The sequence below is a fragment of the Streptomyces sp. DG2A-72 genome (assembly GCF_030499575.1).
In the GTDB taxonomy this organism is placed as follows: domain Bacteria; phylum Actinomycetota; class Actinomycetes; order Streptomycetales; family Streptomycetaceae; genus Streptomyces.
Genome location: NZ_JASTLC010000001.1, coordinates 4,856,252 through 5,763,726 on the forward strand (window position 1 = coordinate 4,856,252; position 907,475 = coordinate 5,763,726).

Below are 907,475 nucleotides of genomic sequence, written 5' to 3' on the forward strand. Positions count from 1 at the left end.
GTACGGGAGAGGGCCACGGGGGCGGCCGGCTCCCGGCGAAGACGTCCGGGAGGGCGAGGAAGAGGGAGCCGGATCCGGTGAGGACGACGAGCCGTTCCAACGCCGGGCTGGGGTGGTGCAGTTGCAGGGATTCTCCGGCCGCGGCAGTGTGCATCAAGGCGTAGAGGAAGGCGTTGAAGCCGCTGCAGTCGCACAACGTCACAGTGGTGCCGTCGACGTCGACGGCACGGATGCCGTCGCGCAGACACCGCTCCAGTGACGCGTGCACCAGAGGCGCCGAACTCAGGTCGATCTCACCGGTCAGGGTGACCATCGCCCTGTTGCCCGTATCGTGCCGGTAGACGTTCAGGGTGGGTGGGCTGCTCATGGGCGGGGTGCCTCGGTTCACGAGACCGTGCCGGGCTCCCGGTACGGTCGTACTGTCGTGCGGGCAGGTGAATGACCGATCCAGCAGCCGATGTTCCGGGGCGTAGGACCCAGTCGGTTCCCTCGGGGATGCGCTGGGCGACCGGACGAGTGATCCGCTCTCCGCAGGCGTGTGCGCCAAGCAGCGGTGGCCCGCCGGGGTCTGGGACGTCCGTACGCAGCATAGTCCTGAGGCCGCTCCCACGGTCGGCTCGGCAGAGGCGCATCGCGATGTTTACACGGTGGTGATCGGGCGGCTCCGACGGGTCCGCGTCGTCTTGCCCCAATCCTGCACACGAGAGTGAGCCGCACTACCCCTGCTTGGCGTACCCGACGAATGCCGTCCAACTGTGGTCGGGTGGCCCGGGGGAATCGCCCCCCGGGCCACCCGACCAGCTTGGCACGACCGCTGTCAGCGGCGGACGACTGTGAGTCGCCCCTCGGCGCTCTTGGGCACGGTGTGGCGGGGCACCGGGACAGGTGAGGCAAGCGAGGACGCGAACGCGGCGACCAGGTCGTGGGGGACGCTGGCACTGAAGCTCGCGCACCACAGACATGGGGCGCCGAGCACGGGTTCCGCCCACGCCTGCCAACCCACCAGATCAGGGAGCGGGTCGGCGTCCTCGATGAGCGGCGGCACGATCTCCAGGGAGACGCTGGAAGACAACCAAGGGTCCGTGGCGGTGGTACGAGGCCGATCCACGTCGCGGATCCAACCTCTGGCACTGAGCGCGTCGAGGACCGTTTCGGGCCCCGCGAAGTCGACGTTGGGTGCCTCACGGACATCGATCGCCAGGAGAAGGTCGGCGAGCGCCTCGTACGGAACGCCGGTGGTGAAGTACGCGTTCCACTCCGCCATCACGGGCATGGCATGCGGGCGGGCACTCAATTGCCAGGCAACAGGCAGTCCGCCCAGATCGAACGGGTACGCCGCGAGAATCCACTCGGCGCCACGCAGCTCGTCCGGGCTCACATACAGCAGGGTGTGGCGCGAGGTGAGCCACATGCGCCAGCCGAGGCCGGCCAGGGTGTCGCCGACCCGCTCGGCGAAAACACCGTCGTCACCGGCGAGGTGACGCGGGGTGACCCAGTACACGGGGTCCGGCAAGTCGGGACGGGAAGGATCGCTGGGGTGGTGCGGGTACAGGGGCGCCTCCGTGCGCTCGGGATGGGTTACTGACCGTCGTTGACCTGGGGTTTCGGAAGGTCGTCCACGTTGACATGCTCGTCCGCAGAGCACCAGTGGTTTCGGGATCTTCCCTGTCTGCCTCCGGCGAACTGGTGAATCGCCGAAGTGAACCGCGCCCATGCGCACGTGCGCATCGACCACGGTTTCCCCGCTCGACGGCCGACTTCAGCCGTTTCCCGGCCTGAGGCGACGCCGCTTCTCCCGGCCTCGAAGAGGGGCAGACAGCGATCAAAATCCGGCCATCCCTGGGGTGCTGCGGCTGGCCCGGCTGCTCGTCGTTCTGCCCCCTGCCGCGTAAGGTCAACTTCCGTACGCCTGGCAAGTTTCGGCAAGTTCCTCGCTCCACGGCACAGCCGCGGGCAAGCTCTGGCACAGAGATCGTTACCGGCATCCGAGGAGGACATCATGGCCCTGCGTGAGCTCGGTAAGGACCCGGAGAGTCCCAGTGGCGGCTCCCCCACCATCTACCTCGACGAGGAGAAGGACAGCTACCTCGTGCAGGGGCTGAAGGTGGAGGACATCGAGCGTCTCGGGCAGATGGACATCCCCGGCCATGAGTCGGTGGTGGAGATCCCCCGGCGCATGGTGCAGTTCTTCCTGAAGGTGAAGAAGGCTGATGAGGACCCCGACGTTTGAGGAGCTGTTCCGCGACTGCCAGCGGACGGCCGTCCATCTGGAGATGCGCGACGCCTACATGAAGTCGGACCCGGCCTTCATCGACTGGAAAGCCGGCATGACACTCGACCCGGCCGAACGCTGGGGCGACTGGCACAGCATCGTCACGGAGGCGACCTCGCGAGGTGTCGAGGTGCGCCGGGCCCGAGTCGTCTCGACTCCCGTCAGCGAGTACATCCGCTTCGAGTACGACGTGACGAACGGACTCAACATCGCCGCCGGCGAAGACGTGCGCTGGCTCTCCCGGCGAAACGCAACGGGCCTCGCGCTTCCGGGCAACGACTTCTGGCTCTTCGACTCCAGCCTCGTCCTCGTCAACCACTTCGACGGCGAAGGCGAGAACATGGAGGTGGAACTCACGGAGGACCCCGAGGTGGCAAAGCTCTGCGAGTCGGCCTTCGAGGCCGTATGGGCGCGGGCGACACCGCACGCAGAGTTCCAGTCGGCCTGACAGCCCGAACAGCATCATCGCAGCGACATGACATCGCCATCTTCGAGCGTTCAGGAAGCCCGCAGGGCCCTGGGGAAACGCCTGAGCGAAATCCGGCTCGAAGCCGGCCTCACCAAGCGAGCGTTGGCCAACAGTCTCGGCTGGCATGAGTCAAAGTGTTCGCGCTTCGAGAGCGGCAGCGTCCGCCCTCGGAGCGCGACCTTCGTGCGTGGGCCACCGCTTGCGGTGCGGAGAGCGCGGCCGAGGATCTCGTCTCGACAGCCCGCGGCATCGAGGGCATGTATGTCGAGTGGCGCCGGATGGAGCGCACCGGCCTGAAGCAGGCACAGGAGTCCGTCCTCCCCCTGTGGGAACGCACCCAACGCTTCCGCATCTACTCGCCGTGGCTCATTCCCGGCCCCGTGCAGACGGCCTCGTACATCACCGCACTGCTCACCTCTATTCGCGACCGTCGCGGCCTCATTGATGACGTGCCGGCGGCCGTCAAGGTGCGTGTGGAGAAGCAGCAGATCGTGTACGGCAATCACACGTTCGCGATCCTCCTGGAAGAGGGAGAACTCCGAAAGCGCATAGGCGGAACGGACGTGATGGCCGGTCAACTGGGCTATCTGCTCAGCGTTATGGCACTCCCCTCGGTGGAGCCTCGGCATCATTCCTGAAGACGCCGACCGTTCAAGCCTCTGGCCTGTCGAGGGCTTCTTCCTGTACGACGACCACACGGTCCACGTCGAACTCGTTTCGGCCCATCTCGCCGTCACGCAGAAGCACGAACTTGCCATGTATGCCCAGACGTTCACGGATCTGGCCGAACTTGCCGTCTACGGCCCGGCAGCGCGCGAACTCATCACGGCAGCTATCGAATCCCTGGGGTGAATGCCGGGCAAGTTCCGGCACACTCGTAGAGCCCCTCCTGTCGCCCTTCTTAGCGTTACTGGCACGGCCGGAAACGCGCACTGAAGGGGCGAGACGGTGATCACTGCGGCAAGTAGTGGCAAGGCATCGAGAGCAACCGACAGCGCGGGTACCGAAGTTCTCCCGGTCGCCGTCGAGACGATTTCGGAGAGCACCGAGGCAGCCCTCTCCATGCAGATGGCCACCTCCACCCGCAAGGACATGGACGCGTCCCTGCCGGAGATCGTCGGGCACCTCAACCTTCTACTCGGTGAGGATCTGGGGGCGAACGAGGACGAGGACGTGCGGGAGTTGTTCCGCAAGGGGTACCGGCTCATCGACTTGCAGAACCGTCCGACCGCGGAGACTCCGTCGTTCGGCGTCTTCATCTACCTCCGGGATGTTGCCGACATCACGCGCAGGCTCCTGTGGATCTACACACAGCGCCACGGGCTCGGTGCCCCGTGAGTGTCCGGGAGGACCAGATCGTCCGGGAGCTGTCCCACTACATCCACGAGCACCCTGACGAGCAGATGGCGCTGATGCCGGTGTACGACGCCGCCCGCGACCACGCACAGCGCGGGACCTGCAGCCACAGCCGGCGCTGCCCCTTCGTGACGACGGGCGCGGTCGTCGTCGACGAACGCAATCGCGTCCTGTCCCTGCGGCACGAAGGAGCCTATGCCCTCGCCGAAGCGGAGCCGGAGGCACAGGACGACTCACTCAGCGAGGCCGCCCTGCGTCTGTTGACCGAGGCAGTCGGCATTCGCGAAGTATGGACGGAGCCCGACAGCGATGGCCCCTTCCTGATCGACGTGACCAGAGCGGGGCAACACAGGTACGGCCCCCGCCTCCGGATCGGCTTCAGATACCTCTTCCGGGCCCACTCCGGCGCCATCGCTCCGATGGTGATCGAAGCCGGCGCAGCGGCCTGGATGCCCCTTGGGGAGATCGGTATCCCGTCAGTCCGCGACCGCCTTCACGGCCACCTGGTCGGTGCCCCGTGAGCCCCCGAAACCAACAACTCTGCTACGTGGCAAGCCTCTCGGCACTCGACGGTTCGATCCTCCTGGCCATCTGGAGAGGCTGAATGTACGAGCGCCGCACCACCGAACCAACCTCCGTTCCTCCCCTCGGCACCATCCCCGGTTACAGGCAACCAAGCGATGTCCACATAGGCGATTTCGTTTTCCTTGACGGGTTGTACCTGCGGGTCCGCGACATGAGGTCCGCCGGCACCGCGGGGCACCGGGTTCTGATCTTCGACGGGCACTCCCCGTGGGTCATGAAGGAGTCGGCGACCACGTATCGGCCCGTCGAACTCCTCTGACCCGAAGCCCCATTCAGCCATCACGAGAACTATCACCTCACGCCAGCGAGGAGCTTCGCCATGCACTTCCGCAAGATCCACGGAGCGGGGAACGACTTCGTCCTGTTATCCGACCCCGCGCCGAACAACGAGAAGGACTGGCCAAAGGAGGCCGAGCGCCTCTGCGCCAGACGAACCGGCGTAGGCGCGGACGGCCTCGTCATCAGCAGCCTGATCAGCATCAGCCCGGCCGTCCTCGAAGTCGGCTGCTTCAACGCTGACGGCTCGATCGCGACGATGTGCGGCAACGCTCTGCGGTGTACTGCCTGGGCCGCACACCATGACCACGGCTTCCGCGAGATGAGCCTCCGCCCGAGGGGACAATCCGCATCCACAGACTCCGACACGGCCACGCAGCCAGCCGAGCGACACCGGCCCCTGATCGGCACGTCGCGTGGGCCCGGATGCACGCCTGACCAGGCAGAACACTGGGCACCTTGGTCTCAGTTCTGGTCTCATTCACCCCCGTCCGGCACCGTCCAGGAGCGCCGCCATCACCCGTTCCACCCCAGGTCAGAACGCCCCCGCCCCCCGCCGAACCCCCGGACGAACATTTGGAAAGCGTGTTGGGGGCAACCCCTCACGAGTTCGAATCTCGTATCCTCCGCAGCCGCCTGAACAGGCGAAACGGAGAGCCGAGCCGCGATTGCGGCTCGGCTCTTCGGCGTGGACTGGTTGCATTTTGGGTTGCGCTTACAGCTGACATTCAGGACATCTCGGCGAACAGCCCAGCGCACGCTTCCGCATCACGGCGGCTCGCCAGCACCAGCTGTGGCGGACCCTACGGAACCTGGCGGTAGATGCCGCGACGGTTACCGACGGCCAGGATCCACACGGCGATGAGTTGGCCGTCCTAGACGGTGTAGACGACACGGTGGTAGCCGCCCCTGAGCCGCTGGCGCAGGTTCCGGTCGGCCCCGCGCGTTGCAGTCGAGGCGGGCCACAAGCCGCCAACGCTCACTGGGGGGACCCAGCCCTCATGCGGCACCCGCCAACCATGGGGGTACGCCATTCTTGAACCCGGCGCCGAGATTCCGGCCCCGCTGCGACTCCCTGGTATGACGAGATTGCATCCCGCGTGCAGTCCCGATCAACGCTGATGTCATGGCTGGGCAGCCTCGACGGCTCTCGTCTGGCACGCCTGCTCGGGAGCGCGAGGGGACGCCATGCCCCCTCCGAAGCCGCGGTAGGCAGGGGAACTGGCGGACCGTCTTCAGCGCCCCGGGGTCGGTGGCCTTATGCCTGCCACGGCTCGAGCTGCCCCACCTCCGGGTGGCCGAGGCTCTGTCAGCGCCGGGTGCGCCTGCGTCGCGCGATGCCCTGGCGGAGCTGCTGCGGCGGCGGACGAACTGGACGCCGTGCTGGAAGTGCTGGCCGATCATGCTCTGGCCTGGCCGGACGGCGCGGGGAAGCTCCGCATGGCCGGATCGCTGCTCCAGACATGGGACGCGCCCCTGGCGCTGGATGCTGCGCTGGAGCAGCTGCTCGCGGGCGCGACCTCCGACGAACTGCGCGGCATGCTGGCGGCACTGGGCGTCAAGCCGCCGAGCACCAAGCCGCCGCGACTGGCCGCACTCGTGGAACACCACAGCAACCGGGAGCGGGTCGTCGCGGTGGTCGCGACAGCCCCCGGCGACGGCCCGGAAGCTGCTCGTCAAGCCAAGCCGCGGCCGTGCCAAGCCAGTCGTAGTCCATCCTGTTCGGCGCTGCCGGCCCCTGTCTCGCACCAGGCGCCTGGTGGGCGCTGGACCGGGGACTCCTGATCCAGGACCGTGACCGCTGCAGTCCGGCCCGTTTCCCATAGGCCGAGTGCCACCTGTCGAGTACCGCTACTCATGCCCACATATCGTTGTGCCGCCAAACATAGTTCACTCGATTAGGGAAGAATTCCAGCAGAAATCTTCGAAGCGCAGTGCCGCGACCCATGATTTTCCGTAGGCCCGATCCGACGGTGCGAGAGGAAAACCATGCGCGATGTCTTCGCTCTCATCACTGAACGAGTTCTGCGCGACTGCGGCGGAGAGCCCATCTGCGCGCATGTGGGCGATGTTCAAGTGTGTGCAATCAAGAGCCATCCCACATATCAAGTTTTGCGCGACAAAGTTCGACTTGGTCGATCGAAATCCGTAGCAAGCTTGCGGCTCTGGGAGTCCGTGGGAACTTTGGCAAGAGAGAGTGACCGCCAGGAGCGAGAAAAATGGTTGATGATCCTGCTGGATCTACTGACCCCATACTTTGGGGGATGGTCGAAAGAGTTGGCGCGAAAATGGCACTACGATGTCTCTGACATCAGGTCTGCGATGGTGGAAGGCGCCCTGGAGGCATGGTTCTCCAGGGCAAGTGGCACGCCTTCCAAAAGACTGCTGGACACCATGATGACTCGCGCGTTCACCAGCGCTCGTGAACTGGTGGAATCCGGAAGCTCGGAAACATGTGCAACAGGTGCGGAGTGTTTGATTGCTGATGCCGCGCATGAGGAAGATTCCACGCTGCGCGCCTCGTCGATCATTGACGCCAGCACGGTGCGGGATCCGGAGGCCGATGAGAGAATTCGCGGGGAGCGCACAGGCGCCCTGTTGCAACGAATGGGAGTAATGGACCACGTCAAGACCCTTCATGACAAACTCCGCAGCGGTTGCCGTGATGAGGTAGATTCTCCTGCCATTACCCCAACACAGGCAGGGCGGTCATGGGTGGACGGGAAGAATCTTTACTATCGGATTTCTGATCTCCTGCCGCAATATGTTGGCTTCAGCGAGGCTGCCAACATTATTGGCATCTCAGAATCGCAAGCATCAAAGATGGCCAGGAAGGGCTCCCTCCCCTTCAGAGTACTCTGGATTGGCAATAGCCGGGTCGTGTCGGTCAAGTCGCTTATGCACATCTTGGGCATCCAGGACTCCATCGTGCATCCCGATGATGTAGAAAATGGCGCTTCTCATGTCGGCGAAGAATAGAAATTCGACGAATGCTTTCGCTGCCAAGGTGGCCCAGTACTCTGCGGCTGCTTCGCCAGGCTCGACGGACAAGCCAAGGGCAGTGCCTGACACGGGTGATTGCGGCTCGGCTCTTCGGCATGGCAGATCTTCTGCCGCCCATTCGTCGCGTCGGCAGCGGCTTCGGTCTGCTGGGACGCTCCGTTGGAACCTCTGCCGCCCCCGACGGTCCTGATCAGCGGCAGTCCACCCACAGCGTCGCTCGCCTCACTGCGCGCCGCGAGCTACGGCCCTCATCGCCGAGACACCAAGGAAACGGTGCGTACCGAAAAGCGCCTGCCGCACAGGGTGGCCGCTGCTGCCCCGCCCCCGCGAAGGAAGGTCAGGCGGCGCCGCGGCCCCGAAGCACCGTCATCCCCGCGCCGCGGACAAGTCCGCCGACGCCGGCGTCCACCTGCTGGCAGAACCGGCTGCTCAAGGCCACGCCGAAGACACCCATCGTCGCCGGGTACGCGGCAACTGTCACCCTCTCCTGTATCCACAGCGTCACGAGCCTCATGCCCGAGCGAGATGGTATCTATAGGGATAGTATCGCCAAGGATACTATCCCTATCGGGAGTCTAAATGCGTCGTTTCATCGGGCGGGAGCGCGAGCTGAACGTGCTCGGCAACGCCTTGCAGGCGGTTCACGACGCCGCCGGGTCGGCGAAACCCGGTCAGTGCATCCTCATGCGCGGACGGAGACGGGTCGGCAAGTCCAGCCTCGTCGAGGAGTTCATCCGGCGGACCGAGACGCCGTACCTCTTCTTCACCGCGGCGGGCGGCACGGCGGAGGACGAGCTGACGGAGCTGCTCGACGCCGTCGCCAGATCCACCCTGCCGGAGCGGGAACTGTTCTCGGAGGAGACTCCGGAGCAGTGGAACGCGGCACTCAGGCTGCTTGCGGAGATCCTGCCCGACGACACTCCCAGCGTCGTCGTCATCGACGAGGTTCCGTATCTCATGGACCGCATCGACGCCTTCGAGGGCATGCTCCAGCGGGCATGGGACCGGCTGCTCAGCCGCAAGCCGGTGCTTCTCCTCCTGGTCGGGTCCGATCTGTCGATGATGGAGGCGCTGAACAGCTACGACCGGCCCTTTCACCAGCGGGGCCGGGAAATGATCGTGGGGCCTTTGAACCCGGCCGACATCGGCGAAATGCTCGGCCTGTCTCCGGCGGCCGCGTTCGATGCCGCTCTGATCACGGGAGGTCTACCTCTGATCTGTGCCGAGTGGCGGGCCGGAGCGGATGTCTGGGAGTTCCTCCGCGACTCGCTGGACAACCCGATCTCGGCGCTGCTGGTCTCCGCTGAACGGTCACTGGCCGCGGAGTTTCCACCGCAGGCGATGAGCAGGGAAGTCCTGCGGGCCATCGGAGCCGGGGAACGAACCTTCACCAACATCGCTCGCGCGGCGGGCGGCATCGCCCACACCACTCTCACCCGAGCCACTGACGTCCTGACCCAGAAAAGGGTCGTGGCCGCCGAGCTGCCGCTCTCGCTCAGGCCGTCGAAGGAACGCCGCTACCGGGTGGCCGACCCCTACCTGCGCTTCTGGCTCGCATTTCTGGATCCGCACATGGCGGAGATCGAGCGGATGCGAGGGGATCTCACTCTGAGCCGCATCAAGGAGCAGTGGACGAGCTGGCGGGGCCGCGCGATCGAGCCCCTGGTCCGGGAATCCCTCGCCCGCCTCCTGCCGGACGGGCTCCTGCCCGCCGCCCCGACGATCGGCGGCTACTGGACCCGCAACAACGACGTGGAAATCGACTTGGTGGGCGCCGACCGGCAGCCGGTGGCCAAGCAGTTGCTCTTCCTCGGCTCGGTCAAGTGGTTGGAGAACTCCGCGTTCGACAGCCACGACCTGGCAGCACTGCAGAAGCACCGGGCGGCGGTCACCGACGAGCCAGTACCGCTCGTGGCGGTCTCCCGCAGCGGGATCAGATGTTCCGGTCTTCAGGCGGCCTACGGCCCCGACGAACTGCTCACCGCCTGGCGCAAGGTGTGAGCAGAGCTGGGCTTCTGTGGTTGCAGTTCTGGTTGCCTTCGCCTCCGTCCGCTGCGGTCCGGGCAGAGACCGGGGGGCAACCCCTCACGAGTTCGAATCTCGTATCCTCCGCAGCCGCCTGAACAGGCGAAACGAAGAGCTGGACCGCTCATTGCGGTCCGGCTCTTCGGCATGCCTTGGCAGCATTCTGAATGTACGCCTTATTCACCCATCACGGGTTGGCCTGCGGCGGCTCTGGTCTCGGCGGATCCACGCGGATCTGTCCATGGTCCCGGGACGATGTCGCGGTCATAGCCCGATCATCCGGGCCTTGCTGCCGCACAGCCGGGTCATGTCATCGACATCCGACGTGAGGATGGCGACCGGGCCAGGCTGACGCAGGGCCGCTTCCGCGACGGTGGCGTCGATCGCGTACTTGCGTCCGTGCAGACCGGCGCCCTCGAGCAGTTGGGCCGCCGCCTTGGCCGCTGCCTCCGTGATCGGCTCCACCTTGACCCGGGAGAGCGCCCATTGCAGTCGGGGCGGGTTCACCCTGGCGCGGCTCACCTCCACGATGGTGTTGGCGCTGACGACAAGGTCCGCTCCCATGTCATGGAACACCTGGAACATCGCCAGAACCTTCCGGTCCTGCGCCACCCAGGCCGACAGCCCCTCGCTGTCCAGGACGACGGTCTCAATGTGCCCGCTCACGCGGCGCTCGTGCCGCCGGCGGCCGACGTCGTACCGAAGATCCGCGCCCGCGCCTCGGCCAGCTCTTCCTCACTGAAGGCACCGTGCTCGTCTGTGTGGCTGCGCAGGTCGGCCCCCAGGAGCTGGTGCCGGATCTGCCTGGCGACCGCTTCGGCCACGTAGCCGGAGATGTTGTCCGTGATCTTCTTCAGCTCCGCCACCTGCTTGGTGGGGAGTGTCACCGTGATGCGCGTGGTGTCAGCCATAGCCGCAAGCATACTGCGGTATGCGCGCTACGTGCTGTCTGTTCCCCGCAGTTGGTCCGGTCAGCGGCAGGGCGGCGGGACTGTCCGTTCGAGCAGGGGCTCAGCTGGGCAGTCGTACGACGCGCCAGTTCAGTGGGCCCAGCAGCGGTATGCCTCGATCCATTGCGAGCCCTCGGGGGCGGGTTCCGGCAGCGGCAGGTCCGGAACCCGGTGAGCTGGGCTCGTCCTCGCCGTAGGCGTCGACGGTGGCCTCTTCGGTCAACGCCTCCAGCGCGGCTGGGGCCCAGGTGCTCATGGCCTCACCGTAGCGCTGCACCGTACGGTTGAGGACCGGTGTGTTCAGCAGGGCGTATCTGTCGTGGCGCCGTCGCCGGCAGTCAAGCCAAGGCTCGCGGTTGCCGGCGTGTGACGTTGCCTGGTGGGGTTCGGCAGTGAGCGGCCCAGGGGGAGGGCCGGCAAGCGACAGGGCGGAAGAGAGTGGCACGAGTCGTCGTACGAGAGCCGAGTACGGGCGCGAGGAGCGCACCGCCGCTGGCCCGGCAGGAAACATCCGCCTTCGTGAGGGAGCTGCTCGGCGCCGGCTGGGCGGCGGTGTTCCTGCCCGGTGAGCCCGCCCGCCTTGGGCGGCTGCTGCTGTGGAAGCCGACCGAGGCAGCAGCCGGAGACAGGATGGCGCCCACCGGCCTTGAGACCGAGGCGGTGGAGCTGGTCCTGCCGCACGGCCGCTCGGTCAGGCGGCGCAGGGTCGAGGGTTACGCGCTGCCTGTCGCCGTCGCTGTCTCCGCCCTGGCCAATGCGGAGCCGACGCATCCCTCCGGCGCCGCCTGGCAGGCCGCCACTCGCTTCGCGCTGCGGCTGCTCGCCGACGGCCGCCTCCACCCGGCCCTCACCCCCGCCGGTTACGACACCTGGCAGGTGGGTCCTTTTACCGCCGCCCAGCGCCGGACGCTGGACGCCCTGGCCGCCGCCTTCCCGCCACACGCCCACTGCCTGCCCGAGCCTGGCCCTGCTCCGGTACGGATCGCCGAACCGGCTGCGCTGGTACGCCGGTTCTGCGACGCGGTCGCCGATGATCTGGTCCGTACGCCGGCCGCGCCGCTCGCCATGGGAGCGCTGCCGTACGCCTGGCGCGAGGCCCGCGCCGTGCCCGCCTTGCGTGAATGGGCCGAGGAGACCCAGGCGGCGCTCACCGCCGAGGTCAGTGTCTCCCTGCGCGTCGACGTACCCGAAGGACGCCGACGGCAGTTCCGGGCCGTCCTGCACCTGCACACCGCGGCGGACCCCGCGCTCGTCATCGAGGCCGCACGACTCTGGAGCGAGCCGGCCGAAGTGGAGCGGCTGCTCGGCCCACGCGCCGAGACCGAGACTCTTCTCGCCCTGCGCCGCGGCGCCCGCGCCTGGCCCCCGCTGCGGAGGCTGCTCAACGATGCCGCTCCCGATCAGCTCCGGTTGACCGACGACGAAGCCTTCGATCTCCTTGGGGACGCCACGGACGCGCTGCGCGCGGCCGGTGTCGACGTGCACTGGCCGCGCGACCTGGTCAAGTCGCTCACCGCGACCGCGGAGATCGGGCAGCGCACGGCCCCCGGTTCCGCCGCGGGCGGCCTGCTGGACACCGAGGCCCTCCTCGACTTCCGCTGGCAGGTCTCCCTTGGCGGCGAGCCGCTCACCGAGGCCGAGATGGATGCTCTCGCAGAGTCACGCCGTCCCCTCGTCCGGCTTCGTGACCAGTGGGTGGTCGCCGATCCGAAGCTGGTGGCCCGCGCCAAGCGCCGCCGGATGGAACCGCTCACCCCCATGGAGGCGTTGAGCGCCGCGCTGACCGGCGAGGCCGAGCGGGACGGTGACCGGGTCCCCTGCGCGGCGGTCGGTGCGCTCGGCGACTTGGTCGCTCGTATCCGCGACCCCGAGTCCCGCACCCCCGTGCCCCAGCCCGCCGCCCTCAAGGCCACGTTGCGCGAGTACCAGAAGCGGGGCCTGGCCTGGCTGGCCGAGATGTGCGCACTCGGCCTCGGCGGCTGTCTCGCCGACGACATGGGCCTGGGCAAGACCATCACCTTGCTCGCTCTGCATCTGCACCGCCAGAGCGACCCCACCACCGCGGGCCCCACCCTTGTCGTCTGCCCGGCCTCCCTGCTCGGCAACTGGCAGCGCGAGGCCGCCAGATTCGCACCGCTGACCCCCGTACGCCGCTACCACGGCGGTGACCGCCACCTCAAGGACCTGGTCGGCGACGAGATCGTCCTGGTCACCTACGGAGTGCTGCGCCGCGACCGCGAAGTGCTTGCCGAGACGGCCTGGTCGCTGGTGGCCGCCGACGAGGCCCAGCACGTCAAGAACCCCTACGCCGTCACCGCCCGCGAACTGCGTGCCCTGCCCGCCCGCGCCCGCGTCGCTCTCACCGGCACCCCCGTGGAGAACAACCTCTCCGAGCTGTGGGCACTGCTCGACTGGACCACCCCCGGGCTCCTCGGCTCACTCACCGCCTTCCGTGACCGGCATGCCCGCGCCATCGAGGCGGGCGAGGATCCCGAGGCAGCCGAGCGCCTGTCCCGTCTCGTACGTCCCTTCCTGTTGCGCCGCAAGAAGTCCGACCCCGGCATCGCGCCCGAACTGCCGCCCAAGACCGAGACCGACCACGTCGTCCCGCTGACGGCCGAGCAGACCAGTCTGTACGAGGCACAGGTCCGCGAGACCATGGCGAAGATCGCGGAGTCGGAGGGCATCGCCCGACGCGGTCTGGTACTCAAGCTGCTCACCGCGCTGAAGCAGATCTGCAACCACCCCGCCCAGTATTTGAAAGAGCACAGCCTGCGCCAGTCCACTCCCCTGCGGGGCCGCTCCGGAAAGCTCGACCTGCTCGACGAACTTCTCGACACCATCACCGCCGAAGGCGAATCCATGCTGGTCTTCACGCAGTACAAACAGATGGCGGCTCTGCTGGAGAAGCATCTCGCCGAGCGCGGCATCCCCACTCTCTTCCTGCACGGTGCCACCCCCGTCGCGCGGCGCGAGGAGATGGTGGACCGCTTCGAGCGCGGTGAAGCGCCCGTGTTCCTGCTGTCGTTGAAGGCGGCGGGCACCGGACTCAATCTCACCCGCGCCACTCACGTCGTGCACTACGACCGCTGGTGGAACCCGGCCGTCGAGGACCAGGCCACCGACCGCGCCTACCGCATCGGCCAGGACAAACCCGTCCAGGTACACAAGCTCCTCGCGGAGGGAACCGTGGAGGACAAGGTAGCGAAGCTGCTCGAAGCCAAGCGCGCCCTCGCCGACGCCGTCGTCGGCTCCGGCGAGGCAGCCCTGACCGAACTGTCCGACGCCGACCTCGCCGAACTCGTCGCCCTGGGAAGGCAGTCATGAGCCCCGCTGTCCCCGGCCCGCGCCGTGCGCCCGCCCGCGGCAAGCGAGCCTTCGCCGCGACCTGGTGGGGCCAGGCATGGGTGGCCGCCCTGGAGGACTCCACCCTGGACGCCGGACGGCTCTCACGCGGACGCACCTACGCCCGCAAGGGCATGGTCGGCCCGGTCACCATCACTCCGGGCCAGGTCAATGCCGCTGTCCAGGGCAGCCGCCCGCGCCCGTACCGCTCCTCAGTCCACCTGCCCGTCCTCACCGATCCTCAGTGGGACACCCTGCTCGACACGATCGCGGCCCGCGCCGGACATCTCGCAGCCCTTCTCGACGACGAGATGCCCGCCGAACTCGTGGACGACGCCCGGCACGCAGGCGTCCCACTGCTCCCACTGCCCACCGAGCTCGATCCGGAGTGCTCCTGCCCCGACTGGGGATACCCCTGCAAGCACGCAGCCGCGCTCTGCTACGCCATCGCCGCCACCATCGACACCGACCCATTCGTGCTCTTCGCGCTGCGCGGCCGCGGTCGCGAGGAGGTCTTCGCCCAGCTGCGCGCACTCCGTACGGCAGCACAGGAGACCGCCGCCCCACCGGCACCGGCCGGCATCCCGGCCGCCGCCGCGTACGCCCACTGGGCCGAAGAGCCCCCCGAACTGCCCGAACTCCCGGAACCCGCCGCCCACACCACAGCACTGCCCGTCGCCCCGCCACCTGGCACCGGCCTGGCCGCCGCGGACCTGGAACGCCTCATGGCCGACGCCACCGCGCGCGCCGCCCGGCTCCTCGCGGGCGACACCGCCGACCTGCACCTGACCCAGCACCAGGACGCCGTCCGCATCGCCGCAAGCAACCCCGGACCCGAGTGGTTCCACCACCTCATCCAGAACACCAACACCAAACCCAGTGCCTTCGCACGCCTCACCCGCGCCTGGCGCCACGACGGTCTCACGGGCATCACCGTCGCCGAACAGCCCTACGCCCCCGACCCGACGGTGATGAAGGCCGCCCGCAGCGCCCTGGACGCGGCCCTCGCCGAGATGACCGACTCCCCCACACACCGCAGAACCTGGCGCAACCGCCTCACCCTCACCCACCACGGCATCCAGCTGCGTCTGGGCCCCGACGCCCGCTGGTACCCCTACCTCCAGGACGACAACGGCGAATGGTGGCCCGCCGCACCAGCCGACAGTGACCCGGTCACCGCGCTCACCACGGCCTGGTCGCAGAACGGGGAGTAGGGAGTCGATTCCCCGCTGACCAGAAACCACGAGCAGAAGCTGGACACACTCACGCTGCTCCCACTTCCGTGGTTGCAGTTCTGGTTGCATTCACCGGCGTACAGCACCGTTCAGAACCCCCGCCCGGACCAGCGGCCCCGCAGGCCAGGACGTTGCCGTATGCCCCAGAATCCCCAGACGAACATCTGGAAAGCGTGTTGGGGGCAACCCCTCACGAGTTCGAATCTCGTATCCGCGATCTGATCGATGACGCGGGCCGGGACACCGGGCAGCATGAGCACGGTGGCGGCCGTGTGCCGGGCGTTCCGGACCCCCGCGTCTTCCAGCAGCAGCTTCCAGTCGTGATCTCACGCCGGACCTGCACCTTGGCCGGGCAGTACCCCGTCTTCCGGCCGCACGGCGAGGCTTCCGGGCACCCGTGCTCGTACCTGGGACGCAGACGGTTCCGGCGCAGCTTCAGGTACTCGTTGGCGAGGTCGGCGTCAGCCCAGCGCAGTCCGAGCGTCTCGCCCTGCCGCACTTCGGGCACCGGCGGCGGTTTTGAGAAGTTCTGCAACGGTGAGAGCCGACATCTCCGACGAAGGCCCGCCCATGGCGCGTGGCCAGGCGCCTGGTGATGCGCTCCAGGACCGGCCCGATGTCCCGCAGCGCAGGGGTCGTGGGGCCGAACCGCCTTCGCTCGTCCATGAGCGGGCCCCTTCAAGCCGAAGCAAGGAACCTCTCCCCGCCTCGCATCATAGATGTATGTCTATTTCTTGAACAGCCTGGAGCGAGGGTGAACCGTGGGTGAACAGCCATGGGACAGGACCATTGAGCACCCGGGGAACATCTGAACGACACTTATGGTGGATTGATGGCTATCTCTGCGTATGACGCGGCACCGGAGGCAGCGACCGGCGAGTCCGAGGCATGCGCTCCCTCGCTGTCGTGCCTGCTGATCGACCGCGACGAGGCCGAACGGCTCGCCGTCATGCTGAAGGCCATCGCCGACCCGACCCGGCTGCAACTGCTGCGGCTCATCGAGCGCGCGCCCGCCGGTGAGGCGTGCGTGTGCGATCTGACCGAGTGCTTGGGACTGCGGCAGCCGACCATCAGCCATCACCTGAAGGTGATGACCGAGGCCGGTCTGCTCAACCGGGACCGGCGTGGCACCTGGGTCTGGTACTCGGTGGACCCCGCCGGACTGCACCGGGTGCGCGAGATCCTGAAACCCGCGAGGCCCATTCCCACCCCCACCCCCACCCCCGTGCCTGCCGCCTGACGGTATCCGTACGAGGTCAGAAGGCGCCCAGCATCCTGCGCTGCACGCCGAGGTGGTGTTCGTTCATCCACGCCTGCGCCGCGACCTGAACCGCGTCCCACGGGGAGCCCAGCGGAGGCGTGTAGGACAGGTCGAGGTCGCTGATGTCGTCCACGCTCATGCCGTGGAAGAGCGCGGTCGCGTACGTGTCGACCCGCTTGGCGACCTCCGCGCCGAGGCGGCCGACCAGCTGAGCGCCCAGCAGCAGCCCGCTGTCGGCGTCTGCGGTGACGCGGATCGCGATCGGGGTGGCGCCCGGGTAGTACGCCTTGTGATCGTCGGGACGGCTCGCAGTGGTGGCCGGAGTCCAGCCCCGCCCCGCGGCCGGCGCCTCGTGTTCGCGCAGCCCGGTCCGGGCCGCAACCACATCGAAGATCTTCACGACCTGGGTGCCCAGGCTGCCCGCGAAGCGGCGGTGGCCACCCAGCGCGTTCTCCCCGGCGATCCGCCCCTGCTTGTGGGCGGTGGTGCCCAGCGGCAGCCATGTGGGGCCCAGTTGGCGGTGGTGGGTGACGACGCAGTCCCCGGCCGCGTACACGTCGGGCAGTGAGGTGCGCATGTACTCGTCGACCGCGATCGCACCCTTGACGCCGAGCTGGGCCCCGGCGGAGGCGGCGAGCGTGGTGTCGGGGCGTACGCCGACGACGACCAGGACGAGGGCGGTGTCACACGTGACGGTGCTGCCGTTGGACTGGGTGGCGTGGACGCGGAGCAGGTCGCCGGAGGGGGCGCGGGTGATCGCGGAGACCTGGGTGCCGGTGATGACGTCGACGCCGTGGGAGTCGAGCTCGGTGCGGACGAGGGCGCCCAGTTCCGGGTCGACGGTGGGCAGCACCTCGGGCAGGGCCTCGATCTGTATGACGTGCATTCCCCTGGTGGTCAGGGCCTCCGCCATCTCCAGGCCGATGTACCCGGCGCCGATGACGACGGCCGACTCGGGGCGCTGCTCGGCGAGGGTCCGCATGACAGCGAAGGTGTCGCCCATGCTGTGCAGCAGGTGCACACCGTCGGCCGGACCGAGCGCGTCGGGTCCGGTGAGGCCCTCGATGGGCGGGCGGACGCTGACGGCGCCGGTGCCCACGATCAGTGCGTCGTACGGCAGTTCCTCGGTGCGCCCGTCGGCGTCGCGCGCGGCCAGCCGCTTGCCGGGCACGTCGATGGCCGTGGCGAGCGTGTCGGTGCGGACCTGCATGCCGGTGGCCTTGAGGTCTGCGAGCGTGCGGTGGGCGAGGTCGCTCCAGTGCCCGACCTCACCGGAGACGTAGTAGGGGATGCCGCAGATGGAGAAGTTGGGATAGGCATCGGCCACGACCACGGTGACCTCGCTGTCGGGATCCAGCTCGCGGGCGCGTAGTGCGGCGCTGATGCCGGCGTCGCTGCCGCCGACGGCGACGATGCGCTTGCTGGCCACCGGGACCTCCGTATGAGAAAGGGGGTGGGAGCGGTGGAGGCGCCAGGCACCCCCACCCGTGGCGCGTCAGCCGAGGTGGTCGGCGAGTTCGCGCTCCAGGGCGGCCTTGGGCTTGGCGCCCACAATGGTCTGCACGACCTCGCCACCCTTGTAGACGTTCATGGTCGGGATGGACATCACGCCGTACTGGGCGGCGATGGCCGGGTTCTCGTCGATGTCGAGCTTGACGATCTCGATCTTGTCGCCGTGCTCGGCGGCGATCGCCTCCAGGGAGGGGGCGAGCTGGCGGCACGGGCCGCACCAGGCGGCCCAGAAGTCGACCAGGACCGGCTTGTCGCTCTTGAGGACCTCCTGCTCGAAGGAGTCCTTGGTCACGTTCTTGAGAGCCATGGGGTGTTCTCCTGCGTGGGTGGGGCGTCAGACGCCGACCGTGACCGGCTCGTCGTCATCGGCTTGGTTCGCCCTGGCGCCGGTGTCGCTCAGGGCGGCCAGGTATCGCTCCGCGTCGAGAGCCGCCGCGCAGCCGCCGGCAGCCGCGGTGATGGCCTGGCGGTAGGTGTGGTCGACGACGTCGCCCGCGGCGAAGACGCCGGGGACGTTCGTACGGGTCGAGGGCGAGTCGACCTTCAGGTAACCCTCGTCGTCCAGGTCCAGCTGGCCCTTGAACAGCTCGGTGCGCGGGTCGTGGCCGATCGCGATGAACAAGCCCGTCACGTCCAGGTCGCGGGTCTTGTCGGCGAAGACGTCGCGGAGCACGACTCCGGCGAGCTTGCCGTCCTGCTCCTTGATCTCCGCGATCTCGCTGTCGAAGGCGAAGGAGATCTTGTCGTCGGCGAAGGCGCGGTTCTGCATGACCTGGGAGGCGCGCAGCGTCGAGCGCCGGTGGACGACAGTGACCGAGCGGGCGAAGCGGGTGAGGAAGGTCGCCTCCTCCATCGCGGTGTCGCCGCCGCCGACCACGACGATGTCCCGGTCCCGGAAGAAGAAGCCGTCGCAGGTCGCGCACCAGGACACGCCCCGGCCGGACAGCTCGTCCTCGCGCGGCAGGCCGAGCTTGCGGTAGCCGGACCCGGTCGCGACGATCACCGTCCTGGCCCGGTGTACGGTCCCGGCGGTGTCCGTGACGGTCTTGATGTCGCCGGTGAGGTCGACCTCGACGATGTCGTCGTCGACCATCTCCGCGCCGAAGCGTTCGGCCTGGGCCCGCATGTTCTCCATGAGGACCGGGCCGTCGACGCCCTCGGGGAAGCCGGGAAAGTTCTCGACTTCGGTGGTCGTGGTCAGCGCCCCGCCGACGAAGATCGCGCCGCCGAAGACGAGCGGCCTCAGCTCGGCGCGGGCGGTGTAGAGGGCGGCGGTGTATCCGGCGGGGCCGGAACCGATGACGATGACGTTCCGTATCTCGTCCTCGGCGGCGCTCATGCGGTCTTCTCCGGGGCGATCTCCTCGATCAGGTCCTCGACCAGCTTCTTGATCTCGTCGCGGATCGGACGCACGGCATCGACGCCCTGTCCGGCCGGGTCCTCCAGCTGCCAGTCCAGGTACCGCTTGCCGGGGAAGACGGGGCAGGTGTCCCCGCAGCCCATGGTGATGCAGACGTCGGACTCCTTGACCGCGTCCACGGTCAGCATCTTCGGCACCTCGGCAGAGATGTCGATGCCGACCTCGCGCATGGCCTCGACGGCGGCCGGGTTGACGTTCTCGCCCGGGTTGGAACCCGCCGAGCGGACCTCGACGCGGTCTCCCGCCAGGTGGGTCAGCCACGCGGCGGCCATCTGGGAACGGCCGGCGTTGTGGACACAGACGAACAGCACGGACGGCTTGTCGGACATCAAAGGTCTCTCTTGTCTCGCAACAGGGACGGGAGCTGCCCCACATCAGAACGGGTGGGATCACATCAGCACCCGATGGTGTCAGCCACCACTGATGTGAGAGTATCAGCCCATGAAGACGTCAGTCGACACTGACCTGATCCGGGTTCTGGCCGACCCGCTCAGGCTCCAGATCGTGACCCTGCTCGCCAAAGAGACGCTGTGCACCACCCACCTGGTGGAGGAGACCGGCGCCCGCCAGACCAACCTCTCCAACCACCTGAGAGTCCTGCGCGAGGCCGGGGTCGTCGAGACCGAGCCGTGCGGCCGGTACACCTACTACAAGGTGCGCCCCGACGTCGTCGCCCGGCTCGCCGGTCAGTTCGCCGACCTGGCCGAGTCCGCTCGTACCGCCGCCGACAACAAGAGGGCCTGCCCGTGACCCCCACCGCAACAGCCGCGACCGCCGAGGAGTCCTCGGTCGTCGCGAAGCTGTCGACGCTCGACCGATTCCTCGCCGTCTGGATCCTGATCGCCATGGGTGTCGGTCTCGGCCTCGGGCGCGCCATCCCCGGCCTCAATGACGCCCTGGCCAAGGTCGAGATCGGCGGCATCTCCCTGCCGATCGCCATCGGCCTGCTGATCATGATGTACCCGGTGCTGGCCAAGGTCCGCTACGACAAGCTCGATGCCGTCACCGGCGACCGCAAACTGATGATCTCGTCGCTGGTCATCAACTGGATCGCCGGCCCCGCGGTCATGTTCGCGCTGGCCTGGATCTTCCTGCCCGACCTGCCCGAGTACCGCACCGGCCTGATCATCGTCGGCCTGGCCCGCTGCATCGCCATGGTCATCATCTGGAACGACCTCGCCTGCGGCGACCGCGAAGCCGCAGCCGTGCTCGTCGCCCTCAACTCCGTTTTCCAGGTACTGGCGTTCGGCCTGCTCGGCTGGTTCTACCTCGACCTGCTGCCCGGCTGGCTGAACCTCGGCGACGGCGAGCAGCTCGACATCTCCATGTGGAAGATCGCCCTGAACGTCGTCATCTTCCTCGGCGTCCCGCTGCTGGCCGGGTTCCTCACCCGACGCATCGGCGAGCAGAAGCTCGGCCAGGAGAAGTACGAGTCCAAGTTCCTCCCGAAGATCGGTCCTTGGGCCCTCTACGGCCTGCTCTTCACGATCGTCATCCTCTTCGCCCTGCAGGGCAGGACCATCACCTCCCAGCCGCTGGACGTGGCCCGCATCGCGCTGCCGCTGCTGGTCTACTTCGCGGTGATGTGGTTCGGCACGTTCGCCCTCGGCAAGGCGATCGGCCTCGCCTACGACCGCACCGCCACGCTCGCCTTCACAGCGGCCGGCAACAACTTCGAGCTGGCCATCGCGGTCGCCATCGCCACCTTCGGCGTGACGTCAGGTCAGGCCCTGTCGGGTGTGGTCGGCCCGCTGATCGAGGTGCCGGTCCTGGTCGCGCTCGTATACGTCTCCCTGGCCTGGCGGCGGAAGTTCAGCGCCGGTCAGCAACTGACGCCGGCACCGCAGGAGAGCTGATGCACTGTCCGGACTGCTCCGGCATCGGGGCGCAGGTCGCCGAGCAGTTCCTGACCTGCACGAAGCCGATCTTCCGCCCGGTGGCCACCGAGCCACCGGTGCGACGGCTGCTGTGCAGTACCTGCGACGCGGCCCACCGTGCCCATGCGGCGTGCTGCCCGCAGAACGCCCAGGTCGTCCGTACCTCGTGATGAACGACCGGCACACGCAGGTGGTGATCGTCGGCGGCGGCCAGTCAGGGCTCGCCGCCGGATACCACCTGCGCCGCCTCGGCGTGGACTTCGTCATCCTCGACGCCCAGGCCGCGCCGGGCGGTGCATGGCAGCACACGTGGGACTCGCTGCACCTGTTCTCCCCGGCCGCGTTCTCCTCGCTGCCGGGGTGGCTGATGCCGGCGCAGACGGGCGAGGAGTATCCGGACGCGGCGCATGTGGTGTCGTATCTGCGCGACTACGAGAAACGCTACGACCTGCCCGTCGAGCGGCCGGTCCAAGTGCTGGGCGTGCACCGCGACGGTGAATTCCTTCGCGTGGAGAGCGACTCCGGCACCTGGCGCACGCACGCGGTCATCAGCGCGACCGGCAGTTGGTGGCGCCCCTTTCTGCCCGCCGTGCCCGGTCGGCGCGAATTCGGCGGCGAGCAGCTGCACACCGTCGACTACCGCTCGCCGCAGGAGATCTCGGGTCGGCGTGTGATCGTGGTCGGCGGTGGCAACTCCGGCGCGCAGATCGCCGCCGACCTCGCCTACGACACCGAGCTGACCTGGGTCACCCGGCGCCCGCCGCGCTTCCTCGCCGACGACATCGACGGCCGCGCCCTGTTCGACGCGGCCACCGCCCGCCGCCGCGCGCTCGACGAGGGCCGTACGGGCAGTGGGGGCGTCGCCTCGCTGGGCGACATCGTCGCCGTACCGCCCGTACGCGAGGCCCGCGACCGCGGCCTGCTGCAAGCCACGCCGATGTTCACCCGCCTCGTCCCCGGCGGCATCGAGTGGGCCGACGGGACACGAGCCGAGGTCGACACGATCATCTGGTGCACCGGATTCCGGCCCGCCCTCTCCCACCTCGCGCCGCTCCAACTGCGCGGACGTCGTGGCCACATCGCCACGCTCGGCACGCGAGCCGTGGCCGAACCACGCCTGCACCTGCTCGGCTACGGCGACTGGACCGGCCCCGCCTCCGCGACCCTCATCGGTGTCGGCCGCCCCGCCCGCGAGGCTGCCAAGGGCATCGCGGAGCTGCTGGGCTCGGGCCGCCGCTGAAAAGCAGGAGCGCGGGGCCGTCAGGACAGCGTCTTGATCACCGCGCGGACCTGCACGGCGACTTCCTCCGGCAGCGGCGCGTAATGGATATCGGGAAGGATCTCCTGGCCCTCCTCGCTCGCGGTGTAGGTCAGGAAGGACTTCAGCGCGGGGAGGGTCTCCTTGTTGTTGCCCTTGTCGCAGACGATCTCGTAGGTCACGAGGACGATCGGGTAGGCGCCCTCGGCCGAGGTGTCGTAGTCGAGCTTCAGGGTCAGGTCGTTGCCCTTGCCGATGATGTCGGCCGCCGCGATGCCCCGGGAGGCGGTCGTGGCGGTCGGCGCGACGGGCTTGGCGGCGCCGGTGTCGACGCGGACCGTGTTGATCTCCAGCTTGGCGGCGAAGGAAAGCTCGAAATAGCCGATCGCCCCGGTGGTCGCCTTGACTTGTGCGGCGACGCGGCTGGAGCCGTCCGCCGACTCACCGCCCCTGGCCTGCCATGCCTTCTCCGCCGGATAAGGCCACTGTGCCGGTGCCGCCCCGGCCAGGTACGCGTTCAGGTTCTGCGTGGTGCCCGAGCCGTCCGAGCGGTGCACCGCCTTGATGGGGAGATCCGGCAGCGAGACGTCCGGGTTCAGCTTCTGAATGGCGGGGTCGTTCCACTGTGTGATGCGGGTGTCGAAGATGCGGGCGAGCGTCGGTGCGTCCAGCACGAGGTCGTCCACGTCCGGGAGGTTGTGCCCGATGGCTACGGGCCCGCCCAACATGGGCAGGTCGATGGCGTGGCCGCCGGGGCAGACCTTCCGGGACAGTGCGACTTCTTCGGGCTTCAACGCGCCGTCGGTACCGCCGAACGCCGTCTCACCCAGCATGAACTCGGCCACTCCCGCGCCCGAGCCCAGCGGGTTGTAGGCGATCCGCACGGGCGGGCACGAACGCTCGTACTCCTTGATCCAGCGTTCGACCGCGTTCTGCTGCGCTGTGGACCCGGAACCGGGCACCTTGCCCTCCTCGGCGCAGTCCGCCTGGGCGACAGCCGGAGGAGTCGTGCTGCCGAAACCGTCCCCGGAGCGATCGTCATCGCCTCCCAGGCTCACGACCAGGAGCCCGCCTCCCACCCCCGCGACGGCGATGGCCAGGGCCGCGCCGATGGGCACGAGAAGACTGCGGTTCTTGCCTCTGTGCTGCACCCTTGGTCCCCTTCGGAAGCACACGGATGGCAGGCAGGACGTCATCGCCGCGGCTCGACAGCCGCCGCTCACCCCATCCGTTAGACATAGATGCTTGCCTATTCGAGACCTGGATCGGCAACGGGTGTGCGAACGTCTACTGACGCGTTTCCGACGCTTGGGGCATGGGGCGGTGACGCGACCCGTGGGCCGAGGGGTGGGCTACCGGGCAGTGAGCATGTTGCCCATCGCGGCCACCACGCTCGGCTCGACCCGGTAGTACACCCACGTCCCGCGCCGCTCGGAGGTCAGCAGCCCGGCCTCCTTGAGCTTCTTCAGGTGGTGGGAGACGGTCGGCTGGGAGACGCCGACGTCGGAGATGTCGCACACGCACGCCTCGCCGCCCTCGTGCGAGGCGACCAGCGAGAACAACCGCAGCCGCACCGGGTCGCCGAGCGCCTTGAACATCCTCGCCGTCCGCTCGGCCTCTTCGGCGGTGAAGGGGCGCTCGGTCAGCGGCGGACAGCACGGCACCACCGTCTCGGGGACCTCGGGCTCCAGCAGGGGCAGCACCTTCGTGTTCGACATGCGTCTATGTTGACACATGTCGAACTAGAGTGGCGAGGTCCCGGCCGGTAGCCGGTGGCCAGCAGGATCGCGTCGACGTCCTCAGTGGCCCCGTCCGTCCAGGTGACCTTGGCGCCGTCGATCCTGGTGAACACCGGACGCCGGTCCGGAGCACCGGCAGCCACAGCGGCGCGGTAACGGCCGTCGTCGATGACCAACTGAGTCGGCGAGGTGCGGAGGAAGCGGCCGATCGGCAGCGTGTCGGCACCCGTGCGGGCCAGCCACCAGTGCAGATCCCGTCCGAGGATCCGCCGGCGGGCGAAGCGCACCGGATGCCGCGCCGCCAGCGCCACCCGTGCCCGCTCGGCGAGTTCGGGGGCGATCTGCACCGCCGAGTTGCCCGCTCCGACGATCACGACGCGGTGCCCGGCGAACGGGTCGGGACTGCGGTAGTCGGCGGCATGGAGCAATTGGCCGGTGAAGGTGTCCAGTCCTGGCAGGTCGGGCTGGTGCGGGCGTCCGAAGGTTCCGGATGCCGCGACCACGGCCCGCGCCGACAGCCGTCCGCCGTCTTCCAGCTCCAGTGTGAACGCGCCGTTGCCGGTGTGGACTTCGCGCACCCGGGTCCGGGTGCGGATGTCGGCATCCAGCCGGTCGGCGTAGCGCAGCAGGTAGGTGACGACCTCGTCGCGGTGCGGGTATCGGTCCGGATCACCGCCGAACGGCATACCGGGCAACGAGCTGTACCTGGCCGGGGAGAACAGGGTGAGGCTGTTGTAGTAGCCGGGCCACGACCCGGCCGCCTGCTCCGACGCGCCCGGACTGGCCACCACCGATTGCCGCCACATCGATCCGCTCCATAGCCCAACCTCCCAGATTCGAAGAGTGTCTATGTTGACGCTTATCGAATCAGGTGGCATGCTGGGCCGCGCAAGCCATCGACGGATGTCGAAGCAAAGGGGAACCTCGTGGCAGTGTCCATCACCACCGTGCCCACCACCGACCAGCTGCCCGTCGTGGTCGTCGGAGCCGGCCCCATCGGCCTGGCCGCCGCCGCCCACCTCGTCGCGCGCGGCCTCGAACCGCTGGTCCTGGAAGCCGGACCGGCAGCGGGCACCGCCGTCCGCGACTGGTCGCACGTGCGGCTGTTCTCCACCTGGGCGGAGGTCGTCGACCCGGCCGCCGAGAAGCTCCTGGCGCCGACCGGCTGGGTCCGCCCCGACAACGCCGCCTACCCGACCGGCGGCGACTGGGCCGAGCGGTACCTCCAGCCGCTCGCCGACACCCTCGGCGACAAGATCCGCTACGGCGCGACCGTGACCGGGGTGGCCCGCGCCGGCCGCGACCGGATCGTCGACTCGGGCCGTGCCGAGCAGCCCTTCACCGTGCACGTCACACACGCGGACGGGCGCGAGGAGCGGATCACCGCCCGTGCCGTCGTCGACGCCTCCGGCACCTGGTCCGTGCCCAGCCCGATCGGCGCGGACGGCCTGCCCGCCCTCGGCGAGAAGACAGCAGCCGAGCACATCTCCTACCGCGTCCCCGACCTCAAGGACCCCGCCGTACGGGCCCGTTACGCGGGCCAGCGCACCGCGGTCGTCGGCTCCGGTGCCTCCGCCTTCACCGCCCTCGCCCAGCTCGCCGACCTGGCGAAGGAAGACGAGGGCACGCACGCGGTGTGGATCCTGCGCCGCGGTATCACCGGTTCCACGTACGGCGGCGGCGAAGCCGACGAGCTCCCCGCCCGCGGTGCTCTCGGCCTGCGCGCCAAGGCCGCCGTCGAGAGCGGCCACGCGTCGGCCGCCACGGGCTTCCGCACCGAGGCGGTCGAGCGCGACGCCGACGGACGCCTGGTGCTCGTCGCGGAGGACGGCCGCCGCCTCGACCCCGTCGACGAGATCATCGTGCTGACCGGCTTCCGCCCCGATCTGTCCTTCCTCTCCGAGGTCCGCCTCGGCCTGGACGAGCGCCTCCAGGCGCCGACCGCACTCGCCCCGCTCATCGATCCGAACGTGCACTCGTGCGGCACGGTCTACCCGCACGGCGTGAACGAGCTGTCTCACCCAGAACAGGGCATCTACCTGGTCGGCATGAAGTCCTACGGCCGCGCCCCCACGTTCCTCGCCATGACCGGTTACGAGCAGGTCCGCTCCATCGCCGCATCACTCGCCGGCGACCAAGAGGCCGCCGAACGGGTTGAGCTGACCCTGCCGGAGACCGGAGTGTGCGGCGGCGCGGGCCTGTTCGACGACCCCGACGCCGCGCAGGGCAGCGAAGGCGGAGGCTGCTGCGCCGCGCCCGCCACCGTCCAGATCGGCATCGGCGCCCCGGCCTCGTCCGGAGGCTGCTGAACTCCCCACCCACAAAACTCCCCACCCACCCAAGGAGGTTCGTCATGTCCCGCGTACAGCTCGCCCTCCGTGTACCAGACCTCACCGCATCCATCGCCTTCTACGCCAAGCTCTTCGGCACCGAGCCCGCCAAACTCCGCGACGGCTACGCCAACTTCGCCATCGCCGAGCCCCCGCTCAAGCTCGTCCTGATCGAGGGCGCGGCGGGAGAGGCGACACGCATGGACCACCTCGGCGTCGAGGTCGACAGCACCGAAGCCGTCCACGCCGCCACCACCCGCCTGAGCGAGGCCGGCCTGGCCACCGACGTGGAGAACGACACCAGCTGCTGCTACGCCCTCCAGGACAAGGTCTGGGTCCACGGCCCCGGCCAGGAGCCCTGGGAGGTCTACGTCGTCAAGGCCGACGCCGACACGCTGGCCAAGCAACAGGGCAGCACCTGCTGCACCGACTCGACCGGCGTCGACACGAAGGAACCGTCCATCGCGGGCGGCTGCTGCTGACCCGTCGATGGCCGGCCTCCACACCAGCGAGGCCGTGACCGGAACGGGAGACCGGTCACGGCCTCGCGCCGCCCTGCCCGCCCTGTGCGCCACCCAGATCACCAGCTGGGGAACCGTCTACTACGCCTTCCCCGTGCCGAACCCGCAGATCACCGTGGCCACGGGCTGGTCGACGACCGCGACGACCGGGGCCTTCTCCGGCGCACTCCTGGTCTCCGCCCTCACCGGCATCCCGGTCGGCCGCATTCTCGACCGCCGAGGCCCACGCGCCGTCATGACCACGGCTCCGTCCTGGGTCTCGTCGCCGTGCCGGCCATCGCCTACGCACCCAACCTCGCGGCCTTCACGGCCGCCTGGCTGCTGGCCGGCGTGGCCATGGCCAGCACCTTCTACCAACCCGTCTTCGCCGCCCTCACCCCCGCCGGGGGCCTGGCCTCCACCGCCTTCGCACCCTTGCACCCTTCACCGCCGCGCTGGCCGAGAACCTGAGCCGGCGCACCGCATACGCCGTACTCGCGGTGGTCCTGGCCCTCGTGCCCCCCGCCAACGGCTCGGTGGTCCGCAGCCGCCCGTTCCTGATGCGCGCCACCGCGCTCACCCTGAACAGCTTCGCCATGTACGCCGTCGTCATCGCCCTCTATTCAGCCCTTGGCCCGTTCGGCTCGGCGCACGTTGAACAGCACGTCGGTCGGGGTGATGGCCGGGTTGGGCACATCGAAGACGCTCAGCTGGATGGGGAGGAGGAACACCGCGCCGGATACGCCGACCGGGGCGGTCGAGGTCGCGATCAGCAGGCCGGCGGCCAGCCCTCCCGGCAGTATCCAGTCCACCGCTGCCCCCGCTCCACGTCCTTCGATCACCCGGCCCAACGAGATGTTCATGAGCGGCTCGCGCCAGTGCTCCCGTCCATCAGGCGGTACATGCCGATCGACTTGTGCGTGGCGGTGTCGGCGAAGCCGAACTTCTCGTAGAGGAAGCGCGCGGGGCCGTCCGCGATCAGCGAGACGTAGGCAGTGGCGGGCGCCCGTCGCTCCAATTCCGCGGTGAGCGCGGCCATGATGCGCTTGCCGAGGCCGCGTCCCTGGTGTGCGGGGTGTACGCACATGTCGACGATCTGGAACGCGGTCCCGCCGTCACCGATGATGCGCCCCATGCCGACGGGCTCCCCCTCACACTGGAGGATCACCCCATGCCAGGTGTTGGGCAGGGCCAGCGCAACCGCTTCGGGGGCCTTGTCAGAGAGGCCGGCATCGGTGCGCAGGCGGCGGAAGACCTCGACGGAGGGCACGCCGACGCGCAACTCGTAAGGGTCATGACGGATCGTCATGTCAGTGGCCGGCTTCGGCGTGGTCACCGTGGTCGCTGAGCTGCGCTTCGAACCAGTCGTGCAGGGCATCGATCAGCGCGGGCTCTTCGGTGTTGTAGGTGAGGGTGGCCCCGTCGGGCCGCTCCCGGTAGCGCACCTCGATGCGTTCGTAGCCGTCTTCCAGCTCCGCCAGGCCCGGCATGTTCTCGCCGTGGATCTGGGCAGGGTCGCCGAAGTCGCCCCGGCTGAACGCTTTGGCCTCCTGTCGGAGGTGTGTGCGTATGAGGCCGATCTGCTTGGCGTCGTCGGACTGGTCCGCGACGACCTCCTGGACCCCGCCCATCACAGTGGGGGTGAAGTGGTGAGTGGTCTGTTCGAGATCGAAGGGCATCACGCTCTGACCGCGTTCGGCGACCGTCTCCTTCCGGTCTCGGCTGTCCTGCCACGGGCCGCCGATCAGCAGGACTGCGGCCAGCGCCGCGCCGACACCTCCCGCGGTGATCCCCGCCGTCAACAGTCGGCGCTTGCCGTCATTCATCCAGTGCCTCCGTCAGGACTCCGAGGGCGTGCAGCACGCCCGCTCGTTCGTGGGGTGGAATCGCATCAAGCAACCGGGAGAACTTCTCCCCCGCGCGTCGGCGAGGTTGTGCGCAGCTTTCTGCCCTGAGGGCGTTAGACGCAGGACCACGCCACGGCCGTCGCCGGGGGCCGCGGCGCGTTCGACCCAGCCGCGGGCAGCCAGCTGCCCGACGAGCCGACTGACGGTGCTCTTCTCCAGTCGCAGCCGGCGGCCCAGTTCCACCTGCCGCAGTTCGCCCTCCTGCGCAAGCTCACCGAGGGCGTGCGCCTCGGAGACGGGGATCGCCTGACCACACGGCGTGCGTTCGGGCTGGTGCAGCCCGAACGCACGGACGAAGCCCCGCAGCACATCCTGCAGCAGGGCAGGATCCGCTTCTCCACCAACTTCCGACATGGTTCGACCGTACAACCAGATTGTTCGACGGCACAACCATTTCTCTGTATTGCGCTTGCCAGGAGTCCGGCACTCCGGCCACCTGCCCGTCGACGCACTTCTCGGCATGCTGGGCAGTGGCCCGGGGTCAGGGGCAACGGAGGTGTTCGCCGAACGGCGGTGCGTCTCGACGAGGAAAGGGACAGCTACCTCGTGCAGGGGTGGAAGGTGGAGGGCATCGAGCGTCTCGGGCAGATGGACATCCCCGGCCACGAGTCGGTGGTGGAGATCCCCCGGCGCATGGCGCAGTTCTTCCTGAAGGTGAAGAAGGCCGATGAGGACCCCGACCTTTGAGGAGCTGTTCCGCGACTGCCAGCGGACGGCCGTCCATCTGGAGATGCGCGACGCCAACATGAAGTCGGACCCGGCCTTCATCGACTGGAAAGCCGGCATGACACTCGACCCGGCCGAACGCTGGGGCGACTGGCACAGCATCGTCACGGAGGCGACCTCGCGAGGCGTCGAGGTCCGCCGGGCCCGGGTCGGCTCGACGCCCGTCAGCAAATACATCCGCTGCACCTCACGGAGGACCCGGAGGTCACGAAGCTCTGCGAGTCGGCCTTCGCGGCCGTGTGGGCGCGGGCAACACCGCACGCAGAGTTCCACCCGGCCGAGTCGGCCTGACAGCTCGAACAGCACCGTCGCAGCCACGTGACATCGCCATCTTCGAGCGTTCAGGAAGCCCGCAGGGCCGGCTGCTGTGGTGCGGCTCGGCGCCGCCCCTCACAGGACGGCTGCGGCCGGGCGACACCCCACTGCGGGGACGGGCCGGACTGGTACTGGTCATCCGCTCCCCCGACCACCGCCCGCGGTGCTCGACAGCCGCGCCCGGGGCCGGTGAAGCGCTTCACCGGCCCCGGGCGACGGGTGGACTCAGCGCGCCACCTTGAAGCCGACCGGCACGAAGTAGCTCCAGTCCTTGCCCTCCGCGCCAGTCGTGGCGTTGACGCGGGTGACCTTCTTGTCCCAGTTCTTCGGCAGGGACACCTTCACCTTGTACGTGGCGCTGGCGCCGGACTTCAGGGTCTTGTCCACCGCGAACGCCGCGAACGAGTGGGTGCCGCCGTTGTGCTGGGGCGTGTGGCCCCACTGAAGGGTCTTCCACTTGCCGTGGACCAGCTCCTTGAGGACGGGCTGGTCGGCGGCGTAGGTGCTGTAACCGACATCGACGTGCTTGACGGTGTGGTCCGTGAAGTTGTGCACGGTGACCGTGAACGTCTTGGCCGCTCCGCCCGGCTTGAGCGTGACGTGCTTTGACCAGCCGCCGACCGACACCTCCGGCCCCGCCGCTCCGGCCGCGTACGCGGATCCCGCCCCCAGCACGGAACCGGCGACGACGGCCGCCCCCAGTGCGAGACCGAGCCCACCGGTCCTACGGAACACGCCGCCCATGTGAAGTCCCCTTTCCAAGGTTCTTTCCGTTGCTCTGCGCCTTTGACAAGACGTGGAAAGAAATATTCCGTTCCACGTCGTTTCACTGAGAGTGATTCAGGTGGCGTCCCACCGGTTCCGGAGCATCGCCATGCTTTGCACGGCGATGGACATCGCTTTGCTCGCTCAGTGCCCTGCTACCTGCGACCAGGCCGGTGCGACGAGGCCCGCAGCCACGCCGAGCAGGCGCTGGTCCTGGCGCGCGACCACTCATTCCGCGTGGTGGAGGGCCAGGCCCTGACCGTCCTGTGCGGCACAGCGCAGTCCGAGTCGGCGTACGCCATAGCCGTACCCCTCGGCCGTGAGGCACTGGTCATACACCGTGAGACCGACCACCGACTCGGCGAAGCCCGCACCCTCCTGGCTCTTGCCCGCGCCGTCGGGAAGGGCGACGACGCTGCCGCTGACCTCATGAGGGAGCAGGCGTTGGACATCTTCTCAGATGTGGGCGTTCCTGCGGATAGTCATAAAGATCTCGACTTCTGACGTTTGCACACCCGTGACCGGAACCTTCCGAGACGGGCTCGGCGCTTCGTAAGCCCTGCTGCACCGCAGGTCAGGACGTTCCCGCACATGGGCTCCCACCGTTCGCGGTGGGGCCCTTCGGCGTGGCTCACCTGGGCGCGGAGTGCAGCTCGCGCACCAACTGTGGGGTGAGAAGTTCGCCGGCGCGATCGGCGAGGACGGCCATTTCGTAGCCGACCAGGCCGACGTCGCACCCTTCGGCGGCGAGGACGCCGAGGCAGCTGCCGTCGCGGATGCGACCGACCATGAGGAAGCCCCCGAGCATTTCGATCATGACGAGCTTCATGCCATGGAAGCCGTGTGCTGTCGCCGCGTTCTGGGCGAGGCTGGTGATGCCGGAGACCACGGCGGCGAGGTGGTCGGCACGATCTCGGCCGAGGGTGTCCGAGGCGGCCATGAGCAGACCGTCGGATGAGACGGCGACGGCGTCGGTGACGCCGTCGGTGGTGCGCACGAACTCCGAGACGAGCCAGCCGAAACTCTGGACGGCGGTGGTCACGATGACGCTCCTTGGGAGGTTCTGGCTTCGGCCCTGGCGACACCTGCCCGGAAGCCGTTGAGCAGGGAGGAGACAGCCGGCCGGGCCTGCGGGCGTGCGGCGGAGTGGCCCTCCACAGGGGCAAGCAGGCGCCCGGGGAGGGCAAGGAGTGCGGACAGGCCGCCGCCAGGAGTGTCGAAGAGGTGGACTTGAGTGGCTTCACCGAGGCGATGGGCGAGTCGGCCGACGACGAGGTGGCCGAGGAACCGGGTGGGTGCGGCGAGCAGGGCCTCCTCGCCGGAGTCGGCGAGGAGGACGCGCGCACGTTCTTTGTCGGCCTCGGACATGCCGATGCCGTGGTCGACGACAGCGAAGCAGTACGTGTCGTCCTCTGTGTCGCACCAGCCGTGCACCTCGACCATTTCGGTCGGTGGCGAGAAATTCAGCCCGTTCTCGATGAGTTCGGCGAGGAGGTGGGCGACATCGGCGACGGCGTGCCCGCGCACCCGCACCGGCTCCACGGTCGCGATCAGGACCCGACGGTACTGCTCCACCTCGGCGACAGCGGCTTGGACGACTTCCAGGCCGTCGGAGGGTGCTGCCGTGGGCCGCGGCGGATTCTGCCCGGCGAGGACCAGCAGGCTTTCCGCGTTGCGCCGCATACGGGTGGCGAGGTGATCGAGCTCGAAAAGCTCGGCGAGGGCGTCCGGGTCGAGTTCCTGCCGTTCCAGGCGAGTGATGAGGCCGAGCTGACGACGCACGAGGTTCTGGTTGCGGCGGCCGAGATTGGCGAGCGATTCGGTGGTGTTGCGGCGCAGGCCGGCCTGCTGGGCGGCCAGGTGGAGAGCGGTGTGTTCCACCTGCCGCAGGGACGCTGCGACCTCGGCGATCTCCGCCGCGCCGCCCAGCAGCCGTGCATCAGGGTTGCCCGGCGCGTCCGCCGGCGGGAGGAGCCCCACAGGGTCCTGCGGGGACTGCTGGATACGGGCGACGGCCCCGGGCAACCGGTGCCGCGCCACATCGTGGGCAGCCTCGGCGAGCGCGCGGAGCGGGCGGGTGAGGGAACGGGAGGCAAAAGCGGCGAGGCCCGCGACGAGGGCGGCCATCAACGTTGCCGCGACAAGATAGGCGGCGAGGGCCCGCTCGGCGTCGTGGCTGAGCCGATCGGCCCGGCCCTGTACGTCGTCACCGACCGACTGCTGAACGGCGTACAGGTCGTCGACGAGTACGGTCATCACGTCCCACCAGGTGCCCGCGTCGGCGCGCAGCGCGGAGCCGTCGGCGGCACGTTCGGCCTGATTCTCGTAGGCGGTGGCGCGTTCGGCGTCGTCGGTTCCGAAGGCCTTCGTCAGGGCCGCGCGCTGGGGTGCGGTGGCCACCTGGCGGAAGCGGGCGAGGGCGGCGACACGCGTGGCGCGGACTTCGGTGAAATCGAGGTACGCGCGGCTGTGGAAGGCGCCTTCGGCGAACACGCCGTTGAGGAGTCCGCGTTCGAGAGCGACGGACTCCTTGGCCGCGGCCAGCTCCCGCAACGCGGTGAGCCCGTCACGAAGTTGACGGTCGGCGCCAGTCGCGGTCTCCGCCACCGGATCGACGGCGTTCAGGGCATCAACGGCGGTGGTGTAGAAGGCAAGGGTCGCGGCCTGGTCGGCGGTTCCCCTGTCGGCAGCGGCTCGGGTGTCGGCGAGGCGCCGCAACTTCCGCTGGATGACTTCCTCGACCGTGCTTTCGCTACCCATTCCGCGCAGTGCCGTGTCAACGCGCTTGCGCGTAGCACCGAGCTGTGGGCGGAACTCCTCCTCGCCGCCCAACAGGCCGTTGGTCAGGCCGCGCTCGCGCTGCAGCTGGTGCACCAGGGCCTGGATCCGCAGGCTGAGGCCAACCTCGGCACGGGTCGTCCGGGCATCGCCGAAAGCCTCGGCGCGCCCGTGCACCGCGAGACCGGCCACCGCCAGCAGCAGACAGATCGGGACCGCGATGACCACCGCCACCCGGCCCCTGATGCTGCGCCAGCCAGGCATCGACCGTCGGCCGGGAGCCGTTCCGCCGCCGTGGTGGCGCCCTGAACTGCCGTTGTCGTACCGGCCCTTGCCGATCGCGGCAAGCCGTCCGTGCAGCAGCCGTACAAGCGTCCACACCCTCATGTCTCGACGCTAGTCCGACCCCCGCAGGGGCCGGTTTCCGACCTGTTAGGTCGCGTGGGAAGTTCCGTTGCGCCGCTCTCACACCACGGGAGGCGAGACTGTGACCGCGGATGCCCGACCATCAGGTACGAGCGGCCCGTTGCCGACGCTGTTCGTGCACGGCGGCAGCCGGGTCATGGGCGACGCCGCCACCGACGACCGGCTGGTCCTCGAACTCGCCGTCCGCGCAGTTGCTGTTCCCCCCCCAGCACCGACTCGGGCCTTCGCCGCAGATTCCTACGATCCGTGGCTGGTACGAGCAGAGCGAGCAACCTTCGCGCCACGCCTGGACGCCGCCGCGATTGCGGTGGAGACGGCACGCGCCGACGTACTGCTGGTCGCCGGTGCCGACGACGCGATGTGGCCCTCCCTGCGGTATGCGCAGCAGTTGGCCGCGCGACGTCACGCGGTCGGCGCGCCGGTGGAGGTGGTGGCCCGGGACGATGCAGGACACCGGCCACGCCTCCCCGGCGAGAGCCCCGCCGCGCCCTCGACGGCCTTCCTCTACGGCGGCACGGCCAGCGGCGACACCCCGCTCGGCCGGGCCGCCTGGGCGCCCATCCTTGAACGGCTCCGTCCAGCCCAGGCCGCAGCGGGTTCCCGGTAGGAGGCGGCGGCGCATGCTGCTGCCCCGGGTCGGCTTGTGGGTCACGCGTTATGACGGTCCAGGTCGTGGCAGCCCAGCTGATCAGGGAATGGGACGTGGTGGGCCGGCGTCCGCAGCCGTCTCCCAATGGGCCGCTCCGGCCCGCCAATGACGCGTGCGGTGGTTGCGGTTCGTGACCCTGCGCACGGTCACGGACGTGATCCTTCCGGCACGCCGAGCGTCGTCCGCTTCGCCCTGGGGTGTCGGCGGCGCCGGTCCCGTACCGGCCAGAGCAGGACGTATGTGGTGGAGACCGCGACGAAGCCGAGGCGGAACAGGCCGCGGGTCGCGTCGTCGGGGACGGTGAAGACGGTGCCGTACAGGGTGATCAGGCCGATCCAGCTCCACCAGGGGACCAGGCGGCGCTGGCCGATGACGTCCCAGAGGAGGGTGCCCAGGAGGACGGACGCGCCGTAGTAGGTGTAGACGCTGGGGTCCAGGAGGATGCGGGCGTTGGTGCCGAGGAGGACGACGGCGGGCCAGCGGCCTCGTCGGACGGCGATGCAGCCCAGCGCGAGGCCCAGTGCGGCCTGGGCGGGCCGGTCCCAGGGAGGGGTTTCGGGGTCGTTGACGCCCAGCCGGCGTAGGGCGGACGCGGGCTGGTTGGGGATGGTGAACTCGGCCGCGGCGAACGAATGCGGGGCGCCGAGGAAGAACGGCAGCCAGACGAGCGCGACCAGACCCGCGCACCACAGGCCCGCGCGCAGCCACTGCGTTCTCGGCAGGGCGAGCAGCAGCGGCAGGAAGACCAGTGCGGTCGGTTTGGAGTCGATGGCCAGGGCCAGGAAGATGCCGGTCGCGGCCGGGTTGCGTCGGGTGAGGGAGCTCACGGCCAAGGTCGTGAAGAAGAGGGCCAGGACGTCGTCGAGGTGGCCGAAGCGGACCGCGACCTCGATCCACATCGGGATGAAGGCCAGGCCCGCGATCAGCACGCGCTGCCGCAGCCGCTGGTGGTTGGTCCCGGTGCCAAGGAAGTACTGGGCGGCGCTGCGTCCGGCCACCACAAGGATCACCAGGCCGAGCAGGGACATCACGGCGGCGGCCAGGAACTGCCCGACGGCCTCGGAGAAGGGGTTGAACAGGCCCGCCACCAGGAAGCTGACGGGTCCCATCTGCAGTTCGGGGTGATGGGCGTACAGGTTCAGCCCTCCGTCCGCCCTGCCGGAGCCCGCGTAGAGCAACTCCCCGCCGGTGCGCAGATAGTGCCAGGAGAACCCCCCGTGCGGCTCGACCACGGCGAACCACAGGACGGTCCAGGCCGCGAGCAGCACCAGGTGCACCCGCTGACTGATGACAGGCACGCCCGCTTTCCCTTCGGCCCTTGTCGCCCCACATGGTCTCCACAGGTCATGGACCCCTTCTTGAGATGGCCGGACGGCAGGTCGGGTTCTGTCTTCGGCCGAGATCGGGTCGTACGACACAGGAGGGCCGTAAGCCTGCGGAATTGTCCCCGACCGGTAACAGACGGATCCCTCGGCCGGCTTCCTCCCTCTTCACGGACGCACAGGCTCCACAGCGACGGCGAGGGACAGCGGACATGAGGCGAAGTGGCGGACGAGGGTGGTACGGCAAGATGCTCGCGGCGGCGGTCGGAGTGACCGCGGTGGCTGCCATGGTCTCGGTCTGGGACACACAGCTCGGTTCCACCGAGGGGCGGCCCGCCAGGACTGACGTCTCGACGCCCGCCAACTCGTCCCAGCCGAGCGCGCAGTCACCGGGCCGGAAGAAGGTGGCGTCCGTGTCGCCGGAGATCGCGCATGCCTCGGACGGAGGTGCCCGCAGCCTCAACATCACCATCGACGACGGGCCGGACCCCACCTGGACACCGGAGGCGCTGCAGGTGCTGCGGGACAACGGGGTGAAGGCCACGTTCTGCATGGTGGGCACGCAGGCTCGCGCCCATCCGGACCTGGTCAAGGAGGTGGTGGCGGCCGGGCACCGGCTCTGTGACCACACGGTGTCGCACGACGTCGCCATGGACAAGAAGTCCGAGGCCTATCAGTCACAGCAGATACTCGACGCCGAGCGCATGATCACCGAGGCGTCCGGGGGCGTACGGCCGATGTACTACCGGGCCCCGGGCGGTGCCTTCACCCCGTACAGCCGCCACCTCGCCGCGTCCCATGGCATGCGCCCGCTCGGCTGGAACGTCGACACCATGGATTGGAAGCGCCCCGGTACGGAGACCATCGTCGCCACCGTCAAGAACGAGATCTCCAACGGCCCGACCCTCCTCTTCCACGACGCGGGTGGAGACCGCTCCCAGACCGTGGCCGCCCTGCGGGAAGTCCTGCCGTGGTTGAAGGAGCAGGGGTATTCGTTCGGGTTCCCCGTGCGCTGAACCGGATTTCCTCGTGCACTGATCCCGAATTCCCCGCGCGCTGAACCCGACTTCCCCGTGTGCCGATCCCGGTCGTGCCCCACCCGGCGCCTTGCGGGGCCGCGCGGTCCTCAGGTGGCCCGCACCGTGCTCGCAAAGTCGGGCGGCGGCGGAGGCTCGGGCAGCAGGGACTGCAGCTCGATGTTGATGGAGCGCAGGCGTTCCTGCTCGCCCGCGTCCCGGGCGCGTTCGCCGTCGCGGATGAGACGGTCGGCCCTGGACGGGTGGCGCATCCGGTCGCGGTAGCGGGCCAGGTTGTCGAAGACGAGCGGCTGCAGCACCCCGGCGCGGTCCAGGACGCGCATGGCGTGCTCGCGCAGCCGCTCGGTACGGCGGCGCAGCAGGTCGGCGTCGCGGGACTCCACGGCGTCGGCGATGTCGCGCTCGTAGACCGGCAGGTCCTCGCGGTCGGAAGGGCTGCCGTGTGCGGCGACCAGGTCGCGGACCTCGGTCAGCAACGACTCGGCCGCCCGGACGAGTTCTGGCCAGGTCAGTTCGTCTTCCACGGCGTCCAGGGCGACCCGCAGATCGAGCAGGCACTTGGCTGCACGGCCCGCCTCGTCGGGGTCGTGCCGGGCCGCCTCGACCGCCCGGTCCAGCTCGCCGAGCAGGTCCTCGTCGTCCACACGCTGGAGCAGCAGGGCGGCGACGGGGCTGTCCAAGGAGGCGCAGCGGGTGCGCAGTTCGCCGAGCCTGGCCTGTTCCGCGTCGGCGTCCAGCCGTAGTTCGGCGTGGTCGACGGCGGGTTCGCCGACCAGGTTGACGGTGGTCTCGAACGCCTCGTCCAGCAGGGGCACGAAGGCGCTGACCTTCACCAGCCGGGAGGCGTCGATCTCGACGGTGAGCCGTACCTCGCTGCCGGCCGGCACGGTCCGGCTCACCCGGTCGGCGCCGACTTCGATGCGGCCGATGGTGCGGTTGCGGTCGGCTCGGGGGCGTTCGCCCTCCAGGACGGGGATGCGGATCAGTCCGCCGCTGGCGCCCCGCTCGACGGTGACGGTGGTGCGCAGGGGTGCTGTGCGCCGTACCGGAAGCCGCGCGCCCCGTTCGACGAGCGGGCGTACCTGGTTGTCGGCGAGGCCGACGCCGAGGGCGTGGGTGAGCATGGGATCGGTCTCGACGGCGCCGACGGTGTAGGTGAGCAGGTCGGGGGTGAGGCGCTGCCGGGTTCCGGCGGCGTCCGTCAGGACGACGGCGAAGGTGTTGCGCCGGCCGGGCTCGGCGCGCAGCGTGCTGGTGAACTCGCCGCGTGCGGACAGGGCGATACGGCCGCTGTGCCAGGGCGGGTCCGACTCCTCGTTGAGCAGTTCCACGGACATTCCGGAGGCGGCTGTGCCGTCGGCGGCACTCACCCGGCCGACCACCACCGGGTCCAGGTCGGGGCTGACCCGCGGGTACTCGCAGCGCAGCGTGAAGGCGCCCGGCTCCGGCACGGGCGTGGTCCAGTCGTCGGGGAGCGGCTGGGCACCGGCGAAGATCGCGGCGCCGCGGGCCACCACGGTCATCGGGTCGTGCCCGAAGTCCATCGGGATGCCGAGGCCGTGGCGCGGGTCGGCCAGGCGCTCGCGCAGGAAGGGCATGGCGGTCTGCCCGCCCACCATGATCACCTTCTCGATGTCCCCGGGTCCCGCGCCGAGTTCGTCGAGCACCGTGCGGCACAGGTTGACCGACCGGGTGACGAAGGGTTCGGCGAGCCGTTCCACGTCGGCGCGGCGCAGCTCGTGGAAGAACTCGTACCGGCCGCCGGTGTCGTCGACCAGTTCTACGTCGATGTCGGCGGCGTGCGCGCGGGACAGCCGTATCTTCACGGTCTCGGCGGCCTGCTTCAGCGTGGCGACGGCGGCCCGCCACCGCGGGTTGCCGCGGGACAGGTCGGCCAGCTGCGGGACCTGGCGGACGGCGGCCGGGATCAGCAGCTCCTCCACGATCCGCCAGTCGACGAGCTTTCCGCCGAGGAAGTTGTCGCCGCGGTGGCCGACGACCGAGAACTCCCCGTCCCGCAGCCGGATCACGGCCGCGTCGAACGTCCCCCCGCCGAAGTCGTACACCAGCCACATCGCGTTCTCGTCCGTGGCCTGGAAGCCGTACGCGTGGGCAGCCGCCGCGGGCTCCTGGAGCAGCCGGGTGAACTCCAGGCCGCCCAGTCCGGCCGCCCGCCGGGTGGCCTCGCAGGCGTTCAGGTCGAACGCGGCCGGTACGGTGATCACCGCCGCGCGGATCTCCTCGTCCAGCCGCGCCGCGACGTCCCCCCGTAGCGCGGAGAGCACCTCGGCGGACATCTGCTCCGGCGTCAGGGTGCGGCCGGAGGCGGGGAAGTGCTTGTCCTGGCCGGCCATGCCCATGCGCAGCTTGAACTCGACACCGGTGTTGTCCGGGTCGCGCTCGCACCGCTCCCGGGCCGGGCGCCCGACGAAGAGCCGGTCCCGGCGGTCGATCCAGACCGCCGACGGGGTGGTCTCGTCGCCGTCGTTGTTCTTGATCACCTCCGTCTGCACACCGCGCAGTACGGCGACCGCGCTGTTCGTGGTGCCGAGGTCGATCCCGATGTCGATGGTGGTCCTGCTGGTCCTGCTCACTGTCCCGCTCCCCCTTCCTCTTTGGGCTCCTCCGGCGGCGTGCCCACGATCACTTCGCCCAGCGCGAGGGGCGTACCGCGCAGGTACACGGCGGGCCGGACGGTCTCCACGACCTCGTCGCGTTCCAGGCCGGGCATCGGCTGGTAGGCCAGGACCCGCATCCGCAGCCCGGGGTCGAAGACGGTGCCGTCGTACGACCGGGTCTGTACGCCGCTCTCCACGAGGGCGTCCACGACGGCGTCGAGGTGGCGGCGCACCCCGGCGGAGGTGCCGTCGGCCACCTCGACCTTGTTGCGCAGCCGCCACACGGCCGTGGCGAGCTCGACGAGGGCACCGGCCTCCAGGACGACGGGGGCGGTGAGGGGTGCGGGCGTGGGGGTGGGGGTCCCGGTGCCGGGAGGGGTGGGCGGCATCAGATCACTTCTCCCTGTTGCTCGGTAGGCAGGCCAACAACATCAGGAGCACGCCACCGCCCGCGCCGCCCCACTGGCCCAGCGCCTCCCCAGTGGGGGTGGTGCGCCCGACTACGAAACTGGCGACGATCAGACCGGCCGCAGCCAGTACGACGACCAGCGCGAGGATCGTCTTGCCTCGCCGCTCCAGAACCCAGGGGGCGTAGATCAACAGGACCGCCCGCACGAGCGAGTCCCCATACGATCCCGCGTACGGGTTGGGCCGACGCGTGGGCGGCGCGTACGGGTCCGGTGACAGCCCGGCCTGACCCAGCAGGACCCGCGCCTGGGACCGGCAGTTGGCGCAGCACGGAATCCCGATGCTCTGCGGGCCCCCGATGCCGTCCCGGGCGACGGTCAGCACCTCGGACGCACCCACGGACCGGCCGCAGCGGAAGCACTGCCCCGGGATTCCGGCGACCGCCGGTGCCGTATCGAAATCGAACGAAGACTGGTAGGTCGCCGCCCGGTCGAGCGTGTCGATGTTCTTCCGGATCACCGACCGGCCCTCCTCGCTCACGGCGAGGGGCAGCACCCTGCGGTAGCCGGCGAGGGCCTTGACGCGGTCGCGGGTGGTGTTGGCGTACTCGGTGAACAGCTTGCACGCCGCCATGGCCACCGCGTCGCGGACCTGGTCGGTCTCGGGGGCGTGCGGACGCAGCTCCCGCAGCTCACGCAGGCGCGGTTCTACGGTGTCCAGCAGCCGGGACGCCTGCTCCGCGGCACGCCCCGGCGACCGCTCGCCGCGCTCCACGGTCTCCTTGCACTCCAGGAGGATGTCGTTGCTCAGCAGCACGGCGAGGTTCTTCTCGACAAGGGTGCGTACGTCGCCGCTCGCGGCGAGCCCGCGCGCCGACCGCAGGTGCGCGGCGGCCCGGTTGACGAGGGGGTCGTGGGCGGTGGACGCGTTCGAGGTCAGGCTGTTCGCACAGGCCACCGAGCAGGCGTTGACCGCGCCCGCCACCTCGTCGGCCGCATCGGCCACCACGGCGTGCTTCTTGCCCAGTACGGCACGCAGCACCCGGACGTCCGTCTTCGTCTCGGCCAGCAGCGAGTCGGCGGCCCGCTCCAGCGCCGCCGGGTCCGCACCGGGGCCGGGTAAGGCCTCCGTCCGGTTCCGGACTGCGGCGGCGAGCGGCGCGACAACGCGGCGGAGGGCGGCGTCCACCACCCCGTCGCTCACTTTCAAGCCCCGCATCAGCGACACGTGCTGCCGGGCAGCGTCCTCGCCCCCTCGCTGCCGGGCAGCGTCCACCGCGACCTGCGCGTGCAGGTCCAGCAGCACCGCGGGCAGGGCCTCCCGGAATGCGGCGCCGTCCACCGTGCGCAGCCGGGGGTCGTCGAGTACGCGGATCCGCTCGTCGACCCACTGCCAGCAGCCGTCGTCCGCCAGCACCAGCCGCCAGTACCGGTAGGCCCGCTCCCACAGCATCCGGAGCGTGCCGTCGCCCAGGAACGCCTTCGCCTCCAGGGCTTCGGTGTGGTGGAGGACGGCGAGGTTGTGGACGGCGATGGTGCGGGCCCTCGGATCGGCTGCCGCTTCGGCAGGGGATCCGGCGAGCCGGGCCCACACCTCCCGAGCCTGCGTCAACTCCGTCCCGCCGGTCTCCGCAAGCGGCCAGAACCAGAAGAACTCGTCCACCACCCGCCGTACCGGATCCTCCAGCCGCCGCAGTGCCTCCCGTACGGCGATGTGGTCGGGCACCGGGTCCGGCGCCAGCCACCGCGCCTCCCCCGCCGCCGGCCCCCCGGTCCGTTCAGCCCTCAGCGCCTCGGCCGCACGCACCTCGGAGACCCGACGCCGCACCGCCCGCGGCGTCGCCGTCACCGCCAGCCCGCTGACCCGGAACGCATTACGCCGGTACAGCTCCCGGTCCAGGGCGTCCCCGAGCCACGTCGGCACCTCCACCCGAGCCATGGGACCCCTCCGACCGCTGCCCGCCGCCAACGACGACGCCGAGTCTGTCGCCGGCCCGTCGGGACCGGTCCCCGATCCATCCCGGCGTCCGCCGTGGGTGGGCTCTTCGCCGGTCGTCCCCTTCAACTCCCGTTCTCCGCAAGGCTCCACGGCTCGGCTGGCCTTCACGGGATGCGGGGGCAGTGCGGCGGTCCGACGTGGGCGGCCGAGATCGTCGCTGGGCCAGGTTCAGGCGACGCCACCCCCTTCGCAAGATATAGGGGTATGTTTTATGGAGTCGTACTTCTATATCCGGGCACGCGCATCACATGGACGATCTGGCCCGCGCCCTTCCTGGCATTCCTCCGCCAAGCTCTCGCCTGCCTTGGCGCCTCTGAACCACACGTGACCTGCTCACCTGCTAGTTTGCAACTTGCCGACTCGCCTATACGAGTAGGCCTGTTGAGGCGGATGAGTTCGGGACAGCGCCCCCACACACCACCGCACACCATGCCGATCAGGTCGCCGGAAGTTGGTACGACAACACGTACGCGTCCGCCGCCATCACCGTGTCGCAGACCTCCACGGCTCGCCCCTCCGTGTCGAAGGCGGTACGGATGAGGTGGATGACCGGCACGCCGGAGGCCAGCCGGAGTGTCTTCACTTCGGCGGGTGAGGGCATCCGGGCGCGGATCTCCTCCTCGAAGTGGTCGAGGCGGTGGCCGAGTTCTTCGAGGCGGGCGTAGATGCCACCCGGACCGGGGTTGGGCTCGGCGATGGGGGTCCCGCGCGCAATGTCGAGGGGCAGGTAGGAGGTGGCGAACTCCACGGGCCGCCCGTCGAGGAGATACCGGCGCCGACGTGCGAGCACGCGGCGTACGGACCCGAGCCGGGTGGAGATGTCCTGGCTGGGCTTCTCTTGCTTGACCTCCAGGCTGTCGACCTGAGGGTGGCTGCCGGCCGCGTCGGCCTCGACGATGAAGGCGGACTTGCCCTGCTCCCGGTGCCGCCGGGCGAACCGGTCGGAGGCGAGCCGCCGCACGGGAGGCCGGGGCCGGACGAAGACACCCTTGCCGTGCTCGGCATGCACGAGCCCCTCACCCTGAAGGATGGAGAAGGAGTTTCGAACCGTCATACGGGAAACCCCGTAATGATCGACAAGTTCAGCCTCCGAGGGCAGCTTGTCGCCTTCTCTGAACCGCCCACGGTCAATGGCTTCACGCAACTGATCAGCAATCTGCCGGAAGACCGCACGATCGCTCGTGGGGTCGAGATCACCGAGAAGGCCCGAAGGAAGAGGGCTCACGCGTACTCCCTTAGATATCTAGACGAGTGGGCGAGTGTTGTTGCTACGGTGGAGAGCCTAGCCAGCCGAGAGGGCCGAGGAACGTGAGCACTGACCGCCCGCACTCCGTGAGCGTCGCCGGGGTTGTCGTCGACACCCAGGGCCGTGCCCTCCTGATCCAGCGCCGCGACAACGGCAAGTGGGAACCCCCGGGCGGCGTCCTCGAACGCGAGGAAACCATCCCCGAGGCCCTCCAACGCGAAGTCCTCGAAGAAACCGGCATCAAGATCGCACTTCCCGCGACCCTGACCGGCGTCTACAAAAACATGACAGGCTTGATCGTCTCGCTGGTCTTCCGCTGCGAAGCCGCCGACGGCACGCCCACCACGGGAAGCGAGACCCGCGCGCTGCGCTGGGCCACCCGCGAAGAAGTCTCCGAACTCGCCGACGAGGCATACGCAATCCGCGTCCTGGACGCCCTCGACGCAGCGTCTCCGCCGGCTATCCGCGCCCACGACGGCGTGAAACTCGTCTAGCCCGAACCCGCTGCACATGGCTGCCTACCAGCACGAAGGAACTTGTATGCACGAGTATATGAGTACCCCCCGGGTCTGGGGACTCACTTGCCCAGGCCTTCCGGAAGAGGTCAGCCGGGCCCGCCGCTGGACCCGCGACATCCTGCGCGACTCGCCCTTAGCGGAAGATGCCGAACTGATCGTGAGCGAGCTGAGCGCGAACGCGATCCTGCATACGGCCAGCGGGCGTGACTGCGGAACCTTCCATCTGGCCCTGGCAGTGTCAGCCCAGGTGATCGCCCTGTCAGTGACGGATGACGGAGGCACCGGCACACCCCCCAAGGTCGAGCACGAGGACCAGGAGGCGGAGCACGGCCGAGGCTTGGGCATGGTCAGCGTGATCGCCCACCGGGTCGTGGTCCACGACAGCAACGGCGGCCACACGGTCACAGCGGAACTCTTCACCGATACGCGTGCGGGAGGTCACCCGTGCTGATGGACAGGCCCTTGCCCGGCTTCTGGTGCGAATGCTGGACCGAAGACCTCACCGACACCCCAGGACAGCCGACACTCCGCGCATCCTTCGACGCCTACTCAGCACCCCAGGCTGACAGATGGGTTGCGACCACGCTCCGCACCATCACGCCAGCACTGGACCCGGACGCCTCCGACGAAGCATGGCACTGGCTGTACTTCGGCCGCATCAGGACCAGGCGAGCGCTCCTGCGGTTCGAGCCGTGCACGGTGTCGGTGACCCAAGCCGACACACTCATCACCTGGACGATCCGGCCCGTGCTCTTCCTACCGCTGGCACGCCGCCGAGACGCCGAACTTCCATCCTGTGCTTACGACTTCGAGCCCCACGCGACCGACTGAGTTACAACTTTCTCTACGGGTTCAAGGCGGCTCGCTCCGCTCCCCGCGCGCGGCCCGGCCCCCGGCCGGGCCTGCGCTCCTGTCTCCGCCCCGCTCCAGCCCGGCCGGCGCCCGTGCCGCGCACACAGCAATCAGCCGCCTGATGCCAGAGAAGGGGTACGTCGTGGCTGGGGCGGTCGGCTCCGCGGCTTTACGCAGCCACTTTGGCGCGAGCCTCGAAGATCATGGCCCCAACGTCGTGCTTTACCGGGCAGGTCCACAGACTACCCGACGCGCCGGAAGCTTACGGGGCCATGATCACTCGCGCCAAAGCAGCTCCAGCCCAAAGCCGCTACGCCGACCTCACGAGTGCGGCACACTGTAGACGAAACAACTGCGGGCGAGGCTCTGCGACTCCGAATGGCACGAGCATAGGCAGGGTTCGAATGGCGCTACTGCAAGACCTAATTAGAGATGCTGCTGGCGAAACGGTATCCACGACAAGCCTTCTTCGTCAGGCTCGAATTGCAGCAACTCGCTTGCGAATTTCCGAAGCCCTGAAGTGGATCGAATCTGAGCTACAGGGATATCCTGATGATGAGGTTCCGGCTTATCGAGGACCTATCCCGGTCCACACTTTGGGTAACTTCGTAGGCCCTTTCGGCTCAGGCATGAACAATGCCCCCATCGCCATTTCCATGCTACCCGATAGGTTCAATCCGGCACGACTGTCCAGTACTCACATCCGTCAAAGCGTTTCTGAGATTGAAGAAATCCTAAGAGGGGATCTAAGGGGTGGAATTGGCGCACCATGGACGGCAGACATGGTGGCGCAATTCAACTATCATCACAGTCGCGGCGATTTCACTCTTTACGAAGGAATGGGTGCAACGCGCATCTGGCGGTCAATCGCGCCCTCCCAACTGCATGCCGTTCTAGACTCAGTGCGCACACGAATTCTTGATTTTGCACTCAAGCTGGAAGCGGAAGACCCTGAGGCTGGCGAGAAGGCTGGAGAATCACTCGTGACATCCGAAAAAGGGAACGAGATCTTCAACACGGTAGTCAACGGCGCTGGATCGAACGTTGCACTAAATTCAAGTAACTTCACTCAAAACTCTTACGTCAACCCTCCCAAGACAGATGATGAACTCATCGAGAGGTTGAGACAAGCGGGAGTCAATGAAGAGCTACTGACCTCTCTAGCTGAGGCCGTTGCAGAGGACCGCACTGACGCTGGGGGCACACTGTCTGAACCTGGCCCTCGCGTTCAGGGATGGCTTGGAAGGGTTATGGCTCTCGGAGCCAGGTCATCTGAAGCTATTGGTACCGGGGTTGCAGGCGGAGTGGTTACAGAGCTAGTTCTCAGCTACTTCGGCCTGGGTGGCTAATAGACCAGCCCGGAGATTCACGGAAGGCGCAATAAAGCAACCTTTCATGGAATAGGGCGTGACCCTGTGATCCTCAAAGATATGAGGCTGAAATGACCCTGATATCCACGGCCATATGTAAATACGGAATCATTCAAGCATCCGATTCGCATCTAACAGGATCTACTGGCGAAGTCACAGCGGGGCCGAAAGTATTCAGGCTGGGGTTCTGTCAAGGGGCACTATCGCTGGCAGGGACCTACGGCGTTGGAGCTGCCCCCATGAACGAATGGATGTCAGCTTTCGTATCTTCTTATGGGAAATCCCCGAACCCTTCAATAGGGGATTTCGCAAATCGCCTCGCAGATGAAATCGGCGCCAGCAGTACAGCAAACAGTCCCAGACTCTTCCACATAGCCGGCTACAAAGACGAATCGAACGGAACGCACCCCGAATTCTACTTTGTGCGCAACATTCAGGGCATCAATCCCGTGACGGGCACATATGAAGGCGTAACGGGGAATTATCTGGTCACAGAGGACTTCTGGACGCGAGACTACGCCAAAGCGCCATCTGGGATGTTCGCAATAGGGGGGTCTCAGCGGTACTTCAACGGATATCCTGAAGGAAGGATTGCCTATCTCGGGGCAATGCGGAGATTCAGGGAATTCTATGAGCAAGTCTGGAGTGAGCCTGGATGGAAATTCAGGAAGCCGAATTCTCTCGACGAGCTAGTCGAATTTGTCACCCTTGAACTGCAAGCCGTCAATGCACTCTTTACGAGTAGCGATTATCCCGCTCCCTACATAGGCGGGGAGATCCAGATAGAGAAGATCTATGCGCCCCCTGAGGCAATAGACCTCTGATACCTATCTCTGTGCCAGCCTTTTCGGAAGCCCGCAAGAAACCACGACTGCCGTACAGTAATCCGAGAGTAGAAATCCGACTCCGGGGTGGACGGGACGCTGGGTCCAGCGGTGCCGAGACATCACGTCCGGTGTACGTGGTGATCATTCCTTCAAAAGGCGAGCGCTTGTTAGGGGAATCACGGGGAATGGCGGGAACCAGGTCGTTGACCAGTCAGTTGCCGCAGCCGCTCCGCTGCAGGTCAGCCAACAATCGCCCGCAGGGACCCAAGCTTCCCAAGGGTAATGGGTAACCGCATGTACCCAACGGGCCATCAGCTCAACTAGCGCATAAAGCGCAATGATCCCACCGAGAGCGCCGCGATCGAAATGGCCTCAGTAAATGCACGCTTGCGCACCCCCGGAGGACCCTCTACTGGCGTGACGTTGATCAACGGGAAGCGCTCACACTTCACCTTCCGCTCGTCACCGTCGACGAGCAAGGTCACGGTGACGAGCTGCCCGCGACGCAGAAGGGACGGCTTGACGTCAAGCCACCCGCGAGCGCTTACAGGCCTGGCCAGGCTGACTTGTCGGCCAGTCGCAAGATCGGGAGGCAGGCTGCCAGCCGGGATGTTCGCTACCTCCAAGATCGCTTTGACCTCATGGCCCAGGTCAAACCTGATCGGCTCGCCTCCGTGGAACATGTCTGCCGTGATGTCGCGTCGCCCCTGGTTGGCGATGACGAGCTCAACGATGCGCGGCTGATGCAGTTGATCCGGACCGAGGTTCACGGTGAGTGGCCCACGGCCTGTGGAGAACTGCGGCAAGCTGATGAGAGGAGTATTGGACTTAATCCACCAGTTGATCCTGTGCTTCGGGTTGTTCGACCTGAATGTGGCCCATGCGCCAAGAACGCCAACCGCGATGCCCGCAATGATCGTGATGATGAACTGCCATAGGGAGCCAGACGCCCACCAGTCCCCCGCAAGGATCTCCATGGGTGGGATTAAATCACCCACCCAGCGAGCCGAGATGACGGCTTCAAGGGCATGCGGTGACCTGCGAGAGCATGAAGTCGGGACTGGTCGGGATGGAACCTGCGGATCCGCGCCTACGACCTGCGCTCCAACGCCCAAGAGGCCCTGTTTCGGGTGCAGATGCTCACTGATGACGAGGCCCTGAGTCAGACAGCGGAGGCCGTACTTGCCGACGTCACGACGCTGTCCAAGACAGACAGTAGGACCGAACTTGACCAGCGCAGAGTGAAGACCCGGGACAACATTGGCCAGCTGGTGAAGGTGCCCAAGCGCCATCTGAGGCGCCTTCCACGGGCCTGCTCGTATGGGGGGCGTTGGAGCCGCGCGCCGAGGTGACCGCACCACAAGCGCACCAGATCGAGCGGGGAACAGCGGGGAATCACGGTGAAAGCATCCCAACCCGACAAGGCCACGGCCCGGCGGTTCGCACAGGTCAGCGCCCGAACCAGCCGCAAATGATCGCAGCTTCCCAAGCTGATGGCCTGACACTTCAGTACGGCCGCGAAATCTCGTGCTCGCCCAATGCAGCCTCGTACCGTGCCAGCAGAGCATCCAGGTTCGCCAGAAGAAGGCCTGCGGAGTCCCGAGCTTCATCCAGATCGCCGCGCTCGCATGCCTCCACCACCTCGGCCACGTCGCTGCGGAGGATGTGAAGGGAGTCGCCCTGCAGCAGGATCCCGGGGAACCGTCTGCCGGGTATGCGCACCACGGCGTCGCTGCCACCATCTGTGAACAGCTCAGCCTCAACACGATCCATCGGACCATCCAACATGACACCACGGGATGACATCAACGATGGTGGAGGCAGGCGGCCTGGACCGATCACACCTGCCATGCCGGGAGTGCTGCGAGGGCCGCATGAGAGCCGCCCGATCGAACCCCTAAAGCCGGTGCACGAGTTCGTGCCCTGCCGGAGAAGGCCGGGGTTGCGCAAATCAGGAGATCAGCCAAGATCATCTTGAGGTAGTGATCACCGGATGGCTAGGCACGGTCTGCATGATCTAGAGAATCAATCGCGGCTACTACTTCTTGCTGCATGAGTTGGAACTCGTCATCGCATGGGTCGGCGCGGGCGTACCTGTTGTTGGGATCTCTGGTGGCTTCAACGTAAAAGTCCACCGCTCGGCCCATCCAGTTGCGCTTAGGCCACATGGCCAGGATGAGAGCTGTCCCCTCTGCGGATCGCGCGCCGCGTCTACGGCGGTCTTCTTCGATGACCTGCAGGAGTCTGACGCATTCGTCGTAGTCGCGGCGCCTGGCGAACGCTTGACGTTCTTCTTTCGCCGACTCGGCCGCGTCACGGTCTGCTCGTCGGCGGTCTTGGGTGGCGATCAGCAGCGCCACTGCCACAGCAATGATGGCTGCGACAGCTTGAGCTACGCCGGCTGCGTCGCCTCGCTCCCAGCCCTTGGGCGGCCAAATCACTAGTGCCGCCGTGGCTGTGGCGATTGCGGCTGCACCGGTCACGAGAAGCTTGTCTGTTCTGTCCACGCGCTGATGTTCCCGGCTATCAGTCGCTCTGAGAAGAGATAGTCAGGCGGTCAGCCATGAACCGCTCCAGATCATCTGCACCCCCAAGCTGAGGTCAGGGCAAGGGTGTGAAGCCAGCCGACTGTCACCTGGGGTTCTACTCGACCGTCCTTTGCGTAGGCGAGCCCAAGGGACACCTCGTGGTGCACCGAGGTTGCCGGCGCCGGGAGCGCTTGTCGGTGGTGGCTCCCCGGCCGGATCACAAGGGCGCGAGCTGGGACACAGCGAGGGACACGAGGACACAGGCGGGGACACGTGTGTGGAGACAACCATGCGAGCAAACAGACGAACGAACAGGCATGCATGCCGCCGTGCAGGGAGCGTTGCAGGAAGGCATGCAGGAAGTCAGACGCACATGAGGGCCGTGCTGCGCGCACCTCCGCTAGCGGGATAGCAAGCAAGCGTGCCAGCGAGAGGGATCGAAGGCGGGAACCGTTGAATCGAAGGAAGAGGTCACATGTTTCCTTGATCGAATCTAGGAACCTAAGATGAAACAGCTATCTGACCTTTGAAGTTGCGATTTGAGTCTGTGGTGGTCACAATCAACCCACCAGGCCCGCCAGGGCGTTGAACGCAGAAGGCCACCCGCGTATCCGTAGGAAGAGGCGCGGGTGGCCGACGGCCCAAGACAGGACCGGTTCAAGTATGAAAGACCGCCGGAGGCAATTCCAGTTACCCACCCCCACGGTGGGTGCGAACGCCATCTATGTCTTCGCACTCCTGGCCGGAGTGATCTTGATTTGCTCGGGGCGTGCTTCGGTGCCGGAGGCCACCGGGTACATCACGCCCTTCCTCCTCATCCACGAGCGAATGGCCACTCAGCTTCGTACTGCGCTGCAGTACAGCAACGGCGTACAGCAACCACAGCAACCGATCGCGACCAGTCGTGACGTTCCCTAGCCTCTTGGGGGCCAGAATGACCGCCCCTGACCGATCCATATAGAGCTACGGATCAGAAGATTTCTGACATCCACGGCTGACATCAACGACGCCGGACAGAGGCGTACACCAGCATCCCTGTCCGGCCGTCGCACCAGTCACCGGCAGCGGCCGGAGCGGGCTTGGATCGAATTCCTAAAGCGGGTGTCGGCCTGTGCCACAGCCGTGCCACGTAGGGCGGTCAACTACGGCTCGCCACAGTCGGGATGCGTTGTTGACCTGCACTGGCCCTGACCTGGACTGGCCCTATAGCTGGAGTGACCTGGGCGTCCCCGCTGCCGATCACACCCGCCCTTACAAGGTGGTACTCCTCGGACGTGCAGCCGGGTGTACTGCGTGACAACGTCGACAGACAACGCAGGAAAAACGGGCACAGCTTTGGCCGATCCCAGCAGTTCAGAGGCCCACCGCTCCCCGGTAGAGCACCCATCCGAGTTGCCGCGGAGGAAGCCTTTTGGTGGCGAGCGTCTACTGCGCTGCGCGGACGGTGGGCTGCCTGCGCTGCTTCCCATGTCCCATGCCCCACGGCCTGCCTACCGGATCGCCGGGTCCCGGCTCTCGCGGACCGTCCAGCCGATCGCGCCCGGCAGTTCCCCGGCGCGGCGTGTGACGCCCAGGCCGGAGGCGGCCACAGCTACCGCCGTGCCGAGGCAGAGCAATGAGCCAGGAAAGCCCGCCACCGCGCCGAGCAGGGCTGGTGCGGCCAGTACGAACGCGACGAGCAGCCAGACGAGTTGGCGTCCGTGCAGTTCTTGGCGGAACTTCGCGCGGCCGGCCAGGGCGAGGCTCGGGCGGTTGGAAGCGGTGGGGTGCAGGTTGGCGGGACGGCCGTTGCCGGGGTCGGCGAGGTACTGGCCGGCGGCATCGCGGGAAAGTTCGCCCCACACCACGTGCCCGGTGTCGGCGACGAGAGCTACGGGGAGTCCCTTCTCGATCAGCTTCCAGCGCGTCGGCAGGCACAACCAGGCCTGGTGTGGCCGCCGAGTTGAAGTCCGGCCTGAAGCAGGTCCGTGGTGGTGCGTGTCAGGCCAGTGCCGCCGCCCGCCGGATACATGGGGTAGACCTGCAGTGGGACGCCACCCCCGACCGGTGACACTTCGAGCCAGTGCGTGTGCTCGACCTTGATCGTGCCGGGCTTGTCACCGCGCTTCTCGTACCGCTTCCAGACGGGTGCCCCGATCCGTACGCGCACGGCGTGCACCTGCCCTGCGGCGACGTCTGCGTAGAGGACACGCTGGCGGGAGCCCAGCCGGTGCCCCAACAGGTCGGTCGCGACGTAGACGAGCAGCCAGAAGCCGAGGCCCATGCCGAGGATGCCGACCAAGCCCGTCAGCACCCCTTCGTACAGAGCGAATCCGAACCACAGCACGGCGAGCGGAGTGACGATCGTCAGCACCACGCCCGCCGCCAGGCCCCAGTCGTGGGGCGGTTTACGTAACGAGCGCGGGATGGATGCCTGCGCCGACACCGGCGATTCGACCCGCACCGTGGGCGCCGCCCGGCACGCGAGTATCCATCCGCCGGCGGCCAGGGCAGCGACCCCGAGGGCCTCGATGATGTCCCATCTGGGAGTGGGCGCGTCACGCCGTACGAGGGCGAGAGCGACCGCGACGGCAACCGCGACGAGCGCGGCACCGCTGCACAAGCGGGTAAGCATTGTGCTACGTCGCATGGCGCACCTTTCTCCGAGGCTCCGGTGTCTGGGTGGTCAAGGGAGTGCACTAGCCGACCAGGCGACGCGCGTCGTAATCCTCCCGCGCCGCAAGTACCTCCTCAATATGCTCCTCCGCCCAACGCCCCAGCGCCTCCAGAGGCATGTGCAGCGTGCATCCCAGCGCGGTCAGCTCGTACTCGACCCTCGGCGGCACCTCGGCGTAGACGTGGCGGGTGATGAGGCCGTCGCGTTCCAGGTCTCGCAGGGTGTCGGTGAGGACCTTGGCGCTGATGCCGTCGACGGTGGTGCGTAGGTCGCGGAAGCGCAGTCTGCCGCTGCTGAGGGCGATGACGACCATGGCGGTCCACTTGTTGGCGATGCGGGCCAGCGATGTGCGGGAGGGGCACGTCGCGGTCATCACGTTGAAATCCGGGTGTTGTGGCATGCGTCACACCGGCCCATTGGTTACGTTGAGGTGACTGGTTACCGATGGTGAGTATAGGGCTCCAGCAGCAAGGACTTGACTAAGAGGACTCGACTAAGGAGAGCATCATCATGGAGTCCAACACCCTCACCGTCGCCCGCCGCTACGTCGCCGCCGTGTCCGCAAAGGACTTCGCCGCCGTCGCCGACCTGTTCGCGGCCGACATCGTGTGGCACCAGCCCGGCGACAACGCGGTCTCCGGCACCTACAGCGGCGGGGCCGCGGTGGGCGAGATGTTCGCCGCCCAGATGACCGCCACTGAGGGGACCTTCGAACTGCAGCTGACCGGCGACGCCATGGTCAACGGCGCGCTGGTCGCGATCCCTGTCCGCTTCTCGGCCAAGCGCGCCGGCAGTGAGATGTCGATGGACGGGGTCGACGTGCTGAGGGTCGAGGGCGACAAGATCGCGGAGGTGTGGCTGTTCTCCGCCGACCAGCAGGCCGAGGACGCCTTCTGGGGCGTCGGCTGAACACTGGGCGCCCCGACGGAGTCGTTGGAGCTGCCCTCCTGGTGAGTGAGTGGTTGCTGCCGTCCTGGTGAGTGGATGTTGCCGTCCCGGCCCGTGTCGCACAACCGATATGGACAGCCGCAGCGAGCCGGATACCGGCTGGCGCATACTGGAGGCAATGACAAAGCCCGATGCACCGAAGCGTCACTTGCCTACCAGCCCCTTCAAGCGGCCCGTCGCACCGGCTCCCAAGCACTTTGCCGTCGGCGACCAGGTCACACATGACATGTACGGCCTCGGTCGGGTCATCGGTATCGAGGACGGAATCGCCGCGCTCGTGGACTTCGGTTCGACGCAAGTGCGGATCTTGAGCCCGTACTCGAAGATGACCAAGCTGTAGGGCCACTGTGCCCAGACACCGAAAGGGAGACCTCCCATCGATCTGACCTCGCTGTTCTCCGCTCCGGAAGGGGCGGCGTCGCACTCTGCCATTACGGCATCGCCGCCTCCGGCGACGGACCCCTTCCAGGCACCGGACTTTGGGGAGGACGAGGCTCTCCTGCTCGACTCGGGGCACGCCGACTTCGACCAGTGACAGTGGCGGTAGCAGTGCCTTCGACAGCTCGGCTACGACTATCCAGCCGCCTGCCCGCCTTCCCGGACCGGGCTACTTAGGTTAGGTTCGCCTTACCTAGTTCAACGGCTGGAAAGAAGTCCTCTCATGACCCCCGCCCCCTCCCGTCGCCGCCTCCTCACCGCCGCCGGTGCGCTCGCCTTCGGGCCCCTCCTCGCCGCCTGCGGCAGTGGGGACACGGAGGCGAGGGAACCAGGGGCGAGCAAGGGTGGGCCCTGGTCGTTCAAGGACGACCGTGGCCGTACGGTCCGTACCGACGCGATACCGAAGAACATCGTCGCGTTCGTCAGTGCCGCCGCCGCGCTCCACGACTACGGCATCACGTGCACCGGCGTCTTCGGTCCCACCGAGCCGGTGGACGGGAAGCCGAATCCGCAGGCCGGTGACATGGACGTGAGCAAGCTGACCAGTCTGGGCACCGCCTGGGGACAGTTCAGCGTCGAGAAGTACGCCGCGCTCCAGCCGGATCTGCTGATCAGCAACATGTTCCCGGCGCCGGATCTCTGGTTCGTTCCCGAGGAGAGCCGGGCGAAGATCGAGGCGCTCGCACCAACCGTCGGTATCAGCGTCGCCCGTACCTCGCTGCTGAACCCGCTGAAGCGGACCGCCGAGCTGGCGGAATCCCTCGGCGCCGACCTGAGCGCGAAGAAGGTCGTCGACGACAAAGCCCGCTTCGAAGAGGCCGTCGAGACCCTGCGCGGCGCCGCTCGGGCCAATGGCGGGCTCAAGGTCATGGCGATCACCGGGGACAGCGAGAACTTCTACGTCGCCGTGCCGGACTCGTACAGCGACCTGAACTACTTCAAGGATCTCGGCGTGGACTTCGTCGAGGGCAAGAAGTCCGACGAGTGGGGCTTCTGGGAGTTCCTCAGCTGGGAGAACGTCGACAAGTACGACGCCGATCTCATCATGGTCGACAACCGCTCCAGCGCGATGACCCCCGACCAGCTCGCCGCGAAGGCCACCTGGCGCCAGCTCCCCGCGGTCAAGGCCGGCCAGACCACCCCGTGGTCGATGGAGGAGCGCTTCAGCTACGCCGGGTTCGCCCCCGTCGTCGAACGTCTCGCCACCGCCGTGGAGAAGGCGCAGAAGGTCACCTGACGCCGAAGAGGGTCACCTGACGCCGAAGAGGGTCACCTGACGCCGAAGAAGGTCACCTGACGTCGAAGAAGGTCACCTGACCGCGCTCAGCCACCCAGCGTCCGCGACGGCGGATGCCCGTACCGCTGCCGGTACTGCGCCGCGAACCGGCCGAGGTTGCCGAAGCCCCAGCGGTGGGCGATCTCGGAGACGGTGGCCGAGCCGTCGCGGGCGGCCGCCATCAGGTCCTGATGAGCGCGTTCGAGGCGGACCTCGCGGAGGTAGCCGAGGGGAGTGGTCTCGAGGTGCCGACGGAAGGCCTCCTGCAGGGCGCGCGGGCTGACCCGGGCCCTCGTCGCCAGGTCGGCGAGCGTGTGCGGGCGGTCGGGCTCCTCCTCGACCAGGGTCATCGCGCGGCGCACGGCGGCGTGCGAGACGGTGCCGGTGCGGCGGGCGTCGACGCCCGGGGTGATCAGGCGCTGGGTGGCGACCAGCAGCCCGGCCGCGGTCTGCGTCAGCTGCGCGGCGACGAGCGGGTTGGTGCGGGCGATGCCGTCGCCGAGCACCTCGCGGCGTACGGTCTCGGAGATACCGGCCCAGGTGCGGCCGGCCTGCGGTGAGACGGGCCCGCCGAGTGCGAACCGGGCCCGTACCGGGGCGTCCAGGCCCAGTGCGTCGGCCGCGGCCCGCTCCACGGCCTCCTTCGCCAGCCGCACGGTGACCATCTGCGCGCCGGGCGACCAGTGCACCTGGAAGCTACGGTACGGATCCAGCACGTAGGTCTCGCCGGGGCCGACGCAAGTCTCCTCACGCCCGGGCGAACTCACCCTGACCCGGCCGCGGACGACCTCGCACATCAGCAGGTAGGTGCCGAGCGGCTGAGGCCGGATCAGGGTCTCCGCGTAGAGGTCCGGGGAGCCGTACGACAGTCCGGAGACCGTGATCCCGGGGAACCCGCTCTCCGCGTACCACGCCGAGAACTCCCGTGGATCGCCCAGGCACTGCAGCTCGTACGGGCTGTACGCCTGGCTGATGATCTCCCGGATCTCCTCGAGGTCGCCGCTGCGCACGAGGGTGGTCAGCCTGCTCAGTTCGCCGGACACGGCGCTGAGCGGTGCCATCAGGACAGTCTCCCTCTCTCCGCGTTTTCCGGCCGGAGGCCGCGTTTGGCGAGTAGCCGCCGGAACGCTCCGTTAGTAGCCTCGTCCCTGTCCGTAGTCAAGGCGCCACCGATTCCGCACAACGGTTTCGGGACAGCCGCGCCGCGCGGACACCGCCCTGAACCACGGGGGACGTTCAGGGCGGTTCTTCGTGGAGGACCCCGTCGCGCGAGCACACCGCGCACGGGGTCCCTCTCACTTCTGGGATCGCCCGGGATCGTCCGGATGATCCCGATCATCCGGGACGGGTCTACAGCCAGCCCTTTCGCTTGAAGCCGCGGTGGGTGAAGAAGCAGGCCGTCGCGATGACAGCCATGGCGAGCGGGTAGCCGAAGGTCCAGTGGAGTTCGGGCATGTACCGGAAGTTCATGCCGTAGACGCCGCACACCATCGTCGGTACGGCGATGATCGCGGCCCAGGCGGTGATCTTGCGGGCGTCCTCGTTCTGGGCGACGGTCACCTGCGCGAGATGGGCCTGGAGGATGGAGTCGAGGAGGCCGTCGAAGGCGTGTATCTGCTCGGTGACGCGGGTGAGGTGGTCGGACACGTCCCGGAAGTAGGCCCGTATCCCGGGGGCGACCGAGCAGGTCGGGTCGGTCGCGAGCCGGTTCATGGGGCGGTCCAGCGGGACCACCGCCCGCTTGAATTCGAGCAGTTCGCGCTTGAGCTGGTAGATCCGGCCGGCGTCGCCGCCGCGGCCGTCCCACGGGGAGAAGACATCGCTCTCGACCTGGTCGATGTCGTTCTGGAGGGAGTCGGTGACGGTCAGGTAGTCGTCGACGACATGGTCGGCGATGGCGTGCAGGACGGCCGCCGGACCCTGGGCGAGCTGCCGCGGGTCGGATTCCAGGTCCTCGCGCAGCAGGCCGAGGGAGCCATGGCGGCCGTGGCGCACGGTGACCACGAAGTCGGGTCCCGCGAACACCATGATCTCGCCGGTGTCGACGACCTCGCTGGTCGCGGTGAGTTCGGCGTGCTCGACGTACGTCACCGTCTTGAAGACGGCGAACAGGACGTCGCCGTACTGCTCGACCTTGGGCCGCTGATGGGCGAGGACGGCGTCCTCGACGGCGAGCGGATGCAGGTCGAACAGTTCGGCGATCCGCGCGAACTCGGTCTCGGTGGGCTCGTGCAGACCGAGCCAGACGAAGCCGGTGTGGCTCTGCCAAGCGTCCCGAGGGGAGTGCCGCGAATTGTCGGCGGTCGGCTGCGGCAACGTCGTGGTTGATCGCGCAGTTCCCCGCGCCCCTTTGCGGCGCTGCAGAGCCGTAGCCGATTCCGCCAGGGCCGCTTTGCGGACCCGGGCGACGGATTCCTCGACCGTGTCGGCGGCCTGTTCCCGGATGCCGTCGCGATAGACGACGCAGTTGACCACGGCGGAGCCGAGCGGGGAGCGCGCCGGGTGGCTCAGGTCCACGCGTCGCCCGCGCCGCGCGAGGCGGGCGACTTTGCGCAGGCTGTCGGCCATCGACATACGACACTCTCCGGGTCCTCCGTGGGATCCGGACAGTGTGCCAGGTGGTGGTAAGAGCGCCGTGAGGCCGCCGAGAGGACGCGCGGCCCCTACGACTCGATCCGCACCGGCCGCGACTCACTCACCTGATCGATCTCGGACACCCGCACCGTCACCTTCATCTCCCACTCCCCGGCCACCGGCAACGTGAGCGAACCGTTCCCCCAGTAGCCGCCCTTGTCCGTCAGCTCGGCGTCGATCGGGCCGATGTCCTGGGCGGGGAGGCTGAAGGAGATGCGGAGTTCGGGGACGATGGCCAGGCCGCCGTCGGCGCCGTAGACGACGGCCTCCACGGAGTTGTCGCCGGTGCGGCCCGGGTCGAGGGTGATCTGCACCTTGCCCCGGCCGCCCGTGCCGGCGTCGAAGGGGACGGTGGTGACGGACGCGGCGGGCAGCGCACCGGCCGGTGCCGTCTGCGCCGCCTCGGCCTCCGCCCGGCCCGGCAGCGTCCCGGTGAGCACGGTCGTGATCAGCAGCACCACGGCGGCGACGCCGACTTCGGCCAGCACGGACCGGCGCAGCAGACGGTGGTCCGCAGCGGCCGGTGGGGCGGGGTCCGGCGGCTCCGGGAGGGACGGCGGGCCGCCGACCGGCTCCGGCACCCGTTCCCGTACGACCGCCCCCGGCTCCGGCACCCGTTCCCGTACGACCGCCCCCGGCTCCGGCACCAGTACCCGTACGACCGCCCCCGGCTCCGGCACCCGTTCCCGTACGACCGTCTCCGCCTCCACCGCGAGTGCCTTCGTCGTCCACCTCCGCGAGAACCCGGCCGCCGCCAGCAGCAACGCCACCGCGATCAGCTTGACGACCAGGGTCCGCCCGTACGACGTGTCGGTGAAGGCGCTCCAGGAGCCCAGCCCGCGCCAGGACTGGTAGACGCCGGTGACGACCAGGACGGTCACGGAGGCGAAGGCGAGCCGGGAGAAGCGGGCGACCGTCGGGGCGCAGGACGAGCCCCGGCGGAGGGTGATGAGCAGGGCGCCCAGCCCGCCCAGCCAGACCGCCGTCGCCAGCAGATGCAGCGCGGTCGAGGTGATCGCCACCGGCACCTGGATCCCGGCGGACGCGTGCTCGGCCGCCGCCCAGGTCAGCGCGAGGCCGACGGCGAGGGCGGCGCCGGGCACCTGCGAGAGGCGCCGCTGTGGCAGCGCGGAAAGGCCCCTGCGCAGCAGGACCGCCGCGACCGCCAGCAGCCCCAGCCGCGCCAGCAGCAAGGCACCCGGCCGACCGGACATCGTGCTGCCCAGCGCGGAGGCGTCGAAGGCGGTCGCCGGTCCCGTGCCCGTCTCGTACGGGGCGCGCAGCACCAGCAGGGCGAGGGTGGCGCCGAGCAGGGTCCACCAGGCGGCCCACAGGGGCTTGTTCAGGCGCTCGGGGTCAGGCGGGCGGCAGGCCACGACGAACACGGCCGCGCCGATGAGCAGGGCGCCGGCGAGATAGGCGAGGTAGCGGGCGAGGTCCCAGAGGCTGCCGGTCACCGGGTCCTCGACCGGGCCGGTGTCCACCGTGGCGGCCGTCGCGGAGGGCTTGCCCACGGAGAAGGTGAAGGCGCCCGAGACCGGATGGCTGTCCGCCGACACCACGCGCCAGGCCACCGTGAACGTCCCGGTGTCCGCCTTCGCGGGCAGGCTCACCCGCACCGCGTCCGCACGGCCCGGCACATGCTCCGCCTCACCGAGGCGCAGCCGGTGGCCGCTGGGGTCCAGGATGCGCACGGAGTCGTCGAGCAGACCGACCGACTCCGTGAAGGTCAGGGTGAGTTCACCGGGAGCTGACTTGAGGACGCTTCCGTCGGCCGGGTCGGTGGAACGGAGTGCGGCATGCGCCGACGCCGTTCCCGCGCCGCCGAGGACGAGCAGGACCAGCACGGCGCATAGCAGCACCAGCCCTTGAACTCCTCGCCTGCGGACCACTTCGCTTCTCCGTCGCTCAAGTCTTCTGACGTCTCGGCCACTCCGATACGTACGTAAGAAGCCGCTGGGCTGCTCACCACGTCGGCCGCGCGGACACCCCTCCGTCCACGACCAGGTCGTGCCCGGTAATCCAGGACGCGAGGGGCGAGGCGAGGAACACGCACGCGTCGCCGACGTCCTCGGGCCGCCCGAGCCGCCCGGCGGGGGCTGCCCGTTCCCAGCGCTCCACCCCCTCCGGCCAGTCCTCCGCCAGCCCCTCCCGCTCGATCAGCCCGGGCGAGACCGTGTTGACGCGGATCCCGAACGGCCCGTACTCCAGGGCCGCCGCCCGCGCATGCATGACCACACCGGCCTTGGACGCGGAGTAGTGGGCGTGCAGCGGAGCCGGCTGGTGGGCCTCGATGGAGGCGATGTGCGTCACGCTGCCGCCCCCGCTCTCCCGCATGAGCTCCGCGGCGGCCTGCGTACAGGCGAAGACACTCGACAGATTGGTGTCCACGACCGCCCGCCACTCCTGAGCCGCCATCCCGGGCAGCGGCTGCGTCGGCTGTACGCCCGCGTTGTTGACCAGCGCGGTCAGCGGCCCGGAGGCCCACGCGGCGGCCTCGCGCACGACCCGCCGGCAGGCGTCCGCGTCGGACAGATCGCCCTGCAGGACGACGGCCCGGCGGCCGAGCTCCTCGATCCGGTACGCCACCGCGCGCGCCGCCTCCACGGCCGTACGGCAGTGCAGCGCGACCGCCGCGCCCTCCTCGGCGAACCGCAGCGCGATCCCGCGTCCGATGCCTCCGGACGCGCCCGTGACAAGGGCGGTCTGTCCTTCGAGCAGAGTCATGGACGGCACAGTTCCACGATGCGGGCGGCCTCGGCCGGGTAGCGCGCCGTGAGGTCGGCCACGTCCCCGTGCTCGTAGTCCTGGTAGGTGAAGCCGGGCACCATGGTGCAGCCGAAGAGGGCCCAATCACCGCCCGCGACCACCCGCGCGCCCATCCAGGTGCGGGCCGGGACGGTGAACTGCGGGTGCTGCCCGCCGAGTACGTCCGGACCCAGCACGACCGTCCGCGAGGTGCCGTCCGGGGCGAGCAGCAGCAACTGGAGCGGATCGCCGAGATAGAAGTGCCAGACCTCGTCGGTGGGCAGCCGGTGCAGGGCCGAGAAGTCGTCCGGTGCGGCCGTCAGCAGGGCGACTATGGCCGTGCCGTCGGGCCGCCCGTCCGCCCGCTCGGGCCCGGCCCAGGTCTGCCGGAACAGCCCGCCCTCGCGCGGTATGGGCTGTAGTCCGTAGTGGGCGATCAGGTCTTCCGGGGTCACCCGGGAAAGGCTACCTCCCGGGTGAGGAAGGCCAGTTGGGCGCACTTCTCGGGCAGATACACATCAGGGAGGTCGACCTCCGGCAGGACGACCTCGGGTCCGGCGGTGAAGCCCAGCTTCAGGAAGCGGGCGACCGCCTTCTCGTTTCGCACGTCGGGATCGACCACGATCCGGCGCCGGTCCAGGCCGAGCAGCACGTACGAGACGAGCGCGCCGACCAGCGCCGCGGTCCAGCCGGACCGCGCGCCCTGTGCTCCGGCGGGCGCGAGCAGCAGATGCACCCCGATGTCGCCGGGCTGGACCTCGTAGCAGTGGCCGACCCGGTCGGCGTTCGGCTCGTACGTCTGCAGCACCGCGACCGGTTCCGTGTCCCGCACCACCAGGTAGGCGTGGTGGGTGTCGAGCGTGTCCATGTGGGCGTAGCTCTCGGCCACTTGGTCCCGGGTGAGCCCGTTCATGCCCCAGAAGGAGGCCCGCTCCTCACTCACCCAGCCATGCACCACTTCGGCGTCGGCCCGGGCGTCGAGGGGCAGCACGCGGATGGTGCCGAGGCCGTCGGCCTGCTGCTCGTGGACGGCCTGGCGAGTGGGGGCGTGCGTGTCAGACATCGGTTTCCTTGATGAGTGCGTCGAAGTCGGTGACGACCGGGACCAGATCTCCCCTGGTCCACAGCGGGAGCTGGTCCCGGTGGTGGGCCGAGCCCGGCACCCCGGAGGCGCCGAACGGCACCGCCCAGCCGCTGTCCTCCCGGCGGGCCAGATCCCACACATAGCGGGCGGCCGGACCGCGCGCGGCCAGATCGGTGGTGCCGGGCACGGAGGAGGTGCACAGCACACAGTCGTGATCGCCGGACAGGCCCGGTTCGTCGTACGAGGTGCCGGGCAGCGCCCGCCAGGGAGCCAGGCGGTGGGACTCACCCCACGTGCCCGGCAGCCGGCCGGCGACTTCCTCGACGGCCGCGCGGACGGTCGCGGGGCGGTCGATGCCGTACAACTCCTCGGCGCGCAGCAGATGTCCGAGGGCGAAGCCGATCCGCGGACCGAGGGCGAGCCAGGGGAGGAAGGCCTCCGGGTAGGCGGGCGGGACGGCGAGGGCGACGAACGCGGGGTGCTCGGCGAGCCGCCGTACGACGGCTCCGCGCACCGCCGCATAGGCGGCTGCCTCCGTGCTGTCCGCGTCCATGCGCCTGTCCCAGGCGAGGAGACGGTCCCGCAGGGCGGTGGCCTCGGGGGTGAGGTCGTCGAGGGCGGCGAGGTGCTCCAACAGGGCCCCGGCGGAGCCGAGATGGGTGTCCATGTGGATCGCGGGCATGTCCCCCGCCGTCCACTTCTCCTTCTCCTTCAGGAGGGCGGCGATGCGGTCGGCGCGGTGCGCCGCGGCGAACTCGACGCCGAGGGGCGTGGAGGGGCCGCGCTGGTTCGCCATCACCGCGGTGCCGTCGGTGAGTTCGCCGTACGGCATCTCGTGCCAGCCCTGCCACTCGTGACCGGGCTCCCAAGCAGGCACGAGGCGGGTGCGGTTGGCGGTGCCGCGCACCGGCACCTTGCCTGCCACGCGATGCAGCAGGCCGCCCTCGGTGTCGGCGGCCATGACGACGTTCACGGGCTCGGCCCAGCGGTCGAAGGCACGGTCCACGTCGACGACCCGGCGGGCGCGCAGGAGGGGGAGGAGAGCGTCGAAGCCGAGGTCGCCGGTGACGCGGGGCGGGTAGCGGAGGCTGACGGCTTCGGGCGTCCCGTCGTCGAGCCCTTCGGGGCCGCCGATGATCACCGGTCCGCGCTCGGTCTCGATCACCTCGACCGGGACCGGTTCCTCGCCCGCGACCTCGATGACCTCCGTGTGCCGGGGAGCCCGCACCCAGGTGCCGTCCGGGCCGAGCGCCTCGACGCCCGCGCCCGTCCGCCGCAGCCGCTCCCGGTACAGGTCCTGGTAGTCGGCCATCGCGTTGGTGATGGCCCAGGCGACCGTGCCGGTGTGGCCGAAGTGGGCGATGCCGGGGACGCCGGGGACGGCGATGCCGACCACGTCGAACTCGGGGCAGGAGAGGTGGATCTGCTGGTATATACCGGGATCCTCGATGAACCGGTGCGGGTCCCCGGCGATGACGGCGGCACCGGTCGTGGTCCGCTCACCGCCCACCAGCCAGCCGTTGCTGCCGGAGGTGCCGGGCCCGTCGGCGGCGAACAGGCCGACCGCGTCCTCGCCGAGCTGCCGGACGACCTGCTCACGCCAGAGCTTGGCCGGGAACCCGGCGAACAGGAGGTGGACGGCGAGCCAGACGCCCAGCGGGGTCCAGGGCTCCCAGCGGCCGGGAGCCAAGGGCTCCGCTGAAGTTGCCGGGATATGCCGTCGGTCCGCCGCGGCGCCATCGTGGCTGGTCGCGCCCCGCGGCGGAGCCGCATATCGACACAGCCCCGCGCCCGCACGGGCGAACTCGGGGGCGCGTTGGGCCCCTTCCGCCAGCCCTTCGTTGACGCCGTCGACGTACGCCCGTACCCAGTCCGCCGTATCGGAGTCCAGGGCGTCGAAGCACCGTCTCGCGGTGTCGTCGATGCGGGCCCGTCTCGCGAGGAGGTCCCAGGGGAGGGCGCCGGCGCCGAGGAAGGAGGCGGAGGTGCCCTGGGCGCGGTGCCGTTCGACCTCCAGCTGCCAGGCCCGGTCGAGTGCGGTGACGCGGCCCTGCGCACGGGCGAGGTCGGCCACGCCGCCGGCTCGCAGATGCGGGATTCCCCAGGCGTCGCGGTAGATCTCGGCGGTCACACTGCGGCCCTTCCATGCATTAGGTTAGCCTTACCTAAGTAAGTTCGTGGCGGAATCGTACGCGAGGAGTGGAGAAGCGATGGGGCAGGGGCACGGCTGGGAGGGTGCGGTCCTCAAACTGCTGCGCGCGAAGGACTTCGTGTTCACGGTGACCGGCGCCGAGGACGTCACCGAGCACTACCGGCGGCTCCACCTCAGCGACGGCGGCATGCTCGCGACGACCGGCGTCCACCCCACGATGTGGGTACGCCTGTGGTTTGACAACGGAAGCAAGCCGCACCAGCGGGCGTACACCCTCGTCGACCCGGACCTCGCGGCCGGCACCTTCAGCCTGGAGTTCGCCCTGCACGAGGGCGTCGCCAGTGGCTGGGCACGGGCGGCGCAGCCCGGCGACACCATCGAGGCGACGGTCCACGGCACCGGGTTCGAGGAGCCGAGCCCCACCCCGACCCACGTCTTCGCGATGGGCGACCCGGCCTCGCTGCCCGCCATCAACTCCCTGCTCGACGCGCTGGGTTCCGCCCCGGCCACCATCTGGTTCGAGGGCGGCGCCGACGAGCTGCCCTGCCGCGCCGACCCGTCCCGCCACGAGCTGCGCCAGGTACTGCGGCTCGACTCCGGCACACATCTCGTCGAGCGGGTGAAGGCGGACCTGCCGGACCTGCTCAAGGGCACTTCGGACCCGTATGTCTGGATCGCCTGCGACACGGCGACGACGCGCAGGCTGAGCGCATACGTCCGCAAGGAACTCGGCGTCCCCAAGGAGCGGATGCACGCACTGGGGTACTGGCGCGCGTCCTGAGCCCGCAGGCGGCATCATCGACCCATGGACGTCACCCTGCACCTCGCCCAGGACCCCGAGGCCGACGCGCTGCTCGGGCGCAGTCCGCTCGCCGCGCTCACCGGGATGCTGCTGGACCAGCAGATCCCGATGGAGTGGGCGTTCAAGGGCCCGGCGACGATCGCCCAGCGCATGGGCGCCGACGACCTCCACGCACACGACATCGCCGCCCACGACCCCGAGGCCTTCGCCGCGCTGCTCTCCGAGAAGCCGGCGGTGCACCGCTACCCGGGGTCGATGGCGGGGCGCATCCAGCAGCTGTGCCAGTACCTCGTCGAGCACTACGACGGCGACGCCGAGGCCCTGTGGAAGGACGTCGACAGCGGCACCGAACTGCTCAAGCGGCTCCAGGACCTGCCCGGGTTCGGCAAGCAGAAGGCCCAGATCTTCCTCGCCCTCCTTGGCAAGCAGCTCGGCGTACAGCCGACGGGATGGCGCGAGGCCGCGGGAGCGTACGGCGAGGCGAAGTCCTTCCGCTCCGTCGCCGACATCACCGGCCCGGAGTCACTGGCCAAGGTCCGCGCCCACAAGCAGGAGATGAAGGCGGCGGCGAAGGCGGCGAAGGCCGCGGGGAAGTAGGGGTCCGCGCACGGCCCCCGGGAAGCCCTCCGGGAAGTCCCCCGGGAAGTCCCCCGGGAAGTCCCCCGGAAATTAAGCCGATTGGCCCACACCAGGTGGCAATCGGGTCCAATCCGGTCAAAGCATGAAGCATGACCGAGGCACCGAGCGGTCCCCCCTGGGGCCCGGAGTACGACGACCGCCGGGTGCATGCCGCCGTGCGCGAGCCCCGCCCGGGTGGCGCCGAACCGCCGCTCGAAGGCCCCCTGCACGTCCTCTCCCGCACCGCCTGGCAGGCCGTACTCCTCACCGGGATCGCCTCCCTGGTCCTCGGCGTCCTGGTCCTGGTCTGGCCGGGCGCGTCCCTGTGGGCGGCCGGCGTCCTGTTCGGCCTCTACCTCCTGGTCAGCGGCGTACTCCAGCTCGCCTCCGCCTTCGGCACGCACACGACGACCTCGCTGCGCGTCCTGGCCTTCATCAGCGGCGCCGTGTCGATCCTGCTGGGCCTGTTCTGCTTCCGCGGCGCCATGCAGTCGATCCTGCTGCTGGCCCTGTGGATCGGCATCGGCTGGCTGATCCGCGGCATCACCCAGACGCTGGCCGCCGTCCACGACCCGTCGATGCCCGCGCGCGGCTGGCAGATCTTCCTCGGCGTCCTCACCTTCGTCGCCGGCATCGTGCTGATCGACTCCCCCTTCGAGTCGGTCGCCGTGCTCACCCTGGTCGGCGGCTGGTGGCTGGTCGCGGTCGGCGTCGTCGAGATCATCACGGCGCTGCGGATCCGCGGCCGCGCGAGTCGGGTGCCACGCGAACTGTGAACGCCGTGCGCATCTGGTCCCGGGTCCTCGTCCTGCTCCTCGCCCTCCTCGTGCCGGGCGAGCACACGGCACACGCGGTGACGGTCACGGCCGAGACCACCGCCGTGGTCGCCGAGTACGACGACACCGTCCTACGGTCCACAGCCCGCGCCGGCAACCGTGCCGCCGCACCCCTGCGCCCCGCACCCCGCCCGCACCCCCGGCCCGCCGCACCACCGGCCGCCCCACCACTCCCGGCACCAACCCACCCCGAGCCCGTCCTCCACACCCTCCGCACGGTGGTCCTGCGCTGCTGACAGGGGCCTGCCTCCCGCCCCCACCCATCAGCCAACGCAAGGACGACACAGCCATGCCCAACGACCCGTACGCGGTCCTACGCGCCCTCCTCCGCGCGGAGGCCATCCGCAACGCCCCCAAGCCCAAGCCCCAACAGCAACAACAGCCGCCGAAGAAGCCTGAACGCGGCTAGGTCAGCGGAACCGGTGAGGGGCGGGTGCGCACAGCGCCCCGTCAGGGGCGCGGGGCTGTATCCATATGCGGCTCCGCCGCGCGGGCGCGACAAGCCCCCACCGGCCCGCAGACAAAGACCCGCCGCTACGGTTTGTCCTGTACGGCGGGCAGTTCGAGGACACTGGTGAGTGTCGGCGAGGAACACCGGCACGCCCTGCGCGCTGAGCTGCTCGGCGATCAGCTGGAGGGCACGGTCTCGCTGTCGCTCATATCAGGCCCCTGCTTCCATATCCGGCCCCTTGCTTCCGGCATAGTCGAGCCCACGCTTCCGGTTTGCCCAGGTTTACGGCATCTTTTGCAACGTCGCACTCCCTCTCCATGGCTGCGCCCGGAAGCTCTTGACCGGTAGGCTTTCCGTGTGATCTTCAAGCGCATCGGAAACGGCCGGCCGTACCCCGACCACGGCCGGGAAAGCACCCGGCAGTGGGCGGACGTCGCACCGCGCCCGGTCCGCCTCGATCAGCTCGTGACGACGAAGGGCCAACTCGACCTGGAGACACTCCTGGCCGAGGACTCGACCTTCTATGGCGATCTGTTCGCACACGTCGTCAAGTGGCAGGGCGACCTGTACCTGGAGGACGGTCTGCACCGCGCGGTCCGGGCGGCCCTCCAGCAGCGCCAGGTGCTGCACGCGCGCGTCCTCGAACTGGACTAACGGCGAACTGGTTCCCCTAACGGGTTGAACTGCGCGCTGGCAATGATCATCTAGTAGGAATCGTCGCCCGCGCGCACTACGCTGCGCCCATGAGCATGCTGACTCCCCCCGGCATGGGCGGCCAGTACCGGATCAAGGGTGACAAGTACCCCCGGATGCGCCGGCCCCGGCGGCGCGGCAGGCTCGTGGCCGGGCTCGTGGCCTCGGTCGCCGCTCTCGGGCTGGTCGGCTGGGGCACGCTGCAGCTCATCGACCTCTTCTCGGGCGGCGGCGACTCCGCCTCGGCGGCCGGCCCCAAGTCGGACTGCTCGTCCAAGGCGAGCCCCTCGCCGAGCACCACCGCCGCCGTTCCCGCGCCCGGCAAGATCACCGTCAACGTGCTCAACGCCACGACCCGCAGCGGGCTGGCCAAGCAGACGGCGGACGAGCTGAAGAAACGTGGCTTCCGGATCGGCGACGTGGGCAACGCGACCGCGGAGTTCGACAAGAAGGTCAAGGGCACCGGGCTGCTGCTCGGCCCCGCCTCCTCCCTCAACACCTCACTGCCGGTGCTCGCCACCCAGCTCAGCACCGCCGAGCGCCGAACGGACGCCGCCCGCAAGGGCACGGCCGTCGACCTGATCCTCGGCAACGGCTTCAAGGCGCTGACCACGAAGAAGGACGCCGACAAGGCACTGGCCGCACTGACCGGGCCTCAGCCAACGCCCTCTTCGTCGAAGCAGAGCTGCTGACTTCGTCGAAGCAGAGCTGCTGAAGAAGACCTGCTGAAACAGGCGTACTGCCCAGCGGCCTACTCGGCGGCCCCGTACATCCGGTCCCCCGCGTCCCCCAGGCCCGGGACGATGTAGCCGTGCTCGTTGAGGCGCTCGTCGACCGACGCCGTCACGACCGTCACCGGCGTGCCGGCCAGCTCGCGCTCCATGAGCTCGACGCCTTCCGGCGCGGCGAGCAGCACCACGGCGGTCACGTCGTCCGCGCCGCGCTTGATCAGCTCCTGGATCGCCGCGACCAGGGTGCCGCCGGTGGCCAGCATCGGGTCGAGGACGTACACCTGGCGCCCGGAGAGGTCCTCCGGCATCCGGGTGGCGTACGTGGACGCCTGGAGCGTCTCTTCGTCACGCACCATGCCCATGAAGCCCACCTCGGCGGTCGGCAGCAGCCGGACCATGCCGTCCAGCATGCCGAGGCCGGCCCGCAGGATCGGCACCACCAGCGGGCGGGGGTGGGACAGCCTGACGCCGGTGGTCGAGGCGACCGGCGTGGTGATGTCGACCTGCTCGGTGCGCACGTCGCGCGTGGCCTCGTAGGCGAGCAGGGTGACCAGTTCGTCGGCGAGCCGCCGGAAGGTCGCGGAGTCGGTGCGCTGGTCGCGCAGCGCGGTGAGCTTGTGGGCGACCAGGGGGTGGTCGACGACGTGGAGACGCATGGCCTAACAGTAACCGGGCCGCCGTAGCCCTTGTGCTGGCATCAAACCGCCCATCAGAGGGAAAGTGGGAGGGACGTACGGGGGTGTAGCCGATGTCCGATCGTGAGTCCGGAACGGACCCGTCGCCGCGGGAGACCGACGCCGAGCGCAGGCGGCGCCGGGCGGTCTTCCTGCGCGAACTCGCCGAGGCCCGCGAGCTGCGCGACCGCGTCCAGCCCCGCCGCGCCAAGACGGCCCGCCTGCGGCACGCGATGCGAATGCGCACCTTCCGCTGGTAGCGCGACCCGCCTACGCGGGCGCCCGCGTACGAATGCGGTGCCATGGCCGCGTACCATCCCGCTGGTGGACGATCAAAACGTGCGGACACAGGGAGCCGAAGACGTCCCCTGAACGCCTTGTTTCTGCCACGATTCCGAGTGGGCGGGGCTCGGAGTTCCGCACTCCTCGCCCGCAAACCTCCGCCGGGGGGACCCCCAACCGGCACGCCTATGACCAGTGGGAGAGTCACGGTGTACTTCGCCGCACTGCTCGCGCGCACCGAAGACGGGTGGGAAGCGAGCGACACAGAGCTCGACGATGTGGAGACCCTGTCGGATCTCGCCGACCTGGCCCGGGAGTCCTCGACCGACGACGACACGGTGCTCGTCCTCATCGAGCAGGAGGACGCCTGGTTCGGCGTCGTCCGCGTCGACGGTGAGGACGACCCTCGTATCTACGTCTCGGACGCCGCCGCCGCTGCCCGCAGCAGCTACGGCGAGATCCTGCTCACCGACGAACTGCTCGGCCGGGACCCGGGTGACGACGATGTCGCCGACCTGGACTCCCTCGACCTCGACGGCACCGAGGACGGTGAGTCCGAGGACGACGCCGACGGCGAGGACGACAGCCCCTCCGCCGAGGCCGTGCCGCACGGCCCGGTCGGTGACGCACGGGTCCTCGACGACCTGGGCGTCAGCGAGAAGGAGTTGCTGACCCTGTCGGTCGACGCGCTCACCGAGATCGCCGACGCGCTGGGCGCCTCGGACATCCTGGAGGCCGTCCGCTGACCGGCCGGGCCGGGGAGTCCGCCCAGGTCCGCCGGACCCGGTACGCGACCGCTGGCGGGCCGCGATGCGGCTCGCCCTGGACGAGGCGGCACACGCGGTCCGGGGCGGAGACGTCCCCGTCGGCGCGCTGGTGCTGTCCCCGGACGGTACGACCGTGCTCGCGACCGGCCACAACGAACGCGAGGCCACCGGCGACCCGACGGCCCACGCCGAGGTGCTCGCCATCCGGCGGGCGGCGGCGAAATTGGGAGGTGCGGCGCGTAGCGTCTCCGGCAAGGGTGGCGGTGGGCGGCGGGCGGGAGAGTGGCGCCTGACGGGCTGCACGCTCGTCGTGACCCTCGAGCCCTGCACGATGTGCGCGGGCGCGATCGTCCAGTCCCGTGTGGACCGGGTCGTCTACGGCGCCCGGGACGACAAGGCGGGCGCGGCCGGCTCCCTCTGGGACGTCGTACGCGACCGACGGCTCAACCACCGGCCCGAGGTGATCGAGGGCGTACTCGCCGAGGAGTGCGCCCGGATCCTCACCGGCTTCTTCCGCGACCGCTGAGGCCGGGGATGAGGACGGCTGCACCGCCCGGACCGGCGAATACCGATCCCGGACCGGCGAATACCGATTTCAAACCACACCCCACCGTGCTGTAAGGTCTTTCCCGGTAGCGTGTCCGAGCGGCCGAAGGAGCTCGCCTCGAAAGCGAGTGTGGCGCAAGTCACCGAGGGTTCAAATCCCTCCGCTACCGCTGGAGAAGGGCCCCGTCGCGAGACGGGGCCCTTCGTGCGTCCGGAGCGGACTCGACGCCCTCGCAAAAGCGCCTCACCCGCGGGCCGTTGGTCCCTGAGAATGGCGCGAAGGTTACACTCGCCGCCGTCAACAGGGGGCCCTCAGGGCACAGCAGGCACAGAGGAGGCCGCGGTGGCGGTGAATTCGAAGAAGATCGCCCTCTATGTCCTCGTGGTCTTCGTGCTCTACGTGATCATCACGGATCCGGCGAAGGCCGCCGACTATGTCCAGATAGGCTTCGAGGGCATATCGGACGCCGCGAAGGCCCTCGGCGACTTCGCGTCCTGGGTCGCCAACGGAGGAGAGTCATGATCCGTCATCTGGTCCTCTTCAAGCTCAACGAGGGCGTCGAACGCGACGACCCGCGCGTGACGAAGGGCGTGGAGATCTTCCGCGCACTCGACGGCAAGATCCCCGAGATCCGCTCCTGGGAGCTGGGCTGGAACTTCAGCGACCGGCCCATCGCGTACGACTTCGCGATCAACTCGGCGTTCGAGGACCGCGCGGCCCTGCGGACGTACGCCATGCACCCGGAGCATCAGGCGGGCGTCAGCCTGTGGGGCGAGTTCGCCACGTGGGTGATCGCCGACTATGAGTTCTGACTATGAGTTCTGAGCCGCCGGTTCGTTTCTGAACCACGGTCTTTGAAGCCCTCCGCCGTTCCGGCGGAGGGCTTTTGCGCATCTTATGCCCCACTTTGCCGTCAACACGTGGTTATACGGTGCTTGCATGCAATGCACATGTCTTGTGATGCTATGACAGCTTTTGACGGATGAGGCGGATGAGTTGACCGAGGAAGAGGTGGCGTTGACCGTGTCGGCCAGTACTGCGCCGCCCCAGGACGAGGCTCCCGCTCAGGCCGAGACGCCGGCTACCGAACCCGAGGCCCAGGACCAGCCCCCCGCCCCCGAGAAGCGCCGCGGCGCCGACACCCGGGCGCTCACGCAGGTGCTCTTCGGCGAGCTCAAGGAGCTGGAGCCGGGCACTCCGGAGCACAACCGGGTGCGCGGGGCGCTCATCGAGGCCAACCTTCCGCTCGTGCGCTACGCGGCGGCCCGCTTCCGCTCCCGCAACGAGCCCATGGAGGACGTCGTCCAGGTCGGCACCATCGGGCTCATCAACGCCATCGACCGCTTCGACCCGGACCGGGGCGTGCAGTTCCCGACCTTCGCGATGCCGACGGTCGTCGGCGAGATCAAGCGGTACTTCCGCGACAACGTCCGCACGGTCCATGTCCCGCGCCGGCTGCACGAGCTGTGGGTGCAGGTCAACAGCGCGACCGAGGATCTGACGACGGCCTTCGGGCGCTCCCCGAGCACCGCCGAGATCGCCGAGCGGCTGCGCATCACGGAGGAGGAGGTGCTGTCCTGCATCGAGGCGGGACGGTCGTACCACGCCACCTCCCTGGAGGCGGCCCAGGAGGGCGACGGCCTGCCAGGACTCCTCGACCGGCTCGGCTACGAGGACCCGGCGCTGGACGGCGTCGAGCACCGCGACCTCGTCCGGCATCTGCTGGTCCAACTCCCCGAACGCGAACAGCGCATCCTGCTGCTGCGCTACTACAGCAATCTCACCCAGTCGCAAATCAGTGCGGAACTCGGCGTCTCCCAGATGCATGTTTCACGGCTACTCGCGCGTAGCTTCCAGCGGCTGCGCTCGGCGAACAGGATCGACGCTTAAGCGGCTCACAACCGCATAGAGGATCGAGCCGTCACCGTCGCGAGCGAATCGCTCACCAGGGCGGATCCCGACAGTTCTGTGCCGATAAACCGTCAGACCCCCTTTATCCAGGGCGGATTCGAGTCTCACATGTCGACATGTCACTACAGCGTGTTGCCGACATGTGACATTCTGCGGGAAGCGCGTTTGCCGGGGCTGCGGCTCCGGTATTCAGGTGAAGGCTGGCGTTCCTCGATGGAGCGTTCGCCGCGACCGTCCCGCGACCCAAAGGGGGTGGCATGTCCGCAGACAAGGGCAGCTCGAAGGTGCTCACGCTCACAAAGAGCGAGGCGGCGCCCGAGGCGCACGCCGCGCTCGGCCCCATCGACGAGGTGGAGATCCTTCAGACCCCGCCGGTCCCGGAGGTCCCCGCCTCGGAGACCATCGACACCCGCACCCTGTCCCGCTCCCTTTTCCTGCGGCTCGCCGCACTGGACGAGAACAGCCCCGAGCGCGCATACGTCCGGGACACGCTGATCGAGCTCAACCTCCCGCTCGTGCGGTACGCGGCGGCCCGCTTCCGCTCGCGCAACGAGCCGATGGAGGACATCGTCCAGGTCGGCACCATCGGCCTGATCAAGGCGATCGACCGCTTCGACTGCGAACGGGGCGTGGAGTTCCCGACGTTCGCGATGCCGACGGTCGTCGGCGAGATCAAGCGGTTCTTCCGTGACACGTCCTGGTCGGTCCGGGTGCCCAGGCGGCTGCAGGAGCTGCGGCTCGCCCTCACCAAGGCCAGCGACGAGCTGTCCCAGAAGCTGGACCGCTCCCCGACGGTCACCGAACTCGCCGCGGTCCTGGGCGTGTCCGAGGAGGACGTCGTCGACGGCCTCGCGGTCGGCAACGCCTACACGGCCTCCTCCCTCGACTCCCCGGCCCCCGAGGACGACGGCGGCGAGGGCTCCCTCGCGGACCGCCTCGGCTACGAGGACACCGCACTGGAGGGCGTCGAGTACCGCGAGTCCCTCAAGCCCCTGCTCGCCAAGCTGCCGCCCCGCGAGCGCCGGATCATCATGCTGCGCTTCTTCGCCAACATGACCCAGTCGCAGATCGGCGAGGAGGTCGGCATCTCCCAGATGCACGTCTCCCGGCTGCTGACCAGGACGCTGGCACAGCTGCGCGAGGGCCTCATCTCCGACTGACGGTGCCGGGACGCCGCCGGAGGCTTTCTGACCGACGGCGTCGAAAGGCCGTCCGGGGCTTCCTATTTGACGGAGCGTCAGCCACCATGGCGCGATGCTTCGATCGACGTGGGCGACATGGACACATGGCCGCCGGCGTGCCGTGATCGGCGCGTCGGCGGCCGTCGTCTGCCTGGGCGGCGCGCTGGCCGCATGCGGGGCCCAGGGCGGCGGCGACGGGTACGTGGCGACCGGTTCGGCACCTCAGGCACCTGGAAAGGCCGTGCAGCCGACCGGCGGTGTGAGCCTGGTGCCGCTCGACGGCGAGACATCCGCGCCACCCTCGAAGGGTCCGGCCGACTCGCCGGGCGCGGGCGGAAGGTCGAGCACCCCCTCAGCCCGGGAAGGGTCTACGGCGGACAGCCCCGCGCCGTCCACGGAGACGGAGGCCGAGACGGAGGCCGAGACGGAGGCCGAGACCGAGACCGAGGGCGCCAAGTCCCCACGTAGTCCTGCGACTTCACCGCCACCATCCAGCGGCAGCAGTCCTACGACATCCCCCGCACCCGCCGCGCTCACCTGGTCCGAACCGGAGCGGGAGCCCACGGACAAGCGCTGGTGCGAGAAGGTGACCGTCGGCTTCCACAACTCGGGCGGAACCGCGGTGCGTTCGGGCACGGTGACCTTCGGGACGCACATCATCGGCGCGCTCGGGATCGACTGGGGGACCGTCGAGTCGGCCGAGAAGCTTCCGGTGCCGGTCGGGGCCGACGCGCGGAAGGAGAAGACCTGGACGGTGTGCGTCGACGCGTGGCGGGTGCCGCTGGGCATGCACATCGAGACGCGGGACGTGTCCGTCCAGTGGAAGTAGGCGGTGCCCCGCCTGTGTGAAGCGCCTACTTCAGCGCGAGCCACGCGACGGCGGCCACGACGGCCACCGCGACGACGACACCGAGGATCAGGCCGATGCGGGGGCCCGAGGAGGCCGCCGCCGCCTGCCGTCGGCCCTGCGGGCCCTCGTCGACGAACGCGCGGAACATCTGGGTGTTGCCTGCGGGGTCGTGGTTGCCCTGGGGGCCCTGCGTGTTAGCCATGCCCCGAGACCCTAGCGAATCGAGGGTGACCGCCCAAGCGGGGGCTCCGTTCCCCCACAGAACCTTTGCCACCTGCACATTTACATCCGCAACACTTGCCTTTGCCAAGTTTTTATGCCGGACCGACACCTCTTTGCTTGCCTGTAGCAACCAATATCTCTATGGTTGCCCTAAGCAACGAACACGGGAGGTGTGATGGCCGAGCAGGCGCAGTACGAGGAGCTGGTGCGCCAGTTCAGTGCTTTCGGGGCCGTGAAGCGGGAGATGGGACGGATTCTGCCGTCCGAGTGTCCCAGCGGCTCCGCCGCCGTGCTGACGCTGCTCGGACGCCACGGCGCCATGCGCATGAGCAGGCTCGCCGAGCTGCTCGCCGTGGACATGTCGGTGACCAGCCGCCATGTCGCGCACGTCGCCGGGCGCGGCTGGATCGAGCGCTCCCCGGACCCGGCGGACAAGCGCTCCCGCATCCTGCGCCTCACCCCCGCCGGCCAGGCACTGCTCGACGAGCTGTCCTTGCGGACCACCGAGCTGCTCGCCCACCGCCTGCACGACTGGTCCGACGACGAGGTCGGCCAGCTCACCCGGCTGATGGCCCGGCTCAGGGACAGCTTCGGCGACTGCCGGACCACGTCCCGGCCGCAGGCCCCGCCCGGCCCTCCCGCACTCGACGAGACCACCCGTACACCCGCAAGCACATAAGAGAAGGAAGCCCATGGCAACGACCACACCAGCCGGTGTGCGGGCTCACGCCAAGCACGGGGGAGGCTCCCAAGGCTCCGCCGACGGCGCTCCGATGACGCACCGGCAGATCATGGAGGCCCTGACGGGCCTGCTGCTCGGCATGTTCGTCGCGATCCTGTCGTCGACGATCGTCTCCAACGCCCTGCCCGACATCATCAAGGACCTCGGTGGCGGCCAGAGCGCCTACACCTGGGTCGTGACCGCGTCGCTGCTGGCGATGACCGCGTCCACCCCGCTGTGGGGCAAGCTCGCCGACCTGTTCTCCAAGAAGCTGCTGATCCAGCTGGCGCTGGTGATCTTCGTGGTGGGCTCGGCGGCGGCCGGTCTGTCGCAGAACCCGGCGATGCTGATCTCCTTCCGCGCCGTCCAGGGCATCGGCATGGGCGGACTGTCGTCGCTGGCGCAGATCATCCTGGCGGCGATGATCTCCCCGCGTGAGCGCGGCCGCTACAACGGCTACCTCGGCGCCACGTTCGCGACCGCGATGGTCGGTGGCCCGCTGATCGGCGGTGTCATCACCGACGCCGACTGGCTGGGCTGGCGCTGGTGCTTCTACGTCGGCGTGCCCTTCGCCGTGATAGCCCTGATCGTGCTGCAGCGGACCCTGCACCTGCCGGTCGTCAAGCGGCGGGTCAAGGTCGACTGGGCCGGCGCCTTCTTCATCACGGCCGCCGTCTGTCTGCTGCTGGTCTGGGTCACCTTCGCCGGTGACAAGTACGACTGGGTGTCCTGGCAGACGTACGCGATGGTGGGCGGCACGCTGGCGCTGATCGCGCTCTTCATGCTGATCGAGACGAAGGCGACCGAGCCGATCATCCCGCTGCGGCTGTTCCGCAACCGCACGATCACGCTGACCTCGCTCGCCTCGCTGTTCGTCGGTGTCGCGATGTTCGCCGGCACGATCTTCTTCAGCCAGTACTTCCAGCTGGCCCGGGACAAGTCGCCGACCATGTCCGGCGTCATGACCATCCCGATGATCGCCGGGCTGTTCGTCTCCTCCACCGTCTCCGGCCGGGTCATCACCCGCACCGGGCGCTGGAAGGCGTGGCTGCTGGTCGGTGGTGTGCTGGTGACGGCGGGCCTGGGACTGCTCGGCACGATCCGGTACGACACCGAGTACTGGCACGTGGCGATCTTCATGGCCATGCTGGGCCTCGGCGTCGGCATGATGATGCAGAACCTGGTGCTGGCCACGCAGAACCAGGTGGACCCGAGCGATCTGGGCGTCGCCAGCTCGGTGGTGACCTTCTTCCGCTCCCTCGGCGGTGCGGTGGGTGTCTCCGCCCTCGGCGCGGTCCTCAGCCACCGGATCACGCACTACGTCGAGAAGGGCGCCGCCGCCCTCGACCCGCAGTCCGCCGCCGCGCTCGCCGGTTCCTCCTCCACCGGCAGCATCCCGGACATGGACCTGCTGCCCGCCCCGATCCGCACGCTCATGGAGAGCTCCTACGGCCACGGCATCGCGGACGTGTTCCTCTACGCCGCACCGGTCGCGCTGCTGGCCCTGCTGTTCTCGCTGTTCATCAAGGAGGTTCCGCTGAAGACGAAGGGCGCGATGGCGCAGGCGGCCGAGTCCGAGGATGCCGTTCCGGCCGAGACGGCCGCACCGGCCTACGAGAAGGTACCGAGCTGGGCCGTCGCCGCTCACACCGAGGCCGGTCCCGAGGGCACGCAGAGGCTCGCGGCCGTCGCGACGGTGGCACCTGTGCAGGAGGGTTCCGGCGGCATCCCGGTCCGCGGCCATGTCCGCGGCGCCGAGAGCGCGCCCGTCCCGCAGGCCGCCGTCACGCTGATCTCCCTCGCCGGGCGCCAGCTGGGCCGCTCGGTCGCGCAGGGAGACGGCTCCTACGCGGTGGACGCGCCGGGCGCGGGCTCGTACGTCCTGATCGCCTCCGCCGACGGGTTCCAGCCGCAGGCGTCCACGATCGTGGTGAACGGTGAGCCGGTGTCGTACGACATCCTGCTCAGCGGCACCAGCGGCCTGAACGGTGTCGTGCGGGCTGCGGCGACCGCCCTTCCCGTCAAGGACGCGATGGTGATCGTCACCGATGTGCGCGGGGATCTGCTGGCCACCGGGACCACCGGTGAGCAGGGCGAGTTCGTCTTCGGAGAGCTGGTGCCGGGTGCCGTGACCGTCGCGGTGAACGCCGCCGGGTTCCGGCCGCGGGCCCTGCCCGTCGAGGTGGGCGGCACCGGGGTCACCCGGATCGAGGTCGACCTGGACGCGGGCGCCCAGCTCCAGGGTGTCGTACGGGCTCCGCACGGTCCGCTGGCCGACGCCCGGGTGACGCTGGTCGACGCGGCGGGCAACGTGGTCGGCACGGCCACGACCGGCCCGGACGGGGCGTACGCCTTCACCGACCTCGACAGTGGCGAGTACACCGTCATCGCGACGGGCTACCCGCCGGTCGCGACGGCGCTGACCGTCTCCGGTCGTGGAGCCGACGCCCACGACATCGAACTCGCCCACCCGGGCGAGTAGTTCAACCCCGGCCCGGGACGGGCGCGCGCTCCGAGCGGAGGTGCGCGGTCGTCACGGGCCGGTTCGCTCTATGACCAATTTGTAAGGTTTTGCAGGGAGTTGACGGGATGGGACTGACCGCGAAGATCCGTACGCGGGACGGATGGGCCGTGTCGCACGCGGTCGTCACGGTGACCGACATGACCGGTGCGCAGGTGGTGCGTGCCGAGGCGGACGGCGAGGGGGCCGTACGGGATGCGACCGCGCTGGCTCCCGGTGCGTACACCGTCATCGTCACGGCCGTCGGCTACGCGCCCGCCGCCGCGAGCGCGATCGTCACCGCGAGCGGCCGGGCCGACGTGGGCACGGTCACGCTGGCGCGGCAGGGCGGCACCGAGCTGCCGCCGCCCGGGCCGTGGACCATCGACCCGGCGCACTCCAGCGTCGGCGCCGTCGCCCAGCATCTGGGGATCTCCAGCGTGCACGGCCGGTTCACCGAGTTCGCGGCCCTGATCGAGGTCGCGCCCGACGACGTCACCAAGTCCCGGGTGGAGGCGGTGATCCGGGCCGCGTCCATCGACACGGGGAACGCGATGCGGGACGGCCATCTGAAGTCCGCCGACTTCCTGGACGTGGCGACGTACCCCGAGATCACCTACCGCTCGACGGGCCTGACGGCGGCGGGTCCGGACCGCTGGACGGTCCACGGCGAGCTGGGCCTGCACGGCGTCGTACGCCCCGTCGACCTCGACCTCGCCTACCTCGGCACCGGCGCGGACCCCTGGGGCGGCACCCGCGCCGCCTTCCGGGCCACGACCCGACTGCAGCGCGAGGACTTCGCCATGTACTACAACGAGGTGGTCCAGGCAGGCATCGCCGCGATCGGCACGACACTGAAGGTGGAGCTGGACATCCAGGCGGTACAGGGCGAATCACTGCCGCAGGTGTAGCGCCCCCAAAGGGGCGCGGGGCTGTATCGACATGCGGCTCCGCCGCGTGGGCGCGACAAGCCACGACGGACCCGCAGCCGCCACCGAACCCAGCGCGGCACTCCCATCGGTTTAGGCTGCGCCCCATGGCACCGAACATCGCGACCAACACCGCCGTATCACTCGAAGACCTCCTCGAGTTCGTACGACCCCGCCACCGCGCCATCCTGCTGACCCGCCGAGCCGACGGCAGTCCCCAGGCTTCGCCGCTGACCTGCGGTGTCGACGACTCGGGCCGGATCGTCGTGTCGACCTACCCCGAGCGGGCCAAGACCCGTAACGCCAAGCGGGATGAGCGGGTCAGCCTCCTCGTCCTGTCCGACGACTGGAACGGACCCTGGGTCCAGATCGACGGCACCGCCGAAGTGATCGACTCCCCCGACTCCGTCGAACCGCTCGTCGAGTACTACCGCAACATCGCCGGCGAGCACTTCGACTGGGACGAGTACCGGGCGGCCATGGTCAAGCAGGGCAAGTCGATCATCCGGGTCACACCGCGGCGGTGGGGGCCGGTGGCGACGGGCGGGTTCCCGGCGCGGCTGGTCAGCGAGGAGTAGAACTCACGGCTCGCTCGGAGGTCGCGGCGACGCAGAACTCGTTGCCCTCCGGGTCGGCCATAACTATGTGGTGACCCTCGAACCCCTCCTGCACGCTCCCGCCCGCCTTCACCAGCCGCTCGGCCTCGGCTCTGATCCGGGCCCAGCGCTCCTCGGGGCTGCCGTGTCCCGGTACCCGGATGTCCATGTGCAGTCGGTTCTTGGCCGTCTTCGGCTCGGGAACCTTGAGGAGGGAGAGGTGGGGGCCGACACCGTCCGGATCGCAGAGCCACGCGCTGTCGTCCGCGGACTCGTCCTCCGGGAGGTCGAAGCTCGCGAACCACTCCTCGCGGGTGGTGAAGGGAGCGGGCGGCGGCTCGTCGACATAGCCCAGCGCCGTCTTCCAGAACTCGGCGAGGAGCCGCGCGTCCGCGCAGTCGAGCGTCAGGGTGATTCGGGCTGCCATGAAAAAGACCGTACTGCCCACCACTGACAATGGCGTCTAGATCCTGTCCGCCGCCTTCACCATCGCCTCGATCCCCGCGATCAGCAGCTCCAGCGCGAACTCGAAGTCCCGCTCCCGCATCTCCTCCACGGTGTCGCCGCCGCGGGCCGCCATGATGTCGGCGGACTCCTGGATGACCTCGGCGGCCTCCGGGGCCTGGGTGACCGCGCTCATCGCATGCCGGAAGTAGTCGTCCTGGGTCATGCCGGCGTCCGCACAACGGGCGATGAAGTGGCCCTCGATCGTGCCGTAGCCGTACACGAACTGGAAGACGGCCGAGATGGCGCCGGTGAGTCCCTGCGCGGGCAGCCCGGTCCTGCGGATGACACGCTGGATGACCCGGGAGAACGCCAGCGAGTTCGGGCCGATGTTGAGGAACGTCCCGGCGAGCGGCGACAGCCACGGATGCCGCACCAGCAGCCCCCGGTACTCCCGGGCCAACGTCCGCAGCTGATCCCGCCAGTCCTCGCCCTCGGCATCCGCATCGGGCAGCCGCAACTCACCGAAGGCCGTGTCCAGGGCGAGTTCGAGCAGGTCGTCCTTGGTGTCGACGTACCAGTACACCGACATCGCCGTGACATTCAGCTCCCCGGCCAGCCGCCGCATGGAGAACTTGCCCAGCCCTTCGGCATCCAGCAGCCGCACAGTGACCTCGGTGATCCGGTCGCGATCGAGCCCAGAGGGCTGCCCGCCGCCACGGCGCGCTTTCCCCTCCAGCCACACACTCGTCCGCGCCGAACGCTGGGCCGACTTAGCCATGGCGCACCTTCCTCAATCTTTCCTGATGCCGGTCGAGCTGAGCGCCCCGTCAGGGGCGCGGGGAACTGCGCGATCAACCACGACGAACCCGTGGCCGCAAGACAACCGCACCACCCGGGCTAATGGGCGACCACCACCTCCGAGTCTGCCCTTTCCGCACGTCGCAGCAACGCCGCCGCGACCACCCCACCCAGCAACACAGCCAACGCCCCCACCAGCTGACTCGTCTCCAGCCCAGAGGAAAAGGCGTCAGTAATACGCTCCTTCTCCTCCACAGACCCCGCCGAAGCCAACGCCGCAGGCAACGAAGCCGCCGCCACCGGAATCAACGCAGCAAAGCGCGAGTTGAGCACCGCCCCGAGCACCGCCACCCCGAGCCCGTTCCCGAACTCCGCGAGCGTGCCGTTGATCCCCGCACCAACTCCCGCCTTCTCCCGAGGAATCGCACTCATGATGGCGTGCGCCATCGCGGGGTTGGCCACAGCACACCCCGCCCCGATCAGCAGCAACCCGAGCAGCGTCCCGGCATAACCGCCGGAGGCCAACGTGGCGATGGACACCAGTCCCGCCGACATCAGCACCATCCCCAGCAGGATGGACACCGGCGTCCCCAGCTTCGCCGTCCACTTCGCCGACAGCCCCGAGAAGTTCAGCGCCACCACCGACAGCGCGAGCGGCGCCGTACGCAGCCCCGCCTCCAGCGCGTCGTAACCCAGCACGAACTGCAGATGCTGCGTCAGCAGGAACAGCGCCCCGCCCATCCCGAAGGTGATCAGCACCGCCCCCGCGACCGCACCCGTGAACCGCCGGTCCCGGAAGAAGTGCATGTCGAGCATCGGATACGGGATCTTGCTCTCCCAGTACGCGAACACCGCCAGCACCACCACCGCCAGCGCACCCGCGCCCAGCACCCGCCCGGACGTCCACCCGTGCTCGGGCCCGGAGATGATCGCGAACACCAGCGAGGACATACCGATCGTGGACAGCAGCGCACCCAGCAGGTCGGGCCGGTCGCCGCGCGGGTTCTTGGACTCGGGGACGAGAGCGATCACAGCGACGAGGCCCAGCGCGGCGACCGGCAGGTTGATCAGGAAGATCGCGCCCCACCAGAAGTGGTTCAGCATGAACCCGCCCAGCAGCGGTCCCACCGCGAAGCCGAGCGCGTTGACGGCGCTCCAGATGCCGATCGCCTTGGGGTGCTCCTCCGGCGCGAAGATCTGCATGGCCACGGCGAGCGTCGTGGTCAGCAGCAGCGCACCGCCCACGCCCATGCCGGCCCGCGCCGCGATCAACTGCCCGGTGGAATCGGCGAGTCCGGCCGCCAGCGAGCCGATGCCGAACAGGGCCAGGCCCGCGATCAGCATCTTCTTACGGCCGTAGCGGTCGGCCGCGCTGCCCGCGGTGAGCAGCAGGCCCGACTGGACGAGCGAGTACGCGTTGATCATCCACTGGATGTCGGAGGTGGCGGCGCCCAGCTCCGTGGTGAGCGAGGGGATCGCCACGTTCAGCACGGTGTTGTCGAGCAGCACGGTGAGCTGGGCGAGACAGATGACGCCGAGGATCAGCCAGCGCTGGGGATGGCCCTGAGGGGACGTGGTCATGTTGTACACCGTAGAACAGTTCCTATACGGCGTACAACATGACCACGTCCCGGCCGAGCGTCAGCTGCTGCTCGCCTCCTGTGTCAGGTCGTAGAAGGTGGCCGAACCGACCGTCACCTTCGTGAAGTTGGCCTCGACCCACTCCGTGATCTGCGAGGACGTACCGCTGCTGCTGCCGCCCATGCCACCGCCGCCGGAGCCACTGGAGATGAAGTAGTGGATCTTGCCGTCGGTCACGTACTGCTTGAACTGGGCCAGTGTCGGCGACGGGTCCGTGCCGTTGAAGCCGCCGATCGCCATGACGGGTTCGCCGGTGGAGAGCTGGTAGTTCGCCGCGTTCTGGGCGCCGATGGCCGCTGCGGCCCAGGTGTAGTCCCCGGCGTTCGTCTCCAGCAGCTTCTTGGCCTCGTCGGAGACGCTGGCGCCGTTGAGCAGGCCACCGGCGCCGCCGCCACCGCCCATGCCGCCCTCGCCCGTCTGCCCGCCGGGCATGCCGCCCTGCTGGTTCTGGCCCTGGGTGTTGCTGTTGCCGTTCTGGCCCGGCATGCCGCCGGTGCCACCGGTCGGGGGCTGGCCCATGCCGCCGCCCTGCCGGCCCTGGCCCTGGATGTTGCCGTTCTGCTGGTTCTGGCCGCCGCCCGGGAAGCCGCCGCCACCAGGACCGCCGCCCATCATGCTCGCCCCGGCCGGACCGGCCGTGACGATGGAGCCGGTGTGGCCCTCCTGAAGCGTGCTGATGGTGTACGCCGTCGGACCTGCGACGGCCGCGACGAAGCTCAACCCGGCTGCCGCGAGGGCCAGCTGACGGCCCAGCTTGGCGACGGAGATCAGGCCGAGGGCGCCGGTCAAGCCGCCGATCAGGACCAGCCACTTCAGCCAGGGGAGGTAGTCCGGTGTGCGGTTGAGCAGGACGTAACCCCAGGCGGCACTCGCCACGACCGCTGCCGCGAGGGCGAGCGAGGCCCACATCTCGTGCCGCTTCTCCCACAGGGTCGCCGCGCCCATGCCGACCACGGCCGCCATGTAGGGGGCGAGAGCCACCGTGTAGTACTGGTGGAAGATGCCCGCCATGTAGCTGAAGACGGCCATGGTGATCAGCAGCGAGCCGCCCCAGACCAGGAACGAACCCCGGGTCACGGACGTCCGCTTGAGCTTGCGGGTGGCCACCAGGCCCGCGATCAGCAGGATCAGGGCCGCCGGGAGCAGCCAGGAGATCTGGCCGCCGATCTCGGAGTTGAACATCCGGTCCCAGCCGGTCTCACCCCACTGCCCGGTCCCGCCTCCACCGCCACCGCCACCGACGCTGCCGGTCTCCTCGCCGTTCAGTCGGCCGAGGCCGTTGTAGCCGAAGGTCAGCTCCAGGAAGCTGTTGTTCTGCGAGCCGCCGATGTACGGGCGCGAGGACGCGGGCCACAGCTCGACGATCGCGACCCACCAGCCGCCGGAGACGACGATCGCGACCGTCGCCAGGGCCAGCTGCACACACCGCTTCTTCACCTTCACCGGCGCGCAGACCGCGTACACGATCGCCAGCGGCGGCAGGATCAGGAAGGCCTGCAACGTCTTGGCCAGGAACGCGAAGCCGATCGCGACGGAGGCCCACACCAGCCACTTCGTACGGCCGTCCTCCAGCGCCCGGACGACGAAGTAGCAGGCGACCGCCATCAGCAGCGCCAGCATCGCGTCCGGGTTGTTGAACCGGAACATCAGCGCCGCGACGGGGGTGAGCGCGAGCACGACGCCCGCGATCAGACCGGCCGCGGGGCTGAACCGGCGGCGTACGGACGCGTAGACGACGGCGACCGTGCCGACGCCCATGAGGACCTCGGGGGCCAGGATCGCCCACGAGCTGAGGCCGAAGAGGCGGACCGACAGGGCCATCGGCCACAGCGCGGCCGGGGGCTTGTCGACGGTGATGGCGTTGGCCGCGTCCAGCGAGCCGAAGAAGAAGGCCTTCCAGGACTGGCTGCCGGCCTGGACGGCCGCGGAGTAGAAGGAGTTGGCGTAGCCGGAGGAGCTCAGGTTGTAGAAGTAGAGCGCCGCGGTGGCGAGCAGCAGGCCCCAGAACGCCGGGCGCACCCAGCGGGGGTCCTCGGGCCGGCCGCGCCACAGTCTCCGTACGAACGGCTGCCTGGGTTCGCCGGCCGCGGGCGCCAGTGGAGCGACGGGCTCCGTGACGGCCGTATCGGCTGTGTAGTAGGTGGTCATCGTCGGTCCCTCGGATCGGTGTCGGTGGGACGCACGGGCTGCAGCTGCAGGGTCGCGTCCCGCCAGGAGCGGTCCGCGGCTTCATCGACGCGGAACTGGGTGGGGTCGTACGGGGTGTGGGAGGCGACCACGGTCGACGGGCGGTCGTCGTCCCGCCGGTCCGGGAAGACCCAGGCGCGGAAGAGCAGGAAGCGCAGCACCGTCGCCGCGAGGTTGGCGGCGACGAGGACCGCCAGCTCGGTGGTGTGCCCGGGGTCGCTGGACGCCGCGTTCAGGGCGGCGAGCGAACCGCTGGTCAGGATCAGGCCGATACCGAAGACGACCAGGCCCTGCGCCTGGTGTTTGACGGCACCGCCACGGCCGCGCACCCCGAAGGTCAGCCGCCGGTTGGCCGCCGTGTTGGCGATCGCGGAGACCAGCAGGGCGAGCGCGTTGGCGATCTGCGAGCCGGAGAACTGCCGGAACACGGTGTAGAGGAGAAGGTAGAAGAGGGTCGACAGACCGCCCACGACGCAGAAGCCGACGAGCTGGCGGGCCAGCCCCTTGGGTACGTCCTGGATCTCGCGGTCCTGCGGGTCGTCGCCGAACGGCCGGGCGAGCCGGTCCAGCGGCAGCGAACCCGTGGCCAGGGCCTTGCCCACCCGCCACACGCCCTTGAGGTCGTCGGTCGCCGTCTTCACGATGTGCACGGTGGAGTCGGGGTCGTCGACCCAGTCGACGGGCACTTCGTGGATACGGAGGCCCGCGCGCTCGGCGAGCACCAGCATCTCGGTGTCGAAGAACCAGCCGGTGTCCTCGACGAGGGGCAGCAGCACCTGGGCCACATCCCGGCGGATCGCCTTGAACCCGCACTGGGCGTCCGAGAAGCGGGCCTGGAGCGAGCCGCGCAGGATGAGGTTGTACGTGCGGCTGATGAACTCACGCTTGGCGCCGCGTACGACGCGGGAACTCCGGCTGAGCCGGGAGCCGATCGCGAGGTCCGAGTGACCCGATATCAGCGGCGCCACCAGCGGAAGCAGCGCGTTGAGGTCGGTGGACAGGTCGACGTCCATGTAGGCGAGGATCGGCGCGTCCGAGGCGGACCACACGGTGCGCAGGGCCCGACCACGGCCCTTCTGCTCCAGCCGGAACGACCGCACCTCCGCAAGCTCCGCCTCCAGCCGCGACGCCACCTGCGGGGTGGTGTCGATCGAGGCGTTGTCCGCGATCGTGATGCGGAAGGCGTACGGGAAGGTGCTCTTGAGGTGCTGATGGAGTCTCAGCACACACGGCTGGAGGTCCTTCTCCTCGTTGTAGACGGGGATCACTACGTCCAGGACAGGCGTACCGGCGTCTGTGGCCGGGAGGTGCTCCCGCGCCGGCAGGGAGCCGGGAGAAGAGTCGGTTCGCATGGAACCGACTCTTCTCAAGCCCGCTGTTGCATCGGTGTGGTGGGACTGTGCTGTGCCTGTGAGTGCGGTTGCCCATTCGTTTCGGGCACCGGACGGGGCGGCTGCGGGGCGAGCGCCGGCAGACGCACGGTGAAGACCGTCCGTCCGGGGACGCTGTCCACGGTCACCGCACCGTCGTGCGCGGTCGCGACGGCCTGCACGATGGCGAGCCCCAGGCCGGTCGAGCCGGAGGCACGGGACCGCGACGAGTCACCGCGCGCAAACCGTTCGAAGACACGCGGCAGCAGATCGGGCGGGATGCCCTGGCCGTTGTCCTCGACGTCCACACACATCCAGGGCCCGCGGCGCTGAATCCGCGCGGTGACCGTCGTACCCGGTGGGGTGTGCTTGCGCGCGTTGCCGAGCAGGTTGATGAGCACCTGCTGGAGCCGCGCCGCGTCCCCGGAGACCAGGGCAGGCTCGTCGGGCAGGTCGAGCCGCCAGTTGTGGTCCATGCCGGCCGCGCGGGCGTCGCTGATGGTGTCGACGACCAGCGGGACGAGGTCGGTCTGCTCGAACTGCAGCGGCCGTCCGGCATCCAGGCGCGCGAGGAGCAGCAGGTCCTCGACGAGCAGGGTCATACGTCCCGCCTCGGACTCGATGCGGCCGAGAGCATGCCGGGTGTCCGGCCCGACCTCTTCCCTGCCGCGTCTGGTCAGCTCGGCGTACCCCCGGATGGAGGCGAGCGGTGTTCTGAGCTCATGGCTGGCGTCCGCGACGAACTGCCGTACCCGCATCTCACTCTGCTGCCGTGAGTGCAGCGCCCCGTGCACATGGTCCAGCATCCTGTTGAGCGCCGCCCCGACCTGCCCGACCTCGGTATGCGGATCGGTCTCCGACTCCGGAACACGCTCGCTGAGGTTGACCTCCCCGGTGTGCAGCGGCAGTTCGGAGACCCGAGTGGCCGTGGCGGCGACCTTGCGGAGGGGGCGGGTGGCGAGGCCGACCAGCACATAACCGGCGATGACGGCGGCGCCGAGGCCGGCCGCGGTGACGCTGACCTCTACGAGGATCAGGGTGTTGATGGTGTTGTTGACGGACTCGGTGGGCAGGGCGACGTAATAGCCCGTGCCGTCGGATCCCAGGACGTACGTCACGCGGTACTCACCGAGGCCGGGAATCGTCACGGTGTGCTTGCCTGCCGTGGACACCTCGGCGAACACGGCCCGCTGGGCCGCGGTCAGCTCCGTGGCCTTCATCCGCTGGCTGGTGTCGTCGGACTCCTGCTTGGCGACGACCGCCTTGGTGATCGCGCCGTTGGTACCGGCCTGGGCGGCCACGGTTCCCAACTGTGTCGGCCCGTTGGTGACGAAGCTCTCGAGGCGGTCCTGGGTCAAGTAGCTCTGGTCGACCGTCCTCGCGTCGTCCGTCTTGTCGTCGTCCGTCTTGTCGTCGTCCGGCTTTCCGAACGGGGGTCCCAACAGACGCTTCCCGGCGTCGAAGACCTGGTCGTCCAGTTGCTCGTACAGATGCGAACGCAGAGCCAGCGTCGTCACGGTCCCGATCACCGCACACACCACGGCGATCAGCACCACGGACGCGACGACGAGCCGCGTCCGCAGGGTGCGCGGCTGCCCCCGCCGCTGCCGCCTCTGCGAACGCGTCCGTCGTCGCCCGCTCATGAAGCCGCGGGCTTGATCAGATAACCGGCGCCGCGCCGAGTGTGGATCATCGGCTCCCGCCCGGCGTCGATCTTCCGCCGCAGATACGAGATGTACAGCTCGACGACGTTCGCCTGCCCGCCGAAGTCGTACGACCAGACCCGGTCAAGGATCTGCGCCTTGCTGAGCACCCGCCGAGGATTCCGCATGAGGAACCGGAGCAGCTCGAACTCGGTGGCCGTGAGATGTATGTTCTCGCCGGCCCGGCTCACCTCGTGGCTGTCCTCGTCGAGGGTGAGGTCACCGACGACGAGCACGGAGTCGGAACGGCGGTCGGCGGCACCGGAGCGACGAATCAGACCGCGCAGCCGTGCGACGACCTCCTCCAGGCTGAACGGCTTGGTGACGTAGTCGTCACCGCCCGCGGTGAGCCCGGCGATCCGGTCCTCGACCGCGTCCTTCGCGGTGAGGAACAGAACGGGAACGTCCGGCAGCTCCCGACGCAGCCGCCCGAGCACAGAGAGCCCGTCCATGTCGGGCAGCATCATGTCGAGAACGACGGCGTCCGGCCGGAACTCCCGCGCGGTCTGCACGGCACCCTGGCCGTCCCCCGCGCTGCGGATCTGCCAGCCCTCATAGCGAAGAGCCATGGACAGCAGCTCGGTGATCGACAACTCGTCGTCCACCACAAGCACTCGGACGGGGCTCCCGTCCGACCTCAGCAGTTCGGTGCGCCCCTGGGGCGAGGTCGTGGTCATAGCAGACACCTTGTCGGGGCCCTCTGAGAGCTCCCTTTCTGGAACCTGTGATTTTTCTGAGAAACGCACAGGTACCTCTCAGGGAGCGCCTGGGAATCTCACTCACGTGACCTACGAGACCCCAGCAACGACTGAGCATCGCCACGGGCAGCCACTGAGCCGCACACCCGGCCGGGACACACACCGACACCGCCACCGCCTCTCAGAACAATCCGTCCTGGACAGTCACCTCCACCGTCTTGAACTCCCTGACCGGCACGGTGAGTTCATCACTCGCCACCGGCACCAGCTGCCACCCGGTCATGACCCGCGTATCCAGCACGACGACCCTGCCCCCGTTCTCCAGATGCAGATCTGGCCCCGCGGCTGCCACGAGCCGCCCGCTGACGACCCCGCCCGGGACGAGCTCACGCACCTCGCCGAGAGGATGCGGAAGGTCGGCGAGCCCGAACACCTCGGTGTGGTCGACGGGCCGATACGGCTCACGGACCAGCGACTCCGGCCACCCGCCCAGCGCCACGGCCCGCGCATGCAACTCGCCAAGCTCGGCCGCCCGTTCCTCAGCCGCCCCCGGCAGGCCGGACCGCGCGGCCCGCTTGTCGCCGTACGGAATCCGATCCGGCACCCGGAGTGCGGCGCGCAGCAGTTCCTCGGTGCGCCGTGCGGCCATCAGCGGCCCGAGCCCCAGCCAGCTGAAGCACACGGCCCCCTGCTCCAGCAGCCGCGCGGACCCGCGCTCTTCGGCGGTGATCCCGACCTTCACCATCCCTGGCCCGAACCACGCCAGATATACGTGATACGGCCGCGGATCGTCGGCCATCGTGTCGGCGGCCACGGAGTGCGCCCGGTCCAGCCGCGCACACTCCTCGCACCGCGCCCCCGTACTCCGCCCCGGCACGCCCGCCCGTACCGGACACGCGTTCCCCCGTGCTCCCACACATTCCCGAACACCCCCGTCCGCGACCCCGAAGGCCACCCGTTTCCCCCTGGTCAGCGCACTGCGCCGCCCACCGTCCCATACGAGCACGGGACCACCCGCCGCCCATCGCAGCCCCGAGCACTTCCATGCCTGTGCCATCGCCTTCGACTGTAGAGGCAGCCACTGACAATGCCGGTCCGCCAAGATCGCCCGAGCTCAGCCCAAGGACTCGGCAGCGGCGGCAGCCTCGGGCTCCCGCTGCCCCACCACGGCAACAGACGTGGCGACCTCGGCCGTACGCCGCCCCCGCCCCGCCAGCCGGCACCCCAGGCACCCGGCATGCCCCTCACGCGCTGCCGGATCCCGAACCCGCATCCCCCACTGCTCCCGGGGCCTCCGCCCGGGCGGCTTGCCCCACCCGGCGAGATGCAGCACCCAGGTGACGAGGACACTCACGACCCCAACCCCCAGCCCGACCACCAACAACGCGGCCGAGACCATACACACCCCCACCCCCACCACAACCGCCCCGACGGACGCGACGCCGAATCCGGTCCACCCCGCGACCGTATGGCCCTCGTCATACTGTGCGCTCACGTACCTGCCTCCTTCTTGGGCAGCGGACGTCCGCTGTGTGGGCGAGGATGGATCCCCATGAAATACCCCTCACCCAGTAAGAAATTTAGTACCTAAACATCTCACGCACTAAGGAAACAGAGAAACCTCAATGTCAGCCAAGCCGCGCCCGACCGCCACCCCGGCCCAGGCACTGTCAGCGATGGACTCCCTGATCGCGACCCACCTGCTGGGCCAGCAGGAAATGGCCCAGCGGCTGGGCCTGAACGTCACCGATCTCCTCTGCTTCGCCTGCGTCCTCAAGGCCGGCGACAACCTCCTCACCGCGGGCGACCTCGCAGAACACGCCCACGTCACCACCGGCGCCGCCACCGGCATCATCAACCGCCTGGAACGCGCCGGCTTCATCACCCGCCGCCCCGACCCCACCGACCGCCGCCGCGTACGCCTGGCCGCAGTCCCCTCCGCCGTCACCCGCGTCGAGTCCCTCTACGGCCCGTACTACGCCCGCCTCCACACCCTCTTCGCCGACTACTCCGCCACCGAAATCGCCGTACTGCACGACTGGTTCACCCGCACGACCGGTCTGGCGCTGGAGTACATCGATGAGCTGCGCGAACTCCACGGCTCACAACCGCCCCAACGCCCGCGGTCATAACCGACGGCACGCACGAAGACCGCGTGCCCCTACCTGACGAGGGTGTTGTACGGCGGACCGGACCCCGTTGGTAGGGCTGGCCACACCTTCGATACGGGAGGCTGTCCGGTGGCTGCGTAGCTCTCAACGGGCTCTGACCCACTTCGTGCGGTCGCGTACGCAGCATGATTGTCGATCTTCTCGTGAAGGTGGCTGAGACAGCCCGAAAATCGCCCGCCGGTGGGCTGCGTGGCCGACAGTGCTGGCCCGTGAACGAAGTACGGCCGCAGCTCGAAGAGTTGCTGTTCTCCTCACTGGAGAGCGTGTTGGTGGAGTCGGTCGAGGCGACCGACACGGTCATCCGGGGCGAGGCCCTGAGCACTGCCCGGCAGGCGACTTGCCCGGGCCGCGGGTGCCTGTCGGGGCGAGTGCACGGCTCCTATCTGCGATTTCCTCATGATCTGCCGACGGCAGGCAAGTCTGTCGTGGTGGCATTGAGGGTGCGCCGGTTCGTCTGCGCGGAGAGTTCCTGTCCGCGCAAGACTTTCGCCGAGCAGGTGCCGGGGTTCACCCGCCGATTCGGTCGGCGGACGGAACGACTGCGATCGAGGCTCATCTCGGTCGGGCTCGCGCTCGCGGGCCGGGCCGGGGCTCGCATGACGGACGTCTTCGGGGCACCGGTCAGCCGGAACACCCTGCTGAGGCTGATCGCTTCGCTTCCCGACCCCGCCACCACACCCCGCGTGGTCGGCGTGGACGAATACGCGCAGCGCAAGGGCCGGGTCTACGGAACCGTGCTCGTCGACGTCGAAACACGTCGCCCGATCGACCTCCTGCCCGACCGGGAGGCGGACCCACGGACCAGAAGCCGAACCGCGCGTCACGTTACAGCGGGGCAAAGGTTCTCTGATGCGGCACGGCTGGAGCAGCGGCTGGAGGACATCACTGCGGAGCGCCACCGTCAGATGCCTCAGCGGATCGGACAGGACGCGGAGGCGGTCGCCGAGGTGTGCGCAGTAAGTACGCAGGGATGCGCGGGCGCGGGCGAACGCGGCTGCCACCGATCAGAAGGGGGCGGACGAGGTGCTGCATCTGGCGCCGGTCGGCTGGTATGCCGACCGGTTCCTGTCCCGGGTGCCGGGGAAGGTCGACATGGACCGTGACGCCATCGCTGCGCGGTTCGCGGCGTTGGGGGAGGAGGTGCCGATGAAGCGGTACCCGGACCGGCTGCGGGTAGAGACACGCGAGGAGTTCGAGGCGCGTCTGAAGCGGGAGACCGCGAAGGCGGCGAAGGAGCTGCACAGGCGTCCCGTGGCCGCATAATTCCCCCGCAGAAAACACGAGAGCCCCCGTCCTCCTGGTCGCGGAGGCGGGGGCGCTGCGGTGTGCGAGGTCTGGCAGCGTCAGGTCTGGCACTGCGAGGTCGCCGCGCTGGACCAGTTCGACCAGGCGCCCCCCGCCGGCCTCACGTGGACGCGGATCGTGATTTTGACCGGGCCACAGATGCGGGTGGAGGTAGCGATGGCGATCGGGCCGACCGTGGAACGCCGCTCCACGATGGTCCGGCCGCTGCCCATTTTCATCCAGTCGTCGCCGTCCCCCTGCACGTGGAGGTACGCCTCGTACTCGACCCATGAGGCGTGGGAGCGGGAGTTGGTGATGAGGGCGTGGGCGGTGATGTCGCGCCAGAAGATCTGCCCGTCCTTCCAGCGTTCGGCGGAAATACAGCCCCGGGCGCCGATGTTCTGCGTCGAGACCCCGCCGCCGCAGGCGACGGCAGCGGCGTGGGCCTGGGCGGGGAAGGCGAGCGCGGCCGCGGCGGCTGCCGCGGCGAGGGCTCCCGTACGTTTCACGGTCCGGGCAGTTTTCGTCATGGGGGAACCGTATCCGCTCGTTCAGCCGCCCAACCCGGTATCCGGCACAGTCACGGTCTGGTCCTGGACGTCTTCGACCACGGTGGCACCGCCCAGGCCGAGACCGAGCAGGCTAGCGGCGACGAGCGGTAACACGCCGGCCGCTTCTGTGCACCCCGACAAGGTGGGGCTGGAGCCGGACCGGAACGCCCCCGCGCCGCGAGAGATCGAGCCGGAACCTACGCCGCGTAGGAAACGGCGCTGGTCATTCCTCGGTCGCTGATCCCGATACCCGCGTATTTCTCGTCTGTTCGTGCTGCACACCGGGATCGCCTGGGAATACCTGCCGCAGGAACTCGGCTTCGGATCCGACAGCGAGTGACCGCACCACAAGAAGTGGACCAGAGCCTGAGTTTCGATGTCACTCGGGTGTGTGACAAGGTCGGGCCGTACCGTTTGCTCGCGCGCCTGGGCACGGGAAGGATGGGCCAGAGTTCCTGGGAGGACTCATCAGCCTCAGCTGTGGCGTCCGGGTTCCTGAGACGGCAGCGTCAGCTTTGGTTGAGGTAGTCGGTCCGACCGTGGTTCCAGACGATTTTGCGGAGGGGTGTGCCGGTCGGTCCGACGGTGCCGTCGGAGACCGTAGCGGTCATCGTGCCAGTGAACTTGTGCTCTGGATAACGGTCGTTGACCACGACCTGATCAATGCAGTCGAGACGCAGGGTGAGTGGTTTGCCCGCTTCCACGTCAGCGGTCGTGGCGCCGCCGCCGCCCTTGAGGGTGAAGGCCCCTGTGCACCCGCTGGGGGCATCGTCCCCGACCGCCGTCCTGGGGCGCTGAAGGGAGAACAGTGTGCCGTCCTTCGACAGCACCAGCGTGTAGGAACTCGCCGACGCGTAGTCGATGGTGTACCAGGTGCTGTTCTGGGGGGCCTTGCTCGGCGTCGCACCGGTTGTGGTGGTGGCTGGTGCAGGGGACGAAGAAGTGGTCCTGGCCTTCGGTGATGCCTCGGGCTTCGCTTCGCCCGGTGGCGTTGACGGCGACGACGAACACCCACCGGCCGCAACCAGCGCAACGGCTGTCGCAACCACACCTGAGATGCGGTGCTGTCCGGGCATCCGAAATTCACTGCGCTCCGGCATTCCTGCCCCGTTCTCCTGATGGCGCCCTGCCGCCCACCGGCTCACCACTACAGCCATCGCAGGTTCCCTCCCACGCCATACGGTGATACGGCTGGCCGCACGGTATCCGCCTGAACCCGGGACCGGTCCCGGCCGGCAGATCGCGCTCACTCACCAATCCGGCCTGGGCGTCGTCGACGTGGCATGTCAACTCGACTCGGACTGCGGCTCGGACGGCCATGCGGCCTGTAACGGTGGGCGGTTGGGTGGTGGGATCGCGCTTGGTGGGATCGCGCTTGGTGGGTGTCAGCCTGGTTCTGGTGCTCGGAGTGGTCGGGTTGCTTCCTGGTCTGGTCGTCCGCCTTGGCGTTGCTGTGCGCTGAGCGAGTGGGGGCCGCCGGAGCGGTGGCGGAGACGTGGAGCGGCGGCGGCCCTTGGCCGCCAGCGCGCGAGGCCCGCCGTAGGCGGGCCGCCTTGACCCTGCTTCGCCCTCGACGCGCCGCCGGTTGACCTCGTTGACGGGGATGAATGCGGATCGACGCCGGCTTGTCCGTCCATCCCGGTGCTGGCCGTTCCCGCGGGGGTGTCGACCTTCAGCATCGTGGAGTGACGCGGACACGCTGATCGATCCGGCACCGTCGCGGTCGAGTTCCGGTGCACCGCCCTGCTCGACGATGGTCGTGTCACGGGAAGGAGATCGATGGTGCTGGAGAGGTTCAACGCGGCACTGGACCTCGTCGAGGACGCCATCAGGGCTGGTGAGGCGCTGGACGTCGTCGTGCTGAGCAGGTGCGCGGGGACCAGCGAGCACCACTTCCGGCGCACGTTCTCGTCGTTGGCCGGCATCCCGATCGGGGAGTATGTCCGCCGCAGGCGCATGACCCTGGCGGCCGCGGACGTCCTCACCGGGGAGCTGACCCTGCTCGACGTCGCCGTGAAGCACGGGTACGGCTCCACCGAGGCCTTCAGCCGCGCGTTCCGCGCCGTCCACGGCGTAGGCGCCGGTCAGGACCGACGGACCCGGCCGCGCCTGGTCTCCCAGCCGCGGGTCTCCTTCCACCTCACCGTCGAAGGGAGCAGCAGCATGCAATACCGCATCGTCGGCAAGCAGGAATTCCGGGTCGTCGGTCTCAAGGCCCGCGTCCCGCTGATCCACCGTGGCCGCAACAGCGCGATGGAAGACTTCGTCGAGGGCATCGACCCCGCGCTCACCGAGCAGATCGGCGCCTTGTCCGACCAGGAACCCGACGGCGTCGTGTCCGTGACCGACGCACTGGACGACTCCCGCGAGGAGGGCAGCGAACTCGACTACTGGCACGCGGCCATCACGACGGGACCGGCACCCGTCGGGCTCGAGGAGATGCACGTGCCCGCAGGCACCTGGCTGGTCCTGACCACCAGCCACAGCCCCTACCCCGAAGGGCTGCAGCAGATGTGGCCCGACGCCTACGCCGAATGGTTCCCAGCCAACCCGTGGCGCACCCGCCCAGGACCGGACTTGTTGCGTGCCCAGTGGCACGACGACGACACCGCCGACGCCGAGCTGTGGCTACCCATCGAGCCCGACCCGACCTGACCCTCCTACGCCCTCGGCCAGGTCAACCCACTACACCTTCGATTGTGATGAGCCACAAACGCACGCTGTGCGCTGTACACGGACCCCGACCTGCATCACCGGCAGGTAGCACGACACACGACACATCACGGCCCCCGCTTACCAGAGCCGAGCAGCCACAGGGAGATTCGCGAGAAGAATTGCCCGCGACCATCGAGGACGGAGCGCACCTCCGGGACGCGGACCGAGGCGGTTGCCGTCAAACACTGCCGTCAAGGCATAAAACAGAGGCCTTGTGGATCACTCCACAAGGCCTCTGAACTGTTGTGCACTCGGCAGGATTCGAACCTGCAACCTTCTGATCCGTAGTCAGATGCTCTATCCGTTAAGCTACGAGTGCTTGTGTTCTTTTGTTTTTGTCGCCGTTCTGGGTCCTTCTGGGCTGCTCGCGGCGACAGGAAGAACATTACATGACTGCCGCCGCCATGTGAAATCCGTTAGCTGTAGCCCTTGTGACCTGCGGAAACGGGGTTCAGGGGGCCGGGACGGGCGAAGCCCCGGTCGGGTGGACCGGGGCTTCGGTGATCTTGCGCGGAGGCGGAGGGATTTGAACCCTCGATGGGCTTTAAGGCCCAAACCGCATTAGCAGTGCGGCGCCATAGACCGGACTAGGCGACGCCTCCCGCACAGCCGCTCGCGCGAGCGCGAGTGGTGCGTGCAGATGATGACACAGTCGAGCGTGGTGTCACCAATCGCCCCCCACGGTACTAGGCAGGCAGGCCGCAGAGCAAAGGGCTTGAGGTGCGGCGGGGCGGGGCGCAACCGTGGGGGCCGTACGGCGTTAGTCAGGTCATGTTGCAGGTCACCCGGGTCACCCGGATTCTCCTCACCGCCGTCGCTTCCGTCGCCGCGGCCGGTTTGCCGGCGGCGCCGTCGGCCGCCGCCGGTCATGTCGAGGCCGCTCCTCCGCCCGTCCGCGACGAGGACCGGAGCGGCGATCACCTGACCGTCACCGTCCGGCACGCGGGCGGTGATGCGGACGGGACGTATGAGCTGTACTGCCATCCCGTCGGTGGCAGCCACCCCGAGGCGAGCGGCGCGTGTGCGTCCGTGGATCGGAGCACGCGGTGGGGGAAGGAAACCTTCGCTCCCGTGCCCGACGGCACCATCTGCACGATGCAGTACGGCGGCGACGCGACCGCCCATGTCACCGGAACGTGGGGCGGGCGGCCCGTCGACGCGACGTACAGCCGCAGTGACGGGTGCCAGATGGCCCGGTGGGACCGGCTCGTGCCGCTCTTGCCCGATCTCGCTCGGTCGTCTTGAGGTCGTCTTGAGTCAGCCGTCTTGAGTCAGCCTCTTGAGGTCGTGTTGAGTCAGCGGCGCCTGCCGCCCGTAGATATCGGCGCGACGTCAACCTCGTGGGCACCTCAAGGCCTGCCTCATCGGCGCTTCATTACGGAATCAGAGGTGCCGTAAAGGTCCCGCAAAGGTCTCGCGACGTGACGGTGGGGCGAAAGCGCAGGGCCACGCGTTCTGGGTCGTCTTCCGCGTCACGTCGTCGTCACTTCGTCGTGCGACCTCCCTCTCATCCGGCGTCGCGAGCGCAACCGCAGCCCTTAGACTCCCTCGCGTGACACACCGCGGGCGGGTTGGCAAGATGACCGGAGCGGTGGGCAAGGTGCGGTAACAGGGAGGAAGCGTCTCGTGAGCAGCAGGCCATCCCGAGGCGCTGCTCGCCTCGCAGCCATACTGGACGCGCTTCCCGACGCGTTGGTGCTGGTCAACGCCAATGGGACCGTCGTGAATGCCAACACCATCGCGCTCGAGGCGTTTGAAACGCCGGGGACCGCGCTCGTCGGGCGAGGGCTGCTCGACCTGCTGCCGGAGTTCGACTCCAAGCTCATTCCGGGGTCCATGCGGCGCCCCGATCACATGGATCCGCGCGGGCGGACCAAGCCGACGCGGATGATCGCCCGCCGGACGGACGGCACCGAGTTCCCCGTCGAGGTCACCAGCGCGAACCTGGAGAACGGGCAGCAGGCCTACGACGGCTACGGCTACACCTCCGACGAGCTGTTGATGCTCGTCGTACGGGACCTGTCGGGCACGGTCGACACCGAGGCCGAGCTGGCACGTTCCCAGCGGCAGACCGAGATGATTCTGCGGGCCGCGTCCGAGGGTGTGGTGGGGACGGACACCGATGGGCGGATCGTGCTCGTCAATCCGGCTGCCGCTCAGATACTGGGTTATCGGGCCAGTGATCTCGGCGGACGCGAGCTGCACGACCTCATGCTGCACTCGCGCGCCGACGGCACGCCGTTCCCGTACGCGGAGTCCCCGCTCGCCGACACCCTGCGCTCCGGGCGCAAGCATCGGGTGCGCGGGCAGGTGTTGTGGTCGAAGAAGGGCGAGAAGGTCCCGGTCGACCTGACGACCGCGCCGGTGCGCGACGGTGATCAGCTCGTCGGTGCCGTGCTGACCTTCGCCGACCGGCGGCCGTACGACAGCCTCGCCGAGGAGAAGGCCGCCGCCGACAGGAGCCACTCTCAGGAACTGGAGCGGCTCGGCGAAGAGCACGCCTCCGATCTCACCGCGCTGCGCCAGCAGCACGTCACCGAGCTCGAGGAGCTGCGCGAGCAGCACGAGGAGGAGCTCGCCGCCGGCGAGGACCGGTACGCCGCGCTCGCCGAGCGCGAGAAGGACCGGTTCGAGGCGCTCGCCGGGCGGCATGAGCAGCTGCTGACGCTGCTCGGGCGGTCCCTGCGCGGGCCGCTCGACGAGTTGCGGCGGGAGCTGTCGGCTCTTGCCGCCGATGACGCCGGGCAGCTTTGGCCCGAGGCCAACCAAGTGCTCCATCATCTGTCCGCCGGGTACTCGCGGATCACCCAGCTCATCGACAACGTCCTCGCGTATCAGCTGATCGACGCGGGCAGCGAGCAGATCGTCCGTACGAAGGTGATGCTCGACGCCGTCGTCGCCGCGGGTGTCGACGGGGCCGTCGAGCTGATCGGGCCGGGGCGCGTGCAGTTCGCCGTCCACGCGCCGCCCATCGAGGCCGAGGTCGATCCGGCCCGCCTGGCCACCGCGCTCGCGCATCTCGTCGCGGATGTCGCCGGGGTCGACGCGACCGGCAACTCGCCCGTGTCCGCGGGCGGTTATATGGACAACACCGTTGTGGTGGCGGCGGCTCAGCGCGGTGAGGTCGTACGGATCGAGGTGCGGGGGCCGTACGCCGGGGGAGACCCGGTGCACGAGCCGATCGTCCGCGGGATCGTGCGGGCGCACGGCGGTGTGCTGCAGACGCATGAGGTGCCGGGGATGAGCGGGAGCGCGTTCGTCCTCGAGGTGCCGATCGGCGGCGGGGCGGGGGCTGTGTCGGCCCCGGCCGCCGGGTCCGCCGAGGTTCAGGAGGCTGAGCAGACCTCCGTCGGTGGGCGGCGGCGGGCGCGGCGGTCCTCCGTGGACGCCTTCCTGGAGAGCGAGGCGCCGGGCGCCGGTGAGTCCGGTGGCTCCGAGGGTTCGGCGCCCACCGGGCGGCGCCGGAGGCGTGCGGCCGAGGCCGAGGGGGCGGGTACGGCTGCGGGCACGGCCGTTGTTCCGGCTCAGGCTTCGGGCGACGGGTCCGGCGGTACCGGGCGGCGTCGGGGGCGGCCTGCCGAGGGTGCGAATGCGGGTACGGCGCCCGGTGCGGGACTTGAGCTCACTGCCGGGGTGTCCGAGGGTGCCGTCGTCACGGCCGCCGAGCATGCCGCCGGGGCCGCGGCCTCCGGGTCCGGCCTGGGCGGTACGGTTCCGCCGCAGGGCGTGCCCACGTCCGACGGTGGTGCCGTGCCCGCGGGGCACCGGGCCCAGCAGGCGTTGCCGGCCGCGCTGCCCGCCGTTCCCAACGGGACCGCCGCGGAGAACGCGCAGCCGACCGGGCGGCGCCGGCGTGCCCTGGCCGCCGCCAACGAACGTGCCGCCGCTCAGGAAGCGGCCCCGCGCGCGGTGTTCGCCCTGCCGCCCGCCGACGCCGACCGGGCGCCCGTGAGCGCCGAGGGGCAGACGCCCGTACAGATTCCCGCTCCCGGTGCGTCCGGGGACGCCCTGGTCGACGACGGCCGGCACGACGCCGTACCGCACGACCAGTCCGACGACCACACCCCGCCACAGCCGCACCCCGCGAACGCGCCGACGGGGCGTCGGCGGAGGGCGGTCGCCCAGCCGGCGGCTGCAGCGGATGCAGCGGCGGCGGAGCCGACGGGGGCTCCGGTGCAGCAGGGTGCCGGGCAGGGTGTGCCCGGGCAGGCGGGGCAGGCCGGTGCGAGCATGCCGCCCCAGGGCGCCGGGGTTCCGGCCCTTGGGCAGGGGCTTCACGGACAGGGGCCGGGGCAGGCCGTGCAGGTGCCACCCGGGCAGCCGGTCCCGGCGACGCAGGCGGCACCGGGACAACCGGTTCCGCCACACGCGCCCCAAGGGCAACCGGTTTCCGGGCATGTGCCCCAAGGGCAACCGGTTCCGGCACAACAGGCGATCAAAGGCGCAGCCTCCGCAGGGCAGCCAGTCCCCGGTCAGCCCGACGTGACTCCGTTGCCCCCGTCGACGCAAGCCGGCGTTCCCGGCGCACCCCAGCCAGGACAGGCAGCCGTCCCCGGTCAGCCCGCCGTGACCGTGGCTCCGCAGGGTGCCGCGGCTCAGCCTCAGGCCGTACCGACGCTCCCCGGTCAGCCGGTGCAGACGGGCCCGGCGACGCAGCAGCCGGTCCCCGCGCAGGCAGGTCCCGCGCCCGCGGCCCAGGCTGCTGCCTCGGCGGCCCAAGTCGCCCCAGGCACCCCCGCGCAGAACTCCCCCGCACAGCAGCCCGGCCTCCCCGCTCCGCAGGCCGCCGGCGTCCAGGCGGCAGGTCCTGGCCCGCACACCGCCCCCGGTCAGCCGCTTCCCGCGGAAGCCGCGCCCGGTGTGCAGGCCGGTGGGGCTCAGGGCACGCCCGCCCAGCCGTGGCCCACGGCCGACAGCAACTCCGGCGCGGGCGTCCCCGTACCGGCGAACGCGGCCACCCCCGCGCCGATGCCGCCGAACCCGACCGGCGCCGCCGCGCCTGCCAACGGCGCCGCCACCCCCGTACCGCCGAACGCGCCCCTGCCGCCCGAGAACGCCGCCGCGCCGCAGCGGGCCGCTCAGCCGCTGCCCGCCGAGGCGACCGCCGCCGCCCCCGTGGACCCCAACTCCACGCAGGGTCGGGCGATCAGTGTGCGGACGTTGGGGCAGGGGGTGCCGTTCAGCAGGCAGGCGGCGCAGGTGCAGCAGGCGGCGGCCGCGCCGGCGGCCCCACCGGCCTCGCCGCAGACGAGCGGCGGCCGGCGACGGAAGCTGGGAACACCGCCCGACCGGCCCGACCAGGCGGCCCGGCCGCATCCCTCGGGCGAGCAGACGTCGGCCCGCGGTTCCCGGCTGGCGCAGTCCACCGAGGCCGCCGGACGGTCTTACGCCATAGGCGCACCGGACGAGAACGCCGCCGAGGGGCCCGAGCCGCTGGACGGTCCCGGTGGGGCCGTCGAGGTGAAGGAACCGCCGCGTCCGCAGCCGATGGACGACGAGTTGCCGCCGGAGCCGCTGGACAATCCGCGCCGGCTGCTGGTGTGGCCCGCGCCGGACGTGACCACGCAGCAGGCGCTGAGCGATCGCGGGTACCGGCCGGTCACCGTGAACTCGCGCGAAGAGGTCGACGCGCAGATCGCGGCCTTCCCCGCCGCGCTGTTCGTCGATCCGCTGACCGGGCCGATCACACGGACGGCACTGCAGTCGTTGCGGCAGGCGGCCGTGGCCGCGCAGGTGCCGGTCATGGTCACGGCCGGGCTCGGACAGGCGACGCGGGAGGCGGCATACGGCGCCGATCCCGCCGTACTCCTGAAGGCGCTCGCGCCCCGCGACAGTGAGCAGCATCCGCCGCGTGTGCTGCTGATCGAGGAGCATGCGGAGATCGCGCTGGCGCTGACCGCGACGCTGGAGCGGCGCGGGATGCAGGTGGCGCGGGCGGCGAGCGATGCCGACGCGGTGACGCTGGCGGGGCAGTTCCGGCCGAACCTCGTCGTGATGGATCTGATGCAGGTGCATCGCCGGCAGGCCGGGATCGTCGACTGGCTGCGCGCGAACGGGCAGCTCAACCGCACCCCGCTCGTCGTCTACACCGCCGCCGTGGACCAGGCGGATCTGCCGCGGCTGGCGTCGGGCGAGACCGTGTTGTTCCTCGCCGAGCGGTCCACGAGTACGGAGGTGCAGAGCCGGATCGTGGACCTGCTCGCGCGGATCGGGACGAACTAGGGGCGTGCGGCAGGGGCGGGGCTGCTGATTCGCCGGACAGGTCCTAGCGGGCCGTCAGTCTCCGCGCCGCCTCCTTGATCGACGTCCGCAAGCGGTCGCGGTCGTTGTCCTCGCCGCCGACCAGGATGCGGCTCATCTGGGGGACGACCATGGTCCAGTTGGCCAGCGCGATCAGGAGGAACAGCAGGTCGCGGGCCGGGATGGCGTCGGTGACGACGCCCCGGTCCTGGCCGTCCTGGAGGGCGGCGACCTTGCGGGCGTAGTGGTCCTGGCGTTCGGACTCGTCGGGCAGTTCAGCGGTGCCGTACTCCAGGCCCTCCCAGAAGAGCAGGCGCAGCAGCTCGGGGTGGGCGGCGTGGTAGTCCATCAGGCGGTCGATCCAGCCCTCGATGTCGTCCGGGTCGACCGGGACGGAGACGGCGAGGTCCAGCATCTTCTTCTCGAGGACGCGCGCGAACAGCTCGGCCTTGTTGCCGAAGTAGGCGTAGATCAGCTGCTTGTTGGCCCTGGCCGCGGTGGCGATGCGGTCCATGCGGGCGCCCGCGATGCCGTACCGGGCGAACTCGGCGACCGCCGCGTCGAAGATCCGGGCCCTGGTGGCTTCGGGGTCTCTTGCTGCCATGGGGACATGGTAGCGGGGGAGTAACCAACTGTTTGGTTGACGGGAATTCGGGAGTGGAGCATGCTGTTGGGCCTGCCATCAACCAACTAGTTGGTTGCTAGTCCATTCGAAGGAGTCCCTCCGCTCATGTCGTCAGCCGTCCCCAGCCGGAACACGGCCGTCGCCTCGCCGGGCCACCGGACAGACGGGAGCCAGCAGGCCCAGCAGGCCCAGCAGGCCCAGCAAGGCCGGCAAGGCCGGGAATCCAAGGCCCCCACCCTCTTCCTGGTCCTCCTCGCCGTCTGCACCGCCGTCACGGCCGCCAACATCTACATCGCCGCCCCACTGCTCCCCCTCATCGCACGCGACTTCGGCACGACGCCCTCGGGCGTGGCCTGGATCGCCTCGGTCGCGCAGTTCGGCTACGCCGCCGGCCTGCTCTTCTTCGCCCCACTCGGCGACAGCGTGAACCGGCGCCGTCTGGTCACCGTGCTCTCTCTGGCCACCACGCTGGCGCTGCTCGCGGGTGCCGCGGCCCCCGGAACGGACGCCCTCGCAGCCGCGGTGTTCATCGCCTCCGCCGCGACCGTCGTACCGCAGCTGCTCGTCCCGCTGGTCGCGGCCCGCGCCCCTGCCGCACGTCGCGCCCGGCATGTCGCCGCCGTCATCGCGGGGCTGTTCACCGGGATCGTCGCCGCGCGGGTTCTCGGCGGGCTGGTCGGACAGGCCTTCGGCTGGCGGGTGGTGTTCATCGGGGCCGCGGTACTGACCGCCGTACTCGGTCTGGCCACCGCGCTCGTCCTGCCGGACGAGGGGCGTCGGCGTACGGGACCGCTGTTCGCCGGGCTCGTCTCGTTGCCGGGAGTCGTGCGCCGCTCGCCCGACCTGTGGCGCGCATGCCTGCGGCAGGCCGGGATGTACGGCGCCTGGAGCGCCCTGTGGACCTCGCTCGCCCTGCTGCTGACCGGGGAGTCGTACGACCTGACCACTGCCACCGCCGGGCTCTTCGGCCTCTTCGGTCTCGCGGCCAGCGCGGTCGCGCCGCTGGCGGGCGGCCTCGTGGACCGCTACGGCGCCGCCAAGGTCGTACGGTCCGCGTTTCTCCTCGCCGCCGTGTCCGTGCCGCTCTTCTGGCTCGGCGGGCAGGTGATGTGGGCCCTGTTCGTCGCCGCCATCGTGATCCACGCGGCCCTGGTCGCCTCCCACATCGCCAACCAGACGCTCGCCCTGACCACCACCTCCACCCCGGCCACTGCCAACACCGCCTATGTGGTGGCCGGTTTCGCGGGCGGCGCGATCGCTTCCGCGCTCGCCGGGAGCGCCTTCAGCCACTGGGGCTGGGGCGGCGTGTGCGCGGTGGCGGGGGTGTGGCTGGTGTTGGGGTGGGTGACTACTTCGGTACGGCGGTGAGGTCGGCGTCCGCCGGGCAGGGAAGGCGGGTGCCTGCCCGGCGAACGCCCCTGGCCGTCAGAGCTTGGTGACGTCCAGCTTGCCGTCGGCGTACTGCCTGCGCAGGACCTTCTTGTCGAACTTGCCGACGCTCGTCTTGGGGACGGCCTCGATGATGGTCCAGCGCTCCGGGAGCTGCCACTTGGCGATCTTGCCCTCGCCGGCGAGGAATGCGCGCAGGGTCTCGAAGTCGGCGGTGGCGCCCTCCTTCAGTACGACCGTGGCGAGGGGGCGTTCGCCCCACTGGTCGTCGGGGACGGCGACGACGGCGGCCTCGGCGACGTCCGGGTGGGACATCAGCGCGTTCTCCAGCTCGACCGAGGAGATCCACTCGCCGCCGGACTTGATGACGTCCTTGGCGCGGTCGGTGAGGGTGAGGAAGCCATCGGCGGAGATCGTGCCGACGTCGCCGGTCTTCAGCCAGCCGTCCTCACTGAACTTGTCGGCGGGGCGCAGGGGTTCGGCCCCCGGGCCGTTGTAGTAGGCGCCCGCGATCCACGGGCCGCGGACCTCCAGCTCGCCCGCGGACTCGCCGTCCCAGGGGAGACGCTCGCCGCCGGGGCCGGTGAGGCGGGCCTCGACGCTCGCGGGGAAGCGGCCCTGGGTGAGGCGGTAGGCGAACTCCTCCTCGGTGCCGACCACGTGGGCCGGCGGGCGGGCGATGGTGCCGAGCGGGGAGGTCTCCGTCATGCCCCAGGCGTGGCAGACCCGCATGCCGAGCTTGTCGAACGCCTCCATGAGCGAGGGCGGACAGGCCGAGCCGCCGATGGTGACCTGGGTGAGGGAGGAGACATCCCGTGGGTGGGCGGTCAGCTCGGCGAGCAGGCCCTGCCAGATGGTGGGGACGGCGGCCGCGTGCGTGGGCTTCTCGCGCTCGATCATCTCGGCGAGCGGCGCGGGCTGCAGGAAGCGGTCCGGCATCAGCACGTTCACGCCGGTCATGAAGGTCGCGTGCGGCAGGCCCCAGGCGTTGACGTGGAACTGGGGAACCACGACCAGCGAGATGTCCTGGTCGGTCAGGCCCATCGACTGGGCCATGTTGACCTGCAGGGAGTGCAGATAGATCGAACGGTGGCTGTACACCACGCCCTTCGGGTCGCCCGTCGTCCCGGACGTGTAGCACATGGCCGCGGCCTGGCGCTCGTCCAGCTCCGGCCACGCGTACGTCGTCGGCTTCCCGGCGATCAGCTCCTCGTACGCGTGCACCCGCGGGGCGACGTCCGCGAGCAGCGACAGGTCGCCGGGGCCGGACACCACCACGTGCTCGATCGTCTTGAGGTGAGGCAGCAGCGGGGCGAGCAGCGGCAGCAGCGATCCGTTGACGATCACCACCCGGTCGGCGGCGTGGTGCACGATCCAGGCGAGTTGCTCGGCCGGGAGGCGCAGGTTCAGCGTGTGCAGGACCGCGCCCATGGAGGGGATCGCGAAGTACGCCTCGACGTGCTCGGCGTTGTTCCACATCAGCGTCGCCACGCGCTCGTCGTCCGCGACCCCGAGGTCGTCGCGCAGGGCGTGCGCCAGCTGGGCCGCGCGGGCTCCGACCTCGGCGAAGGAACGCCGCTGGGGCTCCTCGCCGGTCCAGGTGATCACCTGTGATGTGCCGTGGATCGTCGACCCGTGGGTCAGGATCCTCGAGATCAGCAGCGGTACGTCCTGCATGGTGCTCAGCACGGCGTCCTCCCGGGGGCGACATTGCCTACGCGGTAGTAAGGGTTGGGCTGATTCTGCTCACATACCGCGCGGTATGTCACTAGGCGCGGGCGATCGATCACGTCGATCCCGTCGATCCCGTCACGTTGCGTCCACCGTGAGGGGACGGTATGGCCCACCAGGTGACCTTGGTGCCGGACCGTCGGCACCCGACCACCCGACCACCGGACCGCCGGAGCGCCCGACCACCGGAGCGCCGGACCGCGCAACCGCCCGACCACCGGACAGCCGGACCACCGGACCGCCCGACACCCGACACCCGACCACCCGACCACCCGACCACCCGACCACCCGACCACCGGAGCGCCTGGGCGGCCCTAGCGGACCAGCAACAGTTCCGGGTCCTCGCGCAGCTTGCCGAGGGCGCGGGACACCGCCGACTTCACCGTGCCCACCGAGACGCCGAGCACCTCGGCAGTCTGGGCTTCGCTGAGGTCCTCGTAGTACCGCAGGACGACCATCGCGCGCTGCCGTGCGGGCAATTTGGAGATCGCCCGCCACATCGCGTCGTGCAGCGCCTGCTGCTCGGCTGGGTCGTCCCCGCCGGGGACCGGCTCGGGCTCCGGCAGCTCATCGCAGGCGAACTCGTCGACCTTGCGCTTGCGCCACTGCGACGTCCGGGTGTTCAGCAGCGCCCGGCGCACATAGCCGTCGAGCGCGCGGTGGTCCTCGATCCGCTCCCAGGCGACGTAGGTCTTGGTGAGCGCCGTCTGCAGCAGATCCTCCGCGTCGCTCGGGTTCGCGGTGAGCGACCGGGCGGTACGCAGCAGCACCGGCTGGCGGGCCTTGACGTACGACGAGAACGACGGGTACGTCAGCGACCGCGTCGCGGCTTGGGAAGCGCTGGTGCAGACGGTTGTGGTCATGGCTCCACGCTATGAGCGCCCCCCTCTCCGGCGGATCGGCCGCAGGTCCCGAAGCGCACTCCCCCTCAGGTTGTAGGGGTGGTGCTGACTGCACCTCCTGAAGGTGGACCGGAGGAGGACACCTACTGCGGGTTTACCCCTGGGGGCTACGACCACGGTGCCGGGCCAAGCGCCTGTGCGGCCGGCACGGCGGCGGTCCCCGGCCGCGGTCCCCATGCGGCAGCCCCGACCCGGGTTCCCCACGGCGCCTGCCTGCCTCACGCTCCCTCCAGGACCAGCCCCGACGTCGGCACCCCTGTCCCCGCGGTCACCAGGACCCGCCCGGCCCCAGGTATCTGGTTGACGGATGTGCCCCGCAGCTGCCGTACCCCCTCCGCGATCCCGTTCATCCCATGCAGATACGCCTCCCCCAACTGTCCCCCGTGCGTATTGACCGGCAGCCGCTCCTCCGCCATGAACTCAGCAGCCTCACCCTTTCCGCAGAATCCGAACTCCTCCAGTTGCATCAGCACGAACGGTGTGAAGTGGTCGTACAGGATCCCCACGTCGATGTCGGCCGGGGTGAGCCCGGAGGTGCGCCACAGCCGGCGGGCCACCACGCCCATCTCCGGCAGGCCGGTCAGGTCGTCGCGGTAGAAGCTGGTCATCTGCTCCTGGGCGCGCCCCGCCCCCTGGGCGGCGGCTGCGACTACCGCCGGGGGGTTCGGCAGATCGCGGGCCCGCTCCACGGACGTGACGACGATGGCCTGGCCGCCGTCCGTCTCCTGGCAGCAGTCCAGCAGCCTGAGCGGTTCGGCGATCCAGCGCGAGGCCGCGTGGTCGGCGAGGGTGATCGGTCTGCCGTGGAAGTACGCCGCCGGGTTGGTGGCCGCATACTTGCGGTCCACGACGGCCACATGCCCGAACGCCTCCGAGGTCAGCCCATAGGTGTGCAGATACCGCTGAGCCACCATCGCCACCCAGGAGGCCGGGGTGAGCAGCCCGAACGGCAGGGACCAGCCCAGCGCCGCGCCCTCCGCCGACGGCTCCCGGTGCTGCACTCCGGAGCCGAATCTCCGGCCCGACCGCTCATTGAACGCGCGGTAGCAGACCACCACCTCGGCCGCGCCCGCGGCGATGGCGAGCGCCGCCTGCTGGACGGTCGCGCAGGCCGCCCCGCCGCCGTAGTGCACCCGGGAGAAGAAGGACAGCTCGCCCATCCCGCAGGCCTGGGCCACCGTGATCTCCGGGCTGGTGTCCATCGTGAACGTGACCATCCCGTCCACGTCCCCCGGTGTCAGCCCCGCGTCGTCCAGCGCCGCCCGCACCGCCTCCACGGCCAGCCGGAGCTCACTGCGGCCCGAGTCCTTGGAGAACTCGGTGGCGCCGATCCCGACGATCGCGGCGCGTCCGCCGAGGGTGTCCGGGGTTCGGGTGCTCATCGCGCACCCCCCGTCGGTACGGTGACCGTCACCGTGCCGGTCACATGTCGGCCGATGCCGTTGTCCCCCACGACCCGAACCGTCGCGGTGTCGCCGTCGAGCTCGTCCACCGTCCCCGTCAACACCATCGTGTCCCCCGGGTAGTTGGGTGCGCCCAGCCTGATGTCCACTTTGCGCAGGACGGCCGTCGGGCCGAAGTGGTCCGTGATGTAGCGGCCCACCAGGCCGTTGGTGGTCAGGATGTTCATGAAGATGTCGGGGGAGCCCTTCTGGCGGGCCAGTTCCGCGTCGTGGTGCACGTCCTGGTAGTCCCGGGAGGCGATCGCTCCGGCCACGATGAGCGTGCGGGTGATCTCGATCTCCAGCGGCGGCAGTCGGTCGCCGGTCCTCATCGATCCCATGCCTCGGCCTCCTCCCCTTCCTTGATCAACTCGCCCAGTTCCTGGAGCAGTTCGTCGCCGCATCCCAGATATGCGTCCAGCTGTCGGCCCCACAGGAAGTGCCGGTGCACCGGATGGTCCAGGTCGGCTCCCGCGCCGCCGTGCAGATGCTGGCCCGCGTGCACGACCCGGCTGCCCGCCTCGGACGCCCACCAGGCGGCGGCCAGCGCGTGTGAGGCGTAGGGGAGCCCGGTGTCCCGCCGCCAGGCCGCCTCGTACGCCGTCACCCTTATCGCCTCTGTGTCCATATACGCGTCCGCTGCCCGGAGTTGGACCGCCTGCTTGGCGGCGAGTGGTCGCCCGAACTGCTCCCGGGTGTTCGTGTGTGCCACGGCCCGCGCGAGGGAACCGGCGCAGACACCGGCCTGGAGACCGGCGAAGGCGGTGCGGGCGGTGGCGAGGACGTCGGCGTAGGCGTCGGGGCCGGCGGGGTGTTCGGAGCCAACGCCGCTGAGCCGTTCGGCACCGGACCCGCCGAGCCGTTCGGCACCGGACCCGCCGAGCTGTTCGGCTTCGGTGCCCTCCAGCACGAGACGCCCCGCCGCCCAGGGCGCCGTGAGTTCGACCGGCTGCCACTCCGCGCGGCCGGTCGTCGGCACCAGCCACAGCTTCCGGTCCGCGTCGGCCACCAGGACATGCGTGGCGTCCCGCAACCAGGGCACGACAGGGACCGTGCCGGTCAACTCGCCGCCCGCAGACGCCCGTACCCCTCCCTGCGCCGGGAATGCCCCGCTGACCACCACCGAGCCGTCGATGATCCCCGGCAGCAACCGCTCGCGTTGCTCCGCCGAGCCGTGGGCCGACACCGCCAGCAGTCCGTACACACATGTGACCGCGAAGGGCACCTGGGCCGTGGTGCGGCCCTGTTCCTCCAGGAGGAGGACGAGGCCCAGCAGGCCCACCTCCTGGACGGCGCCGATGAGTCCGGCGGCGCACAGGGCCTTCCACAGCTCCGGGTCGCTGCCTGTGCCGGCGGCCGTCAGCCGTTCGTGCGTGGCGAGGTCGCCGAAGATCCGCGCGGCCAGTTCCTGGGCGGCGGCCTGCTCCTGCGTGGGCGTGAAGTCCATGTCAGACCTCGCCCTCGTGGACCCGGAAGACCGGCAGCACCAACGCGCCGCCCGGGTCCTCGTGCCGCTGGAATTCGAGCCGTACCGGCAGTCCGATGCGGACCTTGTCGTAGGGCACCCCCACCACGTTGCTGATCATCCGCACGCCTTCCGCCAGCTCGATCAGGCCGACGGCATACGGAGGATCGAGGGCCGGGAACGGCGGGTGGTGCATCACGACGTAGGAATAGACCGTGCCCTCGCCGCTCGCCTCCACCGTGTCCCAGTCCAGGCCACCGCATGCGTTGCACCCCGGCAGCCAGGGGAAACGCAGGGTCGTGCAGTCGGTGCAGCGCTGGATGAGGAGCTGATGCCGGTCCACTCCCTCCCAGAAGCCGGCGTTGTCGCGGTTGATCACCGGCCGGGGGCGGGGGGCCTTGGGCGTCTTCCACGCGGGGGCGTACTTGAGGATGCGGAAGCGATGGGTGCCGACCAGCTCCGGTCCCACCCGGACGTCCATGCGGGTCGTGACGAAATACCCTGTGCCCAGCTTGGTCGTCTTGCGGTCCGACACCGACTCGATCACCGCGTCGAAGGTGATCTCGTCGCCGGGCCGCAGGGGGCGCAGATACTCCTGCTCGCAGTCGGTGGCGACGACCGAGGTGCACCCCGCCTCGTCGAGGAGGGTGAGCAGATCGTCGTACGCCTGGGAGCGTCCCGTATGCCCGGAGAGGCCGCCCATGGTCCATGCCTGGAGCATGGTGGGCGGGGCGATGGCGTCCGGCCCCGAATACGCCGGGTTGGTGTCACCCAGCGCCTCACACCAGTGCCGGATCATCGGTTCATTGACGGGGTCCTTGCCCGCGCGCGCGACGGCGGTCGCCCGCCCCTCGAACGCCTTCAGCCGCACCCTCAGCTCGTCCTGCACCTCGCTCACCCCCGTCCCCTGCCCGCTCACCGCCGCCCCCTCGTCATCCCGAGCCGCATCGTCGCGACGATCTCCCGCTGCACCTCGCTCACCCCGCCCCCGAACGTGTTGATCTGCGCCGCCCTGTTCAGCCGCTCCAGCTCGCCGTCCCCGAACACCCCCGGCGACCCCGAACGAACCAGCCCCGCCAGCCCGTCCGTCCCGATCGCGTGCTGACATATTCGGTACACCGCCACCGCCGATTCGGTTCCCGCGACTTTCACCCCGCTCGCGTCGCCGGGCGCGAGGCGGCCCGCCCCCACCTCCCCCACCAGACGCCAGCTGAGCAGGCGCGATGCCGCCAGCCGCGCATGTGCCTCGGCCAGCTGCGACCGCACCCACGGCTCGTCAACGCGGCGCCTTCCGGTCACCGGATCGGGGATGCGTACGGCGTTCAGCGCGGCCGTGTAGAAGTCCTCGGCCTGCATGCCGAGCGCGGCGAGGGCGACCCGCTCGTGGTTGAGCTGGTTGGTGATGAGCGTCCAGCCCTCGTTCTCCGCGCCGACGAGGTTGCCTGCCGGGACGCGGACGGCGTCGTAGTACGTGGCCGTCGTGGTCTGCCCGCCGACCGTCTCGATCGGCGTCCACGAGAAGCCGGGGGCGCCTGTGGGGACGAGGAGGATCGAGATGCCACGGTGTTTGGGGGCGTCGGGGTCGGTGCGGCAGGCCAGCCAGATCCAGTCGGCGTGCGGGGCGCCGGAGGTGAAGATCTTCTGCCCGTCGACGAGCCAGTCGCCCGCGCCGTCCCGTACCGCCCGGGTCCGCAGCGACGCCAGGTCGGTCCCGGCCGACGGTTCGCTGTAGCCGATCGCGAAGACGAGTTCCCCGCGCAGGATGCCCGGCAGGAAGGCGGCCTTCTGCTCCTCGCTGCCGTACTTCATCAGGGTCGGCCCGACCGTGTTCAGGGTGACCATCGAGACGGGTGCGCCCGCCCGGTACGCCTCGTCGAAGAAGACGAACTGCTCGTCCGCACCCCGGCCCTGGCCGCCGTACTCGACGGGCCACCCGAGCCCCAGCCAGCCGTCCGCGCCGATACGACGTCGCAGTGCACGCACGCGCGCGTGCTCCTCAGCCGGGGGCGGCCCGTCCGGCATGAGGGCCCGGAAGTACGTACGCAGCTCGGCGCGCAGCCGCTGCTGGCGCTCGGTGGGGGCGAGGTGCACGATGACGGCCCTCCGGGACGTCGTACGGGCTGAGGGTTTCTGACTGTCCGTCAGATACCGTGCTCTGTCAAGGTCGTCGCCCGCACACGGAAAAGCGCCTGTCTCATGCGGAAAACGCCTGCGCGGCGGTGCCGAAGCACCGCCGCGCGGACGTGTTACCACCCCACAGAGCACACCCCACAAGGGAGTTCAGGACCGGCGCCCGAGGGCCGGCCCTCCCGGTCTCACCAGAGGGGCGCGAAGCCGACGGCGACGTTCTCGTTGCCCTGGTTGATGGCCGTGAAGGCGGAGCCGTCGACCTGGGCGGTGTTGCTCTGGTTCGAGGCGCCGTCGCCCACCGCCTGCTGCTGCGTGGTGGACGAGTTGCCGTTGTTGTCGTCGCCGACGCCGCTGCCGATGATGCCGGCGGAGGCCTTGGTGGCGGTCGCGTTCGATCCGTCGTCCGCGAGGGCGCCGGTGTCCGCCGTCGCGACGCCGGCGAAGAGGGCCGCGGCGAGCGGAAGGGCGGAAACGGCGGCGATGACGCGGGCGGTACGGATGCTTGCCATGTTGTTCCTCCAGAACAAGGTACGCACCGGCTGTCGGGCCGAAAGTGCGCGTGGTACGTGAAGTACGGCTTGTACCAAGGCAGTTGGCCATCCGCCTCGGTGCTGTGCACGACGTCGCGAGATCAGAGTTGCCCACCGAATCCCCGGCGAACCACCCCGGAAGCCCCTATTCGCCCTCAAGCGTGATGACAAGTCGATAAACCCCTTTGGTTGCCTTCAGCCCCAGGCCAGGGCAGGCCGGACACCCCCGCCCCAAGTGCCACAAGGGATGAAGCGTTCCGGCGCGTTTCCGGCCAACCTGCCGACTCCGGCGAGTCGCGCTCGACCTCTCTTCCTTTTTTCGAACACCTGTACGAGCATGGAGGTATGGCCACCACCGACCGGCAGGCCACGACGCTGGCCCTCGCACACGCCCTGTCAGCCGCGGAGCGCGGCCTGGCCGTCATCCCCCTGTCCCGGACGAAACTCCCGGCCCTGCGCTCCCCCCACCGCGACGACCTCACCGCACCCCCCTGCCACGGCGAATGCGGCCGCCTAGGGCACGGGGTGTACGACGCCTCGACCGACCCGGCGCGCATTCGCGAACTGTTCGCCGCCGCACCCTGGGCCACCGGCTACGGCATCGCCTGCGGCCTCCCCCCGCACCACCTGATCGGCATCGACCTGGACACCAAGTCGGGCACCGACTCCTCGGCGGCCCTGCGCGAACTGGCCCTACGGCACCTCTTCACCATCCCCGACACCGTCGTCGTCCTGACCCCCAGCGGCGGCCGCCACCTCTGGCTCAGCGGCCCGCCGGACGTCGTCATCCCCAACTCCGCGGGCCGCCTGGCGCCGGGCATCGACATCCGGGGCGCCGGCGGCTACCTCGTCGGCCCCGGCTCCCGCACCGAGTACGGCGTCTACAGCACCGCCCCCGGCACCGCCCACCTCGCCCCCGCGGCCTGCCCGCCCGCCCTCCTGCGCCTGCTGCTTCCGCCGCCCCGCACCCACCACCCCACACCCCCGTCGACCGGCGGACACGGCCAGGGCCTCGTCCAGTTCGTCCTCGCGGCCCATGAGGGACAGCGCAACACCCGTCTGTTCTGGGCAGCTTGCCGCGCCTACGAGGACGGCATCGGACCCGACCTCGTCGAACCCTTTGTCGAGGCAGCCCTCAACACCGGCCTCAGCGAACGCGAGGCCCGCGCCACGATCGCGTCGGCGGCGCGCATGACGGGGCATCAGCCGTGACGAGCGCCGACGCAGAAAGGACGAAACCGCCTGCTCACGGTGCGCCTAGCGGCTGGCGTCCGGTCCACGCCTGGTCCGCACTGATCCACAACGTGACAGAGCCAGATCAAGGTGAGCCAGCCCCGACGCGGAAGGGGCGCCCCTCAGCGAGAGGCACCCCTTCTGACCAGCACGTCTATAACCTGCGGAGGTGGTGGGATTTGAACCCACGGTCACATCGCTGCGACGACGGTTTTCAAGACCGTTCCCGTAGGCCGCTCGGGCAACCCACCTACGCCCCGGCCCACCAGGGACGGAGCGGGTACAGCGTACCGGGCGCGAGGGCTGCTCGGGGGGCGTGGTCCACACGGGGTCCAATGGCCTGCTTCCACTCACCAGTGCCATCGCCCCGGCGCAGCACCCGATCCCCCAGTTCCACGCCGACCTGCGGAAGCTGGTGCTGTGCCCGCATCCGCCAGGTAGGGCCTCGGGTCGCGGCTGAACCCCGCTTGCAGCCTTCTGACTCGAACGGTCGGGCACCGCCTTGCAGCCGCCCGTGCTGTTCGCCCGGCATCAGTGCCGCCGCCAGCGGCAGGCCGCCGTTGTCTGCCCCCGTTGCCGTCATTCCGACTTCCCGGACAACAGCACTGGCCTGGCTCTATGGTGAGGTCGATCGCAACAGCCTCATCAGGGGGAGCTATGGCAGACCCGCGCGCTTTCGTCAGCTTCGATTTCGACAACAACGAGACGCAGAAGATCTTGTTCGCCGGTCAAGCGAAGACCGACTCGCCCACGCCCTTCACCGTCCATGACTGGTCAAGCAAGACCGCGCTTCCGCAGTCACAGTGGGAGGCACTCATCAAGCGGAAGATGGCCAGCACGAACATGTGCATCGTACTGGTCGGCAGGTCCATGGCCACCGCCACTGGCGTAGACAAGGAGATCGCCATGGCGAAGGAGCTCGATGTGCCAGTCTTCGGGGTCTATGTCGACGGTGCCGGCACCTCCAGCACCCTGCCAGCCGGTCTGCAGCGGAACCGTACTGTGGCCTGGAAGTGGGACACCATTGCGAATGCTGTCACACAGATGATGGGCGAGGGAAAGAACGCGTGAAGCGAGCCATCCTCGTCGGGATCGATGAATATCCCACGGTTGGGTCGCTGACAGGCTGTGTTGCGGATGCCACAGCCCTCGCAGAGCTGCTGTCCCGTCACGCCAACGGCGATCGCAACTGGGATACACAGCTGCTGACGAGCGAAGGTGGACCCTCGGCAGTAACGCGGGATGGCCTTCGGCGCGTACTTACTCGGCTTTTCGCGAACGCCCGCGACACCGACCTTCTATTCTTCTTCGCTGGTCACGGCGCGCAGACGCCTTGGGGAGCCGATTTGGTGACTCAGGATGCCACCGAAAATAGCCTCGGGGTATCCATGAACGATCTTATTACCCTGGCAAACGACTCGCCTGCACGTAGTGTCACCTTGATCCTCGACTGTTGCTTCAGCGGCGATCTTGGCAACACTCCCGGACAGCAATCCGCAGCCGTGGCCGAAAATTTCCGGCTGAACAAGAGCCTCCTGCGGGAGAACGTCACTGTCATGGCTGCCAGTCGGTCAACGGAATTCTCGCAAGAAGTTGCAGGGCACGGGGCGTTTACACGAATTCTGCTAGATGGTCTCACCGGTGGAGCTGGAGATCACCTCGGTAACGTAACTGCGCTGAGCTTGTACGGCCATGTCAGCGCAGCTTTTGATGCCTGGCAACAGCGCCCCGTCCTAAAGACCCACCTCACAGAGCCGGTAATTCTTCGATTCGGCCCACCATGGGTTGACAGAGATCTACTGCGGCGACTACCTGATCATTTTCCCGCAGTCGACAGCCGCCTGCAATTGAGCCCGGAGCACGAAGGCGAAGGAAGACCGCTCTCACCCGATAACCCAGGAACAGCCAAACAACAACAGTTCGATTACCTGGGGCGATTGCGTAACGCCAATCTTGTCACTACAGATAATCGGCGGGATCACTACTGGGTGGCCATGGAGAGTGGCGACGTATACCTGACTTCATTAGGCCGATACTTCTGGGGCCTAGCTAAGAGAGGAGTTCTGTGACGCGCATCGGATGCACCGGTCACCAAACGTTGACCGGTGCCACCCGCCGAAATGTTGTCCACGCTATTGCAGCGGAGATCGCCGCCCATAGAGGGCGAGACGAGCTGATCGGCCTGAGCTGTCTTGCAGAGGGTGCGGATCAACTCTTTGCCTTTACTATGTTGGCCTCCGGTGGCCGAATCCACGTAATCATTCCCAGCGACGATTACGAAAGCACCTTCCATACCGAGCAGTCGCGTGAGACTTACAGAGCCCTCCTCCAAATCGCTAGCAACGCATCCACCTTGTCGTTTTCGGCACCAAGCGAGGACGCCTTCATGGCCGCAGGACAAGAAGTTGTTGACCAATGCGATCTACTGCTTGCGGTGTGGGATGGGGAGCCGGCAGGCGGGAAGGGTGGCACAGCAGACGTCGTCGCGTACGCCCGCCAAAGAGGAGTAGAAGTTCGGATCATTTGGCCACCAGAATCACAGCGAGAGTGACTTTGAAATGTCACCAGCTACGATTTTCATCAGTCATACACACACAGACCAGGCCGTAGCAGATGCTGTGCGCAATGCGATCTTCGAGCTCTTCGGAAGAGAGTCCGTCACAGTAACGTACTCAACGAGCCGCGAGCTTGGTGGCGGCGTTCCAATCGGCGAAGACTGGTTCCGTTGGATTGGCGAGCAGGTCCACAAGGCCTCTGTAACATTGGTGCTACTCACTCCAACGTCTGTCCAGAAGCCCTGGGTACTTTGGGAGGCTGGAGCTGTTTATGGAGCAGCGTTGACGAGCGAGGATTCAACGCTGCGTCGTGTGCGCCCCCTGGCTTTCCAGATAGGCATGGATGATATCCCCTCCCCACTGCGGAGCAGTCACGCCCAAGTCGCCCGGGGGGATCAATACGAAGACATCAAGCAACTCCTTGACGAGTTCGTATCTGATTTCTTCAGTGACGTCAACGAAAAAGCAGGATTCATCCGGGCCGCACAGAGAGTTCCGGTTGCGGCAAAAAGTCTTCTGGAAACCGCCAGCGAGGCTCTACGCACGTCACCGCTCATTCCAACGGAACCAATTGTGAATGAGTGGTGCACACGACTAGATAATCTGACTGAGCATCACCGCCATTCTGAAGTCCGTCAACTACATGAATGGCTGCTAGTTGCATTTGGGCAGAGTAAAGAAAATGGCCTGAAACCTATCGACATTCGGCTTCATCGACGCTTGGCACAACTTTACATGGCATCGGCGCACTACATCGAAGCCGCCCAGCAGTTTGAGCTGGCTCGCCGACTTTCTCCGCGCGATATCTTCGTCATGCGCTCTCTCGGTCAGGCTTATCTAGCGCAGGGTAATTACCCGGATGCCGCCCGCGTGATCAGCGAGATCGAAAAACTGGATCCTCGCGCCTTTATCAAGAATGCAGAGTGTGCAGCCCTGAAAGGGCGGTGGCACAGAGAGCAGAACCAGCACACGGAAGCGCATGATATCTACGCTAAGGCATTTCAAGAGAACTCCGACTCCTACTACCTCGGAGATCTCCTTGCCGTAGCGAAACTTCAACTTGGGGACAGGCATGGTGCAGCTGATATATACCGGCGCACCCTCTCAATTATCGAGAGACTCCCAGATCGAAATTTCTGGATTTATGCGACAGCCGCGAACGCAGCGATTGTGAACGGAGATCGCACCGGCGCGATAGAATACTTTTCGTCGATCAGGGATGACAATCCAAGCGAGGCCGATATGCAAAGTATCGAAGGTGGACTGATCCGCATCCTACCGCTTCTTGGAACCACAACAGAAGAATTGGCGGAATGGAAATCACTGTTACACGAGGGGCCGGCTGAGGCATAGGATGGCGAATCACCCGAGCCGGAATTAGAGGATCTCAATGAGTACGGTCCTCGCGAACGGTGGGATGCCTTAACTTCCGTTGGTAGAGCGCCTGAAGCCTGACGCTGCCGCTGGGCCTCCTGGCGCTGTAAGCTGAAGCTGACGAATCCTGGGGCCATTACCGCTTGGCGTTGGAACGTCTACCTACTGAAAGAGGTCGCACATGGCTGATACCCCAAGGTCGCCCCGTCCGGCCGGTCAGCCTCCGGCAAAGCCGTCGGAGTCAGATAACCGCGGTCACAAGCCTACGATGCAGCCGGGTCGGACACCTGCGTCGCCACCACCCCCGCCGCCACCTCAGAATCGAGAGGGTAGCTGACAAACATAGTCACTATCTGACGCGCAGAGATACACACGGCACCCCAAGGGAAGGGCGTTGCCTCGGCTGCGCCGGGCGCTCGGTACTTTAGGGGTTCAACGAGAACCAAATCTCTGTCCGGAGAATCATCCGAACTTACGTTGAAGGATGCTTGGCGCCCTTCAACGTAAGAGCCGTCTTCGAGAACGCATCCCACAACTGGGTTTTCTCCGGGAAACCAGCTGTCGAACATGATCCACCAAGCTGAGGCAGCAGATGGATGCGGATTATTTCTCGTCAATAGTGCAGCAATTGCGGCGACCAAACATGAGAAAAGCAGCAAGCCGACGGCCCACCAGCAAATTTCGACGTAGTGGTTCCGAGCATACTCGGTTCCTTCACGAACAATTCGCCCGACATCTGGCGTCAGCCCAGGCATGAGCGCTCGCGCCACTCCGAAAATCCCAAGGGTGAACATTTCGGCGATGACGCTACCGAACACCACAACACCCGTCTCACGAAAAGGCGTCAACCGGTGTTCACTGCCACGCCGTTCCTGAACGATCACAAAAGTCAACCCTGGCAACAACAAGATTACAAGCAAGACGAGACCTGTGATTGTGGTGGGCACAGTGGATACCTCTTGAGTTCATCGTCATCATCCCTTGCTGGCAGACCTTAGAGCACATTCATGACCCGCCGGGCTACTCAACCTGCTCATGACTACAGCGATGCTCCGACGCTTTCGTCGTCGGTGGGCAGTTACCGACCTACAGCACTCCACACCCGGCGCTCACTGGGTACCGTCGTGAGGAGAAGCCTCTACGGACGGAGCACCCATGTCCCGCCGCCCGCTGGAAACCCAGCGCCTCACCCACAGGGGGGCGCGCTGATGCTGGAAGAAGCCGAAGAGATCGGCCGTCGCGCACGCCGCGCACGGCTCCGCCTCGGCATGACACAAGCTGACCTCGCTGCCGCCTTGGGCAAGACTCAGGGGTGGGTCTCCAAGATGGAACGCGGAAGCATCGAGCTGGACCGCGTCGGCCTGCTGAACCTGCTTGCCTCGGAGCTGCACGTACACCCGAACGACCTGATCGGGCGGCCGTACAACAGCTCCCCGGCGGAGAATCAGTGGCAGGTCTCCGCCGCAGCCATCATGCGCGAACTGCGCCGCTACGACCTCACTCCCGTCTTCGACGGCACGCCGCGACCCGCGAGCCAGCTCTGGCAGGAAACCACTCGCCTTCACCGCCTGCGTGACGCTGCCGCCAACGTGGCGATCATGGAAGTTCTCCCCGACCTGTTCCGTGAGACACGCGCCCTCGCCGAGGTCTCCACGGGGCGCGAGCGGGAAGAGGCGTTCGCCATCTACGCCGTGTGCTGCAAGTTTGCCCACACGGCCGCGCACGCCCTTGGACACCCTGAGCTGATCGCCATGGCGTGTGAGCGGGCCGCCTGGTCTGCCCGGCAGTCCGGCGACCCTGTCATGCCTGCTGTCGCCGACTGGATGCGTGTCTGGGACATGTGGGCCACGGCGGACTGGGACGACTCCATTGCCCTGTCCGATAAGGCGATTCGCAGCGTGCAGCAGGACTACGACCGGGGTGATCCGCTGGCCGTACGGGCGTGGGGAACACTGCAACTGCGCGCGGCTGTCTCGGCTGCTCGGGGCGGGCGCAAGGCGGAAGCGAAGGACCGGATCAAGCACGCGCGGAGTGCAGCCAAGAGGATCGCGGAGGCCGTCAGGCCTCCGGTCTACGACCGCCACAGCCTGACCTTCTCGCCGGGCAACGTGCAGATCCACGCAATCAGCGTCGCTCTGGAGATGCATGAGCAACGCGAGGCCCTGTCGATAAACCGGCGCACGAGTAAGGAACTGATCGAAGCGCTCCCCAACTCCCGCCAGGGGCACCACCACATGGACCTTGCCCGCGCTTGGCTGTGGGATGGGAACCGCGACAAGGCGCTGAAGGAACTGGAGAAGGCCGAGCGCATCGCCCCCCAGCTCGTCCGCAACCACCCCATCGCACGGTCAACCCTGCGCAGCATCGTGTACGCCGAGCGTGCGAGCACCCGTGAGAAGCTGCGCCGCATGTCAGACCGCTTCCACCTCGACGGTTGAGGTCGTATTCCTGCGGTTCATATTGGGCCCTGGAGATCTTCATAGCTTCGAGGCATGGCCGAACAGACCTCGAAGCAACTCCCGGCGCGGGGCGCCGAGTTAATCCCTGGCGCCCCGTTTCATCCTCGCCTTGGCGACCTTGCTCTCGACCTCGCCAAGGGCGGGAAGATCGGCGTGTGCGTCGCCCTGCCGAGCGACAGCTCCGCGTCGTACCAACTGCGCCCGCCTGGTGGTGGTGCGGACTGGCGGGCCAGGTCCGACGGAAAGACCTTGCGCCCCGTGCCCGTCCCGGTCACGCATGCCACCCCCATGCAGCGGGACGCCGCCTACGACCATCGCGCGCAGCAGGCCGCGCTGCCGGTCACTGTGCACTACGAGGACGGCGGCGCCTGCGAGACGATGCTCGTGCTCACCCCGGCGCAAGTCGAGCTGTACTACAGCCAACTCGGTCGGCTCATCGAGGCGAGGGAATCGGCTCGGGAGCATGAGCGGTGACCCCGGCCGTGCTGATGCTCGCCCCACCGACCTCTGCACGTGCCCTCACGCGGCCTCCCGTCGCATTCCGCTGCGAAGCCACCGCTCATGACCTCAGTGGCTCCCGTGAAGTCCTGCTCGACACCTACCGCGGCCGTTCCCCACGCCTTGCTGCCCGGTGGCTGCGGGCCTCCGCGTACCGTTTCGCCCGGCTGCTGTCCCCAGACCTCGGTGCGGTGAGTCTCCGTAACGCACCGCTCATCCTCGCAGCGCCTGAACTCCCGTGTTCTGATGCGGAGTTGCACGCCTGGGCCGACAGCGATCAGGCGTACGAGCAAGCGCTCGTAGCCCTCGCCGAAGGCCGCGCGTTCGCGTTCACCGTGACGGACTACGACGCCCGATACTCCCTCCGCGTGTATCCGCTGCCAACTCGCCGGCCGCGCCTTCCGCATCATCCCGACCTCGCCGGGTGCTCGCCTCATCTCCCGGCAGGGGCTGGCCGCCACCGACGTCCCCGCCGGCGTCGCCCGACCCGATGACTCCCGCCCCGCGTCTCTTCCGGTTCCCCCCGGCGCGGGGGCGGGTCCAACGCACAACCGCAGTTCTACCGCTGAACGCACACCCGTCGCTCTGCGGCGCAGTCCTGCCCATCTACCGAGGGGAAGACGCGGTGACCACCTACCCCGTATCGCCTAACACCGTGCTCGCCAACGCGCTCACACACGCCGAGGACCTGCTCAGGCCGCACATCACCACCGCGGCCCCGAAGCGCATCGTGTTCGTGGTGGGAACTCAGATCAACGGAGCCCCGCACGTCGGGACGTCCCTGGTTCAGTCGCTCACGTTCGCCACTGCGGCCCGGATTCGGGACAGGTTCGGCCTCCCGACCGAAGTCCAGTTCGGCGCCCTCGACAACGCCCCGTACGCCATCGTGACCGACAAGGAGACCGGGCACCGCTATCAGCGGGCTTACGCGCACGCCCTGGGCGAGGTCGGTATCGCTGACCAGGTCGACAAGCTGTACCGCCCACTGTTCACCGCTCTGTCCGAGCGCCTGAACGTGCCGTACTCCATCGAGACCTACAGCCAGCAGCAGGCGGGCGGCCAATTCCGCCGTACCTGGCTGCGCCTGCTGCCCCGCATGGATGCCGCCCGCTGGTACCTGTCCCCGTCATCGGGCGTCCCGCACGTTCGTGTTCCGTGCCCCCGGCCTGGCTGCGGGTGGGCCGAGAAGTACGCCGAGCGCACCCACGTACGCGACGACGGCTTCGAGCGGGCAACCATCTCGGCCGAGTGTCTGCACCATGGCGAGTACGAGGTCGTCATCGAGCCGACGAGCGGCGGCTACCTGGACCTCGCCACGCTCTACCGGAACCTCGTCAAGGAACTGGCCGTCACCGGAGCGGTCGGCACCTTGCACGTCATGGTGAAGGGTGCCGACTGGATGCCCGGCTGCCTGCTCGTCGACGGTGCCCTACAGGCTGTCGGCCTCACCCGTGGACAGCTGACCGCGCGACTGTTCTGCCCCCAGGTGGTCACGGATACGGGTGCCAAGCTGTCCAAGTCCCTCATCCGGGAAGGCCGGGCCTCCCTGCCCGAAGGGGCAGCCCCGTGGATGCTCGACACCCGAGAATGGCCGGGGTCGTTGACTGAGTACGTCGACCGCCTACTTGCCCTGACCGAGGTATTACTCGCCGACCCTCGCCACTTCTTCCGCTCGTACTCGGCCGGTGAACTCGGCCGGCTCATGTCCACTGCAACAGCAAGGAGCGTTCCCGCCCGATGACGGAAACAGCCGCCGCACGCGTCCGCGAACTGAACCTCTACCGACGGTACTTCGACCTCGTCGCCGCCGGTCAGAAGTCGATCGAAGTGCGGGTGAAGTACCCCCACCTCGAAGACCTGGCCTCCGGAGACGTCATCCGCTTCCGCATCAAGGGCACGGACGAGACCTGCGACGTCCTGGTGAAGCGGGTCACGGAGTACAAGACGTTCGAGGAACTGCTCGACGGGGAGGGTCCGGCGAACGTCAACCCGGCCTCGTCCCGTGAGCAGCAGCTCGCCAACATCCGCGAGATTTACCCAGCGGAGAAGGAAGCGCTCGGCGTGCTCGCCATCGAAATCGAGCTGCTGCCCCAGTAGGCCCGCCGCACGGTCCTCGCTCCCCGAGGGGACGGTGCGGCTTCCTCGGCGCCCCCCGCTCGCCGCTCGCCGCTCGCCGCCCATGCTATGAGCGGCGGGCGCCAACAACAAGAGACCGGACCATCCCTCAGCCTGGACAGCGATCCGGGGTGGTCCGGTCCTGGAATCCCTGGTCAGGACCCCGGTGCCGATGGTACCGGGGCGGTCGGCGTGCTCGAATTCGGGTGCGGCTGCAACCCCGGCTCCCCTTTGTTGAGTTGGAGAGGATCACTGTTGCGGTTCGGTCGGCGAAAACCCCCTTCAGACCTGAGCCACCGAGAGTCAGCCACGGCGGCGGGCGTGCCGAACGAGCACCCGTCACGTGTGTCTCCAGCAACCCCGTACCGGCCTCAACCACGCTTCTTCCATGCGTCACGGGCCGCACCTCGATCCGGCCTGGGCGTTGCCGACGTGGCATGGCAACTGGGCGGTGCCCGGATCTGCGGCACATGCGACTTGGAACGGAGCTCGGTTGGCGTGGCCTCGCTTGGTGAGCGTCGGCCTGGTCCCGGTGCTCGGAGTGGTCTGGTTGCTTCCTTCTCTGGCTGTACGCCTCGGCGATGTTGCGCGCTGAGCGGGTGAGGGCCGCCGGAGCGGTGGCGGAGACATGGAGCGGCGGCGGCCCATGGCCGCCAGCGCGCGCGGCCCGCCGTAGGCGGGCCGCCTTGATCAAGTAAAGAAACTCTGAACAGCTCCGCTGCGCTGGGCCCGTGGCCGGTCGCACGTCCATGCGCTGGCCTCGCCTTCCCATCCGTTCCGCAGCCCTGATGCCATATGAACCAATATTGAGGCATTCATGATGGTTCGTTCTGGCCATCGGCGGAATTTATCCACAGGCTGGGGGTCGCATAGTTCTCGCGATGGACGAAGCATCATCCATCAACTGGCGTTATGAATTCGTGATCAAAGTGGCTGTCACATCAACCGCCCCCTCATTCCCCTTCCCTGGGTAAGTGGGCCGCTTTGAGTTGAGTGACCCAGGTCACGGAAGGAGGTGTCACACCAATAGGGGTGCTCGACACCTGTAGCAGACGAATGAGGGGTTCCGACCGAACGCGGAGCCAGAGACAGAGGAGTGGCGTGGATCACAGAAAGGGGGGTCACACCGACGCAGATTTCTGCACCCCTATAGGTGATCCGCGACGGAGCGAGCGGCGAAACATAGCCGACGATCGCCGGTTAGCCAAACCGGGGATTCTCCGGACCATTGATGCTCCTGGCCGACGACTGGAAGGACGAGTGGCGTGAGCGCACGGAGGCACGAGTTCCCGCCCAACGGGAGGTGCGGGAATCCGAAGGACGGATTCTGCCCGCCCTGCGGGAGTGCAGCGCTGCGCGCCTCCGATGTGTCCGGTCTGGCAGGTAGACCTAGCTCAACAGCCGAGATGACGGCTTGCCGGACGGTACAGGCAAGCCCTGATCCGGCGGTGAATGGCCGCTGGGCAAGCCTTCGGGCAAGCCCTCGGCGGTTGGCTGAACACAGTACGCAACAACGGCACAGCAACGAACGGGTGGCCATGACTGAGCACGAGGCAGCACGTATTGCGGCGCGACTCAAGGAGGTGGAAGAGAAGGTGATGCGACTGGAGGAAATAGCGCGTCGGGTCGCCGAGAAGGTTCCCGCTACTTCTTCGGCCCGGTAGTGCCGCCGAGTTGCTGGAAGACCTGCAACAGGCTGTCGAGTCTGGCGTCTATGGCATCCAGCCGTTCGGACAGCTCGATGTATTCGGGTGTGGGCATTCGCCCGCCGCTTGCCGCCTCGGGAGTGCCGGCCTTCGGGTCGGCCTCTGAGGGCAGGGGATCGGCGACGAAATTGCCCCGACCCGGCATGGAGTAGATCAGCCCTTCATCGCGCAGGATGCGCAGTGCGGACCGCGCGGTCATGTTCGCGATTTCGTAGGTCGCTTCGAGGTCGCGTGAAGAAGGGACCCGCTCGCCCGGCTTGAGGCGCCCAGAGCGGATCTGCCGCCGCAGCTCCTCGGCGACCAGGCGGTACGGCGGAGTGTCGGAATCCTTGGGCAGCTTCATGGTCCGAGGGTAGCGGGCCTAGCCCACCTCGCGCAGTAAGACCCTAATGCACCCCCATAATCACCGCAGAGCTAGCCCACCTCAGGTGCGATGTGCGCTAAGCGCTTGACGTGCCTCGCTCACGTAGTGCACTGTTGATCTCGCCCCGCCGCCCTTGGCGGAGCACCTACCGAAAGGACGTAACACCCATGGCCCGTATCCGTGTTGGTCTGCTTCCCACCGCTTCGTTCTTGGTCGGCACCATGCCGGTGCCGAAGTACGCGGACGCCGAGAAGACCCAGTTCGCCCTGGACCGCGAGACCGGCGAGAAGCTGAAGACGATCACCCTCTTCTTCATGGAGGAGGACCGCGCCGAGGCGCTGAAGATCACCGTTCCGGAGAACGGTCTCCCCAATGGCCTCAAGCCGGGTGTGGCAGTGATGCCGGTGGAGCTGTTCGCCACCCCGTGGGCGCGGATCTTCAACGGTCAGCTCTCGGACGGCATCGCCTACCGCGCCGACCGCCTGGACCTGGTCGGCGGTCTTGCCCCGGCTGCTGAGGCTGAGGCGGCGTGAGCGGCACCGCTTTCCGGTTCGGCGCTGAGCGCAGCTACCCGCTGCCTCACGCCGGGCCGGACCCCCGGTTCAGCGAATCCCTCGTCAACTCGGTGGCGGCCGTGCTCGTCGGCTACGGCTACCCCCGCTTCGCCGCCCTGGAGGACTGGGCGGCCCTCGAATCGGCCCTCGCGGCCTTCCTCTACAACCCTCAGGAGAACGACACATGAAGGATCTCAACGACATGATGGAAGGGGTCTTCGGCTATGGCCCCCTGGTGGTCTGCGTGGTGTTGGCCGTGCTGGTGGGCTGGTCGGTGTGGTGGGTGGTCCGCTACGTGCGCGCCGATGCCATGACCCGGCAGTCCATTCGGCAAGCCGTTCGTGTGCGGCGGACCTGGAAGCGGCTCGCGCAGATGCTGAAGCTGTGTGCCACGGACAAGATGCCGACCGCGCTGGCGTCGCTGTCGAACACGGAGGGCAAGCCGGTCAAGCCCCGCGTCCTGGTCCCCGCGCTGAAGGTCACGCACGACATGTACGGCGTGATCGCGCGGGCGAACTGCCTGCCCGGGGTCGGCCTGGAACAGTTCCAGAAGGCGGCCCCGCACCTGGCGGACGCTTGGAAGTGCACGCGGGTCGCGGTCACCCAGGACAAGCCTGGACAGGTTGTCATCCGGGGTGTGCGGCTCGATCCGCTGAAGTTCGAGACTGAGCACCATCCCACGGGTGAGGTGCCGGAGGAGATCGCCCGGTGGGACCTGGGCTTGGACGAGTACGCACAGCCGGTGTCCGTGGACCTCACGCAGGTGCCCGGCGTGACGGTGGCCGGCCTTCCCGGCTTCGGCAAGACCTCGCTCATCAACCGGCTGATCTGTGACTGGGCGCCCTCGCCCGCGATTCAGTTCGTGTGCGCAGACGGCAAGGTGTCCACCGCCAGGGAGGGCGACTACGCGCACCTCGTGAAGCGGATGTTCGACTTCGTCGGCGATGACCTCGAAGAGGCCAACGCCCTGTTTAGGCGGCTCGTGGAGCTGCGCCGTGCCCGTGTCTCGGCCGCTGAGCGGATCCTCGGGGTGCAGAGCATGTGGGAGGTCGGGCCGTCCGCCGTGTGGCCGCTCGTCGTCGTGATCATCGATGAGGCGCACACCTACTTCCGCGACCACAAGGGCAGCGACCCGAAGACGAAGAAGATCGCCGCGCTCGCCGCCGAGAACGCCCGCCTCGTTGAGGACCTGGTGAAGAAGGGCCGCAGCATGGGCATCCTCGTCATCCTCGCCACCCAGAAGTCCACCGGTGACGCCATCCCGACGTTCATCCGCGACGTGTGCCCCATCGGCCTGTCCTTCGCGCAGAAGACCGCCGAGGCTGCCGTTGCCGCGCTCGGTGAGGACATCCGGGAGTGGCCCGACGCCAACCCGATCAACCTCCAGGACCGCGCCTACGTCGGCGTCGCCTCCATGAACCACCAGTCCCAGCCCGGCTTCACCCGTATCCGCACGCCCTTCGTGTCGGGCAGGGAATCCGCCTACATCGCCGCCCGTACCGCATACCTCACCGCCGACCCTGCCGACCTGCTCACCGCCCAGTTGCCCGGCGTCGGCCTCACCAAGTCCGCCCCGGGCAACACCACCCCGCCCATGGCTGCCTGACTCGTCCTGCCAACTCCTCGCTTCATGAAAGGAGGTGAACACTCATGACTGAGAACCTGATCACTCAGCGCACCATCACCGCCGTGATGATCGTCATCGCCACGCTGGCGTTCGTCTTCTCCTTCGGCAACGTCTGGGCCCTGGCCCTGCGCCTGGGCGTCCCAGCCCCGATCGCGCCGCTCATCGCCCCGATGGTCGACCTGTCGGTGGTCGGGCTCCTGGTGGCCCTGCGCTATCTCTCCCTGCGCGGCGTCCCACCCGAGCAGATGAAGGCGGCCACCCGCCTCATGCACTTCTCCGGACTGCTGACCCTGGCCCTCAACATCGCCGAACCCGTGATCGCCGGGCACTACGGCCGTGCTGCCGTCGACGCCGTGGCCCCGCTGCTGCTCCTCGGCTGGGGTGCGGTCGGGCCGCAACTCCTTCGGTCCTTCCACACAGTCGCCTCCGACGCCACCGCCCCGGCCACGGCTGCCGAGACCGAACCGGCCCAAGAGTCCGCCCTGGCCTCCACCGAGGCAGAACCCGCCTCGACGCCCCTGCCCCCGGTCACCGCTGCGGAACCGGCCCCCGTCCCGGCGCCTGCTCCCTCACAGGCTCGCCCGGCCGCACCCACTACGGCTCCCGTTCCGGCTGCGCCTGCGGTCAAGGTGCCTGAGCCGCTGCTGACCGAAGCACGCTCCATCGCCGCATCGCACCAGGCCGAGCACGGAGAAACGATTACTCCGGCTCAGCTCAAGAGGCGGCTCGGTATCGGCCTGCCCATGGCCACCGCCCTCCACGCCGCTCTGTAGAGCCGCGCTTCCCCCGCCGGCCTTCCCGGCACCCCCCTCCACCCTCGCCCGCCCCTGGGCCCGACCCGTCATGCCTGCGGACAGCAGCCCGAGCGCGGATCGCTGCTGCCCGCAGGTTCCACCCTCGCGCCAGAAGGGAGACCCCGCCACCCATGTGCCGCCCCCTCGACCTGCGCCACGTCATCAGCCCAAGCCTGCGGGACCTGATCGAGCTGGCCAACACCCACGACTTCGACCGCGTCACCGAACAGGTCCGCGACCTGCACGGCTGCACCAGTCCCGTCAACCTCCACGGTTGGACCGTCACCACCGACCAGACCACCAAGCAAGTGGTCCGCTCCTACCGCTCCGAAGACGAACCCTCCGGACGCCTGCTCACCACCTGCGGCAACCGCCGTGCCTCCCGCTGCCCCGCCTGCTCACGGGTGTACGCGGCCGACACCTACCACCTGATCAAGGCCGGATTGTCCGGCGGCAAGGATGTCGCCGAAACCGTCCGCGACCACCCCCGCGCCTTCGTCACCCTCACAGCCCCCTCGTTCGGTCCCGTCCACAACCGCAAGACCGACCACGAGGGCAAGCCCCGTCCCTGCCGCTGCGGCGCCCAACACGCCGAGAATGACCCGGCGTTGGGCACCCCGCTGAACCCGGCCACCTACGACTACCCGGGCGCCGTGCTCTGGAACGCGCACGCCGGGCAACTGTGGGCACGCTTCACCACCTACCTGCGCCGCGCCCTGGCCGAACACCTCGGCATGACGCAGAAGGCACTGAACGCCGCCCTGCGCGTCTCCTTCGCCAAGGTCGCCGAGTACCAAAAGCGCGGCCTGGTCCACTTCCACGCCGTGATCCGCTTCGACGGACCCGACGGCCACACCACCGAGCCCCCGCCCTGGGCCACCTTCGACGCCCTCAACGCCGCCGTGGGCCTGGCCGTCGAGCGTGCCCGGCTCACCATCGAGTCCGACGCCATCGGCGAACGCGTCATCGCCTGGGGTGGCCGGTACAAGGTCGACCCCATCACCGCCCTGGGCGACAGCGAACTCACCGACGCCAGGGTTGCCGAGTACACCGAGAACAAGGTCGCCGGATACGTCGCCAAGTACGCCACGAAGAACGCCGAAGGCGCGGGCACCGTAGACCGCACCCTGATGTGCCGCCCCTGCGCCGGACGCGGCTACGTACGCGGCCCGGACGGCTTCCACGACCGATGCGCCGACTGCGACGGCACCGGACAGGCCGAACCCATCAAGGCCCTGCCCATCCAGCAGCACGTACGGCAGATGATCCGCACCGCATGGGCCCTCGGCCACCTGCCGGAGTTCGCCCACCTCAAGCTCTGGAAGTGGGCCCACATGCTCGGCTTCCGCGGCCACTTCTCCACCAAATCCCGCGCCTACTCCACCACCCTCGGCGCCCTCCGCGACGTACGCCGCGCCTGGCGCCTCGCCCAGGCTGAAGCTGCCCGCGCTCGCGCCGGCCTCCCGGTCAGCGACGAGAACACCACCCTCGTCACCGCCTCCTCTTGGACCTACCTCAGCAGCGGCTACAGCCCAGGCGAAGAGCTCCTCGCCGCCCAGGTCCGCCACGACATCGCCCACGCCGAACGCATCAAGTCCGAAGGAGAACCCTGGCTGTGACCACTCCGACCAAGGCCAAAAGGCAGACGCTGAAGCTGGCCGAAGCTCTGGACGAGATCGGGGTGTCCCGGGCGGCCTTCTACCGAATGCGCGCTCGGGGCAAGGCGCCCAGGCACCTGAAGCTGCCCAACGGTCAGATCCGCATACGCCGGGCCGACCTCGACGCCTGGTTCGACGCCTGCGAGGTGTCGGAAGCATGCTGACCTACGACGTTCAGATCTGGGGCATCCGTAAGCGGCCTGACCGTGCGGCGGCCTATCAGCTCCGATGGCGCGTCGGTCCCCGGCCCTTCTCCAAGAGCTACAAGATCAAGGCTCAGGCCGACGGTCGACGCTCGGAGCTGCTGACCGCACTGCGCAACCGCGAGCAGTTCGACACGGAAACCGGCCTGCCCGCCTCAGAGGTGCAGGCGCTCAACTCCTCCACCTGGTACGCCCACACGCGTGCGTACGCCGAGATGAAGTGGCCGGGCGCCTCGGCCAAGCACCGCGCGAGCATCGCTGACACGCTGGCGACCATCACACCGAAGCTGGTCAAGGACAAGCGCGGGGCTCCGGCCCCCAAGGTGCTACGGATCGCGCTCTACTTGTGGGTCTACCGGTTCGTCCTGGACGACGACGGGACGCTGAAGCCCCGCCTTGACCGCGAAGAACCCCCGGCCGACATCGTGGCCGCGCTGGACTGGATCGCTCGCAAGTCGGTGGACATCACCGGCCTCAACACACCGTCGATGGTGCGGACCGCCCTCGATGCGTTGAAGCTGAAGCAGGACGGCACGGCTGCTGCCGAGAACACGGTGAACCGCAAGCGAACCGTCTTCAGCAACTGCCTGCGCTACGCCGTGGAACGAGAGCTGCTGACGGCGCTGCCCCTCGACAAGGTGGACTGGACAGCGCCCGAGACCGATGACGAGATCGACTTCCGGTTCGTCCCCGGCCCAAAGCTGGCAAAGGCCCTCATCGATGCTGTCACCGAGCAGGGCGAACGCGGGCGGCATCTGACGGCGTTCTTCGGCTGCCTCTACTACGCGGCCAACCGCCCTGGTGAGGCGGTCAGTCTGCGTGAGGACGACTTCACCCTTCCCGAAGAGGGCTGGGGTGAAGTCCTGCTGTCCACGAGCATGCCCCGAGTCGGCTCGGGTTGGACCGATACCGGCGAGTCGTTCGATACGCGCGGCCTGAAGAAACGGGCTCGAAAGGCGACCCGGCCGGTGCCCATTCCGCCCGTTCTCGTCCGCCTGGTCCGCGAGCACATCAAGGAGTTCGGCACGGCCGAAGACGGCCGACTGTTCCGCGCGTCCCAGGGCGGCCACCTCCTGTCCAAGGAGTACGGGGAGGTCTGGAAGGCTGCCCGGCTTGCGGTGCTCACGGAGTCCGAAGCAGCCTCGCCGCTGGCTGACGTGCCGTATTCCTTGCGCCACGCGGGCGTTTCGCTCTGGCTTGAGTCCGGCGTCTCCCCAGCCGAAGTTGCACGCCGGGCCGGACACAGCATCGCGGTTCTGTTCCGCTTCTACGCCAAGGCCATCCACCGCAATCAGCAGCGCTCGAACGAGCAGATCGAGCGGGCCTTGGATGCCGCAGATGAGGAGTAGGCAGGCGGGCCGACAGCAACGCCACACTGTGAGCCGTAAGGTGCGTTGTCCTTACGCAGGCATTTGGGCCCCGTCACACCAAGGTGTTCGGGACCATCGGCGTACCAAGTTGATCTGACTCCACCGGTATGACAAAGGTGACCGGCCGGTTGCGGTCCTTCCTAACTGTCAGGTTCAGGCCAATTTCGCTTCTACAGCGTAGATGTGCCGGTGGAGGAGATGTGAGAGAAGTTGCTGGATGCCGTGTTCAAAGATGTTGGCATCTCGGTTCACGGAGGCCCGAAATGAGCCCTTCCGGAACAGATTTCGCTAGTCCAGAACCTCTCGCCCACCTAGCGTCTCTGCGGTCACAGCAACTCACCTGAACGACAAAGGAGTCTTTGTGAGACGCATGTCTTCCAGTCGCCGCAGAAGATCGCTGCGCACGGCTCTGCTGGCCCTCCCGGCAGCCTTCGGCCTCACCATGGTGGCCGCCACGTCGGCCAACGCCCACTACGTGTACTGGACCGAGCAGGTGTGGGGGAACGCCGACTCGTCCCGGTGCTTATGGAACCGCGCGGAGACCTCGCACGGGTCCACGGGCGGAGGCTACTTCAAGGGAGATTCGACGTCATACGCTGACATCGACCCCAACCCGCTGGATTGCGTCCTGAGCTGGGACCGCAACTCCGGTGAGCTCGCCGAGGGCATGATCGTCTTCAAGTGGTACGTGGACGCCAACGGCGACGGCAGCTGGCTCATCTGCGACCGCACAGATCAGTGGTACTTCAACAGCGAGCCGGCCTGGAAGTTCGAACTGACGTGGACGGCTCCGGCTGAGGGGCTGTGCGGTGCGGGCTACTACGGGATCCGCAACTACGCGGGCATGGTGGACAGCGGTGAGTGGGTGGGACTGAACGCCAACGTCTGGTCCGGCTACCACCTGCTCCCGGACACCAGCTCACTGGCCGCGACGGCCGAGGACGAGCCGGTGGTCCCGGACTGGCTGAAGAACACCGACACGAGCGACGACCCCGCGTCCGTGCCAGTGATCGGCGAGAACGGCGAGCCGGTGAGGAACAGCGACGGCTCGCTGTTCACCGTGTCGCCGAACCTTCCCGAGCCGACGGCTGCTGCGATCGCAACCGCGGCGCAGGACCCGGCAGGAGAGCGGACGTTCACCAAGGACGCCGACGGCAGCGTGACCGAGACGGTGGCCGGGCAGTTGACACGCCCCGCCCCGTAGCCTGCACTGGTCGGCACTGATAGGAGTCGGTTGCCGGTCCCGTGCGGCCGAAGTGGGAGGGTAGGAGACGGTATGAACGCCAGTCGCCCTGCGCAGCGCCTGCTGGAAGGGGCGTGCGCGGTCATCGTGGTGCTGGGCGTGCTCTATGCGGCGCTCTTGCCGCTGATCTCTGATCGTTCCGTACTGTTGAGCACGTACAAGCGCGGTGGACTCACCCCGTTGATCATCATTTTCGCCGGGGCGTGCGTCGGCTGGCTGTGTCTGCGCTTGGCCAGATCACGGAAACGCCCGCCGATCGTGCTGGCCGTCGGAGGTGTGTGCGCCGTCGGTCTCCTGGCCGTCATGTGGTGGACAACCCGCAGCACGGTGGAAGAGCAGCACGTCACGCCTTCCCCGACCAGCGGGCGCTTCCACCAGTCGGCGCCTCCCGACAGCGCCCCGGGCCCGGTGACTCCCCCGGCACCGCCCAGCGCCGGGCCGTAACCAACCCGGCATAATGCCCTCGGCCACCACAACGGTGGCCGAGGGCATTGTCGTGAGACGGCAACTCGCGGGCTACGGGGCTTGATGCTGGCCGGGTCGTGCCCGGCGTCAGACGTGTCGTCGAGACTACGATCCGATGCGTGCATGTGTCGGCGGCCCTGGACGTTCTCCAGGTGTTGGTCCAGGGCCGCTCTGCCTCGGGGGGTAGCCGATTGCGCGTTGCGACCTCCAGTGGACCGCGCACTGTGGAATTCCCCTGACACAGCTCTGAGCTGCGGGTTCTTCCTCATTGTTGGTCCACGCCTGGTCCATACACACTGATCAACAACGCGACAACCCCGGATCAAGGTGAGACAGGCCCCATGCAGAAGGGGTGCCCCTCAGCGAGAGACACCCCTTCTGACCAGCACGTCTCTGACCTGCGGAGGCGGTGGGATTCGAACCCACGGTGACGCTTTCACGTCACTACGGTTTTCAAGACCGTTCCCTTCGGCCGCTCGGGCACACCTCCCCGCACCCCCGTCACCGGCGGCGCGGGATCAAGAGTAACGGGTGGGCACGCGCGCGTGGGGGGCAGGCGTTACTGAACCGGGGAGGTACGTGCGCGTGGGCCCGTGTCGTCAGCTGTCTCCGACGCGGGAGCCCAGGGTGAGGTCCACGGTGCGGGTCTGGCCGCCGCGTTCGTAGGTGATCTTGACCTTGTCGCCGGGCTGGTGGGTCCAGATCTCGCCGATGAGGGTGGGGCCGGAGTCGATCACCCTGTCGTCGAGCTTGGTGATGACGTCGCCGGGCTTGAGGCCGGCCTCTGCGGCGGGGCCGCCGGCCTCGACGGCTTCGGAGCCGCTGGCACCCTGCTCGGTGATCTTCGCCCCGTCCGTGGTGTCCTCCAGGGAGACGGACGCGCCGATCTTCGCGTAGACCGGCTTGCCGGTCTTGATCAGCTGCTGGGCGACGTACTTGGCCTGGTTGATCGGGATGGCGAAGCCCAGCCCTATCGAGCCGGACTGGCTGGTGCCGCCCAGGCCGCCGTTGCTGGTGGACTGGATCGCGGAGTTGATGCCGATGACGTTGCCCTGGGCGTCCAGCAGCGGGCCGCCGGAGTTGCCCGGGTTGATCGAGGCGTCGGTCTGCAGGGCGCTCATGTAGGACGCGTTGCTGCCGGTACCGTCGCTGGAGGCCACGGGGCGGTTCTTGGCGCTGATGATGCCCGTCGTCACCGTGTTGGACAGGCCGAAGGGGGCGCCGATGGCGATGGTGGAGTCGCCGACGGCGACCTTGTCGGAGTCGCCCAGCGTCAGAGGCTTCAGGTTCGACGGAGCGTTCTCGAGCTTGATGACCGCGACGTCGTAGCCCGCCGCATGGCCGACGACCTGGGCGTCGTACTTCTTGCCGTCCGGGAAGGTGGCCGTCAGCTTGCCGCCGTCGACCGCCTCGGCCACCACGTGGTTGTTGGTGACGATGTGGCCCTCTTTGTCGAAGACGAAGCCGGTGCCGGTGCCGCCCTCGCCGCTGGAGGACTCGGCCTGGATGGTGACCGTGCTCGGCAGGGCCTTGTCCGCCACGCCCGCGATGGTGCCCGCGTCGCGCTTGACGGAGCCGCCGCTGTCGGAGGCGGAGACGGTCGTGGAGTCGCCACTGTCGTTGTCCCTGGCCAGGGTGTAGCCGAGGCCGCCGCCCAGACCGCCCGCGACCAGCGCGGCCACCAGGATCGCGGAGACCAGACCACCGCGCCTGCTACGGGGCTTGGGAGCGGGCGGCGGGAAGCCGGCACCCCAGCCGGAGCCCGCACCTCCAGAGCCCCCGTCGGCGTACGAGCCGGCTCCCGAGGCACCTGCGTCCCCGTACGACGGAGTGGCCGGCGGCGGGGGCGGCCAGGAGGCGTCCGGGGCGGAACCGCCGCCCTGGCCCGGGGATCCGGCCGACGCGTAGGCGGGCGCGGTGCGGGCCGGTTCATGGTCCGGGGCGCCCGCGGGCACCGACGGTATGGGAGCCGTCGGCGCGGCCGGCTGCGTGGAGGCTGCGGGAGATTCCACCGGCACGGGAGGTGCGGACGGGGCCGGGGGTACCGCAGTGCCCTCGTTCTCGGTGCTCACAGCTTTTCTCCTCGATCCACGGCTGTACTTCTCGGTCGCACTCGGTCACACGCGCTCACGCTTGTCGTCGGTCCGGCGCGATTCAGCTGTGCTTGTGCTTCTTTTGTCTGCTGACAGCTTTTCCCACGGGCCGTCAGAGCACCATAAGCGGTTGCTGTGGGCGCGGGACCATCCTTTATATAGGACCTTTCGGACGAGGTGGGCGCATCTCGGCGCTCCCGCCCGCCACGCGCGCGTGTCCGACGCAGGGGTATCGCCGTCACGCCTACCCCGTCGCGGTGGCACCATGACGCGGTGACCCCTGCACGGCAGCACCGGATTCAAGTCGTCGCCCACCGCGGGGCCTCCGAAGAGGCTCCCGAGCACACCCTGGCCGCATACAAGAAGGCGATCGAGGACGGTGCGGATGCCCTCGAGTGCGATGTACGGCTGACCGCCGACGGCCATCTCGTCTGTGTCCACGACCGCCGCGTCAACCGCACCTCCAACGGCCGCGGAGCGGTCTCCGCGCTGGAGCTGGCCGAACTGGCTGCCCTGGACTTCGGCTCCTGGAAGCACCGGGACTCCTCGCGGATGCGGGACGAGGAGCCCGACTGGGAGCACCTGCCCGAGGACCCGGAGGACACCTCCGTCCTGACCCTGGAGCGACTGCTCGAACTCATCGCCGACACCGGCCGCCGGATCGAGCTGGCCATCGAGACCAAGCACCCCACCCGCTGGGCGGGCCAGGTCGAGGAGCGGCTGCTGCTGCTCCTGAAGCGCTTCGGGCTGGACGCGCCCGCCACGTCGGCGGAGTCCCAGGTGCGGATCATGAGCTTCTCGGCCCGCTCGCTGCACCGCGTACGAGCCGCCTCGCCGACCCTGCCGACGGTCTATCTGATGCAGTTCGTCTCGCCCCGGCTGCGCGACGGACGGCTGCCCGCGGGTGTCCGGATCGCGGGCCCCTCGATCCGGATCGTGCGCAACCATCCGGCCTATGTCGAGCGCCTGAAGCGAGCCGGCCACCAGGTGCACGTCTGGACCGTGAACGAGCCGCAGGACATCGATCTCTGCGTCGACCTGGGCATCGACGCCATCATCACCAACCGCCCGGGCGAGGTGCTGCGCCGACTCGGTCGGTGAACCATGAAACCAAGCTTGACCCCCGCAGCCCGCTTACAGCATCCTCCGATCTCGGCCACACCGGCGAAATCCAGCCACATGGTTACAGGGAGTGCACCGGCGCGTTCGATCCGTATTCGATCGTTGCGAATGCGTCACCGAACGTTCCCCGGCCGGTTTCCGGTTCAGGCCAATGGGGCATCCACACCGTGGCGTGGGGCAAAGGAGGTCTCGGGGGTGGCGTTGGTGGTGGCACAGGAGGTGCCCACGTCGTCGAGCATGGCCGTACCCCATGGCCCTGCGGGCGTGGGGAAAGCGAGACACCGTATGCGCGCTCAGTTGCGCACGGGTGGTGTGGCGGAATCGGTCATCGACGATGCCGTATTGATTCTTTCCGAACTCTTGAGCAATGCGTGCAAACACGGTCGGCCGCTGGGTGACGCCCTGGCCGGGGACGGCGACGTCCGGGCCGCATGGCGGGTGGACCGGCGCGGCAGACTCACGGTCGAGGTGACGGACGGTGGTGGGCCCACCCGCCCGGCTCCGGCCACGCCCTCGGTCACCGCACACGGCGGCCGCGGGCTGAACATCATCACCGCACTGGCCGACGACTGGGGCGTCCGGGACGACGCCCGCGGCGAGGTCACGGTGTGGGTCGTGGTCCACGACGACGTGCACGACACCGATGCCGGTCGCCGACGCGACGACTTCGCTACGCGTGTCGCCGCTCCGCGGGTGTCCGCGATGGCCGACCTGGACTTCGGACACGCCTTCGACGACCTGGACTGAAGCCCCCGTTGCACCGGGTCGGCCACGTTGTCCACAGGGTTCCCGTCGGCCGTGGTGTGAACGGCTAGGCTCCCGCCGTACGACACGAGCCGTAACCGGGAGAGACCACGATGGCCAAGAAGCGACCCCAGACGAAGGCCCCGCGGCCGCAGCTCACAGACGCTGAGATCCCGGTCGTCGGTGCCCGTGAACCCTGCCCCTGCGGCAGCGGCCGCCGCTACAAGGCGTGCCACGGCCGGGCCGCCGCGCACGCGGTGACCGAGCTGGTGCAGCGCCCGTTCGAGGGCCTGCCGGGCGAGTGCGACTGGGTGGCGCTGCGTGAGCTGGTCCCGGCCGCGACCGTGGAGCTGACGCTCAAGGACGGTCTGCCCAAGGACGTTCCGTCGGTCACGCTCGCCACGGTCCTGCCGATGGCCTGGCCCGCCCTGCGCCGCGACGACGGCTCGGTCCTGCTCGGCCTGCAGAACGACACGGCGTCCGGCGACATCAGCCGCGACCTCGCCGACACCCTCCAGCACGCGCTCACCGCCAAGCCAGGCACGCCCGTGCAGGGGCGCCGGGCGCCCACTGACGGTCCGCGGCTGCAGGATCTGCTCGCCCCGGAAGGTGCGTTCGAGCCAGTCGTGCACTCGGGCTTCGAGTTCTGGGTCCCGGACGCGGACAACGCCACTCCGGAGGTGGCCGCCTCCCTGGAGCGGGCCAACGCGGCGGCCATCCCGACCGTGAAGCTGACCGGCGTGGATGCCGCGTACTGGTGCGAGACTCCGGAGAAGAACCATCTGCGGTGGGTCATGCCGCATCCGGAGGAGCAGCTTCTGGACGCTCTCGCGCGGCTGCACGCGGCCGGGAAGTCAAGCCTCGGGGAGGGCACCCGGCTGGTGGGCTCCTTCCGTGCTCATGGGCTCACCGTCCCGGTCTGGGACCTGCCGAGCGAGGTCACCGCGCAGGACATCGAGAAGCCGGCCGCCGAGTTCGCCGAGCGCCTCGCCACCGCGCTGGCCACGGACGCTCCGCTCACCGCCGACGAGCGCCGCGCGCGCGGCGGCCTCACCAACCGGCAGGTCACGCTCAGCTGACGCACAGCTCCGGCTGACCGGTCGGTCAGCCGGAGCAAGCCTTGACGGAACGACCGGCTCCGACCACAACTCCCCGTTCCGGCAGGCGAGTCGGTGTCCGAATAGCCGAGCAAAACGAGAGATCGAATTTGCGAACAGCCGATCTCTTGTTACCGTTCCAATAGCCCGGTTGCTGGTGCATCCCCCGTCGCCAGCAACCGGGTCTTTCCATGCGGCCGTCTCGCCGAGGGTGCGAAGCAGCGCGCGAAGGAGGACACCCGTCGCGCGTCAACCGCCCGCAGGCGCCCCGGAGTTGCTCCCCGACCGCAGCAGCAGCGGCCCCTCGCCGGCCCGGGACGCGAACTCTGCGACCGCCGTGTAGGCACCCAAGTCGCCCCGCGTCCGCTCCCGCGGCGTCTCGCAGGTGGCCGGCTCGTCGTCGGCGCCGATCGGGCAGCGCATCTGCATGGTGCGGCCACCGGGCCCCATGAGGCTCAGCACCGAGTCCAGCGCGTCCCCGCTCGCATTGCGGTAGTAGGTGCGCGCCCAGGTGTCCTCACCCTGGGTCATCACACAGGTCTGTGCCTCGATGCCGTCGGGCGAGGTGAGTTCGGGGCCGCAGCGGGCGGCGGTGGCCAGGCCCAGGCCGAGCAGCCCAGGGGCGTCGACGGGTTCGGGGGAGGGCGCTTTGGCGTCCGGGTGACGGGACGGTCGTACGGCCTCGGGGTCCTGGTCGCCCACGGGCCCCGCGGACGCAACAGCCAGTGGTAGCGCGATCGCGCATGCCACCACGCCCGCGAGGGCGATCAGGCGAATATTCATGAAGGGGACGATATCGACCTGATTGGGGCGCTCGGTCCGGTGCGCGCCCGACACCCCTACAACTCGGGCGCGCTCACACCCGTACGAGTGAGGGCCTCGACCACGGCGTCCACCACGGCCTCGACGTCGGGCACCCACGGGGAGGCCGAGCCGGGCAGCGGTGCGCGCTCCCAGCGGGTCTGCCCCTGGCCGGTCTCGGACGGCGGCAGCGCCAGATAGCCGCCCTCGCCGTGGAAGCGGAGCGAGCCCGGGACGAAGTCCTGGGCGTACAGCAGTTCGCCCAACTGCTCCATGGAGTACGGCTTCACCAGCAGCGCCCACCGGGTGGGCGAGGCCACCACCGGGCCGAGGCGCATGCCCATGCGGTCGAGGGCGCCCAGGGCACGGGCGGCCGGCAGGGCGGGCAGCGACACCGCGCACGGAGCCTTTCCGCCGGTGGACAGGACGATCGGCGCGGCGGGCCGGTTGGTCCACCACCAGCGCACCATGCGGGCGTCGGTGGTGGCCGTGAGGAGGCCGGGGTCGAAGGGGTGCGCGCCGGGCACCGTGCAGTCCGGGTCCGGGCAGGCGCAGCGGGAGCGCCCCTGGGGGTCCGCCGCCACGCCCGGGAGTACGGGCCACTGCCATTCCGTCGCGAAGGTCAGGGCCGCGCTGATCAAGTCAGGCCCCCCGTCACTGCGCTGGGACAGGAGCCTGCGTCGCCTTCCGAGGATCTCGCGCATGAGCGCTCGTTCCTTTCCGTTGCACCGCTGGCAACACCGTGGACCACATCACACCATGTGTCGATCACTTCACTGTGCGTACCTATTGGCGCATCACACCCCAGCCTCAGGCATGGGGAACCCTATGGGCCGAGCGTTGGAGCATCCGCGGCAGCCTCGTCCATACTGCGTCTATCAAAAGCACGGGCGTGGCGCGGGGTGGCGAAGTCTGGCGTTTTGCTGTCGCGCGTGTTTCTCTTCGCCTCCGCCACGGGAGGATGGGGCACGGTCGTCGGTGGCTAAGACGCCCGGGTCCGTCGCCAGGTTCCGGGTGATTCCCAACCACCCCTGGCCTTCACCGAGTACGTACCCATCACGACCGCTGTGACGCTCCGTGGAGCAAGGCCAGTCGACCGCAATAGGCTGTTACCCGAGGCAGTTTTGAGCCAACTTCGCTTTTACGCAAGAGGTCTACTGAAATCCCACGGACACCAGGAATCCCAGCAGGACAATGCTGGACATCCCCTCACGAGTGCGTGTACATGTGGAGACACTGCTAGCGGCGCAGAATGACATGGGGGTTTGCGATGCTATCGAGCAATACGCACCGGTCGGAAAGCCGGACGCCATGAACGCCCCTCACGCTCCGAAAGTGGCTGGAATCGATTCAACGGTTCCCTCGCCCGCACACACTGTCGCGCCCGCGCCCGCGGCCTCCGAAAACGCAGCCGGCCCAGCCGTCCCCGCCCCGAACGCGCCCGGCGCACTGCTCCAGGACCGCCTGGCCGGCTGGGTCTCGGACCTCACGACTCTCCACGAACTCACCGAACGTCTGGCCCGCACAGCCACACTGGCGGACGCCCTCCAGGAAGTGCTGCGCGCCGGAGCCGCCCTCGTGGGCGCCCGGCGCGGTCTCGTCGCGCTGGAGCCCGGCGACGGGCTGGGACCGGACACGACCATCGGCCTCGGCCTGGCGCGAGCCGATCTCGGCCACATCGAGACCGTGCCGCGCGGGGCGATGCCCTTCGGCCGGATCCTCGACGGCCTGCCCGGCGCCGAGGACGGCATCGTCCAGCCCGATGTGTTCGCCGAGGACGGCCTCGACCCCCGGCACCGCGAGGTCGCCGCGCGCCTCGGCTACGCCGCCAGCTACACGCTCCCCCTGTCCACGCCCGCCGTCGGCCGCCTCGGTGCCGCCGTATGGCTCTACGACGAGCCCGCCGAGCCGGTCGAGCGGCAGCGCCACCTCGTCGGCCTGTACGTCCGTTACGCCACCGAGCACCTGGCCCGGCTGGTCGAAGTCGAGCGCACGCGCGCGTGCATGGCGACGATGGCCGAGGAACTGCTCCCCTCACGGCTGCCGCGGGTGGCCGGCATGCAGCTCGCCGCCCGGCATCGCACCGGCCCGCGCGGGGGCGGCGACTGGTACGACGCGCTGCCGCTGCCGGACGCCGCGCTCGGCCTGGCCGTGGGCTCGGTGACCGGCTCCGGACCCAGCGCCGTCGCCGCGATGGGCCGGCTGCGGGCGTCCCTGCGGGCGTACGCCGTGATGGAGGGCGAGGACCCGGTCGCCGTCCTGTCCGACCTGGAACTGCTCCTGAGGCTCACCGAACCCGCCCGGTCCGCCACCGCCCTGTTCTCCTACTGCGAGCCCGCGCTGCGCAAGATCACGCTGGCCGGCGCGGGACACACCCCGCCGCTGCTGATCGGCGAGCGGCGCACGGAGTTCGTGGAGACGTCCGTGTCCGCGCCACTGGGGATGCTCGCCTGCTGGGAGGCGCCCAGCGTGGAACTGCAGGCGGAAGCCGGGGAGACGGTGCTGCTGTACACCGACGGGCTGCTGCACCGCACCGGCGACCCCACCGACCGCGCCTTCGCCCGGCTGCACGCCGCGGCGGCCGGCGTACCCCGGAGCCTGCGCCGGGACCCGGACGCGATCGCCGACCACATCCTGCGGACCGTACTGCCGGACGGGCGGGACGAAGCCGACTCCGCGGAGGACGTCGTACTACTGGCCGCTCGCTTCGAGTAGCAGCCGGTAACAGGTCTTCCGGCCCTGGGCCCCCTTCCTCTCGACCGTACGATGGACGGGGTCCAGTGCCGTACCTAGGAGGATGACCGTGGCGGACGAGCTCACCCCGGAGACCCCGGAAGAGACCGAGAAGCCGATCAAGCAGCGGAAGAACGGCCTGTACCCGGGCGTGTCCGACGAGCTGGCCGAGAACATGAAGTCCGGCTGGGCCGACACGGAGCTGCGCGACCTGGAGCCGATCGCCCAGGCCGCCGAGACCGCCGCGCGGCGCGCCGCGCTGTCGGTGCGTTTCCCGGGCGAGCGTCTGGTGATCCCGGCGGGCAACCTGAAGACCCGCTCGAACGACACGGAGTACCCCTTCCGCGCGTCGGTGGAGTACGCGTATCTCACCGGGAACCAGACCGAGGACGGGGTGCTCGTCCTGGAACCGGTCGGCGACGGCCATAAGGCGACGATCTACCTCCTTCCGCGCTCCGACCGCGAGAACGGCGAGTTCTGGCTCTCCGGCCAGGGCGAGCTGTGGGTCGGCCGCCGGCACTCGCTGAGCGAGGCGGAGAAGCTGTACGGCATCCCGGCCGCGGACGTGCGCGAGCTGGCGGACGCGCTGGCGGAGGCCACGGGTCCGGTCCGGGTCGTACGAGGCTACGACGCCGGCATCGAGGCCGCGCTCACCGACAAGGTCACCGCCGAGCGGGACGAAGAGCTGCGGGTCTTCCTGTCCGAGGCGCGACTGGTCAAGGACGCGTTCGAGATCGGCGAACTGCAGAAGGCCGTCGACTCGACCGTGCGTGGCTTCGAGGACGTGGTGAAGGTCCTCGACAAGGCCGAAGCGACCTCCGAGCGCTACATCGAGGGCACGTTCTTCCTCCGCGCGCGTGTCGAGGGCAACGACATCGGCTACGGCTCCATCTGCGCGGCCGGGCCGCACGCCTGCACGCTGCACTGGGTGCGCAATGACGGACCCGTGCGCTCCGGTGAACTGCTGCTGCTGGACGCGGGCGTCGAGACGCACACCCTGTACACCGCCGATGTCACGCGGACACTGCCGATCAACGGGCGGTTCAGCGAGATCCAGAAGAAGATCTACGACGCCGTGTACGAGGCTCAGGAGGCCGGGATCGCGGCGGTGAAGCCGGGTGCGAAGTACCGGGACTTCCATGACGCCGCGCAGCGGGTGCTGACCGAGAAGCTGGTCGAGTGGGGGCTCGTCGAAGGGCCGGTGGAGCGGGTGCTGGAGCTGGGGCTGCAGCGGCGGTGGACGCTGCATGGCACCGGGCACATGCTCGGGCTGGATGTCCATGACTGTGCGGTGGCCCGGACCGAGACGTATGTCGACGGCACGTTGGAGCCGGGGATGTGTCTGACGGTGGAGCCGGGGCTTTACTTCCAGGCCGACGATCTGACGGTGCCGGAGGAGTACCGGGGGATCGGTGTGCGCATCGAGGACGACATTCTGGTGACGGAGAGTGGGAACCGGAATCTGTCGGGTGGGCTTCCTCGGCGGTCTGATGAGGTGGAGGCCTGGATGGCGGGCCTCCAGGGCTGATTCGTCGGCTGCGGGTCGTCTGTGGCTGGTCGCGCCCACGCGGCGGAGCCGCATATGTCACAGCCCCGCGCCCCTGGCGGGGTTGGGGTGGACCTGCACCTGGATGTCATCGCCGCTGAGGGGCGTCGTGCTGGGCTTGAGCGTGCACTGCGCGACGCCGTTCGGGATGGGCGGCTTGCTCCCGGGGCTCGGTTGCCCGCTACTCGGCGGCTCGCTGCTGAGTTGGGGGTTTCGCGGGGGACCGTGAACGCCGCTTACGACCAGCTCGTCGCCGAGGGATATCTCACCGCTCGGCAAGGTGCCGGTACGCGGGTCGCCCCGCTGCCCTCCGGCCGCCGCTTGGCTGCGCGCGGTGCGGCGTGCCATCGCCACGGCGCCCTCCGCGGCGTACGACTACGGGGATCCACGAGGGCGTATCGAACTGCGGACCGCGCTGTCGGGATACCTGGGACGCGCGCGGGGTGTCATCGCGCCGCCGGAGCGGATCGTGATCACCTCCCCGGGTATGTGCAGGGACTCTCGCTGCTGACGCGTGTGCTGGGGGGCGGCACCTTCTGGATGGAGGATCCCGGGCTGCCCTTTCACCGGGAGGTGGTGCGGCGTGGGGGCGGGAGTGTGGTGCCCGTCCCGGTCGATGAACGGGGGGCGTGCGTCGAGGGGTTCGGGGATGCGGCTGCCGTGGTCGTCACGCCGGCGCATCAGTATCCGACCGGCGTGACGCTGCGTCCCGAGCGGCGGCGGGCGCTCACCGAGTGGGCACGCGCGCGTGGCGGGCTGATTGTCGAGGACGACTACGACGGGGAGTTCCGTTACGACCGGCAGCCCGTCGGTGCCCTTCAGGGGATGGCACCGGGGCAGGTGGTCTATCTGGGCACCGCCTCCAAGACGCTGGGGCCCGCGCTGTAGCAGCGCTGTTCGTGCTCAACACCGGGGCGGTGATGGCCTTTCAGGTGCGGACGGCGCGCGGGATCACGGGGCTCACGGCGGCCACGCGCGCGGTGCGGCGGTCGGGCTGGGTGATGCTGGCCGCGTGTGTGGTGTTCGCGCTGTCGGCGGGCGCTTCGTCGTGGGTGGCCGTGGCTGTCCTAGTGATCGGCGCGGTGCTGCAGGTCGTCGCCGAGATGGGGCAGTCGGCGGGGTCCTGGCAGCTGTCGTTCGAGTTCGCGCCGGCCGACCGGGTCGGTGAGTACCAGGGCTTCTTCGGCACCGGCGTGGCCGTCGCCCGCACCGCGGGTCCGCTTGTCCTGACGACGCTGCTCGTGGGGTGGGGGACACAGGGCTGGCTGCTGCTGGGCGCGGCGACGCCGGCGGCGTCGTATGCGATGGGACCGGTGGCCGGGTGGCCACCGGCCGGATGCGTCGTGACGTCAGGCCGCGGCCGGCACGCGTGCGCTGACCGGCAGCGAGTCCAGGAACAGCGCCCCCGCCAGCAGCCCCGCACTCCCCCGCGGGCTCCACGCGCGCGCGTGCAGGTCGGCGTCGAAGGCGGTCAGGGCTTCGCGGCCCGCCTCCGTCGCCGTACCGCCCGCCTCCAGGACACCGCGGGCACCGGCCTGGACGTGGCGCAGCCCCAGCGGGCCCGCCGTGTACAGCAGCTCGGTGTCCTGGAGGGTGGACATCACGGTGAGCAGGGCGTCGAGCTGGGCCTCGCCCTCCGTGGCGCCGGCCGAGCGGGCCGTGGTGAGCGCGTCCAACGCCCGCCGTACGTGCGGGAATCCGGCGCGGGCCTCGCCGCGGGCGCCCGCGGCGCCGTACTTGGCGGACACCGAGGAGCCCCGGGAGGGCCTGCGCGGGACGCGCTTGTCGGGGTGCGCGGCGATGCGCTTGGCGGTCGCGGCCACCTCGCGCGCCCCGGCCCGGGGGTCCAGGGCGGACGCCGCGACCAGCAGACCGAGCGTCCACAGGGCACCACGGTGGCCGCCGCCCGCGAGGCCCAGCGAGTGCTCGGTGCAGCGCCCGATCGCGCCCAGTTCGGTACGTAGTCCGGGCGTGGGCTCGCCGGTGCGGCGGGCCGCCGCGGCCATCGCCGCGAGGCCGGGCGCCAGCGCCTTGGCCGACCAGCGCAGGGCACGGTGGTCCTTGCGCGTGGCGCGGGCGCCCAGGTCACGTGGGTCGGGCAGGCCGGGCTTGGGAGCGAGCGCCAGCTGTCCGGTCAGCGCGGTCACGGCGGCCTGCGCCAGCCTCTCGTCCTCGCGGCTCGTCATCGTCGTACCTACGAGGCCGCGGACGCCGAAGCCGACGGGGCGTCGCTCGGCGGGGTGCCCGTGGGCGGCGTACCGCCCTCGCCGCCACCGCCGCTGCCCGCGCCGGTGTTCTCGGCGTCCGGGTCGACGCCGAGGGTGAGGAAGCCCTTGTAGCCCTGGGAGGGGTCCTTCTTGTGGACGGCCTTGAGGGTGAGCAGTCCGCTGGAGGCGCCGCCGCCGTCGTACACCATGTCGTTGTCGAGGGTGGTGTAGCTGCCGGAGTGCTGGGAGTACGGCTCCAGGGTGAAGATCTCCTGGGCGATCTCGTCGTCGAAGAAGAACTGGCCGGTGTAGTTGACCTTGCCGCCCTCGTAGGTGCCGTCCTCCTTCTCGCCGCCGGTGTGCACCTTCACGTGGATGTGGCAGGTGCGCGGGGTGTACCAGCCCGGGAAGATCGTCTCGAACTTGACGACCCCGTTGGCATTGGCGATCTGGTAGCCGCGCAGGTAGGTCTTGTCATTGGCCGTCGAGCCGTCCTCGCTCTCGGCGGGGGCCGAGCCGCCGGGGTTGGCGGTGGTGTAGCCGGAGTAGTAGCCCCAGGCGTCGCAGTGCCAGATCTCCACGGCCGCGCCGGGGACCGGGGTGCAGCCGTCGGTGGCGTCGACGACGGTGAGGCGCAGGGTCAGCGGGACGCCGCTCTTGCCCTCGGTGATGTCCTTTCGCACCAGGGCACCGTCGAGGTAGTAGGGGCCTTCCGTGACGCTCGACATCAGCGTCATGCAGGCGCTGCTGCTGGTGGCGCTCGCCGAGGCGGTCGCGGTCGCTTCGGCGGTCGTCGTCTCGTCGGCAAAGGCCGTCTGGTAACCGGCGACGGCGAGGCCGCCCGCCGCGACCGTGCCACCGGTCACCGCGAGGGCGCGGCGCCGGGTGATCGTGTTGTTCCTGTGGTTTCCCGTCATGGTCGGGAACGTATGGACGCCGTCCGTCAGGGAGGTTTGGCAGCGCTGTGCTCCGGCTGTGAATGCCGAGGCGCCTGAAGCCTCACAGCCGCGGGTGCTCGTCGTGCAGGATCCGTTGGAACATCCGGTGGTCGCGCCACTGGCCGTCGACGTGGAGGTAGCGCGGGGCGGTGCCGATCGGCTCGAACCCGCACTTCTCCAGCACGCGTTGGGATCCCGTGTTGTCCAGCAGGGTGGTGGCCTCGATCCGGTGCAGTCCGACGCTGTCGCGGGCGATGCGGCACACCTGCTGTACGGCGGCGGTCGCCAGGCCGCGTCTCTGGTGGTCGGCCGCGACCCAGTAGCCGAGATAGGCGCTGCAGAAGGGCCCCAGGGTGATGCCGGTCAGCGTGATCGTCCCGACGATCCGCCCGCCGGATGCCAGCACCCAGGGCACGAGCCGGCCCTCGGCGAACTCCCGCATCCGTGCGTCGATGCGTTCGGCCTGTCCCTCGACGGTGAAGAAGCTCTCCGGGCGGCGCGGCTCCCAGGGAGCGAGGAAGTCCCGGTTCTCGACGTAGGCCTCACAGAGCGCGGCCGCGTCGGACGGCGCGGTGAGCCGGAGTGTCACCCCGCCCGGCAGCTCTTCGGTTCCGATCTCCATCCGCCCACCCTAAGGACCCTGAAGACCGAGGTGACGGGGCTGGGCAGAGCCGCACGTATGAAAAGCGCTACTCCAAGGGGGGTGGGTGCGGTGCGGGTCGGCCGGAGGACTGACCGCCGCTCCTTGATGATCTTGGGCGTCTGCGTGTGACCAGGACTCTGACTAGGAGCAGTAGAATGTCACATAGCACTGTGCGGCCTGCGCCGCGCTCCCGCCTGATCACTTGGCTGGCAGCCCTCGGCGCGATCACGGCCCTGCTACTCGGCTCCCCGACCACGTCGGTCGCCGCCGACGCCCCGAAACCGCCCGCAGGGCCGACCGTCTCGGGCCCCGAGGCCCTGCTCCGCGGAACCCTCCAGCCGGATGCCTCACCGCCGGGGGCGAACGACTGGCAGTGCCGGCCGACCGCCGCCCACCCCCGCCCTGTCGTCCTGCTGCACGCCACCTGGTCGAACGCCAACCTGAACTGGATCATGCTGTCCACCTGGCTGAAGAACGCCGGATACTGCGTCTTCGCGCCGAACTACGGCGGGGAACCGGGAGTTCCGTTCAAGGCCACACGACACATCCCCGACTCCGCCCGCGAGATCGCCCGCTACGTCGACCGGGTGCTCGAAGCCACCGGTGCCCGGCAGGTCGACCTGGTGGGCCACTCCCAGGGCGGGGGTGTGCTGCCCCGCTGGTACCTGCGGTTCGAGGGCGGTACGAACCCGGCGGACAAGGCGCACAACAAGGTCCGCCGGCTCATCGGCCTGGCCCCGTCCAACCACGGCGCCACCGCGTCCGGCTTGGGCACCCTCACCACCGAACTCGGTCTCAACCAGACGGTGTCCCTCGTCGCGGGGCAGGCGTACGCGGACCAGATGGTCGGATCCCAGGTGCACACCACGCTCGACCGGGACGGCGACACGCAGCCGGGCGTCGACTACACGGTGATCACCACGCGATACGACGAGGTCGTCACGCCGTACCACCACCAATTCCTCAAGGCAGGGCCCGGCGCGACCGTACGCAACATCCTTCTCCAGGAGGTCTGTCCCCAGGACGTCTCCGAACATGTGTCGATCGCCTACGACTCCAACGCCCTGCAACTCGTCGGCAACGCCCTCGACCCCGCCCATGCCCAACCCGTGAGCTGCCGCTTCTCGGCGCCCCTCCTCGGCGGCTGACACGCCACACGCGTCACACCGCCACCAGGGGGGCGTCATTCCTCCACTTGAGGATCTTGTCGAAGCTGACCACCGCGCCGCCACGTCCCGGCTTGTTGCCGATCTGGACGTGGTCGGCGAGTTCCCGGATGAGGTACAGGCCGCGGCCGTGCTCGGCTTCGCTGTGGGAGGGGCGCAGACTCTGCCGGCCGGTGAAGCCCGGTCCTGAGTCGGCCACTTCGATACGGCACTTCTCGCCGTCGAGGTAGGCGGTGACGCGGTAGGCCTCCGAGGAGCCGCCGTGCCCGGTGTCGCCGCCGTGCTCCACGGCGTTCGCGCAGGCCTCGGTGAGGGCGACGGAGAGGTCGTAGGAGATGTCGGGGTCGACGCCCGCGCTCTCCATCGTGCCGAGCAGGAGCCGCCGGGCGAGGGGAACGCTCGCAGCCTCGCGCCGCAGATGGAGTGACCACCAGATGCTCATGCTCCAGCCTCCCGGCCCGCGGCTCGACATACCGTTACGTATTGCCGCAAGCGCCCGGACGTAAGCGCATCGTTGACGTGATGCCGCCCATACGGCCGATGTGCCGGAGGCGTTGATCGGTGTATGCGGGGGGGCATCTATGGCCAGGCACACCAGAAGGTGATCTTCCGGTCGTACGCCATCTTGCGGACCTGCCGTATGGGACCCGTAGGGCCAATGCGATGATTGGCCCGCCATGACTGCCCCCCACCAGCGCTGGGCGCGCTCCGGACGGGATCTCCGGGTGTTGCGGGCCGCGGTGTTCGCCGCGGTCTGCGTCGTGCTGGCCGCTGCCGGGCACGCCCTCGCCTCCTGCGCCACGGTGCCGCTGTGGACGCTGGGCGCGGGATTCCTGGGGGTCTTCGGGGTGGCGGCGCCGCTCGCCGGGCGGGCGCGTTCGCTGCCGGGGATCGCGGGACTGCTCACGGTCGGGCAGGTGGTCCTGCACTCGGTGTTCGGACTCGGGCAGCACGCCGCGACGGCCTCGGCCGACTCGACGACGGGCGCCGCCAGTGACGCCTCGCTGGTCGCGCAGGCCGCCCGGCTGCTGTGCGGGTCCGCCGCGGCGGCGATCAGCCCCGCACAGGCCCACCGGATCCTCACCGAGGCACGGATCAACCCCGTCTCGTCGGGTACGCACACCCACCATGCGGACACCGTGTCCGCGGACTCGACCACCGCCCTGTTGCCGTCCCTGCCGATGCTGCTCGGCCATGTCCTCGCGGCGATCGCCGCCGGGTGGCTGCTGCGCCGGGGGGACCTGGCGCTGCTGCGGCTCGTGGAGCTGTCGGCGCACGGGGTCGCCGAGGGGGCGCTCGTACGATCCCTGCGCGGGGCGCTCGCGCTGGCGCGTACCCTGTGCGCCGGGCTGCCCGCCACGCCGGAAGCCGGTCCGCGTCCGACGCGCACCGCACCGCTCGCGCCGCCGCGGCCCCGCACCACCGCACTCCAGCACACGGTGATCAGACGCGGCCCGCCGACCACCACGCTCGCTCTCGCCGCCTGACGCGACGCGCGCCCGCCCCTTCACGACGTACTGAGTTACGGATCCGTAAGAGGCCGCCGTCGCGCGGCACACGCGCGTGCCGGTCGTTCCAGCAGCCCTTGCCCAAGAGGCACCCACGCGCGCGTGTACCCCTCTTCACCACCGGAATCCGCGATGTCTCACTCGAAGTGGAGTGCCCGTATGAAGGCCTCTCGTCTCGCCGCCGCCGGCGCCGTCGCCGCCACGGCCGTCGTCGTCCTGTCCTCCCCCGCGTTCGCGCACGTCACCGTGCAGCCCGAGGGGACCGCCGCCAAGGGCGGTTACGCCGTCGTCGACTTCAAGGTCCCCAACGAGCAGGACGACGCCTCGACCACCAAGCTCGAGGTCAACTTCCCGACCGACCACCCGCTGGCCTCCGTGATGCCGGAACCGGTCAACGGCTGGAGCATCAAGATCACCAAGTCCAAGCTGGACAAGCCGGTCGAGTCGCACGGCGAGAAGCTCTCCGAGGCGGTCACCAAGATCACCTGGACCGCCACCGGCAAGGGCATCGAGCCCGGCTACTTCGAGAAGTTCCCGGTCTCCATGGGCGCACTGCCCGAGGACGCCGACGACCTCACCTTCAAGGCGCTCCAGACCTACTCCAACGGCGATGTCGTCCGCTGGATCGAGGAGCAGCAGGAGGGCCAGGAGGAGCCCGACAACCCGGCTCCGGTGCTGACCCTGTCCGCCGCCGCGGAGGACGGCCACTCGCACGGCGCGGAGGCCGGTGAGGAGCCCGCCGACGACGCCTCGGCGGCTGCCGCGACCACCACGGCCGACGCCGCGACCGACAGCAGCGACACCACCGCCCGCGTACTCGGCATCGTCGGCATCGTCATCGGCGCGGTGGGCGTGGCCTACGGCGTGCTCGCCGGCCGCCGGCGTACCGACAACGCCTGAGCCAACGCCTGAGCCCACCACCCGCGGTGCGCGCCGGGCGCGTACGACTCGTCCGTACGCCCTCCATGGACCCGACCGGTCCGTACGCCCCCGGCGCACGCCGGAGTTCACACATCTGGGACATTTCTCTATGCGCAAGAAGACGTTCGCGGCGGCCGCACTGCTCGCCGCCGCCACCCTGACCCTCTCCGCCTGCAGCAGCAGCGACGGCGGCGACTCGCCCGTCGCCGTGGTCTCCGAGGAGACCGCCACGGACAAGGCCGCCACCATCCTCGACAAACCGTTCGAGAAGCCGGACCTCGTCCTCACCGACACGAACGGCAAGTCGTACGACTTCCGCAAGGAGACCAAAGGCCACCCGACCCTGCTCTACTTCGGCTACACCAACTGCCCCGACGTCTGCCCGCTGACGATGAACAACATCGCCGTCGCCAAGAAGCAGCTGCCCAAGGCCGAACAGGACGAGCTGCGGGTCGTGTTCGTCACCACCGACCCCGACCGGGACACCGCGAAGGCGCTCGGCAAGTGGCTCAAGGGCATCGACACGCAGGTGGTCGGCCTGACCGGCGACTTCGCCACCATCCAGGCCGGCGCCCGCACCCTGGGCATCTCCATCGAGCCGCCGCACAAGGAGAAGGGCAAGATCGTCTCCACGCACGGCACCCAGGTCATCGCCTTCTCCCCGAAGACCGACGGGGGCTACGTCCTCTACGGCGAGGACGCCACCGTCGACAACTACACCGCCGACCTCCCCAAGCTCATCAAGGGTGAGAACCCGTGAAGCGGATCGCCCTGACCGCCACGGCCCTGGTGAGCACGCTGGTCCTGGCCGGCTGCGGCGGCTCGGCCTCCGCGGACGGCGAACCCGAACTGTCCGTCGGCGCCGCCTACATGCCCCAGCCGGTCTCGGACTCCATGGCGGCGGGCTTCCTCACCATCGACAACAAGGGCGGCACGAAGGACGAGCTGACCTCCGTCACCAGCGACGCCGGCACGGTCACCGTCCACGAGACCGTCGGCTCGGCGATGCAGGAAGTCGCCTCCCTCGACGTACCCGCACACGGTCAACTCGTGTTCAAGAGCGGCGGAAACCACCTGATGTTCGAGAAGCTGAAGCGGAAGCCGAAGCAGGGCGAGACGGTCTCCGTCGAACTGCACTTCGCCGAGTCCGGCCCGATCACGGTCGAGATGCCGGTGAAGTCGGCGACGTACAACCCCAAGACCGGGCACTGAGGGAGGGACCCACCTGTGACACAGACCATCGCCCCCCGCGTCCGGACCCTGGTGCTGCTGCTCCTGGCCGCCACCGGTCTGCTCCTCGCCGGAGCCGGACAGGCCTCCGCGCATGCCGCACTGACCGGCAGCGACCCCCAGCAGGGGGCAGTGGTCGACAAGGCTCCGGCGCAGGTGTCGCTGACCTTCTCCGAGCAGGTCTCGATGTCCGACGACTCACTGCGCGTGCTCGACCCCAAGGGCAAGCAGGTCAACAGCGGCACCCCGTCCAACGTGAGCGGCACGACGTACGCCGTGAAGCTGCACAGCGGCCTGCCCGACGGCACGTACACCGTCTCCTACCAGGTCGTCTCCGCGGACAGCCATCCCGTCGCCGGCGCCTACACCTTCTCCATCGGCGCCCCCTCCTCCACCTCCGTCTCGGTGTCCGACGAGACCGGGGGCGGCGGGGTCGTCGGCTGGCTGTACGGGTTCGGGCGGTACATGTCGTACGCCGGTTTCATCGTGCTGGTCGGCGGCGCCGCCTTCGTACTGGCCTGCTGGCAGCGCGGCTCCGGAGTGCGGGCCCTGCAACGGCTCGTCGTCTCCGGATGGATCACGCTCACCGCGGCCACCCTCGGGCTGCTGCTCCTGCGCGGCTCCTACACCAGCCGCGGGAAGGCCGACGAGATCTTCGACCTGGACCTGCTCGGGCAGGTCCTCCAGACCAAGACGGGTGCGGCCCTCGTATCCCGGCTGCTGCTGCTCGCCGCGGCGGCGCTGTTCATCGCGGTGCTGTTCGGGGCCTATGACAAGCGGGAGGAAGAGGAGAAGCGGGACCTGACCTTCGGGCTCGCGGTCGGCGGGGTCGTCGTGGCCGCCGGGCTCGCGGCGAGCTGGGCGATGTCCGAGCACGCCTCCGTCGGTATCCAGGCCGGGATCGCGATGCCGGTCGACATCCTCCACCTGCTCGCCGTCGCCGCCTGGCTCGGCGGACTCACCGCGCTGCTCCTCGCGCTGTACCGGGCGCCCGCGGACAACCCGCTCGACTCCACCGCCGTACGCCGCTTCTCGACCGTCGCCTTCAGCAGCGTCGTCGTGCTGGTCGCGACCGGGACCTACCAGTCCTGGCGCCAGCTCGGCTCCTGGTCGGCGTTCACCGACACGACGTACGGCCAGCTGCTGCTCGTCAAGATCGGGCTCGTGGCGCTGCTCGTCGGCGTCGCGTACCTCTCACGGCGGTGGACCGCCCGGCTGGCGGAGACGGTGCCCGCGGCGGCCGAGGTCGTAGCGAAGGAGCCTGCCGGCGCCGGGCCGGCACCGGCTCGAAGCAGGCCGACGGCGACTCCAAGCGGGCCGCGCAGCTCGCCCGGCAGCAGGCCGCGATGGACGCGGCGCGGCAGAAGCGGTCACGGGACGCCGATCCGAACCGGTTCGGGCTCCGGCGCTCCGTGCTCGCCGAGGCAAGCGTCGCCGTCGTCCTGCTCGCCGTCACCACCGTGCTCACGCAGACCGAGCCGGGACGCACCGAGGAGGACGCCAAGGCCGCGACCTCGTCCGCCGCTTCCTCCTCGGACTCGGCGTCCGGGGCGCTGACCCTGGACATGCCCTTCGACACGGGCGGCGAGGACGGCAAGGGCCTCGTACGGATCGACCTGGACCCCGCGCGCGTGGGCGGCAACGAGATGCACGTCTACGTGCAGCGTCCCAATGGCCGGGCCTTCGACATCCCCGAGGTGAAGGTCGCCTTCACCCTCGAAGCCAAGGACATCGGGCCGCTCCCCGTCACCCCCGACCACATCACCACCGGCCACTGGTCGGCGACCGGGGTGCAGATCCCCATGGCCGGCGAGTGGAAGATCGCCGTGACCGTACGGACCTCCGACATCGACCAAGTGACCGTCGACAAGAACGCGCAGATCGGCTGAACCACCATCATGGCTGACCACACGTCCATCCCTGGGGCCCGTACTCCTGACGCTCCTGACGCGGCTCCTGTCGCTCACGAGGGCATTTCGCGGCGGAAGCTCCTCGGCACCGCCGGTGCCACCGGGCTCGTCCTCGGCGCGGCGGGCGGTGCCGTGGGGTACACGGCGGCGCCCTCCGAGGCCACTCCGCTGACCTCGCTCGGCGCCGGGCAGGCGATGTTTCACGGGAAACATCAGCCCGGCATCACCGAGGGGCTGCAGGCTCGCGGGCACCTGATCGCCTTCGACCTGACGGCGGGGGCGGGGCGCAAGGAAGCCGCCGCGCTGCTGCGGCGCTGGTCGGAGACGGCACAGCGGCTGATGGCGGGGGAGGCGGCGAAGCAGGACGACACGGATGTGGCACGGGACGCCGGGCCGTCCTCGCTGACGGTCACGTTCGGCTTCGGGCACAGCTTCTTCGCCCGTACCGGCCTGGAGAAACAGCGGCCGGTCTCCCTCGACCCGCTGCCCGACTTCTCCTCCGACCACCTCGACAAGAACCGCAGCAACGGCGACCTGTGGGTCCAGATCGGCGCCAACGACGCCCTGGTCGCCTTCCACGCGCTGCGCGCCATCCAGAAGGACGCGGGCAGCGCGGCCCGCATCCGCTGGCAGATGAACGGCTTCAACCGCTCGCCGGGCGCCACCGCCCACCCCATGACGGCACGCAACCTCATGGGCCAGATCGACGGCACCCGCAACCCCAAACCGAGCGAGTCCGACTTCGACCAGCGGATCTTCGTGCCGGCCTCCCCGTCGAACGACCCGCAGTGGATGGCCAACGGCTCCTACGCCGTCGTACGACGGATCCGCATGCTGCTCGACGACTGGGAGCAGCTCTCGGTCAAGGCCCAGGAGGACGTCATCGGGCGCCGCAAGTCCGACGGGGCGCCGCTGTCCGGGGGCGGCGAGACGACCGAGATGGATCTGGAGAAGACGGACGCGCAAGGGAATCTCGTCGTCCCGATCAACGCCCATGCGCGCATCACCCGGCCCGACCAGAACGGCGGGGCAGCGATGCTGCGGCGGCCCTTCTCGTACCACGACGGTTTCGACACGGACGGCGTGCCGGACGCGGGGCTGCTGTTCGTCTGCTGGCAGGCCGATCCGCTGCGCGGCTTCGTGACCGTGCAGCGGAAGCTGGACCGGGGGGACGCGCTGTCGAAGTTCATCCGGCACGAGGCGAGCGGGCTGTTCGCGGTGCCGGGTGGGGCTGCGGAGGGGGAGTACGTGGGGCAGCGGTTGCTGGAGGGGTGAGAGTGGCCGGTCCCAGAGGCTCCGGTGAGATACGTGGGCCGTGTCACCGGGGCCCCATTAGGGTGAGGTCATGCCAGCCAGCTATGCGTATCTCGGCCCTGAAGGCACCTTCACCGAAGTCGCCCTGCGCACCCTTCCCGAGGCGGCCACCCGGGAGCTGATCCCCTACGTGTCCGTGCAGTCCGCGCTCGACGCGGTCCGGGGCGGTGAGGCCGAGGCCGCGTTCGTACCGATCGAGAACTCCGTCGAGGGCGGCATCACGACCACGCTCGACGAGCTGGTCGCGGGCGCCCCGCTGATGATCTACCGCGAGGTGCTGCTGTCCATCACCTTCGCGCTTCTGGTCCGGCCGGGCACGAAGCTGTCGGACATCAAGACGGTCTCCGCGCATCCGGCGGCCCAGCCGCAGGTACGGAACTGGCTGAAGAACAACCTCCCGGACGCGCACTGGGAGTCGGCCGCCTCGAACGCGGACGCCGCACGCCTGGTTCAGGAGGGCCAGTACGACGCCGCCTTCGCCGGCGAGTTCGCCGCCGCCCGGTACGGACTCGAGGCCCTGGAGACCGAGATCCACGACGCCGAGAACGCCCAGACCCGGTTCGTGCTGGTGGGCAGGCCCGCCCGGCCCGCGGCGCCGACCGGCGCGGACAAGACGTCCGTCGTGCTGTGGCAGCGCGACGACCATCCCGGCGGGCTGCGCGATCTGCTGGGCGAGTTCGGCACCCGGGGCATCAACCTGATGCTGCTCCAGTCCCGGCCCACCGGCGCCGGCATCGGCAACTACTGCTTCTGCGTCGACGCCGAGGGCCATATCTCGGACCGCAGGGTCGCCGAGGCCCTGATGGGGCTCAAGCGGATCTGCCTCCAGGTGCGCTTCCTCGGTTCGTATCCGCGTGCCGATGCGCAGCCGGGGGATGTACGAGCTCCGCTGACGGGGACCTCGGACGAGGAGTTCGTGTCGGCGTCGGACTGGGTGGCGCGCTGCCAGGACGGGCGGTTCTGAGCCCGGGTTCCGGGCGGCTGAGCCTCGGTTCCGGGCAGGCAGACGGCACATGACGCGTGGGTTGCGGGCTGGTTTCGGCCGGTCCTACCTGCTGATTTACGTTATCCACAGGAGTTATCCACAGGGCACCATCTCGACCTGGGGACAAGTCGACAACGGAACGCGACTCAGTCGACAAATCTCCGTACAGCGGGCAAGTTCGTCCACAGCCCCTGTGGTCACTCTTCGTCCACCCGTTTCCTTGGGCCAATCCTTTGGGGCGACCCTTTTCCACCCGAAAGTGAGCCTGGGGGTGGTTTGACTCGGGAATTCTTCGGCCGGAGGAGACGATTCGGAATGATCGCTTGCGGCATCCACAGATCTTTCGCACAGCCTGTGGATAACTCTTCGGGGCTGTGGAGCCCTGTGGACAACAGGTCCCTCAAGTCCCGTCCCCCGCAAGGAAATCGAGTCAACCGGACGCCCGGTCGATGACCCGTTCCAGGGAGTGAGACGCCTTTTATTGACACACAGGGCAATTCACTCATAACGCAACGTAAGGATCAGTTCGGACACCGCTCGGAATAGTGAGTCGTGTGCCGTCAGTCCGCACCGGTAGCCTTGGCCGCGTGATTGACCTTCGCCTGCTCCGTGAGGACCCCGACCGTGTGCGTGCGTCGCAGCGCGCCCGTGGAGAGGACGTCGCGCTCGTCGACTCCCTCCTGTCTGCCGACGAGCGGCGCAGGTCGTCCGGCGTCCGCTTCGACGAGCTGCGCGCCGAGCAGAAGGCGCTCGGCAAGCTGATCCCCAAGGCCTCGGGGGACGAGAAGGCCGAGCTGCTGAAGAAGGCGAGCCAGCTCGCCGCCGACGTCAAGGCGGCCGACGCCGAGCGCGACGCCGCCGCCGCCGAGACCCAGGAGCTGCTGCTCCGGCTGGGCAACCTCGTCCACCCCGACGTCCCCGTGGGCGGCGAGGAGGACTTCGTCGAGCTGGAGACGCACGGCACGATCCGCGACTTCGGCGCCGAGGGCTTCGAGCCAAAGGACCACCTGGAGCTCGGCCAGCTGCTCGGCGCGATCGACGTCGAGCGCGGTGCGAAGGTCTCCGGCTCGCGCTTCTACTTCCTGACGGGTGTGGGCGCGCTCCTGGAACTGGCGCTGGTGAACGCGGCGATCGCGCAGGCCACGGCCGCCGGTTTCACACCGATGCTGACCCCGGCGCTGGTCCGCCCGCAGTCGATGGCCGGCACCGGCTTCCTCGGCCAGGCCGCCCAGGACGTCTACCACCTCGCCAACGACGACCTCTACCTGGTCGGCACCTCCGAGGTACCCCTCGCCGCGTACCACATGGACGAGATCATCGACGCCGACCGCCTCCCGCTGCGCTACGCGGGCTTCTCGCCCTGCTTCCGCCGCGAGGCCGGCTCGCACGGCAAGGACACACGGGGCATCTTCCGCGTCCACCAGTTCGACAAGGTCGAGATGTTCTCGTACGTCGCCCCGGAGGACTCGCAGGCCGAGCACCAGCGCCTGCTGGAGTGGGAGAAGCAGTGGCTGACGTCGCTGGAGCTGCCGTTCCGCGTCATCGACGTCGCGACCGGTGACCTGGGCTCCTCGGCCGCCCGCAAGTTCGACTGCGAGGCGTGGATCCCGACCCAGGGCAAGTACCGGGAGCTGACGTCGACCTCGGACTGCACGGAGTTCCAGTCCCGCCGCCTGTCGATCCGCTTCCGTGACGGCAAGCAGGTCAAGCCGCTGGCGACGCTCAACGGCACGCTGTGCGCCGTACCGCGCACGATCGTGGCGATCCTGGAGAACCACCAGCAGGCCGACGGGTCGGTCCACGTGCCCGAGGTGCTGCGCCCCTACCTGGGCGGCCGAGAGGTCCTGGAGCCGGTGGCCAAGTGAGCGCCGGTTTCCCCTATCGGCTCATCGCGACCGACCTCGACGGAACGCTCCTGCGGTCCGACGAGTCGGTCTCCCGGCGCACCCGTGAGGCCCTCGCCGCGGCCACGGAGGCCGGTGCCGCGCACATCGTGGTGACCGGCCGCGCGGTCCCGTGGACACGGCACATCCTCGACGACCTCGGCTACGAGGGCCTCGCGGTCTGCGGCCAGGGGGCGCAGGTGTACGACGCCGGGCAGCACCGTCTGCTGACGTCGGTGACGCTGGACCGGCAGCTGGCCGGGGTGGCCCTGGCGAAGATCGAGGCAGAGGTCGGGCCGCTGTATCTCGCGGCGAGCCGGGACGGGCTGGACGGCGAGGTCCTGGTCGGGCCGGGCTACGCGGTCACGGGGGCGCTGCCGTCGATCCCGTTCACGGAGGCGTCGGATCTGTGGACGGCGCCGCTGAACAAGATCTACATCCAGCACCCTGAGCTGTCGGACGACGAGCTGGCGGAAGCCTCACGGCAGGCCGCGGGGGGATTCGTCACCGTCGCCATGGCCGGCGAGGGCATCGTCGAGTTGCTGCCGCTGGGATTGTCGAAGGCGACGGGGCTGTCGCTGGCCGCGCGCCGCCTGGGTGTGAAGGCCGCGGAAACGATTGCCTTCGGCGACATGCCGAATGACGTGCCGATGTTCGGCTGGGCGTCGTACGGGGTGGCGATGGCCAACGCCCATGCGGAGCTGAAGGCCGTGGCGGATGAGGTGACCGCGTCCAACGAGGAGGACGGGATCGCGGTGGTCCTGGAGCGTCTGCTCGGTTAGCTGACCGCCGTGGGCAGTCGTTCCGCAGGGCGATGGGGTCCCCCCCCCCGCTCGAGCGAAGCCGAGAGTGGAGGAGGGTGGGCACAGCCTGCAGCGCCGGGCGCCTCTCGACGTACTCCGAGCCCTGCACATCGGCCAAGTCACAGTGACAACGTCTCGCGGAGGATGCACGGATCGAACGTGCGCGGGCTTTTCAGGCCCGACCATGGCTTAGCAAGCCAGTGCCTTACCACTCGGCCAATCCTCCGGGAGGGCGGCCCACGCGAGAGCGACATCGCGTGCTCGAAGCGGCCGCCCCGGGCAGCGCCCCGTGCGGAGCGGGTTCGACGGTGGGGTAACTACACCGGAACTCGCCGCGGGCTGCCCTGTCGGGAGCTGTGCGTACTGCCGTGCATGGACATCGCGCAGCTCCTCTCCCAGAACGTGGCGCCGAACTCACCGCCCGGCGTCGTGGACACAACCACTGTGCCCGTACGACGAGTTGGGCGCCACTGAATTTAGAGGCGGCGGTGGGACCGCTACCGGCGCCACCGCCTGCGCCGACGGGACTTGCTGAAGAACCACCCCGCGGGCGGCTCGTCGGAGCGCCACGGCTGGGGCTCGGGCTTCTCCTCGCGCCAACGGGCGGCGAGCATCCGGGCACGGGCGGACGGCTCGGAGGTTTCGGCGGAGCGTATGAAGTCGTCGTCCAGGACCAACTCGTCCCAGGCGTCCCTCGACTCCGGCTGTCCCCCGCCCTGCGTCGACTCTCCTGCCATCCCCGGTGCCTCCCATTCGTGCGTCCCCCGTTGTGCCCAGTGTGCCCCGACAGGGGTGAAGTCCCTGTCAGAAGTCCCTGTCAGAAGTCCCTGTCAATAAGCGGTGCGTCTACTCCTCGCCCGCCAGCGTCAGCGACCGCAGCTTCTGCCCGGCGTACCAGGTGGCGAGTACGGTCACCACGACCAGCAGCACCGTGGCCGTCGTCAGTCCGACGTCCGAGGTCACCATGGATCCGCCGGCGACCTTGTGGGCGACGGCCAGCGACCACTGCTGGACGCTGAGCGTGCGCGCGCCGGAGACCAGGGAGCCGAACAGGGCCTCCCAGACCAGCGCGTAGACGAGTCCGAAGACCACCGCGTGCCGGGACACCGTGCCCAGCAGCAGGAAGAGCGCGGCGTACGCGATGGAGGCGACCAGTGCGGCGACCGTGTAGGCGACGGCGATCTGCTGGCCGTTGCCGTTGAGGATGAAGCCGGCGATCAGGGTCGGCACCGCCGAGAACACCATGGTCACGGCGATCGCGACGATCAGCTTGGTGAAGATGATCGTGGGGCGTTTCACCGGCTTGGACAGCAGATAGACAACGGAGCCGTCGTCGATCTCCGGGCCGATCGCTCCGGTGCCGGCGATGACGCCGATGATCGGCACCATGGTGGCGAGCGCGAGGCCGCCCAGCAGGTCCGCCGCGGTCTGATCGTCCGTGCCGACCAGGACGCGGACGATCACGGAGATCACGATGAGCAGTAGGGGCAGGGCGCCCAGAATGAGGGCCCTGCGACGGCCGAGCAGGGCCCGGTAGGTGAGTCGGGCGACTGTGGGGTCGTACATCTTCGGCCTCCTACGCCGCGACCAGATACGAGAACACGGACTCCAGGGACTCGTCGGACGGCGAGACCGCCAGCAGCCGGATGCCGTGGTCGCGGGCGACCTTGGGCAGCAGCGCGGTGAAGCGGCCGAAGTCGACGGCCTGGATGCGCAACGCGCCTTCCGCCAGGTCGACTTCGATGCCGGACGTCGACGAGTCGGAGATCAGCACGGCCGCGAGCGCGCGGTCGTCGCTGGAGCGCACCAGGTAGCGGTGCGGTCGGTCGGTCATCAGGCGGCGGATCTTGCGGAAGTCGCCGCTGGCCGCGTGCCGTCCGGCGACGACGACCTCGATGTGGCGGGCGAGTTGCTCGACCTCTTCGAGGATGTGGGACGAGAACAGGACCGTGCGGCCCTCGTCGCCCATTTTCCGCAGCAGGTCCATCAGCTGCATGCGCTGACGCGGGTCCATGCCGTTGAAGGGTTCGTCGAGGAGGAGGAGCGAGGGGTTGTGGACCAGGGCGCTGGCCATCTTCACGCGCTGCCGCATGCCCTTGGAGTACGTGGAGATCTTGCGGTCCTGCGCGTACTCCATCTCGACGGTGGCCAGGGCCTTCTGGGCGGCGTTGGCGCCGAGGCCGTGCAATTCGGCGTTGGCGACGACGAATTCGCGGCCGGTGAGGAAGTCGTACATCGCCTCGCGCTCGGGGACGATGCCGATCTGCTTGTAGATCTGCTCGTTGCGCCAGGTCGGCTGGCCGTCGAGGGTGACGGTGCCCGTTGAGGGGGCCAGGAAGCCGGCCATCATGTTGATGAGGGTGGACTTTCCGGCGCCGTTGGGGCCGAGGAGGCCGGTGACGCCGGGGCCGATCGTCATGGTGATGTCGTTGACGGCGACCACGTTGCCGAACCAGCGGGAGACGTGGTCGATGGAGAGCGTGGTCACAGTCCGACCTTTCGGTAGCGGCGCATCAGGAGGCCGTAGCAGGCGGCGATCAGGCCCAGGGTGACGAGGACGTAGACCACGCCCTCGCCATTGGACGGGCCGACGGCACCCGGGAAGGCCGATGAGGCTCCGAGGAACGCCGACTGCACTCCGTCGATGAGCGTGATCGGCGAGAACAGGCCGATCCAGGCGATGGCGTCGGTCGTGCCCTGTGCGTCGGCGATGGCCTGGAGCGTGGAGACGGCGCCGTAGGAGATGGTCAGGACGGCGATCACGGCGGCGATACCGAAGCCGCGGCGCGGGGTGACCGAGGCGATGACGAGGCCGATCCCGGCGAAGAGCAGTGAGAGCAGTGCCACGGCGACGAGTCCCTGGCCGAATCCCTTGGTCTGGTCGGCGAAGTCGAGTTTCGCCAGCAGCGCGCCCACATAGAGCACGATCAGCGGGGCGGCGGTGAGGATGAACATGGCCGAGGCGAGCGCCGCGTACTTGGCGCGTACGTAGTCGGCGGTCTCGATGGGCCGTGAGAAGTACAGCGGTACGGTCTTGAAGCGCAGGTCGCGGGAGACGGACTGGGGTGCCTGCGAGGCGACGTACAGGCTGATGACGGCCTGAAGGAAGATCGCGTATTCCGTGTAGTCGACGGGTAGTTTGCTGGCCTTCGTGGCGACCGCGACGGCGACCATGATGGCCGCGGGCACGCACATCACCACGAACAGCAGCATCGGCAGCACCTTGGACTTCACCGAGCGGCCGAGGCCGTAGGAGCCGCGCAGGGACTGCGAGTAGAGGGAGCGGGTGGCGTAGGAGCGGCCGAGGCGGGGGCCGTCGTAGTTGCGGTAGCCGATGTTGTGGATGCGGGTCTGGTCGCCCGGGGGTGCCGCTACGGGGTGCTCAACTGCCATGGCCGACGGCCTCCTTCCGCTGTGCGTCGGTGTCCTGGGAGGCCTCGTCCGTGAAGACCTCGGAGATGTGGTGCCTGCGCTGTTCCATGCGGACCAGGCCGAGGCCGAGGTCGGCCACCACGTCGCGGACGAGGTCGTAGGTCTCCTCGCCCTGCGCGGTCAGCAGCAGGATGTGACCGGCGCCCGGCAGGCCGCTCGCCGAGTCGAGGAGGTCCACCCCGCGCGCGTGCAGCGCCTCGCGCATCGCGCGGGTGCCGTCCGGGTGTTCGTCGGTGTCGGTGACCTCGACGGCGAGCGTCGTCGTGGTCTGGGTGAAGTCCGTGGTGGAGCTGGAGCGCAGGAGCTTGCCGCCGTCGACCACGACGACGTGGTCGCAGGTGCGCTCCAGTTCGCCCAGCAGGTGCGAGGTGACCAGGACGGAGATGCCGAAGTCGGTGTGGATCCTGCGGATCAGGCCGAGCATCTCGTCGCGGCCGACCGGGTCGAGGCCGTTGGTCGGCTCGTCCAGGAAGACCAGCTGCGGGTCGTGCACCAGGGCCTGGGCCAGCTTCACGCGCTGCTTCATGCCGGTCGAGTAGCCGCCGATGGGGCGGTAGCGCTCCTCGTACAGACCGACATGGCGCAGGGTGTCCGCGGTGCGCTCACGCGCGGCGGCGGGCGGGAGGCCGGACATGCGTGCCATGTGGACGACGAACTCGGTGGCCGAGACGTCCGGCGGCAGACAGTCGTGTTCCGGCATGTAGCCGACTCGCTCGCGGATCGCGGCGCCCTTGGTGGCGACGTCGAGTCCGAGCACTTCGGCACGGCCTTCGGTGGCAGGGGACAGACCCAGCAGGATCTTGATCAGTGTGGACTTGCCGGCTCCATTGGCTCCGACGAGTCCGGTCACACCGGGCCCGACGTCCACGGAGAGCCGGTCAAGCGCGGTCACCCGGGGGAACCGCTTGCTCAGGCTTTCGGTCGCGATCACAGTCACGTCTAAGACGGTAGTGACGCAAACCACTCCGGTCGTCAGACCCGAGAGCCGTCTTGGCGTCCCTCTGGAGTCGTACGGGGCCCTAGGGGTCACCCTGAGGTCGAACAACGCCGGCCGTCTTTTCCACATCGGCGGCGTTGTCCACAGGCGTGGGTGGGCCTATTGACGCAGCCTCCAACAACTGTCACATTCGCCAGTGTCAAGTTACGGACACGTACCGCGGTCAGCGTGGACAGGGTGGGGCGGTGTCGGATGACGACGGCTGTTGCAGATGAACGCGCCGCGGAGCTGCGGAAGTTCCGGACGGTGCAGCGCCTGGCGTACGAGTGCGCGGAGGCGGTCGCGGCCCGGTTGCAGCCGGGGGTGACCGAGCGCGAGGCGGCGCGGATGCAGCGCGAGTGGCTGCGTGAGCGGGGCGTGCGGGACTGGTTCCATCTGCCCTTCGCCTGGTTCGGCGACCGCACGGCGTTCGTGAACTTCCGCATCCCGCTGCAGTTCTTCCCCACCAACCGCCGACTCGAGCCCGGAATGCCGTTCATCCTGGACATGGCCCCGGTCTTCGAGGGCTGCACGGCGGACATCGGCTACTCCGGCTCGCTCGGCCTCAACCCGGTGCAGGACAAGCTGATGGCCGACCTGGAGGCGCACCGTGAGCTGATCCTGCGCGAGGTGCGCGAGCGCCGCCCGCTCAAGGAGATCTACGAGGACGTGGACCGGCTCATGGCCCGCCAGGGCTACGCCAACCGGCACCGCGCCTACCCGTTCGGCGTGATCGCCCACAAGGTGGACCGGGTCAAGGAGCGCCGCTGGTCGCCGCATGTGTTCGGGTTCGGCACGCAGTCCCTGAAGGGCCTGGCGAGCGACGCGCTGCACGGCCACCGCGAGGGCTGGTCGCCGCTGTGGTCGCCGTACCGCTTCTCCGACCACCCGCCGCAGCCGGGGCTGTGGGCGGTCGAACCCCATCTCGGCTTCCGGGGTACGGGCGCGAAGTTCGAGGAGATCCTGGTCGTCACCGACTCCAAGGACCCCGAGCAGAGCGCCTTCTGGCTGGACGACGATCTGCCGCACGTGCGGCGCTGGGCGGAGGACAAGTGACGGTGCTGAAGGGGGCGCGGGAGCGCCGGGTGCGGGTCGGCGGGGTCGAGCTGTGCGTCGCCGAGCTGGGGGACCCGGACCGGCCGACGGTCGTCCTCGTGCACGGCTACCCCGACAGCAAGGAGGTGTGGTCCGAGGTCGCCGCCGGACTCGCCGACCGCTTCCATGTCGTAGCGTACGACGTCCGGGGCCACGGCCGGTCCACGGCACCGCGGCCGCTGCGCGGCGGGTTCACGCTGGAGAAGCTGACGGACGACTTCCTGGCGGTCGTGGACGCGGTCAGCCCGGACCGGCCGGTGCATCTGGTGGGGCACGACTGGGGCTCGGTGCAGTCCTGGGAGTTCGTCACCGTCCAGCGCACCGAGGGGCGGATCGCGTCCTTCACCTCGGTGTCCGGGCCGTCCCTGGACCACTTCGGGCACTGGATCCACGCGCGCGTGAAGCGCCCCACCCCGCGCCGGGTCGGCCAGCTGCTGGGCCAGGGCGCCAAGTCCTGGTACGTGTATCTGCTGCACACGCCGGTCCTGCCCGAACTGGCCTGGCGCGGCCCCCTCGGCAAGAGCTGGCCGCGGATCCTGGAGCGCGTGGAGCGCGTACCCGGCGACGGCTACCCGACCTCCTCGCTCCCCAGGGACGCGGCCCACGGGGCATGGCTGTACCGGGACAACGTACGGCCGAGGCTGCGCAGGCCCCGCACGGACGCCTACGCGCACGCGCCCGTGCAGCTCATCACGCCCCTGGGCGACGCGTTCCTGTCGGAGAAGCTGTACGACGGACTGGAGGAGTGGGTTCCGCAGTTGACCCGCCGTACGCTCCCCGCGAAGCACTGGGTCCCGCGTTCCCGGCCCGACCAACTGACGGCGTGGGTCTCCGAGTTCGTGACCGCCGTCGAGGGCGGCAGACCGCAGATGAGCGCCACGGGCAGGCACGCGGACCGGTTCGGCGGGCAGCTCGTCCTGGTCACCGGCGCGGGCAGCGGCATCGGGCGGGCCACGGCGTTCGCGTTCGCCGAGGCGGGCGCGCGCGTGGTGTCCGTCGACCGGGACGCGGAGGCCGCGGCGCGCACCGCCGAGCTGTCCCGGCTGGTCGGCGCCCCCGAGGCGTGGGCGGAGACCGTCGACGTCTGTGACGAGCAGGCCATGGAGAAGCTCGCCGAGAAGGTCGCCGCCGAGTACGGCGTGGTGGACGTGCTGGTGAACAACGCCGGGATCGGCCTGTCCGGCTCCTTCCTGGACACCACCCCGGAGGACTGGAAGAAGGTCCTCGACGTCAACCTGTGGGGCGTGATCCACGGCTGCCGCCTGTTCGGGAAGCAGATGGCCGAGCGTGGACAGGGCGGCCACATCGTCAACACCGCGTCAGCGGCGGCGTACCAGCCCTCCAAGGCGCTGCCCGCGTACAGCACCTCCAAGGCGGCCGTGCTGATGCTGAGCGAGTGCCTGCGCGCGGAGCTGGCCGGACAGGGCATCGGCGTGACGGCGATATGCCCCGGCTTCATCAACACCAACATCACCTCCACCGCACGCTTCGCCGGGGTCGACGCCGCCGAGGAGAAGCGGCGCCAGAAGAAGTCCGCCCGTCTGTACGGGCTGCGGAACTACCCGCCGGAGAAGGTCGCCGACGCGATCCTGCGGGCGGTGGTGAAGAACCTGGCCGTCGTCCCGGTGACACCCGAGGCGCGCGGCGCGCACCTCATGTCCCGGTTCACGCCCCGCGCGCTGCGGGCCGTCGCCCGGCTGGAGCCACCGCTATGAGCGATCACCGGTACGCCATCACCCCACGCCGCGTGTCCTTCGACTGGACCCGCACACCACTGCACTGGATCCCCGGCGAGCCGACCGCGACCCACGTCATCAACGTGCTGCATCTGCTGCTGCCGGCGGGGGAGCGGTGGTTCGTGAAGGTCTTCAAGGAGGGCCTGCCGCTGGTGCGGGATCCCGAACTCCTGGCGGACGTCAAGGGGTTCATGGGGCAGGAGGCCACACACAGCGTGCAGCACTCGCATGTGCTCGACCACCTCAAGGCACAGCAGCTGGACACGGCGGAGTTCACCAAGTACGTCGACTTCCTCTTCGAGCGGCTGCTCGGCGAGCGCCCACCGCTCGGCGCACCCATACCGCAGCCGGAGTGGCTGCGCTGGCGGCTGGCCGTCGTCGCGGCGATCGAGCAGTTCACGGCGGTACTCGGCGACTGGGTGCTGGCCGCCGACGCCCTGGACCGGGCCGACGCCGACGAGGTCATGCTCGATCTGCTGCGCTGGCACGGCGCTGAGGAGGTCGAGCACCGAGCGGTCGCCTTCGACATGTACCAGCACTGCGGCGGCCCCGGTTCACCCCGCTACGCCCGCCGCCTCGCCGCGATGGCCGTCACCGCGCCGGTGATGCTCTACCTGTGGGTATGGGGCACGGCGTACCTGATACGTCACGATCCACAGCTCGCCGGCCGCCTGCGCTACTCCCTCGCCGAACACAACACGGCGGTCCGCAAGGGTCTGTTGCCTGCGTGGCGGGAGCTGGGTGCCGCGATCCCCCGCTACTTCAAGCGGTCGTACCACCCCTCGCAGGAAGGGTCGCTGAGCCGGGCGGTCGAGTATCTGCGGAGGTCACCGGCGGCGAGGGCGGCGGCATGAGCAAGGAGGGCGCCGGAGCCCGGGGGCCTGGCGCCGCAGCCGGGGCGGGGACCGCGCCCGCCTACCGGATCGAGGACCTCGCGCACCTCAGTGGCGCCACGGTCCGCACCATCCGTGCCTACCAGGACCGCGGCCTGCTCCCCCGCCCCGAGCGCCGTGGCCGGGCGAACGTGTACGGCGACGCGCATCTGGCCCGTCTGCGCCAGATCGCCGATCTCCTGGACCGCGGTTACACCCTGGCCTCCATCAAGGAGCTCCTGGAGGCCTGGGACGCCGGGCGGGGCCTCGGCGGCGTGCTCGGGCTGGTCGCCGAGGTCGACGGTCCGTGGACCGACGAGGAGGCGGTACGGATCTCTCGCGCCGAGCTGGACGAGCGGTTCGGCGGCTCCCCCGACGACGCGGCGGTCGCCGACGCGGTCGAACTCGGTGTGCTGGAGCCGGTGCCGGGCGACGGCGACTCGTTCCTCGTGCCCAGCCCTCAAGAACTCGCCGTGGCCGTCGAGTTGTACGCGGCCGGGGTCCCCCTGTCCGCGATCTCGGGACATCTGCGGGAGTTGAGGGGCCAGGTCGAGCACATCGCGGCCCGTTTCCTGGAGTTCACCACAGAGCACGTCTTCGCCCGCTACCTGGACGGACCGCACCGTCCGACCGACGCGGACGCCGCCGAGGCGGCCTCGCTCGTACGGCGTCTGCGACCCCTCGCCCGCCAGTCCGTGGACGCCGAACTCGCCCGCGCGATGCGCCTGTTCGCGGTGCGGCACCTGCGGCAGCACCTCGGCACGGGCGAGGCTCCGCAAGTGAGCGAGGAGTCACGGTCCGTGACGATTCCGGCGGGGACGATGCGAGCCGTGGAGAAGCTCGTTGGTCCGGGGAAGGCAGCCGAGTTCATCGCCCTGGCCGCCGAACGCGAGGTGCGAGCCCGCGCCTTGGACGATCTTGCCGCAAGTAGGGCCACACCAGTTGATCTTGACGAAACCCCTTGAATCGACGGCTCGTTGTCCACAGAGTCGCCAAATCCCCTGTGGATAACTTGACTTGGTTGTGGATCAAACATCCGGAGTCAACTCATTCGCGTGATCCACGTCTCTCGCGGCACCCTGAAGGCATGGACGAAAGACGCACCGTGAAGGTGTCGAAGTACCTCTCCAAGCATCTGCGCCATCAGCCTGAGCGGATGGGGCTCGTGCTCGACGAGGGCGGCTGGGTCGAGATCGAGACGCTGATGGCCGCGGCAGCCGCGCACGGCTTCCCTTTCACGCGGGACGAACTGGACCAAGTGGTCGCCGCCAACGACAAGAAACGCTTCGCGATCGAAGGCTCGCGGATCCGCGCCAGCCAGGGACACAGCGTCGAGGTCGACCTCGGACTGTCCCCGGCCACCCCGCCGCCGTACCTCTACCACGGGACCGTGGCCCGGAACCTGGACGCGATCCGTACCGAGGGGCTCCACCCGATGAACCGGCACGACGTGCATCTCTCGGCCGACCGCGAGACGGCGACCCGCGTCGGCGCCCGCCGCGGCCGCCCCGTCGTCCTGTCCGTGGACGCCGGTGCCATGCACCGGGACGGCCATGTCTTCCAGGTGAGCGCGAACGGGGTGTGGCTGACGAAGGCCGTACCACCGAAGTACCTGAGGTTTCCGGAGCGGCACTGAACCCTCTTCCGGCATGATCAGTGGTATGGACCACCTCCCCAGCACCGAGGCCGCCGTCACCGCGCTCCGAGAGATCGCCGCCGAGTACGCGTGCGAGATCGAGGTGAGCCATGACATCGGCGCCGACCAGACCTCGCGCCGCACGGCGGCGGGCATAGGCGTCGCCACCGACCCGGACGGCTCTCTGCCCCACGAGGCCTACGTCGAGTTCGGCGGCTCGCCCCGGGTGAGTGTCCGCCTCTACCCCGAGGACGACGCGCTGATCACGGTCGAGGGCGTCGAGTGCCCCGACATCCCGCGCGACGACGTCCCGGCCTTTCTCCGCTCTGTCTTCGGTGGGCTCGCGTACGTCACCGCGCGCCGCTTCCCGCCCGGCTACCGCCTGGTCGTGCCGCTGCCCGGAGACCGTGTGCACAAGGAGTGGACGGAGATGATCTCCCTCACGCCGTGGCTGAGCAGCCGCGTACGGTGACCGTTTCACGTGAAACCCCGTCGGCCGCATACGCTCGACCCATGAGTCTGCGTCTGAGCACTGTGATCCTCCCCTACCGCCGCTGGCACGAAGGCGGCCGTTCGGCATGGCAGCGCGCTGAGCAGCTCGGCTTCCACACCGCGTACACCTACGACCATCTGTCCTGGCGCAGCTTCCGGGACGGCCCCTGGTTCGGTGCCGTGCCGACGCTGACCGCCGCCGCGGCCGTGACCGATCAGCTGCGGCTGGGCACCCTGGTCACCTCGCCGAACTTCCGGCACCCGGTGACTCTCGCCAAGGAGCTGATCTCCCTCGACGACATCTCGGGCGGGCGCGTCACGCTCGGCATCGGCGCCGGCGGTTCCGGTTTCGACGCCACCGCGCTCGGCCAGGAGCCTTGGACGCCGCGCGAGCGCGCCGACCGGTTCGCCGAGTTCGTACCGCTGCTCGACCGGCTGCTGACCGAGGACACGGTGTCGTACGAGGGCGACTTCTACGCGGCGCACGAGGCGCGCAACATCCCGGGCTGTGTGCAGCGGCCCCGGCTGCCGTTCGCGGTGGCCGCCACCGGGCCGCGTGGGCTGCGGCTCGCCGCGCGGCACGGGCAGGCCTGGGTGACCACCGGCGACCCCAAGCTGTACGAGAACGGCACTCCTGAACAGTCGATTCAAGCCCTTCGTGGACAGGCGGAGAAGCTCGCCGACGCATGCGCCGTCCTCGGCCGTGATGTGTCCGGGCTCGACAAGATCCTGCTCACCGGTTTCACTCCGGACCGTGGCCGCCCGCTGCAGTCGCTCGACGCGTTCGTGGACTTCGCGGGCCGGCACCTGGAACTGGGCTTCACCGAGATCGTGATCCACTGGCCGATCCCCGACTCGGACTTCGCCGCCGATGAGAAGGTCTTCGAGCAGATCGCCATGGAGGCGCCTGCACAGCTCAGCTGAACCGTCGCTGCGACGGCGAGGGCTCGTGGGCGCAAGGGTGCAGGTGAGAGCCGTCACCACTCACATGTGCGGAGTCCCGCACGGCCGTGCAGGCATATGCGGGAGAATGGCCGGGTGACCTCAGCGACCAGACAGCCCGAGACCCCGGCCACCACTGTCCCGCCGCGCCTGATCGCGACCGATCTCGACGGCACCCTGTTGCGCGACGACAAGTCGGTCTCCCCGCGTACGGTCGCCGCTCTGGCCGCCGCCGAGGAGGCGGGTATCGAGGTCTTCTTCGTCACGGGCCGTCCGGCCCGCTGGATGGACGTCGTCAGTGACCACGTCCATGGTCACGGGCTGGCGATCTGCGGAAACGGTGCCGCGGTGGTCGACCTGCACGGCGGCCCCGGCGCCCACCGGTTCGTGAAGGTGCGGGAGCTGACGCGGCCCAACGCGCTGGACGCCGTACGACTGCTGCGTGAGGCGGCGCCCGGCACGGTGTACGCGGTCGAGCAGACGTATGGCTTCCACCAGGAGCCGGACTATCCCAAGCTGCACATGGAGGTCCCGGACAACCTGGCGCCGGCCGAGCAGCTGCTGGCCACTGACGGTCCCGGTGCCGATGAGCCGGTCCTCAAGATCCTCGCGTATCACCCCGAGATCGATCCGGACGCCTTCCTGACTCTCGCCCGCCTCGCTGTCGGCGACCGTGCCAACGTCACCCGGTCCAGCCCCAGCGCTCTGCTGGAGCTCAGCGGCCCAGGTGTCTCCAAGGCCAGCACGCTCGCCCTGTGCTGTGCCGAGCGCGGCATCTCCCACGAGGAGGTCGTCGCGTTCGGCGACATGCCGAACGACGTCGAGATGCTCACCTGGGCGGGCCAGTCGTATGCGATGGGCAATGCGCACCCGGATGTGATCGCGGCCGCCTCGGGGCGGACGGTCGCCAACAACGAGGACGGGGTGGCGGTCGTGATCGAACAGATGCTGGCTGAGCGGCTGTAACGGGCGTCGTCCAGGCGCACGCCCCTTAAATGCTGCTGTGGAGAGCCGGCGGATCAGCACTCCGCTAGTGCACGCCGACCAGCAGCTCCGACTCCGCCTCCCGCTCCGCCATCCGCCGCAGCGGCCCTTCCACCACGGCCAGCTCCGCATACGTGCCCCGCTGCGCCACGCACCCCTCCTCCAGCACGATCACCTCGTCCACCGTCTCCAGACCGGCCAGCCGATGCGTGATGAGCAGTGTCGTACGGCCCTCGGTGGCGGCCAGCAGATCGGCGGTGAGCGCATCCGCCGTCGGCAGGTCGAGATGCTCGGCGGGCTCGTCGAGCACCAGCACCGGGAAGTCGGCGAGCAGTGCACGGGCCAGCGCGAGCCGCTGCCGCTGCCCGCCGGACAGCCGCGCCCCGTGCTCGCCGACCAGGGTGTCGAGCCCGTCGGGCAGGCTGTCGGCCCAGTCCAGCAGCCGGGCCCGCTTCAGGGCGTCGCGCAGTTCGCCCTCGGTGGCGTCCTTCCTGGCGAGCAGCAGGTTCTCGCGCACCGAGCTGTCGAAGAGGTGCGCGTCCTGGGCACACAGCCCGACGAGCCGCCGTACGTCGTCGCCGTCCAGCGCGCCCGCGTCCACGCCGCCCAGCGTGTACGAGCCCGCGTCCGCGTCCAGGAAGCGCAGCAGCACCTGCGCGAGCGTCGTCTTGCCGGACCCGGACGGGCCGACCACGGCGACCCGGCGCCCCTCCGCCAGCGTCAGGTCGAGTCCGACGAGGGCGTCACGCTCCTGCCCCGTGTGCCGGGCGGCCAGGCCCCTGACGACAACCGGGAACGGCGACGCGGGCGCCTGCCGGGGCCGCTCCGGCTCTTGTACGGGCTCGGGCGCGTCCAGTACGTCGTACACGCGCTCCGCGCTCCTGCCCACCCGCTGCCGGAACCGGACGGCCAGCGGCATGCCGAGCACGGCCTCGAAGGCGGCCAGCGGGGTGAGGACGACGACGGCCATCGCGATGCCACCCAGGCGGCCGTCGGCGACCGCCTGGGCGCCCACGAGGGCGGTGGCGGCGACGGTCAGGCCGGAGACGAGCGCGGTGAGCCCGTCGCCGAGCGCGGTGGCGGTGGCGGCGCGCGAGGCGATCCGGGTGAGCGTGCCGTCGGCCCGCCGTACCCCGGCGGTACGCGCGGCCAGCGCGCCGGCGACGGTCAACTCGGCGGTGCCGGTGAGCAGATCGGCCACACGGGTTGCCAGCACTCCACGGGCGGGGGCCAGTCTGCGCTCCGCTCGCCGGGCGACGGCTCCGGTGAGCAGCGGGACACCGGCTCCGGCCGCCAGCAGCCCGACGGCGAGCGCGGCACCGGCCTCGGGCAGCAGCCAGGCCGTGAATCCGACCGAGGCGGCGGACACGGCGGCGGCGGCACCGGCGGGCAGCAGCCAGCGCAGCCAGTAGTCCTGCAGGGCGTCCACGTCGGAGACGAGCCGCGACAGCAGGTCGCCCCGCCGGGTCCGGCGCAGTCCCGCGGGCGCCAGCCGCTCCAGCCGCCGGTACACGGCGACCCGCGTATCGGCCAGCATCCGCAGCACGGCGTCGTGCGACACCAGCCGCTCGGCATACCGGAAAACGGCGCGCCCGATACCGAAGGCCCGCGTCGCCGTCACCGCGACCATCAGATACAGCACCGGCGGCTGCTGCGAGGCCCGCGAGATGAGCCACCCAGAGGTGGCCATGAGCCCGACGGCGCTCCCGAGGGCGAGGCTTCCGAGCAGCAGGGCAAGAGCGAGACGTCCGCGGTGGGCGCGGGCCATGGCGCGGACGCGGGCGAGCACACCGCCGGCGGTCGTCGGGACCTCCGTTTCCGGCTCGGCGACGAGGTCGTCCGCCGCTGCTTCCTCGATGCGGTGGGTCGCCGCTCCCTTCGACGCGGCCTCCGCCTCCGCCTCCGCGGGAGCGTAGGCCGTGGCTTCTTCCAGCCGCACCACCCGGTCCGCGACCCCCAGCAACGCCGGCCGATGCACCACGAGCAGCACCGTCCGTCCCACGGCCAGGCGCCGCACCGCCTCCACGACCTCGCCCTCGGTCTCCCCGTCCAGCGCGGCCGTCGGCTCATCGAGCAGGAGCACAGGCCGGTCCGCGAGGAAGGCCCGGGCGAGCGCGAGCCGCTGCCGCTGACCGGCGGAGAGCCCGGCCCCGTCCTCGCCGAGCAGGGTTTCCAGGCCCTGGGGCAGCGCGTCCACGAACTTCAGGGCTCCCGCGTCCCGAAGCGCCTGCCGTACGTCCGTGTCGTCCGCGTCGGGACGCGCCAGCCGTACGTTCTCCGCGATCGTCCCGGCGTACAGATGGGGCCGCTGCGGCACCCAGGCGATCCGCGACCGCCACTCCTCCAGGTCGACCTCGGCGAGATCGACTCCCCCGAGCAACACACGCCCCTCAGTGGGTCGTACGAACCCCAGCAGGACGTGCAGCAACGTCGACTTGCCGGCGCCGCTCGGCCCGACAAGAGCGACCGTCTCCCCGGGCTCGACGGCGAAGGACGCCTCGGACACGGCGTCCATGGACCGGCCGGAGTACCGGACGGTGACGCCCTCGAAACGCACCGGCCCGGTCGGCACGGCAGCGCTTCCCGACGCCGGCACCGGCGTCTCCAGCACCGCAAAGATCTCCTCGGCGGCCGCAAGCCCCTCCGCCGCGGCGTGGTACTGCGCCCCCACTTGTCGCAGCGGCAGATAGGCCTCGGGTGCGAGCACCAGGATGACCAGACCGATGTAGAGGTCCATCTCGCCGTGGACGAGCCGCATGCCGATCGTCACCGCGACCAGGGCCACGGAGATGGTGGCGAGCAGTTCCAGAGCGAAGGAGGAGAGGAACGCGATCCGCAGGGTGCGCATGGTCGCCTGCCGGTACTCGCCGGTGATGCGCCGGATCGAGTCGGCCTGTGCCTTGGCCCGCCCGAACACCTTCAGGGTGGGCAGCCCGGCGACGACGTCCAGGAAGTGTCCGGACAGCCGGGACAGCAGCTGCCATTGACGGTCCATCCGGGCCTGCGTGGCCCAGCCGATCAGCATCATGAAGATCGGGATGAGGGGCAGGGTGCCGACGATGATCGCGGCAGAGACCCAGTCTTCGGTGACGATCCGGGCCAGCACCGCGACAGGAACGACGACCGCCAACCCCAACTGCGGCAGATAGCGCGAGAAGTAGTCGTCGAGGGCGTCGACTCCGCGGGTGGCAAGGGCGACCAGCGAGCCGGTCCGCTGTCCGCTCAGCCAGCCCGGTCCCAACGCCCCGGCCCGTTCCAGCAGCCGCCCCCGCAGCTCCGACTTCACCGCCGCACTCGCCCGATGGGCGGCCAGCTCGGTGAGCCAGGCGACAGTGGCGCGGCCGACGGCGACGGCCACCAACAGCAGCAGGGGAGTGCTGAGTTCACCGACCGACAGCCCGTGCTGGAACGCACCGACCACTACCTCGGCGATGAGCATGGCCTGCGCGATGACCAGCGCCGCTCCGACGGCACCCAGGCCGACGACGGCCAGCAGAAAGAGCCGGGTGGCGCGGGCGTACCGGAGCAGTCTCGGGTCGATCGGTTTCACGTGAAACACACCCTCTTCTCAAGAGGTCTCATGGGGGCATGTTTCACGTGAAACATGCCCCAATTCGGACTCAGTGCACTGCCCCGGCAGCAGCGTCGGCGGCGATGTGCTGCGTACCGATCCGCTTGCGGAACACCCAGTACGTCCACGACTGGTAGAGCACCACGATCGGCGTCGCGATCGCCGCGCACCAGGTCATGATCTTCAGCGTGTACGGGCTCGACGAGGCATTGGTGACCGTGAGGCTCCAGTCCTCATTGAGGGAGGACGGCATGACGTCCGGGAAGAGCGACAGGAAGAGCATCGCCACCGAGGCCACGATCGTGATCCCGGACAGGGCGAACGACCAGCCCTCACGCCCCGCCTGATTCGCCATCAGCGCCCCGACCAGCGAGGCCACCGCCACGATCAGGGCGACCAGGCTCTGACCGTCACCACTGTCGACCTGCGTCCAGAGCAGGAAGATCGACACCAACACAGCGGTGACGAGGCCGACTTGCAGAGCCAGCTTCCGTGCCCGCACCCGGATGTCCCCGACGGTCTTGAGCGCCGTGAACACCGCACCGTGGAAGGTGAACAGCGTCAGGGTCACCAGCCCCCCGAGAAGGGCGTACGGGTTGAGCAGGTCCCAGAAGGTGCCTACGTAGTTGAAGTCCTGGTCGATCTTCACACCCCCCACGATGTTGCCGAAGGCCACACCCCACAGGAACGCCGGGATCAGCGAGGTCCAGAAGATCGCGGTCTCCCAGTTGCGCTGCCAGTTCTCCTCGGGCCGCTTCGCCCGGTACTCGAAGGCAACGCCTCGCACGATCAGGCAGACCAGGATGAGCAGCAGCGGCAGATAGAAGCCGGAGAAGAGCGTGGCGTACCACTCGGGGAAGGCGGCGAAGGTCGCGCCACCCGCCGTGAGCAGCCACACCTCGTTGCCGTCCCAGACGGGCCCGATGGTGTTGATCAGCACCCGCCGCTCGGGCCGGTCCCGCGCCAGCAGCTTGGTGAGGATGCCGACCCCGAAGTCGAACCCCTCCAGGAAGAAGTAGCCGGTCCACAGGACGGCGATGAGGACGAACCAGACGTCGTGAAGTTCCATGACTGTGCAGCTCCCTCGGCCTAGTACGAGAAGGCCATCGGCTTGTCGGCGTCACGGGAGTCGCCGCCGATCTTCGTGGGCGGATTCAGGTCGGCCTCGGTGAGCTCGGGCGGGCCGGCCTTGATGTACTTCGCGAGCAGCTTGACCTCGATGACGGCGAGGATCGCGTACAGGGTGGTGAAGACGATCATCGAGGTGAGGACCTCGCCCTGGGAGACGCCGGGGGAGACCGCGTCACGGGTCTGCAGGACGCCGTAGACGACCCACGGCTGGCGGCCCATCTCGGTGAAGATCCAGCCCCAGGAGTTGGCGATCAGCGGGAAGGCCAGGGTCCAGATGGCGATGCGCCAGTACCACTTGGTGAGCGTCGGGCCGAGCGGCTTCTTCCGGAACAGCACGAGATGCGGCACCTCGTCATCGCCCACCCGCAGATGCCGCGGCAGCAGGAACTTCTTGCGGGTCAGCCAGAGTCCGATCAGGCCGATGGTGAAGGAGGTCATGCCGAACCCGATCATCCAGCGGAAGCCCCAGTAGGCGACCGGGATGTTGGGCCGGTAGTCGCCGGGCCCGAACTTCTCCTGCTCGGCCTTCTGGACGTCGTTGATGCCGGGGACGTACGAGGTGAAGTCGTCCTTGGCCAGGAAGGACAGCAGGCCCGGGATCTCTATGGCGACCTTGTTGTGGCCCTTCTCCACATCGCCGTAGGCGAAGACCGAGAAGGGGGCCGGCGCCTCGCCGTCCCACAGCGCCTCGGCCGCGGCCATCTTCATCGGCTGCTGCTCGTACATGATCTTGCCGAGCGTGTCGCCGCTGATGGCGGTGAGCAGGCCGCCGATCGCGACGGTGACCAGTCCGAGCCGCAGCGAGGTCTTCATCTCACGGATGTGCTTCTTGCGGAGCAGATGGAAGGCGGAGATGCCGACCATGAAGGCACCGCCGGTGAGGAAGGCGGCGGAGAGCGTGTGGAAGGCCTGGGCGAGCGCGGTGTTCTGGGTCAGCACCAGCCAGAAGTCGGTGAGTTCGGCCCGCCCCTTCGCCTCGTTGATCTTGTAGCCGACCGGGTGCTGCATCCATGAGTTGGCAGCCAGGATGAAGTACGCGGACAGGATCGTGCCGATCGACACCATCCACATGCAGGCCAGGTGGAGCTTCTTCGGCAGCTTGTCCCAGCCGAAGATCCACAGGCCGATGAAGGTCGACTCGAAGAAGAACGCGATCAGGGCCTCAAAGGCGAGTGGGGCGCCGAAGACGTCACCGACGAAGCGGGAGTAGTCGGACCAGTTCATGCCGAACTGAAACTCCTGCACGATGCCGGTGACCACCCCCATCGCTATGTTGATCAGGAAGAGCTTTCCCCAGAACTTGGTCGCCCTGAGGTACTTCTCCTTCTCCGTGCGCACCCAGGCGGTCTGCAGTCCGGCCGTGAGGGCGGCCAGCGAGATGGTCAGGGGGACGAACAGGAAGTGGTAGACGGTGGTGATGCCGAACTGCCATCGCGCCAAAGTCTCCGGCGCCAAAGCCAGGTCCACGTCGTCAGTCTCCTTACGTCGCCGTGGTCACAGCGGCGGTTTGCCCCGCTTGTTCCGTATATCTCGGGTGGAACCAGGACACGCTTGTGAACGCGTTCACATTCACAAGCAATTATGACGCACCCACTTTCGATGTCCGCAAGGGGGTCCCCCTCTCGTCGTCTCTGTTCCACGTGAAACATCCACACCCGATCTCACGGGACGACGAGCGCCGCCTTGCAAGCCCGTACCGGACGGTGACCCGTACGCGTGGAGCTGGTCGACGGACAGCAGTCGTTGACTATCTCGTTTGCCCCACCCGCCGGCCTCACGCTTGGATGGCGCCGGTCAAGGCGAGGCCGTTCGAGCCTCGAGCGAGGAGGTCCGGGGGCATGCTCGATCGGCGGTTCGGGTGGCTCTGGGCGTCATTCGCGGTCAGCACCTTCGGAACCTTTTTCGCCTTCGACGCCTTCCGTCTGATCGCCATCCTCGTCCTGGACGCCGGTCCGACGGAGGTGGCGCTGCTGGCCGCCGCGGGGCTGGCCGTGGGGGCGGTCGTCGCGGTCCCGCTCGGTCCCTGGGTGGAGTTCCGCCGCAAACGGCCGGTGATGATCGCGATGGACCTGGTGCGGTTCACTGCGCTGCTGAGCATCCCCGCCGCGTACGCGCTCGGTCTGCTCACCTTCGCCCAGCTCGTGGTGGTGTCGGTCGTCGTCGCAGTGGCCGACATCACCTTCATCTCGGCGAGCGGGGCCTTCCTGAAGAGCCTCGTACAGCCGCGGGACCTGCTGGTCGCGAACGGCCGCTTCGAATCCACGACCTGGACCGCCACCATGCTCGGACCACCGCTCGGCGGGGCCGCGGTGGGCCTGTTCGGGCCGGTGACGACCGTGACGGCCGATGCGGTGAGCTACCTGCTCTCCGCACTGGGGATCCGCGCGGTGGGCGGCAAGGAGCCCCGCCCCGTGCGCGACGAGGGACCGCGGCTGCGCGCGGGCGACCTGCTCGACGGCTGGCGCTACATCCTCGGCCACTCGACGCTGCGCCCACTGTTCTTCAACACGGTCCTGGTCAACAGCCTGATCATGGCGCCGGCACCGCTCCTCGCCGTCCTCATGCTCGGCTCGCTCGGCTTCGCACCGTGGCAGTACGCCCTCGCTTTCGCGGTGCCCTGCACCGGCGGCCTGATCGGCTCACGGCTGGCCCGCCCGTTGGCCGCCCGGTTCGGCCGGCACCGGATGATGCTCACCGCCGGGGCGCTGCGCGCCTGCTGGCCGCTCGGACTGGCCTTCATCGGCCCTGGCACAGCCGGGCTCGTCCTCGTCATGGTCGTCGAGTTCGGGCTGATCATCTGCATCGGGGTGTTCAACCCGGTGGTCGCCACCTACCGGCTCGAGCAGACCCCCAAGGAGCGCGTCGCCCGCACCCTGATGGCGTGGTCGATCACCGGCAAGGCCGCCACCGCGACCATGACCGCCGTATGGGGCCTGCTGGCCGCCGTCACCGGCACCCGCACCGCGATCGCCATCGCCGGTCTCCTGCTGCTGGCCACCCCGCTCCTGCTGCCACGACGCGACGACGCGCAGCAGCTCGAGCCGGACGCGGCGGCCAACACCCGTATCTGACGCGGACACAGCTCTCCGCCTGCGATGCGGCCAGCGCGCCCTGCGTCCCGCTACAACTCCTTGCGGAACCCTTCGGCCACCTTCAGGAAGATGTCGTTTCCCTCGGTCTCCCCGACCGTCACCCGCACGCCCTCGCCCGGGAACGGCCGCACGACGACGCCCGCCTGCTCACACGCCGCCGCGAACGCGACCGTACGCTCCCCCAGCCGCAGCCAGACGAAGTTGGCCTGGGTCTCAGGCACGGTCCAACCCTGGGCCCGCAGCCCGTCGACCACACGCGTGCGCTCGCACACCAGCGAGCCGACCCGGCCGAGCAGTTCGTCCTCGGCACGCAGCGAGGCGATCGCCGCGTCCTGCGCGAGCTGGCTCACACCGAACGGCACGGCCGTCTTGCGCAGCGCCGCCGCCACCGGCTCATGCGCGATCGCGAACCCGACGCGCAGCCCGGCCAGACCGTACGCCTTCGAGAACGTTCGCAGTACACAGACATTGGGCCGGTCGCGGTACAGCTCCACACCGTCCGGCACCTCGGCGTCACGGATGAACTCCCGGTACGCCTCGTCCAGCACCACGAGCACATCGCTCGGCACCCGTTCCAGGAAACGCTCCAGCTCGGCCCGCCGTACGACCGTGCCCGTCGGGTTGTTGGGGTTGCAGACGAAGACCAGCCGCGTCCGGTCGGTGATCGCGTCCGCCATCGCGTCCAGGTCGTGCACATCGCCCGGCGTGAGCGGCACCTGCACCGAGGTGGCGCCGCTGACCTGCGTGATGATCGGGTACGCCTCGAAGGACCGCCAGGCGTAGATCACCTCGTCGCCGGGGCCGGCGGTGGACTGGATCAGCTGCTGGGCGACGCCGACCGAGCCGGTGCCGGTGGCCAGATGGGTGACGGGGACCGCGAACCGTTCGGACAGCTCGTTCATCAGGCCCGTGCAGGCCATGTCCGGGTAGCGGTTGAACGACGAGGCGGCGGCCGTCACGCTCTCCATCACGCCGGGCAGCGGCGGATAGGGGTTCTCGTTGGAGGACAGCTTGTACGCCACCGGACCGCCGGCGGCAGCGGGCCGCCCCGGCTTGTAGGTGGGGATACCCTCCAGCTCGGCGCGCAGCTTGGGGCTGGTCTCGCTCACCGCAGTCCTCCTCGCGACCACCGGCGGCCCCTGACCGCCGCCGGCTTCCAATGCTTCTCACCTTATGAGGAATCGGCGCTGCTGCGTATGGGGTAGCGGCCACCTCGTGCAGCCGGGAGGAGCCAATCCCATCTGCCCCACTGACATCAGGGGCATCACTGTACGAAGGTGTGCGAATTCTGGGGCGCTCACACATATATCTATGCGCCGGTGGCTCGCGCGGTAGCGCGCATCACCCGTGAAGGTGAGTTGAGACCTCTTCGAAACATCGGCTACTTGGCAGGTATGCACACGCCGACAAGTTACGTGCTGGCGTGAAAGCGCCCAACTTCCTCGTTTTCAAAGGAAATTGACGGCCTATGACCTTGCAGAAACGTGCCTGTCAACGGGTGCATATGCGTCCGCACTACCCCACCGCATGAGCCCTACTATCGGCTCGCCATGACAGCAGCAGGGAAGCACCAGGTGAGCCGCGCGGAAACCTCACGTCGAGGCAGTCGGCCGGGCCGGGCGGGCATCAGAGACGTAGCCGCCGCCGCCGGAGTCTCCATCACGACCGTCTCCGACGCCCTCAACGGCAAGGGCCGGCTCCCGGACGCCACCCGACGCCATGTCCGCGAGGTTGCCGACCGACTGGGTTATCGCCCGTCGGCCGCGGCCCGAACCCTCCGTACCGGCAAGTCAGGGCTTATCGGCCTGACCGTGACGACATACGGGGATGAACCTTTCACCTTCACCGAGTTCGCGTACTTCGCTGAGATGGCCAGAGCCGCCACCTCGGCCGCGCTCGCCCGCGGCTACGCCCTCGTGATCCTCCCCGCGACCTCCCGCCACGACGTGTGGTCGAACGTCGCCCTGGACGGCACGGTCGTGATCGACCCGTCCGACCAGGACCCGGTCGTCAGCGAGCTGGTCCGGCAGGGTTTACCGGTCGTCTCCGACGGCCGCCCGGCGGGGTCACTGCCGGTCACGGCGTGGGTCGACAACGACCACGAGGCCGCGGTCATGGGCATCCTCGACCACCTGGCCGACGCCGGGGCCCGCCGCATCGGCCTGCTGACCGGGACGTCGACGGACACGTACACCCATCTGTCGACCACGGCGTATCTGCGCTGGTGCGAACGGGTCGGACAGGATCCGGTGTACGAGGCCTACCCGGCGCACGATCCATGCGCGGGCGCCGTCGCCGCCGACCGGCTGCTCGCCCGCCCCGACCGGCCCGACGCCGTCTACGGCCTGTTCGACCCGAACGGCACCGACCTGCTCGCCGCCGCCCGGCGCTACGGACTGCGCGTACCGGACGACCTGCTTCTGGTCTGCTGCAGCGAGTCCACGGTGTACGCCAACACCGAGCCGCCCATCACCACGCTCTCCCTGAAGCCGCGCCGCATCGGCACGGCGGTGGTCCAACTCCTCATCGACGCCATCGAGGGGGTCGATTCGGACCAACCGGTCGAGCAGGTGATACCGACCGAGCTGATCGTGCGCACGTCGTCCCAGCGACGGCCGCCGCGGACGACCGTCAGCCCGCCGCGGTCGCCCAAGAAGGAGTAGGACAAGGGCGGTCGCCCGGCGGGCAAAGCCCGGCCCAATCGGGGCGAAAGCCGCGATGAACTGGAGTCTTGCGCTGATTCACCACCCCTGGGTCATCACATGGCGCGATCCGCATTCCTATGATGGGCCCACGACACCGCGGGCCGCTGCGACCAGGCAGTCCGATGCGGTGCAGCTGCGGCGCGATGGTGGAGGGGTCGATGACTCAGGGGGCCGGTCAGGGACCCGAGGTGGAACGGACGGCGACGTTGCGCGACTTCCGGGTACCCGCGTATGTCCACGAGACCGGTCCGTACGTCCACAGCATGCACCCCGGCGAGGCCGTCAGCCCCGTCGAGAAGCCTGTGGACTACCCGGACGGCTACACACCCACGCAGCGCGACCTCCCCGTCATCAACCGCGGTGACACGCTTCAGGTGACCGTCGACCCCGTGTCCGAGCCGGCCCCGCAGTCGACTGCCGGGCCCGGTCCGCTGTATGTCGTCGGAGACGTCCACGGCTATCTCGACGAGTTGGTGGCCGCCCTCCAGGAGAAGGGCCTCATCGACACCGGGGGCAACTGGTGCGCGGGCACCACCCGGCTGTGGTTCCTCGGCGACTTCACCGACCGCGGCCCGGACGGCATCGGCGTCATCGACCTCGTGATGCGGCTGTCCGCCGAGGCCGCCGCGGCGGGCGGCTACTGCAAGGCCCTCATGGGCAACCACGAGCTGCTCCTCATCGGCGCCAAGCGGTTCGGCGACACTCCCGTCAACTCCGGCGCGGGCACTGCCACCTTCCAGGCCGCCTGGCTGCTCAACGGCGGCCAGAAGACCGACATGGACCGTCTTCAGGACCACCACCTGCAGTGGATGGCCCGGCTGGACGCCATGGAAGAGGTCGACGGCCATCTGCTCGTCCACTCGGACACCACCGCCTATCTCGACTACGGTGACTCGATCGAGGCGGTCAACGACACCGTCCGCGAGACGCTCACACGCAATGACGCCGACGAAGTCTGGGATCTCTTCCGCAAGTTCACCAAGCGCTTCTCCTTCCGCGACGAGGGCGGCGCCGACCATGTGCGTTCACTGCTCGATACGTACGGCGGCACCCGCATCGTTCACGGCCACAGCCCCATTCCGTACCTCCTCGGCGAAGTCGGCTCCGAGGACGACGAGGACGAGGCCGGTCCCCATGTCGAGGGACCGCACGTCTACGCCGACGGGCTCGCCATCGCGATGGACGGCGGAGTGACCATGGCCGGAAAGCTGCTGGTCCAGCAACTTCCTCTGGATATCTGAGCGTTCACAGGGCAGGCGTCCCGTCACGGAGGTACTACCGGAGACGGCGCAGGCCAAGGGGCAATTTTTGGAAACCCCCTGTCACCGTGTGCCGTCACCGCTCTACCATCGGCTTATCCGTAGCAGGCTCCCCTCCGTTTCTGCCATACGGCTCGTCAGCGTGCGAGCCCCAAGCCCTACGGAGCATCGGGGGATGCACATGAACAGCGTTCCGCAGCACCTGCTGAGCGAGGACCGCCAGGAATACGAGCGGATCCTCGATGAGGCGCTGCGCTCCGCCCCACACCGCCCTGAACTGACCGCTGTCGGACAGCGGCTCAACCCCGAACAGCTGCGCACCATGGCTCTCAACGCCTCCGCACTCATCACCGCGGCGGCGGCCACCGAGTACCAGCACTACGTGAAGGTCCGCGAGGAACTGCGCCAGCCGGCGCCGTCCACCCCGTCGTCCGTCCGCGAATCCGGTTCCACGGAGCCGGCCGCGAACACGGTGGGGCTCGCCGCCACCATGGGCGAGGTCGCCGAGACCGCCGGCGCGGGCGCCGTCGCCGTCGCCGCGGTCCTGGCACCCGTCCTCGCCGGAACCGCAGCGGCGATCTTCCTGCTCGTGGGCTACATCCTGAAGATGCTGGACCCCGTGCCGGAGTTCGCCCAGACCATGCTGACCACCGGATGGGTGTTCGGCGCCGTGACCGCGATCGCGATCCTTGTCGCCGCAGTCGGGCTGCTGATCACCGCCCTGCGCAACAGGCCCTCGCTCGACACCGGCCCTTACGGCAAGCTGAGCGGGGAGGTGGCCAGGGCCAGGGAAGCCTGGCGCGAGGCCCTGCTGGAACGCGGCATCCTGCCGTTCCTGCGAGACGCACTGGCCGAACCCGGCGCCGCCGCGGCACTGCACCGTACGGCACCACAGGCGACCACCAGCCGCATCCCGCACCTCGGCTACAACCGCCCGGGCTTCAGCAGCCCCGACGACGGCCCCGCCCCGGGCCACCGCCCGAGCTTCAGCAGCCCGGACTACACCAGCCCGGACTTCGGAGGCCCGGAGCACCAGCCGGAGTAGCCCGCTCCGGCATGACGCCCCTCGGCTTGCGCCCCCACGGAGGGGAGCGCAAGCCGAACACGGGGCTACGGACGGCCTGTTCCGGACGCCGACGTCAGTTCGCGATCGGCAGATACACACGGTTGCCCGCGTCAGCGAACTCCTTCGACTTCTGGGCCATACCCTCCTCGATCTCCGACTTGGTGCTGCCGTGCTCACGGCGGATGTCCTGTGAGATCTTCATCGAGCAGAACTTCGGCCCGCACATCGAGCAGAAGTGAGCGGTCTTGGCCGGCTCGGCCGGCAAGGTCTCGTCGTGGAACTCCCGGGCCGTGTCCGGGTCGAGGGCGAGGTTGAACTGGTCCTCCCACCGGAACTCGAAGCGTGCGTCGGACAGCGCGTCGTCCCACTCCTGTGCACCGGGGTGCCCCTTGGCGAGGTCGGCTGCGTGGGCGGCGATCTTGTAGGTGATGACGCCGGTCTTGACGTCGTCACGATTGGGCAGGCCCAAGTGCTCCTTGGGCGTGACATAGCAGAGCATGGCCGTGCCCCACCAGGCGATCATCGCGGCACCAATGCCGGAAGTGATGTGGTCGTACGCCGGCGCGACGTCCGTCGTCAGCGGGCCGAGCGTATAGAACGGAGCTTCATCACAGATCTCCTGCTGAAGGTCGATGTTCTCCTTGATCTTGTGCATCGGGACATGTCCCGGGCCCTCGATCATGGTCTGTACGTTGAAACGCTTCGCGATCTGGTTGAGTTCCCCGAGAGTTCGGAGTTCCGCGAACTGCGCCTCGTCGTTGGCGTCCGCGATCGAGCCGGGCCGCAGTCCGTCGCCGAGCGAGTACGTGACGTCGAACGCGGCGAGGATCTCGCAGAGTTCCTCGAAGTTCTCATAGAGGAACGATTCCTTGTGGTGCGCCAGGCACCACGCCGCCATGATCGAGCCACCGCGCGAGACGATGCCGGTCTTGCGGTTGGCGGTGAGCGGTACGAAAGGCAGGCGGACGCCCGCGTGGACGGTCATGTAGTCCACGCCCTGTTCGGCCTGTTCGATGACCGTGTCCTTGTAGATCTCCCAGGTCAGCTCCTCGGCACGGCCGTCGACCTTCTCCAGGGCCTGGTAGAGGGGGACCGTGCCGATGGGGACGGGGGAGTTGCGCAGCACCCACTCACGGGTCGTGTGGATATTGCGGCCGGTGGACAGGTCCATGACCGTGTCGGCGCCCCATCGGGTCGCCCAGGTCATCTTCTCGACCTCCTCCTCGATGGAGGACGTCACCGCGGAGTTGCCGATGTTGGCGTTGACCTTCACCAGGAATCGCTTGCCGATGATCATCGGCTCGATCTCCGGGTGGTTGACGTTCGCGGGCAGCACGGCCCGGCCCGCCGCGATCTCCTCACGGACCACCTCGGGCGAAACATCCTCCCGGACGGCCACGAACTCCATCTCGGGCGTGATCTCGCCCCGGCGCGCGTAGGCGAGCTGGGTGACGGCCTTGTCGTCGCGGCTGCGGCGCGGCTGACGTGGCCGTCCGGGGAAGACCGCGTCGAGATTGCGCAGGCCGCCGCGCGGCGAGGTGTGCTTGACGCCGTCGTCCTCGGGACGGACGGGACGGCCCGCGTACTCCTCGGTGTCGCCGCGGGCGATGATCCAGTTCTCTCGCAGCGGGACCAGCCCCCGGCGGACGTCGGTGTCGACGAGCGGATCGGTGTACGGGCCGGAAGTGTCGTACAGCGTGACCGACTGCCCGTTGGTGAGATGCACCTGGCGGACCGGCACGCGCAGATCAGAGCGTGAGCCCTCGATGTACGCCTTGTGCCAGCCGATGGACTTGGCGGCCTCCCCGCTGGTTGGAGTCGGCGACGGAACGTCCGTCGCGTTCTGCGTGGAGGCGGGCGTGCGTGTGTCCTTGATGGTCATGAGACCTACTCCCTACGCCGGCATTACCCGGTAACAGGTTCAGCGGTCGACGCAGCGGTTTCCGTCTGCCGGCTTTTCATGGGGAACATCACTCGATTCCGATGACGTTCCACGTGAAACATTGCGAAGACGGAGGTCAGCGCCCTCTCAGCCCGGTGCTCCGAGCTCCCGCGTGTACAAAGGTGCCTACACGCTAGCGTCAATTCGGGCGCGCTGAACAGTGGGCCCCGGTCGTTCTTGCGATGATCGGGCGGTGACCACGACACAACAGTCCCCGTACCCACCGCCCGAGCCGCCCCGCGGCCCCGGCTCCGGAAGCGGCCCCGCGAACGGCAACAGCCGTGGAAACGGGCCTGTTTCCGGCGGCGGTCGCGAGACTGGAGCCGGAACCAGATCCGGCGACTGGCATGAGCACGGGCCCGCCTCCGACGCCGGACCCGACCAGAGTTCGGGTGCCGGTGGCGGCCACGATCACGGCGGCGGGAGCGGACACGGGCCCGGGGGCGGCGGCGGTGGCGGTGGCGGGCATGGCCACTCACACAGTCACGGTCCGGCGGCGCCCGTCTCGCAGCACCTGCGCAAGATCATCGCGGCGATTCTCATCCCGTTCGCCGCGGCCGTGATCGTAGGGCTCGCAGTGCTGTGGCCCGGCGGAGCGCCGCCGCACGAGCGCACCGGGGTCGGCTTCGACCGGCAGACCCAACAAGCCACGGTCACCAAGGTGGTCGAGGTCAGTTGCAAGGACGTCAACGCCTCGGGTGAGACCCCCACCGGTGACACCTCCACCGCGGAGGGTTCCTCGGCGCAACAGCAGGCGAACGGCACCTGCAAGAAGGCGACGATCCGGGTCGACACGGGCAAGGACGAGGGCCGTACGTTCACCGAGATCGTGCAGCCGGACCAGTCGCGGCAGCTGCATGAGGGCCAGAAGGTCGTCGTCGCCTACGAGCCCTCCGCGCCCAAGGACTTGCAGTACTCGGTCACCGATGTGAACCGTCGTCTTCCGATGATGCTGCTCGCCGGGATCTTCGCCCTCGCCGTCGTGGTCGTCGGACGGTTGCGGGGTGTCATGGCACTGGTCGCGCTGGCCATCAGCTTCCTGGTGCTGAACTTCTTCATCCTGCCCGCCATCCTGCAGGGCTCGAACCCGCTGGTCGTGGCGGTGATCGGGGCGAGCGCCATCATGCTGGTCGCCCTGTACCTGTGCCACGGCCTGTCCGCGAGAACCTCGGTGGCGGTGCTCGGCACACTCATCTCGCTGTTGCTGATCGGCATCCTGGGCTCACTGTTCATCGACTGGGCCGCGCTCACCGGCAACACGGATGACAACACCGGTCTGATCCACGGCCTCTATCCGTCGATCGACATGAGTGGTCTGCTGCTCGCCGGCATCATCATCGGCTCGCTCGGTGTGCTCGACGACGTGACGGTCACGCAGACGTCTGCGGTCTGGGAGCTGCACGAGGCCAACCCGACGATGGGCTGGCGCGGGCTGTACCGCGCGGGCATCCGCATCGGCCGCGACCACATCGCATCGGTCGTCAACACGCTCGTCCTCGCCTATGCGGGCGCCGCGCTGCCGCTGCTGCTGCTCTTCTCGATCGCGCAGAGCAGCGTCGGCACCGTCGCCAACAGCGAGTTGGTCGCGGAGGAGATCGTGCGCACGCTGGTGGGCTCGATCGGCCTGGTCGCGTCGGTGCCGGTCACCACCGCACTCGCGGCGCTGATGGTCTCGGCCGACCGCCAGGGAGGAGAGCAGGCCGCTCCGTCCGGGGCGACTGTCGCGGCTCCGACACGAGGCGGGAGGGGGCGGCGCCGCAAGCGGTGAGGGGAGCGGCCACCGGGAGCCGGTCACCACCGGCGACTACTGAGCCCGCAATCGCTCGCCCCGACCCGCCTCGCAAAAGCGTTCCTGCACGGCCGTACAACCCCGGCGAACCGGTGCATAATCGCTCCCCCCGCACCCTTCACCCCGCGCTCTGCTCCTCCGCCAGGATGCGGTCCAGCGCCTCGTCGAGGTGGGCGTCGAAGTCGGCGAGGGCGCCCTCCTGGCCCAGCGGCACCAGCTTGTCGGTGCGGTCGAGAAAGGCCACGAGCGGTGCCGCCGAGGAACGGAACACGGCCTGGTCGCCCCCGACCTGAAGCCGGATCAGGACGTCGCCGAGCGTGTCGTGTTCGGCGGGCGAGACACGAACGTCCCCCTCTCCGCACGGCCGGCCCACCCCGTCGATCAACAGCTCCCGCCCGAACGCCCAGGTCACGGGGGCGTCACCGGGCAGATGGAACGTCAGCCGCACGGCATAGGGATCATCGGTCTCGTAGCGCAACTCCACCGGGATACGGAAGGAGAGCTCCTCGGACACGAGAAAGCTCATCATGACCTCTGCCTGTACGGACTCGCGCATCGCCTGTCCCGTCATTTGCCATCGTCCGGCCGGGTATGGACCCCCGGCACTGAAGGCATCTTGCTGAACGTACACGACAGATCACAAGGAGTGAGTTTTCAGATGCTGATAGAGATCGCCAGCGAGCCCAGGAGCCGCTCGATCTCACCCTGCAACTGACGCACCGCGGGCAGCAGCCGATCGGCTTGATGGGAGGGCAGCGAGATGGCCATCGTCGCGGCCGTGGTGCCCACGGTGATCGGAATCGCCGCGCACACGGTCCCCAGCGCGTACTCCTGTCGCTCCGTCACCGGCTGCGTCCGCCGCGTCCGTTCCAGCCGCCGTAGCAGCGCGTGGTCGTCCCGCACGGTGTACGGGGTGATGGACTGCACGGGATAGCGATCGAGATGGTCGCGGCGGGCGTCCTCGTCAAGTTGGGACAGCAGGCACTGCCCGATGGCGTGCGCATGCCCGGTCTCGCGGAAGTCGGCCCACTCCTCGACCGCCGGATTGCCCGGGGTATCGGAGACACACATGACTTCGATCTCGCCGTCCTGGTACATCGCGTAGTACACGGGTACGCCGATGGCGTCGCGCCAGGTCGCGAGTGTCTCGACGACCATGCTGCGACGTTTCTGCCGGGCACCGCTGCTGCTCAGCCGCTCAGCGGCCTCCCCGAGGAAGAACAGCCCTTTGTCACGGCGCAGATAGCCCTCGTGTACGAGGGTGCGCAGCAGGTGGTATGCCGTGGGCAGCGCCAGGCCGGTCTCGCGGGCCAGCTGCTTGGCGGGGGCGCCGTGCGCATGCTCGGCGACCGATTCGAGGAGGCGCATGGCGCGCTGAACGGATCCGATGAGCGTCGCGGAGTGCGGCTGCTCCTCAGGGGCCGCTGTCTGCTGCCGGGGCTGTCGCTCCCGGGGGCCGGGCTGTTCCGGGGGTCTGATGCGGGTGCCCGGAGGCAGGACGGCTGTGGTGGGGGCGTGGGGGTGGGGGTCTGCCGGTGCGGTGTCAGCCGTGGCCAAGGGTCACTCCCGATGCGAGGGGGCAGCCCGTGCGGGGGGAACACGGGAGGGGGTGTGCGCCGCTCGCGGGGTTCGTACGCCCCGCGTCGAATTCCGGACTTTAACCGTGTGCCACCGCTCACAGTCGGCCCGTCCGGAAAACTTCCCTCGCCCGAGGGAACCGGTGATTCCTGTTACCGCTCACCGGCTCCCCGCGGTGCTCACCAGTCGCTGCGTGAGGACGAGCTCGAAGTGAACTTCCGTACGACGTAGATGAGTCCGCCGACCAGTGCCACGAAGACCAGCAGCTTGAACAGCAGCCCGATGACGAAGCCGACGACGCTGGCTATCAGCCCGCCGAACACGACCAGGGCGATGACAGGCACCGCGATCCACTTCACCCACCACGGCAGTCCCGTGAAGATCTCTCGCATCGCCCTTGTCCTTACTTTCCGCCCGTCGCTGTGCCGGGTCCGTCGATGTCCGGCCCTGTTCGGTACCGGATCCTTCTGATGTCCTGCACTCGATGCTAGGGCCGCGAGGGGGCGCAGCGGGGGCCTCGCAGCCCTTGTCCTCCCCTGATCGATCCCCTAGGGAATCCCGGGGTGCCAGGTCAGCTCTCGGGCGGAGAGAACACCACCAGCACCCGAAGGTCCTCGCTGATGTGGTGGAACTTGTGGGCGACACCGGCCGGCACGTACACCACGCTGCCACGCGCCACCTGCGTGGTCTCCAGGCCGACGGTGATCGCGGCGCGGCCGCTCACAATGAAGTAGACCTCGTCCTGGTTGTGCGGCTTCTGTGGATCATGCTCGCCGGCGTTGAGCGCGTACAGGCCGACCGACATGTTCCGCTCCCGCAGAAACTGCAGGTAGGCGCCCTCATTGGCGGCGCGCTCCGCCTCCAGTTCATCCAGCCGGAATGCCTTCATCGCCCTCGTCCGCCCTTGTCCCACTGCTAGTAACCGATCTCGTCTGCCACGATCAGACACATGAAGAATTTCGTAGTCAAGACGATCGCCAACGCGGGCGCCCTGGCGGTCGCCGTATGGCTGCTCGACAAGATCACCCTGACCGGGGACAGCACGGGCAAGAAGATCTGGACGCTCATCCTCGTCGCCCTGGTCTTCGGCCTGGTGAACTTCCTGGTCAAGCCCGTTGTGAAGCTGTTCAGCCTGCCTCTGCTCATCCTGACGCTCGGCCTGTTCACCCTGGTCGTCAACGCGCTGATGCTGCTGCTCACCTCCTGGCTCGCCGACAAGCTCGATCTGAGCTTCCACGTCGAAGGCTTCTGGACCGCGGTCCTGGGCGGCCTGATCATCTCGGTCGTGTCCTGGGCACTCCACGTGGTCCTGCCCGACGGCAAGGACTGAGTACGGCATGCCCTACCGCGTCTGCTTCGTCTGCACCGGCAACATCTGCCGCTCCCCGATGGCCGAGTCCGTCTTCCACGCGCGCGTGGCGGAGGCAGGGCTGGACGAACTCGTCGAGGTCGACAGCGCCGGCACGGGCGGCTGGCACGAGGGCGACGGAGCCGACCCGCGCACCGTAGCCGTACTCACGGAGCACGGCTACGCCGGCGAGCACACGGCCCGCCAGTTCCAGGCGTCCTGGTTCTCCCGCCTCGACCTCGTCATCGCCCTCGACACCGGCCACCTCAAGGCCCTGCGCCGCCTCGCGCCCACCGAGCAGGACGCGGAGAAGGTGCGGCTGCTGCGCTCGTACGACACCGCTGCGGGCCACGACGTCGACGTCCCGGACCCGTACTACGGGGGGATGGACGGCTTCGAGGAGTGTCTTGAGATGGTGGAGGCAGCGAGCGTGGGGCTGCTCGCCGCGGTCCGCGAGCAGGTGGAGGGAGAGGTGGCATGAGCGATTCCGCGACGGACAAGAGCGGTCCGGGCACCGGCGAGGGCACGCGCGCAGTGCGGGCCGGCCTCCCTGAGCCGGTCAAGTACGAGCCGACGCTGCCCGGTCCTGTCTTCGCCGCGCACTACCATCTGCCGGGCGACCCGACGGGCCCGTACAACTACGGCCGCGACGAGAACCCGACGTGGACGCATCTGGAGCGCGCGATCGGCGAGCTGGAGGCTCCCGGGCAGGACGGCATCGAGACGCTGGTCTTCGCCTCCGGCATGGCCGCCATCTCCTCCGTCGTCTTCTCCCAGCTGCGCTCCGGCGACACGGTCGTCCTGCCCAGCGACGGCTACCAGGCGCTGCCGCTGTTGCGCACGCAACTCGAGTCCTACGGCATCGAGGTGCGCACCGCTCCCACCGGAGGCGACGCCCAACTGGACGTTCTCGACGGCGCCAGGCTGCTGTGGATCGAGACCCCGTCGAACCCCGGGCTGGACGTGTGCGACATCCGGCGGCTCGCCGAGGCGGCACACGCGCGTGGCGCCCTCGTCGCCGTCGACAACACGCTCGCGACGCCGCTCGGGCAGCGTCCGCTGGAGCTGGGCGCCGACTTCTCCGTGGCCAGCGGCACCAAGCAGCTCACCGGGCACGGAGACGTCCTCCTGGGCTACGTCGTCGGCCGCGACGCAGAGGCCATGGCGGCCGTACGCCGTTGGCGCAAGATCGTCGGGGCGATCCCGGGGCCCATGGAGGCCTGGCTCGCGCACCGTTCCGTCGCGACGCTCCAGCTGCGGGTGGACCGGCAGAACGCCACTGCCCTCGCGGTCGCCGAAGCGCTGCGCGACTGGCCCGAGGAGCTCGGGGTGCGCTACCCGGGACTGATGAGCGACCCCTCGTACAAGATCGCCTCACAGCAGATGCATCGCTATGGGTGCGTCGTCTCCTTCTCGCTGCCCACGCGCGCGCGTGCCGACCGTTTTCTCGACGCCCTGCGGCTCGTCGACGACGCGACGAGTTTCGGCGGGGTGCGCTCCACGGCCGAGCGCCGCGGACGCTGGGGTGGGGATGCGGTGCCGGAGGGCTTCATCCGCTTCTCCGTCGGCGCGGAGGATCCCGAGGACCTGGTGGCCGATGTGCTGCGCGCGCTCGACGAGTCGGCCGGCTGACCGTTCGCACCGGCCCGGACGGGGTCCGGATACGGACAACGGACGGTCCGAGCCTCCCCCTCGTGGCTCGGACCGTCCCCGGTTCCACGCGCGAAGAACCGCGCGAACAAGGCTAGTTGACTCTGTGTCAGTGTCCAATCACAGTAGCGACAGCGACCTATCGACTTATTTATAGTTGGGCGCGACCGGGGGGTCAGGGGAAAGCAAAGAAGGGGAGGGTGCGCCATGGATCTGGCCTTGCTGCGCACCTTTGTGACCGTGCACAGGGCCGGCTCCTTCACCCGCGCCGCCGCGCTGCTCGGACTGTCGCAGCCGGCCGTCACCTCCCAGATCCGCACCCTGGAGCGGCAGCTGGGCCGCCCCCTGTTCCTGCGGCAGGCGCGCGGTGTGACGCCGACGACCATCGGCGACGAGCTTGCCCACAAGGCCGCGCCGCATCTCGACGCGCTGGTCGAGATCGCCGAGACGGGGATCGACGACGAGTCCTCCTTACGCACCCTGCATCTCGCCGGACCCCCCGAGTTCACCGCCGAGCGAGCGCTGCCCGTGCTCACCGAGCTGACCGGCGAAGACGGCCAGGGCTTCGCGCTGCGCGCCTCCTTCGGGAATGCCGAGGAAACCTTGGAGGGGCTCGCCGCCGGGCATCACGATCTGGCCATCAGTACGGCACGTCCACGCGGTGCCCTGCTCACGGCGACTGCGCTCTGCGACGAAGAGCACGTCCTGGTCGCCGCCCCGCGCTGGGCCAAGCAGATCGACTCCGGGAAGCTGCGCCGCATGGGGGCGCCCGTCCTGGAGAACCTTCCTGTCGTCGAGGTGCACGAGTCACTGCCCTTCGTCTCCCGCTACTGGGCCTCCGTCTTCGACTCCCGCCCGGCGGCCTCCGGCGCCGTCATCGTTCCCGATCTGCGTGCGGTGCTTGCCTGCGCGTCCGCGGGCGCCGGGCTCGCGGTGCTGCCTCGCTATCTCTGTGCGCTCGCTCTGGAACGCGGGGAGGTCGTGACCCTGCATGAGCCCGCAGTCCCGCCGCTGCGGACGTACTTCCTGGTGGTGCGTACCGGCACGCTGGCGATGCCGCACATCGCACGGGCCCATGAGTGGCTGCAACAGGCCGCCACGGACTGGTGTTGAGACGCCGACCACGCGGCATCACGCCCCGAGCCCATGCGATGACATGCCGCGATGTTTCACGTGGAACATGGCGGGCCACATTTCTCCCATGACCGTCCGACCCGTGGTCAAGCGCACCGCCCGCGCCGTTCTCCTGGACGGTGACGACCTGATCCTCATCAAGCGCACCAAGCCTGGCGTCGATCCCTACTGGATCACCCCCGGTGGTGGGGTGGAACCGGAGGACACGACCGTCGTCGAAGCCTTGCACCGTGAGGTGTACGAGGAACTCGGCGCCAAGATCATCGATGTGGTGCCCTGCTTCGTGGACACCGTGGAGCACATCGGCGAGGACGGCGGCGCGACCGGAGTGAAGGTGCAGCACTTCTTCGTCTGCCGTCTGGGATCCATGGACCCGGCCCTGCGGCACGGACCCGAGGTGGACGAGCCCGCAGGCGAGTACGAGATCGTCCGCGTGCCGTTCACCCGCGTCGGCATCGCCTCCGTGCATCTCGTCCCGCTGTCACTGCGGCACTACCTGGACGGGAACATCGAGGGTGTACGCGCGATGCACGCCCCGGACCTGGGCTGATATCGCGCTGGGGCATCAGTCCCCGGCGGTGACGAGCTCCTCCACCGAGTCATGCCGTATGCGCTCCGACGGGATGCCGACGTCCCTCAGGGCGTCCACACCGCTGCGGATCATTCCGGGAGGGCCCGAGAGATAGGCGTCGTACTCGATCCAGGGCCCGTACTCGCGTACGGCGTCAGGGAGCTGGAGGTGCGCCTGCTGGTCGACGATCGCGCGGACCGAGAGCCAGGGGTGCGACTGCTGGAGTCTGAGCATCGTGTCGATGTCGTACAGGTCGTGATCGGTGCGGGCGCCGTAGAACACCTCGACCGGTCGCCGCTCGCCGTGCTCGGCGACGTCCTCGACGAGAGCCTTGATGGGCGCTATGCCGGTGCCGCCGCCCAGACAGAGCAGCCCGCTGTCCGTCGTGTGGTCCACCGTCATCGAACCGGCGGGCGGCCCGAGCCGGATGATGTCGCCGGGCCGGGCACGGTGCACCAGGGCGTTGGAGACCCAGCCGGCGGGGACGGCCTTCACATGGAACGACAGCAGGCCGTCGGAACGGGGCGCCGAGGCGAAGGAGTAGTGCCGCCATATTCGCGGCCACCACGGTGTCTCCAGGCTCGCGTACTGCCCGGCGAGGAAGGGATAGGGCTGGTCCGGGCGGACGGTGACCACCGCGACGTCCGGCGTCCTGAGATCGTGCGACACGACCTCCGCGTACCACCAGGCCGGGGCGCGCAGTTCGTCCGCGGCCGCCGCGTCGATCATCACCTGAGAGATCGTCGTGTACGTCCGGACCCAGGCCGCCTCCGTCTCCGCGTCCCAGATGGGCTCGGCGTATCGGCTCAAGGCGCCGATGAGGCACTCGCCGACGGCCGGGTAGTGCTCGGGACGGGTGCCGTACTTGCGGTGGCCGCGACCGAGGTTCTGCAGATACTCGACGAGGACCGGGGTGTTGTCGATGTGCTCGGCCGCGGTGAGCAGCGCCTTGAGCAGCCGGTCCCGCTGGGTGTCCATCGCGGCCGGGAACAGCGACCGCAGGTCGGGATGGCGTACGAAGAGCAGCGCGTAGAAGTACGAGGTGACCTTGTCGGCCACCGGGCCGACCTCGGCCATGGTCCGGCGGACGAGAATGGCGTCCGGCGAGGCGTCGTTCCCGGGCGGCTCCGAGCGCTGGACGGGTACGCGCTGCTCGGAGGGCGGAGGATCGGCCGGGATGGCTTGCGGTGGCGGGGGAGCAGCCGGGCTGCCTGCCGGGGAGGACTGCGGTGCTGCGGGACCTGCCTCGACGTCAGGGGGCGGCGTGGCAGCCCGTGCGAGGGCGGGCGCCGACGGCTCCTCGGTAGCCGTCTCGGGCGTGCCCTCCGGGGCTGTGACGGAGGCGGACCTGCCCATCGGCCGCATTCCGGCCAGGCGGCTGCCCTCCGCCGCGTCCTGCTCGCCGCCCGGAGTCGCCGGCGGCTGCTTGCGCGGCGTGAACCAGCCCCCACCGCCGCCGGAAGTGCCATTGTCGGCCGACGTGGTGGTCGGAGCGTCCATGGTGTGCCTCGCCTCGAACATCTTTCGGTCGGTCTGCGCACTTCCCCGGTCGGAAGGTGCCTGCTTTCCCCCGCAGACGGTTTGCTGTCCCGTTCGGCGCCGCGGCCAATGCGGCCACATTCAACCCGCATTCGTGCTGCGTACGGACAAGTAAGGCGAGAGTGTGACATTGGCCGCAGTGCTGTGACCGCAGCATCCCACCCCGTGTGGAAGCCTCAGCCGTATAACCCTGAATGCGGGTCTTCGATCTCTCCGTCCCGTTAGGCTGCATTGCCCTGCTCTCGGCCCGGACCAAGAGCTGTGTGCCCGCCCCGGAAGCGAACCGGAGTCGACCATACCGGCCGCCGCCCCGATCACAAGTCCCACCTCGCTCCCCCACGAATAGGGCGAGAGGGCGAACCAGCAATTCCCTCAATTACCGGGCGTGTCGCACCAATTCATAGGCTTCCCACAGATCTCTCCCCTTGTAGGAATGCGTCGCGAGACCGGAGAGGACATGGTCCGCGTTGACCGCGACGGAGACCGGCACCACGCCGAACAGAGCCGTGTCCGACGATGAGTCGCCATAGGCGATGCAGTCGCCGCGGGTCACTCCGAACCTCTCGCACAGCATGTCGGCGATCTCGACCTTGGCTGCGGCGCTGAGCACTCCGCCAGGGTCCATGGGCTCGGTGAACGGGAGGGCGGGAAAACGGGATCCATATGCCGCGTGCGCGCCCCAGGCGGTGAGGCGTTCGACGAAGAACGACGGAGAGAGCGAGACAACGGCGCAGTAGTCGCCCTGCGCCGTGATCTCCGCCCAGACGTCACGGATTCGCGTCAGCCACGGTGCACCTTCGAAGGCAGCGGACACATGCGCCTCGGTGAGATCCGCCCACAGCCCATGCGCCCTCGTCGCATACTCCGGCGGCCCGATTCGCCCCGCCGAGATCGCCTGCTCCAGCAGTACCGTCTCGGCCTCGAGTCCGAGTTGCCGTGAGATCTCCATGGGAGCGGAGGTGCCGTGCAGCAATGTGCCGTCGAGGTCGAAGAGATGAAGTCTCGCCATGGGCCTTGAGGCTAATGGGACGCGTATGCGGCACTCTGCGCGAGTACAGTCCGGACGCCGAGTCCGAGCGCCCGATGCCCGCCGTTCGCCCATGTTTCACGTGAAACATCCGGCACACATGGACGCGCTGTGCACGTCGCTATGACATGGCCAAAAGGTCGTACAACTCCCCGGAAACAGGTGGACGCAGAGGGTACCCGTCGGACAGCCTGACCTGCGTGCCGACTCCTTTCCTCACCGCTCTGCCCATCCGCCGTCTGACGCTCCGTGATCTCACCGCCTGCGCCGACTTGTCCGAGGACCGGGGGTGGCCACGCGAGGAGCACAAGTGGAGCTTCCTCCTCACAGCCGGAAAGGGCTACGGCATCGACGACCCCGACGGAGGACTCGTCAGCGCCTGTGTCGTCACCGAGTACGGTCCCCGGGAACGTCCCGACCTCGGCGCCATCGGCATGTTCCTGGTCGCGGAGCGGTACGCCCGCCAGGGCATCGGCCGCCGGTTGATGCGGCATGTCGTGTCCGAACTGGGCACCACGCCGCTGACACTGCACGCCACGCCGAACGGCCGCCCGTTGTACGAGGAAATCGGCTTCAAGGTCACCGGCCGGACCGAGATGCTGCGCGGACACTTCACGCCGGGCGGTCGCATGCCCGAGGTCACCACCCGCGCCGCCACCGCCGAGGACCTCACGGCGATCGTCCGGCTCGACGAGGAGGTGTTCGGCGCCGATCGCACGCACATCATCACCCGGCTGCCTGCCTTCGCCGATCGGCTGTGTGTGGCCGAGGAGCGCGGCCGGATCGTCGGATACGCGGCCGCCTGGCCCAACATGGACACGCATGTCGCGGGCCCGCTGATCGCCCATGACACGGAGACCGCCAAGGCACTCATCGCCTCCCTGGCCGCCCATACGAACCGCCCGCTGCGCACGGACATCGATGTGCGCCATGAGGAGCTGCTGGCGTGGGCGAAGGAGCGGGGTCTGGCCTCCGTTGCCTTCAACGCGGTCATGACGCGCGGCATCTCGGAACTACCCGGCGACTGGACCCGGCGGTTCGCCCCGCTCACGGTGGCCGCCGGCTGAGACCCTCCGACATGCCGACACCGGCCCCGCAGATGGCAGGGACCGGCGTGGCCTTGAGGGCACATCAGTGGTGTACGGCACTCTGCCGCTCGGCGGGCACAGCACCGGCCACAACGGCACTGGGTGCGCTCTCGCGGCGCTCCAGAACGGCTGAAAGCACTGCCAGGACCAGCGCCGCCGCAGCCAGGATGGCGCCCACCCAGTTGGGTGCGGTGTAGCCGAGACCGCCCGCGATGACGAGGCCGCCGAGCCAGGCGGACAACGCGTTGCCGAGGTTGAAGGCGCCGATGTTCACGGCCGAGGCCAGGGTCGGGGCGCCGTGCGCCTGGTCGAGGACACGCTTCTGCAGGGGCGGGACGGTGGCGAAGCCCAGGGCACCGATGAGGGCGATCGTGACAGCCGCGAGGACCTTGTTGTGCGCGGTGAGCGTGAACAGCGCGAGGACAACCGCCAGGGCGCCAAGAGAGACGTACAGCATGGGCATCAGGGCTCGGTCGGCGTACTTGCCGCCGATGAGGTTGCCGCCCACCATGCCGAGGCCGAAGAGGACCAACAGCCAGGTGACAGAGCCGTCGGCGAAGCCGGCGACGTGGGTCATCATCGGCGCGATGTAGGTGATGGCCGCGAAGACGCCGCCGAAGCCGAGGACGGTCATCGCCATGGCGAGCAGGACCTGGGCGTTCTTGAAGGCGGCCAGTTCATGGCGCAGGTGCACGCCTTCGGGCTTGGGCAGGTCGGGGACGAGCTTGGCGATGCCGACCAGGCCGACGACGCCGAGAGCGGCGACGATGCCGAAGGTGACGCGCCAGCCGACGGACTGTCCGACCAGCGTGCCCAGCGGAACGCCGACGACATTGGCGACCGTGAGCCCGGTGAACATCATCGCGATGGCTCCGGCCTTCTTGTCCGGGGCGACCAGGTCGGCCGCGACGACCGAGCCGATGCCGAAGAAGGCGCCGTGGGCGAGCGAGGCGATCACCCGTCCGGCCAGCATGACGCCGAAGCCCGGGGCGAGGGCGGAGAGCAGGTTGCCTGCGATGAACAGGCCCATCAGCAGCATCAGCATCCGCTTGCGGGAGATCTTGGTGCCGAGCACGGTCATCAGCGGTGCGCCGAACATGACGCCGAGCGCGTAGCCCGTCACCAGGAAGCCGGCCGTGGGGATCGAGACGCCGAAGTCTCCGGCGACCTCGGGCAGCAAGCCCATGATCACGAACTCGGTCGTTCCGATCCCGAAGGCCCCGATCGCGAGGGCCAGAAGCGCGAGAGGCATGGGGTGGTACACCTTCCAGACGATTGCAGGAGCGCTTTGCGTACGCTCACAATAATTGCAGACGCCTGATACTTGCAACCGCTGGCTATTGCGAGCCTGGTCTATCCTGGTGTCAGCCGCTCCGGGACGGAGGAACACCCCAATGACAGCGACGGACCCCGCGCTCACCGCCCTCGCCCAGGGCTGGTGCGCGCTCTCCCTGCTGCACGGGAGGATCGAGGCCCACATCGAGCGGGCGCTGCAGGCCAAGCACGACCTGAGCGTGCGCGAGTACTCACTGCTCGACGTCCTGAGCCGTCAGCACGACGGAGACGGAGGCCATCTGCAGATGAAGCAGGTCGCCGACGCCGTCGTTCTCAGCCAGAGCGCCACCACCCGGCTGGTCACACGGCTCGAGGACCGTGGTCTGCTCACTCGCTACCTCTGCCCCACCGACCGCCGCGGCATCTACACCAACGTCACCGAGGCGGGGCTCAAGCTCCTTGCGGATGCGCGGCCGACCAACGACGCCGCCCTGCGCGAGGCCCTGGACGAGGCAGCCAGAAACCCCGAGCTGGTTCCGCTGGTACGTGTCGTGGAGTCGCTGAACGTGCCCGCGTAGGGTGCGGGCATGGGAGATCTTGAAATACGTCCCGCCACCAAGGACGACGTCCCGGCGATCGTGGCCATGCTCGCCGACGACCCCTTGGGCGCCCAGCGCGAGTCCCCAGACGACCTGACCCCTTATCTGACGGCTCTCGAGCGCCTCAGCGCCGATCCGAACCAGCACGTGGTCGTGGCCGTAAGGCAGGGCCGGATCGTCGGGACCCTGCAGCTCACGATCATCCCCGGGTTGTCCCGCAAGGGAGCAACCCGCTCGGTCATCGAGGCCGTACGCATCCACGCGGTCGAGCGCGGCAGCGGTCTCGGCACCCAGCTCATCGAGTGGGCAGTCGACGAATCCCGCCGTCAGGACTGCCAGTTGGTGCAGTTGACCTCCGACGCCTCCCGGACCGACGCGCATCGTTTCTATGAGCGGCTGGGCTTCGAGGCCTCGCATGTGGGCTTCAAGCTCATGCTGTGACGGAGGGTCCTGTTTCACGTGAAACAGGACCCTCACCTGTCGTACGCACCGAGCCGGCCGTTACCGAATGCCCCGCCAGCCCTCCGGATCTACTCCACCAGGCACAGAAGCCGCCTCGTCGTACGGCTGACGCGTGAACACGAACGACGCGAGGTCCAGATGGTCCACCGTCCCGTCCGCCCGCCGTACGGCCCGTAGAAGCTCTCCGGCGTAGTAGCCCTCCAGGCCGGTCCACGTGCCGTCGCCATTCGACCGGAAGTGAGAGCGACGGCCGGTGCCGGACAACGGCTCCAGTGAGACGCCCTCGGCGGCTGTGAGCCGCAGTGCGAAAGCGTGCGTCCCCCAGTACCACTGGCCCGTCAACTCCAGTGCGGACCGGTCGACTTCGGGCAAGGGACGCCACGGTTCGGGAATGCGCGGCTCAGCGTCGGCGACGATGCATACGAGATCGGCGCCGACCGAGCCCAGCAGGGGCCCGGAGGTGCAGTTGGCCAGCACCACCGCCGCGACGTCGTCCTCCACGCTCATGGTGAGATTGGCCAGGAAGCCCGGCAGCGAGCCCGAATGCCCCACGAGCAACCGACCGTCCCGGCTCTGGAGCTGCACGCCGAGACCATAGGTCGCACCGTCCACGACATCCGCGGCATCAGCGGGCGCCGCCGGGGTCCGCATCTCCCGTACCGTCTCCGCACTCAGCACCCGGCTGTCCCCCTTGGCCAGGAAGACAGCGAATCGCGCCAAATCCTCGGTGGTGGACCAGAGTTGACCTGCCGCAGCCATCCGCCCCAGGTCCTCGGTCGGCTCGGGCAGCATCACATCGGCCCAGGGATGCACGGCCCAGCCGCCGGCATGCGGTGCCTGGGGTTGAGCACTCGTGCGGTTCAGGCCCAGGGGTTCGAGCACTTCACGCCGAAGTACGTCCTCCCAAGCAGCCCCCCGCAGCTTCTCCACGAGCGCGCCCAGCATCGTGTAGCCGGGGTTCGAGTAGTGGAAGCGGCGGCCTACGGGATGCACGAAAGGCTGCTTGCCGAGCACGTCGGCGAGTTCGGGCCGCAGGGTCCCCGGCGTCCGCTCCCACCACGGCGCGGGCGACTCGGCGGCCAACCCACCGGTGTGCGCGAGGAGTTCGGCGATGGTGGCCTCCCCCGCGCCCGTACCCGGCAGATGCTTCTCCAGTTGGTCACCGAGGTCGAGCACTCCCTCGTCGCGCAGCCTCAGCACCAGAACGGCCGTGAAGGTCTTGGTGATCGAGCCGATTCTGTACTGCACGTTCTCGTCAGGCGCGTGCCCGTCCACCGAGGTCCGGGCACCGTGCCACACCGTCCGGCCGTCCCGTACAACCGCGGCGACCAGCGACGGCGCACGCCCTTCGGACTGGGCAACCGCGATCCGGTGCAGCAGCGCCCGGCGCGTGCCGGGAAGAAGCTCATCCTGAGTTGTCGTCATGGGCCCCAGTCCATCCGGCGGGACGGCACACGTCGAGCGCATTTCCGCGTGCCCGCCCGTCGGCGTCGGATCAGGTCTGAGCCATGTCCACGAAGCGCGAGTAGTGCCCCTGGAAGGCGACTGTGATCGTCGCCGTCGGGCCGTTACGGTGCTTGGCCACGATCAGATCGGCCTCGCCCGCGCGGGGCGACTCCTTCTCGTAGGCATCTTCGCGGTGCAGCAGGATGACCATGTCGGCGTCCTGCTCGATGGAGCCGGACTCACGCAGGTCGGAGACCATCGGCTTCTTGTCGGTCCGTTGCTCGGGGCCACGGTTCAGCTGAGAGAGCGCGATGACCGGGAGCTCCAGCTCCTTGGCCAGCAGCTTGAGGTTACGGGACATGTCCGAGACCTCCTGCTGACGGCTCTCGGCTCGCTTGGAGCCGCCGGACTGCATCAGCTGGAGGTAGTCGATGACGACCAGCTTGAGGTCGTTGCGCTGCTTCAGTCGACGGCACTTGGCGCGGATCTCCATCATCGACAGGTTCGGAGAGTCGTCGATGTAGAGCGGGGCGGCCGAGACGTCCGGCATCCTGCGGGCCAGCCGCGTCCAGTCCTCGTCGGTCATCGTGCCGGACCGCATGTGGTGCAGGGCGACACGGGCCTCGGCGGACAGCAGGCGCATCGCGATCTCGTTGCGGCCCATTTCCAGGGAGAAGATGACGCTCGGCAGATTGTTCTTGATCGACGCGGCGCGCGCGAAGTCCAGCGCGAGCGTGGACTTACCCATGGCGGGACGCGCGGCGATGACGACCATCTGCCCCGGGTGCAGGCCGTTGGTCAGCGAGTCGAAGTCGGTGAATCCCGTGGGCACACCGGTCATCTCGCCGCTGCGCGAACCGATCGCCTCGATCTCGTCGAGCGCGCCCTCCATGATGTTGCCGAGCGGCAGGTAGTCCTCGCTGGTGCGCTGCTCGGTGACCGCGTAGATCTCGGCCTGGGCGCGGTTGACGATCTCGTCGACGTCGTCGTCGGCCGCATATCCCATCTGGGTGATACGGGTGCCTGCCTCGACCAGGCGGCGCAGCACAGCCCGCTCGTGCACGATCTCGGCGTAGTACTCGGCGTTCGCCGCCGTCGGCACGGTCTGGACGAGGCCGTGCAGATACGACGCGCCGCCGACCTTGTTGATCTCGCCGCGCTTGGTGAGCTCGGCGGCGATGGTGATCGGGTCGGCCGGCTCCCCCTTCGCATAGACATCGAGGATCGCCTGGAAGATCGTTTCGTGCGCGGGCTTGTAGAAGTCGTGGCCCTTGAGGATTTCGACGACGTCTGCGATGGCGTCCTTGGACAGGAGCATGCCGCCGAGGACGGACTGCTCGGCGTCGAGATCCTGCGGCGGTACACGCTCGAAGGACGTGCCCCCGCCGTCCCATGCGCTCTCCCGGCCGCGGTCGTGCTGTTCGTCGCGGCCACGGCCGCCGTCGCCGCGTCGGCGAGACGCGGGGAGACGATCACCTGGGCCGCTGTCGGCCCACGGGTCGTCCAAGGGCTCGGAAATACTCACCGAGCCACCTCCTCCCGTCCGCCCAGCGGACCTCGCCGCGCCCCTCTTTTCTACGGCACGGCACTGACAAATAAGAGGCCCAACTCCGGTTCTGACGCGTCGGATTTGTGATGGTTTCCAAGCCGACGGGCGGGGCAGGCGTCGGACCACCGTAGGCCCCTGGGCACCGTCAGCCAATCTGGTTATCCACAGGCCATGTGGACGACGGTCCCGATGCTGTGGAGAACTCCGCAAAACCTGTGCACGACACGGTGGACAGGCCTGTGAACAAGCCCCCACCTCGGCCCCCGAAACCGGCTTGACCTGCACCTTTCCCATCCACTGGCTGTGCAGAAGAAAAACTTTCCCTGTCGGGCCAAGATCACTTCAATCTGTGTACGAGAGCGCACGGGCCGAGACGGCAAGTAAGGGTCCCACTGCCGTTGCATCTCTTACCTGTGGACGATTAGATTGATGCTCATGACACAGGCTCCCGCGACCTCCAGGGCCGCCCGGCGACAGCACGATCGAGAGATCGTCGCACTGGCCGTCCCGGCCTTTGGCGCACTCGTCGCCGAGCCCCTCTTCGTCATGGCCGACAGCGCGATCGTCGGCCATCTCGGCACGGCGCAGCTCGCCGGACTCGGGGTCGCCTCTGCCCTCCTCATGACAGCCGTCAGCGTCTTCGTCTTCCTGGCCTACGCCACCACGGCGGCCGTTGCCCGACGCGTCGGCGCCAACGACCTCCAGTCCGCCATCCGCCAGGGCGTGGACGGCATCTGGCTCGCTCTACTCCTCGGCGCAGCGGTCGTGGCCGTCGTCCTGCCTACGGCACCGGCCCTCGTAGACCTCTTCGGCGCCTCAGACACCGCGGCACCGTATGCGACCACCTATCTGCGCATCTCGGCCCTCGGCATACCGGCCATGCTCGTCGTACTCGCCGCGACAGGCGTCTTGCGCGGACTGCAGGACACCAAGACGCCTCTGTATGTCGCGATGGCGGGCTTCATCGCCAACGGCGCCCTGAACATGGGACTCGTCTACGGCGCCGACCTCGGCATCGCCGGATCCGCCTGGGGCACCGTCATCGCCCAGTTCGGCATGGCGACGGCCTACCTCGTGGTGGTCGTCCGGGGCGCCCGTAGTCACGGCGCTTCGCTGCGCCCCGACATCGCCGGGATCCGGGCTTCCGCGCAAGCAGGCCTGCCCCTGCTGGTCCGCACGCTCTCCCTGCGAGCGATCCTGGTGATCGCCACGGCTGTAGCAGCCCGCCTCGGCGATGCCGATGTCGCAGCGCACCAGATCATCCTGTCCCTGTGGAGTCTGCTCGCCTTCGCGTTGGATGCCATAGCGATCGCCGGGCAGGCCATCATCGGACGCCATCTGGGCGCCGGAGACACCGAAGGCGCCCGAGCCGCATGCCGACGCATGGTGGAGTGGGGTATCGCCACCGGAGTCGTACTGGGACTGCTGGTGATGCTCACCCGACCGCTGCTCCTGCCACTGTTCACCAGCGACTCCGTGGTGAAGGACGCCGCGTTGCCCGCTCTGCTGATGGTGGCCCTCTCACAGCCGATCTGCGGCATCGTGTTCGTCCTGGACGGCGTCCTGATGGGTGCGGGAGACGGACCCTATCTGGCGTGGGCGATGGTGGTCACCCTCGCAGTCTTCGTCCCCGTCGCGCTTCTCATCCCCACGCTCGGCGGAGGGCTCACCGCGGTCTGGGCCGCCATGACACTGATGATGACCGTCCGGATGCTGACCTTGTGGTTGCGCACCCGCTCAGGCCGCTGGATCGTCACCGGCGCGACGCGCTGAGCGTTTCACGTGAAACATGCGGGGTCGATGGAAGCCTGCCCCGAGCACTGGCTCCTCAGCGCCGTCACCGAAGCTCTAGCCGGCCTCTGACCGACCCATGCGGTTCGCGGTGTTTCACGTGAAACACCGGCAAGCAGAGAGGGGCCGCACCCCGAAGGGTGCGGCCCCTCTCACTGCTCTCGCGAGCGCAACGCTTACGCCGCGACAACCTCGATGTTGACCTTGGCGGCAACCTCGGGGTGTAGACGTACGGACGTCTCGTGCGCGCCGAGGGTCTTGATCGGCGCACCGAGCTCGATACGTCGCTTGTCGACCTCGGGGCCCCCGGAAGCCTTGATCGCGGAGGCGATGTCGGCCGGGGTGACGGAACCGAAGAGACGACCGGCGTCGCCGGAGCGGACGGCCAGACGGACCTTGACGCCTTCGAGCTGGGCCTTCACAGCGTTGGCCTGCTCGATGGTCTGGATCTCGTGGATCTTGCGAGCACGACGGATCTGCTCGACGTCCTTCTCGCCACCCTTGGTCCAACGGATCGCGAAGTTCCGCGGGATCAGGTAGTTGCGAGCGTAACCGTCCTTGACGTCGACGACGTCGCCCGCGGCACCGAGGCCGGAGACCTCGTGGGTGAGGATGATCTTCATATGTCGGTCACCCTTCCCTTATCGCGCGGTGGAGGTGTAGGGCAGCAGCGCCATCTCACGGCTGTTCTTCACGGCCGTGGCGACGTCACGCTGGTGCTGCGTGCAGTTGCCGGTCACGCGGCGGGCACGGATCTTGCCGCGGTCGGAAATGAACTTCCGCAGCATGTTCGTGTCCTTGTAGTCCACGTACGTGACCTTGTCCTTGCAGAAAGCGCAGACCTTCTTCTTAGGCTTGCGCACAGGCGGCTTCGCCATGGTGTATCTCCTGTGTGATCAAGAAGTGTGGGTTCGACCCACCCTCGGCCCTGAGGCCTAGAAGGGGGGCTCGTCCGAGTAGCCGCCGCCCTGCTGACCGCCGCCGGAGCTTCCGCCCCAGCCGCCGCCACCGCCGCCGCCCTGCTGGCCACCGGCGGGAGCGCCGGTCGCCCACGGGTCGTCGGCGGGAGCACCGCCACCGCCCTGCTGACCGCCGCCGGGGCCACCGCCCCAGCCGCCGCCACCCTGGGCGCCACCGCCACCGCCGCCGTAACCACCCTGGCCACCGCGGCCGGCGGTCTTGGTGACCTTGGCCGTGGCGTTGCGCAGGCTGGCGCCGACTTCCTCGACGTCCAGCTCGTAGACCGTGCGCTTGACGCCCTCACGGTCCTCGTAGGACCGCTGCTTCAGCCGGCCCTGCACGATGACGCGCATGCCTCGCTGAAGCGACTCCGCGACGTTCTCCGCCGCCTGACGCCAGACCGAGCAGGTGAGGAAGAGGCTCTCGCCGTCCTTCCACTCGTTCGTCTGGCGGTCGAAGGTGCGGGGAGTGGACGCGACACGGAACTTCGCGACCGCCGCACCGGAGGGGGTGAAGCGCAGCTCGGGGTCGTCGACAAGATTGCCGATGACCGTGATGACGGTCTCGCCTGCCATGGGGGAACCTCTCGGCGGGTTTGCTGCTGCTGGCTGCTTGTGCTGCTACTCAGAGTCCCGAGTTCAGCTGAGCGGAAGAGCTCAGTGAGTCTCGGGGCGGAGGACCTTGGTCCGGAGGACCGACTCGTTCAGGTTCATCTGGCGGTCGAGCTCCTTGACGACCGCAGGCTCGGCCTGCAGGTCGATGACCGAGTAGATGCCCTCGGGCTTCTTCTTGATCTCGTACGAGAGACGACGACGGCCCCAGGTGTCGACCTTCTCGACCTTGCCGTTGCCCTCACGGACGACGGAGAGGAAGTTCTCGATCAGGGGGGCGACAGCGCGCTCCTCCAGATCGGGGTCGAGGATGACCATCACCTCGTAGTGACGCATGTGGAACCCACCTCCTTTGGACTCAACGGCCACGGTCGTTCCGTGGCAGGAGGGTTGTGATGCGTACGCAACGGTATCGGCCGCCACTGACAATCGGGGGTTCCCCTCGGGATTCCGAGCCGTGGCATGGGCAGACACCGGTGCAGAGGGTACAGAGTACCCGCACACCGGCTTCCGGTTGAAATCCGGCCGCCGACACCGACAATCTGTACACATCGGGTGTGTATGGCGCTACGATGCGCCGTCTTCCGCAGGAGGTGCCCTATGGCACAAGCATTGCGACCCAATACCGTCGGAGGCCTCTTCGCCACCGACGGCAAACCCCATCCGCTCCAGGACACGCTTCTCGCGGTGACCCTGGTGCTGGGCATCATCTCCTTCGTCACAGCGATGTTCCACAGCCTGCACCTGCTGAGCTCCTGGACAGGCTTGGTGGGGATCATCACCGGCGCCTACGGGCAGTGGATCTCGGAGACGACCCGAGAACGCTTCGGTCTGATCCTGGGCCTCGGCGCCTCAGGGGTCGGCTTCTTCCTCGGCATGGCGCACGGCGGTCTCTTCGGCGGTGTCTTCTGACGGCACCGCCGCTGTCTCCTCAACACCGCACAACGCCCCGGCGGCCAACAGGCCGGGGCGAAGCTTCCGTACGCCCAGTCGGGGCGCTCGCAAGGCGCAGTAGGCTTCGGCGCTAGAGCCGGAGCCCCTGTACCCATGGGGACACACCAGCCCGAGGAGCGCCCCGAATGAGCCTGACCCTGAGGACGATCAGTCGCGAGCAGCATCTGGCATACATCCAGAGCCTGCCGGCGGCGAGCCACATGCAGGTCCCGGCCTGGGCCGACGTCAAGGCGGAGTGGCGCTCCGAGAGCCTCGGATGGTTCGACGACCGCACCGGTGAGTTGGTCGGCGCGGGGCTCGTCCTCTATCGGCAACTGCCCAAGATCAAGCGCTACTTGGCCTATCTGCCCGAGGGCCCGGTCATCAACTGGTTCGCGCCGAATCTCACCGAGTGGCTGGAACCGATGCTCGCGCACCTCAAGCAGCAGGGTGCCTTCTCCGTGAAGATGGGCCCGCCGGTGATCATCCGGCGCTGGGAAGCCGGCTCCATCAAGCAGGGCATCCAGAACCCGGACGTGAAGCGCCTGCGTGACATCGAGGCCGACTTCATCGAACCGCGCGCCTTCGAGGTCGCCGACAAGCTCCGCCGTATGGGCTGGCAGCAGGGGGAGGACGGGGGCGCCGGCTTCGGTGACGTACAGCCCCGATACGTCTTTCAGGTGCCGCTGGCCAACCGCTCCCTGGAAGACGTCCACAAGAACTTCAACCAGCTCTGGCGCCGCAACATCAAGAAGGCCGAGAAGGCCGGCGTCGAGGTCGTCCAGGGCGGCTATCACGACCTCGAGGAATGGCAGCGGCTGTACGAGATCACCGCTGTGCGCGACCACTTCCGGCCCCGCCCGCTGTCGTACTTCCAGCGCATGTGGACGGCCCTCAACACCGAGGACCCCAACCGCATGCGGCTGTACTTCGCGCGCCACAACGGTGTGAACTTGTCGGCCGCGACCATGCTGATCGTCGGCGGGCACGTCTGGTACTCCTACGGCGCGTCCGACAACATCGGCCGCGAGGTCCGGCCCTCGAACGCGATGCAGTGGACGATGCTGCGCGACGCCTATGCGCTCGGCGCCACCGTCTACGACCTGCGCGGTATCTCCGACTCGCTGGACGAGACCAACCACCTCTTCGGCCTGATCCAGTTCAAGGTGGGCACGGGCGGCCAGGCCGCCGAATACCTCGGTGAGTGGGACTTCCCGCTCAACAAGCTGCTCCACAAGGCGCTCGACATCTACATGTCCCGCCGCTGACGCACCACAATTTGCTTTCACATCTCTGATACACCGCAGCCACGAGAAAGGTTCCAGGTCCGGCCATGGCGCTCACGCTCTACGTCGACACCGCGCGCTGGCGGGCGCACCACAAGCACGTGCAGGAGCAGTTTCCGGGGCTTGTCCCGGTCTGCAAGGGCAACGGCTACGGCTTCGGACACGAGCGGCTCGCCGAGGAGGCGACCCGGCTGGGCTCGGAGGTCCTCGCCGTGGGCACGACGTACGAGGCCGCACGCATCAAGGACTGGTTCGGCGGCGACCTGCTGGTGCTCACGCCGTACCGGCGCGGTGAGGAGCCCGTGCCGCTGCCGGACCGGGTCATCCGCTCGGTGTCGTCGGTGGACGGCGTGTACGGCCTCGTGGGCGCCCGGGTGGTCATCGAGGTGATGTCCTCGATGAAACGGCACGGGGTGAATGAGCAGGACCTGCCGCAGCTGCACGCCGCCATCGAGAACGTCCGCCTGGAGGGCTTCGCCATCCATCTGCCGCTGGACCGCACCGACGGCTCGGACGCCGTCGAGGAAGTCATCGGCTGGATGGACCGGCTGCGCGCGGCCCGTCTGCCGCTGCACACGATGTTCGTCAGCCACCTCAAGGCCGAGGAACTCGCCCGCCTCCAGCAGCAGTTCCCGCAGACCCGCTTCCGCGCCCGCATCGGCACCCGGCTGTGGCTGGGCGACCACGAGGCCACCGAGTACCGGGGTGCGGTCCTGGATGTCACCCGCGTCTCCAAGGGCGACCGCTTCGGCTACCGGCAGCAGAAGGCGGCCTCGGACGGCTACCTGGTGGTCGTGGCGGGCGGTACGTCGCACGGAGTGGGCCTGGAAGCCCCGAAGGCGCTGCACGGCGTCATGCCCCGCGCCAAGGGCGTCGCCCGGGCCGGCCTCGCCACCGTCAACCGGAACCTCTCGCCGTTCGTCTGGGGCGGCAAGCAGCGCTGGTTCGCCGAGCCGCCGCACATGCAGGTCTCCATCCTGTTCGTGCCCGCGGACGCCCCGGAGCCGAAGGTCGGCGACGAACTGGTGGCCCATCTGCGGCACACCACCACACAGTTCGACCGGCTCGTCGATCGCTGAGCAGCGTCGCCGCAGCAGAAAGGCCGTACACGGAAACACCGTGTACGGCCTTTTGCGTAGCCCGCGTCCGCTCCGTTCGCTCAGAGCGAACGCCCCTCGGGCGGCCCGGGGCGTGCGCTGCCCCACTCCACCTGAGCTCCTTCGAACTGAGCCGCGTGCCGCGGCGGATGGGCCGCAGCGCCGAGCACGAAGACGTCCTCAGCACCGTCGAGAACGCCTCCCGAGGGGTCGTCGTCGCCGGCCCTGCGCACCACGTCCCGCTCCGGCATGAGGATGTCGCGCACGATCAACACGCACAGGTACAGCGTCCCCAGCAAGTGCACGCCGATGGCCCAGTGGTAGCCGTCGGTCGGAAGGCCCTTGTGGGCGTCTCCGCTGGTCGTGTAGGCGAGGTACAGCCAGATGCCCAGGAAGTACGCCACCTCGCAGGCCTGCCAGATCAGGAAGTCCCGCCACTTCGGCCGGGCCAGCGCGGCCAGCGGAACCAGCCACAGGACGTACTGCGGCGAGTAGACCTTGTTGGTGAGGATGAAGGCCGCGACGATCAGGAACGCGAGTTGGGCGAAGCGCGGACGGCGCGGTGCGGTCAGCGTGAGCGCCGCAATGCCCGCGCAGCACACCAGCATCAGCAGCGTGGCGAGCGTGTTGACCGTGTCAGTGCTGAGCGGGTTGGACGAGTTCTGGGCCATGATCAGCCAGAAGGAGCCGAAGTCGACGCCTCGCTCCTGGCTGAACTCGTAGAACTTCGACCAGCCTTCGAAGGCGAACAGCATCACGGGCAGGTTCACGACCAGCCAGGCGACGACCGCCCCTCCCAGTGCCGTGCCGAACTCCCGCCATTTGCCCGCGCGCCAGCACAGCACAAGCAGCGGCCCGAGCAGCAGGAAGGGATAGAGCTTGGCGGCCGTGGCAAGCCCCAGGAGGACACCGAAGGCGAGCGAGCGGCCCCGCGACCACATCAGCATCGCCGCGGCCGTCAGAGCGACCGCCAGCAGGTCCCAGTTGATGGTGGCGGTCAGCGCGAAGGCGGGCGCCAGAGCGACCAGCAGACCGTCCCAGGGCCGCCGGGTGTGCGTACGGGTCACACAGACGGCGATGACGACGGCGCACACCATCAGCAGCCCGGAGTTGACCATCCAGTACCACTGCTCCTGGTCCTGGATGCTGCCGCTGCCAGGCGTGAGCCAGGCGGCCACCTCCATGAACACTCCGGTCAGCACCGGGTACTCGAGGTACTGCATATCGCCGGAGAGCTTGTCGAAGTAGGGCACGAGCCCGTCGGCGAACCCGCGCCCCTGGTAGAGGTGCGGGATGTCCGAGTAGCACGCGTGCGTGTACTGCGAGCTGGCGCCGAAGAACCAGGCGCCGTTGTAGCAAGGCGCCTTCTGGACCAGGCCGAGGGCGAACATGCCGATCGCCACCAGCGCGACGACCCGCACGGGGGTCCACCAGGACGTCCCGAGCAGGGCACGTCGGCCGATGGGACCGCCGATCAGCTCACTGCCGGTGGCCGCGACCTCATCGGTCCTGGTCGGCGGTACCGGGTCCGGCTCGTGCACGCTCGCTTGCGTCGATTCTGCGCTGGGCATAGGGCACATCCTGCCGTACCGACCTAGGAATACGCCGAGGGCCGCCGCACCTCGTGGGTGCGGCGGCCCTCGTTTCACGTGAAACATCCAGGGTGTTTCACGTGAAACAGTCACACCGGACGATCCGGTGGCTAACCCGTTGAGCCTCCGAAAAGACCTCCGTTGCCGTTGCCTTGATTTCCGTTCTCGTCGCCCGTATCCGTAGGCGTTGGTGAGGGCGTCACGCCGCCGTCCGTGCCTCCGGAGTCCGCACCGCCATTCTCTGTGCCGCCGTCCTCACAGCCGAAGAAGCCACAGTTCTCGCTCTCCGTGGGCGTAGGCGACGGCAGGGACTCACTGGGCGTCGGAGTCGGTGTCGGGCTCTCCTCCTGCGTTTCCGTGATGGTGGGAGTGGGGGTCGGCGTCGGCTCGTTGACGACCTCGCCGATGGGCTTGGGTGTCGGGAAGTCCATCGGAGGCTGGTCCTTCAGCGCCTGTTCCATGTAGTCGTGCCAGATCTCGGCCGGGAACGAGGCGCCATGGATCTTCTCCTGGCCACCCGTACCGAACATCTTCAGGAACTCGCGGTTCTTCTTGGTCTCATCGTCGTCGTACCGGAACATGGTGATCGACGTGGACAGCTGCGGGGTGTAGCCGACGAACCAGGCGGACTTGTTGCCGTCGGTGGTACCGGTCTTGCCGGCCACATCGCGCCCGGTCAGCTGAGCGCTGGTACCCGTTCCCTTGTCGACGACCGTCTTCAGGACGTCCGTGACGTTGTCGGCGACGTCCTTGGTGAACGCCTCCTTGGTCTGCGTCTCGTGCGTGAAGATCGTGCCGTCCTTGCTCGTGACCTTCTCCACGGAGAACGGTTCACGCTGCTTGCCGCTGGCCGCGAACGTTGCGTACGCACCCGCCATACGGATCGCGCTGGGGTCGGAGGTGCCGATGGAGAACGTCGGGTAGTTGGTGCCGGCCAGGCTGTCCTCCTTGAGGCCGGCGTTCATGGAGGCCTCCTTCACCTTGTCCAGGCCGACGTCCATCCCGAGCTGCACAAAGGCGGAGTTCACCGACTCCCGCATCGCCTCACGGAGGTCGATCTGGTAGTTGGGCGGAGTGCCGTACGACTGGTCGCCGTCATTGACCTGCAGCCACTCCTTGCCCTTCTCGTTCTTCCAGACCTCTCCGCTGTAATCCTTGATCTTCAGCTTGTTCTTGCCGCTGAAGAGGCTCTTCGGGGACACCTGGGTCCGCTCGTCCTGCGCCTGGGTCGGACCCAGATCCGGGTCCCGTACACCCCACGTCATCGCTGCCGCGAGCACGAACGGCTTGAACGTCGAACCGACCTGGGCGCCGGTGACGTCGGCATTGTTGGTGAAGTGCTTGGTCGCGTCCTCACCGCCGTAGATGGCCTTGATCGCACCGGTCTTCGGTTCCACGGAGGCACCGCCGAACTGGACGTGGGTGTCCGTCTCCGGGCGCTTCTTGGAGTCGATGTTGGCCTTCTGGACCTTCTTGACGGAGTCCTCGAGCTCCTTGACCTTCTTCTTGTCGAAGGTCGTGTAGATCGAGTAGCCGCCCTTCTGCAGGTCGTCCTCAGTGATCTTCGTATTGTTGACCAGATACGCCTTGGCCAGGTCGACGAGATAGCCGACCTGGCCGCTCAGCGCGGCGTTCGAACGCGGACTCTGGGTATTGGGAAGATCGGTGTACTTGGCCCGCGTCGCGGCATCCAGATGGCCGTACTCGACCATCTTGTCCAAGGTGTCCTGCATCTGGATCTTTGCGCGCCGCTTGTTCGCCTCGGCACTGGCGCCGACCGGGTCGATGGAGGGCGAACCCGCCGGGTCGTAGTACGTGGCGCCCTTGAGCGTCGCTGCCAGGAAGGCACACTCGCCCTCGTTCAGGTCGACGGCGTCCTTGTTGAAGTACGCGCGCGCGGCCGCCTGGATGCCGTAGGCCCCACGGCCGTAATAGGCGGAGTTCAGGTAGCCGGCCATGATCTCGTCCTTGGAGAGCTTCGCTCCCACCTTGATCGAGACGAAGATCTCCTGGAACTTCCGGGAGACGGTCTGCGACTGGTCGTTGAGCATCGCGTTCTTGACGTACTGCTGGGTGATCGTGGATCCACCCTGCGTCTCGCCGCCCCTGGCCATGTTGAACACGGCACGGCCGATGCCCTTCAGGTCAATGCCGTTGTCGGTGTAGAAGGTCTTGTTCTCCTGGGAGATGACCGCGTACTGCATCGCCTTGGGGATCTGCGAGAGGTTGACGATCTGGCGGTTCGTCTCGCCACCCGTGGAGACCATCTCGCTGCCGTCGGACCAGTAGAAGACGTTGTTCTGCGCCTCGGCAGTCTTCTGGATGTCGGGGATACCCACCATCGCGTAGCCGATGCCCGCCACGGCCACCAGGCTGCCGAAGAAGCCGATGCACAGGCCGGAGACGAGCTTCCAGGAGGGCACCCAGCGGCGCCACCCGTACTTACCGGCCCGGGGGTAGTCGACGAGCCTCGTCCGGCCAGGAGGAGCCGATCGCCCTCTTCCTCGTCCAGGACCGTTCGGACCGCCGGGACCGGCTCCTCGGCCGCTCCGGCCTGGGTCGGCCGCTCTACGGCGGCCGCCTGCGCTTCTCTGGGCCGCACGCCGGGCCTCGGCGCGGCCGCCGTACGGCCTCTCCTCGGCTCCCGACCCGGAACCCGACCCGTACGAGTCGGAAGGAGACCCGGTTGCGCCTCGCGGTGCCGCGCGGCGGCCGGTGGGCAAGCCGGACTGGCCGCGTCGGGCCGCGGCACGTCCGCCTCCCTGCGGCTGCGGCGGTTTGCGACGGTGCTCGCTCATCGAACGACTACTCCTAGGGCAGGCGCACCGTGGCGCGCCTGGAAACGGCGGCAGGTTTCCGGTCCCCCCGAAGTACGGATGTGGTCGGTCCTGCATTCACCCGTACTGCACCGGGGACGAGGACGCCCCCAGACGTCACTCGGTTCCCGGTGGTCTGCATGCCGCACAGACTACGCACCGTCAAAACCCACCTAGCACCGAAGTTCACCCCAAAACAGGCAACTTACTTCCTACGAATCGGTGATGTGATCCCGTTCACCGTCCTCCCTCTTGTCGCATCCGGAAGGCCGTTCTATCGTCGTGATGTATCGAGTCGATACATCAGCTCGACATAAGGCTCGACATAAGGACCGTCAAGGCGCCCGTCGCACGGGCCGCGGCAGAGAGGAGGCGACGATGAGCCGGCGTTCCGGGATCCTCGAGTTCGCCGTACTCGGCCTGCTCCGCGAATCCCCGATGCACGGATACGAGCTGCGCAAACGACTCAACACGTCACTGGGTGTGTTCCGTGCGTTCAGCTACGGGACGCTCTACCCCTGCCTCAAGACGCTGGTCGCCAACGGCTGGTTGATCGAAGAGCCGGGGAACACCACCGAGGACGCCCTCGCCGCGCCCCTCACCGGCCGCCGCGCCAAGATCGTCTACCGGCTGACGGCGGAAGGTAAGGAGCACTTCGAGGAACTGCTCTCGCAGACCGGGCCCGATGTGTACGAGGACGAGCACTTCGCCGCTCGCTTCGCCTTCTTCGGGCAGACGTCGCGCGACGTACGCATGCGCGTACTCGAGGGGCGACGCAGCCGGCTGGAGGAGCGCCTGGAGAAGATGCGCGCCTCTCTGGCGCGCACTCGGGAGCGCCTCGACGACTACACGCTCGAGCTCCAGCGCCACGGGATGGAGTCCGTGGAGCGCGAAGTGCGCTGGCTGAACGAGCTCATCGAAAGTGAGCGGGCGGGCCGGGACCTGAAGGGTCCCGCCCACGGAGAAGCCGCTCGCGACACCACAGAGGGAGCGCCGGGCGTCCTGCCCCGGCCCGGGGACACCCCCGGGCCGGATACGCCCGGCGACACCACCACGTGAGACCCCTGCCAGGGCCTCACTCGTACACACAGGGAGCAACCGGAATGGGTTCGGTTCGCGTAGCCGTCGTCGGCGTGGGCAACTGCGCCGCGTCGCTGGTGCAGGGAGTCGAGTACTACAAGGACGCCGATCCGGCGTCGAAGGTGCCGGGCCTCATGCATGTGCAGTTCGGCGAGTACCACGTCCGTGACGTGGAGTTCGTCGCCGCGTTCGATGTCGATGCCAAGAAGGTCGGCCTCGACCTCGCGGACGCCATCGGCGCCTCCGAGAACAACACCATCAAGATCTGCGACGTGCCGAACACCGGCGTGACCGTCCAGCGCGGCCACACCCTCGACGGCCTCGGCAAGTACTACCGCGAGACCATCGAGGAGTCCGCCGAGACGCCGGTCGACGTCGTCCAGATCCTCAAGGACAAGCAGGTCGACGTCCTCGTCTGCTACCTGCCCGTCGGTTCCGAGGACGCGGCGAAGTTCTACGCCCAGTGCGCCATCGACGCCAAGGTCGCCTTCGTCAACGCCCTCCCGGTCTTCATCGCCGGCACCAAGGAATGGGCGGACAAGTTCACCGAGGCGGGCGTGCCGATCGTCGGCGACGACATCAAGTCGCAGGTAGGCGCCACCATCACGCACCGCGTCATGGCGAAGCTGTTCGAGGACCGCGGCGTCGTCCTCGACCGCACGATGCAGCTGAACGTCGGCGGCAACATGGACTTCAAGAACATGCTCGAGCGCGACCGCCTGGAGTCCAAGAAGATCTCCAAGACGCAGGCCGTCACCTCCCAGATCCCCGACCGGGACATGGGCGAGAAGAACGTCCACATCGGCCCGTCCGACTACGTCGCCTGGCTCGACGACCGCAAGTGGGCGTACGTCCGCCTGGAGGGCCGCGCCTTCGGTGACGTCCCGCTGAACCTGGAGTACAAGCTCGAGGTCTGGGACTCCCCGAACTCCGCCGGCGTCATCATCGACGCCCTGCGCGCCGCGAAGATCGCCAAGGACCGCGGCATCGGCGGCCCGATCCTGTCGGCGTCGAGCTACTTCATGAAGTCCCCGCCGGTCCAGTACTTCGACGACCAGGCCCGGGAGAACGTGGAGAAGTTCATCCAGGGTGAGGTCGAGCGCTGAAGACCCAGGTCTTGCTCGATGGTGAGGGTCCCCGAGGCATTCCGCCCGGGGACCCTTCCCGTATGTGAGGCTGTGCCCCATGGCCGTCGTCCGTGACCTGCGCGTCCTCCTGCGCTTCCAGGGCTTCCGGCGCCTGCTCGCCGTACGCCTGCTGTCCCAGGGAGCCGACGGCATCTACCAGGTCGCACTCGCCTCCTACGTCGTCTTCTCGCCGGAGAAGCAGACGTCGGCCGCCGCGATCGCCTCCGCGATGGCGGTCCTGCTCCTGCCGTACTCCCTGGTCGGCCCCTTCGCCGGCGTCCTGCTGGACCGCTGGCGCCGCCGTCAGGTCCTCCTGTACTGCAGCCTGCTGCGCGCCCTGCTGGCGTCGGCGACGGCCGCCCTGATCGTCAGCGACGTCCCGGACTGGCTCTTCTACGTCTCCGCCCTGTGCGTCACCGCCGTCAACCGCTTCGTCCTGGCAGGGTTGTCCGCCGCGCTGCCCCGCGTGGTCGACGCCGACCGGCTGGTGATCGCCAACTCCCTGTCCCCGACCGCCGGAACGCTCGCCGCGATCGCCGGCGGCGGGCTCGCCTTTCTCGTACGACTGCTGGGCGCCGACTCCGACGCGGCTGTGGTGCTGCTGGGCGCCGTGCTGTATCTGTGCGCCGGGCTGGCTTCGCTGAGCATGGCCCGGGATCTGCTGGGTCCCGACCGGGAACTGGTCAAGCCCCGTCTCACCGCCGCGCTCTCCGGCACCGCACGCGACCTGGCGGCAGGTGTACGTCATCTCGCCGCGCCGCAGCGCCGGGAGGCGACGTGGGCGCTGTGCGCGATGACGATGATGCGGTTCTGCTACGGCGCCCTGACGGTCATGCTGCTGATGCTCTGCCGGTACGCCTTCACGTCCACCTCGGAGGACGGACTCGCCCTGCTGGGACTGGCGTTGGCCACTTCCGGTGCCGGCTTCTTCGCGGCGGCGGTGCTGACGCCCTGGGCGGCGGGACGACTCGGACCCGGCCGCTGGATCGTCGTGTGTGCGGCGGCGGCCGCGGTCCTGGAACTCGTCCTGGGCCTGCCGTTCGCCACGGCTCCCATGCTGGCCGCGGCATTCGTCCTGGGCCTCACCACGCAGGGGGCGAAGATCGCCACGGACACGATCGTGCAGTCCTCGGTCGACGACGGCTTCCGCGGCCGCATCTTCTCCGTCTACGACGTCCTCTTCAACGCCGCCTTCGTCGGTGCCGCCGCGGTGGCCGCCGTGATGCTGCCGCCGGACGGTCGGTCGGTGCCGCTGGTGGTCACGGTGGCCGTTATCTACGGGGCGGTTGCTGCCACTATGGCCCGCTTTGAACGCCAGTAAGTGTCACATAAGTGCCACAGAGCCACTCCCGGATAGGAGTTGTCCGTGGAGGCCGGTAACTTACGTGCATCTTATTTCGACGCCATGTCCGCGTCACGCATCCTTTTCAGGGGGGACCCCAGTGACAACTCCGCCGCCCCAGGGCCAGAACCCATTCGCGCAGGGCCAGAACCCTTACGGCCAGCCGCAGGGCCAGGCTCCGTACCCGCCCCAGGGCGGCTATCCGCAGCAGCCGGGCCAGCCCGGCTTCCCCCAGCAGCCCGGCTTCCCGCAGCAGGGCGGCTCGCCCTACGCGCCGGTCCCGCCGCAGCCGTCGGGCCGCAAGCTCAGCTTTAAGACGATCAAGAACATCGTGATCGGCGTGGCGGTCATCGGCGTGATCATCGTTGGCATCATCGCCAGCCGGGATGACGCCAACACCGCCGCGGTGGGCGACTGCATGCATCGCGGCAGCACCAGCAACAGCAACCCGGACCTCGAGGTCGTCGAGTGCGGCTCTGCGGACGCCGAGTACGTGGTGCTGGCCAAGATCGAAGGCTCGTACACCACTGACGCCGTGGCCAGCTCAAAGTGCGAGGCCAAGGCCAAGGACTTCCAGTACGTGTACACCGAGAGCGGCGACGGCAGCGACTTCCTGCTCTGCCTGAAGGACTACAGCAAGTAGGGCAGACATCGAGAGGGGCGGTGTTTCACGTGAAACACCGCCCCTCTCGTGCGTCCTGCACGGGGTCATGTTTCACGTGAAACATGACCCCGTTCCGCATCCTCAGCCCTACTCGGCCCACCACTCCTTGAGTGCGGCCACCGCGACGTCATGCTCCATCGGCCCGTTCTCCAGCCGAAGCTCCAGCATGTGCTTGTACGCACGCCCGACGGCCGGCCCCGGTCCAACCCCCAGGATCTCCATGATCTGGTTGCCGTCGAGGTCGGGGCGGATCGAGTCCAGCTCCTCCTGCTCCTGGAGTTGAGCGATGCGGTCCTCCAGTCCGTCGTACGCCCGCGCCAGTGCCGCCGCCCTGCGCTTGTTGCGGGTCGTGCAGTCCGAGCGGGTCAGCTTGTGCAGGCGGTCGAGGAGGGGGCCTGCATCGCGGACGTAGCGGCGGACCGCGGAGTCCGTCCACTCGCCGGTGCCGTAGCCGTGGAAGCGGAGGTGGAGCTCGACGAGACGCGAGACGTCCTTCACGAGCTCGTTGGAGTACTTCAGCGCCACCATCCGCTTCTTGGTCATCTTCGCGCCGACCACTTCGTGATGGTGGAAGGAGACCCGGCCATCGCTCTCGAAGCGACGGGTGCGGGGCTTGCCGATGTCGTGCAGCAACGCGGCGAGGCGGAGGGTGAGGTCGGGGCCGTCGTCCTCGAGCGCGATCGCCTGTTCCAGAACGATCAGCGAGTGGTCGTAGACATCCTTGTGCCGGTGGTGCTCGTCGCGCTCCAAGCGGAGTGCCGGGAGCTCGGGCAGCACGTGGTCGGCGAGTCCGGTGTCGACCAGCAGAGTCAGCCCCTTGCGCGGGTGCGCGGAAAGGATCAGCTTGTTCAGCTCGTCCCGGACCCGCTCGGCCGAGACGATCTCAATGCGCCCGGCCATCTCGTTCATCGCCGTGACGACCTCGGGAGCCACCTCGAAGTCGAGCTGCGCGGCGAAGCGCGCGGCCCGCATCATCCGCAGCGGATCGTCCGAGAAGGACTCCTCGGGTGTGCCCGGAGTACGCAGCACACGCTCCGCGAGGTCCTCGACACCACCGTGCGGGTCGATGAACTCCTTCTCCGGAAGCGCGACCGCCATCGCGTTCACCGTGAAGTCGCGCCGGACGAGGTCCTCCTCGATGGAGTCGCCGTACGACACCTCGGGCTTGCGTGAGGTCCGGTCGTACGCCTCGGACCGGTAGGTGGTCACCTCGATCTGAAAGCGTCGATCAGTGTCTTCGACGCGGGCGTCCTTCTGCACGCCGACGGTCCCGAAGGCGATCCCGACCTCCCACACAGCGTCCGCCCACGGGCGCACGATCTTCAGTACGTCCTCGGGGCGGGCATCGGTAGTGAAGTCGAGGTCGTTGCCGAGCCGGCCGAGCAACGCGTCCCTGACCGATCCGCCGACCAGAGCGAGTGAGAACCCGGCTTCCTGGAAGCGGCGGGCGAGGTCGTCGGCGACAGGAGCGATCCGGAGCAGTTCACTCACCGCGCGGTGCTGCACCTGGCTCAGGGCACTGAGGTTGTCTTCGTTGGCGTTCGGCACAACAGAAGAGGGTACGTGGCCCGGGCGACCCGGAGCGCCCTCATTAAAAGGGGGAAGACATCACACCCCAAAGCGGACGGGCACCTCGCCTCCCTGATACGTGCACAAGATCCGTCCTTGCGGCGAGCGGAGACGCTCCTCCTTTATACGGGCACATACAGGGCAGCCCGGCGCCGTGCACCGATCTTGTGGAGCGGTCCGCGGCACTTCCCCTCAGCGCGCATCGTTACCATGCGTGGGCGGACATTCCGACGACCACTGACGACGACGAGGGACGGACGAGCGCGTGGCCGAGGCGGCAGAATTCCAGGGGACCACTCCCTCACCTGCCCGCCGGTGGCTGCGGCGCACGGCAGCACTGCTCGCCGGCGCGCCCCTGCTGACCGGGCTGCTCCAGCTGCCCGCCGCAACGCCCGCGGACGCCGCCGGACAGACCTCGCTGAAGGCCGCCTCCGACTCGAGCACGGTGGCCGTCGCCGTCGACTCGCTCACCCCCGTCGCCCCCGTCGAGGGCGACACCCTGACCGTCTCCGGCACGGTGACCAACAACGGTAAGCAGGCCGTCACCGGCGCCGAGGTCGATCTGCGCATGGGCCCCCGGCTGACCACCCGCTCCGCCATCGACAGCGCCGCCCAGCGCACCGGCTACCAGGAGGGCGCCGACGGCTCACCGGTCGGAGGGGAGTACGTCGAGGGGTTCTCGAAGCTCACGCCGGGCGTCTCCGAGCGCTTCAGCATCTCCGTGCCGGTCGACAAGCTGGATCTCGGCGCGGACGGGGTCTACCAGTTCGCCGTCTCACTCTCCGGCGAGACGTCCGCACAACCGTGGCAGCAGGTGCTCGGCATCCAGCGGACCTTCCTGCCCTGGCAGTCCGGCGAGGCCGACACCAGGACGAAGACGACCGTCCTGTGGCCACTCATCTCCACGGGCCATATGACGGCGGAGACGGGATCGAACGAGCAGCAGACTCCGGTCTTCCTCGATGACGACCTCGCCAAGGAGATCTCCCCGGGCGGCCGGCTGAACCAGCTCCTGGCCCTGGGCAAGAACCTCGACGTCACCTGGGTGATCGACCCGGACCTGCTGGCATCGGTCGACGCCATGACGCGCGGCTACCGGGTGAAGAACGAGGACGGCACCACCACGGCCGGCGCCCATCAGGCGGTCGCACAGAAGTGGCTCGCCTCGCTGCAGGAGGCGGTCGTCGACAAGGAGGTCGTCGCCCTTCCCTTCGCCGACCCGGACCTGGCCTCCATCGCCCACAACGGCACCAGCGTCACCGGCTCGCTGAGCCACCTCAAGGAAGCCACCGACGTCGTCGCCAACACCGTCGAGACGATCCTCCACGTGGAACCGGTCACGGACTTCGCCTGGCCCGTGGACGGCGCCGTCGACCCGTCGATCGTCAAGGTCGCCACCTCGGCCGGAGCGGACAAGGTGATCGCGCGCAGCGACAGCCTGGAGGAGACGGGCGGACTGCCGTACACGCCCTCGGCGGCGCGCCCGATCGGCGGGGGCATCACCGCGGTGGTCGCGGACACACGGCTGTCGACGGCCTTCCAGGGCGATCTGACGAAGGCGTCGGCCTCCACGCTCGCCGTGCAGAAGTTCCTCGCCCAGAGCCTCACGATGAACCTCCAGACGGACAAGCAGCGCAGCGTCGTCGTCGCCCCGCAGCGCATGCCGACGGCACGGCAGGCCCGGGCGATGGCCGAGGCGGTGACAGCGCTCCAGGGCAGCGCCTGGTCCGAGTCCCAGGAGCTCACGGCCGCCGCGGCAGCCGAGCCGGACGAGGGCGCCACCACGGAGGTGCCGTCGAGTTCGGCCTACCCCTCGTCGCTGCGCAAGCAGGAGCTGCCCCGGTCGGCCTTCCAGCAGATCGCGACGACGCAGGACAAGCTCGACAACTTCAAGGTGATCCTCAACGACCAGTCCCGTGTCGTGACCCCCTTCGGGCGGGCCATGAACCGCGAGATGTCCACCTCCTGGCGCGGCCGGACCGCGGAGGCGGCAGGCTTCCGCGAAGACGTGGAGAAATATCTCGACAACCTCGCCGGCCAGGTCACGCTGATCGACAAGTCCGAGACCAAGCTCTCCGGACGCAGCGCCACCATCCCCGTCACCGTGCAGAACAACCTGGTGCAGGGCGTCGACCACCTGGTGCTGCGGCTCACCTCTACAAGCCCGAACCGGCTCCAGATCGGCGGCACTTCCTACGAGGAGCAGCCCGTCACGGTCTCCGGCGGCCACAGCCAGACGGTGAAGTTCACCACCTCGGCCAAGGCCAACGGCCGCGCGACGGTGATCGCCCAGCTGTACACGGAGGACGGTCAGCCGTACGGCCGGGCGGTCACCTTCGACGTGAAGGTCACCGAGTTCACGGCCACGGTCATGCTGGTCATCGGCGGCGGTGTTCTGCTGCTCGTCCTGGCCGGCTTCCGTATGTACACCCAGCGCAAGCGCGCCGCCGCCCGCGAGGCCGACGGAGACGGCTCCGACGAGGCGAGTGAAGGCGACGGCACCCCGCAGAACCCCGAGGGCCCCGAAGACCGTCTCAAGGAGGAGTCCGGCACCCGGACCCGGGCAGGCGACCCGGAGCAGCCGAGTGACCCGGCACCGGACACCCCAGCGGAAAGCGCAGACCCGTCCGGCACGGGTGAGAGAGTGGACCGTTGAGGATGTCGTGGCCGGTGGGCCCGGGACGATGAGGTGGGGTAACCATGAACGCGCCGCACGACGGTGACCGCGGCCAGGCCGCGGGCAACTCGGGGCACCCCGAGGGCCCGCCGCCCGAGCACGGCCAGGTGCCGCCGCAGCCCCCCGCGGACATGTACCTCCAGGACGCCTACGACCAGGATCCCTACCGGGCGCAGGACCTCTCGGCCCAGGACCCGGTCGCCGAAGCGCTCTACGACCGGGCCGCGCACCCCCCGCCGCCCCCCGGCACCTACCCGCCGCCGCAACAGCTCTACGCCCAGCCGCCGCAGTCCCCGTACGCCCCCGACCCGCGCGTCTGGGCCCAGACACCGCCCCCCGAGCCGGACGGCCCGACCCAGTACCTGCCGTACGGCGACGATCCCCGCACCACCCAGTACGTCGGCGTCGACGACCTCGTCACCCACTCCTCCGAGGAGCGCCACGAGCCGGACGCCTTCGCACATCTCTTCCGGGACCAGCAGCAGGGCAGCGGCCATCCGCAGTATGAGCCCGCGTCGGTACCCGGCCAGTACCCGGCGCAGGGACAGTACGGCCAGTACCCCGCGGCAACCCCGCCGCCGCCCGCACCTGAGGCCCCCGCTCCCGCGCCCGCCCCGGCGGCGACCAAGAAGGGCGGCCGGGCGGGCGGTCTGCTGAAGTCGAGCGCAGTAATGGCGGCGGGCACGATGGTGTCCCGCCTCACCGGCTTCATCCGCTCCGCGCTGATCGTCTCGGCGCTGGGCGTCGGCCTCCTCGGCGACACCTTCCAGGTGGCTTACCAGCTGCCGACGATGATCTACATCCTCACCGTCGGTGGCGGCTTGAACTCCGTCTTCGTGCCACAACTCGTGCGGGCGATGAAGGAGGACGCCGACGGTGGCGAGGCGTACGCCAACCGACTGCTGACATTGGTGATGGTGGCGCTGGGCACGCTCACCGTGCTCTCGTTCTTCGGCGCACCACTACTGATCCGGCTGCTGTCCGACTCCGTCGCCAGCGACCCTGCTGCCAACCAGGTCGGCATCACCTTCGTCCAGTACTTCCTGCCCTCGATCTTCTTCATGGGCATCCACGTCGTGATGGGTCAGATCCTCAACGCGCGTGGGAAGTTCGGCGCGATGATGTGGACGCCGGTCCTGAACAACATCGTCATCATCATGACGCTCGGGATGTTCATCTGGGTCTACGGCACCGCCGAACACTCCGGCATGACCGTCACCAACATTCCGCCGGAGGGTCAGCGCCTCCTCGGCATCGGCGTCCTCCTCGGCCTCGTCGTACAGGCGCTGGCGATGATCCCGTATCTGCGGGAGACCGGCTTCCGGCTGCGGCTGCGCTTCGACTGGAAGGGCCACGGCCTCGGCAAAGCCGTCACGCTCGCCAAGTGGACGTTCCTGTTCGTCCTCGCCAACCAGGCCGGCGCCCTCGTCGTCACACAGCTGTCCACCTCGGCGGGCAAGGAATCCCCCCTCGACGGCACCGGCTTCGCCGCCTACGCCAACGCCCAGCTGATCTGGGGCCTGCCACAGGCGATCATCACAGTCTCCCTGATGGCTGCCCTGTTGCCGCGTCTCTCGCGCTCGGCCGCAGAAGACGACAGCGGGGCTGTCCGGGACGACATCTCCCAGGGCCTGCGGACGACGGCCGTGGCCATCGTCCCCATCTCCTTCGGGTTCCTGGCTCTGGGTATCCCCATGTGCACGCTGATGTTCGGCTCCTCGGGCACTAGCGAGGCCACGAACATGGGCTTCATGCTGATGGCCTTCGGCCTCGGCCTGATCCCGTACTCCGTGCAGTACGTCGTCCTGCGTGCCTTCTACGCCTATGAAGACACCCGCACTCCCTTCTACAACACGGTCATCGTGGCGGCCGTCAACGCCGTCGCCTCGGCCGCCTGCTACTTCGTCATCCCGGCCCGCTGGGCCGTGGTCGGCATGGCGGCCTCGTACGGCCTGGCTTACGCGATCGGCGTCGGCGTCGCCTGGAACCGGCTGCGCAAGAAGCTGGGCGGGGACCTCGACGGGACTCGTGTGATGCGGACGTACGCCAGACTGTGCATCGCCTCGGTGCCCGCGGCGCTGCTCAGCGGCGCAGCCTGCTACGGCATCAGCCGCTCGCTCGGCCAGGGCGTCATCGGCTCCTTCGCCGCGCTCCTCGCCGGCGGAGCCGTACTGCTGGGCATCTTCTACGTGGCTGCCCGACGCATGCGCATCGAGGAGCTCAACTCGCTCGTCGGCATGGTCCGCGGGCGTCTGGGTCGCTAGGGCTGGGGTACGCGCACAACCATCGGCCCCCACCGTGTGTCGTGCATAGCGGCGGACTGTGGGCACAATTGGTTTCGGCGTCGGACGGCGCGCACGGCAGTCGAACGGCGCGCAATGGATGGGGAGGCAGGAACGACGGTGGCGGAACGGAGCACGGCTGCCGTCGACGTGGCAGACAACAGCGGCGACGAGCCGCTGACCGCACAGGCGGACCAGTCCACGGCCGACGGGGTGGCCAAGAATCGGGAGCTGGACACGGACATCGACGAGGCACAGGGGAGCGGCGGGACCGAGCGTCCCGGAAAAGCCTCACCGCCCGAGCTGCACAGCGGTCACAAACTCGCCAGACGCTACCGACTCGAGGAATGCGTCACCCGTCTGGACGGATTCAGCAGCTGGCGCGCGGTGGACGAGAAGCTCCGTCGCGCGGTCGGCGTCCACGTCCTGCCCGCGGACCACACCCGGGCGCGTTCCGTCCTGGCAGCGGCCCGCTCCTCCGCCCTGCTCGGCGATCCCCGGTTCGTCCAGGTCCTCGACGCCGTCGAGGAGAACGACCTCGTCTACGTCGTCCACGAGTGGCTGCCCGACGCCGTCGAGCTGACCGCGCTCCTCGCCCCCGGGCCGCTGGAGCCGCACGACGCCTACCAGATGGTCAGCCAGGTGGCCGCCGCGATGGCCGCCGCCCACCGCGAGGGCCTCGCCCATCTGCGCCTGAATCCCAACGCCGTCCTGCGCACCTCGTCCGGTCAGTGGCGTATCCGCGGCCTCGCGGTGAACGCCGCGCTGCGCGGCATCAGTTCCGACACCCCGCAGCGCACCGACACGGAGTCCATCGGCGCCCTGCTGTACGCGGCGCTCACCCAGCGCTGGCCGTACGAGAGCGACGCCTACGGCCTGTCCGGGCTGCCCAAGGACGTCGGTCTGATCGCCCCCGACCAGGTGCGCGCCGGCGTGCACCGCGGTCTGTCCGAACTCGCCATGCGCGCACTCGCCAACGACGGCGCGACCGCCTCCCGCCACGAGTCCCCGTGCACCACGCCGGAGGAGCTGGTGAAGGCGATCGGCGAGATGCCCCGCATCCGCCCGCCGGAGCCGGCGTTCACGGCCCCGCCCGAGTATCAGCGCACGACGTATCAGCAGGGCACGTACGGCCGCCAGGTGCCGCGCCCCGGAGCCCCCCAGCCGGTACAGGCGCCGCCGCCTCCGCTGCAGAGCCGCACCGGCAAGGCGCTGAAGTGGGCCGTCTCGGCCCTCCTGATCGCTGCCCTGGGCCTGGGCAGCTGGCAGCTCGCCGATGCGCTCATGGACCAGGGCAACAAGTCCGAGGACACCAACCAGACGCAGACGGAAGACAACGAAAAGAACGGCGACAAGACCAAGCCGGTCAAGACTCTCCCTATCGAGGGTGCCGAGGAGTACGTGGCCGAGGGCGACGCCCAGCATCCCGGCGACGTGGACCTGACGTACGACAGCAGCACCACGACGGGATGGCGGACCAACAGCTACAACGACGGCCCGAAAATAGTGATCAAGCCCGGTGTCGGCATCGTCTACGACCTCGGCTCCGCCCAGGAGGTGTCGACCGCGACGCTCTCCCTCCGCTACGGCGGCCCTCACACCACCGCCAAGCTGTACGCGACCAACTCACTGGATTCGTCCACACCGCTGAGCTCGATGAAGGAGCTGGGCGAGGCGACCACGAGCGGCACCTCCGCAAAGGTGACGGTCGACAAGCCGGTGAAGAGCCGCTACGTGCTGGTCTGGCTGACAGCGATGCCGTATTCGGGAGAGGATTCCGCCAACTACAGCCGCGCCGGTTACAAGCAGGCCATCACCGACGTGAAGTTCACCGGCTGACAGCTCACCGCATTCCAGGGGAGGGGGTCCGATGGCAGATGGCACCGCATACGGCGACGCAAGCGATCAGGACCTCCTCGCTCGCCATGTGGACGGCGACCCCGACGCCTTCGGCGAGCTCGTACGGCGCCACCGTGACCGGCTCTGGGCCGTGGCTCTGCGGACGCTCGGGGACCGCGAGGAGGCCGCTGACGCGGTCCAGGACGCCCTTGTCTCCGCCTACCGGGCCGCCCACACTTTCCGCGGCCAGTCGGCCGTCACGACATGGCTCCACCGCATCACGGTGAACGCCTGCCTCGACCGTGCCCGCAAGGCGGCCTCGCGCAAGACGTCTCCCGTCGATGACACCGAGCGTCTGGAGCAGCTGCTGGAGCCTCATGAGTCGGCCTCGGCTCCCGCGGAGCGCAATGATCTGAACCGCCAGCTCCTCGAAGCGCTCGGTACGCTTCCGCCCGACCAGCGTGCCGCCCTCGTCCTGGTGGACATGCAGGGCTACCCCGTCGCCGAAGCCGCCCGTGTCCTCGACGTCCCGACCGGCACGGTGAAGAGCCGCTGTGCCCGTGGCAGAGCCCGGCTTCTGCCCCTTGTCTCTCATCTGCGGCCGGAAAACGGCCCGGAAAACGCCGACGACGACAGAGAACCCGGCCGGGGACGGAACCGGGTGCACGGGACATCCGTCCCACCGGCAGCGGATCCGCATGACGCCGGTTCCCGAGATACAGGACCCAGTGATTCAGCTGCTGTGAAGGGCGGAGGTGGGCGAGCGTGACATCCACGACAGACACGGCCGGGCACCCGGACGTCGCCGAGATCTCCGACCTCACCGAGGGCCTGCTGCCTCCGGACAGGACCGCAGACGTACAGCGGCATCTGGACGAGTGCGATCTCTGCGCGGATGTGCACGCATCACTCGAAGAGATCCGGGGCCTCCTGGGCACACTGCCGGGTGGGCAGCGCATGCCCGACGATGTTGCGGGCCGTATCGATGCCGCCCTTGCCGCTGAAGCTCTTCTCCAGGCCACCGCACCCGATACCGGGGGTGACCCGGCACCTGTCGGCGCTTCCACGCCCGACCACCGTGCTCATGTTTCACGTGAAACATCGGTCTCCGCAGCCCGTCCCGCAGGGCACGCCCGCAGCGCGACCACGGGCCCGGGCCGCAAGGAACGCCAGAGGGGCGTAAGCCGCAGGGCCACCGTCCTCGGTGCCGTCTTCGCAGTAGCCGCTCTGGGTCTCGGTTCCGTGCTCGTGGCGTATCTGAACGACGGCAAGCCGTCCGACGATACGAGCACCGCCTCCGACACATTCTCCGAGGCGAAGCTGGAGAACCAGGTCGCCGATCTCCTTGCCGAGAACCAGAGCACCGGGAACGGCTCCCGCGCCCCGCACAGCCTCGGTGGGGGGTCGGCCCCCAACAGCGAGGGCCCTCGGATCTTCAGAGAGCCCGCAGTCCCGCCATGCATCCAGCAGGGCATCGGCACCAACGACACGGCGATCGCGACCCAGGACGGCACCTTCCAGGGGACGGACGCCATGCTCGTCGTGCTGCCCGACCCCGCCGACACCACTCGGGTTGTTGCCTACATCATGGATGCCACCTGTGTCGCCCACCCGTCGTCCGGCACAGCCAAGGTCCTGCTGAAGGATGCCTACACGCGCTCCTGAGCGCGAACGCTTCGTCTCCGTCCTGCGTGGTATCCCGTACGGTGTCCACTCTCCGTGTGCCCGGGTACACCGGGAATGCACGCCCCTTAGGATCCGTTGGGTGGGGTGAGAGTTCCGAGAGGGCTCCACTGGCCGTACTGACGCAGTCCAGAGACGAGGAATCAAGCCGTGAGCGACGTCCGTAACGTGATCATCATCGGCTCCGGGCCCGCCGGCTACACGGCGGCGCTGTACACCGCACGCGCGTCGCTGAAGCCGCTGGTGTTCGAGGGCGCCGTCACCGCGGGTGGTGCCCTGATGAACACCACCGACGTGGAGAACTTCCCGGGCTTCCAGGACGGCATCATGGGCCCCGAGCTCATGGACAACATGCGCGCCCAGGCCGAGCGCTTCGGTGCCGAGCTCGTCCCGGACGATGTGGTGGCCGTCGACCTGTCCGGTGAGATCAAGACCGTCACGGACACCGCGGGCACGGTCCACCAGGCGAAGGCCGTGATCATCGCCACCGGCTCGCAGCACCGCAAGCTGGGCCTGCCGAACGAGGACGCTCTCTCCGGGCGTGGTGTCTCCTGGTGTGCCACGTGCGACGGCTTCTTCTTCAAGGAGCAGGACATCGCAGTGATCGGCGGCGGCGACACCGCCATGGAGGAGGCGACCTTCCTCTCCCGCTTCGCCAAGTCCGTGACGATCGTGCACCGCCGTGACACCCTGCGCGCCTCCAAGGCGATGCAGGAGCGCGCCTTCGCCGACCCGAAGATCAAGTTTGTCTGGGACAGCGAGGTGGCCGAGGTCCAGGGCGACCAGAAGCTGTCCGGTCTGAAGCTGCGCAACGTCAAGACCGGCGAGCTCTCGGACCTGCCGGTGACCGGCCTGTTCATCGCGATCGGCCACGACCCGCGCACCGAGCTCTTCAAGGGCCAGCTCGACCTGGACGAGGAGGGCTACCTGAGGGTCGAGGCCCCCTCGACGCGCACCAACCTGACCGGTGTCTTCGGCGCCGGTGATGTCGTGGACCACACCTACCGCCAGGCGATCACCGCGGCCGGCACCGGCTGCTCCGCCGCTCTCGACGCCGAGCGCTTCCTCTCCGCCCTGGCGGACGAGGAGCAGGCCGAGCCCGAGAAGACCGCTGTCTGACCCCCTTCCGCCCCACGCACCAACCAGTTAAGGAGCCCGCCGTGGCCGGCACCCTGAAGCATGTAACCGACGACTCTTTCGAGCAGGATGTCCTCAAGAGCGACAAGCCCGTTCTGGTGGACTTCTGGGCCGCTTGGTGCGGTCCGTGCCGCCAGATCGCGCCGTCCCTCGAGGCGATCGCCGCCGAGTACGGCGACAAGATCGAGATCGTCAAGCTGAACATCGACGAGAACCCGGGTACGGCCGCCAAGTACGGCGTCATGTCCATCCCGACGCTGAACGTCTACCAGAACGGCGAGGTCGCCAAGACCATCGTCGGCGCGAAGCCGAAGGCCGCGATCGTCCGCGACCTCGAGGACTTCATCGCCGAGTAGGCGATGTTTCACGTGAAACACGAATGGGCCAGCCTCTGAGGAGGCTGGCCCATTCGCTTGCCGGAGAGGTCTTTACAGCGGCCGCAGCACCGGCTCCTTCTGAACCGCCCCCAGCAACCGGTCCAACGCCATCTCCACGTCTTCCTTCCAGGAGAGCGTCGTCCGCAGTTCCAGACGCAGTCGTGGATGTGTGGGGTGAGGCCGGACCGTCTTGAAGCCCACGGCCGTCAAGTGGTCGGCAGGCAGAACACAAGCCGGCTCCGACCAACGAGCGTCCCCGAAGGCCTCGATCGCCTTGAAGCCCCGGCGCAGCAGGTCCTTCGCGACCGTCTGCACCATCACCCGGCCCAGCCCTTGGCCCTGGTAGCCCGGCATGATGAAAGCGGTCATCAGTTGCACGGCGTCAGGCGAGACAGGGCTCGTGGGAAACGCCGTCGATCGGGGGACGTAGGCGGGAGGGGCGTAGAGCACGAAACCCACGGGCACTTCATCGACGTACACCACTCGGCCGCAGGATCCCCAGTCCAGCAGGACGGCGGAAATCCAGGCTTCCTTCTCCAGCGCCGGCGTGCCCGCCTTTACCGCGGCTTCGCCGCTGACTGGGTCCAGTTCCCAGAAGACACACGTGCGACAGCGCTTGGGAAGGTCCTGAAGGTTGTCCAGCGTGAGCGGTACGAGCCGGCGCCCCATGAAGGCTGTTCCTCGCTTCCTTCGCCTGCCGCGTCGCGGGCGGCCGTCAGGGCGCTTCGCTCCCGGAGCAGGCTGCCGACGAATCCGCCGACCGCGCCCAGCCCGAGGCCCGCGCTCACCAGTCCGGTGCGGCTCACCGTTCGCATGGCCTCTGCCTCCCCTGAGAGGTGCTGCCGGGTGGATGCGCCATACCCGAACGCATCGTATCCACGATTGCGATTCGATCGATACTGCCAAAAAGCAAAGAGCGGACCGTGTTCCGGTACACACCGGACACGGCCCGCTCTGCCGCCCAAGGCAGAACGACCGGGCGGCCGAAGGATCAGTCCTCGGAGTCCTCAGCGTCGTCCTCATCCAGAAGGCTCTTCTGCAGGACAGGACCCTCGCCGGGAGCAAGCGAGCCGAGGATGCGCTCAAGATCCTCTATCGAGGCGAACTCGACCGTGATCTTTCCCTTCTTCTGTCCCAGGTCCACCTTCACCCGCGTCTCGAAGCGGTCCGAGAGACGGGACGCCAGATCGGTCAGAGCCGGGGAGACCCGGGCTCCGGCCCGCGGCCCCTTGGAACGCTGGGCCTTCTGCGGGCGGGAGCCCATCAGGGTCACGATCTCTTCGACAGAGCGGACCGAGAGCCCCTCGGCCACGACCCGGTAGGCCAGCCTCTCCTGCTCCTCCGGGTCGTCCACGGAGAGGAGCGCCCGCGCATGCCCGGCGGAGAGCACACCGGCAGCCACCCGGTTCTGGACCTTCGGCGAGAGCTTCAACAGGCGCAGGGTGTTGGAGACCTGAGGGCGGGACCGGCCGATGCGGTCCGCCAGCTGATCGTGCGTGCAGTTGAAGTCCTTCAGCAGCTGATCGTAGGCAGCCGCCTCTTCGATCGGGTTCAGCTGTGCACGGTGCAGGTTCTCCAGGAGGGCGTCCAGGAGGAGCTTCTCATCATCCGTGGCCCGCACGATCGCCGGGATCGCCTCGAGCCCCGCCTCACGGCAGGCCCGCCAGCGCCGCTCGCCCATGATGAGCTCGTAGCGGGCGGGGCCGATCTGGCGTACGACAACCGGCTGAAGGAGACCGACCTCCTTGATGGAGGTGACGAGTTCTTGCAACGCATCTTCGTCGAAGACCTCACGCGGCTGACGCGGGTTCGGCGCGATGGCGTCGAGAGGGATCTCGGCGAAGTGAGCCCCCATGGGAGGCGCTGGCGCCTCCGCCACGCCGTTCACCGACGGCTCCTCGGTTTCATGTGAAACAGGCGGCAGCGTGGCCACCTTGGCCGCGGCCACGCCACGGTCGGTCGTCAGCACCGGTACCGCCGTGGGAGACGCTGCAGCAGCGCCCCCCACCGCTGGAGGCACCGACTTCTCCGTCGGGGCAGCAGGGATCAGTGCGCCGAGACCACGGCCCAACCCCCTCCGTCGCTCGCTCACTGGATCCCCTCCACCATGCTCGGGTCGCTCTGGGCACCAATATGGGCGTGCGTCGCTTCGTAGGTGACGCCCACGCCCTTCAGCGCGATTTCTCGTGCCGCCTCAAGATAGGACAGGGCACCGCTCGATCCGGGATCGTAGGTCAGCACCGTCTGTCCATAGCTCGGCGCCTCGGAGATACGGACCGAGCGAGGAATGCTCGTCCGCAGCACCTCGTCCCCGAAGTGGCTGCGCACCTCGTCCGCGACCTGGGACGCAAGGCGCGTCCGGCCGTCGTACATGGTGAGCAGGATCGTCGATACATGCAGGGTGGGGTTGAGGTGCCCCCGCACCAGGTCGACATTGCGCAGCAGCTGGCCCAGGCCTTCCAGCGCGTAGTACTCGCACTGGATGGGAATGAGGACCTCCGCGCCGGCCACCAGCGCGTTGACCGTCAAGAGGCCTAGCGAGGGCGGGCAGTCGATGAGGATGTAGTCCAGCGGCTGCTCGTAGGCCTGGATGGCTCGCTGCAGCCGGCTTTCTCGGGCCACCAAGGACACCAACTCGATCTCCGCACCGGCGAGATCGATCGTGGCGGGTGCACAGAAGAGGCCCTCGACATCAGGGACCGGCTGAACGACTTCCGAGAGCGGCTTACTCTCGACCAACACGTCGTAGATGGAAGGAACTTCGGCGTGATGGTCGATTCCCAGGGCGGTGGACGCATTGCCCTGGGGGTCGAGGTCGATCACCAGGACACGGCCGCCATGCAGGGCCAGCGAAGCGGCAAGATTGACGGTCGTCGTTGTCTTGCCCACGCCCCCCTTCTGGTTGGCGACCACCATGACCCGGGTCTGCTCAGGCCGTGGCAGGCCCTCGCCGGCGCGGCCCAGAGCCTCCACCGCCAGTTGGGCAGCACGACCGATGGGAGTGTCGTCCATCGGGGGCGGTGTTTCACGTGAAACATCGTCCCCCATCGACTCGGTACGGGGACCGGGGACCGGATCGGTCATCGGTCCCGCGATGTTGGCGTCGGACCGCAAGGATTCACTCTCCTCGACTTCAGGCTCGCAATGAACAGAGCCTCCCATGTCTTCGGGGTCGTGAACCAGTGAGGCCTGTTGTTCTGTGGAGAATTCCACCTCTGTGGACAACTCCGTACCCCCCGAGGGGGACCGAGAGCCGCCGGAATCGGAAGCTGGCGCCTCACCGAGTGATCCGAGAGGCTTTCGGTCGCGAGGTTCGGCCGCGGCGCGGCCGCGACTGATGATGCCGTGCAGCAATGAGCGACGTTTCACGTGAAACACGATGCACAGCAGCCCTGGCCGGAGTGTCGCGACACTCCGGCATGCGTAGGTTTGGCAGCTTGTGTGGAGTACGTGTCGTCGTCAGGACGGATCAGCGGCGCCCCTCACGCGCCCGCTCATCTCAACGGCGTCGACGTGTCCGCCCCGTCCGGGCCGCCTTCGCACGCTTCGCCGCGAAGCGCACGCCTCCCGGGCTCTCCCCGACCTCTACACGGACGACGGTGGACATCGGATCCACCACTCCCTCGCCCACATGGAGGATGGACGTCTCCACGGCTCCGAGCTTGCTCAGCGCCGTGGACGCGCTCTTGAGCTCCTCCTCGGCCGTGTCACCCTTGAGCGCGAGCATCTCGCCGTACGGGCGCAGCAGCGGGATGCCCCACGTGGCCAGTCTGTCCAGTGGCGCCACGGCCCGTGCCGTCACGACATGCACCGGCGTCAGCTTCCCCATGACTTCCTCGGCTCGACCGCGCACCACCGTCACATGATCGAGCCCCAGGAGCTCCACGACCTCGGTCAGGAAGGTGGTTCGGCGCAGCAGCGGCTCCAGCAGCGTGATCTTCAGGTCCTCCCGGACGAGGGCCAGAGGAATGCCGGGCAGGCCGGCGCCCGAGCCGACATCGCACACGGTCACCCCCTCGGGCACGACCTCGGAGAGCACAGCGCAATTCAGCAGGTGCCGCTCCCACAACCGGGGCACCTCGCGCGGGCCGATCAGACCACGCTGCACGCCCGCCTCGGCGAGCAGCTCGGCATAGCGCACGGCATCAGCGAAGCGATCGCCGAACACCTCACGCGCCTGCTCCGGCACAGGGGGAAGCTCCACTGCCTCCGTCACGGGGACCGTCCTTCCGTACCGCCTCGGCGCACCGAACGCCGACCACGAGAACCACCAGAACTATCAGGCTGACAAAGTTCGGCCCCGCCTGCCGGGCAGACGGGGCCGCAGAACCGTAGGGACCGATCAGGCGGGAAGTACAACGACGAACCGCTGCGGCTCCTCGCCCTCGGACTCGCTGCGCAGACCCGCGGCCTTGACCGCGTCGTGCACGACCTTGCGCTCGAAAGGACTCATCGGCTTCAGCTTCATGGGCTCACCGCTGCTCCTGACCTCAGCAGCTGCCTTCGCGCCCAGCTCGGAGAGCTCCGCACGCTTCTTGGCCCGGTAGCCCGCGATGTCCAGCATCAGGCGGCTGCGATCCCCGGTCTCCCGGTGCACGGCCAGGCGCGTGAGCTCCTGGAGCGCCTCCAGCACCTCACCGTCACGGCCGACCAGCTTCTGCAGGTCACGGCTGCCGGAGTCGCTGATGATCGACACAGCCGCGCGGTCCGCCTCGACATCCATGTCGATGTCGCCGTCGAGATCGGCGATGTCCAGCAGACCCTCGAGGTAGTCCGCCGCGATCTCGCCCTCCTGCTCCAGGCGGGTCAGGGTGTCTGCGCCCTCGGCAGCGGCGGAGGTGGTGCCTTCCGTCACGGGATGGACTCCTTCTTACTTCTTGGTCGGGGACTTGGGCCGCTGCGGACCCTTGCGCTGCCCGGACTGGGCCTTGCTGCGGCCACCGCCATCGGGCTTCTGCGCGGCCTTCTTCGCGGCGGGCTTTGCGTCCTCGGGCTCATCGGAATCGGACTTGCTCAGTGACGTCTTCGGTTCGGAGGACTCACCGGCCGCCTTCGCGCCGCCGGCCTGCCGCTGGGACTTGGACTGCCGCTTCGGCTGCTGGCGCTTGGGCGTGGCGGTCGTCGGCGTGCCGTCCTCGGCCTGCACGGCGATCGCGGTCTCGCCCTTCACCACGGTGCCGTCAGCCTGAGCCGCGAGGCCCGCCTTGCTCAGCCCGTTGATGAACTTCCGCTCGTACTCGTTGCGGTCACGGCCCTTGGCCACGATGGCCTTGACGATGGCCTTCTCACCGCGGCCACGCGTCTTGCCGTGGTGCGTGACGTGCTTGTGCAGGCGCTCCAGGTACGCGGCCTGGGCCTTGGAACCCGGAGTCGGGTTGTTGCGGATGACGTACATCTGCTGACCCATGGTCCACACGTTGGTGGTCAGCCAGTAGAGGAGGACACCCACCGGGAAGTTGATGCCGAAGACGGCGAACATGACCGGGAAGATGTACATCAGCATCTTCTGCTGCTGCATGAACGGCGTCTTCACCGTGGTGTCGACGTTCTTCGTCATCAGCTGACGCTGCGTGTAGAACTGCGACGCCGACATCATGACGATCATGACCGCGGTGATGATGCGGACGGTGGTCAGCGAGGCGTCGAGCGCGGCGACGTCAGAAGAGCTGTCGGTGAACTTCGCGGCCAGCGGGGCCCCGAAGATGTGCGCCTTCTGTGCGCTGTCCAGCAGGTTCTGATTGATGGAGCCGATGGTGTCGTTGTTCGCGATGCTGTTGAGCACGTGGTACAGAGCAAAGAAGAACGGTGACTGCGCCAGGATGGGAAGGCACGAGGAGAGCGGGTTGGTGCCCGTCTCCTTGTACAGCTTCATCATCTCTTCGGACTGACGCTGTTTGTCGTTCTTGTAGCGCTCCTGAATCTTCTTCATCTCGGGCTGGAGCGTCTGCATCGCCCGAGTGGCCTTGATCTGCTTCACGAAGAGCGGGATCAGGCAGATACGGATCAGGATCACCAAGGACACGATGGACAGGCCCCAGGCCCACCCGGTGTCATCGCCGAAGAGGGCGCCGTACACCGTGTGGAACTGAACGATGACCCAGGAGACAGGTGTCGTGATGAAGCTGAAGAAGCTGGCAATCGTGTCCACTAATCATGCTCCTTGGGCATGGGACGGGGTCTCTGCGGCCGGGCTCGAAGGAATCTGCCCCTCGGTGGCCGTTACGGCGGCGGAGTTCCCGCCCCTGCGTGTGCGCCAGGCGTCACGCAGCATTTCGTGCCACCGCGGGCGCTTGCGCGGCGGGACATGGTCCACACCGCCCAGCGACCACGGATTGCACCGCAGGATGCGCCAGGCGGTGAGTGCCGTTCCCTTGATCGCACCGTGCCGGTCGATGGCCGTATAGCCGTAGTGGGAGCACGACGGGTAGTACTTGCAGACCGGCCCGAGCAGCGGACTGATCGTCCACTGGTAGAGCTTGATCAGAGCCAGTAGCGGGTACTTCATCGTGCGCCCCCTCCCAGCAGCCGCCGCAGAGCAGCATCCAGGTCTTGGGCCAGTTGTCCATGGTCGGCGTCGCCCGCGCCGGGCAACGCTCGTACGACTACCAGGCTACCGGGGGGCAACAGGGCGACTCGCTCCCGCATCAGATGACGGAGTCTGCGTTTCACCTTGTTCCGGACGACCGCGCCGCCCACCGCCTTGCTCACGACGAAACCCGCACGCGTCGGGGGAGCGCTCTCCCCAGGCGCGTGCGGGTCCGTGGCACCGCTTCGAAGGTGGACGACAAGAGTCGGGCGTCCGGCCCTGCGTCCTCGTCGTACCGCGGTCGCGAAGTCCTCGCGCCGCCTCAGCCGGTTCTCGGTGGGCAGCACGACGTCATGACCTGACCGGGATCAGGCGGACAGACGGGCGCGACCCTTGCCACGGCGGGACGCGAGAATCGCGCGGCCGGCACGGGTGCGCATACGCAGCCGGAAGCCGTGGGTCTTCGCGCGACGACGGTTGTTCGGCTGGAAGGTGCGCTTGCTCACTCGGGGGCTCCAGAAATCAATCGGTGGTGGCGGGTGCCGTCCTGGCTGTCACCGTGCGCCCACGAGTAGCTCGCATCACGCCCGAGTGCACCGCTTCCCGATCACCTTCAGCGATCTGTGCCCATCGGAGGCAGGCGGCAGCAGCCATCGACAACTCGACCTGGTCACGGTACGCGGGGCTACGCCATCCGGTCAAACCAGCGGCCCACAGGAGACACTATCCACAGCCTGGGGACAACAACTTGAACCGCACCCGTCGCCCTGACTACCTTGGCTGGACGCCGATTCGCCCGTCCCATCCGATTTGAATCCCAACCTGTCCCAGAACCACACGTTCGTGGGACCCACGAGAGAGCGTGCCCTGTGGCTGACGTACCTGCCGATCTTGCCGCAGTGTGGCCACGAGTACTGGAGCAACTCCTCGGGGAGGGCCGCGGGCAGGGCGTCGAAGCGAAGGACGAGCGCTGGATCCGCCGCTGCCAGCCGTTGGCGCTGGTCGCGGACACTGCCCTGCTCGCCGTGCCGAACGAATTTGCGAAGGGCGTACTGGAGGGCCGTCTCGCACCGATCGTCAGCGAGACACTGAGCCGTGAATGCGGTCGCCCGATCCGCATCGCGATCACCGTCGACGACTCCGTCGGCGAACCCCAGGCCCCGCCCGGGCGCCCCCGGTACGAAGAGCCGGAACTCCCCTCCTCCCAGTACGAGGGCTACGGCCGCCACCGCGCCGACGACCGCGCCGGCACCCCGAGCGACCAGCTGCCCCCGCCCCGCACGGACCAGCTCCCGACGGCCCGCCCCGCGTACCCCTCGGAATACCAGCGCCCCGAACCCGGCGCCTGGCCCCGCGGATCCCAGGACGACTACGGCTGGCAGCAGCAGCGGCTCGGCTTTCCGGAGCGCGACCCGTACGCCTCACCGTCACAGGACTCGTACCGGTCCCAGGACTCCTACGGCTCTCAGGACTCGTACGGATCCAAGGACTCGTACTCCCCGCCGTCCCAGGACTCGTACCACCAGCCCTCCCAGGACTACCGTCCACAGTCCATGGAGCGCCCCTCCTACGACACACAGCGCTCCGACTACGACCAGTCCCGCTCCGACTACGACCAGCGTGACGCCCGCCGGGAGCGGCCCGAGCCGCCGTCCGGGTCCGGACATGTGCATCGCGGCGGACCGGTCGGACCCACGCTCCCCACGACCGGCGCCCCCGGCCCGCTGGCCGCTCAGCCCGCGCCGGCGACCGGCCCCGGCGAACCGACCGCGCGGCTGAACCCGAAGTACCTCTTCGACACGTTCGTCATCGGCGCCTCCAACCGCTTCGCGCACGCCGCCGCCGTGGCCGTCGCCGAGGCACCGGCGAAGGCGTACAACCCCCTCTTCATCTATGGGGAGTCGGGGCTCGGCAAGACGCACCTGCTGCACGCGATCGGGCACTACGCCCGCAGCCTCTACCCGGGCACGCGCGTGCGCTATGTGAGCTCGGAGGAGTTCACCAACGAGTTCATCAACTCCATCCGCGACGGCAAGGGCGACAGCTTTCGCAAGCGGTACCGGGAGATGGACATCCTGCTCGTCGACGACATCCAGTTCCTCGCGGACAAGGAGTCGACGCAGGAGGAGTTCTTCCACACCTTCAACACGCTCCACAACGCCAACAAGCAGATCGTGCTCTCCAGCGACCGGCCGCCGAAGCAGTTGGTGACCCTGGAGGACCGGCTGCGGAACCGTTTCGAGTGGGGCCTGATCACCGACGTCCAGCCGCCCGAGCTGGAGACCCGTATCGCCATCCTCCGTAAGAAGGCGGTGCAGGAGCAGCTCAACGCCCCGCCGGAGGTGCTCGAGTTCATCGCCTCCCGGATCTCACGGAACATCCGCGAGCTGGAGGGCGCGCTGATCCGGGTGACGGCGTTCGCGTCGCTCAACCGGCAGCCGGTGGACCTCGGCCTGACCGAGATCGTCCTCAAGGACCTCATCCCCGGCGGTGAGGACTCGACGCCGGAGATCACCTCGACGGCCATCATGAGCGCGACCGCCGACTACTTCGGTCTCACGGTCGAGGATCTGTGCGGCAGCTCGCGCGGCCGCCAGCTCGTAACGGCCCGCCAGATCGCCATGTACCTGTGCCGCGAGCTCACGGACCTGTCGCTGCCGAAGATCGGCGCGCTGTTCGGCGGCCGCGACCATACGACGGTGATGCACGCCGACCGCAAGATCCGCAATCTGATGGCCGAGCGGCGCTCCATCTACAACCAGGTGACCGAGCTGACGAACCGCATCAAGAACGGCTGACGACCACAGGGTTACGGCATCGAGGGCGCCCTCCGGAGGAGATCCGGAGGGCGCCCTTCGTTATGCCGCAGCCACCCGGTGTTCGATTACGTGCCGCGTTACGGCCACTCTCCACAGATTCGGTGATTTTCTGCCGTCCACACCCTGGGGACTGGGGAGTTGTCCAGATCCTGTCCACAGCTGACCCCGTTGACAGACCATCAAGCCAGCTCAGGTGGTTGTGGATTGGTGGACGAACGATCTCCACAGACTGTGGACAGCGAAAAGATCCACAGGCTGTGCACGAAGTTGTCCACCGGCAACCCACAGGCTGGGGTCGGTTGTCCCCAAGGATGGCCCGCTTCTCCACACCGCTGTCCACTGTTCGGCAACGCGACGCGCCTCCTCACCGGGACGAGTGAAAGGCGTCACATCAGGCTGCCGGGGAGGTCTGTGGGAAAGCCGCCCAAAGCTGGGGACGGCACTGGGGAGAAGTCACCTCAGGCTGTGCATGGGGTGTGCAGAACTTTCCGTTCTCCACAGATTCGCCTGGTTGTCCACCGGTGTCGCCCACAGGGCCCGTGGACAAAATCTTGGCGCTGACCTGGGAAAACAGGGTTATCCACCGTATCCACAGGCCCTACTACTACTCCCAACTAGAGAGAGAGCGGAATTCGCTTCGAAGGAGGTCCTGTGCACAACTCGCTCTTCGGCGCCCGACTGCCCCTCGTCACGACTTGACCCCGAGAGGCACCTACTGTCAGTGCCGTGCGTCAGACTGTTCCCCGGTGTCCTTCCCCTCACAGGGACCGACCACACCGAGACAGACGACGAAGCCAGGCAGGCCGAGAAGCGCCGGCAACAGCAGGAGGCGGCAACAGTGAAGATCCGGGTGGAACGCGACGTACTCGCGGAGGCAGTGGCCTGGGCGGCGCGCAGCCTCCCGGCCCGTCCGCCGGCGCCTGTCCTCGCCGGCCTTCTGCTGAAGGCCGAGGACGGCCAGCTGAGCCTGTCCAGCTTCGACTACGAGGTCTCCGCACGCGTGTCCGTGGAGGCCGAGGTCGAGGAGGAGGGCACGGTCCTCGTCTCCGGCAGGCTGCTCGCCGACATCTCCCGCGCCCTCCCCAACCGCCCGGTGGAGATTTCCACAGACGGTGTACGGGCGACGGTGGTCTGCGGCTCCTCGCGGTTCACACTCCACACACTGCCTGTGGAGGAGTACCCGGCGCTGCCGCAGATGCCGTCGGCGACCGGCACCGTCCCCGGTGAGGTCTTCGCCTCGGCTGCCTCCCAGGTCGCCATCGCCGCCGGCCGTGACGACACGCTGCCCGTCCTCACCGGTGTGCGCATCGAGATCGAGGGCGACCGGGTCACCCTGGCCTCCACCGACCGCTACCGCTTCGCGGTCCGTGAGTTCCTGTGGAAGCCGGAGAACCCGGAGGCGTCCGCGGTCGCCCTGGTCCCCGCCAAGACGCTCCTGGACACCGCCAAGGCGCTGACCAGCGGCGACAGTGTGATCCTGGCGCTGTCCGGTTCGGGCGCGGGTGAGGGCCTGATCGGCTTTGAGGGCGCTGGCCGGCGTACGACGACGCGGCTGCTGGAGGGTGACCTCCCGAAGTACCGCTCGCTGTTCCCGACGGAGTTCAACTCGGTCGCCGTGATCGAGACCGCCCCCTTCGTGGAGGCCGTCAAGCGCGTGGCCCTGGTCGCCGAGCGCAACACTCCTGTGCGGCTGAGCTTCGAGCAGGGTGTGCTGATCCTGGAGGCCGGTTCCAGCGACGATGCACAGGCTGTGGAACGGGTGGACGCCCAGCTGGAGGGCGATGACGTGTCGATCGCCTTCAACCCGACGTTCCTGCTGGACGGCCTGAGCGCCATCGACTCCCCGGTCGCCCAGCTGTCCTTCACGACGTCCACGAAGCCCGCGCTGCTCAGCGGCAAGCCGGCGCTGGACGCCGAGGCGGACGAGGCCTACAAGTACCTGATCATGCCGGTCCGCCTCAGCGGCTGACCGCGGTCGACGAGAACACCGCAGGTCGGGGCATACGTTTGAGCGCGTATGCCCACAGGTGTGCGTGAGAGTCCGGGTTTAGGCTCGGACATGGGTACGAAGGTGCCTCACACGCCACACAGCAACCTAAGGAACAACTGATGGAGCTCGGTCTCGTCGGCCTCGGCAAGATGGGCGGCAACATGCGCGAGCGGATCCGCCGCGCAGGCCACACCGTCATCGGATACGACCGCAACCCGGATCTCGCCGATGTCCACAGCCTGGAAGAGCTTGTGGGCAAGCTCGCGGGCCCGCGCGTCGTGTGGGTGATGGTCCCGGCCGGTGCACCCACCCAGTCGACCATCGACGAGCTGGCCGAGCTGCTGGAGCCCGGTGATGTCGTCGTGGACGGCGGCAACTCGCGCTGGACGGACGACGAGAAGCACGCGGAGGAGCTGGCCGCCAAGGGCATCGGCTTCGTCGACTGCGGTGTCTCCGGCGGCGTCTGGGGCCTGGAGAACGGCTATGCGCTGATGTACGGCGGCGACGCGGAGAACGTCGCCAAGGTGCAGCCGGTCTTCGACGCCCTCAAGCCCGAGGGCGACTTCGGTGCGGTGCACGCCGGCAAGGTCGGCGCGGGCCACTTCGCGAAGATGGTCCACAACGGCATCGAGTACGCGATGATGCAGGCCTACGCCGAGGGCTGGGAGCTGCTGGAGAAGGTCGACTCCGTGACCGACGTCCGGGAGGTGTTCCGTTCCTGGCAGGAGGGCACGGTCATCCGCTCCTGGCTGCTCGACCTCGCGGTGAACGCCCTCGACGAGGACGAGCACCTTCAGAAGCTGCGCGGTTATGCACAGGACTCCGGGGAAGGCCGCTGGACTGTAGAAGCCGCCATCGACAACGCCGTGCCGCTGCCGGCGATCACGGCGTCCCTGTTCGCGCGGTTCGCCTCGCGGCAGGAGGACTCTCCGCAGATGAAGATGATCGCGGCGCTGCGGAACCAGTTCGGTGGCCACGCGGTCGAGAAGAAGTAATCCACAGGGCTGCTGAGCGGTCCACAACACTGGGGGAGGTCGGCGAACGACCATGCACGTCACGCATCTGTCGCTGGCCGACTTCCGCTCGTACGCCCGGGTCGAAGTTCCGCTAGACCCGGGTGTCACCGCCTTCGTCGGCCCCAACGGGCAGGGCAAGACGAACCTCGTCGAGGCGATCGGCTACCTCGCCACCCTCGGCAGTCACCGTGTCGCCTCCGATGCGCCTCTCGTCCGGATGGGCGCCGACCGTGCGGTCATCCGGGCGCAGGTCAAGCAGGGCGAGCGGCAGCAGCTGGTCGAGCTGGAGCTGAACCCCGGCAGGGCGAACCGCGCCCGCATCAACAGGTCTTCGCAGGTCAGACCCCGTGATGTGCTGGGCATCGTACGGACTGTGCTGTTTGCGCCCGAGGATCTCGCTCTGGTCAAGGGGGATCCCGGGGAGCGGCGCCGCTTTCTCGACGAGCTGATCACCGCCCGGTCTCCGCGTATGGCCGGGGTGCGCTCGGACTATGAGCGGGTCCTCAAGCAGCGGAACACCCTGTTGAAGAGTGCTGCGTTGGCGCGTCGGCACGGCGGTCGTTCGATGGATCTGTCGACCCTCGATGTCTGGGATCAGCACCTTGCGGGCGCGGGCGCCGAGTTGCTTGCTCAGCGCCTGGACCTGATAGCCGCGATCCAGCCGTTGGCCGACAAGGCGTACGAGCAACTGGCGCCCGGTGGCGGCCCGGTGGCCCTGGAGTACAAGCCGTCGGCGCCGGGTGAGGCGCACACGCGCGAGGACCTCTACACGCAGGTGATGGCGGCGCTCGCCGATGCGCGCAAGCAGGAGATCGAGCGGGGCGTCACTCTCGTAGGGCCTCATCGAGACGATTTGAATCTCAAACTCGGTCAGCTGCCGGCCAAGGGATACGCGTCCCACGGTGAGTCCTGGTCGTATGCGCTGGCGTTGCGGCTGGCGTCGTACGACCTGCTCAGGGCCGAGGGCAATGAGCCGGTGCTGATCCTCGACGATGTGTTCGCCGAGCTGGACACCCGTCGGCGCGAGCGGCTGGCCGAGCTGGTGGCGCCCGGTGAGCAGGTGCTGGTGACGGCCGCGGTCGACGACGACGTACCGCACGTGCTGACGGGGACGCGGTACACGGTGTCGGACGGGACGGTGGAGCGCGCATGACGACCGACGATCCCAAGAGGGCATCCGAGCCGTCCGGGGTGGACCTCGCGCGCGTGGCGTTGCGCGCGGCGAAGGAACAGGCACGCGCGCGTGGGGATGCCGTGCAGCAGAAGAAGCAGGCGCGCCGCGGTGGCCTGCGCTCCGGCGCGCGTGCCGATGGACGCGACCCCATGGCGCTCGGCGCCGCGATCAACCGCCTGATCACCGAGCGGGGTTGGGAGGCCCCGGCCGCGGTGGGCGGTGTGATGGGCCGCTGGCCGCAGATCGTCGGTGAGGACGTCGCCAAGCACTGTGTGCCGGAGCGCTACGACGAGGACGAGCGTGTGCTGATCGTGCGCTGCGACTCCACGGCCTGGGCGACGAACCTGCGTCTGCTCGCCCCCACGCTGGTCGCCCGGCTGAACGAGGATCTGGGCCATGGCGCAGTGAAGTTGATCAAGGTGAACGGCCCCGGTGGCCCCGCCCGCCGCTACGGCCCGTTGCGTGCTCCGGGCAGCACGGGCCCCGGCGACACCTATGGGTGACGGACATCACGTCGAGGGAAGCGATCAACGCGCGTCGACGTCTGCGAAGTACCGGCGGACGCGGTTGCGAATCGCGACCTGACTCCGAAGTAGCCAAGGGTTGACAGCCGGAAGCGCTGAGTGCCGCTGTGAGCCTCTTGGAGCCCCGCTCCGCATATGGGGACCCGGCGGAGACCGATTCAGGGCGCCACATGAGGACTCAGGTACCGGCAAACCCCCATCACTGTCGGCGCTACCGGTAGACTGGAAGCTAATCCCGCCCCATCCGTGGGGACCGTCCGGGAAAAGCTGAGCAACGCTGATCAAGGCTTACCAACGCAACATGCCGCAGCCGCTCCGGCAACCTGCCGGCGAGCCTGGCTCGTGCTGTGCCAGAAAGGGCGCTTCGTGGCCGATTCCGGCAACCCCAACGAGAACATCCCGTCCACCGACGCCGGCGCCAGCGGCGCGGTGACTTCGTCGAACGGCGAGGTCACCGCCTCGTACGACGCCAGCGCCATCACCGTCCTCGAGGGTCTGGACGCGGTCCGCAAGCGACCCGGTATGTACATCGGCTCGACCGGTGAGCGCGGACTGCACCACCTCGTGTACGAGGTGGTCGACAACTCCGTCGACGAGGCGCTGGCCGGCCACGCGGACACCATCGAGGTGACGATCCTCGCCGACGGCGGCGTGCGCGTGGTCGACAACGGCCGTGGTATCCCGGTGGGCATCGTTCCCTCCGAGGGCAAGCCGGCCCTCGAGGTCGTGCTGACCGTGCTGCACGCGGGCGGCAAGTTCGGCGGCGGCGGCTACGCGGTCTCCGGTGGTCTGCACGGCGTGGGCGTCTCCGTGGTGAACGCGCTGTCGTCGAAGGTCGCCGTCGAGGTCAAGACGGACGGGCGCCGCTGGACGCAGGACTACAAGATGGGCGTCCCCACGGCACCGCTCGCCCAGCACGAGGCCACCGAGGAGACCGGCACGTCGGTCACCTTCTGGGCCGACAGCGACATCTTCGAGACCACGGACTACTCCTTCGAGACCCTCTCGCGGCGCTTCCAGGAGATGGCGTTCCTCAACAAGGGTTTGACCATCAAACTCACTGATGAGCGCGAGTCGGCGAAGGCCACCTCCGGGGCGGACGAGGCCGGCGCGGACGAGACCGCCGAGGTCAAGAAGGTCACGTACCACTACGACGGCGGCATCGTCGACTTCGTGAAGTACCTCAACTCCCGCAAGGGAGACGTGGTGCACCCGACGGTGATCGACCTCGAGGCCGAGGACAAGGACAAGGCCCTCTCCCTCGAAGTCGCCATGCAGTGGAACAGCGGCTACAGCGAGGGCGTGTACTCCTTCGCCAACATCATCCACACCCACGAGGGCGGCACCCACGAAGAGGGCTTCCGCTCGGCGCTGACGAACCTGATCAACAAGTACGCGCGCGACAAGAAGCTGCTCCGTGAGAAGGACGACAACCTCACGGGCGACGACATCCGCGAGGGTCTGACCGCGATCATCTCGGTGAAGCTGAGCGAGCCGCAGTTCGAGGGCCAGACCAAGACCAAGCTGGGCAACACGGAGGCGAAGACCTTCGTCCAGAAGGCGGTCTACGAGCACCTCAACGACTGGCTGGACCGCAACCCGAACGAGGCCGCGGACATCGTCCGCAAGGGCATCCAGGCCGCCACCGCGCGCGTGGCCGCCCGCAAGGCGCGCGATCTCACCCGCCGCAAGGGCCTGCTGGAGTCGGCGTCCCTGCCGGGCAAGCTCTCCGACTGCCAGTCGAACGACCCGATCAAGTGCGAGATCTTCATCGTCGAGGGTGACTCCGCCGGCGGCTCGGCCAAGTCCGGCCGCAACCCGCAGTACCAGGCGATCCTCCCGATCCGAGGCAAGATCCTCAACGTCGAGAAGGCGCGGATCGACAAGATCCTGCAGAACCAGGAGATCCAGGCGCTGATCTCCGCCTTCGGTACCGGAGTCCACGAGGACTTCGACATCGAGAAGCTGCGCTACCACAAGATCATCCTGATGGCGGACGCCGACGTCGACGGCCAGCACATCAACACCCTGCTGCTGACCTTCCTGTTCCGCTTCATGCGGCCGCTGGTCGAGGCCGGGCACGTGTTCCTGTCGCGTCCCCCGCTCTACAAGATCAAGTGGGGCCGGGACGACTTCGAGTACGCGTACTCCGACCGTGAGCGCGACGCGCTGATCGAACTCGGCCGGCAGAACGGCAAGCGCATCCGCGACGACTCGGTCCAGCGCTTCAAGGGTCTCGGCGAGATGAACGCCGAGGAGCTGCGCATCACCACGATGGACCAGGAGCACCGCGTCCTCGGCCAGGTCACCCTCGACGACGCCGCCCAGGCCGACGACCTGTTCTCGGTCCTCATGGGCGAGGACGTCGAGGCGCGCCGCGCGTTCATCCAGCGCAATGCCAAGGACGTCCGCTTCCTCGACATCTGAGTCGGTCTCAGCTGACCGCACCAGGAAGGATCTTCACCAGCAATGGCCGACGAGAACACTCCCTTCACGCCTGAAGAAGGCGGCGACATCGCCCAGCGTGTCGAGCCCGTCGGGCTCGAGACGGAGATGCAGCGCTCGTACCTCGACTACGCGATGTCCGTCATCGTCTCCCGTGCGCTGCCGGACGTCCGGGACGGGCTCAAGCCCGTCCACCGCCGCGTGCTGTACGCCATGTACGACGGCGGCTACCGCCCCGAGCGCGGCTTCTACAAGTGCGCCCGTGTGGTCGGCGACGTCATGGGCAACTACCACCCCCACGGCGACTCCTCGATCTACGACGCCCTGGTCCGCCTCGCCCAGCCGTGGTCGATGCGCATGCCGCTCGTCGACTCCAACGGAAACTTCGGCTCTCCGGGCAACGACCCCGCGGCCGCCATGCGGTACACCGAGTGCAAGATGGCGCCGCTGTCGATGGAGATGGTCCGTGACATCGACGAGGAGACCGTCGACTTCACGGACAACTACGACGGCCGCTCCCAGGAGCCGACCGTCCTGCCCGCCCGCTTCCCGAACCTGCTGATCAACGGCTCGGCCGGTATCGCGGTCGGTATGGCGACCAACATTCCGCCGCACAACCTGCGCGAGGTCGCGTCCGGCGCCCAGTGGTACCTGGAGAACCCGGAGGCGTCGCACGAGGAGCTGCTCGACGCCCTCGTCGAGCGCATCAAGGGCCCGGACTTCCCGACCGGCGCGCTCGTCGTCGGACGCAAGGGCATCGAGGAGGCCTACCGCACCGGCCGTGGCTCCATCACGATGCGCGCGGTCGTCGAGGTCGAGGAGATCCAGGGCCGTCAGTGCCTGGTGGTGACGGAGCTGCCGTACCAGGTCAATCCCGACAACCTGGCGCAGAAGATCGCCGACCTGGTGAAGGACGGCAAGGTCGGCGGTATCGCGGACGTCCGTGACGAGACCTCGTCCCGCACCGGCCAGCGACTGGTCATCGTGCTGAAGCGGGACGCGGTCGCCAAGGTCGTCCTGAACAACCTCTACAAGCACACCGACCTGCAGACCAACTTCGGCGCCAACATGCTGGCCCTGGTCGACGGCGTGCCCCGCACCCTCTCCCTGGACGCGTTCATCCGCCACTGGGTGACGCACCAGATCGAGGTCATCGTCCGCCGGACGCGCTTCCGCCTGCGCAAGGCCGAGGAGCGCGCTCACATCCTCCGCGGCCTCCTCAAGGCCCTGGACGCCATCGACGAGGTCATCGCGCTGATCCGGCGCAGCGACACCGTCGAGATCGCGCGCGGGGGCCTGATGCAGCTCCTGGAGATCGACGAGATCCAGGCCAACGCCATCCTCGAGATGCAGCTGCGCCGCCTCGCCGCCCTGGAGCGCCAGAAGATCGTCCAGGAGCACGACGAACTCCAGGCGAAGATCAACGAGTACAACGAGATCCTCGCCTCGCCGGTCCGTCAGCGCGGCATCGTCAGCGCGGAACTGGCCGCGATCGTCGAGAAGTTCGGCGACGACCGCAAGACCACGCTGGTGCCCTACGACGGTGACATGTCCATCGAGGACCTGATCGCCGAAGAGGACATCGTGGTGACCGTCTCACGTGGCGGTTACGTCAAGCGCACCAAGACCGTCGACTACCGGGCCCAGAAGCGCGGCGGCAAGGGCGTGCGCGGCACGAAGCTCAAGGAAGACGACATCGTCGACCACTTCTTCGTGTCCACCACCCACCACTGGCTGCTGTTCTTCACCAACAAGGGCCGCGTCTACCGGGCGAAGGCGTACGAGCTGCCGGACGCCGGCCGTGACGCGCGCGGCCAGCACGTGGCCAACCTGCTCGCCTTCCAGCCGGACGAGGCGATCGCCGAGATCCTCGCGATCCGCGACTACGAGGCAGCGCCGCACCTGGTGCTCGCCACCAAGGGCGGTCTGGTCAAGAAGACGCCTCTGAAGGATTACGATTCGCCGCGTTCCGGTGGCGTCATCGCGATCAACCTCCGTGAGACAGCGGACGGTTCCGATGACGAACTGATCGGAGCCGAACTCGTATCGCCCGATGACGATCTGCTTCTGATCAGCAAGAAGGCACAATCGATCAGGTTCACTGCCACGGACGACGCCCTGCGTCCCATGGGCCGTGCCACCTCGGGTGTCAAGGGCATGAGTTTCCGCGAGGGCGACGAGCTGCTCTCGATGAATGTTGTTCGACCCGGTACGTTCGTGTTCACTGCCACCGACGGTGGGTACGCGAAGCGGACCGCTGTCGACGAGTACCGCGTCCAGGGACGCGGCGGCCTCGGCATCAAGGCCGCCAAGATCGTGGAGGACCGCGGATCGCTCGTCGGTGCGCTGGTGGTCGAGGAGACCGACGAGATCCTCGCCATCACGCTGTCCGGCGGTGTGATTCGTACGCGAGTCAACGAGGTCAGGGAGACAGGCCGTGACACCATGGGCGTCCAACTGATCAACCTGGGCAAGCGCGATGCCGTCGTCGGCATCGCACGCAACGCCGAGGCGGGACGCGAGGCGGAGGAAGTCGACGGCGACGTGGCCGTGGACGAGACCGCCGAGGGTGTCGCGACCACCGGCACGGACGAGGGTGAGGCGCCCTCGGACGAGTAGCGCGAGGAGTGAGTCATCGTGAGCGGAGCCACGGGCGCCGGACCGACCGGTACGGACACGGACGACGGCGGCCGTGGCTCCGCCGCGCGTGTGACGGACTCGCACACGACCAACCTGCAAGCGATCAAGTCGTCCCCGACCGACTCGCACTCGCCTGACACTCATGGATCCCAGGGGGGAACTGTGACGGACACCCGTGGCTCGCAGACCCAGCAGTACGCGGCTGGGGCGGGCTCGGCCGCTCCGGGCTCCCAGCCCCAGCCGTCGGCCCAGCAAGCCGCCCAGGCGGCGCCGCAGCCGCCGGCCTCTCCGCTGCCGGGAGAGCGCCAGCCCCAGCAGCCCGCCGGCCCGTACCACCCGCCGCAGGCCTACCCGCCGGCTGCGGCGCCCGCCGGTGCCGTACGACGGCCCCGCACGGGCGCGCGTACGACGCCCCGCACCCGCAAGGCCCGGCTGCGCGTGGCGAAGGCCGACCCCTGGTCGGTCATGAAGGTGAGCTTCCTGCTCTCCATCGCCCTGGGCATCTGCACGATCGTCGCGTCGGCGGTGCTGTGGATGGTCATGGACGCGATGGGCGTCTTCTCGACGGTCGGCGGCACGATCTCCGAGGCCACCGGCTCCAACGAGTCGAACGGCTTCGACCTCCAGTCCTTCCTGTCCCTCCCGAACGTCCTGATGTTCACGTCGATCATCGCGGTCATCGACGTCGTCCTCGCGACGGCCCTCGCGACCCTCGGCGCGTTCATCTACAACCTGTCGGCGGGCTTCGTGGGCGGCGTCGAACTGACGCTGGCCGAGGACGAGTGACATTAACCGGCAACGCCGTTTCAAACCTCGGGCGACGGTCCTCTGACTATCGATTTTGGGACTGCCCACGTCGTGCGCTAATCTTCAGGGGTCAGCGCGCGGGACATACACCGCAGAGCGCGGCGGGGCTATAGCTCAGTTGGTTAGAGCGCATCCCTGATAAGGATGAGGCCACAGGTTCAAATCCTGTTAGCCCCACAGCGGCACAGCGCCAGGTGAGAAGCCCGGTAGGTCTCCAGGACCTACCGGGCTTCTGCATGTGTGGATCTGGGCACCCCGCTACTGCCCATAACTTGTCCGTGAGAAAGGCCCGGCCGCTCGAGTCGAGCGGCCGGGCCTTGGTCCGGGCGGTGCTGTACGCAAGTTCGCCGTTTGGGGGATGGGGGAGGAAGGAGCGCGCCGGGGGTCAGCGCTGGAGAGGCGTGAGGGGCTCGGCCGGGTCGCAGAGGGCGGCGGCTTCGAGTGCCGCGTCCGCAACCGTGTCCGTCTGCGGTCGGTGCCGGCAGCCGGGGGACTTGCCGTGGGCCTCGGCGCGGATGCGTTGCTTCATGGTGGGGGGCAGTGAGCGGGACCAGGCCCAGGGGATCGGCGGCGCCGTCACGTGCGTGACGCTGTTGCTCGCGGCCTCGGACTGCGGTACGGCCGCGTTCGCGGTCGTGGTGGCGAATCCGAGCGCCGTGCACAGCGCGAGGAAGGCGGTGACGATGGCGGTCCACAGCTTCATGACCTTGTTGCTGGCCATGGCCCCTCACTTTCGGGTTGGGCGATTTGCGTACTTTCCTCATGATGTTTATGTGGGTCGCGAAGTGGTGGACCGACGCCCTTTGCGCGTCGATGTTCCGATCAACACCACACGAATGGGTGCAGAGGGGATGAAAAGTGGAAGGAGGGTCACAAAGTCGCCGTCCGTGGCGGTGTGATCACCCTCCGATCGGAGGGGTATCGTCCGCTTCTACTGGGGTGTTCCGGACGGGAGTTGGCTGCGGACTCAGGTCACCGATCGATATCGGTCGGTGTGTATAGTCGGGCGCCAGAGGTCCCCTACGTCAACGAAAGACGAGGTCGCGCGGTGAAGAAGCTTCTCCTGGTCGCACTGGCCGCCATCGGCGGGCTCCTCGTGTACCGCCAGATCCAGGCGGATCGCGCCGAGCAGGATCTGTGGACGGAGGCGACTGACTCCGTGCCCACGGGTTCGTGAGTATCGACATCGGATTCTGAAAACCCCGGCCGCCGAGCGGTCGGGGTTTTGTGTTGCGGGACATCTCCGGTTGTGCGAGGGGGTGTGATGTGCCACGAGGTGCCTTCGAGGCGGGCGTTTCGGTCGCTCGTACGGATTGCACGGATGACATACCACCGGGCGGGGGAGGATGGGCCCCGGTCCGGGTCCGGCGACGACGAGGGGTGGCGTGTCATGGGGCGGCGGCGTACGACGTGGGGGCGTGCGAGGGGATGGCCCCGTGGTCTTCTTCGTCCATCGCGGTACGCGCGCGTGGCTGCCATGGCAACCGTCCTGTGGGCGGCGACGGTTCTGCCCGGGGGTGCGGCGCTCGCCGCAGGGGCGACGGCCGGCTCGTACGCCTTCGGAACGCCCGGCTCGTACGCCTTCGACGAGGACGCACGGTCCGTCGAGGGGACGGCAGGCACCACGGAGGCCGACCGGCTGGACGTGGCCACGACGTACCGCAGTTCCCTCCCACAGGGCGGCAGGCTCTTCTACCGCCTCGAACTCGACGCCACCTCGAACGTGTACGTCTCCGTGACCGCCGTCCCGCGCGCGGGCACCACAGTGAGCCCCACCGACAGCCTCAAGGTGTCGGTGCAGGACGCCAACAGCCGCTCCTGTTCGTACGACACCGCCACCTTCGGGAGCCGCAGCCCGCACCCGATCGCCGCCTGGGGAGCACGAGAGGTCGCCGCGAGCGACTCCTCATGCGACGGCGCGGGCACCTACTACGTGGTCGTGGAGCGCGTCGACCGGAGCGGTTCCTCACCCGACGCCTGGGACCTGGAGCTGGCCCCTGTCTCCGAACCACGGCTGAGGCAGACCAGTGCGACCGAGACCGAAGCACCCAAGGACTGGAACTCCGCCTCGCCCACCCCCCTGCTGAGCGAGGCCGAGCACCGCGACGGCGGCGGTGGCTTCACCCGGGCCACATCCATCGGTCAAGGCGTCTGGCGCGACGACCTGCGGCCCGGGCAGACCCTCTTCTACAAGGTGCCGGTCGACTGGGGACAGCAGCTCCACGCCACCGCCGAGCTGGGCAGTACGAGCAGCGACGGCAGCCTCGTGGCCGCCGCCCTGGACATGTCCCTCTACAACCCCGTACGCGCCCATGTCGACGACGTCAGCCTGCACTACAACGGCAGCCAGAAGGCGGCGTCGATCGACCCGCTGCCGCCGGTCGCCTACGTCAACCGCTACGCCAGTCCCTCCGACCCGGTCAGCGGCATGCGGTTCGCCGGCTCGTACTACCTCGTCGTCCATCTCGCGGAGCAGGTGGCCGAACAGTTCGGCGACGGGCCCTTCGGGCTGACGCTGCGGATCCGTGTCAGCGGTGCGGCCGAGGCCGAGCCCGGTTACGCGGGGAAAGCCGAGCCACCGAACCTCTTCGACGTCACGGCACAGGACCAGGAGGCCGTCATCGAGGGCGGCTCCGGCTCATCCGGCAGCGGCGACGCCGCGATGACGGTGGTCGCCGTGGGCGGGATCGGCGCGGGCACGGTGCTGGTGGCGGTGCTGGGAGTGTGGACGCTCGTGGCACGGAGGCGGGCCGGGGCCTGGTAGGGCGGCCGTGCCCGCGGGCTGGGGCTCAGATGCGGGTCAGCGCCCAGAACCCCACCGCGTAGCAGACCAGCGCGAGCAGCAGCAGCGGAACGGCCACCTTCGCCGGCGGGCCGGGGCGGCGGGGTGGGCGGGCCGCCCGGTGGCGCGGCTGCGAAATTGCCTGCGCGGGAGGTGGAACCTGCGGGTCCTGAGCGGTGTACGAAGCAGTAGAGGCATCGGCGCGGTGATGCGACGCCGGCGTCAGGGCCTGAGTGGAGTGGCGCGGCGTGGGCGGCTGGGGGGAGGACAGGACATGAGTGGGGTCGTTGGGGAAGAAGGGGGCGGGGCCGGGGTGGCTGCCCTCGGGTGGCGGGGGCTGCGGATGTGGGTGTGGGTGCAGTTGTGGATGTGGCTGAGCTTGCGCTTGTGGCTGGTGCTGGGGTCGCCGCTGGGCTTGGGCGTCCACCTGCTGCGGCAGAGGAGAGGAGCCGGTGGGCTGAGGGGGCGGCAGATGGAAGCTGCCGGTGTCCGACATGCTGGGCGGCTGAGCCCCCGTCGGCTGCCGGCGATCGGTGCCCCGCCCTGGACCGCCGACCTGCCGCTGAGCATCGGACACCCGCCGCGGATCGCTCTCCTGCCGCAGATCAGCCGGTACGACGGCTGCGCCCGCGCCGGTCGGGCCGGAACCCGTGCCGGAGATGTTCGGCCCGGAGCCCGCATCAGCGCTGTTCGGCCCGGAGTCCGTTTCGCCGCGCCCAGCAGCCGAGCCCGGCTCGCCCCTGGTCGGCTCCACTCCCCTTGCCGGCTTGAGTGGGCCTTCGGGGCCGAACCCCGGGGGAAGCGGGCCGATCTGATCGAAGATCTCGATCAGTTCGTCGTCCGGGCCGCCCTCCGGGAGGAGCTCCGCCGCCGAGGCGAGGGCCTTGCGCGCCCCCGTGGCCGTGCGGAACCGCGCCTGTGGATCCGGCTGCAGCAGCGTGGCCACGACCTGCCACAGCGGCTCGGGAATGCCCTTCGGCGCCCCCGGAGTCCCGTGCTCCGCGAAGTACTGGATGAGGGCCTTGGCATCCGGCTTGGCGCCCTCCAGCAGATACAGCGCCACCAGCCCTACGGCGAACAGGTCCGCGGCGAAGTCCGGCTCCGCGCCCATCATCTGCTCGGGCGCCAGATAGCCGGGCGTGCCCACCACGAGGTTGGTCTCCGTCAACCGCGGCTCGCCCAGGCGCATGGCGATACCGAAGTCGGACAGCCGCAGCCGCGGCCTGCCCGTGCCGGTGGCCTCCAACAGGACGTTGGCGGGCTTGATGTCGCGGTGCACGACGCCTTCCGCGTGTACTGCGGCCAGCCCAGACAGCAGCTGGTCGAGCAGGGTGCAGACGAAGGGCGTCGGCAGGGGGCCGTAGTCCCCGATCAGATGGACCAGCGAACCGCCGGCGACCAGATCCATGGTGAACAGGACCTTGTCGTCGTCAGCGGCCCAGCTGGCCGGCGCGAGCACATGAGGGTGATCGATCCGCAACGCCTGCTCCCGCACGAAGCGCAGCAGCGAGTGCGCGTCGCTCTGTTGCAGCACCTTGGCGGCGACATAGCGACGCCTGCGATGGTCCCAGGCACGCCACACAGCACCTACGCCGCCGCGTCCGATCGGGTCGGCCAGTTCATACCGGCCGGCGAAGACCTCACCCATGGCTGTGCGTCGCTCCTCCCCCTCAGGCTGTCCCCCTTGCTTCCCCCTCGACGAGCGATACGACTCCTGCCGCCCCCTGTGCGATGAGCGATACCCCCGTGGGTCACGGCCCCCGTGTCCGCGAACCCTTGCGCCCATTCCTCAGCCGTCGACCCGGCTACCGAACCCCCTTCGGTGACCGGGGCGCCGGATCAGCTCTGGTGGGACTGGTAGTGCGCGACCGCGTCGGAGGTGCGGCCCGCGCCGTACACCCGGAGGAACTCTGCCAGTTCCGGGTGGGTCGGGGCGAGGGTGTCCGCCGCCTCGATGATGTCTCCCGCCGCCGCCACCGAGCGCAGCAGCGACTGGATCTCGCGGACCACCCGCTTGACCGTGGGCGCCCCCGAACTGCTGGTCGTGGTCGTGGTGTTGCTGAGCACCGAGCCCCCCTGCGACTTCTTGATCTCTTCCATGCGCTCGGTCGCCTCGGCCGCACTCACGCTGCCGTCCGCGACCTGCCCCGCCAGATCCTGCAGCAGCTGCACCCGCTGGACCACGGCGGGATTGCCGATCTTCGCCCGCTGGCCGCTCATCAGCTGCGACAGCATCGGTGCGGACAGGCCCAGTACCCCCGCGAGACGAGCCTGGTTGAGGCCAAGATCGTCTATCAGCTTACGGAAGAGCGCCCCCAGCGGCTCCCCGTACCAGTTCCGCTGCAGTTCCCGCGCTCTTGCGGTGGCTTCCTGCTGTGCGGCGTCCATTGCGTCTCCCCATCGCTTTCCCCAAAACGGCGGTTCGCTGTCGCGAACCACGCCGAGCATCTTACGGAGAGTGGCGGTCCATCGGGACCCCCAATCTTTTTGCGAGATACGGGGGGCGACCCGGTACTCTGGTCTGCGGCGCCCGCCGGTATGTGGTTCTTCCGGTCGGACGCTCATCTTCCGGGGCCTTAGCTCAGTTGGTAGAGCGCTGTCTTTGCATGGCAGATGTCAGGGGTTCGACTCCCCTAGGCTCCACACCTCGGACCGGCCAGGCGCCTCAGCGGCGCCTGGCCGGTCCTTTTGTCGGGCCCGCTTCCAGGGGTGATATGCGTCACGCGGGACGGTCCGATGGCGTTGCAGTTCTTTGCGCAAAGAGGTGGGACGGGTGGAGGCGGTGAAGCGGTCGCCGGCCGTGACCGACGGCGTATGACGGAGCGCGCTCCGGCGTGCAGGCCGTGTGAGCTGGTGTGAACGGTTGTAGGTAGCCAGAGGAATACGTTGCGTTAAGAAAGTCTGTGCCGAACCTGCACACCAGGGCCGTTGCAAACGTCATCGGGAGCGGCGTGTGTAAACGCATGCCCGGGCTCGATGCCTGTTCCACGTGAAACATCACAGTGGGGCGGGGGACCCTCAAGTCTCCCGCCCCACCGCACAGTTGGCGTGACCGGCCGGAACGCTCACCGACCCTCGTCGCGCTTGGCGGCCTCCTCCTCAGCCTCCTTGGCCTGAACCTCGGGATCGAGCACGGACTGACCGCTGCCGTCCACCGAGGTCAGCCGGCCACCCTCGGGAACCTCCGTCGCGGCGGGCGGCTCGACCAGCCAGTCCGGGTTGGCCTGCTTGTCCCACCACTTCCAGGCGGCGAAAGCACCGCCCGCCAACACGCCGGCAACCGCCAGCGCCTTGGCGATCCGGCCGGCCCGAGCACGCCGCTCGTGTCGACGGGCCAACTTCTGGATGTCCTCGGCCGAGACATGGCTGCGCAGCGCAGCCAGCGCGGCAGCACTCCGAGCAGCGGCCTCGTCCTTGACAGGCGCGGCCACAGCCACCGCCTGCTCAAGCCGCGGCTTGGAGTAGTCGGTGGCCTGCCGAGCAGCCTTGCGGGTGCGGACGGCGGCCTCATGGGCGGCCTGGTCGACCTTCGGCGGTACATGTGTGCGGGCCTGCTCCAGACGCGGCACGACATGCGTGCCGTACTGAGCGCGCGCCTGCTCGGCGGCCAGCGACACCTTCGGCGCGAGCCGTACGCGTGCCTCGTGCGCATAGTGCGCGGCCCTGTCCTTGGCCGTGTCGGCGTAGGGCGCCACCACTTCCGCGGCGTGCAGCACGCTGTCCTTCGCCGAGCCGGTCGCGGCGCGCACGCTGTCGATGCGGGTCACGGGATCCTCCTCCTCGGTGGCGTACGGTATTTCGGCTATCCACCCTTTTACGGATCATGCCTGCAAGGAAGCCCCGCGGCATGTGAGGGCGGGCATCCGGGTCATGGATCAAGTGCAATAGCGGATGAATACGGGGCAACAGGAGCTTGTCGTCGACAATGCCACGGATCGCCGCTGCGCGCCCCCGGCCCGAGGCCACTCGTCCGGATTTCTCCCAAGCGACACGCAGGCAAACCGGTGCGGAACAGGGCGACGGGCGACGTACGGCGTGGACCATGCGAGGATCAGGGGGTCACAGGAAGACAACGGAAGGCAGATCGTGGCTGAGCAGCTCTACGCCACCCTGAAGACCAACAGCGGCGACATCGAAGTCCGGCTTCTGCCGAACCACGCGCCCAAGACGGTCCGGAACTTTGTCGAGCTCGCCAAGGGCGAGCGTGAATGGACCGACCCCGCCACCGGCGAGCGGTCCACCAACAAGCTCTACGACGGCACGGTCTTCCACCGGGTGATCAGCGGATTCATGATCCAGGGCGGTGACCCGCTGGGCAACGGCACCGGCGGACCCGGCTACCAGTTCGAGGACGAGTTCCACCCGGACCTCTCCTTCGACAAGCCCTACCTCCTGGCCATGGCCAACGCCGGTCCGGGCACCAACGGCTCGCAGTTCTTCATCACGGTCGCCCCGACGACCTGGCTGAACCGCAAGCACACCATCTTCGGCGAAGTCACCGACGGCGCGAGCCAGAAGATCATCGACGCCATCGCGTCCGCGCAGACCAACCCGCGCACCGACCGCCCGCTCAACGACGTCGTCATCGAGTCGGTCGTCGTCGAGACCCGCGAAGGCTAGGACAGACCCCGGGCCCGAAGGGCCCGGTACCTCCCGCAGGGAACCAAACGCCCCGCTCATCCGTAAGGATGGGCGGGGCGGTTCATCTGCGTACGACACGAGGGGATCCCATGGACCAGGCGCCAGGCAGCCCACAGGGCCCGGAGGACCAGGGCCCCGCGCAAAGCGCACCTGTCTGCTATCGACACCCGGACCGCGAGACCGGTGTGCGCTGCACCCGCTGCGAGCGCCCCATCTGCCCCGAGTGCATGGTCAGCGCCTCCGTCGGCTTCCAATGCCCCAACTGCGTCCGTGAAGGCGCCGGCACCGGCGTCTCGCCCACCGCATCCCGGCCCCGCACCATCGCCGGCGGTACCGTCACCGCCGACCCCCGACTGCTCACCAAGGTCCTCATCGGGATCAACCTCGCGGTCTTCATCGCCGTCCGGTCATCGTCGTCGCTCCTGAACGACCTGGTCCTCATCGGCGAATGGCCCCCCGCCCCCTTCACACCCACCGAAGGCGTCGCCGCGGGCGAGTGGTACCGCCTGTTCACCTCGATGTTCACGCACGAGGCCCCCTGGCACATCGCCTTCAACATGCTCAGCCTCTGGTGGCTCGGCGGCCCCCTCGAAGCCGCCCTCGGCCGCGCCCGCTACATCTCCCTCTACCTGGTCTCGGGCCTGGCGGGCAGCGCCCTGACCTATCTGCTCGAATCCCCGACCACAGCCTCGCTCGGCGCATCCGGCGCCATCTTCGGCCTCTTCGGCGCCACCGCCGTCCTCGTCCGCCGCCTGAACTACGACATGCGGCCGATCATCGCCCTCCTGGTGATCAACCTGATCTTCACCTTCGGCTGGAGCAACATCGCCTGGCAGGCCCACATCGGCGGACTCGTCGGCGGCCTCGTGATCGGCTACGCCATGGTCCACGCCCCCCGCGAGCGGCGGAACCTCGTCCAGTACGGCAGCTGTGTGCTGCTGCTGGTCGTGATCGTCGGAGTGACTCTGTTGAGGACAGCCCAGCTCACTTGATCCCCAGCATTATCCACAGTCTGTGGCGGATCTTGTGCACGCTGTGTGGGAATAGCTGCGCCCCCTGTAACTGACCTGCGTTTCCGCAGGTCAGGCAAGGGGGCGAACGTGCTTTCGATTGCCGGTAGGTCTGTCACACCGGCGTCAACACTCGATGGGTTATCCACAGATCGTCGTTCTTTCCACACTGTGGACGACGCTGTGGATAACTCAGCGGATAGCCCTGGGTAGAGCTGGATTCACCGGGCCGTGGCCGCTACTTCCACTGCGTGGAGACACCGAATCCCGCCGCGATGAAGCCGAAGCCCACGACGATGTTCCAGTTGTCGAAACTGTCGATGGGCAGCGAGCCGTCCGTGACGTAGAACACCACGATCCATGCCAGGCCGATGAGGAACATGGCCAGCATGACCGGCGCGACCCAGGTGCGGCTGGTGAGCTTGATGGCGGTCGCCTGCTTCGCCGGCGGCGGCGTGTAGTCGGCCTTCTTGCGGATACGTGACTTCGGCACGAGGGTCTCTCCTGTCGATGCGCTGCGTGGCCGCGCAGGGAACTGGGGCGGGCTCCGGGGCAGCGTACAAGGGGACTCTTAGTGCTCCCCCGGGCGTCCGTTAGCGTAGTGCTTCCGCGGCGCCGAAGGAGATAAGGGTACGTTGAGTAATTCTGCCGACTCCCCCGGGACGGGATCCAGCCCTGCCCGCGGACGCCGTTTCCGGCCGGTGCGGGTACTCACGGCGGGTGTGTTCGCTCTCGCGGGGCTCATTTTCTTCACCAGTTTCAATACTGCCAAAGGCACCAATATCCGTACGGATGACTCCTTGCTGAAGCTGTCCGACCTGATTCACGAGCGCAGCCACAACAACGGCGAGCTGGATGAGTCCAACGCGGGCCTGCGGGACGACATCGACGCGCTTGCCGAGCGGGGCGACGGCAGCAGCAAGGCCGAGGACGACAGGCTGGCGGGCCTGGAGAAGAAGGCGGGTACGCAGAAGCTCACGGGTGAGGCGATCACGGTCACCCTCAATGACGCTCCGCCGGACGCCACAGCCAAGCTCCCCGGCTATCCCGAGCCGCAGCCCGACTACCTGGTCATCCACCAGCAGGACCTCCAGGCCGTGGTGAACGCCCTCTGGCAGGGCGGCGCCGAGGGCATCAAGGTCATGGACCAGCGGCTGATCTCCACCAGCGCCGTGCGTTGTGTGGGCAACACCCTGATTCTTCAGGGTCGCGTCTATTCGCCGCCGTACAAGATCACGGCGGTCGGGGACCCGGAGAAGCTGCAGAAGGCGCTCACCGCGTCTCCGGCGATCCAGAACTACATGGTGTACGTCAACGTCTACGGGCTCGGCTGGAAAGTCGAGGAGGACGGGGCGGTGACTCTGCCCGGCTACTCGGGCACAGTGGATCTGCAGTACGCCCAGCCCGTGGAGTGAGTCTGTTCAGGAGCTGCCGGTGCGCGTCGTCGTCAGGACTGTCAGCGAACTCTGTATCACCGTGGGCACGTTGATAGTCCTGTTCGTCGTCCATGTGCTGTTCTGGACCGGCGTGAAGGCCGACAATGTCATGGGCGACCAGATCGACCAGCTCGAGGAGCAGTGGGCGCGCGGGGCGGTGCGGCCCGCGCCGTCGGCGGCCCCCGGCGCTTCAGCCACCCCGGCGGAGCCGGCTCCGTATGAGAGTGGCAAGCCTTTCGCGATCATGTACATCCCGCGTCTTGGTTTCACGTGGAACAAGCCCGTGCTCGAAGGCACCGCCACCGGCACCCTCAAGAAGGGCCTCGGTCACTACGCGCGCACTGCCCAGCTCGGTCAGAAGGGCAACTTCTCGGTCGCGGGACATCGGCGCACGTATGGAGACCCGTTCAAGGACTTTCCCGAGCTGAGGGCGGGGGATGCGGTGGTGCTGACGGACGGGGCGACGTGGTTCACGTACAGAATCGACAAAGGGCCCTACAAAACCGTTCCCACCGACGTTGAGGTGATCGATCCTGTGCCACGTAAATCGGGGTACACACGTACGGGGCGCTATCTCACGCTGACCACCTGCGATCCGGAGTGGGGACACAGCCACCGGCTGATCGTCTGGGCTCACCTCGACTCCACCCAGCCTGTGGAGGCCGGGAAACCAGAGGCCCTGCGCCGTTAGTCTGGTGCGGGTACGGCGTGAGTCTGGTGCCGTGGTGCGACGGAAGGGACGGCATGTACGGCTGGATCTGGCGGCATCTGCCGGGGAACGCATGGGTGAAGGCGCTGATCTCGCTCATGCTGGTCGTGGCCGTGGTCTACGTCCTCTTCCAGTACGTCTTCCCGTGGGCTGAACCGCTGCTTCCCTTCAACGATGTGACGGTGGACAACCAGTGAGCGCGCGCATTCTCGTCGTCGACAACTACGACAGCTTCGTCTTCAACCTGGTCCAGTACCTGTACCAGCTGGGCGCCGAGTGCGAGGTCCTGCGCAACGACGAGGTGTCGACGACGCACGCCCAGGACGGTTTCGACGGGGTGCTGCTGTCGCCGGGTCCGGGTACGCCGGAGCACGCCGGGGTCTGTGTGGACATGGTCCGCCACTGCGCCGCCACCGGGGTGCCCGTCTTCGGCGTCTGCCTCGGCATGCAGTCGATGCAGGTGGCGTACGGCGGTGTCGTGGACCGTGCGCCCGAGCTGCTGCACGGCAAGACGTCGCTGGTCGAGCATCGGGGCGAGGGCGTTTTCGCGGGCCTGCCGTCGCCCTTCACGGCGACCCGCTACCACTCCCTGGCGGCCGAGCCGGAGACGGTCCCGGCCGAGCTGGAGGTCACCGCCCGTACGCACGACGGCATCATCATGGGCCTGCGTCACCGTGAACTCCCGGTCGAGGGTGTGCAGTTCCACCCTGAGTCGGTGCTGACCGAGCACGGTCACCGGATGCTGGCCAACTGGCTGGTGGAGTGCGGTGACCAGGGTGCGGTGGCGAGGTCGGCGGGGCTCGCACCGGTGGTGGGCAGGGCCACGGCGTGACCGCCCTGCGCCCCGAGCGCGAGTCCGGCGCGGCCGCTTATGGCAACGCCGGCGACCAGGGCACCTCGTACGGCGAGCAGCCGTACGGGGCGCCGGGTGCGTTCGAGGACTGGCAGGGCGAGGACCGGCGGGGCGAGGACCGGCAGGGCGGGCAGGGAACGTACGGCCAAGGAATGCAGGAGGGGTACGGCCAGGAGCCGCAGGCGTACGGGGCGGAGGAGGCGCATGCCTACGCGGCGCAGGAGCCGTACGCGCCGTCGTATCAGGCTTCCGTCGATGGCGCCTCGTATCGCACGCCCGTCGACGCATCCTCGTATGACACCCCAGTGGACGGACCCTCCATACCGCCGGGCGGTGAGGCCTTCCTGCCTCCCGTCGATGAGGAGACCGTCGCCCTGCGGATACCCGATCTCCCTCCGACAGCCGGCGGCGAGTCCATATCGGCTTCTGGCGCTTCCTCTGCCCCGTCGGCCACCGGACCCGCCCCGGGTGGCCGAGCGGCCCGCAGAAAGGCAGCCAAGGGCCGTCACGGGCGGCATGGCGGGGCGCGGGAGCCGCGGGAGGCGTCGTCGCCGGCCGAGGCGGAGGACGAGCGGCCGCTCTCGCGCGTGGAGGCTCGTCGGCGGGCGCGGGCGAACAAGCCGAGCGCCGGTGTCATGGCCAGCCGGGCGATCGGTGAGGTGTTCATCACCACCGGCGTGCTGATGCTGCTGTTCGTCACCTACCAGCTGTGGTGGACGAACGTCCGGGCGCATGCGCAGGCCGGGAAGGAGGCGAGCAACCTCCAGCAGGACTGGGCGAGCGGGAAGCGCGCCCCGGGGACCTTCGAGCCGGGGCAGGGCTTCGCCCTTCTGTACATCCCGAAGCTGGACGTGGTGGTGCCGATCGCCGAGGGCGTCAGCAACAAGAAGGTGCTCGACAAGGGGATGGTCGGCCACTACGGCGAGGGCGCGCTGAAGACGGCGATGCCCAGTGCGAAGACCGGCAACTTCGGACTGGCGGGGCATCGCAATACGCACGGCGAGCCGTTCCGGTACATCAACAAGCTTCAGCCGGGCGATCCGATCGTCGTCGAGACGCAGGACACGTACTACGTCTACAAGATGGCGTCGATTCTGCCGGTGACCTCGCCGAGCAATGTGAGCGTGCTGGATCCCGTGCCCAAGGACGGCGGTTTCACCGCGCCCGGCCGCTACATCACGCTGACGACGTGCACGCCGGAGTTCACCAGTAAGTACCGGATGATCGTCTGGGGCAAGATGGTCGAGGAACGGCCGCGCAGCAAGGGGAAGCCGGATGCGCTCGTCTCGTAAGGGCGGATGAACGTGGCAGCGACCACTGACGACACCGAGCACGCAGAGCGCACCGACGCGCCCGGATCCGCGCCCGCCCCGCGCCGCCGCGGCCCTGGGCGGATCGCCATGGCGGTCAGTGTCTTCGGTGAGCTCCTCATCACGGCGGGCCTGGTGCTCGGTCTGTTCGTCGTCTACTCGCTGTGGTGGACGAACGTCATCGCGGACCGGGAGGCCGACAAGCAGGCCGACAAGGTCCGCGACACCTGGGCCCGCGACAGCGACTCCGGCCCCGTCGCCTTCGACAGCAAGAACGGCATCGGCTTCCTGCATGTCCCCGCGATGAGCAAGAGCGAGATCCTCGTCGAGAAGGGCACGTCCTCGAAGATCCTCAACGACGGCGTCGCCGGCTACTACGTCGACCCCGTCAAGGCCGCCCTCCCCACCAGCGGCAAGAACGGCAACTTCAGCCTCGCCGCGCACCGTGACGGCCACGGCGCCAAGTTCCACAAGATCGACAAGATCGAGAAGGGCGACCCGATCGTCTTCGAGACGAAGGACAATTGGTACATCTACAAGGTCTACGCCGTCCTGCCCGAGACCTCGAAGTACAACGTCAAGGTGCTTTCGCCCATCCCGAAGGAGTCGGGCAAGGAGAAGGCCGGCAAATACATCACGCTGACGACCTGCACGCCGGTGTTCACGTCTCGGTATCGGTATGTGGTGTGGGGGGAGTTGGAGCGGGTGGAGAAGGTGGATCGGGAGCGGACGCCGCCGGAGGAACTGCGGTAGTGGTGCCGGGGGCCCTCAGGGCGTCAGGGGTGAAGGGGCACGTCGCTACGAATAGGGCCACTTCCGAGGCGTAAAGAACCTTGGCTGCCCCGACGAACTTCTGGACCTCGGAGCTGGTGATGGCGAGGTAGGGCGCGAACCTCTTGCACTGGACGACGAGGCGCCGCCGTCGGCCGTGAGGGCGATGATGTCGACTCCCCGGTCATTCCGACCGCCCTGTACGACGACGTTGGTGCAGCCGTCGCGACGCAGCAGTTCGGCGACGTGTTTCTCGAACTCGCGGCCGTTCATGGCGTCCATGGATGCCATGACTCCGGCGAGGGGCCGGTCCTCGCGCGGGCTCTCCAGTCTTTGCAGTCGGGCGTGGTGCTGTTGCAGTCGCCGCTCGATGCGCTGGACCTCCGTGCGCAGAGCGATCAGCTCCCTGCGGTGCTCACCGGACGTTTCGATCAGCGCGTTGAACATGGGGACGACGGTCTTGCCGAGGATGTGGGTGATGCGCTGGTCGATGCGGTCGTCGAGGGAGACGGCGTCAGCGGGAGCTGGGTTTTCCACAGGCTGTGTGCGCGCCAGGTACTCCATGTCGAGGAGATACGTGCGCACCTGGCGGGCGACTTCACTGTCGCGGAGGAGCATGGCGACGTTGATTGACGGCTCGGCGGGAGTAAATGGTGAGGCTCCGGCGTGCCTGTGGATAACTGCCCAACGAGAGTGACATGTTGTCACTCTCGAATTTCCGCAGGTCAGCACCTCGCAGTACGACCATGCCGTTGACTTCCAACTCTTCGCGGTGGCGCTTGGTCAACTGGCGGATCGCCTCAACAGCGACACCGAAGTACGCCGCCGCCATCGCCGTAGTCACATGCATCCCGTCCGGCAGCAGCGACAGCACCTTCACTCTGTCCAGCACGTCCGTGCGGTCGAGCACGCTGCCGCGCAGGGCCTGCGATTCCAGTAGAGCCTGTTCGCTGATCACGTTCTGCCCTTTCGTCGATCGTGGCCGTACGGCCGGGGCAGAGCTCTGAAACCCCACCCCACCCGATCAACGAGTCGTGAAATAAGAAGACGCGATCGACAGGCGAAATTCTGGTGCGACCACGTCGGCTGGGCTGGAGCGGGGCTGTGGATAGCTGGTCTCACAGGAACTACAGGTCGTGCCCCCGGCGAACTCGCCGGGGGCACGACCTGTGGACGATGAGGCTGTCAGCAGTGCACCGCGAGCGTCACCACTTGCGCCAGCGAAGTGCCGGACGGGTTGTGTATGACCCCGTTCAGCGTGACGCAACGGCTCGCCGCACCCGTGACGGAGCGGGGGCCCGCGTACGACGTGTATCTGCCGGAGTCGGAAGTGTACTGGTCCTGCGAACACGACTGGCCTTCCACGCTTCCAGCGGCACACCGGCCGATGAAGATGGCCATGTGCTTGGTGGTGCTGGTACCGAAGTAAGTGTCCACCGTGACAGCGCAGTTGGTGCCGCCGTTGGCCGTGCTGTAGTAGAGGTAGACCACGCCGTACTTGACACCGCCGCTGGTCTTGACGTCGTAGGTATCGATCAGGTTGCCGGAGCAGCCGTACCCTGCGGCGCTCGCCGTGGGGGCCATGACGAGTCCGCCGATGAACAGCGCCAATGTGGCGAACAGCGTGGACATGGTCTTACGCATGCTGATCTCCTGGAGATGAGCGGGGGTATGTGTGTGACAAGTGCAAGGTGAAGGTATTCGGTGCTCATGATGGCCTGCAAGATCGCCAACCCCGCTGAAAAGTAGACGAGTTGACACATGGCCACCTGTGATCTTCGGCACTGGGCACTCGCCTGAGAACACAGAAGCCCGGCACCCTTCAGGGGTGCCGGGCCGTGCGAGCGTCCCGCTTCCCAGCGGGCCCTACCTGCTACTCGTTGTCGTTCCCCCCGATGAAGCCGCCGTTGCCGTTGTTGCCGCCGTTGCCGAAGCCGACGGTCGTGAGGGTGACCGTCGTGCCGGCGGGGTCGTCGACGCCGGTGTTCTCGTTGGGGTCCTGGTCGATCACGATGGCCGTGTCGCTCTGGTCGCTGCCGTCCGCGAACTGGATGTTCGTGAAGCCGCGTGACTGGAGCAGCTGCCTGGCCTGAGCGACCGTCTGGTTGCGGACGTCCGGGACCTGGGTCTGCTGCTGGGCCTTGCCGATGTTGATCTGGACCGTGGAGCCCTTGTCGAGCGAGGAGCCGGCCGTCGGCGTGGTGTTGATGACCTTGCCGACCAGGTTCGGGTCGGCGGTGTCGACCTCGACGCAGTTGCCGGTGAGGTTGCTCTGCTCCATCCGCGCCTTGGCAGCGTCGCAGGACTCGCCGGTGACGTCCGGGACCGTGGCTTTCTCCTCGGCCTTGGCGACCGTGAGGGTGATCGTGGTGCCCTTCTCGACTTCCTCGCCGAGTTCCGGGTCCTGCTTCAGGACCGTGCCCTCCGTCTCGGTCGAGACCTCTTCCTTCTTCTCGACCTTGAATTGGTACTTGTCGCCTTCGAGCGTTTCCTTGGCCTTGTCGAAGTCCTCGCCGAGGACGCTCGGTACGGCCACCTTCGGCGCCCCCGTGGACACCACGACCTCGACGCTGCTGCCCTTCTTGACCTCAGTCGGGGCCTGGGGGTTCTGGGAGCAGATGGATCCCTTGGGCGTGTTCTCGCACGCCTTGTTCGTGGGGTCGAGGGTCAGCTCCGCGTTCTTGGCCTGCTTCTGGGCGTCTTCCAGCGTCAGATCCACGAAGTTCGGCACCGCCACGGTGTCGTTGCTCGCGCCGCCGGAGCCGTCGACCACCCACTTGCCGATGAGCACCGCACCGACCAGCACCAGCACACCCGCGAGGACCAGCAAGATCGTCGATGTGTTCGACTTCTTCTGGCGTCGCCGGTCCGGGCGGTCGTCGTAGCCGAAGCCGCCGTCGTCCGGGTTCATCGGCGGCAGCATCGAGGTGGCGCCGGCGTCGGCGGAGCGCAGGGCGGTGGTCGGCTGGTCGTCCGGGTAGCCGCCGTAGCCGACGGAACCCATTGCCGCCGTGGCGGCGACGGGCTGGCCGTCGAGGCAGGCCTCGATGTCGGCGCGCATCTCGTCGGCGGACTGGTAGCGGTAGTTGGGGTCCTTGGTCAGCGCCTTCAGGACGATCGCGTCCATTTCGGGCGTGATCTCGGGGTCGAAGACGGAGGGGGCCTGGGGCTCTTCCCGTACGTGCTGGTAGGCGACCGCCACCGGGGAGTCGCCCACGAAGGGCGGGCGGACCGTCAGGAGCTCGTAGAGCAGGCAGCCGGTCGAGTAGAGGTCCGAGCGGGCATCCACCTGCTCGCCCTTCGCCTGCTCCGGCGACAGGTACTGTGCGGTGCCGATGACGGCGGCTGTCTGGGTCATCGTCATGCCGGAGTCGCCCATGGCGCGGGCGATGCCGAAGTCCATCACCTTGACCTGGCCGTTGCGCGTCAGCATGACGTTGGCGGGCTTGATGTCGCGGTGGACGATGCCGTTGCGGTGGGCGTACTCCAGGCCTTGGAGAATGCCGATGGTCATCTCCATGGCGCGTTCCGGCAGCAGCTTGCGGCCGGAGTGCAGCAGCTCACGGAGCGTGGAGCCGTCGACGTACTCCATGACGATGTACGGGATCGACACGTTGTCGATGTAGTCCTCGCCCGTGTCGTAGACCGCCACGATCGCGGGGTGGTTGAGCGAGGCGGCCGACTGGGCCTCCCGGCGGAAGCGGGCCTGGAAGGACGGATCGCGTGCGAGGTCCGCGCGCAGCGTCTTCACTGCCACGGTGCGGCCGAGGCGGGTGTCATGGGCGAGGTAGACCTCCGCCATGCCACCGCGGCCGAGCACCTGGCCCAGCTCATACCGGCCGCCGAGGCGACGCGGCTCTTCCATAAGCTACCTACCAGCCCTCTCCGTCGGTCCCGATCCGCACTCGTGTGCGGATCGGAGGCTGCCGTCCGGGCCTACCGTACCCGGCTCGCTTTGTGTGACCTGGCCAAGCCCGTCAGCCGATACAGGACCGGTATCGCAACGTGCGCTGCGACGTGACGGGGGTCTCACCGCTTGCTGTCGATGACCGCCTCCATCACGCTCTTCGCGATGGGCGCCGCGAGGCCACCACCGGAGATGTCGTCACGGACTGCGTTCTCGTCCTCGATGACCACGGCCACGGCGACCGGTGAGCCCTGGTCGGTCTTGGCGTAGGAGATGAACCAGGCGTACGGGTTCTTGCTGTTGTCGACACCGTGCTGGGCGGTACCGGTCTTGCCGCCCACGGTGACGCCGTCGATCTGTGCGTTCTTGCCGGTGCCGTCGGAGACGACGGTCTCCATCATCGACTGGAGGATCTGCGCGTTCTTCGCCGACAGCGGGCGGCTCATCGGCTCGGGCTCGGTCTTCTCGACGGGGTCGACGTTCGGCGCCTGGAGCTCGTCGACCATGTACGGCTTCATCAGCTCACCGTCGTTGGCTACGGCCGAGGCGACCATGGCCATCTGCAGCGGGCTCGCGGCGGTGTTGAACTGGCCGATGGAGGACAGCGCGGTCTGCGACTTGTTCATGTCGTCGGAGAAGACGGACGCGCTGGTGCGGACCGGCGTGAACTGCTCCTCGGTGAAGCCGAACTTCTTGGCTTCTTCCAGCATCTTCTCGTTCTCGAGGTCGGAACCGATCTTGCCGAAGACGGTGTTGCAGGAGTACTGCAGGGCGACCCGCAGCGTCGCGTTCTTGCAGGGGATGTTCCCCTCGTTCTTCAGCACGGTGGTGGTGCCCGGCATGGTCCACGGCAGTGGCGAGTCCGTCTTGCTGTCGGGGTCCGTGTACAGGCCGTTCTCCAGCGCGGCGGCCGCGGTGACGACCTTGAAGGTGGAGCCGGGCGGGTAGACCTCGCGCAGCGCCCGGTTCAGCATCGGGTCGTCGGGGTTGTCCTTCTTCTGGAGCTTCTTCCACGCTTCTTCGTCCGAGGTGCTGCCGCCGGCGATCGTCGAGGGGTCGTACGACGGGAAGGAGGCCAGCGCCAGGATCTTGCCGGTGGACGGTTCTATGGCGGCCACGGCGCCCTTGCCGCCCTGGGCCTTCAGACCGTCGTACGCGGCCTTCTGCGCGGCGGCGTTGAGGGTGGTGACGACATTGCCGCCCTCCTTCGCCTTGCCGGTGATCATGTCGAGGGTGTTACGGAAGAAGAGCCGGTCGTCGTTGCCGGTGAGGATGCCGTCCTCGATGGACTCCAGCTGGTTGGCACCGTAGGCCTGGGAGACGAAGCCGGTGACGGGCGCCCACATGGCGCCGTCCTTGTAGGTGCGCTTGTACTTGAAGTCGCCCTTTGTCGTGGCGTGGCCGGTGATGGCCTTGCCGTCGACGATGATGTCGCCGCGCGGGGTGGCGTAGCGGGCGATGGCGACGCGGCGGTTCTTGGGGTCTTCCTTGAGGCTGTCGGCCTGGGCGTACTGCAGCCAGTTGTCCCGGATGAGCAGGGTGAGGATCAGCAGTCCGCAGAAGATCGCGATCCGGCGCAGGGGCTTGTTCACGGGCGAACCACCTGGGTCATCTCGGCGTCGGGGTTGGGTGCGGGGGCCGGGGCCGGGCGGCGGGCGGTGTCGCTGATTCTGATCAGGATGCCGATGAGCGCCCAGTTGGCGATGACGGAGGAACCGCCGTACGCCAGGAACGGCATGGTCATACCGGTCAGCGGGATCAGGCCCATGACGCCGCCGGCGACGACGAAGACCTGCAGCGCGAAGGCGCCGGACAGGCCGATGGCGAGCAGCTTGCCGAACGGGTCGCGGGCGGCGAGAGCGGTGCGCACGCCGCGCTCGACGATCAGGCCGTACAGCAGCAGCAGTGCCATGACGCCGGCCAGGCCCAGTTCCTCGCCGAAGGTGGCGAGGATGAAGTCGGAGTTGGCGGCGAACCGGATGAGCTCGGAGTGGCCCTGGCCCCAGCCGGTGCCGAGGGTGCCGCCGGAGCCGAAGGCCCACAGCGCCTGCATCGCCTGCTCGGAGTGGCCGACGACGCCCTCCTGGCTGAGCGTGTACTCGCGCATCGGGTCGAGCCAGGCGTCGACGCGCATCTTGATGTGCGGTTCGAAGGAGGCCACGCCGACGGCGCCGACCGCGGACATCAGCAGACCGAAGACGATCCAGCTGGTCCGCTCGGTGGCGACGTACAGCATGATGATGAACATTCCGAAGAACAGCAGCGACGTACCGAGGTCGGTCTCGAAGACCAGGATGAGGATCGAGATCGCCCAGACGACGAGGATCGGGCCGAGGTCGCGGCCGCGCGGCAGGTACAGGCCCATGAAGCGGCGGCTGGCGAGGGCGAGCGCGTCGCGCTTGACCATCAGGTAGCCGGCGAAGAAGACCGCGAGGACGATCTTCGCGAACTCGCCGGGCTGGATGGTGAAGGAGCCGATCTTGATCCAGATCTTGGCGCCGAAGACGTTCAGTCCCAGGCCCGGGACGAGCGGCAGGAGCAGCAGGATCAGCGCGCCGACCATGGAGATGTAGGTGTAGCGCTGCAGGACCCGGTGGTCCTTGAGGAAGATCATCACGACGGCGAACAGCGCGATGCCCATGGCCGTGTACAGCAGCTGGTTGGTCGCCTTGCCGCCGGCCACGCCGATCTCGTTCAGCAGCTCGGACTGGTCCAGCCGCCAGATCGCGACGAGCCCGAGTCCGTTGAGCAGCGTGGCCAGGGGCAGCATCAGGGGGTCCGCGTACGGTGCGAACTTGCGTACGACGAGATGGGCGACGCCGGCCAGGAGGCCGAGGCCCAGGCCGTAGCTCAGCAGGCCGGCCGGGACCTGGTCGTTGATGGCGAGGCCGACGTTGGCGTAGGCGAAGACCGGGATGAGGACGGCGAACACCAGCAGGGCGAGCTCGGTGTTGCGCCGGCTCGGGGTGCCGATCGAGCCGATCGTGGACGTGTGGTGCGTCGACGTGTTGGGAGAACTGCTCATCGTGTGACGGGGCCTCTCACGGCTTGCCTACTGCGTACCGCACTGCGAGACGACCTTCTGCTCTTCCTCCGAGAGAGTCGGGCCGGGCGTGGGGGTGGGTGCGGTCGGGGACGTGGATGGATTCGGAGCCGTCGACCCCGGCGGATTGGTGGGTGTCGGTGTCGCTTTGGACGTGAAGGAGGAACGGGTGGTTCCCGTGGTGCCTCCGGCCTCGCCCTGGCCGGTCGTGGAGTTGTTCTCGCTCTCGGCCGTCTGCTGCTCGGACCGCTTCTTGCACGCGGACGCCTGCACGGCCAGTTCGTCGATCTTCTTCTGGGCCTGCTTCAGGTCGCCCTCGGCGATCGTGCCCTCGACGAGTTTTTGCTGGTACGGCGGCAGGTACTTGAGTTCGATCTCGGGGTGGTCCTTCTCCACGTCCGACAGCGAGACCCAGGCCAGGTCCTGGCTGATGCCGCGGTACAGGGCGACATGCTCGTCGTTGACGCCGACGAAGTACTGCGTCTGTGTCCAGCGCCAGCCGCCGTAGAGCCCGCCGCCGATGACGGCGAGCGCGAGGGCGCCGTAGAGGGATCTTTTCAGCCACCTGCCGCGCCGCCGCGGTTTGACGAAGTCGTCGTCGGTGTAGTCCCCGAAGCTGCCCTCGGGCATGTAGCCGGTGGTGTCGCCGGAGCCGGGCGGGCCGAACTCGCCGCCGCCCTGGCCGGGGACCTGACGGCCGAGGCCTGAGGCGCGTCCGGCCGGGGTCTGCATGATGCCGTTGTCGTGCAGCTGGTGCTGGTTCTCGGCGACCGCGCCGACCACGACCGGGGTGTCGGAGAGCTGCCCGGCGAGGGTGTCGCCGGTGTCCAGGTCGAGGACGTCGGCGACGATGACGGTGATGTTGTCGGGTCCGCCGCCGCGCAGCGCGAGCTGGATCAGCTCCTGCACGGTCTCCTGGGGGCCCTGGTAGCTGGCGAGGGTGTCCTCGAGCGTCTGGTGGGAGACGACGCCGGACAGGCCGTCGGAGCAGATCAAGTAGCGGTCGCCGGCGCGGACTTCGCGGATGGAGAGGTCGGGCTCCACGTGGTCGCCGCTGCCCAACGCCCGCATCAGCAGGGAGCGTTGGGGGTGGGTGGTGGCTTCCTCTTCGGTGATGCGGCCCTCGTCGACGAGCCGCTGCACCCAGGTGTGGTCCTGCGTGATCTGGGTGAGGACGCCGTCGCGGAGCAGATACGCGCGCGAGTCGCCGACGTGCACGAGCCCGAGCCGCTGCCCGGTCCACAGCAGGGCGGTGAGGGTGGTCCCCATGCCCTCAAGCTGCGGGTCTTCCTCGACCATGGCGCGCAGCTGGTCGTTGGCGCGCTGTACGGCGGTGCCGAGCGAGGTGAGGATGTCGGAGCCGGGGACGTCGTCGTCGAGGGCGACGATCGTGGAGATCGCCTCGGAGGAGGCGACCTCGCCGGCCGCGGCGCCGCCCATGCCGTCGGCGATGGCGAGCAGGCGGGGCCCGGCGTATCCGGAGTCCTCGTTGCCCTCCCGGATCATGCCTTTGTGCGATCCGGCGGCGAAGCGCAGTGACAGACTCATGCGCACCTCGCCCGTCGGCTCCGGGTACATCCGCACGGTGCCCACCCTCCGGTCGGGAGCGCGCCGGGGTCCGGGGTGTGGACCGCCGCTGCGTGCTCGCTCCGCTCGCTCATTGTCGTACTACTTCCGCAGCTCGATGACGGTCTTGCCGATGCGGATCGGCGCGCCCAGCGGGATCGGTGTGGGGGTCGTCAGCCGGGACCGGTCCAGGTACGTGCCGTTGGTGGAGCCCAGGTCCTCGACGATCCACTGGCCGTCGCGGTCCGGGTAGATCCTGGCATGGCGGCTGGAGGCGTAGTCGTCGTCCAGCACGATCGTGCTGTCGTGTGCCCGGCCGAGGGTGATGGTCTGGCCCTGCAGCGCGACGGTCGTGCCGGTGAGGGTGCCCTCGGACACCACGAGCTTCGTCGGGGCGTTACGGCCCCTGCGACCGCCGGCGGCGGGTTGCTGGCGCTGCTGCGGAGGCGCCGCCTGACGGGCGGCGGCCTGCTGCTGCCGGCTCGCGTCCCGCCGTGAGCCGCGCTGCGTGACGCGCGTTCCGAACAGGTCGCTGCGGATGACCTGCACGGCCACGATCACGAACAGCCACAGTACGGCCAGGAAACCCAGCCGCATGACCGTGAGGGTCAGCTCTGACATTGCCCCCGCTTCACCCTTCGGCTTGCCGGTAAATGATGGTGGTGCTGCCCACGACGATCCGCGAGCCGTCGCGGAGCGTAGCGCGGGTGGTGTGCTGCCCGTCCACCACGATGCCGTTGGTGGACCCGAGATCCTGGATCGTCGAGGGCGTTCCGGTCCGGATCTCGCAGTGCCGGCGGGAGACGCCGGGGTCGTCGATCCGCACGTCGGCCTCGGTGCTGCGGCCCAGCACCAGCGTCGCGCGGGAGATCTGATGGCGGGTGCCGTTGATCTCGATCCAGTAGCGGGTACGGCCGCCGGCCGCGGGGGCCGCGGGACGCTGGCCGCCCGCGGGCTGCGGGTACCCGTAACCGCCGGGGCGGCCGCCGGGCGGCGGCGCGGAGGGCATGGGCGGGGCGCCCGCGGGCGCGGCGGGCTGCGGGTAGCCGTACCCGCCGCCGGGTCGTCCGGCGGCGGGCGGGGCCGCGGGGGCGCCTGCCGGGGCCTGCTGGTCGGTGGAGGACGCGAGCGTACGGCTGCGCACCCGGTACAGGCCGGTGTCGAGGTCGTCCGCCTTCTCCAGGTTGACCTTGATGGGGCCCATGAAGGTGTAGCGCTGCTGCTTGGCGTAGTCGCGCACCATGCCGGCGAGCTCGTCGCCGAGCTGGCCGGAGTAGGGGCTGAGCCGCTCGAAGTCCGGCGTGCTCAGCTCCACGATGAAGTCATTGGGTACGACGGTGCGGTCGCGGTTCCAGATGGTGGCGTTGTTGTCGCACTCGCGCTGGAGCGCGCCCGCGATCTCCACGGGCTGCACCTCGGACTTGAAGACCTTGGCAAAGGTGCCGTTGACCAGACCTTCGAGACGCTGCTCGAACTTCTTCAGGACTCCCATGGGGCACCTCCTCCTAGGCTGTCGTCCTGTGTACTGCTTCTTACCTGGTACTGCTTACTGATCGTATCCACGCGCCGGTGAATCGGCTGGTTCCCCCTGTCGGCCCAGTCGGCGGTTGTCGACGCCTGACGAAGTTCCCTCCTCAGGTCCCCTTCGAACTCCCTCGGGGACACAGTCCTGCCAAGGATCGTAGAGGCGGCCGCAGACAAGTGTCCCGCACCTGACTGTGGACCCCGACCGGCTCCTGGGGAGACGGCCGGTACCGGTACGAGGTTGATACGTGAACCGGTACACGTTGATACGTAGCCCGGGGTTCGGAGGTTTGCCGCCCGGTCCGGCCGACGGCACAGACGTCGCTGGTCGGCGGCTTCCCAGGGATAAGGGATGTGAACCCACCCTGGCCGGCGTGCTAATGTTCTGCGTGTCGAAGGGCGCCGAACCCAAGGGGGAAGGGCCCGAGGACACACCCAATGCGCGGGTGGCGGAATAGGCAGACGCGCTGGATTCAGGTTCCAGTGCCCGCAAGGGCGTGGGGGTTCAACTCCCCCCTCGCGCACCGGACAAAAGCCCCGCAGGTCTCGGACCTGCGGGGCTTTTGCGTTCCCCGGACGGGCGGGACGAGGGGCCGCGGGTGAGAGGACAATCACACCGCTGACTCACCCTGTGGACGCCCTCGGAGGCTGTTACGCGGCGAAGCGCTGCGCCAGCTTCTTGGCCTTGGCGGCGGCGTCGTCGAGGGCGCGTTCGCGGGAGGCCTCGAAGAGGGGGACCAGCTCGGCCATCGCCGGGTTGTGCGGGGCCATGGTGAGCTCCGGGACGATGAAGTCGAGGTCCATGGCGAGGGCGTCGGCGAAGATCGCCGACAGGTAGTTCTGCACGTACTCGAAGCCCTCGCGCGGGGTGCCCGGGGCATAGGAGCCGCCGCGGCTGGCGACCACGGTGACCGGGGTGCCCTTGACCTTCGAGTCCTCGCTGGCCGCGGTGCGGCCCATCAGGATCACATGGTCCAGCCAGGCCTTCAGGGTGGACGGGATCGCGTAGTTGTACATCGGGGCGCCGATCAGCACGGCGTCCGCCTGCTCCAGCTCCTCGATCAGCTGCAGGCGCTCCGCGAAGGCGGCCGCCTGCCCGGGGCTGTGCGCGGCCGGGTCGGCGAAGCCGGCGGTGTGGGCGTCGGCGGTGATGTGCGGCACGGGGCTCACGGAGAGATCGCGGTAGATCACCGTGCCCTCGGGGTGCTGTTCCTCCCAGGTCTTGCGGAAGGCGTCCGTGACGGCTCGGGACGCGGAGGCGCCGCTGGGGAACACGGACGAGTCGATGTGGAGAAGCGTGGCCATGGGGTCTCCAAGGAGAGCGGTGCCCGCACGGGAACGGCGGGCTAATAATTCGTACTCGACTATGGATAGCACAGTCCCTTACTTTTTTTCACCTCCATACGTCGGGGCAGTACCCTGAAACCCATGGCGGGTGAGCGGATTCACGACGAATCGACGTGCAAGCGGGTGGACGGCGGCATCACCCGTGTCTTCCAGCTGCTCGGCAAGCGCTGGACCGGCCCGATCGTGTCCGTGCTGGTGGAACAGCCCGCGCACTTCGCCGATCTGCGCCGGGCCGTCCCCGGGATCAGCGAGCGCATGCTCTCCGACCGGCTCACCGAACTCGGCGCCGCGGGACTCCTGGTGCGCGAGGTCGACACGGGTCCGCCGCTGCGGGTTTCCTACCGGCTGACGGAGGCGGGAGCGGCGCTGGGGCCCGCCCTGCGGGAGCTCGGGGAGTGGGCGGAGAAGCATCTGCCGGAGGGCGAGCGGGACGGCGGCTGTTAGTCCCGGGCGCGGAGGACGGTTTTCCACAGCTGTGGAGTTGTCCACAGGGTCTGACGCGTTCTGGCTGCCGGTTGTACGGTCGGCACGAGTTGATGTTCGTGCGCGTGCGGGGGAGGCGGTCGTTGTGACCCAGGTGGATGCGGGTTCGGCTGAGGCGGTCCAGGGGGCTGTCGTGGAGGCCGGGGCGGTGCGCCGACTGCCGGGCGTGCGGGGTTTCGCGGAGTGGTCCGCTGCGGGGGCTCAGTCGCCGAAGGAAGAGGGCAAGGCGCTGCGCAGGCTGGTGCCGCGGAGCACACACGCCGCGCTCGACCTGGACGGCTCCCGCCCCGACATGGTGAGCGCGGTCGAGGAGTCCAGCCGCGGCCGGCTTCCCGAACTCACGCCGCTGCGGATCGGCCGCATGGCGGCGACGCCCTTCGCCTTCCTGCGCGGCTCCGCGGGCCTGATGGCCTACGATCTGGCCCGCACCCCCATGACCCGGATCCGCGCCCAGATCTGCGGCGACGCCCACGCGGCCAACTTCGGGCTCTACGGCGACGCACGCGGCCGCCTGGTCATCGACCTGAACGACTTCGACGAAACGGTCCACGGCCCCTGGGAGTGGGACCTCAAGCGGCTCGCCGCCTCGCTGGTGCTCGCGGCCCGGGAGGCGGGCGCCGACGAGGACACCGGCCGCAAGGCGGCGCACGACACGGTCGGCTCCTACCGCCGCACCATGCGGCTGCTGGCCAAGCTCCCGGTTCTGGACGCGTGGAACGCCATCGCGGACGAGGAGCTCGTCTCCCACACCGACGCCCATGACCTGCTCGGCACGCTGGAGCGGGTCGCCGAGAAGGCACGGGCCAACACCAGCGGGCGCTTCGCGGAGCGGTCGACGGTGCCGACCGAGGACGGCGGGCGGCGCTTCGTCGACGCCCCTCCGGTGCTGCGGCAGGTGCCGGACGCGGAGGCGGCGGCCGTGGCGGTGTCCCTGGAGGAGTATCTGACGACGCTCTCCGAGGACCGCCTCCCCCTGCTGGCCCGGCACGCGGTGCACGACGTGGCCTTCCGGGTGGTCGGCACGGGCAGCGTGGGCACGCGGTCGTACGTCGTCCTGCTGCTGGACCACCGAGGCGAGCCGCTGGTGCTGCAGGTGAAGGAGGCCAGGCCCTCGGTGCTGGTTCCGCACCTGGTGACGGCGGGGTTCGAGGCACCCCAGGTGGACCACGAGGGCCGCCGTGTGGTGCTGGGCCAGAAGCGGATGCAGGTCGTCAGCGACATCCTGCTGGGCTGGACGACGGTCGACGGCCGCCCCTTCCAGGTACGCCAGTTCCGCAACCGCAAGGGCAGCGTCGACCCCGCCGCCCTCTCCACCGACCAGATAGACGACTACGCCCGTATGACCGGCGCTCTCCTGGCCCGCGCCCACTCCCACAGCGCCGACCCCCGCCTCATCTCCGGCTACTGCGGCAAGAACGAGGAACTGGACGAGGCGATGGCGACCTTCGCGGTGGCCTATGCCGACCGTACGGAGGCGGACCACGCGGAGCTGGTGGCGGCGGTGCGGGCGGGGCGGGTCGCGGCGGAGACGGGGGTGTGACCGGGGATCTGCGGGGCGCGGCGTTCGGCGGCTGATCTTGGGCTTGGTGTGCGCTGGGTCTGGCACTCGGCGGGCTTGACTTTCGATGAGCGTTCGCTGCGCTTGCTTTCAGTGGCGGAGGGCTGTGGACCGTGCGGGCGCTTGGACCGTCGGGGTCGGCCGAGGCGTGGCCTACGCTGGTCGCGTGACGAGGTCGGAAGCTGAGCAGGGTGGCGTCGCCGGAGAGGCGGGGGTGACGCCGCAGGACGGCCTGCCCGAGGCCGAGGAGGGTGCGCCCGGGCTCGACGACGCCGGTGCCGCGTCCGAAGACGCCGCTCCCCGCCCCGAGGAGCGGCTGGAGCGGGCTGTGCGGGCTGCTGAGCAGGCGCTCATCGAGTACGAGATCGCGGTGGAGACCTTCCGGGTGGAGGTGGAGAACTTCTCGCGGCTGCACCACCAAAAGCTCGGCCCGATGTACGCCCGGCTCGACGAACTGGACGCGCAGATCGCCGAGGCCGTGGCCGCCCGCACCGGCGACCCCGAGGACGTGCGCAAGGCGGACGAGGCGCGGGCGCGCGTCATGCCGATGCCGGGCGTCGAGGAGCTGTTCCACGGCTGGATGGACGGGGAGGGGCTGTCCCAGGAGGCCTCCGCGATGCTCACCGAGCAGCCGGTACGGCCTCCGCAGCGGGTGCGCCCCAGCGACGAGGCCCGCAAGCTCTACCGCGAGCTGGCCCGCAAGGCCCACCCCGACCTGGCGCAGGAGGAGGGCGAGCGCAAACGGCGTGAGGAGTTCATCACGCGGGTCAACGCCGCCTACGGCCGTGGCGACGAGGCGCTGCTGCGAGAGCTGGCCGCGGAGTGGGCCGCCGGACCGGTCCCCGAGGAGCGGCACCCGAGCCCCGCCGAGGAGCTCTATGCCCGCCTCGAATGGCTCGCCCAGCGCAAGGAACTGATCGCCGTCGTCGCCCGGGAACTGGAGGAGAGCGCGATCGGCGCCATGCTCCGGCTCGCCCCGGACGACCCCGACCGCCTCCTGGAGGAGGTCGCCGAGCAGCTGCTGGCCCAGGTCGCCGAGCGCGAGGCGAAGCTGGCGGAGCTGCTGCGCTGACCGACCCTGGCGAAGTCGGCTGCGGATCGACAGTGCCGCAAAGGGGCGCGGGGCTGTATCGATTTGCGGCTCCGCCGCGATGGGGGTCCCCCCGCTCGAGCGAAGTCGAGAGTGGGGGAGCGACCAGCCACGCCGGACCCGCAGACGACCGACGACCTCTCGCCGCACTTCCCGCGGAGCGCTCGGCGCCGTCGGGCCGTGCGGACGGTCCGGTAGCGTCGGGGGCATGAGTTTCGGAGCTGGTGTGCCCACGGTCGAGGTCGCAGACCTCAAGGACGGCGACTTCCTGCTGGACGTCCGCGAGGACGACGAGTGGCAGGCGGGTCACGCCGAAGGGGCACTGCACGTCCCCATCAGCGAGTTCGTGGCCCGGTACGGCGAGGTGACCGAGGCGGCGCCGCAGGACGGCCGGGTCCATGTGATCTGCCGTTCCGGCGGACGTTCGGCCCAGGTCACGATGTACCTCGTGCAGCAGGGCGTCGACGCCGTGAACGTCGACGGCGGCATGGAGATGTGGGCGCACGCGGGCCGACCGGTCGTGACGGACCAGGGACAGCCCGGGTACGTCCTCTAGGCCGGCCCGCAGGAACAGGCGCTGGGGCTCCAGGCCCCTCGGCCTCCAGGCCCTCGGGCTCCGTGACGTGGGCGCGGCGGTCGCCCTGGCATCGCTGCTCGGTCGGCGGTCGCCAGGGCTTTGCGGCTCGGGCGGCGGTGTCGGCGTGTCAGCCCAGCGGATGCGCCGCGAGCAGATCGCCCAGCGCTTCCTCGTGTGCCGCCGCCGGGCCGAGCGACAGCTCCAGGTGCTTGGCCCAGGCGTGGTACCGGTGCAGCGGATAGTCGGTGTCGGCACCGAAACCGCCGTGCAGATGCTGCGCGGTCTGCACGATCCGCCGTACGCCGTCCCCCGCCCAGATCTTCGCGACGGCCACGTCCCCGGCGGCAGGCAGCGCCCCCGGTGCCCCCGACGCGATCCGCCATGCGGCCTGCCACAGCGTGGCCTCCATCGCGCGCAGGTCGATATAGCGGTCGGCGGCCTGCACGGCGACCGACTGGAACGTGGCCACCGGGAACCCGAACTGCTCCCGCTTGCCGGTGTATTCGCTGGTCATCCGCAGTACCTGGGAGCCGAGCCCGAGGGCCAGCGCGCAGGTTCCGGTGGCCAGCAGGTCGCGCAGCCACTCCCAGGCGCCATCGGCGTCGATGACATCGCGGGCCGCGATCCGCGCGCGGTCCAGGCGCAGTTCGGCCAGCCGCTCCCCGTTCGTGGAGAACTGCTCGGCGAGCACCACCCCTTCGTGGACCCGGGGCACTACCGCAAGGACGGTCCGGTCGGCGTCCGTCCGGGCCGGTACGAGGACGAAGTCCGCGTTGTACGCCCAGGGCACCGCCGTCTGCATCCCGTCCAGCGTCCAGTGGTCGCCCTCCTGGCGTGCGGTGACGGCGAGTTCGGCGGGGTCGTGCCCGGTACGGCCGGCGGCGGCGACCGTCAGGACCACCTCACCCCGCCCCGCCCGCGTCAGCAGCTCGGACCTCAACTCCTCGCCGCCATAAGCCTGTACGGCCGCAACTGCCGCGCAGCTCTCCAGCAGCGGCACCCTCGCCAGCACCTTCGCCGACTCCCGCAGGACGAGGCACAGCGCGACAGCGTCGAGGCCCGCCCCGCCGTACTCCGGGGCGAGGAGCAGGCTCAATAGATCCGCGTCGGCGAGCCTGGCCCACAGCTCCCGGTCGAAGTCGTCGGCCACGGCCCCCAGGGTCAGCGCCGGGCTCGGCACGGCATCCGGCGCGACCCCGCCGAACACTCCCCGCGCCGCCTCGGCCGCCGCCTGCTGCTCCTCGGTGAAGGTGAAGTCCACAGTCCCTGTCCCTCCGGCGGATCCGCTGACCTGACGGAGCGTCAAGATAGAACAGGTTCTAGGAGAAGGGAACGGGCGGGCGGCGTCGGGTGACGGGTGACGGCCCTGACGAAGGAACGGCCGGGCAGCACCGGGTCACGGAACCAAGTGGGTCGGGCGAAGTCGGCTGCGGTTCGGCAGCGCCCTGAAGGGGCGCGGGGCTGTGTGGATATGCGGCTCTGCCGCGATGGGGGTCTCCCCGCTCGAGCGGAGCCGAGAGTGGGGGAGCGACCAGCCGCGCCGGCGCCGCAGACGGCCGACGGCATATCGCGGCCCCGCGGCGGAGCCGCATATCGACACGGCCGGCGGAGCGCTTAGCGGTCGAAGTCCAGCTCCACCTTCTCCGTCACCGGATGCGACTGGCACGCCAGCACATACCCCGCCTCCGTCTCCTCCGGCTCCAGCGCGAAGTTGCGGTCCATCCGCACCTCGCCGGAGACCAGGAACGCCCGGCATGTCCCGCACACCCCGCCCTTGCAGGCGTAGGGCGCGTCGGCCCGGTTGCGCAGGACCGTCTCCAGCAGGGACTCGCCGTCCTGGACGGGCCAGGTTCCGCCGCGGCCGTCGAGCCGGGCGGTCACGGTGCTGTGGGCGGGGGCCGGGACCGGAGTCACGAGCGCGGTCAAGGGCTCCACGTGGAAGATCTCCTCGTGGATGCGGGTCCGCGCCACTCCGAGTCCGCGCAGGGCCCGCTCGGCCCCTTGCACCAGCCCGAACGGCCCGCACAGGAACCAGCCCGCCACGTCCTCCACCGGCAGCAGCGCCGGCAGCAACCCGGTGAGCCGGTCCTGGTCGAGCCGCCCGGACGGCAGACCCGCCTGCTGCTCCTCCCGGGAGAGCGCCGTCACCAGCTGCAGCCGCTCGGGGTAGCGGTCCTTCAGGTCGGCGACCTCCTCCAGGAACATCGTCGAGGCGGACGTGCGGTCGCTGCGGATCAGACAGAACCGGGCACCGGACTCACGCGCCAGCAGCGTCGAGGCGATCGACAGCACCGGGGTGATGCCACTGCCGCCGACGATCGCGGCATACAGACCGGGCGCGGGCTCCAGCGTGAAACGGCCGGCCGGGGTCATCACCTCCAGCTCGTCACCGACGTCGATCTCCTTGAGCGCGTACGTCGAGAAGGCCCCGCCCTCCACCAGCCGCACCCCGACCCGCAGGGTCCGTGGGCCCTCGGGGCCGGGCGCCGGGGAGCAGATCGAGTAGGTCCGCCGTATCTCCGTGCCGTCGGCCTTGCGGCGCAGCGCGAGATGCTGGCCCGGGGCGTAGCGGTACTCCTCCCGCAGCTCCGGGGGCACGGTGAGGGTGAGGGCCACGGAGTCGTCGGTGAGCCGGTCGACGGCGGCCACCGGGAGCGTGTGGAAGCGGGCCATCACAACTCCTTGAAGTGGTCGAACGGTTCACGGCAGGACAGACACCGACGCAGCGCCTTGCACGCGGTGGAGGAGAACCGGCTGAGCAGCTCGGTGTCCGCCGATCCGCAGTGCGGGCAGAGAACGGGATCCGTGGTGCGGGTCGGGCCCAGCTCGATCGGCACCGGCTCGGACGCCTCCCGCACCCGCGGCGGTGCGATGCCGAACTCCCGCAGTTTGCGGCGCCCTTCGGCCGAGATGTCGTCCGTCGACCAGGCGGGCGAGAGCACCGTGCGGACCGACACCTGCCCTATGCCGTGCTCGTGCAGCGCCCGCTCTATGTCCACGGACATCGCCTCGATCGCCGGGCAGCCGGTGTACGTCGGGGTCAGCTCGACCTCGACCGAGTCCGTGCCGCGGACGTGCACCGCGCGCAGGACGCCCAGCTCCCGGAGGGTGAGCACGGGCAGTTCGGGGTCGGGCACCGCACCGGCGACCTCGAGGAGTTCCGCCTCCAGGGCGGTGAGGGTCACCATGACGCCCCCGGGTGGCTGCGGTGCAGATGCTGCATCTCGGCGAGCATCCGCCCGAAGGGCTCGGTGTGCAGGCCCTGACGGCCCGCCCCGGCGGTCCACGCACCGGACCGCGGCCCTTCCGGGACGGTCAGGGTGGCGCGGTCAAGGACGCTTGACACGGACTTCAGCCAGGCAGCCTGCAATTCGTCCGCGTCCACATCCAGGCCCTCGACCGGCCGGAACATCTCACCGGTGAACCGCCACAGCGCCTCGCACGCGCGCTGCGTCCGCTCATGGCTGACCTCAGTGCCGTCGCCGAGCCGCAGGGTCCACTGCTCGGCGTGGTCGCGGTGGTAGGCGACCTCCTTGACGGCCTTCGCGGCGAGCGGCGCGAAGGGGCCGCCCGCGGTGGCGAGGCGGGCGTAGAGCAGGTGCTGGTAGGTGGAGAAGTACAGCTGGCGGACGATGGTGTGGGCGAAGTCGCCGTTCGGCTGCTCGACCAGCTGGAGGTTGCGGAAGGCGCGCTCTTCGCGCAGATAGGCCAGCTCGTCCTCGTCGCCGACCATCGACAGCAGCACCCGGGCCTGGCCCAGCAGGTCCAGGGCGATATTGGCGAGCGCGACCTCCTCCTCGAGCACGGGCGCGTGGCCCGCCCACTCGCCCAGGCGGTGGGAGAGCACCAGCGCGTCGTCGCCGAGGGCGAGCGCGGCCGTGGTGGGAACGGCGACGGTCACAGGTGCTTCACCCCTTCCGGGATCTCGTAGAACGTCGGGTGCCGGTACGGCTTGTCGGCGGCCGGCTCGAAGAACGGGTCCTTCTCGTCCGGCGAGGACGCCGTGATCGCGGACGACGGCACGACCCAGATCGAGACGCCCTCGCCGCGCCGGGTGTACAGATCGCGCGCGTTGCGCAGGGCGAGCTCCGCGTCCGGCGCGTGCAGGCTGCCGGCGTGGGTGTGCGAGAGGCCGCGGCGGGAGCGTACGAAGACCTCCCACAGGGGCCAGTCGGTGTTCGTCATGCGTGTGCCGCTCCCGTCTCATGGGCGCGCGGGGAAGGAGCCGTGTGCTTGGCCGCGTACGCCGCGGCGGCCGCCCGGACCCATGCGCCCTCGTCGTGCGCCTGCCTGCGCTGGGTGATGCGCTGTTCGTTGCACGGGCCGTTGCCCTTGAGGACTGCCCAGAACTCCGACCAGTCGATCGGGCCGAAGTCGTGCTGCCCCCGCTCCTCGTTCCACCTCAGGTCCGGGTCGGGCAGCGTCAGGCCCAGGGTCTCGGCCTGGGGGACGCAGATGTCGACGAAGCGCTGGCGCAGCTCGTCGTTCGAATGGCGTTTGATCTTCCACGCCATCGACTGCGCGGAGTGCGCGGACTCGTCGTCGGGCGGGCCGAACATCATCAGGGACGGCCACCACCAGCGGTCCACCGCGTCCTGTGCCATGGCGTGCTGCTGCGGGGTGCCGCGGCTGAGGGCGAGCAGCAGCTCGTACCCCTGGCGCTGGTGGAAGGACTCCTCCTTGCAGATGCGGACCATCGCGCGGGCGTACGGGCCGTACGAGCAGCGGCACAGGGGGACCTGGTTGGTGATCGCGGCGCCGTCCACCAGCCAGCCGATCGCGCCGACGTCCGCCCAGGTCAGGGTCGGATAGTTGAAGATCGAGGAGTACTTCTGGCGGCCGGCGTGGAGCTTGTCCAGCAGCTCGTCGCGGCCGGTGCCGAGGGTCTCGGCCGCGCTGTAGAGATACAGGCCGTGCCCCGCTTCGTCCTGGACCTTGGCCATCAGGATGGCCTTGCGGCGCAGGGACGGCGCGCGCGTGATCCAGTTCGCCTCGGGCTGCATGCCGATGATCTCGGAGTGCGCATGCTGGGCGATCTGCCGCACCAGCGTCGCGCGATAGGCGTCCGGCATCCAGTCGCGCGGCTCGATGCGCTCGTCGGCGGCCACCGCGGCGTCGAAGGCGCGCTCGTACGCCGCTGTGTCGACGGTGCCGTCTCCTGCGCCGTACGCCTGTGTGCCGGCCGTCTGCTGCGCGGCTGCTGTCGCCATGGGGCCCCCTCGACCTTGGGCTCTGCCTGGACCTTGCTCCCGACCGATCGTTCGGTTCATGCGATTCCATGGTGTGACGGGCGCCGTAAGGTGTCAACCGCTGTGGATAACCTGCCGGGATCGCCTGTGGGCAACCGGGCGGACGGTCCGATGGGGGTGTGCCGGGCGCGTGGGGCTGAGTACCGTTCCCGTCCAAGCGGCCGGAAGACTGAGCGGAATCGGGAAACGGGGCGGAATGGACGACGCGTACGACGGTGGCTCGAACGCCCCGGACGGGGCGGGCGGGGTGGTCGAGACGGACGGGCGCGAGGCGTCCGACGAACCGGCCGCCGGCCCCCGCAGCGCTGTCGCCGCGCTCTCCCTCCGCTACCAGATCGGCGTCGCGCTCGCGCTCGCCTGCGTCGCGGTCGCCGTCTGCGTCCACATCGGCATGGTGTTCCTGCACGTTGCCCCGTCGAACACGGTCACCAAACAGCACGGCCGCGCGATAGACGACTGGATCTACCCCGAGTTCGAGCAGAACTGGAAGCTCTTCGCGCCCAACCCGCTGCAGCAGAACATCGCCGTCCAGGTCCGCGCCCAGATCGGCAGGCCGGACGGCGGCAGGAAGACCACCGGCTGGTACGACCTGTCCGCGCAGGACGGCCGGGCCATCGACGGCAATCTGCTGCCGAGCCACACCCAGCAGAACGAACTGCGTCGTGCGTGGGACTTCTTCCTCGCCACCCACGACGCCGAGAACCGCCCGTCGGGCCTGCGCGGCGCCCTCTCGGAGACCTATCTGCGCCGGATCGTGCTGCTGCGCCTCGACCGCGACGACGCGGCCGGGCGGGGCGAGACGATCGAGCGGGTCCAGGTGCGCTCCCGCACCACCAACGTCCGCCCGCCCGAGTGGAGCACGGAGCAGGTCTCCGACCAGCCGGTGTTCCGGGTGCTGCCCTGGTGGTCGGTCTCGGCCGGCGACCTCGGGGGAGGCGCCCGGTGAACCGCTTCGCGCCGGCTGTCTCGGGCGGCATCGCCCGTGTCACCGAGGCCGCCCTCGGCCCGTACCAGACCGCCGTGATCCGTATCGGGTTCAGCGCGACCTGGCTGCTCTTCCTGCTGCGGGAGCTGCCCCACCGCCAGGAGCTGTACGGCCCCGACGGTCCCTGGGAATTCGGCCTCGCCGAGCAGCTGATCTCGACGAACGGTGCCTTCACGGCCCTGATGTGGTCGGACGGCCGGCTCTGGTTCGAGGGTGTGTACGCGCTCGCCGTCCTCACGAGCGTCCTGCTGCTGCTGGGCTGGCGCACTCGCACCATGTCCGTGCTCTTCATGGTCGGCGTGCTCTCACTGCAGAACCGCAGCATCTTCATGGGCGACGGCGGCGACAACGTCCTGCACCTGATGTGCCTGTACCTCGTCTTCACGCGCTGCGGCCAGGTGTGGTCGCTGGACGAGCGCCGGGCACGGCGCGTGCGTGCGGCACGCGCGCGTGGAGAGCGCGTGGTGGACCGGGTGGGGCCCGCCCTGTGGGGGGTGCTCGGGCTGGTGCTGGTCGTGGTGACCGCGGCGGGCAAGCTCGACGGCGACCTGACCGTGCCGGTGATCATCTGGGGTGTGTGGGTGGCCCTGGCCGTGTGGTGGGTCGTCGGACGCCTGGCCAGGAGCGACGAGCCGCGGGTCCTGCTCGATGTGGTCGGCAACATCGTCCACAACGGCGCTCTGCTCGTGATCATGGCTGAGGCCTGTCTGATCTACGCGACGGCCGGCTGGTACAAGATCCAGGGCTCCCGCTGGCAGGACGGCACCGCCGTCTACTACCCCCTGCACCTCGACTACTTCTCACCCTGGCCCGCCCTCGCCGACCTGCTGTCGGCCAGCGGCACGGCGGTGATGCTCGTGACATACGGAACCGTGGCCGTCCAGGTCGCCTTCCCGTTCACGCTGTTCCATCGACGCGTCAAGAACGTCCTGCTCGCCGCGATGATCACCGAGCACGCCGTGATCGCCGTCGTCCTCGGACTGCCCTTCTTCTCACTGGCGATGATCGCGGCGGACGCGGTCTTCCTGCCGACGTCGTTCCTGCGCCGGCTGGGCGACTGGGCCGCACGCGCGCGTGGACGCGTGTTCCGGGGCAAGGACGGCCCCAAGGTGCCGGGCCAGCGGACCAGGGACGCGTCAGCCCCGGAGAACCCGGAGAACCCGGAGCACACGCACGTAGGCTTCACGGCATGACCGCCGCCGATCCCGTGACTTCCTGGCACCGGCTCGCCGACGCCTCCGTCCTGCTCGACGGCTTCCACGCCCTCAAGCACGCGGTGCGTTTCGGAGCCGCTGTCCCGGTCGCGGTGGCCGTCGACCGGGCGGCCACGCTCGCCCTCGCCGACGAGTTGGCTCCGGACGTACGAGACACCCTGGACGCCCTGCTCACGGAGGTCCCGGAGCCGACGTACAGGTCCCTCGTGCCGCGCCCGCATCCGACCGCGGTGGCGGCCCTGGCCGTACGACCGCCCCGTGCCGCCAACGTCGAGAAGCTGGCGCACTCTCCCCGCACCGCACCCGTCGTCGTCCTCGACAACCCACGCAACCTCGGCAATGTGGGCGCCGTCATCCGTCTGGCCGCCGGTTTCGGCGCGACCGGAGTGGTCACCACCGGCACCCTCGACCCGTGGCACGCCACGGTCGTTCGCGGCGGAGCGGGCCTGCACTTCGCGACCGCCGTGGAGCGGCTGACCGTCGACGAACTGCCGTCCGGGCCGCTGTTCGCCCTGGACCCCGAGGGCGACGACATCCGGGGCGTGAAGCTCCCGGACGACGCCGTCCTCGCCTTCGGGTCGGAGCGCAGCGGCCTGTCGGCCGAACTACGCGCGCGTACCGACCATTTGCTGTCCCTGCCGATGCGCCCCCAGGTCTCCAGCTACAACTTGGCGACGAGTGTCGGAATGACCCTCTACCACTGGAGCACGGGCACGGAAGCGCCCCTTTAGGGGCGCGGGGAACTGCGCGACAAGCCACAACGCACCGGCAGCCGCGCAATCACCGCACATCCCGAGCTCTTAGGCCTCCCGCCGCACCTCAACAACCCGGAACCGGCTAGCGACAAACGCCCCATCACACAGCGCAGCGTTCGCCGCCGGATTACCCCCCGACCCATGGAAGTCCGAAAACGCGGCCGTCTGGTTCACATACACCCCACCCGTGAGGTTCAGCGACAACTGCGCCGACTCCTCAAGGCAGACGTCGACCACGGCCCCCTCGACCTCCTCGTCAGTGGTGTACGCACCGACGGTCATCGCTCCCTTCTCGCGGATCGTCCGCCGCAGCAACTCCACCGCGTCGGACGCGGAGTCGACCGCGACGGCGAAGGAGACGGGCCCGAAGCACTCGCTCATGTACGCGGCCTCGGCGTCCGGCTTTGCCCCGTCCAGCTTCACGATCACCGGGGTACGGACGACCGCGTCCGGGAACTCCGGGTTGCTGATCTCCCGTGAGGCGAGGGCGACTTCGCCGAGGCCCGCCGCCGCCTCCAGACGAGCCTTCACATCCGGGTTGACGATCGCGCCGAGCAGCGCGTTGGCGCGCGCGTCGTCGCCGAGCAGGCCGTCGACCGCGCGGGCGAGGTCGGCGACGACCTCGTCGAAGGTCCGGGGGCCCTCCTCGGTGCGGATGCCGTCGCGCGGGATGAGCAGGTTCTGCGGGGTGGTGCACATCTGGCCGCTGTACAGGGACAGCGAGAAGGCCAGGTTGGACAGCATCCCCTTGTAGTTGCCGGTCGACTCCACGAGCACCGTGTTGACGCCCGCCTTCTCCGTGTAGACCTGTGCCTGGCGGGCGTTGGCCTCCAGCCAGTCACCGAAGGCCGTCGAACCGGTGTAGTCGATGATCCGGATCTCCGGGCGCACGGCCAGGGTCTTGGCGATGCCCTCGTCCGGGCGCTCGGAGGCCAGCGCCACCAGGTTCGGGTCGAAGCCCGCCTCGGCCAGCACCTGGCGCGCGACCTGCACGGTGAGCGCGAGCGGCAGCACCGCGCGCGGGTGGGGCTTGACCAGGACCGCGTTTCCGGTGGCCAGGGAGGCGAACAGGCCCGGATAGCCGTTCCACGTCGGGAAGGTGTTGCAGCCGATCACCAGGGCGATCCCGCGCGGGACCGGCGTGAACTGCTTGGAGAGCGCGAGCGGGTCGCGCTTGCCCTGGGGCTTGGTCCACTCCGCGGTGTCGGGGGTGCGGACCTGCTCCACATACGCGTACGCCACCGCCTCCAGGCCACGGTCCTGCGCATGCGGGCCGCCCGCCTGGAACGCCATCATGAAGGCCTGGCCGGAGGTGTGCATGACCGCGTGCGCGAACTCGTGCGTCCGGTCGCTGATGCGCCCCAGAATCTCCAGGCAGACCACGGCCCGGATCTCCGCGCCGGCGTCCCGCCACGCGCGCTGACCGGCCTTCATCGCGGGCAGCAGGACATCGATGTCCGCGTGCGGGTAGGTGACGCCCAGCTCGATGCCGTACGGCGAGACCTCGCCGCCCGTGAAGTCGTCCGTGCCGGGCTGGCCGAGGTCGAGGCGAGTGCCCACAAGAGCGTCGAAGGCGGCCTTGCCGGCTGCCGCGTCCAGACTGCCCTGCTCGCCGTAGGCCTTGGGGTGCTCGGGGTGCGGAGACCAGTACGCGCGCGTGCGGATCGCTTCCAGCGCCTGGTCGAGGGTGGGCCGGTGAGCGGCGATCAGCTGGTGCGCGGTGAGTTCGGCGGCCATACGGGACCAACTCCTCGTCTCAAGAACTCTTCTTTGAGCTCATGACCTGGGCGGAAACAGCCGGACAGAGTTAGAGTAACCGAACGATCGGTCGGGACAAGGGGGTCCGCCGCATCTGTGGAAAACCCCGTGCGGGAGGATCGCGCACATGACAGCACTCGACCTCAGCAGCCCTGTGGCCGTCGTCGGCACCGGCACCATGGGCCAGGGCATCGCCCAGGTCGCGCTGGTCGCCGGCCATCCCGTGCGGCTGTACGACACCGTCCCCGGACGGGCCCAGGAGGCGTCCGCCGCGATCGGTGCCCGCCTCGACCGGCTCGTCGAGAAGGACCGGCTCACCGCCGCCGGCCGGGACACGGCACGCGCGCGTCTGCTGCCCGCCGAGAGCCTCACCGACCTCGCGGACTGTGCCCTGGTCGTCGAGGCCGTCCTGGAGCGGCTCGACGTCAAGCAGGACCTCTTCCGCGAGCTGGAAGGCATCGTCGGCGAGGACTGTCTGCTCGCCACCAACACCTCGTCCCTGTCGGTGACGGCCATCGGCGGCGCGCTCGGCAACCCCGGTCGTCTCGTCGGCCTGCACTTCTTCAACCCCGCACCGCTGCTGCCGCTGGTCGAGGTCGTCTCAGGGCACGCCACCGACGTCACGATGGCCACGCGCGCGTACGAGACGGCGCGCGCCTGGGGCAAGATCCCGGTCGCCTGCGCCGACACCCCCGGCTTCATCGTCAACCGCATCGCACGGCCCTTCTACGCCGAGGCCTTCGCGGTCTACGAGGCCCAGGGCGCCGACCCCGCCACCATCGACGCGATCCTGCGCGAGTCCGGCGGCTTCAAGATGGGCGCCTTCGAGCTGACCGACCTCATCGGCCAGGACGTCAACGAGTCGGTCACGCACTCCGTGTGGCAGTCCTTCTTCCAGGACGTGCGCTTCACGCCCTCGCTCGCCCAGCGGCGCCTGGTCGAGTCGGGCCGGCTCGGCCGCAAGGCCGGACAGGGCTGGTACGACTACCGGGAGGACGCCGAGCCCGCCGAGCCGCACACCGCGGAACGCGCCCAGCCGCCCGTGTACGTCGTCGCAGAGGGCGACCTGGGCCCCGCCGCCGAACTGCTCGCGCTGATACGCGAGGCGGGCATCGCCGTCCGCGCGGAGGACGAGGACCACGGCACCCGTCTGGTGCTGCCGGGCGGCGGGCAGCTGGCGCTCGCCGACGGCCAGACCTCCGTGGAGTTCCGGGACGTCGTCTACTTCGACCTCGCGCTCGACTACCGCAGGGCCACCCGTATCGCCCTGTCCGCCTCCCAGGACACCACCTCGCAGACCCTCACCGAGGCGATCGGCCTCTTCCAGGCGCTCGGCAAGGACGTCAGCGTCATCGGCGACGTACCCGGCATGATCGTCGCCCGCACCGTCGCGCGGATCGTCGACCTGGCGCACGACGCCGTGGCCAAGGGGGTGGCCACCGAGGAGGACATCGACACCGCGATGCGGCTGGGCGTGAACTACCCCCTGGGCCCCTTCGAATGGAGCCGCAGGCTCGGCCGCAACTGGGCGTACGCCCTCCTCGACGACCTGCATCTGCGCGACCCCTCGGGACGTTACGCGCCCTCGCTCGCGCTCTACCGCCATGCGTACGCCTCCGACAAGCGGGAGGGCAGCACGTCATGACCACCGCCAAGCGGGACACGTACACCCCGGAGTCGCTGCTCACCGTCGCCGTGCAGGTCTTCAACGAGCGCGGCTACGACGGCACCTCCATGGAGCACCTCTCCAAGGCGGCCGGCATCTCCAAGTCGTCGATCTACCACCACGTCGCCGGCAAGGAGGAGCTGCTGCGCCGCGCGGTGAGCCGGGCGCTGGACGGGCTCTTCGGGATCCTCGACGAGGAGCACGCGCGCGTGGGGCGTGCCGCCGAGCGCCTGGAGTACGTCGTGCGCCGCATGGTCGAGGTGCTGATCGCCGAACTGCCGTATGTGACGCTGCTGCTGCGCGTGCGCGGCAACACGGACACCGAGCGGTGGGCCCTGGAGCAGCGCCGCGACTTCGACCACCGGGTCGCCGAGCTGCTGAGGGCGGCAGCCGCCGACGGGGATGTGCGCGGTGATGTGGAGGTGCGTCTCGCGACCCGGCTGGTCTTCGGGATGATCAACTCGATCGTCGAGTGGTACCGGCCGGACGGGCGCGGCATGAACGAGCGCGAAGTGGCCGACGCGGTCGCGCAGTTGGTGTTCGGGGGACTGCGCAAGTCCTCCTAGACCGTTGCCCGGGTCAGGCCTGCGGCTCCAGGTCCTCCTCCTCGAACACCAGCAGTGTGCGGGTGCTGAGCACCTCGGGGATCGCCTGGATGCGGGTCAGTACCAGCTCCCGCAGCGCCCGGTTGTCGGACGTGTGCACCAGCAGCAGCACGTCGAAGTCTCCGCCCACCAGGGCGATATGGGCTGCTCCGGGGAGCTGCTTGAGCTGCTCGCGCACGGTGCGCCAGGTGTTCTGGACGATCTTCAGCGTGATGTACGCCGATGTCCCCTGGCCCGCGCGCTCATGGTCCACACGGGCCCCGAAGCCGCGGATGACGCCGTCCTCGATGAGGCGGTTGATGCGCGCGTAGGCGTTGGCGCGCGAGACATGGACACGTTCGGCGACCGACCGTATCGACGCGCGCCCGTCCGCCTGGAGCATCTGCAGGATGTCCTGATCAATGGCGTCGAGAGGCCGCGCGGGCGGCAGGGTGCTGCCCTCGGGACCTTCGGCCATTTGTTCAGGTGCCATGTCCCCCCGCCTCTCTACCATGGACGTACTGCGTCCATCTCAGGCTGTGGAGAACCGTTTGTCCACAGCCTGAAGGTGCCTGTAGCCAAAATGTGCCGACGACCGAACAATCGGTAGGTGAGGCGCATCACATCCGACGCGCCTCTCCAAGCCACTCCCACGAGGAGGTGCCGTGATGACGGTCATGGAGCAGCGGGGCGCATATCGGCCAACGCCGCCGCCCGCCTGGCAGCCCCGTACGGACCCCGCGCCGCTGCTGCCCGACGCGGAGCCGTACCGCGTGCTCGGCACGGACGCCGCCGCGAAGGCCGACCCCGCCCTGCTGCGCCGGCTCTACGCCCATCTCGTGCGCGGACGCCGGTACAACGCGCAGGCCACCGCCCTCACCAAGCAGGGCCGTCTCGCCGTGTACCCCTCCAGCACCGGCCAGGAAGCCTGCGAGGTGGCCGCCGCGCTCGCCATCGAGGAGCGCGACTGGCTCTTCCCGAGCTACCGCGACACCCTGGCCGCCGTCGCCCGTGGCGTGGACCCCGTCCAGGCTCTGACCCTTCTGCGCGGCGACTGGCACACCGGCTACGACCCGCACGAGCACCGCGTCGCCCCCCTGTGCACCCCGCTCGCCACCCAGCTCCCGCACGCCGTGGGCCTCGCGCACGCCGCCCGTCTCAAGGGCGACGACGTGGTCGCGCTCGCGCTGGTCGGCGACGGCGGCACCAGCGAGGGCGACTTCCACGAGGCGCTCAACTTCGCCGCCGTATGGCAGGCCCCGGTCGTCTTCCTGGTCCAGAACAACGGCTTCGCGATCTCCGTCCCGCTCGCCAAGCAGACCGCGGCCCCGTCGCTGGCCCACAAGGCCGTCGGCTACGGCATGCCCGGCCGCCTGGTCGACGGCAACGACGCGGCCGCCGTGCACGAGGTCCTCAGCGACGCCGTGCGGCACGCGCGCGCGGGCGGCGGGCCGACGCTGGTCGAGGCCGTGACGTACCGCATCGAGGCCCACACGAACGCCGACGACGACAAGCGCTACCGGGCCGACACCGAGGTCGAGACCTGGCGCGCACACGACCCGATCGCCCTCCTGGAGCGGGAGTTGACCGAGCGGGGCCTGATCGACGAGGACGGCATCCGGCACGCGCGCGAGGACGCCGAGCGGCTCGCCGCCGACCTGCGTGAGCACATGAACCAGGACCCGGCGCTCGACCCCATGGACCTGTTCGCCCACGTGTACGCCGAGCCCACACCCCAACTGCGCGAGCAGCGGGATCAGTTGGCGGCGGAGCTGGAGGCCGAACGGGAAGGGACGCACCGATGACCACCGTCGCCCTCAAGCCCGCCACCATGGCGCAGGCCCTCACGCGCGCGCTGCGCGACGCCATGGCCGACGACCCCGCCGTGCACGTCATGGGCGAGGACGTCGGCACCCTCGGCGGGGTCTTCCGGGTCACCGACGGGCTCGCCAAGGAGTTCGGCGAGGACCGCTGCACGGACACCCCCCTTGCCGAGGCGGGCATCCTCGGCACGGCGGTCGGCATGGCGATGTACGGCCTCAGGCCGGTCGTGGAGATGCAGTTCGACGCTTTCGCCTACCCCGCCTTCGAGCAGCTGATCAGCCATGTGTCGCGGATGCGCAACCGCACGCGCGGGACGATGCCGCTGCCGATCACCATCCGGGTCCCCTACGGCGGAGGCATCGGCGGCGTCGAGCACCACAGCGACTCCTCCGAGGCGTACTACATGGCGACTCCGGGGCTCCATGTCGTCACGCCCGCCACCGTCGCCGACGCCTACGGCCTGCTGCGCGCCGCCATCGCCTCCGACGACCCGGTCGTCGTCCTGGAACCCAAGCGTTTGTACTGGTCCAAGGATTCCTGGAACCCCGAGGAGCCGACGGCCGTTGAACCGATAGGCCGCGCGGTGGTGCGGCGCTCGGGCCGGAGCGCCACGCTCATCACGTACGGGCCGTCCGTACCCGTCTGCCTCGAAGCCGCCGAGGCTGCGCGGGCCGAGGGCTGGGACCTCGAAGTCGTCGACCTGCGCTCCCTGGTGCCGTTCGACGACGAGACGGTCTCCGCTTCGGTACGGCGGACCGGGCGCGCGGTGGTCGTGCACGAGTCGGGCGGGTTCGGCGGCCCGGGCGGGGAGATCGCGGCCCGTGTCACGGAGCGCTGCTTCCACTATCTGGAAGCGCCGGTGCTGCGCGTGGCCGGGTTCGACATCCCCTACCCGCCGCCGATGCTGGAGCGTCACCACCTGCCCGGCGTGGACCGGATCCTGGACGCCGTGGGGCGTCTGCAATGGGAGGCCGAGAGCTGATGGCACAGGTGTTGGAGTTCAAGCTCCCCGACCTCGGCGAGGGGCTCACCGAGGCGGAGATCGTGCGCTGGCTGGTCCAGGTCGGCGACGTCGTCACCGTCGACCAGCCGGTCGTCGAGGTCGAGACGGCCAAGGCGATGGTCGAGGTGCCCTGTCCGTACGGCGGCGTCGTCACGGCCCGCTTCGGCGAGGAGGGCACGGAACTCCCTGTGGGGGCACCGCTGTTGACGGTGGCCGTGGGGGCGGCGGCCTCCGGCGGCCCGGCCACCGGATCGGGCGAAGGCTCGCGCGAGGACGCGCGCGTGGGCTCCGGTGACGGCACGCGCGGCGGCGCGAGTCAGGGCGCGGGGCTGGGCACGAGCGAGCGGGCGCCTGCGGGCTCCGAGGGCTCGCGCGGCGGCTCGGGTACGCGCCCCCACGAGGGCTCAGGCAACGTGCTCGTGGGCTACGGCACCGGTGCCGCCCCGGCCCGCCGCCGGAGGGTACGGCCGACGGCCCGTACGGCTCCGACGGATCCGACCGCTCGTACGGCTCCGACGGATCCGACTGCTCGTACGGCTGCGGGTGCGGCTTCGCCGATTCCCGACGCCCCCGACATCGCCCACGCCACCCCCGACATCGCGCCCGATTCCGGCAACGGCTACCCGGCCGACGGCCCCGTCCCCGTGATCTCGCCCCTGGTGCGGCGGCTCGCCCGGGAGAACGGGCTGGATCTGCGGGAGTTGACGGGCTCGGGACCGGACGGGCTGATCCTGCGGGCCGACGTGGAGTACGCGCTGCGGGCAGCCGCCGCGTCGTCCGCCCGACCCTCGCCGCGTGCCTCCATGCCGTCCGCGACCACACCGTCCTCGGCCGCCCCGACGGCCGCCGCCCCGTCCGCCCCCACCGAGTCCCCGCTCGCCCCGGTCACCCCGCTCGCTCCCACGCCCGCCGAATCCCTCGTCGCCCGCGTGACGCACGCGCCCGCCGGGGCCCCGGTCACCTCCGCGCCCGGCGGCACCCGCATCCCCCTCAAGGGCATCCGGGGCGCAGTCGCCGACAAGCTGTCCCGCAGCCGGCGCGAAATACCGGACGCGACCTGCTGGGTGGACACCGATGCGACGGAGCTGATGCGGGCGCGCGAAGCGATGAACGGCGCCGGAAGGACGAAGATCTCCCTCCTCGCCCTGCTGGCACGTATCTGCACGGCCGCCCTCGCCCGGTTCCCCGAGCTCAACTCCACGGTCGACCTCGAGGCCAGGGAGGTCGTCCAGCTCGACCGAGTCCACCTCGGCTTCGCCGCGCAGACCGAGCGCGGGCTCGTCGTGCCCGTCGTACGGGACGCACACGCGCGGGATGCCGAGTCGCTGACCGCGGAGTTCGCCCGGCTGACCGAGGCGGCCCGGACGGGGACGCTGACGCCCGCGGAACTCACGGGCGGGACCTTCACGTTGAACAACTACGGGGTGTTCGGCGTCGACGGCTCCACGCCGATCATCAACCACCCCGAGGCGGCCATGCTCGGCGTCGGCCGTATCGTCCCCAAGCCCTGGGTGCACCAGGGCGAGCTGGCGGTGCGGCAGGTCGTGCAGCTCTCGCTCACCTTCGACCACCGGGTGTGCGACGGCGGAACGGCCGGCGGCTTCCTGCGCCATGTGGCGGACTGCGTGGAACAGCCGGCGGTGCTGCTGCGCACCATGTGAGAAAGGCGCGCGGCCGTTCCCTCCGATCATGACGGCACGCATACTCGGGGAGTGACCGCGTACGAGCACTCCAGCGATCCCGGCACCGCGTACGACGCCGTCGTCCTCGCCGGCGGCGCCGCGCGTCGGCTCGGCGGTGTGGACAAACCCGGGGTGCGGGTCGGCGGGCGGGCACTGCTCGACCGGGTGCTGACCGCCTGCGCCGGGGCGCGGAGCACCGTCGTCGTCGCCGATCCCCGGCCCACCGCGCGGCCCGTGACCTGGGCCCGCGAGGACCCGCCCGGCGGCGGACCGCTCGCCGCGCTCGACGCCGGGCTGCGCCACACCACGGCCCCGTACGTCGTCGTACTCTCCGCCGACCTGCCGTTCCTCGGCGAGCGGACCGTCGGACGGCTGCTGACGACGCTGTGGGACGGCTCCGCCGACGGCGCGGTCCTGACCGACCCCGACGGCCGCGACCAGCCGCTGGTGGCGGCCTACCAGGCGCGGGCGCTGCGCCGCGGGCTGGCCGCGCTCACTCAGGAGCACGGCAGCCTCACCGGCCTGCCCCTGCGCCGGCTGACCGGCGGGCTCGACCTCACCCGCGTCCCCGACCCCGTCGCGTCCTTCGACTGCAACACCTGGGACGACATCGCCACTGCCAGGGCACGCATCAGGGAGCATGGGCACGTGTTGGATGAATGGATTTCCGCAGTCAAGGACGAACTGGGCCTCCACCTCGACGTCGACACCGGCGTCCTGCTCGACCTCGCGCGCGACGCCGCACATGGAGTGGCCAGGCCCGCGGCGCCGCTGACCACCTTCCTCGTCGGCTACGCGGCGGCGCAGGCCGGGGGAGGCCCCGAAGCCGTCGCGGAGGCCGCCCGCAAGGCCGCCGCGCTGGCGCTGCGCTGGGCCGAAGAGGCCGAGACGGATGCCGCGAAGAACGCCGAGAAGGACGCCGAGAAGGAAGCCGCCAAGCCCGGCATCACCCCGAACGCCGCCAAGCCCGGCAACACCCCGAACGCCGCCGAGCCCGACCGCACCCCGGACGCCGGATGACCGCCCGCTCCGTCCGGACCGGCGACGACGCCGAGGACTTCGACGTCGAGGAGGTGCTGGCCCTCGTGAAGGAAGACAGCGGCCGGGAGGACCACGCCGTGCCCGCCCCGCAGAGCGCCCCGGCATCCTCGGCACACGCCCACCAGGCCACGCCATGGTCCGAGGCACGGGCGATCGCCGAGCGTGCGGGCCGCTCGGGGGCCCGCCGCACCCCCGTCTCCGTCCCTCTCGACGTCGCCCTCGGCCTCACCCTGGCCGCTCCCCTCACCGCCCTCACCGACCTGCCCTCGTTCGACACCTCCGCGATGGACGGCTGGGCGGTCGCCGGACCCGGACCCTGGGACGTACGCGACGAGGGTGTGCTGGCCGGGCACGCGGAGCCCGAACCGCTCACCGACGGCGAGGCCGTCCGGATCGCCACCGGTGCCCGCATTCCCCTGGACACCACCGCCGTCATCCGCAGCGAGCACGGCCGCACGGACACCCAGGGCCGCCTGCACGCGACCCGCGAGGTGGGCCACGGCCAGGACATCCGCCCACGCGGCCAGGAATGCCGTAGCGGCGACCAACTCCTCCCCGTCGGCACCCTGGTGGCCCCGGCCGTGCTCGGACTCGCCGCGGCGGCCGGATACGACACCGTCACCGCGGTCCCCCGACCCCGCGCCGAAGTCCTGATCCTCGGCGACGAGTTGCTCACCGAAGGACTGCCGCACGACGGGCTGATCCGAGACGCGCTCGGCCCGATGCTGCCGCCCTGGCTGCGAGCGCTCGGCGCCGAGGTCATCGCCGTGCGCCGGCTCGGCGACGACGCCAAGGCCCTGCGCAAGACCATCACCTCCTCCGATGCCGACCTCATCGTCACCACCGGCGGCACCGCCTCCGGCCCCGTCGACCACGTCCACCCCACTCTGAGCCGTATCAGCGCGGAGCTGCTGGTCAACGGCGTCAAGGTGCGCCCCGGCCACCCCATGCTGCTGGCCCGCATCAAGGACAACCAGCACCTCGTCGGCCTGCCCGGCAACCCCCTCGCCGCCGTCTCCGGCCTGCTCACGCTCGCCGAGCCACTGCTGCGCACCCTCGCCGCCCGTCCCGCCCCCGAGCCGCTGACGCTGCCGCTCCAGGGCGCGGCGCACGGGCATCCGTACGACACCCGGCTCATCCCCGTGGCGCTGCGCGTCGACAGTGCTGTCCCGCTGCACTACAACGGCCCGGCGATGCTGCGGGGCATCGCGGCGGCCGACGCGCTGGCCGTCGTACCACCGGGCGGTGCCCGGCCGGGGCAGGAGGTCGAACTGCTCGACCTGCCCTGGGCGTTCGCCGGTATCGAGGTGTGTTTCACGTGAAACAACCGGGCCATGACGTGATCGCCCGTCAGGCGGGCGAACATCTCACAACCCATCAGGTGAAACTCCCGCGGAAGGTGGTGGAGCACCCCTTCCGGCAGGTTGCCAAGCGGCTGTCCATGGCCCTGCTGCTCCTCGTGGTGACCTCGCTGATCGTCTATGCCGACCACGAGGGCTACAACGACAACTCCGACGGCTCCATCGACTTCCTGGACGCCTGCTACTACGCGACCGTCACCCTCTCCACCACCGGATACGGCGACATCACCCCGGTCAGCGATGCCGCCCGGCTCACCAATATCTTCGTCGTCACGCCGCTGCGCGTGATGTTCCTGATCATCCTGGTCGGCACCACGCTCGAGGTCCTCACCGAACGGACACGGGACGAATGGCGCCTGACCCGCTGGAGGTCCGCCTTGCGTGATCACACGGTTGTCGTCGGATTCGGGACGAAGGGACGCTCGGCGATCCAGACCGTGTGCGCGTCGGGGCTCAAGGCGGAGCAGGTTGTCGTCGTCGACCCCAGCTCCAAGGCGATCGACGCCGCGACGGCCGAAGGGTATGCGGGGATCGTCGGCGATGCGACGCGCAGCGATGTGCTGAAGCAGGCCGAGGTGCACAAGGCGCGGAAGGTCATCATCGCGACGCAGCGCGATGACACGGCCGTCCTTGTCACTTTGACGGCCCGGCAGCTCAACCGCGGTGCCAAGATCGTGGCCGCGGTGCGGGAGGAGGAGAACGCACCGCTGCTGATGCAGTCCGGCGCCGACGCGGTCATCACCAGCGCCAGCGCGGCCGGCAGGCTGCTCGGCCTCTCCGTGCTCAGCCCCGCCGCCGGCATGGTGATGGAGGACCTCATCCAGCAGGGCAGCGGGCTCGACATAGTCGAACGGCCCGTCATAAAGGCCGAGGTGGGCAAGGGCCCCCGGGAGACGGAGGACCTGGTGGTGAGTGTCGTACGCGGGCATCGGGTGCTCGGATACGACGATCCGGCCGTCGGGAAGCTGGAGCTGACGGACCGGCTGATCACCATTGTGCGGGCGACGCCGGGTACGCAGGTCGCACCCGACGTCCGCCCGCTGCGGCAGGATTGAACCGTCGCTCAGCGCTCCGCTCGAAGTGCCGCGATATGCCGTCGATCGTCTGCGGCGCCGTCGTGGCTGGTCGCGCCCACGCGGCGGAGCCGCATATAGATACAGCCCCGCGCCCCTATAGGGCGCTACCGCACCGCAGTGCACTTCGCCCGACCTGCTGAGAACCGGCTCACTTGCGGTTGTACAGCCGCATCGTGATCGGCCCGAAGACCAGCAGGAACAGGCCCGCCCAGCCCAGCGACCAGGCGACCTCGTCGGCCGGCCAGTCGCCCGCCATCAGTCCGCGCACCGCCGACGAAAGGTGGGTGATGGGGCTGTTGTTGACGAAGGCCTGGAGCCAGCCCGGCATGGTGCTCGGGTCGACGAAGACATTGGACAGGAAGGTCACCGGGAAGATCACCATCATGCTGACGCCCATCACCGACTTCTCGGAGCGCAGCATCAGCCCGAACATCGTCCAGATCCACGAGAACGCGAACGAGAAGGCGACCAGCAGGGCGATCCCGGCGAGCACACCGCCGACCCCGCCGTCCGGCCGGTAGCCGAGGATGATGCCGACGGTGAGCATCACGACGGACGCGATGGTGTAGCGCAGGGCGTCGCCGAGCAGATAGCCGACCATCGTCGACGGCCGCCAGATGGGCAGTGAGCGGAAGCGGTCGAAGACACCCTTTTCGATGTCCGTGTTCACCGAGACGCCCGTGTACATCGTGATCATCACGACCGACATCACCAGGATGCCGGGCAGCAGGAACTGGATGTACTCCTTCGGGGAGCCTGCCAGGGCGCCCCCGAACAGGTACGTGTACATCAGCACCATCATGATCGGGAACGCGGTGACGTCGAAGAGCTGCTCGGGAACGTGCTTGATCTTGAGCATCGCCCGCCAGCCGAAGGTGAGGGAGGCCGACAGGGCGCTGGGCCTCGGCGGCCGTTCGCCGGCGACGAGCAGGGCGGCCAGCGACTCGGCGCTGACGGGGGCGAGTTCCTTGGTCTCGGTGGTGGTCGCGGTGCTCATGCTGACACCTTGTCCTTCGTCTCGTGGGTGTCGTGTCCGGTGAGGGCGAGGAAGACCTCGTCCAGGCTGGGCTGGCCCAGCGAGAAGTTGTCGACGATGACGCCGCCGCGGGCCAGCTCGGCGAGTGCCCGGGCCGCCTGCTCGGCCGCGCCCTGTCCGCCCGCCGCACCGCCGCCCACGCGCGCGGTCAGTGCCACCGGATCGGGCTCCAGCTGCACGTCCGCGTCCAGAGCCAGCCGCAGCACCTGCTCGGCCTGCGGGCGCTGCGCCGCATCCCGCAGGCGCAGATGGACGGACCCGGCGCCGACGGACGCCTTCAGCTCGCCCTTGGTGCCCTCCGCGATCACCTTGCCCTGGTCGATCACGGCGATCCGGGACGCCAGCTGGTCGGCCTCGTCCAGATACTGCGTGGTCAGCAGCACGGTCGTGCCCTGGGAGACCACCGCGCGGATGATGTCCCAGACCTGGTTGCGGCTGCGCGGGTCGAGCCCGGTCGTCGGCTCGTCGAGGAACAGCAGCTCGGGGGTGTTCAGGATGGACGCGGCGATGTCGATACGGCGCCGCATGCCGCCCGAGTAGTTCTTGACCTGCTTCCCGGCCGCGTCCGTCAGCCCGAAGGCCTCCAGAAGCTGCGCGGCACGGTCCCGGGCGGCCTTCTTGTGGTGCCCGAGAAGACGGCCGAGCAGAACCAGGTTCTCGGTGCCGGTGAGGTCCTCGTCCACGGACGCGTACTGACCGGTGAGACTGACCCGGCCGCGCACCTCGTCGGCCTCGTGCACGACATCGTGTCCGAAGACATGGGCCTGGCCGCCGTCGGGCCGCAGGAGGGTGGCGAGCATCTTCACAGTGGTGGTTTTTCCGGCGCCGTTCGGACCGAGGACGCCGTAGACCGTGCCGGCGGGAACGGCGAGGTCGACGCCGTCCACGGCCCTGGTCTCGCCGAACGTCTTCACCAGGCCCGCGGTCTCGATGGCCAGGCCTGAGGTCTGCTGGCTCATGGTGGTTTCCTTCCGCATTCATGGGCTACGCATGGGGAGACCTTTACCGTCCCTCAAACTCATCGGTGCCGCACAGGAATTTCCCGGCGGACCGGTCGAAGGACCGAAGCGGCCCCGCCCAGGGACGTAGGCGGACCGGTCCAGGGACGTAGGGCGGACCGGTCCAGGGACGCAGCGGCATGGACCTGAGACCGAGGAGTAGCGTCCTGCCCATGTATGCGATCACGATTCCCGAACCTGGTGGGCCCGAGGCGCTGGTGTGGAACGAGGTCCCCGATCCGGTGCCCGGCGAGGGCGAGGTGCTGGTCGAGGTGGCGGCCGGCGCGGTCAACCGGGCCGACATCCTGCAGCGCCAGGGCTTCTACAACCCGCCGCCCGGCGCCTCCCCCTACCCCGGCCTCGAATGCTCCGGGCGGATCACGGCGGTCGGCCCCGGCGTCTCCGGCTGGGCGGTCGGCGACGAGGTGTGCGCGCTGCTCGCAGGCGGCGGCTACGCCGAGAAGGTCGCCGTCCCGGCCGGCCAACTGCTGCCCGTGCCGCAGGGCCTCGACCTCGAGCAGGCCGCCGCACTGCCCGAGGTGACCTGCACGGTCTGGTCGAACGTCTTCATGATCTCCCACCTCCGTCCCGGCGAGACCCTCCTCGTGCACGGCGGCTCCAGCGGCATCGGCACCATGGCGATCCAGCTCGCCAAGGCCGTCGGCGCCAAGGTCGCCGTCACCGCGGGCACCGAGGAGAAGCTGCGGCGCTGCGCCGAACTGGGCGCGGACATCCTGGTCAACTACCGCGAGCAGGACTTCGTCGAGGAGGTCAGGAAGGCCACCGACGGGGCGGGTGCGGACGTCATCCTCGACAACATGGGCGCCAAGTATCTCGACCGCAACGTCCAGGCCCTCGCCGTCAACGGCCGGCTCGCGATCATCGGCATGCAGGGCGGGATCAAGGGCGAGCTGAACATCGGCGCACTGCTGGGCAAGCGCGCCGCGATCAGCGCGACCTCGCTGCGCGCCCGCCCGCTCAGCGAGAAGGCGGCGATCGTCGCGGCCGTACGCGAACATGTCTGGCCCCTGCTCGACGCCGGCCACATCCGCCCGGTCGTCGACCGCAAGCTCCCGATGAGCGACGCGGCCGGCGCCCACCGGGTGGTCGAGGAGAGCGGCCACGTCGGAAAGGTGCTGCTGGTCGTGCGGTAGCACCGGTATGCCGGACCGGTTCAGCCCCGCCGCAGCCGCAGCCCGAGAAACGCGAGCCCCAGCCCGAGCCCGATCAGGACCAGCCCGCTGCCGAGCGGCAGGATCCGCAGCACGGGCTCGGCGGGGCTCTCGGCCTCCGCGGCGGCCTGCTCCACCGGCTGCGGCGGCGCGGAGGGCGGCGCGGTGGACTCCGGGGGCTGCCGAGGCTGCCGGGACGCCCGAGGCACCTCCTCCACCGGCTCCGCCACACCCTGCCGTCCCGGCCGCTCCCGCCCCTCACCGGCCCGGCTCCCGGCCCGGGACGGCTCATCGGAAGGGGAGGGCGAGGCGGAGGCGCCGACCTGGATGTCGTACGACGAGACAGCCCCGTACGACAGGACGGCCGCGGACGAGACACTCCCGGACGGCAGCAGAACCACCCCCGCCACCAGCCCCGGAAGTACCCGCCACCACGGAATCACGGAACAAGCCTCACATCGCCGCACTGTTCCGGCACTCCGGGTTCCGCCGACGGGGCGAAAGCGGGCATACCGACAGCCGGCGCACCGAAAGCCGAAGCCGGTGCACCGGAAAACGGTGGATCAGCTGTCACCGGGGGCACCTCAGTGATGAGGTGTACGGGTGCGAGAGAATGGCGGCATGGAGATGCCGAGGAACGAAAGGTCGCCGGAGAACCCGCAGATCCTGGTCGTGGGCCAGGACGGCATGGCGCTCGGTGGCGGCAACGGAGACGAGGACTCCCGAGAGATCCCCGTGACCGAGCAGGTCGAGCAGCCGGCGAAGGTCATGCGGATCGGCAGCATGATCAAGCAGCTGCTCGAGGAAGTTCGCGCCGCTCCTCTGGACGAGGCGAGCCGGGTTCGGTTGAAGGAGATCCACGCCAGCTCGGTGAAGGAACTGGAGGACGGTCTGGCCCCGGAGCTCGTCGAGGAGCTGGAGCGGCTCTCTCTGCCCTTCACGGACGACGGGACTCCGTCCGACGCGGAACTGCGTATCGCGCAGGCTCAGTTGGTCGGCTGGCTGGAGGGCCTCTTCCACGGCATCCAGACCACGCTCTTCGCCCAGCAGATGGCCGCGCGCGCCCAACTGGAGCAGATGCGCCGCGCCCTCCCGCCGGGCGTCGGCGGCCACGAGGACGGCGAGCAGCACCCGGGCGGCCGCTCGGGTGGGCCGTACCTGTAACCCACCTGCCCACGATCAGCGAAGGGCCCGGCAGCCAGTGCTGCCGGGCCCTCGCTTTGTGGTGAGCCCGGCCTTGTTCACCTGGGTGCTGCCGTCGTAGAGCTGAACCTCGACGCCGGCGTGCTTGATGCCGCGGCTGTCCTCCGCGGAGGTGTGCCACGTCTTGGAGGAGCCGCTCCCACCGGTGACGTGGTGCCAGGACCAGTGCTTGACGGTGCTGCCCGTGGGCGAACCCTCTTATGGCACGGACGTCGCGTACGTCACTCCGGGTTGCCCGTCGAGACCTCGAACGTGAACGTCGGCGGGTTCTCCGGATCGAAGTCCGTACGTGTCTCGGGCGTTTGCCGCATGATCGTGCCCTCGCCGTACGTGTTCTCGTTGATGTCGACCTTCTTGTACTTCCACTCCGCCGCGTCGAGGCACTCGACGACCGACGGCCAGTACTTGAACGTCAGGTCCGGCATCTGCACCTGATCGGGGTCGGAATACGACTCCCGCGGCTCGGTGCACTCGGTCGTCTCGACGGTCTTGGAGCTGTCACCTTCCCGGTACCCGGCGGCCTTCGTCAGCGACTCCGAGGCCGTCGGGCCACCGCTGCCGCCGGCGTCGTCGTCGGTGCCGCCGCGGTTCAGCGTCAGGGCCACGATCAGGCCGACCACCGCGACGACGGACACGAGGACCGAGCCGATGACGACCGGCCGGTTGTTCCTGCCGCCGCCCGAAGTGGTCTGCGGCTGGGGCGACATGGTGTACGGCGGCGGGGTCGAGTGGCCCGGCTGCGGGGAGTACGCCGCCGGCTGCGGTGTCTGGTAGCCGGGCTGCTGCGGGTAGCCGTACGCCGGTGAAGGCGTCGACGGCGGCGGGGTGCTGTACGGGTTCGGGGTCTGGGGCTGCTGGTACGGCGTCTGGACGGGGGCCGACAGCGGGGGCGTCTGGCCGACCGGCGGGAACACCGAGGCGCCGACGCCCTGGCCGCTCTGCGTCTGCGCGCCCGGCACGATGCTCGGCGGGGCCGCCTGGAAGGACGCGGCCACGCGCAGGCACTCGTCGCGCATGGACTCGGCGCTGGGGAAACGCTCGTTCGGGTTCTTCTTCAGCGCGCGGGCGACCAGCGCGTCCACGCCCGGAGGCAGCGCGCGGTTGATCGAGGACGGAGCCACCGGCTCCTCCTGCACATGCGCGTACGCGATGGCCAGCGGCGAGTCCGCGTCGAACGGCAGCCGCCCGGTGACCAGTTGGAACAGCATGATGCCGACCGAGTACAGATCGGAGCGGGCGTCCACGGACCGGCCCAGCGCCTGTTCCGGCGAGAGGTACTGCGGGGTGCCGACGACCATGCCGGTCTGTGTCATCGACGTCACACCGGACTGCATGGCGCGCGCGATGCCGAAGTCCATGACCTTGACGACACCGCGCTTGCTCATCATCACGTTGCCCGGCTTGATGTCGCGGTGGACCAGCCCCATCTCATGGCTGATCTCCAGCGCCGCCAGCACATCCGCGGTGATCTTCAGCGCCTTGTCGGCGGGCATCGCGCCGAACTGCCGCACATCCTCGTCGAACACCGAGCTGAGCGGGCGGCCCTCGATGTACTCCATGACGATGTACGGCGTCGTCATGCCGTCGACATCGTCCTCTCCGGTGTCGAAGACCGAGACGATGTTGGTGTGCGTGAGCTTCGCCACGGCCTGGGCCTCGCGACGGAAGCGCTCCCGGAACGCCTGCTCCCGGCCCAGCTCGGTGTGCAGGGTCTTGACCGCGACCTGCCGGTCGAGCACGGAGTCGTACGCCAGGTGCACCGAGGCCATGCCGCCCGTGCCGAGCAAGTCGCGCAGCTGATAGCGGCCACCGGCCAGCGCCCGCCCCGCGTACCGGCCCTGTGCGCCGTCCTGGCTCATGTTCTGCGTCCCCCATCGGCGCCGGCGGCCGGAAGTCGGTGATCCAATGTCCTGTTCCCGGCCCAAGTCTGCCCCGCGGCACTGACAGGTCAAGCGCGGTGCCCGTTCCGTGACCGTACGCGAAAGAAGCGTCGCGGAAGCGTTACAGCGGCCGTACTGCCGGTACACAGAATTTGCACGACACCGTGGAGTGCGGGTTTGATGGCCGGTCCGTCTCGTGCCGGTCCGGGCGCCCGTACCGGACCGGAGGCTTGCGCGGAGGCTGTAGCGTGGCCGACGGAGACCGTAACAACACCGCGCGCACCGCGGGCAGAAACGACGGCGAGGACTGATGGCACAGCAGCAGCGCGCTCAGGGCCCGTCCGACCCCGAGGCGACTGGCGGCGGTATGTCAGATGCGCCGGAGATGTGGGGTAATGGCGGGCTGGTCGGCGATGGCCGGTATCGGCTCACCCGCAGACTCGGCCGGGGCGGCATGGCCGAGGTGTTCGCGGCCGAGGACGTGCGCCTGGGCCGCACGGTGGCGGTGAAGCTGCTCCGCTCCGATCTCGCCGAGGACCCGGTCTCCAAAGCCCGCTTCACGCGCGAGGCCCAGTCGGTGGCCGGGCTCAACCACCACGCGATCGTCGCCGTGTACGACTCCGGCGAGGACTTCGTGGGCGGCCAGTCGGTCCCGTACATCGTGATGGAGATCGTCGAGGGCCGCACCATCCGCGACCTCCTCATCAACGCCGAGGCGCCCGGGCCCGAGCAGGCCCTGATCATCGTCTCCGGCGTCCTGGAGGCGCTCGCCTACTCGCACCAGCACGGCATCGTCCACCGCGACATCAAGCCGGCGAACGTGATCATCACGCACACCGGCGCGGTCAAGGTGATGGACTTCGGCATCGCGCGCGCACTGCACGGCGCGCAGTCGACGATGACGCAGACCGGCATGGTCATGGGCACGCCGCAGTACCTCTCCCCGGAGCAGGCGCTCGGCAAGGCCGTCGACCACCGCTCCGACCTGTACGCGACGGGCTGCCTGCTCTACGAACTCCTCGCGCTGCGGCCCCCGTTCACCGGCGAGACGCCACTGTCGGTGGTCTACCAGCACGTCCAGGACATCCCGACGCCGCCGTCCGAGGCATCCGACGTCTGCCCGCCGGAGCTCGACGGCCTTGTCATGCGCTCGCTGGCCAAGGAGCCGGACGACCGGTTCCAGACGGCCGAGGAGATGCGCGGGCTCGTGCAGTACGGCCTGCAGATGCTGTACGACCAGGGCGGTCACACCGGCACCTGGAACACCGGCCCGGTCACCGCGCACGACGGCCGGCAGACCCCGGCCGCGGGCTTCGCGAGCACCACCGTGATGCAGAACCACGGCAACGGCTCCAGCACCTCGCAGATCCCGCAGCAGATCCTGCCGTCCGGATACGGCGGCGGGGACGACGGCGGCTTCGAGGGGCACGGCAACAAGGGCAACGGCCGCAGCAAGCTGTGGATCCTCGCCGTCCTCGCGGTGATCGCCATCGCCGCGGGCGTCGCGCTGGCGCTCAACGGCGGTGGCGGGGGCGGTGGCGGCGGCGGTGGTGGCAAGGTGTCGCCGACCACCTCGCAGACCACCGAGGACGACAAGGCCAGCCAGACGCCGAGCAACGAGGCGAGCAACGAGCCGACCGACACGGAGACGGACAGCGACTCGGACACGAGCGGCGGTTCGAACTACACGCCGTCGTACGAGCCTTCCTACACGCCGTCGGAGACGGCTTCTTCGGAGCCCTCCTACACGCCGTCCGACGAGCCGACCTCGTCGGGGGAGCCGACGCCGTCCTTCACGCCGTCCGACGAGCCGACGGACCCGGAGACGCAGCCGACGGACACCGGTGACGGCGGCGTCAGCGCGGGCGGCGGGACCGAGAACTGACCGGCACGCCGGAAGACAGCGTTCACGCGCGCGTACGGCCCGCAAACGGGCTGCACGCGCGCGTGCTGCTTTGCGGCGGAGGCCCGCACGTCAGCCGCTGAACGCCTCGCACACCGCGTCGTACTCCCGTGTCCACCACACGGCGAGGGCCGAGGCGGCCGGGAACTGGGGATCCGCGCGCGTGTCGCCCCGCTCGTAGTGCCAGCGCAGCATCCAGAAGTCGTTGAGACGCTCCCACCACACGCGGTGCACGGCTGCCGCGAGCTGGGAGGGCGTGGCGCCGGCCGTGCGCCGGTACGCGCGCGTGTACGCCCGCACCTTGGGCAGGTCGAGGGTGCCGACGGGACGGACGAAGAAGATCGCGGCGGCTCGTACGGCCTCCTCCGCGCGGGGCTGTACGCCGAGCCGGTCCCAGTCGACGATCGCGGCGGGCGCGTCCCCCTGGTAGAGCAGGTTGAACGGGTGGAAGTCGCCGTGCACCCAGCCGACGGAACCTCCGCGCGGCGGGCGCCGGTCCGCGTGCCGCTCCAGGAGCACGCGCCGCTCCAGCAGTCGGTGCCGGGCCAGTTCGTCGAAGGAGTCGGCGGGGCGGTGGCGGCGCACGCGGGCGAGCAGGTCGTCGATGAGGGCGAAGGTGGCGGTGGGGTCGGCGCTGTGGGGAGGCTCTGCACGTCCCCGCCTTCGCACCGGCATCACGCGCTCCAGGCTGGCGTGCACCACCCCTAACAGCGACCCCAGCCGTCCGCACTGCTCCGCGCTGAGCTGGCCGCCGTGCCGGTGCCGTCCCTCGACCCACGGGTGCAGGGCGTACGCGTGGCCGCCGACCACCGCCACCGTGCGCCCGTCGCGGGCGGCCACGGGGGGTGCCACCGGGACGCCGAGGTCGGCGAGGCGCTGGGTGGCGCGGTGCCGGCGTTCGATCGCGGTCGGGTCGGCGGTCTCGGGGTCGAAATGGTGCTTGAGGAAGTAGCGGCCGCGGGTCGTGCGCAGCCGGTAGCCGCGGTTGAGGAGCCCCTCGTCGACGGGTTCGCAGGTGACGGCGGAACCGGCGGCGTACTGACGGAGCAGGGCGCCCAGCGGGGGCGCGTGGGGCACGAGGGGTGGTACACAGGGGCGCGGCACGCGGCAGATGCTAGGGCACCCGCCGAGCCCATGAGCTGGGCGTTGTCACAGCACGTCGTCGGTGGTCGCTTTCGGTCACAGGACGTCCTCGAAGTGGCGTTCCAGGCCCCCGTCCGTGGAGTCCATCCACGCGGCGCGGCGCGGGCCCGAACAGCCGTGGCTCCTCGGCACTCGGCTCATGGGCCGCGCACTCGCCCACGACCCGCACGGACCACGGACTCTCGACGGCCGCGCGAAGCTCAGGTTGTCCGAGCCGTACGCGACGACGCTTCGCTGCCTCGGACGGCCTTCAGGACATACCTCGACGCCGCTGCCGTCCGGGAGACGTACGTCGAGCACCACCAGGTCGGGCCGGGCGGCCGGGATCCACGCCGGCGCGCCGGACGATTTCATGGTCGTCGAGGAGAGAGACACGGATTCTTCGGTCTTCGCGTACTGGGTAAGTCAAACCCGCAAACCCTTCCGGTGACCTGGGTCGGCGGGATAACGTGCCGTTGCTCCGGCCTCCTGCAAGGCTGTGACCAGTACCCCTTCGGGCTCTTCCCGATTTACTTGGAAATCCAAGCAAAATCGCAGGTCAAAGGGGGTTTCACAGAAATGTGGCGCACTGGGTAACGTGATGGTTGCAGGGCGCTCGCCGGGGCACCTGTCACGCCTGTTCCGGCCGAGTGGCACCCACCCCGTGCACGGGTGTCGGACCAGGTGAGCCGCACTGGTCAAACCGGCAACCCCGGGGGCCGGACCGACGGAGGAGCACACGTGACCGTGGAGAGCACTGCCGCGCGCAAGCCGCGACGCAGCGCCGGGAGCAAGAAGTCCCCGAGCACCAAGCCCGAACTGGTTCAACTGCTGACCCCCGAGGGCAAGCGCGTCAAGAACGCCGAGTACGACCCGTACGTCGCCGACATCACCCCCGAAGAGTTGCGCGGCCTGTACCGCGACATGGTGCTCACCCGCCGCTTCGACGCCGAGGCCACTTCCCTGCAGCGCCAGGGCGAGCTGGGCCTGTGGGCCTCGCTGCTCGGCCAGGAGGCCGCCCAGATCGGCTCCGGCCGGGCCACCCGAGAGGACGACTACGTCTTCCCGACCTACCGCGAGCACGGCGTGGCCTGGTGCCGCGGGGTCGACCCGGCCAACCTGCTCGGCATGTTCCGCGGCGTGAACAACGGCGGCTGGGACCCCAACAGCAACAACTTCCAGCTCTACACGATCGTCATCGGCTCGCAGACGCTGCACGCGACCGGCTACGCGATGGGCGTGGCCAAGGACGGCGCCGACAGCGCGGTCATCGCCTACTTCGGTGACGGCGCCAGCAGCCAGGGCGACGTGGCCGAGTCCTTCACCTTCTCCGCGGTCTACAACGCGCCGGTGGTCTTCTTCTGCCAGAACAACCAGTGGGCGATCTCCGAGCCGACCGAGAAGCAGACCCGCGTGCCGCTCTACCAGCGCGCACAGGGCTACGGCTTCCCGGGCGTCCGCGTCGACGGCAACGACGTACTCGCCTGTCTGGCCGTGACGAAGTGGGCGCTGGAGCGGGCCCGCAGCGGTGAGGGTCCGACGCTCGTCGAGGCGTACACGTACCGCATGGGCGCCCACACCACCTCCGACGACCCGACCCGCTACCGGGGCGACGAGGAGCGGCTGGCCTGGGAGGCGAAGGACCCGATCGCCCGCCTCCGCGCGTATCTCGAGGCCTCAAACCACGCGGACGAGCGATTCTTCGCGGAACTTGAAGCGGAGAGCGAAGCGTTGGGCAGGCGAGTGCGTGAGGCGGTCCGTGCCATGCCGGACCCGGACCACTTCGCCATCTTCGAGAACGTGTACGCGGACGGGCATGCGCTCGTCGACGAGGAGCGAGCCCAGTTCGCCGCCTACCAGGCGTCGTTCACGGACGGAGAGGGGGCCTGATCATGGCAGCGGAAAAGTTGGCTCTGGCCAAGGCGATCAACGAGTCGCTGCGGCGCGCCCTGGAGTCCGACCCCAAGGTCCTGATCATGGGCGAGGACGTCGGCAAGCTCGGCGGTGTCTTCCGGGTGACGGACGGCCTGCAGAAGGACTTCGGCGAGAGCCGGGTCATCGACACCCCGCTCGCCGAGTCCGGCATCGTCGGCACGGCGATCGGCCTGGCCCTGCGCGGCTACCGCCCGGTCGTGGAGATCCAGTTCGACGGCTTCGTCTTCCCGGCGTACGACCAGATCGTCACCCAGCTCGCCAAGATGCACGCGCGCGCGCTGGGCAAGGTCAAGCTCCCGGTCGTCGTCCGCATCCCGTACGGCGGCGGGATCGGCGCGGTGGAACACCACTCGGAGTCCCCGGAGGCCCTGTTCGCGCATGTGGCGGGCCTGAAGATCGTCAGCCCGTCAAACGCCTCGGATGCGTTCTGGATGATGCAGCAGGCCATCCAGAGCGACGACCCGGTGATCTTCTTCGAGCCCAAGCGGCGGTACTGGGACAAGGGCGAGGTCAACACCGAAGCGATCCCCGGCCCGCTGCACAAGGCGCGCGTGGTGCGCGAGGGCACGGACCTGACGCTTGCCGCGTACGGCCCGATGGTGAAGCTCTGCCAGGAGGTCGCCGACGCGGCCGCCGAGGAGGGCAAGAACCTCGAGGTCCTCGACCTGCGCTCGGTGTCTCCGCTGGACTTCGACTCCATTCAGACGTCGGTCGAGAAGACCCGCCGCCTGGTCGTCGTCCACGAGGCGCCGGTGTTCTTCGGCTCGGGCGCCGAGATCGCCGCCCGGATCACGGAGCGCTGCTTCTACCACCTGGAAGCCCCGGTGCTCAGGGTCGGCGGCTACCACGCCCCGTATCCGCCGGCCCGCCTGGAGGAGGAGTACCTGCCGGGCCTGGACCGGGTGCTCGACGCCGTCGACCGCGCCCTGGCGTACTGAGGAGAGGGTCGTGACGACGATGACTGAAGCGTCCGTACGCGAGTTCAAAATGCCAGACGTGGGCGAGGGGCTCACCGAGGCCGAGATCCTCAAGTGGTACGTGCGGCCCGGCGACACGGTGACGGACGGCCAGGTGGTCTGCGAGGTCGAGACGGCCAAGGCCGCGGTCGAGCTCCCCATCCCGTACGACGGCGTGGTCCGCGAACTCCACTTCCCCGAGGGCACGACGGTGGACGTGGGCACGTCGATCATCGCGGTGGACGTGGCGGGCGGGGCAGCACCGTCGGAGGCGGCGCCGGTCGCGCCAACCCCCGCGGAAGTACCCAAGCCGGAGGGCTCGGGCCGCACGCCGGTGCTGGTGGGCTACGGAGTCGCCACATCCTCGACCAAGCGCCGCCCCCGCAAGGGCCCGGAGGTCCCGGTCCAGGCGGCGTCGGCGGCGATCCAGACGGAGCTGAACGGACATGGGGCAGCCGCCCCGCCGCCTGCGGCTCCTGCCCCTGCTGCTCCTTCCTCCGTGGCTCCTTCCTCTGTGGCTCCTCAGGACCGTCCACTGGCGAAGCCGCCGGTGCGCAAGCTGGCGAAGGACCTGGGCGTGGACCTGGCCACGGTCACCCCCTCAGGCCCGGACGGCATCATCACGCGCGAGGACGTCCACGCGGCGGTGGCCCAGCCGAAGGCACCGGAGGAGACGCCCTCGCCCGCTCCGGTGGTCACCCCGCCCTCCGCACCGACATATGACACGTCCCGCGAGACCCGTATCCCCGTCAAGGGCGTCCGCAAGGCGACGGCGGCGGCGATGGTCGCCTCGGCCTTCACGGCGCCGCATGTCACGGAGTTCGTCACGGTCGACGTGACCCGCACGATCAAGCTGGTCGAGGAGCTCAAGCAGGACAAGGAGATGGAGGGCCTGCGGGTCAACACGCTCCTCCTGATCGCCAAGGCCCTGCTGGTCGCGATCAAGCGTCATCCGGAAGTGAACGCGTCCTGGGACGAGGCGGCCCAGGAGATCGTCCAGAAGCACTACGTCAACCTGGGCATCGCCGCGGCCACCCCCCGCGGCCTGATCGTCCCGAACATCAAGGACGCACAGGACAAGACGCTTCCCCAACTGGCCGAGGCGCTTGGCGAGTTGGTGTCGACGGCGAGGGAAGGCAAGACCTCCCCCGCCGCGATGCAGGGCGGCACGGTGACCATCACCAACGTCGGCGTCTTCGGCGTCGACACCGGCACGCCGATCCTCAACCCCGGCGAGTCCGCGATCCTCGCCGTCGGCGCGATCAAACTCCAGCCGTGGGTCCACAAGGGCAAGATCAAGCCGCGCCAGGTGACGACGCTGGCGCTGTCCTTCGATCACCGGCTGGTGGACGGGGAGTTGGGCTCGAAGGTGCTGGCGGATGTGGCGGCGATTCTGGAGCAGCCGAAGAGGTTGATCACCTGGGCGTGATATGAGGGCGGCCCCGAATCGAGCGGGGCCGCCCTGGGTGTTGATCGTCTCCCACGTCTGCACGCGGACATGCAGAAGGGGGCGGCTCAGGCCGTTGCTACTACGGGTCACCTACGCGGCGGCTCCAGCCCCAGTACGCGGTCCTTCAGTGCCGGGAACTGTTCGCGGGTCACGCCCACCTTCCCCGGGTCGAACTCCACCGTGAGGACCTGCTCCCCGGCACCCGCCTCCGCGAGGACTTCCCCCCACGGATCGACCACGATCGAGTGACCGGCCTGCGGAACCCCGGCGTGGGTCCCGGCCGTTCCACAGGCGAGCACGAACGCCTGGTTCTCCACCGCCCGCGCCTGAGCCAGCAGCGTCCAGTGCGCCCGGCGCCGCTCCGGCCAGCCCGCCGGGACGACGAAGGTCTCGGCACCGGCATCGACGAGACCGCGGAAGAGTTCGGGGAAACGGAGGTCGTAGCAGGTGCCCACGCCGATGGTCGTCTCCGGCAGGCGAACCGTCACCAGTTCCTCGCCCGCGCCCATCAGCACCGCCTCGCCCTTGTCGAACCCGAAGCGGTGGATCTTGCGGTAGGCGGCGGCCAGGTCACCGGAGGGAGAGAAGACGAGAGACGTGTTGTAGAGCGGCCCATCCGGGTCCCGCTCCGGAATCGAGCCCGCGTGCAGCCACACGCCGGCGTCGCTCGCGGCCTTCGCCATCACCTCGTACGTCGGCCCTTCGAGCGGCTCGGCCTCGGTGCCGAACTCCTCGTACGCGAAGGCCCCGGTCGTCCACAGCTCCGGCAGTACGACGAGATCCGCGGCGCCCGTCTGCTCCCGTACCAGCGAAGCGATGCGCCGTCGGCGCGATTCGATCGATTCGTCCTCGTTTACTGCGATCTGGAGCAATGAGGCGCGCACGCTACCACCGTCCTGGCATTCGAGCCGTACACACGGCCTACGATCGTCACACGAAAGCACTGCCGGGGTGCCTCACAGCAGCGTAACTTAGCGTTCCAAGACACCCGCCGACAGCAGCCGCCTCCCACTGGCAACGCCGCCACAACCAGCCCTGTACCGACCGCCGAGGGGTCCCGTTCCGTGAGTCTGCATCCCACTCTCCAGCCCTACGCCGACGCCTGGACCCACTCCATCGAAGCGATATCCGAGCTGGTGCAGCCCCTTGTGGAGGGCGAGTGGAACCGGCGGACACCGTGCCCCGGCTGGTCGGTCCGTGACGTCGTCTCCCATGTCATCGGCCTGGACTGCGAGATGCTCGGCGACCCGCGCCCCATCCACACGCTCCCGCGCGACCTCTTCCATGTCACGAACGACCGCCAGCGCTACATGGAGATGCAGGTCGACGTACGCCGCCACCACACGGGGCCAGAGATGACCTCCGAGCTGGAGCTGGTCACGATCCGGCGCAACCGCCAGCTGCGGAACGAGTCCCGCGACCCGGGCACGAAGGTGCGCGGCGCGCTCGGTACCGAGATCACTCTCGAAGAGTCCATGCGCAATCACGCGTTCGACGTCTGGGCCCACGAACAGGACCTCCGCGTCGCCCTCGGCCGCCCCGGCAACCTCGACTCGCCCGGCGCGCACGTGGCCCGTGACGTCCTTCTCGGCGCCCTCCCCGACATCGTCGCGAACAAGGCGAACGCGCCCCGCAGCTCGGCGATCGTCTTCGACGTCCACGGCCCCATCGAGTTCCTGCGCACCATCCGCGTCGACATCCAGGGCCGCGGCACCCTCGAAACAGCCCCCGCCCTCGGCCCCGCCGCCAGCCTCACCCTCGACTGGGAGACCTACATCCGTCTGGCCTTCGGCCGCGTGACGCTGGAGTCGGTCGCCGACCGGATCAAGGCCGAGGGCGATGTGGACCTGACGGCGGCGATTCTGCGGAACTTCACGGTGACGCCGTAGCCGGGCCGACCGGCGTCGGCCGGCAACGCGTCGGAGGCCGTCGGCTCAGCGGTCCTCCGTGACCGTCGTGGCGACGCCGTTCCTTATCTCGACCTTGGCGGAGACGCCCTTCTTCGCGGCGCTCTCCAGCTGGGTCAGGGTGCACTGCGGCGTCTCCTCGGACCGCGGGGTGCCGCAGATGGTGCCGGCGCCGTACACCCGCGTGCTGTCGGAGACGAAGAACGCCTGCTCGACGCCCTTCATGTCGGAGACGGTGAACTTGCCCGGCGCGAGGTAGCCGACGTTGCCGAACCAGGTGCCGTTGACGCCCGTCGTGCCGGTGCCGTTCTCGACGTCGTGGCGCTCCCGTACGACGGTGGCGACGCCGTTCTTGAGTGTCACGTCAGCGGTGACGGCCGCCTTCTTGGTGGCCGTCTCCAGCTGGTCGAGCGTGCAGCTCGGGCGGGCCTCGGACCGCGGGCTCCCGCAGATCGCGCCCGCACCGTAGACCGCGGTGTCGTCGGCGACGAAGAACGCCTGGTCGGTCTTTCCGGCCATGTGGACGGTGTACTTGCCCGGGGCGAGATAGCTGACGGTGCCGCCGGTGACCGTGCCGCTCACGCCCCGCTGGGAGGAGCCCGCGGCGTTCTGCGCGGACGCGGACGAGTTGGAGTGCTTGGAGGTCTTGGACGTGCCGGACTTCTTGGACGACGACTTGTGTTGGGAGCTGCCTGTATTGGCGGAACCGTTGTTCGCGGAGCCGTTCTGACATGCGGTCATCGCGAGTCCGGCAGTGAGCGCGGCGGTGACGACGACGACCCGGCGCAGGTGACGGTTCATCACGGGATTCCCTTCGCAGGCGAGGCTTCGTTCGATCACTATGAGTGCCGGACGACACCACAGGTCACGCTCGTCCCCGCCTCACGACACCGTTGTCACACCCCTATGACACAGCAACACCTCGGCCGTAAAGGTCACTTGTGGTGAACCGTCACGCGGGCACATGCACCGTCTCCACCCGGCTCGCCACCAGCCGCTCCCGCTCCCGCCGGGCCGCCCGCTTCCGCAACCGCAGTATCTGACTCACGCCCAGCGCCTGGAGCACGAACACCGACGAGAACGCCACCGTGTAGTCGTCGCCGGTCGCGTCCAGCAGCACGCCCACCGCGAACAGCGTGGTCATCGAGGCGACGAAGCCGCCCATGTTGGTGATCCCGGACGCCGTGCCCTGCCGCTCCGGCGGGTTCGCCGGCCGGGCGAAGTCGAACCCGAGCATCGAGGCGGGACCGCACGCTCCGAGCACCGCGCACAGCATCACCAGCAACCACATCGGCGCATGCTCCCCGGGATACGCCAGCACGGCCGCCCACATCAGCGCCGTCGCCCCGACGGTCCCCAGTGCCAGCGGCAGCCGCGCCGCGTGATGCCGGGCGACGACCTGGCCGTACACCAGACCCACGAGCATGTTCGACAGCACGACGAGCGTCAGCAGCTCCCCGGCGCTCGCCCGCGACAGCCCCTGCGCCTGGACCAGGAACGGCAGCCCCCACAGCAGCAGGAACACCATCGCCGGGAACTGGGTGGTGAAGTGCACCCACAGCCCCAGCCGTGTCCCCGGCTCCCGCCACGAGGCGGCGATCTGCCGCCGTACGTACGCGGCCCCCTGATGCGGGAAGGGCTCCGGCTCGTGTCCCTCGGGATGGTCCTTCAGGAACAGCAGGAGCAGCACCAGCACCACCACGCCCGCGAGCGCGCTCCCCGCGAAGGCCGTGGTCCAGCCCAAGCCGTGCAGCAGGCGCGCGAGCACCAGCGTCGAGACGAGGTTGCCCGCCATGCCGGCCAGCCCGGCGAGCTGCGCCACCATCGGCCCGCGCCGGGCCGGGAACCAGCGGCTGCCGAGCCGCAGCACGCTGATGAACGTCATCGCGTCACCGCAGCCGAGCAGCGCCCGGGAGGCGAGGGCCATGCCGTACGACGGTGAGAACGCGAACCCGAGTTGCCCGACCGTGAAGAGGACCACGCCGATCGTCAGCACCTTCTTCGTGCCGAGCCGGTCGACCAGCAGGCCCACGGGTATCTGCATGCCCGCGTACACCAGCAGCTGGAGGATCGAGAAGGTGGACAGCGCGGAGGCGCCCACGTCGAACCGCTCGACCGCGTCGAGGCCGGCGACCCCCAGCGACGTACGGAAGATGACGGCGACGAAGTAGACGCAGACGCCGATGCCCCAGACGGCGACGGCACGGCGTCCGCCGGGCGGGTCTCCGGGGAGGGCGACGGCGCTCATCGGACCTCACCCCGCGCGAGGTGTGAGAACCAGCCGACGTGCCGGTGGACGACATCGACGGCCGCCTGCGCGTCCCCGGAGCGCAGCGCCCGAAGGATCTCCTCGTGCTCGGCGAGGGTCTTGGCGATCCGGTCGGGGTGGGAGTGCATCACGGCGACGCCCATGCGCAGTTGCCGGTCGCGGAGTTGGTCGTAGAGCCGGGAGAGGATCTCGTTGCCGCCGCTGCGGACGATCTCGGCGTGGAAGCAGCGGTTGGTGACGGCTGCCGCGGCGAGGTCGCCGGCGGCGGCGTGCGCCTTCTGCTCGGCGAGCAGTTCCTCCAGCCGGGTGATCAACCGCGGACTCGCCGGTACGGCCTTCCGCGCGGCGTGCTCCTCGACCAGCAGCCGGGTCTCCACCACGTCCGCGATCTCCTGCGCGGAGACGGGCAGGACCAGCGCGCCCTTCTTCGGGTAGAGCTTGATCAGCCCCTCGGCCTCCAGGCGGAGCAGCGCCTCGCGCACCGGAGTGCGGGAAACCCCTACAGCCTCGGCGAGTTCGCCCTCGGTGAGGAGGATGCCGCCTTCGTAACGCCGTTCCAGGACGCCCTGCTTGACGTGGGTGTAGACGCGGTCGGCGGCAGGTGGTTGCTTGACGGGTGCGGGCGGGGCTGAGGGCATGCCCACAGCTTAGATACAACACGTACGCATGCGGCCGCTCATTCCAGTATGCGGACGCGCCGGGACCCCGCCCCGCACACCGCACAACCTTCTGTGCTAGTTACATGTCACACGTACGCGGCCTGCCTGCTTTGCCATTCAACTCGGCCGCACCTCAGGGGCATTCGACGTATTCGGGGTATATCAGTTGATAACTGCCACCAAGGGCATTCGTGTCCGCAGAGCCGCAGCCGTCGCCGTCACGGCGGGCGCGATGCTCGCCACCGGGGCCCTCACCGCGGCACCGGCGCAGGCCGCGACGACGCCCAGCATCACCGCCAAGGGCGGATTCCTGATGAACGGCGCCACCGGCGCGACGCTCTACTCCAAGTCCGCAGACACCAAGCGGCTCACCGGCTCGACGACGAAGATCATGACCGCGAAGGTGGTGCTCTCGCAGTCGAATCTGAACCTGAACAGCAAGGTCACGATCAAGAAGGCGTACAGCGACTACATCGTCTCCCAGGGCGCCTCGTCGGCCCGGCTGATCGTCGGTGACAAGGTCACGGTCCGTCAGCTGCTGTTCGGGATGATGCTGCCGTCCGGCTGCGACGCCGCGATGGCCCTCGCCGACAAGTTCGGTTCCGGCTCTACGGTCTCGGCCCGCACCAAGAACTTCATCGGCAAGATGAACACCATGGCCAAGCGGCTGGGCATGACGAACACGCACTTCGACTCGTTCGACGGCATAAGCCGCGGCTCAAACCACTCGACGCCGAAGGACCTCACGAAGCTCGCCCGCAGCGCGATGAAGACCTCCATGTTCCGGGGCGTCGTGAAGACCAAGTCGTACACGGCGAAGACCATCACCAGGACCGGCTCCACCCGCACGATGGCAGCCTGGAAGAACACCAACACCCTGCTCGGCTGGAACGGCACGCTCGGTATCAAGACCGGCTCCGGCACCCAGGCCAAGTACTGCCTCGTCTTCTCCGCGACGAAGAACGGCGAGACGGTGGTCGGCGCCGTGCTCACTGCCTCCTCGGCGGCCAACCGCACAACGGACGTGAAGAAGCTCATCAACTACGGCTACGCACGGATCAGCTGACGCCAACACCTTTGGAGAAGGGGCCCGCCATCACGTCCCGAGCGGACGGGCGGGCCCCTTCGCCGTTCAGCGGTATCCGTCGTTCAGCCGATCAGATGCTGAGGAACCTTCAGATCACCGTGGCCGAACAGGCGGATCAGGGCCGGTGGATCGTCCTTGGCACACGCGTCGGCGACCACGTCGATCAGTTGGTCGTAGTCGGGGCCCGTCCTGCCCTCGTAGGCCGCGGTCATACGGCCCCACTCGTCCCAGGGCAGCGCCTCCCGCTTGCAGAGGGCCGCGAGGTCACGGACCGCGCTGCCGCTGATCTCGTGCGGCCCCCACGCGTGGTCGGTGCCAGCCACTCCGAACATGGCCGGATCGATGGAGCCGTTGCGGTAGTGGACCCACGCCTCACCCCCCGTCAGGAACTCGCCCGGAGCGAGGTCTTCCGGATGATCGACGTAGCTCTTGCCGAGGTGCTCGGTGTCCACCCGCACCCAGCGGCGCCGGGCGTCGTCCCAGTACTCGGTGATCCAGTGATCGACGCCCCGGCCCGGCAGGAAGTACGTACCGAAGCCGCACCGGGCGCGGGACGCGATGCCGCGCGCCCGCAGGATCGCGCAGGCGAGCGTGGCGAAGTGACGGCAGGTGCCGATGACCCGCGTTTCGGGGGGTCGGGCGTGGTGCAGTGGTGCGGGGTCGAGGTCGGTCAGCGCGCTGATCAACTTGCTGACGGGCCGGATGTCCTTTTCCGCGATCCGGCTCTCCGCGATCCCTAATGCCACCACCGCATCTGTCGGCTGGATGACCAGGCTCTGCACCGCCGCGCAGATGGCCACGGGGCTGTCGGGGAGTTCGGCGATGAGCGGGAACTGCGACGCGTTCAGAGTTGTAAAGGGCCCAGGCTGGGAGTAGTCGAGGACGTCATTGGTCATGGCCGGGGATGGTAGGGGACAAGGCCTCGCTCCCGAGCATCTGCTCCGTCCAGATCACCTTCCCACCCCCCGAATACCGCGTCCCCCACCGCTCCGCGAACTGCGCCACCAGGAACAGCCCCCGTCCGCCCTCGTCCGTCGTGGCCGCGCGCCGCAGATGCGGGGCCGTGCTGCTGGCGTCGGAGACCTCGCAGATCAGGGTGCGGTCGCGGATGAGGCGGACGTGGATGGGGGCGGTGGCGTGGCGGAGGGCGTTGGTGACGAGTTCGCTGAGGATCAGCTCGGTGGTGAAGGCCTCGTCCGACAGGCCCCAGGCTTGCAGGGTCCGGGTGGCCGCCGCGCGGACCCGGCCCACTGCTGAGGGGTCGGGCGGTACGTCCCAGGACGCCGTGCGGTCGGCGGCGAGCTTGCGGGTGCGGGCGACGACTAGGGCGATGTCGTCGCGCTGCCGGTCGGGCAGCAGGGCGTCGAGGGTGGCGTCGCAGGTCTCCTCCGGGGTGCGGCCGGGGCCGGTGAGGGCGCGGCGGAGCAGTTCCAGGCCCTCGTCGATGTCGCGGCGCTGGTCCTCCACCAGGCCGTCGGTGTAGAGCACGAGGCCGCTGCCCTCGGGCAGGTGCAGCGTCGTCGTTTCGAAGGGGAGCCCGCCGCCCAGGCCCAGCGGAGGGCCGCCGGGGACGGTGAGGAACTCCGCCTCGCCGTCCGGACGTACGAGCGCCGGTTCGAGATGGCCCGCGCGGGAGATGGTGCAGACGCCGGACGCGGGGTCGTAGACGGCGTACAGGCAGGTCGCCCCGGTCACCGGCGCGCTCTCGTCCTCGCCGCCGTCGCCGTCCCCTTCCTCGTCCTGGTCGATGCGTGCCACCAACTCGTCCATGTGCCACAGGAGTTCGTCGGGCGGGAGGTCCAGCGTGGAGAAGTTGTGGACGGCGGTCCGCAGCCGGCCCATCGTGGCCGCCGCATGCAGTCCGTGCCCCACCACGTCGCCCACGACCAGCGCCACCCGCGCGCCCGGCAGCGGGATGACGTCGAACCAGTCGCCGCCGACGCCGCCCTGCGCGGCCTGTGCGGGCAGATAGCGGTAGGCCACGTCCAGGGCGCTCTGGTCGGGCAGGGCCCGCGGCAGCAGGCTGCGCTGCAGGGTGACGGCCATGTCGTGCTCGCGGGTGTAGCGGCGGGCGTTGTCGATGCTCACGGCGGCGCGGGCCACGAGTTCCTCGGCGAGGGAGATGTCGTCCCGCTCGAAGGGTTCCTGCTGGTCGGCGCGCCAGAAGGTGGCCACGCCCATGATGACGCCGCGGGCGCGCAGCGGCACCGCGAGCATGGAGTGGATGCCGAACGCGACGATGTTCCGGGCCCGTTCGGGATCCTGCACCTGCCATCCGGAGAACGTGGTCAGGTCCTCCTCGAGCACCGGCTCACCGGCGAGGAACCCGGCGGCCTGCGGGGTGGTCGCCGCGAAGTGGATCAGCTTGCCGGGCACGTAGAGCGGGCTGCCCTCCTTCACGCCCTGGAACGCGACGCGCCGCATGTCGGTGGTGCCCGCCTTCGGCTCCCCGCCCCGCAGCACGGGATCGGCCACGTCTACGGTGACGTAGTCGGCGAACCGGGGGACGGCGAAGTTGGCCAGTTCCTGCGAGGTGCGTGTCACGTCGAGGCTGGTGCCGATCTCCAGTCCGGCGTCGTACAGCAGCCGCAGCCGCTGCTGCGCCACCTCCGCCCGGCCGGTGAGGGCCTGCAACTCGGTGGTGTCGCGCAGGGTGGCGACGCTGCCGGGCGGCCCGCCGTCCCGTTCGGTGGACCGCCGGCTGACCGCCAGCAGCAGGCCCCGCGACAGATGCACCTCGTCGGTGGCGTCCCGGCCGGACGCCAGCAGCCGGGCCAGCTCGCGGTCGATGCCCAGGTCCTGGGCGAGCCGGCCCTCCGCGTCCGGACCCAGCCCGAGCAGCCGCCGCGCCTCGTCGTTGGCCAGCGCCAGCCGCCCGTCCCCGTCCATGATCAGCACGCCTTCCCGTACGGAGTGCAGGACCGCGTCGTGATGCTCGTACATCCGGGTCATCTCGGCGGGTCCCAGCCCGTGCGTCTGGTGCCGCAGCCGCCTGCTGACCAGGGCGGTCCCGGCGGTGGCGACGGCGAGGGCGACCGCGGCCGAGGCGAACAGCACGGGCAGCTGGTGCTCGACCACCCCGCCCACGCTGGCCAGGGTCACACCGGCGGCGACCAGGCCGATGACCTTGCCGTCGGCGTCCTGCACGGGGACGACGGCACGCACGGAGGGGCCCAGCGTGCCGGTGAAGGTCTCCCGTACGACTCCGCCCGCCGCGGCCGGGGCGATGTGGCCGATGTAGTGCTTGCCGATCTGGGCGGGGTTGGGGTGGGTGTAGCGGATCCCCTCCGGGGTCATCACGACGATGAAGTCGACGTCGGACGTCTTGCGTGCCGCCTCCGCGCGCGGCTGGAGCACCGCGGACGGGTCCGGCCCCTCCAGGGCCGCCACGACCCCGGGCGCGTTCGCGAACGTCTCGGCCACGGCGAGGGAACGGTTGCGGGCCTCGCGCTCGCTGTCGCCGCGCACCTGCAGCACCACGGCGGTCACCGCGGCGACCACGAGCAGCACGACGATCGCCGCCTGCAGTACGAAGACCTGCCGGGCGACGGTATGGACACTCAGCACCCGGCGCACGCGACCGAGAAATTCGGCCATGACTCTTTTGTCTCACACCGTGCGCCGACACAGCACATTCAGTTCTCCAACGTTCCAGTTCTCCAACGTTCCAGTTCTCTAATGTTCCTCCCGCTCCTTCTCCGCCAGATGGATCACGCACACCGTCACCGCGATCAGCAGCGCCGGATCCGCGTCGCTGCGTACGACGTCGACGCCGTAGGTGTCGCGGATGTGCAGCCACCGCCGCGAGATCACGGCGAGGAGCTCACCGTCGTACTCGACGGCGAATTCACGGTCGAGGATCTTGCCGCTGACGTCGAGCTCGGTGCCGTCGACCAGGGACACCCGGTAGTGGTTGCGCAGCAGCGACAGCCGCTTGCGCTTGATGCGGGCCAGGGGGTCGCCGTTCCGCTCGATCACCATCGTGTCCCGCAGGGCGAGCATCTTCTGGTGGATGTCGATGAGGACGCGCCCCTGGGTGTCCTTCAGCTCGAAGGTGTCCCGCAGCCGCATCGCCTTGCCGTCGACGAGGTACACCTTGTTGCCGCTGTCGTCCTCGATCCAGTAGTCGTCACCGAAGCCGAGGAGCCTGTCGCGTACGAGGAATCTCATGACATCAGGACTTCCACGCGACCGGCCCCGAAACGCCGCCGGTAGGCCGACGGGCTGAGCCCGGTCTCCCGCCGCAGCCGCGCCCGCAGATTGGCGGCGGTGCCCAGGCCGCTGCGCGCGGCGACCACGTCGAGCCGTTCCTCCCCGCGCTCGATCATCCGGCACGCCAGCGCGACCCGCTCCCCGGTCAGCCAGGCCAGCGGGGTCGTCCCCAGCTGGGCGCGGAAGCGGCGGTGCAGGGTGGCCGGGCTGACCGCCGCCCGCGCCGCGAGGTCCGCCACCGACAGCGGCTCGCCCAGCCGCGCCTGCGCCCACGCCAGCAGGGGCCCCAGCGACTCGTCGGGCATGTCCGGCAGCGGCCGTTCCACGAACTGCTTCTGCCCGCCGTCCCGGTGTGCGGCGAACACCAGCCGCCGGGACACGGCATTGGCGATGTCGGCGCCATGGTCACGCCGTACGACATGCAGGCACAGGTCGAGCGCGGCGGCGCTGCCCGCGGCGGTGAGGATGTCGCCCTCGTCGACGAAGAGCACGTCCGGCTCCAGCAGCACCTTCGGATGCAGCTCCCGGAAGGTGTCGGCCCAGCGCCAGTGGGTGGTGGCCCGGCGTCCGTCGAGCAGTCCGGCCTCGGCGAGCGCGAAGCTTCCGGTGCACAGGCTCATGACGCGGGCCCCGCGCGCGTGGGTGCGCCGGATGGCGTCGAGTACGGCTGTGCCGCGCGGTACGACGTTGTCGGGGCGGCCGGGGACGACCAGGGTGTCGGCCGCGTCGACGGCTTCGAGGCCGGGCACGCCGGTGAGGGTGAAGAAGCCGTGGTTCATCCGGACTTCAGGGGTGGGCGTGCACAATGTGACATTGTACAGAGCGCCAGGAAGCCCCAGCTCGGGTCGCGGCAGCCCGAACAGCTCGGTGGCGACGCCGACTTCGAATGGATTGGTGCCCTCGTCGACGATCACGGCGACGCGATGCGGTTGCCGTCTCGGGGGTTGCGAGGATCCTTGCGTCATGTGCGATTCCTAGCACTCGCACGCGCTCCCGGCCACCCGCACGATGGGCGCATGGAACCCATCTCGCTGGAAAAGGCCCTCTCCTCCTTCACGGAAACGTGGAGCCCTCGCATCGTCGCCGCCGTCAACGACTACGACGTCCGCGTGGCCAAGGTCGACGGCGACCACGTCTGGCACGTCCACGACCACACCGACGAGTTCTTCCTGGTCCTCGACGGCGAGCTGCACATCTCGCTGCGGGAGGCACAGGGCGAACGCACGGTCGTCCTGCCCAAGGGCTCCGTCTTCACGGTCCCCCGCGGCACGGAACACAAGCCGTACGCCCCCGCTCCCGCCGCCATCCTGGTCTTCGAGCCCACCGGCACCCTCACCGTGGGCGACCGTCACGGCGAGGTACCGGACCATGTGGACGCGACGACGGGACACGCGCTGGCCTGAGCGTCGTGACGTCGCAACGCTAGGGCGACGGGGTGCTCCGCAGCGAGTCGAGAACCCGTGGTGAGGCCTGCAGTGCCGTGCGCTGCATCAGGTCCACGACACCACGCGTGCCTGCCATCTCCGATCCGCCGCCGGCCCGGCCGGGGCCCCCGTGCTTCAGGGCGGGAAGCGGCGATCCGTGGCCGGTGGTCTGCGCCATGTTCGTCGAGTCCAGCAGGTGCAGTCGCCCGTGCCAGGGTGCCGCCTCCTGGACGAAGGCGGTCGTCCAGGCGAGGTCGTCGCCGACGACGGAGGCCGCGAGGCTGCCTCGGCCACGCGCCACCAGGTCCGTCGCGTGGGCCGTGTCGCGGTAGGCCAACACGGTCGCGGCCGGTCCGAACGGCTCCACCTCGTGAGGTGCGGCGGCGTCCGGGTCGGCGGAGACGAGAAGGGTGTCGAGGAACGCCCCCCGTTCGGAGTCGGCGTCGACCACCCGGACCTTCTCGGGGTCGCCGTGCACGAAGCGTCCGGACTCCGCGATCTTCCGTGCCGCCTGCCGTACGTCGTCGCGCTGGGCGAGGCTGACGACCGGCCCCATCCGCACGCCCTCCGCGGCGGGGTTCCCGATGGTGATCCCGGCGAGCTCGGCGGCGATCGCGTCGAGGGCTGCGGCCTCGTGCTCGCGGGGGACGAGGACGCGGCGGATCGCGGTGCACTTCTGGCCCGCCTTGACGGTCATCTCGGTCACCACCTCGCGCACGAACGCCTCGAACAGCGGGGAACCCGGGGTGACGTCCGGGGCCAGCACGATGGCGTTGACGGAGTCGGCCTCGGCGTTGAAGCGGACGGAACGGGCCACCAAGTTGGGGTGTGTGCGCAGTGTTTCGGCCGTTGCGGCGGAGCCGGTGAAGGAGAGGACGTCCTGCTCGCCGAGCAGACCGAGTGCCGGGCGCACCGAACCGGCAACCATCTGCAGGGCGCCGGGCGGCAGCACGCCGGCGTCGGTGACGATCCGGACGAGGTGCCCGGTGAGGTACGCGGTCGGGGTGGCCGGCTTCACCACGCTGGGCATGCCCGCCAGCACGGCCTGGGCGAGCTTCTCCAGCGGCGCCCACACCGGGAAGTTGAAGGCGTTCACCTGGAGCATCAGGCCTGGGGAGGGGCTGACGAGGTGGACGCCCAGGAAGTCTTCCCCCCGGGCGAGGCGTTCGGCGGGGCCTTCCACGAGGTGGGGCGCGTCCGGCAGCTCGGTGCGGGCGCGGGCCGCGTAGTCGCGCAGGACGCGGATGCCGCCGTCGACGTCGTAGCGGGCGTCGTCGAGGGTGGCGCCGGCGCGGGTCGAGAGGGCGTACAGCTCTTCACGGCGGGCGCGGACGGCCGCGGCGAGCGCGTCCAGGAGGTCGGCCCGCCGGTGGAAGCTCAGCGCGCGCAGCGTGGGGCCGCCGGCGCGGCGCGCGTGGTCGAACGCACCGGCGAGGTCGAGGCCTTGGGAGGAGACGCGGCAGACCGTCTCGCCGGTGACGGCGTCGTGCACGTCGACTGCCGTCGCATCGGCGGCAGACGGCGCGACCCAGGTGTCCTGCAGATAGCTCTCGAGAAGCATGGGATACGGCCCGCTTTCTTTCGGTGGGGTCGGGGGACGCGGAGTCGGACTACGGGACCGGGTGGTGACCCCAGATGTCGGCCGTGTACGTACGGCTGACCCAGGTGCTCTCGTCGACCTGCACGCCGCCCGCGCCGATCTCGATGCCGAAGCCGGCGGGCGACTTCATGTAGAACGAGAACATTCCGTCGTTGGCGTGCTTGCCGAGTGTGGCCATGAGTTCGACGTCGTGCTCGCGCGTGCGGTCGAGGGCGCGGCCGACCTCCTCCGGGGTGGTCACCTCGCACAGGATGTGGTGGGTGCCCTCGTTCTTGTACGAGCGGATGAAGGCGACGCTGTGGTGTCTCGGGTTGCAGCCGAGGAAGTAGAACGTGCCCCAGGGGTAGTCGGCGGTGTCGCTGAGCCGGAAGCCCAGGATGTCGCAGTAGAAGTCGACCGCCTCCTGGACGTGCGGCGTCTTCATCACGACGTGCCCGAGCCCCTGCTCGCCGGTCACGAAGTCGACGCCGAGCGGTGACACGAACTGGCTGGGGGCCAGGCGGCGGCCGCAGAACAGCTCGGTGCGGATGCCGAGCGGGCCGCCGAAGTGCACCATGCGGGTCACCTGGCGGTCCAGACACTCCTCCTCGGTGCCCGCCGTGACGTCGACGCCGGCCTCCTTGAGCCGCACCGTCATCGCGTCGATGGCCGCCCCGTCACGGACCTCCCAGCCGATGACCGTCACACCACCGGTCTCCGCCTCCGTCAGCCACATGCGGAACGGATGCTGGTCCATCCGCAGGCGATAGCGCACGGGCCCCTCGCCCGGGGCGGAGCCGCTGTCGGACGCAGCCCCGGGCTCGACCGCGAGGCCGATCACCGTGCGGGCGTACTCCGCCCACGCTGTCGGATCGGGCGCGCCGATCCCTACGTAACCAAGGCTCTGGATCGTCATGTCGAGGACAATATTTGTTAGACCCTTGACGGTCAAGGCTCTGACGAATACGTTGCCGTCATCGAGCCGAGGAGGACTCCGATGCCGGAGAAGCCCCGCCTGCAGCCCGTCGACGAGGCGGATCTGCAGGAGAAGACACTGGCGTCGCTGGCGCCGTATCGCGATCAGGACGGCCGGATCTACGCGATCTGGGCGACCCTGGCCCACCACGAGGACGCGCTGCGCCGCTACCTCGTCTTCAGCAACCACGTGCTGGGCAAGAACACCCTTCCGCTGAAGTCCCGGGAGCTGATGATCCTGCGGATCGCCGCCCGGGCGCAGGCCGCGTACGAGTGGGACCAGCACGTCCGCATCGCCCGCCGCGCCGGCCTCACCGACGAGACGATCCTGGCCGCCGCGACCGGCGCCTGGGGCGACCTGGACGACCTGGACCAGGTCCTGCTCACCGCCACCGACTCACTCGTCGGCCAGCAGGGCGTCGACGACGAGCTGTGGAACCGGCTGACCGCGCACCTGAGCACCGAGCAGGTCATCGACGTCCTCTACACCGTCGGCCAGTACCTGACCATCGCCACCGTCATCAACACGCTCGGCGTCCGGACGGAGGGCGACCTCGCACTGCCCCTCCCGCAGCCCGACCAGAAGGAAGTGCCCGCATGAAGCTCGCCAACCTCGCCGGCCGTCCCGTCCTCGTGCAGGGCGACCGCGCCCTCGACATCGCGGACGCCGGCAAGGGTGCGATCGAGCCGCGCCTGGAGGTCCTGTCCGACCTCTCCCTCCACGAGGAGCTGCGCGCACTCGCCGAGCATGCCGACGACGCGGACTGGAAGCCGTTCGACCCGCGCGACCTGGGCCGCGTCGCCAAGCCGTACAAGGCGATCGGGGTGGCCCTCAACTACCGTGCGCACGCCGAGGAGTCCAACCTCCCCGTGCCGGACGAGCCGTCGGTGTTCGCGAAGTTCGCCTCGTCCGTCGTCGGTCCCTACGACCGGATCGTGGTCGAGCCGCAGTACGACAAGGTCGACTACGAGGCCGAACTCGTCGTCGTCATGGGCAGGACCGGAAAGAACATCTCCGAGGCGGACGCCTGGTCCTACGTCGCGGGCGTGACCGCCGGGCAGGACATCAGCGACCGCCGCGAGCAGTGGCGCAAGCCGATCAACCAGTTCACGCTGCCGAAGTCGTACGACACCTTCAGCCCGATCGGCCCGTACCTGGTGACCGTCGACGAGTTCGAGGACCCGGACGACATCGAGGTGGCCGGCTGGGTCGACGACCTCGAAGTGCAGCGGGGCCGCACCTCGGACCTGATCTTCCCCGTGCCCGCGTTGATCGCCTGGCTGTCGAAGCGGGTGACGTTCGAGCCGGGCGACCTGATCTTCACCGGCACCCCGGCCGGCTGCGGCGTCCGCCGCACTCCGCGGCTGTACCTGACCGAGGGCAAGATCCTGCGCACCGAGGTCACGGGCGTGGGCACTATGGTCAATCCGGTCGTCGCCGGCTAGGCCGAGGGAAGGGTGGGAGACCGTGACGGACATCGTGCGCGAGACGGGGAGTGCCGGCGCGAGCCGGACCCGGGAGTTCTCGGAGTTGCTGCGCCACCACCATCGTGAGCTGGGCACGACCGATCCCCGGGACCTCGACGCGATCGAGATGGTCACCGACCTCACCCGTCTCGAGGCACGGCTCACCAAGGACTTCGAGAAGCACGTCCACCGCCCGCTGGGCCTGACCTGGGCGGGCTTCAGGATCCTGAACGCCCTGTGGATCTACGGCCCGCTCGGCCAGCAGGACATCGGCCGGGTCTCCGGATCCACCCGCGCCAGCATCTCGAGCGCGCTGGCGACCCTGGAGAGCCGGGGCCTGGTCACCCGCGAGCGGGTCGAGTCCGACCGCCGTCAGCTGTTCGTCGAGCTGACCCCGGAGGGTCGCGAGACGCTGCGGCAGGCCATCGAGGCCCAGACCAGGCGCGAGCGCGCATGGACCGGCGTACTCCGTGACGACCAGCTCAGTGAGCTGGTACATCTGCTGCGTACGCTGGTGAACCAGGAGACCCCGCCCGCGGAGTGACCGGGCCCCGGGGAACCGGCCGTCCACCGACTCGTGCTCGGAGCCGCCGTAGCACGACCGCCGAAAATAGTTAGAACCTTTACCGTCAAACATCTAACAGTAGGTTGGTTTCTCAAGGGAGAGAATCATGGTCCGTCGAGTCGTCACCGGTGTCAGCCCGAGTGGCAAGCCCGTGATCGTCAGTGACGGCGAGCCGCCGCGCACCAGTCGGTCCGTCCACACCCCCGGCTTCGCCCGCTCCCTCGTGTGGAACACGGCCGCTCCCGCCGTCCCGTCGGCCGATCCGACGGCATCCCTTCAGTCCTTCGTGCCCGCGCCGGGCGAGACGGTCGCGCTGACCGTCACCTTCCCGCCGGCCAGTGTCTACGCCGACCCCGGCTGGGACCCCGCAGCCGCGGCGGCCGAGCAGCTGGAGTTCAGCCCCGGTCTCGCCGAGCTCTTCGAACCGGACAACCCGGGCATGCACACGACGCCCACCGTGGACTACGGCGTCGTGCTCTCCGGCGAGCTGGTCCTCGACCTCGACGGCGGCGAGACCGCGGTCCTCAGGCCCGGCGACATCGTCGTGCAGAACGCCACCCGCCACGCCTGGCGCAACAACGGCACCGAGCCCGCTACGGCGTTCTTCGTCCTGATCGGCGCGGGCGGCACGTCATGAGCCCCCTGACGACGGCGGCACCCGGCGCGCCCGTCGTCGAGCTCGACCTGGCCGAGCTGCGCCGCGACCCGTATCCCGCCTACGCCGAGCTGCGCCGCACCGCACCGCTCGCCTGGGTCCCGTCCGTCGGCCGCCACCTGCTGACCCGGTACGAGGACATCGTCCGCGCCGAGAAGCTCCCCGAGGTGTTCAGCTCCCGCGAGGAGGGCTCGCTGCTGCTGCGCACGGTCGGCCCGAACATGCTCCGAGAGGACGACCCGGAGCACCGGCGCCTGCGGGCCGCGGCCGAACCGCCCACCCGCCCCCGCCAGGTCCGCGACCTGTGGGCGGACGCCTTCGAGCGCACCGCGCACGAACTGCTCGACCGCATCGAGGGCCGCGGCGAGGCCGACCTCATCGCCGACTTCGCGGAGCCGCTCGCCGCCGCCAACCTGGCCCTGGTGCTGGGCCTGCGCAACACGAGCGCCGACGACATCGCCGACTGGTCGCGGGCGATGATGGCCGGCAACGGCAACTACGCCGACGACCCCGACCTCTGGCTCCGCGCGGAGCAGGCGACCCAGGCCATCGAGGAAGCGGTGGCCGAGACGGCCGAGGCCGTGCGCAGCGAGCCCGACGGCTCGGTGATCTCCTCCATGGTCCACGCGGCCGAGCCGGTGGAACTCGCCGAGATCCAGAACAACATCAAGGTCATCATCGGCGGAGGCGTCAACGAGCCGCGTGACGTCTTCGGCGTCGGCGCCCACGCGCTGCTGCAACGCCCCGAGACACTGGAGAAGGTGCTCAAGGACCCGGCGTCCTGGAAACGGGTCTTCGAGGAGACCGCCCGCTGGATCTCCCCGATCGGCATGTATCCCCGCCAGCTGACCGAGGACCACGAGATCGCCGGCGTCACCCTGCCCGCCGGCAGCCGCGTCGCCCTCGTCATCGCCTCCGGCAACCGCGACGAGTCGGTCTTCGAGCGGGCCGACGAGTTCGACCCGGACCGACCGCACCGCCCCCACCTCGCCTTCGGCGGCGGACCCCACTTCTGCATGGGCGCGTGGGTCGCGCGCCACGAGGTCAGCGCGATCGCCTGGCCCCTCGTCTTCAGCCGTCTGAAGGGACTGCGCCTCGTCGAAGGCGCGGACGACCGCATGGACGGCTGGGTGTTCCGCGGACTCACCTCGCTGAACGTCACCTGGCAAACCCCCTGAGCCGTCCCCATCGGGAGAACTTCATGCCCACCGTCATCTTCCGGTCGCCCGACGGGACCGAACGCAAGGTCACCGCCGAGTCGGGGACCGTCCTCATGCAGGCAGCCGTCTCGAACGGCGTCGAGGGCATCGTCGCCGAGTGCGGAGGCAACGCCTCCTGCGCCACCTGCCACGTCTACGTCGCCGAGGACCGGTCCGAGCTGGTGGGCCCGCCGGGCAACGTCGAGGACGAGATGCTGGACTTCACCGCCGCCGAACGCCGCCCCACCAGCCGGCTCAGCTGCCAGATCCAGCTCTCCGACGCCCTGGACGGACTAGTCGTCCACGTGCCCGAGGAGCAGGTATGACGAGCCCAGCGGGCGTGGTCGTCGTGGGCGGCGGACAGGCCGGGTTCAGCGTCGTCTCGACGCTGCGCGCATCCGGCTACGACGGTCCCGTCACCGTGTGCGCCGCGGAGCCCCATCTGCCGTACCAGCGGCCGCCGTTGTCGAAGAAGGCGCACACCGAGCCGGACGGCCCGCGCGTCGAACTGGTGCCGGAGTCCTTCTACGGCGAGCGGGACATCGACCTGCGCCTCGGGGACGACGTGATCGCCCTCGACACCGCGGCCCGCACGGTCCTCACCCGGGCCGGCACCCGTCTCTCCTACGACCACCTGGTGCTGGCGACGGGCGCGGACAACCGCCGGTTGCCCGTCCCCGGCGCCGAGTTGTCCGGCGTCCACGCCCTGCGCTCCCTCGACGACGCCCTGACGATCGGCCGGGCGCTGGAGACGGCCCGTGACGTGGTGGTCGTCGGCGGCGGGTTCATCGGGCTGGAGCTGGCCCGGGTCGCCCTGGCCCGCGGCGCCCGCGTGACCGTCGTGGAACTGGCCGACCGGCTGCTGAGCCGGGCCGTGTCACCGGAGCTGGAACCGCGACTGCGGGAGAGGCACGAGCGCGCCGGTGTCCGGGTCCTCACCGGGACTGCCGTACAGGCCCTCGAAGGTACGGGACGGGTCGAGCGGGTCGTCACCTCGCACGGCGTTCTGCCCGCCGACCTCGTGGTCTACGGCATCGGCGCCGTACCCAGGGACGAACTCGCCCGGGAGGCCGGGCTGGAGGTGGCCGACGGCGTGGTCGTGGACGAGCAGTTGCGCTCGGTCACCGATCCGCGGGTCTCCGCCGTCGGCGACTGCGCCCGGCATCCGCATCCGCACGCGGAGGGGCTGGTGCGGCTGGAGTCCGTGCAGAACGCCATCGACCAGGGGGCGTTGGTGGGCCGCCGTATCGCGGGGTCACCTGCCGCGTACGAGAGCCTGCCGTGGTTCTGGAGCGACCAGGGCGACGTCAAGTTGCAGATCGCGGGGCTGCGTTCTGCTTCCGACGACGTGCTGCTGGTGCCGGACGAATCCCCCGAGCGGCTGGCCGCGTACGCCTTCCGCGCGGACCGGCTGGTGGCTGTCGAGACGCTGAACTGGCCCGCCGAGCACCTGGCCGCCCGGCGGCTGCTGGAGCGGCACACGCCGGTGTCGGCCGCCGACCTGGCGGGGACGACCCTCCGCGCGCTCGCCCGCGCCAGACGCACCGCGGAGGTGAGGACATGACCAGCACCTTCGGCGCGCACCTCGCCGTCAGCGCGGCCGAGGCCGGCCACCGTACCGCCCTGGTCTTCGAGGACCGGAGCTGGACCTACGCCGAACTCGACCTCGCGGTACGGCGCACCGTCGCCCGGCTCGACAAGGTCGGGGTGGGCAAGGGCGATCGGGTGGTGATGCAGGGGGCGGCCCGGCCCGAGGCGCTGATCACGCTGTTCGCGGTGACGCGTATGGGGGCGGTGCTCGTACCGCTGCACCCGCAGGCGACCGAGGGCGAACTCGCCGTCGTGTACGAGGAGACCGGCCCGACGGCCCTGGTCGCCGACGAAACGTTTCCTGCCGTCTCCGGTCTCCGCCTGTCCTGGGAGGAACTGCATCCCGAGGACGAAGGACCCGAGGCTGTCGCGCACGCCACCCCGGTCGGCTCCGACATCGCGATCATCGCGTTCACGTCGGGCACCTCCGGCCGTCCCAAGGGCGTCGCACTGACCCACGACAACCTGTACTGGAGCATGGTGGGCGGGCTGGCGCGGCTGCCCTTCGGCGCGGACGACACCGCGCTCGTCTCCACCCCGCTGGCGCATGTCGCCGTACTGGGCGGGCTTCCGCAGTACACGTGGGCGAGGCGCGGGACGGTGGTCCTGGCCCCGCGCTTCGATCCGGACCTGTTCGTCGACCTGGTCCGCGACCACAAGGTCACCTGCGCCTTCGCCGTACCGGCCATGTCCGCCCTGCTGGCCCGCCACCCCAGGTTCGGCAGCCAGGACCTGGACACCCTGCGGTGGATCCTGTCCGGTGGCTCACCCGCCCAGACCGCCACCCGCGAGCAGTTCCGGGCCCGCGGGGTCGGCGTGGTCAACTCCTACGGCCTGACCGAGACCGCGGCCGGGGTGACGTACTCCGCGCCCGACGAGCCGGCCGACTCCACCGGAGCACCCGTCCCGCAGGTCGAGTTGAGGGTCGTGGACACGGCCGGGTCGCCCGTTCCGCCGGACACGCCCGGCGAGATCTGGGTGCGCGGGCCGTCGGTGGCCGCCGACTACTGGACCGCTGCCGGGCCGATGGCCGTGACCGACCGCGAGGGCTGGTTCCACACCGGGGACCGGGGGCTGTTCGACGCGGAGGGCAGGCTCTCGGTGGTCGGGCGGCTCAAGGACACCATCATCACCGGCGGGGAGAACGTCGATCCCGCCGAGGTCGAGAACGCGCTCGCCGACTTCCCCGGTGTCGTCGAAGTCGCGGTCTCCGGGGCGCCGGACCCCGTCTGGGGCGAGCTGGTGACCGCCTTCCTGGTCACCGACTCCGGCAACCCCACCTTGGACGACATCCGCGCCCACCTCGACGGCAGGCTCGCCCGGCACAAGTGGCCCCGCCGGCTGTGCGTCGTACCCGCCCTGCCCCGCGGGGCCACCGGAAAGCTGCAGCGCGCGCGGCTGACGACGCTGCTGGACAACTGACCCACCCTCCACAACTCCCAGAGACCGCGCCACCGTTGGCGCCGTCTCCCCCAGCCGTACCCGAAGCCGAACCCGAAGCCGAACCCGAGGAGACGCCATGAGTGCGACCATGCGAGCCGCGCGGATGCACGCCGTCGGCGAGCCGATGAGGATCGAGGAACTGCCCGTTCCCGAGCCCGGCCCCGGTGACGTCCGCGTGGCCGTCCACGCCGTCAACATCGTTCCGAACCTCGCCAACATCCTGAACATGTGGACGACCTGGTTCCCGCACAGCCCCCTGCCGACCCTGCCGGCCATCTTCGGTCTCGACCCCGCGGGTGTGGTGGAGTCCGTCGGCCCGGGTGTCCAGGCGTTCAAGCCGGGCGACCGGGTGTACGTCAACCCGGGCCGTTCCTGCGGGTCGTGCCGCTCCTGCCGCAACGACGACTCGATCAACTGCGCCAGCTACGCCTTCGCCGGATATTTCGGCTTTTCACCGACCGCCCTGGACCTGCTGGACCGCTACCAGGGCGGCCTCGCCGAGTACATGGTGGCGCCCGCGTACTCCCTGGTGAAGCTGCCGGACGCGCTGTCGTTCAACGCGGCGGCCCGCTTCGGCTACCTCGGCACCATGTACTCCGCCCTCCGCAAGGCCGGGGCCGGACCGGGCAAGACGATCCTGATCAACGGCATCAGCGGCACCCTCGGCATCGGCGCCGCACTCCTCGCCCCCGCCATGGGCCTCACCCACGTCTACGGCACCGGTCGCGACAAGGGCCTGCTCGACCAGGTCGGCAAGCTCGCCGACGGACGCCTGCGGCTGCACGCCCTGGACGACGGCCCGCTCGACGCCTGGGTCCGCGAGGAGACCGACGGCTACGGCGCCGACATCTACATCGACGCGCTCGGCCCGGGCGCCCCGCACGAGACGTTCCTGGCCGGCATGCGGGCGATGGCACGCGGCGGCATCGCGGTGAACATCGGCGCCGTCGCCGGCGATCTGCCCATCGACATCCACCGGATGATGGACCAGCAGCTGCGGCTGATCGGCTCGGCCTGGTTCACCTCCGGCGAGGGCCAGGCCATGGCCGACATGGTGGAGGCCGGTCTGCTGGACCTCGGGCCGCTGGAGCACCAGGTCTTCCCGCTGGACCAGGTCAACGACGCCATCGGCGGTATCGCCCGGCGCAACGGCGGTTTCAGCAACTTCATCATCAGCCCGACCGCCACCTCGTGACCGTCATCAGCCGGACCGCCGCCGCCTCGTGAACGCCCCGGCGGCCTCCCACCAGCCGGGGGCCGCCGGTACTCCCCTGACCGGCGGCCTCCTCACCTCGTAGCTCGTAGCCTTCCGAACCCTGGAGACACCAGATGCACGCCCAGCACGCCCCACGCCCGGCCGACCCTCTCGACCTCGTCGAACTCGACAGCCTGCTGACGCCGGACGAGCGCGCCGTCCGCGATGCCGTCCGTACGTTCTGCGACCGGCGCGTGGAGCCCCACATCGCCGAGTGGTTCGAGCAGGGCGCGATCGACGACATCCGTGGCCTGACCAAGGAACTCGGCGAACTCGGCCTGCTCGGCATGCACCTGGAGGGCTACGGCTGCGCGGGCATGAGCGCCGTCGACTACGGTCTCGCCTGCCTGGAACTGGAGGCGACCGACTCCGGACTGCGCTCCCTGGTATCGGTCCAGGGCTCGCTGGCCATGTACGCGATCCACGCCTTCGGCTCGGAGGAGCAGAAGGAGGAGTGGCTGCCCCGCCTCGCGGCAGGGACCGCCATCGGCTGCTTCGGTCTCACCGAGCCCGACTCCGGCTCCGACCCGGGCAGCATGCGCACCGCGGCCCGCCGCGACGGCGACGACTGGGTCCTCGACGGGCGCAAGATGTGGATCACCAACGGCTCGGTGGCCGATGTGGCCGTCGTCTGGGCCCGTACGGACGACGGCGTGCGCGGCTTCGTCGTCCCGACCGACACCCCGGGCTTCTCGGCGCCCGCGATCAAGCACAAGATGTCCCTGAGGGCCTCGGTGACCAGCGAACTCGTGCTGGACTCGGTACGACTGCCCGGATCCGCCGTGCTGCCGGAGGTAAGGGGTCTTCGCGGGCCGCTGTCCTGCCTCAACGAGGCGCGGTACGGCATCGCGTGGGGAGCGATGGGAGCCGCGCGGTCGGCATTCCGGACCGCCCTGGCCTACGCCGGCGACCGGGTCCAGTTCGACCGCCCGATCAGCTCCTTCCAGCTGACCCAGGCCAAACTCACCGACATGTCCGTGGAGTTGGCCAAGGGCACGCTGCTCGCCTTCCACCTCGGCCGCATCAAGGACGACCGCGGACTGCGCCCCGAGCAGGTCAGCTACGGCAAGCTCAACAACACCCGTTCCGCATTGGAGATCTGCCGCACCGCCCGGACGATCCTCGGCGCCAACGGCATCTCGCTGGAGTACCCGGTGATCCGGCACGCCAACAACCTGGAGTCGATCCTCACCTACGAGGGCACCGTGGAGATGCACACCCTGATGATCGGGCAGGCGCTGACGGGCCAGGCGGCGTTCCGGTGAGCGAGGCGCCAGGGCACGGCATCCGCCGGGTCGGGGTCGTCGGCTGCGGTCTGATGGGCGCGGGCATCGCCGAGGTCTGCGCCCGGGCCGGGCTGGACGTGGTGGTGCACGAGGTGCACGCGGGCGCGGCCGGGGCCGGCCGGTCCCGGATCGCCGCTTCGCTGGAGCGCGGCGTACGGCGCGGCAAGCTCTCCGGAACGGAACGCGACGCCGCCCTCGACCGGATACGGGTCACCACGCACCTTGCGGAACTGGCCGACCGGGACCTGGTGGTGGAGGCGGCGACGGAGGACGAGAAGGTCAAGGCCGAGCTGTTCGCCGAGCTGGACCGGATCGTCACCCGCGAGGACGCGCTGCTCGCCTCGAACACCTCCTCCCTCCCCATCATGAAACTGGGCATGGCCACCGCACGCCCGCACCAGGTGATCGGGGTCCACTTCTTCAACCCGGTACCGGTGCTGGAACTCGTGGAGATCGTCCCTTCACTGCTGACGTCGCCTCAGACGCAGTCCCGCGCCGAGGACTTCGTCACGCAGGTGCTGGGCAAGAAGGTCATCCGCGCCCAGGACCGGGCCGGGTTCGTGGTGAACGCTCTGCTGGTGCCCTATCTGCTCTCCGCGATCCGGATGCTGGAGTCCGGTCACGCCTCCGCGGAGGACATCGACACCGGCATGGTCCTCGGCTGCGCCCACCCCATGGGCCCGCTGAGCCTGACCGACCTGATCGGCCTGGACACCCTCACCGCCATCGCCGAGGCGATGTACGCGGACTTCAAGGACCCGCAGCACGCCCCGCCACCCCTGCTGCTGCGCATGGTGGAGGCCGGTCTGCTCGGCCGGAAATCCGGGCGCGGCTTCCACGACTACTCCGAGAAGGGCAACTGACCCCATGGCACAGGAAGTACGCGGTGTGATCGCACCGGGCAAGGGCGAGCCGGTGCGGGTGGAGACCATCGTCGTGCCCGACCCGGGGCCGGGGGAGGCGGTCGTGCGCGTCCAGGCCTGCGGGGTGTGTCATACCGACCTCCACTACACGCAGGGCGGGATCAGCGACGACTTCCCCTTCCTGCTCGGACATGAGGCCGCCGGAGTGGTGGAGTCGGTCGGCGAGGACGTCACCGACGTCGCGCCCGGAGACTTCGTGATCCTCAACTGGCGTGCGGTCTGCGGCAGTTGCCGGGCGTGTCTGCGCGGCCGGCCGTGGTACTGCTTCAACACCCACAACGCCGGGCAGAAAATGACGCTCGCCGCCACCGGCCAGGAGCTGTCGCCGGCGCTGGGGATCGGGGCGTTCGCGGAGAAGACGCTGGTCGCGGCGGGGCAGTGCACGAAGGTCGACCCTTCGGTCTCACCGCAGGTGGCCGGGCTGCTGGGGTGTGGCGTGATGGCCGGGATCGGTGCGGCGATCAACACCGGGGGTGTCGGCCGCGGGGACAGCGTGGCCGTGATCGGCTGCGGCGGGGTGGGGGACGCGGCGATCGCCGGGGCGAACCTGGCGGGCGCAGCCAGGATCATCGCGGTGGACATCGACGACCGGAAGCTGGCCACCGCGCGTGAGATGGGTGCCACGCACACCGTCAACTCGCGCGAGGGCGATCCGGTGGAGGCGATCCGTGAACTGACCGGCGGCTTCGGCGCGGACGTGGTGATCGAGGCGGTGGGCCGGCCGGAGACGTACCAGCAGGCCTTCTACGCCCGCGATCTGGCCGGCACGGTCGTGCTGGTGGGTGTGCCGACGCCGGAGATGAAGCTGGAGCTGCCGCTGCTGGACGTGTTCGGCCGGGGCGGGGCGCTGAAGTCGTCCTGGTACGGCGACTGCCTGCCGAGCCGCGACTTCCCGATGCTGATCGACCTGCACCTGCAAGGCCGCCTGCCGTTGGACAAGTTTGTCACCGAGACCGTCCAACTCGACGGCGTGGAGAAGGCGTTCGAGCGAATGCACCACGGTGACGTGCTGCGTTCGGTGGTGGTGCTGTGATGACGGCCCGCATCGAACGCCTCGTCACCTCCGGCGCCTTCAGCCTGGACGGCGGCACCTGGGAAGTGGACAACAACGTGTGGATCGTCGGCGACGACCACGAGGTGATCGTCATAGACGCCGCCCTCCCCCAAGGACTCCGACAAGCTCCGTCCTCGGGGGGACCCCCATCGCCGACGCCATCGCCGAGGCCGTCGGCGACCGACGGCTGACGGCCGTCGTGTGCACCCACGCCCACAACGACCACATCGACGCCGCACCCGCCCTCGCCGACCGCACCGGCGCACCGGTCTTCCTGCACCTGGACGACCGGCTGCTGTGGAAACACACCCATCCCGACCGTGACCCCGACGGCTACCTCTCGGACGGCCGCCGCCTCACCGTCGCTGCGACGGAACTCAGGGTCATACACACACCCGGTCACACGCCGGGCGGTATCTGCCTGTACTCGGAGGAACTGACCACGGTCTTCACCGGAGACACCCTCTTCCAGGGCGGCCCCGGGGCCACAGGACGTTCGTACTCGCACTTCCCGACGATCATCCGGTCGATCCGCGACCTCCTGCTGACCTTGCCGCCAGACACCAGCGTGCGGACCGGCCACGGAGACAGCACCACCGTCGGGGCCGAAGCTCCGCACCTCGGCTCATGGATCCAGCGCGGCCACTGACCGGACGCAAGGTGCCAGGAACGAGCGGCGCGGTGTGAGACACCGCCGGTCGGGGCGGATCCCTCCGCCCCGACTCAGATACCGCCATACCTGTCGCGGTGCCGCCCCTCCTCGTCGATGACCGGGGTGGACGGCGGCACCATGACCCGCCGGCGCCGCGCGATGCTGCTGAACGTCGTCACTCCGATCAGCCCGACGATCATCAGGATGACGCCGACCAGGTCGAGGTTGACCCCCTCCATGTGCCAGTCGGTCGCGAAGGTGAGGATGGCTCCCGCGGCGATGAGGATGATGCATCCGCCGAGGCCCATGAGCTGTCGCCTCCCTGTCCGGTCCGGTCGTTCCGGTCTTCCGGTCGGGGGCGGGTACCCGGCGGTGCGTCCGTTACCCCTCGAAGAAGGCCACCGACTACCCCTTGAGGAACGCCACCATCGCGTTCGCCAGCAGATGCGGATCGTCCACCCCGCACAACTCCCGCGCACTGTGCATGGACAGGATCGCCACGCCGATGTCGAGGGTCTTGATGCCGTGCCGGGCCGCGGTGATGGGCCCGATGGTCGTGCCGCACGGCATCGAGTTGTTCGATACGAAGGACTGGAAGGGGACGTCCGCCTTCTCGCAGGCCGCCGCCCACACCGCACGCCCCGAACCGTCCGTCGCGTAGCGGTTGTTGACGTTCACCTTCAGGATCGGCCCGCCGTTGACGCGCGGGTGGTGCGTCGGGTCGTGCCGCTCCGCGTAGTTGGGGTGGACGGCGTGACCGGTGTCGGAGGAGAGACAGACGGTGCCGGCGAAGGCGCGCGCCTTGTCCTCGTACGATCCTCCGCGCGCGAACACCGAACGCTCCAGCACGCTGCCGAGCAGCGGCCCGTCCGCACCCGTGTCGCTCTGCGAGCCGTTCTCCTCGTGGTCGAAGGCGGCCAGCACCGGGATGTACGGCAGCTCACGGCCCGAAACCGCCGCCAGCGCCGCCGTGGCCGCGTGCACGGAGAGCAGGTTGTCCATGCGGGGGCCCGCGACCAGCTCCCTGTCGCGGCCCAGGTACGCGGGCGGTTCCACGGAGTGGACCATCAGGTCCCAGCCGGTGACCTCGCCCGCGGCCAGATTGTTCTCCGACTCCAGGAACGCGATCAGGTCGCCGTCCCGCACGGTGTCGCCCAGGCCCCAGACGGGCTGGAGATGGCGCTGCTTGTCGAGCTTGAGGCCCTCGGAGGAGACCGAGCGGTCGAGGTGGATCGCCAGCTGGGGGACGCGCATGAGCGGGCGGTCGACGTTCACCAGGCGCGTCGAGCCGTCCCTGAGCGTCAGCCGGCCCGCCAGCCCCAGGTCGCGGTCCAGCCAGGAGTTCATGAGCGGGCCGCCGTAGATCTCGACCGCCACCTGCCGCCAGCCGTGCGCCCCGGCGTCCGGCAGCGGCTTGACCCGCAGGTTCGGCGAGTCGGTGTGCGCGCCGACGATCCGGTACGGCGTGTGCGGCGCGGCGCCCTCCGGGACGTACCAGGCGATGATCGCGCCGCCCCGCAGCACGTACTTGCCGCCGTTCGACCCGTCCCAGGCGTCCGTCTCCGCGACCTGCTTGAAGCCGGCCTTCTCCAGCCGCTCGGCGGTGTTCGCCACGGCGTGGTACGGCGTCGGGCTCGCCGCCAGGAAGGTCATGAGGTCGTCGGTGTGGCCGCGGTCGAAGCGGTGGGGTTCGCTCATGGGGTTCACCTTAACGACGTACGAGGGTTCCTTGACGACGTACGAGGGCCCGTCCCCCGGCAGGGGAACGGGCCCTCGCACAAGCGGGTCAGAGCCTTCAGAAAGCGGCCTCGTCCAGCTCCATCAGATCCAGGTCGACGCCTTCCGCGAGCTTGCGCGCGCCGGTGACGCCGGGCAGGACGTTGGCCGCGAAGAACTTCGCCGCCGCAATTTTGCCGGTGTAGAACGCCTTGTCCTTTGCGGACGCGTTCGGCAGCTTCTCGGCGGCGACCGCGGCGCCCTTGAGGAGCAGATAGCCGACGACGACGTCACCGGAGGCCATCAGCAGGCGGGTGGTGTTCAGGCCCACCTTGTAGATGTTCTTGACGTCCTGCTCGGTGGCCGCGAGGTCGGTCAGCATGAGGCCGACGATGGCCTCCAGCTCGACGGCGGCCTTGGCCAGGTGCTCGCGGGCGCCCGCCAGCTCCTCGCCGCCGGTGCCGACGGCCAGGAACTTCTTGATGTCCTCGGCGAGGGAGTTCAGCGCGGCGCCCTGGTTGCGGACGATCTTCCGGAAGAAGAAGTCCTGGCCCTGGATCGCCGTGGTGCCCTCGTAGAGGGTGTCGATCTTGGAGTCGCGGATGTACTGCTCGATCGGGTACTCCTGCAGGAAGCCGGAGCCGCCGAAGGTCTGCAGCGACTGGGCGAGCTGCTCGTAGCCCTTCTCGGAGCCGTAGCCCTTGACGATCGGCAGGAGCAGGTCGTTCAGCGCGTGCTCGGTCTTGGCGTCCTCGCCGGCGGCTTCCTTCACGGCGATCGAGTCCTGCACGGAGGCCGTGTAGAGGACCAGCGCGCGCATGCCCTCGGCGTACGCCTTCTGCGTCATCAGCGAGCGGCGGACGTCCGGGTGGTGCGTGACGGTGACCTTGGGCGCGGCCTTGTCCATGAACTTCGCCAGGTCCGGGCCCTGGACGCGCTCCTTGGCGTACTCCAGGGCGTTGAGGTAGCCCGTCGACAGCGTGGAGATCGCCTTCGTGCCGACCATCATCCGCGCGAACTCGATGATGCGGAACATCTGGCGGATGCCGTCGTGCTTGTCGCCGATCAGCCAGCCCTTGGCGGGGTGCTGGTCGCCGAAGGTCATCTCGCAGGTGTTGGAGGCCTTCAGGCCCATCTTGTGCTCGACGTTGGTGGCGTAGACGCCGTTGCGCTCGCCCAGCTCGCCGGTCTCGAAGTCGAAGAGGTGCTTCGGGACGAGGAAGAGGGACAGGCCCTTGGTGCCGGGGCCGGCACCCTCGGGACGCGCCAGCACGTAGTGAAGGATGTTCTCCTCCATGTCGTGCTCACCGGAGGTGATGAAGCGCTTCACGCCCTCGATGTGCCAGGAGCCGTCCTCCTGCTGGATCGCCTTGGTACGCCCGGCGCCGACGTCCGAACCCGCGTCGGGCTCGGTCAGCACCATGGTGGAGCCCCAGGTCCGCTCGACCGCGATCTGGGCGATCTGCTTCTGGACGTCGTTGCCCTCGTCGAAGAGGATTCCGGCGAAGGCCGGACCGGAGGAGTACATCCACACGGCCGGGTTGGCGCCCAGGATCAGCTCCGCGTACGACCAGATCAGCGACGGGGGAGCAGTGGTGCCACCGATCTCCTCGGGCAGGCCGAGCCGCCAGTACTCGGAGTCCATGAACGCCTTGTAGCTCTTCTTGAAGGACGCGGGCACCGGCGCCGTGTGGGTCTCCGGGTCGAAGACCGGCGGGTTGCGGTCGGCGTCCGCGAAGGACTCCGCCAGGTCGTTCTCCGCGAGGCGGGTCATCTCGTCGAGGATGGATTTCGCGGTCTCGACGTCCATCTCCTCGAACGGGCCCGTGCCGTACAGCTTGTCGCGCCCGAGTACTTCGAAGAGGTTGAACTCGATGTCGCGCAGATTCGACTTGTAGTGCCCCATGGCGACTGGCTCCGTAGAGATCGGCGAGGCACTGGATCCTCGCGCTCGTTCACATACCAACAAGTAGCTACGATGATGCTACCCGTCGGTAATAAGACGCAACCCCGATCCGGTCATCTGTGACAGGTCACACCGGAACCGTCAGAGTCGCCGTGTATCCCTTCGCCACACTGCCCTCGACCGCCGCCAGCTGCTGGTCGTAGCCGTCGCTGAAGATGCTGTCCGACTCCAGGGAGAGCTGGCCGAGGTTCTGCACACTCTGGCTGTAACCGTCCGTCGCGTACACCGTGTCGCAGACGTCCTTCGGGAACGCGAGCTGCGAAGTGTTCGTGATGGAGGTGGCGGCCGTGGCGTCCTCCAGGCTGCCGTAGACCTCGAAGTGGATGTGCGGCCAGCGGCCCGTGTAGCAGGCCGGAAAGATGCTCTTGAACGTGACCTGGCCCTTGTCGTCGGTCTCCTGGACGCCGCGCAGATAGTTCTCCTCGGTGACGCCCTCCGAGTACAGGGAATACCGGCCCTCCCGGTCGCACTGCCAGACATAGACCGCAGCCCCCGCCTTGGGCGTCCCGCAGCCGGAGGCGGCGTCCACGACCGTGAGCGTGACGGTCAGGGGCACGCCCTCGGCGGTGCCGCCGGCGGAGTCGCCGAAGCTCTTCGTGATGTCGCTGCGGACGACCCCGCTCTCCTTGAGGACGTTCACGCCGTTGGAGCCGTCGCCGGGGAAGGGGCCCGCGGTCTCCTCCGGCACGGTCGCGCACTCCGCGGGGGCAGAAGCGCTCCCGGAAGAAGCGCTGCCGGAGGAGGCGGCCGTCGGTGTCTCCCCCTCGGAGCTGCAGCCCACCAGCGGTATCAGTCCCGCCCCCGCCATCAGCCGGATCATCCGCCGGCGGGCGAGGACGGGGAGGTCGTAGGAGAGTCCCCGGTCGTGCTCGTGGATCTCGTCGTCATGATGGTGTCCGCCCATGGCCGAAACCTAAGCGCGTCTCCCCGCGGAACGACAGGGTTCCGCGCCTGTCAACACCCTGTCGGTTCCGTACCGGCCCGCCCGGCCCCCCGCTCTCGGTACGCTTGCGCTCATGTACGGCTACGACCAGAACGCCGGTGCCCAGCAGGGCTACGTCCCGCCGCAGCAGCCCATGCCCGGCGGGTACGGCCAGCAGCCGCCGCTGTACCCCGAGCCGTCCCCGCCCTCGGTCGCGGACGCGGTGCGGGCCTTCACCACCGGGCAGATGTCCGCGGAGGACTTCCAGCAGGTCTTCGCCACGTCGAAGGTCTACTGCCCGCGCGGTGACAACCCCGGCTTCCTCGCCCTGCACAACACCCAGCAGCCGGTGATCCCGATGTTCACCTCGCTGAAGGAGCTGCGCCGGTACGCGGGCAAGGAGTCCAAGTACTTCGTGATCACCGGCGCCGAGGTGATCGACCTGCTGCCGACCGGGTACGGCTTCGTCCTGGACATGGAGGGCGAGCACCGGATGGTGTTCGACGCGAAGGCGGTCGAGCAGATGGTGGAGTTCGCGATGCGGCGGATGTACGGCTAGACGCCACCCGTCGGCCGGAAACCCCCGCCGCGAAATCTCCACTCGATTGTCACAGCCATGCCATAGAGTGGGCCCCTGGCAGCCGCGCCCCGCACGTCACCGCTTCGGCGGTTCGCGTCCGGATGCCGCGCGGCGCTCTCAGCTCCCGGCGACCCCGGGATTCCTCGTGGGGGTTTCATCACTGTGCGCATGCGCAGCACCTCGGCCGCGACGGCATTCGCGGTCCTCTTCAGCTCGGTGGCGCTGAGCGTCGCCGCGGCCGGTACCGCGTCGGCCGAGTCCGCCAGGCGCCAAGCTCGCGGTCACCCGCACCGACCTCGTCCGGCGACACCGTGAACTCGACGACGTACGGGGCCTGGAAGTACCTGTACTTCAGCGACTGACGCGGGCTGCGGCCCGCACGGCGAAGCCCGGAGGGAATGTCCTTCGGGCTTTCGTCGTTCCGGGTGGCAGGAAGTTCAATGCTCAACTAAACTGGCCGCACAAGGAGGTACCGACATGCCTGCAGTGACCGTCGAGAACCCGCTGACCCTGCCCCGCGTGGCCGCGCCGGCCGACGCCGTGGCACGTCCCGTGCTCGCTGTCACGACCGCGCCGAGCGGTTTCGAGGGCGAGGGCTTCCCGGTGCGCCGGGCGTTCGCCGGGATCAACTACCGCCACCTCGACCCGTTCATCATGATGGACCAGATGGGCGAGGTGGACTACGCGCCGGGTGAGCCCAAGGGCACCCCCTGGCACCCGCACCGCGGCTTCGAGACCGTCACCTACATCATCGACGGGATCTTCGACCACCAGGACTCCAACGGCGGTGGCGGCACCATCACCAACGGCGACACCCAGTGGATGACCGCGGGCGCCGGTCTGCTGCACATCGAGGCCCCGCCGGAGCACCTGGTGGTGTCCGGCGGTCTCTTCCACGGCCTCCAGCTGTGGGTGAACCTCCCGGCCAAGGACAAGATGATGCCCCCGCGCTACCAGGACATCCGCGGCGGCAACGTCCAGCTGCTCACCTCCCCCGACGGCGGCGCACTGCTGCGCGTCATCGCCGGTGAGCTGGACGGCCACGCCGGTCCTGGCATCACGCACACGCCGATCACGATGATCCACGCGACGCTGGCGCCGGGCGCGGAGATCACCCTGCCCTGGCGCGAGGACTTCAACGGGCTGGCGTACGTGCTGGCGGGCAAGGGCGCGGTGGGCCCCGAGCGCCGACCGGTCCAGCTGGGCCAGACCGCCGTCTTCGGCGCGGGCTCCGCGCTGACCGTCCGCGCGGACGAGCAGCAGGACTCGCACACGCCGGACCTGGAGGTCGTCCTCCTCGGCGGGCAGCCCATCCGTGAGCCCATGGCCCACTACGGGCCCTTCGTGATGAACACCCGCGAAGAACTCCAGCAGGCCTTCGAGGACTTCCAGAAGGGCCGGCTCGGGACCATCCCGGCCGTGCACGGCATGACCGAAGAGGGCCCTGACGCCTGACCGAGCAGGCCCCGACGCCTGACGCTCCGTCACCCGGGCGGGCTGTCCGCACAGGACAGCCCGCCCTGTGCGTGATCCGCTGGACGCGTGCAGCTGCTCCCCGACCCCGTGCGCCGGTTCGCCGCCTGGTGTGCCGTCATTCTGCTGACGGCGGGTGTGGTCTACGTCGGGATCCGGCTGGCCGTGGAGTTCCGTACGGCCGTCGTGCCGGTGCTGCTGGCGCTGCTCGGGACCGCGCTGCTCGGGCCGATGCACCGGCGGCTGGTGAAGGCGCGGGTCAACCGGTCCATCGCCGCCGCGGTGACCTGCGTCGCGGTCGTGGCCGTCGTCGGCGGGGCCGTGTACATCGTGGTCGCCGCGCTCATCGACACCGGGGACCAGATCGTCGCCTCGCTGAAGCAGGCGGCCGAGTCGCTCGCCGAGCACTTCGGGGCGGCCGGGACCTCGCTGGACGACGTCGCGTCCAACGCGAAGGAACTGCTCGCCAAGTTCGGCGGGACCGCCGCGTCCGGTGTGATCAGCGGGGTCAGTGTGGTGGGCGAGGCGATCGCCATGGCCGTACTGGCGCTGCTGCTCGTCTTCTTCTTTCTGCGGGACTCCGACAAGGCCGCGGACACGGTGCACGCCGTCGTGCCGGGCGGGGCCGCCGACACCGTCGAGGCCATGGCGCGGCGGGCCTTCGAGGCGGTCGAGGGGTTCATGCGCGGGACGACCTTCATCGCGCTGATCGACGCTCTGTGCATCACGGTCGGACTGCTGGTCCTGGACGTGCCGGGCGCGGTGGGGCTGGGCGCCCTCGTCTTCGTCGGCGCCTACATCCCCTACCTCGGCGCCTTCCTCTCCGGCGCCGTCGCCGTGCTGGTGGCGCTGGCCGACCGCGGGTTCGTCATCGCGCTGTGGGCGCTGGGCGTCGTGCTCGCCGTGCAGGTGCTGGAGGGGCATGTCCTCCAGCCGGTGATCCAGAGCCGGACCGTGCAGATGCACCCGGCGCTGGTGATGGTGGCGATCACCGCGGGTGCGTCCGTGGCCGGCGTCCTCGGGATGCTGCTGGCGGTACCGCTGACCGCGGCGGCCTTCGGGGTCGTCCAGGAACTGCGGACGCGGTACGGGAGTGCCGAGCCGTCGGATGCGTAGGGGCCGGCGCTACTCCGCCGCGCCCTCCTCCTCGTACAGCTCGAACCAGATGCTCTTGCCCTCGCCCCGCGGATCCACGCCCCACGCGTTCGCCAGCAGCTCGATGAGCATCAACCCGCGTCCGGAGGAGGCCAGTTCGCCGGGGCGGCGTTTGTGGGGGAGGTCGTCGCTGGTGTCGGTGACCTCGACATGGAGGCGGCGGATGCCGGCCTCGCCGGTGACCTGGGCGAGGAGGAGGGCGTCGGCGTCGGTGTGGACGAGGACGTTGGTGAGCATCTCGGACAGGAGCAGGACGGCGGAGTCGACCTGGTCGGGGGAGGCCCAGTCGTGGAGGAGTTCGCGGAGTTGCTGGCGGGCGGTGGCGACCCGCTCGGGCTCCGCCTGGGCCACCGAGAGCATGGTGCGCCGTACCGCGCGACGTTCGACGACCGCCGTGTCCTCGCAGCCGCAGCCCTCCCCCTGCCGGCACAGCAGCAGCACCGCGATGTCGTCCTCGCGGCGGTCGGCCAGCGGGCCGGTGGTGTGGTGGGAGGAGGGGCCGTGCACCGCCTGGACCAGGGAGTCGGCGAGTTCCTCCAGGTTGCCCTTGTGTTCTTCGAGGGTGGTGCGGATCCGCAGCCAGCCGGTCTCCAGGTCGTGCCCGCCGGTCTCGATCAGGCCGTCCGTGCAGATCATCATGGTCTCGCCGGGTTCCAGGGTGAACCGGGTCGTCGGGTAGTCGGCGTCCGGGTCGATGCCGAGCGGCAGGCCGCCCGCCGTGGGCCGTGCCATGACCGTGCCGTCCGACATCCGGATCGCCGGGTCGGGGTGCCCGGCGCGGGCGATGTCCAGGGTCCCGGTCACGGGGTCGGCCTCGGCGTACAGGCAGGTCGCGAAGCGCAGGTCGTCGCCGTCCGAGGTGATGCCGTGCAGAAAGCGGGAGGCGCGGGAGAGCACCGCGTCCGGGCGGTGGCCCTCGGAGGCGTACGCCCTGAGCGCTATCCGGAGCTGCCCCATCAGGCCCGCCGCCCGCACATCGTGGCCCTGGACGTCGCCGATGACGAACGCGAACCGGCCGGAGGGCAGCGGGATCATGTCGTACCAGTCGCCGCCCACCTGCAGGCCGCCGCCGGTCGGCACATAGCGTGCGGCGACGCTCATGCCCGGTATCTCGGGGCCGAGCGTGGGCAGCATCGAGCGCTGGAGGCCGTCCGTCAGCTCCCGCTCCGACTCGGCGAGCCCGGCCCGGGACAGGGCCTGCGCGAGCATGCGGGCCACCGTCGTCAGCACGGACCGCTCGTCCGGCGTGAACGCGACGGGATACGTGAAGGCCGCCATCCAGGCGCCCATCGTCCGCCCGGCCACGGTCAGCGGCAGGAACGCCCACGACTGACGGCCGAAGTGCTGGGCCAGCGACCAGGTGACCGGGTAGCGGGACTTGTACTGCTCGGGGGTGGACAGATAGACGGCCCGGCCGGTGCGAACCACCTCCGCCGCCGGGTAGTCGGTGTCCAGCGCCATGTGCGAGAAGGGGCTCTCGTCGCCCCCCTGGTGACCATGGTGGCCGATGATCGTCAGGCGATCGCCCGAGGTCCCGAACACGGCGAGACCGTCCGGTGAGAACCCCGGCATCGACAGCCCGGCCGCGACCCGCAGCACCTCCTCCGTCGACCGCGCCTCGGCCAGCGCCCGGCCCGCGTCCAGCAGGAACGCCTCCCGGGAGCGCCGCCAGTCCCCGGTCACCGTACGGCGCCCCGCGGCGGTACCCGGCGAGGGGTCGGTGACCTCCTGGAGGGAGCCCGTCACCTCGTACGAACGCTTCTCGCGGTCGAAGGACGCGTGGAAGCGGCTGCGACCGACCCGGATGATCTGGCCCCGCTCATCCATGATCCGCACCCGCACCTCGCCGAGCGTGCCCTCGGCGACGGCGAGCTGGATCACTCCGCTGATCTCGTTCCAGTCCACCGGGTGCAGGCGGGCGCGCACCTGGGCCTGGCTGAGGGTGCACTGCTCGGCGGGCAGCCCGAGCAGCCGTGCCGTCTCCGCGTCGACCGTGACCAGCCGTGTGGCGGTGTTCCAGTGCCACAGTCCCGTCGCGAGGGCGGCGAGAACCTCCCCCACGGCCGGCAGGGGCTCACCAGTGCGCATTGCCCCACTGTAGGGAGAGGTGATCGGTGACGGCCACCGAAGCTGTTCATCGTTGAATGGGTGTGAGGCGATTAATGGGTGGGAGGCGATCTTGGGGTGCCCGGTAGGCTTGGTGGAGTTTCACGTGAAACAGCCCCCGATCCGCGAAGACTGGATGAACGACGATGCATCGGTACAGGTCCCACACCTGCGGCGAGCTCCGCGCCTCTGACGTCGGCACCGACGTCCGGCTGAGCGGCTGGCTGCATAATCGGCGCGACCTGGGCGGCATCCTCTTCATCGATCTGCGTGATCACTACGGCATCACCCAGCTGGTCGCCCGGCCGGGCACGCCCGCGTACGACGCCCTGGACAAGCTGTCCAAGGAGTCCACCGTCCGCGTCGACGGCCAGGTCGTCTCCCGCGGCACCGAGAACATCAACCCCGATCTGCCGACCGGCGAGATCGAGGTCGAGGTCTCCGAGGTCGAGCTGCTCGGCGCGGCTGCCCCGCTGCCGTTCACGATCAACACCGAGGACGGGGTCAACGAGGAGCGGCGCCTGGAGTACCGCTTCCTGGACCTGCGCCGCGAGCGTATGCACCGCAACATCCTGCTGCGTACGGCGGTCATCTCGGCGATCCGGCACAAGATGACGGCGCTGGGCTTCAACGAGATGGCGACGCCGATCCTGTCGGCCACCTCCCCCGAGGGCGCCCGCGACTTCGTCGTGCCGTCCCGTCTGCACCCGGGCAGGTTCTACGCCCTCCCCCAGGCGCCGCAGCAGTTCAAGCAGCTGCTGATGATCTCCGGCTTCGACCGCTACTTCCAGATCGCGCCCTGCTTCCGCGACGAGGACGCGCGTGCGGACCGCTCGCCGGGCGAGTTCTACCAGCTCGACATCGAGATGTCCTTCGTCGAGCAGGAGGACGTCTTCCGGCCCGTCGAGAAGCTGATGACGGAGCTGTTCGAGGAGTTCGGGGGCGGCCGCCACGTCACCTCGCCGTTCCCGCGGATCCCGTTCCGCGAGGCGATGCTGAAGTACGGCTCCGACAAGCCGGACCTGCGTGCGCAGCTGGAACTGGTCGACATCACCGACATCTTCGAAGGCTCGGAGTTCAAGGCCTTCGCGGGCAAGCATGTACGGGCCCTGCCGGTGCCGGACGTCTCCGCGCAGCCCCGGAAGTTCTTCGACCAGCTCGGTGACTTCGCCGTCTCGCAGGGCGCCAAGGGCCTGGCGTGGGTGCGGGTCGCCGAAGACGGTTCGCTGACGGGCCCGATCGCGAAGTTCCTGACGGAGGAGAACGTCGCGGAGCTGACGAAGCGCCTGTCGCTGTCGGCCGGCCACGCGGTCTTCTTCGGCGCGGGCGAGTTCGACGAGGTCTCGAAGATCATGGGCGCGGTGCGGGTCGAGGCCGCCAAGCGCGCCGGGCACTTCGAGGAGGACGTCTTCCGCTTCTGCTGGATCGTCGACTTCCCGATGTACGAGAAGGACGAGGAGACCGGCACGATCGACTTCTCGCACAACCCGTTCTCCATGCCGCAGGGTGGTCTGGAGGCCCTCCAGACCCAGGACCCGCTGGACATCCTGGGCTGGCAGTACGACATCGTCTGCAACGGCGTCGAGCTGTCCTCCGGCGCGATCCGGAACCACGAGCCCGAGATCATGCTGAAGGCCTTCGAGATCGCGGGCTACGACCGCGAGACCGTCGAGGAGAAGTTCGCCGGCATGCTGCGCGCCTTCCGCTTCGGCGCCCCGCCGCACGGCGGCATCGCACCGGGCGTCGACCGCATCGTCATGCTGCTGGCCGACGAGCCCAACATCCGCGAGACCATCGCCTTCCCGCTCAACGGCAACGCCCAGGACCTGATGATGGGCGCGCCGACGGAGCTGGAGGAGGCGCGGCTGAAGGAACTGCACCTGTCGGTGCGGAAGCCGCAGCCGAAGTAGGCGTCTGCCCTGAAGGGGCCCGGAACCGGTCACCGGTTCCGGGCCCCTCAGCATCAGGTGACCTGACCTGACCTGACTCGGCACACTGGCCGCGATGGCGAACGCCGGCCAGAGCGGAAAGGGCGCCGCGGCAGCTGCGTCCGCGACCTCCACCTCGGCGGAGGCGTGCTACAAGCTCACCTCCGAAACCACCGAGGGCCCCTACTACCTCGACGCGGACAAGCTCCGGGGTCGCTGCGTCCACATCCACACCACGGTCCACGTGGACGGCGAGTGGACCGACGCCGGTTACGAGGGTGGCACCACGTGCCACACCGGCCAGTTCTTCTTCGACGAGGAGTCCGTCCTCGCCTCTGCCGGGGTCGAGCCGTACTCCACGTCCACGACCGAGCGCACCACGCTCACCGAGGACACCATCTACGACCAGTCCGGCTCGACCGGCGGTCTCCTCAAGCTGAAGTACGACAAGGACAACATCGCCAAGGGCGTCCAGGCCTCCATCACGGTGGGCGTGGACCTGGAGGCGACGAACGAGGGCACGTCGATGTAACTCCGCACGTGCGGACATGAGAGCGCCCGGGACCATCGAGTCCCGGGCGCGTGCTTGGTCATGTGACGCCACGTCAGCACACTCGGTCTAGATCACCCAAAGCAGCCCGTTGCCGCCGAGGAGTGTGCCGTGCTGCTGCGTGAGGCCGATGGACGGTGCCGTGATCACCTTGCTGCCGGTGCCCGTCGGGCGGGTGGAGCCGCCGGGGAGGACGAATTCGGCGCCCGTCGAGTTGTTCTCCCCGGAGGCGCCGACGAAGAGCTCCGGCTTGCCATCCCTGTTGATGTCGCCGGCGGAGACCGCGGTCCCGAAGAAGTCGTCGGTCTCCGAGACGCTGGGGACACCCGAGGTGTCCTGGGTGAAGCTGTACGAGCCGGTGCCGAGGGCGCCCGAGGCGCGGCCGGGGATCACCGTGACCGCACCGGCCCGCTTCGTGCTGCCGACGTTCTCGTACGGTGCGCCGACGACGATGTCCGCCAGCTTGTCCCGGTTGACGTCGGTCACGGCCAAGGCGCCGCCGAAGGCGTCACCCTTCTCGCTCCCGCCAGGCACGCCTGAGGTGTTCTGCGTGATCTGTACCGGTTTCGCGTTGCTCGCGATACCGCTCGCCGAGCCGTACCAGACCAGCACCCGTCCGCCCAACATGCCGTCGGTGCCCGCCACTTCGGGCTCGTCCGGATCGCCGACCACGAGGTCGGCGTAGCCGTCGCCGTTGAGGTCGCCGGTGGCGGAGATGAGCCCGTTGCCCTGCTGGAAGGCATTCTCGTACGCGGGGTTCGTGTAGATCTCGCCGCCGCTGAGCCCGCTCATCCGGACGGTGACGAGTACCCGGTCCGGTGTGGTGTCGCCGTTGAGGTCGCCGAGCGCGACGGATTCCGGGGACGGGGTGTCCTGGTTGAGCGTGGCGGAGCCGAAGGTGCCGGTGCGGCTGAACGATCCGGTGAAGAGTACGGATCCGTCGAGCCCGCCGACCAGCACCCGCGTTTTCGTCCCCGCCCCGCCGCTCAGCGCCGCGAGGTCGACTCCGAAGTGCTCGGGATCGCTGGACGGCGACGGCAGATCGGTGCCACTCGTCAGCCCGCTCCTGCTGCCCCACACCACGGTCACCGCACCCGAGTTGGCACCCTTGGCGGTGTCCTCGTAGGGAGACGAGATCACGAGGTCGGCGTACCCGTCCCGGTTCAGGTCTTCCGTGGCGGTGGCGGCGCCGAACCGGTCGTATGCCTCGGCCGTCCCGGGAATCCCGGTCGTGTTCTGCGTGAGGGTCTTGCGCCGGGCGGTCGCCAGCCCCGATGACGACCCGTACAGCACGACCACGGCCCCGGCCGCCTCCTTGCCCGCCACGTTCGCGCCGGGCGCGGGCAGGACGGCGTCGCGGTAGCCGTCCCCGTTGAAGTCACCCGGAACACCGCCGTGCACGGCGGCCGCCGGACCGACGGGGAGCACCATGCTCCCGACGAGAGCCGCCGCGATCACGGCGGCGGCTCTCCAGCCCCCCTTGGACACACTGCTTCCCATCCCAGCCCCTCCACCCCCGGGCGCACCGTCCGTGCACCCGCATTCCGCCGGAATTGTAAAGCCGGGCCGGTCCGGGTGCCCCACGGCGTTTGAGCTCGAGTGGCTCCCCTTACTTCGCCACGAAGTGGGTGAGGATCGCCTGGACTTCGTAGATGTCGACGCCCTTGGTGAAGGTCTTCTCGATCGGGGTCGGGGAGCCGGAGATCCAGATCTTCAGCTCGGCGTCGAGGTCGAAGGTGCCGGCGGTCTCCACGGCGAAGTGGGTGATGCTGCGGTACGGGACGGAGTGGTACTCCACCTTCTTCCCGGTGATGCCCTGCTTGTCGACCAGGATCAGACGCCGGTCGGTGAGCAGGATGGTGTCGCGGATCAGCATGTACGCGGCGTGCACCTGCTCGTTCTGGCCCAGCAGACGGGCGTAGTCCTGCTGTGCCGTCGCCGGGTCCACGGTGTGCGCGTTGCCGAACAGTGCCATGGATGGAACCCCCCACTCGATTGACCGTGTCGCCCTGTGGTGGACGCGCATGGTGGACCGGGGGTTCCGCGGATGCGCTCAGGTGTCGTACAAGCCGTCCCAAGGCGGGCCGAAACCCAGGTGGTCCGGGTACAACTCGGCCCAGGGCTCGCCCTCGTCGTCTCCGGTGAGCAGGCCGAACAGGACACCGTCTGCGGTGAGTTGGAAGGGGCGGACGGCGATGTCGGTGTAGGTGCGGCGGGGCAGGGCCCTGAGGAGTGTCGCGAGGTGTGCCCGGGCCCGGGCCAGGACCGAGTCCGGGCCGTGCGGGGCGCCCTGCTGCTCGGCCCAGGTGCCCGCACACCAGATCTCCGAGTGGCGGTGGCGCCCCTCGGCGTCGAACAGGTGCAGCGCCGAGTAGAGGCGCTTGTGTTTCTCCCAGTCGTCGTCGGGGCGGAACCCGGCGGGGAAGGCATAGGTGACCGACCCCAGGAACTGTCCGTCCGCGTAGCGACCGATGGCCTCTGTACGGCCGTGCGGCTCGTAGGCGATCGGGATGACCTCAGGCACTGCCATGGCGCAAACCATACGTTTGTCCCGTGGCATTATCGGCTTCCCGCCCATGAGTTGACCATCGGACCACCGAAAAATTCACGGCAGCCTTTTCGATCTCCACAACCACGGATGAGCCGGAAGCCCGTTCACGCTGGTCCGCCCGAAGCACGCGCCCCCACTGTACGTAAGGACTCCTCTACTAGGGTCCGTCTCCGACCCCACGCCGAGGATCATCAAGATCAAGGGCACGATCGACGCGAACACGAACGCCGGGGGCAAGAAGCTGCCCCGTGCCGACTACGCCTCCGGCACGGGGTGCTCGCTCGCCGCCTGTTCACAGGGATGTGAATCCACGCGAGACGACGGTCTACGGCTCCCTCCTCCACGAGGACACCCAGCGCCAGCGAAGAGTCCGGGTGGAACTGCGCCCCAAGGACATCGACAAGGCCACCGAAGCCTGGCGACGCGACTGGGAGGTGGCGGTCACGGGTGACCTCGAACCGCGCGGCACCAGTGGGCGGATGCGCAGGGTGACGGCGTTCGCGGGTGCGGCGGAGGTACTCGTGGGTTTCGATCTCAAGGGCTTCACCGGCTGATTGGAGGCGAGTGGTGTCGTCAGGGCGGGGGAAACCTCGAAGACGACGGAAGGCGTGTAGCGGGAGGTCACGGGTCTGGTGTGAGTGACGACTCGGGTACTCGTGCCGGTCGGTGGCCGATGACCATGGTGTAGATCATCGGACAGGTCCGGTTCCGGCGGGATGCCGGGTTCGGCTGCGCCCGTGATCGACCCCCGCCTACGATCCGTCAGCAGGGCGGCACGCCACGAGACCGTGGGAGGCTGCGGGGATGCAGGAGCGGCAGTGGATCACCCCTCGCCGGAGCGAACTGGACGCCCTCGCCGAGCAGTTGGCCAAACAGCTTTCAGGAAGTCCAGGTCGAGCGGGACGAACTGGCGATCGCGGATCAGCGACTGCGCTGGTGCGGGCCCTGCTGGTGCTGACGAAGCGGGAATTCGCCCGCTGACGGACGACCTTGTCGGTGGACTACCGCCCCCGGACCTGCCCGAGCCTCCCGACGCCTACGCACACCAGGCCGACTGACGTGCAGTCTTCACGATGCACCGGGCTCAGTGCCGTGTAGTTGGGCGTGGGGCCGGCGCCAAGCGGTGTGAAGCACAGGCGGAAGCGAGATCGGCCTGAGCCATGCCGAGGCGGATCTGTGCGTGGAGGCGTCGGCGGTACAGGGGCGACGAGGCATGGTGCACGGCGACGGACGCGTGAGTGGCCGTGTCGTCGCGTGGCGTTGGACGGCCAATCGCTGAGAGCCACACCATCGGCACGAAACCCCGCTGGAGCCGTCTCAGCCGTTCAACTCCAGGAGGAGCGTGAACGTGACGTTTCCCATAGAGAAATCACAAGGCTGAGGGCAACTGCACCTTTCACCATGATTCGCTGCCTTCGGACTGGTAATGGTCGGGCAATGCTCAGGTAATGGTCAGAATCCACCCACGGCGGGCGTCTGCGCTCCCCTTCGCGCGGACTTACGATCAACCCCTGCCGCGCCGCGTGCCCCCACCACCGCGACGGCCTCTGGTCTTCTTCTCTTCCGCAGATAGAGGTCTCATGAAGTTTCGCCGTGCCCTGGTGGCGGTCGCGACGACCGCTGCCGTTGCCCCTGCCGCGTTGACAATGGCAACCGTGGCCTACGCCGATGACGGCTCGACATCGGCACCCCCCACCGCGAGTGCCAGCCCCTCCGCCACCGCGAGTGCCACGGCATCCGCGTCCGCGAGCGCCACGGCTTCCCCGTCCGCGAGCGCGTCCGCATCCGTCGGTGCCTCGGCTCCGGTTGCCTCCCCCTCGGCCGTGCCGAGCAGCACGCCGTCCGTGGAGCCGACCGATCTCGCGTTCTGCGAAGACCAGAACCCGAACTACAAGGCCACCCTGCGGATCGCGCTGAGCGGCCTGCCTGGCAAGATCGTGAGGGGCAGCGGTTGGCACCCGTTCAAGATGACGGTGACCAACCCGTCGAAGAACGCCATCACGGACATCGCGCTCGCCGCGGGTGTCGGTCCGCTGGAGAGCGACGACCCGTTCACGCTCAAGCAGGCCGTACTCCAGGCGTACGACCCGGACGCGAAGCAGTGGTTCAACGTTACGGACGACGGCAAGTACGCCCTCGGCTCCCTGGGCCCGGGGGACCTGCCCGGCAACACCACGGTCGACCTCAGCTTCCGGCTGAACGTCACGGCCAAGGCCCCGGTCGGTAAGGCCCTCACCATCGGCCTGGGCGTCTACCCGGACACACAGAACAACTGCGAGGCGACGGGCTCCGCCGTCTACAAGGTCGACATCGTCAAGCCGGGTACCAAGACCACCGGCTCCAAGCCGGTCCCGCAGACCGGCGGCGAGGCCCCGCTGCCGTCCAAGGCCCCGGCCAAGAGCGGCACTTCCCACGTCGTCCCGGTGTCGGACACGACTGCGGCCAGCGGCTCGCTGGCCCACACCGGTGCCTCCTCTGCGCTCCCGCTGATCGCCGGCATCGGTGGTGCGACCGTGGTGGTCGGCGCCGGCGCCATGTTCGTCGTGCGTCGCCGCAAGTCGGGCGGCGCCGCGGCCTGATGCCGTAACGAGGCCGCGAACCAACCGGGGGCCCGCATCCGCAAGTCGGTGCGGGCCCCTTCCGTAACCGGGCCGGCTTGTCCAGCGCCCTGAACACCGCCCGCAGTTCCTCGTCCCGACCGTCACTCTCCAGGGAGGACAAGGCGATGAGGTGGCTGGGAGCGGCCTCCCTGTCCGTCCCATATACCTGAACCGCATCCGCGAGGGATTCTCCGCACTCGGACGGTGACTTTCCCGTCACCCCTGTCCCGCGCCTGACTGAAGACATAGGCAGCGAAAGGGCCCGGAACCATTCGGTTCCAGGCCCTTCTGCCGTATGTGCCTTACGCAGCCGACTCCCCGCCGAAGCGCTCCTTGTACGCCAGCAGGTCCTCGTCCGTGAGCTTGGCGAAGAGGACCGGGGGGACGGTGAAGGGCGTGCCGGCGGGGACCGTGGTGAGGGACCTCGCCTCGTCGGGGCTCACCCACGTCGCGGTGTCGTCGCCGAGCGAGAAGGCCCCTCGCATCGTCTTCGCCGACGTCGGGATGAAGGGCTCCGAGACCACCGAGTAGAGGTGGATCAGGTTCATCGCGGTGCGCAGGGTCAGGGCCGCCCCCTCCTTGTCGGTCTTGATCTCCAGCCAGGGGGCCTTCTCCTCGAGGTACGAGTTGCCGGCCGACCACAGGGCACGGAGGGCGGCCGTCGCCTTGCGGAACTGGATGGCCTCCATCTGCTCCTCGTACTCGGTGAGCAGGCGGGCGATCTCCTCGCCGAGCTTCGCCTCCGCCTCGCCGGGCTCCGCGCCCGCCGGGACCTCGTCGCCGAAGCGCTTCTTCGAGAAGGAGAGGACTCGGTTGACGAAGTTGCCGAGGGTGTCCGCCAGGTCCTTGTTCACCGTGGCCGTGAAGTGCTCCCAGGTGAAGGACGAGTCGTCCGACTCCGGGGCGTTGGCCATCATGAAGTAGCGCCAGTAGTCGGCGGGGAGGATCTCCAGGGCGTCGTGCGTGAAGACGCCTCGCCGCTGCGACGTGGAGAACTTGCCGCCGTAGTAGTTCAGCCAGTTGAAGGCCTTGATCACGTCGACCTTCTTCCACGGCGCGCGGGTGCCCAGCAGGGTTGCCGGGAACATCACGCTGTGGAAGGGGACGTTGTCCTTGCCCATGAACTGCGTGTACTGGACGTCCGCGTCCGACTTCCACCACCAGGAGCGCCAGTCGCGGTTCTCCGGGTCCTGGTCCGCCCACTCCTTCGTCGAGCCGATGTACTCGATCGGGGCGTCGAACCAGACGTAGAAGACCTTGCCGTCGGCGGCCAGCTCCGGCCAGGTGTCGGCCGGGACCGGGACGCCCCAGTCGAGGTCGCGGGTGATCGCGCGGTCGTGCAGACCCTCCGTGAGCCACTTGCGGGCGATGGAGGACGCCAGGATCGGCCAGTTGTCGGCGCGCTCGTCGACCCATGCCTCGACCTCGCCGGCCAGGGCCGACTGGAGGAGGAACAGGTGCTTGGTCTCGCGGATCTCCAGGTCGCTGCTGCCGCTGATCGCGGAGCGCGGGTCGATCAGGTCGGTCGGGTCCAGGACGCGGGTGCAGTTCTCGCACTGGTCGCCGCGGGCCTTGTCGTAGCCGCAGTGCGGGCAGGTGCCGATGATGTAGCGGTCCGGGAGGAAACGGCCGTCCGTGTTCGAGTACACCTGGCGGATGGCTCGTTCCTCGATGAAGCCGTTCGCCTTCAGCTCGCGGGCGATCTCCTGGGTGATCTCGCGGTTCTGGGGGGAGGAGCTGCGGCCGAAGTAGTCGAAGGCCAGCTGGAAGCCGTCGTAGATCGCCTTCTGCTGGTCGTGTGCCCGCGCGCAGAACTCGTCGACCGGGAGGCCCTCCTCCTTGGCGGCCAGCTCGGCGGGGGTGCCGTGTTCGTCCGTCGCGCAGATGTAGAGGACGTCGTGGCCGCGCTGGCGCAGGTAGCGGGAGTAGACGTCCGCCGGGAGCATGGACCCCACCATGTTGCCCAGGTGCTTGATCCCGTTGATGTACGGAAGGGCGCTGGTGATGAGGTGTCGAGCCATTGCGGGCTGCTCCCGGGTCGCTACATGGAGTGACGGTTTCGGTGCGTTTCGACCGTCTACGAACCTTGAAATCGTAGCTGACTGATATGGGGCGCCCGCCTCCCGTTTTACGGGGTGACGGGCACCCCGTGGGATGCCGGGTGCGGTGCCGCCGTTACGGGCGCCAGTTCGCCAGTACGCCCTCGTAGAACTCCGTGTCCGTGAGTTCCTTCGGGGTGGGTCCCGCGTGGAAGAAGGCCGTGTTCTCGGTCTTCAGTTTGCGGAGGTAGTCGAAGGCCTTGTTGTCGTGCTCCCCGAAGGCGACGAAGGAGAAGAAGAGGGCGGGGTGGGTCTTCGCCGCTTCGGTGAGGGACTGGGTGGCCGGGGTTTTCGCGTCCGGGGCGCCGTCGGTCTGGAAGATGACGAGGGCGGGGAGGGTGGTGCCGGACTTGGTGTAGTGGGTGGTGATTTCTTCTACTGCGGCGTGGTAGCTCGTACGGCCCATGCGGCCGAGGGACGCGTGCAGGTCGTCGATCTTGGTGGTGTGGTCGGGGAGGGTGAGGTCGCCGGTGCCGTCCACTTCCGTGGAGAAGAAGGTGACGTGGACGGTGGCGTCCGGGTCGAGGTGGGCGGCGAGGGCGAGGGTCTGGTCGCCGAGGGCCTGGGCGGAGCCGTCCTTGTAGTACGGGCGCATGGAGGCGGAGCGGTCGAGGACGAGGTAGATCTTGGCCTGGGTGGTGGTGAGGTTGTGGTGGGTGAGGGTGGTTGCGGCTGCGGTGTAGGCCGTCTGCAGGGTGGTGGGCACGACGGCCTCCGGCTGCGGTTGCGGCTCCGGCTCGGCCTCGGCTTCGCCTTCGGCCGCGTCGTTCCCACCCGCACCACCCGTGCTGCTCTCGTCGTCGGCTGCGGGTGGCCCCTGTGGGGCGTCCTCGCCGTCGGCGGCGAGCGGTTCGTCCACCGCGGCAGCCACGGGCTCCGGCTCCTCGGCGACCGGCTCGTCCACGGTCGGCTCGGGGGCCTTCTCTTCGGCGGCCGGCTCTTCGGCTACCGCCTCTTCAGTCGGCTCCGGCTCCGCCACCGGCTCCACCGTCGGCTCATCAGCGACCGCCACCGGTTCCTCGGCCACCGGCTCGTCAGCCACGGGCTCCTCGACAACCGGCGGCTGCTCCACCACCGCTTCCTCGGCCGCCGGGGTCTCGATAACCGGCTCCTCGGCTACCGGCGTCTCAGTCACCGGCTCCTCGACAACCGACGCCTCATCCCCCGCCTCATCGACCGCCGTCTCCCCCATCGGCTCCGCCGGCCTCGGCACCGTCACGTTGTCGAAAGCGGCCGAGACCAGGTCGTGCTCGGAGTCGTCCGACGTGGAAGGGCGGGGTTCCGGGATGGAGGCGGTGGGGGGTGGGGTGGGGGTCGGTTCGGGGGAGGGGGAGGGGACCGTCGGTTCCGGTGTCTGCGAAGGTGTCGCACCCTCTGCTTCGGCTGTGCGGGCCTTTCGGCTGCGGCCGAACGCGTTCCGCAGGAGAGTGAGAATGCCCATGTACGCAACCCTTCGCGTGAGTTGATGCCCGCTAATCCCTGGCCAGGACGGACACGTAAGGTTAGCGGCCCCGGGTGGCGATCTTGGGGAGGGGCCGGGTCGGCGGGATGTCTTGAGTCAAGGGCCGGATCGGTCAAACATCCGCCGTGACCGCAACGGACGGACAGGCGCCTCCAGTTCACCTTTAGTTCACCGTGTCGCCCTGCTCCCGCACAAACATGCGCCTACCGTCCGTCACGCTGGTTTCAAGGGGAAGCAAGGGGAAAACAAAGTGCGCATTCCGCTGCCGCTCGTCAGAACGCCGTCCGATTCGCATCCCGGTGGCCGGTCGGCCATGACCTGTTTGTACCGGTGTGGGAACGCCTGCTTCCACGAGGTGCCCAACACCACCACCAACGAATACGTCGGCGACGTCATCCAGGGCGCCCTCAGCCGCCGTTCGGTGATGCAGGCCGCCGCCGTCGTCACGGTGGCCGCCGCCGCGGGCACCGCCGTCACCGGCGCCGTCGCTCCGGAGGCCGCAGCCGCCACCCAGGCCAAGAGGCACGGCTCCTTCTCCAAGGGTGCGCGCGGGCTTCGTTTCACCGCCGTCGCCCCCAACACCAACGACGTGGTGACCGTTCCTGACGGCTACGCCCAGAACGTCGTCATCCGCTGGGGCGAGCCCATCCTGCGCGGCGCCCCCGCCTTCGACCCGGACAACCAGACCGCCAAGGCCCAGGCCGGTCAGTTCGGGTACAACTGCGACTTCCTCGCGCTGCTGCCCCTCCCGGGCGAGTGGAACCGGCAGATCCTCGTCGCCAACCATGAGTACACCGACGAGGTGCTCATGTTCCGTGGCTACGACGCCGCCAACCCGACCAAGGAGCAGGTCGAGATCGCCTGGGCCGCGCACGGGCTCTCCGCCGTCGTCGTCGAGGGCGACCGGAAGACCGGCAAGCTCAAGCCCGTGCCCCGGCACCCGCTCAACCGTCGCGTCACCGCCACCACCGAGTTCAAGATCACCGGTCCCGCCGCTGGTTCCGACCTGCTGAAGACCTCCGCCGACCCGACCGGCACCAAGGCGCTCGGCACCCTCAACAACTGCGCCGGCGGCACCACCCCGTGGGGCACCACGCTGCACGGCGAGGAGAACTTCAACCAGTACTTCGCCAACTCCAGCCGTGCCACCGACAAGCGGTACGGCATCGGCACCACCGCCTCCGAGCGCAAGTGGGAGCTCTTCGACAAGCGCTTCGACGTCGCCCAGGAGCCCAACGAGGTGCACCGCTTCGGCTACGTCGTCGAGCTCGACCCGTACGACCCCACCTCCAAGCCGCGCAAGCACACCGCCCTCGGCCGCTTCAAGCACGAGGGCGCGACCGTGCGGCTCACGGAGGACGGCCGTCCGGTCGTGTACTCCGGTGACGACGAGCGCTTCGACTACTTCTACAAGTTCGTCGGCAGCAAGCGGATGAAGAAGGGGTCGAGCAGGGCGGTGCGCGAGCACAACCTCTCGCTGCTCGACGAGGGCACGCTGTACGTCGCCAAGCTCAGCGGCGACTCGCCCGCCATCGAGATCGACGGCACCGGCAAGCTCCCCAGCGACGGCGAGTTCGACGGCTCCGGCGTGTGGATTCCGCTGGCGACGGCCACCGCCGACGGGGCCGAGAGCCACGTCGAGGGCATGACCGCCGAGGAGGTCTTCGTCTTCACGCGGCTCGCCGGTGACAAGGTCGGCGCCACCAAGATGGACCGGCCCGAGGACATCGAGCCCAACCCGCACACCGGCAAGGTGTACGTGGCGCTCACCAACAACTCCAACCGCGGTACCGGCACGAACGCCAAGGCGGACGAGGCCAACCCGCGCAACGCCAACAAGCACGGCCACGTCCTGGAGCTGACCGAGCGCTGGAACCGTGCCGACAGCACCAGGTTCGCCTGGTCGCTGTTCCTCGTCGCGGGCGACCCGAACGACCCGGCCACCTACTTCGCCGGGTTCCCGAAGAACAAGGTCAGCCCGATCTCGTGCCCGGACAACGTCGCCTTCGACAGGTACGGCAACCTGTGGATCTCCACCGACGGCGCCCAGCTCGGCTACCACGACGGTCTCTTCGGCGTAGCTACGCGCGGTGACCGGCGCGGTGAGCTGAAGCAGTTCGCGACGATGCCGATCGGCGCGGAGACCTGCGGTCCGGTCATCCAGGACCGGCGCGTTCTGGTCGCCGTACAGCACCCGGGCGAGAAGGACGGCGCCAGCGTGGAGAAGCCGGCCAGCACCTGGCCCGACGGACCCGGCAAGCTCGTCCGCCCGTCGGTCGTGGCGGTGTGGCGCAAGGACGGCTGCGACATCGGCGTCTGAGGAGCCTGAAGCGTCTGAGGCGCCTGGCGCCTGATCGCACCCGTACGCATACGTATGCGGGCCGCTCTCTTCACGAGAGCGGCCCGCATCCGTCTGTCCGTACAGCTCAGGGAGCCGTCACGCAGTTCACGGCCGGAAGCTCGGCCGGGGCCGCGAGGCCGGTGGGGTCGAGCAGGGCGGCCGGGTCGACGAGTCCGGTGACGGCGCCCGGGGCCTCGGTGAGGCAGGTGACGGCGGCCGACGGGTCCGGCACGGCGGTGGCGGCCGGGGCCGCGGCTCCGGCGAGGGCCAGGGTGCCGAGGAGGACGGAGGCGGTGCGACGCATGGAAAATCCCCTTATCGGGAGGGCGGTTGAACAGGATTGATCATTACCTGTACGCGCCCCTGAACTCGCCCTGCGTCACTCGCACGAGAACGACGTAACGATTCACCGCCTGCACGGAGTTGACCAGGCCGGTGTCACGGCAGCGCCGGGACCGGTGGCCGGCCCGCGCCGTCGCGTTCCAGCCACTCCCGGTACGTCGGTGCCTCCCGCGCCGCCTCCCGGTACGCCTGCTCCAGCGCGGGATACACGCCGTCGAGGTCCGTCTCGGTGCGGGCCGCGAGCATCAGCCGTACGCCGAGCGGGTCGCCGTACAGCCGTCGTACCGCCATCCCGGGGCGGGGCAGACAGGTCGGCTGGCAGACCGTGACGACCTCGCCGGTCGCGACCAGGGCGGCGGCCGTGTGGTAGTCGCCGTGCAGGACACGCGGGTTGACCCCGGCGGCGCGGAACATGCGCTGGACGGCATCCCATTCGCCGTCGACGGTGGGGTCGATCATCCAGCGGTCCCCGGACAGGTCGGTCAGATGGACGACCGGGTGCGCGGTCGCGGGATGATCGGCGGGCAGGGACACGAACTGCGGTTCGCGGGGGATCAGGACGCGCAGGCGCAGTTGCTCGGGGATGCGCAGCGGGCAGCCCTCGACCTCGTGGACGAAGGCGACGTCCAGCTGGCCGTCGGCGACCATGCGCAGCAGGGCGTTCGGGGAGACGTCCATGTGGAGGGTCGGTTCCTGGCCATGTGCGCGCAGCCGGCGCAGCCAGCCCGCCAGGGCCGCGCTCGCGGTGGAGCCCACGCGCAGCTGCGGTCCGCCGGTGGCGGCGGCGCGCGCATCGGCGACCAGGGAGCGCATGTCGGCCACGACCGGGCGGGCACGGCTGAGCACCAGCCGGCCCAGCGGGGTGGGCCGGCAGCCGCTGCGTTCCCGGGTGAACAGCGTGCCGCCCAGCTCCTGCTCGATCCGGCGCAGCTGGGTGCTGAGCGACGGCTGGGCGACGCCGAGCTGGCGGGCGGCCCGGTGCAGACTGCCGGTGTCGGCGATGGCGCACAGCGCGCGTAGATGTCTCACCTCGAGCTCCATGCCCTGGGAGACTAAGGCGGGAACACAGGTTCCACCAGACGCACAAATGGCTGCTGACGTACGCGAATTGGGCGCGGGGCAGGGTGCGCGATAGGACGGTGCTATCGCCGGTTGCCATCATCACAGCCGCGCCACAGGCGCCGAGACTCACCGATGACGACTCACCCCCCACCAAGGAGTCATCGATGCGTATCCGTACGTCTGTCATGGCCGCGGCAGCTTTCGGCCTCAGTGTCGCAACGGTCGGTCTGGGCACGGCGGTTCCGGCCGCCGCGGCCCCGGCCACCACCGCGGTCCCCGCCCACACCGGCTACACCGCGGCGTCCGCCGACGCCGACGCGAGCCGGGCCTTCTTCGAAGCCGTGCTGAAGTCGGTAGCCGAGAAGCGCGCCGCGCAGCCGAACGCCGCCGCGGCCGTCACCTACGACGCCTCCGCAGCGCCGACGTTCAGCTCCCAGATAGCCCGCAGCACGGAGATCTGGAACGGCGCGGTGTCCAACGTCCAGCTGCAGGAGGGCTCGAACGCCGACTTCACCTACCGGGAGGGCAACGACCCGCGCGGCTCGTACGCCTCGACCGACGGGCACGGCGGCGGCTACATCTTCCTCGACTACGCGCAGAACGAGGAGTACGACTCGACTCGCGTCACCGCGCATGAGACAGGGCACGTCCTTGGCCTGCCCGACCATTACGAGGGTCCGTGCAGTGAGCTGATGTCGGGGGGCGGGCCCGGGCCGTCCTGCACGAATGCCGTGCCGGATGCGAATGAGCGTGCGCGCGTGGAGCAGTTGTGGGCGAACGGGCTTGCTGCGGCGCTGGAGACGGCGATGAGTGACAAGTCCTTGAGCAAGTCCCGCTAGACGCTGTGCGGCTGCCGCGATAGGCCGTTGATCGTCTGCGGGTCTGTTGTGGCTGGTCGCGCAGTTCCCCGCGCCCCTTCGGGGCGCTGCCGAACCCACCCCCCACATGGGTGCGGGGCCGCTCTCCTGCACAGGGCGGTCCCGCACCCACCTGGGTCAGTGTGGGGAGGCGATGGCCCTGGCTGCCGCCACCTCCTGGCGCAGTGGCTCCAGGACGCTTCCCGAGGGTCCGGTCAGGTCTGTGCGGACCTCGTACAGGACGTCGATCTTTCGCAGGCCCTCGGCCAGCTCCCTCAGTTGCAGGGTCACTTGACCGACCTCGGTGGCCGACGGAGGGGCCGCTCCGTGCTTCACGCGCACCCGTGCCGCCGTCGTCACGTCGACGATCCGTTCCACGGCGACGACCAGTGGCCACCAGGCGGCGGCACGGCGGCCGGTGGGCGGGGGTTCGGTCAGGGCGCGCTGGAACTCCGTGCGGATGACGGAGAGGTCGCGGTAGAGGCGGCGGCGCATACGGGCGCGGGCGGCGGGGTCCTCGCTCTTCCCGAAGGCCGCCTCCACATACGTCGCCGTGTCCGCCACCGCGTCCGCGAGACGGTCGCCCACGCGCACGTGCCAGCTCTCCGGCCAGAGCAGATAGCCCGCGACCAGCGCGATCGCGCAGCCCATGAGGGAGTCGACGAGGCGGGGCAGCAGCAGGCCCGTTCCCTGGCGGTTGAGGACGTCGGAGAGGAGAAGGATCACCGGGGTGATGGCGGCGGTCTGATAGCCGTAGCCGCGTGGGGTGAGGGCGGGGATCAGCGGGGCGAGCAGCAGCATCACCGGTACGTCCCACCAGCCCCGCGGCACCTGGGAGAGCACCGCTGCCGCGACGACGAGTCCGGCGACCGTGCCGAGGGCCCGCAGCAGCGCCCGTGAGAAGACCGATCCGAAGTCGGGCTTGAGGACGAAGGTGATGGTGAGCGCCACCCAGTAGGAGCGCGGCACCGTGATGATCGACACCAGGACCTGGGCGAGGCCGATGCACAGGGCAAGGCGCAGGCCGTAGCGCCAGGAGTTGGCGGACAGGATCACGTTCCGTCCGGCCTGGGCGGCGCGGATGCGGAGGGCGGCCGGGCGGCCGAGGCGGTCGTCGATGCCGTGCGGGTCGATGTCCGGGGAGGTGACGACGGAGGCCGCGTGGCGCACGGCGTGGTTCATGGCGCGGTTCGTCTCGCTCACGGCCACCGGCAGGTCGAGCCCTATCGGGCCGGTGTAGCCGGTGTCGATGGCCTCCGCGACGTGACGGACCGCTGACGGAATCTCGGGCGGGAGCGGCTTTCCGGTCAGATGGGCCGCGGGGGCGGCCTCCACGACCGGCGTGATGGCGTTCAACTGGGCGAGCAGCCGGGCGAGTTCGGGGCTGCGGCCGTGGTGGCGGGTGCGCCGGGCGAGGACGAGGTCGTACGACTGGTTCAGCGACTGGGTGACGGAGTGGCGGGCGTCGTCGTATGCGTCGGGATCACCGGTCGCCGCCAGCAGTTCGGCCACCGTCCGGTACGTGTCCGCGACCGCCGTCCGCTCCGGCACCCCGCCCCGCAGCGGCCAGGCCAGCAGCGCGAGCAGCAGCACGAGGAGCCCGCCGCCGGACACCAGCGCCGGCGCCAGCCACCACTCGCCCGGCATCGGCAGACCGGCGCCCACCACGGAGTTGAGGAGCAGCAGCAGTCCCGATACGGAGGCGACCGCGCCGATCGTCGAGATCATCCCGGAGACGAGCGCGACGCCGGTGACGGCGGCGACCGCGAGCCAGCCGTGCCCGTGGACCAGCGAGCCGAGGGTGATGCCGACGGCGCCGAAGAGCTGGGGGACGGCGATGTTGAGGATCCGCATCCGGTAGGCGTCGGCGGTGTCGCCGATGACACCGGACAGCGCGCCCATGGAGGCGAGGGCGCCGTAGGCGGGCCGGTCGACGGCGAGGCCGATGGCGAGGGGCAGGGCCATGGCGAGGGCGGCGCGGGCGACGGCGGCCCAGTTGACGGGCGCCGGTTCGGACCGGAGGTTCCGGACCAGCCAGTCGGGGGGCGTCAGGCCGATGGGGAACTCTCGGGACATGGCCCCATTATGTTCGCCCCTGACATCCTCATCCCCGCTGGTGGAGCGTGATGTCGACCAGCAGCGACCGGTGGTCGGTGCCGGCGAGGTCCAGGAAGCGGGCCGTGCGCGCGGAGAAGTCCCGGGACAGCAGCACATGGTCGATCTGTGCGCCGAACGTCGGTGTCGTCCGGGTCGGCCAGCTGGGCGTGCGGTCGTCGCCGGTGAGCCGGGCCGCGTCGCGCAGCCCGGCGTCCAGGATGCGGCGGAAGGCGGCGTGGTCCTGGGAGGCGTTGAAGTCGCCGGCCAGGACGGTCGGGGTCTGCTCGTCGGCGCTCACGTAGTCGCGCAGGGCGCCCAGCTCCCGGCGCCATACGTCCGTCTGTCCGGGCAGCGGCGGCATCGGGTGCGCGAGCTGGAGCCGTACGTCGTGCCCGCGCACGTCGGCGACGGCGCCGGGCATCGCCATGGTGCCGGGCACCCCGTCGGTGCCCCTGAGCGGGAAGCGGCTGAGGATGACCGATCCCTCGGAGCCTCCGGCGATCACGGCCTCGCGGTGCGGATAGCCGTCGGCGAGGTCGCGCTTGAGCACCGCGTCGCAGGCGAAGTCGCACTCCTCCACGAACACGATGTCCGGCTTGTCGCGTCGTACGGTCTCGACGAGGGCGCCGGTGGCCTGCCCGAACTCGACGTTCGAGGTGAGCACGCGGAACGAGGCGAGGACGGGCCCGGCCGGCTGGGCGCTCTTGCCGTACGGCTCGATGAACCACGCCAGCAGACCCAGCAGGACGACGCCCCACACTGCCCCGACCCACCACCGCGTGAGCACGGTGAGCAGTAGCCCGAGACCCGTGGGCACGAGCAGCCAGGGCAGGAAGGCGAGGAACTGCGGGACAGGCGTGATGCCGTCGGTGTCGGCGACCCGGCAGCCCACGACGACACTGACTCCGGCGAACAGCAGCACGGCGAACCAGACGCCGGGACGCCGGGCGCCTCGTCGCTCGCTTCCGTCACGGTTGACCGTCCACTCGGCAGCCGCTGTGTCCAACGCCCGGCCTTCCGCTCGCGGATGGGATGCCCGAATCCTCCCTCAAAGACGGGGGCCGTGGGTGGAAGGTTGCGCCGAGTGGGAGGGGTCCCGGAGGTGCGGGCGCATGATGTGGCGCCGGTCATCGAGTGGAAGAGGGAGCTCCGACATGACGCCCGTACAGGTCGACTGGTTGACCCTGCTGCTTGCGCCTTTCGCCCTCGTCGGGCTGTTGGTCGCCTTCCCGGCCATACGTTCGGCGATCAAGAGCGGTGAGCCGGCGCCGGGCTGGGCGAAGGCCGTCCAGGGGGTGGCGATCACATGCGCGCTGCTCATCGCCCTTCTGAACGTGACGAGGAGCTCGTGACGCCCGGGAGGCGTCAGGAGGTCGCGCAGTCGTGATCACTCGAAGTGGGCTCGTCTGCTTCTGGATCGGCGCAGGGTTGATCCTGTGCTGCACGACGGCGTCGCTGTGGGTGGCCCAGACGCAGCTCGGCCGATACCCGACCTGGCAGGTGGCTGTCGGCTTCGGCGTCGGCTCGTTCGTCCTGTGCCTGATCCTGCTGGCGAACAGGTATCGGGGCCAACGACAACTCATGGCGGGTGTGTGGCAGTCGATATCCCTCATCGATGTCACCGTCATGCTCGCCCTGCTGGCCAACTGGGGTTTCGTCGCGCTTCAACTGGTCGGGGAGCACGGCCGGGCCTGGCATGCGGTACCGATCGGCCTGTACTTCGTCGGCATCACGCTCATCTACATGTTGGGCGACTATCCGCCCGGCTGAGCATCCATCAGCCGTCCACCGACACCACCCGGGTCAGCAGCGTGCACAGCAGCCCGGGCCCCGTGGGCACGAGCAGTCAGGGCCGACATGCGAGGAACTGCGGGACCGGGGTGATGCCATCGGTGTCGGCGAGCCGGCAGCCGACGACGACGCTGACTCTGGTCTGTCGCTCGCGTCCGTCTCCGAAAACGGTCCACTCGGCAGCCTTGGTGTCCAATGCCCGGCCTTCCGTACGCGGGTGGGGTGGCCGATTGCTCCCTCAAAGTCGGGAGCTGTGAGGGGAAGGTTGCAGTCGGACCGGGCCTCGGTGCGCTCGCTTCTAGTGCCGCATCAGGCAACGTTCGCCCTGTTCACGACCTCGCGGAGGCGTTGGCCGGAGGCGTATTTGTTCCGCCAGATGATGTAGCGGCGGATCACGCTTCCCTGCTCCTTGTGGCTGGCGTGGTCGGTGCCATCAAGAGCGAAGTAGCGCAGGGCGGTGAACTGGGCCTCGATCCGGTTGCGCCAGGAGCTGTTGGTCGGGGTGTAGACGATCTCCACGTTGTTCGCCGCCGTCCAGGTCGCGACCCGCTGGCACCGCTTCGTCGTCAGGTGCGGGGAGTAGTTGTAGCAGACGATCGCAGCGCGTACGTCCATCGGGTGCAGCGAGCGCAGGAAGGTGCGGGCGGGTGTAGGTCGCCCGGCGTCGGGGCCTCGGCTCGCGGTCGGGGTCCTTGTGCCGTCCGCCGCGTCCGGCCCATTGCCGGCCGGGGTGGGGCTGAAGGTTGAGTGGCCCGAACTCGTCCAGGTCAGTTCGACGTTGTCGTGGTCGCCACGAGGAAGACCCCAAGCCCGGCCATGGTCGCGCCTCCTGTAGCCGTGACCACCTCGAGACGACGAGGCGAGCGGGAGAACCACGAGCGGGCGCTGCTGGACAGCAGGCTCCAGGCCGAGTGGCAGACCACGGCGATGACGGCGAAAGCGAACCCAAAGACGATCATTTGTAGCGGCACATGCCCGCTGGTTCGGTCCACGAACTGAGGCAGTGCCGAACTGAAGAAGATCACATTCTTCGGATTCGTCACCCCGACGACGAACCCGTCCCGCGCGGCAGGCAACGCTCTGCCGGGAGTCGCAGCTGCTCCGAAGCCAACGTGGCTGCGCCGCTGCCGGAACGCCTTCACCCCGAGATGCACCAGGTATGCGGCACCGATGAGCTTGATCACGCTGAACAACAGCGCCGACTGCTCCAGGAGCGCACCCAGGCCCAGCGCCACCCCGACCGCCTGGACGAAGGTCCCCATATCGTTGCCGACCACCCCGGCCAGCGCCGCCCGGCGGCCTTGCGCCAGCGCCCTGCCGATGACGAACAGCACACTCGGACCCGGAATTAGCGTGATCAGAAGAGCCGCGACAGAGAATGCAACAAGGCGATCTAACGGAACCACGAGCGGATCCTACGTCAGCCTCACATGCTCCGAGCTGAGTTGAGCGATGTATGGCGGGCGCACGCGTCCGGCTCGCTCGTCCCTGATACCGCCCGGTCGGCCGAAGTACTCGGTGGCTGATCGAGAGACTCGGCGCAGAAGGCTTCATGGCCGATCTCCGGGACTCCATCCTCCTTCGGATCGGGCTGCCCGTTGTTCGCTGGCTACAGTGGCGTATGGGACAGCGTGACGGTGTTTGCAACGGATCCTCGTCGGCGCCCCGGAAGACACCGTGGGGAATCAGCAGTAAGGGCTCGCAGAAGAACAACATGCAGGCGAGCGGCGCGTTGACCTAGGAGGTCGAGGCCCAGATCCACCAAGTTAATTATCTGCGATCCCTAACGCACTTGGGAGGGAAGGGACGGCAGTGCGGAGAGTCCGTTCGGCGTTATCCTCGATCTACCGGTCTCCGGTTCTACTGCTGTGTTTGGCCGCAGCTGGCTGGTCGGGCAACTTCGTGGTCGGACGGCTGATCCAAAGCACCGTCCCTCCGGTGAACCTGGCGTTCTTCCGCTGGCTCACCGCCACCGTCGTACTGCTCCCCTTCGGGATCCCCCGGCTCCGCCGCGACCTGCCGGTGCTGGTCCACCACAAGGGAACAGTGCTGCTGCTGGCGGCCGCTGGTGTGGCCGCCTACAACACGCTGATCTACGAGGGACTGCAAACCACCACGGCGATCAGCGCGCTGCTCATGCAATCGATCATGCCTGTGCTCATCCTGGCATTCGTCTTCGCCCTCTTCCGCGAGCGTCCCCAGATTTTCCAGCTGCTCGGACTCACGCTGTCCCTGGCCGGTGTGTGGGTGGTGGTGACCGAAGGCAGCCCCTTCGCCATCGACGCGCTCGCGCTGGGCGGAGGTCACGGATGGATCCTGCTGGGCGTGATCAGCTACGCGCTCTACACCACACTGCTGCGCCGGCGTCCGCCGGTGCACCCGCTGAGCCTGCTGACCGCCACGTTCGGCCTGGGCGCCCTCATGCTGGCGCCCCTGGCCGCCGCCGAAGCAGCCTCCGGGCGCTCCCTGCCCCTGACAACCGGCTCCCTCGCCGCAGTGCTATACGTCGCCCTGATCCCCTCCCTGCTGTGCTACTTCTGCTACAACCGGGGTGCCGAGTTGCTTGGCGCAGCCCGAGCTGGGCAGTTCCTGCATCTGATGCCGGTCTTCGGCGCTGCCCTTGCCTTTTTCTTCCTCGGCGAGCACATCCACGGTTTCCACCTCGCGGGCGCGGCTCTCATTGGCGCCGGCCTTACGATCGCCGCAGCCAAGCAACGCCCGAGCCACCACCGGCCTCCACTGGAGGAGAGCGACGCGGAAGGGCAGCCCGCACGGCACATCCGGTGACCGGCGCTCTGCCGTTCAGCCGCTGATGATCGCCTCCGAGCACCGAGAGGGGCGTCCGATGGCGATGCGCAGGCAGTCGGCTGGGAGGCCAGCGGCCCTCTTGCAGGACCGCGAAGAACATAGCGGGGGAAAGCCATCGAGGTCGAGGATGTCGTGGGCGGCGGCCGGGCTAGGGACTGACTTAGCTGACCCCGGCGCTTGAGCATGTGCGGCCGGTCGACGGCGTCGACTACGACCAGGTCGTCACCGAGCGGCTTCAGCCCTCGCCATTTCCTCCTCGTCGTAGACCAGCCAGGGCACCGCCCCCGGAGCCTTCAGCCACCCGCCCCCAACGCGGTAGGCAGATCACTCGGATGTCACGAGGAGCTGCGTCCAACTCCGTTGCGCTCCTCCGTCGTTCGGATGCGTAAGGAGTAACGGCTAGACCAAGCAGGTGATGTGCACACCTCCAGCGTGTCGCCCCGTAGTCCGGTCAACGCCTTGGTGCCGCCCGGCGCAGCAACCCAGTGATGTCACGACAGGGCGAACGTTGCCTGATGCGGCCCTAGGCCCCAGCTCCTGGGCGGCTGGGTGACGACGATCCGCCAGACCACCGAGCTGACCGCTGAGAACTTCCACGTCGAGCCATGCATATTGGTGTGCGGTATCTGGGCGGTGAACACGCCGCTCCCGTCACCGCACTGAGACCCGGCGGCGGTCTTTTCGGCGGCGTTGATGTTGAACCTGGAGGGGCCGGCGCATGTCCACATCACCGTGATGGATGAGGATTTCCCCGCGGACGCGGGCACCCCGCCCGCACCGCGCCCCGACCCCTTGTACAGCGTCTTCGACCCGACAGAGATCGGAGACTGGACCGGATCGGGAAGGCGGTGCGGGCTTGTCGGCGTCTGCCCCGGAGAGGCGGTCGCTCCGGTCCCCGTCGTGGCTTTCGCCGGAGGCGGCGTCGCCCGTGGTGGCGTTCGCCCGGGGGTGAGTGCCACCGGAACAGGCCGACACGAGCACCAGGGCCGACAAGCCAACGGTCGGCAGGGAAGGGCTTGATCCTCGGTTACCTGATGATGGTCAGGATGTGCAGGACTGCCTCACGCAGGGACGCGTGCACGCACCAAGAGTGTTCCCAGTTTTTTCGGGTCTGGGGCCTTGATGACCTGGGCGTCGATATCGGCGAAGCCGTGCTGCTTGAGGATGTCCGTCCACGTCTGGGGGGTGTACTGCCAGCGCAGTACGGTCAGTTCGCGCGTCCGGCCTTCGAGCCACTTGCCCCGCATTCGCTGGGGGCCGTAGGAGCCGGCGACCGGTTCGGCCTGTGAGAACGCGAAGACACCGCCCGGGGCCAGCCGCTTGAAGACGCACGGAAACAGGTCTTCGGGGTCCGTGAACCACACCGCGCCCCATACCGAATAGATCGCGTCGTACTCCGCAGGGGCAGACGAGAGGTAGGCGCATGCCTCGCCCTGGACGAAGGACAGCCCAGGAGTGCCGTTCCACCAGGCGCGGGCCCGTCCGACCTGGACGGGGGAGAAGTCGACGCCGGTCACCTCGACGCCGTGGCGGGCCAGGTGGGCGGCTTCCTTGCCCTCCGCCGGTCCGAGCTCCAGCGCTCGCCGCGGGCTGCCGAGGACTTCGCCCCCGGGCCCGTGCCCGGGGTACTGGGTCCAGTCGAACCGGTCGACCTGCGGCGCCGGTTGGGGGCCCTCGCCCTTGTAGGGCTTGTACTTGTCCCAGTACTCGGCCGGTGTCTTGGGCGCGTGGGACATGAAGCTCCTCGGGAGGGTGGAGTGACCGGTGTCCGTTGAGCTGGACACCGTATCGGGGCTCCCTCCCACGTGAGGGCGAATGACACCGTACTCACCCGGACACGCACGCGAAGGGGCCCGGGAGCGTCGTGACGCCCTCGGGCCCGACCGTTTTGGATCAGTGGCAGTTCGATCCCGGACTGCACGGCCCGCACTTGCCGTAGTCCCTCTCCCAGAGCTTCCAGTCCACGTCGAAGCCCGCGTCCGCGATGATCTGGGCGGTGCGCTCCACCGAGCCGTCGAACTTGAACTCGATCTCCGGGATGTGCTCCAGGAACCTTCCGTCGAAGTGCTCCGCGCAGAACTCGCGGTAGTTCTTCGTGTCCAGGATGAAGACGTGGACGGCCAGGTCGACCAGGCGGCCACAGCACATAGAGAGCGGGCACGTGACCGCACGCATCCTTGAGATTCGTGTACTGCTGGATGCGTACGGCGTTGATGATTCCGAAGTCCGCCACAGGCTGGAGGACTTGGCGAAGCGGTCCAATAACCGCGGCTGGTGGCTCGAACATGCAGAGCAGCTGCGGGCGGACTACCTCGATCACATTTCGCTGGAGGACGACGCGACCCACATTCGGGTGTGGGCACAGGCGCTGGTGCCAGGCTTGCTGCAAACGCCTGCCTATGCGCAGTCCGTCATCACGGCCAGTTCGATCTACGTTCCCCCGGAACGCGTGGGGCAGCTGGTCAAGGTGCGCGAGGCGCGGCAGGCGAAGATCGAAGAGGGCGGGGCGGCGTTCACGGCCATCATCTGGGAACCCGTGATCATTCACCCCCTGATGCCTGCCGAGATCCACCGAGAGCAGCTTGCGCGCATCCTTGAGGTCGGCGACAGGAAGAACACAACTGTTCAGGTTCTGCCTTTGAGCGCTGGAACACTCGCGGGAGAGATCTCCGCGTTCGCATCCTTCAGTTTCGACGCGGGGCCGATCGTGGAAGCGGTGACGTTGGAGAACCTTCGTGGCACGTCGATCCTTGAGGCGCCCGAGGATCTTGCGGCTTACACGCTTGCCTATGACCAACTACGATCGGCAGCGCTGGCACCGGAAGCGAGTGTGCAGCTCATTAGGCGCGCACTGCAAAGAAGCAAGGACGATGCATCGTGACTCCTGAGTCCATAGGCCCCTTCCGGAAGTCTTCGTACTCCGGGGCACAGGGCGACTGCGTCGAGGTCGCCGCGACCGCCACCGGCGGCCGTGCCGTACGGGACAGCAAGAACCAAAGCGGCCCCCACCTGCTCGTCGGCACCGACAGTTGGCACGCCTTCCTCACCGGCGTGAAGGACAGTCACTAGCAATCCAGCGCGTCGACCCGGGTCAGGAACTCCCGCAACGCCTCGTTGAATTCCGTCGGCCGCTCCAGGTTCGGCATATGGGCCGCCCCCTCCACGACCTTGAGCGTCGAGTCCGGCAGTGCCGCGTGCATCGCCTCCGCGTCCGCGACCGGCGTGTACTCGTCGTCGGCGCCGACCACCACCAGCGTCGGGACGGTGACGCGGGTCAGCAGGGTGCGGTAGTCGGGGCGTTCGGCCCGGCCGCGCAGGGCTGCTGCGGCGCCTTCCGGGGGCGTGGCCGTCATCATGCGGTGGACGTGGGTCTTGACCTGCGGTGCGGCGTACGGCGCGACCATCTTCTCCAGGACCTCGTCGGCGTATCCGCGCATGCCCTCGGCCAGCAGCCGGTCCGCCATCTCGTTGCGGACGGCCTTGCCCGCCGCCGTCTCCGCCGCCGGGAAGGTGTCCGCGAGGACGAGACCCCGGATGCGTTCGCCGAAGAGGCGGTAGCACTCCATCGCGATCTGGCCGCCCATCGAGAGGCCGGCCAGGACGAACTCCCGCACCTTCAGCTCGTCGAGCAGCGCCTCGATGTCGCGGGCGAAGTCGGAGAGCGGGGTGAGGCCGGGGACGACCGGGGAGGCGCCGTAGCCGCGCAGGTCGGGGGCGATGACCCGGCGGGAGGCGGAGAACGCCTCGGTCTGCGGGGTCCACATCGTGCGGTCGAAGGGGTGGCCGTGGACGAGGACGAGGGGGAGCAGGGAGGTATCCGCGCCTTTGTCCTCGTATGCAAGGAAGGGTGCCATGTGAATGACCCTAGATCCGGTCAACTCCTCGGTGCAATAAGATCTTTGCCCTCGGTGCAATCCTGGGAGGGGCCTGATGGACGACTACCGGCGTCTCGCCGACCGCATCGCCGACGACATCGCCGCCGGCCGCCTCCGTCCCGGCGAACGGCTGCCTCCGCAGCGCGTGTTCGCGCGCCGTCGCGGGATCGCCGGGTCCACGGCCGGGCGGATGTACGGGGAACTCGTGCGCCGGGGTCTGGTCGTCGGGGAGGTCGGGCGGGGTACGTTCGTCCGGGCGGCGCCTGTCATGTCGTACGGCCGTCAGCTCGTGGAGGCGGCGACCGCCGCGCCCGTGAATCTGGAGCTCAACTACCCCTCCGCGACCGGCCAGTCGGAGCTGCTCGCCCTCGCCCTCGCCCCGCTGCTGCGCCCCGATGTTCTGACGGAGGCCCTGCGTCCGGCGGCGGCCACCGGTACGGCTCCGGGACGGGAGGCGGCGGTCGGCCTGCTCGCCACCCCGGACTGGCGGCCTGACCCTGCTCGACTGCTCTTCACGGGCAACGCCCGTCAGGCCATCGCCGCCGCTCTTGCCTCGCTGGTCCGGCCCGGTGGTCGGGTCGGTGTCGAGCCGTTGACGTATCCGCTGGTCAAGGAGATCGCGGGACGGCTCGGCGTCACCCTGGTGCCGCTCGCCGCCGACGAACGCGGCCCGCTCCCCCAGTCGATCGCCGCCGCCCATCGCACGGCCCGCCTGTCCGCGCTCTATCTGCAGCCGACGCTGCACAACCCGACGTCGGTGACGATGGATGAGGCACGCAGGCGCGAACTCGCCGGTGTGGTGACCGACTTGGGCATTCCTGTCGTGGAGGACCGCATCTGGTCCTTCCTCAGCGATGCCGAGCCGTTCGCCGTGTACGTCCCCGAGCTGGCCCACGTCGTCGACGGCCTGTCCAAACGGGTCGCGCCCGGGCTCACCGTGGGATTTCTCGTCGTACCGCCGGAGCGGGTGGAGGCTGTGGCCGCCGCGATCCGGTCCGGGGGGTGGAGTGCGGGGCGGTTCGCGCTGGAGGCGGCCGAGCGGTGGTGCGCGGACGGGACGGTGGCGCGGCTGGTCGAGGGGAAGCGGGAGGACGCCGCGCGGAGGCAGCGGCTTGTCGCCCGGCACCTCGACGGGTTCGACATACGGTCCGATTCTCGCGCGTATTACGCCTGGTGGGAGTTGCCCTTGCCCTGGCGTGCGGACACCTTCACCGCCGCCGCGGCGGAGCACGGGATCGCGGTCACTCCCGGGCCCGCGTTCGCCGTGGACCCGGCGCGGACGCCGGACGCGGTCAGGCTCGGGCTCGCGTCCGTTCCTGAGCCCGATCTGGAGCGGGCGTTGGGGACGCTCGCCGACGTCGTACGAGGTGGCATGCGAGGGCCACGGTGAGGCCTAGGGCGACCAGGAGCCAGGAGACCGTGCGCAGGGTGGTGGTGAGGGCGTCGTAGACGGTGCCCGCGGCCGGGCGGTGGGCGTCCTCGGGCAGGTCGGCGAGGGTGAGGCGGCGGCCGATCTCGACGGTCAGGGCGAGGAACGCGCCGCCGAGTGCCGTGCCGAGGGCGGTCGCGGTGAGTGCGCGGCGGCGGCAGGCGGCGACTGCGATGCCGGTGATGGCGGACATTGCGGCGGTCATGGGGAGCCAGAAGGCTGCGACTTGGATCACGTGGAACACCTCGTCTGCGGGTTCGTCGTGGCTGGTCGCGCAGTTCCCCGCGCCCCTTTGGGGCGCTGCCGTGGGCGCACATCTTCAGACAAGGGCCTTCCGGCCGGGTGCGCGACCTCGCCGACTCCATACGGGGGCGCTCTCCGGTGGAGGGTTCACCCGATCGGGTGTCTCATGGTTCTGGGGAGAAGGAGGCCGATCATGCGCACCACCCCGGCCCTGCGGACCCTGGCCGTAGCCCTGCTGACCGGCGGAAGCCTCGCCGTCTCGACGGCGGGCGGCACGGCACACGCCGGCAGCGGAGGATCCTCCGGTCCGGTCTGGGGCACTGTCGTCTCCGCGACCAAGCTTGACCTGAGGCAGTCGCCGACCGTCCACTCGCACGTCGTCGCCCGGCTGGCACCGGGCAGTCAGGTCCGTATCGAGTGCAGGGTCGTCGGACAGAGCGTCAACGGAAACCCGTACTGGTACCGGCTCGTCGGCGTCCAGGCGTGGGCGAGCGCCGCCTTCGTCGACACCAACTGGTGACCGGGACCAACTGGTGACCGGGGGAAGGGAAACAGGGGAGCGCGTGGGCTCCGGCCGGCCGTGCCGGGGCCCGCGCGTGCGCAGATCGGGTCAGCGGGGGAGGGGGTTTCCCTCGGCGTCCTCGTGTGTGTAGTAGCGGTAGAAGAACACCGTGAAGATGGCGGCCGTGATGAGCAGGCTCATCACCGTGGAGCGCAGCACGCTCGCCCCCGACTGGCTGTAGAGGAACCCGAATGCCGCGCCGGCGAAGGCGGACTTCGTCATCGAGTGCAGTTCCCGCTTCAGCCGCGGGGCCAGTGTCGCCACGGCGATGCAGAGCACGATGAACGCGAGCGCGGTGGCGAAGCCGAACAGGATGTTCCAGCCGGTGATCTCGCCGCCGGAGCGCCGGTTGGCCGCGGCCCAGTAGCCGTAGACGAGCCCGAGGACCACGGGAATCGCATACCTCGCGACCTTGTGGGTGCGCTCGCTGAAGACGTCGGGTGTGGGGAGCCGCGTGGCCGGTCCCCTGGGCGTGGGTGCCGCATGAGCCATGAGAGGACTCCTCTCTTGTCGCCCCTGTCCTCCAGAGCACACCTGGGCGGGTTCTCTGGCAAGTCGGTGGGAAACCCGCTTGGCCCCGGTCCGGATGCGGCCCGCGGTCGGCCGTGCTTCGCTGGGCGTCATGAGCGGGCGCGGACTGAGGCCGGTGGGCGGTCGGCGCCCGCTCGTACGACTGCCGGACAGACTGCCGGAGGCCGTGCCCCGGGATGTGCTGCAACGCCACCAGATGCTGCGGGTCCGGGACCGGAGCGTCGCCTGGGTGCCGCCGATGCTGGTGCTCGCCGGCATCCTGATCGTCGACTGGAACACCACCCGGGACTTCCGGATCATCACCTGGATCGTGCTGGTGCCGGGTATCGCCGCCGCGATCTGCGGGGTGTGGGGCACGGCCGCGTACGCGGTGCTCGCGACCCTGGTCTACCCCGTCGCGGACAGCGCCTGGCCGAACGAGTACCAGGCCGGACCGGCCGACTTCTACCTCGTCGCCGTCGGCGGTGTGCTGGCGGTGCTGGCCTGCATGGTCCGGGTGCGCGGCGAGCGCCGCATGCTGCACATGCGGGACGTGGCCGAGACCACCCGCCGTACCGTGCTGCGTCCGCTGCCGCCGGGCTGGGGCGGCCTGGAGCATGCGGCGGTGTATCTGTCCGCCGATGTCGAGGCCCGTGTCGGCGGCGACTTCTACGACATCCAGCCCGGCCCGCACGGCACGCGCGTCCTCGTCGGCGACGTGCAGGGCAAGGGCCTGGGCGCGGTCGAGGCGGCGGCCGCGCTGCTGTGCACGTTCCGCGAGGCCGGCTACCACGAGCCGGATCTGGCGACGGTCGCCGACCGCCTGGAGGTACGGATGCTGCGGCACGGCGGACATGTCACGGCGCTCGGCCGCGACGACGGCGACCGCTTCGCCACCGCCGTCCTGCTGGGCTTCGAGGACCGGGAACCCGACGCCGTCCGGTCGGTCGTCTTCGCCCATGAGCCGCCGCTCCTCGTCGGCCCCGACGGCGTACGCTCCCTGCCGTCCGGCGACACCCTCCCCCTCGGCCTGAGCACCCTCGCCCCCGCCCAGGGCCCGCCGCCCGTCCAGCGGGTGACCCTCGCGCCCGGCGAGACGCTGCTGCTGACCACGGACGGGGTCACCGAGGCCCGTGACACCGACGGCGTCTTCTACCCGCTCGCCACCGAGGTCGCCCGCGCCGTCGCCGCCGACCCGCGCACCGTCGAACCCCGCCGTCTGGTCGCCTTCGTACGGGAGGGCGTGCTGCGGCACTGCGGGGGACGGCTGGCCGACGACACGACGGTGTTCGCCGTACGGCGGCTTGTGCCCGTTGATGCGCGGCACGGTTTGCGGTCCTGACACCCACCTTTGCAGCCGCAGCGGTTACGGTGCTGCGGTAAGTGATCGCCGGGGGATTGGGAGGGACGATGCCCGGAACCGTGCTGCTGCTGGCGGCGTCGCCGCTGGGCAAGGGGCGAATGGTGGACGCCGCGTCCGTGCTTCCCGTCCTCGCGGCCGTCCCGCCCGCCGTCCTGTCCGGCACGGACACCGCGAACGTCGTCGAACTCGCCGACCCGCTTGAGCCACAGGCCGTCCTCACCCGGCTGCGCGCCGCCGCGGGTGCCCCCGGTCCGCTCACCGTCTTCGTCACCGGTCAGCTCCAACTCGACCGCCGGCAGTACCTGCCCCACCTGGCGCTGGCGCGGACGACGCCGTCGACGGTGCGGTACACGGCGTTCCCGTGGCACTGGGTGCGGGAGGAACTGCGGCTGCGGGCGGCGGGGACCACGACCCTCGTCCTCGATCTGCACGCGGACGCGGAGACCTGGGACCATCTGCGGACCCGGCCCTTCGACTCGGGCGGCAACAACGCCGTCTACGGCCGTATCGCGCCGCCGCCTCCCCGGCGGACGGTGGCGGTGCCGTCGTACATGAAGGCCGTGGCGACGATTCTGCGCAGTGGGCACCGGCCGCCGCTGGAGCAGTTGCATCAGCTGGCGTTGAGCCGTATCGCCAATGAGGGTTCGTACGGTGACCTGGTGCTGACGCCGTCGGCGGTGCCCATGCCGGTGCCGGTGCCGCGCCCGCAGCATCCGCCGGAGGTCGCCGATCCGCACTCCGCGATCAGCGCCGCCGTGCAGGCGGAGCGGCACGACGACGCCGACGCGCTCGCCGCGCATCAGGAGCAGGCCGCGGTGCGGGCGTACGGTCCCGGTTCCGAACAGGCCCTGCACTGGGCCGAAGTCCGCGCGGATCTGGCCATGTTCGCCGGGGACCCCGTCCGCAGCTGTCGTACCTGGCTGGGCGTCGCCTCCGCCCGTCTGGCGGCCGGGCAGGCGCCGTCCGACCCGGCCGTCGAGGCCGCCGTCGACCGGGCGCACCACCAGTGGGGCCGGATCGCCGACCCGGCGCAGGCCCGCGAACTCGGCCCCACACTGGCCGACTTGAGGGCGCGGGTGCCGGGGCGTCGGCAGGGCGCGCTGGATCACATCCAGCGGCATCTGAACCAGCTCCAGACACAGAGTCGGTCCGCGTAAACAGCGCACTGAGTTCCGTTTGTGACGCATACGCACTTCAGTGCCCCGGTGACGAACCCTGGAGTGCCCGCAACCTCCCTGCCATGATGGTGAGTCATGGCTGAGGGGGATGGAGTGGCCGACCGGGACGAGCGAGCGATCCGCGTCCGGCTGGACGAGACCGCGAGCGAGGGCGACCTCGACGCGCTGCGGAAGTGGCTCGAGCGGGAACAGCCGCTCGACGAGATGGTGCGCGAAGGCAGACTGCGGATCCACGAACGGGCCCGCACGGACGAGACCGGTGCCCCGATGGGCGTCGGCATGGAGATCGTCATCCAGCTGATCGGAGCCGCCGGCGGCGCCGTCTTCCTTCAGCTGCTCAACCAGGTCGGACGGTCCGTCGATGCCTGGCGGGCCAACCGCCGCCAGGTGGAGGACGGCGAGCCGCCCACCGGCACGGTCGACCCGTTGGACGGCGACGGGTAGGCCGGTGAGCCCCAGCAAGAACCGGGCGCTGCTGGTCGGCGTGTCCACGTACGAGGACAAGGACCCGCCGCGCGGGGTGCCCGGGGACCTTCCCGCCGTCGATCACAACCTGACGATGCTCAGACGGGCGCTGCTGCGGGGCGGTGTGTTCGACGAGGCCTCGATCACGGTCTCCCGGTCGCCCTCGCAGGACGAGTTCAACGAGGCGCTGCATTCCGCCGCCGCGGAGACCGACGGGCTGCTCCTGCTGTACTTCGCCGGGCACGGCGCGACGCCCAGCTCCGGCGACCCGCTGTTCCTGCAGATGCGCAATGCGCGCGTGATCAGGGGCGGACACAGCGTCTTCCACGGTGCGGCGAAGTACGACGACGTGCAGACCGTGCTGCTCAGCAGCCCGGCCGAGCGGATCGTGGTCGTCCTCGACTGCTGCTACGCCGGCAACGCGGGCGTCGCCTGGGAGCGGGAGCACGAGTACCACAACAAGCGGCGGGTGCTGCTGCTGATGAGCGTGCAGGCCAACCATCGCATCGACGCGGGCGAGGCCACGACACCGACGCCGTTCACCGCCCAGCTCGTACAACTCCTGGAGAAGCCCGGCGAGTTGTCGTTCCGCTGGCTCTCCGGCCAGCTGCGTGAGGAGATGGCCGGGCAGAAGACCACGCGCGGTGAGCCATGGGTGCCGCAGAGCCGGGCCGAGCCCGGCGAGGACGTGCTGCTGTCCCGGAGGCCGGAGACCGGTGTCGTGCGGCCGCTGCGGAGCGGGCCACCTGCCGTGTCGCCCAGACCGTCGACCCTCCTGGACCACCTGCGCCGCCGCGCCGCCGCCCTCGGCACCCTCGTACTCACCCTCACCGCCTTCGCCTTCGGCTCCTACGGCCTGTACGCCCTCGTCGGCGGCTCCCCCGTCTGCGCGCCGCCCCTCGAACTGCGCGTCCTGACCGACCCCGACCTGGAGCCGACGTTCACCGCGGCGGCGGACGCCTATCTGACGTCGGAGGAGAACACGGACGGGGACGGGTGCCGGGTCAGCGGCATCACCGTCTACAGCGCCCGTTCCGCCGACGTGGTGACCGCGCTGCGCGAGGAGTCCGAGCCCTGGCAGGAACCCCGTGCGGAGGAGACCAACCCGCAGCGGGACATCGGGCCGCAGGCCGACATCTGGATCCCGGGCTCGCCCGCCGCCGCCCAACGGGCCGAACACGAGCGGGACACCAATGCCAAGGCCTGGCTGGAGGTGGAGCGCCAGCCCCTCGCCTACTCCCCGATCGTCCTCGCCGTACCGACCGCCCTCCCCACCGCCGACCAGCGCACCGGCCGCTCCCTCACCGAGCTGATCGACGACCTGCGTGGCCGCGCCGACCGGGCCGAAGTGCGCCGTACGGACCCGGAGTTCGCCGACTCGGCGCTGTTCGCCACGATCGGCCTGTACGGCGGCGCCGACCGTGCGCTCGACGTGGAGAAACAGCTCGACCAGCCGGGGCCTCCGTCCGACACGGCCGCGCAGCTGCTGTGCGAACTGCCCCGCGACGACGCGGTGGACGACCGCACGGCCGTCCTCGTCCCCGAGTTCCTGCTGAAGTCCGGGGTCGGCTGCGACAGCGCGCGGCGCAGCCCCCGGATCGCCGAGTACCCGGAGAACGTGCCCGGCCTTGAGCCCACGTTCGTCCGGGTGCGCTGGCAGGACGGCGACCTGGACCGGGCCGCGCGGGATGCCGCCGTGGCGGACTTCCGCTCCTGGCTCACCGACGGGCAGGGGCGGGACGCGTTCGCGCGCGCCGGTTTCCGCGAGCCCACCGGCGACCGTGTACTGCTGGACGGGAGCGGGCCCGCACCCGGCGTGCTGCCCGCGCCCAGGCCGCTGAAGGAGGCCGCCGGACTGAACGAGACGGAGACGGCGTTGCAGGCCTACCGCGCCGCCCACGGTCCCGGCCGGGTCCTCTTCCTGCTCGACAGCTCCGGCTCGATGGCCTCGCTGTGGGACGGGCCCAGTGGTGGCCCCGGTCTGCTGAAGCAGTCCCTCGGCGGACTCGGCGGCCAGGACGAGTACGGCGTGCGGGCGGTGGCGGACACGCGTGAGGGCGACCGGTACGAGACCCTGCTCCCGCTCACCACCCACGACCGCGAGGACGCCGTACGCAGGATCGACCAGGCCGGGGTCCGGCCCGGCGCCGACTCCGATCCGCACGCCGCGCTGCTCGGCGCGCTCGACGACATGGCGGGCCTCGGCGCCGACGACCGCCCCCAGCTGATCGTCTACATCACCGACAGCGGGGACCACGACCGGATGACCGGCGGGAAACTCGACGAGGTGCTGACCCGGGCGGAGTCGGCGGACGTACCGGTGGCGATGGTGTCGCTGCGCAGCGGAGCCTGCGGAGCGGGCAAGCCGGACGCCCGGATCGCCGCGGCGAGCGGCGGCCGCTGCCTGGACGCCGACGACGACATCGGCAAGGGCCTGTCCGCCGAGGTCGAACGGACGGGACTCGGGGAGGACCAGTGATCCGACGGACGGCGGCCCTGCTCGCCCTGCTGCTGGTGGCCGCCTGCACCGGCGGCGGGGACGGCACGTCCGCCGTGCCCTCCGACGACGTGGTCGGCGACATCGTGATCGCCAGTGGCCTGGACGTCACCGGCAAGAGCGGCATCCGCCAGCAGCTCATCGACGCCTGGAACGACCGGCAGGCCAAGGCGGGCACCGGGTTCAAGGCCACCCTGGTCGAACTCACCGGCAGCGCCGACGAACAGCGCAGCCAGCTCCTCGGCGCCCTCCAGTCGGGCAGCGCCACCTATGACGTGGTCAACCTGGACGTCACCTGGATACCGGAGTTCGCCGAGTCCAATCTCGTACGACAACTGCCCGACGACCTGCTCGACGACGACGTCATCGACTCCGTGGCCGACACCGCCCGCTGGGACGGCAAGGTGTACGCGGCGCCGTTCAACAGCGACGTCGGGCTGCTGTACTACCGGCGCGACCACTTGAAGGCAGCGGGCCTTGAGCAGACCGAGCTGACGGGCGACCTCAGCTGGAAGAGCCTGCTCGGCGTGATCGACTCCCTCGGTGACCCCGAGGGCTACGAGAAGGGCTGGACCACGCAGCTCGGCCCCTACGAGGGCCGCACCGTGGGCGCCGTCGAGGCGTTCGCGTCGGCGGTGGAGGACCTGGAGCTGACCGACGAGCGGGGTGAATACACCGGCGACGCCGAGACGTTGGAGAAGGGCATCCGGGAGCTGCGCGAGCGCACCCGGGCGCCGTACATCCTCCGGGACGCCTTCGACTCGAACGAGGCCGCGTCGATGGCGGACTTCGCCGCGGGCCGCACCACGTTCCTGCGGCACTGGCCGTACGCGTACGGCACCCTGCACCAGACCCTCGACGAGAGCCGGCTCGGCGTGGTCCCGCTGCCCGGCAAGGCGGTGCTCGGCGGGCAGAACCTGGCGGTGACGCAGGCCTCGCCGCGCGCGGGGAAGGCCATGGAGCTGATCGAGTTCCTCACCGGCAAGGAGAGCGAACGCTGTCTGCTGGACGCGGGGTTCGCGGCGACCCGGGAGTCGGCGTACACCGACGACACGGTCGACTGCACGGCGGCGGCCACGCCCGCGCCGTCCGCGACGGGCGAGCGCCCCGACGACATGCCCCGCGAGGAAGGCCGCCCCGCTTACGCCCGCGCCACGCTCCTCCCCGCCCTGCAGCAAGCCGTCCAACGCCCGCGCACCGCCCTGTACGGCGCCTTCACCCAGACCCTCATCGCCCAGCTGGGCCCCTTGTTCACCGAGGACCCACCGCCGGAGGAGGAGCTGGCGGAGAACCTCCACGAGGCACTGAAGAAGGCCCTGCCCGGCTGATCGACCGATGCTTCGCGGACACCTCGACGCCGGTCTCGGCGACGGCCGCCGCGGGCTTCGTGGCGCTGCTGTCGGCGGCCAATCGAGCGGGCGGATCTGGGCGACGGTCTCGGCGAGGAGGTCGTGCGGGTCCTCGCCGGGCAGGGCGCGGCGGGCCGCATCGGCTGGTCGTCGACCTCCGACCTGCCGGCTGATCAGCTCACCAGATACGCCAGCGCCCCCGCCACCAGCGTCCGCACCCCCGGCGCGACCACCGCCAGGTCGGGGGCGAAGAGCGGGCTGTGGTTGCTGGGGACCGCGTCGATTCTCGCCATGAGGTCCTCGCCCTCCGCCGTGTCCCACACCGCGGCCGGGGTGCTCGGCACGAACCAGAAGGAGTACGGCAGCCTGCCCACGGCGAGCTGCGCGAAGTCCTCGCTGCCCATCGCCGGGCCCGGGTCGAAGACGGCGGCGGAACCGAACACCTCGCGGTGCACCCCGGCGACACGGTCATGGGTCGCGGGGTCGTTCACCGTCGCCGGGAAGTCGTTGCCCAGCGTCACCTCGGGCTCGCGCGGACAGCCGGCGGCCAGGCACTCGCCCTGGGCGATACGCCGGATCGCCTCGACCATGCGGTCCCGCACCGCCGCCGACTGCGTCCGCAGGCTGAGGGAGATCCGGGCGGTGGCGGGGATGATGTTCGCCGCCGTGCCCGCCTCGATACGGCCGACGGTCAGTACGGCCGACTCGCGCGGGGCGACCTCGCGGCTGACGACGGTCTGCAACCGGGTCACCAGATAGGCGGCGGTCACCACCGGGTCGACGGTCGTCTCCGGACGCGAGCCGTGCCCGCCCCGCCCGTGCACCACGATGTCGACGTCCGTCGTGGCGGAGAGGATCAGCCCGGCATGGTGGCCGAACAGGCCCACGGGACCCGGCGCCACATGCTGGCCGAGCAGGACGTCCGGGCGCGGCACACGGTCGTAGAGCCCGTCCGCGACCATCGCCAAGGCGCCCTGGCCGGACTCCTCGGCGGGCTGGCCGACCACGATCAGCGTCCCGGACCAGGCGTCCCGTCCGGCGGCCAGCGCCTGCGCCGCGCCCGTCAGCCACGTCACGTGCATGTCATGCCCGCACGCGTGCATGACCCCGGGCGCCTGCGACGCGTACGGCAGCCCGGTCCGCTCCTCGACCGGCAGCGCGTCCATGTCGGCGCGCAGCAGCACGGTCGGGCCGTCGCCGTTGCGCAGCAGGCCGGTGACTCCGGTGCCGCCGATGCCCTCGGTCGTGTCGAATCCGGCCGCGGTGAGGCTCTTGGCGAGCCCGGCCGCCGTCCGGTGCTCGCGGTAGGCCAGTTCCGGGTGGCGGTGCAGATCGCGGTAGAGGTCATCGAGGGCGGGCAGGGGGAGGTCGGCGGTGAGGTCCAGCGTGGTGCGTGCGGCAGCAGACGTCATGGCGTCAGGGTAGGACGATCACATGTCGGGCCTGCGTATGGGAATGGCCGCCGGCGGGACGAGGGGGGAGCGTGTCCCGCCGACGGCGGTTCAGGGGGCGGTCCGTGCGCCAGAACGCTCCGTGCGTCAGAACGCGGGGACCGCGGAGGGCCGGGCCTTGTTGATGTTGCTGATGAAGTTCTTGCCCAGCTGGAAGTTGGCGCTGCCCCAGTTGGTGTCGTTCAGCCTGGACTTCAGGGTGGTGCTCAGCCTGGAGTAGTTGACCAGTCCGGGCCTGTCCCAGCCGCCGTTGCCCCAGGCCTCCGGCCTCTCGCCCCACTTGGCGAAGCGGAAGGCGTGGGTGCTCGGGCCGTCCTTGTGGTAGACGATCTCGACGTGGTTGCCGTTCATCGGCACCTGGTTGATGGGGTGGGTGCTGTAGCCGCCGTGCCGGGAGGCGGCCAGGTACCGGGGGCGCTCCTCGCCCTGCTTCTGGAAGACCACGACGGACTCCCAGTCGTGGCGGTGCCCGCACTCGATGATGCTCGTGGGGTCACACTGGTCCTTCTCGAAGTACAGCGTGTAGGCGTACGCGCACCAGCCGTTCTTGCACAGCGACTGCGCGTACGTGTTCGCCTTGCCGAGGTGGCCCGTCCGGCAGCCTCCGGTGAGCGAGCCGGACGGGTAGAGGCCCCCGTTGACGTGACCGTTCGCATCGACGGCGGCGGCCGGGAAGCAGCTGTCCGAGTCGTAGTCGAAGTACGGCATGTACTTGTTCTGGAAGGTGCTCGCGTTCCCCGGCAGCGGGTTCAGGATGCCGGCGCTCGCGCTGCCCGTCAGACCGACGGTCAGGGCGGCGGCGCTGCCCAGGACGAGGGCGGCCTTGGCGAGGCGGGACCGTCTGCGGGCCTTGGCTGTCTGCGACATGCGGGTACTCCAGTGGTGGTTCGTTCTGCCGGGAGTCCGGCGGGACGAGACCGAGACTGGAGCCCGGGGCGTTGATCGGCGGCATGTTCTGATCAGGGCGATCAATCGTCCTCGGCGTTTCGGGGGGATGTTCCTCGCGGCGTCAAAACCCGTCCCCCTCGCACCGCTCGCCGTTCACCTCCCGTTCCCCCGCGGCCCCCACATCGCCGTTCCAAGAACCCCGAGGTCAACCGCGTCATCAATGTCGTGGGCTGAAGGGGTTGATGGACATCACATGCCGCATCGCCTGTATGTCACCCGCGGGCCACCTGGCCGTTACCGGGCGGCTTGTACGTTCGTCGCGCTCGATGTCGCTTTCGCCAGCTATTTCGCGACCTATAGGGAGGTGCGCATGGGGCGCCCGGAAAGACCGCTTGACCCGACGGCCGGTCCCGTGCCGCGGCTCGCGCACGAGCTGCGGAAGCTGCGCAGCGACGCGGGGAGCCCCTCGTACCGGGCGATGGCCGAGGCAGCGGGCTTCTCCGCGACAACGCTGTCACAGGCCGCGGCGGGCGAACGGCTGCCGTCCCTCGCCGTCGTCCAGGGCTATGTACGGGCCTGCGGCGGCGACCCGGACGAGTGGGAGGCGCGGTGGAAGGACGCAGAGGCGGAGGTGGCGGGGGAGGTCCGCGAGGACGACGACGAGGACGGGGCGCCGCCGTACCGGGGCCTCGCCCGTTTCGAGCCGGCCGACCAGGGGCTGTTCTTCGGCCGGGACCGTCTCACGGAGGACCTGCTCCAGCTGGTGTGCGGGCACCGGTTCGCCGCCGTGTTCGGCGCGTCCGGCAGCGGGAAGTCGTCGCTGCTGCGGGCCGGACTGATACCCCGGCTCCAGAAGGAGATCGCGGAGCGGGGGCGTCCGGCGGTGCTGCGGGTGCTGACGCCCGGCGACCGGCCGGCCGCCATGTACGGCCATCTGCTGGCCCCGGCGGCGGACGAGCCGGAGAGCTGGGTGGTGGTGGACCAGTTCGAGGAGGTCTTCACCCTGTGCCGGGACCGGGCGGAGCGGGCCCGGTTCATCGACCTGCTGCTCGCCGCGCGGGACCCCGGCAGCCGGCTGCGGGTGCTCATCGCCGTACGGGCCGACTTCTACCCCCGCTGTGGCGAGCACCGTGGCCTGGCGGACACGCTGTGCGGCGCCGGACTGCTGGTCGGCCCGATGACCGCCGACGAACTGCGCGAGGCGGTCGTCAAGCCGGCGCAGGAGGCCGGGCTCCTGGTGGAGCGGGAGCTGACCGCGCGGATCGTGGAGGAGGTCCTCGACGAGCCCGGCGGGCTGCCGATGCTCTCGCACGCCCTGCTGGAGACCTGGCGTCGGCGCAAGGGCCGGGTGCTCACCCTGGCCGCGTACCAGGCGGCCGGCGGAGTGCGCTGCGCCATCGCGGCGAGCGCCGAGGAGGCGTACGGGCAGCTGACCGAGAGCCAGGCGGACGCGGCCCGGCGTCTGCTGCTGCGGATGGTCGAGCCCGGCCAGGGCACCCCGGACACCCGTCGCCCGCTCAGCCGGGCCGAGCGGGAGGAATGGGCGTGTCCCGACGTGCCGGCGGTGGTGGAGCGGCTGGCCCGCGCCCGCCTGCTGACCGTCGACGAGGATGCCGTCCAGCTCGCCCACGAGGCGCTGATCACCAGCTGGCCGCGGCTGCGCGGCTGGATCGAGGAGGACCGGGAGCGGCTGCGCCACCACCGTCGGCTGACCGAGGCCGCCCGGGTCTGGCTGGAGCACGAGCGCGACCCCGGCGCCCTGTACCGGGGCACCCGCCTGGACCGGGTGGCGGAGCTGTTCCCCGGCCACGAGGACGACCGCTCCCTGACCGTGCCGGAACGCGAGTTCCTCTGCGCCGCGCTGGCCGCCCGCGAGGCGGAGCGCCGGGCCGCCGCCCGCTCCACGCGCCGGGCGCGGGCCGGGGTGGGCGTACTGGCGGCGGTCCTCGCGGTGGCGCTGGTCGCCAGTCTGACCGCGTGGACGCAGGGCCGGGACAACGAGCGCCGCCGCACCGACGACGCGGCCCGCCGCATCGCCGCCGTCGCGGACGCCCTGCGCACGACCGAACCCCGGACCGCGCAGCTCCTGGGCGTGGCCGCCTGGCAGGTGGCCGAGCTGCCGGAGACCCGGCGGGCGCTGCTGGGCTCGCTCGGCCAGCGGGAACTGGACACCTTCAGCGACCCGGCTCCTGGGGACGGCCCCTCCCGCTACCTGACGGACTCCGGCCGCACGCTGCTCAGCGTCGAGGGGCGCACCTGGCGGACCTGGGACGTGGCGCGGCACCGGCGCATCGCCGAGGGGCGGCTGCCGGAGGGCGGCAGTGCGGTCGGGGCGAGTCCGGACGGGCGGCTGCTGGCGATCCAGGGGGACGACGGGGGCGACGGGGTACGGCTGTGGGACACGGCGGCCGGACGCTGGTTCGGTGACCGGCTGCCGGGCTCGGCCTTCGTGGACTTCGCCGAGCGCACGTACGTCGTGGGCGGTCTGGACGACGTCCGGGTGCGGGTGCACTCGGCCGCGGACGGAAAGCCGCTGTTCGAGACCGAGTCGACGAGCACGGCCACGGTGGCTCCGAGCGCCGACGGACGGCTCCTCGCGCTCTGCCCCGCCGGGGACGGCCCCGTGCAGGTGCGGGACCTGACGGACCGGAGCACGGTGCACGGGCGCTGGGAACGCGTGGGCGACATCTGCGGCCAGGAGTACGCGCAGCTGGTGCTCGGCGGTGGCGAGCGAAGCGAGATGGGGGTCCCCCCGTCCGAAGGCTGGGGGAGGCTCGCCGCGGTGGTCCCGAGCGGTGTGCGGGTCTGGGACGTCCGGTCGGGGGAGCAGCTGGCCGACATCTCCCACACGGGCGTGAGGTACGCCGCCTTCAGCAAGGACGGGAACTTCCTGGCGACCGCCGACGGGGAGGAGATCAGGGTGTGGCGGATGGACGTCGACGCCCCGGTGTTCCGCCACTCCCTCAACAACCAGCACCTTCACGGCGGTCTCGCCTGGGACCCCGAGCGCCCGGTGCTGCGCTACCTGGAGGGCGGCACCGTCCACTCCCTGGACGTCGCGGGCGCGATGACCTCCGCCTGGCAGGACCAGCCGCTGGACAAGGTGCTGATGAGCCCGGACGGCCGCACCCTGGCCACCGTCCGCCGCACCGGCGACACCTACCGCTTCGAGCTGCGCGACACCCGCGACAATCGGCTTCTGAGGACGCTGCCGGCCACGCCGCTCCCCGGCTCCCGCGACCCCTCCCGGCGGCGGGTGCTCCCGGAGGACACCCTCCCGCTCCTGGCCTTCTCCCCCGACGGCAAGGCGTTCGCGTACGCCGTCTCGGCGCCCGGTCACGAAGCGTCCCCGCAGCGCCTCACGATCTGGGACGTCCCTCAGGGCCGGGCCCGCACCACGCTCGACCTCACGACGAAGACATCGGCCGGGGCGGTGATCACGATCGCCCTCGGCCCGGACGCCCGCACGCTCCAGCTCACCCGTACCCCCGCCGTCGGCGAGCTGAGCAACGAGACCTGGGACCTCGCCCGTCACCGCCGGACGGCGGTACTCACCGGCCTGTCCAGCAGCCATCTGGCCGTTCGCCCCGACGGCGGGCTCCTGGCCGGCGACAACCGCACGGCGGCCCTGCCCGGCGGCAGGTCCACCCCACGCGACCTGGTCAAGGGCGACGAGATCAGCGCCCTCGCCTTCGCCCCGGACGGTTCGCGGCTCATGGCGGGGGACCAGACGGGCCGGGTGGCGCTGTGGGACGGAGAGGTCCGGCAGCGGGAGGGGACCCTGCCCAACGTCTTCCCCGCGCTCCCGGAGGGCATGGCCGACGCGATCATCGACGACACCTCCGAGGCCGTCAGCGCCCTCGCCGTCAGCGCCGACGGCCGCACGCTCGCGGTGGGCGGCGAGGCGGGAAGTCTGCAGCTGTGGGACATCGCCACCCACCAGCCGCTCGGCGGACCGCTGACCACACCCGGCGACGGGATCGACACGGTGGCGTTCGACGCGGACAGCGGCACGTTGTACGCGGGAAGCGCGCATGTGCCCCTCCAGCGCTACACGATCGACCCGTCGAAGGCGGTCGAGTCGGTCTGCGCCCGGACGGGAGGGAACGGGCTGACGCGGACGGAGTGGCGGACGTACGTGACCGACGTGCCGTATCGCAAGGTGTGCGGGGACTGACCCGTCCGGCATCGGCTCGCCTGGTCAGGGGCGATTGATTGACGTGATGGAGAGGCTGGCCGATCAACTCCCGGCCCGCGACGATCGACCCGTCGCTGCCCCGGTCCGAATCCCCCCCTCGGCCGGGGCAGTGGCGGTGGGCCCGCGAGGAAACGTAACAGCACACTCGTTCGGGTGATCGGCTCCGGATTCCCTGTGCGGGCTCGGCGTCTACCCTGGGAGGGTCGCGTCGAGCGGAGGAGGTCTGTCATGGCGACGGCGGAGCCGATCATCATGCCGGGGTATCAGGGCGAGGCCATTCACGGGCCGTACGACGACCCTGACAGCGACAGCGACAGCGACGCGGACAGTGGCGTGCCCGACAACTCGGACACGAGCGTAGAAGCGGCCTTCGAGCGCATCAGTGCGGCAGCCCCCCTGGGCTGGCGCGTGGAGCTGGTCGAAGGGGAGATCTGCGTGACGCCGCCCGCCAATGGGGAGCACGAGGAATTCGTGTCGGAGCTCAACCGGCAGATCATCCGGAAGGACCCCGATGACTTCCTGTTCACCTACACGGGCATCGGTCTCAACGTTCCCGGGGCATCCAAGACCGGTCACGTCGAGCCGGACCTGGTGATCGCCCCGAAGGGCAGTTTCGACGACCAGGAGGAGTGGCACGACCCGTCCAGTGTCCTCCTCGTCGCCGAGGTCACCTCCAAGAGCACCGCCGATCGCGACCGCCACAAGAAGATCCGCGGCTACGCCCGCGCCGGCATCCCCGTCTACCTGCTGATCGACCGCCAAACAGCGGAGGTCACTGTCTACTCCGAGCCCACTGGCGACGAATACACCCAGGACCCCAAGTACAAGCTCGGCCTCGCCGTGCCGCTCCCCGAGCCCCTCGGGTTCGAGCTGGACACCGCGGAGTTCTAGAACTCCTGCTGAATCTGCTGCTGTGCCGGTTCAGGTTCCGCCGCCCTCGTCGGCCCCGCGTTCGCGGCCAGCAGCAGGGTCGCTACGGCGATGACGGCGGCGGCGATGCTTCGGGCGTAACGCTGGGTGGGGCTGGTGCGATCGAGCACGGCGACCTCGCAGCGGCGGTGTGTTGAGGAGTGTATTAAGCGGGTCTCCTACGCGCGTTTAATCCGCCGTTTAACCTAAAGGCTGCGCTTGCCGAACGGCAAGAGGGGCCAGGGGAGTTGGGCGGAATGCCGGAGCGGGACGACCCGGAGACCATCGGGCGCCGGGTGCAGCGGCTGCGGGTCGAGCGGGGGCTGACGCAGCGGCAGTTGGCCGAGCCCGCGTATACGCCCGCTTATGTGTCCACCCTTGAGGCCGGACGGGTGCGGCCCTCCGACGACGCGCTGCGGCATCTCGCCGAGCGGCTCGGCGTCGGCTTTGATGAGCTGGCCATCGGGCGGTCCGCCCGGCTCGTCACCGAGCTTCGGCTCAAGCTCACCGGCGCCCAGCGCACCCTCGCCACCGGCGGGACCGAGGCCGCCGCCCACGGGTTCAGGACGGTGCTGGACGAGGCCGAGCCGCACGGGCTGGCGGAGGAACAGGCCGCCGCGCTGCTGGGGCTGGGGGAATGCGGGATCCAGACCGGCGAGCTGGTCGAGGCGCGCAAGTGCTTCGAGCGCGCCGAGGAGACCCTTGCCGACGCACCGCTGCCCGCCCGTGTCCCGGCGATCCGCGGCCGGGCCGTCGCGCACTACCTCGCCGGTGAACTGCGGTACGCCGTCTACCTGTTGGAGTCCACCCTCGACGAGCTGAACCGGGGCGGCCTGCACGACCCGGACGCCCTGCTGCTGCTCTACGCCTCCGCCATCGGGCCGTACATGGACATGGGCGCCCATGCCCGCGCCGCCCAGGCCGCCGAGTTCGCTCTCGCGCTCGCCCCGAGCGCGGGCGACCCGGCACTGGTGGCCCGTATGCACCGGTCGGTCGCCCGCACCCTGCTCGCCGAAGGGCGGCTCGCCGAGGCCGATGCCTCGCTGGCCAAGGCGGCCGAGCTGTACCGGCAGCTGCAGATCCGCACCGAACTCGCCAACTGCCATTGGATGCGCGGGTATGTGTGCGCACAGAACGGTGAACTGGAGCGCGCCGAGGACGAGTTGAGGGCCGCCCTCGACATGCTCTCCGCCAAGCGCGCCGCCCTCTACAGCAGCCAGGTCGCGGTCGAGCTGGCCGACGTACTCCACCGCAGGGGGAAGTCCGAGGAGGCGGCGGCCCTCCTGAACGGGGTCCTCGGTGATCTGTCCTCCGAGCGCGGCGCCGTCCACGCCGCCGCCGCGCACCGGCTGCTCGGGATCATCGCCGAGGACACCGGGGACACGGACGATGCCGAGGAGCACTACGTACGCGCGCTCAGCCTGCTGGAACGGGCCGGGGCCGCCGGTGATCTCGCCGACCTGTGCCGGCTGCTCGGCGATCTGCTGCGGCGGACCGGGCGCGTGGAGGCGGCCCTGGACGCGTACCGGACGGGGCTGGGACACCGTACGGCCCCCGGCACCACCACCCTCGGACCCGCACCCGCACAGCCCCCTCTTTGAGAAAGTCCGGGCCGGGCACAGGGGCTGCGGTTTAGCCTGCGCGGGGAACAAGGGACGACCAGGGCGAGGCGCGTGGAGAACCAACGGACTGTGGCCGACGGCCTGCGGCTCGCCGTTCGAACCCTCGTGTACGCCGTGCTCGGCGGCGCCGCGCTCATCGCCATCGCCGCCGTCGTCTCCGTGCTCGGGCCGATGGTGGCCCTCGACCTCTACACCCCGCCCGTCGCCGCCTGGTGGACCGTCTTCACCGCCGTCGCCGTCCAGGGTGTGCCCTTCCTGCTCCTCGGGACTGTCGTCTCGGCGGCGATCGGTGCCTTCGTACCGGAGAAGGTCTTCAGCCGCCTGCTGCCGAAGAACCAGGCCCTCGCCGTGCCGGTGGCAGGTGCGGCGGGCGTCGTGCTGCCGGGGTGCGAGTGCGCGTCCGTGCCGGTGGCGGGGAGCCTGATGAGGAGAGGGGTTGCCCCCGCTGCCGCGCTCGCCTTCCTGCTCTCCGCGCCCGCGATCAACCCCGTCGTCCTCGTCGCCACCTCCATCGCCTTCCCGGGGCAGCCGATGATGGTCCTCGGGCGGCTCGTCGCCTCGCTCGCGACCGCCGTCGTCATGGGCTGGCTGTGGGTGCGCTTCGGCAAGGAGGAGTGGCTGCGGCTGCCCAAGGGCCGTACGACGCCGAACGCCACGACCGGGCTGCGCGGCTTCGCCTCCGGGCTCCAGCACGACTTCCTGCACGCGGGCGGCTTCCTCGTCCTGGGCGCGGCTGCCGCGGCGACCTTCAACATCGCCGTCCCGCGCTCCGTCCTGGACGTCTTCACCGGGTCCGCCTGGCTGTCGGTGCTGCTGCTGGCCGTCCTCGCGGTCGTGCTGTGCGTGTGCAGCGAGGCCGACGCGTTCGTCGCGGCCTCGCTGACCGGTTTCTCGCCGACCGCGCGGCTGGCGTTCATGGTGGTGGGCCCGATGGTCGACCTGAAGCTGATGGCGTTGCAGGCGGGGACCTTCGGGCGGGGCTTCGCGCTGCGGTTCTCGTCCGTGACCTGGGTGGTGGCCGTGGTGAGCAGCGTGCTGGTGGGGTGGTGGCTGCTGTGAGGCGCTACGGCCCGGCGATCCTGCTCCTTCTGACCGGCGCCGCGATCCTGCGGATCTCGCTGTTCAGCGAGCTGTACCTGCGGTATGTGCAGTCGGGGCTACGGCCGTATCTGGTCGTGTCCGGGGCGGTGCTGGTGCTGCTGGGGGCGGCGGCGGGGGTCGTGCGGTGGCGGGGGCGGCACGCGGACGAAGAGTACGAGGAAGGCCATGGGCATGCGCATCCTGGGCCCCGGCCGGCCTGGCTGCTCGCCCTTCCCGCCCTCGCCCTCCTCCTCTTCCCTCCCCCGGCACTCGGGTCCTACAGCGCCGGGCGTGAGGCGGCGCAGCGGGCGGCTCAAGGGGTCGGGACCTTTCCCGCGCTGCCCTCCGGGGACCCGGTGCGGCTGACGCTCGCCGAGTTCAGCTCCAGGGCGATCTACGACAGCGGACGCTCACTGAAGGGCCGTACCGTCCGCATGACCGGCTTCGTCACCCAGGACGACGACGGCACCTGGTACGTCACCCGCCTCTACGTCACCTGCTGCGCCGCCGACGCCACCACCAGCAAGATCGAGATCCGGGGCAATGCTTCTTCTGGGCATCCGCCGACCGACGCGTGGGTCACGGTCACCGGCACCTGGCGTCCGAAGGGCGAGCTGGGCAGCGACGCGGCCTGGCCGCCGGTGCTGGACGCCGGGTCGGTGGTGCGGGTGAAGCAGCCTTTGGATCCGTACGAGAAGCGGTAGGCGGGCGTTTCGGGCCAGGTCCCTCGGGTAGTCGGGCGGCGTCCGGGACGGACGGTCCTGTGGACCGCCCCGGACGCAGAGACCATGCAGGCCGCACCGTATGGAGGAGGCGGTGACCGTGCGGCCCAGGGACGAGCGGCACGGCCGTTCCGCCGGCGGTGAGGGTCCCCGGCAACGTGATCCCACCGCCCGTGTGATCGGCGAGGAGGTGCGGGGCGCCCGGCCGGCGGAGATACCGGAGCGGCTGTGCGCGGTCGCGGTCCGGCTGGTGGACGTGACCGGGGCGACCGTTTCGCTGCACGGCGGCGGGATGCCCGTACAGCTGTGTGCGAGTGACGAGCTGGCGGAGCGGCTCACGGAGATCCAGGCGACGCTGGGCGAGGGGCCCTGCCTTGCCGCCGCGCAGGACGGGGTGGCGGTGTTCGCCGAGGATCTGGCGGGCGAGGAGGGTGCGCGGCGCTGGCCGGTGTTCGCGATGGAGGCCACGGCGGTGGGGATACGGGCGGCGTACGCGGTGCCGCTGGGCGGTGAGGACGGCGGAGCCGGGCCGGAGGGGCTGGAGTGCCTGGGCACGCTGGACCTGTATCGCCGGGAGCCCGGCGCGCTCGGCGCGCGTGACCTGCGGACCGCTCGGCTCGTCGCCGGGGTCATGACGGTGGCGTTGATGGCCCTGCCGCGCGAGGAGGAGGGTGTGCTCGACCCGGGGCGGTGGCTCAGCGGCCTCGCGACCGAGCACGACGAGATCTACCAGGCCACCGGGATGATCATGGCTCAGCTGGGGGTCGGGGCGGACGAGGCGATGGCGCGGTTGCGGGGTCGGGCGTTCGCGGAGGAGCGGACCGCGGTGGATGTGGCGCGGGATGTGGTGGCGCAGCGGGCGAGGTTCGACCGGGACTGAGCCGCAAGCGTTGCCGCCGCTGCTCGTCCTCAGACCTCCGCACGGCCCCGCTTGCGGACCTCGGCGAGGCGTGTGGCGCCCAGTTCCGCGACGCCCTGGGTGACCTCGGCCGATACCTCGCCGATGCCGCCGTTGGTGAGCGCGAGCGCGTCGGCGCCCACGCGGACGGCGGCGACGTCGAGGATGAGGGTGAACTCGCCCTCCGCGGATTCTCCGGTGAGCGTGAGCCGGACCGCCTCGCGGGCGTCGCCGACGTCGGGCAGTTCCAGACCGCTGACCTGGCCTTCGCGTACGGCGCCCTGTGCGGTCGTCGCGGTGAACGTGGCGCACCTCCTCGGCAGCGACCTCAGCCAGGCGAGCGTGCTCTCCACCTCCGCCGGGCGCTGAGTGACGACCTGATAGCGCAGCTGCGCCCCGTCCCAGGCGTCGTCCAGGGCGACGACGGCTCGCGTCCCCGTGGCCGTGCCGAAGAGTTCGTCCGTGTAGACGGTGTCCAGCAGCCGCTGACACTCCGCCGGGCGTGCTGCCGCCTTGAGCAGCCCGTCCCGCCAGGTGGCGGCCCCTTCCGTGGGCATCCAGGGGTCTCCGAGGTCGGTTTCGGTGATGAGTGCGGCTTCTGTCTGGGCTCTGGTGAGGGAGGGGGCGGCTGCGGGTGACGGTGACTGTGCGGGGGTGGGGGTGCTGGGCCGTTCGGCTGCGGAGGGCGTTTCCGGCCAGTCGACCGAGCATGCGGTCGCCGCGGTCAGGAGGGCGGAGGCAAGGACGAGGGGGACGGCCGGAGTGCGGGGCATCGACGGGGCTCCTGGGGTGCCGGGGCAGGGGCGTGTCTCCTACGGCACCACTGGGATCGGGGGGCCACCAGCGCGCCGGGCCGTCCGGGTGAGCAGGGCACCCGGCGTGGGGGCTGGGCGGGGGGTGGGTCGCGCAGCCCGGCGCTTACGGGGTGCCGCCTGCGCCCATCCGTGCCGCCCTAGGCGGCACGGATGCCCGCAGCTGGGCGGGACGTGGTGCGCGCAGCTTGACGGGACGTGGTGCCCGCAGCTTGGCGGGACGGCTGCTGGCTCGTCGCTTGTCGGCGCCGGTGCAGGCAATCTCAGTCCGTCCGGCGTTTGAGTACGAGGCCGTTCAGGCCGAAGCGGGGGCCTGAGGGACGGCCGGGTTCGGCTGTGCTTCAGATGCGTACAGCCCGGACATGAAGTGTCCCCAGATCCCCAGCATGCGGGGCCGGAAGGATGACCGCCGACACGTCCATGAAGCCGTAGTTGAGCAGGATTCCCGTCCACATCTGAGGCGTATAGGCCCAGCGGCGCAGGATCGGCGGGGCACCCGCGAAGCGTCCCTTGTACGCCCCTTGGGCCCCGTAGCAGCCATCGATGGCCGGCGCGTGGGAGAACGCCAGGACTCCTCCCGGGTTCAGATGATCGTGTACGAGGGGCAGCGAGACGGCGGGGTCGGTGAACCAGAGGGCGCCGAAGATCGAGAACACGGCGTCGTACCGGTCCTCGGTCTTGCCCAGGAACTCGGTCGCTTCCATCTGGACGAAGTGCAGGCGTTCTACATCTCCCCATTTCGCGCGGGCTCTGGAGAGCTGGACGTCCGACAGGTCCAGCCCGACGGAGGTCACTCCGCGGCTAGCGAGGTGTGCGATGTTGCGGCCGGAGCCGCAGCCCAGTTCCAGGGCGCGTTCGGGCATGCCGAAGCCTTGACGGCACAAGATCTCCTCATCGGGGCCATGCTCCGGGTACTGGGTCCAGTTGAACCACGTGCGTTCTCCGGCAGCGTTGGTCTCGCGAGGCGATGGCTTGGTCTGGGCGTAGTCGCCCCAGAACTGGGCTGTGGTCATGTGGTCCCCTTACTTCGGGCTGTCGTGGCACCCGGCGTGGCACTGGTGGCAGTCCGCCACCGCCGGCCACAGCGGAAGGTCGACTTCGAATCCGGCCGCTGTGATGGCGTCGAGGGTGCGCTGCCGGACGTTCTTCGGCCCTCCGTGGGTCTTCCCGTCCAGGTACTCAGGGTTGTGGTGGATGAAGTATCCCGCCACCCGGTCGCAGAACTCGGCGTAGTCCGCCGTGTGCAGGATGAACGTGTGCCACCCGATGTCGACGGTCTCCGAGGGAGAGAGGGGCCCGTCGCTCTTGACTCCGGCGACGAGGAACTTCACGGTCTCCGTCATGATGCGCCGGGCGTATTCACGCTCCATGTGCGGGTGATCGGCAGTGATGCGGGTGGAGAGCCGGTCGAGCAGGTGCTCATCCATGATCTTCCGGGGATCCATCTTCTTGATCGGTGTGGTGGGGTCGGTCGCCGGCATGGTGCCTCCTTGCGGATTGGGGTGCACTTGCGACCCGCTGTCCGCCGGGCTTCCGTGGGGGTGGGGACCGTTTCACGGAAGGAGTAAATCACCGGCAGGCAGCGGGAGTTCATGCGTCCGGCTTCAGCTGCGTCCGGCAGTGCAGCCACACGCCCGTTGTGTCCTCCCAAATGACCAGGCAGCCTGTGGCTCCTCAGCCTTCACGGTCATCTCACGGCCTCTCGCCGGGAGTTGAAGCGGACGGGCCCCAGTGAACGGCTGGAACATGGGCCGTGACCACGTCACTTTTGCCGCAGTTATGACGCATGTCTGACGCGTCCACTACCGTGACCAGGGAAGACGGCATGCCCGAGAGGACGAGGTATGGCGGACAGGCGTGATGGCCTACAGCGGCGCATGAGGGCGTGCGGCTACAGTCAGGAGCGGCTGGCACATGCCCTGCCCGTCGACCGCACCACGGTTGGCCGCTGGGTACGCGGAGAGGCGGTCCCTCAGGGGTTCCTCTGGCCGAAGCTCGCAAGACTCCTCAAGGTGACCCCGGCGGAGCTGGAGGGCCTGCTGGCACTGGACGTGTTGGTACCGGACGACACGCCAGTACCGCCAACGAGAGTGGAGGGCGGTGACTTTGACGACGTGATCCGACGCGACTTCTTGCAACTCGTGGCCATGGCGGGCGCGATGGTCTCCATGCCTACCCGTGCCGCAGCGACGGCGTCAGCGGGATACACGAGTATGGGCCCGCACCTGTGGCAGGTGTACTCCTTGGCCTCGTCGAAGCAGGCCGTGTACCCCCTCGTCCGCGATCAGGCAGCCGAGTTGTCGAGTGCGCTTCGCGGAGCGCGTGGAGCGGCGCACAAGCGTCTCTGTGCGGATGCAGGGGATCTCTTCCAGCTCGCCGGGGAGATCATGTTCGACGGCAACCACTACACGGACGCAGCACACTGCTACACCCTCGCAGCCAGCGCGGCATGTGAGGCCCGGAATGCCGACCTGTGGGCCTGTGCTCTGACGCGTCATGCCTTTATCGGTTTGTACGGAGATCAGCGGTACGAGGAGACCGCACCGTTGTTGGAACTGGCCCGTGACGTGGCCCGGCAGGGGGATACGCAGCTTGCTACCCGGCATTGGGTCGCTGCCGTTCAGGCGGAGATTTTCGCAGCCATTGGAGATTTCGACGCCTGCAAGCGTGCCCTGGATGAAGCAGAGGAAGTGCACTCCCTCTCCGGGCCGGTGCACAACGGAGGATGGTTGAGGTTCGACGGCTCCCGTCTCGCGGAGGAGCGCGGTACCTGCTTCGCGAAACTCCAGCGGCCTGACCTGGCCGAGGATGCGCTGAACGCTGCACTGAAGGATTTGCCCCCCGACTTCCCGCCGGAGGGGCGCCATTTTGGCGGATCTGGCCCTGCTCGGGGTGCAGCGGCGGGACGTTGACCAACTCGTGTCGTACGCGAACGAAGCTCTGAGTATCGCGCGGCAACGCGGTTCAGGCTGGGTCGGCAGCAAACTCTACGGGCTCCAGATGCAGCTTGAACCGCTGAAGGCAGACCGCAGGATCAAGGACCTGACAGGGCAGATTTCGGCATTGAAAGTCTCGGGATGAGAGGTAATCCGTGAGTGTCGATGAAGGCCGCATCTTCCGTGCGGCATGGATCGAGGGTGTCAAGAAATACTTTCCTGGAGATCCTAAGCCGGGGTACATCACCCCATGGGAGGAGACGCCGGACTGGGAGCGGGAGTCCGCCGCCGCCGTGTGCCGACAGGTGCGTGAATTTATCGAGGCCTCAGGCGGCAGCACGGCTCGGCTGACTCGGGAGCAACGCGGTCGATTTGTTGCTACGTGCTGGATCGCTCAGATCTACCGGCGGATCGAAGACCCGAAGCCGGGTTATGTTGCGGATTGGTCGGAGCTTCCTGAGTGGCAAAAGGAGACGGACGCCGACATTTTCGACGCCATCGAGAGGGCGAGTATCTAAGGGCTAGCCTCGATCTTTCTTGATGGTCCGCCGACGGAGTCGGCGGACCATCTCGTTGCGGGTGGGGAAGGCTGGGCAGGTTGAGGGCCCGAGTGTCGTCTCGGGGTGGCGCCGGGTTCCACTGCTCCGGTATCGGGCTGTCGTCGTAGGGGCGGGGTATCGGCTGGTCAGCCGGGGTTCGGCAGGAGGGCGAGCCGTTCGAGGGCTGCAGTGATCTCGCTGGCCCAGGGCCAGTGCCGGGCCAGACGGAGGATCCGCCGGCGGCTGGTGGTCACGAGTTGTCCGGCCGCGGTGAACAGCCGGAAGCGCAGGCGGCGGGGTTCCCAGAGTCTGGCCCTGCCTGTCAGGGCGAGCATCGGCATCCAGGCCAGGAGATCGAGGGCGGTCTGCACGATCTCCAGCCAGACCTTGTTCTGGGCTGTGGAGTGTAGGGGCAGGTTGCGCAGGCCGGTGGCCCGGGCGGCGCGGATGCGATCCTCGGCGCGGGCACGCAGCCGGTGACGGAGTTCGAGTTCGGCGATCGGCCGGTCGGGGGTGTTGGTCGCGAAGCAGGTGATCCGCATGCCGTCCGCGTCGGTGATCCGCAACTGGGCTCCGGGATGAGGCCGTTCCTTGCGGACGATCAGCCGCATGCCTTTCGGCCAGCCGTCCAGGAGCCCGCCGGTGAGTTCGGCGACCCAGGCACCGTCACGGACCGAGCCGTCGGTCCCGACGGCCGGGGTCCACGCTTGGGCGGGGATCTTCAAGACGTGTTCGTGGACCTGCCCGGTGACCGTCATGCCGACCGAGTAGGACAGCCACCGTCCTCGCCTGGCGAGCCAGTACACGAACTCCCGGGTGCCGCCGGCGGAGTCCGTGCGGATCAGCGTCTGCCGCCCTCGCCGGTAGTGCTTCGGCAGCTGGGCGAGGGCCAGCCGGGCGGTGGTGATGTGGTCGGCGGCCGTGTTCGAGCCTGCGTTCCCCGGCCTGATGAGCGCGGCGACCGGTTCTCCGGTTCCGCCCGGGCCGTGGTCGACGAAGGCGGTGAGCGGGTGATGGCCGTAGGTCTTCTTCCAGGTCGCTGCCGCGTCCTCCTTGTCCGAGTGGGCGATCACGAGGACGCCGTCGAGGTCGACGGTGACCTGGCCGTCGGTGTCCGGGGCGTGTCTGCCGGCCAACGACCAGACCCGGTTGCGGACTTCGGCCCGTGCGGACCGGACGGCCTGCAGGGCCTTCTCGCCGGAGGCGGCGAGGGTGTCGATCAGGCGGGAGACGGTCGGGTCGGAGGCGACCGGGCCGAAGACGGCCGGCTCGGCCCGCAGCATCGCGACGTCCGCGAGGCAGTCCCCGCCCAGCGCGACCGCCAGGGCGACATCCAGGAGGATCTTGCCGGGATCGTGGACGGCCCGCGGCTTGCGCCATGGAGCCAGAGCCCGGGATATCGCCTGGTCGAGACCGGTCTTGCGGACCGTTTCGACGAGGAGAACCGACCCGGCCTGGGACACGACCTGGCGGCCATCGTCCTGAACGCGGACACGGGGATAGGCCCCGATAGAGTTTTTCACCTGGGAAGTGCCTCCGACGATGGCAGGAACAAGGATCTCGACAATCCTCATTCTTGCTGGTCAGAGGAACTTTCTGCTTTCCTGACCGCCTCTCAGCAAGCCAGGTCAGGTGTCGCCCAACCCTGCAGCAGTCCCGATCGTCCTGGTGCGCTATCGCACCAGGACGACGGTTCCACGGGGGACGAGCTGCCCCTACCGGCGTAGAGCGAGCGTCGATCGGGTTGCGGCGAGCGCGGAGGCCAGGGCGAGAGTGGCGAGGAGCAGGCTCATCTGTCCCCAGGGAATGCTGAGCTGGAAGTCGGGGATCTGGGTGGCCAGAGCCACGGTCGGGACGATGGCGATGAAGAGCCCGAGGAGAGTGGCGGTTCCCAGAAGCAGGGCGTACTGCCAGAGGATGATGTGGCGGCCCCAGGATGGCGGGATGCCGAGCGCGATGAGGCTGTCGATGTAGGTCTTCAGTGCTCGGGTCTGGCCGCGGAGCGCGGTGAGGACGGTGGTGAGCGCAAGCAGGGCCAAGGCCGCGGCGGAGACGTAGAGCGCTGTATCCGGGACCGGTGGTTCTGGCTCGACATGGATGTAGGCGGCGCGCGCGTCGATCGCGTGGTCCTGGAGAATCTGTTGCACGCGCTTGTCCTGGCCGTCGTCGGCGTCGGCGGCCATGATCGGGCCCCGCACGGCGATGGGGAGGTCAAGGCGGCGGGCGGTGTCGACGAGAAGGATCCCGTCCGTGCCGGCGCGCCAGCCCGCGCGTGCCAGTTCCAGTGGCTTGGAGGGCAGGGGAGGGGTTTCGCTGAGGATACGGTCGTCCTCAGCCACCACAAGTCGGGTCGGCTGTCCTGCGGGGGGCGGGGCGTTGTCGCGGTCCGCCCAGACTAGGAGGCCGCCGCGGTTGAGCAGCGCACGCTGGTCGGCGGTAAGGGGCCGGCCGGTCAGGACGGGGACGTCGTCGGGTGAGTCGACGGCTAGGATGCCGCCGTCGTTGCCTTGGCGAGTTGTGCTGGGGACGGGGCCGGTTTCGTCCACGGACTCCTTCGAGAGGCGGTGGAGTTCCACCTGGGGAAGGCCTTCGAGAACTTTGCTCTCCTTGAGCACGGTGAGCGTCCGCTCGGGTGGTGGGAAGGCGCTGCTGGCCCGGTGCGCCAGTAGTACCTGGCCGGGCAGGACCTCCGGTTGCACGGTGTTCTCGCTGCTGCGGATCAGGGTGTCGAGAAGGGCGAGCATGCCCAAGCTGGCGCCGATGATCACGGTAAGGACGGCGAGGGCGGCCTGTGCCCGCCGTCGGTCGGCCTGCAGTTGACGGCGGGCCAGCCTGCGGCGGGCATCACGCTCCGAGAGCAGACGGGTCGCGAGTCCGAAGAACTCCGGCAACGTCAGCACCACCGCGGCCGTGATCAGGGCGGTCAGGAACATGCCCTCGGACGGGGTGTCGAGGCGTGTCGCCGTGTAGACCATGCAGACGCACCAGACGCCCAGCGCGGCCAGCTGGCGGACATCGCGGACAACCGTCGCGGCACTCCTCTTGCGAAGATTCTTCGCCTGCGGCTGGTGTGCCGGTGACGTGGTGGTGGGGTGAGGCTGCTCACTGCGGGTCCGGCGGGCCAGGAGCAACCCCGCGCCGGTCAGTAATCCGGTTGCCGCGACCAGAGCGAGGAGCTGCGTAGCAGCGTCTGTCATTCCTTCGGCATCTCCCACCGGCCGGTCTTGCAGGTACGCCAGGAGAGGTCGTAGGGCCCAGCCGGTGGCAACTCCGGCGGCGGCACCGGCAGTAGCTGCCGCCAGGCACCATGCCACGCAGGCGAAGCTCACGGCCGCTACCGTGGTGGCGGGTCGCAGCCCCAAGGAGACCATGGTCTCCGTGGTCCGCCGCAGGCGTCGGTCGACGAGCCCGAACATCAGCAGCACGGCGCCAATGGGGACCAAAACGGCGGGGATGGTGTATCCGGCGGGGGACTTCTCGATCCAGTAATCGGCTGCTTTGGTCTCCAGCTGTGCCCGAAGGATCGGCGGGCCGGGCAGAAGTTCCGGTCCGCCCTTGGCCTCCTGTGAGCTGGAGCCATCGCTGTACGGCGTAAGCGTCTTCGTTACCGCATCCATGACGGCTTGTTCTGGACCCCCGGTCCACAGCAGGTACGGCTGTGCGGCCAGGGAGGGGTAGCCCTCAGCGAGTTTCGGGTCCAGACTGCTCCACGTGCCTGGCGCGGCGAGCAGGGCCGAGGTGTTCGCGTAGTGGTTGTCTGCGACGCCCACCACGCGCAGCCGAACGTCACCGAGCACGGTGAGCGTCTGGCCGGGCGCGGCTTTGACGTCCCCGGGGTCGGTCACAACGATCTCGCCCGGCTGTTGCGGCCAGCGCCCGGCCGTCAACTCGTACACATCTGGATACGGGTTGGGCTTCCACTGCCCCTCCAGCAGGGCCACTTTCCGTGCCGGAGTGACGGCGAGCTGCACGTCGAGCGCGGTGAGGAAGGCGGCGGACTCGTTCGCACCGGCCTGCTGCGCCGCCCCGGCCATGGCCGGGGCCGGCGTCTTACTGCCGGGGGAAGCGTCATCTCAGCGCTCGCGAGAGCATCGAAACGGCCCAAGTCGCGATCGGCCTCCTGAGCACCTGAGAGTGACAACGTCGACAACGCGATGAACATGGCCATCGCGAACAGACCCGCCACGAACACCGTTGAAGAGGCACCAATCCATTGGCCCGGGCGCCGGCCCAGCCGCCATGCCAGCCGTGCCGCGAGCCGTGGCTGCGGCAGGACCGATGTGCCCTTATCTGCCTGCTTCGGCTGCCGCGCCATCAGCGGTGTTCCAGGCGGCCGTCGACGACCTCATAAACCGAGTCGGCGAACTCCCGGCAGCGGGGATCATGCGAGCAGACCACTGCCAGCACCCCCTCGTCGCACAGCTTCCGCAGCAGCGTGAACATCTCCCTCGTAGCGGCCGAATCCAGCGCTCCTGTCGGCTCGTCCGCCAGTAGCACGGCGCGGTCACCGGCCAGCGCCCGGGCAATGCCCACCCGCTGCCGCTGGCCGCCGGACAGCTGACCTGGAAGTCGGTCCTCCAGCCCGGCCAGGCCTACCCGGGCCAATTGGGCGACAGCCTCTGCACGGGCGGCAGAGGGCGTCTCCCCGCGCGCCTCCAGCGGCAACGCAACGTTCTCGGCGGCGGTGAACTCCTCCACCAACTGGTGGTGCTGGAAGACCACGCCGACGGCATCCAACCGCAGCCGCGCGCGCCGGGCCTCATCCGCCGCACTGACGTCGACACCGGCGACCTGGATGTCACCGGTATCGGCGACATCCAGGCCGGCCAGCAGGTTCAGCAGGGTCGACTTCCCGGAGCCGCTCGCCCCATATACGCAGACGAACTCGCCCGCGCTGGCAGCGAAGTTCACCTCCCGTGCGGCCCACACCGTTTCCACTGCCGATCGGTAGGCTTTACACAAGTCGCGCGTTTGGATCAGCGGTGCTCCGGTCATGTCGTCAGCCCTTCTGCTCTCTGAGCGGTTTAGCAGCCGTACCTGGTTCGCCACGAGCTGACCTCGTCGCTGTTCAGCGGCGAGACGTTGTTGTCATTGGCTTCCGCAGCCATGCCCTGCCTGTCACCGGTGCCGTTCCTGGCGCCGTACATGCAGCCCGCGTGGGTGCCCGACTCGTTGGACCACGAGTCCATTTCGTTGTCCTGGTCGCCGGTCAGGTTGGTGATCGTGGCGTTGCCGTCGGCGCGCTCGCCGATCATCCACCGGTAGTCATTGTTGCCCCACATACACATATTGTTGTTGTTGCAGTCGCTTATCGCCGCGTTGGCCACGGGCGTGACCATCAGGGCGGAGCCAACGAGCATGACGGAAGCGATAGCCTTCTTGATTCTCACGTGCTCTCCTACTCGTGATTCCCGACATTGCACGTACACAGGCACCTCGGGATCACGCCGTCAGGCAAGCCGCGTTACGCAGCACGAACGCCTCGTCCGTACCGGCAGAAACTTCCCCCCCCAGATGCTTGCAAGATCGGACGGAATCACGTTGCGGAGCATTTCGACAACGCTCAGTTTCAGACAGCACGACGCAAAGCGACCGTAGCAACTACCCGCCCCTGCAAGGCTTCACCCCGTGGCCGCTCTTCGCCTGACCCCCGGAGCGGACCACCGGACGACCTGCCAGTAAGCGCCGACGTGCGACATGCCCCGGTTCACGCTTACGCAACACCAGCGACTTCAGGCCAATTCGGTGCGCGGTGTTGCATTATCGCCGACGGACTTCGCACGGTCTTCCAATTGCGCAAGCGAGGGATCGAACACCACCCCTTGGGCGCTCATTTTGGCCGAATCCCCGTTCGCAAACGGTATCGCCCACTCCACTTCTGGGATTCAAGCCCTACATAGGAGCTCGCAATATGCTCATGGTCGGACCTTTCTTGAGTCGGCTCCAGGAGGTGAGGCTGCAGGCGAGGGAAACGAAGGCGTCGTGCAGTTCGGTGCATCGACTTAGCGAACGGCAAGGCGCTTGAAGTGGTGGAGCAGGAAAAGGGACTGTCCGCGAGAACATCATGCTCGGTCAACCCCGCACCTTCGACGACGACGCAGTATGGGACGTCGTCGACGCCGTCGGTATGCGCAACACGGTCGAGAAGTTGCCCCAGCAACTGGACACGCTCCTTACCTCGAAGTTTCATGACGGTCCGCCGACGGAGTCGGTGGACCGTTTTCGTACTGTGGGCTGCGAGTGGGCAGGCCGGGGGCCGAGTGTCGTCTCGGGATGGCGCCGGGTTCCACTGCTCCGGAGTCGAGGTTGCTGTCGCAGGGACGGGAAAATTGCTGTTCAACCGGGGTTCGGCAGGAGTGCGAGCCGTTCGAGGACGTCGGTGATCACACCGGTCCAGGGCTAGTCGTGGGGCCAGGCGGAGGATCCGTCGGCGGCCGGTCGTGATGAGCTGTCCGGCCATGGTGAACAGGCGGAGTCGCAGGCGCCGGGGTTCCCAGCGTCTGGCCTCGCCGGTCAGGGCGAGCATCGGCTCCAGGCGAGCAGGTCGAGGGCGATCTGAACGATCTCCAGCCAGATCCTGTTTTGCGCGGTGCGGTGCAGGGGGAGGCTGGTCAGGCCGGTGGCGAAGCTCGAGTTCGGCGATCGGGAGGCCGGTGGTGTTGGTGGCGAAAGCAGGTCAGCCGCATGCCGTCCGTGTCGGTGATCCTCAAATGGGCCCCGGTGGGGGCGTTCCTTGTGGACGATCAGCCGCATGCCTTTCGGCCAGCCGTGAAGGACGTCGCCGGTGAGTTCGGCGATCCAGGCGCCGTCGCGGATCTCGCCGCCGGTCTCGACGGCCGGCGTCCAGGCGGAGGCCGGAACCTTCAGCACGTGGCTGTGGACCTGCTCGGTGACGGTCATGCCGACGGTGTAGGACAGCCACCTCCCGCGCTGTGCGAGCCAGGTGAGGAAGGTATGGGTGCCGCCAGCGGAGTCGGTGCGAATCAGGGTCCGGCGCCCGCGCCGGTACTCCTTCGGCAGCTGGGCCAGGGCCAGCCTGGCGGCGGTGATGTGGTCGGATGCGGTGTTCGATCCCGCGTTGCCCGGTCGAAGGAGGGCCGCAACCGGTTCACCGGTGCCGCCGGGGCCGTGGTCGACGAAGCCCGCCAGGGGGTGGTGGCCGAGGTCCGCTTCCACATGGGTGCGGCGTCCTCCTTCTCGGAGTGCGCGATCACCGGCACCCCGTCGAGACCCACGGCCTTCTCGCCGCAGGCGGCGAGGGTGTCTATGAAACGGGAGACCGTCGGGTCCGAGGCGGCCCGAACACAGCCGGCTCGGCCCGCAGCATGCCGACATCCGCGAGGCAGTCCCCGCCCAAGGCCACAGCCAGGGCGACGTCCAGGAGGACCTTGCCCGGGTCATGGACGGCCCGCGGCTTGCGCCACGGCATCAGCGCTGCGGATATCGCGGTGTCCAGGCGGGCCTTGCGGACGGTCTCGACCAGCAGCACGCTCCCGGCCTGGGAGACCACCGCCCGGCCGCCGCCCTCGATGCGGACCCGCGGGCAGGACCCGATAATCTTCTTCACCTGGAGAGTGCTTCTTCCGTGCAGCTGACAGGACCCTAGACAAGTCCCATCGTTACAGGTCAGGAGCACTCTCCGCTTATTCGATCAAGCCTCGGACAGCGTCCCCATGAAAGCGCGAGGCTAGAACAGCCCAGCGTCACCGGAAAATTCGTCGCGGCCCCGTCCCCGCCCCTGCTACCGTCCCCCCATGAAGCGCGCCCAGCCGTCCCCCATGACGACGACGCCGGAGAGTGTCCCGGCGCGCTGACCGCTGATGTGGATCATCGAAGCCCCGGGGCGAGTGCTCCGGGGCTTTGGCGTGTTGCCGGCCGGTTCCTCGTCCCACTAGCGGAGGAGCCCGTTATGAACGATCACCGTCGACTCGGTCGTGAGCTGGAGTTGTTCGACACCGATCCGCTGATGGGAGCCGGGTTGCCCTACTGGCTGCCTGATGGAGCCGTCGTACGGCACAGCCTGGAGGAGTACGTCCGGGAGGTGGAGCGGGAGGCCGGGTATCGGCATGTGTATTCGCCGGTGATCGGGAAGCGGGAGCTGTACGAGATCTCGGGGCACTGGGACCACTACAGCGACGGCATGTTTCCGCCCATGGAGATGGGGGCCGAGCAGGTCGTGCTGCGGCCGTCGCTCTGTCCGCACCATGCGCTCATCTACCGGTCCCGGTCGCACAGTTATCGCGAACTTCCCCTCCGTATTGCGGAGTTGGGCGGTATGTATCGCTCCGAGCTGTCCGGCGTCCTTGGTGGGCTCAGCAGGGTGCGGGCCATGCAGCTCAACGACGCGCATATCTTCTGCACCCTGGAGCAGTCCGTCGACGAGGCGCGTGCGGCCCTGGAGTTGATCGGGCGCGTGTATGCGGATCTGGGGATCCGGGCGGCGAGGTATCGGCTGTCGCTGCCCGGGGACGGCGGCAAGTACGTCGCCGATCCTGCGCTGTGGCGCCGGGCCACTGCCCTGCTGGAGGAGGTCCTCGAAGGGGCCGGGGTCGCCTACGACGCCGTCGAAGGGGAGGCCGCCTTTTACGGGCCCAAGATCGATGTGCAGGTCGTGGACTCGGCGGAGCGTGAGGCCACCCTCTCCACCGTGCAGATCGACTTCCATCAGCCCGAGCGGTTCGACCTGCACTACATCGGCCAGGACGGGGCCAAGCACCGGCCCGTCATGGTCCACCGCAGTGTCATCGGCAGTGTCGAGCGCGCCGTCGCTCACCTCGTCGAAGTGCACGGCGGTGCCTTCCCGGCCTGGCTCGCGCCCGTGCAACTGGTGGTGCTGCCGGTGTCCGAGGCGCAGGAGGAGCAGGCGCGGGAGGTCGTACGGCGGGCCGTGCGGCGCGGGCTGTGGGCCGAGCTGTACGGCCCCGGCGAGGGCACCCTCGGCGCCCGTGTCCGGGCGGCGCGGCTCGTGCCGTACCAGGCGGTGATCGGGGCGCGGGAGGCGGACGACGAGCTGGTGGCCGTACGGCTGCGGGACGGGCGGCGGCCGGGGGCGGTGCCTGTCGCCGGGCTGCTCGACCGGATCGCGGAACGGGTCGCGGATCGCGGCGCCGAACTGTGGTCGGCTGCGTAGGGTCGTTTCCACAGCGACTTACGACAGTGACCTATGCGGACGTGGAAAGAGGAGCGCCGACGTGACCGGTCAGCCCATACCCGTGATCATCGACTGCGACACCGGTGTCGATGACGCCCTGGCCCTGCTGTTCGCCGTACGCCATCCGGGGATCGACCTGCGGGCGATCACCTGTGTGGCCGGGAACACCGACGTCGACGGCGTCGTACGGAACACGCTCACCGTGCTGGAGCAGGCGGGCGCACCCGAGATTCCCGTCGCGCGCGGTGCCGAGCGGCCGTTGATCGAGGCCGTGCGGACGGCACGGCATGTGCACGGGGAGGACGGGATGGCCGACCTCGGGCTGCCCGCGCCGAGCCGCACGGCGGTCGACGTGGATGCGGTGACGCTGCTGCGGCGGGAGATCCTTGCGTCGCCGCGGCCGGTGACGCTCGTTCCGACCGCGCCCCTCACGAATATCGCTCTGCTGTTGCGGACCCACCCGGAGGTCGTGCGCAACATCGAGCGGATCGTGTTCATGGGTGGCGCGGTGGCGACGGGGAATGCCACGCCGGTCGCGGAGTTCAATGTGTGGCACGACCCGGAGGCGGCGGCGATCCTGCTCACCGCGGGGGTGCCGATCACGATGTACGGGCTGGATGTGTTCAAGCGGGTGCTGGTGCCTGCGGCGGATGTGCAGCGGTTGCGGACGAGTGCGGAGGCGAGTCTTCGGATGGCCGGGGAGTTGCTTGCTCACCGTGATCCGGGTGCGTCCGGGGACCCGACCCCTACGGGGGGTCTTGGAGACGCGGGTGCGGTGTGTGCGGTTGTCGATCCGGCGGGGATCCGTACGGAGTTGCTGCCGGTCGAGGTGAACCTTTCTCCGGGGCCGGGGCGGGGGCAGACGATCGTCGACCGGCGTCCACGTCCCGGTGAGGCCGAGATTCACGAGGGCACTCGTGAACAGCCCTTGGTGGACGTGGCGTTGGACGTCGATGTCGAGAGGTACGTGAAGTTGTACCTCTCGACCGTCGAGCGTTAGTTGGTTCGTTTTTGTCTGCGGGTTTGTGGGGGCTGGTCGCGCAGTTCCCCGCGCCCCTAAAGGGGCGCTATGGCGCCCCTAGTTCGACGTGCGGCGGCGGCGTGTCATCACCACGATCCCTGCGCCGCCTGCCAGCAGCACCGTCGCGCCGATCGCGATCGGCATCGTCGCGCTGCTGCCGCCCGTCTCGGCGAGGTCGTCGCCGCCGCCGTTCGGGGCGGGGGCGGGGGGTGTCGACGACTCGGAGGCGGTCGGGGTGGAGGGGGTCTCGGACGGCGGCTCGGTCGGCGGAGGCGTCGTCTCCTCGGCCGGCGGGGTGGACTCGGCCGGAGGCGTGGACTCGGCCGGCGGGGTCGACTCGGCCGGGGGCTCGGAAGGAACGGTCGTGCAGTCCTTCGTGCCGCCGTTCCACGCGGCGATCAGCTTGTCCTTGATGACCGGGCGGTCCGGGCCCTTGGGCAGGTCGCCGTGCTCGAAGCCGTCGTTCGCGTCGAAGTCGCCGTCGTACTTGACCTTGCCGCGGTACAGGTCGATCTGCGCGAAGCAGCCCGCGTCCGGCACCGAGATGTCGAGGGTGTCGGTCTGGCCCGGCTTGACGGTCGCGGTGTCGAAGTCGACGAAGACCTGCTCGCCGGAGGTGGCGAAGGTGGCGCCGTGGGCGAGGTAGGAGGCGAGGGAGGCGGTGCAGGTGGTGGCGTCGCCGGCGGTGCGGACGGAGATGTGCACCTTGCCGTCGTCGGTGGGCCGGAGGTTGACGTCGTCGACCTTGACCGAGTCGAAGAACTTGGCGCCGTCGAGCGAGAACTGGCAGCGGTCGGTTCCGGTTTCCGTGCCCGCGCCGGTGCCGGGCTGGTAGGCGCCGCCCGACTTCCAGCCCTCGCCGCCGGGCGTGCCGGTGGCCCAGGCGCCGGAGGCGGAGGCGACGGTGGCGGCGCAGAGGGCGAGTGACGCGGCGCCCGTGGTCAGGAGGCGGCGCGCGGTGACACGTCTCGCTATGGACATGCGGATCCCCATCTTGGCGTGAGCAGAGCACCCGGGCACGGAGCCGTGGAGGACAGCGCGATGCTGCCGGGCACGCCGAGCCGGGTGGAGTGGTTGTAGAGACAAGCAAAAAAACACCGGGCCCATCGGTCACATGCGCCACGGCGAGAACCATGCTCGTCGTGCCGTTGACCCCTGTCAACCTGCGGAGATGGAATGGGAGTTCAGGCGTCATCACATTTCCGTCACACCGGGAATGCTTCAGTCCGCGCCTGGCGCAACCGCCCGGTGGTTCACTTTTCAGGCGATCTGGACAGGGTCTTGTCTGTCGCACCACCGCACAGCGTGACCGCACCGCAGAGGAGACCGCGTGCCCGACCTCTCGTCCCGCGACCCCAACTGGTGGCGTCAGGCCGTCATCTACCAGGTCTATCCGCGCAGCTTCGCCGACGCAGACGGCGACGGGCTCGGGGACCTGAAGGGCATCACCCAGCGCCTGAACCACCTCGCCGCCCTGGGCGTCGACGCCCTGTGGCTGAGCCCCTTCTACCCCTCCGAACTCGCCGACGGCGGCTATGACGTCGCCGACTACCGCGACGTCGACCCCCGCCTCGGAACCCTCGACGACTTCGACGCCATGGTCGAGGAGGCGCATCGCCTCGGCCTGAAGGTGATGGTCGACATTGTCCCGAACCACACCTCGGACCAGCACGTCTGGTTCCAGGAGGCCCTGCGCGCGGGACCGGGATCAGCGGCCCGTGACCGGTATGTCTTCCGCGACGGCCGCGGCGCGAACGGCGAGCTCCCGCCCACCGACTGGCAGTCCGTCTTCGGTGGCAGCGCGTGGCGGCGCCTTCCTGACGGGCAGTGGTATCTGCACCTGTTCACCCCCGAGCAGCCCGACCTCAACTGGGACAACGAAGAGGTCCGCGCCGACTTCCGCACCACTCTGCGCTTCTGGTCGGACCGAGGCGTGGACGGCTTCCGCGTCGACGTCGCCCACGCCCTCGCCAAGGACCTGAGCGAGCCGCTGCGTGACCTCGGCGCCCCCGAACTCAGCGCCGAGGCCGCCCTCCCGCACTTCGCCCCCGGCACCCACCCCTTCTACGACCGCGACGAGGTCCACGAGATCTACCGCGACTGGCGCAAGATCCTCGACGCCTACATTCCGCCGCGTATGGCGGTCGCCGAGGCCTGGGTCCCGGGCGCCCGCCGCGCGCGGTACGCCCGCCCCGACGAACTGGGCCAGGCCTTCAACTTCGAGTACTTGCAGGCTGGTTGGGATGCCGGTGAGCTGAAGCAGGTCATCAGCGACTCCCTCGCCACCGCCCGCGCCGCCGGCGCCTCCGCCACCTGGGTGCTGTCCAACCACGACGTCGTCCGCCACGCCTCCCGCCTGATGCTCCCGCCCGGCACCGACCCGGACGCCTGGCTCCTGTCCGACGGCACCGCCCCCGCCGTCGACGAGTCGGCAGGGCTGCGGCGCGCCCGGGCGGCCACGCTGCTGATGCTGGCGCTGCCCGGATCGTCGTACGTCTACCAGGGCGAGGAACTCGGTCTGCCCGAGGTCGCCGACCTGCCCGCCGAAGTGCTCCAGGACCCGATCTGGGAACAGACCGGCCACACGTCGAAGGGGCGCGACGGCTGCCGGGTGCCGCTGCCGTGGACGACGAGCGGTCCTTCGTACGGCTTCGGGGCAGGGGCCGCGTGGCTGCCGCAGCCGGCGAGTTTCGCGTCGTACGCCGTCGAGGCCCAGGACGGTGTCGAGGGCTCGACGCTGGAGCTGTACCGCAGGGCGCTGCGGCTGCGCCGCAAGCTGCTGGAGGGGGAGGAGCTGACCTGGGTGGCCGACACCCCGCCCGGCGTGCTGGCCTTCGCCCGTGGGGACGGCTGGCGGTGTGTCGCCAACCTGTCGGACACGGCGATCGCGCTGCCGCCGGGAGAGGTGCTGCTGGGCAGCAGGCCGATCGAGGACGGGCGGATCGGGCCGGATACGACGGTCTGGCTGGCGTAGCCCGGGAAGCTCGGTCAGTCATCCCGTCGTCGGCTCGGGTGAGCTGGTCGGCGGCGGGGTGAGGACAACCTCGGACTGGCCCGGGGACGGGGGTGGCGGGGTCATGTCCTCGGCGGGGAGCTTGGGAGGGCTGGTCTCCTGGAAGAGGACCTCGTCCATGTCGACCAGGCCCGTCTTCTCCATGACCGTGATGTGGTCCAGGACGGTGTCGTTGGCCTGGTCGGCGAGTTGGCGGACCAGGGTGTTCCTGGTGTTGGCGCGGATCTTCGCGATCGTGTTGAAGATCTGGCCGTGCGTCACGCGCAGGATGTTGGCCATATCGGTGTCGAACTGCCTGCCGCTGTCCGCCTGGAGCGTCGCGACGAAGCCCTGCTGCTGAGGGCTCGGCCGGTTGGGGATCGTGATGCCCAGCTCGGGGGCGATCTTGCGGACGGCGGCGTCGAGCGCGGCGTGTCCGGCGATCAGATGCTCACCGGCTGTGACGACGGCCTTGGTCGTGCCCTTCTCCAGCGCCATCTGTCCCACCGGGTACTCCCACAGCCCGGCCGCCCGCACCTTCACCACGAAGTCCCGGTCCGCCTCCGTCAGCGACCCCGCCGAGGTCTGCGCGATGATCCGGTCCCCCGAACCGGCCACCGTCTGAAGGCCGAGCATTCCCGGGTAGGCGAGCGCGGCCAGGGTGAGGCTCAGGGCGCCGCCGATGAGCAGGGTTCCGGTCGCGTTCCGTGTCCATCGCACTGTGCCCTCCAGACGGCCGACATCCGTATTCCCGTACGCGGTGGTGCGTACGGGAATACGGAACGCGATGGTCGACAGAGCCTCTGGAGAGGGCAAAGGGATGGTCAGGCGCCGTCGCCTAGCGCTTCAGCGCCCGGTACCGCCTGAGCAACGCGGAGATGGCCTCCGGGTCCTTGCCGCCGTTCAGCTCGGTGAGCAGGTCGTCGGGGCACAGCTCGTACAGGTCGCCCCACCAGCGGCGGCCGTGGTTGTCCCAGATGCGATAGCCGCCGGGCACTCCCCTGGCCACAAAGCGGCGTCTGCTCACGGCACGGGCCCCTCCCGGAATCGGCGGTCGATGCCCGTATTATGCGCCGCCGGTCAGACGTGGCCTATGCCGCCGCTGCCGAAGCCGCCGCTGGTGCCGGGGAGCCAGCGCTTGCGGTGCTGGTCCTTTCCTCGCTTGGTGCGTGAGTGGTGGAGCTCGTACGGCATGAGCCGTTCCCGCTCCGACTGGGGGACCTCGTCCGGTTCCCGTATCTCCCGGATCTCATGAACCGGGCCGGTGACGGGAAGGTGGGGCTGTTCCTCCGGGCGAGGCCGTGGGGGTTCCTGGTCCCTGACCCGCATGCCGAGCCGCACGGCCCAGATCAGTGCACCGGCGATGAACAGTCCTCCGGCGAAGGCGGCTATCACGTTCAGTACGTCACTCGCCGTGGCTGCTACCTCAAACGCTGCCGTACTCATACCCCCATTATCGCCCCATTGGCCCGAATGGGGGCTATCCGACCGTGCGTCCGCGGCGGTACGCCATCCGGCCCGCGCCCAGCAGGCCCGCCGCGAGGGCGGCGACGGTCAGAACCGTGACGCCGGTGGAGGCGAGGCTGCCGCCGTCCGTCGTCGAGGCCGTACCGCCCGTGGAGCCGGTCCCGCCGGTCGTGGACGTGCCGCCGGAGGCGGAGCCGGGGCCGGTGCCGTCCGTCGAGCCGGTGCCGTCGACCGTCAGCTCCACCTCGAACGAGCCGCCGTCGCCGTACGGGATCGCCAGGTCCTCGCCGTAGTCCGGCGGGTCGGAGGAGATCCAGGCTGAGGAGTGGGAGGTGCCGGACATGTCGACGCCGCCGATGCAGGGGTGGCGAGGTTGTTGACCGGGGTGACGGTGAGCTTCTGGCCCTCGGGCCGGTGCCGGTCTTCGTGCCGGAGGGGTCCTGGTCCTCGCCGCCGCCGTCCGACGGCACCCTCACGGTGAGCGTCACCGGCGTCGTGCGAGTGGTGCCCGCCGCGTTGGTGAACTCTGCCCGGTACCGGTATCCGTCCTGCGACGCCCTCGCGGTGAAGGTGTACGCGTTCCGCGTCGCGCTCTCGACCGCGGTCCACGGTCTGGTCGGTCGGGACGAACCCGATCTCACGCCGCCGGTGAACCGCTGGTGAAGGTTACGGATTGAACAACCCCTGGTGGCTTTGGGGCGATCGGGTGACGATGGAGGTATGACACTGGCCCAGCGTGCCCTGGAGCGACTGGAAGCCTGGCCCGACCTCACGGCGGTACAGGCCAGTTGCGGTACCGGGCGCGCACTGCGCTCCCGGCGCTGTGAAATCGTTCACTTCCACTCCGACCACGAAGTGGACCTGCATCTCACCAGCGGTGCCATCAGGCGTTTCGCCGAGGACCTGGAGCGGTCCACGGCGATCCGAGTGGTGCCCGGTTCCCGGTGGGTGACGGTTCACCTCGACTGCGAGACCGACGTCGACCTGCTGGCCAGCCTGGTGAGCGTCGCCCTCCAGGCCCATGAGAAACCGTCGCCGCCCGGCGCGCTCCCGCCCGCCGGCTGCAACTTCCACCGCGTCACGGTCCTGCCCAGACAGCACGAGCGGGGCTGACGCCTCACGTCATCCGCCACGTCATCCCGTCGTAAGCGCCCGGTGCGAGGCTACGGCGATGGACACCACCGCACTCGCCCGCACCCTGCTCGACATCCCCGCGCACCGTACGGCCGCCATCGAGGTCCTCAGCGCCGCCGACGGCACCGCCGAACTAACCTGCCCCACCCCGGAGCCCCTCACCAATGTGATCGGCTCCCTCCACTCCAGCGGCCTCATCGCCCTCGCCGACGCGGCGGGCCTGGCCGCGATCATCGCCGAGAGCACGGGCCCCGACGACATGACGGGCGTCGTCCCGCTGGGCACCAACGCGAGCATGGAGTTCCTGGCCCCGGCGCGCGGGCGCCTGGTCGCCACCTGCCGTCTGACGCGGGAAGCGCGGGATGCCGTACGACCGCTGCTGGCGCGCGAGACCGACCGGGCCCGGCTCTCCACCCACACGGAGATCACGGACGCGGCGGGGGCCGTGGTGTGCCGGGGGACGTTCGACTGGAGTGTGCGGCGCAGGAACTGAGACGGCCACGCGGTGCCGGTCAGCCGAGGCAGATCACCAGCAGGCAGAGCTGCGACGACGGTGGCGATGTCGGCGCGGGGGTGGAGGGCGTCTGCGAGGGTGTCGAGGGCGCGGCGGGCGCGGCGGGGGCGGCGGGGGCGGCGGGGGCGGTCGTCGCGGAGGCGGACGGGGTGGGCGTCGGTGTCGGTGTCGGTGTGTCCGGGGTGCTGGGCAGCAGGGGCAGGCTCTGGCGCTGCTGCTGCGGGGTCGCCGGGGTGACGACGGTGTGCGACTGCGTGGTCCGATGTGTGGTGGGGGACTGCTTGCCGGACTGCTGACCGGACTGCTTACCGGGGACCTGGGGGGACGCCGGGTCGGAGGCCGGTGTGCTGGGGGTCGGCGAGGGCGGGCGGGTGTCCTGCTCCGGCGTCCCCTCCTCGACTCCGGTCGTCTGCCGGCCCGTGCCGCCCATGATCGTGTCGTCCGGCGTCGTGGCCGCCTGTGCCCGGTCGTTGTTGCCGCGCTCCATCGTGGCGAAGCTCAGGCCGCCGCCGACGAGGGCGACGGCGGTCGCGATCATGGCCCGGCGCTGGTGCTTCTTCAGCCGGGCGAGCTGCCGGCGCCGCGCGGCCCGGCCGCCGTAGGGTGCGGGGGCCGCGACCGGGGCGTGGCCGGGGCTCTGGACATCCGTGTCGTCGTCCATGGCGGGCTCGGTGTCGGCCTCGTCCGGGCGGCGGTACCAGCCGGCCATCGTCATCGGGGCTATGTCCGGGGCGTAGGCGCCGCACCCGGGACAGACCAGGGCGCCGTTGAGGTGCCGGCGACACGTGGTGCAGTAGTCCATCTCTGGTCTTCCTGGGTTGACGGCATAGATTTGCCAGCAACCTAACGAGGCTTTCGAAAGCCTGTGTGCAGCCCGTGTGGTGCTCTTGCGTAGATTCCCTGCCCTGTGACCGCATGCACCCCTCTTGTGACGCGGGGTGCATGCGGTGTCCGCTGTGGGCGGCTACGCGAACAGGAGCCGCCAGGTCAGCGGGCCCGGGTAGCCGTCCGCGTCCCCGCGCAGTTCCTTGCGGGACTTCTGGAAGTCGCGGACGTTGAGGCGGTCGGCCTCGCCCCAGGCCTGGCTGGGGCCGACCCGGTAGTGGTCGCCGAAGCCGCGCTTGACGAGCTGCTTGCCCAGCTGCAGGACGTACTTGTTGGAGGCGCCCTCGCGGAAGTACTTGCGGCCCGGGAAGGCGGGCACCTTCGGCTTGGCGGGCTTGGACGGCTGGGTCTCGGGCGGGGTGTCGTCGTCGAGGTCCAGCTCTGCCCTTGCGTGCTTGAGGAGCTGGGCGAAGTCGATTGCACCGGGGTCGCCGTGCGTGTTGTGGCAGAGCAGACCATCAGCTACGTACGTGTGCGTGTCGGTGGACAGTGAAGCGATCGGCTGCAGGCCGATGTGCTCGACCTGTAGCACTGCCGTATCGCCCGTCGTTTTACCGACGACGGCTCCCTCCCACATGCGAGCGGCAACTGGAAGCAGACGCTCGGGGCGCAGCGTGCCGAGCACTCGGCAGGATGCCCACATCCCTCCGTTGATCCGAACGTCTGTGAAGTCCTTCGGGTTCTTGGCGATGGAGTTCCTCTGCGTTTGGTCACGGCGGATGACCTTGGTCTGCCACCCACGTCGATCGCACTCCGCAAGGAACAGGTCGAGGACTGCGCCGTCCACTTGCCCGAAGCCGACCCAGGATCCGTGTCGGCCTCCCGCAGAGGCGTGTCCGTCGGCATCGAGGACGCCGGCCATCCACCCGGCCGCGCGGGTGTCCTCGGGCACCCATGGGCGGCCGATGCTGACGATGCGGTGCTTGAGCGGGTCGAGATCTTTGCTGGCCACCCAGGCGATTCGGGGGCCGCGATTCGCGTAGGGGAAACGCACCAGCCATGGATGATCGGCCGAAGCTACGACCTCCCCTTCGGTGGTCGTGATGCGATATGAGTCCTTCATGCCCGGCTCGTTGCGGGTGACGGTGCCTCGCCGGTATCGCCGCCCACCGTTGGCGTTGCCGATCTTTACGGTCTCTTCGTCGAACGACACGATCTCGTCGCCGACTTGGAGATCACCGGCCTGTCGCCACGTCAGATCGCCGCACAGGATTGGGGTGTCTGGGTGGACGCAGTTCTCCGGGACGTGCATGTGCCCGCACACCCCCTTGAACCCGTTCCACTTCGCGCCGGACATCCGCTGGCCGCCGCCGTTCCCGTACGACGTCGGGTAGGCGGGCCATGCCTTCGGGCCGGTCAGCGGAACACCGTGCTCCTCGTGCATCCAGGCGAGGAAGCGCGCGACGCCCAGCAGCGCCCAGTCGGGGGCGTCGGGCCAGTAGATGTGCGACTGGTCCGCGGCCTGCCACTTCTTGTGCGTCTTGGGGTCGCAGGTGCCGACCAGCTCGACCTGGCACACGTTGAGCGTGTTCGTCTCGACGCCGCCGCGCAGGTTCTGCAGCGCTCTGGACGAGGTCTCCACGTCGAAGTGCTGGTACCACTTCAGCTTCTTGGCGGAGAGGTCGGGCACGGCCGTGAGGTTCGGGGCTGAGCCGCCACCGCCGTACCCGGGCAGGTTGCGGCCCTCGGTGGTGTGCAGGACGACGACGTTGACCTCCATCGCGTCGCCGCCGAAGTCGTCCTGGTACCAGTTCGCGCGGCTCGCTCCGGGGTACCGCTGCGGTCCTGTTTTGGTGCTCACTTCGGCCTCCTCCTGAACTCTTGTCCAACTCCCTTGGAATGTAAGGGCATTGGCTGTGCGGGCGGAGGAGGCTCGACGGGCTGTAGCAGGAGTGTTGCGTCAGTCGGTGCCGAGGGTCGAGGGCCGTGCGCAGGGTGCTGATCGCCTGAGGGGTCGCGCCCTCCGCGGCGTTCGTCCCGCGCAGCGTGTTGAGCATCACGAAGTCGTGGATGATGCCCTGGTACCGGACCGCGGTGACGGGGACGCCCGCCTCGCGGAGCTTGTTGGCGTACCGGCGGTCCCACCGGCAGCGTCCGGGCGCGCACGCTCTCCCCGCGCCTGAAGCGCCTGGAGTCGAGCGGGCTGCTCCACCGGGAACGCCGCCCCGAGGACGAGCGCTCCGTCGCCATCCGCCTCACCGAAGCGGGCGCCGAACTCCGCGAACGGGCCGCCGCCGTGCGGAGCGCTGACGGAGCGCTGACGGGGGGCTCACCCTCGCGCATGGCGGGATCCTTGACGCCCTCGCTGAAGGAATGCCGTGTTCCACAACCCGGCCGCCCCAACAGGCAACCCTCACACCGCATTTACCTGTCTCACAGGTTGTTCACAGCCCTGTCCGGCCCGGGGGTACGAAGGCCGGCGGGGCGTGGACTGCCCAGTCCGATGCCATCGACCATGGCACTCGCAGACGAGGAATCGATGACCAGTCAGCAACATCGCACGCGTGTGAAACGCTCGGCACTCGCCGTCTCCGCGGCGCTCGCCGTCGTAGCCGGAGTCGCCGCCACCGCTCCCGGCGCCGGGGCGGCGCCGTCGAGCACACCCGGCAAGCCGAAGCTCAAGCTGATCGCCGCCTCGAACGCCGTGACGCTCGACCGCTGGGAGTGGGAGGGGGAGTCCGGCGTCTACCTGGACCTGGGGACGTATGTCACTGTCGACGACGCGCCGCTGGAGTTCAGGGTCAAGCGCAAGTCGTACAAGGACCCCGTCGTAGCCCAGCAGATCCTGCGCGACGGCACGAAGACCACGACCAAGACCCTCCCCGCCGGCCTGGTGAAGGACTTCTCCGGGCTGCCCGGCTTCCTGGAGGTGTCCGTCAAGGACGCGGCCGGCCAGGAGGTGGCCAAGACCAAGGGCACCTTCTGCCCGAACAACGCCTCCGGCCGTATCCGCCCCGACGGCGCGGCGACCTCGCACTATCCGGAGAGCTGCCCCTACAACCCGTTCACACTGGGCTCGGTGTGGGGCGTGGAGAAGGGCTGGGCGTCCAACTCCAGCACCGTCGACTACGACAAACCGCTGGACCTGCCGGCCGGTGAGTACACGGCGAAGGTGCGGGTGGCGAAGAAGTACCGGGACCTGTTCGGCATCCCCGACAGCCGGCCGACGATCAAGGTGACGGTACGTCAGCGCGGCAACGGGGGCGGCGGCGCGGGACTGACCGCCCACTCCGGCCACTCCGGCCACTCCGCGCATCAGGCCGCCGGCCACGCGGGCCACCACGGCCCCGACGCCCCCACCCCCGGCGCCCTCTCGCACGCCCTCGAAGACCGGGGCCTCGCCCACCACTTGGGCGACGGACGCGGCCACACCGACGGCTCCCGCATCGCTCCCGCGCTGAAGCCGGCCATCAAGCGGCCCACCGGCCGGGCGGGCGTCCCGGCCGACGTGCCCAAGCCCGACCTGCGTTCCCTGCCCGCCTTCAACATCGCCATCAGCGACGGCGAGGACGGCGACGCACCCGGCAAGGACTACCTCGCCTTCAGCGCCAACGTCTGGAACGCGGGCCCCGCCCCCCTCGTCGTGGACGGCTTCCGCAGCCCCGGCAAGGACCTGATGGACGCCTACCAGTACTTCTACGACGCGGCCGGCAAGCAGGTCGGCTACACCCCCACCGGCACCATGGAGTGGGACCCGCGCGTCGGCCACGAGCACTGGCACTTCACCGACTTCGCCAGCTACCGCCTGCTCAGCGCGGACCAGACGAAGGAGGTCCGCAGCGGCAAGGAGGCGTTCTGCCTGGCCAACACGGACGCCGTCGACTACACGGTGAAGAACGCCAACTGGAAGCCGTACAACACCGATCTGTCGACCGCCTGCGGCCAGGAGAACTCCATCTCCGTACGGGAGGTCCTCGACGTCGGCTCCGGCGACACGTACACCCAGAACATTCCCGGGCAGTCCTTCGACATCACCGACGTGCCGAACGGCACGTACTACATCCAGGTCATCGCCAACCCGGAGAAGCGCCTGAAGGAAACCAAGACCACCAACAACGTGGCCCTGCGCAAGGTCGTCCTGGGCGGCGCCCCGGGCGCCCGCACGGTGTCCGTCCCGCCGCACCACCTGATCAACGCCGGCTAGTCAACGCCGATGGTCGCCGCACCGGTTCGTGTCAGCGAGCCGGTGCGGTGTCGTTCGCGTGCCGGGATGGTGCGACCTCTCAGAGGTCGTTCACGTCGATCAGCCCGTCCTGGATGGCGCGGGCGACCAGGCTCGCCTTGGTCCGCGCGGGGCGGCCGACGTTCGCGTACTCGATCCGCACGCGGTCCAGACCGCAGGTGGATATCGCGGTGATCCCCATGACGGCCGATTCCGCGGCGGTTGGCGCCCCCGACAGGAACACAGCGGTCGCGTTGAACCCCAGATACGCCCCGAGGAATGCCGCGAACACCCTGACCCGCAGGTCTGCCAGCAGGAACAGCGCGTGCCAGCCGACCAGTCCGAACACCCAGTGCGCCCCTGTCAACCGTTCTGGCGGGAGCGTGAACGCGCCTGTCGCCGAGACGGTCAGCACCGCGCCAAGCTCCACCAGCGCACCCTCGGCGGGATCTGCCTGCCGCGCAGCAGATGGGCGGCCCCGGTCGCCGCGACGGCGGCGAGGCAGACGAAGACCGCCGTCTGCGCCCATGCGGGGCGGTACACGCCCTGGTGGGAGGTGAGCTGGTGCAGCGAGAAGGCGAACTGCGACAGCAGGCTGATCAGCGGCGCGGCCAGTTGGGCCCCGTACAGCAGCTGCCTGCGGATGAGGCGGACGACGGTCGTGTGGGCCCGGGCGCGGGGCGGGGCGCGGTAGGCCCGTCACCTGCGCTGCGTCCCCTGCCGGTGAGGCGCGGGCCCGGTCGTGCCAGCGCCACCGCACGCGGGTCCCGATGCCCGGATGCGAGGTGACGGAAGCGGAGCCTCCGACCGCGTGCATCCTGCCGATGATGGAACCGGAGATGCCCCGGCGCCGTGCGGGGACGGACTCCGGGTCGAAGCCCTGCCCCGCGTCGGACAGTTCGACCACGGCGCCGTCCTCCTCCGCCCATGCCCTGAGCTCCGCCTCCCGCACCCCGGCATGGCGTGCCACATTGGTGACGGCTTCCCGGACCCCAACCAGGAACGCCGCCTCGCCGCCCTCACCGAACGCGAACGCGAGGTCCTCACCGCGATGGCCATCGGCTGGAGCAACACCGAGATCGCCGAACGCTTCTCGCTCGCCGAGTCCACGGTCAAGTCCCATGTGAGCCGCGTGCTGGCGAAGATCGGGGCGCGGGACCGGGTGCAGGCGGTGATCTTCGCCTATGACACGGGGCTGGTACGGCCCGCGTGAGCCGGACTCACCGGAAGGCGGCGGCGTTGCGCTCCGCCCAGCCGGCGTAGGTGGCCGGCGCCCGCCCGAGGACCAGTTCGGTATCGGGGCTGATCCGCAGCTCCGTCGGGTTCGGCTTGCCGAGGATGTCGAGGGTCGTCTCGACGACGGGCTCGGGCATGAACCGCAGCATCTGCGCGCGAGCCTCGGCACGGGACTGCTCGTTGAACCGCACCGGTTCGCCGAGCGCGGCCCCGATCGCCGCGGCCTGCTGCCTGGGCGTGACGACAGCGGGTCCGGTCAACTCGTAGACCTGCCCGGCATGTTGACCTCCCGCCCGTAGAGTCACCGCCGCGACCGCCGCGATGTCGTCCGGGTCGACGACGGGCAGCCCGACGTCACCGAACGGCGCGGTGACGGTCCGCGTCGTACGCACCGACTCGGCCCAGGCGTAGGTGTTGGAGGCGAAGCCGCCGGGCCGCAGGACGGTCCACTCCAGCCCGGACTGCCGTACGGCGTCCTCGATGGACCGGGCCACCTCCCCGTGCGAGGCGGAGCCGGGCCGGGTCGCGACGCCCTGGGACGACAGCAGCACGATCCGCCGTACGCCGCCGGCCTTGGCGACATCGACGAGGTGCGCGGGGTCGAGCCGATGGGCGCTCGGACCCCCGTTCTGCAGGAACAGCGCGTCGGCGCCATCGAGAACGGGCCGCAGACTCTCCGCGTCGACGAGGTCCGCCGCCCGGCGCAGCACCCCCTGCGGCAGTTCCGCCTCCGCGACGGAACGCGAGGTCGCGGTCACCGGCTCACCGGCGCCCACCAGATTACGTACGAGCGACCGCCCCACATTGCCGGTCGCCCCCGTCACCACGATCATGGTCAACTCCCCTTGTGATCTGCGCATTTGCGCCAACGGGAGGACGCTAACACCGCCGGTATAGTAGGTACCCAGAGGAAAGTGACTACCTCAGGGGGATGCGCGTATGGCCGCTGATGCGAAGACCTGGACGTCGACCTCCGACCCCGAACTCGCCTGCCCCGTCAGCCCGGTCGTGGACATCGTCTTCAGCCGCTGGACCACACCGATCCTCTGGGCCCTCCACACCTACGGCCGGCAGCGCTTCGTCGAGCTGGAGCGGCGGATCACGAAGATCACGCCGAAGGTGCTGACCCAGCGGCTGCGGCAACTGGAGCGCGACGGCATGATCGTGCGCACGTACCACCCGGAGGTCCCGCCCCGCGTCGAGTACGAGATCAGCGACCTCGGCCGCAGCCTCGCCCCGCTCTTCGCCCACCTCGCCGAGTGGGCGTCCGCCAACCTGGAGAAGGTCGAACACTCCCGGCAGGCATACGACGCCGAGCGGTCCTGAACCCGCATATCGACCCTGGGGTTCCACTACGGCCCTAGGACGTGTGCACCTCCAGCGCCGCCCGCACCCCCGACTCCAACGCCCCCTCGATCCACGACGGCTTGACCGAGGTGTGGTCCCCTGCGAAGCGCAGCGGTCCCTCGGGTGCGCGGATGGCCGCGAGGAGTTCCGTGTGCTGGCCGGGGAGGAGGACGGAGGCCTCGCCGTATGCGTACGGGTCGCGCAGCCAGCTCTGGGTGCGGCCCGCGCCGGTGTAGAAGACCTCGATGCGCTGGCCGTACACCTGCTGCAGGCCCCGCAGCGCGTGCGGGTAGCGGGCGTCGTCGTCGAGGGAGTCCCAGCGGGAGGCGTCGTCGGCCCAGCTGTAGGAGGCGAGGAGGACGCCGCCCTTGCTGCCGGGCACCGGATGGGAGGGGTTGATCATGAACCGGTTGGAGTTGTCGGAGACCGAGCCGCCGCCGACGATGTCCGCCGCCTCGGGCTGGTCGCGGGCGGCCCACCGGTTCGCGGCGTAGTGCACGCGCTGGGCCGGGCTGATGTGCCCGGACGGTACGGAGGGGTGCGCGCCGAGGAGACTTCCGTCGTCGGGCGCCTTTCCCTGCCGGTAGTCGTCGTACAACCCGGGCCGTACGGCGTCGATTTCGCGCTTCCAGTCAGCCTCGTCGAACTCCCACCACCGGCGGCTGAACTCGAGCAGCACCTTGGTGGCGCTGTCGTAGTGCAGCTCGGCGACCGCACGCCGTTTGCCGTACGACATCAGCGGGGCGACCTGTACCTGCCGCAGTCCGGAGAAGGGCACGGTGACGATCGCGAGGTCGGCGGTGAACTCCTCCCGTACGACCTTTCCGTCGCGTCCTTCGGACACCGTGTCGACCCAGACGTGCGGCCCACCCTTGCGGACGTGGCCGCCGGTGCTGCGGTCGGCGTCCCAGTACTCGATGTGCGTGACCCGGCGGTCCATCCGCACCACGTCGCCCACCTCCCGCAGCAACGCGTCCGGCAGTGTCGCCGTGCCCCCGACCAGCTCCCAGAACGCCGTGTCCGGGCTGATCAGCGACTGGCTGATGAAGCTGTGCACGAAGGACAGCGGTAGCCGTGAGGTCAGGTTCTCCAGGGTGCCGACGAGGTCGACGGTGCGCTCGTCGAAGCCCGCCTGCTCGGTCAGGAAGCGGTACATGGACCAGTCCCCGTACCGCTGGATCACCCGCGCCCAGCCCTCGACCCGCTCGGGCATGGGCTTGTCGACGCGCTTTCCGTCCGGCCCGACCGTGCTGAACTCGTCGCGTACGGGGTCCAGGGCGGCGCGCAGGATCGTGGCGGAGGGCGTGTCCCAGTACTTGCGGGGCACCCCGAAGGAACGGTTGATCCTGCGCGGTGACTTCGCGTAGTCGGAGCGCCGGACCCGGATCCCGTTGACATGAAGCCACGCGCGGTTGACGGGTTTTCCCTCGCCGTCGACGTCGACGAGATGGAACGGCCGCCGTTTGACGCCGAGTTGGTCGATGAGGCTCATCACCAGCGGATGGCTGCCGGGGATCCGCATGGCCCCGGCCTCGGCGTACTGCTCCGGATCGGCGAATGGTTGCTTCGCGTCCTCGTGCCCACCGGTGCGGAAGGTCTTGATCCGGCCGCCGACCCGGTTGCCGTTGGCCTCCAGCAGCGTCACCTGGTGCCCGGCCCGCTTCATCAGCCAGGCGGCCACCAGGCCGGCGGGCCCGGCACCGAGCACGAGCACTCTCTTGCCGCCCTTGGTTCTGGGCCGGGGCAGCCCCGAGTCGAGGATCTTCTTGTACCCGGGCACGAGCGGTTTGTTGTCCTCGTCGACGACCAGCAGCGCGCGGGCGACGGCGAGGCAGGTGGACCAGTCGGCGGTGGAACGCGGTGGGCTAGGCGCGGCGGGGGCGGCGGGGACCTGCTGGGGAACGGCGGGCGCGGCTGCGGCGGCGGGTCCCGCCGCGGTCAGTCCCAAGGTCGCCGCGGTGGTGAACCGGCGCCGGGAGAACGGATGATGACTGGCAGGCGTGCGAAGTTCATCCATGCGTCATGGATAAGGCGCGAGGGCTAATGTCCGACAGTGCGATCTACGCCGATCACCGGAACGGGGGAGCGCACCAACCTGGCCCGAAGCCATCGACGCTCCATGCGCCCCCTGAGCACAACTCCAGCCGCCTGCCCGGACGTTTACGGCCGTTGCCGTCTTCTCCGCGTGGACCTCCGACGGGGACAGCCTCGGCATGCCGGGCGTGGTCGGGACGACGCTGACCCTGGGATCGCTCAGCACGGCCCGTTGCTCGGCGTATCCGGTGACCAGCCACGGGGTGCTGCCGTCCCACAGCCGTACGCGGACGGAGGGAAGTGGCCGGAACGCGGGACAGGCCCGGAGCGTTGCGCTCCGGGCCTGTCCGGTCTCGGTCGGTCTCAGGAGCAGAGCTCCCCGTCGATCAGCTTGTTCCGCGCGTGCTCCGTGGACATGTCGGCTGCTCCGTCGCCGGTGGTCGCGAGCACGACGACCCGGCGGCCGTCGGCGCTGACGCCGTCGCGGGTGGTGTAGCCGGGGAGGTCGCCGCCGTGGCCGTAATACGAGCCGCCGCAGGACAGCGGGATCTCCAGCAGGCCGAGGCCGTAGCTCGCGCCGGGCCAGACCTCGTCCAGTTCCGGGGCGCGTACGGTCGTCTTCATCGCCTTCATCTCGGCCGGGCGGAGCAGGTGACCGCCGAGCAGCGCCTGGTAGAAGCGGGTCAGATCGGCCGACGTACTGATCATGCCGCCTGCCGCGCTCCCCGCGGACGGGTTGAGCTCGGTGACGTCGATCGTCGCGCCGGAGTCGTCGAAGTCGGAGTAGCCGTGCAGATGGCGGCCGGCGATGTGGGTCTGGGTGGTCGGGGCGGAGGTGTGGCGCAGGTGCAGCGGCTTGATGATGCGGTGGGTGACCTCCTGCTGCCAGCTGTGTCCGGTGGCTTTCTCGATGATCATTCCGGCGACGATGTAACCCGTGTTCGAGTACGACCACTTGGTGCCCGGCGCGAAGTCCGGCTGGTGCTTCATCGCGATCGCGACCAGCTGCTCGTCGGTCCAGGTCGTGTACCGGCCGGCCTCGTAACCGTCCACGCTGGTGAGCAGCGGGAAGTCGGCCGTGTAGTTGAACAGCCCGCTGGTGTGCTGGAGCAGCTGCCGTACGGTGATCTGGCTGCCGTCGTTGCCGTTGCCGGAGACCACGCCCGGCAGCCAGTCCTCGACGGTGTCGTCCAGCGACAGCCGCCCCTCGCCCGCCAGTTGCAGCACCACCGTGGCGACGAACGTCTTGCTCGCGCTGGCGATCCGGAACCGGTCGCCGGGGCGCACCGCCTCGCCGGTGGCCTTGTCGCTGACGCCCGCGGTGGCCGAGCGCTGCTTGCCGTACGGGCCCGTCGAGCGGGCGAGGGCGCCGACGGTCCCCCCGGTCTCCATCACGGCGTTCACCCGGTCCCGCAGCGAGTCGTGAGAGGACTGCGGGGAGTTGGCCGTGGCGGACGCCGCGGGGATCGTCAGGACGGACGCGGCGATCGCGGTGACCAGGGCGGTGGCGGTGCGCTTCATCGCGGGTGCTCCTTGCGGGTGGGTGTCCGCACCGCTCTCTGCGATGCGGACACCAACGTAGAAAGCCTTCAGCTTCCGGGCGATCCGGCCAACTGGCGTCTGTGCGGTGGGGGTTGCCGCAGTGGCGAGGTACAGCCTGCTGTACCTCGACCCCTTCGCTGTACGTCCTCCAGGTACCGCAGCACCGCCGCGACCCGCCGGTCCACCTGGTCCTGCGGCGACAGATCCAGCTTGGCGAAGATGTTCCGGATGTGCTTGTGCACGGCACCGTCGGTGACGACGAGCCGTTCGGCGGGCTGCGGGTGAACAGCTGGGCGGACCACCTCGGGGTCGATGGCGGTGCCGCCCTCCGCCACGCGCCGCGGCCGGGTCGAGGAACTCCTCGACCCGGCCGACCCGTTCCTTCAGCAGATGGCCGAGCCCGTCCACTCCGCCGCCCAGCAGGTCGTCGGCGAAGCTCTGCTCGACGTATGCCGACAGGACGAGCACGGCGAGGTCGGGCCTGCGCCGCCGCGCCTCGACCGCCGCGACGATCCCCTCGTCGATGGCGTCCAGGATGCCGTCGGGGGTACCGGCGGTGGCGGGGCGCGCGACTTGATAGGTCGGCGCATCCGCGATGAGCTGGTGGTCATCGTCATCCGACGGCTCAGGCCCGATAGCCCGGAGGGCACACCATGAGGATCCATCTGACCAGCGTCTTCGTCGACGACCAGGAGAAGGGGCTGCGCTTCTACACCGATGTGCTCGGCTTCCGGACGAAGCACGACGTCCCCATGGGCGAGGACCGCTGGCTCACCCTCGTCTCCCCCGAGGCACCCGACGGCACCGCACTTCTCCTCGAGCCCTCCCGCCACCCCGTGGTGAAGGCGTACAAGGAAGGACTGGCCGCGGAGGGCATCCCGGCCGTCTCCTTCGCCGTCGACGACGTACAGGCGGAGTTCGAGCGGCTGCGCGGGCTCGGCGTGCGGTTCGCCCAGGAGCCGCTGGACATGGGACCGGCCGTCACCGCCGTCCTCGACGACACCTGCGGCAATCTGATCCAGATCGTGCACACCAAGTAGGGGCCGGTCCACGGACGGGGCGGCGTACGCCGGTGGGGTGCCGGTGTACGCCGCCCTGGGGTGGGACGCGTCGCGGGATGGCCCGCGTCGTCATGGCCGTTACTTCGGGTCCTGGTTGAACTTCGAGGTCGACCAGCGGTAGCCGAGTACGGCGAGGCCGAGGCACCAGGCGACGGCGATCCATCCGTTGTTGCCGATCTCGGTGCCGAGGAGCAGGCCGCGCAGGGTTTCGATGGCGGGTGTGAAGGGCTGGTACTCGGCGATGGGCTGGAACCAGCCCGGCATCGCGTCGAGCGGGACGAAGGCGCTGGACAGCAGCGGCAGCAGGATCAGCGGCATGGCGTTGTTGCTGGCTGCCTCGGCGTTCGGGCTGACCAGGCCCATGCCGACCGCGATCCAGGTGAGCGCCAGGGCGAAGAGGACGAGCAGCCCGAACGCCGCGAGCCATTCCAGGAGGGTGGCATCGGTGGAGCGGAAGCCGATGGCGACGCCGACGGCGCCGACGAGGACGACGCTGATGATCGCCTGCAGCACGCTGCCGACGACGTGTCCGATGATCACCGAGCCGCGATGGATGGCCATGGTGCGGAAGCGGGCGATGATGCCTTCGGTCATGTCGTTGGAGACGGAGACCGCGGTGCCGATCGTCGTGGAGCCGAGGGTCATCAGCAGGATGCCCGGGACGATGTAGGCGATGTACGCGGAGCGGTCTCCGCCGCCGATCCCCGCGCTCATGGTCTCGCCGAAGATGTAGACGAAGAGCAGCAGGAGCATGATCGGCGTGAGCAGCAGGTTCAGGGTGAGGGACGGGTAGCGGCGCGCGTGCAGCAGGTTGCGCCGCAGCATCGTGGAGGAGTCGCGCACGGCGAGGGAGAGGTTGCTCATCGGACAGCCTCCTTGGGCTGGTTGGGGATGGTGGCGCCGCTGCCGGTGAGGGCGAAGAAGACGTCGTCGAGGTCGGGGGTGTGGACGGTGAGTTCGTCGGCCTCGATGCCGGCCGAGTCGAGCCGGTCGAGGATGAAGCGCAACTCGCGCTGGCTGCCGCCGCTGGGGATGTGCAGGGCCAGCGCCTCGTCGTCCCGGGTGACCTCGCCCAGCGCCGTGGCGGCGGACTGGTAGGCGGCCGGGTCGGTGAAGCGGAGGCGGACGTGTCCGCCGGGGATGAGCCGCTTGAGCTCGTCGGCGCTCCCCTCGGCGGCGATCTTGCCGTCGTTCAGCACGGCGATGCGGTCGGCGAGTTCGTCGGCCTCCTCCAGGTACTGGGTGGTGAGGAAGACCGTGACCCCGTCGGAGACCAGTCCGCGGATGATCTGCCACATGTTGTGCCGGGAGCGCGGGTCGAGACCGGTGGTCGGCTCGTCCAGGAAGATGATCCGCGGACTGCCGACCAGCGTCATGGCGATGTCGAGCCGCCGCTTCATACCGCCGGAGTAGGTGGAGGCGGGCTTCTTCGCCGCCTCGACGAGATCGAAGCGTTCCAGCAGCTCGGCGGCGACCCGCCGCCCCTCGGACTTGGACAGGTGGTGCAGGTCCGCCATGAGGAGCATGTTCTCCTCGCCGGTGATCAGCCCGTCCACGGCCGAGAACTGCCCGGTGACACCGATCGCGCCGCGCACGGCCTGCGGTTCGGCGGCGATGTCGTGGCCCCCGACGCTGATGACGCCGGCATCGGCGCTGATCAGGGTGGAGAGGATCTTGACGGCGGTGGTCTTGCCGGCCCCGTTCGGGCCGAGCAGAGAGAAGACCGTTCCTTCCGCGACGTTCAGGTCGATGCCGTCGAGGACGGTCTTGTCGCCGTAGGACTTGCGCAGCCCGTTCGCCGCGATGGCCAGGTTGGTCATGACGTTGCTCCTTTACAGGCTGCGGGCGGTGATGTCGCCGTAGGCGGTGGTGGCGTGGATGTTCAGGCCGGCGGCGGCGCCGTCGGCGTTCTTGAGCGCGTTGCTGACGCGGCCGTAGCCGGTGCCGGCGTCGAGGGTGGCGGAGACTCCCTGGGCGGCGCCGATGGTGATGTCGCCCTGCTGGGTGCTCAGGGTGACGGTGCCGCTCGCGGCCTCGGTGATCTGGATGTCGCCCCTCAGGGTGCTGATCTCGCCGGGGCCGGTGAGGCGGCCGACGGTGATGTCGCCGTCGGCGGCGGTGAGGCGGGCGCTTGCCGCCTCGTCGAGCTTGACCGAGCGGTATCCGTCCGCGACGACGACATCGCCGAGTCGTCCGACGCCCCGGAACTCGGCGGCGGCCGTCTTCGCCTCGACGCGGGAACCGGCGGGCAGTCGGACGGTCACCTCGACGGCTCCGGAGGGGCCGAGGTACTTGTTCTTCGCGGGTGGGGCCGAGATGCGCAGCAATCCGTCGCCGTAGGTGACCTCGATCTGCTCCGCCGCTTTCACATCGCGGCTCTTGGCGGCGTTCGCGGGCAGCACCTCGACGGTGGTGTCGGCGCGGTCCGCGGCGATGAGCTGGATGCGTCCGGCCGGGATGTCGAAGTGGGCGGAGATCGGGGCGGTGGTGTCGAACTTCTGCATCGTGTGCTGGCCCTTGTACATGGTGTGCTCCTTGGGAGTCGCTGTTTCCGATGACAGAAACGCTACGTTGCATTCGGTGATTCGACAATCAATGCGTTGCATGTAATCGCTGTTGTCACAGGTCAGAGCCGAGAAATCATTGCAACAGTCCTGAAAGTAATGCAACAACCTTCCTTCGTCTGTTGCAATGAATTGGAAGTGAACGCTATGGTGGAGGCCACGGACCACGAAGGAGGCAGCGATGCCGGGAGGCAGACTCACCCAGCAGGAACGCCAGCAGATCGCGCTGGGACTGGCCGACGGCCTCGCCTACGCGGAGATCGCCAGGCGCCTCGACCGCCCGACCTCGACCATCACCCGCGAGGTCATGCGCAACGGCGGCCCCACCGGCTACCGCGCCGACCTCGCCCACCGCGCCACGGAACACCGCGCCCACCGCCGCAAGCAGGCCGCACCCCCGAGTCCGCAGGCGCCCCCGCAGGCATACGGACGCGACCCGGAGGCGGTGCGCGAGTACGAGGAGGTGTTCACCACCGTCCTCATGGCGTCCGGCACGCCCAAGATGATGGCCCGGGTGATGGCCTGCCTCTGCATCAGTGACGCGGGCAGCCTCACCGCGTCCGAACTCGCCCAGCGCCTTCAGGTCAGCCCGGCGTCCATCTCCAAAGCGGTCGCGTTCCTCGAAAGCCAGAGCCTCGTCCGCCGGGAACGCGACGAACGCCGCCGCGAGCGCTATGTCGTCGACGACGACATCTGGTACCAGTCGATGATGGCCAGCGCCCGGGCCCTCGACCAGACCGTCCAGACCGCGCGGCAGGGCGTCAGCATCCTCGGCCCCGACACCCCGGCCGGCGTCCGCTTCGAGAACATCGCCCGCTTCCTCGACTTCGTCTCCGAGAGCACGGCCCGCGCGGCGGAGCAGGCCCGCGACATCCTGCGGACGAAACCCGAGACGACGTCGGGCGGCACTGACTGAGCCACGTTCAGGTCGCCGTCTCCCTGTCCCACGCCCCCGACAGCCGCCGAGTCACGGCCGAACTCAGCGTCCGTACGCCGGAGGTCGAGCCCGGGTCGATGCCGGTGAGTTCGCGTACGCGGCGGAGGCGGTAGTCGAGGGTGCGCGGGTGGACGTTGAGGGCGGTCGCGGTGGCGCCGCGGTTCATGTCGTGGCGGTAGTACGCGTCGAGGGTGACGAGGAGGTCGGGGCCGGAGTCGAGGCGCTGGGCCACCGTGTGGAGCCAGGCGTCGACGAACGGGACGTCGGCGACGGCGAGTTCGACGAAGACGTCCGGCATGGTGTGCGGCCGCAGCCGGGCCGATGCCGGTCGCAGCGGGGCCGCCTCGCTGATCCGCCGGGCCCGGTCGAGGGCGTCGGCGAGGTCGGACCGGGGTGCGGTGGCGGTGCCGGCGGCGCAGGGGCGGCCGAGCGCCTCGGCGAAATCCCGTACGAGATCAGTCACGGGCGCGGGGGACTGCCGTAACTCCTCGTCCGCACACGGAGTTACGGCGATCAGCTCACCACCCCGCGTTCCGCCCTCCGGGCACCACACGACCGGCACCCGGTGCGTCTTCACCAGCGCCTCGATCTCGTTGTCCAGGTCACGGTCACCGGCGGGGCGGTCCGGCACCCGGATCACCGTCACCGCGCAGAATTCGGGGACTTCCAGGCCGAGGGCGGGGGCGAGGTCGGTGGCCATGGGGTCGCCGGTCAGCAGTGACCTGGCCAGCAGGGCGACCTGTTCGACGTACGGCAGTCGGCGGCGCAGCACCGTCACGAATCCCTGCCGGTAGGCGACGATGCCGCGGTCGCCCTGCGGGGCGAACCAGGTCATCACCTGCATGAGTTCCTCGACATCGCCGCCGCGCTGGCTCTCGGTCGCCTCGTGGATGTCGCGCAGCATGAGCGCGGTGTGCACGCGCAGCACCCGCTGCCGTGAATCCGAGGACATTCCGGCAGCGGCCCGAACCTCGCCGATGGACGCGATGTAGCGGAGGTCGTCGGCGGTCAGCTCGCTGTTGCCCGGGGACAGTTCGATCGTCCGGCGCCGGAGCCACACCGAGTACTCCATCGTCTCGCCCCTGGCCCGGGGGTCTGTATCCAGAAATCGGAACTCCGGAATCTCGCGTGCGTACGTCTCGACCTCCCGGCGGGCGTTGGTCGACGCCTGCCGGGCCAGTTCAGCGAAGAGGCTCCCCATGGACGGGAGCCTGCCAGCGCAGGTGAGCGGCTCGACAGACGAAATCCGGACGGGATTTATCACTTCGCGTGAATCGAAGACCGTGGTATCGACCCGGCACTTGTCACGGTGTGCAAAGTTCGCTGATCAAGGTGGCGTTGTGGGCCGATCCGGTTGTGGAGCTGCTGTGAAGGCGGCTAAATGGGAGCCGCCACGACGTCGAAATTCGCACTCGCAGAGGAACTGCGCGCGCAATTTCATTCGATGGCACTCGATCAAACGGGAGGGAAACAGCCATGAAATCAGGAAACCGAAAGAGACTCGCGGCGGCGATCGCGGTCCTGTCCGTGTCCTCGGCGCTCATGCTGGGCCTGCCGGGCACCGGCTCGGCCGCCGCCACCCCCAGCCTGGTGGCCTTCGGGATCACCGGTGACGGCACCCAGATGGCCACGTTCACCACCGACAAGCCGAACGTGAACAACTGGGTCAGGGACATCGTCGGGCTCAGTGGCGACACGGCTCTGATCGGCATCGACTTCCGGGTGCAGAACGGCCTGATGTACGGCGTCGGCAACAAGGGCGGCATCTACACGATCAAGACCCCGCCGGCCACCACGGACGTCGTGATCACCAAGGTCTCCCAGCTCCAGTACACGCTGCACGGCACCAACTTCGGCGTCGACTTCAACCCGGCCGCCGACCGGTTGCGTGTGATCAGCGACAACGGCCAGAACCTGCGGCACAACCTCAACGACCACACGACCATCCAGGACCTGAACCTCACCACCCCGCCGATCGAGGGCACGACCAAGGGCGTCTCCGCCGCCGCCTACACGAACAACGACCTCAACGGGGCTACCGCGACCACGCTTTTCGACATCAACACGACCAGCGACCAGGTCGTCATCCAGTCCCCGGCCAACAACGGCACGCTGGCAGCGACCGGCAGCCTCGGCATCGACGCGCAGATCAACGCGGGCATGGACATCTTCAGCACCCTGTCGGGCGGCAAGACGGTCAGCAACGCCGCCTTCGCCGCTCTCACCGTCCCCGGCGCCAACAGGCCCTCCCTCTACAGCATCAACATCTTCACCGGCGAGGCCACGCTCGTGGCCGACGCCGCCACGTCCAAGTTCCCCATCAACATCACGGACCTGGCCATCTCCCTCACGGGAAGCTGAGCCCGTACTTCGCTGAGCCCGTACTTCATCGGCCCGCCGGGGATCTGCCCGGCGGGCCGCCCGTCCGGGACCGGTCCCGGCGCGGCGCCCCTACGGTGCTGATATGCCGCGATTCGACCTCGATCAACGCTCCCGGGGCGGGCGCTCCCGCCGAAACGCCGGACTGGTGCTGGTACTTGCCGTGAGCCTGCTCAGCGCCGGGTGCTCGGGTGAGCAGGGCGCGTCGCGGTCATCGTCCCCGCGTCCGACGCCCTCCGCCACCTCGCCCTCCCCTTCGGCAGCCACCCCGTCCTCCCCCTCCGCCGCAGCGCAGCCCAGCAAGTACACCCAGGCGCAGCTGGCGTCGCGGCCGTGCGACGCCCTCGACGAGCGCGACCTCGCCGCCCTCGGCATCAGCGGCCGGGGGACACAGGAGTCCGGCAAGCACGGGCCGACGTGCCACTGGAAGCTGGCGGGCCAGAACGTCAGCATCGCACTGGACCTGCCGCTGTCCTACGCGAAGACCATGACCAAGAACGGGCAGGTCACGCAGATGCCGGTAGGGCAGCACAAGGCCATCCAGGCCGAATTCCAGGGGATCTGCTTCATCTTCGTCGCGGTGCACGAAGTCGATCGCCTGGTCGGCACCACGACCATCCCGGAACCCGGGGAACCGCAGGACAAAACGTGCCCCGTGGGAGCGTCGATCGCCGCCACGGCCCTGACCCACATCCGATGACGGCCTGGCTCGCGCGCGGGGCTCGCGGTGCGGCGGTGTCGGCGGCGGCGGCGCTGGCCATCGCGCTGTTCGCGGCGGGATGCTCGGCACAGGACTCCGTACAGGACAAGGCGTCTCCGGACAGCGCTCCGCCTCGCACCTCAGCCGAATCCACACGATCGGCGCCCGGCAAAGTCACTCTGTCCGTCACCCCCGATGATCTGCGGGGCGCCGACCCCTGCAAGCTGATCGACAAGAAGGTGCTGGCGGAGTTCGGGAAGGTCGAGTACGACCGGGGGATCAGCTACGGCCAGTGCGACATCCGGCTCGACGGACCGGGCGACTGGTCCGTCTCGGTCTTCGTGGACCTGCAGTCCGGACCGAGCGACGTGAACGAGGGCGATCCCGCACCGACGTCCGTGCTGCGGGACGGCGTCACCGTCTACGAGAGCGAGAGCCGCGGCGGACTCACCGGCGACAAGAACTGCACGCGGGACGTGATGGTGCGGGAACGGACCGTGGCGGTCGCGATCGGCGTCTACGGCGACGAGTCGGGTACCCGCGCCTGCCCGATCGCCGACACCGCCGCCGCCGACGTCATCCGTCTGCTCAAGTCCGGCGGCCTTACCTCCGCTCGCCACGCCCCCGACTCGCTGGCGAACCTGGACGCGTGCGAGCTGATGAAGGAGAGCGAGGCGGCGCGCGTCCCGGACATCGACCCCGGCGAGGTGCACGCCGAGTTCACCGGCCAGGCCTGCTACTGGGGCGCCGCGAACATCGACGAGCCGAACCTGTACGTCCTCTTCCAGCACTCCGACGACCTGCTGGAGGGACGCCCGCTCACGGTCGCGGGACGCACGGCGGCGGTCAAGTACCGCCCCGCCGAGGAGGACAGCTGGCTGATCGGGCCCTCCCTGCCGACCTGCTCGGTCGACGTCGAGTACGGCGAGGCCGGGCCGACCGTCAAGGGGCAGACCGAGGTGGTCTCGGTGGGAGTCACCGGCGACTCGTCGAGGGAGAGACTGTGCTCCCTCGCCCAGGAGCTGGCCCCCAAGGTCGTGGCCCGCCTCCCGAAGCCGTAGGCGCGCGCCGTGCTCCGGGGTGACCGTGTGCTTGGTGGCGAGCGACTGCGCGGTGGGAAAGGGGTGGAGATGCAGAGAACGCGAAAGTCGAGGCTGTGGGCCGTCGTTGGCGGAACGCTGCTCTTGGCGCTGACCTCATGCGGCGAGGAGGCGCCGACCGTCGGGAGCCAACTCGGCGTCCCTGTCGGGGGCCTGTTTGCGACGGCCGGGGACGACTCGGGAGAGCTTTGGGTCATGCCGATCAAAGTGCGCAAGGGTGATGCGGCCGACCTGAAGGGCGCCAAGGTCGAAGGCGAGGCCGCCTTCAGTAGCGTGGCCCTGCCTGCCGGCACCCCATACTACGTGGACATCAAGTTCGACAACGGGTCGGGCGAGGATTTGATCGGGACACCGCGGATGGAGGGCACTGACTCAAAAGGCGGCGACTTGAAGCAGCTGTATGTCAAAAAGCCATGGCCGTTCGCCCCTTGCCCCGAAAGTGATGACGAGGGAGACATGAACTCCGACGGCCTGCTGGGCCAGGGTGAGTCAATGACCACGTGCGCCGTGTTCGTCGCACCCCCGGGCACCACCCTGGACAAGCTGCACCTGGTCGACGCCACTTGGGACGTCTGACTGCTTGTCTCTGAGTGGGTAAGAGGAACGAAGCTGCTGACCCTTCATGGCTTTGGCATCTCGTTACAACCGCCCTGCCCAGCTCCGAGCCGACCCGTGCCCCGCGTGATCAGGTCTCGGTCGTCCCGAGCGGCGCGCCCGACACCGGGGTGACGTCGGGGGACTCGGGGCCCGGGGCCGGAATGATCGGCGGCGGTGCTGCCGCGGTGCTGGGGCTGAGTGGCGCGGCGGTCTTCGTCGTGCGGCGCCGGCGGGCGACCGGGGTATGACTCCGCCGCTCTCCAGGCGTACGTTCGCGACCGCGGCGGCGGGTGTGCTGACGGCCTCGTTCCTCGCGGGGTGCGGCGGCGGCCACGAGGGCGTGCGGACCGAGCAGGCCACGGGAAGCACACCGCGGTCGACGCCCGGTCCCGCCAAGGCGGCCGGCCGTTCCGTGCCCGTCCGGCTGCGCATCCCCGGCATCGGGGTCGACACCCCGGTCATCCGGCTGGGGCTGGCGTCGGACGGCACCGTGGAAGTGCCGCCGATCACCGCGCACGACCGGGCGGGCTGGTACGGGCACTCGCCGACGCCGGGTGAGGAAGGTACAAACGGGCCGGTGTCTCTTGTGCGCAGTGGTGTGGAGGAAAGACCCCGCTCATCCGCCATGGGGAAGCGGATGAGCGGAGATCGGTTCAGTCCCGCTCAGCGTGGCCATGCCGCCGCTGGCTCTGCGGACTTGTCGGCGGAGGCCCGCCCGGTGGATCAGGGCCCGGCGGTGTTGCCGGTATGTCTACCCTCATTGCTGTGTTCCCCTCCTTTCATGGTGGTTGGGAGCCAGGCGCCCTCGGCCACGTGACCTTTGCCAGGGTGGGCGTGGCCGGGGCGTCATTCCGCGTACTGCGGGTAATACGTGAACTTCGGAGCCACCTGATCGTCGGTGAGTTCCGGCATGGTGAGGTTGCCGGTGGCCAACACGTCCTGGTTGCACCAGGAGGATTCGAGTTCCATTCGTCGGCCGCCGGGCTCCATCTCCCAATCGGCTTCCGAGAACTTCACGACGACGTCACTGCCGCAGATGAACGCACGGGACACCTGCGAGACGATCCACTCGGCTCTCCTGGCATCCCGGGCACCCGGCACGTTGCACCGCTCGGCCATCTGCCAGAGCTTTCGCCAGTTGACACCCGGCGTCAGAGGGCCGACGTACGCGACCTGTTGGTCATCCACGATCCTGCTCGTGTAGCCGAAGACGGGCCCGAACATGGAGAAGACGGTCACTCTTCCCTGGCCCTTGGTTTCATCGGCAGTTGCCATGGAGTCTCCTCAGCAGCAAGGGCCGTCACCACAGCATGTCGGCTGGTTGCAATCGGACTTGGTGCCCCACAGTCGTTCGTCGACCTCGTAGCCGTGGGCGCGGATCTTGGCGACCACATCCACCATCGTGGCGCTGTCTCGATAGCGAGACTTGGGGGCGTGGTGGATGTAGTGCCCGTACCTCGTCTGACACCACTCGGTGTACTCGGGGCTGTGAAGGATGAACGTGTGCCATCCCGGGTCCACAACCTGAGAGGGTGACAGGCACGCACCGGTCTGGCCCATCACGTCCAGCAACGCCAGAGCCTCGCTCATGATCCGCTCGGCTGCGGAACGCTCGTGTCCGTACTCCTCTGCGCAGAATGCGGTCAACCGCTCGAAGAGCTCGGGTGATACGAGGTCCTTGCCGTGCCGCAGGGCGACCGGTCGTTCAGTTGCCACAGTCATTTCGAAGTCCTCTCTTCTGTCTGAGTTGATGTGCACTTGCTGACCCGCTGTGGTGCCGTCGACCTCCGGGGTTGGGCTGCCGGGGCGGGAGGATTCGCGTGCGACCCTGACCCTGCGGTCGCCATGGGGCCCATCCGGGCTGGGGTGGCGCTCGTCAGTGGCGGCGCACCGTGTTCGCGCAGGTGGCGTGGACGCGGCCTGCACGTGTCGCTTCGCCGATGGGACTGCCGTGGTCGTATGGCACGGACTCCCCGTCATCCTCGATCGGCTTGTCGCAGGTGAGGCACATCGTGATTCCGGTGAGCGTGGCGTAGTGGTCGCACAGAGCCAGGACGGACCGGGCGAGGCGCTTCATGCGCTCGAACTCGCCCAACAGGCCCGCGCGCTCGATCTCGTCCAGGCGTCGGTGAGCCTCGCCGACCCCGGCCAGTGCCACCTTCGCGGGCACGTAGCCCTCATGGAGAAGGGGTGCGGTGAGCTGCTCGATCCGCGGAATGAGCTCCCACAGATCTCGGCGGAAGTCGTGTCCGAGGCGCTGAATCGTCTCGTACCGGGGTGGTGCTTGCGCCCCGAGGAGGTCGTACGCCGTGGCCCGCATTGCCGTGGTGTTCAGCGTCGGTGCGTTCGTCTCGGCATGGGTGGCGTTCACTGGGGCACCGCCTGCCCGGCCTTGCCGCGCCGGCAGATGCACTGCTGGTTCACGGACATCAGTGGTGGTGGCTCTTGCCCGCACGGGATGTTCACCGTGCCGCGGTACTCGGGGACCGTGCCGTAGCGGTCCACCTTGTACACGGGGATGGTCATCTTGACCCCGGGTGTTCTCGGGGTTGTAGCGTTCATGGTGTCGACGCTCCCTCTCTGGTTTGAGCGTTGGCCACGCCCCGGGGCCGTCGCGAGCGGCTGCCGGGGTCTACGGCTCGTGCGGTTGCGTTCACACGGTGGTCCTGCTGCGGCATCCGCACGTGGCGACCTGCCACACCCGGATGCTGCCGCGGACCACAACGTGCTCACCCACGCGCAGGGTCTTATTGACCGCTCCACAGTCGAAGCAAGCCTCACCATGGAGCCGGACGATGCTCACGCGCCCGTCGATGATCGTGGGCGCGAGCAGGAGTACGTCGGACATCCCTGGTTCCCATCTGCTGGTTCCTGCGCGTGTGACAGATGGTGGGGGCCGGCGAGGGGCACAAGTACCCCAGCGAGGGGTAGTCGGGCAGCTTGCTCAGGTAGCAGCGCACCACTCGGCGAAGTTGGTGAGCGTCTCGGAGTCGGCCCGCTTCAAGCGGCGCAGCGTGGCAGCGTCCTCTCGCACCCAGGGGTGTTCTCGGGTGTGCTGCGGAGCGATACGGCGGGCAACCTTCAACGACTCGAACGCGTCATCTGCGAGCCCGGACCACAACTGCGCACGGGCGAGTTCGATGTAGAACGCGGAACGCCGTTCGGCCGGCAGACCCCCTGGCGGCTTCCACCCGCCCGCCACGTCGAGGGCGCGGCCGACATGGTCGTCCCCGAGGCTGACTGCTACTGACACCTCGTGGACCTTGACGGAGTCGGGCCCGAAGGCGGTGCCGTAGTAGACGTCTTCAGGTACCCGGGCGGCCAGGGCGCTTGCCTCATTGAGGTGGGTGACCGCCGCCGAGGCGTCACGGGCTCGGCCTGCGATGACGGCGGCCCGCATGTGGAGCGCGCCCTTTGCTGCGATCTCCTGCGCTGTGCCGGCGGCCGGTGCGGCATCCAAGGCTTGTTCCAGGGCGCGCAGCCCTGACGTGTGGGCGTGGGCTGCGAAGAACGTCTCTGTGCGCACGTACGCGACGGACGCGGCCAGCAGCGGATCGTCGGCCTCTGGGACCGCCCACCTCATGAGTTCGATCATGCGGGCGGAGAGGTCGCGAGCGCCGAATTTGTAGGCGACGGCGTCCGCGGACCGGTAGGCCATGACCAAGAGCCCGGCCAGTTCGGGCCGTTGTCCGGCGAGGGCTGTGTGGTAGGCGCGGGCGAGATCGGTGAGCAGGTCGGGAAGCTTGTGGACAATGCGCGTGTACTGGGCTCCCAGCCGCCAGCGGGCGGCCTCCGTAACCGATGTCCGCAGTTCGTGGACGGGGCGGACGGGGCCGTCGTCTGGGAGGTCGTACGTAGCGATCGCGGCGGAGAGCGCGGGCAGCGACTCGTGGACGCGCGTGTGAGTTGGCACGCGGTTGGCGCGCAGATGGGTGGGATCTACACCGAGAGCGTCTGCGATTGCCTCCAACGTGGAATCGCTGACCCCGCGCTCGCCTCGCTCGATCTTGCGGACAGTGCCCAGAGAGACGCAGGCGGCCTCAGCGAGCTGCTGCTGCGTCATCTTCGGACGCATGACGCTGCGGTAGTAAGCGATCCGCGCGCCTACGTCACCCTTGGTGCGTGCGGGCATTCTGGCTCCAGTTCGGTGCGTCCACTCCGAACCGTACTCGCGCCGAGACACCGCGTGGACATGAACGGCCCCATCAGCCCTGCTTGAGTTCTTGTGGTCGTCGCAACACCCCAGCTGGGGAGTGCGATGGACTTCGAGATCCGGGACCGGTCAGTCAACCGGGGCCGTCGTAGATTGACCGAGGAGCGGCGCGTCTACCTTCAGCTCGTGCAACAGGGTATGAGCAGTCGGGAAGCGTGCCGGATCGTCGGGATCAACCTCCGGACGGGGAAGCGGTGGCGTAACGGCCGCGCCCCGTCCGGCAGTGAGGTAGGGGCGCCGCCGATCACCGCGGCGGCGCCTGTCTCCGGTCCCAGCCGCTTCCTGCGTGAGACCGACCGGATCCGCATCGCCGACCGGCTGCGGGAGAAGGCGTCTTTTCGGCAGATTGCCGCCGAGCTGGGCCGTAGCCCGTCCACCATCAGTCGGGAGATCCGCCGCAACCGGACCGTTGACCCGCGCGGCCGGTGGCATTACCGCCCCATGCGGCCCAGGCCCGGGCCGAAGCACGCCGGCCCCGGCCCAAGCCGGGGAAGATAGGCCAGAACCGGGAACTGCGGCATTTCATCCAGGCTCACCTCGGTCTGCGGTGGAGCCCCGAGCAGATCTGCCGGGTGCTGCGCAGGCGCTTTCCCGACCGGCCGGAGATGCACGTGGCCCACGAGACGATCTATCAGGCCCTCTACGTCCAGGGCCGCGGTGAACTGCGTCGCGAACTGGCCCAAGCTCTGCGCACCGGACGCACCATGCGCAAGCCCCGCCGCCAGGCCCAGCAACGCCAGAAGCGGTTCTCCACCCCCATGGTGATGATCAGTGAGCGTCCAGCCGAGGCAGCCGACCGGGCCGTGCCCGGCCACTGGGAAGGCGACCTGATCATCGGCAAGGACAACGCCTCCGCCATCGGCACCCTGGTCGAACGGGCCACTCGCTACGTGATGCTGCTGCACCTTCCCCACGGTTGCGGCGCGGAACACGTCCGCAATGCACTGGTGGACACCGTCAAGACCCTGCCCGCACACCTGGTGCGGTCGCTGACCTGGGACCAGGGCATCGAGATGGCTTCCCACGGCTCCTTCCCCCTCACCACCAACGTCCCGGTCTACTTCTGCGACCCGGCCAGCCCATGGCAGCGCGGCTCGAACGAGAACACAAACGGCCTGCTACGGCAGTACTTCCCCAAGGCCACCGATCTCGCGGTCCACACCCGCGACCGCCTCGACGCCGTTGCCGCCGAACTCAACAGCCGCCCACGCAAAACGCTCGACTGGGAAACCCCAGCCGAGCGCCTGCATAAACTGCTCACGGCCTGATCAAACAACCGCGTGTTGCAACGACCCCTTGAATCCGCCCTGGCTGGTGGGGCCGCACGGTTCCGGTCAGCCCTTCACGATCTCGGTGAGCTGGGTGAGGCTGTCGATCCGCCAGTCCGCCGCGGCTACAACCTCCGGATCGTCTGCCCAGAGATGTCCCCACGGCCCGCGGCGAAGGTGCGCCGTACGCAGCCCGGCCGTCTTCGCCGGGAAGACGTCGTTGGCCGGGTGGTCGCCGACGTACAAGGTTGCGTGCGGAGCAGACTGCGCCACCTCCAGCACTCGACGGAAGAACTCCGGCTGCGGCTTCGCGACGCCCCACTCACCCGAGGTCACAATGAGATCGGCCGAGAGACTCAGGGTGCGCAGCAATTCCGCTGCGCGGGGCGTTTGATTGCCCGCGATGATGACGCGCACGCCCTCGTTCCGGAGTGCCGACAGAGCAGGGCGGACGTCGTCGTAGAGGTCGCTCTCGTCAAGGTGCTCGCCGCGCCCGGCGGCTTCGCGGGCATCGTACTCGGCGGCGACGTCGATGCCTGGACGCACGAGCCGCAGGGCTTCGGAGTTGTCGTGGCCTTGGGCGACGACGGCTCCGACGAGTGCGGAGAGGGTGTGACGGGGAACGCTGAGCCAGTCGGCCCAGGAAGCCCAGTAGCGGTCGTCACGGGTGATCGTCTCGCCGATGTCGAACACGATGGTCTCAATCACCCTGGGAGCCTAGGGGGCTGGGGCATCGCTGGCATCGCCCTCTCGGCGCACGCGACGGCCCGCCGGACATCGGCTGTCCCGCGGGCCGCTCTGTGTGATGACGCGATCAAGGAGTGACCTGAGTGCCCCCGAAGGTCACGACCAGGCGTCCGTCCGAGGCGAAGGACCACCTCAGAGCGCCGCTGTACGACGAGCACCGGGAGCCGTTCGTGCCGGACCAGAACTGGTTTGGCGAGCCTTTGGCCACCTCAGAATTCGAACGAGGCCAGGAAGTCCGGTCGATCATGTGGCGGCATCCACGCTCGCCGAGCATGTAGCTGGAGAGATCGCAGACTCGGTGGCGATGCCGATCAGCTCATCGAGTCGGTCGTGCGCCCTGGTCAGGTCGTCGATCTGCGTCCGGATGCGGTCGCGTTCGTCCTTGAGTCGCTGTGTCATCCGTGGGGTTGCGACGAGGGTGTCCAGGAAGGGCAGGACCTGCAAGATCGCTTTGCTGCTCAGCCCGGCCGAGTAGAGAAGCTGGATGAACTTGACCCGCTCAATGGCGGACTCGGGATACTGCCGGTGGCCGCTGGGGCTGCGGTCGGCGATGACGAGCCCCTGCTCTTCGTAGTAGCGCAGCGCACGGACGCTGACTCCAGCGCCTTCGGCCACCTTTCCGATACGCATGGCACCTCCCGGCGGTCCAGACTTGATCCTCACGTTGACGTGAGGTTTTAGTCTACGTTCCATGAACATCCACGGAGCCACCGCGCTCGTCACCGGAGCCAACCGCGGCATCGGCCGTCATCTCGCTGCCCAGCTCGTTGAGCGGGGCGCGAAGGTCTACGCGACCGCCCGTCGACCTGAGTCGATCGATCTCGACGGTGTCGAGGTCCTCGCCCTGGACATCTCCGACCCTGTCGCCGTCGCGGCGGCAGCCCGCGTAGCAGGCGACGTCAACCTGCTTGTCAACAACGCCGGGACAGGAGGCGGCACCCTGCTCGGTGACCTGGACGCTGTCCGTGCCGCACTGGACGTGAACTTCTGGGGCACGCTGTCCATGGCCCGCGCCTTCGCGCCGGTCCTCGCGGCGAACGGCGGGGGCGCGATGGTGAACATCGCCTCGTCGGCGTCCTGGTTCGTCTTCCCCGGCAGCAGCGCTTACGCGGTCTCGAAGGCCGCCCTCTGGAGCATGAGCAACGCCCTGCGCCAGGAACTGGCCGGGCAGGGCACGAGCGTCACCTCGGTGCACCTCGGAGCGGCGGACACCGACATGATGAAGGGCTACGACGTGCCCAAGATGGACCCGGCCGATGTCGCCCGTATCACCCTCGACGGTGTCGAGACCGATGCGTTCGAGGTTGTCGTCGACGAGTTCACCGCGATGGTCAAGGCGTCGCTGAGCAAGGACCCGCGCGACTTCGACAAGCAGTTCCAGCAGTTCCTGAACTCCTGACCACAGCCAGGGGCCCCGGACGGAGGAGTTTCGGTGGCGGGGCCGGGGGCTGCGGCTGTCGGGTCAGCCCCGTTGTCGCCGGTTGCGCAGACGTAGTCGCGGTGGTGGTGCGAGAATCGGGCGGCTCGGAGACCCGCGTGGCGCCTGGGTGGGGCTGCTGACCGTCAGTGTCAGGATGATCAGTCGCGGTGGGCCTCGCGGGAGGCCGGCTGTCGGCTGCTGCGGGAACTCCGGCGGGTGATTCGCCTGGTCATAAGCAGGACGACGGATCCGGGGGTGTTCTTCGGGCGGCTGACGGTCTTGATCGTCAGGTTCAGGTATGTCTTCGCCCAGGTCACGAGCTGTCCGGCATAGGCAGAGTCGGCCCAGACGATGGTGATCTCGGGGTGCGTCAGCCGCAGCCGAGACAGCGCTTCCTTGGCCGCGTTGCGGTCGGTCGGTCATGTCGGCCGGGGTGACCATGACGAACAGCGGCAGGCCTTTCGTATCCACGACCAAGTGCCTTTTCCGGCCGTTGTTTTTCTTGCCGGCGTCGTAGCCGCGGGAGTCCTTCCCGACGGTTTCGGCGGCTTGCACCGACTGGGAGTCGATGACGGTGGCCACCGCTCCCGGGGCCCGGCCCGGCGCAAGGTCGGGCCCTTCATGGCTTTGCCATCTCTTTACAACCTGCCCCACCTCCGCCTCGTCTCTCCGCTCGATCCGTCACACAGCCCGCCGCGTACCGGGCGGTCCGACGAAAGAGAGCGAATCCATGCGCCGAACTGTCCTCAGCGTCCTGGCACTTGCGTGCACCGCCGTACTGGCGGCCACCGCACCCGCGCTCGCCGACGAGGCGACGACCCCCGCCCCCAAGGAGACCGCCGCCCCGAGTCCCGTACCGGCCGAGGACGGAAGTCCGAGTGCCGCGCCGGCCGAACCGACGACTGTCGCGCCGACGGAGGACGCCCCCAGCTCCGAGCCGACCCGTGCCCCGCGTGATCAGGTCTCGGTCGTCCCGAGCGGCGCGCCCGACACCGGGGTGACGTCGGGGGACTCGGGGCCCGGGGCCGGAATGATCGGCGGCGGTGCTGCCGCGGTGCTGGGGCTGAGTGGCGCGGCGGTCTTCGTCGTGCGGCGCCGGCGGGCGACCGGGGCATGACTCCGCCGCTCTCCAGGCGTACGTTCGCGACCGCGGCGGCGGGTGTGCTGACGGCCTCGTTCCTCGCGGGGTGCGGCGGCGGCCACGAGGGCGTGCGGACCGAGCAGGCCACGGGAAGCACACCGCGGTCAACGCCCGGTCCCGCCAAGGCGGCCGGCCATTCCGTGCCCGTCCGGCTGCGCATCCCCGGCATCGGGGTCGACACCCCGGTCATCCGGCTGGGGCTGGCGTCGGACGGCACCGTGGAAGTGCCGCCGATCAGCGCGCACGACCGGGCGGGCTGGTACGGGCACTCGCCGACCCCGGGTGAGGTCGGCCCGTCGGTGATCCTCGGCCATGTGACGGTCGGTGAGTACGGCGACGGGGTCTTCCGGCATCTCGACCAGCTGCACCGCGGCGACCGGATCGAGGTGCGCCTGGGGAACGGTACGGAGGCGGAGTTCGCCGTCACCGCCGTACGCACGGTCGCCAAGGCGGACTTCCCGACGGACGACGTCTACGGTGACGTAGGCCGCCCGGAGTTGCGACTGATCACCTGCGGCGGGCCCAAGAGTGGCGACGAGTACCGCGACAACGTGATCGTCTTCGCCGCGCTGAGCAAGAGCTGAGGGCGAGTTGAGCGTGCGCTGAGCGTGCGCTGAGCACGAGTTGAGCCAGCCCCCCCCACAACCCGCACCATCCTGGAGAGCGTTGAAACGGTCCCGCGACAAGGCAGCGTCCGAACTGTTCGCCGCCCTCTACCCGCGCCTGGCCGGCTGGTGCCGCCGTCTCGTCGACGAAGACGAGACGGCGCACGAGATCGCGTCGGAGGCGTTCACCCGGTTGTGGGCGCGCTGGACGAAGGTGGAGGAGCCCCGCGGTTTCCTCTACGTCACGGCGGCGAACCTCGTCCGGGACCACTGGCGCAAGCTGGAGCGCGAGCGCAGGGCCGTGCGCAGGGCCACCCATGAAGTCGCGGTGCGCCCGCACGCCGAACCGGCCGACCCGTCCGTACGGCTGCTCGTGCAGTCCCTGCCGGAACGACTGCGCGTGCCGATCCTGCTGCACTACTACGCTGACATGCCGATCCGGGAGGTGTCCGTGCTGACCGGACGTAAGGAAGGAACCGTCAAGGCCGACCTGCACGCGGCCCGCGAGCTGCTCCGCGTCCAATTGAGGAGAAGCCTTGACCACACGCTTTGACGAGGACCCGGAGTTCGCACCGGACGACCCCCTCGCGGTGATCCTCCGCCCCGCCTCCGAGCATCTCGCCCCGCCCCCCGGCCACTACGAGACGATCCGCCGCACCGCGTCCCGCCGCCGACTGCTCCGCGCCGCGGCCGGAGCGGCCCTGACCTGCGCCGTCGCCGCGCTCATCGCCCTGCCGGTCCACCTCTCCACACCTCCTGCCGCCCCCTCGGCCCCGCTCGCACCACCGCCCCCGAGCGGTCGTACGACGCCCCCCGCACCGTCGGCGCCCTCCACCCCCTCGCCCTCCGAGAGCGCCAGGCCCACCCGGAACACTCCCACCGACGTGTCCCGCCCGCCGAGCAGCACAGCGGTGCCCAGCCCCGCCGGGCCGGCGGCGGAGCCCCCGACGGAGGCCGCCACGTCCGAGAGCAGCCCCTGACACGGCGACACGGCCGACATGCGCCTGGTGCCGGTTTTGCGACGAGTGGCGGGTAATTCCCGCATAAGTTGTGCCTGTTCTGCTCGCACCACTTGTCCACCCTCCACTTGTACCGAGGCCCCCACATGCCCAGTTCCCGCAAGCCCAGAACGATGAGCCCGTCGCTCCGCCGCGTGCTCGTGATCGTGGCGACCGCCCCCCTCGCCGCGACGATGCTCGCCGCTCCGTCCGCCGTCGCCGTCGCAGCCGACCCGGCCGCCGCGCAGCGCTCGGCCACCGAACTCGACCGCACCGACCGGAAGATGGCGGACAACCTCGACATCCGGGTCCGGGACCGGCGGCTGGGCGGCCGGGTCAGCGGTGTCGTCATCGACGCGAAGTCCGACCGGACGATCTGGGGTCACCACGCGAAGACAGCGCTGATGCCCGCGTCCAACGTCAAACTCGCCACCGCCGTCGCCGCGTTGACCGTCCTCGGCCCCGATCACCGGTTCACCACCGAGGTCGTCCACGGCCACGGCACGCTCACCCTCGTCGGCGGCGGCGACCACACGCTGACCACCGGCGACCTCGACGCGCTGGCCAAGGACGCGGTCGCGGGCCTGAAGAGGGCCGGTGTGACGTCGGTGCGGGTCCGCGTCGACGGGCGTCTCTTCCCCAGGCCCACCCGCGCCACCGGCTGGAAGCGCGGCTACTACCCCGGCGAGGTCACGCCGGTACGGGCGCTGGCCGTGGCCGGGCACGCCGTCATGGACACCTCGCTGGACGCGGGGCAGGTCTTCGCGCGGCTCCTCGCCCAGCGGGGCGTCACCGTCACCGGTGGCGTCAACCGCGGTGCGGCCGGGGCCCGGGACGTCACCGTCGGGCAGCACCGGTCGGCCAAGCTGTCCAGGATCGTGCGGCGGATGCTCAAGGTGAGCGACAACGACATCGCCGAGTCGCTGCTGAGGATGACCGCGCTCGGCGCCGGACGCCCGGCCACCTTCGAGGGCGGGACGGCGGCCGTACGGAATGTGCTCAGCGGGACGTACGGCGTGTCGCTGGCCAACTTCCGGATGTACGACGGCAGTGGGCTGTCCCGTGCCACCCGGATCCCCGCGCAGACGCTGGCCGAGATCCTTGATCTGACCGTCGACCCCCGCCACACCCGGACGCTGAAGTACGTCGCGGACGGACTGCCGGTCGCCGGGCAGAGGGGCTCCACTCTCGGGCCGGAGTGGGGCCGGTTCGACACCGCGGCCTCGAGGTGCGCCGTCGGAAAGGTCAGGGCCAAGACCGGCACCCTGACCGGCGCCATCGCGCTGAGCGGCATGACGAAGGCTCAGGACGGGCGGTGGAAGGTCTTCTCCTTCGTGGAGAACGGCTCACCCGCCGCCGCGAGCGCCACCAAGGACGCCCTCGACGGCCTCGCCGCCACGGTCAACGGCTGCTGGGCCTGAGCGCGGCAGCCACGACCGGCGCCGGGCAGTGCCGGCGCCGGTTCGGCGACCGTGTGCGGTCAGAGGCCGAACTCCTGGGGGACAGGCCGAGTGCCGCGCACGCCTCGCGCAGGACCTGCTCCTCGGCCGGCGCGATGTAGCCGTCCGCGCCCGCCACGACGAAGCCGGTCTGTACGACGGCCCTGGCCTCGGTCGGCTTCTTCGCGGCCTTGGCGATCTCCTGCATGGCCTCCGCCTTGGCGTGCTGGAAGTTGACCGCGAGCTGGTCGACATGCTTGTTGAACCGCTGCCGCAGCTGGTCGGGCGGGAAGTTCTGCAGCACGTCGTTGCTGACGATCAGCGACTCCACGTGCTGCCGCTCGGCCGGGTCGACAGTCCCGTCGGCGGCGGCGACCAGGGCGCACATGGCCATGCTCGCGTCCCGGTAGGCGCCGCTCTTCAACTCCGTCTTCAGAGACGTGAGCTGGGTCTTGAGTGCGCTCACCAGCTGCGCCTTCGATCCCCCGCCGGACCGCGCACCCGGAGTCCCGTGACCGCCGGAGCCCCGCGACCCCTGCTGCAGCCCCTTGGCCTGGTCCTTGATCCGATCCCACATCGCCATACATGCCACCTCGACTTGAGCCCACATCGTTCGGTCGCCCGCACCATTCCCGGGCCTCCTCCTGGCAACGCCTCCCCACGGCCCGAAGTTCCTCCGTAACCAGTGGGGCGCGAGTGGCTCCTGGTGCAAGCCTGCTGGTCTGTGACCCCTGGGAATGTGGCCGATCTGCGGTTGTCGAACGCAGTATCGATCCAGCATGTGGGCCTCATATCAGCCACACAGAAGGTGACTGATTGTCCATGTGCCCCGCCGACTGCCCGCCGGGCAATTGCCTGATGGGTGGGCGCATGGCCGGATGGGTTGAATTCTGTTCAATCGTGAACGGCTTCTCTCTGTTACTTGCCAATGTTCAAGTCAAGTTTCGTTCCATAGCGCATAGTTGGCGCGGAATGCAAGCTACCGTTTTTCGGCCAACCCTCTATGCTGATCTTGGCTGGGATGGATCGATAAGTAGACAATCCTCTGGGCGGTCGGCCCTGGGGCGAGGAACCACTGCCCGACGAATGACCTCCGGCTCCGCACGGAGTCGGAGGCAGCGTGCTGGAGGGGTTGTGGAACGCTACTTTTTCACCAGCGGGTGGCACGATGACCTGCGACGAACGGTGCGCGAGTTTGCCGAGCGAGAAGTACGGCCCCGGATAGCGGAGATGGAGACTTCGCGAGCGGTGGCACACGACCTGTCCCGGCTCATCGCCCGGCAGGGCTGGATCGGCGTGACCATCGACAAGGCGTACGGCGGTATGGGCGCCGGACATCTGGCCAAGACCATCATCATCGAGGAACTCGCCCGCGTCAGCGGAGCGATGGGGGCCATGGTGCAGGCCTCCCAGCTGGGCGTCGCCAAGATCATTCACTTCGGCGACGAACTGCAGAAGCGCACCTGGCTGCCGCTCATCGCCGCGGGCGACTGCCTGCCGACGATCGCGGTGACCGAACTGGAGTCGGGCGGCCATGTCCTGGGGATGAGCAGCACCGCCGTCCGTGACGGCGACGACTACATCCTCAACGGGCACAAGGTCTTCGTCGGCAACAGCCACGTCGGAGACCTGCACGGAGTGGTCGTACGCACCGGTGAGGGAGCGAAGGGCCTGTCGGCCTTCCTCGTCGAGGCGGACCGCCCCGGCTTCTCGCTCGCCGAGCACCAGCCGGCGATGGGCCTGCACGGCTTCAGCTTCGGCAAGCTGATCTTCGACAACCTCCGCATACCCGCGGCCAACCGGCTCGGCGCGGAGGGCCAGGGCCTGTCCGTCGCCTACTCGTCCAGCATCCTCTACGGACGCCCCAACCTCACCGCCGTATCCCTCGGCATCCACCAGGCCGTCCTGGAGGAGACCACCGCCCTGTGCATCGAGCGGGAGCGGTACGGCGCACCGCTCGGCGCCCTCAACAGCGTCAAGCTCAAGCTGGGCCGCATGAAGTCCCGGCTGATGACCGCCCGGCTGGCCGCGTATCACGCCGTGCACCTGCTCGACCAGGGGCTGCCGTGCGACGCGGAGCTGATGAACGCGAAGTTCCTCAACCACGAGTCCGCCGTCGAGTCGGCCACGGCCGCGATGGAGATCCACGCCGCGGCGGGCCTGTTCACGGACCGCCCGGTGGAGCGCTACCTGCGCGACGCCCACCACATCTACGCCCCCGCCGGCACCTCCGACATCCAGCTGCTGAGGCTGGGCGAGGTAGCCCTCGGCACGTCCAAGGGTCAGTGGTCCGAACGTCTGGCCCACCTGGTCCGGATGGTGGGGCCGCACTCCAGGGAAGGCCAGCTGGAGCCGGCGGCGGGCTGAACCCACCTGAATTACAGGGAGCCACGGACACAAAGACGTGCCCGCGGCTCCCACATCTGCGGGTTCGTTGTGGCTGGTCGCGCCCACGCGGCGAAGCCGCATATCGACACAGCCCCGCGCCCCTTTCGGGGCGCTGCCTGAGCGCCTCTTCAGATCCCGCCGCGCTCCTCCATCGCATGGATGCGCTCAACCAACTGCTGTGCCAGCGACTTGATGGTGGCAAGGCCTTCCCGCCCCCACGGGTGGGTGTCCGTGTCCACCACGCAGATCGTCCCGAGCGCCATCCCGGTCTTCCAGTCGATCAGCGGAGCGCCCATGTACGAGCGGATGCCGATCTCGTCCACGACCCGGTTGCCCGCGAACCGCGGATAGTCGCAGACATCCTCGAGCACCAGCGCCTTCTTGCGGACGACGACATGCGGGCAGTACCCCTGGTCCCGCGTCATCGTGCGGCCCACCTGCTGCTCCTGCGGTGCCGCCTCCAGCTGCACGCCGGGCTTGCCGGCGGCGTAGAGACCGGCGAAGTACTGGCGGTTCTCGTCGATGAAGTTGACCATCGAGAACGGCGCACCGGTGACCTGCGCCAGGTTGCGCGCGAACTCGTCGAACTCCGGGACGGGGGCGTCCCCGATGCCGAGCTCGCGCAGCCGGGCCACCCGGGCCGGCGCGTCCCGGTCCTCGGGGGTCAGCAGCAGATGGCTGGTCGGGTCGAACTGGGTCGGCGGGGTGTAGGGAACCGGGACTGACATGCAGGCTCCATTCGGCCGCGCTGAGGGTGCCTCAGCGCAGCGGGTTGAGTTCCGCGGGCGGGGTGCCGGGAGTCGAGGCGAGCAGATGCTGAACGAGTGCGATCAGTACGCGGGTTGCGGAGTTGCACTGCCGTGCGTCACACATCACGACGGGTATCTCGGGCTTGAGGGCGAGGGCCGCGCGGACCTCCTCGGCCTCGTAGCGATAGCCGTTGTCGAACTCGTTGACGGCCACGATGAAGCCGATGCCGCGCCGCTCGAAGAAGTCGACCGCGGCGAAGCAGTGGTCCAGTCTTCGGGTGTCCGCGAGGACCACCGCGCCCAGGGCACCGTTGGACAGCTCGTCCCACATGAACCAGAACCGTTCCTGTCCGGGCGTACCGAACAGATACAGCACATGGTCCTTGTCCAGGGCCAGCCGGCCGAAGTCCATCGCCACCGTGGTGGTCGTCTTGTCCTCGATGCCCACCAGGCTGTCCGTGCGGGCGCTGACCTGGGTCAGCAGTTCCTCCGTGCTGAGCGGCTCGATCTCGCTGACCGCGCCGACGAAGGTTGTTTTGCCGACCCCGAAGCCTCCAGCGACGAGGATCTTCAGGGCGGTGGGAAAGGGATCAGATCCGCTTTCGAAGGCCATGCAGCACCGCCTCCAGGATGTTTCGGTCGGTCGGAGAGGCTGCCTCGACGGGACGTGGCGACCGCATGGCGAGCGCCTGGTGCGTCACGAGGTCGGACAGCAGGACTTTGGTGATGACGGCCGGCAGCCGCAGATGAGCGGCCACCTCGGCGACCGACACGGGCGCGTCGCACAGGGCGAGCACCTGGTCGTAGTCGGGTCCGAGGTAGGTCGGCGGCCGGACGCCGGTGGCGATCACGAGGGTGAGCAGGTCGAAGTGGGCCGAGGGACGGGTGCGGCCGTTGCTGACGGTGTACGGCCGTACCAATCGGCCCGCCTCGTCATCGAGCCACGACTCGTCGTCGGCGTCCGACATGCTCAACGTCCCGCGTCCGGCGAGCCGCCGGGCACCTGCTGTCGGGCCGGGGTGGAGAGATACGGGCGCACGCTCTTGACCAGCATGGCCATCTCGTAGCCGAGTACGGCCGCGTCGGCGTCCCGCTCGGCCAGCACGGCCAGACAGGCGCCCGAGCCGGCCGCGCAGACGAACAGCAGGGCGGTGTCCAGCTCCACCACCACCTGCCGTACGTCCGCTCCCTGGGCGAACTGCACGCCGGCGCTGCGCGCGAGGGAGTGCAGTCCGGACGCCAGGGCGGCCAGGTGTTCCGCCTCGGTCGGTGTCTCGAACCCGTCAAAGGCCTTCGCCAGTCCGTCGGAGGACAGCAGCAGGGCGCTGCGGGTGTAGGGGACCCTCTGGACGAGTCCGGCCAGAAGCCAGTCCAGATTCTTCTGCTGGCCGGCATACATGTCGCTCACGGTGGCGTTCTTCTCCTTGTCCGAAAACGGAGCCAGTGGTCATCGGGAGCCGCCGGCGTGCGGCTCGTCGGGTTCGTTGTCGGCCAGGTCGACTCCGCGCCGGAACATGGCCATCAGTCCCGGATCGTGCTCCACCTCCTGGTCGTCGGACCGGCGTGGGGCGGGGCCGTTGCGGAGTTCCGGCACCAGGTGCTCCTGCGCCTGGCGCTGCGGCAGCGGCGGCCGTCCGTCCCGGGCGTCCGAGCCCAGGGAGGGACCGCGGTCGTACGCCTGCGGCGCTCCCGTACCCCGTGCGTGCTGCTGCGGCGGGGTGTACGGCGGCGGCGCTCCCGTCCCCCGTGCAGGCTGCTGCGCCATGGGGCCCGGTGCGGCAGGTGCGGCGGCCTGTGCCTGGGCCGGGGGCAGCGGCTGCCGAAAGGCCGGCGGGGGCATCACGGGCCGGGCGGCGGGCGTCCGGCCGGCCTGCTGCTGTGCGCCGGTGATCTGCTGCTGGTGCGGCGGGACCGGGCGCTGCGCCGGGGCCGGGGCGGCCTGGGGCGGTCTCTGCCTCTCGCCGGCCGCCTGCGCGGGCGCGTCCCCGGGCTCGTCGCCGAGCAGACCGGGCGGGATGATCAGGATCGCCTGGATACCGCCGTAGATGTTGCTCTGCAGCCGGACCGCGATGCCGTGGCGGCGGGCCAGCGCGGAGACCACGTACAGGCCGATCCGGCCGTCGGCGAGCAGCTTGCCGAGGTCGATGTGGTCGGGCTCGGCGAGCAGGGCGTTGATCCGCGCCTGCTCCTCCAGCGGCATCCCCAGACCGCGGTCCTCGACCTCGATGGCGAGCCCCGCGGTCACCCGCTGGGCGCGCAGCAGGACTTGGGCGTGCGGTTCGGAGAACATCGTGGCGTTCTCGACGAGTTCGGCCAGCAGGTGGATGACGTCGGCGACGGCGTGGCCGCGCACGGTGCCCTCGATCGGCGGCACCAGCTTGACCCGGGAGTAGTGCTCGACCTCGGCGATCGACGACCGCAGCACCTCGGTCAGGGTCACCGGGCGGGTCCACTGGCGGCGGGAGACGGAGCCGCCGAGCACGGCGACGTTCTCCGCGTGGCGGCGGATGCGGGTGGCCAGGTGGTCGACGTGGAAGAGGCCCTTGAGCAGTTCCGGGTCCTCGACCTCGTTCTCCAGCTGGTCGAGCATGTTGATCGCGCGGTGCACGAGGGACTGCAGCCGCCGGGCGAGGTTGACGAAGACCTCGACGCGCTCCTCGCTGTCCGGCGCGCTGCCGCGGGGCAGCTGTGCCGACTGCGCCAGGGCCGTGCAGGCCTGCCAGGTGCCGACGCGGATCTCGTACGCGAGCCGGTCGACCGGGTCGGTGGGCGGCGGGCCGGCCTGCGCGAACGGAGCCTGCTGCTCCAACGGCTCGCCCCGCTCCAGCCGTTGCAGCGTGCCCCGCAGCGCGGCCTGGCCTTCGGCGACGGCGCGGCGCAGCGGCGCGTGCTGCCGTGACACGTCCCGGGCCGCGGCCCGCCCGGCCCGTACCGCACCGGCCAGCACCCCGCAGCCGAGCACGGCGCCGGCGATCAGCGCGGTCCAGGTGGTCCCGTCCGCGGTGCCGTCCTGGGTGAGCAGCACGAAGGCGACCAGCGCGGCGGAGAGGACCGCCATGAGGGCCGCGGGAAGGACGGCGAGACGCACCGTTCGCGACAGTGTGGCCGAATCGCTCGGCGTGTCCTGGGCCGGCGGCCTGGCATGCCTGTTCCGTGCCGAGCCCGTGGCGCCCGCCCGGTCGGGCTCCGAGCGCACTGCATAGGTCGGGGATTCGGGCATCGGAGTCCTCTCGATCAACCAGCTCGGACACACGGCGCGCAGCGCGAGGTAACCGTCAACTCAGGAGCACTATCGGGCGGTTAATAGGACAGCCACACTATGCCACCCCCCTCACACCGGCGTAATCGCATCACCACGGAAACGGAATCCCGGCCCGCCGAAACGATTCGGCGGCGCTCTCGGCAACAATGCCGGACACGCCGCGTTGACACGAGGGAACTTGACGATGGCGAGAAAAGGGCGATGCGGCGTCCGCTGCCGTAAGCGGAATGCCGTGGATGGCTGTCCGGGGCGGGTCGCGGGCCGGGGGACCGTCGCCCGGCCCGGCGCTCAGCGCAGGTCGAGCAGCATCACGTCTTGGAGATCCGCGCCCAGTTGGGCGCCTCGGCGTCCGTGTCCGTGCGCCCTTGATGACTGACCGCCCGGCTGAGGGCGCGGCGCGCCCCGGAGAGGTCTCCGGTGTGGGTGGCCACGTCGGCATCTCGTAGCGCGATCACCAGGTGCACCATGTGTCCGGCACCTTCGTGAGTGGCGAGCTCACATGCACTCCGGGGCGAGGCGTACGGGACCGGTGGCGGTCGCCCCGGCCGAACCGGCGCCCCACCTCAGTGGTCGGCTTCGGAAATCCTTCGAGGGTTGCCATCGGGGCCCGATTCCACATCAGTCACTCAGGGCCTGTCCGGCGGATCATGCCGGCGTCGCGGGGTCTGGCACGCACATCTGCACCGATGAGGCACCGTTCCTCAGCCGGCCTGGTCCGCCGGACAGGCCCCAGTGGTCTGGGGTGGCGAAGTGGGGCTGGCAGGCACGGTCGAAGGAGTCCTCGGGGTGCCGACGAACCCGTCATCGGCACCCGCCCTTCCTGGGTTGTCCGCGTGGAGGCGGTCGGTGGGCCCAGCCGGGGTTTCGGGGCTTGGCTTGATCATGTCGGTGAGGCGGAATATCGGCGGCACGGGCCTTGTTGCGCGCCATTATTGATCAACAAGGAGGAGGCCCCATGCCTGCGATCCTTCGGCCCCGCGCGCTGCGTTCCGGCGATCTCGTGGTCGTTACCGCGCCCTCGGGCCAGCTTGAACCGGGTGAGGAACCACTGCTCGCCCGCGGTGTGGCGATACTCGAGCGGATGGGTTTCCGCGTGCGGGTCAGCCCGATGGTCAACCCGGCGCAGAATCGCTGGTGGGCGTCGGGCACTCCGGCGGAGCAGGCCGACGAACTCAATGCTTTGCTCCGGGACCCGGAGGTGCGGGCCATCGTCGCGCATACCGGTGGACAGGCGACCATCGGCTATCTCGATTTGATCGATCTGGACGCGATCCGGGCCGACCCGAAACCGATCCTCGGCTACAGCGATATCTCGCTGCTGCACATGGCGTTGCACGCCAAGACCGGCCTCGTCGGCTTCCACGCCGACATCGCCACCCACGGTTTCGGCAGCGATTGGTACACGCTGGGCGACGAGGCCCGTCGCTCCGAGCTCGTCGACCTCTACACCCGTGTGCTCACCAAGGCCGAGGCGCCGGGCGTGCTGCCGGCGATGGGGGCTTGGGAAACCTGGCGGCCGGGCCGCGCGCAGGGACCACTGTTCGGCGGTTTGCTGAACCGCCTGGTTCTACTGCAGGCGACACCGTTCGCGCTGGCCGCCGAACGGTTCGAAGGCGCCGTGCTGTTCTGGGAGGAGGTGCAGCGGCCGGTCTCGCGGATCTGGAACGACCTGCATACCTTGCGGCTGTCCGGTGTGCTGGACCGGATCGCTGGCATGGTGGTCGGCATCCCGACTGAGGTCACGCCCCACGATGGCGGCACAGACCGCGCAGGTCTACGCGACGTGGTGCTCGATGTCCTGGCGCAGCGTGACATCCCGGTCCTCGCCCAGGTCGACTTCGGCCACACCTCGCCGAACCTGCCGCTGCCTGTCGGCGTCCGCGCACATGTGGACGCGGAGAACCGGACGCTGTCCCTGCTCGAGCCGGCGGTCGCGGAAAGCTGAGTTCTGTTGGGCATTGGCGTGAGCCCGGAGGGCTGCGACCCGTCGTGTTCCGCTTCTCCCGATCTACCTGCCTGTCATGCCCGTTGCCCCGGCCTGCCCGATCGTCCTGACCGCCGCCGAGCGCGAGCGACTGAAGAAGATGGCCTATGGCCACAAGACCGAGCAACGGCTGCGGTGCCGTGCGCAGATCGTCCTGCACGCGGCACGTCGGTGCGCGCATCGCACACGAGACCGGCCTGCATCTGGACACGGTTCGTGCCTGGCGCGGCCAGTTCGCTCACGGCGGCCGGCCGGCGCTGGCCGACCGTAAACGCTCAGGGCGCCCGGCCCGCTTCACCCCCGTGCGGCCGCTCAGGCCCTACAGAACAGACCGCCGCAGGGCCAGCCACGCAGTGCCGCACACCGTCGACCGCACCGAGACCACGTCTGAAGCTCGCACGGCTGCGCCTGCCAACCACGGCTGCTGTCCGCCAACTTCGGTCCACCCGGATGCGGCGTCGTGGCCGAGCTGTTCTGTGCCCTGGGGCATTCATTCCGGATTACTGGCGAGCGTGGCATGAACGACGCCGGAGCCCAAGTCGAAGACGGCACGTACGAACCGTCACACCTTTCCGCCCTCGCGGCCCCCGCTGAGCATCAGGTCACATGCACGGCTCGCTGAGTTCGGGCACCCCGGCCTCCACCGTCCGAGCACGCGAGAAGTGCAGAGGATTCTGCCTGTTCCAGTGCGACGCACGTCAGCTGCGGGGTAGCACCCCCAGGAGGGTTGCGGTCAGGGCCAGCTTCAAGTAGTCCTGCAGCTCCAGGTGGAAGCGGGCCAGGTCGGGCTCGGCCTGGTAGGCCGCCTGCAGACTGGGTGGGGGTGTGCTGTACGCCGACAGCGCGCCGGCCATGACCATGGTTTGCAGGCTGAACAGTGTTGCGTTCTCGCCCAGCTCCGGCAGGTACTTCTGGATCAGGGCGGTCATGGTTGTCAGGTGGTCCAGGGAGGCGCGCTTGTGGCGCGCTGCGACCTCGACGGAGACGTTGTGTTCCAGGACGCTGCCCTGTGCGCCGAAGAGGTCGCACAGCACCACTCGGCCGGAGAGTGAGCGGCTGAGGATCTCGGCCGCCGCTGCCGCTCGCTCGGTCATGGGTAGATTTTCGTTGATGCCGGCGGCCAACTCGCCTGCCAGTTCCGTCAGCCACTCCTGCAGGAAGTGGTCCAGCAGTTCCAGCAGCACCGCCTCGCGAGACTCGAAGTAGCGCAGCACGTTCGGCTTCGCCAGGCCTACCCGGCGGCTGAGCTCGTTCAGGGTGACTGCGGCTACGGGCATCTCGTCGAGCATCGCCGACGCCGTGTCGAGGATCGCCCGTCGGCGGATCTCCCGCTGCTCTTCGGTTCGCGCCCGCTGGAAAGTCACGATCACCAGCCTAGCTTAGGTACCTGCGGTACGTTGACAACGTACCAGAAGTACTTTAACGTCGTCGACACAAGATACCTTTGGTACGTTACGTTTGGGAGCCTGACATGAGCGAGAAGTGGACGACGGTGAACATTCCGGACCAGCGCGGGCGGGTGGCCGTGGTGACCGGGGCAAACACCGGACTGGGGTACGAGACCGCCAAGGCGCTCGCCGAGCGCGGGGCGTCCGTGGTGCTCGCCGTGCGCAACGTCGAGAAGGGCGAGCAGGCCGCGGCCCGCATGACCGGCGACGTGACCGTGCAGGCGCTGGACCTGACCTCGCTCGACTCCGTCCGGACCGCGGCGGCGGCGCTGCGGTCCCGGCTCGACCGGATCGACCTGCTGATCAACAACGCCGGCGTGATGTACACCCCGAAGCAGACCACCCGGGACGGCTTCGAGATGCAGTTCGGCACCAACCACCTCGGCCACTTCGCGCTCACCGGGCTGCTGCTGGACCTGATGCTGCCGGTGCCCGGCTCGCGCGTGGTGACGGTCAGCAGCACCGGCCACCGCATCCGGGCCGCGATCCACTTCGACGACCTGCAGTGGGAGCGGTCGTACAGCCGGGCCGCCGCCTATGGTCAGTCCAAGCTGGCCAACCTCATGTTCACCTACGAGCTGCAGCGCCGGCTCGCCACGCACGGCACGACCGTCGCGGTGGCCGCGCACCCCGGCATGTCCAGCACGGAGCTTGCCCGCAACCTCCCCACGGCCCTCCGGCTTCCGCTCACCTGGCTCGCGCCGCTGATCACCCAGACGCCGGCGATGGGCGCGCTGCCGACCCTGCGCGCCGCCACCGACCCCGCCGCGCTCGGCGCCCAGTACTACGGCCCCGGCGGACGCAACGAGGTCAAGGGCCACCCCCGGCTGGTCACCTCCAGCCCGGAATCGTACGAGGTGGCCGTCCAGCAGCGGCTGTGGGCCGTCTCCGAAGACCTCACCGGGGTGAAGTTCCCCATCGCCGAGTTCAAGCAGAACCCGCTTCCCTCCGCATCGGCCATCACGATGTAGCCCGCGCTGGTCGCAGGCGCCAGCTCGGCGCAGCGCAAGCGGGTGGCGCCAAGACCGACCAGGCGCACGCACTCCGGGTGGACAGTACGTGGTGGTCTTGCCCTCGGGACCCTGCTGAAAGGACATCTGCATCAGGTGCGGAATGCACGGGGGATCTGCCTCTCAGAGCCGCGACGATTCGTGCGGCGTATCGGCAACGGGCTTTCCACGGCACCCGATCGAGTGGAAGGGGCCCGAGCGCCTCCGACGGCCGGCAAACGTCCGCAGCGTGGTTGTCGGCGTAGGCGGCTACGCTCCCCGGCCATGACCACAGCAACCGACCGGAGGGCGATGCCCGACGCCTCCGTCGTCGTGGCCCGAGACGCGGACGGCATGGTCGCCGTCCTGACCGCCGAATTCCCCAAGCACGGCGGTGAGTACGTGTTCCTGCCCGGAGGGCGCCGGGAGCCCGGCGAGACACCGGAAGAGTGCGCGCGGCGCGAGCTGCGCGAGGAAGCCGGCGTCACCGCCCAGACCTGGCGCCCCCTCGGCTCGTACGCCATCACCCTGAACTCCACCGCCCGCATCTACCTTTGCCTGGCCGAAGGTCTCACCTTGGGGCCGCGACAACTCACAGCCGGCGAAGCAGACTTCAAACTCATGTGGTTGCCGATGTCGGACGCGATCCAGGTCGCTACAGAGGGACGCTTCCTGCTTCAGGGCGGCCCACTGGCGCTGCTGTTGGCCCAGCAGGTGACCGCGGCCTGACCCGCCCAAGAACAAGATCATGTCGGGTAGAGGCCGGCCCGGGCCGCGATCTCGTCGTTGCCGAGTCGAAGTACCCCGGTGTGTGGCGGCACGGCGACTGGAACACGGTCATGGGTCATGGGTCGGTGATCGTGCACGGTCGTTCCGACTCCACGCTGAACCGCAATGGCGTCCGGCTGGGCAGCGCCGACATCCACCACGTCGTCGAGCGGCTGCCGGGGATCGCACGACGAGATCCTCGAAGTCCCCGTCAAGCGGCTGCTGCAAGGCGCGCCCGTGGCGCAGGTCGTCAGCCCGGCCGCCGTCGACCACCCCGCACTCATCGAATACTTCGCCCGCCTGGGAGCGGAACGGGCCGAGAACGGGCGTCACAGCGGGCTGACCTGACCGAACGGACGCAACCCGGGTCCTGTTTCGGACCCGGGTTGGTCATTTCCGGACGGATCAAGATCCCACTCTTTACAGAGAACGCCGGGATCGATCCACAATGTCTGTGAATCGGGGGGTCCGATTCACTGCTTGGTGCTGCTGAGAATTCCGCTCACGTTCAGGACCTCGTGGCACCCCTGAGCCTGACGACCGGTCGCGGGCGTACCAGGCTTGGCACACGTCACGCTGATCGTCACGGTGTCGTTCTCGGCGATCTTGATAGGGGTCACCCAGTGGTAGTCCTGGTTACGGAAGGTCTCCAGCGCGATCGTGGTGATCTTGCGGTCGCCGAAGTTGAAGGTCAAAACCCCTTCGTCGCCCTGGAAGTTGGCGACGACGGCGTCCGTGACCCCGAAGACACTGTCCTTGGGCACCTTGTAGGACTTGGACGCGGTCTCCCCGGCGGCCAACTGCACGTCGATGGTCTCCGAGTGCTGGCCGCTGGTGCCGGTGACGCCGCCCTCGCCCGTGGCGCCCCCGCCCCCACCGCCCGATCCGGCCGGTGCACCCGGCTCCTGGCCGCCCGGCTGGGGATTCGAACCGCCGCCGGTCTCGGCACCCGGATTCTGCTCGCCCCCGGGCGTGGGACGCGGCTGGACCGCCTCCTCGGCGGCTTCCTTGGCGGCGCTCTTCACCGCCGGACGCACCAGTGCGAACCAGGCGATCAGCAGCGCGAGCAGCGCCGCCAGCAGAATCAGCAGCCATCGGGGGAAGATCGGGATCTGGACGAACTCCGCGTCCAGCGGCGGCCGGGCGGCGGGCTCGTCCCACCGGGGCTGCTCCTCGTCCCGGTCACCGGTCTCGGCGGTGTCCACCGTGAACGGCCACACCACCGGGGCGCCGAACCACACCGGCTTGGCCGTACGGACCCGCAGGCCGACCTCGGCCGACTCGCCGGGCTCCAGCTTGGGCTGCGCCGGGGTGAAGGCGAACCCCAGCTCCTCGCCCGCCTGGCCGGGCGTGAAGCCCACCTGCACCGGGGTGTTGCCCTGGTTGCGCACCGCCAGCTTATAGCGGCCGCGCAGCCAGCCGCGGCGTCGGCGCGGGGCCAGCTCGGTCTGCAGTTCGTGGAACGCCTCGATGTGCACGGTGGTCTCGAGGACCCGTACCGACTCGGGATGTTCGGTCGGCAGGACCCGCACGCCGAGGGGCTTCTCGCCGGCCCGGATGTCCGGGGAGCGCGGCGGGGCCAGACGAAGCGTCACCGTTTCGGAAGTGCCGGGATAGAGCGAGACCCGAGCCGGTTCCACGGTGGTCCAGGGGGCACAGCCCCCGACGACCTCCAGGTTGTACGCCTCGACGATGTCGCTGTCGTTGCGGACGGTCACAGTGGTCGTGGCGATCTCGCCCGGCGTCACCGTCACGGCCGGAATGTCGAGGCCGGGCGCACCCGGGCCGGAAGAGGCTGCAGAAGGCGTCACGCCACCACAGTAGAAGTGTGCCCCGGAGTCCCACGAGGAACGCGAGGGCAACACACGGGCAGTCACGCTGCCCGGCAAGCCAATATCAACTCCCTGGTAACGGTAGCTCGTTGATGTGGCGTGCCGTTTCCCGTGCGCCGCCCTCCGGTGGGCGCCTCGTCCTGTATCACCCTTGCCCACCAACCCCGGAACAGGTAACCAGCGATGTTATGTGCAGAGGAGACCAGCCCTGCCATGTCCGACACCACGTCACGTGATCCCGCCCCGGCAAAGGCCGCCCACCGGACGTCCAGAGCCGGACGTCCGGGCCGGGTGACCGTCGCCGTCTACGCCGCCGATCCGGTGCTGCGCGTCGGCATCGTCCACCAGTTGCGCCAGCGCCCCGAGGTCGACCTCGTCGACGACGCCGACGCGGAACGGGCCGAGGTGTCGCTGGTGGTCGTCGACAACGTTGGCGACGACGTGGTCGCCCTGCTGCACCGGCTGCGGCACAACAAGGCCACCCGCACCGGTCTGGTGATAGGCACGCTCGGACCCGGCGCGCTGCAACGCGTCATCGAGTGCGGAGTGGCGGCGGTGCTGCGGCGCGCCGAGGCCGAACAGGACCAGCTCCTGCGCCTGGTCCTGGCGATAGCCAACGGAGAGGGAGTGCTGCCCGGCGACCTGCTCGGCAAGCTGCTCTCCCACGTGGGCAACCTCCAGCGCTCGGCACTCGACCCCGGGAGCCTGTCCCTGTCCACGCTGACCACGCGCGAGGCGGACATGCTGCGCCTGGTGTCGGACGGCCTGGACACGGCGGAGATCGCGCGCAAGACCGCGTACTCCGAACGGACCGTCAAGAACGTCCTGCACGAGATCATCACCCGACTGCAACTGCGCAACCGGGCCCACGCGGTGGGCTACGCCCTGCGCAACGGGCTGATCTGACGGGCCGGTCGACTGGTTGGTCCGGCCAACGAATCCGACGTACTGGTCGACGGGTGCGTGCGAACCGTGTCCGGCGACCTCCGGGAACCCGGCACTGCCCGAAAGCGCACCCCATGTTTCCCCCGGGTACGTCCCCACCGCCCTGCCGCCCCGCACGGGGGCGGTGCAGGGTGGCGGGGGCACATCCAGATGCCGCACCAGACTGCGAAGGGGACCCTGATGGAAACCGCTGGCTCCGGCGGGCGGTACCGCCTCGGGAGACTCGGGATGTCGCTGCTGCTGCTGATCCCGCTGCTCGGGGTGACGGCGGCCGCAGGACCGGGCAGCGCCGAACCGCGGGCGCGGGCGGCGGCCGACGCCGCGGACACCCGGGTCGCCTACGCCGGTACCCGGCACCGCAGTCTCGGCAGGGTCACCTCCCCCACCGACGACCCCAGGGAGAACTTCAGCGCACCGCTGTTCGGGGCGGGCCCGGCGCACTACGACACCCAGCCGTCCGCCGTCGGCGACCAGATGGTCTTCGCGAGCCGCCGCGACGAGAAGAACCCGCAGATCTATCTGCGGGCCGCCGACGGTTCCGTACGCAAGCTCACCACCGGCATGGACGCGGCGCACCCCCAACTGACTCCGGACGGCCGGTCCGTGCTGTTCGACTCCGCCGAGGCGAGCGGCGTCGGCGGCGGGACGCAGCGCGACCTGTGGCGGGTGCGCGCCGACGGCACCGGTCTGACGCAGCTCACCGACACCCCGGCGAACGAGGAGGACCCGGCGGTCTCCCCGAACGGGCAGCGGATCGCGTACTCCAGTGACAGCGACGCGGCGGCCGGAGCACAGATCTACGTACGGCGCCTGGCGGGCGGCACCGCAACCCGGATCACCAATCCCGTGAACGGCACCGCCACCGAGCCGGCGTGGAACCCGGTGAACGACGACGTCAACCGGGACTGGATCGCGTACACCGCCACGGCCACCGTCGACGGGCAGCCCCGGCCCACGCTGCGGATCACGAACGGGACCAGCGACGAGCCGCTGTTCGCGGGCACGTTTGCCGACTGGCGTGCCCACGCGGCAGCGTGGAAGCCCGACGGGAACGAGGTGGTGTTCCTGAGCCCCGAGATCACCTGCGACTGCGAGGGCAACTACGACCACGTGTTCACGTTCCCCGCGCATGCCGGCGAGGACCCCAACGTGGAACCTCCACTGGTGCTCAACGAGGACCGGGAGGTCCGCTCGCCCACCTGGCTCGGCTCGAACAACGGCGGCGGCGTGATCGTGGAGCGCACCACGGCGGACGACCCCGGAACCCGTACCGATCCGCTCTCCGGCGCGCACGTGGTGACGCTGCAGGACGTCCGGGCGGACGGGTCCGACCCCCGCGACCTGGGGCTGACGATCCTCAACGAGGACCCGGAGGCCGACACCAACACCGATCCCGCCAAGGACCCGCTGTTCCGGCCCAGAGCCGAGTACGACCCGTGGACCGAGCGGCAGAACTACACGCCCGACGGCCGCCGGATCGTCGTCACCCGCTTCGAGACCATCAACGGTCGGCGCGTCGAGCGGATCTGGATGGTGGACGCCGACGGCTCCAACGCGGCCCCCATGCGGCTCGCCGGACGCGCCGCGGGGGACTGGGACACCGACCCGACGTTCTCCCCGGACGGCAAGTTCCTCGCCTTCACCCGGACTTCGCCGGGCGGTGTCGGTGAGGGCGCGGGACCCAGCCGCATCCTCATCGCCGACGTGGCCACCGGTGCGATCACCGGTGAGGTCACTCCGCCGGCCGGTGAGCTCCAGGGGCAGGACGCCCAGCCCACCTGGTCCTCCGACGGCACCACGCTCGCCTTCACCCGCAACATGGAGATCAACGGGGGCGGCGGCAACAAACACATCTGGACCGTGCCGGTCAACAACCTGGGCCGGCAGACCGACCTGAGCGCCAAGAACTGCCCGGGGGACTGCGAAGTCATCGACGACAGCCCGGCGTTCTCCCCGGACGGGCTCACCGTCGCCTACAACCGCAAGAACGGCGGCGGCGCGGTCGACGAACAGAACGGCCTGCTCCTGACGTCCCTGTCGGGCGACAACTGCCAGGTGCTGCTGCCCGCCTCCCTCCTCGACCTCCCCGGCGCCTGTGGCCGGGAGCTGCCGGACACCTCGGCCAATGGCCCGCACCAGCCGCGGGATGCCGCCTGGACGGCCGACGGCAAGAGCCTGGTGTTCAGTTCGCGCGCCGAGGCCGCGGTCAACAGCCCCGAGAAGCTGAGCGCCGTGGACGTCGAGTCCGGTGACATCACCCCGCTCACCTCCGATCTCCCGGGCCGGCAGAAGGAACCCGCCGTCCAGCAGTCCGTGGACCTCGCCCTAGAGGCGCCCGGTACCACGCCGGAGGTCACCGTCGGCGACTCCAGTACGGTCACCGTCGACGTGATCAACAACGGCCCCGCCGCCTCTCCCGGCACCACGCTGACCATCGCCCCGCCGCCCGGCGTGCAGATCACCGGGATCACCCATCCCGGGGGCACCTGCGACGCCGCCTCTCTCCAGTGCGACGTCGGCGTGGTGGAGCCCGGCACGACCGTGCCGGTCGACGTCACCCTCACCGGCGTCACGCCCGGCGACGCACCGATCGACTGGTCGGTCACCGGTACGGTCCTGGATCCGGAGCCCACCGACAACACGGGCCGGACCGTCGTGCCGGTGGTCGAGGAGGAGCAGCCGCCCCCGCCGAGCCCGAGCCCCACTCCGACACCGACGCCGCCCCCGGCGCCGCCCACCAGCGGGCCGCCCACCACCACGCCGCCCGGCGTGCCGCCGGAGCCGGAGGAGCCGAAGGCCGGACCCGGCGTGCGCGTCAACGCGCAGCCGAACCCCGGCTATGTGGGCGGGCGGGTCGTGGTGACGTACACCGTGCGCAACGGCCGTAACGCGTTGGCGACCGGGCTGCGGCTGAAGATCGGCCTGCCCAGGGGCATCGCGAACAGCGGGCCGCCGGCCGGCTGTGACACCTCGTGGGTGTGTGCGCTGCCGGATCTGAGGCCGGGCGGGAGCACGGTCGTACGGGTGGTCCTCAGCCCCAAGAAGGCGACGACGGGCCAGGCGGTCGGCATCCTCACCACCACCGGGACGGACGCCGACAGGAGTGACAACACCGCCCGGGAGCGGGTGCGGATCCTGCAGCCGCGCATCATCGCGGTGCCGGAGATCGGCAAGCCCGGCTTCGTCACCTCGGTGCGCGGCAAGGACTTCCCGCCGGGCGTGCCGGTGCGGTTCAAGTGGAACCCGGGGATCACCGCGGCGGCGGCGCCGACCATTCCGAAGCGGGACGGCACCTTCATCGGCCAGCTGCTCATCCTCGCCAAGGACCAGACCGGACCGCGCACCATCACCGCCAGGGGTCCCGGGTTCTCGCCGGTGAAGACGGACTTCCTGGTGGTCAGCGGCAGCGTGCAGCCGCCCGACGAGGTGAGCCGCCGGTGATCCACGAGGTCGACGAGGGGCTGCGGCGGCTGCTCGGCGAGTCCGGCCTGGAGGCATCGGGCGTCGAGGTCGTCTTCGACGCCCCCACCCGGGACTGGGCGGCGCGGCGCAGCGCCCCGACGGTCTGCGTCTTCCTGTACGACATCCGTGAGGACGCCGCCCGGCGCGGCACCGGCGCCGGGGAGGTGTACGACGAGGACGGGTTCCTGGTGGCGCGGCGCTCCCCGCCGCGCTGGTTCTGGCTGTCGTACATGGTCACGGCGTGGACGAGCCGCCCGCAGGACGAGCACCGGCTGCTCTCGCAGGTGCTCGCCACGCTGGTGGCCACGGACACGGTGCCGGCGCGGCTGCTCACCGGCACGCTCGCCGAACTCGGCCTCACCGTCGGGCTGGACGCCGGCGGGTCCGCGCTCGACGCGCCGGCCGCGTCCGATGTGTGGTCGGCGCTCGGCGGTGAGCTGAAGGCCTCGCTCGGCCTGCGCGTGCGCGCACCGCTCGCCGGTATCAGCCGGGTCACCGCCCCGCCGGTCACCGAGGGCCTCGTCGTCCGCTCCGCCGCCGCCCGCGAGGGCGAGGAAGCGGCACCGGGCCGCCGACTGCGCTACAAGGAGGTCAGCGACCCGGGCTCCGACGGCTTCACCGGCCCGCGTGAACGGGGCGAGGCCCCGGCCCGACGCCGCCGGGGGGACCGCCAGCCGTGACAGACGCTGCAGAACCCACTGTGGTCGGATCCGCCCTCCAGTCCGGCGCCGAACGGCGCCGCTGTGGGGACCGCGCTCCTGTTCAGTCCATCGCCGGCCGGCCGTGCCGGGGAGACCGCGCAACCGTTCAGCCCGACGCCGACGGGCGCCGCCGGGGGGACCGCCGGCCGTGACACACATCGCCGAACCTGTCGTCGCCGCACCCGGCGCCGTAACACGCCCTGCCGCTGAACTCCTCTCCGCCGACATCGACCCCCTGTGGACGCGACTTCGTGCGGTCGAGGAGCGGGTTCGGCATGCGGTGGGGGTGCGGCGGGCGGGGGATCCGGATCCTGACGATCCGTACCGGGGGCAGTACCTCACGCCCGAGGCGGCGGCGCGGATTCTGGACGAGCCGGGTGGTCTCGACGTACCCGGGGAGGAGCCCTGGCAGCCGCCGGCCGGTTCCGTACTCGACGGGCTGGCGCGGCGGTTCGGCCTGTCCCCCCTCGATCTGGACCTGCTCCTGGTCGCGATGGCGCCGGATCTGGACGCGCGGTTCGAGCGGCTCTACGGCTATCTCAACGACGACCTGACACGCCGCCGGCCCACGGTCGGGCTCGCCCTGGAGCTGTGCGGGCTCACCGGCGCGGCACCCGCCCGGTTCCGGCTCGCCCCCGGAGCGCCGCTGATCGAGGGCGGACTGGTGGAGGTCACCGAGCCGGAACGGCCGCCGCTGTCCCGGGTTTTGGTGGTCCCCGACCGGGTCACCGGGCACCTGCTGGGCAGCGTGCAGCCGGACGCCCGGCTCGCCGGGGTGCTCGGCGAGGCACGGGAGGACCCGACCGCCGAGGAGACGGACGTCCACCTGACCGCCGCCGCGGCCATGACCGGCGTCGGTCTCGTCCATCTGCGCAGCCGCGGCGGCGACGCCGAGGGACTCGCCGCCGCCGCCCTGCACGCGGCCGGGCTGCGCCCGCTCGCCCTGGACGCGGTGGCACTCGCCCGGCGCCCGGCCGAGGTGCCGGAGCTGGCCCGGGCGACCGCCCGCGAAGCCCGCCTGACCGGCGCCGGCGTCGTCCTCGGCCCGCTGGAGTCGCTGCCCGCCGAACCCGCCGAACGGGCCCGTACGCTCTGGACGTTGTGCGCGGCGTTACGCGGGATCCCCCTGTTCACGCACGGCACCGGCGGCTGGGCCCCGGAATGGGCGGCCGACACCCCCGTCGTCCTGACCGTGCCGGCCCCTTCCCCTGAACGGCAGGCCGTGCGCTGGCGGCACGCCCTGGAACGGGCCGCGGGTGACGGCTCGGTGGTGCCCGGCGGCGTCGACGGGTTCGCCCGGACCGCCGGTGACGGTTCCACGACCGGCCGCCTGGCGCGGACCGCCGGTGACGGTTCAGCGACGGGCGAGGCTGAGGCGCTTGCCCGAGCCGTCGGGGGTGGTGCCACGGCCAGTGAGGTCGGTGCGTTCGCCCGTGCCGCTGGGGATGGCGTCATGTCCGGCGATGTCGGCGTGTTCGCTCAAGTTGCCGGAGACGGGGCCACGGCCAGTGAGGTCGGCGCGTTCGCCCGAGCTGCTGGGGATGGCGTCGCGACCGGTGACGCCGAGGAGTTGGCGTTGGCTGTTGCCGCGCACCGGCTGGACGCCGGGCAGTTGCGCCGTGCCGCCGATGTGGCGGTGCGTACGGCCGCCCTGGCGGGCCGTCCGGTCCGTCCCGAGGATGTGCGGGCCGCCGTACGCGCTCAGAACGGGGCGGGGCTGGACCGGCTGGCCCGGCGGGTGGAGCCGGGTGTCGGGTGGGACGATCTGGTGCTTCCGCCCACCACCCACCGGCGGTTGCGGGAGCTCGCGCTGCGCGCCCGCCATCGCGAGCAGGTGCTCGGGCAGTGGGGGATGCGGCCCGGCGGGGGCCGGGGACGCGGTGTGATCGCGCTGTTCGCCGGGGAGTCGGGCACCGGCAAGACCATGTCCGCGGAAGTCGTGGCCGCGGATCTGGGCATGGATCTGTATGTGGTGGATCTGTCCACAGTTGTGGACAAGTACATCGGTGAGACCGAGAAGAACCTGGAGCGGATCTTCACCGAGGCCTCCGCGGTCAACGCGGTGCTGCTCTTCGACGAGGCCGACGCGATCTTCGGCAAGCGCTCGGAGGTGAAGGACGCGCACGACCGGCACGCCAACATCGAGTCGGCGTACCTGCTGCAGCGCATGGAGTCGTTCGACGGCATCGCGGTGCTGACCACCAACCTGCGGGCCAACCTGGACGAGGCGTTCACCCGCCGCCTGGACGTCGTCGCGGACTTCCCCGTGCCCGACGCCGGTCACCGCCTCGCCCTGTGGGACCGGTGCCTGGGCGACCGGCTGCCCCGCGCCGACGACCTGGACCTCGCCTTCTGCGCGGACCGCTTCGAACTCGCCGGCGGCTCCATCCGGGCCTGCGCGGTCACCGCGGCCTACCTCGCCGCGGAGTCCGGCGGCCCGCTCACCATGCGGCAGGTGGTGACGGCGGTCGCGCAGGAGTACCGCAAGCTCGGACGGCTGGTCCTGGAGGGCGAGTTCGGCCCGTACCTTGCCGTGGCCACCGGCGCGTGAGGGGCGGTCCGCACGACCCGCCCCCGGTCAGACGAGCTTGCAGGGCACGTAGGCGTAGCCCAGCCGGGCAGCCGCGGCCAGGCGGTGATTTCCGTCCTTGATGCTGATGCCACTCCCGCTGACCTTGATCTTGATCGGATCGAGCGCGGCGCTGTTCCGTACGCCGCTGGCGGCGTTGTTGAACTTAACCTCGTCGAGCCCGCCCGCAACGGTGTCCGCACGGCCGCTGGCCTCTTGCAGCAACGCGACGCTCACTTCGACCAGTTGATCCGAACTCACTCCGTACGCCTCGAAGTCCTGCAGGCTGTCGATCCACGCCTCGTGGAAGGCCTGGCCGTTCGCCTTGACGTTATAGATCGTGTCCCGCTGCGGTGTGAAGTGGCCGGTCAGGTCCGCCTGGGCCTTGTCCGCCCCGATTTCTCCGAGGCTGTAGTACATACTGAGGTCGTCGTCGGCCTTTATGTATCCGAAGTCGCCGCCCTCATCGAAGATCACGCGCTGTTCGGTACCAGAGAGCTGGAAGATCGTCTCGTTGGTCTTGGCGCTCTTCTCCCTGTCCAGGATGAGCCGCAACCCCGGGTAGTCGGGGTCGACGTGGGTGTGGTCGCCCTCCTCTTCGGCGGGTTTCGGCTGCGGGCGCCGCTGCACGGAGGGCTCGGCGGCCCGGTGGCGGGGCGGTTGGGCCGGGTGGTCCTCCGCGGGGGCCTGGGAGAGGGGCTGGGACAGCACCCTGGACGCGTTCGCCTCCGCCTCGCGCTCGAAGCGGTCGGAAGGGTCGCTGACCCGCAGCCCGTTGCCGTCGTCGGTGCCCGCGACGGGGCCGGTGCGCTGCTGGACGACGTGGGTCAGCTCGTGGGCGAGTGTGTGCCGGTCGCCTCCGCCCTCGCCGATGACGATGTGGCTGCCCGAGGTGTAGGCGCGGGCGCCGATCCCGGCCGCGGAGCTCCGGGCGGTTGCACCGGTGTGCAGGCGGACGTCGGAGAAGTCGGCACCGAGCCTGGCCTCCATCTCCTGGCGCACCGGACCGGCCAGCGGCTTCCCGGCCGATCCCAGCACCTGGTGCACGTCGGTGCCGGGCGCCTCGGGGGCTTCCTCGGTGCGGGCGCGGCGGGCGATCATGCCGGCCGCGATGGCGTTGCCCGCCGTCCGCTGTACGGCGCGCAACGCATCGGCGGTGAGCGGCGCGGGTACGGCGGCACCGGCGCCCGGCGTCTGACGGCGCACTGCCTGGGTGTGGCGCTCGGCCTCGTAGGCCTCGGTGCGCCCGGAACGCGACCTGGACCTCTGCACTTTGGTTCCTCCTCGCCGGCGCACCCCTGCTGAAGCTCCCCATTGGAACGTGCGGGTCGACGGGGCGTCCAGGTCCGCACGGGCAGTGTGAGTGCAAAGGCGGGTGATGTCCGGCCGGTCCGTGCGGGAGGTACGGAAAGGCAGCGGGCCTGCCCCCGACCGGGTCCCCCGGTCCCTGTCACCCGCCCCACCCGCCCCCGCAGACTCGGCCTGGACACAGGTGACAAGCAAGGACGCTAAGGAGCGAACATGCCGACGTACCTCACCCCGGGCGTATACGTGGAGGAGGTGCAGTCCGGTGCTCGACCGATCGAAGGGGTCGGCACCGCCGTCGCCGCGTTCGTCGGGTTCGCCGAGCGCGGACCCTTCCACGCGCCGACGCTGGTCACCAGCTGGGACCAGTACACCCAGGAGTTCGGTGGCTTCACCGAGGGCACCTACCTGGCCCACGCGGTCTACGGGTACTTCTCCAACGGCGGCGGCGCCGCGTACGTGGTGCGCATCGGCGGTTCCGCCGAGGACGCCTCCGCCCCGTCGGCGAACGGCGCCCGGGGCAAGCGGGACGCCAGGGTCGCGGAGCCGGTGGAGCTGGGCGGCTTCCTGGTCGCGGCCAAGGCCGGCGTGACCGGGGTGTCGGTGGAGGTCGCCGACGCGGGCGGTGAGAACCCGCCGGAGGACCGCTTCAAGCTGCTGGTCCGCAGGGGCGACGAGGTCGTGGAGACGTACGAGGCCTCCACCCGCAAGAACGTCAAGGGCTACCTGGTCAACCAGGCCCGCGCCTCCAAGCTGATCGAGGTCACCGAGCAGCGCGGCGCCACCCAGACCAAGCCCGCCACGCAGACCCTGGCCGTCCCCGACGCCCCGGGCGTCCCCGCCACGAACGGCGCCGGCGAGGTGGCCCGCCTCAACCCCGCCGAGTACGTCGGCGACTCCGCGGCCCGCACCGGCTTCGGCGGCCTGGAGACCATCGACGAGATCACCATGGTCGCGGTGCCGGACCTGATGAGCGCCTACCAGCGCGGCGACATCGACGCCGAGGGCGTGCGCACCGTACAGCTCGCCGTGATCTCGCACTGCGAGCAGATGGGCGACCGGGTCGCCGTCCTCGACGCCCCGCCCGGACTCTCCGCCCAGCAGGTGCGCACCTGGCGCAACGACGAGGCGGGCTACGACTCCCGCTACGCCACCCTCTACTACCCGTGGGTGCGGGTCTTCGACCCGGCCCTCGGCCGCAACACCACCGTCCCGCCGAGCGGTCACGTCGCCGGTGTGTGGGCGCGCAGCGACGGCGAGCGCGGTGTGCACAAGGCGCCCGCCAACGAGGTCATCCGCGGCGCGGTCGACCTGGAGATCCGGCTCAGCAAGGGCGAGCAGGACCTGCTGAACCCGATCGGCGTGAACTGTGTCCGGGCCTTCCCCGGCCGCGGCATCCGGATCTGGGGTGCCCGCACCCTCTCCTCCGACCCGGCCTGGCGCTACCTCAACGTGCGCCGCCTGTTCAACTACCTGGAGGAGTCCATCCTCCTGGGCACCCAGTGGGTGGTCTTCGAGCCCAACGACGACCGGCTGTGGGCGAGCATCCGCCGCAACGTCACGGCGTTCCTCCAGGAGGAATGGCGCCGGGGCGCGCTGTTCGGCCGTACCGCCGAAGAGGCGTTCTACGTGAAGTGCGACCGCGACAACAACCCGCAGGAGTCCATCGACCAGGGCCGGGTCGTCTGCGAGATCGGTGTCTCGCCGGTCAAGCCGGCCGAGTTCGTGGTCTTCCGGCTGGCCCAGTTCTCCGACAGCACCAGCCTCATCGACGAGTGACCCGCCGGGTCCTCAAGGAAAGGTGACAGACAGTCATGGCAACGGGCGATGCTCTTTCCACCCACGTCTTCGGCGTGCAGCTCGGCGGCTACCTGGTCGAGTCGATCCAGGAGATCAGCGGACTGACCGTCGAGGAGGAGGTCGTCGAGGTCAAGCAGGTCAGCGACCAGGGCAAGCAGATCATCCGCAAGCAGCCCGGCGCGCGCCAGGCCGGTGAGATCACGATCACCCGGGGACTCGACCAGAGCAGCGAGTTCACCAAGTGGATCAAGGAGACGCTGAACAACGGCGCCGTCAACACCGCGCGGCAGAACCTGACCATCGAGATCAAGGACTCCGAGGGCAACACGGTCCGCCGTATCCAGCTGATGCAGGGCTGGGCCTCCAAGTGGGAGGGCCCCTCGCTGAAGGCGGGCGAGTCGTCGCCGGCCACCGAGTCCGTCACGATCACGTTCGAGGAGATCGTCGTCGAATGAGGCGCCGAACGGTGACGGCGGGCAACCTGGACGAGATCCTCCAGGCGACGGCGCCCGCCCAGGCGTCGGAGCAGGCGGCGGCCACCCCGGCCGCCGCCCCGCCGCGCCGCGAGGACCACGGGCTGCGCACCGAGTTCGAGTTCGAACTGCCGCGCGGGTACGTCGACGACGAGGGCACGGTGCACCGGCACGGCTCGATGCGCCTGGCCACCGCCCGCGACGAACTGCGGCCCCAGATCGACCTGCGGGTCAAGGAGAACCCGGCGTACCTGAGCGTGGTGCTGCTGAGCCAGGTGATCACCCGGCTCGGCAACATCACCGATGTGCACGCCGGGATCGTGGAGCGGATGTACGCCACCGACGTGGCGTTCCTCCAGGACTTCTACCGCCGCGTCAACAGCGAGGGCCACACCCGCGCGGCGGTCACCTGCCCGCACTGCGAGGGCGGCTTCGAGGTCGACCTCTCGGGTGGGCGCCTGGGGGAATCGTGACGTACGCCCTTCCCCGGCTCCGGGAGGAGATCGCGTACATCGCCTATCACTTCCACTGGCAACGCGAGGAGATCCTCGACCTGACCCACGGCGAACGCCAGCAGTGGGTGGCCGAGATCGCCCGTATCAACACCCGCATGAACGAAGGCGGTTGAGCACATGGCATGGCGGGACAGGCTGCGCCGCCGGGCCGCCGGAGCGGACACCGCGGGTCGCCCGCGGCGTACGGAGGGCTCCGGCGATTCGTCGGGGTCTGTACCGGGTCCGTCGGGTGACGGCGGGGGGACGTCCGGTGCCTCCGGCTCTTCCCTGCCCGGCGACTGGGACGGCGGCTGGCGCCGTACCGCGCCGCCGACCCTCACCGTGGCCCGTGCCCCGCTCGGCGTGAGCGACGGCCTCGCCTTCCGCGCGGGCCTGGCCTCCTGGCAGAACCCGTCCTTCGACAACGGCCTCGGCCACGCCCTGCTGCCGACGGCTCCGAACGGCCTGGTCCGCGGGGTCACCAGCCCGGCCGCTCCCCGGCCGACCCGTACTGGTGGGGGGCCGCTACTGCTTCGGGCGGTGCGGCCGGAGGGGGCGGATGGGGCGCTCGGGGGTTCGCCGGATGCGGGGGACCTGGGCGGCGGGGGGCAGGCTTCGGGTTCGGGTTCGTCCGGTTCTGGCTCTTCCGGTACGACGTCCCGCTCGGCGCCCGCCGGGGCCGGGCCCGTGGTTCAGCGTTCCGGCGACAACAGCGGTGCAGGGCAGGGACGTTCGGCCGACGCTCCGCGCACCCGTGGCATCACGTCCGCGGATTCTCCCGCCGTACTCTCCTCGTCGGCTCCCGCTGTCCAACGGGCTGCGGAGCCGGGCACGGCCCCTGCCGTGACGCCTACCGACACCGGCCGTTCGGCCGTCTCGCGCGAGATTCCGCTGGTACGACGGGTTGCGGTGGTCCCGGGTGCGACGGCCGACGCGGCTGGGGGCCGTTCCGGTGTGCCCGGGTCGGACTCCGGGAGCGCATCCCGGTCGTCCCGGTCGCCGGGAGGTTCGGGAGGGCGTACGACTTCCGGACCGGCCGTCCAGCTCCGGCCGGTGGGGCCCCGTCTGACCGTCGCCCGGCGCCAGTCCGGACCCGCGCGCCGCGTCCCCGCCCTGCGACCGGCCGCCCCCGACACCCGCCCAGCCCCTGACGCGTCCGACGCTCCCTCCGCACCGGCGGCCGGGACGACGGCGCCCGTACAGCGTGCCGCCACACGCACGGGCAGCCGCGCTCCTCTTGGCGCTCCGATGAGTGAACTGCCGTCCACGGCAACACCGTTGGCGGAGGGCACACCGGCACCGCGCCCCGCGTCAGGCACCGGATCCGCGTCCGGTCCCGCGCTTCCCGTCGTGCAGCGGCAGACGGAAGGCGGCGGCACGTCGGACGGCGGTGTGCAGGGCGCGGCTCAGGAGGGCCCCGCGCCGCGCCGGACGTCCGACGCGGGTCGGTCCGGGGCACGCGCGCGTGGTGGCCTGGGGGCGCCGCTTCCCGCGCTGCCGCCGAGCGCCGACGCACCCGGTTCCACCTCGTCCGGCGCCCGCGCTTCCCGTCCGGACATCCAGCGCGCTCCGGCCCGCCACGACGACCGCAGCTCCGCAAACGCACCGGGCCGCGACCGTACGCCCGCCGAGACCGCACCGCTCGCGCCCGGCCCGGACATCCAGCGCGCTCCGGCCCGCCACGACGACCGCAGCTCCGCAAACGCGCCGGGCCGTGACCGTACGCCCGCCGAGACCGCTCTCCCCGCGCGCGGGGAGAGCGGAACGGACGCGCCACTGCTGGGGTCGGTCGACGTCCAGCGCCGCGTCACGAACCCCTCCGCCACCGGGGACTCCACGTCACCCGGCCACCCCACGGACCACGGCACCGGACCCGCCACGCCCCTGGTGACGCCGTCCGCGTCCACCGCGTCGGAAGGCCCCATGAGCGCGGCAGCCCCGACAACTCCCGCACCCCCGGCCGGGAACGCCCCACGCCCCGGCGTGCAACAGCCCTCGACTCCGGGCGCCCCGGGCCCGGTCGTGGTGGCCCGCGCCCCGGCCGAAGGCACTCCGGACGCCCGGACCCCGGCCGCCGACCGGCCCACTGCCCCGGCGGCACCCCGCGCCGGGACCCCCGGCGCGGCCAACCCGCGTCCTCTCCCCGTGACCGGTTCCACGGCACCCTCCGTGCAGGCGGCGCCCCGCACCCACGGCACCACACGGGCCCCGGCCGCGGACCGGCCCACTGCCCCGGCGGCACCCCGCACCCACGGCACCGCAGGCACCGCCCGGACCCCCGGCACAGCCGACCCGCGCCCCCTCACCTTGACCGGCTCCGGAGCGCCCTCCGCCCCGGCGGCACCCCGCACCCTCCAACTGCTGCCCGCGCGCCCGCTCACCCTGAGCACCCGGGCCCCGGAAGGCGCCGCACAGCCCACCGCCACCCGCTCCGGCAACCGTCCCGTGGTGCCGATGCGCTGGCCGGGCGACCCGGCTGCCCCCCAGGGCCAGGGCGGCACCGGGACACCCGCACACCCGACGCCGGGCCCGTCCTCGGCGACCCCGGCGACGCCTCATGTGCAACGGTCCGCGACCCCGGGCCCCGGACCGGCGGCCCCGCAGGTCCAGCCTGCCTCGACCCCGCACCCCGGGTCGCAGAACTCGGGCGCACGAACGACCGGTTCCTCCGCCGCAGTCCAGCGCGTCCCCGTCGTACAGCTTGCGCCGCACCACAGTGAGACGCACGGGGTGCCCAGCCCGGCCGCCGCCACCCCCGCGCGGTCCCTGCCGGTGACCGCCCCGCAGACGCCGCCGCTCGCGGACCGCCCGGCGGTTCCGCCGGCGTCGGCGTCGGCGGGGAACGTACCCGTGATCCAGCTCCGGACCGCCGCGCCGGGCGGCAGGACCGGCGGCGCGGCAACCCCCGCACTCCCGGGGAGTATGGACAAGGCGCTCCCGACGCGCCATCGGCAGCCGGTCTCCGCAGCCGGTGATCTCGCCGAACCGGCCAAGCCCCGGCCGGGGAACGGCCGTTCGCGGCCGGTTTCCACGGGCTCCGAGAAGCCCGCCGCCGACCCGACCGCCTCCGCCAAGCGCACGGCCCACCGTGCGCAGACACCGCAGGACCCCGGCATGGACCTGGACGAGCTGGCGCGCCGCCTGATCGACCCGGTGGCCCGGTTGCTGCGTACCGAGCTGCGGCGTGGACGGGAACGTACAGGCCGCCCCTACGACGGACGCCGCTGAGAGCCCGGCACGGAACGGATGACGGACGAATGACGGACAACATCTTCGCGACGAGCGTGTTCTTCAAGCTCGTGATCGGCGGCAACGACCTGGGCGCCTTCCACACCTGCTCCGGCATGGGTGCCGAGGTCGAGATCGAGTCCTACGCCGAGGGCGGCAACAACGGCTTCACCCACAACCTGCCCGGGCGGGTGACCTGGTCGAACATCACACTCACCCGGCCGGTCACCAAGGACACGGCGAAGATCGCCCGCTGGCTCGACGAGACGCTGAAGCGGGTGGAGCCCAAGGACGGCGAGATCGTGGCGCTGAAACCGGACCTCACCCGGATCATCAGCTGGCAGGTGTTCGGGATCGTGCCGGTGCGCTGGCAGGGCCCGTCCTTCGACCCCAGCAACTCGGAGGCGGCGGTGGAGACGCTGGAGATCGCCCATGAGGGGCTGAGCCCTTCCTGACCCATTCTCATGAACCGCCCGCCGCCGATGTGATCGTCCCGGAAAGGAAGACCTGGCATGTCCAAAGCGTCCCGCACCAGTCGGGCCAGGGCTCAGCTCACCCTGAAGGAGCCCCCTGCCTCGGTCGGCGCGAAGCCCGGCGGGACGCTCGCGCGGATCAACCTCCAGTTCAACCCCTCCACCCTGGAGCTGAGCAAGACCACCGAGTGGCGGCGCACGCCGTCCCGGATGGCCGCGGAGTCGGCGCTGCCCGAGTTCGTCGGCAGCGGCCCGCGCACGCTGAGCCTCGAGGTGTTCCTGGACGCCACCGCCAAGCACGACAACTCCGTGGAGCAGGCGGTGGAGAAGCTGATGAAGGCCTGTGTGCCGACACCGGCCAGCCTGGGCCGCAAGAAGCCGGCCAGCCCGTGGGTGCGGTTCGAGTGGGGCAGGGCGCGGACCACCTCGTTCGACGGGGTGCTCTCCAGCCTGTCCGTGTCGTACACGCTGTTCGACGTGGACGGCAAGCCGCTGCGGGCCACCTGCCAGCTGTCGATCGAGGAGGCGAGCGTCGGCCCGGCGGGCCAGAACCCCACGTCCGGCGCGCGCACCGCCCGCAGCACGCACACCGTCGTGGCGGGCGACAGCCTGGCGCTGCTGGCCTGGCAGGAATACGGCGACGCGACGGCCTGGCGGGTCATCGCGGAGGCGAACGACATCGACGACCCGATGACGCTCATGCCCGGAACCGAACTCGTGGTGCCGGCACTGAGCGACGCGGGCGCTGAGGAGGAACAGTGACAGGCGGGGCACGGGACGGCCGGTCCTTCGCGGCGGACCCCATCGTGGAGGCGCCGAGCGAGCTTCCGCCGGTCTGGGCCGCCCAGCTGGTGAGCTGTGTGGTCGACGAGAACGTGGGCCTGCCGGACGCGGCGGTGCTCACCTTCCGCGACCCCGACCACGAGTTCCTGAAGAAGACCGGCATCACCATCGGCACCCCGCTCAAGGTCTCGGTGATGACCGTGACCGGGCAGGCCCGGGAGCGGCTGTTCAACGGTGAGGTGACCGCGCTGGAGGTGGACCGGGACCGCACGGGCTCGTTCACGGTGGTGCGCGCCTATTCGAAGGCACACCGACTGCAGCGGGGCCGGAAGGTGGTGGCGTACCGGAACATGACCGCGTCGGCGATCGTCCGCAAGGTGGCCGCCGGGGCCGGGCTGGCCTGCGGCACCGTGCAGGCCGCGCCGGTCACCTACCAGCAGCTCTCCCAGGCGAACGTGTCCGACTGGGACTTCCTGCAGTTTCTGGCCGCCGAGAGCGGCGCGCAGGTCCGTGTCGACGACAAGGGGCTGCTGCAGTTCACCAAGCCGACGAAGGCGGCCGGCGCGCCCGCGCCGTCGACCTCGGCCGCCAAGAACCCGATGGTGCTGGAGTACGGCCGCAACCTGCTGGCGCTACGGGCCTCCCTGTCGGCCGCCGACGGTGCGCAGCAGGTGGAGGTGCGCGGCTGGGACGTCACCACGAAGCGGCCGCTGGTCGCCAGGATGCCGTCGGTGAACAGCGACACGCTGGTGCCGGGTCTGAGTCCGGCGCTCGCCGCCCGGTTCGGCAAGGCGTCGAAGCTGACCGTCACCGACACCCCGTACCGCACTCAGGCCGAGACGAAGGCGGTCGCGGACGCGGTGGCCGACCAGGTCAGCGCGGGCTTCGGCGAGCTGGAGGTGGTGGCCGAGGGCAACCCCCTGCTGCGGGCCGGCAAGCCCGTGGCGCTCGGCAACGTCGGGCAGGCGTTCTCCGGCAAGTACACGGCGACCGCGGTGCAGCACATCCTCGAACCGGACGGCGGATACCGCACGACGGTGTGGGTCAGCGCCAGCCCCGACCGCTCCCTGACCGGCCTGGTGACCGGCGCCAACGCACCGTCCCGCGGCCCGCGCATTCCGGGCCTGGCGATCGGCGTGGTGACGGACGTCCGCGAGCCGGGCGGCGCCCAGAGCGGCGGGGTGAAGCTGAAGTTCCCCTGGCTGGACGACACGTACACCACCGACTGGGTGCGCACCGTGCAGTGGGGCGGCAAGGGCGGCGGAGGCGTCGTCAGCCCCGAGGTCAACGACGAGGTCCTGGTCGGCTTCGAACAGGGCCTGCTGGACAGCCCGTACGTCATCGGCGGGCTCTACAACGGCGTCGACAGGCCCTCGCCCCACAAGGACCCGCTGATCGACAAGACGACGGGCAAGGTCAACCGCCGCTCCATCGTGTTGCGTTCGGGGCACCGGCTGGAGCTGCTGGACACGAGGGCACCGGGCCAGTCCGGGCTCAGGCTCGCATCCGCCGACGAGCGTCTCGAAATAAAGGTCGACCAACGGCGGGGCCAGATCGAGCTGACGGTGTACGCCGGCAAGGGCGGCGTCCGCCCCCTCACCTCCGTCCTGCTGGACAAGAAGGGCATCACCCTGGACGCGCGGCAGGGCGACGTGAGCGTGTCCGGCCGGAACGTGGACATCCAGGGCAGGGTCGGGGTGACGGTCGGCGGCCGCAAGGTGGACATCAGCGGCACGAGCGTGAACGTCACCGGCCGCACGGGGGTCACCGTCGACGGCGGCCTGCTCGGCATCCTCAAGGCCAAGATGATCAAGATCAACTGACCCCCGACCTTCACCTTCCCAAGGAGGACCGCATGCCCATGGCTGCACGTACCGGTGACCAGACCAGCCACGGCGGCACGGTCGGCACCCCGCCGCCCGCCGCCGCCAGGTCGGTGGCGACCGTGTGGATCGGCGGCAAGCCCGCCGCCGTCGTGGGCAGCCTCGTCGTCTGCCCGATCCCGCCACACGCGCTCCTCGGACCGGCCAACGTGATCAAGCCCGACCCGAGCTCGCTCGCCAAGGGCCAGGTTCTCATCGGCGGCCTGCCGGCCGCCCGCCAGCGCGACCAGTCCACGTGCGGCGCGATGATCGTGATAGGCGCCCCGAACGTCCTGATCGGGGGCGTGTGATGAGCGGCGCTCCGACCCTGCCCGGCAGCTTGAACGTCGTGATCGGGGGGCGTGTGATGAGCGAGCGGTTCATTCGGAGTGGCTGTCTGTTCCGGCTGCGGGGCGGGTATCCCGCGTGCGGCGGCGTGGTTCTGCCGGGTGCCCCGAACTTCCTGATCGGGGGCGTGTGATGAGCGTGTGGTTCATTCGGCGTGGCTCTCTGCTCCGGCTTCGGGGCGTGCACCTCACGTGCGGCGCCGTGGTTCTGCCCGGCGTCCCGAACGTCGTGACCGGGGGCGTGTGATGAGCGAGCGGTTCATTCGGAGTGGCTGTCTGTTCCGGCTGAGGGGCGTGCACCTCACGTTCGGCGCCGTGGTTCTGCCTGGCAGCTTGAACGTCGTGACCGGGGGCGTGTGATGAGCGAGCGGTTCATTCGGCGTGGCTCTCTGCTCCGGCTTCGGGGCAGGCACCTCACGTGCGGCGCCGTGGTTCTGCCCGGCGCCCCGAACGTCCCGACCGGAGGTGCGTGATGAGCGAGCGGTTCATCGGCCGTGGGTGGGGGTTTCCGCTGCGGGTCGGGCCGACCGGGGGGATCGCCATGGTCGAGCGGGAGCGGGAGATCGAGGAGGCGATCCGGCTGGTGCTCGGCACCGCGCCGGGCGAGCGCCCCATGCGCCCCGAGTTCGGCTGCGGCATCCACGACTACGTCTTCGCCCCCGGCGACGGCGCCACCGCCGGACGTATCGCGCAGCAGGTGCGCGAGGCCCTGGAGCGGTGGGAGCCGCGCATCGCGGTGGAGGACGTGATCGTCGCCTTCGACGCCATCGAGGACGGCACCCTCTACATCGACGTGCACTACACCCTGCGCTCCACCAACGACCGGCGCAACCTGGTCTTTCCCTTCTACACGATCCCCTCCGAGGAGGGGGCCGAGGAATTGGTCGCGGACTGATGGCCCTGCCCTCCCCCAACCTGGACGACCGACGGTTCCAGCAACTCGTCGACGAGGCGAAGCGGTATGTGCAGCAGCGCACGCCGGAGTGGACCGACCACAACGTCTCCGACCCGGGCGTCACCCTGATCGAGACGTTCGCCTACATGGTGGACCAGCTGCTGTACCGGCTGAACCGCGTCCCGGACAAGAACTACACCGCGTTCCTGGACCTGCTGGGCATCAGCCTGTTCCCGCCCGCCGCCGCCTCGGCCGATGTCGACTTCTGGCTGTCGGCGCCGCAGCCCGACACCGTCGCGCTGCCCGCCGGCACCGAGGTGACCACCGCGGGCGGCGAGAGCGACGAGCCCGTGGTGTTCGCGACCACGGACGAACTGCGCATCGTGCCCAGCGAGTTGACCCGCCTGGTGACCGCGCCCAGGACCGGTGAGCAGACCGACATGACCGGCACGCTCACCGAAGGCCACGACATCCCCTGCTTCCAGGCCGCACCGGAGCCGGGCGACGCGCTGCTGTTCGGCCTGCCGACGGCGGTGCCGCGGTGCATCGTCGCGGTGCGCCTGGACAGCCGCGTCGAGGGCGTCGGCGTGGACCCGCGCCAGCCCCCGCTGGTGTGGGAGGCCTGGGACGGCGGCGGCTGGCAGCTGTGCGAGACCAGCACGGACACCACCGGCGGTCTGAACCGCCCCGGCGAGGTCACCGTGCACGTACCGGCCGGGCACACCGCGTCGGTGATCGGCGGGACCCGGGCCGGCTGGCTGCGCTGCCGGGTCACCGAGGCGGAGCCGGGGCAGCCGTTCTACTCGGAGTCCCCGACGGTGCGCGAGGCGGAGGTGTTCACCGTCGGCGGCACCATGTCCGTCGAGCACGCCGAGACCGTGACCGGCGTACCGCTCGGCACCTCGGAGGGCGTCGCGGGACAGACGTTCCGGCTCGGCCGCCCGCCGGTCCTCCTCGACGGCGAGCCCCCGGTGGTGGAGGTGTCCTCGGCCGAGGGCTGGCAACGCTGGGACGTGGTCGACCACTTCGGCCGCTCCGGCCCCGCCGACCGGCACGTCCGCGTGGACGCCACCAACGGGGAGTTCGCCTTCCCGCCGGTGCTGCGCGAACCGGACGGCACGCTGCGGCAGTGCGGCGCCGTACCGCCCAAGGGTGCCCAGATACGCGTGGCCCGCTACCGCACCGGCGGCGGCCTCGCGGGCAACGTCGCCCGCGGCGCGATCTCCGTGCTGCTCAGCTCCGTTCCGTACATCGCCCAGGTCACCAACCGGGAGGCGGCACGCGGCGGTGTCGCGGGCGAGACGGTGGAGAACGCCAAGCTGCGGGCGCCGGAAGTGCTGCGCATGCAGGAGCGCGCCGTGACCGCCGAGGACTACGAGATCATCAGCCGCCAGGCCGCGCCCTCGGTACGCCGGGTCCGCTGTCTGGCCGCGGCCGAGGAACCGGGCGCTGTACGGGTCCTCGTCGTCCCGGACGCCGTGGCCGACGAGGGCGACGACCGCCTCCGCTTCGAGCAGCTGATCCCCTCCGACCAGGTGCTGGAGGCCATCACCTCGAGCCTCGACGAACGCCGCCTCATCGGCACCCGCCTCGTCGTCGAGCCGCCCGTCTACCAGGGCGTCACCGTGGTCGCCCGGCTCGCGACGGCCGCCACCGACACCGACCGCGTCCGCGACGCCGCCCTCGACGCCCTGTTCCGCCACCTCAACCCGCTGAGCGGCGGCCCGGACGGCACCGGCTGGCCCTTCGGCCGACCCGTCCAGTACGGCGAGATCTTCGGCATCCTCCAACGCGCCACCGGCAACGCCCTCGTCGAGGAGATCCGCCTGTTCCCCGCCGATCCCATCACCGGCCGCCGCGGCGCCCCGGCAGACCGCATCGACGTGGCCGCGGGCGCGCTCGTCTTCTCCTACCAGCACCAGGTGGTCGTGACGGCGATGGACGGGGAGGGACGGGGATGAGCGGGGATGCCGTGGCCGATACCGCCGTAGAGCCGGAGGTGCGGGGATGAGCCGCGCCGCCGTACCCGGCCTGCCGAGCCGCTTCCCCATCGGTGAGCAACTGCCCGCGCTGTACGCCAACGACGACTTCGCGCAGCGCTTCACCGCCGGCCTCGACACCGTCCTCGCCCCGGTGTTCGCGACCCTCGACAACCTGACCGCGTACCTCGACCCCCGGGTCGCCCCCGTCGACTTCCTGGCCTGGCTGGCGTCGTGGGTGGGCGCCGCCGACGACCCCCAGTGGCCCGTGGAGCTGCGCCGCGAGGCGGTCGTCCGTGCGGTGGAGCTGCACCGGTGGCGCGGCACGAGACGCGGCCTGTCCGAGGCCCTGCGTCTCGCGCTCGGCGCGCACTGCGACGTGACCGGCGACGGTGGTTCGTGGTGGTCGAACACCGCGGGCACCGAGCTGCCGCCCCCGCCCGCCGCCGAGATCCTGGTCCGGGTCTGGCCGGGCCGCGAGGCGCGGGTGGACCCGGTCAGGGTCCGCGAGATCGTCCGGGTCATGTGCCCGGTGCACACGGCATTCCGGGTGGAGGTCCTCCCCGGCCCGCCCGCCGACGAAGGGAGGTGACGCCATGCGTGCATGTCCCGCGTGCGGGGCGTCCAACGGCTCGACGGACGACTTCTGCGGCAACTGCGGCGCGTACTTGGGCTGGTCGGAACCGGCTGCTCCGACCCCGAGCGCACCCTCACCGACGCCACCGGAGCAGTCGCCGCCGACCGCACCGCCGGAGCCCGCCGCACCCCCGGAGCCTCCGGCACCCGCGCCCGCCTCACCCCCGCCGGGCGAGCCCGAGTCCGCCGCACCTCCCCGCCCCTCGTCGTTCCGCGCCCGGCTGACCGGCATCGGCCGCGGCGAGCCGGGGAGGCCGAGCACGACGCAGCCCGCGGACACCGGCTCCGGCGCCGACACGGCCCCCACTACCGACCCCGGCCAGGACGAGCCCAGGAACTCCCCAGCTCGGTCCGGGCCGGACGAGGTCCGCACCGGGCCCGCCGCCCCGGCGCACGGCTCGCCCACGAACGGGACGACCGCTGACCCCAGCGGTGAGCCGCCGGCCGAACCGACCGGCGGCTCCACCAGTGAAACGACCGGCGCCGACGAGCCCCGCCGCACCGACGACGCTCCCCCCGCCACCCCACCCGTTCCTCCAACGGCACCCGCTCCACCCGCCCAGAGCATCCCCCGCCCCCGCACCCCCGCCGCCTCCGAGTCACCGGACCCGGACGCCATCGTGCCCGTCCGCCCCGCGAAGCCCGTGGCCGCGCGTCCCGTCGTACGGCCCGTGGCCGCGCCGGACGAAGGGGCGGGAGTGCCCTGTCCGGCGTGTGGCACGCCGAATCTGCCGGAGCGCCGGTTCTGCCGACGCTGTGCCGCCGAGTTGAAGCCCACGGCGAAGGCCGCGCCGCTGCCGTGGTGGCGGACCGTGTGGCCGTTCCGGCGCCGGGTGCGGGCGAGTTCGGGCGGGATGACGCGGTTCCTGGTGATCCTGCTCGTGGTGCTGGCGCTGTGCGCGGGCGGCTTCCTGCTGATGCCGGCCGGACGCGCCCTGATCGAGGACACCCGGGACAAGCTGGGCAAGGCCAAGCCCGTGACGCCGGCCAGCACCGAGGCGAGCGCATCGGTGCCGGGGCACCCGGCGAAGAACACCACGGACGGGCTGAGCAACCGCTACTGGGGCGCGCCCGCGACGGGTGCCTCGGTGACGTACACCTTCCGCAAGCCGTTCCGGCTGGTCGACGTGATCATCACCAACGGCGCGTCCAAGGAGCCGCAGAAGTACGCCCTCCAGGCGCGCGCGCTCCAGGTGGACCTGGAGGTGACGGCGGAGGACGGCACCACGCACAAGAAGGAACTCACCCTCAGCGACAAGCCGGGCGACCAGACGATCGCCACCGGGTACAGCGATGTGCGGAAGGTGCGGCTGGTGCTGCGTTCCGCCGTCGGACTCGCCCAGGGCCGTCATCTGGCCCTGGCGGAGGTGGAGTTCTTCCAGCGGAGCTGACGCGCGGGGGGCGGGCGGGCAGGCGGGCGGGCAGGCACGCAGGCGGGCGCGGGGCCCGCCCGCCGGTGCGGCTACGGCCGTGTCTGCTTGGGCCCCTTCAAGGTGTCGGCGGCGTGCTTGGGTCCCCGGGACGAGAACTGGCCGACGAGTTCACGGAAACAGACCAGGGCGGTGATCGGCGGAATCCCGACGATGACCATCGCGAGCAGAGAATGCGGGGACTGGCCGATGCACAGGGCGACCGCCGTGCCGGAGGAGATCAGCATCACCACCCAGGACCGCCGGGCGGTGCGGTGCTGAACGGATGCCCGCAAGATCGATAAACCGGCCACCAGCCACGGCCCGTACACGGTGAGCGGCCACCATTGCGCCAAATTCTCGGACACCACCAGCAGGGCAATGGTGCGCAGTTGGTCATATGAATAGGAGATCGACCAGTACAGCATCGTCACCGCACACATGGTGATTATGGCCACCAAGATCGCAACGGTGATCACCCGCGGATTTCCGGTGAAGAGCTGAACCCCCGGACGGGGCCGGCGTCGATTCACCGGACGGCGTGGGCGCCGGTGGCTGTCCAGCGGGGGAGGGACGGGATCCACGCTGGGCGTCGTACTGAGCATCTGCGCCAGCTCTTGGTCCAGATCCCAGCCGTCCGACGGGATCCCGGGGTCGGAGAGCTGCCACAGGTGCTCGGCCTCGAGCGGCTGAGTGTCCTCAGGCTTCTGGGTCGTCACCGCATAGAGCAGGTTCTCGTCCTGAATCCTGTCCATTGATCACTCCTTCCTCCGGCTCAGGACGTTTCATCCAGAGTGTGAGCCTCGGGCTGGAGCGGGGACTGTGGTGGCGGTGTCAAGCCCGTCCAGCGTAGCCCGCAGATATTCACTTTTGATGCTGCTGATCGCTTCAAGGAAGTCCTCGAACAGGTCCGAGCAGTGCGGGTGAGCCTCTTCTGCATGCCTTTCCTCCCAAGTCACGTCCACCTAACGAGCGTCCCAGGGTGCAAGGCATCGGGCATTCGGGGGAATATTGGCCAGCGGCGATTATTTATGTATCGGACTAAGATTCAGAGTTACTGAAATTCTGAAGATGTAGTGATCCCCGGCAGCCGGTCCAGGATGTCGACGATCTGCCGGAACTGCTCGGCGGTCGCGGTGTGTCCGGCGTGCACGGTGTGCACGTCGAAGGGGTTGCGCGGGGTCAGCCGGTCGGCCTCGGCGATCATCCGGTCCTGCAGGGCGAGTGGGATCATCCGGTCCTCGGTGTGACGGATGAACGTGCGGGGGATACGGCCCCAAGTGTCGGCCTGGACCTGGGAGTTCTCGTTGCCGACGGTCAGCGACTCGTCGGGCTGCAGGTAGGCGAGCATCGCGTGGAACTCGGCGTCGCTCGCGTCGGCCAGCATCAGCTCCTTGAGCCCGGCCAGTGCCTCGGGGTCTGCGGTGCGGTAGTTGATCCGTACCGCGCCGATGGCCGCGGGGTCGGCGACCACCAGGGCGGCGAGGTTGCCGGCCAGGCTCGTCGACCCCTCCGGGGTGGCCAGATAGTCCTCCGGGCAGGCCAGATCCACGCAGCAGAATGCGGTGTCGTAGACGATCCGGTCGATCAGCTGGGGCACCGCGTTGCCGACCCGGTTCAGCGTCGCGCCGCCCATGCTGCCGCCGTACAGCACGACCGGGCCGAACTCGGCGACCGTACGGACCACTTGGACGGCCGCCTCGGTGTACGCGTCCAGGCCCACCCCCGCCATCGGCGACGGCCTGGTGGCCAGCGACCGAAGATCCTGCGGGCACTGGTAGTCGAGGGCGAACTGGGCGTCCGTGGCGCCGTGCCCCGGCAGGCTCACCCCGACGGTGCGGTGCCCGCGCAACGACAGCGCGTCGATGCCGCCCGGGGTGCCGCTGGCCCCGGTGACGACAACGAACGTCGTCGTGCCGCGCCTGCCGCTCCGCGCGTGCGCTGTCGTCCCGCCCGCCGCGCCCGCCGCCAGGGCGAGCCCACCGGCCGCCGCGCCCGCGCGCAAGGCGCCGCGCCTGGAAAACCTCGTCCGTGTCATGACATCGAGTAGACACGACGACGGTCTGCCGGAAGCGGTGCTTACGGCAGACCGTTCCGGGCTCTTCACCTCTTCCCGCGAGGATGCCCCGGCGCACCAGTCTGCGCACACGGACAGGCTCGGCCACCGCGCCTCCAGCGGCCCAGGGGGCGCAGGGCGTCATGGTTCGCAGACCTTCCGCGAAGTGTTCCAGGGCAGGGCTGCGGTGTCCCGTGCTGGATCAGTTGTCTGCCCGGTCGCACGCCGTCCCGGCGTGTGCCACACGGACACCGAGGTCCACGAGCAGTTGGCCGAAGCCCGGGCCGCGAGTACCGGAATGGCGGCGATCTTCTCCGCGTCCAAGTGCCCGGAGTCGCCGTACGTGAGGAACTCGAGGGGTCCGACCACGCGATACTTCCCGCGCGTCACGTGCCCGCCGCCACCTGACGGAGGCGGGCACGGCCGTGGCCGCGGCGGAAGGCCGGCCGGGTCAGCAGCCAGGCCCAACAGGCTGCCAGCAGTGGACGGATGTGTTCGGCCGCGCAGTGGGTCGCTCCGGGCACGATCCACACCGTGGTGCCGGGGCGGTCGGCCAGCCGCGTGGTGTCGGCGCGCGGTATGAACTGGTCGTGCGCGCCGTTCGCGGCCAGCAGGGGTACGCCGCTGTCCGCGCCCGGACCCAGCAGTCCCTGGCGGCGCAGCGAGAACGCGTCCAGCATGCCGTCGATCTCGGCTGCTTCCGGGAGGCTCTCCAGGCCCAGGGCGTTGCCCAGGATGCCCGGCATGCCGCACGGGAGACCGAGCACGTCGATCGGCTCCTCGGGTCCGGCGGCGCCGGTCGGCCCGCCGATGTCCACCGCCGCGTCGACCACACCGCGGACGGCGAGTTTGACCGCCCAGTGGCCGCCGAAGCTCAGACCCAGGTAGGCCACGGGTTCACCCGGGCGCCACCGCCGTATCTCGGCGACGAGCCCGGACAGCAGGCGGTCGGCGTCCGGTGCCAGCGGCCCGGGTGCCTCACCGGTGCCGGGCATGTCGACGCAGACCACGAGCAGGCCCGTCGCCAGCGCCGTCGCCACGGCCATGCGGTGCAACTCCACCTTCCACGTGTCGACTCCGCCGGAGAGCATCAGCACCCCGGGGCGGCGCGACCGGCGGCGTGCCATGAGATGGACGGGGAGGCGTACCGTCCCGCCGTCCAGCGGCACCTCCATGGTCCCGCGCGCGAAGCGAACCGGCAGCCGGGGACCGGCGGTCGCCCTCGCGTAGGCGGCGTGCTGACGCTCGTACGCCTCGTGCCGTTCGGGTGTGGCCAGCGCCGGGAAGCGGGCCGCGCCCCACAGATGCGCCGCGCGCAGCCACTGCCCTGCCGCCTCCGCCTCCCGGGCCAACTGCCCCCAGACCGGCACCCAGCCGCCCGGGCCCGTACCCCACATGTCGGTGATCCCGTCCCGCGCCCGGGCGACGGTCCGGGCGGGAATGCCCCAGGCGGTGAACTGGCGGGCACGCTCCTCGAAGAGCGCGGCGGGAGCGACGTCGAAGGTGAACATCCTCCTAGAATGTGAGCAATCCTCAGCACCGACAACTCGCATTGGACGGGCCGTGCCCCCACCCGCCACACCCCGCAAGAGGCCACGTCAGGAGCGGTCCCGGGAGACCTACGACGCCATCGTGGAGGCCGCTGCTCAGCTTTTCCAGCGGGACGGCTACGCGAAGGCGACCACGAACCGGATCGCCGAGCGTGCGGGGGTGTCCATCGGGTCCCTCTACCAGTACTTCCCGAACAAGGACGCGTTGCTGTACGCCATCGGAGAGCGGCACGTGGAGCATCTGCTCGCCGAACTCGCGGATGTCATCGAGGAGTTGCGCCGCGACCGGCCGCCGCTTCCTGACTGTGTGCACGTCCTCGTGCACGCCCTGGCCGCCCTCCACCTGGACCGGCCCCGGATGCACCGGCTGCTGTACGACCAGGCCCCGCGTCCGGCGGAGGCCACCGCCCAACTGCGCGAAGTCCAACGGGTCATCGCCGCCGAGGTCGAGTTCCACCTGCGCCGTCTCGGCGTCGGCGGCCCCGCCCCCGACCTGACCGCGATCCTCCTGGTGCAGGGCGTGGAGGCGCAACTGCACGGGGCGCTGCTCGACCCACCGCCGGGGCACACGGTGGAGGAGGTGATCCGGGCGGTGGAGGTGCTGTGTGTGAAGGCGCTCACAGCGCAATCCCCGGGGCACGTCGGCAGCTGACGTCGGTACCCGGCCCGGTGATCGCGGCGGCAGAGATGTTGACAAAGTCGGTTAGTGTGCATGGCTAAGTGGCGAGAGGGCTGAGCAGGCGGAGGAGAAGGCTGTGTCGGACGAGGGGCGGCTCGTCGCCGGGCGGTACCGGCTCGTCGAGCGCATCGGCCGCGGCGGCATGGGCACGGTGTGGCGGGCCGAGGACGAGGTGCTCGCCCGGCAGGTCGCGCTCAAGCAGCTCCACACGCAGCCGCAGCTGTCCGACGCCGAGGTCGCCACGCTGTACGAGCGCACCCGCCGCGAGGCGCGCAGCGCCGCCCGGGTCGTCCACCCCAACGTGGTCGTCGTGCACGACGTCGTCGAGGACGACGGCCGGCCCTGCATCGTCATGGAGTACGTCCCCGCGCCCACCCTCGGCGACATCCTCAAGGGCGGCCGGACCCTGCCGCCCGAGGAGGTGGCGCGGATCGGCCTCGGCATGATCGCCGCCGTACGGGCCGCGCACGCCGCCGGTGTCCTGCACCGCGACATCAAGCCCGGCAACGTCCTGCTGGGCGCCGGGGGCCGGGTCGTCCTGACCGACTTCGGCATCGCGCAGACCGCCGGGACGTCGACGCTCACGCAGACCGGGGAGATGGTCGGCTCCATCGACTTCATGGCCCCGGAGCGGATCCGCGGCCAGAAGCCCGGCCCGTCCTCCGACCTGTGGTCGCTGGGCGCGACGCTGTACCAGGCGGTCGAGGGACGTCCGCCGTACCGCCGCGACACCCCCATGGAGACCGCGTACGCCATCGCCGTCGAGCCGTTCGAGCCGATGCGGCAGGCCGGTCCGCTGGAACCGCTCATCGAGATCCTGCTGTCCCGGAACCCCGAGGACCGGCCCACGGCGGAACAGACGGAACGAGCCCTGCGGGCCACCTGGTCCGGCGGGCCGACGGCCACGGTGCCGAGCGCCGTCGCCCAGGAGGGGCCGGTCGGCGACCCGGACACGGCACGGACGTCCCCGACGTCCCCGACCACGCCGACCCCGCCACCGCCACCGCCACCGGAAGCAGGCGTTCGGGGCCGCAAGCGGGCCTCGCGCGTCCTCGTGCCGGTGGCGACCGTCCTGGCCGCGGCGGCCGTGGGCGGCACCCTCTACGTCACGTCGAACGACGACCGCACGCCGGACGCCCGGCGGACCGGCGCCGCCTCCAGCGCACCGGCGGCCACGCCCTCGCCCGTCCCCGACGGCTACCGCCTGGTCCATGCCAAGCAACTCGGCGTCTCCTTCCCCGTGCCGGACGGCTGGAAGCAGAAGCAGGCCACGGGCGACGGAGTCACGTATGTCGACCCGACCGGCCTGGCCAGCATCGCCATCGGCATGGTCGACCCCGCCGGCTCGCACCCCGTGGAGCACTTCAAGGACATCGAGGCGAACACCAAGGTCAACTACCCGACGACGTACCGCAGGCTCCGCATGCAGAAGACGACGTTCCGGGACCAGCCGGCCGCGGTGTGGGAGTTCACCTTCCACGGCCGCGCCCGCGCCTTCCGCGCCATCGACCTCGGCTACGGCCCCGCGGGCGGCCGGGAGTACGACATCTACGTATCGGCCCCGGACGCCCGATGGGACACCTACCGCCCCGTCTTCAACGCCGTGCGGGACGGGTTCACCGGCTAGTGCTGTGACCGGGTAGACACCTCGGGCTTCTGAGCCGTCGAGCGAGGCCGCCCCGGGACCGCGAGACACGGCGGGTGATCAGCTGCCCGGCCTGGGAGACGCCGACCCCGAGGTCTGCGGACCCTTGGCGACTGACCGTTCGGGGCGGCGCCATAAGTCTCGAACTATCCCGTCACGTTCCCCGCCTGGGAAGCGTGCCCGCCACTACCCGCAGGCTCACTCATGCGCGCCAGAACACGCTCACGTGCCGTCGAACGACACCTGTTCACAACCCCCCGTACAGCAGCCGCACCGCCACGTCACCGGGCTCGATCGCCACGACGGCGGTGTGCAGCCGGGTGCCCTTACGGCCCTTGAGGTTCTTCACCAGCGCGGTGGTGGCGTCCTGGAGCGCCAGGTCGAAGGTGGTGTGCACGGTGTAGCCGCCGCGCGCCAGCTGGTCCTCGGTGATGCCGAGCCGGTCGGCGGCCTCCTCCGCGGCCACGTTTCCCCGGCTGACCGGCCAGCTCACCGCGTGCACCGGGGATCGCCGGAACGGCGAAGTCGGAGATGGCCCGGGAGCTGACCGGCAGGGTCGAGGGGGCGTCGTACTGGGAGATCCTCCTGTCGAAGTTCACCGCGCCGACAAGGATGTTCGGCCCCATCGACGTCGCCGCGCTGGCCCGGGGTGAGTACCGGCAGGTCTACGACGGCCGCGCCACGACCGCGCACATCGCGTTCATCGACGAGATCTTCAAGTGCTCCACGGCGGCGCTGAACGAGACGCTGGGCTACCTCAACGAGCGGATCCACCACCCCGAGAGCGGCGGCGAGCCGATCCGCTGCCCCCTGATCGGAGCCATCACGGCCAGCAACGAACCGCCCAGCGCGGAGGATCTTCCGCTTCCCGGCCGGCCCGGCCGACCCGCCGACATCACCCGGACCCTCGACTTCGCGGAGACCTTCCTGGGCGGCGGCACCAGCTACCAGCGCCCCCTGACAGCCGCCTCGGAACTCCTGCGGGACGAGTTCAACGACGCCACCCGCACACGCGGCGACATCGTGATCCTCACCGACGACGACTGCGGCGTCACCGAGCAGTGGATGCGCGACTGGAACGACGCCAAGCACCTCCTGGACTTCCGCCTCTTCGGCATAGCCGTCGGCACCCCACGCGTCGCCGCATCCGACTCCGCCCTGCACGCCCGCTGCGACAACCTCCGCTCCATCGACGACCTCACCGACGTCCACGCCGCCGCGGATCTCTTCCGCGTGATCCGACCCGACTGCGACACGGCATCCAGGTCAAGATCCTTGCTGTGATGAGTCCTTACGAGAGCCTGACGCGGCCGCGAAACCGCTCTCCCCCGTTCGCCCCACGGGCAACTCTGGTCCCGTCCGCCGCCGGCCCGCGGTGGCGGCCCGAGCTCCGAGGAGCGGCACATGAGCAGGCACACCAGGCGCAGGTCCCCGCTGCAGGTCCGGCTGTGGACGGCCGGGGCCGGCATCGTCGCCGCCGCGGCGGCGGTCGCGACGGTGACCGTCGCCTCGGCGGGCGAGCCCGGCGGTCGGGCCGCGCAGCCGGTGAAGGCCGGGGCGGACCACGCCGTGTTCGTCCAGGGCAACGAACTCGACGGCAACACCATCCACGCCTTCAAGCGCGGCAAGGACGGCACGCTGAGCGCCGCCGGCCGCTACGCCACCGGCGGCAAGGGCGGCGACCAGGTCGACGCCCCCACCGACTCCCTCGCCTCACAGGGCTCCCTGGTCTACGACGAGAAGTCGGGACTGCTGCTGGCGGTCAACGCGGGCAGCGGCACCGTGACCTCCTTCCAGGTCCAGGGGCAGAAGCTGACGCGCCGCCAGGTGGTCGACTCCGGCGGCGACTTCCCGGCGTCCATCGCTGTGCACGGGAACCTCGCCTACGTCATGAACGCGGGCGGCGCCGGCAGTGTCCAGGGCTTCCGGATCACTGCCAGGGGACTGAAGCCACTGCGCGACGCGCACCGCTCCCTGGGCCTGGACAACGACAAGGTCCCGCTGTTCTCCAGCTCGCCCGGCCAGGTCGCCTTCACCCCGGACGGGCGGGCCCTGGCCGTGACCACGAAGTCCGCGGGCACCATCGAGGTCTTCCCGATACGCCGCGACGGTCGCCCCGCACCCCGGCCGGTCGTCAACGACTCCGCCGGGGGCGTGCCGTTCGCGATCACCTTCGGCAACGGCGGCCGGATGCTGGTGGCCGAGGCCGAGAAGTCGACGGTCAGCACGTACAAGGTGCGCGCCGACGGCCACCTCAAGGTGGTCCAGCGACCGCTGGCCAACGGCCAGGACACGCTGTGCTGGCTGGAACGCGCCGGCGACTTCTTCTACGGCGGCAACACCGGCAACTCCACCGTCACCGGCTACCGCACCGACGCCCGCGGCCGGCTCGCGCTCACCAACGACGTCGGCATTGCCACGCCCCCGTCGGCCAAGTCCCAGGGCGTCATCGACCTGGCGGTGACACAGGACGAGAAGTTCCTCTACGTGCAGAACGCCGTCTCCGGCACGGTCGACGGCTTCCGCATCGGCAGGAACGGCTCCCTCACCAAGGTCACCACCGCCACCGGACTGCCCGCCTTCGCCGAGTCCGGCATGGAGGGCATCGCCGCGGTGTAAGGGAAAGCGGCCACCGCGGCGCGGACGCCCCGGACACCTCGTCCGGGGCGTTCACCCCCGCGGGCTCCCCAACAACTCTCTAGGCAGCTGACCTGGGGGGAAGATGAGTGTCGCGCCCGCGTTGCCTGCGGGCCACGTGATCAACCGGAACTGTCGGGTGCTTGGTGCCCGGCACGGCGGCGGTACTCGGCGTTGATGCGCTGCGCTTCCTCAAGCTGGTCCTCAAGGATGACGATGCGGCAAGCGGCCTCGATCGGGGTGCCCTTGTCGACGAGTTCGCGGGCGCGCGCGGCGATCCGGAGTTGGTAGCGGGAGTACCGGCGGTGTCCGCCCTCCGAGCGCAGCGGAGTGATCAGACGAGCCTCACCGATGGCTCGTAGGAATGCCGGGGTGGTGCCGAGCATCTCGGCGGCCCGCCCCATCGTGTAGGCGGGGTAGTCGTCGTCGTCCAGACGACCACTGAGAGGGGTATCTGCTGTCATGTCACCTCGTAGTGCAACGCGTCGAGGGGCCCCGATGCCGTACGGCACCAGGGCCCCGAAGGAAATTCAACACCATCTGTCGGCCCTCATGCTCTGCCGACCTTCTGTTTCCGCTACCAGCCCTGCAGAAGGGAGTGCGGGGATCGCGGCTGCGTGACCGGGGACCACCTTCCAATCCGGAGTCTTGCGGTACCCGGCCCAGTGCTGCTCGGGCCGGGCGATCCTGATGGCGTCTGCTCCTCCGTCCTTCCTCTGAACACTCTGAACAACCACTTGCAACCCGCCAGTTCGTGTCTGCCGGGCCTCACTTGACCTTGTCTACGGGAAAAAGGCTAACCGCGTCAGAGTTCAATGTCTACTCTGACAAGAGTAGATTTCAGCTGTCTGGGGGACCAGATCGCCAGGAGAACGGACGGCAAGACAGCGGTGAGGGCCCTGCCGACGCGCGTCGGCAGGGCCCTCACCGGGATCCTGATGGCGGTTTCCCGCCCGTTGTCATACGTCTCTCATACGTCCATGGATGCTGCGGAGCCGAGCAGTGCCGACGCGGTCTGGAGCGCAGTGGGGACACGCACGGGCGCGGCCTCGAGGCGGGCGTGGCAGGTGAAGCCGAGGCCGGTCATGGCCCGGACGACTTCGCCGCCGGTGAAGTCGCGGCGGTCCTGCCGGGTGATGACCTCGCCCACCTGCTTGACGGGGTAGCGACGGCGGCCGATGGTCACGGACTCGCCCGTGATGAGCTCGGGCGTGACGCCCGACATGGAGGCCAGCACTCCGCTCTTGGTCAGGTCGAACGGGTACCGGGCGATGACACAGCGCATGATGCCCCACAGGGAGAAGGAGTACGGAGTGATCGCGGCAGGTCGATCAGCGGGAGAGGGCGAGGACGTCCTGTAGACGGATCCGGTCCGTGTACGTGGAACTGTCGCGGTGAGCGACGAGTTCGGCCCGGGTGACCGAGCCCGTGCACTGGTCGTCCCCGTCGCACAGGACGAGGAACTCGACACGAGCACTGGCCATGACGGACAGGGCGACCTCGACGGTCATGTCGTCCCGGACCCGGGGTCCGGACGCGTCCATGTCTTCGACCACGGCGGCCACGGCGGCCATGGGGGAGGAATCCACCCGCAGTTGCTGTGCCTGGACCGGTGTCAAATGCTGCCTCCGTCGGAGATGGGTGAACGTTCCAGGTCGAGGCACTACGCCGCCGGACGGAAGGCGGACGGCTGCTGCGTCCTGCGCCGCCCCGCCTCACCGGCGGTGCGCCCCCGGGCGGGACGGCCGCGGCGGCCTCGGGACGAGGGAGCGGCGGAAGAGGCGCCGCGGCCGGGACGTGCCGCAGGCGGTGCGGTGATGACGACCGGGACACCGGAAGGGGCCTGGGCGCCGGTGATGCGGCTCAGTTCCGCTTCACCCGAACGTACCGAGGTGATCTGCGGGGTGATGGCGGCCGAAGCCATCAGCCGGCTCATGCCACGGCGCTGGCCGGGTGTCACGAGGCTGACGACGCTGCCGGACTCGCCGGCGCGGGCGGTACGGCCGCCGCGGTGCAGGTAGTCCTTGTGGTCGCTCGGCGGATCCACGTTGACGACCAGGTCGAGGTTGTCGACGTGGATGCCACGGGCCGCGACGTTGGTCGCCACCAGGACCGTCACATGTCCGGTCTTGAACTGGGCGAGGGTCCGGGTGCGCTGGGGCTGGGACTTGCCACCGTGCAGAGCCGCGGCGCGGACGCCGCTGTTCAGCAGGTGCTTCGTCAGCCGGTCCACGGCGTGCTTGGTGTCCAGGAACATGAGCACCCGGCCGTCTCGCGCCGCGATCTCGGTGGTCGTCTGGTACTTGTCCGCTTCGTGCACGTGGAGCACGTGGTGCTCCATCGTGGTGACCGCACCCGCCGACGGGTCGACGGAGTGGACCACCGGGTCGGCCAGGTAGCGGCGGACCAGCCGGTCGACGTTGCGGTCCAGGGTGGCGGAGAACAGCATCCGCTGCCCTTCGGGGCGCACCTGGTCGAGCAGGGCGGTGACCTGGGGCATGAAGCCCATGTCGGCCATCTGGTCGGCCTCGTCGAGGACGGTGATGGCGACGGCGTCCAGTCGGCAGTCGCCCCGGTCGATGAGGTCCTTGAGCCGCCCCGGCGTCGCGACGACGACCTCCGCGCCGGCGCGGAGCGCACCGGCCTGCCTGCCGATGGACATCCCGCCGACCACGGTCGCCAGCCGCAGCTGCACGGAGCGGGCGTACGGGGTGAGCGCGTCGGTCACCTGCTGGGCCAGCTCGCGGGTGGGGACGAGGACCAGGGCGAGCGGCTGCCGCGGCTGCGCGCGCCGGCCCGCGGTACGGGCCAGCACCGCGAGGCCGAAGGCGAGGGTCTTGCCCGACCCGGTACGGCCGCGGCCGAGCACGTCACGTCCGGCGAGGGAGTTCGGCAGGGTCGCCCCCTGGATCGGGAACGGTATGGTCACGCCCTCGTGGCCGAGCGCGGCCAGCAGCGGCGCCGGCATGGCAAGGTCGGCGAACGACTCGACGGCGGGCAGCGCGGGTGTGATCGTCACGGGCAGTGCGAACTCGCCCTGGGGTGCGGCCTGTCGGCGGTCGTAACCGGTGGAACGCCGCGAAGCTCCCGAGCGGGTGGCGGCGGTACCCCGGGAGCGGTCGTAGGTACGGGTCGTGCGGGTGGTGCGTGCGCGGTTCAAGCGGAACCTTCCTCGATGTGAGCACGTAGGCACGTAGCAAGGAATTTCCGCAGCAAAATGAACGGCGCAGAGAATCGCGAGAACGAGCCGGAGATGATGGGCGCCGAGTCGGATCGACGGGGAATGCATCACGTTCGGTGATGCGGTGGGGCCTTCCCGTCGCGCGCCTTGAAAAGCAGCGAGCTGGGGCCCGCACCCCAAGGTGCGGGCCCCAGCTGCGAAGTATGCGTTGCTGCGGGTGTCAGGCGGGAACGATGTTCTCGGCCGTCGGGCCCTTCTGGCCCTGCGCGATGTCGAACGACACCTTCTGGCCTTCCTGCAGCTCGCGGAAGCCCTGGGCGGCGATGTTCGAGTAGTGGGCGAAGACGTCGGCGCCGCCGCCGTCCTGCTCGATGAAGCCGAAGCCCTTTTCCGCGTTGAACCACTTCACGGTGCCAGTAGCCATGTCATTTCTCCTTCGGAGACGATGTTCGGAATCCGCACTGTGCGAATTCCGCGTCGCCGTGCTGATTACCCCGTCGGAAAATGAACCTTCTGGCAACCACACCTGCAACTGAGATCGACATTAGCATGGTGCGAGCGGCCCTGCGAGGTCGATAAATTCCGCCGTGGTCGGCGGTCGAGGAATAATCGCCGTGCACCGCACCTATTTCTTACTTCACGGCTACAGATATTGCTCCGCGCGGATGCAGTCTTTCTGCCGGGTGCGGCCGACCACAGCTCCGTGACCTCGGTCGATGAGCCTTGCGCCGCTGCCGTCGCCCTCAACGGAGGGGACAACGGCGAACGCGCCGAGACCCCGCAATCGCAATAAAGGTCACATCGGCCGGACGCCGGCGGTCCAGGTGATGTGCGGGGGCTCCACGCGTGCGCACAGAGGACCGCCCTGGGCGTCGGTCAGGCCGAGGCGTCCGACCAGCAGCCCGTCGCGTGCGGCGGCGGTGAGTACGTCGGCGGGGATGACATCGAGCATGAGCTTGGCGCGGCGGAACATCGTAAAGGTGCCCGACTCGTCGACCGTGCCCCACGACAGGTAGATGAACCGTCGGCCCAGACGGTCCTGCACGTAGGGGCCCTTGACCTCGGTGCCGGTCGGCGAGGCGCTCGTGGTGCACTCCAGAGTCCATGTCGCGGACGGTGCGTCGCCAGGCTGCGGCTCCAGCAGCTCGGCCGGACGATCACGGCGTTGCACGGCGACGTGGATGTTGCCGTACGCGGGGACTCTGCCGTCGACGGAGGCGGGGCGGGTGAGGCCGGGCAGGTCGACGGCGTCGATGCGGACGTGCATGGCGGCCATCATCCCGCCATCGTCCCCGCAGAGGTCAGCCGACCTCGAACTGGGGTGGGCCGGGCAGCGGTGACCGCGCCGCGTCGCGCCGGCCGGCGTCAGCCTGAGGCGTTGCAGAACCCGGGCACCGCTACCGACGTCAGCGGATGGGGCGCCGCCTGGCACGCCGGAACACTCGCACCGAGATGAAGGCCACATCGGCCACGAAGAGCACGATGCCGATGGCCAGCAGATAGCCCAGGCCGTCCGCTGCCGCGCCGATGATTCCCAGTACGACAGCCACGAGGACGAGCAGCAGGAACAGCACCATCACCCGAACGCCTCCTCTTGCCGCGTGTGGGTGGTCAACGGCGCGCGAGTCGGCGTTCGCCGGTGGCACCCGGTTGGTACGTCATGTCGTAGTGCCGGAAGATCGCTTCCTCCTGTTCGGCGGGCAGTACGTCGTCCGTCCCGATCGCAGGAGCCTTGCGTACCTGCCCCTTGGCGTACGGAACCTGGACGTAGCCCGGCCCGAGGACTGCCTCGTCGACGGGGACGAACACCAGCCGCTGGTGGCTGAGCAGACCGGTCCGGACCGTGGCCATGGCGGGTCGGTCTGTGGCGGTGTCCACATAGATCGCTTCGAGCATGCCGATCTTGCGCCGCTTCAGGTCGACCACGTCATGGTTGCGCCACTCGCGGATGTCGGCTGAACGGATCATGCTGCTCCCTGTCTGCGCGCGCCGCCCTTCCGGGTCATTGCACGTGAGAGCACTGGCCCAGTTGTCATCGTAGGACTGAAGCACTTTTCCGACACTGGGGATCTTCGGCCGTGACAGTGATCTGGCACGAATCGGGCATGCGGCAGCTGAGCCCCCTGCACAGCAACAAGGACCAGGTCTCTGACCTGGTCCTTCTCCGTGGGGCGGGTGACCGTGGTTGTCCGCTCTTATGAGCACGCTGCGGGTGCCGGCTTCGAAGAACGGCGAACTTCCGCAGTGCACAGCCCCGTCGGGTGAGGTGCGACCCTGTTGCCGGATCGGCTGTCGCGTCCTCAGTCCTTCGGCCACAGCGGGGCCGCAGGCCGTTGTGCCTGCGGCCCCGCTCGGGCGCCTGGGTCAGGACGGGTCGCCGTACTGGAGGCCGCGTCCGTTGGTGCCGACGTAGACGCGCCCGTAGGTGTCGGGGTCGCCGGTGATGACGCCGCCGCCGCTGATGCTGCCCCACTGGTGGGCGTCGTCGTTGACGCGGAGCCAGGTGGCGCCCTTGTCGGTGGAGCGGAAGACTCCGGTGACGTCCTTGACGGTGCCGATCAGGTACAGGGCCTGGTAGGAGGTGCCCGGCGCGGCCTTGCCGAAGCCGAGGGCGGAGGCGGACTTCACCGCCCCGAGCGTGGTGAAGGTGCGGCCGCCGTCGGTGGAGTGCAGCAGCCCCTTGCCACCGTCGGCGATCCACAGGTCCCCGGCGATACCGGGCACGGCGGTGAGCCGGCCGACGGGCAGGTTGGTGGTGCGGGCGGTGAAGGTCGCGCCGCCGTCGGTGCTGGCGTAGAGCGTGCCGCCGGACAGTGAGTAGAAGGTCCTGGCCGAGGAGCGGTCGGCGACGACCACGGCGCCGTTGCCCAGACCGCTGACCTTCGACCAGCTCGCCCCCTTGTCGGTCGAGCGGTACGGGGCCTGACCGGCCTCGGTCCAGACGATGGTGGAGCCGTCCGGGAAGGCTGCTCATGCCAGGCATGCCAGGCGTGCCGGCGCAGGGGTGAGGCGTTGGGAGACGCGACGCGTCGAGGGCAGCGCCCCCGCACCCTTGATGCAGCTGCCCCGCGCCCTCAGCCCACCCTTTCCCCAGCGAGCTGCTCTTCGATCAGATCCGCGGCCCGACGGGTACCGCCCTCGGCGCGCACCTCGGACCACAGCCATGCCGAGCGCGTGGCGACCTGCGGGTCGCCGATGAGTTCCATCAGGACGGTACGCAGCGTCTCCGCCGTGATGTCCGCCGTGTCGATCCGGCGGGCGACGCCCAGCTCGACGAGCCGGTCGGCGTGGAGGCACTGGTCGGGCCCGTTCGGTACCGCGATCATCGGCACACCGGCGTACAGGCCCTCACTGCTGTTGCGCACACTGGTGTGCGTCACCCAGACGTCCGCCTGCTCGAGAATCGTCAACGGCGGCCCCCACGGCCGCACTTCGAAGTTGCGAGGAACCCGCTCGGCCGTAGCGCTGCCACTGCCCGTCTGCAGCACCACATGCCACCCCGGGAGATCCGCGAACGCCGCCACACACTGGTGGTAGACCTCCTGCGGCCCGGGGTACGCCGAGCCGGCCAGCGACACCAGCAGCACCTTGTGCGCACCGGCAGGCCGCATCCAGCCGTTCTGCTTCTGGCCGGTGCCGAAGCACGCGCCGACGAACGTCACCGCCTCGGCGTCGACCCGGTCCGCATGTGGCTGCATGGTGCGGGGGATCATGGCCAGCACTCGCCGCGGGCGGCCGGTGAACTCCTCCACGTTCGTGGTCATCGCACCGCACCGGTCCAGCCAGGCAGCGAACCGCGCTCGGTACGCGAGTCCTCCGGGCAGATGGGCGAATGCCGCGCCGATCTCATCCTGGGCACCCTCCCAGGCCACATGCGTCGCAGACAGTTGGACGTGGCCGCGGCCCTGCGCCTCGGCCAGCGCTCGGCCCGCGTGGGCGCCGACATCGTAGAGGTACAGGTCAGCGGGATCGTCGTCGTACGCGGCGTGCAGCTGTGGCAGTACGGCCATCGCCTCGTCAAGAAAAAGGGAGGCGGAGGCGATGGGATCCTGCGGCCAGTCGCGGTCGGCGACCGGAAGAGTGGACGTGATGCCGACCAGCTCGGCGCCGGTGGGGGTGATCAGCTCGGCGACGGGGGCGGCGGTGGCGTACGTCACGCGGTGACCGCGGGCCACCAGCTCACGGATGATCTCCAGGCTCGGCAGCACATGGTCGATCAGAGGCGTGCCAACCATGGCGATATGTGCAGGACGGGGCATAAGGGGACTTCCTTGGATAGAGGTCTACGGCAGAGAGAACGCCAAGGAGCCCGACGGGGAAACGCAGCCCTCGGACCGAACCGCCCACACATCCGCCGGCCGCTGGAAAAGGATGCCGACTGGAAGGCCGGCCGGAAGCTGCGCCGGACCGACGTCTACTACGTGGACTTCCGCTGACAGTCGCGCGGGTGAATGCCGGCTGAGGTGACTCGCGGGCGGCCGCATCGGGTGGCGCGGTGCCCGGATTCCGCACCGCGCCACACATCGCGCCAAGGAGCCGTACGGCGGCCCCCGGCAGACCGGCCACAGGACCGTCGTCGAGTACGGCCGGCTCGCCGAGAAGCAGACCGGGATCCGGCGCGGTGAGTGGCGCGCTCCGGAGGCGGGATCAGCCAACTTCCGCGGTTACGCGGGGAAGTGGGTCGAGGAACGTGACGTCGAAGTCCTGAGCGTGGAGACCCGTACCACACGACAGTGTCTAAGACCGGTGCCGGTGCCGGCGTTCTGCACTTCGAGTGCCTTGCCACTCCTGCGGTTCACCAGCACGTACCACGCACTGGTGTCGATCCCCTCGGGAGCCTAGGTCACGCCGGCCACCAAGGTCGTCACGCTTCGGGCGGGAAGCGTGACGGTGAAGGAGCCGTTAGACCCCCCGGTCGTGCCCTGGGGCGCGACGTTCCTGCTCGCGTCGGTCAGCCAGGACGAGACACTGGACACCGTGCTGTTCGCCAGGGTGAACTGCTGGCTCACCGCAGAAGTCCCCTTGTTGACGGCCACGACGACGACCGTGGACCTCCCGCCCCGGTACGCCGAGACGTAGACGCTCGACGCCGGGTTCGCCGTCGCCTCGATCCGCACATATCCGGGGCGGACGAACCTGGCGAAGTGCGCCATGCAGGCGCCGCGCTTGCTGATCCGGCCGTCCTCCCGCATGGGGCCGTAGCTGCGCCGGATGTACCACCAGATGTACGCCTGGAACTCGGCGTTCACCATGGCGCGGTGGATGTGCTCTCCCACGTCGAGTGCCTGTGGCCAGAGGTCCGCCGAATCGCTGCTGTTGGGGTAGTAGACCTCGGTCATCCAGAGTTCTTTGCCCGCGCCCTTCTGCTTGAAGAGGGGGTAGGGGAAGTCCGCGAACTGCGTGCCGTAGAGATGGGCCCCGATGATGTCCACGTTGGCGAGCGCCACGGAGTCGTTGAGGATCGGGTCCGAGATGTTCTTCCGGTACTGGAAGGACTCGGGCGCGATGACCCTGGTGCTGATCGAGCCGGCGTTCTCCCGCAGGAACCGGACCATTTCGGCGGGAGTCCACCACGTCCAGTCATGAGCGTAGTCGGGCTCGTTCTGCACCGATATGCCGTACAGGTTCACCCCGTTGTTCCGCATGAACGTGTTGAAGTCGTTGAGGTGCTGGGCATAGGCGCCGTACATGTTGTATCTGAGGCGTTTCGCATCGGTCTGCGTGCCGCGGACGAAGGTCTCGACCATGTGGGCGGGGGGATTCCACGGCGACGCGATGACGGTCGCCCCGAGCTCGGTCGCGCGCCTTGCCGTCGCCAGGTCACGGCTCCAGTTCGCCTGGTTCTCGGGGACGGGGATCCTCAGCACGGAGAAACCCAGTCGGCCCTCGCTGGTGCCGAACGCCGTGTCCCGTTGGGCCGGTGTCAGGTCGCCGATCCAGGCAGTGTGGGTCATGCCGCCGAAGCCCCGGATCGTCTGCCGCTGTGCCGACGGGTCGATGACCGCTGTAGAGGCGGCCGTCGCGGCCGCAGCTCCCGAAGCCCCCACGGCCGATGCCGTGGCTGTGAGGACCGGCATGGCCCCCATCGTTGCCAGGACGGTTCTCCGACTCGGTGATCTCCGCTCTCCGCTCACGGGCTCGTTCCGGCCTTGCGTCATGTTTCCTCCTCTTGGCTGTCGGTCATGATCCGCGCCGCGCTCCTCCTTTGGGAGCGCTCCCATGCGTAGGAAATGGCTACGCGCTGGTTTTGTTCGGGGAGGTGTTGCCGATCGTTGCCTCGGCCTGCCCTTGACGGCTTGCGAAGCCATCAAGGTCGTTCGACATTGCGAACGGCCTGTGAAATCACGGGCACTTGGCCATCCGTAGTTAACGGTTGCCACTCGCCACCGTCAAGCCTCAGCGCGCGACGAAGCGCGGGCGGGGCGGGCGATCGGCTTCCGCGCCATACAGACCGCGCCATACAGACCCTTCCGAAGACAGCTCCCACCCGAGGTGTCCGCATCAGCGGTGGGGAGGGCACGGGCACCCTGACCGTGACTCTTCCCGCGTTCCTCCGCCGGGAGCCGCCGGGAGCTCCGTTGGTACCTGGGGCCGTACCCCGAGCCGGGTCCTTACGGGCTGCTCTTCGTCGGGGAGAAGGGCGCCCCGCGCTTCCGGCAAGATCAGCGGCAACCCACGGCGCCGCCCAAGGCGATACAGCCGACGACTTCAACGGGTCTTCTGCACCTCGGCGTTGTTCAGCATCCCGCACTGCACGGAATCGCGCCGGTATTGCGATCGCAAGCGCGCCGAGGGGAGGGCCACACCCAGCTGTCGGGGTGCACGATTGTCGACAGCCGCTACACCCTGCGCGTCTCGACGCCAGGCTGACCGGCAGTACCAAGGCGACGCGAGCAAGGTTGATGTGAATCGCCTGCTGCACACGGCACCTCGTCGCGCGTTTGACGCTCACCCCCTCGACGTCGCGAACCGGCCGGCCGCAAGTTCCTATCAAGCCGTAGGGAAATCCCCACAGTTCACGGCAGTTGACCTGTGAGCGTGAACTGTCAACTATCGTCTCCGGACACTCCGCTCCAACGGCCGCTCCAACGGCCTCCCCACCCCCATTTCGACGGAGACCACCCCATGTCCGCTGTGACGAACGCATCCGGGTCCGGTTCGCCGTGGCTGCCGCGGAGTACCAACTCACCACCCCCCGGGCTCCGTTGCCCTGTTTCGCGCTCTTGCTCGGCAGCGCGGAGGCGAGCGAGTACGCAGAGGTCGCCACTCGACTTCACATTCACCACCGGATGAGAGGGACATACACAGCATGCGATCGATCAACCGACTGACAACATCAGTCGTCGGAGCGGCCGTGCTCCTGGGCTGCGTCTCGGGACCGGCCGTGTCACAGGCGAAGCAGGACGGCACACGGGTGCTGGTGTTCTCCAAGACGGCCGGCTTCCACCACGGCTCGATCTCCGCCGGCATCGCGGCGGTGAAACAGCTCGGTGAGACGGGCGGCTTCACGGTCGACGCGACGGAGGACGCCGGAGCCTTCACGGCCGACAACCTCGGGCGCTACGACGCGGTCGTGTTCCTGTCGACGACCGGTGACGTCCTGAACGCCGTCCAGGAGACGGCCTTCGAGGGCTACATCCGCAGTGGCGGGGGCTACGTCGGCATCCACGCGGCCGCCGACACCGAGTACGACTGGGCGTTCTACGGCGGGCTCGTCGGTGCCTACTTCGAGTCGCATCCGTGGTGGCCGATGCGTGCCACGGTGCACGTCGAGGACCGCGCCCACCCGGCGACCGCCAACCTGCCCACCACCTGGAACCGCACCGACGAGTGGTACAACTTCCGCTCGAATCCCCGGGAACGGGTCCGCGTCCTGGCCTCCCTCGACGAGTCCTCGTACTGGGGCGGCACCATGAACGGCGACCATCCGATCGCCTGGTGCCAGAACTACCAGGGCGGCCGCTCCTTCTACACCGGCGTCGGCCACAGCAAGGAGTCCTTCGCCGAACCCGCCGTCCGTCAGCACCTGTTGGGCGCAATCCAGTGGGCCACCGGCGCCGTCGAGGCGGACTGCCGGCCGGAGAACGGCTAGCGGCCGCTCTTCGAGCTGGGCGACGACGGAACACCGACGTCGGCCGGCGGCCTCGGGATGCTCTGGCACGCCGGGCCGGAGTTCACGTCGTACTCGCTCCAGCTCGACGCGACCGACACCCCGGACCGCACCACCGGGGCCGTGTACGGCTTCCAGTCCGCCGACATCAAGAAGCGCGACCGTGCGCTGAACCCGCCGGGGGAGTGGAACACGTACGAGATCCGCGTGCAGGGCGAGCGCCTGCGCGTCTGGCTCAACGGCGTGAAGATCTTCCCCGCGCTGTGTCCCGGACGTGTGCTCGCCGCAGGAATGTCCCGCGTGTCCGGCCGTCCGCGACCGGTGCTCGCGGCGTGCTGAGGCGGGTGGACCGGGTGACCCCGGTCCACCCGCCTTGGAGAGTGCTTCCTGCCGAAAGGATCGGGTGTCGTCAGGAGAGCTTGATCAGGGTGTAGTCGTCGCAGTAACCGGCCGAGGAACCGGCGTCCTTGTAGCAGTAGGCCGAGGCCGAGGTGCCGGTGCTCCCGGTGGTGAAGAAGACGGGCTGCTGGGAGTAGGCGGTGGAGGAGGTGCGCAGGTAGGTCTCGGGGCCGCCGAAGCCCTTCACACCGACGGCGACCTGCTCACCGCCGTTCGCGACCTTGGCCCAGCCGGTCAGCAGATAGGTGCCGCTGGAGCTGAGGCCGCCGACGGACTGCTCGACACCGCTGACGGCCGCCCCCGTCTGGAGGGCGTACGTGCCGGTGCGGGCGTTGGACGCCACCACGTCGGACTGGGCACCGCTGCCGCTGAGCGTCCACGGGCTCAGGGAGCCGCTCTCGAAGCCCGCGTTGGTCAGGGTGTTGGCCGGCGTGGAGATCTTCTCGACCGCGAGGTCGTCGCAGTTGCCGGTGCCGGTGCCGCCGGTGTTCTTCCAGCAGTAGACCAGGGCCGAGGTGTTGGTGCTCCCGGTCGTGAAGAGCGCGGCTGTCTGGGAGTACGACGTCGTGGCCACGTTGGTGAACTTCTCGGTGCCGCCGTAGTTCTTGACGCCGATGGCGAGGGTCTCCCCGGCGTTGGCCACCTTGCCCCAACCGGTCAGCAGGTAGGTGGTGTTCGGGCTGAGGCCGGTGATGTTCTGGTTGGCGCCGCTGCCGCTCGCCTGGGTGGTGACCGCGAAACCTCCGGTGTGGGCGCCCGAGGAGGTGACGGAGGGGGCGGTGCCGCTGCTGGTCCAGGGGCTCATCGAGCCGGTCTCGAAGCCGGCGTTGGAGACGAGGTTGCCGCCGGTGCCGTTGTCGGCGCCGATGTTGGGTGCCGCGGTGGCGGAGACCGGGTTGCCGAAGGCGTCCTTGCCGCCGTTGTTGGCGATGACCATTCCCGCCCGGATCACGGGGGAGGAGGGGTGGATCTGGTAGGCGTCGGTGCCGGTGTACGGGGAGGAGGTGGCCTTGTTGCCGGGGTTGCGGAACTGGGGGTCGGTCACGACCTTCGCCGCGTCGGCCGGCTCGGAGGAGGGGTGGTTGCCGTAGAAGAGGTTGTTGTTGTAGGTGGAGTTGACGCTGGCGAAGTAGCCGCCGGTGCCGTAGTTGAACACCGCGTTGTTACGGAAGGACAGGTTGCCGGTGATGCTGGTGCCCCTGCGCGAGTACAGGACCGGGGTGTTCAGGCCGCTCTGGTTGATGTAGATGCTGTTGTTGTAGATCCGCGGGACGGCGACCGGACTTCCGCTCCTGTTGGGGACGTTGCCGACGAAGTGGAAGACGCCGGAGCCGTGGCCCGGGGTGCCGGCGGCGGGGCAGCCGGCGTTGGTGCCGTCGTTCTCGCTGATGTTGTAGCGGATGACCGTGCCGTCGCTGGCGATGGTCGACGTCGGCTCGTTGGGGACCTGGAAGGGCGGCATGACCAGCATGAAGCCGCCGAGGTTCTGGTGGCTGTAGTTGTACTGGAACGTGGTGTTGTGGTTGCCCCAGTCGACGTCGAAGCCGGTGCCGTCGGCGCCGTTGACGTGGCAGTAGACCTCGTTGTTCTGGACGACGGTGTCGTTGCTGCCGGCCATCCAGATGCCGGCCGAGGCGCCGTTGCAGTACTGGCCGGTGGGCGGGCAGGTGGCCTTCGCGCCGCCGTAGCCGGCCTTGTCGCCCTCGATGAGGGCGCCGTCGTTCTTGACCACGAGGATGTCGTCGGCGCCGTCGAAGGTCATCGTGTTGTTCCGGATGACCGTGCCCGTGGTCAGGCCGGTGCCCTCGCCGTCCCGGTCCGGGGTGACGGCGACGGCGATGCGGTCGACGTGGTCGAAGGTGTTGTTCTCGACCACGACGTCGTCCCAGGTGGAGACCGGTGTGGTGTGCTTGGTCTGGATGCCGACGCCCGCGTTGGTGGAGTACCAGCCGCCCGCCCAGCCGCTGATGTGGTGGATGTTCATGTCGTGCACCCGGATGTGGTGCAGGACGCCGCCGGAGCTGTTCTCGGCGAGGACACCGGAGCGGTAGGCGGGCGAGGACGCCGCGTTGGTGAGTTCCAGGCCGCCTATCTCCCAGTACTGCTGGTTGAGCAGGTGGATCACGGGGCCGGTGGCGCCCTTGGCGTCGATCACCGGCTTGGCCCCGGTGCCGTACGCGCCCATGGTGATGGGGCTGCCGGAGGCGCCCGAGCCGCCGGGGCTGAGCTGGCCGGTGCAGGTGGTGCCGGCGGCGAAGAGGATGTTGTCGCCGGCGCCGAACGTGGTGTTGTTGACGGCGGTGACGGAGTTCCAGGGGCTGGACTGGGTGCCGTTGCCGTTGGTCACGGCCGAGCAGTTCACGTAGTGCGTGGTTCCCGCCGCCATCGCGGTGGGAACCGGGAGGAGGAGGGCGCCCGCCAGCGTGGCGAGCAGGGTGAGGACGTGGGACGCCCTGATCCCCGGGCGGTCCGTTCTGCGACGCTTCATCGCGACGCTCCTTGCTGGGTGAATGTGTCCTCCGCGCCGCGGGATGCGACGTGGGTCTTCCTGCACCGGGCGGGTCGGCCTGAGCGGATACGCCCGGAGACTGTGGTGGGCACGCTTCAGCGTGCGGGGAGTGATGAGGGCAGGGGCGTTTCGAGGACGGAGGCGTGGCGCATGCCCGGCGGCAGGGTCAGGGAGACGGGCTCCCAGTCCGTCCCGTCCTTGCTGCGGGCCGCCCCGTACTTCCCTTCGAGGAAATGGTCGAAGATCATGAGCCACTCGTCGCCGCGGCGGAAGAGCGACGGTCCTTCCACCACGGGGGGACTGACCGGTCCGAGGCGGGAGGTGTAGGGGCCACCGGGGATCTCGAAGGTCGTCAGATGGATGTTCTTGTGCGCGGTGGCGAGGTCGTTGGTGCCGCGCTCGTCCTTGAACGCCATGAGGAATCCGCCGCCGTCCAGCTGCCGCACGGTGGCGTCGATGACCGAGTGGCCGGGGTCGAAGAAGACCTCGGGAGCCGAGAACGTGTGGAAGTCCTCGGTGGTGCAGTGCCAGATGCGGTGGTCCTGGCCGACGTGTTCGAAGTCGCGGCCTTCGGCCGTGCTGCCCGACTCCACGACCGAGGACCAGATGAGGTGGTACAGCCCGGTACCGCGGTCCGGGAAGAACTCCGGCGCCCAGGCGTTGTGGGCTCCGTCCACGTCGGCCATGACCGGGATGAGTTCCTGGTCCGACCAGGTGAGCAGGTCGGACGAGGTGGCGTGGACGATGCAGGGGCTCGTCCAGCCGTCGGTCGCCAGCAGATGGAACAGGCCGTCGGGGCCCACCCCGATGAACGGATCCCGCAGTCTGCCGGTGCCGACCGTGCCCCGCAGGACGGGCCGACCGCCGTTCACCGCCCGGAACTCCTCACCGTCGTGGCTGTAGGCGAGATGGAGCGCCTCGTCGGTGTCGGTGAAGTATGAGACCACGTACATCGTGGGAGGTCCTTCCGGGACGTCGGGGCATGGAGGCATGGGGGTGCCCTGGACGGTGAGGTGACGGTGTTCAGGCCGCGGCGGCCGGGACCGGATCTACGACTTGACCGCGCCGGCCGACATCCCGGCGACCACATGGCGCTGCAGGAAGACGAAGATCAGCAGCAGCGGGAGCACGCCGAGCAGGGCGGCCGGGAACAGGACGGTCGGCTGCACGTTGTGCGGGTCGATGAAGGAGTAGGCGTTCACCATGACGGTGCGCTTGTCCGGGTCCTGGAGGAAGACCAGCGGGACCAGCAGGTCGTTCCAGACCTGGAGGGCGACGAACGTCAGGAGCGTGCTGGTGATCGGGCGCAGCAGCGGCAGGATGATGGTGAAGAAGGTGCGGAAGGCTCCGCAGCCGTCCAGGGCGGCGGCCTCCTCCAGGTCCACCGGTATCGAGCGGACGAAGCTGGTGTAGAAGAACACGGCGACCGGGAGGTTGACGGCCGTGTAGATGAGGACCACGCCCGCGTAGCTGTCGAGCAGGTTCAGGTCCCGCATCAGCAGGTACAGGGGCGCCACCACCACGAAGATCGGTACCGAGGTGCCCAGGATGAACAGCCGGTACACCCACGTCGACCAGTTCTGGGTGATGCGGGCCAGCGGGTAGCTGGCCAGGGAGCCGATGACGGTGATGCTGAGGCAGGACAGCCCCGTGATGAACAGTGTGTTCAGCGCGCTGCGCCCGTAGTGGATCTGCCCGAAGGCCTGGACGAAGTTGTCCAGGGTCAGCGACCGCGGTATGCCCAGCGGGGACCTGGCCACGTCCGCCGCGGTGCGCAGCGAGGTGACGACGGTGAAGAGGAACGGCAGGACGAACGTCAGCGTGCCGAGGCACAGCAGCACGGTGCCGAGGGTGCCGGAGGTCCGGCGCCAGAGAGTGGAGATCATGGTTGCCGCCCGTCAGATTCTTCGCTCGCGCAGCCGGAGCAGGGAGGAGGTGGCGCTGGACAGGACGACCACGGTCACCAGGAGCAGTACGGAGACGGCGATGCCGAAGGCGAACTTCCCGCCGCCGAAGACGTTCCGGAAGACGAGCGTGGTCAGGGTTTCGGTGGCACCGGCCGGGCCGCCGTTGGTCAGCACCAGGGGGAACTCGAAGACCTTGAGCGAGCCGATGAGGCTGAGCGTCACGTTCACGGTCAGCGCGGGAGCGAGCATCGGCCACTCCACGCTGCGAAACCGCTGCCAGCCGCTCGCGCCGTCCACCGCGGCGGCGTCGAGGAGTTCGGTGGGCACGCTCATGTAGCCGGCGAGGAAGATGGCGCAGGAGTAGCCCGCGAACATCCAGATGTTGACGGCGGCGACCGCGTACAGGGCGGTGGAGGTGTCCCCGAGCCACACGTGCCGCAGTGAGTCGAGGCCGAGCAGGCCCAGCAGCGCGTTGATGCCGCCTTCCGGGGCGAAGAGGTACGACCAGATGAAGGCCGCCATCACCGGGGAGACGAGCGTGGGGGTCAGCAGCACCACGCTGAGCCCCTTGCGCACCCTGGGCCGGCGGAAGAGCAGGCTCGCGAAGAGCAGGCCGAGGGCGTTCTGCGCGATCACCACGACCGCCGCGTACAGCACGGTGTGCCACAGGGCCGCGGTGACCTTCGGGTCGTCGGCCATGGCACGGTACTGGTCCGTGCCGACGAAGTGGGCGATGGGGCCGCCGAGGCTGTCGGTCATGCTCAGATAGACGCCGCGGGCCAGCGGGTACAGCATGAACAGGCCGTACACGACGATCGCCGGAAGCAGGAAGGCGGCCATGGTGGCACGCCGTCGGTGGAACACAGGGATCCTCCTCATGCCCGGACGGGCCGTGGCGGGGGCGGCGGCGGTGAGCCTGCGACGCCCCCCGGCCACGGCTGACCAGGGATGGCCGGGTTACTTGGCGGACGCCGCGCTCTGAATGTCCTTCAGGGTCTGCGCGGTGGATGCCTGGCCCAGCAGGTAGGCCTGGAGCTTGGAGCCGATGTCGGTCTCGGCGGCCCCGGCGTACCAGGAGTTGGACGGGAGGATCCGGTAACGGCCCTCCTTGAAGGCCGTGGTGAAGGCCGTCGTCTCGGGGCTCTCCGGCGTGGTGCCGCCGGTGAAGGGCGACTCCGCGTGCTCGGCCTCGAGGTACTTGGCGAGGTTCTCGCTCTGCGACCAGAACTTGACGTACTCGCGCGCCGCGTCACCCTGCTGCGACTGGGAGTTGACGCCCCACATCGTGCCGGAGAAGAGCATCCCGTTGGGCTTGGTGCCCTTGTCGCCGCCCGGCCAGGGCGCGAAGGAGACCGGGAATCCGGCCTTCTTGACGTTGGAGACCTGCCACGCACCCTGGTACCAGAAGGCGCTCTTGCCGGCGCTGAAGTTCTGCGGTCCCTGCGCCCACTCGTCGACGCCGAGCTCGTTCTTCCAGTTGACGTACCCCTTGTCCTCCAGGGTCTTCAACTGCGCGAGCGGCGCCTTCCAGTCGGGGTTGAACGAGGCCTTGCCGTCCAGGAAGTCGGCGTCCCACTGCTTGTTCTTCTGGTAGACGGTGGTCGAGCCGCTCGCCTGGAAGACGGAGCTGCCGGTCCAGCCGCTCTTGTCGGGCAGCGCGATGGGGTTGATGCCGGCCTTCTTGACCTTGGCGAGGTCCGCGAGGAACGTCGGCCAGTCGGCGGGGAGTTCGGTGATCCCCGCCTTCTTCAGCAGGTCCATGTTGGCGTACAGGCCGATGCCGATCAGCTCCATCGGCATGGCGAGCGTCTTGCCCTCGGACTGTGCGAAGGGCTTGGCGTCGGGCGCTATCTTGCTCGCCCACGACTCCTTGGACAGGTCGGCCAGGTAGCCGGAGGCGCCCCACTTCTTCATCTTGTCCGTGTCGACCATGATCACGTCGCCGGCCTTGCCGCCGAGCAGCTCGGGCTGGAGCTTCTGGACGTAGGTGTCGTTCGCGGTGATGTACTCGAAGTCGACCTTGATGTCGGGGTGGGCCTTCTCGAACGCCTTGTTGATCTCCGCGACGTTCGCCGGCTCCGCGCCGCCGCCCTTCCACGCCTGCACGTGAAGGGTCACCTTGCCGTCCGCGGAGCTGCCGGACGACCCGCCGCCGCACGCGGCCAGCGACATCGCCATGGCGGCGACCGTGGTGGCGACCGCGAGCCGTCTCCCAGAACGCTTCATTGCACACCTCACCCATCGTCGGTTCGGACCGACTTGTCATCTCTGAAGGAATGTGAACGGGCCTGTCAGGAAAGTGACCGGTCGACCCGAGTTGCGGCGAACGTTACGTGCCGATGGCGGGGACTGTAACGCAAAACTTAATGGACAGCTATACGTAACTTTCTGTGGCGCCGCAGCCCGACTCGAGTGGTGGTGATCTCTGGGAGTGTTGGCAGAATGTCCCGATAAAATCCCTGTCAGTGCGATTGAGAGCCCGCAGCGGGGAAGGTTTCGTTGACGCGTCAGACGCCTTATCGTTACAGTTTCCTGAGTGTTGTCGGGCGGGGTGAACCGAAGGAGTTCGGGTGACAGGGCGGGTGACCATCGCGCAGGTGGCCGAGGCGGCCGGAGTCTCCGCGATGACCGTGTCCAATGTCGTGAACGGCAAGCCGGGTGCCTCGGAGGAGACCCGGCGCCGTGTCATGGAGGTGGCCGCGCGCCTCGGTTACCGGCCGAACGTCTCCGCCCGCAACCTCAAGGCCGGCCGCAGCGGGCTCATCGGCGTCATAGCGCTGGACCTGACCAGTCAGTACGGACTCGAGATCCTGCGCGGTGTCGCCGACGAACTGGCCGACGCCGAGCAGGAGATGCTCGTCAACGCCACGTACCACGACGCGGTGCGGGAGAAGGACCGGGTCGAGTTCCTGGCCCGTGGCCTCGTCGACGGCGTGCTCATGATCGCGCCCGTTCTGGAGGACGAGACAGTCGAGCTGCTGCGTCGGCAGAAACTGCCCTGCGTCATCATCGATCCCCGGCGCCTGGACGTACCGCTGCCCCGGCTGAGCGTCGACAACTACCACGGGATGCGCCAGGGCACGCAGCACCTCATCGACCTGGGGCACACCCGGATCGCCTACCTCCGCGGGGAGGAGGACCTGGAGAGCACATCCCTCCGTTTCCAGGGCTTCGAGGACGCGATGCGGATCGCCGGACTCGACGTCGACATGCGGCTGGTCGCCTCCTGCGACTTCTCCTATGCCTGCGGCTTCCGCACCACGGCTCGTCTGATCGACGACCACCGTCCTACGGCGATCGTCGCCGGAGCCGATCTGATGGCGCTCGGCGCCATCGACGCCGCCCGGGCCCGCGGCCTCGACGTGCCCACCGAGTTCTCCGTCGTCGGCTTCGACGACCTTCCGCAGGCGGCGCAGAGCTTCCCCGGCCTGACCACCGTGCGTCAGCCGCTGCACGACATGGGCCAGAAGGCCGCCCGCGCGCTGCTGTCCGTCATCGAGGGACAGCGGTTGCTCATGGAGCACATGGAGGTGGGTACGGAGCTCGTGGTGCGCAACTCGACCGCCCCGCCGCCCCTCGACGGCGCGGCGTGACCAGCGCGATGTGGTGCCACCTCTTCCGGCACGCCACGGGTCGCAGGACCAACGCGCCGCGGCGGGCCGAGCCGTACGCGGTGCCAGGTCCAGGAGAAGACCGGACTGTTTCACCGGCGCACCTACGACGGCCGGCAGGAGGAAGTCGCCGCCGGGCTCGACGAGCGGGTGACGAGAATCGAACTCGCGCTCTCAGCTTGGGAAGCGATGGCGCCTGGGCACCCACGTGGCTGCTGACCTGCGCAGATTCGTTCTGTCACCGCCAGGCGTGAGTGCCTGGTGGCTTGGGTGAAGCCTGCTTGCCGGTTGGGCCGGCCGTGCGGCGAGGTGCCTGCCGGTGCAGGTCCTGTTCCGCGCGGCCTCCTGCCCAACCGGACGCATGACGCGTGCCCAGTCGGACGGTGGCCGTCCAGCAGGCGCGAGCTCGGCGAGGGCACGAATGTGATGCACTTGGACATCATCCTTGGCGTCGCGGATCTCGCAGGTGTCCGCCAGGACCGGGTGATCAGCTCCTTGTCGATCGCCTCGTAGCGTGGAGACGATCTGTGCCGCCAGTCCCTCGGCGAGGGTGGCTCGGTAGTCCCGTTCGTAGTCGATCGGGCTCTTGAACCCGCACACGCTGTGTAGCCGCCCAGTGTTGGGGAAGCCGGTGATCCAGGTGGCGATCTTGCACCGTACTGGTCACGGCCGGGCGGTGCGTCGGACAATGATCCGGACAGCAAGCGGGGACCGTCCCGCGCAGCCACCGGGGAGGATCCCTTGCAGCAGTCCGCGAGCGACGACGGCCTCTTCGACCACTGTCCCTGGCTGTTCGGCAAACAGGCTTCCGAAGGGCAGCGCGCGGCACAGCAGGAGCGGCAGAAGCGGCTGCTCGGCGCCGGGCAGGTGGAGTTCGGCGAGGGGTGCTTCGTCGCGGCGACCGCGGCCGTGTATCCGAAGCGGCTGCACCTGGGCGACCGGTCGTACATCGCGGCCCACGCCTACGTCACGGACGACGTGCGCACGGGCGCCGACTGCACGGTCAACCCGTTCGCCGTGGTGCGCGGCACCGTCACGCTGGGCGACGGCGTACGCATCGGCGCGCACAGCTCGCTGCTCGGCTTCAACCACGGCGCCGCGCCCGATCTGCCGGTCCATCGGCAGCCCGTCACCAGCCGCGGCATCACCGTGGGCGACGACGTGTGGATCGGCTCCCACGTGGTCGTCGTGGACGGCGTCACCATCGGAGACCACTGCGTCGTCGGCGCCGGCGCGGTGGTCACCAAGGACCTGCCCGCGTGGACGGTGGCGGCCGGCAACCCCGCGCGCCGCATCCGCGACCGCCGGGACGCGCGCGGCAAGGCCCCGCGTTCCGCCGCGCCGCTCGCCGGCCGACTGTCGGAGTTCGCCGAGACCGCCCGCGCACAGGCCGCCGACCTGCTGGCCCGCTGCTGGCTTCCGGACGCCGACCGCTACGCCGACCAGCCCGGCTCCGAGCCGACCGTGCGGGCGCACTGCAACGCGGTGGAGATCGCCGACCTGCTCCTCGGCACCGCTCCCCCGCAGTTGCCGGCCGCCGAACACGCGGCGCGGCTGCGTGCACTGCAGGATCCCGCCACCGGCCTGGTGCCCGAGTACGGCGAGGCACTCGCGCCGCCCGGCCCGCCCGGCCCGGCCGGGCTGCCGGACGACGGCGCCTGCGCCTATCACGTGCTGTGCGTGGGTTACGCGCTGGATCTGCTCGGCAGCTCCTTCGCCCACCCGCTGCACCCGGTGCGGGACACCACAGCGGACCAGCTGGTCCGGCGCCTGGCCGCACTGCCCTGGCGGGACCGCGCCTGGCGCGCCGGGTCGTGGGTGGACGCCTGGGCCACCGCGGCGCACTGGAACCGGCGCCTGGGCGGGGAACCCGCCGAACCGGGGGCGCTGGAGGCGCTGTTCGGCTGGCTGCACACCCATGTCGACCCGTGGACCGGCATGTGGGGCTCTCCCACCCGCGAGGGCGGGCGCCTGCAGATGGTCAACGGCTACTACCGGCTCACCCGCGGCTCCTTCGCCCAGTTCGACCTGCCGGTGCCGTACGCCGAGCGGGTCATAGACACCGTTCTCGACCATGCGCGCGACGCACGCCACTTCTCTCCCGGCCGGGAGAACGCCTGCAACGTCCTGGACGTCGCCCACCCCCTGTGGCTGTGCGCCCGGCAGACCTCCCACCGCGCCGAGGAGGCCCGTGCCTGGGCGGCGGACCAGCTCGCCGCCGCCCTCCGGCGCTGGCATCCGGGACAGGGTTTCGCCTTCGGTCCCAGGCCCGACGGAACCGGCCCGGGCCGCGCACCCGGGCTGCAGGGCACCGAGATGTGGCTCGCCATCATCTGGCTGCTCGCTGACCTGCTCGGCCTCGCCGACCTCCTGGGCTACCGCCCACGCGGCATCCACCGCCCGGAACCGGCCGCGGCCGGCGAGAGCGGACAAACCCGGTGACGCACGCCCTGCCGCCCCGTGCCGGTCCCGTATCACCGGCTTGGGCGCCCGGTTCTTCACGCGGCGGCTCCTCAGCAGGCCGAGCTGCCAGGGCAGCAGGTCGCAGGGGCCGGTGACGGCGAGGTTCACGCCCTGGCACACATAGCGCATGCCGCAAGGGCTGATGGTGAGCCGCTGGTCGATGCCGCTGCGGAGCATTTCGCCGTGGCTGATGGCCCGGGTCCAGGCGGTGCCGTCGAAGGTGACGTTGTGACCTCGATGGAGCCTGCGGCGGTGGTCACGGTGCGGGACCGGTGGTGACCGTTGCGGACCACTCCGTATGGCCACCCCTCTTTGTCGGGCAACGGCGAACTGATGGCTTCAGCTCGTGTCTGCCGTCGCCCCGTGCGCCAAGGGGCGTTCCACGCCGCGCAGTTGAGGGGTGGGTGGCGACCAAATGCGCCGAGGGGGACCCCGTGCCCTCCGCGTGCCCTGTCTCGAGTCGTGTCCGGGGCGCGACGGGCGGCAAAAGGTCTGGAGAACAAGGAAGCCCCAGGCCGCTGACCTGGGGCTTCAAGAAGAGCGGGGTGACGAGAATCGAACTCGCGCTCTCAGCTTGGGAAGCGACGGCGCTCGACTGGTTCCTATGTCCATGACTTGCGCAGATGGCATTTGCGTCGGATCGCGCCGCTGTTGACCGTGGTTGTCCGCTCTTACGGGCACGCTGTGGGCACGGGGCGCCAAGACCGGTGGGCAGAGTGCGCACGCGAACGGGCACCTGTTCGGCTGGGCTCGGTCGGACGTCCCGTTGGGGATGCCTTCGTGCGAGGGTCAGTTCCTGCGTCGTTGACCGGTACCCATTCGAAGAGCGGGCGCACGTCCTCGATGCCCTGTGCGCGGTCGGCGGCGGAGTGTGCGTTGTAGAGGAACTCCTGCAAACCCTCAACAGGGGATGGACCCGGGCAGGATGCGCTCCAGGTGGCGGCGGTCCTCGGGTGAGAGCGGTCCGGCTCGTCGGTCGGCGGGGTCGGGGCCGCGGCGGATCAGCCCCTCCTTCGCCATGCGGTCGGCGAGCCGGGTGAAGCCGCCCGAGCTGAAGGGCACGGCCTCCGCCAGGTCTGTCATGCGTTGCCGGTGCCCGTAGAAGAAGTTGCTGTTGCAGTATCTGCTTGAGCAGATATATTGTCTGCGTCGGCAGGTACTTTTCCCTGTACGTCCCCACAGATGTGGAGCCCGATCATGCGCAAGCGCACCCTCCCCGCGTTCGGTGTCGCCGCCGCCACGGCCGGCGCCCTCACCCTCGGCCTGTCCCTGGCGCCCGCTTCGGCGGACGCCGCCCCCGCCTCGTACGGGCACCGCACGATCACCATCAAGGCCGTCGAGAAGGGCACCGCGATCAACATGGTCGACGTCGCCCCGGCCGACTCCGCCCTCGGAGACCAGCTGATCGGAACCGGCGACCTCATCGGCCGCGACGGCCGCAAGCTCGGCACCAGCAGCTTCGTCGGCGTCTCCACCGACGCCAAGCCGCGCACCGCCGAGCTGCTGACCTTCGTCTACGAGCTGCCCGGCGGCAAGATCACCACAGCCGGCACGGCGAAGCTCTCCGCCTCCGGACCCGTCTTCGACGAGCGGTTCGCCATCACGGGTGGCACCGGCACGTACAAGAACGCCTCCGGAGAGGTGCGCGTCCTGCAAGAGACGGTGGAGCAGGCGAAGGTCACCTTCGAGATCCAGCACTGACGACAGCGCTGACCACGCCCAGGCATCCGCAACGAGTACGAGCGGAGCAACCTGTCAAGTTCCTCCTCATCGGCGCCACCGGCATGATCGGCTCCCGCATCACGGCGGAAGCGCTCAGCCGCGGCCACGAGGTCACCGCCGCCACCTGCTCGGGCCGTACGGCCCTGCCCCCGGATCCGGCTGACGGTGGCCGCCCAGGACGCCACCGTGCCCGCCCGGCGGGTGAGACGGCAGCCGGTTACGACACTGCCCTCGTCCGCGATGCCATGACGCAGTCGGGCCGGCGACTCACAGGCGAACTCACCCAAGCCGGGAAGACGGTGAGGTCTGCCGTCGGCAACGGCACAGTCTTCCTCACCACCTCCGCCGCCGATGTCAGCGGCCCACGCGACGAAACCGTCGCTGGGACGGCGACCGGCACGGCGGAGAAGCGCGCCCGCACGTCGCCGGAATCACTCCCCGGCGCCTTCCTGGTCCGGCCGACGGAGGCGGCCGGAGGGGGGCCGACCGTCGTCGTGCGATGAACGTCGCCACCGCGATCACCCACGCCCTCCGGACGTACCGGCACCCGGAGGCGCTGGTGGCCGTACCGCACACCAGCACCACCGCGAAAACCTGAGAAGCGACACGCGGCACCTCCTCCCGTGCGCCCTCACATCCACCATCAACAGGGAGCAAGAGACATGTCCATGAACAGGCGTCACTTCCTCGCGGCAGGCTCGCTCACCACCGCCGCAATCGGCCTGGGCCTCACCTCGGCCAACGCGTCGGCCACCCCGCTCGCCGACGGACACGGAGCCGGACATCACAAGGAGAAGCACCCCAGGGGCAAGCTCGACTTCAAGGTCCTCGACCTGGACTTCCCGGTCGGCAGCAAGAACAAGACGGCCACTCTGGTCACGGGTGAGCGTGAGGCGCTGCTGGTCGACACCGGGTTCACCCGGGCCGACGGGTACCGGCTGGTGGGCGAGGTGCTGGACTCGGGCAAGAAGCTGACCACCGTGTTCATCAGCGCCGGTGATCCGGACTACTACTTCGGCGCCGAGGCCCTGGCCGACGCCTTCCCCGACGCCAGGTTCGTCGCCACCCGGCCGGTCATCCAGCACATCCGGCGCACCTTTGAGAGCAAGCTCAAGACGTGGGCCGACCTCGGGGCCAACCTGCCCACCCGCCTGGTGGAGATCAGGCCTCTGACCCGTGGTCTCACCCTGGAAGGGCACCGCTTCGAACTCAAGGGCGGATCGGCCCTGCTGCCGGACCGTCACTACCTGTGGCAGCCGGAGCAGCGCGCGATCCTCGGCGGGGTGCTGCTGTTCCAGAAGCAGCATGTGTGGGTCGCGGACACTCCGACCCCGGAGATCCGTGCTGCCTGGGTCAAGCTGCTGGACGAGATGGCCGCCCTCGACCCGAAGCTGGTCGTGCCCGGTCACCGCCTGCCCGGCACTCCCGCGGACTCCTCCGCCATCACCGCCACCCGCGAGTACTTGCTCACCTTCGAGGAGGAACTGGCCAAGGCCGCCGACGGCGCCGCGCTGACCGCGGCGCTCGTCAAGCGCTACCCGGACTACGGCATGGTCATCGCCGCCGAGATCGGTGCGAAGGTCGCCATGGGCGAGATGACCTGGGAGTAACGACTGCGAGGTACCGGAACACCGGCTTCGCGGTGCCCCTCGGCCGACTTCGTCAGGAGGCGTCGGCCGGGGACGGCACGCCGAAGAGCCTCGGGTTCGACCAAGACCAGAGTGTGGCTTCGGCAGAGGACGACGTCGGGTCACGCCGAACGCCAACGGTTGCGTCCGTCGGAGCCGGGCCCGCGCACCATGGGTGTACCAGCGCTGGTCACGCCCCGGTGCCTCCGGGTTGAGAACGAGCTGTCGCACGGCGCCAGGGTGCGGGCGCTGCAGGCCCGTGCCCGGCAGGTGGGCTCAGCCACGCAGATAGGCCAGTACCGCCAGGACGCGACGGTGGTCGTCGGGAGCCGTCGGCGGGAGTTCGAGCTTCAGGAGGATGCTCGCGATGTGCTTGGCGACGGCGGCCTCGGTGACGACGAGGCGGCGGGCGATCGCCGCGTTGGAGCGGCCCTCGGCCATGAGGGCGAGGACCTCGCGTTCGCGGGGTGTGAGCCGGTCCAGGGGATCGCGGCGGCGGGCGAGCAACTGGCGTACGACTTCGGGGTCGACGACCGTGGATCCGGCGGCGACGCGGGTGACGGCGTCGGCGAACTCCTCGACGTCGCCGATGCGTTCCTTGAGCAGGTAGCCCGTTCCGACGCTGCCGCGGCGGTCGTCCAGCAGTTCCTCGGCGAAGGTCTGCTCGACGTACTGGCTGAGGACGAGGACCGCGAGTCCGGGCTGCTCGGACTGGAGCCGGCGGGCGGCCCGCAGCCCCTCGTCCGTCTGGCCGGGTGGCATACGGACGTCGGTGATGACCAGGTCCGGCCGGTGTTCCCGGGCCGCGGTGAGCAGGGAAGGGCCGTCGCCCACCGCGGCGAGGACCTGGTGGCCGAAGCGCTGGAGGAGGTGGACGAGACCTTCGCGCAGGAGGACGGCGTCCTCCGCGATCACTATGCGGAGGGACGGCCGCACGGGATCTCCGCTCTGAGCAGGGTGGGCCCGCCGGGCGGGCTGGACAGGAGCATTCTGCCGTCGGCGGCGGCGATCCTGTCGGCGAGGCCGGTGAGGCCCGTACCGCGAGCGGGGTCGGCGTTGCCGGAACCGTTGTCCTGGATGTCGAGGCGGAGCAGTCCGTCATGGCAGCGGGCGGTGATGCGGCAGTGGTCGGCACCGCTGTGTTTGGCGATGTTGGTGAGCGCCTCGGCGGTCACGAAGTACGCCGTCTGCTCGACGGCGGCCGGAAGCCGGCCGGAGAGATCGATGTCCACGTGCGCGGGGACCGGGCAACGCCCGGCGATGTCCCGCACGGCGGCGGGCACCCCGCGTTCGGTCAGGATCTGGGGATGGATGCCACGGATCAGTTCCCGCAGCTCGGTGAGCGCTTCCTTGGCCAGGGCGTGGGCCTCTGCGACCTCCCCGGCCGCGGCGCTGCCGGGCGGCAGGTCGAGGGCGGCGAGGCCCAGCTTCATGGTGAGGGCGACGAGGCGCTGCTGGGCACCGTCGTGGAGGTCACGTTCGATGCGGCGGCGTTCGGTCTCGAAGGCGTCGACGAGGCGGGCTCGGGAGCGCACGACCTCGCGCAGTTCGTGGTCCTTCGGGAAGAGGACAGCATGGGTCACAGCGGCGCGGACGCCGGCCCACGCACCGATGGGGTACGCGGACACGGGCAGGAGCAGGGCTCCCGCGACGGGGCCGGCCACGGTCTGCCAGGGGGAGGCGGTGGGCTGGAGGGGCGCGAGGAGGAGGAAGCCCGGGATGCCGAGCGAGACCAGGACGACGGCCAGGTCCATCCAGCCCACCGCCAGGACGGACACGGCGCCGTAGCCGGCGACCAGCAGGCCGTTCCGCGGTTCGGGCCGGTCATCGCGGTCGCTGCGGTCGCTCCGGTCGACGAGCGCGAGGCGGCGTCGCTCGAGGGGACCCGCGAGGGCGGCGGCGAAGACCACGACGGCCACCGCACAGAGCACCGTGGCCCACGTGCCGATGGATGCGGTGAACAGCCCACCGACACCGATGTATGCGGCCGTCGCGAACACCCCGCCGGACAGCAGGAATCCCAGCGCGCGCAACGGCCACACGGTGCGGAGGAATCCCAACGGGCTTCGGGCGAGGGCCTCCAGGACGGTTCGAGGGGTGGTCACGCGGTCGAACGTAGCGGCGCCGGTCCCCGAAGGCAGTAGTGCCAGATGGAGTATCACTTCTCGCCCGGGCAGGAATGCGCCGGGTGGTTCTCCTGCCGTTGTCTTGCAACATGACCACGACACACACCACTTCGGCGGCCGTGCGGCCCGTCGAGCTGTGCTCGGTGACGAAGCGCCACGGCGCCGGGGAACAGGCCGTCACGGCTCTCGACGACGTGTCGACGCACTTCGCGGCGGGCACGATGACGGCCGTCATGGGCCCCTCCGGTTCCGGCAAGTCCACCTTGCTGCACTGCGCGGCGGGCCTCGACCGGCCGACCGCCGGGGAGGTGCTGATCGGCGGTACGGACCTGGGCGGGCTGGACGAGAACGCGCTGACCGTCCTGCGCAGGGAGCGGGTGGGCTTCGTCTTCCAGGAGTTCAACCTCGTATCGGCACTGACCGCCGCGCAGAACGTCGAACTGCCGTTGAGACTGGCCGGGCGGCGCCCCGCGGCAGACGAGGTGCGGGCGGTGCTCGCCGCTGTCGGGCTCGCGGACCGCCTCGGACACCGGCCGAGCGAACTGTCGGGAGGCCAGCAGCAGCGAGTCGCGATCGCGCGGGCGATGATCGCGCGGCCCGCCGTCCTCTTCGCCGACGAGCCGACCGGCGCGCTGGACACCCGGGCGTCGCGGATGGTGCTTCGGCTGTTGAGGGACCTGGTGGGCAGCCAGGGCCAGACGGTCGTGATGGTGACGCACGACCCTGCCGCCGCGGCGTATGCGGATCGTGTGCTGCTGCTGGCGGACGGACGGCTCGTGGACGAACTGCCGGGTGCCGCCAGTGCCGCGGCGATCGCGGCGCGGACGGCCGCACTGGAGGTGGAGTCGTGATCAGCCTGGCGACGGCAAGGGAACGCTGGACCTCCTTCCTGGGGTGCTTCGTGGCCGTGGCGCTGGGCGTCGCGGTGGTGGCGATGAGCGCGCTGGTGCTGCTCTCGGATGGCACAAGGGTGCCTGAACGGCTCGCGGGGGCACCGGTGTTGGTGCAGAGCCCGGCGGGGACGCAGACCGGCGGGGTGTTCGTGGAGAACCCCCCGTGGGCACCGGAGCGCGCCGAGGAACTGCGACGGAAGCTGGCCGAGCTGCCGGGAGTCGCCGATGCGGTGACGGACCGGTCCTTCTACGCGCAGGCGGCGGACACCGAACAGCGCAGGGGAGAGCGACAGGGCCACCCCTGGTCGACCGCGGCGCTTGCCGAGTACGGCCTGAGCGAGGGCAGGCCGCCCGCCACCGCGGGCGAGATCGTCGTGGACCGGTCCCTCGGGTTCATGACGGGTGAACCCCTCACGGTGCTGACGGCGCGCGGGCCGCAACGGTTCTCGGTGTCCGGGACGATGAACGGCCCCGGTTACTACGTCACCGACCGGCGGGCCTCCGAACTGGCCGGCGGAGTACGGACCATCGGACTGCTCCTGGAGCCGGGCACCGACACCACTCGCGTCGCGACCGCCGCGCGGCGCGCCGTCGGCGGCGACGGCACGGTCCTGACCGGTGCCTCCCGCGACGCGCTGGCGCCGAAGCAGGACGAGATGACCCGCTGGATCGGCGGCCAGGTGCTCACCGCCATGGCGCTGCTGTCCGCCTTCGTCACGGTCTTCGTCGTCTCCTCGACGTTCGCGTTCGCCGTCGCGCAGCGGCGCCGCGAGTTCGGCCTGCTGCGGACGATCGGCGCCACACCGCGGCAGCTGAAGCGTCTGGTGTACGGCGAGGCCCTGGCGGTGGGCGCTGTCGGTGCGGCGGCGGGGGCACTGCTCGGCGTGGTGCTCGCGCCCACGATGACCGGGGTGCTGATCGACGCGGGCTTCCAGCCGGCGGGCTTCGAAGTGCGCCTGCGCTGGTGGGTACCGGTCGCGTCCTTCGCCTCGGGCGTGGTGGTGGCCCTCGTCGGCGTGGGGGCCGCGTCGCGCCGGGCGTCCCGGGTGAAGCCGCTGGAGGCGATGCGGGAGGCGGCGGTGGACAGCCGGCCGATGACGCGGCGCCGCTGGGTCGCCGGGCTGGCGGCGACGGGCGTGGGCGCGGTCTGCTCGGTGGGCACGGCCTTCGCGGGGGCCGACGGCATCGTGCTGCTGGCGCTCGGCACGGCGATGAGCCTGACGGTCGGCCTGACCCTCCTCGCACCGGTGCTGGTCGGCCCCGTCATCGGGGTACTGACCCGGCCGCTCGCCCGGCACCCCGGTGCGACGGCTGTGCTCGTACGCGAGAACATGATCACCGCGGTGCGCCGAACCTCCGCCACCGTCGCCCCGGTGCTGGCGACCGTCGCTTTCGCCGTACTGATCACCAGCACCGTGCAGACGACCCGGAATGCCGACACCGCCCGGCAGGCCGCGGCCGTACGGGCTGAGGCGGCGGTGGTGCCCAGAGGAACGCCGGGCCTGTCGGACGCGGCGGTGGCCCAGGTCGAGGGCACGTCGCTGCTGTCGACGACCGTGTACGGCGATGACGGCGGAGCGGCCCTGTCCGCGGCCGGGGTGTCGTCCGGTTTCGAGCGGGTGTATGCCGTGCCCGCGCCCCGTGGCGAGACGATCGTCGTCACGGCGGCAGTAGCGGCCGCGCACGGCTGGCGCAAGGGCCATGTCGCCCCACTCACCCTCGAGGACGGCCGTACGCGGAGGTTGCGTGTGACGGCCGTGGTGGACGACTCGATGCCGTACCAGGTCCTCCTCCCGCGCGACCTGGTACGCGATCACGACCCGTCCGCACTGGCGGACGTCGCCTACCGCACGACCCCCGCCCCCACACCCCTCCCATCCGGGCTCAGCGCCGACGAGGTCTCCGTGGAGGCGTACGCGGCCTCGGACGACGCCGAGGAGGACCGGCTTGTGTGGATCTTCACCCTGATGCTCGTCGCCGTATCGGCGGGCTACACGGCGATCGCCGTCGCCTCCACCTTGCTGACGACCACCGCGGGCCGGGTGCGCGACTTCCGCGTACTGCGCCTGTCCGGTGCGACGCCCCGGCAGGTGCTGCTGGCCCTAGCAGCCGAAACGTGGTGTGTCGTCACCCTGGGCGCAGCCCTGGGCCTGGCGGCGGCAGCCCCGGCCCTGTTCGGCACGGTCCACGGCCTTCGCCAGGAGCTGGGCCTGACAGTGGAGTTGTCGCTGGCCTGGCCCTGGCTCACGGGCGTGGTGACAGGCCTACTGCTGCTCGGCACGGCGGCCACCGTCCTCCCGGCCCGCGTCGCTCTGCGGCGTATGAGGCGGGCGTGAGCAGCCGTCCGCAGGGCTCGCAGGAAGCTGCGGCCCTGCTTGATGAAGACATCATCGAACTCGCGCTCTCAGCTTGGGAAGCGACGGCGCTTGTATGTGCCTTACGGCTCCGACCTGCCCGGATGGCTGCCCGCCGGGGTGGTTGCATCGGTCGGTGGGGATGTCCGGCTCGAGGCACCTTCGTGCGAGCACACGCCCCCCGGCACAGCTCCTCGGAACAGCAAAGGCGGCCCGGCTCATTTCCCGGCGTCTGGGCCGTACCACTGGAGCGCTTGTCCGGTGACCGCGGCGATGCACTTGAAGTCCCGGTCACGGTGCAGAAGAGTCAGCCCCTGCAGCTCGGCCGTGGCGGCCACCACGAGGTCGACGGCTCCGGCGCTGCGGTGCTGTCCGCGCTGGGTGAGGATCTCCTGGACCTGCCATGCGCGGTCGTAGACACGGTCATCGACCGGCACCCACCCGAAGAGCAGGTGCATGTCGTCGATGCCCTGTGCCCGGTCCGCAGTGGAACGTGCGCTGTGGAAGAACTCCAGCTCGGTGATGGGACAGGTGGCGATGAGCCCGGCGGCCGCCGCCTGGTCCCAGCCGAACTGCTCGGCGTCGCCGCGCAGGAGGCGGGCGAGCGCGCTGGTGTCGATCAGGTATTGCGCGGCGTTCACCGGCGGTAGCTCCCCTTGTCCTCGAAGAGATCAAGGTCGAAGGCACCCTCTTCCGCCGACGCCCGCAGGCGGGTGAGCGCCAGAGCCCGCCGCCGGTTCTCCAGCACCTCGCGCAGCGCGGTGTTCACCGTCTCCTTGGCCACGTCCGCGACAAGTTGATCGTCGAGGTCGATCACGGTTCGGCTCATCGACTGCACCTCCATGAAGGGGAGTCGTCATCACCCTGTCGAACGACGTCGCGCCGGAGCGCCAAGCGTCGGCCTCCGTACTCCGCCCGGATGCTCACAGTCCGTGAGTACCGGCCTCCACATCCGCCCGCATGCTCACGATCGGTCAGCTGCCGCCGCCTGTCGCCCGGTGGTGCTGGCTCGTGGAATCAGCCGGTGCGGCGCCCGGATCTCCCTGCCTGGCAGGGGAGTTGGGCTGATGATCCGCTTCAGCAACTGTTCCACCGCCGTCTCCGCGATCACCTTCTTGTCCGGGGAGACCGTGGTGACGGGTGGATTGGAGTAGCGGCCGTCCTCGATGTCGTCGTAGCCGACGACGGCGATGTCCTCGGGGACGCGCAGTCCGCGGGAGGCCAGGGTGTGCAGGGCGCCCAGGGCCACCAGGTCGCTGTAGCAGAAGACCGCGTTGGGCGGTTCCTCCAGGTCGTCGAGCAGGTGGGCCATCGCGGTCGCGCCGTCGGAGCGGTTGAAGCGCGGGGTGGAGACGACGAGTTCCTCGCTGACGGGCAGGCCGGCCCGCTCGTGGGCCAACCGGTAGCCCTGGGTGCGCAGTTGGGCCGCCTCGCCGGTGCGGTACGGCTGGTCGCCGATCGCGGCGACGCGGCGCCGGCCGAGGCCGAGCAGATGCTCGGTGGCCTCCAGGGAGGCGGCGACGTCGTCGATGCCGACATGGTCGAAGCCGCCGTCGCTGACCCGCTCGCCGAGCACGACGAGCGGCAGGTTCGGGTCGCGTTCGGTCAGGTCGGACTGGGCGAGGCCGAGAGGGCTGAAGATGACGCCGTCGAAGAGCAGGTGCTGGGCGCCGCGGCTGAGGAACAGCTTCTCGTGCTCGGCGTCGCCGTCGGTCTGGTCGATCAGCACGTTGTAGCCCTGGACGCGGGCCGCGCGGATGATGCCCTGCAGCAGTTCGGCGAAGTAGGGGGTGTCCAGGTAGGGCACCACCACCGCGATCTGGCCCGAGCGGCCGGCGGCGAGGTTGCGGGCCAGTACGTTGGGCCGGTAGCCGAGCTTGTCCACGGCCTGCTGAACCCGGACCCGGGTGGCCTCGGCAACGGGGGCGTAGCCGTTGACCACGTTGGACACGGTCCGGCTGGAGACGCCGGCGAGCTCCGCGACGTCGCGGAGCGTGACACCCTTGGCCATATGTCACCTTCATGCTGTATGTCGGTTTCAGCGTTGAAATTTTCCCCCAAGAGGTCTCCTGCGCCTCTTGCAGCGCGGCAACTTCTCGGTTAACACTTTTGCAGCGCTGCAAAGCGTAGCAGAAGTGCTTGATCCGGCGGATCGAGTACCCAGGGACCGTGACGTCACCGCGCCACGGACCGAATCCCCGAGAGCGATCACGGGGATGAACAGTAGGAGCCGCAGTGGGACCAGCAACTTCTCACGGGCCGGGAGCCGCACCCGTCCTGATGGGGCATCACTCTTTACTCACCGCGGTCTGAGCCGTTTCCCGGCGCGCCCGCCGCGCTGATCACCGAGCCGTCTCTCCCCCTCATCGACGTCAGGCACGCCCACCCTCCCGCGTCAACCGACGTCCGCCCGCCGGCATCCGTAGGCGGGCAGCACACCCGAGCGCCTCGCGTCCGAAGCGCCCGCCCTTCACCCGAGCCGGCATGCCGCATGCCCTCACCCCGTTCACCGCCTTCACGCCGGTCCTCCGTGTGCCCGGCGCACCTCCCCTCACCTCCCGTACTCCGTACTCCGTCCTGCCCTCGGGCACCACACCCAGGAGATCGCTCATGTCGTCCAGCAGAAAGCCCCAGCTCCGTTCCGTCCGCCGGACCACGGTCGCGGCGACCTCCGCCGCCCTCGCCGGCGTGCTCCTCGCGGCCTGCGGCGGCGGCGGCACAAGGGCATGGGCCTGCTGCTGGTCAGCCCGTTCCTCCTGCTCTTCCTGGCCTTCCTGGTGGCCCCGCTGTGCTACGCCTTCTGGCTGAGCCTGCGCACCTCCACCCTGGTCGGCGGCGACCACTTCAGCTGGTTCGCCAACTACCAGCAGACCTTCAGCGACCCGCAGTTCCTGTCCGGCGTGCGCAGAGTCGTCGTCTTCGGTGTGGTCCAGATCCCAGTGATGCTCGGCTTCGCCCTGCTCGGAGCGCTGATCATCGACGAGGTGACCAGCAGGCTCGCCAAGGTCTTCCGGATGACCCTGTTCATGCCGTACGCCGTGCCCGCGGTGATCGGCGCGCTGATGTGGGGCTTCCTCTACAGCCCGACCTTCGGCCCGGTGAACTCGATCAGCGACTCGCTCGGCCTCGGCAAGGTCGACCTGCTGTCGCACGGTCTGATGCTGACCTCGCTCGGCAACATCGTGACCTGGCAGTGGACCGGCTACAACATGATTGTCCTGTACGCCGCCCTCCAGGGCCTGCCCCGCGAGGTCTACGAGGCGGCGAAGCTCGACGGCGCCGGCCAGCTCCAGACGGCCCTGCGCATCAAGGTCCCGATGATCTCCTCGGCGCTGGTGCTCACTCTGATGTTCACCCTCATCGGCACCCTGCAGTTCTTCACCGAGCCGCGGGTCCTGGAGAAGACCGCCTCCTCGGTGATCACCCCGGACTACACACCGAACCTGTACGCCTACAACCTGGCGTTCCAGTACTCGGAGTTCAACTACTCCGCCGCCATCTCCTTCTCCCTCGGAGCGGTGGTCTTCATCGGCTCCTACATCTTCCTGTTCGCCACGCGCAAGAGGAGCGGACTGAAGTGACCACCGTCGCCGCAACCGCCGTCACCGCCGTCCCGGCCACCGGCCGTCGCCCGTCCGCCGCGCGCGGACGCGTCACCGTCAACGTGGTGATGGTGGCGATGATCCTGTACTTCCTGCTGCCGTTCTGGTGGCTGGTCGTCGCCGCCACCAAGGGCAACGACGCGCTGTTCTCCACCGCCGCCCTCTGGTTCCACTCGCCGGGCTCCTTCTTCACCAACCTCCAGCAGCTGTTCACCTACAACGGCGGCGAGTACCTGCGCTGGATGGGCAACACCGCGATCTACGCCGGTGTCAGCGGCGTCGGCGCCACCGCCGTGGCGACCCTCGCGGGCTACGCCTTCGCCAAGTACCGCTTCCCCGGCCGGAACCTGCTCTTCTCCAGCCTCCTCGGCGCCATAATGGTGCCCGCCACCGCGCTGGCCATCCCCACCTATCTGCTGCTGAGCAAGGTGGCGCTGACCAACACCATGTGGGCGGTCATCCTGCCCCAGCTGCTCAACCCCTTCGGCGTCTACCTCGTACGGGTCTACGTCCAGGAGTCCCTGCCGGACGAGCTGCTGGAGGCGGCCCGCATGGACGGGGCCGGTGAGCTGCGCGTGCTGTGGTCGGTGGCGCTGCCGACGCTGAAGCCGGCGCTCGTCACCGTGCTGCTGTTCTCCATGGTCGGCACCTGGAACAACTTCTTCCTGCCACTGGTCATGCTCAACGACGACAGGCTGTTCCCGCTCACCGTCGGCCTGCAGTCCTGGTACGAGGGAGCGATGATCCAGTCGGGCGCCAACGCGCTGTTCACCCTGGTCATCGCGGGCTCCCTGGTGGCGATCCTGCCACTGATCGTCACCTTCCTGCTCCTCCAGCGGTACTGGCGCGGCGGGTTGACCGTCGGAAGCCTCAAGTGACCTGACGGGCCTGCCCGTTCTTCCTCTTCTTCTTGCGCACATCCCGGAGCGACCTTCATGCTGCACGCCTCCCTGACCGTCGACCCCGCCTTCCGCGTCGCCGACGTGAGTCCCCGTACCTTCGGTTCCTTCGTCGAGCACATGGGCCGCTGTGTCTACACCGGCATCTACGAGCCCGGCCATCCGCTCGCCGACGAGGACGGCCTGCGCCGTGACGTCCTGGACCTGGTGCGTGAGCTGGGCGTGACCGCTGTGCGCTATCCCGGCGGCAACTTCGTCTCCGGCTTCCGCTGGGAGGACAGTGTCGGCCCGGTCACCGAACGCCCCACCCGCCTCGACCTCGCCTGGCACAGCACCGAGACCAACGCCTTCGGCCTGCACGAGTTCCACCGCTGGGCCCAGAAGGCCGGCGTCGAGCCGATGATGGCCCTCAACCTCGGCACGCGGGGCGTCGCCGAGGCCCTGGACCTGCTGGAGTACAGCAACCACCCGGGTGGCACCGCCTGGTCCGACCAGCGGATCAAGAACGGCGCCCCGGACCCGTTCGGCATCCGCATGTGGTGCCTGGGCAACGAGATGGACGGCCCCTGGCAGACCGGCCACAAGACCGCCCAGGAGTACGGCCGTATCGCCGCCGAGACCGCCCGCGCGATGCGCATGATCGACCCGAAGCTGGAACTGGTCGCCTGCGGCAGCTCCAGCTCCGCGATGCCGACCTTCGGCGCCTGGGAGGCCACCGTCCTGGAGGAGGCGTACGACCAGGTCGACTACATCTCCTGCCACGCCTACTACGAGGTGCTCGACGGCGACCTCGGCAGCTTCCTGGCCTCCGGCGTCGACATGGACCACTTCGTCGACTCGGTGGTGGCCACCGCCGACCACATCCGGGCCAAGCTGCGCCGCAAGAAGCGGATCAACCTCTCCTTCGACGAGTGGAACGTCTGGTACAACACCCGTTTCGAGGCGCAGGAGAAGCCCACCGAGTGGGCCGTCGCCCCGCGCGTGATCGAGGACGAGTACAACGTCGCCGACGCCGTCGTGGTCGGCGGGCTGCTGATCAGCCTGCTGCGGCACAGCGACCGGGTCACCGCCGCCTGCCTCGCCCAGCTCGTGAACGTCATCGCCCCGATCCGCAGCGAGGCGGGGGGCCCGAGCTGGCGGCAGACCACCTTCCACCCCTTCGCCCAGGCGGCCCGCCATGCGCGCGGCACGGTCCTGCGCGTGGAGCCGCTGGCGCCGACGTATGAGACGGAACGTTTCGGCGAGGTCTCCGTCGTCGATGCCGTGGCCACGCACCTCGCGGAGGCGGACGGCGCCGACGAGCTCACCGTCTTCGCCGTCAACCGGCACCAGAGCGAGAACGTCGAACTCGCCCTCGACCTGCGGGCGTTCCCCGGCTACACGCCGGTCGAGCACTCGGTGCTGAGCGACCCCGACATCCGCGCCGCCAACACCCAGGACGACCCCGACCGGGTCCGCCCGTACCCCGCAGACACCGGTCCCGTCGCCGACGGCCGTCTCACCGCGAGCCTGCCGCCGGTCTCCTGGAACGTCATCCGGCTGCGCCGCGCCGGCTGACCCACCCCCTCGGACACCCGCCGTTCCTTGTTCTCCCGGAGAGCGGCGGGCCCCGCACCACCCCCTCTTCCCGGACATCCCTTGGGAGCCGCCCATGTCCACCACCAGGGAAGGCGCCAGACACGGCGCCCTGCCCCGCACTCAGGCGATCACCCTGCTGCTGGCCCTGCTCGCAGCCGCCGTCGCCCTCGTCCTGCCCGCCGCCGGCCCGGCGCACGCGATCTCACGCGCCTCGCAGACCATGTACACCCCGCCGTCGAACGCCCCGTCCCCCGGCTCGCTCTACCCGCGCGCCGTGCGCCTGCAGCACAGCGGATCCTCCGACGGCACCCTGCTCGCCACGTTCGAGCAGTACAGCTCGGGCACCCCGGTCTTCCCGATCTACCGCAGCACCGACAACGGCAGCAGCTGGACGCAGATCTCCAGCATCACCGACACGCACAACGGCTTCGGCATGCGCTACCAGCCGTTCCTGTACGAACTCCCCACCGCCGTCGGCAACTTCCCGGCGGGCACGATCCTCGCCGCCGGCAACTCCATCCCCAGCGACCTGTCCTCGACCGAGCTGGACCTGTACGCCAGCACCGACCACGGCGCCAGCTGGTCCTACGTCAGCACCATCGCCACCGGCGGCAAGGCCGACCCCACGAACGGCCAGACGCCGGTCTGGGAGCCGTTCCTGATGGTCTCCGGCTCCAAGCTGATCGTGTACTACTCCGACCAGCGTGACCCCAACAACGGCCAGAAGATCGTGCACCAGGTCAGCACGGACGGCCTGACCTGGGGTTCCGTGGTGAACGACGTCGCCACCTCGACCTACAGCGACCGTCCGGGCATGCCGGTGGTCGCGAAGCTCCCCAACGGCAACTACGTGATGACGTACGAGTTCTGGGGCGCCCCCGAGGGCGGCTTCGCCGTCTACTACAAGATCTCCTCCGACCCGGAGGCCTTCGGCTCGGCGACCGGCATCGCCCTCAAGGCGACCGACGGAACGGTGCCCACCAGCTCGCCGTACATCACCTGGCTGCCGACCGGCGGCGCCAACGGCACCCTGGTGGTCAGCGCCAACAGCACCGACGACCTGTTCCTGAACACCCAGAACGGCGCGGCCGGTCAGTGGACGCGCATCGCCTCCACCGTCCCCGGCGGCTACAGCCGCGGTCTGCTCCCGCTCGCCGACGGCCACAGCCTGCTGGTCCTCAGCGGCGGCCACCTGACCAGCACCGGCCGCAACCCGGTCAGCTACGGCACCATCGACCTGGGCGGCGGCATCTCGGACGGCGCCACGTACACCATGTCCAACGCCAACAGCCACCTGATGCTGACGATCGTCGGCGGTTCCACGACCAGCGGCGTGGGCGCCACCCAGCAGAACGTCGACAACGCCACCGACCAGCAGTGGAAGTTCGTCCAGCAGACCTCCGGCTACTTCAAGATCTTCAACGTGGCCAGTGGCAAGGTCCTGGGCGTGCAGAACCAGTCCACCGCCAACGGCGCCAAGGTCCTGCAGTGGGACGACGACGGCACCCTCGACCACGAGTGGGCGATCGCCCCGAACCCGGCGGGCGGTTTCACCGCCACCAACCGGATCAGCAGCAAGTACCTGGAGATCCCCAGCGCCTCCACCACCGTCGGCACCGCCGCCGGGCAGTGGTCCGACACCGGCTGCGCCTGCCAGCGGTGGGTTCTCACCCAGACCGCCCTGCCCACCCTGTCCACCGGCCAGTACCGGCTGGTCAACAAGAACAGCGGCAAGTTCCTGGAGATCCCCGGCGCCTCCACCACGGTGGGCAAGCAGGCGGGCCAGTGGGTGAACACCGCCAACAACTGCCAGCTGTGGACGTTCCAGTCGCAGAGCGGCGGGGCGTGGACCGTGAAGAACGTCAACAGCGGTCTGTTCCTCGACAACAACGGCTCGACCTCGGCCGGCGCCGCCGTCGTCCAGAACTCGTCGTCGGGGGCGAACTCCCAGAAGTGGACGCTCACCGACGCGGGAGGCGGCTACTTCAAGCTCGTCAACTCCGCCAGCGGCCTGGTGGCGGACGTCGCCTCCGCCTCCACCGCCAACGGCGCGCTGATCGTCCAGTCGGCGGACAACGGCGCCGATGACGAACTGTGGCAGGTCGTGCGGGTCAACTGACCCGCCAGGGGGCCCGGTCGCGGCCGGGCCCCCGCGCGCCTGTCCGACATCCCGAACGATGACTGTCATACCGAACGAAAGAGGTGGGTCGCCCCGTGTCTGAAGAACCCTGTGTCGTGGGCGTCGACTTCGGAACCCTGTCCGGCCGTGCCGTGGTGGTACGGGTCAGCGACGGCGCGGAACTGGCGTCGGCGGAGCACGTCTACGCCCACGCCGTCCTCGACCGGAGCCTGCCCGACGGCACCCGGCTGCCCCCCGACTGGGCCCTGCAGGTGCCCTCGGACTACATCGACGTGCTGCGAGGCGCCGTACCCGAGGCGCTGACGCGGGCGGGAGTGCGGCCGGAGCAAGTCATCGGCATCGGCACCGACTTCACCGCCTGCACGGTCCTGCCGGTCCTCGCCGACGGCACACCGCTGTGCGAACTCCCCGGCCTGGAGATCCGCCCGCACGCCTACGTCAAGCTGTGGCGCCACCATGCCGCCCAGGGCCAGGCCGACCGGATCAACACGCTGGCCGCCGAGATGAAGGAGCCGTGGCTTGAGCGGTACGGCGGGAAGATCTCCTCGGAGTGGGAGTTCGCCAAGGCGCTCCAGGTCCTGGAGGAGGACCCCGAGATCTACCGGCGCACCGAGCGGTGGCTGGAGGCGGCCGACTGGATCGTGTGGCGGCTCTGCGGCACGTACGTCCGCAACGCCTGCACAGCCGGTTACAAGGGCCAGTACAGGACGGCACTTACCCCTCCCGGGACTATCTCGCCGCCCTGAACACGGACTTCGCCGACTTCGTGACCGACAAGCTGGACCATCCCATCGGTCAACTCGGCGATTCGGCCGGGGTGTTGACGGCCGAGGCCGCCGCCTGGACCGGGCTGCCGGAAGGCATCACGGTCTGTGTCGGCAACGTCGACGCCCATGTCACCGCCCCGGCGGCGTTCGCCGTGGAACCCGGCCAGATGGTCGCCATCATGGGCACCTCCACCTGCCATGTGATGAGCTCCGACCAGCAGGGTGCCGTGCCCGGCATGTGCGGGGTCGTGGACGGCGGCATCCTCCCCGGGCTGTGGGGCTACGAGGCAGGGCAGAGCGGTGTCGGCGACATCTTCGGCTGGTTCGTCCGCACGGGCCTGCCCGCCGAGTACGCGGAGCGTGCCGCCGCGGCCGGCCAGACCCCGCACGAGTACCTGACCGCCCTCGCGGCCGGACAGAAGGTCGGCGAACACGGCCTCCTCGCCCTCGACTGGCACAGCGGCAACCGCTCCGTCCTGGTCGACCACGACCTCAGCGGCCTGCTCATCGGCCAGACGCTCTCCACCCGCCCCGAGGACGTCTACCGCGCCCTGCTCGAGTCCACCGCTTTCGGCACCCGCACCATCATCGACGCCTTCGAGTCCGCCGCCGTACCGGTGACGGAACTGATCATCGCGGGCGGCCTGACGAAGAACGCCCTCCTCATGCAGATCTACGCCGACGTCACCCGCCGCCCGCTGAGCATCATCGGCTCGACCCAGGGCCCGGCCCTCGGCGCCGCGATGCACGCCGCCGTCGCCGCCGGGGCGTACCCCGACATCCGTGCCGCGGCCCACGCCATGGGCAGGGTCCACCGCCGGGTCTACCTGCCGGACCCGCAGCGCGCGGCGGCCTACGAGCGCCTCTACTCCGAATACCGCGTGCTGCACGACTACTTCGGCCGCGGCACCAACGACGTCATGCACCGCCTGCGCCGCATCCGCGCGGAAGCCTCTGCCTGAGCCACTGTGAAAGGAACCCCCTCATGACCACTTCCGAAAGGCCCTACGACAGCCAGGAGATCTGGTTCCTCACCGGAAGCCAGGGCCTGTACGGCGACGACGTGCTGCGCCAGGTCGCCGACCAGTCCAGAAGCATTTCCGAGACCCTCGGCCGCCCCGGGAAAGTCCCGGTCAGGATCGTGTGGAAGCCGGTTCTCACCGACGCCGAGTCGATCCGCCGGATGTGCCAGGAGGCGAGCGCCTCCGACGCCTGCGTCGGCGTGATCGTGTGGATGCACACCTTCTCCCCGGCGAAGATGTGGATCGCCGGACTGAGCGCGCTGGACCGGCCGTTGCTGCATCTGCACACCCAGTACAACCTGTCGCTGCCCTGGCCGAGCATCGACATGAACTTCATGAACCTCAATCAAGCCGCCCACGGCGACCGGGAGTTCGGGCACATCGAGTCCCGCGTCGGCGTCGACCGCAAGATCGTCGCCGGTCACGCGACCGACCCGAGGGTGATCCGGCGCGTCGCCGCCTGGGCCCGTGCCGCCGTCGGCCGCCAGGCCTCGCGGACCCTGCGGCTGGCCCGCTTCGGCGACAACATGCGCGATGTCGCCGTGACCGAGGGCGACAAGGTGGAGGCCCAGCTGCGGTTCGGCTTCTCCGTCAACACCTACGCCGTCAACGACCTGGTCGCCGTCGTGGACCAGGTCGAGGACAAGGCGGCCACCGAACTCGCCGCCGAGTACGTCGAGTCGTACGAGGTCGTCCCGGCCCTGCGCCCCGGCGGCATCCGCCACGACTCGCTGCTGTATGCGGCCCGCCTCGAACTCGGCCTGCGCGCCTTCCTGACGGAGGGCGGCTTCACCGCCTTCACCACCAACTTCGAGGACCTCGGCGGCCTGCGCCAGCTGCCCGGCCTCGCCGTCCAGCGCCTGATGGCCGACGGCTACGGCTTCGGCGGCGAAGGAGACTGGAAGACCTCCGCCCTGCTGCGCACCATGAAGGTCATGGGCCTCGAACAGCCTGGCGGCACCACCTTCATGGAGGACTACACCTACCACCTCGGCCCCGGCACCCCGCGCGTCCTGGGCGCCCACATGCTGGAGGTCTGCCCCTCCGTGGCCGCCGACCGCCCCCGCTGCGAGATCCACCCCCTGTCCATCGGCGGCCGCGAGGACCCGGTCCGCCTGGTCTTCAACGCCTCCGAGGGGCCCGCCGTGGTCGTCGGCCTCTCCGACCTCGGCGACCGCTTCCGCCTCACGGCCAACGCCGTCGACGTCGTCGCCCCGAGCGAATCGCTGCATCGCCTGCCGGTCGCCCGCGCCGTATGGAAGCCACGTCCGTCCCTGGCGGAATCGGCGGAGAGCTGGCTGCTCGCCGGCGCCCCGCACCACACCGTGCTCAGCTCGGCGGTCGGCGTCGAGACCCTGACCGACTACGCCGCCATGACCGGCGTCGAACTGCTCACGATCGACGAGAACACCACCACCGAGCAGTTCGGCAAGGAAATCCGCTGGAACGCCGCCTACCACCGCCTCGCCCAGGCCCTGTGACGAAGGAGACCACGATGACCACAGTTGTCCGGGAGGGCCTGCGCCGAGAGGTACTGGAGGCGAACCTCGCCATCCCCCAGGTCGGCCTGGCGACCCTGACCTGGGGAAACGTCAGCGGGGTCGACCGCGAGGCGGGCGTGTTCGTCATCAAGCCTTCCGGGGTCCCCTACGCGGCCCTGACCATCGACGACCTGGTGACGGTCCGCCTGTCCGACGGCGCGGTGGTCGGGGGCGACCTGCGCCCCTCCACCGACACCGAGACCCACCGCTGCCTGTACCTGGCGTTCCCGTCCGTCGGCGGCGTGACCCACACCCACTCCACCCACGCGGTCGCCTTCGCCCAGGCCCGCCGCGACATCCCCGTCCTCGGCACCACCCACGCCGACACCTTCAACGGCCCCGTCCCCTGCACCCCCGACCTCACCGCCGAGCAGTGCGCGAAGGACTACGAGTACAACACCGGCCACGTCATCGTGGACCTCCTCGACGGCGACGACCAGCGGGCCGTCGAGGTCCCCGCCGCCCTCGTCGCGGGCCACGGCCCCTTCACCTGGGGCGCCACCGCCCGCAAGTCCCTGGAACACGCGATCATCTGCGAGGCGGTCGCCGACATCGCCCTCCACACCATGTCCCTCTCACCGACGACACCGCCACCCCGTCACCTCCTGGAGCGCCACTACACCCGCAAACACGGCCCCGACGCCTACTACGGCAATCCGACGACCCCGACGACCCCGGCTACCCGGTGACGGCGATGCACAGAAGCCGCGTATACGCCGTACTGATCGACACACCCGAAGACCCGAAGCCGAGGCCGCCCGGGCAGCGGACTTCTGGTCGGCAGCTCTCGGTGTGACTGCCCAACCGTTTCCACCTCGACATCGAGACCGACAACGTCGAATCGGAAACCGCTCGCCTGATCGCCCTGGGCGCCGAGCAGATTTCACAGTGGCAGGAGTGCTGCGTGCTACGAGTGCCTGGCGGTCATCTGCTGTGCGTACTACCTGTGGAGAGCGACCCCGACACGTTCCGGGCACAGGCCCACGTCTGGCCATGACGAAAACTCGAGCGGTCTCGGGCGGCCGGCCCAGCCGCTGAGGTGGCCTTGCCCGAGCTGCGGGAGGGCTGCCTGATGGCCAACGGCAAGGGCGGGCGCCGCCGTTTCGGCGCGAGAGAAGGCCGCGTTGATCTACCAGCACTCCTACGACGACCGACAGCAGGAAGTTGCAGCCGGCCTCGATGCGTCCGTACGCAAGGCACGCCAGCAAGCTGCTGCATGCTTGGACGGCTGCGGGGCTGCCGACCTGCACGGATTTGTCGTGGGGTTGCCGTGGCACAGGCTCGGTTGCACCGCTGTTGGCCGTGGTTGTCCGCTCTGAAGGGCACGGCTGGGGCACCGTCGTCGGCGCCGCCCGCGAAGATCGGGGCGGTGCTGAGAGCCTGCTTCTTTATCCCTTTTGCGTTCTCTGGGGAACGTAGAGGACTCCGCAACCCTCCTTCTGTGTGAAGGAAACCGTACAGGCAGGGAAATCAGGGATCGAGTGGCATGGGTTTGACGAGCGAGACGACCGTGTATGTGATGGCGGCCCTCGCCGTCATCTGTGTGGCACTGCTGGTCGTGCTGTGGCCACGGTTCGCCCAGCAGGGGCTACGGCAGGTGCTCGGAAGACTGGCGGCCATCGTGATGACCCAGGTGGTGATCATCGCGGCGTTCGCGTGCTGGCTGAACTCGTCGTACCAGTTCTTCGGATCGTGGGGCGAACTCTTCGGTCACGTCGAGACGGCTCCCATCGGAGTGACACAGGCGGGGGCCAACGGTGCCGGCACGGTGGACGGCGTCGCCGTGAAGGGGGCGCTGGTACGGCCCGCCCCCGACGAACAGTTGAGCCGGGTCAGCGGACTGCCCACCGGCCCCGCCGCGGTGAACGGACGAGTGGAGTCCGTGAAGGTCATCGGCCGCCGCACGGGGGTGGTCGACCCGGCATTCGTCTACTTGCCGCCGCAGTACTTCCAGAAGGCGTACCAGCGGCAGCGCTTCCCGGTGATCGTCGCGCTCAGCGGTTACCCGGGCAGCATCTTCAACCTCGCGCAGTATCTGCGGGTGTCACAGACCGCCGGAGAGCTGCAGAAGAGCGGCCAGATGCAGCCGACCATCATGGTCATGATCCGGCCGACGATCGCTCCACCGCGCGACACCGAGTGTGTGGACGTACCGGGGGGCCCGCAGACCGAGACGTTCCTGGCCAAGGATCTCCCCGACGCCCTGAAGTCCGCCTACCGGGTGGGCCATGACGCCAGTGCCTGGGGTGTCATGGGCTATTCCTCCGGCGGCAGTTGCGCCCTGCAGCTGACGATGCGCGATCCGCAGGTGTACACGACGGCCGCCGCCCTGTCGCCCGACTACAAGGTCAAGGACGATCCGACGACCGGCAATCTCTTCGGCAGCGGGCCGGGCCGCGTCAACCGGATAAACGGCCACGACCTGATGTGGAGGCTCAAGCACCTGCCCGCCCCCCAGGTCTCCGTCCTGGTCGCCGACAGCAAGCACGGTGAGCGGGGCTACCCGCAGACGCTGGCCTTCATCAAGGCCGTCAAGGCACCGATGCGTGTCGCCTCGATCCTGCCCGGGCACGGCAGCCACAACTTCCCGACCTGGGTACGGGAGATGCCCCCCGCACTGAAGTGGATGAACCAGCAGCTGACGTTTCCCCAGGACGTCGTGCCCCGCCACCACAAGAAGAAGACGGTGATCGCTGCCCGGCCCGGAACCGACCAGGACCCCCTGCGCGCCGACGGCACGGAGCCCACGCCCACCGCTACGACGCACAGGTGAAGGCTGCCGCCGCCTACCACGTCGGTGCCCGGATGCAGGCGCTGTTCTCGGCCCTGCTCCTACAGACCCTGCGGCGTGAACTCCTCGGCGACTGCGCTGCGTTCGAGAGCATCGGGGCCGCTCAGGCGGCGCTGGATGAGTGGGTGGAGGAGTACAACTGCGTGCGGCCGCATCAGGCGCTGGGCATGCGGTCTCCGGCCGACCGGTGCACGCCGGTTGCCGAGCAGGGGCGAGACGTACTGGGCCTGAGGGTGCCCGAGGTGCTCGCACTGGTGCCGCAGCACAGGACCGCCCCTGCGGAGCCGGATCCGGCCGAAGCTGTGGTTGGTGTGGCTGCTGAGCCTGAGGCGGTCTCGGTGGCAGGGCCGGTGGAGCACGGTGGGCCGGTGGAGTTCGAGCGGGCGGTGCCTGCGAGTGGGAATCTGCAGGTCGCGGGCAAGCAGTTCTGGCTGGGCCCGGCCCGGTCGGGCCTGACGGTGACCTTCTGGGCCGACACGCAGGTGATCCATTCGCTGATCGCCGGGGCGCGCATCAAGTCGGTGCGTCGCACCTGTCGGTGGCGTACCTGGCCCCGCTGGCCGGGGACGCAGCCGCGTTCGAGGTGGACCGGAGGGTGAACAACCCCGGGCTGCTGGGCCTGGGTGGGCGCCAGGTGCTGGCGGCGGAGATCCTCGGCGGCGCCGGGTGAGCGTCCGCATCGACGAGGCCACGCTGTCGTTCCTCGACCCGTCCTCGCGGGAGCTGCTGCGGGTGCGGCCCGACCCGCTCACCAGCGATGAGGTGCAGCGGCAGCAGCTTGGCCCGGATCTTGTGTCGGGTGGATGGGGCCAGCCCCTGCGGAGTGGTGGGCACTATGGCATTTCTAATGCCATAGTGGGGTTCATGGACGAGGACACCGACTTCCCGCCCGGCGACGGCCCCAGCAGCGGCATTTCCGTCACATTGAGCGCCGGCACCCTGCACGCGATCCGTAAGCGGGTCGGCAAGCGAGGTGTGTCGGCGTATCTGGAGAAGGCCGCCCAGCGGCAGATCGAGAGGGACAACCTCGACGAGCTGATCGCGGGCTTCGAAGAGGTCCACGGGCCTGCCGACCCGGAGGCCGTGGCAGCGAAGCGGGCCAGGCTGACCGGGGACGCCCCCGGAGCGGGAGCCGCTGCGTGAGCGGTGCACTGGTCCTGGACAGCGAGGGACTGGCGAAGGCCGTGCAGCGGGATCGGGAGGTGCACGAGTGGCTGACGGCGGCCCGTGACGCGGACCTCCCGGTGGTCACCTCGGCCGCGGTGCTGGTGGAGGTGATCCATCCGAGGATCAACGATGCCGCGTTGCGGTGGACGCTTTCGCGTCTGCGCGTGGAGCCGGTGACCCAGGCTCTCGCCCAGTCCGCCGCCGTTCTGCTGCGTGGAGCCGGGTTGCATGGCCACAAGTACGCCATCGACGCAATGCTGTGCGCGACCGCGATGCAGCATTCGGGCCGGGTGACGATCCTGACCTCCGACGTCGAGGACATCCGCCTGCTCGCCGCCGAGCATCCGCGGGTAATGGCCGAGAAGGTCTGATCTCGTTGTGCCAGTGCGGTACTTCGGGAGTGCATGCGTTCCCGCCGCGCGGTCTTCCTGGTCGTCGTGGTGCGGACCTGGCGCGCTTCCTGTACGTGGCGGGCATTCGCCGTCTGCAACAACAAGGACCTGGATACCTCATCAGCGCCTGGTCCGAGGCCCACCGCGCCTTCCATCGCATACTGCTGGAGGGTGGCGGCACCCCTGTGCTGCTGGATGCTTTCGACCGGATGTGGACCGGCAGTGAGCTGGGCCGCCGCTGGTCGGCTCATCGCACGCCTGACCGTTGTTGCCAATGGGCATCGTCAGCTGGAGGAGGCAGCCCTGGCGCGCGACACCGACACCGCTGTCGACGTGTGGCTCAGGGGTGGCCCCGTGAGAGCTGGTTCGCACCGCTGTTGACCGCTGTTGTCCGACGTCAAGGGCACGCTGTGGGCACGGCGCCGTGACGGACGAGCCGACGGCGACCGGGGAGGCGCCTTCCAGGCTCGGCGACTGGCCGGTCATGTCGGCATGTGTGTTGGCAAGCCGGGTGACCCCCGCTGGCTCGCCGTGGTGCGGGGGACGAAGCCCCCCGGCCTCCAACCAGCAAAGATTTAGCGGGACTTGACCAGCAGCTGACCCAACGGCCGAGATCCGGTTCAATGATCAATCGGGTGACCTCGAACAGAACGGGCGCGTCTGGCGCCGTCCTGGCAACCATCTGTGTCCTCCTCCTGGGCGTCGGTCCGGCGCCCACCGCCGCGGCGGCCGCACGTGCCTCCACCGCCTCCCAGCGCGTCATCGTGGTGATGCGCGACCAGCATCCGAATCTGCTCTCTCGCGCCAGATCCGCGCAGCGGGCAAGCGCCCTCGACGCCGACCAACTCCCGCTGATCCGCGCGTTGAAGGACGGCGGCGCCCGGAGTCTGTCCCGCCTGAAGACCGTCAACGCCGTCACCGCGATGGTGTCGCCCGCCGAGCGGGCCCGCCTGGCCGCGAACCCGGATGTGGCGGCCGTCTTACCCGACCGCCGAATCCCGGCCCTCCGCGCCGGCACCGCGCGGTCCGCGGCCCGGTCGGCCGTCCGGTCCGCGTCGGCGGGTGCGGCGGGGCTGTGCCCGAAGAACCCGGACCACCCCCTGGTGGAGCCCGAGGCGCTGCACCTGACCAAAGCCGACGCCGCTCAGCCACTCGCGACGGGCAAGGGCGTGAAGGTCGCCTTCTGGACCGACGGCATCGACCCGGACAACGCCGAGTTCGTCCGCCCCGATGGCAGCCGTGTCGTCACCGCCGTCCGGGACTACACCGGTGACAGTACCGAGGAACCGACCGGCGGCGGCGAGGGGTTCGGCGACGCCGGAGCCATCGCGGCGCAGGGCGCCCGGACGTACGACATGTCCAAGGAGCTGCCGTACGCCGGCCTGCCCAAGGGGTGCACGTTCCGGATCAAGGGGTTCGCGCCGGACGCCGACCTGGTCGCGCTGAAGGTCTGGGGCAGGGACGGGGGATGGCTCTCCCAGATGGCGCGCTCCATCGACGACGCGGTCTGGAAGGAGAAGGCCGACGTGATCAACGTGGGGACCGCCTTCGCCTCCCTCCCCGACACCCCCGACGATCCGATCCGGATGGCCGTCCACGCGGCGGTCGCGGCAGGCGTGACGGTGGTGGCCGGCAGCGGTGACTCGGGGACCTCCGGCACGGTCGCCGGCCCGGGCGGCGATCCCGACGTCGTCACCGTCGGTGCCACGACCGCCTTCCGGCTGGTGGGGCAGGCGTACGGCTACCAGCGGTACACCAGTGACAACATCACCGCCCTGTCGTCCGGCGGCACCACGCAGGGCAACCGGCTGGTCGACCTCGTGGCTCCGGGGCAGGCCGGCATGGCGCCCTGCACGGTCGACCCGCGCTGGACGGACTGCACACGGGACACCCTGGCCTGGGGCGGCACCAGCCAGTCGGCTCCCTTCGTGGCGGGCGCCGCGGCCGACGTCATCCAGGCCTACAAGCGCACCCACCAGGGGACACGGCCCGCACCCGACCTGGTCAAGCGCTTCCTCACCGGCACCGCGACCGACCTGAACGCCCCCGCCGACGAGCAGGGCGCCGGACTGCTGAACACCGAGGCCGCGGTCAAGGCGGCCCTGGGCAGCGGCGGCCTCGTGCCCTCCGCGGCCCAGCTGAACGTCACCGGAGCGGCGGGCAGTTCGCACACCGACACCGTGCGACTGACCAACACCGGAACCCGGCCGCAACGGGTCACCATGACCTCGCGCGCCGTCGGCGCCGAGACCTTCCGCACCGACCGCACCGTCACCGTCGGCGACCCGCAGGACACCTCGGCCCTCGAAGGAGCCCTCGCCGCACCGCCGGTGACGTTCGACGTGCCGTCGGGCACGCCGCTGCTGAACGCGGAGATGGCGTGGCCGGGCACGGCCGGCTCGGGCAGCTCGCGCTGTTCCTGGCCGACCCGCACGGCAGGCTGACGCAGATGTCGTACGACTACGACCACACCGACTACCAGCACGTCGACGTGCACGACCCGGAACCGGGCACCTGGACGGCGAAGGTGGTGTGGAACAACGGGCGGGGCCTGCTGCAGGATCCGCCGGAGAAGCCGGGCACGTATCGCGGGCCGGTCGAACTCCGCTTCGCCGGCCGCTCTTACGCCTCGGCCGGGGTGCCCGGGCAGACGCGGACCATCCCCGCGGGCGGCACCGCCGACTTCCCCGTTCAGCTGACCCTGCCCGAGCAGGCGGGCGACGCTCCCGCGTCCCTCCGGTTCGACGCGGCGGACGGCACGCGTCTGTCGGTGCCGGTGGCGCGGCGGACGCTGCTCGGCGACTCCTTCACCGCCACCGTCACCGGCGGAGTGGGCCGCGGCGCCGGACAGATCCTCGGCTATGACCTCGACGTCCCGGCCGGCCACCGCAGCCTGACCGTCGACCTCACCGCTCAGGACCCCGACACCACGCTCGACTACTACCTCGTCGACCCCGAAGGGCAGATCACCGCCCGCGACACCAACCTCACCGGGACGGACGGCAGGACGCCCACGGCCGCGGCGAGCCTGACGGCCGACCGACCCGCCGCCGGTCGCTGGCGGTTGCTCGTCGTCGTACCCGGCGCGGTCAGCGGCAAGAACCGGCGCACACGCTCGCGCGGGGCCGTACGGTGACCGCCACCGTGCGCGTCACCAACACCGGTCCCGCCGGACGGTACGTGTTCCTCGACCCGCGCCTGGACGAGGAGACCGACCTCGCGCTGACACCGACGGACGGCTCGGCGACCATGGCGCTGCCCTACCCGAACCCCGCGTACTGGCGCGTGCCCCGGCACACCAGCCTGCTGACGGCAACCGGCACCGCCGACCAGCCCGTCGACCTGGAGATGGCCCACGCCCCCACCGTCGCACCCGACATCGTGGGCTTCGCCGGCCCCGGCGGCACAGTGACGGCCTCCCTCTCGGCCGGCCAGGTCACGCCGGGGGACTGGTATACCCAGCTCACCCCCGCGGGCCCGTTCGGCAAGGACACGCCGCCCAAGGGCACCGGTCACGTGACCCTGACGGCACGTACCCGGGCGTTCGACGCGGCCGTCACCTCCGCCACCGGCGACTTCTGGAAGCCGGGGTCCACGGTCAAGCCTGTGTTCGTCGCCTCGGGTGCCACCGTGACGCTCACGGTCACGGTGAGGCCGGCGGCCGCGCCCGGGACGACGGTGCGCGGAGTGCTGTACGTCGAGACGTACAGCCCCGGCCTCTCCGAGCGAACGGGCTCCGAACTGACCGGCATTCCGTACGCCTACACCGTCGGCTGACGCCGCCCCTCCGACCACCGGCCGCCTTGCGAAGGCCGGCCGGTCGATCGACGGGCCGCCGGCCATGGCGGCCCCAACCCCCCACCTCCCAAGGGAGACTTGCGTGCACAACAGAAGAACAGGCGGGAGCGTGAGGCGAGCCGCGCTCACCGGTTCGCTCCTGCTGAGCGTCCTCGCCCTGGGTGCCGCCCCCACGGCGGCGGCACCCGCCGGTGCGACCTCCCCCACCGCGGGCTCCGCGTCCGGCGGCGCACAGCGCGTCATCGTGCTGCTGCGCGACCAGCACCCGCACCTGTCGCCCAGGACGGAAACAGCGCAGCGCGACCGGGCGGTGTCCGGTGACCAGAAGCCGATCCTGTCGCTGCTCAGGAAGAACGGCGCCGGCCACGTCACCCGGATGAGTCTGCTCAACGCCGTCGCCGCCACGCTGAAACCATCGGCGATAGCCCGGATCCGCGCCGACCGGCAGGTCGCCGCCGTCGTGCCCGACCTGCCGCTGCCGCAGCCCCCCGACCGGGGCCCCGCGGGCACCACGGCCACCGGCGCGACGGGCTCCCCGTCCGGCACCACCGCCACCGCCTGCCCCAAGGACCCGAAGCACCCGGTCATCGAACCGGAGGCGCTGTCGCTGACGAAGACCGACACCGCCCACAAGCTGGCCACCGGCAAGGGCGTGAAGGTCGCCTTCATGGCCGACGGCATCGACGTGAACAACCCGGAGTTCGTCCGCCCCGACGGCAGCCATGTGATCACCGACTACCAGGACTTCACCGGCGCGGGAACGGACGACCACACCGACGGCCTGGAGGCGTTCGGCGACGCCAGTTCCGTGGCGGCGCAGGGCAGCCGAACGTACGACCTGGCCCAGCAACTGCCCTACGGCAAGGCGCCCAAGGGCTGCACGGTACGCATGCGTGGCTTCGCGCCGGACGCGGAGCTGATGAGCCTGAAGGTCTTCGGCGAGGACACCCCCGACTACACCTCCGGCTTCGTCCAGGCCGTCCAGTACGCGGTCGAGCACCACGCCGACGTGATCAGCCAGTCGTTCGGCATCAACTCCTACCCGGACCCGGCCACCGACCCGCTCCGACTGGCCGACCAGGCCGCCGTCGCCGCCGGGACCACGGTCGTGGCCTCCACCGGAGACTCCGGTGTCTCCGGCACCATAGGCTCCCCGGCCAGCGACCCGCAGGTGATCGGCGTCGGCGCCACCACCGCACTACGGGTGACGGCCGAGGGGCACGGCTACCGCGGCTGGACCAGCGACAACATCGCCGCCCTGTCCTCCGGGGGCACCACGCCCGGCAACAAGCTGGTCGACCTGGTGGCGCCGGGCATGGAGGGCATGGCCGCCTGCACCCCCGGCCCGCACTGGACCGGCTGCACACTGCCGACCCAGGTGTTCGGCGGCACCAGCCAGTCGGCTCCCTTCGTGGCGGGCGCGGCAGCCGACGTCATCCAGGCGTACGAGAGCACCCACGGCGGGGCGCGTCCCGCTCCCGGTCTGGTCAAGCGGGTCCTCACCGGCACGGCCACCGACCTGGGCACCCCCGCCGACGAGCAGGGCGCCGGACTGCTGAACACCGACGCCGCCGTCCGGGCTGCCCGGACCGTCGGCACGATCGGCGGGAGGGCGGACAGCACGTCCCTGATCCCCTCGGCCGGCCAGCTGGACATCACCGGGCAACCGGGCGCCACCCGGCACACCACGGTGACCCTGACCAACACCGCGAACCGGCCCCAGAAGGTCACCATGACCTCCCGCACCACCGGCTCGACGACCTTCCGTGCCGACCGCACCGTCACCGTCGGCAAGCCGCTGGGCAACACTGCCCATGGCCGGCTCGCCATCAAGCCGTTCACGGTCCAGGTGCCGAAGAACACCCCCTTCCTGGACCTGACCATGGCCTGGCCCGGCAAGGACAAGTCGGGCCATCTCATCCCGGTCCTGTTCGACCCGAAGGGCCGGCTGACGCAGGTCGGGTACGACTACGGGGGCGGCGGTCACAGCAACCACCAGTACGTCGACGTGCGGAACCCGGCTCCGGGTGACTGGACCGTCAAGGTGGTCTGGGGCGTCGGCTACGAGGGCATGCAGTACCCGGTCATGAAGCCCGGCAGCTACCGCGGCCCTCTGCACATCCAGGTCACCGGCCACCGCTGGACCTCGGCGGGCGTACCCGGACAGACCAGGACCGTCCCGTCGGGCGGTACGGCCGTCTTCCCCGTCACCGTGCCGGTCCCGCGCACGGCGGGTGACGCGCCCCTCTCCCTGCAGTTCGCCTCGGACGCCGGGGCGCGCCTGTCGCTGCCGGTGGCCCGGCGGACGCTGATCCCGGTCGACCCCGCGCGCGGTCACAGCACCTCGTTCACCGCCCGCCTCACCGGCGGCGTCGGCCGCGACGTCGGCCAGACCAACGGCTACTACCTCGACGTCCCGAAGGGGCGGCGCAACCTGACCGTCGACCTCACCGCGCAGGAAGCCGGCACCGAAGTCGTCTCCTACCTGATCAGCCCCCAGCAGCAGATCCTCGCCCGCGACAGCAACCGGACCGGCGTCAAGGGGACGACTCCGGCGAAGTACGCGAGCCTGACCGTCGACCGGCCCGCCGCCGGGCGCTGGACGCTGATCGTCGCCGTACCCGACGCCGTCAGCGGAAAGGAGATCGGCGAGCAGGTCACCGGCAGGGTCCGGCTCGACGCCGTGACCGCCACCGCGTCGGGCCTCCCGAACAGCCCGGCGCGCGTCATCAAGCGGGGCAGCAAGCTCAAGGTCACCGTGCGGGTGCCCAACCCCGGGCCGGCGAAGCGGTACTACTTCCTCGACCCGCGCCTGGCCGCCTCGGCCGACGTCTCCCTCCCGGAGATCGACGGCAAGGCCACGGTCCCGGTGAACGGAACCCAAGCGCCGCAGTGGTGGGTTCCGACGCACACCACGGCCTTGAGGGCCACGGTCACCGCGGACGTCCCCGTGGACGCGTCGCTCGTGCCCTGGTCCGGCGCGCCCGAGGTCCTGGGCGCACCGGGTCTTGGCGGAGCGTCGGTGGCCACGGCCGCCGCCGACCAACTCGCCGCGGGGCTGTGGTCCGTGCACGTCTCGCAACCCGGCCCGTACACCGGCAGCGCCGCACCCAAGGGCACGGCCAAGGTGACCGTGACCGCCACGACCCAGCCGGTCGACCCCGGGGCACAGGCGTCGACCGGCCGGTTCTGGGACTTCAGCGCGGAGGACCTGTCGCTCCCCGTGGCCGCCGGCAAGACGGGCACCATGACGCTCACGCTCGCCCCGACTGCCGCCGTCGGCACGGTCGTTCACGGCATCGTCTACGTGGACACCGACAGCGCGCTGGGCGTCGCGAACGGCTCCGAGCTCATCGGAATCCCGTACACCTACACCGTCGGCTGACCCGACCGTGGGGCCGACCGCAAGACGGTCGGCCCCACGGGCACAGAAAGCGGTCGGCTCCGCCAGGTGCGAGCATGCGAGAGGCCCCTGATCCAACGCGTCGACGCGTCGGATCAGGGGCCGTTTCGCCTGTTCGGTTACGGGGTGACCGTCAGGATCGTGGTACCGAGTGTCTCGCTGCCGTTGCGGTAGTCGACCAGGCCGAAGTAGGTGCGTCCGGCCGGGAGTCCACTCCAGGAGACGGTGACCTTGGTGCTGCTGCCCATGGTCACCGGCTGCTCCACCGGGTCGGCGGTGGCCTGCACGTCCGGCTTGGAGTCCGCGCCGATCAGCCAGGTGTGCAGGATGTACTTCTGGCTGCTGACGCCCTGCGGCAGCCCGTACTGGCTGACGTACACCGTGTACGTGCCCGGCTTGGTGAGATCGAGGTGCTCGTCGCTGCCCCCGCCGGGGTCGGAGAGGAGGTTGCCGTCCTTGTCGAACACGTACAGGTCCTCGTCACTGCCCTGGAGGAAGTCGGCGGACCGGATCGCAATGCGGGCCAGACGGATCCCCTTGGGGACGGTGACCTCGGTCCTGGCCGTGGCGGACGTCGACTTCGCCGGGTCGAAGTCCTGGTCGGTGCCGGTCAGGGTGCCGGTGTTCGTCGTACCGGCGTACAGGCCGTTCACGTCCGTGGTGAGCGTGCCGGTGACACCCGGCGTGGCGGTGAACGGCACCGAGCCGGTGGCGCCCCGGCCGGTGGCCTCGCCGGGCACCCGGATGCCCACGGCGCGCAGGGCGACGGTGCTGCGGACCTTGTGGTGGTGGTCGCTCCAGGTGACCGCGCCGAACGCCCACGTGCCGTAGGCCGCGTGGGTGCGGGTGAAAGTCACCTTGTACGTGGCCTTCCTGCCCGGCGGCACGACCAGCTTCTTCGGCGAGACCCGGGTCTTGTAGCCGGGCGGGGTCTGCACGGTGGCGGTGTAGAAACCGGTCGTGGCACTGACATTGGTGACGGTGCGGGTCACGGTCTGCTTCCCGGCGAGGCTGCCGACCGCGATCGACGCGGAGTTGAGGTCGCTCGGGTCGATCTTCTTCGCGGTGGCGCAGGCGTCGCCGCCGTCGTCCGCCGTCACCTTCTCGCCGACAGAGCAGATGTACGCCGTCCAGTCGGCGGAGGTGGAGTCGTAGACCAGACCCGGGTCGTCGGCCGTGTTCGGGACGATCTGTCCCGCGCCGTAGTCGAGCGGGGTGGCCGGGCCGGTGACATTGTCCCGGCCGATCGGCCTGCCCGCCTGGGCCCTGGTGGTCGCCGTCGTCATCAGCGCCGACTTGATCTCCATCGGGGACCAGGCCGGGTGCAGCTCCCGCAGCAGCAGGGCCAGGCCGGCCACGTGCGGTGCGGCCATCGACGTGCCGGACATGAGGCCCTGGCTGCCCGTGAGATCCCCGTCGGTGCCGCCCGCGGCGACTCCGGCGACGATGTCCAGCCCGGGCCCCGCGATGTCCGGCTTGAGCAGGTTGCCGCCGCTGTCGAGGTCCGGGCCACTGGAGGAGAAGCCGGTGATCGCCGGGGCCTGACGGTGCACGGCCCGCGCCGCGCTGAGCTTCGCGGTGGCGGCGCCGCCCGCCTGGCCGGCGTACGCCTTGACGGCCTTGCCGACGGCGGGTCCGACCTCGGAGGTGGGCACGTGGTGGGCCTCGGCGATCGCGTCGTCGGACGAGCCGGTGTAGTACAGCACCATGCCGACGCCGCCCAGCTCCTGCACCACGGCGCTCTTCTCGTCGCGGGCGATGCCGCCGAACGTGCACAGCACGATGGCGCCCTTGACCTTGGCCGGGTCCAGCGTGTCCGGCTCGCACAGCGCTGCCTGGTCCGGGGCCACGCCCTTCCTGGCGGCCTTCGCCGCGTCGACGAGCCGGCTGGAGGGCACGGCGGAGGCGCTGACGCCTATCCCGTGGTACGACGTGCCGTTGCCCAGGGTGACCGTCGTGCGGTAGGCGAGGTCGTGGCTGGAGGCCGCCACCGTGGTCACCCACGGGACCCCGTCGTCGACGTTGCCGGGCCCTTCGTTGCCCGCCGAGGCGGAGATGAACACGCCCGCTTTGGCCGCGTTGAACATCGCCATGAACGAGGGGCTGTCGGCGGGTTCGCCGTTGCCGTTGCCGACGGAGAAGTTGATGGCGTCGACTCCGTCGGCCACGGCCTTGTCGAAGGCGGCGATGGTGTCCTCGGCGGGGCACCCGGCGGCCCAGCACGCCTTGTACACCGCGATGCGGGCGGCCGGGGCGATCCCGGATATGCGGCCGGAGATGCCGCTGCTGGGCACACGGGCCGGCACGTCGTAGTCGCCGGCCGCGGTGGTCGCGGTGTGGGTGCCGTGGCCCTCGGCGTCCATCGGGGAGGCCCAGTCCTCCTTGGTGGGACTGCCGATGCCCTTCTCGAAGTACTGGGCGCCGATCACCTTGTTGTTGCAGGTGACCCGGTGCGCGGGGTCCTGGCCGGGGTCACAGCCGCCCTTCCACTTCCGGGCGATGACCGCGGTGTCGGGCCGGGGCTCCGGAAGGGCCTTCACGGACGGGTTGTGGATGTCGATCCCGGTGTCGATGACACCGATGATCAGGCCTTCGCCCGCGTTGCGCTGACCACCCGGGATCCTGGAGTACAGGCCGCCCCGGTTCTTCAGCCCGAGGAACCTGGCGGTGTCGGCCGGGGGAGGGAGCCGGTGGCGGCCGAGGTCACCGTGGCCGCCGTGGCGGCTGTACCGGCCTCGCTCTTCGTGGCGTTTGCGCCGGCTGTCGTGGCAGCGGTACCGCTCGTGGCAGCGGTACCGCTCGTGGTGGTCAGGTGCAGCATCTCGTTGCGGGTCAGTGAGACGACACCCGGGGTGCGCGCCAGTCGGGCGGCCTGAGTGGCCGTCAACTTCGCTGCGAAGCCGTTCAGTACGTACTGGTAGGTGTACGCCGGCCGGACGCCCCGCACGGCGTCCAGCACCTTGTCACGCTCCTGCTTGAGCTGACCGACGTAGTCGCGTACGGCGTCGCTCCTCGTGTCCAGCCGCCTGCCCGCCGCGGGCGCGGTGGTGGCGTTCGTGGCCACTGGCTTGTCACGAAGCTGGACGATGTAGGTACCCGCCGTGTACGTCTGCCGACCGGCGCCGGCTGACGACTTGGGTACAGGGGTGGTCGGTGCCGCCAGCGCGAGCGGGCCCGAGGCCAGAATCAGGCCGCCGACGAGGGCCGGGGCCACGAGGAAAGCGGCTCTGTTGCTGCGACGGCGGCCGGAATGTCGTTGAGACAAGGCAGTGCCTTTTCATGAGGGGTGGTCAAGTCCCGCTATGTCAGCGCCATGTTCTTGCGACTGTGGCCATGAGAGGAGAATGGATTAGTCAAAGTTGAGTATCTCCACAGCCGCTTCACAGGGTGCCGGGTTGTCAGCTGACGCCCAGGACGGTGCCGGGCCTGACCGGCGACCAGGTGGTCAGCGAGTTCGCCGGCGGACGGGGTGGCCATGTTCGGCGCGAAGAGCTCGGTGATCCGCTACCACATCACACAGGTGTACAACGATCTGCATGGGCGAGGGCGGCAACGGCAAGGTGACCGACGGCACGCCGAACAGCCCGGACGCCGCTCGACGAGGGCACGGCACCGCGACCGCCGACGTCAGCGGCGGCAACAACGGCACCCTGGCAGGCCGGGGTCTCCTGGACCACCGGGCGGCGAACGCCGGCTGATCCAGGCCACCACACCGGAAGGCCGGACCTGGCGTTGCCGTGACGACCCCCTGGGGCGCCGAACGGCGAAACAGCGGCTGCCGGAAGACGGCTCGGTCGTCGAGGAAGTGCGCTTCCCAGGCCAGTGCCACGGTACCGAGACCGGCCTCAGCTACGACTGCCAGCGCTATTACGCACCCGAAGCAGGCCGGTACATCAGTCCGGATCCCCTGGGGTTGCAATGCACACAGGGCAGTCCAGCCGAGATCACGGTCCGGTGGCTCGAGGGCATGCCCAAACAGCAATTCGGGATGAAGGCAAATGCGCTTCAGGAACTGAGCGATGCAGGAGTTCTGTTCAAAGCCCCCAGCCCGGTGGCTCGTGACTGGTGTCCCACCGGCCGACTCGGATCATCCACGGAGATCGATGTGCGGCTTCTGATCGTCCGCACGACCGCAGATTGCCGGTGGTTGGCCTCACATCCGGAGCTGCTGCCACCATGGCCGCCCTCCGGATGCGCGCGTCTCCCCTACGGCCATCCGCGTCTTCCCCGCGAGCCTCCGCGCGCCCCTCACACCACAGCGCCTGAATCCCGCGCCCGCCCGCGTCGCTCCAGCGGACTGCGCGCCCCGCTGCCCTCGCTGCGTTTGGGGCGCACTGGCGGCTCCGGGCGGCCGGCCTCGAGCTGCACGGCGATCGGCACGGCGGTGAACACCGTCGACGCCATACCGATCACCACGCCCGCGATCAGCGCCACGGAGAAGTCCGCGAGTGAGTCACCGCCGAGCACGGTCAGGGCTGCCAGGATGAACAGAGCGCCCATACCGGTGTTCACAGTGCGCGGCAGCGTCTGGATGACGGCCTTGTTCGCGGTGGTTTCCAGGTCCGCCGCCGGATCGCGACGGCGCGCCTCGCGCACCCGGTCGAAGACGACGACGGTGTCATTGACGGAGTACCCGATGACGGTGAGCAGGGCCGCCAGGAAGACGCTGTCGACGGGCTTGCCGAGCCAGGCGAACAGGCCCACCACGAGCAGCACGTCGTGCACCATGGCCGATACCGCCGCGGCGGCGAACGTCCACCGGAACCGCACGCTGAGGTAGATCAGCTGGGCCGCGACAGCGATGCCGAGCGCGATGAGCGCGTGCCGGCGCAGCTCGTCGCCGAGGCTCGGGCCGATCAGCTCGTCCCGCTCGACGGTGACCTCGCCGCCCTCCTTCGCCAGCGCCGTTTTGATCGTGTGCTGCTGGTCATTGCTCAGCTCACCGGTGCGTACCGAGATGTCCTCCTCCCCCGACTCCTGCACCAACGCGCGCGGGAACCCGGCCTCCGTGACCGCCGCCCGCGCCGCGTCCACGTCCACGGGCCTGCTGGTGCTGTACTCCACCAGGCGCCCGCCGGTGAACTCCACCCCGAAGTCCAAGCCGCGCAGGCCGATTCCGGCGACGGCAACCACGATCAGCAGCGCGCTGACGCCGAGCCAGCGGCGCCGGTGGTGCACCAGGCGGGGTTTGCGGTGCGCGAGCCAGGCACGCACCCGGCCGGTGGAGGTGATCCCCGTCAGGCCGGGCCGGTTACGCACGAAGCGGCGCCGGATCGCGAAGTCGGCGAGGACCCGGGTGATCACCAGGGCCGAGATCATCGAGACGAGGACACCGATGGAGAGGGTGACGCCGAAGCCCTTGACGGGTCCGGTCGCGAAGAAGAAGAGCAGTCCGGCCGCGAGCAGCGTGGTCACATTCGAGTCGACGACCGCGCTCCAGGTCTTGCCGAAGCCGGTGCGCAGCGGCTTGTCCAGGTGCGCCGAGGCCGACTTCAGGGCGCGGACTCCCAGATACTCCTCGCGGGCACGCTCGAAGACCAGCACGTTCGCGTCCACCGCCATGCCGATCGCCAGGACGAAACCGGCCAGTCCGGGCAGTGTCAGGGTCGCGCCCAGGGCGACCAGTGCGGCGTAGGAGATCAGCCCGTACAGCGCGAGCGCGATGGTGGCCAGGGCGCCGAGCAGCCGGTAGACGACGAGGATGAACAGCCCTGTCAGGGCGAGCCCGATGATCGCGGCCTGGGTGCTTGCGGCGATGGCGTCGGCACCGAGCGTGGGGCCGACGGTGCGCTGCTCCACGACCTCCACGGGCACCGGCAGCGCACCGCCCTTGACGAGCGCGGCCAGCTCGCGGGCCTCTTCCCGGCCGAAGCCGCCGGTGATCTGCGTGGAGCCGCCGGAGATGCCGACCTCGCACGCCACATCCGCGTTGACGCCGGGCGCCGAGAGGACCTTGCCGTCCAGGACGATGGCGACGCGCCGCTCGGGGGCGCCCTGCGGGGCACAGGCCGCCGCCCCGGTGATCCGTGTCCAGTCCTTGCCCGCCTGCCCGCGGAAGGTGAGATTGACCATCCAGCCCGACAGCTTCTGCTGGTCGAGCACCGCCTCGGCGTCCTTGACGCCCTCGCCGGTGAGGGCGGTGGGGCCGAGCTTGAGGAACGCCCCCTTCTGGTCGGGGTCGGCCAGGGTGCGCGAGCCGTCCTTGGCCGGCTTCCCCTTGTTCTCGTCCTGCTTGTCCGTCGTGCCCTGCACCGGGTGGACGGTCAACTGAGCGGTGCGGCCGATGACTTCGGCGGCCTCGCGCGGGTCCTGCAGGCCGGGCAGCTCGACGAAGATCCGCTGCTGTCCTGACCGGTACAGGCTCGGCTCGGACACGCCGAGCGCGTCGACCCGCTGGCGGAGCACCTCCAGGGCCCGCTGGGTCGATTCGGCATTGGCGTTGACGACGGGTGAGTCCTTGGTCTCCAGGACGATCTGGGTGCCGCCGCGCAGGTCGAGGCCGAGGCGGGCGGACTGGGTGAGAGCGAAGAAGAGCGAGGCGGCGATCACACCTAGGGCGACGATCGCCCGCCACACGGGCGCGCGAGACATGAGTTCTCCACGATGGGCAGGCAGACGGAGTCGACGTCTGCGCCGGACGCGGAGGCGAACGGTCAGGCGTCGATACGGACTTCGGTGCTCCATCGGGGCGGCGGGCCGCGCGGGCGATACACGTGGCCGCTCCGGCTCGCTCCCGGGGCCGCGGCCGCCACGGCCCCGGCGGGGCCGCCGACAGCGCGGTGCGGGGCTGCGTTCCCGGCGCCAGGGCCCAGGAAGCCGTGGAACGGGTACGGCACGGCGTCGGCGTGAGCGCGGGCGAGCACGGGGTGCGCCACGGTGACGGGTCGCTGCGCGTCGGCGGGCGCGGACGCCCGCGCGGTCGCCGACGCGGCCGTGCCCGTCGAGGACGGGCGGGACGCCGGGGTCGACTTGGCCGACACCGGCAGGAGGACGGTCAGGACCGCGAGCAGCGCGGAGAGCACGACGACTGCCGGACGCGAGGGGTGTGCGCGGTGCTGCACGCCTCTTGCCCCCCGGTCAAGTCGTCGTACGACATCAGCAGTCGGGCACTGCGAGCCGGAGGCTCGCCTTGTCCGGCCGTCAGTGACACGAACGCCGTCGGGCGCCCGGAGGTTCCCGACTCTCCGCAGGAAGGTTGCTGCCCTCAAGGACACGATGGTCCGTGCCGGGCAGCCGTCCGAGAAGGCCGCGCTGATCTATCCGCACTCCGACGAGGAGCGGCGGGAGGTGGCTGCCGGGCTCGACGACCTGGTGCGTGCCGAGTGCGCCCCTCTACAGCTCATGGCTCACTTGCCGGCTTCGGGGCCGTACCACTGGAGCGCCTGGCCGGTGACGGCGGCGATGCACTCGAAGTCCCGGTCCCGGTGCAGGAGGGTCAGCCCCTGCAACTCGGCCGTGGCGGCCACCACGAGGTCGACGGCACCGGCGCTGCGGTGCTGTCCGCGCTGGGTGAGGATCTCCTGTACCTGCCAGGCGCGGTCGTAGGCGCGGTCGTCGACGGGGACCCATCCGAAGAGCATGCGCATGTCCTCGATGCCTTGTGCACGGTCGGCGGCGGAACGTGCGCTGTAGAAGAACTCCAGCTCGGTGATGGCGCAGGTGGCGATGAGCCCAGCTGCTGCTGCTCGGTCCCAGCCGTACTGCTCTGCGTCGCCGCGCAGCAGGCGGGCGAGTGCGCTGGTGTCGATCAGGAATTGCGCGGCGTTCACCGGCGGTAGTTCCCCTTGTCCTCGAAGAGGTCCAGGTCGAAGGCGCCTTCAGCCGCCGCAGCGCGCAGTCGGGTGAGGGCCAGGGCGCGCCGCCGGTTTTCCAGGACCTCGCGCAGCGCGGTGTTCACCGTTTCCTTCTTGGTGCTGGTGCCGAGGGCCTTGGCCACGTCTGCTACCAGTTGGTCGTCGAGATCGATCACGGTTCGGCTCATCGGCATCTCCATTGATATCACTGATGCCATTGATTATATCTCAAGCGATGTATGAGGGACAGATGTCGTCTCCGTGACCGTGATTGTCCGGACCGTGATTGTCCGCCCTTACGGACACACCTTGGCTCGGAACTGCTGCGCTGGATGGTCGGATGCCAGGCAGGCTGCTTCCCGTCGGCCGGAAGGACGTCTGTTCGTGCGGCCCCGGTGGTTGAGCAGGTCCCGGTCCTCGGCGTTCCAGACGGGCAGCAGCTGTCGTAGCCGGGCCCAGCTGTACTCGGCCGGCGTGGATCCTGCCGAGGCGAAAGCCGGACCACGCCGCCTTCTGGCGGAAGCCGGTGGACATCAACTGGCATCAGGGCGGCGCGGCAGCGTAGTCGACTGCAAAGGCTTCGGGGTGGCGCTGTGCGTCGAACCCCAACCGCGTTCTTCGGGGAACGGCAGGCTGAGAGCTTCCACACTCGAATCCCGTCATGCGCGGCGTGAAACCACAGGTCGGCGGAGCGCTGCAGTGTGATCAGTAGCAAGCGTGTGGCCTGCGTCGAGCTCTCGAGCCCTCCGCGTGCCCAATCTTCGGATGCGTAGCGGCGCGAAAAGTGCAGGAGCGGCAGCGGCAAAGCGCAAACCCCAGGCCGCTGACCTCGGGTTTCATCATGGAGCGGCTGACGAGAATCGAAGTCGCGCTCTCAGCTTGGGAAGCGACGGCGCTTGCGGGAGCTCTGTGGCTCTGACCTGCGTGGATGCCCTCTCGTGGAGATGATTGTGTGGGTCGGATCGCACCCCTGTTGACCGTGGTTGTCCGCTCTTACGGGCACGCTAAGGGGTCCTTGCACTATGAGCGCCCTCGATGGGGGTGCCCCCGCTCGAGCGGAGCCGAGAGTGGGGGAGGAGCCACGTGGGCGTTTCGGCAACGCGGCGAGGTGCGGTGCCAGGCCGCGCGACCCAGGCGGGCCTAGTGCAAGGACCCCTTAGGGCACGCCGTCGAGATCTGGCGGACTGGTGGGGTGGCCGATCGCTTCGAAGTGGATGGGCGTGCCTGGGATCGGGAGCCCCTTGTGGGCGCCGTTGTGAGTGCGAACGTGCGCTGCGTCAGTCGGCGGTCAGTGCGATCGCGTTGGGGACGGCGTCGAACGCCTCGCTGACGCGGGCGGCGAGCGTGGCGCGTCCGCCTTTGCCTCGGCTGCCGGCACCCTTGCCGCGTCCTGCGGTCCAGTTCTTGGCGCCGACGCGGTAGGCGCCGAAGGCGATTTCGCCGAGCAGGCGCAGGCGCACGTCCTCGCGGCCGTCGCGGCCGTCGCGGCCCAGTTTCGCCTCGAGTTGCTCGACGATCTGTTCCTGGTGGTAGGCGGCCATGACAAGGCTGTGTTTGCGCAGGCCGTTGTGGCCGGCGACAAGGCGGCGGGTGGCCAGGAAGCGGCGGGGCCAGTCGTCGTCCATGCCGGTGATGGCGGTGGTGAGCGCGGCGCGCAGGGCGGTGAGGACATCGCCGTGCAGGTCGGTCGCTGTAAAGGTGTCGACGTAGGCGATCCACAGCTCGGCCTCGGCGGCGAGGGCGACGGACTCCTTGGAGGAGTAGTAGCGGAAGAAGGTCCGCTTGGAGATCTCCACCTCGTCGACGATCTCGTCGAGAGTCACCTCGTCGAAGCCCCGCTCGGTGAAGCGCGCGAGTGCCACGTCGGCCAGGGCGCGGAAGGTGCGCTGCTTCTTGCGCTCGCGCAGTGGCAGGGCGCGATCGTCCAGGCCGCGGGTTTTGGCCGCGGCAGCGGAGGAGTCCGAGGTCGGGGTCGCCATGCACGTCACCTTAAGCCGTCCCAGGAAAAGCCTCTGATGAGTTACTGCCTCTCATGGCATACTGCCACTGAGTGACAGTTTCTTGGACGCTCGGCTCGGAGTACGCCATGCCCACGCCTGCTTCCTCGTCCGCCCCGACGCCCGCCTTCCGACCAGCCGCACAAGGAGGGTTCGCGTGAGCGTCCTGTTACGCCTGTTGGCCGCCGGCCTGCGCCCCTATGCCGGGTCAGTGGCCGCGATCGGCGCTCTGCAACTGGTGCAGATCACTGCGACGTTGTATCTGCCGACGCTGAACGCCAACGCCATCAACCACGGCGTGTTGACCGGTGACACGGGGCATGTGCTGTGGGTCGGTGGGGTGATGCTCGGCGTGACGCTGGTGCAGATGACGTGCGCTGCCGGAGCCGTGTATGTGAGCGCGCGGACGGCGATGGCGCTTGGGAGGGATCTTCGGGCCCAGGTCTTCGCCCGGGTGCAGACCTTCTCCGTGCGGGAGGTCGGGCGTTTCGGTGCGGCCTCGTTGATCACGCGGACGACAGCATCTGTGACAGCCCCTCTCCCGGTGAGTGGGCAGTTCCGCTTTTCCGAACGCAAGAAGTTGGATTTTCAATATCCTTTCCGTGCTGCCTACTGCACAACTGCAGTACGTCGAGCGATGGAAGGACAAACCCCATGTTCCGAGCCCATCGCACAGCTGCCGTAGCGTGTCTCGCGACCCTACTGGCTGTGCTCACCCCCACCTCTGCCTCTGGCGCCGATCCCGCGCGGACCGCGTCAGACCGGTCCCCGGTGATACGGACCACCGCCGGCCTGATCCGGGGTCAGGCGACCGCCGAAGGGAGGCAGTTCCTCGGCGTTCCGTATGCCGCCGATCCGGTGGGCGGGCTGCGCTGGCGTCCGCCACGGCCCCACCCGGCCTGGAAGGGCATACGCGAGGCCATGGCGTTCGGCCCCCGCTGCCTGCAGGGCACGAATCCGCAACAGGGCACCTACACCGAGAACTGCCTGAACCTGAACGTCTACACTCCGGCGAAGCCGCGGCGGCTGCCCGTGATGGTGTGGATCCATGGCGGCGGGATGATCCAGGGCGGCGGCGAAGACTACGTCGCTGACCGTTTCGCCGCGGACGGCAACGTGATCGTGGTGACCATCAACTACCGTCTCGGCGCCTCCGGTTTCCTCACTCTGCCCGGTGTGCAGGGCAATTACGGCCTGCTCGACCAGCAGGCGGCTCTGCGCTGGGTACGCGCCAACATCGCTCGCTTCGGCGGCGACCCGCACGCGGTCACCATCGCCGGTGAGTCCTCAGGCGGCCGTGCCGTGTGCACCCAGCTGGCCTCGCCCACCGCACGCGGGCTGTTCCGGGCCGCGATCAGTCAGTCCGCCTCCTACCGCGACTGCGCGGCCATCCCCGCCAAGAGTGCCGAGACCACCGGTCGCGCCTACGCCGACGCTCTGGGCTGCACGGACACCGACTCGGACGCCGTGCTGGACTGCCTGCGCACCAAAACCCCGCAGGAACTTCTCGCCGCGCAGTCCGGCCGTAGCTGGGGACCCATCGTCGGCGACCGCGTGCTGCCACGCCAGCCTGCCGAGACCTTCGCGGCCGGCCGGCAGGCCAAGGTGCCGGCCCTCTTCGGCACCACCCGCACCGAGGGACGGTACTTCGACTACTTCGACTTCGACGGCAAGGGACAGCCGCTGACGGCGGAGCAGTACCCCCGGACCATGCGCGACTGGTTCGGCGAGGACATCGCAGACGAGGTGCTGTCGCGCTATCCGGTGACCGGCTACCCGACCCCCACGCTCGCGCACGCCGCCGCCCGCGGCGACCGGGACTACTCCTGCCCGACCGCCCGGGTCAGCCGGCAACTCGCCCAGGGCGCCCCGGTGTATCAGTACGAGTTCGCGGACGTGACCGGTCCGCCCGCCGAGAACCTTCGTAACCAGAACACCGACTACGACTTCGGGGCCACGCACACCAACGACCTCCAGTACCTCTTCCGGCACAACGGACGCGAGGCGCCGTTCAACACCGAGGAGCGGCAGCTGTCCCGGCAGATGATCCAGTACTGGTCGTCGTTCGTCGCACACGGAGTCCCCCGTGCCCCCGGCCTCCCCGACATGGCCGACCAGCGCGTCCGTCCGGGCGAGGTGATGGTCCTGCAGACCGCGTCGGCCGGCGGCCCGCGCCCGGCCGGTGACTTCACCGCCGCCCACCACTGCATGCTGTGGGACAGGGTCGCCGCCACCGGCTGAACCGGCGGCCACCGCCCCGGCTGCGCCGCGCCCGTCCGGCGCCCCGGCGAGCAGGGGCACCCCACCGTAAACGTTGGCGACTCCTGGGGGCGAACGTGACGTCGGCGTTCATGACCTGCTGTGGTTGTGAAGGCCGACGTTGTGTTCGCGGAGGGTGTCGGTGTCCCTGCGCGCTGACGACCCTCTTGAGGAACAACCCCGCTTGGAGATGGGATCTCAAGTGGTCTTCGTCGACCTCTTCGAGGAGCCGAACCGCCTGGTCCGTATCTCACTCGGCCTTCATGTCCTCACAGTGTGCTGCCGACCGGACTGTGATTCTTCCCGCGTTCCTCCGTCGGGAGCTCCGCTGGCACCTGGAGAGCTATGCCGAGCCGGGCCCCGACGGGCTGCTGTTCGTCGGGGAGAAAGGCGCTCCCTTCCGACGGAGCCCCTTCGGGCGGGAGCGGCGGAAGGCACGTGAGATCGTCGGCATGCCGGAGGGCTTCCGGTTCCACTCTGACGACGAGCGCCAAGAGGAGGTCGCCGCCGGGTGGACGCAACGGTTCGGAAGGCTCGTGCCGCCGCCCGTGCGGAGAAGGAGCCTGACAAGCCTTCTGGCACGAATCTGGCACGCGAGCGCCGATCACGACGGACAGCAAAAAGGCCCGGGTCTCTGACCTGGGCCTTAGTCGTGGAGCGGGTGACGAGAATCGAACTGGCGCTCTCAGCTTGGGAAGCGACGGCGCCTTGGCTGGCTCTAGGTCTCTGACGTGCGCAGATCTCGTCTCCTCAGGTCGGCCGTGGGGGCCGGATCGCACCGCTGTTGACCGTGGTTGTCCGCTCTTATGGGCACGCTGTGGGCACGGCTTCCAAGTGCGGCGGGCAGAGCGCCTGAGCGAACGGGCTTGTCCTTGGCTCGGCTGGTTCGCATGTCCAACTCGGGAAAGCGCTTCGCCAGTGCACCGCCCTCCGGCGAAGCGCTCGCCTTCTGGCTCACTTGCCGGCTTCCGGGCCGTACCACTGGAGCGCCAGGCCGGTGACGGTCCCGTATCTCCGCGACATCATCACCACCGGCAAGGACGCGCTGAAGGTGGACAGTTGGGACCTGCGCGTCGCCGCCAAGTACCTGCTCCACGTCCTGGACGGCGACTACGAACCGACCCCATGGGCCCAGACCCAGATCGTCCTTGCGGTGGACCAGGTCGCCGGCCCGGACGGCGAGACAGCCGCCTCGTGGAAGAACACCGCCTGGCCGGCCGTCAGTAGGCTGCCGAAGACCGAGTCCTTCGGCAGGTCCCGACAGGCCCGCCGGGTACGTTCGACGCCGTACGCGTCGACGCGCAGCAGCACGGCGGTCAGGCAGCACCGCGACCGTGACGGCGAGTGCGCCCACGCGCTGCCCGCGTCGTACGACGTGCTCCGCACGCCCGCGTGCCAGGAACCACCGTGGGCGATGCCGGCCACCCACCACAGGAGCCGCAGGATCTCGCACCAGGCCGTCGCGGTCGAGGCGGCCTGGTGCCGAGGAGCATGCCCCTGCCGAGCACCGCGATCGCGGCCGGCCACCAGCGGTCCAGCAGCAGATGACCGATGCGGAGCGGCGAGGCGTTGGCGTGTGCCGCCACCACCGGGTCGTACGAAGGTGAGGTCCTGGGCGGCTCGGGAGGCTTCGGCGGCGCGCCGGGCGGCCGTCGACGGTGTGCCGGTACGGCTCGGCGACGACCACGGCTCGGATGTACGGGTTCGCGGGAGGCCGGAAGGCCCGGGCGGCGCCGGTCGCACAGTTCATGTGCAGGGCGGCGAGGCGGACCGTGGCGCGTCCGCTCCTCGGCGCTGGAGATCGGAGCGGGAGAGTGGGAAAGAGGCGTTGCCGAAGAGGACCATCCGGCTCTAGAGTCCGGGCTCGTGGCGTCGAACAGGATTCTCGTCGCTCGCCTGTACGTGGACCTCGGTCACCAGGCGAGCTGCCTGTGTTGCGCGGGGGCGCAGAGCTGAGCTCCTGACGGCTGCTCCGTCGCGCCCTGCCTCCGCAGTGATGTCCTGCGAGAGGTGCCCGTGAGCGCGGTTCCGGGCCGTTGCTCGTGTCGTTCTCCGTCGAAGGACCGTGCCATGCCGCACCAGGCACCCAATCCCTGCTGTGCCCCGGGACGCGAACCCGTTGCCGTGTCTGTGACCCCCGCCCCGCAGAAGCCCCGCGGCGACACCCGCATCGCCAGGCAGCTCCTGCCGCTCCCCGGCGGCTCGTTCCGCATGGGCGCGGACGACGACATCGGCTACCCGGCGGACGGCGAAGGCCCCGTCCGCGACGTCGAGTTGAGCCCCTTCCAGATCGCGGCGACCACAGTGACCAACGCCCAGTTCGCGACCCTCGTCAAGGCGACGGCCACGTCACGGACGCCGAACGCTTTGGCTTCTCCTACGTCTTCGAGGGCTTCCTCGCTTCCGAACTGCGCGCCATCTCTCCCCGTGTCCCCGGCGCCCCGTGGTGGCGCGCGTCCAGGGCGCCACCTGGAAGCATCCCGAGGGGCCGGGGTCCGTCATCGACGTACTCCAGAACCACCCGGTCGTCCACGTCTCCTTCAACGACGCCCAGGCCTCTTCTGTGCCTGGTCCGGCACTCGCCTGCCCACCGAGGCGGAGTGGGAGTACGCGGCACGCCTGCAACATCTGGCGCGGTACCTTCCCCACCGTCAACACGGCGGAGGACGGCCACCGTTCGACCGCCCCGCTGAAGTCCTTCAAACCCAACGGCTACGGCCTCTACAACACCGTCGGCAACGTCTGGGAATGGTGCGCCGACTGGTTCAGCCCCGACTTTCACGCCACCGGTTCCCGCACCGACCCCACGGGCCCGCCCGACGGCGCCGCCCGCGTCATGCGCGGAGGCTTCCACCTGTGCCACGCCTCCTACTGCAACCGCTACCGCGTGGCCGCCCGCTCCTCCAACATCCCCGACAGCTCCGCCGGGAACATCGGTTTCCGCGTGGCTGCATCCCCCTCCTGACGAAAGGCATCCCTCACCGTCATGCCTGCCGACATCTCCCGGCGCCGCCTCCTGGCCTCCTCCGCGGCCACGGCCGCCGCCACCTCCCTCGACCTTCTCGCCGCCCCGACCGCCACGGCAGCATCGGCCGAACGGCCCAACATCCTCTGGCTGGTGAGCGAGGACAACAACCCCTACCTCGGCGCGTACGGCGACGACCAGGCCGTCACCCCGGTGCTCGACCGCCTCGCCACCGACGGCATCCGCTACGAGAACTCCTTCTCCACCTACCCGGTCTGCGCCCCCAGCCGCTTCTCGCTCGTCACCGGCGTCTCCTCACAGTCGTGCGGCCCTGCCCAGCACATGCGCGCGAGCGGCAGACGCCCGGCTTGGCTGACGGGATTCCCCCAGTACCTGCGCGAGGCCGGCTACTACACGTCGAACAACAACAAGACGGACTACAACGCCGAGTTCGACCTGAGCGCGTTATGGGACGCCAACGGCCCGTTCGCCTCGTGGGTCGGGCGGGCGTCCGGCCAGCCCTTCTTCTCCGTCTTCAACATGGGCCTCACCCACGAGTCCACGCTCTGGCTGACACCGCCGACCGGCGTCCACGACCCGGACGACGTCCCGGTGCCCGCGTACCTCCCCGACACGGAGCACGTCCGCGCCGACCGCGCCCACTACTACGACAACATCACGTCCGTCGACACCCAGGTGGGCCTGATGCTGTCCATGCTGTCAACGGCGGGCCTCGCCGATGACACGGTCGTCTTCTACTACTCCGACAACGGCGGCGTCCTGCCCCGCTCCAAGCGCTACGCCTACGACAGCGGTCTGCGGACTGCCCTGATCGTCAAGTATCCCGAGAAATGGCAGCACTTGGCCCCGGCAGAGCCCGGCTCGGTCATCACCGCACCCGTCACCTCCCTCGACTACGCGCCGACCGTCCTCTCCCTCGCGGGCGTCGACGTCCCTGCCTACATGGAGGGCACGTCCCTCGCCGAGGGCGAGCGGCCGTCGTACGCCTTCGGGGGCCGCGACCGTATGGACGAGCGCTACGACCTCGTGCGCACCGTCCGCGACGAGCGCTACCGCTACATCCGCAACTACGCCCCGCACCGCATCTACAACCAGCACGGCGCGTTCGAGTTCCAGCAACGCGGCTATACGGACTGGGAGAAGGCACATCTGGCGGGCACGCTGACGGAGGTTCAGGAGCGCTGGTGGGGGGAGAAGCCCGCCGAGGAGCTGTACGACCTGCACACCGACCCCGACGAGGTGCACAACCTCATCGACGACCCTGACCACCAGACCGTCCGGACCCGGCTGGCCGAGGCGCTCGACGAGCACATCCTCGCCGTCCTGGACAACGGCTTCATTCCCGAGAGCTCGGCGGCCGAGGGATACGAGGAGTCCCGCGTGCCGGGCGCCTTCCCGATCCGCCGGGTCAAGGAGCTCGCCGACCTCGCCATCCGGCGCGACCAGGCCAACATCGCACGATTCCTGGCCGAACTGGGCGACGAGAACGAGCTGATCCGTTACTGGGCCGTACAGGGCCTGCTGATGCTCGACACGCCTGCGGCGGATGTCCTGAGGAGCAGTCCGGTGCCGGACGCACTGGAGAGGGTGCTGGCCGACGTCGCCGAGACGCCGCAGGTGAAGATCCCGGCCGCGGAACTCCTCGCCCGCCTCGACCGGCCGGGCAATGCGGTCCCGTATCTCCGCGACATCATCACCACCGGCAAGGATCCCCGCGTCCAGCTCCAGGCGGTCACGGCCCTGACGTACCTTCCGCAGAAGTACGCGGCCGACGCCCTTCCCGCCCTCAAGGATGCGCTGAAGGTGGACAGTTGGGATCTGCGCGTCGCCGCCAAGTACCTGATCTACGTCCTCGACGGCGACTACGAACCGACCCCCTGGGTCCAGACCCAGATCGTCCTCGCGGGCGGGATCCCCACCGAACAGGGGTAGCCCGTCACGGGTATCCCTTGGTGCCCCGCCCGCGACGTCCCGGCGGAGCGCGGCGCTGGGGAGCCGCCCGCTGGAGCAAGCCACTGACGCAGCGGCCCGGCACCTGGGCTTGCCCCTGAGCGGAGCGCGCGTCGCCGTCCAGGGTTTCGGCGCCGTCGGCAGCGCGGCCGCCTGCTGTTCTTCAACGACATGTTTGCTGATTCTTCGTGTTTCGCTCGGGTGAACTGGCCTGCCCGGTAGGGCTGTCGGCCATGGACGTGCTCAAGGTCCGCAGCGCAGCCTAGGTGTGGACGGCGCCCGGCGATCCGGCCGAATGAGTGAGGCGGACAACGCGCGATCCCCGCGATCCGGCTCGCTGCACACGTGAATCCGCGCAAGGCATGGAGGGGAACAGGCAGGGAGCCCGCTTCGGGCCGTTGAGGCTCTGTGTGAGTGCGGGTGGGTGGCTGTGCGGTCGGCTCGGGCTGAGGCCGCCGCCAGGCCGGTGGTGCGGGCCGGTCTTCGTCGGGGCGGGGAATGGCCGTGCGGGGGATGGTCGCGAGGGTCGTCGCGGTCGCGGTGGCGATCGCTGTGGCCGTGGCGAGGGTCGGGGGCTGCGGGGCGGCGATCGTGGTCGTCTGCGCGGTCTTCGTCGTGTCCTGGCCGCGGCCCGTCGCGAAGACGAAGGCGGAGGATCAGGAAGCGGCCTGAGCCGGCGAGCCGGAGGCGGAGAGGTAGACGAGCTGTTCGGTGAGCGTGCCAGGGGAGGAGTGGGCCGCGTGGAGGGCAAACACCGCCACGGAGGTCGGAACCCCGTCGGAGAGACGGCCCTCGAAGGAGCTCTCACTAGAGTGCGATCCATGGAACCCCGTTGGCTCTCCCCCGAGGAGCAGCGCGCCTGGCGCGCCTACCGCGACCTCAGCCTGGTACTGGAGGACGCTCTCGACCAGCAACTGCGGCACAAGGCCGACCTCAGCCACCTGCACTACTCGGTGATGGTGTTCCTCTCGGAGGCCCCCGAGCGACGGCTGCGCATGACAGACCTCGCCGAACAGCTGAAGATCGCCCGGACACGGCTCTCCTACACCGTCAGCCGCATGGAGGAGCGCGGCTGGGTGCGCCGCGAGGACGCGCCGGGGGACGGACGGGCCCAGCTCGCCGTGCTGACGGACGAGGGGCTGACCGCCCTAGAGCAGGCCGCCCCCAGCCACGTCGCCACCGTCCGGGCTGCCGTCTTCGACCGGCTGACGCCCGAGCAGGTGCGCGCCTTCGGTGAAGCGTGCGAGATCATCCTCACCGGCCTCACGGACCCGGACCGTCCGCCCTTCCCCGTCGACCTCCCCTGGCGCCGCTGACCTCCCTCCAGAGGCAGCGGCGAGCCTGCGAAGTCCCGCACCCCCCTTCCTTGCCACTCTGCGTGATGATCCGAGCATCCACCGCAATATATTGCAGATTTGCAGTATCGGTTCTAGGCTGAACGTGCAGGTGCTTGAACTATCAAGCTTCCCCTTCTTGCCCCACCACGAAGGAGCCGAGTGTGAAGTCCCCCCGCAAGGCATGGGCCGTCGCAACCGCCCTGGGCGTCCTGGCCGCGAGCGGTGCCACCATCGCCGCCGCCACCCCTTCCCCGAAGTCCGCCCCCAAGCACACGAGCGAAGAAGACCAGCTGCAGAAGCTGTACAAGGAGGCCGTAGCCGAGGGCGGCCGCCTGGTCGTCTACGCCGGCGGTGACAAGCCGGGCCAGGCGGACTACCTCAAGGACGCGTTCGTCAAGAAGTTCCCCAAGATGAAGGTCGACATCGTCGTCGACTTCAGCAAGAACCACGACGCCCGCGTCGACAACCAGATCGCCGAGCACCATGTGGTTGCCGACGTCGTCCACCTCCAGACCGTCGACGACTTCCCGCGCTGGAAGAAGGAAGGAGTGCTGCAGAAGTACAAGCCGGTCGGCTGGGACAAGATCTTCGACCAGATCAAGGACAAGGACGGCTACTACACCGGCCTGTTCTTCTTCGCCTTCTCCAACGTCACGGCCACCAAGCTCGGCGACGACGCGCCCGTCGAGGCCAAGGACTTCCTCAAGCCCGAGTTCAAGAACAAGCTCGTCTTCACCTACCCGAACGACGACGATGCCGTCCTCTACTACTTCAAACAGCTCACCGACAAGTACGGCTTCGACTATCTGAAGAAGCTGCTCGCCCAGAACCCGAAGTTCGTCCGCGGCACCCAGGACTCCGCCGACCTGGTCGGCTCCGGTGACTACGTGGCGAGCTTCGGCACAACCGGAGGCGTCCCGGGCGTCGCCGAGACCACCCTGCCGAAGAAGTCGCCGTGGGTCGCCTGGCCGCAGACCGGTGCCATCCTCAAGAACGCCCCACACAAGGCCGCCGCCGAGCTCTACCTGAGCTGGCTGCTGTCCAAGGATGCCCAGCAAAACTCCATCGGCACCTGGAGTGCCCGCACCGACGTCGCCGCGCCGGCGGGCCGCACGGGCATCTTCGACTACGAGAACATGAACCCGCTCGGTCTCGGCGAGTTCATGAGCAACCGCACCGCACTCGACCGCTACAAGGCCCGCATCAACCTCTATGTCGGCGACGTCAAGGGCGTGAACCCCTCCGACCCGCAGGGCGTGCTCGGCCTGTACCCCGTCAACCAGGACGGCACCCAGGGCTGACGGCCCATTTCCGCCCCCTCTGCTCCCCACATAGGGGTGGAATCCATGACCATCCCCACGGCCGCCTGGGCATGCCGTTCAGCCGCGGTGAGCTTGGTGTTCCTTGATCGACTCGGTGCGTTTGACCGTCTTGCCGACGTCGTGACGCTTGGCCCGGTGCTTGTTCTTCGAGCCGGGAGGCCGTCCCGGGCCTGGTCGTGTGGGTTTCAGTGCGGCGTTCCCAGGGCCGGCAGACGTCCTCAGCGAGGGGCCGGGCGAGCCGGAGCTGGGTGTGGGCGGCGATGATGAGCCAGGCCCACAGCGGCGGTGTCGGCGTGGCGGATCTTCGGGGCGGTCCAGCCAAGCGTCTGCTTCATCAGCCGGACGTGTGAGGTCGGCCCGGGGCGCCCTGCCGCCCGCGCGCCGCCCCTGACGATGACGACCTTGCCCTCCAGCTTGTTTCCACCGCGCGGTCTACGGGCGCAGCCGGGGGCGTTTCCGGGCGCGAGGGACGGCCACCGGTTCGGCACCGGGTACCACGGTGTTGGAGACGGTGCCGATGCCCTCGACGGTGAGGGTGACGGTGTCGCCGGGCTTGAGCGGTGGCGGGTCCTGGCGGCCCCGTACGCCCCAGAGTTCGGCGAGGCAGCCGCCGTTGCCGCAGGTGCCGGAGCCGAGTACGTCGCCGGGGCGGACCCAGGTGCCGCGGGAGGCGTAGGCGGTCATCTCCTCGAAGGTCCAGCTCATGTTGGACAGCAGGTCCTCGCCGACGACCTCGCCGTTGATCTCGGCGGTCAGCGCCAGGCGCAGGAAGCCGTCGCTGTCTCGGTAGGGCTCCAGCTCGTCCGCGGTGACGAGGTGGGGGCCGAGGGTGGTGGCGGTGTCCTTGCCCTTGCAGGGGCCGAGGCCGACCTGCATCTCGCGGGACTGGAGGTCGCGGGCGGACCAGTCGTTGTAGAGGGTGTAGCCGATGATGTGGTCGCGGGCCTGCTCGGGGGTGAGGTCGCGGCCCTCGCGGCCGATGACCGCGGCGACTTCGAGCTCGAAGTCCAGCACCTGGCTGCCGGGCGGCACGGGAACGTCGTCGTGAGCGCCGATGACCGCGTAGGGGTTGGTGAAGTAGAAGGTGGGCGCGTCGTACCAGGCGTCCGGGGCGCCCGAGACTCCGTCGATGCTTCGCCGTACACCCTCGACGTGCTCCTCGAACGTGACGAAGTCGCGTACGGACGGCGGTTGGAGCGGCGGCAGCAATCGCACCTGGGAGACGTGCGGCCCGCGCGGCACGTCCAGGCTTGCGTTGCCCGCCTCGCGCAGCGCCTCGGGACCGGTCTGGATCAGGTCGAGAAGCGTCCCCGCGCCGGGGCAGGGGTAGAGGGTGCCGTCGTCCTCGACGGTGGCGAGACGGCTGCGGCCGTGCTGTTCGTACGTGGCGAAACGCATGGCATTCCTAGGGAGCTGGGTGGGTTGACACAGGCCGGGGGCCCGGCGGCATGGCAGGCGGGGGAGTGCGCCGAGCCCCCGGGGTCAAGGGGTCAGACCGGCGGAGCGACGAACACGCCGCGGTCGACGTCGTTGAGCATCTCCTTGGCGACCATCTCGTTCATCGGGTTGGACGTGCCCCACTGGTCGGCGTTCTCGGGCTTCGTCAGGTCGTAGATGTGCGGGTGCCAGGTGTCCTCGTCCAGCTTTTCGAGCTCGGTGGTGTACTCGACGGTGTTGCCGTGCGGGTCGAGGAAGTACGTGAAGGTGTTGTCGCCCGCCATGTGCCGCCCGGGGCCCCAGATCTTGCGGGCGCCGGAGCGCATCACGCGGCCGGAGCCGCGCATGTACTCGTCGATGCCGCGCATCTCGAAGGAGAGATGCTGCAGGGAGGCGTGCGGACCGCTGGCGATGGCCATGGAGTGGTGCTGGCTGCTGATCCGCATGAAGTGCATGACCTCGCCCATGTGCGGCAAGGTCATCGTGTCGGACAGCCGGAAGTCGAGGTGCTGCTCGTACCAGGCGCGGGTGGCGTTGATGTCGGGGGAGTTCAGGACGACGTGCGAGAGACGGACCGGGATGGACTCCTTCTCCTCGATACGACGGTGCCGGCGCGCCTCGACGTCGGCCGAGACCTCGATGGTGCGGCCGTCGATGTCGAAGAAGCGGAAGCCGTAGCCGCCGCCGGGGGTGTCGACCTTGCCCGGCTGGGAGATCAACTGCACTCCCCCCGCGAGGAGTTGCTCGGCGAGCGTGTCCACGTCGGCGGGGCTCGCGGCACCGTAGGAGATGAGGTCGAGACGCTTCTCCTCGGCCTTGCGGAGCCGGACGATGTACTGCTCGGGGGAGCCCTCGGCGGCCAGGAAGGAGATGCCGGAGTCTTCGGCGACCTTGGTCAGGCCCCAGACGCCGGCGTAGAAGTCGAGCTGCTTGTCGTAGTCCGGCACGGCGAGGTCGACGTGCCGCAGGTGGGTGAGCAGACGGTTGGTCATGTCGGGCTCCTCAGGTGAGACGCAGCAGCGCTGCAGCGTTACCGCCGCGTACGGCGTGGAAGTGGGGGGCGGGCAGGTCCGTGACGTTGCGCAGCGCGCCGAGCGGGTCGTCCGTGCCCATGTCGAAGGGGAAGTCGGAGCCGAGCAGTACCCGGTCGGGGCCGGCCACCCGGATCAGCTCGCGCAGAACGTCCGGGTCGTGGACAAGGGAGTCGAAGTACAGCTGCTTGAGGTAGCTGCTGGGCGGGTGCGCGCAGCCGCGGGTGTCGGTGCGGGCGCGCCAGGCGTGGTCGGAGCGGCCGATGTGGGTGGGCAGATAGCCGCCGCCGTGGGCGGCGACGATGCGCAACCCCGGGTGCCTGTCCAGGACTCCGGAGAAGATCAGATGGGACAGCGCGACGGCGTTCTCGGTCGGTTGGCCGACGGTGTTGGACAGGTACCACCGGTTGAGGCGCTCGTCGAGCGTGCAGCCGAAGGGGTGCAGGAAGAGGATCGCGCCGGTTTCCTCGGCCCGTGTCCACAACGGTTCGTACGCGGGGTCCGACAGTTCGCGTCCCGGCGCGTGGCTGGAGATCTCGACACCGCGCAGGCCCAGGCCGAGGGCATGTTCGAGGGCTTCGACGGCGAGGCCCGGGTGCTGGAGCGGGACGAGGCCGAGGCCGTGCAGCCGCTGCGGGGCCTGGGCGACGTGCGCGGCGGTGCCCTCGTTGGCCAGCTCCCACACCGTACGGGCCAGGTCCTCGTCGGCCCAGTAGTGGTAGTGCGAGGGAGAGGGCGAGACCAACTGGATGTCGACCCCGGAGGCGTCCATCGCGGCGAGCCGGGCCTTGACGTCGGTCAGCCTCGGGAAGCGGTCCCGGAACATCGGGCCGCTGACCGCGATGGCCTCGGGGCCGTTGCGGCGGGCGTCGAGATCGCGGGCCGCGGCCAGCCCGGGGTGTCCGTCGACGGCGTCCTCGACCTGAGGGAGCAGGACGTGCGCGTGGACGTCGATCGTGGGTGCGCCGTTCTGGGAACTCACGGGGTTCACGGAGTTCACGGGGTCTCCTTCAGGACGGACATCGTGCGGCCCATCAGACCGGGTGCGTCGGCGTCACGGACGCCGTCCAACTGCCACTGACCGAGTTGCACGGATGCTTCGACCACCATGCGGACACGGTCGATCCGGCGTTCGTAGAAGCCGGTCAGCAGGGCGTCGAGGGAACTCCAGTCCTGCTCCTCGCTCAGCATCTCGGCCAGTACCAAGGCGTCCTCCAGCGACATGGCCGCGCCCTGGGCGAGCGTGGGGGGACAGACGTGGGCCGCGTCACCGATCAGGACGACCCGGCCGCGGTGCCAGGAGCCCTCGACGAGCAGGCGGTCGAACCAGGTGTAGTTGACCTCGGCGGGGTCGGTGATGCTCGCGGCGATCTCCGGCCACGCGCCCCCGTAGGGCGCGGCCAGCCGCCGCATCTCGTCCGCGTACGAGGCCGGGTCGATGCAGGCGCGGTCGCGGTTGGCCTCGACGAGGTAGGCGTAGATGGTGTTCTCGCTGGTCGGGCAGTAGCCGGCGATGTAGCACGGTCCGCCGTAGGACAGCTGCATGCGCTCCACGCCCTCGGGGCGGGGCACGGGGACGCGCCAGATGGCCATGCCGGTCGGTTCGGGTTTGTCGCTGATGCCGATCATCGCGCGCGTGCGGGAGCCGACGCCGTCGGCGGCGATGACCAGGTCGTAGCGGCCCTCGGTGCCGTCGCTGAACCGGGCGGTGACGCCGGACGCGTCCTGGACCAGTTCCTCGGCGGAGGTGCCAAGGCGTACCGTCGCGCCGCTCTCGAGAACGGCCTCACACAGAATCTCCTGGAGCCGGGGCCGCTGCATGCCGAAGATCGGGGGCAGGTCGTCCCCACCGGTGCGAATGTCCTGCTGGACATGGAACACGGTCCCGTCGGGCGCGGCCAGGCCGACGGCGTCGACGGCGTAGCCGCTCTCCCGGACCTTGTCCCATACGCCCACTTCGCGCAGCACACGCAGCGCGTTGCCCTGGAGGGTGATCCCGGAACCGAGCACGTTCCAGTCGCGCTTGGCCTCGATCAGTTCCACGGCGATGCCCGCCCGCCGCAGCAGCACGGTCACGGCGTTGCCGGACGCGCCGCCGCCTATGACGAGGACGGTGCGGGGACGGGGGTCGTTCATGGGTTCTCCCTGAGATGGTGCCGCGCGACTTCGAACGGCAGAGGGGGTGTTGCGGGCCGGGCGGGCGAGGATGGCGTAGCCGTCCGGGCGCGGCCCGCCCGGCAGCCCAGGGCGCTACTTGACGGCGATGGGATTCACCGGTGAGCCGACGGAACCGGTGATGGGCAGTGGCGCGGCGGTGAGCCAGAACTCGTACCGGCCGTCGGCGGCGCAATGTGCGGCGAGGGCGTCGAGGTCCCACATCTCACCGATGAGCAGACCGATGTGGGGGATGGCGACCTGGTGCAGCGGCTGGAAGGCGTGGTCGAACTCGTTGGGCCGCACCTCGAAGCCCCAGGTGTCGGTGGCGATCCCGGCGATCTCGCTCCGGTGCAGCCAGCCGGCCGTGCTGAAGCTCAGCCCCGGCGCCGGCCCGCCCGCGTAGTCGCCCCAGCCTTCGTGACGGGCGCGGGCCAGCCGCCCGGTGCGCACGAGGACCAGGTCGCCACGACCGACGCTCACGCCGTGCGAGGCGGCGGTTGTGGTCAGGTGCTCCTCGGTGATGGCGAAGCCGTCGGGCAGTTCGCCGTCCTGGCCGACGACCAGGCCCACGTCGAGGAGGACGCCCCGCCCGGCGACGTGCGGAGCCATGTGCTCGATGCCGGTGACCAGATCGCCTTCGCAGGTGACGACCTTCTCCGCCGGGCGGCCGTTCCACGCCTTGCCGTGATCGAAGATGTGCCCGAGCCCGTCCCATTGGGTGGAGCACTGCAGGGGCATGGCGATCACGTCGTCGGCGCCACCGAAACCGTGCGGAAAGCCCTGGCCTCCCAGAGCGGCGTCGGTGCCGGTGGCGAGCATCGTGTGCACCGGGTTCGTACGCCGCCGCCAGCCTTTCTGCGGGCCGTCCATGTCGAAGGCCTGTGACAAGGAGAAGCTGACGCCGTCGCGGATCAGGGCCGCGCCCTCGCGGCGCTTGGCCTCGTCGAGGAAGTTGAGCGTGCCGAGCACGTCGTCCTCGCCCCAGCGGCCCCAGTTCGAGTACGCCTTGGCGGCCTCGGCGATCGCCGCCTCGGGATCCGTACGGTCGATACGATCGGCGCTCATCGGGCCTCCTCCGCGACACAGCGGGTGCGCTGGGCGCCGAGCCCGGTGACCGAGCCGTCCATCACGTTGCCGTCGCGCAGCAGCCGGCCCCAGTGGATGCCGTTGCCGGCCGGGCTGCCGGTCAGAACCAGGTCGCCGGGGAGCAGTCGGGCGGTCTGGGAGATGTACGAGACCAGCCGTGCGACGCCGAAGATCATGTCGTTGGTGGACTCGTCCTGCATGGTCTCGCCGTTGAGTTTCAGGGTGACCTGCAGGTCGGACGGGTCGGCGATGGAGCCGGCCGGGACGATCCACGGGCCGAGCGGGGTGAAGCCGGGGGCGTTCTTGCTGCGCAGCCAGTCGGTGCCGATCGGGGGCATGTCCCGGCGGAAGACGGTCGCGCGGTCGGTCAGGTCATTGGCGATGGTGTAGCCCGCGACGTACTCCAGCGCCTCCTCCACGGTGACCCGGTAGGCGGGGCGGGAGATCACCGCGGCCACCTCCAGCTCCCAGTCGGGCTTCTGGGCCCAGGCGGGCAGTACCACGTCGTCGTAGGGGCCGCTGATCGTGGTCGGCAGGCCGATGAAGACGTACGGGAGGTCCTCGGCGGCCCGCTTGTCCATGACCGCCGCGACCTCGGCGCGGGCCTCCTCGACGGTGCCCGGGGCGTCCGGGGCGCGGTGTGCGACCGCCAGGTCGATCACGTGCTGCCGGTAGTTGGCGCCGGACTGGAAGATCTGCCGGGGCTCGACAGGCGCCTGCACCCGCAGGTCATCGAGCGACAGCCATGCGCCGGCCGGATCCGCCGCGAGGGCGTGCAGGCGGGGCAACGTCTCGTCCCAGCGCTCCAGGAGCGTAAGGGTCGTCAGCGCGGGTTCACCCAGTGCCGTGCGCAGGTCGAGCACCCGGCCGTCCGGCGCCACGAGGCCGGGGAACGCGGCTCCGCCCGAGGCGGAGAGAGTGCCGATGGCGAAAGGGCCCGAGAAGGGTGCGAATGGTGCCGACGCGGCTGCGGATTTCACGGAGATGTCCTCCCGATTGCGGTCCCACTAATCTGGCCCGTAGATTGCAATCAGGGAAATCGATTTCCTGTATATAAGAATCCAGCCGGTGAATACCGATGGTGCCGGCTCCGGAATTGGGACGCTTCGTGAACCTGGCCAGCCTGGACCTCAATCTCGTCGTTGCCCTGCGCGCCCTCCTGCAGGAGCGCAACGTCACCAGGGCCGGCCAGCGCATCGGGCTCAGTCAACCCGCGATGAGCGCGGCCCTGGCCCGGCTGCGCCGCCACTTCGACGACGACCTGCTCGCCCGGGTGGGCGGAGGGTACGAACTGACCGCCCTCGGGCAGGCCCTCCTCGACCGAACCACCACCGCATGCGACCTGCTGGAGCGCGTCTTCGCCAGTCAGGCCGAATTCAACCCCTCCCGCGAGGAACACGAGTTCACGCTGATCGCCTCGGACTACGCGGTTGCCGTCTTCGGCACCGAACTCGCCCGGACCATCCAAGCCGAGGCGCCAGGTATCCGGCTCAGGTTCAAACAGGTACCGAACGAATTCATCGACAGCACCGGGTCGCTGCTCAGCACCGTGGACGGGCTACTGCTGCCCCACGGCATCATTCGCGGCTTCCCCACGGTCGAGCTCTACCAGGACAGCTGGGTCTTCCTGGTCGCGGACGACAACCCGGAGGTCGGCGAGCAGCTCACCCTCGACGACCTGGCCCGGCTGCCGTGGGTGACGTACCAGCGAGCCTACGACGCCCCCGCCGCCCGCCAGATCGCCATGCTCGGTATCGAGCCGCGCGTGGCGGTCTCCGTGGACAGTTTCCAGCTGATGCCACTCCTGGTCGCAGGCACCCGCCGGGTAGCTCTCCTTCAGAGGCGTCTCGCCGACGAGCTGGACGGACTCGCACCCGTCCGCATCATGGAACCGCCCTATGACGCCGTGCCGCTCCAGCAGGCCTTGTGGTGGCATCCGGTCCACATGCACGACGCGGCGCACATGTGGCTGCGGGAGACGACGGCCCGGGTCGCCGAGATGATGGAGGCCGGTCGGCCCGCGATCTCCCGTCCGCCGAAATGAGGGTTGGGCTGTGCCCTGCACGCCACCCTCAAATTGGACTGGACAACAAACAAATCCCAGGCCACTGACCTGGGGTTTCATGATGAAGCGGGTGACGAGAATCGAACTCGCGCTCTCAGCTTGGGAAGCGCCGGCGCTTACGTGATCGCATGGCTGCTGACCTGCGTGGCTTCGTCGCGTCGATGCCGTTGCGCGGGCCTGATCGCACCGCTGTTGACCGTGGTTGTCCGCTCTTACGGGCACGGATTGGGCACGGCCTCGGCTTGTGTCGTTCGGCGGCACCATCGGGCCCGCGAGGAGCTGTCCCAGATGACACGTCGGCGGAAGCCGTACGGACGACCTTGCGTGTGCACTCAGCAACCACTCGCCACGGCGCCATCACCACGAGGGCTGAGCTGCACGCTCCTTGTTGATGGGGGGATGCCGTCGGCGGTAGTCAGTTCCTCGTCGATCAGTCTGCCGAACTTGCCGTACCGCTTCGGCGCATCCTCCTCATCCTCCTCATCCCCCTGCCGCCACTCCAGTTCGCCTTCGTCCGTGATGCGTGACGTGTAGCCGCCGATCCCTTCCCCTTCTTCCAGGCCGATCGCGACGGAGGCCAGGAGCGCGGGCAAAGACGCCATCCAGGCCACCGGCTCGAAGCGGCTGACGTCGTCGTGCCAGGCGACACCGATCCGCCCCTGCTTGGTGCAGTCGCGTTGATCGATGACCATCGAATCGCCGCATCCGTTCCATGCGATCGGTATCCACTGCGGGTGCCACCACGGTCCGTACTCCCGCTCCGGGTCCCACTCGTCGTCGGTCTCGGGATGGATCCGTATCCGCTGCTGCCAAGTCTCGGCCAGGCCGCGCACCCCATGCAGCATCCATATGCTCGGGAGCAGCGTGGCGTGGTCGGTTCCGTCGTGGCGCAGCAAGGACTCCACCAATGCCCTGGGGAAGCGCATGCCCAGCGCCTTTTCCGCTTCGGCGATGGCTGTCGGCTCCGCCGGCCCCGGCAACGAGGCGAAGGTCCGCGGGGCGTGAGCCTTCAGCCACGCTTCGATCCTGAGCCACGCTGGAGTCACGGACACGGCCATGGCGGACAGTATGTGCCGCACCTGCGACAGAGGGTAGACCCGCGACATCCGGCATGTCCGGTTCGGCGAAGAGGTGCTGGTGCGGAGTCCCCGTGTTCGAGGCAGCCTCAGGTTTGGCCCAGCCGGCACCGCCACCGTGCCGCGCTGGCGCTGGCGCTGGCGAAGCGTTCTTACAGCAGGCCGTTGTCCTTGGCATAGAGCGCCGCCTGGGTGCGGTCGCGCAGGCCGAGGCGGGTGAGGATGCGGGAGATGTGGTTCTTCACGGTGCCCTCGCTGAGGTAGAGCCGGGCGGCGATCTCCTTGTTCGAGGCACCGACGGCGATCTGCCGCAGCACCTCCGTCTCGCGTGGGGTCAGCGGGCCGGGGGAGGGCGGTCCGACGACGATTCGGGCGGCGACGGAGGCGTCGAGCTGGGCGACGCCCGCGTGTGCCAGGTGTACGGCGCGGGCCAGGTCGGCGGCGGGGAGGTTTTTCAGCAGATAGCCGGCCGCTCCGGCGCGCAGGGCGCGGGTGACGTACTCGTCGTCGTCGAAGGTCGTCAGCATCAGGATCTTTACGCCGGGGAGCCGGCGGTACAGCGCCTCGGTGGCGGCGACGCCGTCCATCTCCGGCATCCGCACGTCCATCAGGATCACGTCGGGCCGGGCGTCCGGGGCCTTCGCGACAGCCTCGGCCCCATCGCCCGCAGTGCCCGCCACCTCAATACCGTCCTGCAGGCCGAGCAGTGCGGCGATGCCCTCGCGTACCAGGTCCTGGTCGTCGACCACGAACACCCTCACCACGGGACGGCCACCTCCAACGTGGTGCCCGAGGCGGAGGTGGCGATCTCGACCGTCCCACCGGCGGCCCGCACCCGCTCGCGCAGTCCGCGCAGCCCGAAGCCCTCGGGGGCGCCGTCGAAGCCGCGGCCATCGTCATCGACCCGCAGCCGGGCGCCCTGCTCGTCGTACGAGACGTGGACCCCTATCCGTGAGGCGCGGGCGTGGCGACAGGCGTTGGCGAGGGCCTCCTGGGCGGCCCGGTAGAGCACCAGCGGCGGCCGCCGGTTCGTCCCGGTGACCGTCAGGGTGACGCGGCGGTCGTCCCCGTCCAGCCGGGCCACCAGCTCCTCCAGCGCTCCGCCGAACTCCGCATCGTCGCCGTCGCCGAGGGCTCGTACCGACGAGCGGACCTCGTGCAACGCCTGGCCGGCGGACCAGCGCGCGTTGGCCACCGCCTTGGCCGACCGCTCCGGGTCGAGGGCGCCGAACGCCTCGGCCGTCTCCAGCTGGACGCCGATCGCCGTCAAATGGTGGCCCAAGCTGTCGTGGATCTCCCGGGCCAGCCGGTTGCGCTCCCGCGCCGCGGACAGCTCCGCCACCCGCTCCCGCGCCTGCCGCTCCCGGACCGCGACGGCCGCCATGGTCGTCGCCAGGACGACGCCGAGGGCGAACATCAGCAGGTCCGAGATGTACGCGATGCGCGTCCACCACGAGTCGACGGCCACGGTGAAGGCCACGGCGACGGCGCACACACAGCCGGCGCCGAGCCAGATGGCCGTCCGGCGGCCGAAGGCGAAGTAGCCCAGGAACGGCACCAGCACGAACAGCACCCGCGACAGCCCCGAGGTGTCCAGCGCGGCCACCGCGCCGAATGCCGCCGCCCGGGCCGCCAGCACGGCGACCGCGGCGCGCGTCCCGGCCGTGCCCGTGCGGGGGCGCAGCTCCCACAGGACCAGGGCGGTGAGTACGGCGGCGAAGGCCGCGCTGCGCCAGCCGAGGCCGGGGCCGATGGCGGCGTAGTACAGGCCGCCCGCGAGGACCGCGCCGTACAGGACGGGCGGCACCCAGGGGACAGGGTGCGACATGCCGCCTCCTTCGGGGATGCCGAGGGCAGCTTATGCGGCGGGGGGCCTGGGCGGCAGTGCCGGAAGGCACGTGACCTCCGGCTGCGGAGGCGGGGGCCGGATCGCACTTCTGAGGGGCGGGGCGGGGTTCTTACGGTCGCGGTGTGCATCCGGCCGACGAGGCCGACGCAGCCGCAAAGGAGCTCCCCGTGATCCGAGCCAGACTGATCGCCCCCGCCCTGCTCTTCGCCCTGACCATCCCCGCCGCACCCGCCGCCGCGCAGACCGGGGGCTGCCCCGGGGTCCGGGTGCCCGGTGCCGAACGCGCGGTGACCTCGTGCCTGGACGACCTGACGACCGCGGGGACGACCCGCAGCGGGCACACCGACCCGGCGGACTGGGCGGGGCTGGTCGCCCCCGGCACCGTGACCCCGTCCGGGGTGCCCGGTGTGCAGGTGGACGGCTACTTCCCCGACACGTCCACCACCAACACCAACCACGGCTGGCAGCACGACGCCCAGTTCGTGCTGCGGTTGCCGCGCGACTGGAACGGCGGCCTCGTCGTCGCCGGACCGCCCGGCACCCGCGAGCAGTACGCCAACGACCCGATCATCGCCGACCAGGTGCTCGCCAAGGGCTACGCCTACGCCGCCACGGACAAGGGCAGCACGGGAGCGGCCCCGGCCACGCCCGGCCAGCGCCCCGGCGCCTCGATCGCGGAATGGCACCGGCGCGTCACCCAGCTCACCCGCGCCGCCAGAGCTACCCTCACCGGCCACTACGGGCACGCCCCCACCCGCACCTACGCCGCCGGACTGTCCGTCGGCGGATACCTCGTGCGGTGGCAGCTGGAGCACCACCCGGAGCTGTACACCGGCGGGGTGGACTGGAACGCGCTGATCTTCACCCCGGACACCAGCCTGCTCACCACCCTGCCGCCCGCCCTGCGCGCCTATCCGGCCTACGCCGACGGCGACCCGGCCGCCCACACGGCCCTGCTGACCACCGGTTATCCGGCCGGCTCCGAGCCCGCCTGGGCCTTCAGCTTCCGCAGCCTGTGGACGCCCCTGCTGCACCAGGTCCGCACCGAACTCGACCCGGCCTACACCGGTGAGGACTCCGCGTACGACCTGTCCGCCCGCCCCCGCAGCGTGCACCGCGCCATCGCCCGGATCTCCCTGACCGGCCGGCTGACCCGGCCGCTGATCAGCGTCCAGGGCAGCCTCGACGCCCTCACCCCGCCGTCCCGCTACGCCGCGGCGTACACCCGACTCGTCGCAGATGCGGACCGTACCCGGCTGCACCGGACCATCGCGGTGCCCGGCGGGCCCCATACGGACGGGCTGACCCCGCTCGCCCCGGACTTCCGGCCGGTGCTCCCCGCCTTCGCGGCGGCGTTCACGAAGCTCGAGGGCTGGACCCAGTGTCGGCGTTGAACGCCTCCTGCACCCGCCTGGATCTACGCCCCGGGCCGACCCGCATGAGTACGCGGAGTGGTTCCGGCAGCTGATCAAGGAGGATCTCGGTTCTGCCTCCCAGGTTGCCCAGGCCGTTGCCGCACTGCGTGACGCTGGTCCCACTCTGGGCCGTCTTCTTGCAGACCGGCTGAAGGGATCGGACCTGCATCACCTCAAGGAGCTGAGGCCGGGATCGGGTGGCCGGTCCGAGATCCGGATCATCTTCGCCTTTGATCCGACTCGTTCGGCCCTGCTACTCCTCGGCGGCGACAAGGCGGGAAACTGGGATCGTTGGTACCGCGACAACATTCCTCTGGCTGAACAGCTCTACCGCGACTACGTCGGCGACACGGAGGACTGAGGAGTAGGCATGCGCAAGAAGGCCCCGCAGGACTGGGAGACCCTGGAGCAGGAGCTGTACTCGGCCGGTGTGGAACCCGCCGAGGTGGAAGCTGGTGCGCGCCGTCTGCCGGCGAAGCCCGTGGTCATCAACTCGCCGAGGCGCGCAAGCAGTACGGGCTGGCCCAGAGGGACGTGGCTGCCCGCATGAGGGTGAGCATCGCTCGCGTATCCCAGATCGAGCATGGTGAGGTCGCCACTCTCGATGTCATCGCACGTTACGTCGAGGCGCTCGGCGGCAGATTGGACCTCGTCGCCGACTTCGGTGACCACACGCTGCGGATGCCGGCCAGTGGTGATCAGGGCAGCGCGGCGGCGTAGCCTGCCCGAAGGCTTTGGAGTGGTCCCCTACGGTGCACCGCTCGGCAGCGTTCTTACGGGAAAAGCAGGCTGAGGGCTCTCCTTATATGATCTTGCGCTGCTCGGCGTGAAAACAGCAGGTCAGCGATACATACCGCTATGAGGAGCAGAGGCTTGCTCGCCTCAACTAAGCACTCGTGCCCACCGCGTGCCCAATCTTCGAGTGCGTGGCGGGGTGAAAGGCACCGGAGAGCCGGTGGCGCAACAGAAGCCCCAGGTCGCTGACCTGGGGCTTCTCTCTGGAGCGGGTGACGAGAATCGAACTCGCGCTCTCAGCTTGGGAAGCGACGGCGCTTGGGCGGGTTCTGTGGCTCTGATCTGCGCAGATACCGTCTCCTTGGGTGGTCGTGAGGGTCGGTTCGCACCGCTGTTGACCGTGGTTTCCCGCTCTTACGGGCACGCTATGGGCACGGCGTCGTATATCTGCGGGATATTGCGTGACTGCGATGGGTGAAGCGCCGGGCTCGGCTCGCTCTGTTGCCCGGACCAGAGACCGCGTCGCGAGTGCACACTTCCGCGGATCAGTGTTGAAGTCCGTGATCGGCAGGGAAGATCAACTCTCGTTGAGGGGAGGGGATCGTGCAGGCAGACCAGAGGCAGGGGCGCGGAGTCGCGCTGCTCACCGTCCGGGTGGAGGCGGCTCTCACGGGGCCAGGGGTTATCGGATGGGGCGGTGACGGGAGTGCTGGGACCGGCGCGCGGCGGTGAGGGCCAGCGCGGCCACGAGGACCACGATGCCGACAATCAGCAGGTAGCTCAGCCCATCCGCTACGACTCCGATGATTCCCAGCACGACGGCGACCAGAACGAGAAACAGCAAGAGAGCCATGATGCGAACATCTCCCTTGGGTAGCTGAGCACCGGACGGTCAGCGGCGCGCGAGTTGCCGCTCGCCGCCTGCGCCCGTCTGGTAGGTCATGTCGTAGTGCTGGAAGATCGCTTCCTCTGCCTCGGCGGGCAGGATGTCGTCCATGCCGACCGAGGGTGCCTTCTTCACCAGCGCCTTGGCGTAGGAGACCTTGACGTAGTCCGGCCCGAGGGTCGCCTCGTCGAGGGGCACGAAGGCCAGGTGGTGGCGGGTGGGGAGTCCGGTGCGGACCGTGGCCACGGCCGGTTCGTCGGTGGTGGTGTCCACGTAGATCGCTTCGAGCACGCCGATCTTGTGGCCCTTCGGGTCGACGACGCTGCGGTTGCGCCACTCGCGGATATCGGCTGAATGGATCATGGCTGCCTCCTGAGCCGTTGATCCGGGCCGGTGCGAGCCGCCCAGCTGCCCCTGCGGTAAGCCGCCGCCCGATGCGGGACCGATAGGCCCTTGTCCTTCCAGGTTATCGAGGAACCTCTGTGTCGCGCCCTCGCGCGGTGACGGTACCGAGCGTGGTAGTCGACAGGCATGCCGATGAAGCCTTCCGGTGCCGCGGACCGTCCATCTCGACTCGGGCGGCTGCGCCGCGCGATCACCCGTTCCCCAGCCGGGCGAGGATGGCGGCGCAGCAGGGATCTCGAGCTGTGGTCGCGTTCGCTGGGCTTCGCGGCGCTGGGGTTCCTCACGCTGGTGCCGCTGCTGATCATTGTCTCCTCTGCCGATCCCGAGCACGGGCGGGGGTTCGCCCAGTGGCTGGGGGAAGGGCTCGGCGTGTCGAGGGCCTCCAGGCGGCAGGTCGAGCAGTTGTTCATCCGGCCCGGCCAGGCACTGCGGACCACGACCGCGTTCGGTATCGCAGCGCTCGCCGTGTTCGGTCTGACCTTCGGGGCGGCGGTGCAGACCGGCTACGAGAAGGTCTGGGACCTGCCGCCGGCCCGCTGGTGGGCGAGGTGGCGGCATGTGGTGTGGCTCGGCGTCCTCACCGGCTACCTCTTCGTCTCCGCCACCACCACGCTGCGGCGTGAACCCCTGGCAGGTGTGGCCGTCGCGTCGCTGAGCGCCGTGCTGTTGCTCTGGTGGTCCCAGCGCTTGCTGCTCGGCGGGCGGATCGGCTGGCGCGCTCTGTTGCCCGGCGCCGTGGCCACCGTGATCGGGCTGCTCGGCCTGAGGGTCTTCTCCAGGCTCGTCTTCTCGCCCTTGATCGCATCCAATGCCGTCACCTACGGCCCCGTCGGAACCGTTCTGGTCATCCAGTCCTGGCTGGTCGGTGTGGGAGTCGTCGTCTTCGGCGGGGCACTGGTTGGCCGACTGCTGTACGAAGAACTCCCGCGCGCGGCACACGCACTGAAACGACGCAGGTGAGCTGCTGCGGGGCAGATGGTCATTTGGCCTGGGCCGTGATCGCCCTCACGCGAGTCAGCCATGTCCTGATCGGCTCACTTCACAGGAAGCGCGCTGCCTGTACGACCGGTCGAAGGGCGTCGGCGGTCGGAGGATCGTGATGGGGTGGTGCCGGACGGGACGCTTGCGCTGGGCTGGATGACGTTCGTGTCGGCGGAGGTCAGGACGTGGAACAACCAGGCGTCACAGCGGTCATGATCGACCGACTCCGGCAGGGACCTCTGCTGACCGGCGGGCGGCGACGGTGAGGCCGCTGGCGATACGCCGGCACACCAGCCCGTCGGCCGACGCGGCTCGTACACGTCGGACGGCGGTGCGGGTTCGCCGCTGGATGCCTCTCCTCTCGGCCGTGGTCGTTCTTCGTGGAACGGCTGACCAGGCTGGCCCATCTCCGACCGGGCCTTCCGCGCTCTGCTCGCCGACGAGGCCACCCATGAGGCCAGGACCCACTCGTCTCTGCTCAGTCAGCGGTGGCGTCGGAACTGCTCACGGCACCGTTGCTGGACGGCGCGGACGACTCGGATGGCGCGGACGACTCGGACGACGCGGACGACTCGGACGACGCCGAGGCGCTGGGACCGGAGCTGTTGCTGGGAGCAGAACTGGTGTCCGGCGCCGCACTCGCGTCCGGCGAGGCAGAGCTGCCCGTCTGCGACGCCGTGCCACTGGACGCACCCGGGGTGGGTGTCCGGTTGTCGGCGGGATCGGGGGTACCGGCCGCGCCACCGCCCACCGAAGTTCCCCTGCCCGGCTCATTCTTGACCACGGCCGCTACCGGCTTGCCCATGATCAGCTCCACCGCGGTCACCGTGAGCATCGCCAGGGCGAACACCAGGCCCGTCGCCAGGGCGTACTTCTTCCAGCCGATGGACCTTCGGAGGGAGCCACCCCGGTAGGTGGTGACCGACTCGCCCTCGGAGGGCGCGGAGGCCGGCGTCGTCCCGCCGTGCTCACCACCCGGGCCACCGGGCTCACCGGGCGGCCTCGTGTCAACAGCCGTAGCGTCCGCCGGTAAACCGAACGCCGCCCGGGCGTCCGCGCGGTGTTCCGCCCGCTCCTCGCCCGGCGTCCTCGGCACTCCTACGGACGGCACCCGGCTGCGAATCCCCTCGCCCGTCCGTCGGAAAGCATGAGAGAAGACCGCTGCGCCGGTGGTCGCGCTGGCACTGATCACGGCGGCCCCGATGATTGTCCCGGTCACCCCCAGCAGGGATGCCAGCACCGCGCCCACCACAGTCGCGAGTGCGCTCGCCACTACCTGCACAAGAGTCAGGTCGAGGACCTTGCGCTTGGGCGCCCGTTCCTCTTCTTCTCTGCGATTCTCCACCAATATCCCTTGATAGTTCTGGAGCCCGGCAGCCATCGGCGCCGTGACCATCGGTGTGATGGCGGACAGCAAGGACCCAGCCGGGCGACAACTCGCCGACCAGTGCGTGATGGCCGGATGTGTCCCGCTCACGGTGGGGCGGACGCGAGCTTGATGGAGATCCGGGAGCGTTTTGCGGTCCCGTGGAAGCACCCTCCCGCGCGGATGGAGCTGTTCGCACCGGACGAGAAACGGCCGATGCGCGTTGGTCCGGGCACGAGTTGTGCAGTAGCTGCTGAGCGTGCGTCGGCCCCGCCTGCGGAGGATTGGACGAAGCCCCCACAGGCTGGGCGGCAATCAGCCTCCCCACACGAGCGGCAGATCACCGGAACGCGAAGCGCACGGACGTTACCCGGCGAACGCCAGGCCCGGGGGCGGTCGGTTTCCCCAGCGGAAAGTGCGGCGCTAGGAGAAGGGACCGGGCAGGCAGACCGACTCGGCGCGCAGGCCTCGGGCTTCGACCATCGCCTCCCGTACCTCGGTGCCGCTCTGGCCGCGGGCGGCTGTGTGCATGCTGCGGTAGCCGGGGACCTGGACGGCGTGGTGTACGGAGAGGGCGGTGAACTGCTCTTCGAACTGTTCACCGGGGAAGCCGCGGCCCCCTGCCAAGCGGGCGAGGAGCGCGTCTGCCTCGGTGACGGCCTTCTGCAGTCGTTGTTCCGTGAGGGAGCCGTGCTGCTTGACGCGCTCACTGAGTTCCCGTTCTGCCGCCTTGGTGTCGCCGTCCCGGATTCGTCCACGTCCGACGACGAGGACGGCGACCGCCGCGATCACGATCACGGCGCTGATCACGATGGTGAGCATGGCTTCCTTCTCTGGCTCTCGGTTCGTGGGTTGCTCTGCTTCATTGCCGTGCCCGGCACTTCCTGTGGGCTGATTCCGCGTTGGCCTGCCGGGTGGTGTCCACGGGAGGTGGGCATCACCCGGGGCGCTTGTGGTCAGCGCCTGAAGGCGTCCTTGGCCTTGTCGCCGGCCTGCTTCAGGTTTCCGGAGACCCGGTCGGTCCTGCCTTCGCGCTGCAGGCGCCTGTTGCGGATGGTGCGGCCGATGCGTTCGGTGATCCGGCCCTTGAGTTCCTGTGTCTTGTGCTTGATCGTCTGCCCGACGCTCATGGTTGTCCTCTGCTCATTCGCTGGATGGGCTCCCGCGCGCTTGCCGTACAGGCCGCATTTCGGCGGGCGGGGGCGGCCTGGTGTGGACTACCTGTGACTGCGGCTGTACCGGCGGCCGGCACCACGGCGTCCGCCACCGCCGCGCCCGCGCACGGCGAAGCCGACAATCCAGACGACCAGCAGGACTGCGGCGACCCACCAAAGGGTCTGCATGGTCAAGCCGAACCCGAACACCACCAGGATCAGCAGAAGGAGAAGAATCCATACCCTCGCCGGGCCTCCAGATCGCGGGAATCTCCTGGTTCCGCGGGGTCCGGGCGAAGCGGGAAGGTGGAATGCGTCGCCCGAGTGATCCGGAGCGGCAAATCCCTACGCCGTGCTGTCAGTCAACGCCTGGCGACTGTCTGTGTCAACGCAGCGTCGCCGCGGGTGACCGATGAACTGGCCTGGCATCCAGAGGTTCCGGGACGGCTGCAGCCACACCGGACGCGCCGAAATCGTGGAGAGGTACGCGCCATGCATCGCACAACCATGCTCCCGGGGGATTGGTGGGATCTGACGGCCGAGACCTCGGTAGAGGACCCGGCGGGTCAGGATGTCGTACCGACGCACCGCGGCGATCCGCCGCGCCTCCTGCTCCGGAGACAGATCCACCCGCTCCTCCACGCCTCGGTCGCGCCATGTCCGGCCGGTGCGGGCTATTCGGGCCGTTGGGTCCGGTCGTTGTGGGCGAGGCCGTCGGGATGTTCCTCCGTGCGCTCGCCAAGAGGAAGAACCAGTACGCGCAATGCCGCCTGACCGGGCAGGCGGTGGATCTGCCCCGCCTCCTGCCAGCCCCGGTCCTTGAAGGCGGCACAGGTAGTACGGGCGGACTGATCCACCAAGGTGACGCCGAGCGAGGACTGGTGGTCGGCGAGCAGACGCTCCTGGAGTCGGCGGGCGAGCCCGTGGGCGTGCTGGTGCGGATGGACGACGGTTTCGAGGATCGCGAAGACATGCCCGGACGCGGTCAGTTGCTCCAGGTTCTGCGGCATTGGTCCGTCGAACCCCTCCCACCAGGAGCCGTCGCGCGGCACGGGGATCCCTGAGACACAGCCGGTCAAGCCCTTTGCCTCGGCGACCAGCATGTCGAATCCCGGCAGTTGTACGTCGTGTTCCAGCCGGCGCAGGAACTCCTGCCGACCGCGGAACTCCTCGCCGGGCGGGGTGACGGATGACTCCACGTACAGATCCGCCAGGTCCTCCCGCAGGCCCTCGGCCTGCCAGCGGTTCAGTCGGCGCAGCCGCACCGTGTCCATGGCGGACGGCGCCGAGCCTTCGGGTTCGTGCGGGTGCCGCGGGGTGCGCATGGGGCGCCTCGGTTCAGAAGTCCGGGAAATGTACGGGAGTGCCATCGTGACCGACGGGTGGTGCGGCGCCGGGGTCCGGGACGTCTGTACAGCAGCATAGCCCCGGATCAGCACCGCCCCGGGGCCCGTTGGGGGCACGGGGCCACTGGTGCGCAGGCAACTGGACGGTGAATGTGCCGGCCGGGTGTCGCCGCTCGCGTCGCCTGCCCCCTACGTCCTCCGTGGGCAGCTGCGACTGTGTGGCGGAAGCCTGTTTGGAAGCGGCTGCCCGGGAAGCCTCTGGTGTGCTTCAGACCGGAGGCACGCCCGTGCGAGCAGCCGTCGCTGCTCCCCTGTGTGCTGCGGTCTGCCGGCTCCCACGGTGAGTTGACGCCACCGATCAGGGAGACACGTTGCCCATGCCGGGCGAACGCACGAAGGCCCACGAAGTGCGCGCCACTACGACGACGCACCGGACACCGACGCAGCCTTCCGCCGTATCGCCGCTCTGCCGGACGGCCCGGAGAGGTCCGCGCTGCGCCAGAAGGTGGTGCGCCTGGATGCCGATGGCCGTACGGCTGGCCCGGCGCTTCCGTCATCGCGGTGAGGCCTTCGAAGACCTCAAGCAGGTCGCCCAACTGAGCCTGGTCAAGGCGGTGTCCCGCTTCGACCCGAGTCTCGGCACCGCCTTCCCGAGTTTTGCCATACCGACGATCCTCGGCGAGGTGAAGCGTCACTTCCGTGACGAACTCTGGGTCGTGCACGTGCCGCGGCGCGTACAGGAGCTGCGTGGCCAGGTCCGCTCCGCCGACCATGAGCTGAGCACTTCGCTGGGCGGATCGATACCCGCCGTCCGCGAGATCGCCGCACACACCGGACTGACCGAGGCGGACGTGTTGCTCTGGGCCAGGGGGCGCTGGAGAGCTTCACCGCCCTGTCCCTGGACGCCGTGCCCGGCGGCTCCGCGGACAGTTACCCGCTGGCCGACAGCCTCGGTGGCATGGAGCCCGGATTCGACCGGGTCGTCAACCGTGAGACGCTACGACCTCTGCTGCGGGCCCTGCCCGAACGCGAACGCCAGATCCTTCCCACCAGTCCCGCCGCCGCGGAGGACAACGCGCGAGGACACGGTGGAGGGGGACTTCCCATCGTCGCGCCACGGACGGCCGCCGCCGCAGGGATCGCGGTCGGTAGCGTGTCGACTGTGGCGCGGAGTGGGTCAGGACCCCAGACCGGGAAGGGGGTCGGAGTCGTCGATGAAGGCGCGGGCCACGTCGGCCAGGCGCCGGTTGTGGGAGCGGGCGTAGCCGCGCAGCGCGCTGAAAGCCTGTTCCATGTCGATGCCCTGGCGTTCGGCGAGCTTCCCCTTGGCCTGTTCGATCAGTACCCGGCTGTTCAGTGCCGTCTGCAGCTGCTCGTTGAGCACCGTGCTGCGGTGAGCGGTGCGTTGTTGCAGCAGGCTGATGGTGGCGACGTCGGCCAAGGCCTGGGCGATGTGCGTGGCGAGTGGGTCGAAGGGGCCGGGCGCGATGCCGAAGAGATTCAGGGCGCCCACGGTCTCGTCCCGCAGGCGCATGGGCAGCGCCTGGACCGCCCCGAAGCCGCTGCGGTGGGCCGCCATGACGAAGCGCGGCCAGCGGTCGACCTTCCGGGTGAGGTCGGGGACGATCACGAGGGTGCCGGTGCGGAAGCACTCCAGGCAGGGGCCCTCGTCGTTCTGGAGCTGGAAGAGCTCCAGCAGCCGTACCTGTTCGTCGGAGGCGGCCATCACGCGTAGCTCGCCGTCGCGGTCCGCGAGCAGCACACCGGCGGCACTCGCGCCGAGCAGCCCTACACAGCGGTCGGTGAGCAGGCGCAGGAAGTCGATCAGGTCGAAGTCGGCGACCAGGTTGTCCGCCAGCTCGACGAAGGTCTTGGCCAGGAGCTGCTGATTCATGGTGTCACCCTCGATGGAGACTATGCCCGCCGGGAAGGGGCGGGAAGCGCGGCACGTTCGTCCGATGGCACCGATACATCAGGTCTCCTCGTCGGTCCGTCCGGGTTCCGTGTCCGGTAAGAAGCGGAGCCGACGGGCCACCACGTCGGCGAGCCGGCGTCCCTGCGTGAAGGCGTAGGCGCGCAGCCGTACGAAGGCTTCGTCGATACCGACGCCGAGCTGGACGGTGAGGGTGCCTGAAGCCGGGGCACGCGCCGTGTTCGTGCTGTCCCTGCAGATGGGGGCTTCGTGCTCCTCGATCAGGCCGTCGGTGAAGCACAGCACTCGGTCGCCGGGTTGGAGCATCTGCTGGCTGATCTGGGGCAGCCCGTTGCGATGTTCAGACGCATCATCTGCGCGGTGATGAAGTGGTCGGGCCCGAACTGCTCGGCGATGGCCCGGTCCATGAATGCGTAGATCTCGGACAGGCCGATGTCGGCACGTCTGGCGTGCCGGTAGGCCACGACGGCGACGGTCGCCATCGTGGCGGCGTCCAGGCCATGGCCCATCGCATCGACCATGGCCACGTGCAGGATGTCCTCGTTGAGGGCGTAGTCGAAGCTGTCGCCTGCGACGCCGTAGGCAGGCTCCAGGATTCCGGCCACCGCGACCTGCGGGACGGACATCGCCAGCGGCGGCAGCAGGGACCACTGGATCTCCGCGGCCACGCTCATCGGTTCGCGGCGCCGGGCAAGGAAGAACTGGTCGGTGTAGCTGTGCCTGGTGACCAGGCTGGCGAGTCTGCGCAGCAGCCGCCGGTCGTTGTCATCGAGGGTGTCGAGGATGAGGGCCATCACGCCCACCTGGTCGCTGCCGTCCAGCAACGGTAGGTACATCCGGACGCCGTCGGACTGCGGCACCTCGGCAGGGGTCGCGCACCAGCACCTGCCGGCCGTAGTCATGCAGCAGGATCGAGACGTCGCGGCAACCGACCCTGGCCACCTCTTCCACGATCAGCTGCGGCGGCATCTCGTGTGCCCGGTCCTGCATGCTCTTGTCAGGCTGCCGCTCACCTCGTGCAGCGAGTCCAGTGCCCGCACCGACATGCGCGGTCCGTCTTGCGGTCACGGCGGATGCGCTCGACCCGCACGTGATCTGTACACACGGGCTCCTGACACGACCGCGATCAACCCGCGCAGAGTGACGCGACCTGCCACGCCGAACAGCCCATTACGCGAGACGCGGCATGTCACACACGGTCGGAACTGATGGCTCTCCGTCCCGTTGTGCACCACATCTCTCCCGGAGCCGTCACAGGAGCAGAAGATCGGAGCCGGTGTCCGCGAGGAGCCGTGTGGTCTGCGGGGACGGGTGGTGCAGCCGCAGGCACGCGTGGGTCTCGGCGGCGTGCCGCGACGCATCGAGGAAGACGCGCCGGCCGCTGCTGTCGCAGAGGCCGACGGTGGTCAGATCGACGTCAATGGTGGTGATGCCGTCACTCAGGCACCGCTCCAGGACAGCGCGCACCTGGGGCGCGGTAGCCGGGTCGATCTCGCCGGCCAGGGTGATCAGTGCTCGTCTGCCCCGGTCGTGCCGGTAGATGTTCAGCTGCGGAAGAGTCATGACGCCTCGGTTCATGGCCCCCGGCCGCTCCCCGCACAGTCGATGGCCCGGTGACGGAAAGCGGCTGGTCACCTGTGGTGAGTGGTACGGCTGCGGCGGCGGCGCGGCGGGAAGCGGCCGCGGCCTCCGTCGCGGTGGTCACGTCGTTCGCCGGCGGTCGGTGACTCGGATCGGTCCGGCTCCACCGGGGGCTGCGGCGTGACGCGTCCGCGGCGGCCGGGCAGGGCGGCGCTGTACCGGTGCACGGCGATCCTGTCGGCGTGTTGGAGGTTGAGCCGGTGGATCACGTATGCCGCCGCTGCGATGAGGACGATGAAGGCGGCGGCTGTAAGGAAGGTGTTCATGGCGGCCGCCTCACTTACCGACGATCAGGTGACTGGCCCGACCGGGCGCACCGGGCTGCTCCGGTACGACCGTGGACACCGCGGAGGCGCCGCCCTCGTACTCCCATGTCTCGTCCGGGTCCAGTGGCTCGTCGGTCGCGGCGACGCCGTGCCGGGCCTTGTCCGCGGCGATGAGCGCGCTCGCGGTGAGGGGCGGGCCGTCGTGGTCGGACGCGGCGGCCATGAGCCGGGCCGCCGACTCCGCCCCGGTCTCCGGCGGGATGATCAGCAGGTCCCAGCGGTCGGTGCCGTAGGAGAGCAGCAGCAGTTTGTGCGGGTCGATTTCCGGGGTGAACCAGCCGACCTTGACGATGTGGCCGTTCACAGGAACCTGGCGTGGGATGACCGGCCAGTACTTCGGGTTGACGGCGACGCGCGTGATGCGGCCCCACAAGGGGTCCAACACGTCGGTCAGCGCGGGCAGTTCGCTCAGCAGATCCCGGGAGCGGGGCCACCAGGCACCGTCCAGGAGTCCGCGCGAGGTGCCGTCGGTCTTCAATGCGAGACGCGCGGCCGGGGCTGCGACGGGCTCGGGGTGCAGGGTGGGGTGCAAGGTCGCCGACATGATGCGGACCCGTCTCCGGGCCGCCTCAGCGGCGGCCCGGGTTTCATCTTTCGCCGAGAACGACCCGGCGTGGAAGCCGGTGTGCGAATTGCCCTCGGTACCGTCCACACTACTCCGCGCTCCGTCGCAGCGCGGACCTGCGGCGGGCCTGGAGGTGGAGCAGTCGCTGGGTGATCTCCCGGTACTGCCTCAGCGCTCGCCGGAGTTCGTCGGACTGTGCGTCGGGGCCCCGGTCCTGCCGGCCGGCGCGAAAAGGACGCCGCCGTTCGTGAGGGCGTTCACGAGCCGGGCCCTGGCTTCGTCACAGGCGCTGGACAACCTTGTCCTGTCCGTCCGACGAGAGGAGCGGCTCCGGGCCTTGGCCGCGGCGCGCGGCGGGGCCGGGGGTTTGGCCGACGGGCTGCTGGGCGCGCGTCTGGTCGTACATCATCGGGGGCCGCTTCCGTTCCGCCGGAAGGCTTTCTTGATCTTCGCGACGGCCTGGTTCAGGCTCCCGGAGACCCGGTCGTTCCTGCCCCCGGCGTTGCAGTCGCCTGTTGCGGCTGACGCGGCCGAGTTCTTCCGTGATCCTGCCCTTCATCGTCTGCGCCTGGTGCCTGATGGTCTGTGAAACGGTCATGGCCGGCCTCACTGTTGTCCGGTGGATGGGGTTCCCGCAGGGTCTGAGCGAGACGGGTGGGCGGAATGCTTCGCCGTGGGTTCCGGAAGTGGCATGGCTCTGCACCGTCCTGCCGGTCAACGTCCGGCGGCGGTCCGTGTCAACGCGGTGGCCACGCGATCCGGGCCGCCTCGTTACAGCTGCGGCGGCGACGCGGACGGTCACATCGCCGCCGCCAGTCGGCCGGGCCGTCCGGTGCCCGCGTCGCACGACCAGGAGGTGCCGTCGGCCTGCTCCGCCGTCATGAGGGCGGTCGCGGTCAACTGCGGGCCGGTGCTCGCGCTCGCAGCGGCCATCAGCCGGGCGGCCGAGGGGGCACTGGTCTCCGGGGGAATCACCAGGAGGTCCCAGCGGCCCGCCGTGTAGGACAGCAGCAGGATCTTGTGCGGATCCAGCTCCGAGGTGAACCAACCGACCTTCACCACATGGCCGTTGACGAAGATCTTGTGTGGGATGATAGGCCAGTAGCGGGGGTTGACGGCGATCCGGGTGATCCGTCCCCACAGCGGGTCCAGTACGTCGGCCAGCGCGGGGAGTTCATCCGTCAGGTCCCGTGAGCGGGGCCACCAGGCACCGTCCAGCTCAACCCGTCCCGGGGAGGGGCTCACGGGTTTGAGGGCGAGGCGTGCGGTCGTCGCCCTGAAGGGCACGGCGCGCAGCGCCGGATGCTCGGTGATCGCGGACATCATGCGAACCCGTCCCCGGACCTCTGCGCGTGGGCAGTTGTCCGGTGTCGTTGCTCACCAGGAACGACACCGGGATCGGGGCCGGTGCGCGAAGTGCTCCCGATGACTTCACGCTACTCCCTGAAGAGCCCGAACGGACCGCTCCCGGAGATCGCCTCACTTCCGGCGGTCGTCCTTGCCCGAGGAGCGGCTGGACTCCAGCCAGGACCGCGCCGGTTCTGCCGCGCGCGTGGTGTCCACGGTGAGCCGGAGGAGCGTCCCTCCCTCGGTGTCCGCGGGGTAGCTGCGCTGTTCTGTGGCGGCGAAGCAGCGGCGGAGAACCTCCGCGACCCGGCGGGCGTCCTCGGGTGAGGCGGCGACGATGCGTACGTCGGCGTGTCCGTCCGAGGGTGTTTCCTTGGGCTGCATGACGACTTGCTGTTCCCCTTGAGGATGGATGGGCGGACCGGATATTTCACTCTACGCCGGCGTGACCCGAGGGCTCCGCGTGTGGCCAGCGAGCTTTCCGGCTGCTGTGGGCCGAAGAGTACATTGAAACGAGGAAGTCACTCCGTATCTCTCGCAGACAGGCGAGTGTCATGTCCGACTCCGGCTCCCCGCGGGTGACCAGGCTCTTGCCGGACGCCGTCCACAAGGTGGTGAAGCCCGGGACGGCTGTGGTACGGCTGGAGACCACGCACGACCGCCGGGGCGTTCTCGACGGGGCGTGGTGGCCGCGATCCCGTGACATCGCATCCGAGCTTCCCGCCCTGATCTCCGCACTGACCGAGTACCTCGGGCCGGTCACGCGAGTGGGCCTGGACGTCGGAGCCTGGGACGCGCTGCCGACTCGACTGCTCGTCGACGACCGCGTCGTCCATATCGACTCCTTCCCTGTCGGCGACGACACCGTTCTCGTCACCCGGGGCGATCAGGACCACTTCTCCCTCCTCGTGGTCCCACCGCACGCGACGCCAGAGGCGGCACGCGCCGCGATGGCCGAGGCCGTCCGCTCCGACAACGTCACGCAAGCCGAACAGATCCTCATCGACACCGGGACCGGCCGGGCGGCGCCGGGGGTGTGACGGCGGTCAGCCGCGGTCGTCGCTGGTCCGGTCCGGGGCCGGCGGCGGGATGGCGGCGGTGTCGAAGGCGCCCGAGATGATCCGTGTGGCCAGGTCCGACAGGCGCAGGTGACGGGCGCGGGCGTACGACCGGAACGCGGCGAAGGCGTCGTCGACGGAGGTGTTCCAGCGCTCCGCCAGGACCCCCTTGACCTGCTCGATCAGGACGCGACTGGTCAGCGCGGTCTCCAACTGGCTGTTCTCGACGTGCGACTGCTCCAGTGTGCGCTGCTGCAGGATCGCGATCGTGGCCACGTCGGCGAGTGCTTGGGCAAGCACTATGTCGTCGTCGCCGAGGCGGTGCGGTGTGGCCTGGAAGAGGTTGAGAGCGCCGACGACCCGGCTGCGCAGGCGCAGCGGGATGGCGTGCGTGCTCACATACCCCGTCTCGCGAGCGCGTGCGGCGAAGCGCGGCCAGCCGGCGGTGACTTCCGCCCGCGCCAGGCTGATGTTGGTCCGGGCGGTGCCGGTGCGGTAGCACTCCACGCACGGGCCCTGGTCGTGCTGGAGCGCGAACAGCTCCAGCAGGCGGGTGTGCTCGTCCGAGGCGGCGATGATCTGCAGTTCGCCCTGCGAGTCCGCGAGCAGGATTCCGGCCGCCGACACGTCGAGCAGTTCTACGCAGCGCGTGGACAGCCGCTGGAGCAGGTCGATGACGTCGAAGTCCTCGACGAGGGAGTCCGCGACCTCCACGAAGATCTCGGCCAGACGTCGTTCGCGGGCCATGCTGATCATCCCTTCCCATCGTCGGGCGAATACGGCCCGCTTACATCGTTGTTGAAGTCGTCGTCGAAGCGCAGTCTGCGGGCGACGACGTCCGCGGCAATCTCGCCGAGGGGGCGCTCGCTGCTGTACGCGTGGGCGCGCAGGCGCAGCAGGGCCTCCTCCATGGACACGTCCAGCTGGGCGCTGGTCATTCCCGTGGCCTGGTGCACGACCGCGCGGCGCAGCACCGAGGGAGGTTCCAGGGCCATGCCGAGCCTGGGAACGCCCCCGTCCCCGTCGCGTCGGTCGCCGTTCAGAAACGCGCCGGTCAGCGCGGCCGCCAGTGCGGTGGCGTCCTCGTACTGCTGCTCGCTCAGCCGCCGCCTGCCGTCGCACAGCAGGGTCAGTACGCCGATCCGGATGGCTCCGATGCCCAGCGGGAAGCAGCACACACCGTGCACGCCCAGCTCGCGCGCGGCCGGCAGTAGCGCGGGCCACCGCTCGGTGCGCACCCGGTCCAGGTCCGGCTCGACGACGGGTGAGCCGACACGGACCGCGTCCGGCCCCGGGCCCTCGCCCAGCGTGAACTGGAGCTCCTCGAACCGCGCGCTCAGCTCGGGATGGCACCACAGCGGCTCGGCCGACCGCTTGGCACCGACCAGCAGCGACAGCGTGACCCCCTCGGCGCCCAACGCCCGGGCACACGCCTGCGCCGGGTCGTCGGCGGCCTCGCCCCGGTGCAGCGACCGCAGGACCTCGGCCATGCCGTCGCTGATCACCGTTCTCCGCTCCCTGGTGGCCGGGGCACTTCGGGGTGAGACGCAGTACGACCTGCGCCGTACATTACGAGGCCGGGTCTGCCGCCGCGCGCTCTGCGGGTATGCCGTTCCAGGCGTCCTGGGCGCTCGCGTACCGCGGGAAACGCTCCCGCAGACCGCCGGCCAGGAACACCAGACTTGCGCCTGGCCCGTTGTGCACGACCCGCACCCATCCGAGCCGCTCATGACAGTCCTCCCACGCCGCGCACAGCGGGTCCAGGACGCTGCCGTCCATGAAGGTCACGCCGAGCAGGTCGACTATGAGGAACAGCCGCCCGCTGCCGTGCCGGGCGTCCTCCAGATCACGCGCGAAGGCCGGCGCGGTCGTCACGTCCAACTCGCCGCCGGCCGTGACCACACGCAACTCGTTGAACAGGTCGGGATGCGGGCTCATGCGCCCCATCTCCTCTGTCGGTGGAGTGGCTTTCGCCTTGCGCAGGGCCTCTGTTGCGCGGAACTGGACAGCACGGAGAGGGCCGGGGGCACGGGCGGGCCGTATGACGAGCGTACTGCCGCGAGGGGACCGGTCGGTCGCCCTTTCTCCAGGTATCCACGAGGGTGGTCGAAAGTGTCGTCCCTGGTCGGTTCCTGACGGGATCGAGGGCGAAGGTGCAAGAGAGTCGTGCGGGCCCAGGTCGGCGCCCGGGAGCCGGCTCAGGGGCCCGACCCGCGATGCGGATCAGGCCATTGCCGAGTAGCCGGGAGGGATCTCAGTAGCGGCGCGCGGGGCGTCCCGGATGGGGTGATGCTTTCGACGCGAGCGGTGATCCAGCCGTGCTCGGTGAGCCGGTCGAGGATGGGATAGACAGTGCAGGGCCGGGACCTGCGTCATGACAGATCTTCAACCCCCAGGCGCGTTCGGTTCCGTGGGGGTGCCGCCGGGCAGGGCGTAGAGGTTGGGGCGGCCAGGGGTGAGGGTGTGTTCCCGAGCGATCCACGCGCACCAGTCGGAAGCCCATGCGGCGGCGGCGCGGGGCGCCCATGGAGCCCGGTAGGTGCGCCACTTCTCGTCGGCGGCGTGCAAGGCGTGCTCGCCGAGTCGGTCGAGGTGGCCGTGGTGCTGCAGCCAGGCGCGGGTGTCGTCGTCGATCAGTCCCGTGGGCCCTGAATTCGCGGCCTGAGGCCCCGGAATGGGCACTGCGCCTCGACTTAGGGCACGCAGAGCGCACGCCACCCTCAAATTGGACTAGACAACAAACAAACCCCAGGCCATCGACCTGGGGTTTCATCATGGAGCGGGTGACGAGAATCGAACTCGCGCTCTCAGCTTGGGAAGCGACGGCGCTCCAGCGGCGACATGGACGGTGACCTGCGGGGATTCATCGCACCGGCATCGTCGCCCGGGCCCGGTCGCACCGCTGTTGACCGTGGTGGTCCGCTCTTATGGGCATGCTGTGGGCACGGCTTCGACGTGCGGCGGGCAGAGTGCCGGGGTGAACGGGCTCTGTGCTTGGCTCGGCCGGTTCGCATGTCCGACTCGGGGAGCGCTTCGCCAGTGCACAGCCCTCCGGTGAAGCGTTCGCCCGTCCGGTTGGGGTCAGCCCCTGCAGCTCGGCCGTGGCGGCCACCACGAGGTCGACCGCCCCCCGCCGATAGAGCACGCTGTGGGTACGGGGTGTCTCTCGTCTCGCTCCGCGCGCTCAATAGGCAAGTATTCAAGGTGCCTTTTCCCGGACGGTGGTGATTGCATGGTCAACCTCATTTTGTCATCCCGTGGCCCGTTCTTTCGTGATATCCGGAGTGGACCGTATTAGATTATTCATGGAGGGAAGAAGGTGAGAGACCATGCTGAAGTACACCGCTCCGACCGTCATCTGCCTAGGGCGGATCGAGGAACTGACCGGGCAGCTCCGCCGCGGCGTTCCTGACCTCCTCGGTCACGGCAACATTGTGTGACCAGCAACGCCCCGGCCCCTCACCTGCTGGTGCAACTGTCGGTCGGGGAGGGGCCGTCACATCTGACCAGCACCTAGCAGGGGACTTCGTGGGGTGCTCGGGGCGTGTCGTACTCGGCACCCCTGGAACCCCTGAGCGCATTCCGCCCGGGGAGTATTTTTCGCTTCAATGGTTGAGTGCTGGATCTCCCGGGATCCCGCCACAACCCGATAACGGAACTCGGGTTCTTTTCTCCGGACCCCTGATATTCCGTCCATCCCTGGAATTCGTCCAGCGAATTGCTGACGTGACGGCCGGTGCACAATACCGTGCCCTCGCCGCCATACTCAGGACGCTCCCGGCGGAACTCTCCGGGTGCGTTGTCACACCGGAGCGGGTCGTTGTCTTCCGCGGGCTCTCCAGCCCCGACCAGATCTTCCACCGCAGGACCGGAACGTGCGTCTCCTGGTCCTCCGACCCGAGAGACCTGCTCGGCGGACGCCTGCCGGACTTCGACCGGGAGAGCCTCTGGCGGAGCTGCCGAGGCGAGGACGTCTTCCTGTATCCGGGGCTCGGGCTGCTGCGACCCGGGCAGTTCACCGCCCTTGGCCCCCGCTCCACCCAGACCGAGACCTACGAGCGTGCCACGCCCCTGGAACTGCCGCGCCGCACCACCCTGCGCGAGTACGCCCGCCTCACCTACGACCTGCTGCTGGAGGAAACCCGCCCCTGCGCCGGCGGCCGGATCGGCATCCTGCTCTCCGGCGGCGTCGACTCGGCCACCGTCCTGGCGGCGCTCGCCGAGCACGGCGCCGACGTCACCGCGTACCACATGGGCACGGACGACCCGTCCGCCGACGAGTCCTCGTACGCGCGCCAGGTGTGCCGGCACCTGGCCGTCCCCCTGGTGACCGTCCCGCGCGCCACCGACGACGACTACTTCTCCACCACGTGCGACTTCCCGCACCCCTTCAACCACGTCTGGCCGCGCTCCCTGGAGCGCGTCGCCGACCGGATCGCGGCGGACGGCGTGCGGGTGGTGCTGTCGGGCCTGGAGGGGGACACGCTCTTCGGTCCCCTGCGGTACGGGCTGCACGACATCCTCGCGGGTGACATACCGCTGTACGAGAAGTGGCGGATGCTGCGTGGACTGCTCGGCACCCGCTGGGAGCTGAGCCGCATTCTGCGCAGTGCCCGGCCCTCGTACTCCCTGTACGCCGACCCCGAGGCGCTCGCCGAGGTCGAACTCGGCAGCGACTTCCTCGTCCCGGTGCCCGACGCGGCCCCCGAACCGTACGACCTGGACTTCGCACCCCAGGAACACACCCTGAACCTCGCCCTGTGGCGCCCGCGCGGCATCCACCTCGCCAAACCCCTCGGCGGCCGACCGCTGCGCCGCCTCGCGGCCAGGCTGCCCGACGTCTACCGCCTGATCCCCCACGCGGGGCGCACCATCGACAAGCCCGTCCTGCGGCTCGCCGCCGCGCACCGGCTGCCCCCCGACATCTGGCGCCACTACGGGCGGACCTGGCTCGGCTCGCCCGACGAGACCTGGTGCCTGCGCCACCCGGAGGCGCTCGCCCGGATCCTCGGCGCCCCCGACGCCCGGCTGACCGAGCTGGGCGTCGTCGACCCGCGGCGCCTCGACGAGGTGCTCACGGACCCGGGGGCGCTGCGCCGCAACGCCGAGAATTTGCTCTGTTCCGCCATGGTCGAGCTCTTCCTGCGCGACCTCGAAGCACGACTGGGCCGCCGCCCCCGTATGCCGACGGCGGCGGACGACCGGAGGTGACCGCCATGCCGCTGCTCCGGCTCACCGAACAGACCGCCTTCGATCCCGCCGACGGCACCGGCGTGCTGCTCGACGGCGCGGAGGGCGCCTACTACGAGCTGAACCCCGTAGCCACCCTCATGCTGCAAGCCGCGCTCCGGTACGACACCACAGAGGAGGCCGTACGACATCTCGGTGAGCGCATCGATGCCACCGACGCCATGCTCCGCGACGGCCTCGCCACGCTCACCGGCCGGCTCACCGAGAACCACCTCGCCGAGCCCGGCACCGATTCCACCGCGGCGCCATGAACGCCCCCACCGCCGACTGGGAGTTCCTGCTCCACGACCCCGGACCCCCGCCACCCCACCCGCCCCGGCGGGCACGGCTGCTCGCCGCCGCCCGCACCGTCCGCGCCGCGCGCCTGCTCCGGCGGCGCGGCTGGCCGGACGCCCAGCGGTATCTGCGCACCCTGCGGCCCGCGATCCAGGCCCGGTGGGAGCCGGCGGAGGCGGTCCGGCTCGCCCGCCGCGAGGTGCTGCCCTGTCTCACCTGGCTGCGGCTGGCCGACCCCGACGCGCTGTGCCTGCCCCGCTCCTACGCGCTCGTCACCTACCTCACCACGCTCGGACTGCCGGCCGAGGTCGTCGTGGCCCGGCAGCGCTCGTCGATCGGCGGACGCTTCGCCTTCCATGCCTGGGCGGAGTTGTACGACGAAGTGCTGGGCGACATCCAGGGACTCAAGGCCGGCTTCGCAGAGCTGCAGCGCGTCGGTTCCGAGGAGGTACCGAGAGTGGAGGCGGGGGGTCCGGGTGTCCGGGGGAGCACCCGATGAGGCGCACGGGCCCGCAGGAGGTCCGGCGCGTCCTGCGCGGCCAGGGCCGCAGCATCTCCCTGGCCGCGGCGCTGGCCGTGGCCGGGTCCGCGTTCGCCCTGGCCCAGCCCCTGGTGGTCAAACGGGTCATCGAGGCGGCGAGTGCGGGCACCGCGACGGGCGGTGCCATCGGCCTGCTGGTCGTGCTCTTCCTCGCGCAGGCCGTCGTACAGGCGGTGGCCCGATACGTGCTCACCCGCACCGGAGAAGGAGTCGTACTGGGCCTGCGCCTCGACCTCATCGCCCACCTGCTCCGGCTGCCCATGCGCACGTACGACCGCCGGCGCACCGGCGACCTCATCGCCAGGACTGCCGCCGACAGCACCGCGCTGCGGCTGCTGGTCTCCGAGGGTTTCACGGACGCGGTCACCGGCAGCGTCGGGCTCGTCGGCGTCGTGGTCCTGATGGTGTGGCTCGACTGGGTGCTGTTCCTGATCGTGCTGGCCGTGATCGCACTCGGCTCGGTGGCGGTGACGTCGGTGCTGCGCGGGATCGAGCGGGCCTCGCTCCACGCACAGCAGGCCACCGGGGCGATGACCGCCGAACTGGAACGAGCGCTGAGCGCCATCCGTACCGTGCGCGCCAGCCGCGCCGAGGAACGCGAGACCCTGCGGATAGGGGCCCGGGCCCGGTCGGCGTACGGCCAGAGCGTGCGGGTCGGCGCCCTGGACGCGGTGGTGGCCCCGGCGATCACCCTCACCATCAACGGGTCGTTCCTGCTGGTGCTGCTGATCGGCGGCATTCGGGTCGCCGGCCGGGACGGCTCGGTCGCCGACCTCGCCGCGTTCCTCCTCTACATGCTCTATCTGATGTCCCCGGTCGCCGCGGTCTTCCAAGCGCTGAGCACCATGCGGCAGGGCCTGGGCGCGCTGCGACGCATCAGCGAGGTGCTCGACCTGCCGGGTGAAACGGGACCCGAACCCGAGCGCCGGCCCGCGACGCCGGCACACGATGCCCCCGTGGTCCCCGCAGTTCCCGTACTGGAATTCCAGGACGTCCGGTTCCACTACGAGCCGGGCCGCCCGGTGCTCCGAGGAGTCTCCTTCACAGTTCCGCGACGCGGCCACGTCGCCCTGATCGGCAGCTCCGGCGCCGGCAAGTCCACCGTCTTCGCGCTGGCGGAGCGCTTCTACGACCCTGACGCGGGCCGCGTCCTGTTCGAGGGCCGGGACATCCGCACCCTGAGCCCGGCCGAACACCGCGCACGGATCGGCCTCGTGGAGCAGCACGCGCCGGTGCTGTACGGCACACTGCGCGAGAACCTGCTGTACGCTGCCCCCGGCGCGGACCTCGCAGAACTGGACCGGGTGATAGAGCTGGCCCAGCTCTCCGAAGTGGTCGCCCGGTCGCCGTACGGACTGCACACGCCAGCCGGGGAACACGGCATGGCCCTGTCCGGCGGCGAGCGCCAGCGCGTCGCCCTCGCCCGCGCACTGCTCACCCGGCCGGCCCTGCTGCTCCTCGACGAGCCGACGGCCCACCTCGACGCGCTCAACGAGGCCGCCCTGCGCCGCTCGATCCGACGCATCACCCACGAGTGCGCCCTGCTGGTCATCGCCCACCGGTACTCGACGATCCGCGCCGCCGACCTCGTCGTGGTCCTGGACGGCGGCCGGGTCGTCGCCACCGGCACCCACAGCGAACTGCTACGCAGCAGCGAGCACTACCGCTTCCTGGCACGCGCCCAGGAGACGGGGGACATCCTCCCCGGATAGGGGCCGTGCGGTGCGCCCGGCCGGGTCAGGCTCCCTGCACGAACCTGGTCAGCGCCGCCACGTCCACCTGCGGATGGCTGATCTGAGGGATGTGCCCGGCTTCCTCGATCGTCTGTTGCTCTGCCTGCGGCATGCCCTGCAGTCGGCCACATTCCTATAGCGAAGCCCTGGCTGTCACAAGGGACTTGGGCAACAAACAAACCCCAGGCCACTGACCTGCGGTCTCTCTCTGGAGCGGGTGACGAGAATCGAACTCGCGCTCTCAGCTTGGGAAGCGACGGCGCTCAGCGGGACGCATGGCCGCTGACCTGCGGGGATGTCGGTGCGGCGGGTGGATGGAGCGGACTGACTGCACCGCTGTTGACCGTGGCTGTCCGTCCTTACGGGCACGGATTGGGCACGAGCCTGCAACGGGGCGTTCGTCGGCGTTGTCATTTCCGTGGCAAGCGCCGTTGGGCGCATGTCCGTTGAAGGGCTCGGTGAAACGAGTTGCGGGTGCAGTCATGTCAGGGCTGGGGCGGTTGTGCTGTCCCGGCCCCGCCGAGGTTCATCGCGCGACGGGTCTCCGGTGATGAGGGTGACTGTCCTGGCCGCCCTCGTTTCCGGACCCCCGGGTGCTGCTGCGCCGACAATGCAAGGTCGACGTCTCGCGCTACCGGCGCCCAACAGGGTGACCGCGACGGTCACCACGCCTGCGAGGGCGGAGAGTCCCCCACCTGACCGACCTGGGCAAGGCAAACTCCTATCCGGAGTGGGCCAGCATCGTCTGGTAGTCGGCCTTGGTGACGAAGTTCTGCGCGGGGTAGTCCTGGAGCAGGTTCGCCAGGCCGGTGAGGATCTGGCTGGTCTGGTACGGCCAGCTCGGACCGTTCCAGTGGCAGCAGTTGGCGTCGTCGCGGTTCTGCTCGGCTGGTATCGCCTCGTAGTTGAAGTACGGGTTTGCCGTGATCCGGCTGATCTCGGCGAAGTTCGTGCCCTTGGCGAACTTCCGCAATATTTTCCCTGTGAGGCACGCCAGAGCGACGTTTCTTGCTCTTGAGGGCCGTTTCGGGGGTCAAGACGACAACACTTTCCATGGCCTGGCGCATAAACTTTGCCCCCATCAGGGTTGCAGCGGGAGAGAGCCGCTGATGAGTTCCCGACCTGCTCCCGCTGATCCCGGCGATCCCGGTGATCCGGGACCCTTTCCGTCACCGGACGGTGATTCCCGTCTGCTGCCTGCACAAGCGCTCCCTGACCGCCACCCCCAGGAAGACGTCATGAACCAACTCGCGAGCACGGGACCCGTAGCGGTCATCGGTGCGGGTGCGATTGGCCTCTCTTTGGCCTCCGCGCTGGCCCGCACCGGCCGACCGATCACGGTCTGCGGCGGACGCACGCCCATCGACCACATCGAGATCACCGAGGACGGCGTACCGCAAAGCCGGCCCGTCCGGCACGTCACCGACCCGGCCGCCATCGCGGAGCACACCACCGCGGTCGTCGCCGTGAAGGCCCACCACACGCCGACGGCCGCGGACTGGCTGCGTGCGCTCGCGCGCCCCGAGGTGACGGTGCTCGTCGCGCAGAACGGCGTCGAACACCGCGAGCGTGTCCTCCCGTACGTCGGCCCGGCTCGGATCGTTCCGAGCGTCGTGTACCTCAACGTCGAGCGCACGCAACCAGGTCACGCGATCCTCAGGCGGGTGGGCACGCACGACGTCGCCGTGCCCGACGACGCGGACGGTGTCGCCCTCGCAGCGGAGCTGAACGCCGGCGGGATACGCACCTCCACCGAGGCCGACTTCACGACTGTCGCATGGGCCAAGCTGCTCACCAACATCACCGCGAACCCGCTCACCGCCCTCACCGGCCGTCGCGCCGAGGTCATGCGCGATCCCGAGATCGAGCGCATCGGCCGGCGCATCATGGCCGAGGCCGTCGAAGTCGGCCGGGCCGACGGCGCGGTGCTCACGGACGAGCACATCGACCGCGCGATGCACTGGCTCCAGCACGTCCCCGAGGGCAGCACCACTTCGATGCGGGAAGACCGGCTCGCCGGCCGCCCGCTCGAACACGACGCCCTCACCGGTGCCGTGGCGCGCGCCGCCGAACGGCACGGCATCGACGTTCCGGCCAACCGGTTCGTCCTGGCCCTTCTGTCCGCCATCGAGCCGGAGGTCACGGCATGAGCAACACCATGAGCCACATACGGATCTCGCAACGCGCCCAGGCCGTCGCCCCGTTCTACGCCATGGAGTTCGGCAGGCAGGCCGCCGCCCTGGAGGCCCAAGGGCATCACGTCGTCAAACTCAGCATCGGCGAACCGGACTTCGGCGCGCCCCCGGCCGTACGGAACGCGATGCGCGAGGCCATGGACGGACGGCCCATGCCCTACACCGCGGCCCTCGGACTACCCGCGCTACGACAGGCGATCGCACGCTTCTACGACGATCAACACGGCGTGGAGATCGACCCGGCACGGGTCGTCGTGACGGCAGGGGCCTCGGCCGCGCTGGTGCTGGCCACCGCCGCGCTCGTCGATCCCGGCGACGAGGTGCTCATCGCAGACCCCTCCTACCCCTGCAACCGGCAGATCGCCGAGAGCTTCGGCGCCCAGGTCACACTCGTCCCCACCACCGCCGAAACCCGATTCCAGCTGGATGCTCGATCGGTTCGCTCACACTGGACGAACCGCACCCGCGGGATCATGATCGCCACCCCCTCGAACCCGACGGGCACCTCGGTCCCGGCCGACGAACTCGCGGCGATCTGCGACCTTGCACGCGAGCGCGACGCGTGGCGCATCGTCGACGAGATCTACCTCAACCTCGGCGACCACGACGCCCAAGACCGGCCTCCGCGCAGCGCGCTGTCGTACGACCCCGACGCCGTCGTCATCAACAGCTTCTCGAAGTACTTCGGCATGACCGGCTGGCGCCTGGGCTGGTGCATCGTGCCGGAGACGCTCGTACCGGCGATGGAACGCCTGGCGCAGAACTACTTCCTGTGCGCGCCCGCTCCCGCCCAGCACGCCGCCCTGTCCTGCTTCACCGCCGACTCCCTCGCCGTCTGCGAGGCCCGCCGCGCCGAGTTCGCCGAGCGGCGCGCGCTGGTCCTCGACGGCCTGGCACGCATCGGATTGCCGGTCCCCGTACCGCCCGACGGCGCCTTCTACATCTACTTCGACGTCAGCGGCACCGGACTCACCTCGTGGCAGTTCTGCGAACGGGCGCTCCAGGAGGCCCACGTCGCCCTTACCCCGGGTAGGGACTTCGGCATCCACACGGCGGACAGCCACGTACGGCTGTCGTACGCGGCGTCGGCCGACGAGCTCCGCGAGGGCATCGCCCGGCTCGGGAAGTTCATGGCCACGCTTCAGTAGGACGACCGGTCAGCCGTCCTATTCACCATTCACCACTCACCGCCGCGTCGAGGAGGGGAGTGAGTTCCCGGGCCACGGTCGTCAGCGGGCGTACGTCCCGCTCGGCCCGGGACATGAGGATCGCCCCCTCCAGGGCGCTGATCATGAGTGTGGCCAGCCCACCGGCCCGCTCCTCGGGCACCCCCATGTCCGCCAGGGCCCCGGCCACCGGTCCGGTCCAGGCGGCGAACGCGGCGGCCGCGGCCTCCCGCGTGGACGCGGTGGACTCCGCGCAGTCCACCGTGGCGGCGGCCACGGGACAGCCGCCCGCGAAGCCGGCGCTCTGGTACTCGTCGGTCCACTGGCGCACCATTTCGGCGAACAGCCCGCTGGGCGTCGGCTCGGGCAGCGCGGCCAGGAAGCGGGCGACACGGTTGCCCGCGTACCGGCCCGCCCAGCCCACAGCCTCGTTGACCAGCTGCTCCTTGCCGCCTGGAAAGTAGTGCTGGAGCGAACCGCGCGGCGCGTCGGCGTGGGCCGCCACCTCCCGCATACCGGTGGAGGCGACCCCGTCTCGCCGGATCAGCTGGGCCGCGCTGAAGACCATCCGCTCGCGCGGCCCCCGTTCGACCACCGCCATTTTCGACCTCCACCGACCATGTCCCGGCTGTTCCGGAACCCACCCTATGACCACCGTCATAGAGCCGGCTACTATGACCGCTGTCATAGTCAGTGGTGATGGCGGCGACGGCTCGCTCTCCGCGTGAACCGGAAAAGGCGGTGCATCGTGTACGTCGGTTTCGTCGGCCTCGGAGTCATGGGGCAGCCCATGGCCCTCAACCTCGCCCGTGCCGGGACGCCGCTGGTCGTGTGGAACCGCACCCCCGGCCGGTGCGAACCCCTGCGCGCCGCCGGGGCCGAGGTCGCGGCGAGCGCCGCCGAGGTCTTCGACCGGACCGAGACCGTGATCCTCATGCTGGCCGACGAGGCCGCGATCGACGTGGTCCTGAGGCGCGGCACCCGGGACTTCGCCGCACGCGTCACCGGGCACACCGTCGTTCACATGGGTACGACTTCAGCCGAGTACTCGGGCAACCTGCAGGACGACATCCGGGCTGCGGGCGGGCGCTATGTCGAGTCCCCAGTCTCCGGATCCCGCGTCCCGGCCGAGCAGGGCGAGCTGGTGGGCATGCTGGCTGGTGACGACGATGCCGTGGAAGCCGTACGGCCCTTGCTGGCCCCCATGTGCCGAGAGACGTTCGACTGCGGCGCGGTGCCGGGCGCGCTGCTGATGAAGTTCTCGGTGAACCTGTTCCTGATCACGATGGTGACCGGGCTGACCGAGGCGTTCCACTTCGCCGACCGGCACGGACTGGACCAGCGCCTGCTCCGGGACGTCCTGGACGCGGGCCCCATGGCCAGCGCCGTCTCCCGCGTCAAGGGGTCCAAGCTGCTGACCCGCGACTTCACCGTCCAGGCAGCCGCCGCGGACGTCCTCAAGAACAACCGCCTGATCGCGGAGGCCGCCCGCAAGGCCGACCTGGCCTCCCCGCTCCTCGACGTCTGCCACACCCTCTACGGCGAGACCGTCGAACAGGGCCACGGCGGCGAGGACATGGTGGCCGTTCTGCGCGCCCTGGAGGCCCGGGCCGACGGCACTCCCGTACCCGTCCGTCTGGAGGAACGAGCATGAGTTGGACGATCGAGCGGCGCGGCCGCGTCGCCGTCGTGACCATGACGACCAACCCGGTCAACGCGCAGAACCGTGCCTTCTTCGCCGACCTGCACGACGCCTTCGACCGGCTCGAACGCGACCACGCCGACTCCCCAGTCGTCCTGACCGGCACCGGCTCCCGCTTCTCCGCCGGCCTCGACCTGGGCGAGCACTTCCCGCTCATCGCGGGCGACCCGGAGGCCGTCGCGTCCTGGTTCCAGGACTACCGGGCCACGAACATGCGGCTGTTCACCTACCCCCGCCCGACCGTCGCCGCGGTCAACGGACACGCCTTCGCCGGAGGACTGATACCGCCGCCGTGTGTGACTACCGCGTCGCCGTCGCCGCGGGGGCACGCTTCGGCCTGAACGAGGTGCCGATCGGCATCCCGATGCCCGCGGTGTACGTCCGGATGCTCGCCCACGCCTGGGGCGAACCGGTCGCATCCCGCGTATGCCTGCTCGGGGAGATCTTCACCCCGGCCCAGGCCCACACCCTGGGCATGGTGCACGAGCTGGGGCCGGCCGAGGAACTGCTGGACCGGGCCGTCGCCGTCGCCGAACAGACGCCCGAGGACTGCATCGAGCAGTACGCGTTCACCAAGCGGGCCTGCCAGGCCGCCACCCTGCGCGACATCGCCGAACTCGCCGACCCGCTGGACAAGGAGCTTCCCGCCGGCATGACGAGCGACCAGGCCCGGCACGCCCACCGGCGTTACTGGCAGCAGCTCAAGGGCCGCCCCGCGGAGTGGTGAGCCCGTCAACTGCCTGCGTCGACAAGGATGTTGTTCATGGATGATGGCGGCAAGCAGCTCCCGGCCTGGGTGATCTGGCAGAGCAGGCCCTTTCCCGACGCCAACCTGCTCCTGCTGCACGGGCGTCAACCGGCCCTGGTGGACAGCGGTTTCGTCGGCCATGCGCAGGAGACCGCCGCATGGGCCCGCGCGCACACGGGGCGCGTCGCACTCGTGGTGAACACCCACTGGCATTCCGACCACGTCGGGGGCAACGGGCTGCTGCAGTCCATGGGCGCCGGCATCGCGGCAAGCGCACCGGACGCCCAGGCCGTTGCCCGCCGCGACCCGGGCTGCTGCCTGGCGGAGTACCTCGACCAACCGGTCAGCCCCTACACCGTCGACGAACCACTCCATGACGAGCAGGTCCTCCGACTCGGCGACGCCGACTGGACGGTCGTACACACACCTGGGCACACCCCCGGCCATCTGTCGTTGTGGCAGCCCGAGGAGCGGCTGCTGGTGGTCGGCGACGCCCTGTCGGACTACGACGTCGGATGGGTCAACCTCGCCCTCGACGGCCCCGACGCCGCCACCACCGCACTCGCCTCCCTGCACCAACTGGCCGACCTCCGACCCCGCTTGCTGCTGCCCGCCCACGGGCCGCTTCCCGCCGACCCCAGCGCCGCGTTCGCCGCCGCGATCCGCCGCGCCCAGCGCCTCGTCGACGATCCGGCCGGTGCGGTCTGGTACGGCGCACGCCGGATCTTCGCCTTCGCCCTGATGATCCGTGACGGCATTCCTGCGGACACGGTCGAGCCCTACCTGCACGCCCGGGCCTGGCTGACGGACGCGGCGCGGCTCCTGGGCAGGACATCGGAGGCGCTCGCCGCCGAACTGGTCGACACGATGCTGCGCAGCGGCGCCATCGTTCTACGCGACGGGCGACTGTACGCGAGCTCCGCGCACACGCCAGTCGCGGCGGCAACCCTGCGAGTGCCGTTCCCCCGTGACTGGCCTGCGACAGCACCGACGGGAACGGAAGCAGCCGCGGAACCGACGTGAGGCCCGTCGGTTCCGCGAACCACTACTGGAAGGTGTGCTCCGACCCTGGGAACTCTCCTGCGGCCACGTCCGCCGCATAGTCCCGGGCAGCCGCGAGCAGGACGCCGTGCACGGCTTGGGCCACCGACACGCACACCGGAGCCGAAACGGCCTTCGCCGGGAGTGCCTGATCGTTTGTGTGCCGGCCGTCGACTTCGCCGCCGGGGACGCGACTACCTGGCTCCCACGGGCAGCGAGGCGCCGCGGCTGTGGGTGCCGGCCACTGGGTTCGACGCAGACAGCAGGTCAGGCGGACTCGATGGTGCTTCCCCGTACCACGAGGCGTGGCGGGAGAACGACCTCCCTTGGTTCGGTGCGGTCCTGGTCGAGGCGTTCGACGGCGGCGGCCACCGCATGCCGCGCCTGCTCCCGCGCGTTCTGGCTCACGGTGGTCAGGTTGAAACAGCTGAGCCGGGAGAGGGTGTCGTCGTCGTAGCCGGCCACGGACACCTCGCCCGGTACGGCGACGCCGGCCCGGGACAGGGCGGTCAGCACGCCGATGGCGCACTGGTCGTTGAAGGCGACCACGGCGGTGGGCAGGTCGCCGGAGTCGAGGAGGTGGCGGGCGGCTCGTTCGCCGGCCGCCTCGGTGTTGTCTCCGTGCAGGATGCGGATGTGCGCGTCCAGGCCGTGGCGGCGCATGGCGGTGCGGTACCCGCGGCGCCGGTCCGTGGCGATCACCCCCTTGCCGCCGTCCACGTAGGCGATCGACCGGTGACCGAGTCCGGCCAGGTGGTCGACTATCTGGCCGACTCCGTCGTCGTCCGCGGTGCGGACGACGTCCAGCCCGGCGTCGGGGATCCGGCGGCCGACGGCGATGACGGGAGCCTTGCCGTCGAGCGCGGCGAGCGTGTCCGCGGGGGCGGTCGGGCCGAGGAGGATCAGGGCCTCGCTGCGGAAGGCGAGCAGTGTCTCGACAGCGGTGTGCTCGTCGCGGGTGCGGGTCTGGGTGCTGAGGACGAGGTCGTAGCCGACCTCCTCGGCGGCCGTGTGCAGGTGCTCGACCAGTTCGGCGTGGAAGGGGCTGTGGATGTCGACCATGACGCCGAGCAGCCGGGTGCGCCTGCTGGCGAGCATGCTGGCGGTGCGGTCCACCTGGTAGCCGAGGTCGGCGGCCGCCTTCAGGACCCGCTGCCGGGTGCGCTCGCTGGGGCCGGGAACACCGCGCAGCACCAGGGACACGGACGCGGTGGACAGGCCCACGCGGGCAGCCACGTCCTCCAGCCGGGGACGCTTGTTGGCGCCGTTCCGGTGACCTGCGGCCCCGACCTCACTCACGTGTGCCTCCCTGCGGCAAATCTCCTCGCGCAACACCCTTGACACGCTCACGAAACGAGCCGATAGTACCAGGACTTAAAGCGCTTTAATTTGTCCTGTTGTTCCAACCAAGTTGGTTCGAGCGAGTCATCCCGTCATCACCCCGAGGGAGGCATCGCACCCACCGCCCGGCCCACCCACGGCCGTCGGCATCCCTCCCCCACTTCCTCCCCCCTCTGCCTGTCCTGCCTCCCCTCCGTCGCACAGTGAGGTGCACCGACGATGAACAGCACATTCCGCCCCCGCCCCCATTCCCGCTCCCGCAGACTCGCCCCCGCTGTGGCCGTGGCCGCCGCGGCCACGCTGGTCCTCGCCGGCTGTTCCAGCAGCTCCGGTGGAAAGAAGGCGGAGGACGCCGACAGCGGCGTGTCCGCGGGCAGGGCCACCACGCCCCGTATGACGATCGCGATGGTCGCCCACGCGCCCGCCGGCGACACCTTCTGGGACACCATCCGCAAGGGTGCCGAGGTCGCCGCGGCCAAGGACAACGTCAAGCTGATCTACTCCAGCGACGATGCCGCTGCCGATCAGGCGGCCCTGGTGCAGAACGCGATCGACCAGAAGGTCGACGGCATCGCCGTCACCCTCGCCAAGCCGGACGCCATGAAGGACGTCGTCGCCAAGGCCGTCAAGGCCGGCATCCCGGTCGTCGGCTTCAACGCGGGCATGCCCGACTGGCAGAAGCAGGGCCTGCTGTCCTTCTTCGGCCAGGACGAGGCCGTCTCCGGCGAGGCGCTGGGCACCAAGCTCAACTCCACCGGCGCCAAGCACGCCCTGTGCGTGGTCCAGGTCCAGGGCGCGGTCAACCTGGAGCAGCGCTGCGCCGGCGTGGAGAAAGGCTTCAAGGGAAAGACCGACAAGCTCTACGTCAACGGCGCCGACATGCCGTCGGTGAAGTCCACGATCACCGCCAAGCTCAAGCAGGACTCCTCCATCGGCCAGGTCGTGACGCTCGCCGCCCCGATCGCGCTGACCGCCGCGCAGTCGGTGGACGAGACGGGCAGCAAGGCGAAGATCGCCACCTTCGACCTGAACAAGGAGCTCATCGCGGCCATCAAGGACGGCTCCATCGAGTTCGCCGTCGACCAGCAGCCCTACCTCCAGGGCTACCTCGCCGTCGACTCCCTGTGGCTCTACAAGAACAACGGCAACTACAGCGGCGGCGGTGAGGCGCCGATCCTGACCGGTCCGGCCTTCGTGGACAAGTCCAACGTCGACGCCATCGGCACGTTCGCCGCGAAGGGCACCCGGTGATGAGCATGGCCCAACAGGCTGCGCCGGCGGTGACCACACCGCCGGCCTCCGGCCCCGGCAAGGAGACCGACGGGCGGACCCAGCAGCGGCCTCTGGCGCTTCGGCTGCTCGCCCGTCCCGAGATCGGTGTCTTCCTCGGCGCCGTCGCGGTGTTCGTGTTCTTCCTGGTCGCGGCGCCCCCGGTACGGGACGGCAGCTCGATGGCCAACGTCCTCTACCAGTCCTCGACCATCGGGATCATGGCCCTGCCGGTCGCGCTGCTGATGATCGGCGGCGAGTTCGACCTGTCGGCCGGTGTCGCGGTGATCACCTCGGCCCTGACCGCCAGCATGACGGCCTACCAACTGAGCATGAACGTGTGGGTCGGCGTGATCGTCGCCCTCGCGGTGTCGCTGGCGGTGGGGCTGTTCAACGGCTGGATGCTGGTCAAGACCGGTCTGCCGAGCTTCCTGATCACGCTGGGGAGCTTCCTGATCCTCCAGGGTGTGAACCTCGCGGTGACCAAGCTGGTCACCGGGAACGTCGCCACCGACGACATCAGCACCATGGACGGCTTCGACCAGGCCAAGGCCCTGTTCGCCTCCTCCTTCGACGTCGGCGGGGTCAACGTCAAGATCACGGTGGTGTGGTGGCTGGTCTTCGCGGCCATCGCCACCTGGGTGCTGCTCCGCACCAAGTACGGCAACTGGATCTTCGCGGTCGGCGGCAACCAGCAGTCCGCCCGCGCGGTGGGCGTACCGGTGACCTTCACCAAGATCTCCCTGTTCATGCTGGTCGGCTTCGGCGCCTGGTTCGTCGGCATGCACCAGCTGTTCGCCTTCAACACCGTCCAGTCGGGTGAGGGCGTGGGCCAGGAGCTGATCTACATCGCCGCAGCGGTGATCGGCGGCTGTCTGCTCACCGGCGGCTCCGGTTCGGCGATCGGCCCGGTCTTCGGCGCCTTCATGTTCGGCATGGTCCAGCAGGGCATCGTCTACGCCGGCTGGAACCCGGACTGGTTCAAGGCATTCCTCGGCGTGATGCTCCTCGGCGCCACCCTCATCAATCTGTGGGTCAGCCGCACGGCGGCCCGGAGGTGACCCCCATGACGACCACCCAAGGAACCGGCACCCACGGCGCCGTCCTCCAGGACACCGCACGGAACGACGGCAGCGCCGTCGTCGAACTGCGCAACGCCGGCAAGTCCTACGGCAACATCCGCGCCCTGCACGGTGTTAGCCTCGCCGTGCACCCGGGCCAGGTGACCTGCGTGCTCGGCGACAACGGCGCCGGCAAGTCGACCCTCATCAAGATCATCTCGGGGCTGCACCAGCACACCGAGGGCCAGTTCCTCGTCGACGGCGAGCCGGTACGCTTCTCCACCCCGCGCGAGGCCCTCGACAAGGGCATCGCCACCGTCTACCAGGACCTCGCCGTGGTCCCGCTGATGCCGGTCTGGCGGAACTTCTTCCTCGGCTCCGAGATGACCAAGGGCCCCTGGCCCGTCCGCCGCCTCGACATCGAGCGGATGAAGAAGACGGCCGACGAAGAGCTGCGCAACATGGGCATCATCCTCGATGACCTCGAGCAGCCCATCGGCACGCTCTCCGGCGGCCAGCGCCAGTGCGTGGCGATCGCCCGCGCCGTGTACTTCGGCGCCCGCGTCCTCATCCTGGACGAGCCCACCGCCGCCCTCGGCGTCAAGCAGTCCGGCGTGGTCCTGAAGTACATCGCCGCCGCCCGCGACCGCGGCCTCGGCGTCATCTTCATCACCCACAACCCCCACCACGCCTACATGGTCGGCGACCACTTCAGCGTGCTGCGCCTCGGCACCCTCGAACTCTCCGCCGAGCGCAGCCGGATCAGCCTCGAAGAGCTGACCAACCACATGGCGGGCGGCACCGAACTCGCCGCTCTCAAGCACGAGTTGAGCCAGGTGCGTGGTGTGGACGTCGAAGAGCTTCCGGAAGAGGAAGACCTCACCGCACCCGTGGCCACCGCGCCTGAAAGCTCCCGCTGACGACGGCGCACGTTCCACCCTCTCCTACTGACCCGAAGGCATTCCCCCATGAAGATCGCCCTCGACCCGTACATGATCCGCAACGTGCCATTGCTCGAACTCCCGGCTGTGGTGGCCGAGTTGGGCTATGAGTGGATCGAACTCTCGCCCCGGGAGGACTTCATCCCCTTCTTCCGGCACCCGCGCGTCGACGACGCCACGGTACGGAAGTTCCGCAAGGCCCTGGACTCGGCGGGCGTCGGCATCTCCTCGCTCCTGCCGCTGTTCCGCTGGTCCGGCCCGGACGAGGACGCCCGCCAGGCCGCCGTCCGCTACTGGAAGCGGTCCATCCAGATCTGCGCGGACCTCGGTGTGGACAGCATGATCTCCGAGTTCAACGGCCGCCCCGAGGAGTCGGACCGCAGCGAGGCGCAGTTCTGGAAGTCACTGGACGAGTTGCTGCCGGTGTTCGAGCGTGAAGGCATCAAGCTCGCGCTGGAGCCCCACCCGGACGACTTCATCGAGAACGGCTACGACGCGGTCAACCTGATCCGGGGCATCAATCACCCCAACGTCAGCTTCCTGTACTGCGCGCCGCACACGTTCCACATCGGCAACGACGCCCCCGGGATCATCGAGTACGCGGGCGACCTGCTCGCCCACGTCCACCTCGCGGACGCCTTCGACCACACCGCGTCGTCCGGCAACCGGTACATCCTCAACCCGCCCGGCACGCCGGCGCGGATCCACCAGCACCTGGACATCGGTCAGGGCGAGGTCGACTTCGACGAGCTCTTCCGCGAGCTGCGCGCGAACGGCTTCGACGGCACCCTCACTGCCTGCGTCTTCGCCTGGGAGGAGCGGGCCAAGGAGTCGTCCCTCTTCATGCGCGAGAAGATCGCCGAGTACCTGGCGCGCTGGTCCTGAGAGGTGCGTCGGCGACTGGCGGCATCTCGTCGTAACAACCTATTGACATGACATTTGAGCTGGGGGCATCGTTCTCTGTGGGACGCTTTTAAAGCGCTTTAAGTCCCCAGTCCCCACTCCACCACCCGGAGTCTCCGGAGCGAAGGGAAACCAGCGTTATGCCGTTCGAAGTGCTGACCATCGGCCGTGTGGGCGTGGATGTGTATCCGCTCCAGACGGGCGTGGGACTGGCGGATGTCACCTCGTTCGGCAAGTACCTCGGTGGCAGCCCCACCAACGTTGCCGTCGCCGCCGCCCGCTACGGGCATTCCGCAGCCGTGATCACCAAGACGGGCCGGGACCCGTTCGGCGGCTTCGTCCGCACCGCCCTGGAGGGCTACGGAGTCGACAGCCGATTCGTAGGTACGTCGGACATTGCGCCGACGCCGGTGACGTTCTGCGAGATCTTCCCGCCGGACGACTTCCCGCTGTACTTCTACCGCCTGCCGAAGGCTCCCGATCTGGACATCCAGGCGGACGAGCTGGATCTGGGCGCGGTACGGGACGCGGCGATCTTCTGGTTCACGGGTACGGGGCTGAGCGAGGAGCCGAGCCGTTCGGCCACCCTGGCCGCCCTCGCGCATCGCGCCAAGGCGGGCGTGACGGTCTTCGACCTGGACTGGCGGCCGATGTTCTGGGCCGACCCGGCCGAGGCACGGTCCTTCTACGCCGAGGCCCTGCGCCATACGACCGTCGCGGTCGGCAATCTCGATGAATGCGAGGTCGCCACCGGTGAGCGTGAGCCGTATGCCGCGGCGAAGGCGCTGCTCGCGGCCGGTGTGGAGCTGGCCGTGGTCAAGCGGGGCCCGAAGGGCGTCCTGGCGATGGACCGGGATGGCTCGACTGCGGAGATCCCGCCGGTGCCGGTCGATGTGGTCAACGGCCTCGGCGCCGGCGACGCCTTCGGCGGGGCGCTCTGCCACGGCCTGCTGTCCGGCTGGGACACCCACCGGACCGTGTCCTTCGCCAACGCCGCCGGCGCCATCGTCGCGGGCCGCCTGTCCTGCTCCGACGCGATGCCCACTCAGGCCGAGGTGAACGCCAAGCTCCGCGAGGCATCCCTCGCCCCCGCCGAAGCCTCCACCGAACGAAAGGCGTGACGACGTGCTGACCGACAATGTGAGCCGGATCGTGGACGCCCGGGTCAACGACCCCGGCGCCATAGCGGCCGCGGCCGCACGCCGTATCAAGGCCACCTCGCTCATTGGCGAGCACGGCAAGGCGATGATCATCGCCGCCGACCACCCCGCGCGCGGCGCCAACGGCGTCGGCTCCGACCCCACCGCCATGGCCGACCGCGCCCGGCTGCTGGACCGCCTGTGCATTGCACTGGACCGGCCGGGCGTGACGGGTGTGCTGGGCACCGCGGACATCCTGGAGGACCTGCTGCTGCTCGGCGTCCTGGACGGCAAGAGCGTCTTCGGCTCCATGAACCGGGCGGGCCTGGCCGGGTCGGTGTTCGAGATCGACGACCGCTTCACCGGCTACGACGCCGCCACGATCGCCGCGATGGGCTTCGACGGCGGCAAGATGCTCACCCGCATCGCCCTCGACGACGCGGCCACCCCGTCGGCGCTGGTGAACACCGCCCGTGCGGTGGACGAGCTGAACGACCGCCGGCTCATCGCGATGGTCGAGCCGTTCATCTCCGCTTGGCAGGACGGAAAGATCCGCAACGACCTGTCCACCGACGCGGTCATCAAGTCCATCACCATCGCATCGGGCCTGGGCCGGCGCACCGCCTACACGTGGCTGAAGCTCCCGGTCGTGGCGGACATGGAACGCGTCCTGGCCTCCTCCACGATGCCCGCCCTGCTGCTGGGCGGCGAGGTCAAGGACCCGGACGCGGCCTTCGTGTCCTGGGGCAAGGCGCTCAAGCAGCCCACCGCGCAGGGCCTGGTCGTCGGCCGCTCCCTGCTCTACCCCTCGAACGGCGATGTCGCCGGTGCCGTGGACCGGGCGGTGAGCCTGCTGTGACCGAGACCAGCAAGTACTACCTGCCCAAGGGCAGTGGGACCGACGGCCCCTACGACCTCCTGGTCACGCCGGAGTCGGCGGGCTGGGGATACTCCGGCCTCAGGATCCTGACCCTGAAGCCGGGTGAGGCGCACGCCCTGTCCACGCATGACTCCGAGTTTCTGGTCCTGCCGCTGACGGGCTCCTGCACCGTCACCACGGACGGCACGTCCTTCGAACTCGAGGGTCGGACAGGCGTGTTCGCCTCGGTCACCGACTTCGCCTACCTCCCCCGCGAGTCGGAGGCCCTGATCAGCAGCGCATCCGGTGGGAGGTTCGCGCTGCCCTCCGCCCGTACCGAGCAGGGAGGTCAACCGGCTCGGTACGGGCGCAAGGAGGGCGTCCCCGTAGAGCTGCGCGGCGCCGGGGCGTGCTCGCGGCAGGTGAACAACTACTGCCTGCCGGGGACGTTCGAGGCCGAGCAGCTGTTGGTGTGCGAGGTACTCACGCCGGGCGGCAACTGGTCGTCGTACCCGCCGCACAAGCACGACGAGGCCCGCCCCGGCGAGGAGTCGGAGCTGGAGGAGATCTACTACTTCGAGGTCTCCGGCGACGGGAACGGCTTCGGATACCAGCGTGTCTACGGCACTCCCGAGCGGCCGATCGACGTGCTCGCCGAGATCCGCTCCGGCGACACCGTCCTCATCCCGCACGGCTGGCACGGCCCGTCGATCGCCGCGCCCGGATACGACCTCTACTACCTCAACGTCATGGCCGGCCCGGGCCAGGACCGCGCCTGGCTGATCTGCGACGACCCCGCCCACGGCTGGGTCCGCGGCACCTGGGACTCCCAGGACGTGGACGACCGGCTCCCCTTCGAAGGACCCCACGAGCGATGAACACCGTCCGACTGACCACCGCCCAGGCCCTGGTCCGCTTCCTGGCCGGCCAGTACAGCGAGCGCGACGGCCAGGAGCAGCGCCTCATCCCCGGGGTGTGGGGCATCTTCGGGCACGGCAACGTGGCCGGTATCGGCCAGGCCCTGCTGCAGGCGGCGGTGACCCAAGAGGCCGATCTGCCCTACTACCTCGCCCGCAATGAGCAGGGCATGGTGCACGCGTCGGTGGCGTACGCGAAGATGCGCGACCGGCTGGCGACCTTCGCCTGCACGGCATCGACGGGTCCCGGATCGACGAACATGATCACGGGTGCTGCGCTGGCCACCACCAACCGGCTGCCGGTGCTACTGCTCCCCAGCGACATGTTCGCCACCCGCGCCGCCGACCCGGTCCTGCAGCAGCTGGAGGACACCCGCGGCGGGGACGTCACCGTCAACGACGCCTTCCGCGCCGTATCGAAGTACTTCGACCGCATCCAGCGCCCCGAGCAGCTCATCCCGGCCGCGCTCGCGGCGATGCGGGTGCTGACCGACCCGGTGGAGACCGGCGCCGTCACCCTCGCGCTGCCGCAGGACGTGCAGGCCGAGGCATACGACTGGCCGGTGGACTTCTTCCGGCGCCGGGTGTGGCATGTGGGCCGCCCGGTGCCGGAACCGGCCGCCGTCGAACGCGCCGCCGCGCTGCTGCGAGGCGCGAAGAAGCCACTGATCGTCGCCGGCGGCGGAGTCGTCTACTCCGGTGCCGAGACTGCCCTGCGCGCCTTCGCCGAGGCCACCGGCGTCCCGGTCGCCGACACCCACGCCGGCAAGGGGGCGGTCCCCTGGAACCACCCCTACGCCGTCGGCGGCATCGGCTCGACCGGCGCGTATGCAGCCAACGAGCTGGCGAAGGACGCCGATGTCGTGCTCGGCATCGGCACCCGCTACTCCGACTTCACCACCGCCAGCCACACAGTCTTCGGGAACCCGGACGTCGCCTTCGTCAACCTCAACGTCGCCCGCCTGGACGCGGTGAAGCACTCGGCGGAGCCGCTGGTGGCCGACGCCCGCCTCGGCATTCAGGCCCTCGCAGGCGCGCTGACGGACTGGGAGGTCGAGCCGGAGTACCGGGCTCGTACCCGCGAACTGATCGCACGTACCAGGCAGATCGAGGAGGAGTGCTTCGCACCGGACCGCAACACCGGCGACCTCCCCGCCCAGACCCAAATCCTCGGTGCACTCAACGACGCGCTCGACGACCGTGCCGTCGTCATCAACGCTGCCGGCTCCATGCCCGGCGACCTGCAGCAGCTGTGGCGGGCGCGGGATCCGAAGGCTTACCACGTCGAGTACGCCTACTCCTGCATGGGCTACGAAGTCGCCGCGGGCGTCGGCGCCAAGATGGCCGACCCGTCGCGTGAGGTCGTGGTCCTGGTCGGTGACGGCTCGTATCTGATGATGGCTCAGGAGATCGTCACCATGGTCTCCGAGGGCCTGAAGGTCATCATCGTCCTCGTCCAGAACCACGGCTTCGCCTCCATCGGCGCACTGTCGGAATCGCTCGGCTCGCAGCGCTTCGGCACCAAGTACCGCTTCCGCGACGGCGATTCGGGCCAGCTCGACGGCGACATCCTGCCGGTCGACCTCGCCGCCAATGCCGCCAGTCTGGGCGCTGACGTCCTGCACGCCACCAGCGTCGAGGAGTTCCGCTCGGCGATGGAGAAGGCGAAGGCCGCGACCCGCACCACGGTCGTGCACGTCGAGACCGACCTCTACGGGCCCAACCCGCCCGGCCACGGCTGGTGGGACGTCCCGGTCAGCCAGACCTCAGCCCTGGACTCCACCCGCGCGGCGTACGAGACGTACGCCGCGAACAAGCGCAACCAGCGGCACTACCTGTAAGCCCCGTCCCCACAAAGGAAACCCGCACCGTGAAGACCATCCAGCACTGGATCAACGGCAGCCCCGCCCCGGGCTCCGCCGCCGACACCCAGCCGGTGTTCAACCCGGCCACCGGCGCCGAGCAGGCCCAGGTGGTCCTGGGCGGCGCCTCCGACGTGGACACCGCCGTCGCAGCCGCCTCCGCCGCGTTCGAGACCTGGTCGGAGTCGTCGCTTACTCAGCGCACCCAGGTGATGTTCGCCTTCCGCCAGCTCCTCGTGGAGCACGAGGAGGAGCTGGGCCGGATCATCTCCGCCGAGCACGGCAAGACCGTCGACGACGCCCGCGGTGAGATCACACGGGGCCGCGAGGTCGTCGAGTTCGCCTGCGGCCTCGGCGACGTGCTCAAGGGATCCTTCTCCGATCAGGTCTCCCGCGGCGTCGACGTGCACAACTTCCGCCAGCCGCTGGGCGTGGTCGCGGGCATCACCCCGTTCAACTTCCCGGCGATGGTGCCGCTGTGGATGCATCCCATCGCCATCGCCACGGGCAACACCTTCATCCTGAAGCCGAGCGAGCGCGACCCGTCCGCCGCCAACTTCGTCGCCGAGCTGTACAAGAAGGCCGGCCTGCCCGACGGCGTCTTCAACGTCGTCCACGGCGGCAAGCCCGCCGTCGACGCCATCCTCACCCACCCCGGCATCAGGGCCGTCTCCTTCGTCGGCTCCACCCCCATCGCCAAGTACGTCCACGAGACCGCCACCGCCCACGGCAAGCGCGTCCAGGCCCTCGGCGGCGCCAAGAACCACGCCGTCGTCCTGCCCGACGCCGACCTCGAATTCGCCGCCAATCACATCACCGCCGGCGCCTACGGCTCCGCCGGCGAACGCTGCATGGCCGTCTCCGTCGCCGTCGCCGTCGGGGACGCCGCCGATGCCCTGGTCGAGGTACTCGAGCGCAAGGCCCGTGAGGTCAAGGTCGGCCCCGGCGACCAGCCCGGCACCGAGATGGGCCCGCTGGTCACCAAGGCCGCCCAGGAACGTGTCGAGAACGCCGTCGGCGGTGCCGCCGCCCAGGGTGCGACCGTCGTCGTCGACGGTCGTGGACTCAAGGTCGAGGGCCATGAGGAGGGCTTCTTCACGGGTCCGTCCCTGCTCGACCACGTCACCGCCGAGATGGACGCCTACAAGGAGGAACTGTTCGGCCCGGTCCTCGCGATCGTCCGCGCCGACTCCCTCGACCAGGCGATCGACCTCATCAACGCCAACCCCTACGGCAACGGCACCGCCCTGTTCACCGCCTCCGGCGAAGCCGCCCGCCGCTTCCAGCGCAAGATCAACGTCGGCATGATCGGCGTCAACGTCCCCGTCCCGGTCCCGATGTCGTACTACTCCTTCGGCGGCTGGAAGGACTCCCTCATCGGCGACTCGCCCATCCACGGCCCCGAAGGCATCCGCTTCTACACCCGCCCCAAGGTCGTCACGACTCGCTGGCCCCAGCCCAAGCAGCAGGTCAACGCCGGGTTCAACTTCCCGACGTCCAGCTGAGGCGCCCGTCCCCCCACATCGATCGGTAGGAGGTGGCCATGGACGTCACGGACGACACACCCCAGGCCCTCACACCAAGCAGCACCGCCAAGGATAACGCCTCTCCGGAGGTCTACCGCAGACTGCGCCTCATCACTGTCATCGCCACCTTTGGCGGACTCCTCTTCGGCTACGACACCGGCGTCATCTCGGGCGCACTGCCCTTCATGTCCCTCTCTCCCGAGAAGGGCGGGCTCGGGCTCACCCCGCTGACCGAGGGGGTCGTCGCGTCGTCGCTGGTGCTCGGTGCGGCGTTCGGGGCGCTGTACGGCGGGCGGCTCTCCGATCGGCACGGGCGCAGGCGGACGATCCTCGGGCTCGCCGTGCTGTTCTTTGTCGGCGCGCTGGGGACTGCGTTCGCGCCGGGCCTCGAAGTGATGGTGCTGTTTCGGGTGCTGCTCGGGCTGGCCGTGGGCGGTGCGTCCGCGACGGTGCCCGTGTTCATCGCCGAGTTGGCTCCGGCCGAGCACCGGGGGCGTCTGGTGACGCAGAACGAGCTGATGATCGTGACCGGGCAGTTGCTGGCTTACACCTCGAACGCGGTCATCGCCAGGACCGTGGGCGAGGGGGGCGTGTGGCGCTGGATGCTTGCGATCGCCGCGGTTCCGGCCGTGGCGCTGTGGATCGGGATGCTGTTCGTGCCGGAGTCGCCGCGGTGGCTGGCGGCTCGCGGGCGGTTCGACCAGGCGGCCCGTACGCTGGCGCGGATCCGTGATGCGCGGGTCGTGGACGCGGAGTTCGCCGAGATCAAGAGCCGCGTCGCGGCCGACGCCGACCAGCCGCAGGCCGGCTGGCGGGATCTGCGGACACCGTGGACACGGCGCATCGTGACCGTCGGGCTGGGGCTGGCCGTTCTGTCGCAGCTGACCGGCGTCAACTCGATCATGTACTTCGCGCCGACGATCCTGCTGGACACCGGCCTGGGCACCCAGGCCGCCCTCACGGCCACCATCGCCAACGGCGTCGTCGCGGTGATCGCGGTGTCGACGGGCATGTGGCTGCTGGGCCGGTTCGGCCGCCGTCCGATGCTGCTGACCGGGCAGGTCGGCGTCACCGTCTCGCTGGTGCTGATCGCGCTGTGCTTCCTGCTCCTGCCGGGGTCGAGCGGGCGCAGCTATCTGGTGCTCGCGTCCATGCTGACCTTCCTGCTGTTCATGCAGGGCTGCATCGCGACCGTGTTCTGGCTGATGCTCTCGGAGATCTTCCCGCTGCGCCTGCGGGGCTTCGCGATGGGCACGGCCGTGTTCGGCACCTGGATGGCCAACTTCGTGGTCACGCTGGTGTTCCCGCCGCTGATCGACGCGGTCGGTGGGACCACGTTCCTGCTCTTCGCCGCGGTCAACGTAGCGACGTACTTCTTCTACCTCCGCACCATCCCCGAGACCAAGGGGCGCTCGATGGAGGCCATCGAGTCCCACTTCCGACGGCAGTTCGCCGCCTGATCACGCTTCCTCCACTTTCCAGAACTTCGTCTCTCCTCTGAGATTTTCGAAAGGGCACCGCCATGACCACCTCCGCCAAACCACTGTCCGTCGCGGTCATCGGCGCCGGCATGGCCGGCCGCAGCCACGCGGCCGGATACCGCAACGTCAACACGGTCTTCGGCGCCGGCCTGCCGCCGGTCCGCCTGGCCGCGATCGCCGATGCCAACACCGCACTCGGCGAGGACGCCGCCCGTCGCTACGGGTTCGAGAAGGCGCTCCCGAGCTGGCAGGCCGTGGTCGAGGACCCGACGATCGACGCCGTCAGCATCGTCGTCGGCAACTCGCTGCACCGGCCGATCGCGGAGGCGCTGGTCGCGGCGGGCAAGCACGTGCTGTGCGAGAAGCCGCTGGCCGGGTCGCTCGAAGACGCCCGTGCAATGGCCGAGTTGGAGCGCAGCGCGGAGGTGGTGACCGCCGTCGGGTACACGTTCCGGCGCGCTCCCGGTATCGCGGCGATCCGTGAGCATGTGCGGGGCGGCGAGCTGGGTGACCTGACGCTGTTCAGCGGCCGGTACTGGTGCGACTATGCGACCGACCCGAACGGGCCGCTGAGCTGGCGGTTCAAGGGCGGCCCGGGTTCGGGTGCGCTAGGGGACGTCGGCTCGCACGTCATCGATGTCGCCGAGTACGTCGCTGGGCCCATCGCCTCGGTGTCCGGTGCCTCGCTGTCGACGCAGATCACCAAGCGGCCGCTGCCGCTGGGCGCGGTCGTCGGGCACAACGCGGCTCCCGTCTCGGACGAGTTCGGCGAGGTCGAGAACGAGGACACCGCGACCTTCACCGCCCGCTTCGAGTCGGGCCTGCTCGGCACCTTCTCGGTGTCGCGCACCGGCTTCGGTCTGCCGAACGGCCTCTTCTTCGATGTCCTCGGCGTGGGCGGCCGGGCCGCGTTCGACCAGCACCGGCCCGCCGAGTACCTCTTCGACGACGCGCAGCCCGAGGCCCGTACGCGCGGCGCCCGGCAGATCATCGCCGGCCCGCAGATGCCGTACTTCGCGGGCGGTGTCCCGATGGAGGCGCCGGGTGTGGGCGCGAGCAACGGCGACAACTTCACCTACCAGGCGCGGGCGTTCCTCGACCAGGTCGCGGGCGTCGCCGAGCCGCTGCCGGCCTGCGCCACGTTCGCCGACGCGCTGCGGACCATGGAGATCATCCAGGCCGTCGTCGAGTCCTCCCGCACCAGCGGTGCCGCCGTCGCGGTCCCGCCCGTCGCCTGACCTCCCGCACAGAAAGACTGAAGACTCATGGCACTCAAGCTCGGCGCCTACACCGCCTGTCTGCACGACCGCACCCTCACCGAGGCCCTCGACATCCTCAAGGAGAACGGTCTGACCTCGGTGGAGGTCAACACCGGCGGCTTCATCCCCTCCCCGCACTGCCCGGTCGACCTGCTGCTGTCGTCGGCCAAGGCACGCGAGGAGTACCTGGCGACGTTCACCGACCGCGGGATGGAACTGACCGGCCTCAACTGCAACGGCAACCCGCTCAACCCGCTCCCCGGGGTGGGCCCGAAGCACGCCGACGACCTGCGCCGCACCATCCGCCTCGCCGGTCTGCTCGGCGTCAAGCACGTGGTCACCATGTCCGGCACGCCGGGCTCCGACCCGGACGCCAAGTACCCCTCCTGGGTCGTGAACCCGTGGGACGGCGTGTACATGGACGTCCTGGACTACCAGTGGGGCGTGGCCGTCGAGTTCTGGAAGGAGATCGACGCCCTCGCCCGGGAGAACGACGTCAAGGTCGCCATCGAGATGCACCCGCACAACCTCGTCTTCTCGCCGGTGACTTTGAAGCGGTTGGTCGACGAGGGCGGCCTGACGAACGTCGGCGCGGAGATGGACCCCTCGCACCTGATGTGGCAGGGCATGGACGTCATCGCCTCAATCAAGTGGCTGGGCCCGCTGGTATTCCACGCCGCAGCGAAGGACGCGACGCTCTGCCCCGGCGCCGACATCCGCGGCGTACTCGACACGTCGTTCACGCGCGTACCGGCCGACGCCGACGGCAAGGTCCCGACCGGTTACGGCTTCTGGTGCAACGCCTGGCCCGAGAACCCGGCATGGAAGTTCGTCGCCGTCGGCCTCGGCAACGACGTCCCCTTCTGGACCGAGTTCCTGCGCGCCCTCGCCGACATCGACCCGGACATGGCCGTGAACATCGAGCACGAGGACGCCGCCTACTCCCAGACCGAGGGCCTGGCCTTGGCAGCGAAGAACCTGCACAGCGCGGCAGCGGCGCTCTGACCCAACGCTTACCCGGCCCCGTTCCCGCCAGCAGGGAACGGGGCCTTCGGCATCATGCGCGTTCAGTACCCGCCCCGCCGCGCTCCAGCAGGGCGCCCAGCAGAAGGTCGCCTACAGACCGGTAACGGGCTGCCCTGTGAGGGCCTGGGCGATCTGCCAGAGTTGGCCGCCGCGTGACGCCTTCACGAGAACCACGTCGTCGGGGCGAAGGATGGAGTCGAGGTAGGCGGCAGCGGTGGCGCGGTCACCTACCAGAGCGATGTCGGGGACACCCGCCGCACCGGCCGCGAGAGCGAGCTGTTTGGCCAGGTCTCCCCCTACCGCCACGACGAGATCTACCCCGCTCTCGGCTGCGAAGCGCCCGATCTCGCGGTGAGCTTCCACCGCTTCGTCGCCCAGCTCCAGCATCTCTCCGAGTACGGCGATCCTCCGGCCGCCTGCGGCCTCGGTCGTGTCGCCGTCTGCCTCGGTCATCAAGACTCTCCGTTGTCGATCAAAGACGCGAAGGTGATCGCGCGCCCGGTGTAGGAAGGGGACAGTCGGCTGAGGGGAACCCGGTCATGCGTCTGACCCCAGGCCGAGGGGTCTCGGAAGAAGATCGTTGGGTCGGGACCGTCCTCGTAGCCGCGAAGGATGACGAGGTGGCCGCCCGAGCGGCCGTCGTCGGGGAGCCGCTCGGTCACGGACACGATCAGCGGTGCGCGTTCGAGTCGGGCGAGAAGGTCTTGGACCGGCACGGGCTCTGCGAGGGAAGGGACTCCGAGGTCGGTCGCCAGGCTCGCGATCCCCGCGTGAAGTGCTCCACGCGGGGTCAGAACCTCATGCTTGACCGCGAGCTTCAGCAGTTCCGTGACCGTGGGTGCCTCTCGCCCGTAAGCGAGCAGAATCATTCTCAACGAGGCCAGGCCGCACGCCCGATTGGACCACTCGATCCTGTCCCCGAGCGCCCAACCGCCGTGCAGGTCCCACTCGGCGGGGTCGATGAGCTGACGGCACATGGGGACATCGTGGACGCGCGGCACAGCGGCGGGCTCCTACGGCGAGACGGCAGCCTCCCGAGTCAGTGTGGTCCTGGAGAACGCGGGAGTGGGCAGGGGGACATCGTATGGCGGGCGTGCCAGCGCCTCGTGCAGCATCGCCAACACGACGTCCGTGTGCGTGAGTCCGACCATCGCTGCCCCCACCGCGAAGTTACTGTCACGGGACATCCCCGGGGTGCTGTTGACCTCCAGCACATACGGTTCGTCGTCCTCGGCCAGGATGAAGTCGATACGCGCTGAACCGCGCAGCCCTAGCCCGTCCCACAGCGTCCGAGCATCTCCGGTGATCTTGTCCAGCACGTCGGGAGCCAGGTCGGCAACGCGCACGGTCACGGCGCCCCTGGAGTCCACGTCGAGCTTCGTGTCGGCGTCGTAGAAGTCGGCCTCGGCGGCGTCGGTGGACAGCGGCGGGAAGGCGACAACCGAGCCGCCCGGCAGCTCCAACAGCCCCACAGTCATCGGCGTACCGGTCACGTACTCCTCAACGAGTACGGGCGCCCCCTCATCGCCGGAAGCATCCGCCAGGGCTCCGGGCAGGTCCGCCGGATCGCGTACGAGGCTCATGCCCACGCTGGATCCGCCAAAGGGCGGCTTCACCATCACAGGGCGCCCGTTCCAGGTCATCGGGCCACCGGACCAGACGTGCCAGCCGGGCGTAGGGACGCCCAGCGTCAGCATCACTCGCTTGCAGAGGATCTTGTCGGCGGCGACCGCGGATGCCCCGACTCCACTGCCGCAGTAAGGCACGCGCAGGTAGTCGAGCAGGCCCTGCAGTCGGCCGTCCTCTCCGTACGGGCCGTGCAGGTTGGAGAGGGCCACGTCGTACCCGACCAGTTCCATGATGAAGTCGGGCTCGCAGGGGTTCAGCACCTTCCAGCGGGCGCCGATCTCTTCCAGCGCTTCGGCCAGGGCGGTGACAGAGCGCTGTTCGATGGGGCACTTCGAGTGGTAGAGCCTGTCTTCGGCGGAGACGGGCCCGTAGATGAGGGCGACGCCGAGGTCGTGGCGGCTCTGGCCCCATTTACGGAGCTCCTCAGCGGCCTTCTGAACCACCGGGCCCGAGCTGGGGTTGATGAAGAGAGTCATGCGAGTACCCCTTCGAAGGTGTTGGTGACCGGGCCGCCGACCCAGTGAGTTCGGTTCGGTCGGTCGTCGTGCGGCCGGACCGTGAGCGGCTCGCCGGCGCGGTTGTGGACGGTGACGGCACGCCGGGCCACGAGTCCGCGCATGGTGGCGACGACGGTGGCTGCGACTGCCCCGCTTCCGCACGACAGGGTTTCGGCCTCGACGCCGCGTTCGTAGGTGCGGATCTTCAGCGCCTGGTTGCCGGCGGACTGGACGAAGTTGACGTTCGTCCCCAGTGGGGCAAGGTCGGCGCGGTGGCGGACGAGGCGCCCGACCATGGCCGTGTCGATGACGTCTACGTCGTCCACGATGGCTACGACGTGTTCGGTGCCGGTGTTGGCGCTGTCGAACCAGGTCGGCCTGCCGTCGATGACGACCTGCAAGCGTCGAGGGAGGACTTCACCCACCTCGGCCGTGACCCACACGGAGTCGTCGGACACGACCGCTTCATGCACCACGCCGGCCATGTGAAGACTCATCTGCTGGAAGCCGTGATCGCGGTGAGCGGCCCAGGCGGAGCACCGCAGGGCGTTGCCGCACATGGTGGCGATCGAGCCGTCGGCGTTGAAACAGGCGACTTCGAGGACGGCAGGTCGGTCACTGACGAGCGTGCTGATGACGAGGCCGTCCGCACCTACGCCGGTACGCCTGGCACACAGACGTTCCGCCTCCTTGGGCCACTCTTTGTCGCCGTCCGGGCCGAGGTCGGAGAGCAGGACGAAGTCGTTCCCGGCGCCATGGATCTTGCGAAAGCGCATGCCAAAGCTCCTCGCATAGTGAGGTGAGGGTGACGGTGAGGCGCCCGAACAGGGCAGTTCAGCGGAAGTCGATGGGCCGGTATGTGATCCGGGCTTCTCGCATGATCAAGGGCTCCCGCCCGGCAAAGATCAGTACGCGGTGGGCTGCGGTGCCGGCCGACCGCATGTCCTGGACTCGGTGGTACACGCCGTCGAGGTAGACGAAGTCACCTATGCGGACATCGCTCGGCGGCCGGGTGCTTCCCATGGTTCCGCGAGGCGGAGGCGGTATGGAGGGCGCCTCCTTGGTCCTGCGCTCGTACATCAGCTCCTCCAGATTCCGAGCAGGAGGGAGCAGCCGATTGCGATGAGGCTTACTACGTAGGCGAGTTGTTGGCTTCGGGGGCTCATCGGCTTCCGATCAGGTGCTGCTCCACGCGATTGCGGACTGACGGGATGCCTATCGCTGTGAGGGGCACCCAGGCCGCTGCGCCTGTCTCGATCATCGACGGGAGGACCGCGCCCGAATGGGCCCGGAATAGGTAGCGGATGCCGACCCGGAGGCGGGGGCCGTACCTGTGCTGCCCCGGCCGGGTCACGTCGACGAGGAAGGGGCCCTCGGCGCCGGGCTGCGTCCAGACGTCCCGGATGCCGACCTCCTCGGCCAGCAGGCGTAGGGCCGCCTCACTGAGGGAGTCGTCCACGTCCTCTGGCTCCGCCTCCGAGAGGGCATAGCCTCCCTTGTGCCTCAGGCACAGGACGCGGTTGCCTTCGTCTACGACGACGGCTCCCGTGACCACCAGAGGGCAGCGCTGGCCGTGGGTGCAGGCGCGGCGCTGCGAATGGTCGCGGGCCGCGTCGTAGACCGGCAGCAGCGCCATCCTGTCGGCGGGGTGCTCGTGGAGGTAGCGGGAGAGTTCCCGAACGATCTGGTCGTCCCTGACACTCACGGGGCATCCAGCCCGTTCCGCTCGGCGTAGATCCACAGCAGTCGCTGCGTCAGAAGGGCGACATCGCGGAGGTAGAGGTACGTCCCGAAGGTGGGCGTCTCGCGGGTCGGTCGGTTTGTGAGGTCGACCAGCTTGTTCCCCTCGCGGAGCAGTTGCCGTACCTCGCTGTCGTTGTCGGCGCCCAGGTCCTCGCGGAGCAGCCGGTTCAGTTGACCAGCGGTCGCCGGCAACTGCCTGTCCATCTCCGCGCGGGTCGTGGTGTCCATTCGCAGGCCAAGGACGGCATTCGTTCGCGAGGAGATCGCCTCTACGTCGATGGGGGTGTCGTCGCCCTCAGTGTCCTCGGCCGTCTCGAATGTCTTGCCCGTACTTGCCACAGTCATCACTGGCCCCTCCGGAGCACGCTTTCAGCCGTGCCTATAAAGCTAGGAAGGGAGTTGGAAGGGGCTCCACGAGTGTGCCGGAACTTGCCGGGCATTCACCCTAGAGATTCGATGGCAGCGGTGATGATTTCACGCGCGGCGGGGCCGTAGACGGCAAGTTCGGCCAGTTCGCTGAACGTCTTGGCATACATGGCAAGTTCGTGGCTCTGGACGACAGTGAGGTGAGCCGAGATCAATTCGACGTTCACCAACTCGTCGTCGTAGAGGAAGAATCCCTCGACGGGCCACAGGCCCGAACGGTCGGCGTCCTGGGGGATGATGCCGATGCTCACGGACGGGAGTGCCATGACGCTGAGCAGGTAGCCGAGTTGGCCCGCCATCACGTCCGTGCCACCGATGCGGTACCGCAGAACGCTTTCTTCCAGAAGGATGGCGAACGTGTGGTTCCCGTAGACGACCTTTTGCTTCTCCACTCGCACTTTGACGGCCGCCGGCACATCGTCGATGAGCCCTCGGCGGTCGCGAATGGAGGTCAGAAGGGCTGTGATGTACGAGGCCGTCTGCACGGGACCGGGGATGAGCCAGGGCGAGTAAATGCGAAAGCGCTCGGTGCGCTCCCAGAGGGGAACCACGGACTCCTGTGCCCACTTGAGCCCATGGCGCTCCATCTTGCGCCACTCGACATACATGCCCTCAATTCCGCGGGCAGTCGAGACGAGGTCCTCTGCTTCACTCTCCGCGCCGCACGCCGAACACCAATCACGAAGGTCGCGCTCCGAGGGCGCGCGGGCGCCGCTCTCGAAGCGCGAAGCCTTCGACTCATGCCAACCCAGACCCTGGGCCAGTGCTCGCTTGGTAAGTCCGGCTGCTTTCCGGATTTCGGCGAGGCGTTGCCCGAGCGCCTTGCGGGCTTCCTGGACGCTCGAAGATGGCGATGTCATGTCGGTACGAGGGTGCTGTTCGAGCTGTCAGGCCAGTTCGAACTGAGCGTGCGGTGTAGCCCGCTTCCACACGGCCTCGAAGGCCGATTCGCAGAGCTTCGCCACCTCCGGGTCTTCCGTGAGTTCGACCTCCATGTTCTCGCCCTCGCCGTCGAAGTGGTTGACGAGGACGAGGCTTGAGTCGAACAGCCAGAAGTCGTTGCCCGGCAGCGCGATGTCGGTCGCGTTGCGCCGCGAGAGCCACCGCACGCCTTCCCCGGCAGCGATGTTCAGTCCGTCCGTCACGTCGTACTCGAAGCGGATGTACTCGCTGACCGGCGTCGAAACGACGCGGGCGCGTCGGACCTCGACGCCTCGCGAGGTCGCCTCCGTGACGATGGCGTGCCAGTCGGCCCAGCGCTCGGCGGGATCAAGGACCACACCGGCCTCCCAGTCGATGAAGGCCGGGTCCGACTTCATGTAGGCGTCGCGCATCTCCAGATGGACAGCCGTCCTCTGGCAGTCGCGGAAGAGCCCCTCAAACGTCGGGGTCCTCGTCATCCTTCTTCACCTCCAGGAAGAACTGCACCATGCGACGGGGGATCTCCCCACCGACTCGTGGCCGGGGATGTCCATCTGGCCGAGGCGCTCGGCGTCCTCCACCTTCCACCCCTGCACCAGGTAGCTGTCCTTCTCCTCATCGAGGTAGATGGTGGGCGAGCCGCCACTGGGACTCTCCGGGTCCTTGCCGAGCTTACGCAGGGCCATGATGTCCTCCTCCGAAGCCGGTAACGATCTCTGTGCCAGAGCTTGCCCCCGACCGAGCCCTCAAGCCAGGAACTTGCCCAAACTTGCCAGGACTTCGATCGGACACCCGAGCAGGGAGATCTGGTCGACGACTCAGGGGCGTGGATGTGGTCCGCGTCGTCGGATCGCCAGTTCGCCGGAGGCAGACAGGGAAGATCCCCAAAGTACTGGTGCACTGCGAACAAGCATGTCAACGTGGACGACCTTCCAAACCCCAGGTCAACGACCTTCAGTGACCTGTCCCCGAGCCTACGGAGCTGCCCCTGCCATCGCACCACCCCAGCGATCCCTTCCGCCCCGAACCGCCGGACCCGGTGTACTGGGTCACCCCGCGCCACTTGGCCGGCGATGACGATGTGCTCGCCGAGCGGATCGGCGACGCCCTGGTCGGCCTCGGCTGGCGCATGTGGCCCACTGCCCGCCACACCCTGCTGTACATCAGTCCTGACGGGATGTGCGGCGCCGAGTGGGTCCTCGCGGCCTACCCGTTCGAGCTGGGCGGGCTGCCGGTGGCCTGGCAGTTGAGCGTCCGCTCCCGTGCCACGTCCGTGATGGCGGAGTGGAATGCGTACTTCACTACCGGCGTCCCGTACGAGGCGCTCGCTGATCTCCTCGTGGCGCTGGACGTCCGCGAAGAGCCCGATACCGGCCTCGCGGGGCCCGAGACGGTCCTTGCCGCTCTCACCGCCAGGGGCTGGATCTGCGACGTGGACCGCCCCAGCACCACCGCTACAGACCCCGGGCTCTCCTCGTCCGTTTCCTTGGAGATGCTGCCGCCGCTCATCCAGGACGCCGACCCGCGCCCGGATTTGGCGGGCTGGCAGGCGTGGGCGGAACCCGTCCTCGGCGCCCCGTACCTGTGGTGCGCCACCTTCAGCGCCAGCGTTCCCCACGACCTGGTCGCCGCGTTCGCCTCCTCGCTCGCCTCACCGGCCCCGGTGCCCCGCCGCACCGTGCCCAAGAGCGCCGAGGGCCGGCTCACTGTCGTCCGCCGCAGCTGACGACACCCGCCCAGAGGCCCCGCTAGTAGGCGGCTTGTCGCTGATCCCCCCGATCGGAGGCACATTCTCGTGCCCGCCAGAAGACGGAACGGATGTGCGACTCCAAACCGCCCCCTCACCGGCAGAGGCAAACCCTCGGTTGCTCAGAAGCACGCCAGCAGTACGGCTGTCGGTTCGAACTGCGTCACCCTGGTGATGAAGGAGCCTCAAGACCCGGGTAGCAGGGCTGTGACCGTGGACTGGACGAGCTGCGCTGCGGCGAGGACGCCGGGGATGCCTCCGCATCGTTCGACGAGGTTCTGGAGCATGTAGCGCAGAGTGCCGGGGTCCTGATCGGGTGCGTCGAGCCGTGGGGCGATCATGTCGAGGTCGCGCAGGGCGCCGTCTAACTCGGGGTACTGGCCGCGCAGTTCTTCCAGGCGACGTCGCAGGTCGTCGATGCTGTCGCGGGCATTGTCGACGGCTTCGTTGGTGATGTTGTTGGTCTGGGTGGCGTTCTGGGAGAACGGCGCGGCTTGGGCGGGGCCGGTCATGTTGCCGGTGTTGATGATGCCGAAGTTGGGGCCGTTCGGTACCGGGTCGGGCTGGCGGCGGATGGGCATGCGGGGGCTCCTGGCGGGCTCTTGGGTCAGTTCGTCATGGAGGAGTTGACGGAGAACGGCGTGGCCTGCACGGCGCCGGTCATGGTGCCGCCGTTCATGACACCGAAGTTGTAGATGGCGGTGGACTGTTGGCGGTAAGCGGCGATGTCGACGTTGTGGTCGCGCAGGAAGATCTCGGTGGAGTCGAAGACGCGGCGTTGCATCATCTGCACGTAGTAGCGGGCGTCGTCGTGCATGTGCATGTCCTCCAGCCAGCGGAGGCTGTAGACCTCGCGGAGGCTGACCGGTCCGCTGCCCGGGTCGAGCTCGGGGCGCTTGCGGGCCTTGCGGCGTATGAGCCGGTCGAGTCCCACGTAGATGTCGCCGAGGGCGTTGAACGCGGTGCGGCCCAGCCATTTCAGGCTGCGCGGATCTGCGGGCGCGAGACCGGCGACCTTCGGGTGGAGGGGTCCCATGATGTGCGGGCGGACGGTGACGCGCAGGAAGCCGCCCTGGTAGGCGAAGTGGACGAGTATGGCGGCGACGAGGTCGCCGTTCCAGGCGGTGACCCGCGCTCAGATGTAGCGGCGGGCGACCTCCTCGGCGGGCTTGTCGCCGATGTTGTCCACGGCGAGCGCGTGCAGGCTGCGCCAGGCGTCGTCGTCGATCTGGTCCCAGCGCTTGTGGTGGATGCCGGCGATCCCGATGACTTCCACGCGCAGTTTCGGATGATCGCGGTGGTGGGAGGGTGCCGGATCGTCCAGGCGGCGCGCGATGTGGGTGTGGAGCTGGGCGGCGGTGACGTGCTTCAGCGGCTTTCGGGCCACCGGCTTGTTGTGCTTCGCCAGCGCGTCTAGGACGGCCTTGGCTACCTCGGCCATGTCGGGCTGACCTGGCTTTTGTGGCGGTGAGCCGAGGCCCGGAAGCGGTCCCGTGTTGTCGTCTTCGGCGTCCTGGCCCTCGGGGGCGGGCTCGACGTCGATGCCGATGACGGCCTCCTGCCATGCCTGAAGCCCCGCCCCGAGGAACCGGTGCCGATCGCCGTTTGCGCGACGTTCGTGGAGGTACGGCAAGGCGTGGGCTTGCACTGCGGTCGAAGGCGCGTGCAGTTCTCCGGCCAGCAGCGCGTTGAGCCGCAGCTGGGCCAGGTAGCGCTCCACCAGGTAGACGCCCCACAACCCAGCCATCAGGACGAGGACGGCCCATCCGGCAGTGAGGGCACCGGAGATGGCCTGCCAGGCAACGACCGCGACCACGGCCACGACGGCCCCTCGGCGTTTTCGCATGTGCTGGATGGCACGATCGCACGCGTGCACCACCGGCTCCTGATGCAAGCCGTAGACCGGGATCGGCCGCGCCGACTTCTTGATCCGACGACGCACCCAGACCGCGTAGTCCTCACCCACCACCACCTCTGGCGGCTTCGGCTCCGACGAACCGGCAGCCTTCTCGGCCTCCTTGGTGGGGAGGAGCCATCGCAGACGCTTCCGCACGGCGGCCTTCAGGTTCTTCCACAGCTGCGCCAGCACGGCGCGGAGCACGGCCAGCCAGTCCGTACGGGCGAAGGCGATGGCGCTCAACCGGCGAGTGACGCCCTCGGTGTATGCCCCGTGCCTGATCATCTCCCCGGCATTGGCCGCCGTCCCCAAGGGCACTGCAGGCGCCGAGAACACCGACTGGTGCTCCACGTATGACAAGTTCCCACCCCCGTGTCTCCTGGCGGCCAGCCACGACGATCAGCGGCGGACGCAAAGGGGCATCGTCCTCGGGCACAGGAAGCACCGCCATACCGCAAACCCGCACAAGCCGCACACGGAGGCACCCAGGTCGAACATTGACCGAAAGGCGCCTCCGCAGCGGCGTTACCCGCGGTGTCCCTGCGGTGCGCCGTCTTGACTGGGAAGCCGAGCGGCGCCGAGAGACGAGGTCGGTGTGCTGTGGCGCGCGGGCCGAGTGGAAGGTGTTTCGACCGCGTCGGCGGGCAGGTCGGCGAAGCGGCGCAGGTGCCAGACGAGGGCGCCGCTGACCGATCCGGCGGTGTCCAGTTCGCGGTGGACGACGGCTTCGGTCAGCAGCTCCTGGGGGTTGTGGCCGGCCTGGTAGGCGTGGATGAGGGTGGCGGCCAAGGCAGGCCAGCCCGGTTCGTTCGCCACCGCCTCGGCGATCTCCGGGGTTGTGGCGCGGAGGAGGGCGGCGGCCCACTCGCGTAGGGGCTGGACCAGGCACAGGCCCTGGGCGTGGGCTCGATCTGTTCACTCAGGAAACGCGCCGCAGCTCCTGTTCCGATTCGGAACGGCCGTGGTGTTCCGAGACGGAACGGGCTGTGTGCTCTCACCGCAGCGGTTCCGGTGATCGTCTCCGGCTCCCCCCTGGGCTCGTGGACGCCGACCTGGAGAAGACGTTCGCCGAGGCCCAGGTCACTCCCCAGGCCCTGGCCCCTCCGCCTTGACCTTGGCAGAAGGGCTCGGTGTATGTGCTGAATCATCGCGCCCTGCGGGGTTGATCGCTTCGACTCGCCGCAGGCGGAGCGGTGTGATCGTTGCCTGGGGCCGCGGTGGTGGTGCGTTGAGGCATCGCGATGGCGTCGGCGGGCAGCTCTGCCATGCGGCGCAGCCGCCACATCAGCACCTCGGAGACCGAGTCCGCGCTCGCAAGCTCACGCCGTCCAGCCGCTTCGGACAGGAGTCCTGCAGGGTCGTGTCCGGCGGCCTCGGCGTCGGCGAGCGTGGCGGCCAGCGCAAACCAGCCCGGCTCAGCCAGAGCCTGTTCCGCCAGCTCCGGCAGTGCCTGGCGGAGGTGAGCAGCCTGTCTCTGGCGCAGCGGCTCGGACAGATGCCGGCCCCGCAGGTACAGCGCGCCCAACGGGATGTCGGTGGCGGCCCGGTAGGCGTTACGCAGGTGCTCGGCAGCCTGGTGGGCAGCCGCGGCCTGCTGGGCGTGGCTCTTCTTTGCGTGCCAGTGAGCGGCGGCGGTGACGAGGAAGAACAGCATGTCGATGGCCATGGCGGTGGCGGCGCCGTCTTCACCGCGGCCGAGAGCGGGCCCGCTGTGGACAAGGTCGCGCGCGGCCTGGCGCAGGGCGCGATCGTGCCCGCGTTCGGCCTTGATGTGAGAACGGGTGGCCCGCTCGAAGGCGAAGGCCGCTTCGCGCAGTTCGGCCCGGGTGTGGGCCGCGGAGGTCTTGGCGAGCGCGTCAAGGACCTCACCGGCCGCGGCGATCTGCGCGGCCACCTGGGCGTCCTCACCGTCATCGACAACCAGCAACGCCTGCCACACGGCGGAGGCAGCCCGCCGTCGAGCCATCGCCGGGCCACTAGATGCCGGGGCTTGGTCCTTCTGGTCTGGGGACGTCTCGGTGCTCTGGGAGGAGGCGCCGCCGACCCAGCGTTCCCGGATGCGGGGCAGGGACAGGTCGGGTGCCAGCGTGGAGCCCGCGTAGAAGACCGGCTCCTTCTCCCCGTTGCGGTCGTCGGGGAGAGCGACCTTGTAGCCGAGCAGGTCGCCGGAGGGGGCGACGCGCTTGCGGATCAGCAGGCCGGCGGCGGCCAGCCGGTCGAAGAACTCCTCCTCGCTCGTCGCGCCTGCCACTGCCCGGCGCACGGTCTCCCGCAGTTCCTCACGCGCTGGCCGGTCCCTGCCTTCGCGTTCGGCCTTGTGGCGCTCCGCGCTCGTTGGCCTCTTGGCCGCAGTGCCGTCGCCGACAGCGACGCGGTGCAGGTCGTAGTCGACCTCGATGCGGCGGGCTTCGTCCTGAGCGCGTCTGCCGGAGCGGTGGTGGTTGGGGCGGCGGCCGTCCTCGCGGACGAGGGTGGCGATGATGTGGATGTGGTCGTCGGCGTGACGGACCGCGGCCCAGCGGCAGCCGGCGCCGTCTCCCGGATCGATGCCGGTGGCAGCGACCATACGGCGGGCGATGTCGGCCCAGTCGGCGTCGGACAGGATGCGGTCGCCGGGGGCGGCGCGTACCGAACAGTGCCAGACGTGGAGGGGCGGGCGCTGGTCGTCATCCAGGAGGTGGAGGGGCTGGTCGAGGATCTGCTGGAGCGCGGTGAGGGTGGCGTTGTCGTCGCGTCCTGGATCGGGGGCGGTGCCGTCGTAGGAGCCGACCAGGTGCGGATCGACGTGCTCTTCCTTCGTGCCCTTGCCGTAGAGGTAGTTGAGCAGGCCGTAGGTGTTGCTGCCCTGGTTATGGATCTTCGGGATCACGCGGCCTCGCCGTACTGGCTGCGGGCCGACCGCGGCTGAGGGCTGCTCGGGTCGATCAAGGCGATGAACCGCTGGACGGCCTCGTCGACGCGGTCGCGCGTGGTGGACACCTGGTCGATGACGTCGTTCAGATACGGCACGTCCGCGTCGGAGTTGAGGGCTGCTGCGGCCTGGTTGAGCAGGTTGCCGTACTGGGTGAGGGCGCGGCGGGCGGCGAACAGCTCCTGGAGGACATGGCGGTTGTCGGCGATCGCAGCGGTGACGCCGGTCAGGTCGCGGGCGGCAGCGAGGCCGGACTGGGCCAGGAACCCGGCCAGAGTGAGGCTCGCGGCCTGCGCGCCGGCCTCGGCGAGGGCTCGTTCGCTGTCGCTGAGCCGCACGCTGACCGCCGGTCGTTGTCTCGGCTTGCGGGAGCGGGCTCGCGGCTTACCCGGCGAGGGCACGGCGGGCCGCTCGTGCTCGCCCTGCTGCGGTCCGCCCTCGGTCGCAGCTTCTCCGACCGGTGCCCCCTGGCTCCGGTCGTCGGCCTCCGCCGCCCCTGGGGCGGTGGCCGGTTGGGACGCGCCCCCTGCGGGGGAGTGTCCCAACTTCCAACTTGCTGGCGCTGAGGTGGGGGTGTTGATCTCCTTTTGGGCGTCGTGGAGTTCATGGTGCGAGTCGTGCATGGAGTAGTTCTCCGTGGGGTGTTGGTGGCGGGCGCTTCGTTGTGGCGCGGCCCTCGTGTCCCCGCGCTTCGCTGCACGGGGACACGAGGTGAGCCGGAAGGGTGGGGCGATCAGGGCGACCGCAGGCGTCAGGCTGCGCTGGCGGGGGCCGTGTCGAGTTGCCTCTGCGGCTGGGAGGCGGCTTCGTCGAGTCCGTCGAGGGGTTCGGTCTCGAAGTCGTCGTACGCGACGGGCTCGACCTGGCTGGTGCGCTCGGCCTGCAGCTGGTCGCGCAGGGCGCGGGCCCGCTTCTGGCCGATCCGTAGTTCGCTGCGCAGACGCTCGGCACTCAGCCGGTCGTCGCTCCAGTCGGCCGTCAGGAGCCGGGCCTCGTCGAGGACTTCGGCGTCGGTGCGCGTGCGGTCGGCGGTCGACTTGACGGTGGTCTGGACCCGACCGGTCGCCCGACGCGGGGCGGCTCCGGTCGACTCCACCACGGTGGCCGACCGGGGCGGTCGGGCAGCGGGGGCCGACTTGTCGGCCTCGGTCGGGCTCGTTGCGGGTGCCTCGGCGACCTTCGCAGAGGTCGACCCGGTCGGCTGTTCGGAGGCCGATTCGGCCTGGTCAGGAGCCGACCGCGCGGCCTGCTCGCTAGCCGACTCGTCAGCTTGCTTGCTGACCGACTGGGCAGAGGCCGCTTCGACAGAGTCAGCCGACTCGGGGTTGTGGTGCAGCACCTTCGCCACGAGGTCCGACCCGAAGTAGATCGACCCGACCGGGAGCGAGGTCGCCAGCAGCACAAGGGCCCAGTTCGCGGGGTCCCAGTCGACCAGTCGACCCCACCGAATCGCCCCGGTGTGCAGCGCCGGAACGAGGCCGTGCACGTAGTTCAACAGGAGGCTGGCGACCGTGTAGGTCGCCAGGACCCGCAGCGCGAACTTCCGGTCGTTACCGGTCAGCACAAGCGTGGCGACCAGCGCGAGGGCCATCAGCCCGTCGACAACGATCGGATAGAGCAGGGCAGCGGTGGAGTCGGCGCCGATGGCGCGAGCCACGTCGGACAGCGCGTTCCACGAGACCCGGAAGGCCATGAGGACGACGGCCACCAAGCCGACGACGAGGGCGATGCGTGCATTGCGCTTCACATGGCGACGCCCAGTGGGTGCGAGTGCTCGGCGGCCGGGGCGCGCGCAGAGCAGGGAGATGGCGGAGCGGATGCTGCGGCGGCTGCGTATGGCTGCCGGGGTGCTCGGGGCAGGGGAGTGCAAGGGGCTCCAGGGGTGGTGCGGTGGGGCTTGTGGGGTGGGAGTGAGGGGCGTTCATGCAGGGGGCGTACACACGGGCTCCTTCTAAAGGGGGCCCCGCGCGTGATCGCTAAGGACCGTGTACGGCGTGGACGCTCGCGTGATCGCTTCACACGGGCCGAGAGGAGGCTCAGCCGAGCGCAGTGAGGTGGCGTGCGGAGGCGTAGTAGCGGGTCTGCTGTCCGCCTCCGGCTCCTCCGGCGACGCCGTCGGCCTTGGTGGCCAGGCCGCTGCCGACCATGCGGGTCAGGTGGCGCCGTGCCTTCTCCACGTCGGCGCGCTCGATGGTGCCGCCCATGTCGAGGTAGTCGGCGGCGAAGTGTCAGCTGGTGTCCGCGCTGTAGGCGGTGCAGCCGATCGCGGCGACAGCGGTAACTGGGATCGCGGCGGTGCGACGTCGCTGCCCGTTGCCGGGCTTGCGGGCGCGCTGCCACCGCCATCCAGCGGTCAGGGCGAGGGCGACGAGCAGCAGTACGGCGGCGGTGGGCGAGGTGATCCAGTGCGCCAGGGACGCTGACGGAGTCTCTTCGGCGCTTGTGGGCACGTTGTTGCCGGAAGTCATGCAGGGGCTCTCCAAGGGCTCGCGCGTGCGAGGGCATGCCTGAGCGCGGGCGGGGTGAGATGAGTGTGGGAAGGGGAGACGCGGTGCTGCCGTCAGGCGGCGGGCGTGGTACGGCGTCGGTCTGGGCCGGTGAGGACGACGCGTTCGGTCATCTCGGCGAGGCGGGAGGCGACGCGGTCGCCGAGCGCGGTGCGGAGCTCAGCGGTGGGGAGGTTGGTGGTGATGAGGGTGGGGAGCATGTGCTCGTACCGGTGGTTGATCAGCCGGTAGGTGAGCTCCTCGGTCCACTCACTGGTCTTGGCCGCCCCGAGGTCGTCCAGAAGCAGCAGTGGGCAGCGGACCAGCGTCTGCAGCTCCCGTTCGCCGTCGTGCCCGGCACGGGGACGCAGGCGCGCGTGCAGATCAGCGCTGGTGGTCGCTTCCCAGCGCAGGCGGACGCCACGGCTGAGGAGGGTTCGGACGGCGCCGTACGCCTGGTACGTCTTGCCGGTGCCGGTAGGGCCGGCGATCAGCAGCGACGGACCCTCGGCGATACCGGGGCCACCAGGGCCGGGACGTCCGACGCGGGCGATCTCGTCGGCCCAGGCGATGACCTGCGGGTGGTCGGCCAAGGCACGGCGGTAGCGGGCAGGAATCCGGGCATCGGCCAGCTCCAGCGCGGTGACGGGCTCGGCCTGCGACTCCTCGGCGGCAACGGTGGCTGGGTCGATGCCGCGACCGGCCAGGATGCCGTCGAGCCGGTCGGCAATCGCACCGACCCGGCGGGGCTCGCGGGTGAGGGTGGCGGTCAGAGGTCACCTCCGAAGGCGGCTTCGACATCGGTGGGGTTTGTCCACGCCCTGTGGACAACCGGCGCGGTTGGCGTGGCGAGGGTCGCGTTCATGGCCTCGTGCACGAGGCTCGGCAGGACGCTCGGGGACAGGCCCTTGGCCCGGTGGCGTTCGAGCCCGTCGCGGATGTGGGCGGGAGCGATGCCCTCGTCGAGCAGCTTCTTCACCACCCGGCTGAGGTGGCCCAGGAAGTCGCTCGGTGGGCGGTGGTTGCACCCGGCGACGTATTCGCGAATGAGCTGCTGAGCCGAGACGGTGTCGGGCGCGGGGGCGCTTGCGCCCCCCGAAGGGGTATTTCCTAGATCCATGGTCCTAGGTCCTAGATCCGGACCGTGAGGCGTCACCACTGCCTCACTGAGTCGCCCCTGCTCCCTCACGGAGGGCTCCGTGAAATCGCTCTGACCTGCGAATTCGTCATCGGCGCCGGGATTCACCGCAGGCTTGCGCACTTCTCCGGAGCCTTCACGGAGAGTTCCGTGAGGCTGCGGTGAGGGCTCCGTGATGCCAGCTCCCGCAGTCAGAGCGGCGACGCCTGGCACGCCGCCGGCGGGGGCGTCGTGGTGCGGACAGGCGGGGAGGCGGCTCTTGCTGGGCCGGTTGATCTTCTGGTGCTGATGCCAGGTGACGACGTGCAGGTACCGCTTGTCGTCCGGCCCCTTGTAGCGGCAGATCAGTCCGGCGTCGGCGAGCTGGGCGAGGTCCGTCTCGACGTCCGAGGGCCCGTGCTCGGGGCGCAGCACCCACAGCTGTCCGGCGATGATCGCGGCGTGGTCGCGGTGGCGGCCCTGGTCGTCGGCCTGGGTGAGCAGGCCGAGGAAGGTGCGCTCGGCGGTCAGGGAGACGGCGGCCAGGGATTCGGAGACGAAGGCTTCGGGCTTGATGGTGCGGATTCGTGCCAAGAGGGGCGGTTCCTCGCTCGGTTGCAGGCGGGCAGGAGCCCACGGTTCACCGTGGATGGGCGGTACGGGTGTCAGGGGGAGGGGAGTTGGCCGGTCGGCGGCGCGGGGCGCACTGATGGCCGCTCACGCTTTCCGGGGGTGTCGTCAACATAGCCACACCCGGGCCGCGCAAGTCCAGCCCAATCCCGCGCAATCTCTCACGGCAGAAAGGCTGCCGAAAAAGAAGGCGGTGGAGGGGCGGTCCCAAAACGGTAGGGCACGATCGCCGGTTGACCAAATAGTTGCCCTGGATGCCGAGCCAGAAGCATCACATCGGGAAGCCGTTGACGCACCGCCGACGGGGAAGCTACAACACAACACCCCACGTCAGAGCACCCTCAGAGTGTCGATCGACGTGCCGGTTTTCGACACCTTTCCGCACCCCCTGAAGCCCCTTCGCGCCGAACTGCGGAGCGCAACATAGACGACGATCCCCGGTTAACCAAACCGGGGAATGGACGCTACAAATGGAGCCATGGCAGCACGCTCATTGGAAATAGGACCCGCAGGGATACGGGCCGCCCGCACCATCGAAATCCTCCGTACCCAACGAGGCTTGTCACAACGCCAGCTCGCCGGCCGCGTGACCGCGCTCGGCCACCCGATGTCCAACACCATGCTGTCCCGCATCGAACGCGCCCAGCGCCGATGCGACATCGACGACCTCATCGCGATCGCCGAGGCGCTTCACGTCTCAGCCCCTGTGCTCCTGCGCGGCTGGCCCACCGCCTGAAGCACCACCCGCCACACCGAGGCTCGGCTTTCCCCTGTCACCGCAGAGTGAGGACCCACCGCCCTTGCACCGTCCGGCAATACCCCCTGCCTGTGCCCGTATCCAGCGCTCGGCCCCGAAGGAGGTGATCACCAATGGCTGACCGTCTCCTGACCGTGGCCGAGGCAGGCGAGATGCTGGGAACCAGCGAGCGCTTCGTCCGTCGCTTGGTCGCCGAGCGCCGTATCCGCTACGTCAAGCTCGGCCGCCCGGTCCGCATCCCCGAGAGCGCGGTCGCCGAGTACATCGACGCGCGCACCGTCGAGCCGGTCCGCCGCACCCGCGCCCGCTACGGGAAGGCGGCCTGATGGCACGACGCAAGCCGCAGCGGCGGCGCGAGTTCGGCACGGTACGCAAGCTCGCCTCCGGCCGGTGGCAGGCCCGCTACCTCGGCCCGGACGGAGAGCGGTACACCGCACCGGAGACGTTCGAGACCAAGTCCGACGCCCAGGACTGGCTCAACCTCACCCGCGCCGACATCGAGCGCAACGTATGGCGCGACCCGGACGTCGGCGCGGTCAACTTCGAGAAGTACGCACTGCGTTGGATGGAGGAGCGCGGCCTGGCCCCGACGACCGTCGACCGCTACGACGGCCTGCTGCGCCTGCATATCCTGCCGACGTTCGGCGGCAAGGACCTGGACGAGATCACACCGCCCTCTGTCCGCACGTGGCGAGCCGAGCGCCTGACGGCGACCGGTGCCACCACGGTCGCCAAGTCGTACCGCCTGCTGAAGGCCATCTTCCAGACGGCAGTCGATGACGACCTCCTGCGTACCAACCCGTGCCGCATCAAGGGCGCAGGCAAGGAGGAGGCCGACGAACGCCCCACCGCGACCATCGAGCAGGTCTTCGACCTCGCTGACGCCATGGGCCCACGCTGGCGCCTGATGGTTCTGCTCGGAGCCTTCGCCTCCCTTCGCCCCGAGGAGCTGGCCGAACTGCGCCGTCACAGTGTCGATATCGACGAATGCTCGTTGCGCGTCACGCAGGCGTCCCCCGAGCTGACCAATGGCAAGCGCGTCACCGGAGACCCCAAGACCCGGGCGGGCAAGCGCACGGTCTACCTGCCGGACTTCCTGAAGCCCGAGCTGCGCCGACACCTGCAATGGTTCGCGGAGAAGGAGAGGGGCGGCCTCCTCTTTGTCGGCGAGAAGGGCGCCCCCTTCCGCCGCTCGACCTTCGGCCGCAAGTGGCGCAAGGCGCGCACCAAGGTCGGCATGCCGGACAACTTCCGCTTCTACGACCTGCGCCACACCGGCAACACCCTCGCCGCCGACACCGGCGCCAAGCTGAAGGACCTCATGGTCCGCGCCGGCCAGTCCTCGGAGCGGGCCCAGCTGATCTACCAGCACTCGACGGTGAAGCATCAGCGGAGGCTGGCGCAGGGGATCGACGCCGAGGTACGCGCACAGCTCCGTGAGGCAGCTGGCGACCGGCAGAATGCCCACGAGGCGTAACACCCTGGTGTCCTTACGGGGCCCGTCCGGTCAAACCGGCCGGGCCCTGTCCTCTGAGCTGCCAGTTTAGGAGAAAGGGGCACCGGCTGAGGCGGCTTACCTCAACCTGTACGGCACTGACCAGGCTTATTTCTTGATTTCCCACCTCATTTGAGGGAGGATTTCCGGAAGTCGAGTGGGGTGTGTCGGGAGGTAGGGCATGACCGTCGTGCATGCGGAGGACCGCCAGGTCCGTGACCGGCTCGCCGAACTGGGTCTGTCGGTCCAGGGGATCGACGGCGCCCTGCGTCGGGCCGAATCGGAGCGCAACTTCTGCACGCCGCTGGATCCTGTCTCACTGCCCGGCAACATCTTCTGGGGTCGCACGATTCGATTCCTGCGGGAGACGTACATCCCGGAGGGTTGGACCAGCGCCAGCCCCAGCAACGTTCCACTGCTCGTCGCGCCCTCCGGCGACTTCGCCATCGCGGCCTCCAGCGGCAGCTCGGAGACCGGATATGCAGCCCTCACGCCGTCCACCCGCTACCCGAAGGGCAATGCGGTGATGAAGCGGGTGGAGGCCAATCGGCAGCTCCTGCTGTTCGGTGAGACCGATGTGGAGCCCGAGCAGCAGGAAGCCGGTAACGGCATCCCGACATGGTTCCTGCTCTACCACCACTTGAAGACCGATCAGGGGACGCGGCTGCACGCCGAGCTTTCGTTTCCGAACGCCCCGGGCAGCCGTGGCAAGATCAGCAGCTGGTACGAGCGGATCATCCTCCCTTGGATCGACTTCGAGGGCTTCACTCCGTTCGTCGACGATGCCGACGACCAGGGCGGCATCGACATCCCGATCGAGCGCCTGCCCTGACCGTCCCGCCCAGACCTCCTCACTTGGCTCCTCCCATGACCACCGCATCCCGGCTAGTCCTGGCGCGCAAGCGCCGAGGGCTGACCGTCACCCGACTCGCCCAGATGGCCGGCCTGACGCCACGCAGGCTGTCCGACTTCGAGAACGGACGGGCCACTCCAAGCCCTCCGTCGCTTGAGGCGATCGCGACAGCGCTGGAGTTCCCCCCTTCCTTCTTCAGCGCCGAGGAGGTCGCCGAGCTGACCGTCGACTCGGTCAGCTTCCGTGCCCTGAGCAAGATGACGGCCTCCCAACGGGACATCGCCCTCAGCTCCGGACGGTTGGCGCGCGCTCTGCAGGACTGGATGGGCGCGCACTTCCGCCTGCCTGCCCCCGACATCCCGTCGCTGACCTCGTTCAGCCGCCTGGGCTCGGACGAGGATCAGATCCCCCATCCCGGGGAGGCGGCCGGCACAGACGTCCCAGCGGAGGAAGCCGCCTCCCTCGTGCGCGCACGCTGGGGGCTCGGGAACGCACCGATCCCGAACGTGGTGCACCTGTTGGAGGCGCACGGCGTCCGCGTCTTCTCCCTCTCCAGGGACTGCCCTGAAGTCGACGCGTTCTCCTTCTGGGACCGAGGGATCCCGTTCGTTCTGCTGAGCACCGAGAAGACAGCGGAACGCGGGCGCTTCGACGCCGCCCACGAACTCGGACACCTCGTCCTGCACGGCGAGGAACAGATGCTGCACGGCCCACAGGCCGAGGCGGAAGCGCACCGGTTCGCAGCCGCATTCCTCATGCCGCGGGCGGACGTCCTCGCCCACGCGCCGCATGGCGCGAGCACGAGTTGGATCCTCCAGGCCAAGCGCCGTTGGAAGGTCGCAGCCATGGCGCTCGCACACCGGCTGCACGAACTGGGCTTGACCACGGAATGGCAGTACCGCACCCACTGCGTGGAACTCGGGCGTCTCGGCTACCGCAAGTCGGAGCCTCACAGCGGAGTCGCCCGCGAGACCTCCCAGGTGCTGGGCAAGGTGTTCACTGCCCTGCGCAGTGAGGGAACGCGGCCTGCCGACGTGGCTTGCGAGCTTCACCTCCGGCCTGCCGATCTCAACGACCTGATCTTCGGGCTCGTTGTCACCGCGCAGGAGGGAGGGGGGCAACGGCACGGCGGTGAACACAACAGGCCGCAGCTGTCTGTGGTCCGCTGACATGTCGTCCGGCGAGATCGAGGACGGGATCCATGGCTTGCTCGTCGACCTAGGCGTGGGCCACAACACGTCACACCCGCTACGGCTGTGCGCCTCCCTGCGCCGCAGCCTGGCGACGGGGCGGTGTTGGGGGAACCGTCGGCGAAGGGCCGTGCACGCCTCATCCGTGAACTGCTGCTTTGCGTAAGCGACTTCGCAGCCGCGCCATGTGGCAGTGGCGCAGGTCACACGAAATGCGTCTCGCCATTTGAGACGCTTGAGGGGTGAGTTACCCGAAGCGGCCCGTGAATACCCCTGAAGTGGCGGCTTCATCTCGACTTAGGGCACGCAGAGGGCATGGAGCCCTCAAAATGGTCTAGACAACAAACAAACCCCAGGTCGCTGACCTGGGGTTTCATCGTGGAGCGGGTGACGAGAATCGAACTCGCGCTCTCAGCTTGGGAAGCTGATGTTCTACCATTAAACTACACCCGCGTAAGACGCCGGTCGGGACCGGTGTCGGAACGCGTCGTCACTTTACCTCATGTCGGGCCCCCGGTGCTGAAGCCGTGGGGCCCGAGGGTGTTTTGAGGGGGCGATGGGGCTGCGGGGGGCGGGAGTTGGGGCGTACGGTGGAGGGGTGGAGCAGGGTCTGGGTGGGGTCGGAGTGCCCCCTGGATGGTCGTCCCTTTCATCCCGTAATGTGGCCTTTCGTCGTCCGGCGGGCAGCAGCCGGACGCGGCTCTTGGGGAAGGGACTCTAGGACTTGATGGAGCGCACCGTCGTCCGTTGTGCCGATGGGCACGTGTTCAGCACCGGATCGTTCCCGATGCAGCAGGCCGACCGCCTCGGACCCGGACGGCTCGTCCGATGTCCGCGGTGCGCCCGGCTCCGCAGTGTCGTGCCGGTGACTCTTGAGAAGCGGTAACTCGCGGTAAGTAGTACGCCAGCGCGCGCGGAGTCGTCCGATTGTGGTGGCTCCGCGCGCCTTGCGTATCCTCGGGACGTGCTTCTCTCAGACAAGGACATCCGGGCCGAGATCGACGCCGGACGAGTACGGATCGATCCCTATGACCAGACCATGGTGCAGCCGTCCAGCGTCGATGTGCGGCTGGACCGGTACTTCCGGGTGTTCGAGAATCACCGGTACCCCCACATCGACCCCTCCGTCGAGCAGGCCGATCTGACGCGGCTGGTGGAGCCGGAGGGTGACGAGCCGTTTATCCTCCACCCCGGCGAGTTCGTCCTCGCCTCGACGTACGAGGTCATCACCCTCCCCGATGATCTTGCCTCCCGGCTGGAGGGCAAGAGTTCTCTCGGACGGCTCGGCCTGGTCACCCACTCCACCGCCGGCTTCATCGATCCCGGCTTCTCCGGGCACGTGACGCTGGAGCTGTCCAACCTCGCCACGCTCCCCATCAAGCTCTGGCCCGGCATGAAGATCGGCCAGCTGTGCATGTTCCGGCTCAGCTCGCCCGCCGAGTTCCCGTACGGCAGCGAGCGGTACGGGTCGAGGTATCAGGGGCAGCGCGGGCCCACCGCCTCCCGGTCCTACCTCAACTTCCACCGGACGCAGGTGTGACGGCGACATGGACGGCGGCATGAGCGGCATACGGGAGAACCTGACCTACGAGGCGTTCGGCACCGCCGTACGCGAACTCGCGCAGGCCATCGCCGACGACGGATACGAGCCCGACGTTGTACTTTCCATCGCCCGGGGCGGGGTCTTCGTCGCGGGCGGGCTGGCCTATGCGCTCGACTGTAAGAACATCCATCTCGTCAACGTCGAGTTCTATGAGGGTGTTGGTAAGACGCTGGACATGCCGGTCATGCTGCCGCCCGTGCCCAACGCGGTCGACTTCAGCTCGAAGAAGATCCTCGTCGCCGACGATGTCGCCGACACCGGGAAGACCCTCAAGCTCGTGCACGACTTCGCGCTGGCGCACGCGGCGGAGGTCCGCTCGGCCGTGATCTACGAGAAGCCGCAGTCGCTGGTGAAGTGTGAGTATGTGTGGAAGACGACTGATCGCTGGATTAACTTCCCGTGGTCGGTCCTGCCTCCTGTCGTGCAGCGGGACGGGCAAGTGTTGGACGCCTGACACACTCCCGGCCGGGCCTCGTGTGTGTGAAGCATGCGGGGCCCTTGTTCGTCTCCCGGTCTGTCAGCGCCGCGTCCGACGGGGAGGCGGGCCGAATGGCCGCTGCTTCGCAAGGGAGACGGCTTCGTCGGCAAGGAACGTGCCGAGCCCCTTGATACGCCGGATCAGCCCGGCCCGTTTCAGATGGCCCATGACCTTGTCGGCGGTGGATGTCGCGATGCCGAACTCGGCCGAGAGTTCAGCCACGGACGGGAGTCGGTCAGCCGTTGTGTACCGGCCTTGGGCGATCTGATGCGAGACCGCTGCGGCCACCTGCTGCCAGACCGTACTTCAGTGGCTTGCTCGACCCTCGCTGGGCTAATGGCAAGGGGCGGCCAGTTGCCGCCTGGCGAGAAAGGCGGCGCGGCATGGAAGAGGGCAACCCGATGGCCTGCGTGAACCCGATGGTTGGTCATGGCTGGGCAACGCCGTCGGAGAGGAGCTTCGCGGACTGCTGGGAGGAATGGCTGGGGTTCGGAACGAGGGAGAAGTCCTCGCTCGTATCCCGGGAAGTCGGTCAAAGTGGGTGGTCGGAAGGAGGCGGCTTATCGTGCTGTGAGTCCCACCGAGGTGCCGACCACGGCGGAGATCATGGCCATCTACGGAACGATGTGGCCGCACTGCAAGTCGACGGTGTGGATTCGGGCCGGGTGCGGGCTTCGGGTCGGTGAAGCGCTCGCGTTCTCGGAGGCGCACTGTGCGATGCGCGAGGGCTGGTATTTCATCCAGAACCAGCTGACCACTTTCGGCCTGAATGACGAAGTGGCAGCAGGCGGTGGACGAGGCCGGTCTCGCGGGGCGTGGCTACACGCCGAAGAGCCTGCGGCACTACTTCGCTTCCATGGCACCTGCCGCCGGGATTCCGTTGTACGAGGTCTCGCGACGGCTCGGGCACAGTTCGACCAAAGTGACCGAGCAGGTCTGTGCCCACTTGGTCGAGGGCGCTGTGGCCCGGATCACCGATGCGTTCGAGGGGGCCATGGGGGGGTCCGGCACCGAGACGAACGGTGCCGGACTCCTTTATGCGCGTACGCGTGCGGACGTGACTAGAACGTACCCAGCTTCACGATCGACAGGATGGCGATCAGCTGGATCGCGGACGCGCCGAGGGCCTTGGGCCACGGGAGGTCGTGGGAGCGCCTGACCATGACGGTGAGGAGGGCGCCGGCCGCTACCCAGGTGGCCCAGCCGAGGAGCTGGACGAAGGGGGCGTCGCCGCCGAGGAACATGGCGACGACGAGGCGGGGGGCGTCGGTGATGGACATGATCAGCATGGAGAGGCCGACCGTGGGCTGCCAGGCGCCGTCGCCGCCGAGCTGGCGGGCCAGGGTGTGGGTGACCACGCCCAGGACGAAGGCGGACAGGACCATCGCCACCGCAGTGGTCAGGACGATCGGGACCGCGTTCGAGAGGGTCGCGTTGATCGCTTCCTCGCGGGCGCCGTCGAAGCCGAAGACCGCCAGCAGGCCGTAGAGGAAGGTCACGATGAGGGCGGGGCCCCACATCGTGTAGTCGCGCATCTGGAGGAAGGTCTGGTTGGGGGCGACGACTATGCCCCTCAGCAGCTCCTTCCAGTGCAGCCGCGGGCCGATGGGGGCGGACGGCGCGGTCGAGCCCGCGTGGTACGTCCCGCCCTGGTTGTACGGCTCCTCGCCGACCGAGAACGCCTGGGTGTGACCTGGGTTGTTGGCCGCGTACGGGTCCGGCCCGGGGTGCGGTGCGTACCCGCCGCCGTCGCCGAAGTACTCCGGCTCGTCGTAGCCCCCCGCGCCCCGGCCGCCGCCGTTGCCCTGCGGCCACTGCTGTTGCGGGGCGTACGGCTGCTGCGGCGCCGTGGGATTGCCGTGCGGCGGACCCTGCGGGGCCTGTCCGTACGGAGGTTGTTGCGGTCGTGCGTGAGGAGCGCCGTTGCTTCGGCCGCGTCCGATCCTGAATCCAGCCACGTCTTCGAACGTACCTGGTTCCCGAGAGCCACGTGCCGGGCCCGGGGTTTCGGGCCCGGCTTTGCGGCCGAGCTGTGACATCCCCTAAGGGGGAGACGGGGCTGTTCTCCGTGGTCGGTCAGGGTGTCGCCCTAGGGACGGGCTCTGGACCAGCCGTGTCAGCCGGTGTCGTCCGGTGTCAGCCGGTGAGAGCGGCACCGAACGCCCCGTACGTGCGCGAGAGCCCGAACGTGCCCGGGCCGAAGGACTTCGCGCCGGAGGTGGTGATGCCGCTCGCGGAGCCCCGCAGCGCGGTCACCGCGCCGACGCCCTCGTCCTCGAAGCCCGCCGTGATCGTCAGGTCGGCGCGGCCGTCCTTGCTGACGTCGGTGAGCAGGACCTCCGAGCCGAAGTAGTCCGTGGACTCCGCGGTGCCGGGGACGCCGGGGGTGTTCTGGGAGAACGTGCGGGCGCCGGTGCGGGAGACGCCGGAGGCCGAGCCGTTCATCAGGACGACGAGGCCCGTGTCCTCGGCCGCGCCGATGTCCTTGAAGGTGACGCCGATGGCGAGTTCGCCGTAGCCGTCGCCGTTGACGTCGCCGATGGAGAGGGAGCCGCCGAAGTTGTCGCGTGCCTTGTCGGTGCCGGGAACTCCCGTGGAGGCCTGGGTGAGTTCGGCCATGGGGGCGTCGCCGTTGATGGGGCCGCCCCGGCTGCCGCGGATGACGACGACCTTGCCGCCGAGGCTGCCGGTGTGGTCGTTCTCCTTCTCGAAGACGTTGCCGATGGCGATCTCGTCGTAGCCGTCGCCGTTGATGTCGCCGAGGGCCAGGGTGGTGCCGCCGTTCAGCGGGCGCGGCTGGGTGACGACGACGCCGGTGGAGGCGCCGAGGTAGGCGGCGCCCTTGGACCAGCTGCCCGACTCGTGCGAGTCGAGCGCGGTGCGGTAGGTGAGCACCAGGTCGGCCTTCTTGTCGCCGTTGGTGTCGCCCGCGTCCATCGCGTCGATGCCGAACTCCGCCTTCTCCGGCGTGGTGACCTTCTGCGTGCCGCCGGTGGTGCCGGACTTGGTGAAGCCGCCCTTGACGATGTACGCGTACGAGGCGCTGGTGCCGGAGGCCAGGTCGGCCTTCTTGTCGCCGTTGAAATCTCCGGCGGCCAGTACGGTGCCCCAGCCGTCGGCCCTGGTGGGCGTCGGGTCCTTCACGGACGTACCGTTCTTCAGGCCGCTCGCCGAGCCCCACAGCACGGTGATCGAACCGGCGCCGTTGTTCTCGCCGGGAGCGCCCACCGCGAGGTCCGTGTAACCGTCGCCGTTGAGGTCGGCCACGGCGAGCGCCTGGCCGAAGGTGTCCTCGGCCTCGGCGGTGCCGGGGACGCCGGCGGTGTTCTGGCTGACGACGGTGCGCTTGGCTGTGTTGAGGCCGGAGGCGCCGCCGTAGACGACGGCGACATAGCCGGCCATGCCCTTGCCGGCGACCTTCGCGTAGGGGGCGGCGAAGGCGACGTCGCCGTAGCCGTCGCGGTTGAAGTCCGCCTCGTAGGCGCGGGGCGAGGTGGCGGCGCTCGCCGTGGAGGCCGAGAAGGTGAGCAGCCCGCCCGTCAGCGCGGCGGCGGTGACCGTCGCGAGGGCGAGTCTGGGGTGGTGTCTGATCATGGGGGTCTCCTGAGATCTGGTGGGAAGCGGCGGTCGTGGGTCGTCCCGGAGCTCACCGCGTCGGACGTGGTGCGCCCCGCGGCTCAGCGCGGAGCGGCTAACCCGCCAGGTCCGTGCCGAACGCCCCGCCCTGGGACGTCGACAGGCCGAGCTTCGTCGGGGAGAAGGAGAAGGAGCCCGCGGCTGCGGCCCTGGGGAGGAACCAGGCCGCTCCCGCGGGGCTGTTCTCGCCGGCGCCGATGGCGGTGAGGTCGGCGCGGCCGTCGCGGTTCACGTCGGAGGCCAGCAGCGTGGAGCCGAAGCCGTCGCCCCACTCGTTCGTGCCGGGGATTGAGGCGCTGTCCTGCGTCAGCCGGACCGCCCCCGTCGTGGTCAGGCCGGACGGCGAGCCTTTGAGCAGCGTGATCGAGCCCGCGTCGGAGTCGCCACGTGCGCCAACGGCCAGGTCGCCGTAGCCGTTCTTGTCGAAGTCGCCGATCGCCAGCGCCTCGCCGAACCTGTCGCCGTACGCGGAGGAGTCCGGAACGCCCGCGGTGTTCTGGGTGTACGTGACGCGGCGCGTCGCGCTCGGGCCCGAACCGGTGCCGTAGATCACGTGGATCTTGCCGCCCTTGGAGGCGGACGGCTCGGTGTCGGGCTCGTCCGGGTTGCCGAGGACGATGTCGCCGTAGCCGTCCCTGTTCAGGTCGCCGATCGCCGCCGCCCAGCCCGGGCGCAGGCTTGCCGCCTTGCTGAGGCCGCTCGCGGTGCCCCGGTAGTACACGGCGGTCGCGAGGGGCTGGTCCCCGGTGGGCTTGAGGCCGGTGACCACGAGATCGGCCTTCGTGTCGCCGCTGACCCGGCCCGCGGTCAGCTGGGGCCGGTCGACGCCCGGAGCGTACGACGAGACCGGGCCCGTCGATCCGGACTTGGTGAACGGGCCGCGGATCAGCCGGATCCGGAACGGAGAGGTGCCCGAGTCGCTCTGCGCGGAGATCGCGAGGTCCGGCTTTCCGTCGCCGGTGAAGTCGGCGGCGGCGATGCTCAGGCCGAAGTAACTGCCGTACAGGGGTTGCGGGTTCTTTACCGTCGTAGCACCCGACAGGCCATTCCCCGACCCCCAGACGATGGCGACCGTGCCCGCGTGCTCCATCTCACCGGCCTTCTCGTACTGTGCGCCGACGATCAGGTCGCAATAGCCGTCGCGGTTGAGGTCGGCGGCGGCGAGCGCGTCGCCGAACATGTCGTCGGTCTCCGCGCTGCCCGGAATACCGGCCGTGTTCTGGCTGATGACCGTCCGCTTGGCCGGGTCCGGCCCGCTCGCCGTGCCGTACACGACGGCGACCTGACCGGCCCATGACTTGCCGCTGACCGTGGCGGCCGGGGCGGCGATCGCCACGTCACGGTATCCGTCGCCGTTGAAGTCGCCCTGGAGGCCGGAGGGGGCGGCGGAGACGGGGGTGGTGAGAGCCAGGGGAATGACGCCCGTGACGGCGAGCGCAGCCAGGGCTGTCGTGGTGCGCAGGGGGTGCTTCACGTCTGTGTGTCTCCGTGTCCGTTTCCGGTAAGTCGGTGATTCGATGAGTGCGCGGCGTCAGTCCGCCAGCGTCGCCCCGAAGCCGGAGCGGGCGCCCAGGCCGAGTTCGGCGGCCGTGAGCATCGTCGAGCCCGCGCCCGTCGGACCCGACGCGGTGCCGCGCAGGAGGTGCAGGCGGCCGATCTCGGGGGCGGTGGCGACCAGTTCGGCGCGGTTGTCGCGGTTGTAGTCGCGCAGCAGGACCGAGGCGCCGAGCATGGCGGAGTCGGAGGTCTCGCCCTCGACTCCGGCGGTGGCGTAGCTGTACCGGCGGGCGTTCTTGCCGGTGAGGCCCGAGGCGCCGCCGCGCAGTACGGTGACGGCGCCCGCGTGGGAGACCGAGTTCGGGGTTGATGTCCTCGCCGTCGACCGGGTCGAGGTTCGTGGCGGTGCCGCGCCCGCCGGACTTGGACCCCCACAGGACGGTGAACGTGCCGTGGTCGGAGCCGTCCGCCTCGAAGGGCGTGGTGATGTCGGTGCCGAAGGAGAGGCCGGCGGTGCGGTTGCGCAAGAGGTCTCTCCATCGGTCGGGAGCGGTCAGAGGGCTCGCGATGGTGTGACACTCGGCAAGGCATGCGGGTTGTGCGGGAATGGCGTGAACTTTTGCGGTTGCTGTGACGTCAGGGGGCCAGAAAGGCCGACGTCGAGAACGTGACGGTCGGCCGGGACGCGACCAGCTCGTCTCGCCGGCCCGGATAGACGGCGACGGTGTCCTTCGTCTCGCCCTGATGCGTCCGTACGGCCAGGTCCGCGCGCCCGTCCCCGTCGAAGTCCGCGGCGGCCAGGACGCGGGTGGTGCCGCGGGCGACGGGCTCGACGGTCACGGTCGGTGCCGTGGACAGTCCGGGCGTACGACCGCGGAACAGCCGTAGCCACGAGCCGCTGGACACGAGGTCGTCCTTGCCGTCGCCGTCGAAGTCCGCGGCCGTCAGCATGGAGCCGGGGGTGGGGAGGGGCGGCGCGGGTGGGGACGGGGAGGTCGTAGCGGAGGGCGGTCGCGCCCATCGCGCCGACCGCGGCATCGAGCCGGGTGCCCTTGCCGAAGTCGCCGAGGGCCACGTCGATGCCGTCCGGGAGGGCGGGTCCGGTGCCGGTGGGGCCGGTCGGGCCGCCGAGGACGAGTGCCGAGGTGGCGGTGGATTCTGCCGTACGGACGATCAGGTCGTCGTAGCCGTCGCGGTCGACGTCGGCGGCGGGGCCGGTGGGGAGGTTGCCGGGCGCGGGGATCGGGGCGGTGGCGGCGCTCGGGGCGCCCTTGCGGGTAAACGGGCCGGGCAGAAAGCCGAGTTGCCGGTCGGAGGAGTGGACGACCAGGTCCTCGGCCCCGTCGCCGTCGAAGTCGCCGCACACCGGCTGGTCCGGCCAGTCGTTGCCGGCGCGGGCCCGGTCGGGGACGGTGAGGCTGACGGCCTTGCCGGTGAGGCCCTCGGGGGAGCCGAAGAGGAGCTGGAGCGGGACCGGGGGGCGGCCCTGGCCGTCGTAGGGCGGGTCGGTGGAGATCACCAGGTCGGTGAAGCCGTCCCCGTCGAGGTCGCAGGTCGCCTCGGCGTCGAAGAGGGCGGGGAGGTGGCCCTTGACGCGGGCCGCGTTGCGCGCCGGGCTCAGCAACTGCCGGGCGCCCGGGACGAGTCCGCGCGCCGAGCCGTAGACGACGCAGGTGCGTCACCCTTCGCGACCTTCACGGGGGTGTGCTCTGCGGTGCCGGTGTGCTGGGTCGGCCCGCAGGCGGCGAGAGGAACAAGCCAGGCGACGGTCACCGCAGCCACACACATCGTGCGTCTTCGCACCCGCACCGCTCACCTCGGGCGTGACGTGTTCAGGACCGGTACTTCAGGACTGATACGGCTGCTGCTGCGGCTGCCCGTAAGGCTGACCGCCGCTCACCGCCTGCGCCTGCAGCTGTTCCGCCTGCTCGTTGGTGATCTTCTGCTCCGCACCGCAGAACGTGCACTGCGTCGCGTACTTCGTCGAGAACGGGAACAGCGGCACGAAGAACAGCGTGAACTTGGTGACGCGCTTGCGCAGCGTGTGCGCGGCGGGGTTGCCGCAGTGGCCGCACAGGAGGGTGAGTATCGCGAGTTGGTAGACGTAGCCCTTGGTGCCAAAGATGATCATCCCGCGGCCCTTTCGGATCGGTTGCTTCCCCCAGTGTGAAGGATGGGCCTCAGGAGTCGGCGGGATGCTCCTGCCGCCATCGCCAGTCCCACAGCGCGTCGGCCCGGTGGTCGTGCTCGGAGAAGTCGCGCAGGGAGCCCACTCTGTCGAGCGCGACCGCGGTGCGCGGGTCGTCGCGCTTGGCGAGACCGTAGGCGGCTTCCATACGGATCTCCCGGTCCTCGTCGTCGAGCAGCGCGGCCAGCGCGTCGGCGACGGCGGGCGTACGGTCCCGGCAGCCGGCCAGCTGCGCCGCGGCCGGGCGTCGTACGTCGGTGTCCGGGTCCTCGACGAGGAGCAGCAGCGCCCGCACGGCGTCCGGGGACAGTTCCTCGTCGTACCGGCATGCCTCGCAGGCGCTCAGGCGCACCTGGGCGTCCGGGTCGAGGGTCAGGGCGCGCAACGCTTCCCTGGCCTCCGCGGTGAGCGCGACGTCCTCATCGATCAGGCACCAGGGCACCTCCCGGCGCACCCGCGGGTCGGGGTGGCCGGCGTGGCGGAGTCCGATGGCCCGCTGGTCGGGGTGGTCGTACTCGGTGTACGTGTCCAGCACCCGCGCCAGCATCCCGCCGTCCGTCTCCGCCGCGGCCCAGTCGGCCAGGAACGCGCCCTCCTTCTTGTCGTAGTACGCGGCGGAGTTGGTGTGGTACCGGAGGAAGGACCTGTCGCGCAGGTGGTCCAGGACGAACCGGCGGTTCACCGAGGAGGGGTGATGGCGATGAGCCACCACCGCCGAATAGGTCTCGAAGCTGCGCCGCTGGGCGAGGACGGAGCGGACCGCCCACCAGTCCACGTGCGCGTCGTCCTTTTCCTTCACCGCGCGGGCGATCAGTTCGTCGACCGGTGGCAGGATCCGGAACGCCCACTCCAGCGAGGACAGGACGGATCCGTGCCCGGCTCGTACGGTGCGTCCGCCGAGGGTGACCTCCCAGACCCAGTCGTGGTCGTCGTCCAGGACCCGGGCGGTCTCGGCGGGTCCGCGGGCGCCGGTCAGCCTGCGCAGCTCCTCGGCCGCACCGGTCTCGTACCAGCGCCGGGCCAGGGCCAGCAGCCGCTCCCGGGCGTCCTCGGGGAGGCGCAGCCGCGGCTCGGCGCCGAGGACGGCCGAGAAGACGGCCGGTGAGCCGCCTGCGACGGCCCGCTCCAGCGGGGTCGTCCCGTCCGGGAGCGCCCGGTCGGGGTCCGCTCCGGCCTCGACGAGCACCTCGGCGACGGGGGCGCCGTACGCGGCCACCGCGGCGCACAGGACGGGCAGCCCGTCCGGGCCCACGGTGTCCGGTTCCGCGCCCGCTGCCAGCAACTCCCGTACGGCGTCGGCGTCCTTGGCCCGCACCGCGGCCACGAGCCGCCCGCTCCCGGTCTTTCCCCCACCCATGGGGAGCAAGGTACGCAAGGCCGCCGCCCCCGCTCACCTGGTTTCCGCAACGACGACGCCCCCCACCCCATCATGGGGCGGGGGGCGTCAGTTCTGCCGTACGGCCGCTGTTACTTCACCGGCTCCGGCTCCGGCGTGCTCTGCGTCTCGGCCGAGTCCTGCGGGTCCACCGGGGTCTTCACGGAGTCCAGCAGGAGCTGGGCGACGTCGACGACCTGGATGGACTCCTTCGCCTTGCCGTCGTTCTTCTTGCCGTTGACGGAGTCGGTCAGCATGACGAGGCAGAACGGGCAGGCGGTGGACACGATGTCCGGGTTCACCGACAGCGCCTCGTCGACCCGCTCGTTGTTGATGCGCTTGCCGATGCGCTCCTCCATCCACATCCGCGCGCCGCCGGCGCCGCAGCAGAAGCCGCGCTCCTTGTGGCGGTGCATCTCCTCGTTGCGGATGCCGGGGACGCTGGCGATGATCTCGCGCGGAGGCGTGTAGATCTTGTTGTGGCGGCCCAGGTAGCAGGGGTCGTGGTAGGTGATGATGCCCTCGACCGGGGTCACCGGGACCAGCCTGCCCGCGTCCACCAAGTGCTGGAGCAGCTGGGTGTGGTGGATGACCTCGTAGTCGCCGCCGAGCTGCGGGTACTCGTTGCCGATCGTGTTCAGGCAGTGCGGGCAGGTGGCGACGATCTTCTTCGAGGACTTCGGCTTCTTGGTGCTCTCGTCCTCGTCGTCCTCGCCGAACGCCATGTTCAGCGCCATGACGTTCTCCATGCCGAGCTCCTGGAACAGCGGCTCGTTGCCCAGGCGGCGGGCGGAGTCACCGGTGCACTTCTCGTCGCCGCCCATGATCGCGAACTTGACGCCCGCGATGTGCAGCAGCTCGGCGAAGGCCTTGGTGGTCTTCTTGGCCCGGTCCTCCAGGGCGCCGGCGCAGCCGACCCAGTACAGGTACTCGACCTCGGACAGGTCCTCGATGTCCTGGCCGACGACCGGGACGTCGAAGTCGACCTCCTTGAGCCACTGAAGGCGCTGCTTCTTGGCCAGGCCCCAGGGGTTGCCCTTCTTCTCCAGGTTCTTGAGCATCGTGCCGGCCTCGGAGGGGAACGCGGACTCGATCATCACCTGGTAGCGGCGCATGTCGACGATGTGGTCGATGTGCTCGATGTCGACGGGGCACTGCTCGACACAGGCGCCGCAGGTGGTGCAGGACCACAGCACGTCGGGGTCGATGACGCCGTTCTCCTCGACGGTGCCGATGAGGGGGCGCTCGGCCTCGGCGAGGGCGGCGGCCGGGACGTCCTTCAGGGCCTCGGCCGGTGCCTTCTCCTCGCCCTCCATGGTCTTGCCGCCGCCGGCGAGCAGGTAGGGCGCCTTGGCGTGTGCGTGGTCGCGCAGTGACATGATCAGCAGTTTGGGGGAGAGCGGCTTGCCGGTGTTCCAGGCGGGGCACTGCGACTGGCAGCGGCCGCACTCGGTGCAGGTGGAGAAGTCCAGCAGGCCCTTCCAGGAGAACTGCTCGACCTGGGAGACACCGAAGACGTCGTCCTCGCCGGGGTCGGTGAAGTCGATCGGCTTGCCGGCCGACGTCATCGGCAGCAGGCCGCCCAGCGCGGTGCCGCCCTTGGCGTCGCGCTTGAAGTAGATGTTCGGGAAGGCCAGGAAGCGGTGCCAGGCCACGCCCATGTCGGTCTTCAGGGCGACCACGATCATCCAGATGAACGAGGTCGAGACCTTCAGGCCGGCGAAGAAGTAGGTGAGGTTCTGGAGCGTGGAGAGGTCCATGCCCTCCAGCCACGACACCACCGGGTACGAGATGAAGAACGACGCCTCGTAGCCCTCGACGTGGTGCTGGGCGCCCTCCAGGGCGTGCAGCATGAAGATGCAGATGCCGACGACGAGGATGACCGTCTCGACGAAGTACGCCTGGCCGGTGTTGGAGCCCGCGAAGCGGGACTTGCGGCCCGGCTTGTTCGGCTTGCTGAGCTGCCGGATGACGATCAGCGCCAGGATGCCGACGACCGTCATCGTGCCGATGAACTCGACGAAGACGTTGTACGGCGCCCAGTGCCCGATGATCGGCAGCACCCAGTCGGCCTGGAAGAGCTGCCCGACGGCGTTCACGATCGTCAGCAGCAGCGTGTAGAAGCCGATGGCCACGAACCAGTGCGCGACACCGACGACGCCCCACCGGTTCATCCGGGTGTGGCCGAGGAACTCCCTGACCACGGTGACGACGCGCTGCACGGGCTCGTCGGTGCGGGTGCCCGCGGGCACGCTCTGGCCGAGCCGCATGAAGTTGAGGATCTGCAGGACAGCGCGGGTGAACAGGGCCACGCCGACCACGATCAGAACCAGCGACACGATGATCGCGGCGAGTTGCATTTCGGGGCTCCTCGGGCCTGCGAGAGGGGCTTCGTCGAGAGATCTCAGAGAGGGCTCGGAGAGGTCTCAAGAGATTACTAAGCGGTAACTTAATCAGTCCCCGAGACTACCCCTATCTTGCGCCGCACTGTAGCCGGGCGTGCGGTGATCTGCGTCGCTGAGGGTTGCCTCAGGAGTCGACCGTGTTATTCATGATAATTAGGGCAATTCATGACTAATTTAAGAGGGTGATCTACGGGATCCTCGCCGCCTCCGCCGCCTTTCTTCTCGCCGCCGTCCTCGCCGCCCTGTTCCGGCTGCCCGCCCAGCGGATCGGGCTCCTCGACCGGCGGTGGCAGCGACCCGTGCCCGTGGTCGGCGGGGTGGCCGTCGTGGTGGCGACCTGTGCAGTGGCCGGCGCGGGGAACTGGACGCGGTACGCGCCCCTGGGGGACGGGGTCGGCGGGCTGGTCGTGGCCGCCGCCGTCGTCGCCGGGCTCGGGCTGATCGCCGACTTCCGGCGGGTGAAGCTGCGGTTCCTGGTCGGCGGTACGGCGATCGCGGCGGCCTGCGTGGTGCCGTACGGCGAGACCGGGCCCTTCGTCGGTGTGCTCGCCGTCGGCTGGATCGTCTTCGTGGCTGTCGGGTTCCGGGCGCTCGATCACGCGGACGCGCTGGCGGGGACCGTCGGGGTGGTGACCGCCTTCGGGGCCGGGGCCATCGCCGCTGCCGAAGTCATGGACGGGCTGGCGGTGTTGCTGAGCGTGCTGGCCGCCGCGCTGACCGGGTTCCTCATGCACAACTGGCCGCCCGCGCGCGTGGCACTCGGTTCGTGCGGGTCGCTGTTCACCGGGTTCCTGCTCGCCTCGACGGCCGTGTTCACGCGGGCGGGCGGCGATCCGTTGTCCGACGCGGGCGTGCTGTTCGCCCTCGCCGCCGTCGCGGGCGCCGATGTCGTGCTCGTGACGCTGTCCCGCCGCTTCGCCGGGCGGCCCCTGCTGCGGCGCGGGCCCGACCATCTCGCGCACCGGCTGCGGCGGCTCGGGCTCACCCCGCAGGGGGCGGTGGTCATCCTGGCCCTCTGCGCGTTCTCGGCGGTGGCCGTCGGGGTGCTGGTGCATGTGGGGTGGGTGGGCGAATCCGCGGTGGTGTGGGTGGCCGGGGGTGCCGTGGTGGTCGTGGTGGGGCTGCTCGGGGTGCCGGTGTACGGGCCTCGTCGGTCTGCGTCACCGCAGGTCACGACCCAGTTGCGTGTAAGGAACGGATAAGAGTTGAGCCTCACAGACTCAGGTCTGTTGACCGCGGGGAAGGCGTCATGCACACTTGAGTCCGTTCCACTCAAGTCAGCTGGAGGAATCAACCATGGCACGTGCGGTCGGCATCGACCTGGGCACGACTAACTCCGTCGTCAGCGTTCTGGAGGGCGGCGAGCCCACCGTCATCACCAACGCCGAGGGCGCCAGGACCACGCCGTCCGTCGTCGCCTTCGCGAAGAACGGCGAGGTGCTCGTCGGCGAGGTGGCCAAGCGCCAGGCGGTCACCAACGTGGACCGGACCATCCGCTCCGTGAAGCGCCACATGGGCACGGACTGGAAGATCCAGCTGGACGGGAAGGACTTCAACCCCCAGCAGATCTCCGCGTTCATCCTGCAGAAGCTGAAGCGTGACGCCGAGTCCTACCTGGGCGAGAAGGTGACGGACGCCGTCATCACCGTCCCCGCGTACTTCAACGACTCCGAGCGTCAGGCGACCAAGGAAGCCGGTGAGATCGCCGGTCTCAACGTCCTTCGTATCGTCAACGAGCCGACGGCCGCCGCTCTCGCGTACGGCCTCGACAAGGACGACCAGACGATCCTCGTCTTCGACCTCGGCGGCGGCACCTTCGACGTGTCCCTGCTGGAGATCGGCGACGGCGTCGTCGAGGTGAAGGCCACCAACGGTGACAACCACCTCGGTGGTGACGACTGGGACCAGCGCATCGTCGACTACCTGGTCCAGCAGTTCCAGTCCGGCCACGGCGTGGACCTGGGCAAGGACAAGATGGCCCTCCAGCGCCTCCGCGAGGCCGCCGAGAAGGCCAAGATCGAGCTGTCCTCCTCCACCGAGACCTCGATCAACCTGCCGTACATCACCGCCTCCGCCGAGGGCCCGCTGCACCTGGACGAGAAGCTCACCCGGGCTCAGTTCCAGCAGCTGACGGCCGACCTGCTGGAGCGCTGCAAGACCCCGTTCTTCAACGTGATGAAGGACGCCGGCGTCTCCATCAACGAGATCGACCACGTCGTCCTCGTCGGTGGCTCCACCCGTATGCCCGCCGTCGCCGAGCTCGTGCGCGAGCTGACCGGCGGCAAGGACGCCAACAAGGGCGTCAACCCGGACGAGGTCGTCGCCATCGGCGCCGCCCTGCAGGCCGGTGTCCTCAAGGGCGAGGTCAAGGACGTCCTGCTCCTCGACGTCACCCCGCTGTCCCTCGGCATCGAGACCAAGGGCGGCATCATGACCAAGCTGATCGAGCGCAACACGACGATCCCGACGAAGCGCTCCGAGATCTTCACGACGGCCGAGGACAACCAGCCGTCCGTGCAGATCCAGGTCTACCAGGGCGAGCGCGAGATCGCGGCGTACAACAAGAAGCTCGGGATGTTCGAGCTCACGGGCCTTCCCCCGGCCCCGCGCGGTGTCCCGCAGATCGAGGTCGCCTTCGACATCGACGCCAACGGCATCATGCACGTCACGGCCAAGGACCTCGGCACCGGCAAGGAGCAGAAGATGACCGTCACCGGCGGCTCCTCGCTGCCGAAGGACGAGGTCGACCGGATGCGCCAGGAGGCCGAGAAGTACGCGGAGGAGGACCACGCCCGCCGCGAGGCCGCCGAGTCCCGCAACCAGGGCGAGCAACTCGTCTACCAGACGGAGAAGTTCCTCAAGGACAACGAGGACAAGGTCCCCGGCGAGATCAAGACCGAGGTCGAGGCCTCCGTCGAGGAGCTGAAGGAAGCCCTCAAGGGCGAGGACACCGCCGTCATCCGCACGGCCACCGAGAAGGTCGCGGCCGTCTCGCAGAAGCTCGGCCAGGCCATGTACGCCGACGCCCAGGCCGCGCAGGCCGCGGGCGGTCCCGAGGGTGCCACGGCCGGCGGCGCCAAGGCTGACGACGACGTCGTGGACGCCGAGATCGTGGACGACGAGCGCAAGGACGGTGCGGCGTGACCGAGGAGACCCCGGGCTTCGAAGAGAAGCCCGACGTCCCCTCCGGCGCGACCCCCGACGACGCCGAGCCGCAGGCCGCTCCCGAAGAGGGAGCGGCCCCGGCCGGGGACGTGAACGCAGATGCGGGCCTGCTGGCCCAGCTGGACCAGACGCGTACGGCGCTCAGTGAGCGCACGGCGGACCTCCAGCGGCTCCAGGCCGAGTTCGCGAACTACCGCCGCCGGGTCGAGCGCGACCGGATCGCGGTCAAGGAGATCGCCATCGCGAACCTCCTGACCGAACTCCTGCCCGTGCTCGACGACATCGGCCGCGCCCGGGACCACGGCGAGTTCGTCGGCGGATTCAAGTCCGTCGGGGAGTCGCTGGAGACCGTCGCGGCGAAGATGGGACTGCAGCAGTTCGGCAAGGAGGGCGAGCCCTTCGACCCGACGATCCACGAGGCGCTGATGCACTCCTACGCGCCGGACGTCACCGAGACGACCTGCGTCGCGATCCTCCAGCCGGGGTATCGCATCGGCGAGCGCACCATCCGCCCCGCGCGGGTGGCGGTCGCCGAGCCGCAGCCGGGCGCCCAGACAGTCAAGGCCGAAGAGGCCGAGGCCGGCGACGACAAGGAGAACGGTGGCCCGGACGAGGGCTGACGTTGAACTGACGACGAGAGAGGAGGGACGTCGAGGATGAGCACCAAGGACTTCATCGAGAAGGACTACTACAAGGTCCTCGGCGTCCCCAAGGACGCCACCGAGGCCGAGATCAAGAAGGCGTACCGGAAGCTCGCCCGCGAGTATCACCCGGATGCCAACAAGGGCAACGCCAAGGCTGAGGAGCGCTTCAAGGAGATCTCCGAGGCGAACGACATACTCGGCGACCCCAAGAAGCGCAAGGAGTACGACGAGGCACGCGCCCTCTTCGGCAACGGCGGATTCCGCCCGGGGCCGGGCACGGGCGGCGGCAACTTCAACTTCGACCTGGGCGACCTCTTCGGAGGCGCCCCCCAGGGCGGGGGTTCCGGAAGCTTCGGCGGCGGAATCGGTGATGTCTTCGGGGGCCTGTTCAACCGAGGCGGCGCCACCACGCGCACCCAGCCGCGACGCGGCCAGGACATCGAGTCCGAGGTCACCCTCAGCTTCACCGAGGCGATCGAGGGCGCGACGGTCCCGCTGCGGATGTCCTCGCAGTCACCCTGCAAGGCCTGCTCGGGCACCGGCGACGCGAACGGCAACCCGCGGGTCTGCCCGACCTGCGTGGGCACCGGCCAGGTGGCCCGGGGTTCGGGCGGCGGCTTCTCGCTCACCGACCCCTGCCCGGACTGCAAGGGCCGCGGCCTGATCGCGGAGAACCCCTGCGAGGTCTGCAAGGGCAGCGGCCGCGCCAAGTCGTCGCGCACCATGCAGGTCCGTATCCCGGCCGGGGTGTCGGACGGACAGCGCATCCGCCTGCGCGGCAAGGGCGCACCCGGTGAACGGGGCGGCCCGGCAGGCGACTTGTACGTGGTCGTCCATGTCGACGCCCACCCGGTGTTCGGCCGCAAGGACGACAACCTCACCGTCACCGTCCCGGTGACGTTCACCGAGGCGGCGCTGGGCGGAGAGGTCCGGGTCCCGACGCTGGGCGGCCCTCCCGTCACCCTGAAGCTGCCGCCGGGCACGCCCAACGGCCGCACCATGCGGGCGCGGGGCAAGGGCGCGGTCCGCAAGGACGGCACGCGCGGCGATCTGTTGGTCACCGTCGAGGTGAGTGTTCCGAAGGACCTGACGGGGAAGGCTCGTGACGCGCTCGAGGCGTATCGCGAGGCGACCGCGGGTGAGGATCCGCGGGCGGAGCTGTTCCAGGCCGCGAAGGGAGCTTGATGGAGATGGACGGCCGTCGACGCAACCCGTATGAACTGACCGAGGAGACCCCGGTCTACGTCATCTCGGTGGCGGCCCAGCTGTCCGGCCTGCACCCGCAGACGCTGCGTCAGTACGACCGCCTGGGCCTGGTCTCCCCGGACCGCACCGCCGGCCGGGGCCGCCGCTACTCGGCCCGCGACATCGAACTGCTCCGCACCGTGCAGCAGTTGTCGCAGGACGAGGGCATCAACCTCGCCGGCATCAAGCGCATCATCGAACTGGAGAACCAGGTCGCCGCCCTGCAGTCCCGGGTCGCGGAACTCCAGGCGGCCCTGGACGGCGCGGCTGCGGCGATGCAGCAGCGCGAGGCGGCGGTGCACGCGTCGTACCGCCGCGATCTGGTGCCGTACCAGGAGGTACAGCAGACGAGCGCGCTGGTGGTGTGGCGGCCGAAGAAGGCCAAGGACTAGGCAGACTCACGCATCAGGGGCCCGGAGGTTCGTCCTCCGGGCCCCTTCGCCGTGCTGTCACCCGGCCCGGGGCGCCAGGGCGATCCACGCGTCGCCGGGCTTGGACTCGGTGCCGTCGGCGTGCAGGGCGGTCACCCAGTAGAAGTGGGTGGTGCCGGCGGCGGCCGTGGTGTCGGTGTACGACATGCCGGTCACCGGGTCGGCGGTCAGCGGCTCGTAGGCGGCGGTGGCCGGGTTCCAGCGGTGGACCCGGTAGCCGGTGATGTCGTCGCCGTAGTACGAGCTGGACAGGTCCCATGTGAGATCGACCCCGGTCCCGCCGCCGGCAGCCTCGGCGTTCACGCTGACTAGCCAGTCGGCGGGGGTCTCCACGGTGGGCCGCAGGTCGTACTCGGTGACCGTGGTGTGCGTCACCTCGTAGGGGTCGCCTGCCGACGTGTGGATGGAGTTGTTCGAGGTGTCCACCGCGTCCACGAAGTACGTGTGGGTCTCGCCGTCCTGGAGGTTCTCCATGTCGACGAACCGACTGCTTCCCGGCTCGACCCAGCCCACAGACGTGGTGACGGTGCCGTCGTCGACCGTGCTGAGCCGGAAGACGTTGTAGCCGGCCAGGTCGGCCACCGGGCTGTCCTCCCAGTCCAGGACCGTGCCGTACTCGGTGGCGGTGGCCGTGAACCCGGTGACGGCCGGCGGGGCGGTGGCGTCGCCGTAGCCGTGCTGGATGACGCCGGACGGCGCCGACTCCCGGCCGAGCGCGTCGACGGTGGTCACCCAGTACATGTAGAACCCGTCGTTCGGGCTCGGTACGACCGTGGTGTCGGTGCAGGTGTAGCTGTGGCGGGTGCCGTACGCGGTGTCCGTGAGCTTCGGGTCGCAGGGCACCACCCGGGAGTCGACGGTGGCGAAGGTGCCGGTCGCGGAGTTGAAGCGGCGCTCCTCGCGGTGGACCCTGAACTCGGTCGGAGCGTAGGGCGACACGTCCCAGCGCAGATCGACGCCGCCGCCGTCCTCCGGGCGGTTGTCCGCCTTCCAGAAGTAGGGCACGGCGAGCGGCCGGGCGAACGACACGACCGACGAGTACGCGGTGTTGCCCGCAGCGTCCGACACCGCGACCTTGTAGTAGGAGGTTTCCCCGTACGGGGCGGTGGCGTCGGTCGCCGAGTTGCCCCAGTTGCCCGTGACCACCTCGAACGGCCCGTCAGGCGAAGCGGACCTCAGCAGCCGGGTCGTCTGCGCCCCCTCGGACATCCACCAGAGGGACACCCCGTCCAGGGAGGACTCGCCGTTGACCTTCAGATCACGGACGGTCGGCGCGATCCGGTCCACCGTGGTGACCAGCTGATCGGCCGTGCCCGTCGAGACGTTGCCTGCCTTGTCGTAGGCGCGGACCTCGTAGTAGTACGCCGCGCCCGACTTCGGGAGACCGGTGTCGGTGTACGAGGTGGAGGTGGTCGTCGTGAGTGGCTTGCTGCCGTAGGGCGATCCCTTCGGGCGCCGGTAGACCTGATACCCCGCGAGGTCCATCTCCTTGTTCTTCGCCCAGGTCAGCTTGGCCTGGCCCGTCTTCGGGTCGTACGCGACGGAGACCCCGGTGGGGACAAGCGGCTTGACCTTGTCGACGCTCGCCGAAGTCCTCGGCGTGTACGTGAACTTGACCTTGGCGGCGCCGGTCCAGTTGACGTAGTCGATCCGCAGGGAGTGCTTGCCCTTGGGGATCGTGAGGTTCAGGGCCTTGGCCCGTGAACTCGTCGTGTTCGACCAGAGATTGATCTTCCGGACGCCGTCCAGGTAGACACGGATCCCGTCCGTACCCGAGACGTTGAGCGCGAAGGGCCCGCCGGAACCGAAGTCGCGGGTGACGGTCCAGCGGACGCCGAAGCTGTTGCTCGGCAGGCCGGTGACGGGAGCGCCCGTGCCCCAGTCCTGGTCGATCACGCTGTCGCAGTCGGTCTTCTTCGGGGAGCCCGAGAAGACGGTGTTCGCGAAGAACTGCCGCTTGAAGACGGGGGAGGCGCAGCTGACGGCGGCGGAGGCGGGGGTGACGGTGGAGAGGAGGCCGCCGGCGGTGGCGAGCGCGACTGCGGTCGCGGTCGTCGCGCGTCTGGCTGAGTTCATTCGGTCCTCGGGTCGTGATCGGAACGACGGAAAAAGGCTGCCGTGATCACGACTCGCGAGGAATGGAGTTGGTTGTACGGATCTCAATCACTGCTTGGGGTGCGTCAAATGGAGGGTGCGTAAAGGGGGTTTGGAGGCGAATATCCCAGGTCTTCACAGGTGAAGCGGAGGGTGATGTTGCCATCTCGTTAAGTAGTTTTGCTTGACGCAGGCGGGCGCGGACGCGTTGGCTTTTCAGTCACCTGGGTCGCAATGCTGCGCCCACGTCCGGAAGACACCAGAAGTGAGCACCTTCATGCGTCGTACCGCCATAGCTGTGGCCGCGTCCACGATGACCCTGTCGCTCGCCTCCTGCGGCGTACTCAACGCATCAGGCGAGGCCAGTGACGCGAGCCCGACCAAGGGCAACGACATCACCCTGGGGCTGCTGCTGCCCGAGAAGGAGAACTCCCGCTACGAGAGCTTCGACTACCCGATCATCAAGAAGAAGGTCGAGGCGCTCACCCGGAACCAGGGCAAGGTCGAGTACGCCAACGCCGAGGCGAGCGCCGACAAGCAGGCGGGCCAGCTGCAGAAGATGATCGACGACGGGGTCGATGTGATCCTGCTGGACGCGGTCGACTCGCACGCCATCGCGGACGGTGTGAAGAGGGCCAAGGAGGCCGGTATCCCGGTCATCGCCTACGACCGGCTGGCCGAGGGCCCGATCGACGCGTACATCTCCTTCGACAACTCGCTGGTCGGCGAGGTCCAGGGCCGCACCCTCGTCGAGGCGCTGGGCAACGGCGAGGACACCTCGAAGAAGATCGTCATGATGAACGGCTCGCTCACCGACCCGAACGCCAAGCAGTTCAAGGCGGGTGCGCTCGACGAGCTGACCGGCAAGGTGGACATCGAGGAGTCCTTCGACACCAAGGACTGGAAGCCGGAGAACGCCGAGGCCAACATGAAGCAGGCCATCGACAAGATCGGCGTGAACAACATCGCCGGTGTCTACTCCGCCAACGACGGCATGGCCGGCGGCATCATCGCCGCGCTGAAGGACGCGGGCGTCACCGACATGCCGCCGGTGACCGGACAGGACGCCGAGCTGGCCGCCGTGCAGCGGATCATCACCGGCGAGCAGTACATGAGCGTCTACAAGTCGTACCCGCAGGAGGCCGAGGCCGCGGCGGAGATGGCTGTCGCCAAGATCCAGGGCAAGGACATCCAGTTCGACGCCCTCACCCGTGACAAGGTCGACAGCCCGACGAACAAGGACATTCCCGCTCAGCTCGTCTCTGTCGTCGCCCTGACGAAGAAGAACATCAAGGACACGGTCATCGCCGACGACATCTACCAGTTGTCGGACATCTGCACGAGCAAGTTGAAGAGCGCGTGCGAGGAGATCAACCTGGGCTGATCCCGGGAGGAGGGCCGGAGCACCCGGCCCTCCCGTCGGCTCATCCCACCCTGGTGAACTCCACCGTCACCTCCGGCGGGCCGCCCGCCACGCCCCGGTAGATGCCCTTGTGCGGCGTCACGTCGTCGTAGTCGCGGCCCCGGCCCACGACCACGTGGGACTCGTCGGTCCTGGTGCGGTTCGTGGGGTCGTAGCCGGACCAGTCGCCTGCCCAGTACTCGATCCAGGCGTGGCTCTGCCCGGCCACCGGGCGGTGCAGTTCGGCCTCGCGTTCGGGGTGGAGGTAGCCGGAGACGTAACGGGTGGGCAGGCCGATGGCGCGGAGGAGGGCGATGGTGACGTGGGCGATGTCCTGGCAGACGCCGGCGCCCTGCTCCCAGGCCTCGGCGGCCGAGGTGTTCACGCCGGTGGCGCCGGGGATGTAGGAGACCCGGTCGGCGACCAGCCCGGACACCGCGATCGCCGTCCGGTGCGGGTCGAGGCCGGCGGAGGCCTCCCTCGCCAGCTCCACCAGCTCCGCCGGGACGGTCGTACGACTCGTTGCGTTCGCGAATTCAAGGAGGCGGGAGTTGGCTGTGCGCGCCGCTATCCCGGTCCAGTCGGGGGCGTCGGGCAGGGGCTCCGTCGGGGCCGTCTCGACGAGGCTCGACGCCGTGATCGTGACGTCGGCGTGCGGGTCCATGAGGTCGAAGCCGGTCACCTGGGTGCCCCAGTAGTCCCAGTACGACCAGGTCGCCGTCGCCGGGGCGATGCTGACGCGGGCGTCCAGGGTGGTCTGGCCGGGCAGCGTCAGCGGGGTCATGCGGACCTCGTTGTGGGACGAGGCGGCCGGCTGGGCGTACGAGACCTTGGTGATGTGCTTGATGCGGAGGCGGCGGGTCATGCTCACGCCCCTTCCTGGGCCCACTCGACGGGCCCCTGGTACGGGAAGAACCGATCCGCCACCGCTTCGGCGGAGGCCATGCAGGACTTCCGCAAGTCGCCCAGCAACAGGGGTAGTTGCTCTTCCAGGGCATGGGAGTCCAGATACTCCAGGCGGGTGCGCATCCGCCCGATCGGGCGGCGCGCCGGGTCCTGGCGGGGGCGGCCCAGCGCCGTCAGGCACTCCTCGGCCGTCGTCAGCGCGTGCAGTGCCGAGCGCGGGAAGGCCCGGTCCAGCAGCAGGAACTCGGCGACCCGCGGGCTGTCGCCGAAACCGGTGTGCACGCGTGCGTACGCCTCGTCCGCGCCGCTCGCGCTCAGCAGCGTCGTCCAGTCCGGGGCGTGGGCGGCGTCCAGCACGCGCACGGACAGCAGCCGTACCGTCATGTCCACCCGCTCCAGGCTCCGGCCCAGCACGACGAAACGCCAGCTGTCGTCCCGGCTCATGGTGGAGTCGGCGAGCCCGAAGAAGAGGGCGGCCCGGCTGCGGACCAGCTCCAGATAGGCGTACGGGCCGGTACGGAGGGCCGCGCGCCGCTGTTCGCCGAGCGCGTGCCAGGTCGCGTTGAGGCACTCCCACATCTCGGAGGACACCGCCTCACGCGCGCTGCGCGCGTTCAGCCGGGCCGCGCCCAGCGCGCCCTCGATGGAGCAGGTCGAGTGGGCGTCGAACGCCAGCTGGTCCAGGACCTGCTGCATGTCGACGCGCTCGTCGCCCGCGTCGACGCCGAGGATCGCGTACAGCGACCGGCAGGCCGCGTCCTCGTCGCGCCAGGGGTCCTCCAGCATGCGGTGCAGATACGCGTCGAGGATGCGCCCGGTGGCGTCCGCCCGCTCGACATAGCGGCCGGTCCAGGTCAGCGCCTCGGCTATCCGGGACAGGATCACGTCGTTCACTGCTGCGCCCCTTCCTGTACGACGGTGGGGGAGCCGTCGGGTCCGAGCTGGCGGGGTGCCACGTCCGGGAGGCCGGCGGCGGGCGCCGGGGCGGGGCCGTCGGCGGGGCCCTCGGCCAGCACCCAAGTGTCCTTGGAGCCGCCGCCCTGGCTGGAGTTGACGATCAGGTTGCCCTCCTGGAGGGCGACCCGGGTGAGGCCGCCGGGGAGCACCCAGATGTCGTTGCCGTCGTTGACGGCGAAGGGGCGGAGGTCGATGTGGCGCGGCGCCATCCGCTCGCCCGCGAGGGTGGGGGAGGTGGACAGGGCGACCGGACGCTGGGCGATCCAGCCGCGGGGGTCGGCGGCGACGGCCTTCCGGGTCCGCTCCAGGGTCTCGGGGTCGGCCTTCGGCCCGATGACGATGCCCTGCCCGCCGGCTCCGTCGACCGGCTTCACGACCAACTGGTCGATCTGGTCGAGGACCGCCTCCAACTGCCCTGGTTCGTCGGGCCGGTAGGACTCGACGTTGGGGAGAATCGGTTCCTCACCGAGGTAGTAGCGGATGAGATCCGGGACGTACGTGTACAGCAGCTTGTCGTCCGCGATCCCATTGCCCACGGCGTTCGCGAGTGTGACGTTGCCCGCCATGGCGGCGCTCAGGATGCCGGGGCAGCCGATCACCGAATCGGGCCGGAAGTGCAGCGGATCGAGGAAGTCGTCGTCGAGCCGCCGGTATACGACATGGACGGGCACCTCGCCGCGCGTGGTCCGCATCCAGACCCGGTTGTTCCGGCAGACCAGGTCGTGTCCCTCGACCAGCTGCACCCCCATCAGCCGGGCGAGCAGGGCGTGCTCGAAGTAGGCGGCGTTGCTGGGACCGGGGGTGAGGACGACGACCCGGGGGTCGACCGTGCCGCCCGGTGCCGCGACCCGCAGCGCGGCGAGGAGCCGCTGCGCGTACCCGTCCACCGGCAGCACATGCTGCTCCGTGAAGAGCGAGGGGAAGATCCTGGTCATCGCCCGGCGGTTCTCGATGACGTACGACACCCCGCTCGGGACCCGCACATTGTCCTCGAGCACCCGGAAGTCCCCGGCCTCGTCCCGTACGAGGTCGATACCGGCGACATGGATGCGCACCCCGCCGGGTGGTTCGACCCCGTGGGCCGCCCGGTGGAAATGAGCGGAATTGAGCAGCAGCCGCCAGGGCACCACACCGTCCTCGAAGGCGCGGCAGTGCCCGTAGGCATCGGAGAGGTAGGCCTCCAGGGCACGCACACGCTGCGCCACCCCGCGCTGGATGAGGTCCCATTCCAGGGCGTCGAGGATCCTGGGCACGAGATCCAGCGGCCAGGGCCGTTCCTCGCCCGCGAAGGCGTAGGTCACCCCACGGTCGGTGAACGCCCGTGCCATCTGGTCCGCCCGGAACCGCAGCTCACTCGGCTCGATCGGCTGCAGAGCCGCCAGCACCGGCTCATAGGCGGTCCTGACCTCACCCGGCCGCACAAACATCTCGTCCCACGCATCGGCCAACGCGTATGCGTCAAATATGTCCGCCATGGAGGGACGTTAAGGGCGGTACGTAACGCGACGATCACCCGGTGATTTCGGGCAGCTCACGCGGTGAACCGCGCTCCCGGCGGGCCTGGAGGCAGCCCGTGTCTTTGCTGTGGTCAAAGAGGGGTGCTGCCGACCATGAGGATCTTGATCGATACCGTGGAGCCCTCGATCTCGTAGGTGGCCCGGTAGGCGCCGACGCGTAACCTCCGCAGGCTGGTGCTGCCCAGCTTGCTGCTCGCGGCGGGCTCCGGATCGTCGGAAAGCGCGTTGATCGCTTTGAGGAGAGGCTTCACGGCGTCCCCGTCACGGGTCCTGAGCCGCTTGAGGCCGTCGGAAGCGGACCTTTCCCAGATGATGGTGTAGCTCAAGAGGCTTCCGCTCCGGTGACGAGGGCTTCGATCTCGGCCTGGGTGGTCGTGGGGCCGCCCGTGGCTCGTGCGTACAGGGACACGGTCACGTCGGCGAAGTCGATCGCTTGCTGGCGTGCGTCCTCGTCCGCCGCCGAGTCGGCGAGTGCCTGGGTCCACCAGTGGTTGAGGAACGCGTCGAAGCCGCCGGAGTCGGCCAGGGCGCCCAGCTCCGTGTAGAAGTCGGCGCGGTGGTCGAGTCGCAGGGCGGATCCGATTCCGTCGACGGTGTGCGGGACGACCTCTCCGCTGAATCCGGTGGCTTCCTGGGCCTCGGTCACCGCGTCCTGCCACTCCATCGCCATGCGCGTCTCCTTTCGCCGTGCGGCCAAGGTACCGCTGCGGCACCTTCGCAGACGGCCGAGCAGATTACGCATCCGGCACACCCCGAAGGTCCAGCTCCGCCCAGACCGTCTTGCCCACGGTGAGCGTCTCCACGGACCAGCGGTCGGCGAGTGTGTGGACGATGAGCAGGCCCCGGCCGAACTGGTCATCGGCGGTGGAAGGGCGGGAGTACGGGAGTCGCTCGCTTCGCGGGTCGGTCACGGCGACGCGCAGGGCGGTGCCGGTGAGGGACGTCTCCACCCGGAACAGACGGTCCCGCAGACACCCGTGCAGCAGAGCGTTCGTGCACAACTCGCTTGCCAGCAGCGCCGCGTCGCTGGCGGCGTGGGGGTGGCCCCAGTCAACGGCTAGTTGGGCCACGTGACTGCGGGCGAGGGGGATGCTGCGGGGGAACGGCGGATAGCTGACAGCGTCGTGGCGGTCGTATGGCTTGGGGCTTTTGAGGTGGTGGGGAGGACAGGAGTCGGTCACGGGAGCGCACCTCCTTGTACAGGGCCGGAGTGCCCGGGGTGGACGCCAGGTGGGTGGGGGGAGGTGGCTTCGCCGTACGGCCCTGGGGTGGGCAGCATGGTGCGCTTCCGCCAACTGGTGTCGTTGAGTGGGCGATTGAGTACTGACGGTAGTGCTTGCGATGGGATGCCAGCAAGTCGCTTGCCAGAAAGATGCACTCGAACTGACTTGCTTGCAGTACGGTGTCGCCGCGGACTGTGGCCAACTCAAAGGCAGGAGAGACGGGATGACAGGCAGGGACCGGGACCCTGATCGCGGCAAGGTCGTGTCAACAGTGCTCGCTCGCAGACTGGGGGGTGAGTTGCTGCGCATGCGTGAGGCATGCGGAATGCGCCAGCCTCATGCCGCCGAAGTGCTGGCGGCATCTGTGTCCAAGGTCGCCAAGATGGAGCGTGGCGGCGTGCCGATGCGGGACCCGGACATCCGTGCGCTGTGCCACCTGTACGGCGAGACCGACGAAGCCGCGATCGAACGGCTGTTGGCGCTGGCGCGCACCGATCGAGAAAGGCGCAAGGCCAAGGGATGGTGGAATCAGTACCCGCAGCTTTCTGCCATGGTCGAGTACGTTGCTCTGGAGGACATCGCCACCAGCATTCGTACCTGGCAACTCGCCTTCATCCCCGGGTTGTTGCAGACGCCGGACTATGCGCGTGCTGTGGCGGTGGGCGCCGGTTCGTGGCAGAGCCCGAGCGATATCGAGCCCTTTGTGGAAGCCAGGCTTGCCCGCCAGGCGCGACTGCGATCGGAGCGCCCGCTGGAGCTGTGGGCCGTGATCCACGAGGGGGCGCTGCGTCAGCTCGTCGGTGGCCGTGACGTGATGCGGCAACAGCTGGGGCATCTGCTCGAACTGGCCGTTCTGAGCACGGTGACGATCCAGGTGGTGCCGTTCTTGGCGGGCGCCAACCCGGGCATGATCGGGGCGTTCAGCATCGTCTCGTTCGCCGAGCCTGCAGCGTTGGATGTCGTACACATGGACGTACCTTCTTCTACTCTCTGGTTGGAGAGCGAGGAGGACGCCGCCCGCCACGGCCGGACCTTCGAGCGCATCGCGCGGGTTGGGCTGGCGGAACGCAACGCCGTCGACCTGATCGAGACCATTCGCAAGGAGTTGTAGGCCCGGTGACCGAGTTCGAGTTCGTCAAGTCCAGCTACAGCGGCGGAGATGCTGGCCAGGAGTGCGTCGAAGTCGCCCGCAACATACCCGGCACCGTCGCCGTCCGGGACTCCAAGGACCCGGACGGCCCGATACTCCGGCTCGCGACGGAGGCATGGGTAGGGTTCGCCGCGCATCTGGGGAGGCGTTAGCGGGTGTCAAGCCTCGCCCGCCCCATCTTCCACTCCAGTTCAGCCTTCTACCTCACCGGATATGTCTTTGTGCTCGACCGCGTCCTTCGCCCAGGGGGAAGTGCTCACGCATGTGAAGCATCGGTGTCCGCTTGACGTTGCGCAAGACCGGCGCCGCCCGGCGCATCCACGACGCCCTCCTCGCCGCGAAGGTGGGCACCGCGTCCGAGCCGACTGCACCATTGACCAGTGCAATGGGCTAGGTAACCCTTCGACTTTGCTTGAGGGCCTCGATACCCGCTCGGTCCGTGTCTTCCGGTACGGCGTTCAGGCAGGCGGTGGATCAGTACCCAACGACCGTCGTCCATCGCTCCGGCGGAGAGCGAGCCATGGCGTGTGGCCCTGTTGTGCCAACGCAAAGGACCGGACGTCTGCCAGGCCGGTGCGGGATCCCCCAGCCGACGCTCCACCAGAAGTCGTACCACCAGGTCGGCTGCGGCACGGGGAGTGACCCACATGCCTCCCGCCGGCAGGATTGCGCCGTCCATCGTCCACGGCCTGCCGGGGTCGGCCGAAGAGCCCGGGGGCCAGCAGGCGCCGATGGGGATCGGGGCGCGCGGCTATCTCCGTGATGCCGAGCGGTCGCAGAACGTACTCAGTTACCACTCCTCGTAAGTCGCTCCCGCGGCGGCAGTCAGGGCCGCGCCGAGTACGGCGTAGCCGAAGTTGGAGTACTCCTCCACCTAGCCAGGAGGTCGTGTAGCGAGCATGTCGAGCTGGGGCAGCAGTCGGTCCAGCGCGGGGCGGTCGAACGTCGTGTGCGGGTCTCGGCGGGAGCGGCGACCGGGTGGCAGGCGGGGGAGACCGGAGGTGTGCCGGGCGAGGTGCAGGAGCGTGATCCCTGTTCTGGGGGCTGTAGGAAGCCACCGTTCTGCAGGGTCGTCGAGCGTCAACACCTCGGACGTGGCCATGCGGGTCAATGCCGTCCAGTGATGACCTTGGTGAGCGAGGCGATCTGGACAAAGCGGTCAACGGCGTGAACCGCCGTTGACAGTCGGCGGGGCCGTGTCGCTGAACACACAGGTAGGGATGGGCCGCACCGTGGGCCTCATACGCTGCGCGGCGGTACCGCGCACGCGGGCGTGCCGCCGGGTAGGCGGTGACGGTTCGGGACACTCAGCCGGAAGTACTCCGGGCCATGGCCATCGCGCTCCACAATCTCGGCGTCCTCTCCGTCGCGCTGCGAGCCGACCGCCGACAGCGGCCCCGGGACACTTGCGCCCGACGATGAACAGACCGAGTCCGGCACCATCGTCTTCGGTGGACTCCTCTTGGGCCGGTGCACGCACGTGCGGGCCGCCCTTTGCTCGCTGCGCTCGGGCACCGGGCCAACAAGCGCCCACACCCGTTTGGCATCCCGGGGCACGCCACGGAAATGCCTGGGCACCCAGGCGAAAGGACCTCACGGTGCCTATCATCTGCTGGGATGCACAAAAGGCGTCTACGCTGTCACGACGCCCAGCTACTTCGAACCCTGGGATTGACTCTGACCACGCATGACGAAGGGGCACCTCATCGATGCGCATCCTCCTGATCGGGCAGCCCGGAGCCGGCAAGGGCACGCAGGCAGTGGGCCTTGCTGCGCATCTGTCGATCCGGCACATCTCCGCCGGTGAGCTGTTCCGCGAGCACATCGACCAGGGCACGGCGCTCGGGCAGAACGCCCACACGCACATGCGCGCCGGCCTTCTGGTGCCGGACGAGGTCACGATCGGGGTGATCAAAGAGCGCCTTGCCCGCCCAGACGCCGAGCGCGGATTCCTGCTGGACGGCTTCCCCCGCAATCTTGCCCAGGCGGAGGCGCTGGACGGCATCCTGGCCGACTTGGAGTCGAGGCTGGATGCCGTGCTCAATCTGGAGATTCCCGAGGCCGAGGTAGTCAGGCGGATCGCTGGACGATGGCTGTGCCGCCGGGACCGCGAACACATCTTCCACGTCGACTACAGCCCGCCTGAAGTGGCAGGAGCCTGCGACGTCTGCGGCGGTGAGCTGTACCAGCGCGATGACGACCGCGAGGCAACTGTTCGTACGCGACTGGAGGTCTATCGCAGCGAGACGGCGCCGGTCGTCGACCACTACCAACTTATGGGTCTGGTGACCACGATCTCGGCCCTCGGCCGGGTCCAGGAGGTCCTGGACCGCGCACTGGTCGCGATAGGCCAGGGCCAGGTCGATGCCTCCGGCGCGTCGAACTGTTGACCCATCCTTTGGGGAGGGCCGCCCCTGACGGCCGCCGCCGACTGCGAGCTTTGCCCGCCCAAGCCGCCGCGTCGGTCCCCGTATATTGCCGAGATCTGGACAGGACCACTGGGCGCGGAGACTCGAACCAATCCTTTTCTCTGGCCAGTTGCAGGTTGCCGCCCCCGTTAGAAACACAGTTCGCGGCAGACGATGCAAACAACGGCTCCCACCCCGTGGGACCACTCCGCGAGCGCTCACGGCCGCGCGGAGCCGCTGGTCGCGGTCGCGTCGCTCCTGGCCGGCGAGCACTCGCTGTTCGCCGAGTTCGTAGGCGTAGGCCATCTGCGGATGCCTGCGGCGGGCGCGTGCTCATGCCCACGGTCTTCGGCACATAAAGGTCGCTTCGTGAGCATCCCACATGTCCTGCTCGGGCTTCTCGCCTCCCGTCCCGGCCATGGCTACGACCTCAAGAAGCGCCACGATGCGCGCTTCTCTAAAGGCGCGCCACTGGCATACGGCCGTGTGTACACGACACTGCAGCGCCTAGTCCGCGACGGGCTCGCTGAGGCGATAGGCGCGGAGGCAGTTGGGGCCCGGGAACGCATCCGCTACCGGATAACCGCCGAAGGCAGCACTCGCCTGAGGGACTGGCTTACTGAAGTTGCTCCGGCCGCGCCCTTCGTGACAAATGAGATCTTCGCCAAGATCGTGGTCGCGATTCTCGCAGGCCCGTCGGGCTCTGCGGCTGACTACCTCGATGCCCAGCGCGCCGCCCACCGAGCCCGGATAGCAGAGCTGAACGCCGCGAGGACCGCTGTGGACATTTCTCTGGCTGACGCTCTGTCCATGGACTACGCCGTGGCTCACCTCGATGCCGACCTGCGCTGGATGGACGCGACCGCCGGCCAGCTGAGCGGGCTTGAGAAAGAGATGCGAGCCTCCTGAAGGATCGGCAGCCCGGAGAAACGAGGGCATCGTCGCGGATGGGACGACGGGCTGGGCACCCGTCGGGTGAATCAAGCCATGTTGAAGTGAACCGCGACTTCAACGACCGAAACCAGCGTTACGGAGGGATCATTCCAGGCCCCTGGGGCGCCAACTGTTAGGGAAACAAGGCGCCAGGTTCCGGACATGCCAACGAAAGCGCCTGCCCAGCTGGCACGTCTCATGACAAGGTGACGAGGTCAAAGCGCATCTGAATAAACGTTCGGATGCAACATTTCCTGGGGTCACGAAACCCGTGAACGGCGGTGGTGCAGGGCCTGACGCCCTGCACCACCGCCGTCAGTTTCTAGTAGCGGTACTCGAAGCTGGACCAGGCGTCCGGAGCAACTGGTGGGCCTGGTGGCGGTAGACGAGGTTGCTACTGTCGCCGCTTGCGTTGCAGTGGCCCACGCCGCTGTGCTCCGCAACGGTTCCGTGGCTGCCGCTGTCGCGGTAGTAGTTGCTCTCGACGTAGTTGCCGTCCTCGTCGCCGTCACAGATCTTGGCGGTCTTCCAGCCGTTGATGGCAAAGGAGCAGCTTATGTAGGCGCACACCTTCGCCTCCGCGGTCGGGATTCCGACCACGAAGGTGGAGACGGCAAAGAGACCCACTACTATGCCTGCACACTTTCACATGAAGACTCCTTCGCTGAGGTGGATTGCGATCGTGAGAGTGGGCGCGGCGAGGCAACGCAGCGCCCACTGCATTTCGTTGAGGCAGGGTGGTACGCGTGACGCCATGGCCCATCCCCGTCGTGGTTATCGATCCGAAACGGTAGGTGTTCTGGGTCGTTGATCCCTGAGTGAGTGAACTGGTGGGGGATGCACGGCAGTTGTCGCCGTCGGCGCAGGAAGCCCTTCGGCTGCGGGCGGTGGGCCGCGTTGGTGGCGGGCCGGACTCGTGAGGATGTCGCGGCGGTGTTCCAGGTCTCGCTCAAGGCGGTGGACAACTGGTGGGCGAAGTGGCTGGCCAGCGGGCGCGAAGCGTTCGTGGCCCAGCCGCGTGGACGCCGGGTCGGCGAACATCAGGTTCTCGATGCGGTCGAGCAGCAGGCGATCCGGCAGGCCCTGCTGGATCACCGGCCCTGTGACCTGGGGCTGGCGGGGCAGCTGTGGACGCGGGCCGGGGTGGGGGATCTGATCGCGAAGCTGTACCGGGTGCGGCTGACCGAGCAGGGCGTGGGCAAGTACCTGCGCCGCTGGGGCCTGTCGTTACCAGCGCCCGGAAAAGCGGCCGTCGAGCAGGATCCCGAGGCTGTGAGGGTCTGGCATGAGGAGACGTGGCCGGCGATCCGCGCGAAGGCGAAAGCCGAGGGCGGCGAGGTCCTCTTCGCCGACCAGGTCGGCGTTCGCTCCAACCAGGTCGCCGGCCGCACCTGGGGTGCAAAGGGGTGCACCCCCGTCGTGCGCCGCACGGGCAACCGCTTCTCCGTCAACGCGATGTCCGCGATCAGCACGAAGGGCCGGATGCACTTCATGGTGTTCACCGAGACCTTCGACGCCGACGTCATGTGCCGCTTCCTGGACCGGCTCGCCGCCCATCGCTCCTGCAAGGTCCGCGCCTGGCTCGCCGATCACCTCGACCGGATCGAGCTGCACTTCCTGCCGTCGTACTCACCTGAACTGAACCCCGACGAACTGGTCAACGCCGACCTCAAACGGAGCCTGCCCATGCACAGCCGAGCTCGGGACCAGGCCCAACTCGCCGCCGAGACCCGCCGGTTCTTCCACCGCCGCCAACGCCAGCCGCACATCGTCCGCGGCTATTTCGGCGGCCCTCACGTCCGCTACATTCTCGAATAGAACCCTTTGAGTTTCGGATCAATAGGAAGGTCCCCATGGCTCGACTCGAGGGGATTGACAAACACCAACACCACCAGCGGGGGAAGGCGCCTCGTCACAACCGCCGGAGCAGCCCCCTCAAGCGCCAGGGTGTCATCCAGTAGGCCATCACCCCCGCAGCCAGCAGCCCCAGGCTGATCCCGAGACCCATCGGCTGCTCCACCACGGGTGAGCGGGTGAAGTCCCACCACGGGTAGCTGCCCGTTCCGTCCTGGACGCCCCAGTAGCCGACGACGCAGAGCACCAGTGCGGGCAGAATCCACCCCTGCCGCCAGCCGAGCAGGCGCCCACTGAGCAGCCCCAGCCCGGTCCATCCTGGGAGAGCGCCAGCCATGACCTCCAGCACCCGGCCCTCCACAAACACGGCGCAGACGCCCAGGAAGACGGCCATGCTTGTGGCCCACAGCGTCGTCAGCCGCAAAGCCCTCCCGCGGTGAAAGCGGGTGGTGCCGACCGCCTCCAGCCCTGCCATGCGACTGTGCAGGGACAGTACCGGTAGGACTCCCGCGAACATGGCGAGCATTCGCCAGCTCGGAGTCCCCGGGGTCTGCGCGCCCGCCACGGTGGGCAGGGGGGCCAGCCTGTCCCCCAGCCAGGCCACGGCCAGTCCGCTGAGCAGGACCAAGAGCAGGACGCTCCCCGGCCGCCGCACGCCGCACGGCGGGTAAAAACGCCTGCTCGGACCGGTCCGCCAGGCCGCCAGCAGCGCGTCGATGCGCGTGCCGACGCGGCTGTCAGTCACAGTATTTCTCCAGGACGTGCCGCACCGTTGCCGTGGCCCACGCTCTCTGCTCCGTCTCAGGCCGGTCGGCCATCTCCTTGCCAGTTTCCACTGCTTTCTCCATGGATGCCGTCATTCCCTCTTCCCTGTACTCCGGCTCTCCGCCACCTGCCAGCCGCTTCTCAAGCCACCGCTCCAGAGCGAGGACCGACTGATCGTCGGCCTTCAGCTGCGCCTCAAAGCCCTTGAAGTCCTTCTCCCGGCAGGCCGCGAACGTCTGCGCGCTGATCGCCATCGTCACCCCGTCGGCCATCGCCCATGTGGAGCCACTGTCCAGGTCGAAGTCGCCGCCCCACCTTCGGTCCATGGTGTAGACAAGACCGAGGGAATACACCGCCTTAGGCATGGCCAGTTCCCGGGGCAGGTGCTCAGTCCGGGTCAGCACGTCCTGGGCCATCGTCTTGTACTTCTCTTCCTCGGGCCACAGGCAGATCTCGGTGCGGCCCTTGACGCAGGTCTTCGATCTGGAACCATGCCGCTCGTCGACGACCGGGTTGCTGGCGGCTGCCGCGGTCGCGGCGAGTGCCAGGACGACGGCAAGTCCTGGTAGCGGGCTGACTCGCGTGATCCGCGGGCCATACGGCAGCCAGAGGCAGGCGACGAGCAGCAGCAGTGCAGCCGCCGCGCGCAGGCTTATCTCCAGCAGGTCCGGTTGCATCCGGGCCGGGCCGTTCACCACGGAGAGGTCGGTGTCGAATGCCATGGCGATGAGCAGCCAGCCGAGCGCACTGGCGGCCGGGCCCCAGCGTCTGGACAGCAGCCGCCCGAGAACCCAGCCCAGCCCCGTAGCCGTCATCAAGCTCGAAACACCGAGCAGGAGATATCCCAGGTACTGGGTGAAGCCGGGCGGCCATGAGGACGCGGTGACCGCAAAGCAGACTGCCTGCCCTACCAGGTATGGGACGAGGAAGGCACACAGGACCACGGCAATGCGGGGCAGTTCAGCCTGTGGTCCGGGCCGGGGCATCGCGCTCAGAGTCTCCGCCACCTCAGGCGGACGGCGCAGCGAGGAGGTCCACGCGGCCGCGGCCGCGGCGAAGACGCCCAGAAAGAGGGTGGGTACCTGCCCCGCGGCGCCGGTGTCTCCCCACAGGCCGTGCCAGTAGCCGTCGCGGGCGAGGATGAGGGTGAGATCGAGCGCAACCAAGGGGACGAGCAGCCACCGCAGCGGGGAGGAGCGCAGCGCCAGAAGGAAGGAGGTCACAGTGCCCGCTCTCCTTCCGGCAGGAGTTCCATATAGGCACGCTCCAGCGGGGTGTGTCCGGCGGCACCGTCACCGGCCCGGTCCGCCATGTCGGGCACCTTGCCGTCGAAGAGGACCCGTCCACTGTGCAGGACGACGACGTGGTCGCATGCGGCGGCCACATCGTCAATCAGGTGCGTGCTCAGCAGGACGGTGGTATCGGTGAGTCCGGCGAGGATCCGGCGGAACTGCAGGCGCTGGCGCGGGTCCAGGCCCACAGTGGGCTCGTCCAGTATCACCAGTCCCGGGTCGCCGACGATGGCCCACGCGATCCCCGCACGCTGTCGCATGCCACCGGAGAGCCGGGACATCCGCTCGTGCTTCCGGTCCACCAGGTCAACCTGGCCCAGTGCCCGCTCCACGGCCCGGGACCGGTGTTCGCCAGGCACCTCGCGCATCCACGCGCCGTACTCGACGAAGTCACGTACCCGCATCCCTGGATCCCATCCGAACCGCTGCGGCAGATAGCCGATCCGGCGGCGGATATGCCGCGCAGCTTTCTCGCCGTCGATGGCCACGCCGTCAAGAGCGATACGGCCGCGCAGTGGTGGCTGCACCGTGGCCAGGGTCCGCATCAAGGTCGACTTGCCTGCGCCGTTGGGTCCGAGAAGCCCTGTCACGCCGGGGCGGAGTTCGAGGTCGAGGTCCTCGATAACCACACGCCCCGGGTAACCCTGACGGAGGTCGGATATGTGAACGTGCATATAGCACCTCGCCGTGGTGAGTACGCTGGAAACGCGGCCCGTCTGCCCGCAATTGCAGTGCGGGCAGACGGGCCGCAGCTTTGCTGCTTCAGGCCGCCTGCGGCGGTGCGACGCTTACTGGTAGAACCAGGTTTGTACGCCCGTCACAGACCAGTCGCAGTCGTGGCCGTCGTACGTCGCGGTGCTGCCTCTTGACCGCCACTGCTCCATCCAATTGTCGGGCTCAAGGGTGCAGATGGCCTTGGACTCGTAGGTGCCGGCGTAGGCCGCACCGGGGCTGCTGCACTTCTGGTCCCAGTCGGTGTTGTACCAACGGCCAAAGCAGTTGTGCACCTTGTTACCGTCACCGGCGGCCGTGGCCTGAGGTGCGACCATGACCGCTGCCCCGCCTACTACCAGCAGTGCGGCGAGGGTGGACGCCGTCCGTGCGCGGAAGGTGGAATTCACCTGCATGAAGAAACCCTTCTCCTATTACCGAGGACCTTCACGGTGTCAAATTCTCCGTTTGGTGTCTTTGCTGCAGGAACATGCGGCGGCTCATGGAGCCTCTGTTTGCTGCCGCTTGACCAACCATGCGCGGCATGGGCGCGCGCAGATAGCCTCATGATGTGCGGATGCCTGATGATGAGGGTCGACAAAACGCGCAAAGCGTCGTAATTGGGATGCGGTTATTGAGCCTGAGGCTGTGTAGATGAGCCGTGGCACAGGACCCGGGCCGTGTTGCGGAGCAGGTCCGGTCCCTTCATAGTTGCGCTGCAAAGAGGCTGAACCGGGGGTGGGATGGGCGATGGCCGGGCACAGGACGGACGAGCATCCACACGGTGCTGACCGACTGTGCGATGCCGGGGATCGCGTGTATTCCCGGGCCGTACGGCGGGGCCGCGTGCGGCGGCAGGACGCGGAGGCGGTGCCGTGCCTGCTCGAACTCGCCCTGCTGCACCCGGACCCCGACGACATGGACTGGCTGGTCCCCACCTCCCCGCAGGAGGTCATGACCCGGCTGCTGCGCGGGGTGTACGACGAGGTCAGCGCGAGCCAGCGGCGGGTCGGCTCGGCTGTGGCGGCCGTGGAGCGGTTCGCCGGACTCGGCCCGCGCCTTTCGTCGGCGTCCGCTGAGGGCACCTCGATCCGGGTCCTCGACGGTCTCTCCCGTATCCAGGCCGCCATGGACGAGGCGACCGAGGCGTGCACGACCGAGGTGCTGACCGTGCAGCCGGGCGGCATCCGCCCCGAACACGAACTGACGGAGGGCCTCCATCGCGCCCTGGCCCTGCGCGGCCGGGGCGTGCGCATGCGGGACCTGTACACTCACGTCGCCCGGCACGGCCAGGGCCTGCTCAACTACCTGGAGCTGATGGGCGACGCGGTGGAGGCCAGGACCCTCGACGAGGTCATCGACCGGCTGATCCTCTTCGACCGCACGGTGGCCTTCATCCCGGCCAACGCGGACCGCACGCTGGCGCTGGAGCTGCGTCATCCGGCGCTCGTCGGCTACCTGGTGACGGTCTTCGAGCGGTTGTGGCGACTGGCGATTCCGTTGACGGCCCCCCTTCCGGACACCGGGATCGAGGGCATTTCACACCGGGAGCAGTCCATCGCCGCGCTGCTCGCCGAGGGCCACCAGGACGCGGTGATCGCCGAGCGGCTGGGGATAAGCGTCCGGACGTGCCGTGCCCACATCGCGCGTCTTTCGGAGACCCTGGGCGCGGCCAGCCGCACTCAACTGGGCGTCCGTATCGCTCAGGTGGGGCTCGATGGTCCGCCCCGCGCGCTCACGCTTCCCGGTCAAGAATCCCCGACTGTCCGATGAGGTAACCGAGTTGGGCCCGGCTGTCACTGCCCAGGGTCGTCGCGAGCTTGGCGATGTGCACGCGGGCGGTGCGGATGTTCATACCTAGGCGCTGGGCTATGACGGCGTCGGTGTGGCCTTCGACGAGGAGGCTTGCGATGGCGCGCTGGCGGGGGGTGATGCCGTCGAGGGTGGGGCGTTGGACGGCTTCGGGGTACATGGGGGTGGCGAGGCGCCAGAGGCGGTCGAACGTGGTGGCCAGGTAGCCGACGATCGCGGGGTGGCGGATCTCCAGGGCCACGGTGCCGTCGGGGTTGGCGGGGATGAAGGCGACGGCACGGTCGACAATGATCAGGCGGTCGGTGAGCTCGTCGAGCGTGCGGGCCTCGGCATCACCACTGAGTCGCTCATAGCGGGCCAGGACGAGGGGTATCTGGCGCTGCGTGTGCTGGTAGAGGGTGCGGATGCGGCCGCCGCGGTCGAGCAGGGCCTGATCGCGGGCGAAGGCCACGGACTGGGCTGTCTCACCACGTTGGTCGGAGTAGTGCGTGTTGGGCTGGACGCAGAGGACTTCGCGGGTCGCGTCGGCCATGGCCTGGCTGATGGCTCGGTTGATCTGCTCCGTGCCACTGAGGGCTGTGATCGTCGGGGTGTCCGTCACTGTCGTATGGCGGCTCTTGACCCGCATCAACGGCTGGAACGTGGCTGCCAGCCGCTCCTCGATACGTCGCTCGTCGGCGATGCGGTCCTCGACGACGCGCAGCAGACGATGGAGGGCAAAAGCCGGCGCCATGGGGAGCAGCCACCGTGGGTCCCCGGCGTCCGGCTGCAGCAGTCCGAAGTCGATGAGACAGGGCGCCGCTGCCACGGCCTCGGCAGGCACTCGCCCCTCGCGCAGGGCGTGGGCGTACAGCTCCAGGCCCCCGTCGCACATCTCCTCCGCTCCGTGTATGTGCGCCTCTGTCACGTGTGGCTGTCTCCTCGCTGTGCCTATTGGTCCTGCTTCAGGATCCCCGACTGAGCTATGAGATAGCCGAGTTGGGCGCGGCTGCCACTGCCGAGGGCGTTGGCCAGTTTGGCTATGTGGGCCCGGCAGGTGCGTACGTTCATGCCGAGGCGGCGGGCGATGGCCTCGTCGACGTGGCCCTCGACCAGGAGTTTGGCGATGGAGTGCTGGATGTCGGTGATGCCGTCGGAGGCTGCCTCGTACGGGGTGCCGGCACTCGGGGGACGGACCGGTCCCACAGGTACTCGAAGAGCTTGATCAGATAGCGGATGAGGCCGGGGTGGCGCAGCTCCAGGGCAACCTGTTGATCGTCCCGGGCGGGGATGAAGGCCACCGCCTCGTCACAGATGATCAGACGTTCCACCAGCTCGTCGATGGTGCGGTACTCCGCCTTGCCGTCGGAGAGCCGGGCCGCGTAAGCCAGTTGTTCGGGGTTGTACCGGGCCGTGTGCTGGTAAAGGGTGCGGATCCGCACCCCGCGCTCGATCAGCGGCTTGTCGCGCTCCAACCCCCGCTCCAGGCTGCGCTCGGACATGCGGTCGCTCGGCTGGACGGTGAGCATCTCGGTCTGGCACTGGGTTGTGGCCATGTTGAGGGCGGCGTTTATCCGCTCGCCGCCCTCCAGCACCGTGATCGAGTCACTAGTCGCGACCACCTGGGTACTCAAGGCCATGTAGGGCTGAAAGATGGCTGACAGTTCGACCGCCAGCCGCCTGCGCTCGGCTATCTCGTGTTCCAGAGGATTGAGCTGCCGGGACAGGGCGATCACCGGCGGTACCGGGCGCAACCAGTTCGGGTCGTCGGGATCGGGATGGAGCAGGGCGAATTCCACCAGGCAAGGGGCGGGCTCCACATCTGTCCGAGCGATGCGTCCGGTACGCAGAGCGGCGGCGTACAGTCGGCTGCCCTCCTCGCACCACTCGGTCATCGAATGGGGATGTGTCGCCTTTGTCTCATTCGCCACCAAATCTCCACCCCCCAGGGTCCTGAACATGCAGGAACATGATGCATCGATTGTGTGGCCATGACGTGCCTGAATGAGCCATCGTCTTACCTGACGGGGGAAAAGGGGACCTTCAAGTGAGGACGAAGCCGACTATGCGTAACAGAATGCTTCGATCGCTGCTTGTCGCCGCCTTCTCCGCCGTTGTGGCCCTCGGTGCGCTGAGTGGCCTCTCCGATGTGAAGGACGATTCTCGGGCGAACAGCAGCTGGCCGAACGTGGCCGTGAACGCCGAAGCCGGCAACTCGAACGCTACGACAGATGGAGCCGGGAGCTGACGTGGCCACCCCACCCGACGACCGCTCCTTCCGCCGTGAAATGGCGACCGCCTACCGCTCCGGCTGGCACTTCATCGACCTCGCCACCGCCATCCCCCACAGCGGTGACTCGCTGATGGTGACCGTCTTCGGTGAGCCGGTCGTCGTCACGCGGGACGAGGACGAGGACGTCCGGGCGTACCGGTGTCTGCGGCGTCCTCGGGGGGGCGCCGCAGCCGGTGAGGTGTGCCATCCGATATGGAATGATCTTTGTGAACCTCGACCAGCGTGACCACCAGCTGGCCGAGCCCGAGGCCCCGGCCGCCCCACAGGCCGTCCCAGCCACCCCCCGCAGTGCCTGACGCGATTCCCCCGTCGTAACAGATCGCTCAGGTGCTTCCCCCCGCAGCGGCGTCACCGTGACCTGAACACGGTGACGCCGCTGCAGTTTTGCGGGATATTTCGGGACATCGACACAGTCGGTCTGTGGCTGGAAAACACTGCGATCACCCGAGTCGACCTTGCCCCGGGAACGTATGTCCATGACGCCGGAACTTAGCCGCCTAACCTCCCGTACACCTACTTGAGTGGAATAGACTCAACTTTGTGTACGTTGCTCACGTCAGTGTGGACGGCTGACGCCTAGGAGGAGAACGGATACGTGGACGCCGAGCTGACCAACCGGAGCCGGGACGCCATCAACGCGGCCAGTAACCGGGCCGTGCAAGAGGGACACCCCGATCTCACCCCGGCGCATCTGCTGCTCGCGCTGCTCGCGGGGCAGGAGAACGAGAACATCACCGACCTGCTCGCCGCCGTCGACGCCGACCAGGCCGCCGTACGGGCCGGCGCGGAGAAGATCCTCGCCGGGCTGCCCAGCGTGACCGGGTCCACCGTCGCGCCGCCGCAGCCCAGCCGCGAGCTGCTGGCCGTGATCGCGGACGCGCAGGCCAAGGCCAAGGAGCTGGGGGACGAGTACCTCTCCACCGAGCACCTCCTCATCGGTATCGCCGCGAAGGGGGGTCAGGCCGGCGACGTACTCTCCCAGCAGGACGCCAGTGCGAAGAAGCTGCTGGAGGCGTTCCAGAAGAGCAGGGGAGGGCGACGCGTGACCACACCCGACCCCGAGGGCCAGTACAAGGCGCTCGAGAAGTTCGGCACCGACTTCACCGCGGCGGCGCGGGAAGGCAAGCTCGACCCGGTCATCGGGCGGGACCAGGAGATCCGGCGGGTGGTGCAGGTGCTGTCCCGCCGTACGAAGAACAATCCCGTCCTCATCGGTGAGCCCGGCGTCGGCAAGACCGCCGTCGTCGAAGGGCTCGCCCAGCGGATCGTGAAGGGCGATGTGCCCGAGTCGCTCAAGGACAAGCGGCTCGTCGCGCTGGACCTGGGCGCCATGGTCGCCGGGGCCAAGTACCGCGGTGAGTTCGAGGAGCGACTGAAGACCGTGCTCGCCGAGATCAAGGGCTCGGACGGGCAGATCATCACCTTCATCGACGAGCTGCACACCGTCGTGGGCGCCGGAGCCGGCGGTGACTCCGCCATGGACGCCGGCAACATGCTCAAGCCCATGCTCGCCCGCGGTGAGCTGCGCATGGTCGGTGCGACGACCCTCGACGAGTACCGCGAGCGCATCGAGAAGGACGCGGCGCTGGAGCGGCGCTTCCAGCAGGTGCTGGTCGCCGAGCCGACCGTAGAGGACTCGATCGCTATCCTGCGCGGGCTCAAGGGGCGCTACGAGGCCCACCACAAGGTCGTCATCGCGGACAGCGCGCTCGTCGCGGCGGCCACGCTCTCCGACCGTTACATCACCTCCCGCTTCCTGCCCGACAAGGCCATCGACCTCGTCGACGAGGCCGCCTCCCGGCTGCGGATGGAGATCGACTCCTCGCCCGTCGAGATCGACGAGCTCCAGCGTGTCGTGGACCGGCTGAAGATGGAGGAGCTGGCGATCGGCAAGGAGACCGACCCGGCCTCCCGCGAGCGCCTGGAGAAGCTGCGCCGCGACCTCGCCGACAAGGAGGAGGAGCTGCGCGGCCTGACCGCCCGCTGGGAGAAGGAGAAGCAGTCCCTCAACCGGGTCGGCGAGCTGAAGGAGAAGCTCGACGAACTGCGCGGACAGGCCGAACGGGCCCAGCGCGACGGTGACTTCGACTCCGCGTCCAAGCTGCTGTACGGCGAGATCCCCGCCGTGGAACGGGACTTGGAGGCCGCCTCCGAAGCCGAGGAGGAGGTCGGCAAGGACACCATGGTGAAGGAGGAGGTCGGCCCGGACGACATCGCCGACGTCGTCGGCTCCTGGACCGGCATCCCCGCGGGCCGCCTCCTGGAGGGCGAGACGCAGAAACTCCTGCGGATGGAGGAGGAGTTGGGCCGCCGCCTGATCGGGCAGAGCGAGGCCGTGCAGGCGGTCTCGGACGCCGTACGCCGCACCCGTGCCGGCATCGCCGACCCCGACCGGCCCACCGGCTCCTTCCTCTTCCTCGGCCCCACCGGTGTCGGCAAGACCGAACTCGCCAAGGCGCTCGCCAACTTCCTCTTCGACGACGAGCGGGCCATGGTCCGGATCGACATGTCGGAGTACAGCGAGAAGCACAGCGTGGCCCGGCTGGTCGGCGCGCCGCCCGGATACGTCGGCTACGAGGAGGGCGGTCAGCTCACCGAGGCGGTGCGGCGGCGGCCGTACAGCGTCGTGCTGCTCGACGAAGTCGAGAAGGCGCACCCCGAGGTCTTCGACATCCTGCTCCAGGTGCTGGACGACGGCCGTCTGACGGACGGTCAGGGACGGACGGTCGACTTCCGCAACGCCATCCTGGTCCTCACCTCGAACCTCGGCAGCCAGTTCCTGGTGGAGCCGCTGACCAGCGAGGAGGAGAAGAAGCAGCAGGTGCTGGAGGTGGTGAGGGCGTCTTTCAAGCCGGAGTTCCTCAACCGGCTGGACGACCTGGTCGTCTTCTCCACGCTGACCAAGGCGGAGCTGGAGCGCATCGCCGGGCTCCAGATCGACCGCCTCGCCAAGCGGCTCGCCGAGCGGCGGCTCACCCTGGAGGTGACGCCCGAGGCGCTCGCCTGGCTGGCCGACGAGGGCAACGATCCCGCCTACGGCGCCCGCCCGCTGCGCCGACTGGTCCAGACCGCGATCGGCGACCGGCTCGCCAAGGAGATCCTCGCGGGCGAGGTCAAGGACGGCGACACGGTCCGGGTGGACTCCTTCGGGGAGGGGCTGATCGTCGGACCGGCGAGCGGCAAGACCCTCTGAACCCGCTGAGCGGGGCACGGGGAGCACCCGAACGGAGCTCCCCGTGCCACAGGGCCGGCACCCAGATCGCGAGCAGCGTGAGGCCGCCGGCCACGAGCGCCGTCGGCAGCCCCAGGATGAGGCCGACCACCGACCACCTGCGTACAGCTGACGTCCCCTACCGGACAGATCCTGTCCGCTGACGGCTGACACTTCCTGTCGGGGTTGCCAAGCGGGTCCCCTAGTGGGGGAGGATGGCGGAATCCGTACGAAGGGAAATTCACGGTGACCATCGACCCGTCCTCGATTCCGAACTTCGGGGGCCAGCCCGAGCCGCAGCCCCAAGGACCGGCGGGCCCCGTCGTCCCGGATCAGGACCTCGTTAAGCAGCTCCTCGACCAGATGGAGCTGAAGCACCTCGTGGACGAGGAGGGTGACCTCGTCGCACCGTGGGAGCAGTTCCGTACGTACTTCATGTTCCGCGGCGAGGGTGACCAGCAGGTCTTCTCGGTGCGGACGTTCTACGACCGGCCCCACCAGATCGACGAGAAGCCGCAGCTGCTGGAGTCCATCGACGACTGGAACCGGCGGACCCTGTGGCCCAAGGTGTACAGCCACACCCATGACGACGGCACCGTCCGCCTGATCGGCGAGGCCCAGATGCTGATCGGCACGGGCGTGAGCCTGGAGCACTTCGTCTCGTCCACGGTCAGCTGGGTGCGGGCCGCGATCGAGTTCGACAAGTGGCTCGTGGAGCAGCTCGGCCTCGAGCAGGAGGTCAACGAAGCGGAGAAGCCCGAGGACGACGAGTAAGTCCTGGTCCTCAGCGGAGCCCGGCCAGGGCACGGGCCACCGCGGCCGCGTGCCGGGGCCGGGCTCTCGCCGTCCACAGCCTGTGGAAAACTCTGCTGATCTCAGCCGGCCAGCGCCTTCAACCGCTTCACCGCCTCCTCCAGCACGCCCGTCTGCTTGCAGAACGCGAACCGTACGAAGGGTGCGCCCGCCTCCCGGTGGTCGTAGAAGACGGCGTTCGGGATGGCAACCACCCCGGCGCGCTCCGGCAGCGCGCGGCAGAAGGCGAAGCCGTCACTCTCGCCGAGGGGGCGGATGTCGGTGGTGATGAAGTAGGTGCCGGCGGGCTTGAACACCTCGAAGCCGCTCTCCACAAGCCCCGCCGCCAGCAGGTCCCGCTTGACCAGCATGTCCTCCCGAAAGGCCGTGAAGTACGAGTCCGGGAGCTTCAGCGCCTCGGCGACCGCGTACTGGAACGGGCCGGAGGAGACGTACGTCAGGAACTGCTTCGCCGACCGCACCGCCGTGACCAGCTCCGGCGTCGAGGTCACCCAGCCGACCTTCCAGCCGGTGAAGGAGAAGGACTTCCCGGCCGAGCCGATGGTGACGGTCCGCTCGCGCATGCCGGGGAACGTGGCCAGCGGCAGATGCTCGGCGTCGTCGAAGACCAGGTGCTCGTACACCTCGTCCGTGACCACCAGCAGATCCCGCTCGATGGCCAGCTCGGCGATCGCGGTCAGCTCCTCCCGGGTGAGGACGGTGCCGGTCGGGTTGTGCGGGGTGTTGATCAGCAGGAGGCGGGTGCGGTCGGTCACCGCGTCGCGCAGCTCGTCGAGGTCGAGGCGGAAGCTGCCGTCGTGCGGACGGAGAGTGACCGGCACGCGCGTGCCGCCCGCCATCGCGATGCAGGCCGCATAGGAGTCGTAGTACGGCTCGAAGGCGATCACCTCGTCGCCGGGTTCGAGCAGGGCCAGGAGAGAGGCGGCGATCGCCTCGGTCGCGCCCGCCGTCACCAGGACTTCACGGTCCGGGTCGTACGACAGCCCGTACCGCCGCCGCTGATGCGCCGCGACGGCGCCGCGCAGCTCGGGGATGCCGGGACCCGGCGGGTACTGGTTGCCGCGGCCGTCGCGCAGGGCGCGCACCGCCGCCTCCCGGACTTCGTCGGGCCCGTCGGTGTCGGGGAAGCCCTGGCCCAGATTGATCGACCCGGTCCGCAGGGCGAGCGCGGACATCTCGGCGAAGATCGTCGTCCCGAACTCGGCGAGCCGGCGGTTGAGGAGCGGGCGTGCGCTTGAGGTCATGCCGGTCATCCTGCGCCCAAGCTCTGGACTTCCTCAACTCTGCTTTGACAGCCAAGGCGGCCGGGCATGCCCAGGTCACGCAACCAACGGAGCGCCCACGGGGGGTCGCTCCGAGGTAAACGGAAGGAGGGTGACGCCATGACCATCGGCATCATCCTGACGGTCTTCATCGTCCTGCTCTTCGCGGCCCTGTTCGCCAATGCGCGCAGGAGCGGCCGGACGCGTCGCCTGCGCGCGGGGCGGTACGGCGGGAGCGGCGCCGCCGGCGGCGGGAGCTGGTGGGTCGGCGGGGGAGACAGTGGCGGCGGCTCGTCGTGCGGCGGCGGGTCGTCCTGTGGTGGTGGATCGTCGTGCGGGGGCGGCGGTGGGGGTGGCGGATGCGGTGGTGGAGGCAGCTGACACGGGGCAGCTGAGCTCCCCCGAAGGGGGAACCGCATCCGACCACGTGGCCCGCGCCTGCTGCCGGGCCCGCATCGCGCCCGCCGGGGACAGCTCCCGGCGGGCGCTCGTGCGCTGAGGCGCGCGCCATATGCGCTGAGGCGCACGCCGTGGTTGAACAGTTGAGCTGTGGAGCCCACTGAGGGATGGAAACCCTACGAAGTTGGGTAAAAACGCTGTGGAGGCGCCTCAGTTCATGATTCCCTCTATATCACCAAAGCAGCCCCTCGGACGTCCCGCGAACACCTGTTCCCGACCGGGCTGACCGGGCTGATCTACCGGCGTGGACCGGGAAGTGCCGGACCCACCCCTCCCTTTTTCTTTGCGTGCTAGCGGAGCCGACCCATGCTCACGACCCTGAAAACCTCGTACACCGACACGCGCGCGGCCGACCTCGCCTGGGCCCTGGGGCGTGAGCCGCTTCCCGCACTGGCCACCCTCGACCTCGAACTGACCGGGACCAAGCTCCAGTTGAGACTGCTCGGCGCGTCCCACCAGGTGCTCCTGGAGGAGGAACGGGGCGTCTGCTCGGAGACGGTGGCATGCATTCCGGGCAGCAGCACTCCGCTGCCGCTCGGTGTCGCCAAGCGGGCGGGCGACTGGGAGTACGAGTTCGCGGCACGCGTCGAGATCCTCTCCCCGGGCTCCTTCGCGGGCCGCGCACAGGAGTTGCTGGCCCTCGTCTCCGACCATCCGCACGGCCTCGCCGGAGTCTTCCCCGGCAGCCCGCACGCCTTCACCGCGCTGCTGGCCCAGCGGCACGAGGGGCAGGTGCACTGGCGGACCTGGCACGCGTACCCGCAGGACGGGCAGTTGGTGGCGACGCGGACGCGGGTCGGGGTGCGGGTGCCGGCGGGCCGGCCGAGCCCGTCGCCGGTGTCCGCCCGCCTGGGCGCGGGGGAGTTCGCGGCCCAAACCGGTATCCGCCGACTGTAAACAGACTCCACACGTGTGGGTGACGAAGCGTGCCCGCGGCGTGACGTACCGTCGCAACGTGATCGAACCGCACGCGCCCGCCCCACCCGGCTCACCGCCGCCCTGGGGCCGCCCCGCGCGGCTGCCCGTCCGGCCCGGCGTCGGCCGGTTCCTGGTCCTCGCGGGTGTGTTCGTCTGCGCTGCCTGCGGACTCGTGTACGAACTCGAACTCGTCGCCCTCGCCTCGTACCTGATCGGCGACTCGGTCACCCAGGCATCCGTCGTGCTGTCCGTGATGGTCTTCGCGATGGGCGTCGGCTCGCTCGCCGCGAAACGGCTGTGCAACCTCGCCGCCGCCGGCTTCGGCGCGATCGAGGCGACACTCGCGCTGGTCGGCGGCTGCAGCGCGATGGCCCTGTACGCCGTCTTCGCCTGGACCGGCGACTGGGGCGGGCTGTGGGCGCACGGCCCCCGGCTCCTGCTCGTCGCCTTCTCCCTCGCCATCGGCCTGCTGATCGGCGCCGAAGTCCCGCTGCTGATGGAGCTGATCCAGCGCATCCGCCGCCAGGACCCGGGCGGCGCGGTCGCCGACCTGTTCGCGGCGGACTACGTCGGCGCGCTCGTCGGCGGCCTCGCCTTCCCCTTCGTACTGCTGCCGCAGCTGGGCCAGTTGACCGGTGCGCTGATCACGGGCGCGGTCAACGCGGTGGTCGGCGGTGCGCTGGTACTGGGCCTGTTCCGCGGCGATCTCACCCTGCGCGGCCGGTGGTTGCTGGTACTGGCCAACCTCGCCGTCCTCGGCGTCCTCGCGACCGCCGCCGTCCACGTCGACGACTTCGAACGCGCGGCCCGGCACGCCGTGTACGGCAGGGACGTACGCGTGGCCGTGCAGACCGACGTCCAGGAGGTCGTCCTCACGGGCGGCACCGACGGCCGCCCCCTCGACCTCTACCTCGACGGCCGGCTCCGCGTCGGCGGCCAGGACGAGCGCCGCTACCACGAAGCGCTGGTCCACCCCGCGATGAACGGCCCGCACGCGCGCGTGGTGATCCTCGGCGGCGGCGACGGGCTGGCCGCCCGCGAAGTGCTGCGCCACCCGGACGTCCACCGCGTCGACATCGTCGAACTCGACGCGGAAGTGGTCCGCCTGGCGCGCGGGGACCGCGGATTGTCCGCGCTGAACGATCACGCCTTCGACGACCCCCGCGTCCACGTGAGCACGGCGGACGCCTTCGCCTGGCTGCGGTCGGCGCCCAGATCGGCGTACGACGTCGTGATCTCCGACCTGCCGGACCCCGGGATCACGGCGAGCACCAAGTTGTACTCGCAGGAGTTCTACGGCCTGGCGCGGCGGGCGCTGGCGCGGGACGGCCGCCTCGTCGTGCACGCCGGCCCGGTCTCCTCCGCCCGAAGACGTTCTGGACGGTGGACACCACGATGCGCGCCGCGTCCCTGTCGACGTCCCCCTACGGCATCACCGGCCACGACGCGGGCTTCCGCGCCGGCCCCGACCGCTCGACCGGCGGCACGACACACGGCCCGCACGACTGGGGCTTCGTCCTGGCGACGACCGGGCGGAATCCGCCGCTGTCCCTCGCGCAGGCGCCGCCGCTCCGGACGCTGACCCAGGGGGAGTTGACGGCGGGGGCGAGGGTGCTGGAGGGGATGCGGGTGAGGGAGCTGGAGGCTTCGACGCTGGTGCATCCGCGGTATTGAGCCGGTGCATGCGCGATATCGAGGGGGCTTTCTTCTGGAGGCCGGGCAGGTGGCAGCCACCAGTCGGCGTCCACACACACGCCGAGCGAGTTGTGGCCAACGGGAGCATGCGAACGGCACCTGCGGGTACGCTCGGCCAACATGGAGCATGAGGTGTTCGTTCCGGTTCCGGCCGAGCGGCTGAGGGAGGCGCTGGCCGACCCCGCACGGATCGCCCGGGCGGTCCCCGGGCTCCAGCAGGACGCCGGCGCCGAGCCCGTCACCGGCAGGCTGAAGGTACGCGTCGGCGGCCACACCATCACCTACCGCGGCTCCGCCCGGCTCTCCGGGCAGGACGACGGTTCGTACGCCATCGAAGGCGACGCGACCGAGGCCCGCGGCACCGGCTCGGTCAAGCTCGCCCTCACCCTCCGCCTCCGCGACACGGAGGGCGGCACGACGCTCACGTTCGACGGCACGGCCACCGCGGACGGACGCGTGGCGGAACTGGCGGGGGATGCGGTCACCTCGGCGGTGGGCCGTCTGCTGAACCGTTTCGCGGAGAATCTGGGGGCTGAGGGGGAGGGGCCTGAGGAGTCGAGGGGGGCGGAGGTCGAGGGCACCGCGGATGCCGCGGACGCCGTCGTCGAAACTCCGGAGGAGTCCTCCGTATTCGATGCGGAGGTGCCTGCGCCGGGCCTCGATCCGCTTGCCGAGGCCGAGGAGCCGGCGCCCGCCGAAGCCGCTCACGCTCGGCGCACGATGATCGGGCGCAGTGCGGAAGAAGTGGATCACGCTCCGCCGCGTGGCCGGTATGCGCCGGTTCCCGCGCCGCAGGCGGTCGCCCCGCACTCGACGCTTCGCTGGGCGGCTCCGGCGGCGGCGCTGGTGCTGGCGTCGGCGATCGTGGTCGGCCGGGTGTTGCGTAAGCGGCGCTGAGTGGTGGGGCGTGGATTTTCTCGCCCCCGCCGCCCCTACCCGTCCCATCCCTGGGGGCTGCCGCCCCCAGACCTCCGCTTCGGCCTGAACGGCCTCGTCCTCAAACGCCGGACGGGCTGGATGATGCGAACCGGCATCGAGGAGTGAGGTGCCTCCAGCGGGTGGGTGGGGGTTGGGGATGGCCGTTCTTGTTCTGGAACGGCGGGTGGGCTGGATTGTGCCGACCGCTATCAGTAGGTCGTCCTCTTGATCCGCCCAGTAAGGTCGTGCCGTGAGTAGTGAAGACATCACGCTGACCGCGGGTGACGCGGAGGTGACCGTGCAGCCGGGGAACGGCGGGCGGGTCGGTGGGCTGCGGGTCGGTGGGGATCAACTGCTGCGGCAGGGGGAGCGGTTCGGGTGCTTCCCGATGGTGCCGTGGTGCGGGCGGATCCGGGACGGACGGTTCCGGGACGGGGCCACGGTCCACCAGCTGCCGCTCAACTCCCCGCCGCACGCCATCCACGGCACCGCCCGCGACGGCGCCTGGCGCACCGCCCGCAGGACGGCGAACGAGGCCGTCATCACGTACGACCTCGTCGACCCCTGGCCCTACCCCGGCCGGGTCACCCAGGTCGTCGCCCTCGCCGAGGACTCGCTCACGCTCACCATGTCCGTGGAGACGTACGAGTCGTCCTTCCCGGCGCAGATCGGCTGGCACCCGTGGTTCAACCGGAAGCTCGGTGAGAGTGAGGGCGTCGTCCTCGATTTCGCCCCCGCCTGGCAGGAGGAGCGCGGCGACGATCATCTGCCGACCGGCAACCGGATCGACCCCAAGCCCGGCCCCTGGGACGACTGCTTCGGTATGCCCGACGGCGTCGACGTCACCCTCACCTGGCCGGAGCGGCTGGAGCTGACCGTCAGGAGCGGCGAGGAGTGGGTCGTCGTGTACGACGAGCAGGAGGCGGCCGTATGCGTCGAGCCGCAGACCGGGCCGCCGGACGGGCTCAACAGCCTGCCCCGCCTCGTCACCCCGCTGGAGCCGCTGGAGGCCGCGACCACCTGGACCTGGCGCAGCCTGAGAGCTGTCTAAGCTGGCAGACATGACGACGGACGTACGCGACGCGCTGCTGCAGCAGATCAAGGACAAGGCCGTGGTGCACGGCAAGGTGACCCTCTCCTCGGGTATCGAGGCCGACTACTACGTCGACCTGCGCCGGATCACCCTCGACGGCGAGGCCGCCCCGCTGGTCGGGCAGGTGCTGCTCGACCTCACCTCCGACCTCGACTTCGACGCGGTCGGCGGCCTCACCATGGGTGCCGACCCGGTCGCCGCGGCCATGCTGCACGCCGCCGCCGCGCACGGGCAGCGGCTGGACGCCTTCGTCGTCCGCAAGGCCGCCAAGGCGCACGGCCTGCAGCGGCGGGTCGAGGGCCCGGACATCGCCGGCCGCCGCGTTCTCGTCGTCGAGGACACCTCCACCACCGGCGGCTCCCCGCTCACCGCCGTCGAGGCAGTGCGGGAGGCCGGTGCCGAGGTCGTCGCCGTCGCCACCATCGTCGACCGGGCGACCGGCGCGGCCGAGAAGATCCAGGAGGGCGCGGGGGTGCCGTACCGCTACGCGTACTCGAAGGACGAGCTGGAACTGGACTGACGGGGCGTCCCGATCATCCGGTCCTGTCTGGAAAGATGGCCCCGACGACGACGTCGCCCCCCTAGGTCAGGGCCGTAAGCCAGCAGAACGCAACCCGCACAATCAAGGAGCGGACATGCCCATCGCAACCCCCGCGGTCTACAACGAGATGCTCGACCGGGCGAAGGCAGGCAAGTTCGCCTACCCGGCCATCAACGTGACCTCGTCCCAGACCCTGCACGCGGCCCTGCGCGGTTTCGCGGAAGCGGAGAGCGACGGCATCATCCAGATCTCGACGGGTGGCGCCGAGTTCCTGGGCGGTCAGCACAGCAAGGACATGGTGACCGGTGCGGTGGCCCTGGCCGAGTTCGCGCACATCGTCGCCAAGAAGTACGACATCACCGTCGCCCTGCACACGGACCACTGCCCGAAGGACAAGCTCGACGGGTACGTACGTCCGCTGCTCGCCGTCTCCGAGGAGCGCGTCGCGCGCGGTGAGAACCCGCTGTTCCAGTCGCACATGTGGGACGGTTCCGCCGAGACCCTCGCCGACAACCTCTCCATCGCCCAGGAGCTCCTCGAGCGCGCCCGCGCCGCGAAGATCATCCTCGAGGTGGAGATCACCCCGACCGGCGGCGAGGAGGACGGCGTCTCGCACGAGATCAACGACTCGCTGTACACGACGGTCGACGACGCCCTGCGTACGGTTGAGGCGCTCGGCCTCGGCGACAAGGGCCGCTACCTGCTCGCCGCCTCCTTCGGCAACGTCCACGGTGTGTACAAGCCGGGCAACGTCGTGCTCCGCCCCGAGCTGCTGAAGGAGCTGAACGACGGCGTGGCCGCGAAGTACGGTCAGCCGGCCGGCTCCCAGCCCTTCGACTTCGTCTTCCACGGCGGCTCCGGCTCCACGGCCGAGGAGATCGCGACCGCGCTGGAGAACGGCGTCGTCAAGATGAACATCGACACGGACACCCAGTACGCCTTCACGCGTCCCGTCGCCGACCACATGTTCAAGAACTACGACGGCGTCCTCAAGGTCGACGGCGAGGTCGGCTCCAAGAAGACCTACGACCCGCGCACCTGGGGCAAGCTGGCCGAGGCGAGCATGGCCAAGCGCGTCCTCGAGGCCTGCGGGAACCTGCGCTCCACCGGCACGAAGATCAAGTAGTTCCTCCGGGAACCAGGAGCCCGGCGTCTGTCTACGGCGCCGGGCTCGCTGTATACCTGTGGGCATGCCCGACGTCCGGATCGCCTCCCCGCAGGGCAAGTGGATCCTGCTCACCACCGTCCTCGGCTCCAGCATGGCCCTGCTGGACTCGACCGTCGTCAACGTCGCCCTCCCCCGGATCGGCGAAGACCTCGACGCGAACCTGTCCGCCCTCCAATGGACGGTCAACGCGTACATGCTCACGCTCGCCGGGCTCATCCTTCTCGGCGGCTCCCTGGGTGATACGTACGGCCGCCGCAAGATCTTCGTCATCGGCGTGATCTGGTTCGCCGTGGCCTCACTGCTGTGCGGGCTCGCCCCGGACGCCGGCTTCCTCGTCGCCGCGAGAGCCCTCCAGGGCATCGGCGGCGCGCTCCTCACACCCGGCTCCCTCGCGCTCATCCAGGCCTCCTTCCACCCCGACGACCGGGGCCGTGCGGTGGGCCTGTGGTCCGGCTTCGGCGGCATCGGCGCGGCCGTCGGCCCGTTCCTCGGCGGCTGGCTGGTCGACGGCCCCGGCTGGCGCTGGGTCTTCCTGCTCAACGTCCCGCTGGCGCTGCTCTGCGTCCCCGTCGCCCTGCGCCACGTGCCCGAGTCCGGGGACGGCCGTAAGCACGGCCGCTTCGACGTCCTCGGCGCGACCCTCGGCGCACTGGCCCTCGCACTGGTGACGTACGCGCTGATCGAGGCCCGGAGCGGTTCCCTCACCGTCACCGTCACCGCGATCGCGGGCGTCGCCGCGGGGATCGCCTTCGTGTCCGTCGAGAAACGGCGGCCGGACCCGATGATGCCGCTCGGGATCTTCGCCTCCCGCCAGTTCACCGCGGTCAACCTGGTCACCGTGTGCGTGTACGCGGCCCTCGGCGGCTTCTTCTTCCTGGCCGTCCTCCAGCTCCAGGTCGTCGCCGACTGACTCCGCCCTCGCCGCCGGTACGGCCCTGCTGCCCACGACCGTCCTGATGCTGCTGCTCTCCGCCCGCTCAGGCGAACTCGGCGAACGCATCGGCCCCCGCATCCCCCTCACCGTCGGCCCCCTGGTGTGCGCCGCCGGCCTGCTGCTGATGCTGCGCGTCGGCCCCGACGCCTCATACGTCGCCGACGTCCTGCCCGGCGTACTCGTCTTCGGCCTCGGCCTGGTCACCCTGGTCGCCCCCCTGACAGCCACCGTCCTCGGCTCCGTGGACGCCTCCCGGGCAGGCCTGGCCAGCGGCATCAACAACGCGGCGGCGAGAGCGGCCGGCCTGATCGCGGTCGCGGCACTCCCCCTGCTCGCCGGAATGGAGGAGGACGCCTACCGCTCACCGAGCGCCTTCAACGACGCCTTCGGCCGCGCGATGATCATCTGCGCGGTCGTCCTGGTCGCGGGCTCGGCCCTGGCCTTCACGACGGTACGGCGCCTGCCACCGGACTGCCAGCGCCCGGAATGCCGTACGCATGGGGCAATCACGGCGCCGCCGCTGGAGGGGGAACCGGTAAAGAAACGGATCGCATAACGCCCCGAAAGGGGCGCGAGGCTGTATCGATGTGCGGCTCCGCCGCGTGGGCGCGACCAGCCCCAACGCAGCCGCAGACGACAGACAACCCGGCGCGGCACTTCCAGGGGGAACCAGTAAAGAAACGGATCGCATAGCGCCCCGAAAGGGGCGCGGGGAACTGCGCGACCAGCCACGACGCCGCCGCAGACGAAAGACGACACATCGCGGCACCCTCAGCGGGAGCCGGTAAAAAGCGATTCGCATAGCGCCCCCGAAAGGGGCGCGGGGCTGTATCGATATGCGGCTCCGCCGCGTGGGCGCGACCAGCCCCCACCGGCCCGCAGACAGCCGACGACCAACCGCGGCGCCCCCAGCGGAGCGCCATGCATCAGACTGGAACCCATGACGATTCACGAGAACCTCCTCGGGGGCCCGCCCCCGACGCACCTCCCCGACGACCCCGAGCCGCGCGAGCTGCTCGCGAACGGCACGGCACCCGCGGACGTGGCCGCGCAGTACCCCACCTCCTCCCTCGCCTGGGCCCAGCTGGCGGACGACGCGTTCGAGCGGGGCAGCGTCGTGGAGTCGTACGCCTATGCCCGTACGGGCTACCACCGCGGCCTGGACTCCCTGCGCCGCAACGGCTGGAAGGGGCACGGCCCGGTGCCCTGGGAGCACGAGCCGAACCGCGGCTTCCTGCGCGCCCTGCACGCCCTCGCCCGCGCCGCCGGGTCGATCGGTGAGCAGGAGGAGTACGAGCGCTGCTCGCAGTTCCTGAAGGACTCCTCGCCCACGGCGGCCCAGACGCTGGGCTAGGCGAACCTTGAGTGCGGGTCCGGCTGTGATCCAGTCGGGCCTTGCACTTTCCGGGGGACACCCGTGAGGATTCGGGTGGGGACCGGGGCCCCCGTGTCGGTAACGGCAGGGGCGGACCGCTACCCGGAGTTACAACAGGAGACAGCGATGTCCCAAGAGGCTCACGACACGAACGAGCCCGAGACCCCGCATCTCGACTTCGCAGGCACGACGCCGTACGAGGACTACGTCAAGGCGGACGTGCTCACCCACCTCCAGCACACCCTCTCCGACGATCCCGGAGAGATGGTCTTCCTGGTCACGACCCAGGTGATGGAGCTGTGGTTCACCGTCATCGTCCATGAGTGGGAGACCGCCGCGCACGCCCTGCGCGAGGACCGGGTGCCGGTGGCGATCGACGCGCTGAAGCGTTCGGTACGGGAACTGGAGGCGCTGAACGCCTCCTGGAAGCCGCTCGGACAGCTCACCCCGGCCCAGTTCAACTCGTATCGAAGCGCTCTCGGCGAGGGCTCCGGCTTCCAGTCGGCCATGTACCGCCGCATGGAGTTCCTGCTCGGCGAGAAGTCCGCATCCATGCTGGTCCCGCACCGCGGCGCGCCCCGTGTCCACGCCGAGCTGGAGAAGGCACTGCACGAGCCGAGCCTGTACGACGAGGTCCTGCGGTTCCTCGCGCGGCGCGGGCACGCGATTCCGGCGTCGGTGGTGCAACGTGACACAGCACTGCGGTACGAGCCGTCGCCGGAGGTGGAGGCCGCCTGGACGGCCGTCTACGCGGGCGATCCGGGTGATGAAGTGGCCCGGCTGGGCGAGGCGTTGACCGATGTCGCCGAGCTGGTGTGGCGCTGGCGGAATGATCACTTGGTCGCCACGCGTCGGGCGATGGGCGCCAAGCCCGGCACGGGCGGCTCCGCCGGGGTTGCCTGGCTGGAGAAGCGCGCGCAGAAGAACGTGTTTCCCGAGCTGTGGACGGCGAGGTCTCATGTCTGAGCGGTCTGAGCGGTCCGAGCAGGTGGTGAGGGCCGAGAAGCTGGACGCCGCCGACGAGCTGGCCGGGGTGCGTTCGCGGTTCGTGCTCGACGATGTGGTGTACCTGGACGGCAACTCGCTGGGCGCGCTGCCCGCGAACGTCCCCGGCCGGGTCGAGGACGTCGTCCGCCGGCAGTGGGGTGAGCTGCGCATCCGTTCCTGGGAGGAGAGCGGCTGGTGGACCGCGCCCGAGCGGATCGGCGACCTGATCGCTCCGCTCGTCGGGGCGGCGGCGGGGCAGATCGTGGTGGGTGACTCGACAAGTGTCAATGTTTTCAAGGCACTTGTGGCAGCGGTACGAATGGCGGGTGCGGGTGCGGGTGCGGGTGCGGGTGCGGGTCGGGACGAGGTCGTCGTCGACGCGACGACGTTCCCCACGGACGGCTACATCGCCGAGTCCGCCGCCCGGATGACGGGCTGCACGCTGCGGCCGGTGGCGCCGGCGGATGTACCGGGGGTCCTGGGCGACCGTACGGCCGCGGTGCTGCTGAACCACGTCGACTACCGCACGGGCCGACTGCACGACCTGCCGTCCCTGACGTCCGCGATCCGCGCGGCCGGCGCCGTCTCCGTCTGGGACCTGTGCCACAGCGCGGGCGCCCTGCCGGTGGGGCTCGACGAGCACGGGGTGGACCTGGCGGTCGGCTGCACGTACAAGTACCTGAACGGGGGCCCGGGTTCACCGGCGTACCTCTATGTGCGGCGGGAACTCCAGGACAGTTTCGACTCTCCGCTGCCCGGCTGGAACTCCCACGCCGAGCCCTTCGGCATGCGGTCGGCGTACGAACCGGCGGCGGGGGCGCTGCGGGGGCGGGTCGGGACGCCGGACATCCTCTCGATGCTGGCGCTGGAGGCGGCGCTGGAGGTATGGGAGGGGGTCTCGGTCGAGTCCGTTCGCGCCAAGTCCCTCGCTCTGACGGACTTCTTCCTGGAGTGCGTGGCGTCGTACGTCCCCGAGGGCAGGGTCGAGTCCCTGACGCCGAGCACGCATGCGGAGCGGGGCAGCCAGGTCGCGCTGCGCTGTGACGACGCCGGGGATGTCATGAAGCGGCTCATCGAGCGGGGCGTCGTCGGCGACTTCCGCGCGCCTGACGTGCTGCGGTTCGGGTTCACGCCGCTGTATGTCGGGTTCGGGGATGTGGAGCGGGCGGCTCGGGTGCTGGGGGAGACGGTGGCCGGGGCTGTGTGACGACGTCAGGCGGGGCGGGTCGGTCGTCGGTGAGTCCGGCGGGCGCCGTCATGGGGGCGTGCACGCTGCGGTCCGTCAGTGCGGCGGCACTGCGGAACCGTTCACCTTCACCGAGCGTGACATCCCCGTGTCGGCGCACGTCACCGGGCTGATACCGTCCCCGCCAACGGCCGATTTCTCTCCTGGACCGCCAATTTTGTTCCGTCGCTGAGAGGTTGGAGCATGCCGGACGCCGTCGCAGCACGAGCCGCCGCCGAAGAGGAGTCGGCCTTCTCGCACCCGCCCGTCGACCCCGACGCCACCGCGGCCTACGGCGACCACCCCGACCAGGTGATCGACTTCTACGCCCCGCGCACGCCCGAACCGGCCACCCCGGGCGTCCTCGCGCCGCTGATCGTCCTCCTGCACGGCGGCGCCTGGCGGACACCGTACGACCGCCGTCACATGACCCCGTTCGCGGACTTCCTGGCCCGTCGCGGCTTCGCCGTGGCCAACGTCGAGTACCGGCGCGGAGGGCGGGACACGGAGGTTGCCGCCGATCCGGGAGCGAGGGTGAAGGGCGATGCGGTCGCGGGGGTGCAGGGCGGTCAGGTCGCGGGGGAGAGGGGCGAACCGGTCGCGGGTCGCTGGCCGGACACCTTCGACGACGTGTCGGCCGCGGTGGACGCGCTCCCCGCGCTCGTACGGGAGATCCTCCCGCAGGCCGACGCGCGCCGCACGGTCATCACGGGCCATTCCGCGGGCGGTCACCTGGCCCTGTGGGTGGCGGCCCGTCACCTTCTGCCGGCCGACGCACCCTGGTACACGGCCCGCCCCGCGCCGCTGCGCGGTGTGGTCGCCCTCGCCCCGATCGCCGACTTCGCGGTCGCCGAGAAGCTGGACGTCTGCGGCGGCGCGGTACGTCAACTCCTGGGCGGCGAGGATGAGTTCGCGGCCCGCCAGCCGTACGCCGATCCGGCGCTCCTCCTGCCCACCGGCATCGCCACCACCCTCGTCCAAGGGCGTACCGACATCGACGTCCCCCAGGCGGTCGCCGAGTCCTACGCGGACGCGGCGGCGAAGGCGGGCGAGGTGGTGGGCCTGACGCTCCTGGAGGACGTCGGCCACTTCCCCCTGATCGACCCGGCGGCGGACGCGTGCGCGGTGGTGGCGGAGGAGATCGCGCAACTGGCCTGGTGACACCGGCCTTTCGGGGCCGCGGCAGCCTGAGCGAGCCTGTGTGCCAACGCGACGCGCGTCGCTGTCCTTCGTCGCGTGGCCGGCGGCCCCTTCATACCCGTAATACCTGAGAGCTACGTCGCAGGTGAGCTCCCTGGCGTGACGCGGACGACGACCGCTGATCCGTAACTTCCCATCCAGACAGGCCCGATGGCCGGGCGGAACTGGAAGGGGAGACGACCATGGGGCTGGACGAGAGGGCGGCGACGGAGAGCGGTCGTAGCGGTTCGGGGGACCATCGGCCGCGCACTCGGCGACACCTCGCCCTCAGATGGCGGCGTACCGTCCTGGCCGCTCTCATCACCTGCGCCGTGGTGTTCCCCCTCTCCGCCGCCGCGCAACCCGAGATCCCCGCGCCGCGGCCCGCGGCCATCGCCCCCGTGACCGCGGCCACGCTGGGCGAGGCGTACGAGGCCAACCGGGCGAACGCGGTGGAGGCGTCCCGGATGGCCGCCGCCCACGGGGACACCGGTCGCGCCGCGGCGGACCGCTCCCTCGCCGGCCCTTCCCGCCACCTCCTCGCCTTCGACGGCCGTGGAGCGGGCCGGGCGACGGAGGTCTTCGGCGACCTGGCCCACGCCGACCGCATAGCGGTCCTGGTCCCGGGCTCGGACACCTCCCTCGACACCTACGACCGCTTCCGTGCGACGGCCCTCGCGCTACGGCACCAACTCACCCAGGACTCCCCGACCGGCCCCCGCACGGCGGTCGTGGCCTGGCTCGGCTACAAGACGCCCGGCACGGTGAGCACGACGGTCACCACGACCGGCCGAGCCGAGGAAGCGGCCCCGGAACTGCGGGAGTTCATACGGCAGCTGCGCGACGTCGTCGGCCGCGACGCGCAGGTCTCCCTGCTCTGCCACTCGTACGGTTCCGTGGTCTGCGGCCGGGCCGCCGCCGGCCTGGACGTCGACGACATCGCCCTCGTCGGCAGCCCGGGTACGGGCGCCGACACCGCCGCCGACCTGCGCACACGCGCCCGTGTGTGGGCGGCACGCGGCGCGGACGACTGGGTGGCGAACGTTCCGCACGTCAGCGCCGACCTGTTCGGCACCACCGTCGGCTTCGGCACCGACCCGGTGTCCCCGGCCTTCGGCGCCCGTGTCTTCGCGGCGGGCGACGGCGGCCACAGCGACTACTTCGCACCGGGCTCGGCCGCCCTGGCCAACCTGGCCCGGATCGTCCTCGGAGAGGCATCGGAGGTGACCCGTGCGTGAGCTGAAGCTGCGCGGCCCGGGCGAGCGCATACGCAAGGACATATGGACGGACATGCGGAAGGAGATACGGAAGGACATGCGGAAGGAGATGCGGAAGGAGATGCGGAAGGAGATGCGGAAGGGCGCCGCCCGAGTCGACGCCGCGACTCCCGCGGACCGGGACCGCGCGGTCGACGCCCTGCGCGCCTTCGCGATCCTCGGCATAGTGCTCGGCCACTGGCTGGTGACGGCCCTGGTCGCGGACGGCGGCTCGCTGCGTACCGCCAGCCCGCTGCAGCACATGCCCTGGCTGGCCCCGATCTCCTGGGCCTTTCAGACGCTCGCCGTGTTCTTCCTGGTCGGCGGCCATGTGGCGACCCGTGGCTACACCTCGGCACGCGCCTGCGGCACGACATACGGACAGTGGCTGACCGCCCGAGTCTCCCGGCTGTTCAAACCGGTGGCGGCCGTCCTCACCCTGTGGACGGTGGCCGCGGTCGCCCTCCTCCTGACGGGCGCGGAGTTCGAGACGGTCCGCACATTGGTCAAGCTGGCCCTGTCCCCCCTGTGGTTCCTGGTGGTCTTCGCCGCGCTGACGGCGGCGACACCACTGCTGACCCGGCTCAACCCGCTCTGGCCGCTGGCCGTCGTCCTCCATGTGGACCTACTGCGCTTCGGCCTGGGCGGCCCGTCCTGGCTCGGCTGGGTGAACGTGGCGGCGGGCTGGCTCGTCCCGTACACCCTGGGCGCCGCCTGGACCCGAGGCGAGCTGGACCGTCGCCGCGCCGGCTGGATCCTCCTCACCGGCGGCGCGACGGCGACGGCGGCGCTCATCGCCTGGGCGGGCTATCCGGCGTCGATGGTGGGCGTACCGGGAGCCGGCATCTCGAACCTCAACCCGCCGACCCTGGCCGCCGTCACCTTCGGCCTGGCCCAGTGCGGTCTGGCCCTGCTCCTGCGCGACCAGCTGCGCCGCACGATGCGCCGCCCCCTGGCCTGGGCAGCCGTAGCCCTGGTCAACCTCTCCGCCATGACGATCTTCCTCTGGCACCAGACGGCCCTCATGGCAACCACCGCCACGACCCTCCTGGCCGGTCACCTCCCCGGCCTCCACACCCGCCCCGACAACCTGACCTGGATCGCCTACCGCTGCGCCTGGCTCCCCCTCTTCGCCCTGGCCCTGACGGCTTGCTGGACGGCGTTCCGCACGTACGAACAGTCCTCGGGCCGCCGCCCACCCCGCCCGTCCCGAGTGATCCGTTCCCACCCCCACCCCCGGACCCCGCAAACAAAGGCCCCTCACCGTGCCTAGGGTTGACGGCGTGAACGGCGAGGAGAACGACCCACCGGCAAAGGAGCCACAGCACTCACCCGCACCCGCACCCACCCGCCTCCACCGCCTCCGCAAAGCCCTCGGCACGTCCCCCTCCCGAACCTCCCCCCACCTGCCCAAGTACCGCTGGCTGCGCTGGCTGACCTACCTCCTCGTCTTCTGGATCGCCCTGGGCATCTCCCTGGCGGGCGGCAGCGAAATCAGCAGCGACTACGACCTGTCCACGGGACAGGGACTGGTGGCCGGTCTCGCGCAAGGCAGCGCGCTCATGCTGGCCTTGTGGCTCCCGGCCCCCGCCTGGGCCCTGTCCCTCGCCGCCACCGTCACCACCGCCCTGACCGTCCGCCCGCACCTGGCGGAGACCACAGGCCCTGACCCCAGCTGGCCGTGGAGCACACCCGCTGTCCTCGCCCACTCCGTCGTGTTCCTCCTGCTCGCTCTGCGCGTGCCCGCGCGCAAGGTGATCGCGGCCCTGGTGGTGACGGGCCTGGCAACAGTCGTTCTCCAGGTGGGCATCGATGCGACCGGGTACTCCGGCACGGGCACAGTGGCGATCGCGCTCTTCGCCGTGGCCGTCGTGGTCGGCATCGCGCTGCGCGGCAGGCGCGAGGCCCGCACCCGACTCGTGGAGCAGGAGACGATCACCGCGGAGGAGCGGGCCCGCCGCACGCTGCTGGAGGAGCGCAGCCGGATCGCCCGTGAACTGCACGACGTGGTCGCCCACCACATGTCGGTGATCTCCATCCAGGCCCAGGTCGCCCCGCACCTCGTCGAGGACCCGTCCGAGGAGCTGAAGGAGAACCTCGACGGCATCCGGCAGAACGCCCTGGAGGCCCTCACCGAACTCCGCCGAGTCCTGGGCGTCCTGCGCTCCGAGAACCCCGACGACCCCTACGGCCTGGGCGAACCCGGCACCGGCTCCGCCCCGCAGTCCCCCCAGCCCACGCTCGACCGCCTGGACGCCCTGATCGAGAACACACGTGCCGCCGGACTGAGGGTCGCCACCGACATCAGGGGCACGGCTCCTCCGTATCCTCCGGGCGTGGAACTGTCGGCGTACCGGATCATCCAGGAGGCGCTGAGCAACGCACTGCGGCACGCCCCGGGCTCGGCGGTGCGCGTCGAGATCACCCATTTCCCCCGCGGTCTGTACCTCGGTGTGATCAACTCCCGTCCGGAGCGCCCGGTCCCGCCCTCACCGGGTACGGGCCACGGCTTGCTCGGCATGCGTGAGCGCGCCACGATGCTCGGCGGCCACCTCACCGCCACCCCGACCCTGCACGGCGGCTTCTCGGTCTCGGCGTTCCTCCCGAGAGACGGCACCGCGGACCCCGACGACACGGAGCCCGTCGAGCCGGACGGCTCCGTCACGCCCGTGTTCGGCCCCGGTGTCTTCGAGATCGAGGCACCCCGACCCACGACCGGAGAAGAGAATCCATGACGAGCGGCACCATCCGCGTACTCATCGCCGACGACCAGCAGATGGTCCGGCAGGGCTTCACCGTGCTGCTCAACACCCAGCCCGACATCGATGTGATCGGCCAGGCGGTGGACGGCATGGACGCGGTCGCCAAGGTCGCCGAACTCGCACCGGACGTCGTCCTCATGGACATCCGCATGCCCGAACTCAGCGGGATCGAGGCCACCCGCCGCATCGTCGGCGTGACCCCGCACATCAAGGTGCTCGTGCTCACCACCTTCGACCTGGACGAGTATGTGTACGAGGCACTGCGTGCCGGCGCGTCCGGGTTCCTGCTGAAGGACGCCTCCGCCGACAAGCTCGCCGAGGCGGTCCGGGTGGTGGCGGCCGGTGACGCGCTGCTCGCGCCCGGTATCACCCGGCGGCTGATCGCCGAGTTCTCCCGTCTCGGCGACAAGCCGCGCGCCCCGCTCAAGACCCGCGTCGGCGACCTGACCGAGCGGGAGACGGAAGTGCTGGCGCTGATCGCGCAGGGCCTGTCGAACGCGGAGATCGCCGAGCGCCTGGTCGTCGCCGAGCAGACCGTGAAGACCCACGTGGGCCGCATCCTGGTGAAGCTGGGCCTGCGCGACCGCACGCAGGCGGCCGTGTTCGCGTACGAGTCGGGGCTGGTGAGGCCCGCGGGGTACTGACCGGCGTCCGTGAGCCGTTCCCACACCCGGAGCTGGGATTACCCGTAATACCTGAGACGGACCCCGAAGGACCCCTCTCACTGGTGACGACCGCGACCCCCACCGACCTCTACCGTCTTATACGTGACCGAGACGACCCAGACGCCGACGCCGCCGGGCGGCGAGTTCGATGCGTACAAGCCCCGCAGCCCGGAGTTCCGACTGGCCGCGGACGCCCTGCGCGGGCTGCGGCAAGACCTCTTCCACGACGCGTTCGCCTACCGGCCGCTGCCCCGCAGGAGCGAGGGCGGCCCGATCGTCCGGCGACTGACCGGCCGTATCCGGGAGTACGCGGCCTGGCTGCCGCACACCCTGATCACCGGGGCCGGGCTGATAGCGCTGCTCGTCGGCACGGCCGACAGCAACCCGCTCGTCGGCCTGTGCGTGCTGGCCCCGGTCCTGCTGACCATGGCCCGGCCGGTCGGTGCGTTCTGGCTGTCCCTGGCCATGGCCCCGGTCACCGCCGTGCTCGGCCAGAACGGGGACGGCTGGCCGTGGCAGCCCGGCACCTTCATCTGCCATGTGGTGGTGCTGTACGTCGTCGCGTTGCGCACCCGGCCGCGCACGGCCGCCTGGATGTGGGTGCTGACCGCGCTGTACGGGCTGATGGCGGAGAGCGTCGGCAGCGGGGGATACGGAAGCGGCTCGGACCTCATACCGATGCTGTTCTTCACCGCCCTGCTCCTGCTGGGCGTCACCGTCTGGCACATCCGCCGTGAGGCCCGCCAGGAGGTGACCGCCCAGCAGACGGTGACCGCGCACGAGCGCTCCAAGCGCACACTGCTGGAGGAGCGCACGACGATCGCTCGCGAACTGCACGACGTGGTCGCCCACCACATGTCGGTCGTCGCCATCCAGGCGGAGGCCGCCCCCTACCGGGTGGAGAACCCGCCGCCGGAGCTGGAGCGCGCCTTCGCCACCATCAGGGAGAACGCGGTGGCGGCCCTCACCGAACTCCGCCGCGTCCTGGGCGTCGTCCGGGCGGAGGACTACGAAGCCCCGGACGCCCCGCAGCCCACCCTCGGCGACCTCGACGCACTGCTGGCGAACGTGCGGGACACGGGCCTGAGCGTGGAGAAGACGGTGACCGGCGCGGTGCGCGAACTCCCGCAGGGCGTCGAGCTGTCGGCGTACCGGATAGTCCAGGAGGCACTGAGCAACACACTCAGACACGCGCCCGGCGCGAGCGCCCGTGTCGAGATCGGCTACGTCCTCGGCGGCCTGGGCCTGCGCATAGTCAACGGCCCGCCACCGGCCCCCGCCCTCGTCAAGCCCTCACCCGGCGCCGGCCACGGCATCACCGGCATGCGGGAGCGCGTCTCCATGCTGAACGGCGAGATGACGGCGGCCCGCACGGACGACGGCGGCTATGAGGTGGCGGTGTTCCTGCCGGTCACCGCGGTGATCGAAGGTGACGCATGACCATCCGCGTGCTGATCGCGGACGACCAGATGATGGTCCGCGAGGGCTTCTCGGTCCTGCTGAACGCGATGCCGGACATCGAGGTCGTCGGCGAGGCAGTCAACGGCCGGGAGGCGGTGGACCGCGTCCGCGAACTCTCCCCGGACGTCGTGCTGATGGACATCCGCATGCCCGAGCTGAACGGCATCGAGGCCACCCGGGAGATCGTCGCGGCGGACGACGCGGCGAAGGTGCTGGTGCTGACGACCTTCGACCTGGACGAATACGTCTACCAGGCGCTGCGGGCAGGAGCCTCCGGCTTCCTCCTCAAGGACGCCTCGGCCCGCCAACTCGCCGACGGCGTACGGGTGGTGGCGTCCGGCGAGGCCCTCCTCGCCCCCTCCGTCACCAAGCGCCTGATCACCGAGTTCTCCAAACTGTCCGAGGCCCCGCGCGCCATGTCCACCGCCCACGCGGCGTACGGCGAACTGACCGAACGGGAGACGGAGGTCCTGGTCCTGATCGCGCAGGGCCTGTCGAACGCGGAGATCGCCGAGCGCCTGGTGGTGGCGGAGTCGACCATCAAGACCCACGTCAGCCGGATCCTGGTGAAGCTCGGCCTCAGGGACCGCACGCAGGCGGCGGTGTTCGCGTACGAGGCGCGGCTGGTGACGCCGGGCTAGGCGGACCTGGCGAAGTCGGCTGCGGTTCGGCAGCGCCCCGAGGGGCGCGGGGAACTGCGCGATCAGCCACGACGATGCCGCAGACGATCGACGCCCCATCCCCGGCACTTCCAGCGGAGCGCTGACGCACTCCGCCGGGTCGCCGGTCACACAGCGCCGGGGGGCGTCAGGCCGCGTACTGATACGCCGGGTAGGTCAGGTATCCCGAGTCACCACCCTGGTAGTAGGTGGCCTCGTCGACGGGTGCGATCGGGAGTCCGGTGCGCAGTCGTTCGACCAGGTCGGGGTTGGCGATGAAAGCGCGACCGAAGCTGATGAGTTCGGCTCCCAGCCCGAGCCAGCGGTCGGCCTCGGCGCGGCCGGTCTGCTTCGGCCCCATCGGAAGCACCGGATTCATGATGAGGGTGCCGGGCCACGCGCGGCGCAGACCGATCAGTACCTCCTCATCGGTGGTGGCCTCGAGATGGATGTAGGCCAGCTCCAGGCGGGCCAGCTCGGGCAGCAACTCGGCGTAGAGATCGGCGACATCGGTCTCCTCAACTCCCCAGAAGGTCCCGCCCGGGGAGAGGCGGATGCCGGTCCTGGCCGCGCCGACGGCCTCGACGGTCGCCGATACCGCCTCGACGGCGAACCGGATCCGGTTGGCCGTCGAGCCTCCGTAGCGGTCCGTGCGCAGGTTGGCGTTGGTGGAGAGGAACTGCGAGATCAGGTAGCCGTTGGCGCCGTGGAGCTCGACGCCGTCGAAGCCGGCGTCGATGGCGCGGCGAGCGGCCTGGGCGTACGACTGGGCGTGCTCGGGCACCTCGGCGGTCGTCAAGGCACGCGGCATCGGTGCGGGCTGGGGCCCGGTCGGGGTGAACACGTCGCCGACGGCGGGGACGGCCGAGGGCCCGACGGGCTGCATCCCGGTGGTGTCGGGATGGGAGACCCGTCCGCCGTGCATGATCTGGGCGAAGAGCCGTCCGCCGTTGGCGTGCACGGCGGCTGTCACTTGGCGCCACGCGGTGACCTGTTCATCGGTGTGCAGTCCCGGGGTGCCCGGATTGGACTGTCCGATCAGGCTCGGCTGCACGCCCTCGGTCACGATCAGCCCGGCCGTCGCACGCTGGGCGTAGTAGGACGCCATCGAGGGCGTCGCCAGACCGCCGGCGGCGGCGCGGACCCGCGTCATCGGGGCCATCACCACCCGGTTGGGCAACGTCAGGTCACCGAGCTGATGGCTGTCGAAAAGGGTCGTCACGTCAGGACTCCATCGTGATCTGCAGTACCCGGGTCTCGGGTACGACAGTTACGCTAAAACCTCACATCCATGTGAGAGGCAAAGGTCTGTGTCGCAGGTCACAGCCGGGAGGACGGCATGCGCATCGGGGAGCTCGCGTCACGGACCGGAGTCAGCGTCCGGTCCCTGCGGTACTACGAAGAACAGGGACTGCTCACCAGCGTCCGCAGCCCCAGCGGGCAGCGGCACTATGCGGAGGATGGGGTCGAGCGGGTCATGTTCATCCAGCGGTTGTACGCCGCGGGCCTGTCCAGCCGCACCATCGCCGAACTGCTGCCGTGCCGCGATGCGCCCAGCGAGGAGAATTCCGACGCCGCACTGGAGCGGATGGAGCAGGAGCGCGACCGGCTCTCCGAACACATCGCGGACCTCATCCGCACCCGGGACGCACTGGACGGTGTGATGGCCACGGCCCGAGCGTATCGAGAGAGCCTGCGGGCACCATTGGCCGGCTGATCACGTTCAGCCGGGCCGGACGGGGGCGAGCGGGGGACGTACGGTGAGGGCATGGAGCAGCGCATCACATTGATCACGCTGGGTGTTTCCGATCTCGCACGGGCCAGGGCCTTCTACGAGGCGCTGGGCTGGCGGGGGCAGGAGGTCGAGGAGACGGTCTTCTTCCAGGCGGGCGGTCTCGGCCTGGTCCTGTGGGGCCGGGACAAGCTGGCGCGGGACTGCGGGTTGGAGCCGGGGCCGCAGGCCGGGTTCGGCGGGATCGCACTGGCGCACAACGTCCGCGCCGACGCGGAGGTCGACGCGCTGCTCGGGGTGGTGGAGCGGTCCGGTGGGACGGTCACCAAGCCCGCGGCCGTGAACGCCATCGGGTTCTACTCCGGTGCCTTCGTCGATCCGGACGGCCACGCCTGGGAAGTCGCCTACAATCCCGCGTTTCCCCTGGCCGAGGACGGCTCGGTCACCCTCCCGGATTTCGGCGGTCAGTGAGACACCCCTGGTCAGTGGGCGACCTGCCGGGCTAGCGTCCGTTCATGGCAGTAGCTTCCGACCTCGCCTTCGACCCGTGGGACCCGGCGTTCCTCGCCGACCCGTACCCCGCCTACGCCGAGCTGCGTGCGCGGGGCCGGGTGATCCGTTACGAGCCCACCGACCAGTGGCTGGTCCCGCATCACGCGGACGTCTCGGCGCTGCTGCGGGACCGGCGGCTGGGCCGCACGTACCAGCACCGCTTCACGCACGAGGACTTCGGGCGGACGGCGCCGCCGCCGGAGCACGAGCCGTTCCATGTGCTGAACGACCACGGCATGCTGGACCTCGAACCCCCGGACCACACCCGGATCCGGCGCCTGGTGTCGAAGGCGTTCACACCGCGCACGGTCGAGCAGCTCAAGCCGTATGTGGCCAGCCTCGCCGGGGAGCTGGTCGACGGGCTGGTGGAGCGCGGCGGCGGTGATCTGCTCGCGGATGTGGCCGAGCCGCTCCCCGTCGCCGTCATCGCCGAGATGCTGGGCATCCCGGAGTCGGACCGCGCCCCGCTGCGCCCCTGGTCGGCGGACATCTGCGGGATGTATGAGCTGAACCCGACCCAGGAGACGGCGGCGAAGGCGGTGCGGGCGTCGGTCGAGTTCACGGAGTATCTGCGCGAACTGATCGCGGCCCGCCGCAAGGAGCCCGGCGACGACCTCATCTCCGGCCTCATCGAGGCCCACGACGAGGGCGACCGGCTCACCGAACAGGAGATGATCTCGACCGCCGTCCTCCTCCTGAACGCCGGCCACGAGGCGACGGTGAACGCCACGGTCAACGGCTGGTGGGCCCTGTTCCGCGACCCCGGCCGGCTGGCGGCCCTGCGAGCCGACCACTCCCTCGTCCCGACCGCCATCGAAGAACTGATGCGCTACGACACCCCGCTCCAGCTCTTCGAACGCTGGGTCCTGGACGAGATCGAGATCGACGGCACGACGATCCCCAGGGGCGCGGAGATCGCCATGCTCTTCGGCTCCGCCAACCACGACCCCGAGGTCTTCTCCGCCCCCGACCGCCTCGACCTCACCCGCAAGGACAACCCCCACATCTCCTTCAGCGCAGGCATCCACTACTGCATCGGCGCGCCCTTGGCCCGCATCGAGCTGGCGGCATCGATGACGGCCCTGCTGGAGAAGGCGCCGACGCTGAGCCTGGCGGCGGAGCCGGAGAGGAAGCCGAACTTCGTGATCCGAGGGCTCGAGGGGCTCAGCGTCGAGATCTGACGCGTGTCACCAAGGCCCAGGTGCCCAGGGCGGCGGCGGTGCCGCCGAGGACCATCGGGGCAGCTCGGCGCAGAGCACGCTCCAGTCCGGGGCCTGTTCGAAGCGCCAGAGCCGCCCCCGGACGTCGATGGACCACACTGCGAGTCCCCCAACCGCGCCGACGGCCGCCGGGGGTTCCGTGGGCTGCGTCGGGCTACTTCGTCTCCAGGTCCCGCCGGCTGAAGCCCGTCAGCCCCAGCCACACCAGCCCCGCGGCGACGAGGGTCAGGAGCAGCATCGGGGTCCAGGACATGTCCGCGGCGGGCAGCTGGGGGACGTGACCGAAGGGCGAGAGGTTGTTCATCCAGTCCGGGAACTGGAGGATCTGACCGAGGTAGCCGACGACGAAGGCGTACACCGGGACGATCCAGGCCGCCGCGCTCGCCCGCGGGAACCAGCCGAAGAACACCACCGCGACGCCCACGGTCACCCACAGGGCGGGGGCGTAGGCCAGGGCCGCGCCGACCAGCTTCAGGAACAGTCCGCCGTCGCCGGTCGAGGCCGCTCCCGAGATGCCGAAGCCGAGCCCGGCAAGGAGCAGGACGAGCGTGCCGCCGCCCATGGCCACGGCCAGGTGGCTGCCGACCCAGCGGCCGCGTGAGAGGCCGGTGGACAACAGGGGCTCCGCGCGGCCCGCCGTCTCCTCCGAGCGTGGCCGCAGCGCGGCCATCACCACGTACACCGCTGCCACCACCGTGATGACCACCATGACCATCGAGGCGAACGACTCGGCGATGCTGGAGCCGCCGATGCGGTCCAGGGCGTCCTGGATCTGGTCGATGTCCTTCAGCATGTCGTCGGCGTCGCCGAGGATCGAGCCGTACATCGCGCCCATCAGGAACAGGCCCGCGCCGAAGCCGATCAGCATGCCGCGGTGCAGCCGCAGGGCGAAGCCGAGCGGCGTGCCTAGCGCCTCGGAGGCGACCGGGCTGCCCAGCTTCTCCGGGCGCAGCCCTGCGCCCACGTCCCGCCGGGTGGAGAGCACGAAGCCCGTCGCCGTACACGCCGCCGCGACCGCGAGGCACAGCAGCAGCGGCCACCAGCGGTTGTCGACGTAGACGTACGTGCGCTGCACCCAGCCGATCGGGGACAGCCAGGACAGGGCGCCGCTGGAGCCGCTGTCGCCGGCGGCGCGCAGTACGTACGCGGCGCCGATGACCGCGAGGGCCATGCCGCTCGCGGCGCGGGTGTGCGCGGTGACCTGCGCGGTGATCGCGGCGACGGCGGCGAAGACGATGCCGACGGCCGCGTGGTCGAGGCCGTACAGCAGCGACCCGGCGGTGTCGATGCCTTCCAGACCCATGCCGGACAGCCCGAAGGTGAGCAGCAGGGCGAGGGCGAGGTTGGCGAGGACCGCGACCGACAGGGCGGCGGCGAGGTGGGCGTGGCGGCCCACGACCGTCGAGCGCACCAGTTCGGCGCGGCCGGTCTCCTCCTCGGCCCGGGTGTGCCGGGTGATGATCAGTACGCTCATCAGGCCGACGAGGACGGCCATGAAGCCGAGCGTCTGGTGGCCCAGCATCGAGCCGAAGTTGTAGTTGTCGAGGTAGTGGCGCGGGCCCGACATGGCGAGGCCGGCCGGGCTGTCCATGGTCTCGACGACGTTCGCCCGGTCCTTGGGGTCGGCGTACAGGGTCTTGTAGTTGCTCGCCGTCGAGAGCGTGCCGAGGAACAGCGCCAGGATCCACACCGGGAGCCGGATCCGGTCCCGGCGCAGGGCGAAGCGGATCAGTGTGCGGGTGCCGGCCAGGGCGTTGCCGCCGGTGACGGCTGCGGCGGACGCCGGGGCCTTCGTGGTGGTGGCGGTGGTCATCGCGCAGCTCCGTTGCCGTTGCCGGCGTGGCCGTTGGCGGCCAGCTCGTCGCCGTAGTGGCGGAGCATGAGCTCCTCCAGGGTCGGTGGGTGGCTGACCAGGCTGCGGATGCCGAACTCGGTGAGCTTGCGGACGGCGCCGTCGACCTGGGCGCCGTCGACGGCGAAGCGGACGCGGCCCGCGCCCTCGTCGAGGGTCTGCAGGTCGTGGATGCCGGGCAGCGCCTCCAGGCCCACGGCCGGGCGTTCGGTCTCCGCCTCGATCGTCGTACGCGTCAGATGCCGCATCTCGGTGAGCGTGCCGGACTGCACGATCTGCCCGAGCCGGATGATGCTCACCCGGTCGGCGAGCTTCTCCACCTGGGCCAGGATGTGGCTGGAGAGCAGCACGGTCTTGCCCGCGGCCTTGGCCTCGGCGATGACGTCCTGGAAGACGACCTCCATCAGCGGGTCCAGGCCGGCGGTCGGCTCGTCGAGCAGGAGCAGTTCGGCGTCGGAGGCGAGCGCGGCGACGATGGCGACCTTCTGCCGGTTGCCCTTGGAGTACGCCCGGCCCTTCTTGGTCGGGTCCAGGTCGAAACGCTCGATGAGGTCGGTCCGGCGCTGCTTGTTGATGCCCCCGCGCAGCCGCGCGAGCAGGTCGATGGCCTCGCCGCCGGTGAGATTGGGCCACAGTTCCACGTCGCCGGGGACGTAGGCGAGACGGCGGTGCAGCACGACCGCGTCCGCCCACGGATCGTGGCCGAGCACCTGCGCGGCGCCTGAATCCGCCCGCAGCAGGCCCAGCAGGACCCGGATGGTGGTGGACTTCCCGGCGCCGTTGGGCCCGAGGAAGCCGTGGACCTCACCGGTCTCGACGTCGAGGTCGAGACCGTCCAGAGCGTGTGTCCGCCCGAACGACTTGTGCAGTCCGGAGACGGTGATGGCCTTGGTCATGTTTCAGAAAGTACGCTGTCTTCACAAATTTGTGAAGTTAAGGAAGCGTTAAAAGCGCCCCCCGATAGGATGTTGACCATGACGGAATCAGTGGAGGGTGGTCGCGACGCGGAAGCCGTCTCGAAGTTCGTCGAGTCCTTCGCGGCGCAGCTCGTCGAGGCCGGGATGCAGCGGATGGCCGCCCGGGTCTTCGCGGCGCTGCTGTCCTCCGACGCCGGGGTGATGACCTCCGTCGAACTGGGCGAACAGTTGCAGATCAGCCCCGCCGCGGTCTCCGGCGCGGTGCGCTATCTGGCCCAGACGCGCATGGTGTCGCGCGAGCGGGAGCCCGGTTCGCGCCGGGAGCGCTACCGGGTGCACGGCGACCAGTGGTACGAGGCCATGACCAACCGCGAGGCCATCATCAAGCGCTGGGAAAGTGCCCTGCGTGAAGGCGTGAACAGCCTCGGCGTCGATACGCCGGCCGGCCGGCGCATGGCCGAGACGCTCGCCTTCTTCGAGTTCATGGAGGGCGAGCTCGCGGCCATGATGGAGCGCTGGCGGGTGCGCCGCCAGCAGATGTTCGAAGTCTAGGAGTTACAGCTCCTTCGTCTCCTCCAGCACCGTCCGCCCGAGCAGCGCGCAGCGCTCCGGCGAAGCCATGCGCGGATCAGCGGGCCATGGCTCGTTCCAGCTCCCGAGCCCGTGCGCGAGCCGCTCCCGCCCAGTCCTGCCGTGGGGGCGCCGGCACCTGGATGTCCGTCCGGCCCTCGTGGCCGACCCGGGGTTCCGGCCAGTGCACGTCGACGCGGGCCCGGTCGGCCAGGGCCAGCACCGTGGCGATGAAACCGGCGGCAAGAGCGTCGATGATGCGGTGCTGCGTCCGGTCGCGCCATGCCAGCAGGGCGGTCACGAACGTCTCGAAGGCGGCCGGATCGACCTGGCACTCGTCGTTCTCCATCGGCCCGATGCCCGATGGGACCCCCAGCAGGTCCTCGTACAGCCTGACCTGCCGCACAAACAGCTGAGCGGCCCCGTTCGACGGGTTCCACAGGGTCTCTTCGCCCATGTCGAAGTACTGGCTCATGGCACGGCCTCCTGGCCCTCGACCGGAGTGGATCCCGGCCGGAGCGGATCCCGGCCGGAGCGGATCCCGGCCGGAGGCAGATTAGCCGCGGCATCGACGGGCAGGCACCCGGATTACCCGCGGCCCGTCCCGGTCACCGGCAGCGTCAGCCCCCACGCCCCCTCCAGCACCGTCCACGTCCGTGTCCGTACCGGACCGCTCACCACCGCGTCCGCCCGGTACCGGAAGTCCGCCCCGGACACCGTCACCGCACGCCCGGCCGCTCGCAACGGCGACGCCTCCGCGCCCACAGAGGCGGGCCGTACCTCCACCTCGGCCGCCCCCGCACGGCCCGGCATGACGGACACGGCCTCTACCGGCTGGTCGAGATCCACCAGCGTGACCCCGTCGACCTCCACGCGCAGCCGCGCGGGCCCGGCGGTGGGCGAGGACGGGATCGTCCGGCCCGGACGGGTGGCCAGGGTCCGTACGAAGGACTTGCAGGTCCGCAGCCAGGGATGGACGGAGGACACGACCGGCGCCCCCGCCGGATGCTCCTGGGGCTCCCGCAGGGCAAGCGGCGGAATCCGCAGCGCGCCGAGCACCACCCCGTCGCTGTCGTCGACGAGCAGATCCAGCCGCCGCTCCACCCCGTCCAGCACGGCCCGCGCCGCCGCCACCGCCCCCGTGGGCACCCCGAGCGACTGGGCCAGCGACAGCGCACCGCCCACCGGAACCACCGACAGCGCACATCCGCCCAGCTCCCGCTGCCGGTGCAGCAGGGACACCGCCCGCAGCAGCGCACGGTCGTCCCCGACGACCACGGGCCGCCGCGACCCCCGCCGCGCCAGCGCCCGGGCGAACTCCTCCGGCCCCTCCGGCAGGCACACCTTGGTCGTGGCACCCGCGCTGAGCACGTCTTTCGCGATCCGTACGGACTCTCCGTCCGTCCGACGGGCGATCGGGTCGACCACCACCAGCAACTGTGCGGACGTCGGAGAAGTCGCCACCTCGGTCATGCCTCGCTTCCTCGGGTAGCATCTTTGTGCAAGAGCCCCTTGCGCTATTGCGCCAGGGGCTTCGTCTATTCCGGGGCATCCGGTCCGACGGGTCGCGGCCAACGAAGGCCGCCGGTGTACGAAACAGGCTGTGCGAGGCACAGTCAATGTCGCGTACGCCTCTGACCTTGGACATGCCCCGCCCGGAAGGGGTGTACGCGCGTGCCCGCACTTGTGCTGCTCGGTGCTCAGTGGGGTGACGAAGGCAAGGGAAAGGCGACGGACCTGCTAGGCGGGTCGGTCGACTACGTAGTGCGCTACCAGGGCGGCAACAACGCCGGCCACACGGTAGTCGTGGGCGACCAGAAGTACGCCCTCCACCTCCTTCCTTCCGGAATCCTGTCCCCGGGGTGCACCCCGGTCATCGGCAACGGTGTCGTCGTCGACCCGTCGGTCCTGCTCTCCGAGCTGAGCGGGCTGAACGAGCGAGGCGTCGACACGTCCAAGCTCCTGCTCAGCGGAAACGCTCACATCATCACGCCGTACAACGTCACCGTCGACAAGGTGACGGAACGCTTCCTCGGCAAGCGGAAGATCGGCACCACCGGCCGCGGCATCGGCCCCACCTACGCCGACAAGATCAACCGCGTCGGCATCCGCGTCCAGGACCTCTACGACGAGTCGATCCTCACCCAGAAGGTCGAAGCGGCCCTCGACGTCAAGAACCAGATCCTCACCAAGCTGTACAACCGGCGCGCGATCGCCGTCGACCAGGTGGTCGAGGAGCTGCTGACCTACGCCGACAAGCTCGCGCCGTACGTCACCGACACGGTCCTGGTCCTCAACCAGGCCCTGGAGGACGACAAGGTCGTCCTCTTCGAGGGCGGCCAGGGCACGCTGCTGGACATCGACCACGGCACGTACCCCTTCGTCACCTCGTCGAACCCGACCGCGGGCGGCGCCTGCACGGGCGCCGGCGTCGGCCCGACGAAGATCAGCCGCGTCATCGGCATCCTCAAGGCGTACACGACCCGCGTCGGCGCGGGCCCGTTCCCGACCGAGCTCTTCGACAAGGACGGCGAGGCGCTGCGCCGCATCGGCGGCGAGCGGGGCGTCACGACCGGCCGTGACCGGCGCTGCGGCTGGTTCGACGCGGTGATCGCGAGGTACGCCACCCGCGTCAACGGCCTGACGGACTTCTTCCTCACCAAGCTGGACGTCCTCACCGGCTGGGAGCAGATCCCGGTCTGCGTGGCGTACGAGATCGACGGCCGGCGCGTCGAGGAACTCCCGTACTCCCAGTCCGACTTCCATCACGCGAAGCCCGTCTACGAAATGCTGCCCGGCTGGTCGGAGGACATCTCGAAGGCCAAGACCTTCGCCGACCTCCCGAAGAACGCGCAGGACTACGTCAAGGCCCTGGAGGAGATGTCCGGCGCCCCGATCTCCGCGATCGGCGTCGGTCCCGGGCGGGACGAGACGATCGAGATCAACTCGTTCCTGTAGGGCTTGGAGGGCTTGGAGGGCTTGGAGGGCTTGTAGGCCTGTACGGCATCCGCATGGGCCGGTCATGAGTTGGACTTCCTTGACCGGCCCATGGCCACTTCCTGGTTCCTTGGGGAACTGGCGGAACGCAACTATCTACGCGGGTAGTTGTGTCCGTCCGCCCTCTCCAGTACCAGGAGCTCCTTATGCCCGTCAGTCCCATGAACCGCCGCGCCTTCGTGAAGAAGTCCGCCGTCACCGGTGCGGCCGTCGCCGCTGCGGGCGCCGTGGCCGCGACCCCCGCCCAGGCCGCCGGGCACAAGCCCGCGAAGGGCAACAAGACCTGGTCGTTCTCCATCCTGGGCACCACCGACCTGCACAGCCACGTCTTCGACTGGGACTACTACAAGGACGCGGCCTACAGCGACAGCAAGGGCAACTCCGTGGGCGTCGCCCGCGTCGCCACGCTCATCAAGCAGCAGCGGGCGGCGAAGGGGGAGCAGCGGGTGCTGCTCGTGGACGCCGGCGACATCATCCAGGGCACGTCCCTCGCCTACTACTTCGCGCGCGTGCAGCCCATCACCGGCGAGGACGCCCCCAAGCACCCGATGGCCGTCGCCATGAACCACATGCGCTACGACGCCGCCGCCCTCGGCAACCACGAGTTCAACTACGGCATCGACGTGCTCAGGGAGTTCGAGCAGCAGTGCCACTTCCCGCTGCTCGGCGCCAACGCCCTCGACGCGAAGACGCTCCGACCCGCCTTCCCGCCGTACACCGTGAAGCGGATCCGCGTGCCGGGCGCCCCCGACATCAAGGTCGGCATCCTCGGGCTCACCAACCCCGGTATCGCGCTGTGGGACAAGGACAACGTCAGCGGCAAGATGGTCTTCCCCGGCCTCGTCGAGCAGGCGAAGAAGTACGTGCCCCGGCTGCGCGCCCTCGGCTGTGACGTCGTCTTCCTGACCGACCACTCCGGGCTCGACGGGTCTTCGTCGTACGGCGACGAACTCCCGTACGTCGAGAACGCCTCCAACCTCGTCGCCGAACAGGTCCCCGGCATCGACGCGATCCTCGTCGGCCACACCCACGTCGAGGTGCCGTCGTACACCGTCAAGAACGCGGAGACCGGCGAGGGGGTGCTTCTGTCGGAGCCGTACTGCTGGGGCTACCGGCTCAGCGTCTTCGACTTCGAGCTGGAACTCGTGCGGGGCCAGTGGAAGGTGACCGGCAAGACCGCCCAGACCCTCAACCCCAACACCGTGGACGAGGACCCGGAGATCAAGAAGCTCCTGGAGGCCGACCACGAACTGGTCGTGAAGTACGTCAACACGGCCGTCGGCACCTGCACCGAGGACCTCTCGGCGGCGGAGTCCTGCTGGAAGGACGTCCCCATCATGGACTTCATCCACCAGGTCCAGATGGACACCGTCAAGGCCGGCCTGTCCACCTCCGACGCCGCCCTCCCGCTCATCTCCGTCGCCGCGCCCTTCTCCCGCACGGCCGACATCCCCGCGGGCAGCGTGACCATCAAGGACATCGCCGGGCTCTACATCTACGACAACACCCTCTACGGCAAGAAGCTCACCGGCGCTCAGCTCAAGGACTACCTGGAGTACGCGGCGAAGTACTACCACCAGGTGCCGAAGGGCACCGCCGTGGACACCTCGACGCTGACGAACGCCAACAGCTTCTGGGACTACATGTACGACATCGCCGCGGGTGTCTCGTACGAGATCGACATCGCGGCGGCGGAGGGCTCACGGATCAAGAACCTGACCTACAACGGCACTTCGGTCACCGACGACCAGGTCTTCGTCGTCGCCGTCAACAACTACCGGGCCAACGGCGGCTCCGGCTACCCGCACATCGCCTCCGCCGACATCGCCTACAGCTCCACCAACGAGATCCGCCAGCTGATGATCGACTACGTGACCTCGAAGGGGACCCTGGACCCGAAGGACTTCGCGGTCACCAACTGGAAGCTGACGCAGGACGGGACGCCCGTATTCTGACCGCCGTTCCAGAACTCCGCGTCCATCGATTGTTTACGCCCCCTTGGTGGTTCTTGTACCCGAAGTATTCATTGACCTCGGGGGAGAACGATGGACACGGAAACCTGCATACGGGAGCTGGGCAGGCCGGGAAGCGTACGGGAGTTGGGCGGGGTGCGGGTGTCCGCCGTGCGCTGCCCGGGGAAGCGGTCGCCGCTGCGGCGGCGAGCGAGCAGAAGGACACGACACGGCACCTTCGACGGCGCTGAACGCGGGCACGTTCTGAGCGCGGTGAACAGCAACTAGGAGGGGACTCCGGCGGGGGTTTTGGAGTCGCGGATGTGGATGGTGGTGGTGTGGGGTGCTCGACGAGGCCCAGCGATTCCCGTGGGCCCAGGGCCTGTGAACGGATCTTCGCATAGCGGTGCACGTATGTCGTCACCTTGGCAGCGTCGCTGACGAGGATGCTTTCGTCCTGGGGCTCCAGGTAGACGAGGTGCTCGTGATCGGGGGTTTCCACGACCGTCATGTCACCGCGACAGCCAGCGTGTTCACCGTCCAGCCCGCAGCCCATCGGCAGCACCTGAAGCGTCACGTTACGACGCCTGCCGCACTCCACGAGATGCAGTGGCTGCCCGCGCATGACCTCCCGGCTGCCGATCGTGCGCCGCAGCGCGGACTCCTCGACGACCAGCTCGATCAGTGCCGTCGGATCCCGGTCGAAGTGTGCCCGTCGCGCCAACCGCGCCTCGACCAGCTCTGCCACGCGCTCGTCCTTGAGGGGTGGATAGCCTCCGCCGATCAGTGCGCGGGCGTACTCCTCCGTCTGGAAGAGGCCGTGCACCACGAAGGTGACGTACGTGGACAGCGTCAGCGCCCGCTGCTCCAGCAGCACATAGTTCTTGAACTGCGCCGGGTACTTGTCCAGCCGCATCAACCGGCGCATCTCCTGGTGCCCGGTGAGCGCACTGACGTACCTATTGGCCCTCCCGGGTGGCGCCCGCGTTGCCTTCCGGGCGCTTGCCGCGCAGCGCCCGGAGAGGCGGGCGCGTATTGCCGCCGCCCTGCGTGAGCTGGAGGGGCGGCGGGATCCGCGGCCGGTGGTGCGCGGGGGCGGGGGAGCGGGTCAACTCCCCGGTGTTCACGAGGTGTTCGACGCCCCGTGCGAAGTCGGGCCACCAAGGAGTGAAACCGAAAAAATCCGGGATCGGCACGCGCGAAGCAGGCAGACGGCGCTCGCCGCGCGGATGCTCATCTCCCTCGGGCGGATCGATTCCCGGCTCACCCTCGACGCCACCGAGGCGCTGCGGCTGGCGCCGCTCGTCGAGGTGGGGTGGGCGCGGGGCGTGCGCTGGTGGAGGACCGTTTGCGGCGTGCGCGTCCGGTGTCCGCGTAGGCGCATACAGACTCCCGGCCCGCATTCGCTCGCCGGGTCCATCGAAAAAACGGAGTGTCGATGACCGTCACACTCGTACGCCCTGAGGCGGTATACCGTCGGTATACTGTCCTCATGGCTGACACCACGATCAAGGTCGACCCCGCCGTCCGAGACCGCCTCCAGGAGCTGGCCCGGGAGCGCGGGATGAGCATGCGGGACTTCGTGGCGGAGCTGGCCGGCGCCACGCCCACGAAGGAAGAGCTGCGCAAGCGCTACGAGGAGACCAAGGCGTACGTCGAGGAGCACTTCCTGGGGCGGCCCTACACCGAGGAGGACGAGAAGGCCGGCGAGAAGCTGTGGGCCGACCTGGAGGCCGGGCGCATCGGGGAGGTCCAGTGACGGGCGAGAAGAGGTACCCGCTGCCGCGTGCCGTCATCTTCGACGACACGGCCGCGCTCGCCCTCGGAGCGGGGAACAGTATGGCCTCGCGGCTCGTCGTCGAGGCCGAGAAGGATCCCGCTCTGCGGGTCTATATCCCGGCGCTCAGCCTCGCCGCTGCCGAGCGTGAGCGGGCCGGTGTTGCCGAACATCTTGGCGCGTTGCCCTCGGTCGACATCGAGGGGCTCGACTTTGCAGCGGCCGCCGCCGTTGGCAAGCGCCTGCGGACGGCGAGTGCCGGGGATGGCGGCAAGGACGAGCCGGACTGGAGCGGCGCCCACGTGTTGCACCTCGCGCTGCCTACCGTGGAGTGGCCACGCGGGCGTCCCGTCCTGACCAGGACGCCGACTCGCTACCGAGGTACGGGTGTCCGCACCATCCGCATCTTCGAGCAGAACTGACGGTGCCCCGGAGGGGAGGGTGCCCGTCGGTGTCCTCCCCTCGTGCCTCTGCCCCTGATGGACCAGTGAGCGGGCGAAGTGTGCATATCGCCCATAGCGTGAGCGCGTACGGGGTCGTCTCCGTATGTGTCCGATCCGCGTGGAATCAGAAGAAGGTGAGTGTCATGCGCGTGCTGCTCCAGGCCCATCTCGACACCGAGAAGACGAACGACATCATCCGCAGCGGCAAGATGCCTCAGGTGATGCAGGAGGTCGTCGGGGCCTTCAAGCCGGAGTCCTCGTACTTCACGTCCGACGCCGGCGTCCGCACGATGTTCCTGGTCTTCGACATGCAGGACTCCTCCCAGATGCCACCGCTCACCGAGCCGCTCTTCGAGAAGTTCGGCGCCGAGGTGAACTACTCACCGGTGATGAACCTCGACGATGTGCAGAAGGGGCTGGCCCAGTTGAAGTAGGTCAGCTGAAGATGATCATCGAGCCCTGCGCCAGACTCCGTGTCGCCGCCGCGTGCAGGCCGAGCCAGACGTGGCGCTCGCGGGCGAAGGGGCTGGGGTCGTAGGGGGCGGGGACCGCGGGTTCCTCCAGTTCGGTGGGGGCCAGTGGGGGCTGAGGTGGTGCCGGGGGGTTGGCGGGGTCGATGCCGATCGCCGGCGCTACGAATTCCAGCTCACGCAGGAGTGTCTGCGAGGAGCCCAACGGGCCGCCTCCCGCGAGGAGTTCGTCGTTGGCGAGGGGGTGCGGGAAGTCTACGGGGACGTATGCGCCCGCATGGTCGTAGTGCCAGACCAGGTGTGACTGCTGGGCCGTCGTCTCGAACATCTCCAGGAGCTGTTCGTAGTCGCCGCCGAGTGCGTCGACCGGCGTCACCGGCAGGCCGCAGACCTGGAGCAGGTAGGCGCGGCGCAGGAAGTGCAGCGCGTCGTAGTCGAAGCCGGCCACCGGGGCGACCTCGCCGGACAGGCCCGGCATGTACTGGTACACCGGCACCGGTGGCAGCCCGGCCTCGGCCAGCACCTTGTTGTATTGCGCGAGTTCCTCGGCGAACGGGTTGTCGGGCGTGTGGCACAACACGTCGACGAGCGGTACCAGCCACAGGTCACAGGCCAAAAGAGGTCTCCTCGTAACGACTAGAAACGGCTAGAAGCGACTAGAAACTGAGCGACTGGCGACTTCTGAAACGACTAGGACAGTAGTGGGTGTCGTGCCCATCAGCTCCCCGCGTGCAGATCCCATACCCATACCCCGCCGGTCCATTTACCAGGGCTGCCCACCAGCTTCTCCACCGTCTCGCGGAGCTTGTCGTCGTTCTGCTGCGGCGCCAGCACCAGCACGCCCGCCTTCCAGAAGGCGAAGTCGTGCCGGGCCAGCGTCCGCCAGTTCGCACCGATCTCCGGGACCTTGCCCGAGTAGCCCACCTCCCGCAGGAGGTTGGAGGTGTCGCGGGGGGAGGCGCCGTAGATGCCGATGCGCTCCTCGCCGTAGGGGCCGTTGAAGTAGCCGCCGGGGAGCTTGAAGCCCATGTCGGCTTCCGTCTGCCAGTGCAGGGCCTCCGCGTTGCCGGGATCCGGCAGCGGGACCGGGACGAGCGACTCGCCCTTTCCGAGGTACGACTTCCAGCTCCCGTCCGCGATGAAGGCGGGCACCTCCACCCGGTCCACCGCCTTCAGCGGGGCGGGGACGAGGGGGAGCAGGGCGAGGCAGACGCCGAGGAAGCCGACGAACTGCGTGCTCACGGGGCGGGTGGCGGCCAGCCTGTCCACCGCCAGCGCCACCAGCATGCCCAGCGCCGGTGCGCACACCATCGCCACCCGGCCCTCGATGACCGACTCGAACAGCGGCTTCTCGGCGAGCAGCGCCCAGGGGCCGGGCAGCACCACGTCCGTCAGCGGGATACGGAACTCCGGGCCCAGGGAGAGGAAAGCCGCCGCGACCGCCGTGAACGCCAGCGCCTTGACCAGGGCGTGCTCCCACAGTCGTACGACGATCGCGAAGGCGAGGGCGACCAGCGGCCAGCCGTAGAAGGCGTTCTGCTCGGTGGGGTTGAGGGAGAGGGCGTTCGCGGTGTCCGCGTCGCCCGCGATGAGCGAGCGTTCGGCGAAGGAGAGCAGGGCCAGCGGGCTGTTGCCCGCGTTGTCGCCGTGCAGGACGCTGTGGTAGCTCTGCGGGCCGAAGAACTGCCAGGCCAGGGCGTAGATGACCAGGGGGAGGCAGGTCGCGGCGCCGATCAGCAGGCCCTTGCCGAGAGGACGCCAGGACGCCTTCGCCACATCCCGTCGTACGACTCCGTACGCGGCGGCGAACAGGAGCATCCCCATCGCCGCCAGGAGGAGGGGCTCCTCGCCGAGGTAGATCTGGTACGCCGCCATCAGGCCCAGCACGATCCCGTCCCGTGCGACCCGGGTGCCTGAGCAGAGCCTCAGCGCGCGGTCGATGATCAGCGGGATCATGAACAGGATGATGAAGTTCGGGTGCGCGTTGGCGTGGCTGACCATCGGCGGGGCGAAGGCCGCGAGGGACGCGCCGACGAAGGCCGCGGCGCGTTGCCGTACGACCCGTTTCACGATCAGCCAGTACCAGGTGGCGGCGGTGGCCGCGAGGCCCAGCGTCATCACGACGCTCAGGGAGATCGCCGGACCCGCGAGCAGGGTCAGCGGCGTGAAGGGGACGGACAGGCCGAGCATGACCGTGTTGGCCATGAGGTTCACGCCGTCGGGGAAGCCCTGGAGGTCGGTGAAGAGGGGGTTGCGGAAGTGGGCGACGTTGTCGGCCGTCACCGCGAAGAACCACTCCCACTGGTTCTGGTCCCGGAGCGAATCCGGCAGGTAGCGGCCGTTCGGGTCGATCAGGCGGCCCGAGTAGAGGACCACCGCCATCAGCAGGAAGAGGGCGACGGCCAGGAGGTCCGCCGGGCGGAGCGCGCGGGCCTTGAGGCGGGCGAGTTCGGCGAGGACGCGGCCGTAGTCGAGGGGGCCGACCTTCGAGCCGCTCTGGTGCGACCAGCGGACCGGGACCTCGGCGAGCGGCCAGTCGGCGCGGCGGAAGTGCTGGAGGACCTCCACGTCGATGCCCCAGCCGTCGAGGCGGGAGTCGGCGAAGGCCTCGCGGGCGCGGTCGCCGTCGAAGAGCTTGAAGCCGCACTGGGTGTCACGGATGCCGGGGACGGCGGTCCGGCGTATGAGTACGTTGCCCGCGCGGCCGAGCAGTTCGCGCAGCGGGTGCTGGCGGTCGCCGATCGTCGCGCCGGGGACGGAACGGGAGCCGATCGCGGCGGCGTAGCCCTCGCTGAGCGCCTTGTCGAGCCGTTCCAACTCCTCGATGGGCGCTGCCAGATCGGCGTCGGTGACCAGCACCCGACGGCCACGGGAGGCGGCGACGCCGAGGCGGAGGGCGGCGCCCTTGCCGCGGTTGCGGTCGCCGGTGACGAGGCGGATGCGGGCGTCGTGCGGTTCGGTCCCCTCAGCGCGCTTGGTCCCCTCGGTCTGCTCGGTCCTCTCGGCGCGCTCGGTGACGAGGTCCCGGGTGCCGTCGGTGGAGCCGTCGTCGGCGACGACTATCTCCCAGTCGCCCCAGCGGCCCTCGTCCTCGCCGAGATAGTCGGCGATGGCGTCGAGGGTGGGGCCGAGACGCCGTTCTTCGTTGTAGGCGGGGATGACGACGGAGAGGTCCACGGCCGTCTCAGGGCCCTTCATCCGGCGGCCAGCCGTTCGATGAGGGCCAGGGAGTCCGCGTTGTACGCGGCGACGATCGCACGTGCCTCCGTCGTGTCGCGTCGGGCCAGCGCGTCGACCAGCTCGGTGTGGCAGGACCAGAGGTGGCCGCGCAGGTCGGTCACCCGGCGCAGGTGCTGGACCGCGCAGACCCAGGACTGGACGCGCAGCCGGTGCAGGAAGTCGGCGAGGTAGGGGTTGCCGAAGAGGTTGCCGAGTTCCTTCCAGAAGCGCAGGTCGTAGCCGATCAGGACGGTGAGGTCGCCCGCGGCTGCCGCGCGCTGTGCCTCCTCGCCGCGTCGGCGCACTCCGGCGAGGCCGGCGGCGAAACGGGCGTCCGTGGGGTTGTGGTAGCCCCGGTGATTGCTGTCCAGTGCCTGGAACATGCCCGCGATGACCAGGCTGCGGGCCTCGAGGATGCCGCGGTAGTCCGCTACGGAGTACTCGTGGACGTGGAAGCCGCGATGCTGGTCGGCGTCGAGGAGGCCCTGCGCGGAGAGATCGACCAGTGCCTCGCGTACGGGGGTGGCGGAGACGCCGTACTGCTCGGCTATCTCCTTCACCGTGAACTCCTGACCCGGCTGCAGCCGCCCCGCCAGCACCTCGTCGCGAAGCGCCTCGGCGATCTGCTGCCGCAGGGTGCTGCGGGTCACGGCGCCGTTGCCGCTGGTGCCGGGCATGGTCGGGGCGTCTCCCTACGTCGCGATGGGGTGGCGTGCTCGCATATGTCTACGAGCACGCCACCTTACGCGTTCGGGTTGCAGGGGTCGCCGTCCCGGCGGGGGGAGGGAGAACCGAGGTGTTTCTTGGAGTCGCGCCTACTTCGCGAACTCGTCGGCCACGCCCAGCGCAGCGTCCAGCGCCGACAGCCCCTCCTTCAGTTCCGCCTCGCTCACGTTGCACGGCGGTACGACATGTGTCCGGTTCATGTTGATGAACGGCCAGATCCCGTTCGCCTTCGCGGCGGAGCCGAACGCGGTCATCGGGGCGTTCGCCTCGCCGGACGCGTTGTACGGCACCAGCGGCTCGCGGGTCTCCTTGTTCTTCACGAGTTCCAGCGCCCAGAACATGCCTACGCCCCGCACCTCGCCCACGCACGCGTGCCGCTCGGCCAGCTCCCGCAGCGCCGGTTCCACAACCTCCGCGCCGAGCTTCGCCGCGTTCTCGACGACCCCCTCCTCGGCCATCACGTTGATCGTCGCGACGGCGGCGGCGCAGGCCAGGGGATGCCCGGAGTAGGTCAGCCCACCCGGATAGGCCCGCTTACCGAAGGTCTCCGCGATCGCCCCGGAGATCGCGACCCCGCCCAGCGGCACGTACCCGGAGTTCACGCCCTTCGCGAAGGTCAGCAGGTCCGGCGTCACATCGAACAGGTCCGCCGCGAACCACTCACCCGTCCGTCCGAACCCGGCCATGACCTCGTCCAGCACGAAGACGATCCCGTACTTGTCGCAGATCTCACGGACGCCCGCCAGATAGCCCGGCGGTGGCACCATGATCCCCGCGGTCCCCGGAATCGTCTCCAGGATGATCGCGGCGACCGTCGACGGCCCCTCGAAGGCGATCGTCGTCTCCAGGTGTTCGAGAGCCCGTTCGCACTCCTGCTCCTCCGTCTCCGCGTAGAAGCGGGAGCGGTACAGGAACGGCGCCCAGAAGTGCACGACCCCGGCGGAACCGGCGTCCGACGCCCAGCGGCGCGGGTCACCGGTGATGTTCACCGCCTGCTGCGTACCACCGTGGTAGGAGCGGTACGCCGACAGCACCTTCGGCCGGCCCGTGTGCAGCCGGGCCATCCGTACCGCATGCTCGACCGCGTCCGCGCCGCCGTTGGTGAAGAAGATCTTGTCCAGGTCACCCGGCGTCCGCTCGGCGATCAGCCGCGCCGCCTCCGACCGCGCCTCGATCGCGAACGCGGGCGCGAAGGTCGTCATCCTCGCGGCCTGCTCCTGGATCGCGGCGACGACCTTCGGGTGCTGGTAGCCGATGTTCGTGTAGACGAGCCCGCTGGTGAAGTCGAGGTAGCGCCGGCCGTCGTAGTCCCAGAAGTACGACCCCTCCGCGCCGGCGACGGCGAGCGGGTCGATGAGTTCCTGCGCGGACCAGGAGTGGAAGACATGCGCACGGTCCGCGGCCTTCACGGCGGCGCCGACCTCGGGGTTTGGCTGAGGGGTCATGCGGGCGAGCGTAAATGTCCGCGATACGGAAGCGGTATCGGCGTCCTGTCTGTGGGATGAGGCTTTCCGCGACAGGTTGTCGACAACGAGTTGTCCCGCGAGTTGTCCCGGTTCGTCATTGACAGCATGCTGCGTTAATGACAACATACTGTCAATGAGTTCGAAAGGCCGAGGAGGAACCATGAGCCACCAGCCCGTACACCTCGCCGTCTACAACACCCTCGCCGACTGGGAGCCCGGTCACGCGACCGCCCATCTCGCCCGCGCCGGGTACCCGATCCGTACCGTCGGCCCCACCCGCGACCCGGTCACCAGCATCGGCGGGCTCCGCATCCAGCCCGACCTCGTCCTGGACGACGTACGCCCCGAAGACAGCTCGCTGCTGATCCTCCCGGGCGCCGATCTCTGGGACACGAGCGACGATCTCGCGCCGTTCGCACGCAAGGCACGGGAGTTCCTCGACGCCGGCGTCCCCGTCGCCGCGATCTGCGGAGGCACCGCGGGACTCGCCCGCGAGGGACTGCTCGACGACCGCGACCACACCAGCGCCGTCTCCTTCTATCTCGCCGCCACCGGATACAAGGGCGGTGACCGGTACGTCGACGCGGACGCCGTGACCGACGGCAACCTCGTCACGGCCGGTCCCACCGAGCCCGTCGCCTTCGCGCGGGAGATCTTCCGGCTGCTCGGGGTGTACGAGGGTGAGGTGCTCGACGCCTGGTACCGGCTGTTCCACGACTCGGACGCGGAGGCGTACGCCGTCCTTCAGGAGGCGGCCGAGTGAGCAGGCAGGAGCTGCTCAGCCGCAGCGCCCTCGGCGTCTTCCGGCTGAACGGTCAATTCCTCGCCGTGGCCGAGGAGCTGGCGCGGCCGGCTGGGCTCACCGCCGCCTGGTGGCAGGTGCTCGGCGCGGTGCTGCGGGAGCCGTTGCCGGTGTCCGGGATCGCGCGGGAGATGGGCATCACGCGGCAGAGCGTGCAGCGGATCGCCGATCTGCTGGTGGAGCGAGGGCTCGCCGAGTACCGGCCCAACCCCGCCCACCGCCGCGCCAAGCTCCTCGCGCCGACCGAGGAGGGGCTCGCGGCGGTCCGCCGGATCGACCCCGGGCACGCCGTCTTCGCCGACCGGCTCGCGGAGGCCTTCGGGGAAGACGAACTCATGGACGCCGTACGAACCCTGGAACGGCTGTCGAAGGTCCTGGAGCAAGTGGGCCTCCCTGTTACGGAACCTTGAAGCGCTCTCCCGCCTGGGCAGGCGCAGCAGCAGCGTTGAGGGGCGAGCAATGGGCTTCAGTGCCCGCCTCTTGGTACATGGCTCACGGTCTGTGCCACTGTTCGCCCATGACCAGCGACTACGACCGCGTCCGCACCGGTATCGAGTTCATGACCGCCTACGTCTCCGGGAACGACCTCCTCGGCGCCTACCTGGCTGAGCGGCGACGTGAAGACCCCGCCGCAGCCGAGAACTTGATGGACGGCACAGCGGCCCTGTGCGCGGCGCTGCTGCGGACGTTGGCGCGGATGACGGGGAAGACCGAGCACCAGATTCTGCAAGAGCTGGCCCGGGGCACTCACCGGCACGAGCAGCGGTCCGACGAGTGACCCGGAGCCCCGTCAGAGCCAGAGTGACCAGACGACAAGCGTCGCTTCGAGGGGCGGAGTGCAGCCCTCCGAGGCCCGTAGACTCCTTCGGTCTGTGCACAGCGCGTATGGGGGGAGGGCGGCGCGGCGATGGAGGAACTGAGGGCCGGGGATCCACCGCGGATCGGGGCGTACCGGCTGCTGGCGCGGCTGGGTGCGGGCGGGATGGGGCAGGTGTATGTGGCCCGGTCCGACCGGGGGCGGACCGTCGCGGTCAAGCTGGTGCGGGAGGAGCTGGCCGCGCAGGAGGAGTTCCGGGCGCGGTTCCGGCAGGAGGTGCAGGCCGCGCGGCAGGTCGGTGGGGACTGGACCGCGCCGGTGCTGGACGCCGACACCGAGGCCGCCGTGCCCTGGGTGGCCACCGGGTATGTCGCCGGGCCCAGCCTTCAGCAGGTCGTCGGCCGTGATCATGGGGCGCTGCCCGAGCGGTCCGTGCGCATCCTCGCGGCCGGGCTCGCGTATGCGCTCAAGGACATTCACGCGGCCGGGATCATCCACCGGGATCTGAAGCCGTCCAATGTGCTGGTCACCATCGACGGGCCTCGGGTCATCGACTTCGGGATCGCCCGTGCCCTGGAGACCGTGACCGACGGCGGACTCACCCGCACCGGCGCGCTCGTCGGCTCGCCCGGCTTCATGGCGCCCGAGCAGGTGCGCGGTGACCGGATCACCCCGGCGTGCGATGTGTTCTGCCTCGGCTCCGTCCTCGCCTACGCCGCCACCGGCAACCTCCCCTTCGGCGCCGCGGGCAGCGGGGTCCACGCCCTGATGTTCCGCATCGCCCAGGAGGAACCCGACCTGGAGGGCGTACCGGAGGGGGTCGCCGACCTCGTACGGCATTGTCTGCTCAAGGATCCGGCGGCGCGGCCGACGCTCGACGAGATCCTGGAGCGTACGGGCGCCGACGCGACCGTCTCGGACGGGCGCTCGCGGGATCCGTGGCTGCCCGGCGCGCTGGTGGCCCAACTCGGGCGGCACGCCGTGCAGTTGCTGGAGACGGAGGATCCGGAAGCTGTTGAAGCGTCCCCCGAGCATGCGCCGGCCGCGGACGACGACGCTCCTACGGCCGTACAGGCGCCGCCTCCGCCCGGACAGCCGGGTGGCGGTGCCCCCTTGAACCATCTGCCCACCATGGTCTCGGGCCAGGGCCCCCAGGCCCCGCCGCCCGCCCCCGCGCCGCACCCGGCGTACGGCTATCCCCAGCAGCACCCGCAGCCCGCGGGGTACGGGTACCCGCAGCAGCCGGGGGCCGGGGCGCCGCCGTACGGCCAGCAGTACAACCCGTACGGCAGCCTCGGCGCGACCCCGCCGTACGGGCCCGGCGCTCCCCAGGAACCGCCAGGCCGCAGCGGCCGTTCCACGGTGCTGCTCGTCGTGATCGCGCTGGTCGTGGCGCTGGCCGCCGGCGGTTCGGTGTACGCGCTCATGAACGGCACGGGGGACGACAAGAGCGACGGCAAGTCCACCGCGTCGCCGAGTGCGGGCGCCTCCGCCACGTCCGGGCCGACGACAGCGCCGGAGTCGCCCCCGGCCCCCTCGGCGCCCGCCGACGGTGCGATCCCGACGGCGTTCCTGGGCACGTGGTCCGCGACCATCGACAACGACGCCGGGAACCACAGCCGTCGACTCACCCTCCAGCAGGGCGAGGTGGGTGACACGGTGCTCTCGCTCGTGGCCGACGGCCCGGACTATCACTGTGTGTTCCAGGCGCAGCTGGCCGAAGAGCCGGGCGCGGACGGCCCGTTGAAGATCGGCCCGTCCACCGTCACCGTCGGTGAGCCGGCCTCCTCCTGCACCCCGGGCGCCGCCACCGAGCTGACGCTGCTGCCGGACGGCCGTCTGGAGCGGGTGAACGCGAGCAGCGGGGAGAAGCTGGCCTATACACGGCAGTGACCAAGTCCGCCTATGTGCCCGCCCGTTGAAGGCGCCGCGCGGCAGTTGAATCTCAAGCGAACTTCTGCGGACGGAAACGGAATATCACAGCACGCGACCGTACAGTGACCGGACACTATCGGGTTCTGGGAGTTGCGGGGGCACCCAGTGGAGTGGCTGAGCGCAGAGAATGTCGTCGCCGTCGCGACGTCGGTCTTGGGTATCGCGGCCGCGATCGCCATGGTGTGGTACGAGCGCCACATTCCACGGCGTAAGCGGATCGGTTACCGCGTCCAGATGGACAACCCGATAGGGGACGACGTCCAGTCGGGCCGCCCGAACGTCCGGCTCGGTTCGTTCGACGCGCCCAACATGGCCAACGGGACGCTCGTCCTGCTGCGCATCGAGAACGACGGCTCGGAGAGCATCGGCCTCGACGACTACACGAGTCGTGAACTCAACGGCCTCACCGTGGAGTTCACCGACCGGACCATCCACGGTGTGTCGGTCACCCAGCCGCAAGGCACCGACCACCTGATGAGCCACTTCACTCCGCACTCGGGCTTCGGCTACGACGAGGACGGCAACAAGCTGCGCCTCCCGCGCGTCCCGCTCAACCGCGGCGAGTACTTCAAGCTGCTGGTGCTGCTGTCGGGCGGTGACGTGGGCCGGGACATCAAACTCGTCGGCGGCATCCGGGACGGTGCGGTGCGTCCCAACCGCGGTGCGTTGCCGGACGACACGCCGCCGCTGTTCAGCCGGGCGGCCCGGGCGATCACCATCGTGCTCACCGCCTCCGTCCTCACCCTCTCGACCATCATCATCGCCCGCGACGACAATCCGCCCCCGCTGGGCTGCGAGAAGGGCGAGCTCACGGTCACCGGCTCCACCGCCTTCGCGCCCGTGGTGCGGGACCTGGCGAAGGAGTACGAGAAGGACTGCGAGGGCTCCGACATCGCGGTGGACACCCGGGGCAGTACGGCAGGTGTCGGCGAACTCGCCGATCTGAAGGGCGAGTCGGCGAAGACCCGGACGTCCATGATCGCCTTCTCCGACGGCCGCAGCACACGCGCCGGCGCCGCCCTGGAGGCCGAGTCCATCGCCCTGTCCGTCTTCACGCTGGTCGCCAACAGCGGCCTCGACCTTCCGGAGGGTCTGACCCTGACGCAGGTCCGGCGCCTCTACTCCGGGGAGATCGGGTACTGGGACGAGCTCGTCCCCTCACTGCCGCACCGGCGGGTCGTCCTGGTCAGCCGGGACGCCGACTCCGGTACCCGGCAGGTCTTCCAGGACCGGGTGCTCGACGGGAGGTGGGAGGGCGTGCCCAGCACCTCCCTGGACTGCGATCTCGCGGTCGACAGGTCCGCCCCCGTGCGCTGCGAGCTCAACTCCACAGGGGACGTGCTGAAGAAGGTCGCCTCGACCCAGGGCGCCATCGGCTTCAGCGAACTCAACCAGGCGAACGACGAGAAGGGCGTCAAGCTCGTCGCCCTCAACGGCGACATCGCCGACGTCGAGGCCATCGAGAACGACGGCAGTCCCTACCCGTATCGCGGCGTGGAGTACGCCTACACCTACGGCGCCCCGCCCGCCGGCTCCCTCGCCGGCAGCTTCCTCGACTACATCCGGAACAACGGCCAGAACGTCATCCGCAGCCACGGCCATGTGCCGTGCTCGACGGAGGCGGGGGGCCAGCTCTGCCGCGACGACGACTGACGCGGCCTCAACTCGCCTTATTGCGCGCCCTCTTGCGCTGCGCTTGACGCGTCCACAACCATGGGTGACGGTTCGTTCGCATCGGCCACGGGAGACGACATGCGCCCCAGCCCCTCCAGAAGAACGGTCCTCACCGCTACGGCGGCGAGCGCGGCGGTGGTGGGGACGGGGGGCGGTGCGGAGGCGGCGGCCGGTGATCCGGTGGCTGGGGGCGGCCCGGCGACGTCCCAGCGTCCGAGCCGCGAACTGCGCGCCCTGCTACGGGAGATATCCGAGTCCCGCATCGAGGCGACGGTCCGCAAACTGGTGTCCTTCGGCACTCGCCACACCCTCTCCACCCAGGACGACCCGGATCGCGGCATAGGCGCGGCCCGGGACTGGATCGCGGCGGAGCTGCGCAGGTACGCCGAGACGTCGGGCGGCCGTATGACGGTGGAGCTGCAGTCGTACGTCCAGGAACCGGCGCCCCGCATCCCGGTGGCGACCCGGATCACGAACGTCGTCGCGACCCTCCGCGGCTCGGTGACGCCGGAGCGCGTGTACGTCGTCTCGGGCCATTACGACTCCCGCGTCACGGACGTCATGGACGCCACCTCGGACTCGCCGGGCGCGGACGACGACGCGTCGGGCGTGGCGGTGGCGATGGAACTGGCCCGGGTGATGGCGACGCGCAGGCCCGCTGCGACGATCGTGTTCGCCGCGGTGGCGGGGGAGGAGCAGGGGCTGTACGGGGCGGCGCACATGGCGCAGCAGTACCGGGCGGCCGGGACGGATGTACAGGGCATGTTCACCAACGACATCGTCGGCAGCCCGAAGGCGGACGACGGCACGGTGGACCCGTACACCATCCGTCTCTTCGCGGAGGGCGTGCCGTCCTCCGAGACGCCGGAGCAGGCGGCGACACGGCGCTCGGTGGGCGGCGAGAACGACTCCGCGACCCGTCAGCTGGCCCGCTTCGTCCGGGACGTGGCGGAGAACGACGCGACGGGCATGCGTGTCCGCGTCATCTACCGCCGGGACCGCTACCGGCGCGGCGGCGACCACATCCCCTTCCTCGAACGCGCCTATCCCGCCGCCCGCTTCACCGAACCGACCGAGGACTACGCCCATCAGCACCAGGACGTACGCATCGACGAAACGGGCAAGCAGTACGGCGACCTGCCCGAGTTCTGCGACTTCCCGTTCATCACGAGGGTGGCGAAGGTGAACGCGGCGACCCTGTGGACCCTGGCCCAGGCCCCGGGCACCCCCCGAGGCGCCAAGATCGTCACCGCCACCCTGACCAACTCGACCGAGCTGGTGTGGACGCGGGGCACGGAACCCGACCTCGCCGGCTACGAGGTGGTCTGGCGCGAGACGACGTCCCCGGAGTGGACCCACGTGATCCCGGTGGGAGACGTGACGACCTACGAGGTCGACCTGTCGAAGGACAACGTGTTCTTCGGGGTGAGAGCGGTGAACAGGGCGGGCAACAGGAGCCCGGTGGCGTTCCCGAACCCGTCCGCTTAGCTGCGGGCAGCCGTCCCGCCAGCTGCGGGCACCCTCGGCCACCCCCAACGACGGTCAGGCCCTGCCCGGCCTGCACACCCGCCTGGCGCGTCGCGCGCCGCTGCCTGCCGAGCACTTGGTCGACAGAGCCCACGTTCCGGGCGGGCGAGATGCCGGGCGTCCATCACGCGGGTACCACGGATTGCTCGCCCGCGCGATCTGCGCCGTCAGAGACGGGACCCGCTCACCGGAACGGGGACGGAGCGACAACGGACACCTCGGCAACCGCATCGGCCTTCGAAACAGCACCGAGCATTCCCGGTGATCATGCCGGCACACCGGGAAACGTCATCGGCCCCCTCCGGCTCACCGGCCGCACAAACATCGCCGTCGCCCTCCGCCACCACGCCCGCAACCCCGCCGGGCCCTTGGCCACCCTGGACATCAGGTGATCAAACCGGCCACCCCGCGAGAACGACGCAGTCCTGGCGGTGTAGCCCACCGGTGGGACCTGTGGCCCCGCCCATGGTCACGCTCCGGGGTGCAGCCCGAGCCAGCCCGGCGTGGGGTCGCCCTTGACCTCGCCGAAGTACAGGGCGAACGTCTGCTTCCAGCGCTCCACTTCGGCACGGTCGGCCATGAAGCGGGGGAAGCCGTCGAGGTGGGCGTTCGGGTACTCCCAGATCGGCCTCAGCCCGCCCGCGGGAGTGACGTCGGTCCGTACCGACCAGCCGTTGAAGGCTGCTTGCTGCCGTTGGGCGGACAGCACCCAGTTGAGGTAGAGCTTGGCCGCGGTCGGGTTCTTGGCCTGCCTCAGGACCGCGAGGCGCTGCCCCCACGCCATGAACGGATGCCCGTCGGCCACCGCCCACTGCACGGGCTCCGACGCCGACGCCGTCAGCGACCCCGCCCCGCCGACACCGATCGCCGCCTGGCCGGCGCTTATCGCGTCCTCCGGGGAATTGCTGCCCCGCGCGAACCGCACGTCCTGTGCGGCCAGCCGGGCCACCCAGTCCCAGCCGTACCGCTCGGCGTACAGCTTGTAGAGAAACAGGACCGCGTCGTCGTCATGCGGGTACGACGAGGCGATCTTCCCCTTCCACTTCGGGTCGACCAGGTCGAGCGGAGTGCGCGGCGCGTCCGAACCGACCGCCGCCGGGGCGTACATGTAGCTGAAGCCGATCACCGCGCCCGCCACCCAGGCGCCCTGCGGGTCCCGGAAGCGGTGGTGCAGCTTGGAGAACCCGGCGGGCTTGTAGGGCAGCAGACGGCCTTGCTCCTTCCAGCGCGGGAAGTCGTGCAAAGTCTGCAGCTGGACGACGTCGGGGACGAGGCTGCCGGTCGCGAGCTGGTTGTCGACACGGACGTCGTGGTACTTGCTGTAGTCCACGATCAGCGTCATGTCGATGCCCGGGAAACGCCGCGTGAAGGCCGCCTTGAGGCGGTCCTGCTGGGTCGGCGTGTCACCGCCGGCGTACAGCACGAGCTTGCCGCCTTCGGCGAGGGCAGCCTGGTGCAGCTCGTCGAGCGTCCTGGTCTCCTCGGGGCCGGAGGCGTACCGGGCCGCGGAAGGAGAGGCTGTGGCCGGAGCCGCGGCGGCGCCGAGACCGAGGGCGGCACCCGCGCTCGTGGCGAGGACACTTCGTCTGCTGAGGAAGCTGGACATGTAGGAAAGACCTCTCTGCTGGGGGGGAGGCACAAGACCCGGCGCCATGGGCACGGGCCATACGGGGGCTTCGGATACCCCCGCGGACCGCCGGACGTGGTGGCGATCCTGTCGCTGCTCCCCACCGGCAACCAGCCACTGCTTTCCCTACGAGCGGTCTTCCTACTACTGACAGGGACAGGCTGTGGAGAGGGCAGAGCAGTCAAGCAACTCCGGCGTGACCCGCGCGCACTCGGTCCGGTCCCTTGCGTGGCCGTCCCCTTCCGAGCCGGGGCACCAGTCCGTAGCCGGCCGGTGGGCCCGGCACACGGTGGAGTCGACGTTCACATCCGAGGTGGGCAGGCCCTTCGCGTCCGCCACCGTATGCCGTCTGTCAACTGCCGCCGTGTCCACACCGGCGGACGGCCCGACTTGATGCCCCGCGGCACAACGGCTCAGGCCGCGCCCACTGGCCAGTCGTCAGATCCCCACGTCCCACAGCACGCGATCATTCACGACCAAGATCCACTTTCGCAACGTCAGCGCCGGGCTGCGCGACCCACCGCCGCCCAGTCACAACTCCGGGTCACCTTGGCTCAGGCGGCCGCTGCCGAGGCATGTTCGGCCGGGCGGAGCCCCCCGGCGCCATGGGAAACCGCCCCTGCACCACAGCCCCCTCCCCCCGAACCCCTCCGGACACCGCCGACTGAATCCCCATCGGCGCGGACCCCGTCCGGAACTCCACCATCCAGTCCGCCGTCTCCGCCCGCACCAACTCCGTCACGTCCTCGGAGAACCTCCGCAGCACCCCCAGGCACCGCTCCGCAGCCTCACTCGCCGTCCCCTCCGCCGGCCCCAGCACCTCCCGCACACTCTCCGAGGCCCAGTCGAACTGCAGCACCTGAAGCCGCCGCTGCACAGCCTGCGCAGTCGCGACGTCCCTTATCCACCCGGACGTGACTCCGAAGCACCGGTCGACCGCCACACACGCCGCCCCGAGCAGCAGCGCCAGATACCCCCACGCGGCCGCCCCGACCAGCACCCCCGTCAGATCCAGCAACGGCAAGGCACCCCCCGCCACCGCCCCCACCGCGGCACCCGCCCGCAGCCCCCGCGCCCCCCGCCGCTTCCACACCCGATCGGCGAGATACCAGGTCGCGGTGTCCAGCGCCCCGCGCTCCACCCACCGGTACAGCTCATCCAGCCGCTCCGCCGGCTCCGCCCAGTCCCCGAGCGGAAACGTCCGCCCGGCCAGATCGCCCGGCCGCAGCCCGGCGGCGTCCTTGCCGCGCCCGTCCTGAGGCCGACCCTCGGGCTGCATCTCCGGCTGACCCACCCGGCACTCCCTACTGATCACGGCGCGTGACGCCTGCCTGGCGCTCACGTGACACCTGATCCTGACGCGCCGCACCCTTCCTACCGCCCAATGGGTGGCGAAGACCCGGTTTTCGTCTCTTTTCCGCCCGGAAGTGGGCCTTGATCAGGTATAGGACTCACGGCCGCCTCACTCGAAAGAGTGCTGGGGCGACGGCTGCGCGGACCACGTAGGCTCGTGCCGAGCGGGAAAAACGAGCGGGAAAAACCCGTACCCGAAGAGGAGCTGATCGTGATCCCCGGTGGTGGCCAGCCCAATATGCAGCAGCTGCTCCAGCAGGCCCAGAAGATGCAGCAGGACCTGGCGCGGGCGCAGGAGGAACTGGCGCAGACGGAGGTCGACGGCCAGGCCGGCGGCGGCCTGGTGACGGCCACCGTCACCGGCGCCGGTGAGCTGCGCGCCCTCAAGATCGACCCGAAGGCGGTGGACCCCGAAGACACCGAGACGCTCGCCGACCTGGTCATCGCGGCCGTACACGCGGCCAACGAGAACGCGCAGACGCTCCAGCAGCAGAAGCTGGGCCCGCTGGCGCAGGGGCTGGGCGGCGGCAGCGGTATCCCCGGCCTGCCGTTCTGACACCTGTTCTGTGACCGGACCTGTCTTACTGCGGCGGGCGTCCGGCAACTACCGTACGAACTGAGCGAACACCAGGAAGGGCGGGCAGTCCGTGTACGAAGGCGTGGTCCAGGACCTCATCGACGAACTGGGGCGGCTGCCCGGCGTCGGTCCCAAGAGCGCGCAGCGGATCGCCTTCCACATCCTCCAGGCCGAACCGACAGATGTACGGCGCCTTGCGCAGGCCCTCATGGAGGTCAAGGCCAAGGTCCGCTTCTGTGCGATCTGCGGGAACGTCGCGCAGGAGGAGAACTGCAACATCTGCCGCGACACCCGCCGCGACCCCGCCGTCATCTGCGTGGTGGAGGAGCCGAAGGACGTCGTCGCGATCGAGCGCACCCGCGAGTTCCGCGGCCGCTACCACGTCCTCGGCGGCGCGATCAGCCCGATCGAGGGTGTCGGTCCGGACGACCTGCGTATACGAGAACTTCTCGCGCGGTTGGCCGACGGGACGGTAACGGAACTGATCCTGGCCACGGACCCGAATCTGGAAGGCGAGGCCACGGCCACGTACCTCGCCCGCATGATCAAGCCCATGGGCCTCAAGGTCACCCGCCTGGCCAGCGGCCTCCCGGTGGGTGGCGACCTGGAATACGCGGACGAGGTGACCCTCGGCCGCGCCTTCGAGGGGAGACGACTCCTAGATGTCTGACGCCACACTGCACGCGACCACGCAGGACCCGGACGACTTCGCGGTCCAGATCGCGGACCAGGTAGAGAGCTTCCTCGTTGCGGTCACCGAGGTGGCGAAGGGCGACGAGCCGGAATCGGCGATCCCCTTCCTCCTGCTGGAGGTCTCCCAGCTGCTGCTCGCCGGGGGCCGCCTCGGTGCGCACGAGGACCTGGTGCCCGAGGAGCGCTACGAGCCCGACCCCGGCCCCGAGCCGGACGTGGACGACCTCCGCGAGAACCTCGCCCGGCTCCTCGAACCGGTCGACGTCTACTCGGAGGTCTTCGACCCCTACGAGCCCCGCAAGGCGCCGGTCCCCGCCCGTATCTCCGACGACCTCACCGACGTCATCACCGACCTCCGCCACGGAATGGTCCACTACCGCGCGGGCCGCACCACCGAGGCCATGTGGTGGTGGCAGTTCTCCTACTTCTCCAACTGGGGCGCCACGGCTTCGGCGACGCTGCGGGCGTTGCAGTCCGTCCTGGCGCACGTGCGGTTGAACCAGCCCCTCGAGGAGCTCGACGGCCTCGACACGGACCAGGCCATGGGCGACGACACGCTCGAGTTCGAGGCCGGGAAGGTCATGGCGGAGGAGATCGCGGGTCCGCTGGGTCTGAATTCGGCCAAGTCCAAAGCCAAGGCCAAGTCCAAGGCCAAGTAGCCAGGGGCACCGTCGGCGTCAGTCCCCGCAGTCTCCGCCGGGGTCCGAGGGTACGGAGGGCCCGGGGGGTGTCGGCTGCGGGGCGGGTTCGGTCGGCCCGGAGGGGTCGGCCGGGTCGGCGGGCGTGGCGGGTTCTGCAGGTTCGGCTGGTTCAGCCGGTTCCCCCGGCGCCGCAGGTTCGGCTGGTTCTGCGGGTGTGGCGGGTTGGGCCGGTTCGGATGGCTCGGCCGGGTAAGCCGGTTCAGCCGGCGCCGGAGGAATCGGGGCCTCCTCAACAGGAGCGGGTTCCGAAGGGGCCGGAGGCTCCTGCTCCGGCGCGGGCGGGGGCGCGGGAGCAGCCGGAGCGGGGGGTTCGGCTTCCGAGGGACCCGATCCAGCCGGAGTGTCCGCGTCCGGAGTCCCTGCTTCGGGAGCCTCCGTTTCCGGGGTCTCGTTCGCGGGCGTTCCCGACTCTTCCGCTCCCTCGTCCGCGGGCGTGCCCGGCCCTTCCGCCCCTTGCCCCGCTTCTTCCGGTTCTTCCCGGGCGACAGAAACCCGCTCGGTGTCGCCCGGTGTCGACTCGTCGGCCGCCGCCACCGGCGCCTCCGCGGCCACGTCCTTCGGCGGCTGCTCCACCGGTATCTCGGCCACCGGCCCCTTCGCCACCGGCACGCCTCCCGGCGGAACCGAAGGGGAGTCGATCACGCCCAGCGCCAGGACGAGCGCGGCGGCGGCGCCCGCCACCGTCGTACCGACCGCGACCGATGCCGACACCTTCGAGCCACCGGTGGCGGCATGGCGTATCCCGTGCAACAGCCCGCCGGCATGTCCTCCCGCCACGGTCGCCGCACCCGCGGATCCCGCGGCGAACGGCAGCAGGAACTTGCCCGCGCCGCCCACCACGAAGACCAGCAGAGCGGGACCGACGAGCGCGGGCAGCCGGTCGTTCGCGCGCATCAGGACCGCGAGCCGGTGGCGGCAGTCCTCGCAGGCGTCCACGTGACCGAGCAGCCGCTCGGACTGGCGGGACGTCGCGCTGCCGCGCACATACGCGGGCATGCGCGCCCAGTGGACCTCGCACGCGGGGTCGTCGGGGGCACCGTCCTGGGTCCGCAGAAACGCCTGGCGCATGCCTTCGCGGGCCCGGTGCAGCAGTACCGCGGTCGCGCCCTGCCGGATGCCGATCTGCGTGCCGACCGCGTTCAGCGGCTGTCCCTCCGCCTCCGCCAGCCACAGCGCCTTCACCCAGCGCTCGGGCAGTTGCCCCAGTACGCGCACCAACAGGTCGACGGAAGAGACCTGTTCGGCCGGATCGTCGACGTGTGGGCCGTTCCCCGCCTGCTCGTCGGTCTGCGGATCCCGAGGGGTCTCGCGTACGGCGCTTCCGGCAGCGGCGGCGAGATGACGCACCGTCGTCATGAGATACGCGGGCACGTTGTCGATCTCGTGCCCTTCCGCCAGCCGCCGCCACACGCGGAAGTGGGCCTCGGCGACGAGGTCTTCGGCGACCCAGGCGTTCCGGGTGAGCGTCCGCGCGTAGGCGACGAGGCGGGGCTGGAGCTCCTCATAGATGCGCGCGTACGTGGCCGTGGCGGACGCGAACTCCGGGGCGTGCGCGGCGGCGAGGCCGTCGTTCATGGCGGGGTGCTCCAGTTGCCTGCGGGTGTGGCAGGGACAAGGGTGTAAGCCTAGATGCCAGAACATTCAACAAAAGTTCCCGGCTCCAGCGGGCGTGATGTGCATCACATCAACTGCCTTGGATTCCCGCGTAATCAGCGGGCACTCAGCGCACTCAAGAAAGGCATCGGCCCCATGGGCCCCCGCCTCACCCGAATCGGAGTCCAACCATGGACATCACCCTGGAACACCCCGTCCACGCCCACCTGATCACCACCGGCCGGGAGCTCCCGGTCCCCGTGACCCTCCGCTACACCTCGGCCGACCCCCTCGCCGTGCACCTCGACTTCCCGGGCCATGTCTCGCTCAGCGGGGAAGCCTCGACCTGGACCTTCGCCCGCTCCCTCCTGGAGGAGGGCCTGGGCACGGCCGCCGGGATCGGCAGCGTGCACATATGGCCCTGCGGACCGTTGCGCACGGTCGTCGAGTTGCACGCGCTGGAGGGCGTGGCGATGGTCTGGTTCGACCCAGCCGTCCTGCGCCGCTTCCTGCTCCGCTCGTACGCCGTGGTCGAGCCGACCGACGAGAACCTGGGAACGGCCCTGGACGAAGGCCTCACCTCACTGCTGGGCGGGGTCTGACGTGAGGTCCGCTCCGATGCCTACGGCGGCGCCGGTGACGCCGATGCCGCTGCCGGGCGCTTCCGGCACCGACACCCAGATGGTGCTCGGCCGCCCCATGTCCACACCCTGGTGAATCGTCAAGGCAGCCGGTACGGCGATGAGTTGCAGCTCCCTCAGATAGCCGCCGAACGCGGCAGCCGCCGCGCCGGTGGCGGGGTCCTCGACGACACCGCCGGGCGGGAAGGGATTGCGGGCGTGGAACACCGTGGGCGACTCCCGCCAGACCAGATCGACGGTCGTCCACTCCTTGCGGCGCATGAGCACGCTGAGCGCGGACATGTCGTACTCCAGGTCGGCCAGGCGGCTTCGGGTGCCGGCCGCGATGACCGGATGCCAGGCCCCGGCATAGGCCACCCGCGGCGGCAGCGCCGGATCGAGATCCTCGGCCGACCAGCGCAGGGCGTCGAGCAGTTCGGCCAGATCGGCGTCCGACAAGGCCGCCGTACGCGGCTCGACGCTGGTCAGCGAGGCCACGACGGAACCGTCCTCCGCCCGTTCCGCCGTGACAGGCACAGCCCCCGCCCTGGTGCGCAGCACCAGGGACCCCGGCCCGTGCCGCTCCGCATACGCGACCGCCGTCGCGATCGTCGCATGACCGCAGAACGGCACCTCGGCGAGCGGGCTGAAGTACCGGACATCCAGCCCACCATCGTCGGTCGGCAGCACGAACGCCGTCTCCGAATACCCCACTTCAGCCGCGACCGCCAGCATCGTCGCGTCGTCGAGCCCTGTGGCGTCGAGGACGACACCCGCGGGGTTGCCTCCGGCCGGGTCGGTGGTGAATGCCGTATAGCGCAAGATCTTCATTCGGCCGACCGTAACGAGATCAGCTACCGAAGGCCACCCCAATAAGTCCACATCCCTTTCCCCACCGCCCCGAGCCCACCCGCGAGGGCCAGCGCCAGTACGAGCGCCCGGACCCGCCGCTCCGGCACCCGCCCGGCGAGCCCTCGCCCCGCGAGCGCACCGACGGCCATCGCGACAGCCAGGACGGCCCACTGCGCCCGCTCCATCCGCGGCACCCCGTTCGCCGCCACGGAGAACGCGTTGACGACCACGCCATAGAACAGCGCGTTCGGCACGAAGTCCGATACGGCCCACCCCGCGTTGACCGCGTACAGGGACATCGGCGGTCCCCCCACTCCCGCCGCCGAGTTCATGAACCCGCCCACCGCACCGGCCGCGACCGCGCCTCCCGTGCCGCGCAGCGCGTGCACCCGGGCGCCCCGCATGACCAGTAGAACGGCGACAGTCACCAGCCCGCCCATGACCAACATCAGCCCGGCTTCCGGCAGTTGGCGGGTGACCCACGTCCCCGCGGGCACGGTGCACACCGCTGCGACACACAACGGCACCATCGCCCTCAGCCGCACCCGCCGCCACCCCACGGCCAGCCCCACGACACAGATGACCCCGGCCGCACAGTTGACCAGAGCGACCCCCTCACCCGGCCCGAGCAGCAGCACCAGCGCGGGTACGGCGACCAGCGCGAACCCCATGCCGGTGAGCCACTGGACGCAGGAGGCGAGCAACACGACGGCGCCCAGCAGGAGATCGGCTGTCATGGGTGGGGATCCTCGCGGCCGGGAACAGAAGGGTCAACGCCTGGCATGGGCCGGACGGCGTGGCGAGTACGCTGCGCCACGACGCGTATACGGGGATGAGGGGGTGCCTGGTGGCGGACGAGGCATGGGTGGGGCTGGCCGAGGCGATCGGAGCGATCCGGGCGGAGCTTCAGCAGGCGATGCGGGACGGGGCGGGGCAGGAGATCCAGTTCCGCACGGGAGTGGTCGAGGTCGAGTTTTCCGTGGACGTGAAGAAGGACGGAGAGGCGCGGGCGAAAGTGCTGGTGCTGCCGTTCGGGGCCGAAGCGAAGGCCGCCCGGTCCAAGGGCACGACGAACCGCGTGACGATCACGCTCCAGCCGGTCGACGCCGAGGGCACGGATCTGCGTATCACGGACGACTCGGGGGAACGGCCCAAGTAACGGGGAGCACGGGGGTGTTGGCCTGTGGATGTGCGGCGGGTCGTCGAAGTGTGGAACCCGGTCGGGAAGTGTTCCGGGACCGGATACTTGGTCGCGGATCGGCTGGTTCTGACAGCTCTTCACAATGTGCTGGGCTGCGGCGGGTTGGAAGTCCGGCAGCTCGGTGCGGATGAGCCGAAGTGGATCTCCGCCGAGGTGCTGTGGCCGCGGGTTCCGCCCGATCTGGAGCGGGAGCCGCAGGCGGACGGCGCGTTGGTCAGGATCACGGATCCCGGGTGGGTGCCGCCGGCGGGCGCTGAACCCGTCCGGTGGGGCCGGATCGACGCGCCGATGGTGCGGGAGGAACGGCTCGGGTGCGTGGCGGTCGGATTTCCCCGGTCCGAGGTGCGGGACGGGGGCCGCGACACCAAGGAGATCCGCGGCCACATCGAGACGCTGACCGGGCTCAAGTCCGGGGGACTGATCACGGCATACGTCGACCAGGTCGCCGTTCCCAGCAAGCCGGACGAGAAGTCGCGGTGGGCGGGGGCGTCGGGGGCGGCGTTGTTCGTACGGGGGCGGCTGGTCGGGGTCGTGACGACGGACCGGCAGCGGGATTACCGCGGGGATCAGTTGACGGCGGTGTCGCTGGTCGCGCTGGCGGCGCGGCCCGGGTTCGCGTCGGCCGTGGGGGAACTGGTCCCGGAGGACGTCACGGCCGCTGATCGTGGAGGGGCGCCGAGTACGGCGTACGACGTCGAAGTGCCGCCGGGCGTGCACAACTTGCCGGAGCTGCCGTCGCCGATCTTCGTCGGCAGGACGGAGGTGATGGCCGAGCTGGAGCGGGCCCTCTCGACGGAGTCACAGACGATCACGCAGACGCTGCACGGGCTCGGAGGTGTCGGGAAGACGACGCTGGCCCTGCACTACGCGCATGACCATGCCGGGGCGTACCGGCTGGTGTGGTGGATCCGCTCGGACAGCCCCGAACTCATCGAGGCGGGCTTGGCCGCCCTCACCGTCCGCCTGTGGGGCGAAGAGGTATCCGGCCTCACCACCGCTCAGGCTGCCGAGTGGGCGGTGGGGTGGTTGCAGACGCACCCCGGGTGGCTCCTGGTTTTCGACAACGCGGAGAAGCCGGAGGATGTGCATGCCTGGACGGGCCAACTGCGCTCATCCGGACGGTCCTTGATCACCAGTCGGTACAGGCGTGGCTGGATCTGCGACCCGATCGCGCTGCCCGTGCTGGACGACGACGCCTCGCTGGCCCTGCTGTCGAGTCTTGTCGGGGATGGCGACGGTGACGAGGCCCGCGCACTGGCGGACGACCTAGGCCATCTGCCGCTCGCCCTGCAACAGGCGGGCGCCTTCATCGCGCAGACCGGGATCACGATCGCCGACTACCAGGCCTTGTGGCACCAGTATCCGGAGCGCGCCACGGATGCGGCGCCGGGCGGCTCGGACCCCACACGGACGGTCGCACGGATCTGGCGCATCACGCTGGACGCCCTCCAGGAGCGCGATCCCAGGGCTGTGGACCTCCTGCGGATCGCCGCCTGGTATGCCCCGACGGGCATTCCACGCTCCCTGTTCGCGCCGCTGGCCGACGATCCGGTCGACCTTGCCCAACTCCTGGGTCATCTGGCCGACTACAACATGATCACCCTCGACCGGGCGGGCATCGGCGTCCACCGTCTGGTCCAGCGGGTGGCACGCACGCCATCGGCGGAGGACCCGCATCGTGATCAGGCGCGCATCGGGGAATCGCGTGACCGTGCTGTGGAGCTGATGCTCGATGAACTACCCGCCAGCCCCTTTGAGAACGTTGCGGGCTGGCCCACGTGGAGAGTCCTGATCCCACACGTCGAAGCCCTCCTCGGGGCGTGCGATCCGGTGGAGCACACTGCTGACATCAGTCAGGTCCTCAATGTGGCAGGGCAGTTCTTGGAAGAGCAAGGACAACTGAGTCAAGCCACCGGCTATTTCGAGCGCTGTCTCGCAGGGGTTACCCGACTCTTCGGCGAGGATCATCCGGAGACGCTGTCGTCGCGGAACAACCTGGCTCACGTGTACAAGTCGGCGGGAGATCTTGAGCGGGCGATCCCGTTGTTCGAGCGGGCGTTGGAGGGCCGTGTGCGGGTGTCGGGTGAGGATCATCCGGAGACGCTGCGGTTGCGGAACAACCTGGCTTCCGCGTACGGAGCGGCGGGGGATGTGAGGCGGGCGATCCCGTTGTACGAGCGGACGTTGGAGGATCGTGTGCGGGTGTCGGGTGAGGATCATCCGGAGACGCTGCGGTCGCGGAACAACCTGGCTTACGCGTACAGAGCGGTGGGGGATTTAGGGCGGGCGATCCCATTGCAGGAGCGGGCGTTGGAGGATCGTGTGCGGGTGCTGGGGGAGGATCATCCAGAGACGCTGGTGTCGCGGAACAACCTGGCTGCCGTGTATGACTCGGTGGGGGATTTGGGGCGGGCGATCCCGTTGTACGAGCGGGCGTTGGAGGATCGTGTGCGGGTGCTGGGGGAGGATCATCCGGAGACGCTGGTGTCGCGGAACAACCTGGCTTACGCGTACGGAGAGGCGGGGGATTTGGAAGCAGCAATCCAGTTGTACGAGCAGGCGCTGTCCGGTCTCCGTCGGGTACTGGGCGAGGACCACCCGATGACGAAGCTCGTCCGCAAAAACCTGTCCATCGCGCGTGACCAAGCGTCCTGACCTACACCCCCGCCAGCAACCGCCCCGCCGCCACAAACGGCGCCGTGGCCGTGGGCTCGCTGTACCAGCGCAGAGGCCAGGTGTTCCCGTCCAGTGCCGGGATGCCGATGTACGTGATGGCGAGCGTGCTCTTCCCGCCGAACTGCTGCACGCCGAGCGGCCAGTCGTGCTTGCGGACTTCGCCGGGGGCCAGCAGGAAGTACATCCACCGGAAGCCGATGGCCTCGCACACGATGGGCCCCGCGTCCCCGTCCGTGGCCTCGATGAGCTGCGTGGCGACGACTTCCCCACGCCCTCCTTCGATGCGTACGACGTCGAAGTGCACGCCGGCCACCCGGAGTTGATTCCCCGAGGCCGGGATCCAGTCGGGGCGGTGAATTGCGTTCGTCATGGTCACACCGTGCCGCCCAGCGGTCTACGCTCGGTAGCGACTGAGGTGATACTCGCCGGGGTGTATCGGCCGGAGGTGCCCGCTGTGTCGGTCCCGTACAACAACTCCCACTCGTCGCCCCTCAACTGGCGCTACAGCGGCAACCAGATGAAACGCTGGCGCACGAAGGCGAACGTCAGCCGAGAGGAACTGGCCGCCGCCGCCAATTACTCGCCGGACACCATCAAGTCCATGGAGCAGGGCGTACGCATGCCGACGCCGCGCGTCCTCGACGTGGCCGACGAGCTGTGCCGGGCGGACGGGCTGCTCAGCGCGGCCAAGGAGTACTTGCGACGGGAGAAGTTCCCGGCACGGGCGCAGGACTTCATGGAGCGTGAGAAGGAGGCGATCAGTCGCTGGTCGTACGAAGTCACGCTGATTCCAGGTCTGTTGCAGACGAAGGACTACGCCCGGACTCTGATCGAGAACCGCCTTCCGCCGCTGGACGAGGAGACAGTGGAGGAGCGGATCGCGGCCCGGATGGAGCGACAGGCCATCGTCACGGAACGGAAGCCGCCAGTGGCCTTGAGTTTCGTTCTCTACGAGGCGGTACTGCGCAGCCCTCAGGCGGATGCCCATCAACTGCACTACCTGATCGACAGGTCGCGGCTGCGGAACGTCTCGTTGCAGGTGCTCCCCTTCGAGCGAGCCGTCACTGCCGCGCTCATGGGTCCCATGGTGCTGCTGGAGACCCGCGACCACGAGCGCTTCGCCTTCACGGAAGGGCCGTTCGCCAGTGAACTGTCCGCCGATCCAGATGTTGTCAGCCGCGTGACCGAGCGGCTTAGCATGATCCGCGCGCAGGCCCTCAGCCCCGCTGAGTCGGCCCGATTCATCGAGCGGATGGTGGAGCAGTCATGAGTGACCAACTGACCTGGTTCAAGTCCAGCTACAGCGATGACGAGGGCGGCGACTGCGTCGAAGTGGCCTTCTCCGTCACCATCCACGTACGCGACTCCAAACTCCCCGCGAGCCCGGAACTCCACCTCACCGCCCCCGCTTGGAAGGCCTTCATTTCCGCAGTTCAGCCCGGAGCTTGAGCCCCGGGCTTCGAGCTCTTCCCATGGGTTTTCTGGGCTTTGGTTTGGTTGAAATCCAACCCAAACAACCCATTCTGTACGTGAGTTGAGGGGCCGTAACCCGAATGGGTGACGTTCCGTGATCGGCTTGCGTCGGAACGTAAAGCCACTCTAGGTTCGCGGCAAACGAGCAAATAAATCGGCCCCGGTCGGTGCTACCAACACCGGCTCCGGGGCCTGACCTACGGATCGAAGAGGACTCGATCGTGGCTTACGCCCAGCCTAGCCCTGCCCTGCCGTCCCCGCAGCACCCCATGGCCAAATCGGGCTACGGCAAACGCTCCGCAGGTGACGAAAACCCGCACGCCGACCCGGACTTCGCACACCTGAGCCCCCGCGACCGCGAGATCGCCGTCTTCATCGACCATCTCGAAGACGGCCACGCCATGGGCTACAAGGCGATCGCGGCAGAGCACCCGCGCTACGGCCAGCAGGCTGTTCGCGTCTCGATGAGCCGCATCACCCTCGCCGGTCACCTGCGCTGGATCAAGGAGCACATCACCGTCGAGGACAACTCGATGCGGTGGGTGACGCGGACGTACTGGTCGCGTACGCGCAGGTCGGCGAAGTGGTGGGCGGACTTCGCGCAGGAGCGCCACGGCAAGGACGTCACCGAGCATCACCAGCCGGGACTGGCCCGGGTCAAGGACACCGAGGAGCCCGAGCAGCCCGAGAGGCCCGAGGAGTCGGCCTCGGCGGTGGAACAGGCCGAGCCGGACGAGCAGCCCGCCCAGCAGCCCAGCGCCGCTTATCAGACTCTCGCCGACCTCCGGGCCGCCGACCGTCGCATGGCGCTCTCCGAGCAGGAATGCCGCGCCCCTCGAACCCCAGGCCGCCGAGTGGCTGTCTCTCGGCGCGACGCCCCACGAGATCACCAGGGCCCTGACCGACGGGCTGCCGCCCGTCGTCGACAACCCGGGCGGATTCGCCCGCAGACGATTGGAGAACAAGTTGCCCCCGAAGAAGGCGAAGGTTCGGCAGAAGGCCGTCCGCCGTGCCCGTGTGACCCGCGTGATCATGGCCTGCGGCCTGTGTGACGCGGACGAGCGGACGACGGAGATCGTGAGCGGCCTGTGCCGCGAATGCCTGGCGGAGGTCGAGGCCGAGGGGCCGGTGTACGGCTACGTCCCGGACACCTTCCTGCCCGGCCCGCGCGATGGCAGCACCCTGCCCGGCGCGGACGAGGTCATCGACGTCACCGAGCGCGTCGACGCTCTTCGCCGTGCGGCGGGACTGCTGTGAGCGTGCATGGTTCGCCGCTCAGGGCGCCGCGGGAATCAGGGAAACGGCTGCAGATGTTCCTCACGGAATTCGAGGAACTGGCCCGAGTGGCGCCCGAGATGGTGCAACTGGAGTTCATCGACGGCCGACTCGAAGTCCGGCCGACGCCCGACGGGGGTCATCTCAAGGCACTTGAGAGGATCACTGATGCCTGCCGGCATCTCCGTCCTGAGTTGGACTTCCATCAGTCGCGCGGGATCAAGGTGGGGGAACACGCGTCCGGACGCGCGTGGCTGGACGGTGCGCTGGCACCGGCAAGGTACTTCGCGAACGATGCCGATGGTGCCGAATGGGCGGACCCCGACGGCGTATTGATGGCAGTCACCGTCGTCATGAGCACCGACAGACGGGATCCTGTTGCCCTTCGTGAGGCGTATGCCGCCGCGAGAATCCCTGTGTACCTGGTGGTGGACCGGGCTGACCGCTCGGCGGCCGTGTTCTTCGAACCGATGGACGGCCGGTACCGGTCGGCGACGATGTGCGCCTTCGGCAGCATGCTGAGATTGCCGGAGCCGGTGGGCGTGAATCTGCGGACCGCGGTATTCGATGGGCTGGAGGAGGAACCTGCGGGCGCCGTGCGTATCTCCACCGAGGTCGCAGCTCAGTACCTCGCCGACCTGCGGCAGGCACAGGGCGCCGAGACCGACGAGGAAGCGGTGAGGAAAGCCGTCATGGAAGCGGCACGGCGGATTCAGGCACGCGAGCGTACGGATGTCAGCGGGCAGGAGGAGCTGTGATGTACCAGGAAGCGGAGGCGTGTACAGCATCCCTGCTGTACGGTGGCTTCATGTCGCGACACGTCACCATCCGCCTGGACGAGGAGTTCCACGATCGCCTGAAGGCGCGCGCGGCTGCCGAGGGGACGACGGTCACGGCCCTGATCACGGACGTCGTCAGGCGTGAACTCGACGAGGACCGTGAGCAGTTCCTGGCGGGGGTCGAGGAGTTCGCCGAGCACTGGGACTACTTCCAGGAGCGGTTCGGGAAGCAGGAGCGGTCCGGAGGGCCGGCCACGTGAAGATCACCATGGAGTGGGCGTGGGAGGCGATGGCCCACCATTTGCCCTCGGACCCGGCCGTCTGGGATCCCTCGGGCCTGATTGCCGCTGTCGCGCGGCACCAGAACGACCTGGTGCTCGTCGCGGAGCAGCCCGCGCCGGACATCGCCTGGCGAGCCGCCGCGTTCCTGCACACCCTGGCCGTGTGCCCGCCGTTGGAGTCGCCGATGAACGAGTTCTACGCGGCTGCGGCCACGCGGTCGTACCTTCGCGTGGCCGGGGCGAAATCGATGCCCTCGCCGATGCTCCTCGGCGATCTGGTCGAGGCTGCCAAGGCGGGGAGAACCGACGTGTTCGGGGTGGCGCGAGAGCTGCGGACCGCGATGCGACCGGCCTGATCGAACGCGCGGTGACTGCCCCCGACGGGGAGATCGTCCCAGGCCAGGGCATCAAAATCCTTGGTGTGGACGGGGATTGGACTCTGCCGAGCGGGGTCACAGGGCTTGTCGTGGGTGGGGTGATGGATGTCGGTGCGTCGGTGCCGTCGCGACGAGGGACAGGGCGTCCGCCGCTACGACGTCTGCCTCGACACCGAGACCGGCGGGCGGACCCGTGACCGCTTCCGGCGACGGTTCCGTCCCGGCCGGGCGTGACATCGGGGTGTAGCGCGCTACACCCCGATTCGGGAGCGCACTCCCTCGAAGCGGCTCCTCGGAAACGGGATCGTTGGTGCGGGAGCGGGAGCCGAAGGGGTCCAGGGCCGCGTGATCATCCTGTGACCCTGCGTAGGTTGCACGGGTCTTGGCTGTCCCCTGTACGTCGGCTGCATGGGCGCTAACCGGCGGAAAGCGAGTCTGGAGTCACTTCCACCGCAGCGAACGCGGAGGGAAGCACAAGGCCCCTGACCCGCACTGGAGTTGCGATGACTCGTAAGACCCGCATACGCGCCGCCGTCGTCACCGCCACCGCCCTCGTCGTCGCAGGCACCTTCGCCGCCGGCGCCGCGACGGCCGGGCCCGCGGCGGCCGGCAAGCCCAGCAAGGCGCAGGTCGCCTCGCTGTTCGACACGTGGAACGCCGCACTGCAGACCGGTGACCCGGAGAAGGTCGCCGACCTGTACGCCAAGGACGCCGTCCTGCTCCCCACCGTCTCCAACAAGATCCGTACCGACCGGGCGGGCATCGTCGACTACTTCGAGCACTTCCTGGCGAACAAGCCGGTCGGGAAGAAGATCCAGACCGTGGTCAACGTCCTCGACTCCAACTCGGTCATCGACGCCGGGGCGTACCAGTTCGCGCTGACCGACCACGAGACCGGCGAGGAGCGCGTCGTCAAGGCTCGCTACACGTACGAGTACGAGAAGCGGGACGGCGTGTGGAAGATCGTCAACCACCACTCTTCTGCGATGCCCGAAGGCTGATCTCCACGCTCAGCCCGCCGCCATGGGGGTCCCCCCGGTCGAGCGAAGCCGAGACTGGGGGAGCGTCCTTCAGAGCCACCGTGCCGCCGTCGTCCGTCACCAGTTGCTTGACGACCGCCAGGCCCAGGCCCGACCCCGCGCGCCCGGTGAGGCCCTGGCCCCGCCAGAAGCGGTCGAAGGCGCGGGACTTCTCCGCGTCCGACATGCCGGGGCCCTCGTCCGCCACGGACAGCACCACTTCGTCGCCCCCCTGGTCGACCCGTACGGTGATCGTTCCGCCGTCCGGTGAGACCTCCAGGGCGTTCGAGAGCACGTTGTCCAGAACCTGGTCCAGATGGCCGGGGCTGGACAGGACAAGCAGCCGGTCGTCGGCACTCCCCCTGAGCGCGATGGTGACTCCGCGCTCGTCGGCGGCCGGCCTCCACACCGAGAGGCGTTCCCGCACGATGTCCCACAGGGGCAGTTGTTCGGCCGCCGACACCTTCGCCTCTGCCCGGGCGAGGACCAGCAGGCCGTTCACCAGGCGGCTCATGCGGACGACCTCCGCCGTCGCCTGCTCCACGTCCTCCCGTACGAAGTCGTCGTCCACGCCGTCCGCGATGTTGTCCAGGGACAGGCGCAATGCCGTGAGGGGAGTGCGGAGTTGGTGGGAGGCGTCGGCGACGAAGATGCGCTGCGAGGCGATGAGGGTGTCGAGGCGCTCACCGGCCTGGTTGAGGGTGCGCGCCAGCGTCTGTGTCTCCGACGGGCCCGTCACCGTCGACCGCGCCGTCAGGTCGCCGTCGCTGAACTTGCTCGCCATCTCGTTGAGCTGGCGCAGGGGGCGGGTGATGCGCCGTGCCGCCGCGGCGCCGATCACGGCGGCCACGACGAGGACGGCGACCGCGAGGCCCGCGCGGAAGCCCCAGATCTGCCACAGCCGGCCGGTCAGGGCGTCGGTCGAGTACACGATGCGTACGGCGCCGACGACCTCGCCCCGGTTGCGGCCGTCACCGGCCACCGCGCTCTCCCGGGCGGGAACGGTGATCGTCAGTTCCGGTCCCCAGATGAAGGAGGAGCCCCAGTCGGTCGCGGGCTCGCCCGTCTTGAGGACCTTGGCCAGGTCCGCGTCCCGGTCCGGTTTCGGCAGACCCGTCTCGGCGCAGCTCCCGGTCACCTCGACCTCGCCGGGCGTCTGGCCGGCGTACGCCGCGGCCATCTCGCCCAGCGCCGCGCACGACGGGGCGTTTCCGTTGCCGAGCAGCAGGGCCATGGTGTCGGCCTCCCGCCGGACGGAATCCGCGGTGTCGCCCCGCAGCTGGTCCGTGAGCGTGAAGGCCACCGGCACGGTGAACAGGGCGATGGCGACGGCGGTGAGACCGACGTAACTGCGGATGAGCTGACGGATCATGGTGCGCTCTTACCGCCGTCCACGATCTCCAGCCGGAAGCCGACGCCCCGTACCGCCTCGATCGTGATCGCGCCCGCGAATTTCCGCCGCAGCGCCGCCACATGCACGTCGAGTGTCTTGGTCGGGCCGAACCAGTTCGCGTCCCAGACCGCCTCCATGATCTGCTCGCGCGACATCAGCGCGCCCGGCTCCTCGGTGAGGAAGGCCAGCAGGTCGTACTCCTTGGGGGCGAGGGACACCTCATCGCCGTCCAGCCGGACGCGAGCGGCCTTGCGGTCGATCGTCAGGCGCGGGCCGTAGCGGTCGGGGCCGGACTCCGCGGCCGTACGGGGCTGGAAGCGCCGCATCACCGCCCGTATCCGCGCGATGACCTCTCGCACCCCGAACGGTTTGGACACATAGTCGTCCGCGCCCAGCTCCAGGCCCACCACCCGGTCCGTCTCGTCGCTGCGTGCGCTGATCACGATGATCGGCACGTCGCCTCGCTCGCGCAGCGCCTTGCAGACGTCGAGGCCGTCGGTGTCGGGCAGACCGAGGTCGAGGAGGACGACGTCGTACGGCCCCTCGTACGCGAGCGCCGCGCCGCCCGTGGTCACCCACTCCACCTCGAAGCCGTAGCGGATCAGGCCGCGCCGGAGGGACTCCGCCACCGGCTCATCGTCTTCCACCAGAAGTACGCGCACAAGCGGAACCTTAGTGCTTGAAAGTTGATACACAGAGGTCGCTTGTGACCCGCGGCACTTTTTCGCGTGCCTTCGCCGTATGCCGGGCATGTGCAGTCCGAGAACGAGCGGCCGGAGATCTCACCATGCGGTATTCCGGAGGGGAAATTCGGACGCTCGGTAAACTGAGCCGACACACACGGACTGAGCGAGGAGCGCACGTGGGCCTTGTCGTGCAGAAGTACGGAGGCTCCTCCGTAGCCGATGCCGAGGGCATCAAGCGCGTCGCCAAGCGGATCGTGGAAGCGAAGAAGAACGGCCACCAGGTGGTCGTCGTCGTTTCCGCGATGGGCGACACGACGGACGAGCTGATCGATCTCGCCGGAGAGGTATCACCGATGCCTGCCGGGCGTGAGTTCGACATGCTGCTGACCGCCGGAGAGCGGATCTCCATGGCACTGCTGGCCATGGCGATCAAAAACCTGGGGCACGAAGCCCAGTCGTTCACCGGCAGCCAGGCAGGCGTCATCACCGACTCGGTCCACAACAAAGCCCGGATCATCGACGTCACGCCCGGCCGTATCCGGACCGCGCTGGACGAGGGCAACATCGCCATCGTGGCCGGGTTCCAGGGTGTCTCCCAGGACAAGAAGGACATCACCACGCTGGGGCGCGGTGGGTCCGACACGACGGCCGTCGCCCTCGCCGCCGCCCTCGACGCCGAGGTGTGCGAGATCTACACCGACGTCGACGGCGTGTTCACCGCCGACCCGCGCGTGGTGAAGAAGGCGAAGAAGATCGACTGGATCTCCTTCGAGGACATGCTGGAGCTGGCCGCGTCCGGCTCGAAGGTGCTGCTCCACCGGTGTGTGGAGTACGCCCGCCGCTACAACATCCCGATCCATGTCCGGTCCAGCTTCAGCGGACTGCAGGGCACATGGGTCAGCAGCGAGCCGATTGAGCAAGGGGACAACAAGGTGGAGCAGGCCATCATCTCCGGTGTCGCGCACGACACCTCCGAGGCCAAGATCACGGTTGTCGGCGTGCCGGACAAGCCGGGCGAGGCCGCCGCGATCTTCCGCACGATCTCGGACGCCGAGATCAACATCGACATGATCGTGCAGAACGTGTCCGCCGCCTCCACCGGCCTGACGGACATCTCGTTCACGCTCCCCAAGACCGACGGCCGCAAGGCCATCGACGCCCTGGAGAAGAACAAGCACGGCATCGGCTACGAATCGCTGCGCTACGACGACCAGATCGGCAAGATCTCGCTCGTCGGCGCCGGCATGAAGACCAACCCGGGCGTCACGGCCGACTTCTTCACGGCTCTGTCCGACGCCGGCGTGAACATCGAGCTGATCTCCACCTCCGAGATCCGTATCTCCGTGGTCACCCGCGCCGACGACGTCAAGGAGGCCGTGACCGCCGTGCACACCGCCTTCGGGCTCGACTCCGACAGCGACGAGGCCGTTGTCTACGGAGGCACCGGCCGATGACCGTCCGACCGACGCTCGCGGTCGTGGGAGCGACCGGAGCCGTCGGCACGGTCATGCTCCAGATCCTGTCCCAGCACGCGGACATCTGGGGCGAGATCCGTCTGATCGCCTCGCCGCGCTCGGCCGGCCGCAAGCTGGCCGTGCGCGGCGAGGAGGTCGAGGTGGTGGCGCTCACCGAGGAGGCCTTCGACGGCGTCGACGTCGCCATGTTCGACGTACCGGACGAGGTCGCGGCGCAGTGGGCTCCCGTCGCCGCCGCCAAGGGCGCCGTGGTGGTGGACAATTCGGGCGCCTTCCGGATGGACCCCGATGTGCCGCTCGTCGTGCCCGAGGTCAATCCGCATGCGGCGCGGGTCCGGCCTCGCGGGATCATCGCCAACCCGAACTGCACGACGCTGTCGATGATCGTGGCCCTGGGCGCGCTGCATGCCGAGTACGGGCTGCGCGAGCTGGTGGTGTCGTCGTACCAGGCCGTCAGCGGGGCCGGTCGGACCGGCGTCGAGACGCTGCGCCGGCAGTTGTCCCTGGTGGCCGGTACGGAGCTGGGGACCAGCCCCGGTGATGTACGGCGGGCCGTCGGCGACGACACCGGGCCGTTCCCGGAGCCGGTCGCGCTGAACGTCGTACCGTGGGCCGGGTCCCTGCGTGAGGACGGCTGGTCGTCGGAGGAGATGAAGGTGCGGGACGAGTCCCGCAAGATCCTCGGACTGCCGCGGCTGCCCGTCGCCGTGACATGCGTCCGGGTGCCGGTGGTCACCACGCACGCCCTGACCGTGCACGCCCGCTTCGAGGGCGAGGTCACCGTCGAGGGCGTCCGCGAACTTCTGGCCACGGCGCCCGGTGTCGTCCTCTTCGACAACCCGGCCGCGGGGGAGTTCCCCACGCCCGCCGATGTGGTCGGCACCGATCCGACCTGGGTGGGGCGCGTGCGCCGGGCGCTGGACGACCCCACGGCGCTCGAACTCTTCGTGTGCGGGGACAACCTGCGCAAGGGCGCCGCACTCAACACCGCGCAGATCGCCGAGCTGGTGGCGGCGGAGTTCCGCTGAGTTCTTCAGCCCACAGGAAAATGCTCCGGGCGCGGCCGAAAGCGTTTGTAGAATCCATGTACGACATGTGAGCTGGATGATGGTCCGGACCACTTGTGCCGGACTCTTCGGCGTTCGAAGATTTCCTCCCCGCCCTCCGCAACCGTGCGGAGGGCGGGGAGCGTCTTTGCGGTCGCCCTCCCTGGGGCGTGGAGACGCGATGTGGTCGGCGTGGGGACGCCGTGAGCCGAGCGTGGGGACGCTCGGTTCATATGGGATGTAAGGGAAGAGCGGGACACATGAGGCCTTGTGAGGCACCTTCAGTTGTGCTGCCTGAGGAGAGAACGGCGCCTGGCGTGAACGTGACGCCCGGCACGTACAACCCTCATGGGGGGACGCGTGTCCAACTGGCGTGGCAGAGGTACTCGATTTCACCGCGGCGGCGCACGGCACAGTCCTGCGTCCCCGCCGACCCCGCATGCCCGGCGCGCCCGGTGGCATGCCGGTGATCGCGCCCATGCCCGCAGCGCGGCCCGCCCGCATACCCAGCCCGCGCGACGGCGACGAAGTCGACGCAGTGGCCGCCGGTACCACCGTCGACCACCTCACCGAGACCTACCGCGCCCACTACCGCTCACTGCTGGGCCTCGCGGCGCTCCTCCTCGACGACACCGCCTCCTGCGAGGACGTCGTCCAGGAGGCCTTCATCCGCGTCCACTCGGCCCGCAAACGCGTCCGCGACCCGGAGAAGACCCTCGCCTATCTGCGGCAGACGGTCGTCAACCTCTCGCGTTCCGCCCTGCGCCGCCGCATCCTCGGCCTGAAGCTGCTGTCGAAGCCGATGCCCGACATGGCGAGCGCCGAGGAGGGCGCGTACGACCAGCTGGAGCGGGACTCGCTGATCAAGGCGATGAAGGGCCTTCAGCGCCGGCAGCGTGAGGTCCTCGTCCTGCGCTACTTCGCCGACATGACCGAGGCGCAGGTCGCCCAGACGCTCGGCATCTCGCTGGGCTCCGTGAAGGCCTACGGCTCGCGCGGCATCGCGGCGCTGCGGATCGCCATGGAGGCGCCGGCATGACGGACGGAAAGCCGCACGAGCCCTATGAGTGGCACGAGCCGACAGAGCCGGCCGACCCGCACGACCCGAAGCAATCGCACGCTGGGAACGGAACTGTGAACCACGGCCCCGACGACCAGAGCCTCCCCGGGCTCGACTCGGACGAGCTGGCACTGCGCCGGATGCTGCACGACGCGGTCCAGGAGATGGAGCCGCGCGACGGCACGCTGGACCACCTGCGGCGGGCGGTGCCCGCACGGCGGGCCCGTAAGCGCCAGGCCCTCGTCGGGATGGCCGCGGCGGCCCTGTTCATCGGCACCGCGGTCCCCGCCGCCCTGCACGTCTCCAACTCCACCGGCTCCGCCACCAACACCTCCAACGCCGGCCACGCGTCCCAGGCTCAGGGCGGCGCTGGACAGGGCAAGGGACCGGACGGCGGGTCGGGCACCTCCGGCGGCACCGGCGGCCAGTCCGCGGAGAAGGGCGAGGGCGGCGGCAAGAAGGAGGGCGAGAAGGGCGACGGCACCGGGACCGGCTCCACCGGCGCCACCACGGGCGCCGACCCCACGGCCACGACCGCGGTGGGCGCGCCCCTGTGCACCGCCGCGCAGCTCGGCGCCGCCACCCCGACCACCGCCGCCGCCGACACCGTGGGCGCGGTCTACGGCAGCTTCCGCGTCACCAACGTCTCCACCACCGACTGCACGGTCACCAGCCCCGGCACGGTCGGCACGACCCCTCAGGGCGCCGCCGACCCCACCAAGATCTCCACCCTGCGGCACGTCGCCGGAGACGAGGCGGCCTCCCTGCCCGACCCGTCCCTGGAGGCCCCCGAGCTGCTGCTGAAGCCCGGCACGGCGTACGAGGTCAAGTTCGCCTGGGTGCCCTCGGAAACCTGCCCGCCCGCCGGCGACAGCAGCGGCGGCAGCACGGGCGAACCGACGCCCGACCCGACGAACTCCACGGACACCAGCGGTACGACCACGGGAACGACCACCGGCACCGACTCCGGCACGTCGACCCAGCTGATGACGGAGGACGGCACGGCGGACGGCAGCGTGGTCGTGTCCTACACGGCGGAACCCGCGGCACCCACGGCCTCGGCGACCGTTTCGGGAGCGTGCGCGGGGAAGGTGTACTGGACGGGGTTGCTGGCGGCGTCGTAGCCGCTGCACTCTTCAGGGCCAGGCTTCAGAGGGCTCAGGGCTAGGCGGACACGGGATCGCGCTCTTCCTCGTCCACCAGTCCCAGCTGCGCATCCCGAACGAACTCCACCTCGCGGCGCAGCAGCCGGAACCACATGAAGACCACGAACCCGGCGAAGACGAACCACTCGCCGGTGTAGCCGAGGTTCTGGAAGGCCTTCAGGTCGAGCCCGGTGTCCTGTGCGGCGCTCGCCGGCACTGTCTTCATCCCGGCGTCACCGGTGTTGAGGGTGACCCAGGCGTCGTACACGTCGTACGACACGAGGTTGATCAGCGACGCCGCACTGATCGCCGCGGTCTGCCCGGCCGGCAGCCCGCCCTGCGCACTGACCCCGTTGTCCCCGGGTGTCTCGGACGCTTGGAGCGCACCGGTGACGGTGACTTCGCCGGAGGGCGCGGCGGGCGCCTTCGCGGCGTCGGCGTCACCCGGCAGCCAGCCTCGTACGACCGGCAGCGCCTTGCCCTCGTCGGTGCGCAGCAGCGTCAGCACATAGAAGCCACGCTTGCCGTCCAGCTCCCGGTCCGGCACCAGCAGTTGCTTGCCGTACCGTCCGGTCGCGGTGACCTGCTCGCCGGAGGTCTCCTTGTCCACGGGCAGCAACTCGGCCAGCGGCCGGGCCGCCTGCTGCTTGTCCGAGGCCGCCTTGTCCTCCGCGACCTGGTGGCTGTCCACCCGCTCCTCGAACCGGCTCAGCTGCCAGGACCCCATGTAGATGCAGAAGGGGATGGCAAGCAGCACGAAGACGTTGATTCCCCACCAGCGGGGGGTCAGCAGGAACCGGTACACGCCTTCAACGGTACGGGGCGGGTTGGCGGGGCAGGGCCGCGGGGTCAGTACCTTTCCGCGAGGTGCTCCCGGCCCGCCGGAGGCTCGTACGGCTCGGGCCAGAAGTCCGTGACGGTGGCTATGCGGCCGCTGCCGTCCCCGGTGAAGAAGGAGATGGCGTCCACCTCCTCGTCGCCGACTCTGCAGCGGATCCAGGTGACGACCTGGTCCGGCTCGGCGAGGATCCGCTCGATGCGGGCGTGCCAGTCGCCGGGGTATTCCCGGTTGAACTGTATGTATCGTGCCTTGCCGCTGATGCGCTCCCTCGTCTGAGGCAGCTCGTACGTGACGTCCTCGGCCAGCGTGTCCGCGAACGCGTCCCAGTCCCGGGCCTCCGCGGTGGCCCAGAACGTTTCCACTGTCTTGCGCAGATCGGTCATGGCGGTCATGTCTCGGAAGTTTGCGCCCTGCCACTGACAATCGGCCCAGGCCCGCTCGCCCGGCGGGCGAGTTGTCCACAGGCTGGGGAGCTGGCCAGCGGATTGTCACAGGAAGCGGGCAGTATGGACCCATGACTGAGAGCAACGGGTCCGACTCTCCGGAGCGGAAAGAAGAGATGCCGGACTGGGAGAAGCGCTTCCGGGCGCCCCGGGTGTCGCTGCCCGACTGGGCGGAGGACGCACCGGATCGTTCCCTGTTCGTGTCGAACGCGACGGGGACGTACGAGTTGTACGCCTGGGACCGTTCGACGGACGAGCAGCGCCAGGTCACCGACCGGCCGACCGGCACGACGGACGGTGTGCTCTCCCCGGACGGCGCGTGGATCTGGTGGTTCGACGACAAGGACGGCGACGAGTTCGGCGTCTGGCGCCGCCAGCCGTTCGGCGGGGGAGCGGACGAGACCGCCGTCCCCGGCCTGGAGCCGTCGTACCCGGCGGGCCTCGCCCTCGGCCGGGACGGGCGTACGGCGGTCGTGGGCCGCTCCACCGACGAGGACGGTACGACGATCCACCTCGCGCGAGCGAGCGAGGACCCGGTGGAGATCTACCGGCACCGCGAGTCGGCGGGCGTCGGCGACCTCTCCCACGACGGCTCGCTGATCGCCGTCGAGCACACCGAGCACGGCGACGCGATGCACTCGGCGCTGCGTGTGGTGCGCCCGGAAGGCACGGCGGTCGCCGAACTCGACGACACCAAGGGCGGCACCGTCGAGCTGGGCCTGGAGGTGCTGGGCTTCGCGCCGGTCGAGGGGGACACGCGGCTGCTCATCGGTCATCAGCGGCGCGGTCGCTGGGAACCGCTGGTGTGGGACGTGGCGAGCGGCATCGAGTCCGATCTGGCGCTCGACCTGCCCGGTGACGTGAGCGCCGAGTGGTATCCGGACGGCTCCGCGCTGCTCATCGTGCACAGCTTCGAGGCCCGCAGCGAGCTGTTCCGCTACGACCTCGCCTCCCGCGCGCTGGAGCAGCTCCCCACCCCGGCGGGCTCCGTCTCCGGGGCGACCGCCCGCCCGGACGGCACCGTGGAGTTCCTGTGGTCGTCGGCCGCCGAGCCGTCCACCGTGCGCTCCACGACGGGCGGCGTCGTCCTGGACCCGCCCGGTATGCGGTCCCCGGGATCGGTGCCGGTCAAGGACGTGTGGGTGGACGGGCCGGGCGGCCGTATCCATGCCCTGATCCAGAAGCCGGCGGGTGTCTCCGGTCCCCTCCCCACCGTCTTCGACATCCACGGCGGCCCGACCTGGCACGACAGCGACTCCTTCGCCGCCGGCCCGGCCGCCTGGGTCGACCACGGGTACGCGGTCGTGCGGGTCAACTACCGCGGCTCCACCGGGTACGGGCGCGCATGGACCGACGCCCTCAAGCACCGGATCGGTCTGATCGAGCTGGAGGACATCGCGGCGGTCCGTGAATGGGCGGTCGCCTCGGGGCTCGCCGACCCCGACCGGCTGATCCTCACCGGCGGCTCCTGGGGCGGCTACCTCACCCTCCTCGGCCTCGGCACCCAGCCCGAAGCCTGGACGATGGGCCTCGCCGCGGTCCCGGTCGCCGACTACGTCACGGCGTACCACGACGAGATGGAAGCCCTGAAGGCCATGGACCGCACCCTCCTCGGCGGCACCCCCGAAGAGGTCCCGGAACGCTTCGAGGCATCCTCACCGATCACCTACGTCGACCAGGTCAAGGCCCCCGTCTACATCTCGGCAGGCGTCAACGACCCACGCTGCCCGATCCGCCAGATCGACAACTACGTCAAACGCCTGGAAACCCGAGGCGCCATCCACGAGGTGTACCGCTACGACGCGGGCCACGGCTCCCTGGTCGTCGACGAACGGATCAAACAGGTCCGCCTGGAACTGGACTTCGCCCGCCGACACTTGGGGGGCTGAGGCGCCGGGGGGCAAGCAGGTCGGGTCGGGTGAAGTCGGCCGCGCCCCGCAGGGGCGCGGGGCTGTATCAATATGCGGCTCCGCCGCGTGGGCGCGACCAGCCACGACGGCGCCGCGGCCGACCGACGGCACATCGCGGCCCTCCCAGCGGAGCGCTTAGGCGGCAGTCGTACGGCCGCGACCCCGCCGTCTGGACCCACCCCCGTACGGCGCGGCGGCGCCCCGACCTCTCGTCGTCCAGCCTTACGGGCCGCTGAGCCGGCCGGCGCATGATGGATGCCGCGTGCCGTGACTCGAAGCTGACCATCGCCTCTCCGTGATGGGCCCACCCGGGATCCGTGTCGCGATATAGCGTTAGCCTTCCACTCGCGCCGCTGCCTGCGCCGCGCGGAGACGTTCGACAGGACCAGGACGGAAGCATGTCGGGAGAGATTTCGCCCACCGGGAAGCACTCCGGCCCCGGCTCGTCGCCCGAGCTGCGCGCCTCTCATGCGGACCGGGACCGGGTCGTGGATGTGCTGCGTATCGCGGCGGGGGACGGCCTGCTGACCGCGGACGAGTTGGACGAGCGGCTGGAAGCCGCCCTCTCGGCGCGGACCCTGAGCGAACTGGCTGCGCTCACCGCTGACCTGCCGCCCGTATCGGCTACGGGTGCCGTCGCTGGAGCAGAGGTCAAGGACGTAGTTCGTATCGAACAGGCCCACAGCGGCCCGATCGAGCGTGTGGGGCGCTGGGTGGTACCGCGCAGGCTGGAGCTCGCGGTGTACTGGTGTGACGTGACGCTCGACTTCACTGAGGCCGTGATCACGCAGGACACTTTGCAGATCGACGTGGGCATGGCGGGCAAGACCCTGACGCTGATCACCCGGCCCGGCATCGAGATCGATGCCGACGGTCTGCAACTGGTGCACTGCAGGCTCAAGCACCGCCGGACTCCGGTGAATCCTGACACGCCGGTCACCCTGCGAGTGGAGCTGGTCGGCCAGAAGGCCCACGGCCGCGTGGTGGTACGGCCCCCACGCCGGACGTTCGGGCAGTGGCTGCTGCGCAGGCCCGCGTCGCGCTGAGCCTTTGCCGAGTTCTTGATGCTACGTCCCCGCCGGCTCCCGCCGCCTCCGCCCCAACAGCTCCGCCAACCCCCTCCGAGTCGCCGCCAGCACCACCCGGTCCCCGCGCTGGAGCACATATCCCTCGTGCAGGTCCCACACGAGCCCTGACGGCCGAGCGTCCCCGTCGTCGTTGTCCGGCGACGGCGGAAGGGCCAGATCGGGCTGGCGCTCGTCGAGCGTCGCCGTGTCCAGGGCCAGCACCCGCCACGCCCCCGGCCGGAACGCCTCGGCGATGGTCTTGCCCTCCAGCTGCGGATGCCCGGCCACGTCGACGGCGGCGAACAGCAGCACGCGCCGCTCGACCGGGATCGCGCCCAGGATCTGGCGGCCCATCATCGCGCCGGCGAAGGAGGGCGCGGCCAGATGCGTCACGCTGCGGCTGCGGGTGGAGGCGCCCGGGTGGGCGGCGCGCAGGGTGCGGTAGACGGCGGTCGCGAAGTCGTCGTCGTACAGGCGCAGGACGACGCGCAGGTCGGGCCGTACGGAACGGGCGTACAGCGCGGCCTCCAGGTTGGTCGTGTCCGCGCTGGTCACCGCGAGGAGCGCGTTCGCGCGGTGGATCTTGGCGGACTCCAGGACGCCCTCCTGGGTGACGTCCCCGAGGATCACCGGCACCCGCAGCCGCCGCGCGGTCGCAAGGCCGCGCGCGTCCGGGTCGGCCTCGACGCACACCACCGGGATGTTCAGTTCGTGCAGCCGGGTCAGCACGCGGGTGCCGATCTTGCCGAGGCCGAGCAGGACGACATGCCCGCCGAGGCCGCGCGACGGTTTGCGCAGGGCGGAGGCGCTGCGGAAGGTGCCCAGCGCCTCCAGCACGGCGGCCAGCAGGACGGGCAGCAGCAGCAACCCCAGCAGCCCGGACAGGAGTTGGAGGATCTGGCGGCCGAGCGGCTGGTTGAGGGCGGGCTCGTTGATGGCGAAGAGATCGAGCAGGGTCTCGTACGTCGCGTACAGCGGATGGTCCCCAGTGACCACCGTCAGCGCGACCGCGAGCGCCAGCACACACCCCACCAGGCCCGCCAGCGACCACCTCAGCCGCCGCGAGAACAGCGACGCGAACGCCGGTAAGACACCGCCCGCCCGGCCGGTGGGCAGCGGCGGACCCGAGTACGACACCTGCTCCAGGACCACGGCCCCGCGCCCGGTGGCGGCCCGGACCGCCGCGTCGTCGGGCAGCAGCTGCGGCCCCTGCTCGTCGCCGCTCTCCGAGTCGCTGTTCGTGGACGACAGCAGGGCCAGCGTGGCCAGCCCCGGATCGGTGATCCGGCCCCGCCAGGGCTGCCGCTCGACCGCCCGCAGCAGCAGCCCGTCCGTCTGTACGACCTTGCTGGTCCCGGCGAGCGCGGTGGCGGCCAGCGCCGGTGCGGCCGTGTCGGCGTCGGACAGCACGGTCGTGGACGCGTCGGCGCCGATGTCGTCGACCCCGGTCGCCAACGCGGCCGCCTGGTCGAGGAGCTCCTCGATGTGCTGGCCCAGCCGCCGGTTGTAGAGCCGCAGGACGAGCCGCAGCCGGGGGTTGATCCGGCGGGCGGTGAGGGCGGCGCGGATGTTGGTCTCGTCGTCGTCGTACACGAGCGCCAGCGCGGCGGCCCGGTCCACGCCGGCGTCGGCGAGCACGGCCTCGGTGATCTCGGGCGCCTCCACGACCCGCCCGTTGCCTGCGGGGTCCCCATTGGCCCGGTTGACCCACCGGTCCAGCAGCGCCGCCGAGGCCGCCCGCGCCCGCCCGACCACCGGTGGCCGCGCGGTGGTCACCGAGGGCGGTACGACAAGGGTGACCTGCTCGCCGTACACCCCGCGCAGCTCGGCGGCCAGCCGGTGCGCGAGGCCGTCGTCGCCGCACACCACCATGTGCGCGGACGTGCCGCCCGGCTGACCCTGATTCGGAACGCTGCTGCCCACGAGGGGAAAGACTGCCTCAACGAGACGCGTGGTTCCAACAACTGGTTGAACGCCTGGTGCTGTGCGTCCGTATTGGAGGGGAGGAGATCAGCGCCCCGAAGGGGCGCGGGGCTGTGCCGATATGCGGCTCCGCCGCGTGGGCGCGACCAGTCCCCACCGGCCCGCACCCAACGAACCGCGGAGGTACCCCACCCGTGGCCATCACCAAGCCACCCCCGGCCACGCCCGTGGAAAACCCGGAGGAACCACAGGGCAGGCGCCTCGACTCCCCTCTCGTCCTGACCATGGTGCTGGTCCTCGCCGTACTCGCGCAGGGCCCGATCCGGCGGATGCTGGGCGTGCCCGTGATGCAGAGCTGGATGACGGTGTTCGTGGCCGTCGTCGTACAGGCGCTGCCGTTTCTCGTGCTCGGGGTGCTGCTGTCGGCGGCGATCGCGGTGTTCGTGCCGCCGTCGTTCTTCGCCCGCGCGTTGCCGAAGCGCCCCGCGCTCGCCGTGCCGGTGGCCGGAGCGGCGGGAGCCGTGCTGCCGGGGTGCGAGTGCGCGTCGGTGCCGGTGGCGGGCGCGCTGGTGCGCCGGGGGGTGACTCCGGCCGCGGCGCTGGCGTTTCTGCTCTCCGCCCCGGCGATCAACCCGATCGTCCTGACCGCGACGGCCGTGGCCTTCCCCGGCAACCCCGAGATGGTCCTCGCACGTTTCGTCGCGAGCCTGCTGGTGGCGTGTGCGATGGGCTGGCTGTGGCTGCGGCTCGGCCGCGCCGACTGGCTGCGCCCGCCGGCCCGTTCGTCGTACGACGGTCAGAGCAAGGGCGCGGCGTTCTGGGGGTCGGTCCGGCATGACGTGATGCACGCAGGGGGTTTTCTGGTCCTCGGCGCGATGGCCGCCGCCACGCTGAAGGCGGTGGTGCCGGAGACCTGGCTGCGTACGGCGGCCGACAACCCGGTGATCGCCGTGCTGGCCCTCGCCGCGCTCGCCGTCCTGCTGTCGATCTGCTCGGAGGCGGACGCGTTCGTGGCGGCGTCGCTGACACAGTTCTCGCTCACGGCCCGGCTGGCGTTCCTGGTGGTCGGGCCCATGGTCGATCTGAAGCTGTTCGCGATGCAGGCGGGCACCTTCGGCCGCGACTTCGCCCTGCGCTTCGCGCCCGCCACCTTCGTGCTGGCGGTGCTGGTGTCGGTGCTGACCGGGGCGGTGCTGCTGTGAACCGGCAGGCCCAGGCGGCCGTACTCTTCCTGCTCGGCGCGAGCCTGCTGCACGCGGGCCTGACCGATCTGTACCTGCGGTACGTCAAGGCGGGCCTGCGCCCGCTGGTGCTGCTGTCCGGCGCGGTGCTGATCGCGGCGGCGCTGGCGACGGTCTGGTACGAGCGGCGCAGGTCCGACGGACATGCCGGGCATCCCGAGCCCCGCGTCTCCTGGCTGCTCGCCCTCCCCGTCCTCGCCCTGATCCTGGTCGCGCCGCCGGCCCTCGGCTCGTACAGCGCGGTACGCACGGGGACGGCCCTGCAAGAGCCGTACGGATTCACGAAGCTGCCGGAGAGCGGCCCACTGCGCCTGGCCCTCGCCGACTACGCGGGCCGTGCGGTCTACGACGACGGCCGCTCCCTCCGCGACCGGCAGCTGAAGATCACCGGGTTCGTCGCGCTGGACCGCGAAGGCACGCCCTACCTCGTCCGTATGACCCTCAACTGCTGTGCGGCGGACGCCCAGCCGGTCAAGGTCGGCCTGACCGGACACATCCCGCCGGTGCTCCAACCGGACACCTGGCTGGAGGTCACCGGCACCTACACCGCCCGCTGGACGCACGACCCTGTCAACAACGGGCCGATCCCGTTCATCGAGGTCAGCGAGGCCCGTCCGGTGGCTCAGCCGCGGGATCCGTACGACGAGACATGGAACTCCTGAGCGGCCGCCCCAACCGGACGGGCACACCGGGGGCGTAGAGGACGCTGACGGGGGCGCCGACCGGGGAGGGCAGCCCCGCGGCGGCGATCAGGTCCTCCTGGCAGTGGATCAGCTCGGCGCGGTGGAGCGGCCAGCGGGGATGGTCGTTGGGGAGATAAGCGGCACCCGCGGAGAACTGGTTGTGCATTCCCCAGCGGGCGGTGAGGAAAAGCTCCAACTCGCTGGGCTCCTCTATCGGTTTACCGGCCCGCACGACGATACGGCTGTACGTGCCGCGCGGCCCGGGCCAGCGGCGGACGCTCTCGTACGAGACGGTGTCGCCGTCCGCGCGCACGCTCATCCGGGACCAGAGATACGGCAGCCGGAAGCCGACGCGCCCCATCACCACCGGCAGCAGCCGCGAGGCGTCCATCGACCGGAACACCACACCGCGCCGCCCGTCCGCGCCGACCGAGTACAGCCGCACGTTCGTCTCCGGGAACGACCCGAAGTACGGCACCCCCGGCAGCCGCAGCCACCCCACCTTGTCCATCCGGAACGCGACCAGCCCGACGTACGTCATCCCGTCGTACGTGTCGGGCACGGTGCCTGTCGGCAACAGCGGTGCCACCACGTCCGGTTCGACGGCCCAGTGGATGAAGCAGAGGTCGAGCCAGTGCTGGGTGAGCAGCGGGTCGGGTATCGGGACGGGGGCGTCGGGGGTGACGGGGGTGGGATTCGGCACGGGGCAAGGATGTCAGGGGAGTTGGCGGGGATGGTTGGGGGGCGTCGGCAGGGCTCTTCCGCCAGGGCGGACGTACTGAGTAGGAGTACCCATGTGCGCCAGGACGCGGGCTGGCACGCTTCGGGCATGACGCGTGACAGAGGGGCGCTGACGGCTCTGCATCTCCTCCTGGTCTGGGCGACGATGACGGCCGCGGTGCCGGTGCTCGGCTTCGGGTTGGTGGTGACGGGCTGGAGTGGTGGGGCCGGCGTGGCTGTGCTGGTCTTCCTGTTGGCTGTGCCGCTGACGGTGGGCCTGCTGGCCACGGCGGGCACACCGGCGCGGACCGTGGTGCCGTTGTGCGACTCCGCACCCGGGCGGCTCGGCTGGGCGGCCCTGGTCTTCGTCCTCGGGACGCTCGGCGTCCTGGCGGGCGTGGCCGCCTACGGTGGGGACGTCGACCTGGGGAGCGCCGGCACGCGAGTCGCGCTGACGGGGGTGCCGTACGCCGTTGCCGCGGCGTTCTTCGTGCCGGACCGGTGGGTGCGGCTGGGGGCGGTGGCCGCGCTGGCGGCCGGCGTGGTCTACGGGGGTTTTGTCGGCCCGGCGCAGGCGCAGGGGCGGCGGCACGCGGCGGAGGTGGCGCGGTACCGGGAGCATCCGGAGCTGCTGTACGTGATCGCTACGCCGCCCGGCATGCGTGCAGCCCGTGCCGTGGTCGGCCCTGCCTCCTTCAGCCTTGAGTACCACTCCGTTCGGCAGGACGGGTACGTGGGCCTGACGGTGCGCCGGCCGCTCACGCCGACACCGCGATGCCCCGAGTTCATCGGGAAGGACGCGACCTGCACGGTGGACGTGCGCGGCGAGATGCGTACGATCCACAGCCTCCCCGGTGGCACCCGCGACATCACCCTCACCCGCCGCCACCGCGACGCGGAGGTCGAGGTCACCAGCAAGTCCCTCGACGAACCCGGCCTGCGGCGTCTCCTGAACACCCTCCACCCGCTGACGGACACGGAGCTGGAAAGGCTGATGCGGGAAAAGATCATCACCCAGGGCTGAAAGTCTGTTGAGACGCGGCCGTCCGTTGGGGAGGGTCTGGGGCATGGAGTACTTCTGCTACCACCGCGACCGGCCCGGATCTGCTGCGCTGCGCCACGGGTTGCTGGAAGAGCACTGGTCGTACATGGACCGGTACGCGAAGGAGCTGATCGCGCGCGGCCCGACCTTCGCCGACGACGGCGAAACGCCCACCGGCAGCGTGCACATCGTCGACCTGCCGGATCCCGCCGCCGCCCGCGCGTTCGCCTTCGACGAGCCCAACTACCAGGCCGGCGTGTACCGGGACGTGCTGCTGCGCCGGTGGCACAACCTGCTGGGGCGCACCATGTGGGATTTCCCCGGTGGCCCGAGCGGTGGCAACCGGTACCTGGTGCTCGGCCTGGGCTCGGGGGCGGCCGTCGACACCGTCCCGCCGCCCGACCGGAACGAGTTGATCGCGTACGGGCCACTGCTCTCCGACGACGGCGCCGCCTGGCTCGGTACGGCAGTGCTGCTCAGGGCCCCGGATCCGGCCACGGCCCGCGCCGTCCTGGCTGCGGACCGGTACGCGGATATCGAGGTCCACGACTGGGAGTTCGGCGGGCGGCGATGACCGTAGCGGCATTCCGGCCAGGGCGGCGCTCGCGGGCCGATGACTTTCCGCGGGGATGTCGCCGGACAGGATCGTGGTCGGGTTCCAGTCGGCCTTGGTCAGGCTGTGGGAGGCGACGTACTTCGGCAGACCGTTCAGGATGCGGGCGCCCGGATGGTCGGTCGTCTTCGGCCAGTCTCGCGCGAAGTTCTCGTACGTACGACGTCCAAACAGGAACGCGTCCGCCTCGCCGAGCCAGGCGGTGGCGTGCACGTCTTCGAATCGACGGGACTTCCGGAGTACGGGACGTACGGGACGTAAGGGGCCGACCGAGCGACTGAACCTACAAGCTGAGCGGCGTGTCCGGGCAGGCGGGGCCGGCGGCTCGGAGCAGGGTGGTCGGCACTGTCATCGCCGAGGAGGAATCGTGAAGCGTCGTGTCCGCGCCGTCTTGGCCGTTGCCCTTGCCGGGCTGGTGCTGCTCGTGGCGCCGGCCGCGGCTCAGGACGGCTACGGCCATGTCGAGAGAAACGAATGGAACGTCCCCCTCACCGGCATCCGCCTGCTGTAGCGCCGCGGCCGTACTGCCTGGGATAGCGTCCCTCTCCGGACAGGTGAGAGGAACGGTGTGCAGGTTCAGGTGCGTGGGTGGGGTGCTCGCCGGTGGATCGCGGTCGGGGCGATCGCTTTCGGGTCGCTGTTCTTGGTCGTCGGGTTGATCCTGGCGGGAGTGTCGGTCTCGTTCCTGGCGGATGCCGAGCGTGCCCGGGGCACGGTGGTGTCGCTGGAGTGGCGGAACGACCACAACGGCGCAACCCGCGAGAAGCGGCAGAACGACAAGCCCACGGCGTACCCCGTGGTCGCGTTCACGTCGGCGGACGGCACGTCGAGGAAGTTCCGGGACTCCACGGGTTCCAATCCACCCTCGTACGAGGAGGGTGAGCGGGTCGAGGTGCTGTACCGCGCCGATTCCCCCGATGACGCGCGTATCAACGGGTTCGCCTCGCTGTGGCTGCTGCCGCTGATCTTCGGTGGGATCGGGCTGGTGTTCGCGGGGATCGGGACGGCCGTCGCGGTGGTGGGGCGGAGGTGACCTACCCGAAGAGCCCCAGCGCCGCGTCCACCGACCACGACTGCCACCCCATCGCGAACAGCGTGACCAGCGAGATCAGCGCCATCATGAGGTTCTGCCCCTGCTCGGCCCAGTCGTGGATCATCAGGACGAGATAGATCAGGTTGAGCAGGAGGCCGGCGACCAGGGCGATCGGCGTGAGGAAGCCAGCGACGAGACCGAGGCCCAGGGCGAGTTCCGCGTACGCGACGACGTACGCCATGAGGCGCGGGCGGGGTCCGACGATGCGGTCGAAGCCCTGCCGGACGAAGGGCCACCGGTGTTCCGCCGCGATGCCGGCCGCCCATCTGATGCCGCCGCCCGCGAACCAGTCCCGCTTGTCCTTGTGCCGCCAGCTCTCCAGCCACCACAGGCCGAGGCCGACTCGGAGGACGGCGAGCCACTCGGCGCCGCTCAGCCAGATGCTCTGCATGTGGACCTCCCCGGGGTAGGGCGCCGGTTCCCGTGCCGCCATTCCCTTGCTGCCGTGAGAGGGCTGCCCTAACCTCTGAATCTGATGGATCGTCAGATTAGGGGTACAGCGTGAGCGATACCAGGGATCTGCCCAAGGTCATCAGCGTGGACGATCACGTGATCGAGCCGGCGCACCTCTTCGAGACGTGGCTCCCGGCCAAGTACCGGGACAAGGGGCCGCAGCCCTTCACCGCCGGTATCGGCGAGCTCGCCTACGTCGGCGGGAAGTACCGGTTCACCACGGATCCGGACGGTCAGATCACCGACTGGTGGGAGTACGAGGGCGAGTTGTTCCCGTACAAGCGCATCATCGCGGCCGTCGGCTTCTCCCGGGACGAGATGACGCTCGACGGGATCACACGGGAGCAGATGCGGCGGGGCTGCTGGGATCCGAAGGCCCGGCTGGAGGACATGGACCTCAACCATGTCGAGGCCTCGCTCTGCTTCCCGACCTTCCCCCGCTTCTGCGGGCAGACCTTCGCCGAGGCCAAGGACAAGGAAGTCGGCCTCGCGTGCGTGCGCGCCTACAACGACTGGATGGTCGAGGAGTGGTGCGGGGACAGCGGCGGCCGGCTGATCCCGCTGTGCCTCATCCCCCTGTGGGACATCGAGCTGGCCGTCGCGGAGATCCACCGCAATGCCGCCCGGGGCGTCCGCGCCGTCACCTTCAGCGAGATCCCGACCTACCTCGGGCTGCCCTCCATCCACTCCGGCTACTGGGACCCCTTCTTCGCGGCCTGCGAGGAGACCGGGACGGTGGTCAACATGCACATCGGGTCGTCCTCGCAGATGCCGGCCGCGTCACCCGACGCTCCCCCCGCCGTCCAGGCCTCCCTCAGCTTCAACAACGCCATGGCGTCGATGATGGACTTCCTGTTCAGCGGCGTGCTCGTGAAGTTCCCCCGGCTCAAACTCGCGTACAGCGAAGGGCAGATGGGCTGGATCCCGTACGCCCTCGAGCGCGCGGACGACGTGTGGGAGGAGCACCGGGCGTGGGGCGGCGTCAAGGACCTGATTCCGGAGCCGCCGTCGACGTACTACTACCGGCAGATCTTCTGCTGCTTCTTCCGTGACCGGCACGGCATCGAGGCCATCGAGACCGTCGGCGTGGACAACGCGACCTTCGAGACGGACTATCCGCACGTGGACTCGACCTGGCCGGAGACGAAGAAGGTGGCGGCCGAGCATGTGGCCGGCCTCTCCGACGAGGTGACGTACAAGCTGCTGCGGGGGAACGCCATTCGCATGCTGGAGCTGTCCTTCGACCAGTAGTGGCGGGCTCGGTTCACGGGGTCGTCCGGCGGGAACGGGAAGGGACATGAAGGTCTCCGTCGACCCCAACCGCTGTTACGGCTCCGGCGATTGCGTCTACCGGGTGCCGTCCGTCTTCACCGTCGAGGACGGCTTCGGTGCCGTCATACCGGGCCGCGAGGACACCGGCGACGATCCGGAGGTCCGGGCGGCTGCCGAGGGGTGTCCGTCACAGGCCATCGCCATCGCCGACTAGGACCCCCGATCGTCGCCGAATCCGCCGCCCACGCCGTACGACAGAGCCCTGCACGTCTGCCCGCCCAACGCGTCGAGATCGGTGGCGGATTGCCGGGACGTGATCGCGTCATCGTGTTCACGAACGGGTGTGACGGGTTACAAGGTCACTAGGATGTGCGGGCCCGATGACACGGCGACGGAGGCGGGGGTATGGCGCGCGACGAGCACGACGAGGACTGGCTCGACTTGGCCGATGCCATCGACGTGTTGCGAGAGCAACTCTCCGAGGCGCAGTTCCGCGGCCAGGGGTCCCAACTGCGCTTCGGGCTCGGCGAGATCACCGCGGAGTTCGAGGTCGAGCTGGTGCGGACGCGGAACGGCGGCGGGGCGCTGCGGTTCGGCGTCGTGGAGGCCAACGCCCGCGGTGAGCGCTCGGCACGGTCGACCCAGCGTGTGACCCTGCGCCTGAACCCGGAGCAGCGCGGGGGCGGGAGCGTGGCCGTGGGCGACGTCGAGTAGCCGGGGCGACGGACCGATGGAAGAGAAGCGGGTCGTCCAGGTTCGAGGTCAGAGTTTCGGCAGCGGCTATCTGATCGCGCCGCGGCTCGTCCTGACTGCCGCGCACCTGCTGCCGGCGTCCGAGGCGCCGGGGGAGATCACCGTGTCGTACCCGGATTCGGATGCGCGGTTCCCCGCCGTGGTGCGGTGGCGACAGCCCGACGAGAACGTGGACGGCGCCCTGCTGGAGATTCCGGCCGAGGTCCGGGACTGGGAGCCGCCCGAGACGCTGCGCGGCGCCTGGGCCGGCGCCGCAGCGCTGGGGTCGCTGCGTGACGAGTGGGGACCAATTGCAGGTCGCCGCCACGGGATTCCCACGGCAGCGGCGGCAGGAGGACGGCGAGGGACCGGAGAAGGTGGTCAGGCGCGGCCGGGAGACGCTGATCGGGCAGGTCCGGCCGCACGGTGGTGGTGAGGCCTTCGAGATCCTCGACAACGCCGGCCTGCTGGCGTACGACACCACGGGACTCGCCCCCGAGACCGCCCGCCGGACCACCCACTGGTCCGGGATGTCGGGCGCGGCCGTCTTCCTGTCCCGCGAGAAGCTGCTGCTCGGCATGGTGCGGGAGGACCGCCGGCCGGAAGTGGGCACACGGCTGGCGTACACCCGCAGCGAGGACCTGCTGGCCTGTGCGGGATTCCGCTCGGTGGTCCGCGAGGCGACCTCCGCCGACCCGCAGCTCGAACCGGCCGAGCTCGCCTGCCTGTTGGAGCCGGCGCCGCCCAAACGGGAGGTGACCTCTCCCACCATGCTGCTGCGGGCCGACGCCGAGGTGGTGCGGTTCCACGGCAGGCGGGACACGCTTGCCGACTTGGAGCAGTGGTGCCGGGAGGACCGGGATGTCGTCCCTTCCGCCCGCGTGCTCACCGCCCCGGGAGGGCAGGGCAAGACCCGGCTGGCGCGACAGCTGATGGTGCGGATGCGGGAGCAGGGCTGGCTGGCGGGGCAGGTGCGTCGCAGGCCGGAGGGCCTGCGGGCGCTGCGCATGGTCCAGCATCCGCTGCTGCTGGTCGTCGACTACGCCGAGACGCGGCCGGAGCTGGTCAGGGAGCTGTGGGAGGCAGCGGAGGAGTCCGGGTATCCGGTGCGGCTGCTGCTGCTCGCCCGCTCTCTCGGCTCGTGGGGGGACAGGGTGGCGAAGGGTGCCCTCCGCGAGGTCAGGTTGCACGCGCTCAGCCCTGGCGACGCCGACCGGGAGCAGGCGTTCCGGATGGCGGCGCGGGATCTCTCCCATCGACTGGCCGAGGTGACCGCCCCGAGGGACCTCGACTGGCCCGGGCTGGCGGACGGACTCCGCCCCGCTCGCCCCGCAGCGAGCCAGGGGCCCGAAACGGCGCTGACCGTGCAGATGGCGGCCCTGGCCGCGTTGCTGCGCCACGTTCGGACCCCCGAGCGGGAGGAGGACCCGCTGGAGGCCAAACTCCTGGAGCACGAGAACACGTACTGGCAGGACACCGCCGACGGGCGGGGCATGGGACCCCGGGAGAAGGAACTGCTCGGCCAGGCGGTGACGGCGGCCGTCCTGTGTCCGGCCCAGGACGAACCGGAGGCGCATGCCACAATCGCTCGGCTGCTGCCCCATGAGTCGCGGCCGCTGGTCGGGAATGTCGTCGCCTGGCTGTGCGCTCTGTACCCACCGCCGGAGGGCCGCTACTGGGGCCGGCTTGAGCCGGACCGGCTGGCGGAGTTCCAGGCTTCTGAGCAGATCCTCCAGGAACCTGGGCTGCTCGGACGGCTGTTCGCCCGCGCCCCGGACCACCAGCGGGTGCAGACCCTGACCGTGCTGGCCCGGTCCGCCGTGGCCCACGCCAACGAGGACCGCAAGGACAAGGCGCGCGACATCGTCGACAGGCTGCGCGAGGCACTGCGCGTGGTCCCTGCCGAGGCACCGCTGACCGCCGCCATGCTGCGCGCCCACTCCGACGCCCTGCCGGAAAGCACCCATGTGCTGCGCGAGTACGCACTCGACGTCGCCCGCGAACTCAACCGGTTGTGCCAGGCCACGGACGACGGCCCGCAGGCGCTCCGCGACCGCGCGTGGGCGCTGCACAATCTCGCGGAGCGGCAGCTGGCGGTCGGAGCCTGGGCGGACGCCCGGGTCGCGGCCGATGGCGCGGTGGCGATCCGGCAACGGCTCGCGGACGACGGGACGATGGCTCACCGCACGGAGTGGGCCGATTCGCTGCTGGTGCTGTCCCGCGCCGCGCAGATGACCGGACGCCTGGCGGAGGCGTACGAGGCCGGCGACCGGGCGCTGAGCCTGTTCCGCGCGCTGGCGGCCGAGGACGGGGAGGAGTGGGAGAAACGCGAGCGTGGTCTGGTGCAGGCGCTCCTCAACCTGTCGCGGGTGGTCTGGCGGCTCGCTCCGGACAAGATTCGCTTCGACCAGATCGCCCAGTCCGACGCATACACGGACGAGGCCGTCCAGCGTGCCCGCAAGCTGGTGGCGGACCACCCCGATCTGGACCCGCTCCTGCTCAGCGCGGCGCTGACGGAGCGAGGCTCCAACCTGTGGCGCTTCAAACGGCATGCGGAGGCGCTGCCGCTCGCTGAGGAGGACGTCGTCGCCTGCCGTCGGCTGGCGACGGAGAACCCGGACGCCTTTCGCGCCGACCTCGCGAGAGCCCTCAAGAATCTCGCGATCGACTACAGCAACGCCTCCCGGCCCCGCGGCGAGTCGATGGCGCTGGAGCACGAGGCGATCGCACTGGTTCGCCCGCTGGCCGAGGAGCTTCCGCAGGTCCATCTCGCCACCCTGGCACAGCTGCTGCACAACCTCGCCTGGGGCCAGTTCTACGACGGGAAGCATGAGGAGGCGCTGGCATCCGTCGGGTATGCCATCGAGCATCGCCGAGCCCTGGTACACAACAGTCCGTTCGGTGTCACCGAGCCTGAGCTGGCCCGTTCGATGAACCTCCGCGCCACCTTCCACGCGGAGACCGGCGACCACGGGGTGGCGGTGGAGGGGTTCAAGGAGGCCCTTCGGATCTACGACGGCGCCGAACTGTCTCTCAATGCGAGCGACTTGAACGCCCGGGCCGGAACCGCCCTCCAACTCGGCGACTCCTACGCCGCCCTGGGCCGCTCGGCGGAGGCCCTCGCCCACCTGAACGACGGCATCGAGATCAAAAAACGGCTCAGCAAGTACGCCCCCAGCCTCTACACGGAGAGCCATGCCTTCGGCCTCCACGACGCCTCCGACCTGTACCGGAGGCACAACCGGCAAGTCGCGTCACGCATCCTGCTGAGGCAGGCGCTCCCGCAGTACCGCCGGCTGTCCCGCGACAGCGAGGAAGGGCGTCACGGGCTGGCGTTCTGCCTGCACGACCTGGGCACCAGCTACGCGTCGTCCCCGGCGACGGCCGAACGGGCGGTTCCGGTGCTGCGGGAGGCGTACGAACTGCGCGTGGAACTGTCGGCCGGCGACACGAAACACGAGGTGTACCTGGCCGAGACCTGCATCGAGCTGTGCCTTGCGTTGCTGAGAACCAGCCGCTTCCAGGATGCTTTGCGCGTCGCCGAGCACGAGGCGCGCGTCAGGCGCCGCTTGCTCGTCACGGACCCGGAAGGCCAGGAAGGGCGCTTCTGCCACGCTCTCCTGCGCCTTGCCGACGCACGGGCGATGGCCGGACAGCCGGGCGCGGCCTGGCGCGCCGCACTCGAGGCGGAGGAGGCGTGCGGGCCCCTGACCGCTCGCCCCGGCGAACCGCGGGACCAGACTGCGTGGCTGCTGTACCGGCTGGGCGGGACGCTGAGCCTGGCGGGCCGGCACGACGTGCGCCTGGCCGCCCGAGGAGTGGAACCGGCGCGGCGGGCTGTCCGGCTCTACCGGGCCTTGGTGAACCAGGACCCGCGTCGGCAGGGCGAACTGAGACGGGCCGTGACCGGGCTCGCGAGAGTTCTGGACCGCGTCGGACGCCATGCCGAGGCCACCGACGTACGGCTGCGAAGAGGAGAATGACGCCATGACATCACCACTCCACGAGGAGGAGCGGGGCGAGTCCGCCGAGGACATCCGGCGGGACGAGGAGGAGGCCGAGCGTTCTGGAGATCTGTTCTACCCGAACGTCGCCGAGTTCGTCTCCGACCGATTCATCTATCTCGTCTCGCTTCCCACACCCGAATCCGGGCGAGTGTGGTGCCCGGAGTGGTATCGCCACGCCGAAGCGCTCTCCAGGCTCGACTCCCTGTGGCGTGCCTGGGAGGCATTGCGTTGGGACGGCCAGATGGGCATGTCGAGCTGGTGGACCCATCACGTCGACCCGCACATGCGTGCTCTGACGGACCCCTTCACCGGGCCGTTCGCCCGCTGCGTCGGCGGCATACACGGCACTATCGTGCCGTTGCCGGTCGAGGAGCCGCCGGCGGGGCTTTTCGCCGACCAGAGGTCGGCGGTGCCCCAGGACCCGTTCGCCCTCGACTGAGCGTCCTAGTCCGTGAGTTCCTCGGCATCCACGCGTGAGAACACCAGCTCGGTCTCACCGACGATCGGCCCTCGCCACCGCACCGGAGGTGAGGGGGCGCGCAGGGCGTGGGGGTAGCTCTCCGGCCTGTAGCTGTTGGGGAGCCGGTAGGTGTGGAAGCCGTGGCCGCGCATGGTCTCCAGCAACTCCTCCACGGAATCGCCGAGTTGGGCCATCCGTTCCGGCGCGACCTCCACGGCGATCTCCGCGTCGTCCCTGAGCCGGTCGAGGACGGGCGCCAGGCCTCGTACGACGCTGCCCTCCGCTCCCTCGACGTCGATCTTGATCACGCGGGCGCGGGTGAGGTCGTCCGGGTCGAGGAGTTCGGCGAGCGGCTGGGCCTCGGCCTCGAAGGTGGACTCGGCCGGGCCGTCGTACGGGACGATCGAGTTCGCGCCCATGTTGCGGGAGCTGGCCAGGACGAACGTGAGTGTCTTGGGGCCGTCGGAGACCGCGGCGTTCACGGTGCGGACGTTGGTGCAGCCGTTGAGGGTGAGCTGCTGGCGCATCCGGTCGTGGAAGGCGGGGGACGCCTCCACGGCCACGACCCGGCCCGTGTCCCCGACGAGGCGGGAGCCGAGGACCGCGAAGTAGCCCACGTTGGCGCCGACGTCGACGAAGGTGTCGCCGGGGCGCAGCCGGCCGCGGAGCCAGGCCGTCATGTGTGGCTCCCAGACGCCGAACAGATAGACGTAGCGCTGGATGAGGTCCTGTGTGTCGACCGCGAACCGGGCGCCGAACCGGGTCTCGGTGACCCGGCGCCTCGGATGCTCCCGCAGACGGGAGTTGAGGTACCGCGCGGCCAGCGGTGCCTTGCCCAGCGGCACCGGGGCGTCGCGCACGTACCGGCGGCCCAGGGTGATCAGGGCCTCGGTGATGCCGGTATTCATCGCGCGCCTCCGGTGCGGCTTTCGACGTGATCAACGAGTGATCAGTCGCTGATCAGCGAGTGGTCAACTGCTGGGCATTGTTGTACATGATGTCGTCCTGGACGGACTCGTCGAGGCCCCCGAGAGCCTCCAGTATTCTCAGCCGGCGACCGGATAGCTCCACCGCAACCCCGCCAGCGCCCGTGCCCGCGCCTGAACCACCGCCATCCGCGCCTCCCGTTCGCCCGGATCGGCATGGGACGCCTGGCCGGTGACCTGGCCCTCCCACTTGCGGTACAGCAGCCCCACCTCCGCCGAGAACCAGCCACGGCTCACGGAGTTGAGGGCCAGCAGCAGCCCGGTGTCCTCGGACGCGGGCAGGGCCATCCAGCCGCCGAGCGCCAGCAGCAGATCCCGGCGTACGCACAGCGTCGCCGGATGGACCTGGGCGCGGAAGTCGTTGGCCTTCCAGAAGTCGAGTACGGTCCCGCGCTCGACGGGGCCGTGTCCGGGATCGCCGGGGAAGCCGACCGTCGAGCCGTCCGGCAAGAGATCCAGCGCCCGCGACGTCGCCCAGCCGATCGTGGGGTCGGCCTCCAGTGCCGCCAGGTCGCGGGCGAGTGCGCCGGGGGTGAGCTGGTCGTCGGCGTCGAGGATCTTCACGTAGTCGCCGTCGGCGTGTGCGAGGGCGATCGTGCGGGCGACACCGGGGCCGCCGGGGCGTCCCTGTCGGAAGGTCACGCGGTCGTCGTCGGGGACGTACGGGGCGACGGCGTCGGTCGTGCCGTCCTCCTGGATCACCCAGTGCCACTCCCAGCCGACGGGCAACTCCTGTGCGCACAGCGACCTGTGGGCGTCCGCCAGGAACGCGGCCGAGGGCGCGTGCACGGCGGTGACGATGACGACGCGCCGGCTCACGGCAGCGCTCACCACCTTTCCAGAGGCGTGGTGAAGACGAGTTCCGTGCGGTTGCCGGGCAGTGTGACCTGGGAGATGTCGACGACGCGGTCATGGATGTCGTACGACGTCTTGCGCAGCAGGATCACCGCCGTACCGGGCGGCAGCTCCAGCTCTGTCGCCTCCTGAGGCGTCGGGGGACGGGCGGTGAAGCGTTCCTCGACGCGGTCCACCTCGATGCCGACCGTCCAGAGCTGGTGCTGGGTGCCGCCGGGCCAGGGCTCCTTGCTGTCGTCCAGGACGTCGGGATTGGCCGCGATCATGTCGTGGACCAGGTAGGAGGTGACCAGGCTGAACGGGGCCGTCCCGGTCGCACAGCGGGTGCGGTACGTCCGCTCCAGGAGCAGGGTTCCCGCCGGGACGCCGAACGCGTCCGCGAGGGCCTTCGGTGCCTCGATCTTGCGGTACTTGGCGTAGAAGACGAGGTCCTCGCGGTGCAGGCCGGTCTCGTGTTCCGTGGCGCCGGTCCCGGCCCGTGTGCGCAGCGGACGGCGGGCGCGGTCCTTCTCCCACTGGTGCCGCGTGTTGTCGCGGACGGCGCGGGGGCGCGGGTGGCGGAGGTCGTCGTCGATCTCTTCGTACGCTTTCGGCACAGCCTCAGCCTAAGACTCCCGGCGAAATGGGCCGCACGGAAAACGTCCGCAAACGTCCGCACGAAAAGACCCGATCGCTGGCGACGGGGGATGCACCAGCGATCGGGCTATGGCCAAGGCTAACAAGGCTGCGAGTGCTGTGGGAGGCGACTGCTCAGCCACACCATCGCGTTGTGATCGGGATCACTGGCGGCACGGCGGCTCGTACGACAGACGGGGCAGGTACTCCTGCCATTTCTCCCGGGTCAGTACGCCGTGGGTGGCCGAGCAGATCCGGCTGATCGCCTGGTCGACGTCCAGATTCCACAGCCGTACGGTGTCGGAGCCGCTCGACACCCCGAGCATGTGGCCTGCGGGGCTGAACGACAGGAAGTTGCCCGTCTTGGCGTTGGGGCTCATCGACTGGCCGATGGGGCTGGCGTCGGCGGGGTCGGTGACGTTCCACAGGCGGACCGTGTTGTCGTTGCCGCCGCTGGCCAGGGTGCGGCCGTCGTGGCTGAAGGTGAGCGACACCAGCGCCTCGGTGTGGCCGGTGAGGGGACGGCCCAGCAGGGTCGCCCCGTCGGGGTCGGTGACGTTCCACAGGCGGACCGTGTTGTCGTCGCTGCCGCTGGCCAGGGTGCGGCCGTCCGGGGTGTAGGCCAGGGCGTTGATGGGGCCGAGGTGCCCGGTGAGCGGTTTGCCGAGCGGGGTCGCGTGGCGCAGGTCGGTGACGTTCCACAGCCGGATCGTGAGGTCGGCGCTGCCGCTGGCCAGGGTGCGTCCGTCGGGGCTGAAGGCGAGGGAGTTGACGTACCCCTTGTGACCGGTGAGCGGCTTGCCGAGCGGGACGAGGTGGGCCGGGTCGGCGGCGTTCCACAGCTGGATGGTGCGGTCGTCGTAGGCGCTGGCGAGGGTGCGGCCGTCGGGGCTGAAGGCGAGCGAGTCGGGGCCCGAATACCGCGTGTGCAGCAGGACCGGCTTGCCGTATGCGACGGGGTGGGCGGGGTCGGCGATGTTCCACAGCTGCACCGTGTTGCGGACGCCGGTGAGGACGGCGAGGGTGCGGCCGTCGGGCGAGAACACCAGCAGCCGGATGTCCCGCTCCCCGGTCGTGAACGGCTTGCCCAGCGCCACGGGCCGGCCGGGACTGGCCACGTTCCACAGCCGGATCTTGCTGTCGCCGCTGCCCGTGGCGAGAATCTTCCCGTCCCGGCGGAACGCCCCGATGCGGCCGATCATGTCCGACCGCGGGATCGACCAGAGCCGGGCCTTGCCGTCGCCGGTGCCGGTGGCGAGGGTACGGCCGTCGGGGCTGAAGCCGATGGCGTACATCTCCCCGCTGCTGCCCGCGAGCGGCATGCCGACCTGCGACGGATACGCCGGATTGCGGACGTTCCACAGACTCGCCGTGCTGTCCGCGCTGCCTGCGGCGAGCATGCTTCCGTCCGGGCTGAAGGCCACGGACCAGATGGGGCCGGTGTGCCCGGTCAGCGGCGCGCCGAGCGCGGTCGCGTGGGCACGGTCGGTGACGTCCCACAGCCGGATGGTGTTGTCCGAGCTGCCGCTGGCGAGCGTGCGGCCGTCGGGGCTGAAGGCCACGGAGTGCACGGTGTCGGTGTGGCCGGTCAGCGGCGTACCGATCCGTTCCGGACGGCGCGGATCGTCCATGTCCCACAGCGTGACCGTGTTGTCGTCGCCGCCCGCCGCCAGCGTGCGCCCGTCGGGGCTGAACGCCACCGAGCGCACGGGTGCGGTGTGGCCGGTCAGCGTGCCGAGCGTCCTCGGCCGTCGTATGTCGCGCACATCCCACAGACGTACGTTCCGTTCCTCGTCGGCGGTGGCCAGCGTGTGCCCGTCCGGGCTGAAGGCGACCAGGTAGATCGTGCCGTCGTGCCCGGTCAGCGGGGCGCCGAGCGACCGCGGACGGCTCGGATCGCTCACGTCCCACAGCCGGAGCGTGCCGTCGTCCCCCGCGCTGGCCAGGGTCTTCCCGTCGGGGCTGAAGACCGCGCTGCTCACCCAACTGGTGTGCCCGGTCAGGGGTTTGCCGACGGCCTTGGGCCGGGTCGGGTCCGACACGTCCCACAGGCGTACGGTCCGGTCGTAGCTGGCGGTGGCCAGAAGCCGGCCGTCCGGGCTGAACGTGGTGAGGTAGACGGCGCCGGTGTGGCCGAGCAGCGGTGTGGCCAGCGGTGCGTTGACGATCGAGATCAGCCGGTTGTTGGCGTCCGCGTCGTCCGGCCGCAGCCGATGCGCCACCAGGCCGAGCTGCGCGGACAGCGACGGATCCGTGGACTGCACGCGATCGGACTCGGCGAGCACCTGCGCGAACACCGCGTCGTCCCGCTGCTGTATCGCGACCACCGCCGCACCGACGGCCACGACCGCCAGGACCACCAGCGCCGCGACCGCACCCCGGCTGATCCAGACCACGCGCCTGCGCAAGCGCACCGACGCCGCCAGGAACTCCACCGCGCTGCGGGTCAGGAAGGTGTCCCCGGCGGACTTGGCCCAGCTGTGGGCCTGCTCAAGCCGGGAACCCCGGTACAGCAGCGCCGTGTCGCGGTTCGAGCCCTCCCAGGACCGGCTGTCCTCCTCCAGCCGCTGACGCAGCAGATGGTCGCTGCGGCCCTCGTCGATCCAGTCGCGCAGCCGCGGCCAGGCGTGCAGCAGCGCCTCATGAGTGATCTCCACGCTCTCCGCGTCGAGCGTCACCAACCGGGCCCTGACCAGCGCCTCCAGCGACTCCTCCGTCTTGTCGGGGTCCGTCGACTCCTCCGCGAGCTGCCGCCGGGTCCCGCGCCTGCGCGTGGCCTGGGTGTCCTCGCCCAGCCGGACCAGCCTGAGCAGCAGCAGCCGCGCGGCCGTACGCGCCGCCGGGTCGAGGCCGGACCAGGCCCGCTCCGCGGTCGCCGCCACCGCGCCCTGGATTCCGCCCGCCGCCCGGTAGCCCGCCAGCGTCAGCCGGCCCGCCTTCCGGCGCTGCCAGGTGGCGAGCAGGGCGTGGGAGAGCAGCGGCAGCACACCGGCGTCGTGCGCCCCACGCAGGCCGTCGGCGCTCACCTCACGGACGATCAGTTCCGCAAGGCCCGGTTCCAGCTCCAGGCCCACGGCCTTGGCGGGACCGGTCACCGCCTCGCGCAACTCGGCCGTGGTCAGCGGCCCGAGCACCATGTGCCGGTGCTGCAGCGCGTCGGCCAGCTCGGGATGGGCGAGGCACTGCTCGTAGAAGTCGGCGCGTATGCCGAGGACCACGAGGACGGGGGCGGGGCCGTCGGAGGCGGGAGCGCACGCGGCGTGCAGGAGCTGGATGAACGTACGCCGGTCCGCCTCGTCGGAGCAGAGGGTGAAGGCCTCCTCGAACTGGTCCACGATGACGACGGGGCCGGTGGGGGAGGAGGGCCGCGCCCATTCGGCGACGGCCTCCCGCACTGCCTGCGTATCCACGTCCGGAGTGGAGACGAGGGGCGCGAGCTCGGGTATCCGTTCGGTCAGCTCGGCGAGCGGATGGGCGCCCGGCACGAGCTGCACCACCTCCCGCGCGTCCTGTTCCAGCGCCGGCACCAGACCGGCGTTCAGCAGGGAGGACTTGCCCGCACCCGAGGCGCCCACGAGCATGACCAGGCCGCCGGTCTTCTCCGCCGCGCGGAGCTGCGCCATGAGGGCGTCGGTGCTCCGCTCCCGGCCGAAGAACCACCGCGCGTCCTGCTGCCGATAGGAGGCGAGCCCCCGGTACGGACACACACCACCGGGTACGGCCGGGGCGTCGCCCGCGGACCGCTCCCCCTCTTCCCCTTCCCCGGACACGGCGGCACGCTCCCCGATGGGATCGGCCACCGCCTGCTCCCAGATGCGCTGCCACTGAGCCAGGTCGTACAGGCCGGCCGACACCGGAGTGGGCCGCGCGCGCCGCGCCTGCGGGATCAGGATGTGCAGCACCGCCGCGAGGGCGGCGAACTGGGCAGGTACGTTCTTCGCCCGCCGCCAGTCGCTGATCCGCTGCGCGGACACCCGTACGGGCCGCCCTCGCTCATCGACCCGCTGCAGCTGTACGACCGCCTCGGCCACGCGCTTGAGGGGAGGGTTGCCGGCCTCCCGGTACAGCAGCGCGAGGCGCTCCGCGAAGGCTGTGCGTGCCCCTGAGTCGGAACTCAAGGCCTCCACCCCTTTACTTCCCCCGCAGCTGGACATCCGGACCGGAAAACTCACCTTATACGGCTGACCTGCGAGGAAGGGCTGGACCGGACACCGGAACCTCCTCGTTGTGGGCCTGAAGGTGGCAGGATCACGACGCAGTAGCGAACCGACTGCACGCCGTTATGACAGGCCACCAGCCCAGTGCTCGGAGACGCAGCCTATGACGCCGTTCGTTCTCGGCCAGCTTCCGCCGGAGTTACCGGAGTTGCCGGACGGTGGTGACGGACCCGTCCAGAGGGCCTGAGAGATCCGTGGAGCCGGTCCCCTCCGGACCCGCTCATCGCCGACCACGGATCCCGCCCCGCCCCGGTCCGCGCCGTATCAGCGCGAACCGAGGCCCCGCGCGTCGTACGGAACCGGTCCCCACGTGGGGAGGGACCGGTTCCGCACGACGCTGCGAACGCTCTGCCGGTCCGGGTCCATTGGTACCGATGGAAGTTCAGGCGGGCACGGAGTCTCCGTAGCGGGAGGCCATCGCGGCGGCACGGTTGCGCAGGGAGATGCGCAACGACTGCGGGGACAGGGCCTCCGCGTCCGTGCTGAGCTGCCACAGCGCCCATTCGGCGTGTCGTGAATCTTGGAAGGTCACCTCCAGCCGCAGCCAGCTGTCTGCGTCGGGTTCTTCCGCGCGGACGGCCAGCACGGTGTCCAGCAGTTCCTCCCGCCGCGCCGGATTCACCCGTACCAGCACGGTGATGTGGTCGCCGTCGGAAAGAAACTGCGCGGAGCGTTCCCGCCAGATCCGGTCAAGATCGACCCGGTTCGGTCGCTGTGCCGCTTCGGGGAGCTCCTCGGCGGCCATCACCCGAGACAGCCGGTAGGTGCGGTCCGCACCAGATCTCGTGGCCAGCAAGTAGCCCCGGTCGCGTACGGTGACCAGCCCGATCGGGTCCACCGTGCGCCACCGTGGTGTCTGGCCCGTGGCCGCGTAGTGGATGCGCAGCTTGCGTCCGGCGAGCACCGCGCGCCGGACCTCGATCATGGTGGAGTCGGGTACCTCCTCAGTGACCGGCCGACGTGAGAGCAGGTCGGTCTCCGGCTCGACGAGAATGCGCTGGACCGCGTCGCTCGCGGTGGCCCGATGGCTTTCGGGCAGCGCGTCGACCACCTTCCGCATCGCCGAAGCGAGCGCCGAGCCGAGGCCGAACACCTGCTCGCCGCGCCCCGATCCGGCGGTCAGCAGGGCAAGGGCCTCGTCGTGGTTCAGACCGGTGAGCTCGGTCCGGAAACCGGGCGACAACACGAAGCCACCGTGCCGGCCGCGTTCGGCATAGACCGGCACGCCGGCCGCGGACAGTGCCTCGATGTCGCGCAGCACGGTGCGGGTGGATACCTCCAGCTCGCGGGCCAGCGTGTCCGCAGTCAGCCGACCGCGCTGACGCAGCAGCAGGACGAGCGAGACCAACCGGTCGGCACGCATACGAGAACTCTACTGAAATACATGACCAAGGATGTCGTGATTCGCTGCGAGGCTCGTCGCACGACGTCGAAGCCGACGGCTACCGAGCCGATGGCCGTACGTACTCCCCATGAATCGAATGGAGCTGACGTGGCAGTGGAACGAACGGCGGTCAACCCGGTGACGTGGTCGGTGGAGATGGGCTTCAACCAGGGTGAGGTCATCTCCGGACACACCCGGACCCTGTACATCTCGGGGCAGACCGCGATGAGCGCCGACGGCAAGCCCCAGCATGACGGCGACATGGCGGCGCAGTTGGCGCTGAGCATCGACAACCTGGAGGCCGTGCTCGGCGAGGCCGGCATGTCTCTCACCGACCTCGTCCGGCTCAACGTCTACACGACCGACGTCGACCTCCTTTTCCAGCACTACGGCGTACTGGCGGCGCGGTTGGGCACCGCCGGGGTGGCACCGACCACCACGATGCTCGGGGTGACGCGGCTGGCGATCCCGGGCCAGATGGTCGAGCTTGAGGGGACCGCTGTCGCGTGACGTGACGTCACTGCCTGGCCGGGCGGCGGTGGGGAGGGGTCCCGTTCGTGGCGGGGTTCAATGGCGCCCATGATGCGTAGAACGCGATCCACCGCCGTAGTCGCCGTTTTCGTCGCCGCCGTGTTCGCCGCCGTTACGTCGTGTTCCTCGGATTCTTCGGACGGGTCCGCTGACGAGGGCCGGCCCAGTGGGGCCCGCTCCGGGGCACCGGCGTCCGACCCCACGGAGACGGCCACGCCGTCGCCCTCGCCGACCGGGCCGTGCGCCGACGGAACGTGCGAGATCGAGATCGCCGTGGGGGACGTCGTCACCGTGCCGGAAACGTACGGCCTCGGGCCGATCGAGGTGAAGGCGATCACCGGCAGCGAGGTCGAGATGGTCGCGCCGCTGACGGGGTCGGGCTTCAGCGTTTCGGGCTGTTCCGGTGGCGGCGGCGTGTCGTCGGAGGGCAGCGGCGGCGTCGGCCTCACCTGCGGCGAGGGACCCGCCGCGACCATCAACGACGCCATGAGCCTGAAGGTCGTGAAGATCCTCGACTCCGCCGCCGTCCTCCGCATCGAACCCGCCGGGTGACGTACGGCGTGCAGCTGTTCGGACAGGCGCTGGATCACCCGCTCGGCGACGGCGAGTTCGTCCAGTTCCTCGGGAGCTCCGACCTGGCGGTCAAGGCGATCGTCGTCGACCAACCACAGGGGGAGCCGGATTCCGAACCCCGGTTTGCAAATGGCCCCAAACGGCCCCGGATGAGGTTCCGGAACAACACATCCGGGTCACCTGTCGCGCAATGACGGCGAGCACTGCGTCGATCGCGTACTTGTGGCCGTACGACTTGGCGTCGGCCAGGAGCCGGCGTTGCCTGGCGGGCCTCGTCGTTTCCGATCCGATGTCGACGACCGGTCGCCGCGTACCGCAAGGGACAGGGCTCCACAGTCCAGCACGAAGACGCTTCCGGTGGTTCGACGCCGCTCGTGTTCGGCGTCGAGTTCCTCCAGCTCGTCGAGCGTCCGATAGCTCCAGGGTGCCCCGCAAGTGTGGTGCGACAGCCAGACCAGGGGCAGGCCGCGGAAATCAATGCCGAGGGCTGCCCGCTACGGTTGTCCCTTCTTCATGCGCCTCATGAAGAGAGTCACGCATGCCCAGAAAAGGATGAAGGCTGCGACGAGAATCCACCCGCGGGGCTTTCCCATGGACAGGGTCATGATCGAGAAGAGTGCAACCCCTAACAGAGTGAAGATGTTCAGGAGCTTGGTGTAGAACCGGATCCCTGCCTGCTGTTCCATCGTCCAGCCCAGGCGGACCATTGTGTTCACCTTTCATGCGTCGGATTCAGGTGCTGGGGTGGAACCCTTTCCGGGTTCCACCCCAGCAAGTCATGTGCTAGCCGAGGGCCCATTCAACGGTACTGGAGGCAACTTCGCCGGCCGCCCATGAACCGGCGAAGCAAACCGCCTGCCCTGCTACGGCCGACGCTCCAGCCGTTGGGATGGCGCCGCCCAGCATGACGAGTTCGCAGCCGACCAAGAAGGCGCCGCCGCCGATGAAGCCTGCGACATCCCCCCACATTCCGACCGTGTCCCCTGTGGCCAGTTTCGTGATGGCACTCACGCCGTCGCCGGCCCACCCGAGTGCGTCCACGCCGCCGCCGAGCGCGTCCACCAGTCCGCCGAAACCGAACAGACCGCTGGGGTCGATGATGTTGGTCGGGTCACCGGATGCGTAGAGGTAGGGGTTGGCCTCCAGGCCCGATGGGTCGGGCTGGGTGAAGCGGCCGAGGTTGGCATCGAAGTAGCGGGCGCCGAGGTGGTAGAGGCCGGTCGGGTCCTGGTAGCCGCCGGCGAACCGGTAGGGCTGGGGGACTCGTTCGGTGGCGCCGGTGACGCCGCGAGGGCTGTAGGAGTAGGTGTTCACTTTCTCGCCGTCCGCATTGACCACTGCCTCGATGCTGCCGATGGCGTCGGCGAGGTAGTAGTACGTGGCGTCCTTGGTGCGGAACGAGTTGAGGGTGCCGCCTGGCTCGCGCGTGAAGTTGGTGTCCACACCACCGCTGCTCTGGGCGGACAGGCCGAGCGGCCCGTGGTGGAAGAGCGTGCCGCCGAACTCGGTGCGCTCGGAGTTGTCCGTGCTGCCGTAGCGGCCCTTGTAGGTGGTGCCGCCCTGTGTGATCGATGTCAGCTGGGAGTAGTCGCTCCACTGGCCGCCGGTGCGGGTCAGTTCGGCTGTCGGGGCGGCCGCGGTCTCGTTTCCGGCGCCGTCGTACGACCAGTTGGCGGTCGATCCGTTCTTGCCGGTGATCTGGGAGGCGTCGTTGTAGGTGTACGTGGAGCCGCCCGGGCAGCCGGCGGCGGTGCCCTGCGAGGTGAGGTTGCCCGCGCCGTCGTAGCAGTACAGCCAACTGTTGTCGGCGGCGCCGTTCTTGGTCTGCCTGGTGAACGTCAGACGCCCGGCGGAGTCGTAGGTGTAGGCGCGTTCGAGGCCGGTGACGGCGTCGGTCCGGGTGCGGATCTTCGAGCCGTCCTTGGTCGTCGACCCGCTGGTGTACGCGTAGGTGTACGCCAGGTCCATCAGAGTGCCCTTGGGCGAGGTCGCCTTGATGGCAGTGACCCGGTTGGACTTGTCCCGGGTCGTCGTCGCGACCGTGCCGCCCGGGTAACTGACCTTGGTACGGGCGTCGTTGGCGTTGTACTCGTAGCCGGTCTTCTGCCCGAAGCCGTCGGTGAGCGACTCCAGCTTGTTGGTCTTGGTGTAGGTGTAGCGGATCAGCCCGTTCGGGTCGTGGTACGTCTCCACGTTGCCGTCTGCGGTGTAGGTCAGGACGGTCTGGGAGCCGTCCTGCAGGGTGCGAATGGTCTCGCGGCTGAGCGGGTCGAAGTCGTAACGGACGATGCCGGTCGAGTCCGAGCGCTGCTTGAGGTTGCCGTCACCGTCCCAGGCATAGCTGACGGTGGAGTTGGTGCTGGACACCTTGGTGATCCGGTTGCGGTTGTCGTACACGTAGACGGTCTTGATGCCGCGCCCGTCCACGGACGTCTCCACCCGGCCCAGGCTGTCGTACGTGTACGTGATCGTGCCCAGCGGGTTGGGCGGAGTGACCTTGGTCAGGTTGCCCTTGGCGTCGTAACCGAACTTGGTGGCATGCCCGCCTGCGTCCTTCACCTCGCAGCGCTGGCCCTCGAAGCCGCCGCAGGTGGGCGTGGCAGGGTTGTAGGTGAAGGTGCGGGTGCCTCCCTCGGCGCCGGCGACCGTTTCCTTCGTGGTGTTACCGGCATCGTCGTAGGTGTAGCTGACCGAGGCTCCGTCCGCAGTGGTCAGCTTGCCCGGCACATCCGCGCCCGCGATGGTCCGGTACGCGGTCAGCGTCGAGGTGGCGCCGGTCGGCAGTTTCGCGCTGGTCGGGTTGGATCGGGCATCCCAGCCATACGCGGTGACGTTGCCCGGGGTGCTGCCGACCCCCATGGCGTCCACGGCGGTGGTCACGTTGCGGTTGGCGTCGTAGGTGCGCTCGCGGGAGTGGCCGAGCGCGTCGATGACCTTGGTGATCTCGCCATCGGCCGCGTAGGTGTAGGTGGTGGTGTCGCCGACCGGGTCGGTGACCGTGGTGGTGCCGGCGGTGTTCGGGGTGTCCGACGAGTAGCGGTAGTTGTAGGTGGGGCCGGTCTCGCCGGAGCCGTCGAAGGCAGTGGCCCGCTTCATCGAGGTGACCCGGTTGCGGCTGTCGTAGGTGAAGACCGTGACCCGCCCCTCCGGGGTGGTGATCTTCGTCAGGCGGCGGTCGGCGTCGTAGCCGAAGACGGTTGCCTTGCCCTCGGCGTCCGTGGTCTTGGCCAGGTCGCCGGACGGGTTGAGGTCGTAGACCACCGTGCGGCCGGAGTTGTCCTTCGCCTGCCACTGCGAAGCGTCCGTCTTGAGCAGGTCGATCCAGCGGCCCGAGCGGCTGTCGGTGAGCTTGAAGCCCTTGTGATCGGTGCCCTCGTCGTGCTGATCGACCAGGATGTGGCCGCCGTTGCGGTCAGTCGTCTTCAGCAGCGTCCCGTACTGGCTGTAGGTGTCCTTGCGGCCCGAACCGCGCTCGGTGACCGTGAACTCGCCGTTGGAGGTCTGCGCCAGGTCCAGGCGGTGGCCCTCGGGTGTGGCGTAGCTGCCGTCGGCTTTCTTCGTGAAGGAGACGGAGCCGCCGGTGGCGTCGTAGAGGACGACCTTGCCGGTCTCGATCTGTAAGTACCGCTCGTAGTTGGCCCACCAGCGCTGGGAGATCTTGCCCCAGGGTGCGTCCATCGAGTTGTACGTGCGGTTGAGCTGGAGCTGCTGGCCGACCCCGGCGACCTGGAAGTCGGTCGCGGTGAGCATCAGGTTGCCGGACGAGTAGTTGATGCGGGCCACCAGAGAATCGGTGACGCGGACGTCGGATATCTGGTGCCAGGGAACCTGCCCCTGGCCCTTGGGCACCACGGCTTCAGCGGCGGCGAGCGACTTCGCGCCGGGTTGCGGTGCGCTCTTCCCGGCGAGGGCCCGCGTCTTCTGGGCGGCTCGCCACTGGGCCAGCGCGGCGGGCGCCTCCTTCTCGCGAACTGGCCCCGGGGCCCTGGTCGTTCCGACCTTGACCGGTGGCATCTTGGCCTTCTCGCCGTCCCTGCCCCAGGCCGAGACCGGCTTGTCGGCGTCATCGGGAGCGGCAACGGCTGGGATTGCTCCCACGGTGAGTGCAACGGCGACCGAGGCCGCCAGGGCGGTGCGTCTTGCATGAATCCGGGCGCGTCTGAACGACGTGCCGTAGGCACGTGACGACATGCTTCTCCTCAAGCAGACAAGTCCCAGCAGCCCCCACGGCCACTGGCTCCCGCAGGCTAAGCAGCACCGCACAGCCACCGCACAGATCAGGGGTGATGGTTGCTCGATATTTCAGCCCCGAATAATCAATCAAGAAAGGATAAAGTGACACCAAAGATTTGGAATGGAACGACTGAACGAGCCTGGCTACCAGCATGGTTGGCGCCCGAGCGACGATTGGCCTGAAGTCGCCCGCCACTGAAGCCGGCACATCCGAATCTCCGTCACCGTCAGCCTCGACCGCCCCGCCGGGAAGCCACCACGCGGACCGCGCACCGCGACCCCGAGCCCGGTCGCATGAGGCTCCGCCGACCTCTGAGCGGCTCACGGTCGAGGAACACGGGATGCGGGTGTGGCACTGGCTGGAACTGAGTATCGACACCTGGGGGCGCGCTGGCGTACAAAGCCGCCTCCCGGCAGAAAGCCTCGGGCAGGCCGACGCGCCTTTCAGGCTCTGCCGCTACGGCGTCGATCCAGGAGGAGGAAGCTGCCGCGGCCTACCAGGCGACCACGGTGGTGATCGTAGGCACGGACGCAGCGCAAGCCGATGACGCACGCGGCCGGCTGGCGTGGAACGAGCCAACCCGTCGGTGACGTAGCGAATCGCATCGAGCATCTGCCGGTGGCAGTAGCCCCCCCCCGCTGGCCGTCCCTGCCATCCAGCCGCACCGGCACCGGCACCGGCAACGCGTCCCGTACCACCTGCCAGTCCGCGTCCGTCATGTCCGACGGATATCTCCGCACCCTGTTCGGTCGGTGAGATCACCCGACCAGAGACCCTGCTCAAGCAGAACCGTCCTCATGATCGAAGGGCAACGGCTTCTCATGTACAAGGTGCTGTCTTTGCGTGTGGGGCAGTGGGAGCCGCCCGGGAGTCGATTCTGAAGTCGGCTCCCAGAGGGCTTCCAGGACGGCCCCAGAAACCACTCAGGGCCTGATCCGCTAAGCGGATCAGGCCCCTGACCTGGTACTTCACTGTCGGGGTGGCGGGATTTGAACCCACGACCTCTTCGTCCCGAATGAGGGTCGGTCAAGATCCTTACCTGCTCGGGATGATGTTTACGCAGGTCAGTGCGTTGGTGTCGATAGGTCTTGGGTGGTCCGGCAGGGACTCTGAGGGAAGATCTTCTCCCAATTTTCTCCCAGGCCATGGACCGACGGTTCGGTAGCAGGGGTCGCGCGTCGCATTGCACGAGCAAGTTTGCTTGAGTGTGTCGTCACTTGACGTTCCGAGGCCACGCCGTGCCCTTTGCTGCGGCATCGAAGACGTCGCCACTATTGTTCGTGCGCCTCAGCCCGGAGGCCAAGTTGGCCGAGGCCCTCCTCGACGACCAAGTCAATGACATGCGGGGGTATCGGCTTCGAGGATCGAACGGAAACGTTCAGCTCCACGCGTACGTCGGCGCCCTGCGCGGCGAAAGGCAGCACTGCCACTTTTACGACATCGCGAACTTTGTCGGCCGGGACATCTGTAATACGCAGTCGCAGACTGGTGGGCCCTGCTGAGGGCGTCCTTGGCGCTGGCTCCTCCGAGACTGTCGGCTCTCTGGTTTCGGGGGCGACAGACGTCCCCGTCCGCGTGCTACTGGCGACAGAAGGATGCGCGGGAGGTGCCTCAAGGTCCCGCAAAGCCTGGGCGCGGGCGGCCCGTACCAGCCAGGTGCCCGGCTGGAAGTCGATCTCATCCGGCGAGATCTCCTCCCCGATGCGGACCACTGCATCGGCCGCTTGCCAGGTGGAGCCCGAAATCAGGCCGAAGACTCCACGCCTTACCCCCTCCGTCAGACAGTCACGCAGCACTTCGGTAGACGCGAGTTTCGGAAGCCTTGGGAAGCGACGGAACGCTTTGAGCAGGTTCTCTATCTCGACAGCCTCCACGTCTGCCGGAAGCAGGTTGAAGCGGTCTGACAACAACGCAGCCGGAGCGAGCCTGTCCAGCAGACCGTCACCCGACCGCAGCCGTTCCGTAACTCTGGAGGTGACGGTCTCGCTGGCGCGGGCGGCCCCTAGGTCGAGGTGCTGTGTGGTGGGCGGAGAACCGCCCGTGCCATTGGCAAGCAAGAACGCATGGCGGTAGGCCATGGTGAGCAGCGCGGGAAGTCGATCCTCAGCGCGTGCAACTCTCTCTCGCAGGTCGGCCTGCTGTTCCTGATTGAACCGCTTCAGCCGGTGTACGTCGTCGCGCAGTTCGCGCATCGCCGCCAGAGTCCGTGCCAGTGCACGGGCACGGCCGAGGGCGCCGGTGTCGGGAGCGACTACGACCAGTGCGTTTTTGTTGATGCGGCCGGACTGGTCGTACTCGCTCAGGATCCGGTGGGCCGTGTCCCCAACGGTGCCTGGTTCGGAAGGCTCGACCCGGTGCTCGGGATCGAGCAGAGCGAGTGTCAGACGAGGTTCGTCACGGATGTCCGCAGAACTCAGGACGCCGGTCTGGGTGCGCCAAGGGGACTTGGCCGGAGCCACACTCTTGGTGGCCTCTTCCAATAGCTCGGCGATCGTGTCCTCGGGGACAGCGCTCTCGCGCTCCACGATGACCTTGTTCAGGTTGGGCTCGGTGGTGAAACGGTAGCGGCCGCCCTCGTAGCGCATGTACCAGGCGACATTCTTGACGGTGTCCCGGACATCCTCAAGGGCGCCGCGAGACAGCCCCGGTCGGCCTACGCCAACGGTCATCTGGGCGTCAGATGCACCCAGGACCCTGTCGGAGCCGAAGGAGTTGACGAAGGCTGTCGTGGCGAGCTTGGTCGCGAGTCGCAGCTTCTCGATCTCGCCGCCGCGGCGCTGGTCCTCGATGCGGGCTCGCGAATCCTCTCGAATGATGTCGGCGTTCAGAGCCGACAGATAGGAGCCACCGGTGATCTTCAAAATCTCGGCCCGCACCCCAGGATCATGAAGAGGGATGTCTCCCGGGTGGATGAGTGGGGAGACGCGCCCCTCCGCATGGAGAGCCTTGATGGTGTGCGCGAGGGTGCGCAGGGCTCCGCGCGTGCGCTGGAAGCCGGACAGCGAGCCCCAACGATGGGTGAGCAGGTCGATCAGCTCGGGGTGGAAGGGGTAAGCGGCCTCGATGCGGTCGCGGTAGACAGGATCGCGGTAGACAGCGGGGAGAGCGTCACCGAACTGCTCGGCGTAGTAGTCGCCGTAAGCATCCGCGACCGTACGGCGCTGGGCGGGAGTCCCAGTGCTCTGGAACAGCCGGGTGTGCAGGACAGGGAAGATGTCATCGCCTTCGACCGGAGTGATGACGTTCTCCGTCCGGCCGAATATCTTTGCCAATCGCTCCAGCAGATCCTCGTGGTTGATACCTGTGAAATCTTCGAGGTGGGAAGCGGTGAGGGTTGCGACCAGGCAGGCGCCAGGGGTATTGGCGACCGCCGTGGTCAACTCCTTTATGAAGACCAGCGTGTTGGTGGTCAGGGCGCCTTGATCGCCATCCGCGGTGATGGTCTTCGCCAGGTATTCGAGAGTCTCGTCCATGAGGATGAGGCAGGGCGTGTAGCGCTTGAGCAGGGCCACCAGATGAGCGGTGGAGGTCGCTTGGCGGGCCTCGTCCTCGGCCCGAACGTCTTCGTATGCCTCTTCCCCGCCAAGTTGAAAGGCGAGATGGCCAAGCAGGGTACGGCCCGGGGAACGGTTTGCCTTGGCACGATCCGGGCTCAGAGCGGAGCCGTCGAGGACTACGACAGTTGCCTGTGGAAGGCGGCCATCCGTGAGCGAGGGGGTGAGCTGGCGGGCGAGCCGGGTACGCGACAGAGCCCGGGCGCTGCCAAAGAGATGATAGGCGGACAGCAGGGTGTGGGTCTTTCCACCACCGAATTCCGTCTGCATCCTATGTACTGCCTTGGCGGCGGGGTCGCCGGCCAGTCGATTTCCAATCTCGACAAGAGCAGTGCGCAGATTGTCCGTCAAATACGTCTTCTGTACGAAGAGTTGGGCGTCGCGATAATCCTGCGGTCCCTCTCCCTTGCTGACCAGGCCCAGGTCCGCGGCGAACAGCGCCTCGTCGAAGGAGCCGTTGGCAATGTCCTGGTGCGGAGGGGCTATCTCGTTCCAACTCTTGAGGCCGGCCACGGGGTGGACTTTCCTTTCGTTGCGTGAGGTCTGGGGCGGCATCAGGGCTGGGTGCCAAACAGAGTGAGCTCCTCGAAGTCTGGGGAATACTTGGCAGCCCGTTCTGCCAGGTCGTCGCGGTTGCCGCCGAGACCGAGCAAGAGCGTGCGCTCCCGAGAGCCTTCTGGCAGGAGCTGGGTGACGGCGGTGACTAGTGCCCAGAAGGCAGGCTCGGTGCCCGCACCACTGGCGCCGAGTAGTGCGTCGAGTTCTTGGCGGCGGCCTTCGTCATAGAGCAGGCAGGCGGAGTGCATCACATCTACCCAGGAGGGACGCTGGCCGAGCGTGATGCCGCGGCGCTCGTGAGGTCCAAGCAGCTTGTAGTCGGAGCCGGACTTGCCTATCAGCCCTCCCCGTACGGTGAGGGCGTCCAGGTGAAGGTCGAAGGCGCGGCAAAGCATGTATGCCTCGTCCGCGGGAATTGCCAGACCGTCGTACGCCCAACGCCACGTGAGATAGAAGAGCGCACGACTGTCCAGGCGCTCCAGAGACTCGCCTCCGGTGAGCGACCTGGTGGCGTGTCGGGCCACAGCTTGACGAGCCAGCACCATCAGCTCGTCGACCCCTACCTCGTCTCCCGACAGGCGCAGAACACGGGAATAGCGGGCGAAGACTTCGAAGGCGGGGCCGATGGCCGAGACGAAGTAATCGGCGCCGGACAGTTTCATGTCATCGAAGACAGCAAGGCGTTCGGCGATCCGAGCATCCAGGTCGCGCACCACATCGTCGTAGAAGCCGTCGGTGGCATCACCCACTTTGCGGCAGACCAGCACCACCGAGGAGGCCAACACCGAGCCGACGTTGTCGGTGGTGCGTCCTGCCCGTTCGGACTGCATTGGCCAAGAGGTTGTGACCTTCAGGCCGGCCTGACGTAGGGCCCGCAGCAGATGTTCCCAGGCGGCGTTGTCGGTGTGGGCGAAGACCAATGAAACGATGCCGTCGTCCGCGACCACCCTGGCAACCTCGTCCAGGGCACGCTGAAGGCGGGCCTCGAATTCGTCGCGGGATATGTACTCGGCGGAGTCGCGCTGTGCCCGATTCTGGATTACCTCGGCACGCTTGGGAGTCAGTGCGGTGGCGAAGAGCTCGGGGTAGAGGTGCCCGATGGACCGCTTGAGCCAGACGTAGAAGAAGTCGGAGAGGTCGCCGTACTGAAAGGCGTCATAGTAGGGAGGGTCGATGATGACCGCGTCGAACTCACCGTCGGCGAAGGGGAGATGCTGGGCGTTGGCGCGCTGGACTCGGGAGGGATTTCCTTCGGTGGCGGCAGCACAGTGACGCAGCGACTGGGTGATCCAACCGAGGGCGCTTGACCAGCCGCTCGGACCAGCACCGAACGGGTCGATCTCGGTGAAATCCCAGGCCATACGGATGGACTGCTGGGGGAAGGTGCTTCGTGGCGCTTCGACGGTGGGCCGCCAGGTGACGAATGACGAGTTGTAGTCGACCACTCGATCGACCGCGAGTCCCAGATAGGTCGCCAGAGCCTGGGCCCGTTCAGGTTCGGTGCCACTTTCCAGCATGGCCGCGTGGGCGGACCGGACGGCCTGGGCCAGTATGCCGAGGACGAACCGCTGGCGGGGAGTGAACATGCCCGCCCAGGTGTCGATGCCGTAGGTCAATGAGCGGAGCGTCCGGAACTGTGAGCGCGTAACCAGTTCGTCAGGGATGGCGCTGGTCCCATCCGGATAGTCCTCCAGGCTCTCCGCCATGATTTCGGCCCGATCAACCGCGGCGTGATCGGCAGCCGTGGGCTCACGGTAAGTGCGTATCCCGTCGGGACCGATGTCGAGGACCGCATAAAGGTAGTGCCCAAATCCTTGCTCACGTGCATAGCCGCGCAGTTCTCGGTCCGGACGGGCGGTCCCGCAGACCGGGCAAGTGACGGTCACTTGGGAGCCGCGACTCGTCTTGGTGCCGAGCTTCCAGTCGCTGCCGTCGGCAGGCGGGCCTTCTGCGAGGCGCAGTTCGATCCGGTCCCGTTGTATGTCGTAGTCGAGACGAATTCGGTGCCGGGTGGAATCAGCGAGTTTTCGCGAGGAGATCAGCGGAATCGTCCGGCCGCAATGCGGGTCCGCGCACGGCACGGTGCGGGCCCAGAAGTACACGGCCGGTCTGGTGCCGTCATCTCCGCGCGGAAGAACCTCGGCAAGCCGGGCGTCCGCTGTCTCACGTACCCACTGGGCCCAGTGGGCCAACTCGTCGACGAACGGCCGCCCGCCGTCCTCGCCCACACCGCCGAAGCGAGCGGGGTACTCCAGGACGCAGCGCTGGATGAGATGGGCGACGGGGTTGATGTCGACAGCGGTGGTGTCGCACCCGAGGCGCGCGGCCTCCAGCGGGATCGCGCCCCCTCCAGCGAAGCAGTCAAGGACCTTGGGGGAACGCTCGGGCCAAGCGGTGGCGAGGGCAGCGCGCAACGGGGCCAGATAGGCAGGTCGGGAAGAAGCTTCGAAAGGAGCGGCCTGGCCGAGGTCGGTGAGCAGCCTCTCGCGGGCGTGTGTGCTGTCGGGCCCAGGGTCGGGGACCAGACTGGCGAGCACCACGCTCCGGGCCATGGCGAGGGGTCTACGAGCCCACCACAGGTGCATGGTGGAGATGTGGCCGTGTCGCAGGTGCTTTTCCCGACCAGAAGCCGCATTGACGGGGGCTAGCGGGAGCTTCTCCTCGATGAGCGCACGTTTCACTGTGTGTCTCCTCCCGCGGTTTGCGCTGCGTCGATGACGGGTCCTGGGGCGACGCTGTAGCGCACCTCATGCGTGGGCCGGAAGTTCCCGGCAAGGGCAACGGCCGGATCCTGGATGCGGTAGAGCCGGGGATGATCGGTGGCGCAGTCGAGCACCACGTAAAGCCAGTAGGCGGGCCCGAATTTGCCGGCAGCGATGTACTCGGACCAGGTGAGTTCGACGGACCCCACCCCGGCGCGCCCCTTCACCTCGATATATCGGGTGGTTTCGGCTCGCTGGGAGACAAGGTCGAAGCCCAGGTTGTCGGCTTCGACAGACCTGAGGTCCTCGGAGCCACGTGCATATTCGTGGTCCATGCTGACTTGCACGGCTATCCGTTCGATCTCCGGATCGCTGAGTCCGCGCCCATTCCCCGTTCGCTCAGCCCAGGCATCGACGGGACTGGATGATGGGGGCGGAGGCAAGAGCAGTGCCTGGGCGAGGACGGTGACAGGCCCGCGGTCAACTTGCCGCGTGCGAGCCGTGTCCGCGATCCGCCTGTCACGGCGTTCGAGTACTGTCCGCCGAATGAGCTCCGTCCTGCGATGACGGCCCTCGGCGCCGGCTCTCCCTGCCTCCAACTCCTCATCGAGATCCAGCAGTTCAGCGTCGTAGCGAGCCAGCAATGTACGGAACGAAGCGGTCAGGAACTCTTCTTGAATGTCGGCGGTGCGTGCACGGCGCTCTCGCACTTCGCGCAGTCGCGCCTCGTAGACATTGCCTCGCGCCCACGCGATGAGCTGGGATTCCGGACGGGCAGGCGCCAATCCTTCTCCAGTCGGCTGCGCGGATCTCCCAGGCAGTAGGTCGTACAGTGCGCCGCTCGTGGGGAGGAACTCGCTGGCGGCCTCGATGACAGAAGCCATGCTGCGGTGGACCGTCGAGCGATGACCGTCGGCGACTTCGCCTTCCAGGATGTGCAGCCGTGCGGGAGTGCTGAGTCCGGGATCATGGAAGACGGCGCCGCGCTGCAGAGCGCTCGCAGTCTGCTCGATGACCAAGTCCAAGATCGCCTCGAACAAGGGGTGCCCGGGACCGCAGAGTTCCGCTCGGGGCGCCCCGGACTCCGCGTCCTGAGCCAGCCGCTGGACGGCGACACTCTTGTCGAAGGTGACTCGCTCGTAGCTGGGCTGCAATTGGCGTAACGTGCCGAGATCACGGTCGCGAGCGATCAGGATGTCGGGGGTGCGGGAAACCCTGACACTGGCATGGTCCAGCCGTTCGCGCGCCTGGCCGTCCAGATGGTCGACGGCGTCAAGGAAGAAGCGTTTGAGATGTTCGGGAGGCAGTCGCCGTTCCTCCGCCCGGGCCGTCTCCTGGCGCTGTATCCGCCAGTCGATATGCCCTGTCACCAGGGCCTTCTCCGAGAGTGCGCGCATGCGCGCGATGAGCTGCTCGTCGAACTCGCCGTCGTCGGCACCGAATTGGGCTGCCGCGTCCTCGGATGTCCTCTCGCCTGATACGACGGCCTCAAGCAACTCGGGGAGCCGGTAGCCGGAAAGAATCTCGCCTATGACGTCGAAGACCTGGTCTCCCAGGGCTTCGTTCTGTCGCATGGTCTCGATCTTTCCGAGCACCGTGGCCAGTACGTGGCCCTCTTTGGTATTGGCCGCGACGAGATTGAAGATGTGAACGTCCTCGGTCTGGCCGATGCGGTGCACTCGTCCCATGCGTTGTTCAAGACGGTTGGGGTTCCACGGGATGTCGTAGTTGACCATGAGATGGCAAAATTGGAGGTTGATACCTTCGCCAGCCGCCTCGGTGGCAACCATGATCTGTGCATGTTCCCGGAAGTCACGCTCAGCCTGAACCCGCTCTGCCGGACGCAGACCACCGTGGATGACAGCCACGTCGAAGTGCGGGGACAGCTCGTGGACCAGAAAGTCCAGGGTGTCCTTGTGCTCGGTGAAGACCAAGAGCTTCTTCGAAGCGTCGTCGCCGACCCCGTACTGATCCAGGATCTTCCATAACTCCTGGAGCTTGATCTCCCCGCCCAGAAGCGCTGTCTCCTCGGCTTGTGCAAGCAGCGGGCGAAGAAGGCCGAGTTCAGCCTCGATCTCCTCAGGGGCTCTGAAGAGGGAGAGCTGATCGAGAGCCTGCTCCTCGAGCGCCCAGCGCTCGTCCTCGGGGCGGTCACCGTTGGTGTTCTTGTCCGGCAGGGGCCAGGTGACGTCCGTAGCTGTCGCTGTCGGCTGTTCCAGTTCCCGCTCCAGGCGCTCCACCCTGCGCTGCAGGGTTCGGCAGATGGCCCGTACAGAGGACGCCAGCCGCCGTTGCATGGTCGTGAGGGCGAAGCCGGACACGGACGCACGGCCGCTGTCGGTGCGCTCACGACGGATCTCAGCGAGACCCTGGGTGATGAACTGTGACACCCGGATGTACAGGTCGAGCTCGGCACCGGCGAGGTCATAGGCAACTGTGTGCGCGAAGCGTGGCCGGAAGAGGGGGTGGCCGCGCAGGTCCACCATCTGCTCCTTGGTGGTCCTGGAGTAGTGGTGCGGCATGATCTCTACGCGGTCGGGGCATCGGTCGCCGTATGCGTCGCGATCCAGAAGCCGCATCAGCCCCCACAGGGATTCTTCGCGGCCCGAGTGGGGAGTGGCCGTGAGGAGCAGCAGTCGTTCGGCGTGACGCGCAACGCGCTCAGCGGCCTTGTACCGGCCGGTGCGGTTGTCGATCGCCCCACGCTTGTTGATCTTCAAGGTGTAGCCGTGGGCCTCGTCGAGGACTGCCAGGTCCCAAGGGCGCTGTGCGGCGGCGAAGGATCCGAGGACTGCCTCAGTCTTCAGCAGATCGCGGGAGACGATGAAGACGCCGTCCGACTCCCAAGGGTTGGCCATGGGGTCCGCGTCCAAGGTGTCCCTGGTTAATCGGCGGGACGCGATCCGGAAACGTTCGTCGAGTTCGCGCTGCCACTGGAAGCCGAGATTGGCGGGTGCCACGATCAGCACCCGGTCGGCCGCACCGCGGAGCTGGAGCTCCTTGATGTAGAGCCCGGTCATGATCGTCTTGCCGGCCCCAGGATCATCGGCGAGCAGGAAGCGTAGCCGAGGCTCCTCCAAGAACCTGCCGTACACCGCCTCGAGTTGGTGTGGCAGCGGCTCGATGCTCGAGACGGAAAGAGCTCCCATATCGTTCTGGAAGCGCGTACGGATCCTGCGGGCTTCCACGCCAAGCCGGAAGACCCGCGCGTCCGAGTCGTACGGGCGCTCTCCGCCGGCGTCGACCACCTCGATGCCCGGGAGCTCATCCTCAGGCAGACTGACGCTCCGGAAGTCCCCGGCGTCGCCTTTGACGAGGAACTCCCAGTAAGTGCCTGGTTGAACCTGGACCACGGTGACAGGCTCGGTGTGTCCCGGCAGTCGTAATCGTGCGCCCGCGATCAGCTTCTGCGGGTCGAAAATTGACATCTACGCCCCTCCCCCGACAGGCCGCTGCGCCTCGACGACTCGTAGATCCGGAGAGCGTACACACCTTCGACAGAGAGTCACCCTTCAGGGTCTGTCTCAACGGCCGGTATGTATAGAAGGGTTGAGGGTTCGGTTGCGCCTTTCCGGCGTAACCTGCGCAGGTGACGGTGAGGATTCCCAGACTGGCTCAGCTGCTCGGCGCGGATTTCGACGGCCTGGATCGAAGCCATCTGGTCGAGCTTTGCGACCAGCGTGCGGCCGAAGACGTGGACCTGGACTTCAAGCAAGACAACGCGTACACCAAGGACGCCGATGGACTGGACGAGTTCGCCAAGGACGTGACGGCCATGGCCAACGCGCGAGGCGGCCTGATCGTTGTCGGCGTCACCGAGAATGACCAGGGCAACGCGGAGTGTCTGAACCCCATCGCGGTCAGCGACAAACTGCACAACCAGCTCGTCCAAGCCCTACGCAGTCGCGTGTTCCCGTTCCTGCCCCCGGACTTCCGCATACGCATGATCGCTGACAGCCCCACCACTCCGGACTGTGGCTACATCCTGATCGGGGTTCCGCGTAGTCCGGTCGCCCCGCACGCCGTCCGCCCCACCGGAGGCAAAGGGCAGCAACGGTACGGGTATGCGCGTCGCCTGGGCCGGACCACCGCCTGGTTGGACGAATCAGAGATCGCGGCCCTCTATCGCGACCGCTTCAAGCTGGCAGAAGACCACTCCCATCGGGTAACGGCACAGTTTGAAGACGACTGTGCATGGTTGGCAGCTCCCGCTGGCGGCAGCATCAGACTGGACATTTCTCTGGTCCCCACGGGACGAGCCGAGCGCCGTATAGACCGCACTTTCCTCCAGGATGTGCGGGGATTCCTCGGCGCATTGACACGCCCAGGGGTCGCCCCGTCGGCTGCTCTGTCCCGCGATCTACTGGGCCACGCCCCGGTGATCCGCCGAGGCCGCATGCGGATCTCCGGACCTGGCGTCCACGCCGTCTGGCACTCCGACGGCAGCGCTCACCTTCAGGTCGCTCTGACTTCGGACCCCGCGCCCGCGGCAGAGGATGTCGCCGCCCCCGTGCTGAACCTCACCCTTCTGGAATCTAGCGTGCTCTACGGGCTTCATCTCGCGTGCGCCTATGCAGAGTGGGCCGGAGCCTACGGAGATGCCGATGTACTCGCCGGCACTTCATCTCCTGACCAGGTGCTCTTGGACCGCACGCCGCTCAACGGAACCGCCCGCTTCGTGCCGGGGGTGCCAGTGTCGAGTGATACGGGAAGCCCCTGCCATCGCATCGGATATCTGGAAGCCCTGTGCAATGGAAGCATGCAAGTGCGCACGATGGCTCACGCCATTTCATCCGATTTGCTCGCCGACTACGGTGTGTATGAACCGACTCTGCTGAGGCCAGACGCGACTGTACGGTCGGAACGCCTCGCACAGCGCGAGCGAGCCGAGATGGAAGCGTGGCTCGCGTCCACGTCAGGCTCGAACTGAAACGATCCCGGATCGTTTCAGCGGGCAGAACCGGCCTGTTGGTGAAGCGCCCCAACTCGACTCGCTGGGAGCCAAGTTGGGGCCAGGCGGCAGATCACGGCAAGGACGATGGAGTCGCTGCTGTTGGTGGCTTCCGGTATTAAGCGATGCGGAAACGATCAGTGAACACGATCGCGAGATCACAGGGGTGGGGAAGCAAGTGACTGATCAGCCGGTATTCGTCCTGGGCAGCGATCTGCAGGCCCTGGAGCCAGCCGCATTCGAGACCGAGGCGGAGTTCCAGGAACTCCTCGCGCGGCATCCGCGGGTGCTGGATTTCGGCTCACTGGCCGACGGGCAGCCGTTGCGGCTGGTGCTGGTGGCGCGGGAGATGGGCGTCCCGACGAGCGCCGAGAGTGGGCCGGCGTACTGGCTGGACCATCTCTTCGTCGACGCCGACGGGGTGCCGACGCTCGTGGAGGTCAAGCGGGCGAGCGATACGCGCATCCGGCGTGAGGTGGTGGGCCAGATGCTCGACTATGCGGCGAACGGGGCGCGTTACTGGCCTGGAGCGCTGCTTCAGCGCTCATTCGAAGAGACCTGCGTCGCGGACGGCCGGACCCTGGAGGAGGCGTACGGGGAACTGCTCGGCGACCGTTCCCCGGAGGAGTTCTGGACGATGGTCGAGGAACGGCTGGCCGCAGGGCAGATGCGGCTGCTGTTCGTCGCGGACCGGATCCCGCTGGAGCTGAGGGCGATCGTCGAGTTTCTGAACCGGCAGATGCGGCAGACGGACGTGTACGCGGTCGAGTTGACTCAGTATCGAGGCGACGGCGATCTTCGCGTCCTGGTCCCGCGCATCCACGGGGAGGTCGCCACGGCGGCAAAGTCCCCTTCCGGTCGCCGCGCCGCGCAGAGGACCACGCGTGACGACATGGACACGGTGATACGGACTCGCCTCGCCCCGGAACCGAGGCGGATCGCGACCGCGCTGCTGGATCACGCCGCTGCCAGGGGACGGTTGGAGGGCGGTACGGCCCAGTACTCGAGCATGTCTGTCTACTATCCCGTCGCAGGCCGGCAGGTGCCGCTCTGGACGCTGTCCTTGTACGACAACCCCGTGAAGGAGGAACTTGCCTTCAGTTTCGGATCGATCACCCATCACCTCGGCCTTGACGGGGCGGCCGCGTTCGCGGAGTCTCTGCCGGCTGTTCCCGAGTTGGAGAAGAAGCTGGAGGTGCAACGAGAGAAAGGCCACAAGGGCTGGCTGTCAGTCCCGCTGACTGCCCTGGCAGCCGAACCTGGTGCGGTGGAGGGGATCCTGGCCGCGATTCAACAGCTCATGGATGGGCAGGAATCTTCGCCTGATCGGCTCGACAGAGCTGTCGGTCCCCAGGCAGGGCGACCGTAGGCACCGTGCCCGCTGGAAGGAGACATACGAGTAGGACGCGTTGCTTACGACGGCGAGGGAAGGACTGGGTCAGGGCCCTAGGCCCTCACTGGATTGGGTGGCCGCAAGCTTCTTCCGGCACAGGGGCCTGGCCGGGCTCGTAGCGTCGGCACCGTGACGAACAATTACGGAAGCCACGGCACACCACTGGCCGACTATCGGCTCACACGAACTGATCACCGCTGCCAGGACGAGAGAGAACGGAGGGATGAGTACATTCGTCGCGTGGTGGACAGTGCACCACCGTTGTCTGCTGAGACTGCCAGTAGGATTCGGGAGCTTTTGGGGCCTTTTCAGCCTCCGTCTCCGTCGGATTACATGCGCTGGCGGGTACGCCTCTACTGCGGTCATATCCAGGAGGTCGCGTGTCTCCTGAGCGAGACCAGGCCGCATAGCGCGGCGCGCTGCAGGGAATGTGGGAAAGATCCTTCGGTGATCGTGGCGTTCGAGCCCATCGGTCCCTTCGAGGAACTTCCCAGCGCATCGCCCGCCAGCCGCCGGAACACACGCCCTCGGCGTGCTCCAGTGAGCCGCCGTACCAAGGCAGAGTTGGAAGAGGAGAACACCGCGCTGCGAGCCGAGGTCGAATCGCTCCGCAGGCGAGTGGCCGGCGAACCCTCGCCGGAGTAACTGTGGCTGGCGGCGCGGAGGAGGTGGCCCTGAGACCCCCTCGAAGTGGGCATCCTCCCCCACAGCCGCGACGAGGGTCTATGACGTGGGCGACGGCGACTCAGCAAGGAGCTGCGCGACCTCCCGGGCGCCCCCGACAGGGTTACGCCTGCGCCGCCGTGCGTAGTCGCCGATGCTGGCTGGAAGACGGTCGAGACGTACGTCGACCGGGCGGCGCCGTTCGAGAGCCGTGTCCTGTGCGAGGGCTGGCGCAACGCTCTGGCTGCGGTCGAGCAGGGGAGGGCGGCCGGGATCGTCGCGCCCCTGCTCGTGATGCTTGGGCCATCTGGCGGAGGACAGGACGAACCTCGCCGCCTGGCAGGCCCGGACCGGAGCGCTGATCACGACGCCGTGGGCGGTCGTCGACGCTGCCGACCCCACGGCCTTACGGAGGCAGGCGGCGTGATGACCACCATGCGGCAATGGTCTCTCCGGCGGCTGCCGGGCCAGGTCGGATGGTGCTGCGGCACCCAGCGAGGTACCTCGGCCGGTTCGGCTTCGGCGCCTTCCATGTGCTGTTCCTGCCCGTCCTGGTGACCAGCACCACGTTGAACACGCTCTACACGGGCCAGGTCCAGTAGCTCCGGCCCGTGTTCTTGGCTCCCCCCTCCGGGATGTCCCGGATCCAATGCTTACCGGCCGTCGGTCGAGACCTTTGCCGTCCGAGAGGCCCGCTTCGCCCGTCGTGACGAACCGTCTAACCTGCGGAGCATGATTCGTGCGGTGGTATTCGACGTGGGCGAGTGTCTTGTTGACGAGACCCGGGAGTACGGGACGTGGGCGGACTGGCTGGGGGTGCCGCGGCACACCTTCGCGGCGATGTTCGGGGCGGTCATCGCGCAGGGGCGCGACTACCGCGAGACGTTCCAGGAGTTCCGGCCCGGGTTCGACCTGACTGAGGAGCGGGAGAAGCGCGCGGCTGCCGGGAAGCCGGAGTGGTTCGGCGAGGATGACCTCTACCCGGACGTCCGGCCCACCCTCTCTGCCCTTCGTGAAGCAGGGCTGTGGGTTGGCATCGCCGGGAATCAGACCGTGCGGGCCGGCGGTCTGCTGCGTGGCCTGGACCTTCCTTCCGACATGATCGCCACCAGTGACGACTGGGGGGCATCAAAGCCGGACGTGAGGTTCTTCGAGCACGTCATTGAGGCGACGCCTGCTGAGCCGGGCGAGATCCTTTACGTCGGTGACCGGCTCGACAACGACATCCGCCCTGCCGTACAGGCGGGGCTCCTGACCGCCCTCATCCGGCGCGGCCCCTGGGGCACGATCCAACAGCGCGACCCGGACGCGGACGCGATCACGACGATGCGCATCGATTCGCTGGCGGAACTGCCGGAGAAGATCGCCAAGTTCAACGCTGAAGGGCGCTGACCGTCGTGCCCCAGTCGTAGAGACGGTCATCGAGGTTCCGGACGCACTGCTCGTTCTGCCAGGGAGCGAGCGTGCGCCGGACCTCGCGGATGCGATCCATGCCGGTGGCGTACCAGGTGATAGCCAACTGGTCGAGGGCCATGATGGCGTATCGGCATGCCTCCTCCGGTTTGCCGTCCGCGGCTTCGACCGCAGCGAGGTCGCCAAGGACGACGGTGCGCTGTTTATCCGACTCGGGTGGCAGACCGTCGAGTACGTCGAGGAGCGTCTGGCGAGCCTGCGGCAAGTGGCCGGCCTTCAACTGCGTGTTGCCTTTGAACGCGGACAGGCGGACAGGGCTGAACCAGTCCACCCAGTCGGGCGTGGCATGTTCGGAGCCCTCGGCGAGTGTGTCCTCGGCGTGGCGGATCAAGCGCAGGGCTGCGTGAGGATCTCCGCAGCGGGTCTCGCATTCCGCCTCTACGGCATCCAGCCACGCCCAGAACTCCGCCGACGCCTGCCCGCGGCGGGCGTAGGTACGAGCGGCCAGCATGCGCTCAGCTGCGGCTTCCCGGTCGTCCGCCCAGCCCGGGATGAAGGCCATGTGCGCGAGGATGGCCGCTCCGAGCAGCAGGTCGTCCGCTTCGCCGGCAGCCTGTAGAGCCCGCAGGAGGGTCTCTGAAGCCTGTCCTGGCTGTTGCAGGTCGAAGAACTCGATACGGCCGGCCAGCAGGTAGGACTCGGCCAGTGCGGCCGCGACGGTCTGACGGGCTGGGGTCGCCGTCTCTGGGAGGAGGGCGCACCCCAGACGGGCATGCTCCAGAATCGCCGGATGCAGTACGGCGGGGGCGACGGACCAGTACAGGTGCCTATGCGCGCGGGTGACAGCCTCGAAATCCCTGCCCACACTCGCTGGCTGCGTTGCGGCTCCGCCTTGAGCGGGGACGGAAGCCAACCTGGCTCCGGCCAGCGGGGCGCGGGGGGTGCCGCCGGTCGCGGCGCTGGGCGGGGTCCGTGCGCTTCCCCACGGAGGTGTGAATCCGAGGTCTTCCATGGTCTGCCCCAAGAGGTGGGTCAGGACCCGGTGCACATCGGGCTGCGGCCAGGGCGGTGAGGCGGATTCCCAGCGCCGGATCTGTCGGACGCCGACGGCCAGTCCCCTGATGCCGAGGCTTGGCGCCACCTTGGTGATGGCGTCGGCCAAGGCTTGTTGGGAGTTGTATCCGGCAGCGAGGCGGGCGGCCTTGAGTTTGATGTTGCCTGCAGGACGCACCATGGATCTCCTCCGGGACGAGCTCTCGTCAGAGAGCGGCATGCGATGTCCTCATCGTGGCGCAAACGCACCCACCAGAGAGCAACAAGGTCCCGTACAAGTCCTCTTGATGACCTGTCAGAGTCCTCGAATAGGACCTCGCAGGTCAGCATGATGTCACCACGTCACTGCGAAGCCACGTCTCACCACGCTGCTCTGCACCGCAGAGCGGAGGGCTGAAGACCGGGGGCCTGCACAACCCCGTGCCCGGTTGTCGCAGTGCTGCCAAGCGCCGTCCCGCCCGCACCCCCCGAGCGGGGCGGCACCCGCCCGGTCTCCGGGGGTTGTTCGAGTACATCCAGCGCACGAGGAAGGATCAGCCATGCCTCAAGCCAGGCGAGAGAAGAAGGACCACCTGATCTACGCGGACGTCGTGGACTCCAAGTCCAAGGCGGGCGTGTGGATGGGTGAGCGCGCCTCCTTCCAGGAGAAGCAGGGCCGTATCATCGAGGCGCTCAAGGAGCGCACCGACTGGGTCGAACTGAAGAACGCGATCATAGTCATCGGTACCGACCCGGCCGGCATCACGGTTATCGCGCCGAACCCGACGCTGCCCGGTGTGATCGTCCTCGCCGACGGCGGCTCGCCGGCCACCTCCGCGAAGCTCCAGGCCGCCGCCGAGGAGAAGGTCCGCGAGGTCATGGGCGAACTCGGGATCGCCGAAGAGGAAACGGCGGCCTGACCACATGGCCGTCCCCCGGATGCTGTGGGGGAAGTACTTCCAGTACGAGCGGGACGGGGAAGCGGTTCTCCTCGACCCGGTCGCGCTGGACAGTGTGTTCATCGACTCCGGCGAGGTCCACGACCTCGCCGGGGTCCCCCCGACCGCGACTCATGAAGCCCTTGCCGGGCTTGGCTTCACCCCCGGCGGCCCCGTGGCCGACCGGCGCGAAGCACTCCGTGACCGTCTTCGATTCCTCGGCCTGGACGCCAGCCCCTCTCGCATCAGCGGTCTGCGCGTGGTCCTCACCGACCGCTGCAACATGGCCTGCACCTACTGCTTCGTCGACACCAACACCGGCAAGCCGGACATGACGAAGGAAGAGCTCTCGGAAGGGCTGGAGTTCCTGTTCGAGCAGAACGCCGGGCAGGAAGAGGTGTCCATCCAGTGGTTCGGCGGCGAGCCGACCATCCGCTTCGACCTCATGCAGTACGGCGACCGGCTCGCCGACACGCTCGCCGACCGCTACGACGTGGCGAGGGTGCGGCGCACAGTCGTCACCAACGGTGCCCGTCTGACCGACGATGCCCTCGACCACTTCGTGGCGTACGAGTATGGAGTCGGTATCTCCATCGATGGCCCCCCGGGCATCAACTCCGCGCACCGCCTTCTGCTCGGCGGCCAGCCCGCGGACGACCGGATTCGCCGTAACGTCGCCCGGTTTGTCCAGGCCGATGGGCTGCACGTGGGCTGCAACCTCACTCCGACGGCCGCGAACATCGGACGCCTCGGCGAGACCGTCCGGTGGATCATCGATGACCTCGGGCTGAAGTTCATCTACGTCAACACGCCCATCCCGACTGCGGGCCGCTGGCAAGTCAACGGCGCCGACCTGGCGCGCGAGTTGTACGAGGCCCGGCTGACCGCCCTGGCACGGGGCGGGATGCTGTTCTCCGTCCTGGACCGCGCCTTCCAGGCCCTGGATACCCGTCGGCCGATGCTGCTCGACCACATGCAAGGCGACCGCAGCCTGAACGCCGCCCTGCTGCCAGGCAACCGGGTCAGCCTGTGCGACATCAACTTCACCGAGCCGTCGTTCCTGCGCACCCTCAATGAGGTGCGAGCCGATCCGGACAGCCTGACCGGCGTGGCGAAGAAGGTCGCTCCCATCCTCGAGTGCGGGAACTGCCCGGCGCTCGCGATCTGTGGCGGCCCGTCCCGCAACGAGCAGGCCCTCATCGGTGGCGATACCCCGGACCCCGAGATGTGCGCGTTCTACACGAGCACCGTGGAGATCGCCGTGTGGGACAACACGGGGGTGCAATGAACGCCCACGTTCGCACGGCGCTGATCTCCACGGCAGGGCACTGCAAGGTAGCCTGCGGCTTCTGTTTCCGTGCCGACCGCGCTCACGGCTTCCTCGACACCGCGACCTACGCCCGCACCTTGTCGCGGCTGAAGGAGATGGGCGCGGACGGGGTATGCCTGACCGGCGGCGAACCGACCCACCACCCGCAGCTCAGACAGCTCGTACGGCTGGCCCGCCAGTTCGGTATGTCAGTGTCGATGGTGACCTCAGCTCGGGCCGTGGCCGAGGTTGTCACCCTCTCCACGCTGGCGCATCTGCTGGCCAACGTGACCGTCTCCGCCGACTCACAAGGCGCGATGCTGCTGGGACGCACTACACGCACAGCGGCTTCCGGCATCGACACGCTGCGCGCGATCAGCACCGAGACGAAGATCCTGCACGTCACCTGCTGGGGCCTGAGCGACAGCGAGTGCCGGGACCTGGCCGGCCTCGTATCTGACGCAGGAGTGAAGGTCCAGTTCAGCCCGGTGGTCCTCGACGAGCGTGCCCTGCGCCGCGACGGCAAGTCGGTGCAGGACTATCTGGTCCAGCAACATCTCGACGCCGACGTGCTGGGCCGCTACTTCCATCTGTCCGACCGGTACCGGGAGTACCTCGGCGAGCTGCGGGATCTTCAACTGCCCGCCACAGGGGGCGAGCGCTGGCCGTGCCGCTCGGCGACCGCGTACGTGTCCGCTGACGGCCACATGCGCCGCTGCCCTTACGGCCAGGCGTCGGTCAGCGTCCACGCGCCCCGTGCCGAGATCAGACAGTTCCTGACCGCTCCGGCACAGGACCAGGTGACCCCGGACTGCGCTGCCATCTGCCGCGCTTCCGCCGCGTCCGACGACCACAGTGCGTCGTGCACTGCGCAGGCGTGAGGGCGGCTCGCCGCATACGACTCCATGGACTGCCTTATGACGATCACGACACCCGACGACTTCACCCACCGATGGCGGCAGCCGCCGAATTTCCCGCTGGACGTTCCCATCGACTACATGTTCCTGCCGGCCGCCGACGTTCTGGACCACGTCCGCAAGGACGAGGAGGTCCGGTTCACCATCCTCGGGGACGACGACTGGCAGGTGCGCATGGACCGTACCGCCGCCTTCCGCACCGCCCCGCTCGAAGAGATCGTCACCTGGCCGTTCCGGCTGGTGCACTTCAATCTCAGTCGCTTCTACCACGACCTCCTGAGCGGCTTTCAGGAGGAGGTGATGATCCCCTGGCGCACCCACCTGTCCGCCCGGGGCTTCATCTGGCAGCGCCTGGCACCCATCCTGTTCCTGTCCACCGAGGGTGCGTCCTCGACGTACCACAACGACAACTCGCACGGGCTGGTCTGGCAGGTCCACGGCACCAAGACGTTCCACAGCTACCTCGACCCCGACAAGCATTTGTCGGCCGAGGCCGCGGTCATCGGCGAGACGACCGGCGAAGAGCCGCCCGAGCACGATGCGGCCGATCGCCACTCCGTCACCATGCGGCCCGGAGATCAGCTGTGGAGCCACGCTCTGACACCGCACTGGGTCACCACCGAGTCGGAGCTCGCCATGAGCGTCACCCTCTCCCACGGTGGTTTGTGCCACCAGGGATGCTTCTCCGAGCGGGAGTTGGCACTGCGGGCCTACTGGGACAAGAACCCCTCCGAGGCGTGGATGCACGACCTGCGCAATATCCGCTACTGAGACGGCGTCCCACGACACGAGGCGCTTGCCCGTGTCGTGGGACGCAGCCGCAACCGGGTTACGGAGTAAGCCGGTTCGGCCCGCGGAACAGGAAGGTCGCCTCGCGAATCGAGTCCAGGCCGAGCATGACCATCAGCACCCGGCCGAGGCCCATGCCGAGGCCCCCGTGCGGCGGGCACCCGTACCGGAACGCGTTCAGGTAGTCCTGCATCGGCTCGGTGCTCATGGTCTTCTCGGCGGCCTGCTTCAGCAGCACGTCGTACCGGTGCTCGCGCTGCGCGCCGGTGGTGACCTCCAGGCCCTTCCACAGCAGGTCGAAACTCAAGGTCACACTCGGGTCGTCGGCAGGTCGCATGTGGTAGAAGGGCCGGATGCCGACCGGGTAGTGCGTGATGAACACGAACTCGTGCCCGGTGGCCTCCTTGATGTGGGCCGAAATACCCCGCTCGCCCTCCGGGTCCAGGTCTTCCTTGACGCCTGCGGGGTCCCAGCCGCCCTTACGTAGGATCTCGTGCGCCTCGGCCATGGTGATGCAGGGAAAGGGCGACGTGGGGACGGTGACCTCGACGCCGAAGTGTTCGGTGATCGCCTCGCCGTGCGCGTCGGCGACCTTGGCGATCGCGTGGGCGAGCATCTGCTCCTCGAACGCCATCACGTCCTCGACCCCGTCGATCCAGGCCAACTCCACATCGACGCCGGTGAACTCGGTGGCGTGCCGGGAGGTGAACGACGGCTCGGCACGGAAGACCGGCCCGATCTCGAAGACCTTGTCGACGCCGGCCGCGATCGCCATCTGCTTGAAGAACTGCGGCGACTGCGCCAGGAAGGCGCTGCGGCCGAAGTAGCCGAGCTTGAAGACCTCCGCGCCGGACTCCGAGGCAGTGCCCATGAGCTTGGGGGTGTGCATCTCGGTGGCGCCCTGCGCGTAGGCGTACTCGCGCATACCCTGTTCCAGGGTGGTCTGCACGGCGAACATCAGCTGGGTGGCGGGACGGCGGCGCACGTCCAGGAAGCGCCAGTCCAACCGCTGCTCCAAGCCTGTGTGGTCATCGATCGGCAGCGGCGTGGCGGCCGGGTTCAGGACCTCGACCGCTTCGGGGACGATCTCCAGGCCGCCGAGCTTGACCTGGGCAGCGTCGACGACGCGGCCGGTGATCCTGACGGCGGACTCGGATGTGAGGGCTTCGAGCTGGGCCTCCAGTGGCCCATCGTCGCGCTTGTGGGTCACCTGGACCATGCCGGTGTGGTCGCGCACGATGACGAACTGCATCTTGCGCTGCAGGCGGAGGGTGTTCACCCATCCGCAGACGGAAACGGTACGGCCGACGTGTTCTCGCAGGTTGGAGACGTGTACGCGGCGGTGGATCATTCGGGTCCTCCGAAGGACTTCGTCATGATCCCTTGGGAGTGCGGGCGAGAAGGGCAACTCGCGGTGCCACCGCACTTTCGCCGCCACAGAGTGGCGGCCTCATTCAGGCCCGGTGACGGGGGCCGGCCGGCGGGGCATTGGACCACCAGTCGGGGTCGTTCCTCCCCGCGCTCAGGAGGGTCTTCACCTCGGGGCGCGAGACCGCCTTCCCAGCTTCCGGCGGCTCTCTCTGCTCACGTGATCCGTGGCTACTCGTCTCCGTCAACGCGTTGCCCAGCAGGATACGGAGCGTGCGGCAGCGGTGGCAATCAAGAAACTCACTCGTGGATGGGAGAACCTGCCGTGAGCCGTGCGACGGGTGGTGGACGCCGATGCCGAGGAACTCACCGGATCCGTTGGCTATCGCTGACCTGCCCGATGTAGCCACGGGCCCGAAAATTCGATGCGCTGGACCACCACGCAGTCGATAAAGTCGCCGCTTCCCATCCCTACTGGTCAGGCCAGTTGTCCGACCCAGGAGCGTATAGGCGCCATGAGCCGTTTGAGCGAGTCCGTCACCCGTGTCATGCACATCCTCGATGGAGCGGACCTGGGCGTGGACTATACGGTCGCGCAGCTGCTGGGCGAGACAACAGCACGGCGCTCCCTGGACCTCTCCGACCTCTCCCCCAGGAGCAGGCCGCCCTGGTCGAGGGGCGCGTGAACCACCTGATCCCCTCGGCCGCGGTGCTCGCCGAGAAGATCGAAGCCGCACGGGACGCGGGGCGTCCGTTCGTCGTCAAGTACGGCATCGACCCGACCTCGCCCGACGTTCACCTCGGGCACGCGGTGCCGATCATCATCGCCAGCCGGTTCCAGCGGATGGGCCACCACGTCGTCTTCATCATCGGTGACGTCACGGCCAAGATCGGTGACCCGTCGGGAAGGTCCTCGGAGCGACCGCCCCTCACCGACGAGGACATCGCCCGCAACCTGAGCGGCTACCAGCAGCAGGTCACGCCGTTCATCGACTTCGAGCGCGCCAGCCTGCGCTTCAACGGCGAGTGGCTCAACAAGGTCACCCTGCCGGAACTCGTCGGGGTCCTCGCCCGTGTGCCGGTCTCCATGTCGCTCCAGCGCGAGGACTTCCGTACCCGGCTCGCCGAGGGCCACGGGCTGTCCGTCGCCGAGTTCGTCTACTCCGTCGTCATGGCGTGGGACTCGGTAGCCATTGACGCCGACGTCGAACTCGGCGGCGTGGACCAGCTGCTGAACCTCCAGATGTGCCGCAAGGTCATGGAGATCTCTGACCAGACCCCCGAGGTCGTCATCACCACCCCGCTCATCGAGGGCACCGACGGCACGGGCACGAAGATGAGCAAGAGCAAGGGCAACTACGTGGGCCTGACGGCGTCGCCCGATGACGTCTACGGTCGGCTGATGTCCATCCCCGACCACCTGACCGAGCAGTACCTCCAGCTGCTCACCGAGTGGACGGACGACGAGATCCGCGTGGTCACCAAGCGCCTGGAGGCGGGAACCGCGCACCCGATGGCGGTCAAGCGCATCCTGGCCGGCGAGGTGGTGGCCGCGCTCCACGGCCTGGACGCCGCTGCCGCCGCCCGCGCGGAGTTCACGGCGCGCTTCTCCAAGCGCTCCTTCGGGGACACCCAGAACCTCCCCGTCGTCTCCCTGAAGGACCACGCCGACGAGACGCTCGGCGCGCTGGTCAGCCGGACACTGGACTTCGCTCCCAGCATCTCCGCTGTGCGCCGTGTGGCTCAGCAGAAGGGCCTTCGCCTGATCCGCGAGTCAGACGGAGAGCAGCAGGCCACGCCTCTCGCCGAGGCTTCTGTCCAGCAGACGCTTAGCGAAGTCGTGAGCGAGGTAGGGGCACTTGAAGGTGCCGAGCTGTACCTGAAGGTGGGCCGCAAGGTCGCCCGCATCGACCTCTGAGATCAGGCGCGGCGCCGACTCGCTGGTGTGAGTCGGCGCCGTTCTGCTTGCTCTCGATGCGACCGGCAGGCGCGTTGTCGGGGCCGCGATCGAGGGTCATGAGAAGGGACAGCAAATCCGCTCGGCGTTGGCACCGAGCGAGACCTTCGATGGCGTGCCCGCACCGTCCGAACGGATCATGAAACCCAACCGTTGTCCAGGGCGAGTTGGCCAGCCTGATGCGCGTCGCGCTGCTGGGTGATCCACCGCTCGACCTGAACAACGGATTTCGTGACTGGTTGGTCCGTGGTGTCGAGCAGTTGAGTGCGCCATCGGGGATCATCGGCGTGCCACCCGGTCCAGCGGTGCCAGGCCATCTCGGGCCAGCTGTTGTCGATTATGACGTCGGGTCGGTGACGGGGGTCGAGGGCGTGCTTGCGGTGCCACGCGGCCCAGCCGAGGAAGGCATCGACGGCCGGGGCGTCCCACCGGCCGGGGTCGCGCTCGGCGAGGCGAACGCGCCGGAGGTCGTCGGCGACGTCGATCAGGCACACGGCGATGCCGTCCAGCAGCTGGGCGGAGGGCACGGCGAGGAGTTCGCCCAAGGGGGACTGCCCGGTGAGAAGAACATCGATGCCGCGGTCTTGGTACTCCAGCGCGCGTCGCACCCACATCTCGGTCATGCGATGACGCCAGTGCAGGTCGGCACCCTCCGGCACACCGAGCTCATCGAAGTCGTGCACGACGATCTGCTGGAGCCTGCTGGCGGCGGCGTAGGCGAGCGTCGTCTTGCCCGAGCAACTGGACCCGGTGAGCTTGAACAACATCGCCCCAGGGTGCCAGCGCCTCACCACCTCTCTCGAACCATTTCTGCGCTCCGCCCGCCTCTGTCGGCGCCGAGCGAGGCAGCGGTTGTCCGGTCGATCCCAGTCCGCCCACGGTCACCAGAACCAGCGGGTACTGGCTGGTGTGCCGTGCCCGCTCACGGTGTCCCGCCACCGCGCTTGTAGCCGTCCCACAACCGGCCGCCGACCTGCTCCAGTACCTCGTCCACCACACCGACGAGGGAATCATCCCGCCCCTCCAGCACCTGGTGAAGGGCGTGATGCAGACGCATGCTGAGCCCCGGCGCCGTGGACTCAAGACGTCGTGCCAGCCACTTTCCGCCTCCACCCCAAGATCCGCCAATGGCCAGCGCCAACTCGCCGGTTCGCCGCGCAAGTTCGGTAGCGATGAACAGTCGCTCGCCCTGGTCGGCACTGCCCGAGAGGTCGTCGAGGAGGTCGGTGATCGCGTAGCGGCGGTCCTCGATCTCTTCGGCCGGCACGGTGGGCGGTCCGGCCGCTGCCAGCCTCTGGGCTTCAGCGGCGAGGCGCGCACCGACTCCGTCGGTGTCGAAGAGCAGCAGCCCGTCGGCACACATCCACAGGAGGGGTGATCGGCGCTTGCGTACCTCCCGTTCGACGTATGTGTGCCAAGTTGCCTCGGTGTGCACGAACAGCTCCACCGGCCAGTCATCGTGCCGGAAACTTGCCCGGCACGGGGCTGGGGCTCCATGCAGGAGCACCACAATGTCGAGGTCCGACATCGCCGTACGGCGGCCCGTCATGACGCTGCCTCCCAGGAACGCCGCGCGGGCGTCAGGGTGGTGTTCCTCGGCAACGGCACGCGCAGCGTCAATCGCATCCATGCAGCAACTATCAGCAGCCTGCGCGCAACGCGCACGCTGTTTTGCTCCCGCACCGGCGATGGCACCCGTAGGGATCGCCAGTGCCGCCTGCGCGGTGGCGGGGTGCCACCCCGCTGACGATCACATGCCGGAGCTGCGATGGGCGGGGCTCGCTTCTTTGGGCAAGCTTGTTCACCTATTTGCCAGTTGTCCTTGGGCAGCGAATCCAGTCGTCCGCCCCGCGCTGACCTGCGGCGACTAACTTGATTGGCAAGGGCGTTGGTGAGGCCGTCCCCGCTCACCAGCGCCGTGACCTGCGACGACTGCGTTGGATGGCAAGGAACTCCACGGACTGGGTTCGATGTCGGCGGACACCAGTTCGCCACAGGCAGACAGCAAAGCCCCCGAAACGACTGGCGCACAGCTGCACAGCCATGTCAACCTGCAACACCTTGCCGGAAGACCTGGTCAGCGAGGTGATGCTGGTGATCCTGGACGGCCAGTGTTCTACCCCCCGAGCCCATGGAGGCGCCCCTGCTCCCGCACCACTCCAGCGACCGCTCCCGACCAAACTTGCCGGACCCGGTGTACTGGGTCACCCCGCGTCATCTGGCCGGCGACGACGGTGTGCTCGCCGAGCGGATCGGCGACACCCTGTCCGACCTCGGCTGGCGCATGTGGCCCACCTCCCGTCACACCCTTCTGTATGTAAGCCCGGACGGGCTGCGTGGCGCCGAGTGGATCCTCGCGGCTTACCCGTTCGAGCTGGGCGGTCTGCCCGTTGCCTGGCAGCTGAGCGCCCGAGGGCATGCCGCCTCCGCGATGCCGGAGTGGAACGCGTACTTCACCACGGGCGTCTCCTACGAGGCCCTTGCAGATCTCCTCGTGGCGATCGACGGCCGTGAGGCGCCCGACCTCGCCTTCGAGGGGCCCGAGACGGTCCTCGACGCGCTGAGTTTCCGGGGCTGGATCCGCGACGTGGACCGCCACCGCACCACTGCCACGGATCCCGGGTTCTCCGCTTGTGTCTCCCTGGAGATGCTGCCGCCGCTCATCGAGGATGCCGTCCCGCGGCCTGACTTGGTGGGGTGGCAGGTGTGGGCGGAGCCCGTGCTCGGCGCGCCGTATTTGTGGTGTGCCAGCTTCAGCGCCAGCGTTCCGCATGACCTGGTGGCCGCGTTCGCGTCCTCACTCGCCTCCCCGGTCCCGGTGCCTCGCCACACTGTGCCCGAGAGCGCGGAGGGGCGGCTCACCGTCGTCCGCTGCAGCTGACGACGCCCGGCCCCAGAGGTGCCGCTGTTGCGCGGCTCGTCGCTGATCTCCCGAGTGGTAGCAGGTCAGACGCGGTGCGCCCCCGCACCCGCCCGATGACAGAAAAGGAGAGAGTCTTGTTCTTTCGACGCGCTCGTGAGGACCGTGCATTCCGTGAAGCCCAGCGTGCGGGCTACGAGTTGCTCCTGCGGCTGCAGTCCGCGCAGCCGTGGCCCGACTGCCCCGAGCCGACCTCACAGGACCCTGTCGCGGAGGAAGCGGCTGTGCCCGACTTCCTGCCGCCGGAGTTGCGGGTGCCGTCGCGCCAGGAGGTGGCCGGGATGATGATGCGCTGGCTGCAGCCGCTCGTCGTCGACGGTGAGGTCCGTACGTGCCCCGAGTGCGGCATGTACCGGGACTGGATCGTCTTGTGCATGCGCGACGGCTCGATATGGCTGCGCTGCAGGGCTGGCCACGAGATGCAGGAGGCCGGCCTGGATGCGGTCTGGTTCAACCGCCACTCCGGTCCCGTCGACCGGTTCCACCCCACTCTCGAAGAGGGCCTGCGCCACCTCGGCCATTGACCTCCCGAAACCCCGTCCCCCTTCGTACTGCCGGCGCCCGGAGGGCCGGCCTGGTCAGACCGTCCGCTTCGCAGGCCACCAAGGGGTTTCTATGCGCGTTCACACCACGACCGTCCTCAGCCTCAGCGCCCTCGCCGTCCTGGCCCTGACGGGCTGTTCCCGTGGCAGCGCCACCTTCTCCGGCCCGACGTCCTCCACGACCGTCCCGGTGCACCCGGACGGCCAGAGTGCCCCGGCGCCCACTCCCCTGTCCTCGACCGCACTGGCCAAGCGGCTCCTGGACGAGAGCGACCTCGGCGGGGACTACACCCGCATGCCACAGCGCACCGCGGCGCACGACGACGTGACCGTGATCGGCTGCCCTGCGCTGGCCAAGCTCGGCAGCGACGCGGCGGCCGGCGCAAGCCTCGCCTTCCCCCGCAAGGCCAAGTCGTCCTTCACCTACGCCGGCGGCAGCAACTCTGAGCTGACCGAGGAGCTGTACAGCGACACCGAGGACAAACTCTCCCGGAGCGTGGGCCGGATCTTCGAGGCGATGACCTCCTGCCCCACCTACCAGGTCCTCGCTGGCGGTACCGCCGTCACGGTCACGACTCAGAAGGTGCTCGTCGCCCGCCAGCTGGGCGACGAGCAGTGGAGCCAGCTGCTTACCTTCACCGCTGGCAGGCGCAGCAGCATCGTCAAGCAGACGGCCGTCCGCACCGGGGCGGTGGTCGTCGTGGTCTCTGGTAGCCCCGGCCTTGTCGATGCCCACGTGCGCGAAGCGGTCGCCAAGGCCACGGTGGTCAGGTCTACGGGGTCATGAGGCGGGATCGGCAGGCGTGGGCGGCTCCGGTCCCGTGGCGGCGCATCGGCTGGCCGCAGCCGGTGCAAGAGCCGATCGCGCCGAGCACCTCGCTCAACAAGCAGCGGGTCCCCGGCCTCAACGCCGGGGGGACCCGCTGCTCACGTGGGAGCCCCGGAGCCGAGCACGGCTTCTTGGCAGCCGCTTTAGTCCTGCCGCAACGGCGGCCCACTGGGTGGGCCGCCGTTGGTGTGCGCCCGGTCAGTTCTCTCCGTGCAGGGCGCGGTATTCAAGGGTGTCTTCCGCAGCGACGATCTTGACGAGGCGTTCGTACTCCGCGTAGTCCTCGTCGGTCATGATGGCAACGGCGTCGCTGACCACGGATCCCTTGGGGAGCTTGGCGAAGTACTTCATGAGCAGCTCGACGAAGGCATCCTGCATCGCGTCGAGTTCACGCTGCCATTCGGCTTCGAGCCGCATCTGTGCCTTGGCGGCGGCTATTTCTGCCGGGGTGCAGGTGGTCAGCAGGTCGTGCGCGACGGTGAACGGACGTCCATCGCGGTGGTACGGGCGCGTCGGGTCGTCGTGACGGTCGAAGTCCACGTTGGTGATGAAGACGACGACTTCGAGGCGAACGGACAACTGGGGCATGGGCATTCCTTGTGTGGTGTCGTGAGATCGGTTGTGCTTGTGAGCGGTTCGGGGGTGTGCCGACAGGTGGTGCTGGGGGGCAAGACGAGCGGTGTCGTTCGCTGCCCCGTTCGCGGGTTGTGCGGCGGGCGCTGAGGGCGGGGCGCGGTGCTTGGCTCGTCCTGGGGGTTTTCCGGGGCGGGCAGGTGGGTGCTGCGGCGGAAGCGCCGTACGAGGACGTCGCTGAGGGCGGCGGCCGGGCGCAGAGGTGATCAGCGCCGCCGTGCCTGAGGCTCCTGCGGGTGCGGAACGGTGGCGTGCTTGGCGGTGCGGTGTGCGTTGGCTGCTTGGGCTCGTGGGCCGGGCGCGTGGCGTTCGCCGAGGCGGCGGATACGCCAGGTCAGTGCTCGTGCGGGGCTGTGGGCGTCGTCCAGCGTGCGCTGGTTGAGGGCGCGGTCGAAGATCGCGGTCGCGTTGTGCCCGGCTGCTTCCGCCTCGGCGAGCACGGTGGCCAGGGCGTCCCAGGCGGAGTCGGCCAGGATGCGCTCGGCCTGCCCGGGGGCCGCCTGCTTCAGGTGGTGGGCGTAGCGGCGTTTGGTCTGCGGACTGGGTGCCCGGCTGGCGAGGCCGGCCAGGACCGGTCCGGTGACCTGCGCGTACGCGGCCTGCAGGTGGATCAGGGTCTGTTCGGCTGCCGCCTGCTGTTGGGCGTGCTGGCGGGTGCGGTGCCAGTGCATCGCGTAGGCGACCGCGGTGAGCGCGACGTCCAGCAGCATCGCCAGCCCGGCGTTGTCCCCATGCCGTGCGGGGTCCTTCCAGATCGCCTGGACGCTGCGACGCAGGACGCGGGCGCTGGCGTGGTCGGCGGCGACGCGGGAGCGGGTGGCGCGCTCGAAGGCGACGGCGGCTCGTTCGAGTTCGGCCCTCGCTGCGGCGGGGGCGGTGAGCGGGAGCAGGTCGAGTGCTCCGCCGAGCGCGGCCAGCTGGCCCTGGGCCGCTTCGTCGTCGCTGCGGGTGAGGTGGTGGGGGATGCGTTCGGTGGCGGCGGTGGCCTGGTGCCAGGGGTTGCCCGGCCGGACGGCCATTGGTTCGGGGCTGGTGGTGGCGAGGCGTTGGCGGATCTTGGGCAGGGAGAGGTCGCTGGCGAGGGTGGAACCCGCGTAGAACACGGGCTCGCCCTTGTCGTTGGTGTCGCCGGGCAGGGCGAAGTTGCAGCCGAGCGCGTCGCCGGACGGGCCGAGTTTGAGGCGCACGGTCACGCCGGTCGCCTCCAGCAGGGCGAAGAACTCGGCCTCGGTGGAGGCGGCGGCCATCGCGCGGCGGACGTGCAGGCGCAGGATCTCGCGGGATGTGGCGTCGTGGCCCAGGCGCTTGGCCTTGAAGTGCTCCTTGCTGGTGGGGCGCTTGGCGGCGGTGCCGTCGCCCGGCTTCAACCGGCGGAGCCCGTAGTCGATTTCGATCTGGCGGGCTTCGCGTTGCACGGCGCGGATGTCGTAGTCCCGCTGGGGGCGGCGTCCGTCCTGGCGGACGAGGGTGGCGGCGATGTGGATGTGGTCGTCGGCGTGGCGTACGGCCACCCAGCGGCAGGCTTCCGTGTCTCCGGCGGGGGCGATGCCGGCGGCGGCCACGATCCGTCGGGCGATCTCGGCCCACTGGTCGTCGGTGAGGATCGGGTCCTCGGGTGCGGCGCGGACCGGGCAGTGCCAGACGGTGGTCTTGGGTGCCCGGCGGCCGAGCACGGCTACTGGCTGGTCGAGCTGGGTGTGGAGCTGCTTCTCCACCTCCTTGGGGTCGCGGTGGGGGCTGCGGCCGGGGTCGGGTGCGAAGTCGTTCCAGGACGCCACCAGGTGCGGGTCGACGTGTTCGTTGGCGGTGCCCTTGCCGAAGAGGTAGGCGATCAGGCGGCGGGTGTCGCCCTTGCCGAGGATGATCTTCGGTATCACCGGTTCACCGTCCCTCTACGACCTGGGCGACTGCGGTGTCGATGGTGGCGATGGCCGCTTCGATGCGCTCCAGGAGGCGGCGGACGGTGTCGGGCTGGGGCCACGCGCCGTCCTTGTTGAGGTGCCAGGTGAGCTGGTTGAGGTTGTTGCCGACTCCGCCGAGTTGTCCGTTGGCAGCCATCAGCGCCTTGACCATGGCGCGGTAGTCGGCGACCGCGGCCGAGGGGTCCTCGGCGCGGGCGGCGGCCAGTGATGCCTCGGCGACGTAACCGCCGACCGGCATCTGGCTGATGTCGGCGGCGCGTGCGAGTTTGGCGAACTCGCTGTCGCTGTAGCGCGGATGGACACGGCGCTTACGCAGACGCGACTGACGCATGCGGCGACGCGGCGCGGACGGCTGCACAGTATGCGACGACTTGGTGTCGTCCCCTTCCTCGGTCGGTCCCCCCGGGCCGGCCGACTCCGGCGCTACGCCGGACGCCTCCGTCCCCCTCGGGGCGGAGGCCGGGTAAGGACTCCTTACCCGACAACTTGCTGTGCTGTCTGGGGCTGAGATGGTGGATATCGCCTGCTGGGCAGCGAGGGGTTCGTGGTGCTGGTCGGGCATGGAGTGTGTCCTCAGGGGTGTGCGGGAAGTGGGCGTGTGTGTGGGGTCGTGGAGCCGGGTAGGAAGCGCTGTTCGTCGCCCTGGTGGAGGGCGTGAGGAAGTACCGCGGCGTCGTTGGATGAGCTGTTGGCGCAATCGAGTTGAAGAGCCGCCGAGCGGTGTGTGTAGAGGTGGCGGAGTTCGCGTGGCGGCGCCCGGCATTGGCGGGGTGGTCTTCCGCCACGCCGGGCATTCCGCCGTGGCGGTTATGCAGCAGCGTCGGTGTTGGCGGCGGAGGCGAGTTCCGCCGTGACGGCGTTGGCGATCTCCTTGGCGCGGTCCTTCTGGATCGTGTAGCCCTGGGCCCTGATCGCGGCCTCCAGGGTGGTGCGGGGCACTGTGCCCTGTTCGGCGCCGATGGCGCGGGCCGTTGACCACAGCACCGTGTCGGGAGCAGTGGTCTTGCGCTCACCCTTCTTCCGATTCGCCTTGGCTGGGGGCGACTTGGTGATCGTGGTGTTCGCCTCGGGCGCGGAGTTGGCCTTGGTGGAGGGAGCGGTGGCGTCGTCGTCCGTTTGCTCCTGGCGGATCGGGCGGTCGTCCCCTGGCGTGGCGGATGCGGCGGGCGGCGTGGCCGGGGATGCTTCCGCCATGGCGCCGCTTGCGAGGTGGCGGTTCATGACGAGGTAGAGGTGGACGGCGCCGGCGAGGGCGAGCGGGGCGATGGCGGACAGAGCGCCCGCGGTGGCGTTGTTGAGGCGGAGGCGGGTTCCCTCGTTGAGGCCGACGGCGTGTACGACGTTGGCCCCGATGCTGGTGCCGGTGGCTACGCCAACGAGCATCCATACATAGAAGCGGGAGCTCACCGGGGCGGTGCGGAGGATGATCAGGGCGACGATACCGATGGCGATGAAGCCGTCGATCACGAGCGGGAAGAGGTAGGTGAGCAGGCCGCGCACGTGGCCGGCGACGGCCATCTGGCGCAGCGCGTCGTAGGAGAGGGCGAAGGCGACCACGGCGAGCAGGGCGATGCCGACGCGGATGGTGCGTCCGCCGCGAATGGCGGACGGGGCTTTCGGGGCGGGGGAGGGCAAGCCAGATCTCTCCAGGGCTGGTGCGGTGGGACTTGCGGTGAGGGAGCGAGGGGCGTTCACGGGGACACGGGGCGGCATGAGTGTGTGATCGCTGCGGTGTTCACATGGTGGAGGCGCTCGCGGTGAACGCCTTACGCGGCCGATCGATGCCGGGAGTCCGATGACGCCGTTCGGTCCCCATGGCCAGGTGCCACATCGCTGCCGCCATCACCGGCCCGAAGAAGCCGTTCCACGTGCCGCTGACGAGGCCGTACTCGGCGTAGGCGGGGACGGTCAGCACGGCGGCGAGCACCCAGATGAGGACAGCAGGGATGCCAGCGGCCTGCCGTGGTCCGTGCAGGTTCTGGCGGGCTATCACCGCGTTGGCGACCATGGCGAGTTCCCCGATGGCGAAGAAGGCGCAGCGCTCGACGGTGTTGTGCATGTCGAGGTAGTCGGCGGCGAATCGCCAACTGGTACTGGCGCTGTAGGCGGTGCAGCCGACAGCAGCGATGGCGGCGACCCAATCTGCGACGGTTCCACGTCGCCGCCCGTTGGCAAGTTTTCGGGCGCTCTGCCACAGCAGGCAACCAGCGGCAAGGGCGGCGGGGACGAGCAGCGACAGGGCTGCCACGGAGGAAGTTGTCCAGTGCGCCACGAACGACGTGGCGGTCTCTTCGGCGCTCACGGGCGCGGTGTTGCGAGGTGTCATGCCGGAGTTCTCCAAGTGCCCGCGCGGTCGAGGGCATGCCTGTACACGGGCGGGTGAGGCGAGGTGGGCAGGGAAGGCGCGGCTGTCGTCAGACGGGAGGCGCGGTGCGGCGTCGGTCCGGGCCGGTGAGGACGACGCGCTCGGTCATCTCGGCGAGGCGGGACGCGACGCGGTCTCCGAGCGCGATGCGCAGCTCGGCGGTGGGGAGGTTGGTGGTGATGAGGGTGGGGAGCATGCGCTCGTACCGGTGGTTGATGAGCCGGTAGGTGACCTCCTCGGTCCACTCGGTGGTCTTGGCCGCGCCGAGGTCGTCCAGGAGCAGCAGAGGGCAGCGTGCCAGCGTCTGCAGATCCCGTTCGGCGTCGTGCCCCACACGGGGGCGGAGCCGTGCGTGGAGGTCGGCGGTTGTGGTGGCTTCCCAGCGCAGGCGCACACCTCGGGTGAGGAGGGCGCGGATGGCGCCGTACGCCTGGTACGTCTTGCCGGTGCCGGTGGGGCCGGCGATCAGCAGCGACGGGCCTTCGGCGATGCCGGGCCCGCCGGGGCCGGGGCGTCCGGCGCGGGCGATCTGGTCGGCCCAGGCGGTGACCTGCGGGTGGTCGGCCAGGGCACTGCGGTAGCGGGCGGGGATCCGGGCGTCGGCGAGCTCCAGGGCGGTGATGGGCTCGGCCTGCGGTTCCTCGGTGGCAGCGGTGGCGCGGTCGATCCCGCGGCTGGCCAGGATGCCGTTGAGCCGGTCGGCGAGCGGGCCGACCCGGTGGGGCTCTCGGGTGAGGGTGGCGGTCAGAGGTCACCTCCGAAGGCGGCTTCAACGTCGGTGGGATTTGTCCACGCCCTGTGGGCAACCGGCGCGGTTGGCGTGGCGGGGGTCGCGTTCATCGCCTCGTGGACGAGGCTCGGCAGGGTGCTGGGGTGCAGCCCCTTGGCGCGGTGCCGTTCGAGTCCGGCCCGGATATGGGCGGGGGCGATGCCCTCGTCGACGAGCTTGCGCACCTCCCGGCCGAGGTGGCCCAGGACATCCTTGGGCGGGCGGTGGGCGCAGGCGGCGGCGTACTCGGCGATGAGCTGCTGGGCCGAGACGGTGTCGGGTGCGGGGGCGCTCGCGCCCCCCGAAGGGGTATCTCCTAGATCCATGATCCTAGGTCCTAGATCCGGACCGTGAGGCGTCACTGCTGCCTCACGGAGTCCTCCCTGCGCCCTCACGGAGGGCTCCGTGAAGTCGATCTGACCTGCGGTTTCGTGATCGGCGCTGGGATTCACCGCAGGCTCGCGCACTTGCCCGGAGCTTTCACGGAGGGTTCCGTGAGGCTGCGGTGCGGGCTCCGTGATGCTGGCCCGCGCAGTCGGCGCGGCGACGCCTGGCGCGGTGCCGACCGGTGTGGCGTGGTGGGGGCAGTTGGGAAGGCGGCTCGTGCTGGGCCGGTTGATCTTCTGGTGCTGGTGCCAGGTGACGATGTGCAGGTACCGCTTGTCGTCCGGCCCCTTGTAGCGGCAGATCAGCCCGGCGTCGGCGAGCTGGGCGAGGTCTGTCTCGACATCGGGTGGGGTGTGCTCCGGGCGCAGGACCCACAACTGGCCCGCGATGATCGCGGCGTGGTCGCGATGGCGGCCCTGGTCGTCGGCTTGGGTGAGCAGGCCGAGGAAGGTGCGTTCCGCGGTCAGGGAGACGGCGGCCAGGGACTCGGAGACGAAGGCTTCGGGCTTGATGGTGCGGATTCGTGCCAAGAGTGGGGCGGTCCTCACTCGGCGGCCTGTGGGCGGACACCACGGCTCACCGTCGGTCGGGGCAGGATTCGAACGGAGGGGTCGGGATGCTGGCGCGGGGTGCGCCGCGAACCGACTGCGTTTTCCGGGGGTGTCGTCAACATAGCCACACCCGGGTCGCGCAAGTCCAGCCTGATCCGGCGCAATCTCTCACGGCAGAAAGGCCGCAGGAAATCAGGCTGGTAGCGGGCGGGACCAAAACCGTAGGGCACGATCGCCGGTTGACCAAATAGTTGCCCTATCGACCGAGCCAGAAGCATCACATCGGGAAGCCGTTGACGCGCTGGCGACGGCGAAGCTACAACACAACACCCCACGTCAGAAGCGCTTCAAGGCGTCTATGCGAGCTTGCGCGACATCAGAGTGGAGAACTGGAATTTCCCCCTGCTCGCTGACCAAGCGGGCGCAACATAGCCGACGATCGCCGGTTAACCAAACCGGGGAATGCACGCTACAACTGGAGCTATGGCAGCACGTTCTCTGGAAATGGGTCCGGCAGGAATACGGACCGCCCACACCATCGAAATCCTCCGCACCGAACGCGGTCTCGCCCAGCGTCAGTTGGCCGACCGCGTCACGGCCCTCGGCCGTCCGATGTCCAACACGATGCTGTCTCGAATCGAACGTGCCCAGCGGCGTTGCGACGTCGACGACCTCGTCGCGATAGCCGAGGCACTCCTCGTCTCACCCCTCGTGCTGCTGGAGGGACCGAGTACCACCTGAGGCGGGCCACCCACCGCCGCTGATCGAGCATCCTCCACCGAGTAAGGACCCCATCCCTCTTGCCCCACCCCTCGATGCCCCCTGCCCTCGCACGCCTTCCGCACCGAACGGATGGTGAAGCCGCCCTGCCCCGTCTCTACCGCCCCGAGGAGATCGCCGAGACCCTCGGCTGCTCGGCCTGGTGGGTCAAGGACCGCGCACGCCGGCGCCTGATACCGCACACACGAGTCGGCCGCGCCTACCGCTTCACCGCGGACCACCTCGCCGAGATCATCTGCATCCACGAGGAGTCGGCGCCACAGCGAGCCCAGGGAGCGCCGTCACCGGCCAGTCCGCCGGAGTTGGCTATGACCCCGTCGCGTCCGACTCGGCAGACGCGGCCCTCCACGTCCTCCGCCCCACGTCTCAGGGCTCGACCGCCCCGCAGGTCCCAGTACGGCACTGCTGCGTAGCTGTACCCAGCACATCCGAGAAAGGAGGGGATACGAGGCGTGGGCTTCGCCGAGAAGCGCGGCAGTTACTGGCGCGGTAGATACAAGGTCAGCGAGGGCAAGTACGGAACCGTCGTCGACCCGACGGGCGCGGTGGTCAAGTTCGCCACCAAGCGGGAGGCCAAGCAGGCCGCGGACGAGGAAGAGGCAAAGGTCCGGCGCGGCACCTGGCGCGACCCGGCGGCCGGACAGGAGACCTTCGGCGCGTACGCCAGCCGCTGGTACGACGCCCAGGACCTGGCCGCGTCCACCATGCAGAACTACCGCCGCCACATCGAGGAGCACCTGCTCCCCGAGCTCGAGGACAAGGCCCTCGCCGGCATCCTCCGCACGGACGTGGACACCTGGGAGAAGCGGGAGAAGGCCGTCTATGCGGCATCCAGTGTCAAGACGTGGCGTTCGACGCTCCACCTCATCCTGGAAGACGCCGTGGACGAGGGGCTTATTGCGTCCAACCCCGCAGCGAAGCGGCGCGGGCGCGGCAAACGTGCCGGCCGCTCTCGCGACCGCGGTCCTGAGAAGGTGATCACCGACCCGCTCGGTCTGCTCCTGATCGCCGAACGTGCAGCCCTGCTGTCCGGCCGCGACGACGAGTTCGTCGCCGTGATCCTCAAGGGCTACACGGGGATGCGGTGGGGCGAAATAGTCGGCCTGGAGACCGAGTTCGCCCGGCCCGGCGCCATACGCGTGGAACACCAGCTGTACGAACTGGACTCGGGCGAGCTGATCCGCTGCCCGCCCAAGGACGACAGCTACCGCACCATCGACGCGACGGACTGGCTGTCGGCCCTGGTCGCCGACCACATCGCCCGTACGAAACCGACGCCGTGCCCCTGCCACGGCAAGCGCTACGTCTTCCGCGGCCAGGGCACCGCACGCACCGGCGGACACACGGGCGCCAAGCTCGTGGACGTCGCCCGCCGCGCGGAAGTTTCCAGCGGCACCGTGTCCAATGTCCTCAACCACCCCGAGCGGGTACGGGAGGACACCCGCGTCCGTGTTGAACGCGCCATAGCCGAGCTGAAGTTCGTCCGAGGAGGCGTCCCGACGGAGAACGCCGCTCACTGGCGCCGCAACGGCTTCGCCACCTGGCTGTTCGCGCCTGCCACCTCCGGCTGGTACCCGAAGAAAGCACCTCAGGAGGCCCGCCCGGTCCCGCTGCTCGGCGAGCCCTGGCCCGGCGTCCCGGTCCGCGGCCGCAACGCCCAAGGCCGGGCCGACGCTTGCTGGCTGCCCATCGCCAGAGGGCTCACCCCGCATGGCCTGCGCCACTCCCACCGCACGCACATGGAGGACCTCAGCACCGAGAAGGTACTGATGGACGAGCGCATGGGCCACATCGACGGCTCGATCTCGGCCCGCTACGCCCACGTGACTCCTGGCATGCGCGAACGTCTCAAGGCCGGCCTGACTGAGCAGTGGGAGGCAGCGCTCGATGCCCGGCGGGGCCTGCACCCGCGCTCGCCGGTCGCCGTACTCGATCGGCTGCTGCGCGCTCGCGCCACGAGGACGGCCTGATGGTCGGGAGACGGGCTTCGATTACCTCGAATGGAGCCCGTCTTTTCCGATCTCGGTGGAAGGCATGAGAATGGAGTACGGTCACCAGGGATCCGATGGGGGCGGAGAGGAGGAACGCGGTGTCGTATGAGCCCAAGCTCGCCGCCGCCCTTTCCGGCGCCACCCTGCGGCAGCTCTCCCACTGGCGCCGTGCTTCCGGCATGAAGGGCGCGCTCCTCGTTCCGGAGATCTCCGACTCGCGCCCGATCCTGTATTCCTTCCGCGACGTGGTCGCTCTGCGGGCCTGTGTGAAGCTCCGCAAGGAGACGTCGCTGCAGAAGATCCGCAGGGCGGTGGACACACTCCGAGAAGACCTGGGTGAGCGTAAACACCTGTCCTCCTACGTGCTCGTGGCGGGACCGAAGACGGTCTACCTTGCGGAGCCCGAGCAGGCGGTCGATCTGACCAGGGGCGGGAACGTGGTCATCCACCAGTTGGTGGATGTGCTTGCCCCCTTCTACAAGGATGGCCGACACATCCCTGACCTGCTGAAGCCACGCGATCACGTCGCCGTCGACTCCGCGGTGCGTGGCGGTGAGCCGGTCATCGAAGGAACTCGGATTCCCGCCGCAGAGGTAGCGGCCCTGGTCAGGGACGGTGTACCCCCGGACAGGATCAGCGACTTCTACCCAGGGGTCAGTGCGGCAGCCGCACGCGACGCGGTCGATTTCAGCGACTACGTGGACAGCTACGTCGATGGCTCTCGGCAGGTTGTCGCTTGAAGCTGCTGCTCGATGAGAACGTCCCCAGGCCCATGGCCGAGATCGTGCGCATCCTTTTGACCGCGCATGACGTGCTGCACGTCCACGAGCTGGACGGTTGGGCCGGAACGAAGGACATCGAGCTGTACGCGAAGGCCAGGTTGGAGGGCTTCCAGGCGATCATCACCAATGACGCCAAGCAACTGAACCGGCCCATGGAAGTCGAGGCGATCGCTCGGTCGGGACTCCACCGCATCCAGTACCGCCAGAACAACAAGCACGGCGGCCTGGTCGGCCTCGGCACCGCCATCGCCACCGTATGCGCCGCGCTTCCTCACGCCTTGGCCGAGCTGGAGGAGGCGGACGGCCAGCGACTCGTCTCTCTCACGGCCGTCGACCCCTCCCGACGCAGCCGATTGCAGGTCACCGACCCGGCTGTGGAGCCGCCGAAGCACTGGCCAGGGCGCTGAACACGACGTCTACGCCGCCGGCATCAATCGGGCTGACGCTCAGACTCGATGCGTAGTGCTCCCGATTGAGCGGATTCCTCCCCGTTGCCTGGCATATCCCTGCCAGGATCGGACGCGTGACTTACGTAGTGACTGTGGACGCCCACATCCCGAAGGGCACTCCGGAGATGGACCCACTTCAATGCGCCGGCTCCGTGGCGCTCATCGAGGGTGGCTTCGACTCCGTTGAGGCCATCGAGGGACCCGACGGCATGGAGGTCGATCTCCTCGACACCATCGTGGCCGTCTACCCGGGCGGAGCGCTTCTGAAAGTGTTCGTGGAGGCTCCGGCTCTGGAGTTTGCCGAGGAAGCCGTGCGCTCGGTCGTGGGTGAACTGCTGGAACGGTCCGAGCTGTTGGCTGACTGGCAGATCGAGCGATGCGAGGTCGAACTGCACCCGGAGCTCGCCCAGGAGAGCCTCGCCGCCGCCGACGGTCCCGATGCCCCGCCTGATGATCCTGCTGATCGTAAGGCCCGGCATACCGAGCGTCCCACGGCTGAGGACGGCAGTGAGGGCTACGACACCGAGGCGAAAGCTGAGGCGGTACGCGGCCAGATGCTGGCACTGGCAGACGAGCTGCGCTCCTTCCCGCCCGTGATGTTCGGCGTCGTGGACGACGAAGACGACGAGGAGGAAGACGGCGACACCGAGTTCGCCGTCTCGCCGGAGGACGCCAAACTCGCTGCCGGTGCCTTGGTGTACGCGACGGACATTCTGGTGGACGAGCTGTTCCAAGACGTGCAGACCCTGACGGAGGAGGACACCACCGCTGCGGAATGCGACGGTCCCCTGTGGCACTTCGAGGACCTTCCCGAGCGATACGCTATGCAGTACGACGCCCGTTTCGCCCGCCGCTTCCTGGTGACGGTGATCGCCATGACCACACGCTTCACGGATGGCAGCTTCCAGCAGCTGAGCTGTGTCGCCGAGGAACTCGCACTGAAGCTGCTGCTGAATGAGACGAACGTGACCCTGGAGACTTTCGGGCTGCTCGACGAGGGCGTCTCGGCCGCGCTCGACTCGTTCGCCGACAACGTCTACGAGGACATGGACCACGAGTGGCTCTATGACGATTCCATGGACGGGATTGACGAGAGCGCCGTCGGGGCGACTCTTGGAGTTGCGCCCATGGCGTTCAAGGCGTGGTTCACTCCGTTCAACGAGGGCAGGTACGTCCACCCGTCCGCGGCTGATGAACCAGAGGGGGCAGCGCAGTGAGTTGTCCCGCTGCACGAGGACCCTTCCAGACCTGGGAGCCGCAAAACCCCGCACCACGAGCCAGCTCATCCGAGCAGTCGGCTGAGCTCAAGCTGAGCCGGAACTGGGGCGCCGAGGCATAAAGCGCAGCTTCCTGGAAGGATTAGGGTCTTCAGGCGGATCACTTTCGCCTGGCGCGCGCGTCTGAGGGCGGTATACGTCTTCGTACTGCCCAGAGTGCTTCGACAGGCGGACACATCCGAGCGTCGTCGCACGTGGGTGCGGGCTTTCAATGAGGCGATCCCAGGACATTGCGGTTTCGTCAGGCCGGTCATCCGCTGCAAGTAGCCGGGTCCGTCGCCGATCTCCGTCGTATTCGGAACGTCGACCCATGACGAAGAAGTAATGCTGCCGGACCTCTAGTGACCGCATCTGTTCCGGTACTTGGTATTCGTCCAGGAGGCGAGCGGTATTGAGAGGTTCGCGAAACCACGAACGCCACTCGGTCAGTTGTGCGCGAGCATGAACCCAGTCTCCATGAGGTTTGTTATCTTCCCTAAACCACTTCTTCGCCGGGATTTCGATTTCGACACATACAACAGTCAAGTAGCGGCTGTCGCTAGCCAACCACATGAAGTCCGGACGGCGCTCGAGCAAGCCCGTAAGGGGCGGCTGAGTGATTACCGCATTTGGCCATGGAAGCCAGCCTGAGGCGCCGTGCGGCCCGAATGCGCCTGGCACAAATGCCGGGTGCTTCTCCAGCCACTCCTGTAGAACTTTCTCGTCCTTGTGTCCGTCAGTTTCAACGAGTGCCTGCAACTCGGCGGCTGCATCCGCCAGACTAGGGTCGGGTACTCCTACGTTGATCACATACGCAGTATCTCTCATGAGGGGGGAATCTGACATGACTTCTAGCGATCAGCTATGGCGTCTTTGGACGGCGGCACTGGGCGAGGCGATCGTGGCACCAGGTGACGACGACGAGTGGAACGAACCTCCGGTGCCCCGTATCGCTGATGACGGTGGCTTGACCACGCATGTGGTGGGCGACATCGACGTGCGCCTCAGCTCTCGGGGTGTTGAAGCTTTGGCCTCAGCTGTCGAAACGTTGCGTGAGTTGCTTGCGCCAGACGTTGAAGTCAGTCCTTATGAACTGGAGGATGTTCTCTTGCGGCGCTTGGCCTACATTGCCGCCGGCAAGGAGGCCCGCCTAACTGATGTTACAGCTTTGCTGGGACATGTGCGGGAGGCAACGGAGAAGTCTCTCGTTGCTGTGGCTGTTGGGGGAATTTTTAATTCTGCTGTTGATGCGGATGGTGCCGTAGTCCCGCTTAAGATTGCTGATCGAGTAATTGCTGGTCATCTTGATGATTCGTATGCGACAGAACTCAGCAAACATGCGCGTGACCTTGGCCTGGTAGGGTTTCGCTTCGATGAAGTTTGGTGGACTGCGGACTATTGGGCTTCCATCAATGACCCGGATGTGATCCCGGAAATCCTGGAAGACTATAACGAGCAGGGCACCTGGCCATGGATGATTATAGCTGTGCCAGTTAGGGGGATCGGATATCCTGCAGTGTACGCTGCGGTGTATCACGTGGAAGCAATTCTTGGTGCCCTTCTGGCTCTTGATGCTCACCCCGCGCGGGCTGGCGGGAGAGCAGTTCCATGGGTGGGCGGACAGACCACGGTAGCAGACAATCCGCTGGTTCCTGTGTTGGGCGATAGTCCGAAATCTCAGATTGCGGTGCAGGTTATTGACACCAATGCCCACGCCCGCCTCTACACGCTGGACAAAGCTGATGTTCCTTCAGGGTTTCACCTGGGCCTGGACATCGACATCAACTCGGCTATGAATAGTCCTGGACGCTACCTTTTGGAGATGATTGCGGCTAGCACTTCGCCTGAGCCCGGTGACTCTAGTGGATGGCGTCTCGCTTCGGCTTGTAGGCAGTTGTGGAAGGCGATTGGTTCTAACTCTCTGGATTCCACAATTCGCGAGGCGTGGCTTGGCTTGAGGCACATTGATGTGGCATTCTCGAATGCATCTGCCGCCAGGGCTCTTATGGAGCGTTATGATTCCGTGGGTAAAATTCTGTGGAGTGTAGATCGTCACGGCATTGCCGCAGGCGACGATTCAAACCTCAAGGAGTTGTTGCCATCCATCGTCGAAGCGTACGGTGATATTTCACGTACGATTCTTGCGCTTGAGGCAGGGGAGATACGCCCCTGGAGCTACAATCTTGCCCATTGTGCGAGTAAGGCTACTGCCCTCTTGCATGTTGCCTGCCTAGCTAGCATCCCAGATACTCTAATTGAAAGGTGAAAGGCAAGTATTGCCAGGTGGTCAGGGCTATAGGAGTCGCAGCGGTTCCTCATAGTGTGTGCAGGAGCGTGTTACTCACCGAACAGGCTGTCCTGCACATACTCGACGACCTTCCGCTCTGGGTAGAAGACGGCTAGCAGCATGAAGGTCTTGGGATGCGCTGCGATGTTGCCGACGAAGAAGTGGACGGCCCGGTTCGGGGCGCACATCCGGTCGTACCAAGTCTCGCGCAGTGCCTGAAGGACACCGCGCTCGCCGTACTTGCGCAGGAACTTGCGGTACGACTGGCCAGCTTCCCAGTCCTTCAGCCCCATGTCGTGGGTCGGACAGTCGTCGTCGGCGCAGCGGAAGCTGTAGCGGAAGTCGAGTGGCACCCACTCCAGCGGATTCAGTTCCTGCTCGAACAGGTCGAGCTGGTCGGCCAGGGCGGCCTTGGAGACGGACCAGGGTTCGGCGGGCTCCAGCCGGAAGCGGGTGATCTCGGCGGGCTGGAAGATGCCGAGGGACGTTCCTCGCTTCTCCTGATCCCGCTTGATGGCGCAGAGCGACGGGGCGACCAGCGGCTCCACATGTCGGTACCGCTTCTTCCAGCCGCCGTCGGACGGTACCTCACCCACGACCTCCAACGTGTCGAGGTCGGGCCGGAGACTCTCCGGGCGGGAGTCTCGACCCGGGCGGTGCGGTTCGACATCGACTTCGATGATCGAGTACTTGGAGAACTGAGCGTCCTCACTGAGGAGCCGGAAGGGCACCGGGAAGAGCCGTACGTGCTGTGGCTCGCCCTGGTCCAGACGGATGCCGGCCACGCAGCTGGTCTCGCGGTACTTGTTGGACAGCTCTGGATACGTCTTGACCGTGATCATGATCCGTGCGCGCTGCCGTTCCCCGAATGCCGACGACGCCATGGTGTACCCCCTCCATCGATCTCCCCGATCTGATTGGAAGAGAGGCATGCATCGCTGGCAAGGGCGCGCGCGAAAGCCGGGGACGAAGTCAGGCCAAGGGATTTACTGGCACTGAGATCCGGTTGCGGACCGTCTCCAGGACGACCTGCCGGTGGCAGCGGCTCTCGTCCTTCTCGAAGCACAGCACGGCGACCCGCGACGACCGGGCGTGCTCCGCGAGGCGATCGAGGTCGGACTGCGCTTCCTCGGACCGCAGCAGGCCACGGAAGCGCGCCCGGCCCACTTCGACGCGGCCGTCCCAGAAGGGCTCCCGGTTGTCCTTCGGATTGCCCAGGCCGCGCAGGTGGGTGTACTTGATGTCGGCCTCGGCCAGGGCTTCCCCAAGGCGGGTCTTGCTGAAGCCCTTCTTGCGGCTGATCGGGGTGAGCCGTACGTCCGCTACGACGCTGATGCGGTTGCCGACGAGCGAGGCGACGAATGAGTCGATGTCCCGCCCTTCGTATCCGGCTGACCAGAGACCGGGCGTGACGGGCGTGGCCCGGGTCGCCCGGAACAGATCATCGAGGGAGACATCGAGCGCCTGGGCCACCGCGCCGACGGTGAGGAAACCTGGCTGGATCGCTCCCTCGCTCTCCAGACGGCCCAGCGTCCCGACGGCGATGCCTGCCTCCTTGGCCAGCCGCTCCCGCGTCCACCCGCGGTCTTCCCGCAACGCACGCACCCGCTGGGCGAGCGCACGGGCGTGGTCGTGGGAAGGCGCTGAGCGATGACCTGCCATGTGCGGTGTTCCTAACGACCGTTGGGGCGGCCCGCCGCGGTGTTCCTGGTCAGCTACGAGCCCTGGATTCGCGAACGCGCAGGTCCGAGGGCGCGTAGGCGCCGCTCTTCCTGCGGCACTGGAGACTGCTCCTGGGAGAAGCCGACCAAGATCTTCTCCCAGATTTCTCCCAAGCGATCTCCAGGAACCACTCAGGGGCCCGACCCGCACTGCGGATCAGGCCCCTGACCTTGTACTTCACTGTCGGGGTGGCGGGATTTGAACCCACGACCTCTTCGTCCCGAACGAAGCGCGCTGCCAAGCTGCGCTACACCCCGATCGTCGCTGCTCGTCGCGGCGACGTCGTTTACTTTAGCCCACCGGTGGCTGGAGACGAAATCCGGTTTTCGCGCGGTGACGGGGGCGGTGGCGCAGGGGATTCGGGCGGATGTGGTCGAGGGCTGTCAGGAGGACGGCCAGGGCGTAGATGGCGAGGCCGAGGAGGAGGGCGTTGCCGAGGACGCTCTTGTAGCCGTGCTGGTCGACGTCCAGGAAGGGGTAGAGGTAGCGGGCCGGCGTGCCGGGCAGGATCAGTTCGCCCCGGGCGAGGGAGAACGCCAGGTAGGCGAGCGGGTAGAGGAGCCACGTCGCCGCCTGGCGCAGGTGCAGGTGGCCGGGTGCCGTCAGCAGCAGCCAGTCCAGGACCGCCGCGATCGGCGTCACCGTGTGCAGCACCTGGTTGGTGATCGCCTGTATGCCCGTCGGTGCTGCCAACTCGTCGGTCATCGAGAACGGGCTCGCGGCGTTCGCCAGCAGCAGGTGGTGGACAAGGCCGGTGATCGCGACGTAGAGGAGTGTCGCGCCGGTCAGGGCCGACGGCAGCGGGCGGCGGGCGGTCCAGGAGCGGCGGGCCGCGAGGGTGAGGACCAGGGCCAGCAGGATGTTGCTCTGGATCGTGAAGTAGCTCAGGACCCGGACCGGGCTGCCCAGGGCCAGGTCGATGGCTACGGCTCCGGCCGCCACCAGGGCGACCAGCAGCCGGAACAGGGCGGCCACCGGGCGCCGTACGGGAGGCACCACCGCTGTGGCGGGGACGGGCGAGGGCAGCAGCGCGGGTACTCCGGGAATCGCGGGCAGGTCCGGGATGTCCCTGGGTATCGGGGCGGTCATGCCCTCACGCTACTGAGCGTGGACAAAACGGGCGATACGGGTGGGCCGTGTGGGTTACCCGGTCATCGCCTTCACCGCTGCTACTTCCGCCCTACTCCCGCCTACTCCCCGGCTGCTCCCCGGCTGCTCCCCTCGTACTCCTGAACCCCCTCCTACTCCCGCCCCACCAGCGTCAACAACGTCGCCTCCGGCGGGCACGCGAACCGTACCGGCGCATACCTGCTCGTCCCGCACCCCGCCGACACATGCAGATACGCCGTACGGCCCTCCGCCTGATGCGTGGACAGCCCCTTCACCCGCTCCGTGTCCAGGTCGCAGTTGGTGACCAGGGCGCCGTAGAAGGGGATGCACAGCTGGCCGCCGTGTGTGTGGCCAGCGAGGATCAAGGGATAGCCGTCCGCCGTGAACGCGTCCAGCGTGCGCAGATACGGTGCGTGCACCACGCCCATCGAGAAGTCGGCGTCGCCGGAGGGGCCGCCGGCCACCCGCTCGTACCGGTCCCGCTTGATGTGCGGGTCGTCCAGTCCCGTCAGCTCGACCGACGCGCCCTCGATCTTCAGCGTGCCGCGCGTGTTCGTCAGGTTCAGCCAGCCCGCCGCGTCGAAGCCGTCCCGGATGTCCTCCCACGGGTTGTGGACGGCGCCCACGACCGGCGGGTTGCCGTTGAGGCCGTGCTTGCCCCGGACCTTCTCGATCAAGTACCGGCCGGGGTTGCGGAGTGTGGGGCCGTAGTAGTCGTTGGAGCCGAAGACGTACGCACCCGGGAACTCCATCAGCGGTCCCAGCGCGTCCAGCACCTCGGGGACGCCCTCCGGGTCGGACAGGTTGTCACCCGTGTTGAGGACGAAGTCGGGGCGCAGACCGGCCAGCGAGCGCAGCCAGCGCTGCTTCTTGCGCTGGCCCCTCACCATGTGGATGTCGGAGACCTGGAGCACGCGCAGCGGCCGCATCCCGGCGGGCAGGGCCGGGACGGTCACCCGCCGGAGACGGAAGGAGCGGGTCTCGAAACCCGCCGCATAGACCAGACCGGCGGCACCAGCCGCCGCGATTCCCAGGGGGACTCCGTATCGCGCGCGCATCCATCCATCGTGTCAGACCGCGGCGGTTTCCTGCGCCGGGCCCTCGGCAGACTGCGCCCGCCCTCCGGTTAAATCAACGGGCGTTGGTCGTCTCGTACCTGCGACAATCAAACGCATGACCAACCTCAAGTCGAAGCTCCAGGACGACCTCAACACCGCGATCAAGGAGCGCGACGAGCTCCGCTCCTCGACGCTCCGGCTGACGCTCTCCGCGATCACCAAGGAGGAGGTCGCGGGCAAGGAGAAGCGCGAGCTCTCCGACGACGAGGTGCAGAAGGTGATCACCCGCGAGGCGAAGAAGCGACGCGAGGCCGCCGACGCCTTCGCGCAGGGCGGTCGCCCCGAGCAGGCCGAGCGGGAGAAGGCGGAGGGCGAGGTGCTCGCCGCGTACCTGCCCAAGCAGCTCAGCGACGCCGAGCTGGAGCAGATCGTCGCGCAGGCCGTCGAGGAGGCCAGGGCGGCGGGCTCCGAGGGGCCGCGCGCCATGGGCGCCGTGATGAAGATCGTGAACCCGAAGGTCGCCGGCCAGGCGGAGGGCGGCCGGGTCGCCGCCGCGGTCAAGAAGCTGCTCGCGGGCTGAGTGCGCTCGACGGCCGAGAGCACTCTCGGCCGTCGAGTGGCGGTGGACCGGCCCTCGAACGCCTTTCGGCGGTGGCCGATTGCGCCGGGTGGCGGTGCCGTGTCAACGTGACGCCTGTCCCTCAGGCCGGGCGTCGCACACCGGGCACGGATCTCGACGGCAATCCTCGCCGGGCCCCGATGGAGTGATCTCGGCGACGCCGTCACAGGCCGTTCCCTTCAGGTTCGGGTCGCCGGTGGACACGGGAGGCGCCCGGGTCCGGAAATCCCCGTTGTCGGTGACCGCAGGTTGGCCGCGGCCCGGGAAGGGCCGGCCGGCATCGACGGCGGTGGCCGCGAAGTTCCCGAACCAGACACTTGGCCGTTGAGGATCATGGCGACGGTGAGTGACCAGTGCCCACGTGCCGGTGGTACGGCGACCGGGCGGTTCTTCAGGCGCCCGGGTGCCGCGCCGAACACGCCGCCGGCGGTGTCGTCGGCCGTGCACAAGTGATCATCGACCTGTTCCAGCGGACTTCATCGCCCCGGAACCGGGATGGAAGTACATGGGCGGCAGCTTGTATCCATCTGATGAAACCCCGTCATCTGGCCACGGGCACTCGTGCGCCGGCAGCTCTCCGGATACGTAGCCAGGCTCCCGTCAGGTAGTCGAACGGTCCGGCCCGAGATCGTCCACGCCGGGGACAGCGCGAAGTCTTGCTTACGGGACAAACCTTCCCGAAGGCGCCCCAGGCGCATCGGTGTGTCTGTGCTGTACCACAGCCAAGCGGAACGGCCGAAAAGGCACTCTCGGCGTGACCGTAATCGAATGAGGTCGAAAGATGTCGAGTGTTTCAGCCTGCAGGGGGTCGAGGCGGTCACGCTGAATACAGGAGCTCACGTGTTAATCAGTTGGCGAAATATCTCCCTTGAGGCCTGTGAAGGAATGGCGGCAAAGCGCAACATAGGAAATTCCTGTGCATTTCAGGCATTCTGAATACCCGTATCGCTCCAAGTGGCCGCTGCCGTCCGGCTCTGGTTTCCTCGGTGCGTCAAAGAGTCTTCCCGTATCTGCCCGGATGATTTAAATTCCTAGTGATCACGAGGGCTCTTCAAGGCGCTCGTAGGGTGGGATACGGCCGTTCTCCGGGGGGATTCGGGCATGTGGAACACGGGCCGAGGGCAACGTGCGCCCAAGAGTGACCCCGGCGCGGTCCCGGGGCTCTCGATCCCGTCGTTGTTCACCTGAGGCCGTTCCCCTGGGGCCGCTGCAGTACTCGGCTTTTCGCCGTAGGCGTCCCTGTCAGTCCGGGGTCCTGTCAGTCCGATTTCACCGCTCGTGGGTCGTGCCCGGCCCCGAGCCGAAGGTGCAGTGCTGCGGTCGCCCCGGGGTGAGCCGTCGGGAAATCGGCAGCCTGGCACCTCCTGTCCCGCGCAGTGAGCCCGGAAAATGCCAGCTGGATTTCCGGCGGCCGTGCGGACCATCGGCCGTTGCGGTATCAGGACCGTTTCCTCGCCCCACCTCCGATGGTGAGTCAATCTGGTGTGCGCCGAGATGCCCACCCGCCCCTACTCCTCTCTTCATGACTCCTCTCTTCATGGAAGGACCTCAATGGCCGACGAGATGGTGCTTCGCGCCCAGAGATTCATCAACACCACCTATGGGAACGGCGCCACCCTCGGGATTTCCAAACTGGAGGAGAACGGCCGCACGGGCTGGGTTGTCATGTATGCCCTCACTCGTGCCCTGCAGTACGAGATGGGCATCACCGCGCTGTCGAACAACTTCGGCCCGACCACGCTCTCGGCCCTCCAGGAGAAGTACGGCAAGCTCGACGAGACCACGATCCCGTCCGCGAACTTCTGCCGGATCATTCAGTCGGCCCTCTACTGCAAGGGCTACGACGGCGGCGAGATCGACGGGACCTACAACTCCCGCGTCAAGGCCGCGGTGGCGAAGCTGAACGAGAACATGGGCGTCAGCGGAACCTACCCCGGCAGCTCCCTGTGGCCAAAGGTGGTCAAGGGCCTGTTCAACATGGACGCCTACGTCACCGTCAACAACGGATCGGACACGATCCGGTCCATACAGCAGTGGCTGAACGGCCGTTACGTCCTGCGCAAGGACTACTACATCATCCCCTGCGACGGTCATCATTCCCGTGACGTCACCAAGTCGATGCTCCTGGCCATTCAGTACGAGCTGGGCATGGCCGACGGCGTCGCGAACGGGGTCTTCGGTCCGGGCACACAGTCCGGGCTGAAGAGCCACAGTGTGTCCACCGGATCCTCCGGGGTTTGGGTGCAGCTGTTCACCGGGGCGATGATCCTCAACAAGCGTCCGGCGGCCTTCTCGGGTTCGTTCACGTCCTCGCTGGCCAACAGCGTCAGCACGTTCCAGTCGTTTCTGAAGCTCCCCGTGACCGGCAAGGGGGACTTCCAGACCTGGGCCTCACTGCTCGTCTCGTACGGGGACCAGAGCCGCCAGGGGGAGGCGTGCGACGGCGTCACGAAGATCACCCCCGCCCGGGCACAGGCCCTGAGGTCCGCCGGTTACACGTACGTCGGGCGGTACCTCTACAACCCCTCCACCACGTCCCTGCCCGAGAAGGAGATCCAGCCGGGCGAGCTTGCGACGATCAAGGAGTACGGGCTCCGCTGCTTCCCGATCTACCAGACGTGGGCGCGATCGGTGGACTACTACAGCCCCGAGCAGGGCGTCACGGACTGTCTGACCGCCGCGTTCAAGGCGGAGGAGCACGGGTTCAAGCCGGGCACGCGCATCTACTTCGCCGTCGACTACGACGCGGTGGACGAGGAGGTCACCTCGCACATCCTGCCGTACTTCCGGAGCGTCAGGGAGCAGATGAACGCGTTGGGCAGCCCCTACAAGATCGGGGTGTACGGCCCGCGCAACGCGTGCTCCCGGATCGGTGCGGCCGGCTACGCGGACACCAGCTTCGTGTCGGACTGTCATCCGGGTTCTCCGGCAACCTCGGCTACTCGATGCCCGAGAACTGGGCCTTCGATCAGATCGTCACCAAGACGGTCGGCTCCGGTAGCGGCCAGATCGAGATCGACAACAACATCGCCTCGGGCCGGGACACCGGGCAGGGCGACTTCTACCCCACTCCCGCCCAGAAGCTGGACATCGGATTCGACATCGCCCTGTTGCCCTCGCTGCTGAAGGAGGTCGAGGACTACATGGCGTTGATCGGCAAGCCCGGCGGGGCGCGTATCTACACCCTGCGGGAGTGCCTCGAAACGATCATCAGCCATGACGCGGCGATCACCTCGGCGGCCCGCAGGTACCGCATGCGCAAGGCGCTCATCCAGACCTCGGCCTTCTGGGAGTTCTGCCACTACAGCCAGAAGGATCTGATCGAGGACGCCGGCGTCGGGCTCTACCACACCGGCATCATCCCGGACTGGGCCAAAGACCTCCCAGGGATCGTGCGCCTGGTCGACAGCAGCACCGGCATCGCCAAGATCTCGGGCCGCACCTGCATCCTGTCGCGCAACAACTCGATCCGCGCGGGACTGCTGGAGGGCGCCATCCTCGACGCGACCGCCGACGGCGATCGCTGGGCCATGTGGCAGAAGGTCAACCAGGACAACGTGTTCAACTTGAGCACCGTGCCGCACCTGCACATATGGGCGGCCGATGGAAAGCAGGGGGATCACGCCGAGACCCCGATACGCCGTCCGGCCCTCGACTACACCGCCACGGAGATCTTCGAGGTCCTGCGCCGGTACCAGGGCTTCGGCGACGAAGCGGTGGCACACGCGCAGGAGCGCATGCCGCTCTACGACATCTTCGAGAAGTACAACCTCGCCGTCCGCGGGGCCTGACCGGTCGTGGTCATGGCATCCGATCCCTGGCAGGGACATGATGTCACCGGGCTGCTCACGGTCCTGCTCACAGGAGTACCGACCGTGGTCGGTCTCACCGTGTACCTCTGCTCACGGCTCACACGGCGGGCCCGCCGCCGGAACACCCCGTTCCGGACATGGCGGGACGTCTCCTTGGCGGCGGTCGCCGCGGCAATCGCCGTCTACCTGTGGGGGCTTCTCCACATCCTGTTCCTGGAGGACCAGGAACAGGCCGAGGAGTGCGAGCGGCAGCGTCCCGAAGGAACGCCGGCCCTCGTCGGCCGCAGAGGGGACTTCATCCTGCTGCGGCTCGTCTGCGAGGCCTCGGACGGCCGTGACTACTCCGTCGTCATCCCCGGCTACATCAACCCGTCCCTCGCCGTTCTGCTGCTGCTCGCGCTCCTCAGCGCCGTGGCCTCCGGCCTCCTTCACCGCAAGCAGCGCACGTCAACACGGAAGAAAGGCTGAGTTGTTGAACAACCCCGGCATAACCCGCAGAGTCACTCTCATCGCCGCCGGTGTCACCGCCACTGCGAGCCTCGCCACCACAGGCCTCCTGTCGACCCCTGCCGTCGCCGCGCCGCAGCCCCTAAGGAACGACGAGTTGAAGGAGGCGTTGCGCCGTGCCGAAGCCCGTCGCCGGCGTCTCCTCACCGGTCGTCCGTCCGCCAACGCATGGGAGATGCAGAAGGCCGTCGACGCCGACGGCGACATCGTCACCTGCGCCGTGGTGGGTACCGGTCTGGCCGTCGCGATGCGTATGGGCGACGCCGCAGCGGTCCTGATCCATGTGGTCCGCCGCTTCCACTACGAGGTGGACCGTCTGGGTGCGCACGGAGAACCGACCCCCCTGGAAGGCTGGGTGGCGCCGTCGGCGGTGCGTGACACCCGGCTTCCCGAGTCGGCGCTGGCCTCCGGTACCGCCCTCGTCATCCGGCCGGGCTCCTACCCGCCGGGCGTGCGGGACGGTTTCACCGCGGGACAACAGTTGATCATCCGTGACATCATCGCCGACACCGAAGGCGTCGTCCGCTGGGGTGGCGACGACCGCCGCCCCTACGAGGGACTGTTCTACCTCGACGTGCCGCCGGGCGACGAGCGTCTGACGCGGGTAGCGGCCAAGATCCGTGACTGGGCCGGGACACCGGGTGCAGGGGCCGGCGTGGTGCCCGATGTCACGGAACCCTCCCGCCGCCAGGCTGCTCGCTACCGCTGAGGGATCCGTCACCCGACTTCACGGTCTCCGGCAGCGCTCGCGTTGCCGGAGACCGCGACTTCCTTCGTTGCCGCCACAGCTGCTCACTGTGCGGCGGGGACGACCGTGCGCGGTGAGCGCAGCAGACCCAGTTCCTGGGCCCGTGCTCCCAGGGCCACTCGCCCGTTGGCCTGCAGCAGCTCCATGAGCCGTTGAACCCTGCGTTGGACAGTACGGTGCCCTATGGCGAGTTCCCGTGCGATCGAAGCGTCGCTGAGGCCCGCATACAAGAGGTTCAAGATCTTTCGGTCGCTGGCGTCGATATGGGAGATATCGACAAAGGGTTCCGAGCCGGCGGTCAAAATTCCCCCTGTGCGGTATGTGGCCTCTCTTTCACCCGATATTTTAGATGGGATTATTGTCCCGGGGAAGTCGAATAAATGGAACCAAAGGCTGGCGAAAGGGTGGGCCCTGGGCCGGCTCAGTACCAGGGCGTGCAGCTCTGCGTGCCCGAGGGGCTCTCGACGCAGGCTCGCATCATGTGTGTCGAGGGGTTGTAGTACATCGGTGTGCGTGTCCAGTAGTAGTTCGTCCCACCCGGGATCTTGGCGCTCCAGCCCGAGGCGCCGCCCTTCTTCAGGCCGAGCCGCCAGTAGCAGGTCGACTGGTCCTTGGTGCAGCGCTGGACGTACACGCTCCAGTCCTGCTGGTTCGAGCCGCTGATGTAGTGCAGCCGGGCCCAGCTGTACTGGTCGCCGTCCGTCTTCCCCCACCGCAGCTCGTACAGGAAGGAACCGCCGAGGTCGTAGGGGCCGTGCGGGCTGACGGGACCGGACTCCCAGCTCTGGATGTTGGGGTCGTGGCCGTCGCACCCGAAGTTGTCACAGGCCAGAGCGGCGGCCGACGCCGAATTCGGGACGGCGAGTGCGAGGGTGCTCATCAGTATGCCGAGTGTCACACCGAGACGGGTTCGGATTTTCATGGCCCTCCATATGAGTGGAAACGGAAATGGGCACCCTCGTGGCCGTGCCGTGAGTGAATATTTCACGGTCTTCGCCGGTCGGGTGCCCAATTCGAGCAGTTGGCGCAATTACGCCAGGCCGTCCCAGTGGTGGGTGGGAAATGAATGGATCCTGTTCAGCGGCCGATCAGTGGTGTCCCCGGGACCGTTCCCGGGGTCCTGGACCAATCCCTCCGGGATCGTGAACCCCGTGTCCGGCTCGGTGTCTCCACTGCCACCGCCATTGCCGGCGCCCTCAGCGCCGTACCACCGCATCGGCCGGACCCGTCAGGGCCAGTTGCCCCCGTTGCCGTTTCCGTTGTTCCCGCCGTCCTGCCCCTGGAAGAGGTTCTCCGGGATGGAGAAGGAGGGCGTCGGTTCCGCGCCGCCGCCGTTTCCGCCGCCGATCAGGCCACCGATGAGGCCGCCGTTTTCGTCGCCGTTGTCGCCGTCTTCGTCACCGCGGCCGTTGCCGTTTCCGTCGCCGTCGCCGCGGTCCTCGTCGCCGTCCGGGATGTTGACGAGGTTGAAGTCGGGCGCTTCCTTGTTCGCCAGCGCGCCGGTCATCATGTCCCGCCAGATGGGGCCGGGGACCTGACCACCGAACACCTTGTCGTGCCAGACGCCGCCGATGGTGATGTCGGACATCTGCCGGTCGTGCGCGGGGTCGCCGACCCAGACGGCACCGGCCATGTTGGGCGTGTAGCCCACGAACCAGGCGGCGTAACGCTCGTCCGTCGTACCGGTCTTACCGGCGCTCGGCCGGCTGCCGAGTCCGGCCTGCGTACCCGTACCGTCCTCGACCACGCCTCGCAGCAGCGTGTTGATGGTGTCGGCCGTGGTCTCGGACATGGCGCGCGAGCAGGTCGACTTCGGGACGTCGAGCGACTTGGTCTGCCCGCCGATCCGCTGGCTGATGGACTCGATGGCGACCGGTGTGCAGTACATCCCGCGCGAGGCGAAGGTCGCGTAACCGGCGGCCATGGTCAGCGGGGACATCTCCTGGGTGCCGAGGGCGATCGCCGGACCCTGGTCCATCTTCGCGCCGTCCGCCCGCTCGACGCCCATCTTCTTGGCCATCTCGACCACCGGGCAGGTGCCGACGTCGGCGATCATCTGCACAAAGTAAGTGTTGACGGACTTCGCCGTCGCTTCCTTCATAGAGTACGGGCCGACCTCGGACTCGTTCTCGTTGGTGAGCGTGACCGGCTTGGGCCCGTCGTTCCGGTAGACCTTGCCGCCGCACTGCTGGATCGGGCTCGGGTACTTCATCTCGTACGGCGCCGAGTACGTCTTCGTCGCGGGCATACCGCCCTCCAGCGCGGCCGCCGCCACGATCGGCTTGAACGTCGAACCGGGCTGATAGCCCGCGCCGCCCCCCATCGACCGGTCCACGGAGAGGTTGATCTGCGTCTCGTTCTTGCCGAAGCCGTACGGACGCGACTGGCCCATCGCCAGGATCTTGCCGGTGCCCGGCTCGACGATGGTGGCGGCGGTCGCCACGTCGTCGGTCTTGTACACGTGCTCCTTGATCGACTGCTGGGCCGAATCCTGGGCCTGCGGGTCGAGCGTCGTACGGATCGTCAGACCGCCCTGGTTCCAGACCTTCGCCCGGTCCTCCTTGGTCTTGCCGAAGGTCCGGTCGCTCAGGAACACCTCGCGCACGTAGTCGCAGAAGAAGCCGGCGCCCTTGACCGCCGTGATGCAGCCGTTCTTCGGCTTGCTGACCTTCAGCCCCAGCGGTGCCTCCTTGGCCTTGTCGGCCTCCGCCTGGGAGACGTCGCCGACCTCGACCATGCGCTGCAGCACGGTGTTGCGCCGCTTGGTGGCCTCGGCCTCGTCGTTGACCGGGTCGTACCGGCTGGGGGACTGGACGATGCCGGCGAGGAGGGCCGACTCCTGGAGGTTGAGGTCCTTGGCGGACTTGGAGAAGTACCGCTGTGCGGCCGCCTCGACGCCGTAGGCCTGCTGGCCGAAGAACGTGATGTTCAGGTAGTTCTCGAGGATCTTCTTCTTGCCGAGCTCCTCCTCGACCTGGATCGCGTACTTCAGCTCCTTGATCTTGCGGCCGAGGGTCTGCTGGGTGGCCTGGGCGACCTTCGTCGGGTCGTCGCCGGCCTCCTCCACGAAGACGTTCTTCACATACTGCTGGGTGAGCGTGGACGCGCCCTCGGCGACTCCGCCGCTCTGCGCGTTCCGGTTCAGCGCGCGCAGGACGCCCTTCAGGTCGATCGCGCCGTGCTGGTAGAAGCGCGAGTCCTCGATGGCGACGATCGCCTTCTGCATGTACGGCGAGACGCTCTTGAGGTCGACCACCGTGCGGTCACGGGAGTAGACCGTGGCGATCTGGTCGCCCTTGGCATCGAGGATGGCGGTGCGCTGGCTCAGCGGTGGCTGCTTGAGGTTGGCCGGGATCTCGTCGAACCCCTCGACCGATCCCTTCGCGGCCAGCCCCAGCGCGCCGAACGCGGGCAGCGCGATGCCGGCCAGCACGGCTCCCGCGAGCACACTGACACCGAGGAACTTTGCGGCCTCCTGCGTGGGCGACAGCCCACCACCCGAGCGCTTCTTTGGCATGAGGGCAGCCTAATCCGTACTTGAGTCCGATCCGAGGGACCGGTGCGTCCCGAGAGGTTCGAACCCGTCACATACAGGGGTACACACAAGTGTCCCCAGCCCGTCCGCATCACGGCATGGCAACGCCGACCGCCTACCTTCTCATTCGCCGGACACGCCGACAGGCCTTGGCCTAAGCTGCTCTCAACTGTCACAGCAGTGAGGTCACGTATCAATACGTCCGGCGACCCCGAATCGTTCCGGAGGTAGCCCAACTTTTTGTGGGGCGCGTGCCCGAATCCGCCTTGTGTGTCACTCGGCGTCCGTTGTGACTCTGGAGAACTGTCCCGGTTTGCCGGGATAATCACGCATGTCGTCACCTCACTCCCCCGGGTGATCTGCCGCTTACCCATAGTCCGTTCGGGCCATTCAAGATTGGGCCCGCTGGGGGTGTTGCGCTGTGCCCACCTTCCGTAACGTCCTCAACTGGCGGCGGTGAATATGCCGCTGCCGCCGTGGGGGAGCCTCGATTCGGGAGAGGACGGCGCCGGTATGGGCTGGGTAACCGACTGGAGTGCGCAGGCGGCCTGCCGCACTACCGATCCGGATGAACTGTTCGTTCAAGGAGCAGCGCAGAACAGGGCCAAGGCGGTGTGCACCGGATGCCCGGTGCGGACCGAGTGCCTGGCCGACGCGCTGGACAACCGCGTCGAGTTCGGCGTGTGGGGAGGAATGACCGAGCGGGAGCGCCGCGCGCTGCTGCGCAGGCGACCCACCGTGACCTCTTGGCGCCGACTGCTGGAGACCGCGCGGACGGAGTACGAGCGGGGGGCCGGCATCCTGCCCCTCGACGACGACGAGGTGTACGAGAACTACGCGGCCGTGAGCTGAGGCCACCCCTTCAGGGGTTTCCCTCAGTCACTGCTCGGTAGCTCCGGCCGGTTGGCCGCGAGCCGGTTCCCGATGTCCCGCAGCCCCGCGAGGTCGTGTACGTCGCCGGGCAGCGCGGCCACTTCGGCCATCGCCACCTCGGGGTGGAGTGCGGTGAAGCGATCACGCGTGCGCTGCTCGCGGAAGAGCAGCTGCATACGCTCGGCGTGCAGCCTCAACAGGCCTGCGGTGAGCTGGTCGACGGAGCGCTCCGGGTCCGGGTCGGCGGTATCGGCGGGGGAGCCTTCGGCCGGCGCTGGTGTTGCGGGAGCGGGAGATTCTGAACTGCCGTACGGGTCGGGAGAGTTACGAAGTCCAGCTTTCCCGCCCTCCTGATCGACAATGCGGGGCTCTTCAAGATTTTCCGCGGCGGGGTCACCCACGGGATCGCCCACGAGATCAAGATTCTCCGCGGCGGCGAGCGCCCGCTCGGCCGACAGCCGGGTGGCGCCGCTGCCGTGGACCCGGTTGAGCACCAGACCCGCCAGCGGCATGTCCTCTGCGGCCAGCCGCTCCACGAAGTACGCCGCCTCCCGCAGCGCGTCCCGCTCGGGCGCCGCGACCACCAGGAACGCCGTCCCGGGCGCCTGCAGCAGCTTGTACGTCGCGTCCGCACGGGTACGGAAGCCGCCGAAGGTCGTGTCCATCGCAGCCACGAACGTCTGTACGTCCTTCAGAAGCTGTCCGCCGAGCAGCTTGCCGAGAGTGCCGGTCATCATCGACATGCCGACGTTCAGGAACTTCATCCCGGCGCGCCCGCCCAGCTTTGCCGGGGCCGTCAGGAGCCGGATCAGTCGGCCGTCCAGGAAGGAGCCGAGCCGCTTGGGCGCGTCCAGGAAGTCCAGCGCGGAACGGGACGGGGGCGTGTCGACGACGATCAGGTCCCACTCGTCCTTCGCCCGCAGCTGCCCCAGCTTCTCCATCGCCATGTACTCCTGCGTGCCCGCGAAGCCCGCCGAGAGCGACTGGTAGAAGGGGTTGCCCAGGATCGCTGCTGCCCGCTCGGGGTCCGCGTGCGCTTCGACGATCTCGTCGAAGGTGCGCTTCATGTCGAGCATCATGGCGTGCAACTCGCCCTCGCCGTCCACGCCCTTCACCCGGCGCGGGACGTTGTCGAGGGAGTCGATGCCCATGGACTGGGCGAGCCGGCGGGCCGGGTCGATGGTGAGGACGACCACCTTCCGGCCGCGCTCGGCGGCGCGCAGCCCCAGCGCCGCCGCCGTGGTCGTCTTGCCGACCCCGCCCGAGCCGCAGCACACCACGATGCGGGTCTCCGGATCGTCGATCAGCGGATCGACGTCGAGCATGCGTGTGGGGGAGAGGTGGTGGCGGGCGGTGTCGTGCGTGTGGGCCGAGTGGTCCGGACTCATGACATCCCCTGTTCCCGCAACTCGGTGGCCAGTTCGTACAGGCCCGCCAGGTCCATGCCCTCGGCGAGCAGCGGCAGTTCGTGCAGCGGCAGGCCCAGCTCGCTCAGGACGGCCCGCTGTTCGTGCTCCAGCGCGTACCGCTCGGCGTACTCCTCGGCCTGCGCCAGCAGCGGATCGACCAGCTTCTCGGCGTTTCCGCCGCGCCGCGCGCCGCCGAGTCCGGCCGCGGACAGCGACCTGGCGACCGAGGTCCGCGGCACTGCTCGTACGAGATCCAGATCGGCCCCGTCCAGCACCTCGGGCCGCACCATGTTCACCATGATCCGCCCCACCGGCAGCCGCGCTCCCCGCAGCTCGGAGATCCCGTCCACGGTCTCCTGTACGGGCATCTCCTCGAGCAGCGTCACAAGGTGGACGGCTGTCTCCTTGGACTTCAGAACCCGCATCACGGCCTGCGCCTGATTGTGTATCGGGCCGATCTTCGCGAGCCCGGCCACCTCGTCGTTGACGTTCAGGAAGCGGGTGATGCGCCCGGTGGGCGGCGCGTCCATGACGACGTAGTCGTACACGAACCGCCCGGCCTTGTCCTTCCTGCGCACGGCCTCGCATGCCTTGCCGGTCAGGAGTACGTCCCTCAGGCCCGGCGCGATGGTGGTGGCGAAGTCGATGGCGCCGAGCTTCTTCAGGGCCCGGCCCGCGCCGCCCAGCTTGTAGAACATCTGGAGGTAGTCCAGCAGGGCCAGTTCGGGGTCGATGGCGAGTGCGTACACCTCCCCGCCCCCGGGAGCGACGGCGATCTTGCGCTCCTCGTAAGGCAGCGCCTCCGCCTCGAAGAGCTGTGCGATGCCCTGCCGACCCTCGACCTCGACGAGAAGCGTGCGCTTCCCCTCGGTGGCAAGGGCCAGCGCGAGTGCGGCGGCCACCGTGGTCTTACCGGTTCCGCCCTTGCCGCTGACGACCTGGAGCCTGCTCACATATTCGAGCCTAACCAAACGGCCACCGGAGTACGCCGGAGGCTGTGGACAACGTGTGCGCGAGGCCTCGCGCGGCAGCGGATACAGTCGGCCCCATGACCAAGTGGGAATACGCAACCGTGCCACTGCTCGTCCACGCCACGAAGCAGATTCTGGACACCTGGGGCGAGGACGGCTGGGAGCTCGTCCAGGTCGTGCCCGGGCCGAACAACCCCGAGCAGCTGGTGGCCTACCTGAAGCGGGAGAAGCAGTGAGCGCGGTCGAGACGAAGCTGGCCGAGCTCGGCCTGACCCTGCCGGAGGTCGTCCCGCCGCTCGCCGCGTACCAGCCGGCCGTGCGGAGCGGTGTGTACGTCTACACCGCCGGCCAGCTCCCGATGGTGGACGGCAAGCTTCCGGTCACCGGCAAGGTGGGCGCCGAGGTCACGCCCGAGGAGGCCAAGGAGCTCGCCCGCACGTGCGCGCTGAACGCCCTCGCCGCGGTCAAGTCCGTCGTGGGTGACCTGGACCGCATCGCGCGCGTGGTGAAGGTCGTCGGCTTCGTCGCCTCGGCCCCGGACTTCACCGGCCAGCCGGGTGTCCTCAACGGCGCGAGCGAACTCCTGGGCGCGGTCCTGGGCGACAAGGGTGTGCACGCGCGCAGTGCGGTGGGCGTGGCGGTGCTGCCGCTGGACGCGCCGGTGGAGGTCGAGGTGCAGGTGGAGCTGGTGCCGTAACGGCGCCGGGTACATCTCGAACATCAGCCCACCCCGGGATACCCTCCGCCCATGGCAAACGGGCAGTGGTATCCCCAGGAGTGGCCGGCCCTGATCCGCGCCCTCGCGGAAGGGACCCTCACCCCGGTCACCCCGAGGCGCGCGGCCACCGTCATGCTCCTGAAGGACACCGACGCCGGCCCCGCCGTCCACATGCTGCGCAGACGCGCCTCCATGGCCTTCGCCGGAGGCGCGTACGCGTATCCGGGCGGCGGTGTCGACCCGCGCGACGACGACCACCACATCCGCTGGGCGGGCCCCACGCGCGCGTGGTGGGCGGACAGACTCGGCGTCGACGAGACGACGGCGGCCCAGGCGATCGTCTGCGCGGCGGTACGGGAGACGTACGAGGAGGCAGGCGTCCTTCTCGCCGGCCCCACCCCCGACTCGGTCGTCGGTGACACCACCGGCGACGACTGGGAGGCGGACCGTGCCGCCCTGGTCGCCCGGGATCTGTCCTTCGCCCAGTTCCTGGAGCGCCGTGGACTGGTCCTTCGCTCGGATCTGCTGGGCGCCTGGACCCGCTGGATCACCCCGGAGTTCGAACCCCGCCGCTATGACACCTGGTTCTTCGTGGCGGCCCTCCCCGAGGGCCAGCGCACCCGGAACGTCTCCACGGAGGCCGACCGCACGGTGTGGACAGCACCGGCCGACGCCGCCGCGTCGTACGACAAGGGCGAGCTGCTGATGATGCCGCCCACCATCGCGACCCTGCGTCAGCTGTCCCCGTACGCCACGGCCGCCGCGGCGCTCGCCGCCACCCCCGACCGTGACATGACCCCTGTCCTGGCCAAGGCCCGCCTCGAGGACGACGAGATCGTGCTGTCCTGGCCGGGCCACGACGAGTTCACGAAGCACATCCCCACAGGCGGGGCCTGAAGCATGACGCACGCCACAGCCACTCGCATGAACCGGACCGCCGCCCCGTACGCCCCGGAGGATCCCCTCGTATGACGGACGCAGCCGCCCTTCCCGGCCAGCCGAGGGGCGGGGTCCTCTCGGGCCCCGCCACCCCACGGGCCGTCAACGTCCTTGCGCCCAACGCCTCGGCGATGACCCTGGACGGCACCAACACGTGGATCCTGTCGGAGCCCGACTCCGAACTGGCCGTGGTGATCGACCCGGGCCCACGGGACGAGAGCCACCTGCGCACCGTCCTCGACACCGCCGAGAAGGCCGGCAAGCGCATCTCCCTGACCCTGCTGACACACGGTCACCCCGACCACGCCGAAGGCGCCGCCCGTTTCGCCGAACTGACGGGCACGAACGTGCGGGCCCTGGACCCGGCGCTGCGACTGGGCGACGAGGGGCTGGCGGCCGGGGACGTGGTCACGGTCGGCGGCCTGGAGCTGAGGGTCGTACCGACGCCCGGGCACACCTCGGACTCCCTGTGCTTCCATCTCCCGGCCGATCGCGCGGTCGTGACCGGCGACACGATCCTGGGCCGCGGTACGACGGTCGTGGCGCACCCCGACGGCCGCCTGGGCGACTATCTGGACTCCCTGCGACGGCTCAGGTCCCTCACCGTCGACGACGGCGTCCACACCGTCCTGCCGGGCCATGGACCGGTCCTGGAGGACGCCCAGGGCGCCGTGGAGTTCTATCTCGCCCACCGTGCCCACCGTCTCGCCCAGATCGAGACGGCCGTGGAGGACGGCTACCGTACGCCGTCGGAGGTCGTCGCCCATGTGTACGCGGACGTGGACCGGTCCCTGTGGCCCGCGGCGGAGTTGTCGGTACGGGCACAGCTGGACTACCTGGAGGAGCACGGCCTCATCTAGGAGTGGGGCCGGGGCGCTTTGACGCCGTGCACGCGCGCGTACTCCTCGGCGAGCCACGGCCCGAGGTCCTCGACGTACGACACCAGGACTTCCCGCTCGCCGGTGGGCTCGTACCCGAGGACCGCGGCGGCCTGCATCTGCTCTCCGCGCGCGGGGTAGTACGCGGCGAACACCTCGGCCATCTCCGTCAGATCGCTGGTCCAGCCGTTCCAGCGGGGCATCACGAGCGTGAAGCCGGTGCGGACGAGGCGGCGGGACATGAAGCGTACGAGGGGCCGCCGGGCCTCGTCGGCCGCGGCGATCCGCTCGCGCCAGCTGGGGAGGAGCAGGGCGAGGTCACCGTTGGTCTCGCGGGCGAGCAGCGAGTCGGGCCGGTAGCGCGGCAGGTACTCGGCGAGATCCTCGCCGAGCAGCGGGGTGCACAGGCACGCGACGAACCACCCCAGGTCGTAGCGCTCCGGCTCGCTCAGCACCTGCGTCCGGCTGACCAGCAGGATCCCGACGCCGTCGACCTGCGGAAACTCCTTGTCGACCGCCTCACCCAGCGTCCGCGCCCCCTCCCGGTCCGCGTCACCTGGCTCCTCGCGCAGCACGGCGAGCAGGTCCAGATCACTGAGCCCCACGCGCGCGGTGCCCCGCGGAATCGACCCGTAGAGGTAGGCGCTGTCCAACCGCGCCCCGAAGAGATCCAGCACGCGGTCACGGGTGGCGGCGACGACGGGACGGAAGGCGGGCGGGACTCGCCCGAGAGAGCCCTCACGTTCGATGAAGCCGAGGGAGTCGAGCCCTCTGCGGGGAGCGGCTGCGGCCATGGGGTCACTGTGCCCTGACGGAATCGCCGGGGCCGGGCGTCAACGTCGTCAACGGCGTGGCTACCGCGAGCGCTTGGCGAGCCGCTCCACGTCCAGCAGGATCACCGCGCGAGCCTCGAGGCGGAGCCATCCGCGCTGGGCGAAGTCGGCGAGCGCCTTGTTGACCGTCTCGCGGGAGGCGCCGACCAGCTGGGCCAGCTCCTCCTGGGTGAGGTCGTGGACGACGTGGATGCCCTCCTCGGACTGCACGCCGAAGCGGCGGGAGAGGTCCAGCAGGGCGCGTGCGACACGGCCGGGGACGTCGGAGAAGACCAGGTTGGACATCTGGTCGTTGGTCTTGCGCAGCCGGCGGGCGACGGCGCGCAGCAGCGCGGTGGCCACCTCGGGGCGGACGTTCAGCCAGGGCTGGAGGTCGCCGTGGCCCAGGCCCAGCAGCTTGACCTCGGTCAGCGCGGTGGCGGTCGCCGTGCGCGGGCCCGGGTCGAAGAGCGACAGTTCGCCGATGAGCTCGCCGGGGCCGACGACGGCCAGCATGTTCTCGCGGCCGTCGGGCGAGGTGCGGTGGAGCTTGACCTTGCCCTCGGTGACGACATAGAGCCGGTCGCCCGGGTCGCCCTCGTGGAACAGGGAGTCGCCACGTGCGAGGGTCACCTCACTCATGGAGGCGCGCAGCTCCGCGGACTGCTCGTCATCGAGCGCCGCGAAGAGCGGGTTGCGCCGCAGAACGTCGTCCACGAGTTCTCTCCTTGTCGACCTGCTCAGGGGATCACTCCCCCGCGTACCAGGGGACCGTGCTCCCCATTTTGCCGGACGGTCCAAACAGTGTGATCTGTCACAAGGATGCCGCACAGGTGCGCCGGGGTACGCGGCAGGGGTCCAATCGGGGGCCGATCTCACGGGTCCGGGGCGGATGTCAGTGCCGGGCTTTAGGCTGGCCGGGTGTCCAAATCGCCGGTGAGAGCACAGGCCAAGGGGGCTGTACGGGTGGTTGTACGTCGGGATTCTGCTGTGGGCGAACAGATCCCCACCGGCGGAGAGAAAGCGACAAAAGTGACAAAGGAGCCTGTGAAGGAGCCTGTGGAAAAGAAGGCCGCGGTGAAGAAGGCGGCTTCGAAGCCTCCGAAGGATTCGAAGCCTCCGAAGCCTCCCAAGGACGAGTCCCGCACCGCCCTCGTCCGCCGGGCCCGCCGGATCAACCGCGAGCTCGCCGAGGTCTATCCGTACGCCCACCCCGAGCTGGACTTCGAGAACCCCTTCCAACTGCTGGTGGCCACCGTGCTGTCCGCCCAGACCACCGACCTCCGCGTCAACCAGACCACCCCGGCGCTCTTCGCCAAGTACCCGACGCCCGAGGACCTGGCGGCCGCCAACCCGGAGGAGGTCGAGGAGATCCTTCGCCCGACCGGCTTCTTCCGGGCCAAGACCAAGTCGGTGATGGGGCTGTCGAAGGCTCTCGCGGCGGACTTCGGCGGCGAGGTCCCCGGCAGGCTCGAAGACCTCGTCAAGCTCCCCGGCGTGGGCCGCAAGACCGCGTTCGTCGTGCTCGGCAACGCCTTCGGCCGCCCCGGCCTCACCGTGGACACGCACTTCCAGCGGCTGGTGCGGCGCTGGCAGTGGACCGACGCGACCGAGCCGGACAAGATCGAGGCCGCCGTCGCCGCGCTCTTTCCCAAGAGCGACTGGACGATGCTCTCGCACCACGTGATCTTCCACGGCCGGCGCATCTGCCACGCCCGCAAGCCCGCCTGCGGCGCCTGCCCCATCGCCCCGCTCTGCCCGGCGTACGGCGAGGGCGAGACGGACCCGGAGAAGGCGAAGAAGCTGCTCAAGTACGAGAAGGGCGGCTTCCCGGGCCAGCGTCTGAAGCCTCCGCAGGCGTATCTGGACGCGGGCGGCAAGCCGGCGCCGCCGCTGGGGGCCGGATGAGTCCTCAGGAACGATCTCGGTGCCGTCCCGCGTTGGGCAGTGCAGGACGACGGGGGTGGCGATGACGCGAGCAAGCGACACACAGGGCGGCCCGGTGGCGCTCAGCAAGGAGGGCCTGCCCGGCTGGCTCGATCCGGTGGTGTACGCGGTGGAGACGGTGCAGCCGCTCCAGCTGAGCCGCTTCCTGCCGCCGGAGAACGGCGCGGGGCGGCAGTCCGCCGTACTGATCCTGTTCGGTGAGGGCGAGCGCGGTCCCGAGCTGCTGCTGATGGAGCGGGCGAGTTCGCTGCGCTCGCACGCCGGGCAGCCGTCCTTCCCGGGCGGTGCCCTCGACCCCGAGGACGGCGACCCGAAGGCCGACGGGCCACTACGGGCCGCTCTCCGCGAGGCCGAGGAGGAGACCGGCCTTGATCCGGCCGGCGTCCAGCTCTTCGGCGTGCTGCCCAAGCTGTACATCCCCATCAGCAGCTTCGTCGTGACCCCGGTGCTGGGCTGGTGGCGCGAGCCGAGCCCGGTCGGGGTGGTCGATCCGAACGAGACCGCGCGCGTCTTCACCGTTCCCGTGGCGGATCTCACGGATCCCGCCCACCGCGTCACCGCCGTCCACCCCAGAGGTCACCAAGGTCCGGCATTTCTGGTCGAATCGGCCCTGGTGTGGGGGTTCACGGCGGGGATCATCGACCGCCTGCTGCACTACGCGGGCTGGGAGCGACCATGGGACCGCGCGAAGCAGGTCCCGCTCGACTGGCGCTCATGACAGGGTGGCCCCCGTGAATGTGCTGGACATCCTGCTCCTGGTTGCCGCTGTGTGGTTCGCCATCGTCGGCTATCGCCAAGGCTTCGTCGTCGGCATCCTGTCGGTGATCGGCTTCCTGGGCGGCGGTCTCGTCGCGGTCTATGTGCTGCCCGTCATCTGGGACGCGCTGACCGACAACGCCGAGGTCGGCACGACCGCCGCCGTCGTCGCGGTCGTGGTCGTCATCGTCTGCGCCTCCGTCGGCCAGGCGCTCACCACCCACCTCGGCAACAAGCTGCGCCGGTACATCACCTGGTCCCCGGCCCGCGCCCTGGACGCGACCGGCGGCGCGCTCGTCAACGTCGTGGCGATGCTCCTGGTCGCGTGGCTCATCGGCTCCGCCCTCGCGCAGACCACGCTGCCCACGCTGGGCAAGGAGGTCCGTAACTCCAAGGTGCTGCTGGGGGTGTCGGAGGCGCTGCCCACCCAGGCCGACACCTGGTTCAAGGACTTCACCTCGGTCCTCGCGCAGAACGGCTTCCCGCAGGTCTTCAGCCCGTTCTCGAACGAGCCGATCAAGGAGGTCGCGCCCCCGGACCCGGCCCTCGCGGGCAGCGCCGTCGCCGCCCGCGCCCAGCGCTCCATCGTCAAGGTCATGGGCACCGCCGAGAGTTGCGGCAAGGTCCTCGAAGGCACCGGCTTCGTCTTCTCCGACCGCCGCGTCATGACCAACGCGCATGTCGTCGGCGGCGTCGACGAGCCCACCATCCAGATAGGCGGCGAGGGCAGGAAGTACGACGCGACGGTCGTCCTCTACGACTGGGAGCGCGACATCGCCGTACTCGACGTACCCGATCTGGACGCTCCGGCGCTCGAGTTCACCACCGAGGACGCCGGCAGCGGAGACAGCGCGATCGTCGCCGGCTTCCCGGAGAACGGGGCGTACGACGTGCGGTCCGCGCGGGTTCGCGGGCGCATCACGGCCAGCGGCGCGGACATCTACCACCGCGGCACCGTCAGCCGCGACGTCTACTCCCTGTACGCGACCGTCCGCCAGGGCAACTCCGGCGGCCCGCTGCTCACCCCCGAAGGCCAGGTGTACGGCGTGGTCTTCGCCAAGTCCCTCGACGACGCCGAGACGGGGTACGCGCTCACCGCGGACGAGATCCAGGAGGACATCACCAAGGGGCGCACCGCGAACCAGCGGGTGGACAGCGACAGCTGCGCTCTGTAGGTCGTACGGAGTACGGAGCTCAGCCGCGCGTATGACGCAGCCGTACGGAGACCCAGCGGGCCCGGCGGCGCAGGATGTGCGGGATGCCCACGCGGAGGTCGGTGCCCGGCAGCTGCGGGGTGCCTCGCTGGTGAGAGCTCAAGGCGTTGCCCGAGCGTCGATTGCGTGCTGCGTCACTGTAGTCGTGCGTCCAGCCCATACCCGGACGTGTGCCCCTGCCCCAAGGTCGATAACCGCCCCCACGCCCCCCAATTGGCCTATGCGCCAGGCATTTGGCTGTTCGTAGGACGGTTGTTCCGAACGGGCGACACGGCACGCGCCGACACGGTCACCGATCGGGTTCGGGATCCTTCAGCCAGCTGATCAGTTCGGTCGAGAAGGCGACCGGATCCTCCTCGTGCGGGCTGTGTTTTCCCGAGGGCTGTGACATCAGCGGCTCCGCCGCGGGCCCCGGACCCCCAGCCGGTCGCAGCTCAGGCGCACTTCATCGGTCCGGCTCGGGATCCTTGAGCCAGCTGATGAGCTCTGCGGAAAACGCCACTGGGTCCTCTTCATGCGGGAAGTGCCCGAGTCCGTCGAACAGGCGCCAGCGGTACGGTGCTTCGACGTACTCTCCGGAGCCGGCCGCGCTGCGGGTCCGCATCACCGGGTCAAGGGAGCCGTGGAGATGGAGCGTCGGCACCCGTACGGGTCGCTTCATCCGCCGGTTGAACTGGACGCCGTCCAGGCGGGCGAGGGACCGCACCATCCACCGGTACGGCTCGATCGAGCAGTGGGCGGTCGACGGGATGCACATGGCGCGTTGGTACGTCTCCACCGCCTTGTCGTCCGGCAGGCTCGGCCCGGACCAGTCCCGCATCAGCCGGGCGACGAGCGCCCCGTCGTCCGCGACGAGCTGCCGCTCCGGGATCCAGGGCCGCTGGAACCCCCAGATGTACGAACCCGCGGCCGTCTGCCTGACGTCGGAGAGCATGGCGGCCCGCCAGCGCCGCGGATGCGGCATCGAGGTGACCGCGAGCCGCCGTACGAGCTTCGGGCGCATCACGGCCGCCGTCCACGCCATGTAGCCGCCCAGGTCGTGCCCGACGAGCGCGGCGTCCGGCTCGCCGAGCGACCGTACGACGCCCGTGATGTCGAGGGCGAGGTTGCCCGGGTCGTAACCCCGGGGCGTACGGTCGCTGCCGCCGACACCCCGCAGGTCCATCGCGACGGCCCGGAACCCGGCGTCGGCGAGGGCGACCAGCTGGTGCCGCCAGGTCCACCAGAACTGCGGGAAGCCGTGCAGCAACAGCACCAGCGGCCCGTCGCCCATCTCGGCGATGTGGAAGCGCGCCCCATTGGCGGCCACGTCCCTGTGTGTCCAGGGACCGTCCGGCCGTACGACAGAGGCGGGCTGAGCCGAAGGGTCGGTCATGACGACGAGCGTGCCACAGCTTCGATGGCCTCCGGGACCCGGTCCTGCGGCAGTTCGGCACGCGGGTGCGGCTTGGCCTTCTGCAGGACGACCGCCGTCTCCTTCATGGAGGCCGCGACCTTCTGCGGGCCCTTGCCCTTCTTGGCCTTCTTCGCGAACACGACGCCGATCAGGGCCAGGACGAGCGCGATCAGCACGTTCGCCGCGAAGGACAGCAGGAAGCAGATCGCGAGATTCCAGTCGCTCCAGGTCCGGATGCCGTACGCCAGAGCGAAGTTCAGCATCGGCAGGGAGAAGACCAGCACGCCGGCGGCCACCGTGAACGCGCCGCCGCTCATCGCCCCGCGCTTGACGTCCTGCTTGAGCTGCGCCTTGGCCAGCGCGATCTCGTCGTGCACCAGCGCGGACATCTCGGTGGTCGCCGAGGCGAACAGCTGGCCGATGCTGCGTTCGGTACCGACCGGGCTGCCGTCGGGTGCGCTCATCGCGGTCTCCCTCTCCTGCCTGACTTCTTTTCGACGGTCATTTTGTACCGTCCCGTCAGATCATGCCGGACCGTCGTCCCCGTCGCCTGCCCCGGTCGTCACTTCGGCATGCCGGTGCCGTTCTCCGCGGTCATCAGCTCGGCGATCCGGCGGTGCTCGGCGGCCTTGCGCTCGTAGATGCCGGCCATCCGCAGGTGGTACGCCGGGTCGTCCTCCTCGTAGATGTCCGGGATGCCGTCGAGGTCGTCGTCGCGCTCCTCGTCCTCGCACATCTTGCGGTACTTGGTGTTCCGTACCTTCAGCAGGACGGTCGCCAGAGCCGCCGAGATGAGCGAGCCCAGCAGCACGGCAGCCTTGATCTCGCCGGTCAGCACCGCGTCGCCGTCGAAGGCGAGCTCGCCGATCAGCAGCGAGACGGTGAACCCGATGCCGGCCAGCGACGCCACCGCGAACACGTCCGGCCAGGCGAGGTCGTCACTGAGCGACGCCCTGGTGAAACGTGCCGTCAGCCACGTACCCCCGAAGATGCCGAGCGCCTTGCCGACGACCAGACCCAGGACCACGCCGAGCGTCTCCGGCTGGGCGAATACGTCGCCCAGGACGCCCCCCGAAAGGGAGACACCGGCGCTGAACAGCGCGAACAGCGGCACAGCGAGGCCCGCCGACAGCGGCCGTACGAGATGCTCGATGCGCTCGCCGGGGGAGTGGTCCTCGCCCTCGTGGCGGTGGCAGCGCAGCATCAGGCCCATCGCGACGCCCGCGATCGTGGCGTGGATGCCGCTGTTGTACATCAGCCCCCAGACGACGAGGGCGAGCGGGACGTAGACGTACCAGCCGCGTACGCCCTTGCGCAGCAGCAGCCAGAAGACGAGCAGGCCGACGACGGCGCCGCCGAGCGCGGCGAAGTCGATGGTGTCGGTGAAGAAGACCGCGATGATCAGGATCGCGAACAGGTCGTCGACGACGGCGAGGGTGAGCAGGAAGGCGCGCAGGGCGCTCGGCAGGGATGTACCGATGACCGCGAGCACCGCCAGCGCGAAGGCGATGTCGGTGGCGGTGGGCACGGCCCAGCCCACCAGCGAGCCGCCGCCGGTGACGTTGGTGAGGGCGTAGACGAGCGCCGGTGCGGCCATGCCGCACAGGGCCGCGACGACGGGCAGCACGGCGGCCTTGGGGTCGCGCAGATCACCGGCGACCAGCTCACGCTTGAGCTCGATACCGGCGACGAAGAAGAAGATCGCGAGCAGTCCGTCGGCCGCCCAGTGCGCGATCGACAGGTTCAGGCCGAGCGCCTCGGGGCCGAGGTGGTAGTGGCTGACGCTCTCGTAGCTGTCGTGCAGCGCGGGTATGTTCGCCCAGAGCAGCGCGGCGATCGCGGCGAGGAGCAGCAGCACACCGCCGACCGTCTCGGCGCGCAGCGCGTCCGCCACGAAGGTTCGCTCGGGCAGGGACAGACGTCCGAAAACCTTGCGGGTGCTGGCGTTTTCCCTGTTACGGGCGGGCGCGGCCACGAGGAGACCTCCAGTCGGTGGGCAGGACGGAACACATGCCGACCAGACTTCCCGGCGCACCTTGGTTCGTTGTCACGTTCTTGACGGTTTGCTTAGTTTACCTAAGATGCGGCCCGGGCTCGTCGGGGGGTCTTCACGTTAAGCGCGAAAGGGGCACCCGGCGCGCTTGTCGCCGGGTGCCCCTGAGGGCGTGCTTCAGTCCTCGGTCGGCGCCGCCGGAAGCTTCGCCTGGATGAGGTCCATGACCGTCGAGTCGGTCAGCGTGGTGACATCGCCGAGCTGACGGTTCTCCGCCACGTCCCGCAGCAGACGGCGCATGATCTTGCCGGAGCGGGTCTTCGGCAGCTCCGCAACCGGCAGGATCCGCTTCGGCTTGGCGATGGGGCCGAGGGCGGCGCTGACGTGGCCCTGCAGGTCGGCGACGAGGTTCTCCGTCTCCGACGCCGTGCCGCGCAGGATCACGAAGGCGACGATGGCCTGGCCGGTCGTCTCGTCGGCCGCACCGACGACGGCCGCCTCGGCGACCGACGGGTGCGAGACGAGCGCCGACTCCACCTCGGTCGTGGAGATGTTGTGCCCGGACACGAGCATGACGTCGTCCACCCGGCCGAGCAGCCAGATGTCACCGTCGTCGTCCTTCTTCGCCCCGTCACCGGCGAAGTACTTGCCCTCGAACCGTGACCAGTAGGTGTCGAGGAACCTCTGGTCGTCACCCCAGATGGTGCGCAGCATCGAGGGCCACGGCTCGGTGAGCACCAGATAGCCACCGCCGCCGTTGGGCACCTCCCGCGCCTCGTCGTCGACGACGGTCGCGGAGATACCGGGCAGCGGGACCTGAGCGGAACCCGGCTTGGTCTCCGTGGCGCCCGGCAGCGGCGAGATCATCATCGCGCCGGTCTCGGTCTGCCACCAGGTGTCCACGATCGGCGTCCGGTCGGCCCCGATGTGCTTGCGATACCAGATCCAGGCCTCGGGGTTGATGGGCTCGCCGACCGAGCCGAGGACACGGAGGGAGGAGAGATCGAACTTCGCGGGGATGTCGTCGCCCCACTTCATGAACGTACGGATCGCGGTCGGCGCCGTGTACAGGATCGTCACCCCGTACTTCTGCACGATCTCCCAGAACCGCCCCTGGTGCGGGGTGTCCGGCGTGCCCTCGTACATCACCTGGGTCGCGCCGTTGGCCAGCGGCCCGTAGACGATGTATGAGTGCCCGGTGACCCAGCCGACGTCGGCCGTGCACCAGTACACGTCCGTCTCCGGCTTGAGGTCGAAGACGGCGTGGTGGGTGTACGCGACCTGCGTGAGGTAGCCGCCCGAGGTGTGCAGGATGCCCTTCGGCTTACCCGTCGTACCGGACGTGTAGAGGATGAACAGGGGCTGCTCGGCCTCGAAGGGTTCCGGCGTGTGCTCGGCGGACTGCCGGTCGACGATCTCGTGCCACCACACGTCCAACTCGTCGTTCCAGGCGACCTCCTGGCCCGTACGGCGGACCACGAGCACATGCTCGACATTGCCCGCCTTGGTGATCGCCTCGTCGACGGCCGGCTTCAGCGCGGACGGCTTGCCGCGCCGGTAGCCGCCGTCGGACGTGATGACGACCTTGGCGTCCGCGTCCTGGATACGGGTCGCGAGCGCGTCCGCCGAGAAGCCGCCGAAGACCACGGAGTGCGCTGCGCCGATCCGGGCGCATGCCAGCATCGCGATCGCGGTCTCGGGGATCATCGGCATATAGACGGCGACCCGGTCGCCCTTGCGCACGCCCAGCTCCAGCAGGGCGCCCGCGGCCTTGGAGACCTCGTCCTTCAGCTCGGCGTAGGTGATGGTGCGGCTGTCGCCGGGCTCCCCCTCGAAGTGGATGGCGACCCGGTCGCCGTGCCCCGCCTCGACATGCCGGTCGACGCAGTTGTACGCGACGTTCAGCTCGCCGTCCTTGAACCACTTGGCGAACGGCGGGTTCGACCAGTCCAGTGTCTCCGTCGGCTCCTTGGCCCAGGTCAGCCGCCGGGCCTGCGTGGCCCAGAAGCCGAGCCGGTCAGCCTTGGCCTGTTCGTACGCCTCCGCCGTGACATTGGCGTTCGCGGCCAGGTCAGCGGGCGGCGCGAAGCGTCGCTCCTCTTTCAAGAGGTTGGCCAGGCTTTCGTTGCTCACGACATCTCCCTTTCCCAGGGTGTCCGTTGTGTCCCAGGCCACAGCTCATCAGACCTGGGGGCCGGATGACAAGGGTCGACCGGAAATTGGTTTAGACCTGCCGGTCCGGTTCCGTAGCGGCCTTCCGGTGACCGGGGTCATCCCTTCCCACGGACGGCGGAGCCGGCGAGTTCAGATGGTGTAACGCCTCTCACATCGCTGGTCACGCCGATACGTCCGCCGCCCCCACCCAGTCGAACACCTCGCCCCCGTCCGACTCGGCGAGCAGGTACGCCTGCGCCTCGCCCACGTGGAAGTACATCCCGTGCAATTCCAGCGAGCCCTCGCGCAGCGCGCGGGTCACCGACTCGTGGGCGCGCAGGTGCTCCAACTGCTGGACCACATTGGTCAGGCACAGCTGCTCGACCGCGTCGGCGGGCCGGCGTCCGGCCAGCCGGGCCCAGGGGCGGCTGTCGTCGACCATCCGCTCCAGGCTGGGTACCCCGTGCCGCAGCCACCGCTTGAGCGGCGTCTGGACGTCACCGGCCTCGGAGTCGAGCAGCGCCTGCATGGCTCCGCACCCGGAGTGCCCGCACACCGTGATGGACCGCACCTTCAGCACCTCCACCGCGTACTCGATCGCTGCCGCCACCGAGTCGTCCCCGCTCTCCTGACCGGGGGGCGGCACGAGGTTGCCCACATTGCGCACCACGAACAGATCGCCCGGACCACTGGAGGTGATCATCGACGTGACCAGCCGTGAGTCGGCGCAGGTGAGGAAGAGCTGAACCGGCTGCTGTCCCTCGCGCGCCAGCCGGGCCAGCTCGCCCCGCACCAGGGGCGCGGTGTTGCGGTGGAACGCGTCGATGCCACGGGCCAGTTCATGGCCGCTGCGCCCGATCTCGGCCGTTTCGGCGAGGCCGGTCGGCTGCCCGTCGGGCGTGGCCGCGGACTGCGGGGGTTCGCACTGGTGGTTGCGCCACGGTGTCCAGGGACGGCAACGGCAGCCGGCGTGCTCACCGCCACCGGTGCCGACGGGCTCGGCGATCCGGACCCCGGTGCGACGGCCGCTGACCTCGACGGTGCCGCCGTGCGCGGTGTGCGAGTTCTGCCAGTCCTGCAGTGACTCGTACGCCGCATGGTCCATGAACGAGCCGTCCAACTCGACGACGACATGGGCCCCTTCGGGAACGAGATGCAGGGCACGGCTGAGCCGCGGCACCGCGAGGAACGTCAACTGCCCTCGTACATGGACGTGATGGACTCCTTCCTTCTCTTCGTGCGTGATGCGTGTGCGGGTGAGGCGGTGCAGGGCGACGGCGACGGCGACGGCGATCCCCAGCGCCACGCCCTCCAGGACGCCGAAGAGCACCACGCCGAGTGTGGTGACGGCGTACACCAGCACTTCTCGGTGGCGGGTCACCGTGCGGATGTGGTGCAGGGACACCATCTGGATGCCGACGGCCATCACCAGGGCGGCGAGCGAGGCGAGCGGGATGAGCTCCAGGATCGGGACCAACAGCAGCGCGGCGACTACTACGAAAACGCCGTGCAGCATCGTGGAGTTCCGGCTCACGGCACCGGATCGGACATTCGCCGCGCTGCGCACCGCGACCCCGGTGACGGGCAGTCCGCCGAGCGCGCCCGAGACGAGATTGGCGGCGCCCTGGCCGCGCAGCTCCCGGTCGAGGTCGGCGCGCGGCACGGGCGGCGCCTGAGTCCGGGCGGCGGCCAGCTTGTCCACGGCCACCGCGGACAGCAGCGACTCCACTCCGCCGACCAGGGTGATGGTCAGGACGGCGGCGACGATCCCGAGCACGGGGCCTTCCGGCAGCCCGGCCAGGGCGTGACTGCTCCACGAGGGCAGGTCGACCCGGGGCAGCCGCAACCCGGCGAGAGCGGCCACCGCCGTCGCCGTCGCCACCGCGGCGAGGGGCACCGGCAGCAGTCGTACGACTCGCCCCACCTGACCCGGAATCCGCGGCCAGACCAGCAGCACGGCCAGGGTCAGGGCGCTCATGGACAGGGCGGTGGGATGCGGGTCGGCCAGTTGGGCGGGCAGTTCGCGCACGTTGTCGACGACCGAGCTGTGCGGGGTGCCGCCGAGGACGATGTGCAGTTGGGCGACGGCGATGGTGGCGCCGATGCCGGCGAGCATGCCGTGCACGATGGCGGGGCTCACGGCGAGCGCGGAGCGCGCCACGCGCAGGAAGCCCAGGCCGAGTTGGGCGAGACCGGCGAGCACGGTGATGGCGCAGGTCGTACGCCAGCCGTAGCGCTGGATGAGATCGGCGGTGACCACCGTCAGGCCGGCCGCGGGGCCGCTGACCTGGAGGGGGGCGCCACCGAGGCGTCCGGCCACGAGCCCGCCGACGGCTGCGGCGACCAGTCCGGCCTGGAGGGGCGCGCCGGTGGCGAGGGCGATGCCGAGGGACAGGGGCAGAGCGATCAGGAAGACCGCGATCGAGGCCGACACATCGGCGCCCGCGATACGGAAGCGGCGACGGGACGGCGGAGGGCTGTGGGGCTCGTGCTCGGGCCGGGGGGAATCGGATGGGCGGGTGGGGACGCAGGCTGACATGGTTCCCGTCTCCTCCGGGGCAGCGCGGTCGCGGATCTGGTGGTCCTCCGCTCGGTGGCGGGGGGTCGGGTCGCGGCCGTGGGTCACGGCGTGCAGCGGCGGGATGAATCAACGCTCGGTAAATGGATCGTAATGGAGAGTAAAGGGCGAGCATAGATTTTTCGGGCAAATGGGCTAATACACAACTCTCATGAGTGAAGCGAGCTTTTTATCGGCTTGTCGTATTAATTCCTTCTCTGTCCCGTGCGACCTTGGCGCCACTGTCGGCCCTTCCCGGCACATCACCCGAGATCGACTCATCAGCGTTGGCCTGAGAGAAGGAAAGGTGGGCGGAGTATGGCCGCCACCCAGAGGATCGCCGCCGGCGCTGTGGCCGCCGCGGCCTGTGCCGCATCCCTCGCCGGTTGTACGGCGGGGGACACCGGTTCCCAGGGCGCAGAACAAGGAGCCCCCGGCCCGCAGAAGGCAGCGGCGGCACCCAAGAGCGTGGTCCGTCTGATCGGTGACGGCTCCACCTCGTACACCGGAGCCCAGCCGCATCTGCCCAGACCCGAACGCCTGAAGCCCGGTCAGAAACCCCCGCAGTTCGTGGTGTTCTCCTGGGACGGAGCCGGCGAGGACAGCCAGAAGCTGTTCTCCCACTTCCGCAGGGTTGCCAAGCAGAACGACGCGACGATGACGTACTTCCTCAGCGGCGTGTACATGCTGCCTGAGGAGAAGCGCGACCTCTACAGGCCTCCGCAGCACTCGCCCGGCCGCTCCGACATCGGCTTCAACGACGACCGCGGCATCGCCGACACCGCCAAGCAGCTGCGCCTGGCATGGCTGGAGGGCAATGAGATCGGCACCCACTTCAACGGTCATTTCTGCGGCAGCGGCGGCGGGGTCGGTGAGTGGTCGGTCGAGGAATGGAAGGACGAGATCGCCCAGGCGAAACGATTCGTGAAGTCCTGGAAGACCAACACCGGCATGAGAAGGGCCGCCCCGCTGCCCTTCGACTACGACAAGGAACTCATCGGCGCCCGCACGCCTTGTCTGGAAGGCCAGGAGAACTTCATGAAGGCGGCCCGCGACCTCGGCTTCCGCTATGACACCAGCGGCGTCAACGACCAGGTCTGGCCGAAGAAGAAGCTGGGCCTGTGGGATCTGTCGATGCAGCTCGTGCCGTTCCCCGGGCACACCTACGAACAGCTCACCATGGACTACAACTTCATGGTCAACCAGTCCGGCACCACCACCCAGGGCGACCCGGACAAGTACGACTACTGGGGCGACCAGATGCGGGACGGCCTGCTCAAGGGCTTCTACCGGGCCTACGACGGCAACCGCGCGCCCCTGATCATCGGCAACCACTTCGAGTCCTGGAACGGCGGCACCTATATGCGGGCCGTCGAGGAGGTCATCGAGGAGGTGTGCACCAAGTCCGAGGTGCGCTGTGTCTCCTTCCGGCAACTGGCCGACTGGCTGGACGCCCAGGACCCCACGACGCTGCGCAAGCTCCGCACCCTGAAGGTCGGCGAGGCCCCGAAGCAGGGCTGGGCATCCTTCCTGTCCGCCCGCCCGGCCCCGGCCCCGAAGGGCGCGCCCGGGGCACCGGCGGGCCGGCGGTAGGAGCCGTCACGCGGGGGTGCCGACGCCCTCGCCGAGCACGAAACCGGGGTCGATCTGCGCGGCCAGGTCGACCCCGAGGCGTTCATTGCCCCAGGACTCGGCGTTCTTCAGATGGAAGTGGACCATCTGACGCGTATAGCGCTCCCAGTCGCGCAGCTCATACGTCGCGTCGGCGGCCGTCCGCAGCAGGCGCAGGGCGCGGCGGCTCGCGTCCTCCAGGAACTCGAACCGGGGTGGCCGGCCCTTCTCCATGGCCCGCACCCAGTCCGAGTAGCCCACTGACACCAACAGGTCGTCCCCGACTTCGGCGCGCAGGAAGTCGAGGTCCTCCTGGCCGTGCACCTTGTTGCCGATGACCTGCAGGACGACTCCGAAGTCGGCGGCGTACTCCTTGTACTGGCGATAGACGGAGACCCCCCTCCGGGTCGGTTCGGCGACGAGGAACGTGATGTCGAAGCGGGTGAACAGCCCGGAGGCGAAGGAGTCCGAGCCCGCAGTCATGTCGACCACGACATACTCGTCGCGGCCGTCCACCAGGTGGTTCAGGCACAGCTCCACCGCTCCGGTCTTGGAGTGGTAGCAGGCGACCCCCAGGTCGGCGTCCGTGAAGGGGCCCGTGACCATCAAACGGACGTCGCCGCCGTCGAGTTCCACCGGCCGGGCGCAGGCGTCGTACACGGGATTGTTCTCACGGACCCGCAGCAGCCGTGAGCCCTCCCCGGGCGGCGTCGTCTTGGTCATCGTCCCGGCGGAGGTGATGCGGGGGTTGGTGCCGCGCAGATAGTCCTTGATCATCGGCAGCCGGTCGCCCATCGCGGGCAGCTCGCCCGCCTCCGTCTCGTCCAGGCCGAGCGCGACCCCAAGGTGCTGGTTGATGTCCGCGTCGATCGCGACGACCGGTGCGCCGTCGGCCGCGAGATGACGGATGAACAGGGAGGACAACGTGGTCTTGTCGCTGCCGCCCTTCCCGACGAAAGCAATTTTCATGTTCACGAAGGGTAGTGCGGCGATAGCTGTAGGTGGCAGACGGGCGTGAAGAAGACCACTCCATCGTGGGGTGCGCGCCCGGTGTGGCTAGTGTCGTACTCATGAGTACGACAGGTGCGACCGCCGATCCGCTCGCGGCTCTGGGCTCGCTGCCCGGAGTGGCCGAGTCCGTGGAGTCCGTGCGCAAGGCCGTGGACCGGGTCTACGGCCACCGGATCATGCGGCGTCGCAGCAACGAGATCACTTCCGAGGCGGCGTTGCGTGGTGCCCGTGGCTCCGGGGCGCTGTCCGGTGCCGACTGGGCCCTCGAAGAGGTGCGTCGGCGCACCGACTTCAGCGGCGACGACGAGGCCCGCACGATGGGCGCGGCCCTCAGGCTGACCGCAGAGGCAGGCCAACTCCTGTCCGTCTGGCGGCAGTCACCCCTGCGTGTGCTGGCCCGGCTGCATCTGGTGGCGGCGGCAAGCGACTCCGACGAGGTCGGGCGGCCCCGCCAGGAGGGCGAGCCGGTCGACGAGCCGCTGGTCGAACTGCCGCTGCCGAGCGCGGCCGAAGTGTCGGGGCGGCTGGACGGCCTGTCCGAGCTGATCATCGCGGGGAGTTCCGCACCCGCACTGGTGACGGCCGCGGTCGTGCACGGGGAACTCCTTGCGCTGCGGCCCTTCGCCTCCCACAACGGCCTGGTCGCGCGCACGGCCGCGCGCATCGTCCTGGTCGGCAGCGGCCTCGACCCGAAGTCGGTCTGTCCGGCGGAGGTCGGCCACGCAGAACTGGGCCGCGCCGCCTATCTGGCGGCGCTCGACGGCTATGTCTCCGGCACTCCGGAGGGCATGGCCGCCTGGATCGCCCACTGCGGCAGGGCTGTCGAGCTGGGGGCGCGCGAGTCGACGGCGGTGTGCGAGGCGCTGCAGCGCGGGGCGGCGCAGCAGGCGAGTCGCGGGCCGGCGCAGTAAGAATGCAGTGAGAAAAGGCGCATGAAAAAGCCCCCCAAAGGGGGCATGAAGGGTTGCGGCGGTACGAGTCCTCGTACCGCCGCTGGCATGTCCACCGGGGTACCAAGCGTCCTCGATATATTGCCCATCAGGTCGGGACTTCGCCCGTCCCTGGTGCGGCTGGCCCGTAATCGACGGGTCGACGTCGCGTGGGTGCCCGGTGTCCATGCCCGGTCCGTGGGGCCAAATGCGTTATTAAGGTGATCCTCTCGGATGTCCTTGGTCTCGCGGGCCGTTGACTCCTTTGTACTCCAGGACATGGGCAAGCGGAAGTGGTGGCTGCACTTCTTTACTTTTATGTTCAAAGGCGTACTAAACGGTCACCGATATGTCGAAGCACGCGCGCGTGACGGCAACGAAGCAGGTCAGGCCGCTGTGGCACGACGCCGACTGGCGTACCAGACGAGGCCCGCGGTGGCCGCCGCGGCCCCTATGGCGGCTGCCGCGACGAGCGCCGGACGCGACGGTACGGAGAGGGTGGGCATCCGCTGCTTGAGCCGTACCGGGCGGTGGAAGTCCAGAATCGGCCACCCGCGCGCGAGTGCTTCACGGCGCAGTGTGCGGTCGGGGTTCACGGCATGGGGATGGCCGACCGCCTGAAGCATCGGCAGATCGGTCGCCGAGTCGCTGTAGGCGAAGCAGCGTGCGAGGTCGTACCCCTCGGATTCGGCCAGTTCCCTGACCGCCTCGGCCTTCGTCGGACCGTAGGCGTAGTACTCCACCTCCCCGGTGAAGCAGCCGTCGTCGCCCACGACCATGCGGGTGGCGACCACCCGGTCCGCGCCGAGCAGTTCGCCGATGGGCTCGACCACCTCGGCACCCGACGTGGACACGATCACGACGTCCCGCCCTGCGGTGTGGTGCTCCTCGATGAGGGAAGCGGCCTCGTCGTAGATGATCGGGTCGATCAGGTCGTGAAGGGTCTCGGCCACGATCTCCTTCACCTGCTGGACGTTCCAGCCGCGGCACAGCGCGGACAGGTACTTGCGCATCCGCTCCATCTGGTCGTGGTCGGCGCCGCCTGCGAGGAAGACGAACTGGGCATATGCGGTGCGCAAGGCGGCTCTGCGGTTGATCAGCCCGCCTTGGTAGAACGACTTGCTGAAGGTGAGCGTGCTCGACTTCGCAATGACCGTCTTGTCCAGGTCAAAGAAGGCCGCTGTGCGGGGCAAGGAGTGGTTTTCCACAACCCTGAGCATAGGGGCAGCCCATTCGGCGTAAGGTGGGCGCGTGGGTTTGCCTGAGAGGGCTCTCGGGTACACCATGGAAGTCACGGATCGTTCGCGACCGTGCTAACCCGGTCCGGCTCCTCCCCCCCGAGTCGGCCGTGGAGACGACCCCCGCTCTCCCCGGCGGGGGTCGTCGCATGTCCGGACGCGTTTTCCTCCCTCTGTTCACGGCCGTAGGGCCATCGCGAGGCCGCTGCCGCGAGTCTTGGCATGCCCATGATATGTGACTGAGTGTAGTCATTGGGCTGCTCTGCGGAAGTCGCACAGTGGGCAGTACAGGGGTCACCGGTATGGGTGAGGGCGATATTCACAACCGTCGAGTTGTCCACAGTTATCGACCAAGATCCACACGATTTCCCGGTTCGCTGCACCGTGATTCCAGCGCGCCCCGACCGGGCCGACTTCATGGCCGGTTCCGGTTTGTCGGGCGTGTTTGGCCGGTTCCTATCGGCCGTTCATATGGAGACCGGTTGCCGGTTCTTCACACGTTTGGGAATCGCGGGGCCTCAGGGGGCTGCGCGAGAGATGTGTCGCGGGTCCTGCGTGGGCCCGCGCGAAGGGGGATGGACATCGTGGCCGCAGCCGTCACTCACGATCCGCAGCCCGCCGCCGGAGGGCGACAGGGCGGACCGCTGATCGTCACGGAAGACGCCGATCTGCTCGACGACCTGCTGCGCCTGTGCGCGGCGGCCGGTGCCACACCCGAGGTGCATCACGGGGTGCCGGAGCCCAGAGGCCGCTGGGAGGCGGCGCCGCTGGTCCTCGTCGGGGACGACGCGGTGCGGCGGGTGCGCGGGGCCGCCCGCAGAAGGGGAGTCGTGCTCGTCGGCCGGGACCAGGACGACCCCGGCGTCTGGAAACGGGCCGTCGAGATCGGCGCCGACCATGTGCTGATGCTGCCCGATGGCGAGCAGTGGCTGGTGGACCGCATCGCCGACGTGGCGGAGGGCGTCGGGCGGCCCGCGCTCACTGTGGGCGTCATCGGTGGCCGTGGCGGGGCCGGCGCGTCCACGCTCGCGTGCGCTCTCGCCGTCACCTCCGCCCGGGAGGGCCTGCGCACACTCCTCGTCGACGCCGATCCGCTGGGCGGCGGACTCGACGTGCTCCTCGGTGGCGAGACCGCCGAGGGACTGCGCTGGCCCGCCTTCGCCGCCTCGCGCGGGCGGGTCGGCGGCGGCGCCCTGGAGGAGTCGCTGCCGCGGCTGCACTCGCTGCGGGTGCTCAGCTGGGATCGCGGCGACCGTATCGCCGTCCCGCCGCAGGCCGTACGCGCGGTGCTCGCCGCCGCCCGACGCCGGGGCGGCACGGTCGTGGTCGATCTGCCCCGCCGTATCGACGACGGCGTCGCCGAGGTACTCGCGCAGCTCGATGTCGGGCTGCTCGTGGTGCCCGCCGAACTGCGCGCGGTCGCCGCCGCCGGGCGGGTGGCCTCCGCCGTCGGCATGGTCCTGCGCGACCTGCGGGTGGCGGTGCGCGGACCTTATGCGCCCGGCCTCGACGACCGCGAAGTGGCCCGGCTGCTCGCACTGCCGCTGGCCGGCGAAGTGCCCGTGGAGTCCGGGCTGCTGCGCCCGCACGAGAGCAAGTCGCCACCCGGGGCCTCCGGACGCGGACCGCTGGCGCGGTTCTGCAAGGGGTTCTGGGAGCGGGCGCTGATGGAGGCGAACGCCGCATGAACACCTTCCCCGGGCCACTGCTGGACGGCGTGCGGCAGTGGCTGGCCGAAAGCGGTGCCGAGCCGACACCCGCGCGCGTGGCACAGGCCCTGCGGGAGCAGGGGCGGGTGCTGGGGGACGCCGAAGTTCTCGGCGCGGCCCGGCAGTTGCGGTCCGAGCTGGTCGGCAGCGGCCCGCTGGAACCGCTGCTCGCCGACCCGTCGGTGACCGACGTCCTGGTGTCCGCCCCGGACCGGGTCTGGGTCGACCGGGGCGGCGGACTGGAGCTGACGGCGGTCTCCTTCACGGACGCGTCGGCCGTACGACGTCTTGCGCAGCGTCTGGCCGCGGTGGCCGGACGGCGGCTGGACGACGCCCGGCCGTGGGTGGACGCCAGGCTGCCCGACGGGACGCGGCTGCATGCGGTGCTGCCTCCGGTCGCCGTGGGCTGTGCGTGCCTGGCACTTCGAGTCGTACGGCCCCGGGCCTTCACGCTCGACGAGCTGGTGACGGCGGGCACGGTGCCGCCCGGCGGGGACCGGGTGCTGCGGGCGCTGCTGGAGGCCCGGCTGTCCTTCCTGATCAGCGGCGGGACCGGCAGTGGCAAGACGACGCTGCTGAGCGCACTGCTGGGGCTCGTCGGCTCCGGCGAGCGGATCGTGCTTGCCGAGGACTCGGCGGAGCTGCGTCCCGACCACCCGCACGTAGTGCGGTTGGAGACACGGCCCGCCAATCAGGAGGGCGCGGGTTAGGGAAAGTAAATGTAACTGTCTCAATGGTTCTTACGGGGCAGATGAGTTCACTGATGAAGCTGTTAGGTTCGGTGATCTCTACTTGTCTCATGGGGAGTTGGGATGGAGCACTTCTTTGTCTCGCCGAGCAAGGTGCGCCGGTTCTACGAGGCGCCTTCTGGTGTCGACCCGGACTTCGATGCCGAGGCGTACGTACGTCGGCCGGGAGCGGTGAAGGAGGGTACGCCGTTCTACCTCGGGCCGGACATGCGCCCGTTGGAGCCGCTTTGCTCCTTCTTCCTGGAGCTGTCCAAGACGCTGAAGGCGAAGTCCCTTCAGGACTACGGCTACGACGCCATGGACGTGGTGGAGTTCCTGGCCGAGCTTGATCCGCCCACTGACCTTCTGTCTGCCACCGAAGAGGATCTGGTGGCCTACCGGGAGGACTGCACCGAGAACCGCGAGAAGCCGGATGAGCCGGCCACGTGGAAGCGGCGCCGGGTCTTGATCAACAGCTTCTACGACTGGGCGACGGATTCGAAGACGAAGCTGCTGGAGGAGCGGCCCTACTACCGGCGGCCCAACGGCCGGGATGTGCTGTCCTGGGGTGCGGTGAGCGAACTGGACGTGCGCCACCTGACCTATCGGCAGTGGCGTTTCCTCAAACAGGTGGGCCTGCGCGGCTACTTGCCCGATGGCCGGGTCGATCCGGCATTCCGTTGCAGGACACCGCTGCGCAACAGCGTGGCGCCGGAGCTGGCGATCACGACGGGGATGCGGTCGCGGGAGTTCAGCTCGCTGCTGGACATTGAGGTCGGGCCTCCGCGTCGGGACGCATCACCGGCCGAGGTTCTGCTGAGGGCGACCGCGAAGCGTGGGTGGCCGCGCATGGCAGCTATCCAGGATCCGACGCTGCGTGAGCTGGACCTATACCGCCGCACGGAGCGGGCCGCGATGGTGCGGGCGTCGGCGAAGACCCTCTATAAGGCCCGTGCGGAGCTGTTCGTCGTGGACGACATCGACCTGCGGAAGATGGAGCTGAAGGGCGTGCTGCACGGTCGCCGCCGCACTTTCAAGGTCGCGGGGATGCCGGCGGAGATCCGTCGCATCGCTGTCATCGAAGGCGACCGGGGGCTGGAGGCGATGGCCCTGTTCATCGGCCGGGGCGGCCGGATGCTGTCCAAGCAGCGGTGGGGGCAGATCTTTGACGAGGCTCACCTGCGGTCTCTGCGGCTGAGCGAGGAGTACAAGTCTGATGTCGTGATGCCTGCCCGGCTTCGGATCCATGACACGCGGCACACGTTCGCGATCTACATGCTGCATATGCTCACCCGGCTCATCCTGCGTGAGGAGGCCGAGCGCTACCTGGCGGGCGACGTCTCCGCTTACCTCACGGACCACCTGTCGAGGAACCCGCTGCTGATCCTCCAGCGAATCCTCGGACATCAAAATCCGAAAACCACTCTGCGTTACCTCACCTACATCCGGAACACGAACGCGCTGGTCACCAGGGCCATCGCTGAGTGGAACGACCAGGAGGCGACCTACGCGGACTACGCGAGTGCCCTGGCGGACAAGGAGGTCGCGTAATGCCCAGACGAGGCGAGCGCAAGACCCGCATCCGCAGCAAGGGCCCGGCCAATACCCAGGTGACGCCGGGTCGCATCGGAGTACGGGTGTTCCTGGAGCAGCGCCGAGGCCGCACCATCAAACACAGCATCGACCCGTCTGATTACCGGTGCACGACGTTGGCGGCTCAACTGGCGGACGAGTGGCTGAAGATGACCCGCCACGCGGCTCTGAGCGGCGGGGGCTCCGAGTACTCCGGCGCGGTGCGGAGCTTCGCCCAGTTCACCGACAAGCACCTGTCCGAGGCCGGCGTGAACCCGGTGGATGTCCGGCTGGACGGTCACGGCGTCGATCTCGTGGAGGTCCTCTACGCGTGGGAGGGAGACCTGCGGCAGAAGCACGGCGTGAAGTCCAAGCAGCCCTATCGTCTCGCGCGGGCACTGCTGGCCCTGATCGAACAACGGGCCTCCGTCGACTCCGGGATTCCCGAGCATCTGCGGCAGCGGGCCAAGGCGCCGGCGTCCTACGGCAAGCCGACGCCTCAGCCGCTGGACGAGTTCTCAAACGCTGAGCGGATCGCTCTGCGCGACGCAGCCCGCGCGGCAGTGCGGGCCACGGAGGCGAGACTGGCACGTGGGCGTGAGCTACTGGCCGCGGGCACCGACCCACGGGAAGGTGGCTGGCGTGACCTTCCCAATCTCCTCTGGGCAACCCAGATGCGGATGGTGAACTCCCAGACACTGCAGACGCATCTACCGGCCAAGACGCGATGGTGGCCACCCGAGGTCGTCGACCTGCTGCCCGCCCCGGAAGGCCAGTCGAGGCGACCCGGCGTTCGAGTTCTGGGACAGGAGCTGGGGCGGCTGCTGTTCCCCGATGAGTACGACCTTCAGGCGTTTCGCATCCTTCTCCTGCTGGGAATGGCGGACACGACCCCGGAGGAACTGCACGACCTGCAGCTTGACGACATCGAGTTCACCGACGGCGGCCTGCGGCTGGTGCAGACGAAGATGCGGGCCGCGCGGATCCGCGCAGATCTGCACCCGGAGGTCGACCTGGAGGTCGTGAGCGAGGACGGTGAGGGCCAGGAATTCACGGGCGGCGGAGCTTGGGACGTGCCGGGCCTGATGCGGCGCCTGCTGGCGGCCACGGCGCTGATCAGGGAGATCTTCGACCCGGAGCCCTACCTGTTCGTGGCAGTACGACAGTTGCTCGGTGGTGGTGAACTCACCGGCAAGGTGGCGCAATTCAGGACGCCGCAGCGGTGCCGGTTCAGCTTCTGGATCACATCCCAGCGGGACGCGCAGGGCCGCCCTCTGGACATCTCCGAACCGCACGAGGTGCGTCGGCTGCGCAAGACCACCAAAGTGGTGCGGGCGGTCGCCCTGGGCGGCACGGTCTCGGACCTGGCCGGCGATGACCACCACGTCGAGGTCTACCGGGGCCACTACGCCCACGGCACCACCGCCCACATCATGGCCGGGCGGGCCATCAACCGGTCCCAGGAGTGGGTCTTCCAGAGAGTCGTACACAAACCGGTGCTGGTTGACGAGGCGGCCGAGGAAAGGCTGGAGGAGTCAGAAGTCGCCGGGGAACTCGGAATGGACATCGAGGTCGCCAAGGCCATGCGGGCCGGGGAACTGGACATGGGCCTGGTGAACTGCCGCAATCCCTACGACTCCCCGCAGCGAACCGACAACAAGCTCTGCCACGTCGCGCCGGGAATGTGCATGCTCTGCCGCAACGCCGTCATCTTCTACTCGCAGCTGCCGCGGCTGCTTCTCATGTCCGACCGCATCGAACGGATGCGGACCGCGTTGCCGCCTCCGAGATGGCACGCCATCTACGGGCAACAGCGCGCCGCCCTGGACGAGGTCTTCGCGGAGTGCGCCGACCGGCTGCCCGCAGCCCGGCAACAGATCACCGAGATGGAGCTGAATCTGGACGTGCCCCTCGGCCAGCGAACGGAGTTCGACCGATGACGAGTCAACCTGTCATCGAGCCGCTGACGTCGGCCAGCTTCGGCGACGACGAGCCGGTCTTCGGCGACGGGCACCAGGTCCGGGACGGGTTCACCGTTCCGCTGTTCGGGGATGTCGATCGCTGGTCCGGGGAATGCATCGGCCGCCCCGCCAACCGCCAGCCCGCCGACTGGGAGGTGGCTTTCCCGGAGGAAGACGCGCTGGTCAACCTCCAGTTGAGAGAGATGGCCTTCGCCTGGCTGAACCCCACTCACGCAGTGCTGCGACGGGCCGGTGTCTTCCTCGCGGCCGAGCCGATGGGGTTCGGCACGGTCAAGGCGCACTGCCTCAAACTCCATGCCCTCGCCCGCCACGGCCGCGAACTGGGCCTGGGCCAAGGGCTCGGCTCATGGGACAAAGAAGATTGGCAGCTGATCGTCGCCGACCAGGGCGCCGAGCTCGATCCGAGCACAGTCGCGACCTATGTCAACGGAGTGCGGGCGCTGCGGAGAGTGGCTGCCGTTGTCTCGGGCATTGACCCGTTCGACGATCCGTGGGATGGCCTTGCGGCCGCCAAGGTCGCCTTGCAAGAGCGTCCGGACGAGACCGCCGAGACCGATGGTCTGACCACACCCGACATCCCTCCAGGCACCTGGTGGGCACTGCTGCGGGCGGCCTGGACCTACATCCATGCCCTGGCCCCGGACATCTTGAGCTGGCGCGAGGACTTCGAGCGACGCGCGGCCGCACTGCCCGAGCCGAAGCTGCGGGCCGAGCGCGTCGACTCGCTCACACCGGCGGACCTGGATGCCCTGCTGAACGCGTGGCTGGCCGACCCGGGTCACGTCGTCCCGCTGCTGGCCAAGGAATGGAAGGGTTCCCCGGCGGGGACGCCGATCTGGAAGACCCTCAGCCGGATCATCACCAGCGGGCGGAACCAGGACCTGTTCAGCGCCCGCAACGGCCGACTGTCCAAGCGGACCGCGGCACGTCGGACAGCGGTGCTCAAGGCGGTCGGCGAAGGCCGCTGCGTGACGGTCCACGGACCGACAGCCTCACGCACGCTCGGGGCTCCCGCCTACCAGCCGCACCGGTCCCGCCCCGTTTCGAAAGCCCAGCTGGATGAGGACGTGCGGCGCTGGCTGGCCCATCCGGACAACCGCGTCCCGGTGCGGGCCGTCGACGATCTGCATGGCAAGGCCGGAACTCCGATCTGGGTGACGCTCGCCCGCCAGATCTGGGGACCGCGGGACGCGGCCCGGTCCCACCCCTGTCTGAAAACGAACCGGTCACGATCGGCGATGATCACGCAAGCGGTTCAAGCCGGGAAGGTCGTGCTGGTGGACAGCACCGAGCGGTCCCGCGCGGGATGGCGTTCGCTGCCGATGCCCTGCCCCCAGGCAGCTACTGTCACCCGGAGTGACGGCAGTTCGGGACCTTGGCGCACGACGATCACCCAGGGGGAGCTGGATGACGAACTGCGGATGCTGCGGGCAGCCTGCTACATCTTCATCGCCGCCCTGAGCATGATGCGGGACTCTGAAGTTCAGGAGATCGAGCGGAATCCGCTGGTGACCTACTTCGGGTCGCCAGCGATCACGTCCCGCAAGACGAAGCTCGATCCGGCCCGGCCGGAACTGTTCTGGTGGATCTTCGAGCCGGTGGCGGACGCCGTCGCGGTGGCAGAAGCCTTGTCATGGCATCCCACACACCTATTCGCCACGCTGGAGCCGCCCCGGCAGGGCACCCGGCCGCGGCGGAGCGACGGCAGGCCCAGGAAGATCGGGCGCAACGGCATCACACCCGCCGACGAGATCGACTTCTTCATCGAGCGGATCAACAACACCTGCGGCCGTCTGGGGCTGGACGAGATTCCCGCTGCCCATGTCCGCCCGCACATGTTCCGCAAGACGATGGCGGCCATCGCTGCCCGGGAGCCGGACTCCGAGATCGCAGTGGGGTTGCAGCTCAAGCATGCCGCCCGCAGGGCCATGGCCAACCGCACCTCCCAGGCCTACGGGAAGATGGATCCAGAGTGGGCCAAGGAATTCGACCGGGAACTCGAACACGCAGCTGCCCTGAAGCTGGTCGGTCTCCTGAGCGCCCGCCGAGACGGCGAGAGCGTGGCGGTCGGCCCCGGCGCCGCCCGCCTGCATGCCGGGCTCGACAGGGTGATCGAGACGATGAACAGCGATCCGCAGCTGCGGGCACAGATCGCCGACGAGAGGGTCGAAGCCGCCCTGCTGGCTTCCGAGTTCCCTGAACTGCACCTGGGCACCATCAACCACTGCATGTTCGACGCGCCGCAGGCGGAGTGCCAGGACCAGCTGCCCGAAGACCAGCGCGGGCAGGCGCCACTGCTCGGCGCATGCGAGCCGGCCCGCTGCCGCAACTCGGTGGTCACCCGCTCGCATGCGCCGATCTGGATCTGCGAGGAGGACGACCTCATAGCGATGGTGAAGAACCGGCGGCTGGCGCCTCCCCGGCGCGAGGCCGTGCTGATCCGCTTGGCCGATGTCCAGCGCATCACCGATGCGCTGAAGGACGAGATGGGAGACAACCTCTGATGCCGGTGTCCGCCGCCACCGAGACGAAACTGCGGGAGGCCATGGCCCGGCTGCTGGCCGGCGAGCCCCTGCACACCGACGGGGCCCTGACCAAGGAGAACCTCGCCCGCGAGGCGAAGGTCAGCCACGCGACCGTCCACCGGGCCGAGGAGATCCTGGCCGAGTGGGACGCCAAGGTCGCCCGCCCGGTCCTCCGCACTCCCGGCGAAGTCCAGCGAGACGAGACGATCGCCGACCTCCGCAAGCAACTGCGGGAAGCGAAGAGCCAGGTCACCGAGACCCAGGGCAAGCTCGACGCCCTGGCCACGGTCACCGCGAACCTCTACGCGGAGAACTTCGCGCTGAAGAAGAAGCTCGGCAGCCGCCAGCGGCTGGCCGTCGTTCCGGCCCAGGACGGCTGATGCGACAGCCGGATCGAACAGTCGGCTGAGCACGCACATTCGTACGCGCGATGTTCGCCGACAACGTCCCCTTGGTTGCCGTTGCAACGGCGACCAGCTGTTCCACCAGCTAGGCGAACTTCAACGGCCGCTTCTGCGGACCCACACCAATGGCAGGGGGACGTCACTACTCTCCGAGGGGTGATCGTGCTCGACGCAAATCAGCTGCGAAATGTGCTCCCGGGAAAGCCAGCCTTGAGGCTGCTTCAAGCTGCAGCACAGCGGTCAGGGCACACGCTGGCCACGACAGATGTCGTCATCCGCGAAGTCGCCCGCCAGCGGCACGACGAGCTCACGGCTGCCATTGCCCAGCTTACGAAGGCCCAAAAGGACTTCAACAAGATCGCGCCGCCTGCGAAGAAGCTCGCAGGCGGCCCTTTCGACAAGCTCACCACACTCTTCGTCGACGAAGAGGTGGAACGCTTCAAGGACGCCCTGCACCAGGCGTTTCGCGTCTTGGAAACGATCCCCGAGGACGCCCTCGAAGCGCTCCTTCGTGAAGCAGACCACGCACCTCCATGCCTCAAGGGAGTGGAAGGCCGTGACGCCTCTATCTGGCTCACGACACTTCGTGCATCCCGCAGTCCAGACGCGGCCCCAGACGGGAAGGCGTTGCCGACGATCCTCCTCTCCGAGGACGGGGCGTTCTGCGGAGCCGATGACCGGCTTGCACCCTCGCTTCTTCCGGACGTGCCGGAGGGCGCCGACGTGCTACTTCGGCGCACAGTGATTGCCGTCATGGACACACTCGGCTTCCAGACCCAATGGACCGACGTTTCCGCGATCACCGACAGCCCTGAGTTTCAAGAGGCTGTCGTCGCGGCAGTCGCCCTCGTTGGCGGCCCGATTCTGCTGGGGCAATTGGGCACAGAGATGATGACACCGCCACGGCTAGAACGCTCCAGAGGCCAGCAATGTCAAGGAGAAGGCACGACTCTGACCAGCGTGAGTGGCGAGTGGACGTTCCAGGTGATCGTTGGGAAGCCAACTTCGGATCCTGCGGAAACCCGCCCGCTTGGTTACACCGTCCGGGTCGACGGCGAAGCCCTCGTCACACAGGACGCCTTAGGCAGTTTCACTGACATCTCATTCTCGGCTCACGTGGTCAGGACGTCCCGACGCTGAACAACAACGGCGAGCCTGGAACGGGCCCCAGCCGCGCCAGTTGCACCTCTTGTGCGACATCCCATGAGTTCCCCTGAGCCTCGTTGATCTGCTGGCTTACTGACCAGGGTGTTTTCCCTCGTCGGGGCGTCTTACCGTCGGCTGACGAAACTTCAGGATCTCTGAAGCGTTCGCATCTTGTCCGATCGATGTGCGGTCCGGGTGAAGCCGAGGAAGCGCCCGTTGCCGACGATGGCAACGATGGGCGTAGGGAGAGGGACTTATGGACCAAGGACTCGCGGCTTTTCTCGCCGGCATGGCGGCCCTGCTTGGTGCCCTTATTGGTGGCGGTTTCACGGCGTGGGGGGCACGTATCGGCGGCGAGAAGACCGTGGAGGCTGCGCGCCAGCAGGTGAAGGATCAGGCTCACGTGGAGTCGAAGCGATGGCTTCTGCAAGCACGGCACGACGCCTATCGGGTGATCTTGGGGGCTACGGAGTCGTACATGAACGCCCTCATCATGCCTACGCCAGAAGCAGAGGCGGAGGTAGCGAAGCAACTGTTTCACTCGGCCAAGTTGCGGGTCGAGCTGGTGGGTCCCGATACGGTCCGAAGTGCAGTCGGCGAGCTGTCGTTTGCCTTTGTTGTCGTACAACGCGTGATCGACGATGGGCGGTCGGTCGAGTCCTGGATGGTGGAGAAGCTCAGCGAACGCCACAGGGCTTTCCTGGATGCCGTAACCGCCGTTTACGCCATGGAACCCGATGCCGCCCGCGATATCCCGTGAGTTCTCATCCTCCCAGCCAGTGTCCGTGCCTGGGCCCGAACCCACGGGGCCACCCCGGAGAGCGGCGGCATCACCCCTCGGGTTCCCGCTGAAGAACCTTCAGTTTCCTGGAAGTCGCGGGGATCCCGGCCCTGTTCTCGTATAGCTACGGCGAACGGACATGTAGCGCAGGGTGAGGCTCGGGGCTGGAGCGGGCGCGAGGGTCGACGGCACAGCGATCGGCGGTGGCAGCGATTCAGCTTCGAGGTTCATTTATCGGACTTCCGGTGCGCCTGGTGACTCGCCAGGATGGTGCCGCAGTAAATACCGGATTTACTGCGGCAGAGCACCGACCGTGATCATCGCGACCTGCTCAACGGCACCAAGATCAGTCTGAAGACCAGCACTCCCGATCCTGAGTTGCACGGCGGATGGCCACCGCGCATGACCTGGGCCCGCGCCGAGAAGGCAACCCGCATCGCCGTCAACTCGGTCGTCTTCCGCTCCAGCGGCCAGAACCTCACCACCGCCGGCACCTACATCGAGATGACCTCCCGCCTCCTCGAACCCATCCTCCTCGCCCTCGGCGTCCTCGCCACGCATCAAACGCTGCCCCCCCGCAGCACAGGTAGGGCCCGAGGACCGTCTCAGCTGAACAGCCGTTCCGGAGACGGTTCGGTCGAACCGTCTCCGAGTCCTCGTTGCCTTACGTGCCTGACCGCAGGCCACCCCCTGTGACCTGCCCAAAGCCCTTCGGACCCTAGATAATTGTGGAGGCGAAGGCGGTTGGTGAGCACTTCCGCGGACGCCAACAGTCAGGGCGTACAGACAGCCAACGATCACTGCATGCGTCACTCCGTGGCCAAAATCTCCCAGTGCCCGCTCTCCTCACCGACCGCTCGGCCAAAGCTGCGACTGATGTCCGTGCCCCATGACAGGCTGTCGGCGTGATCATGCAGCCCCCTCACGACGCGGCCGACTTCGTCTTCAGCCCGACCGACGCCCTGGACATACCCGTCGTCGTACGCGACTTCAGCTCGCTGCGGCGGCCCTCCGAAGCTCTGTGGAGGGGTGCCACCCAGCCGTGGCCGGGGGTGGCAGACATGCCTTCGTACGGGACCTACCTGGCGACCACGACCTGGCGGCAGGTCCTCCTCGCGGCCAAGGGCGTCGGGCGCGACCTGACCCCGTGGCTGCGCCGCACCCCCTGGCTCGCCGTCAACGAGCTCATCTCCCGTACCGCCCCCCTTCAGGCCTACCTCCAGCTCAAGGACGTGCCCGCACCCGCGCCCGCGGCCGGCCGCAGGCTCTTCGTGAACGCCCTGTACCAGTACGGCAGTGAGCGCAGCGCCCACTCCGCCTTCGGCTACCACTTGGGCATGACGATGGCGCACTGGCTCTGCGCCGGGATGGCTGGCCTGGGGAGCACCTGGCATCTCGAAGCCCGAGGTCCGGGCGGCCTGCCCGGCTTCACCGACCCGGCTGCCAAGCTGCCCGACCTGTGGGGCAACCACCACGCCGCCGGCCTGCCCTGGCTGATCGAGGCGAAGGCAGCCCGTGCACTCGGCGCCGGCGTGCTGAAGAACGGGAGAATCCAGCTGGACGGTGGCAGCGCCCTCATGCCCGGCATGGCACACCGGCAGGTCCTCTGCGGCACGTCGCTGCCCGGCAATAGGCCCGGCAAGTGGGAGCAGGACCACCTGTTCCTGGCCCTGCATACGGCCCACCCTCACGGCGGGCCGCAGACCGGCGCCTCCCCCGCCGGCAGTCCGCAAGGCGACGCGGAGGATTACGTCGCCGATGACCCCGAGGCCCTGATGGCCGTCACCCGGCAGCAGCTCCTGACGTACCAGGCCTTGGCCTTCGGGGCCGTGGAGCAGCGGCGCGTCGTCCCGATGCATCGTGACCGTACGGATCGCGGGCGTCACCGCACCGGTTCCCTGACACTGCTGGAACACGACGAATCCACCACCGGCCTGCGCCGTCGGCTGCGCGCACAGCAGGTGGACACCGAGGGGAGCCTGGCGTCGCACACGGACGCCACTGCGTTCATCGCCGCCCGCATCCCCGGCACCGGCATCCACCTCGGTCTCTCCCGCCGCCTCTACGCAGCGTGTGCGGCCCTGCACCTCCAGCAGACCGACATGCCCGACACCGTGGCCTTCGCCGACGGCCCCCGCCTGAACGACCCCAGCTTCGGACAGGACCACGAGGACGACGAGGCTCGCGAGCAGTACGCGCGTCGGGCTCGCCAATCCCACTACGAGCAGGAGCAGCGGTATCGGACGCGCGTTCGTGAGGCGGTCAGCACGGCCTTCCGGCTGACTGAGGAACACCCGGAGGACAGCTCGCTCACGGGCCGACTTCTTCCCGTACGCGTGGACGACCCCGACAAGCCTCTGCTCCTCGAAGCCGCCACGGCAGAGAGTTACCTGGCCCTCGAGCCGACCGACCCCGTCCTCTCCACGGCGGGCCGTGGTTCTGTCGGTAGTTGGTGACGTCAGTTGTTCGTGAAAGCTGACGAGATGCCGCCTGGCCAGTCGAAGGTCGAGTTGTACGCCGCGCTGCTGCGCGACTCCCGCGATGGCATGTCGAACCGGGCGTTGCAGTGCAAGTACGGCGTCACCTGGAGCACGGTCAACAAGGCCCTGACCTCGGCTTGGCCGTAGCCACGCACGACAACCGCTTCGGCGCGGCCGTCGAAGCTGGATCCGTTCACGCCGCTGATCGACGAGATCCTGCTCATTGATCTGGACGCGACCAGGAAACAGCGCCACACCGTCACCCCGGATCTACCGCCGTCTGATCGACGAGCACTCCTCGTCCGAGGCGTTGCGTTGACCACTTGAACCCGCACCGATGAGAGGGCGCAAGCGTCCTGCGAGCAACCGCGCGGTCCGGCCAGGGACTGAGAGTCCGGTGTTTATACCTTGCTCGCGACCACCATGTAGTTCTCGGCCTCAAGATCGAACGTGCTCAGTTCCGTTTGGAGTCCGACCCGGTGCAGCTCGACTTCGAGTTCCTCGTACCGGTAGGGCCAGCAGGACAGCAGTTCCGAGCGGACAAGAACCAACCCGGTCGCATCAACTTGCGCGATCGCGATCTCGATGTGGTGCTCCTCCTCCCAATGCGGCGCAATCTCCCAGCGGTAGACCACGACGGCATCGCGACCGTTCCGGCGGACGAGTCGGTCACTGATCTCCAGCCGGGAACCTCTGGTCCTCACGAGTTCCCAAGTGCGGGATGTGAGTACCAAGCGCCCGCCGGGGCGCAGAAGCCGTGACATCGACTCCAGAGCAGCACCCCTGCCTGTCGCGCCCGCGGCATGGTGAAGCGAGTTGCCAACGCAGAACACCATGTCGAACGTGTTGTCCTGGAAATGGTCGGGCAACTCTTCCCAGTTCGCCCGTACGGCCCGGACGGATGCCCCGAACTCCTCAGATAACTCTGCAGTCCGGCGAACCATCGCCTCGCTGGCGTCAGTTGCGACAACCTGCATGCCACGACCGGCGAGGCCAACCGCCAACTGTCCGGTTCCGCACGAGCAGTCGAGGACGTGAGCGTTCGACGGCAGGAGATTGAGGACGTCGTCGAACGACGCAGCGAACTCGGCTGGAGGCAACTTTGCATCCGAGATGAGCCATTCGTACACCTCGGCAAGCACGTCATAGCCTGTCACAACCACTACCTCCGTCACGCGGCAGCCTCACGGTAGGACGTCAGTCCATCAGCGGAGCAAGCCGGGCACCAATGGTTTTCGCAAGGATGGCTCTGACGGTGTTTGTCCTCCAGGAAGCCTTGAAGTCGGCATCGAACGTCACGAGCATCAACCACCGACCACCTCGTCGTTGAACCAAGAACACCAAGATCTCGTGCTAGACCGCGGCCGCCGTCAGGACCGGAGCACGGAGCGGTCAGCTCTCTGCGTTCGCAGTGTCAGGGGGCACAGGCCAAGACCACCCACCGCAGTGACCGACGCCCAAGGTGACCATCGACTACGGAAAAGTACGAGCCCGCGGGCCCGCCAAGGAAGAGCATGGAGCCCGAACGCCCGCGAGCGGTGGATCAGCGTTACGTGATCGGAGAAGTACGTGAGCAGCAGATGGCACTTGTTCCTGGAGGACCTACAGATATTCGAGGGGAAGTGGGACGCGCCAGCCAGGCTCATGACCGTCTTCCAAGAGGAAGACAAGTACATGCACCGAAATTGGGCAATGATGGTCGACAGGGATAACGCTGGCCTGCCCGACATTGACTTCGACGACCCTGAGGCACACGGCAGTTACCCTGATATCGACCCGGATGACTACAAGCATGAATCCGTCGATACGTCAGAGCGTTTTGGCTACAAGACAACTGTTGAGACAGCTGTCACGCGGCTCAATCTGATGGGCTTCACTGCAGAGCGATGCCGCCGAGAGATGGCGGCCTGCTTCCGGGACCTGACAGCATGGGACGGGCCGGACGATGCTCACGAGCACATTGCACCCGGATCGGACCCGGCGCGCAACGTCACCGACGACGACATCGCTGAGATTGGTCTCCAGGCATACCTGAAGCGCGGCCCCGCATGGATGGAGACAAAGCTGACCGAACTGGAAGAGCTCTGCCTGGACAAGATCGAACTTTTCTTCGAGGGCGACCTAGACCGCCGCTTGCTCATCGCAGGGCTTCTGGATCGTCAGGATCCGCAGGCGACCTTCCGCCTTGACCTCAGCGACCTGCTGTCAGGTGGTGCGTTCAAGAGCACTGATCAGATCTCGACGAAAGCCCTTCAGGACCTACGGGAGGAGACAGCCAGCACCGGCCCCATCATCGTGCTCACGGAAGGCAAGTTTGATTCCCGCGTTCTTCCCCGGGCGCTGAAACTGGTCAGACCGGATATCGCTGGGTATTTCAAATTTTTGGACTTTGACACCACAAGGGCACCGGGGGGAACGGATAAAGTCGTTGCAAATCTCAAGAGCTTCGCCGCAGCCGGAGTGATGAACCGGGTGATCGGACTCCTCGACAACGACACCGCTGGCCGGGAGGCGATCAAACAGATCGCGGGTATTGCGCTGCCGAATCACTATAGCGCCTGCCTACTTCCCGATCTCATATACGCACGGTCCTATCCCACTCTCGGGCCGTCAGGAGAGGTCAGTGACAACATCAACGGCCGGGCATGCTCCCTTGAGTTCTACTTTGGCTTGAACAGTTTGCAAGGTCCGAAGGGTGTCCCCGTTCCAGTGCAATGGAAGGCATATAAGGAGTCGGTCCAGGATTATCAAGGTGAACTCGCTAACAAGCAATACGTTCAAGCCAGGATCGACGCTCTCCTGACCGCGGCCGAGGCTGGCGATCCGCTCGATGAGTCGTGGGAACCGGTTCGATTGATCGCTCAGACCCTGATTGAGAAGGCGCAGACGCGCTGAGCGGGACTGAGCAACGATCAGCCACTGCCGCTGCCCCCGGCTGACGTCGCAGCCGGGGGCAGCGGCAGCTCCATGTCAGGCGGCCGATGGTCAGTCACAAACGAGGTTCACGACACCAGCTTGAGCGCTGATCTCGGAAACCACAGGACGGAACCGTTGTCGGTCACCGAAGATGTCTCGCTGTGATGCAGACCCTCTCGAGTCCCACTCTGGCCGTCCTCATCAAGATCGCTGTCACGCGGACGGCGAAGGAGATCCACACCAGCTTGCTTGCCGCCAACCTGGACCGGTTCATCACCGAGACATCCTCCAAAGAGAGGCTTGTCCAGACGGTCCTGGTGGACGCGCGGCGGGCAGCGCATAAGGGCGACAAGGATGCCCACCGTGGCCTGCTCGCGTTCGCAAAGGAGCAGACGAGCGGCTTCCGGCATCCCAGCGAGCTAGGCCCGGAGAGTCTGCTGTTCCAGCTCAAGGAGGCGCTCCTCGCGGACGGCTACGACCTTATGTGGGATGACCCGACCATCCGGACGGAGATCGATCTCGACAGCTGGATCGAGATCGACAAGGGGCCCGTCACCTATCACATCCGCCCGACCGAAGCGCCAGGCACCGAGATGGCCGGGGAGATCAGCGCCTTGGAAGCGCAGCTCAATGCTGCCGGCTTCGAGGTCGCTCTCAACCACTACAAGCAGGCTGTCGACAACCTCAACCACCATAACTACGAGGCCAGCAACGGGGCCCTCCGCCCGATGCTCGAAGATGTGACCTTTCGAGTCGCGCAGAAGTACGGCTACACAGGCGCCTCGGGCGGCAATGCCATCAACTTCATGGTTGACCAGAAGAAGGTCGTCCCCGAGAAGTGGGGCCGACTCATGCAAGGGGCCTGGGGCATCTCGCACCCGGAGGGTCCCCACCCCGGCCGTTCCAGCGCGGACGAGGCGCGCTTCAGGATGCTGATCATCACCAGCATCGTCAGAAGACTGCTTCAGCACGCTGGACTCTGACCCAACCCTCGATCGTCGAAGCAGCCCTCGGCCAGATACGCGGTCGGGGCTGCGGCGTGATAAATGGTTCTGGCTTGCCGCAGGTCCGCCTGCTGGCGGTCAGTGGTCAGTTCCAAACGGTGTCCACAAGTACGAACGGGATCCGCTTCCCCCGCAAGGGCCTGCAAAGTCCTGGTCCTGGACGGTCTGCCACAGGCCTATGGCAACGCCATTGCCCCGCCCGGCACCCGCATGGTCACCGAGGGCATGATGACGAAGCTGGGCGAGGCGCTGCGCAAGGCGACGCTCGCGCTCGCCGACGCCAACAACTGGGGTGATCCGAAAGCAGTGGCCGAATAGTTCAGCGCCCACCGGCTCCTCGCACAGGGCCTCGTTGAACGATTCAGCGTCAAGCCCCGCTCCTTCTGACCGTCGCGTCTCCGGATCGGGCGGCGGTACGGAGCCCCATCTTCGGTGCCCGGCCGCCTGTCAGAGTGCCGCTGACCTGTGCGCGGAGTGGTTATCCACAGGCCTGCGCGTGACCAGACCCCGGACCGTAAGGTGTGGACCTCCATGATCACGAGCACGGGGGTGCACAGTGCCGTACGAGGTCGACCTGGCGATCCGGGTGGAGAACGCCCTAGATGAGCTGCCGCCGGAGGGGCGCAAGGTGGTGATGGAGACAATCGCCACCGCTCTCGTGCGGCCGGGTGAATGGCCGCAGCCCGGAGGCTGGCACGCCGCGCTGGTCTTCGGGCCTCGCTCGTGGGTGTGCTTCACCTCCTTCCTCGACGGCATCGAGGTGATCGATATCGGCTGGGCGGGCTGACACCGGCAGGCGGCCTGCGGCACCGGGCTGCTGGCCAGCCTCTTTGCGGGGGTTCATTCGCCTTCCGCCTGCTGGGCGGGTGTAGTCCATGCCAGGCCGCCGAGGTCGAGTCGATGGCGGGCACGAGTGACGGCGACGTAGGCGAGACGGGCATCGGTGTCGCTCACTTCAGGGGGCTGGCTGGCTGCGGTCGCGCCGGGATCGGTGTCCTTCGGCTGGGGAAAGTCCTTACCGATCCTGACCGTCGGCCATTCGCGGCCCTTGGCCTTATGGGCGGTGGAGACGGTGACGTCGGCGTGCGCCTCCTCGGCGAGTTGCGATACGGCGGCGAGGATGGCGTCGGGGCCGTGGGTGTCGACGAGGTCGACGAAGGGCTGCAAGTCGCGACCTGCCGGATCGTAGGCGGCGTAGTCCTGCAGGTTGCCCCAGGACGCGAACAGCACGAGTTCGGGGTGGTGCGTGCGGCGGCCTTCCTTCAGATCACGGGCAGCGAAAGCGAGTTGGGCCAGCTGTTGTCCTCCCCGGGTAAGGGCGACGCGGCGTCCCTCACCGAGCAGGCGCATGACCTCCGTCATCGCGCCGATGTTGGTCCGGCACAACACCGCATCCGGGTGGTCGATGCTGCTCACCTCTGCGGGAATGCTGGTAGTCCCCGTCAGGCGAATCGGGGCGTCGGCGAGCGCGAGCCACCGGTTGGCCTCGTCGGCGATCTGCGGCCCGAACCGGAACGAGCGGGTGAGGGTCAGCTGCTCGGCGTCGAAGCCGGTCATCACGTCGGTTGCGCCCCGCCAGCCGTAGATGGCCTGCGCCGAGTCGCCGACCATGACTAGCTGGGCGTGGTCTCGTTGGGCGATGAACACTTGCTCCAGAACCGGGTTGGTGTCCTGGGCCTCGTCGAGGAAGAGGAAGTTGGCTTCGATCTTCGGTCCGGTCAGGGCCCACATCTTGAGGTAGTGGTCGTGCTCGAAGCGGACGACGCCGTGGTCGGGGCGTTGCAGGTCTGCCCACGCCTTGGCCGCGAAGGGGAGCACGAGCTCGGCGAACTGCCGGTGGTCGGCGGGCAGGTCGAGGCCCCGCACACGCGGCACGTGGCGGTGCGTCAGAGTGCCGTCGGCGGAGTGGCAGAAGCGGGTGACGGTGCGTAGCACGTTGTGGGACAGGGTTCTCTGGCTGATCTCGTGATCGGCGATCCGCAGGGAGCGCAGGATGCCGAGGGCTTGTCCGGTCTTCCAGGCCGGCTGGCGGGGGCTGTTGAGCCGGTCGGCGTAGCGGTGGCCGAGTGCGGCAAAGGCGGTGGCGTGGGCGGTGCGGCACTGCACCGTGGACGGGAAGCGCGCTGCGGCGTCGCGCGCGATGTCCTTGTTGAAGGCCAGGTAGCGGCCTCGGCGTTTGGTGCTGGCGGCGAGCAGGCACAGCGTGCTGGTCTTCCCTGTTCCGGCTCCAGCCTGCAGCGCGAGGTGCTGGCCGGAGCGGAAGGTGTCCGCCGCGTGGACCTGTTCGGGGGTGGGAGTGTGCAACAAGGACTCCGGGGGATGGAAATGGCCAGACCGACGGCAGTTGGTGATGCGGATGCTGGGCGAACGACGGTTGGTTCAGCGGGGCGGGCGCGCCTGGAGAAGACGGCCTGCGGCGCAGGCCAGGACTTCTTCCGGCGTGTGGTGGGTGAGCAGGCGGCGCAGCTGCGACTCGAGACGCTGATGCCGTTCGCGCTGCTCTCGCGCAAGGCCGGCAGTGATCCGCTCGCGCAGGACCTCACGGGCGCGCACCGCTGGCGGCCGCCTCCTGGCGAATCTGTGCGTTGGCGCTGCGGCTGAGGACGACGTTGAGCAGGACCCGGCCGTGGCGGTCGGGGTAGTGCGTGCTGAGCACGTCGATCGGCAGGACCGAGTCCAGCCGACGTCGCAGCCGGTGCAAGGCGCGGCCCGGGCTCTTGCCGCTCTGCACCGTCATCAACCGGGTGCGGTCCGCGTTTGCGGCGAACGCTACGAAACAGCGGGCCCGGTGAAGCTCCCGGGCGGAGGCGGGCCGGGTCAGGGCGATCTCGACGACGTACTGACGTGTCACGACTGGGCCTGCCGCGGAGCGGGGCCGCCGGGACGGCGTCCGTGCGAGGGCAGGCGGGTGCGGATGTGTTCGTGGTGCCGGAGCGGATCGAAGGACTCCCAGTCCGCAACGGCGAGGTCACCCGCCGCAGGGGTGGCGGCATGCTGGTCACACCGCTGGGCACGCCACCGCAGCTGTTCCGGGTAGGGCAGTGCGGACAGGCTGTAGACGGCCATGACATCCGACGGCAGCGCGAGCTGGCCTTGGTCGGCGCTCACTGGCACCAGGGCCCACACACCGTGCAGAGAGCTGGGGCCGAGAACCTTGGCGGTGCAGCGGGTACGGCGCAGCGTCTGAGCGACGCACTGGATCTCGTCGACGGGGCGGGAGGCCAGGTAACGGACGAACAGCAGCTGCACGACAGGCCGGGCCGGTTGGCAGACGGCCTGGCCCGGCGACGGACTGCTGGCCGGCGCGGCTGGCGGAGCGAGGACTCCGGCGTCGAGCAGACGGCGTGTGCGCAGGGCGAGAGACCGGCGCAGCCCGGACAGCTGCGGCGCGGCAGGCGGCGCCGGGCGGCCGGGGCACAGCAGTGCGTGCGCCAGCCGGCACCAGCTGCTCCCGTCGCCCGCGGGATGGGCGATGCCGCGGCTGACGTGCCAGCGACAGGACTCCGGCACCCGGGCCGCGGGCACTTCGTGCGGATGCAGCTGCACCGGGCGGTCGTCGGCGCGCCGGTACCACTCGACCGGATTGCCGCACGCGCGGCAGGAGGCGGTCTGGCCGCAGCGCAACAGCTGGCTGGCGCTGTCGGGAGTGATACGCAGGGATCGCCGCCGAGGCGCGCTCGCGCGGCTGCCGTCCCAGCGCCGTGCAGAAGGAGAAGGTGATGAGCACATGCGGGCGAACCTGCCAGCCGACACGCCGCACCGGCGGCACCCGGCCCGGATGGTCCCCCGGGCAGAGCAGAATGGGGCGACAGCAGTGCGAACGACTGCTCGCGCATTCGATACGGCGTTGCCGGATTGGGTGAATCGCCGCCGGTGCCGGACGGCCCGGATCAGATGTCGGAGCTGCCGTCGGCTCCGGGCAGGTCGTGCTCGTGGCAAAGGGTGGCGAAGAGGTCGTCGAACGGTGTGTCCAGGGCGTGTGCGAGGGCGTGCCACGTCTTGAGGGTGCCGATGGTGCGGCCCTGCTCGATCTCAATCACGGTGCGCCTGGCCAGGCCGCTGCGGCTGGCGAGCTCGTCGTAACTCCACCCTCGTTCAGCCCGCAGACGCCCCAGCTGCAGCCGGAGCGCATTGAGGTCCGGGTCGGGCGGCAAGATCGTCACCCAACTATCCGACGGTGCAGACCCTTGCCCTGTCAGTGCAGACCTCTGCCCTATTTACCCCAGTGGCCCACCGGCGAGAGGGCAGGGGTCTGCACTACCGTGTCGGCCGCCGCCGTACGGCGCGGTAGGGCTGGCGCAGGACAAGGAAGGGAGGGAAATACGCGCCCATGAAGCTGCACACCGTGTGTCCACCGGCGCCGCGGACCTGGACGGTGGAACTGAGACGCGAGACCGGCGGAATCGTCCTCGTCTGCCGGCAATGTCCCCAGGACGGCCAGCGGGTCACCGCGGAGTCCGCCCGCTCGGCGGCCCTCGCCCACCTTGCCCGGCACGCCCGCGGTGATCTTCGGGCCACCTACCTGCGCATCTGCCAGTGCCACGAACGCGGATGCCGCTGGCACCGCCGCCATCGCGGGTGCGCTGGCCCCATCCGGCTGCTCCTAGCCTGCGAACGCGGCGGCCGCATCTGGCGCCTCGCCGACGCCTGCCGCGCCTGCGCCGCAGCCACCGTCCAGGCAGCCATCGTGCCCGACACCCTGCTTGCCGCACCGCTGCGCCCGCCCTCTGCACGACCGCGTCACACACGGCGGCGCAGGGGACCGGGCGAACGCGTCCGCGTGGGCGAGATCCTCAGCTACCTGGCCGCCGCCCTGCCTGCGGACGTCTCGGCCGGGGCGAGGCTCCTCGCCCTGCAGTGCGCGCTGCGCATGAACGCGTACATGCACGTCGAACTCCCGGCAGGCCTGCTGCGCGGTCTTCGTATCGACGCCGGGGAAACCTGCTACGAGTTGGAGCGGGCAAGGTGGCTAAACGTGGTGAACGGTCCCGGAGCCGGCGGGGTCGCTGCAAAGCTTCGTGACGCCACGCTGCTCACCCAGTCACCCGCCCGCCCCGACCGGCGGCGCGCCGCCGACTGGGCATTGCGCACTGCGCGCCCTGCCCGAACGGGGCAGACCGAGCACCGGCTGTGGCTGCTGGGCGTCTACCTCGCGGCGCACAGCGATCCGTCCTCGAGCGAGGGGCTGAGCGAAGGCGACCGGATCATCCGTGAATGCGGCCTGCATGATCAGGGGTTCCACAGCGTGCTGACGCGTCTGACGGCGACCGGCACCGTAGAGGAGTGGGGGATCTGCCCGGACTCAGGGGACGTGCGCTGGAGGCTTGCCCTGGGGCCTCACGGGAGGCGTCTTACGGACCGTGGGTGTGATGCTGGTGAGTTCGCGTGAACGTGGAGCTGTGTCCTTCCACCGCATCTCGATCCACCTGATGAGGGGGCAGCGATCAGTAAGTAATCTTGATGCCGAGGGACTCGCCGTGACGGCGGACGAAGTCTTCGACGAGTTGCGGATTCCGCCGCATGGCAGCCTTCAATTGATTGGCCTGAAACTTGTCCCGGCTGGTGTTGAGTAGCTCTTTCCAGCCTGGTCGCGGGTTCACGATGCCTTCCACGATGAGGAATTCAACGATGTCTTCGACGCATGGGCGGAACCTTGTGCCGCCCATGGGAAAGTGCAGCTTAGGTAGGGGGCGTCCCGGGAGGACTTCTTCCCATGTGGTTGAGGATCCGTATACCTGGAGGTGTGCGTCGGGGTATCCGTCACCTTTGCGGCGTTCGTAGTCGTAGTGGAAAAGACCCTCCTTGGACTCTTTGTCTTTAAATACGCCTACGAACGACTGCTGGACCGCAAGGTACTCGCGTTCTTCGTCGAACCGGAGCTGGAAACTGACCTCCATCCACAGGTTCGGGCGCCCGGGCGGTGTGTCCAACTCAAACCGCTGCGACTTCATCGGATTTTTCTGCACGTTGCTGGCGACTAGAAACGTACGTTCCTGGCGGTGCTGCATAGCCAGTGCCCGGACCTGAACGTGACGAGCCACGGTCTGGCTGAGCATGGTGTCCATCTCCACTGCGAACTCGGTCGCCATTGACCGCAGAGCATCAGAGATCAAGAGTGCCCCCGATGAGTGACCACAGGGCGTGCGCCTGAGCGGAGGAGAAGTCGCGGTTACGGGCCTGTTCCTTCAGTTCGGCATAGGTGAGGCCGAGCTCTTCGAGAGCTGCCAGGGCGCCGGCGTGCCACTCGTCGTAAGACAATTCCTCATACCGTGCGTCACCCTGGTCTGTGGGGCGCTCCTCGATCGCTGTCATGGTCCTTCCCCCTCCTTCTCGCGCTCGTACGTGCTGGTCCTTCTTGAACCGTACGGCAGAGCACTGACAGCGACGAGAGCGCGGCCATGAAGTCGCCATACGTGCAGGTCACAGACGCGGGTAGGTGTCGGTCCCGTGGTGCTGGCCGATCAACGGTGAGTCCCATCGTCTGCGGATTTCGTCGGTTCTGCAGCTGAGTGAGCTCGGGCGCCGTCGCGGCCGCCCCGATGACCTGACCAACCGGCTCGCGTTATCGGTACGCCGCTGACGGCCGAATCCTGCCGGGGACATCCGCCCCGGCGCCGAGCCGTCACCGAGGCCCGGTGGAGGCGCGCGCCCTGTCCATCGACGATCTCCGATGGTAGAAGTGGGCAGCGGCGTGTACTTGGGGGAAACGGCGCACCGGGGGGGTAGGAGTGGACGCATTACCGCAGGGCGGTGGCCAGAGGAGCGCGGACGGTGTGTCCGTGTCGCAGTATGTGCCGCCGCCGTCGGTCGTGCCGCACAACCAGTTCGACACCCGGACACCCCTGCAGCAGGTCTTCTACTGGACGCCGGAGCAGTGGGAGCAGTTCACCTGCGAGTGGGTTCGCATGCGCAGGGACGAGTTCGGCTACCTCGGCGTGGAGGTCCTGGGCGGGACCAACGACCGCGGCGCCGACGTCGTCGCCTTCATGAGCGAGCAGCGGTTGAACGGTGCCTGGCACTGCTACCAGTGCAAGCACTACACCGACGACCTCACGCTCGACGACGCGCTGCCCGAGATGATCAAACCGTTCGCGGCGACGCTGGAGACGAGCCGGACGCTCCCCGCCCGGTACATCTTCGTGGCACCTAAGATCCATCCCCGGCTCAAGGACATGGTGCTGACCCCGGCCGCGCTGAAGGACCGGTTTCTCACGTACCTGGACGGGCGGACCAAGCCGGTCGCCGCGTTGTCCCCACAGACCCGGGCGGCCGTGCGGGCGTTGGCGGAGCGCACGGACTTCTCGATGTTCTGGACCGTGAACCTGGACGAGGTCTTGGAGGTCTACAGCAAGTCGCCGCTGTTCGCCTCCCGCTTCAACCTGCCGCCCACCGGCAAGCCCCGCAAACTCCTTCCCCCTCCCGAGCCCCAGGTCAACGAAGCGCGCTACCTCCAGCAGCTCCTGGACGTTTACCAGGAGAGGTTCGGCGAGGACATCGCCACCGTGCAGCACGCCTTCGAGCACCCCGATTCGGGAGAGCATCTTGGGCGGCAGCGAGTGGCGTTCTTCGATGCGGAGGCCCTACGCATGTATGCACGAGAGAGCATCGCGGGGGACACCTACGAGGAGCTACAGGACGACGTGCTGACCAACCTGATCGAGGTGGCCGCCATCGACTACCCCTCAGGGTGGGACCGCCTCCAGCAGGTCCTCAAAGCCTCCGGGCAGATGACCCTCACCGGGTCGCCCCTGCTGCACCTGTTCCGCAACAGCCAGCGTCAAGGCATGTGCCACCAACTGGCGAACGTCGACAAGCTGCACTGGTGCAAAGGAGGTTGCCGATGAACCCGCTCAACAGTCCGGTCGAAGTGGGGATGCGTACGTTGGTACTGCTGGCCCGCAGCCATCCTCACCCACTGGACCTCTCCTGGCTGGTGGTCCTGGACCACGCCATGCTGCACAGCAGCCAGTTCGACGGTCCGCCCAGCCTCCATCCCCGCCTGCCCGCCCAGCCGGGCGAGCTCGGCATGAAACGGCAGATGATGCAGGAAGGGCTGGAGGTGCTGCTGCGCGCCGGCCTGGCCACGGTCGAGGCGACCGATGACGGGCTCGTCTACCAGGTGACCCCGCGCGGCTCGGGGTTCGTCGGCATCCTGGAGGCCCCGTACGTCGGCGAACTGCGTCAGCGCGCGCAGTGGGCCGTGGAGCAGTTCGCCTCGACCACGGACGCGGTGGCGGCCACACGCGACATCACGACCCGCTGGCACAACGAATTCACTGCCGGCATGCAGCACCTGGGGGTCGGCCATGGCTAACTTCACCCTGACCCATCTGACGTACGCCGGTGCGGGCCTGCCGACGGCCAGCGTGGAGTTCGACCCCAAGTTCACGGTGATCTACGGCTCCTCCAACACGGGCAAGACCTTCCTGGTCGACTCCATCGACTACATGCTCGGCGGTCATGTCCGTCCCTCGATCCCGCGCGCCGAAGGATACGGACAGATCCTGCTCGGCCTGGTGCTTCCCGACGGCAGGCCTCTCACGCTGGTCCGCAAGCCCGGCGGCAAGAGCATTCATGTACACCAGGACGACCTGAGGGAGCTGTCCCACGCCACCCCCGACGCGATCGTCTCGGCCCGCAGGATTCGCAGCCGCCGTGACATCTCGCACTACCTGCTCAGCAAACTGGGACTGGACGACACCTACGTTCGCACCAACGAGGGCGGCAACACCGAACTGCTCAAGCTTGCCGACCTGACCCACCTCAGCGTGGTCACCGACACCCGCATGATCGATCCGAATCCGCCCTCGCAGCGCACCCGCGGCACCGCGGCCAGGACCACCGCCCGCTCGGTCATGAAACTGATGCTGACCGGAGAGGACGAGCCCCCGGCGACCAAACTCCCCAATGCTGCTCAACGGCGCGTCCAGCGGGGCAAGATCAACCTCATCGATTCGCTGGCACTGGACCTGCACGCCAAACTCTCCCGCGACCAGACCCCCGACGAGCTGCGAGATCAGCTGGCCCGGTTAGAGGACAGCCTCAACAACATGGCCCGCTCGCTGGCCGGCGAGTCCGAGCAGCAGGCCCGCGTCGTCGCCGCCCGTGCACACCTGGCCGAGACGGACGCTGAGCTGGAGGCACGCCTAGGTGAGGTGCTCGACCTGCTGGGGCGATTCGACACCCTGCGTCAGCAGTATGAGACAGACCTCGCTCGTCTGGAGATGGTCAGCGAGGCGGGCAATCTGCTGGGCTACTTCCAGGTCGGCCGCTGCGTCTTCTGCGGGGCGGACCCCGAACACCAGCAGGCCCAGCACGGCCATCAGGAGACCACCCAGCTGCACGAGGCCGTGCTCGTCGAGTCAGCCAAGACGCACTCCCTTCTCGCCGACCTCCGGCTGACCATTCAGGGGCTGGAGGGCCAGCGCGACGAGCTGGCCGAACGTCGCACGGCCCTGAGCGCGCAGGCGGCCGAGGCCGACCGGGCCCGGGCGCAGATCGAAGCACGACTGGCCCCTCTCCGTGACGGGCTGCAGGACACTGTCGACGAGCGGCTGCGTGTCGAACGCGACCTGGAACTGCGGGCCCGGCTCGATGAACTGGAAGAGCACCGCTCCCAGCTGGTGGCCCAGGGCGCCCTGCCGTCCAAGCGGCGGGAATCCCTGATCGCGGGCAGAATCCTGTCGTCGTTCGACGAGCTCTTTCAACGCACCCTGGATTCCTGGCGGATCCCCGACGTGGAAGGCGCCGGCTACGACCCCTACAGCGGGGACGTCAGTGCTGGCGGAACGGCGCGCGCCGGCCACGGCCGGGGCATGCGCGCTCTGCTGCACGCCGCGTTCTCCATCGCCCTGGCCCGCTACTGCCTGGACCGCAGACTCCCGCATCTCGGCTTCCTGGTTCTGGACTCGCCCCTGGTCACGTACAAAGAGCCGGACTTTGACGCCGACCGCATCCCCCCGAACGTGATCGACCATTTTTACCGCTCGTTCCTGGCCTTCCCCGGCCAGGCCATCGTCGTCGAGAACGCGACACCGCCCCCAGACGTCCTCGAGCAGGCACGGATCGTCACCTTCAGCGGCAGCGGAGCCCGCCCCGGCTTTTTTCCCGCGCGTCCCAGCACCGCCAACCGAGCCTGAGTCGCACCGAACCCGCAGGGATGAAGCGCCGGATGGCCCGGCATGCCGATACCGTGCTGACCGGCCGGCCACGACGTGGAACTGCGGCGCACTAGCCTCGTGCTTTCACGGCTGCGACGCTGAACGTCGCCCTAGCCAGCCGTCACACTCAATCTCCGCTGCTCCTCCCGGGCGCGCCCCGTGGGGCGCGCAACGGCTTTGTCGGAGAGGAGCACACCCGGGAGCTCACACAGAAGCGCGCAAACGCTCCAACTTGATGCGGAACTCCTCCACTCCCGGTGGGCGGACCTGCTGATCCTGGCCAGCGCGGGTCATGAGCGCCTTCTTGAGGAACTGATGCCTTCCGAAGACTTTCGTCTTTCCCTGAAGCGATCTAAGCAGAATCTTCGGGTCAACGAGATCCAGCCACTCTTCTTCCCAGCGGTCCTGAACCAAGTCTCGTTGCGTGGCCACAACCTCCTCCCATGCGCTTGCGCGGTTTTCATGAACGCGAGCGGAGGCTCGATTGAGTTCAGGGACGGAGCTGAAATCCGTCCGGCGAGGCTGGGGATGCATGCGGTTGATCTCCGCATGCGCCAGTGTCTCGGCCACCTCGCCCATGAGTGGGTCGGCCAACTCCCGGAGCAACTCCTCTACTTCACCCTCCAAGATTTTATAGCCAACCGTCGTCAGGAACACGGAAGAGATCAGGGGAGGGTGAAGAAGCATACTTTCGATCGCCCGGCGCGGCCAGATGTGAAGATTTGAATACTCAGAGGAAAGGCGTTGCGTCTCCTCTTTGGGCATGAGGTCACGGTCCCGCAAACAGAGCCACGGCAACCGGTTTAGGCTAGCCGCCAAGGAGCGGTGATGGCCCATGACCTCATGTGAATTACCGGCCTTTACGATTCTGGCGTGGCTGATTTCGTCGGGAAAGAGTGAGAGGAGGTCATCCTCGTCATACTTTCCTTCGACGACGAGCTGGAAATCCATCAGCATGTCATCTGCGGCGCCATGGCCAACCGCTGCTGATACACCATAGGGGGCAGATGGGCGATGAGCTTGGTTACCTTTTCCTGAATCTCGATGAACCTCGATAATGCAGCGCGGAGGGAGGGCGGCAACGATCTCCCGGGAGTGGGTAACCATCACGGCCTGAGACGATGAGGTGAGGTCACGGAAGGCGTTCAGTAGTGGAACATGAAGCGAGGCGTGAAGGTGAGCTTCAGGCTCATCAAGTAGTACAATCCCGCCCGTCGTCTTCAGGTAATGGCCAAGGCAGAGAAGCCCCAGAGCCACCCGCTGGCCGCTGGATAGCCCCTCTAGCCCATGGTGATGGCCATTGGGCAGCGCCACCGAGATATAGCTGGACCCGGTAGTTCGTTTCGAGGAAGGCCTGAGGAGAATCCGCCCCGTCACCTTTCTGAATTGCTCGGAAATACCGGCGAATGCGTCTTCACCTCCCGCTCCCTCTCTATTGGCGAGCATCGACTCGTAGTCAAGTGATGCTAGATAGCCCTCAGTGTCCACAGCAGGATGGTTCCAGCCGGAGTGAGACTTGACAGTTGCCTGAGGGTTGAACGGGGCGCCAAGGCTGATCCGCGGGCTGTTCTTGAGCTGGAAAATCTGTGTGGAGTCAATGAGGGTCATCACTGAAAATGGGTGACTTGCTCTGAACTCGGGAGAGAATGCGACCTCTAGTTCTTCGGATCCTGATATCTGTCGATTCTTGCCCTCGCCAATGATAGCTCTGCGGCTATACTCACCCTTCTTCTCTGCGGGACGCCCGAGTTTATCTCGGCACTCCATGTCGAGAATCTCGAACTCGCGGTCATTCAGGGTGAACGATGCCTCTACTTCGGCGTGACTCCCGTAGGGGCCGATCACATTCTTACCAAGGCCGGACGCGCGCCCGACGAATGCCAGGATCTCCAGGATGGACGACTTTCCTGCACCGTTTGACCCGGTCAGCACCGCAATCGGGAGACTGGAGGCGTCGGTGATCGCAAACTCTCTAACACCCCGGAAGTTGGAAACGGAAAGGCGTGACAAGCGCACGATTTCACCTCTGCGATGCAGGTGCAGGATGTTGACGTCCGTAAAATACAGCGGGCCACGGGATATGGAAAGTCGTTAATTGATTCAAGCGCTTTTCGCTACAATGCGGGGCTCCCTGGCGCACCCATGGTCAAGAAACGGCAAAGTCTGTGAGACACCTGGGTGTGTGACGGGAGGAGCGCTCGACCGGAGGCGCGGGTGGGCGGATGAGACAGGGCCCCCGCTGAGACTGCTGAACTGTTCCTAACAAGGGCCTGGTCACTCTCGAGGACCTCGTACGGCAGGCCCTGCGGATGCGGCCCGACCGGCTCGTCGTGGGGGAGGTGCGCGGGCCCGAAGTGGTCCATCTGCTGGCCGCTTTGAACACCGGGCACGAGGGCGGCTGCGGGACCGTCCACGCCAACGCGGCCGCGGACGTGCCTGCCCGGCTGGAAGCGCTCGGCACGGCGGCCGGGCTCGACCGGGCCGCCCTGCACAGCCAGTTGGCGGCCGCCCTGGCGGTCGTACTGCATCTCGTGCGCGACCGGGCCGGGCGGCGGCGGATCGCCGAGGTCCATGTGCTGGAGCGGGACCCGTCAGGGCTGGTGCGGACGGTGCCGGCGCTGCGGTGGGGCGAGGAGGCCTTTGTGCGGGAGCGGGGGTGGGGGCGGTTGCGGGAGTTGCTGGGGGTTCCGGCGGACGAATGCGGTGCCGGGGAGCGAAGGAGTGGTTGGGATGGGTGAGCTGTCGGCGGGGGCTGCTGTGGCGTGTGCCGGGGCCGTGGTCTGGCTGATGGGTGGATGGCACTCCGGGGCGCGGCGGGCGGAGTTGCTGCTCGCGGGCGGCGGGGTGGTGGGGACCGGTCCGCCCGCGTGGCGGGATGCGGTCGGTCGGCTGCGGCGGCTCCGCGGTCGGCTGCGGGTCGAGTGGTGGGCGCCGGCCGCCGGGCTGGTGCTGGCGGTGCTGGGTGCGTCGGTGCTGCCGCTCGTCGCGGGGGTGGCCGGAGTGCCCTTGCTGCGGCGGCTGCGGCTGGCCGCGGAGGCGCGGCGGGCGCGGGAGTGGCGCGCGGACGGGGTGATCGCGTTGTGCGCGGCACTCGCCGGGGAGGTGAGGGCCGGGCGGCAGCCGGGTGAGGCACTCCTGTGTGCGGCGCGCGACTCCGGTGGGCTCGGGGGCGCGCAGGCGGCGGTGCTGGCTGCGGCGAGGTTCGGCGGGGACGTGCCGGGTGCGCTGGCGGGCGCGGCGCGACAGCCGGGGGCCGAGGGGTTGCTGGGGCTCGCGGCCTGCTGGCGGGTGGCCGTGGACCAGGGTGCGGGGCTTGCGGCGGGGCTCGACCGGCTCGAGGCGGCGTTGCGTGCGGAGCGGGACCAACGGGCCGATCTGCGCGCCCAGTTGGCCGGCGCCCGCTCCACGGCGGTGATGCTCGCCGCGCTTCCGGCCTTCGGGCTCACCCTCGGGACGGCTCTCGGTGCCGACCCGCTGCACGTCCTGCTGCACACCGGGGCGGGGTTCGGGTGCCTGGTGGTCGGGGGGCTGCTGGAGGTGGTGGGGGTGTGGTGGGTTGCCCGGATCGTGCGAGGGGCGGAGGTGATGTGAAGGCGGGGGGAGGGCGGGGTGGTGTGAGAGCGGGGTGGTGTGAGAGGTGACGGCGGATGCAGTTGATGCCCGGAGCTGAACTCGGTCGGAATTGGCCGAGATCGGGTGAGATCAGTTGAGATCGGTCGCGACCGGTCGGGATCGGGAGAAGGAGGCGGAGTGAGTGCGGAAGTTTTCCACAGGGTGGGGGCGGTTCTGGGGGCCGTGCTGGTGCTCGGGTGGGTAGTGCGGTGGGTCGGGGCGGTACGGCGTGAGCGGAGGGCGCGGCGGCGGGTCGCCGAGTTGCTGGGGCTGGAGGTGGCTTCCGCGGGGGTGCACGTCGATGTGGGGGGCGCCGTGCGGCGGTGGGCCCCGGTGGCCGGGGTTCTGGGCGCCGGGTGGGCTGTCGTCGGCGGGGTCGCCGGGGTCGTTGTGGGGCTGGTCGGTGCGGTCGGGCTGTGGCGGTGGCGTCGCCGGCAGGTGGGCGCTGGGCCGGGCGAGGCAATCGACGTCGGTGAGGCGGCGCGTCAACTCCCGCTCGCAGCCGATCTGCTGGCGGCCTGCATCGCCGCCGGCGCCGGTCCGGTGATCGCAGCGCAGGCCGTGGGCGAAGCCCTGGGAGGCCCCGTGGGGGAAGCGCTGGCGCGCGGTGCGGCGGAGGTGCGGCTCGGCGGTGAACCCGGTGAGGCCTGGCGGAGGCTGGCCTCGTTGCCGGGGGCCGGGGCGTTGGCGCGGCTGCTGGAGCGGGCCGACGTGTCCGGGATCCCGGCGGCCGGACCCGTCGCCCACCTCGCGGCGCAGGCCCGCGCCGACTGGGCCCGCAGCGCGACCGCACGGGCAAGACGGGCGGCCGTCATGGTCACCGTTCCGGTGGGCCTGTGCTTTCTGCCCGCCTTCATCGCAGTCGGTGTGCTGCCCGTGGTGATCGGGCTCGCGGGCGGGGTGCTGGGAGGGGGTGGTGGATGACGGTGCGGCGCGGATGAAGGACGCACGACCAAAGCGGATGAAGGACGCACGACCAAAAGCGAGAGAGCAACAGAACCGAACCTTACGGGGGTTGAGATGTACAAGGCGGTATGGGCGCGGCTGCGTGCCCTGATGTGCGGGGCGCGGGCGGCGCGGAGGGACGCGGGGATGGTCACCTCCGAGTACGCGATGGGGATCGTCGCCGCGGTGGCGTTCGCGGTCGTCCTCTACAAGGTGGTCACGAGCGGGCAAGTCGACGCCGAGCTGCAGGCCATCGTGAAACGGGCGCTCGATGCGGGGATGTGAGCGGGAGAGGGACCGGGGATTCGTCACGGCGGAGTCGGCCGTGGTGCTGCCGGTGCTGGTGATGTTCGCGATGGCGTTGGTGTCGGCGCTGCTCGTCGTGGTCGCCCAGATCCAGTGTGTGGACGCGGCCAGGGCGGGCGCCCGCGCGGCGGCCCGCCAGGACCCGGCCGACGCGGTCGTGGAAGTGACCCGCGAGACGGCACCCCGCGGCGCGAAGGTCACGCTCAGCCGGGAGGGGGACCAGGTTCGCGTGGCGGTCGTGGCGAAGCCACCGGTGCTGGACGGGTTGCCTTTCGAAGTACGGGAGGAGGCCGTGGCGTTGGCGGAGGACAGTGTGGGGGTGGGGAGTTGAGGGCCAGGGGCATGGTGGGCGGCTTCGGTTCGCGCCGGGGCTTCGCCGCCGTCCGGTGTTCTGACCAGGGTTCCGCCCTCCGGTGTTCCGACCATGGCTCCGCCGACCGGTGCTCCGACCGCGGTTCCGCCACCGTCTGGACTGTCGGTGCGATCGCCGTGCTGTGCGTGGTGTTCGGCGTCGTCCTTGCCTTGGGGCAGGCCGTCGTGACCCGGCATCGTGCGGCGGGCGCCGCGGACCTGGCCGCGCTGGCGGCGGCCGATCACTGGGCGGAGGGTGGCACCGCGGCCTGCGCCCGGGCGGACCGGGTGGCGAGAGCCCAGGGCACGCGGCTGGTGCGGTGCGATGTCGTGGGCGAGATCTCGGACGTGACGGCGAGATCGGGCCGGGGCCCGTTCGCGGCGGAGGTCAGGGCACGGGCGGGACCTGCGGAGACGGTGGCGCGGGATCCTGGACCGGCTCCCGGGCCGGACCGTTCCTCGGGTCCTGGATCGCACCAGGGACCGGCTCCTGGACCGGACCGTGCGCCGGCTCCTGGCCCGGACCGTGCGCCGGATCCTCGACCGGACCGTGCACCGGTTCCTGGACCGGATCAGGGACCCGCTCCCTCGCCGGCTCCTCTTCCGCCTTCTCCTCCGGAGCCCCCCGCAGCAACACCGTGAGCAGTCGTACCGCGCCCCTCTTGTGCAACGGATCGTTCCCGTTGCCGCACTTGGGGGACTGGATGCAGGACGGGCACCCGGCGTCGCACTCGCAGGACGCGATGGCCTGTCGGGTGGCCGTCAGCCAGGAGTGGGCGGTGTGGAAGGCGCGTTCCGCGAAGCCGGCGCCGCCCGGGTGGCCGTCGTAGACGAAGACCGTCGGGAGGAGCGTGTCGGGGTGCAGCGGGATGGAGACGCCGCCGATGTCCCAGCGGTTGCAGGTCGCGAAGAGGGGCAGCATGCCGATCGACGCGTGCTCGGCTGCGTGCAGGGCGCCGCCGAGGATCTCCGGGTTGATCCGGGCGGCGTCCAACTGGTCCTCGGTGACCGTCCACCACACGGCACGCGTGCGCAGCGTACGAGGAGGGAGGTCGAGCTTCGTCTCGCCCAGCACTTCACCGGTGATGACACGTCGACGCAGGAAGGAGACGACTTGGTTGGTGACCTCGACGGAGCCGTAGCAGAGGCGGCCGTCGCCCCAGGGGATCTCGACGTCCGTCTCCAGGACGGAGATCGACGTCGTGTCGCGGGCGACGGTCGTGTACGGCGGGTTGGCCTCCTCGACCAGGGCGACCGAGTCGTCCAGGTCCAGTGAGCGGACCAGGTAGGTACGGCCCTGGTGAAGGTGGACGGCGCCCTCGTGCGCGGTCGTGTGGGCAGCGCCCGCGTCCACCGTGCCGAGCAGCCGTCCGGTGCCGGACTCGACGATCTGCACCGGCTGGCCGCCGCCTCCCCGGAGGTCGGTCAGGTCGGCGGCCCGTTCGCGGCGGGTCCAGTGCCACGCCTTGGTCCGGCGGCGCAGCAGCTTCGCGGCCTCCAGCTGCGGCAGCAGGCTCTCGGTCTCGGGGCCGAACAGCTCCAGGTCTTCGTCGGTCAGCGGCAGTTCCGCCGCTGCCGCGCACAGGTGCGGGGCGAGGACGTACGGGTTGTCCGGGTCGAGGACGGTCGACTCGACCGGCTGGTCGAACAGGGCCTCGGGGTGGTGGACGAGGAAGGTGTCCAGGGGGTCGTCGCGGGCGACCAGGACGGCGAGGGCCCCTTGCCCGGAGCGGCCCGCCCGGCCTGCCTGCTGCCACAGGGACGCGCGCGTGCCCGGGTAGCCGGCGATGAGGACCGCGTCCAGACCGGAGACGTCGATGCCGAGTTCGAGGGCGGTGGTCGCGGCGAGACCGAGGAGTTCGCCGGAGTGGAGGGCCTGTTCGAGGGCGCGTCGCTCCTCGGGGAGGTAGCCGCCGCGGTAGGCGGCCACCCGCCGGGCGAGGGAGCGGTCGACCTCGGCCAGCCGCTCCTGGGCGATCACCGAGATCAGCTCGGCGCCGCGCCGGGAGCGTACGAAGGCGACCGTGCGCACGCCCTGGACGGCGAGGTCGGTCAGCAGGTCGGCCGTCTCGGCGGTGGCGGTACGGCGGACCGGTGCGCCCTTCTCGCCCTGGAGCTCGGTGAGCGGGGGTTCCCACAGGGCGAAGACCAGTTCGCCGCGCGGGGAGGCGTCGTCGGCGACCTCGACGACCGGGAGGCCGGTGAGGCGGCGGGCGGCGACCGACGGCTCGGCGGCGGTCGCGGAGGCCAGCAGGAACACGGGCGAGGCGCCGTACCGCGCGCACAGGCGGCGCAGCCGGCGCAGTACCTGGGCGACGTGGGAGCCGAAGACGCCGCGGTAGGTGTGGCACTCGTCGATGACGACGTACTTCAGCGACTTCAGGAAGGAGGACCAGCGGGGGTGGGACGGGAGTATGCCGCGATGCAGCATGTCCGGGTTGGTGAGGACGTAGTTGGCGTACTGGCGGATCCACTCGCGTTCCTCGAACGGCGTGTCGCCGTCATAGACCGCAGGCCGGACCGAATTGCCCAGCGGTTGTGAAAGTTCCTTCACAGATCGGCACTGATCCGCCGCAAGGGCCTTCGTGGGGGCCAGGTAGAGGGCGGTGGTGCCGCGGCCGTTCGGCGCCTCGGAACCGTCCAAAAGGGTCGACAGAACCGGGACCAGATAGGCCAGGGACTTGCCGGACGCGGTGCCGGTTGCGACGACCACCGAGTCGCCGTCCAGGGCGTGCTCGGCCGCGCGGGCCTGGTGGGCCCAGGGATGCTCGATGCCCGCTGCCTGCACGGCGGCGATGACCTCGGCACGGATCCGGTCGGGCCAGACGGCATGGCGACCCTCGCGCGGGGGCAAATGCTCCGTATGAGTGATGCGCGAAGCCCGGCTCGGCCCTGCGGCGAGCCGGTCCAGGACCGTGCCCGGAGCGAGGCGCGAGGCGGGGTCCGTCGAGGGTCGATCGGATCGGTGATTCTTGGCCATCGGCACCGAGTGTGTCACTGGCGTGACGGACAATGGGACCAAGGCGTCGTGCACGCCTGCCGTAAGTGATTGAATGCCATCGCGGCTGGCGAACCGTCCCGGGCCCTGCCGAGGTGTCCCGAGGGGCGACCGCTCGATAGCAAGGTGCTGGAGGATCCGTGGACCTGTCCCTGTCGACCGAGACCGTCGGCGATCGCACGATCGTCAAGGTCGGTGGCGAAATCGACGTTTATACCGCGCCCAAGCTGCGCGAGCAGCTCGTCGAGCTGGTGAATGACGGGAGTTTCCACCTCGTCGTCGACATGGAGGGCGTGGACTTCCTCGACTCCACCGGTCTCGGCGTGCTGGTCGGCGGCCTGAAGCGTGTGCGTGCCCATGAGGGTTCGCTGCGCCTGGTCTGCAACCAGGAGCGCATTTTGAAGATCTTCCGCATCACCGGTCTCACCAAGGTGTTCCCGATTCACACCTCGGTCGAGGAAGCGGTGGCGGCCACAGACTGACCGCCGCGCCCGGGCCAGTGATCAGTCGTCCGTGCCCGGGACGGAAGAAGTTCATGAGGGGGTCCGGGCTATCGGCAGCCCGGTCCCCCGACAGCACGCCCGAAGTTCCGAGGGGGATGCATGGCCACCGTTGAACTCCGCTTCAGCGCGCTGCCCGAGCACGTCAGGACCGCCCGACTGGTGGCGGCAGCGGTGGCGCGCAGGGCCGGAGTGGACGAGGCCGTCCTCGACGAGGTCAGGCTCGCTGTCGGCGAGGCCTGCACCCGTGCCGTCGGGCTGCACCAGAGCGGCGGCATCACGGCGCCGGTCAAAGTGCTGCTGATCGAGGAGGAGAAGCAGTTCTCCATCGAGGTCGGCGACGAGGCGCCGCGTTCGGCTCCCGGGGATCGCGCGCCCGGTGGCGCGGCCGAGGATCCCGACGCGGAGACCGAGGAGGACGAGATGGGCCTCGCGGTCATCAGCGGCCTCGTCGACGACGTGGAGGTCACCGCCGGCGAGCACGGCGGGTTGATCCGTATGACCTGGCCGACCACGCCGCCGACCGCCGTGCTCCCCTGAGTCCCACCACGCTTCACCACCAAGGGCCCTGCTGAGCAGGGCCCTTGGTGTTTTCTGTCGCAGCGCCGCGCAATTCGTGAAGGAATTCACGATCATTCACCTGATAATTCGATCAAGCGTCAATGCAGGGGTCAATGCCTTTGAGGCATTACTGCTTTCGGGTTGTGTGGCGTGACGTCGATCATTTGCTGAAGAGCATGTGAAGGCTAATTCCGTTTACCGCGCACTGTTTTGATCAGGTCCGGGTACCTAGAATCCGTCCACATCTTGAGCTCAGCACAGGCGTCAAGGAGGACGAATGGCGGGGCTTTCTACCCCTCATCAGCTGGACCATCCCACTACCTTCGCAGCCGCAGTACTGACCGACGACAACCGCATCCTCGTGGTGATCATCGGTGTCGTCGCGCTGGCGGCACTCGTGGTCGCAGGTGTCCTGGTACGCCAGGTGCTCGCGGCCGGCGAAGGCACCGACAGTATGAAGAAGATCGCAACAGCCATCCAGGAAGGCGCGAACGCCTATCTGGCCCGGCAGTTGCGCACGCTCGGCGTATTCGCCGTCGTCGTGTTCTTCCTGCTCATGCTGCTACCCGCGGACGACTGGAATCAGCGCGCCGGCCGATCGGTGTTCTTCTTGATCGGTGCGGCGTTCTCGGCGGCCACCGGCTATATCGGTATGTGGCTCGCCGTACGGAGCAATGTGCGAGTCGCCGCCGCCGCGCGCGAGGCGACCCCCGCGGAGGGTGAGCCGGAAAAGGATCTCACCGCCGTCTCGCACAAAGCCATGAAGATCGCTTTCCGCACGGGCGGCGTCGTCGGCATGTTCACAGTGGGGCTCGGTCTGCTGGGCGCCTCCTGTGTGGTGCTGGCGTACGCGGCCGACGCGCCGAAGGTGCTCGAGGGATTCGGCCTCGGGGCCGCCCTCATCGCCATGTTCATGCGTGTCGGCGGCGGCATCTTCACCAAGGCCGCCGACGTCGGCGCCGACCTGGTCGGCAAGGTCGAGAAGGGCATTCCGGAGGACGATCCGCGCAATGCCGCGACCATCGCCGACAACGTGGGCGACAACGTCGGCGACTGCGCGGGCATGGCGGCCGACCTCTTCGAGTCGTACGCCGTGACGCTCGTTGCCGCGCTGATCCTCGGCTCGGCCGCCTTCGGCGACGCCGGACTCGGCTTCCCGCTGCTCGTGCCCGCGATCGGCGTGATCACGGCCATGATCGGCATCTTCGCCGTGGCGCCCCGCCGGTCCGACCGCAGCGGCATGACGGCGATCAACCGCGGGTTCTTCATCTCCGCGGTGATCTCGCTCGTGCTGGTCGCGATCGCCGTCTTCATCTATCTGCCGTCGTCGTACGCCGAACTCGACGGCGTCACCGACGCGACCATCGCCGCCAAGGACGGCGACCCGCGGATCCTCGCGCTCGTAGCGGTGGCGATCGGCATCGTGCTCGCCGCTGTCATCCAGCAGCTGACCGGCTACTTCACCGAAACCACCCGCCGACCCGTGCGGGACGTCGGCAAGACCTCGCTGACCGGCCCGGCCACCGTCGTCCTCGCCGGTATCTCCCTGGGCCTCGAATCGGCCGTCTACACCGCCCTGTTGATCGGCCTCGGCGTGTACGGGGCGTTCCTGCTCGGCGGTACGTCGATCATGCTGGCACTGTTCGCGGTGGCGCTCGCCGGTACCGGTCTGCTCACCACGGTCGGTGTGATCGTCGCGATGGACACCTTCGGTCCGGTCTCCGACAACGCGCAGGGCATCGCCGAGATGTCCGGTGACGTGACGGGCGCCGGCGCGCAGGTGCTCACCGACCTGGACGCGGTCGGCAACACCACCAAGGCCATCACCAAGGGCATCGCCATCGCCACCGCGGTTCTCGCGGCATCGGCGCTCTTCGGGTCGTACCGTGACGCGATCACGACCGGCGCGCGGGACGTCGGCGAGAAACTGACCGGCGAGGGCGCGCCGCTGAACCTGATGATGGACATCTCGCAGCCCAACAACCTCGTCGGCCTCATCGCGGGTGCGGCGGTCGTCTTCCTCTTCTCGGGGCTGGCGATCAACGCGGTCTCGCGGTCGGCGGGGGCCGTGGTGTACGAGGTGCGACGGCAGTTCCGTGAGCGGCCCGGGATCATGGACTACACGGAGAAGCCGGAGTACGGCAAGGTCGTGGACATCTGCACCAGAGACGCCCTCAGGGAGCTCACGACGCCCGGTCTGCTGGCCGTCATGGCGCCCATCGCCATCGGGTTCACGCTCGGCGTCGGCGCGCTCGGCGCGTTCCTCGCGGGCGCGATCGGCACCGGCACGCTGATGGCGGTGTTCCTCGCCAACTCCGGCGGCGCCTGGGACAACGCCAAGAAGCTCGTCGAGGACGGTCACCACGGAGGCAAGGGCAGCGAGGCCCACGCCGCCACGGTCATCGGCGACACGGTCGGCGACCCCTTCAAGGACACCGCAGGGCCCGCGATCAACCCGCTGCTGAAGGTCATGAACCTGGTGGCACTGCTGATCGCACCCGCGGTGATCAAGTTCAGCTACGGCGAGGACAAGAGCGTCGGTGTCCGCATCGCGATCGCGGTCCTCTCGCTGCTGGTGATCGTCGGCGCGGTCTACATCTCCAAGCGGCGCGGCATCGCCGTGAGTGACGAAGGCAACGCCGAACGGGTCGCCAAACCGGCCGATCCCGCGGTGGTTTCGTAGGCGGTCTTACGACGCCCAGCTCACGGGGCGGGCGGGCGGCGCGCATTGACGCGTCGTCCGCCCGCCCCGTGCGTGTTCACGCCTTGTGCCGTGACCCTTCTCTCTCTGGTGTAAATCACATGAAAAGGGTTCTTAGTGGACCTTCGGCGTGTAGTTGTCGCCCGTCCGGCGTGTATGTTCCGGGGCCGAGAGCCATGGAAGGGACCAAACCGGTGAACAAGAAGCTCGCGGCCGCACTGTCCGGCGGTGCGGTACTGGTACTGGCGCTGTCGGCATGCAGCGGCGACGAGAGCAACGAGGAGCTCGACGCCTGGGCCAAGAAGATCTGCAACACGGCCACGG

Annotated in this window: 828 protein-coding genes, 11 tRNA genes, 62 pseudogenes and 1 riboswitch (2 of these 902 running past the window's edge); of the genes and pseudogenes, 492 read left to right on the forward strand and 409 right to left on the reverse strand. The window is 69.3% G+C overall.

Annotation, left to right across the window (positions count from 1 at the left end):
* Window positions 1-367 carry the 5' portion of an STAS domain-containing protein gene (locus tag QQY66_RS23045; protein WP_301982226.1) on the reverse strand. 59 nt of this gene lie to the left of the window's left edge, so the window shows 367 of its 426 coding nt (coding positions 1-367); its start codon is at window positions 365-367; its stop codon lies beyond the left edge, outside the window.
* A 450-nt stretch (window positions 368-817) separates the two neighbouring features.
* Entirely contained in the window at window positions 818-1,501 is a 684-nt protein-coding gene (locus tag QQY66_RS23050; protein WP_301987456.1) for a DUF317 domain-containing protein, read from the reverse strand.
* A 498-nt stretch (window positions 1,502-1,999) separates the two neighbouring features.
* On the opposite strand from QQY66_RS23050, the gene QQY66_RS23055 reads away from it, so the two are divergent.
* The 8 genes and pseudogenes from QQY66_RS23055 (at window position 2,000) to QQY66_RS23090 (ending at window position 7,937) form a co-directional block, all read left to right on the forward strand.
* The gene (locus tag QQY66_RS23055) at window positions 2,000-2,230 is read left to right on the forward strand and encodes a hypothetical protein (protein ID WP_301982228.1); all 231 of its coding nucleotides are present in this window, start codon (window positions 2,000-2,002) and stop codon (window positions 2,228-2,230) included.
* Window positions 2,208-2,720: a DUF6879 family protein gene (locus QQY66_RS23060; protein ID WP_301987457.1), complete on the forward strand. Its 513-nt coding sequence runs from the start codon at window positions 2,208-2,210 to the stop codon at window positions 2,718-2,720. Before QQY66_RS23055 ends, QQY66_RS23060 begins: the two co-directional genes overlap by 23 nt.
* Window positions 2,721-2,747: 27 nt before the next feature.
* Window positions 2,748-3,593, forward strand: a pseudogene (locus QQY66_RS23065) (helix-turn-helix domain-containing protein).
* Window positions 3,594-3,689: 96 nt separating this feature from the next.
* Window positions 3,690-4,079, forward strand: coding sequence for a hypothetical protein (locus QQY66_RS23070; RefSeq protein ID WP_301982229.1), 390 nt, complete (start codon window positions 3,690-3,692; stop codon window positions 4,077-4,079).
* Window positions 4,076-4,618, forward strand: coding sequence for an NUDIX hydrolase (locus QQY66_RS23075; RefSeq protein ID WP_301982230.1), 543 nt, complete (start codon window positions 4,076-4,078; stop codon window positions 4,616-4,618). Before QQY66_RS23070 ends, QQY66_RS23075 begins: the two co-directional genes overlap by 4 nt.
* Window positions 4,619-5,001: 383 nt before the next feature.
* Window positions 5,002-5,598: a hypothetical protein gene (locus QQY66_RS23080; protein WP_301982231.1), complete on the forward strand. Its 597-nt coding sequence runs from the start codon at window positions 5,002-5,004 to the stop codon at window positions 5,596-5,598.
* Window positions 5,599-6,338: 740 nt separating this feature from the next.
* Window positions 6,339-6,743: a hypothetical protein gene (locus QQY66_RS23085; protein WP_301982232.1), complete on the forward strand. Its 405-nt coding sequence runs from the start codon at window positions 6,339-6,341 to the stop codon at window positions 6,741-6,743.
* Window positions 6,744-6,947: 204 nt separating this feature from the next.
* On the forward strand, window positions 6,948-7,937 hold the full coding sequence (locus QQY66_RS23090) for a hypothetical protein (protein WP_301982233.1): 990 nt from the start codon (window positions 6,948-6,950) through the stop codon (window positions 7,935-7,937).
* 361 nt (window positions 7,938-8,298) lie between these two features.
* On the opposite strand, the gene QQY66_RS23095 is transcribed toward QQY66_RS23090, so the two are convergent.
* A complete protein-coding gene (locus QQY66_RS23095) occupies window positions 8,299-8,475 on the reverse strand; it encodes a hypothetical protein (protein ID WP_301982234.1) in 177 nt (58 codons plus the stop codon).
* 65 nt (window positions 8,476-8,540) lie between these two features.
* On the opposite strand from QQY66_RS23095, the gene QQY66_RS23100 reads away from it, so the two are divergent.
* On the forward strand, window positions 8,541-9,962 hold the full coding sequence (locus tag QQY66_RS23100; RefSeq protein WP_301982235.1) for an ATP-binding protein: 1,422 nt from the start codon (window positions 8,541-8,543) through the stop codon (window positions 9,960-9,962).
* 288 nt (window positions 9,963-10,250) lie between these two features.
* On the opposite strand, the gene QQY66_RS23105 is transcribed toward QQY66_RS23100, so the two are convergent.
* From QQY66_RS23105 to QQY66_RS23115, 3 genes are all read right to left on the reverse strand, one after another.
* Window positions 10,251-10,652 (reverse strand): DNA-binding protein, encoded by a 402-nt coding sequence (locus tag QQY66_RS23105; protein ID WP_301982236.1) that lies wholly within the window; start codon window positions 10,650-10,652, stop codon window positions 10,251-10,253.
* Window positions 10,649-10,897, reverse strand: a complete 249-nt coding sequence (locus tag QQY66_RS23110) for a hypothetical protein (protein WP_301982237.1) — start codon at window positions 10,895-10,897, stop codon at window positions 10,649-10,651. Before QQY66_RS23110 ends, QQY66_RS23105 begins: the two co-directional genes overlap by 4 nt.
* 100 nt (window positions 10,898-10,997) lie before the next feature.
* Window positions 10,998-11,192, reverse strand: coding sequence for a hypothetical protein (locus QQY66_RS23115; protein WP_301982238.1), 195 nt, complete (start codon window positions 11,190-11,192; stop codon window positions 10,998-11,000).
* Between the two features lie 263 nt (window positions 11,193-11,455).
* On the opposite strand from QQY66_RS23115, the gene QQY66_RS23120 reads away from it, so the two are divergent.
* Window positions 11,456-14,263 carry a DEAD/DEAH box helicase gene (locus QQY66_RS23120; RefSeq protein WP_301987458.1) on the forward strand — a complete coding sequence of 936 codons (2,808 nt, stop codon included), beginning with the start codon at window positions 11,456-11,458 and terminating at the stop codon, window positions 14,261-14,263.
* Window positions 14,260-15,495, forward strand: a complete 1,236-nt coding sequence (locus tag QQY66_RS23125; RefSeq protein WP_301982239.1) for an SWIM zinc finger family protein — start codon at window positions 14,260-14,262, stop codon at window positions 15,493-15,495. The genes QQY66_RS23120 and QQY66_RS23125 overlap by 4 nt, the downstream gene beginning before the upstream one ends.
* 236 nt (window positions 15,496-15,731) lie before the next feature.
* Here the strand turns inward: QQY66_RS23125 and QQY66_RS23130 are convergent.
* A pseudogene (locus tag QQY66_RS23130) lies at window positions 15,732-16,012 on the reverse strand (site-specific integrase); the annotation flags it as partial.
* Window positions 16,013-16,348: 336 nt separating this feature from the next.
* Between QQY66_RS23130 and QQY66_RS23135 the strand changes: the two are divergent.
* Window positions 16,349-16,756, forward strand: coding sequence for a metalloregulator ArsR/SmtB family transcription factor (locus QQY66_RS23135; RefSeq protein ID WP_301982240.1), 408 nt, complete (start codon window positions 16,349-16,351; stop codon window positions 16,754-16,756).
* Between the two features lie 16 nt (window positions 16,757-16,772).
* Here QQY66_RS23135 and QQY66_RS23140 read toward each other — a convergent pair whose 3' ends face one another.
* The 4 genes from QQY66_RS23140 to QQY66_RS23155 all read right to left on the reverse strand — a co-directional run bounded on the left by QQY66_RS23140 (window position 16,773) and on the right by QQY66_RS23155 (window position 20,038).
* The gene (locus QQY66_RS23140; protein WP_301982241.1) at window positions 16,773-18,206 is read right to left on the reverse strand and encodes an FAD-dependent oxidoreductase; all 1,434 of its coding nucleotides are present in this window, start codon (window positions 18,204-18,206) and stop codon (window positions 16,773-16,775) included.
* Window positions 18,207-18,272: 66 nt separating this feature from the next.
* On the reverse strand, window positions 18,273-18,596 hold the full coding sequence (gene trxA, locus QQY66_RS23145) for a thioredoxin (RefSeq protein WP_301982242.1): 324 nt from the start codon (window positions 18,594-18,596) through the stop codon (window positions 18,273-18,275).
* A 27-nt stretch (window positions 18,597-18,623) separates the two neighbouring features.
* Entirely contained in the window at window positions 18,624-19,628 is a 1,005-nt protein-coding gene (trxB, locus tag QQY66_RS23150) for a thioredoxin-disulfide reductase (protein WP_301982243.1), read from the reverse strand.
* The gene (locus QQY66_RS23155; RefSeq protein WP_301982244.1) at window positions 19,625-20,038 is read right to left on the reverse strand and encodes an arsenate reductase ArsC; all 414 of its coding nucleotides are present in this window, start codon (window positions 20,036-20,038) and stop codon (window positions 19,625-19,627) included. Before QQY66_RS23155 ends, trxB (QQY66_RS23150) begins: the two co-directional genes overlap by 4 nt.
* Window positions 20,039-20,150: 112 nt before the next feature.
* Between QQY66_RS23155 and QQY66_RS23160 the strand changes: the two genes are divergently transcribed.
* The 4 genes from QQY66_RS23160 to QQY66_RS23175 are packed head-to-tail and all read left to right on the forward strand — an operon-like array spanning window position 20,151 to window position 22,826.
* Entirely contained in the window at window positions 20,151-20,459 is a 309-nt protein-coding gene (locus QQY66_RS23160; RefSeq protein WP_301982245.1) for a helix-turn-helix transcriptional regulator, read from the forward strand.
* Window positions 20,456-21,565, forward strand: a complete 1,110-nt coding sequence (arsB, locus tag QQY66_RS23165) for an ACR3 family arsenite efflux transporter (protein WP_301982246.1) — start codon at window positions 20,456-20,458, stop codon at window positions 21,563-21,565. Before QQY66_RS23160 ends, arsB begins: the two co-directional genes overlap by 4 nt.
* Window positions 21,565-21,756 (forward strand): hypothetical protein, encoded by a 192-nt coding sequence (locus QQY66_RS23170; RefSeq protein WP_301982247.1) that lies wholly within the window; start codon window positions 21,565-21,567, stop codon window positions 21,754-21,756. Before arsB ends, QQY66_RS23170 begins: the two co-directional genes overlap by 1 nt.
* Window positions 21,756-22,826 carry an ArsO family NAD(P)H-dependent flavin-containing monooxygenase gene (locus QQY66_RS23175; protein ID WP_301982248.1) on the forward strand — a complete coding sequence of 357 codons (1,071 nt, stop codon included), beginning with the start codon at window positions 21,756-21,758 and terminating at the stop codon, window positions 22,824-22,826. The genes QQY66_RS23170 and QQY66_RS23175 overlap by 1 nt, the downstream gene beginning before the upstream one ends.
* A gap of 20 nt (window positions 22,827-22,846) precedes the next feature.
* Here QQY66_RS23175 and pstS read toward each other — a convergent pair whose 3' ends face one another.
* From pstS to QQY66_RS23190, 3 genes are all read right to left on the reverse strand, one after another.
* Complete coding sequence (gene pstS, locus QQY66_RS23180; RefSeq protein ID WP_301982249.1) at window positions 22,847-23,995, reverse strand: phosphate ABC transporter substrate-binding protein PstS; 1,149 nt, start codon at window positions 23,993-23,995, stop codon at window positions 22,847-22,849.
* 201 nt (window positions 23,996-24,196) lie between these two features.
* A complete protein-coding gene (locus tag QQY66_RS23185) occupies window positions 24,197-24,562 on the reverse strand; it encodes a helix-turn-helix transcriptional regulator (protein WP_301982250.1) in 366 nt (121 codons plus the stop codon).
* Complete coding sequence (locus QQY66_RS23190) at window positions 24,487-25,389, reverse strand: NAD(P)/FAD-dependent oxidoreductase (protein WP_301982251.1); 903 nt, start codon at window positions 25,387-25,389, stop codon at window positions 24,487-24,489. Before QQY66_RS23190 ends, QQY66_RS23185 begins: the two co-directional genes overlap by 76 nt.
* A 126-nt stretch (window positions 25,390-25,515) precedes the next feature.
* On the opposite strand from QQY66_RS23190, the gene QQY66_RS23195 reads away from it, so the two are divergent.
* Window positions 25,516-26,892 (forward strand): NAD(P)-binding domain-containing protein, encoded by a 1,377-nt coding sequence (locus QQY66_RS23195; protein WP_301987459.1) that lies wholly within the window; start codon window positions 25,516-25,518, stop codon window positions 26,890-26,892.
* 44 nt (window positions 26,893-26,936) lie between these two features.
* Window positions 26,937-27,395, forward strand: a complete 459-nt coding sequence (locus QQY66_RS23200; protein ID WP_301982252.1) for an ArsI/CadI family heavy metal resistance metalloenzyme — start codon at window positions 26,937-26,939, stop codon at window positions 27,393-27,395.
* Window positions 27,396-27,515: 120 nt separating this feature from the next.
* Here the strand turns inward: QQY66_RS23200 and QQY66_RS23205 are convergent, their stop codons facing one another.
* A complete protein-coding gene (locus QQY66_RS23205) occupies window positions 27,516-27,671 on the reverse strand; it encodes a hypothetical protein (RefSeq protein WP_301987774.1) in 156 nt (51 codons plus the stop codon).
* On the opposite strand from QQY66_RS23205, the pseudogene QQY66_RS23210 reads away from it, so the two are divergent.
* Window positions 27,604-28,033, forward strand: a pseudogene (locus QQY66_RS23210) (MFS transporter); the annotation flags it as partial. The gene QQY66_RS23205 and the pseudogene QQY66_RS23210 sit on opposite strands and share 68 nt — an antisense overlap.
* Window positions 28,034-28,063: 30 nt before the next feature.
* Here the strand turns inward: QQY66_RS23210 and QQY66_RS23215 are convergent.
* From QQY66_RS23215 to QQY66_RS23230, 4 genes and pseudogenes are all read right to left on the reverse strand, one after another.
* Window positions 28,064-28,276: pseudogene (locus QQY66_RS23215) on the reverse strand (sulfite exporter TauE/SafE family protein); the annotation flags it as partial.
* Entirely contained in the window at window positions 28,273-28,722 is a 450-nt protein-coding gene (locus QQY66_RS23220) for a GNAT family N-acetyltransferase (RefSeq protein WP_301987460.1), read from the reverse strand. The gene QQY66_RS23220 and the pseudogene QQY66_RS23215, both read right to left, overlap by 4 nt.
* A 1-nt stretch (window position 28,723) precedes the next feature.
* On the reverse strand, window positions 28,724-29,239 hold the full coding sequence (locus tag QQY66_RS23225) for an aspartate carbamoyltransferase (protein WP_301982253.1): 516 nt from the start codon (window positions 29,237-29,239) through the stop codon (window positions 28,724-28,726).
* 12 nt (window positions 29,240-29,251) lie between these two features.
* Window positions 29,252-29,674, reverse strand: a complete 423-nt coding sequence (locus QQY66_RS23230; protein ID WP_301982254.1) for a MarR family winged helix-turn-helix transcriptional regulator — start codon at window positions 29,672-29,674, stop codon at window positions 29,252-29,254.
* A 159-nt stretch (window positions 29,675-29,833) separates the two neighbouring features.
* Between QQY66_RS23230 and QQY66_RS23235 the strand changes: the two genes are divergently transcribed.
* Together QQY66_RS23235 and QQY66_RS23240 are read left to right on the forward strand one after the other, a co-directional pair.
* Window positions 29,834-30,007 carry a hypothetical protein gene (locus tag QQY66_RS23235; protein ID WP_301982255.1) on the forward strand — a complete coding sequence of 58 codons (174 nt, stop codon included), beginning with the start codon at window positions 29,834-29,836 and terminating at the stop codon, window positions 30,005-30,007.
* Window positions 29,988-30,337, forward strand: a pseudogene (locus QQY66_RS23240) (DUF6879 family protein). Before QQY66_RS23235 ends, QQY66_RS23240 begins: the two are co-directional and overlap by 20 nt.
* A 249-nt stretch (window positions 30,338-30,586) precedes the next feature.
* On the opposite strand, the gene QQY66_RS23245 reads toward QQY66_RS23240, so the two are convergent.
* Window positions 30,587-31,105, reverse strand: a complete 519-nt coding sequence (locus tag QQY66_RS23245) for a hypothetical protein (protein ID WP_301982256.1) — start codon at window positions 31,103-31,105, stop codon at window positions 30,587-30,589.
* Window positions 31,106-31,273: 168 nt separating this feature from the next.
* Here QQY66_RS23245 and QQY66_RS23250 point away from each other — a divergent pair, with 168 nt between their 5' ends.
* The gene (locus QQY66_RS23250; protein WP_301982257.1) at window positions 31,274-31,630 is read left to right on the forward strand and encodes a hypothetical protein; all 357 of its coding nucleotides are present in this window, start codon (window positions 31,274-31,276) and stop codon (window positions 31,628-31,630) included.
* Window positions 31,631-31,757: 127 nt separating this feature from the next.
* Here the strand turns inward: QQY66_RS23250 and QQY66_RS23255 are convergent, their stop codons facing one another.
* Entirely contained in the window at window positions 31,758-32,168 is a 411-nt protein-coding gene (locus tag QQY66_RS23255; protein WP_301982258.1) for a roadblock/LC7 domain-containing protein, read from the reverse strand.
* Window positions 32,165-34,291, reverse strand: coding sequence for a nitrate- and nitrite sensing domain-containing protein (locus tag QQY66_RS23260; protein ID WP_301982259.1), 2,127 nt, complete (start codon window positions 34,289-34,291; stop codon window positions 32,165-32,167). The genes QQY66_RS23255 and QQY66_RS23260 overlap by 4 nt, the downstream gene beginning before the upstream one ends.
* A 139-nt stretch (window positions 34,292-34,430) precedes the next feature.
* Here QQY66_RS23260 and QQY66_RS23265 point away from each other — a divergent pair, with 139 nt between their 5' ends.
* Complete coding sequence (locus tag QQY66_RS23265; RefSeq protein ID WP_301982260.1) at window positions 34,431-34,937, forward strand: acyl-CoA thioester hydrolase/BAAT C-terminal domain-containing protein; 507 nt, start codon at window positions 34,431-34,433, stop codon at window positions 34,935-34,937.
* A 188-nt stretch (window positions 34,938-35,125) separates the two neighbouring features.
* Here the strand turns inward: QQY66_RS23265 and QQY66_RS23270 are convergent, their stop codons facing one another.
* A complete protein-coding gene (locus QQY66_RS23270) occupies window positions 35,126-36,277 on the reverse strand; it encodes a hypothetical protein (protein ID WP_301982261.1) in 1,152 nt (383 codons plus the stop codon).
* Window positions 36,278-36,513: 236 nt separating this feature from the next.
* Between QQY66_RS23270 and QQY66_RS23275 the strand changes: the two genes are divergently transcribed.
* Window positions 36,514-37,317, forward strand: a complete 804-nt coding sequence (locus tag QQY66_RS23275) for a polysaccharide deacetylase family protein (RefSeq protein ID WP_301982262.1) — start codon at window positions 36,514-36,516, stop codon at window positions 37,315-37,317.
* Window positions 37,318-37,427: 110 nt separating this feature from the next.
* Here QQY66_RS23275 and QQY66_RS23280 read toward each other — a convergent pair whose 3' ends face one another.
* The 4 genes from QQY66_RS23280 to QQY66_RS23295 form a co-directional block, all read right to left on the reverse strand.
* Window positions 37,428-39,932, reverse strand: coding sequence for an Hsp70 family protein (locus QQY66_RS23280; RefSeq protein ID WP_301982263.1), 2,505 nt, complete (start codon window positions 39,930-39,932; stop codon window positions 37,428-37,430).
* Window positions 39,929-40,345: a hypothetical protein gene (locus tag QQY66_RS23285; RefSeq protein ID WP_301982264.1), complete on the reverse strand. Its 417-nt coding sequence runs from the start codon at window positions 40,343-40,345 to the stop codon at window positions 39,929-39,931. The genes QQY66_RS23280 and QQY66_RS23285 overlap by 4 nt, the downstream gene beginning before the upstream one ends.
* A 4-nt stretch (window positions 40,346-40,349) precedes the next feature.
* Window positions 40,350-42,302: a hypothetical protein gene (locus tag QQY66_RS23290; protein ID WP_301982265.1), complete on the reverse strand. Its 1,953-nt coding sequence runs from the start codon at window positions 42,300-42,302 to the stop codon at window positions 40,350-40,352.
* 496 nt (window positions 42,303-42,798) lie between these two features.
* Window positions 42,799-43,587: a GntR family transcriptional regulator gene (locus QQY66_RS23295; RefSeq protein WP_301982266.1), complete on the reverse strand. Its 789-nt coding sequence runs from the start codon at window positions 43,585-43,587 to the stop codon at window positions 42,799-42,801.
* Window positions 43,588-43,694: 107 nt separating this feature from the next.
* Between QQY66_RS23295 and QQY66_RS23300 the strand changes: the two genes are divergently transcribed.
* The 5 genes from QQY66_RS23300 (at window position 43,695) to QQY66_RS23320 (ending at window position 47,172) form a co-directional block, all read left to right on the forward strand.
* Window positions 43,695-44,102 carry an NUDIX hydrolase gene (locus QQY66_RS23300; RefSeq protein ID WP_301987461.1) on the forward strand — a complete coding sequence of 136 codons (408 nt, stop codon included), beginning with the start codon at window positions 43,695-43,697 and terminating at the stop codon, window positions 44,100-44,102.
* Between the two features lie 46 nt (window positions 44,103-44,148).
* Complete coding sequence (locus QQY66_RS23305; RefSeq protein WP_301987462.1) at window positions 44,149-44,577, forward strand: ATP-binding protein; 429 nt, start codon at window positions 44,149-44,151, stop codon at window positions 44,575-44,577.
* Window positions 44,577-44,957 (forward strand): hypothetical protein, encoded by a 381-nt coding sequence (locus tag QQY66_RS23310; RefSeq protein ID WP_301987463.1) that lies wholly within the window; start codon window positions 44,577-44,579, stop codon window positions 44,955-44,957. Before QQY66_RS23305 ends, QQY66_RS23310 begins: the two co-directional genes overlap by 1 nt.
* A gap of 425 nt (window positions 44,958-45,382) precedes the next feature.
* Window positions 45,383-46,327: a hypothetical protein gene (locus QQY66_RS23315; protein ID WP_301982267.1), complete on the forward strand. Its 945-nt coding sequence runs from the start codon at window positions 45,383-45,385 to the stop codon at window positions 46,325-46,327.
* A gap of 92 nt (window positions 46,328-46,419) precedes the next feature.
* Window positions 46,420-47,172 carry a hypothetical protein gene (locus QQY66_RS23320; RefSeq protein WP_301982268.1) on the forward strand — a complete coding sequence of 251 codons (753 nt, stop codon included), beginning with the start codon at window positions 46,420-46,422 and terminating at the stop codon, window positions 47,170-47,172.
* 323 nt (window positions 47,173-47,495) lie between these two features.
* Here the strand turns inward: QQY66_RS23320 and QQY66_RS23325 are convergent, their stop codons facing one another.
* From QQY66_RS23325 to QQY66_RS23350, 6 genes are all read right to left on the reverse strand, one after another.
* Window positions 47,496-48,152 carry a hypothetical protein gene (locus tag QQY66_RS23325; RefSeq protein WP_301982269.1) on the reverse strand — a complete coding sequence of 219 codons (657 nt, stop codon included), beginning with the start codon at window positions 48,150-48,152 and terminating at the stop codon, window positions 47,496-47,498.
* 529 nt (window positions 48,153-48,681) lie between these two features.
* Window positions 48,682-49,026, reverse strand: a complete 345-nt coding sequence (locus QQY66_RS23330; protein WP_301982270.1) for a hypothetical protein — start codon at window positions 49,024-49,026, stop codon at window positions 48,682-48,684.
* A gap of 146 nt (window positions 49,027-49,172) precedes the next feature.
* Window positions 49,173-49,682 carry a hypothetical protein gene (locus QQY66_RS23335; RefSeq protein WP_301982271.1) on the reverse strand — a complete coding sequence of 170 codons (510 nt, stop codon included), beginning with the start codon at window positions 49,680-49,682 and terminating at the stop codon, window positions 49,173-49,175.
* Window positions 49,683-51,193: 1,511 nt separating this feature from the next.
* Window positions 51,194-51,622 (reverse strand): hypothetical protein, encoded by a 429-nt coding sequence (locus tag QQY66_RS23340; protein WP_301982272.1) that lies wholly within the window; start codon window positions 51,620-51,622, stop codon window positions 51,194-51,196.
* Entirely contained in the window at window positions 51,595-52,332 is a 738-nt protein-coding gene (locus tag QQY66_RS23345) for a hypothetical protein (protein ID WP_301982273.1), read from the reverse strand. Before QQY66_RS23345 ends, QQY66_RS23340 begins: the two co-directional genes overlap by 28 nt.
* Before the next feature lie 49 nt (window positions 52,333-52,381).
* Complete coding sequence (locus QQY66_RS23350; RefSeq protein ID WP_301982274.1) at window positions 52,382-52,759, reverse strand: helix-turn-helix domain-containing protein; 378 nt, start codon at window positions 52,757-52,759, stop codon at window positions 52,382-52,384.
* A 110-nt stretch (window positions 52,760-52,869) separates the two neighbouring features.
* Here QQY66_RS23350 and QQY66_RS23355 point away from each other — a divergent pair, with 110 nt between their 5' ends.
* The 3 genes from QQY66_RS23355 to QQY66_RS23365 all read left to right on the forward strand — a co-directional run bounded on the left by QQY66_RS23355 (window position 52,870) and on the right by QQY66_RS23365 (window position 54,982).
* Complete coding sequence (locus QQY66_RS23355; protein WP_301982275.1) at window positions 52,870-53,268, forward strand: nuclear transport factor 2 family protein; 399 nt, start codon at window positions 52,870-52,872, stop codon at window positions 53,266-53,268.
* A gap of 157 nt (window positions 53,269-53,425) precedes the next feature.
* Window positions 53,426-53,647, forward strand: coding sequence for a hypothetical protein (locus tag QQY66_RS23360; protein WP_301987464.1), 222 nt, complete (start codon window positions 53,426-53,428; stop codon window positions 53,645-53,647).
* A gap of 321 nt (window positions 53,648-53,968) precedes the next feature.
* Window positions 53,969-54,982: an ABC transporter substrate-binding protein gene (locus QQY66_RS23365; RefSeq protein ID WP_301982276.1), complete on the forward strand. Its 1,014-nt coding sequence runs from the start codon at window positions 53,969-53,971 to the stop codon at window positions 54,980-54,982.
* A gap of 86 nt (window positions 54,983-55,068) precedes the next feature.
* Here the strand turns inward: QQY66_RS23365 and QQY66_RS23370 are convergent, their stop codons facing one another.
* The 7 genes from QQY66_RS23370 to QQY66_RS23400 all read right to left on the reverse strand — a co-directional run bounded on the left by QQY66_RS23370 (window position 55,069) and on the right by QQY66_RS23400 (window position 63,618).
* Window positions 55,069-56,082, reverse strand: coding sequence for an AraC family transcriptional regulator (locus QQY66_RS23370; RefSeq protein ID WP_301982277.1), 1,014 nt, complete (start codon window positions 56,080-56,082; stop codon window positions 55,069-55,071).
* Between the two features lie 289 nt (window positions 56,083-56,371).
* A complete protein-coding gene (locus tag QQY66_RS23375; RefSeq protein ID WP_301982278.1) occupies window positions 56,372-57,595 on the reverse strand; it encodes a magnesium and cobalt transport protein CorA in 1,224 nt (407 codons plus the stop codon).
* Window positions 57,596-57,684: 89 nt separating this feature from the next.
* Window positions 57,685-59,517 carry a copper resistance CopC/CopD family protein gene (locus QQY66_RS23380; protein WP_301982279.1) on the reverse strand — a complete coding sequence of 611 codons (1,833 nt, stop codon included), beginning with the start codon at window positions 59,515-59,517 and terminating at the stop codon, window positions 57,685-57,687.
* A gap of 103 nt (window positions 59,518-59,620) precedes the next feature.
* Window positions 59,621-60,382: an SDR family NAD(P)-dependent oxidoreductase gene (locus QQY66_RS23385; protein ID WP_301982280.1), complete on the reverse strand. Its 762-nt coding sequence runs from the start codon at window positions 60,380-60,382 to the stop codon at window positions 59,621-59,623.
* On the reverse strand, window positions 60,379-60,858 hold the full coding sequence (locus tag QQY66_RS23390) for a cupin domain-containing protein (protein WP_301982281.1): 480 nt from the start codon (window positions 60,856-60,858) through the stop codon (window positions 60,379-60,381). The genes QQY66_RS23385 and QQY66_RS23390 overlap by 4 nt, the downstream gene beginning before the upstream one ends.
* Window positions 60,855-61,466: a GNAT family N-acetyltransferase gene (locus QQY66_RS23395; RefSeq protein ID WP_301982282.1), complete on the reverse strand. Its 612-nt coding sequence runs from the start codon at window positions 61,464-61,466 to the stop codon at window positions 60,855-60,857. Before QQY66_RS23395 ends, QQY66_RS23390 begins: the two co-directional genes overlap by 4 nt.
* Entirely contained in the window at window positions 61,459-63,618 is a 2,160-nt protein-coding gene (locus QQY66_RS23400; protein ID WP_301982283.1) for a penicillin acylase family protein, read from the reverse strand. Before QQY66_RS23400 ends, QQY66_RS23395 begins: the two co-directional genes overlap by 8 nt.
* 79 nt (window positions 63,619-63,697) lie before the next feature.
* On the opposite strand from QQY66_RS23400, the gene QQY66_RS23405 reads away from it, so the two are divergent.
* From QQY66_RS23405 to QQY66_RS23430, 6 genes are all read left to right on the forward strand, one after another.
* Entirely contained in the window at window positions 63,698-64,420 is a 723-nt protein-coding gene (locus QQY66_RS23405) for a siderophore-interacting protein (protein ID WP_301982284.1), read from the forward strand.
* A gap of 24 nt (window positions 64,421-64,444) precedes the next feature.
* The gene (locus tag QQY66_RS23410; protein ID WP_301982285.1) at window positions 64,445-65,038 is read left to right on the forward strand and encodes an HhH-GPD-type base excision DNA repair protein; all 594 of its coding nucleotides are present in this window, start codon (window positions 64,445-64,447) and stop codon (window positions 65,036-65,038) included.
* Window positions 65,039-65,169: 131 nt separating this feature from the next.
* Window positions 65,170-65,835, forward strand: coding sequence for an HdeD family acid-resistance protein (locus tag QQY66_RS23415; RefSeq protein WP_301982286.1), 666 nt, complete (start codon window positions 65,170-65,172; stop codon window positions 65,833-65,835).
* Window positions 65,836-65,840: 5 nt separating this feature from the next.
* Window positions 65,841-66,131, forward strand: a complete 291-nt coding sequence (locus tag QQY66_RS23420; protein WP_301982287.1) for a hypothetical protein — start codon at window positions 65,841-65,843, stop codon at window positions 66,129-66,131.
* A 572-nt stretch (window positions 66,132-66,703) separates the two neighbouring features.
* Window positions 66,704-67,000 (forward strand): type II toxin-antitoxin system VapB family antitoxin, encoded by a 297-nt coding sequence (locus tag QQY66_RS23425; protein ID WP_003999914.1) that lies wholly within the window; start codon window positions 66,704-66,706, stop codon window positions 66,998-67,000.
* 89 nt (window positions 67,001-67,089) lie between these two features.
* Window positions 67,090-67,731, forward strand: coding sequence for a LytR C-terminal domain-containing protein (locus tag QQY66_RS23430; RefSeq protein WP_301982288.1), 642 nt, complete (start codon window positions 67,090-67,092; stop codon window positions 67,729-67,731).
* 59 nt (window positions 67,732-67,790) lie between these two features.
* Here the strand turns inward: QQY66_RS23430 and upp are convergent, their stop codons facing one another.
* The gene (gene upp / locus QQY66_RS23435) at window positions 67,791-68,426 is read right to left on the reverse strand and encodes a uracil phosphoribosyltransferase (RefSeq protein ID WP_301982289.1); all 636 of its coding nucleotides are present in this window, start codon (window positions 68,424-68,426) and stop codon (window positions 67,791-67,793) included.
* 92 nt (window positions 68,427-68,518) lie between these two features.
* Here upp and QQY66_RS23440 point away from each other — a divergent pair, with 92 nt between their 5' ends.
* From QQY66_RS23440 to QQY66_RS23480, 9 genes are all read left to right on the forward strand, one after another.
* Window positions 68,519-68,704 carry a hypothetical protein gene (locus tag QQY66_RS23440; protein WP_210582305.1) on the forward strand — a complete coding sequence of 62 codons (186 nt, stop codon included), beginning with the start codon at window positions 68,519-68,521 and terminating at the stop codon, window positions 68,702-68,704.
* A 231-nt stretch (window positions 68,705-68,935) separates the two neighbouring features.
* Complete coding sequence (locus tag QQY66_RS23445; RefSeq protein ID WP_301987465.1) at window positions 68,936-69,472, forward strand: hypothetical protein; 537 nt, start codon at window positions 68,936-68,938, stop codon at window positions 69,470-69,472.
* A 64-nt stretch (window positions 69,473-69,536) separates the two neighbouring features.
* A complete protein-coding gene (locus QQY66_RS23450) occupies window positions 69,537-70,019 on the forward strand; it encodes a nucleoside deaminase (RefSeq protein WP_301982291.1) in 483 nt (160 codons plus the stop codon).
* Window positions 70,020-70,124: 105 nt separating this feature from the next.
* A tRNA-Ser gene (locus tag QQY66_RS23455) sits at window positions 70,125-70,209 on the forward strand.
* A 173-nt stretch (window positions 70,210-70,382) separates the two neighbouring features.
* Window positions 70,383-70,562, forward strand: coding sequence for a hypothetical protein (locus QQY66_RS23460; protein WP_301982292.1), 180 nt, complete (start codon window positions 70,383-70,385; stop codon window positions 70,560-70,562).
* Window positions 70,559-70,852 carry a Dabb family protein gene (locus QQY66_RS23465; protein ID WP_301982293.1) on the forward strand — a complete coding sequence of 98 codons (294 nt, stop codon included), beginning with the start codon at window positions 70,559-70,561 and terminating at the stop codon, window positions 70,850-70,852. The genes QQY66_RS23460 and QQY66_RS23465 overlap by 4 nt, the downstream gene beginning before the upstream one ends.
* Window positions 70,853-71,057: 205 nt before the next feature.
* A complete protein-coding gene (locus tag QQY66_RS23470; protein WP_301987466.1) occupies window positions 71,058-71,930 on the forward strand; it encodes an RNA polymerase sigma factor SigF in 873 nt (290 codons plus the stop codon).
* A gap of 278 nt (window positions 71,931-72,208) precedes the next feature.
* Complete coding sequence (locus QQY66_RS23475) at window positions 72,209-73,111, forward strand: RNA polymerase sigma factor SigF (RefSeq protein WP_301982294.1); 903 nt, start codon at window positions 72,209-72,211, stop codon at window positions 73,109-73,111.
* 94 nt (window positions 73,112-73,205) lie between these two features.
* Window positions 73,206-73,961 (forward strand): hypothetical protein, encoded by a 756-nt coding sequence (locus QQY66_RS23480; RefSeq protein ID WP_301982295.1) that lies wholly within the window; start codon window positions 73,206-73,208, stop codon window positions 73,959-73,961.
* Between the two features lie 25 nt (window positions 73,962-73,986).
* Here QQY66_RS23480 and QQY66_RS23485 read toward each other — a convergent pair whose 3' ends face one another.
* On the reverse strand, window positions 73,987-74,184 hold the full coding sequence (locus QQY66_RS23485) for a hypothetical protein (protein WP_301982296.1): 198 nt from the start codon (window positions 74,182-74,184) through the stop codon (window positions 73,987-73,989).
* A 195-nt stretch (window positions 74,185-74,379) separates the two neighbouring features.
* Here QQY66_RS23485 and QQY66_RS23490 point away from each other — a divergent pair, with 195 nt between their 5' ends.
* The 4 genes from QQY66_RS23490 to QQY66_RS23505 all read left to right on the forward strand — a co-directional run bounded on the left by QQY66_RS23490 (window position 74,380) and on the right by QQY66_RS23505 (window position 78,932).
* Entirely contained in the window at window positions 74,380-74,883 is a 504-nt protein-coding gene (locus tag QQY66_RS23490; protein ID WP_301982297.1) for a MarR family winged helix-turn-helix transcriptional regulator, read from the forward strand.
* A gap of 13 nt (window positions 74,884-74,896) precedes the next feature.
* Complete coding sequence (locus QQY66_RS23495) at window positions 74,897-77,407, forward strand: MFS transporter (RefSeq protein WP_301982298.1); 2,511 nt, start codon at window positions 74,897-74,899, stop codon at window positions 77,405-77,407.
* A gap of 107 nt (window positions 77,408-77,514) precedes the next feature.
* Entirely contained in the window at window positions 77,515-78,336 is an 822-nt protein-coding gene (locus QQY66_RS23500) for a YceI family protein (protein ID WP_301982300.1), read from the forward strand.
* Window positions 78,337-78,461: 125 nt separating this feature from the next.
* The gene (locus QQY66_RS23505) at window positions 78,462-78,932 is read left to right on the forward strand and encodes a PPOX class F420-dependent oxidoreductase (protein WP_301982301.1); all 471 of its coding nucleotides are present in this window, start codon (window positions 78,462-78,464) and stop codon (window positions 78,930-78,932) included.
* On the opposite strand, the gene QQY66_RS23510 is transcribed toward QQY66_RS23505, so the two are convergent.
* The 9 genes from QQY66_RS23510 to QQY66_RS23550 form a co-directional block, all read right to left on the reverse strand.
* Window positions 78,919-79,377, reverse strand: a complete 459-nt coding sequence (locus tag QQY66_RS23510; RefSeq protein ID WP_301982302.1) for a VOC family protein — start codon at window positions 79,375-79,377, stop codon at window positions 78,919-78,921. The genes QQY66_RS23505 and QQY66_RS23510 overlap by 14 nt on opposite strands.
* A gap of 36 nt (window positions 79,378-79,413) precedes the next feature.
* A complete protein-coding gene (locus QQY66_RS23515) occupies window positions 79,414-80,175 on the reverse strand; it encodes a TetR/AcrR family transcriptional regulator (RefSeq protein WP_301982303.1) in 762 nt (253 codons plus the stop codon).
* 119 nt (window positions 80,176-80,294) lie between these two features.
* Complete coding sequence (locus tag QQY66_RS23520) at window positions 80,295-81,776, reverse strand: MFS transporter (RefSeq protein WP_301982304.1); 1,482 nt, start codon at window positions 81,774-81,776, stop codon at window positions 80,295-80,297.
* Between the two features lie 60 nt (window positions 81,777-81,836).
* On the reverse strand, window positions 81,837-83,984 hold the full coding sequence (locus QQY66_RS23525; protein ID WP_301982305.1) for a glycosyltransferase family 39 protein: 2,148 nt from the start codon (window positions 83,982-83,984) through the stop codon (window positions 81,837-81,839).
* On the reverse strand, window positions 83,981-85,375 hold the full coding sequence (locus tag QQY66_RS23530) for a bifunctional glycosyltransferase family 2/GtrA family protein (protein ID WP_301982306.1): 1,395 nt from the start codon (window positions 85,373-85,375) through the stop codon (window positions 83,981-83,983). Before QQY66_RS23530 ends, QQY66_RS23525 begins: the two co-directional genes overlap by 4 nt.
* A gap of 14 nt (window positions 85,376-85,389) precedes the next feature.
* A complete protein-coding gene (locus tag QQY66_RS23535; protein WP_301982307.1) occupies window positions 85,390-87,036 on the reverse strand; it encodes a HAMP domain-containing sensor histidine kinase in 1,647 nt (548 codons plus the stop codon).
* A complete protein-coding gene (locus tag QQY66_RS23540; RefSeq protein WP_301982308.1) occupies window positions 87,033-87,773 on the reverse strand; it encodes a response regulator transcription factor in 741 nt (246 codons plus the stop codon). Before QQY66_RS23540 ends, QQY66_RS23535 begins: the two co-directional genes overlap by 4 nt.
* A gap of 202 nt (window positions 87,774-87,975) precedes the next feature.
* Window positions 87,976-88,851: a DUF2797 domain-containing protein gene (locus QQY66_RS23545; RefSeq protein WP_301982309.1), complete on the reverse strand. Its 876-nt coding sequence runs from the start codon at window positions 88,849-88,851 to the stop codon at window positions 87,976-87,978.
* 57 nt (window positions 88,852-88,908) lie between these two features.
* The gene (locus QQY66_RS23550) at window positions 88,909-89,289 is read right to left on the reverse strand and encodes an HGxxPAAW family protein (RefSeq protein ID WP_301982310.1); all 381 of its coding nucleotides are present in this window, start codon (window positions 89,287-89,289) and stop codon (window positions 88,909-88,911) included.
* 130 nt (window positions 89,290-89,419) lie between these two features.
* On the opposite strand from QQY66_RS23550, the gene QQY66_RS23555 reads away from it, so the two are divergent.
* The 3 genes from QQY66_RS23555 to QQY66_RS23565 all read left to right on the forward strand — a co-directional run bounded on the left by QQY66_RS23555 (window position 89,420) and on the right by QQY66_RS23565 (window position 91,228).
* A complete protein-coding gene (locus QQY66_RS23555; RefSeq protein ID WP_301982311.1) occupies window positions 89,420-89,926 on the forward strand; it encodes a MarR family winged helix-turn-helix transcriptional regulator in 507 nt (168 codons plus the stop codon).
* A gap of 164 nt (window positions 89,927-90,090) precedes the next feature.
* Window positions 90,091-91,068, forward strand: a complete 978-nt coding sequence (locus QQY66_RS23560; protein ID WP_301982312.1) for a transposase family protein — start codon at window positions 90,091-90,093, stop codon at window positions 91,066-91,068.
* Window positions 90,989-91,228 (forward strand): hypothetical protein, encoded by a 240-nt coding sequence (locus QQY66_RS23565; protein ID WP_301987775.1) that lies wholly within the window; start codon window positions 90,989-90,991, stop codon window positions 91,226-91,228. Before QQY66_RS23560 ends, QQY66_RS23565 begins: the two co-directional genes overlap by 80 nt.
* A gap of 80 nt (window positions 91,229-91,308) precedes the next feature.
* Here the strand turns inward: QQY66_RS23565 and QQY66_RS23570 are convergent, their stop codons facing one another.
* Both QQY66_RS23570 and QQY66_RS23575 read right to left on the reverse strand, forming a co-directional pair.
* Entirely contained in the window at window positions 91,309-91,779 is a 471-nt protein-coding gene (locus tag QQY66_RS23570; RefSeq protein WP_301982314.1) for a hypothetical protein, read from the reverse strand.
* A 530-nt stretch (window positions 91,780-92,309) separates the two neighbouring features.
* Entirely contained in the window at window positions 92,310-92,957 is a 648-nt protein-coding gene (locus QQY66_RS23575) for a hypothetical protein (protein ID WP_301982315.1), read from the reverse strand.
* Between the two features lie 625 nt (window positions 92,958-93,582).
* On the opposite strand from QQY66_RS23575, the gene QQY66_RS23580 reads away from it, so the two are divergent.
* On the forward strand, window positions 93,583-94,455 hold the full coding sequence (locus QQY66_RS23580; protein ID WP_301987467.1) for a helix-turn-helix domain-containing protein: 873 nt from the start codon (window positions 93,583-93,585) through the stop codon (window positions 94,453-94,455).
* A 306-nt stretch (window positions 94,456-94,761) separates the two neighbouring features.
* Here QQY66_RS23580 and QQY66_RS23585 read toward each other — a convergent pair.
* Window positions 94,762-94,834: transfer RNA gene (locus QQY66_RS23585), tRNA-Arg, on the reverse strand.
* A gap of 192 nt (window positions 94,835-95,026) precedes the next feature.
* Window positions 95,027-95,117, reverse strand: a tRNA-Ser gene (locus tag QQY66_RS23590).
* A gap of 169 nt (window positions 95,118-95,286) precedes the next feature.
* Between QQY66_RS23590 and QQY66_RS23595 the strand changes: the two genes are divergently transcribed.
* Together QQY66_RS23595 and QQY66_RS23600 are read left to right on the forward strand one after the other, a co-directional pair.
* Window positions 95,287-95,760, forward strand: a complete 474-nt coding sequence (locus QQY66_RS23595) for an SSI family serine proteinase inhibitor (protein ID WP_301982316.1) — start codon at window positions 95,287-95,289, stop codon at window positions 95,758-95,760.
* 381 nt (window positions 95,761-96,141) lie between these two features.
* On the forward strand, window positions 96,142-100,737 hold the full coding sequence (locus QQY66_RS23600) for a PAS domain-containing protein (protein WP_301982317.1): 4,596 nt from the start codon (window positions 96,142-96,144) through the stop codon (window positions 100,735-100,737).
* A 43-nt stretch (window positions 100,738-100,780) separates the two neighbouring features.
* Here the strand turns inward: QQY66_RS23600 and QQY66_RS23605 are convergent, their stop codons facing one another.
* Window positions 100,781-101,359: a TetR family transcriptional regulator gene (locus tag QQY66_RS23605; protein ID WP_301982318.1), complete on the reverse strand. Its 579-nt coding sequence runs from the start codon at window positions 101,357-101,359 to the stop codon at window positions 100,781-100,783.
* A 126-nt stretch (window positions 101,360-101,485) separates the two neighbouring features.
* Here QQY66_RS23605 and QQY66_RS23610 point away from each other — a divergent pair, with 126 nt between their 5' ends.
* Window positions 101,486-102,748: an MFS transporter gene (locus QQY66_RS23610; protein ID WP_301982319.1), complete on the forward strand. Its 1,263-nt coding sequence runs from the start codon at window positions 101,486-101,488 to the stop codon at window positions 102,746-102,748.
* 57 nt (window positions 102,749-102,805) lie between these two features.
* Here the strand turns inward: QQY66_RS23610 and QQY66_RS23615 are convergent, their stop codons facing one another.
* The 8 genes from QQY66_RS23615 to QQY66_RS23650 all read right to left on the reverse strand — a co-directional run bounded on the left by QQY66_RS23615 (window position 102,806) and on the right by QQY66_RS23650 (window position 110,948).
* Entirely contained in the window at window positions 102,806-104,446 is a 1,641-nt protein-coding gene (locus QQY66_RS23615; RefSeq protein ID WP_301987468.1) for a long-chain fatty acid--CoA ligase, read from the reverse strand.
* A gap of 368 nt (window positions 104,447-104,814) precedes the next feature.
* Complete coding sequence (locus QQY66_RS23620) at window positions 104,815-105,363, reverse strand: SigE family RNA polymerase sigma factor (protein ID WP_301982320.1); 549 nt, start codon at window positions 105,361-105,363, stop codon at window positions 104,815-104,817.
* 257 nt (window positions 105,364-105,620) lie between these two features.
* Window positions 105,621-106,784 (reverse strand): lipid-transfer protein, encoded by a 1,164-nt coding sequence (locus tag QQY66_RS23625; protein ID WP_301982321.1) that lies wholly within the window; start codon window positions 106,782-106,784, stop codon window positions 105,621-105,623.
* Window positions 106,781-107,176, reverse strand: a complete 396-nt coding sequence (locus tag QQY66_RS23630; protein ID WP_301987469.1) for a MaoC/PaaZ C-terminal domain-containing protein — start codon at window positions 107,174-107,176, stop codon at window positions 106,781-106,783. The genes QQY66_RS23625 and QQY66_RS23630 overlap by 4 nt, the downstream gene beginning before the upstream one ends.
* Window positions 107,173-108,291, reverse strand: coding sequence for an acyl-CoA dehydrogenase family protein (locus QQY66_RS23635; protein ID WP_301982322.1), 1,119 nt, complete (start codon window positions 108,289-108,291; stop codon window positions 107,173-107,175). The genes QQY66_RS23630 and QQY66_RS23635 overlap by 4 nt, the downstream gene beginning before the upstream one ends.
* 1 nt (window position 108,292) lies before the next feature.
* Window positions 108,293-109,207 carry a bifunctional MaoC family dehydratase N-terminal/OB-fold nucleic acid binding domain-containing protein gene (locus QQY66_RS23640; protein ID WP_301982323.1) on the reverse strand — a complete coding sequence of 305 codons (915 nt, stop codon included), beginning with the start codon at window positions 109,205-109,207 and terminating at the stop codon, window positions 108,293-108,295.
* A 17-nt stretch (window positions 109,208-109,224) separates the two neighbouring features.
* Window positions 109,225-110,400, reverse strand: a complete 1,176-nt coding sequence (locus QQY66_RS23645) for an acyl-CoA dehydrogenase family protein (protein ID WP_301982324.1) — start codon at window positions 110,398-110,400, stop codon at window positions 109,225-109,227.
* A 224-nt stretch (window positions 110,401-110,624) separates the two neighbouring features.
* Complete coding sequence (locus QQY66_RS23650) at window positions 110,625-110,948, reverse strand: hypothetical protein (RefSeq protein ID WP_301982325.1); 324 nt, start codon at window positions 110,946-110,948, stop codon at window positions 110,625-110,627.
* 366 nt (window positions 110,949-111,314) lie between these two features.
* Here QQY66_RS23650 and QQY66_RS23655 point away from each other — a divergent pair, with 366 nt between their 5' ends.
* Window positions 111,315-112,181, forward strand: a complete 867-nt coding sequence (locus tag QQY66_RS23655) for a bifunctional DNA primase/polymerase (protein WP_301982326.1) — start codon at window positions 111,315-111,317, stop codon at window positions 112,179-112,181.
* Window positions 112,182-112,366: 185 nt separating this feature from the next.
* Here QQY66_RS23655 and QQY66_RS23660 read toward each other — a convergent pair.
* Window positions 112,367-112,456 (reverse strand) — tRNA-Ser (locus QQY66_RS23660).
* 403 nt (window positions 112,457-112,859) lie between these two features.
* Here QQY66_RS23660 and QQY66_RS23665 point away from each other — a divergent pair.
* The 3 genes from QQY66_RS23665 to QQY66_RS23675 all read left to right on the forward strand — a co-directional run bounded on the left by QQY66_RS23665 (window position 112,860) and on the right by QQY66_RS23675 (window position 116,110).
* Window positions 112,860-113,273 carry a TIR domain-containing protein gene (locus QQY66_RS23665; RefSeq protein WP_301982327.1) on the forward strand — a complete coding sequence of 138 codons (414 nt, stop codon included), beginning with the start codon at window positions 112,860-112,862 and terminating at the stop codon, window positions 113,271-113,273.
* Entirely contained in the window at window positions 113,270-114,271 is a 1,002-nt protein-coding gene (locus QQY66_RS23670; RefSeq protein WP_301982328.1) for a caspase family protein, read from the forward strand. The genes QQY66_RS23665 and QQY66_RS23670 overlap by 4 nt, the downstream gene beginning before the upstream one ends.
* Before the next feature lie 489 nt (window positions 114,272-114,760).
* Window positions 114,761-116,110 carry a toll/interleukin-1 receptor domain-containing protein gene (locus QQY66_RS23675; RefSeq protein WP_301982329.1) on the forward strand — a complete coding sequence of 450 codons (1,350 nt, stop codon included), beginning with the start codon at window positions 114,761-114,763 and terminating at the stop codon, window positions 116,108-116,110.
* A gap of 284 nt (window positions 116,111-116,394) precedes the next feature.
* Here the strand turns inward: QQY66_RS23675 and QQY66_RS23680 are convergent, their stop codons facing one another.
* Window positions 116,395-117,078 carry a DUF6338 family protein gene (locus tag QQY66_RS23680; protein ID WP_301982330.1) on the reverse strand — a complete coding sequence of 228 codons (684 nt, stop codon included), beginning with the start codon at window positions 117,076-117,078 and terminating at the stop codon, window positions 116,395-116,397.
* A 261-nt stretch (window positions 117,079-117,339) separates the two neighbouring features.
* Here QQY66_RS23680 and QQY66_RS23685 point away from each other — a divergent pair, with 261 nt between their 5' ends.
* The 4 genes from QQY66_RS23685 (at window position 117,340) to QQY66_RS23700 (ending at window position 121,185) form a co-directional block, all read left to right on the forward strand.
* Window positions 117,340-118,569, forward strand: a complete 1,230-nt coding sequence (locus QQY66_RS23685) for a helix-turn-helix domain-containing protein (protein ID WP_301987470.1) — start codon at window positions 117,340-117,342, stop codon at window positions 118,567-118,569.
* A gap of 54 nt (window positions 118,570-118,623) precedes the next feature.
* Window positions 118,624-119,064, forward strand: coding sequence for a hypothetical protein (locus QQY66_RS23690; RefSeq protein WP_301982331.1), 441 nt, complete (start codon window positions 118,624-118,626; stop codon window positions 119,062-119,064).
* 649 nt (window positions 119,065-119,713) lie between these two features.
* Complete coding sequence (locus tag QQY66_RS23695) at window positions 119,714-120,829, forward strand: hypothetical protein (protein WP_301982332.1); 1,116 nt, start codon at window positions 119,714-119,716, stop codon at window positions 120,827-120,829.
* Complete coding sequence (locus tag QQY66_RS23700) at window positions 120,826-121,185, forward strand: ASCH domain-containing protein (protein ID WP_301982333.1); 360 nt, start codon at window positions 120,826-120,828, stop codon at window positions 121,183-121,185. The genes QQY66_RS23695 and QQY66_RS23700 overlap by 4 nt, the downstream gene beginning before the upstream one ends.
* A 1,662-nt stretch (window positions 121,186-122,847) precedes the next feature.
* Here the strand turns inward: QQY66_RS23700 and QQY66_RS23705 are convergent.
* Window positions 122,848-123,252, reverse strand: a complete 405-nt coding sequence (locus tag QQY66_RS23705) for a GntR family transcriptional regulator (RefSeq protein ID WP_301982334.1) — start codon at window positions 123,250-123,252, stop codon at window positions 122,848-122,850.
* 188 nt (window positions 123,253-123,440) lie between these two features.
* On the opposite strand from QQY66_RS23705, the gene QQY66_RS23710 reads away from it, so the two are divergent.
* The 9 genes from QQY66_RS23710 (at window position 123,441) to QQY66_RS23750 (ending at window position 131,166) form a co-directional block, all read left to right on the forward strand.
* Window positions 123,441-123,806, forward strand: a complete 366-nt coding sequence (locus QQY66_RS23710; RefSeq protein ID WP_301982335.1) for a hypothetical protein — start codon at window positions 123,441-123,443, stop codon at window positions 123,804-123,806.
* Window positions 123,803-124,015 (forward strand): hypothetical protein, encoded by a 213-nt coding sequence (locus tag QQY66_RS23715; protein ID WP_301982336.1) that lies wholly within the window; start codon window positions 123,803-123,805, stop codon window positions 124,013-124,015. The genes QQY66_RS23710 and QQY66_RS23715 overlap by 4 nt, the downstream gene beginning before the upstream one ends.
* Window positions 124,012-125,433 carry an FtsK/SpoIIIE domain-containing protein gene (locus tag QQY66_RS23720; protein ID WP_301982337.1) on the forward strand — a complete coding sequence of 474 codons (1,422 nt, stop codon included), beginning with the start codon at window positions 124,012-124,014 and terminating at the stop codon, window positions 125,431-125,433. The genes QQY66_RS23715 and QQY66_RS23720 overlap by 4 nt, the downstream gene beginning before the upstream one ends.
* 44 nt (window positions 125,434-125,477) lie before the next feature.
* Window positions 125,478-126,227, forward strand: a complete 750-nt coding sequence (locus tag QQY66_RS23725) for a DUF2637 domain-containing protein (protein ID WP_301982338.1) — start codon at window positions 125,478-125,480, stop codon at window positions 126,225-126,227.
* 152 nt (window positions 126,228-126,379) lie between these two features.
* Window positions 126,380-127,867 carry a replication initiator gene (locus QQY66_RS23730; RefSeq protein WP_301982339.1) on the forward strand — a complete coding sequence of 496 codons (1,488 nt, stop codon included), beginning with the start codon at window positions 126,380-126,382 and terminating at the stop codon, window positions 127,865-127,867.
* Window positions 127,864-128,070, forward strand: a complete 207-nt coding sequence (locus QQY66_RS23735; RefSeq protein WP_301982340.1) for an AlpA family transcriptional regulator — start codon at window positions 127,864-127,866, stop codon at window positions 128,068-128,070. The genes QQY66_RS23730 and QQY66_RS23735 overlap by 4 nt, the downstream gene beginning before the upstream one ends.
* Window positions 128,064-129,458: a site-specific integrase gene (locus QQY66_RS23740; RefSeq protein ID WP_301982341.1), complete on the forward strand. Its 1,395-nt coding sequence runs from the start codon at window positions 128,064-128,066 to the stop codon at window positions 129,456-129,458. The genes QQY66_RS23735 and QQY66_RS23740 overlap by 7 nt, the downstream gene beginning before the upstream one ends.
* 391 nt (window positions 129,459-129,849) lie before the next feature.
* Window positions 129,850-130,683, forward strand: coding sequence for a hypothetical protein (locus tag QQY66_RS23745; protein ID WP_301982342.1), 834 nt, complete (start codon window positions 129,850-129,852; stop codon window positions 130,681-130,683).
* 72 nt (window positions 130,684-130,755) lie between these two features.
* Window positions 130,756-131,166, forward strand: a complete 411-nt coding sequence (locus QQY66_RS23750; RefSeq protein ID WP_301982343.1) for a hypothetical protein — start codon at window positions 130,756-130,758, stop codon at window positions 131,164-131,166.
* A 422-nt stretch (window positions 131,167-131,588) separates the two neighbouring features.
* On the opposite strand, the gene QQY66_RS23755 is transcribed toward QQY66_RS23750, so the two are convergent.
* A tRNA-Ser gene (locus QQY66_RS23755) sits at window positions 131,589-131,677 on the reverse strand.
* Between the two features lie 109 nt (window positions 131,678-131,786).
* A complete protein-coding gene (locus QQY66_RS23760; RefSeq protein ID WP_301982344.1) occupies window positions 131,787-133,259 on the reverse strand; it encodes a S1C family serine protease in 1,473 nt (490 codons plus the stop codon).
* A 294-nt stretch (window positions 133,260-133,553) separates the two neighbouring features.
* Here QQY66_RS23760 and QQY66_RS23765 point away from each other — a divergent pair, with 294 nt between their 5' ends.
* The 3 genes from QQY66_RS23765 to QQY66_RS23775 all read left to right on the forward strand — a co-directional run bounded on the left by QQY66_RS23765 (window position 133,554) and on the right by QQY66_RS23775 (window position 136,225).
* Window positions 133,554-134,381 carry a glycerophosphodiester phosphodiesterase gene (locus QQY66_RS23765; RefSeq protein ID WP_301982345.1) on the forward strand — a complete coding sequence of 276 codons (828 nt, stop codon included), beginning with the start codon at window positions 133,554-133,556 and terminating at the stop codon, window positions 134,379-134,381.
* A 129-nt stretch (window positions 134,382-134,510) separates the two neighbouring features.
* Window positions 134,511-135,149: an ATP-binding protein gene (locus QQY66_RS23770; protein WP_301982346.1), complete on the forward strand. Its 639-nt coding sequence runs from the start codon at window positions 134,511-134,513 to the stop codon at window positions 135,147-135,149.
* A gap of 110 nt (window positions 135,150-135,259) precedes the next feature.
* Window positions 135,260-136,225, forward strand: a complete 966-nt coding sequence (locus QQY66_RS23775; RefSeq protein WP_301982347.1) for a DUF5926 family protein — start codon at window positions 135,260-135,262, stop codon at window positions 136,223-136,225.
* 267 nt (window positions 136,226-136,492) lie between these two features.
* Here the strand turns inward: QQY66_RS23775 and QQY66_RS23780 are convergent, their stop codons facing one another.
* Together QQY66_RS23780 and QQY66_RS23785 are read right to left on the reverse strand one after the other, a co-directional pair.
* Window positions 136,493-137,026, reverse strand: coding sequence for a hypothetical protein (locus QQY66_RS23780; protein WP_301982348.1), 534 nt, complete (start codon window positions 137,024-137,026; stop codon window positions 136,493-136,495).
* Window positions 137,027-137,082: 56 nt separating this feature from the next.
* Window positions 137,083-137,748, reverse strand: coding sequence for a bifunctional DNA primase/polymerase (locus QQY66_RS23785; protein ID WP_301982349.1), 666 nt, complete (start codon window positions 137,746-137,748; stop codon window positions 137,083-137,085).
* 490 nt (window positions 137,749-138,238) lie between these two features.
* Between QQY66_RS23785 and QQY66_RS23790 the strand changes: the two genes are divergently transcribed.
* The 4 genes and pseudogenes from QQY66_RS23790 to QQY66_RS23805 form a co-directional block, all read left to right on the forward strand.
* Window positions 138,239-139,759, forward strand: coding sequence for a PP2C family protein-serine/threonine phosphatase (locus QQY66_RS23790; RefSeq protein WP_301982350.1), 1,521 nt, complete (start codon window positions 138,239-138,241; stop codon window positions 139,757-139,759).
* Window positions 139,760-139,841: 82 nt separating this feature from the next.
* Window positions 139,842-141,305 (forward strand): aminopeptidase P family protein, encoded by a 1,464-nt coding sequence (locus QQY66_RS23795; protein WP_301982351.1) that lies wholly within the window; start codon window positions 139,842-139,844, stop codon window positions 141,303-141,305.
* Between the two features lie 54 nt (window positions 141,306-141,359).
* Window positions 141,360-142,208 (forward strand): annotated as a pseudogene (locus QQY66_RS23800) (PLP-dependent aminotransferase family protein); the annotation flags it as partial.
* Window positions 142,208-142,642 (forward strand): annotated as a pseudogene (locus QQY66_RS23805) (MFS transporter); the annotation flags it as partial. The pseudogenes QQY66_RS23800 and QQY66_RS23805, both read left to right, overlap by 1 nt.
* Window positions 142,643-142,672: 30 nt before the next feature.
* Here the strand turns inward: QQY66_RS23805 and QQY66_RS23810 are convergent.
* The 3 genes from QQY66_RS23810 to QQY66_RS23820 form a co-directional block, all read right to left on the reverse strand.
* Window positions 142,673-143,509 carry a triphosphoribosyl-dephospho-CoA synthase gene (locus QQY66_RS23810; RefSeq protein WP_301982352.1) on the reverse strand — a complete coding sequence of 279 codons (837 nt, stop codon included), beginning with the start codon at window positions 143,507-143,509 and terminating at the stop codon, window positions 142,673-142,675.
* Window positions 143,510-143,517: 8 nt separating this feature from the next.
* On the reverse strand, window positions 143,518-144,447 hold the full coding sequence (locus QQY66_RS23815) for an intradiol ring-cleavage dioxygenase (RefSeq protein WP_301982353.1): 930 nt from the start codon (window positions 144,445-144,447) through the stop codon (window positions 143,518-143,520).
* Window positions 144,448-144,529: 82 nt separating this feature from the next.
* Window positions 144,530-145,090: a GNAT family N-acetyltransferase gene (locus tag QQY66_RS23820; RefSeq protein WP_301982354.1), complete on the reverse strand. Its 561-nt coding sequence runs from the start codon at window positions 145,088-145,090 to the stop codon at window positions 144,530-144,532.
* Between the two features lie 176 nt (window positions 145,091-145,266).
* Between QQY66_RS23820 and QQY66_RS23825 the strand changes: the two genes are divergently transcribed.
* The gene (locus QQY66_RS23825; RefSeq protein WP_301982355.1) at window positions 145,267-146,259 is read left to right on the forward strand and encodes a triacylglycerol lipase; all 993 of its coding nucleotides are present in this window, start codon (window positions 145,267-145,269) and stop codon (window positions 146,257-146,259) included.
* Window positions 146,260-146,272: 13 nt separating this feature from the next.
* Here QQY66_RS23825 and QQY66_RS23830 read toward each other — a convergent pair whose 3' ends face one another.
* Window positions 146,273-146,719 (reverse strand): ATP-binding protein, encoded by a 447-nt coding sequence (locus QQY66_RS23830; protein WP_301982356.1) that lies wholly within the window; start codon window positions 146,717-146,719, stop codon window positions 146,273-146,275.
* A gap of 235 nt (window positions 146,720-146,954) precedes the next feature.
* Between QQY66_RS23830 and QQY66_RS23835 the strand changes: the two genes are divergently transcribed.
* From QQY66_RS23835 to QQY66_RS23875, 9 genes and pseudogenes are all read left to right on the forward strand, one after another.
* The gene (locus QQY66_RS23835) at window positions 146,955-147,764 is read left to right on the forward strand and encodes a hypothetical protein (protein WP_301982357.1); all 810 of its coding nucleotides are present in this window, start codon (window positions 146,955-146,957) and stop codon (window positions 147,762-147,764) included.
* A gap of 180 nt (window positions 147,765-147,944) precedes the next feature.
* A complete protein-coding gene (locus QQY66_RS23840) occupies window positions 147,945-148,685 on the forward strand; it encodes a YcnI family protein (RefSeq protein ID WP_301982358.1) in 741 nt (246 codons plus the stop codon).
* Between the two features lie 130 nt (window positions 148,686-148,815).
* Window positions 148,816-149,466: an SCO family protein gene (locus QQY66_RS23845; RefSeq protein ID WP_301982359.1), complete on the forward strand. Its 651-nt coding sequence runs from the start codon at window positions 148,816-148,818 to the stop codon at window positions 149,464-149,466.
* On the forward strand, window positions 149,463-149,918 hold the full coding sequence (locus QQY66_RS23850) for a copper chaperone PCu(A)C (protein ID WP_301982360.1): 456 nt from the start codon (window positions 149,463-149,465) through the stop codon (window positions 149,916-149,918). The genes QQY66_RS23845 and QQY66_RS23850 overlap by 4 nt, the downstream gene beginning before the upstream one ends.
* A gap of 15 nt (window positions 149,919-149,933) precedes the next feature.
* A pseudogene (locus tag QQY66_RS23855) lies at window positions 149,934-151,825 on the forward strand (copper resistance CopC/CopD family protein).
* A gap of 9 nt (window positions 151,826-151,834) precedes the next feature.
* A complete protein-coding gene (gene efeB, locus QQY66_RS23860) occupies window positions 151,835-153,121 on the forward strand; it encodes an iron uptake transporter deferrochelatase/peroxidase subunit (RefSeq protein ID WP_301982361.1) in 1,287 nt (428 codons plus the stop codon).
* 70 nt (window positions 153,122-153,191) lie between these two features.
* Window positions 153,192-154,124 carry a prephenate dehydratase gene (gene pheA / locus QQY66_RS23865; RefSeq protein WP_301982362.1) on the forward strand — a complete coding sequence of 311 codons (933 nt, stop codon included), beginning with the start codon at window positions 153,192-153,194 and terminating at the stop codon, window positions 154,122-154,124.
* 608 nt (window positions 154,125-154,732) lie between these two features.
* Window positions 154,733-156,010 (forward strand): serine--tRNA ligase, encoded by a 1,278-nt coding sequence (gene serS / locus QQY66_RS23870; protein ID WP_301982363.1) that lies wholly within the window; start codon window positions 154,733-154,735, stop codon window positions 156,008-156,010.
* The gene (locus tag QQY66_RS23875) at window positions 156,007-156,810 is read left to right on the forward strand and encodes an HAD family hydrolase (protein WP_301982364.1); all 804 of its coding nucleotides are present in this window, start codon (window positions 156,007-156,009) and stop codon (window positions 156,808-156,810) included. The genes serS and QQY66_RS23875 overlap by 4 nt, the downstream gene beginning before the upstream one ends.
* A 159-nt stretch (window positions 156,811-156,969) precedes the next feature.
* On the opposite strand, the gene QQY66_RS23880 is transcribed toward QQY66_RS23875, so the two are convergent.
* The 6 genes from QQY66_RS23880 to QQY66_RS23905 form a co-directional block, all read right to left on the reverse strand.
* A tRNA-Ser gene (locus tag QQY66_RS23880) sits at window positions 156,970-157,057 on the reverse strand.
* 271 nt (window positions 157,058-157,328) lie between these two features.
* Window positions 157,329-157,568: a hypothetical protein gene (locus tag QQY66_RS23885; protein ID WP_301982365.1), complete on the reverse strand. Its 240-nt coding sequence runs from the start codon at window positions 157,566-157,568 to the stop codon at window positions 157,329-157,331.
* A 109-nt stretch (window positions 157,569-157,677) separates the two neighbouring features.
* The gene (locus QQY66_RS23890; RefSeq protein ID WP_301982366.1) at window positions 157,678-158,397 is read right to left on the reverse strand and encodes an ABC transporter permease subunit; all 720 of its coding nucleotides are present in this window, start codon (window positions 158,395-158,397) and stop codon (window positions 157,678-157,680) included.
* A 10-nt stretch (window positions 158,398-158,407) separates the two neighbouring features.
* Entirely contained in the window at window positions 158,408-159,319 is a 912-nt protein-coding gene (locus QQY66_RS23895; protein WP_301982367.1) for an ABC transporter ATP-binding protein, read from the reverse strand.
* Window positions 159,316-160,224, reverse strand: a complete 909-nt coding sequence (locus QQY66_RS23900) for an ABC transporter permease (protein WP_301982368.1) — start codon at window positions 160,222-160,224, stop codon at window positions 159,316-159,318. The genes QQY66_RS23895 and QQY66_RS23900 overlap by 4 nt, the downstream gene beginning before the upstream one ends.
* Complete coding sequence (locus QQY66_RS23905) at window positions 160,214-161,194, reverse strand: ABC transporter ATP-binding protein (RefSeq protein ID WP_301987471.1); 981 nt, start codon at window positions 161,192-161,194, stop codon at window positions 160,214-160,216. The genes QQY66_RS23900 and QQY66_RS23905 overlap by 11 nt, the downstream gene beginning before the upstream one ends.
* Window positions 161,195-161,452: 258 nt before the next feature.
* On the opposite strand from QQY66_RS23905, the gene QQY66_RS23910 reads away from it, so the two are divergent.
* From QQY66_RS23910 to QQY66_RS23945, 8 genes are all read left to right on the forward strand, one after another.
* A complete protein-coding gene (locus QQY66_RS23910; RefSeq protein ID WP_301982369.1) occupies window positions 161,453-162,295 on the forward strand; it encodes a M24 family metallopeptidase in 843 nt (280 codons plus the stop codon).
* Window positions 162,292-164,049 carry an SDR family oxidoreductase gene (locus QQY66_RS23915; protein WP_301982370.1) on the forward strand — a complete coding sequence of 586 codons (1,758 nt, stop codon included), beginning with the start codon at window positions 162,292-162,294 and terminating at the stop codon, window positions 164,047-164,049. The genes QQY66_RS23910 and QQY66_RS23915 overlap by 4 nt, the downstream gene beginning before the upstream one ends.
* A complete protein-coding gene (locus QQY66_RS23920) occupies window positions 164,046-164,924 on the forward strand; it encodes a metal-dependent hydrolase (protein WP_301982371.1) in 879 nt (292 codons plus the stop codon). The genes QQY66_RS23915 and QQY66_RS23920 overlap by 4 nt, the downstream gene beginning before the upstream one ends.
* Window positions 164,921-165,907 (forward strand): MerR family transcriptional regulator, encoded by a 987-nt coding sequence (locus QQY66_RS23925; protein ID WP_301982372.1) that lies wholly within the window; start codon window positions 164,921-164,923, stop codon window positions 165,905-165,907. Before QQY66_RS23920 ends, QQY66_RS23925 begins: the two co-directional genes overlap by 4 nt.
* Window positions 165,908-166,029: 122 nt before the next feature.
* A complete protein-coding gene (locus QQY66_RS23930; protein WP_301982373.1) occupies window positions 166,030-166,578 on the forward strand; it encodes an RNA 2'-phosphotransferase in 549 nt (182 codons plus the stop codon).
* Window positions 166,579-166,591: 13 nt separating this feature from the next.
* Window positions 166,592-167,050 carry a hypothetical protein gene (locus tag QQY66_RS23935; RefSeq protein WP_301982374.1) on the forward strand — a complete coding sequence of 153 codons (459 nt, stop codon included), beginning with the start codon at window positions 166,592-166,594 and terminating at the stop codon, window positions 167,048-167,050.
* A gap of 41 nt (window positions 167,051-167,091) precedes the next feature.
* Window positions 167,092-167,994, forward strand: coding sequence for an LLM class flavin-dependent oxidoreductase (locus QQY66_RS23940; RefSeq protein WP_301982375.1), 903 nt, complete (start codon window positions 167,092-167,094; stop codon window positions 167,992-167,994).
* A gap of 96 nt (window positions 167,995-168,090) precedes the next feature.
* Window positions 168,091-168,978, forward strand: coding sequence for an HAD hydrolase family protein (locus QQY66_RS23945; protein WP_301982376.1), 888 nt, complete (start codon window positions 168,091-168,093; stop codon window positions 168,976-168,978).
* Window positions 168,979-169,042: 64 nt separating this feature from the next.
* Here QQY66_RS23945 and cydD read toward each other — a convergent pair whose 3' ends face one another.
* The 3 genes from cydD to QQY66_RS23960 all read right to left on the reverse strand — a co-directional run bounded on the left by cydD (window position 169,043) and on the right by QQY66_RS23960 (window position 175,165).
* Window positions 169,043-172,546: a thiol reductant ABC exporter subunit CydD gene (gene cydD, locus QQY66_RS23950; protein ID WP_301982377.1), complete on the reverse strand. Its 3,504-nt coding sequence runs from the start codon at window positions 172,544-172,546 to the stop codon at window positions 169,043-169,045.
* Between the two features lie 70 nt (window positions 172,547-172,616).
* Window positions 172,617-173,636: a cytochrome d ubiquinol oxidase subunit II gene (gene cydB / locus QQY66_RS23955; protein ID WP_301982378.1), complete on the reverse strand. Its 1,020-nt coding sequence runs from the start codon at window positions 173,634-173,636 to the stop codon at window positions 172,617-172,619.
* Between the two features lie 20 nt (window positions 173,637-173,656).
* A complete protein-coding gene (locus tag QQY66_RS23960; protein ID WP_301982379.1) occupies window positions 173,657-175,165 on the reverse strand; it encodes a cytochrome ubiquinol oxidase subunit I in 1,509 nt (502 codons plus the stop codon).
* Window positions 175,166-175,536: 371 nt separating this feature from the next.
* Here QQY66_RS23960 and QQY66_RS23965 point away from each other — a divergent pair, with 371 nt between their 5' ends.
* Window positions 175,537-176,769, forward strand: coding sequence for an MFS transporter (locus QQY66_RS23965; RefSeq protein WP_301982380.1), 1,233 nt, complete (start codon window positions 175,537-175,539; stop codon window positions 176,767-176,769).
* A gap of 50 nt (window positions 176,770-176,819) precedes the next feature.
* Here QQY66_RS23965 and hisC read toward each other — a convergent pair whose 3' ends face one another.
* The gene (gene hisC / locus QQY66_RS23970; RefSeq protein ID WP_301982381.1) at window positions 176,820-177,899 is read right to left on the reverse strand and encodes a histidinol-phosphate transaminase; all 1,080 of its coding nucleotides are present in this window, start codon (window positions 177,897-177,899) and stop codon (window positions 176,820-176,822) included.
* 441 nt (window positions 177,900-178,340) lie between these two features.
* Between hisC and QQY66_RS23975 the strand changes: the two genes are divergently transcribed.
* The 3 genes from QQY66_RS23975 to QQY66_RS23985 all read left to right on the forward strand — a co-directional run bounded on the left by QQY66_RS23975 (window position 178,341) and on the right by QQY66_RS23985 (window position 181,799).
* A complete protein-coding gene (locus QQY66_RS23975) occupies window positions 178,341-179,453 on the forward strand; it encodes a LacI family DNA-binding transcriptional regulator (protein ID WP_301982382.1) in 1,113 nt (370 codons plus the stop codon).
* A 185-nt stretch (window positions 179,454-179,638) separates the two neighbouring features.
* On the forward strand, window positions 179,639-180,736 hold the full coding sequence (locus tag QQY66_RS23980; RefSeq protein ID WP_301987472.1) for a metallophosphoesterase: 1,098 nt from the start codon (window positions 179,639-179,641) through the stop codon (window positions 180,734-180,736).
* 193 nt (window positions 180,737-180,929) lie between these two features.
* Window positions 180,930-181,799, forward strand: coding sequence for a hypothetical protein (locus QQY66_RS23985; RefSeq protein ID WP_301982383.1), 870 nt, complete (start codon window positions 180,930-180,932; stop codon window positions 181,797-181,799).
* A gap of 94 nt (window positions 181,800-181,893) precedes the next feature.
* Here QQY66_RS23985 and thiC read toward each other — a convergent pair whose 3' ends face one another.
* Window positions 181,894-183,702 carry a phosphomethylpyrimidine synthase ThiC gene (thiC, locus tag QQY66_RS23990; RefSeq protein WP_301982384.1) on the reverse strand — a complete coding sequence of 603 codons (1,809 nt, stop codon included), beginning with the start codon at window positions 183,700-183,702 and terminating at the stop codon, window positions 181,894-181,896.
* Window positions 183,695-183,884: riboswitch (TPP riboswitch) on the reverse strand. It overlaps the preceding gene by 8 nt.
* Window positions 183,885-183,955: 71 nt before the next feature.
* Between thiC and QQY66_RS23995 the strand changes: the two genes are divergently transcribed.
* Window positions 183,956-185,530, forward strand: coding sequence for a YibE/F family protein (locus QQY66_RS23995; RefSeq protein ID WP_301982385.1), 1,575 nt, complete (start codon window positions 183,956-183,958; stop codon window positions 185,528-185,530).
* A gap of 139 nt (window positions 185,531-185,669) precedes the next feature.
* Here the strand turns inward: QQY66_RS23995 and QQY66_RS24000 are convergent, their stop codons facing one another.
* The 4 genes from QQY66_RS24000 to QQY66_RS24015 all read right to left on the reverse strand — a co-directional run bounded on the left by QQY66_RS24000 (window position 185,670) and on the right by QQY66_RS24015 (window position 188,018).
* Window positions 185,670-186,107, reverse strand: coding sequence for an SsgA family sporulation/cell division regulator (locus QQY66_RS24000; RefSeq protein ID WP_210573555.1), 438 nt, complete (start codon window positions 186,105-186,107; stop codon window positions 185,670-185,672).
* Between the two features lie 98 nt (window positions 186,108-186,205).
* Window positions 186,206-186,940: an IclR family transcriptional regulator gene (locus tag QQY66_RS24005; protein ID WP_301987473.1), complete on the reverse strand. Its 735-nt coding sequence runs from the start codon at window positions 186,938-186,940 to the stop codon at window positions 186,206-186,208.
* 368 nt (window positions 186,941-187,308) lie between these two features.
* Window positions 187,309-187,521 carry a DUF5326 family protein gene (locus QQY66_RS24010; protein ID WP_030189024.1) on the reverse strand — a complete coding sequence of 71 codons (213 nt, stop codon included), beginning with the start codon at window positions 187,519-187,521 and terminating at the stop codon, window positions 187,309-187,311.
* 179 nt (window positions 187,522-187,700) lie between these two features.
* Window positions 187,701-188,018, reverse strand: coding sequence for a cupin domain-containing protein (locus QQY66_RS24015; RefSeq protein WP_301982386.1), 318 nt, complete (start codon window positions 188,016-188,018; stop codon window positions 187,701-187,703).
* A gap of 60 nt (window positions 188,019-188,078) precedes the next feature.
* Between QQY66_RS24015 and QQY66_RS24020 the strand changes: the two genes are divergently transcribed.
* From QQY66_RS24020 to QQY66_RS24040, 5 genes are all read left to right on the forward strand, one after another.
* Window positions 188,079-188,459, forward strand: coding sequence for a phage holin family protein (locus QQY66_RS24020; protein ID WP_301982387.1), 381 nt, complete (start codon window positions 188,079-188,081; stop codon window positions 188,457-188,459).
* Window positions 188,460-188,466: 7 nt separating this feature from the next.
* Window positions 188,467-188,958, forward strand: coding sequence for a low molecular weight protein-tyrosine-phosphatase (locus QQY66_RS24025; protein ID WP_301982388.1), 492 nt, complete (start codon window positions 188,467-188,469; stop codon window positions 188,956-188,958).
* Window positions 188,955-190,109, forward strand: coding sequence for a cystathionine gamma-lyase (locus QQY66_RS24030; protein ID WP_301982389.1), 1,155 nt, complete (start codon window positions 188,955-188,957; stop codon window positions 190,107-190,109). The genes QQY66_RS24025 and QQY66_RS24030 overlap by 4 nt, the downstream gene beginning before the upstream one ends.
* 225 nt (window positions 190,110-190,334) lie before the next feature.
* Window positions 190,335-191,240, forward strand: coding sequence for a LysR family transcriptional regulator (locus tag QQY66_RS24035; RefSeq protein ID WP_301982390.1), 906 nt, complete (start codon window positions 190,335-190,337; stop codon window positions 191,238-191,240).
* A gap of 88 nt (window positions 191,241-191,328) precedes the next feature.
* On the forward strand, window positions 191,329-191,811 hold the full coding sequence (locus QQY66_RS24040; RefSeq protein ID WP_301982391.1) for an NUDIX domain-containing protein: 483 nt from the start codon (window positions 191,329-191,331) through the stop codon (window positions 191,809-191,811).
* A 15-nt stretch (window positions 191,812-191,826) separates the two neighbouring features.
* On the opposite strand, the gene QQY66_RS24045 is transcribed toward QQY66_RS24040, so the two are convergent.
* Together QQY66_RS24045 and QQY66_RS24050 are read right to left on the reverse strand one after the other, a co-directional pair.
* Window positions 191,827-193,353 carry a globin domain-containing protein gene (locus QQY66_RS24045; protein ID WP_301982392.1) on the reverse strand — a complete coding sequence of 509 codons (1,527 nt, stop codon included), beginning with the start codon at window positions 193,351-193,353 and terminating at the stop codon, window positions 191,827-191,829.
* A gap of 394 nt (window positions 193,354-193,747) precedes the next feature.
* Window positions 193,748-194,380 carry an HAD family phosphatase gene (locus QQY66_RS24050; RefSeq protein ID WP_301982393.1) on the reverse strand — a complete coding sequence of 211 codons (633 nt, stop codon included), beginning with the start codon at window positions 194,378-194,380 and terminating at the stop codon, window positions 193,748-193,750.
* Window positions 194,381-194,598: 218 nt separating this feature from the next.
* Between QQY66_RS24050 and QQY66_RS24055 the strand changes: the two genes are divergently transcribed.
* A complete protein-coding gene (locus tag QQY66_RS24055; protein ID WP_301982394.1) occupies window positions 194,599-195,465 on the forward strand; it encodes a GNAT family N-acetyltransferase in 867 nt (288 codons plus the stop codon).
* A gap of 64 nt (window positions 195,466-195,529) precedes the next feature.
* On the opposite strand, the gene QQY66_RS24060 is transcribed toward QQY66_RS24055, so the two are convergent.
* Window positions 195,530-196,738, reverse strand: coding sequence for an MFS transporter (locus tag QQY66_RS24060; RefSeq protein ID WP_301982395.1), 1,209 nt, complete (start codon window positions 196,736-196,738; stop codon window positions 195,530-195,532).
* 142 nt (window positions 196,739-196,880) lie between these two features.
* On the opposite strand from QQY66_RS24060, the gene QQY66_RS24065 reads away from it, so the two are divergent.
* Window positions 196,881-197,339, forward strand: a complete 459-nt coding sequence (locus QQY66_RS24065) for a MarR family winged helix-turn-helix transcriptional regulator (protein ID WP_301982396.1) — start codon at window positions 196,881-196,883, stop codon at window positions 197,337-197,339.
* A 9-nt stretch (window positions 197,340-197,348) separates the two neighbouring features.
* The gene (locus QQY66_RS24070) at window positions 197,349-197,801 is read left to right on the forward strand and encodes a GNAT family N-acetyltransferase (RefSeq protein WP_301982397.1); all 453 of its coding nucleotides are present in this window, start codon (window positions 197,349-197,351) and stop codon (window positions 197,799-197,801) included.
* Window positions 197,802-197,861: 60 nt separating this feature from the next.
* Here QQY66_RS24070 and QQY66_RS24075 read toward each other — a convergent pair whose 3' ends face one another.
* Together QQY66_RS24075 and dnaB are read right to left on the reverse strand one after the other, a co-directional pair.
* Complete coding sequence (locus QQY66_RS24075; protein WP_301982398.1) at window positions 197,862-199,247, reverse strand: serine hydrolase; 1,386 nt, start codon at window positions 199,245-199,247, stop codon at window positions 197,862-197,864.
* Window positions 199,248-199,317: 70 nt separating this feature from the next.
* Window positions 199,318-200,793: a replicative DNA helicase gene (gene dnaB / locus QQY66_RS24080; protein ID WP_301982399.1), complete on the reverse strand. Its 1,476-nt coding sequence runs from the start codon at window positions 200,791-200,793 to the stop codon at window positions 199,318-199,320.
* Window positions 200,794-201,246: 453 nt separating this feature from the next.
* Between dnaB and QQY66_RS24085 the strand changes: the two genes are divergently transcribed.
* Window positions 201,247-202,590 (forward strand): MATE family efflux transporter, encoded by a 1,344-nt coding sequence (locus QQY66_RS24085; protein ID WP_301982400.1) that lies wholly within the window; start codon window positions 201,247-201,249, stop codon window positions 202,588-202,590.
* 194 nt (window positions 202,591-202,784) lie between these two features.
* On the opposite strand, the gene rplI is transcribed toward QQY66_RS24085, so the two are convergent.
* From rplI to rpsF, 4 genes are all read right to left on the reverse strand, one after another.
* Window positions 202,785-203,231: a 50S ribosomal protein L9 gene (gene rplI, locus QQY66_RS24090; protein WP_095756004.1), complete on the reverse strand. Its 447-nt coding sequence runs from the start codon at window positions 203,229-203,231 to the stop codon at window positions 202,785-202,787.
* 18 nt (window positions 203,232-203,249) lie between these two features.
* Complete coding sequence (gene rpsR, locus QQY66_RS24095) at window positions 203,250-203,486, reverse strand: 30S ribosomal protein S18 (RefSeq protein ID WP_003949403.1); 237 nt, start codon at window positions 203,484-203,486, stop codon at window positions 203,250-203,252.
* A gap of 57 nt (window positions 203,487-203,543) precedes the next feature.
* Window positions 203,544-204,143, reverse strand: a complete 600-nt coding sequence (locus QQY66_RS24100; protein WP_301982403.1) for a single-stranded DNA-binding protein — start codon at window positions 204,141-204,143, stop codon at window positions 203,544-203,546.
* Window positions 204,144-204,224: 81 nt separating this feature from the next.
* Window positions 204,225-204,515, reverse strand: coding sequence for a 30S ribosomal protein S6 (rpsF, locus tag QQY66_RS24105; protein WP_005482942.1), 291 nt, complete (start codon window positions 204,513-204,515; stop codon window positions 204,225-204,227).
* Window positions 204,516-204,779: 264 nt separating this feature from the next.
* Between rpsF and QQY66_RS24110 the strand changes: the two genes are divergently transcribed.
* From QQY66_RS24110 to QQY66_RS24120, 3 genes are all read left to right on the forward strand, one after another.
* Window positions 204,780-205,091 (forward strand): hypothetical protein, encoded by a 312-nt coding sequence (locus QQY66_RS24110; RefSeq protein ID WP_210573517.1) that lies wholly within the window; start codon window positions 204,780-204,782, stop codon window positions 205,089-205,091.
* A 167-nt stretch (window positions 205,092-205,258) separates the two neighbouring features.
* On the forward strand, window positions 205,259-206,380 hold the full coding sequence (gene femX, locus QQY66_RS24115; protein ID WP_301982404.1) for a peptidoglycan bridge formation glycyltransferase FemX: 1,122 nt from the start codon (window positions 205,259-205,261) through the stop codon (window positions 206,378-206,380).
* Between the two features lie 65 nt (window positions 206,381-206,445).
* A complete protein-coding gene (locus QQY66_RS24120; RefSeq protein WP_301982405.1) occupies window positions 206,446-207,477 on the forward strand; it encodes an alanine racemase in 1,032 nt (343 codons plus the stop codon).
* Between the two features lie 80 nt (window positions 207,478-207,557).
* Here QQY66_RS24120 and QQY66_RS24125 read toward each other — a convergent pair whose 3' ends face one another.
* Together QQY66_RS24125 and QQY66_RS24130 are read right to left on the reverse strand one after the other, a co-directional pair.
* Window positions 207,558-209,075, reverse strand: coding sequence for a glycosyltransferase family 87 protein (locus tag QQY66_RS24125; RefSeq protein ID WP_301982406.1), 1,518 nt, complete (start codon window positions 209,073-209,075; stop codon window positions 207,558-207,560).
* Window positions 209,076-209,197: 122 nt separating this feature from the next.
* Window positions 209,198-211,885: a transglycosylase domain-containing protein gene (locus QQY66_RS24130; RefSeq protein WP_301982407.1), complete on the reverse strand. Its 2,688-nt coding sequence runs from the start codon at window positions 211,883-211,885 to the stop codon at window positions 209,198-209,200.
* Between the two features lie 396 nt (window positions 211,886-212,281).
* On the opposite strand from QQY66_RS24130, the gene QQY66_RS24135 reads away from it, so the two are divergent.
* The 4 genes from QQY66_RS24135 to QQY66_RS24150 all read left to right on the forward strand — a co-directional run bounded on the left by QQY66_RS24135 (window position 212,282) and on the right by QQY66_RS24150 (window position 216,095).
* On the forward strand, window positions 212,282-212,962 hold the full coding sequence (locus QQY66_RS24135; protein ID WP_301982408.1) for a PadR family transcriptional regulator: 681 nt from the start codon (window positions 212,282-212,284) through the stop codon (window positions 212,960-212,962).
* 44 nt (window positions 212,963-213,006) lie between these two features.
* The gene (locus tag QQY66_RS24140) at window positions 213,007-214,089 is read left to right on the forward strand and encodes an inositol-3-phosphate synthase (RefSeq protein ID WP_301982409.1); all 1,083 of its coding nucleotides are present in this window, start codon (window positions 213,007-213,009) and stop codon (window positions 214,087-214,089) included.
* Window positions 214,090-214,168: 79 nt separating this feature from the next.
* A complete protein-coding gene (locus tag QQY66_RS24145; RefSeq protein ID WP_301982410.1) occupies window positions 214,169-215,431 on the forward strand; it encodes an MFS transporter in 1,263 nt (420 codons plus the stop codon).
* Window positions 215,432-215,552: 121 nt separating this feature from the next.
* Window positions 215,553-216,095, forward strand: coding sequence for a hypothetical protein (locus tag QQY66_RS24150; protein WP_301982411.1), 543 nt, complete (start codon window positions 215,553-215,555; stop codon window positions 216,093-216,095).
* Window positions 216,096-216,203: 108 nt separating this feature from the next.
* Here QQY66_RS24150 and QQY66_RS24155 read toward each other — a convergent pair whose 3' ends face one another.
* On the reverse strand, window positions 216,204-217,664 hold the full coding sequence (locus QQY66_RS24155; RefSeq protein WP_301982412.1) for a CCA tRNA nucleotidyltransferase: 1,461 nt from the start codon (window positions 217,662-217,664) through the stop codon (window positions 216,204-216,206).
* A 286-nt stretch (window positions 217,665-217,950) separates the two neighbouring features.
* Between QQY66_RS24155 and QQY66_RS24160 the strand changes: the two genes are divergently transcribed.
* The 7 genes from QQY66_RS24160 to trxA (QQY66_RS24190) all read left to right on the forward strand — a co-directional run bounded on the left by QQY66_RS24160 (window position 217,951) and on the right by trxA (QQY66_RS24190) (window position 227,659).
* Window positions 217,951-220,341 carry a DUF6049 family protein gene (locus QQY66_RS24160; RefSeq protein ID WP_301982413.1) on the forward strand — a complete coding sequence of 797 codons (2,391 nt, stop codon included), beginning with the start codon at window positions 217,951-217,953 and terminating at the stop codon, window positions 220,339-220,341.
* Window positions 220,342-220,385: 44 nt separating this feature from the next.
* Window positions 220,386-222,626, forward strand: coding sequence for a murein biosynthesis integral membrane protein MurJ (gene murJ / locus QQY66_RS24165; protein ID WP_301982414.1), 2,241 nt, complete (start codon window positions 220,386-220,388; stop codon window positions 222,624-222,626).
* Between the two features lie 138 nt (window positions 222,627-222,764).
* Entirely contained in the window at window positions 222,765-224,483 is a 1,719-nt protein-coding gene (locus QQY66_RS24170) for a protein kinase family protein (RefSeq protein WP_301982415.1), read from the forward strand.
* A 31-nt stretch (window positions 224,484-224,514) separates the two neighbouring features.
* On the forward strand, window positions 224,515-225,252 hold the full coding sequence (sigM, locus tag QQY66_RS24175; protein WP_301982416.1) for an RNA polymerase sigma factor SigM: 738 nt from the start codon (window positions 224,515-224,517) through the stop codon (window positions 225,250-225,252).
* On the forward strand, window positions 225,249-226,148 hold the full coding sequence (locus tag QQY66_RS24180; protein ID WP_301982417.1) for a hypothetical protein: 900 nt from the start codon (window positions 225,249-225,251) through the stop codon (window positions 226,146-226,148). The genes sigM and QQY66_RS24180 overlap by 4 nt, the downstream gene beginning before the upstream one ends.
* A 168-nt stretch (window positions 226,149-226,316) precedes the next feature.
* Window positions 226,317-227,285, forward strand: a complete 969-nt coding sequence (gene trxB, locus QQY66_RS24185) for a thioredoxin-disulfide reductase (RefSeq protein ID WP_301982418.1) — start codon at window positions 226,317-226,319, stop codon at window positions 227,283-227,285.
* A 41-nt stretch (window positions 227,286-227,326) separates the two neighbouring features.
* Complete coding sequence (gene trxA, locus QQY66_RS24190) at window positions 227,327-227,659, forward strand: thioredoxin (protein WP_123998972.1); 333 nt, start codon at window positions 227,327-227,329, stop codon at window positions 227,657-227,659.
* A gap of 72 nt (window positions 227,660-227,731) precedes the next feature.
* Here trxA (QQY66_RS24190) and QQY66_RS24195 read toward each other — a convergent pair whose 3' ends face one another.
* The 9 genes from QQY66_RS24195 to rpmH all read right to left on the reverse strand — a co-directional run bounded on the left by QQY66_RS24195 (window position 227,732) and on the right by rpmH (window position 234,712).
* Window positions 227,732-228,349: a GNAT family N-acetyltransferase gene (locus QQY66_RS24195; protein ID WP_301982419.1), complete on the reverse strand. Its 618-nt coding sequence runs from the start codon at window positions 228,347-228,349 to the stop codon at window positions 227,732-227,734.
* A gap of 322 nt (window positions 228,350-228,671) precedes the next feature.
* Window positions 228,672-229,772 (reverse strand): ParB/RepB/Spo0J family partition protein, encoded by a 1,101-nt coding sequence (locus QQY66_RS24200; RefSeq protein WP_301982420.1) that lies wholly within the window; start codon window positions 229,770-229,772, stop codon window positions 228,672-228,674.
* Complete coding sequence (locus QQY66_RS24205; protein ID WP_301987474.1) at window positions 229,769-230,842, reverse strand: ParA family protein; 1,074 nt, start codon at window positions 230,840-230,842, stop codon at window positions 229,769-229,771. The genes QQY66_RS24200 and QQY66_RS24205 overlap by 4 nt, the downstream gene beginning before the upstream one ends.
* A gap of 337 nt (window positions 230,843-231,179) precedes the next feature.
* Entirely contained in the window at window positions 231,180-231,896 is a 717-nt protein-coding gene (gene rsmG / locus QQY66_RS24210; protein WP_301982421.1) for a 16S rRNA (guanine(527)-N(7))-methyltransferase RsmG, read from the reverse strand.
* A gap of 126 nt (window positions 231,897-232,022) precedes the next feature.
* Window positions 232,023-232,535: a R3H domain-containing nucleic acid-binding protein gene (locus QQY66_RS24215; protein ID WP_301982422.1), complete on the reverse strand. Its 513-nt coding sequence runs from the start codon at window positions 232,533-232,535 to the stop codon at window positions 232,023-232,025.
* A 15-nt stretch (window positions 232,536-232,550) separates the two neighbouring features.
* On the reverse strand, window positions 232,551-233,828 hold the full coding sequence (gene yidC, locus QQY66_RS24220) for a membrane protein insertase YidC (protein WP_301982423.1): 1,278 nt from the start codon (window positions 233,826-233,828) through the stop codon (window positions 232,551-232,553).
* 3 nt (window positions 233,829-233,831) lie between these two features.
* Window positions 233,832-234,185 carry a membrane protein insertion efficiency factor YidD gene (yidD, locus tag QQY66_RS24225; RefSeq protein ID WP_301982424.1) on the reverse strand — a complete coding sequence of 118 codons (354 nt, stop codon included), beginning with the start codon at window positions 234,183-234,185 and terminating at the stop codon, window positions 233,832-233,834.
* A complete protein-coding gene (gene rnpA, locus QQY66_RS24230; RefSeq protein WP_210573434.1) occupies window positions 234,182-234,553 on the reverse strand; it encodes a ribonuclease P protein component in 372 nt (123 codons plus the stop codon). The genes yidD and rnpA overlap by 4 nt, the downstream gene beginning before the upstream one ends.
* Window positions 234,554-234,574: 21 nt before the next feature.
* Window positions 234,575-234,712 (reverse strand): 50S ribosomal protein L34, encoded by a 138-nt coding sequence (gene rpmH / locus QQY66_RS24235; protein ID WP_003949374.1) that lies wholly within the window; start codon window positions 234,710-234,712, stop codon window positions 234,575-234,577.
* 363 nt (window positions 234,713-235,075) lie between these two features.
* On the opposite strand from rpmH, the gene dnaA reads away from it, so the two are divergent.
* From dnaA to QQY66_RS24280, 9 genes are all read left to right on the forward strand, one after another.
* Entirely contained in the window at window positions 235,076-237,004 is a 1,929-nt protein-coding gene (gene dnaA, locus QQY66_RS24240) for a chromosomal replication initiator protein DnaA (protein WP_301982425.1), read from the forward strand.
* 859 nt (window positions 237,005-237,863) lie between these two features.
* A complete protein-coding gene (gene dnaN / locus QQY66_RS24245; RefSeq protein ID WP_210573431.1) occupies window positions 237,864-238,994 on the forward strand; it encodes a DNA polymerase III subunit beta in 1,131 nt (376 codons plus the stop codon).
* Window positions 238,995-239,134: 140 nt separating this feature from the next.
* Window positions 239,135-240,010 carry a phosphogluconate dehydrogenase (NAD(+)-dependent, decarboxylating) gene (gene gnd, locus QQY66_RS24250; RefSeq protein ID WP_301982426.1) on the forward strand — a complete coding sequence of 292 codons (876 nt, stop codon included), beginning with the start codon at window positions 239,135-239,137 and terminating at the stop codon, window positions 240,008-240,010.
* A 52-nt stretch (window positions 240,011-240,062) separates the two neighbouring features.
* The gene (gene recF / locus QQY66_RS24255; protein ID WP_301982427.1) at window positions 240,063-241,184 is read left to right on the forward strand and encodes a DNA replication/repair protein RecF; all 1,122 of its coding nucleotides are present in this window, start codon (window positions 240,063-240,065) and stop codon (window positions 241,182-241,184) included.
* Window positions 241,181-241,708: a DUF721 domain-containing protein gene (locus tag QQY66_RS24260; protein WP_301982428.1), complete on the forward strand. Its 528-nt coding sequence runs from the start codon at window positions 241,181-241,183 to the stop codon at window positions 241,706-241,708. The genes recF and QQY66_RS24260 overlap by 4 nt, the downstream gene beginning before the upstream one ends.
* Window positions 241,709-242,071: 363 nt before the next feature.
* Window positions 242,072-244,156, forward strand: coding sequence for a DNA topoisomerase (ATP-hydrolyzing) subunit B (gene gyrB, locus QQY66_RS24265; RefSeq protein ID WP_301982429.1), 2,085 nt, complete (start codon window positions 242,072-242,074; stop codon window positions 244,154-244,156).
* 42 nt (window positions 244,157-244,198) lie between these two features.
* Window positions 244,199-246,793 carry a DNA gyrase subunit A gene (gene gyrA / locus QQY66_RS24270; protein ID WP_301982430.1) on the forward strand — a complete coding sequence of 865 codons (2,595 nt, stop codon included), beginning with the start codon at window positions 244,199-244,201 and terminating at the stop codon, window positions 246,791-246,793.
* A gap of 18 nt (window positions 246,794-246,811) precedes the next feature.
* The gene (locus tag QQY66_RS24275; protein WP_301982431.1) at window positions 246,812-247,600 is read left to right on the forward strand and encodes a DUF3566 domain-containing protein; all 789 of its coding nucleotides are present in this window, start codon (window positions 246,812-246,814) and stop codon (window positions 247,598-247,600) included.
* A 124-nt stretch (window positions 247,601-247,724) separates the two neighbouring features.
* Window positions 247,725-247,798 (forward strand) — tRNA-Ile (locus QQY66_RS24280).
* Window positions 247,799-248,006: 208 nt separating this feature from the next.
* Here QQY66_RS24280 and QQY66_RS24285 read toward each other — a convergent pair.
* On the reverse strand, window positions 248,007-248,342 hold the full coding sequence (locus tag QQY66_RS24285) for a DUF6344 domain-containing protein (protein WP_301982432.1): 336 nt from the start codon (window positions 248,340-248,342) through the stop codon (window positions 248,007-248,009).
* Between the two features lie 327 nt (window positions 248,343-248,669).
* Here QQY66_RS24285 and QQY66_RS24290 point away from each other — a divergent pair, with 327 nt between their 5' ends.
* Together QQY66_RS24290 and QQY66_RS24295 are read left to right on the forward strand one after the other, a co-directional pair.
* Window positions 248,670-248,798: a DLW-39 family protein gene (locus tag QQY66_RS24290; protein WP_003999697.1), complete on the forward strand. Its 129-nt coding sequence runs from the start codon at window positions 248,670-248,672 to the stop codon at window positions 248,796-248,798.
* A 300-nt stretch (window positions 248,799-249,098) separates the two neighbouring features.
* Window positions 249,099-250,385 carry a hypothetical protein gene (locus QQY66_RS24295; protein WP_301987476.1) on the forward strand — a complete coding sequence of 429 codons (1,287 nt, stop codon included), beginning with the start codon at window positions 249,099-249,101 and terminating at the stop codon, window positions 250,383-250,385.
* A gap of 25 nt (window positions 250,386-250,410) precedes the next feature.
* Here the strand turns inward: QQY66_RS24295 and QQY66_RS24300 are convergent, their stop codons facing one another.
* Together QQY66_RS24300 and QQY66_RS24305 are read right to left on the reverse strand one after the other, a co-directional pair.
* A complete protein-coding gene (locus QQY66_RS24300; protein WP_301982433.1) occupies window positions 250,411-252,051 on the reverse strand; it encodes a serine/threonine-protein kinase in 1,641 nt (546 codons plus the stop codon).
* A 191-nt stretch (window positions 252,052-252,242) separates the two neighbouring features.
* Complete coding sequence (locus QQY66_RS24305; protein WP_210573411.1) at window positions 252,243-252,791, reverse strand: DNA-binding protein; 549 nt, start codon at window positions 252,789-252,791, stop codon at window positions 252,243-252,245.
* A gap of 182 nt (window positions 252,792-252,973) precedes the next feature.
* Here QQY66_RS24305 and QQY66_RS24310 point away from each other — a divergent pair.
* Window positions 252,974-253,046: transfer RNA gene (locus tag QQY66_RS24310), tRNA-Ala, on the forward strand.
* Between the two features lie 422 nt (window positions 253,047-253,468).
* Here the strand turns inward: QQY66_RS24310 and QQY66_RS24315 are convergent.
* Window positions 253,469-254,170, reverse strand: a complete 702-nt coding sequence (locus QQY66_RS24315; protein WP_301982434.1) for a DUF5324 family protein — start codon at window positions 254,168-254,170, stop codon at window positions 253,469-253,471.
* Window positions 254,171-254,489: 319 nt separating this feature from the next.
* Between QQY66_RS24315 and QQY66_RS24320 the strand changes: the two genes are divergently transcribed.
* Window positions 254,490-255,023 (forward strand): peptidylprolyl isomerase, encoded by a 534-nt coding sequence (locus tag QQY66_RS24320; protein ID WP_301982435.1) that lies wholly within the window; start codon window positions 254,490-254,492, stop codon window positions 255,021-255,023.
* 110 nt (window positions 255,024-255,133) lie between these two features.
* Entirely contained in the window at window positions 255,134-256,036 is a 903-nt protein-coding gene (locus QQY66_RS24325) for a rhomboid family intramembrane serine protease (RefSeq protein ID WP_301982436.1), read from the forward strand.
* A gap of 256 nt (window positions 256,037-256,292) precedes the next feature.
* Here QQY66_RS24325 and crgA read toward each other — a convergent pair whose 3' ends face one another.
* Window positions 256,293-256,547 (reverse strand): cell division protein CrgA, encoded by a 255-nt coding sequence (crgA, locus tag QQY66_RS24330; protein WP_301982437.1) that lies wholly within the window; start codon window positions 256,545-256,547, stop codon window positions 256,293-256,295.
* Window positions 256,548-256,689: 142 nt separating this feature from the next.
* Here crgA and QQY66_RS24335 point away from each other — a divergent pair, with 142 nt between their 5' ends.
* Genes QQY66_RS24335 through QQY66_RS24360 form a run of 6 tightly spaced genes read left to right on the forward strand, consistent with a single transcriptional unit; the run spans window position 256,690 to window position 261,115 of the window.
* On the forward strand, window positions 256,690-257,469 hold the full coding sequence (locus tag QQY66_RS24335; RefSeq protein WP_301982438.1) for a DUF881 domain-containing protein: 780 nt from the start codon (window positions 256,690-256,692) through the stop codon (window positions 257,467-257,469).
* Window positions 257,470-257,488: 19 nt separating this feature from the next.
* Complete coding sequence (locus tag QQY66_RS24340; protein ID WP_301982439.1) at window positions 257,489-258,181, forward strand: class E sortase; 693 nt, start codon at window positions 257,489-257,491, stop codon at window positions 258,179-258,181.
* A gap of 17 nt (window positions 258,182-258,198) precedes the next feature.
* On the forward strand, window positions 258,199-258,396 hold the full coding sequence (locus QQY66_RS24345) for a hypothetical protein (RefSeq protein WP_210573855.1): 198 nt from the start codon (window positions 258,199-258,201) through the stop codon (window positions 258,394-258,396).
* A complete protein-coding gene (locus QQY66_RS24350; protein WP_301982440.1) occupies window positions 258,393-259,031 on the forward strand; it encodes an aminodeoxychorismate/anthranilate synthase component II in 639 nt (212 codons plus the stop codon). Before QQY66_RS24345 ends, QQY66_RS24350 begins: the two co-directional genes overlap by 4 nt.
* Window positions 259,028-260,344 carry a class E sortase gene (locus tag QQY66_RS24355; RefSeq protein WP_301982441.1) on the forward strand — a complete coding sequence of 439 codons (1,317 nt, stop codon included), beginning with the start codon at window positions 259,028-259,030 and terminating at the stop codon, window positions 260,342-260,344. The genes QQY66_RS24350 and QQY66_RS24355 overlap by 4 nt, the downstream gene beginning before the upstream one ends.
* A 6-nt stretch (window positions 260,345-260,350) precedes the next feature.
* Window positions 260,351-261,115: a class E sortase gene (locus QQY66_RS24360; RefSeq protein WP_301982442.1), complete on the forward strand. Its 765-nt coding sequence runs from the start codon at window positions 260,351-260,353 to the stop codon at window positions 261,113-261,115.
* Here QQY66_RS24360 and QQY66_RS24370 read toward each other — a convergent pair.
* The 9 genes and pseudogenes from QQY66_RS24370 to QQY66_RS24410 all read right to left on the reverse strand — a co-directional run bounded on the left by QQY66_RS24370 (window position 261,024) and on the right by QQY66_RS24410 (window position 271,141).
* Window positions 261,024-261,751: pseudogene (locus QQY66_RS24370) on the reverse strand (restriction endonuclease). The gene QQY66_RS24360 and the pseudogene QQY66_RS24370 overlap by 92 nt on opposite strands.
* Window positions 261,732-262,091 carry a hypothetical protein gene (locus QQY66_RS24375; protein ID WP_301982444.1) on the reverse strand — a complete coding sequence of 120 codons (360 nt, stop codon included), beginning with the start codon at window positions 262,089-262,091 and terminating at the stop codon, window positions 261,732-261,734. The pseudogene QQY66_RS24370 and the gene QQY66_RS24375 overlap by 20 nt, the downstream one beginning before the upstream one ends.
* Window positions 262,092-262,318: 227 nt before the next feature.
* The gene (locus QQY66_RS24380) at window positions 262,319-262,777 is read right to left on the reverse strand and encodes a hypothetical protein (RefSeq protein WP_301982445.1); all 459 of its coding nucleotides are present in this window, start codon (window positions 262,775-262,777) and stop codon (window positions 262,319-262,321) included.
* Between the two features lie 229 nt (window positions 262,778-263,006).
* Entirely contained in the window at window positions 263,007-264,998 is a 1,992-nt protein-coding gene (gene pknB, locus QQY66_RS24385) for a Stk1 family PASTA domain-containing Ser/Thr kinase (RefSeq protein WP_301982446.1), read from the reverse strand.
* A 164-nt stretch (window positions 264,999-265,162) separates the two neighbouring features.
* Window positions 265,163-266,632, reverse strand: coding sequence for a penicillin-binding protein 2 (locus QQY66_RS24390; protein WP_301982447.1), 1,470 nt, complete (start codon window positions 266,630-266,632; stop codon window positions 265,163-265,165).
* The gene (locus QQY66_RS24395) at window positions 266,629-268,065 is read right to left on the reverse strand and encodes an FtsW/RodA/SpoVE family cell cycle protein (protein WP_301982448.1); all 1,437 of its coding nucleotides are present in this window, start codon (window positions 268,063-268,065) and stop codon (window positions 266,629-266,631) included. Before QQY66_RS24395 ends, QQY66_RS24390 begins: the two co-directional genes overlap by 4 nt.
* Window positions 268,066-268,092: 27 nt before the next feature.
* Window positions 268,093-269,631: a Stp1/IreP family PP2C-type Ser/Thr phosphatase gene (locus QQY66_RS24400; protein WP_301982449.1), complete on the reverse strand. Its 1,539-nt coding sequence runs from the start codon at window positions 269,629-269,631 to the stop codon at window positions 268,093-268,095.
* Between the two features lie 120 nt (window positions 269,632-269,751).
* Window positions 269,752-270,270 carry an FHA domain-containing protein gene (locus QQY66_RS24405; RefSeq protein WP_301982450.1) on the reverse strand — a complete coding sequence of 173 codons (519 nt, stop codon included), beginning with the start codon at window positions 270,268-270,270 and terminating at the stop codon, window positions 269,752-269,754.
* A gap of 10 nt (window positions 270,271-270,280) precedes the next feature.
* Window positions 270,281-271,141 carry a DUF3662 and FHA domain-containing protein gene (locus QQY66_RS24410; protein ID WP_301982451.1) on the reverse strand — a complete coding sequence of 287 codons (861 nt, stop codon included), beginning with the start codon at window positions 271,139-271,141 and terminating at the stop codon, window positions 270,281-270,283.
* A gap of 472 nt (window positions 271,142-271,613) precedes the next feature.
* Between QQY66_RS24410 and QQY66_RS24415 the strand changes: the two genes are divergently transcribed.
* Window positions 271,614-271,697 (forward strand) — tRNA-Leu (locus tag QQY66_RS24415).
* Window positions 271,698-271,824: 127 nt separating this feature from the next.
* Here QQY66_RS24415 and QQY66_RS24420 read toward each other — a convergent pair.
* The gene (locus tag QQY66_RS24420) at window positions 271,825-272,478 is read right to left on the reverse strand and encodes an FMN-dependent NADH-azoreductase (protein ID WP_301982452.1); all 654 of its coding nucleotides are present in this window, start codon (window positions 272,476-272,478) and stop codon (window positions 271,825-271,827) included.
* A gap of 123 nt (window positions 272,479-272,601) precedes the next feature.
* On the opposite strand from QQY66_RS24420, the gene QQY66_RS24425 reads away from it, so the two are divergent.
* The 4 genes from QQY66_RS24425 to QQY66_RS24440 all read left to right on the forward strand — a co-directional run bounded on the left by QQY66_RS24425 (window position 272,602) and on the right by QQY66_RS24440 (window position 276,207).
* Window positions 272,602-272,964, forward strand: coding sequence for a helix-turn-helix domain-containing protein (locus QQY66_RS24425; RefSeq protein ID WP_301982453.1), 363 nt, complete (start codon window positions 272,602-272,604; stop codon window positions 272,962-272,964).
* A 133-nt stretch (window positions 272,965-273,097) separates the two neighbouring features.
* Complete coding sequence (locus tag QQY66_RS24430) at window positions 273,098-274,543, forward strand: DUF2252 domain-containing protein (protein WP_301987478.1); 1,446 nt, start codon at window positions 273,098-273,100, stop codon at window positions 274,541-274,543.
* A gap of 184 nt (window positions 274,544-274,727) precedes the next feature.
* On the forward strand, window positions 274,728-275,633 hold the full coding sequence (locus QQY66_RS24435; RefSeq protein ID WP_301982454.1) for a hypothetical protein: 906 nt from the start codon (window positions 274,728-274,730) through the stop codon (window positions 275,631-275,633).
* A gap of 244 nt (window positions 275,634-275,877) precedes the next feature.
* Window positions 275,878-276,207, forward strand: coding sequence for a rhodanese-like domain-containing protein (locus tag QQY66_RS24440; RefSeq protein WP_301987479.1), 330 nt, complete (start codon window positions 275,878-275,880; stop codon window positions 276,205-276,207).
* Window positions 276,208-276,355: 148 nt separating this feature from the next.
* On the opposite strand, the gene QQY66_RS24445 is transcribed toward QQY66_RS24440, so the two are convergent.
* The 6 genes from QQY66_RS24445 to paaA form a co-directional block, all read right to left on the reverse strand.
* Window positions 276,356-277,489: an acyl-CoA dehydrogenase family protein gene (locus QQY66_RS24445; protein ID WP_301982455.1), complete on the reverse strand. Its 1,134-nt coding sequence runs from the start codon at window positions 277,487-277,489 to the stop codon at window positions 276,356-276,358.
* A 353-nt stretch (window positions 277,490-277,842) separates the two neighbouring features.
* Complete coding sequence (locus QQY66_RS24450; RefSeq protein WP_301982456.1) at window positions 277,843-278,901, reverse strand: 2Fe-2S iron-sulfur cluster-binding protein; 1,059 nt, start codon at window positions 278,899-278,901, stop codon at window positions 277,843-277,845.
* The gene (gene paaD, locus QQY66_RS24455) at window positions 278,901-279,416 is read right to left on the reverse strand and encodes a 1,2-phenylacetyl-CoA epoxidase subunit PaaD (RefSeq protein ID WP_301982457.1); all 516 of its coding nucleotides are present in this window, start codon (window positions 279,414-279,416) and stop codon (window positions 278,901-278,903) included. Before paaD ends, QQY66_RS24450 begins: the two co-directional genes overlap by 1 nt.
* Complete coding sequence (gene paaC, locus QQY66_RS24460; RefSeq protein ID WP_301982458.1) at window positions 279,410-280,129, reverse strand: 1,2-phenylacetyl-CoA epoxidase subunit PaaC; 720 nt, start codon at window positions 280,127-280,129, stop codon at window positions 279,410-279,412. Before paaC ends, paaD begins: the two co-directional genes overlap by 7 nt.
* A complete protein-coding gene (gene paaB / locus QQY66_RS24465; protein ID WP_073944895.1) occupies window positions 280,126-280,413 on the reverse strand; it encodes a 1,2-phenylacetyl-CoA epoxidase subunit PaaB in 288 nt (95 codons plus the stop codon). Before paaB ends, paaC begins: the two co-directional genes overlap by 4 nt.
* The gene (gene paaA, locus QQY66_RS24470) at window positions 280,410-281,438 is read right to left on the reverse strand and encodes a 1,2-phenylacetyl-CoA epoxidase subunit PaaA (protein ID WP_301982459.1); all 1,029 of its coding nucleotides are present in this window, start codon (window positions 281,436-281,438) and stop codon (window positions 280,410-280,412) included. Before paaA ends, paaB begins: the two co-directional genes overlap by 4 nt.
* 235 nt (window positions 281,439-281,673) lie before the next feature.
* Between paaA and QQY66_RS24475 the strand changes: the two genes are divergently transcribed.
* The 3 genes from QQY66_RS24475 to QQY66_RS24485 are packed head-to-tail and all read left to right on the forward strand — an operon-like array spanning window position 281,674 to window position 284,407.
* Window positions 281,674-282,423, forward strand: a complete 750-nt coding sequence (locus QQY66_RS24475; RefSeq protein ID WP_301982460.1) for a DUF5819 family protein — start codon at window positions 281,674-281,676, stop codon at window positions 282,421-282,423.
* Window positions 282,420-283,655, forward strand: a complete 1,236-nt coding sequence (locus QQY66_RS24480) for an HTTM domain-containing protein (protein WP_301982461.1) — start codon at window positions 282,420-282,422, stop codon at window positions 283,653-283,655. Before QQY66_RS24475 ends, QQY66_RS24480 begins: the two co-directional genes overlap by 4 nt.
* Window positions 283,652-284,407 carry an RNA methyltransferase gene (locus QQY66_RS24485; protein ID WP_301982462.1) on the forward strand — a complete coding sequence of 252 codons (756 nt, stop codon included), beginning with the start codon at window positions 283,652-283,654 and terminating at the stop codon, window positions 284,405-284,407. Before QQY66_RS24480 ends, QQY66_RS24485 begins: the two co-directional genes overlap by 4 nt.
* Window positions 284,408-284,476: 69 nt before the next feature.
* Here the strand turns inward: QQY66_RS24485 and paaN are convergent, their stop codons facing one another.
* Complete coding sequence (gene paaN / locus QQY66_RS24490; protein WP_301982463.1) at window positions 284,477-286,168, reverse strand: phenylacetic acid degradation protein PaaN; 1,692 nt, start codon at window positions 286,166-286,168, stop codon at window positions 284,477-284,479.
* A 148-nt stretch (window positions 286,169-286,316) separates the two neighbouring features.
* Between paaN and QQY66_RS24495 the strand changes: the two genes are divergently transcribed.
* Entirely contained in the window at window positions 286,317-287,834 is a 1,518-nt protein-coding gene (locus QQY66_RS24495; RefSeq protein WP_301982464.1) for a 3-hydroxyacyl-CoA dehydrogenase, read from the forward strand.
* Entirely contained in the window at window positions 287,831-288,421 is a 591-nt protein-coding gene (locus tag QQY66_RS24500) for a TetR/AcrR family transcriptional regulator (protein ID WP_301982465.1), read from the forward strand. Before QQY66_RS24495 ends, QQY66_RS24500 begins: the two co-directional genes overlap by 4 nt.
* 13 nt (window positions 288,422-288,434) lie before the next feature.
* Here the strand turns inward: QQY66_RS24500 and QQY66_RS24505 are convergent, their stop codons facing one another.
* Complete coding sequence (locus QQY66_RS24505; RefSeq protein WP_301987480.1) at window positions 288,435-288,917, reverse strand: Lrp/AsnC family transcriptional regulator; 483 nt, start codon at window positions 288,915-288,917, stop codon at window positions 288,435-288,437.
* 190 nt (window positions 288,918-289,107) lie between these two features.
* Between QQY66_RS24505 and pdhA (QQY66_RS24510) the strand changes: the two genes are divergently transcribed.
* From pdhA (QQY66_RS24510) to QQY66_RS24535, 6 genes are read left to right on the forward strand one after another with little or no spacing between them, the layout of a single operon-like run.
* The gene (pdhA, locus tag QQY66_RS24510; protein ID WP_301982466.1) at window positions 289,108-290,244 is read left to right on the forward strand and encodes a pyruvate dehydrogenase (acetyl-transferring) E1 component subunit alpha; all 1,137 of its coding nucleotides are present in this window, start codon (window positions 289,108-289,110) and stop codon (window positions 290,242-290,244) included.
* Window positions 290,241-291,245, forward strand: coding sequence for an alpha-ketoacid dehydrogenase subunit beta (locus QQY66_RS24515; protein WP_301982467.1), 1,005 nt, complete (start codon window positions 290,241-290,243; stop codon window positions 291,243-291,245). The genes pdhA (QQY66_RS24510) and QQY66_RS24515 overlap by 4 nt, the downstream gene beginning before the upstream one ends.
* Window positions 291,245-292,927, forward strand: a complete 1,683-nt coding sequence (locus QQY66_RS24520; RefSeq protein ID WP_301982468.1) for a dihydrolipoamide acetyltransferase family protein — start codon at window positions 291,245-291,247, stop codon at window positions 292,925-292,927. Before QQY66_RS24515 ends, QQY66_RS24520 begins: the two co-directional genes overlap by 1 nt.
* Window positions 292,928-292,978: 51 nt before the next feature.
* Window positions 292,979-293,968: an NTP transferase domain-containing protein gene (locus QQY66_RS24525; protein ID WP_301982469.1), complete on the forward strand. Its 990-nt coding sequence runs from the start codon at window positions 292,979-292,981 to the stop codon at window positions 293,966-293,968.
* Window positions 293,965-295,311, forward strand: a complete 1,347-nt coding sequence (locus tag QQY66_RS24530) for a molybdopterin molybdotransferase MoeA (protein WP_301982470.1) — start codon at window positions 293,965-293,967, stop codon at window positions 295,309-295,311. Before QQY66_RS24525 ends, QQY66_RS24530 begins: the two co-directional genes overlap by 4 nt.
* Window positions 295,308-296,405, forward strand: coding sequence for a TrkA family potassium uptake protein (locus QQY66_RS24535; protein WP_301982471.1), 1,098 nt, complete (start codon window positions 295,308-295,310; stop codon window positions 296,403-296,405). The genes QQY66_RS24530 and QQY66_RS24535 overlap by 4 nt, the downstream gene beginning before the upstream one ends.
* Before the next feature lie 169 nt (window positions 296,406-296,574).
* Here QQY66_RS24535 and QQY66_RS24540 read toward each other — a convergent pair whose 3' ends face one another.
* Window positions 296,575-297,423, reverse strand: coding sequence for an ABC transporter permease (locus tag QQY66_RS24540; protein ID WP_301982472.1), 849 nt, complete (start codon window positions 297,421-297,423; stop codon window positions 296,575-296,577).
* Window positions 297,420-298,421 carry an ATP-binding cassette domain-containing protein gene (locus QQY66_RS24545; protein WP_301982473.1) on the reverse strand — a complete coding sequence of 334 codons (1,002 nt, stop codon included), beginning with the start codon at window positions 298,419-298,421 and terminating at the stop codon, window positions 297,420-297,422. Before QQY66_RS24545 ends, QQY66_RS24540 begins: the two co-directional genes overlap by 4 nt.
* A 212-nt stretch (window positions 298,422-298,633) precedes the next feature.
* Here QQY66_RS24545 and QQY66_RS24550 point away from each other — a divergent pair, with 212 nt between their 5' ends.
* Complete coding sequence (locus QQY66_RS24550; RefSeq protein WP_301982474.1) at window positions 298,634-299,614, forward strand: NAD(P)H-quinone oxidoreductase; 981 nt, start codon at window positions 298,634-298,636, stop codon at window positions 299,612-299,614.
* A 20-nt stretch (window positions 299,615-299,634) separates the two neighbouring features.
* Here QQY66_RS24550 and QQY66_RS24555 read toward each other — a convergent pair whose 3' ends face one another.
* A complete protein-coding gene (locus QQY66_RS24555) occupies window positions 299,635-300,075 on the reverse strand; it encodes a hypothetical protein (protein WP_301982475.1) in 441 nt (146 codons plus the stop codon).
* A gap of 178 nt (window positions 300,076-300,253) precedes the next feature.
* On the opposite strand from QQY66_RS24555, the gene QQY66_RS24560 reads away from it, so the two are divergent.
* The gene (locus QQY66_RS24560) at window positions 300,254-300,796 is read left to right on the forward strand and encodes a bacterial proteasome activator family protein (protein WP_301982476.1); all 543 of its coding nucleotides are present in this window, start codon (window positions 300,254-300,256) and stop codon (window positions 300,794-300,796) included.
* A gap of 260 nt (window positions 300,797-301,056) precedes the next feature.
* Here QQY66_RS24560 and QQY66_RS24565 read toward each other — a convergent pair whose 3' ends face one another.
* Window positions 301,057-302,694, reverse strand: coding sequence for a protein kinase (locus QQY66_RS24565; RefSeq protein WP_301982477.1), 1,638 nt, complete (start codon window positions 302,692-302,694; stop codon window positions 301,057-301,059).
* Window positions 302,695-303,025: 331 nt separating this feature from the next.
* Here QQY66_RS24565 and QQY66_RS24570 point away from each other — a divergent pair, with 331 nt between their 5' ends.
* Window positions 303,026-304,600 carry a protein kinase gene (locus QQY66_RS24570; RefSeq protein WP_301982478.1) on the forward strand — a complete coding sequence of 525 codons (1,575 nt, stop codon included), beginning with the start codon at window positions 303,026-303,028 and terminating at the stop codon, window positions 304,598-304,600.
* A 90-nt stretch (window positions 304,601-304,690) separates the two neighbouring features.
* Here the strand turns inward: QQY66_RS24570 and QQY66_RS24575 are convergent, their stop codons facing one another.
* Both QQY66_RS24575 and QQY66_RS24585 read right to left on the reverse strand, forming a co-directional pair.
* Entirely contained in the window at window positions 304,691-305,695 is a 1,005-nt protein-coding gene (locus QQY66_RS24575) for a phosphotransferase (RefSeq protein WP_301982479.1), read from the reverse strand.
* A 291-nt stretch (window positions 305,696-305,986) separates the two neighbouring features.
* Window positions 305,987-306,140 (reverse strand): annotated as a pseudogene (locus tag QQY66_RS24585) (DNA-binding response regulator); the annotation flags it as partial.
* A 341-nt stretch (window positions 306,141-306,481) separates the two neighbouring features.
* Here QQY66_RS24585 and pdhA (QQY66_RS24590) point away from each other — a divergent pair.
* The 3 genes from pdhA (QQY66_RS24590) to QQY66_RS24600 are packed head-to-tail and all read left to right on the forward strand — an operon-like array spanning window position 306,482 to window position 310,060.
* A complete protein-coding gene (gene pdhA / locus QQY66_RS24590) occupies window positions 306,482-307,630 on the forward strand; it encodes a pyruvate dehydrogenase (acetyl-transferring) E1 component subunit alpha (RefSeq protein ID WP_301982480.1) in 1,149 nt (382 codons plus the stop codon).
* A gap of 2 nt (window positions 307,631-307,632) precedes the next feature.
* Window positions 307,633-308,613, forward strand: coding sequence for an alpha-ketoacid dehydrogenase subunit beta (locus QQY66_RS24595; protein ID WP_301982481.1), 981 nt, complete (start codon window positions 307,633-307,635; stop codon window positions 308,611-308,613).
* Between the two features lie 10 nt (window positions 308,614-308,623).
* Complete coding sequence (locus tag QQY66_RS24600) at window positions 308,624-310,060, forward strand: dihydrolipoamide acetyltransferase family protein (RefSeq protein ID WP_301982482.1); 1,437 nt, start codon at window positions 308,624-308,626, stop codon at window positions 310,058-310,060.
* Window positions 310,061-310,167: 107 nt separating this feature from the next.
* On the opposite strand, the gene QQY66_RS24605 is transcribed toward QQY66_RS24600, so the two are convergent.
* Window positions 310,168-310,965 carry a carbon-nitrogen family hydrolase gene (locus QQY66_RS24605; protein WP_301982483.1) on the reverse strand — a complete coding sequence of 266 codons (798 nt, stop codon included), beginning with the start codon at window positions 310,963-310,965 and terminating at the stop codon, window positions 310,168-310,170.
* Between the two features lie 180 nt (window positions 310,966-311,145).
* On the opposite strand from QQY66_RS24605, the gene QQY66_RS24610 reads away from it, so the two are divergent.
* The gene (locus tag QQY66_RS24610) at window positions 311,146-311,970 is read left to right on the forward strand and encodes a maleylpyruvate isomerase family mycothiol-dependent enzyme (RefSeq protein ID WP_301982484.1); all 825 of its coding nucleotides are present in this window, start codon (window positions 311,146-311,148) and stop codon (window positions 311,968-311,970) included.
* A 45-nt stretch (window positions 311,971-312,015) separates the two neighbouring features.
* Here the strand turns inward: QQY66_RS24610 and QQY66_RS24615 are convergent, their stop codons facing one another.
* The 3 genes from QQY66_RS24615 to QQY66_RS24625 all read right to left on the reverse strand — a co-directional run bounded on the left by QQY66_RS24615 (window position 312,016) and on the right by QQY66_RS24625 (window position 314,895).
* Window positions 312,016-312,789, reverse strand: a complete 774-nt coding sequence (locus QQY66_RS24615; protein ID WP_301982485.1) for a hypothetical protein — start codon at window positions 312,787-312,789, stop codon at window positions 312,016-312,018.
* Window positions 312,790-312,940: 151 nt separating this feature from the next.
* Complete coding sequence (locus tag QQY66_RS24620; protein ID WP_301982486.1) at window positions 312,941-314,236, reverse strand: nitrate/nitrite transporter; 1,296 nt, start codon at window positions 314,234-314,236, stop codon at window positions 312,941-312,943.
* On the reverse strand, window positions 314,233-314,895 hold the full coding sequence (locus QQY66_RS24625; RefSeq protein ID WP_301982487.1) for a GntR family transcriptional regulator: 663 nt from the start codon (window positions 314,893-314,895) through the stop codon (window positions 314,233-314,235). Before QQY66_RS24625 ends, QQY66_RS24620 begins: the two co-directional genes overlap by 4 nt.
* Before the next feature lie 187 nt (window positions 314,896-315,082).
* On the opposite strand from QQY66_RS24625, the gene QQY66_RS24630 reads away from it, so the two are divergent.
* Entirely contained in the window at window positions 315,083-315,982 is a 900-nt protein-coding gene (locus tag QQY66_RS24630) for a D-alanyl-D-alanine carboxypeptidase family protein (RefSeq protein WP_301982488.1), read from the forward strand.
* 83 nt (window positions 315,983-316,065) lie between these two features.
* On the opposite strand, the gene QQY66_RS24635 is transcribed toward QQY66_RS24630, so the two are convergent.
* The 4 genes from QQY66_RS24635 to QQY66_RS24650 form a co-directional block, all read right to left on the reverse strand.
* Window positions 316,066-316,899: a transglutaminase-like domain-containing protein gene (locus QQY66_RS24635; protein ID WP_301982489.1), complete on the reverse strand. Its 834-nt coding sequence runs from the start codon at window positions 316,897-316,899 to the stop codon at window positions 316,066-316,068.
* Window positions 316,889-319,600, reverse strand: a complete 2,712-nt coding sequence (locus tag QQY66_RS24640; RefSeq protein ID WP_301982490.1) for a SpoIIE family protein phosphatase/ATP-binding protein — start codon at window positions 319,598-319,600, stop codon at window positions 316,889-316,891. The genes QQY66_RS24635 and QQY66_RS24640 overlap by 11 nt, the downstream gene beginning before the upstream one ends.
* A gap of 78 nt (window positions 319,601-319,678) precedes the next feature.
* Window positions 319,679-320,173, reverse strand: coding sequence for an LURP-one-related/scramblase family protein (locus QQY66_RS24645; RefSeq protein WP_301982491.1), 495 nt, complete (start codon window positions 320,171-320,173; stop codon window positions 319,679-319,681).
* The gene (locus QQY66_RS24650; RefSeq protein WP_301982492.1) at window positions 320,170-321,180 is read right to left on the reverse strand and encodes a helix-turn-helix domain-containing protein; all 1,011 of its coding nucleotides are present in this window, start codon (window positions 321,178-321,180) and stop codon (window positions 320,170-320,172) included. The genes QQY66_RS24645 and QQY66_RS24650 overlap by 4 nt, the downstream gene beginning before the upstream one ends.
* 51 nt (window positions 321,181-321,231) lie before the next feature.
* On the opposite strand from QQY66_RS24650, the gene QQY66_RS24655 reads away from it, so the two are divergent.
* The gene (locus tag QQY66_RS24655; RefSeq protein ID WP_301982493.1) at window positions 321,232-321,618 is read left to right on the forward strand and encodes a cupin domain-containing protein; all 387 of its coding nucleotides are present in this window, start codon (window positions 321,232-321,234) and stop codon (window positions 321,616-321,618) included.
* 19 nt (window positions 321,619-321,637) lie between these two features.
* Here QQY66_RS24655 and paaZ read toward each other — a convergent pair whose 3' ends face one another.
* Together paaZ and QQY66_RS24665 are read right to left on the reverse strand one after the other, a co-directional pair.
* On the reverse strand, window positions 321,638-323,200 hold the full coding sequence (gene paaZ, locus QQY66_RS24660) for a phenylacetic acid degradation bifunctional protein PaaZ (protein ID WP_301982494.1): 1,563 nt from the start codon (window positions 323,198-323,200) through the stop codon (window positions 321,638-321,640).
* A 49-nt stretch (window positions 323,201-323,249) separates the two neighbouring features.
* Window positions 323,250-324,134 carry a VOC family protein gene (locus tag QQY66_RS24665; RefSeq protein ID WP_301982495.1) on the reverse strand — a complete coding sequence of 295 codons (885 nt, stop codon included), beginning with the start codon at window positions 324,132-324,134 and terminating at the stop codon, window positions 323,250-323,252.
* A gap of 81 nt (window positions 324,135-324,215) precedes the next feature.
* Here QQY66_RS24665 and QQY66_RS24670 point away from each other — a divergent pair, with 81 nt between their 5' ends.
* The 13 genes and pseudogenes from QQY66_RS24670 (at window position 324,216) to QQY66_RS24730 (ending at window position 336,279) form a co-directional block, all read left to right on the forward strand.
* Window positions 324,216-324,794: a carboxymuconolactone decarboxylase family protein gene (locus QQY66_RS24670; RefSeq protein ID WP_301982496.1), complete on the forward strand. Its 579-nt coding sequence runs from the start codon at window positions 324,216-324,218 to the stop codon at window positions 324,792-324,794.
* Window positions 324,791-325,639: a fumarylacetoacetate hydrolase family protein gene (locus QQY66_RS24675; protein WP_301982497.1), complete on the forward strand. Its 849-nt coding sequence runs from the start codon at window positions 324,791-324,793 to the stop codon at window positions 325,637-325,639. Before QQY66_RS24670 ends, QQY66_RS24675 begins: the two co-directional genes overlap by 4 nt.
* Before the next feature lie 22 nt (window positions 325,640-325,661).
* The gene (locus QQY66_RS24680; protein ID WP_301982498.1) at window positions 325,662-326,204 is read left to right on the forward strand and encodes a MarR family winged helix-turn-helix transcriptional regulator; all 543 of its coding nucleotides are present in this window, start codon (window positions 325,662-325,664) and stop codon (window positions 326,202-326,204) included.
* Window positions 326,205-326,331: 127 nt separating this feature from the next.
* Window positions 326,332-326,862, forward strand: a complete 531-nt coding sequence (locus QQY66_RS24685; RefSeq protein WP_301982499.1) for a cupin domain-containing protein — start codon at window positions 326,332-326,334, stop codon at window positions 326,860-326,862.
* Complete coding sequence (locus tag QQY66_RS24690) at window positions 326,859-328,058, forward strand: cytochrome P450 (RefSeq protein ID WP_301982500.1); 1,200 nt, start codon at window positions 326,859-326,861, stop codon at window positions 328,056-328,058. Before QQY66_RS24685 ends, QQY66_RS24690 begins: the two co-directional genes overlap by 4 nt.
* Before the next feature lie 23 nt (window positions 328,059-328,081).
* The gene (locus tag QQY66_RS24695) at window positions 328,082-328,405 is read left to right on the forward strand and encodes a 2Fe-2S iron-sulfur cluster-binding protein (protein WP_301982501.1); all 324 of its coding nucleotides are present in this window, start codon (window positions 328,082-328,084) and stop codon (window positions 328,403-328,405) included.
* Complete coding sequence (locus QQY66_RS24700) at window positions 328,402-329,643, forward strand: NAD(P)/FAD-dependent oxidoreductase (protein WP_301982502.1); 1,242 nt, start codon at window positions 328,402-328,404, stop codon at window positions 329,641-329,643. The genes QQY66_RS24695 and QQY66_RS24700 overlap by 4 nt, the downstream gene beginning before the upstream one ends.
* The gene (locus tag QQY66_RS24705) at window positions 329,640-331,091 is read left to right on the forward strand and encodes a class I adenylate-forming enzyme family protein (RefSeq protein WP_301982503.1); all 1,452 of its coding nucleotides are present in this window, start codon (window positions 329,640-329,642) and stop codon (window positions 331,089-331,091) included. Before QQY66_RS24700 ends, QQY66_RS24705 begins: the two co-directional genes overlap by 4 nt.
* A gap of 97 nt (window positions 331,092-331,188) precedes the next feature.
* Window positions 331,189-332,307 carry an alcohol dehydrogenase catalytic domain-containing protein gene (locus QQY66_RS24710; RefSeq protein ID WP_301982504.1) on the forward strand — a complete coding sequence of 373 codons (1,119 nt, stop codon included), beginning with the start codon at window positions 331,189-331,191 and terminating at the stop codon, window positions 332,305-332,307.
* A gap of 134 nt (window positions 332,308-332,441) precedes the next feature.
* Window positions 332,442-333,632, forward strand: a complete 1,191-nt coding sequence (locus tag QQY66_RS24715) for an acyl-CoA dehydrogenase family protein (RefSeq protein WP_301982505.1) — start codon at window positions 332,442-332,444, stop codon at window positions 333,630-333,632.
* On the forward strand, window positions 333,629-334,516 hold the full coding sequence (locus QQY66_RS24720) for a 3-hydroxybutyryl-CoA dehydrogenase (protein ID WP_301982506.1): 888 nt from the start codon (window positions 333,629-333,631) through the stop codon (window positions 334,514-334,516). The genes QQY66_RS24715 and QQY66_RS24720 overlap by 4 nt, the downstream gene beginning before the upstream one ends.
* A 4-nt stretch (window positions 334,517-334,520) precedes the next feature.
* Window positions 334,521-335,609, forward strand: coding sequence for an S-(hydroxymethyl)mycothiol dehydrogenase (locus tag QQY66_RS24725; RefSeq protein ID WP_301982507.1), 1,089 nt, complete (start codon window positions 334,521-334,523; stop codon window positions 335,607-335,609).
* Window positions 335,609-336,279, forward strand: a pseudogene (locus QQY66_RS24730) (MBL fold metallo-hydrolase). Before QQY66_RS24725 ends, QQY66_RS24730 begins: the two are co-directional and overlap by 1 nt.
* 74 nt (window positions 336,280-336,353) lie before the next feature.
* On the opposite strand, the gene QQY66_RS24735 reads toward QQY66_RS24730, so the two are convergent.
* The 4 genes from QQY66_RS24735 to QQY66_RS24750 form a co-directional block, all read right to left on the reverse strand.
* Window positions 336,354-336,590, reverse strand: a complete 237-nt coding sequence (locus QQY66_RS24735; RefSeq protein WP_301982508.1) for a DUF6458 family protein — start codon at window positions 336,588-336,590, stop codon at window positions 336,354-336,356.
* A gap of 97 nt (window positions 336,591-336,687) precedes the next feature.
* Window positions 336,688-337,980 (reverse strand): M18 family aminopeptidase, encoded by a 1,293-nt coding sequence (locus tag QQY66_RS24740; protein ID WP_301982509.1) that lies wholly within the window; start codon window positions 337,978-337,980, stop codon window positions 336,688-336,690.
* 97 nt (window positions 337,981-338,077) lie between these two features.
* A complete protein-coding gene (locus tag QQY66_RS24745) occupies window positions 338,078-339,904 on the reverse strand; it encodes an acyl-CoA dehydrogenase (protein WP_301982510.1) in 1,827 nt (608 codons plus the stop codon).
* Between the two features lie 127 nt (window positions 339,905-340,031).
* A complete protein-coding gene (locus QQY66_RS24750) occupies window positions 340,032-340,868 on the reverse strand; it encodes an intradiol ring-cleavage dioxygenase (RefSeq protein WP_301982511.1) in 837 nt (278 codons plus the stop codon).
* Window positions 340,869-340,980: 112 nt separating this feature from the next.
* Here QQY66_RS24750 and QQY66_RS24755 point away from each other — a divergent pair, with 112 nt between their 5' ends.
* From QQY66_RS24755 to QQY66_RS24765, 3 genes are all read left to right on the forward strand, one after another.
* Window positions 340,981-341,445, forward strand: a complete 465-nt coding sequence (locus QQY66_RS24755; protein WP_301982512.1) for an SseB family protein — start codon at window positions 340,981-340,983, stop codon at window positions 341,443-341,445.
* 498 nt (window positions 341,446-341,943) lie between these two features.
* Window positions 341,944-342,921, forward strand: a complete 978-nt coding sequence (locus QQY66_RS24760) for a pirin family protein (protein WP_301982513.1) — start codon at window positions 341,944-341,946, stop codon at window positions 342,919-342,921.
* 87 nt (window positions 342,922-343,008) lie between these two features.
* Complete coding sequence (locus tag QQY66_RS24765) at window positions 343,009-344,055, forward strand: AI-2E family transporter (RefSeq protein ID WP_301982514.1); 1,047 nt, start codon at window positions 343,009-343,011, stop codon at window positions 344,053-344,055.
* 9 nt (window positions 344,056-344,064) lie between these two features.
* Here QQY66_RS24765 and QQY66_RS24770 read toward each other — a convergent pair whose 3' ends face one another.
* Window positions 344,065-346,182: a SpoIIE family protein phosphatase gene (locus QQY66_RS24770; RefSeq protein WP_301982515.1), complete on the reverse strand. Its 2,118-nt coding sequence runs from the start codon at window positions 346,180-346,182 to the stop codon at window positions 344,065-344,067.
* A 164-nt stretch (window positions 346,183-346,346) separates the two neighbouring features.
* On the opposite strand from QQY66_RS24770, the gene aspS (QQY66_RS24775) reads away from it, so the two are divergent.
* Both aspS (QQY66_RS24775) and QQY66_RS24780 read left to right on the forward strand, forming a co-directional pair.
* Window positions 346,347-348,110 (forward strand): aspartate--tRNA ligase, encoded by a 1,764-nt coding sequence (gene aspS, locus QQY66_RS24775; protein ID WP_301982516.1) that lies wholly within the window; start codon window positions 346,347-346,349, stop codon window positions 348,108-348,110.
* A gap of 94 nt (window positions 348,111-348,204) precedes the next feature.
* A complete protein-coding gene (locus QQY66_RS24780) occupies window positions 348,205-348,660 on the forward strand; it encodes a hypothetical protein (protein ID WP_301982517.1) in 456 nt (151 codons plus the stop codon).
* Between the two features lie 87 nt (window positions 348,661-348,747).
* Here the strand turns inward: QQY66_RS24780 and QQY66_RS24785 are convergent, their stop codons facing one another.
* From QQY66_RS24785 to QQY66_RS24795, 3 genes are all read right to left on the reverse strand, one after another.
* Entirely contained in the window at window positions 348,748-350,178 is a 1,431-nt protein-coding gene (locus QQY66_RS24785) for an FG-GAP-like repeat-containing protein (RefSeq protein ID WP_301982518.1), read from the reverse strand.
* 109 nt (window positions 350,179-350,287) lie between these two features.
* Window positions 350,288-350,653, reverse strand: coding sequence for a PH domain-containing protein (locus QQY66_RS24790; RefSeq protein WP_301982519.1), 366 nt, complete (start codon window positions 350,651-350,653; stop codon window positions 350,288-350,290).
* Window positions 350,654-350,731: 78 nt separating this feature from the next.
* Window positions 350,732-351,208 (reverse strand): hypothetical protein, encoded by a 477-nt coding sequence (locus QQY66_RS24795; protein WP_301982520.1) that lies wholly within the window; start codon window positions 351,206-351,208, stop codon window positions 350,732-350,734.
* A 130-nt stretch (window positions 351,209-351,338) separates the two neighbouring features.
* On the opposite strand from QQY66_RS24795, the pseudogene QQY66_RS24800 reads away from it, so the two are divergent.
* Both QQY66_RS24800 and QQY66_RS24805 read left to right on the forward strand, forming a co-directional pair.
* A pseudogene (locus tag QQY66_RS24800) lies at window positions 351,339-351,518 on the forward strand (hypothetical protein); the annotation flags it as partial.
* Window positions 351,519-351,531: 13 nt separating this feature from the next.
* Window positions 351,532-351,783 carry a hypothetical protein gene (locus QQY66_RS24805; RefSeq protein WP_301982521.1) on the forward strand — a complete coding sequence of 84 codons (252 nt, stop codon included), beginning with the start codon at window positions 351,532-351,534 and terminating at the stop codon, window positions 351,781-351,783.
* Window positions 351,784-352,889: 1,106 nt separating this feature from the next.
* Here QQY66_RS24805 and QQY66_RS24810 read toward each other — a convergent pair.
* Window positions 352,890-353,066 (reverse strand): hypothetical protein, encoded by a 177-nt coding sequence (locus tag QQY66_RS24810; RefSeq protein ID WP_301982522.1) that lies wholly within the window; start codon window positions 353,064-353,066, stop codon window positions 352,890-352,892.
* Window positions 353,067-353,073: 7 nt separating this feature from the next.
* On the opposite strand from QQY66_RS24810, the gene QQY66_RS24815 reads away from it, so the two are divergent.
* The gene (locus QQY66_RS24815) at window positions 353,074-353,808 is read left to right on the forward strand and encodes an LAETG motif-containing sortase-dependent surface protein (protein ID WP_301982523.1); all 735 of its coding nucleotides are present in this window, start codon (window positions 353,074-353,076) and stop codon (window positions 353,806-353,808) included.
* A gap of 323 nt (window positions 353,809-354,131) precedes the next feature.
* On the opposite strand, the gene metG is transcribed toward QQY66_RS24815, so the two are convergent.
* Together metG and QQY66_RS24825 are read right to left on the reverse strand one after the other, a co-directional pair.
* A complete protein-coding gene (gene metG / locus QQY66_RS24820; RefSeq protein ID WP_301982524.1) occupies window positions 354,132-355,850 on the reverse strand; it encodes a methionine--tRNA ligase in 1,719 nt (572 codons plus the stop codon).
* Between the two features lie 154 nt (window positions 355,851-356,004).
* Window positions 356,005-357,369 (reverse strand): VWA domain-containing protein, encoded by a 1,365-nt coding sequence (locus QQY66_RS24825; protein WP_301982525.1) that lies wholly within the window; start codon window positions 357,367-357,369, stop codon window positions 356,005-356,007.
* A gap of 271 nt (window positions 357,370-357,640) precedes the next feature.
* Between QQY66_RS24825 and QQY66_RS24830 the strand changes: the two genes are divergently transcribed.
* Window positions 357,641-359,710 carry a PhoX family phosphatase gene (locus QQY66_RS24830; protein WP_301982526.1) on the forward strand — a complete coding sequence of 690 codons (2,070 nt, stop codon included), beginning with the start codon at window positions 357,641-357,643 and terminating at the stop codon, window positions 359,708-359,710.
* A gap of 106 nt (window positions 359,711-359,816) precedes the next feature.
* Here the strand turns inward: QQY66_RS24830 and QQY66_RS24835 are convergent, their stop codons facing one another.
* The gene (locus tag QQY66_RS24835; RefSeq protein ID WP_301982527.1) at window positions 359,817-360,035 is read right to left on the reverse strand and encodes a hypothetical protein; all 219 of its coding nucleotides are present in this window, start codon (window positions 360,033-360,035) and stop codon (window positions 359,817-359,819) included.
* 134 nt (window positions 360,036-360,169) lie between these two features.
* Window positions 360,170-361,114 (reverse strand): LysR family transcriptional regulator, encoded by a 945-nt coding sequence (locus QQY66_RS24840; RefSeq protein ID WP_301982528.1) that lies wholly within the window; start codon window positions 361,112-361,114, stop codon window positions 360,170-360,172.
* A gap of 185 nt (window positions 361,115-361,299) precedes the next feature.
* On the opposite strand from QQY66_RS24840, the gene snpA reads away from it, so the two are divergent.
* Window positions 361,300-361,974 carry a snapalysin gene (gene snpA, locus QQY66_RS24845; protein WP_301982529.1) on the forward strand — a complete coding sequence of 225 codons (675 nt, stop codon included), beginning with the start codon at window positions 361,300-361,302 and terminating at the stop codon, window positions 361,972-361,974.
* A 156-nt stretch (window positions 361,975-362,130) separates the two neighbouring features.
* On the opposite strand, the gene QQY66_RS24850 is transcribed toward snpA, so the two are convergent.
* Together QQY66_RS24850 and QQY66_RS24855 are read right to left on the reverse strand one after the other, a co-directional pair.
* Window positions 362,131-364,068, reverse strand: a complete 1,938-nt coding sequence (locus QQY66_RS24850) for an FUSC family protein (RefSeq protein ID WP_301982530.1) — start codon at window positions 364,066-364,068, stop codon at window positions 362,131-362,133.
* Window positions 364,069-364,096: 28 nt separating this feature from the next.
* Entirely contained in the window at window positions 364,097-365,095 is a 999-nt protein-coding gene (locus tag QQY66_RS24855) for an endonuclease/exonuclease/phosphatase family protein (protein ID WP_301982531.1), read from the reverse strand.
* Between the two features lie 148 nt (window positions 365,096-365,243).
* On the opposite strand from QQY66_RS24855, the gene QQY66_RS24860 reads away from it, so the two are divergent.
* Together QQY66_RS24860 and QQY66_RS24865 are read left to right on the forward strand one after the other, a co-directional pair.
* Entirely contained in the window at window positions 365,244-365,441 is a 198-nt protein-coding gene (locus QQY66_RS24860) for a hypothetical protein (RefSeq protein WP_301982532.1), read from the forward strand.
* 31 nt (window positions 365,442-365,472) lie between these two features.
* Window positions 365,473-365,859, forward strand: coding sequence for a hypothetical protein (locus QQY66_RS24865; RefSeq protein ID WP_301982533.1), 387 nt, complete (start codon window positions 365,473-365,475; stop codon window positions 365,857-365,859).
* Between the two features lie 79 nt (window positions 365,860-365,938).
* Here the strand turns inward: QQY66_RS24865 and QQY66_RS24870 are convergent.
* The 3 genes and pseudogenes from QQY66_RS24870 to QQY66_RS24880 form a co-directional block, all read right to left on the reverse strand.
* A pseudogene (locus QQY66_RS24870) lies at window positions 365,939-366,076 on the reverse strand (endonuclease/exonuclease/phosphatase family protein); the annotation flags it as partial.
* A gap of 113 nt (window positions 366,077-366,189) precedes the next feature.
* A pseudogene (locus tag QQY66_RS24875) lies at window positions 366,190-366,646 on the reverse strand (IS630 family transposase); the annotation flags it as partial.
* 1 nt (window position 366,647) lies between these two features.
* A complete protein-coding gene (locus tag QQY66_RS24880; protein WP_301982535.1) occupies window positions 366,648-367,286 on the reverse strand; it encodes a LysE family translocator in 639 nt (212 codons plus the stop codon).
* Window positions 367,287-367,692: 406 nt separating this feature from the next.
* Here QQY66_RS24880 and QQY66_RS24885 point away from each other — a divergent pair, with 406 nt between their 5' ends.
* Entirely contained in the window at window positions 367,693-368,667 is a 975-nt protein-coding gene (locus tag QQY66_RS24885) for a DMT family transporter (RefSeq protein ID WP_301982536.1), read from the forward strand.
* A gap of 1,082 nt (window positions 368,668-369,749) precedes the next feature.
* Here QQY66_RS24885 and QQY66_RS24890 read toward each other — a convergent pair.
* On the reverse strand, window positions 369,750-370,424 hold the full coding sequence (locus tag QQY66_RS24890) for a trans-aconitate 2-methyltransferase (RefSeq protein WP_301982537.1): 675 nt from the start codon (window positions 370,422-370,424) through the stop codon (window positions 369,750-369,752).
* A 157-nt stretch (window positions 370,425-370,581) separates the two neighbouring features.
* Window positions 370,582-370,863, reverse strand: a complete 282-nt coding sequence (locus QQY66_RS24895) for a hypothetical protein (RefSeq protein ID WP_301987776.1) — start codon at window positions 370,861-370,863, stop codon at window positions 370,582-370,584.
* Here QQY66_RS24895 and QQY66_RS24900 point away from each other — a divergent pair.
* Both QQY66_RS24900 and QQY66_RS24905 read left to right on the forward strand, forming a co-directional pair.
* Window positions 370,850-371,569 (forward strand): DUF5753 domain-containing protein, encoded by a 720-nt coding sequence (locus QQY66_RS24900; RefSeq protein ID WP_367666992.1) that lies wholly within the window; start codon window positions 370,850-370,852, stop codon window positions 371,567-371,569. The two genes, QQY66_RS24895 and QQY66_RS24900, sit on opposite strands and share 14 nt — an antisense overlap.
* Window positions 371,566-371,757 carry a DUF397 domain-containing protein gene (locus tag QQY66_RS24905; RefSeq protein WP_301982540.1) on the forward strand — a complete coding sequence of 64 codons (192 nt, stop codon included), beginning with the start codon at window positions 371,566-371,568 and terminating at the stop codon, window positions 371,755-371,757. The genes QQY66_RS24900 and QQY66_RS24905 overlap by 4 nt, the downstream gene beginning before the upstream one ends.
* On the opposite strand, the gene QQY66_RS24910 is transcribed toward QQY66_RS24905, so the two are convergent.
* Entirely contained in the window at window positions 371,754-372,542 is a 789-nt protein-coding gene (locus QQY66_RS24910) for an alpha/beta fold hydrolase (protein WP_301982541.1), read from the reverse strand. The two genes, QQY66_RS24905 and QQY66_RS24910, sit on opposite strands and share 4 nt — an antisense overlap.
* Window positions 372,543-372,618: 76 nt before the next feature.
* On the opposite strand from QQY66_RS24910, the gene QQY66_RS24915 reads away from it, so the two are divergent.
* On the forward strand, window positions 372,619-373,953 hold the full coding sequence (locus QQY66_RS24915; RefSeq protein WP_301982542.1) for a PLP-dependent aminotransferase family protein: 1,335 nt from the start codon (window positions 372,619-372,621) through the stop codon (window positions 373,951-373,953).
* Here QQY66_RS24915 and QQY66_RS24920 read toward each other — a convergent pair.
* Window positions 373,856-374,233, reverse strand: a pseudogene (locus tag QQY66_RS24920) (hypothetical protein); the annotation flags it as partial. The gene QQY66_RS24915 and the pseudogene QQY66_RS24920 sit on opposite strands and share 98 nt — an antisense overlap.
* Before the next feature lie 195 nt (window positions 374,234-374,428).
* Here QQY66_RS24920 and QQY66_RS24925 point away from each other — a divergent pair.
* A complete protein-coding gene (locus tag QQY66_RS24925; protein WP_367666993.1) occupies window positions 374,429-374,755 on the forward strand; it encodes an SH3 domain-containing protein in 327 nt (108 codons plus the stop codon).
* A 90-nt stretch (window positions 374,756-374,845) separates the two neighbouring features.
* Here the strand turns inward: QQY66_RS24925 and QQY66_RS24930 are convergent, their stop codons facing one another.
* Window positions 374,846-375,289, reverse strand: coding sequence for a hypothetical protein (locus QQY66_RS24930; protein ID WP_301982543.1), 444 nt, complete (start codon window positions 375,287-375,289; stop codon window positions 374,846-374,848).
* A gap of 235 nt (window positions 375,290-375,524) precedes the next feature.
* On the opposite strand from QQY66_RS24930, the gene QQY66_RS24935 reads away from it, so the two are divergent.
* The 5 genes from QQY66_RS24935 to QQY66_RS24955 all read left to right on the forward strand — a co-directional run bounded on the left by QQY66_RS24935 (window position 375,525) and on the right by QQY66_RS24955 (window position 382,138).
* Window positions 375,525-376,649 carry a PP2C family protein-serine/threonine phosphatase gene (locus tag QQY66_RS24935; protein ID WP_301987481.1) on the forward strand — a complete coding sequence of 375 codons (1,125 nt, stop codon included), beginning with the start codon at window positions 375,525-375,527 and terminating at the stop codon, window positions 376,647-376,649.
* Window positions 376,650-376,717: 68 nt separating this feature from the next.
* Complete coding sequence (locus tag QQY66_RS24940) at window positions 376,718-377,827, forward strand: hypothetical protein (RefSeq protein ID WP_301982544.1); 1,110 nt, start codon at window positions 376,718-376,720, stop codon at window positions 377,825-377,827.
* A 96-nt stretch (window positions 377,828-377,923) separates the two neighbouring features.
* On the forward strand, window positions 377,924-378,292 hold the full coding sequence (locus tag QQY66_RS24945) for a hypothetical protein (RefSeq protein ID WP_301982545.1): 369 nt from the start codon (window positions 377,924-377,926) through the stop codon (window positions 378,290-378,292).
* 4 nt (window positions 378,293-378,296) lie between these two features.
* The gene (locus tag QQY66_RS24950) at window positions 378,297-380,792 is read left to right on the forward strand and encodes a substrate-binding domain-containing protein (protein WP_301982546.1); all 2,496 of its coding nucleotides are present in this window, start codon (window positions 378,297-378,299) and stop codon (window positions 380,790-380,792) included.
* On the forward strand, window positions 380,789-382,138 hold the full coding sequence (locus tag QQY66_RS24955) for an extracellular solute-binding protein (RefSeq protein ID WP_301982547.1): 1,350 nt from the start codon (window positions 380,789-380,791) through the stop codon (window positions 382,136-382,138). Before QQY66_RS24950 ends, QQY66_RS24955 begins: the two co-directional genes overlap by 4 nt.
* Before the next feature lie 194 nt (window positions 382,139-382,332).
* Here the strand turns inward: QQY66_RS24955 and QQY66_RS24960 are convergent, their stop codons facing one another.
* Together QQY66_RS24960 and QQY66_RS24965 are read right to left on the reverse strand one after the other, a co-directional pair.
* The gene (locus QQY66_RS24960; RefSeq protein ID WP_301982548.1) at window positions 382,333-383,571 is read right to left on the reverse strand and encodes an amidohydrolase; all 1,239 of its coding nucleotides are present in this window, start codon (window positions 383,569-383,571) and stop codon (window positions 382,333-382,335) included.
* Window positions 383,572-383,697: 126 nt separating this feature from the next.
* Complete coding sequence (locus QQY66_RS24965; protein WP_301982549.1) at window positions 383,698-384,477, reverse strand: NPP1 family protein; 780 nt, start codon at window positions 384,475-384,477, stop codon at window positions 383,698-383,700.
* A gap of 391 nt (window positions 384,478-384,868) precedes the next feature.
* Here QQY66_RS24965 and QQY66_RS24970 point away from each other — a divergent pair, with 391 nt between their 5' ends.
* Both QQY66_RS24970 and QQY66_RS24975 read left to right on the forward strand, forming a co-directional pair.
* Window positions 384,869-388,675, forward strand: a complete 3,807-nt coding sequence (locus tag QQY66_RS24970) for a hypothetical protein (RefSeq protein WP_301982550.1) — start codon at window positions 384,869-384,871, stop codon at window positions 388,673-388,675.
* Window positions 388,676-388,924: 249 nt separating this feature from the next.
* Complete coding sequence (locus QQY66_RS24975) at window positions 388,925-389,587, forward strand: Uma2 family endonuclease (protein WP_301982551.1); 663 nt, start codon at window positions 388,925-388,927, stop codon at window positions 389,585-389,587.
* On the opposite strand, the gene QQY66_RS24980 is transcribed toward QQY66_RS24975, so the two are convergent.
* On the reverse strand, window positions 389,584-389,736 hold the full coding sequence (locus QQY66_RS24980) for a hypothetical protein (protein ID WP_301982552.1): 153 nt from the start codon (window positions 389,734-389,736) through the stop codon (window positions 389,584-389,586). The two genes, QQY66_RS24975 and QQY66_RS24980, sit on opposite strands and share 4 nt — an antisense overlap.
* 126 nt (window positions 389,737-389,862) lie before the next feature.
* Here QQY66_RS24980 and QQY66_RS24985 point away from each other — a divergent pair, with 126 nt between their 5' ends.
* The 4 genes from QQY66_RS24985 (at window position 389,863) to QQY66_RS25000 (ending at window position 393,909) form a co-directional block, all read left to right on the forward strand.
* Complete coding sequence (locus QQY66_RS24985) at window positions 389,863-391,206, forward strand: helix-turn-helix transcriptional regulator (RefSeq protein ID WP_301982553.1); 1,344 nt, start codon at window positions 389,863-389,865, stop codon at window positions 391,204-391,206.
* A 72-nt stretch (window positions 391,207-391,278) separates the two neighbouring features.
* Window positions 391,279-392,286, forward strand: coding sequence for a permease (locus tag QQY66_RS24990; protein ID WP_301982554.1), 1,008 nt, complete (start codon window positions 391,279-391,281; stop codon window positions 392,284-392,286).
* Window positions 392,283-393,011, forward strand: a complete 729-nt coding sequence (locus tag QQY66_RS24995; protein WP_301987482.1) for a TIGR03943 family protein — start codon at window positions 392,283-392,285, stop codon at window positions 393,009-393,011. The genes QQY66_RS24990 and QQY66_RS24995 overlap by 4 nt, the downstream gene beginning before the upstream one ends.
* 112 nt (window positions 393,012-393,123) lie before the next feature.
* Complete coding sequence (locus QQY66_RS25000) at window positions 393,124-393,909, forward strand: GAF and ANTAR domain-containing protein (protein WP_367666994.1); 786 nt, start codon at window positions 393,124-393,126, stop codon at window positions 393,907-393,909.
* A 29-nt stretch (window positions 393,910-393,938) separates the two neighbouring features.
* Here the strand turns inward: QQY66_RS25000 and QQY66_RS25005 are convergent, their stop codons facing one another.
* The 3 genes from QQY66_RS25005 to QQY66_RS25015 all read right to left on the reverse strand — a co-directional run bounded on the left by QQY66_RS25005 (window position 393,939) and on the right by QQY66_RS25015 (window position 396,220).
* Entirely contained in the window at window positions 393,939-394,700 is a 762-nt protein-coding gene (locus QQY66_RS25005; RefSeq protein ID WP_301982555.1) for a hypothetical protein, read from the reverse strand.
* Window positions 394,701-395,080: 380 nt separating this feature from the next.
* Window positions 395,081-395,752, reverse strand: a complete 672-nt coding sequence (locus QQY66_RS25010) for a trans-aconitate 2-methyltransferase (protein WP_301982556.1) — start codon at window positions 395,750-395,752, stop codon at window positions 395,081-395,083.
* Between the two features lie 9 nt (window positions 395,753-395,761).
* Window positions 395,762-396,220, reverse strand: coding sequence for a hypothetical protein (locus QQY66_RS25015; RefSeq protein ID WP_301982557.1), 459 nt, complete (start codon window positions 396,218-396,220; stop codon window positions 395,762-395,764).
* A gap of 396 nt (window positions 396,221-396,616) precedes the next feature.
* On the opposite strand from QQY66_RS25015, the pseudogene QQY66_RS25020 reads away from it, so the two are divergent.
* The 3 genes and pseudogenes from QQY66_RS25020 to QQY66_RS25030 all read left to right on the forward strand — a co-directional run.
* Window positions 396,617-396,712, forward strand: a pseudogene (locus tag QQY66_RS25020) (helix-turn-helix domain-containing protein); the annotation flags it as partial.
* A gap of 39 nt (window positions 396,713-396,751) precedes the next feature.
* Window positions 396,752-397,651 (forward strand): transcriptional regulator, encoded by a 900-nt coding sequence (locus QQY66_RS25025; RefSeq protein WP_301987777.1) that lies wholly within the window; start codon window positions 396,752-396,754, stop codon window positions 397,649-397,651.
* A 179-nt stretch (window positions 397,652-397,830) separates the two neighbouring features.
* Window positions 397,831-398,193 (forward strand): hypothetical protein, encoded by a 363-nt coding sequence (locus tag QQY66_RS25030; RefSeq protein ID WP_301982558.1) that lies wholly within the window; start codon window positions 397,831-397,833, stop codon window positions 398,191-398,193.
* Between the two features lie 167 nt (window positions 398,194-398,360).
* On the opposite strand, the gene QQY66_RS25035 is transcribed toward QQY66_RS25030, so the two are convergent.
* The 5 genes and pseudogenes from QQY66_RS25035 to QQY66_RS25055 all read right to left on the reverse strand — a co-directional run bounded on the left by QQY66_RS25035 (window position 398,361) and on the right by QQY66_RS25055 (window position 405,781).
* Window positions 398,361-399,737 carry an IS1380 family transposase gene (locus tag QQY66_RS25035; protein ID WP_301982559.1) on the reverse strand — a complete coding sequence of 459 codons (1,377 nt, stop codon included), beginning with the start codon at window positions 399,735-399,737 and terminating at the stop codon, window positions 398,361-398,363.
* Window positions 399,738-399,929: 192 nt separating this feature from the next.
* Window positions 399,930-402,248 carry a hypothetical protein gene (locus tag QQY66_RS25040; RefSeq protein ID WP_301982560.1) on the reverse strand — a complete coding sequence of 773 codons (2,319 nt, stop codon included), beginning with the start codon at window positions 402,246-402,248 and terminating at the stop codon, window positions 399,930-399,932.
* A 280-nt stretch (window positions 402,249-402,528) separates the two neighbouring features.
* Window positions 402,529-403,209: an ABC transporter ATP-binding protein gene (locus QQY66_RS25045; RefSeq protein WP_301982561.1), complete on the reverse strand. Its 681-nt coding sequence runs from the start codon at window positions 403,207-403,209 to the stop codon at window positions 402,529-402,531.
* A gap of 29 nt (window positions 403,210-403,238) precedes the next feature.
* Complete coding sequence (locus tag QQY66_RS25050) at window positions 403,239-403,604, reverse strand: peptidase inhibitor family I36 protein (protein ID WP_301982562.1); 366 nt, start codon at window positions 403,602-403,604, stop codon at window positions 403,239-403,241.
* Between the two features lie 946 nt (window positions 403,605-404,550).
* Window positions 404,551-405,781 (reverse strand): annotated as a pseudogene (locus QQY66_RS25055) (transposase).
* Window positions 405,782-406,117: 336 nt separating this feature from the next.
* Here QQY66_RS25055 and thrS point away from each other — a divergent pair.
* Window positions 406,118-407,344, forward strand: a pseudogene (gene thrS / locus QQY66_RS25060) (threonine--tRNA ligase); the annotation flags it as partial.
* 61 nt (window positions 407,345-407,405) lie between these two features.
* Window positions 407,406-408,365 carry a nucleoside hydrolase gene (locus QQY66_RS25065; protein WP_301982564.1) on the forward strand — a complete coding sequence of 320 codons (960 nt, stop codon included), beginning with the start codon at window positions 407,406-407,408 and terminating at the stop codon, window positions 408,363-408,365.
* A 78-nt stretch (window positions 408,366-408,443) separates the two neighbouring features.
* On the opposite strand, the gene QQY66_RS25070 is transcribed toward QQY66_RS25065, so the two are convergent.
* Entirely contained in the window at window positions 408,444-409,367 is a 924-nt protein-coding gene (locus QQY66_RS25070) for an LAETG motif-containing sortase-dependent surface protein (protein ID WP_301982565.1), read from the reverse strand.
* A gap of 349 nt (window positions 409,368-409,716) precedes the next feature.
* On the opposite strand from QQY66_RS25070, the gene QQY66_RS25075 reads away from it, so the two are divergent.
* Window positions 409,717-411,360, forward strand: coding sequence for a glycoside hydrolase family 13 protein (locus tag QQY66_RS25075; RefSeq protein WP_301982566.1), 1,644 nt, complete (start codon window positions 409,717-409,719; stop codon window positions 411,358-411,360).
* A gap of 18 nt (window positions 411,361-411,378) precedes the next feature.
* Here QQY66_RS25075 and QQY66_RS25080 read toward each other — a convergent pair whose 3' ends face one another.
* The 4 genes from QQY66_RS25080 to QQY66_RS25095 form a co-directional block, all read right to left on the reverse strand.
* Window positions 411,379-412,062 (reverse strand): DUF4142 domain-containing protein, encoded by a 684-nt coding sequence (locus QQY66_RS25080; protein WP_301987484.1) that lies wholly within the window; start codon window positions 412,060-412,062, stop codon window positions 411,379-411,381.
* A gap of 154 nt (window positions 412,063-412,216) precedes the next feature.
* Window positions 412,217-412,405 (reverse strand): hypothetical protein, encoded by a 189-nt coding sequence (locus QQY66_RS25085; RefSeq protein WP_301982567.1) that lies wholly within the window; start codon window positions 412,403-412,405, stop codon window positions 412,217-412,219.
* Between the two features lie 53 nt (window positions 412,406-412,458).
* On the reverse strand, window positions 412,459-412,824 hold the full coding sequence (locus QQY66_RS25090) for a DUF6479 family protein (protein ID WP_301982568.1): 366 nt from the start codon (window positions 412,822-412,824) through the stop codon (window positions 412,459-412,461).
* 34 nt (window positions 412,825-412,858) lie between these two features.
* Complete coding sequence (locus QQY66_RS25095; protein ID WP_301987778.1) at window positions 412,859-413,188, reverse strand: hypothetical protein; 330 nt, start codon at window positions 413,186-413,188, stop codon at window positions 412,859-412,861.
* Between the two features lie 71 nt (window positions 413,189-413,259).
* On the opposite strand from QQY66_RS25095, the gene QQY66_RS25100 reads away from it, so the two are divergent.
* Genes QQY66_RS25100 through QQY66_RS25110 form a run of 3 tightly spaced genes read left to right on the forward strand, consistent with a single transcriptional unit; the run spans window position 413,260 to window position 414,472 of the window.
* Complete coding sequence (locus QQY66_RS25100) at window positions 413,260-413,508, forward strand: hypothetical protein (protein WP_301987779.1); 249 nt, start codon at window positions 413,260-413,262, stop codon at window positions 413,506-413,508.
* Window positions 413,509-413,565: 57 nt separating this feature from the next.
* Window positions 413,566-413,958 carry a luciferase family protein gene (locus tag QQY66_RS25105; RefSeq protein WP_301982569.1) on the forward strand — a complete coding sequence of 131 codons (393 nt, stop codon included), beginning with the start codon at window positions 413,566-413,568 and terminating at the stop codon, window positions 413,956-413,958.
* Window positions 413,959-414,016: 58 nt separating this feature from the next.
* Window positions 414,017-414,472: a DUF4442 domain-containing protein gene (locus QQY66_RS25110; RefSeq protein WP_301982570.1), complete on the forward strand. Its 456-nt coding sequence runs from the start codon at window positions 414,017-414,019 to the stop codon at window positions 414,470-414,472.
* 19 nt (window positions 414,473-414,491) lie between these two features.
* Here the strand turns inward: QQY66_RS25110 and QQY66_RS25115 are convergent, their stop codons facing one another.
* The 3 genes and pseudogenes from QQY66_RS25115 to QQY66_RS25125 all read right to left on the reverse strand — a co-directional run.
* A complete protein-coding gene (locus QQY66_RS25115; protein ID WP_301982571.1) occupies window positions 414,492-415,295 on the reverse strand; it encodes a hypothetical protein in 804 nt (267 codons plus the stop codon).
* Between the two features lie 162 nt (window positions 415,296-415,457).
* Entirely contained in the window at window positions 415,458-417,179 is a 1,722-nt protein-coding gene (locus tag QQY66_RS25120; RefSeq protein WP_301982572.1) for a peptidoglycan-binding protein, read from the reverse strand.
* Window positions 417,180-417,297: 118 nt separating this feature from the next.
* Window positions 417,298-417,450: pseudogene (locus QQY66_RS25125) on the reverse strand (esterase); the annotation flags it as partial.
* 20 nt (window positions 417,451-417,470) lie between these two features.
* Between QQY66_RS25125 and QQY66_RS25130 the strand changes: the two are divergent.
* A pseudogene (locus QQY66_RS25130) lies at window positions 417,471-417,608 on the forward strand (MarR family transcriptional regulator); the annotation flags it as partial.
* Between the two features lie 249 nt (window positions 417,609-417,857).
* Window positions 417,858-419,522: a lysyl oxidase family protein gene (locus tag QQY66_RS25135; RefSeq protein ID WP_301982573.1), complete on the forward strand. Its 1,665-nt coding sequence runs from the start codon at window positions 417,858-417,860 to the stop codon at window positions 419,520-419,522.
* A gap of 79 nt (window positions 419,523-419,601) precedes the next feature.
* Here QQY66_RS25135 and QQY66_RS25140 read toward each other — a convergent pair whose 3' ends face one another.
* Window positions 419,602-419,889: a hypothetical protein gene (locus QQY66_RS25140; protein ID WP_301982574.1), complete on the reverse strand. Its 288-nt coding sequence runs from the start codon at window positions 419,887-419,889 to the stop codon at window positions 419,602-419,604.
* 3 nt (window positions 419,890-419,892) lie between these two features.
* On the opposite strand from QQY66_RS25140, the gene QQY66_RS25145 reads away from it, so the two are divergent.
* Window positions 419,893-420,234: a hypothetical protein gene (locus QQY66_RS25145; RefSeq protein ID WP_301982575.1), complete on the forward strand. Its 342-nt coding sequence runs from the start codon at window positions 419,893-419,895 to the stop codon at window positions 420,232-420,234.
* Between the two features lie 111 nt (window positions 420,235-420,345).
* Here the strand turns inward: QQY66_RS25145 and QQY66_RS50455 are convergent.
* Window positions 420,346-420,510, reverse strand: a pseudogene (locus tag QQY66_RS50455) (ATP-binding protein); the annotation flags it as partial.
* 21 nt (window positions 420,511-420,531) lie between these two features.
* On the opposite strand from QQY66_RS50455, the pseudogene QQY66_RS25150 reads away from it, so the two are divergent.
* Window positions 420,532-420,753 (forward strand): annotated as a pseudogene (locus QQY66_RS25150) (response regulator transcription factor); the annotation flags it as partial.
* Between the two features lie 7 nt (window positions 420,754-420,760).
* On the opposite strand, the gene QQY66_RS25155 reads toward QQY66_RS25150, so the two are convergent.
* Window positions 420,761-421,609, reverse strand: a complete 849-nt coding sequence (locus tag QQY66_RS25155) for an SDR family oxidoreductase (protein WP_301982576.1) — start codon at window positions 421,607-421,609, stop codon at window positions 420,761-420,763.
* 106 nt (window positions 421,610-421,715) lie between these two features.
* Between QQY66_RS25155 and QQY66_RS25160 the strand changes: the two genes are divergently transcribed.
* On the forward strand, window positions 421,716-422,102 hold the full coding sequence (locus tag QQY66_RS25160; RefSeq protein ID WP_301982577.1) for a helix-turn-helix domain-containing protein: 387 nt from the start codon (window positions 421,716-421,718) through the stop codon (window positions 422,100-422,102).
* Window positions 422,103-422,136: 34 nt separating this feature from the next.
* On the opposite strand, the gene QQY66_RS25165 is transcribed toward QQY66_RS25160, so the two are convergent.
* From QQY66_RS25165 to QQY66_RS25175, 3 genes and pseudogenes are all read right to left on the reverse strand, one after another.
* On the reverse strand, window positions 422,137-424,140 hold the full coding sequence (locus QQY66_RS25165; RefSeq protein ID WP_301982578.1) for an FAD-dependent oxidoreductase: 2,004 nt from the start codon (window positions 424,138-424,140) through the stop codon (window positions 422,137-422,139).
* A gap of 380 nt (window positions 424,141-424,520) precedes the next feature.
* The gene (locus tag QQY66_RS25170) at window positions 424,521-425,678 is read right to left on the reverse strand and encodes a serine hydrolase (protein WP_301982579.1); all 1,158 of its coding nucleotides are present in this window, start codon (window positions 425,676-425,678) and stop codon (window positions 424,521-424,523) included.
* 68 nt (window positions 425,679-425,746) lie between these two features.
* Window positions 425,747-426,221, reverse strand: a pseudogene (locus QQY66_RS25175) (hypothetical protein); the annotation flags it as partial.
* A 131-nt stretch (window positions 426,222-426,352) separates the two neighbouring features.
* On the opposite strand from QQY66_RS25175, the gene QQY66_RS25180 reads away from it, so the two are divergent.
* The gene (locus tag QQY66_RS25180) at window positions 426,353-426,739 is read left to right on the forward strand and encodes a VOC family protein (protein WP_301982580.1); all 387 of its coding nucleotides are present in this window, start codon (window positions 426,353-426,355) and stop codon (window positions 426,737-426,739) included.
* Window positions 426,740-426,838: 99 nt separating this feature from the next.
* Here the strand turns inward: QQY66_RS25180 and QQY66_RS25185 are convergent, their stop codons facing one another.
* The 3 genes from QQY66_RS25185 to QQY66_RS25195 are packed head-to-tail and all read right to left on the reverse strand — an operon-like array spanning window position 426,839 to window position 429,264.
* Entirely contained in the window at window positions 426,839-427,624 is a 786-nt protein-coding gene (locus QQY66_RS25185) for an ABC transporter permease (protein WP_301982581.1), read from the reverse strand.
* Window positions 427,621-428,580: an ATP-binding cassette domain-containing protein gene (locus tag QQY66_RS25190; protein ID WP_301982582.1), complete on the reverse strand. Its 960-nt coding sequence runs from the start codon at window positions 428,578-428,580 to the stop codon at window positions 427,621-427,623. Before QQY66_RS25190 ends, QQY66_RS25185 begins: the two co-directional genes overlap by 4 nt.
* A gap of 12 nt (window positions 428,581-428,592) precedes the next feature.
* Window positions 428,593-429,264 carry a DUF4097 family beta strand repeat-containing protein gene (locus tag QQY66_RS25195; RefSeq protein WP_301987485.1) on the reverse strand — a complete coding sequence of 224 codons (672 nt, stop codon included), beginning with the start codon at window positions 429,262-429,264 and terminating at the stop codon, window positions 428,593-428,595.
* A gap of 241 nt (window positions 429,265-429,505) precedes the next feature.
* Between QQY66_RS25195 and QQY66_RS25200 the strand changes: the two genes are divergently transcribed.
* Window positions 429,506-430,240, forward strand: a complete 735-nt coding sequence (locus QQY66_RS25200) for a helix-turn-helix domain-containing protein (protein WP_301982583.1) — start codon at window positions 429,506-429,508, stop codon at window positions 430,238-430,240.
* Window positions 430,241-430,247: 7 nt separating this feature from the next.
* Here the strand turns inward: QQY66_RS25200 and QQY66_RS25205 are convergent, their stop codons facing one another.
* A complete protein-coding gene (locus QQY66_RS25205) occupies window positions 430,248-431,462 on the reverse strand; it encodes a CdaR family transcriptional regulator (protein WP_301982584.1) in 1,215 nt (404 codons plus the stop codon).
* 275 nt (window positions 431,463-431,737) lie between these two features.
* Here QQY66_RS25205 and QQY66_RS25210 point away from each other — a divergent pair, with 275 nt between their 5' ends.
* The 6 genes and pseudogenes from QQY66_RS25210 to QQY66_RS25235 form a co-directional block, all read left to right on the forward strand.
* Window positions 431,738-432,622, forward strand: coding sequence for a DUF4394 domain-containing protein (locus tag QQY66_RS25210; RefSeq protein WP_301982585.1), 885 nt, complete (start codon window positions 431,738-431,740; stop codon window positions 432,620-432,622).
* Window positions 432,623-432,725: 103 nt separating this feature from the next.
* Window positions 432,726-433,340 (forward strand): DUF3558 family protein, encoded by a 615-nt coding sequence (locus QQY66_RS25215; RefSeq protein WP_301982586.1) that lies wholly within the window; start codon window positions 432,726-432,728, stop codon window positions 433,338-433,340.
* Complete coding sequence (locus QQY66_RS25220; protein WP_301982587.1) at window positions 433,337-434,401, forward strand: DUF3558 family protein; 1,065 nt, start codon at window positions 433,337-433,339, stop codon at window positions 434,399-434,401. Before QQY66_RS25215 ends, QQY66_RS25220 begins: the two co-directional genes overlap by 4 nt.
* Before the next feature lie 234 nt (window positions 434,402-434,635).
* Entirely contained in the window at window positions 434,636-435,016 is a 381-nt protein-coding gene (locus QQY66_RS25225; protein ID WP_301982588.1) for a hypothetical protein, read from the forward strand.
* Window positions 435,017-435,093: 77 nt separating this feature from the next.
* Window positions 435,094-435,285, forward strand: a pseudogene (locus QQY66_RS25230) (sortase-dependent protein); the annotation flags it as partial.
* Window positions 435,282-435,596 (forward strand): annotated as a pseudogene (locus tag QQY66_RS25235) (class F sortase); the annotation flags it as partial. The pseudogenes QQY66_RS25230 and QQY66_RS25235, both read left to right, overlap by 4 nt.
* 287 nt (window positions 435,597-435,883) lie before the next feature.
* On the opposite strand, the gene QQY66_RS25240 reads toward QQY66_RS25235, so the two are convergent.
* From QQY66_RS25240 to QQY66_RS25265, 6 genes are all read right to left on the reverse strand, one after another.
* Entirely contained in the window at window positions 435,884-436,312 is a 429-nt protein-coding gene (locus QQY66_RS25240; protein WP_301982589.1) for a hypothetical protein, read from the reverse strand.
* Between the two features lie 9 nt (window positions 436,313-436,321).
* Window positions 436,322-436,759, reverse strand: coding sequence for a hypothetical protein (locus tag QQY66_RS25245; RefSeq protein ID WP_301982590.1), 438 nt, complete (start codon window positions 436,757-436,759; stop codon window positions 436,322-436,324).
* Between the two features lie 154 nt (window positions 436,760-436,913).
* Complete coding sequence (locus QQY66_RS25250) at window positions 436,914-437,408, reverse strand: DUF6415 family natural product biosynthesis protein (RefSeq protein ID WP_301982591.1); 495 nt, start codon at window positions 437,406-437,408, stop codon at window positions 436,914-436,916.
* On the reverse strand, window positions 437,405-437,599 hold the full coding sequence (locus tag QQY66_RS25255; protein WP_301982592.1) for a hypothetical protein: 195 nt from the start codon (window positions 437,597-437,599) through the stop codon (window positions 437,405-437,407). Before QQY66_RS25255 ends, QQY66_RS25250 begins: the two co-directional genes overlap by 4 nt.
* 91 nt (window positions 437,600-437,690) lie before the next feature.
* Window positions 437,691-437,885, reverse strand: coding sequence for a hypothetical protein (locus tag QQY66_RS25260; RefSeq protein WP_301982593.1), 195 nt, complete (start codon window positions 437,883-437,885; stop codon window positions 437,691-437,693).
* A 96-nt stretch (window positions 437,886-437,981) separates the two neighbouring features.
* Entirely contained in the window at window positions 437,982-439,169 is a 1,188-nt protein-coding gene (locus QQY66_RS25265) for a helix-turn-helix domain-containing protein (protein ID WP_301982594.1), read from the reverse strand.
* Between the two features lie 126 nt (window positions 439,170-439,295).
* Here QQY66_RS25265 and QQY66_RS25270 point away from each other — a divergent pair.
* A pseudogene (locus QQY66_RS25270) lies at window positions 439,296-440,518 on the forward strand (IS30 family transposase).
* Window positions 440,519-440,584: 66 nt separating this feature from the next.
* On the opposite strand, the gene QQY66_RS25275 reads toward QQY66_RS25270, so the two are convergent.
* From QQY66_RS25275 to QQY66_RS25285, 3 genes and pseudogenes are all read right to left on the reverse strand, one after another.
* Window positions 440,585-441,226, reverse strand: coding sequence for an HAD family hydrolase (locus tag QQY66_RS25275; protein WP_301982595.1), 642 nt, complete (start codon window positions 441,224-441,226; stop codon window positions 440,585-440,587).
* A 106-nt stretch (window positions 441,227-441,332) separates the two neighbouring features.
* Window positions 441,333-441,461 (reverse strand): annotated as a pseudogene (locus QQY66_RS25280) (right-handed parallel beta-helix repeat-containing protein); the annotation flags it as partial.
* A gap of 47 nt (window positions 441,462-441,508) precedes the next feature.
* A complete protein-coding gene (locus tag QQY66_RS25285) occupies window positions 441,509-441,895 on the reverse strand; it encodes a MerR family transcriptional regulator (protein WP_301982596.1) in 387 nt (128 codons plus the stop codon).
* A 61-nt stretch (window positions 441,896-441,956) separates the two neighbouring features.
* Between QQY66_RS25285 and QQY66_RS25290 the strand changes: the two genes are divergently transcribed.
* A complete protein-coding gene (locus QQY66_RS25290) occupies window positions 441,957-442,664 on the forward strand; it encodes an SDR family oxidoreductase (RefSeq protein ID WP_301982597.1) in 708 nt (235 codons plus the stop codon).
* 441 nt (window positions 442,665-443,105) lie between these two features.
* Here QQY66_RS25290 and QQY66_RS25295 read toward each other — a convergent pair.
* Window positions 443,106-443,264, reverse strand: a pseudogene (locus QQY66_RS25295) (transposase); the annotation flags it as partial.
* A 151-nt stretch (window positions 443,265-443,415) separates the two neighbouring features.
* On the opposite strand from QQY66_RS25295, the gene QQY66_RS25300 reads away from it, so the two are divergent.
* From QQY66_RS25300 to dacB, 5 genes are all read left to right on the forward strand, one after another.
* Window positions 443,416-443,802, forward strand: a complete 387-nt coding sequence (locus tag QQY66_RS25300) for a sortase-dependent protein (protein ID WP_301982598.1) — start codon at window positions 443,416-443,418, stop codon at window positions 443,800-443,802.
* Window positions 443,799-444,410, forward strand: coding sequence for a class F sortase (locus QQY66_RS25305; RefSeq protein ID WP_301982599.1), 612 nt, complete (start codon window positions 443,799-443,801; stop codon window positions 444,408-444,410). The genes QQY66_RS25300 and QQY66_RS25305 overlap by 4 nt, the downstream gene beginning before the upstream one ends.
* A gap of 82 nt (window positions 444,411-444,492) precedes the next feature.
* Window positions 444,493-444,984, forward strand: a complete 492-nt coding sequence (locus QQY66_RS25310) for an RNA polymerase sigma factor (RefSeq protein ID WP_301982600.1) — start codon at window positions 444,493-444,495, stop codon at window positions 444,982-444,984.
* Window positions 444,968-445,411: a hypothetical protein gene (locus QQY66_RS25315; protein WP_301982601.1), complete on the forward strand. Its 444-nt coding sequence runs from the start codon at window positions 444,968-444,970 to the stop codon at window positions 445,409-445,411. The genes QQY66_RS25310 and QQY66_RS25315 overlap by 17 nt, the downstream gene beginning before the upstream one ends.
* Before the next feature lie 152 nt (window positions 445,412-445,563).
* The gene (dacB, locus tag QQY66_RS25320; protein ID WP_301982602.1) at window positions 445,564-446,850 is read left to right on the forward strand and encodes a D-alanyl-D-alanine carboxypeptidase/D-alanyl-D-alanine-endopeptidase; all 1,287 of its coding nucleotides are present in this window, start codon (window positions 445,564-445,566) and stop codon (window positions 446,848-446,850) included.
* Here the strand turns inward: dacB and QQY66_RS25325 are convergent.
* Entirely contained in the window at window positions 446,831-447,451 is a 621-nt protein-coding gene (locus tag QQY66_RS25325; RefSeq protein ID WP_301982603.1) for a tellurite resistance TerB family protein, read from the reverse strand. The genes dacB and QQY66_RS25325 overlap by 20 nt on opposite strands.
* Before the next feature lie 551 nt (window positions 447,452-448,002).
* Between QQY66_RS25325 and QQY66_RS25330 the strand changes: the two genes are divergently transcribed.
* The gene (locus QQY66_RS25330) at window positions 448,003-449,235 is read left to right on the forward strand and encodes an acyl-CoA dehydrogenase family protein (RefSeq protein ID WP_301982604.1); all 1,233 of its coding nucleotides are present in this window, start codon (window positions 448,003-448,005) and stop codon (window positions 449,233-449,235) included.
* A 149-nt stretch (window positions 449,236-449,384) separates the two neighbouring features.
* On the opposite strand, the gene QQY66_RS25335 is transcribed toward QQY66_RS25330, so the two are convergent.
* The 6 genes from QQY66_RS25335 to QQY66_RS25360 all read right to left on the reverse strand — a co-directional run bounded on the left by QQY66_RS25335 (window position 449,385) and on the right by QQY66_RS25360 (window position 453,734).
* A complete protein-coding gene (locus QQY66_RS25335; protein WP_301982605.1) occupies window positions 449,385-449,984 on the reverse strand; it encodes a GAF domain-containing protein in 600 nt (199 codons plus the stop codon).
* Between the two features lie 31 nt (window positions 449,985-450,015).
* Window positions 450,016-450,618 carry an ATP/GTP-binding protein gene (locus tag QQY66_RS25340; protein WP_301982606.1) on the reverse strand — a complete coding sequence of 201 codons (603 nt, stop codon included), beginning with the start codon at window positions 450,616-450,618 and terminating at the stop codon, window positions 450,016-450,018.
* A complete protein-coding gene (locus QQY66_RS25345; RefSeq protein ID WP_301982607.1) occupies window positions 450,596-450,973 on the reverse strand; it encodes a DUF742 domain-containing protein in 378 nt (125 codons plus the stop codon). The genes QQY66_RS25340 and QQY66_RS25345 overlap by 23 nt, the downstream gene beginning before the upstream one ends.
* Before the next feature lie 2 nt (window positions 450,974-450,975).
* Complete coding sequence (locus QQY66_RS25350; RefSeq protein WP_301987486.1) at window positions 450,976-451,404, reverse strand: roadblock/LC7 domain-containing protein; 429 nt, start codon at window positions 451,402-451,404, stop codon at window positions 450,976-450,978.
* 48 nt (window positions 451,405-451,452) lie between these two features.
* A complete protein-coding gene (locus QQY66_RS25355) occupies window positions 451,453-453,093 on the reverse strand; it encodes a sensor histidine kinase KdpD (protein ID WP_301982608.1) in 1,641 nt (546 codons plus the stop codon).
* Window positions 453,094-453,575: 482 nt separating this feature from the next.
* The gene (locus tag QQY66_RS25360; RefSeq protein WP_301982609.1) at window positions 453,576-453,734 is read right to left on the reverse strand and encodes a hypothetical protein; all 159 of its coding nucleotides are present in this window, start codon (window positions 453,732-453,734) and stop codon (window positions 453,576-453,578) included.
* Window positions 453,735-454,222: 488 nt separating this feature from the next.
* On the opposite strand from QQY66_RS25360, the gene QQY66_RS25365 reads away from it, so the two are divergent.
* Both QQY66_RS25365 and QQY66_RS25370 read left to right on the forward strand, forming a co-directional pair.
* A complete protein-coding gene (locus tag QQY66_RS25365) occupies window positions 454,223-455,212 on the forward strand; it encodes an LD-carboxypeptidase (protein ID WP_301982610.1) in 990 nt (329 codons plus the stop codon).
* A gap of 146 nt (window positions 455,213-455,358) precedes the next feature.
* Complete coding sequence (locus tag QQY66_RS25370) at window positions 455,359-455,772, forward strand: helix-turn-helix domain-containing protein (protein WP_301982611.1); 414 nt, start codon at window positions 455,359-455,361, stop codon at window positions 455,770-455,772.
* Window positions 455,773-455,949: 177 nt separating this feature from the next.
* On the opposite strand, the gene QQY66_RS25375 is transcribed toward QQY66_RS25370, so the two are convergent.
* Window positions 455,950-456,615: a TetR/AcrR family transcriptional regulator gene (locus QQY66_RS25375; protein WP_301987487.1), complete on the reverse strand. Its 666-nt coding sequence runs from the start codon at window positions 456,613-456,615 to the stop codon at window positions 455,950-455,952.
* A gap of 107 nt (window positions 456,616-456,722) precedes the next feature.
* Between QQY66_RS25375 and QQY66_RS25380 the strand changes: the two genes are divergently transcribed.
* The 3 genes and pseudogenes from QQY66_RS25380 to QQY66_RS25390 form a co-directional block, all read left to right on the forward strand.
* The gene (locus QQY66_RS25380; protein ID WP_301982612.1) at window positions 456,723-457,670 is read left to right on the forward strand and encodes an SDR family NAD(P)-dependent oxidoreductase; all 948 of its coding nucleotides are present in this window, start codon (window positions 456,723-456,725) and stop codon (window positions 457,668-457,670) included.
* A gap of 303 nt (window positions 457,671-457,973) precedes the next feature.
* Window positions 457,974-458,417 carry an NUDIX hydrolase gene (locus QQY66_RS25385; protein WP_301982613.1) on the forward strand — a complete coding sequence of 148 codons (444 nt, stop codon included), beginning with the start codon at window positions 457,974-457,976 and terminating at the stop codon, window positions 458,415-458,417.
* Between the two features lie 71 nt (window positions 458,418-458,488).
* Window positions 458,489-458,804: pseudogene (locus QQY66_RS25390) on the forward strand (acetoacetate--CoA ligase); the annotation flags it as partial.
* 125 nt (window positions 458,805-458,929) lie between these two features.
* Here QQY66_RS25390 and QQY66_RS25395 read toward each other — a convergent pair.
* Entirely contained in the window at window positions 458,930-460,267 is a 1,338-nt protein-coding gene (locus QQY66_RS25395; protein WP_301982614.1) for a hydrolytic protein, read from the reverse strand.
* Window positions 460,268-460,501: 234 nt separating this feature from the next.
* Here QQY66_RS25395 and QQY66_RS25400 point away from each other — a divergent pair, with 234 nt between their 5' ends.
* From QQY66_RS25400 to QQY66_RS25415, 4 genes are all read left to right on the forward strand, one after another.
* Window positions 460,502-461,194, forward strand: coding sequence for a LuxR C-terminal-related transcriptional regulator (locus tag QQY66_RS25400; protein WP_301982615.1), 693 nt, complete (start codon window positions 460,502-460,504; stop codon window positions 461,192-461,194).
* 219 nt (window positions 461,195-461,413) lie between these two features.
* Window positions 461,414-464,674, forward strand: a complete 3,261-nt coding sequence (locus QQY66_RS25405; RefSeq protein WP_301982616.1) for a hypothetical protein — start codon at window positions 461,414-461,416, stop codon at window positions 464,672-464,674.
* Window positions 464,671-465,375: a DUF4255 domain-containing protein gene (locus QQY66_RS25410; RefSeq protein WP_301982617.1), complete on the forward strand. Its 705-nt coding sequence runs from the start codon at window positions 464,671-464,673 to the stop codon at window positions 465,373-465,375. The genes QQY66_RS25405 and QQY66_RS25410 overlap by 4 nt, the downstream gene beginning before the upstream one ends.
* A gap of 169 nt (window positions 465,376-465,544) precedes the next feature.
* Complete coding sequence (locus QQY66_RS25415; protein WP_301982618.1) at window positions 465,545-467,947, forward strand: ATP-binding protein; 2,403 nt, start codon at window positions 465,545-465,547, stop codon at window positions 467,945-467,947.
* A 27-nt stretch (window positions 467,948-467,974) separates the two neighbouring features.
* On the opposite strand, the gene QQY66_RS25420 is transcribed toward QQY66_RS25415, so the two are convergent.
* The gene (locus QQY66_RS25420; protein WP_301982619.1) at window positions 467,975-469,237 is read right to left on the reverse strand and encodes a DUF4157 domain-containing protein; all 1,263 of its coding nucleotides are present in this window, start codon (window positions 469,235-469,237) and stop codon (window positions 467,975-467,977) included.
* A gap of 249 nt (window positions 469,238-469,486) precedes the next feature.
* Here QQY66_RS25420 and QQY66_RS25425 point away from each other — a divergent pair, with 249 nt between their 5' ends.
* The 13 genes from QQY66_RS25425 (at window position 469,487) to QQY66_RS25485 (ending at window position 483,631) form a co-directional block, all read left to right on the forward strand.
* Window positions 469,487-471,049, forward strand: a complete 1,563-nt coding sequence (locus QQY66_RS25425) for a phage tail sheath family protein (RefSeq protein ID WP_301982620.1) — start codon at window positions 469,487-469,489, stop codon at window positions 471,047-471,049.
* A gap of 35 nt (window positions 471,050-471,084) precedes the next feature.
* Window positions 471,085-471,525, forward strand: coding sequence for a phage tail protein (locus QQY66_RS25430; RefSeq protein ID WP_210585236.1), 441 nt, complete (start codon window positions 471,085-471,087; stop codon window positions 471,523-471,525).
* On the forward strand, window positions 471,522-472,016 hold the full coding sequence (locus QQY66_RS25435; RefSeq protein WP_301982621.1) for a hypothetical protein: 495 nt from the start codon (window positions 471,522-471,524) through the stop codon (window positions 472,014-472,016). Before QQY66_RS25430 ends, QQY66_RS25435 begins: the two co-directional genes overlap by 4 nt.
* Window positions 472,013-472,171: a DUF6760 family protein gene (locus tag QQY66_RS25440; RefSeq protein WP_163014002.1), complete on the forward strand. Its 159-nt coding sequence runs from the start codon at window positions 472,013-472,015 to the stop codon at window positions 472,169-472,171. The genes QQY66_RS25435 and QQY66_RS25440 overlap by 4 nt, the downstream gene beginning before the upstream one ends.
* 4 nt (window positions 472,172-472,175) lie before the next feature.
* A complete protein-coding gene (locus QQY66_RS25445) occupies window positions 472,176-475,265 on the forward strand; it encodes a hypothetical protein (RefSeq protein WP_301982622.1) in 3,090 nt (1,029 codons plus the stop codon).
* A gap of 29 nt (window positions 475,266-475,294) precedes the next feature.
* The gene (locus QQY66_RS25450) at window positions 475,295-475,720 is read left to right on the forward strand and encodes a phage tail protein (RefSeq protein WP_301982623.1); all 426 of its coding nucleotides are present in this window, start codon (window positions 475,295-475,297) and stop codon (window positions 475,718-475,720) included.
* Window positions 475,721-475,777: 57 nt separating this feature from the next.
* Window positions 475,778-476,500 (forward strand): LysM peptidoglycan-binding domain-containing protein, encoded by a 723-nt coding sequence (locus tag QQY66_RS25455; protein ID WP_301982624.1) that lies wholly within the window; start codon window positions 475,778-475,780, stop codon window positions 476,498-476,500.
* Window positions 476,497-478,344 carry a VgrG-related protein gene (locus QQY66_RS25460; RefSeq protein WP_301982625.1) on the forward strand — a complete coding sequence of 616 codons (1,848 nt, stop codon included), beginning with the start codon at window positions 476,497-476,499 and terminating at the stop codon, window positions 478,342-478,344. Before QQY66_RS25455 ends, QQY66_RS25460 begins: the two co-directional genes overlap by 4 nt.
* A 32-nt stretch (window positions 478,345-478,376) precedes the next feature.
* Complete coding sequence (locus tag QQY66_RS25465; RefSeq protein ID WP_301982626.1) at window positions 478,377-478,694, forward strand: PAAR domain-containing protein; 318 nt, start codon at window positions 478,377-478,379, stop codon at window positions 478,692-478,694.
* 508 nt (window positions 478,695-479,202) lie between these two features.
* Entirely contained in the window at window positions 479,203-479,625 is a 423-nt protein-coding gene (locus QQY66_RS25470) for a GPW/gp25 family protein (RefSeq protein ID WP_301982627.1), read from the forward strand.
* Window positions 479,625-481,586, forward strand: coding sequence for a putative baseplate assembly protein (locus QQY66_RS25475; protein ID WP_301982628.1), 1,962 nt, complete (start codon window positions 479,625-479,627; stop codon window positions 481,584-481,586). Before QQY66_RS25470 ends, QQY66_RS25475 begins: the two co-directional genes overlap by 1 nt.
* 46 nt (window positions 481,587-481,632) lie before the next feature.
* On the forward strand, window positions 481,633-482,196 hold the full coding sequence (locus QQY66_RS25480) for a phage tail protein (RefSeq protein WP_301982629.1): 564 nt from the start codon (window positions 481,633-481,635) through the stop codon (window positions 482,194-482,196).
* Window positions 482,197-482,200: 4 nt separating this feature from the next.
* Window positions 482,201-483,631, forward strand: a complete 1,431-nt coding sequence (locus QQY66_RS25485; protein ID WP_301982630.1) for a zinc ribbon domain-containing protein — start codon at window positions 482,201-482,203, stop codon at window positions 483,629-483,631.
* Window positions 483,632-483,702: 71 nt separating this feature from the next.
* Here the strand turns inward: QQY66_RS25485 and QQY66_RS25490 are convergent, their stop codons facing one another.
* The 4 genes from QQY66_RS25490 to QQY66_RS25505 form a co-directional block, all read right to left on the reverse strand.
* On the reverse strand, window positions 483,703-484,404 hold the full coding sequence (locus tag QQY66_RS25490; RefSeq protein ID WP_301982631.1) for a DUF2637 domain-containing protein: 702 nt from the start codon (window positions 484,402-484,404) through the stop codon (window positions 483,703-483,705).
* A 299-nt stretch (window positions 484,405-484,703) separates the two neighbouring features.
* A complete protein-coding gene (locus QQY66_RS25495; RefSeq protein WP_301982632.1) occupies window positions 484,704-485,687 on the reverse strand; it encodes an alpha/beta fold hydrolase in 984 nt (327 codons plus the stop codon).
* Window positions 485,688-485,846: 159 nt separating this feature from the next.
* Window positions 485,847-486,074, reverse strand: coding sequence for a hypothetical protein (locus QQY66_RS25500; protein ID WP_301982634.1), 228 nt, complete (start codon window positions 486,072-486,074; stop codon window positions 485,847-485,849).
* A 17-nt stretch (window positions 486,075-486,091) separates the two neighbouring features.
* Window positions 486,092-487,216 carry an alpha/beta hydrolase gene (locus QQY66_RS25505; protein WP_301982635.1) on the reverse strand — a complete coding sequence of 375 codons (1,125 nt, stop codon included), beginning with the start codon at window positions 487,214-487,216 and terminating at the stop codon, window positions 486,092-486,094.
* A 52-nt stretch (window positions 487,217-487,268) separates the two neighbouring features.
* On the opposite strand from QQY66_RS25505, the gene QQY66_RS25510 reads away from it, so the two are divergent.
* Both QQY66_RS25510 and QQY66_RS25515 read left to right on the forward strand, forming a co-directional pair.
* Window positions 487,269-487,907, forward strand: a complete 639-nt coding sequence (locus tag QQY66_RS25510; protein ID WP_301982636.1) for a TetR/AcrR family transcriptional regulator — start codon at window positions 487,269-487,271, stop codon at window positions 487,905-487,907.
* Between the two features lie 103 nt (window positions 487,908-488,010).
* Window positions 488,011-489,561: a serine/threonine-protein kinase gene (locus QQY66_RS25515; RefSeq protein ID WP_301982637.1), complete on the forward strand. Its 1,551-nt coding sequence runs from the start codon at window positions 488,011-488,013 to the stop codon at window positions 489,559-489,561.
* A gap of 265 nt (window positions 489,562-489,826) precedes the next feature.
* Here QQY66_RS25515 and QQY66_RS25520 read toward each other — a convergent pair whose 3' ends face one another.
* A complete protein-coding gene (locus QQY66_RS25520) occupies window positions 489,827-490,072 on the reverse strand; it encodes a hypothetical protein (protein ID WP_301982638.1) in 246 nt (81 codons plus the stop codon).
* A 20-nt stretch (window positions 490,073-490,092) separates the two neighbouring features.
* Here QQY66_RS25520 and QQY66_RS25525 point away from each other — a divergent pair.
* The 3 genes and pseudogenes from QQY66_RS25525 to QQY66_RS25535 all read left to right on the forward strand — a co-directional run.
* Window positions 490,093-490,419: pseudogene (locus tag QQY66_RS25525) on the forward strand (AAA family ATPase); the annotation flags it as partial.
* 39 nt (window positions 490,420-490,458) lie between these two features.
* Window positions 490,459-490,863 (forward strand): annotated as a pseudogene (locus QQY66_RS25530) (hypothetical protein); the annotation flags it as partial.
* 120 nt (window positions 490,864-490,983) lie between these two features.
* Complete coding sequence (locus QQY66_RS25535) at window positions 490,984-492,198, forward strand: beta-propeller fold lactonase family protein (RefSeq protein WP_301982639.1); 1,215 nt, start codon at window positions 490,984-490,986, stop codon at window positions 492,196-492,198.
* A 140-nt stretch (window positions 492,199-492,338) separates the two neighbouring features.
* Here QQY66_RS25535 and QQY66_RS25540 read toward each other — a convergent pair whose 3' ends face one another.
* The 11 genes and pseudogenes from QQY66_RS25540 to QQY66_RS25590 form a co-directional block, all read right to left on the reverse strand.
* Window positions 492,339-492,680: a MerR family transcriptional regulator gene (locus tag QQY66_RS25540; protein ID WP_301982640.1), complete on the reverse strand. Its 342-nt coding sequence runs from the start codon at window positions 492,678-492,680 to the stop codon at window positions 492,339-492,341.
* Between the two features lie 506 nt (window positions 492,681-493,186).
* Window positions 493,187-493,501: an SCO5918 family protein gene (locus QQY66_RS25545; RefSeq protein WP_301982641.1), complete on the reverse strand. Its 315-nt coding sequence runs from the start codon at window positions 493,499-493,501 to the stop codon at window positions 493,187-493,189.
* 46 nt (window positions 493,502-493,547) lie between these two features.
* The gene (locus QQY66_RS25550) at window positions 493,548-493,790 is read right to left on the reverse strand and encodes a hypothetical protein (RefSeq protein ID WP_301987489.1); all 243 of its coding nucleotides are present in this window, start codon (window positions 493,788-493,790) and stop codon (window positions 493,548-493,550) included.
* 89 nt (window positions 493,791-493,879) lie between these two features.
* On the reverse strand, window positions 493,880-495,376 hold the full coding sequence (locus QQY66_RS25555; RefSeq protein ID WP_301982642.1) for a DEAD/DEAH box helicase: 1,497 nt from the start codon (window positions 495,374-495,376) through the stop codon (window positions 493,880-493,882).
* 241 nt (window positions 495,377-495,617) lie between these two features.
* A complete protein-coding gene (locus QQY66_RS25560; protein ID WP_030224351.1) occupies window positions 495,618-495,821 on the reverse strand; it encodes a cold-shock protein in 204 nt (67 codons plus the stop codon).
* A 372-nt stretch (window positions 495,822-496,193) separates the two neighbouring features.
* Complete coding sequence (locus QQY66_RS25565) at window positions 496,194-496,664, reverse strand: DUF5990 family protein (protein ID WP_301982643.1); 471 nt, start codon at window positions 496,662-496,664, stop codon at window positions 496,194-496,196.
* Window positions 496,665-496,803: 139 nt separating this feature from the next.
* A complete protein-coding gene (locus QQY66_RS25570) occupies window positions 496,804-496,977 on the reverse strand; it encodes a hypothetical protein (protein WP_301987780.1) in 174 nt (57 codons plus the stop codon).
* Between the two features lie 31 nt (window positions 496,978-497,008).
* Window positions 497,009-497,365: a PRC-barrel domain-containing protein gene (locus QQY66_RS25575; RefSeq protein ID WP_301982644.1), complete on the reverse strand. Its 357-nt coding sequence runs from the start codon at window positions 497,363-497,365 to the stop codon at window positions 497,009-497,011.
* A gap of 396 nt (window positions 497,366-497,761) precedes the next feature.
* Window positions 497,762-498,355: pseudogene (locus QQY66_RS25580) on the reverse strand (WD40/YVTN/BNR-like repeat-containing protein); the annotation flags it as partial.
* A gap of 116 nt (window positions 498,356-498,471) precedes the next feature.
* A complete protein-coding gene (locus QQY66_RS25585) occupies window positions 498,472-499,632 on the reverse strand; it encodes a macrolide family glycosyltransferase (protein WP_301982645.1) in 1,161 nt (386 codons plus the stop codon).
* 603 nt (window positions 499,633-500,235) lie between these two features.
* Window positions 500,236-501,555, reverse strand: a complete 1,320-nt coding sequence (locus QQY66_RS25590; protein WP_301982646.1) for a glycoside hydrolase family 30 beta sandwich domain-containing protein — start codon at window positions 501,553-501,555, stop codon at window positions 500,236-500,238.
* A gap of 485 nt (window positions 501,556-502,040) precedes the next feature.
* On the opposite strand from QQY66_RS25590, the pseudogene QQY66_RS25595 reads away from it, so the two are divergent.
* Together QQY66_RS25595 and QQY66_RS25600 are read left to right on the forward strand one after the other, a co-directional pair.
* Window positions 502,041-502,196 (forward strand): annotated as a pseudogene (locus QQY66_RS25595) (IS110 family transposase); the annotation flags it as partial.
* A 510-nt stretch (window positions 502,197-502,706) separates the two neighbouring features.
* Window positions 502,707-503,759, forward strand: a pseudogene (locus tag QQY66_RS25600) (ThuA domain-containing protein); the annotation flags it as partial.
* A gap of 157 nt (window positions 503,760-503,916) precedes the next feature.
* Here the strand turns inward: QQY66_RS25600 and QQY66_RS25605 are convergent.
* The 5 genes from QQY66_RS25605 to QQY66_RS25625 form a co-directional block, all read right to left on the reverse strand.
* Complete coding sequence (locus QQY66_RS25605) at window positions 503,917-506,394, reverse strand: carbohydrate binding domain-containing protein (RefSeq protein ID WP_301982647.1); 2,478 nt, start codon at window positions 506,392-506,394, stop codon at window positions 503,917-503,919.
* 116 nt (window positions 506,395-506,510) lie between these two features.
* Window positions 506,511-507,368 (reverse strand): glycoside hydrolase family 43 protein, encoded by an 858-nt coding sequence (locus QQY66_RS25610; protein ID WP_301982648.1) that lies wholly within the window; start codon window positions 507,366-507,368, stop codon window positions 506,511-506,513.
* 96 nt (window positions 507,369-507,464) lie between these two features.
* Window positions 507,465-508,301 carry a carbohydrate ABC transporter permease gene (locus QQY66_RS25615; protein ID WP_301982649.1) on the reverse strand — a complete coding sequence of 279 codons (837 nt, stop codon included), beginning with the start codon at window positions 508,299-508,301 and terminating at the stop codon, window positions 507,465-507,467.
* 12 nt (window positions 508,302-508,313) lie between these two features.
* Window positions 508,314-509,186: a carbohydrate ABC transporter permease gene (locus tag QQY66_RS25620; RefSeq protein ID WP_301982650.1), complete on the reverse strand. Its 873-nt coding sequence runs from the start codon at window positions 509,184-509,186 to the stop codon at window positions 508,314-508,316.
* A gap of 93 nt (window positions 509,187-509,279) precedes the next feature.
* A complete protein-coding gene (locus QQY66_RS25625; RefSeq protein ID WP_301982651.1) occupies window positions 509,280-510,548 on the reverse strand; it encodes an ABC transporter substrate-binding protein in 1,269 nt (422 codons plus the stop codon).
* 344 nt (window positions 510,549-510,892) lie between these two features.
* Here QQY66_RS25625 and QQY66_RS25630 point away from each other — a divergent pair, with 344 nt between their 5' ends.
* Together QQY66_RS25630 and QQY66_RS25635 are read left to right on the forward strand one after the other, a co-directional pair.
* A complete protein-coding gene (locus QQY66_RS25630; protein WP_301982652.1) occupies window positions 510,893-511,915 on the forward strand; it encodes a LacI family DNA-binding transcriptional regulator in 1,023 nt (340 codons plus the stop codon).
* Between the two features lie 759 nt (window positions 511,916-512,674).
* Window positions 512,675-514,375, forward strand: a complete 1,701-nt coding sequence (locus QQY66_RS25635) for a DapH/DapD/GlmU-related protein (protein ID WP_301982653.1) — start codon at window positions 512,675-512,677, stop codon at window positions 514,373-514,375.
* A 921-nt stretch (window positions 514,376-515,296) separates the two neighbouring features.
* Here the strand turns inward: QQY66_RS25635 and QQY66_RS25640 are convergent.
* Window positions 515,297-515,479 carry a MarR family transcriptional regulator gene (locus QQY66_RS25640; protein WP_301982654.1) on the reverse strand — a complete coding sequence of 61 codons (183 nt, stop codon included), beginning with the start codon at window positions 515,477-515,479 and terminating at the stop codon, window positions 515,297-515,299.
* A gap of 114 nt (window positions 515,480-515,593) precedes the next feature.
* Between QQY66_RS25640 and QQY66_RS25645 the strand changes: the two genes are divergently transcribed.
* From QQY66_RS25645 to QQY66_RS25655, 3 genes are all read left to right on the forward strand, one after another.
* Window positions 515,594-516,097 (forward strand): hypothetical protein, encoded by a 504-nt coding sequence (locus tag QQY66_RS25645; RefSeq protein WP_301982655.1) that lies wholly within the window; start codon window positions 515,594-515,596, stop codon window positions 516,095-516,097.
* Between the two features lie 83 nt (window positions 516,098-516,180).
* Window positions 516,181-516,621: a hypothetical protein gene (locus QQY66_RS25650; RefSeq protein ID WP_301982656.1), complete on the forward strand. Its 441-nt coding sequence runs from the start codon at window positions 516,181-516,183 to the stop codon at window positions 516,619-516,621.
* Between the two features lie 159 nt (window positions 516,622-516,780).
* Entirely contained in the window at window positions 516,781-517,728 is a 948-nt protein-coding gene (locus QQY66_RS25655) for an MBL fold metallo-hydrolase (RefSeq protein ID WP_301982657.1), read from the forward strand.
* A 294-nt stretch (window positions 517,729-518,022) separates the two neighbouring features.
* On the opposite strand, the gene QQY66_RS25660 is transcribed toward QQY66_RS25655, so the two are convergent.
* The gene (locus QQY66_RS25660) at window positions 518,023-518,682 is read right to left on the reverse strand and encodes a response regulator transcription factor (protein WP_301982658.1); all 660 of its coding nucleotides are present in this window, start codon (window positions 518,680-518,682) and stop codon (window positions 518,023-518,025) included.
* On the reverse strand, window positions 518,661-519,851 hold the full coding sequence (locus QQY66_RS25665) for a sensor histidine kinase (RefSeq protein ID WP_301982659.1): 1,191 nt from the start codon (window positions 519,849-519,851) through the stop codon (window positions 518,661-518,663). The genes QQY66_RS25660 and QQY66_RS25665 overlap by 22 nt, the downstream gene beginning before the upstream one ends.
* A 110-nt stretch (window positions 519,852-519,961) precedes the next feature.
* Between QQY66_RS25665 and QQY66_RS25670 the strand changes: the two genes are divergently transcribed.
* Both QQY66_RS25670 and QQY66_RS25675 read left to right on the forward strand, forming a co-directional pair.
* Window positions 519,962-520,723 (forward strand): ABC transporter ATP-binding protein, encoded by a 762-nt coding sequence (locus QQY66_RS25670; RefSeq protein WP_301982660.1) that lies wholly within the window; start codon window positions 519,962-519,964, stop codon window positions 520,721-520,723.
* Window positions 520,720-523,101 (forward strand): ABC transporter permease, encoded by a 2,382-nt coding sequence (locus QQY66_RS25675; protein ID WP_301982661.1) that lies wholly within the window; start codon window positions 520,720-520,722, stop codon window positions 523,099-523,101. The genes QQY66_RS25670 and QQY66_RS25675 overlap by 4 nt, the downstream gene beginning before the upstream one ends.
* 236 nt (window positions 523,102-523,337) lie before the next feature.
* On the opposite strand, the gene QQY66_RS25680 is transcribed toward QQY66_RS25675, so the two are convergent.
* From QQY66_RS25680 to QQY66_RS25690, 3 genes are all read right to left on the reverse strand, one after another.
* Window positions 523,338-523,760: a PIN domain nuclease gene (locus QQY66_RS25680; RefSeq protein ID WP_301982662.1), complete on the reverse strand. Its 423-nt coding sequence runs from the start codon at window positions 523,758-523,760 to the stop codon at window positions 523,338-523,340.
* Entirely contained in the window at window positions 523,757-523,948 is a 192-nt protein-coding gene (locus QQY66_RS25685) for a type II toxin-antitoxin system VapB family antitoxin (protein ID WP_301982664.1), read from the reverse strand. Before QQY66_RS25685 ends, QQY66_RS25680 begins: the two co-directional genes overlap by 4 nt.
* Before the next feature lie 135 nt (window positions 523,949-524,083).
* Window positions 524,084-525,130: a LacI family DNA-binding transcriptional regulator gene (locus QQY66_RS25690; RefSeq protein WP_301982666.1), complete on the reverse strand. Its 1,047-nt coding sequence runs from the start codon at window positions 525,128-525,130 to the stop codon at window positions 524,084-524,086.
* A 715-nt stretch (window positions 525,131-525,845) separates the two neighbouring features.
* On the opposite strand from QQY66_RS25690, the gene QQY66_RS25695 reads away from it, so the two are divergent.
* The 17 genes and pseudogenes from QQY66_RS25695 to QQY66_RS25775 all read left to right on the forward strand — a co-directional run bounded on the left by QQY66_RS25695 (window position 525,846) and on the right by QQY66_RS25775 (window position 546,201).
* Window positions 525,846-526,700: a carbohydrate ABC transporter permease gene (locus tag QQY66_RS25695; protein ID WP_301982667.1), complete on the forward strand. Its 855-nt coding sequence runs from the start codon at window positions 525,846-525,848 to the stop codon at window positions 526,698-526,700.
* Window positions 526,697-527,599: a carbohydrate ABC transporter permease gene (locus QQY66_RS25700; protein WP_301982668.1), complete on the forward strand. Its 903-nt coding sequence runs from the start codon at window positions 526,697-526,699 to the stop codon at window positions 527,597-527,599. The genes QQY66_RS25695 and QQY66_RS25700 overlap by 4 nt, the downstream gene beginning before the upstream one ends.
* A 57-nt stretch (window positions 527,600-527,656) precedes the next feature.
* Window positions 527,657-529,177 carry an alpha-N-arabinofuranosidase gene (locus QQY66_RS25705; RefSeq protein ID WP_301982669.1) on the forward strand — a complete coding sequence of 507 codons (1,521 nt, stop codon included), beginning with the start codon at window positions 527,657-527,659 and terminating at the stop codon, window positions 529,175-529,177.
* Between the two features lie 94 nt (window positions 529,178-529,271).
* On the forward strand, window positions 529,272-531,317 hold the full coding sequence (locus tag QQY66_RS25710) for an RICIN domain-containing protein (protein ID WP_301982670.1): 2,046 nt from the start codon (window positions 529,272-529,274) through the stop codon (window positions 531,315-531,317).
* 62 nt (window positions 531,318-531,379) lie between these two features.
* A pseudogene (gene araB, locus QQY66_RS25715) lies at window positions 531,380-533,067 on the forward strand (ribulokinase).
* Window positions 533,068-533,090: 23 nt separating this feature from the next.
* A complete protein-coding gene (gene araA, locus QQY66_RS25720) occupies window positions 533,091-534,608 on the forward strand; it encodes an L-arabinose isomerase (protein ID WP_301982671.1) in 1,518 nt (505 codons plus the stop codon).
* Window positions 534,609-534,622: 14 nt separating this feature from the next.
* Entirely contained in the window at window positions 534,623-535,357 is a 735-nt protein-coding gene (gene araD, locus QQY66_RS25725; protein ID WP_301982672.1) for an L-ribulose-5-phosphate 4-epimerase AraD, read from the forward strand.
* Window positions 535,358-535,464: 107 nt separating this feature from the next.
* Entirely contained in the window at window positions 535,465-535,665 is a 201-nt protein-coding gene (locus QQY66_RS25730; RefSeq protein ID WP_301987490.1) for a VOC family protein, read from the forward strand.
* 489 nt (window positions 535,666-536,154) lie between these two features.
* Window positions 536,155-537,441 carry an esterase family protein gene (locus QQY66_RS25735; protein WP_301982673.1) on the forward strand — a complete coding sequence of 429 codons (1,287 nt, stop codon included), beginning with the start codon at window positions 536,155-536,157 and terminating at the stop codon, window positions 537,439-537,441.
* Between the two features lie 101 nt (window positions 537,442-537,542).
* Window positions 537,543-537,647: pseudogene (locus QQY66_RS25740) on the forward strand (integrase core domain-containing protein); the annotation flags it as partial.
* A gap of 676 nt (window positions 537,648-538,323) precedes the next feature.
* Window positions 538,324-538,602, forward strand: coding sequence for a hypothetical protein (locus QQY66_RS25745; RefSeq protein WP_301987492.1), 279 nt, complete (start codon window positions 538,324-538,326; stop codon window positions 538,600-538,602).
* A complete protein-coding gene (locus tag QQY66_RS25750) occupies window positions 538,599-538,997 on the forward strand; it encodes a PIN domain-containing protein (RefSeq protein WP_301982674.1) in 399 nt (132 codons plus the stop codon). Before QQY66_RS25745 ends, QQY66_RS25750 begins: the two co-directional genes overlap by 4 nt.
* A gap of 146 nt (window positions 538,998-539,143) precedes the next feature.
* Window positions 539,144-539,399 (forward strand): annotated as a pseudogene (locus QQY66_RS25755) (FCD domain-containing protein); the annotation flags it as partial.
* Between the two features lie 254 nt (window positions 539,400-539,653).
* The gene (locus QQY66_RS25760) at window positions 539,654-541,462 is read left to right on the forward strand and encodes a S8 family serine peptidase (RefSeq protein ID WP_301982675.1); all 1,809 of its coding nucleotides are present in this window, start codon (window positions 539,654-539,656) and stop codon (window positions 541,460-541,462) included.
* Window positions 541,399-542,154, forward strand: a complete 756-nt coding sequence (locus tag QQY66_RS25765; protein WP_301982676.1) for a hypothetical protein — start codon at window positions 541,399-541,401, stop codon at window positions 542,152-542,154. Before QQY66_RS25760 ends, QQY66_RS25765 begins: the two co-directional genes overlap by 64 nt.
* Window positions 542,151-542,795 carry a hypothetical protein gene (locus tag QQY66_RS25770; protein WP_301982677.1) on the forward strand — a complete coding sequence of 215 codons (645 nt, stop codon included), beginning with the start codon at window positions 542,151-542,153 and terminating at the stop codon, window positions 542,793-542,795. Before QQY66_RS25765 ends, QQY66_RS25770 begins: the two co-directional genes overlap by 4 nt.
* Window positions 542,796-542,925: 130 nt before the next feature.
* Entirely contained in the window at window positions 542,926-546,201 is a 3,276-nt protein-coding gene (locus tag QQY66_RS25775) for a S8 family serine peptidase (protein WP_301982678.1), read from the forward strand.
* Window positions 546,202-546,338: 137 nt separating this feature from the next.
* Here the strand turns inward: QQY66_RS25775 and QQY66_RS25780 are convergent, their stop codons facing one another.
* Window positions 546,339-548,759, reverse strand: coding sequence for a S8 family serine peptidase (locus tag QQY66_RS25780; protein WP_301982679.1), 2,421 nt, complete (start codon window positions 548,757-548,759; stop codon window positions 546,339-546,341).
* A 107-nt stretch (window positions 548,760-548,866) separates the two neighbouring features.
* Entirely contained in the window at window positions 548,867-549,433 is a 567-nt protein-coding gene (locus QQY66_RS25785) for a protease inhibitor I9 family protein (protein WP_301982680.1), read from the reverse strand.
* 322 nt (window positions 549,434-549,755) lie between these two features.
* On the opposite strand from QQY66_RS25785, the gene QQY66_RS25790 reads away from it, so the two are divergent.
* Both QQY66_RS25790 and QQY66_RS25795 read left to right on the forward strand, forming a co-directional pair.
* Window positions 549,756-549,917, forward strand: coding sequence for a hypothetical protein (locus QQY66_RS25790; protein WP_301982681.1), 162 nt, complete (start codon window positions 549,756-549,758; stop codon window positions 549,915-549,917).
* Between the two features lie 77 nt (window positions 549,918-549,994).
* Window positions 549,995-550,126 (forward strand): annotated as a pseudogene (locus tag QQY66_RS25795) (RHS repeat-associated core domain-containing protein); the annotation flags it as partial.
* A gap of 341 nt (window positions 550,127-550,467) precedes the next feature.
* On the opposite strand, the gene secD reads toward QQY66_RS25795, so the two are convergent.
* Complete coding sequence (gene secD / locus QQY66_RS25800) at window positions 550,468-552,810, reverse strand: protein translocase subunit SecD (protein ID WP_301982682.1); 2,343 nt, start codon at window positions 552,808-552,810, stop codon at window positions 550,468-550,470.
* 62 nt (window positions 552,811-552,872) lie between these two features.
* Window positions 552,873-553,280 (reverse strand): hypothetical protein, encoded by a 408-nt coding sequence (locus QQY66_RS25805; RefSeq protein WP_301982683.1) that lies wholly within the window; start codon window positions 553,278-553,280, stop codon window positions 552,873-552,875.
* 136 nt (window positions 553,281-553,416) lie between these two features.
* Here QQY66_RS25805 and QQY66_RS25810 point away from each other — a divergent pair.
* Window positions 553,417-553,539: pseudogene (locus QQY66_RS25810) on the forward strand (site-specific integrase); the annotation flags it as partial.
* A gap of 26 nt (window positions 553,540-553,565) precedes the next feature.
* On the opposite strand, the gene QQY66_RS25815 reads toward QQY66_RS25810, so the two are convergent.
* The 3 genes from QQY66_RS25815 to QQY66_RS25825 form a co-directional block, all read right to left on the reverse strand.
* Window positions 553,566-553,988, reverse strand: coding sequence for a PIN domain nuclease (locus tag QQY66_RS25815; protein WP_301982684.1), 423 nt, complete (start codon window positions 553,986-553,988; stop codon window positions 553,566-553,568).
* Window positions 553,985-554,200, reverse strand: coding sequence for a type II toxin-antitoxin system VapB family antitoxin (locus QQY66_RS25820; RefSeq protein ID WP_099925505.1), 216 nt, complete (start codon window positions 554,198-554,200; stop codon window positions 553,985-553,987). The genes QQY66_RS25815 and QQY66_RS25820 overlap by 4 nt, the downstream gene beginning before the upstream one ends.
* Before the next feature lie 1,089 nt (window positions 554,201-555,289).
* Window positions 555,290-555,991: a TetR family transcriptional regulator gene (locus QQY66_RS25825; RefSeq protein ID WP_301982685.1), complete on the reverse strand. Its 702-nt coding sequence runs from the start codon at window positions 555,989-555,991 to the stop codon at window positions 555,290-555,292.
* Window positions 555,992-556,166: 175 nt separating this feature from the next.
* On the opposite strand from QQY66_RS25825, the pseudogene QQY66_RS25830 reads away from it, so the two are divergent.
* The 9 genes and pseudogenes from QQY66_RS25830 to QQY66_RS25870 form a co-directional block, all read left to right on the forward strand.
* Window positions 556,167-556,526: pseudogene (locus tag QQY66_RS25830) on the forward strand (ABC transporter ATP-binding protein); the annotation flags it as partial.
* Window positions 556,527-556,780: 254 nt separating this feature from the next.
* Window positions 556,781-558,250, forward strand: a complete 1,470-nt coding sequence (locus tag QQY66_RS25835) for a carboxylesterase/lipase family protein (RefSeq protein WP_301982686.1) — start codon at window positions 556,781-556,783, stop codon at window positions 558,248-558,250.
* 305 nt (window positions 558,251-558,555) lie between these two features.
* Window positions 558,556-558,998: pseudogene (locus QQY66_RS25840) on the forward strand (hypothetical protein); the annotation flags it as partial.
* A gap of 267 nt (window positions 558,999-559,265) precedes the next feature.
* Entirely contained in the window at window positions 559,266-560,123 is an 858-nt protein-coding gene (locus QQY66_RS25845) for a hypothetical protein (protein WP_301982687.1), read from the forward strand.
* Window positions 560,124-560,338: 215 nt separating this feature from the next.
* A pseudogene (locus QQY66_RS25850) lies at window positions 560,339-561,233 on the forward strand (formylglycine-generating enzyme family protein).
* 21 nt (window positions 561,234-561,254) lie between these two features.
* On the forward strand, window positions 561,255-563,186 hold the full coding sequence (locus QQY66_RS25855; protein ID WP_301982688.1) for a sulfatase-like hydrolase/transferase: 1,932 nt from the start codon (window positions 561,255-561,257) through the stop codon (window positions 563,184-563,186).
* A gap of 522 nt (window positions 563,187-563,708) precedes the next feature.
* A complete protein-coding gene (locus QQY66_RS25860; protein ID WP_301982689.1) occupies window positions 563,709-563,876 on the forward strand; it encodes a hypothetical protein in 168 nt (55 codons plus the stop codon).
* Between the two features lie 149 nt (window positions 563,877-564,025).
* Window positions 564,026-564,520, forward strand: a complete 495-nt coding sequence (locus tag QQY66_RS25865) for a MarR family winged helix-turn-helix transcriptional regulator (protein WP_301982690.1) — start codon at window positions 564,026-564,028, stop codon at window positions 564,518-564,520.
* A 182-nt stretch (window positions 564,521-564,702) separates the two neighbouring features.
* Window positions 564,703-565,842 (forward strand): ABC transporter substrate-binding protein, encoded by a 1,140-nt coding sequence (locus QQY66_RS25870; protein ID WP_301982691.1) that lies wholly within the window; start codon window positions 564,703-564,705, stop codon window positions 565,840-565,842.
* 78 nt (window positions 565,843-565,920) lie between these two features.
* Here QQY66_RS25870 and QQY66_RS25875 read toward each other — a convergent pair.
* The 7 genes and pseudogenes from QQY66_RS25875 to QQY66_RS25905 all read right to left on the reverse strand — a co-directional run.
* A pseudogene (locus QQY66_RS25875) lies at window positions 565,921-566,204 on the reverse strand (transposase); the annotation flags it as partial.
* A 91-nt stretch (window positions 566,205-566,295) separates the two neighbouring features.
* A complete protein-coding gene (locus QQY66_RS25880) occupies window positions 566,296-567,261 on the reverse strand; it encodes a fumarylacetoacetate hydrolase family protein (RefSeq protein ID WP_301982692.1) in 966 nt (321 codons plus the stop codon).
* A gap of 92 nt (window positions 567,262-567,353) precedes the next feature.
* On the reverse strand, window positions 567,354-568,292 hold the full coding sequence (locus tag QQY66_RS25885; protein ID WP_301982693.1) for a VOC family protein: 939 nt from the start codon (window positions 568,290-568,292) through the stop codon (window positions 567,354-567,356).
* A gap of 10 nt (window positions 568,293-568,302) precedes the next feature.
* Entirely contained in the window at window positions 568,303-569,331 is a 1,029-nt protein-coding gene (locus tag QQY66_RS25890; RefSeq protein ID WP_301982694.1) for an amidohydrolase family protein, read from the reverse strand.
* On the reverse strand, window positions 569,328-570,467 hold the full coding sequence (locus QQY66_RS25895) for an FAD-dependent oxidoreductase (RefSeq protein ID WP_301982695.1): 1,140 nt from the start codon (window positions 570,465-570,467) through the stop codon (window positions 569,328-569,330). Before QQY66_RS25895 ends, QQY66_RS25890 begins: the two co-directional genes overlap by 4 nt.
* A 114-nt stretch (window positions 570,468-570,581) precedes the next feature.
* A complete protein-coding gene (locus tag QQY66_RS25900; protein WP_301982696.1) occupies window positions 570,582-571,553 on the reverse strand; it encodes a cyclase family protein in 972 nt (323 codons plus the stop codon).
* Window positions 571,550-572,560, reverse strand: a complete 1,011-nt coding sequence (locus QQY66_RS25905; protein WP_301987493.1) for a fumarylacetoacetate hydrolase family protein — start codon at window positions 572,558-572,560, stop codon at window positions 571,550-571,552. The genes QQY66_RS25900 and QQY66_RS25905 overlap by 4 nt, the downstream gene beginning before the upstream one ends.
* A 122-nt stretch (window positions 572,561-572,682) precedes the next feature.
* Here QQY66_RS25905 and QQY66_RS25910 point away from each other — a divergent pair, with 122 nt between their 5' ends.
* On the forward strand, window positions 572,683-573,618 hold the full coding sequence (locus QQY66_RS25910; RefSeq protein WP_301982697.1) for a LysR family transcriptional regulator: 936 nt from the start codon (window positions 572,683-572,685) through the stop codon (window positions 573,616-573,618).
* Window positions 573,619-573,971: 353 nt separating this feature from the next.
* Here the strand turns inward: QQY66_RS25910 and QQY66_RS25915 are convergent, their stop codons facing one another.
* From QQY66_RS25915 to QQY66_RS25925, 3 genes are all read right to left on the reverse strand, one after another.
* Window positions 573,972-574,697, reverse strand: coding sequence for an SMI1/KNR4 family protein (locus tag QQY66_RS25915; protein WP_192583021.1), 726 nt, complete (start codon window positions 574,695-574,697; stop codon window positions 573,972-573,974).
* Window positions 574,698-574,867: 170 nt separating this feature from the next.
* Window positions 574,868-575,479: a response regulator transcription factor gene (locus QQY66_RS25920; RefSeq protein ID WP_151476865.1), complete on the reverse strand. Its 612-nt coding sequence runs from the start codon at window positions 575,477-575,479 to the stop codon at window positions 574,868-574,870.
* Window positions 575,473-576,543: a sensor histidine kinase gene (locus tag QQY66_RS25925; RefSeq protein ID WP_151476864.1), complete on the reverse strand. Its 1,071-nt coding sequence runs from the start codon at window positions 576,541-576,543 to the stop codon at window positions 575,473-575,475. The genes QQY66_RS25920 and QQY66_RS25925 overlap by 7 nt, the downstream gene beginning before the upstream one ends.
* A gap of 188 nt (window positions 576,544-576,731) precedes the next feature.
* Here QQY66_RS25925 and QQY66_RS25930 point away from each other — a divergent pair, with 188 nt between their 5' ends.
* The 4 genes from QQY66_RS25930 to QQY66_RS25945 all read left to right on the forward strand — a co-directional run bounded on the left by QQY66_RS25930 (window position 576,732) and on the right by QQY66_RS25945 (window position 578,699).
* On the forward strand, window positions 576,732-577,958 hold the full coding sequence (locus QQY66_RS25930; protein WP_301982698.1) for a tannase/feruloyl esterase family alpha/beta hydrolase: 1,227 nt from the start codon (window positions 576,732-576,734) through the stop codon (window positions 577,956-577,958).
* A gap of 70 nt (window positions 577,959-578,028) precedes the next feature.
* Entirely contained in the window at window positions 578,029-578,340 is a 312-nt protein-coding gene (locus QQY66_RS25935; protein ID WP_151476979.1) for a type II toxin-antitoxin system RelE/ParE family toxin, read from the forward strand.
* A 9-nt stretch (window positions 578,341-578,349) separates the two neighbouring features.
* On the forward strand, window positions 578,350-578,529 hold the full coding sequence (locus tag QQY66_RS25940) for a hypothetical protein (RefSeq protein WP_301982699.1): 180 nt from the start codon (window positions 578,350-578,352) through the stop codon (window positions 578,527-578,529).
* Window positions 578,514-578,699: a helix-turn-helix transcriptional regulator gene (locus tag QQY66_RS25945; RefSeq protein ID WP_263974113.1), complete on the forward strand. Its 186-nt coding sequence runs from the start codon at window positions 578,514-578,516 to the stop codon at window positions 578,697-578,699. The genes QQY66_RS25940 and QQY66_RS25945 overlap by 16 nt, the downstream gene beginning before the upstream one ends.
* A gap of 697 nt (window positions 578,700-579,396) precedes the next feature.
* Here QQY66_RS25945 and QQY66_RS25950 read toward each other — a convergent pair.
* Entirely contained in the window at window positions 579,397-579,567 is a 171-nt protein-coding gene (locus QQY66_RS25950; protein WP_301982700.1) for a hypothetical protein, read from the reverse strand.
* 39 nt (window positions 579,568-579,606) lie between these two features.
* Window positions 579,607-579,963 carry a PRC-barrel domain-containing protein gene (locus QQY66_RS25955; RefSeq protein ID WP_301982701.1) on the reverse strand — a complete coding sequence of 119 codons (357 nt, stop codon included), beginning with the start codon at window positions 579,961-579,963 and terminating at the stop codon, window positions 579,607-579,609.
* 168 nt (window positions 579,964-580,131) lie between these two features.
* On the opposite strand from QQY66_RS25955, the gene QQY66_RS25960 reads away from it, so the two are divergent.
* Entirely contained in the window at window positions 580,132-580,965 is an 834-nt protein-coding gene (locus QQY66_RS25960) for a ribonuclease BN (RefSeq protein WP_301982702.1), read from the forward strand.
* A gap of 499 nt (window positions 580,966-581,464) precedes the next feature.
* Here the strand turns inward: QQY66_RS25960 and QQY66_RS25965 are convergent, their stop codons facing one another.
* The 4 genes and pseudogenes from QQY66_RS25965 to QQY66_RS25980 form a co-directional block, all read right to left on the reverse strand.
* Window positions 581,465-582,331 (reverse strand): hypothetical protein, encoded by an 867-nt coding sequence (locus QQY66_RS25965; RefSeq protein WP_301982703.1) that lies wholly within the window; start codon window positions 582,329-582,331, stop codon window positions 581,465-581,467.
* A 483-nt stretch (window positions 582,332-582,814) separates the two neighbouring features.
* Window positions 582,815-583,174, reverse strand: a pseudogene (locus tag QQY66_RS25970) (hypothetical protein); the annotation flags it as partial.
* Window positions 583,175-583,308: 134 nt separating this feature from the next.
* Window positions 583,309-583,482, reverse strand: coding sequence for a CsbD family protein (locus QQY66_RS25975; RefSeq protein ID WP_301982704.1), 174 nt, complete (start codon window positions 583,480-583,482; stop codon window positions 583,309-583,311).
* A 698-nt stretch (window positions 583,483-584,180) separates the two neighbouring features.
* On the reverse strand, window positions 584,181-584,831 hold the full coding sequence (locus QQY66_RS25980; RefSeq protein WP_301982705.1) for a hypothetical protein: 651 nt from the start codon (window positions 584,829-584,831) through the stop codon (window positions 584,181-584,183).
* A gap of 478 nt (window positions 584,832-585,309) precedes the next feature.
* Between QQY66_RS25980 and QQY66_RS25985 the strand changes: the two are divergent.
* Window positions 585,310-585,897 (forward strand): annotated as a pseudogene (locus QQY66_RS25985) (sigma-70 family RNA polymerase sigma factor); the annotation flags it as partial.
* 132 nt (window positions 585,898-586,029) lie between these two features.
* Here QQY66_RS25985 and QQY66_RS25990 read toward each other — a convergent pair.
* From QQY66_RS25990 to QQY66_RS26025, 7 genes and pseudogenes are all read right to left on the reverse strand, one after another.
* Window positions 586,030-586,746: a GAF and ANTAR domain-containing protein gene (locus QQY66_RS25990; RefSeq protein ID WP_301982706.1), complete on the reverse strand. Its 717-nt coding sequence runs from the start codon at window positions 586,744-586,746 to the stop codon at window positions 586,030-586,032.
* Window positions 586,747-586,824: 78 nt separating this feature from the next.
* Window positions 586,825-587,775, reverse strand: a pseudogene (locus QQY66_RS50460) (SpoIIE family protein phosphatase).
* A gap of 261 nt (window positions 587,776-588,036) precedes the next feature.
* Window positions 588,037-588,348 carry an STAS domain-containing protein gene (locus tag QQY66_RS26000; protein ID WP_301982708.1) on the reverse strand — a complete coding sequence of 104 codons (312 nt, stop codon included), beginning with the start codon at window positions 588,346-588,348 and terminating at the stop codon, window positions 588,037-588,039.
* A 68-nt stretch (window positions 588,349-588,416) separates the two neighbouring features.
* A complete protein-coding gene (locus QQY66_RS26005; protein WP_301982709.1) occupies window positions 588,417-588,692 on the reverse strand; it encodes a hypothetical protein in 276 nt (91 codons plus the stop codon).
* Window positions 588,693-588,702: 10 nt separating this feature from the next.
* Window positions 588,703-589,404 (reverse strand): DUF5994 family protein, encoded by a 702-nt coding sequence (locus QQY66_RS26010; RefSeq protein WP_301982710.1) that lies wholly within the window; start codon window positions 589,402-589,404, stop codon window positions 588,703-588,705.
* A 711-nt stretch (window positions 589,405-590,115) separates the two neighbouring features.
* Entirely contained in the window at window positions 590,116-590,643 is a 528-nt protein-coding gene (locus QQY66_RS26020) for a DUF5994 family protein (protein ID WP_367666995.1), read from the reverse strand.
* Window positions 590,644-590,796: 153 nt separating this feature from the next.
* Window positions 590,797-591,048: a hypothetical protein gene (locus QQY66_RS26025; protein WP_301982711.1), complete on the reverse strand. Its 252-nt coding sequence runs from the start codon at window positions 591,046-591,048 to the stop codon at window positions 590,797-590,799.
* Between the two features lie 170 nt (window positions 591,049-591,218).
* On the opposite strand from QQY66_RS26025, the gene QQY66_RS26030 reads away from it, so the two are divergent.
* The gene (locus QQY66_RS26030) at window positions 591,219-591,704 is read left to right on the forward strand and encodes a DUF5994 family protein (protein WP_301982712.1); all 486 of its coding nucleotides are present in this window, start codon (window positions 591,219-591,221) and stop codon (window positions 591,702-591,704) included.
* 6 nt (window positions 591,705-591,710) lie between these two features.
* On the opposite strand, the gene QQY66_RS26035 is transcribed toward QQY66_RS26030, so the two are convergent.
* The 4 genes and pseudogenes from QQY66_RS26035 to QQY66_RS26050 form a co-directional block, all read right to left on the reverse strand.
* Window positions 591,711-592,478 (reverse strand): GAF and ANTAR domain-containing protein, encoded by a 768-nt coding sequence (locus QQY66_RS26035; RefSeq protein ID WP_301982713.1) that lies wholly within the window; start codon window positions 592,476-592,478, stop codon window positions 591,711-591,713.
* On the reverse strand, window positions 592,475-593,227 hold the full coding sequence (locus QQY66_RS26040; RefSeq protein ID WP_301982714.1) for an ANTAR domain-containing protein: 753 nt from the start codon (window positions 593,225-593,227) through the stop codon (window positions 592,475-592,477). Before QQY66_RS26040 ends, QQY66_RS26035 begins: the two co-directional genes overlap by 4 nt.
* A 64-nt stretch (window positions 593,228-593,291) precedes the next feature.
* A complete protein-coding gene (locus QQY66_RS26045) occupies window positions 593,292-593,660 on the reverse strand; it encodes an STAS domain-containing protein (RefSeq protein ID WP_301982715.1) in 369 nt (122 codons plus the stop codon).
* Window positions 593,661-594,107: 447 nt separating this feature from the next.
* Window positions 594,108-594,356 (reverse strand): annotated as a pseudogene (locus tag QQY66_RS26050) (helix-turn-helix domain-containing protein); the annotation flags it as partial.
* Between the two features lie 1,092 nt (window positions 594,357-595,448).
* Between QQY66_RS26050 and QQY66_RS26055 the strand changes: the two are divergent.
* The 4 genes from QQY66_RS26055 to QQY66_RS26070 are packed head-to-tail and all read left to right on the forward strand — an operon-like array spanning window position 595,449 to window position 599,501.
* Window positions 595,449-596,933: an asparagine synthase-related protein gene (locus QQY66_RS26055; protein WP_301982716.1), complete on the forward strand. Its 1,485-nt coding sequence runs from the start codon at window positions 595,449-595,451 to the stop codon at window positions 596,931-596,933.
* Window positions 596,934-596,938: 5 nt separating this feature from the next.
* Window positions 596,939-597,223 carry a PqqD family protein gene (locus QQY66_RS26060; protein ID WP_301982717.1) on the forward strand — a complete coding sequence of 95 codons (285 nt, stop codon included), beginning with the start codon at window positions 596,939-596,941 and terminating at the stop codon, window positions 597,221-597,223.
* A complete protein-coding gene (locus QQY66_RS26065; RefSeq protein ID WP_301982718.1) occupies window positions 597,220-597,747 on the forward strand; it encodes a lasso peptide biosynthesis B2 protein in 528 nt (175 codons plus the stop codon). Before QQY66_RS26060 ends, QQY66_RS26065 begins: the two co-directional genes overlap by 4 nt.
* Window positions 597,744-599,501, forward strand: a complete 1,758-nt coding sequence (locus tag QQY66_RS26070; RefSeq protein WP_301982719.1) for an ABC transporter ATP-binding protein — start codon at window positions 597,744-597,746, stop codon at window positions 599,499-599,501. Before QQY66_RS26065 ends, QQY66_RS26070 begins: the two co-directional genes overlap by 4 nt.
* Window positions 599,502-600,243: 742 nt before the next feature.
* On the opposite strand, the gene QQY66_RS26075 is transcribed toward QQY66_RS26070, so the two are convergent.
* Window positions 600,244-600,495, reverse strand: a complete 252-nt coding sequence (locus tag QQY66_RS26075; RefSeq protein ID WP_301982720.1) for a hypothetical protein — start codon at window positions 600,493-600,495, stop codon at window positions 600,244-600,246.
* Between the two features lie 265 nt (window positions 600,496-600,760).
* Here QQY66_RS26075 and QQY66_RS26080 point away from each other — a divergent pair, with 265 nt between their 5' ends.
* On the forward strand, window positions 600,761-601,672 hold the full coding sequence (locus QQY66_RS26080; RefSeq protein WP_301982721.1) for a 2-dehydropantoate 2-reductase: 912 nt from the start codon (window positions 600,761-600,763) through the stop codon (window positions 601,670-601,672).
* Window positions 601,669-602,865, forward strand: coding sequence for a pyridoxal phosphate-dependent aminotransferase (locus QQY66_RS26085; RefSeq protein WP_301982722.1), 1,197 nt, complete (start codon window positions 601,669-601,671; stop codon window positions 602,863-602,865). Before QQY66_RS26080 ends, QQY66_RS26085 begins: the two co-directional genes overlap by 4 nt.
* A gap of 22 nt (window positions 602,866-602,887) precedes the next feature.
* Here the strand turns inward: QQY66_RS26085 and QQY66_RS26090 are convergent, their stop codons facing one another.
* Window positions 602,888-603,484 carry a TetR/AcrR family transcriptional regulator gene (locus QQY66_RS26090; RefSeq protein ID WP_301982723.1) on the reverse strand — a complete coding sequence of 199 codons (597 nt, stop codon included), beginning with the start codon at window positions 603,482-603,484 and terminating at the stop codon, window positions 602,888-602,890.
* Window positions 603,485-603,631: 147 nt separating this feature from the next.
* Between QQY66_RS26090 and QQY66_RS26095 the strand changes: the two genes are divergently transcribed.
* Genes QQY66_RS26095 through QQY66_RS26110 form a run of 4 tightly spaced genes read left to right on the forward strand, consistent with a single transcriptional unit; the run spans window position 603,632 to window position 606,356 of the window.
* Entirely contained in the window at window positions 603,632-604,537 is a 906-nt protein-coding gene (locus QQY66_RS26095) for an NAD(P)-dependent oxidoreductase (protein WP_301982724.1), read from the forward strand.
* On the forward strand, window positions 604,534-604,926 hold the full coding sequence (locus tag QQY66_RS26100; RefSeq protein WP_301982725.1) for an enoyl-CoA hydratase/isomerase family protein: 393 nt from the start codon (window positions 604,534-604,536) through the stop codon (window positions 604,924-604,926). Before QQY66_RS26095 ends, QQY66_RS26100 begins: the two co-directional genes overlap by 4 nt.
* Complete coding sequence (locus QQY66_RS26105) at window positions 604,878-605,312, forward strand: enoyl-CoA hydratase/isomerase family protein (RefSeq protein ID WP_301982726.1); 435 nt, start codon at window positions 604,878-604,880, stop codon at window positions 605,310-605,312. The genes QQY66_RS26100 and QQY66_RS26105 overlap by 49 nt, the downstream gene beginning before the upstream one ends.
* Window positions 605,313-605,348: 36 nt before the next feature.
* Window positions 605,349-606,356 (forward strand): MBL fold metallo-hydrolase, encoded by a 1,008-nt coding sequence (locus QQY66_RS26110; RefSeq protein ID WP_301982727.1) that lies wholly within the window; start codon window positions 605,349-605,351, stop codon window positions 606,354-606,356.
* Between the two features lie 285 nt (window positions 606,357-606,641).
* On the opposite strand, the gene QQY66_RS26115 is transcribed toward QQY66_RS26110, so the two are convergent.
* Window positions 606,642-607,673: a LacI family DNA-binding transcriptional regulator gene (locus tag QQY66_RS26115; protein ID WP_301982728.1), complete on the reverse strand. Its 1,032-nt coding sequence runs from the start codon at window positions 607,671-607,673 to the stop codon at window positions 606,642-606,644.
* Between the two features lie 261 nt (window positions 607,674-607,934).
* On the opposite strand from QQY66_RS26115, the gene QQY66_RS26120 reads away from it, so the two are divergent.
* The 12 genes from QQY66_RS26120 (at window position 607,935) to QQY66_RS26175 (ending at window position 621,937) form a co-directional block, all read left to right on the forward strand.
* Window positions 607,935-608,966 (forward strand): substrate-binding domain-containing protein, encoded by a 1,032-nt coding sequence (locus QQY66_RS26120; protein ID WP_301982729.1) that lies wholly within the window; start codon window positions 607,935-607,937, stop codon window positions 608,964-608,966.
* Window positions 608,966-610,045, forward strand: a complete 1,080-nt coding sequence (locus QQY66_RS26125; RefSeq protein WP_301982730.1) for an ABC transporter permease — start codon at window positions 608,966-608,968, stop codon at window positions 610,043-610,045. Before QQY66_RS26120 ends, QQY66_RS26125 begins: the two co-directional genes overlap by 1 nt.
* A 5-nt stretch (window positions 610,046-610,050) precedes the next feature.
* Window positions 610,051-610,965 carry an ATP-binding cassette domain-containing protein gene (locus QQY66_RS26130; protein WP_301982731.1) on the forward strand — a complete coding sequence of 305 codons (915 nt, stop codon included), beginning with the start codon at window positions 610,051-610,053 and terminating at the stop codon, window positions 610,963-610,965.
* A gap of 48 nt (window positions 610,966-611,013) precedes the next feature.
* Window positions 611,014-611,871 (forward strand): sugar phosphate isomerase/epimerase, encoded by an 858-nt coding sequence (locus QQY66_RS26135; RefSeq protein ID WP_301982732.1) that lies wholly within the window; start codon window positions 611,014-611,016, stop codon window positions 611,869-611,871.
* Window positions 611,872-612,029: 158 nt separating this feature from the next.
* Window positions 612,030-613,010, forward strand: coding sequence for a 5-dehydro-2-deoxygluconokinase (iolC, locus tag QQY66_RS26140; protein ID WP_301982733.1), 981 nt, complete (start codon window positions 612,030-612,032; stop codon window positions 613,008-613,010).
* Between the two features lie 4 nt (window positions 613,011-613,014).
* On the forward strand, window positions 613,015-613,887 hold the full coding sequence (locus tag QQY66_RS26145; protein WP_301982734.1) for an aldolase: 873 nt from the start codon (window positions 613,015-613,017) through the stop codon (window positions 613,885-613,887).
* Window positions 613,884-614,765 carry a 5-deoxy-glucuronate isomerase gene (gene iolB, locus QQY66_RS26150; protein ID WP_301982735.1) on the forward strand — a complete coding sequence of 294 codons (882 nt, stop codon included), beginning with the start codon at window positions 613,884-613,886 and terminating at the stop codon, window positions 614,763-614,765. The genes QQY66_RS26145 and iolB overlap by 4 nt, the downstream gene beginning before the upstream one ends.
* Window positions 614,762-616,645: a 3D-(3,5/4)-trihydroxycyclohexane-1,2-dione acylhydrolase (decyclizing) gene (iolD, locus tag QQY66_RS26155; RefSeq protein ID WP_301982736.1), complete on the forward strand. Its 1,884-nt coding sequence runs from the start codon at window positions 614,762-614,764 to the stop codon at window positions 616,643-616,645. Before iolB ends, iolD begins: the two co-directional genes overlap by 4 nt.
* 29 nt (window positions 616,646-616,674) lie before the next feature.
* Window positions 616,675-618,171: a CoA-acylating methylmalonate-semialdehyde dehydrogenase gene (locus QQY66_RS26160; RefSeq protein ID WP_301982737.1), complete on the forward strand. Its 1,497-nt coding sequence runs from the start codon at window positions 616,675-616,677 to the stop codon at window positions 618,169-618,171.
* 38 nt (window positions 618,172-618,209) lie between these two features.
* Window positions 618,210-619,652, forward strand: coding sequence for a sugar porter family MFS transporter (locus QQY66_RS26165; RefSeq protein WP_301982738.1), 1,443 nt, complete (start codon window positions 618,210-618,212; stop codon window positions 619,650-619,652).
* A 62-nt stretch (window positions 619,653-619,714) separates the two neighbouring features.
* Window positions 619,715-620,911 carry a Gfo/Idh/MocA family protein gene (locus QQY66_RS26170; RefSeq protein WP_301982739.1) on the forward strand — a complete coding sequence of 399 codons (1,197 nt, stop codon included), beginning with the start codon at window positions 619,715-619,717 and terminating at the stop codon, window positions 620,909-620,911.
* Between the two features lie 27 nt (window positions 620,912-620,938).
* On the forward strand, window positions 620,939-621,937 hold the full coding sequence (locus tag QQY66_RS26175; protein WP_301982740.1) for a sugar phosphate isomerase/epimerase: 999 nt from the start codon (window positions 620,939-620,941) through the stop codon (window positions 621,935-621,937).
* 111 nt (window positions 621,938-622,048) lie between these two features.
* Here QQY66_RS26175 and QQY66_RS26180 read toward each other — a convergent pair whose 3' ends face one another.
* The 10 genes and pseudogenes from QQY66_RS26180 to QQY66_RS26225 all read right to left on the reverse strand — a co-directional run bounded on the left by QQY66_RS26180 (window position 622,049) and on the right by QQY66_RS26225 (window position 627,860).
* Complete coding sequence (locus tag QQY66_RS26180) at window positions 622,049-622,411, reverse strand: cyanophycin synthetase (protein WP_301982741.1); 363 nt, start codon at window positions 622,409-622,411, stop codon at window positions 622,049-622,051.
* Window positions 622,411-622,935, reverse strand: a complete 525-nt coding sequence (locus QQY66_RS26185) for a C39 family peptidase (RefSeq protein WP_301982742.1) — start codon at window positions 622,933-622,935, stop codon at window positions 622,411-622,413. The genes QQY66_RS26180 and QQY66_RS26185 overlap by 1 nt, the downstream gene beginning before the upstream one ends.
* 36 nt (window positions 622,936-622,971) lie before the next feature.
* Complete coding sequence (locus QQY66_RS26190; RefSeq protein ID WP_301982743.1) at window positions 622,972-624,063, reverse strand: ATP-grasp domain-containing protein; 1,092 nt, start codon at window positions 624,061-624,063, stop codon at window positions 622,972-622,974.
* Entirely contained in the window at window positions 624,060-624,860 is an 801-nt protein-coding gene (gene dapF, locus QQY66_RS26195; RefSeq protein ID WP_301982744.1) for a diaminopimelate epimerase, read from the reverse strand. The genes QQY66_RS26190 and dapF overlap by 4 nt, the downstream gene beginning before the upstream one ends.
* A 58-nt stretch (window positions 624,861-624,918) precedes the next feature.
* The gene (locus QQY66_RS26200) at window positions 624,919-625,164 is read right to left on the reverse strand and encodes a hypothetical protein (protein WP_301982745.1); all 246 of its coding nucleotides are present in this window, start codon (window positions 625,162-625,164) and stop codon (window positions 624,919-624,921) included.
* An 82-nt stretch (window positions 625,165-625,246) separates the two neighbouring features.
* On the reverse strand, window positions 625,247-625,789 hold the full coding sequence (locus tag QQY66_RS26205) for an NUDIX domain-containing protein (protein ID WP_301982746.1): 543 nt from the start codon (window positions 625,787-625,789) through the stop codon (window positions 625,247-625,249).
* Window positions 625,786-626,172: a hypothetical protein gene (locus QQY66_RS26210; protein ID WP_301982747.1), complete on the reverse strand. Its 387-nt coding sequence runs from the start codon at window positions 626,170-626,172 to the stop codon at window positions 625,786-625,788. The genes QQY66_RS26205 and QQY66_RS26210 overlap by 4 nt, the downstream gene beginning before the upstream one ends.
* Window positions 626,173-626,267: 95 nt before the next feature.
* Window positions 626,268-627,113, reverse strand: a complete 846-nt coding sequence (locus QQY66_RS26215; protein WP_301982748.1) for a helix-turn-helix transcriptional regulator — start codon at window positions 627,111-627,113, stop codon at window positions 626,268-626,270.
* 27 nt (window positions 627,114-627,140) lie between these two features.
* Window positions 627,141-627,653 carry a DUF6879 family protein gene (locus QQY66_RS26220; protein ID WP_301982749.1) on the reverse strand — a complete coding sequence of 171 codons (513 nt, stop codon included), beginning with the start codon at window positions 627,651-627,653 and terminating at the stop codon, window positions 627,141-627,143.
* Window positions 627,631-627,860 (reverse strand): annotated as a pseudogene (locus tag QQY66_RS26225) (hypothetical protein). The gene QQY66_RS26220 and the pseudogene QQY66_RS26225 overlap by 23 nt, the downstream one beginning before the upstream one ends.
* Window positions 627,861-628,213: 353 nt before the next feature.
* Between QQY66_RS26225 and QQY66_RS26230 the strand changes: the two are divergent.
* Window positions 628,214-628,900, forward strand: a complete 687-nt coding sequence (locus QQY66_RS26230; protein ID WP_301982750.1) for a DUF317 domain-containing protein — start codon at window positions 628,214-628,216, stop codon at window positions 628,898-628,900.
* 206 nt (window positions 628,901-629,106) lie between these two features.
* Here QQY66_RS26230 and QQY66_RS26235 read toward each other — a convergent pair whose 3' ends face one another.
* The 11 genes and pseudogenes from QQY66_RS26235 to QQY66_RS26285 form a co-directional block, all read right to left on the reverse strand.
* Window positions 629,107-629,502: a hypothetical protein gene (locus tag QQY66_RS26235; RefSeq protein ID WP_301982751.1), complete on the reverse strand. Its 396-nt coding sequence runs from the start codon at window positions 629,500-629,502 to the stop codon at window positions 629,107-629,109.
* A gap of 26 nt (window positions 629,503-629,528) precedes the next feature.
* Entirely contained in the window at window positions 629,529-629,957 is a 429-nt protein-coding gene (locus QQY66_RS26240; protein WP_301982752.1) for a hypothetical protein, read from the reverse strand.
* Window positions 629,958-630,056: 99 nt separating this feature from the next.
* Window positions 630,057-631,103, reverse strand: a complete 1,047-nt coding sequence (locus QQY66_RS26245; RefSeq protein WP_301982753.1) for a hypothetical protein — start codon at window positions 631,101-631,103, stop codon at window positions 630,057-630,059.
* Window positions 631,104-631,343: 240 nt separating this feature from the next.
* Window positions 631,344-631,634 carry a hypothetical protein gene (locus tag QQY66_RS26250; protein WP_301982754.1) on the reverse strand — a complete coding sequence of 97 codons (291 nt, stop codon included), beginning with the start codon at window positions 631,632-631,634 and terminating at the stop codon, window positions 631,344-631,346.
* Window positions 631,635-631,962: 328 nt separating this feature from the next.
* Complete coding sequence (locus tag QQY66_RS26255) at window positions 631,963-633,687, reverse strand: relaxase/mobilization nuclease domain-containing protein (protein ID WP_301982755.1); 1,725 nt, start codon at window positions 633,685-633,687, stop codon at window positions 631,963-631,965.
* Window positions 633,684-634,352 carry a mobilization protein gene (locus QQY66_RS26260; RefSeq protein WP_301982756.1) on the reverse strand — a complete coding sequence of 223 codons (669 nt, stop codon included), beginning with the start codon at window positions 634,350-634,352 and terminating at the stop codon, window positions 633,684-633,686. The genes QQY66_RS26255 and QQY66_RS26260 overlap by 4 nt, the downstream gene beginning before the upstream one ends.
* Window positions 634,353-634,480: 128 nt before the next feature.
* Window positions 634,481-635,476 carry a DUF2637 domain-containing protein gene (locus tag QQY66_RS26265; protein ID WP_301982757.1) on the reverse strand — a complete coding sequence of 332 codons (996 nt, stop codon included), beginning with the start codon at window positions 635,474-635,476 and terminating at the stop codon, window positions 634,481-634,483.
* A gap of 289 nt (window positions 635,477-635,765) precedes the next feature.
* A pseudogene (locus QQY66_RS26270) lies at window positions 635,766-635,918 on the reverse strand (helicase DnaB); the annotation flags it as partial.
* Between the two features lie 42 nt (window positions 635,919-635,960).
* Window positions 635,961-636,197 (reverse strand): annotated as a pseudogene (locus tag QQY66_RS26275) (hypothetical protein); the annotation flags it as partial.
* Window positions 636,198-636,289: 92 nt separating this feature from the next.
* Window positions 636,290-636,988, reverse strand: a complete 699-nt coding sequence (locus tag QQY66_RS26280; protein WP_301987495.1) for an ATP-binding protein — start codon at window positions 636,986-636,988, stop codon at window positions 636,290-636,292.
* Entirely contained in the window at window positions 636,985-637,926 is a 942-nt protein-coding gene (locus QQY66_RS26285; protein ID WP_301982758.1) for a hypothetical protein, read from the reverse strand. The genes QQY66_RS26280 and QQY66_RS26285 overlap by 4 nt, the downstream gene beginning before the upstream one ends.
* 514 nt (window positions 637,927-638,440) lie before the next feature.
* Between QQY66_RS26285 and QQY66_RS26290 the strand changes: the two genes are divergently transcribed.
* The 5 genes from QQY66_RS26290 (at window position 638,441) to QQY66_RS26310 (ending at window position 642,236) form a co-directional block, all read left to right on the forward strand.
* On the forward strand, window positions 638,441-638,698 hold the full coding sequence (locus QQY66_RS26290; protein WP_301982759.1) for a helix-turn-helix domain-containing protein: 258 nt from the start codon (window positions 638,441-638,443) through the stop codon (window positions 638,696-638,698).
* 134 nt (window positions 638,699-638,832) lie between these two features.
* Window positions 638,833-639,045: a helix-turn-helix domain-containing protein gene (locus QQY66_RS26295; RefSeq protein ID WP_301982760.1), complete on the forward strand. Its 213-nt coding sequence runs from the start codon at window positions 638,833-638,835 to the stop codon at window positions 639,043-639,045.
* Window positions 639,045-640,196, forward strand: a complete 1,152-nt coding sequence (locus QQY66_RS26300; protein WP_301982761.1) for a site-specific integrase — start codon at window positions 639,045-639,047, stop codon at window positions 640,194-640,196. The genes QQY66_RS26295 and QQY66_RS26300 overlap by 1 nt, the downstream gene beginning before the upstream one ends.
* Before the next feature lie 199 nt (window positions 640,197-640,395).
* Complete coding sequence (locus QQY66_RS26305) at window positions 640,396-641,046, forward strand: hypothetical protein (RefSeq protein WP_301982762.1); 651 nt, start codon at window positions 640,396-640,398, stop codon at window positions 641,044-641,046.
* A gap of 35 nt (window positions 641,047-641,081) precedes the next feature.
* Window positions 641,082-642,236: an XRE family transcriptional regulator gene (locus tag QQY66_RS26310; protein ID WP_301982763.1), complete on the forward strand. Its 1,155-nt coding sequence runs from the start codon at window positions 641,082-641,084 to the stop codon at window positions 642,234-642,236.
* Window positions 642,237-642,636: 400 nt separating this feature from the next.
* Here the strand turns inward: QQY66_RS26310 and QQY66_RS26315 are convergent.
* Window positions 642,637-642,710, reverse strand: a tRNA-Gly gene (locus QQY66_RS26315).
* Between the two features lie 511 nt (window positions 642,711-643,221).
* Here QQY66_RS26315 and dcd point away from each other — a divergent pair.
* Both dcd and QQY66_RS26325 read left to right on the forward strand, forming a co-directional pair.
* The gene (dcd, locus tag QQY66_RS26320) at window positions 643,222-643,797 is read left to right on the forward strand and encodes a dCTP deaminase (protein ID WP_301982764.1); all 576 of its coding nucleotides are present in this window, start codon (window positions 643,222-643,224) and stop codon (window positions 643,795-643,797) included.
* 19 nt (window positions 643,798-643,816) lie between these two features.
* Entirely contained in the window at window positions 643,817-644,314 is a 498-nt protein-coding gene (locus tag QQY66_RS26325; protein ID WP_301987496.1) for a phosphoribosyltransferase, read from the forward strand.
* A gap of 63 nt (window positions 644,315-644,377) precedes the next feature.
* On the opposite strand, the gene QQY66_RS26330 is transcribed toward QQY66_RS26325, so the two are convergent.
* From QQY66_RS26330 to QQY66_RS26375, 10 genes and pseudogenes are all read right to left on the reverse strand, one after another.
* On the reverse strand, window positions 644,378-644,626 hold the full coding sequence (locus QQY66_RS26330) for a GntR family transcriptional regulator (protein WP_301982765.1): 249 nt from the start codon (window positions 644,624-644,626) through the stop codon (window positions 644,378-644,380).
* 773 nt (window positions 644,627-645,399) lie between these two features.
* Window positions 645,400-646,377 carry a Yip1 family protein gene (locus QQY66_RS26340; protein ID WP_301982767.1) on the reverse strand — a complete coding sequence of 326 codons (978 nt, stop codon included), beginning with the start codon at window positions 646,375-646,377 and terminating at the stop codon, window positions 645,400-645,402.
* Between the two features lie 97 nt (window positions 646,378-646,474).
* On the reverse strand, window positions 646,475-647,932 hold the full coding sequence (locus tag QQY66_RS26345; protein WP_301982768.1) for an FG-GAP repeat protein: 1,458 nt from the start codon (window positions 647,930-647,932) through the stop codon (window positions 646,475-646,477).
* A gap of 97 nt (window positions 647,933-648,029) precedes the next feature.
* Complete coding sequence (locus QQY66_RS26350) at window positions 648,030-649,448, reverse strand: FG-GAP-like repeat-containing protein (RefSeq protein ID WP_301982769.1); 1,419 nt, start codon at window positions 649,446-649,448, stop codon at window positions 648,030-648,032.
* A 57-nt stretch (window positions 649,449-649,505) separates the two neighbouring features.
* Window positions 649,506-649,706 carry a hypothetical protein gene (locus tag QQY66_RS26355; protein WP_301982770.1) on the reverse strand — a complete coding sequence of 67 codons (201 nt, stop codon included), beginning with the start codon at window positions 649,704-649,706 and terminating at the stop codon, window positions 649,506-649,508.
* A 401-nt stretch (window positions 649,707-650,107) separates the two neighbouring features.
* The gene (locus QQY66_RS50465) at window positions 650,108-650,509 is read right to left on the reverse strand and encodes an FG-GAP repeat domain-containing protein (protein WP_367667089.1); all 402 of its coding nucleotides are present in this window, start codon (window positions 650,507-650,509) and stop codon (window positions 650,108-650,110) included.
* 343 nt (window positions 650,510-650,852) lie between these two features.
* Window positions 650,853-650,990 (reverse strand): annotated as a pseudogene (locus tag QQY66_RS50470) (VCBS repeat-containing protein); the annotation flags it as partial.
* Between the two features lie 327 nt (window positions 650,991-651,317).
* A complete protein-coding gene (locus QQY66_RS26365) occupies window positions 651,318-651,602 on the reverse strand; it encodes a zinc-ribbon domain-containing protein (protein WP_301982771.1) in 285 nt (94 codons plus the stop codon).
* 49 nt (window positions 651,603-651,651) lie between these two features.
* A complete protein-coding gene (locus QQY66_RS26370; protein ID WP_301982772.1) occupies window positions 651,652-653,016 on the reverse strand; it encodes a HEAT repeat domain-containing protein in 1,365 nt (454 codons plus the stop codon).
* A 110-nt stretch (window positions 653,017-653,126) separates the two neighbouring features.
* Window positions 653,127-655,394, reverse strand: coding sequence for a (Fe-S)-binding protein (locus QQY66_RS26375; protein WP_301982773.1), 2,268 nt, complete (start codon window positions 655,392-655,394; stop codon window positions 653,127-653,129).
* Window positions 655,395-655,621: 227 nt separating this feature from the next.
* On the opposite strand from QQY66_RS26375, the gene QQY66_RS26380 reads away from it, so the two are divergent.
* The 5 genes from QQY66_RS26380 (at window position 655,622) to QQY66_RS26400 (ending at window position 660,885) form a co-directional block, all read left to right on the forward strand.
* The gene (locus QQY66_RS26380; protein ID WP_301982774.1) at window positions 655,622-656,641 is read left to right on the forward strand and encodes an MraY family glycosyltransferase; all 1,020 of its coding nucleotides are present in this window, start codon (window positions 655,622-655,624) and stop codon (window positions 656,639-656,641) included.
* A gap of 94 nt (window positions 656,642-656,735) precedes the next feature.
* Window positions 656,736-658,583 (forward strand): molecular chaperone DnaK, encoded by a 1,848-nt coding sequence (dnaK, locus tag QQY66_RS26385; protein WP_301982775.1) that lies wholly within the window; start codon window positions 656,736-656,738, stop codon window positions 658,581-658,583.
* Window positions 658,580-659,224, forward strand: a complete 645-nt coding sequence (gene grpE, locus QQY66_RS26390) for a nucleotide exchange factor GrpE (protein WP_301982776.1) — start codon at window positions 658,580-658,582, stop codon at window positions 659,222-659,224. The genes dnaK and grpE overlap by 4 nt, the downstream gene beginning before the upstream one ends.
* 36 nt (window positions 659,225-659,260) lie before the next feature.
* On the forward strand, window positions 659,261-660,433 hold the full coding sequence (dnaJ, locus tag QQY66_RS26395; RefSeq protein ID WP_301982777.1) for a molecular chaperone DnaJ: 1,173 nt from the start codon (window positions 659,261-659,263) through the stop codon (window positions 660,431-660,433).
* Between the two features lie 5 nt (window positions 660,434-660,438).
* Entirely contained in the window at window positions 660,439-660,885 is a 447-nt protein-coding gene (locus tag QQY66_RS26400; protein ID WP_003999354.1) for a helix-turn-helix domain-containing protein, read from the forward strand.
* 57 nt (window positions 660,886-660,942) lie between these two features.
* On the opposite strand, the gene QQY66_RS26405 is transcribed toward QQY66_RS26400, so the two are convergent.
* Complete coding sequence (locus tag QQY66_RS26405; protein ID WP_301982778.1) at window positions 660,943-663,000, reverse strand: PA14 domain-containing protein; 2,058 nt, start codon at window positions 662,998-663,000, stop codon at window positions 660,943-660,945.
* 295 nt (window positions 663,001-663,295) lie between these two features.
* Between QQY66_RS26405 and QQY66_RS26410 the strand changes: the two genes are divergently transcribed.
* Window positions 663,296-664,402, forward strand: coding sequence for a sugar ABC transporter substrate-binding protein (locus tag QQY66_RS26410; RefSeq protein ID WP_301987497.1), 1,107 nt, complete (start codon window positions 663,296-663,298; stop codon window positions 664,400-664,402).
* Window positions 664,403-664,442: 40 nt separating this feature from the next.
* On the opposite strand, the gene QQY66_RS26415 is transcribed toward QQY66_RS26410, so the two are convergent.
* From QQY66_RS26415 to QQY66_RS26440, 6 genes are all read right to left on the reverse strand, one after another.
* Entirely contained in the window at window positions 664,443-665,285 is an 843-nt protein-coding gene (locus QQY66_RS26415) for a transglutaminase family protein (RefSeq protein ID WP_301982779.1), read from the reverse strand.
* A gap of 2 nt (window positions 665,286-665,287) precedes the next feature.
* A complete protein-coding gene (locus QQY66_RS26420) occupies window positions 665,288-666,220 on the reverse strand; it encodes an alpha-E domain-containing protein (RefSeq protein ID WP_301982780.1) in 933 nt (310 codons plus the stop codon).
* Entirely contained in the window at window positions 666,217-667,758 is a 1,542-nt protein-coding gene (locus tag QQY66_RS26425) for a circularly permuted type 2 ATP-grasp protein (protein ID WP_301982781.1), read from the reverse strand. Before QQY66_RS26425 ends, QQY66_RS26420 begins: the two co-directional genes overlap by 4 nt.
* A gap of 113 nt (window positions 667,759-667,871) precedes the next feature.
* Window positions 667,872-668,126 (reverse strand): type II toxin-antitoxin system RelE/ParE family toxin, encoded by a 255-nt coding sequence (locus tag QQY66_RS26430; RefSeq protein WP_301982782.1) that lies wholly within the window; start codon window positions 668,124-668,126, stop codon window positions 667,872-667,874.
* Window positions 668,123-668,470, reverse strand: coding sequence for a hypothetical protein (locus tag QQY66_RS26435; RefSeq protein ID WP_301982783.1), 348 nt, complete (start codon window positions 668,468-668,470; stop codon window positions 668,123-668,125). The genes QQY66_RS26430 and QQY66_RS26435 overlap by 4 nt, the downstream gene beginning before the upstream one ends.
* Window positions 668,471-668,534: 64 nt before the next feature.
* The gene (locus QQY66_RS26440; RefSeq protein ID WP_301982784.1) at window positions 668,535-668,981 is read right to left on the reverse strand and encodes an ATP-binding protein; all 447 of its coding nucleotides are present in this window, start codon (window positions 668,979-668,981) and stop codon (window positions 668,535-668,537) included.
* A 265-nt stretch (window positions 668,982-669,246) separates the two neighbouring features.
* Between QQY66_RS26440 and QQY66_RS26445 the strand changes: the two genes are divergently transcribed.
* Window positions 669,247-670,134, forward strand: a complete 888-nt coding sequence (locus tag QQY66_RS26445; RefSeq protein ID WP_301982785.1) for a helix-turn-helix transcriptional regulator — start codon at window positions 669,247-669,249, stop codon at window positions 670,132-670,134.
* Between the two features lie 5 nt (window positions 670,135-670,139).
* Window positions 670,140-670,325, forward strand: a complete 186-nt coding sequence (locus QQY66_RS26450; protein ID WP_301982786.1) for a DUF397 domain-containing protein — start codon at window positions 670,140-670,142, stop codon at window positions 670,323-670,325.
* Between the two features lie 722 nt (window positions 670,326-671,047).
* Here the strand turns inward: QQY66_RS26450 and QQY66_RS26455 are convergent.
* Window positions 671,048-671,275 carry a serine hydrolase gene (locus tag QQY66_RS26455; RefSeq protein WP_301982787.1) on the reverse strand — a complete coding sequence of 76 codons (228 nt, stop codon included), beginning with the start codon at window positions 671,273-671,275 and terminating at the stop codon, window positions 671,048-671,050.
* 607 nt (window positions 671,276-671,882) lie between these two features.
* Between QQY66_RS26455 and QQY66_RS26460 the strand changes: the two genes are divergently transcribed.
* On the forward strand, window positions 671,883-672,563 hold the full coding sequence (locus QQY66_RS26460; RefSeq protein ID WP_301982788.1) for an adenylate kinase: 681 nt from the start codon (window positions 671,883-671,885) through the stop codon (window positions 672,561-672,563).
* 387 nt (window positions 672,564-672,950) lie between these two features.
* The gene (locus QQY66_RS26465; protein WP_301982789.1) at window positions 672,951-673,490 is read left to right on the forward strand and encodes a PadR family transcriptional regulator; all 540 of its coding nucleotides are present in this window, start codon (window positions 672,951-672,953) and stop codon (window positions 673,488-673,490) included.
* Between the two features lie 339 nt (window positions 673,491-673,829).
* On the opposite strand, the gene QQY66_RS26470 is transcribed toward QQY66_RS26465, so the two are convergent.
* Window positions 673,830-674,141, reverse strand: coding sequence for a hypothetical protein (locus tag QQY66_RS26470; protein WP_301982790.1), 312 nt, complete (start codon window positions 674,139-674,141; stop codon window positions 673,830-673,832).
* 306 nt (window positions 674,142-674,447) lie between these two features.
* Between QQY66_RS26470 and QQY66_RS26475 the strand changes: the two genes are divergently transcribed.
* Window positions 674,448-675,332 (forward strand): IS630 family transposase, encoded by an 885-nt coding sequence (locus tag QQY66_RS26475; protein ID WP_301982791.1) that lies wholly within the window; start codon window positions 674,448-674,450, stop codon window positions 675,330-675,332.
* Between the two features lie 94 nt (window positions 675,333-675,426).
* Here QQY66_RS26475 and QQY66_RS26480 read toward each other — a convergent pair whose 3' ends face one another.
* The 4 genes from QQY66_RS26480 to QQY66_RS26495 form a co-directional block, all read right to left on the reverse strand.
* Entirely contained in the window at window positions 675,427-676,113 is a 687-nt protein-coding gene (locus QQY66_RS26480; RefSeq protein ID WP_301982792.1) for a hypothetical protein, read from the reverse strand.
* Window positions 676,106-677,356 carry a hypothetical protein gene (locus QQY66_RS26485; protein WP_301982793.1) on the reverse strand — a complete coding sequence of 417 codons (1,251 nt, stop codon included), beginning with the start codon at window positions 677,354-677,356 and terminating at the stop codon, window positions 676,106-676,108. The genes QQY66_RS26480 and QQY66_RS26485 overlap by 8 nt, the downstream gene beginning before the upstream one ends.
* Window positions 677,353-678,054 carry an ATP-binding cassette domain-containing protein gene (locus QQY66_RS26490; RefSeq protein ID WP_301982794.1) on the reverse strand — a complete coding sequence of 234 codons (702 nt, stop codon included), beginning with the start codon at window positions 678,052-678,054 and terminating at the stop codon, window positions 677,353-677,355. The genes QQY66_RS26485 and QQY66_RS26490 overlap by 4 nt, the downstream gene beginning before the upstream one ends.
* A gap of 159 nt (window positions 678,055-678,213) precedes the next feature.
* Window positions 678,214-678,552, reverse strand: a complete 339-nt coding sequence (locus QQY66_RS26495; RefSeq protein WP_301982795.1) for a hypothetical protein — start codon at window positions 678,550-678,552, stop codon at window positions 678,214-678,216.
* A 334-nt stretch (window positions 678,553-678,886) separates the two neighbouring features.
* Here QQY66_RS26495 and QQY66_RS26500 point away from each other — a divergent pair, with 334 nt between their 5' ends.
* Window positions 678,887-679,909 carry a helix-turn-helix transcriptional regulator gene (locus tag QQY66_RS26500; RefSeq protein WP_301982796.1) on the forward strand — a complete coding sequence of 341 codons (1,023 nt, stop codon included), beginning with the start codon at window positions 678,887-678,889 and terminating at the stop codon, window positions 679,907-679,909.
* Here QQY66_RS26500 and QQY66_RS26505 read toward each other — a convergent pair.
* The gene (locus QQY66_RS26505) at window positions 679,872-680,855 is read right to left on the reverse strand and encodes a helix-turn-helix transcriptional regulator (protein WP_301982797.1); all 984 of its coding nucleotides are present in this window, start codon (window positions 680,853-680,855) and stop codon (window positions 679,872-679,874) included. The two genes, QQY66_RS26500 and QQY66_RS26505, sit on opposite strands and share 38 nt — an antisense overlap.
* Before the next feature lie 23 nt (window positions 680,856-680,878).
* A pseudogene (locus QQY66_RS26510) lies at window positions 680,879-681,822 on the reverse strand (helix-turn-helix transcriptional regulator).
* Between the two features lie 393 nt (window positions 681,823-682,215).
* Between QQY66_RS26510 and QQY66_RS26515 the strand changes: the two are divergent.
* The 3 genes and pseudogenes from QQY66_RS26515 to QQY66_RS26525 all read left to right on the forward strand — a co-directional run bounded on the left by QQY66_RS26515 (window position 682,216) and on the right by QQY66_RS26525 (window position 686,205).
* Window positions 682,216-682,516, forward strand: a pseudogene (locus QQY66_RS26515) ((2Fe-2S)-binding protein).
* A gap of 299 nt (window positions 682,517-682,815) precedes the next feature.
* On the forward strand, window positions 682,816-685,413 hold the full coding sequence (gene clpB, locus QQY66_RS26520) for an ATP-dependent chaperone ClpB (protein WP_301982798.1): 2,598 nt from the start codon (window positions 682,816-682,818) through the stop codon (window positions 685,411-685,413).
* A 264-nt stretch (window positions 685,414-685,677) separates the two neighbouring features.
* The gene (locus tag QQY66_RS26525) at window positions 685,678-686,205 is read left to right on the forward strand and encodes a YbjN domain-containing protein (RefSeq protein WP_210579884.1); all 528 of its coding nucleotides are present in this window, start codon (window positions 685,678-685,680) and stop codon (window positions 686,203-686,205) included.
* A gap of 101 nt (window positions 686,206-686,306) precedes the next feature.
* On the opposite strand, the gene QQY66_RS26530 is transcribed toward QQY66_RS26525, so the two are convergent.
* Window positions 686,307-687,497: a pyridoxal phosphate-dependent aminotransferase gene (locus tag QQY66_RS26530; protein ID WP_301982799.1), complete on the reverse strand. Its 1,191-nt coding sequence runs from the start codon at window positions 687,495-687,497 to the stop codon at window positions 686,307-686,309.
* A gap of 129 nt (window positions 687,498-687,626) precedes the next feature.
* On the opposite strand from QQY66_RS26530, the gene QQY66_RS26535 reads away from it, so the two are divergent.
* The 18 genes and pseudogenes from QQY66_RS26535 (at window position 687,627) to QQY66_RS26620 (ending at window position 706,783) form a co-directional block, all read left to right on the forward strand.
* The gene (locus QQY66_RS26535) at window positions 687,627-687,887 is read left to right on the forward strand and encodes a hypothetical protein (protein WP_301982800.1); all 261 of its coding nucleotides are present in this window, start codon (window positions 687,627-687,629) and stop codon (window positions 687,885-687,887) included.
* Window positions 687,888-688,271: 384 nt separating this feature from the next.
* Entirely contained in the window at window positions 688,272-688,862 is a 591-nt protein-coding gene (locus tag QQY66_RS26540) for a DUF2617 family protein (RefSeq protein ID WP_301982801.1), read from the forward strand.
* A gap of 58 nt (window positions 688,863-688,920) precedes the next feature.
* Window positions 688,921-690,557 (forward strand): annotated as a pseudogene (locus tag QQY66_RS26545) (polyamine aminopropyltransferase).
* Between the two features lie 141 nt (window positions 690,558-690,698).
* Window positions 690,699-691,475 (forward strand): SRPBCC domain-containing protein, encoded by a 777-nt coding sequence (locus QQY66_RS26550; RefSeq protein WP_301982802.1) that lies wholly within the window; start codon window positions 690,699-690,701, stop codon window positions 691,473-691,475.
* A gap of 271 nt (window positions 691,476-691,746) precedes the next feature.
* A complete protein-coding gene (locus QQY66_RS26555) occupies window positions 691,747-692,547 on the forward strand; it encodes an aldose 1-epimerase (protein ID WP_301982803.1) in 801 nt (266 codons plus the stop codon).
* A gap of 10 nt (window positions 692,548-692,557) precedes the next feature.
* The gene (gene pyrE / locus QQY66_RS26560; RefSeq protein WP_301982804.1) at window positions 692,558-693,109 is read left to right on the forward strand and encodes an orotate phosphoribosyltransferase; all 552 of its coding nucleotides are present in this window, start codon (window positions 692,558-692,560) and stop codon (window positions 693,107-693,109) included.
* A 115-nt stretch (window positions 693,110-693,224) separates the two neighbouring features.
* Window positions 693,225-694,256 (forward strand): class II fructose-bisphosphate aldolase, encoded by a 1,032-nt coding sequence (gene fbaA, locus QQY66_RS26565; RefSeq protein ID WP_301982805.1) that lies wholly within the window; start codon window positions 693,225-693,227, stop codon window positions 694,254-694,256.
* A gap of 64 nt (window positions 694,257-694,320) precedes the next feature.
* Window positions 694,321-695,788 (forward strand): annotated as a pseudogene (locus QQY66_RS26570) (MFS transporter).
* A gap of 384 nt (window positions 695,789-696,172) precedes the next feature.
* A complete protein-coding gene (locus tag QQY66_RS26575) occupies window positions 696,173-696,586 on the forward strand; it encodes a DUF3151 domain-containing protein (RefSeq protein WP_301982806.1) in 414 nt (137 codons plus the stop codon).
* Window positions 696,587-696,733: 147 nt separating this feature from the next.
* Window positions 696,734-697,573 carry a tryptophan 2,3-dioxygenase family protein gene (locus tag QQY66_RS26580; protein WP_301982807.1) on the forward strand — a complete coding sequence of 280 codons (840 nt, stop codon included), beginning with the start codon at window positions 696,734-696,736 and terminating at the stop codon, window positions 697,571-697,573.
* Entirely contained in the window at window positions 697,566-698,801 is a 1,236-nt protein-coding gene (gene kynU, locus QQY66_RS26585) for a kynureninase (RefSeq protein WP_301982808.1), read from the forward strand. Before QQY66_RS26580 ends, kynU begins: the two co-directional genes overlap by 8 nt.
* A 222-nt stretch (window positions 698,802-699,023) precedes the next feature.
* The gene (locus QQY66_RS26590; RefSeq protein WP_301982809.1) at window positions 699,024-699,980 is read left to right on the forward strand and encodes a S9 family peptidase; all 957 of its coding nucleotides are present in this window, start codon (window positions 699,024-699,026) and stop codon (window positions 699,978-699,980) included.
* A 221-nt stretch (window positions 699,981-700,201) separates the two neighbouring features.
* Entirely contained in the window at window positions 700,202-701,236 is a 1,035-nt protein-coding gene (locus tag QQY66_RS26595) for an alpha/beta hydrolase (protein WP_301982810.1), read from the forward strand.
* A gap of 112 nt (window positions 701,237-701,348) precedes the next feature.
* Window positions 701,349-702,527: an acyltransferase gene (locus tag QQY66_RS26600; RefSeq protein ID WP_301987498.1), complete on the forward strand. Its 1,179-nt coding sequence runs from the start codon at window positions 701,349-701,351 to the stop codon at window positions 702,525-702,527.
* A gap of 133 nt (window positions 702,528-702,660) precedes the next feature.
* Complete coding sequence (locus QQY66_RS26605) at window positions 702,661-703,989, forward strand: sensor histidine kinase (protein ID WP_301987499.1); 1,329 nt, start codon at window positions 702,661-702,663, stop codon at window positions 703,987-703,989.
* On the forward strand, window positions 703,986-704,660 hold the full coding sequence (locus QQY66_RS26610; protein WP_301982811.1) for a response regulator transcription factor: 675 nt from the start codon (window positions 703,986-703,988) through the stop codon (window positions 704,658-704,660). Before QQY66_RS26605 ends, QQY66_RS26610 begins: the two co-directional genes overlap by 4 nt.
* Window positions 704,661-704,783: 123 nt before the next feature.
* Entirely contained in the window at window positions 704,784-706,121 is a 1,338-nt protein-coding gene (locus QQY66_RS26615) for a sensor histidine kinase (protein WP_301982812.1), read from the forward strand.
* Window positions 706,118-706,783, forward strand: a complete 666-nt coding sequence (locus tag QQY66_RS26620) for a response regulator transcription factor (RefSeq protein WP_210580566.1) — start codon at window positions 706,118-706,120, stop codon at window positions 706,781-706,783. The genes QQY66_RS26615 and QQY66_RS26620 overlap by 4 nt, the downstream gene beginning before the upstream one ends.
* A 166-nt stretch (window positions 706,784-706,949) precedes the next feature.
* On the opposite strand, the gene QQY66_RS26625 is transcribed toward QQY66_RS26620, so the two are convergent.
* Window positions 706,950-708,023, reverse strand: a complete 1,074-nt coding sequence (locus QQY66_RS26625) for an alkene reductase (RefSeq protein ID WP_301982813.1) — start codon at window positions 708,021-708,023, stop codon at window positions 706,950-706,952.
* Window positions 708,024-708,140: 117 nt separating this feature from the next.
* On the opposite strand from QQY66_RS26625, the gene QQY66_RS26630 reads away from it, so the two are divergent.
* The 3 genes from QQY66_RS26630 to QQY66_RS26640 are packed head-to-tail and all read left to right on the forward strand — an operon-like array spanning window position 708,141 to window position 710,266.
* The gene (locus tag QQY66_RS26630; RefSeq protein ID WP_301982814.1) at window positions 708,141-708,518 is read left to right on the forward strand and encodes a MerR family transcriptional regulator; all 378 of its coding nucleotides are present in this window, start codon (window positions 708,141-708,143) and stop codon (window positions 708,516-708,518) included.
* Window positions 708,519-708,569: 51 nt separating this feature from the next.
* Window positions 708,570-709,004 (forward strand): VOC family protein, encoded by a 435-nt coding sequence (locus QQY66_RS26635; RefSeq protein WP_301982815.1) that lies wholly within the window; start codon window positions 708,570-708,572, stop codon window positions 709,002-709,004.
* 44 nt (window positions 709,005-709,048) lie between these two features.
* A complete protein-coding gene (locus tag QQY66_RS26640; RefSeq protein ID WP_301982816.1) occupies window positions 709,049-710,266 on the forward strand; it encodes a cytochrome P450 in 1,218 nt (405 codons plus the stop codon).
* 193 nt (window positions 710,267-710,459) lie between these two features.
* On the opposite strand, the gene QQY66_RS26645 is transcribed toward QQY66_RS26640, so the two are convergent.
* Window positions 710,460-712,118, reverse strand: a complete 1,659-nt coding sequence (locus QQY66_RS26645; protein WP_301982817.1) for an ABC transporter permease — start codon at window positions 712,116-712,118, stop codon at window positions 710,460-710,462.
* Window positions 712,115-713,053, reverse strand: a complete 939-nt coding sequence (locus tag QQY66_RS26650) for an ABC transporter ATP-binding protein (protein ID WP_301982818.1) — start codon at window positions 713,051-713,053, stop codon at window positions 712,115-712,117. Before QQY66_RS26650 ends, QQY66_RS26645 begins: the two co-directional genes overlap by 4 nt.
* Window positions 713,054-713,131: 78 nt before the next feature.
* Between QQY66_RS26650 and QQY66_RS26655 the strand changes: the two genes are divergently transcribed.
* Window positions 713,132-713,626 carry a GbsR/MarR family transcriptional regulator gene (locus QQY66_RS26655; RefSeq protein ID WP_301982819.1) on the forward strand — a complete coding sequence of 165 codons (495 nt, stop codon included), beginning with the start codon at window positions 713,132-713,134 and terminating at the stop codon, window positions 713,624-713,626.
* 76 nt (window positions 713,627-713,702) lie between these two features.
* Here QQY66_RS26655 and QQY66_RS26660 read toward each other — a convergent pair whose 3' ends face one another.
* Together QQY66_RS26660 and QQY66_RS26665 are read right to left on the reverse strand one after the other, a co-directional pair.
* Entirely contained in the window at window positions 713,703-714,119 is a 417-nt protein-coding gene (locus QQY66_RS26660) for a DUF6086 family protein (RefSeq protein ID WP_301982820.1), read from the reverse strand.
* A 113-nt stretch (window positions 714,120-714,232) separates the two neighbouring features.
* Window positions 714,233-715,117, reverse strand: a complete 885-nt coding sequence (locus tag QQY66_RS26665; RefSeq protein WP_301982821.1) for a diacylglycerol kinase family protein — start codon at window positions 715,115-715,117, stop codon at window positions 714,233-714,235.
* A 201-nt stretch (window positions 715,118-715,318) separates the two neighbouring features.
* Here QQY66_RS26665 and QQY66_RS26670 point away from each other — a divergent pair, with 201 nt between their 5' ends.
* Window positions 715,319-716,602, forward strand: coding sequence for an adenylosuccinate synthase (locus tag QQY66_RS26670; protein ID WP_301982822.1), 1,284 nt, complete (start codon window positions 715,319-715,321; stop codon window positions 716,600-716,602).
* A gap of 185 nt (window positions 716,603-716,787) precedes the next feature.
* Window positions 716,788-718,596 carry a bifunctional UDP-sugar hydrolase/5'-nucleotidase gene (locus QQY66_RS26675; protein ID WP_301982823.1) on the forward strand — a complete coding sequence of 603 codons (1,809 nt, stop codon included), beginning with the start codon at window positions 716,788-716,790 and terminating at the stop codon, window positions 718,594-718,596.
* 343 nt (window positions 718,597-718,939) lie between these two features.
* On the opposite strand, the pseudogene QQY66_RS26680 reads toward QQY66_RS26675, so the two are convergent.
* Together QQY66_RS26680 and QQY66_RS26685 are read right to left on the reverse strand one after the other, a co-directional pair.
* Window positions 718,940-719,518 (reverse strand): annotated as a pseudogene (locus QQY66_RS26680) (DUF5753 domain-containing protein); the annotation flags it as partial.
* Window positions 719,519-719,552: 34 nt separating this feature from the next.
* Window positions 719,553-719,789 (reverse strand): hypothetical protein, encoded by a 237-nt coding sequence (locus QQY66_RS26685; RefSeq protein ID WP_301982824.1) that lies wholly within the window; start codon window positions 719,787-719,789, stop codon window positions 719,553-719,555.
* Between the two features lie 296 nt (window positions 719,790-720,085).
* Between QQY66_RS26685 and QQY66_RS26690 the strand changes: the two genes are divergently transcribed.
* From QQY66_RS26690 to QQY66_RS26700, 3 genes are all read left to right on the forward strand, one after another.
* Window positions 720,086-720,352 (forward strand): hypothetical protein, encoded by a 267-nt coding sequence (locus tag QQY66_RS26690; RefSeq protein WP_301982825.1) that lies wholly within the window; start codon window positions 720,086-720,088, stop codon window positions 720,350-720,352.
* The gene (locus QQY66_RS26695; RefSeq protein ID WP_301982826.1) at window positions 720,349-720,792 is read left to right on the forward strand and encodes a hypothetical protein; all 444 of its coding nucleotides are present in this window, start codon (window positions 720,349-720,351) and stop codon (window positions 720,790-720,792) included. The genes QQY66_RS26690 and QQY66_RS26695 overlap by 4 nt, the downstream gene beginning before the upstream one ends.
* A gap of 164 nt (window positions 720,793-720,956) precedes the next feature.
* Entirely contained in the window at window positions 720,957-721,247 is a 291-nt protein-coding gene (locus tag QQY66_RS26700; RefSeq protein WP_301982827.1) for a hypothetical protein, read from the forward strand.
* Between the two features lies 1 nt (window position 721,248).
* Here QQY66_RS26700 and QQY66_RS26705 read toward each other — a convergent pair whose 3' ends face one another.
* From QQY66_RS26705 to QQY66_RS26720, 4 genes are all read right to left on the reverse strand, one after another.
* Entirely contained in the window at window positions 721,249-721,899 is a 651-nt protein-coding gene (locus QQY66_RS26705; protein ID WP_301982828.1) for a hypothetical protein, read from the reverse strand.
* 101 nt (window positions 721,900-722,000) lie between these two features.
* A complete protein-coding gene (locus tag QQY66_RS26710; RefSeq protein WP_301982829.1) occupies window positions 722,001-724,481 on the reverse strand; it encodes a glycosyltransferase in 2,481 nt (826 codons plus the stop codon).
* Entirely contained in the window at window positions 724,478-725,179 is a 702-nt protein-coding gene (locus tag QQY66_RS26715) for a GntR family transcriptional regulator (protein WP_301982830.1), read from the reverse strand. Before QQY66_RS26715 ends, QQY66_RS26710 begins: the two co-directional genes overlap by 4 nt.
* A 138-nt stretch (window positions 725,180-725,317) precedes the next feature.
* A complete protein-coding gene (locus tag QQY66_RS26720; protein ID WP_301982831.1) occupies window positions 725,318-726,673 on the reverse strand; it encodes an aspartate aminotransferase family protein in 1,356 nt (451 codons plus the stop codon).
* 181 nt (window positions 726,674-726,854) lie between these two features.
* On the opposite strand from QQY66_RS26720, the gene QQY66_RS26725 reads away from it, so the two are divergent.
* The 6 genes from QQY66_RS26725 to QQY66_RS26750 all read left to right on the forward strand — a co-directional run bounded on the left by QQY66_RS26725 (window position 726,855) and on the right by QQY66_RS26750 (window position 733,410).
* Complete coding sequence (locus QQY66_RS26725) at window positions 726,855-727,457, forward strand: type 1 glutamine amidotransferase family protein (protein WP_301982832.1); 603 nt, start codon at window positions 726,855-726,857, stop codon at window positions 727,455-727,457.
* The gene (locus QQY66_RS26730) at window positions 727,454-727,906 is read left to right on the forward strand and encodes a MarR family winged helix-turn-helix transcriptional regulator (protein ID WP_301982833.1); all 453 of its coding nucleotides are present in this window, start codon (window positions 727,454-727,456) and stop codon (window positions 727,904-727,906) included. The genes QQY66_RS26725 and QQY66_RS26730 overlap by 4 nt, the downstream gene beginning before the upstream one ends.
* Before the next feature lie 107 nt (window positions 727,907-728,013).
* Window positions 728,014-728,274 carry a hypothetical protein gene (locus QQY66_RS26735; RefSeq protein WP_301982834.1) on the forward strand — a complete coding sequence of 87 codons (261 nt, stop codon included), beginning with the start codon at window positions 728,014-728,016 and terminating at the stop codon, window positions 728,272-728,274.
* 129 nt (window positions 728,275-728,403) lie between these two features.
* On the forward strand, window positions 728,404-730,206 hold the full coding sequence (locus QQY66_RS26740; RefSeq protein WP_301982835.1) for a serine/threonine-protein kinase: 1,803 nt from the start codon (window positions 728,404-728,406) through the stop codon (window positions 730,204-730,206).
* Between the two features lie 147 nt (window positions 730,207-730,353).
* The gene (locus QQY66_RS26745; protein WP_301982836.1) at window positions 730,354-731,901 is read left to right on the forward strand and encodes a substrate-binding domain-containing protein; all 1,548 of its coding nucleotides are present in this window, start codon (window positions 730,354-730,356) and stop codon (window positions 731,899-731,901) included.
* A gap of 99 nt (window positions 731,902-732,000) precedes the next feature.
* A complete protein-coding gene (locus QQY66_RS26750) occupies window positions 732,001-733,410 on the forward strand; it encodes a M20/M25/M40 family metallo-hydrolase (protein ID WP_301982837.1) in 1,410 nt (469 codons plus the stop codon).
* Window positions 733,411-733,918: 508 nt separating this feature from the next.
* Here the strand turns inward: QQY66_RS26750 and QQY66_RS26755 are convergent.
* Together QQY66_RS26755 and QQY66_RS26760 are read right to left on the reverse strand one after the other, a co-directional pair.
* A complete protein-coding gene (locus tag QQY66_RS26755) occupies window positions 733,919-735,055 on the reverse strand; it encodes an ABC transporter substrate-binding protein (RefSeq protein ID WP_301982838.1) in 1,137 nt (378 codons plus the stop codon).
* Window positions 735,056-735,620: 565 nt separating this feature from the next.
* The gene (locus QQY66_RS26760) at window positions 735,621-736,370 is read right to left on the reverse strand and encodes an SLATT domain-containing protein (protein WP_301982839.1); all 750 of its coding nucleotides are present in this window, start codon (window positions 736,368-736,370) and stop codon (window positions 735,621-735,623) included.
* Between the two features lie 270 nt (window positions 736,371-736,640).
* On the opposite strand from QQY66_RS26760, the gene QQY66_RS26765 reads away from it, so the two are divergent.
* From QQY66_RS26765 to QQY66_RS26775, 3 genes are all read left to right on the forward strand, one after another.
* The gene (locus QQY66_RS26765; protein WP_301987501.1) at window positions 736,641-736,985 is read left to right on the forward strand and encodes a YbaB/EbfC family nucleoid-associated protein; all 345 of its coding nucleotides are present in this window, start codon (window positions 736,641-736,643) and stop codon (window positions 736,983-736,985) included.
* 91 nt (window positions 736,986-737,076) lie between these two features.
* A complete protein-coding gene (recR, locus tag QQY66_RS26770; RefSeq protein WP_155055651.1) occupies window positions 737,077-737,676 on the forward strand; it encodes a recombination mediator RecR in 600 nt (199 codons plus the stop codon).
* Window positions 737,669-738,358, forward strand: a complete 690-nt coding sequence (locus tag QQY66_RS26775; protein ID WP_301982840.1) for a DUF5063 domain-containing protein — start codon at window positions 737,669-737,671, stop codon at window positions 738,356-738,358. Before recR ends, QQY66_RS26775 begins: the two co-directional genes overlap by 8 nt.
* Before the next feature lie 18 nt (window positions 738,359-738,376).
* On the opposite strand, the gene QQY66_RS26780 is transcribed toward QQY66_RS26775, so the two are convergent.
* Window positions 738,377-739,975, reverse strand: coding sequence for a sigma-70 family RNA polymerase sigma factor (locus QQY66_RS26780; RefSeq protein WP_301982841.1), 1,599 nt, complete (start codon window positions 739,973-739,975; stop codon window positions 738,377-738,379).
* Between the two features lie 209 nt (window positions 739,976-740,184).
* On the opposite strand from QQY66_RS26780, the gene QQY66_RS26785 reads away from it, so the two are divergent.
* On the forward strand, window positions 740,185-740,595 hold the full coding sequence (locus QQY66_RS26785) for an SsgA family sporulation/cell division regulator (RefSeq protein ID WP_301982842.1): 411 nt from the start codon (window positions 740,185-740,187) through the stop codon (window positions 740,593-740,595).
* On the opposite strand, the gene QQY66_RS26790 is transcribed toward QQY66_RS26785, so the two are convergent.
* Complete coding sequence (locus QQY66_RS26790; RefSeq protein ID WP_301982843.1) at window positions 740,575-741,444, reverse strand: PhzF family phenazine biosynthesis protein; 870 nt, start codon at window positions 741,442-741,444, stop codon at window positions 740,575-740,577. The genes QQY66_RS26785 and QQY66_RS26790 overlap by 21 nt on opposite strands.
* Before the next feature lie 23 nt (window positions 741,445-741,467).
* Window positions 741,468-742,202 (reverse strand): sulfite exporter TauE/SafE family protein, encoded by a 735-nt coding sequence (locus QQY66_RS26795; RefSeq protein WP_301982844.1) that lies wholly within the window; start codon window positions 742,200-742,202, stop codon window positions 741,468-741,470.
* A gap of 110 nt (window positions 742,203-742,312) precedes the next feature.
* On the opposite strand from QQY66_RS26795, the gene QQY66_RS26800 reads away from it, so the two are divergent.
* Window positions 742,313-742,624: a trypco2 family protein gene (locus QQY66_RS26800; RefSeq protein ID WP_301982845.1), complete on the forward strand. Its 312-nt coding sequence runs from the start codon at window positions 742,313-742,315 to the stop codon at window positions 742,622-742,624.
* A 144-nt stretch (window positions 742,625-742,768) separates the two neighbouring features.
* Window positions 742,769-745,321 (forward strand): tetratricopeptide repeat protein, encoded by a 2,553-nt coding sequence (locus QQY66_RS26805; protein WP_301982846.1) that lies wholly within the window; start codon window positions 742,769-742,771, stop codon window positions 745,319-745,321.
* 1 nt (window position 745,322) lies between these two features.
* On the opposite strand, the gene QQY66_RS26810 is transcribed toward QQY66_RS26805, so the two are convergent.
* Entirely contained in the window at window positions 745,323-745,718 is a 396-nt protein-coding gene (locus tag QQY66_RS26810; protein ID WP_301982847.1) for a hypothetical protein, read from the reverse strand.
* Between the two features lie 141 nt (window positions 745,719-745,859).
* Between QQY66_RS26810 and QQY66_RS26815 the strand changes: the two genes are divergently transcribed.
* From QQY66_RS26815 to QQY66_RS26855, 9 genes are all read left to right on the forward strand, one after another.
* Complete coding sequence (locus tag QQY66_RS26815; RefSeq protein ID WP_301987502.1) at window positions 745,860-746,612, forward strand: helix-turn-helix transcriptional regulator; 753 nt, start codon at window positions 745,860-745,862, stop codon at window positions 746,610-746,612.
* Window positions 746,609-746,791: a DUF397 domain-containing protein gene (locus QQY66_RS26820; RefSeq protein WP_301982848.1), complete on the forward strand. Its 183-nt coding sequence runs from the start codon at window positions 746,609-746,611 to the stop codon at window positions 746,789-746,791. The genes QQY66_RS26815 and QQY66_RS26820 overlap by 4 nt, the downstream gene beginning before the upstream one ends.
* Before the next feature lie 245 nt (window positions 746,792-747,036).
* Window positions 747,037-747,867 (forward strand): hypothetical protein, encoded by an 831-nt coding sequence (locus tag QQY66_RS26825; protein ID WP_301982849.1) that lies wholly within the window; start codon window positions 747,037-747,039, stop codon window positions 747,865-747,867.
* A complete protein-coding gene (locus QQY66_RS26830; RefSeq protein ID WP_301982850.1) occupies window positions 747,833-748,072 on the forward strand; it encodes a hypothetical protein in 240 nt (79 codons plus the stop codon). Before QQY66_RS26825 ends, QQY66_RS26830 begins: the two co-directional genes overlap by 35 nt.
* 53 nt (window positions 748,073-748,125) lie before the next feature.
* Window positions 748,126-748,848, forward strand: a complete 723-nt coding sequence (locus QQY66_RS26835; protein ID WP_301982851.1) for a Uma2 family endonuclease — start codon at window positions 748,126-748,128, stop codon at window positions 748,846-748,848.
* A gap of 50 nt (window positions 748,849-748,898) precedes the next feature.
* Complete coding sequence (locus tag QQY66_RS26840; protein ID WP_301982852.1) at window positions 748,899-749,129, forward strand: plasmid partition protein ParG; 231 nt, start codon at window positions 748,899-748,901, stop codon at window positions 749,127-749,129.
* Complete coding sequence (locus QQY66_RS26845; RefSeq protein ID WP_301982853.1) at window positions 749,126-749,506, forward strand: hypothetical protein; 381 nt, start codon at window positions 749,126-749,128, stop codon at window positions 749,504-749,506. The genes QQY66_RS26840 and QQY66_RS26845 overlap by 4 nt, the downstream gene beginning before the upstream one ends.
* 126 nt (window positions 749,507-749,632) lie before the next feature.
* Entirely contained in the window at window positions 749,633-749,761 is a 129-nt protein-coding gene (locus QQY66_RS26850) for a hypothetical protein (RefSeq protein ID WP_301982854.1), read from the forward strand.
* 269 nt (window positions 749,762-750,030) lie between these two features.
* Entirely contained in the window at window positions 750,031-750,528 is a 498-nt protein-coding gene (locus tag QQY66_RS26855; protein ID WP_301982855.1) for an SgcJ/EcaC family oxidoreductase, read from the forward strand.
* On the opposite strand, the gene QQY66_RS26860 is transcribed toward QQY66_RS26855, so the two are convergent.
* Window positions 750,494-751,918 carry a HAMP domain-containing sensor histidine kinase gene (locus tag QQY66_RS26860; protein ID WP_301982856.1) on the reverse strand — a complete coding sequence of 475 codons (1,425 nt, stop codon included), beginning with the start codon at window positions 751,916-751,918 and terminating at the stop codon, window positions 750,494-750,496. The two genes, QQY66_RS26855 and QQY66_RS26860, sit on opposite strands and share 35 nt — an antisense overlap.
* The gene (locus tag QQY66_RS26865) at window positions 751,915-752,601 is read right to left on the reverse strand and encodes a response regulator transcription factor (RefSeq protein ID WP_301982857.1); all 687 of its coding nucleotides are present in this window, start codon (window positions 752,599-752,601) and stop codon (window positions 751,915-751,917) included. The genes QQY66_RS26860 and QQY66_RS26865 overlap by 4 nt, the downstream gene beginning before the upstream one ends.
* A gap of 200 nt (window positions 752,602-752,801) precedes the next feature.
* Here QQY66_RS26865 and QQY66_RS26870 point away from each other — a divergent pair, with 200 nt between their 5' ends.
* From QQY66_RS26870 to QQY66_RS26885, 4 genes are all read left to right on the forward strand, one after another.
* Complete coding sequence (locus QQY66_RS26870; protein ID WP_301982858.1) at window positions 752,802-754,079, forward strand: aspartate kinase; 1,278 nt, start codon at window positions 752,802-752,804, stop codon at window positions 754,077-754,079.
* The gene (locus QQY66_RS26875) at window positions 754,076-755,128 is read left to right on the forward strand and encodes an aspartate-semialdehyde dehydrogenase (RefSeq protein ID WP_301982859.1); all 1,053 of its coding nucleotides are present in this window, start codon (window positions 754,076-754,078) and stop codon (window positions 755,126-755,128) included. Before QQY66_RS26870 ends, QQY66_RS26875 begins: the two co-directional genes overlap by 4 nt.
* 391 nt (window positions 755,129-755,519) lie before the next feature.
* Window positions 755,520-756,185 carry a SigE family RNA polymerase sigma factor gene (locus tag QQY66_RS26880; RefSeq protein WP_301982860.1) on the forward strand — a complete coding sequence of 222 codons (666 nt, stop codon included), beginning with the start codon at window positions 755,520-755,522 and terminating at the stop codon, window positions 756,183-756,185.
* Window positions 756,182-757,330 (forward strand): hypothetical protein, encoded by a 1,149-nt coding sequence (locus QQY66_RS26885; protein ID WP_301982861.1) that lies wholly within the window; start codon window positions 756,182-756,184, stop codon window positions 757,328-757,330. The genes QQY66_RS26880 and QQY66_RS26885 overlap by 4 nt, the downstream gene beginning before the upstream one ends.
* A gap of 40 nt (window positions 757,331-757,370) precedes the next feature.
* Here the strand turns inward: QQY66_RS26885 and QQY66_RS26890 are convergent, their stop codons facing one another.
* Entirely contained in the window at window positions 757,371-758,156 is a 786-nt protein-coding gene (locus QQY66_RS26890; protein ID WP_301982862.1) for an SURF1 family protein, read from the reverse strand.
* A gap of 44 nt (window positions 758,157-758,200) precedes the next feature.
* Window positions 758,201-758,575 (reverse strand): nuclear transport factor 2 family protein, encoded by a 375-nt coding sequence (locus tag QQY66_RS26895; protein ID WP_301987503.1) that lies wholly within the window; start codon window positions 758,573-758,575, stop codon window positions 758,201-758,203.
* 131 nt (window positions 758,576-758,706) lie between these two features.
* Between QQY66_RS26895 and QQY66_RS26900 the strand changes: the two genes are divergently transcribed.
* Both QQY66_RS26900 and QQY66_RS26905 read left to right on the forward strand, forming a co-directional pair.
* Window positions 758,707-760,524, forward strand: coding sequence for a prolyl oligopeptidase family serine peptidase (locus QQY66_RS26900; RefSeq protein ID WP_301982863.1), 1,818 nt, complete (start codon window positions 758,707-758,709; stop codon window positions 760,522-760,524).
* 419 nt (window positions 760,525-760,943) lie between these two features.
* A complete protein-coding gene (locus QQY66_RS26905) occupies window positions 760,944-761,591 on the forward strand; it encodes a DUF1707 domain-containing protein (protein WP_301982864.1) in 648 nt (215 codons plus the stop codon).
* 21 nt (window positions 761,592-761,612) lie between these two features.
* Here the strand turns inward: QQY66_RS26905 and QQY66_RS26910 are convergent, their stop codons facing one another.
* The gene (locus tag QQY66_RS26910) at window positions 761,613-763,484 is read right to left on the reverse strand and encodes an NAD(P)-binding protein (RefSeq protein ID WP_301987504.1); all 1,872 of its coding nucleotides are present in this window, start codon (window positions 763,482-763,484) and stop codon (window positions 761,613-761,615) included.
* A 245-nt stretch (window positions 763,485-763,729) separates the two neighbouring features.
* On the opposite strand from QQY66_RS26910, the gene QQY66_RS26915 reads away from it, so the two are divergent.
* Both QQY66_RS26915 and QQY66_RS26920 read left to right on the forward strand, forming a co-directional pair.
* Window positions 763,730-764,737, forward strand: coding sequence for a permease (locus tag QQY66_RS26915; RefSeq protein WP_301982865.1), 1,008 nt, complete (start codon window positions 763,730-763,732; stop codon window positions 764,735-764,737).
* The gene (locus tag QQY66_RS26920; protein ID WP_301982866.1) at window positions 764,734-765,438 is read left to right on the forward strand and encodes a TIGR03943 family protein; all 705 of its coding nucleotides are present in this window, start codon (window positions 764,734-764,736) and stop codon (window positions 765,436-765,438) included. Before QQY66_RS26915 ends, QQY66_RS26920 begins: the two co-directional genes overlap by 4 nt.
* Here QQY66_RS26920 and QQY66_RS26925 read toward each other — a convergent pair.
* Window positions 765,377-766,162 (reverse strand): YqjF family protein, encoded by a 786-nt coding sequence (locus QQY66_RS26925; protein WP_301982867.1) that lies wholly within the window; start codon window positions 766,160-766,162, stop codon window positions 765,377-765,379. The two genes, QQY66_RS26920 and QQY66_RS26925, sit on opposite strands and share 62 nt — an antisense overlap.
* Window positions 766,163-766,288: 126 nt before the next feature.
* On the opposite strand from QQY66_RS26925, the gene QQY66_RS26930 reads away from it, so the two are divergent.
* Together QQY66_RS26930 and QQY66_RS26935 are read left to right on the forward strand one after the other, a co-directional pair.
* Complete coding sequence (locus tag QQY66_RS26930) at window positions 766,289-767,203, forward strand: hypothetical protein (protein ID WP_301982868.1); 915 nt, start codon at window positions 766,289-766,291, stop codon at window positions 767,201-767,203.
* Window positions 767,204-767,246: 43 nt separating this feature from the next.
* Window positions 767,247-767,795 (forward strand): YciI family protein, encoded by a 549-nt coding sequence (locus QQY66_RS26935; RefSeq protein ID WP_301982869.1) that lies wholly within the window; start codon window positions 767,247-767,249, stop codon window positions 767,793-767,795.
* A 45-nt stretch (window positions 767,796-767,840) separates the two neighbouring features.
* Here QQY66_RS26935 and QQY66_RS26940 read toward each other — a convergent pair.
* Window positions 767,841-768,056, reverse strand: a pseudogene (locus QQY66_RS26940) (dihydrofolate reductase family protein); the annotation flags it as partial.
* 145 nt (window positions 768,057-768,201) lie between these two features.
* Between QQY66_RS26940 and QQY66_RS26945 the strand changes: the two are divergent.
* The gene (locus tag QQY66_RS26945; protein WP_301982870.1) at window positions 768,202-768,345 is read left to right on the forward strand and encodes a hypothetical protein; all 144 of its coding nucleotides are present in this window, start codon (window positions 768,202-768,204) and stop codon (window positions 768,343-768,345) included.
* A gap of 69 nt (window positions 768,346-768,414) precedes the next feature.
* Window positions 768,415-768,867, forward strand: a complete 453-nt coding sequence (locus QQY66_RS26950) for a DUF3592 domain-containing protein (RefSeq protein ID WP_301987505.1) — start codon at window positions 768,415-768,417, stop codon at window positions 768,865-768,867.
* A gap of 1 nt (window position 768,868) precedes the next feature.
* Here QQY66_RS26950 and QQY66_RS26955 read toward each other — a convergent pair whose 3' ends face one another.
* Window positions 768,869-769,318: a DoxX family protein gene (locus QQY66_RS26955; RefSeq protein WP_301982871.1), complete on the reverse strand. Its 450-nt coding sequence runs from the start codon at window positions 769,316-769,318 to the stop codon at window positions 768,869-768,871.
* A 110-nt stretch (window positions 769,319-769,428) separates the two neighbouring features.
* Here QQY66_RS26955 and QQY66_RS26960 point away from each other — a divergent pair, with 110 nt between their 5' ends.
* From QQY66_RS26960 to QQY66_RS26985, 6 genes are all read left to right on the forward strand, one after another.
* Window positions 769,429-770,631, forward strand: coding sequence for an amidohydrolase family protein (locus tag QQY66_RS26960; RefSeq protein ID WP_301982872.1), 1,203 nt, complete (start codon window positions 769,429-769,431; stop codon window positions 770,629-770,631).
* A gap of 46 nt (window positions 770,632-770,677) precedes the next feature.
* Window positions 770,678-770,866, forward strand: a complete 189-nt coding sequence (locus tag QQY66_RS26965) for a ferredoxin (protein WP_301982873.1) — start codon at window positions 770,678-770,680, stop codon at window positions 770,864-770,866.
* 191 nt (window positions 770,867-771,057) lie between these two features.
* A complete protein-coding gene (locus QQY66_RS26970; RefSeq protein ID WP_301982874.1) occupies window positions 771,058-771,366 on the forward strand; it encodes a trypco2 family protein in 309 nt (102 codons plus the stop codon).
* 16 nt (window positions 771,367-771,382) lie between these two features.
* Window positions 771,383-771,820: a hypothetical protein gene (locus QQY66_RS26975; protein WP_301982875.1), complete on the forward strand. Its 438-nt coding sequence runs from the start codon at window positions 771,383-771,385 to the stop codon at window positions 771,818-771,820.
* Window positions 771,762-775,367, forward strand: a complete 3,606-nt coding sequence (locus QQY66_RS26980) for a tetratricopeptide repeat protein (protein WP_301982876.1) — start codon at window positions 771,762-771,764, stop codon at window positions 775,365-775,367. Before QQY66_RS26975 ends, QQY66_RS26980 begins: the two co-directional genes overlap by 59 nt.
* 4 nt (window positions 775,368-775,371) lie before the next feature.
* Window positions 775,372-775,830 carry a DUF4913 domain-containing protein gene (locus QQY66_RS26985; RefSeq protein ID WP_301982877.1) on the forward strand — a complete coding sequence of 153 codons (459 nt, stop codon included), beginning with the start codon at window positions 775,372-775,374 and terminating at the stop codon, window positions 775,828-775,830.
* 5 nt (window positions 775,831-775,835) lie between these two features.
* On the opposite strand, the gene QQY66_RS26990 is transcribed toward QQY66_RS26985, so the two are convergent.
* The 5 genes from QQY66_RS26990 to QQY66_RS27010 all read right to left on the reverse strand — a co-directional run bounded on the left by QQY66_RS26990 (window position 775,836) and on the right by QQY66_RS27010 (window position 783,887).
* Window positions 775,836-776,759: an FkbM family methyltransferase gene (locus QQY66_RS26990; protein WP_301982878.1), complete on the reverse strand. Its 924-nt coding sequence runs from the start codon at window positions 776,757-776,759 to the stop codon at window positions 775,836-775,838.
* 138 nt (window positions 776,760-776,897) lie between these two features.
* Window positions 776,898-777,656: a glycosyltransferase gene (locus tag QQY66_RS26995; RefSeq protein ID WP_301982879.1), complete on the reverse strand. Its 759-nt coding sequence runs from the start codon at window positions 777,654-777,656 to the stop codon at window positions 776,898-776,900.
* Between the two features lie 8 nt (window positions 777,657-777,664).
* A complete protein-coding gene (locus tag QQY66_RS27000) occupies window positions 777,665-778,288 on the reverse strand; it encodes a UTRA domain-containing protein (protein ID WP_301982880.1) in 624 nt (207 codons plus the stop codon).
* Window positions 778,289-778,471: 183 nt separating this feature from the next.
* Window positions 778,472-782,434 (reverse strand): WD40 repeat domain-containing protein, encoded by a 3,963-nt coding sequence (locus tag QQY66_RS27005; protein WP_301982881.1) that lies wholly within the window; start codon window positions 782,432-782,434, stop codon window positions 778,472-778,474.
* A 472-nt stretch (window positions 782,435-782,906) separates the two neighbouring features.
* Entirely contained in the window at window positions 782,907-783,887 is a 981-nt protein-coding gene (locus QQY66_RS27010) for a YafY family protein (protein ID WP_301982882.1), read from the reverse strand.
* 135 nt (window positions 783,888-784,022) lie between these two features.
* Here QQY66_RS27010 and QQY66_RS27015 point away from each other — a divergent pair, with 135 nt between their 5' ends.
* Entirely contained in the window at window positions 784,023-784,418 is a 396-nt protein-coding gene (locus QQY66_RS27015; protein WP_301987506.1) for a RidA family protein, read from the forward strand.
* 69 nt (window positions 784,419-784,487) lie between these two features.
* Window positions 784,488-784,991 carry a hypothetical protein gene (locus QQY66_RS27020; RefSeq protein WP_301982883.1) on the forward strand — a complete coding sequence of 168 codons (504 nt, stop codon included), beginning with the start codon at window positions 784,488-784,490 and terminating at the stop codon, window positions 784,989-784,991.
* 804 nt (window positions 784,992-785,795) lie between these two features.
* Here QQY66_RS27020 and QQY66_RS27025 read toward each other — a convergent pair.
* Window positions 785,796-789,203, reverse strand: coding sequence for an RHS repeat-associated core domain-containing protein (locus QQY66_RS27025; RefSeq protein ID WP_301982884.1), 3,408 nt, complete (start codon window positions 789,201-789,203; stop codon window positions 785,796-785,798).
* Window positions 789,204-789,864: 661 nt separating this feature from the next.
* Between QQY66_RS27025 and QQY66_RS27030 the strand changes: the two genes are divergently transcribed.
* Window positions 789,865-790,002: a hypothetical protein gene (locus QQY66_RS27030; RefSeq protein WP_301982885.1), complete on the forward strand. Its 138-nt coding sequence runs from the start codon at window positions 789,865-789,867 to the stop codon at window positions 790,000-790,002.
* Between the two features lie 515 nt (window positions 790,003-790,517).
* On the opposite strand, the gene QQY66_RS27035 is transcribed toward QQY66_RS27030, so the two are convergent.
* The 3 genes from QQY66_RS27035 to QQY66_RS27045 are packed head-to-tail and all read right to left on the reverse strand — an operon-like array spanning window position 790,518 to window position 799,488.
* The gene (locus QQY66_RS27035; protein ID WP_301982886.1) at window positions 790,518-793,313 is read right to left on the reverse strand and encodes an ATP-binding protein; all 2,796 of its coding nucleotides are present in this window, start codon (window positions 793,311-793,313) and stop codon (window positions 790,518-790,520) included.
* A 41-nt stretch (window positions 793,314-793,354) separates the two neighbouring features.
* Entirely contained in the window at window positions 793,355-796,039 is a 2,685-nt protein-coding gene (locus QQY66_RS27040) for a DUF1156 domain-containing protein (protein WP_301982887.1), read from the reverse strand.
* Complete coding sequence (locus tag QQY66_RS27045) at window positions 796,036-799,488, reverse strand: helicase-related protein (RefSeq protein ID WP_301982888.1); 3,453 nt, start codon at window positions 799,486-799,488, stop codon at window positions 796,036-796,038. The genes QQY66_RS27040 and QQY66_RS27045 overlap by 4 nt, the downstream gene beginning before the upstream one ends.
* A 161-nt stretch (window positions 799,489-799,649) precedes the next feature.
* Here QQY66_RS27045 and QQY66_RS27050 point away from each other — a divergent pair, with 161 nt between their 5' ends.
* The 4 genes from QQY66_RS27050 to QQY66_RS27065 all read left to right on the forward strand — a co-directional run bounded on the left by QQY66_RS27050 (window position 799,650) and on the right by QQY66_RS27065 (window position 804,459).
* Window positions 799,650-800,990, forward strand: a complete 1,341-nt coding sequence (locus tag QQY66_RS27050; protein WP_301982889.1) for a helix-turn-helix domain-containing protein — start codon at window positions 799,650-799,652, stop codon at window positions 800,988-800,990.
* Between the two features lie 199 nt (window positions 800,991-801,189).
* The gene (locus tag QQY66_RS27055; RefSeq protein ID WP_301982890.1) at window positions 801,190-802,380 is read left to right on the forward strand and encodes a hypothetical protein; all 1,191 of its coding nucleotides are present in this window, start codon (window positions 801,190-801,192) and stop codon (window positions 802,378-802,380) included.
* 1,130 nt (window positions 802,381-803,510) lie between these two features.
* Window positions 803,511-803,669 carry a hypothetical protein gene (locus QQY66_RS27060; protein ID WP_301982891.1) on the forward strand — a complete coding sequence of 53 codons (159 nt, stop codon included), beginning with the start codon at window positions 803,511-803,513 and terminating at the stop codon, window positions 803,667-803,669.
* Between the two features lie 130 nt (window positions 803,670-803,799).
* Window positions 803,800-804,459 (forward strand): HAD family hydrolase, encoded by a 660-nt coding sequence (locus QQY66_RS27065; protein ID WP_301982892.1) that lies wholly within the window; start codon window positions 803,800-803,802, stop codon window positions 804,457-804,459.
* On the opposite strand, the gene QQY66_RS27070 is transcribed toward QQY66_RS27065, so the two are convergent.
* Window positions 804,440-805,714: a transcriptional regulator gene (locus QQY66_RS27070; RefSeq protein ID WP_301982893.1), complete on the reverse strand. Its 1,275-nt coding sequence runs from the start codon at window positions 805,712-805,714 to the stop codon at window positions 804,440-804,442. The genes QQY66_RS27065 and QQY66_RS27070 overlap by 20 nt on opposite strands.
* A 358-nt stretch (window positions 805,715-806,072) precedes the next feature.
* Between QQY66_RS27070 and QQY66_RS27075 the strand changes: the two genes are divergently transcribed.
* From QQY66_RS27075 to QQY66_RS27090, 4 genes are read left to right on the forward strand one after another with little or no spacing between them, the layout of a single operon-like run.
* On the forward strand, window positions 806,073-806,432 hold the full coding sequence (locus QQY66_RS27075) for a hypothetical protein (protein ID WP_301982894.1): 360 nt from the start codon (window positions 806,073-806,075) through the stop codon (window positions 806,430-806,432).
* A gap of 4 nt (window positions 806,433-806,436) precedes the next feature.
* On the forward strand, window positions 806,437-807,738 hold the full coding sequence (locus tag QQY66_RS27080) for a radical SAM protein (RefSeq protein ID WP_301982895.1): 1,302 nt from the start codon (window positions 806,437-806,439) through the stop codon (window positions 807,736-807,738).
* On the forward strand, window positions 807,735-808,640 hold the full coding sequence (locus QQY66_RS27085) for a radical SAM protein (protein WP_301982896.1): 906 nt from the start codon (window positions 807,735-807,737) through the stop codon (window positions 808,638-808,640). Before QQY66_RS27080 ends, QQY66_RS27085 begins: the two co-directional genes overlap by 4 nt.
* 36 nt (window positions 808,641-808,676) lie before the next feature.
* Complete coding sequence (locus tag QQY66_RS27090; RefSeq protein WP_301982897.1) at window positions 808,677-809,447, forward strand: hypothetical protein; 771 nt, start codon at window positions 808,677-808,679, stop codon at window positions 809,445-809,447.
* 58 nt (window positions 809,448-809,505) lie between these two features.
* Here QQY66_RS27090 and aspS (QQY66_RS27095) read toward each other — a convergent pair whose 3' ends face one another.
* Window positions 809,506-810,816 carry an aspartate--tRNA(Asn) ligase gene (aspS, locus tag QQY66_RS27095; protein WP_301982898.1) on the reverse strand — a complete coding sequence of 437 codons (1,311 nt, stop codon included), beginning with the start codon at window positions 810,814-810,816 and terminating at the stop codon, window positions 809,506-809,508.
* A gap of 532 nt (window positions 810,817-811,348) precedes the next feature.
* On the opposite strand from aspS (QQY66_RS27095), the pseudogene tyrS reads away from it, so the two are divergent.
* Window positions 811,349-812,751, forward strand: a pseudogene (tyrS, locus tag QQY66_RS27100) (tyrosine--tRNA ligase).
* A gap of 176 nt (window positions 812,752-812,927) precedes the next feature.
* Here tyrS and QQY66_RS27105 read toward each other — a convergent pair.
* Both QQY66_RS27105 and QQY66_RS27110 read right to left on the reverse strand, forming a co-directional pair.
* Window positions 812,928-813,557 (reverse strand): hypothetical protein, encoded by a 630-nt coding sequence (locus QQY66_RS27105; RefSeq protein WP_301982899.1) that lies wholly within the window; start codon window positions 813,555-813,557, stop codon window positions 812,928-812,930.
* A gap of 155 nt (window positions 813,558-813,712) precedes the next feature.
* Entirely contained in the window at window positions 813,713-814,420 is a 708-nt protein-coding gene (locus QQY66_RS27110; protein WP_301982900.1) for a nucleotidyltransferase domain-containing protein, read from the reverse strand.
* Window positions 814,421-814,984: 564 nt separating this feature from the next.
* On the opposite strand from QQY66_RS27110, the gene QQY66_RS27115 reads away from it, so the two are divergent.
* The 3 genes from QQY66_RS27115 (at window position 814,985) to QQY66_RS27125 (ending at window position 817,039) form a co-directional block, all read left to right on the forward strand.
* Window positions 814,985-815,671 carry a DUF317 domain-containing protein gene (locus QQY66_RS27115; protein WP_301987507.1) on the forward strand — a complete coding sequence of 229 codons (687 nt, stop codon included), beginning with the start codon at window positions 814,985-814,987 and terminating at the stop codon, window positions 815,669-815,671.
* Between the two features lie 116 nt (window positions 815,672-815,787).
* The gene (locus QQY66_RS27120; RefSeq protein ID WP_301982901.1) at window positions 815,788-816,234 is read left to right on the forward strand and encodes a hypothetical protein; all 447 of its coding nucleotides are present in this window, start codon (window positions 815,788-815,790) and stop codon (window positions 816,232-816,234) included.
* 91 nt (window positions 816,235-816,325) lie between these two features.
* Window positions 816,326-817,039 (forward strand): hypothetical protein, encoded by a 714-nt coding sequence (locus tag QQY66_RS27125; RefSeq protein ID WP_301982902.1) that lies wholly within the window; start codon window positions 816,326-816,328, stop codon window positions 817,037-817,039.
* A gap of 240 nt (window positions 817,040-817,279) precedes the next feature.
* On the opposite strand, the gene QQY66_RS27130 is transcribed toward QQY66_RS27125, so the two are convergent.
* The 7 genes from QQY66_RS27130 to QQY66_RS27160 form a co-directional block, all read right to left on the reverse strand.
* The gene (locus tag QQY66_RS27130) at window positions 817,280-817,669 is read right to left on the reverse strand and encodes a hypothetical protein (RefSeq protein ID WP_301982903.1); all 390 of its coding nucleotides are present in this window, start codon (window positions 817,667-817,669) and stop codon (window positions 817,280-817,282) included.
* Between the two features lie 251 nt (window positions 817,670-817,920).
* Complete coding sequence (locus tag QQY66_RS27135; RefSeq protein ID WP_301982904.1) at window positions 817,921-819,591, reverse strand: mobilization protein; 1,671 nt, start codon at window positions 819,589-819,591, stop codon at window positions 817,921-817,923.
* 4 nt (window positions 819,592-819,595) lie between these two features.
* Window positions 819,596-819,967, reverse strand: coding sequence for a plasmid mobilization relaxosome protein MobC (mobC, locus tag QQY66_RS27140; RefSeq protein ID WP_301982905.1), 372 nt, complete (start codon window positions 819,965-819,967; stop codon window positions 819,596-819,598).
* Between the two features lie 476 nt (window positions 819,968-820,443).
* Entirely contained in the window at window positions 820,444-821,271 is an 828-nt protein-coding gene (locus QQY66_RS27145; RefSeq protein WP_301982906.1) for a DUF2637 domain-containing protein, read from the reverse strand.
* 100 nt (window positions 821,272-821,371) lie between these two features.
* Window positions 821,372-821,962, reverse strand: a complete 591-nt coding sequence (locus tag QQY66_RS27150; RefSeq protein ID WP_301982907.1) for a hypothetical protein — start codon at window positions 821,960-821,962, stop codon at window positions 821,372-821,374.
* An 88-nt stretch (window positions 821,963-822,050) separates the two neighbouring features.
* Window positions 822,051-822,749 carry an ATP-binding protein gene (locus QQY66_RS27155; protein ID WP_301987508.1) on the reverse strand — a complete coding sequence of 233 codons (699 nt, stop codon included), beginning with the start codon at window positions 822,747-822,749 and terminating at the stop codon, window positions 822,051-822,053.
* Window positions 822,746-823,687, reverse strand: coding sequence for a hypothetical protein (locus QQY66_RS27160; protein WP_301982908.1), 942 nt, complete (start codon window positions 823,685-823,687; stop codon window positions 822,746-822,748). Before QQY66_RS27160 ends, QQY66_RS27155 begins: the two co-directional genes overlap by 4 nt.
* Window positions 823,688-824,191: 504 nt before the next feature.
* Between QQY66_RS27160 and QQY66_RS27165 the strand changes: the two genes are divergently transcribed.
* The 6 genes from QQY66_RS27165 (at window position 824,192) to QQY66_RS27190 (ending at window position 828,927) form a co-directional block, all read left to right on the forward strand.
* Entirely contained in the window at window positions 824,192-824,449 is a 258-nt protein-coding gene (locus QQY66_RS27165; RefSeq protein ID WP_046494019.1) for a helix-turn-helix domain-containing protein, read from the forward strand.
* A 74-nt stretch (window positions 824,450-824,523) separates the two neighbouring features.
* Window positions 824,524-824,901, forward strand: coding sequence for a helix-turn-helix domain-containing protein (locus tag QQY66_RS27170; RefSeq protein ID WP_301982909.1), 378 nt, complete (start codon window positions 824,524-824,526; stop codon window positions 824,899-824,901).
* Window positions 824,902-824,940: 39 nt separating this feature from the next.
* Complete coding sequence (locus QQY66_RS27175) at window positions 824,941-826,458, forward strand: LacI family DNA-binding transcriptional regulator (RefSeq protein WP_301982910.1); 1,518 nt, start codon at window positions 824,941-824,943, stop codon at window positions 826,456-826,458.
* 119 nt (window positions 826,459-826,577) lie between these two features.
* Window positions 826,578-827,219 carry a DUF433 domain-containing protein gene (locus QQY66_RS27180; RefSeq protein ID WP_301982911.1) on the forward strand — a complete coding sequence of 214 codons (642 nt, stop codon included), beginning with the start codon at window positions 826,578-826,580 and terminating at the stop codon, window positions 827,217-827,219.
* Window positions 827,216-827,668, forward strand: a complete 453-nt coding sequence (locus QQY66_RS27185; RefSeq protein ID WP_301982912.1) for a DUF5615 family PIN-like protein — start codon at window positions 827,216-827,218, stop codon at window positions 827,666-827,668. The genes QQY66_RS27180 and QQY66_RS27185 overlap by 4 nt, the downstream gene beginning before the upstream one ends.
* 65 nt (window positions 827,669-827,733) lie before the next feature.
* Window positions 827,734-828,927 (forward strand): hypothetical protein, encoded by a 1,194-nt coding sequence (locus QQY66_RS27190; protein WP_301982913.1) that lies wholly within the window; start codon window positions 827,734-827,736, stop codon window positions 828,925-828,927.
* Window positions 828,928-829,014: 87 nt separating this feature from the next.
* Here QQY66_RS27190 and QQY66_RS50475 read toward each other — a convergent pair whose 3' ends face one another.
* Window positions 829,015-829,812, reverse strand: a complete 798-nt coding sequence (locus QQY66_RS50475) for a Shedu anti-phage system protein SduA domain-containing protein (RefSeq protein ID WP_367666996.1) — start codon at window positions 829,810-829,812, stop codon at window positions 829,015-829,017.
* Here QQY66_RS50475 and QQY66_RS27195 point away from each other — a divergent pair.
* Window positions 829,811-831,232: a hypothetical protein gene (locus tag QQY66_RS27195; RefSeq protein WP_301982914.1), complete on the forward strand. Its 1,422-nt coding sequence runs from the start codon at window positions 829,811-829,813 to the stop codon at window positions 831,230-831,232. The genes QQY66_RS50475 and QQY66_RS27195 overlap by 2 nt on opposite strands.
* A 71-nt stretch (window positions 831,233-831,303) precedes the next feature.
* On the opposite strand, the gene QQY66_RS27200 is transcribed toward QQY66_RS27195, so the two are convergent.
* From QQY66_RS27200 to QQY66_RS27220, 5 genes are all read right to left on the reverse strand, one after another.
* Window positions 831,304-832,137: a hypothetical protein gene (locus tag QQY66_RS27200; protein ID WP_301982915.1), complete on the reverse strand. Its 834-nt coding sequence runs from the start codon at window positions 832,135-832,137 to the stop codon at window positions 831,304-831,306.
* An 88-nt stretch (window positions 832,138-832,225) separates the two neighbouring features.
* Window positions 832,226-832,915, reverse strand: coding sequence for a DUF488 family protein (locus tag QQY66_RS27205; RefSeq protein ID WP_301982916.1), 690 nt, complete (start codon window positions 832,913-832,915; stop codon window positions 832,226-832,228).
* 243 nt (window positions 832,916-833,158) lie between these two features.
* Window positions 833,159-833,232 (reverse strand) — tRNA-Pro (locus QQY66_RS27210).
* A gap of 34 nt (window positions 833,233-833,266) precedes the next feature.
* Window positions 833,267-834,064: a Pr6Pr family membrane protein gene (locus QQY66_RS27215; protein WP_301982917.1), complete on the reverse strand. Its 798-nt coding sequence runs from the start codon at window positions 834,062-834,064 to the stop codon at window positions 833,267-833,269.
* A gap of 152 nt (window positions 834,065-834,216) precedes the next feature.
* The gene (locus tag QQY66_RS27220) at window positions 834,217-835,143 is read right to left on the reverse strand and encodes a metallophosphoesterase (RefSeq protein WP_301982918.1); all 927 of its coding nucleotides are present in this window, start codon (window positions 835,141-835,143) and stop codon (window positions 834,217-834,219) included.
* Window positions 835,144-835,258: 115 nt separating this feature from the next.
* On the opposite strand from QQY66_RS27220, the gene QQY66_RS27225 reads away from it, so the two are divergent.
* The 4 genes and pseudogenes from QQY66_RS27225 to QQY66_RS27240 all read left to right on the forward strand — a co-directional run bounded on the left by QQY66_RS27225 (window position 835,259) and on the right by QQY66_RS27240 (window position 840,790).
* On the forward strand, window positions 835,259-835,723 hold the full coding sequence (locus tag QQY66_RS27225; protein WP_301982919.1) for a GatB/YqeY domain-containing protein: 465 nt from the start codon (window positions 835,259-835,261) through the stop codon (window positions 835,721-835,723).
* Window positions 835,724-837,313: 1,590 nt separating this feature from the next.
* A pseudogene (locus tag QQY66_RS27230) lies at window positions 837,314-839,553 on the forward strand (glycoside hydrolase domain-containing protein).
* Window positions 839,554-839,565: 12 nt separating this feature from the next.
* Window positions 839,566-840,042 carry a hypothetical protein gene (locus QQY66_RS27235; protein WP_301982920.1) on the forward strand — a complete coding sequence of 159 codons (477 nt, stop codon included), beginning with the start codon at window positions 839,566-839,568 and terminating at the stop codon, window positions 840,040-840,042.
* A gap of 4 nt (window positions 840,043-840,046) precedes the next feature.
* A complete protein-coding gene (locus QQY66_RS27240; RefSeq protein ID WP_301982921.1) occupies window positions 840,047-840,790 on the forward strand; it encodes a hypothetical protein in 744 nt (247 codons plus the stop codon).
* An 83-nt stretch (window positions 840,791-840,873) separates the two neighbouring features.
* On the opposite strand, the gene QQY66_RS27245 is transcribed toward QQY66_RS27240, so the two are convergent.
* The 3 genes from QQY66_RS27245 to QQY66_RS27255 all read right to left on the reverse strand — a co-directional run bounded on the left by QQY66_RS27245 (window position 840,874) and on the right by QQY66_RS27255 (window position 844,346).
* The gene (locus QQY66_RS27245) at window positions 840,874-841,131 is read right to left on the reverse strand and encodes a LuxR C-terminal-related transcriptional regulator (protein ID WP_301982922.1); all 258 of its coding nucleotides are present in this window, start codon (window positions 841,129-841,131) and stop codon (window positions 840,874-840,876) included.
* A 119-nt stretch (window positions 841,132-841,250) separates the two neighbouring features.
* Window positions 841,251-841,751: a hypothetical protein gene (locus QQY66_RS27250; protein ID WP_301982923.1), complete on the reverse strand. Its 501-nt coding sequence runs from the start codon at window positions 841,749-841,751 to the stop codon at window positions 841,251-841,253.
* Between the two features lie 306 nt (window positions 841,752-842,057).
* A complete protein-coding gene (locus tag QQY66_RS27255) occupies window positions 842,058-844,346 on the reverse strand; it encodes a transglycosylase domain-containing protein (protein WP_301982924.1) in 2,289 nt (762 codons plus the stop codon).
* A gap of 531 nt (window positions 844,347-844,877) precedes the next feature.
* On the opposite strand from QQY66_RS27255, the gene wblA reads away from it, so the two are divergent.
* On the forward strand, window positions 844,878-845,216 hold the full coding sequence (wblA, locus tag QQY66_RS27260) for a transcriptional regulator WblA (protein ID WP_067033339.1): 339 nt from the start codon (window positions 844,878-844,880) through the stop codon (window positions 845,214-845,216).
* Window positions 845,217-845,239: 23 nt separating this feature from the next.
* Here wblA and QQY66_RS27265 read toward each other — a convergent pair whose 3' ends face one another.
* On the reverse strand, window positions 845,240-846,625 hold the full coding sequence (locus QQY66_RS27265; RefSeq protein WP_301982925.1) for an ArsA family ATPase: 1,386 nt from the start codon (window positions 846,623-846,625) through the stop codon (window positions 845,240-845,242).
* The gene (locus tag QQY66_RS27270; protein WP_301982926.1) at window positions 846,622-847,599 is read right to left on the reverse strand and encodes an ArsA-related P-loop ATPase; all 978 of its coding nucleotides are present in this window, start codon (window positions 847,597-847,599) and stop codon (window positions 846,622-846,624) included. The genes QQY66_RS27265 and QQY66_RS27270 overlap by 4 nt, the downstream gene beginning before the upstream one ends.
* Before the next feature lie 95 nt (window positions 847,600-847,694).
* Here QQY66_RS27270 and QQY66_RS27275 point away from each other — a divergent pair, with 95 nt between their 5' ends.
* From QQY66_RS27275 to QQY66_RS27290, 4 genes are all read left to right on the forward strand, one after another.
* Window positions 847,695-847,853 (forward strand): DUF4177 domain-containing protein, encoded by a 159-nt coding sequence (locus QQY66_RS27275; RefSeq protein WP_003991873.1) that lies wholly within the window; start codon window positions 847,695-847,697, stop codon window positions 847,851-847,853.
* On the forward strand, window positions 847,850-848,314 hold the full coding sequence (locus tag QQY66_RS27280; RefSeq protein ID WP_301982927.1) for a RidA family protein: 465 nt from the start codon (window positions 847,850-847,852) through the stop codon (window positions 848,312-848,314). Before QQY66_RS27275 ends, QQY66_RS27280 begins: the two co-directional genes overlap by 4 nt.
* A 51-nt stretch (window positions 848,315-848,365) precedes the next feature.
* On the forward strand, window positions 848,366-849,232 hold the full coding sequence (locus tag QQY66_RS27285) for an NUDIX hydrolase (protein WP_301982928.1): 867 nt from the start codon (window positions 848,366-848,368) through the stop codon (window positions 849,230-849,232).
* A gap of 71 nt (window positions 849,233-849,303) precedes the next feature.
* On the forward strand, window positions 849,304-850,134 hold the full coding sequence (locus QQY66_RS27290; RefSeq protein WP_301982929.1) for an MBL fold metallo-hydrolase: 831 nt from the start codon (window positions 849,304-849,306) through the stop codon (window positions 850,132-850,134).
* Here QQY66_RS27290 and QQY66_RS27295 read toward each other — a convergent pair.
* Together QQY66_RS27295 and QQY66_RS27300 are read right to left on the reverse strand one after the other, a co-directional pair.
* Window positions 850,131-850,946 (reverse strand): nucleotidyltransferase domain-containing protein, encoded by an 816-nt coding sequence (locus tag QQY66_RS27295; RefSeq protein WP_301982930.1) that lies wholly within the window; start codon window positions 850,944-850,946, stop codon window positions 850,131-850,133. The two genes, QQY66_RS27290 and QQY66_RS27295, sit on opposite strands and share 4 nt — an antisense overlap.
* 60 nt (window positions 850,947-851,006) lie before the next feature.
* On the reverse strand, window positions 851,007-851,681 hold the full coding sequence (locus QQY66_RS27300) for a Crp/Fnr family transcriptional regulator (protein WP_301982931.1): 675 nt from the start codon (window positions 851,679-851,681) through the stop codon (window positions 851,007-851,009).
* A 360-nt stretch (window positions 851,682-852,041) separates the two neighbouring features.
* Here QQY66_RS27300 and nth point away from each other — a divergent pair, with 360 nt between their 5' ends.
* The 3 genes from nth (at window position 852,042) to QQY66_RS27315 (ending at window position 854,842) form a co-directional block, all read left to right on the forward strand.
* Complete coding sequence (gene nth / locus QQY66_RS27305) at window positions 852,042-852,872, forward strand: endonuclease III (RefSeq protein ID WP_301987509.1); 831 nt, start codon at window positions 852,042-852,044, stop codon at window positions 852,870-852,872.
* Window positions 852,873-852,933: 61 nt separating this feature from the next.
* Complete coding sequence (locus QQY66_RS27310; protein WP_301982932.1) at window positions 852,934-853,629, forward strand: CoA pyrophosphatase; 696 nt, start codon at window positions 852,934-852,936, stop codon at window positions 853,627-853,629.
* Window positions 853,630-853,642: 13 nt separating this feature from the next.
* On the forward strand, window positions 853,643-854,842 hold the full coding sequence (locus QQY66_RS27315) for a MarP family serine protease (RefSeq protein WP_301982933.1): 1,200 nt from the start codon (window positions 853,643-853,645) through the stop codon (window positions 854,840-854,842).
* Between the two features lie 19 nt (window positions 854,843-854,861).
* Here the strand turns inward: QQY66_RS27315 and QQY66_RS27320 are convergent, their stop codons facing one another.
* The 6 genes from QQY66_RS27320 to QQY66_RS27345 all read right to left on the reverse strand — a co-directional run bounded on the left by QQY66_RS27320 (window position 854,862) and on the right by QQY66_RS27345 (window position 862,963).
* Window positions 854,862-855,041, reverse strand: a complete 180-nt coding sequence (locus tag QQY66_RS27320; protein WP_301982934.1) for a hypothetical protein — start codon at window positions 855,039-855,041, stop codon at window positions 854,862-854,864.
* Window positions 855,042-855,326: 285 nt separating this feature from the next.
* Complete coding sequence (locus QQY66_RS27325) at window positions 855,327-856,256, reverse strand: alpha/beta fold hydrolase (RefSeq protein ID WP_301982935.1); 930 nt, start codon at window positions 856,254-856,256, stop codon at window positions 855,327-855,329.
* The gene (locus QQY66_RS27330) at window positions 856,253-856,741 is read right to left on the reverse strand and encodes a phage holin family protein (protein ID WP_301982936.1); all 489 of its coding nucleotides are present in this window, start codon (window positions 856,739-856,741) and stop codon (window positions 856,253-856,255) included. The genes QQY66_RS27325 and QQY66_RS27330 overlap by 4 nt, the downstream gene beginning before the upstream one ends.
* 98 nt (window positions 856,742-856,839) lie before the next feature.
* Window positions 856,840-858,252, reverse strand: a complete 1,413-nt coding sequence (nhaA, locus tag QQY66_RS27335; protein WP_367666997.1) for a Na+/H+ antiporter NhaA — start codon at window positions 858,250-858,252, stop codon at window positions 856,840-856,842.
* Window positions 858,253-858,447: 195 nt separating this feature from the next.
* Window positions 858,448-860,403, reverse strand: coding sequence for an acetate--CoA ligase (acs, locus tag QQY66_RS27340; RefSeq protein ID WP_301982937.1), 1,956 nt, complete (start codon window positions 860,401-860,403; stop codon window positions 858,448-858,450).
* A gap of 202 nt (window positions 860,404-860,605) precedes the next feature.
* Window positions 860,606-862,963 carry a bifunctional SulP family inorganic anion transporter/carbonic anhydrase gene (locus QQY66_RS27345; RefSeq protein WP_301982938.1) on the reverse strand — a complete coding sequence of 786 codons (2,358 nt, stop codon included), beginning with the start codon at window positions 862,961-862,963 and terminating at the stop codon, window positions 860,606-860,608.
* Window positions 862,964-863,299: 336 nt separating this feature from the next.
* On the opposite strand from QQY66_RS27345, the gene QQY66_RS27350 reads away from it, so the two are divergent.
* Window positions 863,300-864,574 carry a hypothetical protein gene (locus tag QQY66_RS27350; protein WP_301982939.1) on the forward strand — a complete coding sequence of 425 codons (1,275 nt, stop codon included), beginning with the start codon at window positions 863,300-863,302 and terminating at the stop codon, window positions 864,572-864,574.
* A gap of 6 nt (window positions 864,575-864,580) precedes the next feature.
* Here QQY66_RS27350 and QQY66_RS27355 read toward each other — a convergent pair whose 3' ends face one another.
* Window positions 864,581-865,561 carry an ATP-binding protein gene (locus QQY66_RS27355; protein WP_301982940.1) on the reverse strand — a complete coding sequence of 327 codons (981 nt, stop codon included), beginning with the start codon at window positions 865,559-865,561 and terminating at the stop codon, window positions 864,581-864,583.
* Window positions 865,562-865,662: 101 nt separating this feature from the next.
* Here QQY66_RS27355 and QQY66_RS27360 point away from each other — a divergent pair, with 101 nt between their 5' ends.
* A complete protein-coding gene (locus QQY66_RS27360) occupies window positions 865,663-866,514 on the forward strand; it encodes a Fic family protein (RefSeq protein WP_301982941.1) in 852 nt (283 codons plus the stop codon).
* Window positions 866,515-866,918: 404 nt separating this feature from the next.
* Here QQY66_RS27360 and QQY66_RS27365 read toward each other — a convergent pair whose 3' ends face one another.
* Window positions 866,919-867,752, reverse strand: a complete 834-nt coding sequence (locus QQY66_RS27365) for an HAD family phosphatase (RefSeq protein ID WP_301982942.1) — start codon at window positions 867,750-867,752, stop codon at window positions 866,919-866,921.
* A gap of 593 nt (window positions 867,753-868,345) precedes the next feature.
* On the opposite strand from QQY66_RS27365, the gene ssd reads away from it, so the two are divergent.
* From ssd to QQY66_RS27420, 11 genes and pseudogenes are all read left to right on the forward strand, one after another.
* Entirely contained in the window at window positions 868,346-869,458 is a 1,113-nt protein-coding gene (gene ssd / locus QQY66_RS27370; protein WP_301982943.1) for a septum site-determining protein Ssd, read from the forward strand.
* Window positions 869,455-870,186 (forward strand): annotated as a pseudogene (locus QQY66_RS27375) (CpaF family protein); the annotation flags it as partial. The gene ssd and the pseudogene QQY66_RS27375, both read left to right, overlap by 4 nt.
* Window positions 870,187-870,291: 105 nt before the next feature.
* A complete protein-coding gene (locus tag QQY66_RS27380; protein ID WP_301982944.1) occupies window positions 870,292-871,758 on the forward strand; it encodes a site-specific integrase in 1,467 nt (488 codons plus the stop codon).
* Window positions 871,758-873,719, forward strand: a complete 1,962-nt coding sequence (locus QQY66_RS27385; RefSeq protein ID WP_301982945.1) for a hypothetical protein — start codon at window positions 871,758-871,760, stop codon at window positions 873,717-873,719. The genes QQY66_RS27380 and QQY66_RS27385 overlap by 1 nt, the downstream gene beginning before the upstream one ends.
* A complete protein-coding gene (locus tag QQY66_RS27390) occupies window positions 873,716-876,265 on the forward strand; it encodes a hypothetical protein (RefSeq protein WP_301982946.1) in 2,550 nt (849 codons plus the stop codon). The genes QQY66_RS27385 and QQY66_RS27390 overlap by 4 nt, the downstream gene beginning before the upstream one ends.
* The gene (locus QQY66_RS27395; protein WP_301982947.1) at window positions 876,265-876,666 is read left to right on the forward strand and encodes a hypothetical protein; all 402 of its coding nucleotides are present in this window, start codon (window positions 876,265-876,267) and stop codon (window positions 876,664-876,666) included. Before QQY66_RS27390 ends, QQY66_RS27395 begins: the two co-directional genes overlap by 1 nt.
* A 180-nt stretch (window positions 876,667-876,846) precedes the next feature.
* Window positions 876,847-877,830 (forward strand): PIN domain-containing protein, encoded by a 984-nt coding sequence (locus QQY66_RS27400; RefSeq protein ID WP_301982948.1) that lies wholly within the window; start codon window positions 876,847-876,849, stop codon window positions 877,828-877,830.
* 262 nt (window positions 877,831-878,092) lie between these two features.
* Window positions 878,093-878,596, forward strand: coding sequence for a hypothetical protein (locus QQY66_RS27405; RefSeq protein ID WP_301982949.1), 504 nt, complete (start codon window positions 878,093-878,095; stop codon window positions 878,594-878,596).
* 423 nt (window positions 878,597-879,019) lie between these two features.
* A complete protein-coding gene (locus tag QQY66_RS27410; RefSeq protein ID WP_301982950.1) occupies window positions 879,020-879,313 on the forward strand; it encodes a hypothetical protein in 294 nt (97 codons plus the stop codon).
* Window positions 879,314-879,522: 209 nt separating this feature from the next.
* Window positions 879,523-881,073, forward strand: coding sequence for a gamma-glutamyltransferase (locus QQY66_RS27415; protein ID WP_301982951.1), 1,551 nt, complete (start codon window positions 879,523-879,525; stop codon window positions 881,071-881,073).
* 27 nt (window positions 881,074-881,100) lie between these two features.
* Window positions 881,101-881,244, forward strand: a complete 144-nt coding sequence (locus QQY66_RS27420; RefSeq protein WP_301982952.1) for a hypothetical protein — start codon at window positions 881,101-881,103, stop codon at window positions 881,242-881,244.
* Window positions 881,245-881,498: 254 nt separating this feature from the next.
* Here the strand turns inward: QQY66_RS27420 and QQY66_RS27425 are convergent, their stop codons facing one another.
* The gene (locus QQY66_RS27425) at window positions 881,499-882,254 is read right to left on the reverse strand and encodes a class I SAM-dependent methyltransferase (protein WP_301987510.1); all 756 of its coding nucleotides are present in this window, start codon (window positions 882,252-882,254) and stop codon (window positions 881,499-881,501) included.
* Window positions 882,255-882,741: 487 nt separating this feature from the next.
* Here QQY66_RS27425 and QQY66_RS27430 point away from each other — a divergent pair, with 487 nt between their 5' ends.
* The 3 genes from QQY66_RS27430 to QQY66_RS27440 all read left to right on the forward strand — a co-directional run bounded on the left by QQY66_RS27430 (window position 882,742) and on the right by QQY66_RS27440 (window position 885,804).
* A complete protein-coding gene (locus QQY66_RS27430; protein WP_301982953.1) occupies window positions 882,742-883,992 on the forward strand; it encodes a HEPN/Toprim-associated domain-containing protein in 1,251 nt (416 codons plus the stop codon).
* A 182-nt stretch (window positions 883,993-884,174) separates the two neighbouring features.
* Window positions 884,175-884,996: a hypothetical protein gene (locus tag QQY66_RS27435; protein ID WP_301982954.1), complete on the forward strand. Its 822-nt coding sequence runs from the start codon at window positions 884,175-884,177 to the stop codon at window positions 884,994-884,996.
* 577 nt (window positions 884,997-885,573) lie between these two features.
* Window positions 885,574-885,804, forward strand: a complete 231-nt coding sequence (locus QQY66_RS27440) for a hypothetical protein (RefSeq protein WP_301982955.1) — start codon at window positions 885,574-885,576, stop codon at window positions 885,802-885,804.
* A 53-nt stretch (window positions 885,805-885,857) separates the two neighbouring features.
* On the opposite strand, the gene QQY66_RS27445 is transcribed toward QQY66_RS27440, so the two are convergent.
* The 4 genes from QQY66_RS27445 to QQY66_RS27460 form a co-directional block, all read right to left on the reverse strand.
* Window positions 885,858-887,321, reverse strand: coding sequence for a UvrD-helicase domain-containing protein (locus tag QQY66_RS27445; protein ID WP_301982956.1), 1,464 nt, complete (start codon window positions 887,319-887,321; stop codon window positions 885,858-885,860).
* 235 nt (window positions 887,322-887,556) lie between these two features.
* Window positions 887,557-887,868 carry a hypothetical protein gene (locus tag QQY66_RS27450; protein WP_301982957.1) on the reverse strand — a complete coding sequence of 104 codons (312 nt, stop codon included), beginning with the start codon at window positions 887,866-887,868 and terminating at the stop codon, window positions 887,557-887,559.
* Window positions 887,865-888,746, reverse strand: a complete 882-nt coding sequence (locus tag QQY66_RS27455) for a DUF6083 domain-containing protein (RefSeq protein ID WP_301982958.1) — start codon at window positions 888,744-888,746, stop codon at window positions 887,865-887,867. The genes QQY66_RS27450 and QQY66_RS27455 overlap by 4 nt, the downstream gene beginning before the upstream one ends.
* Window positions 888,747-888,907: 161 nt before the next feature.
* A complete protein-coding gene (locus QQY66_RS27460) occupies window positions 888,908-889,180 on the reverse strand; it encodes a helix-turn-helix transcriptional regulator (RefSeq protein ID WP_301982959.1) in 273 nt (90 codons plus the stop codon).
* A 167-nt stretch (window positions 889,181-889,347) separates the two neighbouring features.
* Between QQY66_RS27460 and QQY66_RS27465 the strand changes: the two genes are divergently transcribed.
* Entirely contained in the window at window positions 889,348-890,406 is a 1,059-nt protein-coding gene (locus tag QQY66_RS27465; RefSeq protein WP_301982960.1) for a hypothetical protein, read from the forward strand.
* A 55-nt stretch (window positions 890,407-890,461) separates the two neighbouring features.
* Here the strand turns inward: QQY66_RS27465 and QQY66_RS27470 are convergent, their stop codons facing one another.
* Together QQY66_RS27470 and QQY66_RS27475 are read right to left on the reverse strand one after the other, a co-directional pair.
* The gene (locus QQY66_RS27470; RefSeq protein ID WP_301982961.1) at window positions 890,462-891,106 is read right to left on the reverse strand and encodes a hypothetical protein; all 645 of its coding nucleotides are present in this window, start codon (window positions 891,104-891,106) and stop codon (window positions 890,462-890,464) included.
* A gap of 13 nt (window positions 891,107-891,119) precedes the next feature.
* Window positions 891,120-891,329 (reverse strand): hypothetical protein, encoded by a 210-nt coding sequence (locus QQY66_RS27475; RefSeq protein ID WP_258311499.1) that lies wholly within the window; start codon window positions 891,327-891,329, stop codon window positions 891,120-891,122.
* Between the two features lie 461 nt (window positions 891,330-891,790).
* Between QQY66_RS27475 and QQY66_RS27480 the strand changes: the two genes are divergently transcribed.
* From QQY66_RS27480 to QQY66_RS27490, 3 genes are read left to right on the forward strand one after another with little or no spacing between them, the layout of a single operon-like run.
* Window positions 891,791-892,861 carry an ABC-three component system protein gene (locus QQY66_RS27480; protein ID WP_301982962.1) on the forward strand — a complete coding sequence of 357 codons (1,071 nt, stop codon included), beginning with the start codon at window positions 891,791-891,793 and terminating at the stop codon, window positions 892,859-892,861.
* Window positions 892,858-893,331, forward strand: coding sequence for an ABC-three component system middle component 2 (locus tag QQY66_RS27485; protein ID WP_301982963.1), 474 nt, complete (start codon window positions 892,858-892,860; stop codon window positions 893,329-893,331). The genes QQY66_RS27480 and QQY66_RS27485 overlap by 4 nt, the downstream gene beginning before the upstream one ends.
* Entirely contained in the window at window positions 893,324-895,156 is a 1,833-nt protein-coding gene (locus tag QQY66_RS27490) for a hypothetical protein (protein ID WP_301982964.1), read from the forward strand. Before QQY66_RS27485 ends, QQY66_RS27490 begins: the two co-directional genes overlap by 8 nt.
* A gap of 225 nt (window positions 895,157-895,381) precedes the next feature.
* On the opposite strand, the gene QQY66_RS27495 is transcribed toward QQY66_RS27490, so the two are convergent.
* On the reverse strand, window positions 895,382-897,193 hold the full coding sequence (locus tag QQY66_RS27495) for an ATP-dependent endonuclease (protein ID WP_301982965.1): 1,812 nt from the start codon (window positions 897,191-897,193) through the stop codon (window positions 895,382-895,384).
* Window positions 897,194-897,444: 251 nt separating this feature from the next.
* On the opposite strand from QQY66_RS27495, the pseudogene QQY66_RS27500 reads away from it, so the two are divergent.
* The 6 genes and pseudogenes from QQY66_RS27500 to QQY66_RS27525 form a co-directional block, all read left to right on the forward strand.
* Window positions 897,445-897,915, forward strand: a pseudogene (locus tag QQY66_RS27500) (ATPase, T2SS/T4P/T4SS family); the annotation flags it as partial.
* On the forward strand, window positions 897,908-898,768 hold the full coding sequence (locus QQY66_RS27505; RefSeq protein WP_301982966.1) for a type II secretion system F family protein: 861 nt from the start codon (window positions 897,908-897,910) through the stop codon (window positions 898,766-898,768). The pseudogene QQY66_RS27500 and the gene QQY66_RS27505, both read left to right, overlap by 8 nt.
* 159 nt (window positions 898,769-898,927) lie before the next feature.
* Window positions 898,928-899,713 carry a type II secretion system F family protein gene (locus QQY66_RS27510; RefSeq protein ID WP_301982967.1) on the forward strand — a complete coding sequence of 262 codons (786 nt, stop codon included), beginning with the start codon at window positions 898,928-898,930 and terminating at the stop codon, window positions 899,711-899,713.
* A gap of 96 nt (window positions 899,714-899,809) precedes the next feature.
* Window positions 899,810-900,019, forward strand: a complete 210-nt coding sequence (locus QQY66_RS27515) for a DUF4244 domain-containing protein (protein ID WP_210577896.1) — start codon at window positions 899,810-899,812, stop codon at window positions 900,017-900,019.
* On the forward strand, window positions 900,006-900,371 hold the full coding sequence (locus QQY66_RS27520; protein WP_301982968.1) for a TadE family type IV pilus minor pilin: 366 nt from the start codon (window positions 900,006-900,008) through the stop codon (window positions 900,369-900,371). The genes QQY66_RS27515 and QQY66_RS27520 overlap by 14 nt, the downstream gene beginning before the upstream one ends.
* Before the next feature lie 113 nt (window positions 900,372-900,484).
* Window positions 900,485-900,802 (forward strand): annotated as a pseudogene (locus tag QQY66_RS27525) (Rv3654c family TadE-like protein); the annotation flags it as partial.
* On the opposite strand, the gene QQY66_RS27530 reads toward QQY66_RS27525, so the two are convergent.
* Entirely contained in the window at window positions 900,780-903,371 is a 2,592-nt protein-coding gene (locus tag QQY66_RS27530) for a DEAD/DEAH box helicase (RefSeq protein ID WP_301982969.1), read from the reverse strand. The pseudogene QQY66_RS27525 and the gene QQY66_RS27530 overlap by 23 nt on opposite strands.
* A 158-nt stretch (window positions 903,372-903,529) precedes the next feature.
* Between QQY66_RS27530 and bldG the strand changes: the two genes are divergently transcribed.
* The 4 genes from bldG to QQY66_RS27550 all read left to right on the forward strand — a co-directional run.
* Window positions 903,530-903,871 carry an anti-sigma factor antagonist BldG gene (gene bldG / locus QQY66_RS27535; RefSeq protein WP_097267104.1) on the forward strand — a complete coding sequence of 114 codons (342 nt, stop codon included), beginning with the start codon at window positions 903,530-903,532 and terminating at the stop codon, window positions 903,869-903,871.
* Between the two features lie 120 nt (window positions 903,872-903,991).
* Window positions 903,992-904,429: an ATP-binding protein gene (locus QQY66_RS27540; RefSeq protein WP_210577898.1), complete on the forward strand. Its 438-nt coding sequence runs from the start codon at window positions 903,992-903,994 to the stop codon at window positions 904,427-904,429.
* A 298-nt stretch (window positions 904,430-904,727) separates the two neighbouring features.
* Window positions 904,728-907,133, forward strand: coding sequence for a sodium-translocating pyrophosphatase (locus QQY66_RS27545; protein ID WP_301982970.1), 2,406 nt, complete (start codon window positions 904,728-904,730; stop codon window positions 907,131-907,133).
* 194 nt (window positions 907,134-907,327) lie between these two features.
* Window positions 907,328-907,475 carry the beginning of a small secreted protein gene (locus QQY66_RS27550; protein WP_301982971.1) on the forward strand. It continues 452 nt past the right edge of the window, so 148 of the gene's 600 nt are visible here — the first part of the coding sequence; it begins with the start codon at window positions 907,328-907,330; its stop codon lies off the right edge, out of view.

Coding starts and splice junctions, on each gene's coding strand:
- QQY66_RS24735 (WP_301982508.1), bottom strand. CDS start 336,590: ATGGGCCTCGGCGGATGCATCATCCTCATCGCCGCGGGAGCCATCCTC.
- QQY66_RS26895 (WP_301987503.1), bottom strand. CDS start 758,575: ATGACCGATCTGCGCAAGACAGTGGAAACGTTCTGGGCCACCGCGGAG.
- QQY66_RS26240 (WP_301982752.1), bottom strand. CDS start 629,957: ATGGGACCCCTCCACCCGAAGGTCGCCGGTCTCGCGCCCGCAGATCCG.
- QQY66_RS27215 (WP_301982917.1), bottom strand. CDS start 834,064: ATGACCGCCCCGATACCCAGGGACATCCCGGACCTGCCCGCGATTCCC.
- QQY66_RS25070 (WP_301982565.1), bottom strand. CDS start 409,367: ATGTCCATAGCGAGACGTGTCACCGCGCGCCGCCTCCTGACCACGGGC.
- QQY66_RS25095 (WP_301987778.1), bottom strand. CDS start 413,188: ATGTCCGGCACCTCCCACTCCTCAGCCTGGATCTCCTCCGACCCGCCG.
- QQY66_RS25685 (WP_301982664.1), bottom strand. CDS start 523,948: ATGAGCCGAACCGTGATCGACCTCGACGATCAACTTGTCGCGGACGTG.
- QQY66_RS23190 (WP_301982251.1), bottom strand. CDS start 25,389: ATGTGGCGGCAATCGGTGGTGGCCAGTCCGGGCGCGTCGGAGCAGGCG.
- QQY66_RS24130 (WP_301982407.1), bottom strand. CDS start 211,885: ATGAGCGAGCACCGTCGCAAACCGCCGCAGCCGCAGGGAGGCGGACGT.
- QQY66_RS24030 (WP_301982389.1), top strand. CDS start 188,955: ATGAGCGATTCCGCGACGGACAAGAGCGGTCCGGGCACCGGCGAGGGC.
- recF (WP_301982427.1), top strand. CDS start 240,063: ATGCACGTCACGCATCTGTCGCTGGCCGACTTCCGCTCGTACGCCCGG.
- iolD (WP_301982736.1), top strand. CDS start 614,762: ATGAACACCGTCCGACTGACCACCGCCCAGGCCCTGGTCCGCTTCCTG.
- QQY66_RS25880 (WP_301982692.1), bottom strand. CDS start 567,261: ATGCGTTTCGCCACGTACGAACAGCACGGCCGCAGCCGTCTCGCCACC.
- QQY66_RS27065 (WP_301982892.1), top strand. CDS start 803,800: ATGATTCGTGCGGTGGTATTCGACGTGGGCGAGTGTCTTGTTGACGAG.
- QQY66_RS25425 (WP_301982620.1), top strand. CDS start 469,487: ATGCCGACGTACCTCACCCCGGGCGTATACGTGGAGGAGGTGCAGTCC.
- QQY66_RS25200 (WP_301982583.1), top strand. CDS start 429,506: ATGCCGGGAGGCAGACTCACCCAGCAGGAACGCCAGCAGATCGCGCTG.
- QQY66_RS24965 (WP_301982549.1), bottom strand. CDS start 384,477: ATGTCGCAGACAGCCAAGGCCCGCAGACGGTCCCGCCTCGCCAAGGCC.
- QQY66_RS27085 (WP_301982896.1), top strand. CDS start 807,735: ATGAACGCCCACGTTCGCACGGCGCTGATCTCCACGGCAGGGCACTGC.
- QQY66_RS23135 (WP_301982240.1), top strand. CDS start 16,349: ATGGCTATCTCTGCGTATGACGCGGCACCGGAGGCAGCGACCGGCGAG.
- QQY66_RS25540 (WP_301982640.1), bottom strand. CDS start 492,680: ATGACAGCAGATACCCCTCTCAGTGGTCGTCTGGACGACGACGACTAC.
- QQY66_RS23545 (WP_301982309.1), bottom strand. CDS start 88,851: ATGGCACAGGCATGGAAGTGCTCGGGGCTGCGATGGGCGGCGGGTGGT.
- pyrE (WP_301982804.1), top strand. CDS start 692,558: ATGACGACGGACGTACGCGACGCGCTGCTGCAGCAGATCAAGGACAAG.
- paaA (WP_301982459.1), bottom strand. CDS start 281,438: ATGGCGACAGCAGCCGCGCAGCAGACGGCCGGCACACAGGCGTACGGC.
- QQY66_RS23485 (WP_301982296.1), bottom strand. CDS start 74,184: ATGGCTAACACGCAGGGCCCCCAGGGCAACCACGACCCCGCAGGCAAC.
- pheA (WP_301982362.1), top strand. CDS start 153,192: ATGCCAGCCAGCTATGCGTATCTCGGCCCTGAAGGCACCTTCACCGAA.
- QQY66_RS26575 (WP_301982806.1), top strand. CDS start 696,173: ATGACGATTCACGAGAACCTCCTCGGGGGCCCGCCCCCGACGCACCTC.
- QQY66_RS26425 (WP_301982781.1), bottom strand. CDS start 667,758: ATGGCGGACATATTTGACGCATACGCGTTGGCCGATGCGTGGGACGAG.
- QQY66_RS24565 (WP_301982477.1), bottom strand. CDS start 302,694: ATGAGCCAGGACGGCGCACAGGGCCGGTACGCGGGGCGGGCGCTGGCC.
- QQY66_RS24260 (WP_301982428.1), top strand. CDS start 241,181: ATGACGACCGACGATCCCAAGAGGGCATCCGAGCCGTCCGGGGTGGAC.
- QQY66_RS26650 (WP_301982818.1), bottom strand. CDS start 713,053: ATGACCAAGGCCATCACCGTCTCCGGACTGCACAAGTCGTTCGGGCGG.
- QQY66_RS25690 (WP_301982666.1), bottom strand. CDS start 525,130: ATGGCCAAGGGTGTCACGCTCCGCGACGTCGCGGAGCTCGCCGGCGTC.
- QQY66_RS24550 (WP_301982474.1), top strand. CDS start 298,634: ATGTATGCGATCACGATTCCCGAACCTGGTGGGCCCGAGGCGCTGGTG.
- QQY66_RS23810 (WP_301982352.1), bottom strand. CDS start 143,509: ATGACGAGCCGCGAGGACGAGAGGCTGGCGCAGGCCGCCGTGACCGCG.
- QQY66_RS25670 (WP_301982660.1), top strand. CDS start 519,962: ATGACCACGACACACACCACTTCGGCGGCCGTGCGGCCCGTCGAGCTG.
- QQY66_RS25975 (WP_301982704.1), bottom strand. CDS start 583,482: ATGAGCGTCGGGCAGACGATCAAGCACAAGACACAGGAACTCAAGGGC.
- QQY66_RS24725 (WP_301982507.1), top strand. CDS start 334,521: ATGGCACAGGAAGTACGCGGTGTGATCGCACCGGGCAAGGGCGAGCCG.
- QQY66_RS25300 (WP_301982598.1), top strand. CDS start 443,416: ATGCGCCGAACTGTCCTCAGCGTCCTGGCACTTGCGTGCACCGCCGTA.
- QQY66_RS23330 (WP_301982270.1), bottom strand. CDS start 49,026: ATGGCAGGTGTGATCGGTCCAGGCCGCCTGCCTCCACCATCGTTGATG.
- QQY66_RS24395 (WP_301982448.1), bottom strand. CDS start 268,065: ATGAGCAGTTCTCCCAACACGTCGACGCACCACACGTCCACGATCGGC.
- QQY66_RS24010 (WP_030189024.1), bottom strand. CDS start 187,521: ATGCGAGAGATCTTCACGGGACTGCCGTGGTGGGTGAAGTGGATCGCG.
- QQY66_RS24690 (WP_301982500.1), top strand. CDS start 326,859: ATGAGCCCCCTGACGACGGCGGCACCCGGCGCGCCCGTCGTCGAGCTC.
- QQY66_RS24145 (WP_301982410.1), top strand. CDS start 214,169: ATGGCCGTCGTCCGTGACCTGCGCGTCCTCCTGCGCTTCCAGGGCTTC.
- QQY66_RS23360 (WP_301987464.1), top strand. CDS start 53,426: ATGACAAAGCCCGATGCACCGAAGCGTCACTTGCCTACCAGCCCCTTC.
- QQY66_RS26855 (WP_301982855.1), top strand. CDS start 750,031: ATGACTCGTAAGACCCGCATACGCGCCGCCGTCGTCACCGCCACCGCC.
- QQY66_RS24715 (WP_301982505.1), top strand. CDS start 332,442: ATGCACGCCCAGCACGCCCCACGCCCGGCCGACCCTCTCGACCTCGTC.
- QQY66_RS24285 (WP_301982432.1), bottom strand. CDS start 248,342: ATGGCCAGCAACAAGGTCATGAAGCTGTGGACCGCCATCGTCACCGCC.
- QQY66_RS23080 (WP_301982231.1), top strand. CDS start 5,002: ATGCACTTCCGCAAGATCCACGGAGCGGGGAACGACTTCGTCCTGTTA.
- dapF (WP_301982744.1), bottom strand. CDS start 624,860: ATGCGCTTTCGCAAGATCCATGGCGCCGGGAACGACTTCGTCCTGCTC.
- QQY66_RS25465 (WP_301982626.1), top strand. CDS start 478,377: ATGCCCATGGCTGCACGTACCGGTGACCAGACCAGCCACGGCGGCACG.
- QQY66_RS24420 (WP_301982452.1), bottom strand. CDS start 272,478: ATGGCCACGCTTCTCCACATCGACTCGTCCGTGTTCCCCAGCGGCGCC.
- QQY66_RS26355 (WP_301982770.1), bottom strand. CDS start 649,706: ATGCTCGGCGCCTCGGTCCTGCTGCGCGACTACAACCGCGACAACCGC.
- QQY66_RS26065 (WP_301982718.1), top strand. CDS start 597,220: ATGAACGCCCCCACCGCCGACTGGGAGTTCCTGCTCCACGACCCCGGA.
- QQY66_RS27275 (WP_003991873.1), top strand. CDS start 847,695: ATGACCAAGTGGGAATACGCAACCGTGCCACTGCTCGTCCACGCCACG.
- QQY66_RS23925 (WP_301982372.1), top strand. CDS start 164,921: ATGAGCAAGGAGGGCGCCGGAGCCCGGGGGCCTGGCGCCGCAGCCGGG.
- QQY66_RS25365 (WP_301982610.1), top strand. CDS start 454,223: ATGCCTGCGATCCTTCGGCCCCGCGCGCTGCGTTCCGGCGATCTCGTG.
- QQY66_RS26715 (WP_301982830.1), bottom strand. CDS start 725,179: ATGCCCGGCACCAGCGGCAACGGCGCCGTGACCCGCAGCACCCTGCGG.
- QQY66_RS23750 (WP_301982343.1), top strand. CDS start 130,756: ATGAACGCCAGTCGCCCTGCGCAGCGCCTGCTGGAAGGGGCGTGCGCG.
- QQY66_RS24360 (WP_301982442.1), top strand. CDS start 260,351: ATGAACGTGGCAGCGACCACTGACGACACCGAGCACGCAGAGCGCACC.
- QQY66_RS26460 (WP_301982788.1), top strand. CDS start 671,883: ATGCGCATCCTCCTGATCGGGCAGCCCGGAGCCGGCAAGGGCACGCAG.
- QQY66_RS27380 (WP_301982944.1), top strand. CDS start 870,292: ATGGAGCACTTCTTTGTCTCGCCGAGCAAGGTGCGCCGGTTCTACGAG.
- QQY66_RS25430 (WP_210585236.1), top strand. CDS start 471,085: ATGGCAACGGGCGATGCTCTTTCCACCCACGTCTTCGGCGTGCAGCTC.
- QQY66_RS25490 (WP_301982631.1), bottom strand. CDS start 484,404: ATGGACAGGATTCAGGACGAGAACCTGCTCTATGCGGTGACGACCCAG.
- gyrA (WP_301982430.1), top strand. CDS start 244,199: ATGGCCGACGAGAACACTCCCTTCACGCCTGAAGAAGGCGGCGACATC.
- QQY66_RS24075 (WP_301982398.1), bottom strand. CDS start 199,247: ATGACGACAACTCAGGATGAGCTTCTTCCCGGCACGCGCCGGGCGCTG.
- QQY66_RS24025 (WP_301982388.1), top strand. CDS start 188,467: ATGCCCTACCGCGTCTGCTTCGTCTGCACCGGCAACATCTGCCGCTCC.
- QQY66_RS23920 (WP_301982371.1), top strand. CDS start 164,046: ATGAGCGATCACCGGTACGCCATCACCCCACGCCGCGTGTCCTTCGAC.
- QQY66_RS23510 (WP_301982302.1), bottom strand. CDS start 79,377: ATGGCAGCCCGAATCACCCTGACGCTCGACTGCGCGGACGCGCGGCTC.
- QQY66_RS25915 (WP_192583021.1), bottom strand. CDS start 574,697: ATGGCCGTGTCCGTGACTCCAGCGTGGCTCAGGATCGAAGCGTGGCTG.
- QQY66_RS26190 (WP_301982743.1), bottom strand. CDS start 624,063: ATGACTCTCTTCATCAACCCCAGCTCGGGCCCGGTGGTTCAGAAGGCC.
- QQY66_RS24770 (WP_301982515.1), bottom strand. CDS start 346,182: ATGCGCACTGGTGAGCCCCTGCCGGCCGTGGGGGAGGTTCTCGCCGCC.
- QQY66_RS26025 (WP_301982711.1), bottom strand. CDS start 591,048: ATGCAGCCCAAGGAAACACCCTCGGACGGACACGCCGACGTACGCATC.
- QQY66_RS26325 (WP_301987496.1), top strand. CDS start 643,817: ATGAGCGGCATACGGGAGAACCTGACCTACGAGGCGTTCGGCACCGCC.
- QQY66_RS25180 (WP_301982580.1), top strand. CDS start 426,353: ATGAGGATCCATCTGACCAGCGTCTTCGTCGACGACCAGGAGAAGGGG.
- QQY66_RS27170 (WP_301982909.1), top strand. CDS start 824,524: ATGCCCCCTGCCCTCGCACGCCTTCCGCACCGAACGGATGGTGAAGCC.
- QQY66_RS26455 (WP_301982787.1), bottom strand. CDS start 671,275: ATGGCCACGTCCGAGGTGTTGACGCTCGACGACCCTGCAGAACGGTGG.
- dnaK (WP_301982775.1), top strand. CDS start 656,736: ATGGCACGTGCGGTCGGCATCGACCTGGGCACGACTAACTCCGTCGTC.
- QQY66_RS27475 (WP_258311499.1), bottom strand. CDS start 891,329: ATGACAGCGATCGAGGAGCGCCCCACAGACCAGGGTGACGCACGGTAT.
- QQY66_RS25185 (WP_301982581.1), bottom strand. CDS start 427,624: ATGAGCAACCTCTCCCTCGCCGTGCGCGACTCCTCCACGATGCTGCGG.
- QQY66_RS23740 (WP_301982341.1), top strand. CDS start 128,064: ATGCTGACCTACGACGTTCAGATCTGGGGCATCCGTAAGCGGCCTGAC.
- QQY66_RS23720 (WP_301982337.1), top strand. CDS start 124,012: ATGAAGGATCTCAACGACATGATGGAAGGGGTCTTCGGCTATGGCCCC.
- fbaA (WP_301982805.1), top strand. CDS start 693,225: ATGCCCATCGCAACCCCCGCGGTCTACAACGAGATGCTCGACCGGGCG.
- QQY66_RS26970 (WP_301982874.1), top strand. CDS start 771,058: ATGGCGCGCGACGAGCACGACGAGGACTGGCTCGACTTGGCCGATGCC.
- QQY66_RS27205 (WP_301982916.1), bottom strand. CDS start 832,915: ATGGCAGGTCATCGCTCAGCGCCTTCCCACGACCACGCCCGTGCGCTC.
- QQY66_RS27290 (WP_301982929.1), top strand. CDS start 849,304: ATGACGGACGCAGCCGCCCTTCCCGGCCAGCCGAGGGGCGGGGTCCTC.
- QQY66_RS27235 (WP_301982920.1), top strand. CDS start 839,566: ATGGCATCCGATCCCTGGCAGGGACATGATGTCACCGGGCTGCTCACG.
- QQY66_RS24505 (WP_301987480.1), bottom strand. CDS start 288,917: ATGGCCGAAGGTCCCGAGGGCAGCACCCTGCCGCCCGCGCGGCCTCTC.
- QQY66_RS23535 (WP_301982307.1), bottom strand. CDS start 87,036: ATGAGCGGGCGACGACGGACGCGTTCGCAGAGGCGGCAGCGGCGGGGG.
- QQY66_RS24500 (WP_301982465.1), top strand. CDS start 287,831: ATGACCACCGCCAAGCGGGACACGTACACCCCGGAGTCGCTGCTCACC.
- QQY66_RS24050 (WP_301982393.1), bottom strand. CDS start 194,380: ATGGCGAGACTTCATCTCTTCGACCTCGACGGCACATTGCTGCACGGC.
- QQY66_RS25215 (WP_301982586.1), top strand. CDS start 432,726: ATGCCGCGATTCGACCTCGATCAACGCTCCCGGGGCGGGCGCTCCCGC.
- QQY66_RS24085 (WP_301982400.1), top strand. CDS start 201,247: ATGCTCATGACACAGGCTCCCGCGACCTCCAGGGCCGCCCGGCGACAG.
- dacB (WP_301982602.1), top strand. CDS start 445,564: ATGAGCCCGTCGCTCCGCCGCGTGCTCGTGATCGTGGCGACCGCCCCC.
- QQY66_RS24860 (WP_301982532.1), top strand. CDS start 365,244: ATGACGCCCGTACAGGTCGACTGGTTGACCCTGCTGCTTGCGCCTTTC.
- QQY66_RS26170 (WP_301982739.1), top strand. CDS start 619,715: ATGACCACCTCCGCCAAACCACTGTCCGTCGCGGTCATCGGCGCCGGC.
- QQY66_RS23575 (WP_301982315.1), bottom strand. CDS start 92,957: ATGGCTGTAGTGGTGAGCCGGTGGGCGGCAGGGCGCCATCAGGAGAAC.
- QQY66_RS26540 (WP_301982801.1), top strand. CDS start 688,272: ATGCTCACGACCCTGAAAACCTCGTACACCGACACGCGCGCGGCCGAC.
- QQY66_RS27405 (WP_301982949.1), top strand. CDS start 878,093: ATGGACCAAGGACTCGCGGCTTTTCTCGCCGGCATGGCGGCCCTGCTT.
- QQY66_RS26930 (WP_301982868.1), top strand. CDS start 766,289: ATGACGCGTGACAGAGGGGCGCTGACGGCTCTGCATCTCCTCCTGGTC.
- QQY66_RS24640 (WP_301982490.1), bottom strand. CDS start 319,600: ATGGCCGAATTTCTCGGTCGCGTGCGCCGGGTGCTGAGTGTCCATACC.
- QQY66_RS24780 (WP_301982517.1), top strand. CDS start 348,205: ATGGCGAACGCCGGCCAGAGCGGAAAGGGCGCCGCGGCAGCTGCGTCC.
- wblA (WP_067033339.1), top strand. CDS start 844,878: ATGGGCTGGGTAACCGACTGGAGTGCGCAGGCGGCCTGCCGCACTACC.
- QQY66_RS27020 (WP_301982883.1), top strand. CDS start 784,488: ATGATGCGTAGAACGCGATCCACCGCCGTAGTCGCCGTTTTCGTCGCC.
- QQY66_RS27455 (WP_301982958.1), bottom strand. CDS start 888,746: ATGTGCTCATCACCTTCTCCTTCTGCACGGCGCTGGGACGGCAGCCGC.
- QQY66_RS27285 (WP_301982928.1), top strand. CDS start 848,366: ATGGCAAACGGGCAGTGGTATCCCCAGGAGTGGCCGGCCCTGATCCGC.
- QQY66_RS26645 (WP_301982817.1), bottom strand. CDS start 712,118: ATGACCACCGCCACCACCACGAAGGCCCCGGCGTCCGCCGCAGCCGTC.
- QQY66_RS26665 (WP_301982821.1), bottom strand. CDS start 715,117: ATGACCGAGGTGGCGACTTCTCCGACGTCCGCACAGTTGCTGGTGGTG.
- QQY66_RS26535 (WP_301982800.1), top strand. CDS start 687,627: ATGACCATCGGCATCATCCTGACGGTCTTCATCGTCCTGCTCTTCGCG.
- QQY66_RS24545 (WP_301982473.1), bottom strand. CDS start 298,421: ATGAGCCAGCAGACCTCAGGCCTGGCCATCGAGACCGCGGGCCTGGTG.
- QQY66_RS23450 (WP_301982291.1), top strand. CDS start 69,537: ATGCGGCTCGCCCTGGACGAGGCGGCACACGCGGTCCGGGGCGGAGAC.
- QQY66_RS24790 (WP_301982519.1), bottom strand. CDS start 350,653: ATGGCACTGTTCGGCAACGCGCACACCGTGGACCCGGCGACGGCACAG.
- QQY66_RS23635 (WP_301982322.1), bottom strand. CDS start 108,291: ATGGACTTCACGCCCACGCAGGAGCAGGCCGCCGCCCAGGAACTGGCC.
- QQY66_RS24635 (WP_301982489.1), bottom strand. CDS start 316,899: ATGACCAATGACGTCCTCGACTACTCCCAGCCTGGGCCCTTTACAACT.
- QQY66_RS27165 (WP_046494019.1), top strand. CDS start 824,192: ATGGCAGCACGTTCTCTGGAAATGGGTCCGGCAGGAATACGGACCGCC.
- QQY66_RS25110 (WP_301982570.1), top strand. CDS start 414,017: ATGGACACCACCGCACTCGCCCGCACCCTGCTCGACATCCCCGCGCAC.
- QQY66_RS23655 (WP_301982326.1), top strand. CDS start 111,315: ATGGCCACCACCGACCGGCAGGCCACGACGCTGGCCCTCGCACACGCC.
- QQY66_RS23465 (WP_301982293.1), top strand. CDS start 70,559: ATGATCCGTCATCTGGTCCTCTTCAAGCTCAACGAGGGCGTCGAACGC.
- QQY66_RS26595 (WP_301982810.1), top strand. CDS start 700,202: ATGGGGCTGGACGAGAGGGCGGCGACGGAGAGCGGTCGTAGCGGTTCG.
- QQY66_RS26780 (WP_301982841.1), bottom strand. CDS start 739,975: ATGAACGACGGCCTCGCCGCCGCGCACGCCCCGGAGTTCGCGTCCGCC.
- QQY66_RS27350 (WP_301982939.1), top strand. CDS start 863,300: ATGGCCGCCACCCAGAGGATCGCCGCCGGCGCTGTGGCCGCCGCGGCC.
- QQY66_RS24020 (WP_301982387.1), top strand. CDS start 188,079: ATGAAGAATTTCGTAGTCAAGACGATCGCCAACGCGGGCGCCCTGGCG.
- QQY66_RS24670 (WP_301982496.1), top strand. CDS start 324,216: ATGCCGGAGAAGCCCCGCCTGCAGCCCGTCGACGAGGCGGATCTGCAG.
- QQY66_RS24645 (WP_301982491.1), bottom strand. CDS start 320,173: ATGAGATTCCTCGTACGCGACAGGCTCCTCGGCTTCGGTGACGACTAC.
- QQY66_RS23480 (WP_301982295.1), top strand. CDS start 73,206: ATGCTTCGATCGACGTGGGCGACATGGACACATGGCCGCCGGCGTGCC.
- QQY66_RS24065 (WP_301982396.1), top strand. CDS start 196,881: ATGACAGCGACGGACCCCGCGCTCACCGCCCTCGCCCAGGGCTGGTGC.
- QQY66_RS26720 (WP_301982831.1), bottom strand. CDS start 726,673: ATGACCCCTCAGCCAAACCCCGAGGTCGGCGCCGCCGTGAAGGCCGCG.
- QQY66_RS23440 (WP_210582305.1), top strand. CDS start 68,519: ATGTCCGATCGTGAGTCCGGAACGGACCCGTCGCCGCGGGAGACCGAC.
- QQY66_RS24300 (WP_301982433.1), bottom strand. CDS start 252,051: ATGGGTGAGGTCTTCGCCGGCCGGTATGAACTGGCCGACCCGATCGGA.
- QQY66_RS23910 (WP_301982369.1), top strand. CDS start 161,453: ATGACGACGGCTGTTGCAGATGAACGCGCCGCGGAGCTGCGGAAGTTC.
- QQY66_RS27110 (WP_301982900.1), bottom strand. CDS start 814,420: ATGGATGCGATTGACGCTGCGCGTGCCGTTGCCGAGGAACACCACCCT.
- QQY66_RS24615 (WP_301982485.1), bottom strand. CDS start 312,789: ATGAACCGTCACCTGCGCCGGGTCGTCGTCGTCACCGCCGCGCTCACT.
- QQY66_RS25550 (WP_301987489.1), bottom strand. CDS start 493,790: ATGGCCGCCGTGGCCGCCGTGGTCGAAGACATGGACGCGTCCGGACCC.
- QQY66_RS25735 (WP_301982673.1), top strand. CDS start 536,155: ATGGGTTTGACGAGCGAGACGACCGTGTATGTGATGGCGGCCCTCGCC.
- QQY66_RS25955 (WP_301982701.1), bottom strand. CDS start 579,963: ATGATCCATTCAGCCGATATCCGCGAGTGGCGCAACCGCAGCGTCGTC.
- QQY66_RS25695 (WP_301982667.1), top strand. CDS start 525,846: ATGGGCCTGCTGCTGGTCAGCCCGTTCCTCCTGCTCTTCCTGGCCTTC.
- QQY66_RS23985 (WP_301982383.1), top strand. CDS start 180,930: ATGCACATGAACAGCGTTCCGCAGCACCTGCTGAGCGAGGACCGCCAG.
- QQY66_RS26340 (WP_301982767.1), bottom strand. CDS start 646,377: ATGTCACAGCTCGGCCGCAAAGCCGGGCCCGAAACCCCGGGCCCGGCA.
- QQY66_RS24205 (WP_301987474.1), bottom strand. CDS start 230,842: ATGGGAGGCTCTGTTCATTGCGAGCCTGAAGTCGAGGAGAGTGAATCC.
- snpA (WP_301982529.1), top strand. CDS start 361,300: ATGCGTATCCGTACGTCTGTCATGGCCGCGGCAGCTTTCGGCCTCAGT.
- QQY66_RS25335 (WP_301982605.1), bottom strand. CDS start 449,984: ATGTCAGTCCCGGTTCCCTACACCCCGCCGACCCAGTTCGACCCGACC.
- QQY66_RS24485 (WP_301982462.1), top strand. CDS start 283,652: ATGACCGCCGCCGATCCCGTGACTTCCTGGCACCGGCTCGCCGACGCC.
- QQY66_RS24560 (WP_301982476.1), top strand. CDS start 300,254: ATGGAGATGCCGAGGAACGAAAGGTCGCCGGAGAACCCGCAGATCCTG.
- QQY66_RS26245 (WP_301982753.1), bottom strand. CDS start 631,103: ATGATCAGGCACGGGGCATACACCGAGGGCGTCACTCGCCGGTTGAGC.
- QQY66_RS25400 (WP_301982615.1), top strand. CDS start 460,502: ATGTCCGACACCACGTCACGTGATCCCGCCCCGGCAAAGGCCGCCCAC.
- QQY66_RS27080 (WP_301982895.1), top strand. CDS start 806,437: ATGGCCGTCCCCCGGATGCTGTGGGGGAAGTACTTCCAGTACGAGCGG.
- QQY66_RS25705 (WP_301982669.1), top strand. CDS start 527,657: ATGCTGCACGCCTCCCTGACCGTCGACCCCGCCTTCCGCGTCGCCGAC.
- QQY66_RS25855 (WP_301982688.1), top strand. CDS start 561,255: ATGCCTGCCGACATCTCCCGGCGCCGCCTCCTGGCCTCCTCCGCGGCC.
- QQY66_RS25325 (WP_301982603.1), bottom strand. CDS start 447,451: ATGGCGATGTGGGATCGGATCAAGGACCAGGCCAAGGGGCTGCAGCAG.
- QQY66_RS25245 (WP_301982590.1), bottom strand. CDS start 436,759: ATGACTGTGGCAACTGAACGACCGGTCGCCCTGCGGCACGGCAAGGAC.
- QQY66_RS24620 (WP_301982486.1), bottom strand. CDS start 314,236: ATGAGCGCCGTCGCCCTCCCCGGAGACCCGCCCGGCGGACGCCGTGCC.
- QQY66_RS26820 (WP_301982848.1), top strand. CDS start 746,609: ATGAGTGACCAACTGACCTGGTTCAAGTCCAGCTACAGCGATGACGAG.
- dnaJ (WP_301982777.1), top strand. CDS start 659,261: ATGAGCACCAAGGACTTCATCGAGAAGGACTACTACAAGGTCCTCGGC.
- QQY66_RS23885 (WP_301982365.1), bottom strand. CDS start 157,568: ATGGCAGGAGAGTCGACGCAGGGCGGGGGACAGCCGGAGTCGAGGGAC.
- QQY66_RS26630 (WP_301982814.1), top strand. CDS start 708,141: ATGCGCATCGGGGAGCTCGCGTCACGGACCGGAGTCAGCGTCCGGTCC.
- QQY66_RS26125 (WP_301982730.1), top strand. CDS start 608,966: ATGAGCATGGCCCAACAGGCTGCGCCGGCGGTGACCACACCGCCGGCC.
- QQY66_RS25940 (WP_301982699.1), top strand. CDS start 578,350: ATGCGCAAGAAGGCCCCGCAGGACTGGGAGACCCTGGAGCAGGAGCTG.
- QQY66_RS23965 (WP_301982380.1), top strand. CDS start 175,537: ATGCTCGATCGGCGGTTCGGGTGGCTCTGGGCGTCATTCGCGGTCAGC.
- QQY66_RS25485 (WP_301982630.1), top strand. CDS start 482,201: ATGCGTGCATGTCCCGCGTGCGGGGCGTCCAACGGCTCGACGGACGAC.
- QQY66_RS26590 (WP_301982809.1), top strand. CDS start 699,024: ATGCCGGACGCCGTCGCAGCACGAGCCGCCGCCGAAGAGGAGTCGGCC.
- paaZ (WP_301982494.1), bottom strand. CDS start 323,200: ATGCTTCTCGAGAGCTATCTGCAGGACACCTGGGTCGCGCCGTCTGCC.
- QQY66_RS27195 (WP_301982914.1), top strand. CDS start 829,811: ATGACTTCTAGCGATCAGCTATGGCGTCTTTGGACGGCGGCACTGGGC.
- QQY66_RS23775 (WP_301982347.1), top strand. CDS start 135,260: ATGGCCAAGAAGCGACCCCAGACGAAGGCCCCGCGGCCGCAGCTCACA.
- QQY66_RS25205 (WP_301982584.1), bottom strand. CDS start 431,462: ATGGGGAGCCTCTTCGCTGAACTGGCCCGGCAGGCGTCGACCAACGCC.
- QQY66_RS23055 (WP_301982228.1), top strand. CDS start 2,000: ATGGCCCTGCGTGAGCTCGGTAAGGACCCGGAGAGTCCCAGTGGCGGC.
- QQY66_RS27220 (WP_301982918.1), bottom strand. CDS start 835,143: ATGCGCGCGCGATACGGAGTCCCCCTGGGAATCGCGGCGGCTGGTGCC.
- QQY66_RS24400 (WP_301982449.1), bottom strand. CDS start 269,631: ATGAGTCTGTCACTGCGCTTCGCCGCCGGATCGCACAAAGGCATGATC.
- QQY66_RS23410 (WP_301982285.1), top strand. CDS start 64,445: ATGGACGTCACCCTGCACCTCGCCCAGGACCCCGAGGCCGACGCGCTG.
- QQY66_RS24710 (WP_301982504.1), top strand. CDS start 331,189: ATGAGTGCGACCATGCGAGCCGCGCGGATGCACGCCGTCGGCGAGCCG.
- QQY66_RS24135 (WP_301982408.1), top strand. CDS start 212,282: ATGAGCCGGCGTTCCGGGATCCTCGAGTTCGCCGTACTCGGCCTGCTC.
- QQY66_RS25135 (WP_301982573.1), top strand. CDS start 417,858: ATGACCAGTCAGCAACATCGCACGCGTGTGAAACGCTCGGCACTCGCC.
- QQY66_RS23690 (WP_301982331.1), top strand. CDS start 118,624: ATGGCCGAACAGACCTCGAAGCAACTCCCGGCGCGGGGCGCCGAGTTA.
- QQY66_RS26495 (WP_301982795.1), bottom strand. CDS start 678,552: ATGCAGGTGAATTCCACCTTCCGCGCACGGACGGCGTCCACCCTCGCC.
- QQY66_RS26900 (WP_301982863.1), top strand. CDS start 758,707: ATGACTGAGAGCAACGGGTCCGACTCTCCGGAGCGGAAAGAAGAGATG.
- QQY66_RS24000 (WP_210573555.1), bottom strand. CDS start 186,107: ATGCGCGAGTCCGTACAGGCAGAGGTCATGATGAGCTTTCTCGTGTCC.
- QQY66_RS26005 (WP_301982709.1), bottom strand. CDS start 588,692: ATGAACACCTTCCTTACAGCCGCCGCCTTCATCGTCCTCATCGCAGCG.
- QQY66_RS27330 (WP_301982936.1), bottom strand. CDS start 856,741: ATGAGCGCACCCGACGGCAGCCCGGTCGGTACCGAACGCAGCATCGGC.
- QQY66_RS27295 (WP_301982930.1), bottom strand. CDS start 850,946: ATGGCCGCAGCCGCTCCCCGCAGAGGGCTCGACTCCCTCGGCTTCATC.
- metG (WP_301982524.1), bottom strand. CDS start 355,850: ATGGCTCGACACCTCATCACCAGCGCCCTTCCGTACATCAACGGGATC.
- efeB (WP_301982361.1), top strand. CDS start 151,835: ATGGCTGACCACACGTCCATCCCTGGGGCCCGTACTCCTGACGCTCCT.
- QQY66_RS25865 (WP_301982690.1), top strand. CDS start 564,026: ATGGAACCCCGTTGGCTCTCCCCCGAGGAGCAGCGCGCCTGGCGCGCC.
- QQY66_RS23940 (WP_301982375.1), top strand. CDS start 167,092: ATGAGTCTGCGTCTGAGCACTGTGATCCTCCCCTACCGCCGCTGGCAC.
- QQY66_RS26400 (WP_003999354.1), top strand. CDS start 660,439: ATGGACGGCCGTCGACGCAACCCGTATGAACTGACCGAGGAGACCCCG.
- QQY66_RS24675 (WP_301982497.1), top strand. CDS start 324,791: ATGAAGCTCGCCAACCTCGCCGGCCGTCCCGTCCTCGTGCAGGGCGAC.
- QQY66_RS27470 (WP_301982961.1), bottom strand. CDS start 891,106: ATGGCGACCGAGTTCGCAGTGGAGATGGACACCATGCTCAGCCAGACC.
- QQY66_RS25265 (WP_301982594.1), bottom strand. CDS start 439,169: ATGCCCGCACGCACCAAGGGTGACGTAGGCGCGCGGATCGCTTACTAC.
- QQY66_RS25980 (WP_301982705.1), bottom strand. CDS start 584,831: ATGCGCACCCCGCGGCACCCGCACGAACCCGAAGGCTCGGCGCCGTCC.
- QQY66_RS26690 (WP_301982825.1), top strand. CDS start 720,086: ATGGCTGACACCACGATCAAGGTCGACCCCGCCGTCCGAGACCGCCTC.
- QQY66_RS24945 (WP_301982545.1), top strand. CDS start 377,924: ATGGCTGAGGGGGATGGAGTGGCCGACCGGGACGAGCGAGCGATCCGC.
- QQY66_RS26000 (WP_301982708.1), bottom strand. CDS start 588,348: ATGACTCTTCCGCAGCTGAACATCTACCGGCACGACCGGGGCAGACGA.
- QQY66_RS25105 (WP_301982569.1), top strand. CDS start 413,566: ATGACACTGGCCCAGCGTGCCCTGGAGCGACTGGAAGCCTGGCCCGAC.
- QQY66_RS24570 (WP_301982478.1), top strand. CDS start 303,026: ATGGCACAGCAGCAGCGCGCTCAGGGCCCGTCCGACCCCGAGGCGACT.
- pknB (WP_301982446.1), bottom strand. CDS start 264,998: ATGGAAGAGCCGCGTCGCCTCGGCGGCCGGTATGAGCTGGGCCAGGTG.
- QQY66_RS23155 (WP_301982244.1), bottom strand. CDS start 20,038: ATGTCCGACAAGCCGTCCGTGCTGTTCGTCTGTGTCCACAACGCCGGC.
- murJ (WP_301982414.1), top strand. CDS start 220,386: ATGAACGCGCCGCACGACGGTGACCGCGGCCAGGCCGCGGGCAACTCG.
- araD (WP_301982672.1), top strand. CDS start 534,623: ATGACCACAGTTGTCCGGGAGGGCCTGCGCCGAGAGGTACTGGAGGCG.
- QQY66_RS23555 (WP_301982311.1), top strand. CDS start 89,420: ATGTCAGCCAAGCCGCGCCCGACCGCCACCCCGGCCCAGGCACTGTCA.
- QQY66_RS25470 (WP_301982627.1), top strand. CDS start 479,203: ATGAGCGAGCGGTTCATCGGCCGTGGGTGGGGGTTTCCGCTGCGGGTC.
- QQY66_RS27105 (WP_301982899.1), bottom strand. CDS start 813,557: ATGTTGTTCAAGCTCACCGGGTCCAGTTGCTCGGGCAAGACGACGCTC.
- QQY66_RS23825 (WP_301982355.1), top strand. CDS start 145,267: ATGTCACATAGCACTGTGCGGCCTGCGCCGCGCTCCCGCCTGATCACT.
- QQY66_RS26135 (WP_301982732.1), top strand. CDS start 611,014: ATGAAGATCGCCCTCGACCCGTACATGATCCGCAACGTGCCATTGCTC.
- QQY66_RS25010 (WP_301982556.1), bottom strand. CDS start 395,752: ATGACCACAGCCCAGTTCTGGGGCGACTACGCCCAGACCAAGCCATCG.
- QQY66_RS26045 (WP_301982715.1), bottom strand. CDS start 593,660: ATGAGCCCGCATCCCGACCTGTTCAACGAGTTGCGTGTGGTCACGGCC.
- QQY66_RS27530 (WP_301982969.1), bottom strand. CDS start 903,371: ATGGCCAAGAATCACCGATCCGATCGACCCTCGACGGACCCCGCCTCG.
- QQY66_RS24380 (WP_301982445.1), bottom strand. CDS start 262,777: ATGCGTAAGACCATGTCCACGCTGTTCGCCACATTGGCGCTGTTCATC.
- QQY66_RS24540 (WP_301982472.1), bottom strand. CDS start 297,423: ATGAGCACCGCGACCACCACCGAGACCAAGGAACTCGCCCCCGTCAGC.
- QQY66_RS23100 (WP_301982235.1), top strand. CDS start 8,541: ATGCGTCGTTTCATCGGGCGGGAGCGCGAGCTGAACGTGCTCGGCAAC.
- QQY66_RS26965 (WP_301982873.1), top strand. CDS start 770,678: ATGAAGGTCTCCGTCGACCCCAACCGCTGTTACGGCTCCGGCGATTGC.
- QQY66_RS23385 (WP_301982280.1), bottom strand. CDS start 60,382: ATGACTCTGCTCGAAGGACAGACCGCCCTTGTCACGGGCGCGTCCGGA.
- QQY66_RS23230 (WP_301982254.1), bottom strand. CDS start 29,674: ATGTCGGAAGTTGGTGGAGAAGCGGATCCTGCCCTGCTGCAGGATGTG.
- QQY66_RS23530 (WP_301982306.1), bottom strand. CDS start 85,375: ATGCGAACCGACTCTTCTCCCGGCTCCCTGCCGGCGCGGGAGCACCTC.
- QQY66_RS26835 (WP_301982851.1), top strand. CDS start 748,126: ATGTTCCTCACGGAATTCGAGGAACTGGCCCGAGTGGCGCCCGAGATG.
- QQY66_RS25220 (WP_301982587.1), top strand. CDS start 433,337: ATGACGGCCTGGCTCGCGCGCGGGGCTCGCGGTGCGGCGGTGTCGGCG.
- QQY66_RS23620 (WP_301982320.1), bottom strand. CDS start 105,363: ATGACCACAACCGTCTGCACCAGCGCTTCCCAAGCCGCGACGCGGTCG.
- QQY66_RS24940 (WP_301982544.1), top strand. CDS start 376,718: ATGCCCGGAACCGTGCTGCTGCTGGCGGCGTCGCCGCTGGGCAAGGGG.
- QQY66_RS26775 (WP_301982840.1), top strand. CDS start 737,669: ATGTCTGACGCCACACTGCACGCGACCACGCAGGACCCGGACGACTTC.
- QQY66_RS24625 (WP_301982487.1), bottom strand. CDS start 314,895: ATGCCCTCAGCCCCGCCCGCACCCGTCAAGCAACCACCTGCCGCCGAC.
- QQY66_RS26220 (WP_301982749.1), bottom strand. CDS start 627,653: ATGACGAGGACCCCGACGTTTGAGGGGCTCTTCCGCGACTGCCAGAGG.
- QQY66_RS24785 (WP_301982518.1), bottom strand. CDS start 350,178: ATGGGAAGCAGTGTGTCCAAGGGGGGCTGGAGAGCCGCCGCCGTGATC.
- QQY66_RS27225 (WP_301982919.1), top strand. CDS start 835,259: ATGACCAACCTCAAGTCGAAGCTCCAGGACGACCTCAACACCGCGATC.
- QQY66_RS26600 (WP_301987498.1), top strand. CDS start 701,349: ATGCGGAAGGGCGCCGCCCGAGTCGACGCCGCGACTCCCGCGGACCGG.
- QQY66_RS27250 (WP_301982923.1), bottom strand. CDS start 841,751: ATGAAAATCCGAACCCGTCTCGGTGTGACACTCGGCATACTGATGAGC.
- QQY66_RS23515 (WP_301982303.1), bottom strand. CDS start 80,175: ATGGCTAAGTCGGCCCAGCGTTCGGCGCGGACGAGTGTGTGGCTGGAG.
- QQY66_RS27060 (WP_301982891.1), top strand. CDS start 803,511: ATGGTCTCTCCGGCGGCTGCCGGGCCAGGTCGGATGGTGCTGCGGCAC.
- QQY66_RS26710 (WP_301982829.1), bottom strand. CDS start 724,481: ATGAAGGGCCCTGAGACGGCCGTGGACCTCTCCGTCGTCATCCCCGCC.
- QQY66_RS26405 (WP_301982778.1), bottom strand. CDS start 663,000: ATGAACTCAGCCAGACGCGCGACGACCGCGACCGCAGTCGCGCTCGCC.
- QQY66_RS24755 (WP_301982512.1), top strand. CDS start 340,981: ATGTACGGCTACGACCAGAACGCCGGTGCCCAGCAGGGCTACGTCCCG.
- yidD (WP_301982424.1), bottom strand. CDS start 234,185: ATGAAGTACCCGCTACTGGCTCTGATCAAGCTCTACCAGTGGACGATC.
- QQY66_RS26310 (WP_301982763.1), top strand. CDS start 641,082: ATGACCACCGCATCCCGGCTAGTCCTGGCGCGCAAGCGCCGAGGGCTG.
- araA (WP_301982671.1), top strand. CDS start 533,091: ATGACCACTTCCGAAAGGCCCTACGACAGCCAGGAGATCTGGTTCCTC.
- QQY66_RS26130 (WP_301982731.1), top strand. CDS start 610,051: ATGACGACCACCCAAGGAACCGGCACCCACGGCGCCGTCCTCCAGGAC.
- iolC (WP_301982733.1), top strand. CDS start 612,030: ATGCCGTTCGAAGTGCTGACCATCGGCCGTGTGGGCGTGGATGTGTAT.
- QQY66_RS26305 (WP_301982762.1), top strand. CDS start 640,396: ATGACCGTCGTGCATGCGGAGGACCGCCAGGTCCGTGACCGGCTCGCC.
- QQY66_RS24975 (WP_301982551.1), top strand. CDS start 388,925: ATGGCGACGGCGGAGCCGATCATCATGCCGGGGTATCAGGGCGAGGCC.
- QQY66_RS23275 (WP_301982262.1), top strand. CDS start 36,514: ATGAGGCGAAGTGGCGGACGAGGGTGGTACGGCAAGATGCTCGCGGCG.
- QQY66_RS25160 (WP_301982577.1), top strand. CDS start 421,716: ATGGCCGCTGATGCGAAGACCTGGACGTCGACCTCCGACCCCGAACTC.
- QQY66_RS26060 (WP_301982717.1), top strand. CDS start 596,939: ATGCCGCTGCTCCGGCTCACCGAACAGACCGCCTTCGATCCCGCCGAC.
- QQY66_RS25895 (WP_301982695.1), bottom strand. CDS start 570,467: ATGAACGACCCCCGTCCCCGCACCGTCCTCGTCATAGGCGGCGGCGCG.
- QQY66_RS25990 (WP_301982706.1), bottom strand. CDS start 586,746: ATGAATCAGCAGCTCCTGGCCAAGACCTTCGTCGAGCTGGCGGACAAC.
- QQY66_RS23305 (WP_301987462.1), top strand. CDS start 44,149: ATGCACGAGTATATGAGTACCCCCCGGGTCTGGGGACTCACTTGCCCA.
- QQY66_RS26700 (WP_301982827.1), top strand. CDS start 720,957: ATGCGCGTGCTGCTCCAGGCCCATCTCGACACCGAGAAGACGAACGAC.
- QQY66_RS27520 (WP_301982968.1), top strand. CDS start 900,006: ATGCGGGGATGTGAGCGGGAGAGGGACCGGGGATTCGTCACGGCGGAG.
- QQY66_RS27430 (WP_301982953.1), top strand. CDS start 882,742: ATGACCGTCTTCCAAGAGGAAGACAAGTACATGCACCGAAATTGGGCA.
- QQY66_RS25170 (WP_301982579.1), bottom strand. CDS start 425,678: ATGAAGCGCACCGCCACCGCCCTGGTCACCGCGATCGCCGCGTCCGTC.
- QQY66_RS23795 (WP_301982351.1), top strand. CDS start 139,842: ATGACCGTGGCGGACGAGCTCACCCCGGAGACCCCGGAAGAGACCGAG.
- QQY66_RS26085 (WP_301982722.1), top strand. CDS start 601,669: ATGAGCAACACCATGAGCCACATACGGATCTCGCAACGCGCCCAGGCC.
- QQY66_RS27025 (WP_301982884.1), bottom strand. CDS start 789,203: ATGTCGTCACGTGCCTACGGCACGTCGTTCAGACGCGCCCGGATTCAT.
- QQY66_RS24915 (WP_301982542.1), top strand. CDS start 372,619: ATGGACGACTACCGGCGTCTCGCCGACCGCATCGCCGACGACATCGCC.
- QQY66_RS23785 (WP_301982349.1), bottom strand. CDS start 137,748: ATGCGCGAGATCCTCGGAAGGCGACGCAGGCTCCTGTCCCAGCGCAGT.
- QQY66_RS23705 (WP_301982334.1), bottom strand. CDS start 123,252: ATGAAGCTGCCCAAGGATTCCGACACTCCGCCGTACCGCCTGGTCGCC.
- QQY66_RS27410 (WP_301982950.1), top strand. CDS start 879,020: ATGACCTGGGCCCGCGCCGAGAAGGCAACCCGCATCGCCGTCAACTCG.
- QQY66_RS23930 (WP_301982373.1), top strand. CDS start 166,030: ATGGACGAAAGACGCACCGTGAAGGTGTCGAAGTACCTCTCCAAGCAT.
- QQY66_RS23615 (WP_301987468.1), bottom strand. CDS start 104,446: ATGCAGGACGTACCGCTGCTGATCTCGAGGATCCTGACCCACGGGTCG.
- QQY66_RS23090 (WP_301982233.1), top strand. CDS start 6,948: ATGCGCGATGTCTTCGCTCTCATCACTGAACGAGTTCTGCGCGACTGC.
- QQY66_RS26910 (WP_301987504.1), bottom strand. CDS start 763,484: ATGGTGGTGTGCGGCGACGACGGCCTCGCGCACCGGCTGGCCGCCGAG.
- QQY66_RS23900 (WP_301982368.1), bottom strand. CDS start 160,224: ATGGCAGTTGAGCACCCCGTAGCGGCACCCCCGGGCGACCAGACCCGC.
- QQY66_RS26120 (WP_301982729.1), top strand. CDS start 607,935: ATGAACAGCACATTCCGCCCCCGCCCCCATTCCCGCTCCCGCAGACTC.
- QQY66_RS25535 (WP_301982639.1), top strand. CDS start 490,984: ATGAGCAGGCACACCAGGCGCAGGTCCCCGCTGCAGGTCCGGCTGTGG.
- QQY66_RS26020 (WP_367666995.1), bottom strand. CDS start 590,643: ATGATGTCCGCGATCACCGAGCATCCGGCGCTGCGCGCCGTGCCCTTC.
- QQY66_RS23370 (WP_301982277.1), bottom strand. CDS start 56,082: ATGGCACCGCTCAGCGCCGTGTCCGGCGAACTGAGCAGGCTGACCACC.
- QQY66_RS26795 (WP_301982844.1), bottom strand. CDS start 742,202: ATGACAGCCGATCTCCTGCTGGGCGCCGTCGTGTTGCTCGCCTCCTGC.
- QQY66_RS27325 (WP_301982935.1), bottom strand. CDS start 856,256: ATGACCGACCCTTCGGCTCAGCCCGCCTCTGTCGTACGGCCGGACGGT.
- QQY66_RS23630 (WP_301987469.1), bottom strand. CDS start 107,176: ATGAGGACCGGCGACCGACTGCCGCCGCTGGAGATCGAGATCACCCGC.
- paaD (WP_301982457.1), bottom strand. CDS start 279,416: ATGGTGACCCTCACCGCCCTGGAGGCGGAACTCCTCGAGGTCGCCGGT.
- rplI (WP_095756004.1), bottom strand. CDS start 203,231: ATGAAGATCATCCTCACCCACGAGGTCTCCGGCCTCGGTGCCGCGGGC.
- QQY66_RS23505 (WP_301982301.1), top strand. CDS start 78,462: ATGGCACCGAACATCGCGACCAACACCGCCGTATCACTCGAAGACCTC.
- QQY66_RS25950 (WP_301982700.1), bottom strand. CDS start 579,567: ATGGCTCTCTTGCTGTTTCTCGTTCTGGTCGCCGTCGTGCTGGGAATC.
- QQY66_RS26445 (WP_301982785.1), top strand. CDS start 669,247: ATGACAGGCAGGGACCGGGACCCTGATCGCGGCAAGGTCGTGTCAACA.
- QQY66_RS25255 (WP_301982592.1), bottom strand. CDS start 437,599: ATGAACGCTACAACCCCGAGAACACCCGGGGTCAAGATGACCATCCCC.
- QQY66_RS25590 (WP_301982646.1), bottom strand. CDS start 501,555: ATGACGCAAGGCCGGAACGAGCCCGTGAGCGGAGAGCGGAGATCACCG.
- QQY66_RS27420 (WP_301982952.1), top strand. CDS start 881,101: ATGCCGCCTGGCCAGTCGAAGGTCGAGTTGTACGCCGCGCTGCTGCGC.
- QQY66_RS25655 (WP_301982657.1), top strand. CDS start 516,781: ATGTCCATGAACAGGCGTCACTTCCTCGCGGCAGGCTCGCTCACCACC.
- QQY66_RS26030 (WP_301982712.1), top strand. CDS start 591,219: ATGTCCGACTCCGGCTCCCCGCGGGTGACCAGGCTCTTGCCGGACGCC.
- QQY66_RS23415 (WP_301982286.1), top strand. CDS start 65,170: ATGACCGAGGCACCGAGCGGTCCCCCCTGGGGCCCGGAGTACGACGAC.
- QQY66_RS26850 (WP_301982854.1), top strand. CDS start 749,633: ATGTCGGTGCGTCGGTGCCGTCGCGACGAGGGACAGGGCGTCCGCCGC.
- QQY66_RS25450 (WP_301982623.1), top strand. CDS start 475,295: ATGACGGACAACATCTTCGCGACGAGCGTGTTCTTCAAGCTCGTGATC.
- QQY66_RS26435 (WP_301982783.1), bottom strand. CDS start 668,470: ATGGCGATGGAGTGGCAGGACGCGGTGACCGAGGCCCAGGAAGCCACC.
- QQY66_RS26725 (WP_301982832.1), top strand. CDS start 726,855: ATGAGCCACCAGCCCGTACACCTCGCCGTCTACAACACCCTCGCCGAC.
- QQY66_RS24515 (WP_301982467.1), top strand. CDS start 290,241: ATGACCACCGTCGCCCTCAAGCCCGCCACCATGGCGCAGGCCCTCACG.
- QQY66_RS26790 (WP_301982843.1), bottom strand. CDS start 741,444: ATGAAGATCTTGCGCTATACGGCATTCACCACCGACCCGGCCGGAGGC.
- QQY66_RS26875 (WP_301982859.1), top strand. CDS start 754,076: ATGACCGTCCGACCGACGCTCGCGGTCGTGGGAGCGACCGGAGCCGTC.
- QQY66_RS25900 (WP_301982696.1), bottom strand. CDS start 571,553: ATGAGCGCCGATCGTATCGACCGTACGGATCCCGAGGCGGCGATCGCC.
- QQY66_RS25225 (WP_301982588.1), top strand. CDS start 434,636: ATGCCGATCAAAGTGCGCAAGGGTGATGCGGCCGACCTGAAGGGCGCC.
- QQY66_RS25040 (WP_301982560.1), bottom strand. CDS start 402,248: ATGGCCGGGGCGGCGCAGCAGGCCGGTGCGAACGAGTCCGCCGCCTTC.
- QQY66_RS24840 (WP_301982528.1), bottom strand. CDS start 361,114: ATGGAGCTCGAGGTGAGACATCTACGCGCGCTGTGCGCCATCGCCGAC.
- QQY66_RS23890 (WP_301982366.1), bottom strand. CDS start 158,397: ATGTACGACCCCACAGTCGCCCGACTCACCTACCGGGCCCTGCTCGGC.
- QQY66_RS24405 (WP_301982450.1), bottom strand. CDS start 270,270: ATGTCAGAGCTGACCCTCACGGTCATGCGGCTGGGTTTCCTGGCCGTA.
- QQY66_RS23520 (WP_301982304.1), bottom strand. CDS start 81,776: ATGACCACGTCCCCTCAGGGCCATCCCCAGCGCTGGCTGATCCTCGGC.
- QQY66_RS25480 (WP_301982629.1), top strand. CDS start 481,633: ATGAGCCGCGCCGCCGTACCCGGCCTGCCGAGCCGCTTCCCCATCGGT.
- QQY66_RS25370 (WP_301982611.1), top strand. CDS start 455,359: ATGGCCACAAGACCGAGCAACGGCTGCGGTGCCGTGCGCAGATCGTCC.
- QQY66_RS25640 (WP_301982654.1), bottom strand. CDS start 515,479: ATGACAGACCTGGCGGAGGCCGTGCCCTTCAGCTCGGGCGGCTTCACC.
- QQY66_RS25260 (WP_301982593.1), bottom strand. CDS start 437,885: ATGTCCGACGTACTCCTGCTCGCGCCCACGATCATCGACGGGCGCGTG.
- QQY66_RS23205 (WP_301987774.1), bottom strand. CDS start 27,671: ATGACGGCGCGTGGGCCTCGGCGGTCGAGAATGCGGCCGACCGGGATG.
- QQY66_RS25015 (WP_301982557.1), bottom strand. CDS start 396,220: ATGCCGGCGACCGACCCCACCACACCGATCAAGAAGATGGATCCCCGG.
- QQY66_RS24740 (WP_301982509.1), bottom strand. CDS start 337,980: ATGAGCGAACCCCACCGCTTCGACCGCGGCCACACCGACGACCTCATG.
- QQY66_RS24835 (WP_301982527.1), bottom strand. CDS start 360,035: ATGCGTCGCACCGCCTCCGTCCTCCTCGGCACCCTGGCCCTCGCCGGA.
- QQY66_RS23325 (WP_301982269.1), bottom strand. CDS start 48,152: ATGGAGATCCTTGCGGGGGACTGGTGGGCGTCTGGCTCCCTATGGCAG.
- QQY66_RS26215 (WP_301982748.1), bottom strand. CDS start 627,113: ATGACATCGCCATCTTCGAGCGTCCAGGAAGCCCGCAAGGCGCTCGGG.
- QQY66_RS27310 (WP_301982932.1), top strand. CDS start 852,934: ATGACGCGAGCAAGCGACACACAGGGCGGCCCGGTGGCGCTCAGCAAG.
- QQY66_RS25610 (WP_301982648.1), bottom strand. CDS start 507,368: ATGTACGTGGTCTCATACTTCACCGACACCGACGAGGCGCTCCATCTC.
- QQY66_RS25645 (WP_301982655.1), top strand. CDS start 515,594: ATGCGCAAGCGCACCCTCCCCGCGTTCGGTGTCGCCGCCGCCACGGCC.
- QQY66_RS23115 (WP_301982238.1), bottom strand. CDS start 11,192: ATGAGCACCTGGGCCCCAGCCGCGCTGGAGGCGTTGACCGAAGAGGCC.
- QQY66_RS26165 (WP_301982738.1), top strand. CDS start 618,210: ATGGACGTCACGGACGACACACCCCAGGCCCTCACACCAAGCAGCACC.
- QQY66_RS27010 (WP_301982882.1), bottom strand. CDS start 783,887: ATGCGTGCCGACCGGTTGGTCTCGCTCGTCCTGCTGCTGCGTCAGCGC.
- QQY66_RS23685 (WP_301987470.1), top strand. CDS start 117,340: ATGCTGGAAGAAGCCGAAGAGATCGGCCGTCGCGCACGCCGCGCACGG.
- QQY66_RS50465 (WP_367667089.1), bottom strand. CDS start 650,509: ATGCCGCGGTCGGCGCGATGGGCGCGACCGCCCTCCGCTACGACCTCC.
- QQY66_RS23200 (WP_301982252.1), top strand. CDS start 26,937: ATGTCCCGCGTACAGCTCGCCCTCCGTGTACCAGACCTCACCGCATCC.
- QQY66_RS24475 (WP_301982460.1), top strand. CDS start 281,674: ATGGACGACGCGTACGACGGTGGCTCGAACGCCCCGGACGGGGCGGGC.
- QQY66_RS23290 (WP_301982265.1), bottom strand. CDS start 42,302: ATGGCTCGGGTGGAGGTGCCGACGTGGCTCGGGGACGCCCTGGACCGG.
- QQY66_RS24305 (WP_210573411.1), bottom strand. CDS start 252,791: ATGGACGCCGCACAGCAGGAAGCCACCGCAAGAGCGCGGGAACTGCAG.
- QQY66_RS25345 (WP_301982607.1), bottom strand. CDS start 450,973: ATGTCGGACGCCGACGACGAGTCGTGGCTCGATGACGAGGCGGGCCGA.
- QQY66_RS27515 (WP_210577896.1), top strand. CDS start 899,810: ATGTACAAGGCGGTATGGGCGCGGCTGCGTGCCCTGATGTGCGGGGCG.
- QQY66_RS23700 (WP_301982333.1), top strand. CDS start 120,826: ATGACGGAAACAGCCGCCGCACGCGTCCGCGAACTGAACCTCTACCGA.
- QQY66_RS24045 (WP_301982392.1), bottom strand. CDS start 193,353: ATGTTCGAGGCGAGGCACACCATGGACGCTCCGACCACCACGTCGGCC.
- QQY66_RS25745 (WP_301987492.1), top strand. CDS start 538,324: ATGGACGAGGACACCGACTTCCCGCCCGGCGACGGCCCCAGCAGCGGC.
- QQY66_RS26260 (WP_301982756.1), bottom strand. CDS start 634,352: ATGCACGACTCGCACCATGAACTCCACGACGCCCAAAAGGAGATCAAC.
- QQY66_RS26620 (WP_210580566.1), top strand. CDS start 706,118: ATGACCATCCGCGTGCTGATCGCGGACGACCAGATGATGGTCCGCGAG.
- QQY66_RS23625 (WP_301982321.1), bottom strand. CDS start 106,784: ATGAGCACCCGAACCCCGGACACCCTCGGCGGACGCGCCGCGATCGTC.
- QQY66_RS24700 (WP_301982502.1), top strand. CDS start 328,402: ATGACGAGCCCAGCGGGCGTGGTCGTCGTGGGCGGCGGACAGGCCGGG.
- QQY66_RS25190 (WP_301982582.1), bottom strand. CDS start 428,580: ATGACCAACCTGGCCATCGCGGCGAACGGGCTGCGCAAGTCCTACGGC.
- QQY66_RS23675 (WP_301982329.1), top strand. CDS start 114,761: ATGTCACCAGCTACGATTTTCATCAGTCATACACACACAGACCAGGCC.
- QQY66_RS27545 (WP_301982970.1), top strand. CDS start 904,728: ATGGCGGGGCTTTCTACCCCTCATCAGCTGGACCATCCCACTACCTTC.
- QQY66_RS26200 (WP_301982745.1), bottom strand. CDS start 625,164: ATGTACGAGCGCAGGACCAAGGAGGCGCCCTCCATACCGCCTCCGCCT.
- QQY66_RS25650 (WP_301982656.1), top strand. CDS start 516,181: ATGATCGGCTCCCGCATCACGGCGGAAGCGCTCAGCCGCGGCCACGAG.
- paaN (WP_301982463.1), bottom strand. CDS start 286,168: ATGGCCGCCGAACTCACCGCGCACCAGCTGATCGCCGCTCACCGGCCC.
- QQY66_RS26755 (WP_301982838.1), bottom strand. CDS start 735,055: ATGTCCAGCTTCCTCAGCAGACGAAGTGTCCTCGCCACGAGCGCGGGT.
- QQY66_RS25155 (WP_301982576.1), bottom strand. CDS start 421,609: ATGATCGTGGTGACGGGGGCGACCGGCAATGTGGGGCGGTCGCTCGTA.
- QQY66_RS25360 (WP_301982609.1), bottom strand. CDS start 453,734: ATGGTGCACCTGGTGATCGCGCTACGAGATGCCGACGTGGCCACCCAC.
- QQY66_RS24685 (WP_301982499.1), top strand. CDS start 326,332: ATGGTCCGTCGAGTCGTCACCGGTGTCAGCCCGAGTGGCAAGCCCGTG.
- QQY66_RS23945 (WP_301982376.1), top strand. CDS start 168,091: ATGCGGGAGAATGGCCGGGTGACCTCAGCGACCAGACAGCCCGAGACC.
- QQY66_RS23345 (WP_301982273.1), bottom strand. CDS start 52,332: ATGCGACGTAGCACAATGCTTACCCGCTTGTGCAGCGGTGCCGCGCTC.
- aspS (WP_301982898.1), bottom strand. CDS start 810,816: ATGATCCACCGCCGCGTACACGTCTCCAACCTGCGAGAACACGTCGGC.
- QQY66_RS25475 (WP_301982628.1), top strand. CDS start 479,625: ATGGCCCTGCCCTCCCCCAACCTGGACGACCGACGGTTCCAGCAACTC.
- QQY66_RS23780 (WP_301982348.1), bottom strand. CDS start 137,026: ATGAATATTCGCCTGATCGCCCTCGCGGGCGTGGTGGCATGCGCGATC.
- QQY66_RS25885 (WP_301982693.1), bottom strand. CDS start 568,292: ATGACCAACCGTCTGCTCACCCACCTGCGGCACGTCGACCTCGCCGTG.
- QQY66_RS24035 (WP_301982390.1), top strand. CDS start 190,335: ATGGATCTGGCCTTGCTGCGCACCTTTGTGACCGTGCACAGGGCCGGC.
- QQY66_RS24530 (WP_301982470.1), top strand. CDS start 293,965: ATGACCGCCCGCTCCGTCCGGACCGGCGACGACGCCGAGGACTTCGAC.
- QQY66_RS25290 (WP_301982597.1), top strand. CDS start 441,957: ATGAACATCCACGGAGCCACCGCGCTCGTCACCGGAGCCAACCGCGGC.
- QQY66_RS24985 (WP_301982553.1), top strand. CDS start 389,863: ATGCCGGAGCGGGACGACCCGGAGACCATCGGGCGCCGGGTGCAGCGG.
- QQY66_RS23830 (WP_301982356.1), bottom strand. CDS start 146,719: ATGAGCATCTGGTGGTCACTCCATCTGCGGCGCGAGGCTGCGAGCGTT.
- QQY66_RS26345 (WP_301982768.1), bottom strand. CDS start 647,932: ATGATCAGACACCACCCCAGACTCGCCCTCGCGACGGTCACCGCCGCC.
- QQY66_RS24925 (WP_367666993.1), top strand. CDS start 374,429: ATGCGCACCACCCCGGCCCTGCGGACCCTGGCCGTAGCCCTGCTGACC.
- QQY66_RS24070 (WP_301982397.1), top strand. CDS start 197,349: ATGGGAGATCTTGAAATACGTCCCGCCACCAAGGACGACGTCCCGGCG.
- QQY66_RS23175 (WP_301982248.1), top strand. CDS start 21,756: ATGAACGACCGGCACACGCAGGTGGTGATCGTCGGCGGCGGCCAGTCA.
- QQY66_RS25495 (WP_301982632.1), bottom strand. CDS start 485,687: ATGACACGGACGAGGTTTTCCAGGCGCGGCGCCTTGCGCGCGGGCGCG.
- QQY66_RS27075 (WP_301982894.1), top strand. CDS start 806,073: ATGCCTCAAGCCAGGCGAGAGAAGAAGGACCACCTGATCTACGCGGAC.
- QQY66_RS27255 (WP_301982924.1), bottom strand. CDS start 844,346: ATGCCAAAGAAGCGCTCGGGTGGTGGGCTGTCGCCCACGCAGGAGGCC.
- pdhA (WP_301982466.1), top strand. CDS start 289,108: ATGACGGTCATGGAGCAGCGGGGCGCATATCGGCCAACGCCGCCGCCC.
- QQY66_RS24895 (WP_301987776.1), bottom strand. CDS start 370,863: ATGCGTGCGGTCACGTGCCCGCTCTCTATGTGCTGTGGCCGCCTGGTC.
- sigM (WP_301982416.1), top strand. CDS start 224,515: ATGGCAGATGGCACCGCATACGGCGACGCAAGCGATCAGGACCTCCTC.
- QQY66_RS24040 (WP_301982391.1), top strand. CDS start 191,329: ATGACCGTCCGACCCGTGGTCAAGCGCACCGCCCGCGCCGTTCTCCTG.
- QQY66_RS26550 (WP_301982802.1), top strand. CDS start 690,699: ATGGAGCATGAGGTGTTCGTTCCGGTTCCGGCCGAGCGGCTGAGGGAG.
- QQY66_RS23835 (WP_301982357.1), top strand. CDS start 146,955: ATGACTGCCCCCCACCAGCGCTGGGCGCGCTCCGGACGGGATCTCCGG.
- QQY66_RS25925 (WP_151476864.1), bottom strand. CDS start 576,543: ATGTCGCACCCTGTCCCCTGGGTGCCGCCCGTCCTGTACGGCGCGGTC.
- QQY66_RS26180 (WP_301982741.1), bottom strand. CDS start 622,411: ATGACCGAGGCAGACGGCGACACGACCGAGGCCGCAGGCGGCCGGAGG.
- QQY66_RS25455 (WP_301982624.1), top strand. CDS start 475,778: ATGTCCAAAGCGTCCCGCACCAGTCGGGCCAGGGCTCAGCTCACCCTG.
- QQY66_RS25825 (WP_301982685.1), bottom strand. CDS start 555,991: ATGGCGACCCCGACCTCGGACTCCTCCGCTGCCGCGGCCAAAACCCGC.
- QQY66_RS23540 (WP_301982308.1), bottom strand. CDS start 87,773: ATGACCACGACCTCGCCCCAGGGGCGCACCGAACTGCTGAGGTCGGAC.
- QQY66_RS26080 (WP_301982721.1), top strand. CDS start 600,761: ATGAACCAACTCGCGAGCACGGGACCCGTAGCGGTCATCGGTGCGGGT.
- QQY66_RS50475 (WP_367666996.1), bottom strand. CDS start 829,812: ATGTCAGATTCCCCCCTCATGAGAGATACTGCGTATGTGATCAACGTA.
- QQY66_RS23935 (WP_301982374.1), top strand. CDS start 166,592: ATGATCAGTGGTATGGACCACCTCCCCAGCACCGAGGCCGCCGTCACC.
- QQY66_RS26300 (WP_301982761.1), top strand. CDS start 639,045: ATGGCACGACGCAAGCCGCAGCGGCGGCGCGAGTTCGGCACGGTACGC.
- QQY66_RS26090 (WP_301982723.1), bottom strand. CDS start 603,484: ATGGCGGTGGTCGAACGGGGGCCGCGCGAGCGGATGGTCTTCAGCGCG.
- QQY66_RS24195 (WP_301982419.1), bottom strand. CDS start 228,349: ATGGGGCGCCGGCTCGTACCGCTCACGCTGGACAACCTTCAGGACCTT.
- QQY66_RS23610 (WP_301982319.1), top strand. CDS start 101,486: ATGTCGTCAGCCGTCCCCAGCCGGAACACGGCCGTCGCCTCGCCGGGC.
- QQY66_RS24930 (WP_301982543.1), bottom strand. CDS start 375,289: ATGGCTCATGCGGCACCCACGCCCAGGGGACCGGCCACGCGGCTCCCC.
- QQY66_RS25240 (WP_301982589.1), bottom strand. CDS start 436,312: ATGGCAACTGCCGATGAAACCAAGGGCCAGGGAAGAGTGACCGTCTTC.
- QQY66_RS27045 (WP_301982888.1), bottom strand. CDS start 799,488: ATGTCAATTTTCGACCCGCAGAAGCTGATCGCGGGCGCACGATTACGA.
- QQY66_RS26815 (WP_301987502.1), top strand. CDS start 745,860: ATGAAACGCTGGCGCACGAAGGCGAACGTCAGCCGAGAGGAACTGGCC.
- QQY66_RS26100 (WP_301982725.1), top strand. CDS start 604,534: ATGAGTTGGACGATCGAGCGGCGCGGCCGCGTCGCCGTCGTGACCATG.
- QQY66_RS23125 (WP_301982239.1), top strand. CDS start 14,260: ATGAGCCCCGCTGTCCCCGGCCCGCGCCGTGCGCCCGCCCGCGGCAAG.
- QQY66_RS26735 (WP_301982834.1), top strand. CDS start 728,014: ATGACCAGCGACTACGACCGCGTCCGCACCGGTATCGAGTTCATGACC.
- QQY66_RS23570 (WP_301982314.1), bottom strand. CDS start 91,779: ATGACGAAAACTGCCCGGACCGTGAAACGTACGGGAGCCCTCGCCGCG.
- QQY66_RS24705 (WP_301982503.1), top strand. CDS start 329,640: ATGACCAGCACCTTCGGCGCGCACCTCGCCGTCAGCGCGGCCGAGGCC.
- paaB (WP_073944895.1), bottom strand. CDS start 280,413: ATGACGAACACCGACTGGCCCCTGTGGGAGGTCTTCGTACGCTCCCGC.
- QQY66_RS26840 (WP_301982852.1), top strand. CDS start 748,899: ATGTCGCGACACGTCACCATCCGCCTGGACGAGGAGTTCCACGATCGC.
- QQY66_RS23245 (WP_301982256.1), bottom strand. CDS start 31,105: ATGGGCGGCGTGTTCCGTAGGACCGGTGGGCTCGGTCTCGCACTGGGG.
- QQY66_RS24655 (WP_301982493.1), top strand. CDS start 321,232: ATGGAACCCATCTCGCTGGAAAAGGCCCTCTCCTCCTTCACGGAAACG.
- QQY66_RS24450 (WP_301982456.1), bottom strand. CDS start 278,901: ATGGCCCGCTTCCACACGCTCCCGGTGGCCGCCGTCGACCGGCTCACC.
- rpsF (WP_005482942.1), bottom strand. CDS start 204,515: ATGCGTCACTACGAGGTGATGGTCATCCTCGACCCCGATCTGGAGGAG.
- QQY66_RS23160 (WP_301982245.1), top strand. CDS start 20,151: ATGAAGACGTCAGTCGACACTGACCTGATCCGGGTTCTGGCCGACCCG.
- QQY66_RS23605 (WP_301982318.1), bottom strand. CDS start 101,359: ATGGCAGCAAGAGACCCCGAAGCCACCAGGGCCCGGATCTTCGACGCG.
- QQY66_RS23725 (WP_301982338.1), top strand. CDS start 125,478: ATGACTGAGAACCTGATCACTCAGCGCACCATCACCGCCGTGATGATC.
- QQY66_RS25710 (WP_301982670.1), top strand. CDS start 529,272: ATGTCCACCACCAGGGAAGGCGCCAGACACGGCGCCCTGCCCCGCACT.
- QQY66_RS25445 (WP_301982622.1), top strand. CDS start 472,176: ATGGCATGGCGGGACAGGCTGCGCCGCCGGGCCGCCGGAGCGGACACC.
- QQY66_RS23710 (WP_301982335.1), top strand. CDS start 123,441: ATGGCCCGTATCCGTGTTGGTCTGCTTCCCACCGCTTCGTTCTTGGTC.
- QQY66_RS26235 (WP_301982751.1), bottom strand. CDS start 629,502: ATGCCCATCCGCCGCCAGCCCGACCCGGTACCGAACGGCCCCAACTTC.
- QQY66_RS27130 (WP_301982903.1), bottom strand. CDS start 817,669: ATGCCCCAGTTGTCCGTTCGCCTCGAAGTCGTCGTCTTCATCACCAAC.
- QQY66_RS26785 (WP_301982842.1), top strand. CDS start 740,185: ATGGACATCACCCTGGAACACCCCGTCCACGCCCACCTGATCACCACC.
- QQY66_RS24595 (WP_301982481.1), top strand. CDS start 307,633: ATGGCAGCGGAAAAGTTGGCTCTGGCCAAGGCGATCAACGAGTCGCTG.
- QQY66_RS27265 (WP_301982925.1), bottom strand. CDS start 846,625: ATGAGTCCGGACCACTCGGCCCACACGCACGACACCGCCCGCCACCAC.
- QQY66_RS23665 (WP_301982327.1), top strand. CDS start 112,860: ATGGCAGACCCGCGCGCTTTCGTCAGCTTCGATTTCGACAACAACGAG.
- QQY66_RS23975 (WP_301982382.1), top strand. CDS start 178,341: ATGACAGCAGCAGGGAAGCACCAGGTGAGCCGCGCGGAAACCTCACGT.
- QQY66_RS24140 (WP_301982409.1), top strand. CDS start 213,007: ATGGGTTCGGTTCGCGTAGCCGTCGTCGGCGTGGGCAACTGCGCCGCG.
- QQY66_RS27390 (WP_301982946.1), top strand. CDS start 873,716: ATGACGAGTCAACCTGTCATCGAGCCGCTGACGTCGGCCAGCTTCGGC.
- QQY66_RS23260 (WP_301982259.1), bottom strand. CDS start 34,291: ATGAGGGTGTGGACGCTTGTACGGCTGCTGCACGGACGGCTTGCCGCG.
- QQY66_RS24015 (WP_301982386.1), bottom strand. CDS start 188,018: ATGAAGGCATTCCGGCTGGATGAACTGGAGGCGGAGCGCGCCGCCAAT.
- QQY66_RS26975 (WP_301982875.1), top strand. CDS start 771,383: ATGGAAGAGAAGCGGGTCGTCCAGGTTCGAGGTCAGAGTTTCGGCAGC.
- cydB (WP_301982378.1), bottom strand. CDS start 173,636: ATGGAACTTCACGACGTCTGGTTCGTCCTCATCGCCGTCCTGTGGACC.
- QQY66_RS24960 (WP_301982548.1), bottom strand. CDS start 383,571: ATGACGTCTGCTGCCGCACGCACCACGCTGGACCTCACCGCCGACCTC.
- QQY66_RS23495 (WP_301982298.1), top strand. CDS start 74,897: ATGGCAACGACCACACCAGCCGGTGTGCGGGCTCACGCCAAGCACGGG.
- QQY66_RS23220 (WP_301987460.1), bottom strand. CDS start 28,722: ATGACGATCCGTCATGACCCTTACGAGTTGCGCGTCGGCGTGCCCTCC.
- QQY66_RS24125 (WP_301982406.1), bottom strand. CDS start 209,075: ATGTGCCCTATGCCCAGCGCAGAATCGACGCAAGCGAGCGTGCACGAG.
- QQY66_RS24650 (WP_301982492.1), bottom strand. CDS start 321,180: ATGACGCAAGGATCCTCGCAACCCCCGAGACGGCAACCGCATCGCGTC.
- QQY66_RS27150 (WP_301982907.1), bottom strand. CDS start 821,962: ATGACACCTCGCAACACCGCGCCCGTGAGCGCCGAAGAGACCGCCACG.
- QQY66_RS24970 (WP_301982550.1), top strand. CDS start 384,869: ATGGGGCGCCCGGAAAGACCGCTTGACCCGACGGCCGGTCCCGTGCCG.
- QQY66_RS26175 (WP_301982740.1), top strand. CDS start 620,939: ATGGCACTCAAGCTCGGCGCCTACACCGCCTGTCTGCACGACCGCACC.
- QQY66_RS23845 (WP_301982359.1), top strand. CDS start 148,816: ATGCGCAAGAAGACGTTCGCGGCGGCCGCACTGCTCGCCGCCGCCACC.
- QQY66_RS24760 (WP_301982513.1), top strand. CDS start 341,944: ATGCCTGCAGTGACCGTCGAGAACCCGCTGACCCTGCCCCGCGTGGCC.
- mobC (WP_301982905.1), bottom strand. CDS start 819,967: ATGCGTCAGTCGCGTCTGCGTAAGCGCCGTGTCCATCCGCGCTACAGC.
- QQY66_RS23350 (WP_301982274.1), bottom strand. CDS start 52,759: ATGCCACAACACCCGGATTTCAACGTGATGACCGCGACGTGCCCCTCC.
- QQY66_RS26750 (WP_301982837.1), top strand. CDS start 732,001: ATGCGCCCCAGCCCCTCCAGAAGAACGGTCCTCACCGCTACGGCGGCG.
- QQY66_RS26415 (WP_301982779.1), bottom strand. CDS start 665,285: ATGACCCGCCGCCTCCGCATCAAGCACATCACCAAGGTCTCGTACGCC.
- QQY66_RS25575 (WP_301982644.1), bottom strand. CDS start 497,365: ATGATCCGTTCAGCCGACATCCGCGAGTGGCGCAACCATGACGTGGTC.
- QQY66_RS25605 (WP_301982647.1), bottom strand. CDS start 506,394: ATGAAGCGTCGCAGAACGGACCGCCCGGGGATCAGGGCGTCCCACGTC.
- QQY66_RS24910 (WP_301982541.1), bottom strand. CDS start 372,542: ATGGCACCCTTCCTTGCATACGAGGACAAAGGCGCGGATACCTCCCTG.
- QQY66_RS23500 (WP_301982300.1), top strand. CDS start 77,515: ATGGGACTGACCGCGAAGATCCGTACGCGGGACGGATGGGCCGTGTCG.
- QQY66_RS25340 (WP_301982606.1), bottom strand. CDS start 450,618: ATGGCCTTCGAAAGCGGATCTGATCCCTTTCCCACCGCCCTGAAGATC.
- QQY66_RS26860 (WP_301982856.1), bottom strand. CDS start 751,918: ATGATCCGTCAGCTCATCCGCAGTTACGTCGGTCTCACCGCCGTCGCC.
- trxA (WP_301982242.1), bottom strand. CDS start 18,596: ATGGCTCTCAAGAACGTGACCAAGGACTCCTTCGAGCAGGAGGTCCTC.
- QQY66_RS27345 (WP_301982938.1), bottom strand. CDS start 862,963: ATGTCAGCCTGCGTCCCCACCCGCCCATCCGATTCCCCCCGGCCCGAG.
- QQY66_RS26655 (WP_301982819.1), top strand. CDS start 713,132: ATGACGGAATCAGTGGAGGGTGGTCGCGACGCGGAAGCCGTCTCGAAG.
- trxB (WP_301982243.1), bottom strand. CDS start 19,628: ATGAGCGCCGCCGAGGACGAGATACGGAACGTCATCGTCATCGGTTCC.
- QQY66_RS27200 (WP_301982915.1), bottom strand. CDS start 832,137: ATGGCGTCGTCGGCATTCGGGGAACGGCAGCGCGCACGGATCATGATC.
- QQY66_RS26530 (WP_301982799.1), bottom strand. CDS start 687,497: ATGACCGGCATGACCTCAAGCGCACGCCCGCTCCTCAACCGCCGGCTC.
- QQY66_RS25565 (WP_301982643.1), bottom strand. CDS start 496,664: ATGCACGTCCGCATCGACGCCGTCGACCTGCCCGGCCTCACCCGCCCC.
- QQY66_RS25005 (WP_301982555.1), bottom strand. CDS start 394,700: ATGCCCCGCACTCCGGCCGTCCCCCTCGTCCTTGCCTCCGCCCTCCTG.
- QQY66_RS23310 (WP_301987463.1), top strand. CDS start 44,577: ATGGACAGGCCCTTGCCCGGCTTCTGGTGCGAATGCTGGACCGAAGAC.
- QQY66_RS25505 (WP_301982635.1), bottom strand. CDS start 487,216: ATGTTCACCTTCGACGTCGCTCCCGCCGCGCTCTTCGAGGAGCGTGCC.
- QQY66_RS24060 (WP_301982395.1), bottom strand. CDS start 196,738: ATGCCTCTCGCGCTTCTGGCCCTCGCGATCGGGGCCTTCGGGATCGGA.
- QQY66_RS25045 (WP_301982561.1), bottom strand. CDS start 403,209: ATGACCGGAGCACCGCTGATCCAAACGCGCGACTTGTGTAAAGCCTAC.
- QQY66_RS23170 (WP_301982247.1), top strand. CDS start 21,565: ATGCACTGTCCGGACTGCTCCGGCATCGGGGCGCAGGTCGCCGAGCAG.
- QQY66_RS25090 (WP_301982568.1), bottom strand. CDS start 412,824: ATGAGTACGGCAGCGTTTGAGGTAGCAGCCACGGCGAGTGACGTACTG.
- QQY66_RS25385 (WP_301982613.1), top strand. CDS start 457,974: ATGACCACAGCAACCGACCGGAGGGCGATGCCCGACGCCTCCGTCGTC.
- QQY66_RS27385 (WP_301982945.1), top strand. CDS start 871,758: ATGCCCAGACGAGGCGAGCGCAAGACCCGCATCCGCAGCAAGGGCCCG.
- QQY66_RS27505 (WP_301982966.1), top strand. CDS start 897,908: ATGGGTGAGCTGTCGGCGGGGGCTGCTGTGGCGTGTGCCGGGGCCGTG.
- QQY66_RS27490 (WP_301982964.1), top strand. CDS start 893,324: ATGGCTAACTTCACCCTGACCCATCTGACGTACGCCGGTGCGGGCCTG.
- QQY66_RS24850 (WP_301982530.1), bottom strand. CDS start 364,068: ATGTCCCGAGAGTTCCCCATCGGCCTGACGCCCCCCGACTGGCTGGTC.
- QQY66_RS27070 (WP_301982893.1), bottom strand. CDS start 805,714: ATGGTGCGTCCTGCAGGCAACATCAAACTCAAGGCCGCCCGCCTCGCT.
- QQY66_RS23840 (WP_301982358.1), top strand. CDS start 147,945: ATGAAGGCCTCTCGTCTCGCCGCCGCCGGCGCCGTCGCCGCCACGGCC.
- QQY66_RS26985 (WP_301982877.1), top strand. CDS start 775,372: ATGACATCACCACTCCACGAGGAGGAGCGGGGCGAGTCCGCCGAGGAC.
- QQY66_RS26110 (WP_301982727.1), top strand. CDS start 605,349: ATGGATGATGGCGGCAAGCAGCTCCCGGCCTGGGTGATCTGGCAGAGC.
- QQY66_RS24795 (WP_301982520.1), bottom strand. CDS start 351,208: ATGGCAGTGCCTGAGGTCATCCCGATCGCCTACGAGCCGCACGGCCGT.
- QQY66_RS26635 (WP_301982815.1), top strand. CDS start 708,570: ATGGAGCAGCGCATCACATTGATCACGCTGGGTGTTTCCGATCTCGCA.
- rpsR (WP_003949403.1), bottom strand. CDS start 203,486: ATGGCGAAGCCGCCTGTGCGCAAGCCTAAGAAGAAGGTCTGCGCTTTC.
- QQY66_RS24695 (WP_301982501.1), top strand. CDS start 328,082: ATGCCCACCGTCATCTTCCGGTCGCCCGACGGGACCGAACGCAAGGTC.
- QQY66_RS24120 (WP_301982405.1), top strand. CDS start 206,446: ATGGCGCTCACGCTCTACGTCGACACCGCGCGCTGGCGGGCGCACCAC.
- QQY66_RS23560 (WP_301982312.1), top strand. CDS start 90,091: ATGATTGTCGATCTTCTCGTGAAGGTGGCTGAGACAGCCCGAAAATCG.
- QQY66_RS23820 (WP_301982354.1), bottom strand. CDS start 145,090: ATGGAGATCGGAACCGAAGAGCTGCCGGGCGGGGTGACACTCCGGCTC.
- QQY66_RS23650 (WP_301982325.1), bottom strand. CDS start 110,948: ATGGCAAGCATCCGTACCGCCCGCGTCATCGCCGCCGTTTCCGCCCTT.
- QQY66_RS26365 (WP_301982771.1), bottom strand. CDS start 651,602: ATGATCATCTTTGGCACCAAGGGCTACGTCTACCAACTCGCGATACTC.
- QQY66_RS23355 (WP_301982275.1), top strand. CDS start 52,870: ATGGAGTCCAACACCCTCACCGTCGCCCGCCGCTACGTCGCCGCCGTG.
- QQY66_RS25820 (WP_099925505.1), bottom strand. CDS start 554,200: ATGAGCCGAACCGTGATCGATCTCGACGACCAACTGGTAGCAGACGTG.
- QQY66_RS26935 (WP_301982869.1), top strand. CDS start 767,247: ATGGAGTACTTCTGCTACCACCGCGACCGGCCCGGATCTGCTGCGCTG.
- upp (WP_301982289.1), bottom strand. CDS start 68,426: ATGCGTCTCCACGTCGTCGACCACCCCCTGGTCGCCCACAAGCTCACC.
- QQY66_RS23730 (WP_301982339.1), top strand. CDS start 126,380: ATGTGCCGCCCCCTCGACCTGCGCCACGTCATCAGCCCAAGCCTGCGG.
- QQY66_RS26955 (WP_301982871.1), bottom strand. CDS start 769,318: ATGCAGAGCATCTGGCTGAGCGGCGCCGAGTGGCTCGCCGTCCTCCGA.
- QQY66_RS25115 (WP_301982571.1), bottom strand. CDS start 415,295: ATGGACTACTGCACCACGTGTCGCCGGCACCTCAACGGCGCCCTGGTC.
- QQY66_RS24520 (WP_301982468.1), top strand. CDS start 291,245: ATGGCACAGGTGTTGGAGTTCAAGCTCCCCGACCTCGGCGAGGGGCTC.
- QQY66_RS23595 (WP_301982316.1), top strand. CDS start 95,287: ATGTTGCAGGTCACCCGGGTCACCCGGATTCTCCTCACCGCCGTCGCT.
- QQY66_RS25615 (WP_301982649.1), bottom strand. CDS start 508,301: ATGATCTCCACTCTCTGGCGCCGGACCTCCGGCACCCTCGGCACCGTG.
- QQY66_RS26990 (WP_301982878.1), bottom strand. CDS start 776,759: ATGAATACCGGCATCACCGAGGCCCTGATCACCCTGGGCCGCCGGTAC.
- ssd (WP_301982943.1), top strand. CDS start 868,346: ATGGACATCGTGGCCGCAGCCGTCACTCACGATCCGCAGCCCGCCGCC.
- QQY66_RS26905 (WP_301982864.1), top strand. CDS start 760,944: ATGTCGGGAGAGATTTCGCCCACCGGGAAGCACTCCGGCCCCGGCTCG.
- QQY66_RS25625 (WP_301982651.1), bottom strand. CDS start 510,548: ATGAAGCGTTCTGGGAGACGGCTCGCGGTCGCCACCACGGTCGCCGCC.
- QQY66_RS24745 (WP_301982510.1), bottom strand. CDS start 339,904: ATGGGGCACTACAAGTCGAATCTGCGCGACATCGAGTTCAACCTCTTC.
- QQY66_RS23365 (WP_301982276.1), top strand. CDS start 53,969: ATGACCCCCGCCCCCTCCCGTCGCCGCCTCCTCACCGCCGCCGGTGCG.
- QQY66_RS24665 (WP_301982495.1), bottom strand. CDS start 324,134: ATGACGATCCAGAGCCTTGGTTACGTAGGGATCGGCGCGCCCGATCCG.
- QQY66_RS27465 (WP_301982960.1), top strand. CDS start 889,348: ATGAAGCTGCACACCGTGTGTCCACCGGCGCCGCGGACCTGGACGGTG.
- QQY66_RS24935 (WP_301987481.1), top strand. CDS start 375,525: ATGCTGCGGGTCCGGGACCGGAGCGTCGCCTGGGTGCCGCCGATGCTG.
- QQY66_RS23770 (WP_301982346.1), top strand. CDS start 134,511: ATGCGTCACCGAACGTTCCCCGGCCGGTTTCCGGTTCAGGCCAATGGG.
- QQY66_RS26185 (WP_301982742.1), bottom strand. CDS start 622,935: ATGTGCCGTCAGCTCATCGACCCCGCCGAGTGGGACCTGCACGGCGGT.
- QQY66_RS23745 (WP_301982342.1), top strand. CDS start 129,850: ATGTCTTCCAGTCGCCGCAGAAGATCGCTGCGCACGGCTCTGCTGGCC.
- aspS (WP_301982516.1), top strand. CDS start 346,347: ATGCATCGGTACAGGTCCCACACCTGCGGCGAGCTCCGCGCCTCTGAC.
- QQY66_RS25210 (WP_301982585.1), top strand. CDS start 431,738: ATGAAATCAGGAAACCGAAAGAGACTCGCGGCGGCGATCGCGGTCCTG.
- QQY66_RS25545 (WP_301982641.1), bottom strand. CDS start 493,501: ATGCGCTGTGTCATCGCCCGGTACCCGTTCGACCTGACCAAGAGCGGA.
- QQY66_RS26580 (WP_301982807.1), top strand. CDS start 696,734: ATGTCCCAAGAGGCTCACGACACGAACGAGCCCGAGACCCCGCATCTC.
- QQY66_RS23815 (WP_301982353.1), bottom strand. CDS start 144,447: ATGACGGGAAACCACAGGAACAACACGATCACCCGGCGCCGCGCCCTC.
- QQY66_RS26210 (WP_301982747.1), bottom strand. CDS start 626,172: ATGACTGTGGCAAGTACGGGCAAGACATTCGAGACGGCCGAGGACACT.
- QQY66_RS23375 (WP_301982278.1), bottom strand. CDS start 57,595: ATGTCGATGGCCGACAGCCTGCGCAAAGTCGCCCGCCTCGCGCGGCGC.
- QQY66_RS27320 (WP_301982934.1), bottom strand. CDS start 855,041: ATGGGCTGGACGCACGACTACAGTGACGCAGCACGCAATCGACGCTCG.
- QQY66_RS25165 (WP_301982578.1), bottom strand. CDS start 424,140: ATGGATGAACTTCGCACGCCTGCCAGTCATCATCCGTTCTCCCGGCGC.
- QQY66_RS26370 (WP_301982772.1), bottom strand. CDS start 653,016: ATGGGTGGGGGAAAGACCGGGAGCGGGCGGCTCGTGGCCGCGGTGCGG.
- secD (WP_301982682.1), bottom strand. CDS start 552,810: ATGTCTCGCGCGCCCGTGTGGCGGGCGATCGTCGCCCTAGGTGTGATC.
- QQY66_RS24100 (WP_301982403.1), bottom strand. CDS start 204,143: ATGGCAGGCGAGACCGTCATCACGGTCATCGGCAATCTTGTCGACGAC.
- QQY66_RS23185 (WP_301982250.1), bottom strand. CDS start 24,562: ATGTCGAACACGAAGGTGCTGCCCCTGCTGGAGCCCGAGGTCCCCGAG.
- QQY66_RS23430 (WP_301982288.1), top strand. CDS start 67,090: ATGAGCATGCTGACTCCCCCCGGCATGGGCGGCCAGTACCGGATCAAG.
- QQY66_RS23405 (WP_301982284.1), top strand. CDS start 63,698: ATGGGGCAGGGGCACGGCTGGGAGGGTGCGGTCCTCAAACTGCTGCGC.
- QQY66_RS25960 (WP_301982702.1), top strand. CDS start 580,132: ATGCCGATGAAGCCTTCCGGTGCCGCGGACCGTCCATCTCGACTCGGG.
- QQY66_RS26660 (WP_301982820.1), bottom strand. CDS start 714,119: ATGAGCCAGTACTTCGACATGGGCGAAGAGACCCTGTGGAACCCGTCG.
- QQY66_RS25285 (WP_301982596.1), bottom strand. CDS start 441,895: ATGCGTATCGGAAAGGTGGCCGAAGGCGCTGGAGTCAGCGTCCGTGCG.
- QQY66_RS24890 (WP_301982537.1), bottom strand. CDS start 370,424: ATGTCCCACGCGCCCAAGACACCGGCCGAGTACTGGGACAAGTACAAG.
- QQY66_RS26035 (WP_301982713.1), bottom strand. CDS start 592,478: ATGATCAGCATGGCCCGCGAACGACGTCTGGCCGAGATCTTCGTGGAG.
- QQY66_RS24110 (WP_210573517.1), top strand. CDS start 204,780: ATGGCACAAGCATTGCGACCCAATACCGTCGGAGGCCTCTTCGCCACC.
- QQY66_RS23110 (WP_301982237.1), bottom strand. CDS start 10,897: ATGGCTGACACCACGCGCATCACGGTGACACTCCCCACCAAGCAGGTG.
- QQY66_RS27395 (WP_301982947.1), top strand. CDS start 876,265: ATGCCGGTGTCCGCCGCCACCGAGACGAAACTGCGGGAGGCCATGGCC.
- QQY66_RS26640 (WP_301982816.1), top strand. CDS start 709,049: ATGGCAGTAGCTTCCGACCTCGCCTTCGACCCGTGGGACCCGGCGTTC.
- QQY66_RS23475 (WP_301982294.1), top strand. CDS start 72,209: ATGTCCGCAGACAAGGGCAGCTCGAAGGTGCTCACGCTCACAAAGAGC.
- thiC (WP_301982384.1), bottom strand. CDS start 183,702: ATGACCATCAAGGACACACGCACGCCCGCCTCCACGCAGAACGCGACG.
- QQY66_RS27090 (WP_301982897.1), top strand. CDS start 808,677: ATGACGATCACGACACCCGACGACTTCACCCACCGATGGCGGCAGCCG.
- QQY66_RS27125 (WP_301982902.1), top strand. CDS start 816,326: ATGCGCGTTCACACCACGACCGTCCTCAGCCTCAGCGCCCTCGCCGTC.
- QQY66_RS25585 (WP_301982645.1), bottom strand. CDS start 499,632: ATGGTTGGCACGCCTCTGATCGACCATGTGCTGCCGAGCCTGGAGATC.
- QQY66_RS25380 (WP_301982612.1), top strand. CDS start 456,723: ATGAGCGAGAAGTGGACGACGGTGAACATTCCGGACCAGCGCGGGCGG.
- QQY66_RS25790 (WP_301982681.1), top strand. CDS start 549,756: ATGGGCGAGGGCGGCAACGGCAAGGTGACCGACGGCACGCCGAACAGC.
- QQY66_RS25350 (WP_301987486.1), bottom strand. CDS start 451,404: ATGTATGCCGGCCAGCAGAAGAATCTGGACTGGCTTCTGGCCGGACTC.
- QQY66_RS25305 (WP_301982599.1), top strand. CDS start 443,799: ATGACTCCGCCGCTCTCCAGGCGTACGTTCGCGACCGCGGCGGCGGGT.
- QQY66_RS25435 (WP_301982621.1), top strand. CDS start 471,522: ATGAGGCGCCGAACGGTGACGGCGGGCAACCTGGACGAGATCCTCCAG.
- QQY66_RS24425 (WP_301982453.1), top strand. CDS start 272,602: ATGGCGGGTGAGCGGATTCACGACGAATCGACGTGCAAGCGGGTGGAC.
- QQY66_RS23395 (WP_301982282.1), bottom strand. CDS start 61,466: ATGTCTGACACGCACGCCCCCACTCGCCAGGCCGTCCACGAGCAGCAG.
- QQY66_RS26885 (WP_301982861.1), top strand. CDS start 756,182: ATGACGGACGGAAAGCCGCACGAGCCCTATGAGTGGCACGAGCCGACA.
- QQY66_RS27360 (WP_301982941.1), top strand. CDS start 865,663: ATGAGTACGACAGGTGCGACCGCCGATCCGCTCGCGGCTCTGGGCTCG.
- QQY66_RS23980 (WP_301987472.1), top strand. CDS start 179,639: ATGGTGGAGGGGTCGATGACTCAGGGGGCCGGTCAGGGACCCGAGGTG.
- QQY66_RS25195 (WP_301987485.1), bottom strand. CDS start 429,264: ATGCAGAAGTTCGACACCACCGCCCCGATCTCCGCCCACTTCGACATC.
- QQY66_RS24410 (WP_301982451.1), bottom strand. CDS start 271,141: ATGGGAGTCCTGAAGAAGTTCGAGCAGCGTCTCGAAGGTCTGGTCAAC.
- QQY66_RS23095 (WP_301982234.1), bottom strand. CDS start 8,475: ATGAGGCTCGTGACGCTGTGGATACAGGAGAGGGTGACAGTTGCCGCG.
- QQY66_RS24495 (WP_301982464.1), top strand. CDS start 286,317: ATGACAGCACTCGACCTCAGCAGCCCTGTGGCCGTCGTCGGCACCGGC.
- QQY66_RS23525 (WP_301982305.1), bottom strand. CDS start 83,984: ATGACCACCTACTACACAGCCGATACGGCCGTCACGGAGCCCGTCGCT.
- QQY66_RS26500 (WP_301982796.1), top strand. CDS start 678,887: ATGGCCGGGCACAGGACGGACGAGCATCCACACGGTGCTGACCGACTG.
- femX (WP_301982404.1), top strand. CDS start 205,259: ATGAGCCTGACCCTGAGGACGATCAGTCGCGAGCAGCATCTGGCATAC.
- QQY66_RS26410 (WP_301987497.1), top strand. CDS start 663,296: ATGCGTCGTACCGCCATAGCTGTGGCCGCGTCCACGATGACCCTGTCG.
- QQY66_RS27485 (WP_301982963.1), top strand. CDS start 892,858: ATGAACCCGCTCAACAGTCCGGTCGAAGTGGGGATGCGTACGTTGGTA.
- kynU (WP_301982808.1), top strand. CDS start 697,566: ATGTCTGAGCGGTCTGAGCGGTCCGAGCAGGTGGTGAGGGCCGAGAAG.
- QQY66_RS24750 (WP_301982511.1), bottom strand. CDS start 340,868: ATGGGCGGACACCATCATGACGACGAGATCCACGAGCACGACCGGGGA.
- QQY66_RS26740 (WP_301982835.1), top strand. CDS start 728,404: ATGGAGGAACTGAGGGCCGGGGATCCACCGCGGATCGGGGCGTACCGG.
- QQY66_RS26610 (WP_301982811.1), top strand. CDS start 703,986: ATGACGAGCGGCACCATCCGCGTACTCATCGCCGACGACCAGCAGATG.
- QQY66_RS23790 (WP_301982350.1), top strand. CDS start 138,239: ATGCTGGACATCCCCTCACGAGTGCGTGTACATGTGGAGACACTGCTA.
- QQY66_RS27540 (WP_210577898.1), top strand. CDS start 903,992: ATGGCCACCGTTGAACTCCGCTTCAGCGCGCTGCCCGAGCACGTCAGG.
- QQY66_RS24325 (WP_301982436.1), top strand. CDS start 255,134: ATGGACCAGGCGCCAGGCAGCCCACAGGGCCCGGAGGACCAGGGCCCC.
- QQY66_RS23320 (WP_301982268.1), top strand. CDS start 46,420: ATGACCCTGATATCCACGGCCATATGTAAATACGGAATCATTCAAGCA.
- QQY66_RS23315 (WP_301982267.1), top strand. CDS start 45,383: ATGGCGCTACTGCAAGACCTAATTAGAGATGCTGCTGGCGAAACGGTA.
- QQY66_RS27355 (WP_301982940.1), bottom strand. CDS start 865,561: ATGAAAATTGCTTTCGTCGGGAAGGGCGGCAGCGACAAGACCACGTTG.
- QQY66_RS25405 (WP_301982616.1), top strand. CDS start 461,414: ATGGAAACCGCTGGCTCCGGCGGGCGGTACCGCCTCGGGAGACTCGGG.
- QQY66_RS23225 (WP_301982253.1), bottom strand. CDS start 29,239: ATGAATGACGGCAAGCGCCGACTGTTGACGGCGGGGATCACCGCGGGA.
- QQY66_RS26675 (WP_301982823.1), top strand. CDS start 716,788: ATGCCCGTCAGTCCCATGAACCGCCGCGCCTTCGTGAAGAAGTCCGCC.
- QQY66_RS26070 (WP_301982719.1), top strand. CDS start 597,744: ATGAGGCGCACGGGCCCGCAGGAGGTCCGGCGCGTCCTGCGCGGCCAG.
- gnd (WP_301982426.1), top strand. CDS start 239,135: ATGGAGCTCGGTCTCGTCGGCCTCGGCAAGATGGGCGGCAACATGCGC.
- QQY66_RS24295 (WP_301987476.1), top strand. CDS start 249,099: ATGGCAACCGTCCTGTGGGCGGCGACGGTTCTGCCCGGGGGTGCGGCG.
- QQY66_RS24825 (WP_301982525.1), bottom strand. CDS start 357,369: ATGGGCATTCTCACTCTCCTGCGGAACGCGTTCGGCCGCAGCCGAAAG.
- QQY66_RS26295 (WP_301982760.1), top strand. CDS start 638,833: ATGGCTGACCGTCTCCTGACCGTGGCCGAGGCAGGCGAGATGCTGGGA.
- QQY66_RS26290 (WP_301982759.1), top strand. CDS start 638,441: ATGGCAGCACGCTCATTGGAAATAGGACCCGCAGGGATACGGGCCGCC.
- QQY66_RS25560 (WP_030224351.1), bottom strand. CDS start 495,821: ATGGCTACTGGCACCGTGAAGTGGTTCAACGCGGAAAAGGGCTTCGGC.
- QQY66_RS27365 (WP_301982942.1), bottom strand. CDS start 867,752: ATGCTCAGGGTTGTGGAAAACCACTCCTTGCCCCGCACAGCGGCCTTC.
- QQY66_RS23490 (WP_301982297.1), top strand. CDS start 74,380: ATGGCCGAGCAGGCGCAGTACGAGGAGCTGGTGCGCCAGTTCAGTGCT.
- QQY66_RS26375 (WP_301982773.1), bottom strand. CDS start 655,394: ATGCAACTCGCCGCGATCATCGTGTCGCTGGTTCTGATCGTGGTCGGC.
- QQY66_RS23285 (WP_301982264.1), bottom strand. CDS start 40,345: ATGCCGCCCACCCCTCCCGGCACCGGGACCCCCACCCCCACGCCCGCA.